Annotated in this window: 727 protein-coding genes, 9 tRNA genes, 1 other RNA gene, 8 pseudogenes and 4 riboswitches (2 of these 749 cut by a window edge); of the genes and pseudogenes, 368 read left to right on the top strand and 377 right to left on the bottom strand. The window is 44.7% G+C overall.

Annotated elements, in window-relative coordinates; genetic code table 11:
• Window positions 1-354, top strand: the 3' portion of a protein-coding gene (locus dnm_RS01135; RefSeq protein ID WP_207680888.1) for a hypothetical protein. 36 nt of this gene lie to the left of the window's left edge; the window shows 354 of its 390 coding nt (coding positions 37-390); the start codon falls outside the window, past its left edge; its stop codon occupies window positions 352-354.
• Window positions 351-1271 carry an EF-P lysine aminoacylase EpmA gene (gene epmA, locus dnm_RS01140; protein ID WP_207680889.1) on the top strand — a complete coding sequence of 307 codons (921 nt, stop codon included), beginning with the start codon at window positions 351-353 and terminating at the stop codon, window positions 1269-1271. The genes dnm_RS01135 and epmA overlap by 4 nt, the downstream gene beginning before the upstream one ends.
• Before the next feature lie 181 nt (window positions 1272-1452).
• On the opposite strand, the gene lsrF is transcribed toward epmA, so the two are convergent.
• Window positions 1453-2241: a 3-hydroxy-5-phosphonooxypentane-2,4-dione thiolase gene (lsrF, locus tag dnm_RS01145; RefSeq protein WP_207680890.1), complete on the bottom strand. Its 789-nt coding sequence runs from the start codon at window positions 2239-2241 to the stop codon at window positions 1453-1455.
• A 621-nt stretch (window positions 2242-2862) separates the two neighbouring features.
• On the opposite strand from lsrF, the gene dnm_RS01150 reads away from it, so the two are divergent.
• The 12 genes from dnm_RS01150 (at window position 2863) to dnm_RS01205 (ending at window position 20908) form a co-directional block, all read left to right on the top strand.
• Entirely contained in the window at window positions 2863-5409 is a 2547-nt protein-coding gene (locus tag dnm_RS01150; protein WP_207680891.1) for a serine/threonine-protein kinase, read from the top strand.
• A 390-nt stretch (window positions 5410-5799) separates the two neighbouring features.
• The gene (locus dnm_RS01155) at window positions 5800-6624 is read left to right on the top strand and encodes a protein phosphatase 2C domain-containing protein (protein WP_207680892.1); all 825 of its coding nucleotides are present in this window, start codon (window positions 5800-5802) and stop codon (window positions 6622-6624) included.
• Window positions 6625-6951: 327 nt separating this feature from the next.
• Complete coding sequence (locus dnm_RS01160) at window positions 6952-7665, top strand: FHA domain-containing protein (RefSeq protein ID WP_207680893.1); 714 nt, start codon at window positions 6952-6954, stop codon at window positions 7663-7665.
• Window positions 7666-7723: 58 nt separating this feature from the next.
• Entirely contained in the window at window positions 7724-8560 is an 837-nt protein-coding gene (locus dnm_RS01165; RefSeq protein WP_207680894.1) for a hypothetical protein, read from the top strand.
• 150 nt (window positions 8561-8710) lie between these two features.
• Window positions 8711-9853 carry an alanine racemase gene (gene alr / locus dnm_RS01170; RefSeq protein ID WP_207680895.1) on the top strand — a complete coding sequence of 381 codons (1143 nt, stop codon included), beginning with the start codon at window positions 8711-8713 and terminating at the stop codon, window positions 9851-9853.
• A gap of 445 nt (window positions 9854-10298) precedes the next feature.
• A complete protein-coding gene (locus dnm_RS01175; RefSeq protein WP_207680896.1) occupies window positions 10299-11021 on the top strand; it encodes a substrate-binding periplasmic protein in 723 nt (240 codons plus the stop codon).
• A 925-nt stretch (window positions 11022-11946) separates the two neighbouring features.
• On the top strand, window positions 11947-13935 hold the full coding sequence (locus tag dnm_RS01180) for an esterase/lipase family protein (protein ID WP_207680897.1): 1989 nt from the start codon (window positions 11947-11949) through the stop codon (window positions 13933-13935).
• A gap of 533 nt (window positions 13936-14468) precedes the next feature.
• Window positions 14469-16694, top strand: a complete 2226-nt coding sequence (locus tag dnm_RS01185) for an ABC transporter substrate-binding protein (protein ID WP_207680898.1) — start codon at window positions 14469-14471, stop codon at window positions 16692-16694.
• Complete coding sequence (locus tag dnm_RS01190; protein WP_207680899.1) at window positions 16691-18994, top strand: ABC transporter substrate-binding protein; 2304 nt, start codon at window positions 16691-16693, stop codon at window positions 18992-18994. The genes dnm_RS01185 and dnm_RS01190 overlap by 4 nt, the downstream gene beginning before the upstream one ends.
• Window positions 18995-19115: 121 nt before the next feature.
• Complete coding sequence (locus dnm_RS01195) at window positions 19116-20066, top strand: substrate-binding domain-containing protein (RefSeq protein ID WP_207680900.1); 951 nt, start codon at window positions 19116-19118, stop codon at window positions 20064-20066.
• Window positions 20067-20175: 109 nt separating this feature from the next.
• A complete protein-coding gene (locus dnm_RS01200; protein ID WP_207680901.1) occupies window positions 20176-20628 on the top strand; it encodes a cereblon family protein in 453 nt (150 codons plus the stop codon).
• A gap of 16 nt (window positions 20629-20644) precedes the next feature.
• Window positions 20645-20908, top strand: a complete 264-nt coding sequence (locus tag dnm_RS01205; RefSeq protein WP_207680902.1) for a PaaI family thioesterase — start codon at window positions 20645-20647, stop codon at window positions 20906-20908.
• 171 nt (window positions 20909-21079) lie between these two features.
• A riboswitch (cyclic di-GMP riboswitch) is annotated at window positions 21080-21151 on the bottom strand.
• Window positions 21152-21184: 33 nt separating this feature from the next.
• Here dnm_RS01205 and dnm_RS01210 read toward each other — a convergent pair.
• The 4 genes from dnm_RS01210 to dnm_RS01225 form a co-directional block, all read right to left on the bottom strand.
• Window positions 21185-21757 (bottom strand): VPLPA-CTERM sorting domain-containing protein, encoded by a 573-nt coding sequence (locus dnm_RS01210; protein ID WP_207680903.1) that lies wholly within the window; start codon window positions 21755-21757, stop codon window positions 21185-21187.
• An 85-nt stretch (window positions 21758-21842) separates the two neighbouring features.
• Window positions 21843-21920, bottom strand: a riboswitch (cyclic di-GMP riboswitch).
• A 27-nt stretch (window positions 21921-21947) separates the two neighbouring features.
• A riboswitch (cyclic di-GMP riboswitch) is annotated at window positions 21948-22022 on the bottom strand.
• A gap of 1254 nt (window positions 22023-23276) precedes the next feature.
• Complete coding sequence (locus dnm_RS01215) at window positions 23277-23666, bottom strand: hypothetical protein (RefSeq protein WP_207680904.1); 390 nt, start codon at window positions 23664-23666, stop codon at window positions 23277-23279.
• Window positions 23667-24408: 742 nt separating this feature from the next.
• The gene (locus dnm_RS01220) at window positions 24409-27642 is read right to left on the bottom strand and encodes an AfsR/SARP family transcriptional regulator (RefSeq protein WP_207680905.1); all 3234 of its coding nucleotides are present in this window, start codon (window positions 27640-27642) and stop codon (window positions 24409-24411) included.
• Between the two features lie 638 nt (window positions 27643-28280).
• A complete protein-coding gene (locus dnm_RS01225) occupies window positions 28281-28739 on the bottom strand; it encodes a hypothetical protein (RefSeq protein ID WP_207680906.1) in 459 nt (152 codons plus the stop codon).
• A 716-nt stretch (window positions 28740-29455) separates the two neighbouring features.
• A riboswitch (cyclic di-GMP riboswitch) is annotated at window positions 29456-29534 on the bottom strand.
• Between the two features lie 482 nt (window positions 29535-30016).
• On the opposite strand from dnm_RS01225, the gene dnm_RS01230 reads away from it, so the two are divergent.
• The 6 genes from dnm_RS01230 to dnm_RS01255 all read left to right on the top strand — a co-directional run bounded on the left by dnm_RS01230 (window position 30017) and on the right by dnm_RS01255 (window position 34800).
• Window positions 30017-30283 (top strand): alpha/beta fold hydrolase, encoded by a 267-nt coding sequence (locus dnm_RS01230; protein WP_207680907.1) that lies wholly within the window; start codon window positions 30017-30019, stop codon window positions 30281-30283.
• Between the two features lie 50 nt (window positions 30284-30333).
• Window positions 30334-30498, top strand: a complete 165-nt coding sequence (locus dnm_RS01235) for a hypothetical protein (RefSeq protein WP_207680908.1) — start codon at window positions 30334-30336, stop codon at window positions 30496-30498.
• A 565-nt stretch (window positions 30499-31063) separates the two neighbouring features.
• Window positions 31064-31789 carry an NUDIX hydrolase gene (locus dnm_RS01240; RefSeq protein WP_207680909.1) on the top strand — a complete coding sequence of 242 codons (726 nt, stop codon included), beginning with the start codon at window positions 31064-31066 and terminating at the stop codon, window positions 31787-31789.
• 1 nt (window position 31790) lies between these two features.
• Window positions 31791-32687 carry a metallophosphoesterase family protein gene (locus tag dnm_RS01245; protein WP_207680910.1) on the top strand — a complete coding sequence of 299 codons (897 nt, stop codon included), beginning with the start codon at window positions 31791-31793 and terminating at the stop codon, window positions 32685-32687.
• Window positions 32688-33325: 638 nt separating this feature from the next.
• Entirely contained in the window at window positions 33326-33568 is a 243-nt protein-coding gene (locus dnm_RS01250; RefSeq protein WP_219739698.1) for a helix-turn-helix transcriptional regulator, read from the top strand.
• Complete coding sequence (locus dnm_RS01255; protein WP_207680911.1) at window positions 33565-34800, top strand: type II toxin-antitoxin system HipA family toxin; 1236 nt, start codon at window positions 33565-33567, stop codon at window positions 34798-34800. Before dnm_RS01250 ends, dnm_RS01255 begins: the two co-directional genes overlap by 4 nt.
• A gap of 44 nt (window positions 34801-34844) precedes the next feature.
• On the opposite strand, the gene dnm_RS01260 is transcribed toward dnm_RS01255, so the two are convergent.
• The 5 genes from dnm_RS01260 to dnm_RS01280 all read right to left on the bottom strand — a co-directional run bounded on the left by dnm_RS01260 (window position 34845) and on the right by dnm_RS01280 (window position 38567).
• Window positions 34845-35081, bottom strand: a complete 237-nt coding sequence (locus tag dnm_RS01260) for a hypothetical protein (protein ID WP_207680912.1) — start codon at window positions 35079-35081, stop codon at window positions 34845-34847.
• Window positions 35082-35233: 152 nt separating this feature from the next.
• The gene (locus tag dnm_RS01265; RefSeq protein WP_207680913.1) at window positions 35234-35839 is read right to left on the bottom strand and encodes a DUF4384 domain-containing protein; all 606 of its coding nucleotides are present in this window, start codon (window positions 35837-35839) and stop codon (window positions 35234-35236) included.
• Window positions 35840-35966: 127 nt separating this feature from the next.
• Window positions 35967-37277: a hypothetical protein gene (locus dnm_RS01270; RefSeq protein WP_207680914.1), complete on the bottom strand. Its 1311-nt coding sequence runs from the start codon at window positions 37275-37277 to the stop codon at window positions 35967-35969.
• A 74-nt stretch (window positions 37278-37351) separates the two neighbouring features.
• Window positions 37352-37927 (bottom strand): hypothetical protein, encoded by a 576-nt coding sequence (locus tag dnm_RS01275; RefSeq protein WP_207680915.1) that lies wholly within the window; start codon window positions 37925-37927, stop codon window positions 37352-37354.
• The gene (locus tag dnm_RS01280; RefSeq protein ID WP_207680916.1) at window positions 37920-38567 is read right to left on the bottom strand and encodes a hypothetical protein; all 648 of its coding nucleotides are present in this window, start codon (window positions 38565-38567) and stop codon (window positions 37920-37922) included. The genes dnm_RS01275 and dnm_RS01280 overlap by 8 nt, the downstream gene beginning before the upstream one ends.
• Before the next feature lie 576 nt (window positions 38568-39143).
• On the opposite strand from dnm_RS01280, the gene dnm_RS01285 reads away from it, so the two are divergent.
• The 4 genes from dnm_RS01285 (at window position 39144) to dnm_RS01300 (ending at window position 43778) form a co-directional block, all read left to right on the top strand.
• Complete coding sequence (locus tag dnm_RS01285; protein ID WP_207680917.1) at window positions 39144-39461, top strand: hypothetical protein; 318 nt, start codon at window positions 39144-39146, stop codon at window positions 39459-39461.
• Between the two features lie 356 nt (window positions 39462-39817).
• Complete coding sequence (locus tag dnm_RS01290) at window positions 39818-40924, top strand: EamA family transporter (RefSeq protein WP_207680918.1); 1107 nt, start codon at window positions 39818-39820, stop codon at window positions 40922-40924.
• 349 nt (window positions 40925-41273) lie between these two features.
• Window positions 41274-42590 (top strand): caspase family protein, encoded by a 1317-nt coding sequence (locus dnm_RS01295; protein ID WP_207680919.1) that lies wholly within the window; start codon window positions 41274-41276, stop codon window positions 42588-42590.
• A 180-nt stretch (window positions 42591-42770) separates the two neighbouring features.
• Window positions 42771-43778, top strand: a complete 1008-nt coding sequence (locus tag dnm_RS01300) for a hypothetical protein (RefSeq protein WP_207680920.1) — start codon at window positions 42771-42773, stop codon at window positions 43776-43778.
• 48 nt (window positions 43779-43826) lie between these two features.
• Here dnm_RS01300 and dnm_RS01305 read toward each other — a convergent pair whose 3' ends face one another.
• Window positions 43827-44063: a hypothetical protein gene (locus dnm_RS01305; protein ID WP_207680921.1), complete on the bottom strand. Its 237-nt coding sequence runs from the start codon at window positions 44061-44063 to the stop codon at window positions 43827-43829.
• Window positions 44063-45295 carry a restriction endonuclease-related protein gene (locus tag dnm_RS01310; protein ID WP_207680922.1) on the bottom strand — a complete coding sequence of 411 codons (1233 nt, stop codon included), beginning with the start codon at window positions 45293-45295 and terminating at the stop codon, window positions 44063-44065. The genes dnm_RS01305 and dnm_RS01310 overlap by 1 nt, the downstream gene beginning before the upstream one ends.
• A 666-nt stretch (window positions 45296-45961) precedes the next feature.
• On the opposite strand from dnm_RS01310, the gene dnm_RS01315 reads away from it, so the two are divergent.
• Window positions 45962-46834 (top strand): phosphoribosyltransferase, encoded by an 873-nt coding sequence (locus tag dnm_RS01315; protein WP_207680923.1) that lies wholly within the window; start codon window positions 45962-45964, stop codon window positions 46832-46834.
• Here dnm_RS01315 and dnm_RS01320 read toward each other — a convergent pair.
• Window positions 46800-47471: a hypothetical protein gene (locus dnm_RS01320; RefSeq protein WP_207680924.1), complete on the bottom strand. Its 672-nt coding sequence runs from the start codon at window positions 47469-47471 to the stop codon at window positions 46800-46802. The genes dnm_RS01315 and dnm_RS01320 overlap by 35 nt on opposite strands.
• 35 nt (window positions 47472-47506) lie before the next feature.
• Between dnm_RS01320 and dnm_RS01325 the strand changes: the two genes are divergently transcribed.
• Window positions 47507-47734 (top strand): hypothetical protein, encoded by a 228-nt coding sequence (locus tag dnm_RS01325; RefSeq protein WP_207680925.1) that lies wholly within the window; start codon window positions 47507-47509, stop codon window positions 47732-47734.
• 247 nt (window positions 47735-47981) lie between these two features.
• Here dnm_RS01325 and dnm_RS01330 read toward each other — a convergent pair whose 3' ends face one another.
• Both dnm_RS01330 and dnm_RS01335 read right to left on the bottom strand, forming a co-directional pair.
• Window positions 47982-50039 carry a hypothetical protein gene (locus tag dnm_RS01330; protein WP_207680926.1) on the bottom strand — a complete coding sequence of 686 codons (2058 nt, stop codon included), beginning with the start codon at window positions 50037-50039 and terminating at the stop codon, window positions 47982-47984.
• The gene (locus dnm_RS01335) at window positions 50026-50358 is read right to left on the bottom strand and encodes a hypothetical protein (RefSeq protein ID WP_207680927.1); all 333 of its coding nucleotides are present in this window, start codon (window positions 50356-50358) and stop codon (window positions 50026-50028) included. Before dnm_RS01335 ends, dnm_RS01330 begins: the two co-directional genes overlap by 14 nt.
• Window positions 50359-50471: 113 nt before the next feature.
• On the opposite strand from dnm_RS01335, the gene dnm_RS01340 reads away from it, so the two are divergent.
• The 4 genes from dnm_RS01340 to dnm_RS01355 all read left to right on the top strand — a co-directional run bounded on the left by dnm_RS01340 (window position 50472) and on the right by dnm_RS01355 (window position 52249).
• The gene (locus dnm_RS01340; protein ID WP_207680928.1) at window positions 50472-51221 is read left to right on the top strand and encodes an IS1 family transposase; all 750 of its coding nucleotides are present in this window, start codon (window positions 50472-50474) and stop codon (window positions 51219-51221) included.
• Window positions 51222-51306: 85 nt separating this feature from the next.
• A complete protein-coding gene (locus tag dnm_RS01345; protein ID WP_207680929.1) occupies window positions 51307-51489 on the top strand; it encodes a hypothetical protein in 183 nt (60 codons plus the stop codon).
• The gene (locus dnm_RS01350) at window positions 51479-51802 is read left to right on the top strand and encodes a type II toxin-antitoxin system PemK/MazF family toxin (RefSeq protein ID WP_207680930.1); all 324 of its coding nucleotides are present in this window, start codon (window positions 51479-51481) and stop codon (window positions 51800-51802) included. Before dnm_RS01345 ends, dnm_RS01350 begins: the two co-directional genes overlap by 11 nt.
• Window positions 51803-52111: 309 nt before the next feature.
• Window positions 52112-52249, top strand: a complete 138-nt coding sequence (locus dnm_RS01355) for a hypothetical protein (RefSeq protein ID WP_207680931.1) — start codon at window positions 52112-52114, stop codon at window positions 52247-52249.
• A gap of 70 nt (window positions 52250-52319) precedes the next feature.
• Here dnm_RS01355 and dnm_RS01360 read toward each other — a convergent pair whose 3' ends face one another.
• The 3 genes from dnm_RS01360 to dnm_RS01370 are packed head-to-tail and all read right to left on the bottom strand — an operon-like array spanning window position 52320 to window position 52977.
• Complete coding sequence (locus tag dnm_RS01360) at window positions 52320-52550, bottom strand: type II toxin-antitoxin system Phd/YefM family antitoxin (protein WP_207680932.1); 231 nt, start codon at window positions 52548-52550, stop codon at window positions 52320-52322.
• A complete protein-coding gene (locus dnm_RS01365) occupies window positions 52547-52699 on the bottom strand; it encodes a type II toxin-antitoxin system VapC family toxin (protein WP_246556159.1) in 153 nt (50 codons plus the stop codon). The genes dnm_RS01360 and dnm_RS01365 overlap by 4 nt, the downstream gene beginning before the upstream one ends.
• Window positions 52696-52977 (bottom strand): type II toxin-antitoxin system VapC family toxin, encoded by a 282-nt coding sequence (locus dnm_RS01370; protein WP_207680933.1) that lies wholly within the window; start codon window positions 52975-52977, stop codon window positions 52696-52698. Before dnm_RS01370 ends, dnm_RS01365 begins: the two co-directional genes overlap by 4 nt.
• 326 nt (window positions 52978-53303) lie before the next feature.
• On the opposite strand from dnm_RS01370, the gene dnm_RS01375 reads away from it, so the two are divergent.
• A complete protein-coding gene (locus dnm_RS01375; RefSeq protein ID WP_207680934.1) occupies window positions 53304-53531 on the top strand; it encodes a BrnT family toxin in 228 nt (75 codons plus the stop codon).
• A gap of 126 nt (window positions 53532-53657) precedes the next feature.
• On the opposite strand, the gene dnm_RS01380 is transcribed toward dnm_RS01375, so the two are convergent.
• The 16 genes from dnm_RS01380 to dnm_RS01455 all read right to left on the bottom strand — a co-directional run bounded on the left by dnm_RS01380 (window position 53658) and on the right by dnm_RS01455 (window position 71493).
• Window positions 53658-54260 carry a metal-dependent hydrolase gene (locus dnm_RS01380; protein ID WP_207680935.1) on the bottom strand — a complete coding sequence of 201 codons (603 nt, stop codon included), beginning with the start codon at window positions 54258-54260 and terminating at the stop codon, window positions 53658-53660.
• Between the two features lie 125 nt (window positions 54261-54385).
• A complete protein-coding gene (locus dnm_RS01385) occupies window positions 54386-56578 on the bottom strand; it encodes a CHASE2 domain-containing protein (RefSeq protein WP_207680936.1) in 2193 nt (730 codons plus the stop codon).
• 15 nt (window positions 56579-56593) lie between these two features.
• Window positions 56594-57544, bottom strand: a complete 951-nt coding sequence (locus tag dnm_RS01390) for a M48 family metallopeptidase (protein WP_207680937.1) — start codon at window positions 57542-57544, stop codon at window positions 56594-56596.
• On the bottom strand, window positions 57541-58041 hold the full coding sequence (locus tag dnm_RS01395; protein WP_207680938.1) for an SH3 domain-containing protein: 501 nt from the start codon (window positions 58039-58041) through the stop codon (window positions 57541-57543). Before dnm_RS01395 ends, dnm_RS01390 begins: the two co-directional genes overlap by 4 nt.
• A 129-nt stretch (window positions 58042-58170) precedes the next feature.
• The gene (locus dnm_RS01400) at window positions 58171-59055 is read right to left on the bottom strand and encodes a glycosyltransferase family 2 protein (protein WP_207680939.1); all 885 of its coding nucleotides are present in this window, start codon (window positions 59053-59055) and stop codon (window positions 58171-58173) included.
• Between the two features lie 15 nt (window positions 59056-59070).
• On the bottom strand, window positions 59071-60231 hold the full coding sequence (locus dnm_RS01405; RefSeq protein WP_207680940.1) for a glycosyltransferase: 1161 nt from the start codon (window positions 60229-60231) through the stop codon (window positions 59071-59073).
• 142 nt (window positions 60232-60373) lie between these two features.
• Window positions 60374-61873 carry a hypothetical protein gene (locus dnm_RS01410; RefSeq protein ID WP_207680941.1) on the bottom strand — a complete coding sequence of 500 codons (1500 nt, stop codon included), beginning with the start codon at window positions 61871-61873 and terminating at the stop codon, window positions 60374-60376.
• Between the two features lie 173 nt (window positions 61874-62046).
• Window positions 62047-63075 carry a glycosyltransferase gene (locus dnm_RS01415; protein ID WP_207680942.1) on the bottom strand — a complete coding sequence of 343 codons (1029 nt, stop codon included), beginning with the start codon at window positions 63073-63075 and terminating at the stop codon, window positions 62047-62049.
• A gap of 17 nt (window positions 63076-63092) precedes the next feature.
• Window positions 63093-64145, bottom strand: coding sequence for a glycosyltransferase family 2 protein (locus tag dnm_RS01420; protein ID WP_207680943.1), 1053 nt, complete (start codon window positions 64143-64145; stop codon window positions 63093-63095).
• Window positions 64138-65676, bottom strand: a complete 1539-nt coding sequence (locus dnm_RS01425; protein WP_207680944.1) for a hypothetical protein — start codon at window positions 65674-65676, stop codon at window positions 64138-64140. Before dnm_RS01425 ends, dnm_RS01420 begins: the two co-directional genes overlap by 8 nt.
• A 364-nt stretch (window positions 65677-66040) precedes the next feature.
• Complete coding sequence (locus dnm_RS01430) at window positions 66041-66274, bottom strand: type II toxin-antitoxin system HicB family antitoxin (RefSeq protein ID WP_207680945.1); 234 nt, start codon at window positions 66272-66274, stop codon at window positions 66041-66043.
• Window positions 66275-66783: 509 nt separating this feature from the next.
• Entirely contained in the window at window positions 66784-68139 is a 1356-nt protein-coding gene (locus tag dnm_RS01435) for an ABC transporter ATP-binding protein (protein WP_207680946.1), read from the bottom strand.
• A 16-nt stretch (window positions 68140-68155) separates the two neighbouring features.
• On the bottom strand, window positions 68156-68959 hold the full coding sequence (locus tag dnm_RS01440; protein WP_207680947.1) for an ABC transporter permease: 804 nt from the start codon (window positions 68957-68959) through the stop codon (window positions 68156-68158).
• Window positions 68960-69207: 248 nt separating this feature from the next.
• Window positions 69208-70389 (bottom strand): hypothetical protein, encoded by a 1182-nt coding sequence (locus tag dnm_RS01445; RefSeq protein WP_207680948.1) that lies wholly within the window; start codon window positions 70387-70389, stop codon window positions 69208-69210.
• A 616-nt stretch (window positions 70390-71005) separates the two neighbouring features.
• Window positions 71006-71260, bottom strand: coding sequence for a Txe/YoeB family addiction module toxin (locus tag dnm_RS01450; RefSeq protein WP_246556162.1), 255 nt, complete (start codon window positions 71258-71260; stop codon window positions 71006-71008).
• Window positions 71254-71493 carry a type II toxin-antitoxin system Phd/YefM family antitoxin gene (locus dnm_RS01455; protein WP_207680949.1) on the bottom strand — a complete coding sequence of 80 codons (240 nt, stop codon included), beginning with the start codon at window positions 71491-71493 and terminating at the stop codon, window positions 71254-71256. Before dnm_RS01455 ends, dnm_RS01450 begins: the two co-directional genes overlap by 7 nt.
• Window positions 71494-71645: 152 nt before the next feature.
• On the opposite strand from dnm_RS01455, the gene dnm_RS01460 reads away from it, so the two are divergent.
• Window positions 71646-72215, top strand: a complete 570-nt coding sequence (locus tag dnm_RS01460; RefSeq protein ID WP_207680950.1) for an antitoxin — start codon at window positions 71646-71648, stop codon at window positions 72213-72215.
• A 145-nt stretch (window positions 72216-72360) separates the two neighbouring features.
• Here dnm_RS01460 and dnm_RS01465 read toward each other — a convergent pair whose 3' ends face one another.
• The 16 genes from dnm_RS01465 to dnm_RS01540 all read right to left on the bottom strand — a co-directional run bounded on the left by dnm_RS01465 (window position 72361) and on the right by dnm_RS01540 (window position 94514).
• Window positions 72361-74226, bottom strand: a complete 1866-nt coding sequence (locus tag dnm_RS01465; protein ID WP_207680951.1) for a hypothetical protein — start codon at window positions 74224-74226, stop codon at window positions 72361-72363.
• 1716 nt (window positions 74227-75942) lie between these two features.
• Window positions 75943-77067: a DegT/DnrJ/EryC1/StrS family aminotransferase gene (locus dnm_RS01470; RefSeq protein WP_276571838.1), complete on the bottom strand. Its 1125-nt coding sequence runs from the start codon at window positions 77065-77067 to the stop codon at window positions 75943-75945.
• A 600-nt stretch (window positions 77068-77667) separates the two neighbouring features.
• On the bottom strand, window positions 77668-78699 hold the full coding sequence (locus dnm_RS01475; protein WP_207680953.1) for a dTDP-glucose 4,6-dehydratase: 1032 nt from the start codon (window positions 78697-78699) through the stop codon (window positions 77668-77670).
• On the bottom strand, window positions 78700-79644 hold the full coding sequence (locus tag dnm_RS01480) for a glycosyltransferase family 2 protein (protein WP_207680954.1): 945 nt from the start codon (window positions 79642-79644) through the stop codon (window positions 78700-78702).
• Window positions 79645-79658: 14 nt separating this feature from the next.
• Window positions 79659-80381: a WbqC family protein gene (locus dnm_RS01485; protein ID WP_207680955.1), complete on the bottom strand. Its 723-nt coding sequence runs from the start codon at window positions 80379-80381 to the stop codon at window positions 79659-79661.
• Between the two features lie 5 nt (window positions 80382-80386).
• The gene (locus tag dnm_RS01490; protein WP_207680956.1) at window positions 80387-81334 is read right to left on the bottom strand and encodes a class I SAM-dependent methyltransferase; all 948 of its coding nucleotides are present in this window, start codon (window positions 81332-81334) and stop codon (window positions 80387-80389) included.
• Between the two features lie 583 nt (window positions 81335-81917).
• Complete coding sequence (locus dnm_RS01495) at window positions 81918-82394, bottom strand: hypothetical protein (RefSeq protein WP_207680957.1); 477 nt, start codon at window positions 82392-82394, stop codon at window positions 81918-81920.
• A complete protein-coding gene (locus tag dnm_RS01500; RefSeq protein ID WP_207680958.1) occupies window positions 82391-83302 on the bottom strand; it encodes a bifunctional UDP-sugar hydrolase/5'-nucleotidase in 912 nt (303 codons plus the stop codon). The genes dnm_RS01495 and dnm_RS01500 overlap by 4 nt, the downstream gene beginning before the upstream one ends.
• Window positions 83303-83936: 634 nt before the next feature.
• Window positions 83937-84380, bottom strand: coding sequence for a protein-export chaperone SecB (locus tag dnm_RS01505; RefSeq protein ID WP_207680959.1), 444 nt, complete (start codon window positions 84378-84380; stop codon window positions 83937-83939).
• Window positions 84381-84446: 66 nt separating this feature from the next.
• Window positions 84447-84734, bottom strand: a complete 288-nt coding sequence (locus dnm_RS01510; protein WP_207680960.1) for a hypothetical protein — start codon at window positions 84732-84734, stop codon at window positions 84447-84449.
• Window positions 84697-85248 carry a poly(ADP-ribose) polymerase family protein gene (locus dnm_RS01515; protein ID WP_207680961.1) on the bottom strand — a complete coding sequence of 184 codons (552 nt, stop codon included), beginning with the start codon at window positions 85246-85248 and terminating at the stop codon, window positions 84697-84699. The genes dnm_RS01510 and dnm_RS01515 overlap by 38 nt, the downstream gene beginning before the upstream one ends.
• A gap of 126 nt (window positions 85249-85374) precedes the next feature.
• The gene (locus tag dnm_RS01520; protein WP_207680962.1) at window positions 85375-87777 is read right to left on the bottom strand and encodes a hypothetical protein; all 2403 of its coding nucleotides are present in this window, start codon (window positions 87775-87777) and stop codon (window positions 85375-85377) included.
• Between the two features lie 77 nt (window positions 87778-87854).
• A complete protein-coding gene (locus tag dnm_RS01525; RefSeq protein WP_207680963.1) occupies window positions 87855-88577 on the bottom strand; it encodes a hypothetical protein in 723 nt (240 codons plus the stop codon).
• Between the two features lie 228 nt (window positions 88578-88805).
• Window positions 88806-90113, bottom strand: coding sequence for a hypothetical protein (locus tag dnm_RS01530; RefSeq protein WP_207680964.1), 1308 nt, complete (start codon window positions 90111-90113; stop codon window positions 88806-88808).
• A gap of 1232 nt (window positions 90114-91345) precedes the next feature.
• Entirely contained in the window at window positions 91346-93640 is a 2295-nt protein-coding gene (gene gspD, locus dnm_RS01535; RefSeq protein WP_207680965.1) for a type II secretion system secretin GspD, read from the bottom strand.
• A gap of 100 nt (window positions 93641-93740) precedes the next feature.
• Window positions 93741-94514 (bottom strand): hypothetical protein, encoded by a 774-nt coding sequence (locus dnm_RS01540; RefSeq protein ID WP_207680966.1) that lies wholly within the window; start codon window positions 94512-94514, stop codon window positions 93741-93743.
• Window positions 94515-94559: 45 nt separating this feature from the next.
• Between dnm_RS01540 and dnm_RS01545 the strand changes: the two genes are divergently transcribed.
• Window positions 94560-95264, top strand: a complete 705-nt coding sequence (locus dnm_RS01545; protein ID WP_207680967.1) for a hypothetical protein — start codon at window positions 94560-94562, stop codon at window positions 95262-95264.
• Here the strand turns inward: dnm_RS01545 and gspM are convergent.
• The 6 genes from gspM to dnm_RS01575 all read right to left on the bottom strand — a co-directional run bounded on the left by gspM (window position 95245) and on the right by dnm_RS01575 (window position 101652).
• Entirely contained in the window at window positions 95245-95808 is a 564-nt protein-coding gene (gene gspM / locus dnm_RS01550; RefSeq protein WP_207680968.1) for a type II secretion system protein GspM, read from the bottom strand. The two genes, dnm_RS01545 and gspM, sit on opposite strands and share 20 nt — an antisense overlap.
• 136 nt (window positions 95809-95944) lie before the next feature.
• Entirely contained in the window at window positions 95945-97159 is a 1215-nt protein-coding gene (locus tag dnm_RS01555; protein ID WP_207680969.1) for a PilN domain-containing protein, read from the bottom strand.
• Window positions 97160-97209: 50 nt separating this feature from the next.
• Complete coding sequence (locus dnm_RS01560) at window positions 97210-98250, bottom strand: type II secretion system minor pseudopilin (protein ID WP_207680970.1); 1041 nt, start codon at window positions 98248-98250, stop codon at window positions 97210-97212.
• Window positions 98247-98885, bottom strand: a complete 639-nt coding sequence (locus tag dnm_RS01565; RefSeq protein WP_276571839.1) for a PulJ/GspJ family protein — start codon at window positions 98883-98885, stop codon at window positions 98247-98249. Before dnm_RS01565 ends, dnm_RS01560 begins: the two co-directional genes overlap by 4 nt.
• A gap of 1015 nt (window positions 98886-99900) precedes the next feature.
• Window positions 99901-100665 carry an imidazole glycerol phosphate synthase subunit HisF gene (hisF, locus tag dnm_RS01570; protein ID WP_207680972.1) on the bottom strand — a complete coding sequence of 255 codons (765 nt, stop codon included), beginning with the start codon at window positions 100663-100665 and terminating at the stop codon, window positions 99901-99903.
• Between the two features lie 45 nt (window positions 100666-100710).
• On the bottom strand, window positions 100711-101652 hold the full coding sequence (locus tag dnm_RS01575; RefSeq protein WP_207680973.1) for a toxin-antitoxin system YwqK family antitoxin: 942 nt from the start codon (window positions 101650-101652) through the stop codon (window positions 100711-100713).
• A gap of 725 nt (window positions 101653-102377) precedes the next feature.
• Here dnm_RS01575 and ansA point away from each other — a divergent pair.
• The 3 genes from ansA to dnm_RS01590 all read left to right on the top strand — a co-directional run bounded on the left by ansA (window position 102378) and on the right by dnm_RS01590 (window position 107463).
• On the top strand, window positions 102378-103394 hold the full coding sequence (ansA, locus tag dnm_RS01580; RefSeq protein ID WP_207680974.1) for an asparaginase: 1017 nt from the start codon (window positions 102378-102380) through the stop codon (window positions 103392-103394).
• 215 nt (window positions 103395-103609) lie between these two features.
• Window positions 103610-105127 (top strand): proline--tRNA ligase, encoded by a 1518-nt coding sequence (proS, locus tag dnm_RS01585; RefSeq protein WP_207680975.1) that lies wholly within the window; start codon window positions 103610-103612, stop codon window positions 105125-105127.
• 98 nt (window positions 105128-105225) lie between these two features.
• Complete coding sequence (locus dnm_RS01590; protein WP_337833597.1) at window positions 105226-107463, top strand: RelA/SpoT family protein; 2238 nt, start codon at window positions 105226-105228, stop codon at window positions 107461-107463.
• Window positions 107464-107592: 129 nt separating this feature from the next.
• Here the strand turns inward: dnm_RS01590 and rpmB are convergent, their stop codons facing one another.
• The 15 genes from rpmB to dnm_RS01665 all read right to left on the bottom strand — a co-directional run bounded on the left by rpmB (window position 107593) and on the right by dnm_RS01665 (window position 132663).
• Entirely contained in the window at window positions 107593-107784 is a 192-nt protein-coding gene (rpmB, locus tag dnm_RS01595) for a 50S ribosomal protein L28 (RefSeq protein WP_207680976.1), read from the bottom strand.
• A gap of 623 nt (window positions 107785-108407) precedes the next feature.
• Entirely contained in the window at window positions 108408-108737 is a 330-nt protein-coding gene (locus dnm_RS01600) for a DMT family transporter (RefSeq protein ID WP_207680977.1), read from the bottom strand.
• A gap of 684 nt (window positions 108738-109421) precedes the next feature.
• Window positions 109422-110459, bottom strand: a complete 1038-nt coding sequence (locus dnm_RS01605) for a virulence RhuM family protein (protein ID WP_207680978.1) — start codon at window positions 110457-110459, stop codon at window positions 109422-109424.
• Between the two features lie 766 nt (window positions 110460-111225).
• On the bottom strand, window positions 111226-111915 hold the full coding sequence (locus dnm_RS01610; RefSeq protein WP_246556164.1) for an outer membrane protein assembly factor BamD: 690 nt from the start codon (window positions 111913-111915) through the stop codon (window positions 111226-111228).
• 55 nt (window positions 111916-111970) lie between these two features.
• On the bottom strand, window positions 111971-112894 hold the full coding sequence (trxB, locus tag dnm_RS01615; protein WP_207680979.1) for a thioredoxin-disulfide reductase: 924 nt from the start codon (window positions 112892-112894) through the stop codon (window positions 111971-111973).
• A 33-nt stretch (window positions 112895-112927) separates the two neighbouring features.
• Window positions 112928-113254: a thioredoxin gene (gene trxA, locus dnm_RS01620; RefSeq protein ID WP_207680980.1), complete on the bottom strand. Its 327-nt coding sequence runs from the start codon at window positions 113252-113254 to the stop codon at window positions 112928-112930.
• Window positions 113255-113947: 693 nt separating this feature from the next.
• Window positions 113948-115474 carry a transposase family protein gene (locus dnm_RS01625; RefSeq protein WP_207678904.1) on the bottom strand — a complete coding sequence of 509 codons (1527 nt, stop codon included), beginning with the start codon at window positions 115472-115474 and terminating at the stop codon, window positions 113948-113950.
• Between the two features lie 362 nt (window positions 115475-115836).
• On the bottom strand, window positions 115837-116904 hold the full coding sequence (locus dnm_RS01630; RefSeq protein WP_207680981.1) for an OmpA family protein: 1068 nt from the start codon (window positions 116902-116904) through the stop codon (window positions 115837-115839).
• A 458-nt stretch (window positions 116905-117362) separates the two neighbouring features.
• Complete coding sequence (locus dnm_RS01635) at window positions 117363-118625, bottom strand: OmpA family protein (protein ID WP_207680982.1); 1263 nt, start codon at window positions 118623-118625, stop codon at window positions 117363-117365.
• 552 nt (window positions 118626-119177) lie between these two features.
• Window positions 119178-120692, bottom strand: a complete 1515-nt coding sequence (locus dnm_RS01640; protein ID WP_207680983.1) for an InlB B-repeat-containing protein — start codon at window positions 120690-120692, stop codon at window positions 119178-119180.
• 207 nt (window positions 120693-120899) lie between these two features.
• Complete coding sequence (locus dnm_RS01645; protein ID WP_207680984.1) at window positions 120900-122231, bottom strand: SPFH domain-containing protein; 1332 nt, start codon at window positions 122229-122231, stop codon at window positions 120900-120902.
• 18 nt (window positions 122232-122249) lie between these two features.
• Entirely contained in the window at window positions 122250-122477 is a 228-nt protein-coding gene (locus dnm_RS01650) for a hypothetical protein (RefSeq protein WP_207680985.1), read from the bottom strand.
• A 282-nt stretch (window positions 122478-122759) separates the two neighbouring features.
• A complete protein-coding gene (locus tag dnm_RS01655; protein ID WP_207680986.1) occupies window positions 122760-123335 on the bottom strand; it encodes a Uma2 family endonuclease in 576 nt (191 codons plus the stop codon).
• 184 nt (window positions 123336-123519) lie between these two features.
• Window positions 123520-124095, bottom strand: coding sequence for a Uma2 family endonuclease (locus tag dnm_RS01660; RefSeq protein ID WP_207680987.1), 576 nt, complete (start codon window positions 124093-124095; stop codon window positions 123520-123522).
• 48 nt (window positions 124096-124143) lie between these two features.
• Window positions 124144-132663: a CHAT domain-containing protein gene (locus dnm_RS01665; RefSeq protein WP_207680988.1), complete on the bottom strand. Its 8520-nt coding sequence runs from the start codon at window positions 132661-132663 to the stop codon at window positions 124144-124146.
• A 756-nt stretch (window positions 132664-133419) separates the two neighbouring features.
• On the opposite strand from dnm_RS01665, the gene dnm_RS01670 reads away from it, so the two are divergent.
• The gene (locus dnm_RS01670) at window positions 133420-133812 is read left to right on the top strand and encodes a hypothetical protein (RefSeq protein WP_207680989.1); all 393 of its coding nucleotides are present in this window, start codon (window positions 133420-133422) and stop codon (window positions 133810-133812) included.
• On the top strand, window positions 133797-134414 hold the full coding sequence (locus tag dnm_RS31095) for a lytic transglycosylase domain-containing protein (protein WP_207680990.1): 618 nt from the start codon (window positions 133797-133799) through the stop codon (window positions 134412-134414). Before dnm_RS01670 ends, dnm_RS31095 begins: the two co-directional genes overlap by 16 nt.
• A 9-nt stretch (window positions 134415-134423) precedes the next feature.
• Here dnm_RS31095 and dnm_RS01680 read toward each other — a convergent pair whose 3' ends face one another.
• The 6 genes from dnm_RS01680 to dnm_RS01720 form a co-directional block, all read right to left on the bottom strand.
• Complete coding sequence (locus dnm_RS01680; protein ID WP_207680991.1) at window positions 134424-135011, bottom strand: hypothetical protein; 588 nt, start codon at window positions 135009-135011, stop codon at window positions 134424-134426.
• A gap of 114 nt (window positions 135012-135125) precedes the next feature.
• Window positions 135126-135524, bottom strand: a complete 399-nt coding sequence (locus dnm_RS01685; RefSeq protein WP_207680992.1) for a hypothetical protein — start codon at window positions 135522-135524, stop codon at window positions 135126-135128.
• Window positions 135525-135639: 115 nt separating this feature from the next.
• Window positions 135640-136338 (bottom strand): anaerobic ribonucleoside-triphosphate reductase activating protein, encoded by a 699-nt coding sequence (locus dnm_RS01690; protein WP_207680993.1) that lies wholly within the window; start codon window positions 136336-136338, stop codon window positions 135640-135642.
• Between the two features lie 126 nt (window positions 136339-136464).
• Window positions 136465-143085 (bottom strand): anaerobic ribonucleoside-triphosphate reductase, encoded by a 6621-nt coding sequence (gene nrdD / locus dnm_RS30770; RefSeq protein WP_246556167.1) that lies wholly within the window; start codon window positions 143083-143085, stop codon window positions 136465-136467.
• Between the two features lie 280 nt (window positions 143086-143365).
• The gene (locus dnm_RS01715; protein WP_207680994.1) at window positions 143366-144211 is read right to left on the bottom strand and encodes a ChaN family lipoprotein; all 846 of its coding nucleotides are present in this window, start codon (window positions 144209-144211) and stop codon (window positions 143366-143368) included.
• 308 nt (window positions 144212-144519) lie between these two features.
• Complete coding sequence (locus dnm_RS01720) at window positions 144520-144960, bottom strand: hypothetical protein (protein ID WP_207680995.1); 441 nt, start codon at window positions 144958-144960, stop codon at window positions 144520-144522.
• Between the two features lie 285 nt (window positions 144961-145245).
• Between dnm_RS01720 and dnm_RS01725 the strand changes: the two genes are divergently transcribed.
• Window positions 145246-146721 (top strand): IS4 family transposase, encoded by a 1476-nt coding sequence (locus dnm_RS01725; RefSeq protein ID WP_207679109.1) that lies wholly within the window; start codon window positions 145246-145248, stop codon window positions 146719-146721.
• Between the two features lie 32 nt (window positions 146722-146753).
• Here dnm_RS01725 and dnm_RS01730 read toward each other — a convergent pair whose 3' ends face one another.
• Window positions 146754-147131, bottom strand: coding sequence for a hypothetical protein (locus tag dnm_RS01730; protein WP_207680996.1), 378 nt, complete (start codon window positions 147129-147131; stop codon window positions 146754-146756).
• A 106-nt stretch (window positions 147132-147237) separates the two neighbouring features.
• On the bottom strand, window positions 147238-147645 hold the full coding sequence (locus dnm_RS01735) for a hypothetical protein (RefSeq protein WP_207680997.1): 408 nt from the start codon (window positions 147643-147645) through the stop codon (window positions 147238-147240).
• Window positions 147646-147736: 91 nt separating this feature from the next.
• On the opposite strand from dnm_RS01735, the gene dnm_RS01740 reads away from it, so the two are divergent.
• Window positions 147737-148006: a hypothetical protein gene (locus dnm_RS01740; protein ID WP_207680998.1), complete on the top strand. Its 270-nt coding sequence runs from the start codon at window positions 147737-147739 to the stop codon at window positions 148004-148006.
• A 42-nt stretch (window positions 148007-148048) separates the two neighbouring features.
• On the opposite strand, the gene dnm_RS01745 is transcribed toward dnm_RS01740, so the two are convergent.
• From dnm_RS01745 to dnm_RS01800, 12 genes are all read right to left on the bottom strand, one after another.
• Window positions 148049-150958: a sister chromatid cohesion protein PDS5 gene (locus dnm_RS01745; protein ID WP_207680999.1), complete on the bottom strand. Its 2910-nt coding sequence runs from the start codon at window positions 150956-150958 to the stop codon at window positions 148049-148051.
• A 14-nt stretch (window positions 150959-150972) separates the two neighbouring features.
• Window positions 150973-151119 (bottom strand): hypothetical protein, encoded by a 147-nt coding sequence (locus tag dnm_RS01750; RefSeq protein WP_207681000.1) that lies wholly within the window; start codon window positions 151117-151119, stop codon window positions 150973-150975.
• A 331-nt stretch (window positions 151120-151450) separates the two neighbouring features.
• Complete coding sequence (locus dnm_RS01755) at window positions 151451-152881, bottom strand: nitronate monooxygenase (protein WP_207681001.1); 1431 nt, start codon at window positions 152879-152881, stop codon at window positions 151451-151453.
• Window positions 152882-153401: 520 nt separating this feature from the next.
• Complete coding sequence (locus dnm_RS01760) at window positions 153402-153998, bottom strand: NUDIX hydrolase (RefSeq protein WP_207681002.1); 597 nt, start codon at window positions 153996-153998, stop codon at window positions 153402-153404.
• 55 nt (window positions 153999-154053) lie between these two features.
• Window positions 154054-154509 carry a thioredoxin family protein gene (locus dnm_RS01765; protein WP_207681003.1) on the bottom strand — a complete coding sequence of 152 codons (456 nt, stop codon included), beginning with the start codon at window positions 154507-154509 and terminating at the stop codon, window positions 154054-154056.
• Window positions 154510-154592: 83 nt separating this feature from the next.
• Window positions 154593-156416 carry a protein-disulfide reductase DsbD family protein gene (locus dnm_RS01770; protein ID WP_207681004.1) on the bottom strand — a complete coding sequence of 608 codons (1824 nt, stop codon included), beginning with the start codon at window positions 156414-156416 and terminating at the stop codon, window positions 154593-154595.
• Window positions 156417-158612: 2196 nt separating this feature from the next.
• Window positions 158613-159422 carry a class I fructose-bisphosphate aldolase gene (locus tag dnm_RS01775; protein ID WP_207681005.1) on the bottom strand — a complete coding sequence of 270 codons (810 nt, stop codon included), beginning with the start codon at window positions 159420-159422 and terminating at the stop codon, window positions 158613-158615.
• 437 nt (window positions 159423-159859) lie between these two features.
• Window positions 159860-160891, bottom strand: coding sequence for a zinc-dependent dehydrogenase (locus dnm_RS01780; protein ID WP_207681006.1), 1032 nt, complete (start codon window positions 160889-160891; stop codon window positions 159860-159862).
• Window positions 160888-161598: a phosphoribosylanthranilate isomerase gene (locus tag dnm_RS01785; protein ID WP_207681007.1), complete on the bottom strand. Its 711-nt coding sequence runs from the start codon at window positions 161596-161598 to the stop codon at window positions 160888-160890. The genes dnm_RS01780 and dnm_RS01785 overlap by 4 nt, the downstream gene beginning before the upstream one ends.
• Before the next feature lie 4 nt (window positions 161599-161602).
• Window positions 161603-162799, bottom strand: a complete 1197-nt coding sequence (locus tag dnm_RS01790) for a sugar kinase (RefSeq protein WP_207681008.1) — start codon at window positions 162797-162799, stop codon at window positions 161603-161605.
• Between the two features lie 174 nt (window positions 162800-162973).
• Entirely contained in the window at window positions 162974-165418 is a 2445-nt protein-coding gene (gene gyrB, locus dnm_RS01795; RefSeq protein WP_207681009.1) for a DNA topoisomerase (ATP-hydrolyzing) subunit B, read from the bottom strand.
• Between the two features lie 1166 nt (window positions 165419-166584).
• A complete protein-coding gene (locus dnm_RS01800) occupies window positions 166585-167517 on the bottom strand; it encodes a replication protein (protein ID WP_207681010.1) in 933 nt (310 codons plus the stop codon).
• 711 nt (window positions 167518-168228) lie between these two features.
• On the opposite strand from dnm_RS01800, the gene dnm_RS01805 reads away from it, so the two are divergent.
• The 3 genes from dnm_RS01805 to dnm_RS01815 all read left to right on the top strand — a co-directional run bounded on the left by dnm_RS01805 (window position 168229) and on the right by dnm_RS01815 (window position 170587).
• Window positions 168229-168453, top strand: coding sequence for a type II restriction endonuclease (locus dnm_RS01805; protein WP_276571840.1), 225 nt, complete (start codon window positions 168229-168231; stop codon window positions 168451-168453).
• A 76-nt stretch (window positions 168454-168529) separates the two neighbouring features.
• On the top strand, window positions 168530-169600 hold the full coding sequence (locus dnm_RS01810; protein ID WP_246556409.1) for a DNA adenine methylase: 1071 nt from the start codon (window positions 168530-168532) through the stop codon (window positions 169598-169600).
• A gap of 236 nt (window positions 169601-169836) precedes the next feature.
• A protein-coding gene (locus dnm_RS01815) for an IS1 family transposase (RefSeq protein ID WP_207679241.1) occupies window positions 169837-170587 on the top strand; the annotation gives its coding sequence in 2 pieces (ribosomal slippage) (window positions 169837-170382 and window positions 170384-170587; 750 coding nt in all).
• A gap of 65 nt (window positions 170588-170652) precedes the next feature.
• Here dnm_RS01815 and dnm_RS01825 read toward each other — a convergent pair.
• From dnm_RS01825 to dnm_RS01860, 8 genes are all read right to left on the bottom strand, one after another.
• Window positions 170653-171024: a helix-turn-helix domain-containing protein gene (locus tag dnm_RS01825; protein WP_207681014.1), complete on the bottom strand. Its 372-nt coding sequence runs from the start codon at window positions 171022-171024 to the stop codon at window positions 170653-170655.
• 14 nt (window positions 171025-171038) lie between these two features.
• Window positions 171039-171332, bottom strand: a complete 294-nt coding sequence (locus dnm_RS01830; protein ID WP_207681015.1) for a type II toxin-antitoxin system HigB family toxin — start codon at window positions 171330-171332, stop codon at window positions 171039-171041.
• Window positions 171329-171649, bottom strand: a complete 321-nt coding sequence (locus dnm_RS01835; protein ID WP_207681016.1) for a hypothetical protein — start codon at window positions 171647-171649, stop codon at window positions 171329-171331. The genes dnm_RS01830 and dnm_RS01835 overlap by 4 nt, the downstream gene beginning before the upstream one ends.
• Before the next feature lie 459 nt (window positions 171650-172108).
• On the bottom strand, window positions 172109-176818 hold the full coding sequence (locus dnm_RS01840; protein ID WP_207681017.1) for a DUF4114 domain-containing protein: 4710 nt from the start codon (window positions 176816-176818) through the stop codon (window positions 172109-172111).
• 350 nt (window positions 176819-177168) lie between these two features.
• Window positions 177169-178404, bottom strand: coding sequence for a sigma 54-interacting transcriptional regulator (locus tag dnm_RS01845; protein WP_207681018.1), 1236 nt, complete (start codon window positions 178402-178404; stop codon window positions 177169-177171).
• Between the two features lie 880 nt (window positions 178405-179284).
• The gene (locus tag dnm_RS01850) at window positions 179285-180625 is read right to left on the bottom strand and encodes a hybrid sensor histidine kinase/response regulator (RefSeq protein WP_207681019.1); all 1341 of its coding nucleotides are present in this window, start codon (window positions 180623-180625) and stop codon (window positions 179285-179287) included.
• 36 nt (window positions 180626-180661) lie between these two features.
• Window positions 180662-183664 (bottom strand): PAS domain-containing hybrid sensor histidine kinase/response regulator, encoded by a 3003-nt coding sequence (locus tag dnm_RS01855; protein WP_207681020.1) that lies wholly within the window; start codon window positions 183662-183664, stop codon window positions 180662-180664.
• A 419-nt stretch (window positions 183665-184083) separates the two neighbouring features.
• Window positions 184084-185253 (bottom strand): hybrid sensor histidine kinase/response regulator, encoded by a 1170-nt coding sequence (locus tag dnm_RS01860; RefSeq protein WP_207681021.1) that lies wholly within the window; start codon window positions 185251-185253, stop codon window positions 184084-184086.
• A 728-nt stretch (window positions 185254-185981) separates the two neighbouring features.
• Here dnm_RS01860 and dnm_RS01865 point away from each other — a divergent pair.
• On the top strand, window positions 185982-186302 hold the full coding sequence (locus dnm_RS01865; RefSeq protein ID WP_207681022.1) for a cupin domain-containing protein: 321 nt from the start codon (window positions 185982-185984) through the stop codon (window positions 186300-186302).
• A gap of 163 nt (window positions 186303-186465) precedes the next feature.
• Here dnm_RS01865 and dnm_RS01870 read toward each other — a convergent pair whose 3' ends face one another.
• From dnm_RS01870 to dnm_RS01880, 3 genes are all read right to left on the bottom strand, one after another.
• Entirely contained in the window at window positions 186466-188961 is a 2496-nt protein-coding gene (locus tag dnm_RS01870; RefSeq protein ID WP_207681023.1) for an efflux RND transporter permease subunit, read from the bottom strand.
• Between the two features lie 75 nt (window positions 188962-189036).
• Window positions 189037-189357: a DUF6122 family protein gene (locus dnm_RS01875; RefSeq protein WP_207681024.1), complete on the bottom strand. Its 321-nt coding sequence runs from the start codon at window positions 189355-189357 to the stop codon at window positions 189037-189039.
• Between the two features lie 105 nt (window positions 189358-189462).
• Window positions 189463-190236: a prepilin peptidase gene (locus dnm_RS01880; RefSeq protein WP_207681025.1), complete on the bottom strand. Its 774-nt coding sequence runs from the start codon at window positions 190234-190236 to the stop codon at window positions 189463-189465.
• Between the two features lie 997 nt (window positions 190237-191233).
• On the opposite strand from dnm_RS01880, the gene lon reads away from it, so the two are divergent.
• The 10 genes from lon (at window position 191234) to folE2 (ending at window position 202756) form a co-directional block, all read left to right on the top strand.
• Window positions 191234-193609, top strand: coding sequence for an endopeptidase La (lon, locus tag dnm_RS01885; protein ID WP_207681026.1), 2376 nt, complete (start codon window positions 191234-191236; stop codon window positions 193607-193609).
• A 60-nt stretch (window positions 193610-193669) separates the two neighbouring features.
• On the top strand, window positions 193670-194401 hold the full coding sequence (tsaB, locus tag dnm_RS01890; protein WP_207681029.1) for a tRNA (adenosine(37)-N6)-threonylcarbamoyltransferase complex dimerization subunit type 1 TsaB: 732 nt from the start codon (window positions 193670-193672) through the stop codon (window positions 194399-194401).
• Window positions 194402-194602: 201 nt separating this feature from the next.
• A complete protein-coding gene (locus tag dnm_RS01895; protein WP_207681031.1) occupies window positions 194603-195274 on the top strand; it encodes a phosphatidylserine decarboxylase family protein in 672 nt (223 codons plus the stop codon).
• Complete coding sequence (gene pssA / locus dnm_RS01900) at window positions 195271-196044, top strand: CDP-diacylglycerol--serine O-phosphatidyltransferase (RefSeq protein ID WP_207681032.1); 774 nt, start codon at window positions 195271-195273, stop codon at window positions 196042-196044. The genes dnm_RS01895 and pssA overlap by 4 nt, the downstream gene beginning before the upstream one ends.
• A gap of 115 nt (window positions 196045-196159) precedes the next feature.
• Window positions 196160-197230, top strand: a complete 1071-nt coding sequence (locus dnm_RS01905; protein ID WP_207681033.1) for a 3-isopropylmalate dehydrogenase — start codon at window positions 196160-196162, stop codon at window positions 197228-197230.
• Window positions 197231-197370: 140 nt separating this feature from the next.
• On the top strand, window positions 197371-199380 hold the full coding sequence (locus dnm_RS01910; RefSeq protein ID WP_207681034.1) for an N-6 DNA methylase: 2010 nt from the start codon (window positions 197371-197373) through the stop codon (window positions 199378-199380).
• A gap of 754 nt (window positions 199381-200134) precedes the next feature.
• Window positions 200135-200602, top strand: coding sequence for a transcription elongation factor GreA (gene greA, locus dnm_RS01915; protein WP_207681035.1), 468 nt, complete (start codon window positions 200135-200137; stop codon window positions 200600-200602).
• Between the two features lie 171 nt (window positions 200603-200773).
• A complete protein-coding gene (gene rpoZ / locus dnm_RS01920) occupies window positions 200774-200977 on the top strand; it encodes a DNA-directed RNA polymerase subunit omega (protein ID WP_207681036.1) in 204 nt (67 codons plus the stop codon).
• A gap of 64 nt (window positions 200978-201041) precedes the next feature.
• Window positions 201042-201797 carry a PP-loop family protein gene (locus dnm_RS01925; protein WP_207681037.1) on the top strand — a complete coding sequence of 252 codons (756 nt, stop codon included), beginning with the start codon at window positions 201042-201044 and terminating at the stop codon, window positions 201795-201797.
• 179 nt (window positions 201798-201976) lie between these two features.
• Complete coding sequence (gene folE2 / locus dnm_RS01930) at window positions 201977-202756, top strand: GTP cyclohydrolase FolE2 (protein ID WP_207681038.1); 780 nt, start codon at window positions 201977-201979, stop codon at window positions 202754-202756.
• Window positions 202757-202826: 70 nt separating this feature from the next.
• On the opposite strand, the gene dnm_RS01935 is transcribed toward folE2, so the two are convergent.
• The 8 genes from dnm_RS01935 to dnm_RS01970 form a co-directional block, all read right to left on the bottom strand.
• Window positions 202827-204026, bottom strand: coding sequence for a D-alanyl-D-alanine carboxypeptidase/D-alanyl-D-alanine-endopeptidase (locus dnm_RS01935; protein ID WP_207681039.1), 1200 nt, complete (start codon window positions 204024-204026; stop codon window positions 202827-202829).
• Between the two features lies 1 nt (window position 204027).
• A complete protein-coding gene (gene dtd, locus dnm_RS01940) occupies window positions 204028-204468 on the bottom strand; it encodes a D-aminoacyl-tRNA deacylase (RefSeq protein WP_207681040.1) in 441 nt (146 codons plus the stop codon).
• A 416-nt stretch (window positions 204469-204884) separates the two neighbouring features.
• A complete protein-coding gene (locus tag dnm_RS01945) occupies window positions 204885-205538 on the bottom strand; it encodes a nitroreductase (RefSeq protein WP_207681041.1) in 654 nt (217 codons plus the stop codon).
• A gap of 215 nt (window positions 205539-205753) precedes the next feature.
• Entirely contained in the window at window positions 205754-206113 is a 360-nt protein-coding gene (locus dnm_RS01950; RefSeq protein WP_207681042.1) for a hypothetical protein, read from the bottom strand.
• Window positions 206114-206319: 206 nt separating this feature from the next.
• On the bottom strand, window positions 206320-207312 hold the full coding sequence (gene arsS / locus dnm_RS01955) for an arsenosugar biosynthesis radical SAM (seleno)protein ArsS (RefSeq protein WP_207681043.1): 993 nt from the start codon (window positions 207310-207312) through the stop codon (window positions 206320-206322).
• 2 nt (window positions 207313-207314) lie between these two features.
• Window positions 207315-207647 carry an arsenosugar biosynthesis-associated peroxidase-like protein gene (locus dnm_RS01960; protein WP_207681044.1) on the bottom strand — a complete coding sequence of 111 codons (333 nt, stop codon included), beginning with the start codon at window positions 207645-207647 and terminating at the stop codon, window positions 207315-207317.
• Complete coding sequence (locus dnm_RS01965; RefSeq protein ID WP_207681045.1) at window positions 207604-207942, bottom strand: hypothetical protein; 339 nt, start codon at window positions 207940-207942, stop codon at window positions 207604-207606. The genes dnm_RS01960 and dnm_RS01965 overlap by 44 nt, the downstream gene beginning before the upstream one ends.
• 6 nt (window positions 207943-207948) lie before the next feature.
• Window positions 207949-208623 carry an MlaD family protein gene (locus tag dnm_RS01970; protein ID WP_207681046.1) on the bottom strand — a complete coding sequence of 225 codons (675 nt, stop codon included), beginning with the start codon at window positions 208621-208623 and terminating at the stop codon, window positions 207949-207951.
• A gap of 1349 nt (window positions 208624-209972) precedes the next feature.
• Between dnm_RS01970 and rdgC the strand changes: the two genes are divergently transcribed.
• From rdgC to dnm_RS01995, 5 genes are all read left to right on the top strand, one after another.
• Entirely contained in the window at window positions 209973-210587 is a 615-nt protein-coding gene (gene rdgC / locus dnm_RS01975) for a recombination-associated protein RdgC (protein WP_207681047.1), read from the top strand.
• A 3-nt stretch (window positions 210588-210590) separates the two neighbouring features.
• Window positions 210591-211118 carry a hypothetical protein gene (locus dnm_RS01980; RefSeq protein ID WP_207681048.1) on the top strand — a complete coding sequence of 176 codons (528 nt, stop codon included), beginning with the start codon at window positions 210591-210593 and terminating at the stop codon, window positions 211116-211118.
• Between the two features lie 110 nt (window positions 211119-211228).
• Window positions 211229-212347: a DNA polymerase III subunit beta gene (gene dnaN, locus dnm_RS01985; protein WP_207681049.1), complete on the top strand. Its 1119-nt coding sequence runs from the start codon at window positions 211229-211231 to the stop codon at window positions 212345-212347.
• A gap of 185 nt (window positions 212348-212532) precedes the next feature.
• Window positions 212533-213405, top strand: coding sequence for an ORF6N domain-containing protein (locus dnm_RS01990; protein ID WP_207681050.1), 873 nt, complete (start codon window positions 212533-212535; stop codon window positions 213403-213405).
• A gap of 18 nt (window positions 213406-213423) precedes the next feature.
• Window positions 213424-214281 carry an ORF6N domain-containing protein gene (locus dnm_RS01995; protein WP_207681051.1) on the top strand — a complete coding sequence of 286 codons (858 nt, stop codon included), beginning with the start codon at window positions 213424-213426 and terminating at the stop codon, window positions 214279-214281.
• 272 nt (window positions 214282-214553) lie between these two features.
• Here the strand turns inward: dnm_RS01995 and dnm_RS02000 are convergent, their stop codons facing one another.
• From dnm_RS02000 to dnm_RS02020, 5 genes are all read right to left on the bottom strand, one after another.
• Window positions 214554-214898, bottom strand: coding sequence for a helix-turn-helix domain-containing protein (locus dnm_RS02000; protein ID WP_207681052.1), 345 nt, complete (start codon window positions 214896-214898; stop codon window positions 214554-214556).
• A complete protein-coding gene (locus tag dnm_RS02005) occupies window positions 214867-215145 on the bottom strand; it encodes a type II toxin-antitoxin system RelE family toxin (protein ID WP_207681053.1) in 279 nt (92 codons plus the stop codon). The genes dnm_RS02000 and dnm_RS02005 overlap by 32 nt, the downstream gene beginning before the upstream one ends.
• A 313-nt stretch (window positions 215146-215458) precedes the next feature.
• Window positions 215459-215746 carry a type II toxin-antitoxin system RelB family anti-toxin transcriptional regulator gene (gene relB, locus dnm_RS02010; RefSeq protein WP_207681054.1) on the bottom strand — a complete coding sequence of 96 codons (288 nt, stop codon included), beginning with the start codon at window positions 215744-215746 and terminating at the stop codon, window positions 215459-215461.
• A 1-nt stretch (window position 215747) separates the two neighbouring features.
• Window positions 215748-216086, bottom strand: coding sequence for a type II toxin-antitoxin system RelE/ParE family toxin (locus dnm_RS02015; RefSeq protein WP_207681055.1), 339 nt, complete (start codon window positions 216084-216086; stop codon window positions 215748-215750).
• Window positions 216087-216896: 810 nt separating this feature from the next.
• A complete protein-coding gene (locus dnm_RS02020) occupies window positions 216897-218468 on the bottom strand; it encodes a putative periplasmic lipoprotein (protein ID WP_207681056.1) in 1572 nt (523 codons plus the stop codon).
• A gap of 665 nt (window positions 218469-219133) precedes the next feature.
• Here dnm_RS02020 and dnm_RS02025 point away from each other — a divergent pair.
• Both dnm_RS02025 and asd read left to right on the top strand, forming a co-directional pair.
• Window positions 219134-219705: pseudogene (locus tag dnm_RS02025) on the top strand (ISKra4-like element ISBeg3 family transposase); the annotation flags it as partial.
• 467 nt (window positions 219706-220172) lie between these two features.
• Window positions 220173-221291: an aspartate-semialdehyde dehydrogenase gene (gene asd / locus dnm_RS02030; RefSeq protein WP_207681057.1), complete on the top strand. Its 1119-nt coding sequence runs from the start codon at window positions 220173-220175 to the stop codon at window positions 221289-221291.
• A gap of 518 nt (window positions 221292-221809) precedes the next feature.
• Here the strand turns inward: asd and dnm_RS02035 are convergent.
• Window positions 221810-221944: pseudogene (locus dnm_RS02035) on the bottom strand (IS1/IS1595 family N-terminal zinc-binding domain-containing protein); the annotation flags it as partial.
• A 1079-nt stretch (window positions 221945-223023) separates the two neighbouring features.
• A pseudogene (locus tag dnm_RS02040) lies at window positions 223024-223778 on the bottom strand (ubiquinone/menaquinone biosynthesis methyltransferase).
• A 123-nt stretch (window positions 223779-223901) separates the two neighbouring features.
• Between dnm_RS02040 and dnaJ the strand changes: the two are divergent.
• Both dnaJ and queD read left to right on the top strand, forming a co-directional pair.
• On the top strand, window positions 223902-225017 hold the full coding sequence (gene dnaJ, locus dnm_RS02045; protein ID WP_207681059.1) for a molecular chaperone DnaJ: 1116 nt from the start codon (window positions 223902-223904) through the stop codon (window positions 225015-225017).
• An 85-nt stretch (window positions 225018-225102) separates the two neighbouring features.
• Window positions 225103-225477 (top strand): 6-carboxytetrahydropterin synthase QueD, encoded by a 375-nt coding sequence (gene queD / locus dnm_RS02050; RefSeq protein ID WP_207681060.1) that lies wholly within the window; start codon window positions 225103-225105, stop codon window positions 225475-225477.
• 8 nt (window positions 225478-225485) lie between these two features.
• Here queD and pyrE read toward each other — a convergent pair whose 3' ends face one another.
• Window positions 225486-226052: an orotate phosphoribosyltransferase gene (pyrE, locus tag dnm_RS02055; RefSeq protein WP_207681061.1), complete on the bottom strand. Its 567-nt coding sequence runs from the start codon at window positions 226050-226052 to the stop codon at window positions 225486-225488.
• Between the two features lie 91 nt (window positions 226053-226143).
• On the opposite strand from pyrE, the gene dnm_RS02060 reads away from it, so the two are divergent.
• Window positions 226144-226320, top strand: coding sequence for a hypothetical protein (locus tag dnm_RS02060; protein WP_207681062.1), 177 nt, complete (start codon window positions 226144-226146; stop codon window positions 226318-226320).
• 161 nt (window positions 226321-226481) lie between these two features.
• Here the strand turns inward: dnm_RS02060 and dnm_RS02065 are convergent, their stop codons facing one another.
• Both dnm_RS02065 and dnm_RS02070 read right to left on the bottom strand, forming a co-directional pair.
• On the bottom strand, window positions 226482-229394 hold the full coding sequence (locus dnm_RS02065; protein WP_207681063.1) for an Eco57I restriction-modification methylase domain-containing protein: 2913 nt from the start codon (window positions 229392-229394) through the stop codon (window positions 226482-226484).
• Between the two features lie 177 nt (window positions 229395-229571).
• On the bottom strand, window positions 229572-230702 hold the full coding sequence (locus tag dnm_RS02070; protein WP_207681064.1) for an AAA family ATPase: 1131 nt from the start codon (window positions 230700-230702) through the stop codon (window positions 229572-229574).
• 530 nt (window positions 230703-231232) lie between these two features.
• On the opposite strand from dnm_RS02070, the gene dnm_RS02075 reads away from it, so the two are divergent.
• The 3 genes from dnm_RS02075 to dnm_RS02085 all read left to right on the top strand — a co-directional run bounded on the left by dnm_RS02075 (window position 231233) and on the right by dnm_RS02085 (window position 235936).
• The gene (locus dnm_RS02075) at window positions 231233-233896 is read left to right on the top strand and encodes a DEAD/DEAH box helicase (protein ID WP_207681065.1); all 2664 of its coding nucleotides are present in this window, start codon (window positions 231233-231235) and stop codon (window positions 233894-233896) included.
• Between the two features lie 100 nt (window positions 233897-233996).
• Window positions 233997-235127, top strand: coding sequence for an SWIM zinc finger family protein (locus tag dnm_RS02080; protein ID WP_207681066.1), 1131 nt, complete (start codon window positions 233997-233999; stop codon window positions 235125-235127).
• Between the two features lie 5 nt (window positions 235128-235132).
• Window positions 235133-235936 carry an SPL family radical SAM protein gene (locus dnm_RS02085; protein ID WP_207681067.1) on the top strand — a complete coding sequence of 268 codons (804 nt, stop codon included), beginning with the start codon at window positions 235133-235135 and terminating at the stop codon, window positions 235934-235936.
• Between the two features lie 108 nt (window positions 235937-236044).
• On the opposite strand, the gene dnm_RS02090 is transcribed toward dnm_RS02085, so the two are convergent.
• On the bottom strand, window positions 236045-236245 hold the full coding sequence (locus tag dnm_RS02090; protein WP_207681068.1) for a cold-shock protein: 201 nt from the start codon (window positions 236243-236245) through the stop codon (window positions 236045-236047).
• 2946 nt (window positions 236246-239191) lie between these two features.
• Here dnm_RS02090 and dnm_RS02095 point away from each other — a divergent pair.
• The 7 genes and pseudogenes from dnm_RS02095 to dnm_RS02125 all read left to right on the top strand — a co-directional run.
• A pseudogene (locus dnm_RS02095) lies at window positions 239192-240397 on the top strand (methyl-accepting chemotaxis protein); the annotation flags it as partial.
• A gap of 649 nt (window positions 240398-241046) precedes the next feature.
• Complete coding sequence (locus tag dnm_RS02100; RefSeq protein ID WP_207681069.1) at window positions 241047-241823, top strand: substrate-binding periplasmic protein; 777 nt, start codon at window positions 241047-241049, stop codon at window positions 241821-241823.
• 315 nt (window positions 241824-242138) lie between these two features.
• Window positions 242139-243905 carry a histidine kinase dimerization/phosphoacceptor domain -containing protein gene (locus dnm_RS02105; protein WP_207681070.1) on the top strand — a complete coding sequence of 589 codons (1767 nt, stop codon included), beginning with the start codon at window positions 242139-242141 and terminating at the stop codon, window positions 243903-243905.
• 2 nt (window positions 243906-243907) lie between these two features.
• Complete coding sequence (locus dnm_RS02110) at window positions 243908-244294, top strand: response regulator (RefSeq protein WP_207681071.1); 387 nt, start codon at window positions 243908-243910, stop codon at window positions 244292-244294.
• Window positions 244295-244575: 281 nt separating this feature from the next.
• Complete coding sequence (locus tag dnm_RS02115) at window positions 244576-245334, top strand: substrate-binding periplasmic protein (protein WP_207681072.1); 759 nt, start codon at window positions 244576-244578, stop codon at window positions 245332-245334.
• Window positions 245324-245461, top strand: coding sequence for a hypothetical protein (locus dnm_RS02120; protein ID WP_207681073.1), 138 nt, complete (start codon window positions 245324-245326; stop codon window positions 245459-245461). The genes dnm_RS02115 and dnm_RS02120 overlap by 11 nt, the downstream gene beginning before the upstream one ends.
• Before the next feature lie 117 nt (window positions 245462-245578).
• Window positions 245579-246379: a DUF2284 domain-containing protein gene (locus dnm_RS02125; protein ID WP_207681074.1), complete on the top strand. Its 801-nt coding sequence runs from the start codon at window positions 245579-245581 to the stop codon at window positions 246377-246379.
• 319 nt (window positions 246380-246698) lie between these two features.
• Here dnm_RS02125 and dnm_RS02130 read toward each other — a convergent pair whose 3' ends face one another.
• The 3 genes from dnm_RS02130 to dnm_RS02140 all read right to left on the bottom strand — a co-directional run bounded on the left by dnm_RS02130 (window position 246699) and on the right by dnm_RS02140 (window position 249710).
• A complete protein-coding gene (locus dnm_RS02130) occupies window positions 246699-247658 on the bottom strand; it encodes an electron transfer flavoprotein subunit alpha/FixB family protein (protein ID WP_207681075.1) in 960 nt (319 codons plus the stop codon).
• Between the two features lies 1 nt (window position 247659).
• Window positions 247660-248451, bottom strand: a complete 792-nt coding sequence (locus dnm_RS02135; protein ID WP_207681076.1) for an electron transfer flavoprotein subunit beta/FixA family protein — start codon at window positions 248449-248451, stop codon at window positions 247660-247662.
• Window positions 248452-248927: 476 nt separating this feature from the next.
• A complete protein-coding gene (locus dnm_RS02140) occupies window positions 248928-249710 on the bottom strand; it encodes a class I SAM-dependent methyltransferase (RefSeq protein WP_207681077.1) in 783 nt (260 codons plus the stop codon).
• A 129-nt stretch (window positions 249711-249839) separates the two neighbouring features.
• Between dnm_RS02140 and dnm_RS02145 the strand changes: the two genes are divergently transcribed.
• The gene (locus dnm_RS02145; protein ID WP_207681078.1) at window positions 249840-250025 is read left to right on the top strand and encodes a hypothetical protein; all 186 of its coding nucleotides are present in this window, start codon (window positions 249840-249842) and stop codon (window positions 250023-250025) included.
• A gap of 342 nt (window positions 250026-250367) precedes the next feature.
• On the opposite strand, the gene dnm_RS02150 is transcribed toward dnm_RS02145, so the two are convergent.
• From dnm_RS02150 to dnm_RS02190, 10 genes are all read right to left on the bottom strand, one after another.
• Complete coding sequence (locus dnm_RS02150; protein WP_207683566.1) at window positions 250368-250889, bottom strand: GspH/FimT family pseudopilin; 522 nt, start codon at window positions 250887-250889, stop codon at window positions 250368-250370.
• A 300-nt stretch (window positions 250890-251189) separates the two neighbouring features.
• Window positions 251190-251627 (bottom strand): type II secretion system major pseudopilin GspG, encoded by a 438-nt coding sequence (gene gspG, locus dnm_RS02155; protein ID WP_207681079.1) that lies wholly within the window; start codon window positions 251625-251627, stop codon window positions 251190-251192.
• Window positions 251628-252460: 833 nt separating this feature from the next.
• Complete coding sequence (locus tag dnm_RS02160; RefSeq protein WP_207681080.1) at window positions 252461-255421, bottom strand: DUF4114 domain-containing protein; 2961 nt, start codon at window positions 255419-255421, stop codon at window positions 252461-252463.
• 744 nt (window positions 255422-256165) lie between these two features.
• The gene (locus dnm_RS02165) at window positions 256166-258736 is read right to left on the bottom strand and encodes an InlB B-repeat-containing protein (protein WP_207681081.1); all 2571 of its coding nucleotides are present in this window, start codon (window positions 258734-258736) and stop codon (window positions 256166-256168) included.
• An 826-nt stretch (window positions 258737-259562) separates the two neighbouring features.
• Complete coding sequence (locus dnm_RS02170) at window positions 259563-259766, bottom strand: antitoxin AF2212-like protein (RefSeq protein WP_207681082.1); 204 nt, start codon at window positions 259764-259766, stop codon at window positions 259563-259565.
• Window positions 259767-260480: 714 nt separating this feature from the next.
• Window positions 260481-262535 (bottom strand): DUF4114 domain-containing protein, encoded by a 2055-nt coding sequence (locus tag dnm_RS02175; protein ID WP_207681083.1) that lies wholly within the window; start codon window positions 262533-262535, stop codon window positions 260481-260483.
• A 115-nt stretch (window positions 262536-262650) separates the two neighbouring features.
• The gene (locus dnm_RS02180; protein ID WP_207681084.1) at window positions 262651-268263 is read right to left on the bottom strand and encodes a PKD domain-containing protein; all 5613 of its coding nucleotides are present in this window, start codon (window positions 268261-268263) and stop codon (window positions 262651-262653) included.
• Between the two features lie 325 nt (window positions 268264-268588).
• Complete coding sequence (locus dnm_RS31100) at window positions 268589-268723, bottom strand: hypothetical protein (protein WP_276571841.1); 135 nt, start codon at window positions 268721-268723, stop codon at window positions 268589-268591.
• Between the two features lie 628 nt (window positions 268724-269351).
• Window positions 269352-269750, bottom strand: a complete 399-nt coding sequence (locus dnm_RS02185) for a retropepsin-like aspartic protease (RefSeq protein WP_207681085.1) — start codon at window positions 269748-269750, stop codon at window positions 269352-269354.
• On the bottom strand, window positions 269728-270009 hold the full coding sequence (locus dnm_RS02190; protein ID WP_207681086.1) for a hypothetical protein: 282 nt from the start codon (window positions 270007-270009) through the stop codon (window positions 269728-269730). The genes dnm_RS02185 and dnm_RS02190 overlap by 23 nt, the downstream gene beginning before the upstream one ends.
• A 1484-nt stretch (window positions 270010-271493) precedes the next feature.
• Between dnm_RS02190 and dnm_RS02195 the strand changes: the two genes are divergently transcribed.
• From dnm_RS02195 to dnm_RS02230, 8 genes are all read left to right on the top strand, one after another.
• The gene (locus tag dnm_RS02195) at window positions 271494-271871 is read left to right on the top strand and encodes a hypothetical protein (RefSeq protein WP_207681087.1); all 378 of its coding nucleotides are present in this window, start codon (window positions 271494-271496) and stop codon (window positions 271869-271871) included.
• Between the two features lie 365 nt (window positions 271872-272236).
• The gene (locus tag dnm_RS02200) at window positions 272237-274006 is read left to right on the top strand and encodes an LAGLIDADG family homing endonuclease (protein WP_207681088.1); all 1770 of its coding nucleotides are present in this window, start codon (window positions 272237-272239) and stop codon (window positions 274004-274006) included.
• An 11-nt stretch (window positions 274007-274017) separates the two neighbouring features.
• Window positions 274018-274698 (top strand): HAD family hydrolase, encoded by a 681-nt coding sequence (locus tag dnm_RS02205; RefSeq protein WP_207681089.1) that lies wholly within the window; start codon window positions 274018-274020, stop codon window positions 274696-274698.
• The gene (locus dnm_RS02210) at window positions 274695-275327 is read left to right on the top strand and encodes a hypothetical protein (protein ID WP_207681090.1); all 633 of its coding nucleotides are present in this window, start codon (window positions 274695-274697) and stop codon (window positions 275325-275327) included. The genes dnm_RS02205 and dnm_RS02210 overlap by 4 nt, the downstream gene beginning before the upstream one ends.
• Window positions 275328-275339: 12 nt before the next feature.
• On the top strand, window positions 275340-275891 hold the full coding sequence (locus dnm_RS02215; RefSeq protein ID WP_207681091.1) for a deoxycytidylate deaminase: 552 nt from the start codon (window positions 275340-275342) through the stop codon (window positions 275889-275891).
• A gap of 34 nt (window positions 275892-275925) precedes the next feature.
• Complete coding sequence (locus dnm_RS02220; RefSeq protein WP_207681092.1) at window positions 275926-277404, top strand: thymidylate synthase; 1479 nt, start codon at window positions 275926-275928, stop codon at window positions 277402-277404.
• A gap of 774 nt (window positions 277405-278178) precedes the next feature.
• On the top strand, window positions 278179-279222 hold the full coding sequence (locus tag dnm_RS02225) for a hypothetical protein (RefSeq protein ID WP_207681093.1): 1044 nt from the start codon (window positions 278179-278181) through the stop codon (window positions 279220-279222).
• Between the two features lie 546 nt (window positions 279223-279768).
• Entirely contained in the window at window positions 279769-282492 is a 2724-nt protein-coding gene (locus tag dnm_RS02230; protein WP_207681094.1) for a CHASE2 domain-containing protein, read from the top strand.
• A gap of 370 nt (window positions 282493-282862) precedes the next feature.
• On the opposite strand, the gene dnm_RS02235 is transcribed toward dnm_RS02230, so the two are convergent.
• Entirely contained in the window at window positions 282863-283240 is a 378-nt protein-coding gene (locus dnm_RS02235; protein WP_207681095.1) for a tetratricopeptide repeat protein, read from the bottom strand.
• A gap of 360 nt (window positions 283241-283600) precedes the next feature.
• Between dnm_RS02235 and dnm_RS02240 the strand changes: the two genes are divergently transcribed.
• The 4 genes from dnm_RS02240 to dnm_RS02255 all read left to right on the top strand — a co-directional run bounded on the left by dnm_RS02240 (window position 283601) and on the right by dnm_RS02255 (window position 287300).
• Window positions 283601-283879 (top strand): DUF997 domain-containing protein, encoded by a 279-nt coding sequence (locus dnm_RS02240; protein ID WP_207681096.1) that lies wholly within the window; start codon window positions 283601-283603, stop codon window positions 283877-283879.
• A complete protein-coding gene (locus tag dnm_RS02245) occupies window positions 283876-285429 on the top strand; it encodes a sodium:solute symporter family protein (RefSeq protein WP_207681097.1) in 1554 nt (517 codons plus the stop codon). The genes dnm_RS02240 and dnm_RS02245 overlap by 4 nt, the downstream gene beginning before the upstream one ends.
• Window positions 285430-285770: 341 nt before the next feature.
• Window positions 285771-287102 carry a phenylacetate--CoA ligase family protein gene (locus dnm_RS02250; RefSeq protein ID WP_207681098.1) on the top strand — a complete coding sequence of 444 codons (1332 nt, stop codon included), beginning with the start codon at window positions 285771-285773 and terminating at the stop codon, window positions 287100-287102.
• Window positions 287103-287120: 18 nt separating this feature from the next.
• Complete coding sequence (locus tag dnm_RS02255; protein WP_207681099.1) at window positions 287121-287300, top strand: hypothetical protein; 180 nt, start codon at window positions 287121-287123, stop codon at window positions 287298-287300.
• A 57-nt stretch (window positions 287301-287357) separates the two neighbouring features.
• Here the strand turns inward: dnm_RS02255 and dnm_RS02260 are convergent, their stop codons facing one another.
• From dnm_RS02260 to dnm_RS02285, 6 genes are all read right to left on the bottom strand, one after another.
• Entirely contained in the window at window positions 287358-288056 is a 699-nt protein-coding gene (locus dnm_RS02260) for a Crp/Fnr family transcriptional regulator (protein ID WP_207681100.1), read from the bottom strand.
• A 116-nt stretch (window positions 288057-288172) separates the two neighbouring features.
• Window positions 288173-288454: a hypothetical protein gene (locus dnm_RS02265; RefSeq protein ID WP_207681101.1), complete on the bottom strand. Its 282-nt coding sequence runs from the start codon at window positions 288452-288454 to the stop codon at window positions 288173-288175.
• A gap of 171 nt (window positions 288455-288625) precedes the next feature.
• A complete protein-coding gene (locus dnm_RS02270; RefSeq protein ID WP_207681102.1) occupies window positions 288626-289630 on the bottom strand; it encodes an Rpn family recombination-promoting nuclease/putative transposase in 1005 nt (334 codons plus the stop codon).
• Between the two features lie 430 nt (window positions 289631-290060).
• The gene (locus tag dnm_RS02275) at window positions 290061-291032 is read right to left on the bottom strand and encodes an Rpn family recombination-promoting nuclease/putative transposase (RefSeq protein ID WP_207681103.1); all 972 of its coding nucleotides are present in this window, start codon (window positions 291030-291032) and stop codon (window positions 290061-290063) included.
• 193 nt (window positions 291033-291225) lie between these two features.
• A complete protein-coding gene (locus tag dnm_RS02280) occupies window positions 291226-292155 on the bottom strand; it encodes an Rpn family recombination-promoting nuclease/putative transposase (RefSeq protein ID WP_207681104.1) in 930 nt (309 codons plus the stop codon).
• A gap of 32 nt (window positions 292156-292187) precedes the next feature.
• On the bottom strand, window positions 292188-292976 hold the full coding sequence (locus dnm_RS02285) for a hypothetical protein (RefSeq protein WP_207681105.1): 789 nt from the start codon (window positions 292974-292976) through the stop codon (window positions 292188-292190).
• Window positions 292977-294028: 1052 nt separating this feature from the next.
• Here dnm_RS02285 and carB (dnm_RS02290) point away from each other — a divergent pair.
• From carB (dnm_RS02290) to dnm_RS02315, 6 genes are all read left to right on the top strand, one after another.
• Window positions 294029-297229: a carbamoyl-phosphate synthase large subunit gene (carB, locus tag dnm_RS02290; RefSeq protein ID WP_207681106.1), complete on the top strand. Its 3201-nt coding sequence runs from the start codon at window positions 294029-294031 to the stop codon at window positions 297227-297229.
• 1171 nt (window positions 297230-298400) lie between these two features.
• Entirely contained in the window at window positions 298401-304832 is a 6432-nt protein-coding gene (locus dnm_RS02295; RefSeq protein ID WP_207681107.1) for a hypothetical protein, read from the top strand.
• A gap of 191 nt (window positions 304833-305023) precedes the next feature.
• Window positions 305024-305692, top strand: coding sequence for a nucleotidyl transferase AbiEii/AbiGii toxin family protein (locus tag dnm_RS02300; protein WP_207681108.1), 669 nt, complete (start codon window positions 305024-305026; stop codon window positions 305690-305692).
• Window positions 305689-306003, top strand: coding sequence for a hypothetical protein (locus dnm_RS02305; RefSeq protein WP_207681109.1), 315 nt, complete (start codon window positions 305689-305691; stop codon window positions 306001-306003). Before dnm_RS02300 ends, dnm_RS02305 begins: the two co-directional genes overlap by 4 nt.
• Window positions 306004-306176: 173 nt before the next feature.
• On the top strand, window positions 306177-306536 hold the full coding sequence (locus dnm_RS02310; protein WP_207681110.1) for a type II toxin-antitoxin system HicB family antitoxin: 360 nt from the start codon (window positions 306177-306179) through the stop codon (window positions 306534-306536).
• 268 nt (window positions 306537-306804) lie between these two features.
• Window positions 306805-310332, top strand: coding sequence for a two-partner secretion domain-containing protein (locus tag dnm_RS02315; RefSeq protein WP_207681111.1), 3528 nt, complete (start codon window positions 306805-306807; stop codon window positions 310330-310332).
• Window positions 310333-310840: 508 nt separating this feature from the next.
• Here dnm_RS02315 and dnm_RS02320 read toward each other — a convergent pair.
• From dnm_RS02320 to dnm_RS02355, 7 genes are all read right to left on the bottom strand, one after another.
• Window positions 310841-311380, bottom strand: a complete 540-nt coding sequence (locus dnm_RS02320; RefSeq protein ID WP_276571921.1) for a peroxiredoxin-like family protein — start codon at window positions 311378-311380, stop codon at window positions 310841-310843.
• 206 nt (window positions 311381-311586) lie between these two features.
• The gene (locus dnm_RS02330; protein ID WP_207681114.1) at window positions 311587-313074 is read right to left on the bottom strand and encodes a DUF58 domain-containing protein; all 1488 of its coding nucleotides are present in this window, start codon (window positions 313072-313074) and stop codon (window positions 311587-311589) included.
• A 157-nt stretch (window positions 313075-313231) separates the two neighbouring features.
• Window positions 313232-313543 (bottom strand): MTH1187 family thiamine-binding protein, encoded by a 312-nt coding sequence (locus dnm_RS02335; protein WP_207681115.1) that lies wholly within the window; start codon window positions 313541-313543, stop codon window positions 313232-313234.
• Window positions 313544-313919: 376 nt separating this feature from the next.
• Complete coding sequence (locus dnm_RS02340) at window positions 313920-316640, bottom strand: CHAT domain-containing protein (RefSeq protein ID WP_207681116.1); 2721 nt, start codon at window positions 316638-316640, stop codon at window positions 313920-313922.
• A complete protein-coding gene (locus dnm_RS02345; RefSeq protein ID WP_207681117.1) occupies window positions 316627-317289 on the bottom strand; it encodes an anti-sigma factor family protein in 663 nt (220 codons plus the stop codon). The genes dnm_RS02340 and dnm_RS02345 overlap by 14 nt, the downstream gene beginning before the upstream one ends.
• A 130-nt stretch (window positions 317290-317419) precedes the next feature.
• Window positions 317420-318031 (bottom strand): RNA polymerase sigma factor, encoded by a 612-nt coding sequence (locus dnm_RS02350; protein WP_207681118.1) that lies wholly within the window; start codon window positions 318029-318031, stop codon window positions 317420-317422.
• The gene (locus dnm_RS02355) at window positions 318028-320079 is read right to left on the bottom strand and encodes a FlgO family outer membrane protein (RefSeq protein WP_207681119.1); all 2052 of its coding nucleotides are present in this window, start codon (window positions 320077-320079) and stop codon (window positions 318028-318030) included. The genes dnm_RS02350 and dnm_RS02355 overlap by 4 nt, the downstream gene beginning before the upstream one ends.
• An 854-nt stretch (window positions 320080-320933) precedes the next feature.
• On the opposite strand from dnm_RS02355, the gene dnm_RS02360 reads away from it, so the two are divergent.
• From dnm_RS02360 to dnm_RS02370, 3 genes are read left to right on the top strand one after another with little or no spacing between them, the layout of a single operon-like run.
• The gene (locus dnm_RS02360; RefSeq protein ID WP_207681120.1) at window positions 320934-322274 is read left to right on the top strand and encodes a M48 family metalloprotease; all 1341 of its coding nucleotides are present in this window, start codon (window positions 320934-320936) and stop codon (window positions 322272-322274) included.
• Between the two features lie 31 nt (window positions 322275-322305).
• Entirely contained in the window at window positions 322306-322572 is a 267-nt protein-coding gene (locus dnm_RS02365; protein ID WP_207681121.1) for an HU family DNA-binding protein, read from the top strand.
• 14 nt (window positions 322573-322586) lie between these two features.
• Window positions 322587-322847 (top strand): DUF1232 domain-containing protein, encoded by a 261-nt coding sequence (locus dnm_RS02370; protein WP_207681122.1) that lies wholly within the window; start codon window positions 322587-322589, stop codon window positions 322845-322847.
• A gap of 12 nt (window positions 322848-322859) precedes the next feature.
• On the opposite strand, the gene dnm_RS02375 is transcribed toward dnm_RS02370, so the two are convergent.
• The 9 genes from dnm_RS02375 to dnm_RS02415 form a co-directional block, all read right to left on the bottom strand.
• Window positions 322860-325793 (bottom strand): Lcl C-terminal domain-containing protein, encoded by a 2934-nt coding sequence (locus dnm_RS02375; RefSeq protein ID WP_207681123.1) that lies wholly within the window; start codon window positions 325791-325793, stop codon window positions 322860-322862.
• A 69-nt stretch (window positions 325794-325862) separates the two neighbouring features.
• A complete protein-coding gene (locus dnm_RS02380) occupies window positions 325863-327533 on the bottom strand; it encodes an Hsp70 family protein (RefSeq protein WP_246556171.1) in 1671 nt (556 codons plus the stop codon).
• A gap of 123 nt (window positions 327534-327656) precedes the next feature.
• Window positions 327657-328766 (bottom strand): nucleotide exchange factor GrpE, encoded by a 1110-nt coding sequence (grpE, locus tag dnm_RS02385; RefSeq protein WP_207681124.1) that lies wholly within the window; start codon window positions 328764-328766, stop codon window positions 327657-327659.
• A 456-nt stretch (window positions 328767-329222) separates the two neighbouring features.
• Complete coding sequence (locus dnm_RS02390) at window positions 329223-330224, bottom strand: GDP-mannose 4,6-dehydratase (protein WP_207681125.1); 1002 nt, start codon at window positions 330222-330224, stop codon at window positions 329223-329225.
• 912 nt (window positions 330225-331136) lie between these two features.
• Entirely contained in the window at window positions 331137-333611 is a 2475-nt protein-coding gene (locus dnm_RS02395) for a two-partner secretion domain-containing protein (protein WP_207681126.1), read from the bottom strand.
• A 215-nt stretch (window positions 333612-333826) separates the two neighbouring features.
• Complete coding sequence (locus tag dnm_RS02400) at window positions 333827-341938, bottom strand: putative Ig domain-containing protein (protein ID WP_207681127.1); 8112 nt, start codon at window positions 341936-341938, stop codon at window positions 333827-333829.
• A gap of 234 nt (window positions 341939-342172) precedes the next feature.
• The gene (locus dnm_RS02405) at window positions 342173-342355 is read right to left on the bottom strand and encodes a hypothetical protein (protein ID WP_207681128.1); all 183 of its coding nucleotides are present in this window, start codon (window positions 342353-342355) and stop codon (window positions 342173-342175) included.
• A gap of 65 nt (window positions 342356-342420) precedes the next feature.
• The gene (locus dnm_RS02410) at window positions 342421-346692 is read right to left on the bottom strand and encodes a tandem-95 repeat protein (RefSeq protein WP_207681129.1); all 4272 of its coding nucleotides are present in this window, start codon (window positions 346690-346692) and stop codon (window positions 342421-342423) included.
• 152 nt (window positions 346693-346844) lie between these two features.
• On the bottom strand, window positions 346845-347366 hold the full coding sequence (locus tag dnm_RS02415) for a right-handed parallel beta-helix repeat-containing protein (RefSeq protein ID WP_207681130.1): 522 nt from the start codon (window positions 347364-347366) through the stop codon (window positions 346845-346847).
• An 806-nt stretch (window positions 347367-348172) separates the two neighbouring features.
• Here dnm_RS02415 and dnm_RS02420 point away from each other — a divergent pair.
• Together dnm_RS02420 and dnm_RS02425 are read left to right on the top strand one after the other, a co-directional pair.
• The gene (locus tag dnm_RS02420) at window positions 348173-348697 is read left to right on the top strand and encodes an efflux RND transporter periplasmic adaptor subunit (RefSeq protein WP_207681131.1); all 525 of its coding nucleotides are present in this window, start codon (window positions 348173-348175) and stop codon (window positions 348695-348697) included.
• A 58-nt stretch (window positions 348698-348755) separates the two neighbouring features.
• Window positions 348756-351488, top strand: a complete 2733-nt coding sequence (locus dnm_RS02425; RefSeq protein WP_207681132.1) for an ATP-binding cassette domain-containing protein — start codon at window positions 348756-348758, stop codon at window positions 351486-351488.
• A gap of 96 nt (window positions 351489-351584) precedes the next feature.
• Here the strand turns inward: dnm_RS02425 and dnm_RS02430 are convergent, their stop codons facing one another.
• From dnm_RS02430 to dnm_RS02440, 3 genes are all read right to left on the bottom strand, one after another.
• Window positions 351585-352709, bottom strand: coding sequence for a DNA-methyltransferase (locus tag dnm_RS02430; protein WP_207681133.1), 1125 nt, complete (start codon window positions 352707-352709; stop codon window positions 351585-351587).
• Window positions 352710-353224: 515 nt separating this feature from the next.
• The gene (locus dnm_RS02435) at window positions 353225-353470 is read right to left on the bottom strand and encodes a hypothetical protein (protein ID WP_207681134.1); all 246 of its coding nucleotides are present in this window, start codon (window positions 353468-353470) and stop codon (window positions 353225-353227) included.
• Window positions 353471-353613: 143 nt separating this feature from the next.
• Window positions 353614-354408: a ParB/RepB/Spo0J family partition protein gene (locus dnm_RS02440; RefSeq protein WP_207681135.1), complete on the bottom strand. Its 795-nt coding sequence runs from the start codon at window positions 354406-354408 to the stop codon at window positions 353614-353616.
• 754 nt (window positions 354409-355162) lie between these two features.
• On the opposite strand from dnm_RS02440, the gene wecB reads away from it, so the two are divergent.
• The 17 genes from wecB to dnm_RS02520 all read left to right on the top strand — a co-directional run bounded on the left by wecB (window position 355163) and on the right by dnm_RS02520 (window position 375340).
• Window positions 355163-356278 (top strand): non-hydrolyzing UDP-N-acetylglucosamine 2-epimerase, encoded by a 1116-nt coding sequence (gene wecB / locus dnm_RS02445; RefSeq protein ID WP_246556172.1) that lies wholly within the window; start codon window positions 355163-355165, stop codon window positions 356276-356278.
• A gap of 56 nt (window positions 356279-356334) precedes the next feature.
• Window positions 356335-357171: an XrtA system polysaccharide deacetylase gene (locus dnm_RS02450; RefSeq protein WP_207681136.1), complete on the top strand. Its 837-nt coding sequence runs from the start codon at window positions 356335-356337 to the stop codon at window positions 357169-357171.
• A 192-nt stretch (window positions 357172-357363) separates the two neighbouring features.
• Window positions 357364-358437, top strand: coding sequence for a FemAB family XrtA/PEP-CTERM system-associated protein (locus tag dnm_RS02455; protein WP_207681137.1), 1074 nt, complete (start codon window positions 357364-357366; stop codon window positions 358435-358437).
• A gap of 1 nt (window position 358438) precedes the next feature.
• Complete coding sequence (locus tag dnm_RS02460) at window positions 358439-359233, top strand: glycosyltransferase family 2 protein (protein WP_207681138.1); 795 nt, start codon at window positions 358439-358441, stop codon at window positions 359231-359233.
• Window positions 359234-359803: 570 nt separating this feature from the next.
• Window positions 359804-360628: a hypothetical protein gene (locus dnm_RS02465; protein ID WP_207681139.1), complete on the top strand. Its 825-nt coding sequence runs from the start codon at window positions 359804-359806 to the stop codon at window positions 360626-360628.
• Window positions 360629-361326: 698 nt separating this feature from the next.
• Window positions 361327-363141 (top strand): translational GTPase TypA, encoded by a 1815-nt coding sequence (typA, locus tag dnm_RS02470; protein ID WP_246556173.1) that lies wholly within the window; start codon window positions 361327-361329, stop codon window positions 363139-363141.
• 291 nt (window positions 363142-363432) lie between these two features.
• Window positions 363433-364404, top strand: a complete 972-nt coding sequence (locus dnm_RS02475) for a glycosyltransferase (protein ID WP_207681140.1) — start codon at window positions 363433-363435, stop codon at window positions 364402-364404.
• 94 nt (window positions 364405-364498) lie between these two features.
• Window positions 364499-364627 carry a hypothetical protein gene (locus dnm_RS31105; protein WP_276571842.1) on the top strand — a complete coding sequence of 43 codons (129 nt, stop codon included), beginning with the start codon at window positions 364499-364501 and terminating at the stop codon, window positions 364625-364627.
• A 64-nt stretch (window positions 364628-364691) separates the two neighbouring features.
• Window positions 364692-365927: an alanine racemase gene (locus dnm_RS02480; RefSeq protein ID WP_207681141.1), complete on the top strand. Its 1236-nt coding sequence runs from the start codon at window positions 364692-364694 to the stop codon at window positions 365925-365927.
• A 227-nt stretch (window positions 365928-366154) separates the two neighbouring features.
• Window positions 366155-366508: a hypothetical protein gene (locus dnm_RS02485; protein WP_207681142.1), complete on the top strand. Its 354-nt coding sequence runs from the start codon at window positions 366155-366157 to the stop codon at window positions 366506-366508.
• A 10-nt stretch (window positions 366509-366518) separates the two neighbouring features.
• Entirely contained in the window at window positions 366519-367964 is a 1446-nt protein-coding gene (locus tag dnm_RS02490) for a lipopolysaccharide biosynthesis protein (RefSeq protein ID WP_207681143.1), read from the top strand.
• 48 nt (window positions 367965-368012) lie between these two features.
• Window positions 368013-368780, top strand: a complete 768-nt coding sequence (locus dnm_RS02495; protein ID WP_207681144.1) for a polyprenol monophosphomannose synthase — start codon at window positions 368013-368015, stop codon at window positions 368778-368780.
• Between the two features lie 283 nt (window positions 368781-369063).
• Complete coding sequence (locus dnm_RS02500; protein WP_207681145.1) at window positions 369064-370578, top strand: glycosyltransferase family 39 protein; 1515 nt, start codon at window positions 369064-369066, stop codon at window positions 370576-370578.
• An 81-nt stretch (window positions 370579-370659) separates the two neighbouring features.
• On the top strand, window positions 370660-371832 hold the full coding sequence (locus dnm_RS02505; protein ID WP_207681146.1) for a glycosyltransferase: 1173 nt from the start codon (window positions 370660-370662) through the stop codon (window positions 371830-371832).
• A gap of 369 nt (window positions 371833-372201) precedes the next feature.
• Complete coding sequence (locus dnm_RS02510) at window positions 372202-372702, top strand: PilZ domain-containing protein (RefSeq protein WP_276571843.1); 501 nt, start codon at window positions 372202-372204, stop codon at window positions 372700-372702.
• 551 nt (window positions 372703-373253) lie between these two features.
• A complete protein-coding gene (locus tag dnm_RS02515) occupies window positions 373254-374276 on the top strand; it encodes a hypothetical protein (protein WP_207681148.1) in 1023 nt (340 codons plus the stop codon).
• A 2-nt stretch (window positions 374277-374278) separates the two neighbouring features.
• Window positions 374279-375340 (top strand): coiled-coil domain-containing protein, encoded by a 1062-nt coding sequence (locus dnm_RS02520; protein ID WP_207681149.1) that lies wholly within the window; start codon window positions 374279-374281, stop codon window positions 375338-375340.
• A 308-nt stretch (window positions 375341-375648) separates the two neighbouring features.
• Here the strand turns inward: dnm_RS02520 and dnm_RS02525 are convergent, their stop codons facing one another.
• From dnm_RS02525 to dnm_RS02555, 7 genes are all read right to left on the bottom strand, one after another.
• Window positions 375649-376389, bottom strand: coding sequence for a M48 family metallopeptidase (locus tag dnm_RS02525; RefSeq protein WP_207681150.1), 741 nt, complete (start codon window positions 376387-376389; stop codon window positions 375649-375651).
• Window positions 376386-379565: a type I restriction endonuclease subunit R gene (locus tag dnm_RS02530; RefSeq protein ID WP_207681151.1), complete on the bottom strand. Its 3180-nt coding sequence runs from the start codon at window positions 379563-379565 to the stop codon at window positions 376386-376388. Before dnm_RS02530 ends, dnm_RS02525 begins: the two co-directional genes overlap by 4 nt.
• Window positions 379566-379576: 11 nt before the next feature.
• A complete protein-coding gene (locus tag dnm_RS02535) occupies window positions 379577-380071 on the bottom strand; it encodes a PIN domain-containing protein (RefSeq protein ID WP_207681152.1) in 495 nt (164 codons plus the stop codon).
• Complete coding sequence (locus dnm_RS02540; RefSeq protein WP_207681153.1) at window positions 380064-380318, bottom strand: UPF0175 family protein; 255 nt, start codon at window positions 380316-380318, stop codon at window positions 380064-380066. The genes dnm_RS02535 and dnm_RS02540 overlap by 8 nt, the downstream gene beginning before the upstream one ends.
• Window positions 380319-380481: 163 nt before the next feature.
• Window positions 380482-381771, bottom strand: a complete 1290-nt coding sequence (locus tag dnm_RS02545) for a restriction endonuclease subunit S (RefSeq protein WP_207681154.1) — start codon at window positions 381769-381771, stop codon at window positions 380482-380484.
• Window positions 381768-383006: a type I restriction-modification system subunit M gene (locus dnm_RS02550; RefSeq protein ID WP_246556174.1), complete on the bottom strand. Its 1239-nt coding sequence runs from the start codon at window positions 383004-383006 to the stop codon at window positions 381768-381770. The genes dnm_RS02545 and dnm_RS02550 overlap by 4 nt, the downstream gene beginning before the upstream one ends.
• Window positions 382990-383709 carry a type I restriction-modification system subunit M gene (locus dnm_RS02555; protein WP_207681156.1) on the bottom strand — a complete coding sequence of 240 codons (720 nt, stop codon included), beginning with the start codon at window positions 383707-383709 and terminating at the stop codon, window positions 382990-382992. Before dnm_RS02555 ends, dnm_RS02550 begins: the two co-directional genes overlap by 17 nt.
• Before the next feature lie 11 nt (window positions 383710-383720).
• On the opposite strand from dnm_RS02555, the gene dnm_RS02560 reads away from it, so the two are divergent.
• A complete protein-coding gene (locus dnm_RS02560; protein ID WP_207681157.1) occupies window positions 383721-383948 on the top strand; it encodes a hypothetical protein in 228 nt (75 codons plus the stop codon).
• A gap of 217 nt (window positions 383949-384165) precedes the next feature.
• Here dnm_RS02560 and dnm_RS02565 read toward each other — a convergent pair whose 3' ends face one another.
• Window positions 384166-384576 (bottom strand): hypothetical protein, encoded by a 411-nt coding sequence (locus dnm_RS02565; protein WP_207681158.1) that lies wholly within the window; start codon window positions 384574-384576, stop codon window positions 384166-384168.
• Between the two features lie 147 nt (window positions 384577-384723).
• Between dnm_RS02565 and dnm_RS02570 the strand changes: the two genes are divergently transcribed.
• The 3 genes from dnm_RS02570 (at window position 384724) to dnm_RS02580 (ending at window position 387643) form a co-directional block, all read left to right on the top strand.
• Window positions 384724-385401, top strand: a complete 678-nt coding sequence (locus dnm_RS02570) for a hypothetical protein (RefSeq protein WP_207681159.1) — start codon at window positions 384724-384726, stop codon at window positions 385399-385401.
• Window positions 385402-385460: 59 nt separating this feature from the next.
• On the top strand, window positions 385461-386714 hold the full coding sequence (locus dnm_RS02575) for an IMP cyclohydrolase (RefSeq protein ID WP_207681160.1): 1254 nt from the start codon (window positions 385461-385463) through the stop codon (window positions 386712-386714).
• A gap of 266 nt (window positions 386715-386980) precedes the next feature.
• Window positions 386981-387643 carry a class I SAM-dependent methyltransferase gene (locus tag dnm_RS02580; RefSeq protein ID WP_207681161.1) on the top strand — a complete coding sequence of 221 codons (663 nt, stop codon included), beginning with the start codon at window positions 386981-386983 and terminating at the stop codon, window positions 387641-387643.
• A 74-nt stretch (window positions 387644-387717) separates the two neighbouring features.
• Here dnm_RS02580 and relB (dnm_RS02585) read toward each other — a convergent pair whose 3' ends face one another.
• The gene (gene relB / locus dnm_RS02585; protein ID WP_207681162.1) at window positions 387718-388164 is read right to left on the bottom strand and encodes a type II toxin-antitoxin system RelB family anti-toxin; all 447 of its coding nucleotides are present in this window, start codon (window positions 388162-388164) and stop codon (window positions 387718-387720) included.
• 136 nt (window positions 388165-388300) lie between these two features.
• Between relB (dnm_RS02585) and dnm_RS02590 the strand changes: the two genes are divergently transcribed.
• From dnm_RS02590 to dsrP, 9 genes are all read left to right on the top strand, one after another.
• Complete coding sequence (locus dnm_RS02590) at window positions 388301-389524, top strand: phage antirepressor N-terminal domain-containing protein (RefSeq protein ID WP_207681163.1); 1224 nt, start codon at window positions 388301-388303, stop codon at window positions 389522-389524.
• A 74-nt stretch (window positions 389525-389598) separates the two neighbouring features.
• Complete coding sequence (locus tag dnm_RS02595) at window positions 389599-390834, top strand: phage antirepressor N-terminal domain-containing protein (RefSeq protein WP_207681164.1); 1236 nt, start codon at window positions 389599-389601, stop codon at window positions 390832-390834.
• A gap of 74 nt (window positions 390835-390908) precedes the next feature.
• A complete protein-coding gene (locus tag dnm_RS02600; protein WP_207681165.1) occupies window positions 390909-391064 on the top strand; it encodes a phage antirepressor N-terminal domain-containing protein in 156 nt (51 codons plus the stop codon).
• 597 nt (window positions 391065-391661) lie between these two features.
• A complete protein-coding gene (locus dnm_RS02605; protein WP_207681166.1) occupies window positions 391662-392180 on the top strand; it encodes an RsbRD N-terminal domain-containing protein in 519 nt (172 codons plus the stop codon).
• 148 nt (window positions 392181-392328) lie between these two features.
• A complete protein-coding gene (gene dsrM / locus dnm_RS02610) occupies window positions 392329-393360 on the top strand; it encodes a sulfate reduction electron transfer complex DsrMKJOP subunit DsrM (protein WP_207681167.1) in 1032 nt (343 codons plus the stop codon).
• Complete coding sequence (gene dsrK / locus dnm_RS02615) at window positions 393360-394985, top strand: sulfate reduction electron transfer complex DsrMKJOP subunit DsrK (protein ID WP_207681168.1); 1626 nt, start codon at window positions 393360-393362, stop codon at window positions 394983-394985. Before dsrM ends, dsrK begins: the two co-directional genes overlap by 1 nt.
• A complete protein-coding gene (gene dsrJ / locus dnm_RS02620; RefSeq protein ID WP_246556175.1) occupies window positions 394985-395398 on the top strand; it encodes a sulfate reduction electron transfer complex DsrMKJOP subunit DsrJ in 414 nt (137 codons plus the stop codon). Before dsrK ends, dsrJ begins: the two co-directional genes overlap by 1 nt.
• Window positions 395398-396228 carry a sulfate reduction electron transfer complex DsrMKJOP subunit DsrO gene (dsrO, locus tag dnm_RS02625; RefSeq protein ID WP_207681169.1) on the top strand — a complete coding sequence of 277 codons (831 nt, stop codon included), beginning with the start codon at window positions 395398-395400 and terminating at the stop codon, window positions 396226-396228. The genes dsrJ and dsrO overlap by 1 nt, the downstream gene beginning before the upstream one ends.
• A 183-nt stretch (window positions 396229-396411) precedes the next feature.
• Window positions 396412-397569 (top strand): sulfate reduction electron transfer complex DsrMKJOP subunit DsrP, encoded by a 1158-nt coding sequence (gene dsrP, locus dnm_RS02630; RefSeq protein WP_207681170.1) that lies wholly within the window; start codon window positions 396412-396414, stop codon window positions 397567-397569.
• Between the two features lie 123 nt (window positions 397570-397692).
• On the opposite strand, the gene dnm_RS02635 is transcribed toward dsrP, so the two are convergent.
• Complete coding sequence (locus tag dnm_RS02635; RefSeq protein ID WP_207681171.1) at window positions 397693-398643, bottom strand: hypothetical protein; 951 nt, start codon at window positions 398641-398643, stop codon at window positions 397693-397695.
• A gap of 219 nt (window positions 398644-398862) precedes the next feature.
• On the opposite strand from dnm_RS02635, the gene dnm_RS02640 reads away from it, so the two are divergent.
• The 10 genes from dnm_RS02640 to dnm_RS02680 all read left to right on the top strand — a co-directional run bounded on the left by dnm_RS02640 (window position 398863) and on the right by dnm_RS02680 (window position 405520).
• Complete coding sequence (locus tag dnm_RS02640) at window positions 398863-399027, top strand: hypothetical protein (protein ID WP_207681172.1); 165 nt, start codon at window positions 398863-398865, stop codon at window positions 399025-399027.
• Window positions 399028-399225: 198 nt separating this feature from the next.
• The gene (locus dnm_RS02645; RefSeq protein WP_207681173.1) at window positions 399226-399378 is read left to right on the top strand and encodes a hypothetical protein; all 153 of its coding nucleotides are present in this window, start codon (window positions 399226-399228) and stop codon (window positions 399376-399378) included.
• On the top strand, window positions 399353-399673 hold the full coding sequence (locus tag dnm_RS02650) for a hypothetical protein (RefSeq protein WP_207681174.1): 321 nt from the start codon (window positions 399353-399355) through the stop codon (window positions 399671-399673). Before dnm_RS02645 ends, dnm_RS02650 begins: the two co-directional genes overlap by 26 nt.
• 34 nt (window positions 399674-399707) lie before the next feature.
• Window positions 399708-400475 carry a leucyl/phenylalanyl-tRNA--protein transferase gene (gene aat, locus dnm_RS02655; protein ID WP_207681175.1) on the top strand — a complete coding sequence of 256 codons (768 nt, stop codon included), beginning with the start codon at window positions 399708-399710 and terminating at the stop codon, window positions 400473-400475.
• Window positions 400476-400788: 313 nt separating this feature from the next.
• A complete protein-coding gene (locus dnm_RS02660; protein ID WP_207681176.1) occupies window positions 400789-401640 on the top strand; it encodes a hypothetical protein in 852 nt (283 codons plus the stop codon).
• Between the two features lie 249 nt (window positions 401641-401889).
• Entirely contained in the window at window positions 401890-402423 is a 534-nt protein-coding gene (locus dnm_RS02665; RefSeq protein WP_207681177.1) for a hypothetical protein, read from the top strand.
• A gap of 425 nt (window positions 402424-402848) precedes the next feature.
• The gene (locus dnm_RS02670; protein WP_207681178.1) at window positions 402849-403382 is read left to right on the top strand and encodes a TerD family protein; all 534 of its coding nucleotides are present in this window, start codon (window positions 402849-402851) and stop codon (window positions 403380-403382) included.
• 12 nt (window positions 403383-403394) lie between these two features.
• Complete coding sequence (locus dnm_RS31110; RefSeq protein WP_276571844.1) at window positions 403395-403526, top strand: hypothetical protein; 132 nt, start codon at window positions 403395-403397, stop codon at window positions 403524-403526.
• Between the two features lie 11 nt (window positions 403527-403537).
• Window positions 403538-404635, top strand: coding sequence for a TerD family protein (locus tag dnm_RS02675; RefSeq protein WP_207681179.1), 1098 nt, complete (start codon window positions 403538-403540; stop codon window positions 404633-404635).
• 36 nt (window positions 404636-404671) lie between these two features.
• Window positions 404672-405520, top strand: coding sequence for a M48 family metallopeptidase (locus tag dnm_RS02680; protein WP_207681180.1), 849 nt, complete (start codon window positions 404672-404674; stop codon window positions 405518-405520).
• Between the two features lie 380 nt (window positions 405521-405900).
• Here the strand turns inward: dnm_RS02680 and dnm_RS02685 are convergent, their stop codons facing one another.
• The 6 genes from dnm_RS02685 to dnm_RS02710 form a co-directional block, all read right to left on the bottom strand.
• A complete protein-coding gene (locus dnm_RS02685) occupies window positions 405901-406326 on the bottom strand; it encodes a restriction endonuclease (RefSeq protein WP_207681181.1) in 426 nt (141 codons plus the stop codon).
• Window positions 406327-406613: 287 nt separating this feature from the next.
• Complete coding sequence (locus dnm_RS02690; protein ID WP_207681182.1) at window positions 406614-407516, bottom strand: hypothetical protein; 903 nt, start codon at window positions 407514-407516, stop codon at window positions 406614-406616.
• A 258-nt stretch (window positions 407517-407774) separates the two neighbouring features.
• The gene (locus tag dnm_RS02695) at window positions 407775-408713 is read right to left on the bottom strand and encodes a DUF4351 domain-containing protein (RefSeq protein ID WP_207681183.1); all 939 of its coding nucleotides are present in this window, start codon (window positions 408711-408713) and stop codon (window positions 407775-407777) included.
• Between the two features lie 765 nt (window positions 408714-409478).
• A complete protein-coding gene (locus tag dnm_RS02700) occupies window positions 409479-410429 on the bottom strand; it encodes a DUF4351 domain-containing protein (protein ID WP_207681184.1) in 951 nt (316 codons plus the stop codon).
• A gap of 402 nt (window positions 410430-410831) precedes the next feature.
• The gene (locus tag dnm_RS02705) at window positions 410832-411809 is read right to left on the bottom strand and encodes a dockerin type I repeat-containing protein (protein WP_207681185.1); all 978 of its coding nucleotides are present in this window, start codon (window positions 411807-411809) and stop codon (window positions 410832-410834) included.
• Between the two features lie 526 nt (window positions 411810-412335).
• Window positions 412336-412515: a hypothetical protein gene (locus dnm_RS02710; RefSeq protein WP_207681186.1), complete on the bottom strand. Its 180-nt coding sequence runs from the start codon at window positions 412513-412515 to the stop codon at window positions 412336-412338.
• A 467-nt stretch (window positions 412516-412982) separates the two neighbouring features.
• Between dnm_RS02710 and dnm_RS02715 the strand changes: the two genes are divergently transcribed.
• Both dnm_RS02715 and dnm_RS02720 read left to right on the top strand, forming a co-directional pair.
• Entirely contained in the window at window positions 412983-415238 is a 2256-nt protein-coding gene (locus tag dnm_RS02715) for a caspase family protein (protein ID WP_207681187.1), read from the top strand.
• Window positions 415239-415493: 255 nt separating this feature from the next.
• Entirely contained in the window at window positions 415494-417314 is a 1821-nt protein-coding gene (locus dnm_RS02720) for a M48 family metalloprotease (RefSeq protein WP_207681188.1), read from the top strand.
• A 310-nt stretch (window positions 417315-417624) separates the two neighbouring features.
• On the opposite strand, the gene dnm_RS02725 is transcribed toward dnm_RS02720, so the two are convergent.
• Together dnm_RS02725 and dnm_RS02730 are read right to left on the bottom strand one after the other, a co-directional pair.
• Window positions 417625-418788 carry a TerD family protein gene (locus dnm_RS02725; RefSeq protein ID WP_207681189.1) on the bottom strand — a complete coding sequence of 388 codons (1164 nt, stop codon included), beginning with the start codon at window positions 418786-418788 and terminating at the stop codon, window positions 417625-417627.
• A gap of 40 nt (window positions 418789-418828) precedes the next feature.
• Complete coding sequence (locus dnm_RS02730) at window positions 418829-420838, bottom strand: PAS domain-containing hybrid sensor histidine kinase/response regulator (protein WP_207681190.1); 2010 nt, start codon at window positions 420836-420838, stop codon at window positions 418829-418831.
• Between the two features lie 1838 nt (window positions 420839-422676).
• Between dnm_RS02730 and dnm_RS02735 the strand changes: the two genes are divergently transcribed.
• The 3 genes from dnm_RS02735 to dnm_RS02745 all read left to right on the top strand — a co-directional run bounded on the left by dnm_RS02735 (window position 422677) and on the right by dnm_RS02745 (window position 425578).
• A complete protein-coding gene (locus dnm_RS02735; RefSeq protein ID WP_207681191.1) occupies window positions 422677-423612 on the top strand; it encodes a LamG domain-containing protein in 936 nt (311 codons plus the stop codon).
• A gap of 173 nt (window positions 423613-423785) precedes the next feature.
• Window positions 423786-424748 carry a S1C family serine protease gene (locus dnm_RS02740; RefSeq protein WP_207681192.1) on the top strand — a complete coding sequence of 321 codons (963 nt, stop codon included), beginning with the start codon at window positions 423786-423788 and terminating at the stop codon, window positions 424746-424748.
• Window positions 424749-425068: 320 nt separating this feature from the next.
• Window positions 425069-425578, top strand: a complete 510-nt coding sequence (locus tag dnm_RS02745) for a hypothetical protein (protein ID WP_207681193.1) — start codon at window positions 425069-425071, stop codon at window positions 425576-425578.
• Window positions 425579-425773: 195 nt separating this feature from the next.
• Here the strand turns inward: dnm_RS02745 and dnm_RS02750 are convergent, their stop codons facing one another.
• From dnm_RS02750 to dnm_RS02760, 3 genes are all read right to left on the bottom strand, one after another.
• On the bottom strand, window positions 425774-426271 hold the full coding sequence (locus tag dnm_RS02750) for a YkvA family protein (RefSeq protein WP_207681194.1): 498 nt from the start codon (window positions 426269-426271) through the stop codon (window positions 425774-425776).
• A 272-nt stretch (window positions 426272-426543) separates the two neighbouring features.
• Window positions 426544-427170, bottom strand: a complete 627-nt coding sequence (locus dnm_RS02755) for a class I SAM-dependent methyltransferase (RefSeq protein ID WP_207681195.1) — start codon at window positions 427168-427170, stop codon at window positions 426544-426546.
• A gap of 634 nt (window positions 427171-427804) precedes the next feature.
• Complete coding sequence (locus dnm_RS02760; RefSeq protein ID WP_207681196.1) at window positions 427805-428335, bottom strand: hypothetical protein; 531 nt, start codon at window positions 428333-428335, stop codon at window positions 427805-427807.
• Between the two features lie 128 nt (window positions 428336-428463).
• On the opposite strand from dnm_RS02760, the gene dnm_RS02765 reads away from it, so the two are divergent.
• The 9 genes from dnm_RS02765 to dnm_RS02805 all read left to right on the top strand — a co-directional run bounded on the left by dnm_RS02765 (window position 428464) and on the right by dnm_RS02805 (window position 434090).
• Window positions 428464-428970, top strand: a complete 507-nt coding sequence (locus tag dnm_RS02765; protein WP_207681197.1) for a hypothetical protein — start codon at window positions 428464-428466, stop codon at window positions 428968-428970.
• Between the two features lie 14 nt (window positions 428971-428984).
• Window positions 428985-429164: a hypothetical protein gene (locus dnm_RS02770; RefSeq protein ID WP_207681198.1), complete on the top strand. Its 180-nt coding sequence runs from the start codon at window positions 428985-428987 to the stop codon at window positions 429162-429164.
• A gap of 384 nt (window positions 429165-429548) precedes the next feature.
• A complete protein-coding gene (locus tag dnm_RS02775) occupies window positions 429549-429986 on the top strand; it encodes a helix-turn-helix domain-containing protein (protein ID WP_207681199.1) in 438 nt (145 codons plus the stop codon).
• Window positions 429935-430561 (top strand): IS630 family transposase, encoded by a 627-nt coding sequence (locus tag dnm_RS02780; protein WP_246556411.1) that lies wholly within the window; start codon window positions 429935-429937, stop codon window positions 430559-430561. Before dnm_RS02775 ends, dnm_RS02780 begins: the two co-directional genes overlap by 52 nt.
• A 155-nt stretch (window positions 430562-430716) precedes the next feature.
• Window positions 430717-431142 (top strand): hypothetical protein, encoded by a 426-nt coding sequence (locus dnm_RS02785; protein ID WP_207681200.1) that lies wholly within the window; start codon window positions 430717-430719, stop codon window positions 431140-431142.
• A gap of 133 nt (window positions 431143-431275) precedes the next feature.
• Window positions 431276-432313 (top strand): FG-GAP repeat protein, encoded by a 1038-nt coding sequence (locus tag dnm_RS02790; RefSeq protein WP_207681201.1) that lies wholly within the window; start codon window positions 431276-431278, stop codon window positions 432311-432313.
• On the top strand, window positions 432291-433196 hold the full coding sequence (locus tag dnm_RS02795; protein ID WP_207681202.1) for an FG-GAP repeat protein: 906 nt from the start codon (window positions 432291-432293) through the stop codon (window positions 433194-433196). The genes dnm_RS02790 and dnm_RS02795 overlap by 23 nt, the downstream gene beginning before the upstream one ends.
• A 439-nt stretch (window positions 433197-433635) precedes the next feature.
• The gene (locus tag dnm_RS02800; RefSeq protein WP_207681203.1) at window positions 433636-433887 is read left to right on the top strand and encodes a hypothetical protein; all 252 of its coding nucleotides are present in this window, start codon (window positions 433636-433638) and stop codon (window positions 433885-433887) included.
• 26 nt (window positions 433888-433913) lie between these two features.
• On the top strand, window positions 433914-434090 hold the full coding sequence (locus dnm_RS02805) for a hypothetical protein (RefSeq protein ID WP_207681204.1): 177 nt from the start codon (window positions 433914-433916) through the stop codon (window positions 434088-434090).
• Window positions 434091-434183: 93 nt separating this feature from the next.
• On the opposite strand, the gene dnm_RS02810 is transcribed toward dnm_RS02805, so the two are convergent.
• Window positions 434184-435080, bottom strand: coding sequence for a transposase (locus dnm_RS02810; protein ID WP_207681205.1), 897 nt, complete (start codon window positions 435078-435080; stop codon window positions 434184-434186).
• Window positions 435081-435377: 297 nt separating this feature from the next.
• Here dnm_RS02810 and dnm_RS02815 point away from each other — a divergent pair, with 297 nt between their 5' ends.
• Window positions 435378-435596, top strand: a complete 219-nt coding sequence (locus tag dnm_RS02815; RefSeq protein ID WP_207681206.1) for a hypothetical protein — start codon at window positions 435378-435380, stop codon at window positions 435594-435596.
• Here dnm_RS02815 and dnm_RS02820 read toward each other — a convergent pair.
• Together dnm_RS02820 and dnm_RS02825 are read right to left on the bottom strand one after the other, a co-directional pair.
• Window positions 435593-436189 (bottom strand): PKD domain-containing protein, encoded by a 597-nt coding sequence (locus dnm_RS02820; protein ID WP_207681207.1) that lies wholly within the window; start codon window positions 436187-436189, stop codon window positions 435593-435595. The genes dnm_RS02815 and dnm_RS02820 overlap by 4 nt on opposite strands.
• A 48-nt stretch (window positions 436190-436237) precedes the next feature.
• Window positions 436238-438199, bottom strand: coding sequence for a DUF4114 domain-containing protein (locus dnm_RS02825; RefSeq protein ID WP_207681208.1), 1962 nt, complete (start codon window positions 438197-438199; stop codon window positions 436238-436240).
• A 784-nt stretch (window positions 438200-438983) separates the two neighbouring features.
• On the opposite strand from dnm_RS02825, the gene dnm_RS02830 reads away from it, so the two are divergent.
• From dnm_RS02830 to dnm_RS02840, 3 genes are all read left to right on the top strand, one after another.
• On the top strand, window positions 438984-441062 hold the full coding sequence (locus dnm_RS02830) for a TonB-dependent receptor plug domain-containing protein (protein WP_207681209.1): 2079 nt from the start codon (window positions 438984-438986) through the stop codon (window positions 441060-441062).
• Between the two features lie 223 nt (window positions 441063-441285).
• Window positions 441286-443691: a 3-hydroxyacyl-CoA dehydrogenase/enoyl-CoA hydratase family protein gene (locus dnm_RS02835; RefSeq protein ID WP_207681210.1), complete on the top strand. Its 2406-nt coding sequence runs from the start codon at window positions 441286-441288 to the stop codon at window positions 443689-443691.
• Between the two features lie 62 nt (window positions 443692-443753).
• Window positions 443754-444938, top strand: coding sequence for a thiolase family protein (locus tag dnm_RS02840; RefSeq protein WP_207681211.1), 1185 nt, complete (start codon window positions 443754-443756; stop codon window positions 444936-444938).
• A gap of 281 nt (window positions 444939-445219) precedes the next feature.
• Here the strand turns inward: dnm_RS02840 and dnm_RS02845 are convergent, their stop codons facing one another.
• The 4 genes from dnm_RS02845 to dnm_RS02860 all read right to left on the bottom strand — a co-directional run bounded on the left by dnm_RS02845 (window position 445220) and on the right by dnm_RS02860 (window position 453230).
• Window positions 445220-446233 carry a GDP-L-fucose synthase family protein gene (locus tag dnm_RS02845; RefSeq protein WP_207681212.1) on the bottom strand — a complete coding sequence of 338 codons (1014 nt, stop codon included), beginning with the start codon at window positions 446231-446233 and terminating at the stop codon, window positions 445220-445222.
• A 673-nt stretch (window positions 446234-446906) separates the two neighbouring features.
• Entirely contained in the window at window positions 446907-447992 is a 1086-nt protein-coding gene (gmd, locus tag dnm_RS02850) for a GDP-mannose 4,6-dehydratase (RefSeq protein WP_207681213.1), read from the bottom strand.
• Between the two features lie 497 nt (window positions 447993-448489).
• Window positions 448490-450091 carry a replication initiation protein gene (locus dnm_RS02855; protein WP_207681214.1) on the bottom strand — a complete coding sequence of 534 codons (1602 nt, stop codon included), beginning with the start codon at window positions 450089-450091 and terminating at the stop codon, window positions 448490-448492.
• Window positions 450092-452864: 2773 nt separating this feature from the next.
• The gene (locus dnm_RS02860) at window positions 452865-453230 is read right to left on the bottom strand and encodes a response regulator (protein ID WP_207681215.1); all 366 of its coding nucleotides are present in this window, start codon (window positions 453228-453230) and stop codon (window positions 452865-452867) included.
• Between the two features lie 294 nt (window positions 453231-453524).
• On the opposite strand from dnm_RS02860, the gene dnm_RS02865 reads away from it, so the two are divergent.
• Window positions 453525-454514, top strand: coding sequence for a TonB-dependent receptor plug domain-containing protein (locus dnm_RS02865; RefSeq protein ID WP_207681216.1), 990 nt, complete (start codon window positions 453525-453527; stop codon window positions 454512-454514).
• Between the two features lie 231 nt (window positions 454515-454745).
• Here dnm_RS02865 and dnm_RS02870 read toward each other — a convergent pair whose 3' ends face one another.
• The 5 genes from dnm_RS02870 to dnm_RS02890 all read right to left on the bottom strand — a co-directional run bounded on the left by dnm_RS02870 (window position 454746) and on the right by dnm_RS02890 (window position 456747).
• A complete protein-coding gene (locus tag dnm_RS02870; RefSeq protein WP_207681217.1) occupies window positions 454746-454970 on the bottom strand; it encodes a DUF2442 domain-containing protein in 225 nt (74 codons plus the stop codon).
• Window positions 454971-454992: 22 nt separating this feature from the next.
• On the bottom strand, window positions 454993-455241 hold the full coding sequence (locus dnm_RS02875) for a hypothetical protein (protein ID WP_207681218.1): 249 nt from the start codon (window positions 455239-455241) through the stop codon (window positions 454993-454995).
• On the bottom strand, window positions 455234-455746 hold the full coding sequence (locus dnm_RS02880) for a DUF4365 domain-containing protein (RefSeq protein WP_207681219.1): 513 nt from the start codon (window positions 455744-455746) through the stop codon (window positions 455234-455236). The genes dnm_RS02875 and dnm_RS02880 overlap by 8 nt, the downstream gene beginning before the upstream one ends.
• 330 nt (window positions 455747-456076) lie before the next feature.
• Window positions 456077-456526 carry a PIN domain-containing protein gene (locus tag dnm_RS02885; RefSeq protein WP_207681220.1) on the bottom strand — a complete coding sequence of 150 codons (450 nt, stop codon included), beginning with the start codon at window positions 456524-456526 and terminating at the stop codon, window positions 456077-456079.
• Entirely contained in the window at window positions 456523-456747 is a 225-nt protein-coding gene (locus tag dnm_RS02890) for a UPF0175 family protein (RefSeq protein WP_207681221.1), read from the bottom strand. Before dnm_RS02890 ends, dnm_RS02885 begins: the two co-directional genes overlap by 4 nt.
• Window positions 456748-457219: 472 nt before the next feature.
• Here dnm_RS02890 and relB (dnm_RS02895) point away from each other — a divergent pair, with 472 nt between their 5' ends.
• Together relB (dnm_RS02895) and dnm_RS02900 are read left to right on the top strand one after the other, a co-directional pair.
• Window positions 457220-457438, top strand: coding sequence for a type II toxin-antitoxin system RelB family anti-toxin (gene relB / locus dnm_RS02895; protein WP_207681222.1), 219 nt, complete (start codon window positions 457220-457222; stop codon window positions 457436-457438).
• 19 nt (window positions 457439-457457) lie between these two features.
• The gene (locus dnm_RS02900; protein ID WP_207681223.1) at window positions 457458-457655 is read left to right on the top strand and encodes a hypothetical protein; all 198 of its coding nucleotides are present in this window, start codon (window positions 457458-457460) and stop codon (window positions 457653-457655) included.
• Between the two features lie 40 nt (window positions 457656-457695).
• Here the strand turns inward: dnm_RS02900 and dnm_RS02905 are convergent, their stop codons facing one another.
• A complete protein-coding gene (locus dnm_RS02905; protein WP_207681224.1) occupies window positions 457696-459759 on the bottom strand; it encodes a DUF262 domain-containing protein in 2064 nt (687 codons plus the stop codon).
• Between the two features lie 515 nt (window positions 459760-460274).
• On the opposite strand from dnm_RS02905, the gene iorA reads away from it, so the two are divergent.
• The 9 genes from iorA (at window position 460275) to dnm_RS02950 (ending at window position 467898) form a co-directional block, all read left to right on the top strand.
• Entirely contained in the window at window positions 460275-462101 is a 1827-nt protein-coding gene (gene iorA, locus dnm_RS02910; protein ID WP_207681225.1) for an indolepyruvate ferredoxin oxidoreductase subunit alpha, read from the top strand.
• A gap of 156 nt (window positions 462102-462257) precedes the next feature.
• Window positions 462258-462584 carry a BrnT family toxin gene (locus dnm_RS02915; protein ID WP_207681226.1) on the top strand — a complete coding sequence of 109 codons (327 nt, stop codon included), beginning with the start codon at window positions 462258-462260 and terminating at the stop codon, window positions 462582-462584.
• On the top strand, window positions 462581-462820 hold the full coding sequence (locus tag dnm_RS02920; protein ID WP_207681227.1) for a hypothetical protein: 240 nt from the start codon (window positions 462581-462583) through the stop codon (window positions 462818-462820). Before dnm_RS02915 ends, dnm_RS02920 begins: the two co-directional genes overlap by 4 nt.
• A 125-nt stretch (window positions 462821-462945) precedes the next feature.
• Window positions 462946-464073 carry a DUF262 domain-containing protein gene (locus dnm_RS02925; RefSeq protein ID WP_207681228.1) on the top strand — a complete coding sequence of 376 codons (1128 nt, stop codon included), beginning with the start codon at window positions 462946-462948 and terminating at the stop codon, window positions 464071-464073.
• On the top strand, window positions 464070-464552 hold the full coding sequence (locus dnm_RS02930; protein WP_207681229.1) for an MAE_28990/MAE_18760 family HEPN-like nuclease: 483 nt from the start codon (window positions 464070-464072) through the stop codon (window positions 464550-464552). The genes dnm_RS02925 and dnm_RS02930 overlap by 4 nt, the downstream gene beginning before the upstream one ends.
• Window positions 464553-464556: 4 nt before the next feature.
• On the top strand, window positions 464557-464715 hold the full coding sequence (locus dnm_RS31515) for an MAE_28990/MAE_18760 family HEPN-like nuclease (RefSeq protein ID WP_207681230.1): 159 nt from the start codon (window positions 464557-464559) through the stop codon (window positions 464713-464715).
• Window positions 464716-465014: 299 nt separating this feature from the next.
• Window positions 465015-465575: an indolepyruvate oxidoreductase subunit beta gene (locus tag dnm_RS02940; RefSeq protein WP_207681231.1), complete on the top strand. Its 561-nt coding sequence runs from the start codon at window positions 465015-465017 to the stop codon at window positions 465573-465575.
• A gap of 17 nt (window positions 465576-465592) precedes the next feature.
• Window positions 465593-466609 (top strand): TRAP transporter substrate-binding protein, encoded by a 1017-nt coding sequence (locus tag dnm_RS02945; RefSeq protein ID WP_207681232.1) that lies wholly within the window; start codon window positions 465593-465595, stop codon window positions 466607-466609.
• A gap of 20 nt (window positions 466610-466629) precedes the next feature.
• Window positions 466630-467898 carry a diaminopimelate decarboxylase gene (locus dnm_RS02950; RefSeq protein WP_207681233.1) on the top strand — a complete coding sequence of 423 codons (1269 nt, stop codon included), beginning with the start codon at window positions 466630-466632 and terminating at the stop codon, window positions 467896-467898.
• Window positions 467899-468117: 219 nt separating this feature from the next.
• Here dnm_RS02950 and dnm_RS02955 read toward each other — a convergent pair whose 3' ends face one another.
• From dnm_RS02955 to dnm_RS02975, 5 genes are all read right to left on the bottom strand, one after another.
• The gene (locus tag dnm_RS02955; RefSeq protein WP_207681234.1) at window positions 468118-469059 is read right to left on the bottom strand and encodes a hypothetical protein; all 942 of its coding nucleotides are present in this window, start codon (window positions 469057-469059) and stop codon (window positions 468118-468120) included.
• 520 nt (window positions 469060-469579) lie between these two features.
• Complete coding sequence (locus tag dnm_RS02960; protein WP_207681235.1) at window positions 469580-470236, bottom strand: ferredoxin-like domain-containing protein; 657 nt, start codon at window positions 470234-470236, stop codon at window positions 469580-469582.
• A gap of 134 nt (window positions 470237-470370) precedes the next feature.
• A complete protein-coding gene (locus dnm_RS02965; protein ID WP_207681236.1) occupies window positions 470371-471324 on the bottom strand; it encodes an Rrf2 family transcriptional regulator in 954 nt (317 codons plus the stop codon).
• A gap of 102 nt (window positions 471325-471426) precedes the next feature.
• Window positions 471427-471771: a hypothetical protein gene (locus dnm_RS02970; protein WP_207681237.1), complete on the bottom strand. Its 345-nt coding sequence runs from the start codon at window positions 471769-471771 to the stop codon at window positions 471427-471429.
• A gap of 584 nt (window positions 471772-472355) precedes the next feature.
• Entirely contained in the window at window positions 472356-474995 is a 2640-nt protein-coding gene (locus dnm_RS02975; RefSeq protein WP_207681238.1) for a cytochrome ubiquinol oxidase subunit I, read from the bottom strand.
• 290 nt (window positions 474996-475285) lie between these two features.
• Between dnm_RS02975 and dnm_RS31115 the strand changes: the two genes are divergently transcribed.
• Complete coding sequence (locus tag dnm_RS31115) at window positions 475286-475411, top strand: hypothetical protein (protein WP_276571845.1); 126 nt, start codon at window positions 475286-475288, stop codon at window positions 475409-475411.
• 149 nt (window positions 475412-475560) lie between these two features.
• Here dnm_RS31115 and dnm_RS02980 read toward each other — a convergent pair whose 3' ends face one another.
• A complete protein-coding gene (locus dnm_RS02980) occupies window positions 475561-475698 on the bottom strand; it encodes a hypothetical protein (protein ID WP_207681239.1) in 138 nt (45 codons plus the stop codon).
• A gap of 46 nt (window positions 475699-475744) precedes the next feature.
• Between dnm_RS02980 and yedF the strand changes: the two genes are divergently transcribed.
• Complete coding sequence (gene yedF / locus dnm_RS02985; protein WP_207681240.1) at window positions 475745-476341, top strand: sulfurtransferase-like selenium metabolism protein YedF; 597 nt, start codon at window positions 475745-475747, stop codon at window positions 476339-476341.
• 58 nt (window positions 476342-476399) lie between these two features.
• Here yedF and dnm_RS02990 read toward each other — a convergent pair whose 3' ends face one another.
• Window positions 476400-477122, bottom strand: a complete 723-nt coding sequence (locus dnm_RS02990) for a LysE family transporter (protein WP_207681241.1) — start codon at window positions 477120-477122, stop codon at window positions 476400-476402.
• Between the two features lie 107 nt (window positions 477123-477229).
• The gene (locus dnm_RS02995; RefSeq protein ID WP_207681242.1) at window positions 477230-479464 is read right to left on the bottom strand and encodes an adenylate/guanylate cyclase domain-containing protein; all 2235 of its coding nucleotides are present in this window, start codon (window positions 479462-479464) and stop codon (window positions 477230-477232) included.
• Window positions 479465-479793: 329 nt separating this feature from the next.
• Between dnm_RS02995 and dnm_RS03000 the strand changes: the two genes are divergently transcribed.
• From dnm_RS03000 to dnm_RS03030, 7 genes and pseudogenes are all read left to right on the top strand, one after another.
• Window positions 479794-480720, top strand: a complete 927-nt coding sequence (locus tag dnm_RS03000; protein WP_207681243.1) for a DHH family phosphoesterase — start codon at window positions 479794-479796, stop codon at window positions 480718-480720.
• Between the two features lie 361 nt (window positions 480721-481081).
• Window positions 481082-482206 carry a lytic transglycosylase domain-containing protein gene (locus dnm_RS03005; protein ID WP_207681244.1) on the top strand — a complete coding sequence of 375 codons (1125 nt, stop codon included), beginning with the start codon at window positions 481082-481084 and terminating at the stop codon, window positions 482204-482206.
• Window positions 482207-482414: 208 nt separating this feature from the next.
• Window positions 482415-483160 (top strand): annotated as a pseudogene (locus tag dnm_RS03010) (N-acyl homoserine lactonase family protein).
• Window positions 483161-483196: 36 nt separating this feature from the next.
• A complete protein-coding gene (locus tag dnm_RS03015; protein ID WP_207681245.1) occupies window positions 483197-483814 on the top strand; it encodes a hypothetical protein in 618 nt (205 codons plus the stop codon).
• Window positions 483815-483877: 63 nt separating this feature from the next.
• Entirely contained in the window at window positions 483878-485125 is a 1248-nt protein-coding gene (locus tag dnm_RS03020; RefSeq protein ID WP_207681246.1) for a competence/damage-inducible protein A, read from the top strand.
• Window positions 485126-485228: 103 nt separating this feature from the next.
• Window positions 485229-486611, top strand: coding sequence for an AAA family ATPase (locus dnm_RS03025; protein WP_207681247.1), 1383 nt, complete (start codon window positions 485229-485231; stop codon window positions 486609-486611).
• Complete coding sequence (locus tag dnm_RS03030; RefSeq protein ID WP_207681248.1) at window positions 486601-486783, top strand: hypothetical protein; 183 nt, start codon at window positions 486601-486603, stop codon at window positions 486781-486783. Before dnm_RS03025 ends, dnm_RS03030 begins: the two co-directional genes overlap by 11 nt.
• A 218-nt stretch (window positions 486784-487001) precedes the next feature.
• On the opposite strand, the gene dnm_RS03035 is transcribed toward dnm_RS03030, so the two are convergent.
• The 4 genes from dnm_RS03035 to dnm_RS03050 form a co-directional block, all read right to left on the bottom strand.
• Entirely contained in the window at window positions 487002-487829 is an 828-nt protein-coding gene (locus dnm_RS03035) for a pentapeptide repeat-containing protein (protein ID WP_207681249.1), read from the bottom strand.
• A 415-nt stretch (window positions 487830-488244) separates the two neighbouring features.
• Window positions 488245-489537 (bottom strand): rod shape-determining protein, encoded by a 1293-nt coding sequence (locus dnm_RS03040; protein WP_207681250.1) that lies wholly within the window; start codon window positions 489535-489537, stop codon window positions 488245-488247.
• 456 nt (window positions 489538-489993) lie between these two features.
• Window positions 489994-491412, bottom strand: a complete 1419-nt coding sequence (gene mreB, locus dnm_RS03045) for a rod shape-determining protein MreB (protein WP_207681251.1) — start codon at window positions 491410-491412, stop codon at window positions 489994-489996.
• 81 nt (window positions 491413-491493) lie between these two features.
• A complete protein-coding gene (locus dnm_RS03050; RefSeq protein ID WP_207681252.1) occupies window positions 491494-491640 on the bottom strand; it encodes a hypothetical protein in 147 nt (48 codons plus the stop codon).
• A gap of 482 nt (window positions 491641-492122) precedes the next feature.
• Between dnm_RS03050 and dnm_RS03055 the strand changes: the two genes are divergently transcribed.
• The gene (locus dnm_RS03055; RefSeq protein ID WP_207681253.1) at window positions 492123-493340 is read left to right on the top strand and encodes an ABC transporter substrate-binding protein; all 1218 of its coding nucleotides are present in this window, start codon (window positions 492123-492125) and stop codon (window positions 493338-493340) included.
• A 238-nt stretch (window positions 493341-493578) separates the two neighbouring features.
• The gene (locus dnm_RS03060) at window positions 493579-494475 is read left to right on the top strand and encodes a branched-chain amino acid ABC transporter permease (protein WP_207681254.1); all 897 of its coding nucleotides are present in this window, start codon (window positions 493579-493581) and stop codon (window positions 494473-494475) included.
• A 182-nt stretch (window positions 494476-494657) separates the two neighbouring features.
• On the opposite strand, the gene dnm_RS03065 is transcribed toward dnm_RS03060, so the two are convergent.
• The 3 genes from dnm_RS03065 to dnm_RS03075 all read right to left on the bottom strand — a co-directional run bounded on the left by dnm_RS03065 (window position 494658) and on the right by dnm_RS03075 (window position 498763).
• On the bottom strand, window positions 494658-495464 hold the full coding sequence (locus dnm_RS03065) for a tetratricopeptide repeat protein (RefSeq protein ID WP_207681255.1): 807 nt from the start codon (window positions 495462-495464) through the stop codon (window positions 494658-494660).
• A gap of 1212 nt (window positions 495465-496676) precedes the next feature.
• Window positions 496677-496916, bottom strand: coding sequence for a hypothetical protein (locus tag dnm_RS03070; protein WP_207681256.1), 240 nt, complete (start codon window positions 496914-496916; stop codon window positions 496677-496679).
• Window positions 496917-497029: 113 nt separating this feature from the next.
• Window positions 497030-498763 carry a YcaO-like family protein gene (locus dnm_RS03075; protein ID WP_207681257.1) on the bottom strand — a complete coding sequence of 578 codons (1734 nt, stop codon included), beginning with the start codon at window positions 498761-498763 and terminating at the stop codon, window positions 497030-497032.
• Between the two features lie 649 nt (window positions 498764-499412).
• Between dnm_RS03075 and dnm_RS03080 the strand changes: the two genes are divergently transcribed.
• From dnm_RS03080 to dnm_RS03100, 5 genes are all read left to right on the top strand, one after another.
• Window positions 499413-499490, top strand: a tRNA-Ala gene (locus dnm_RS03080).
• Window positions 499491-500101: 611 nt separating this feature from the next.
• Window positions 500102-501586: an outer membrane protein assembly factor BamB family protein gene (locus tag dnm_RS03085; RefSeq protein WP_207681258.1), complete on the top strand. Its 1485-nt coding sequence runs from the start codon at window positions 500102-500104 to the stop codon at window positions 501584-501586.
• A 443-nt stretch (window positions 501587-502029) separates the two neighbouring features.
• Window positions 502030-502203: a hypothetical protein gene (locus tag dnm_RS03090; protein WP_207681259.1), complete on the top strand. Its 174-nt coding sequence runs from the start codon at window positions 502030-502032 to the stop codon at window positions 502201-502203.
• A 560-nt stretch (window positions 502204-502763) separates the two neighbouring features.
• Window positions 502764-503318, top strand: coding sequence for a Panacea domain-containing protein (locus tag dnm_RS03095; RefSeq protein ID WP_207681260.1), 555 nt, complete (start codon window positions 502764-502766; stop codon window positions 503316-503318).
• 20 nt (window positions 503319-503338) lie between these two features.
• Window positions 503339-503722 (top strand): hypothetical protein, encoded by a 384-nt coding sequence (locus tag dnm_RS03100; protein ID WP_207681261.1) that lies wholly within the window; start codon window positions 503339-503341, stop codon window positions 503720-503722.
• 739 nt (window positions 503723-504461) lie between these two features.
• Here dnm_RS03100 and dnm_RS03105 read toward each other — a convergent pair.
• Window positions 504462-504707 carry a hypothetical protein gene (locus dnm_RS03105; RefSeq protein ID WP_207681262.1) on the bottom strand — a complete coding sequence of 82 codons (246 nt, stop codon included), beginning with the start codon at window positions 504705-504707 and terminating at the stop codon, window positions 504462-504464.
• A 319-nt stretch (window positions 504708-505026) separates the two neighbouring features.
• Between dnm_RS03105 and dnm_RS03110 the strand changes: the two genes are divergently transcribed.
• From dnm_RS03110 to ispD, 22 genes are all read left to right on the top strand, one after another.
• The gene (locus tag dnm_RS03110) at window positions 505027-505605 is read left to right on the top strand and encodes a YdcF family protein (RefSeq protein ID WP_207681263.1); all 579 of its coding nucleotides are present in this window, start codon (window positions 505027-505029) and stop codon (window positions 505603-505605) included.
• A 123-nt stretch (window positions 505606-505728) separates the two neighbouring features.
• Complete coding sequence (locus dnm_RS03115; RefSeq protein ID WP_207681264.1) at window positions 505729-506007, top strand: hypothetical protein; 279 nt, start codon at window positions 505729-505731, stop codon at window positions 506005-506007.
• A gap of 179 nt (window positions 506008-506186) precedes the next feature.
• Window positions 506187-506606 (top strand): element excision factor XisH family protein, encoded by a 420-nt coding sequence (locus dnm_RS03120; RefSeq protein ID WP_207681265.1) that lies wholly within the window; start codon window positions 506187-506189, stop codon window positions 506604-506606.
• Window positions 506594-506929, top strand: coding sequence for a XisI protein (locus tag dnm_RS03125; protein ID WP_207681266.1), 336 nt, complete (start codon window positions 506594-506596; stop codon window positions 506927-506929). The genes dnm_RS03120 and dnm_RS03125 overlap by 13 nt, the downstream gene beginning before the upstream one ends.
• Window positions 506930-507811: 882 nt before the next feature.
• Window positions 507812-509125: a group II intron reverse transcriptase/maturase gene (ltrA, locus tag dnm_RS03130; RefSeq protein WP_207681267.1), complete on the top strand. Its 1314-nt coding sequence runs from the start codon at window positions 507812-507814 to the stop codon at window positions 509123-509125.
• Between the two features lie 112 nt (window positions 509126-509237).
• Window positions 509238-509495, top strand: a complete 258-nt coding sequence (locus tag dnm_RS03135) for a hypothetical protein (protein ID WP_207681268.1) — start codon at window positions 509238-509240, stop codon at window positions 509493-509495.
• Window positions 509492-510082, top strand: a complete 591-nt coding sequence (locus tag dnm_RS03140; RefSeq protein WP_207681269.1) for a DUF6036 family nucleotidyltransferase — start codon at window positions 509492-509494, stop codon at window positions 510080-510082. Before dnm_RS03135 ends, dnm_RS03140 begins: the two co-directional genes overlap by 4 nt.
• Window positions 510083-510220: 138 nt before the next feature.
• A complete protein-coding gene (locus dnm_RS03145) occupies window positions 510221-510616 on the top strand; it encodes a hypothetical protein (RefSeq protein WP_207681270.1) in 396 nt (131 codons plus the stop codon).
• 277 nt (window positions 510617-510893) lie between these two features.
• Window positions 510894-511334, top strand: coding sequence for a DNA adenine methylase (locus dnm_RS31520; protein WP_207681271.1), 441 nt, complete (start codon window positions 510894-510896; stop codon window positions 511332-511334).
• A 401-nt stretch (window positions 511335-511735) separates the two neighbouring features.
• Window positions 511736-512890 (top strand): HipA domain-containing protein, encoded by a 1155-nt coding sequence (locus dnm_RS03155; RefSeq protein WP_207681272.1) that lies wholly within the window; start codon window positions 511736-511738, stop codon window positions 512888-512890.
• A gap of 273 nt (window positions 512891-513163) precedes the next feature.
• On the top strand, window positions 513164-513751 hold the full coding sequence (gene hisB, locus dnm_RS03160; protein ID WP_207681273.1) for an imidazoleglycerol-phosphate dehydratase HisB: 588 nt from the start codon (window positions 513164-513166) through the stop codon (window positions 513749-513751).
• A complete protein-coding gene (gene hisA / locus dnm_RS03165) occupies window positions 513748-514482 on the top strand; it encodes a 1-(5-phosphoribosyl)-5-[(5-phosphoribosylamino)methylideneamino]imidazole-4-carboxamide isomerase (protein WP_207681274.1) in 735 nt (244 codons plus the stop codon). Before hisB ends, hisA begins: the two co-directional genes overlap by 4 nt.
• 235 nt (window positions 514483-514717) lie before the next feature.
• Window positions 514718-516403, top strand: coding sequence for a DNA primase (gene dnaG, locus dnm_RS03170; protein WP_246556414.1), 1686 nt, complete (start codon window positions 514718-514720; stop codon window positions 516401-516403).
• Window positions 516404-516973: 570 nt separating this feature from the next.
• Complete coding sequence (gene rpoD / locus dnm_RS03175; protein ID WP_207681276.1) at window positions 516974-518740, top strand: RNA polymerase sigma factor RpoD; 1767 nt, start codon at window positions 516974-516976, stop codon at window positions 518738-518740.
• A 71-nt stretch (window positions 518741-518811) separates the two neighbouring features.
• Window positions 518812-518884 (top strand) — tRNA-Ile (locus dnm_RS03180).
• Between the two features lie 348 nt (window positions 518885-519232).
• Entirely contained in the window at window positions 519233-520363 is a 1131-nt protein-coding gene (locus dnm_RS03185) for a Nif3-like dinuclear metal center hexameric protein (protein WP_207681277.1), read from the top strand.
• 56 nt (window positions 520364-520419) lie between these two features.
• Window positions 520420-521142, top strand: a complete 723-nt coding sequence (locus dnm_RS03190) for a zinc ribbon domain-containing protein (protein WP_207681278.1) — start codon at window positions 520420-520422, stop codon at window positions 521140-521142.
• Window positions 521143-521195: 53 nt separating this feature from the next.
• An RNA gene (rnpB, locus tag dnm_RS03195) (RNase P RNA component class A) lies at window positions 521196-521599 on the top strand.
• 665 nt (window positions 521600-522264) lie between these two features.
• Entirely contained in the window at window positions 522265-523017 is a 753-nt protein-coding gene (locus dnm_RS03200; RefSeq protein WP_207681279.1) for an ABC transporter ATP-binding protein, read from the top strand.
• The gene (locus tag dnm_RS03205) at window positions 523005-524183 is read left to right on the top strand and encodes a SufB/SufD family protein (RefSeq protein ID WP_207681280.1); all 1179 of its coding nucleotides are present in this window, start codon (window positions 523005-523007) and stop codon (window positions 524181-524183) included. Before dnm_RS03200 ends, dnm_RS03205 begins: the two co-directional genes overlap by 13 nt.
• Before the next feature lie 196 nt (window positions 524184-524379).
• Window positions 524380-525699, top strand: a complete 1320-nt coding sequence (locus dnm_RS03210) for an HPr family phosphocarrier protein (RefSeq protein WP_207681281.1) — start codon at window positions 524380-524382, stop codon at window positions 525697-525699.
• A gap of 971 nt (window positions 525700-526670) precedes the next feature.
• Window positions 526671-527360, top strand: coding sequence for a 2-C-methyl-D-erythritol 4-phosphate cytidylyltransferase (gene ispD, locus dnm_RS03215; protein WP_207681282.1), 690 nt, complete (start codon window positions 526671-526673; stop codon window positions 527358-527360).
• A 204-nt stretch (window positions 527361-527564) separates the two neighbouring features.
• Here ispD and dnm_RS03220 read toward each other — a convergent pair whose 3' ends face one another.
• From dnm_RS03220 to dnm_RS03235, 4 genes are all read right to left on the bottom strand, one after another.
• Window positions 527565-528059: a TIGR00725 family protein gene (locus dnm_RS03220; RefSeq protein ID WP_207681283.1), complete on the bottom strand. Its 495-nt coding sequence runs from the start codon at window positions 528057-528059 to the stop codon at window positions 527565-527567.
• A 180-nt stretch (window positions 528060-528239) separates the two neighbouring features.
• Complete coding sequence (locus tag dnm_RS03225) at window positions 528240-528434, bottom strand: CooT family nickel-binding protein (RefSeq protein ID WP_207681284.1); 195 nt, start codon at window positions 528432-528434, stop codon at window positions 528240-528242.
• A gap of 26 nt (window positions 528435-528460) precedes the next feature.
• Window positions 528461-528874 carry a DUF3842 family protein gene (locus tag dnm_RS03230; RefSeq protein WP_207681285.1) on the bottom strand — a complete coding sequence of 138 codons (414 nt, stop codon included), beginning with the start codon at window positions 528872-528874 and terminating at the stop codon, window positions 528461-528463.
• Between the two features lie 652 nt (window positions 528875-529526).
• Entirely contained in the window at window positions 529527-530234 is a 708-nt protein-coding gene (locus dnm_RS03235; RefSeq protein ID WP_207681286.1) for a substrate-binding periplasmic protein, read from the bottom strand.
• Window positions 530235-530842: 608 nt separating this feature from the next.
• Here dnm_RS03235 and dnm_RS03240 point away from each other — a divergent pair.
• Complete coding sequence (locus tag dnm_RS03240; protein ID WP_246556176.1) at window positions 530843-532327, top strand: hypothetical protein; 1485 nt, start codon at window positions 530843-530845, stop codon at window positions 532325-532327.
• Window positions 532328-532657: 330 nt separating this feature from the next.
• Here dnm_RS03240 and priA read toward each other — a convergent pair whose 3' ends face one another.
• From priA to dnm_RS03265, 5 genes are all read right to left on the bottom strand, one after another.
• Window positions 532658-535099 carry a replication restart helicase PriA gene (gene priA / locus dnm_RS03245; RefSeq protein ID WP_207681287.1) on the bottom strand — a complete coding sequence of 814 codons (2442 nt, stop codon included), beginning with the start codon at window positions 535097-535099 and terminating at the stop codon, window positions 532658-532660.
• 74 nt (window positions 535100-535173) lie between these two features.
• Window positions 535174-536229, bottom strand: coding sequence for a selenide, water dikinase SelD (selD, locus tag dnm_RS03250; protein ID WP_207681288.1), 1056 nt, complete (start codon window positions 536227-536229; stop codon window positions 535174-535176).
• Window positions 536230-536240: 11 nt separating this feature from the next.
• On the bottom strand, window positions 536241-536708 hold the full coding sequence (gene ybaK, locus dnm_RS03255) for a Cys-tRNA(Pro) deacylase (protein WP_207681289.1): 468 nt from the start codon (window positions 536706-536708) through the stop codon (window positions 536241-536243).
• A gap of 699 nt (window positions 536709-537407) precedes the next feature.
• On the bottom strand, window positions 537408-538157 hold the full coding sequence (locus dnm_RS03260; protein WP_207681290.1) for an acyl-CoA dehydratase activase: 750 nt from the start codon (window positions 538155-538157) through the stop codon (window positions 537408-537410).
• Between the two features lie 14 nt (window positions 538158-538171).
• Window positions 538172-539449, bottom strand: coding sequence for a double-cubane-cluster-containing anaerobic reductase (locus tag dnm_RS03265; protein WP_207681291.1), 1278 nt, complete (start codon window positions 539447-539449; stop codon window positions 538172-538174).
• A gap of 884 nt (window positions 539450-540333) precedes the next feature.
• On the opposite strand from dnm_RS03265, the gene dnm_RS03270 reads away from it, so the two are divergent.
• Window positions 540334-541560 carry an LL-diaminopimelate aminotransferase gene (locus dnm_RS03270; protein WP_207681292.1) on the top strand — a complete coding sequence of 409 codons (1227 nt, stop codon included), beginning with the start codon at window positions 540334-540336 and terminating at the stop codon, window positions 541558-541560.
• Window positions 541561-541577: 17 nt separating this feature from the next.
• On the opposite strand, the gene dnm_RS31125 is transcribed toward dnm_RS03270, so the two are convergent.
• Window positions 541578-541700, bottom strand: a complete 123-nt coding sequence (locus tag dnm_RS31125; RefSeq protein WP_276571847.1) for a hypothetical protein — start codon at window positions 541698-541700, stop codon at window positions 541578-541580.
• 241 nt (window positions 541701-541941) lie between these two features.
• On the opposite strand from dnm_RS31125, the gene dnm_RS03275 reads away from it, so the two are divergent.
• Together dnm_RS03275 and dnm_RS03280 are read left to right on the top strand one after the other, a co-directional pair.
• On the top strand, window positions 541942-542643 hold the full coding sequence (locus tag dnm_RS03275; RefSeq protein WP_337833599.1) for a zinc ribbon domain-containing protein: 702 nt from the start codon (window positions 541942-541944) through the stop codon (window positions 542641-542643).
• Window positions 542644-542754: 111 nt separating this feature from the next.
• Window positions 542755-543777, top strand: a complete 1023-nt coding sequence (locus dnm_RS03280) for a radical SAM protein (protein ID WP_207681293.1) — start codon at window positions 542755-542757, stop codon at window positions 543775-543777.
• 130 nt (window positions 543778-543907) lie between these two features.
• On the opposite strand, the gene dnm_RS03285 is transcribed toward dnm_RS03280, so the two are convergent.
• From dnm_RS03285 to dnm_RS03370, 18 genes and pseudogenes are all read right to left on the bottom strand, one after another.
• The gene (locus dnm_RS03285) at window positions 543908-544264 is read right to left on the bottom strand and encodes a hypothetical protein (RefSeq protein WP_207681294.1); all 357 of its coding nucleotides are present in this window, start codon (window positions 544262-544264) and stop codon (window positions 543908-543910) included.
• Window positions 544265-544391: 127 nt separating this feature from the next.
• The gene (locus dnm_RS03290) at window positions 544392-544787 is read right to left on the bottom strand and encodes a PIN domain-containing protein (protein WP_207681295.1); all 396 of its coding nucleotides are present in this window, start codon (window positions 544785-544787) and stop codon (window positions 544392-544394) included.
• On the bottom strand, window positions 544774-545025 hold the full coding sequence (locus dnm_RS03295; protein WP_207681296.1) for a hypothetical protein: 252 nt from the start codon (window positions 545023-545025) through the stop codon (window positions 544774-544776). Before dnm_RS03295 ends, dnm_RS03290 begins: the two co-directional genes overlap by 14 nt.
• Window positions 545026-545153: 128 nt before the next feature.
• A pseudogene (locus tag dnm_RS03300) lies at window positions 545154-545246 on the bottom strand (type II toxin-antitoxin system YoeB family toxin); the annotation flags it as partial.
• 212 nt (window positions 545247-545458) lie between these two features.
• On the bottom strand, window positions 545459-546379 hold the full coding sequence (locus dnm_RS03305) for a surface lipoprotein assembly modifier (RefSeq protein ID WP_207681297.1): 921 nt from the start codon (window positions 546377-546379) through the stop codon (window positions 545459-545461).
• Between the two features lie 433 nt (window positions 546380-546812).
• Window positions 546813-547118, bottom strand: coding sequence for an STAS domain-containing protein (locus tag dnm_RS03310; RefSeq protein WP_207681298.1), 306 nt, complete (start codon window positions 547116-547118; stop codon window positions 546813-546815).
• A 79-nt stretch (window positions 547119-547197) separates the two neighbouring features.
• Entirely contained in the window at window positions 547198-549660 is a 2463-nt protein-coding gene (locus dnm_RS03315; RefSeq protein ID WP_207681299.1) for a SpoIIE family protein phosphatase, read from the bottom strand.
• Window positions 549657-551525, bottom strand: a complete 1869-nt coding sequence (locus dnm_RS03320) for a methyl-accepting chemotaxis protein (RefSeq protein ID WP_207681300.1) — start codon at window positions 551523-551525, stop codon at window positions 549657-549659. Before dnm_RS03320 ends, dnm_RS03315 begins: the two co-directional genes overlap by 4 nt.
• A 255-nt stretch (window positions 551526-551780) precedes the next feature.
• Window positions 551781-552569 carry a substrate-binding domain-containing protein gene (locus dnm_RS03325; protein WP_207681301.1) on the bottom strand — a complete coding sequence of 263 codons (789 nt, stop codon included), beginning with the start codon at window positions 552567-552569 and terminating at the stop codon, window positions 551781-551783.
• A 102-nt stretch (window positions 552570-552671) separates the two neighbouring features.
• Complete coding sequence (locus dnm_RS03330) at window positions 552672-552836, bottom strand: hypothetical protein (protein ID WP_207681302.1); 165 nt, start codon at window positions 552834-552836, stop codon at window positions 552672-552674.
• A 540-nt stretch (window positions 552837-553376) separates the two neighbouring features.
• The gene (locus dnm_RS03335; RefSeq protein ID WP_207681303.1) at window positions 553377-555236 is read right to left on the bottom strand and encodes a methyl-accepting chemotaxis protein; all 1860 of its coding nucleotides are present in this window, start codon (window positions 555234-555236) and stop codon (window positions 553377-553379) included.
• 12 nt (window positions 555237-555248) lie between these two features.
• Window positions 555249-556031 carry a substrate-binding domain-containing protein gene (locus tag dnm_RS03340; RefSeq protein WP_207681304.1) on the bottom strand — a complete coding sequence of 261 codons (783 nt, stop codon included), beginning with the start codon at window positions 556029-556031 and terminating at the stop codon, window positions 555249-555251.
• A gap of 148 nt (window positions 556032-556179) precedes the next feature.
• Entirely contained in the window at window positions 556180-557385 is a 1206-nt protein-coding gene (locus tag dnm_RS03345; RefSeq protein WP_207681305.1) for an OmpA family protein, read from the bottom strand.
• A gap of 494 nt (window positions 557386-557879) precedes the next feature.
• Window positions 557880-558593, bottom strand: coding sequence for an ABC transporter ATP-binding protein (locus tag dnm_RS03350; protein ID WP_207681306.1), 714 nt, complete (start codon window positions 558591-558593; stop codon window positions 557880-557882).
• The gene (locus dnm_RS03355; protein WP_207681307.1) at window positions 558586-559374 is read right to left on the bottom strand and encodes an ABC transporter ATP-binding protein; all 789 of its coding nucleotides are present in this window, start codon (window positions 559372-559374) and stop codon (window positions 558586-558588) included. The genes dnm_RS03350 and dnm_RS03355 overlap by 8 nt, the downstream gene beginning before the upstream one ends.
• A gap of 6 nt (window positions 559375-559380) precedes the next feature.
• A complete protein-coding gene (locus dnm_RS03360; protein WP_207683575.1) occupies window positions 559381-560556 on the bottom strand; it encodes an ABC transporter permease subunit in 1176 nt (391 codons plus the stop codon).
• Window positions 560557-560732: 176 nt separating this feature from the next.
• On the bottom strand, window positions 560733-561635 hold the full coding sequence (locus dnm_RS03365; RefSeq protein WP_207681308.1) for a branched-chain amino acid ABC transporter permease: 903 nt from the start codon (window positions 561633-561635) through the stop codon (window positions 560733-560735).
• 480 nt (window positions 561636-562115) lie between these two features.
• Window positions 562116-563249, bottom strand: coding sequence for a branched-chain amino acid ABC transporter substrate-binding protein (locus tag dnm_RS03370; RefSeq protein WP_207681309.1), 1134 nt, complete (start codon window positions 563247-563249; stop codon window positions 562116-562118).
• A gap of 328 nt (window positions 563250-563577) precedes the next feature.
• Here dnm_RS03370 and dnm_RS03375 point away from each other — a divergent pair, with 328 nt between their 5' ends.
• Both dnm_RS03375 and dnm_RS03380 read left to right on the top strand, forming a co-directional pair.
• Entirely contained in the window at window positions 563578-564432 is an 855-nt protein-coding gene (locus dnm_RS03375; RefSeq protein WP_207681310.1) for an NAD(+)/NADH kinase, read from the top strand.
• A gap of 1212 nt (window positions 564433-565644) precedes the next feature.
• On the top strand, window positions 565645-567342 hold the full coding sequence (locus dnm_RS03380; protein ID WP_246556180.1) for an FAD-dependent oxidoreductase: 1698 nt from the start codon (window positions 565645-565647) through the stop codon (window positions 567340-567342).
• 747 nt (window positions 567343-568089) lie between these two features.
• Here the strand turns inward: dnm_RS03380 and dnm_RS03385 are convergent.
• From dnm_RS03385 to dnm_RS03420, 8 genes are all read right to left on the bottom strand, one after another.
• Window positions 568090-569133, bottom strand: a complete 1044-nt coding sequence (locus tag dnm_RS03385; protein ID WP_207681311.1) for an MBL fold metallo-hydrolase — start codon at window positions 569131-569133, stop codon at window positions 568090-568092.
• Between the two features lie 772 nt (window positions 569134-569905).
• Window positions 569906-571048, bottom strand: coding sequence for a Coenzyme F420 hydrogenase/dehydrogenase, beta subunit C-terminal domain (locus tag dnm_RS03390; RefSeq protein WP_207681312.1), 1143 nt, complete (start codon window positions 571046-571048; stop codon window positions 569906-569908).
• A gap of 310 nt (window positions 571049-571358) precedes the next feature.
• Window positions 571359-571895: a hydrogenase iron-sulfur subunit gene (locus dnm_RS03395; protein ID WP_492208000.1), complete on the bottom strand. Its 537-nt coding sequence runs from the start codon at window positions 571893-571895 to the stop codon at window positions 571359-571361.
• Window positions 571896-571944: 49 nt separating this feature from the next.
• On the bottom strand, window positions 571945-572310 hold the full coding sequence (locus dnm_RS03400; protein WP_207681313.1) for a CGGC domain-containing protein: 366 nt from the start codon (window positions 572308-572310) through the stop codon (window positions 571945-571947).
• A 124-nt stretch (window positions 572311-572434) separates the two neighbouring features.
• Complete coding sequence (locus dnm_RS03405; RefSeq protein ID WP_207681314.1) at window positions 572435-573364, bottom strand: universal stress protein; 930 nt, start codon at window positions 573362-573364, stop codon at window positions 572435-572437.
• Between the two features lie 84 nt (window positions 573365-573448).
• Complete coding sequence (locus dnm_RS03410) at window positions 573449-576856, bottom strand: NAD(P)-binding protein (RefSeq protein ID WP_207681315.1); 3408 nt, start codon at window positions 576854-576856, stop codon at window positions 573449-573451.
• Between the two features lie 80 nt (window positions 576857-576936).
• On the bottom strand, window positions 576937-577332 hold the full coding sequence (locus dnm_RS03415; protein ID WP_207681316.1) for a response regulator: 396 nt from the start codon (window positions 577330-577332) through the stop codon (window positions 576937-576939).
• Window positions 577333-577997: 665 nt separating this feature from the next.
• Window positions 577998-579212 carry a WD40 repeat domain-containing protein gene (locus tag dnm_RS03420; protein ID WP_207681317.1) on the bottom strand — a complete coding sequence of 405 codons (1215 nt, stop codon included), beginning with the start codon at window positions 579210-579212 and terminating at the stop codon, window positions 577998-578000.
• Between the two features lie 666 nt (window positions 579213-579878).
• On the opposite strand from dnm_RS03420, the gene dnm_RS03425 reads away from it, so the two are divergent.
• From dnm_RS03425 to dnm_RS03435, 3 genes are all read left to right on the top strand, one after another.
• The gene (locus dnm_RS03425; protein ID WP_207681318.1) at window positions 579879-580883 is read left to right on the top strand and encodes a toll/interleukin-1 receptor domain-containing protein; all 1005 of its coding nucleotides are present in this window, start codon (window positions 579879-579881) and stop codon (window positions 580881-580883) included.
• An 80-nt stretch (window positions 580884-580963) separates the two neighbouring features.
• Window positions 580964-581266 carry a hypothetical protein gene (locus dnm_RS03430; protein ID WP_207681319.1) on the top strand — a complete coding sequence of 101 codons (303 nt, stop codon included), beginning with the start codon at window positions 580964-580966 and terminating at the stop codon, window positions 581264-581266.
• A 262-nt stretch (window positions 581267-581528) separates the two neighbouring features.
• Window positions 581529-582656 (top strand): hybrid sensor histidine kinase/response regulator, encoded by a 1128-nt coding sequence (locus dnm_RS03435; RefSeq protein WP_207681320.1) that lies wholly within the window; start codon window positions 581529-581531, stop codon window positions 582654-582656.
• A gap of 41 nt (window positions 582657-582697) precedes the next feature.
• On the opposite strand, the gene lepB is transcribed toward dnm_RS03435, so the two are convergent.
• The gene (lepB, locus tag dnm_RS03440; protein ID WP_207681321.1) at window positions 582698-583396 is read right to left on the bottom strand and encodes a signal peptidase I; all 699 of its coding nucleotides are present in this window, start codon (window positions 583394-583396) and stop codon (window positions 582698-582700) included.
• Window positions 583397-583933: 537 nt separating this feature from the next.
• Here lepB and dnm_RS03445 point away from each other — a divergent pair.
• On the top strand, window positions 583934-584476 hold the full coding sequence (locus dnm_RS03445; RefSeq protein WP_207681322.1) for a DUF2975 domain-containing protein: 543 nt from the start codon (window positions 583934-583936) through the stop codon (window positions 584474-584476).
• A gap of 11 nt (window positions 584477-584487) precedes the next feature.
• Window positions 584488-584697: a helix-turn-helix domain-containing protein gene (locus dnm_RS03450; protein WP_207681323.1), complete on the top strand. Its 210-nt coding sequence runs from the start codon at window positions 584488-584490 to the stop codon at window positions 584695-584697.
• A 216-nt stretch (window positions 584698-584913) separates the two neighbouring features.
• On the opposite strand, the gene dnm_RS03455 is transcribed toward dnm_RS03450, so the two are convergent.
• On the bottom strand, window positions 584914-585267 hold the full coding sequence (locus dnm_RS03455; RefSeq protein ID WP_246556182.1) for a helix-turn-helix domain-containing protein: 354 nt from the start codon (window positions 585265-585267) through the stop codon (window positions 584914-584916).
• On the bottom strand, window positions 585236-585514 hold the full coding sequence (locus dnm_RS03460) for a hypothetical protein (RefSeq protein WP_207681324.1): 279 nt from the start codon (window positions 585512-585514) through the stop codon (window positions 585236-585238). Before dnm_RS03460 ends, dnm_RS03455 begins: the two co-directional genes overlap by 32 nt.
• 220 nt (window positions 585515-585734) lie before the next feature.
• On the opposite strand from dnm_RS03460, the gene dnm_RS03465 reads away from it, so the two are divergent.
• Window positions 585735-586166, top strand: coding sequence for a tyrosine-type recombinase/integrase (locus dnm_RS03465; RefSeq protein WP_435051586.1), 432 nt, complete (start codon window positions 585735-585737; stop codon window positions 586164-586166).
• A gap of 164 nt (window positions 586167-586330) precedes the next feature.
• Here the strand turns inward: dnm_RS03465 and dnm_RS03470 are convergent.
• Window positions 586331-586417 (bottom strand) — tRNA-Leu (locus tag dnm_RS03470).
• 106 nt (window positions 586418-586523) lie between these two features.
• On the opposite strand from dnm_RS03470, the gene dnm_RS03475 reads away from it, so the two are divergent.
• The 6 genes from dnm_RS03475 (at window position 586524) to dnm_RS03500 (ending at window position 592093) form a co-directional block, all read left to right on the top strand.
• Complete coding sequence (locus dnm_RS03475) at window positions 586524-587459, top strand: bifunctional riboflavin kinase/FAD synthetase (RefSeq protein WP_207681326.1); 936 nt, start codon at window positions 586524-586526, stop codon at window positions 587457-587459.
• Between the two features lie 35 nt (window positions 587460-587494).
• Window positions 587495-587968, top strand: coding sequence for a DUF3124 domain-containing protein (locus dnm_RS03480; protein WP_207681327.1), 474 nt, complete (start codon window positions 587495-587497; stop codon window positions 587966-587968).
• A gap of 134 nt (window positions 587969-588102) precedes the next feature.
• Window positions 588103-589167: a lysylphosphatidylglycerol synthase transmembrane domain-containing protein gene (locus tag dnm_RS03485; RefSeq protein WP_207681328.1), complete on the top strand. Its 1065-nt coding sequence runs from the start codon at window positions 588103-588105 to the stop codon at window positions 589165-589167.
• A gap of 64 nt (window positions 589168-589231) precedes the next feature.
• Complete coding sequence (gene def, locus dnm_RS03490) at window positions 589232-589747, top strand: peptide deformylase (protein ID WP_207681329.1); 516 nt, start codon at window positions 589232-589234, stop codon at window positions 589745-589747.
• A 191-nt stretch (window positions 589748-589938) separates the two neighbouring features.
• Complete coding sequence (fmt, locus tag dnm_RS03495) at window positions 589939-590880, top strand: methionyl-tRNA formyltransferase (RefSeq protein ID WP_207681330.1); 942 nt, start codon at window positions 589939-589941, stop codon at window positions 590878-590880.
• Window positions 590881-591694: 814 nt separating this feature from the next.
• Window positions 591695-592093 (top strand): hypothetical protein, encoded by a 399-nt coding sequence (locus tag dnm_RS03500; RefSeq protein WP_207681331.1) that lies wholly within the window; start codon window positions 591695-591697, stop codon window positions 592091-592093.
• Between the two features lie 358 nt (window positions 592094-592451).
• On the opposite strand, the gene dnm_RS03505 is transcribed toward dnm_RS03500, so the two are convergent.
• A complete protein-coding gene (locus dnm_RS03505) occupies window positions 592452-592649 on the bottom strand; it encodes a hypothetical protein (protein WP_207681332.1) in 198 nt (65 codons plus the stop codon).
• Between the two features lie 292 nt (window positions 592650-592941).
• On the opposite strand from dnm_RS03505, the gene dnm_RS03510 reads away from it, so the two are divergent.
• From dnm_RS03510 to dnm_RS03550, 9 genes are all read left to right on the top strand, one after another.
• Window positions 592942-593112: a YceK/YidQ family lipoprotein gene (locus tag dnm_RS03510; RefSeq protein ID WP_207681333.1), complete on the top strand. Its 171-nt coding sequence runs from the start codon at window positions 592942-592944 to the stop codon at window positions 593110-593112.
• Window positions 593113-593433: 321 nt separating this feature from the next.
• Entirely contained in the window at window positions 593434-594225 is a 792-nt protein-coding gene (locus tag dnm_RS03515) for an SH3 domain-containing protein (protein ID WP_207681334.1), read from the top strand.
• 580 nt (window positions 594226-594805) lie between these two features.
• Window positions 594806-595219 (top strand): hypothetical protein, encoded by a 414-nt coding sequence (locus dnm_RS03520; RefSeq protein WP_207681335.1) that lies wholly within the window; start codon window positions 594806-594808, stop codon window positions 595217-595219.
• A 99-nt stretch (window positions 595220-595318) separates the two neighbouring features.
• Window positions 595319-597607, top strand: coding sequence for an SH3 domain-containing protein (locus dnm_RS03525; RefSeq protein WP_207681336.1), 2289 nt, complete (start codon window positions 595319-595321; stop codon window positions 597605-597607).
• Between the two features lie 393 nt (window positions 597608-598000).
• Window positions 598001-598876, top strand: a complete 876-nt coding sequence (locus dnm_RS03530) for a hypothetical protein (RefSeq protein ID WP_207681337.1) — start codon at window positions 598001-598003, stop codon at window positions 598874-598876.
• Complete coding sequence (locus tag dnm_RS03535) at window positions 598873-599064, top strand: hypothetical protein (protein WP_207681338.1); 192 nt, start codon at window positions 598873-598875, stop codon at window positions 599062-599064. The genes dnm_RS03530 and dnm_RS03535 overlap by 4 nt, the downstream gene beginning before the upstream one ends.
• 3 nt (window positions 599065-599067) lie before the next feature.
• Window positions 599068-599217 (top strand): hypothetical protein, encoded by a 150-nt coding sequence (locus tag dnm_RS03540; RefSeq protein WP_207681339.1) that lies wholly within the window; start codon window positions 599068-599070, stop codon window positions 599215-599217.
• 55 nt (window positions 599218-599272) lie between these two features.
• A complete protein-coding gene (locus dnm_RS03545; protein ID WP_207681340.1) occupies window positions 599273-603238 on the top strand; it encodes a carboxypeptidase regulatory-like domain-containing protein in 3966 nt (1321 codons plus the stop codon).
• A 184-nt stretch (window positions 603239-603422) separates the two neighbouring features.
• On the top strand, window positions 603423-604247 hold the full coding sequence (locus dnm_RS03550) for a choice-of-anchor Z repeating domain-containing protein (RefSeq protein WP_207681341.1): 825 nt from the start codon (window positions 603423-603425) through the stop codon (window positions 604245-604247).
• A 406-nt stretch (window positions 604248-604653) separates the two neighbouring features.
• Here dnm_RS03550 and dnm_RS03555 read toward each other — a convergent pair whose 3' ends face one another.
• The 4 genes from dnm_RS03555 to dnm_RS03570 form a co-directional block, all read right to left on the bottom strand.
• The gene (locus dnm_RS03555; RefSeq protein WP_207681342.1) at window positions 604654-607965 is read right to left on the bottom strand and encodes a beta-propeller domain-containing protein; all 3312 of its coding nucleotides are present in this window, start codon (window positions 607963-607965) and stop codon (window positions 604654-604656) included.
• A gap of 1149 nt (window positions 607966-609114) precedes the next feature.
• A complete protein-coding gene (locus dnm_RS03560) occupies window positions 609115-609672 on the bottom strand; it encodes a class I SAM-dependent methyltransferase (RefSeq protein WP_207681343.1) in 558 nt (185 codons plus the stop codon).
• 28 nt (window positions 609673-609700) lie between these two features.
• Window positions 609701-610849: a lysozyme gene (locus dnm_RS03565; RefSeq protein ID WP_207681344.1), complete on the bottom strand. Its 1149-nt coding sequence runs from the start codon at window positions 610847-610849 to the stop codon at window positions 609701-609703.
• A 227-nt stretch (window positions 610850-611076) separates the two neighbouring features.
• Window positions 611077-611496 (bottom strand): HIT family protein, encoded by a 420-nt coding sequence (locus dnm_RS03570; protein ID WP_207681345.1) that lies wholly within the window; start codon window positions 611494-611496, stop codon window positions 611077-611079.
• A 1390-nt stretch (window positions 611497-612886) separates the two neighbouring features.
• On the opposite strand from dnm_RS03570, the gene dnm_RS03575 reads away from it, so the two are divergent.
• From dnm_RS03575 to dnm_RS03600, 6 genes are all read left to right on the top strand, one after another.
• Window positions 612887-613042 carry a hypothetical protein gene (locus dnm_RS03575; protein ID WP_207681346.1) on the top strand — a complete coding sequence of 52 codons (156 nt, stop codon included), beginning with the start codon at window positions 612887-612889 and terminating at the stop codon, window positions 613040-613042.
• Complete coding sequence (locus tag dnm_RS03580; RefSeq protein WP_207681347.1) at window positions 613039-614253, top strand: trimethylamine methyltransferase family protein; 1215 nt, start codon at window positions 613039-613041, stop codon at window positions 614251-614253. The genes dnm_RS03575 and dnm_RS03580 overlap by 4 nt, the downstream gene beginning before the upstream one ends.
• Before the next feature lie 122 nt (window positions 614254-614375).
• On the top strand, window positions 614376-615992 hold the full coding sequence (gene asnB / locus dnm_RS03585; RefSeq protein ID WP_207681348.1) for an asparagine synthase B: 1617 nt from the start codon (window positions 614376-614378) through the stop codon (window positions 615990-615992).
• A 546-nt stretch (window positions 615993-616538) separates the two neighbouring features.
• Window positions 616539-617450, top strand: a complete 912-nt coding sequence (locus dnm_RS03590) for an MBL fold metallo-hydrolase (RefSeq protein WP_207681349.1) — start codon at window positions 616539-616541, stop codon at window positions 617448-617450.
• Window positions 617451-617783: 333 nt separating this feature from the next.
• On the top strand, window positions 617784-618956 hold the full coding sequence (locus dnm_RS03595; protein ID WP_207681350.1) for a trimethylamine methyltransferase family protein: 1173 nt from the start codon (window positions 617784-617786) through the stop codon (window positions 618954-618956).
• A 31-nt stretch (window positions 618957-618987) separates the two neighbouring features.
• Entirely contained in the window at window positions 618988-619935 is a 948-nt protein-coding gene (locus tag dnm_RS03600; protein WP_246556184.1) for a nitrilase-related carbon-nitrogen hydrolase, read from the top strand.
• Window positions 619936-620002: 67 nt separating this feature from the next.
• On the opposite strand, the gene dnm_RS03605 is transcribed toward dnm_RS03600, so the two are convergent.
• The 22 genes from dnm_RS03605 to dnm_RS03710 all read right to left on the bottom strand — a co-directional run bounded on the left by dnm_RS03605 (window position 620003) and on the right by dnm_RS03710 (window position 647604).
• Window positions 620003-620689: an oxidoreductase gene (locus dnm_RS03605; RefSeq protein ID WP_207681351.1), complete on the bottom strand. Its 687-nt coding sequence runs from the start codon at window positions 620687-620689 to the stop codon at window positions 620003-620005.
• Between the two features lie 323 nt (window positions 620690-621012).
• Window positions 621013-621378: an Rpn family recombination-promoting nuclease/putative transposase gene (locus tag dnm_RS03610; protein WP_207681352.1), complete on the bottom strand. Its 366-nt coding sequence runs from the start codon at window positions 621376-621378 to the stop codon at window positions 621013-621015.
• A 9-nt stretch (window positions 621379-621387) separates the two neighbouring features.
• Window positions 621388-622245, bottom strand: a complete 858-nt coding sequence (locus dnm_RS03615) for an Rpn family recombination-promoting nuclease/putative transposase (RefSeq protein WP_207681353.1) — start codon at window positions 622243-622245, stop codon at window positions 621388-621390.
• 100 nt (window positions 622246-622345) lie between these two features.
• A complete protein-coding gene (locus dnm_RS03620) occupies window positions 622346-622822 on the bottom strand; it encodes a Uma2 family endonuclease (RefSeq protein ID WP_207681354.1) in 477 nt (158 codons plus the stop codon).
• Window positions 622823-622927: 105 nt separating this feature from the next.
• Window positions 622928-623224, bottom strand: a complete 297-nt coding sequence (locus tag dnm_RS03625; RefSeq protein WP_207681355.1) for a winged helix-turn-helix domain-containing protein — start codon at window positions 623222-623224, stop codon at window positions 622928-622930.
• A gap of 86 nt (window positions 623225-623310) precedes the next feature.
• Complete coding sequence (locus tag dnm_RS03630; protein ID WP_207681356.1) at window positions 623311-624414, bottom strand: class I SAM-dependent methyltransferase; 1104 nt, start codon at window positions 624412-624414, stop codon at window positions 623311-623313.
• 70 nt (window positions 624415-624484) lie between these two features.
• Complete coding sequence (locus tag dnm_RS03635; protein WP_207681357.1) at window positions 624485-625120, bottom strand: hypothetical protein; 636 nt, start codon at window positions 625118-625120, stop codon at window positions 624485-624487.
• On the bottom strand, window positions 625117-625467 hold the full coding sequence (locus dnm_RS03640) for a hypothetical protein (protein WP_207681358.1): 351 nt from the start codon (window positions 625465-625467) through the stop codon (window positions 625117-625119). Before dnm_RS03640 ends, dnm_RS03635 begins: the two co-directional genes overlap by 4 nt.
• Window positions 625468-625686: 219 nt before the next feature.
• Complete coding sequence (locus dnm_RS03645) at window positions 625687-627843, bottom strand: choice-of-anchor Q domain-containing protein (protein WP_207681359.1); 2157 nt, start codon at window positions 627841-627843, stop codon at window positions 625687-625689.
• A 39-nt stretch (window positions 627844-627882) separates the two neighbouring features.
• Complete coding sequence (locus dnm_RS03650) at window positions 627883-628554, bottom strand: NHLP leader peptide family RiPP precursor (RefSeq protein ID WP_207681360.1); 672 nt, start codon at window positions 628552-628554, stop codon at window positions 627883-627885.
• Between the two features lie 141 nt (window positions 628555-628695).
• Window positions 628696-630084, bottom strand: a complete 1389-nt coding sequence (locus tag dnm_RS03655; protein ID WP_207681361.1) for a serine hydrolase domain-containing protein — start codon at window positions 630082-630084, stop codon at window positions 628696-628698.
• 48 nt (window positions 630085-630132) lie between these two features.
• Window positions 630133-632232, bottom strand: a complete 2100-nt coding sequence (locus dnm_RS03660) for a GNAT family N-acetyltransferase (RefSeq protein WP_207681362.1) — start codon at window positions 632230-632232, stop codon at window positions 630133-630135.
• Window positions 632233-632340: 108 nt separating this feature from the next.
• Window positions 632341-634683: a choice-of-anchor Q domain-containing protein gene (locus tag dnm_RS03665; RefSeq protein ID WP_207681363.1), complete on the bottom strand. Its 2343-nt coding sequence runs from the start codon at window positions 634681-634683 to the stop codon at window positions 632341-632343.
• Window positions 634684-634775: 92 nt separating this feature from the next.
• Window positions 634776-635423, bottom strand: a complete 648-nt coding sequence (locus dnm_RS03670) for an NHLP leader peptide family RiPP precursor (protein ID WP_207681364.1) — start codon at window positions 635421-635423, stop codon at window positions 634776-634778.
• A gap of 93 nt (window positions 635424-635516) precedes the next feature.
• A complete protein-coding gene (locus tag dnm_RS03675; RefSeq protein ID WP_207681365.1) occupies window positions 635517-637277 on the bottom strand; it encodes an ATP-binding protein in 1761 nt (586 codons plus the stop codon).
• Between the two features lie 104 nt (window positions 637278-637381).
• The gene (locus dnm_RS03680) at window positions 637382-639523 is read right to left on the bottom strand and encodes a choice-of-anchor Q domain-containing protein (protein WP_207681366.1); all 2142 of its coding nucleotides are present in this window, start codon (window positions 639521-639523) and stop codon (window positions 637382-637384) included.
• A 157-nt stretch (window positions 639524-639680) separates the two neighbouring features.
• Entirely contained in the window at window positions 639681-640337 is a 657-nt protein-coding gene (locus dnm_RS03685; RefSeq protein ID WP_207681367.1) for an NHLP leader peptide family RiPP precursor, read from the bottom strand.
• 177 nt (window positions 640338-640514) lie between these two features.
• Complete coding sequence (locus dnm_RS03690; RefSeq protein ID WP_207681368.1) at window positions 640515-640718, bottom strand: hypothetical protein; 204 nt, start codon at window positions 640716-640718, stop codon at window positions 640515-640517.
• Window positions 640715-642865 (bottom strand): S41 family peptidase, encoded by a 2151-nt coding sequence (locus tag dnm_RS03695; protein WP_207681369.1) that lies wholly within the window; start codon window positions 642863-642865, stop codon window positions 640715-640717. The genes dnm_RS03690 and dnm_RS03695 overlap by 4 nt, the downstream gene beginning before the upstream one ends.
• 59 nt (window positions 642866-642924) lie before the next feature.
• Window positions 642925-645696 (bottom strand): type 2 lanthipeptide synthetase LanM family protein, encoded by a 2772-nt coding sequence (locus tag dnm_RS03700; RefSeq protein WP_207681370.1) that lies wholly within the window; start codon window positions 645694-645696, stop codon window positions 642925-642927.
• Between the two features lie 101 nt (window positions 645697-645797).
• The gene (locus tag dnm_RS03705; RefSeq protein ID WP_207681371.1) at window positions 645798-646955 is read right to left on the bottom strand and encodes a trans-sulfuration enzyme family protein; all 1158 of its coding nucleotides are present in this window, start codon (window positions 646953-646955) and stop codon (window positions 645798-645800) included.
• 13 nt (window positions 646956-646968) lie between these two features.
• Complete coding sequence (locus dnm_RS03710) at window positions 646969-647604, bottom strand: rhomboid family intramembrane serine protease (protein ID WP_246556188.1); 636 nt, start codon at window positions 647602-647604, stop codon at window positions 646969-646971.
• 373 nt (window positions 647605-647977) lie between these two features.
• Here dnm_RS03710 and dnm_RS03715 point away from each other — a divergent pair, with 373 nt between their 5' ends.
• Window positions 647978-648319: a hypothetical protein gene (locus dnm_RS03715; protein WP_207681372.1), complete on the top strand. Its 342-nt coding sequence runs from the start codon at window positions 647978-647980 to the stop codon at window positions 648317-648319.
• A gap of 131 nt (window positions 648320-648450) precedes the next feature.
• On the opposite strand, the gene dnm_RS03720 is transcribed toward dnm_RS03715, so the two are convergent.
• The 9 genes from dnm_RS03720 to dnm_RS03760 form a co-directional block, all read right to left on the bottom strand.
• Window positions 648451-649122, bottom strand: a complete 672-nt coding sequence (locus dnm_RS03720; RefSeq protein WP_207681373.1) for a DNA translocase FtsK 4TM domain-containing protein — start codon at window positions 649120-649122, stop codon at window positions 648451-648453.
• 45 nt (window positions 649123-649167) lie between these two features.
• Window positions 649168-650832 carry a ribonuclease J gene (locus tag dnm_RS03725; protein ID WP_207681375.1) on the bottom strand — a complete coding sequence of 555 codons (1665 nt, stop codon included), beginning with the start codon at window positions 650830-650832 and terminating at the stop codon, window positions 649168-649170.
• A gap of 107 nt (window positions 650833-650939) precedes the next feature.
• Window positions 650940-651653, bottom strand: a complete 714-nt coding sequence (locus dnm_RS03730; protein ID WP_207681376.1) for a lysophospholipid acyltransferase family protein — start codon at window positions 651651-651653, stop codon at window positions 650940-650942.
• 76 nt (window positions 651654-651729) lie between these two features.
• Window positions 651730-652137 carry a hypothetical protein gene (locus tag dnm_RS03735; RefSeq protein ID WP_207681377.1) on the bottom strand — a complete coding sequence of 136 codons (408 nt, stop codon included), beginning with the start codon at window positions 652135-652137 and terminating at the stop codon, window positions 651730-651732.
• A complete protein-coding gene (locus dnm_RS03740; protein WP_207681378.1) occupies window positions 652137-652574 on the bottom strand; it encodes a hypothetical protein in 438 nt (145 codons plus the stop codon). Before dnm_RS03740 ends, dnm_RS03735 begins: the two co-directional genes overlap by 1 nt.
• A gap of 219 nt (window positions 652575-652793) precedes the next feature.
• Window positions 652794-652943: a hypothetical protein gene (locus dnm_RS03745; protein ID WP_207681379.1), complete on the bottom strand. Its 150-nt coding sequence runs from the start codon at window positions 652941-652943 to the stop codon at window positions 652794-652796.
• Window positions 652944-653066: 123 nt separating this feature from the next.
• A complete protein-coding gene (locus dnm_RS03750; RefSeq protein WP_207681380.1) occupies window positions 653067-653303 on the bottom strand; it encodes a hypothetical protein in 237 nt (78 codons plus the stop codon).
• On the bottom strand, window positions 653300-653728 hold the full coding sequence (locus dnm_RS03755) for a putative toxin-antitoxin system toxin component, PIN family (RefSeq protein ID WP_207681381.1): 429 nt from the start codon (window positions 653726-653728) through the stop codon (window positions 653300-653302). The genes dnm_RS03750 and dnm_RS03755 overlap by 4 nt, the downstream gene beginning before the upstream one ends.
• Window positions 653729-654095: 367 nt before the next feature.
• Window positions 654096-654428 (bottom strand): hypothetical protein, encoded by a 333-nt coding sequence (locus tag dnm_RS03760; protein WP_207681382.1) that lies wholly within the window; start codon window positions 654426-654428, stop codon window positions 654096-654098.
• Between the two features lie 314 nt (window positions 654429-654742).
• Here dnm_RS03760 and dnm_RS03765 point away from each other — a divergent pair, with 314 nt between their 5' ends.
• Window positions 654743-657493 carry a DNA topoisomerase 3 gene (locus tag dnm_RS03765; RefSeq protein WP_207681383.1) on the top strand — a complete coding sequence of 917 codons (2751 nt, stop codon included), beginning with the start codon at window positions 654743-654745 and terminating at the stop codon, window positions 657491-657493.
• Between the two features lie 416 nt (window positions 657494-657909).
• A complete protein-coding gene (locus tag dnm_RS03770) occupies window positions 657910-658500 on the top strand; it encodes a hypothetical protein (RefSeq protein ID WP_207681384.1) in 591 nt (196 codons plus the stop codon).
• On the opposite strand, the gene dnm_RS03775 is transcribed toward dnm_RS03770, so the two are convergent.
• The 3 genes from dnm_RS03775 to dnm_RS03785 form a co-directional block, all read right to left on the bottom strand.
• A complete protein-coding gene (locus dnm_RS03775) occupies window positions 658492-659517 on the bottom strand; it encodes a hypothetical protein (protein WP_207681385.1) in 1026 nt (341 codons plus the stop codon). The genes dnm_RS03770 and dnm_RS03775 overlap by 9 nt on opposite strands.
• A gap of 168 nt (window positions 659518-659685) precedes the next feature.
• Window positions 659686-661323 carry a hypothetical protein gene (locus dnm_RS03780; protein WP_207678195.1) on the bottom strand — a complete coding sequence of 546 codons (1638 nt, stop codon included), beginning with the start codon at window positions 661321-661323 and terminating at the stop codon, window positions 659686-659688.
• Window positions 661324-661455: 132 nt separating this feature from the next.
• Entirely contained in the window at window positions 661456-661698 is a 243-nt protein-coding gene (locus dnm_RS03785) for a hypothetical protein (protein ID WP_207681386.1), read from the bottom strand.
• Window positions 661699-661980: 282 nt separating this feature from the next.
• On the opposite strand from dnm_RS03785, the gene dnm_RS03790 reads away from it, so the two are divergent.
• Window positions 661981-662655, top strand: coding sequence for an IS1096 element passenger TnpR family protein (locus dnm_RS03790; RefSeq protein WP_207681387.1), 675 nt, complete (start codon window positions 661981-661983; stop codon window positions 662653-662655).
• A 114-nt stretch (window positions 662656-662769) separates the two neighbouring features.
• Entirely contained in the window at window positions 662770-664194 is a 1425-nt protein-coding gene (locus tag dnm_RS03795) for a DNA methyltransferase (RefSeq protein WP_207681388.1), read from the top strand.
• Window positions 664195-664213: 19 nt separating this feature from the next.
• Here the strand turns inward: dnm_RS03795 and dnm_RS03800 are convergent, their stop codons facing one another.
• The 17 genes and pseudogenes from dnm_RS03800 to dnm_RS03885 form a co-directional block, all read right to left on the bottom strand.
• Window positions 664214-666310 carry an alpha amylase C-terminal domain-containing protein gene (locus tag dnm_RS03800; RefSeq protein WP_207681389.1) on the bottom strand — a complete coding sequence of 699 codons (2097 nt, stop codon included), beginning with the start codon at window positions 666308-666310 and terminating at the stop codon, window positions 664214-664216.
• 87 nt (window positions 666311-666397) lie between these two features.
• On the bottom strand, window positions 666398-667924 hold the full coding sequence (locus dnm_RS03805) for a glycogen synthase (RefSeq protein ID WP_207683581.1): 1527 nt from the start codon (window positions 667922-667924) through the stop codon (window positions 666398-666400).
• A gap of 297 nt (window positions 667925-668221) precedes the next feature.
• On the bottom strand, window positions 668222-668737 hold the full coding sequence (locus dnm_RS03810) for a chemotaxis protein CheD (RefSeq protein WP_246556190.1): 516 nt from the start codon (window positions 668735-668737) through the stop codon (window positions 668222-668224).
• Between the two features lie 240 nt (window positions 668738-668977).
• Entirely contained in the window at window positions 668978-670036 is a 1059-nt protein-coding gene (locus dnm_RS03815) for a protein-glutamate methylesterase/protein-glutamine glutaminase (protein ID WP_207681390.1), read from the bottom strand.
• Window positions 670037-670046: 10 nt separating this feature from the next.
• A complete protein-coding gene (locus dnm_RS03820; protein WP_207681391.1) occupies window positions 670047-670559 on the bottom strand; it encodes a chemotaxis protein CheX in 513 nt (170 codons plus the stop codon).
• Complete coding sequence (locus dnm_RS03825; RefSeq protein WP_207681392.1) at window positions 670540-670938, bottom strand: response regulator; 399 nt, start codon at window positions 670936-670938, stop codon at window positions 670540-670542. The genes dnm_RS03820 and dnm_RS03825 overlap by 20 nt, the downstream gene beginning before the upstream one ends.
• 61 nt (window positions 670939-670999) lie before the next feature.
• A complete protein-coding gene (locus tag dnm_RS03830) occupies window positions 671000-671452 on the bottom strand; it encodes a chemotaxis protein CheD (protein WP_207681393.1) in 453 nt (150 codons plus the stop codon).
• A 549-nt stretch (window positions 671453-672001) separates the two neighbouring features.
• The gene (locus tag dnm_RS03835; RefSeq protein WP_207681394.1) at window positions 672002-673468 is read right to left on the bottom strand and encodes a methyl-accepting chemotaxis protein; all 1467 of its coding nucleotides are present in this window, start codon (window positions 673466-673468) and stop codon (window positions 672002-672004) included.
• Between the two features lie 85 nt (window positions 673469-673553).
• Window positions 673554-674027 carry a chemotaxis protein CheD gene (locus dnm_RS03840; protein WP_207681395.1) on the bottom strand — a complete coding sequence of 158 codons (474 nt, stop codon included), beginning with the start codon at window positions 674025-674027 and terminating at the stop codon, window positions 673554-673556.
• A gap of 49 nt (window positions 674028-674076) precedes the next feature.
• Window positions 674077-674891: pseudogene (locus dnm_RS03850) on the bottom strand (CheR family methyltransferase).
• Window positions 674892-675492: 601 nt separating this feature from the next.
• Window positions 675493-677727, bottom strand: coding sequence for a chemotaxis protein CheA (locus dnm_RS03855; RefSeq protein WP_207681398.1), 2235 nt, complete (start codon window positions 677725-677727; stop codon window positions 675493-675495).
• Between the two features lie 448 nt (window positions 677728-678175).
• Window positions 678176-678694, bottom strand: coding sequence for a C40 family peptidase (locus dnm_RS03860; RefSeq protein ID WP_207681399.1), 519 nt, complete (start codon window positions 678692-678694; stop codon window positions 678176-678178).
• A 1678-nt stretch (window positions 678695-680372) separates the two neighbouring features.
• The gene (locus dnm_RS03865) at window positions 680373-681545 is read right to left on the bottom strand and encodes an HpcH/HpaI aldolase/citrate lyase family protein (protein ID WP_207681400.1); all 1173 of its coding nucleotides are present in this window, start codon (window positions 681543-681545) and stop codon (window positions 680373-680375) included.
• A gap of 164 nt (window positions 681546-681709) precedes the next feature.
• Window positions 681710-682744: a thiamine-phosphate kinase gene (thiL, locus tag dnm_RS03870; RefSeq protein ID WP_207681401.1), complete on the bottom strand. Its 1035-nt coding sequence runs from the start codon at window positions 682742-682744 to the stop codon at window positions 681710-681712.
• Window positions 682741-683385: a thiamine phosphate synthase gene (gene thiE, locus dnm_RS03875; protein WP_207681402.1), complete on the bottom strand. Its 645-nt coding sequence runs from the start codon at window positions 683383-683385 to the stop codon at window positions 682741-682743. Before thiE ends, thiL begins: the two co-directional genes overlap by 4 nt.
• A gap of 1 nt (window position 683386) precedes the next feature.
• Entirely contained in the window at window positions 683387-684193 is an 807-nt protein-coding gene (thiM, locus tag dnm_RS03880) for a hydroxyethylthiazole kinase (protein WP_207681403.1), read from the bottom strand.
• A gap of 563 nt (window positions 684194-684756) precedes the next feature.
• Window positions 684757-687090, bottom strand: coding sequence for a cadherin domain-containing protein (locus dnm_RS03885; protein ID WP_207681404.1), 2334 nt, complete (start codon window positions 687088-687090; stop codon window positions 684757-684759).
• A 490-nt stretch (window positions 687091-687580) separates the two neighbouring features.
• On the opposite strand from dnm_RS03885, the gene dnm_RS03890 reads away from it, so the two are divergent.
• A complete protein-coding gene (locus dnm_RS03890; protein ID WP_207681405.1) occupies window positions 687581-687958 on the top strand; it encodes a HEPN domain-containing protein in 378 nt (125 codons plus the stop codon).
• Complete coding sequence (locus dnm_RS03895) at window positions 687955-688221, top strand: hypothetical protein (RefSeq protein ID WP_207681406.1); 267 nt, start codon at window positions 687955-687957, stop codon at window positions 688219-688221. Before dnm_RS03890 ends, dnm_RS03895 begins: the two co-directional genes overlap by 4 nt.
• Window positions 688222-688401: 180 nt before the next feature.
• Here dnm_RS03895 and dnm_RS03905 read toward each other — a convergent pair whose 3' ends face one another.
• From dnm_RS03905 to dnm_RS03930, 6 genes are all read right to left on the bottom strand, one after another.
• Window positions 688402-688620, bottom strand: a complete 219-nt coding sequence (locus dnm_RS03905; protein ID WP_207681407.1) for an addiction module antidote protein — start codon at window positions 688618-688620, stop codon at window positions 688402-688404.
• A gap of 127 nt (window positions 688621-688747) precedes the next feature.
• Window positions 688748-690835, bottom strand: coding sequence for a diguanylate cyclase (locus dnm_RS03910; RefSeq protein ID WP_207681408.1), 2088 nt, complete (start codon window positions 690833-690835; stop codon window positions 688748-688750).
• Between the two features lie 359 nt (window positions 690836-691194).
• Window positions 691195-692586, bottom strand: a complete 1392-nt coding sequence (locus tag dnm_RS03915; RefSeq protein ID WP_207681409.1) for an NAD(P)/FAD-dependent oxidoreductase — start codon at window positions 692584-692586, stop codon at window positions 691195-691197.
• Between the two features lie 266 nt (window positions 692587-692852).
• The gene (locus dnm_RS03920; protein WP_207681410.1) at window positions 692853-693044 is read right to left on the bottom strand and encodes a hypothetical protein; all 192 of its coding nucleotides are present in this window, start codon (window positions 693042-693044) and stop codon (window positions 692853-692855) included.
• Window positions 693045-693108: 64 nt separating this feature from the next.
• On the bottom strand, window positions 693109-695040 hold the full coding sequence (locus dnm_RS03925; RefSeq protein WP_207681411.1) for an oxidoreductase: 1932 nt from the start codon (window positions 695038-695040) through the stop codon (window positions 693109-693111).
• Window positions 695041-695691: 651 nt separating this feature from the next.
• The gene (locus tag dnm_RS03930) at window positions 695692-695961 is read right to left on the bottom strand and encodes a Het-E N-terminal domain-containing protein (RefSeq protein ID WP_207681412.1); all 270 of its coding nucleotides are present in this window, start codon (window positions 695959-695961) and stop codon (window positions 695692-695694) included.
• A gap of 607 nt (window positions 695962-696568) precedes the next feature.
• On the opposite strand from dnm_RS03930, the gene dnm_RS03935 reads away from it, so the two are divergent.
• From dnm_RS03935 to dnm_RS03945, 3 genes are all read left to right on the top strand, one after another.
• Entirely contained in the window at window positions 696569-697300 is a 732-nt protein-coding gene (locus dnm_RS03935) for a hypothetical protein (RefSeq protein WP_207681413.1), read from the top strand.
• A gap of 184 nt (window positions 697301-697484) precedes the next feature.
• Window positions 697485-698504 (top strand): ABC transporter permease subunit, encoded by a 1020-nt coding sequence (locus tag dnm_RS03940; RefSeq protein WP_207681414.1) that lies wholly within the window; start codon window positions 697485-697487, stop codon window positions 698502-698504.
• A 129-nt stretch (window positions 698505-698633) separates the two neighbouring features.
• Entirely contained in the window at window positions 698634-698873 is a 240-nt protein-coding gene (locus dnm_RS03945) for a hypothetical protein (RefSeq protein WP_207681415.1), read from the top strand.
• A gap of 155 nt (window positions 698874-699028) precedes the next feature.
• On the opposite strand, the gene dnm_RS03950 is transcribed toward dnm_RS03945, so the two are convergent.
• From dnm_RS03950 to dnm_RS03975, 6 genes are all read right to left on the bottom strand, one after another.
• On the bottom strand, window positions 699029-701233 hold the full coding sequence (locus dnm_RS03950; RefSeq protein ID WP_207681416.1) for a methyl-accepting chemotaxis protein: 2205 nt from the start codon (window positions 701231-701233) through the stop codon (window positions 699029-699031).
• A gap of 691 nt (window positions 701234-701924) precedes the next feature.
• Window positions 701925-702716 carry a substrate-binding domain-containing protein gene (locus dnm_RS03955; protein WP_207681417.1) on the bottom strand — a complete coding sequence of 264 codons (792 nt, stop codon included), beginning with the start codon at window positions 702714-702716 and terminating at the stop codon, window positions 701925-701927.
• 329 nt (window positions 702717-703045) lie between these two features.
• Window positions 703046-703771, bottom strand: coding sequence for a hypothetical protein (locus dnm_RS03960; protein ID WP_207681418.1), 726 nt, complete (start codon window positions 703769-703771; stop codon window positions 703046-703048).
• A 59-nt stretch (window positions 703772-703830) separates the two neighbouring features.
• Complete coding sequence (locus dnm_RS03965) at window positions 703831-704676, bottom strand: DUF4846 domain-containing protein (protein ID WP_207681419.1); 846 nt, start codon at window positions 704674-704676, stop codon at window positions 703831-703833.
• 536 nt (window positions 704677-705212) lie between these two features.
• Window positions 705213-706340 (bottom strand): glutamine-hydrolyzing carbamoyl-phosphate synthase small subunit, encoded by a 1128-nt coding sequence (carA, locus tag dnm_RS03970; protein WP_207681420.1) that lies wholly within the window; start codon window positions 706338-706340, stop codon window positions 705213-705215.
• A gap of 452 nt (window positions 706341-706792) precedes the next feature.
• Window positions 706793-707773: a TAXI family TRAP transporter solute-binding subunit gene (locus tag dnm_RS03975; protein WP_207681421.1), complete on the bottom strand. Its 981-nt coding sequence runs from the start codon at window positions 707771-707773 to the stop codon at window positions 706793-706795.
• A gap of 1487 nt (window positions 707774-709260) precedes the next feature.
• On the opposite strand from dnm_RS03975, the gene dnm_RS03980 reads away from it, so the two are divergent.
• Window positions 709261-711264: an ATP-binding response regulator gene (locus tag dnm_RS03980; RefSeq protein WP_207681422.1), complete on the top strand. Its 2004-nt coding sequence runs from the start codon at window positions 709261-709263 to the stop codon at window positions 711262-711264.
• A 434-nt stretch (window positions 711265-711698) separates the two neighbouring features.
• Here the strand turns inward: dnm_RS03980 and dnm_RS03985 are convergent, their stop codons facing one another.
• Window positions 711699-712139: a hypothetical protein gene (locus tag dnm_RS03985; protein WP_207681423.1), complete on the bottom strand. Its 441-nt coding sequence runs from the start codon at window positions 712137-712139 to the stop codon at window positions 711699-711701.
• 1028 nt (window positions 712140-713167) lie between these two features.
• On the opposite strand from dnm_RS03985, the gene dnm_RS03990 reads away from it, so the two are divergent.
• The 8 genes from dnm_RS03990 (at window position 713168) to dnm_RS04025 (ending at window position 724147) form a co-directional block, all read left to right on the top strand.
• Entirely contained in the window at window positions 713168-714718 is a 1551-nt protein-coding gene (locus dnm_RS03990) for an acetyl-CoA decarbonylase/synthase complex subunit delta (RefSeq protein ID WP_207681424.1), read from the top strand.
• 79 nt (window positions 714719-714797) lie between these two features.
• Window positions 714798-716825, top strand: coding sequence for an anaerobic carbon-monoxide dehydrogenase catalytic subunit (gene cooS, locus dnm_RS03995; RefSeq protein WP_207681425.1), 2028 nt, complete (start codon window positions 714798-714800; stop codon window positions 716823-716825).
• 110 nt (window positions 716826-716935) lie between these two features.
• Window positions 716936-719149: an acetyl-CoA decarbonylase/synthase complex subunit alpha/beta gene (acsB, locus tag dnm_RS04000; protein WP_207681426.1), complete on the top strand. Its 2214-nt coding sequence runs from the start codon at window positions 716936-716938 to the stop codon at window positions 719147-719149.
• Window positions 719150-719432: 283 nt separating this feature from the next.
• On the top strand, window positions 719433-720773 hold the full coding sequence (acsC, locus tag dnm_RS04005; protein WP_207681427.1) for an acetyl-CoA decarbonylase/synthase complex subunit gamma: 1341 nt from the start codon (window positions 719433-719435) through the stop codon (window positions 720771-720773).
• Window positions 720774-720905: 132 nt separating this feature from the next.
• The gene (locus tag dnm_RS04010) at window positions 720906-721802 is read left to right on the top strand and encodes a dihydropteroate synthase (RefSeq protein ID WP_207681428.1); all 897 of its coding nucleotides are present in this window, start codon (window positions 720906-720908) and stop codon (window positions 721800-721802) included.
• A gap of 90 nt (window positions 721803-721892) precedes the next feature.
• Window positions 721893-722510, top strand: a complete 618-nt coding sequence (locus tag dnm_RS04015; RefSeq protein WP_207681429.1) for a DUF3786 domain-containing protein — start codon at window positions 721893-721895, stop codon at window positions 722508-722510.
• 60 nt (window positions 722511-722570) lie between these two features.
• Entirely contained in the window at window positions 722571-723359 is a 789-nt protein-coding gene (locus dnm_RS04020; RefSeq protein ID WP_207681430.1) for a sugar phosphate isomerase/epimerase family protein, read from the top strand.
• Window positions 723360-723610: 251 nt separating this feature from the next.
• Window positions 723611-724147, top strand: coding sequence for a hypothetical protein (locus tag dnm_RS04025; RefSeq protein ID WP_207681431.1), 537 nt, complete (start codon window positions 723611-723613; stop codon window positions 724145-724147).
• A 9-nt stretch (window positions 724148-724156) separates the two neighbouring features.
• Here dnm_RS04025 and dnm_RS04030 read toward each other — a convergent pair whose 3' ends face one another.
• The 3 genes from dnm_RS04030 to dnm_RS04040 all read right to left on the bottom strand — a co-directional run bounded on the left by dnm_RS04030 (window position 724157) and on the right by dnm_RS04040 (window position 726568).
• Window positions 724157-724813, bottom strand: a complete 657-nt coding sequence (locus dnm_RS04030) for an MBL fold metallo-hydrolase (RefSeq protein WP_207681432.1) — start codon at window positions 724811-724813, stop codon at window positions 724157-724159.
• A gap of 354 nt (window positions 724814-725167) precedes the next feature.
• A complete protein-coding gene (locus dnm_RS04035) occupies window positions 725168-726013 on the bottom strand; it encodes a 3'-5' exonuclease (RefSeq protein ID WP_207681433.1) in 846 nt (281 codons plus the stop codon).
• 246 nt (window positions 726014-726259) lie between these two features.
• Window positions 726260-726568, bottom strand: coding sequence for a CHAT domain-containing protein (locus tag dnm_RS04040; protein WP_207681434.1), 309 nt, complete (start codon window positions 726566-726568; stop codon window positions 726260-726262).
• A gap of 267 nt (window positions 726569-726835) precedes the next feature.
• On the opposite strand from dnm_RS04040, the gene dnm_RS04045 reads away from it, so the two are divergent.
• The 4 genes from dnm_RS04045 to dnm_RS31525 all read left to right on the top strand — a co-directional run bounded on the left by dnm_RS04045 (window position 726836) and on the right by dnm_RS31525 (window position 729626).
• Window positions 726836-727339, top strand: coding sequence for a hypothetical protein (locus tag dnm_RS04045; RefSeq protein WP_207681435.1), 504 nt, complete (start codon window positions 726836-726838; stop codon window positions 727337-727339).
• A 523-nt stretch (window positions 727340-727862) separates the two neighbouring features.
• Entirely contained in the window at window positions 727863-728261 is a 399-nt protein-coding gene (locus dnm_RS04050) for a hypothetical protein (RefSeq protein ID WP_207681436.1), read from the top strand.
• A 15-nt stretch (window positions 728262-728276) separates the two neighbouring features.
• On the top strand, window positions 728277-728867 hold the full coding sequence (locus dnm_RS04055; RefSeq protein ID WP_207681437.1) for an immunity protein CdiI family protein: 591 nt from the start codon (window positions 728277-728279) through the stop codon (window positions 728865-728867).
• A gap of 150 nt (window positions 728868-729017) precedes the next feature.
• Complete coding sequence (locus dnm_RS31525) at window positions 729018-729626, top strand: metal-dependent hydrolase (RefSeq protein WP_353740331.1); 609 nt, start codon at window positions 729018-729020, stop codon at window positions 729624-729626.
• Here the strand turns inward: dnm_RS31525 and dnm_RS04065 are convergent.
• Window positions 729585-729785 (bottom strand): hypothetical protein, encoded by a 201-nt coding sequence (locus dnm_RS04065; RefSeq protein ID WP_207683807.1) that lies wholly within the window; start codon window positions 729783-729785, stop codon window positions 729585-729587. The two genes, dnm_RS31525 and dnm_RS04065, sit on opposite strands and share 42 nt — an antisense overlap.
• Here dnm_RS04065 and dnm_RS04070 point away from each other — a divergent pair.
• From dnm_RS04070 to dnm_RS04085, 4 genes are all read left to right on the top strand, one after another.
• Window positions 729784-730440, top strand: coding sequence for a penicillin-insensitive murein endopeptidase (locus tag dnm_RS04070; RefSeq protein ID WP_207681439.1), 657 nt, complete (start codon window positions 729784-729786; stop codon window positions 730438-730440). The genes dnm_RS04065 and dnm_RS04070 overlap by 2 nt on opposite strands.
• A 40-nt stretch (window positions 730441-730480) precedes the next feature.
• Window positions 730481-736783 carry a hypothetical protein gene (locus dnm_RS04075; protein ID WP_207681440.1) on the top strand — a complete coding sequence of 2101 codons (6303 nt, stop codon included), beginning with the start codon at window positions 730481-730483 and terminating at the stop codon, window positions 736781-736783.
• Between the two features lie 428 nt (window positions 736784-737211).
• Window positions 737212-737400: a transporter substrate-binding domain-containing protein gene (locus dnm_RS31440; protein WP_207681441.1), complete on the top strand. Its 189-nt coding sequence runs from the start codon at window positions 737212-737214 to the stop codon at window positions 737398-737400.
• Window positions 737401-737436: 36 nt separating this feature from the next.
• Window positions 737437-737946, top strand: a complete 510-nt coding sequence (locus dnm_RS04085) for a substrate-binding periplasmic protein (RefSeq protein WP_207681442.1) — start codon at window positions 737437-737439, stop codon at window positions 737944-737946.
• A gap of 112 nt (window positions 737947-738058) precedes the next feature.
• Here dnm_RS04085 and dnm_RS04090 read toward each other — a convergent pair.
• Window positions 738059-738131, bottom strand: a tRNA-Arg gene (locus dnm_RS04090).
• 38 nt (window positions 738132-738169) lie between these two features.
• Window positions 738170-739969 carry a LysM peptidoglycan-binding domain-containing protein gene (locus dnm_RS04095; protein ID WP_207681443.1) on the bottom strand — a complete coding sequence of 600 codons (1800 nt, stop codon included), beginning with the start codon at window positions 739967-739969 and terminating at the stop codon, window positions 738170-738172.
• A gap of 1295 nt (window positions 739970-741264) precedes the next feature.
• Between dnm_RS04095 and dnm_RS04100 the strand changes: the two genes are divergently transcribed.
• The 46 genes from dnm_RS04100 (at window position 741265) to rplQ (ending at window position 772650) form a co-directional block, all read left to right on the top strand.
• Window positions 741265-741340, top strand: a tRNA-Thr gene (locus tag dnm_RS04100).
• A gap of 31 nt (window positions 741341-741371) precedes the next feature.
• Window positions 741372-741456: transfer RNA gene (locus tag dnm_RS04105), tRNA-Tyr, on the top strand.
• A gap of 27 nt (window positions 741457-741483) precedes the next feature.
• Window positions 741484-741559: transfer RNA gene (locus dnm_RS04110), tRNA-Gly, on the top strand.
• Window positions 741560-741875: 316 nt separating this feature from the next.
• A tRNA-Thr gene (locus tag dnm_RS04115) sits at window positions 741876-741950 on the top strand.
• A gap of 95 nt (window positions 741951-742045) precedes the next feature.
• The gene (gene tuf / locus dnm_RS04120) at window positions 742046-743239 is read left to right on the top strand and encodes an elongation factor Tu (protein WP_207681444.1); all 1194 of its coding nucleotides are present in this window, start codon (window positions 742046-742048) and stop codon (window positions 743237-743239) included.
• Between the two features lie 82 nt (window positions 743240-743321).
• Window positions 743322-743471 carry a 50S ribosomal protein L33 gene (gene rpmG, locus dnm_RS04125; RefSeq protein WP_207681445.1) on the top strand — a complete coding sequence of 50 codons (150 nt, stop codon included), beginning with the start codon at window positions 743322-743324 and terminating at the stop codon, window positions 743469-743471.
• A gap of 235 nt (window positions 743472-743706) precedes the next feature.
• A tRNA-Trp gene (locus tag dnm_RS04130) sits at window positions 743707-743783 on the top strand.
• A gap of 153 nt (window positions 743784-743936) precedes the next feature.
• Window positions 743937-744341 carry a preprotein translocase subunit SecE gene (secE, locus tag dnm_RS04135; RefSeq protein ID WP_207681446.1) on the top strand — a complete coding sequence of 135 codons (405 nt, stop codon included), beginning with the start codon at window positions 743937-743939 and terminating at the stop codon, window positions 744339-744341.
• Window positions 744342-744361: 20 nt separating this feature from the next.
• Window positions 744362-744901, top strand: coding sequence for a transcription termination/antitermination protein NusG (gene nusG / locus dnm_RS04140; protein WP_207681447.1), 540 nt, complete (start codon window positions 744362-744364; stop codon window positions 744899-744901).
• 68 nt (window positions 744902-744969) lie between these two features.
• Complete coding sequence (rplK, locus tag dnm_RS04145; RefSeq protein ID WP_207681448.1) at window positions 744970-745392, top strand: 50S ribosomal protein L11; 423 nt, start codon at window positions 744970-744972, stop codon at window positions 745390-745392.
• Between the two features lie 90 nt (window positions 745393-745482).
• Window positions 745483-746190 carry a 50S ribosomal protein L1 gene (rplA, locus tag dnm_RS04150; protein WP_207681449.1) on the top strand — a complete coding sequence of 236 codons (708 nt, stop codon included), beginning with the start codon at window positions 745483-745485 and terminating at the stop codon, window positions 746188-746190.
• Between the two features lie 182 nt (window positions 746191-746372).
• Window positions 746373-746915 (top strand): 50S ribosomal protein L10, encoded by a 543-nt coding sequence (gene rplJ, locus dnm_RS04155; RefSeq protein ID WP_207681450.1) that lies wholly within the window; start codon window positions 746373-746375, stop codon window positions 746913-746915.
• 96 nt (window positions 746916-747011) lie between these two features.
• Window positions 747012-747398: a 50S ribosomal protein L7/L12 gene (rplL, locus tag dnm_RS04160; RefSeq protein ID WP_219739700.1), complete on the top strand. Its 387-nt coding sequence runs from the start codon at window positions 747012-747014 to the stop codon at window positions 747396-747398.
• Window positions 747399-747523: 125 nt separating this feature from the next.
• Window positions 747524-751825, top strand: coding sequence for a DNA-directed RNA polymerase subunit beta (gene rpoB, locus dnm_RS04165; RefSeq protein WP_207681451.1), 4302 nt, complete (start codon window positions 747524-747526; stop codon window positions 751823-751825).
• 1 nt (window position 751826) lies between these two features.
• Complete coding sequence (gene rpoC, locus dnm_RS04170; protein WP_207681452.1) at window positions 751827-756269, top strand: DNA-directed RNA polymerase subunit beta'; 4443 nt, start codon at window positions 751827-751829, stop codon at window positions 756267-756269.
• Window positions 756270-756424: 155 nt separating this feature from the next.
• Window positions 756425-756796 (top strand): 30S ribosomal protein S12, encoded by a 372-nt coding sequence (gene rpsL, locus dnm_RS04175; RefSeq protein WP_207683585.1) that lies wholly within the window; start codon window positions 756425-756427, stop codon window positions 756794-756796.
• Between the two features lie 51 nt (window positions 756797-756847).
• The gene (rpsG, locus tag dnm_RS04180) at window positions 756848-757318 is read left to right on the top strand and encodes a 30S ribosomal protein S7 (protein WP_207681453.1); all 471 of its coding nucleotides are present in this window, start codon (window positions 756848-756850) and stop codon (window positions 757316-757318) included.
• Between the two features lie 226 nt (window positions 757319-757544).
• Complete coding sequence (gene rpsJ / locus dnm_RS04185; protein WP_207681454.1) at window positions 757545-757853, top strand: 30S ribosomal protein S10; 309 nt, start codon at window positions 757545-757547, stop codon at window positions 757851-757853.
• 46 nt (window positions 757854-757899) lie between these two features.
• A complete protein-coding gene (gene rplC, locus dnm_RS04190) occupies window positions 757900-758520 on the top strand; it encodes a 50S ribosomal protein L3 (RefSeq protein ID WP_207681455.1) in 621 nt (206 codons plus the stop codon).
• Window positions 758521-758572: 52 nt separating this feature from the next.
• Window positions 758573-759196: a 50S ribosomal protein L4 gene (gene rplD / locus dnm_RS04195; protein WP_207681456.1), complete on the top strand. Its 624-nt coding sequence runs from the start codon at window positions 758573-758575 to the stop codon at window positions 759194-759196.
• Window positions 759193-759483: a 50S ribosomal protein L23 gene (locus tag dnm_RS04200; protein ID WP_207681457.1), complete on the top strand. Its 291-nt coding sequence runs from the start codon at window positions 759193-759195 to the stop codon at window positions 759481-759483. Before rplD ends, dnm_RS04200 begins: the two co-directional genes overlap by 4 nt.
• Before the next feature lie 82 nt (window positions 759484-759565).
• Entirely contained in the window at window positions 759566-760393 is an 828-nt protein-coding gene (gene rplB, locus dnm_RS04205) for a 50S ribosomal protein L2 (RefSeq protein ID WP_207681458.1), read from the top strand.
• Between the two features lie 92 nt (window positions 760394-760485).
• A complete protein-coding gene (rpsS, locus tag dnm_RS04210; RefSeq protein WP_207681459.1) occupies window positions 760486-760770 on the top strand; it encodes a 30S ribosomal protein S19 in 285 nt (94 codons plus the stop codon).
• A 62-nt stretch (window positions 760771-760832) separates the two neighbouring features.
• Window positions 760833-761168: a 50S ribosomal protein L22 gene (gene rplV, locus dnm_RS04215; RefSeq protein WP_207681460.1), complete on the top strand. Its 336-nt coding sequence runs from the start codon at window positions 760833-760835 to the stop codon at window positions 761166-761168.
• A gap of 31 nt (window positions 761169-761199) precedes the next feature.
• Entirely contained in the window at window positions 761200-761850 is a 651-nt protein-coding gene (gene rpsC / locus dnm_RS04220) for a 30S ribosomal protein S3 (protein ID WP_207681461.1), read from the top strand.
• A 64-nt stretch (window positions 761851-761914) separates the two neighbouring features.
• Entirely contained in the window at window positions 761915-762328 is a 414-nt protein-coding gene (rplP, locus tag dnm_RS04225) for a 50S ribosomal protein L16 (RefSeq protein ID WP_207681462.1), read from the top strand.
• Window positions 762325-762525, top strand: a complete 201-nt coding sequence (rpmC, locus tag dnm_RS04230) for a 50S ribosomal protein L29 (protein ID WP_207681463.1) — start codon at window positions 762325-762327, stop codon at window positions 762523-762525. The genes rplP and rpmC overlap by 4 nt, the downstream gene beginning before the upstream one ends.
• 104 nt (window positions 762526-762629) lie before the next feature.
• A complete protein-coding gene (rpsQ, locus tag dnm_RS04235; RefSeq protein ID WP_207681464.1) occupies window positions 762630-762887 on the top strand; it encodes a 30S ribosomal protein S17 in 258 nt (85 codons plus the stop codon).
• 81 nt (window positions 762888-762968) lie between these two features.
• Window positions 762969-763337 carry a 50S ribosomal protein L14 gene (gene rplN / locus dnm_RS04240; protein WP_207681465.1) on the top strand — a complete coding sequence of 123 codons (369 nt, stop codon included), beginning with the start codon at window positions 762969-762971 and terminating at the stop codon, window positions 763335-763337.
• Between the two features lie 89 nt (window positions 763338-763426).
• Window positions 763427-763756, top strand: coding sequence for a 50S ribosomal protein L24 (gene rplX / locus dnm_RS04245; protein WP_353740332.1), 330 nt, complete (start codon window positions 763427-763429; stop codon window positions 763754-763756).
• Between the two features lie 143 nt (window positions 763757-763899).
• A complete protein-coding gene (rplE, locus tag dnm_RS04250) occupies window positions 763900-764439 on the top strand; it encodes a 50S ribosomal protein L5 (RefSeq protein ID WP_207683587.1) in 540 nt (179 codons plus the stop codon).
• 38 nt (window positions 764440-764477) lie between these two features.
• Complete coding sequence (locus tag dnm_RS04255; RefSeq protein WP_207681466.1) at window positions 764478-764663, top strand: type Z 30S ribosomal protein S14; 186 nt, start codon at window positions 764478-764480, stop codon at window positions 764661-764663.
• A gap of 76 nt (window positions 764664-764739) precedes the next feature.
• Entirely contained in the window at window positions 764740-765138 is a 399-nt protein-coding gene (gene rpsH / locus dnm_RS04260) for a 30S ribosomal protein S8 (protein ID WP_207681467.1), read from the top strand.
• A 43-nt stretch (window positions 765139-765181) separates the two neighbouring features.
• The gene (gene rplF, locus dnm_RS04265; protein WP_207681468.1) at window positions 765182-765721 is read left to right on the top strand and encodes a 50S ribosomal protein L6; all 540 of its coding nucleotides are present in this window, start codon (window positions 765182-765184) and stop codon (window positions 765719-765721) included.
• A 99-nt stretch (window positions 765722-765820) separates the two neighbouring features.
• Window positions 765821-766267, top strand: a complete 447-nt coding sequence (gene rplR, locus dnm_RS04270) for a 50S ribosomal protein L18 (RefSeq protein WP_207681469.1) — start codon at window positions 765821-765823, stop codon at window positions 766265-766267.
• A 63-nt stretch (window positions 766268-766330) separates the two neighbouring features.
• A complete protein-coding gene (gene rpsE, locus dnm_RS04275) occupies window positions 766331-766846 on the top strand; it encodes a 30S ribosomal protein S5 (RefSeq protein ID WP_207681470.1) in 516 nt (171 codons plus the stop codon).
• Window positions 766847-766926: 80 nt separating this feature from the next.
• Window positions 766927-767097, top strand: coding sequence for a 50S ribosomal protein L30 (rpmD, locus tag dnm_RS04280; protein ID WP_435051587.1), 171 nt, complete (start codon window positions 766927-766929; stop codon window positions 767095-767097).
• 60 nt (window positions 767098-767157) lie between these two features.
• Window positions 767158-767625: a 50S ribosomal protein L15 gene (gene rplO / locus dnm_RS04285; protein ID WP_207681472.1), complete on the top strand. Its 468-nt coding sequence runs from the start codon at window positions 767158-767160 to the stop codon at window positions 767623-767625.
• Window positions 767626-767675: 50 nt separating this feature from the next.
• Entirely contained in the window at window positions 767676-768977 is a 1302-nt protein-coding gene (gene secY / locus dnm_RS04290; RefSeq protein ID WP_207681473.1) for a preprotein translocase subunit SecY, read from the top strand.
• A 35-nt stretch (window positions 768978-769012) separates the two neighbouring features.
• The gene (gene infA, locus dnm_RS04295; protein ID WP_207681474.1) at window positions 769013-769231 is read left to right on the top strand and encodes a translation initiation factor IF-1; all 219 of its coding nucleotides are present in this window, start codon (window positions 769013-769015) and stop codon (window positions 769229-769231) included.
• Between the two features lie 10 nt (window positions 769232-769241).
• Window positions 769242-769355, top strand: a complete 114-nt coding sequence (rpmJ, locus tag dnm_RS04300; RefSeq protein ID WP_207681475.1) for a 50S ribosomal protein L36 — start codon at window positions 769242-769244, stop codon at window positions 769353-769355.
• A gap of 89 nt (window positions 769356-769444) precedes the next feature.
• A complete protein-coding gene (gene rpsM, locus dnm_RS04305; protein WP_207681476.1) occupies window positions 769445-769828 on the top strand; it encodes a 30S ribosomal protein S13 in 384 nt (127 codons plus the stop codon).
• A 102-nt stretch (window positions 769829-769930) separates the two neighbouring features.
• Window positions 769931-770320 (top strand): 30S ribosomal protein S11, encoded by a 390-nt coding sequence (rpsK, locus tag dnm_RS04310; RefSeq protein WP_207681477.1) that lies wholly within the window; start codon window positions 769931-769933, stop codon window positions 770318-770320.
• A gap of 62 nt (window positions 770321-770382) precedes the next feature.
• Complete coding sequence (gene rpsD, locus dnm_RS04315) at window positions 770383-771012, top strand: 30S ribosomal protein S4 (RefSeq protein WP_207681478.1); 630 nt, start codon at window positions 770383-770385, stop codon at window positions 771010-771012.
• Between the two features lie 87 nt (window positions 771013-771099).
• Entirely contained in the window at window positions 771100-772128 is a 1029-nt protein-coding gene (locus dnm_RS04320) for a DNA-directed RNA polymerase subunit alpha (protein ID WP_207681479.1), read from the top strand.
• Window positions 772129-772134: 6 nt separating this feature from the next.
• Window positions 772135-772650, top strand: coding sequence for a 50S ribosomal protein L17 (gene rplQ / locus dnm_RS04325; protein WP_207681480.1), 516 nt, complete (start codon window positions 772135-772137; stop codon window positions 772648-772650).
• A 33-nt stretch (window positions 772651-772683) separates the two neighbouring features.
• Here the strand turns inward: rplQ and dnm_RS04330 are convergent, their stop codons facing one another.
• Entirely contained in the window at window positions 772684-772905 is a 222-nt protein-coding gene (locus dnm_RS04330) for a hypothetical protein (RefSeq protein ID WP_207681481.1), read from the bottom strand.
• Between the two features lie 743 nt (window positions 772906-773648).
• Between dnm_RS04330 and dnm_RS04335 the strand changes: the two genes are divergently transcribed.
• The 3 genes from dnm_RS04335 (at window position 773649) to dnm_RS04345 (ending at window position 778533) form a co-directional block, all read left to right on the top strand.
• Window positions 773649-774212, top strand: a complete 564-nt coding sequence (locus dnm_RS04335) for a CBS domain-containing protein (protein WP_207681482.1) — start codon at window positions 773649-773651, stop codon at window positions 774210-774212.
• A 447-nt stretch (window positions 774213-774659) separates the two neighbouring features.
• On the top strand, window positions 774660-776135 hold the full coding sequence (locus dnm_RS04340; protein ID WP_207681483.1) for an SLC13 family permease: 1476 nt from the start codon (window positions 774660-774662) through the stop codon (window positions 776133-776135).
• A 361-nt stretch (window positions 776136-776496) separates the two neighbouring features.
• Window positions 776497-778533, top strand: a complete 2037-nt coding sequence (locus dnm_RS04345) for a TRAP transporter permease (RefSeq protein WP_207681484.1) — start codon at window positions 776497-776499, stop codon at window positions 778531-778533.
• A gap of 40 nt (window positions 778534-778573) precedes the next feature.
• On the opposite strand, the gene dnm_RS04350 is transcribed toward dnm_RS04345, so the two are convergent.
• On the bottom strand, window positions 778574-778837 hold the full coding sequence (locus tag dnm_RS04350) for a hypothetical protein (RefSeq protein ID WP_207681485.1): 264 nt from the start codon (window positions 778835-778837) through the stop codon (window positions 778574-778576).
• A 13-nt stretch (window positions 778838-778850) separates the two neighbouring features.
• The gene (locus dnm_RS04355) at window positions 778851-779294 is read right to left on the bottom strand and encodes a HEPN domain-containing protein (RefSeq protein ID WP_207681486.1); all 444 of its coding nucleotides are present in this window, start codon (window positions 779292-779294) and stop codon (window positions 778851-778853) included.
• 326 nt (window positions 779295-779620) lie between these two features.
• Between dnm_RS04355 and dnm_RS04360 the strand changes: the two genes are divergently transcribed.
• The gene (locus dnm_RS04360; RefSeq protein ID WP_207681487.1) at window positions 779621-779896 is read left to right on the top strand and encodes a DNA methyltransferase; all 276 of its coding nucleotides are present in this window, start codon (window positions 779621-779623) and stop codon (window positions 779894-779896) included.
• A gap of 218 nt (window positions 779897-780114) precedes the next feature.
• On the opposite strand, the gene dnm_RS04365 is transcribed toward dnm_RS04360, so the two are convergent.
• On the bottom strand, window positions 780115-780624 hold the full coding sequence (locus dnm_RS04365; protein WP_207681488.1) for a hypothetical protein: 510 nt from the start codon (window positions 780622-780624) through the stop codon (window positions 780115-780117).
• Window positions 780625-780692: 68 nt separating this feature from the next.
• On the bottom strand, window positions 780693-780827 hold the full coding sequence (locus dnm_RS31130; protein WP_276571849.1) for a hypothetical protein: 135 nt from the start codon (window positions 780825-780827) through the stop codon (window positions 780693-780695).
• A gap of 1076 nt (window positions 780828-781903) precedes the next feature.
• Between dnm_RS31130 and dnm_RS04370 the strand changes: the two genes are divergently transcribed.
• From dnm_RS04370 to dnm_RS04400, 7 genes are all read left to right on the top strand, one after another.
• Complete coding sequence (locus tag dnm_RS04370; RefSeq protein WP_207681489.1) at window positions 781904-782512, top strand: fibronectin type III domain-containing protein; 609 nt, start codon at window positions 781904-781906, stop codon at window positions 782510-782512.
• 72 nt (window positions 782513-782584) lie between these two features.
• Entirely contained in the window at window positions 782585-783826 is a 1242-nt protein-coding gene (locus dnm_RS04375) for an ISAzo13 family transposase (protein ID WP_246555998.1), read from the top strand.
• Window positions 783827-784072: 246 nt separating this feature from the next.
• A complete protein-coding gene (locus tag dnm_RS04380; RefSeq protein ID WP_207681490.1) occupies window positions 784073-788701 on the top strand; it encodes a DUF6531 domain-containing protein in 4629 nt (1542 codons plus the stop codon).
• Window positions 788702-788958: 257 nt separating this feature from the next.
• On the top strand, window positions 788959-790026 hold the full coding sequence (locus dnm_RS04385; protein ID WP_207681491.1) for an AAA family ATPase: 1068 nt from the start codon (window positions 788959-788961) through the stop codon (window positions 790024-790026).
• Window positions 790010-790540 (top strand): hypothetical protein, encoded by a 531-nt coding sequence (locus dnm_RS04390; protein ID WP_207681492.1) that lies wholly within the window; start codon window positions 790010-790012, stop codon window positions 790538-790540. Before dnm_RS04385 ends, dnm_RS04390 begins: the two co-directional genes overlap by 17 nt.
• A 24-nt stretch (window positions 790541-790564) precedes the next feature.
• On the top strand, window positions 790565-794164 hold the full coding sequence (locus dnm_RS04395) for an SBBP repeat-containing protein (RefSeq protein WP_207681493.1): 3600 nt from the start codon (window positions 790565-790567) through the stop codon (window positions 794162-794164).
• Between the two features lie 126 nt (window positions 794165-794290).
• The gene (locus dnm_RS04400; RefSeq protein ID WP_207681494.1) at window positions 794291-796285 is read left to right on the top strand and encodes a DUF4114 domain-containing protein; all 1995 of its coding nucleotides are present in this window, start codon (window positions 794291-794293) and stop codon (window positions 796283-796285) included.
• Between the two features lie 251 nt (window positions 796286-796536).
• On the opposite strand, the gene dnm_RS04405 is transcribed toward dnm_RS04400, so the two are convergent.
• Window positions 796537-796713: a hypothetical protein gene (locus dnm_RS04405; RefSeq protein WP_207681495.1), complete on the bottom strand. Its 177-nt coding sequence runs from the start codon at window positions 796711-796713 to the stop codon at window positions 796537-796539.
• Window positions 796714-797660: 947 nt separating this feature from the next.
• On the opposite strand from dnm_RS04405, the gene dnm_RS04410 reads away from it, so the two are divergent.
• Window positions 797661-798431: an HK97 family phage prohead protease gene (locus tag dnm_RS04410; protein WP_207681496.1), complete on the top strand. Its 771-nt coding sequence runs from the start codon at window positions 797661-797663 to the stop codon at window positions 798429-798431.
• Here the strand turns inward: dnm_RS04410 and dnm_RS04415 are convergent, their stop codons facing one another.
• From dnm_RS04415 to dnm_RS04460, 10 genes are all read right to left on the bottom strand, one after another.
• Window positions 798432-799607 (bottom strand): AMP-binding enzyme, encoded by a 1176-nt coding sequence (locus dnm_RS04415; protein WP_207681497.1) that lies wholly within the window; start codon window positions 799605-799607, stop codon window positions 798432-798434.
• 140 nt (window positions 799608-799747) lie between these two features.
• A complete protein-coding gene (locus tag dnm_RS04420) occupies window positions 799748-800275 on the bottom strand; it encodes a hypothetical protein (RefSeq protein ID WP_207681498.1) in 528 nt (175 codons plus the stop codon).
• A 106-nt stretch (window positions 800276-800381) separates the two neighbouring features.
• The gene (locus tag dnm_RS04425) at window positions 800382-800744 is read right to left on the bottom strand and encodes a hypothetical protein (protein WP_207681499.1); all 363 of its coding nucleotides are present in this window, start codon (window positions 800742-800744) and stop codon (window positions 800382-800384) included.
• A 38-nt stretch (window positions 800745-800782) separates the two neighbouring features.
• The gene (locus dnm_RS04430) at window positions 800783-800947 is read right to left on the bottom strand and encodes a hypothetical protein (protein ID WP_207681500.1); all 165 of its coding nucleotides are present in this window, start codon (window positions 800945-800947) and stop codon (window positions 800783-800785) included.
• A 199-nt stretch (window positions 800948-801146) separates the two neighbouring features.
• Complete coding sequence (locus dnm_RS04435) at window positions 801147-801458, bottom strand: STAS-like domain-containing protein (protein WP_207681501.1); 312 nt, start codon at window positions 801456-801458, stop codon at window positions 801147-801149.
• Window positions 801452-802348, bottom strand: coding sequence for an ATP-binding protein (locus dnm_RS04440; protein ID WP_207681502.1), 897 nt, complete (start codon window positions 802346-802348; stop codon window positions 801452-801454). The genes dnm_RS04435 and dnm_RS04440 overlap by 7 nt, the downstream gene beginning before the upstream one ends.
• A 298-nt stretch (window positions 802349-802646) precedes the next feature.
• Window positions 802647-803633: a flotillin-like protein FloA gene (gene floA, locus dnm_RS04445; RefSeq protein WP_207681503.1), complete on the bottom strand. Its 987-nt coding sequence runs from the start codon at window positions 803631-803633 to the stop codon at window positions 802647-802649.
• Window positions 803634-803723: 90 nt separating this feature from the next.
• On the bottom strand, window positions 803724-804206 hold the full coding sequence (locus dnm_RS04450) for an NfeD family protein (protein WP_207681504.1): 483 nt from the start codon (window positions 804204-804206) through the stop codon (window positions 803724-803726).
• A complete protein-coding gene (locus dnm_RS04455) occupies window positions 804196-805674 on the bottom strand; it encodes an NfeD family protein (protein WP_207681505.1) in 1479 nt (492 codons plus the stop codon). Before dnm_RS04455 ends, dnm_RS04450 begins: the two co-directional genes overlap by 11 nt.
• Before the next feature lie 314 nt (window positions 805675-805988).
• Window positions 805989-806687, bottom strand: a complete 699-nt coding sequence (locus tag dnm_RS04460; RefSeq protein ID WP_207681506.1) for an ABC transporter ATP-binding protein — start codon at window positions 806685-806687, stop codon at window positions 805989-805991.
• 882 nt (window positions 806688-807569) lie between these two features.
• Between dnm_RS04460 and dnm_RS04465 the strand changes: the two genes are divergently transcribed.
• The 3 genes from dnm_RS04465 (at window position 807570) to dnm_RS04470 (ending at window position 815358) form a co-directional block, all read left to right on the top strand.
• A complete protein-coding gene (locus dnm_RS04465) occupies window positions 807570-808136 on the top strand; it encodes a flavin reductase family protein (RefSeq protein ID WP_207681507.1) in 567 nt (188 codons plus the stop codon).
• Between the two features lie 218 nt (window positions 808137-808354).
• The gene (locus tag dnm_RS30700) at window positions 808355-808453 is read left to right on the top strand and encodes an NAD(P)H-dependent oxidoreductase (RefSeq protein WP_219739701.1); all 99 of its coding nucleotides are present in this window, start codon (window positions 808355-808357) and stop codon (window positions 808451-808453) included.
• Between the two features lie 131 nt (window positions 808454-808584).
• Window positions 808585-815358 carry a YbhB/YbcL family Raf kinase inhibitor-like protein gene (locus dnm_RS04470; RefSeq protein ID WP_207681508.1) on the top strand — a complete coding sequence of 2258 codons (6774 nt, stop codon included), beginning with the start codon at window positions 808585-808587 and terminating at the stop codon, window positions 815356-815358.
• A 314-nt stretch (window positions 815359-815672) separates the two neighbouring features.
• Here dnm_RS04470 and dnm_RS04475 read toward each other — a convergent pair whose 3' ends face one another.
• The 6 genes from dnm_RS04475 to dnm_RS04500 all read right to left on the bottom strand — a co-directional run bounded on the left by dnm_RS04475 (window position 815673) and on the right by dnm_RS04500 (window position 823029).
• Window positions 815673-816062 carry a carboxymuconolactone decarboxylase family protein gene (locus dnm_RS04475; RefSeq protein WP_207681510.1) on the bottom strand — a complete coding sequence of 130 codons (390 nt, stop codon included), beginning with the start codon at window positions 816060-816062 and terminating at the stop codon, window positions 815673-815675.
• A gap of 77 nt (window positions 816063-816139) precedes the next feature.
• Window positions 816140-816277 (bottom strand): hypothetical protein, encoded by a 138-nt coding sequence (locus tag dnm_RS04480; protein WP_207681511.1) that lies wholly within the window; start codon window positions 816275-816277, stop codon window positions 816140-816142.
• 12 nt (window positions 816278-816289) lie between these two features.
• Entirely contained in the window at window positions 816290-817459 is a 1170-nt protein-coding gene (gene acd, locus dnm_RS04485) for a glutaryl-CoA dehydrogenase Acd (protein WP_207681512.1), read from the bottom strand.
• Between the two features lie 183 nt (window positions 817460-817642).
• On the bottom strand, window positions 817643-818935 hold the full coding sequence (locus tag dnm_RS04490) for a TRAP transporter large permease (RefSeq protein ID WP_207681513.1): 1293 nt from the start codon (window positions 818933-818935) through the stop codon (window positions 817643-817645).
• Window positions 818936-819694: 759 nt separating this feature from the next.
• Window positions 819695-820189: a TRAP transporter small permease gene (locus dnm_RS04495; protein ID WP_207681514.1), complete on the bottom strand. Its 495-nt coding sequence runs from the start codon at window positions 820187-820189 to the stop codon at window positions 819695-819697.
• Between the two features lie 467 nt (window positions 820190-820656).
• Window positions 820657-823029: a protein kinase domain-containing protein gene (locus tag dnm_RS04500; RefSeq protein WP_207681515.1), complete on the bottom strand. Its 2373-nt coding sequence runs from the start codon at window positions 823027-823029 to the stop codon at window positions 820657-820659.
• 384 nt (window positions 823030-823413) lie between these two features.
• On the opposite strand from dnm_RS04500, the gene dnm_RS04505 reads away from it, so the two are divergent.
• A complete protein-coding gene (locus dnm_RS04505; protein ID WP_207681516.1) occupies window positions 823414-824121 on the top strand; it encodes a Crp/Fnr family transcriptional regulator in 708 nt (235 codons plus the stop codon).
• 56 nt (window positions 824122-824177) lie between these two features.
• On the opposite strand, the gene dnm_RS04510 is transcribed toward dnm_RS04505, so the two are convergent.
• Together dnm_RS04510 and dnm_RS04515 are read right to left on the bottom strand one after the other, a co-directional pair.
• Window positions 824178-824468 carry a hypothetical protein gene (locus tag dnm_RS04510; protein WP_207681517.1) on the bottom strand — a complete coding sequence of 97 codons (291 nt, stop codon included), beginning with the start codon at window positions 824466-824468 and terminating at the stop codon, window positions 824178-824180.
• Between the two features lie 64 nt (window positions 824469-824532).
• The gene (locus dnm_RS04515) at window positions 824533-825234 is read right to left on the bottom strand and encodes a helix-turn-helix domain-containing protein (protein ID WP_207681518.1); all 702 of its coding nucleotides are present in this window, start codon (window positions 825232-825234) and stop codon (window positions 824533-824535) included.
• Between the two features lie 470 nt (window positions 825235-825704).
• On the opposite strand from dnm_RS04515, the gene dnm_RS04520 reads away from it, so the two are divergent.
• Complete coding sequence (locus dnm_RS04520; RefSeq protein ID WP_207681519.1) at window positions 825705-825851, top strand: hypothetical protein; 147 nt, start codon at window positions 825705-825707, stop codon at window positions 825849-825851.
• Between the two features lie 47 nt (window positions 825852-825898).
• On the opposite strand, the gene dnm_RS04525 is transcribed toward dnm_RS04520, so the two are convergent.
• From dnm_RS04525 to eno, 7 genes are all read right to left on the bottom strand, one after another.
• On the bottom strand, window positions 825899-826837 hold the full coding sequence (locus tag dnm_RS04525) for a Vps62-related protein (RefSeq protein WP_207681520.1): 939 nt from the start codon (window positions 826835-826837) through the stop codon (window positions 825899-825901).
• Window positions 826838-826964: 127 nt separating this feature from the next.
• A complete protein-coding gene (locus dnm_RS04530; RefSeq protein ID WP_207681521.1) occupies window positions 826965-829769 on the bottom strand; it encodes a leucine-rich repeat domain-containing protein in 2805 nt (934 codons plus the stop codon).
• Window positions 829770-830778: 1009 nt separating this feature from the next.
• Window positions 830779-832035, bottom strand: a complete 1257-nt coding sequence (locus dnm_RS04535; protein ID WP_207677974.1) for an IS110 family RNA-guided transposase — start codon at window positions 832033-832035, stop codon at window positions 830779-830781.
• Window positions 832036-833358: 1323 nt separating this feature from the next.
• Window positions 833359-834591 carry a M48 family metallopeptidase gene (locus dnm_RS04540; RefSeq protein WP_207681522.1) on the bottom strand — a complete coding sequence of 411 codons (1233 nt, stop codon included), beginning with the start codon at window positions 834589-834591 and terminating at the stop codon, window positions 833359-833361.
• Between the two features lie 308 nt (window positions 834592-834899).
• A complete protein-coding gene (locus dnm_RS04545; RefSeq protein ID WP_207681523.1) occupies window positions 834900-836252 on the bottom strand; it encodes a hypothetical protein in 1353 nt (450 codons plus the stop codon).
• Window positions 836253-836861: 609 nt separating this feature from the next.
• Window positions 836862-838520 (bottom strand): CTP synthase, encoded by a 1659-nt coding sequence (gene pyrG, locus dnm_RS04550; RefSeq protein ID WP_276571850.1) that lies wholly within the window; start codon window positions 838518-838520, stop codon window positions 836862-836864.
• A 276-nt stretch (window positions 838521-838796) separates the two neighbouring features.
• On the bottom strand, window positions 838797-840077 hold the full coding sequence (eno, locus tag dnm_RS04555; RefSeq protein ID WP_207681524.1) for a phosphopyruvate hydratase: 1281 nt from the start codon (window positions 840075-840077) through the stop codon (window positions 838797-838799).
• 288 nt (window positions 840078-840365) lie between these two features.
• Here eno and dnm_RS04560 point away from each other — a divergent pair, with 288 nt between their 5' ends.
• The gene (locus dnm_RS04560) at window positions 840366-840773 is read left to right on the top strand and encodes a hypothetical protein (protein ID WP_207681525.1); all 408 of its coding nucleotides are present in this window, start codon (window positions 840366-840368) and stop codon (window positions 840771-840773) included.
• Here the strand turns inward: dnm_RS04560 and tsaA are convergent, their stop codons facing one another.
• From tsaA to dnm_RS04630, 14 genes are all read right to left on the bottom strand, one after another.
• Entirely contained in the window at window positions 840774-841259 is a 486-nt protein-coding gene (tsaA, locus tag dnm_RS04565) for a tRNA (N6-threonylcarbamoyladenosine(37)-N6)-methyltransferase TrmO (protein ID WP_207681526.1), read from the bottom strand. It lies immediately after the preceding gene.
• A gap of 194 nt (window positions 841260-841453) precedes the next feature.
• On the bottom strand, window positions 841454-842239 hold the full coding sequence (locus tag dnm_RS04570; RefSeq protein WP_207681527.1) for an alpha/beta hydrolase: 786 nt from the start codon (window positions 842237-842239) through the stop codon (window positions 841454-841456).
• A 121-nt stretch (window positions 842240-842360) separates the two neighbouring features.
• Window positions 842361-843110, bottom strand: coding sequence for an HpcH/HpaI aldolase family protein (locus dnm_RS04575; protein ID WP_207681528.1), 750 nt, complete (start codon window positions 843108-843110; stop codon window positions 842361-842363).
• Between the two features lie 143 nt (window positions 843111-843253).
• The gene (locus dnm_RS04580; protein WP_207681529.1) at window positions 843254-843988 is read right to left on the bottom strand and encodes a C40 family peptidase; all 735 of its coding nucleotides are present in this window, start codon (window positions 843986-843988) and stop codon (window positions 843254-843256) included.
• A gap of 501 nt (window positions 843989-844489) precedes the next feature.
• Entirely contained in the window at window positions 844490-845371 is an 882-nt protein-coding gene (locus tag dnm_RS04585) for an amino acid ABC transporter permease (protein ID WP_246556192.1), read from the bottom strand.
• Window positions 845372-845869: 498 nt separating this feature from the next.
• Window positions 845870-846703 carry a transporter substrate-binding domain-containing protein gene (locus tag dnm_RS04590; protein WP_246556193.1) on the bottom strand — a complete coding sequence of 278 codons (834 nt, stop codon included), beginning with the start codon at window positions 846701-846703 and terminating at the stop codon, window positions 845870-845872.
• Between the two features lie 226 nt (window positions 846704-846929).
• The gene (locus dnm_RS04595) at window positions 846930-847712 is read right to left on the bottom strand and encodes an amino acid ABC transporter permease (protein ID WP_246556194.1); all 783 of its coding nucleotides are present in this window, start codon (window positions 847710-847712) and stop codon (window positions 846930-846932) included.
• 1296 nt (window positions 847713-849008) lie between these two features.
• Complete coding sequence (locus dnm_RS04600; protein WP_276571893.1) at window positions 849009-850568, bottom strand: 2-isopropylmalate synthase; 1560 nt, start codon at window positions 850566-850568, stop codon at window positions 849009-849011.
• Window positions 850569-851266: 698 nt separating this feature from the next.
• The gene (cimA, locus tag dnm_RS04605; RefSeq protein WP_207681531.1) at window positions 851267-852853 is read right to left on the bottom strand and encodes a citramalate synthase; all 1587 of its coding nucleotides are present in this window, start codon (window positions 852851-852853) and stop codon (window positions 851267-851269) included.
• Window positions 852854-852940: 87 nt separating this feature from the next.
• The gene (ilvC, locus tag dnm_RS04610; RefSeq protein ID WP_207681532.1) at window positions 852941-853987 is read right to left on the bottom strand and encodes a ketol-acid reductoisomerase; all 1047 of its coding nucleotides are present in this window, start codon (window positions 853985-853987) and stop codon (window positions 852941-852943) included.
• Between the two features lie 135 nt (window positions 853988-854122).
• Window positions 854123-854611 (bottom strand): acetolactate synthase small subunit, encoded by a 489-nt coding sequence (gene ilvN / locus dnm_RS04615; RefSeq protein WP_207681533.1) that lies wholly within the window; start codon window positions 854609-854611, stop codon window positions 854123-854125.
• Between the two features lie 20 nt (window positions 854612-854631).
• The gene (ilvB, locus tag dnm_RS04620) at window positions 854632-856323 is read right to left on the bottom strand and encodes a biosynthetic-type acetolactate synthase large subunit (RefSeq protein WP_207681534.1); all 1692 of its coding nucleotides are present in this window, start codon (window positions 856321-856323) and stop codon (window positions 854632-854634) included.
• 109 nt (window positions 856324-856432) lie between these two features.
• Window positions 856433-857488 carry a ParA family protein gene (locus dnm_RS04625; RefSeq protein ID WP_207681535.1) on the bottom strand — a complete coding sequence of 352 codons (1056 nt, stop codon included), beginning with the start codon at window positions 857486-857488 and terminating at the stop codon, window positions 856433-856435.
• A gap of 306 nt (window positions 857489-857794) precedes the next feature.
• Complete coding sequence (locus dnm_RS04630) at window positions 857795-858037, bottom strand: FliH/SctL family protein (protein ID WP_207681536.1); 243 nt, start codon at window positions 858035-858037, stop codon at window positions 857795-857797.
• Window positions 858038-858254: 217 nt separating this feature from the next.
• Here dnm_RS04630 and dnm_RS04635 point away from each other — a divergent pair, with 217 nt between their 5' ends.
• A complete protein-coding gene (locus dnm_RS04635) occupies window positions 858255-859355 on the top strand; it encodes a transposase (RefSeq protein ID WP_207677902.1) in 1101 nt (366 codons plus the stop codon).
• Here dnm_RS04635 and dnm_RS04640 read toward each other — a convergent pair.
• Together dnm_RS04640 and ilvD are read right to left on the bottom strand one after the other, a co-directional pair.
• Window positions 859352-860113 carry an MORN repeat-containing protein gene (locus dnm_RS04640; RefSeq protein ID WP_207681537.1) on the bottom strand — a complete coding sequence of 254 codons (762 nt, stop codon included), beginning with the start codon at window positions 860111-860113 and terminating at the stop codon, window positions 859352-859354. The two genes, dnm_RS04635 and dnm_RS04640, sit on opposite strands and share 4 nt — an antisense overlap.
• Before the next feature lie 255 nt (window positions 860114-860368).
• Window positions 860369-862030 carry a dihydroxy-acid dehydratase gene (gene ilvD / locus dnm_RS04645; protein ID WP_207681538.1) on the bottom strand — a complete coding sequence of 554 codons (1662 nt, stop codon included), beginning with the start codon at window positions 862028-862030 and terminating at the stop codon, window positions 860369-860371.
• Between the two features lie 1076 nt (window positions 862031-863106).
• Here ilvD and dnm_RS04650 point away from each other — a divergent pair.
• From dnm_RS04650 to dnm_RS04670, 5 genes are all read left to right on the top strand, one after another.
• The gene (locus dnm_RS04650; RefSeq protein ID WP_207681539.1) at window positions 863107-864357 is read left to right on the top strand and encodes an outer membrane beta-barrel protein; all 1251 of its coding nucleotides are present in this window, start codon (window positions 863107-863109) and stop codon (window positions 864355-864357) included.
• A gap of 66 nt (window positions 864358-864423) precedes the next feature.
• Window positions 864424-865323 carry an SLBB domain-containing protein gene (locus dnm_RS04655; RefSeq protein ID WP_246556195.1) on the top strand — a complete coding sequence of 300 codons (900 nt, stop codon included), beginning with the start codon at window positions 864424-864426 and terminating at the stop codon, window positions 865321-865323.
• 55 nt (window positions 865324-865378) lie between these two features.
• Window positions 865379-866860 (top strand): GumC family protein, encoded by a 1482-nt coding sequence (locus dnm_RS04660; protein ID WP_207681540.1) that lies wholly within the window; start codon window positions 865379-865381, stop codon window positions 866858-866860.
• A 147-nt stretch (window positions 866861-867007) separates the two neighbouring features.
• Complete coding sequence (locus dnm_RS04665) at window positions 867008-868246, top strand: DUF4388 domain-containing protein (RefSeq protein ID WP_207681541.1); 1239 nt, start codon at window positions 867008-867010, stop codon at window positions 868244-868246.
• Window positions 868247-868371: 125 nt separating this feature from the next.
• On the top strand, window positions 868372-869757 hold the full coding sequence (locus dnm_RS04670) for a tetratricopeptide repeat protein (protein WP_207681542.1): 1386 nt from the start codon (window positions 868372-868374) through the stop codon (window positions 869755-869757).
• Window positions 869758-870002: 245 nt separating this feature from the next.
• On the opposite strand, the gene thiD is transcribed toward dnm_RS04670, so the two are convergent.
• Entirely contained in the window at window positions 870003-870815 is an 813-nt protein-coding gene (gene thiD / locus dnm_RS04675) for a bifunctional hydroxymethylpyrimidine kinase/phosphomethylpyrimidine kinase (RefSeq protein ID WP_207681543.1), read from the bottom strand.
• A gap of 1433 nt (window positions 870816-872248) precedes the next feature.
• On the opposite strand from thiD, the gene carB (dnm_RS04680) reads away from it, so the two are divergent.
• The 14 genes from carB (dnm_RS04680) to xrtA all read left to right on the top strand — a co-directional run bounded on the left by carB (dnm_RS04680) (window position 872249) and on the right by xrtA (window position 893261).
• Window positions 872249-875512, top strand: coding sequence for a carbamoyl-phosphate synthase large subunit (carB, locus tag dnm_RS04680; protein ID WP_207681544.1), 3264 nt, complete (start codon window positions 872249-872251; stop codon window positions 875510-875512).
• A 263-nt stretch (window positions 875513-875775) separates the two neighbouring features.
• Window positions 875776-877194 carry an amidophosphoribosyltransferase gene (gene purF, locus dnm_RS04685; protein WP_207681545.1) on the top strand — a complete coding sequence of 473 codons (1419 nt, stop codon included), beginning with the start codon at window positions 875776-875778 and terminating at the stop codon, window positions 877192-877194.
• Window positions 877195-877334: 140 nt separating this feature from the next.
• The gene (locus dnm_RS04690) at window positions 877335-877838 is read left to right on the top strand and encodes a cyclic nucleotide-binding domain-containing protein (protein WP_207681546.1); all 504 of its coding nucleotides are present in this window, start codon (window positions 877335-877337) and stop codon (window positions 877836-877838) included.
• 732 nt (window positions 877839-878570) lie between these two features.
• Window positions 878571-880244 (top strand): GNVR domain-containing protein, encoded by a 1674-nt coding sequence (locus dnm_RS04695; RefSeq protein WP_207681547.1) that lies wholly within the window; start codon window positions 878571-878573, stop codon window positions 880242-880244.
• A 41-nt stretch (window positions 880245-880285) separates the two neighbouring features.
• Entirely contained in the window at window positions 880286-881146 is an 861-nt protein-coding gene (locus tag dnm_RS04700; protein WP_246556197.1) for a P-loop NTPase, read from the top strand.
• A 63-nt stretch (window positions 881147-881209) separates the two neighbouring features.
• A complete protein-coding gene (locus tag dnm_RS04705; RefSeq protein WP_246556199.1) occupies window positions 881210-882037 on the top strand; it encodes a polysaccharide biosynthesis tyrosine autokinase in 828 nt (275 codons plus the stop codon).
• A 222-nt stretch (window positions 882038-882259) separates the two neighbouring features.
• Window positions 882260-883645: a sugar transferase gene (locus dnm_RS04710; protein ID WP_207681549.1), complete on the top strand. Its 1386-nt coding sequence runs from the start codon at window positions 882260-882262 to the stop codon at window positions 883643-883645.
• Window positions 883646-884778: 1133 nt separating this feature from the next.
• On the top strand, window positions 884779-885375 hold the full coding sequence (locus tag dnm_RS04715; RefSeq protein ID WP_207681550.1) for a Crp/Fnr family transcriptional regulator: 597 nt from the start codon (window positions 884779-884781) through the stop codon (window positions 885373-885375).
• Between the two features lie 12 nt (window positions 885376-885387).
• A complete protein-coding gene (locus dnm_RS04720; protein ID WP_207681551.1) occupies window positions 885388-886335 on the top strand; it encodes a polysaccharide biosynthesis/export family protein in 948 nt (315 codons plus the stop codon).
• Window positions 886336-886486: 151 nt separating this feature from the next.
• Window positions 886487-888112, top strand: a complete 1626-nt coding sequence (locus tag dnm_RS04725) for an outer membrane beta-barrel protein (protein WP_207681552.1) — start codon at window positions 886487-886489, stop codon at window positions 888110-888112.
• 78 nt (window positions 888113-888190) lie between these two features.
• Window positions 888191-888832, top strand: a complete 642-nt coding sequence (locus dnm_RS04730; RefSeq protein ID WP_246556201.1) for an exosortase C-terminal domain/associated protein EpsI — start codon at window positions 888191-888193, stop codon at window positions 888830-888832.
• A 164-nt stretch (window positions 888833-888996) separates the two neighbouring features.
• Window positions 888997-889911 (top strand): hypothetical protein, encoded by a 915-nt coding sequence (locus tag dnm_RS04735; protein ID WP_207681553.1) that lies wholly within the window; start codon window positions 888997-888999, stop codon window positions 889909-889911.
• 200 nt (window positions 889912-890111) lie between these two features.
• Window positions 890112-892373, top strand: coding sequence for a tetratricopeptide repeat protein (locus tag dnm_RS04740; protein WP_207681554.1), 2262 nt, complete (start codon window positions 890112-890114; stop codon window positions 892371-892373).
• A gap of 39 nt (window positions 892374-892412) precedes the next feature.
• Window positions 892413-893261 (top strand): exosortase A, encoded by an 849-nt coding sequence (xrtA, locus tag dnm_RS04745; protein ID WP_207681555.1) that lies wholly within the window; start codon window positions 892413-892415, stop codon window positions 893259-893261.
• A gap of 463 nt (window positions 893262-893724) precedes the next feature.
• On the opposite strand, the gene dnm_RS04750 is transcribed toward xrtA, so the two are convergent.
• Window positions 893725-895722 (bottom strand): CHAT domain-containing protein, encoded by a 1998-nt coding sequence (locus tag dnm_RS04750; protein ID WP_207681556.1) that lies wholly within the window; start codon window positions 895720-895722, stop codon window positions 893725-893727.
• On the bottom strand, window positions 895712-896341 hold the full coding sequence (locus dnm_RS04755; RefSeq protein ID WP_207681557.1) for an anti-sigma factor family protein: 630 nt from the start codon (window positions 896339-896341) through the stop codon (window positions 895712-895714). The genes dnm_RS04750 and dnm_RS04755 overlap by 11 nt, the downstream gene beginning before the upstream one ends.
• A gap of 342 nt (window positions 896342-896683) precedes the next feature.
• Between dnm_RS04755 and dnm_RS04760 the strand changes: the two genes are divergently transcribed.
• Window positions 896684-896833, top strand: coding sequence for a hypothetical protein (locus dnm_RS04760; RefSeq protein ID WP_207681558.1), 150 nt, complete (start codon window positions 896684-896686; stop codon window positions 896831-896833).
• On the opposite strand, the gene dnm_RS04765 is transcribed toward dnm_RS04760, so the two are convergent.
• Both dnm_RS04765 and dnm_RS04770 read right to left on the bottom strand, forming a co-directional pair.
• Window positions 896830-897426, bottom strand: a complete 597-nt coding sequence (locus dnm_RS04765) for an RNA polymerase sigma factor (protein WP_207681559.1) — start codon at window positions 897424-897426, stop codon at window positions 896830-896832. The two genes, dnm_RS04760 and dnm_RS04765, sit on opposite strands and share 4 nt — an antisense overlap.
• Entirely contained in the window at window positions 897423-899468 is a 2046-nt protein-coding gene (locus tag dnm_RS04770; RefSeq protein ID WP_207681560.1) for a tetratricopeptide repeat protein, read from the bottom strand. Before dnm_RS04770 ends, dnm_RS04765 begins: the two co-directional genes overlap by 4 nt.
• 685 nt (window positions 899469-900153) lie before the next feature.
• Here dnm_RS04770 and dnm_RS04775 point away from each other — a divergent pair.
• From dnm_RS04775 to dnm_RS04845, 17 genes and pseudogenes are all read left to right on the top strand, one after another.
• Complete coding sequence (locus dnm_RS04775) at window positions 900154-901521, top strand: OmpP1/FadL family transporter (protein WP_207681561.1); 1368 nt, start codon at window positions 900154-900156, stop codon at window positions 901519-901521.
• 89 nt (window positions 901522-901610) lie between these two features.
• Entirely contained in the window at window positions 901611-901931 is a 321-nt protein-coding gene (locus tag dnm_RS04780; protein ID WP_207681562.1) for a hypothetical protein, read from the top strand.
• A gap of 46 nt (window positions 901932-901977) precedes the next feature.
• On the top strand, window positions 901978-907728 hold the full coding sequence (locus dnm_RS04785; RefSeq protein WP_207681563.1) for a LamG-like jellyroll fold domain-containing protein: 5751 nt from the start codon (window positions 901978-901980) through the stop codon (window positions 907726-907728).
• Between the two features lie 45 nt (window positions 907729-907773).
• Complete coding sequence (locus dnm_RS04790; RefSeq protein ID WP_207681564.1) at window positions 907774-907965, top strand: hypothetical protein; 192 nt, start codon at window positions 907774-907776, stop codon at window positions 907963-907965.
• Window positions 907959-908663 (top strand): hypothetical protein, encoded by a 705-nt coding sequence (locus dnm_RS04795; RefSeq protein WP_207681565.1) that lies wholly within the window; start codon window positions 907959-907961, stop codon window positions 908661-908663. Before dnm_RS04790 ends, dnm_RS04795 begins: the two co-directional genes overlap by 7 nt.
• A gap of 160 nt (window positions 908664-908823) precedes the next feature.
• Window positions 908824-908946 (top strand): annotated as a pseudogene (locus dnm_RS04800) (GMP synthase (glutamine-hydrolyzing)); the annotation flags it as partial.
• Between the two features lie 1099 nt (window positions 908947-910045).
• Window positions 910046-913318, top strand: a complete 3273-nt coding sequence (locus tag dnm_RS04805) for a helicase-related protein (protein WP_207681566.1) — start codon at window positions 910046-910048, stop codon at window positions 913316-913318.
• Entirely contained in the window at window positions 913315-913977 is a 663-nt protein-coding gene (locus tag dnm_RS04810; RefSeq protein WP_207681567.1) for a DUF4391 domain-containing protein, read from the top strand. Before dnm_RS04805 ends, dnm_RS04810 begins: the two co-directional genes overlap by 4 nt.
• 64 nt (window positions 913978-914041) lie before the next feature.
• Window positions 914042-914173 carry a hypothetical protein gene (locus dnm_RS31135; protein WP_276571851.1) on the top strand — a complete coding sequence of 44 codons (132 nt, stop codon included), beginning with the start codon at window positions 914042-914044 and terminating at the stop codon, window positions 914171-914173.
• 64 nt (window positions 914174-914237) lie between these two features.
• A complete protein-coding gene (locus dnm_RS31140; protein ID WP_276571851.1) occupies window positions 914238-914369 on the top strand; it encodes a hypothetical protein in 132 nt (43 codons plus the stop codon).
• A gap of 259 nt (window positions 914370-914628) precedes the next feature.
• A complete protein-coding gene (locus dnm_RS04815; protein ID WP_207681568.1) occupies window positions 914629-916515 on the top strand; it encodes a site-specific DNA-methyltransferase in 1887 nt (628 codons plus the stop codon).
• Between the two features lie 11 nt (window positions 916516-916526).
• Window positions 916527-919559, top strand: coding sequence for a type III restriction-modification system endonuclease (locus dnm_RS04820; RefSeq protein WP_207681569.1), 3033 nt, complete (start codon window positions 916527-916529; stop codon window positions 919557-919559).
• Between the two features lie 170 nt (window positions 919560-919729).
• Entirely contained in the window at window positions 919730-920479 is a 750-nt protein-coding gene (locus dnm_RS04825) for an IS1 family transposase (protein ID WP_207681570.1), read from the top strand.
• 45 nt (window positions 920480-920524) lie between these two features.
• Window positions 920525-920728, top strand: coding sequence for a type II toxin-antitoxin system RelE/ParE family toxin (locus dnm_RS31530; protein WP_207683595.1), 204 nt, complete (start codon window positions 920525-920527; stop codon window positions 920726-920728).
• Between the two features lies 1 nt (window position 920729).
• Complete coding sequence (locus tag dnm_RS04835; RefSeq protein WP_207681571.1) at window positions 920730-921059, top strand: helix-turn-helix domain-containing protein; 330 nt, start codon at window positions 920730-920732, stop codon at window positions 921057-921059.
• Between the two features lie 454 nt (window positions 921060-921513).
• Entirely contained in the window at window positions 921514-922410 is an 897-nt protein-coding gene (locus dnm_RS04840; protein WP_207681572.1) for a CHASE2 domain-containing protein, read from the top strand.
• Window positions 922407-922746 carry the beginning of a hypothetical protein gene (locus dnm_RS04845; RefSeq protein ID WP_207681573.1) on the top strand. It continues 596 nt past the right edge of the window, so the window shows 340 of its 936 coding nt (coding positions 1-340); the start codon lies at window positions 922407-922409; the stop codon falls past the right edge of the window. Before dnm_RS04840 ends, dnm_RS04845 begins: the two co-directional genes overlap by 4 nt.

Below are 922746 nucleotides of genomic sequence, written 5' to 3' on the forward strand. Positions count from 1 at the left end.
TTTTTCATCTTTTGTCTGACATTCTTTGTCATCGGGTGTTCTGCCCCGGCGACCTTTCTTTTGCCTGAAAGCAGTATGAAAATGGAAAGAGGTCAGGCCATTATTGAAGAAGGAGAGGACATTACAGAACAGGCTGAGGACATGATAGAAGACGGAGAAGACATGATCAGCGAGGGGGAGAGGCTGAAGCGAAAAGGAGATGATCTTATTGAAGAGGGCAGAGATCTTCGGAAAGAGGGAAAAGAAAGAGTTGCCGAGGGAAAAAAGATCATAAAATCGGTTGAAACGCTTGAAGAGGAAGAGAAACTTCGCAGACAGCAACCAAAAGTTCAGGGCGGTACAACAGCACCGTGAAAGATTACAGACAGACTTCCGTAAAAAAAAACCTGTGGTTAAGAGCCAGGATTTTTCAGGCGATCCGCAGGTTTTTCATTGATAAAGATTACCTTGAAGTGGAAACCCCCTGCCGGATTCCTGCCCCCGCGCCCGAGGCTCATATTGACGCGGTTCCTTCTGACCGGTGGTTTTTGCAGACCTCTCCGGAATTGTGTATGAAAAGACTTCTTGCAGCGGGATATCCCCGTATTTTTCAGATTTGCAAATGCTTTCGGCAACAGGAAAGAGGACGCAGACATCTTCCTGAATTTACAATGCTTGAATGGTACCACGAGGGCATAAATTATTTTGATATGATGACTCAGTGTGAAGACCTGATATGGTTTGTTGCCCAGAATTCCGGGTTCGGGGACGCGATTGTTTATCAGGGGAAAAGAATTGATCTGAAAACGCCATGGAACAGAATGTCAGTGTGTGAGGCATTTGATAATTTTGCTTCCATATCAATGGAAACAGCAATATCGCGAGACCGGTTTGACGAAGTGATCGCCTGTGAAATTGAGCCTCATCTCGGACAAAACAAACCGCTTTTTCTTTATGATTACCCGATGTCATCCGGCGCGCTTGCGAGGATGAAGCCTGATAACCCTTTGTTCGCAGAACGTTTTGAGCTTTACATATGCGGTCTTGAGCTGTGCAACGCATTTACCGAACTGACCGATCCCACCGAGCAAAGAATGCGGTTTGAAAAGGAACAAACGTACCGTCATCTGTCGGGAAAACAAGTCACTCCGATGCCTGAAAAGTTCCTGAACGCCCTGAAATTTATGCCAGAAGCATCGGGAAATGCCCTGGGCATTGACAGACTTGTGATGCTCCTCGCAGATTCAGGCCAAATTGATGATGTGACGGCTTTTACACCAGAAGAGTTATGATTTTCAAAAACAGAACAACAAGAATTTCTGATAAAAAAAAGGACACTTTCCGGTTGAAAATCCCTTTTTTATAACACCTAACACCCTAACACCTAACACCTAACACCCTAACACCTAACACCCTAACACCTTAATATTTTCAGAGACGTTACACAACGTCTCTGAAAAAAAATATCCGATCTTATTTTTTCTTTTCATCCTCAAAAATGCCTCGGGCATCCTTAACCGAAGCATTTTCATGGATAATGGCCCGCAGGGCCTTCATCATGGCAACCGGATAATCATGCTGCCAGACATTTCTCCCGAGGTTCAGACCGATAGCGCCTTTCTGCATCCCGTCATGAACAAATTCAAAAACTTCAAGCGCTGTTTCGCACTTGGGTCCCCCTGCCATCACAATGGGTACAGGACAGCCATGGGTCACTTTGTCGAAATTTTCGCACCAGTATGTTTTTACCACTTTGGCACCGAATTCCGCGGCAACGCGGCAGCACAGGCTTAGGTATCTGGCGTCCCTTTTTTCAAGCTCTTTGCCCACAGCCGTGACAGCCATGACAGGAATGCCGTTATTTTCGCACTCATCCACGAGTTTCCCCAGGTTGACAAGGGAGTCATACTCATATTCGCTTCCCACAAAAATTGACATTCCCACTGCAGCAGCATTGAGCCGGATGACTTCCTGAACAGATGTGGTAATGGCTTCATGGGAAAGGTCCTTTCCGATGATGCTGGTTCCTCCTGACACTCTCAGAATAATGGGGGGGCTGTTTTGCGGATCCACACACGCCCGAAGTATCCCCCGGGTGACAAAAAGTCCGTCAGCATAAGGAATCAGAGGGGCTATGGTTTCCCCGGGTTTTTCAAGCTTTCTCGTCGGCCCCTGAAAGTATCCATGATCAACAGGCAGAAACATACAGTGGCCATCTGCCTGGATGAGCCGTGACAAACGATTTTTCATTCCCCAATCCATAATAAAATTCTCCTTATTTCAGTTTGGTCTTATTTGTATCAAAACTGAATAAAATAAGGCCAGATATTTAATTTTACCGTGAAGATACATTTTAAAAACCCGGGTTTTTTATCTGAAGATATTTTCATAACCGGGGGCGAAAAACCCGGGTTTTTTATGAACATTTATAATTAAAAAGTAAGACCTGGCCCTGTATGTTCTGCACAACTGACGCCTTACCAGCGCATTCTGACTTTCAAATAGTTACAAATTTTTTTAATAAAATGTCAAGAGCCGTTTTTCATAAACCGAGATTGAAGCAGAACAGGACGGGTATTGTTTGCTGATTTGCCCTCTGAGTGTGAGTATTTTTCGGAAGCCAGAGGACGGAAGTCGGAAACTATAATTCAACAATCTGAATTCATTATAATAATAAGATATTTTATCTGCTCTGAGACAGCATCCTGTTTTTAATTTGACATACAGATGAGTTTTAGGTAAAGTCCATATAATTACCACAGACTATGTGCTTTTACAGTTTGAAAAAACGGATAAGGATGGTTTTTCAGTCTGAAATTTCCAAAATGTGACGGGACTAATCCGAGTTATTGACGGAACGGATTTAATACGCAGGGACTTGATATGGGTACTCTGAAAAAACATCTGGCAATTTACTGGGGGATATGTATCACTGTCCTCTTTTTGCTGTTCGGATACGCGGAGACAGATTTTTTAGACACATTGGAGCGTAAGTTCTATGATATCAGAATGTCGCTGAGGAGCAATCCGGAAAGCGAAAGCAAGATCATTCTGGTTGATATTGACGATGAATCCATAGAAAAAATCGGCAGATGGCCATGGCCTCGGTCACATATTGCCAAATGTCTTGAAATAATAAATCAGGCATCACCAAAAGTCATAGGACTCAACATTATTTACAGCGAACCCGAGGACACCCGTGCCTTAAAAGAAATCGGACACTTGGCAGACTATCTGACGCAGATCGATCCGGAACAAACAGATAAAAAAATATCCAAGGCGCTTCAGGCTATCAATGACGCGTATTCAAGGCTGGATAACGACAAAAAACTTTCACAGGCCCTTGAACAGGCTGAGAATGTTGTGCTTCCGGTTTTTTTCAAAGAATCAGAGATATCAAAAGAATTAAAAGATGATAATATCAGAGCCATCCTGGAACATCAGTCTGTTCGAAAGATTGAAAATTCCGGTAATCTGACATGCCCCCGGGGGAATGAGATTCTCACGCCCATTCCGGATTTTTTTAAAATTTCAAAGGGAATCGGCCATGTCAATCTTGACTACGACATAGACGGAAAGGTAAGATGGGAGCAGCTGTTATATGAATATCAGGGCTTTTATATTCCTTCTTTCACATTGAGACTGGCTGCGATTTCCCTGGATGTTCCCAGTGATGAGATACATATGTCGCCAGATGCCTCCATTGTCCTTAACTTACTTGAAATCCCTACGGATTCAAGCGCCAGGCTTCTGGTCAGTTTTAAAGGACCTCAGAATTCTTTTAAACGTTATCCGTTTTACGATGTTGAAAACAATAAAATTCCCCCGAATGTATTCAGAGACAAAATTGTTTTAATCACCCCTTCTGCCGCAGGTGTATTGAACCCGATCAGCACACCGGCCGCTCAGGTTATGTCTGTGGGAGAGTTCAGCGCCAATGTCATATGGGCAATGCTGAACAGAAAATTTGTCCTGCGCCCCTCATGGGACAACAGCGCCAGATTTCTGATGATCATCATGCTGGGATTGCTGATTACCTTTATTTTACCCAGATTAAAGGCAGTCATAGCGGCCATGTCTTTTGTTTTGTTCCTCGTATTTCTCATCACGACATCAACTTATCTTTTTGTATCCCGGGACCTTTGGATTCAGATAACCTACCCGCTTTTGCAATGGATTGTGGGTTATATCGGCGTTGTCACCATAAAATATTTTGTCACTGAAACCCGTAAGGAAAAAATCGAAACAGAGTCTGCTGAAACCAATCGGATGCTGGGGCTTTCTTTTCAGAACCAGGGACAGCTGGACCTGGCTTTTGACAAGTTCCGCAAAGTTCCGGTGGACAATGAGATGAAAAGAATTCTTTACAACCTGGGACTGGATTATGAAAGAAAACGACAGCTCAACAAAGCAGCCTCGGTTTATGAATATATAGAAGAATATGACAGCGATTACAAAGATGTCAGCACGAGAAAAAGGAAGCTGGTTCAGGCCAGTGAAACCATGGTATTTGGTGACGGATTTCTGACTGGCGGGACAGGCGGAAATGATTTTCTTACCAGCAGCAGCGACACCCGCCCCACGCTGGGCAGATACGAAGTCATCAAACAACTGGGAAAAGGGGCCATGGGCGTTGTTTATCTGGGTCAGGACCCGCGCATTAACCGAACCACGGCGATTAAGACTTTCCGGTTCAGCGATGACTTTGATCCCAAAGAGGCAGAGGCCATGAAGCAGAAATTCTTTCGGGAGGCAGAAAGCGCCGGAACCCTTTCCCATCCGAATATTGTCACCATTTATGACGCGGGGGACGAGCATGATCTGGCTTATATTGCCATGGAATTTTTGGAAGGGGAGGATCTCCAAAAATACACGAAAAAAAAGACGCTGCTGCCCATGCGAAGGGTACTTGATTATGTGGCTGATATTGCAGAAGCTCTGGATTACGCACATGAGAAAGGTATTATTCACCGCGATATCAAACCTGCGAACATCATGCTCTTGAAAAATGGCATTGTGAAAATTACCGATTTCGGCATCGCCAGGATCACAGCCAGCTCTCAGACGCAGACCGGTGTGGTAAAAGGCACACCTCATTATATGTCCCCGGAACAGATCTCCGGTGAAAAGGTTGACGGACGATCAGATATTTTTTCACTGGGCGCGATGCTGTTCCAATTGCTCACCGGTGATGTTCCTTTCCACGGCGACAGCCCGGCAGCCCTTTTGCACCAGATAATGAACGTGCCTCATCCGGATCCGAGAAAACTGAATCCGAAATTATTAAAACCTCATGTGGAAATAATCAATAAAGCTATGGAAAAAAATCGGGAAAAGCGTTATCAGCGGGCCTCCCAGATGGCCGCTCATCTGAGAACACTGGGGAAAAAAATTGATACGCTTATTATGCAAAAGAAAAAAACAGGGTGACATTCTGATTTAACCGGCCCGCTTTTAAGAATGAATTTGGAGATTGGAAGGTTGGGAATGAAAAATAAATAATATTTATGCCCCTCATGGTCAGCTTCTGTGAATATCCGTGACCAGCAAGTCATAATGATCTTTGCGAGCTTTAAATGCTATTCCCGTGAAAGCAGGAATCCATGATAGCCTTTATATAAAACCATGAGCCTGTGTGACATTGAAAAGTTCGGGCTACGACAGGAATATTTTAATTTCCTTGCGATCAAAACATCATACGAGAGGCATGAAATACAGGCTCTCGTCAGAATGGCAGAACTGGTTAAGTGACTCAGATATTAATCCTTAGAAATTATAAACCGATTTCTAATTTCCGATTTCAAGAAAGAAGGGATTTCAATGGTAATTGTTGAATCGGCAGGTATTACCGATGTAGGCAGAAAGCGGAAGGGCAACGAAGATTCCTTGTTTATGGACGACGAACTGGCACTTTATGTGGTAGCCGACGGTATGGGAGGACACCAGGCCGGAGAAGTCGCCAGCAGTCTGGTGGTAGAAACCATGGGAGATTACATGAGGCAGTTCAGGGAAAATCCGGATACGGAAGAACCGGCCAGTGGTGACAATACGTTTTCCAAGGAGGCCAATCGGCTCATTTCCGGTATCTGTCTGTCAAATGAAGTGGTCCACGACCTTTCCAACAGCAAATCTTCCTATCGGGGCATGGGATCTACGGTTTCGGCAGTTTGTTTCACCGTTGATGATACTTTCATCGCAAGTAATGTGGGGGACAGCCCGATTTACCTGATTCGAAACGGCGCGATAAAAACCTTATCTGTACCGCACACTGTTATTGCGGAACATATGGCGCTTCATCCCAACGGACCCAGGCGGTTTGGAAAAGCCTTCAGCCATATGCTCACCCGGGCCATGGGGATTGAAAAAATAGTAAGGCCTGATACATGTGAGGATCAGTGCTTTAAAAATGATATGCTGGTGATCGCTTCTGACGGCTTAAGCGATAAGGTCAAACCCAAAGAGGTTCTCTATGTGGTAAAAGACAGATCTCCGGACAAATGCTGTCAGATGCTTGTAGACATGGCCAACGAACGCGGAGGGGAAGATAATATAACCGTTATTGTGCTAAAGGTGAAAGCAATTAAACATGAAAAAACCGGAATTGCGGGGTTTTTCTCGCGGTTTGTGGACGGAATGAAGGACTGATATCTGAATAACATTCCGATTTTGATAAATAATTTATCCCATATGGAAATATAGGAACGCCCGGAAGGATAACTTGTTTATACCTCAGTCCTGAGTGCTGACCCCCGTAAACACACCGCTGGTTATGCTGAGAAGGCGTGCTGAAATGAAAGTGGCACACTTGTATTCAAATGCCGGATGCCTGGTTATAGCGGTCTGTACGGAGTAATCTTAGTATTGCGTACTACGAGTAAGGAATGATGTGCGCCAGAAGAGGTGCCGCGTGTTGAAGAAACCGTAAACCGCAGCTCGTAACGTGTAACTTGATAAAGAGAGGGATTTTTTGCGATGCCAACTTTGACACTTAAATTTAAAAAGGATTCAACAAAAATCAGGGAATATAAACTTGAAAGGGGACAGTCTGTCAGCATCGGACGGCTGGACAGTAACGATATCGTCATTGAAAACCTTGCAGTTTCGGGACACCATGCAAAAATTGACTGGGCAGGCAATGGCTTTTTGCTGACTGATCTGAAAAGCAAAAATGGTACATTTGTAAATGATCAGCTTGCCATTTCTCATTGGCTCAAGGGTAAGGATGTCATCACCATTGGCAAACATGTCCTTATTTTCGAATATGCTCAGGGAGAAGTTCAGCCGGATATGGGAGATAAGGCAATGAGCGAAACCATGGTGATGGATACTGGCAAATACCGGTCCATGCTGGCCAAAAATGTTTCAAATATAGCGGCCCAGGCTGGTGAGACAGAGAAATTAGGGATTTTGTCTTTCCTGTCCGGAGGTGACGGTGAGGTGGAACTCAGCAAGAAGCTGACCAAGCTGGGAAAAAACGCTTCTTCGGATATTGTGCTGAAAGGCTTTATGGTGGGGCAGACGGCCGCGACCATCAGCAAACGTCCTGACGGCTATTATCTCAGCTATGTGGGAGGAATTTCAAAACCAAAGGTGAACGGCAAAGCCGTAAAAGAGTCCGTCAGCCTGAAACAGTTTGATGTCATTGAGATCGGGTCAGCCAAGATGCAGTTTATTCATAAAAGCTGAAGCCCGAAATATATTCGAAATCTGATGATTCAATTTCAATATTTCCAGGAAGGGAGATATGATGGGAGCTTTGTTCAGGTCAAAAATCTTTTATGTATGCTGTGTTGTCTTTATTACAATTGTCGGTGTCACCACTTTTTTCTATTTTACCGACGAGAGAGTCGCAACAGAGCTGAGACAGATCAGGCAGCCGAATCCGAATCTTTTCTATGTGGGAATTGATGTTTCTGCAACGATTGACTCAGACACACTCGCTGATTTTAAGAATAATGTTGTTGCCCGGCTAAAGAATTTCATCGGAGATGAGGCCGTATCTTACCATGTTTCCAGCTTTGGAAATCCGGGATGCGGAAAAGCATCTTTCATGCGTGTGGTTTCCACAAAGTCACCTGCGGATGAGACAACTTTCAAATATGATGTTGAGGATAGGATTCAGGCGGTGTCTCCTGCATTGAACCCCCGACCGGGAAGGCCCCTGACAACGCCGTTATACTGTCTCCTGAAACAGGTCCTACGAGAAAGGAGCGGAGGAAAGATCATTATTTTTTCAGACTTGCTGAATGAAGAAAGTGACTGTCCCACAATACCATGCCCCTTTCCTGAAAAAGAAATAACAAAATTCGGAGCAGATAAAAAAGGTCAGATTCTTTTTCTTTATCCGACGCCTCACCCGCAAAAAGTGGACGAACAGCAGGATTTTATAACAAAAATGCAGAAACTGAGCAACCAAGGCAAAATCAGAGCATTTTTTTACCATATTCCGGATAATCCTGAGAAAAGATCAAAATTTATGAAATCTCAGTTGCAAAGCGCCATACCCGCGACCACTTTTGAAGTTGTATGGGAAAGAGCCTCCAAAATGATGGACACAATTGTTTCGGCCGTAAGGGGATGAGACTTGAAACTTGAAACTTGAAACTTGAAACTTGAAACTTGAAACTCGAAACTTGAAACTCGAAACTTGAAACTCGAAACTTGAAACTTGAAACTCGAAACTTGAAACTCGAAACTCGAAACTGATAGCTGAAAACTGAAGGCTGGAAACTTGAAACTTGTATGGGCAGAAATTGATTTAAATGCCATTGCACATAATGTGCGTGAACTAAAACGTATCATTCGCCCTGAAGTCCGTTTCATGGCAGTTGTAAAAGCAAATGCTTACGGACATGGCGATGTGGAAGTGACCCGGGAGGTTCTGAAAAACGGCGCGGATTTCCTGGCTGTTGCAAGATTAGATGAAGGTATTCAGCTTAGAAAAGCCGGCTTTGATGCTCCCATCCTGATTTTTGGCTATACCCCTCCGACCCACGCCAAAGACCTCATCGAATTCAACCTGATTCAGACCGTTTATTCTTATGAAACAGCAGAAATCCTTTCCAGGAGTGCGGCTGCACTCGGTAAAAAAATCACGGTTCATCTTAAAATTGATACTGGCATGGGAAGGCTCGGTATGGTGGTCAGTCAGCCTGGAAGAACTTATGCAAATCAACAACTGATAACTGAAATCAGGGCTATCTTATCGCTTCGGGGGCTGAAGACGGAAGGAATCTTTACCCATTTTGTGGCTTCTGACAGTTCGGACAAGTCTTTTTCAGAAAAACAGTTTGAAATATTTAGTTCTTTTTTAAATGAATTACGTCTTGCCGGTATGGATATTCCAATAAAACACGCGGCCAACAGCGGCGCTATTATTGATATGCCTGAAACGCATCTGGACATGGTACGCCCCGGGATATCTCTTTACGGCCTGTATCCGTCTCATGAAGTGGATAAAACCCGTATTGCGCTTAAACCTGCCATGATGCTGAAAGCCAAAGTGGTTCATCTGAAAAAAGTTCCCGCGGGTTTCAATGTCAGTTATGGCATGACTTATGAAACCAAAAGACCCACAACCATTGCCACGGTTCCCATCGGATATGCGGACGGCCTCAGCCGTCTGCTCTCTTCTCAGGGGGATATGCTGGTCCGCGGATGCCGTGCGCCAATTGCGGGCCGGGTATGTATGGATATGACGATGCTTGATGTGGGGCATATTCCGGAGGTCGGGATGGAAGACGAAGTGGTTATTTTCGGAAAACAGGGTCATTCATCCATAATGGCTGATGATATTGCGTCAGTTCTTAACACCATCAATTATGAAATTGTGTCAGCGATATCGGAGCGTGTGCCAAGGATTTATCTGAGATGATAAGTACCTGATCAAAAGTTTTTTATACATCTTGTTTTCCGCGAACCTCGGAGAAACCCGGCTTTTTCCTTCAGGGTCGGCGGATCATTCCGGGAAAAAAGCCGGGTTTCTTCCCCGGGCGAATATCGAAAACTTATGGTCAGGTACTTACAACTGAAGCCTTCTCTATCACATACTGAGATGATTTTTGGAAAAAAATAATCCGGTTCGCAGTTCATTCCTGAATCATCCGAGGTCCTTATTTGCTTAAATGCTGACTGCCATAAATATGCCTCTGGTTTATCCGATTATTCGTTTTTTTATTATACGGGTAAGTCATAAAATACCTGACAGATACGACAGGTTATGACAAGAAAAGGGATTTTCATGTGAAAGAGTTGAAAATCCTTTTTTTTATCATAAATTACGAACCACTGAGATCAGGAGGTTGATATGAAAAAAAAAATTGAATTTTATTTTTATCTGTCTCATAGCTGGGTTGTTTGCCTTATCTGCCCAGGCCCAAAATCAGACTCCGAAGAAAAGTAAAATAATTCTTACGACCCAGAACGTATCGCCGTATGTGATTGTCGATAAAAACGGTACGTTCAAAGGTTATGCAGCAAACTCTGTACAATATGCATTGAAAAAAATGAAGCGCCCCTATGAAATCAAAATATTTCCATGGAACCGGGCCCAGATGATGGTAAAGCGAGATATGGCAGATGGTTTTTTTCCAGCTTCACAAAATAATATTCGGGATGAATATGCGGTCATATCAGAGACAATAGCTGAACAAAAATGGAATTGGTATATGCTGAAATCAAATCCCTCAGACCCTGCGGACCCTCTTTTCAAAGAAAAGGCTACTGTGGGGGGATTTATGGGAACAAACATGTTACAATGGCTAAAAAAAAATAATTACAATATCAAAGGGAATCCTAACAATTCTGAATCATTACTTAAAATGCTTTTAAACAAACGAATTGACGCAATATTGGCCAACAATATGGAAACAGACGAAATCATAAAAAACGAAAAAATAGAGGACAGATTCAAGGTGATCACCTTAAAAGACAAACCAATGGGAATATATTTTTCAAAAATATTTTTGAAAAAAAATCCCTGTTTTTTAAAAAAATTTAACAAATATGTCCATGAATACAGATCAGGTTTGCTCAAGAAATAAGCAACATCAGCACATCAAAAAAATTCGGGGACTGAGAAGGATTTTCCGACACAGATTTCTGCTTTTCCAAGGTCAGTAGATCGAAAAGTTTCCGGACTGTGCGCGGGATAGCAAAGAAACCCGGCTTTTTCCCGGACGGGGGTACCTCCCATATGCATCAGGCTAAGAATGAGGGACGGCTGCCGGACGGGGTTTGCAACCCATATGCATCAGGCTAAGAATGCGGGACGGCTGCCGGACGGGGTTTGCAACCCCGTCCGAAACGTTTGCGGGCGGCGATCCGGAAAATATTCCGGACGGGGTTGCAAACCCCGTCCTGCAAAATCAGAGTTAATAAAAACAGTAGGTTGTAATCTTAGCCTGATGCATATGGGTTTGCAACCCCGTCCGAAACGTTTGCGGGCGGCGATCCGGAAAATATTCCGGACGGGGTTGCAAACCCCGTCCTGCAAAATCAGAGTTAATAAAAACAGTAGGTTGTAATCTTAGCCTGATGCATATGGGTTTGCAACCCCGTCCGAAACGTTTGCGGGCGGCGATCCGGAAAATATTCCGGACGGGGTTGCAAACCCCGTCCTGCAAAAAAAGGGGCACCTCCCCGCCGGAAAAAGCCGGGTTTCTCCCCATATGCATCAGGCTAAGATCGTAACTCATTGTTTTTATTAATCCGTGATCTGCCGGACGGGGTTTGCAACCCCGTCCGAAATATTTTCCGACCCCCGAAAACAAACGTTTCGGACGGGGTTGCAAACCCCGTCCGGCATTCTTAGCCTGATGCATATGGGGTTTCTCCCCCGTCCGTCCTGTGACGGCCCGAAAACTTTTCGATCTACTGAAGGTGTCCCGGAAGTGCCTGAACGCTTTGATTCAAAAAAAGAGAAACTGAGATGTTCGTAAAAAAAGCGATTGCAAAGGAGAAACAGAGATGTTCGTAAAAAAAGAAGCGATTGCCTTGGCCGGCATTGTTTATTTGTCTTTAATTTTTTATAGTTCAGCCTGCTTCGCGGGCGATATTATACCGACAGACCTTAATAAACCTGTTCCTGAAACTTCAAGTATCATTCGCTCAGAAGGCGGCCGTATCTGCACCCGTTCAAACGCGAAAATCATTGCAGGGTCTCAGCATCTGAATCACCCTGCGGAGATAATCATTCAGGATTATTTCAGAACACTGGAAAAAATTTATTTAAATGCGTCAGATACGCGGCCTTCGGTCTTAGCTGCTGTCAGAATTATCTTTTACGAAAAAGAACTTTTTCTTCAGGTGACCGTTCCGCTTATAAAATATGTTCAGCCTGCTGCTGAACTGGATGTCGTAAAACCAAATCTTACAGGCACATCATGGGCAAAAACAGATATGACCGCCATTGTCGGAGCAGATGGTTTTTCTGCGACATTTGAAGTAAGAAAACAAGGCGCGTATGCGGTTTATAATCCTGAACGCAAAGCCTGTCTCAGAGAAAAATTAAGCCAGAAAACTGTCCCGTCAGCTAAAAGCGGAACTTCCCGGGAAGGCGGAGACTGGGGGCTGATTTCTGAAAACGAAAAATCTGAAGATAAGATTCCGCTAATCCTCGTACATGGGGATAACAGTTATAAGGTAAAAAACGACAGATGGGGCGATTTTTTGAACTGGGTCTCTGACAATTCGGACGTTGATAACACTTATGAAATTTGGCGGTTTCATCATGACACGAGGAAGCGGATCGGTTTTGACGGAAACTCAGGCAATGCCAAAGAACTCGGAGACGCCATTACCCGAGAGTTCGGAACAGACAGACACATTCTGCTGTTAGCCCACAGCAGAGGCGGGCTGGTTTCCAGGGCTTATATGTGCAAATACGGAGACGGAAACCACGGAGACCGGGTTCTCGGACTGGTCACGCTAGCCACTCCTCATCATGGTTCCCCGGGGGCAGTCCCGGACTGGGGATTGCATACGATTGAAGGAAAATTCAGAGATACAAGCTTGGCGAATATTTTCTACGGATACGATGATGATGCTGTTGTGAATGTCACGGATTTCGGAACCATGGAACTGGCATGGGACAATTTTGACGGACCCGAGAATGGAATTCCATATGTTGAATTTTCATTGGAATCACATCTGGGAAATGACCACATCCTTTCCGTCATGGACGCCAATGTGGAAAATCCGAGTCTGGGCGAATCTGAGACAGATGAAACCATTTATATTCCTGATCGTTCATTTGGAACATTGGAAGAATTAAACCAGGATCAGCGGTATTTCGGTAAAATTATAGCTTATGCCGGTTATGATACTGAACTGGGTGGCTGGGAGGGATCCGTGAATTGGCTGAGTTTCTCTTTCACAGATCACGTGGGACTTGAGATCGCCACGCATGTGATGGCAGATATGGTGTCAAAAGGAGACATTCAATATTATTTTGTGGCAAATGACGGAATGGTTCCGTTACAAAGTGCCTTGTTCTTGAAAAAGGATGCTGCAAACGAACCCGTATATGAAACAGAAAAAGATAATAACTGGTTTGCACCGGATTCTTATGAAGTCAGACTGAAGGATTTTTCCGCGAGGATGAATTTCAGAAAAGCGGTTCTGTGTCCTGATTACGACCATCTTCATATGATTGAAGGCAAGGGCGGTTTGTTGTATGACAAGACAGATTACTGGGATCATGTCGCATCCAGTTTGGATGAACTGGCTAAACCATCAGAAACATCTTATGACGGGTTTACTCCTGAAGTTGTGACCATTTCCGACTCACTGCCTGCATTTTCATCCATCGTTTCTGGTGACAACTGTTTTATTCAAACGGCAAGCAATACATCTCCCATAAAAACCGGAAGGCGTTTCAGTCTTCTCGCTATGCCTATATTGCTCATTCTTGCCTTGCAGGGGTTAAGAATTAAAAAATTGAGAATTGGGAATTGAGAATTGAGAATTGAGAATTGGGAATTGGGAATTGAGAATTGAGAATTGAGAATTGAGAATTGAGAATTGAGAAAAATCTCATTCCCACGCTTCGCGTGGGAATGCAGTGCGGACGCTTCGCGTCCTGAACTTCGTCCTTGCGGCCGGAACCTTTGATATCAAAGCATTCCCATACGAAGCGTGGAAACGAAAAACAGGATACACAACTTCTCTGACCCGGTTCGACCAAAACAGCCTGTCATTCCGTTCGGCTGAGTTCGCCGAACGAAGCCTGGGAAATCAGAAATTCGTTTTTTGGCGATGCCAGGGTTCCGGGAGCAGTGGATTCCTGTTTTCGCAGGAATGACAGAAAAAAACTTGATCATCGAAATACAGGAACCAAACAACAGAATTATCACATAAAAAAGGTCTTTTATCCTTATCTGACTGTTCTCAGCCGCTCGAAAATGATTAAAAATGCATGCCCTGTCGTAGTTCCGATTTACTGAATCTTGGCATTACAGAATATGGTAGTCCTGCACAAGTAGTGATGAATGAGATTCAGTGTCCTGACAACCGGGGAACTGAACGGGATTCATCACTACCTTTGCAGGACTACCCAGAATATTATAAATTCCCATCTGATGAAAAAAACATTACTGATCATTCTTTCATCCTTTATTATATCTGGTCTGATTATTATTTTTTTCTTATGGTTCTCAGATTCCGCTTTCAGAAAAGAAGAAATTTATATTGCCGCGGCCGTCCCTCTGAGCGGAAATCACCGTTCAGAAGGTCGTGCAATGCTGAACGGGATTAAGCTGTATCTGGACAAAGTAAATCACACAGGGGGAATCAACGGAAGAAAGATAAAATTACTTATTTTTAATGATAAAAATCAGATCAGCGCCGCCATAGACGCTGCTTCAGATATTACAGAGAATGATAAGATACTGCTTGTGCTGGGACATTTTAGCAGTCCCACCTGTCTTGCAGTGGGAAGAATTTATAAAAAAAGCGGCATACCTGCCATAACCGCATCAGCCACAGCCGAAGATGTTACATTGGCAAACGGTTTATATTTCAGAATAATATCAGGCAACCGCTTTCAGGGAAATTTTATTGCCACCTATATCAGCAAATCTTTATATAAAAAATCCGCATGCATTATATTCAGCAAGGACAGATATGGAACTGAACTTGCTGAATATTTTGAAAAAAAAGCCTGTGATTTGGGAATCAGGATAAAAGGGAAATGGGGCTTTGACGCGAAAAACGGTCATCTGAATAAGGGACTGAATAAAATTATTAACAGCTTAAGAGCCATAAAAAATCCGGGAATAATCTTTGTCGCGGCCCAGGGTGACGAAGGAGCCAGGATTGTCACCACATTAAAACATGCAGGAGCGAATTACGCCATTATCGGTTCGGATGCGTTTGCGACAGATGCGTTTACTCAGCGAATCCTTAAATATCCCCAGGAACAGGCGGTCCCCGGACATTTTTCAGATGGCATTTATACGGTATCTCCGTTCTTAGCTGATATTGCCAACAAAGAAGCTCAGGTTTTCAGACAGGAATTTCTGGATAAATACAATGAGGAACCTTCATGGGTGGCAGCCTGCTATTATGATGCCGCACATGTTGCTGTTGAAGCTGTCAGACAATCCAAAAATCGGGAAAATGAGAATATACGAAAGTACCGGAGACAAATCAGAGAACACCTGGAAAATATGTCTGATCCTGAATATAACTCGGTAAAAGGCATAACCGGAAATATATTTTTTGATAAAAACAGAAATGCTAAGAATTCGCTGTCTGTGGGAATCTATAAAAAGAATAAGCTGCTTCCGGCATTTTCACAATATCGGCAACTCTTATCTGATGACAGCTCAGATCATAATATTCCCAAAGGTCCTGGTGATGAGAGCGCAATGATTGTCATTGACGAAAAAGTGATGGTAAAAACCCAGATCGTTTACACGGGAATTGATATTAACGAAATCAGCAAGTTAGATATGAAACGATTTCGTTGTACCATAGATTTCTACCTCTGGTTTCGTTTTCAGAAGGACTTTGATGATTCCAATATCGTTTTTGTGAATGCAGTGAATCCCATTAAACTGGGTAAGCCTGTCATGGAGGAGATAATAAGAAATGTCACGATTCGGACATATCGTGTGAAAGCTGATTTTAAAAGTAATTTTAATTTTTATACTTATCCTTTTGAATGTCAGGTGATACCTGTCAGGTTCCGCCATATTTCCCGGGTCGGAAGCACCCTGTGTTACGTTGCCGATGTTCCGGGATTGCCGTATCTGTACAAAAAAAATGTCAGAAAAAAAGAGATAAATGCGCTGACTGGCTGGAATATCAGCGAAATATGGGTTTATCAGAATATGATTACCCCTTCTGTTGATGACTCAGATGCTTATGATCCTCAGAATCCGATTTCTTATTCTCAGTTCAATGCTGCCATCCGAATAAAAAAACAGGGCATGGATGCTGCTTTAAAAATTTGTTTTCCTTTTTTTATTATCACTGTGATATTATTTTTAGTTTACTTTGTGCCATCCGACAGAATTGAAATTAAGATATCAATGCTCATGGGTGTTCTGACAACAACTGCCATTTATCACTCGGAGATCAGATCAGATATACCAGCAGAACATATATTAGCGATTGAATATGCTTTTTTTACAATATACGGAGCAGCAGCAATATTTACCATAATATCCCTGATGACTTACAAGCAGCAAAAACAGAGAACCGCTTTATGAAAAAAAATCTGCTCATACATCTGCTGTTCATATCTGTCTGTCTGATTGTGTTCTCTCTGTCGTATATCGTCCCCCGTCTGAAAAAAGAAATTATTTATATTGCGCTTGCAGGACCGATGAGCGGCTCTTATAAAAAATGGGGACAGGAAATGTTAAAAGGAAGCCTTCTGTATCTCGATAAAATTCGTAACCAAGGCGGAGGGCCTGAAAACAAAAAAATAGAACTGATTATAACAGACGATCATCGAGATGAGCGTACCGCGATAAGAGAGGCTGTCAAACTTGTATCTGAAAACAAGGCATTACTCGTACTCGGACATTCAAGCAGTCCCATTTCAGTTGCCGCGGGAAACATTTATAAAAAAGGCAAAATACCCGCGATCACCGCATCTGCCACTGCTGAAAGCGTCACCCTTGAAAATGAATGGTATTTCAGAATCATACCCAACAACACCATTCAGGCGAATTTTATCGCACATTATATTAGCAGGGCATTAAACGCGACATCGGTAAGCCTCATCTTTGATCAGGACAGTTACGGTGCTTCTCTTGCAAAAAGTTTTGAAACAGCGGCCAGGGAACTGGGAATCAGTATCAGCATAAAACAGGGATTTGATATAAAAGATCCATATTTGAATAAAGAACTGGCACATATTGCAAAGAAAATAGCCGCCACAAATGATCCGGGAATGATATTTTTGGCAACCCACGGGGCCGAAGGGGTCAAACTTGTCAAATTATTAAAAGATGAAAATCCGGACACAGCATATTCCATTATCGGTCCTGACTCATTTTCTGCCCGGTCGTTTGTCGAAAGATTCAGTAAATATCCCCGGGAACAGTCATCTCCCGGACACTATTCAGATGGTATCTATGCAGCATCTCCCTATCTGATGGATATCGGCACTGAAAAAACCTATAATTTCAAACAAGAGTATATTGATAAATATAATGAAGCGCCTTCATGGATCGCAGCGTGTTATTATGACGCAATGTATGCTGCCGTCGAGGCCATTAAAAAAGCTGACATTCGGAGCAATAAAAATATAGCAAATAATCGGAAAAAAATAAGAGATGCTTTGGCAAATTTCCGCACCAACAAACATGCCATCAGAGGCATTACCGGGAATATTTGCTTTAATGCGAATGGCGATATTGAAAGACCTTATGCAATGGGTTTTTATGATAAGCAACAATTTCGGACTTCGTTTTTTCAATATCAGCAGCCAACCACCTCAAAACCTATTGATAAAATTATCAAAAAAATGCTGACAGGTGAATTGATCTCAATTAACGGAAAAATTATGAACAGGGTCCGTGTGGTATATACAGGTATTCACATTAATGAGGTGAGCAACATACGCGTGAAAAACTCCGGTTATACCATAGATTTTTACCTCTGGTTCCGTTTTCAGGACGATTTTAATGATGCTGATATTGAATTTATAAATCTTGTGATTCCGGATAAAAAGGATTCGGACAGCGAACTTGCGGATCTGCTGGATGATCAGCCGATTGTGGATCAGCCGATTATGGAGGAGGTAAAAAACGATGTTATCACCCGGGTATATCGTATAAAGGCTGATTTTAAAGCAGAATTTGATTTTCATGATTATCCCTTTGACCATCATATGATCGGTATCAGATTCCGTCATACTGACCAGACAAGAGATAAACTTATTTATATTCCGGATGAATGGGGAATGCCTCAGTCCTTGGCTCGTTTCATTCCCCGGTTCCGGAGTGAAGGCAACAAACGAAAAATACCGGTGAGACCTGTCCCCGGATGGAATATAGGGAATGACATATCATTTTACGAGAACAGCATCAGCACAATGTCCACGCTTGGCAACCCGATCTTTTTTGATGTGCAAAATATAATTACGTTTTCTCAGTTCAACGCGGCCATCCGAATTGAAAGAAAAGGGCTGAATCTGATAAAAAACTTTGTCCCAATGATCATCATGGCAGTTGTTTTGTGCCTGACCTGCCTTGTTCCGCCGAACCGGCTCGGAACCCGTGTACTGTCCTTTATGCTTATACTGATATCAAATGCCGTCTGCCATCGGATACTTTTATCAGGATTACCAGTGGAATATTTACTGACTGTGGAATACGGACTTTTTGCCATGTATTTATTCGTGACGTTCTCCGTGGGAATATCAATCTTCCTTTATATTCGACACAAACAAGGGCGGGCAATAACATTCCTCAGTTATGCGGAAAAAGTTTTTCATCCTTTTGTTGTTCTCATTGTTGCCGCATATTTTTATTTTAAATATTTTTCTTTAAAATTATGAAATATTTCTTTTAACATCTTTTTTTTAAGGGAACTTCCAACAAATAAAATACCCTGATTTCCTACATTTTCTACATTTCTGGGTATTTTATTTTTTGGAAAATCCCTAACAGAGGGGAAAAATGGAATTAAAAAATATTTTCATGGTGTTGTTTTTGGCGCTGACATTGAGCCTCATGGGATATCCTGCCATGGCAAGTGAAAGCATTTATATTATTTCTCACGCCGGAGCAGGTGATCCCTTCTGGAAGGTCGAATTTAAAGGAGCCAGAGCAGCAGCTAATGAAACAGGAGCGACGCTGACGATCCTGGCACCGGAAACACCCAATGACATTGCACAGGAGGCAGAACTGCTTAACTCAGCAATCAGGACCAGACCTGCCGGTATTGCCGTAACCATTCCTGATGCAGACAAGTTTTCAGATGCTCTGAAATCAGCCCGTAACAAAGGCATTCCCGTTATTGCATTTAATGTCCGCCCTGATGACAATGACCGTGTAAAAAATCCTTATCTTGCTTATATCGGCATGGAGGAATATCTGGCCGGCAAAGTTGCAGGCCAACATGCGTTTCTTTCAGGTAAGATTAACAAACGAGTTGTGGTTATAAACCATCAGACAGGCCATATGGGACTGGAGGCACGATTTAAAGGAATCTGTGATATCCTTTCATCAAAGGAAATTATTGTGGATAAACTGGATACAAACACTGATCCCCGGAGACTTTTAAAAGATACGCTTGAATATCTTAAAAAACATAGCGAGGTCAGCGCTGTTTTTTGTCTGGGCCCTTCCTCTTTGCATTTTATCGGAAAACTAATCAAAAAGAAAAAGCTTGATCTTTATTTGTGCAGCTTTGATATCTCTTCGGATACTTTGAATTTTATCAAACAAGGCGTGGCGGATTTTACGATTGACCAGCAGCCTTATATGCAGGGCTATTTGTCCGTAAATTTGCTGATACTGGCAGCCCGCTTCAAGATGAGCCCGCCGGATATCAACACCGGGGTCGGAATTATAGACCGCTCCAATGTTGAGGCTGTTGAAAATTTTGCAAAACAAAATATTCGGTAACAAATCCTGCCTGTAAAAACCAAAATCCGATCAGCACGTCAGTCATTATCTTGACAAACAGTGCTGTTCAGCTTATTGCTTTTCTGACAGTTGGAGAAAGGGGGGAATAATGTTTATAATTCACCAGACAGAATCCGATGATATTCAACCCCATACGTTATGGGCCTTTCAGAAGTCAACTGACGGACAAATTGACGAGTTGCAAAAAATTTCAGTCATGGGAGATGAGGAAGAAAAAGAAAAAAAAAATCGGATTCTTTGCAAAAATTGCAAGAACCCGGTGACTTCGGCCGAAAATATCATGGTAATTAACGGCATGCACAGGCACACATTCAGCAATCCTCATGGTATTGTCTTTGAAATCGCATGTTTTTCCTCAGCACATGGGTGTGTTAACGGAGGACTTCCCACCGCGGAATTTACATGGTTTGCAGGTTTCAGTTGGCGTTTTTCTTTCTGTTCAAGATGTCATACGCATTTAGGATGGCAGTATTTGTCAAAAAGCGGAGAACATTTTTACGGTCTGATTGTGGATAATATAATAGAAGGCACGACAAAATGAAAAGGAAACAGATGGAGTGGACCTGGCAGTGAGAGAGGCGATTTATCGGGCAGTGGAAAAGGAACCTTTTGCGCGGGCATTGAATATGGAACTGATTGACTTGGAAGATGGCCGTTCTGTTGTGGAAATGACTTATCATCCTGAAAAAATGGATAACATTTATAGCCGTGCCCATGGCGGAGCCATTTTTGCGTTGATTGACGAAGCTTTTGAGACTGTCGGGCAGACAGAAGGGACAATTGCCGTGGCCTTGAATGTAAATGCCCAGAAATCCGTATAGCAGACGGCACATTGCCGATAAATGCCCGGAAAAGAGTTCCAAAGACCCGGGCACCTTCCTGGTCGCTTTGTACCACATTATATCCGACAATCTCTGCCATGCTGACATTTTTTCCTAATATATTGTCATCTTTATTTCCGACATAACCATAAAAAAACAGGCCGCTTTTTTTCAGGCAGCCCGTTTTTTTTGAGACTCATGGCTTTCCGTCTTCACCTTACGGTGAATCTGACTTTATAAAGACAAAGCCATTATCTGACCCTGCCTCTGAACGGCTTACTTCAAAAACTTTCTCCTGATTCCTGCAAGACTGACCAAGCCGGAACCAAGCAGCCAGACTGCCCCGGGAATGGGAACAGGGGCCACGTTTTTAGCAATGATCACCATATCATTATGATCCGTATCCCAACCCGGCTGAGTCAGGTCTTCTATGTTCAGCCTGAATTTATATTCATTGTTCTCATTTTGGAAAATTTTGAAATGGTCGTATCCGTCGCCGTTCATAGATTGGTCACTGTAGTATGTCATTCCGCCATTTTCGGGTGTTGAAATATAAAAGCCAAAAGCATCATCTGACATAGGCTCCCATTCCACATCTGGCGGATAATCCGGCCCGCTGAACAGCTGAACAGCATCCTGCTCCTGCCCTTTATAGTAATAGCCAAAGCTGTTCTCATCGGCAAAAGCGGCATCTTCCAGTATGAGCTTGAATTGCACTTTGTCCGCACCAGGAGCCATTGTAAAATATCCCGGGTCCTCAATCTCTGTCCACGTTGCTGCCATCACACTCCCGGTCAGCAGAAAAATACCCAAAACAGAAAATACAAATAATGTTATAATTTTTTTCATGATATGTTTCTCCTTTTTTTTACCTAAGACTAAAAATCAAAAACCAAACGCCTTTTCATTCCATTTTCAACTTTTCATTTTCATTTTAGGTAACCCGGCTGTCTCTCATTCAAGACCCGTGGCTTTCCGTCCCCACTTCGCAATGGGTTTGGCTTTGTCTGGTTATTTTTCCCCACCTCCTTTCTTTGTCTTAGGCGGCCCGGCTGTCTCACTGAGACCCGCGGCTTTCCGTCCCCGCCTCACGACGGGTTTGGCTCTTTTCTGACAGCGTAATTTTCATTCTTACTTTTCCGTTTCAGGCAAGCCATGATGTCTTCTTTCCTGGAATCACGACAGGCTTGGTTTTGTCGTGAAACCAAAATGACTTATCATATCAAATCATTTTTTTTACCGTGAAAATACATTTTGAAAACCCGGGTTTTTCTCTGAAAATAAGTACCTATGCAAAAGTTTTTATATATCTTTTTTCTGAGAACTGCGGAGAAACCCGGCTTTTTCCTTCACGGGCGGCGGATCATTCCGGGAAAAAAGCCGGGTTTCTTCCCGGGCAAATATAAAAAACTTTTGCTCTGGTACTTATTTTCATAATCGGAGATGAAAAACCGGAAACTTTTCGAGCTGCCGATACCCGATGATCAGGTTTTTCTGTCCGGGCAATCCTTAACTTAATCACCTGATTAAAAATTATCTGCTTTTATAACAGAAAAAAGTTACAGACAGATTACAGATTTAAAAAATAAAAAAAATTATACGCATTGTTCAATTTTTTTTCAATTAGCCAAACTTTTTTCTGGTTATCCGATAATTATTGGCTGTTTTCCCCAACAACCATTCTTTAAATTATAGAAATAAGCACAATACCTAATCTAATATGCAAGTACGATGCCAATATATCTAAGCTACTGTTATAAAAATAGTTAATTAAACGATAAGATATCCAGACAAAGGATCTGTAAAATTTACCGACACCTTTTTTCGGTTCCAAAAACTCAATATATTCTTTAATAATTTGAAATTAAAAATAATTCTTTTTTTAAGAGTAAATAGAGACTGAAAAAGCAGCCAAACTTGCGTCGGAAAACTTTACAGTTTTTTATCAGGCTATTGCTAAAGAAGCAGAAAAAAACAGCTATAAATTATTTATACACTTTAATTTCAGAATATTATATTCATAACAGCGTTTTTCCCTGCCTCCTGTTATTGAATTCGTAATTTTTTTAATTTTAACAGGTTATATTTTTTATGTAAAATTTACCGACACATTTCCTTTCAATAAAAAGTTATACCCGTATAACTTAATCATATTTAATATCAGATAGTTCATCGGATAAATCTTTTATAATCAGATCATAACACTGCCATATCCAATATGCCTGCGGAAACTTTTATGATAGTTATATATGTTTATGATCCTAATTCAAATTTGCCAATCTGAATTTTCCCCGCTGTTATGCAGCGTCAAAAAAATGGCCTGCTTCTCTTCAAACCAAACCGCCGCATAATTTATGGCGACCAGTGTTCAGACCTCAGAACCTGTGGTGTGGTATGCCAGAAAAAGCCCCAGTTCCTTTGCCTGATCCTCCCCAAGCTCTCCAAAACGAACGCCACATTGCTTTTTGACGATGAGAGACTGGGTGAATATGTATTTTATGATATCATACACCATTATACATGGAATATCAGTCAGGGAAAATTCACCTCCGACAAGAAAGAGGTTTGCCTGGGAGAATTTTTCGTGTGAGTCTTCCCTGTCCGCTTTATCCGTCGGACAATTAACGAGATACTCAAAAGCCAGACCATTCAGACTTATGTCTTTAATTTTCCCAATTTTCGGCATACGGATTCCCATAGCAATAAAGGCATTGTCCGATGTCAGAAAACGAGGCTGGTTTCTTCGTTCAGGTTTCATAATTCACCTTTTTCATCATTTCTGTTGATAAGCAAGCTTTGGTGGTGTTCCAAAACTGGACCTGAGCCGATATTTCCTAAATTGATTCAAATGGTTAAAAATTTTAGCTCCAGTTTTGGAACACTACCTGCATTTTGAAAACCCGGGTTTTTTATGAGCGTTTATTTTTTTTTAAACAGGCGCATTCACAAGCCGGCGGAGCAAATTTTATCCGCGGGAGGAATCTCCAATGCTGTTGACTTAGGCAATTCCGAACGGATCCGGAGTGCAAAAATTTTATTTTTGCGCCTGCGAATCAGGCTCGTCCCCAATCAGATCTACATGGCTAAGATCCGGAGTGCAAAAATTTTATTTTTGCGCTTGCGAAAAAACATTTTTCGCACTCCGGAAAAATTACTCCCCCAAGCAATGAATATGCCCCTTTTAAACTCGATCATCAGGTTGTTGACCGGATTCGGACAAAAAGCCCGTCCGACGGAACTCACGCCGAACAGAATGACAGACTGTCCGGCCGGATCGCATCAGATCAGATCAGAAAACCTGATTATCGAGTAACAGATTTGAAGTTACAGATAGGTTACAGATTTGAAAAAATAACAAAAATCAGAGCGGATATTTTTGAAAACAGGTGTGCATGGAAAAAAATTCGGGCAAAGCAGTCTGTCCTGCAACAGCCAACCGCAGACAATTATACCCGAATTGTTCCGATTTCGGTCCTATGATGCTTATTTGTCAGGATAAATTAAGAATTTTTTTCACAAAGGAGGGATTTACATATGGCTTCGGTATCAGAGGAAGGAGAAATTCCGAGCGTCATGGAAAGCATTTTCTTGCAACGCTCATAAACGGTCAGGGCTTCGGCCCGGAGACCAAGACGGTAATAGCAAATCATAAGGCGTCGGTAGAAATCCTCGGCAATATTGTCCACCTCCAGACCCCGCTGATAACATTCCGCAGCTTTTCCCCATTGCCCGTCCTTTTCCCAGTACTGCCCCAGTTTGCTGACGCCTCGCAGAAATTTGCTCCGAAGAAGCTCCCGAAGGGGAAACGTCCAGTATTCCGAATTTTCTTCAGCCAAAAAAGGGCCCTTGTATATCTCAATGGCTTTCTGAGCCAATCTGATGACTTCCTTGTTGTCAGCTCTGGCTGTCCCTTTTCTCCACGCGGCATCCGCCTGTCCGAAAGTGCGCTGAAACGCCCATACATCCACCCAGCAATATCTCTGATCCAATGTCAGGCGTCCGTCCCTAAGTTTGACAGCCCTGTGGTCGCCAAGTAATTTGCGAAGCCGGTGCAGAGTGGTTGCAAAAGATCGGTGCGCCATATCCCCGTCAGCATCCGGCCACAGAGCATCAGCTATCTGATCCTCTCTCACCTCTCTGCCCCCGAAGGCCAGCAAGGCTTTGAGCATTGACAGCGGCTTTTGCTGGGCTTTTCCGGAAAATCGGACAGCCTTTCCGTCTCTGACCACTGAAAACCGCCCTAATGCAAAAATTTTCAGACGCCAGGGCCAGTTATCCACATGCAAGGGAGTTTTGTCAGGAGCCAGGTTGTGCTTCCGGATCAGCTCCCGCACATAATCCACCTCAATTTCAGCGTCAAGCGCTTTGGCGCAGAGCTTTGCTGTCACGCTCGGCTGGTCCATTAAAATATTTACATATCCGTGCCTTTTACCAATACTCATTGCTTTTCGGAGTGACTTCAGACCCGATGCCTCGTCTCCCTGATCCAGAGAAAACAATGCCTCAGCCCAGGAAATATAAAATTTAAGAATTTTACTTTTCATTCGGGATGCAATATCGGAAGCATGAGCGAGATGGCCTGCCGCGTCCTCATTTTTCCCAAGTTCGTGTATAATGTATGCTTTTGTCAGATGATACAACCCCATCAAAAAAGGAAATCCCACATCATCGCCCGATTTCAGTGCCAGATCCGCGTGAAGAGAAGCCTGGCTGATATCCCGGCGGAGCAACGATTCCTGGGATTTGAGCCAATGGTACTGGGAAAGCTCCCATGGCTTATGAAAATTTGAAGAGGAAGCCATTTTTTCCAACATGTCTTCGGCTGTCTTATAATCATTTGCATTCAGAGCGCTGGATGCGGACATGCTGATCAGTTTGCAGTCCATTGTATGAATACCGGATGCCCGGGATAATTCCAAACAATCAGATACCACCTTCAGACAGTTTTCATGCGTCCCCGTAAAATAACAATACCAAGCTTCGGCATATCCGGCTTTTATCCGGCTTAATGGCGAACATTTTTCTCCTGACCAGGCCAGGTGACGTAATGCGTTAATCATGAGGTTTGCTTTTTCAAAATCACCGCTATACATTCTGTAAAGCGCAAGGTAAAATAACGTATGTATTTTGGCATTCATATCTTCGAGATTTTCCGTAAGAGAAATCGCCAGTTTCGCCCACGTTCTGATCTCGGAATGCTCCGGCTGTCTCAGAACCAATGCTGTGAACATCCGGATGACCACCCGGGATCTGATGTCTTCGGACGGGAATGCCCCATATTTATTTGTAAGTTCTTCGGCCGCATGAATCCACTTATCAAATTTTTCAAATCCCTCAAAATCATATTCTATAGCGTCAACAATACCTGACCATGCCAGAAATGCCCCGGAAAGGTCTTCCTGTTCCTTAAATTTTTCAAATGCTTTTTCAAAATAGTTCCGGGCATGGGAAGGTCTCCGCGGCAAATGGCACGCGCCCGTCCAATACAGAAGCCACGTTGTATTTTCTATAATATCTCTCGGAAGTTTGTTCAAAGACTCTTCCAAAAGATGATGCTTCCCCTGTGCCAGGGCAAGCGGCGCATGCTTTGTGATTAACTGAGTCAGCGTGTTCCAATCCGCCACATCATGCAGAAGTTCGGCAGCAGCCCTTGCCTGGGCAGCTTCATCAAGAAGCATGGCTGTATCGCGGCAAATAACTGCCAGGGTTTCTTTGGGAAAAGTTTCCTTTGCCCGTTGCATCAGAAAACTTCTGAACAAAGGGTGATACTGATACACAGGTTCGCTATAAAAAAATTTTTCTGTGAATTGGTTATTACGATTCAATCCGGACAGGATGCGGGATGTATCGCGACAGCCTGTAAGCTTTTCAACAATTTCTTCATTCATTTTGGGCAAAAAAGCCGTTTTGAGAAGAAAATTCCGTGTGTCCTCATCTGTTTTATCAAAAATTTCACATAAAAAATAGTCAAATATCTCCTCTGGTATATGTCTGTTCCGCAACAGATGTTCGACCCCCTCTGTTTTAGCTTTTAACAACATAACCACCAGTCCGGCCGCCCATCCGTCAGTCATGCTGTGCAGCCGAAGAACTGTTTCCTTTAACAGTGTCTCATGCGTCCGCAGCCGGACAATTTCATCCACTTCCTCCAATGTCAGACGGAGTTCATTGTATCCAAGAATCTCCATCTGCTGATGAATACATGTGCGAATTAAGGCAGGCGGAGGATTGTTCCGACTGATCATAATGACATTTATGCCTTCGGGAATTTTAGATAATCCATTGCGGATCACCTCATGGAATGAGGATTCGCCAGGTATCTCATGATAGTCGTCAAACACAATGACACTTGGAATTTTTAGCCAGTTATAAAGGCTTTCAAAGTACCATAATGTAACCGTTGAAACTTCTTTAAGATATTCTGAACTAAGAACAGATAAGCGCGAGGAATTTCGGGTTTCGGTTTTTTTCGCAGCCAGCCTCATAAAATAAAAAAAAGTTTTCGCGTCCGCGTCATTTTTGTCCATCTGATACCACAGACAAGGGATATCGTTCGCTTCAATGTAGCTGCTGACCAGGGTGGTTTTTCCACATCCGGGAGGGCCTGTCACCCAGATGATCGGACGGCCCCGCACACGATCCAACAACTCAAACAGGCGATTCCTGGGAAAAATTCCCGAAAGCGCGGGCCGGGTGATCTTAGTTAAAAAGGCTGGTTCCTGTTCTTTTCTCATTATCTCCGGTTTAATAACGACGGCACGGGCGCAGAGGAGATGCCCGCCCATTTGCCATTGTCAGCAGATCGAAAAGTTTTCGGGCTGTCGCGGGACAGACACGGCGGATGCCGGAGAAACCCGGGTTTTTCCGGCGGGGGGAGCCTTCTGTCCGGGAAAAAAAGCCGGATTTCTCTGCCATGCCGCACACAGTCCGGAAACTTTTCGATCTACTGAGTCATATCATGGAAATGTATTTTTTTTACTGAGCTTAATGACTATCACACATTATGCGAAATTTTAATCAGGAAATTCCTGATTTTGAGCCTGAAAATTCCTGATTTGCTTCTGAACAGTTTCGGTTCGATGATTTACTCAGAAAAATTTCCGGGCTGTGCGCGGTGCGGCAAAGAAACCCGGCTTTTTTTCCGGGACGGGAGCGATCTCCCCCGCCGGAAACAGCCGGGTTTCTCCCCCGTCCGCCCTGTGACAGCCCGAAAACTTTTCGATCTGCTGAAAATATATTTTTATTGTAAAAATATATTATATCTCAAATGTATTTAAAAATCAAATGTATTTTTTCTTTTGTAAATCAAAAAACATAGAAAAGGCAGAACCATTTCTGATCCTGCCTTTTCTATCTGTTGGTTTTCAATTTCTTATTTGCTTAACTTTTTTCGGATTCCCGCAAGCGCAATCAGGGCAAAGCCGAGAAGCCACACAGATCCGGGTTCTCGGGAGCTGCTTTCATTCTCACAGAATTTAAAAAGGCCAATATCATCAGTCGCAGGGCAATCCGAATCAAATCCCCTCCCCAGACATGAAGTGTAGAAAATGCCTCCTACGCCTGTATTTTGCTCACCAACCCCATTCGAATCATAATATATTGATCGTTGTACTCTGCTCACCATGATTCCCAATTTGTTGTCAGGAGCATACGCAACGTATTTGACAGTAAGATTATAGTCGTAGTCATCGGGCGGGCCGTTCATGTTCATTTCTGTCCACCCTGAGCCTATGTTATCTGCCAAAAGGAGTTCCGCACTGTTTGCCATGGCAATTTCCGTCACCACAAAAAGGCTCAAAAGCACAGCCGCAAATAATGTATTTTTTTTCATGATACTGCCTCCTTACCAGGGTGATGAAAATGCCTTCAGAACTTTTTTCAAAACTGCTTTTGTTTTTGTTCACTATTTTTTTAACCAAATTAAAATTAAATACAATTTTATACTCATCACAAAAACAGAATCAATTTTATCCGCGTCATATAAGGTCATTTTCCTCAGCCTGCCTCTTCTCCGCCCAAGACTGAAAATAAAAAAACAACATGGTTCTCTCAGGCAACCTGTCCGTCTCACTGAGACTCGTTGGCTTTACATATCTGCCTCACGACAGGCGGGCTTTGTCAGGAAAGTATCAGCATAGGAAAACCTCCGGAGGATATAAGTACCTAACCATAAGTCTTCGATATTCGCACGGGAAAGAAACCCGGCTTTTTTCCCGGAATGAGCCGCCGCCCGTAAAGGAAAAAGCCGGGTTTCTCCGCCGTTCACAGAAAAAAATATGTATAAAAAACTTTTGATCAGGTACTTACCTCCTCCGGAGGCATTATATTGGGATTTTCAGATTCGTCCTTTTCATAAAATTCATGATTTATCCTCCCAGCGTCCGGAATAAAAAACATTGCTTTTATCATTCGATGATCAGGTTTTTCTGATCCGATTCAGACAAAAAGCCTGTCATTTCGTTCAACGACCCGTCTGAGCCTGCCGAAAGGAATGACAGAAAAAACTTGAACATCGAGTATAAAATAAAAAAAGCCAGGCTGCATTTTTCAGGCAACCCGGCTGTCTCATTAAAAAAGACCCGCAGTTTTCCGCCCCTGCCTCACGACAGGTTTAGCTTTATCTGATTGTATATTGAAATGATCTGGCTGATTTTTAACATACAGAAAGTTACAAATAGGTTACAGATTGAAAAAAAATAAAAAATATTATAATTCTTTGGGAAATAAGTACCTGGGCAAAAGTTTTTTATATTTCCCCGGGAAGAAACCCGGCTTTTTTCCCGGAATGACCCGCCGCCCGTGAAGGAAAAAGCCGGGTTTCTCCGCAGTTCGCAGAAAAAAAATATATATAAAACTTTTGCACAGGTACTTATTGACCCGATATTTTTAAAAAGGCAGGTATCGGTCAGCCGGACTTGGATATTGCCTTTTCCTGGTTCCTCATATGGATTCCTTTCTCAGAACAACCTTAAATGTTGTTTTTGTTATTTAAATACAAATGATTATCAAATATTTCCCATATTCTTGCATAATTTTTTGTAATCATGTAAAAAAACATTATATTTCAAGCGGGTTGAATTCTGTAATCACATTAAAGGATAAAAAAATATGCCATATTTTATTTACAATAATCATCGTTTGTTTTACCGTGAACAAGGTAACGGACAGTTATTATTGATTTTGCCAGGCAATACAGCATCTTCGGCCTGTCTTCAAAGTGAGCTTGAATATTTTGGCAGACATTATCATGTGGTTTCTTTTGACTTTATGGGAACGGGTCGGTCTGATCGAATGAGTTCCTGGCCCGAGGATTGGTGGAAACAAGGCGCGGACCAGGCAGCAGCCCTGCTTGATCACTTGGGCACGGACAGCTGAATGGCCGCCTGAAAGAGATTCTTTGCCCGGTCTTACTCACCGCAAGTTTGTTGGACAATGATCTCCCAAATGTGACCGGCCAGCTCATCACCATGTCAGAACAGATTGCTGACACCCGGATTTTTATGATGAAAAAAGGTGGTCATCCCCTGATGCGGACCTGCCCGGAAGACTTCCGTGAACTGAGTGATTATTTTTTGAGGCAGATAAGATAAAGCCGGAGATCAGCCAGGGCAGCCAGGGCATCAATCCTCTGGCTGAAAAAGAAAGCAGTCTGAAGACAGCTTCGGAGCCTGCTTTCGCTTTCAATCGGGCATCAGACTTGCGAGGTTTTGGAAACCTCGCAGGTCTTTACCCATCAGAATCAATTTGGTCATGTACTCGTACTGCAATGCATCCAGGATGTTTTGTACTCCGGAAGTCATACGGAGAAAAACATGGACGCGAAGCGTCCCGGCTGCATTCCCACGCTTTGGGTCACTGCCATTAAGTTAAGCTTCCGGAGTGCGAAAATTATTTTTCGCATCCTTGCCGGAAACTCTTTTTGACACCCCGGATGAGTCTTAACTTAATAGCAGTGACCCAAAGCGTGGGAACGATATGGATGAGCTTTTGCAGATTTATGATATGGAAAGAACTGAAAAGGCACAGGCGTCAGGAATGAATGCACCAGCAGAAAACTTTTATTTGTTAAATGATCCAAAAATTCTGACGGAACATATGCTTCATGTTCTGTGGGAGAGAAATCAACTTAAACCCTTTTTTTCAACTGAGGATAATTTGTTCAGCCCGTCCGCTGTTCTGCTTTTGCTGGGTCAGCAGTGCGGTGAAAATAAAACTTCATCAGAACCCTGTCTGATCTTAAACAAACGATCCCGGAAAGTCAGGCAGCCCGGAGACCTTTGCTGTCCCGGCGGAAGCGTATCGCCCCGTTTGGATGCCTGTCTTTCAACGCTTCTGACTTTGCCGGGTTTTCCGCTGATGCGCTGGCCCTGCTGGTCTCAGTGGCGTGATCGCTATCCGGATGAGGCCCGTATGCTGAAACTTCTTTTTGCCACGGGACTCCGGGAGTGCTTTGAGGAAATGCGCCTGAACCCCTTTGGGGTTCAGCTTATGGGACCGCTTCCGCCGCGGCGGCTTCTGATGTTCAGACGGGTTATTTTTCCTATGGCCGCGTGGATTCCCCGGCAAAAACGCTTTGCTGTGAACTGGGAAGTTGAAAAAGTGGTTTATATTCCTCTGCGATATTTGTTGAACCCTGATTCCCATGCATGTTACCGGGTGCAATTCACGCCTTATATTGAAAGGAAGCTTCATCGAAAAACTCAGGATTTTCCGTGTATTGTATATAAAAATCAGAACGAAAATGAACTGCTCTGGGGTGCCACTTATCATATCGTCATTGGTTTTTTAGAGATGATCTTCGGTTTCAAACCGCCTGATATGGCATCCCTTTCTGTGATCCACGGTGTCATGGAGGAAAATTATCTTACAGGGAGCGGATGAAATGAAAATACTTTTCACATCAGATATTCACGCGAGTGACACTCATCTTTTTTCCATGATTTCAATAGCGGAAAAAGCAAAAGTTGACTGTGTTATCATCGGAGGGGATATTATCCCTCATTATTTACCCAATACACATAAAGCAGGCATCTTACAGGCGCAGGAAATATATCTCCGGGATGTTTTTCTCCCTGCTGTTGAACAGTTTAAAGAGAAAAGAGATATTCCCATTTACCTAGACCTCGGGAATGACGATTTCAAAGACAATCGAAAAATGCTTGAAGTCCATGACGGAAACCTCTTCCATTTGCTGCATATGCGGAAACATCCGCTTACGGACACCGTGGATATTCTCGGCTATATGAATGTTCCGCCGACACCCTTCTGGAGAAAAGATTGGGAAAAACCGGATTCATCAGGCCAGCTTTACGCACCGGGAAATATTATCACCTTAAACGGAAGTGTCTCAGTCGGCGGCATGTTAAAGGAGACTGTCCTTGACTTAAATTCAGATGACACCATTGAGAATGAACTGTCTCTCTTGTCAGAAACCATTGAGAAGCCGTTCATCTTTGTTTCGCATAGTCCGCCATATCGGACCCCCCTGGATGTGATATACGACGGAACGCATGTGGGGAGTCTCGCTATAAAAGAATTTATAGAAACCTGGTCTGAAAACGGTCAGCTTGTCGCATCCCTTCACGGACATATCCATGAGTCCCCGAGCCGGTCAGGCTCAGTCCTTACGAAGATAGGAAATTCAGTCTGTATCAATCCGGGACAGGGTAACGGAAAGGGAGCAGCGTTCCGATATGTGATTTTCAGATTGGCATATGAGGAAATGCCTCCGTCTTTTCAGATGCTTTATGAACCGGATTCGTTCATCTGCACGGATTAGTGATAAGCAAGGATTTTCGAGTGTAAGTACCTCAGCAAAAGTTTTGTACCTAATTTATAATCAGTAGATCGAAAAGTTTCCGGACTGTGTGCGGTGCAGCAGAGAAACCCGGCTTTTTTTCCCCGGACAGAAGGCTCCCCCCGCCGGAAAAAGCCGGGTTTCTCCCCCGTTCGCCGTGTCTGTCCCGCGACAGCCCGAAAACTTTTCTGATCTGCCGGACGGGGTTTGCAACCCATATGCATCAGGCTAAGATTACAACCTACTGTTTTTATTAACTCTGATTTTGCCGGACGGGGTTTGCAACCCCGTCCGGAATATTTTCCGGATCGCCGCCCGCAAACGTTTCGGACGGGGTTGCAAACCCCGTCCGGCAGCCGTCCCGCATTCTTAGCCTGATGCATATGGGTTTGCAACCCCGTCCAAAATATTTTCCGACCCCCGAAAACAAACGTTTCGGACGGGGTTGCAAACCCCGTCCGGCAGTCTTAGCCTGATGCATATGGGCTGCAAACCTGCTTGCTACAAATATGCCGCACTTACAGGGTTTGTTTTCCCGCTCGGTAATAAATCCTTGACTTCGAACTGATCTGATATATAATATTCCCGAACGGTAAAAAATGATATGATAGCATTACAGAATGAAAAAAATTTTCCCGAACGGTAATATTATGAATGACATAAAAGAAATCGGGTATATCATCAGAAAAAAACGCAGGGAATACGGACTCACACAGGTTGAAGCCGCTGGTCTGTGTAATGTGGGTGTCCGTTTCATGTCGGAACTTGAGAACGGAAAACCCACGCTTCAGGTGGGCAAGGTGCTGCATGTGCTGGAGGCATACGGATTTTCAGTGACAATTACCCACAGGGAAGATTTATGAAAACACTTCGGGTGTTCCTGAACGACAGGCCGGTCGGCGAATTGCGCTCTGATAAAAAAAGAAGACTTGTTTTTCAGTATCATCGGGAATATCTCGGAGCCTCGGACGCACATCCGCTCTCCCTGTCGCTTCCGCTCGGAGAATTACCTTTTGAGGAAGATATCGCCCGTCCGTTTTTCTCCAATCTGCTTCCGGAGGGCGATATTCGGACGATCATTGCCAGGTTCGTCAGGGTGTCAGGGAAGAACGACATGGCGCTTCTTGAAAAGATCGGCGGAGAGTGTGCCGGTGCTGTTTCCGTTCTGCCGGAGGGATTCGTACCGGAGAAAAAAGGCGGCTACATTCGGCTTTCCCGGGATGAGCTTGATTCAATGATGGCGGCGGACACAGGCAGACCCCTGCTGATTAACCGGGAGGAGCTTCGGCTTTCCCTCGCGGGAGCCCAGGACAAACTGCCGGTCTTCATAAAAGACGGCGAATATTTTCTTCCCACGGGGAACATGCCGAGTTCTCATATCATCAAACCCCGCAACCGCTATTTCGGGGGGACTGTGCAGAATGAGGCGTTTTGCATGAAACTTGCCAAAGCCGCGGGGCTTCCGGTTCCCGGGAGTCATATCTGGAAAGGTGAGAAGAACATTGCCTATGTGGTGGAACGATATGACAGGGCGAGAGATGCGGAGGGAAATATCTCACGGATCCACCAGGAGGATTTCTGCCAGGCCATGGGATATCTGCCGGATCAGAAATACGAAAGCGAGGGAGGCCCGGGTCTGGCGGAATGTTTTTCCCTGTTGGAAAAGTTCAGCGCACAGCCGATCAGGGACAGGAAGAATTTTATCAGTTGGGTAATTTTTAACTTCCTTATCGGAAACGCTGACGCACATGCGAAGAACATATCTCTCCTGTTCAGACACGGGAAAATATATCTTGCCCCGTTCTACGATCTCATGTCAACGCTTGTATATCCCGAACTGTCACAGAAGATGTCCATGAAGATCGGCAAGGAAAACCGCTACAAATGGACACGGAAAAGGCATTGGGAGAGATTTGCAAGGGGGATCGGCATGAAACCCCGGTTTGTATTTTCGATTGCCGAGGATATGGCGGAAAGGCTTAAAACAGAGTCGGCAGACATCGCAGGAGCGTTTGCTTCCTGGTACGCCGAAAAAGAACTGATTGAAAAGATAGGCAATATTATTGAGAAGCATACTTCGTCTTTTGAATGGTGAACACTTTGTTCTTATTGTGTTTATGATTCGGAAATGTCGAAATTTCAGATTGTTCTGCCAGGCTTCTCGGAATTGCGCTTTGTCCGGCACCGGTCGTCTTCGCAGATCAGGATGTTCTTGTTTGTCCGAAGGAGGAGATTGCCGCAGAGAGGGCAGCAATGAAAATGATCGCCTTTGGCATGAACGAGGGGAGCTTTTTTGTACGCGGCATGAAGCTGCTCTTCCAGCAATTCCAATTCGGGTTCGGCAATGTGTTCAATAAACTCTCTTTCGGTCAGCACGAGCTTGGCGATCTTCGGCGGAGTGCAATGTGAGACTTCTGGGCATCGAAATTTTTAGGTCATGTAAGAAATCTGGATATCAAACCTTGTCTGACGAATTGATTCAGACAATTAAGCTCTATATCCAGAATCTCTGCGGGACAATGACATTGTCATTTATGCATAATCTGAAGTTTCTTGACTAAAAGTCCTTTTATATTAAAATCTCGTGTGCCGGCAATGCCTCTGTGCGAACAACTCATAACTTTTCTACAGATTTTTTTGGGACTTCGAAGTTCTTTCTCATAGCCCAGTAACACGAACAGCTTCTTCCCTCTATTTGGGCCGAGGCCAAACAAGTGATTCGAAGAGGGAATGCGATATTCCCTACCGGATATTACCGGATTGCCAATCTCATTGATATTAGGATTCGGGAAGATTTCTATCATTTTGCCTGTTCTGTCTGTTTGAAAAATATAAACATAAGCTGATGTTTCAGCTTTGAAAACAACAAGATATCTGTCATTTTCTGTGAGTACGTCTCCATCCATGACTTCTGCTATCTTATTTTTTCCAACCATTTTAAAAATTTTTAGGTGAACCTGTGGCTTAACAGCTTCTGCGAATTCTTTCTTCGGATACCGAACACCGCTGATAGCTCTTAAAGAAGTGTCCGACTCAAGTTTCTTTTTATCTAATTCGCCTGCACAGGCGGTTATAAACCATGTACAGATCCATCCGATGATCAAAAAACGATTTGCAAAACTTTTTGATATCATATTCTTTTTCCTTACATTTTGAAAAGCCAGGTTTTTATCTGAAAATATTTGCATGACCGGGGGAAAAACCCGGCTTTTTTATGAGCGTTTATTATTGAATATCAGCTAATGGGATTGATGCTGTCTGTCACTCCTCTCCGCCATGCCTGAAATGAAACATTTTATAACATACACTTTTTAACGCAGTCTTATCCCTCAGTTTTAATCTCTCAACAATTTCTGTAAGTTTTGCTTTGCGTATCGCAGGGTCAACCGCTTTCGCAACTTCGCCAAATAAGTTTTCAATATCTCTCGCCCGCCAGGGAGAGGCAATTACATAAACGATTTCCTTCGGCATATTCATAGTTTCGGAAAGAGAAAATTCATCCAGATAAAATCCATCATCACCCGGAGGAATATGATAAGGAAATTCATCAGGTCGGAGCGGATTATTATAGCCAGGATTCCATTGAGGATTTGGAAACATAGCATCCAGATTGCCCTGATAGTCCTCCTGATAAGCATAGAGATACAATGGATACTGTGGAGAATTACACGAAATTATGAGCTTGTAGTTATCGTTGTGATCCAAAACTGTCTCAGCAAGTTGTGGAGAATCAGAAGGCAGAGTGACAGCTTCACCCTGCCTCATAAACTCGAAATTTACTGTAAACTGAATGGGGGTATTCAATTTTTTTTGAAGTTGGGCAAATTCATCACCATCCTCTCCTGCGCCCTTCTGGAGCAGTTTTTCGGCTTTGAAAAAATCCCCGTTTTCAAGGCAGGCAATAATGTCCTGATCCTGATGCCATGCTGTCAGAGCAAACAGAACTACTACCACGATGACCGCAATGATACTGATAAAAAAACTGCGATGAGAGTGTGTTGGCGCAGAAACCGTTTGCGGAACTTTGTCTTCTTGGAGAGAGGCTTCAAAGAGAATGTTTATTAATTGGGGAAGTTCGGTGGGTCTGACCCTGAGAATCGTCTTCTTTTCAAAAGCAAAGGAATCGGATAATTTTTCAACTTGTTCGAGATTCAGTAAATCAGCATCTCTTTCTTTAAGGGCATCTTCAATTGACGGAGTTATATTTTGACTGGGAACGATAAATAGTCCGTCGTTTTCGTTCAAAAAAGCATCCAATTTGAGTTTGAAGCTGTCTTGATTAACAGATAACAAATCAGGCCCTGAAACGCCCCTACCAATAAAACCCGTACACCAGATATCTCCTTTTCTGTTTTTTTGCAAAAGTTTCCTTGAGCAACTTACATTAGCCAAAAGATAAGCCAGATGCAGAGAATCTCCTTGATATGTTTCATCCTTATCTTTTTTTTCATACAATATTTTCTTTGAACCAATGGACTTAGGGGTAAAATGGGAAACTACGGAATGGAGGTATTTTTCGCTGGTTACCGAAACTTTTTCAATGGCATTATAGCCCTCTTGTTTTCGATCCATCGCTTTGTATCTTCCGCATCCGATAAAAGGGGGTTGTTCTAGCGGATTTACATTCGGGTATGCAAAATGACACATCACAGTTTCTCCACAAAAACAGATATGGCCCATTTACGAGCGCATGGGTTGAAGCCAAGCTCCTGTTCATAAAAATTTTTTTTCCCTTCAAGATCGGAACCAAGGCAGTCTTTAAAAAGCGTTTCATGGGTATCAGGATCAACAAACCATGCCCACAAATTGCTAGAAAACAGTATGTTCGCATTCCATTTCAGGTGGATAAAAGCTGATGAAGAGCTGTCCTCCCCCTGCCAGTAGCAGGAAATATTGATATATTGGCCATAGTCCATCTTAAATGTTTCCTCTTGGGGGCCGATATCTGCTGCCGTGACCACCTCTCCTGCCCATTGCGGCTTCCATGGAAGAGATAGCCAAGTTTTTAGTTTAGGCAATAAATTTTCAGCCTTTGAACGAAGTAACATTTCTGTTATTTTTACGTGGAAACCTTCGACATCAGCTCCTGATGCACGAAGTGATTCTCGAATTTCATCAATAGGCATAAGATTAATAATATCCGGATCGCATTCCAGTTCTTGGGAAAATCTTTCCAGCCACGCAATGGCATTTTTCTTAATATCTTTTTGAAGTTCAGACATAATATCTCCCCCTATACTCTTTATTAATTTTTTTCAGTCGAGCTTTTAATCGCTTGTTTGCATTGTAAATTTCCTCAATGCCTACACCTAATGCATCAGCTATTTTTTGTGCTTTTACAGGTCCGCCTGAGTCTATCTGATATTCAATTATTTGTTTTAGCAGAGCATCATCCTCAACTAAAGATAAAATTTGTTCGTGTAATTTTGATTGATAAGCGTCCGATGTTATTTGTTGAACAACAGCATCGCTGGATTTTCCCAAATCATGCTGATTGATTTTCCGCCCGTAGATATTTGCAGGTTGGTTTTCCAAAGCATACCCATTCTGCCTCTCCTTTTTTCTTTTTTTTACATCATTCCATTTACTTTGAATATGACTGACTTTACTCCTCACAATGTTATACAAACAACCAAGTAAGGCTTTTTTAGTTTCTGTCGGACAGCGCCTCCTGTCCTCCAAAAGGTCTTTAACAGCTTCTTGAAAAAGGGCTTCAGTGTCTCGGCTCGGAAATTTTGCCATATCTGGGATAGTTGGAATTTTACGGAGTTGTTCTCCAAATCGTCTCCGGAGTTTTAGTCTCAACCTGTCAATATCTTCCTCTTTCAGATTTTCTAATGCTGACCGGATGTTTACGGACATTTTTCTTCTCCCTCTATAATATATAGACCGATTTTATAGACATTTTTGCCATATTTTTTTTAAAAAAAGTACATGACTATACCCTAAAAAATCAATTTGTTACCATTATCTAAGAAATCAATATATAGTACTTAGATTTAGGTATGTCCCGGCATGATTTTTGCATGGGAAGGTTGTCCCGGAAAAAAAGCCGTTTCCGGGCCTGAAAATTTCATTCGTCCGTTCGGAATCCCGGAGGCCGCCTCTGTATGCAACTTTCGTGCCAGGACATACCTAAATCTAAATACTATATATTTTTTCCGCCAAAAATTTCATTTTTACGGCATACATACACAAAAGGGCAATGAATAGCAATATAAAATTCTAACTGAAACAAAATTTGATTACGATAACATTTCTAAAGGGAGGTGATATCAACACAAATCACAAAGAAAGACATTGAAATTTCGATTATCATTCTGAAAATATTATATTTTAACTTTATTTGAAAAGGAGACAATAAAATGAAAAAATGTTTTGCTCTGATTCTTGGAATTCTTCTGGCAGGTTCCGCAGCCTTTGCAAGCGAATGGGAACATGACCGGCACCGTTACCGTCCGGAACAACATCAGCACGGATCCTGGCAACATGGCCGAAGCCCCTCATGGGGCGAATCCTCTGAGGGATCACAAGGCGGACCGGAACATGGTCAGCAGCGTTACCGGCCGGAGCGACATAATCATAACGGCTCCTGGCAACAACAGGGCCGAAACCCCTCATGGGGCGAATCCTCTGACGGATCACAAGGCGAATGGGAACATGACCAGCACCGTTACCGGCCGGAACAACATCATCATGATAGGCCTTGGCAACAGGGCCGAAGCCCCTCATGAAGCGAATCGAAAATATCCTTGAAAAGCTCCCGAAGGATTGGCAAATCTCCCGGAAATCTACGGGATTCGCCAATCCCGAACGAGTATGAGGATGGATTTCCGACGAGTTTTCGATCTGCTGAAATTCCATGATTGGCAGGAACATGCTCAACGCTTAATATAACCATATAGGAAAGGAGGTGATAAGCAGGCTTAATTAATTAAAGATAAGGGAAAGGAACCGTGGGGGCGGTTCCTCTCTGCCCTCTCACAAATGAAAACCGTCGGTATGCCGGTATTTTCACAGAGGACATCTGTTTTCCGAAGATAAGAAGATTCGGGAAAAAGTCAAGCGTGATCTGATACCGGCAAAACGGCAATCTTTGAAAGGAGAATGTCATGAAGGATTATCAGAAGTCTGAAAACAGCTTTTACACAAACATGGGTCTGTCTCTTATGTTTTTCGCCGCGTTCATCTGGGGGATGTTTCCTGCTTTTTACGGCATGATTCCCAAAGATGTTCTGGACAATGTTCCGGCAGCCGTCATGGCATGGCTGATTCTTTTTCGCACGGCCGGTGCGGTTCCATGCTTTGTGTGCATGATTGCCATCATCTCGTTTTTTCGCACTTCCCGGGAAGAAAGACAGACAATATGGTGTTTGTTTAAGAGGCAGCGGATGCTTCTGTTTGCTGCCGCCTTATGTCTCACCACATGCCGATGGTTTGATTACAAAATCATCCGAAGCGGGGGATCCGAATATGTGACCTTTGCCTGTGTCTTTTCCGTGGCCCTTGTCTATGTAGGCAGCTTTGCCATCAGGCTTGTCAAGATATTCTTTTTCGGAAAAAAATCAGAAAGGATACGCCTCGATGAAATATTTCTGAGCATTCCGATTCTTCTCGGAGCGCTCGTGACCGTCATTGCCATGCAGGGAGACATTCCTCTGAACATCGGAGTTTTCCAGCCTTTTCTTCTTGCCCTGACATCGGCAACCGTCCTCGCCCTTTATTTTGATATCATCTCCGCTGTCAGCAAAACATCCGAACTTACCCTCGGGGGCAAAATTCTGCTCCTCTCTCTTCAGCAGGGGCTTATTCATCTTCTGACAGCCGTTCCCTGGGGAATGTTCCTGCTTCACGGTTACATGAAAAATTCGGAGTCTGTCATTTCCGCCTTCAGCGCGGTCAGACCATCCTTCCTCGTCATATTTGTCGGTGTCGGCGTGTTCGGCACTGCGATTGCCTATTTTACCGAGGCGCTCGGGGCTGCCCTGTATCAGTATGGAAACAGAAGAAACACAGGTGTCGGGGTGAACGGCTGGCTTTCCATCATTGCCTTCGCCGACCCCCTCATATCTCTGTCCCTGAGCTGGCTGGTGTCGGTCTGGCAGGTACGGAGACTCGGGGCTTTGGAGATTGCCCGTCCCAATCTGATCATCATTCCCATAGTCCTGATGATGATCACCATTCTCTCCGCATACAAAAAGGAACGAAAAGAAAAATGATAAATAATTCTTTTTAATCCTGTATATTTCATTCATTTTCCATAGACTTTCAAGAAAATTATCTTGGGAAGGCGGCAGAGAAAAGATAACGCACCAAAATATTTTCTTGAAGTCTATGGAACTGAATCTTATCTGTTATGTCCATTCCTTGTTCTTATTCTGCCCGAAAAATTATATAACCTGAACTTGACACATACTCAGAAATTTTATATTCAACTGATTAAAAAGTGGACTGAAAATCTATAATGGGAATTATTTGGAATGATAAAGTATGAACAAAAAAAACTTTTTAATCATTTTCATTTATATAGGAATGGCACTCTGCATCCCATGCTTATCGGGATGTGTCGTGAGCGAAGCTAATCACAGTTCTGTCGGTTCTGTCCCTTCTTTTGCTGAGGATGCTGACCAAGGATCAGAAGGTTTCATGGAAGTGAATCCCTCAATAGAAAAACGAGTGGCTCTGGTGATTGGAAATGGCGATTATGAAAACGACCCCCTCAAAAATCCTGTCAATGATGCCAGAGCAATGGCAAAAGTATTGAGAGAGACGGGCTTTGAAGTTATAAAATATGAAGATCTGAGCCGGGAAGAAATGATACGCCGTATCAATGAATTTGGGAAAAAAATAAGTAACAGCGGAGTGGGGCTTTTTTACTTTGCAGGGCATGGGATACAGATAGAAGGTCAAAATTACCTGATTCCGGTGAATATGAACATCAAAGGGGAAGAAGACGTTGAGCTGGAATCGGTCAGGATTGACCGTGTGCTTGCCAAGATGGACAGCGCAAAGAACCGGCTCAATATCCTTATTCTGGATGCCTGCCGAAATAATCCGTATGCACGCAGTTTTCGGTCAATGACCAGAGGGCTTGCCCTTATGGATGCGCCCAGCGGAACTTTTATTGCGTATGCCACTGCTCCCGGGTGTGTTGCTGATGATGGTTCGGGGGAAAACGGCCTTTATACCCAGGAACTGCTTAAAAATATTACCATCCCTGGATTGAAAGTGGAGGATGTGTTTAAAAAAGTACGAGTTTCTGTCAAAAAAGAAACTCAGGGGGAACAGGTTCCCTGGGATGCCTCTTCTTTGACAGGAGACTTTTATTTCAAACCTTCTGAAAAACAGAATGAACTTGCTGCTCTTGCAGAGGAAAAACAGCGTATTGAAGAGGAACTCCGACATCAAAAAAAAGAACTTGCCAAAATTAAGCAAGAGAAAGAGAAAGAGAAAGATTTTATTACATCTGCGCCGAAACCAAGTCCCTCTCCTGACAAAACTGGCAATACCAAAGATATCAGACGCTTTTGCATCGAAAATGACGAGGGGGCAAAATATCTTGTTCAGCGACTCAGTGAGCAACTTTATAAAGAAGGTATGAAATATGCCAAAAAATCTGATAGTAGCGACGAACATATGGTTTACATCCATATTGCCAGCAATACAAAGAACTCTCTTTTTTATAACGCGAAAAAATCAACACTGACCGCAACTATTACCGTCAAAGACGCTTCAGGGAGGGTCTTATCTTACAAAAGGTTTAAGGCATCCGGAGACTCGGACATAAGCTATGATGAAGCCTTGGAAAAGGCATCACGGCTTATTTTTTTAAAACAATTAAAAGAAAAAGGTATTTTAAAAACATTAGGATTAAACCTAAATTGAGCGATTCTTTGGCCTGAATATGATTCCCGGCTTGTAGTATAAGGGCTTCGGCGGTTTCCGGGTTTTCACCCATCGGGTGAAAAGTGTAAAATACAAAAAGCCCCGGCTGCCGGACTCTTAGCCAGTTTTTCTGAAAAGAATCGCTCAATTTAGGTTAAAATGACAAGGAGGTAAGATAAAATGGCTAGGGTGAAAAATCTGTTGTTATTCTTCCCGGGGCTGATGATTGTGCTGTCCGGGTGTGTCACCACAAAACTCGTTGACAGTTTTGGCAATTATACAGATGTACATATCGAAAAGGCGGAGTTTTCTCCCACCGCGGAAGAAATTGAGGCAACTCAGCAGAATAAGCTCAGGGTAGTTGTCATTCCGCCCGAAGACAAAAAAATTGTGAAGGATGCGGAGCTTAAAGAAGCTATTGTCAGCAGTGTTGAAAAACATCTGACTGATGCTGGTGTGGAAGTAGTCACCCAAAGTCTGAAAAACAAACTGCAACGTTCTCTGGTAGAATTTCAGAGTGCGAAGATTGATTATAAGGGGCCCACTGATGCCCATTATGCTGTTATTTGTTCTGTGAATTCGGTTGACCTCAACAGCGAATATGTCGCTGCGAGTAAGGACAAGGACGGCAAACAAACATCTGGACCTTCGTGCAAATATACTGCACGGTTTAAGGGGATGATAAAAATTTACAATATAATGGAAAAACGTATCATTGAAAGTGTGGAACTAAATCATCTGAGCTTAGATTACAGGGATACCAGCAGTAGTAGTTGCAAGATAGGTAAGAGTATTTATGAGCTGGCCCGAAGTGCGGCATCCGACGCTGTTGATGAGGTTCGTACTCAGCTTCAAAATTTCTTTTCCCCCAAAGGGTATATCCTTGCCAAAAAAGTCAATGAGGACAAGCGGATTTTCAGGATATCCCTTGGCAGGCACCACAATCTGAAACAGGGACAGCATGTTGACATATATACAAAGCAGTCATTTACCAATGAACTGACCGATGAAATCAGCATTGACGAGGTGAAAATTGCGGAGGGAAAAGTAACAGACTATATTGATAACACATTCGCCTGGATTAGTGTGTCAGATGCAGAAAAAGCGGATAAGGTCAAACTTGGGGACTATGTGAAAATTAGCTATAAGTTATCACTGTTTGAGCAATTCAGTGGTGTCTTGCCTTAGTGGATGGAGAAAATAGTATGGAACAAGCAGGGGCTGTGCTTATTTTTTTCATATCTTTAACGACAGGCATTTTTGGCTTCCGAGATAATCCCAACGGACTTTGGAAGTTAATACATTGAACAATTCCTGTGCATGTCCGCTTAACAGATCCGTTGTCAGAAGACTCTGAAAACCGCTGGTAATAAGGGGCACAGAACGCAATGAACTGAGGTTGATACTTTCCAGGAACACACAAAGATATTGTATCCGTTCCACACCGGGCCAAAGGCTGGGAAGCTTTCGCATCAGATTTCTCCTGAGTGAATTGATCGGATCAGAGCGCCGACAGTTATGAATTCCAGGTCATTGGCCGCATCTTTTTTTTCCGAGCGGAGCGTTGCCATGTAATTTCCGAACCGGTCATCCAGTTCATCGCTGACAGCGATGATTTTGCGGTCGTACTCAATGAGGCGGCCTATGGAGTTGTTCAGACGTTTTATCAGCAGCATGGCTGAGGTATAAGATTTTGCATCTATGCCCACGGCAAAGCCGTCCAGAGATATGTCACAGGCATCTGAACTGGGATATAAGGCAGCATTTCTGCCTGCTGCCTTTGCAGCGTCGTAAATCTTGATTTCATCAAGTCCCGGGCCGACCCAGTAAGTGAGTAACTGATTTTTAAGCAGTTTCATATCCTGGGAATCTGAAAGTTCGTCTGTTTTGTGAAAAATTCCTTTTTTCCTGCAATTGCTGACAACACATATGCCGTCAGGATAAAGCCTTTTGTCAGGATGGGGTTTGAGCAGTCCGCCGCAGTTGGAACATTGATGCACCGTCCCGTCGTGTGTCCATCCCACAGGGATGTCCCGATAAAAGCTGGCAAGTGTCGGTTTTGCTTTTGGGAATCTGAGGCTGTCTTTCCAGTCTTCAATCTCCCGGATGGTTGCAAGGGGATGCCGGACGATGAATTCACGAATTGAGGTATAAAGTTGATCCCGGCGTGTTCGTGCGGATTGTACCAGATCACGCACCTGAGTGTGGTAATGATCCTCAAGAATCTGATCCTCTCCGTATCCGCCTGACTTTGCGGCAAGTTCAAAGGATTCGGGAGTGGGCGCAAGGGTCTGGGGATCAATCAGGATGACATCCTGATAAGGGAAATCCTCTTTGGCAAAATAATCTATGCCCCATTCTTTTAACGGGGTTGTTGCCATTTCCATAAGTTTGTGTACTGATGCGGCCTTGTCCTCCTTGCCTTCGCACATATAAAGTGCTGACAGACGGGGAAGTGCGGCAATCAGGCTGGCATCGAGTTCCGTCTGTTTTTGCCGCACGACTGAACGGTTGTTCCTTAATGTGTCATATTGACGTTCCAAGCCCTGTGCCAGAAGAATGAGAATCGTTTCCGGCGGTAATGCGAGGATGTTGTATGGTGAATCTTTTTGGGGTGTTGTGGGCATTGCAAGTCTTTCTGTTTCGGCTGTCCGCTGGGCTGCCATTGGGTAATCGGGCCGTGTCAAATCAGCAAAAACTGTCATTAATAAATGTCTGAAATCAGGAAAGGAAAATGTATGTTTTTTATCAAAGACAGGCTGGCCGGTCAAGGTTTTTGTTTTCGTTTGGCCGGGATGCCCATCCTTCATCACCGGGATGTTCCGTCAGTGTGCAGGGATTATTTCAGTCTGAGGCCGTTTTATGGTTCATGCATATCTTGGGAAGGCCCGGAATATGACAGCGGATAAGAGGATGAAACGGATATGTCCGTCCGGTGCCGGATCGGAAACATGGCACCGCGGACGGGACGGAAATCCGGTTAATCCCGAAATCCGCTGTCATATCATGCTGACCCGCCTCCCCTGAATCCGTTATAATCAGAAATTTTTTTATTTCATATAATGAAGCATATCTGTCAATAAATCAGTTTGACATAAATAATCTTTTTTTGTAAATTTAAATTTTTTTAAAACTTTAAAGAAGAAGGATAATATATGGTACCGGATACTTGAATGAATCAAAAAAATATGAGTCGGTTATCGGTCAAAAGTTTTAAGCTTTTGAAAAAGCCGGCCTCTATGCATTTCCTGAAAATTTATAATTTTGCAGGGAAAAATAGCGGCCGGCTTTTTTTTTGACTTAATTAATTTATGGATTTGCAAGCCGAAAGAGGCAATGAAAAATATATACTTGACAAAAGGAGAAAAGCCTTGAATAATATTAAAAGTAAAGAGATTCTGAATGATTGTGCAAGTTTTGGTTATGCCTCTGAAACGAAAATGGCAGATGAACAGCAGAAAACAGATGCGATATCTTATGAAGAAACACTGCCGGAAGAAGGCATCAGCGGCGAACTGGAAAAAGTGAGGGGAGTTGTATCAAGTCGGAAAACAAATATAAGAATCACAGAAAATGATCCTGACTGGCTGGCGGGAAAAGAGAAAGGTGACAAAGCGGCCGCAGACCGTTTTGCGGAAAAATTCTGGTCGGAGGAACATACCCGGGAACTCAGAAAGCAGATTGAAAATCCTGAAAACACGCTTTTCATCTCCGTGCCGAGTTCGTCAAAAAAGAATGTCCACCCTGTCAGTCTCGCAGAAAAGCTGTTCCAGGAATTCGGCGGAAAATTTGTGACAGGCGAGACATATTTTGATGTTCTGCATGAGCGGCAGTCCAAAAAGATCGGACCCTTTGAAAGAGTTTTCCATCCGAGAATTTATGAGCCGGTCAATTCCAAAATATTGAAAGCCGCTGTCGGAGACAGGGAGGTGATTGTCACGGATGACATTTTCACAACTGGCGGTTCGGCTGCCTCGCTTATCAGAGCGCCTGACCGGATGGGAATTTCTGTGAAAGCCGTCACCGGATATTTCGGCAACACGAAACTGGCTGTCCCGCCGCAGATAATCAGTTCCATGCACAAGGCTCTGAAAAATGCAGGTATTCCCGTGAAGGCACGGGAACTTGCAAAACATCTGACATTTGAAGAGGCAAAAATTATCATTGAACTGGCAAAAAAGGCAGGTTCGGAAAATGAAAAAACAGAACTTACCCGGAAATTACAGGGGATATCCGACAGATGAATTGCTGGATATATGGGATCAGATAGCCAACAGGGACGGGATTGTTCCCGGAACGCCCAGGGAGAAGATACGGGCCATGAACCAGTTTTTGAGAGAATATGAGATAGCACCTGTATATAAGGTGGCAGCTCAGATAGAAAGAAGCCGTTCCGCAACGGTTATGCCGAAAGGCACATCCCCGCTTTGAAGCGGGAGCAGAGGGCTGTAGGCTCTTAATTGTATCCGGAGCTACTTCTGATCCTCCCCGTGTCCGCCTTGACTTTGCAGCAAGCTCAAAGGACTCGGGAGTGGGCGCAAGGGTCTGAGGATCAATCAGAATAACATCCTGATAGGGAAAATCCGCTTTGGCAAAATAATCTATTCCCCATTCTTTTAACGGGGTTGTTGCCATTTCCATCAGTTTATGGACTGATGCGGCCTTGTCCTCTTTGCCTTCGCACATATAAAGTGCTGACAGACGGGGAAGTGCGGAAATCAGATTGGCATCCAGGTCTGTTTGCTTTTGCCGCACGACTGAGCGGTTGTTCTTTAATGCGTCATATTGGCGTTCCAATCCCTGCGCCAGAAGAATAAGTACGGTTTCCGGAGGTGATGCAAGGATATTGTATGGTGAATGTTTTTGGGGTGTTGTGGGCATTGTACAAGCCTTTCATTATGAATATCAGGAACATTATGAAACAGCTAAACTTCAAAGCTCTCTTTGTATATATGGCGGGACAGTTGGAAGATGAAGGAATCCTCATTCTCTTTACCGTAGTCGCAAAGGTCAAATGTGTACCAGACACCGACGTTTTCTCCGCCCAGCCGGCGGTCTGGCGATCTGTTCACATTGCTCAGTTTCGCCGGGGAAAGTACATGCCAGAACATCCGCCGGAGATAATGGTTTTTATACTTTTCTGAATCTGTCCGCCTGTGATCAGTTCCTCAATTTTGTTGAATTGTCCAAGATTCGCAAGCATAGTTGCATCGTGAACATATTCATCTGCCTCTGATGATTCATTAATAATGTCAGGGGGTTTTTAAAAGCCTGTTGAGCATCAAGCAGTCATGCGAATTAAGGGGGCAGAGATGCTGCTCAAAAGGCTTGAATTAGTGAGAGGATAACAAAATTGGAGATAGCCCCGACGAGCCTTCCAACTTTTTCTTGTCAAACGCCATCTGACGAACTGATTTCCTCTATTATACGCCGATCATATGAATGCCAGTAGTAAATGAGAATTCCCTGATAGAGATTGTGAATCAGACGTGAAATTCTCACACAAATATCTTTTTTTGATATTGAAGGTAGCAGTTTTTCTTGGGAAAAATATTTATAACGGTTGGTGAAGTTAAGAAATTGGTATAGTAAATAAGGATTGCCAATACTTGAAATATTGTTGTTGATCAGCAGGATAAGCTTGGAGATGTTTGATCTGATTATATCGTCTTCTCCCAAAGTTGCTGTTAATTTTTTGGTTGGCAACGAATTTAAAAAGAGAAAAATTTCATGCAATAAGGATGCAAGCCGTGAAGAAGGGATGTGCTTAGGATAATGGAAAATTCTTTCAAATTCTTTGAAACTCTTTGTTACTTTGTCAGAGAATACCTGTTTAAAAAAACTGTGTTTGCCGTCATCTGAATCTAAATTACCGAATCCATAATTCCAAGAGGAAATAAATGCCTCCCAGCCATTGGTATAATTGACCAATAATTTTATGCCTATTGAAAATTGTAATTCCAAATTAAGAGATTTAAACTCGATCATATTATCAACATCAATAAATTTTTCATATCGCAATTCGTCAGAATTTTTCTCGGTTAAGTCAGGATTGATATCTTCAAAATAGCATTTATAGAGTTCGCCAATGAAATGGGAAAGAGGAGGTATGTTTTGGAAATTTATCTCTTCAGAGAATGATATCAATTCATCTAAAGCTGAATGAAGATTTAATTTAAGGGACAAACTTTCTTCAATATTGTATATAAAATGAGCTAAGATAAAATCTTTCAGATGTGAATCGAAAAAAGTGTCACCGAACTCATCCGCATCTGTATAAAATTTCAAGAATGCTTTGTTTTCTTTTATCCTTTGAACTCCTTCCGAGTAAGACCGATTAACCAAAAGAGCGGCAAGCTCACTGTAAAAACCCATTCTGCCATAACCGATTTTGGAAAAGGTACGAGATATATATTTGAGATGGTAAGCAAATAAGTTTTTAGGTGTATAAGATTGACGATACATAATTTCATTGAGCAGATAAGAATTAAAATAATTTGTCAAAAAGTTCTCATTATTCTCGACAAGTGAAGAAGGCGCTTCATCTATAAAATTTTTAGTTATAAAAAAGGTTTGAATGGCATTTTTTAGAAACCATTCACTACATGGAGTAGTGTTTCCGTATTCTTCTACATAATGCTGAAAATAATCGTTGATGAAATACCATAGCTTCGTTTTATCCAAAGCAGATAAGCCTTTGAAAAAGCTATAATTATCTAAAGCTTGGAGATGAAGGGATATAAGGAAATGATTTTTGCCGTTATTTGACAAATCATAAATTCGTTGCATATAAGCAGTTTTCATTTGTTCAGATCGAAACAGCTTATCAGTCAACATTTTATTTTTATTATACATTGTTCTCTTTTGGATATTCTCAAAGATCAGATTTAAGATAGGTGTATCCGAATAAACATTGATCTCTTGTATCACTTCTTTAATTGAGACAAAAAAATGCTTTTGAGAATCAGATTGAAAGAAAAATCGGAGTTGAAAAAAGAATTTTAGCAAGTAGAAATTAACTGCGATATCATTACTAATCTCCTCGTTTTTCTTGAGATAACCCTCTTTCAGTATCTTTACGAACGATTCGGTAATTTCATTTGCATGGTCAGACACATCTTCATTGCTATCCAGAGAATTGACAGCTAAAGCAAGAATACGGATACAGTTATCAATATCTGTCAAAGCAGATGGCATTTCCAAACAACTGCGGATATGGCTGTTTCTATCTGCATAAACTGCATCTAATTTTTCCTTGCAAGCAGAAAACAATTCAGCATCTAAATCAGGTGTTTCAAAAAGTTTCAATTTTCCTGAAAGCAAATCCCGGTTCTGAATTGCTTTCTCAACAGCAAGCATCACTCCGTGCTTTTTGGGCTTTTTAGGAAATCCAAACAAAGATATTCGTTCTACATTCTGTCTTTTTTTCTCATAGTCAAAATTTGTCATAATCACTTTCTCCAAGGAAAGTCACGCTTCCTTGTTTAACATGAACAGAGTAACCGCTTTCGTCTATTTCATCATCAATTAATACAGGATAAGTTGGGGCTGATCCGATCAAAATATTAAGAGATGAGGCTGAACCAATTAAATTAGTTACAGTCTTATTACTTTTTAAAGCATCAATATTATTTAATGTGGTGGGCATAATTTTGACAGGATAGGTTCCTGGTGATGCACTGTCTTTCAAGCTGAACGTCAAAGAAAACAAGACATTTCCAGCATCTTTTGCTTTCTCTGTTATTTTAAAACGTGTAGCAGAAATCATAGCTTTTCCTGAAGCGTAATCGGTGGTGTTCTAAAACTGGACTTTTCTGAAATCTGTGTTATTATAAGTGTAGTCATTCAGGAGTAAAAAACTATTTTCGGAGGAATATTTCGATGGCACTGATTCCTGTCCGCTGTCCGCTTTGCGGAGGTGAGAAAGTGAAAAAAAGAGGAAAAACAGATGACGGAAAGCAGCGTTACCTGTGTCAGAATGAGAATTGCGAGGCAAAATCTTTTCTTCTCGACTATACATATAACGGAAGAAAATCAGATATTAAGCACAAAATTATTGAAATGAGTCTCAGCGGCAGCGGCATCCGGGACATCGCCCGCGTGCTGGAAATCAGCACGGACACCGTGATAAGCGAATTTAAAAAAAAGGAAACTCTTCTCGACTCGGTGAATTCCGAACTCCTTAAAACTTTGGAACATACTGAAAATATTGAGGTTGACATATTGAAAGCTGAGGAGGCTGAGGCGGATGAGATGTGGAGTTTCGTGGGCAAAAAGGAGAATCAGAGGTGGCTCTGGCACGCCGTTGATCACAAAACCGGAAAAGTTCTCGCATATACCTTCGGAACGCATGAGGACAAAGTCTTCCTCGAACTGAAAAGGCTCCTCGAACCTTTCGGAATTGTAAAGTTTTATACTGACAATTGGGGTGCTTATGAACGAAATCTCAATCCTGCGAATCATGAGATAGGTAAAAGAAACACTCAGAAAATAGAAAGGAAACATCTGACTCTGAGGACGAGAATAAAACGTCTTGCGAGAAAAACAATCTGTTTCTCCAAATTGGAGAAGATGCATGATATCGTCATCGGACTGTTCATCAATGTATATGAATTCGGACTAGTAATATGAGTAATAAAAAATGACTAGCTCCAAATTTAGAACACTACCAAAAAAACATGCATAAAAATATTCTGATAAAGGAGGTTTTGTTTCCATGGAAATGACACAGATAGCAAAAAAACTTGATGAGAGGCTGAGAGTGTGGGAACCGGAGAAGGCATCAGTTGTGGAAAATCTGATCCGGGAAATCATCTCTCTGGCAGATCAGGATTACGCAGATATTTTGCGTTCGAGAAGTGTGGAACAGGAGGTGCTGGAGATTATCGATGAAACCTGAACATGGCGAAATATGGCTGGCCGATCTCGGTCTGGCGGCAAAGGCACGCCCAGTCGTCATTCTTTCGGCTGATGATCCTGAAGCTCCTCGTGCGCTTTACATTTATGTTCCGCTCACGCGCCAGAACCGGGGCAGTCCCTATGAGGTTCCTCTGGGACATCTGCCCGGAATTGACAAAAAATCCGTGGCCAACGTGCAGGGTGTCGGTTCGCTGCCGTCTGTCCGTTTTGAGAGAAAAATTGGCATATTGCCGAAAGCTGATCTTCTGAAGATAAAGAAGGCTCTGATTCATGCGTGCAGCCTTCACATCTGACCGAACCCGGCCTGAAGATCAGGGCATTTCCGGCAAACCCCGAATGACGCATCCGGGTGAACACAAATCCTGAAAGTCCCTTACCGTGAACATATCCGTCTTCCAAGACCGGACACTTCTTTTCCAATGCGGATCGTGTTGTTGCCGGAGACCCGGGACATCTCAGGCGCATCTGTCGTTTTCCCGGCTTTCCATGACAACTGCAATGTCCGGCCCGACTTTTCCGGTGCGACATGCGAACATTTCTCAGGCACTTCCGTGCCGGCAGACCTGAGTTGTCATTCAACTCCGTATGGCGGGTGATTTGCAATGAAAACACTTTTTGAACGGGATGAGGACAAAAATCAGGTGATCGGAACGGCCGTTACGGAATTCTGTCTCCTCACGAAGCTGAAAATGCTTTTTCCTCCCATGTCGCTCTTTCCGGCCGCTTTTCTGATTGCATGACGGAAAAGCACGATGTGCCATAAGTAACGGAGGCAAATCCTTTCCCAACCACAGATTGCCGCAGTCGCTCTCAGTCTCCTTGTCCGGTTCCTGCCCGGGATTCCCTCACGGCTTCAATAATATCTTTTGTGGTGGCCATTGTCTTAATTCCGGAAACATCAAACGGCGATTTCGGGAGATGTTTATATTTGACGGCAAATGTCTCCCCGTCCCCGCGTCTGATAATCACCTCCTCGGAACGTGCGACATCAAGGATTTCAGAAAGTTTCTGACAGGCTTCCGAATATGTGTATGCCTTCATTTGTTTATCTCCAATGTTTCGATTTTCATTTTCTGCGCCAGCACTGCCATCTGTCTGTCAAGGGTCAGCAGAGGGAGCTTCAGTGCGGCGGCACATTCCAAAAAATAAGCGTCATAAGCATAAATATTGAACTGAACCGCTATCTTCAATGCCTTTCGTATGTCAAAGCCAGTTCCACCGGAATTGCCCGAACAGCATCCCACGCGCTGAGAACTTCGTCGGAATTAATTTTTCGCCTTTTCAGCATTGCGGATAAGGCGTTACCTATTTCAAAAGGTAATATTGCGGGGGCAATCAGCTTATGACCTCCCGTCAGGCTGATTATTTCCGATTTTTCAGGCTCGTCAAGGGCAACAGCTAAAAATGTGTTTGTGTCTGCTATGATTTTCATAAACACAATTGTACGTTCAACTTGTTTTTGTGTCAAGTCTGATACTGATTTGGTTGCCAACAGAGGGCATATCGCTCTTTCCGTCCCCGGAAAGATGAGTGTCAGCCCGGTTCGCAGTCAGAATAAATATGTTTGACATCCGACCCGGAACAGCCACGATGTTCCCCCGGCGGGCTGCCAGCCGGACAGTCGGGAGACCCTCCGACAAAACCCGTCCGTGCCGCTCTCAGGGACACCTGTTATTTCCCCGGCATTGCAATATCCGCCCCGACTTTTCCGGTGCGACATGCGAACATTTCTCAGACAGTTCCGTGCAGGCAGACCTGAATTGTCATGCAACTCCGTATCGCAGGTGATTTGCAATGAGGACAGTTTCCGAACGGGATGAAGATAAAAATCAGGTAGATGTTGAAAGGCACGGCATTTCGTCCGAGAAGGCCGGACACGCCTTTTCCGATGCGGATCGTGTTGCTGCCGGAGATCCGGTACATTCTTCCGGGGAAGAGCGGTTCCTCCGCATCGGCAAGGTTGGCCGGGGGATGCAGGGATGTTCGAGTGGTAAGCACCTAACCATAAATTTTTCGATATAAAAAAGCCGGGTTTCATCCCGCGTCTCAGCCAGGGCGGAAAAGACGGGCCGCGGAGAAACCCGGCTTTTCTCCGCCCGAGAAGTCGCCCGGTGAAAAAAGCCGGGTTTCTTCCCCGCCTGATCTCCTTTACCGGGACATCGTGTGCGCCCAATACACAAAACATGAGGAACACGCTAACAAAAAGATTATTTTTAATTTTCTTCTGCGTGTCACCGGGTATGTGTGAAAAATGGGGTATGCGCTGCAAAGTAAGGGGACAAAAATTCCCAGTTCAATAAAGATGTTTCGGTAAAAATAATAATCGGATATGTCTAAGCGGGCCGCACTTGGGAGAATTCCGAAGGGAAGCCTGAATGTTTCCTTGACAAAGGGCCACATCAGAGGCAAGGGCGTGACACCCACGAGAAGATCGAGAATCAGATGGGAAAGCCCCGCTAAAATGGCCTGAAAGCCGTATTTCAAAAGCATCTCCCTCCTGAAACCGCGGATAACAAAAATCAGAATCGTGCAGAACGGAAGCACCAGACTTGCAACAACGGAGTGCGTAATTCTGAGGTTTTGGTGTGCTGACGAATTCAGAGCAGGAACAAAATAATCAATGTCAGGCGCGCACGCGATGATAATCAGCCAGAACAGCCAGAGCAGACGGTGACAAAAAGGCTGATGAGATTTTCTTGCCAGAGAGTAAATGCTTATGGCTGCCAGACTATGGCCTACAAAAGAGGACATTCTTGTTTTTTCTCACTGTGATATGAAAAGGTGTTAGGTGTTAGGTGTTAAGTGTTAGGAAAAAATGTAAAGATTTCATTATTTGCTGTGACGAGTCAGGTCATGGCTGTTTATCCAAAATCTGTTTATTTGCTTGTCATGACCCAGACCCCCTGCCAATTCTCCGGGGGAGATTCCATAAGTATCCGGCATTTTTTCTCATAAGCAGATGCAGGAGGATCAAGGTCTCTGATCTCGGAAAAAATTTCCCGGGCATCTGCGAACTGTCCCTTGTAAAACATTTCCAGCCCCCGGGCAAAGGTCTTCAGAATCGCTTTTCTGCTCTCGTAATCCTCCGCAAACATAGGCTCATAAACCGTGACCGGCTCCTTACGTCCCACCACAGCCACCCTTGCCAGCTCCCGCACAGGAAATGCGTCGCCTAAAAGTTCCAGCGTGAATTGGGAGATCATGGTGTAAGTGGCGAACTGTTTGTTTGTCCCTTCAAGTCGTGCGGCCAGATTCACCGCATCTCCGAGCATGGTATAGTCAAACCGTGTGTGTGATCCCAGGTTGCCGACCACAGCCGGGCCGGTATTTATGCCAATTCGCATCAGCATATCCGTGCCAATACGCTCTCTGAATCCGGGCCGCATTTTTGCCAGTTCTTTCTGGCATTGAAGCGATGCCCGAACAGCTCTGACCGCGTGCTCGGACACTTCAAGGGGTGCGTTCCAAAACGCAATAATTGCGTCCCCTTCGTATTTGTCAACGGTTCCGCCTTCTTCGTGTATGATATCCGTCATCTCCGAAAGATACTCATTCAGCAGTGCGGTGAGTTCCTCGGGTTCCAGTCGCTCGGAAATGGAGGTGAATCCCTGAATATCAGAAAAGAAAATGGAAAGAATCCGACGTTCTCCGCCCAGCTTGAGCTGCTCGGGATGCCGGATCAGTTGTTCAATGAAAAGCGGACTGAGATAGTGTCTGAAAGCGTTCTTAATGTATCGCTTCTGACGCCCCTCGGTGGCATAGTTCGCTGCCAGAGAAATGATGAGAGACGCGGCAATTGCGGTTTCCTGAATAACTAACAGCAGCCACAGACCGTAAAAATAAGATACAAGAGAAATGAGTACAGGTGTAGTAAGGAAGATAAAACTGACAATTACGCCGCCAGCGATGCTGCTGAAAAAAGAGGCTGAGATCGCACAACTCAGAGATAAAAAGAAAACAATGATGAGGATCAGCCAGGTCGGCGAGATGCGCATAAAATCGCGGGAAAGAAAGTTGTCCAGCATGGTCGCGTGAATTTCCACACCGGTATATATTCCGCCGACTGGGGCAGGACGCAAGTCGAAAAGTCCCGGCGCTGAAAATCCAAAGAAGACATATTTATCTTTGAAAGCGTTTTCCTCTCGAATCACGGGTTTCTCATTGCTGAGAAGGCGTATTTCTGATTGCAGCACTGCTGCCGCACTGTATGCTTTATGCGTGCCGGACGGTCCCCGGTAACGTAAAACAGCATGGCCGCGGTCATCTATGGGAATACCTTTTCCATCAAGGGTAAATCTTCCGGGGAGAATACTTGCCTTTGCATTGGGATTCCCAGCCAGATATGACCCCAGGCCCGTAGAGAGCAGGGGGCTGCCATCAAAGACATTAAAAGGGCTGATGCGGCGATAAACCCCGTCCTTGTCGGGATTCATGCGGACATTACAAAGTGCGGCAGCGTTGTTTGCAACTTCGGGGATAGGCATGACAGCTCTGGGAAAGAGAATCTCATCAGCATTGGTCAGCGTCAGCCATTCCTCCAGGCCAATGATTTTTAATTCAGGTCTGGAAAACTCACTCGGCCAACTCATCTCGCTTCCGGCAGTTTTTCCCAGAAACACAGACCCTGCTGCAAATCTCCCGAACTCAGAAATTGTGGCTCCGAACCTCTCATCATCCTCCACACCGTAAGCGGAAGGCTCGGTAAAAAGTACATCAAAGGCCAGGGATTTTGCTCCGCTCCTCTGGCAATAGTTTATAATTGCCGCATACACCTCCCTGGGCCAGGGCCAGGTCAGGCCGCTTTCCTCCTTTGCCCAGTCCAGACTGTTCTGATCCAGCAGAATCAGGCGAATGTCATCCGTGGCAATGCCTGGTTTTGCCATGAGGGAGGCGCGCCAGTCCCATGTCCTCGCCTCCCATGAATCAAGCCAGCCCGGAGACCAGAGCGCAATTGCCAGAACCGCCCCGGTCACTCCGATGATAACCCCTTGAATGAGTTTGGCAATTTGTGATTTGTGATTTGTGATTTGCGATTTGGAATTTGTGATTTGTAATTTGGAATTTGCCACAGTGTCTGTCTGTTATCAGATGTTTCTAAAAACTGCCATGAATCTGGGCTGTCTTGGCCCGGCTGTTTTAACTTTGGTGTATCTTCCGATGTGCTTTCGGAGGGCGGCAATTCGAACGGCCGGAGGCGGATGTGTTTTGGCGAAGTCAAGCCTTCCGGGTTTCAGTCTTTTCTTCATCACGTTAAGCATATCCACCAGTCCATTGGGATCATAGCCCACGTTCTTTAAAATTTTCACCGCTGCCATATCTGCTTCAAGCTCAAATGATCGGGAATAGCCATTGTTGACAAGGGTTGAAGTGATGTCGGAAATAGAATCTTCGAATGTCTCGGTAAGTTGGGCCAGTTCTTTTTGGCCAAATGATTTGGTCCCCTCAATGGCAAGCGTCGTGAGCGCGGAAGTGATCCGTGACTTTTTGATAGCCTGAAGTCCGTGTTTCAGCTGAACATGACCGATTTCATGGGCAAGAACTGCCGCGGCAGCGTCCTCGTGTTTGCAACATCTGAGCATTCCCCGGGTCACGAATATCAGCCCTCCGGGTGCGGCAAACGCGTTGATTTCATCTGAGTTGAGGATCAGGAAATGGTAGCTGCCAAAGGTCTCCGGCAATTCCGAAGCCTGAGCCAAAGCTTTTCCAAGTACGTTCAGGAACATATTTGCCTGCGGTTTGTTATACGGCCTGTATTTGGCGGTAATGGTCGCGGCCACGGTGCGGCCGATGTAATATTCCTGTTCAGGGGTGATGTCCTGAAAGCTTCTGGCAACAGCACTGGCGCTTTTATTGATCGAGTCTGCCTGAGATTCGTCAATAACCCCCTGAGACACGGCGATGGACGTACCGATTTTGGTGACAGCCTCCATTGTCTTACAACCCGAAATAAGAGCGGAAAATAGCGGCGCAAGTCCTGCTCCCAAAATATATTTGCCGGAAAGATTTAAAAATTCTCTTCTGTCTGATTTCATCATCTGCCACCTCCTCCCGCGGATAATCCGCCTTTTTTCAAAAACCGTTTTATCTGGTTCGGGGTCACCACGATCTTTTCCATGCGATCTACCCAGGTGAAATCAATTTTAGGGTTTTTTACTTTGAATTCCTGCTCGACCTGTTTATTGAACCCCTTTCCGGCCAGCGCGAGTTCATCAGCGCTGGCTGCAAGACTGACATCCTTTGTTCCGGCCCTGATCACGATTTTCTTGGTCGTAAGGGCAGATGCATGTATCCAGCCCCCGGCTCTGCTGCCAGGCACACTGACCCTGATCCAGGAACCTTTTTCCTCTCGCACCTGAACTCGGTCGCCATAGGAGAGATTAACCACAATTCGGCCCAGGAATGAGGGCGTGGAACGAATTTGCCCCTGCCTGACCTGCACACTCATCATTTTTTCTCCTGTTGCATACGCACAAAATGCGGTCAGAGAAAACAGAACAAACATCATTAACATTGTTTTGAATCTGGTGATCATTTTTTTTACCCTCCCTTTCTTACCGGTGTTTCAATTTACAAATATCCTCCCCCTAAGAGCGTGTTTGAAAATGCTGCAAATATGCCGTCCTTACGGGTCTTTTCAAACCCCTTCTAATTATATTATACATCACTTTGAAAATATTTTGGCAAAAAATCTTCGGATGCGGTTTCCTGATAATAATCTGTCTCTTATTTTGTAACAAATGGAAACAAATTTCAAGTCACGAAAATGGTACATCTGATTTAACGTTTTTTCAAGGTGTTTTATATAAGTATTTGCCTGTAACAAACTGACATCTTTTTCAGAAATAACATAGTCAAGGTTTTCAACATATAGTTCTCTATGTTTGTTACATATGTATCGAATCAGGAAACGACGGTTTTCAGGTGTGCCACATGCGGTGACCATGGAACCGCTTCTCGCCCTGTAGTCAAACATCACTTCTCTGATCAGATGAAACTGCCAGCCCTTTTTCATCACACGAATCCAGAACTCCCAGTCTTCGTAGCCGATTCTCATTTCAGGATCATAACCGCCGCACGCTTCCCAAATTTCTTTCCGATACACAGAACAGGCCACAATAAAATTATGCAAAAGAAGCCTTTTTGGATCAAATTCCGGGAATTCCCATACGCCATCCTTTTCGCCAAAAAACTGGGCATACGGATAAACAACGCCGACGTTTGGATTGTTATCCAATAGTTCTGATGCCTTTTTTAAATAATGCGGTCTGATTTTATCATCTGCATCCAAAGGGAGAATATATTCACCAGTTGCTTGTTTTATACCGGTATTTCTGGCTGAAGCCAGTCCTTTATTATCAGTATGAATGACCCTTGTTTTTGGCTTGTCATAATTCTTTAATATCCTTTTTGTGAATTCGTGGGTGGAACCGTCATTGACAATGATAATTTCAACATCCTGATAAGGCTGGCTCAGGACAGATTCGACAGCTTCGTCAATATATTGTCCTTGATTATAACAGGGGATAATAACGCTGATTTTTGGCATGTTAAACCATTATTGCTAAAAAGTCAAATGAGTTGCAGACGCATCCGCCAACCCAGATAAGTCCGCCATGAGGCGTGCCAGACGGATGATAAAGAGCCTACGATTCATTTTGTTAAAAGGAGATCGGACAGTTACACTTATCCTCGGCCTGTTGTGGCTCTCAGACATATTGGCGAAAAATCCTTGCTGCCAATCAGAAGCATATTCGCCTTCAAAGTCCGGGAAAATGGGTATATCTCTGCCTGATGCGGAGAGAAACAGACCTGTCAGCAAATAGGTTTCAACAATACGGTTTGTGGTTTCCATTTGCCGTTTTGCCTTGCTTACGGACTGTGTCTTTCCATGCCAGCGATATTTATAAAGATAATCAGGAAGAAAAAGCAGGGGTTCAAACAAACTGGCACGCAAAGCAAACTCATAGTCCTGGCACCCTTCATAAATTTTGAAATATCCCCCGATATCCTGAAAAAGGTCTTTGCGTATTGCCTTCAGATGACCGGCCACCATGCCATGAGAAATGAGATGAGAGGAGTTTTCCGAACGGAGTCTGCATCTCAGCAACCCGCCGTTTTCGTCAACATCCAACATTCGGGAACTGATATATCGCACAGAAGGATATTTTTTGATCCGTGAAGTTAAAATTCTCAGACTCTTCTCCACCAGCATATCATCGCAGTCCAGATGCACGAGCCAATGATAATGAGCTGCTTCGACTGCCCGGTTTAATGATTCGCATATGCCAAGATTTTTCTCATTATCAATAATACGAAGCATCTTACGAAGGTTATCCGGGATGAGAGACGCCAACACTTGTTCGGATACATTGGGATCGTCGTTTATAATCAATATTTCAACGGGTATTTCCGGAACATGCCTCACAGACAGAGCAACTGATTCAAGACATATTTTCAGATAGTCAAGGTGGGCATAAAACGGAATGATAATTGAGAACGCAGGTGGCTGAGGAGCAATGGGGAGATGATGCCCGTTTTGTGCGTTAAAAACAGATTGTAAAAATAAAGCCTCAGAGTCTTGCTGTCTGTTGAGAATGACTTTTGCGCATGAATCCTGCCTGTTGTTTTCAGGAAGAAAAGTGTTCGGAATATCAACTTCCGGGAAATCTCGCAGAATACGCTGAGTGTCCGTCTCATTCACATTAAGGATAGCATTTTCCAATCTGAAACACCGCAGTAACCATTGGGACAGTTTTCCTCGGAAATTCGTTTCAGCATTTACTCCGTGCCAAACTTGTTTATTATAAAATTGTTGTATTAAAAAATGAATATTTCTCACTTCTCACTTCTCACTTCTCAGTTACCTACTTCTCAGTTGAAAGGAAAACTTCAACATCAGGGACTTCCATTTGCGGGAACAGACCCATGACTGACACTGCTCTGTTATGATATTCCTTGACTTTCTTATTTGTAAAAGACGGCTCTTTGGGAAGCGGCTTTTCAAACAAAACCGCATCTGCCTTGTCTATACGCTCAAAGCTATATTCCAGTTCCCTGGCGTGCATATCATCGTAAACCAACGTGGCAATCTTCAGTGTATCGCCGTTTTTCCCTAAGAATTCCTTAGATAAAAGCAAACTCTCGGTATTCAGAAAAGTGCTGTCCGTTGCCATCAGAATGTTTTTTACGCCATGATGTTTTAATACGCTGAAAAGCCGGGTCAGTTCATGAACCTTATCCAATTTAGGAACCTGAGTCATCGGAACAGATGCGACAATAATCATGAGTATAAGAACGTTTTTTATACGAGGAATATATCGGGATTCCTCTGACTTACTAAGAGCAGCCGCCATTGTGAATGGCAAAGCAATCATGACAGGCATTAAAAATCGCAGATCACTGTTCTGGCTTGTGGAACAAAGAAACAAATAGCTGAAAATGACGACAGCCGGTAAGAATTGCGTCCACTGCATCTGACGCTTCAGGATCATCCGAAAAATTAAAACCAGAATAATCGCACAAGGGAAAACAGACCAATTCACTGCATGAAAGAATCTCTCCCAAAATGCAAAATATGATGTATCATTTGCCGCGTAAAATATAGCACGCGGCCCCCAACTGGAAGCCCATGCGTGTCCGAGATATAATTTGCCAAATTTCATCCAGATAAGAAATGAAGGAAGACATAAGAGGAATGCTCCAAACAGCGTTATACCAAGATATCTGATGCCATCCTTTCTCCATTTCAAAAAAATTATAATTGGTATGGCCAGGCCCATAAAGTATATAAAAGTTACTTTGCAAAAAAGGCCTGCAGATACAATTGCACCCCACAGACAGCCGCGTGAGAAACTCCCGGCAGAACTTTTGTCTCCTGCTTCAAGTTCCAGACTGATGAGCAATAGAAAAGAAAGAATAATCCACGAAACAAGCTGATCAATCAGAAGTCTCCCGGCATAACCTTTAAGAAACGGGTTCAGAAAGACTGATAAAGAAGCCAGTAATATCACCCAATCCGGAACGCCTGTTTTTTTCATCATATGGAAAGATATAAAAATAAAAATCCATGTAAGCAAAGCCATGGTGAAAACCACAAGACCGACACCTCCGGCAGTTCCGCCGATTGGCCCCCAGGGCAGGGATAGGAAAGCCATGACAGGAGATTTTGCCATGATGGAAAGGGCCTCCTCCATCCCTTTAAAATCAGCAGTCCAAAACGCCTGATTTAAAGATAACGCACGATGGGAAAAGTATAATTCCTCCCAGCCCATCTGATAAGGAGTATAAGTGATTACCGTAGGAAGAATAAGAAGCAGGGCAGCAATCAGAATTGCGGGCTTCACAACCGTTTGGGGTGAAATCAAAATATCTCCTTTACTCGTTTACTCGTTCCCAGGCTCTGCCTGGGAATGCGTGTTTCGAGGCTCTGCCTCGTACACAAAAGCGGTGTAGAATCTGGTCAGCCTCAGTCTGGCAACGCCAGGCGGAACCTGGGAACAAGTATATCTATTCCGCTTTTCACTTTTCACTTCCAAATTCAAACTTCAAACTTCAAACTTTTAATTGTGTGTATGCACCGTGCATGTTCGCCAATGGGACATTCATTCATGGAAAAGTAGAAAAAGCGGTCGGACAAATGGTTATTCACCTCAGCAGGCAGCATAACCTGTCTGTCAGGAAAAATGCATTTCAGAGGACGAATCAGGTCTTTCTCAGCCAGAATGAAATCATAAAAATTCCACACCAAAAAACAAATCCGGCCTGCTTCAAGAAGGGACAAATTTAAAATTCTGGCAATTTTTTCCATTGTCTCTGGAACGCTTTCGTGATTCCCCAGTTCAAGATATCTCGCATGGACAGCCCCGGACGCGATGCGTTGCTGTTCAGCATATATTGCGCTTACAGCATTCTCCGAAACAGTATAATCATAAAGAACCTCCTCGACCATGGCACCTTTAAAAAACCGGAGCCATGTTGTCCATAACGCGAAATCCTCACAATGAGTCACCCTGACATCATGAGAATAACCACCCAAAAGATGAAACACGGACTTCAACGCAAGAATGCTGCCATGGGGAAAAGGGCATCCCACTTCGGCGGTGAAGCGTAAAATGCCGCCCCATGTTCCGGGACGGACAAGGTCTTCATCTTTGGAACTGTCTTTATGAACTAATCTCATTCCTGTTCCCACAATTGAAAGGTTCAGGTCAGCGTCAAACAGGAACAATTGCTTCTGAAGCTTTTCAGGACACCATGCATCATCGCTGTCAATACGGGCAATGAGCTCATATCGGGCAAGATTCAGTCCCACATTTAATGCAAAGACAAGACCGCTGTTGTTCTGCAATGGGACATATCGCACCCGAGTATCCTGAAATATCTCTGAAACCGATTCCAACTGATTAACTGATATGATACTGCCGTCATCAATAACAATAAGTTCCAAAGGCAAGGAGCAAACCTGGTTCAGTACTGATACCATGGCTCGTTTCAACTGAACCGGCCAGTCATCTGTAAGTGATTTGCAAAAACAGGGGAGTATTACTGAAATTCCGTTAAAGTGCATATTAAATATCTGAGTGTTCAGGTGTCTGAGGAACCTCTGAATGCAGTTTTCATATGGACAAGCATCTGACGGATTCTTCTGAACCCGGCTTTAAAGGCTATCCATATCATTTCTGAAAATGTTTTGGGAAGTTGATGATAGCAAACCAACTCCGCTTCAAGCTCTCCCTTCTCTTTTGTCAACTGCCCGATCTGTGCTTCAAGCCTGCTCACCTGATTCTGAAGCGATATGATCTGTGCATCCTGGGCCGGAACTCTCGGATTTATGGACATTACCGAACTGGCGAGAACATATCCGTTCACGGGAAATTTTGTTTTATTGATATAAGAGCGAATTTCCAAGGATGCCTTTTTCCAGATATCAGGATGCTGTTTTACCGGTGCATTTCCGTCTGAGGTCATTCTGAATTCAGACAGGGTTTCATGTAAGGCTTCAAACCGGAGCCCTTTCTCCAATAATCGGAGCAAAAAATGCCAATCTTCTGTGTATTCCAAAGATTCGTCGAACAGAAGGTTATTCTCTTTCAACGATCTGAAACAGACTGAATAACTATTGATGGGAATAAAATTCTCAATGAATAAATAAGAGATATGCTTAGGCCGGTATGCTTCCTCTGGCTGAGAACCTAAGTGGCGCTGATTGCTGGCTGAATAAATCACATCTGCATCTGTTGCATCAAACGCCTGGCGCATTTTCTGAGTAAAGAAGGGATATACAATGTCGTCATCATCAAGGAAAAAGATGGCGTCAAAGGTGAACCCGCAGTTATAGCAGTAATCCAGGCCGACATTCAGCGGATATCCTCGTTTCTTATGTGTGTCAGTCGCGTGTAATAACACATAATCCAGCGTGTTAATTTCTTTGCAAACGGAATCCACTTCTGATAAAATTTGTGTATCTGTGCCATGTGTCACCACAACGGCCAGGCATTTCAAATGCTGAAATGCGACTGACTGTAATGCCTCGGCCAGAGAATCATTTCTTTTCCCTGTTGTGCGGATAATTACCGCGAAGGCATATTCTGCGGCTTTCGTGTTTTTTAATGAGGAGGTCATGCGTCTGTCATTCATTCCTTTTATTTCGCACAAAAAACGGAGCTATCCGATCAATCCAATTTACACAGACAAATGAAGCTTCGAATGCTTTAACACGTGCGGCATGTTCTGATATTATCTTTTTGTGACGTTCCAGTTCTGAGCGTGTCTTTTCTAATGCCCGCTCTAATTTCTGATTATATTCTGCCTGTCCTTGTAAATCAAGGCGTACTTTTTTTAATGATTGCTCCAACTCCCGGTTGTATGCTATTAGGTGTTCCGCATCAGCACGACATTCTTCTAAAGATTGCTTCAGTTCCTGGTTGTAATCTCCTCGCCGTTCCATCTCGGCATGGGATTCTTCCAAAGCTTGTTGCAGTTCCTGATTATAATCTCCCCGGCGTTTCACCTCAGCACGGGTTTTTTCTAATAATTGTTCCAAGTCCTGGCTGTAATCTCCCCGCCGTTGCACCTCATCACGGGATTCTTCTAATAATTGTTCCAACTTCCGGTTGTAATCTCCCCGGCGTTTCACCTCATCACGAGCCTCTTCCAATAATTGCTCCAATGCCCAGTTGTATTCTCCCCGGCGTTGTGCCTCGTCACGAGTCTCTTCTAATAATTGTTCCAATTCCCGGTTATAATCTCCCCGGCGTTTCACCTCGATGTCAGATTCCTCTAACGACTGCTTTAATGTATTATTTTTTTTTACAATTTCTTTAATAACTTTATAATAGTATAATTGGGTATCACAAAACTGTTTTCTTACAGCATCTATGCTCGAAAGAATATCTCCGTCTGACTCCTCTGTATAAACACATTTCTTATTTAGCAGCTTAAAATAATCATATACCAACTCAGAAACAGGATCACTATGATCAGGAACCTGATATTTATGATGTTTCAGTGAACTATCTATAAATTGTCTGATATGAGCTTCGACATCCTGATATGTTTTTGGAAAAGTCAGATTAAGGTTGCTTGAAATATGGCGCACGATTTCTTCGGAGTCAGATATAAGTCTGTCAAAGGGACAAAATATTCTTGGAAAACCCCTGGTATAATATTCAGCATTTATCATATGAGTCATCCATAAAAGCAGCGATTTTTCAGTTGAGAATCCGTCTCTCTTTTTTAATGAATGAGCAACTTCCATCGGATTCCTTAAAGTGATGACAAAGTGGGGCATTATATTTAATTCCGAAATCACACGGATCCAGAAAGGTATCAGTCTGCAAAGTCTCGGGTCTTTTATGCCGCTAATTTCAGATACAAGGAGTTCATTTTCAACGACTTTTTTTATTTCATTCCTGAAAGGCCGCAGAGAGTCATCTGTCCACCAATTTTCATCAAGGGGAAGAAAATCATCCCAGGATGTTCCCAGTCTTCTGAGTATTCCTTCATTAATATCTACGATATGCTTATTCTCAAAATATCCTTTGGGATTTTCTTTTGTCGGTTTCAGAAAACCTGAACCCAAGTGTACCCCCAGCATACTCAGTACGCCTGTAAAAGCTGAGGTGCCGCTTCTGTGCATTCCCAAAACAATGATACATTTTGTTTTCATAATAATGCGAATGTGGCTCTGAGGTATCTATCTGCGGCAGTCAGTTGATATAACCGGCTCGGCGTAGAAATATATCAGCCCTGTTGACAGGAAATGATCTCCTGCCTGCACTCGGAACACGGCAGCATCTATAAAGCGATGAAGAAACACTTCCGCGCCGTCAACTACGCCTAAGACACTGGCGTTAAAAAAAACAGAACCCGGAATGACAGTCCGGGGCGGAGCCTTCCCTGAATCCGTTATACTCGATAATCAAATTTTTTTTGTCATTCCTGCGAAAGCAGGAATGACAGACTTTTTGGCCGGATCAGGTCAAAAAACTTGATTATCGAGTATCAAAATATATCGTATCTGTCATATATTTCTATAGCAAATTACCGCTGTGTTCAAAGACCCACGCGGGATCCGGAATTTCTATAGTTGTTATCTGAGATTCCGGTTCACAACGTATTTCTGTATCAAGCATATCCTGCGCACCGATTGAAAGCGATTCAATAAGTTCCTCACGAGTCCGCTCCTGTGCGTTGACACCTTGCAAATCAACCAGCCATCCTATCCACCATTCTCCTGATTTTTTAATAACAGCTCTGAATTTCATCACTTACCTCACAAAGGGTATATCAATATCCTTACAAATTTTACGAGCTAATTCATCCACAATTTCATTATGTCTGGGGACTTGGGTTTTTAGCAAATCCTTCTGAAAAATACTGTGTTTTTTACCCTCTCTTAATAAAAAAGCTCCGTGTTTCTTCAAATGTTTTAGAAGTTTATTCCTTTTCATCATTAAATATTTGTTACAAGTCAGATAGTTCTTTATGCTTCATACCTTTTCAGACTTTTTTAAGAGGAATGTAAAGCTTGCTTTGCAAGTATCTGAAATTAAATCGTTGAACGGCAATCTCAAAGCAAAATTTGCACTCCTCTCCTAATAAAATGTTTATCGTTACGAGGGCGTATTGTGCGAAAAATCGCTGCGCTCTATTTTCACACTCCGGATAATATTTTTCTTAAAAGCCAAATCATTGTTCCAACTCCCAGTTCTAATGTTCCCGGTGTTGCACCTCAAAGCCAGATTCCTCCGGTGACAGTGAATAAAAACATAACTCACAAAACCGAGACAACCGGGTCAGCATAGAAATCTATCAGCCCTGTTGACAGGAAATGATCTCCTGCCTGCACTCGGAACACGGCGGCATCTATAAGTCGGTGAAGATAGACTTCTGTACCATCAACCACACCTAACGCGCCGGCATTAAAAAAATAGACGCCGGGCTGGAGAAGACATTTAAAACTAAACTTAACCGATACTGTTTCGCCGGCTTCGATACAGGGAATAGCGTCCTTTACTGACGAGGAAGCCGAGCCGCCCAGTTCAACGCCGCTGACAGTCTTTATCATCATACCAAACCGGACATTGTATGCTGTGTTTTCAAATCTGACCTTGTAAGTATAAAAATATTTATGGCGGCGAACAAGAACATTTACGAGGTTCCCATCCGGCGTGGTGATCTGTACGTCAGTGATATGAACCCCCCGGGAGTTATATGAAATTGTGCTTTTCGGAACCAGGTTCGGTTCATAAAACTCCTGTAAATTCGGTTCATCTGCAATCGTCTGAGCAGATTGTTCTGTGATTTTGAGCTTATTATAATTTTCCTGTTCCCTTAGTTCTTTTGCATTCAAGGCTCGTATTGTTTCACGCAAGGAATCAATTTTATCTTCCTCTGAAAATATGAGCTTGTGATATTCGGAGACCACTGATTTCGGTGTCCCCATAAGCAACAGTTCTCCCTGATCAAGAAGTATGGCTCTGTTACAAAGTTCCACAATCTGTGAGGCGCTGTGAGAGACAAATAAGATCGTTGTTTCCTCTTTCTGAAGCTGCTGAATACGGGAGAAGCATTTGCGTTGAAAAATTTCATCTCCCACAGCCAAAGCTTCATCCACGATTAAAATATCAGCATTCACATGAATTGCCACTGAAAACGCCAGACGGACATACATGCCGCTTGAATAGGTCTTAACGGGCTGATCAACAAAATCACCAATATCTGCAAAATCCGCAATATCATCAAAACGCTCTTGTATTTCCTTATTGGTCAGACCGAGTATGGCTCCGTTAATGAAAACATTCTCACGTCCTGTGAATTCAGGATTAAATCCTGCGCCGAGTTCGAGAAGTGCGGATATCCTTCCGTTGACTTCAATAAGGCCGTCTGTCGGATTTAAGATGCCGCATAATATTTGTAACAAAGTTGACTTGCCGCTTCCGTTCCGACCGACAATCCCCAGGGTTTCACCTCTTTTTACATCAAAAGAAACATCATTAAGAGCGCTGAATATCCGGTGAAACTTTTTACGAAAAGGGTGGAAGGCCTCTTTTACTCTGTCCGAAGGCGTGTTGTAAAGTTTATAAGTTTTGGTCAGATTTTTTATTTCTATCACCGTGTTTTCAGCCATTTCCTGTGTGACTCCGTTACAGAACATCCGCAAAGTGTGGTTTTAATTTTTTAAATATTAATGCGCCCATCACGAATATGATAACGGCCACTGTCCAAAAATATAAGGCATCATATGGATTTTTCCAGAAGGGAGAGAAATAAATAAACGAATCCCGGTATCCCTGGACGATATAATACATGGGATTTAATTTCAATATTGTCTGAACCCCGGGGGGCATCATATTGATATCCCAGAAAATCGGCGTTGCCCAGAAGCCTGTCTGTAATACCACGGCGACAATCTGCCCCACATCTCTGATAAACACGTTTAAAGCAGATACGGTCCAGCCAAGTCCGAGGGCCAGCACAGACATGCCTGCGAGATAGTAAAAAAACTGTAAATAATGAATGCTGAAAGGCATCCCCTGAAAAATAACCAGCCCCATAAGCACAAGGAGAAAAACCGCGTGGGTAATCAGGCATGAAACAATTTTAATGAACGGCAGTATTTGCGAATGAAACAGGGTTCTCTTAATCAGGTGAGAATTGGAGACAATCACCCCTGCTGATCCATTGACAATATCGGAAAAAACAAACCAGGGGGCCATACCGGCTGTCAGCCAGACAACAAAGGGAACATTATTTGTAGGCTTCACTTTGAATCCCAGACTGAAAACAACCCAAAAAACAAATATCATAATCATGGGATGAACAAAGGTCCATATAAAACCCAGGAATGATCCGATGTGCTGAGTTGCCACCTCCCGTTTGGCCATGGATAAAATAAGATTTTTTTGCTGGAATATCAGTTTGATAAAATAGAAAAAGCTTCTGATCATTATGAAAATAGGTGTTAGGTGTTAAGTGTTAGGTGTTAGGTGTTAGGTGTTAGGTGTTAAGTATTAGGTATTACTCGGTAATCAAATTTTTTGTCATTCCTGCGAAAGCAGGAATCCACAGCCCCGGGACTGTGACATCAGCCGGAAACGGATTCCTGCTTTCGCAGGAATGACAGGCTGTCCGGCGCAGGATTGGATCAAAAAACTTGATTATCAAGTATTAAGTATTAGGTGTTAGGTATTAGGTGTTAAGTGCCGGTATATTTTCTAATAGTGTTTATTCTAATTTGGTTTTTCCTTCTTAGTAACTGGTAATTATCCGGAAGCCCTTCAACCTGAACAGGCTCGAAATTTTCCATGAAATGCTGCCAGAGAAGGGAGTGTGTGTTTTGAAAACGCAGATCATCCCTGCCGTCAAGAGCTACATCCCCTAAGATTATCCAGTTGACCGCCTTGTCTTTGAGTTCTGAAATCATTTGACGCTGCCTGTCTTGTGTTTCTTTAAATAAAAAATAAGTATCCCATAAGGGAGATTTTCTTTGTAAAATAGGGTAGAATCCTGGCCAGTGAGGAGCTATCAGCAATCCCTCATCAGGGCGTGTCATTTTGGCATTTGTGTTTATTATACTGAGAATTAAATTCGCAGTGTGTTTATATACCAGAATATTGTCCCCATGTATATTTATCTTTTCAAATGATCCCTTTGGAGCGTTAAATTTTTTATAATATGGATTAGCCATTCCAACTGTGAAATATGACATAAAAAAAATAAAAATCACCAGCCCTGTACTCATAATTTTTTTACGAATATCTTTATTTATAAGCATAAAGGACAGAGATAGCAACCCAATTAAAAGCGGATGTATTCCCTGAGCAAGATGACTGATATCTGCCCTGGAAAAAATGTGGTGTACATAGGGAACACCAACAAAGACGGATGCTGTTATGAGCGATTTTTGCTTTAAAACATCAGACTTGGATTTTAGCAAATAAGCACTTGTCAGAATGTAGAAAACTGGCAGCGCTAAAAAAAACACGCCTGTTGAAATACATTTTATAGTTTCCGTGATATTTATAAAATCTGCTGTCCAGGGCCAGGGCACTGGCAAACTAAGGTTTGTGCTGTTACGCAGGATAAATCGTATGTTTTTTATAAAGCTTTTAAAGAAGTTCGGAACGAAGACAAACATGATTAACATGGGGGAATAGCCGATAAATATTCCTGTTCCCCATGCGCTGATTCGTCTGAAGAAATGAGTCCTTTCGATTTTCAGCCATATGAATAAGATTAACGAAAAAAATGACACAAATCCGTAAAAGCCGTGGTTGCGCCCAAAAAAAGCAGCCACGCCAACAAATATTCCTGCGATAAAATGCCTTTGAAATGATGGTTTTTCCATTAACAGAACAGCAACATAAACCGAGGCCATTGCAAAGGTGTGTTCAAAAATTTTATGACGGGGGTGCATCCACAGAAGCAATAAGGCTCCGGCAATAATCAGTACTCCCCATGAGTGAATTACCCGGCGCAGAGCCATCAGACCCAAGGTGAGGCCCAAAGTCTGAAAAATCGCCAGAGATGTTCTTAATGCCATAAGAGATGACCCAAATATCATGGAACATCCGGCAGTCCAATAGTAACGACCAGGATCATAGGAATGAAAATCGCTTAACGGAATATCTCCAAGAAGAGTTCGCCATGTTCCATACCAGAGGAACCCCTCATCTGCCAAATCTATCAGGATATTTCCCTGGAGGTAAAAAGAAAAAATCATTAATACGGAGGCTGATAAAAAAATTTTGATATTCGGGATAATGTTATGATTGATAAGCTTTTGTTTTAAAAATGTTATTAAGAAGTGCATGTAAAAAAATATAGAATTTTATTTCAGATGACTAAGACTTTTTTTGTGCTTTTTTGTGTTTAGGCCGATTTTTGACTTAATGGCAATAAGCCATAATCCAAGAACGATTGACAATATTAAGTTTATGATATCTACATGCGACCTGCTTTTTGGAAATGCTCCCATTGACAGACTCGTTTATTCATAGTGTGTCCATATACGAATTCATTTTCTTATTTTCAATTATTTGATAAACGAGACGGTGCTGAATGTTTATTCTTCGGGAATATGCACCAGCTAAATCACCGACAAGCTTTTCAAACGGGGGAGGTTTTTGATAAGGATCTTTGCCTATAATTTCCAACAATGCTTCTGCTTTTTTGCGAAGACCTGCCCGTGAAAGCTTTTTAGCATCTTTTTGAGCCTGTTTTGTGTAAATAATTTTCCACTTTACCATTCGATATTTTCTCTGCATTCTTCAATAGGAGTATCCAGACCTTCACGAATTGACTCTCGCATACCTGGTACGGACACCAGATATAAGGTTTCCTGTATTGATTCCCAATCATCCTGGGATATAAGTACCGCACTTGATTCTTTGCTTTTTATGATAACAGGTTTATGGGAAGATGAAACTTGATTTATCAAATCATGTAATTTGGGTTGTGCTTCGATAATGTTAATATTCATATGATTGTATCCTCCTATTCTGTCTTTACAGCCGATCTCTCGCTAACTCAGGTTTTTCACTCAATGTCTTGACATCTGTCATCAAATTACTTAATAACACATTTCACTATTTTTTTAAAGGATTAATTTGACAGATAAAAAAAGGAGAGCGTATGAATTTTTATCAGAGGTTGGGAATTTTTGGTTTGGTGATATTGGCGCTGGTTATTTTCGGCCATATCCGACAGTCGGGAACAGAGAAAAAGCTATCTGAAAAGCCGGTTATGAATGTGGAATCATCTGACGCATTGGAAAAAACAGAGAAGGCTTTGGAGAAAGCCGAGAAAAAAGCGTTGGAAAAGACAGAAACAAAATTATCTGAGCAGGTGGCAACAGGCTCAGAAGCAGAATTAAGAGACCGGGTGAACGCTTATTGGCAGCATAAAATAAAGGGAGAGTTTGCAGAAGCCTATCTTTATGAACATCCGAACTTTCGGAAGGGAGTGAATTTAACGAATTATGTTAAAGGATTTGTAGGCGGTATGGCTTGGCAGAAGGTTGATATTGAATCGGTATCCACAGAGAAAGAATCTGCCACTGTTCTGCTGAAAATTAATTATATTTTAGTTGGTATTTATACACCGAATGAGGGGCTTACCCGCAATATCAGAGATTACTGGCAATGGTCTGATGATCATTGGTATCACAGATTCAAGCCTTCTCGTAAAGATTCAAAGCAATGACTATCCTTTTCTGACCTTCTCTGCCAGTAAAATTAAAATCACTAAAATTTAAAAAGGCGAGCCAAAGGCCCGCCTTTATTGTTATTTGTGGTTCAGAAATTATATCTCTAAGACGAGATAAACTTCAATGTAGCCACGCATATTCTTATTTTTTATAATGCCATTCAGTCATGCTTGATCTTGTCACATAAGCACATCCGTCCTCATCCACAAGTCCGGTTCCGTATGTATGTGTGAAAATCGCCACACCTATCGGCGGTAATTCATACACAGAATCATCACCCGAATACCCATAAAAAGTATGAGGATTTGCAGCATTGAAGCCTATCTCCCGATCACCCTTGGTCAGGAAAAATCTGCCAATAGTAAAATGGCCTGAGGTATAATTGGTGTTCAAAAGCCAGTTGGCTTCATGGATACCAGTTCCCTCTTCTTCGCCAACTCTGACAATATTAACTTCGTGCAAAATGGTCTTGTCAGGAGTAGGATCAACCCAGTCAGGTGTCCAAGGAGAAGGGGGAGGATTTTCTACGTCAGTAGTAACAATAGCAGTTCCCGGATAATTCTGCTCCATATCCCATATCGTAACACCTGAAGGTTTTATAGGACCATTACTATAGCGAGAACTATATCTGCTTTTGATGTACTTCCGGTAGTCTATAACAGCTTGCCAGTAGTCCTCGATGCTGTCGTTCCCCGAAGCAATACTCCCACCATCCCAATATGGCCAGTCAGTAAAAAAGAAATGATAATGCTTGGTGGGGAATGTAAGGACAATATCGGTATTTAAAGTGGCACCATCAAAAGGCTCGCCCGTGAAATAGTGGTTCCAAATCGCACTTTTCTCCAATGCGGCTTCAACATCATCCAAACTCCAGATGTCATTAAATGTTGAATTGGCATTATATGGATCAACCGAATTCGCAGTGATGTCTTGGGCATTTGTTGTAAAGCCAACAGCGATATTGTCACCGTCCCGAAGACCTGCGCCGACTGTAGTTGCCCAGCTCTCATTAAGATAGTACGAAGGAACAGGCACTTGCTTAGAATCATAGTATGATGCATCATACCACCACATAGTACCAGCCGGATAAACAATAGCACCGCCGTCATAACCGTCTCTGTGAGCAGTACCGTCAGTTCTGAAATCCATCAATGCAACAGCACTTTCCAATTCATAGCGGCCAGTCTGAACATCACCCATCTCCAAAGCTCCGGCCAGAACATTTCCACAATCAAGTCCTTCACGGGTAGAATTATCGCTGCCTCTTTCAACACCTGTAATGACGATCTGATTTGGCCAATCAATTGCGGCGGTTTCCGGATTATTTACATCTGTTACTGCATAGAACAACGCATCAAGAACATCGTTAACATTGGTCTCTGAGTCACCAGACTTACCATAAACACTTCTGTTCACAACATATGACAGCGTATGGTTATCCTCGCTGTCAGGAGCTTTAGGATTCTCAAGTTGCCACAAGCCGATAGCTTCAATATATCCTGCTTGGAGTTCGCCTTGAAGATCTGTTGTAAAACCCTGATCTGACAGCCCTTTTGTAGCAAGCTTCTCAGTCCATGAGCTTTGTGAGGAAGAAATCAAACCAGAGTTACGTAATGTATGCACATCACTGCTTGTCAGTATGACATCGTTTTCAACGAACCCTTCATTTCGACTAGTTGTTCCCGCCTCAGTCGCTCTTATAACAGAAAAGTGAAAAACATCATACGGCGAAAGCAGAATAACATGGTCATAAACTTCTATGCATGCCCGCCATGTCCGAAAACGTAAATGAAGGGCTGTCCAGTTACCAGATGTATTTTCAATTACCACATAGTTCTGCCATCCATCTGTTCTTTCATCTGATACATCCCTGACATCATAGAGGGGGAACAAGAGTACATCACCGATGCCACCGGTTGCAATTTCGACCGCTGCTCCTGCCTGCCCGCAGATCAAAGGCAGACTCAATGTGATTGCTACCAATACGATCCAAAATTTTTTCATCATCTTTTTTTTCTCCTTTTACATTTTTGCAATTTTTCATTGCACCACTCAAACAAAAGACATCTTCTGTAGGAACATAAAAATAAATTATTCTGTTTTTACGCTCCCAACTTGCAGCCACTTCAAATTTAAATACAACTGTAAAATTTGAAGCGGATACCTTTCAATCTTTTTTCCTGCTTGATTGCACCCCCCCTTTCCTAATATCCTTGTTTGTTAATCTGGTAAGAGCTATCTGCCTTGTTTTTTTTTGCATATCTGACTCCATAAACGATTAAAAACTAAGCCTTTTCTTCAAAAAAACTTAGTTTTATTATTATCATATGCAAAAATAGGCATGATCTTCTCTGTATATCAACTCTGACAAACTTATTTTAATAATTTTTGCTTTTTAGTTTAAGTTTCAATAGAAGTCAAGTTTTTTTCAATAATTCAGAACATAAAAAATATCGTATCTAATAATATTAAGAGGTTAGATTTAAACGCACAAAAAACAAGGTTGAAGGTTATCAGAATGATGGTTTTGAAATATAGACAACATATTTAAATTTAAAAGGATTCTGAACCACGGATTCACACGGATTTCATGGATTGCACAGATTTCTTTTAATCTGCGAAATCTGTCTGATCTGCGTTAATCTGTGGTTCAAAAACCTCTGAACCACGGATTCACACGGATTTCATGGATTGCACCGATTTCTTTCAATCTGCGAAATCTGTCTGATCTGCATTAATCTGCGGTTCAAAAGCCTCTGAACCACTGATTCACACTGATTTCACTGATTGCACAGATTTCTTTTAATCTGCGAAATCTGTCCGATCTGCATTAATCTGCGGTTCAAAAATCTCTGAACCGCTGATTCGCACTGATTAAACAGATTGCACAGATTTCTTTCAATCTGCGAAATCTGTCTGACCTGCGTTAATCTGCGGTTCAAAAACCTCTGAACCACTGATTCACACTGATTTCACGGATTTCACGGATTTCTTTCAATCTGCGAAATCTGTCCGATCTGCATTAATCTGCGGTTCAAAAATCTCTGAACCGCTGATTCGCACTGATTAAACAGATTGCACGGATTTCTTTCAATCTGCGAAATCTGTCTGACCTGCGTTAATCTGCGGTTCAAAAACCTCTGAACCACTGATTCACACTGATTTCACGGATTTCACGGATTTCTTTCAATCTGCGAAATCTGTCTGACCTGCATTAATCTGCGGTTCAAAAGCCTCTGAACCACGGATTTATGATTGCACGGATTTCTTTTAATCTGCGAAATCTGTCTGATCTGCATTAATCTGCGGTTCAAAAACCTCTGAACCACTGATTCACACGGATTGCACTGATTACACTGATTTTTTTCAATCTGTGTAGTCCGTGTCATCTGTGTGAATCTGTTGTTCATATCTGATATTCATTCATTCCCTCTGTTCATCATAAATGAACATTTGGTTTATGTTTATTTTGCCAGACAGGGTTTGCAACCCCGTCCGGCAACAAAATTATCCCCTCCTGCGCCCGCCTTATTGACCGTTAATATTGTTCACGTTCAAAATTAAACTTTTATACATTCTGAATGGAGCGACGTATATCTGACATACGGCGGATGTGCAACTCTATTCTTCATAATAAACATTTTTACGGATTTCACTGATCAGACGGATTTTTTTCAATCAGTGAAATCCGTGTAATCTGCGTCAATCCGTGGTTCTGACAGCTTATCTTACCGACTTTTGCACAGCTTCAATGACCTTTCCAACAGCATCTTCCCCCATATTGGGATACAGAGGCAAAGAAATTGTTCGTTTTCCTATCATTTCAGCCACTGGAAAGCTTTCCTCCTTATAACCGAATGTTTTCCGATAATAAGTCAGAAGATGAACAGGACGGTAATTGACAGCCACACCGATTCCCTCTTCCTGAAGCGCATTTAAAATATCATCCCGTTTATCAGGATTTACCCATATGGTAAAAAGATGGCATGCATGTTTTGTTCCTGAAAGGGTTATGGGAAACTCAACACCGTCCATATCGCTGAACACGCTGACATATTTATTGAAAATTTCCTGCCTTTTCTTTAATTTGTTTTCCAACTCAGGAATCTGGGGCAAAAGCAGCGCCGCCTGAATATCAAACATATTCCCCTTATATCCCATGCAAACCATATCCCAATGACGATATTTTCCATTATAACGGTCGGCTGCTTCTTTGTTCATTCCATGAGAACGCAACAGTATTAATTTTTCCGCCAGTGACTCGTTATTGGTAGCGACGGCCCCTCCTTCGCCGGAAGTCATATTTTTGGTCGCATAGAAACTGAAACACGCGGCATCACTGAAACTTCCCGGGCGGATTCCATCTCGCTCGCCTTCAACACAATGGGCAGTGTCCTCGATAAGAAAAAGACCATGACGTCTGGCAATATCATTAATTTTTTTCATATCGCACAGATGCCCATAGAGATGAACCGCAATGATTGCCTTTGTCTTGGCAGTTATGGCGTTTTCAATGAGTTCGGCGTTGATATTGCCTGTGGTATCTTCCACATCTGCAAAAACAGGGACAGCGCCTGCCTCCAGAATAACATTGGCAGTAGCAATGAAGGTCATTGGCGTTGTGATAACTTCATCACCATGGCCAATCTCAAGGGCTTTCAGGCACAAAAAAAGGGCAGTTGTACAACTATATGTGCCAACGACCCTCTGACAGTTCAGATATTGAGCAAATTTTTCTTCAAATTTTCGGGTCAGAGGCCCGGCTGTCAGAAAGAGTCCCTCAAGGGCATGTGCCACGGATTGGCCCTCCGCAGATCCCAGACTATGACGGTAAAATTCAACTTTCATTTGGCTTTTAAAAGTGTTAGGTGTTAGGTGTTAGGTGTTAAGAAAGAACTGTAATACTTGGCATCCTTCATTTAGTAGTTTACACTTTCAGCTAAAATGAATTTTTTATGTTTTTTTTAATTCATGATAATTTTGATTATTTTTATAATATAAACAACCTATTACAAAAAAAACTACAAATTTTGTAGTTAATTTTAGCTAATCATGTTTGAAGTGTGTAAAAAACTACAAAATTTGTAGATTTTACAATATCTATTTGTAAATATTACTTTTATTTAGCTACAAAATTTGTAGATTGAAAAAAAATGGACTTTTTTTCAAATCACCAAAAGTGTAAAGTACTTTTGGGCAAATATGAAGGATGCCTAATACTTTCATTGTTTGTTGTGACTGGCAGCTCATGGGCGTTCATTATAAATTCAGCAGATCGAAAAGATTTTTAAACTGTTGTTTCAGATTGCAATTCTCCGGAATGCGAAAATGGAACGAAACGGAATAGTCTCAATATTCAAAATGTTCCGTTGCTGCGAAAATTCCGCTACGCTCCATTTCCGCACTCCCTTTGTCCCAAAAATTTTTCGATTTGCTGAAATTGGATTGTTAATACTCAGAAATTCCGTTTTTATTCAAAATGGACACTCGCCGCATAGAGAGCAATTTTTCCCACCATTGGCGGTTATTGGCATACCAATGTATGGTCTGCTCCAACCCTTCCTCAAAAGTTCTCCCTGGTTTTATTCCTAAAATCATTTCAGATTTTTTTGTCGAAGAAATATGATGCCGCACCTGGCCGGGACGTTCCTCCATAAAAGTGATCAGAGATTCCGGTTTTCCTGTCATCTCTAATACCATTTTAGCAATGGATAATATATCCAAATCAAAACCAGAGCCTAAGTTAAAGACATTTCCCTGAATCTTTTCCATATCCGCATGTAAAGCCCGGTCAATACGCTGGCAGGTATCCTCCACATAAAGCCAGTCCCGCCTTGCTTCCCCGGTTCCATGGATCGTGAGCGGTTCATTCAACAGAGCACTGGTAATAAAACGAGGGATCACTTTTTCCAAATGCTGATAAGGTCCGTATTGATTAAACGGACGCAGAATTACAACAGGAAGCTCATAAGTGCCCCAATAGCTGTAAACCAGACGATCAGCCCCGGTCTTAGCCGCTGCATAGGGGGTCATGGGATTAAGAGGATGTTCCTCAGTCATTGGCTCTGCAAGGGCAGTGCCATAGACTTCAGAAGTGGAAATATGAATAAACCGCTCAATTTGTTTTTTATTTTTTAAAACAGCACTAGCCACGGATTGTGTTCCGAGGACATCGGTTTCAAAAAATCTGCGGTCATCATGGATTGATCGTGAAACATGGGTTTCGGCCGCAAAGTGAATCACGATATCTGCCTGCCCCATCAGCTCCAAAACAAGCCCGACATTGCGGACATCTCCATGACAAAATTTAAAATCAGGGTTGTTTTTTACCTGATCAGAAAAATTATTGAGGCTGCCAGCGTAGGTCAGGGCATCCAGAACTATGATGTGATAGTTCCGGTATTTTTCAAACAGATAATTAACAAAATTGGTTCCGATAAAACCGGCACCGCCTGTGATCAGAATTCTTTTTTTTGACATCTACCAGATTTTCTTGATGATATAAAGAGGTTTGGGATCAATTTTTCTGTATATCTTTATGACAAAATCCCCCAGAATGCCCAAAATCAGAAGCTGCACACCAAAAACAAATCCGATTAAGGCAATGGCCTGCAATCTGTCCAAAGGATTCTGAATGATTCCAAAGGGGAACCTTAAAACAAGATACAATATTTCAACTAAAAAACTTATTCCGGAAAGACCGAATCCGATCATAGCCACCCGTTGAAAAAGGTGTTTGGAGAAATTGGTGACAAAGTCAAAAAAAAGATCAACCAGATTCAAAAAGCCATATTTGGACTGGCCTGTCAGGCGGCGGTCATATTTAACCTCTGTTTCTGCTATTCTGTCGGCCAGTTTGATTGCAAGAGGCTTAAAAAATCTTTGCATTTCACCATATTCCCGCATTGTCTCCGCTATTTCAGAACGCATGGCATTTAATGGACATCCGTAATCCTGTAATTTTTTTCCGATGATGCTCCCGATCATGGAATTGAGTACCAGTGAAGGAAATCTTCTGAGCAGGAAAGAATCACCCTTTCCCCGTCGAATACCGCTGACAAAATCATATCCCTGCTTCATTTTATCCATCATATCTGAGATATGCCGAGGGTCAATTTGGAGGTCAGCGTCAATGGTAATCAGCACTTTTCCCTCAGCCACTGAAAAACCCGCATTTAAAGCCGGATGCTGCCCAAAATTACGGTTCAGTTGAACAATCCGGATGTTAATAGCCGAGGTTTCCTTAATTTCTCTGAGTACTTGTAAGCTGTTGTCCTTGCTGCCATCATCCACAAAAATCAGTTCAAAGGAATAGGCAGTTTCAGACATGACCTCTTTCAGCCGGTTGTATAAAGCAGGAATACTTTCTTCTTCATTGTAAACAGGAATGATAATTGACAAATCTATTGAGTTTTCAGTTTTCAATTTTACAAAATTTCTTATCGGGTGGTGCCATTGGTGAGAATCGCCAGACTTTCATTTCCATGATTAAAAAGAAGATCCACGACAGAAAGATAGGGAATAAATCTTCCAAACCGCTGGTGATAAACAGGATGAGGGTAATTATGATATTCAAGGCAGATTCCCGCATCTTTTAAAATATCTTCTCTGACGTAGTTTTTACCCGCGGGGCCTTCCAAAAAATACCAGGCATTAAAGCGATTACAAAGATAACAGATTCTCTCCGTGGCATCTGGCCTGCCCCCGCACCACGAAAGATAATCCTGTTCAATTCCAGATTCAGACGAATATAAAACTTTAGTGCGAATTTTAAGCCAATCCAAGCAAGTGTCAATGATCTCCCGATTTAAGGGGGACAGTTTTGTCCAAGAATTTTTGTATAAATTATAAAAAAAATCAGCGTATTGATTAAAAAAAGGAGACTTGGAATAATTCATTTTAATGGCCTGCCAATGCTGTTCTGCCCATGGCATATCCGGAGCAATATCTATTTCATTGATTTTCTTCTTATGGCTGTTCTTCGACACAACCGGGACGGTCAGCCATTGGGCATTATCAGATGTCTTAATTTTGTTTCTGTTCCGCCAGTCTTTTTTGGTATATTGCAAATCATCGTAAATGATAAAAAGGTCACACTGAAAAATTTGATCAAAAAAACCCAGCCATGGGAGGTATGCAGTTTGAAGCGCCCCGATTTTCATTTGCATCACACCTTTTTTGCATATATCGAAAAAGAGATTGAAATATCTGTTTTGTCTTTACTGATCTGCTTTATGATATCCGCGGCATGAGTAATGGTTCCGTCAATGATCCGGTTAAAGAAATTTCCACGGTTTACCATGCCATCATTATAAATCCTGACTATTGAAAAGCCGGTGTCCTCTAAAAAACTGGCCAGAATTTCAGGGGTAAAGGCATAAAGATGAACAGGCGGATCAAGGACATTGTAAGGAACTCGCGGATCAGCAGTCTCTTTCCGTATTGTTCTTAACAGGCTTCGGAGCGCGTGGCAATCGAATTTTTTTAACCACCATAACCACTTGAAAAGGTTATGATTGGGAACTCTGATGGCAATGATACCGCCTTTTTTCAGTGAAGCATGGGCATTTCTCAGTACCTGTCTGGGGTCAGCAGCATGATGCAATACATACCAGGCGCTGATCACGTCAAAATAATTCGGCGGGTAAATATGTTTCTGAAAAGGACCGTATTTTATTCCGGTCAGTTTCAGATATTCGGTGGCGTATTTTACACCAGCTTCCGACAGATCACACCCATAAACTTCCCATCCCCTCTTTTGCATGAGGCTCAGAAAAAAACCAAATCCGCAACCGATATCCAGAATTCTGCCCTCTGGCTGATAGCGTTCTATCCTTTTAATGTCCGTGTGGAAAAGGCTGACCGTCACTTCTTTCCACCGGGAACTCGTTGCCGGGTGCAAATATTGCTGATAAAATTTTTTTATTTCATCATCCGTGGGACGGGGATTGACATAGACAAGACCGCACTTTTGGCATTCTGTAATTATCAGACCATTTTCTTTTGCTATGATCCTGTCATTTGAATGGCCGCAAAAATTACAGTTGACCGGCAACACATTTTGACATTGCCACTGTCGCTGTTCCAGAGGTTGATTTTGACGGAATTTTTTCATTAATCGCACTTATTTTTTTCAATCTGCGAAATGTGATCTGCGTTAATCTGTGGTTCAAACCTGAAAAGCTCCTGAACCACGGATTCAAACGAATTTCTCTGATTTCTCTGATTTTTTTTCAATCTGTGAAATCCGTGTCATCTGTGGTAATCTGTGGTTCAGACCTGATGAAAGCCTCTGAACCACGGATTCATACGGATTTCAGCGATTGCACGGATTTTTTTCAATCTGTGAAATCCGTTCAATCTGTGAAATCCGTTCAATCTGCGTCAATCTGTGGTTCAGACCTGTTGAAAGCCTCTGAACCACGGATTTATACGGATGACACGGATTTCACGGATTCTTTTCAATCTGTGGTTCAGACCTGATGACAGCCTCTGAACCACAGATTCACACGGATATCTCTGATTGCACGAATTCTTTTCAATCTGCGAAATCCGTGTCATCTGTGGTCATCTGTGGTTCAGACCTGATGACAGCCTCTGAACCACGGATTTATACAGATGACACGGATTTCACGGATTTTTTGAATCTGCGAAATCCGTGTCATCTGTGCTAATCCGTGGTTCAGACCCAATGAAAATTACTTTTTATTCCCAGATGGAAGCATCGGTTTGGCAGATGAAATATTCAGACACCACGCGCCATCTTCCCATACCCATTTTTCTTCTTTGGTAAAGGTAAATTCAATGCCCATCTGATCCGTTGTAAAGTCAACTTTGACAGTGGCTTCCTGACCAGGTTTTCTCATTTCCACTTCCTTAATGGAAAATGCTTTTATATTGATATGGGGTTTCTGAAGAAACTTATCCCGAGTCACTTTTTGTTGAAAATGCTTTACTGTCATATCATAAATGGTCCCCAACTCTTTGCTGACTCTCGCCTCCCATTCTGTCCGGACCCGTTGTCGCAAAGCTTCCTCAGTATTATTCTTTATGGCGGACACCGCAATCTGTGAAGATGTAACCGAATGTCGCAAAGCTTCCTTTTTTGTGCAGGCGGTAAACATCAAAAGAGCAACAAATACAACAAAAATTACACCTGTCGAACGATAATTCATTTTCTACCTCTAGCTTGCTGTTCTTTCATCAGCAGTTGATAATATTCATAGGGGGTTAATTTTAGCAATGCTCTTGCTTCTTCTTCCATTTTTTGTCTCTCTTCTTCTCGGACTTTCTTTTTAACATCATCGCCTGTTATTTTAAGAATTCGGGTATCAAACGGAACCATATCACCCAGCTTTAAGATTTTTGCTTCATTTTTAATAAGTTTACCGTTATCACCCAATGTCAGCCTGACAGATCCGAGATATCTGCCATGATAAACTGCGTCTAAAACAGGAACACCTTTCCTTTTTTCAGGAGATATTCGCTTTCGGGTCTGACCGGTTATCCCCAGATCAATGCCCTCTGTATTGTTCATCATCAGACGGGTCGCCTCAAATCCGCATTGAGAAAGCAGAATGACAATATCAGCTTGTTTTCTGACCTCGGGCACCAGACTTTTGACAGCCTCTTCAGGTGGAAGAATCTCCAACAGTTCTGTAATCCGTGTTTTGTCATTTACATCATCATTTTTTCTGAGCCTTCGCTGTTTTTGGCATGTGTCGGAAGTCATTGGCGGTCCGGATCTGTCAGAAGTCGGTTCCGGAGGCATGATTCCGAGTATGCCGACAGTGACATCTCCCACCTTTCTGATGGCATATTTTTTTCCAAAAGGAAGCCCGCTATCCTTGTAAACCAAATTTGAGGTAATCAGGGGAACACCAGCTTTTGAACTTGCCTCTTTTAAAAAATCAGTGCCAAGCCAGAGTTCATTCCATCCGGCATTCATGGCAGCGTAGCCCATGATGCCCATTGCTTCCAAACCGAGTTCAGCCATCCTTTTCCGACTCTGACCATGAAGTGGAAAAAGTCCTCCGCAATCTAACAGAAGTACTTCACCTTCCTTGTTTCTGGTCCAATTCATAACAGTTGAGCTTCGGGCCAGACCGCCCGAACTTTTTCCTCCTCAGCCGCGCATCGCTGTGATATGGCCCTCTATGTCACCCGTATAAAGTATGGTTATGTTTTTTTTAGCAAAACTGGCTAATGGCAATCCTATTGACAAAGCCATCGCCAAACAAATTGAAATAAAAAATTGTTTCAAGACAATTCTCCTATGTACTCATCAATTGTCAGTTGTCAGTTGCCGGTTGTCAGTTGTCAGACATCCCCATAAGTATCTAAAATCATTGTCTTAGAGTATTTCATATCCATTTTTTTATGCATCAATAATTTCAACATGTTATGAGAATTTACGACTGTCGAGATATGTAAATATTGTAGTCCTAAATGATTTATAAAAGTTTCTTTCTATATATAATTTTCCACAAATCATTTAGGGTTACAATATGTAAGCGTTTAAACGGCGTCATAATTCCTTGCCGGACAGAGATTGAAAGCTCGTCCGAAAAGTTTTACCAAATCATCTTTGATAAATATTTTGTAAGGGAACAAAAACCTGTACAGCAAAAATTTGCAACAGAACCGCCCGAAAAGTTATGATTTCAGGCTGATGTATATAGGGTAAATTCGGTGCCTCAATACTGATTATCAGATATTCATTTTGATTCAACAGAGGCAGGGCAGTCTGTTGTTTCTACGCTTCTTTTATTATTTTGTTTAAACTTGGCAGCAAAATTAATGGCAGGTAAAATTATAGGCGGAATATTTGCCTGTGCGGTGTAGCTGGTAATTATGCTGCGAGCAAAAGGATACATTATTGCAGGGGAATTCTGAGTGGCAAGCTTCTCAAAAAGTTCCTGTGACATATCTTCGGTTCCGAGAAATCCGCCCTTCATTCTGATAAAAAATTTGAAAGATTCAGCTTCGAGAGAAACATCCATAATGACTTCAACGAAGCGCTTTTTATCTTCGTCATAATTTTGCTGAACTTCGACGGATTGTGACAACTTCAGATTTTTAGGGTCAAAGCCGTCTTCAATTTCACAATGTATCTTACTAATACGGTAGCCTACGAATCGGAACGGACTTTCTTCAGTCATATTAAAAATCCTGTCGGAAAAAACCTCTTTACTAACGGAATTTTCCCTTGAATTATTATAATTTTTTTATGCAGCTATTAAAAGAGTCATTTCTGTTTCAATATAAGTATCCGACCTTTCATAATCTGTAATAATGTTTTCATGATCAATGATGTCAGCACCAGTTTCGAATGTTCCGTAAATATTCTTTATATAAGCAGGGTGCTTGTAAGCTACTGAAGACACAAATTCAATATTAATAAAATCAATATTGTCAAGTTTTTGTGATTCTTCAAAAAGTTGTTCATAGTCTTCAAGCGTCATTGCTTTCACTTTATTAAGAATTTCTTTCAGAATCTCTGTTCCCGGATTCATATTTCCCCCCAGTTTTATAAAGTACATTTTTCTTTATACATTCAGGCTGTTTTACACAAATTTGTATCTGAAATTTTTCTATAATCGGCGAATAATATCCGCCGAATTTTCCGGCATTAACCGGCGCTCTGATAAGTTCTGCTTTCTTCTCTTTGGCCATCAAATTGAATACAGCCCTGTCTGAAAAATTTTTCAAATTTTTCCCTGATTTTTTATGAAATCCTAAAAGCATCTCCTTTATTTCTCTGAACAATTTTTTATGCTCATCATTAAACACCAGATCAATATAAAGGTCAGTTTCTATTTCGGCTTGAAATACTGCCCAGTGTTTCAGATGCTTAACCTTGATTGCCCAGTTTCTGGCTTCCGTAAAACCATTTGTCAAAGGTGACATATCTTCAAAAAAATATATCCCCTCACCGAACCATTCTTTTTTCCCAGAAAATTTATAGCCCTGATTAAAAATGCTGTCAATATTGTTCGCGTCTGTTCCGTGATAGCCAATAAATTTCATTGTGATTTGTGGTTTGTGATTTGTCAATGGTGATTTGTGATTTATAACATTGTGATTGGTGATTGGTGATTGGTGATTTATAAAATTGTGATTTTTTGTCATCAATCACTAATCCCCAATCACAAATCACAAATCACCAGTCACTAACATATCTCCCATAAGACGAGAGCCATCATTTGAGCCTATTAGATAAACACCGGTCAAAGGCTGTCCCTCGTAAGATTTGATTTTGACATATCTGGCAGACCGGGAAACCTCATCACCAAATAAATTCCCTATGGTATCGGACAGACGCTGGTTCGGATTCAGATGCTTTCTTATAACATCCAGAAGATGTCCTTTTTTATTAAAAGCAGAAAGAGAAATATTTGTGGATGAATTACCAGTATTCATGATACCAATTCCGTTCCACCAGGCATCAATGCAGGCAATATGAGGCAGATATAATGACGAAGCAGCTCCTCCCGAAGATGGGAGCGGCATACCTGCCATCTGAAAATTATCACGAGTTCCGTAAAGCAGTATTCCGTTCAAGGGGCTGCCATCTCCGACAATCTTCATGGCTGCAATACCATCATTTAAAATTTCAGAAAATATCTCTTTGATATTGCTTATAAAATTCTGTCTGGCCTTCAGCTTTTGCTCGGAAATTCCAATAAGATTCCCCTCTGAATCATAGGCTGAAAATGTTACGGCAGAATCATCTTCGCCAGTGTTCATCACTGTGATATTTGTCCACCAGTGATCGTCAGAAGCAATGTGCGGCACTGTAAATTCATTGCCTCTTTCCCTTGTCAGGGGCATAAACGCTGTTCCTCCGGAACCATTACGAAACTGAACGTAACCTGCCAGACAGTTTCTTCCGCTAGCGGCAGAGGCGACCATGGTTTTGGCATCCGAGTTCAAAATATCGAGGGATTCATCTTCCACTTTCTGACCCGGGGAAAGTTCAATGGTGTCCGACGCCAGAAACTGTCCGTTTTCATCATAAGTCTGGCGGACAATTTCTTCTGCCTGGTCACCCATATTGACCATTCCGAAGAGGGTCTGCCAGCCGCCTATCCAGCCCATAGTTTCAAAGCGGGGGAAAACAATCTTCGAGGAAGCCTCATTCATTGAAATAAAATTTGCTCCTGACATTAAAGAATCCCTGGCCACACCAATCTGAAGCCCCGTAAATGGCAAATCAGCGTCAATCCTTATGTATTCGGATTCGGAAGGGGAGGAAAGTCCGAAAGTATTCGCTATTGTTCCGGACAGATGGCGGAGAGATGAATTGTCATTGTAGCTTTTTTGGGGAAACCCCTGTTTGTCCATGAGAGAAATGATGGCTCTGTGGGCATCTCCCCTGTCGGGAATCAGAAGCGCCAGACCGTTGCACCATTGCCCCGAAGGGTAAACAGGATATATCCCTCTGTATGAAAGACTTTGTAAGACCGTCAGATGATAAACAGGTTCCTCAGCGTTTTTGGACGGAGAAATTTCAAAAACATATGCGCCTTCCTGATCATTGGCTGAAAACACCTGCTCCCCCCTGCCAGTCGTTTCCTGTATTAGCTGACCATCAGGTGTATAAGTCCTCAGATACGTTTTCAGTTCGGTATCATCACCCTGCTCATCCGTGGTCACACGGACAGTGAGCCTGTTCCCTTTTTTCAGTTCAACTTTGAAATAATCACTGTCACCCGCGATCATCGGATAAGAACCGCTTGAGAGGGACACTGCATTTTCAGAAGAATTATTATCTTCAAAAGGATCGTCGGTTGTATTTACAATTTCTTTTACCTGTTCATAGCTCATATCAGGATTAAGCGGCTCTGTGCCAAAAGGCTCACTGGCATTGACCGGGGGGGTTGTTCCTTTTTCCCATCCGCTTTCTGTAATGTTCCCATTTTCATCCAATACAAAATAATAATAAAAGGTGACTGTTCTGATCAGTGTGCCAATAAAATCAGGAGGAACTTCATCCATGGCATGATAGATGGTGGTTGTGTAATGTCTGATATTGCCTTCCTGAGTATAATCCGTATCATACTTGAAGACCGGATAGTTCCAGCTTTCTCCGTTGTCGCCCAGATCCATAATAATGGGGGTTTTCTGACCTGCGATAAAATCTTCCAACAGCCGGTGAAAATCCTCCGGGGTATCTGTGGAATAGCTGTTAAAGAGGGTTCCGTGATAAACAGCAGTCAGAAGACCTTTTTTATCTCCCACATAAAAGACAGTGTCCTTATATATTCCTTTGTGAACAGGCTCTTCCTCTAAAACAGAGGCCGCTGACCAGCAAAAGCACAATCCCTCCCATAACTCTGCATCACTATTATACAAATGTTCCATGCCGTAACGGATAGCCGGGCCGTCATAAGTACCACTGGTGACATAATCATATTTTTCAAGCGGTGCCGGGTGCCCGAGATATCCGACTCCTGTAACCAATGTTCCCCGAATTGCAGACCACCAGTAACCGGACCAGGGAGTGTAGTCTGCTTCAAATGTGGCGCATTCTGTTTTATGGGAAAAGGACAACAAAAGAACAACCGTCAGAATAAAAAAGAAAAAATATTTTTTTTTAAAAAAACTTTGTTTTTTTTCAGACAAATGATTTTTCACTTTTCCACCAGCCAATATTGCATATTTCCATTCCGTCCAAAAAGGGGCCATAAGAAATCTTCACACCAATATTGAACAAAAATGAGAGCGTTATTGTTTGAAATACATTTAACTTCAGTCAATTCTCTTTTTCCTGACCACTCAGGGAGTTCTTTTATTCCGCCTTGAACTTTCCGAACTTCCTGCCTGAGCATTTCTGAGGTTCTGAGCGTCTGGGAGACATGTTTTATTACCGTAAAATCATCAGAGGATGGGAAACGAAGCGGGAAGACTGGCATATCGAAGGGGATCAGGGTTTGTTCGGTTCGAATGGGAATTTTTTTATCATAAGTCAGCGTTTTGGTGATTGGTTTGCCGCGGCGTTTTTTTTTTATTTCCGATTTCACAAGTACAGGGACAGCAAAAGATTTCTCCCCGCGCTCCAGGCGATAAGTAAGCTTTGCAGTTAGATTCAAACTGCCATCGTGATCTTTTACACTAATTATATAGCAATCTTCCGAACCACTCTTTTCACAGCCTGTAACTCTATATTCCCAGTAAACAGGAGCAGACCAACTGTCTTTCTTTAACGGTGATTGGTAAACAGATTTTACCAACCATTTGTCTCCTATTTTCCAGGCAGGACAAATAACGTCTGACGCGGCTGCCTGAGAAACACAGGAGAAGACAATAAAAATACTTGCCCATAATATTATTATGTTACAGATAGTTTTTTTCATAATGCCCTTTTGATTTCGGAGTTCCGCGTTCAGAAAATGTAGGGTGGGTGGAGCGAAGCGCAACCCACCTTGTGCGGTGTGGGTTGCGCTTCGCTCCACCCACCTTACATTTGAATAAGGCTCAAAAAGTAATGGGTGAGATCACACATAATCTCACCCATTCACTTACTATTAAAAACAGAGCCGTCTTATAAAAAACAGTTCTTTATTTCTGTGACACCCTGTGTTTTACGGACAACAAGAATTCTCACAACCTCTTGCCAGTGCGCCGGCACCAAAATAGCTTCCGTTCATATCACCCAGCATGAAGGAGAAACCGTCCATGCGGTAATTTGACTCTATTTTCAAAGACACGACACCAGGTTCAAGAGTTTTATCGAATTTATCCATGATCTGATCCAAAACAAAAGCCCAGACCAGACTGTTTCCCATATCAGTCTTTTTGTAAGTAGCGATGTTTCCCTTCTGATCTTTCAATGTCAGATTACACCATGCCTCATTAGGAAGCTCATCAACCAGAGCACTCACACCAATTCCGGCCTGCCATCCGCCGTAATTCTGGATGACATAGGGGAAAAACATGCAGCCCTTTGTGGTGTCCGCAGTTTCGCAACATACGATACCGACCTGACGAGTACATCCGCAGGAACGGGGAGGATTACATGTGGGGCACAGACCTGATTTTTCACGCTGGAAAAGGAGACGTACTTCAACATTGATTGCATCACCCTTCTTTGCGGTGCTGTCAATACGCATGGCAGGTACGTCAATCCAAATTTTGCATTTTCCGTCGTCATCATCCTGAATTACATAATCTGTGTCTATAACAGATTCCAAAGCTATGACTCTGTTGTTTCCGACAACCATACCTGTGTGAGCGCCGGCCAAAGGTGTTCCCTCGTCCTTCATTTCCCAACTGACAGTACCGTCAGTCATAGCAACGTCGTTTACTGTTCTGTAATATTTTACCTCACCGAAATCCCGCACCTGTCCATCCACTTCAGTCATTTTGGTGAGTGTGGGAAGCTTACTACTGTCAACAGCGCACATACTGGACGGGAACTGTTCCGGAGTACCTGAAAACAGATCAAAGTAAACAGTGTTCATGTCCGGGTCAGCCCAGAAAACACCTGGTGTTGTAATTCTCATCTGAACACCCATTTGCTCGCCAGGCAGCAAATTACATTTCTCAGGGCAGGTACAGATGTCCAAAATCAGCTTACAATTTCTGTAAGGATTTTCAATTTTGTTAAATCCGGCTCCCTCGCAATAACCATACGGTCCGAATCCGCCCTCTGCTGTAGGATTTCCATCATAATCAAAAGGATTCAGTTCTTTTTTTTCAGTTGTTGTTCGCCCCTGTCCCAGATCTATTGTTGTCTCTTCATAACAAGGGACATTTCCAGGCTCACACTTGGGACAGTCAAAGCACAGAGCTTCCGCATTTACTTCTTCATCTGCTCCGATGGCTGTTGTGGCAAACGTAAACAAGCCTATCACTGCGATCAGTATAGCCAATACTTTTTTCTCTTTCATTCCTTCCTCTCCTCACAATAAATTGATTCTCGTGTTTAAACTCAAAGCCTTATAAAAAACTACCCAATCTTATAAGCAAATGTTTTTTACACCACCTCCTTTTCATTTTATAAAAATCTTTTTATGGAATCCGTGTTTATCTGAAACTGCTGGTTGGATAAATTAAAAATCACATTCACCCGCTTTTAGCTAACAAACGGTTAAACGTGATTAAAATGCAGAAAATTGTCTGCAGTGAAAAAGGATTACTTTCACTTTAAAATTTCCCTGAATCCGCGAATCCATATCAGCAGAGTTAAAAATTATCTGGTTTTCCCCCTGTAAATTACTTTACACATTCCCTTTACATAGAAAGAGGGCAATTTATTGTCAAATTTTTTAGGAAGGAATTTATACGTTTATTCGTTTGGTGTCAAGCTTTTTTCAACAATTTTAATTTTAACTCGTTGTCAATCAATATTTTTTGTATTTATAGCGAGATACACAGAAAATTCCTAATTATGACGGATTTGAGGAGGGTTCCGAAGTCTTGTATTAAAATATGTTGTGACATCCTGTCACACAGCCTCGGAAAAAACACGATAACTTCTTTTGAACATTAAATTCAGAATGTTAAATCATCCCCCAAAATCCGCTACAATCAGGAACATTTTTTCCATTTACATAAGTTATTATCAGATTGGGGGTTACCTGTTTTATTATTGATTTCAGATAGTTAAAATTTACACTAATTTCTTTTCAATCCGTGAAATCTGTAAAATCTGTGTCAATCCGTGGTTCAGACCTCCCGGCCTGCAAAACAAAAGCCTCCGAACCACTGATTTGCAAGGATTACACGAATTTCACTGATTCTTTTTCAATCCGTGAAATCCGTGTCATCTGTATCAATCCGTGGTTCAGACCTCCCGGCCTGTAAAACAAAAGCCTCTGAACCACCGATTCACACGGATTACACGAATTTCACTGATTCTTTTCAATCTGTGAAATCTGTAAAATCCGTGTCAATCCGTGGTTCTGACCTCCCAGCCTGCAAAACAAAAGCCTCCGAACCGCAGATTCACACGGATTACACGAATTTCACTGATTTTTTCAATCCGTGAAATCTGTAAAATCTGTGTCAATCTGTGGTTCTGACATGATACAAAAAGTCCCACAAAAAATCGGACTGTTTTATTTCATAAGGAAATGCACAAGTCAATGGGATGAAAGGAGTATTTAGGGGAAGCAAAATGCTACCTGCCGGGGCCACTTATATTTATATGTTCGGAGCCACTATTTTTCGTTCCCTCTATAATGTTCCCGACTTTATGCTTAAATTCTTCAGTCACAGCATCTATATCCTCCAACGTGCTGATCACCCGAGGCGTGATAAGAAGGATTAATTCTGTTTTATCTATGGAATCCGATTTTTTCCCAAACAAATACTGTAGTATTGGTATGGTGTTCAGGCAGGGGACACCGGAAGTCCCCTTGTTATCAGTCTGCTGAATCAGCCCCCCGATAACAATCGTCTGCCCATGCTTTACCGTGAGGCTGGTATTCACGCTCCGTTTAAAAAAAGCCGGCATACTCGTATTTCCCACCTGAATATTATCCTCCAACTGGTTGCTGACCTCCTGACTGATGTCCATGCTCACCAGACCGTATTCATTAATATGGGGGGTGACAGACAAAATAACCCCCGTGTTCCTGTACTGGATGTTGGTTTCAATCACATCCGAATCATCTTTATTATATGTTGCGCTGGCAACAGGCACTTCAGTGGAAATATTGATTTTGGCTTCCTTGTTATCAGACGCAAGAACTGTCGGGGACGAAAGAATATTTATCTTTTTATCCGACGCGAGGGCCGAAAGTGCGGCAAACCATCTGTCTGCCTGACCGATCATATATTGCAGACCTTTGATTCCCATTTTCGCTTCCAGCGTCGAAGTATCCGGCCGCCTGCCTGATCCTCTGATATAACTCCATTCAATCCCCAGTTCGGTCTTTGTGTTCAGTTGAATATCAGCAACCGTCACCTCAATCAGAACCTGTCTGGGCAAAACATCAAGACGTTTCAGTATGTCTTCAATAAGCTCATAATCACTCGGCAGTGCTTCGATCACCAAGGCATTTCTGATTTCATCCGAGGTGATCTTGATCTCTCCTTTTAACGTGCCAGAACTCTGCGTCTCTGATAAGATTCTTTCTGCTTTTGTCCTCTTTGTCTTGGATCGAATGGCACCGAAAGGTGTCCTGACAGGTTCAGGTTCTGATTTATTTTTTTTGGATTCCGAGGACGCGTCTTTCTGAATTACCTTTTCTTTTTCCGAGGACGAATCTCCTGAAAAAACACTGTTCAGAAGCTCGGACAGTTCAGCCGCGGCCCCGTTTTTTACAAAATACACATAAATTCTTGGTTCAATATCATGGACAGGCACATCAATTTGCCGGATAATCTGCTGAATTTTATCAAAAATATGACCGACAGAACTGATAACGATCAGATTGTTGAGCCGTTCAACAGGAATAAATTTCACCGCATCTTTGGTCACAGACCCGTAAGCGTTAATAATGTCCGTAAGGGTCTTTGCCGTATCTTCGGCCCCGACATATTCAAGATGATAAACCCGATGATTCACCTTTTCAAACACATTGACATCAAATACCTTGATCAGTTTTAACGCCTTCAGAATGTTGACAGCCTTATCCACCACCAGAAGCGTATTGGAATCCTCGTGAGTGATAATGCTCCCCTCAGCCGATATGAAAGGGGTCAGCAATTTGGTGATTTCCTGGCCAGATATGAATCTGAGCGGGATGATCTGAATGATGATCCTTTCCTCCGGGGAAACATCATCCGGGTATCCGAACCGCGGTGTGACCGGCATTCGTGATGCGTCTTTGAGGCTGATGATTTTGTAAAGGCTGCCCTCTCTCACCGCTGTCAGACCGTTAGCCTCCAATATCTGAAAAAAAACAGGAAAAAGATCATTTTTTCTCAATTGCCCGGCCGTATGAATCGTCACCGTTCCCCGAACATTCGGATCAACAATATAGCTGATATTCAGAAGTTTCGCCATATTTCTGATAACTTCATAAAGATCAGCATTATCAAAATTCAGGACAACGTCTCCGGGGCCAGAGGCGGGGGGGCGAGGGGTGAGGGGCGAGGGGTGAGGGGCGAGAGGGGGCATTTTTTCAGGAGCAGATATTTTATCATATGTATCTGCTTCGGCATATGAAGGCGCAGGTCTTCCTGTCCTGATTTCGTGTACTTCTATGACTTCTTTCCGGTGTGTCCGCTGTCTGTTGACATCTTCAAAAGGAACAGGGCGTAGTCCTGGTTCTTCTGCATTAACCGCATCACCGATTTCCTTTGACGCATTTTTGCTTTCCAAAGCCTCAGCAGCATCGCCTGTTTCAACTTTTATCACAGGTACATTTTTAACCGGAGGCTGTCCAGCGCACCCTCCGAAAAGAATGAGGGCAAAGATTAGGAAATTGATAATTGATAATTGATAATTGACAATTTTATTATTCAATTTCCAATTTCCTGTCTTAGCTTCCAAATTTCCAGTTTCAAGTTTCAAGTTTCCAGTTTCCAGTTTCCAGTTTCAAGTTTCAAGTTTCAAGTTTCAAGTTTCAATTCTTCCGTCGTTTTATTTTTCCAAAAGGCGTATCAACGATTTCGAATTCAGGTTCGGAGGGCGCTTCTTTTTTTTCCACAGCCGCCTTTGGTTCGGGTTTTCTGACTCTTCGCTTCATTTTTCCAAAAGGCGTGTCAATCATCTCGAATTCAGGGGCAGAAACGCCTGCTTTTTCTGAAGTTCCTTGTTTGGACGAAGCTTTTTGGGATTCTGACACGACAACTGTGGGTTTTGCTGATTTTTTTACCTTTTCACGAGTTCTTGTTTTACTCTTGTCATAAAGAGGCACTTCATATTTTTTATCCCCCTGGGCCAAAAGAATACTCTCTTTACGGATTTCAGCCACCTCTAAGTCATCGTCTATCGTATCCCCTACTTTTACCCATTTATTCTTTCTTTCGTCAGCCTCTCTCTTAGGATTGGTGATGAGGGCTGATTTATAATCATCCATCATGACAACCCCGTGCAGGGTGATTTTTTTTCCCAAAAGACTCAGTTCCTTGACTTCAGGCTCAGGTTCCGGTTCTTCCGGAATGAACTCTGCCCTGTCCGGTGAAAAAAGATTGGCATTTGTCACAGATTTGTAAACAGATTCACGAGGCACGCTTCTGTTCAGAATTCTCTTTCCTGGCTGGGCCACGGATTTCTGAGTCACCGGAATCGCCGGAACTGATTTCTCTTTTGCCACCCATACATCATGCGCTTTTATCCCGAAAAATACAGCGCATCCGGCCAACACAATATTCATCAGCCATATCTTTGAAAACATATTCTTCCCTCCTTACTTTGAAACATGAAACATGAAACTCGGAACTTGAAACTGGAAACCGGAACAGTTACATATGGGCATAAAAAATTCGCCGAGTTTACAGGTTTCAAGCAAATATGCCGTCCCTACGGGACTCGGCAAATACGGCGCATATCATTGCTACAAATATGCCGTCCCCACGGGACTCGGAGACACGGCGCATATCATTGCTACTACAAATATGCCGTCCTTACGGGACTCGGAGATACGGCGCATATCATTGCTACTACAAATATGCCGTCCTTACGGGACTCGGAGATACGGCGCATATCATTGCTACTACAAATATGCCGTCCTTACGGGACTCGGAAACACGGGGCGTATCATTGCTACAAAGATGCCGTCCCTACGGGACTCGGAAACACGGGGCATGTCACTGCCACAAATATGCCGTCCCTACGGGACTTTTCGAACACTCTCTTACGGATTTCAAGCAAATATGCCGTCCCTGTAGGACTTTTCGAACCCTCTCTTACGGATCTCGAGTTTCAAGTTTCAAGTTTCGAGTTTCAAGTTTCGAATTTCAAGTTTCAAGTTTCAAGTTTCGAGTTTCGAGTTTCGAGTTTCGAGTTTCAAGTTTCAAGTTTCAAGTTTCAAGTTTCAAATTTCAAGTTTCAAGTTTCGAGTTTCGAGTTTCGAGTTTCGAGTTTCGAGTTTCCAGTTTCAAGTTTCAAGTTTCAAGTTTCAAGTTTCAAGTTTCAAGTTTCATAAACCCTTCAACGGTAAGCGTAGAATAGATTTGCTCTGTTTGTCTGATATTACGAACCCTGACTCTCATATCGCTTATCCTTAAAAGTTTCGAAGATGTTTCAATGCTATAGAGAACTTCCTTCAACTGCCTGATATTTGCATTAAGCGTAATTTGAACTGGAATGCTCAGGTAACGGCCTTTGGCCGGAGAGTCTTTATCTGGCTTCTTTGGTTTTAAAATCCTCATGGACTGTATCTCCACCTCGCTTCTCCCTCCGATATCATTGAGGATATTTTGAATATCCACGGCAGCGAGAGCAGGTGTCTCACCCGTGAGAAGACCGGATTCCGCACGCTCAATCGCCCGGTTTAAAGAAATAAGCCTTGCATCAAGCTCGTTTCTTTTCTGCGCCATTAAGCGATATTTTACCACCTTTCTCTCCTTCATGGCAATTTCATCTCCCAACAACTGAAAATCGCCAACATCCGGAGAGAAGCGATAAATCGCTCCCAACAGAAGCAGAATCATTCCGCCAATCAGTATATATTTTCTTTCCCTAGTCATATGTTCATTATCAATTATCAATTATCAATTATCAATTATCAATTATCAATCATCAATCATCAATCATCAATCATCAATCATCAATCATCAATCATCAATCATCAATCATCAATTATCAATTATCAATTATCAATTATCAATTCACTTTAAGTCCTATCCTGAATCGTTCCTTCCCGTCTTTTTCTTTTGTGATGGTGGACAGAAAGACCGCGTCTTTAAAAAGCGGAGAGGCTTCCAGAATGGGGATCAGTTCGGATGCGGATTCCGCATATCCTTCCAATTGCATTCCTTTTTCAGAAAATCTGAGTTCCCGTGTCCATGCGGTTTCAGGTATAATTTCGCTGAGTTCTCTTAGAATATCCAAAGCGGATACGTGACTGAGCCGGAGGGTGTTCAGATAACTGAGTCTTTCTTCCAGTTCTTGAAAACTGCTCTGAATGCGATCAATATTTTTAATTTCTGATACAAGACGGGTCATCTCCGTATCTAATGCTTTGAGCCTGAGCCGTTGTTTCAGGATATGACTTCCGCCCCAGGCAAGCCCGGCCAGTATCATCATTACCATGAGAAACATCATCACATAGTAACCTGATTTATTCGGCTTTTTTCGGAATTCCCGCGGCAAGAGATTCATTTGAGCGGGTGCGTTCCACAGCCCCTTGAGGCCAAGTCCGAAGGCCGGGGCCAGTTCATAAGACGGGATACTGGTTCCGGAAACATCGGGAGGTATTTCCGACACGGAATTCTGCTCACCTTTTCTCAGAAGAGCGAGAAATTCATTATCCGATCCGGACCAGCGCGGCCCCGAGTGATAGGCAAAAAAATTGACCAGGGCAGTGGAACACGGTTCTATGCCGGAAATGCCTCTGCCGCGCTTTGTGCCTGATGCAGCATGCGGAAATGACATGGCAAAATCCAGATACGGCGCAATAGCGGTCTTTTTTGCCACCATAAGCAGCACCCTCAGCCGATTGCTCCTCTTATCTTCGGAAAGCATCTGGTAATCAAAATGAACCTCATCCGCGGGCAGCGGAATATGTTTTTCCATTTCATATCTGAGCGTTGAGCCAAGATTCTCTTTGACTGCCAAAGGAAATTCAATATCTTTGAAAATCGTCAGTTCTGTCGGAATTCCGACAAAAATATTTGTCGAGCCGTTCATCCGGTTCTCTCTCATAAACTCCGTAACCATCTCTCTGACGCTTTCCAATTTCTCTCTTAAAGACTTGTCTTTCTCCAGCGCATAGATTTCATGGCCTGCAAGCACGACCTTTTTAAAAGAGGTCCTGAGATATGCAATGGCAATTTTGTCATCCTTTATGTCAATACCGAGACTGTACTGAAAAAACAATATAAACCCTCCAAGTAGTCGGTAGTCGGTTGTCAATTGTCAATTACCAATCACCAATCACCAATATCATCAACCCACTTTATGATACGATATTTGTCTTTTGTTTTTGTGTCTATTTTCACCAGAACCTGAACCCCCCGGGTTGTGGTGCTGCCTTCTGTCGTTCCCACAGATTTGATGGTAAAAAAAGAAGATAATGATTTTCCTGATGAGGAGAGAAATGGCCTGACAGCGGAATATACTTCATCGCCCACAATGGGAAGTAATTCACTCAGTGATTTGAAATCATTCTCCTCCCTGTGTTCCATGATTTTTTCCAGCAGATCATCTGTCATTTCAGGAAGGGAGCTTAACATTTGCAATGAGGCAGCATTGATGTTTATTTTATCAGACGCGGAGCTTTTTTTCCTGCCATCCTTTTTTTGTTCTTCGTCTCCATAGATGGTGACCATATCCCTAAGTCCGCGATGGAACATTTCCGGTGTAATTCCCCTGACCAGCAATAACTCTTCTATGGCGTCAAAATTCCCGTCCTTGCATTCATAAGGTTCCGGCAGAGAAAGATAATAATCATCCTCAGCCCCGTTCAGACGGTGAAGATTGTCTTTGTCACGCCAGTCCAAAATGGAATCTGTAATCACAGCCTTTGCATCGTCATCAAGTTCAAAGCGGTTTAACACCATTTTCAACAAACGCTGCCCTGCCTTGTTGATATTGATCTTTCCACTTTCATTCCCGATTTGAACCTTAAACTGACCCTCAGCAAACGGGATGGCAGGGATGTCAGCGTTGATTCGCCACTCAATTTCGTCTTCTTCCGCTTCAACATCAGCGTCAGGCGGTTTCGGTTTCCGAGGCGTCATCTTATTTTTTATCAGTTCAGCAATTGCCACGTTCACACCTGCTGTGGCGATGTAATACGCCTGGGTTTCCTCTTTGAAATTACGGGTGATATTCACCTCTGTCCGCATGGTGTGGCAAAATTCTCCCACAATGACCGATAGCAGCGTCAGCACCCACAACACAAGAAACAAGGCAATGCCGTTTTCATTTTCCGGAAAAAGAGAAAAATGCCGTTTTTTATATCTCATGCGTCTGTGTCCTGATTCATACGGACAACAACAGAAACAGGGGCCGACAGCGCATCTTTTTTAAAGATAATTTTTACTGCCAGGGGAATGCCCTTGTCATTTTCCGGTTCCCAGGATGGCTGCCATTCAAACCCCTCAGCCTGCTTTTTCAGATATTCAAACTCAATATTGTGTAATTCAGGGATAAGATCATGGAAATCGTCCTCATTCAGATTATCCATATCTGCATCTTTTGCCAGCAAAACAATATTCTTCTCATAAAAAATCAGATGCTCGCCCTCATTTTCCCCCGGATTTACGATATATCTGACATATACTGTGCCGAATGTGTTGGCAGGAATCAGGTGTTTATAAGATAAAAATCCCAGTGATTTATTATCCCCCTTTAAAAAAAAAGACTGTCTGCTCTTATCTGTCATCTTACGCAGACAAATGGAAGTCAGCTGGCGTTTCATCAGATCAAGAACAATGCGGTATCGCTGACGGGTTTCAATATCCTGCTCTCCTTTTTCCCAGGCCCTGACACCGATTCTCAGCGCACCGGAGATGATCACCACAATAACGGAGATAATGGTGAGGGATATAAGAAGCTCCAAAAGGGTGAACCCCCTGGTTTGATCATGCGCTGTTTTCAAATTTTACCGTGAAAATACATTTTGAAACGCCGGGTTTTTTATATGAAAGTGTTAGGTGTTAGGTGTTAGGTGTTAGGTGTTAGGAAAAAATGCAAAACTTTCATACTTCGTTGTGACCGGCAGGTCATGCCCATTTATATGAAAATCCGGAGTGCAAAAATAAAGCGAAGCGGTTTTTTGCAGAGACTTTCATGGTTCGTTGTGACCGGCAGGCCATGCCTGTTTATATGAAAATATTTTCATGACCGGGGGCGAAAAACCCGGGTTTTTCATAAGCGTTTATCCATAAAAAAGACTTCCGAAGTTTCCAAAACTTCGGAAGTCTGGCTCTCAGAGCGTGTTTGAAAAGTAGGCCCGGGAAGCTGAAAAGGAGACAGACACCGTCCCTGACACCGCTTTTAAAAGACATGTCCTCAAAAAATGCGGCCGTGACACGGAGATATGATTATTATCTCTTATGACTGCTCATATTTCTTACTTTTCAGACAGCTTTTCGGCTCTTTTTTTACCACGAAGACACGAAGGCACGAAGTTTCTTTGTGGCTCCTTTTTTGCCATGGAGCCACGAAATTTCTTTGTGTCACTTTGTGGCTTCGTGTCTTTGTGGCTCTTTTTTTTACCACGAAGACACGAAGGCACGAAGTTTCTTTATGGCTCCTTTTTTACCACGAAGACACGAAGGCACGAAGTTTCTTTATGGCTCTCTTTTTACCACGAAGACACGAAGGCACGAAGTTTCTTTGTGGCTCTTTTTTTACCACGAAGACACGAAGTTTCTTTATGGCTCTTTTTTTACCACGAAGACACGAAGGCACGAAGTTTCTTTATGGCTCTCTTTTTACCACGAAGACACGAAGGCACGAAGTTTCTTTGTGTCACTTTGTGTCTTCGTGTCTTTGTGGCTCTTTTTTTGCCGCGAGGACACTGAACTCATATTCCTTATTTTTCAAACAGGCTCTCATAAAAAAAATTTCCAAAGCCTCAGCAGATCGAAAATCTGACCGACTATAGAAAATTACAAATTAACTTTCAAGCCTTTTTTTTGCAGATATTCCTTAACCTCTCTGATGCTGAAAGTACGATAATGAAACACAGAAGCTGCCAGCAGAATATCTGCTCCCCCTTTGACAACGCCTTCATAAAAATGTTCCAATGTCCCTGCTCCGCCGGAGGCAATCACCGGCAGATCCACCACATCTGAAATGGCTTTGGTAAATTCCAAATCATATCCGGCCTTGGTTCCGTCACCATCCATGCTTGTGGGCAAAACAACACCCGCGCCAAGTTCCTGACATTGTTTTGCCCACTCAACAGCGTCTTTGCCTACGGGTTTGGTTCCGCCGGAAACAACCAGTTCAAACCCTGATGGCATATCCTTGTTTCTTTTGGCGTCAATTGCCACGGCTATCTTTTCCGAACCCAGCTTGTTTGCCGCTTCTCTGACCAGTTCAGGCGTTTTCAGGGCTGCACTGTTCATGGAAATCTTATCCGCCCCGGCCTCAATGACCATTTCAATATCTTCCAAAGAGGAAATCCCACCGCCCACGGTCAGCGGGATGCTTATCACGGATGAAACCTTTTTCACCCATTCCAAACGGGTTTTCCGGTTTTCCAATGTTGCGGCGATATCCAGCATGGCCAGCTCATCAGCCCCTTCTTTTTCATAAAATGCCGCATTTTCAACAGGATCACCTGCATCTTTTAAATCAACAAAATTTATCCCTTTGACAACCCTGCCCTCTTTCATGTCAAGACAGGGCATAATTTTGATCACGCTCATCACATTTTACCTTTCTAAAAAAAATTAAATTCATCAGCCTGAAACTTATTGCACTTTATCATCTTTGTAAAGTTTTTCAGCTTTCAGCTTACCGTTTTGATAGTATTCCTGAGAGGTTCCTTCCCGCTTGCCATTCACATAATGACACTCAGACCGCAATTCCCCGGTTTTGTAATATTTCTTGGCTATCCCGTCCAATTTCCCATCTTTGTAAAGTCGTTCCGCTTTCAGTTTGCCGTTTTTATAATATTCTTTACTTATGCCTTCCTGTTTTCCGGCAACATAATCGTGTTCAAACCTTAGTTCCCCGGTCCCATAATATTCCTTATTGATGCCCTCCTGCTTGCCATTTTTGTAAACATGTTCCTCAAGCAGTTTGCCATCTTTGGAGTAAAACTTCATGTTTTCCTGCCAATTATCAGCATAGCTGCACTCCCAATACAGATCTCCGCTGTCATAATACCGTTTGCTCATTCCTTCCAGCTTTCCATCTTTATAAAGCCGTTCAGTTTTCAATTTTCCGCTGTTGTAGTAGTCTTTGAATAGCCCGTCCTGTTTTCCATTGACATAATTGCACTCGGATATTAACTCTCCGTTTTCACCGTAAGCTTTGCTTATCCCTTCCAGCTTTCCATCTTTGTAAAGCCGTTCGGTTTTCAATTTTCCGCTGCTGTAGTAGTTTTTGAATAGCCCGTCCTGTTTTCCATTGGCATAATTACATTCGGATATTAATTCTCCGTTTTCACTGTAAGCTTTGCTTATCCCTTCCAATTTTCCATTGCTATAATTTTTTTCCGCTTTCAACTTTCCGTTTTGGTAATATTCTTTGCATAATCCTTCCAGCTTTCCGTCAACATAATTGGACTCGAATTTCAGTTCTCCATTTTCGTAATATCCCTTGCTCGCGGCTATGACATTAACAGCAAAACTCAATGTTATCAAAACAATAAGAATACATAATGTAAGTTTTTTTTGTCGCTCAGACATTTAATCCTCCATAAAATTATTGATATTATCAACGTAAAGGACAGTTGCCCCTCACAGAACCTGCCGTGCGGTTCTCCCGCTACCGCCTCTTCATTCACACTCACTTCATCAGCTTCCTTTAACACCTGCCCCGGGATTGCTTTGCCTTATATCTCAAATCTCAAATCCCAAATCCCAAATCCCAAATCCCAAATCCCAAATCCCAAATCCCAAATCCCAAATCCCAAATCCCAAATCCCAAATCCCAAATCTCAAATCTCAAACTTTTAAGCTATTGATAGAACATCTGAATTTAAGAATAATGTCAATGTTAAAATGATTACCTTGTTTGCCTTCGGCTTTATTTCTTGATTGACATATAATTTTATTGTATAATAAAAAATAGTTGAAAAATCAAGACCTGTTCGCTTGGAAAATTGATGCTGGAAATTCAGGGGATTAGGTGTCAGGTGTCAGGTGTCAGGTGTTACTCGATGATCAATTTTTTTTCTGTCATTCCTGCGAAAGCAGGAATCCACAGCTTTCGGAAGTGCGGCATCGGCCCCAAAACGGATTCCTGCTTTCGCAGGAATGATAAGCTTTTTGTTCGAGCCAAGTCAAAAAAATTTGATCATCGAGTGTTAAGGAATTTTCATGTACCCGATCTTAAGCTTGGGAAAAAGTGTAAATTACTTTTCCAATTTCCGTGAAGGATTTCAAGTGTCGGAATGTTTTTCCAAAGAGGGATGAAAAAACAAGTTTACATTGCCTACACAGGCGGAACCATAGGAATGAAGAAGACATCGAAGGGCTATGCGCCTGTATATGGCTATCTGGAACAGCAGATGGCACTCATGCCGGAGTTCCGTGATCCTGCCATGCCGGATTACACCATTCATGAATACGTTCCCTTGCTCGACTCCTCAAATATGACACCGGATAACTGGCTGGAGATTGCTCAGGATATCGCCGCCAACTATGATAAATACGACGGCTTTATTGTGCTTCACGGGACTGATACAATGACTTATACCGCGTCTGCTTTGCCATTCATGCTTCATGGGCTGGGCAAACCGGTTATTATCACCGGGTCCCAGATTCCGCTGTGCAATGTACGAAATGACGCCAGGGAAAACCTCATTACTGCGCTGATGATTGCTTCCGGTTTTTTCATTCCCGAGGTGTGTCTTTATTTTGGCACAAAACTGTTGCGGGGATGTCGATCAGTAAAAGTCAGCGCGGATGGCTTTAATGCCTTTGCATCACCGAATTTCCCTCCCCTTGGTACGGCAGGTGTCGGAATCGAAATCAGCAAAGATTTAATCCTTAAACCGGCACCCGGGACAAAAGCTCTGGTTGTACAAAAATTCAGCGAGCCTATGGTCGGAACATTGCGGCTTTTTCCGGGAATTCCGGCAGAAATCGTAAGCAATATGCTTCAGGCGCCGCTAAAAGGACTTGTGCTGGGAACTTATGGCGTGGGCAACGGGCCTCAGGACAAACGTTTCATTGCCGCGTTGAAAGAAGCAAGTGACCGAGGGGTGGTGATCGTAAACTGCACCCAATGTCTGCAAGGAAGGGTCAGCATGGGGGATTATGTCACCGGTTCTGCCCTGGCAAAAGCCGGGGTCATCAGCGGCTTTGATATGACAACCGAAGCTGCCCTGGCCAAGCTGTTTTACTTATTCAGCGCGGGATATTCACCGGAGGGCGTTAAAAGAGAAATGCAAAAGAATTTACGCGGTGAGCTGACACTACCGTAAAGTGTCCGGTATTTTAACTCTGAGGCTTTCATGCTCCGTTGTGATCCCTCGCTTATGACTGTTATTGAAGTTTATCTGTGCATAGGATAAAAAAGATGAGCGATTAGTTTTTCCGGCAGGGAAAACACATCATCCGGGGAAAAAACCCGGGTTTCCTCCCCCATCGCAACTTTTTATCCTGTACAAAGGAAATTTACATTATTAAAAGGAACAATATGGCAAAAAAAGCAAAAACAGCAATCACACCCACAAGAACAGAAGATTATACAGAATGGTATCAGCAGGTGGTCAGAGCCTCGGATCTGGCAGAAAGATCCCCGGTAAGAGGCTGCATGGTGATCCGGCCCTGGGGTTATGCCCTTTGGGAGAACATCGTGCGGGAACTGGATGACATGTTCAAGGCAACCGGCGTTAAAAACGCATATTTTCCGCTTTTTATTCCCCTGAGTTTTCTTGAAAAAGAAGCTGAACATGTGGAAGGCTTTGCAAAAGAATGCGCAGTTGTCACCCACCACAGACTTGAAAAAGGACCCGAAGGCGGACTTGTCCCCGCGGGATCCCTCAACGAACCCCTGGTTGTCCGCCCGACTTCCGAAACCATTATTGGAGATTCTTTTTCCAAATGGGTCAGCAGTTACCGGGACCTTCCGTTACTGATTAACCAGTGGGCAAATGTGGTCCGATGGGAAATGCGGACCCGAATTTTTTTAAGAACCAGTGAATTTCTGTGGCAGGAAGGCCACACAGTTCACGCCACAGACAAAGACGCTATTGAACGTACCCGGCTGATGCTGGATGTGTATGCAAAACTTGCTGAAGAGTATCTGGCAATCCCTGTCATCAAAGGCACAAAAACCCCCTCGGAAAGATTTCCCGGAGCGCTTGACACCCTGTGTATTGAAGCCATGATGCAGGACAGAAAAGCGCTTCAGGCCGGAACATCCCATTTCTTAGGACAGAATTTTGCCAAGGCGTCTGACATCAAATTTCACTCTGCCGAAGGAACAGAAGAATACGCCTGGACAACCTCATGGGGCGCGTCCACCCGTCTGATCGGCGGACTTATTATGACTCACGGTGATGATGACGGCATCATCCTTCCGCCCAGAGTGGCATCTTCGCATGTGGTCATCATGCCCATTGCCAAGAAACCCGAAGACAGATCCAAAGTCATGGAATACACCGAAACACTGGCAAAAGAACTGAGAGAAAAATATTATCATCACCGCAGGATTCAGGTGGAAATTGACGACCGGGACGTGGGGGGACGCGGATGGGACTGGATCAAAAAAGGAATCCCCGTGCGCGTTGAAATCGGGCCCAGGGATATTGCAGATAATTCTGTGTTTATCGGAACGCGGGACAAGGAATATAAAGACAGAAGTTCATTGAAAAGGGATCAGTTTGTTGCAGAGATAACAAACATCCTGGATGAAATACAGGATACACTTTTTCAGAGGGCCTTGACATTCAGAGAAAAAAATACCATCATTATTAATGATAATAAACAATTCTATGAATTTTTCACCCCTCAGAACCAGGACAAACCGGAAATCCACGGCGGATTTTCATTATCTCCCTGGTGTGGTTCGGAAGAATGTGAGTCAAAAATAAAGGAAGACCTCAGTGTGACAATCCGGTGCATTCCCTTTGACAATGAAGCGGAAAAAGGCAATTGCATCTGTTGTGGCAAACCTGACAGCAAACAAGTTATTTTTGCAAAAGCATATTAATTGAAACTGGAAACTGGAAACTGGAAACTGGAAACTGGAAACTGGAAACCGGAAACCGAAAACTGCAAACCAGCAAATTTAGCCTCTGATATGGCGTCTTGAATTTCAAATTTCAAGTTCCAAGTTCCAAATTCCAAATTCCAAGTTTCAAGTTTCAAGTTTCAAGTTTCAAATCTCAAACTATGATTCGTATCAATGACATTATTGACAAAATTGTTGAAAATAATCCGGATGCGGAGCTGGATCTTGTAGATCGGGCGTATATTTATTCTGCCAGAGTTCATGACGGGCAGGTTCGGCTGTCCGGGGAACCGTATCTGTCCCATCCGCTTGAAGTTGCAGGAATTCTTGCGGATATGAATCTTGATGTGGTCAGCGTCGCGGCTGCTCTTTTACATGATGTGATTGAAGATACCCATGCGACTGAAGAAGAAATAAAGGAGATGTTCGGCCCGGAAGTCTGTCATATTGTGGCCGGGGTGACCAAACTCAGCAAACTCCCTTTTTATACATCACAGGCGCGTCAGGCAGAGAGCATCAGAAAAATGCTGCTTGCCATGGCAGACGACATCCGGGTCATTCTGATTAAGCTGGCAGACCGGATTCATAACATGAGGACCCTGAAATATCATAAAAAGGAAGAGAAAAAGAAAAAAATTTCTCAGGAAACCCTTGATATCTATGCTCCGCTTGCCTCACGTCTCGGTATTTACTGGATAAAAAACGAGCTTGAAGATACGTCTTTCATGTATATTGACCCCGAAGAATATTCAAAAATAGAAAGTCTGGTCAGCAAAGATAAAAAGGAACGGGAAGGGTATGTTGACACTGTCAAAAAACTGATCAGAAAAGAAATGGCAAAGGCGAATCTCAAATGTGAAGTTATCGGCAGATACAAGCATTTCTACAGCATTTCCCAGAAGATGAAAAGCCAGAGCCTTGCATTTGAGGATGTATATGACATTATTGCATTCAGAATCATCCTTGACACAAAGCCTCAGTGCTACGAAGCCCTGGGGCTTTTACACGCCTTGTGGAAGCCCATTGACATCAAATTCAAAGATTATATTGGCCGGCCCAAACCCAATATGTACCAGTCCCTCCATACCACTGTTATTGGTCCTTATGGCGAACGTATAGAAATACAGATAAGGACCTGGGAAATGGATAAAGTTGCCAAGTCCGGAATTGCCGCTCACTGGGGCTACAAAGAAGGGAAACCCATTGATGAAAGCACGGGCAAGCAGTTTGCATGGATTCAGGAACTGATTGAAAACCAGGAAAATGTCAAGGACCCGAATGAATTTTTGGAAAATGTCCGCATAGACCTCTTTCCTGATGAGGTTTATGTTTTCACACCTGTCGGGGATATCAAATGTCTGACAAAGGGCGCGACGTCCGTGGATTTTGCTTATGCGATCCATTCGGAAGTGGGGAATCAGTGTACCGGAGCCAAGGTGAACGGGCAGATGGCTCCCCTGAAATATGAGTTGAAAACCGGTGATATTGTTGAAGTTATCACAACAAAAGGACATCATCCGAGCAGGGACTGGCTTAAATTTGTCAAAACAGTAAAAGCCCGTTCCAGAATAAGACAGTGGATCAAGACTCAGGAAAAAGCGAGAAGCATTTCCTTAGGCAGGGAAATGTGCGAAAAAGCTTTTCGCAAATACCGTCTGAATTATAACGAGCTGTTAAAATCAGAAGATATGAAAAAAGCAGCGGAAGCATTTGGCTTTAAGACTGTGGAGGACCTTATTGCAAATGTCGGTTACGGAAAAATCACACCGCTTCAGCTTGTACGAAAATTTATCCCCAAATCTGATGAGTCGGAAAAAAAGAAGTCAGATTCATTCTTTGACAAGCTTATCAACCGGGTACGGAAAAAAAAGGCTGCAACAGGAGTACTCGTAAGAGGAATTGATGATATTCTGATCAGGTTTGGAAAATGCTGCCAGCCAGTTCCCGGGGATTCCATAACAGGCTACATCACCCGTGGTCACGGTGTCACCGTGCATAAAACAAACTGCATTAATGCCCTGAACATGAATTCCGAACGGCAAATCGAAGTGGAATGGAACGAGGAGGTGATTGCCTCATATCCTGTAAAAGTTCTTGTCATTTCCCGTGACAGGGTGGGACTGCTGGCTGAACTGGCAACCATTATCAGTAAAAACGGTGCCAATATACTGAATGTCAATTCCACCACCCGGGAAAGTAAGATGGTCGATAGTTTTTTTACCCTGACAGTTAAAGATACCCAACATTTGAACAAGGTACTATCGGCCATCAGAAAGATAAAAGGGATTCGGGAAGTAAAGCGGATAGACAGCTAAGGGGCTGTAAAAAAATAATCTTTCCAGTTTTGGCATCCTTCATTTACCCTGTTATCAGATGCGAATCTGATAAGTTAAGTTATTTTTTTACAAGCCCTAACTGACAAAAAAACTTTGGCTATCAGGCCGTCAGGGTGCTTTGACAACGTATCCTGACTTGATGCAATTGGTGCAAACCATCATCTTTCTGACTCTTCCCTTATGCACCGCCCGAACCCGCTGAAGGTTCGGATTAAAACGGCGTTTGTTCACATTGTGAGCATGACTCACATTGTTTCCTACCATAGGTTTTTTTCCACATATTTCACACATTTTGGACATAATTTTTTTCTCCTTTATAATTAGTATTTAACTGTCTTTCAAGTATTTTCAATTAAATGCTCATAAAACGCCAGGTTTTTTCCCCGGTCATAAAAATATTTTTAGTAGCATCTCACCGCAGCACGACGTTCCCTTCGACAAGCTCAGGGAACGTCGTGGTGCGGTGAAGGGAAACGTCGTGCTGCGGTGAGATGCTACTAATATGCCGCCCTTACAGGGCTTGGTCTGCCCTCCCCTGAATCCGTTATCATCAGCAAAAGAATATCTCCCGCTGATGGATTTAATTTTTATCGTATAAACTTTGAAATGTCCAGAAAGAAAATAAGACAGAAAACGGATCAAGAACCAAATCATTTTCATTTAACTCGATGATCAAGTTCTTTTCTGTTATTCCGTTCGACTGAGTTCACGCCGAAGCCTGCGAAAACAGGAATGACAAACTGTTTGTCCGAACAGGTCAAAAAACTTGATTATCGAGTTTAAGGGAGCAAGGCGTGTGTTTCCCATAAGAAATTCTCACCTCATCAATATTCATAGCGAATAAAGTCATCGGCAAATGAGGGCTTCCGCTTCCCATTAGTCCGCCGCACTGTCATGTTGGCAGTCTGTAAGTATCCGATGGGCTATGTATTCGAAAGATTCTCACTAAAATTCAGCATGATAACTCCGATAACAATTATCAGAATTGAAATAATTTTCATTATACTGACAGGTTCTTTAAAATAGGTCATGCCTATTACCGAGACCAATAAGATTCCTATGCCGGCCCAGAGGGCATATACGAAACTCAGATCAAAATGTTTAAGGGCAAAAATAAATATGCTGAAAGAAACACCATAAAAAACAAAAGTTAAAACTGACGCATATAAATTTGAGAACCCGTCTGACAGTTTCATACAGGTTGATCCGCAGATCTCTGAAAAGATGGCTATTGACAAAAGCATCCAACGCATAAATATCTCCTTCTTATGTTGCGGTGTCTTTACCATGAAAACAATTTCTGAAAAGCCGGTTTTTTATTTGTTTTCACTGAAAATATTTTCATAAACAGGGGTAAAAAACCCGGCTTTTTTATGAGCGTTTCATATGTCTTTAAATAACTCAATAATTTTGATGAGACTGCTAATATTAAACTGACTTGCACAAAAGGGTGGCCCGAGTTCAGCACCGGATGAGCATCCGTTTTTGTTACTATTTTTTTGAAAAATACGGGCATCCTTCACAAAAGCTGAAAAGCAGTTCACACTTTTTCCGGGTTGTAAAACAATTTGCAAAATTGTTTTACAGTGAAGTGTAAACTGTCAGATGAAAGATGCCAAGTATATCTAATGATGGTCAGCACATTTGGATTTACGACGTGAAATTTCATTTGCCTGGTTCAGCAAAGATTTTTTTCCTTTCAGCATCAGTTTTCTTGCCTCAGCACTCCCGCCGGATTGGCAAAACTGGCGGCTCGGATTTGTCAATCCGAGCCGAGCAAAGGGGGGGACGGACTTAAAAAATGGTGTACTAGGGAGAATCCCGGTCAGAGTTATGGTCTGCTGCTTATTATCTGATAACGATGCTGCTTTCATTGATCTCTTTCTTTTATCCTAACACCTAGCGGCAGGGCTTTTTCCGTCCGCTCAAACGACAGGTTATGTGCTGTTTTTGTTTTTTTCAAGCTGTCTGGCTATTTGCTCAAATTCTTTATCATCTTTCTGTTTATCATATTCAAGTCTTTTGAGATTGAATTTTTCATATTCTGTCACAGCCAGATTTTTTGCGATTTCCATAGAAACTTTTCCTGCATTTTTAAGAATATCTTTTTCGTTAAATTTGAGAAAAGCGTCCAATTTCTCTTTCCATTGTCTCATATAAACAGGCTGTCTCTGTTCTGCCTGCATCTCTGCATAATCAAGATACATGGTCACGATACGGTTTAGCTGACGGATTTCGTTTTCCCTGAGGTAATTCTTGCCGATGGTGACATCGGATTTCCTCAGTTTCGCTCCCTTCCACGATGTGAGCCCCATATTCGGTTTGTCCGCGTCCGCACGTTCTGCAATCAGTTCGGCAGCCGTTTTTCCGGTAATTGCCCAGTGAAGTTTGTTCTGCACAATTTTGAAGAACTCCTGTGTTTCCTCAGCTTTGGAGTCATAATCTATGGCGAGCTTGTAAATATCTCTGATTTTCTGATAGAAACGTTTTTCCGAAGCACGGATATCTCTGATCCGTTCCAGCAGTTCATCAAAATAATCACCTGCAAAACTTTGCCCCTCTTTAAGACGTTCATCATCAAGCACAAACCCTTTTATCATATATTCCCGAAGTCTTTCGGTTGCCCATTGTCTGAATTGTGTCCCTCGGAGTGAGCGTACGCGGTAACCGACAGACATTATCATATCGAGATTATAAAAATTCGTCATATATTTTTTATTATCCGAAGCAGTTATTCGGAATTTCCGAATAACTGAATTTTTATTTAATTCACCTTCTTTGAATATGTTCCCGATGTGTTCACTGATTGTCGGAACGGTTACCTGAAACAATTCAGCCAGCATTTTCTGTGACAACCATACAGTTTCTTCTTCCAATCGGACTTCTATTTTGCTTTTTCCATCTTCAGTCTGATACAATAAAATTTCTGATGAAGTCGCCTGTTTTTCAGAGATAATAATATCTTTATTGTCCATTCAATTCTCCAAATTTAAGCACAAATTTAAGCACATAACACAGAATTCAGCGGTTTGTAACACATAGCGCAGCCGATCCCTTAGCATTTTGAACATTGAATATTCGCTCAATTTCTTCCTGATTGCATACAGGGTGAAAGAACATTTTTTGGATTTCTATTTCGTTCATATTCATCTTTTAAATCCAACCTTGGATTATGCGGAAACATCGGGCATCTACATATAGATGCCTGAGAAGCATCTACTACAGCACTTTGTAAATACGTCACCCCCTCTTCGGAACACAACAGGCTGATTTTATATGAACAGCCAAAGTCAATCAGGGGGGTGACGAACTTTCAAAGTGGTGTACTACATATAGATGCTTTTGGGAATTTCCACACTTCCGTCCGAAAAAGCATCTGCATCTGGATGCAAGCATCTGTATCCGAATACAAGCATCTGTATTTACGTTTGTTCTGGCATGATTTTTGTGAAGGAGATTCTGTCGGAAAAAAAGCCGTTTTCAAGGCTGAAGGCCGTCCGGACATTCCGATTTCGAGCCGGGCCAAACCTGAATCTGACGACTATGGAATGAAAACTTTTGCAGGCAGTGAATTTCGGGTTAACATTTAAAAATATTCATCTCCGTTTTCCCCGGAATGACAGCATCTTAAAATCGTCATTCCGAGGAAAGTCGGAAAACGGATGTTTTCTGATTTTAAACCGAAATCCGCTGGTGGTTACAGAGCGTATTGAAGCGGGCCGGATCTGCTGAAACGAAAACTTATTCTTTTAACTCAGCTTTGCACAAAGTAACATATCGTCGGGCATCCTGCTGAATTCCGACATCAGGATAAACAGAAAGGACAGTTTCAAATCGTTTTAAAGCGGCTTTGTAATTTTTGTTCTTATAATAAAATCGCCCCACATAGAATTCATGTTCGGCAAGATTTTTTTTACATTTTCTGATGGGTTTTTCAGCTTTTTTGGCGTAAACATCTTTGGGAAACTGCCTGAGCAGGCGGCTGAATATGTCCATAGCCTTCTGAGTGGTCGTCTGATCCCTGTCTATCCCCTCCAGTTGTTGAAAATAGCAATGCCCGATCTGATAAATAACATAGGGTATTGCCTCATTACGGGGATGAAGGGCTTCAAACGCTTCATAAGCGAACACAGCCTCCTCATACTCTTTTAAATGGTAGTGCGCATCCGCTATCTTCAGTTCCGCGAGGATTGCAAATTTGCTGAAAGGATACCAGTCCTTCAGCTTTTCAAAGGATTCTATTGCCCCCCTGTATTTTTCTTTGGCAAAATATGCCATGCCTTCGCTTGCAAGTTCTTCCGCGGATTTTTCCTTTTTGACTTCAAACAATGCACAGCCTGAGAATATAAATAATGAAATAATGCTGAACAAAACCAGAATCTTTAAGTAAAATCGGTTTTTCATCATGAGTACAGATACTATTTCGTTCATTTTTCCAGAAAAAAAATCAGTTCGATTCATTTTATTAATAAGCCCCTGAAACGAATCAGAAATTTTCGATATAATGTTCCGCTGAAAAAGCAGCAATCGCAGCATCGCCGACCGCGGTCACAATCTGACGCAGGGGAGTATTTCGCGCATCACCTGCCACAAACACACCGGGTACCGAGGTACTCATGTCTGCATCCGCAATAATAAATCCGAATTCATCCTGTCTGAGGGCATCCCCCAGGAACTCGGTATTGGGAAGAATCCCTATCCATATAAAGCACCCGTCCACAGCAAGATTCTTTTCCTCACCGCTTTTGACATTCTTTACAGTGATCTTCTCAACATTGGTCAGGCCATCCATACGGGTCAGCACGGAGTCCCACAGAAATTCAATCTTATCATTGGCCAATGCCCGTTCCCGCAAGATACCAGTTGCTCTGAGTTCATCTCTCCTGTGGATCAGATACACTTTTTTCACAAATTTGGTAAGGAATATACTTTCCTGAACAGCCGTATCACCGCCGCCCACGGCCGCGACAACACGGTCCCTGAAAAAAGGTCCGTCACAGGTGGCACAGGAGGATACACCTTTGCCAAAAAAGACATCTTCACCAGGAACACCCAGTTTTCTGGGCGAAGCCCCCGTGGCAATAATTATCGCACGAGTTGTGACGGTTTTGTCATTCAGTCTGATTGTTTTTATTTTTTCGGACAACTCCAGGGAGAGAACTTCATTGTTTTCAATTACAAGACCAAACTGTTTTGCCTGTTCGGTCATTTTCTGAACCAATTCAAATCCGCTGATTCCTTCGGGAAACCCGGGATAATTCTCAACCCAGTCCGTTATAAGGACCTGTCCGCCGGTCGAAATTTTCTCTATCAGAATCACATTCAACTTGGCCCTGGCCGCGTAAAGTCCGGCAGTCAGACCGGCCGGCCCTCCCCCGATAACGACAAGATCATAATCTGTTTTTTCCATTATCTGTTCCCCTGACTAAATAAAAAACGGAGTTTAAAGTAGATTGTTTAATGAATCTTCAAGCTTGGATTTTGCCACCATGCCTGTTATTTTCTCCACATCTTTTCCATCTTTGAAGAAAATAAGCGTGGGGATCGCTCTGATTTCATATTTGCCAGGTGAGACAGGATTATCATCAACATTGCATTTTGCAAATTTAATTTTATCGCCAAAATCGGCCGCAAGTTCCTCAACCATAGGGCCTATGGCTTTACACGGACCGCACCACGGGGCCCAGAAATCAACCACTACCGGTATGCCTGCCTCTAGGACTTCCTTATCAAAACTGCTGTCATTAATTTCCACAACACCTTCTGCCATGATGTTATCATCCTTTCTTACCATAAACATAAAACATATTAAAAAAAGGCATCCCTCATTTGTCTGTTCACGCGTGACTGTCAGCAGATCAAAAAAATTCGCGCTTCAGCCCCGAGGCAGTCTGTCATGCCGGACTCTCTGATTCTACAGAGACCGCCTCAGGGCGGAACCGCGAACGGGGTCTGAATTTTTAGTTATTTTCAATCTGCTGACGATAGAACAATTTTGTAAATTGTTTGAAACCATTTGCAAAATTGTCTGCCCGTCGTCATATGAGAAATACCTAAAAAAACTGAAACTTACATTTTAGGGGGATAAAAACTTTCTTTTGGTTTTTTTACAATTTTTGACTAAGGGTCTGTAAAAAAATAACCTTTCCAGTTTTTGCATCCCTCATTTATCCTGTTATCAGATGCGAATCTGATAATTTGTTCAAGTTATTTTTTTACAAGCCCTAATGTATCAAATATAGTGACACTAACATACATTGTCAACTTTTTAACAGTGCTGAAGCATGAGTTTTTATTCAGCAGTTATTTGGGAGCAAAAAACAATAAAATTTGCTCGTGATAATAAATTCATATACTGAATTACTTTCAGAGATTTTTAATGATGACTATACAGCAAAAAAATGTTATATATGCACACACCTCTCCCTCAGATGTCACGTCTTTATATATTTTCGATGCAGGACTAAGCCAGACGAAGCTGAAAGTTTTTGTTCAGTCGCCTGAACACTGTTTCCTCATCCGGCCACGGGCCGGAAACTGTTTCACGAATAAATCTGATAAAACCTTTCAGGCCATGATTTTTAACTGTTTTTATAAGGCATTCGGAATACTGGGCAAGAATGGTGAACAGATGACCGGTTTTCATCAGATAATGATATCCTTTCATGGCACTCCAGTTGTAAGAAAAACAGTGTTCATAATTATACCCGTGACGTTTTTCAACAAGTATGCCGGTTTCAATACCCCATCGGTGACGTGCTCCCATATTACAGCGTTCGTGAACATTGCCGTAGTTAAGCGGTTCGCTGGAAATCCAGGCATGACGGGAGGTCATGATCTCAGTCTCCGCATTTTTATTAACCTTTTCCCATGTCTCCTCACATACGACAACATGGATCACAATTTTGCGCCTGTATTTCTCTCCGTACCGGTATTCCAGTCCGTTCACCCATTCAAAATGCTGTTTACGATTCCCCCATTTCCTGTTTGCCCTGTTGCCTTTCTCAAGTCCTCTGAGCGAGTTGAATTCCTCCCACACACTGCGCAGACAATTGTCTTTCAGGACAATCATGAACTGCCATTTGTTCTCTGCGCACAACTCCGCCACAGGGCCGTTGGCATAAAGACCGTCAAGCAGCAATATTACCGGAAGACGGGGAAATTTCTTTTTCAGACGCCTCATCAGTCTGTGAAAAGCCTTCAGCTCACAGTCCTGTTTGTTGTTATCCGTATCTCCTTCCGGATAACTCAGAAATTCACTCATAAGGGGAATTGTCATTCCGTTATGAAATGCAAGGCAGGCTTCCAGCACATAGACATAATACTGCCTCCGCTCACTTTTCCCGATCTTGCGTTCCAGACATTCCTCACTCCATATCTCACTTCTTACAAACTTCTGTGTCCCGTCAACAGCCACAGGATAACAATTGCCGATCAGATAACGACGGAACTTTTTATTCCTGACAAACCGGCGGACCAGTTCAATATAAGCTTCTTCAATCTCGGCAACTTCAATTGCGGAAAGAAGACGCATCAGTGTGTCATTATGCGGCAGATCAGCAAGTTCAGGAAAATACAGCCGAAGATTTTCCATAAACATCGGACGGGTCATCTCCCGATTTGCCTCACGCCGGGAACTCATCTGGAATACAAAGGTAAGTATTCCGTAAATCAGAATGACCGTCATCTTATGTTTGCACTTTTTCGGATTTCTCGGGTCCTGAATCTTCCTCAGGCGTTTCAGAAGGACCGGAAGATGAGCTTTTATAATTTTCATTTGCTCTGTAAGCGCCTCTTCACGTTCCGCTTTTTCTTCCGCCACTGTCTTACAGGCACATTTGCAGTTCGGAAGGGAGTCCCGGGATGCAGGTTTCAGACCTTCTGTTTTCTGATGCTCGCGCAGTTGCTTTTCAACCTTTTTTTTCTCCGCTCTCTGATTTGTCAGTTCAGCGGTGTCAGGACGGCCGGATGCTGTCTGTTTTTCAGGCATGATTTTTCCTTTCTGATGCAATATAAATATCTGATGCAATATACATGCCAATATAATACAAAAAATAAATTTTGTCTTCCCCAAAAAACAGCGCGACAAAAAAAATTAAGGTTTTAATTAAAGCTTTGTGTATCAACGAATTAAATTTCATGCTTCAGAACTGACTTTTTAAACCGTTGTTCAGGGCTTGTCCGAACAGAGATGCCATCTCACCTGAAACAGAATATGTAAAGGGGCAATCCGTTCCGCGGCTGCCCCTTGTATAATTGGCACTTTGAATTTGTATTGCTTGGTCAGCAAGGCATTGAGACTTCCGAAATTTTCAAAACAGGGGAAGTCTCAAAACCCTCTGATTTTATGTCCTAACGAATCGGATGCAGTTCAACCCGCCGGTTCTGCGCCCGACCTTCTTCCGTGTCGTTCGAAGCCGCAGGTATGGAGAACCAGTAACCTATCGTGGAAAGTCGTCCGGAGTCAATTCCCCTCTGTACGAAATAATTATACACCGCTTTGGCACGTCTTTCGGAAAGCGGTTTATTATATCTCTTGGAACCGATATTACAGGTATGACCCTGGATTTCTATATTCAGATACGGATTTTCCTTGAGAACCTTCACGACGTTATCCAAGTCAGGATAATACTGGGGTCTGATTTCTGACTTGTCGTAGTCAAACAGAAGATTTTCAATTACCCAGCATCCTCTTTCATTCACAAAAGCAGCCTTTGGCGTATCCGGGCAGTCATCATCCTGGTCACATACCCCGTCATTGTCCGCATCAGGACATGGTGTCGGTATGGGTTTAACCTCTTCCACAACCGGCGGTTCTTCTTTAGGTGTTATCACTTCAGGTTCAACTTCAACAGGTTCCGGCGGAACCTCCTCTTCCTCAGGCAGGCAATAGGCAGACAAGAGCATGTTGAATTCTTCGGGGCTGTATGCTGTTGCCTTTGTTCCGAAAATAATCTTTCCACCTTCGACTTTTGCATAACTGGGGGGATCTGTCATGCCTTTTGCAGATTCCAGCGGAAAAGTTATTCCGTAACCTTCTAAAATCGTGTTTAATACGTCCGGACTATATGCCGTGGCCTTTGTCCCGAAAACAGCTTTCCCATTTCTGATTCTGACAAAGCTCTTCGAAGCCTTCTGTACCTGCGGCACAGCTTCGGATAAGAGTGCGAGTCCGTAACCATTCAGAATTCTGTTTAAGGTGTTCGGACTGTACGCTGTGGGACTTTTTCCAAAAACAATTTTCCCGTTTTTAACCCTTGCATAATTTGCGGTGACTTTTCCTGCTTTTACAGCGTCCGCAGTCAGTTCCGGAACAGAGCAGTCTGGTTTGAACATGGCCAGCCCGTTCTGACTGGCAAACCCGACCAGCAGCATGGTGCTGATCATTACATAACCCAATACTTTTAACCATTTTTTCATCTTTCTTACCTCCTTAACTTTGTTAATTAAAAAAACATTTCCTCCTTATTAAAACCTCCTTATATTAAAAAAATCAAAATTTCAACCCCTAAAAAAGTGTCGGGGTGTTAAGTGTTAGGTGTTAGGTGTTAAGTGTTAAGTGTTAAGTGTTAAGTGTCAGAACAACAAGTCATGCACCCTAACACCTTAACACCTAACACCTTAACACCTAACACCTGGGGTGATGAAAATGTCACAAACCGGGCTGACAATTGCGATCCCATTTTTATTCCGCAAATTTTTATGACTTAAAAATCAGGCAGTTAAAAAATGCGGGGAACAAAAACGGGATCAGCTTTTTCAGAGCCTTGGAAACATTTTCATCACCCCACCTAACACCTAACACCTTAACACCTAACACCTAACACCTTAACACCTTAACACCTTAACACTTAACACCTTAACACCTGACACTTTTTTTAACGAATCCGTGTGAATTCGGCCCTCCGGTTTGAAACCCGGCCTTCTTCGGTCTTATTGGAAGCGCTCGGAACAGTGAGACCATGACCTGCCACCGTGAGCTGTGCAGGACGCACGCCTTTGTTGACCAGATATTTCATCACTTCCGTGGCCCTCAGATGAGAGAGTTTCATATTATATTTTTCTGTCCAGATATTACAGGTATGACCATGAATTTCCACTTGTGAGCTTGAACATTTGATCATCAGATCCGCAATTCTGTCCAGTCCGTTATAAAATTCCGGTTTGATATCCCATTTGTTCAGATCAAACTGAACTTTCAGGCGCAGTGCCTGGTTAAGCAGTTCACAGGGTGACGGTGCCCTGGGTTTCACTATTCTCGGTGCCCGAGGCTTAGGTTTGGGCTTCATCCTGTCGCCACGGTGAAAAATATCATAGGCCCAGTCTTCCATGGCTTTTTCAGGAACCAGATCATCCGCGGTGATCGCATATCCGCACTCGCCCGCTTTGGCAACCCGCTCCATCAGGTCTTTGCCAAAAGGAAGGTCTCCTACCAGACAGGTATATATACAGATTCTGTCTCCGTATCGGGCTTTGATTCTTTTTGCAGCTTCTATGGGATCCCCCTGATATATTTTGCCGTCGCTGACAATCACCAGCGACAATAATCCCGTGGTCGGGGCAAAATCATCGCTTGCCGCATCAATGGCAAGGGCCATGGGACTTTTTCCCCCGGCCCATCTGACTGTTTCAATGGACCTCGCGTAATCAGGTCTGGAATAGGGTCCCATATCATAAAGAAGAGCTGTTTTTCTGCTGAAAGCCCCGGCTTCAAAGCCGTACCGCCTGAGTGCGCCGGTCAGGGGCCGGGGAGGCGTTTTCTGATTCAGACGCCTGACAATATCTTTGGCAATCTTCAGTTTAACCTTCCCGCTGTACGGAAGATACTTGGACCCGGACGCGTCAAGGATGACCAGAAAAGTATTCACAAACTTTTCCATATACTCACCCATTTCCAATTTTTCCGGGTCCAAAATAAATGATTCCGGTGACTGAGTCCGGGGTGCTGATATCTGACGGACTTGCTGCGGGGCTGTTCCGTAGCTGTCCGCTCCGCTGGCCTTATAGATGCCTGCACCGCCGGTGTTATATCTGGTCAAGCCACCGGTATCAGCGTTTCTTTGCGGTTCACTTCCGGCACAGGCGATCAGAATCATACTGATCATTATAAAAAATAATACTTTAAAACAGATTTTTGTCATCCAGTTACCTCCTGTCAAGTTATGAATTAGGGGGGTTGCAAGTTGCATGCTGATCATTATTTTTCAATACGCAACATTCACAATAAAAATTTCTATTTCATTTATTTAATTACGTTTTTCGGAGTTATACTCAGAATGCATCCGAAACCTCCGCGATCTTTTTCCCCTGATCCTGTCCGCTTTTAAATAAATGCAAATGAATTTGTTTCTTTCCATAACTGAAAATCAGGTGATCAAGCAAGCGTTTCTTATAAAATTTTAATTCACGGATATAAGACATATCAAAATCAGCTTTATAAACATAAATGGTCATGAAAAATCCGATTTTTTCACCCCCGGACATGAAAATAAAAAATCCGATTTTTTCAGAATGTATTTTTATGGTAAAATAATGCCCCAAGATGAATTTCAATATTAAAAAATTTCAAGCTGTTTTATTTAACCAATTAATGATATTATAGGTATTTTAAAAGTTCAAGTTCTTTTGCACGGATATTACTGTGATATTGAGTGATATGCAAGATCAATTTCTTAATACGGCTGATTAACCCGTCAAATATTCCAAAGGGCTATTTTAAAATTTAATTTGGCAGGAATGATCTCTATATTTTCTTTAATAAATATGAGCAAAGCTTTTGTATTCTCATCTAAATTTCCACTGCTGTCAATGCGGTCCATTAACCATTCAGCTTTTTCATCGCTGATATCTTCCGGGAACTGACGACCTTCTGAAAGATAATGACTTATGGTTTCCACAAAGAACGTCTTCCAGGCCGGAGAGGTGGCTCTTCCAATTATCATCTGGTTCAAATCAAAAATAAAATCAGAAATGGCACGGTCTTCTGTTTCCGATTTTGCTCTGGTCTCTATGATTTTTTTCATCATTTCAATTTTTGGGGTATCAAGGGTAATACCTTTATATATAATTGTCTTAAGTTCCAAAAGAATCTGAGATTGTTTGTTATCCTTTTCCTGCTCCCGGACTGGCATCATATTTGACAGATGGATTTGTATCTGATCCAGACAATGGCTGATTTCATTTAATTTTTGTTCCATCCCCTCCATTCTGTTTTCAAATTTATCCAAAATCGTTGAATCCCGATTTCCTGATGTATAAAACAGAGCCGAATCTTTCATAAAAACAGCTATGATTTTCTTATCCGTGTCCATAGTTACGGAAGCCGGATTTTCCTTTCCTTTTAAATCCCCTTCCCAGTGATCAAACACATAACCTTCCGTTACAACGGCCATTACCCGGACATTTTCAGACCGCATGAACTTGCCGGACCCGTCAACCCGGCCTCCTTCTTTTGGAACAGCTTCGGCTGTCAGTAAATATTTCTCTATGATCTCAGCTTTGGATCCCGGGGGATCAAATTCTTTTTTCAATTCCTGACCGACATCTCTCATCCGCCTGGGGCGATCTTCCGGTTTTTTTGCTGTTGCTTTTGTATGCCATTCAGTGTGTTTTAATTCAGGATGAAAATGCGCCACGGTTTTGGCAAATGCGTAAATATCAGCCCTGGACGTGACATTGTTCTGCTCTGTGACCTCCGGCGCACAGAATTTTCCGACCTTTTTTATCGCCAGGTCATTACCAGCTTCAAGAAGCGGCGCGTATCCGAAATTTATCAAAAATATCTCATCATTGATTAAAACAAAATGATCAGGGCTGACATACCCATGAACCAGATTTCTATTATGCAGATAAAAAAGCTGCTCCGCGGCGTTGAGCCACCATTCCAAGGCTTTTTCCGGCTTTTTAATAATGGCTTTGGAAAGCGGTTCAAAAGGCACCGCCTTATAAACAGCAGCCAGCCGCGTATCCTCATCACTCAGCGTGTATTCTGGGAGAAATAATTTGCTTTTGCTGGCTGATCGGAGGTTATCAAAAAAATCAAACAGCAATTCGATCTGGTGCGGAGGAAGTTCCGCACAGAGTATCTGAAGGACCACGGTGTTACCTCCGGAGCGGTCTCTGGCTTTCACCCATCGGAAAAACGGGTCTTTTCTGATATTAGCCGTAATGTCGTACTTGCCGAGGATAAAATGTTTCTTATCAGCCATGGTAAAAGTGAGAAAAGAGAAGTGAGAAAAGAAGATTTTAATTTCCTGTTTACTCGATGTTCAACTTTTTTTTTGTCATTCCTGCGAAAGCCTGTCATTCCTGCGAAAGCAGGAATCCCCTTTTGCCAACGACTGCCGACAAAAAGGCAGTGGATTCCTGCTTTCGCAGGAATGACAGAGAAAAACTTGATTATCGAGTGACACAGTTTACTTGTTTTGCCAATTACTTGTTTTGCCAATATCCTGAAACTGCATTCCCAGGTCTGCCGCTGCTTTTACACCTAACAGTTGCAACATGGTCAGCGCATTGTCACTTGCCGCTCCCTGTCCCTGTCCCATTCGGACAAACGGCACAAGCTGCGCTTTTGACATATTCTGATATTTGGCGATTTCAACTTCTTTCCACGCGGCCAGCTTCTTTTCAAAAACCAGTTGCGGATCAAGCGCGTTTGCAGCGGCTTTTGCCCGAACATTTGCCAGTACTTCCAACCCCTGAGCTTCTTTTCTCTGGAGTTCCAGTATTTCGTCCTGTTCAAGCTTACGCTGGCGGGCCACCTCAACTTCCCGCTTCGCGTCAATGATGGCAACGGACGACTCTTTTTCCGCCCTGATTTCCGCCTGGATTTTTTCTTTTTCCGACACAGCCCGGGCCTCTGCGATAATTTTATCTCCGAGCGCCTTTGCTGTTTCCGCTTCCTGCTGGGCTTTCTTCAAGTTCTGGCGAGCCAGGGCCTCATCCGCGGCCGCCTGTTTCTGCGCCATTAACCGCTCATTTACTCTTGGTTCATAATCCACTTCTTCAATTGAAGCTGAAATCACTGAAATGCTGTATTCTGCAAGATGATTTTTTGTGCGGACATAGTCACCTTTTTCATCTTTTTTCTTAACCACCAAAACCCGCTGACGTCCCCTGAGCGTTTCCTCCTCATCATCCTCAGTGTCCTGCCTTGATCTCCTCGGCAGAGGTTCGATGACCTGATCAATAACAAAAATACCGTTTCTTAATTGGTCATCAAAATCGAGGCTCATTTGTCCCGCGCCCCCTGAATAATGTTCTTCCACAGACATGGTGCGGGCCGACGCCTTGGCAGCTTCCACAACAACACGCTCCAGCAAATTGGAGATCAATGCTCCCTGACTGCCAAACTCTCTGTGGATGTTAATCAGATGCTCCTGAGTGGTCGGAAGCCGAAACCGTGCAACCCCCTTGGCCTCTCCGAGGGATGTGTCCAGAAAGCGCACCTTGATCATAGGGATTACGGATGTTGCGGTTATTCCTTCGCTTCCCGTGAAATTTACAGCAACCACTTTTTTGTAATGGTGAGATGTGCCAAAAAATCGTAAATAAGGGCCGGGTTTTGTGATGACACTCAGTTTTCCTGTGACAGACTGAAGCACAATGGACGAGTCCGCCTCGTTTGAATCAATGGTTTGAAAAAACAGAAATAATCCTGCGATGATGGCAGCGACCAGGATGCCGAATTTTGTCAATAATGTCCTGTTTCCCGAAAGCACTGTGTCTAATCCCTCTTTTGTCATAACAGACCTCCTTTTTCTTTATGATTTATCCAATTGTTCCTGAATCTCCTGAAGAATCTCATTTACTGCCTCTCTGTGTTCGGCAGGAACTTCCAGAATGGAAATCTCGCGCGTGATAATCGCATCAACCAAATCATCACACGTCATCTCACTGATTTGCTTTGATCTTTGTTCCTGTTTGTACCAGTTTACGGCATAAACGATTGTAGCAATTGCCAGCATTACTAAAACAAATTTAATCATCATTACACAGAACCTCGTATTCTGAAATTTATCATGAAAACAGATCACCTTCGAAACCAATTCATCATACCTTTATTAAATTTTTTGTCAATATTTTTATATTAATTTCAAGTAGTAATCTTTTTTTTAAATAAACGCTCACGAAAAAGCCGGGTTTTTCGCCCCCGGTTATGAAAATTATTTTCAGATAAAAAACCCGGCTTTTCAAAATGTATTTTCACGGTAAAGTCTGTAGCTTTTAAAAGAATGTTTTTTTCATCAGAGAAATCCGATTTGTTTTGCACATCAGATATCTTCAATCTTATCATAAACCTCTGAAAGTTTCAGTTCACATCCGATGCTCTCCAGAATAATCGTCGGATTTTCCTCATCAGATTCCGTGAGCAGCCATTGCCGTTTTTCAGTTCTGGCATATTTTTCAATCTTCCGGCAGTTCTGGGAAATCAGCACATATTCCCTCAGCGAGTCCAGCTTTCTGTAATTCTCAAACTTTTTGCCTCTGTCATAGCTTTCGGTCGAATCGGAAAGCACTTCGATGATCACATCCGGATTCAGCAGCGTTTCCTGTTTCTCATCCCCGAATTTTTCCTCCCCGCAGACCACCATTACATCCGGGTATGTGTACAATCCCGAAGCTTCGATTTTCAGGCGCATGTCACTCGGATACGCTATGCACGGTTTCTTTATTAACTGATAGTTTAATCTGCCTATAATATTCGAAACAATGATATTATGCCTTCTCGAAGCGCCGGCCATGGCAAATACTTCGCCTTGGTAATACTCATTTTTTGTCTCCGAAGCCCTTTCCAGATCAAGATATTCCGCCTCGGAAATCATCGGAACTTTTGCTTCCTGCCGCATTTTTCAATCTCCTTTTCACTCGATGTTCAAGTTTTTTTCTGTCATTCCTGCGAAAGCAGGAATCCACTGCTTCCGGAAGCGTGGCCTCTGCCCAGAATGGATTCCTGCTTTCGCAGGAATGACAGGCTTTTTAGTCGAATCGGGTCAAAAAACTTGAACATCGAGTTTTCATGCTTCTGTTATATCAGATTCCCTCAATCTTATCATAAACCTCCGAAAGTTTCAGCTCACATCCGATGCTTTCCAGAATGATGGTCGGATTTTTCTCATCAGATTCCGTGAGCAGCCATTGCCGTTTTTCAGTTCTGGCATATTTTTCGATCTTTCGGGAGTTCTGGGAAATCAGCACATATTCCCTCAGCGAGTCCAGCTTTCTGTAATTCTCAAACTTTTTGCCTCTGTCATAGCTTTCGGTCGAATCGGAAAGCACTTCGATGATCACATCCGGATTCAGCAGCGTGTCCTGTTTCTCATCTCCGAATTTTTCTTCCCCGCAGACCACCATCACATCCGGATAGGTGTATAACCCTGTCCTTTCAATTTTCATCCGCATGTTAGTAAGATACGCTGCACACGGCTTCTTTTTCAACTGGGAGCCAAGCTCGCCGATGACGTTCACAACAATTATGCAATGTTTTTCCGAAGCGCCGGACATGGCAACCATTTTCCCCTCTCGGTACTCGTTTTTTGTCTCCGAAGCTCTTTCCCGTTCAAGATACTCCGCCTCGGAAATCATCGGAACTTTTGCTTCCTGTTGCATTTTTCAATCTCCCTTTTTATCCTTTATTATCAAACAGCTAAAAGGTCGTCAATAATGGTCTCCCACCAATGTAAACGCGCCCCAGTATCCCGGATGCGGATACCGCTTCTTTACATGGAGAATCGCCCGTGTCAGCGCATCTGCTTTGTTATGCGTCACATATTCCCGATAAAACTGCCGGATCAGAATTGCAGTTGAAATATCACTCACCCGCCACAGACTTGACACAAGGGTATGCGCGCCCGCATAGAAAAACGCACGGTTCAGCCCGATCACATCGTCTCCGCGTGTCACCTTGCCAAGTCCTGTCTGACAGGCACTCAGAACCACCATGTCCGCATTGATCTTTAACCCAAAAACCTCGGCAGCCTCAAGATCGCCGTCAGCGTCCATATCTTTTGACAATTTTATGGCTGAAAAAAGCGGATTAATCGGCTCGAACTCGCCATGCGAAGCCACATGAATGATACCGAATTTTTCAATATTACGCACCACCCAGGATTCCGTGGCTTTCTCTTTTGTCAATATCGTAATATCCGGGAAATTCCATTTTACCGATTCCACCTCATGTTCCGCAAACGGAAGATCAAACGCCGCATCTCCCACATCCGGATTTCCAATGGCAAGCACTTTCAGATTTTTATCATCTCTCCGCTTGCTCAGGGTATATTCCAGCACACTTGCTCCGGGCAGATAGAATAGCGGAAACCGGTCAATAAGAAAATTCCTCTGATCTGACAGCGTGGCATAAGACAGGTAATGAAGCGCACCATGAGGAATGATCCCCAGCATTCTGACACCGTCAAGACCCGATATAACCGGCGTAAGCAGCCATTTGAACAGCTCCTCTGACTGATCTTCAAGCGGTTCCAGATTTTGAATCATTCTGCGATAATCGAGAATCGCCTGTCCCAGAGACTCGCGTCCCACAGGCGTGCGAAAGAGCCGGATGCTGTCACTCCGAACCAGCCAGCAAAATATCTCATCCGGCAGCACATAATAGGCAAGAAGTCCCACATCCGGTTCAAGCAGGCTGAGGAGCTTCTCCGCGTTAATGGGTCTGACAGATACAAGCGAGGCCAGTTGCGGATTTTCAGCCTGTATCTCAAGCATGATATTTTCAAGATCATTGCGAAATCCCTGTAACGCGTGCGTGTATATGCTTCGTTCCGCGTCATCAGAAGACTGTGCAGCGAGGGTCTCATATTCCCGGATTCTCGCTTTGATGACCTGTTGGCGATTGTAAAGGGTCTGGTCGGTATCCCTGCTTAAAGAAAGATGCTGGTTGCCCAAAAGGTCTAAAAAATTTCTGGCACGGGAACGCTCCGCAATCTCAAAAGACTCGACAGGTCTGCCCATATCTGCCAGCAGTCTGACCAAATCTTCATACACAGCGAGTTTGTTCGCAATAAAACTGTCCTTCAACTGGTCAATTTTGATATCCGAGCGAATGCCTTCAATCACGGCAGTGGCTTCAAGCAGCAACTTCTCCGCTTCCCGGCGATATGATAGCTCCGAAGATTTTGAAACCTCGGAAGTCCCAAGGCGTGACAGAGGTATTTTTGCAAGCCCATAAAGCGAACGCCACTCCGTCTCCCGGATGACCATGGATTTGGACAATGCCAGTGCTTTTTCATAAGCTTCTTCGGCGTTGTCATTATTACCAAGTACGAAATACGCCTCTCCTAATCCGAGCAGCGATTTTGCCTCATTAATACGGTTTCCGATGGCGTGCGCTTCTGAGGCTGCTTCTGCAAATAACGGAACCGCTTTGTCAGCCTCTCCCATTTTGAGCAATGTGAGGGCGATGTTACGAAGATCATAAGCAATGGCCCATCTGGATCTGAGTCTCGTATCAATATCAAGGGCATCGTCAAGTGTCTTCAGCGCATCCTCATACCGTCCCATTTCCCGATACACAAGGCCGATATTATTTAACGTGGCCGCGATCTCATCATCACGGGCCTTCAGCGTCTTTGCCACGGACAATGCTTTTCCGAGTTCGTCCAAGGCTTTTTGATTATCGCCCAATGTCCACCATGTCAGCCCGGATGTGTTCAGGGTCATGACCTCTAACAGCGGAAAGCCATTTTCCCTTGAAATACGGTAAGCAGTGCGTTGCAGTTTAAAGGCGTCTTCATACCGCGACTGATACCAGGCATTGTTGGCCTGTTCAATGATGATCTTCGCCCTGAGACGTGAGTTCTCCGGTTCTGATTCAATGCGTTTCAATGCCTCAAGATACTGCTTATCCGCGTCCGGAAAATTTCCCAGGAGGCGATAACATCTGCCAATATGCAGAAGGCATTGTGCCGCGCCCCCGGTCTCTTCCATATCCTGATAAATGGACAGGGCTTTCTCATAGTTTTGCATCCCGAGGACATACTGACTCAGACGGAGATCATAGATTCTGCCGATATTGACATATTGTGCCGCGAGCAATTCATCTTTGCTCAGCGTATCACTTAACGACGCGGCAGATTGAAACCGGACAATGGCCCGGTCATATTCTGTGGCGTTTTCCAACACCACGCCCAGTTCTGCCAACGCGGATGCCTGTTTCATCTCAGATTCCAAATTCGCCAGAATCTCCACAGCTTCTTCTAAAAGAGGAATGGCTTTTTCATGCTGCTCAAGCTTTGCATGAAGAAGACCGGTCTTGAGAAGGGCTTCTGCATGATCCTCGGTGTCAGGTTTTTCCTGAACCATGCGCTCTGTGAGCAGTTGTGAGTAATTAAGGGATTTTTCAATTTCCCCGACTTTATATGCGCTTTCCCTGGCATAAAGGTACAAGAGAGAAAGATAACGATGAAAGGATTCAGTCTCTTTTGCAATAATGATGGCATTTTCAAACAAAGACAGCGCTTCCCCCGGGCTGTTGTTCTCAAAGGCTTTCCGACCATCTCTGACATACTTCTCAAAATGTTCTCTGCCAAACGCGGCAGATTCCTCAGCGCTCATCCCCTGATATCCCAGCAGTATCCACTGAGGCGTGACAAGGGGAAACCGGGACGTGGCGATTCCCATGGACTCAGCCGCGGAGCGGGTCGTGTAAGCCTTGAGAAATTCCCGGCTGAAATCCGGATCAGTTACCGGCTGAACTGGCAATATGACACTGGGACACCCGTAAACAGAGAACAAATGACCCATCAGATATGCCTCGTCAAAATTGGCTCCCAGGAGGACCGCAAGAGAAAGATCAGAGAATGAATTCATGAGCAGGTGTTCAATCCGAAATCTCCGTCCCTTATCAATCTCCACGGCAAAAAAACGCTCAGGATATTCTCCCGCGCGTGTGGGCACTGAAGACGTGAGAGAAACGCTGTTTGATAATAAAAGCGTATGAATGTTTGAAACTTGAATATTTTCAGCATCCGGAAGTGTCTGAATATCATACTGCGGTAAAGGGTTATCCAATGACGGAACTGCCAGAAGCGCATGTTTGAATGGCTTCCGATTCATAAAAGAACGGAACAGATGGGTCGCGCTTAACGCATAAATTTCATGCCCCGGAACTGCCAAAGGATTTTCATAGGCAAGATATGCCGGGCCATCCTGGGGAACGGAGATGTTTTCAAGCGTGTCTGTTATTGAAGCCTTTATCTCATCAGGAAAGAGGGTAAAGATGACAAATCGCTCTCCTGTTCTGAACACCCGGATCAGGGTCCCGTTTTCAGGCAGATGCTCCATAATGTCTATGGCTTCAAAAGACTCCGGGCCAAAAAAGAGAATCATATTGGCAAATTTTTCTTCAGGTTTTCCGAAAATAGCCTCTTCTCTCAACTGCCTGTATTGTTCGGCAAGTCTGCGGAATTCAATGCTCGGCCCTTTTAAATCAGAGCGGTCCGCGGCTTCTTCGGCGTGGACTGCAATTCCTAAAAGCATCATGATCATTTCCTGGGTTTCTCCTTCAGGCAGGAGGCGGACAATATCCGAAAGTTTGGCTCGATCCTCTCCCATCTTTAAGCGGAGCAGTTCAAGTTCACGATCCAGGCTTTCCTCTGAAAAGACTTTTTCCTCCCCTTCAGCACCGGCTATCTTTTTACGCAATTTGTATATTCGTTCCAACCGTTCATAATTATGACGATAAACTGCTTTTTCTTTTCCCGGTATCTTACCGATCAAAGCGGCCATGCGGTTAAACCGCTCCAACTCGGAAAGATGCTCCGCAAGATTAAACGCCTCCTCAGTCTTATTCTCTCTCACCAGATCAAGCACCAGGGGACCGAAAGTCATTGTAATTTCCCGGGGCCCGCAGCCGGCGCTCAGAATTGTCACAGATTCCAGCACGTCAAGACTCTCTGACAAACGCCCCAGCCCCGCAAGCGCCCGCCATTTCAAATCCGGCAGCATCGCTCTTTCAGACAATTCAAGTGCTGTTTCAAAATACTTCCCAGCCTTTTCTCTTTCCCCTAAAATCAGCGCAGCCCGTGCCATGTTAAGATGAAGTGTTGAAACAAGGGAGAGGGTTTCCCGATCACGCGTTTTCTCCTTTTCGAGCAGCTGAATTCCCCGGGTGAAATGCGACACCGCATTTTGCAAGGCCCTGAGTTCAGAAACGGTTTTCTCCAATTCAGAACCATCTGTTTCGTATTCTGAATCCCGCATTCCGCATGCCATCGCATAAACACCCATTTTGTTATGATAAATTGCCGCAACAGGTTTTCCTCCGGCCAACGGGTTTTTCGCCAGCAACTGAGAAGTTTCCCTGTCCAGTTTCCAGTTTCCAGTTTCCAGTTTCAAGTCTCCGGTTTCCAGTTTCGCCATGTTGGTTACATTGATGGCTGTGCTGACAGGATTTCGGAGGCGGAGCGACAGTTCTGCCGAGCGGTGAAAGTATTTATAAGCGTCCGAGAATTTTTTTCTCGTGTATGCCAGATGAGCAGCCCGGTGATACAAAAGAGATACGCCATACGCGTCTTTGTCAGAAACAGGTTTGTCAGGAGGATACTGGGCAAGCTGCTTTTGAATGGCTTCTTCCGCAGGTATAAGTTCACCTCGCTCAATGCTGATCCGGGAGATGAACGCCTCTGCAAGCCGTATCTCCTGATCAGATGAAAAACCTTTGCCCGCGGCAGTGGAACCCGCATCATTCAGAGAAATTCGGACATTGATATCAATGAGTCCTTTTCCGTTGTCCTCCTTTTTTTCAGGCACGCCGTACTTTTTAACAAGCCCGATCACCTGGGAAAAATCTTCAGCAGCCTCATGCAGCAGTCTCTGACGTTCTTCGCCGGAAAGGGTTCCGGCCAGCATGTAGGTGTTATATGCCTCAGAACGCTTATTTTTCGGCAGATTCTGATAAAATCGGAGTTTTTCATTCAGTAAAAAAACCGCGTGAAAGGTTTTCATGGCATTCTCCCAGTCTTCTCCTTCCTGATAAGCAAGACCGAGACGGTCAAGCATTTCTGCTCTGAGTTCAATGAGACGTTCGGGGAATTCAAGCGATTCTCTCACCTTCAACAAGAAATTTGACAGGGTTTCACGGAGATATTCAGGATTGATATCCGCGTCTTTGACATCTTTTTGCAGCGAAATAATCTCACGGTTTAACGCTTCCTGCTCTGACAGCAAACCTTCAATGCCTTTTTTGTAGGATATCCATTCCCGCGCAGGCGGCGGAAAAGGCTTCCAGGTAAGCCTTGCCAATCCGAGGTTTATCTGAGACTGGCGTTTGGCAATGGCTTTTGCTTTTTCGCTGAGATCGTCCTGTGTCAAAGCCGGAGAAACGATCCGATCCATGACATAGCGGTTTATTTTATCAAAAGCCCCGGATGCCTGCTGAGGCTCGATATGGGAATTTATCAGATCAAGGGCCTTTGTGAAAGCAGCAATGGTCTTTTCGGTTGCTTTCTCCTGAAACGCGGAAGCGCCCAGCCGTCTGTAAAACAATATTTCCGTGTTAGTGTTGTCAAACGGTTTTTTCGTGTCCACGCGTAATGAATAATATTGAAACGCCTTATGGTACTGTCCCAGGAGATAATAGATATTACCGAGATTAAGAAGCAAATTTGCGGCATTGTCCGGGTTGTTCTTGTGGTCGTTCAGGAAATACGCTTTTTTATAGGATTCCAACGCCATTTCCAGATTTCCCTTTTCTCCGTAAACTGTCTCAAATACCTCTGAAACATACCCCAAGGTCTGGTGAAAATATTCTGTCTGTCCATTGTAATAAATGGCCTGAGTCAGCAGTTTTTTTGCTTCCTCCAACGAGCTTTTATCTTCCAGATAGGTAAGACACAGGGCAGAGGCGTACAAGGCAACGGGATCATTTGGATGCTGTTGCAGTTTTTTTCTGTAGGAATTCAGCACATCATGAATATCCCGGGACGCTGCTGCACATTTGATATACCCACGGTGCGCTTCAATAATAGCGTCATCATATGCAATGAGCTGCTTAAAATTTTTCCTGGCTGATGGAATCTCCCCCAGACGATAAAGATATTCTCCGGCTGCAATGGATTTACGGATATATCCGGCTCTGGCCAGGTGGTAAATATTATCCTCATAAGCTCTCAGACCGAGTTCAGTTTCATACAGATCAAGGGCCTGACGGAATCTCTCCTCTCTGTAGAGGATTTCTGCCAGAGACAATCTTGCAGCGGCTGTCTGTGTGGTTGGTTTTGAGAATTGCTCAAGGACCTGATAATAGGCAGCTTTGGCTTTGTGCCATTCGTCAGAAGCAAAAAACAAATCTCCCACACGGTTCAGCGCGCCTGCGGACAGAAGCGGATTTGTTTCCTGGTTTTCCTCGGCAATCTTGCGGAGTAATTTTACCTGACTGATGATGTCTGCTTCTCCTGTTTCAGATACGCTGATGTTCAGAATACGATTCACGGCTTCATCTGCCCACACCGTCACATCCGGATAAGTACTGATCACGGACAGGCAGATCGGATAAATTTTCTCCGGGCTGCCGAGCCTGCTGTAAATATCCGCCTTTAAAATCATGGCTTCAGCGACATGTTCCCGCTCTGACTGCAAAAGAGAGAAACCAAGTTTTTCAGATAAACTCAGGCTTCTCGCTGAATAATTCCTGATCACCGCATCAAGTAACCCCAATGCTTTGAGAAGCGCATCTGAATTTTTCCCTTCATCTGCCAACAGCCTGGCACTCTCGATTTCCGCTCGGTTTTGAATCAGCAAATCCTGTTCAGCAGCAATGCGTCTCAGTTTGTCTGAACACTCATTTATAAGCTCAAGCCGCAGGGATTTATTAGCAACATGCCTTAATTCAGCCTGTGTCCGCATGACTCGCTGCTCCATAAGAGAAAAAGCTGCCCAGGGCTGAATATCTCGGTAAGCACATGGGGCTGAGACACCTCCGCAAGTTATGATTTGAAAGGCTGAATCCGCAGCTTTGGGCAAATTCATTTTCTGGTAAATCTTGCCAATTTTATACGCGGCCAGGGCTGCGAAAGATGTTTTATCTGAAAATTTCTCTAAGACCTTGTAATACCCAAGCAAGGTCAGATAAGGATCAAAAGGAATTCTTAGGGAGATTTCCTGCGCCAGCCGGATTTGCTCCTCAGCCTTCTTTAGCAAAGGTATTTGTCCTTCAATCGGCAATGCCCAGCAATTGTTCACACCGCCCCGGTCGGAGAGAAAGAATAACTTGGAACCCGCTGTCTGAGGCTGAAAAGCCGAGTAACTCGCGGAGGTCACGGGAGAGGAAGCGAGGCGTGAGGCGTGAGGCGTGAGAAGTGAGACTTTGTAAACTGAGGCGTTGTCTTTTGTGGTGATCGCTCCGTCTTTGTCTGTGTCAGTGCCAAATCGGGAAAAAAAGACGCGGGTTCCGTCCTTTGACCATGCAGGTAAGAAATCCATGTACGGCCCGCTTGTCAGAGGTCTCACCGTACCGCTTTTCATGTCTGAAAGAAATATGTCTCCCGCGGGATCATGGCGATAACTCACGAAAATGATCTGTGTTCCATCTGGCGAAACTGAAGGGAATGCAGCGTCGCCTTTCATATCTAATGCTCTGGGCGGACGGCTTTTTTCACTGAGGTTCAGCATGACCACTTTCCTCTGCATTTCTCCTGATTTTATCTGATGGAAATACAATGCATTGCCATCAGGAGAGAAACACGGAGAACCATCTTCGGTTTCCCTTCCGGTCAGGCGAACGGATTTTATTTTTTCCTGTCCCGAGTCCGAAGCAGTAAACACAGAACTGATATCCAGCAGATAAATATCGCCTTTCACATCATAAGCGGTTCCGACGTATGCGATAAATTGCCCATCCGGGGAAAAAGCAGGCGAGGATTCTTTTGAAGGATCACGGGTCAGTTGTTTTGGCAATATCACCACAGAGGGATCAACAGAGCGAAGCCAAAGATCGCTGAATCCTTCACGCACGCAAGTGAACACCATCCATTTGCCATCATCGGAGATGGCTGTGTGAAGTACAGGATCAGTTTCAGAGGTGATCTGTTCGGGCAGGTTGACGGAAAGACGTTTGGGGACAGTTTTCTCTGACGCTGCGAGACCGGGAGCGAGCCATAGTATTCCTAAAATAAGGGAAAACACCAACAAACGGATTCGTCTGATAAAGGGCTTCGGACGCATGGGTATCTCCTTCCAACATTCCACTGATTATTTTACCATAATAAATATAACTATCATAAACAGAATACGGATTACAACATTTTCCCAAAAAAATTTCAAAGGGATATTTATCGGTCTGATTGTATCCCAAATCTGGATATCCCCTGATATTTACAAAACGAATTTGGGCTATTACAGAATTTACATCCGGAATCGGAACACCAGTTGTAAAATTAAACATGGTTTAGTCAGATCGTATTGACATATTAGTACTTATATGCTATTTAATTCTGAATTCAGTCACTCGCTAAGTGCATAAAAAAATTCAGGGTGCTGTCCAATGGTCTGAACTGTGATTATAACGGATTGAGGGGAGGGCTGACCAAGCCCTGTAAGGGCGGCATATTTGTAGTAGTAGTAGTAGTAGTAGCGGCAGGTTTGCAGGCCCTCCGCGGGGGCGGCATATTTGCAGCAGCAGGTTTGCAGGCTCCCCCCCTCATAATGAATGCTACAAAGATGTCGCCCCCGCGGGGCTTTACCGCATATGCATCAGGCTAAGATTACAACCTACTGTTTTTATTAACTCTGATTTTGCAGGACGGGGTTTGCAACCCCGTCCGGAATATTTTCCGGATCGCCGCCCGCAAACGTTTCGGACGGGGTTGCAAACCCCGTCCTGCAGCCGTCCCGCATTCTTAGCCTGATGCATATGGGCTTTACCGGCCATCGCCTAAATCCGTTATAGTCAGGAAAAAAGTAAGCAGAGGAGGAGAATTTGTGACAGAAAAACTGGTTAAAACAATAACGCTTGAAAATAATCAGGTATTAAAACTTTATGACGCGTCTCGGAAGATAGCCGGGGACAGATGGCAGCTCACGTTCATTGCAAGAATAGAAATTCCCATATCTGACACATTGTCAGTTGAAAATGACTGGGAAATGATGACTGCGGATGAAATAGAGGAAGTTCTGGGGAAAACTGTGATATTTGAGCAGAAAAGAGAGAAATTTTTTATTGATGAAAAAGAAAAAGATAATGTTTTTAAAAAATTGTATGTTTCTTTTTTAGATAATTCTCTTTCATATTTATCTCATGCTGATTTTGCAAAACGGTTTGTTTTTCAAAAATATAAACAGAAAATGAGCCAACAGTCATGGAATCACACATAAGAAAGATAAGGGTTTTTCGTAATAAAAAAATATCTGTCAGAATTTTATTGGTATTGTTTTTTATATGTTGTTCTGTCTTGCCGGTCAGCGCTGATATATACCAGTATATTGACAAGAACGGCGTCAGACATTTTACCAATGTGCCAACCTCTCAGAAGTACAGACTTTTTATAAAGAAAAAATCTTCTGACCGTTCATATTATTCATATTCCACAGACAAATATGATGATCTTATAAACAAAGCATCACAAATGTATGATATCCCTTTTCCTCTGCTAAAAGCGGTTATCAAAACAGAGTCGAATTTTAACCCGCGGGCAGTTTCAAAAAAAGGCGCACAGGGCCTGATGCAGCTCATGCCCGGAACGGCTGATTTTCTTAATGTTTATGATCCGTTTGATCCGTGGCAGAATATCAGGGGGGGGACGCGCTATTTGAAAATGCTTATGGATCGTTTTAACAAAAACTGGTCATTTGCCCTTGCCGGTTATAATGCAGGTCCTGAGAGAGTTGACCGATACAAGGGCATTCCCCCCTTCACAGAGACACAGAATTATGTGAAAAAAGTAATGAGATATTATCGTACACTGAAAGGGGGATAAATTCGGAGGTTAGCGAGTTTCTCTGACATCAACGGACCAATGCCCGGGGCGGCGTGTAATCCCGCCTTTACGGACATCCTCTCCGACATAGTCCCCGTAGCATTCCAGAATACGCAAAAATATATCTTCCCTGGTATTCAGATAAGACTCAATCCCGGCAAAGACCTCCGTCAGGGTGTCAAAGCACTGGCCGTTTCTCAGATCGGTGAGCCACTTTCCTTTCAAGGTTTTCACATTTTTGCTGATTTCTCTGTTCACTCTCTGCTTAGGCATTAAATAAAGCGTCACCACTGAGAAAAAAAAGTATTTTCTGCGGATATTGTCCCGAATGACAACGCCTGAATTCGGGGCATATGCAAGGACCTTTCTCGCTGCAAGGTCATCTAAAATAAAGAGATGCTCTTCGGGGATTTCCACGCCGGGCCAGTTGCGTGTGACATAACGCTGGCGTTTCTCTTTTACATCAAAGGAAAAATACTTTTTGGTTTTGATGTCGCCAAAAGCAAAGTCAAGTTTTTTGAATGAACCGGAATTATCCTGAAACGGTATCTGATGCGCTTTGAAATATTGTTTCAGTTCCTGCTCAAAGGATAGCATTGCCATAACATATTAAGATAACTATAATATCAAAAATTTTCACAAATCCGGAGTGCAAAAATTTTATTTTTGCAAATGCGAAAATAAAATTTTCGCACTCCGGATCAGACAGAGCTAGAAATTGTATGCAAATGTAAAGCCCACGCCTTTCTTACCCGGACTGAACATGCTGATTTGTATGGCATCATTGAATAATGTGCTGATAACCGCACCTGCAAATGCTCCCATGATATCGGCTGTCAGATCACTTTGGCTGAATTCGTTGCCTTGCTCTGCGCTGTCAGCCAGTTCCTTTGCCAAGCCGGGAATGCTTCCCATTGCCGTGCCAAGAAGCACTCTCTCAGTGGTTCCGAATTCTGTCTTATAATGCAGAAAAGTCTCACTCCCGGCCCCGCATATGGCTGATATGGCAAAATGCTTTTGTGTATCGTCCATTGCGGACATGTCCGTAACAGAGAGAAATAAAAAAACCAAGGCAAAACAGATAACGATCTGATGATTAAATCCGTTCATATAAGCATCCATACCCCTTCACAAATCACCAACCACAAATCACAAATCACAAACCACAAATCACAAACCACAAATCACAAACCACAAACCACAAATCACCATTCCGGAAATCTGTTCACCGCACAACACATTTCTCCACCCAGGGGTCTGCAATTGCTTTAAATCGTATGAGTTCATCCTTATCATAACTGCATTTATTGCCTTGGAAAAATTCAGGGTGCAATACTTCGGTATTACGAAATTCCTGTAAGGCATAAAGCCTTGCGCCATGAATAATATGGGAAATATTTTCAATAATCTGATCATTTACCAGGGGTTTTATGCATGTTGTCTTAAATTCATAAGGCAGACCTGACTCCATGATAATTCGGATACTTGAAAAGATATCACTCGGGTTGCAGTGTTTTTTTATCAGGGGAGAATAACGCAACGGATCGGTTTTGATGTCCATTGCAATATAATCAACAAGTTTCCTGTCTATAAGTCCCTGTATCACTTTGGGGCGGCTTCCGTTGGTATCCACTTTTACGGGATACCCCATGTCTTTGATTTTTTCACAAAGCAAAACCAGATCGTCCTGAAGGGTGGGTTCCCCTCCTGAAATCACCACGCCGTCCAGAAGTCCCCTGCGATTTTTCAGGAAATCATACACCCCGTTTTCTTCCAAAAAATGAGGACATTCCGCACATCCCTTTACAAGATCGGGGTTGTGGCAATAAGGGCAGTTAAAGTTGCATCCTGAAAGAAAAAGGACGCAACTTATCTTCCCCGGATAATCAATAAACGAATTTTTTTGTAAGCCGCCGAAAATCATATCAGTTTTCCAATCATCAGTTATCAGTTGTCTGCCATCAGCTATCAGGTGTCAATCAGTCTCAGCTATCAGGGGTCAGGGGGTCAGTTATCATTCGTCAGTCAGCTAATAACTGACAACTTTTTTTCATGCCACTTTGAACGTCTTTCTTTTGCTAAATTCCACCTGCTTCCCCTTGTTCCATTGCTTTACAGGTCTTAAATAGCCGACAACTCTTGAATAAATTTCAGTTTCAGCACCGCATATAGGACATATTTCCTGCTCTCCGTTCAGATAGCCGTGGGACGGGCATACGCTGAATGTAGGAGTAAGCGTGAAATAGGGAAGTTTGAATTTGTTTGTAATCTTCCTGATCACATTTTTCACCACTTCAATGTCGCTGATCATTTCTCCCAGATAAATATGGAGAACTGTATTGTGTACAAACACAAAGCTGTTGTTCCCCGCCAGATAATTATGATTCTTTTCTGTAGTCAAATCATAAAAATCATTGTCCGCCACTTCTGTTCCCTGCTCGGAGGCAGGGTCAAGTTTCGAAGTGTTCAGAACCCTGACAACGGGCAATTGTCTTTTCAGCCTGTCAGACAGGACTTCTTTTACATAACCCTTACCCCTTTGCAAAGGGATATCCTCTCTTGCCAGGGTTGCCTGGTAACTTGAAATAAATACCCGGTATATATCCGCCTCATTATCTCTTTGGGATGTTTTTTTGTGTTTTGAGACTAATACGCCGGCTATGGAAGACATCTCGACGATGTCATCAGCCAGTTTTTCCGAAACAGTATAATACTCAATAGTGCCTCTTTTTTTGTCAACATGTCCGTCACTGTCAATCAGGCCGGCCAGAAAACCATAAAAATTTTCTTTTGACAAAACACGTTTGACCTCTGACGGAATACTTATTACAGAGGCTTTTTTACCGCCAAAAAAGCGATATTGAAACAGAAAATCTGACACAGCTTTTTTGCTGGTACTTACTTCAAGCAGTTTTTCACTTCGTTTGTCATTTCGGATAGGTCTGACCTGACAGCCAAACAAGCGGTTTAAGATACCTGAAATGTTGTCCAATACCGGTTTGGATTCCGAAAAGAAGTGTGTTTTGTATCTGGTTAAGTTGTTGCCGCCGCGGTTGTCCTTAAATTCGGATATGGAACCGTCACCGATAAAAAAGCCGATAAGATAAGCTGACTCTGAATCAAGCGAACTTTTTTCCGGCAAAAGATTTTGTGAATTTTGCAGAATGTAATCGCCTTTCCTGAGTTCATCAGCCCTTTTTTCCGTAACTTCGTATTTTGACAATTTGACATAATTCTCCCGGCATGTCTGGCTATGCCTCAAATGAGCCGCAAAAGCCTTGACATTTTTAAGGGATTCAGCACACACAGGGCACTGGTTGTCAAAAGAGACTTTTTCCATCACAAAAAAAGGATGCCAGTCACTTGTGGTTATTTCAACCCCTCTTTCGGCCACAACTTTTATCTTATGATGTTTCGCAACATTTATTGTCACGGCATCTGTGATCAGATCCCATTCGCTTTGTCCGGTTTTCGGGTTATAGCTTAATGCTTTTATGGGCGAAAGTGATTTGAAGTGACTGACAATCTCCTCTATTTTTATCGCCCCTTTGTCAGTGATAACCTTGTTGCCCTTCTCAATACAGCCTCCGGTATATTTGGTCTGGAGTTCATCCTGAAGCCTCAGTGTTTCAAAAATGTCATCTGTATAGTTCACAGGCAACTGACTGGAGTTGGTGTAATAAGGATCTTCGCCATTGCAATATCCCTCGTCATTGGCACATGAGATTTCAGGAAACGGCTGCTTGTCGAGCATTGCAAGGCGGTAAGACGTGCCTTCCGCGGGTGTCGCTTCCAGATTGAAAAGGTCTCCGGTTTCTTCCTGAACTTCCGAAATCATGTCGCGAATAAACGCCATGACTCTCAGTGAAAATTCCTGTCCGACCTCGCTGCCAATGTCTTCCCCCAGGAAATTCACACACGCTTCGTTCATACCGATAATGCCAATGGTGGAGAAATGATTTTTCCAGTAAAGCCCGGTGGCCTTTTTAACATCTCTCAGATAAAATTTGGAATAGGGATAAAGATTTTTTTCTGTAAAATTTTCAAGAATTTTTCGTTTGATGCCCAGGCTGTCTTTGGCAATAAAGATCAGCCTTTTCAGGCGTTCAAAGAATTCTTTTTCACTTTTTGACAAATAGCCTATCCGAGGCAGATTGGCCGTCACCACGCCGATAGAATTTCCGCACCAGCTTACCTTACCGTTTCTCCTGACAAAGACGGTATTGTTCTCCACTTCGCAGCAATAGACCTTTCCCGCATAATGGCTTTGAGAGATGTTATGCTTCCGGAGCCGATGATGCTTGGATATCTGCACGCCCACATTATAACAGGTTTTCGTAGAAGCGATTTCACAACCTTTTATAAAAGTGACTTTGTCCTTGCTTATGCCATAGGAACCAAGTTTTCCGATCTTCAGGATAATCTCCTGAACATCACCGGCAAGCATTTTGGATGAAGTCCAGTAGTTTATCTGCCCTGTTGTTTTTCGCACATGTCCGTCCCCTTTCACCATCCATTCAAAGAGGATGTTCAACTGCCTTTTGGCGAGCTTCTTTATCTCTTTTGGGACATACTTCTCATGACATTTTCCGAACTGCCTGAGATAAGTCCACAACTGCTTATTACAGATGACATAATGGTCAGACTCCGTAGCATAGCGGAATGGGAGACGATCCAAAACCCCCTCAATTTCCTCCCGGATATTTTCTTTCTTTTGTGTGATAAAAATCCTGTATCCATGAGAGGGTGCGATGTTTTCGTTGTCAAAGCTTCCTTCTGCCAGCCAAAAGCCGAAGAATCTGAGCCAATCATCCATATTTATTTTAAGAGGCTCCCTGATCACTTCATAAGGCGTATTTCCCTGTGCGCCATATTTCGTGAACTTTATTTCAGGCAGAACAAACCATTCCGCTTCTTCACCTGTCCATGTCCCCTTTTTTGGGATGCGGTGGTTATTGACATCAAAATCTCCGGCTTCCACAAAGTCTCTTTTCTCCTTGCCGTTGTTAATTTTGTCAATCACCATCCTGTGGTTCGGAGTAACACACAAATCCAGAGACCTTGCATTGAAATTATACATCGCCCCTTCGTAATCATACTGAAACAGTCTTTTGGGCTTGTGCAGTTCTATTATATTATCCTCGGACAGGGTGAAAACGAGGTCTCCTTCGGATAAATCCATGAAGTATTTCCACCCTTCTTCCGTCAATATTTCGGTTTCCTCATCATAACATCCGGTTAAAGGATTCGCTCCGAAAAGGCCGCCGCCGCGTTTGATAAGCTCTCTGTTGTCTAAGCGAAGCCGGCAGCACATAGAACGGGCGTCATCCGGCGACATGTCGGAGTTCACAAAGTTAGAAAAATAGGGCGTCCCGAACTTACCGGTCATTTGCCATATTTTGTTCAGATTGGGATTGTTCCAGTCAAAATCTTTGGTGATATTATAAGTCGGAATGGGAAATGTGTTGTGAAAAACAATACTGTTCGCCCCGATAAAAGACTCGTTATCTTCCACAGAAAAATCATAAACATACCCGGAGTAAACAAAATCTTCGATGGAGGTGATTCTTTCCAGAAACAGGTCCCCGTGGATAATCTTCTCCAGCAGGTCATCCTGCAGCTCAGAATTTTCCGAAGCAGCTTTGTCTTTTAATTCCTGATACAAGGATTTGATTTTTTCAAGGCTCAGGTTGTCCCTTTTATATTTCTCAAAATCCTTTACCTGCCAATTGTTTTTCTTTATCAGATTATCTCTGATGTATTTCCATAAAGGAAAGACGTTGTGAACAGACTCATCCTTGCTGAAGTCCAACTGATATACGGTATTCTTGGATTCATATGTGTAATCTCTCACATAGGTTTTATACCCCTTGTACGCGAACAGCACAGGCAGGGTTACTGACATTCTTTTGCTCACAGTCCTTATTTTCAAAGCATCTTTGTTCCCATCTGCTGTAAAATATCCTTCAATGAAGCTTTCAAAATGGACAGAATTCATGACTTCCGCGGGAACATACTTGGTTGTCGCCTGAACATTGCCATCGAAAAAATCATAAAACAGTTTGCTTATGGTATAGGAAATAATGGTAATGCCATGTTCACCTTCATTAAAATGAATCCCGGGAAATACAGTTTCTATGTTTTTTCTGATTTCTTCCAGAACAGTTTCATCTTTGGAAGAGAATTCAACACCTTTGTATGTTGCATCTGTATTGGAATACAGCATGTTCCCATTGCCCGCAAAAAAGCCGAATAACCATAGCAGGACAGGTGAAAGCTCTATGTAACTGCCAAAAGAATCATTATACTTGCTCCCTTTTATTTTCTGTAAAGGCAGGCGGATGTTTTCTTTAAGATGGTCCGTTCGAAATGATTTAGCGCTCAGAATGAAGTCTCCGGGACTCATCTCTTTCACGGGTTTGTGTTTTGCTTCCCCCTCAGATGTGAAAACAAACAAACTATGGCCCTTTGTGACCACCACCTCATTTCCGACATGCGTTCTGACTTTTACACATGTGTTCGTTTCTCTGTGTTTGACAAACCGGGTAATCGGCTTAAATTCAGTTTTGAAAGTGTCTGTGTTAAATGACAGAGCCTCATAATTTAAGGCAGAGACATCTGAAACCCCCTCTTCGGGAAGTTCCTTGTCTATTATGGAACTGATACTGTCCGGAATCAGTTTTTCTTTGTTTTTGTCATATATGATGACCTTTTCTTCAGGATGTAAGCTGAAAACCCTTCCGGTGGCATCCCCTTCCATCATGATCTCAGCAAACGCCTCGTTGAGCATGTTCATTTCATGCTGAAAATCGTTGTAGGTTTCGTTTTTGTACTCGCCGCCGATGATGACCGGATGATCCCTGAACACGGAAGGAACTTCCAAGTCCATGGTAATATTAAAAAAAGGAGTATTGCCAGTAATAAACACCTTTCCGTTTCTTCTCGCGATAACTGTTTCGTTGTCAGTGGTCGGGCACCATATTATCCCGGAATAATCCACCTTTTTTATTTCCATGATGGATGTCCCCTGATGATCTACCAATCGTAATACATAGATCATCTTTGTCCCGATAGTCGGTTCTCTTACAGCAACAGTAAAACCATACTCCGCGTCAACAGCTATCTGCTGAAGACCATTTAATATTTCAAGATTCGTCGTGGTGATTTTACACCCTTCATGTCCATCTGCTTTAAGATATGTTTCAAGAAACAATCTGGCCTGCATCTTATTCATATTCTTCAGGATTTCAGGGATAAATTTAACCGTCTCTCTTGTCTTGAACAAATCATCAAGAATTCTTTGGGAAGATGCAGCGTTCAGCCTTATCATGATAGATGGCCTTCCGAGAGCAGGCGTGGAATTTCTGACGCTGTACTCACAGCCACACTTATCCAGCAAACCAATGATCTCTTCGTAGTTTTCAGGGCTTGCAATCTGAGACTGATATATGGTAATTCTGTGACTGTGGCGGTGTTTTATGTAACTCTCCTTTGATCCCTCAGCAATGATCCATGCGAGCAGTTTTATTTCTTCACCAGAGATATTCTTAGGCGGATTACAGTTTTTTCCGGTTATCGGTATGATTACAGGTGATTTGTACTCCAGAACTTTTTCTATTTCCTCAAGCACAAACCTGTCATCTGTATTGAAAATTTTCCTCACAACCCTGTGACCAGGAGAGATAAGCTGATCCTGAATCCTGTTCTTCAGGTTATACATCTCACCTTCATAATGCTTTGAGAACATTTTTTTCACTGGCAAATCTTCAATTTCCCCGGTTGTCACATTAAAGGTTTTTATTATCTGCCCGACATCAATGTCCTCATATCCTATCCATCCGTCAGGAGTAAGAATTTCGGTATCCTCTGACATACATTGAAAGCCCACCCTTGTAGGAATATTGGCGTTAAAGACAAATTCCTGCATGGCCTGTTTGACTTCCTTGTAATTCAGGCTGTCATAACGCACAAAAGGAGCAAGAAGCGTATCGAAATTGGAAACTGCCTGGGCACCCGCACTTTCCCCCTGGAGTGTATAAATAAAATTCACCAACTGCCCCAGGGCTGTCCTCAGATGCCGGGGCGGAGCGCTTTCCACCTTGCCCGGAACCCCTCTGAAGCCTTGCAGCAGAAGGTCTTTTAAATCCCACCCCACACAATATACGGATAACTGATTCAAATCATGAATATGTAACTCTCCGTTTTTATGAGCATTTCTGATTTCCGGCGGATATATTCGGTTCAGCCAGTACTCCGAGGTGATATCTGATGAAATGTAATTATTAAGTCCCTGAAGAGAATAGCACATATTACTGTTTTCATTTATTTTCCAGTCCAGATTCTGGAGATATTGGTCAACAAGATCAACATTTGCCTTGGTCGCCATATTTCTTATCTGGGTATGCTGTTCTCTGTACAGAATATATGCTTTGGCTGTTTTGGAAAATGAGGAGTCTAAAAGCACCTTTTCCACAATATCCTGAATTTCCTCAACTTCGGGAACAGACTGACACACCTCACGGGCTGAAGTGACCGCCCGAAGCATCAGCTTTTTGGCCTCTCTTTCCCCAAATTCTCCGGTTGCTTTTCCTGCCTTTGAAATTGCTGTTGTAATTTTTGATGAATCAAAGCTGACAATTCTTCCGTCACGCTTTTTTATATTTTCGAACACAAGTAACACCTCGCGATTTTAATTATTTTCCCAAAAAATGACAAAAATTTTTTAGCATTTCACAGGCCAAAAAATCAAAGTCTGTTTTCAACAGACAGTTCTGATTATCGCAATATATTGTTGTATGTCAATCAAAAAAATCAATATGTAGTGTTATGCTTTAGGCGGATTGCAAAGAAAAACAGAAAGGTAAGAGGTAGAAAATTTTTTTTCCGACCATTTTCTGACTTAATTGGCATGTTTTTTGCATATAAAGCCAAAAAAAATTGGCTTTTAATTTTTAATCATCTGGACTTGAATGACGTTTCTTATTTGGGGGGGTTATCCAGAGATAATCAGCAGCAGGATGTTCCGATTCAGTTGTCGAGGATGTCGGGAGAATGATTCTGAAATCGCTACCTGTCCGGTCCAGGACTCTGTCCGGTATTCCGAATTTTTGAACATGCCCGATTCCTGCCAGGACAACCATTTTATTTTCCTTCAGGTTGAGAGCGACAGATTCGGCCATGGCATCATCCCACACACACTGGGCCACATAAAAATTTTCAAAATTATCTCTTCCCCTGATATGCGGGTGATGTGTGAAAACTTCTTGCACATATGCCCTGTGGTCCGTATCTGAAACGTTTATTTTTTCCGGAATATATTTCCTGTCATCATCCATAAGGCTGTCAATGCCGCCAACAGCAATTTTGGGAGGAATATGAAACGGTATGTTCAGACCTACAAGCGGTATGTTTTTTTCTTTTATAAAATTAAGAATATCATGATATAATTCAAAATCAAACTTCCAATTGGCATACCAATGCGTTTTTTTTAAAAATATTTCCTGATCCAGTTTTCCGGAGGACCAGAGGTTCAGCACATGCTGATATGAACGGTCAAACATTTCCATACCAATGGAAAGCTCCGGATATCTTTTAAACAGTTCTTTTATCACCTTGAGTTGGACTCTGTGGTGAGCAGCATATCTGTGTTTTTCACCAACATATATTACCTGAACAGTGTCCAGGTCAGCCCATAAGATATCAGAAGATACAGGCAGCCCCGTCTGAACTGAAATAATCCTTTCTTCACCAGGCAGACCCGATTTATCATTTGTAAAAAAAGATTTTTTCGGTGTCATAGCACATCCCCATAACATGCTCATAAATACAGCGCAAAGAAAAATGAACTTCAACCATTTTTTAATAAACGGCCATGTCCTGCCAGTCACAACAAAGCATGAAAAATTTGTACTTTTTATTAACACTTAGCTCCTAACACCTGATACTCGATAATCAAGTTTTTTTGTCATTCCTGCAAACGCAGGGACAGGCTTTCCGGCCGGATCAGACCTGGACAGTCTAAAAAATATCACTTTTTGCTGTTTTTTTGCCTGATGATGTTTCTCCCCCCCTTCGACAAGCTCAGGGGGCGGGGGGCGGCACAAGCTCAGGGGACGGCGTTCCCTCCCACGAACTCAGGGGACGGCACAAACTCAGGGAGCGGCGTTCCCTCCCACAGGCTCAATGCTGCTGAATTAAGAGTAAGCGGGTCTTCCGGTATTTTCTCCGGAGTGCGAAAAATGCTTTTTCGCAGGCGCAAAAATATAATTTTTGCACTCCGGATTCGTTCGGAATTACCTATGTCAACAGCATTTTCCCACAGGCTCAATGCTGCTGAATTAAGAGTAAGCGGGTCTTCCGGTATTTTCTCCGGAGTGCGAAAAATACTTTTTCGCAGGCGCAAAAATATAATTTTTGCACTCCGGATTCGTTCGGAATTACCTATGTCAACAGCATTTTCCCACAGGCTCAATGCTGCTGAATTAAGAGTAAGCGGGTCTTCCGGTATTTTCTCCGGAGTGCGAAAAATGCTTTTTCGCAGGCGCAAAAATATAATTTTTGCACTCCGGATTCGTTCGGAATTACCTATGTCAACAGCATTTTCCCACAGGCTCAGGGGGCGGCGTTACCCATAGGTGTAAAGTTAAGGAACTGCTGAATTGTAAAAATATCCTTTTATAACATATGGTTGTTGTTTAAATAAAATGCAAGAAATGCCGTGTCGCAAATTACTTTTTCATTGCATCTCTCAGCACATGCTGATATTCCGGACTGTGTGAAAAAAACAAAATATCCGACAATCTCATAAGATCATATTTGGGAGGACTGTGCAATGATAAATAAACAGATTAAAATTGATGTCAGAACAGTTAAAAAGTTTTTCAAAAAAGGAAAGATCAGAAAAATAGCTGAAAAAACCGGTTTCATAAAGAGAAAACGGAAATTGGACGCATTCGAATTTTTCATATCGCTGACTTTCGGTTCGCTGACAACGACCACAATAACTCTGGGTGCCATAGCGGAAAATCTGTCCGAATGTATTTCAAGGGCGGGAATAAATGACCGTTTTAATCAGTATGCCATTGATTTTCTGACAGAAGTTTTTTCATTTTTTTTCAGAACGGCGACTGAAAACGGACATAATATCAATATTGACGTATTAAATCAGTTCGGCAGAGTGAATATTATTGACAGTTCGTCATGGGAGCTGCCCCCGGGCCTGAAATCCGCATTTCCGGGATATAACATTGCGGGTTGCAAAGTTCAGTTAATGTATGATTACAAAACCGGAGTGATTCAGCTGTTTGATATAAAAAAACAAACGTGTAACGATCAGAGTTATTCGAAGACACTGGGCGATCAGATCAGCGCGGATGATCTGCTTATTTTCGATCTGGGATATTCAATTGCGGACATGCTGAAAATAACTGATGACAAAGAAGCCTTTTTCATATCCCGTTTTAATTATTCCGGAATCGGTCTGTATATAAAGAAAGGGGAAGAATATGAGAGAATCGGAATCTCGGAGATATTGAAAAAGCTGAACGGCAATGAGACAATATTTGAATTCGAATGTTATACGGGAAACAAAGAGAAAAAGATAAAGATACGCTTTTTCGCAGTCAGAGTTCCGGAAGAAGTTGCAAACAAAAAACGGAGAAAAATGTGTCAGAATGCCAAAAAGAAAGGAAGAACCCCCAAGAAAGAATCACTGCGACTGTGTGAGTGGAACTTTATGATGACAAATATTCCTGCTGAGAAAACGGAGGATGTGAGAACCATCCTTGCATTTTATCCGATCAGATGGTCTGTGGAATTATTTTTCAAACAGTTTAAATCGGTATTGAACATTCATAAAACAGAAGTAAGAAACAATGAGGACAGGCTCAGGTGCGAAGTATTGGGAAAAGCGATAGTTGTGATGTTCATATCCTACTGTTATTCGAATGCCAGATCAGAGGCATGGCGGATACTCGGCGAAGAGGTAAGTATTGACAAGACAGTGAAATATTTCAGAAGAAACATAGCCGGTCTGACAGTGCTGCTTTCGGATTCTGCTGACAAAGCGGCAAAACATGTCAGGAAAATGATAGCAAAAATAACTGACACATGCCGGAAAGAGAGGCAGAAAAGCAGAAAAAACTCCCTTGATGTACTTATCGACGGAGCAGTTCTTGAAAACTATAAATATGTAAAGGTAAACCTCTCGGAACTCGGGCAGCCGGGTAAAGGCATGCCTCTGTCTTTCCGTCTTTTCAATCTGATAAATGTGAATTTATTTTTTGAAATCATACCGTTAGCAGGTTAGTTAAGTATCCTTAACTTTACACCTATGCGGCGTTACCTCCCACAGGCTGCTGCTGAATTAAGAGTAAGCGGGTCTTCCGGTATTTTCTCCGGAGTGCGAAAAATACTTTTTCGCAGGCGCAAAAATATAATTTTTGCACTCCGGATTCGTTCGGAATTACCTATGTCAACAGCATTTTCCCACAGGCTCAATGCTGCTGAATTAAGAGTAAGCGGGTTTTCCGATATTTTCTCCGGAGTGCGAAAAATACTTTTTCGCAGGCGCAAAAATATAATTTTTGCACTCCGGATTCGTTCGGAATTACCTATGTCAACAGCATTTTCCCACAGGCTCAATGCTGCTGAATTAAGAGTAAGCGGGTCTTCCGGTATTTTCTCCGGAGTGCGAAAAATGCTTTTTCGCAGGCGCAAAAATATAATTTTTGCACTCCGGATTCGTTCGGAATTACCTATGTCAACAGCATTTTCCCACAGGCTCAGGGGGCGGCGTTCCCTCCCACAGGCTCAGGGGGCGGTGTTACCTCCCACAGGCTGCTGCTGAATTAAGAGTAAGCGGGTCTTCCGGTATTTTCTCCGGAGTGCGAAAAATGCTTTTTCGCAGGCGCAAAAATATAATTTTTGCACTCCGGATTCGTTCGGAATTACCTATGTCAACAGCATTTTCCCACAGGCTCAATGCTGCTGAATTAAGAGTAAGCGGGTCTTCCGGTATTTTCTCCGGAGTGCGAAAAATACTTTTTCGCAGGCGCAAAAATATAATTTTTGCACTCCGGATTCGTTCGGAATTACCTATGTCAACAGCATTGGAGAGCGTTCCCTGAGCCTGTCGAAGGGAACGCCGTTCGGTGAAGCATGAGATATTTATGCCTTGATTTTTCCTGACAAGATAAGTAGCATATAGCCTTTTAATTATCCGGTGTGCCAAACTTACAGATTGGCAGAATCACAGTTTCCGGACATTGCAAATATTGCCAAACAATAATTTTGGCACTCCGGAATAACAAATATACTAAACTATGCGCCTTGATCCAACTCCTTTATACAGAAAAGTTATTATTCCCTGGTATGACTCTGGAAAAGCCTGTCTTGCAACGATTGCTTTCATGGTCTTTGTATTTTTATTTGCCATTACAGGAATCTTAGTTGCTTGTAAAACCCCTGAATATATTGAACACAAATGGGTTCCCGGCCTCCTTGCAGTAATGAGCGGAGGGGTAATCCTCTCAACCAGCTTTCGCCTGATAAAAAGATATGCCTACAAATTAAAAGAAGAAAAGGAAAATTGATAATTGATGATTGATAATTGATAATTGATAATGTCTGAATTCTCAATTCCCAATTTTCTTCAACGCTTTTTTAGCCGCACTTTGGACATCTACGCTGCTGTCTGTTGCCATGGCTTTTTTGAAACGGGGGACAACAAGTTTTGCAACCAAGGGGCCGAATTCTCCCAGCGCTTCAATGGCTGAACTGCGAATAGCCCAGTTGCTGTCGGAAAGTGCGTTCATCAGATGGGGGATTGCACGATGTGCGTTTTTGTTCTTACGCCATTTGGGATCAATTTTTTCCAAAACTTCTTTGGCTGTGACACGGATTTTTCTGTCACCGTCTGCCAACTGTTTCACAAGATGCGGAATGGCCTCGGGAGACTCGGGATCAATTTCCCCCAGCACTTTTTCTGCCGCCTTGGGGATATACCTGTCGCCACCGCCTAAATCCTGGTCTCGCAGTTTGCCGTCCGGATCAACTTTTTTCAAGGCTTCTTTTGCCGCACTCTGAACATCTATCACAGTGTCTTTCATAGCTTTTATGAGATATGGCGCTGTCTGAGCAGCGGCCGGCCCGATTTCCCCCAAAGCCTCAACAGCCGAAATTCGGACGATCCCCTGACTGTCTCCGAGCGATTTTACGAAATAAGCAAGGGCCTTACGAGTTCCCTGGCTCTCCCGCCATTTGCCATCAATCTTCTCCAAAGTCCCAATAACTGTGCTTCGCACTCGCTTATCGCTGTCGGTCAGCATTTTCACAAGATACGGAATCGCTTTGGCAGCCGAGGATTCCATTTTCCCCAGAGCTTCCGCGACCGCGTTACGGATGCGCCAGTCATTATTGGCCAGTTCCTTAATTAAGCCCGGTATTGACTTAGCTGTGCTGTCACTTTCACGCCATTTGGGATCAATTTTTTCCAGAGATTCTTTTGCAGTGTCGCGGACATCTTTATCCTTGTCTGTCAATGCTCTTACAAGATAAGGCAGGGCTTTTTCTGCCGGGGGCCCTATTTCTCCCAGAGATTCGGCCCCGGCGATGCGAATGGTGTTTAAGGGATTTGACAATGATTTTACAAACTGGGGAATGGCCTTACGAGCGGTTTCACTCTGACGCCATTTCGGATGAACTTTTTTCAAGGCTTGCCTAGCTGATTCGCGGACTTTCTTATCCGCCTCAGTCAGTGCCTTCATAAACTCAGGAATAGCGTTACGCGCACTTTCAGTTTGCGCCCATTGGGGATCAATATTTTCCAAAGCATCTTTGGCAGCATTACGGACTTGTTCTTCCCCATCTGTCAGTACATTGATCAGATGCGGAACAACTTCTGGCGAACGAATCACTCCCAATGCTTCCACTGCCGCGCCCCGGTCAGAACTGAAGCTGTCCCTCACGATTTCCTGAAGGTGCGGGACTGCTTCACTGACCGTTTCCCCTTCCCGCCATTGCGGATCAATATTTTCCAAAGCATCGGCAGCCCCCTTGCGAATATCTTCTTCTTGGTCTGTCAGAGCGTTTACAAGTTCCGGAACAGACACGGGACCAATTTTTTCCAGTGCTTCGGTGGCTGCATCCCGGACATGACTGTCAGCCAATACCTTTATAAGATGAGGAATCGCCGCGTCTGTCACAGAACCGATTTTCCCCAGGGTCCCGGCCACAGCGTAACGAACATCCTTATCATTATCAGACAGCATTTTCACGAGCTGGGACACGGCTTTTTCCGCTGCCGGACCGATCTCTCCCAGGGCTGTCACCGATGCAATCCGGATGTCTTTATCCTGATGAAACAGAGCACTCGTAAGATTAGGAATTACCTCACGGGCTGCTTCGCTCTGAGACCATTGGGGATCAATTTTTTCCAGAGCCTCGGCCGCCGCGTTACGGGCATTTTTATCCTTGTCAGACAAGGTTTTCACAAGATCAGAGACCACGCTCTGAGCGGCTTCGCTCTGAGACCATTCCGAATCAATTTCCCCCAGGGCTTCGGCCGCGGCATTGCGGATATCACGATTGCTGTCTGTCAGGGTTTTCACCAAATGCGGGATTGCCGAATCTGCAAAAGTGCCAAGTTCTTCCAGACTTTTTATAGCCGAAATGCGGTCTTCGGATGAATGTTCGGACGACAGGCAGATCGCAGCCAGATCATCAACAGACTTGAGTTTTTTTGTAATATGCAAATACACGCGGTTCAGCAGGATGATTGCATAAAAAAGAATAATAAACCGGAAAAAGACCGCTGCCGAGGCTGAAGTCATATCCATTTTCGGGTTCTGAATCTGCCATCCGAAAATTTGAAACGCATCTCCGACATCCAAAGTTCGCAGCATATTATCCAGGAGCCATAAAAACCAGTTGATCAGTCCTCCGTTAGCGTTCCAACCAAACACGGCCATCATCACAATTGCAACAGCCAATCCTCCGGGACCTGCCCATTTTGCTATTGCAGAGGGCAGCTGTGTTTTTGAACCGCGACTGACGGCTCTGAAAATCGCTCCCAGAATGAAAAGGCTTATTACGAGGGACATGCCAAAAAGTCCGAGGCCCGCCAGCGTGTTCTGATGAACAATTTTTTGCAGGCTGAGTCCGTAAGCATCGGTCGCATCCAATAAATCCGCGGCATTCAGTATATACACGCCGATAAATTTTAACCAGTCTGAAAGGAGAGGATGCGAAGGATATGAATACGCTTCTTGTCCCAGGATGGTGTGAATCTGGATGTGCATCAGAAAAAAGACTCCCAACTGAGCCGCATTGAGCAGAATAATACTGAGGGGAATTGTGTTTCTCCGGAATAAATGTATCATTAATATGCTGATATTAAAAGCACTCAATCCGATTGATATCCACAATAATATCTTCTGATCTTTGAAAACCGAAGCGATTTGCTCTTCCAAAAAAAAGGCCGCCGCGACATACGCCAAAGATAAGAATATGAACACCGGCTTTATATATTTGTCCAATTTTTGCACAGTTACCTCTGAGTTTATGGAAGCGTGGGAATGAGATGGGCGCGGGAACGAGGTAAATTATCTGAACATGACAGATGAAGCCGTCCCCCGTCTGTTTCAATGGTCGTTTTTGAATATGTCAGTTTTATTCTGTCGGAGATAATAAAAGCCGCCTTCGCCACAGGTATTTCATATAACAAACCGGATTCATAATAAAAGAATCATATCTCCTTCTTATAATTCTCTTTTTGTACAAAATCCTTGCAAGGGAAAAAAAGGAGATCAGGCTTTGTTCTCATCAATTATTTTTTGGTATTCTTTCGCTAATACTCTGATGCTAACAGAACTTAATAATAACATTTTTTTTAAAATGATCCTTTTTTCTGAAAAAGAATCTCATACTGATGCCTGAACGGTTAAAATAAACAAAGTTATTGGCGAAAGAACACCCTGACAGTAACGAAAAAGCCTGGTAAAATCCGCATCTGACTTCATTACAATATTCAGTGCAACTCAGCTTTTTATGTAAGCAATAACATCTGTTGCACTATAATTTGTAACTGAATTTTTGACAACATGAGGCACAAAAGAAAAATCTTCGCCTGTCGTGATCAGCGGCAATTCAGCACCAAAATCATCTTCACGAGTCTGGCCTAGTCCGATAGTCGCCATCAGTCCGTTGCACAGACATTGCTTATCTTTTGTGTCATCAGGAGAGCCGCCTTTCCTGATATATTTTTCCATGGGTTCGGCAGGACAACGGAAACCAATTTCAGCCTGGCCCTTACAATAAGCCTGTCGCAAGTAACCCATATCACATATACGTTTTCTTTTGCTGTGATTTTCCATGGTTGTTATCTTGTTCTTCAGACTGACCAATTTAAAAGGATATCCTGTGGGCGATGCCTTAAAATCAGTAAAAATCTTTAATTTGCCATTGATATATTGGCGAAGGACTTCCTGTTTTATCTCAGGCAACATGGCTGATTCATTGCAGAATCCAAATGCGGTGCCGACCTGTATCCCGTTCGCTTCCAAATCCAGCGCTTCTTTCAATTTTTCCGGCGATGCATACCCGCCGGCAAGCCAGAAGGGCCTGCCCAGGTCTCTGATTTTCTCAATATCCGGGATGTCTTTTTCGCCGTATTGCGGAGCTGACTGGTGCCGCGTTTTTTTAGTTCTTCTCGGGGGTGCGTTGTGTCCCCCGGCCGTATGATTTTCAACAATAAATCCGTCAATATTCCCGGTCGCTTTTCGTGCCAATGATTTGGCGACAATATCAGAAGAAATAATTGCAAAAAAATTGGGACGGGTCAGTTCCGGCAACTTTCCTGACAAAAATTCTTTGGGATCAAAATGATGCACAAATTTCTGGCGCTGCGTATTATCTTCAATATGAAGATTCAGTTCCACAGGCTCCCAGTGTGAAAGCCCGTCCAGAGCGCCCGGAATTGCCAACGGAATACCTGCTCCCATTAATACAAAATTCACACCTGCCAGCATGGACCCAAGTAATGACGGCAAAGTGGGAAGCTGTATTTTTTCCAAATAATTAATTCCCACCAGACCGTCATGCCCTTCTTTGGCAAGAAATACTTCAACAAAGTTGGCGAGTATCACCAGTTCGATGTAAGATCGTTTCATCCGCAGATTCGGCATAGGTATCAGCTTGAAAGGCTTTTCTGCTGACTTGCCTCCGGGTATAAAATATGCATCTAACACACGTCTGACCATATCTGGCCATGGAAAATTTGACAGTGCCCGCCGTATGCTTCCGTCGTTATCTCCTAACTGAAGCCGTCTGGCAAAAACAGAATCAATCGCAACGCCTGATACCACTCCTATCTGACCCTGTTTTGAAACTGTCTTTGCAAGACGCCAATTGGAAACTCCGATCCCCATTCCGCCTTGAATAATTTCAGGTAATTTTTTAAAAATTTTCATTTGTTATATGTACTTCGGAGAGTTTTTGAAAAATAAGGGCATAAAAATCCTGACTTGTTAAGAATATAAAGATTCCGACTCATCAGAGCCTTGCATTAAAATCCTTATAACAACAGTAGGTTATAAAAAATGTCCAAACCGTCAACATAAAGTTTTTTTATTAAATTGATAGAAAAACTGGAAAAAATATTCGTTATTTTTCCCAATAATTTGAATTTTCAGATGAACCGTCAGAAGGTTCGTCTTTTATTCATCTGAATGCCAACTGTCTGTTACTGCTTCATTTTTACGAGAACAATATCTCCTTTCCTGAATCTGCGGGATTCTTCATTGACTTGATATTTTACTTTGCCTCGGCTTCTTCTTTATTTTTTAATGTCGGCAGGTGAATACTCCTGTCGAATTAGCACATCCGGAAATTTCAAATCGCCAACTGGCATATCTTTCACAGCTTTTTGAATGGCTGCATATCGGCTGTTTTGCTGATCTGCTGATTTGCAGACTGATATGAAAGATACGGTCAACGAAGGTCTCCTGAAGAAGTGTCATCAAGCAAAGGATACAAAAGCTCAATAAAATGATGTAAAATTCTTGCTGTGGCACCCCATATCTCCACATCCTGAAACGGATATTTCAGATCATAAATATCAGGAATTCTGCCGTGAAAATTTTTCATGTCATGGGTTCGGACAAGTTTTTTCAGAGGAATTTCAAGCACCCTTGCAATTTCCGTAGGATCATGCCGGACAGGTCCCTCTCCGTTCCATAATCCGGTAAAGACCTGAATGTCTCTGTTCTTAATGGTTTGAAAATGCCCCATTGAACCCATGAGTTCAACCTGATTCCGGGTGATATTCACCTCTTCTTCAAGTTCGCGAAAGGCCGCGTCAGTAGCAGTTGGATCGCTTTTATCTATATGTCCGCCAGGCAGCGCTACCTGATTTCGCCATGGATATCCTTCTGTATCGGATTTCTGAATGGCCAGCACATGACTTTTTTCATCTTTATTATAAAGAAGGAGAAACACGCATGTCGGCTGATAGGACATATCAGCAGGAGGGCCCGGGGGAGTTGTATTTCTGATGATATGTTTAAGATCGGAAGAATCTACTTTCATAATTTAACAACTTAGTTTTTCAAAAAAAAAAAAACGGTTTCCGTCCGCTGTCACCTTACATTGTCTTTAAAAAATCCTTAAAGGTCATGTCCTTATAGCTGTCCGTCTGGATATATTTAAGGATATTCATTAATGCGCCCGGGGAAACATAACCCGGGAGACTGCTGATCTTTTCGCCGTTTTTTGCAATGAACCAGGATACCGGAAGCCCTGTCACATAATACTCCCTTGCTATTTTTCTTTCCTTTTCGGAATTCACTTTGACGGAAATAAAATTTTCATTAAGGAAGGCAATCACCGCAGGGTCTTTAAATGTTTCTTTGTCCATTTTTTTACAAAAACCGCACCAGTCCGCATAGAAATTGAGAAACACATTTTTTTGCTCGTATTTTCCACGAGTTACCCCGTCCTTATATGAATGCCATTTGATACCATTTGAAAAGGCGCTGGGAATCCAGGCCCAAAGACAAAAAAAGACTACAAAAATAAATATAACAGGTTTTAATTTCATTTTCAAACTCCTTCTTCAATATACGATGATATCAGTTAAAAACTTTTAATAATAAAAGTTCCCCAAAAATGCAAAGCTTTTTTTTATTTGATCTGTTCGACTTGGCGCATCCTCGCCAGAAGCGTGACCGGGTCCACAAATTCGGTAACAGATTTGGCAGGCAGGGGGCGCCCCAGGGAATTCATGAACATAATGGTCGGTAATCCTACGATACGATATTTGTCCTGAATCTGCCTGATGACCGGGTCTGTTGTGTCGGTGCAGTCTATCTTGACACATACAAACTGCTTTGCCTTATCTGCCACAGCAGGGCTGGCAAAGGTCTCACGTTCCAATTTTTTACAGGCAGCGCACCAGTCCGCGTAAAAGTCCATCATTACAGGTTTTTTTTCCTGTCTGGCCTTAACCAGGGCTGCGTTTTCGTCTTTGAGCCAGGTAATCCCCGCTTTGGGGGAACTGACCCGGGGCAGGGAAACCTGATCATCCAGGGCGAACCTTGCAGCATACGCGATACCCACTGCCAGGCACACAATCCCCACAGTTTTCCAAACCCGGTCACGCACTGCTGAATCAGCGGTCAGGGCATCAAGTCCCCCGACAAATACGCCGATACCAATAAGAAATATCCCGACACACAGCATGAAGATGTTTTCCGACAGCAGAGGCTTCACATAATATAATGCCACGGCCAGCATCAGCACACCGAAAAAACGTTTGAGATTTTCCATCCACGGGCCTGCCTTTGGCAATGACGCGGCCGCTCCTGAAAACGTGCCGATGACCAGAAACAACATTCCCATGCCCAGGGCAAAATGCCACATGATCAGAAACCCTTGCAGCTTGCTGCCAATGGCTGCGATATAGACCAGCAAGGCCACCAGCATCGGGCCTACGCAGGGACCGACCACCGCCCCTGCGGCAGCACCTGTGAGAAAAACCCCTATAATACCCGCGCCAGTCTGTCCCCCGAGTTTGGATGAAATTGCAGAAGGCACCTGAATATAAAAAAGATCAAACAGACCCAGTGCCAGAATCACAAACACTCCCGCGACAATGATGCGCACAGCCGGATGATTGGCGTACTCTCCGAACAGACTGCCGGACCATGCCGCTATGGTTCCGAAAATGGCATATGTCAGGGAAAGTCCCAGTACATAGAAAAGAGACAGGACAAAACCGCGGGACACGCTTCCCCTGCTGCCTGCCCCGATGACGCTCACTGTTACCGGGATCATGGGATAGACGCAGGGCGTAAGGCTTGCAAAAAGCCCCCAGATAAAGGCTGCGAAAAGCACTCCCAGCACGCCAAATTTGTCTGCTGCTTCCTGAAACGGATTGCGGTCCGGTGGCGTGTCCTGAATGATGGGTTCAGGGATATCAGCAACAAATGCCTCTGTCGCGGGAATAATCGTAAATGCCACATTCAGATTCTTCTTTTCAGGCAGAAAACACACGGTTTCCGTACAGCCCAGATAACCAGCTTCCAGCATAATTGTCACAGGTCCAGGATCAGCAGACAGAGCCACGGAAACAGGCAGTTCAAACGTGGCTTGTTCTTTGTAAATCAGAATTTTTCCCTGATAGGGATCGTTTTTTTCAAATGTCGCTGAAGTCGTTTTTACCTGGCCAAAGATCAGCCCCGACATCGCTGCCGGTTTTATATATGTTTTATCTGCATAAAGCTGATGCCCCGGTGCAATGTCAAATGTCACCCTGACTGTAAAGTCCTTATTCTGAGCAACTTTGTCAGGAATGGCGATGGCATTCAGTTTAAAGGGAGCGGACTGAATTTGCGCGCCCGTCGGAAACAAAGGCTCAGACGGATTCCCCTTGAGGATAATGTCCAGTTTTGACTCAAACGGATCATTCTGACGGGCATGTACAGAACACACCGAAAAAGAAATCATAATGCAAATCAGACAGAACGACAATTTTAAAAGCATATTTAAAAATCTGTTTTCAGACATAATGATTAGTATTTTTTCATCCTTTTGAATTTTAATGTTTTTTATATGAAAAAGGTGTTAGGTGTTAGGTGTTAGGTATTAGGAAAAATTACAAATTTTTCATGCTTCGTTTTGACCGGCAGGTCATGACTGTTTATATGAAAATGATTTGTTATTTGTTATTCACCCCGGGTTTTATGATTCGTTGTGACTGGCAGATCACATCTGTTTATCTGAAAAATAAGATGTCAGGTATAAAAACCTGAAATGAATATAAGCATCAGTATTTCAAAAGCAATGTGTTTCATCTGATCGGACAGCCTGTTATAAATAAACGCTCATAAAAAAGCCGGATTTTTCGTCCCCGGTTATGAGAACATTTTCAGATAAAAAACCCGGGTTTTCAAAATGTATTTTCACGGTAAAATATCGCATACGGCTTTCAGTCGCAGAAGCATATATAGAAAAGGGGCAATCATAAAGAAATATATATTCATTTTATCAAAATAGCAACTTGATCTTTTCTGATTATAACGGAATTCGGAGCTGGCTCCGAATTCAGCCGGTTCCTCAAAGCATCTTATATCGGGAGTCCGGAAATGGTAACATCGTCAGTAACAACTCAATATCACAAAAAAATTGATAAAAAAAAGGCAGCCGCGAAGGCGCAAAGTTTCACGAAGTCTCTCCGTGGTTCCTTTGTGTCTTTGTGTCTTTGTGTCTTTGTGGCTGATTTTTTCGGATAAAAGGCGGGACACACCCGTTTTTTTGCCACGAAGACACGAAGGCGCAAAGTCTCACTAAGTCTCTTTGTGATTCCTTTGTGTCTTTGTGTCTTTGTGGCTGATTTTTTCGGATAAAAGGCGGGACACACCCGTTTTTTTGCCACGAAGACACGAAGGCGCAAAGTCTCACTAAGTCTCTTTGTGATTCCTTTGTGTCTTTGTGTCTTTGTGTCTTTGTGGCTGATTTTTTCGGATAAAAGGCGGGACACACCCGTTTTTTTGCCACGAAGACACGAAGGCGCAAAGTCTCACTAAGTCTCTTTGTGATTCCTTTGTGTCTTTGTGTCTTTGTGGCTGATTTTTTCGGATAAAAGGCGGGACACACCCGTTTTTTTGCCACGAAGACACGAAGGCGCAAAGTCTCACTAAGTCTCTTTGTGATTCCTTTGTGTCTTTGTGTCTTTGTGGCTGATTTTTTCGGATAAAAGGCGGGACACACCCGTTTTTTTGCCACGAAGACACGAAGGCGCAAAGTCTCACTAAGTCTCTTTGTGATTCCTTTGTGTCTTTGTGTCTTTGTGTCTTTGTGGCTGATTTTTTCGGATAAAAGGCGGGACACACCCGTTTTTTTGCCACGAAGACACGAAGGCGCAAAGTCTCACTAAGTCTCTTTGTGATTCCTTTGTGTCTTTGTGTCTTTGTGGCTGATTTTTTCGGATAAAAGGCGGGACACACCCGTTTTTTTGCCACGAAGACACGAAGGCGCAAAGTCTCACTAAGTCTCTTTGTGATTCCTTTGTGTCTTTGTGTCTTTGTGTCTTTGTGGCTGATTTTTTCGGATAAAAGGCGGGACACACCCGTTTTTTTGCCACGAAGACACGAAGGCGCAAAGTCTCACTAAGTCTCTTTGTGATTCCTTTGTGTCTTTGTGTCTTTGTGGCTGATTTTTTCGGATAAAAGGCGGGACACACCCGTTTTTTTGCCACGAAGACACGAAGGCGCAAAGTCTCACTAAGTCTCTTTGTGATTCCTTTGTGTCTTTGTGTCTTTGTGTCTTTGTGGCTGATTTTTTCGGATAAAAGGCGGGACACACCCGTTTTTTTGCCACGAAGACACGAAGACACAAAGTTTCACGAAGTCTCTTTGCGGTTCCTTTGTATCTTTGTGTCTTTGTGGCTAATTTTTTCGGATGTGTAAAAGATGGGACACGCCCATTCCACCTTGAGGCGGTTTCTCTAAAAACAGACAGCTGTGTTTATATATCAGGCCGCCTGAACGCGGAACTACGAACTTTTCGATCTGGTGAATGTGTACTTTACTGCCGAACGATTTTGCAAATCCTTCGGAACAATTTACAGAATTGTTCCGTAACTCGAAAAACACGTGAACCGCTTTTCAGCTTTTATGAAGGATGCTGATGAGTTCATCATTTTCAGACAGAGGCTGAGATTTCATGCTCAAGAAGTTGTGCAGCTTCCCTGACATCCATATTCCCATGAATCAGTCCGTGGACTGCGGACAGCAGGGCTATAGGATGCGGACTTTGCCACACATTACGGCCCATGACAATGCCTTTTGCACCGCCCTGAAGCGCACCATAAATCATGTTCAGGGTATCCAGATCCGTCTCGCATTTCGGACCTCCGGCGATCATCACCGGAACCGGACACCCGGCCACAACTTTGTCAAAATCTGTTTCAGTGTAATATGTCTTGATGATATCCGCCCCATGCTCCGCACCGACCCGTGCGCCCAGTCCGATAAACTTGGGGTCTTTTTTCTTATCCTCATTGGTTTTTCCCAGACCGATCACGCCCAGCAGCGGCATGTTCCATTTTCGACATTCTGTTGCCATTTCCGCCATACTGATCAAGGTCTCATGCTCATACACCGACCCGACAAATGCCGTGGTTGCCATTGCATCCGCATCCAGCATCAAAGCCTCCTCAGCGGTCGCGGTCCGGGCCTCGCGGGTAAGCTCCGGCCCCGCAATTGTCGCACCGCCGCTGGCGCGGAGAATCACAGCCGGATCTCCGACAGGATCAAAAGCATGAGTATAAACGCCTTTGGTCATCAGCCAGCAATCTACCTTGCCAGTGGCATCCAACTCCCTGACCGTCTTTGCAACATCCATAATCCCGGTCATTGCACCCAAAGCCATTCCGTGATCAACCGCAATCACCAGGCTGCGACCTGTTTCTTTGTTCAATATCCTTCTCAGTCGTCTTTCTTTGCCATCCATATTATTATATCATCCTTTTTAAAAATTGATAATTCTTATCACTCGATAATCAAGTTTTCTTATCCGACCCAGCCGGACCCCAGTCATTCCTGCGAAAGCAGGAATCCGCAGTTCACGGAACCGTGGCATGGGCAAAAAATGAATTCCTGCTTTCGCAGGAATGACAAATAAAACCTGATCAATCAGCCAATAATGGATTCCTGCTTTCGCAGGAATGACAAGAAAAAAAAACTTGATTATCGAGTATCAGATATCCCAAGTGCCGAACTGCCAAACTGTAAGTTTGGCACTCCTTTAATACCTGATTTATGACATAGAATTTTTCTTTCTCAATTTTCAACGAATCGTTTTAAATAACGGTCATGACCTTACAGTCACAACGAAATATGAAACTTTCACAGGTTTTCCTAACACCTAACACCTAACACCTAACACTTTTAAAAAACAACAATCCCCCGGATCATTGTCTGATTTTTTGCTCGTTCAACCGCATCAAGGAAGCTGTCAAGCGTAAACCGGTCAGAGATCAGGTCTTCCACTTCAATCTCTCCTTTGATAATCAGATCAAGACATTCTTTGAAATCCTGGGGAGACGCTGCAAATGTTCCGGTCAGGGTGATTTCACAATAATGAAGCCATCTCGGATCAACAGAAATCATCTGACCCGCGGGAGGTCCGCCAAAAATATTGAAGGTGCCGCCGTTTCTTGTCAGTTTCAGATTATCCTCGATCACCTTGGGAATTCCCAGGGAAGCAATGATCGTTTCCGCGCCCTTACCGTTCGTAATTTTTCTGATCTCCTCAATATGATCTACAGAACCGGAATTCAGACAGTAATCCGCTCCCATGTTCTTGGCGGTTTCCAATCTGTCATCAAGAAGATCCACTGAAATGACCTTGGCCCCGGCCCATTTGCACATTTTCAGATGCATCAGTCCCATAGGCCCCGCGCCCAGAATCACCGCATAAGTTCCCGGGTCAACCCCGCACGCTTTTAATGAGGCATAAACACAGGACAGGGGTTCTGTCATGACCGCCTTTTCAAACGACAGATCATCCGGAAGCTTTACCACGCCGCCGATATTGACAATTTCTTTCGGAAGCCTGACAAACTCTGCAAACCCGCCTTCGATGCCATGGGCAAGGCCAAATTCCTTTTCGCAAAGATTATGCCGCCCTTTCTTACAAAAAAAACAGTCCCCGCAAACCGCTATGGGATATACAGCGACTCTTTCTCCCACCTCATAACCGGAAACACCTGTTCCGATCTCATACACTTCTCCGACAACCTCATGCCCCAGAATCGTGGGAAGGTCTTTTGGCAATCCTTGTCCCAAAAGCGTTTTAATGTCAGTGGCGCAGATTCCCGCCACCTTTGTTCTGACAACAATCTCTCCTTCACCTGCCACGGGCATTTCGTATTCTTCAATACGAATATCGTCCTTTCCATGTACCACTGCTGCTTTCACGTCAGTTTTCTCCTGTTTGCTGATTTTTCTCTGATAATTGAAATCAGGGAACTGATTTTTAAGGGATCTTTTTTCCCGGGTATGGCTTCCACACCTGAACACAGATCAATGCCGTAAGGATCTGTGGCATCAATGGCCGGGCCTACGTTTTCAGGACTGATTCCGCCCGCCAGCCACACCGGAACGGGACTCCGAACCGCATCCATCAGTTTTTTCACAATGTTCCAATCACACATCAGGCCGGTCCCGCCAAATTTCATCTTTCCCTGAAACACCGCGGCCGTGTCAAAAATAAGCGCATTCACACCTGCCTCAATATAATCCTCAACCGCTTTTTTAAAATGTGCAAAATCAACATGTTTTCCGGCCTCTGGCAAATGAACAGACTGCCACAATTCAGTGGAAGGGAAAGCCTTTTTTAAGCGTCTGATGAACAAGGTGTCTGTTTCCCCCAGGAACTGAACCGCAAAAGGATTCAGCTCCTGAATTAACTGCGCTGCCCGCTTTTCCGCCATATTAAAGATCAGCGCGACACCGGGGATTGGCTGTGCACTGAAAAGCGGCTTTGCCTGGTCAAGAGACAGAGACCGGGGAGAAAAATCAGTCTCCACAACCGCGCCGAAAAAATTAGCCCCTTCATCCGCGGCAAGCCTTGCATCTTCAAGATTTGTCGTGCCGCATATCTTCACTTTATAGCCATTTTTCATCAGATCAGCCTTTTAACCAGTTATCATTGATAAAGCTCCGTTCCACGCCGTTCTCCGTGACAGTCCCGCCCATATTGTCAACCTCGGTCTCAATAATTCTCGTTTCCGACACCCCCAGGGATTTCAGATACGCCATGGCTCTGTCATAGACATCCTGCTTCTGGGTCAGAGCAAATATGGTGGGCCCCACGGAACTCATCCCCGCGATTTCGACCCCGATGCCGCGTAATGCGTTAATGTAGCTGTAAATGGGCGTTCCATATGCACCGTGCTGTTCGCATTCGGCTCTTTTTGATCCCAGATAACAGATATCAAAGAGCGCGTCTCCTATTTTTTGGAGGTCTCCTCTGACCATTGCCGGCAGCATATCAAATAGAATGATCCGTGACTTTGCACCGGCCTGCATGGCATCCAGAGTTCTGGCCCTTCTCAGCAGCAACTCGACTTCTGATTCAGCCGAGGTCTCCTTTCCGGTGAACTCATCTTCCAGACTTTTGACTTCGGGAATAAAAACAATGACTTTGGTATCCGGCAGATCCACTCTGTGGATCATGACAAGGTCATCCCCCGCGACAACCCATCCGCCGTTGACACCGACCATGGCACCGATGCCGGTCTCAAACGCGGGCAGAAGATGCCCCTCTGACATGGGACTCTCCTCGCACGAGTGATATCCCATAATTCTGCGGAGTTCCCATCCGTAAAACGGTCTGCCCAGCACTTCGTTCATGCCGATACACACCGCGCACATGGACCCGATGGATGAACCAAGTCCCACATGCCTCCGTTTGTGGTCATAAAGCTCGATTTCAAACCCGCCGGTGTAACCGAGAAGTGTTTTGAAAATATGGCAAAAATGCCGCACGATCAGACTTCGTTCCCCTTTGGTCCGAATCTCCGGTTCTTTTATGGCTTTCACATTCGCGTGAAAATATACGCCGATACTGACACCGATCCCACCGCCCCCGGGACGGTCGAGATTAAAACAGTTCATATCGAGAACCGTGGGATGCAGTCTCGCGGGGACTTTGACTTTGACTTCTCTTTCTTCTGAAACACTGTCCACTTTCCGAGGTTTGATGCCGATTTTCTCATAAGAATGGATAAACCTTTTATTTCCGGGTTCAAATTCTTCCAGAACCGTTGAAACTTTATCAAAACGACCACCGATAATTCCAATCTCGATCTTCTGCTTTTCCAATCCGTCATTTCCTTTCCGTGTTAAAATAAATAAAGTACCTGTTCATCATGTTCCGGCATATCTTTTGATCCGGATGAAATAAGATTTTCGCACTCCGAAAAAAAATACTGAAAACCTTTTGTCCAAGTACTTAACCTTCCGAAATTTCGGAAACTTCGGAAGTCTCAAAACAGCTTAGATATCCAAACTGCTCACCTCAAGCGCGTTATTCTGAATAAACGCTCTTCTCGGCTCAACCACATCTCCCATGAGAAGCGTAAAAATCTCATCTGCCTCCAGCGCGTCTTCCACTTTCACTTTAAGCAGAATGCGCTTTGCCGGATCCATGGTTGTTTCCCATAACTGATCAGGGTTCATTTCTCCGAGACCTTTGTATCTTTGGACAGCAATTCCTTTTTTACCCTCTTCTGTCATAAATCGGAGAAGGCTTTTCTTATCCTCGGTCAGAACCGCGCCATCTTCCTTGTCTTTGGCAAAAATCGAAAAAGGCGGATGATCAAATTCAGCAATCTTTTTTGACAAAATCAGACACTTCTGAAACTTCGGAGAATGAATAAGCCCTCTCCCGATTTTTACAGGCTGAATATCTCTGGCCGTGATATCTTCTATCAACGTTTTTGCTTCCCCCCTGGAAGGTGTCACCATCATTTCATAGACATTTCGATCCTTATTCCAAATCATTTCACCGACATCATATGCTTCCTCGGCCAGTGAATCTTTTAATGCCCACATTTTATCATCATCCTGAAGGAATGCTTTATCTTCCACGCCTTTTTTTATCAGGAATTCCACGAGATATGCGGGAATGCCCCGGCGTTCGAACTGCGATAACAGGGAAACATATTCGGAAAGCTCCGCGATAAAAATATAGAGACTGTGTTCAGGGAGGGTTTCCCCTTTTCCGTTCTTCACACTTTTCTGATTGCATATCCGCTTTAAAATGTAGTCATTGAATTCGCCCTCATCTTTAAGATAAACTTCGCTTTTTCCCTTGCCCATTTTAAACAAAGGCGGCTGTGCGATATACAGAAAACCTTTTTCTATGACTTCGGGCATCTGTCGGTAAAAAAATGTCAGGAGAAGGGTTCGGATATGGGATCCGTCAACATCAGCATCTGTCATTACAATGACCTTATGATACCTTATTTTTTCAATATTATACTCCTCATCCCCGACGCCTGTGCCAAGCGCCGTTATAATGTTCTTGATTTCCTCACTTCGCAGGATCTTGTCAAACCGGGCTTTCTCAACATTTAAAATTTTTCCCCGAAGAGGCAGAATGGCCTGGAATTTCCGGTCTCTGCCCTGTTTTCCCGAACCACCGGCAGAATCACCCTCCACCAGGAAAAGTTCTCTCTGAGCCGGATCTGAAATCTGGCAATCCGCAAGTTTTCCCGGAAGGGTCGAATCAATCAGAGCGCCTTTGTTTCTGGCGAGGTCCCTTGCACGTCTCGCGGCATCCCTTGCTCTTGCCGCGTCCGCGGATTTTGCAATGATCTTTTTCGCGACTGCGGGATTCTCTTCTAAGAACACATTCAGCTTCTCATTGACCAGGGATTCAACAAGCCCTTTGACCTCACTGTTTCCCAATTTTGTCTTGGTCTGTCCTTCAAACTGCGGAGACATGATTCTGACACTGATGATTGCTGTCAGCCCTTCCCTGACATCCTCACCGCTGATCTTTGCCTTGAAATTTTTCGGGAGATTTCCGTTGATGGCGTACTGATTAATGGTGCGTGTCAGGGCCGCCTTAAAACCGATGAGATGGAATCCGCCTTCTATCGTGTTGATATTATTTGCAAAGGAAAATAGCTTCTCGGTAAAGGTGTCATTGTACTGGATAGCGACTTCAATCTGGGTGCCGCCTTTTTCCCCTTCTATAAAAATCGGCTTATGCAGGCCCGTATTATGCCTGTTCAGATATTCGACAAATTCAGATATTCCGCCCTCATAAAAAAATTCCTGTTTTTCATCTGAGCGTTCATCTTCGATTTTTATCCTTACCCCTTTGTTTAAAAAAGCAAGCTCTCTGAGTCTGCGGCTCAGAATTTCAAAAGAGAAATTATCTGAATTTAAAATTTCCGTGTCCGGTTGAAAATGTATTTTTGTGCCTCGTTTGTCCGTTATCCCGGTAATATTTAACTCGCTTGTTTTTTTCCCTTTTTCATATGTCTGATAATAAATGTTTCCACCGGAGTAAATTTCCACTTCCAGAAACGATGAAAGCGCATTGACAACGGAAACCCCCACGCCGTGGAGTCCGCCTGAGACTTTGTAGGATTCATTATCAAATTTTCCACCGGCATGAAGCTTTGTCATGACCACTTCAACCGCGGGCACATTCTCTTTTTTATGAATACCCACAGGAATGCCCCGGCCATTATCTTCAACACTCACGCTGTTATCCGTGTGAATAGCGATGGTGATTAAATCACAGCCCCCGGCCATGGCCTCATCAATGCTGTTATCCACGACCTCATAGACAAGATGATGAAGTCCCTCGACATCCACATTTCCGATATACATGGAAGGGCGTTTGCGAACGGCCTCAAGTCCCTCCAGAATTTTGATGTTATCTGCGCCGTAATTGTTTTTGCTGTTATTGTTTGTGTTATCCATATTTCTGTTTTTCCAATTTTGCTGTTTGAAGAATAAAACCTGCTCTCCCTGCCGAGTTCGGATTGGCAAATCCGAACCTTGCCCGCGGGATTTGACAATCTGGCAAAAGCAGGGAAGGGGAGTTTATAAATTCTGTATAAACGCTCATGAAAAAGCCGAATCTTTCGCCTCCGGTTAATGAAAATATTTTCAAATAAAAAACCCGGCCTTTCAAAATGTGTTTTCACGGTAAAAATAAAACTACAGACATGACCTGATAAAAAGAGAATTTTTTTCAATCTCCCGCTCTTTTCTTATAAGCCATCCTTATAATTTTGACAAGATTTTATAATTTCATATATAGTAAAATAATTGGTTTGATGTCAGCCCTCATCCGGGGGTGACAACCTTTGGTCTGAATACCCCCGTCATCAGGGGATTTCTCCGGAGACTGATGCCTCTGATATTCACTTTATAAATTTGCAGATTGTCAATAACAGCGCACAGATATCCCAGAAATTTGGAATCGTCTTAGGCAGAATGGCCATGTTCGCTGAAATATCTTGCATAATCAATATGGTGTTGCTGACGACCTCGTTTGCGCTCAGGCCAGCTTTGCTGTCTTTAAAACCCGGTGTTCTGGCGGCCTCCGTTGCAGATGTTATATGAGAAGCTAATTCTTTACCGTGAAAATATATTTTGAAAAGCCGGGTTCTTTATCTGCCAATATTTTCGTGACCGGGGGCGAAAAACCCGGCTTTTTCATAAGCGTTTAAGTGGTATGCCCCGCTCCGAGTTAGCCACAAAGACAGAAAGGAACCACAAAGAGACTTCGTGAAACTTTGCGCCTTCGTGCCTTCATGGCAAAAAAACAGGTGTGTCCCGCCTTTTACACATCCGAAAAAATTAGCCATAAAGACACAAAGAAACTTCGTGAAACTTTGTGTCTTCGTGCCTTCGTGGCAAAAAAACGGGTGGGTCCCGCCTTTCACATATAAAACCTGTCCTTGTGTAAAAGGCGGGACATACCCAAAAAAATTATCCTGTTATTGACAAAACGCTGTAAAAAAGATAAGTGAATGTTTCAGTCATTGGCCGCTGCGCTCTGTTCGCAGGGTTAATGATCAGGGGATAGCTGGTGCGCCAACACCGACTGTCCCTGCTTTAAATTAAATAGGGGTGGTATATTAAAACAATGACTTACAGAGCTTTTTAAGCTCCGGATGATTGTTCAGGGCTTCGATCAGTTCTTGTGACCGTTGCCTGTGTGTGCTGATTTCAATGGTTTCGTTGTGCTTCTGGTTGTGAACGGTTGTGATCATCCGAACATAGCCCCAGGGGTTGTCCGGGGGGATTCCGGCCTCATATCGCCGGATCGTTCCCTGTAGCCCTTCGATTACTGCCAGATCAATTTTGCCTTCTTTTAACATCTGAAATGTCAGCGCATAAGCGTTAAAGCGGTTCTTACCGCCGACATATTCGTTAAGTTCCCTGCACAGATCGTTTATCTGATTCAGATTCTCAGATCTGTACTGAATTTTACTGATAGGTCTGAACTCAGGAGTGACAGGTTTTACCAGGTTCTGTTTTATTTCATCATCCCGGATATCTTTGCTGACAGATTGCATGGGGTCAGCTTTTATTTCATCACAAATCTCTTTTGCCTGTTCACGGATATGCTCCTCATCAGGAGTTTTCCGTCTGAGTGACTGAAACTCTCTGAAATTTATCACCTTTGCTCTGGCGTGATATCTTTCGGCTTCGGGAACAGGTATGGAAACAGGAATGGACTTGGGTTTGTTTTTGACGACAATGCCCCATGCTGCAACATCGGTGTTGATCCTTAACATTTTATTTTCACAGATAATTATCTGCTTTTCCGTGAGGATGCGGATGGCCCGGCAGATGTCGGACTTGTGCTTGATCTTCGTAATTTTCTGAATCTCTTTCAGATTTTTCTCACAGGTTTCACGATGCCAGCCGTAGGTGTTTCGAATAATATAGTCAACGATCTGCCTTTGCAAAGGCGGGAGTGGAAATTCAATAAATTTATTGAACATGTCATTCGGAGTTATTGTGAACGGTCTGTCAAAAAGATCAAAATTTCTTGCGGTATTCATAAGTTGTTACCTCCCGTTAAGAGCGGCAACACAAAGACAAAAAACAGCTATACCATCTCATTTTGAAATGATTTAAAAGAATCTTGACAATAAATGAAGTCTGATATAAATTTTTTGCTTAGTCATTTGGCCTTTGTGCTGCTACACAAGGTTAAGTGATTAGGGCTTGGCAGGTGCTGTAACACCTGCCGAGCCTGTTTTTTTATGCTGATGTATCAGCTTATATTTGTTTTGTCAATAAAAATTCCAATGAATTTAAAAAAGGACACGAAGTGTTTTTTTTAATGTTTTCTTTATATAAAGGTATGTTTCCGGTTTATTAGGAGTTCTCCTAATAAATGTTAGGAGAACTCCTAACGATGATAGTTCTGTTCAGATTCAGTTTGACTTGATAATCAAATTTTAAGAACAGAAAAGTCATTTAAGAAAAAAAAGTCACCCCCAAAATATTCCCGTCATCCCATTAATTTTTCCTGATTAAGTACCTGATCAAAAGTTTTTCATACATATTTTTCGGAGAAACCCGGCTTTTTCCTTCACAGGCGGCGGCTCATTCCGGGGAAAAAAGCCGGGTTTCTTTCCCGTACGAATATCGAAAACTTATGGTTAGGTACTTATAATGAATTTAGGGGAGGGGCAACCAAGCCCTGTAAGGGCGGCATATTTGTAGCAGGGGGTTTGCAAACCCCCTGCGGGGCTTGGCAGGTCCGGATGCGAACAGCCCGGCAAATCGGACTTGTGTTTAATCTTTCTCAAATTCTTTTCGCAGCTTTCACGATGTATCAAATAGCCCTTGATCGTCCCGGAACTGGAAATACAAAAAATATCGGTTCGGTGATCAACATTGATAAGCTTATTCATGGAAAAGGTCCGTTTACTGACCTTGGTGAAGATATTGATGTATTATCTCACAAAAGATATGGCAAAGGCTGTTGATCTGAAAAAACCGCCATATAAAAACCTAAAAACATATATGGAATACAAACAATTAAAAAAGCAGAGATAAAGATTGATGACGGTAAATGCAATACAACAACAATTATTTTTAACCGAAAACAACCCGAAATTCCCTTCAACACGATTCCAGGGGAGCAAATTAAAACTCGTTGACTGGATTTGGGATGCCATAAAGAATATCCGGTTTGACACAGTACTTGATGCGTTTGGCGGAACCGGAAGTGTCGCTTATCTGCTTAAAAGCAAAGGTAAGAAAGTGACTTACAATGACATCCTGAAATTCAACTGGCATATTGGCACGGCCCTGGTTGAGAATGACGCTGTCAGACTGGGTCAGGATGATATTGACTTTATTTTTACAAATCATAAGGGAATGAAATATCCGACACTTGTTTATGACACGTTCAAGGATATTTACTTTACGGACGAAGAAAACCAGTGGATTGACAGAGTCTCGACAAACATCGGCCTGCTTGAAGATCGTTACAAAAGGTCAATGGCTTATTTTGCTCTTTTCCAGGCGTGCATCATCAAAAGACCGTTCAATCTTTTTCATCGGAAGAACCTTTACATCCGATTTTCCGATGTGCAAAGGAGCTTTGGAAACAAAGCATCGTGGGACAGATCTTTTGAGTCTCATTTCAGGAAATTTGCCGACGAAGCAAATCAGGCTGTCATATCCAATGGTCATCATAACAAAGCATTAAATACGGATGTTTTTGACATTAAAGATACTTTTGATCTTGTTTACATTGACACCCCGTATATTTCCCAAAAAGGCGTGGGGGTGGATTATCACGGATTCTACCACTTTTTGGAGGGATTGGTGAACTATTCTCAGTGGAATGAAATGATTGACCATAAAACCAAACATAAACGTCTGAAAAAAAACGCGTCCGTATGGGCTGACAAACACCGGATTGAACAGGCTTTTGACAGATTGTTTTCCAAGTTTAAGGACAGCGTTCTGGTGGTTTCATACAGGTCGGACGGTATTCCCTCTGTAAAACAGCTTAAAAACCTGATGAATCAGTATAAAACAGAGATCATTGAAATTCGACGGAAAAAATATAAATATGTGCTGAGTAATCATCGCTCGGAAGAAGTGCTGGTCATTGGAAAATGAAGCCTTACAGCGATTGGTAGTCCTGCATAAGTGGTGATGAATGAGATTCAGTGTCCTGATATTCGAGTACTGAACGGGATTCATTACTACCTTTGCAGAACTATCCAGGAATTTTTAGTGAAAGCGCAGGTTGGGTTGAAAAACGGGTGGTGTTCTAAAACTGGACTTTTCTGAAATCTGTGTTATTATAGTGTAGTCATTCAGGAGTAAAAAACTATTTTCGGAGGAATATTTCGATGGCACTGATTCCTGTCCGCTGTCCGCTTTGCGGAGGTGAGAAAGTGAAAAAAAGAGGAAAAACAGATGACGGAAAGCAGCGTTACCTGTGTCAGAATGAGAATTGCGAGGCAAAATCTTTTCTTCTCGACTATACATATAACGGAAGAAAATCAGATATTAAGCACAAAATTATTGAAATGAGTCTCAGCGGCAGCGGTATCCGGGACATCGCCCGCGTGCTGGAAATCAGCACGGACACCGTGATAAGCGAATTAAAAAAAAAGGAAACTCTTCTCGACTCGGTGAATTCCGAACTCCTTAAAACTTTGGAACATACTGAAAATATTGAGGTTGACATATTGAAAGTTGAGGAGGCTGAGGCGGATGAGATGTGGAGTTTCGTGGGCAAAAAGGAGAATCAGAGGTGGCTCTGGCACGCCGTTGATCACAAAACCGGAAAAGTTCTCGCATATACCTTCGGAACGCATGAGGACAAAGTCTTCCTCGAACTGAAAAGGCTCCTCGAACCTTTCGGAATTGTAAAGTTTTATACTGACAATTGGGGGTGCTTATGAACGAAATCTCAATCCTGCGAATCATGAGATAGGTAAAAGAAACACTCAGAAAATAGAAAGGAAACATCTGACTCTGAGGACGAGAATAAAACGTCTTGCGAGAAAAACAATCTGTTTCTCCAAATTGGAGAAGATGCATGATATCGTCATCGGACTGTTCATCAACGTATATGAATTCGGACTAGTAATATGAGTAATAAAAAATGACTAGCTCCAAATTTAGAACACTACCGGAATTCTTTGCCCAAGTATATGTTATCACATCAGCGACGAGGAAAGCTCATAAGGTCTGATCAGCACATTTGCCGCAATCCCGAGCCCGTCATGCAGATTCCTTATCATTTCCAGAGACAGCGGTTTCCTGCGCTCCAGAATTTCATTCACATGCCCCCCGACATATGGCTCAAGATTGTCACTTGTCAGGCCCCGGCTTTCCATATAATACTTAATCGCCTCAATCGGATCGGGCTCAGGCATGGGATAATGACGGGCCTCGTAAGCCTCGACCAGCGTCGTCAGCACCTCAAGCCGGTCTCCCTCGGGCGTGTCAGGCGAGGCATCAAACAATTTTTCAATTTCCCCCAGGGCCTCCTGGTAATCTTTCTCGTTTTTGACAGGCCTGATATTCATATCTGCACTCCTTTTCAAATGGTTTCCGAATCAATCTTGTCATATTCCTCATGGGTTCCCACAAAACGGATATAAACAATGCTGAACCGGTACTGAATGGCGACAACAAGACGATATTTATTTCCTTTGATATTAAAAACCGCCCGGTTGTTCCCGATAATGCTGACATTGCGATAAATTTCTTTGATCTCGGCAGGAGTCTTCCATGATGCCCGCCTGGCATCATGATACCATGCCTCCAACTGAGAGCGGGAATCAGGATGTTTTTCCCAGAAAGTACGCAGTGTTTTCAAAGCAATAATTCTCATTTAATTCTTCCATGCGGTGATCTGACCTCCTTTTCCCGCTTTCGCCACAAAGTCAGATTCTCCACCGCGAACTCCCAGTCCATCAGATCATCCTCCCATTCAAAATTCTCCTCATTCTCCATTCCCTCTATTTTGGCTCTGAACTCCTTAAATTCGCAGGCATATTTTTTTCTGAAACTGGCATCCTCCGCCTCGTATTTATGAATCTTACCCTGTATCTGAGTCAGCACATAATTCTGAATAAGCCCGACCGGTGTTATCGCCATTTCCTTACAAACATCCGACAGCAATTCCGGAACCTGTATGTTTGTCAGCATGACATTCTCCTCTCTTTTTTATTGTTATCAATGGATTATCCGTTTTTTTCTGATAAATAATTCCAATCTGCCACAGTTGACAAAAAATAATCATAACTTACTATTTTTATACAGAAAAGATAGGCATGTCAAGCTGAAATTTATTTCTGTCCTTTCCGGAGTGCCAAACTTATAGTTTGGCAATGCTAATCGAGGAGTCTTGCCCAAACTCTAAGTTTGGCACGCCGAAACGATAAATGTTTGATTTGTGCAGGAGGCAGAGCCTCGGTTCACGCATTCCCAAGCAGAGCCTCACTGCCATTAAGTTAAGGATTATCCCAAGTGGCAAAAACAGTTTTTGGCGAGGATGCGAAAAATAATTTTCGCACTCCGGAAGCTTAACTTAATGGCAGTGAAGCAGAGCCTGGGAACGAGTTAAAAACTTCCGCCAGCCCCAACTCGGACCGGCGGAACTATCCCCTATTCCTGAACCGGCTGGCTGTTCACCACCTGCATAATATCAAGGATACCAATGTAACCGTCCCCGTCCAGATCATAGAACGCATCGTAATCATCATCCCCTTCTTCCGCATCCCATCGGACAGACACCTTTGCAATATCACTGTCATCTGTGATGCCGTTGCCGTCAAAGTCATAAGCAAGGGGATTGCCTTCCTCATCCGCGGGGACTTTCAGATCACTGACATGGGAAATTACCAGGTCACTGTCCACCGTGACCTCGGACATGAGCGTCTGAGCGCCTGCGATTCTCGCCGACTTTGTTTCCGAGAATACCTGAGCATCTCCTTCATGTTCCTTTATGATCAGCCTGCAATTTCCGCCATTCCCCTGAGCATGAAGCACCATGCGATATTCACCGGACTTCAGGGCAGGCAGAGAGATTATGTCGTTTCCGCTGTCATTGGTTTCAAAAACAGACCCTGCAATATGCGCGCCGTATTTGCTGCATTCTCTCCCCTGGGCGTCATACACCAGCAGATCCGCAGCCCCTTCAACACTCACAGACATCCGCACCGGGGTGGGAACCGCTTCGATATGATCCACCACCGCTTTGCCCAGATCGGTGAATTCTCTCCAGTCATTGTCCGCACGCATGATGCCGTCTTCGATCAGGGAATCCATTGTCGGTGCTTTTCCCTCGCACACGATCACGCCCTGAACCTGGAATATCAGGTCATTATAATCCTTGTCACTACAGATAAAATTTTTGTCTTCGTAGATAAACGCGTTTCCCGCGCCATTAATATCCGCAATCTGCCCCAGATACAGGTCATGCTCCGGATTGGATGAGGCAAGGGAAAACAAGGGCCGCATCTGAACATTATCTGTTCCCGGATCATCGCAAAGCTCCGCCAGCGTGAAATTCGGAACCAGAATCGTTGCAAAAGTGTCACCGGGAGTCATCCTGAATTCCCTCACCCCTCTGTATATCCCGCTGTTCCACTCTTTGTTCTCTCCGAGAGAACCGCTGAACCGTGCGGCTTCTGTGGCATCCGAAATGACCACATACCCCTGTGTTGTGTTTGAAATCGCCCGTGTTGCAGCCTCTTTTATAAATTCCGTGGAGTTTGGCTCAAATCTTTCCATTCCGGTAAGACTGAATATCCCAAGCTCTCCCTCATACCTGCCGCCGTCATACAGCCAGTCCATGGTCACCACACCGTCATCTCCCACAGTGAACACACCGGCAATATAACGAGTGACAATTACCGTGTCAGTGGAAGTTTCACCTTCAACTGTCGTAACCGTGACTTCGACAGAATTCCCATCCATATCCAAATCCGCATAACCGCTGAAAGACACTTCATACTCATCTTCAGGATTGTTTGTGGATTCAAATTCAACAGATTCGCCATTGATGACGATCTCCGCAATCTCATCCTGATGCGTGGTAACACCTGAAACCAGGATTTTGTCGTCACAAGTGGTGTAACCCGATGTCGGGGTGTTTATTACGATATCCGGTCCTCCGGGATTGACTTCATGCTCGCATTCCCTGACCCTCACCGGCAGTTCCCCGAAAATCCTGTCAGGAAGCACACGGGTGCCATAAATCACATCTGCCACGGCTTTGAGGTTGTATTTCCCTCTGAGACCTGCAAAGGGCAGTCTTCCCACCTCAACTGTTGCTGAAGAACCGCGGGCTGACACTGTGCTTACAATTTTTTCATTGCCGTCATCATCAGATATGACAAGTTCGCCTTCAATACGGGGATTTCTGAGTTTCACCCCTTCCGGCACGATAAATTTCACCGTGATGATACCGCTCTCATAAACAATATCCTGGTCCATAACCTCAGCGGCTTCCAGGGAAAATGCCTCTGAGTAGTCCGTAATATCCAGGACGGAATTAATATTATCTCCTTTTTTGGTTGTTCCGTTAATATTCAGATGAATATTCTGAACATGCCAGTCCCCCTGGGACACAACAAGATCATACGCCGCACCTCCGCCAATTTTATCCTTGGCAAAGCCATTTTCAGTGTCTGTGCCGTCAACGCCATAAGCACGAATCTCTCCGCTGCTGATACCTGCATTTGAATTACAAGTGTCCCCATAATCCAGGACAACTTCTCCTCTGATAAAAGCCGCCTGCGTCAGCACATTATTGGTGATTTCCTCACCTGCTTTCAGGCTGATCTTATCTGCGTCATAAGACGCATGCGGATGAATAAAATAGTCGTCCCCGCCGTTCAGATAAGTTTCCGTATGATAGCTGCTTGTGCAGAAATGGTAGGTGTTTGCCGGAAGGACAAAGGAATATTCACCGCCATTGTTGTTAATATTGACGGAACCGGCAGATGAAGTGAAATAATGTCTGTTAATCGTATTGCCGGAATTCTCCAGCCCGTCCAGTGTCACGGTTCCTTTTATGACACCGTTCAATGGTTTTGATGGAAAATTGATTTCCTCCAAATTCGCTTCCATATCCATAGACTGACTGTTTATGATCCAGCTCATCCCATTTTCAAGTGTGAAATTACCAGATATTACAATATCATCGCAGTCGTCCCCTACGGGAAACACATAAGTTCCGTCCGCATTGACCGAAGTACAAACTCTGGTATTGCTGCATTTGATGTCTGCGCAGAGTGTTCCGTTTCTTATGGTGCGGGTTCCGCTGGTGCCGGTGCCGCCGTAAGACAGCCTTCCGGAAACGGTTGTGGGACTGGCGATATGAAAATTCACTTCCTTACCGCCACCCGCGGACAATGAAACAGACTGACTCTTAAAACTCAGTGTTGTTTTGCCGTTATCCACTTTGGCATTTGAACAGGAAACCGTCATTTGACCAGTGCTGTTTTCAGACATATATGTGACAACACTGTAATATCCGTTCGTACCTGTGGTTGAAGTCTTACTGCATGTGCCGGAGACCGTAATGCGAGCAGCAGACACGCCAGTATTTCCCACAGACACCCGGCCATAAATTTCCGCGGGTTGAATAGTCCATGTCAGGGTGCTTGTCTGATTTGCACTGACGCTGACCGTTTTCCCGGCGAGACTTAACTGGCATCCGTCTATGATCACATATCCCCACACAACAATATCGGTATCCGGATAAATGGGGATGGAAAAATTTCCCTCAGCACCCGTAATATCCGCGGATGATATCTGACTGCTTGTCCCAGCTTTTTTCGCATAAAGTTTTCCGCCGGACACCTCCACATCGGCAGAGCCTATCTTACCGGTGACATAACCGGGTTCCACATTAAAATTTATCGTCTGAATCTGACCGTAAGACACGGAAAAATTCACCGGCTCAAAATTCAGTGTTCCGCCGGTGCTGACACGGACATTTTTACATTGGATTTTGCAGCTATGGGAGTCACCTTCTGAAATCATCAGGGTAAATGAATATTCACCATTTTCTCCGGTTTTGGCGTTCAGGGTTGAAAAACCAGAAGGGGACACAGTGATATCAGCATTTCCCACCGCCTTGCCGCTCAATGTCACTTTGCCCTTAATCTGGGCAGAACCGATTGTCCAGCCCACATTTATATTTCCGCCAGATGCCACATTCACAGTCTTCTCTGCCAAATTATAGCTCTTTCCGTTTAATACAACACTGCCATAGACCACGATGCCGGAACCCGCCTGTACAGGAAGCGTGAAACTTCCGTCAGCGCTGATGTTCGTGGTGCGTGAAAGGGCAGTACCATTGGCATCTTTTGCCCGAAGCGTTCCGCCGGATATGGTAATGCCATCAGGCAAAGCTATCTTACCGTTAATCTGACCTGTGTTTATGGTGAAATTTAATGTTGTGTGATCATCATAGCCAACATCAACGGTCTGGCTTTTCAGATACATCTGAACTTTTCCATTGTCCATGGAAACCGTGGGACAGGAAACCGTAAATGGTTTTGTTCCCTGTTCAGAGGTAAGCACAACAAGGCTGTAGTTCCCATTTGCGTCAGTGGATGTGCTTTCACCGCCGCTTGCCGATATCCTTGTGTTACTTATGGAAGAACCGCCAATTGTAAGTTTTCCGCTGATATAACCGGCATAAATAACATATTCCACCGTGGTGGTTCCGTTTTCAGCCACGGTTACGGATTTCTGAGTAATGGAATACGTCTTTCCGCCTGAGACGACGCTTCCGGATATCTTAACTGTTCCGGGCTGGGCAGTAAAAGAAAAATTGCCATCCGCATCAGGTCGGAGATCGCTTACCACAGTGTTATTTTTAGCATCTTTAACATTGAGAGAACCGCTGGAAATGGTTCCCGGGGCAGTGATCTTGCCATTGATACGGCTCGTGGTCAGGCTGAAATCTGCGGTTATTGTTGTGCCGTAGCCCACATGAATCGTTTGTTTTTCAGAAAAAAGCCGGCTCTTTCCGTCTTCGGCAAACGCCTCACACCAGACCTCGTAAGTCCACGTCTCACTGCTTCCCTTGAGAGGGCCGCCGATTATTGTCTTGTAAGTGCCGTCCGCGCCAACAGGCTCGCTGATGATAGGTGTAGAAGTGTCTTTGAAAATTTTTATTGTGGCCTTTGAGCCAGATCCGTTTAAAGTTACCGTTCCCTGCACAAATGCCGGCTCAAATACGCCTTCTATCTCACCATCCTGAGCATTCACATTGCCCTGCATCCCGGGTATCAAAAACAGGGATAGCGCGATTGTCATAAACCATACCGCGGGCCTCAACAATTTTCTTGGTTCCATTTTTTTACCTCTCTGATCATTTTAAAAAAAGTTATTAAAATAAACAGCATACCTGTTATGCTGCCAGACACGGCCAAAGCATCCGAATTTTGGAAGATTCAGCATGTCGTCCGTACAGCTTATATAGCAAAAAACATGCCAAAAGAGCCAAAAATCATATAATCTATTTGTTTTATAACATTTTTTTGATAAATCAGTTATAGGAATAGTAACAGAACAAAGGCTTATAAAAGGACAAATACCCATAATAATAACTATCCGATATAACTATTTATATAGTTAGTTTTCAGGTTATTTTTTGTATATAAAAAAATGATTACAAGTGATTACATTGCTAACAAACAATAATTTCAGATGTTTATCTGAATCAGATTGCATTTTTTCTCAAACACGCCTCTCTTAAAACAATACATCGGAACCGCCTTGCCATCAATTCGGCAGGTTTTGGTTGAGCGTTTCTTATTGCAGCTTAACCATTCCCGGTCCGTCCAAGTGTCAATCACTGCCTTTCTTTCAAAATTCCCCTCCCTCAGCAGTCTTGTGACGATTTTGGGCATAAAGCAAAGCTCTTCCCACAAATCATTTTTGGCGGAGTTTCTGTTCAGCGTGCCAACGGACCTCTGGCCTCTTTTTATATCCCAGCGTCCGGCCCATCCTCCATCAGGAGTTTTGTTCACACGCCGATGACGGTTCCAGAATGCGCTCTGATTGCAAAGAGCCCATTCGTAAATCCATCTCAGTGATTCCGAAGCAATATCGTCTGTTTCGGGTTGCGGGATGAGCTGCACAGCGTCCCTGACATGCTTTTCTGTAATACAGATATCGCAAGGTTCGGACAGCATCACTGACCGTTGCAGAATATTTCTCAGTTCCCGCACATTTCCGTAAAGATTCAGTTTCATCAGAAACTTCAGCGCATCTGTGTCAATCTCTGAAATATTCAGTTTCTCATGCTCCCCGACCTGGCTGTTAAATTCCTCCCGGAAATTTCGGATAAAATGCCCAGCAAGCTCCGGGATGTCCTCCCTCCTTTCTCTTAACGGTTGAATATATAACGGAAAAGCGCTGATCCGATGAAAAAGATCCGTCCGCATCTCGTTCATTAAATCTTCAACCGGCTTATTAGTGGCACAGATGATTCTGGCGCTGACCAGCTCCTCCCTCACGCCCCCGACTCTGGTTATCCTGCCGGTATCCAGCACTCTCAGGAGCGTCAGTTGCAGTTTTAACGAAGCTTCGCCAATTTCATCCAAAAAAATTGTTCCGCCTTCGGCTTCATGGAATTTTCCTGTTTTATGATTTTTGGCATCAGTAAATGCCCCTTTTTCATATCCGAAAAACTCGGATTCCAGAAGCGTGTCAGGCATCCCCGCGCAGTTGACGGGAACAAATGGCATGTCCCCTCTCAGACTCAGCTTATGGATGCTTCTTGCGATGAGTTCCTTACCCACGCCGGATTCCCCCAGGACCATGACCGGCCAGGGAAATCTTGCAATCTTAAGAACTTGGGATTTCAGCCGCTTCATGATTTCAGAATCACCGATCACTTTCTGATGGATTCTGTCTGTTTCAAAAATCCCGTGCATACCTCAGTCACCTCCTTAAAGTGTTAGGTGTTAGGTGTTAAAAAACACGCTGAAATGTTTCTGTTTCCTTGTAAGTTTTAACAAATTTGATTTCTTATCTGTTATAATTATTAATGTCCAAAAACGATTCTTGCGGACATTTTTTCATAAAAAAAATTTTTCCATTCCAAAACCGCTCTTTCAATGCTACAAATATGCCGCCAAACGTAGGGTGGGTGGAGCGAAGCGGAACCCACCTTGTGCGGTGGGTTCCGCTTCGCTCCACCCACCCTACATTTTTGTATCGGGTATATTATTTATTTCGATTTCCCTAAATCCGTTATAATCAGAATAATTATAATATATTCAATGCCAACCTCTGGACAGGAATAGCATAAGTTATAGTAAAAACCCAAAAAAACAAAGTGTTATCTTATATAATCTGAAATATTTTTTTTAATTACACCTTCTAATATTTTTATATGCAGGGAAATTTTTTTTCTTATGCAAAAAAATAAAAGAATATAATCAGGAAGGCATTGGGAAAGGTAAACAATTATGAAGGTGTTAGGTGTTAGGTGTTAGGTGTCAGATTTCAGGTGTTAGGTGTTAGGTGTTAGGTGTTAGGTGTTAGGTGAAAATATAAAATTTTCATCCTTTGTTGTGTCCTCAGGACATGGGAGTTTATATAAAAAAGGTGTTAACTCTCAGGAAAAAATTATAAATTTTTCGTGCTTCATTGTAACCGGCAGATCATGGGAGTTTATAAAAAAAGAGAGAAAAGCAATGGCAGAAAAAGACAATCAAAGCAAGGAAACCGTTCCCTCCGACAGACTCAGGGAACGGCGTGTGGTATGATGAGGGAACGGCGTGTGGTGTGATGAGGGAATGGCGTGTGCGTTCAGGGAATGGCGTGATTCTTAGGGAGCGTAAATCGAAATATTGTCCCGCCTCCGGCTTCGTGTTCCACCCAAATTTTCCCCTTATTCTTTTTCACGAGTTCTTTGCATAAGATCAGACTGATACCCGTGCCTTTCCCGCTAATGCCTGAGTCTTCTTTGTAATTCTCATCTGTCTGAAATACGTTTTGGATAATTTCTTCACTGATACTGATACCCGTATTAAAAACAGAAATTTCCCAAAATTCCTCCTCGGTTCTCTCAGTCCTCTCATCATTCGGAACAGAAGGAAGCGCGGATATTTTAACCTCACCGCCCCTGTCGCAAAACCTTACAGCATTGGAAATAAGATTGCGGAAAATCATATCGGTCATGTTCAGATCAGCATGTATAATTGTATCAGTTTCAATATGATGAGAAAGATTAATTCCTTTTTGTTTCGCATCTTCTGTAAAAAGAAAAATACAATCTGAAACAGCTTTTCGGAGATCAATCGCTCTGGGTTCAAATTCCATGTCTCTGATTTCAAAATCAGACCAGGTTACCAAATTCTCCATCAGTTTATGTGCATCCCTCACGGTATCGCACACAGATGTGACGATATCTTCAATCTTGCTGTTGTTCAGCTCCGCAGCCGAGGCCATGAGCATCTCGGAAGAATCCGTGAGATAAGAAAATATATGCTTCATATCGTGGGCAATCACTGAAAGCATCTTATCTTTTGCAGTATTTGCCTGAGAAAGTCTGATATTTAATTTGGAAAGCCTTGTATTTGATTCGATAACTTTTTTGTTTGATTGAAAAAGCCCTTCATTTAACTGGGAAAGTTCCTTTTGTCGGCGTCGGATGGCTATTTGTATTGTAATGCGGGCCAGAACCTCTTCCTGGCGAAAAGGTTTGGTAATATAATCAACAGCCCCCAGATAAAATCCCTTGACCTTGTCAAATGTCTCTGAAAGTGCGGTCATAAAGATCACCGGAATATCCTTTGTTGCCTCGCTTCTCTTAATCTGGCGACACGTCTCAAAGCCGTTAATACCCGGCATCATTATATCCAGAAGTATGATATCCGGCACAATATGCTTCAGTTGCTGAAGCGCTCTTTCTCCGCCCGGAGCGGCAAAAGTTTTAAAACCGGAGTCTTCCAGATAATCCACAAGAATATCCAGATTGGTGGGATTGTCATCAACAATTAAAACACTCGCTTTTTTATCTTCCTTTATTCTTTCCCATTTATGCGTCGGAACTGTCTCGGGAAAATTAGAACCATCTTCTAAAAAATCAAACAGCGCATTCACTTCGTCTTCAAGAATTACAACATTTTCTTTTTTATCATCACCCATTTTTCCCCCTCGTGTTTGAAACTTGAAACTTGAAACTCAAGTTTCAAGTTTCAAATACGGTTCGATCAGTTCCTGGATTTCATCAAAATTATACTTATCTGTCAGTTGGGATATTTTTGCCGCAAACGGAGCAAAATCAGGATTAAGCGATTCAATTTTTGTGACTTGTTTCCGAAGGCCTCTGATATCACCTGTTATCACAAACTGATAAAGCTCGGCAATTTCTTTTTTTGGCGGCGGAATAACAGGTGCCGGGACAGTTTCAGATGCCTGTTCTTCCTGGCTTTCATATATCCACTCTAATTTCAGATAGATTTTTAACAATTTCATAAGATCATTTAACTGAACAGGCTTGGCGAGAAAATCATCACATCCGGCTGCCAGGCTTTTCCGTTGTGTCTGTCCGAATAAATTTGCAGAAACCGCAATGATAATTATATGTTTCAACAACGGAATATGCCGAATTTGTTTTATCACCTCATAGCTGTCCATGCCCGGCATCATCATATCCATTAAAATCATATCCGGCTGAAACTCTGTGGCTTTGTCCAACGTGTCACTTCCGTCAACCGCTTCAAATATGTCAAAGCCCGGAGGCGAGAGCATATCTCTCAAAATCATACGATTTTTTTTCGAATCATCCGCGATCAGAATCTTACGGGCCGACCCTTTGAAACCGACAATATCTTTCAGGACTTCAATTCTGTCCGGGGGATCTGTTTTCCATTCAGCCTCAGGCAGGTCAGCGATGAACCAGAACTTACTGCCCTGTCCCGGTGTGCTTTTCACATACAATTCGCCTTCCATCATTCGGACCAGTCTCTGACTGATCGCCAGTCCCAGACCCGTTCCCTCGGCCTTGGCCAGCCTGCCCGAGGCCTGACGAAAAGGCAAAAATATCTCTTTCAGCTTTTCATCTGAAATACCAATACCTGTGTCTTCCACCTGGAAACGGATTTTGGTGTCTGTCCCTTGCCCGCTGTCTGTCACTGCTGAAGGCTCACGCATCACACTCAGGACAACAGTGCCTTTTTCCGTGAACTTAATGGCATTGCCGATCAGATTAAGCAGAATTTGGCGTAACCGGTATTTGTCGCCATAAATTTTTTCCGGCAAATCCGGATTGCTTTCATAAATAAGAGCAATACCTTTTTGTTCTGCCCGGATTCGTAACACTTCTGTTGTATTGATCAGAAAATCATGAAGCTGAAATGTTATGGGTTCCAGTTCCATTTTCCGGGCTTCAATTTTGGAAAGGTCTAAGATATCATTGATCATCATCAGCAGATGCTCTCCGCTGCCATGAATAACATTAATGGCTTTTCTTTGTTTTTCTGACAGATGTTTGTCGTTTCTGAGAATCTGGGTATATCCCAGAATGCCGTTGAGCGGGGTGCGAAATTCATGACTCATGCTGGCGAGAAACTCGCTCTTTGCACGGTTTGCAGATTCGGCAGCTTCTTTTGCTTTTTGTAACTCAGCTTCGCTTTTTTGCAATGCTTCCGTGGCTGCTTTTATCACACTGATGTCAAAAAAACTCTCCAGCATATAATTCCGGTTTTTCAGTGTGATGGGCACAACGGTTTTGAGGATATCACATTTTGTTCCGTCCGCCCTGACCAAGACACTTTCCGAATGATCCGTGGTCTGTCCGAGATCAGTAATGGGACATCTGCCTTTTTCCTCGGGACATATATATGTATGGCAAACTTTGCCCACAATCTGCTCTTTGGACATATCGCCCCCGATCATGAGAATTGCAGCAGGGTTGATATCTCTGATTTCATGGGTTTCCGGGTCAATAATAAGAACCCCCGCCTGCACTGAATCAAAAATCGTTTTCAGCCGGGACTCACTTTCCCTAAGCGCGTCCTGGGCCAGCTTACGATCTGTAATATTCCGGGTGACCCCCACAAATCCCGTGAGTTCGCTGTCATCGTCATAGAGATATGTTAATATTGCCTCTGTCCATCTTTTTGTTCCGTTCTTATGGGTCAGTTCCTGATCAAACCGTAAGGTCTCGAACATCCCTGATTCTTCGATATCCTGACTTTCTGCGGTGATATTCACAATGTTTTCAAGTGAAAACGGACTCAGCAATTTTTCCAGTGCCGCATCATCCAACTCTTCCGGTTTGTAGCCCAGCAAATTTTCAAAGGACGGGCTGACATATGTGAACCGCATGTTGTCATCTCTGGTCCATATGACATCAGCGGTGTTTTCAGCAAGGAGCTTATAGACTTTCTGACTTTCTCTGAAAGCCTCCTCAGCCTGCTTCTGAGTGCTTATATCAGTCATAATCCCCAGCACACCGGCCACCAGGCCATCTGCATCTGTAAATGTGCCTTTATGAAACACCACATCATGCAAAGACTTATCCGCATATTGAATCTGAGATTCATATTCCTGTGTTCCGGGATACTTCATCAGTTCCGAATCTGTATGATAATGTTTGTTCGCCAGTTCTTTCGGAATCAGATCATAAGCGGATTTGCCGATAATCTCATCCCCGGATTTTCCCAGAACAGTTTCAAAGCTTTTGTTACACCCGATATAGATGCCATTCTTGTCCTTATAAAAAAGAGGATTGGGAATGGTATCCATTAAAACCTGCATAAACTGATTCTGTTTTTTTAGTTCCTCATTTTCCTTTTTGTAGGCCGTGATATCACAGCCTGTTCCCAATACTGCGGATTTATTTTTAAAAACCACTGCCTCTCCTGAGAAGTCCAGCCATCGTTCTCCCCCTGTCTTGGTGATGATTTTAATCTCGCATCTGGAAAAAATGTCTTTTCCTTCGGCCTGAGCCTTACCAAGCTGATCGAATAACGCTTTAAAATCAGGATGAATCATATCAGATAAGCTGCGTCCGAGAAGTGATTCTCTTTTATAACCGGTTATTCTTTCAGCCTCACGGTTTGCATAAAATATCTGGCCGTCGTTATATATAAATACAGCCACAGGAATAGCTTCATTAAGTTTTCGAAATATGGCTTCATTTTTTCTAAATTCTTCAATAACACAAGCGGATTTGTTCATAATTCACCTATATTGCATGTTACTGTCCCGGAGGGACGGCTGAAAATAGCCTGGCAAGTATTGCCGGGGTGTCCTTATTGTCGGGTCTTATTGCCGGGGCGTCTTATTGCCGGGATGTCTTATTAGCCGGGATGTCTTACTGTCAGGATGTCTTCATATCGGAAATAACTAACCGATTATCACGATTAAAAAATCTTGTAAATCCCTTACCATGAAAACATACATGACCCATCAGGCTATCCATCTGAAAACGCATGATTTTCATTACATGGGCTGATTTTTTTTATGAATGTTTAATCAGGTGAATCATGGCTGAGACAGCAGGAGTCAGAGGAAGGACATAATAAAATTATTTGACAGTTTAGGTGAAAAAAATTTTTGCGATATTTAACAGATCGAACAGTTCCGAAATTCCTCCCTCAGAGAGGATTCACTTTCGGCAGGGTGAAGGAAAACGTGCTTCCCTTCCCGATTTCGCTTTCAATCCATATTATTCCGCGGTTTTTTCTGACGAATTCTTTGCATAAAATCAGACCCAGCCCGGTTCCTTTCTCTCCGTCAGTTCCCAGGGTTCTGTATTTACACTCAATTTTTAATAATTTTATGATATTATAAGCGCTTATACCGATACCATTGTCAGAAACAGAGATTTTGACAAATTCATGATTTTCATTTTTTTCATCAAAAGACTGTGCCGACACAGTAATTTTACCGCTGTTATGCGTGAATTTGATGGCATTTGAAATGAGATTGCGAAGGATGGTGTCTGTCATGTTCAGATCAGCATACACAAATGTGTCGGGTTTGACAGAATGAGACAGCTCAATTTTCTTTCGTTCGGCTTTTTTCTGAAAAAAACTGATCTGATGGCAGGCAAGCTTGTAAAGATCAATGGCCTTTGGTCGGATGTCCATTTTCCCTTGTTGAATTCTGGACCAGTTCAGAAGATTCTCCAACAGATTAAATGTGTTTTTCACAGAACTAAGCATTTCTTTGGCAAAAAGTTCTGTTTTCTCCCTGTTGAAACGGCAGACTGAGCCTGCCAAAAGTTCGGAACCGGAAAGCAGCGTATTTAATGCATTTTTCAAATCATGCGCGATGATTGAGAAAAATTTATCTTTTGTTGCATTTAACTCCGTAAGTTCAGAATTTGCCTGACAAAGTTTGGCATTTAATTCTGAAAGCGCTTTTTTTTGACGATGAATCGTCAGATGGGTTGCAATGCGGGCTAGGACTTCTTCCTGTTCAAAGGGTTTGGTGACATAATCGGTCGCGCCGGATTTAAAGCCTCTGACCTTGTCAGCCGTTTCAGAAGCTGCTGTCATAAAAATGACCGGAATATCTTTTGTAGTCTCGTTTTCTTTCAGGCGGCAGCAAGTTTCAAAACCATCAATGCCAGGCATCATGATATCCAAAAGGATAAGGTCCGGCAAGGCAAATTTCGCATGTCTGAGTCCTTCCTCTCCATCTTCCGCGATAAGAATCTTATAACCTGATTCTTTCAGATACTCAGAAAGAAGCTTCAGATTTCCGAGATTATCATCTATAATCAAAATGACCGTTTTTTCATCTGTTTCATCAAAATCCATTTACTCACTCCTTTGGAAAGGGGTCAGGGATTTGGGGTTAAGAGCATCCCTTGCCGGAGGGCGTTTTTGCCGGCGGAGAGGGGTAAAACAGAAACATTTCAGACGCGGTTGTAAACCCCGGCCGACAAACAGCGTCCGGTAAAGGCAGATTCCAAACTAATTATTTTACATCTGAACAAAAAAATTGTATATCAGGAAAATTCCTATTTTTTCAGAAAAATTTCTTAAAAATGATAAAAGCGTGTTTGAAAAATCCCCGGCAAACCTTTGGCAGCACGGGTTTATGGAGACGACATTTTTTCGAATTATCATATTATTTCAATGCTACAAATATGCCGCCCTTACGGGGCTTGTCGGGATGCCTGCAAACCTGCCGCTACAAATATGCCGCCCTTACGGGGCTTGGTCGGCATATGCATCAGGCTAAGAATGCGGGACGGCTGCCGGACGGGGTTTGCAACCCCGTCCGAAACGTTTGCGGGCGGCGATCCGGAAAATATTCCGGACGGGGTTGCAAACCCCGTCCTGCAAAATCAGAGTTAATAAAAACAGTAGGTTGTAATCTTAGCCTGATGCATATGGGCTTGGTCGGCCCTCCCTTAAATCCGTTATAATCAGGAAAAAGGATTAGAAAGGGATTGAATCCGCTTCTTATACAAAATCTTTGTAGCGAAGGCGGCTTTTACGCTGCCAGATGGGGTAACACCCCGGGGAGACTTTTGACTATTATGGATACAAAGAATATTTTCTCAGAAATTCCCAAACATATTCCAGATGAAGTGTTCGAGGAAATTATCAAAACAGGGCATTGTAAAATTGAACGAATCATCTCAAAAGGCCATTCAAGCCCGGCTGATGATTGGTATGATCAGGAAAATAACGAATGGGTGATTGTACTCAGAGGAAGGGCAGGACTGGTCTTTGAAGGAAAAGACGAAGTGCTTGTCATGAAGCCGGGAAATTATATCAATATTCCTGCCCGCCAAAAGCACAGAGTGGCGTGGACTGATTCAGATGAGGAAACAATTTGGCTGGCCATACATTACTGATTCAGATCGCTGCTGTATAGCACTTAAGGGATTTCCCCAAAAAATAAAATACCCGGAAATATGGAAATGTAGGGTGGGTGGAGCGAAGCGGAACCCACCGCACAAGGTGGGTTCCGCTTCGCTCCACCCACCCTACGTCTTAGCCCGGTATTTTTGAAATTCCTCAGCCCTGTTCAGCACCATCTCCGAAAGGCTTAAACAAAACAAGAAGCTGCGGCAGAAGTGTCAAAGCTGCAATCAGAGCGATGAGCATGGCCAGTCCGGTAAACAGGCCGAAATAAATCGAAGGATAAAAATTGGAAAGCGTCAGAATGGAAAAGCCGATAATAATAGTGACAGAAGTGTAATACATCGCGTGGCCGATGCTTCCGTGACAGCGATGAAGCGTCCTGTAGTAATCCTTCTCCGTTTTAATCTCTTCTCGGAAACGGTAAATGTAGTGAATCGTGTCATCAACGGCAATACCGATACTGATGGCCGCTATGGTGATGGTCATCATATCCAGCGGAATGTTCAGCCAGCCCATGACCCCGAGGACCACGCCCGCGGAGAAAAGATTGGGGAAAAGGGCAATTATCGCCACTTTCAGAGAGCGGAAAAGAATCAGGAACATCAGCATCAGCACCAGGGCAACGACGCCCAGGGTCATAATCTGAGAGCGGAAAAGACTTTGCAGCATATTGTTGTATAAGACCATTGTCCCTGTGAGATGCACCTGTTCTTTTTTCAATTCCAGCTTATTAACGAGATCATTCTGAATCTGTTTCAATAAAGCGTCCCGTTTTAATGTTTTCAAAGAATCTCTGATACGAATGGTAAAGCGAACTTCGTTATGTTCAACTGACACATAAGGGGATAAGATCAGCTTCCGGTATCTTTCTGGCAATTTTGTGTAGAGAATGGACAGATCATAGCTGTCCAGTGATTCGCCCTTATTCAGTTTCCGGGTGATCTTCAGCAAGGTTCCCAGGGACAGCACCTTGCCAGTTTCTTCGAGATTGTCAAGATAGTCATGAACGCTCTCAGTCACCGCCATTCTGTCATCAGTAAACCAGTATTTGCTCTCGTCTTCCTCAGTGTCATCAAATGCGTCAATAAACGCATCATCTTCGTCCGCCTCAGCGGAATCCTCCGGGGCAGCATCCTCAAATTTAACGATGACATCCAGCGGGGTGGTTCCGCCCAGTTTCTGATCAATGACGCTCATACCGCCATAGATTTCAGTTGTATCTTTAAAATAATCAATAAAACTGTTTTCAACTTGCAAACGTGAAATCCCCATGACACTCAGAATAAACACGACACCGGTAATGATCAGTATCAGGGTCCCGTTGGATTCGGTGAATCTCGCAAAAAAACCGGTCATGGAGAACTGAAACCTTTCAGACTTATTCGGAGGATTCTCCTTTTTCAACAGCACGGCCCCGGCCGGAAAGAGAATGAATGTCAGCACGAGTGAAAGAAGAATTCCCGCGCTCATCATCCATCCGAAATTGATCACAGGCAGGATATCGCAGAGGAGCAGGGAACTGAACCCGGCAATGGTGGTCATGGCCGCGTACAGGCAGGGGATGATCTTGGTGCGAACGGTATTTTGCACCAGGGTTCGCTGGTCGCTTTCAGGATTTTTCTCAAGAAACTCTCTGTAACGCACGATTAAATGGACAACAATCGCCAAAGTGATAATCAGTTGCAAGGATACGAAGTTTGACGAAATCACGGTGACTTCCCAGCCGAACATTCCCAGCACCCCCATCATGGCAATCACTGAAAAAAAACAGCAGAGCATTGGCAAAATGATCCAGCGAAACCGTTTGAAAATGATGCCCAGCATGACCACCAGAAGAATAAAAACGCCCAGTCCGAAAGTCTTAAGATCACTTTTAATAAAAGAGATCATATCGTCTGAAATCATACTGATACCGCCCAGAAAAAGTTCTGCCCCGGGGCGGTATTTGTCCATAATCTCCCGGATGGCTGTAATGTTCTCATGCCTGACCTTGTTCACCTCATTCAAATGCTGGCGAATTTCTCTGACGACATTTCTGAGTTCAGCGGCTTCCGCTTCTGACAATTTGTCCTCAGCCTGTTTTTCCAGATATTCATTGCGTCTCACGGACAAATTCTCATATATCTCATCAGGACGCAGGTTTACCATCAGAGCGGTTGTGGTCATATCCTCGCTCACGATCAGGTTCCGATAGAAATAGCTTTCTCTCAGTTCGGTCCTGGCCAGTGTTCTGTCTGTTGCGGAAGATGTCAGTTTTCGAACCTTCCCTTCGGAGAGTTCAGTATAAGATACAGGAGGACTCTCCAACAAAGGAACATCCAAAATGGAAAGCACCGACGACACGCCCTCCAGGTTCTCCAGTTCCTCCCGCAGACGGCTCAGATTTTCCAGTGTGTTATCTGAAAGGAGATCATTATCTTTTGGTGTATAGGAAATCACCAGAAAATCATATACATCATATCTTGTGTTAATCTTGCGCGTGTAACGCAAATCTTCGTCATTCTCCAGCAAAAGCGATTCCGCGGACGCGTCAATTTGGAAGTCCTTTGCTTTGTACCCCATCACTGACATGACAATCAGCAGGCATATGATGACGAATATCGGACGGTCAAAAATGTATTTATAATATAAATCGTACAGTTTTTTCATGGCATCCAAGTCTCAAGTTTCAAGTTCCAAGTTCCAAGTTTCAAGTTTCAAGTTTCAAGTCTCAAGTCTCAAGTTTCAAGTCTCCCAAGCCATCCAAATACAGTCAATTCCGTCCAAAGCCATATGAATCAGCAAGCCCAGCCCTACCAGTCGTGTTTTGGGTGTCACAGTCAGTATCATATACACAAATATTGCCAGATACGAATGGAGCGGATGAAATCCGATACTGCAACGCCCGGGATTATAAACCGGGTCGGCAAGAAAATGGTCAAAATCAACTGCCATTGTCAAAACCATGACAAACCAGGCGTTTTTCCATCGTTCAGCAAATGCGGATCTTGCCACAATGCCCGGTATGATAAAATGAAGTGACAAATGAATGACTGAACGGATCATGAATATTCCTTTCTCAATGCTTATACTCAGTCTGTTCGGTGGGTTCCGCTGCGCTTCACCCACCCTACATTCGGTATTTTGTTTATTGGGAAATTCCTAAAAAGATTAATAAGGCGACAACAGATTAAAATACCAATATATAATCTCCTGCCCAAAAAAAATATACGCGATAGCGCCGATGGACAGAAACGGGCCAAAAGGAACCTTGAGTTTAAAATCCTTACGGCTGATCAGCATGATGAGAACTCCTGTCAACGTTCCCACAAGAGATGAAACAAAAATTGTAAAAAGTACTCCTTTCCATCCTATAAGGGTGCCAATCATGGCCAAAAGCTTGATATCGCCGCCGCCCATGCCTTCTTTGTGAGTAATCAGGCTATATGCCCATGCCACAAAATAAAGGGTTCCGCCCCCGGTCAGCAGGCCAAGAAGTGAATCTGTCCAGGTCATATTCGGAATCAAAAAAGATGCCGCAAAAAAAACAGGAATGCCCGGAAGACTGATGACATCCGGAATGATCTGGTGATCAATGTCAATATAGGTGATGACCAGAAGGGTTGAAATAAAGACATAATAAACCAGGGCCTCGGGCGTAAATCCGAATCTGAGAAAAACACAGAGCGCAAAAAGACCGCTCATCAGCTCAGTCAGCGGATAGCGAAATGATATGGGCACTCCGCACTGACGGCACCGTCCTTTAAGCCATAAATAGCTTAGTACGGGAATATTATCATAAAACTTTATCATATAACCGCATTTCGGACACATGGAACCCGGACGGACGATGGATTTTGACTCCGGGAGTCTGAAGATGCAAACATTCAGAAAACTGCCAATACATAAGCCAAAGATAAAAATAATGATGCAGACCTGATACATATTCCGTCTATCCTTATATTTTGGTAAAAACAAATGATCCGGGCGTTACCCCGGGGTATGTAAATTAGTCCGTCTGAATCACTTACTTTTATCAGTTCGCTTTTTGTGCCACCTCCGACAATACTGTTGACCTAAGGCTGAACAGGTTTTCCGGTGTTCTTTCCGGAGTGCGAAAAATGCTTTTTCGCAATTGCAAAAATACAATTTTTGCACTCCGGATCCGCCCGGAACTTTTTAAGTCAACAGTATCGAGCCTGTCCGAGGGGGAGGAACATCATCAGGCAAAAAAACAGCAAAAAAATGATATTTTCAGACGGCCTATAATACACCGCTTTCAGGCTTTTACAAAATGTTTTCGATCTGCTTATATTGATAATTTGTCGGACTTTGCCGGACGGGGTTGCAAACCCATATGCATCAGGCTAAGATTACAACCTACTGTTTTTATTAACTCTGATTTTGCCGGACGGGGTTTGCAACCCCGTCCGGAATATTTTCCGGATCGCCGCCCGCAAACGTTTCGGACGGGGTTGCAAACCCCGTCCGGCAGCCGTCCCTCATTCTTAGCCTGATGCATATGGGTTGCAAACCCCGTCCGACAAAATACTTGGTAAGCATATTTCAGAAATCAGCATATCAAAAACTTAATTATCGGATTATATCTGCCATTGGATAAAAAAATCAAGGTTGATATTGTCAAAAAAAAAATTATGTTTTATTATATTATGTTTACTTAATGTTCAAGCTCGTTAGAAATCGCTTTGATAATCAGAAGTGCCAAAGTTATACTTTGACAGTTGCTAAAATAAAATTTTAGCACTCCTTAATGATATTTTAAGACAAGACAAAATCATAGAAGCCTGCCAGAATCAGGCGCATAAAAAATTGAACATCAGGCTGCACGTATTCTTCAACCTCTTGTGAATACAGCCCAGCTTCTGCAACCTGTCAGGTGCTGTCAGGGGAACGACGATCATAACCAAAAACAGGAGAAATAATGGCTGAAACCGATAAAGATGATCTTATAAGCATTATCGAAGAAGATGATATCAATGGCACGATTCCCGATGTCCTGCCGCTCATGCCGGTACGGGATGTTGTGATTTTTACAGATATGCTTCTTCCGCTTTTTGTAGGACGCGCCAAATCCGTGCGTGCTGTGGAAAAAGCCGTGGCTCAGGATGGCTATTTGTTCCTGGCCACGCAAAAGGATCCGGGAACTGAGGATCCCAAGCCGGATGAAATCTTCAGCGTCGGCACGGTGGGAAGAGTATTGCGTATGCTGAAACTTCCTGACGGCCGCCTCAAGGCCCTTGTACAAGGGGTTGCCAAGGCAAAAGTTGTAAACTACATCCGAGTGAAATCCTGGTATCGTGTCAAAATTGAGGAAATTTCCGAAGAGGCCGCGGATGAGACCAATCTGGAAACAGAGGCCCTTATGAGAAATGTCCGGGATCATTCCGAAAAAATACTGGCATTACGCGGCGAACTGACCGGTGATGTCACCACCATTCTGGAAAGCATTACTGATCCTGGCAAACTGGCTGACCTTGTGGCCTCAAATCTGAGATTAAAAATTGAAGAATCTCAGCGAATTCTTGAAATCCTTAATCCTGTGGAACGCCTCCGGGAAGTCCATGATATGCTCTCACGGGAAGTGGAGCTTTCAACAATGCAGGCAAAGATCCAGTCCGAAGTCAGGGATGAAATCTCAAAAAATCAGCGGGACTATTTTCTGAGAGAGCAGATGAGAGCCATTCACAAAGAACTCGGGGAAATTGATGAAAAAGCTCAGGAAATAGAGGAATACGCCAAAAAAATAAAACACGCCAAAATGTCCAAAGAAGCAGACAAAGAGGCCAAAAAGCAGCTGAAGCGTCTGGAACAGATGCATCCTGATGCTGCGGAATCTTCAATTGTGCGGACCTATCTGGACTGGCTGGTGGATATGCCCTGGAGCAAATCCACCAAAGATATGCTGAATATCAAAAATTCAAAAAAAGTTCTGGATAAGGATCATTACGGGCTTGACAAGGTCAAAGATCGCATACTGGAATATCTGAGTGTTCGCAAGCTGAATCCGAAAATGAAAGGCCCAATTCTCTGTTTTGTGGGCCCTCCGGGAGTGGGAAAGACGTCCCTGGGCAGGGCCATCGCCAATGCCATGGGACGCAAATTTGTCCGCATCTCCCTCGGAGGGATCCGCGACGAAGCAGAAATCAGAGGGCATCGTCGGACCTATATCGGATCGCTTCCGGGACGCATCCTCCAGGGATTAAAACAGTGTGGCACAAATAATCCGGTCTTTATGATGGATGAAATTGACAAACTGGTCTCGGATTTTCGCGGTGATCCTGCCTCGGCATTGCTGGAAGCCCTGGACCCGGAACAGAATTCCGAATTCAGTGATCATTACCTGAATCTGCCGTTTGATCTTTCCAAGGTCATGTTTATTCTCACAGCCAATTTGACAGACACCATTCCTTCGGCCCTGCTGGACCGGATGGAAGTCATTACGCTTTCCGGATATACAGAAGAAGAAAAAAAGATTATTTCGGAAATGCATCTGCTCCCTCGTCAGATAAAAGAAAACGGTCTGAAAGCCAAAAACATTTCCCTCAGTCCGGGATCATTGCTCCAGATTATCACAGAATACACATCAGAATCCGGTGTGAGAAATCTCGAGCGGGAAATCGGAACCCTGTGCCGCAAGGTGGCACGCAAAATAGCGGAAGGGGAAAAAGGCACATTTACAATCACGAAAAACAATCTGCCAAAATACCTGGGGGTTCCCAAATATCTTCCGGAAATGGATCAGGAAGACAGTCAGGTGGGGTTGTCCACCGGTCTTGCCTGGACCCAGGTGGGCGGCGAAGTGCTATATATTGAAGTCTCTCTCATCGGCGGCAAGGGAGAACTGATCGTCACCGGACAACTTGGAGAGGTGATGCAGGAATCTGCCCGCGCGGCAGTGAGCTACGCCAGAGCAAACCTTGATGTGTTCGGCATTGAAGAAACCATTTTTGAAAATGTGGATATTCATATTCATGTGCCGGCCGGTGCCATTCCCAAGGACGGACCGTCCGCGGGCATTGCCATGGCCACGGCGCTGATTTCCGTTCTGACCGACAAACCCGTTGACAAATATGTTGCCATGACCGGTGAGATCACACTCAGGGGAAGAGTGCTTCCCATAGGCGGCCTGAAAGAAAAAGCACTGGGCGCATTAAGAGGCGGAATTCGTACAGTCATTGTTCCTGAAAAAAATAAAAAAGACCTCACGGAAATTCCCATGAACGTCAAACGGAAGATCAAGTTCATTCCGGTGAAACATATGGATGAAGTGCTGCCCGCGGCCCTGGAAAATTTTTAAAGGGGGTTAATAACCGTCAGGAGGGCGGACAGATACCTGTCCTGACACCCAGTTAAGATTATGAAAATACTCGCTGTTGACACAGCCATAAACAGTTGCAGTGTTGCCCTTGTCGGATTCCCTGAGATGTTATCTTCAGAAAAAAAGACATCCCGGGGAACCCCGTTCGCTGAAACCACAATCGTCACCCGGGAGACCCATTCAAAACACCTGATGGAGATGATTCAGACGGTCATGAAGATGTCCGGCCTTACAGTTTCTGAGGTGGACGGGTTCGCGGTGGCTAAGGGACCCGGAAGCTTTACAGGATTACGCATCGGAATCAGCACAGTAAAGGGACTTGCCTCGGCTTCGGGAAAGCCTTTTGCCGGGATTTCAAATCTTGATGCGCTTGCGTCCCAGTTTTCTTTTTCATCCTATCCCATTTGTGTGCTTTTGGATGCTCACAAAGGAGAGGTCTATACTTCCTGTTACAGATTTGAACACGGTCTTTTGAAAAAAGAAACAACAGATCAGGTACTCTCCCCTGACCAGGCTGTTTCCAATATCAGTGAGCCGTATCTGTTTGTCGGAGCCGGAGCTTATCTTTACAAAAATGTGATTACAAATAAAATGGGGGAATATGCTCATTTTGCTCCCACCTGCTTTAACATACTCCGCGCTTCAACAGTGGCCTGTCTTGCCATGGAACGATTTGGAAACAATGATACAGACGATCTTGCCACATTTGTTCCGCATTATATACGGAAATCTGATGCAGAACTGAATTTTGGGAAAAAAAGCAAATCCTAAAAAATTTCTCATAACGCTCGTTCCCACGTGACCAGACGCGAAGCGTGGGAACGAGGGGGAGATTTTAAATTAAATAATTAACGGATTATGGTTTTCATTGACAATACCATTCAGCCTTGATATATATTCATTTTAACAGTTACAGACTGCATATTTTTCATCTGAATATTCTTTAAATTATCTTAAAAAAAAACCATCATTATGAACAATTTTTCATGGCCAGATTCCCCGGGTAAAACAGCCTTTCCTGTAGCAGCGGCCGGGTATCCGCTGATATTCGCTGCCGCGTTTATAACAATCGTTTTTGCTCTTCTGGATTTTACTTTCCTGACGCTGGTATCCCTTGGAATGACAATTTTTACCTGTTGCTTTTTCAGAGATCCGGATCGGCTTACGCCTAAAGGGGATGGCATTGTGGTCTCCCCCGCGGATGGCAAGGTCGTTTTCGCGGGCATGGCGGACAGCAGCCCGTTTACTGACATCAGGTGTTTAAAAATAAGCATCTTTATGACAATATTTAATGTTCATGTAAATCGTATTCCCCATGAGGGAACCATAAAAGAGACAGTGTATTATCCTGGAAAATTTTTTTCTGCCAATTTGGACAAAGCCTCCAAAGAAAACGAACGCAACGCGGTGCTGATTGAAACTGAAAAAGGGAAAGAAATATGTGTGGTACAGATTGCCGGTCTGATTGCAAGGCGTATTATCCGGCGGATTCAGGAGGGGGACAGGGTGGTCCGGGGACAAAGATTTGGCATGATTTGCTTTGGATCCCGGCTTGATGTTTATCTTCCTGCAGATTCAAAAATTGATGTGGTTCTCGGGGAAAAGGTAATCGCAGGAACTTCAGTTTTGGGGAGGCTGACATGAAAAAGAAAAGATTTAAAAAAGAAAAATTACGCCGAGGCATATACATTTTACCCAATATATTTACGTCGCTTAACATTTTTTGCGGTTTTTATGCGGTTATCGCTTCCATAAACAATAATTTTGTGGCTGCTGCCACAGCGATTATCATTGCAGGCGTGTTTGACATGCTGGATGGCAAAATTGCCAGAGCCACCCACAGCACAAGCAAATTCGGCGTGGAATATGATTCCCTTGCGGACCTGATTTCCTTTGGTCTGGCCCCGGCCGTGGTGATGTATCTGTGGGTGCTGAGACCCATGGGAAGAATCGGCTGGCTGGCCGCGTTTCTGTTCATGGTATGCGGGGCTTTGCGTCTGGCCCGTTTTAATACTCAGTTTGGTTCCGTGAGCAGTGATCATTTTGTAGGGCTTCCCATACCTGCGGGCGCGGGTATGAATGCCGTCACAATTTTGTTCTGCCATCAGTTCGGGATGGGAGAAAGCGTAAATCCCATAGTGATCCTTGTGATGCTCTATGTTCTTTCGTTTTTGATGGTCAGCACCATAAAATACGAAAGCTTCAAACGGCCGGAACTCTTTAAAAAAATGAATTTCAATGTCCTGGTGACCACTATCCTGGTATTGATTTTTATTGCCGCACAGCATGAGCTTGCGTTGTTTCTCATAGGGCTTGCCTATGTCACCTCCGGTCCTTTCACCGCCATATGGCGTTATAAAATGAAAACCCAAAAAAACGAATCTGAGAAAACAGATGAGTTGGAAAATGTGTAGCTGTGTGATTGTTAATCAGATTACGGATTCATTGAAAAAACCAGGTTTTTTTAAAAAACCTGTTTTTTTTTAAAATGCAGATCGCACATTCTGAACACTGCCAGAATTATTAATTATGTCAAAACAATATAATATTGCTGTAATTCCGGGTGATGGTACAGGACCGGAAGTTGTCGCCGAAGGCATCAAGGTCCTTGAAACTGTAGCTGAAAAATGCGGTTTTGGTTTGAATTTTTCATATTTCCCTCTGGGCGGAGATCATTATAATGCGACCGGAGAAATTTTATCGGATAAGACACTTGAATCCTTAGCTGCATCAGACGCGATATATCTCGGGGCCATTGGTCATCCGGATGTGAAACCGGGTCTTCTCGAAAAAGGGATTCTTTTATCCCTCAGATTTCATTTTGACCAGTATGTCAATCTGAGACCGGTCAAATTGTATGAAGGCGTTTACACGCCTTTGAAGGACAAAGGGCCGGAAGATATAGATTTTGTCGTGGTGCGTGAAAACACGGAGGGCCTTTACGCAGGGGCCGGCGGGTCTCTGAAACGCGGCACGCCTGATGAGGTGGCTGTCCAGGAATCCATCAACACGCGCAAAGGCGTGGAACGGTGTATCCGATTTGCTTTTGAATACTGCCGAAAACGTAATAAGGCAAAAAAGCTGACCCTTTGCGGAAAGACAAATGTGCTGACCTTCGCGTTTGATCTGTGGGAGCGCACGTTTAACGAGGTGGCAAAAGAATACCCCGACATTGAGACCGATTATGCCCATGTGGACGCGATATGCATGTGGATGGTAAAAAATCCTGAATGGTTTGACGTGATTGTCACAGACAATATGTTCGGCGATATCATCACTGATCTGGCCGCGATGACTCAGGGCGGAATGGGGATTGCAGCGGGCGCAAATATTAATCCTGAGGGCGTTTCCATGTTCGAGCCTATCGGGGGATCAGCTCCCAAATACACTGGAAAAGGGATTATTAATCCCATTGCCGCGATTTCCTCGGCCCAGCTGATGCTTGAAACCCTCGGGGAAGACAAAGCCGCCTCCTTCATAGAGAAAGCCGTGATAAAAGTGCTGCGTGAGGATATAAAGGATGTTGCGGCAGGTAAAATGGGATTCACAACGCAGGAAGTGGGAGATATTGTTGCAGAATATATTCAAAAAAATTTTTGATTAAAAATTAGGGACTGTTCCGAAATATAATTTCTGTTTTCGAGTTTCAATTTTTACATAAAAACTTCTATTCGGCTTTTGCCGATAGAAGTTTTTTTAATAATAGGAAAGTGATAAAAACTGCGAGCCTGACTACAAAAATGAAACAACAATCCTCCTCAGTTGGCAACACTTCAGATAGTCCGCTAAAATGCTTTGAGGAGATACATAATTTTCTATATGCGAACGAGGGACTTTCCGAACAGCAGGTGCTGGAAGAGATTGTTAAAATCCTGTTTATCAAATATGATGATGAGCAGGCAGAGGAAAACAGTTTTTATGTGACGGAAAACGAATTACATAACAATAAAAATGCGTTTTCTGAAAGGATAAACAAACTATTTCATAAGACCAGACAAAAATATGGGACTTTTTTTGACAGTGAGGACCGCTTGAAATTAAGTGTTCAGTCCCTTTCATTTGTTGTCAGCAAGTTACAGAAAATAAAATTTAAAAATTCAGCCAAAGATGCCAACGGACTTGCTTTTCAAAAATTTTTAGGCCGTCATGCAAAGGGCGGCAGGGGTCAGTTTTTCACGCCTGATCCTGTAATAGATTTTTGCGTGGAAATCATTCGGCCTGAGCCGCATGAAAAAATCATTGATCCGGCATGCGGAACAGGGGGGTTTTTATTTTCCTCTCTGAATTTTATAAAAAGGAATTTCAAAAATACAAACCTGAAAAATTATGTCAGGAACAATATATTCGGCATTGAGATAAACAAGAGAATTTCCCAAATTGCCAAAATAAAATTTTTAACAGAAACCAATGCTGATCCGAATATTTTATGCAATAATGCCCTGACAAATATAAATGATCTTAAATTTTCAGAAGCCCAAATAACAACTCTGGAAAATTATTACGACATTGTGCTTACAAATCCCCCGTTCGGAACACAGGGCAAAATATCGCAAAAAGAATTGCTGTCAATATATGATTTGGGCTATAAGTGGGATAAATATGGCGATGACTATGTCAAATCCGACAAACTTTTAAAAGGGCAGGTTCCGGAAATACTGTTTATCGAACGATGCTTAACTCTGCTGAAACCCGGGGGAAGAGCAGGGATCGTCTTACCTAACGGTCATTTTGAAAACACTTCTTTGGAATATTTAAGAAGGTATATAAAAGATAAGGCTCATATCGTCGGAGTTGTTTTGCTTCCTCATGAGACATTTATCCCTTATGGTACGGGAGTCAGGGCTTCATTATTATTTTTACAAAAGAAAAATGGAAACGTCATCAATAACAATCAGGTGTTTTTCAGCAAAATAACGAAGCTGGGGTATGCGGGAAACAAAAATGGAACGCCTGTTTATAAAAAGGATAAGCACGGAGAGGTTATCATAAAAAATGGGCAAAAACTGGCGGATGAGGATTTTACAGCGTCAGTTAAGGATTACAATCAGTTTTTACAAACATTTTCTATTGCGTCTGAAAAATCCTTTTCCATTGATTCCGGTCAAATGAACAGCAGATTTGACTATAATTACTACTTTCCGGAAAACACAAGACTGATTGCAAATTTAAAGAAATTAAACGCGGTCAGACTCGGAGACATCGCAGATATTGTAAAAACAAAATCACCTTTGTTAAAACAAAATATTACTGTTGAATATATCGAGCTTTCAGATGTTTATACAAAATCATTTGAAATAATCAACTCCGCGACGTTGCTGACCGCTGAATTGCCAAGCAGAGCAAGTTATGAGTTGAAAACCGGCGACATTATTACGGCTGTTGCAGGGAATTCCATAGGGTCCCGCAAACATGCCACAGCATATGTCACCCATGAATTTGACGGGGCAATTTGTACAAACGGTTTCAGAGTGTTAAGAAATTTTAAAATCAATCATTTTTATCTCTTATATTATTTTCAGTGTGATTTGTTTTTAAAACAGGTACTTATACACAGAACGGGGGCAGCAATTCCCGCATTGTCAGATAATGATTTTTCTAATATATTAATTTATTTGCCTTCGCAGCAAGATATTGATGAAATCGGTCTGAGTATTAAAAAAGGTTTCAAATTAAGAGAGGAAGCTAAAAATGAACTATCTAAAATAAATCTTGAAATAAATATCAATCACATAACAAATTGTTGTGACTGACATTTTCCGCTGTCGCTTAAAATGCAGGTGAACTCTCGATAATCTTTTTTCTGTCATTGCTGTGAAAGCAGGAATCCGCAGTTCCCGGAAGCGATGATCTCTTCGCTGGGATTTCCTCTGATTCTGCCTGATAACAAAGAGGTCGAAACCATCTGCATATTTGACGGCAAAAAAAAACAGTCATAAAGAAATATCTGTAGATCGAAAACAACTGAAAATTCATATCATACCTGAGAAACCTTGTTCACTTTGTGATTCAATAATCTCAGGAGATTGTGCCTGCCCCTGAGTCCTTTATCATCAGGTGGTTGGAAAATCACAATCATAAAAAACCCTGAAGAGGCGATTTATTACAGCCTGGGGTAAAGCCCCGACCGCGAAATTTGCCACTTGACCCACATATAGATTTTAAGAAAATATCTGTCGCTCCGGAGTGCCAAACTTGCAGTTTGGCAGAAGTGTCCGGTTTCCGGGCATCGGAAATATTGCCAAACTGCAAGTTTGGCACTCCGGACAACTTTTTTTTAAAGCCTGCAGACCGTATCCGGAATGAAAAATCAGAACGGTAATCCATATGTGGATTGTGGCTGACAATATCAGAAAATGATCCGCAGCTGACGCAGTTCAAGTTGCGGAAATTCTGGCTAAAGAATATTTACAGATTGTTATCAGTGAGCAGTTGTCAGCTAACAGTTATAGCGGACAGTTGCTAAGTTACTGCCTGTCAACTGTTCACTGGCAAAGGAGCAGAGAATTGGAGCGAGTACCAATTACAAAAGAGGGATACGAAGTACTGAAAAAGGAGCTTGTGCATCTGAAATCTGTTGAACGTCCCGAGAATATCAAAGCAATTGAAGAGGCCCGTGCTCACGGCGACCTTTCCGAAAACGCAGAGTTTGAAGCAGCCAAAGACCGACAGGGCTTTATTGAAGCACGTATCAACGAATTGGGATATAAACTGGGGAATGCTGATATTATTGACCCGGATAAACTTCCCAAAGATCGGGCAGTGTTTGGCTGTAGTGTTGTACTTGAAAATGTTGACACTGGTGAGGATGTTGAATACCAGCTGGTGGGACCAGATGAATCCAATATAGAGGAAGGACGTATTTCTGTTTCTTCGCCTCTTGGAAAAGCAATTATAGGAAAACAACCGGGGCAGGAGGTTATTCTGCAAGCTCCGGGAGGAAAACGATGTTATGAATTGGTTGAAATACTATGATCAGCCAATTGCCAGTTCCGTGAACAGTCTCCTGACTGATAACTAAAAACGGACAACTGATAAGTACCTGAACAAAAATTTTTCAGTATTTTTATCCGAAGTGCTGAAATAAGAATTCAGCACTCCGGATCAGAAAAAATCCCGGAAAATTCAGAGATTGGAGGTTTTCCCATGGCACGTATTACCGTAGAAGATTGCCTGAAACGAGTTGAGAACCGATTTATACTGGTTCACGCAGTTGCAAAGCGTGTAAGACAGATACGCGAAGGATCCGAATATCTGGTGAATTCGCCAAAAAATGAAGATATTGTTGTTGCCCTGCGTGAGATTGCCGCAGGCAAGGTGAAGATATCTGTCGGAAACGACAAGAGATAAACGGAGTTAATAGGAATTGTCATTTGCTACGGGTTCAGGGAGCAACAGATGACAAACCATAATAATGTCTGGCGGCCATACATATAAAACTCTGAACAGGGCTGTTGGCAAAGCCCTTCATCACTATAATATGATATCGGACGGGGACCGGATCGCGGTAGGACTTTCCGGTGGAAAAGACAGTCTTACCCTGATGTGGATTTTAAACGAACGTCTCCCCCGTATCCCTATCAGTTATGAGTTGTTTGCCATTCACATTGATTCCGGATTTCCTCTTGTTACCGATGCCGACTCCGGAAACAAGAGGAAATCAGTTTCCCTTGAAAGCTATTCAGAGAAAATGGGATATCATATCCGGACAGAACATACAGATTACGGTGTTCTGGCACACAGTTCCGAAAACCGGGAAAATCCCTGTTTCCTATGTTCCCGCTTACGGAGAAAACGTCTGTTTGAAATTGCAGACGAACTCGGGTGTAACAAGCTGGCGCTGGGTCATCACAAGGACGACATAATTGAGACCCTGTTTCTGAATATGTGCTATGCCGGTGAAATCAGTACCATGGTCCCGTACCAGTCTTTTTTTGAAGACAAATTTACTATCATACGTCCCCTGGCCTTTGCAGATGAAGCTGTGATCAGACGTTTCGCAAGAACCCGGAATTTCCCGAACTTTGTGAATACATGCCCCAGTGCAAACGTTTCCAAACGACAGGAGATCAAAATGCTTTTAAAGCAGTTGTACAGAAGCAACAAAAAAATCAGGGGAAATATATTCAGAGCCATGAGCCATGTGAAACCGGAATATTTGTTAAAATAATCTCCGGTAGCAGATGACCAACTAAATTCTGACGGGCATAAAACAATTTTTCAACATGATTTCGGATTTTCTGAATTTTTCTCACCCCTCGGAACTTATTGGGTCATGTGGCAGTTTGTGCCTGATTCATTATGCGGCGCAAAACACAAAACAAATAAAAAAAATTATAAGCCTCAGTCATGATAGATATTCAAAACCAGCGTGATTATCGCAATATACCGATAGATAAGGTGGGGATAAAAAATCTCAGATATCCCATAACAGTTCTGGACCGGAAAAACGGCTTTCAGCATACTGTAGCCTCAATAAACATGTTTGTTGATCTGCCCGACAAATATAAGGGAACGCATATGAGCCGCTTTGTGGAAATGCTTCATTTGTTCCGTCCGGAAGTTTCTTTAAAAAAATTTTCAGAGATACTTGAGCAGATGAAAACCTATTTAAATGCGGCTTCCGCGCATATGGAAGTGAGTTTTCCCTATTTTATGGAGAAAAAGGCCCCGGTCAGCGCTTCTCCGGGACTGATGGACTATACATGCAGCCTTATCGGATCAAGCGATCCTTATGGCAAAATTGATCTTATGTCAGAAGTTGTTGTTCCGATTACGTCCGTGTGTCCGTGTTCAAAGGAAATCAGTGACCAGGGCGCACATAATCAACGCGGAGAGGTTCGGCTCAGAACGCGGTTCAAAAAATTCATATGGATAGAAGATATGATCGAACTGGTGGAGCGATGCGCGTCATGTGAAGTCTATTCGGTGTTAAAACGTGTTGATGAAAAATGCGTCACGGAAAAAGGGTACGGCAACCCCAAATTTGTGGAAGATATTGTCCGGGATGTTGCCCAGGAACTGAAAGAAGATGATAATATCACCTGGTTTGCCGTAAGCGCTGAAAATTTTGAATCCATTCATAATCACAGCGCATATGGCTTTATTACAGACGGCAAGAAACCTTAGACTTTGTTTGTCCATTTTTGCGAGGAACACGCCAATGACCGTGTGTTTGGCGGCGGTCACGAGTGGTATTTCACGGCAGAGCTTTCTGTAATTTTGACATGATGCCATGGGTTGATTTCCGAGGTGTGTTCAGCATCAAGACAAACCGGTACAATTCTCCGTTTTTGTCTTCAATATAGCCTGCTCTTGTTTTGACGCGGCTGAGGCTCCCGGTTTTATAGTATTCGTTGCCCTCATGGCGCATGAGTGTGTGATAAGGCTCGAATGTCTCAAGAAATTTGTATAAATCTTTTGCAGAAATCTTGTTTTTTCTCGATATTCCGGAGCCTTCGGTAATTCGGATATTTTCTGTCTTCAGAATATTCTTTGCATAAGCTGACGCCGCGTGAACGCCTTTGGCCAAAGTTCCCGGTGGACCATAAACTTTTGCGCCCATAGTGACGAACACTTGGTTTGCGATAAAATTATTAGAATATTCAAGAAGTTTTTTTATGACATCCTCCATGGAAAACCGTGAAGTGTATTTGAAAATAAGCGTGTCGTTTTGTTTGTCAATTCTTCCCAGTCTTATCTTCCCTTCTGATTTTATCCCTTGTTTTTTCAGAAAATATTGAAAAAGATGTCCTGCATAAAGAGTAATTTCATCCTGTTCCTGAGAAAACACCACCCGTTCCTTTTTCAGCCCGTATTTCTTTATTTTTTTTAATGCAAACGGTAAAAGAGGAGTCTGAGGCTCGGCACTCACATACCCCCCGTTTTTTTGCTTGGCATAAACCGTATTGAAATTGACACACAATGCACCGTTCGGCGAATCATATGGATTCAGTGTTGTTGTGACTCCGGGAATAATGATCGGGTCAAAATATGAATTATCCAAAACAAGATCATTAAATTGTTGAATTTTTCCACCAAGGGTTTCGGATAGTTCAGCCAGAATTTCCGAGATCAGAAGGGGATCGCCATATCCCTTTATTTTCAGGTTTGAATCGTTGTCCATATAAAATTCAGTGACAAACCTGAAATCCTGTCCCAGATAATGAAGTCCTGCAAGAGATGTGAATATTTTCAATGTGGAAGCAGGAATCAGATCGTTATCCGCGTTTTTGGAAAGCAGGACATTGCCCCGGGAGTCCGTAACCAGTATGGCATCTTTCTTTCCGATGAATTTTTTTATGTGATTTAATTTTCCGGCCCAAAGGACTTCCGGTTGTCCGAGGAACATAAAACAGAAAAAAGCCATCCATATGATGTAATTTTTTTTCAGCATCATTTTATTTACTCTCCACTATCAGCGTTACGGGCCCGTCATTGATTAATGAGACATCCATCATGGCGCGGAACTGACCTGTCTGAACAGAAATTCCTTTTTGCCGGACCTGTGTTACAAAATATTCATAAAGTTCATTGGCCTTGTCCGGTCCGGCCGCGTTGATAAATGAGGGACGCCGTCCTTTCCGGCAGTCCCCCAATAAGGTGAACTGGGATACCACAAGCATCTCTCCGCCAGTTTCAAGCAGGGATTTGTTCATTTTACCAGCTTCATCTTCAAAAATTCTCAGATTCACGATTTTCTCTGTAAGATAATCCGCTTCTTTGGCAGTGTCTTCCTTTGCCACCCCGAGAAGCACCATCAGTCCCCTGCTAATTTTTCCGACAACCTCGTTATCTACGGATACGGCACTTTCTTTTACTCTTTGGATTACTGCACGCATGATTGAATATCTCTCCCAAATCAGCCGACGCCTTCATTTGGGATTCACCTGATGGCAAATAAGTACCTAACCATAAGTTTTCTATATTTACCCGGGGAAGAAACCCGGCTTTTTTCCGGAATGATCCGCCGCCCGTGAAGGAAAAACCCGGGTTTCTCAGCCGCCTCGGAAAAAAAGATGTATGAAAAACTGTTGCTCAGGTACTTAACTTACCGAGCTGTTCTCGGCCGTTCCCTGCGTGATCTTGTCAGCTATAATTCCATGAGCTGTGGATTCCTGCTTTCGCAGGAATGACAAAAACTTGATGATCGGGTATAAAAACTATTTTTCGCACGCTGGAAAAAAAAATAAAATTTTTTACACTCCTCTGTAACGCGGGCCGAGAACACGGCCTGTCACAGAGAAGATCATCACAACTATTCGTACCAGGTAAAAATTTCAGACAATGGCTCCCGGTCTGTTTTAAAATCATTGGCAGGCGAAGCTTCATCCGCATATCCCAGGGAAATCGCCAGCACAATTTCCTTTTCTTCCGGAATACTGAGTACATCCGCAATATCATCCGCATACGCGGTGATAAGTCCGATGGGACAGGTCCCCAGTCCTTTGGCATGAGCCGCCAGAAGCAAATAAGACACAGACAGCCCCACATCCAGATATCGTATTTGAGGGAACACCCTGTCTATGGTGACAATAATGGCAACAGGTGCGCCGTAAAAAGAACAGCTCCCTTTCTCAACAAATTCATTAAACGGCAGGTTCAGTTTGGAAACCTGCGGTTCCATGGCCTTCAATGCTTTGCTGCCTCTTTTGGAAAACCTTTCGGGCAGCGGTGCGGATGTTCCGGGACCACAGGAGACATCACGTTCAGCGTGAACTTTCTGAAGACGGCGAACCAGCCGGTCCTTTTCTTCGCCATAAGTGACCACAAATTCCCAGGGTTGCAGGTTAATCGCCGAAGGGGCCAGACCTGCGTATTTAAAAATTTCTTCTATGTCAGCACGGGAAACAGGCTTGTCCAGATAAGCCCTGGCGCTTTTTCTTTGTTTCATCGCTGAAAATATATCCATCAGACACTTCCTTTCCAAAACCATCAGACTTCATTGGAAATAAAAATCAGCGTCGCGAAAACGGACATCCGGAGTCAAACTTGCAGTTTGGCAAGGTGTGTCTCCGCCGGAGAAATCCAGGAACTTCGCCAAACTGCGAGTTTGGCACTCCGGATGTCCGGCCGCTTATTTCCGATCATGTCTGTTTATTCACATGAGTTTGATTGTGTGATTTGTTACGCCAACCGGGTCTTGGGTATATGCTCAACCCATACTTCCTCATCAAATACCTCGGCCAGTTTATCTGAGAGGGAGTCCATGTCTGCCATGTCTTTTGTTTCCACCACCAAATGATAATCATCCAGAATTTTCAGCTTACCATACGGCCGGATTGTATCAATGGTCAGATAAACATCAGCCGAAAACCAGCCCTTCATACGACGAAGCAGTTCCTCTCCTCCCGGGGGACGCTCTATCACCAAATCCACCTGCCGGTGCTTTGCTTCCCAGCCAAGCGCGGCAGGTCTCCGAACCACGGGACGGACCGGGTCATGGACCGCGGCGCATTTGAACCATAAGACAGCTCTTTCCACCATTCCTCCTTGTGACTTATACCATCCATTAAAAAAATAACCTGTCATAAGATGTCATTTCTGTGAAAGCAGAAATGATATGGCAGGCGATATTTTATGATCGGTATTGTAATTATAAATAATATTAGTATGTTTTAAATAAAAATAGAAAATTATTTTTTAAACAGCTTAAATTAAGTGACAGATCCTGCGGCGAATCCGGAAAAAAACTAAGTTTTTTGAAAAGCCTCAGTTTTTTTTTTAACCTGTAACTCAGGTCTTAATGGCTCCGCCTCATGTGAATCCGGATCCGGCCGTGCAGGTATAACAATGATCCGCCACAGCAATATGACTGCCCGGCTCCGGAGGTCCCGGCATCTCGGATATATGGATTTTCTGTCCTCCCATACAAAGCCCCCTGGCCAAATTAAAATCACAATCATAAAGATGGAAACAGAAACAAGCGTCCGGCACATGAGCTTGTCAATGGCACAGGGATTAAAAGCAGAGAAGAGTTTGTCCATATATCTGTCAAAATTTCCGGACATCACAAGCCACTCACGAAACCGTCCCAGGGGAACATTGGCGAAACTAAACAGATTATTAAAAACAATGCCCCATTTTTTATCTAAAATCTTGCGGAATCTTTTTTCCGTGTCAGTCTGCGACGGAGGAAGAAATGCGCCGGTAGGATTGGAGACCAGATTGAGTTTCAGACCGGTTCCTTCTTTTCCGTAGCCCATGGCGTTCAGTTTCCTGAGAGCATCAATACTTTTTTCAAAAATGCCTTTTCCTCGCTGTGAATCTGCCTGCGCCTCATTTAAAGAAGGAAAAGACGCGACAATGATCACACGATGGGATTTGAATACATTCCTCAGATAATCTCTTTTGCCGTCATTCAAAGCGGAGAGATTGGAACGAAGCATAATCCGTGAGGCAAGAGGAGAAATTTCTTCAATAAAACGGACAAGATTCGGGTTGAGTTCAGGCGCGCCGCCAGTGATATCTATTACTTCAAAATGACTTCTCCGGGCATAAGAGATCACTTCCCGGACAGTTTCCGAGTCCATGTTCTCCCTGCGACCGGGACCCGCACTGAGATGACAATGTCGGCATGTCTGATTGCAGAGAAAACCGAGATTCACCTGTAATGTGGCGGTTTGTTCCCGGACTAACCGGATACCTTGACTTAACAGGGTCTGGTTGAAAGGTTGTGTGGTCATGATCACATAGATAATTTTTCAGCAATATTTCGCATCTGAATTCCGTGAACAAGGGATGACCCGCCTCGTATGGCCGTCACAACGTGAACCGCTTCTGTCATTTCAGCCAGATTGGAACCTTTTTCCAGACATGCCTGCGTATAGGCGTCAATGCAGTAAGGACACTGTACAGCATGTGCCACGGCCAGAGCTATGAGCGATTTTTCTCTCTCTGTGAGTTCGCCTTCGGCAAATACAGCGTTGTAGTATTCAAAAAACTTCTTGGCCAATTCAGGGGCATCTTTCCCAATTTCATCGAATTTCGGAAGGTCTTCTGGTTTGTAATATGTTTCCATTGCTAATTTTTCCTTTCGAATCAGAGCATACAGGTTGGATGTCATTTCTTTGTTTTCCTCGTTCCCTCGCTTCGCATTCGGGACAGCGCACGGAATCATGAGACCGGGACGCGAAGCGTCCCCTCTGCATTCCCACGCAAAGCGTGGGAACGAGTTCAATCATGAGACCGGGACGGAAGCGTCCCCTCTGCATTCCCACGCAAAGCGTGGGAACGAGTTCAACGAGTTCAACGAGTTCAACGAGTTCAACGAGATCGTCAATCCGACCTTTTTCCCAAAACCATAACCAAGTCATTCTGCTTTAAACTTCTTTTTTGATTTTTTTGATCTTATCTTCAAGCGGGTCCAACTCCTTTTCCCGTCCGAACTTCCGAAGTTCTTCCCGCAGTTTGTCAAGCTCCTCTTTTAGTTTGGGCAACACTTCTTTCCGTATCTTTTCCTGAACAGATTTCCCTGACTGTTTCATATCCTCGGCCAGTTCATCTAATTCTTTTTCAAGTGCTTTGAAATCTTCGCTTTCCGGAACGCCGCTCAGGTCTTCCAAAAACTGATCAAACCCGTTTTTAAGGGTTTCAACTCCCTTGTCAAACTTACCCAATACCTGATCAAAGAACGCCAAAGCTCTGGTGCTTCCGTCAATGACAGCGCCGTCTTGCAGAGGTTCTCCGTCTTTCTGAGACAGATTTATTTCAATGGCCTTTTTTTCATTATCCCGGGGGTCCGTTATAATGTAAAATTTGGAATGCTCTGTGGCAGCGTTTGCAAAGTCTTTTCGGATCGCCACACTGGCCAGGTAATCTCCATCTGCCGTATAAACAACATCCGTTACATTACCGATATGATTGTTTTCAAAAAATACGCGGTCTCCCTGTTTCAGCCCCTGAATTTGGTCGTATCGGATTTTGAGACGAAGGCCATCTTCACACCCCAAAAATAACAGTGACAGCGCCGTTAATATTAAAATTTTTTTAACCATAACAAATCCTCCTATGTTGAGACTGGCAGGCGATTTCCAATAATAAGGGAACTCAAAATAAAATGTAGGGTGGGTGAAGCGAAGCGCAACCCACCGCACTGGCAGGTGATTTCCAATAATAAGGGAACTCGAAATAAAATGTAGGGTGGGTGAAGCGAAGCGCAACCCACCGCACTGGCAGGTGATTTCCAATAATAAGGGAACTCGAAATAAAATGTAGGGTGGGTGAAGCGAAGCGCAACCCACCTTGTGCGGTGGGTTGCGCTTCGCTTCACCCACCCTACCGGGTATTCAGTTCGTGGTTCCGCCTGAACGCGGAACCACAAACTGAAATGTTTATCGGGGCAGGCACCCGTTATTTTTCATAACCTGAATCTGCCATATATTTTTATATTACATCTTATTGCCAATAAGCAAGCTGAAAAAAACGTTTGATCATAAATATTAAACGCTCATGAAAAACCCGGGTTTTTCGCTCCCGGTTATGAAAATATTCTCAGATACCCCCCGGGTTTTCAAAATATATTCTCACGGTAAAAAACTGTCCAAACAAACAATAAACATTCATCTGATAGATGAATATTCAGATATTAAATAAAAATTCATTTATCAAATAATATTCATATTTTTATCTGATATTGAGAATTCTTCCGGATATCGCTTTTTACACCCCTTTTTTCTTCAGATTTATCAGGGCATGACAAAAAATATGCGTTTTTTATTCGTGAAATCAATATGTTTCAAATTGTTCATAACTTTTTTAAAGTCTTGTTGATATTTTATACTATAAAATCAGAATATTAAAAAGACAACCGCATTTTCCCGCCCCGAGTTATGAACATCGCGTTTTCAGATTACAAAAATGATCTGAAAAATTTTTCCGACATCAGAGAAACTTTGTCAAATTGTTCATAACTTTTCAAAGACGTTTTTTTGTTTTTATTATAAAATCAAAAGTTTACAAATTGCACAATAGTAAAAATTCGATTTTTTATCAAAAAAAATCAAAAGGTTAATGGACTTATGAACAATGCATTGTTCATAAAATGTTCATAACTAGGGACTTATGAACATTTTTTTTTTTGATGTTCATAAGTCCATAGTTATGAACAATGCATTGTTCATAACTATCCCCCTAAAAACAGGAGGTTAATTGACTTATGAACAATTTGCCCCCTTAATAATATTATTATATATAAAAGCTTTTTAAAAATAAGAAACAAGTCTGAACATAAAACAGAATAAAAAACAAAAGATGAAATTGGCAGGAAAAATCTCTTGTAATCGTTTTGTAAACAAGCTATATATGCCCTGATTTTAGCTGCTGTTAAAAAATACGGAGTAAATCTATGGGATTATTATCAGCTTCGGTATCTGTGACCCGTTATAAAGTTGAAGGCGAATTTGAAACACCTGTTCTTGAAACAATTACAGACGGTCTCAGTAAAAACGTTATTACAGATATAGACGGCGATATTGCAGAAAGCGTTGTCGGATGGACATCTTTTGAAAACCCGTTTAAGCCCGATTTCAAAGGCTCTTCTTTTGTTATTGGCACTTATCTGGTTTTTTCATTAAGAATTGACAAAAAAACAGTCCCCTCAAAAATTGTCAAAAAACATTATACCCTGGAGATGGCTAAACAACTTGCTGAAAGCGGAAGGGAACATTTGTCAAGAAATGAAAAAAGACTTTTAAAAGAGAATGTTGTAAGCATGCTGAACCAGCGCACGCTGGCCACGCCCAATATTTATGATATCATATGGAATAAGGAAGATGCTTTGCTGTGGTTCTTTTCCACTCAGAAAGCTGCCAATGAGGCCCTGGAAACATTGTTTTCAAAATCATTCAAACTGACCCTGATTCGGCTTTTTCCATATACAATTGCCGACCTCATGACAGACCTTTCCGATACGGAACGTGATACATTGTCCGGCATTTCCCCCACAAAATTTACGGAGTAACCTATGCTTGATGTTTCTGTCTCTTATAATCGTTACAAATTTTTAGGCTATGAGTTTCTGACATGGCTATGGTTTCTTATTGAGAAAGACCGGAACAAATTAAAAGAACTGGAACCGGAAATCTCTTCCCTTGAAATCGGAAATCGGATTGTGCTTGAAAACAATATCAACGATGCCGGAGAAACTGTTACCATAAAAGGGGATGATGCGGGTCTTGAAGAGGGAATGCTGGCATTAAAAAAAGGCGCGGTTGTCACTGAACTGAATCTTTCTTATAAATCAGATGATCAGCAGGAATGGCGGTTTACCATCAAGGGCGAAAGTTTCAACATTGCAAATCTCAAACCACCTGAGACCGGGGCCATTGAGTCAAAAGATGATATTGAGGGAGCTGTGCTTGAAAAAGCATACCTTTATGAAAAAGCGGTCATCTTTGTTGACAATGTTTTTAAATATTTTGTAAAATTAAGGCTTTCCAAAGACTGGAATGAAAATATTGTTCCGCTTGTAAGGCAATGGATATATTCATAAAGGGTCATGGCCTGACAGTCGTAATAAATAGTATCTTTTTAAATTTTTCTTAACACCTGACACCTAACACCTAACACTTTTTTCTACAAAAATCAATTCAAGGAATATCCATGAAATTCTCAATAAACAAAAACGATATTCGTAATGTATTATCAAAGCTTCAGGGACTGACCGGAAGAAAAACCAATCTTGCCATCACTGAAACTGTTTTAATAAAAGCGTCTGATGCCAGTATCACACTTATTGCAACTGATCTTGAAACAGGTCTGGAAGGGTCTTATCCGGCTGCTGTGGAATCAGAAGGCCTTATCGCTATTAATGCAAAAAAGCTTTATGAAATTGTAAAAGATTTTCCCCATGGTGAGATACACTTCAATGAAACTGAAAAACGCTGGATTGAGATCGGCAATCAGAATATTGAATATCATATCGTGGGAATGGATCCGGATGATTTTCCGGACACGCCTCAGATAGAAGATGTTGTGTTTTTTGAAATTGATTCGGCAGCTTTAAAAAGAATGATAGAGAAAACAGTCATTATCAGCGGGGCCGCTGATGACAAACGTGCCCATATTAACGGAATTTATTTCGAGAGAGTTCTTGATGATGATGAAAAAAGTGTTAAGATGGTTTCCACAGACGGCAGCAGGCTTTCGGTGGCTGAATATCGTTATGACAAAGATTCTGAATTGCCTCCGGGGCCTAGTATTATTATTCCCAAAAAAGGGTTGAACGAGGTTGCCAAATTTCTGGGTTCCGAAGGGGCTGTTCAGATCGGCTTTAAAGATAATCATTTTATCATTAAAAGAGATGTTGAAAAGATTATTATCAGGCTCCTTGAGGGGGATTTTCCAAAATACAACGATATTATTGTCAAGGGAGACGGGCATCTTATCAAGATTGACAGGCAGTTGTTTCTGATGATGCTGAAAAGAATGTCCATTCTGTCTTCTGACACTTACAAGGGCGTTATCTTTAACTTCGGGGAAGGGAGACTATTGGTTACTGCCACAAATCCTGATATTGGCGAATCTAAGGAGGAAATGCCCATAGAGTTTGAGGGGGATACGGTTGAGGTGGCGTTTAATCCGAAATATTTTATTGAAACCCTGAATGTGCTTGAAGATGATATCGCTGTCCTGAACATCATTGATGAAAGGCGACCCTGCCTGGTGGAAGGTGAAAATGATAAAAGTTATCTGAGTGTGGTTATGCCGATGCGGATATGAAAAGCATAAAAAAATTCTGATTCTGACGGATTTTGTTGTTCTGTTTCCAAAAGTACAGGGAAAAAAGATAAGAAAGGGAAAATTCACCTTCCCTTTCTTATCTTTTTTCCCTGTACTTTTTGGCAGACAATACCCGCCGTCCATATGAGGGACGGCGGTGATGCTTATTGCCAAAGAGGGGATATATGACACAAGAAAAATTTTTGGTGAATATTGAGGGAAAAGAAGTGGAGCGCATTGAGTATAAAGGGCAGGCTGTGGCTACGCTCAGAATGATTGATGAGCTTCATGAACGTCCGGAGGGTACAGCCAGACGCACTTTCCACGAGCATAAGGAAAAACTCATTGAGAATGAGGATTATATAGAACTGCCTTACGACGAATGGTCAAAAAATCAGGGGGTTTTGAACGGACGAAATTCGTCTGTTCAACAAATGGGTGGAAGACGCGGCTCTATGATTTTTCTTTTTCAGTCCGGCTATCTGATGATAGTCAAGAGTTTTCAGGATGATTTTGCCTGGAAAATTCAGCGTGCGCTTGTTAATAACTATTTCATTGCCAAAGAAAACCTTGCTTCAGAATCAGAGCGGGGCATACCGCTTAAAGAATTAGCTTCTTATATAACATCTGCAATGGAGGCAGCCAGAGCGCTGGGACTTAAAGGCAGCAAGGCCAGCCTGAGTGCAAACGAGATTGTCAGAAACACCATTGGTTATGACTGCCTGGAATTAATGGGGGCCACCCGTTATTTTACAGATGATGACACAGACGATCCCTTTGCGCCGACCCCGACAGAAGCCGTGGCCTGTTTCGTGGAAGATGCGTGTGTTGTGGGGCCTCATTACAAGGCGGGCAAAAAGGACCTGTTTGTTGATTATGCGAGATATTGCAGCGAACACGGATATTCTGTCGAGGAAGATTCCAAATTTTTTGGACATTTGTGCGCTGTTATCGGCAATCTGCAAATTTACAAAGTGAGCGTCAGAGGCATCAGCCTTCGGAGGAAACCGATGACCGTTAAGAGAGAGTTCAGGCCAAAAGTTGTCGGTCCCAAATGATAAGCAGGGAGGGGATATATGAACCAGGAAAAAAGACTGATAAATATTGAAGGAAAGGAAGTGGAGCGCATTGAGTACCGGGGACAGGCTGTTGTCACTTTCAGGATGATTGATGGGCTTCATGAAAAAACTGACGGAGCAGCACGTAATGCTTTTTATCGGCACAAAGATAAATTTATCGAAAAGGAAGATTTTTTTGATGTTCCCTATGAAGAATGGTCTGAAATTATCGCTGTTAATATGGTTAACGGCGATGGTAAACAGCGTAATCCTGTTAAATTTATAACTGAATCCGGCTATCTGATGCTTGTCAAGCCTTTCTCTGATGACCTTGCCTGGAAGATTCAGCGGGCGCTTGTCAAAAATTATTTTGTTGTTAAAGAAAACCTTGCTTCAGAATCAGAGCGGGGCATACCGATCAGAGAATTGGCCGCTCAGACAGCATCGGCAATGGAAATGGCCAGAAATATGGGCTTCAAAGGTAGCAAAGCCACTCTGAGCGCAAATGAAATTGTCAGAAACGCCACGGGTTATGACTGCCTGGAACTGATGGGGGCCACGCATTATTTTACAGATGACGACACAGACGACCCTTTTGCGCCGACCCCGACGGAAGCCGTGGCTTGTTTCGTGGAGGATGTATGTGTTGTGGGGCCTCATTACAAGGCGGGTAAAAGTGAGCTGTTTATTGATTATGCGAGATATTGCAGCGAGCATGGCTATCCGGTTGAAGAAGATTCCAAATTCCTGGGATATCTGTGCGCCGTTGTCGGCAATCTGCAAATTTACAAGGTGAGTGTCAGAGGCATCAGCCTTCGGAGAAAACCGATGACTGTCAAAAGAGAATTCAGGCCAAAGGTGGTCAGTCCCAAATGATAATCAGGGAACTGAATATGAGGAGCGAAACCCGACACCGGCGAACATCGCTTATGTCTGACGGAGTGCGAGGATTTTGGGTTTCGTTCCTCACTCCAACATCCGCTCACTGTATATTGTCAATACGTTATTTTTAACACAGGGAATAAAAGATGCTGACAAACAAGGGTGAGAAATGGTCATCGGAACATTGCTTGAACCGAAAATTGGATGCATTCCCAAAGTGACGAAAAAGCATTGTCCGATTACATAGTTTCAGATGAAAAAATGCACTACAAAAAAATTTTAAAACCGACATTCAGGGCCTTTGCCAGGGCCTTTGCCATATTTTTTTCTATGGGCCTTTTTCCGTTTTCCATCTCAGATATATGATGCCGGGAGATTCCGGTAAGTTCGGAAAGCCGTTTCTGAGTGAGCCCCTCTTTTATACGGGATCCGGCAAGGATCACTCCGGGAAGTTCCACCTTTGTATATTCGGGAAACAGTTCTTCCCATGAAATCGTATCCCGCACTTCTGTAAAACCCAGCCCCTTCAAAGCTTGTATTGCTTTCTCCTTATTTCGGGGAGGGCCTACAAATTTAAGTTCAACAGGGGGTTTTTTCGTGTGTTCCAACATAAATCACCTCCGTTAATCGTATTTCTTTGTCTGTGACTTCCCATACGGCCACATAAGCGGGGCGGCCTTTTTTGAGATGACAATGATGACGGTTGCCGCCTAATGAACTGTAATTCGGCCAGTTGCCCCTTACCGGCCCGTAGCTTCTGATTTCCGCCAGGAGCCTTGCCAGTAATTTTTTCACATTTTCAGGTAGTTTTTCAACTTGTTTCTGAACTTTTCTTTTAGCTCTGACCGTCCATTCCATAAATTAAATATACTCAAAAAGATGCTGGCTGTCAATCATGAGAAGCCTGAAACAGATCAGAAACTTTAGCTCTCTGCTTTTTTTATCTGCCTTTTGGTATTTTGATTATCCGAATCAGATAAAAAGTGGTGTGGTAGTGCAGGCTGAGGAGCGAAACCCGACACCGGCGAACATCGCTTATGTCTGACGGAGTACGAAAATTTGGGGTTTCGTTTTTCAACCTAACCTGCGCTCGCTTTCACCAAAGCATCCTCAATTGTGCTGAGGTTCTTCTTGGGTAATTATTTCATCCTGTTATCATTATCGGTAAGAATTATTGTGATAAAATATCCAAAATGGTATCGGGAGCCTTATCTATAATATTCAGCAAAACCAGAACCGGACCTTTCGGCTTTCTCCGACCTTTTTCCCAATATCTGAGTGTCTGAGGACTGATTCCTATTGTTGATGCGAATTCGTTCTGACTCATTCCTGTCTTGTTTCGTATGGCCCTGACATCGGGGACCGATGGAAAATGAGCTCTTACACCGCTTTTGTTTCCCTGTGCATATTCAACTGCTTCCTCAAGTCCTTTTTTTATGCTGTCAAAAGTGTCGCTCATCTTACCTCCTTTTATATAATTCCACAATTTTCTTAGTTAATGCTGAAAGTTCGTTGCGTTCCGACTTTTTCAGATTGGCTTTTTCATTTTTACCAAAAACAGTCAGCAGAAACAGAGGCATGGTCTCATCATAAAAGTAATATATGACTCTTACTCCGCCGCTTTTTCCTTTTCCCTTACGGGCCCATCTGATTTTTCTTATTCCGCCTGTTCCCTGCATGATCTTACCGCTTTCGGGATGAGCTGCAAGATGATCAATGAGTCTGTTTCTTTCGTTTTCATCCAAAAGACGTTCCGCACGTCTTATATATTCAGGCAATTCCGCAACTGTAATGAGCATAATTATGAATTTTTATTACAAAGTTGTGTGGTTGTGCAGGCTGGGCTGAGGAACGGAACCCGACACCGGCGGACATCGCTTACGTCTGACGGAGTATGAAAATTTTGGGTTTTGTTCCTCAACCCCAACCTACGCTCGCTAGTCAAATCTCAGAGACTGTCGGCAACACGACAGGTTGAACTCCCGTTTCTCATTGATGATGAACAGAATAACTATTTAAATCAGTAGTTTCATATTACACCTGCTTCATTGCAGGGTTATATTTTTTACTAAAGTATAACAGGTTTTTAATTCTACCTGTTGTATTATCAATAATTTACAGATCATATTTTAGGCATATTTGATGCAAGTTGCTGATAATATTTGTTTTTATTTTTTAATATAATTAAATCATAAGGTTGGAATTTTATCGGATCAGCCATGGCATAATTCGGACATCTGAGAGAAAATTTTCGGCTTTCCGACGATTTTTTATGATTACTGCTTATACTTGCTGTCATATCATAAATATATCATTGTAAATAAAAGATATTTTTATAAAAAACCGTGTGTTGTAAGTAAAGTATGAGTAATTCGAAGTCCGCCGGATGAAAAAGGCGGAGGAAAATCTCAGGATTTTCATCCGGGGCTGTTTGAAATTTAACTGTCCGTAAAATAAGCAAATATTAATATATCATTTAAAATAAGTAACTTGCATTAAAATTGCCTGAAATATGGTCCATAACCAACTGAAAATACAACAGGTAGAATTATAAAGCCGATAAACTTTAGTATTTTTTAATACAAATCGTTACCGCATTTTTTTGGGCATCAAAAATTTTCCATGGCTTTTTGGGCATCCTTTTTTTCTTGTAAATGAGCCAACGATTTACTCTTATAGACAACAAGACAACTGATTTTAAAATTGTCTCCGCTTATAGAAACTGAAATTTCCGATAATTCGGTTTCCCATACAGCACCACCTATCAGATGTCCCACACTTAAAGCCATACCATATTTGCTTCTGTCTTTTTTGTAAAGGTCATTAACCCATTTGTATCGATCTATCTGGGGCGGACCGTATTTTTGGGTAATTACTTTTTTAAAATTCTCATAATCCTGAAGATACTTATTTTTATTTGTATGCCTTTCTTTCAACTGATATACTGCTCTGACCAATTTGTTTTGTACAAAATCGTAAGAAAGCATTACATCCTTGCTTATAATTTCTGTTTTATAAAACAAACTGCTCTCATTATCGACAATCGGTTTAAGTGGTTCGGATTCCATAACTTTGCGCTTTGTCATACCCCAACGAACTTTTCTGAAATCAAATTCGCTATTATGGACAGGCAATGATATTTTTTTCTGTTCAATACCATTTTCGAGGTTGGGACTATATTCTATCGAAAACAGAATGACCATATCTCCTGGCTTGCCGGCAGGAGCTTTTGTTATTTTTATCTGACCTGACTTTTTTAGCCACGATTTTGTTTTTTGCCCCAAACTGCCAGCTTCGCTTGAATCAGGTTTGCCATACTTTTCCACATAATAATTAATCAGATTGTCAAAATAGGTATCATCTCTGGCGTTACTTATGCTTGATACCAATTTTACTTTATTCAGCTTTCCAGTTGAGCCACGCTTATCAAACCAAAATCCGATTTTTAATTCATACCCCTTAACCTTTGCCTTATCCTTCATAAAACATCGCGGCGGATCGTCTTCTGCCCATTCCGCCTCATAAATTTCGGCAACTTCAAATTGTTTCATTCCCCATTTTGCTTTTTCCCAACCTAAAATATCTGTCTCTTTTGAGACAATCATTTTTTCATTATCCTTCGTTGCGGACAGAGAAGAGGGCGAATATTTTAGCAGCTTGCCAAATTCAGGATTAATAACCATCGTTTTTATTAAGTCTTGCACAGCAGGCGACAAGGCATCAGCAGTTGCATTGCATGCTGTTATTGCGTCAAATCCACTTTTAAATGTGTATTTATTACTCACCGAAAGGCTCTTTCCATTTGAAGAGTTCAGCCTTAAACCTATATCCCAGTAGCCATTCGTCAGACCATCCATAGATGAAAATTCTATTTTTGTAATATCTCCAGATAATTTAATTCCGTCTGTTGAATATAATCCGGCCATTTTAAACTCATCATTGAGTGCTTTACAAATAAACTGAGGAATTGTCAGTCCATCTGCTGGTTCTATTGGTCCCATTAACCGACAATTGGAACTAAAGTTTGCAGATTGATTAAGAGAAACTACCTCAGTTTTAACACCCTCATAATTTTTAAGCTGTTGGATATTATCTACTGATATTGCGTAACGTGGTGGTTGCATTGTCGAGCATGCAGATAGTATTAGTAGGGCTATTGCCATAAATACGATTTTCTTCATTGTTTTCCTCCTTGATTAAAGTTGTTTTGCAAGCTAACGAATCCGGATCAGTCAAAATGATTCCCAAAAAAGAATAATCCCCTTATAAAAGAACTGATCATTTCCGTCAAGTCAAATATTACAAACAAAAAAGCCCTGTAGCTTAACGCCACAAGGCTTTCTGTTTAATCAGCAAATGGCAACACTGTAGCTTTTCCTTGAAATTACAAATATAATCCGTTATTGTTCTCGGCTAATATTTATGGAATATGGATTTAAGCGACTGATTTGTAATTGAACCCCCTGACAATCTGAAAATATCAGATTAGGAGTTCTCCTAACAAAAAATTAGCAGATATCCTAACAAATCAGAAGCGCATCTTTATATAAAGAAAAAATTTAAAAAAAACACTCCGTGTCCTTTTCAAAGTCGTTTCGGACTTTTTATTGACAACACAAATATAACCTGATACATAGCATAAAAAACAAACAGGCTCGGCAGGTGTTGGAAGCACCCGCCAAGCCCTAATCAATCAACCTTGTGTCGGAAGCACAAAGGCCAAATGACTATAAAAAAACTATATCAGATTTCTTTGATTGTCAAGAATTTTTTAATCATTTCAGAATGATATGATATAGCTATTTTTTGTCTTTGTGTTGCCGCTCTTAACGGGAGGTAACAACGGGTGGTTCTTGCTGACGGAGATCCTCATCAGATAAAAAAAAATTCAAAAAACTGGCCAAAAAATTCGGAGTGGAGCTGACAATAATATGTGACATAATCCATGTCCCGGGCTATCTTTGGAAAGCCGGAAAAGTTCTGAGTGATAAGGAAAAACTGAACCTGCGGGTTTCTGACAAACTGAGCCGGATTCTCAATGGCAGAGGCAGCTTTGTGGCATCAGGCATCGGAAGGTCGGCGACGCGCCGACAATTGGAGAAAGCGACCCGGGAACCGGCAGACTCCTGTGCCACATATCTGCTCACTCATTCAACATATCTGAAGTATGACGAATATCTTAAAAAAGGTTATCCGGTCGCCACGGGAGTCATTGAGGGAGCCTGCCGCCATCTGGTAAAAGACAGAATGGAGATAACCGGTGCGAGACGGAGTCTGAAAGGGGCGGAAGCCATACTGAAACTGAGAGCTGTCAAAATAAGCGGCGATTTTCCGAGTTATTGGAAATTTTATGAACAGCAACAGTATGTAAGGAATCATAGAATATTATACCAAAATCCGACAGTGTTGGAAGGTTAGTCAAATTCCTCGTCCTAAAGAGACTGCACCCGTTCTGTATTGTAAAATACTGAACATATCGAAACAGCAGGATATTTAATTTATCACCAAAGATCGTCGGAGGATCAAAGCCCCGACAGCCAAACCATCCTGAAGGAAGCTGTGATCTTATGACGCATTCCCACGCAAAACGTGGGAACGAGATTTAATAAGATTTACTAACTTAAAGACATCAGCGCATAAAAATTACATCGAGATCATAAACTTTTTACTTGCATTTGATATTTTTTATGATTTAAGATGCGCCTCTGATTTGAAACAGATATCCAAAATTTCTGTGTACAGAATAAAAAAAAATGAACAGCAAAGAAACCCGGCTTTTCTTGGCGAGGGAAGACACCCCGTCTGATGAAAAAAGCCGGGTTTCTTCACGCAGCGCATGTTTTTGTCCTGTACACAGCCAACATTCATAAAGAGGAGATAACAAAATGCTGAAAACAGGATTTGTCGGATGGCGCGGCATGGTCGGTTCTGTGCTGATGGAGCGGATGCGGGCTGAAGGAGATTTCAAGGGATTTGAGCCGTTATTTTTTTCCACATCCCAGGCCGGGCAGGCCGGACCGGATGTGGGTATTGACGTGCCGCCAGTAGCCGACGCTTTTGATTATGACCTGCTGAAATCAATGGATATTATTATATCCTGTCAGGGCGGCGGATATACGGAAAAATGTTATCCCGAGCTTCGGAAAACCGGATGGAACGGATATTGGATTGATGCGGCTTCCACCCTGAGGATGGCGGACCACAGCGTGATCATCCTCGATCCGGTCAACCGCAATGTGATTGACAAGGCGCTGGATAACGGTGTTAAGGATTATGTCGGCGGCAACTGCACAGTATCGCTCATGCTCATGGCACTGGGGGGGCTGTTTGAAAAAAATCTGGTGGAGTGGATGACTTCCATGACTTATCAGGCTGCATCCGGGGCCGGGGCCAACAATATGCGCGAACTGGTGAATCAGATGCGTGTGATCGGCACTGATGCCGAAGCATTGCTGAACAATCCGAGTTCGGCCATTGCGGAACTGGATCGCCAGGTCATCTCCTGTATGAGAGCCGAATCTTTTCCCACTGAATACTTTGGCGTGCCCCTGGCCGCCAGCCTGATCCCCTGGATTGACCGGCCCATGGAAAGCGGCCAGACCCGTGAGGAATGGAAGGGCTTTGTGGAGACCAACAAAATCCTGGGCAGGTCTGATAATCCCGTGCCTATTGACGGGCTGTGTGTCCGCATCGGTTCCATGCGCTGCCACAGTCAGGCGTTTACCATCAGACTCACCAAAGATATTCCGGCAAATGAAATTGAATCGCTGCTTGCCGAACATAATGACTGGGTAAAAGTGATTCCCAATGAAAAAGAAATCTCCATGCAGGAGCTTTCCCCGGCCAAAGTGACAGGTACGCTGGCTGTTCCTGTCGGACGGATTCGCAAGCTGAACATGGGGCAGGGTTATATCACCGCATTTTCCGTGGGTGATCAGCTCCTCTGGGGCGCGGCAGAACCCCTGCGACGAATGCTCGGCATTCTGCTGGAACGGTTGGCGTAATACACATAAATAATTAGTGAGTTGTGGTGAGTGAGTTGTGATTTGCAGTTGGCGATGGGCTTATATGATATTCCTGTAATTCGATAATCAGATTTTTTTTGATCCGATCCGGAAGGACAGCCTCTATTTCCTGCGAAAGCAGGAATTTGTTTTTGGCCGATGTCACGGTTCCGGGGCTATGAATTCCTGATTTCGCAGGCTTCGGCGTGAACTCAGTCGAACGGAATGACAGGCAGGGGGAATAAGGGTTGTGACCTTCTGTTCCATGGTTTCCGGAGCTTGCGGATTCCTGGTTTCGCAGGCTTCGGCGTGAGTTCAGTCGAACGAAATGACAGGCAGGGGGAATAAGGGTTGTGACCTTCTGTTCCATGGTTTCCGGAGCTTGCGGATTCCTGGTTTCGCAGGCTTCGGCGTGAGTTCAGTCGAACGAAATGACAGGCAGTCCGACCGGACCGAATCAAAAAATTTGATTATCGAGTTTCAAAAATGTCAGAAATTCTGATTTTCTTCAGTTATATATAGTCGAGAAGCAAAAAATTTGTCTCGCAATTCTCATTCTGACACAGATAACGCTGCTTTCCGTCACCTGTTTTTCCTCTTTTTTTCACTTTCTCACCTCCGCAGAGCGGACAGCGGACAGGAATCCGTGCCATCGAAATATTCCTCCGAAAACAGTTTTTTACTCCTGAATGACTATACTAAGTACCTGACCATAAGTTTTCTATATCTGCCAGGGGGAAGAAACCCGGCTTTTTTCCCCGGAATGATCCGCCGCCCGTGAAGGAAAACCCCGGGGTTTCTCTGCCGCCCGCTGAAAAAAAGATGTATGAAAAACTTTTGGTCAGGTACTTATAATAAATATTTCAGAAAAGTCCGGTTTCAGAACACTATCTAAATTTGTCCCGGTCAATCTCCGGAAACAGTCCTATGGTGACAGCTTTTTCTACGTCAAGATATACTGCCCGGCCCTTCCTGTAATCAGAGACCTGTCCGCCATTGAAAAATCCGCTCCTGCCTGATTCAGCGCAACACGGTAAAATCCGCATAAACGCCTTCTTTGCTCCGCACAATGTTCTCAATATCAGATTCAGTGAAGATAATATTCTGTTCTATGGCAGTCTTGTCCTCAAATTCGAGGGGGTGTTGTCCGGGTCAGAGCTAATTTTATATGTCTCCATCACTGCTTCGGCTTTTCGTTCTCTTTCTTCTCGCTTTTTTTGCTTGTGCATAAACCAAATGGGACAGGATGAACGGAACTTGCAATAAATTTCAGGATCACGGCACCGGAGACATTCCTGGCACATATACACCTCGTGCTTCATGCATAAAAAATTGGTTTCTCTGTCCTCATGGTTGACACATTTTCCCATTTTATCTGACTCCTTTTTTTAATTGTAACATATGAAGAAAAGCCCGGACATCAATGTCAGGGCTGAAAACTGAGGCGAAAGCCGGCTATAATAGCGAGTTGGCGTACCTGAGCTTTCAGCCCGGAGATTGATCCCCCGGGCTTGCTTTTCCTCGTTAATGCATTCCATTATGACACTTGCCCCGGAAGCTGCGGTTCCTCTATCCGGCAACCCCGAAAGCGCATTGAATATTTTATCAGAGATCGCAAACCGGCGAGGGTGCGAAAAATAATTTTCGCACTCCGGAGGCTTAACTTAATATCAGCGAGGCTCTGTCCGGGAACAAGCGAACAAATCCTCAGTCTCCTTCTTTTATTTATTTTTTATCTTTTAAAATTTCCCCTGCGGCCAACATAGAGGGTTGCAACACCCATTGTCAGTTTCCGCCATTTGACGTTTGAAAACCCCGATGAACGCATTATTCCTGCAAAAATATCAGGTTCCGGAAAATCTATCACCGAAGCTGGAAGATATTTATAGGCTTTCAAATTCTTTGAAAAAAACCATCCGATTAAGGGAAGAATTTTTTTAAAATAAAAAAGATAAAATGATAATAATAATCCTTTCGGGGGGTGGCAAGTTCCAGCACAAAGAGCATTCCCCCGGGCTTCAGACTGTCATGGAAAACTTTCAATGCAGATAATTTATCCCTGATATTCCGAATTCCGAAAGCAATTGTTATGGCATCAAAGGTTTCTTTTTTGAACGGAAGATGAAAAGCATTTCCTGCTATAAGATATATGTTAGGATATTTCCCGAATTCTGAAGGCTTGGAAAATCCGGGACAGCTAATGGCATCCCTGATTTTATTTTTTGCCAGCACGAGCATGCCCGGTGAAAAATCAACACCAAAGACACGGATTCCTAATCCCTTTTGCCGTAATATTTCAAACGCGACATCACCTGTTCCGCAGGCAACATCCAATACTTTTCCATTATCAGGAAGTTCCATAACAGACACCATTAGCCTTCGCCAGTAAACATCCTGCCTTAAACTTAAAAGCCGGTTCAGCAAATCATACCTGGGTGCTATGGCTTCAAACATATCCTTAATAAAAGGAAGTTCCATATTCTTCATTGACAACTCCGGTTCCTGTATTAATTTAATATATTATTTAGGTAAACATATTAGAATATCAATTAAAATATCACAATGAACACGCCATTACAACCACAGAGTTGAAATTATCAGGGAAGCTAAATGTCTGGTAAACAAGATTACTATGAAACTTTGGGTGTAAGCCGTAACGCATCCGAAAGTGAAATAAAGGCAAGTTATCGAAAGCTTGCCATGAAATACCATCCGGACAGAAATCCGGGGGACAAAGCGGCCGAGGAAAAATTCAAAGAAGCTGCCGAAGCTTATGAAGTGCTTAGGGATCCTCAAAAACGCGGCATTTATGACCAATACGGACATCAGGGCCTTGAGGGGTCCGGTTTTTCCGGTTTCGGTGGATTTGAGGATATCTTTTCAAGTTTCGGCGATATTTTTGAAGACTTCTTCGGATTCAATACCGGCAGGCGTTCAAGAAGCAGATCTCAGAAAGGGAACGACCTCCGCTATGATATGCGGTTAAGCTTCATGGAAGCGGCTTTTGGAAAAGAAACCGAAATCAATGTGGAGAAGATGGAAATCTGCCCCGAATGCAACAGCACCGGATGTCAGCCAGGCACGCAGCCTGAAATCTGTCAGGAATGCGGCGGAACAGGCCAGATTTCCCGGACCCAGGGCTTCTTTACAGTGAGAACAACCTGTCCGCACTGCCGGGGCGGAGGGCAGTCCATTGCTCATCCATGCTCCAATTGCAAAGGTGCCGGAAAAGTCAGAACAAGCAAGAGAGTTGCTGTAAAAATTCCGGGCGGTGTTGATTCCGGCTCAAGACTTCGTCTCACAGGTGAAGGAGAACCCGGGGCTTACGGCGGCCCCGCAGGTGATCTTTATGTTTTCATCCATGTGGAACGCCATGAATTTTTCGAGCGTGACGGCACAAATGTTATCTGTCAGATACCGATTTCCTTTATACAGGCCGCGCTGGGTGACAAAATACCCGTACCCACGCTGCAAGGTGAAAAAGACCTTGAAGTCCCGAAAGGTACGCAGCCCGGAGATGTATTCCGATTTCAAGGTGAGGGAATTCCCTCTCTCAGAAATGGCGGCCGAGGCGATCAGCTCATTCAGGTTGACATTAAGACACCGACAAATCTGACGAAGAAACAGGAAGCCCTGCTAAAAGAATTTTCAAAACTTGAAGAAGGCAAGCTGGGCAATAAATTAAAAAATATGTTCAAAGGAAATGCAGCGAGAGCTGCAAGATAACAGTTAAGAACTGTCAGTTGTCAGTAAATACCGGAACTTGTCACTGACAACTGACAACTGACAACTGACACAACTGGTAATTAAAATGTATGAGTTAAAAATCGTCACCCACTTTGCTGCGGCCCATCAGTTGAAGATGGTGGCAGAGAAATGTGAAAATCTGCATGGGCATAATTGGAATATCGAAGTTTGTGTGGCAGGAGAAAAATTAAACAGGGCAGGTGTGCTGATGGATTTCGGAGAACTGAAGCAGTGTCTGAATGAAATCATGGAAAAACTGGATCATAAATTTCTGAACGAACTTGAATATTTTAATGACGACAATCCGCCGTCTTCGGAAAATATTGCCTTTTACATTGCCACAGCCATGCAAGAAAAAATCAGTGATCCTTTAATAAAAGTTTCACGCGTAACCGCATGGGAATCAGAAAATGCCTGTGCAACGTATATTTGTCCGTAACCTGTGCTTTAACTGTCGTTGTCCGAGGACCACTGACGTATCAGCTCATCCCTTGAAATAATGGCGGACACATCTTCCACATGCTTACGGATATTTTCAAGACCGCCTTCCTGACGGTCAACCAAAATAACCGCCTTTACGACATCCAATCCTTCTGAGCGCGCCCGCTCAATTGCCTTGATTGTCGAACCGCCGGTTGTGGCGACATCATCTATGATGACAACCTGCTCACCCGGTGACATATCCCCTTCGATCCATTTCACAATTCCGTGATCTTTCTGGGTTTTGCGTATTGAAAAGGCTTTTATGGGACGCGATTTCAGCTCAGAGGCAAAAGCCGTTGCAGTGGCAATGGGATCAGCCCCGAAAGTCAGCCCGCCCACACCGGTCACATTCAGTTCTTTTATCTCGTCAAATACAAGATGGCCCACTAGGAACATTCCCCTCGGACTCAGTGTTGTGGGTTTGCAGTTCACATAAAACTGGCTCATCTTGCCGGAAACCAGTTTGAATACCGGTTCCTTGCTATACTTAAAAGATTTTTGACAAAGTATTTCAATCAGTTCTTTTTTCATTGTTTTCCAATTTCAAGTTTCAAGTTTCCAATTTCGAATTTCAAGTTTCAAGTTTAAAAAAAAGCCTCCGCTGAAGGGAAGAAGCTTTTTAATGGGATTCAGCGGAGGCTCTGAGCAGGGAAAACCGATGGCGGCACTCCCTGAACTCATCAAGCTTATTATCAGTAAAATTCATACAGGTCAATCCAAAACGCTGTATCGGACATTCTTTTTGAATCAGACACCGAATATCCTGCCATTGCATACGAGTCAGAAGCAGGCCGTCTAAATCACCTATTTTTTTCCGGCTGCCCTAACTGCCTCCCCCCTTCGACAAGCTCAGAACACGCCGTTCCTGCTCCCTGAGGCACGCCGTTCCCGCTCCCTAAGCCTGTCGAAGGGAAGGAATTCGGGCTTAACCTGATACAAGCAATGTCGGGCTATGTGCTTTTAACTTACTGATTCTACAATTTTTATTTCTTCATCAGTTAGCTCATACAGTTTATAAACCAATTGATCTATCTGTTTGTCTGTGGATTCGATTTGGCGCTGAAGCAGATTTTTTTCTTGCGGAAGTTTGGCATTGTTTAATTTTTTATTCAGATTTAGCAGCTGATCAACGAGGTTTGCCATTTGATCGTGAAGTTTTTTTTCAGCAGGATCGGAAAAGTTGATTGTGCGAATGGGTATTGCTTTTAATTGACTGACTTTTATCTGAGGAAAAGCGTCATTTGCTTCATCATAAAAGCCTCGTATAAAAAATGATATAAGCAAACTCCCTAAAATACCTGCAAGATATGAAGCTTTTACTGTGTCAGTTCCGGGTAAAGTTATATATACTTGCTGATCTGCAACAGACTCTGATTTTTCAAGGGTTACTAAAAGACGGTCAGCCAGAATTTTTCTTGAATAAATACGAGTACCTTCAAAAAATTCGGGTTGCCTCGGTTCTGCAAGCCATGAGCCATATTTTATATATTCACCTGGCATTGGCGGCGTAAATCGTTTTAAATCCCGTCCATAGATAAAAGGTCGGTATCCATTTTTTTTGACAGGACTATGATATGGGCGATCCTTAACATCCTTAGCTGTCTGATGACCCGTTCCAAAAGCAGTTTTTCCATAGCCACCGGTTCTGTATGAATGAACTCCGCGAGTAATTTTGGAAAATTCTTGGAGTTTAGGATAATTTTCTGCTATCCTGAAGACCAAATCCGTTTCAATGCTGTTAAGACTTGTGGAAATGGGACATAAACCATCAGAATATTTTTTTCTGGAATGGGTCGCTATTTTAGATAATTCATTGCCTTTCAAAGCTTTTATATCAAAAGTTTTACTTAATTTTTCAGACAGTTGGTAGATATATACAATGGTGTCCACTGTAAGACCCTGAAAAATATCGGCCGGCGGTTTCAAAATACACAATTCATTTGAATGGCTCAGAATAAACTTTCTGGTTTTAGATGAATAAGTATTTGTCAGCCACACATTAGGAACAATTTGACCAATATAACCTTTGTTGCGGCACAACAATGATGCTAATTCCATAAAAATGGAAAACATATCAAGCTGATATGGTGAACTTGAATATTTTTTTCCAAGATATGCTTTGATATTATCATCAATTTTTAAAGCCTTCCAATCTCGCCCAAATACATACGGCGGATTCCCGATCACCGCATCAAACCCTCGTTTTTTCATAATATCTGCAAACTCGGCATCCCAGTCAAAAGCATTCATCCGGTAAATCTCATCCTCATCAGTCTGACTCACCCGGTTCCCGTCATAAAAATCAGAACCAATAAGAGAATTGCCACATCTGATATTTTTTGCCAAATCCGGGAGAACACGCTCCTGAAAAAGAGCCATCTGCTTTCCGATACTCTGCTCATCTTTCCCCTCCAGCACCTTCAGCAGAAGCGAGAGTTTTGTCACTTCCACAGCCTGCGGATCAATATCAACGCCGAAGACATTATTTAAGAGAATACGCTTTCTTTCATCAGTTGTCAGTCGCCATTCCCCCTTGTCAGACGGATAAACACGGGGCGATTTACCTTTTGTCCATTTTTCAGGATTGTCATTCACATACTGATCAAGATGCCAGTCCAACAGAAACTGATACGCACCGATAAGAAACGAACCTGAACCGCAGGCAGGGTCCAGTATTTTTAATCTGCTCACAGCGCCCCTCGGCCCCGGCTTCTTACCTCTGACCAGTTTTCCCACGGTTTGTTTTACTATGTAATCAACAATATAGGTGGGTGTGTAATAGACACCGCCTGATTTTCTTACTTCCGGTTTTTCTTCAATTTTTGCGTGATGTTTCGGTGTCAGACGGATGACTTTGCCAAGAAATTTTTCATAGACCTGCCCCAGTATGTCGGCAGGCAGAACAGAGAATTCATAAGGACTGTCAGGATAATACAGATTTTTAAAAATGTCCTTTAATACGTTGTCATCAATGTTCAGTTTTGGCGTGAGACTGTCGAAATTTTCACGGGTTTTTTCTTTTTTGAAATGAAACAGGCCCGAATTATATTTCTCATCTGCTTTGCGGAATAACCGAAACAGTCTCTTGTAAACATTTTCACCGTTCTGTAAGGCCATCAGTCTGCCGTAGTTTTCGATACCGCGGTCTTCGCAGATTCTCAGAAAAATGATTCTGTCAATGGTTTTCCAGACTGCGAAATTAAGTTCCCTCTGTGAAAGACCCGGATTCCGCAACGCGGTATTTTTTGCCAGAATTTCCCGCCAGCGTTCAATTTCCTGCAAAAATGCCGTGTCAACTTCGGCAGTGCCTCTTTTGTTTTTTTTGGATTCAACATATTTGTCAAAAGACCCCTTTAAAATGGCCTCACGGGAAAATATGCTTTCAATCTCCTCCCAGCGGTCAATATAATCTGTGTATTTCAGATAATGAATTCGGGAATGCGAGGCTTTGTCCGTTCTGGCAGGTTTCACACGGCAGTCATAAACTGCGAACGCCTCAAAATCGGTCAGAATGCTGACAGGCAGCTTTGCGCTCCAGCCGTACCGGCGCAACTGGTACGCGGGATGTATATTTTCTCTGATATTCACAGCCGGTTTTTTGGCTTCAACAAAGAATTTACGGATGCCGCCGATGCGGAAACAATAATCAGGTGCTTTTGTGGCACCGCCGATTTTTATGGCATCCTCATGAATGACATCTTTATATGCTTCCGCATAGCCCCGTCTGTTCGTAATATCCCAGCCCAGGGCTTCAAAAAACGGATCAATAAACTCACGACGCAGCTGAGTTTCATTGTACGAGCTTTTTTTATATGTCTCCAAATTATAATCAAAAGTCTCAGTTAATTTTTTAATTCTGTCAGGTACATTCATATCTGAAAATTCACAGGGTTATAAAACATATCTTTCTAAAATAATTAGTAATTAAGGGCATAAAAGAGTGTAAGGGAACGCCGCTTTTAATTGTTATTTTCAGCCTTCTCAGCAATGCCTCAAAAAAATCAACATCAGCCTGGCCTTCCACCAATAATATCGAAGTGTTGTTGTCCATCATCGAACCTCTAAGTCAGCCTGAGTTGCCAATATAAGTTCATCTTTGTCATATTCGGTTGCTATTATCTTACCCCTGTCACTGCCCTTAATGCTGTGACCAAGATGTATCAGCATTCCTTCCAGCTTATGCTGCTGAATCATTTTTTGAAACGCGTTTACACAATCCCAGCTATGCGTCGTGGCGAAAACCTGAACCTCCAATTTTTTTGCAAGCTGAAAAATTAAATTCCATATTTGGGGCTGCACTGAATAGTGCAGACCATTTTCAAATTCATCTATAAGAAGCAGACCACCACGAGAATTGACCAATGCCAATATTATATGAAACAGATGGGTCATCCCGTCGCCCATACTTTTTAGCGGGATTCGTTCATCAGTATCATCATAAATCAGAATAGGATTTATATAACCTCTCCGGCCAACTAATACAACTTCCTGAATTTTTTCATCAATCAGTTTTAAACCTTCAAATACCTCTTTTCTTAAATTAGGATGAATGTTAATATTATCCCATAGATCAGCAACTTTTTCATCATCAATATGTTTGGTCGGAACAATTTGAATATTAATTTTCATATCACCATCAGGTAATGCTCTGTAACTGGCCGTTCTCTGGTAAAGTCTCGGGTCTCTGTTTAAGCGCACAGGCTTAACTTTATTTCCTTCCTCAATCTCAATAACAAGTTCTGCATCATCTAATCCGTTTTCTTTTAAATTTTCATTGTCTATACGAGTAAAAATACGACTTTCTTCGGTTTCAATAAGTTTATAGGCTCGCATACGAAGTTTCAATCTGTCTTTAATATTTTCAGAGGAACCGATTTCTATTGAATTCGTACCAATTTCAGGAAAGCGATACCCGTAAAAAAGGTAACGCAGAGGATTCTCTGCTTCCTGAACAGACTGATTTTGCTTTTGCTGCATATTACTTTCCCAATCTTGCCCCCTGTCTCTGATCAGGTCAAATAGCACTTTTGGAGAAGCATTTGTCCCATAAACACGTATTGCCTCTAATAAACAACTTTTACCAGAGTTATTTTTACCAACAATCAGATTAACTGTGTCCAACTTGTTAATTGTTAATTCCTTAAACAGACGAAAATTATTAATATAAATTGAATCAATCATTTGGATTTTCCTCATCATAAATTAGACATTATCGGAAATAAGCACTCCCGATTCCGGGTCTGGCATTCCCTGTTTCCAATTTTGGCAGCAGATTCTTATTTCCGATAGTAGGGTGGGTGGAGCGAAGCGCAACCCACCGTTTGTCTATCGGTGGGTTGCGCTTCGCTCCACCCACCCTACATTTTCGGGTATTCAAAAAAATATATCTCAAAAGATTTAAATAGCATAAAAAAATATTTGTCAATAAAGATTTAATTTTTTCAAATTAATTTTAGTTTTTTCTGATGGTTATGTTATGATATGAATAGAAGATATATTTTTTTCATACTGGCCCTATGACCATTATCCTGAAATATATTTTTGCTTTTCTTTTCCCTCCGACTGTGTTATATAAAAAAGGATTTGACTGAATTGTCAGATAATTAAAGGAAAGGAATCTCATGTCGGGATATCTTGCCTTGTCATGCATAAGGTTTTGATATCCAATGGGGAAATACTTCCCCTGACGCATATTTAAGGTCAGACAGATAATGACAAACCGAGAATTAAACGCAGTTGTAATGCCCAACCGCACATTGCAACTGGAATGGAATGACACAGAAGAGCCTGTCAGTAAAAGCACTGCTCTCTTACAGGAAGAAATATACAATCGTTTCAGCTCCGACCCGAATGAGTTTTTGTTATTTCTGGGCTTTTGTGACAAAACAGTCCGGCTCTCTCCGTCTCTTAATTTCTGGCGGAATTTCGCAGGCACATTTGCCCGGAAACTAAGCCGGATACCGGAACTGGAACTGTTTCGCCATGAGGTGAAAGTCCCCACGGACACGGACGAAATCCGCCAGCAGCTTGACGGAACCCCGCTGATGACTGGTTCCGAATACCTGAACACGGAACTGCTGAAAAAAATATGGGCAGGAATCCGCAGAAAATTTTCCCAGACCCTTCGGACTTATGACGGAACAGTTGAAGATTTTATCAAAGCTTACAGCCCAAATGTCCATCTGGTGGGGCGTATCTTTTTTCATTTGGTGGAAAATAAAAGCGAGGACCTGCCTTTTGCGTTTCTGGCAACGTATTCCACCCGGCTGGACAAAAAGGGAAAATCCAGACACCTCCCGCTGAGGCACGCCTTGGAAGAATACGGAGAAGAGAGTGAGAAACTCCTGGAACTTCTCTCCACTGTGCATTTGGCCGCGAAGGAGAGCGATTTTATCACAGAATTGCTTGAAACCGGAGAACTCTTCCACCCGCTTGCGTGGACATCAGGAGAAGCATTCAGGTTTTTAAAAGAAATACCGATTTATGAGAAATACGGTATCTTATGCAGAATCCCAAATTGGTGGAAAGGAACCACATCAAATCTCAGCCTGAAGATTAGTGTGGGAGATGTGCAGCCCACTTTTGTGGGAATGAACGCTGTTCTCAGCTTTAACCCGACATTGTTCTTAGGGGATGAGGAGATTTCAGAAGAAGAAGCAAGGCGGCTGCTCCGGGAAACTGACGGACTCGCATACATTAAAAACAGATGGGTCGCGGCCGACCCGGAGAAACTGAAACGGACGCTTGACGCTTATGAAAAAGCAAAAAAGATGGCAAGGGAAGAGGGGATCAGCCTGAGAGAAGCGCTCCGCATCCAACTGAATCCTGAAAAATTCCTGGGAATTCAGGAGAACGGCACAGGCTCCGGCGTATCCAACGGAGAATGGCTGGAATCCATGATTCAGAAGCTCAAAGATCCGAATCTGACACCATCGGTAAAACCAAACAGAACATTTAAGGCACAGCTCCGGGAGTATCAGCAGAAAGGGCTGAACTGGCTCTGTTTTCTGGATTCCTTACAGTTCGGCGCGTGCCTGGCTGATGACATGGGCCTTGGCAAAACCATCCAACTGCTGGCTTTTTTAAATGTCACAAAATCTCAGAAAATCGGAAAAGCCAGCCTTCTCATTCTCCCCGCGTCCCTGATTTCCAACTGGGTCAGCGAGATTCAGCGCTTTTTTCCGAATCTCAAATATTTTGTCGCACACCCGGAAGCGCATAAGAACAAGCGGCTCAGGGCCAGAAAAGCGGCAACATTGGACAAATTTGATCTGGTGATCACCACATACGCACTGGCTCACCGATATGAATGGCTACAGTCCTATTCATGGAATTATGTGATTCTGGATGAAGCCCAGGCCATCAAAAATCCGGGAACCAAACAGACAAAAGCCGTGAAAAAATTTAAGGCCCGGAATCGGATCGTCATGACAGGAACCCCCATTGAGAACCGCCTTTCAGACCTGTGGTCCTTATTTGATTTTTTAAATCCGGGGCTGCTGGGAAATCTCAGGGAGTTCAGGGGATTCTCAAAGAAATTAAAAGATGATCCCAAGGGGTATTCCAGATTACGGAGGCTCGTGAGTCCCTATATCCTGAGACGTCTGAAGACGGATAAGACTGTTATTTCGGATCTGCCCGAAAAAGTGGAAATGAAATCGTATGCGCCCCTGAGCAAAAAACAGGTTGTCTTGTATGATCAGATGGTTGAACAGATAAGAAACGTAATTGCAAGCACAGATGGAATACAGAGAAAAGGGCTGATCCTGGGTTCTCTGATGAAATTCAAACAGCTTTGCAATCACCCGGATCAGTATCTTGGCACTGGCGGATATGAGGAAAAGGACAGCGGAAAGTTCACCCGGCTTCGTGAGATCTGCGAGACGATTTATGAAAAGAGAGAAAAAGCTCTGGTTTTTACGCAGTTCAAAGAGATGACAGCACCGATCTGTGAATTCCTGGAAGGCATATTCGGACGAAAAGGGCTGATATTACATGGGAGCGTTCCGGTCGGCAAACGGAAAAAGATTGTCGAGCAGTTTCAGAGTCCTGAATATACGCCGTTCATGGTGCTTTCCATAAAAGCCGGGGGCGTGGGACTGAATCTCACAGAAGCAAACCACGTCATTCATTTTGACCGGTGGTGGAATCCTGCTGTGGAAAATCAGGCCACGGACCGCGCCTTCAGAATCGGACAGAAAAAGAATGTGATTGTCCATAAATTCCTGACAAGAGGAACAGTGGAAGAGAAAATTGATATGATGCTGGAAGAGAAATCCAAGCTGTCTGATGAAGTGATCGCCAGCACGGGCGAGGCTTGGATAACAGAGATGGAAAACGATGAATTAATGGATCTTTTCAAATTGACGTTGTAGGCGAGGGGCGAGGGGCGAGGGGCGAGAGGCGGGAGGCGAGAGGCTTCTTATCCCTCTTGCCCCTTGCCTCTCGCCCCTCGCCTCCTTAGGAGGTATTTATATGGGATATTGGGACTATTATCCGCGTTATGTTCCTGTGGCGGAGAAAAAAGCAAAAGCAGCGAAAAAATTAAAACAACTCAGGAAAAAAAATCCTGATATTCAGCCCGTGGTTATCGAAGGAAAAGCTTTGGCCCGGACGTGGTGGGGCAAGGCGTGGAACAAGAATCTTGAACGATACGCGGATTACAGTAACCGCATCGGACGGGGACGGAGTTATGTCCGTCACGGAAGCGTGCTTGATCTTAAAATTCATTCAGGCAAGATCGAGGCCCTGGTTCAGGGCGGTGAATCCAATCCGTATTCAATCACTATCAAAATTAAAGAGATTGATAAAAAAATCTGGAAAGGCATCAGGGCGGAATGTGAAGGCAAATTGGAATCCCTGTCCGAACTGCTCATGGGGAAATTTCCCAAAGATTTGGGAGAAATTTTCACAACTAAGGGAAAAGGTTTGTTTCCGTCACCCAGAGAGATTGAGTTCAGTTGCAGTTGCCCGGACTGGGCTTCCATGTGCAAGCATGTTGCCGCGACGCTTTACGGTGTGGGCGCGAGATTGGACGAAGACCCGAGTCTGCTCTTCAAGCTGAGAAAGGTTGATGTCAATGATCTGATTGCCCAGGCTGTGGAAGAGAAAACCCGGAAACTGCTCAAAAAAGCGGAAAAGAAGAGCGCGAGGGTCATGGATGAGGCGGACTTGTCAGATGTCTTTGGCATTGAGTTGGATGAACCTGTAAAAGTGCCTGTTTCCAAAAAAGAAAAACCCGGGACAAAGGCCGAAAAGGCTTCTGTCAAAACAAAAACTTCGAAAAAAACTTCGAAAAAAAGTTCTCCCAAAGCAAAATTTGAAAAAAATTTGGTTATAAAAATATCTGTGGTGAAAAGAGCTTCTTCCAAAGCGGAGCCTGAGAAAAAGACAATTCTGAGAAAAATTGAGAGAAAACCAGTGGAAGAACTATCCGTAACAGATGCTGTCATGGGGGTAATCAGAAGAACCAGAAAGGCGTTTACAGCAGCCCAGATTGTAAAAAAGACAGGTCTGAGTGATACGCAAGTGCGGAATGTGATTTATAAGGCCAGGAAGCAGGGTAAGATCAAAAATGAGGCAAGAGGGGTTTACGCAAAGATTTAGAACCGATGCAATTTGTGAGAAACATAGGGAAAACCATGTACCAGGCAAGCCTGTTTGACGAACCCGGACCGCTTTATGTTTCCAAACCCGGGGCGCTGATCTATCAGGCGAGCGGCAAGGCCGGGGAATATGCCCTTCTGGGATGCAACATTTACAAGGGATGCACTCACGGATGCCGTTACTGCTACAATGACAACGAACGCTTTGAGAATTATTTCCAGGGAGCAAACCCCAAAAAGGATTATATCAGACGGCTTGAAAAAGAGCTTGGGAAAATGGCCGGCTGGGAGATACCGGAGATATTTCTCTCCTTTGTGGGGGATGTGTATCAGCCGGAGGAGCTTAAACTTGGCCTGACCCGCCGGACTATTGAGCTTTTCATCCGGCATGAGCTTCGGTTCACGGTGCTGACCAAAGGCGGAACCCGGGCTGTCAGAGACTTTGATCTCATGGCAAATTATCCGGGATGTTCTTTTGGCAGCACCATTGTTTTCATGGACCGGAGGCTTGCGGATTACTGGGAACCCGGAGCGGCTCCGATAAAGGACAGGATAGCGGCCATTGAACAGGCAAAAGCACGGGGAATCAGGACATGGGTATCCCTGGAACCGGTGATTGAGCCAAAAGAAGCGTTGGCGGTCATTCGGGAACTGCATCCCATTGTGGGCCATTGGCGGGTGGGGAAAATAAACCATCATCCTGAACTTGAGCGCCGTCATGACTGGAAGGCTTTCCGGCAGGAACTCAGAGAATTGTTTGCCGATCTGAATGCGGATTATTATCTCAAAGGAAGTCTGAGAAAGCTGTAAAGGATGATAAATCGCAAATTACAAATCACAAACCACAAATCACAAACAAAAAAGGCATTTCTCTTTTTCCGAGAAATGCCTTTTATTCAATTTATTTAAATGACGGTTCTATACTCTGCTCACATTTGCAGCAGCCGGTCCCTTGGGACCCTGTTCCACATCAAAAGTCACTCTGTCACCCTCGCTCAGGGTTCTGAAACCAGATGAGTTAATTGCTGAGTGGTGAACGAATACATCGTTTCCGTCTTCATGTTCAATAAAGCCGAAGCCTTTTCTGTCACTGAACCATTTTACAATTCCATTTGCCATTGTGTCAACCTCCTTTCAAATAATTTAAGTTCCCAAACCTCAGGTTGCCACACTGACATAAAATGAAACAATCCTTCAGAACGAAACTGCCCGGTAAAGCTGACCGGGCCTTGATAAAAAAGAATATAAGCCATCTTTAGTATGAAGTCAAGCATAAAAAAATATGGTTTTTTTAATGACCATATCAGATATGGTTTTTTTCAAGAGGAAACCCTGTAGAATCAGATAGTTATTCAGACAACCCAAAATTCGGCAATTTGCTGATTTTTCAAATAAATCTGAACGAATTACCCGGACAAAAGTTTTTTCAATATCCGAAGACCTGCGAGGTTTCCAAAATCTCCCAGGTCTTATACTCAGCAGATCGAAAAGTTTCCGGACTGTGTGCGTCATGGGAAAAAAAACCGGCTTTTTTTCCCCGGACAGAAGACTTCCCCCGCCGGAAAAAGCCGGGTTTCTCCCCATATGCATCAGGCTAAGATCGTAACTCATTGTTTTTATTAACCTGTGATCTGCCGGACGGGGTTTGCAACCCCGTCCGAAATATTTTCCGACCCCCGAAAACAAACGTTTCGGACGGGGTTGCAAACCCCGTCCGGCAGTCTTAGCCTGATGCATATGGGGTTTCTCCCCCATTTGCCGTGTCTGTCCAGCGACAGCCCGAAAACTTTTCGATCTACTGATACTGCAAAAATAACAAAAAGTTTCAAAAACGAATCCCCAGCGGATGAGTATTCAGAATCGGATAAATCAGATATCAGCTCTGAACAAAAAATATTGCCTTCTGTAAAATTTCTTCTTATAAACGGGCATGGCCTGCCAGTCACAACGAAGCATGAAAGCCTGCCCCAATGCTTCTGACTTAAAAAATTCCGCGCAAATCCGGAGTGCAAAAATTTTATTTTTGCAATTGCGAAAAAGCATTTTTCGCACTCCGGAAAGATCACCGGTCGGATCCGGAGTGCAAAAATTTTATTTTTGCAATTGCGAAAAAGTATTTTTCGCACTCCGGAAAGATCACCGGTCGGATCCGGAGTGCAAAAATTTTATTTTTGCAATTGCGAAAAAGCATTTTTCGCACTCCGGAAAGATCACCGGTCGGATCCGGAGTGCAAAAATTTTATTTTAGCAATTGCGAAAAAGCATTTTTCACACTCCGGAAAGATCACCGGTCGGATCCGGAGTGCAAAAATTTTATTTTTGCAAGTGCGAAAAAGCATTTTTCGCACTCCGGAAAGATCACCGGTCGGATCCGGAGTGCAAAAATTTTATTTTAGCAATTGCGAAAAAGCATTTTTCGCACTCCGGATAGACCTCCGGGCAAATCCGGAGTGCAAAAATTTTATTTTAGCAATTGCGAAAAAGCATTTTTCGCACTCCGGAAAGATCACCGGTCGGATCCGGAGTGCAAAAATTTTATTTTAGCAATTGCGAAAAAGCATTTTTCGCACTCCGGAAAGATCACCGGTCGGATCCGGAGTGCAAAAATTTTATTTTAGCAATTGCGAAAAAGCATTTTTCGCACTCCGGAAAGATCACCGGTCGGATCCGGAGTGCAAAAATTTTATTTTTGCAATTGCGAAAAAGCATTTTTCGCACTCCGGAAAGATCACCGGTCGGATCCGGAGTGCAAAAATTTTATTTTAGCAAGTGCGAAAAAGCATTTTTCGCACTCCGGAAAGATCACCGGTCGGATCCGGAGTGCAAAAATTTTATTTTTGCAATTGCGAAAAAGCATTTTTCGCACTCCGGAAAGATCACCGGTCGGATCCGGAGTGCAAAAATTTTATTTTTGCAATTGCGAAAAAGCATTTTTCGCACTCCGGAAAGATCACCGGTCGGATCCGGAGTGCAAAAATTTTATTTTAGCAATTGCGAAAAAGCATTTTTCGCACTCCGGAAAGATCACCGGTCGGATCCGGAGTGCAAAAATTTTATTTTAGCAATTGCGAAAAAGCATTTTTCGCACTCCGGAAAGATCACCGGTCGGATCCGGAGTGCAAAAATTTTATTTTAGCAATTGCGAAAAAGCATTTTTCACACTCCGGAAAGATCACCGGTCGGATCCGGAGTGCAAAAATTTTATTTTAGCAATTGCGAAAAAGCATTTTTCGCACTCCGGAAAGATCACCGGTCGGATCCGGAGTGCAAAAATTTTATTTTAGCAATTGCGAAAAAGCATTTTTCGCACTCCGGAAAGATCACCGGTCGGATCCGGAGTGCAAAAATTTTATTTTAGCAATTGCGAAAAAGCATTTTTCGCACTCCGGAAAGATCACCGGTCGGATCCGGAGTGCAAAAATTTTATTTTAGCAATTGCGAAAAAGCATTTTTCGCACTCCGGAAAGATCACCGGTCGGATCCGGAGTGCAAAAATTTTATTTTAGCAATTGCGAAAAAGCATTTTTCGCACTCCGGATAGACCTCCGGGCAAATCCGGAGTGCAAAAATTTTATTTTAGCAATTGCGAAAAAGCATTTTTCGCACTCCGGAAAGATCACCGGTCGGATCCGGAGTGCAAAAATTTTATTTTAGCAATTGCGAAAAAGCATTTTTCGCACTCCGGAAAGATCACCGGTCGGATCCGGAGTGCAAAAATTTTATTTTTGCAATTGCGAAAAAGTATTTTTCGCACTCCGGATAGACCTCCGGGCAAATCCGGAGTGCAAAAATTTTATTTTAGCAATTGCGAAAAAGTATTTTTCGCACTCCGGAGATGACCCTGAAATTAACCAGTGCAATGACAAAAGAAAACAAAAAACATATTCAATCCTATTCTTTATAATTTATAATAAAATACAGATAGTTAAATCTAAAATTTGGAGACACATTATGATATATATATCGAATCTTCAGAATAAATTGTTGTCGTTCATTATTATTATTCTGGCACTTGCTTTTTGCTGTGCTGTTTTTCTAATCTACCGGACTGCGAAAGAAAACGCTGAGGAAGATTTGCAAGAGCAGGCCGAAAAAGTCAGAAATGTGCTGATGGCGTTTCGCCGGGTTCAGCAAAACGTATTCTTAGATCAGAAAATCCCCCTGACTGAAAAAACAATTCATTTCTTACCGGCTTTTGCTGTGAGAAATTTTTCCAAAGATTATCCTAACTGGGACGCGTCCGGCTTCAGTTTTAACAATGTGTCTGACAACCCGCGTAATCATGACCAGGCCGCAGATGAGGCAGAACTGAAAGCAATTGCATATTTCCGTGAACACCCGGAACAAGAAATACTTTTCAGACCATTTACCGATCCCGAGGGAAAGCAGTTCTATCTTTATGCCCGGCCCATATGGGTCGAAAAATATTGTCTGAAATGTCATGGTAAAAGAGCTGAGGCACCGGCTGCTGTCCGTGATATGTATGACACGGCATGGAATCTCACCGTAGGCGATTTACGCGGCATTCTGAGCATTAAAATACCTGCTGCCGCTGTTAGCGAACGAACCTTTGCTTTTTTCAGAAAAAATCTTGATATTCTCCTTATCGGCTTTCTTGTGGCAGTGTTACTGATACTGATGCTCAGAAAAAAAGTTCTGCTGCCTGTAAGCACTATTGTTGACGATCTGAACAAAAGAACGGATCAGATATTTTTTTACTCCGAACAGGTGGCAGCCGCGAGCCGGTCTCTGGCTGAAGGAAGTTGTGAACAGGCGGCATCCGGACAAGAAACCTCTTCGTCCCTGATAGAAATCTCATCCATGATCAGACAGAACGCGAGTCATGCTGTTCAGACGGACAATCTGATGACGGAAGTGAAAAATGTTATCGGAAATGTCAATAAATCAATGAATAAGCTGACAGACTCCATACAGGAAATCATAAAGGCAAGCAAAGAAACATCCAGGATCATAAAAACAATTGATGAGATAGCGTTTCAGACCAACCTCCTTGCCCTGAACGCCGCTGTTGAGGCAGCCAGAGCTGGTGAGGCAGGCAGCGGATTTGCAGTCGTTGCCGAGGAAGTGAGAAATCTGGCAATGAGATCTGCCGAAGCAGCCAGAAACACATCCGAACTCATTGAGGGAACAGTAAGCAAGATACAGAGCGGGGGAGAAATCGCATCTGAAACATATCAGGCTTTTAATGATGTGACCGAGCATTCCGGAAAAGTGGCAGAACTGATAGCTGAAATTGCCAGTATCTCTGATGAACAGGCCCAGAGAGTCGAACTGGTGAGCAACAATGTCACTGAGACAGACAAAGTGACGCAGCATAATGCGGCCAGCTCGGAGGAGTCCGCTGCCGCGTCTGAAGAACTGAGGAGTCAGGCAAAAAAAATTAAGTTGCTCACAGATGAATTAACAGCTATTGTGGTTGGTATAAAAAAGACAACATAGCGGTAACGCTCCCGGACTGACAGACCCGTTGTCGGATATAAGCAGTATAACCTTTTGAATCAGTTTGATAAATACAGGAGCATATTCGGATTCGGAACGCTGCTTCGGACCGGTCATACACACCCCCTCCCCATTTAGCGCTAATGCTCCTGGACTGACAGACCGGAAGCCCTGAAAAATTCTGCCACCTGGCAGAAAAAATGTCATATTATCCTGTCCCGCGGCCGGAATCAGTCAGGAATGTTATTAATCATTATTTTCAACTGGTTATACCCTTCAAAAATCCGTTATCATCAGAAACAAAGTTTCCACACGAGCGCGTGGAAACGAGATCAACATATGGCAATAAATGATGAAAAAACAAATTCTTTCTCTGTTGGCAAATCAGAATGCTTTTACTCGATGATCAAGTTTTAATGAAAAGCAAACCAAAGATCATGAAAACGAAGGGATGAGAAAGATGAAATCCAAAATTTTCCAAAAACGAATTTTGCCAATTTTTGTTTTACTCTTATGCCTGCCTGTTCAGCCAGTGTTTTGCGAAGAAACAAAAATTCGCGTTGCCCTGGCTCACTGGCCCCCCTGGAAAATTATCAATCAGGGGAAATTTGGCGGAATTGACGTGGAAATTCTGAAAGTAATAGGAACATACCTGAATATCAGTTTTGAATTTTCTGAGTGTCCGTGGCGGCGTTGTTTGGATATGGTGAAAAACGGCGAGGTTGATATGATTACCAGTTTTGGCAAAACACCTGAACGAGAAAAATATGTTTATTACCTGGAACCTCCATATGCCCTTGGCAAAATAGTTTTTTACACAAAAAAAGCCAAGGGGCCGCTTATCCGACAATATGAAGATTTATACAAAGAAAAAATCGGCTCATTAAAAGGTTCTGTATATTTCGAAGCGTTTGACAATGATTCTGAAATAAACAAAACAGAAGTTACCTGGGAACACCAGTTTTTCAGAATGCTTTCTTCCGGGCGGATCAGCGTCATCATCGGATATGAAACTGTTACCGATTATCTGATTATCACAGAAGGGTTTCAGGGACAATTTGAAAAAGCTCCTCTCAGCTATCAAAGCACGGGTTCTCATTTTGCCATGTCCAAAAAATCAAAAGCCACAGAGCTGATACCGCAGTTTAACAGAGTGATTGGTCAAATGGCAAAGACACACGAGTTTGATGATATCATAAATTCTTTTTTAAACAGCATGGAACAACCCGGAGAGTAATCTTATTCGTGTTCATGTATTGTCAGCGGCTCGAATGCTCCCCAAACTGCCCGAAACATTTTCAGCGAATTTGTTGATCCCCCGGGATATGTTTGATGCTAAGTACCCAACCATAAGTTTTCGATATATTCCCGGGGAAGAAACCCGGCTTTTTTACCGGAAGGATCCGCGGCCCGTGACGGAAAAAGCCGGGTTTCTCCGCTGTTCGCAAAAAAAAAGATATATAAAAAACTTTTGATCGGGTACTTATTTTTGATCTGCTGTGATTAGAAAAAAATAAACGCCCTGTTTATTCTGAATTTTAAAAATTAACTTATGGAATTATTTCGATCAAAAGGTATCCAACGACGTTTTATCATGGGTCTTATATCTGTAATTAGTGTAATTTTGATTATTTTTTATATTAGTTACATATCAATTAATGCCAAATCCATTGAAGACGATTTGCAGGAGCAGTTACTCAGAGCTTCTGCTTTGGCCAAAGAGAGCCTGCCAAGTGCGCTTTGGCAGTATCATTATGAATATACGAATGATTTTATAAATTCTCTGTTTTTATTTAAGGATATTGTTTTCGTAAGCATTATGTCCGAAGACACGACTATTACTGCTAAAACGCATCCGGATTTTAAGAAAAAGGATTTTTTATATTTTAAAAATTCTTCGGACTTCATCACCGATGAAACCGTTATTCGATATGAAAATAATAATGTTGGCAAAATCCGAATCGCCATGACCCGCGTCCGTATTAATGATATGATTCTCAGTCAGAGCATAAGTGCATTTTCTCTATTGCTTGTGATCTTTGCCGCAATATTTTCTACCGTTCTGAAACTTTCCGGAAAATATATATTCAGTCCTTTATTAAAATTGGAAAATTCTGCAAAACTGATTTCCGATGGGAATTTTGATATACATATTGATACAAGCAGCAAAGATGAAATCGGACAATTGGCAGAAACATTCAGCAGGATGATTCATAACCTGAAATCTGTCACAGCTTCACGCGATGAACTGAATTATGAAATTATGGAGCGAAAAAAGGCAGAAAAAAAGCTTGTCAGAGAAAAAGAAAAAGCACAGCACTACCTTGATATCGCAGGCGTAATCTTCATTGTGATCAATGCGGACCAGACAGTGTCGCTGATTAACAAAAAAGGTTGTGAAGTTTTCGGATATGAGGAATCAGAAATTCTCGGAAAAAACTGGTTTGATCATTTTATACCTGAAAATGACAGAAAGAAAACTGTGGCGGAATTCTTCAGGCTGATCACAGGAGAAGTTGAACATATTGAATATTTTGAAAATTATGTCATGACAAAAAATAATGATAACAGGCTGATTGCATGGCATAATGTGGTATTAAGAGATGAAAAAGGCAAAGTGACTTCGACCTTAAGTTCAGGTGAAGATATAACAGAACAAAGGAAAATCGCTCAGAATCTGAGAAGCTCTTTAAAAGAAAAAGAAATACTTCTGCGAGAACTGTACCACAGAACCAAAAATAATATGCAGATTATCTGTTCAATGCTTGCAATGCAGGCAATCAGCATCAAAGACGAAAATTTTAAAAAAATTTTATCAGAGACTGAGAACAGAATCAAATCCATGGCACTGGTTCACCAGAAACTTTATCAGGCCAAAGACCTTTCAAAAATTAATTTGAAAGATTATGTTGCCGATCTTGTATTCTTATTATTTAAAAGTTACGGTGTGTCAGAGAAGAAAGTCTCTGTTTTCACTGATATTGAAGATGTTATTGTCTTAATTGACACAGCGATCCCATGCGGGCTGATTCTTAATGAACTGATTACAAATTCAATAAAATACGCATTTCAGGACAGGGAAGGAGAGATAAGACTTCATATTTGTAAAACAGAGACGAATGAGATAAATATGATATTTTCTGACAACGGTGTCGGATTTCCGGATAATTATGATTTGGAAAAAGCAAATACCCTGGGAATTCGGTCAATATATATGATAACTGAGCATCAGCTCGGGGGAAAAGTGGATTTGAAAACAGACAACGGTGTGAGTTATCATATAAAATTTAAAGACATTTTGTATGATCAGAGGGTATGAAAATGAAAAAAAAAATAAAAATTTTAATTGCTGAGGATGAGGCCATCATCGCAATGCGTATGGAAATGGAATTGAAGTCTCTGGGATATGATGTATGCAAGCCAGTTTCCACCGGAAAAAAAGTCATTAAAAGCGCAGAAAACGATAAGCCTGATATCGTTCTGATGGACTTGCATCTGGTCGGCAAAATGCCGGGAATCGAAGCCGCCCGCACCATATGGAATAATTATAAAATTCCCATGATATTCATGACAGGCTACCAGGACGAAGAACTGATGCAGAAGGCAATGGAACTGAACCCGGTTGCGTATTTGATAAAACCAGTAGAAATCTGTGAAATAGAAGCTGCTATTGATTTAGCAAAGGAAAAATTGAGAATTGAGAATTGAACAGAACCTGATCCGGAGTGCGAAAATTATTTTTCGCAACACCGGAGTGCGAAAATTATTTTTCGCAAAGATCTCAAAAAATAATTTTCGGAGTCCGGATGTTATCATCCATCTTGTTTCCACACTCCGAAGAGTGCCATCCGTGATACTCGGTAATCAAGTTTTTTTTCTGTCATTCCTGCTTTCGCAGGAATGACAGGCAGTCGGCCGGACCGGATACTGCGCAAGTCGGAGGAGAATGAACGAGTGTATCCGATTTCTGGCAACACTGAGCAAATCTTATGAATCCGAAATATAATTTTTTTATCATAATGTGTTTCCAGATACTGCTTATCATTGTGGCGGAATTATCCCATGCAGACGTGTTGCATTTTGTCAACGAGCATTGGCCGCCATATATCATCTTTAATGAAAAGCATCAGACAGAAGGTATTGATATCGAGATACTCAGGCTTATGGGGGATCGTCTGAAATTGGACTTAAAAATCACCCAATGTGACTGGGTTTACTGCCTCAGAATGATGAAAAACGGGCGGGCAGATATCATATCCTCAGCCCTTAAACGTCCCGAGCGTGAGGCATACCTGCATTACATTGAACCGCCTTATCTTTTGAAATCAACCAAGCTCCTTTATCTTCCAAAGGGACAAGGGCATCGGATCCGCACATATGAAGATATTCAGAACCTGCATATCGGTGTATTGAAAGACAGCGCTTATTTTTTACCTTTTGACACGGATACCCGGATCCGTAAAACAGCGGTCAGGAAAACAGAGCAGCTTTTGTTGATGCTTAAAAACAGTCGGCTGGACGCATTTATAGGAACCGAGATCGTAGCAGATTATCTGATACGTCATGGAAATTACGATGGCCTGTTTGAAAAATCCGTATTCCGGTATGACACGGAAACAGCGTTTCATTTTGCCATCTCAAAAAAATCTTTATTTGCCAGTTATTTGCCACAATTCAATAATGCAATGGCATCCCTTATAAAAGAGGGGCTTATTGAATCAATTATAAAAAAATATAGTGACAATTGATAAAAGAATGGTCTGTTCGCGTTCAGGTAAATCAGGTCAGACTGCTGAAAAGCTCAGAGGTCTTGAAATCCTCGGAGGTCTCATGTCACTTGCCAGAATTTTATACAAACGGGGTGCGACTGCCTGACCACAATGAATCTGACGCCTGAAAGTCCTCCGAGGTTTTGAAAACATCGGGAGGCTCCGGCGGTCCGACCCGTCATAATCATTGAGGTCAGGTATTACTTGGAAAAGGATTTGAAAAATGAGTTTGAGTGATTATCTGAAATGTCCGGGGCCTGATCAGGCAACGGCTGCTGTCCCGGAAACTTATTTATGCCCTGATTGCGGAAAAGAGGTTGAGATTTGGACAGATGAAAAAAAACAAAGGTGTCCGGATTGCCGCGCAGTCATCCGAAACAAGAATTTTCAACTCAGTGATGAAGAAAAAAACAACTCGCTTCTCCGACAAGACAAAGCAGATCGGAATTTAAAAAAACTGGTTCATTTGGCATATCAGCGGGGGGCAAGCGGTGCCCAAATAATCTCTCCGGATGATATCTCTGCTGAGGAAAATCTCGCGAATTTTTGCAGAGAACCCCGTTGTGAAAATTACGGACTGTCGCCAAGCTGTCCCCCTCATGTTTCCGGCCCTCCCGGGTTCCGGGAGCTTCAGAAAAAAATGAGCCATGCCATAGTCATCAGAATTGATGTGCCTTCGGCAGTTCTGTTTTCTGCTGAACGGGGCGAAGTCATGAAACTGCTTCATGAAATCGTTGCCGGTCTCGAACAGGAAGCTGTCAACATGGGATATTCCGCTTCAAAATCCTTTGCAGGCGGCTCCTGCAAAAAAATTTTCTGCCATGATCATGCGGTTTGCGGTCTGCTGTCGGATCGCGGCCAATGTCGGAATCCTCAGCACGCCCGACCTTCCATGTCCGGCTTCGGAATCAATGTGTCTGAGCTGATGCAGACGGCGGGATGGCCCGGGGATATTAACATCCGTAACACGGATTCGGATACAGCATCAATGACATGGATAGCCGGGCTGGTGATGATCGGCTGATATATAAACTTTCGCTACAAGGATTTTATATAAGAAACATTCATGAAAAGAAGCCGGGTTTTTCACCCCCGGCGGAGATGAAAAAAAACCTGCTTAAAAAACCCGGCTTCTCAGTTATATTTTCATGGTAAAAAGGATTTATAAGAAAAAGGATTAAATCCTTCTTCTTATCATCCTCTTCTTATACAAAATCCCTGTGGCGAAAAAAGGAAGAAAAAAAATAGCCGGCTATCTCTGTTATTCACAGACAGCCGGCTATGGTATCCCTATTGATCATTGAATCATGAAGAGAAGTCTGTCAACACTTCAGTCTTCAATTTTACTTCGCTTCACCGACTTTCTCTGAAAGTTCAGGAACGAATTCAAGGATATCAGCAACAACACCCACATCTGCAACCTGGAAAATCGGGGCTTTGGGATTCTTGTTGACGGCAACCATAAAAGGTGCGCCTTTGATGCCGCCCATATGCTGGAACGATCCGCTAATACCCAGAGCCATATAAACTTTGGGTTTCACAGTCTGACCTGAGGTTCCCACCTGGCGGGATTTTTCCAGCCATTTGGCATCCACAATGGGCCTTGAGCATGACACATCACCGCCCATGGCCTCTGCCAGTTCACTGATGATTTCCAGATTGTCCTCATCCTCAATTCCCCGTCCCACGGAGATAAGGATTTCAGATTTGGTGATATCCACGTCACCGGCTTCAGCTTCGACGATTTCGAGAAAACGGCGGGTTGTTTCGCCAAGATCGCCCGCGTCGCCAGTTTTGTCAGTCACCTGTCCGCCTGCGCTCTTGCTTTCATCGGGCTGGAAAGCCCCGGGACGAACATTGATCACCGCGCCGTTTGAAATATCGCAAAGCACATGGGTGCTGACCATTCCGCTGTACTCCTGGCGAACCACTTTCAGCTTTCCATCTTCAATTCCCTCAAAGTCAACCGCATCTGCAACAAACGCTGAATCAAGTTTTACGGAAAGTCCCGGAGCGAGATCCATTCCAAAGGTGTCATGCGGAACAAGGAGGATGGCATCGGCAGGTAAAATATTGACAAGGGCCTTCCGAATCACCTCGGCATTCGGATAAGCATCCGTGCCGATTTTCCAGACTTCGTTATAAGAAGCGGCAACGTCGTTACACACGGCATCAGGGCCGAAAACAATAGCAGTGACAGACGCGTTCGGATCCAGTTTTTTGGCAGCGGCAACTAATTCAAGGGCTGTGTCATCTGCCGTACCTTCTTTATGAGCAATGTATGCAAAAACCTGCTGGGCCATATTATTTTATACCTCCCTTTTCTTTCAGTCTCTTAATCAGTTCCTCTATAACTTCATCGGTGCTTCCTTCCAGTATTTCCGCGCCTTCGCCCAGTTCGGGCACAAAATAATCCGCACGTTTCACTTTTGCACCGGCTTCTCCCACGGATTCAGGAGCAATCCCCAGGTCGCCTGCGGCATGGACCGGAATTTCCACGGATGCCACTTTTCGGATACCGCGAATTCCCACATAACGCGGCTCATTGATACCGGTCTGAATTGAAAGCACACAGGGAAGCTGAATTTCGTTCATTTCCTGGTTTCCGCCCTCAATTTCACGGCCTACCTTTATTTTTTTATCATCAACAACATCTATTTTGTTTACCAGAGAGGCATAAGGATAATCCAGCATTGCCGCCAGCATACCGCCCACCTGACCTGCCCCGTCATCTGCCTGTGCGCCGGTAAGAATCAGGTCATATTTTCCTTTTTCCACTTCAGCTTTCAGAATAGTTGCAAAGCCTTTTCCGTCAGACCCTTCAAAGGCATCGTCCAAAAGATGAATGCCATTGTCCGCGCCCATGGCCATTTCTCTTCTCAGCACTTCCTCTGATTCGTCATCACCCACGGTCACGACTGTTACGGAGCCGCCGACATTATCACGAATCTGAATGGCTTCTTCCACTGCGTAATTATCCCATTCGTTTACCGAATAGACAAGGTCATCCCGTTCAATGTCGGATCCGCTGTTATTGATCTCAATCTCATTTTCAGAGGTGTCAGGAACCCTCTTCACACATACCAAAATCTCCATATTATTCCTCCAAATAATTGTTTTCTGAAGCCATGTTAAATGGCTGAGGTACTCTCTTTTTATATTTTCAGCTGCCGGCACAAGTTTAAAGAAAAAAACCTTCTGATTTGTCAGTTTGGAAAAGCTTTCACAGACAGAATTTTTCTGATATAAGAATAATGCCCCGCAGTCACAACGAAATAAGAAAGTTTCAGACTTTTCCCTAACACTTAACACCTAACACCTAACACTTTCACAGACAAAGATTTTTCAATATCTGAAACCGTCCGAATTTCGGATGTCCGAATTTTATTATATCGAACAATATATGTCAGCGTACTTATTTGTCAATGTTTTATAACACATCAATAAGACAGGTGATTGTTTTATTTCAAATAAATTTTGTAAGAACGATCTGAATTGTATGAAATCTATAAAATGAAACATATTCATACTTTAAAATCCGTTCCAAACCAACAATAAAGCAGAGGGTGTTTTCAGACGGTCGCTGTCAGGAAGCGGAATTTGTTTTTTAATTCATAACCTCCGGCAGGTGTTTTGAATGAAGCAATGGATTCAGAAACAGATTCCCACACGCTATTTTCGCCTGAGTGCTGAATGGCTTTGATTACCGGGCCTGATGACAGCATTCCTCTCATGGCCGTATCAAAGTCAGGATATGCCCATAAATCATCAGCATCTTCTATTCTGAGAGGGGTCAGATTTGCCTGCGAAACAAATGCCTTCAAAGCAGCTTCTTCGGATAAGGCAAAAGGCCCGGCCGCGCCAGGGGGCGGCGGCGGGAGCAGCGGTCCCAGCGCCATGAGATGATCTGCGGCATCACAGTCCTCAGCCTTGCCCCAGACCATGACCACAACGGATGATTCGTTTTTTGCGACACGTCGTGCTTCATTTAAGGCATTCACGGGGTTTTCCGCGTATTGGAATGAGTTAAGTCCGGTGACCACATCAAAGGAGTTATCCGCGTAGGGCAATGTTTCCATTTCACCCACACGAAAATCCCCCTGGGACAATCGCTGGTTTGCTATGGCGATAAGGGCTTCGGCAGCGTCAATTCCCGTCACATTGGCACCGCGCTCCGCTGCCATAGAACAAAACAGTCCCGAGCCGCAGCCAACATCCAGGATTTTTATTCCCGGTCTGACGTTTATGCTGTCCAGGACAGCTTCATATGCCTGATAAAAAACGCTTTCCTGTATTTCTGCCCAGTCTTCGGCTCTCGCTCCCCACAGTTCACCTTGTATTGTGGCGTTTCCCATTCATTTTCTCCTAATTCTTTATGTGTTAAATCTCAAAGTCAGTAAATCAAAAAGATTCGTAGTTCAACATCCAGACGATTTGTTCTTAGAGCATGTTTGAAAAGTGGGTAATCATAAGTGGCTGTTTTTTTGCCACGAAGACACGAAGACACGAAGGTTCACGAAGTCACTTTGTGTCCCGGTGCCTTTGTGGCTGTTTTTTTTGCCGCGAACACACCGGGAGCCTGTCCGAAAAGCAGTTCCGAACCGCGACCCGGGAAGCCGGAAAGCGGACAGACACCGTTCCTGGCACCTCTTTTAAAAGACATGTCCTGAAAAAATATGACCGTGACACGGAGATATGATCATTGTCTCTTATACTCGATAATCAAGTTTTTTTCTGTCATTCCTGCGAAAGCAGGAATCCACTGTCTCCGGATTCGTAAAATCAGCAGAAAACAGATTCCTGCTTTCGCAGGAATGACAGGCTTTTTGTTCGATCCGGATCAAAAACTTGATTATCGAGTTATAACTGCTCATATTCCTTACTTTTCAAATAGGCTCTTAGGATAACACGCTGATTTCACAGCAACTGCCTGAATACAGAACTACGAACTGCGGTGTGACACCGCGTGAAAACGGAACTACGAATCTGAATGCTCATTTTTGAAAATCGCCTCAGTTTTTCTGTTCCGCATTTAACTGCACAGTTCCTGTGATAAAATCAACCGTGATTTTATACAGTCTTTCCTGTTCATCTGAAATGATCACCCCGCCTCCGCTGCTGCTTCCGACAGGATAAAAATTAATTTGAAAAAGACCTGAAACCACCTCTCCCCCTATCGCAGATTCCAGTTTCACGCCCTCGGGAAGATCATATATTTTTCCAGCTTCCAGTTCCCGGTTCCCAGTTCCCAGTTCCCAGTTCCCAGTTCCCGGGGTTTCCGGTTTCCAGTTTCCAATAACGATTCTGTTTTTATCGAAGTCAAAGACAGCAATATGCGGCATTTTCCGGGATACTGCCTGACTTCTGGCATATCTTAAAGACGCTGCAATTTTCTTGGCAGCAGTCTTTGAATTCATCCGGCTTAAAGCCCCCCCCAATCTAGGAGCGACGAGTGCGGACATCAGGCTGATGATTACCAGCACAACCAGAAGTTCAAGAAATGTGAAGCCTTGTTTTTTAAAGAAATATCTCATATTAAAGTGTTAGGTGTTAAGTGTTAAGTGTTAGGTGTTAGGTGTTAGGTGTTAGGGAAAACGCTGAAACTTTCATATTTCGTTGTAACCGCAGAATCATTATTGCTATATACTATATAGAAGATAAAGTTCTGGTAAGTACCTGACCATAAGTTTTCGATATTCGCACGGGAAAGAAACCCGGCTTTTTTCCCGGAATGAGCCACCGTCCGTGAAGGAAAAAGCCGGGTTTCTCCGCGGTTCGCAGAAAAAAATACGTATAAAAAACTTTTGCTCAGGTACTTATCTACAGAGACTGATTTAATCTTGTCCGATATTCTTCCAACTGACAATGTCCAAGTCATCACCTTCGCCTCCGGGATTTCCGTCAGCCCCCAGAGACAGGATATCATAATCCCCATGCTCACCGGGACATCTGTAAATATAGGCATTTCCCCAAGGGTCGGGCGGCACATCTTTGGGCAAATAAGGACCATCCCATTTTTCCAAGCCATCAGGCTTAACCCTCAGCGCCTGCAATCCCTGCTCTGTTGTAGGATATTTTCCAATTTCAAGTCTGTAAGTGTCAACAGATGCTTCCAAAAGCGATATCTGTGCTTTGGCAGCTTTTTGTCTGGACTTTCCCTCATGCTTAAAAAATTTGGGACCGACCAGCGCCGCCAGAAGTCCCAGAATGACCATGACAATTAAGAGTTCTATCAGTGTGAACCCGCTTTGTTTTCCTGTTTCCTTCTGCATTCAAAGCTCCTTGTGAAAATTAACATTTTTCTATCATTTTAAAATATTTCGATATTTTTTGTAACCTATTGTTTTTAGGTGTCCTCTCCGGCCGGAAAAAGCCAGGTTTCTTGCTGTCCGTCCGCTTTGCCCCGCGCACGGTCCCGAAACTTTCAGATCTGCTGAGATTGAAAAAAATCCGTGCAATCCTCTTAATCCGTGTGAATCCGTGGTTCAGACGCTCTGAGTTTGTTCCTGCGTGGGAAATTATAAAATTTTAATGTCTTTATATTAAAATTTTAACATTGTAAAGGGAGAAGGCTGTTTTTTTGGCAATGTTCCAAATAATCTACATGGATTAGTGATAAGCAAGGATTAATGACAAATATTCCAAACAATCAGCCATGACTGACACTAAAACCTCCGGGCATTCGTCATCCGATGGATTAATGGGCAAAATCCTTGCTTATCACTCATCCATGTAGATGATGACTCGTGCACTATTCTGCTCAGAATTTAAGACAGCGAGTCATGGTTCGGGCTTTATGTGTTCTTACTCAGGGATATTGGACAACAGACCGGGACAGCTACATTTTAAGAAAAAAATGAACTGGCCCGGCCTGTGAGAGATAAGTACCTAACCATAAGTTTTCGATATTTGCCCGGGGAAGAAACCCGGCTTTTTTTCCGGAATGATTCGCTGACCCTGAAGGAAAAAGCCGGGTTTCTCCGCGGTTCGCAGAAAAAAAATGTATAAAAAACTTTTGATCGGGTACTTATAAACCGGGGAAGGATAAAAAGTCAAGATTTTCCCGTGGATCAGCACGGGGCTGATCCGCGGGAATATCAGAATTTTATGGGAGGGACTTCCCGGCTGACACAGCCATAATATCAAGAATAGTGATGCGGCCATCTCCGTCCTGGTCAAAGAAAGGATCATATTCCGGATCGCCCTCACAGGTATCCCAAAGCGAGGCAACCTTAGTGATGTCAGCATCATCAATCTTTCCGTCGCCGTTAAAATCATGGATCAAAAGCGTGCCATCCTGGGCAACAGGAATTTCAGCATCTCCGAATTCTATGTTCAGATCTCCGGCTTGTGAGGACACCGACAGATCAGACTTCAGTACCTCACGGGCATGAATATCAATCTCCTTTACCTCTGAGGGAATTTCACTGTTTCCCTGACCCAGTTTCAGTGTGAGTCTGCCTGTCTCAGCCTCTGAGGAGCGTATAACCACACGGTAATCATCAGAACCCGTTCCCCGTGCTGGCAATGTCACGGTCTGATATCCTTCATCAAATTGAATCAGAGAACCTGGCATGTCTGTTCCGTCTTTGCCAGCCGCTCTGTTCAGAGAATCAAACACTGTCACATCCGCAGACCCCTCAAGGCTTACGGATATCTGCTTATACTCGGAGGAAGGCAGTGTTTCAATGTGTTCGATGATGAGTCTGCCCAGTTCATCCGAAGTTCTCCAGTCTCGCCAACGGTCTCTTTTGCCGCGTTTTTTACTTCCGGCTTTGTACTCGCTTATGAGCGAATCCATTGACGGAACTTCTGAAATGCCGCCGCTGATTTGCAAAATCAGGTCATTATAGTCCAGATCGCTCTCTGTAAATTCCAGGTCCTCAATCACAAAGGCAAGCCCCATATCATTGATATCCGCGACCTGGCCCACATGCATGCCGTAGTCCGCATTGGGTGAGGTGAAGGAGAACAGGGGACGTATGCATCTGTCAGTTGTTTCCGGATTCAGAGAAAGCGTTTTCAGTGAAGCGTTCGGAACCAGAATCAGCGCAAATTTGTCTCCGGGCCTCATGTCAAAGGTTTTCACTCCCATATAAGTTCCGCTGTTCCAGTTTCTCGCTTCTCCGAGTGAGCCGTCAAAGCGTGCGGCCTCCGTAGAGTCGGACAATACAACATAGCCGTCCGTGGTTCCTGACAAAGCCCGTGTTACTGCTTCTGTCACAAAGGCTGTCAGATCAGGCACAGACATATCCATTCCTGAAAGGCTGAAGATGCCGAGTTCGCCGTTGTTATACGAACCGCCATCGTAGAGCCAGTCTATGGTGATTTTACCGGTTTTGCCTACAGTGAATATGCCTTTGTTGGAAACGCCGCAGGCGGTTTTGCCGGTATTTCCGCCGACACACTCGCCGCAATCATCAATAAAAGCAGTTCCGCCCCAGATTTCGTTGCAGTCCTGGGCGCACGCAGTTTCGCCAGTGTTGCCGCCCACACATTCACCGCACTCATCCGTAAAAGCAGTTCCGTTCCAGTCTCCGTTGCAGTCCTGGGCACAGGCTGTTTTGCCAGTGGCTCCGCCGACACATTCGCCGCACTCATCAACAGAAGCGGTTCCGCCCCAGTCTCCGTTGCAATCCTGAACACACGCGGTGTTGCCGGTGTTGCCGCCGACACATTCACCGCACTCATCGAGAGAAGCGGTTCCGTCCCACTCTCCGTTACAGTCCTGAGTGCAGGTGCTGGTTTTGCCGGTGTTGCCGCCCACACATTCGCCGCATTCATCAACAAAAGCAGTTCCTTTCCAGTCTCCGTTGCAGTCCTGAACGCAGGTGCTGGTTTTGCCAGTGTTGCCGCCCACACATTCGCCGCAGTCATCAACAGAAGCGCTTCCGCCCCACTCTCCGTTGCAATCCTGAACACAGGCTGTTTTGCCAGTGTTGCCGCCGACACATTCGCCACATTCATCTAAGACAGCAGTTCCGTTCCAGTCTCCGTTGCAATCCTGATATTTAACTTCAATGGTGTCGTTTGCAACCGCCACAACTCCGCCGTCAACTTTGGCAAGCAGATCAAACCTGTATGTCCCTGTTTCTAAGCCACTATAAGTTATATCAAACTCAAATCTGCGTTCCTGTGAGCGGTCAAAATTGCCTGAATGTCTGGCAGGTGAGATACTGACCCCCAGGCCGGAAAATTCCCGGGACAGTTCCAGTGTAACCTCGCTGTAGTCAGCAAAGGCATCTTTGAGCGCATTATTGATGATGGCGACAATGGAACTTGTGTCAGAACCGTCAAATAACTTGCCTCCGGTTCTCGATGTGATCTCAGTTGCCTGACCCGAAAGCGGTCTGAAATCATCACCATGACGAGAATCATAAAACCCTTGATCCAACCCCACATAATCATGGTCACATATATCAACCGCCTCCACAATGATGTCTTTATTATTAAGCGCAGAAATAACATCGTCAAGACCCACCCTGCTCGGATAACCTGGTTCCAAATCTCCGTCATGGCCGACCGCATCGCCGAACCATATGATAATCCGAGTTGAATTCTCACGCCAGCTTGTTGAAGATGCGACTCTGGCAAGTGCGTACAGATTTGCCTCAGGCCAGTCATTACCATATCCCAGCCCAAGTGAATTTATGGCATTCTGTGCAACAGACGAACTGGTTGTAATATCCCTGACCAACTCATAAGCCACGTCCCAGCTTCCCCCATATGGTGATGTAGGAAAATCTTCATAATATCCCACGCCAAAAGCCACATCTCCCAGTTTTGAAGCATTATTGAGAATATCTGTGGCCTTTGCTTTTGTGGAATCAAGGAGTTCTCCCATGCTTCCTGTGGTATCAAAAAGAAAAAAGATATCCACCTTGGCCGAAGTCACTTTCTCTGTAATGGTCACCGTTCTTTTTACTGATGTGTCATCCCCTTTTTTGATCACATCAGAAAAGGTTTCAGGTGTAATCGAATCAGCCAGCACGGACGCGGGAAACATCAAAGCGACACAGATAACCCCTGTCATTGCCAAAAGCAAATATTTGTTCGTTAGCTTCATTTGTTTCAACTCCTTCCTAAAATGTTAAAGTCTGATGTTAGTCAATTTGTTCACCTTGCCTTAAAAATACACGTCTTTGTCACCTCCTTTCTTTATACCAGAGGTTCATCGCCTCTGTTTTTTATCTTTCTCTACAAGGATTTTATATAAGAAGAGGATGATAAGAATAGGATTTCAATCTTTTTTTATGAATCCTTATCCTTATACAAAATCTGTATGGCAATAAGCAAGCATTTTTCTGATTATAAACGGATTTAAGGGAGGGCCGACCCAGCCCCGGAGGGGCGGCATATTTGTAGCACCCATAGGCGGCACACGACCAGGCCCCGCAAAGGCGGCATATTTTGCAACAGGTTTGCAGACCATGCCGCAGAGATGCCGATGCCGGGCTTCCGCATGATGGATGCCGCAAATATGCCGCCCCTACGGGGCTTTGCCGGGCTGCCGCATGATGAATGCTACAAATATGTCGCCCCTATGGGGCTTTAATCGGATCAAAAAATCTGATTATCGAGTATAAAAATCCTTGTTTATCACTAATCCATGTAGATGAACAATCTGAACCACAGATTTCCACAGATATCTCGGATTTCGCAGATTGAAAAAAATCCGTGTCATCCCTTTCATCTGTGTTAATCCGTGGTTCAGACCCACTCATGATAAGCATGGTACAAAAATCCCTGCTTATCTCTCATCCATGTAGATGATATACGGATATCGCTGCTTAAAAATTTATCAGGAGCGTTACTCCGTGAGCGTCTTCAAGATATAAAGAAGCTCCTCCATGCCTAAGTTTTCATCTCCGTTCACATCCGAACATGCCACAGGAAGCTTTTCCTCGTCAATGTCCGCACCGGAAAGCAGCTTCAGGATCAGGACAGCATCTTTGATATCAATTTTTTTATTTCCGTCAATATCTCCCATGGCAACCGCACATTCAAAAGAGACTGCTTCGATGGTATGATCTTGAGTCACGTTTTTGAATTCATAGGTTCCGATTCCTGATGCCTCATCAATGTCAACGTAATCCATGATTGAATCACCATCTGCTCTGATATCTCCGATTTGATAGAAATCATCGGGTGTTATGGTAAATAGGCGATCCTCTCCATGTTCTGCTTTCACTTCACCGGAGGGTTCAATTGTTCCGTTGGCTTCGGCACTGGCGGTAATGGTGTGAGGACCGAAGATAACATAAATGGCATGGGCTTCGGTCACTTTTTTAAACTCATACGTTCCCGCTCCTGATTCCTCGTCGAGTTCGACATATTCCATAACAGAATGGTCGTCAATGCTGACATCTGCGATGTGATAGGAAAGATCAGGTGTCATGGTAAATACATACGATTTTCCATGATCCACTTTTACGTCGCCCTCGGGTTCGATCTTGCCATTGGCTCCGGCACTGGCAGTGATGATGTGAGAGCCGAAGATAACGTGAATTCTGTGATCAGAAGTCACATTTTCAAAAGTGTGGCTGGTCTTTGCTCCGGGGGCCAGTTTGCCGTCTGTGGTCACTTCAACCACTTCGAATCCCTCTTCGGAGGTGAATTCAATGATCTTATTATCTCCGCATTCCACAGTTATTTCACCTGCGGGGCTGATGCTTCCGCTTCCTTCGGATGTGGCCGTAATGGTATAGACGATCTTTCCAAATTCGACTTCGATGGTATGACCAGTTCTCACATTGAAAAACATATAGGAACTGACCGGGCTGATGGATTCTCCGTCTATTTTGATATTTTTTATTTCATAGCAGTCATCCGGCGTTATTTCGAAGGTCTGATCGTTTCCGCATTCCACGTTTGTCCCATCTGGCGGAGTGACGCTTCCCCCTTCATTTGTGATGACTTTTATGGAATAAGTCATTTTTTCAAAAACAGCTTTTATCTCAGAATGCTTATCCACAGATTCAAAAGTATAAATACCTGACAAATCATCATTTAACTGAACATTCGCCATCACCGAATTCCCATCCGTAGTGACATTCGCAATCTGATAGCAGTCTTCAGGAATTATGGTAAAGGTTTTTTTCGATCCGGCCGTGACTTGCTGAGGCTCGGAGGGATCTATGTTTCCGTGTTCTTCCGCAATGGGAGTTATGGTGTAAACATTGGGCGGATTGACTGCGAAAGTGGCGGTTATGTTATGGTTTTCAGTTATGTTCTCAAATTTGCAAGAAGTCACAGGTCCTTGGGAATCACCGTCTTTAAGTACATCTTCTATGTGATAGCCGGTATCAGGAGTTATGGTAAACGTCTGATCTCCGCAAGGCACGGGGACAGTACCCGAAGGTGAGATGGTTCCGCCCGCTCCTGCACTGGCTGTGATGGTGTAGTCATTCAGCGCAAACGTGGCCGATATGGTATGATTTCCGGTCACATTTTCGAAGGTGTGGGAAGTTATAGCTCCCTTTGAAACCCCGTCAACAATGACATTTTTGATGTGATAACACTGGTCAGGCAATGTGGTGCCAGGTGTTATGCTGAAGGTTTTGCTCGCTCCGCAATTTACTGGCACTGTGCCGGATGGTGAGATGCTTCCGCCTTCGCCCGAAGAGGCTTCGATGCTGAGGGGAGGCTTGGAAGTGAAACTGGCTGTTATGGTGTGGTCTCCGTCAATGCTGTCGAATGTGTAGAAACTCACAGCGCCGACCGTGTCTCCATCCACTTGGACATCTGCTATGTTGTAACAGGCCTCGGGGGTGATATTGAATATCTGGTTTGAGCCAGCTTTTACAATAAGCTCACCCTCGGGACTGATTGTTCCGTGATTTCCGGCGTTGGCTGTGAGCTTAAACGTGGGAGCGATGATTGCTCCTCTCCACTCCGCATCTGAAAAAGCGTTGGCTTCTGTATCCGTAAGATATGACCGGTTGGTGTTAAATTCCAGTACACTTTCAGAGTGGCTCTCCCAGAAGTCAGACTCCATATCTACAGAAAAGTTTACCGTTGCCAGTGTGCCATTTCCGCTCGGCCCCTCTGTATCCGGCTGCCCGTCAGGGGCAGAAGTAAATGTCCCAAAATGAAGTTTGCCCAGACTGTTGTCAGTCTCGGAAGGAAGGAGAGTTGCATTTCTGCCAGTGCTTTCCAAAAAATCTCCCAGCGTGATACTTTCAATCGTAACAACCCCGGCATCATAACCTAAGTCAAATTCAAACGCTCCGAGATCAGAAGCGTCTTCTATGACAACGTCAAAGGTACTTGTCTTGCCCGGATCAATGATATCCGGATCAATTTTTATTGTCAGGGCATATAACTGGCTTGAAATGAACAACATACTGAACAGGATAATGAAAAATGATGTTTTTCTCATGAGTTGCTCCTTTTGTTTTTTTGTGAAGAAAAGCCCCGACATCAATGTCAGGGCTGATAGCAAAAGCAAGCTGAAGCTTGCTAAATTCTGTTCCAGATGGATACCATGGTTTCCAATACGCTACGGCAGTCGGGACGAAGGCTCGCAAACTCTTTAAGTCATTTTTTTGTTATGATGTGCATGGTCAAAGTCTTTTGTACGGATTTTCCAATTTAGTCCCGGAGGGACGATCGAAAATAGCCCGGCAATTCATTGCCGGGGACTTTTGTACGGATTTTCCAATTTAGTCCCGGAGGGACGATCAAAAATAGCCCGGCAATTCATTGCCGGGGACTTTTGTACGGATTTTCCAATTTAGTCCCGGAGGGACGATCAAAAATAGCCCGGCAATTCATTGCCGGGGACGGTTTTCATTAGTTTCCCCAGTCCCGGAGGGACGACCGAGATGCCCGGATTTTTCGGTCGTCCCCATGGGACTCAACAATCTGGGCGGCATTTCACCCCGGCAATGAATTGCCGGGCTATTCTCGGTCGTCCCCATGGGACTCAACAATCTGGGCGGCATTTCACCCCGGCAATGAATTGCCAAGCTATTTTCGCTCGTCCCTACGGGACTTCTCAAATGCACCCTGAAGCGGGATTATTATGCCACGTTTGCCTCCAACTGAGATATTTCATTATCCGGTTCATTCTCAAGCAATTTGTTTCTGGCTTTCCGACAACCGGAGCTGGCACAAGGATGATATCCGCCGCCTTTATCCGGGTGCATACCTGGGAAACGCCCGCTCTGTATGCAATCACTGCGTTTGTGTCAACTGGGATATTATTATTCTCCTTCAATTTCTGTAAACTCCCTGTCTATAGTGTTTTGCATTTTTTCAGCTTCTTCGGGGGTCAGTGTTCCGATCAGTCCGTCCAATCCCTCTTTTTTACGAGGACAGAGAATAATCCATGTTTTTTCGTTTCTGTCCACTCCCTCTATGGGATGCAGCGGTTTAAAAACGCTGTCTTCGTATATGACTTCGATCATTCGGTTCGTGGCAATTTTTCCTTATTCTTATGTTTCATCCGCACGGATTGCGATAAGCAAAGGATTAAAGAGAACCCGCTCAGAAAATCTTTGCTTGTCGCTGATCCGTACAGAGATAATAACCGGATGATAAGCTGATTTCAATCCTTTTCTTATGAGGGATATCCAAAAAATTAATCTACCCAAAATGCAGGGTGGGGTTCTGCCCCTCCAATTCCGGCTCGTCAGCTTTGTGCGCTTATGGCGGGGCAGAACCCCACCCTGCATTTTGCAAGGCGGGTAAATTATTTATTGGACATTCCCTGAATCCCCTCCTCATCTACACGGATTGCGGTTAAGAAAGGATTACGGGAGACAATCCAGTCAGCAATCCTTTCTTAACCGCAATCCGTGTAGATGAGGCAGGCAATCCATGCAGATGCAGATATCTTGGTCATACCAATTCACTATTGAAATCAAGTATTGAAAAAGTATAATTATCTGCAACAGAATAAAATAAAGCTTTTGTATAGTATGATTTCAAAACTCAAACGGTATCATCCCCAAATCCTGTGAATCCTGGTTCAGACAATTATGCTGCTCAGAAAATCCCTGCTTATCACTAATCCATGTAGATAAACATACTCACAATAAAAAATTATAAACCAGAAAAGGATGAAATGTCAAGATGTTCCCGCGGGTCAGTACGGGACTGACCCGCGGGAAAGTTAAGATTTATGGAATGTATTTGCTGTTCGAGACAGGCATGATGTCCAGAATCGAGATGCAGCCGTCTTCGTCCAGGTCAAAGAAAGGATCATAGCCAAGATCGCCTTCGCAGGTGTTCCAGAAAGAAGCGGCCTTGTTTATGTCATCGTCATCAATTCGTCCGTCGCCGTCAAAGTCATACCACAGCGGGGTTCCGTCCGCGGCCCTGGGAACATCGGGCGTTCCGAAGCTGGCAGGTTCGCCTGACGGGGAGAGCGTGAGATCAGTGGTGAGAACCTGATGCGCTTCAGTGCTGATTTCCTCTGAATCTGACGAGATTTCAGCAAAGCCTTCATGTCCCTTTATGGTGAGCAGGCCGGTCTCATATCCCATGCAACGCAGAACAAGACGGTATGCCTGAGAGTCTGTCAGCCTGGGCAGGGACACGGTCTGGCGGCCGTTCTCGGCATCAAACTCAATGAGAGAACCGGGGATTCCTCCGCCGTCCTTTCCGCTGAAATTGTCCTCAGCATCATATACCATGAGATCGGCTGATGCGTCCAGGGTCACGGATGTCCACAGATCATCTGGTCCGGGAATTCCTTCGAGATGTTCCATGATCTTCCTGCCGAGTTCGTCATTTGTTCTCCAGTCGTGCCATCTGCTGTCTCTCCGGCTGCTTCGCTTTTTGCTGGCGGTCGTGGTGAACCTTTCCAGCATCTCATCTATGGTGGGAACTTCCGAAACGGCCCCGTTGATCTGAACCATCAGATCATTGTAATCCCTGTCGCTGTTGGTGAATTCCATGTCCTCGAACACAAAACCGAGTCCTTTGCCGTTGATATCCGCAACCTGGCCCACATGCATTCCGTAATCGGAATTCGGCGAGGTGAAGGAGAACAGCGGGCGTTTGTTCTTGTCCGTGGTTCCCGGATTTGCGGCAAGGGCCTCGAATGTGCCGTTGGGAACAAGAATCAGCGCAAACTTCTCCCCGGGATTCATCTCAAAGGTTCTCACGCCGATGAACTCGCCTTCGTTCCAGTCCTGGGACTCGCCCCCGAGGACACCGGAAAAACGTGCCCGGTCAGTGGGGTCGGAGAGGACAAGGCCGCCGTCGTGATCATCCGGTGAAAGCACCCGTCTGACAGCTTCGGCGATGAAGGCTTCCAAATCCGGAACGGTGAGATCCATTCCCTCCAGGCTGAAGATGCCAAGCTCGCCTTTGTATGCGCCGCCGTCGTAGAGCCAGTCTATGGTGATGAGGCCGAAATCGTCCGCGATGAAAACACCAGCGATAAGTTCGTCGTCCTCACCTGGATTATCGGGGTCTTCCGGCTCTTCAGGATCATTTGGATCTTCCGGGTCATTCGGTTCTTCCGGCTCTTCGGGATTTTCCGGGTCATTTGGCTCCTCCGGATTTTCCGGGTCATTTGGCTCTTCTGGATTTTCCGGGTCATTCGGCTCTTCAGGCTCTTCAGGATCATTCGGTTCTTCATTTCCAGAAGACGGATTATGTATGGCATTCCTGGTATTAGAGACAGTAACCGGATAAACCGTTCCCTCAAAATCTAAAAGAAGAATGTTGGAGAGGGTCATCTGATTATCAGGGCTACTGTCGAGAACTCTGAATTTCAAAAGTGCTATCACACCACTCCCAGTCACCGCTTCATCCGCATTTCTTCCTCTAAGCGCATTGACAATACTGACCGTTCCCGGAGTCCTTTCGAGTGTGTGAAGCCCGACGGTCCTCCCGCCATTCTTTTTTAAAAGATTCGTTATTCCCTGAGACGGATCGTCTTCGGAACCTTCGATGAAATCCATACGGCTCGGATCATAATTAACTGCTACCTGATAAGCGTTCAGGCTAATTGCATCCTGGGCCACAATGGCGATCCGCATCTCCTCATTTGCCTCGGCTGTGATAACGGCTTCAACATCTTTGAGGGGATCTGTCGGATCATAATCGTGAGTTGTATAATCCGTATCCAGCGCAATGCCCGGAAGGGCAAAAGCATGGCCTGATACGACAATCGAAACCAAGGCGATAAGAATGAAAGCCTTTATCAATTTTATAGTTGTCATTTTTGCCTCCTAATGCTATTTAAAAGGATTCTGACTTTGGAAAACTTCTTTAAAAAGAGGGAAACGGAGGAATTGCCGGATGCTGTGGAAATTCCTCCCTGTTTCCGTTAAAAACTTAGTCTAATTCTGCTGTGAATTCAAACATATCCCAAAGATCGATAACCTGCTTTCCAGATGAATTTGGAACAGATTTCAAATTATACTTGGGATCCCACTCAGGATCATCCTCTGTGATATTGAGGTGGTCCCGCAGCAGATCAAGATCAACATCATCCACAGTTCCGTCCCTGTTGAAATCATATCGTGAAAATGGACTGATCGTTCCCGATGTCAAATCTGTAACCGTTTTCAGATTGTTTTCACAATCCATAAAAGCGACATTATTAGGCTCCAGTGTGATGTCAGAATCGCTGCCCAGGACTCTGAATTTGAGAAAACCGATATGACCGGAGCCGTCGGGAGCTTTATCGCAGTTGTCACCCTCCACTCCGTTGACAACATTAGCCGTTCCATCATCTGTTTCCACTGCTGAAAGACCTATGGTTTCCCCTCCTTGGCTTTTCAGGAAATTGTCCGGCCCTTCACCCGGGTTATCCTCAGCACCTTCAACAAAAGCAGTCTCTTCCGGAGGAAATTTCACATCAAGTTGGAAGAGATTAAGATTTGCGACTTGCTGGGCAACTATGCCGACCCATACTTCATCATCTTCGGATGCCTGGACCATCGGATCAATGGTTTCTGTGGAGATATCCATATCCATCACCACGCCGTCGGTCACTCCATAGGCATCCTGTTTTATTTCAAGTTTTCCGGGACTGCCTGTCGCGCCGGGGGCTGTGATTCTGATCTCGCCGGTTCTTGCCTCGCCGAGATTGGATTTATATCTTACAAAGAGCATTCCGTCGTTTTCCCCAGAATCATCTCCCTCAATGGTCAGCCACGATGACGCATCAGGGGCAACTTCCGCTGTCCAGCCCATTGTGCCGTTACCTGTATTTTCAATGACAAAGATAACTTTGTTGCCGGCCGGGGAAACAGGATACATCGTCGGTGTAAGTGACAGCACGGGTTCCAATGCTTCCTGTATTATCTTCACTGTTTTCGGACTGTCTGTTGCGCCGGGGGCTGTGATTCTGATCTCGCCGGTTCTTTCGGGTCCGGTGCTTTCCTCGCAGCTTACGGTGAGTGTTCCCTCAGTCGAATTCTGGCTGACTATGGTTAACCAGGGCGCATTGACAATTTCCGCTGTCCATGTCATCTCACCCGTACCGGTATTTTTGACAGTGAAAACAAGCTCATCACTGCCATCCGGAGAAACAGGCCGTGAACTCGGGGCAATGAACAGCACAGGTTGCAGTCCTGAAGCTTGTGTGACCTGAACGGTCTTTGTGTCACCATTTGCTGTGATGGTTATCGTGCCGTTCTGCTCCGCAGCTGTGTTTGCTTCATAAGCCACAATGATAGTGCCGCCATCTGTCCCGGAGTCGGGGGTGAGGGTCAGTCCCGGAAGATCTGTTTCCGCCGTCCAGTCTATTGAGCCTGCTCCCTCTTTTGTAATCTCCAATGTGATTTCGCCGCTGCTTGCAGGCAAATTCAGAGTTGTTTGGGAAACAGACAAAGTTGCTGTCTTATTCTCCTGTACGCAAGGAGTATAATCTATGGTAGATAAGTAAATTTCACCATCACCATCATACCGACCTACCCATGCAGTTGCCAATAAATTATTAGCATCACCTCTTGCAGAATGACGGGACGCTGTTGCCCAAGTCGGAGATATAACCCGATAGTTTTCTGACCAATTGGAACCGTCATAAAACCTCTCCATCATCTTTGTCTTGCCTTCATCTTCTCCTCTGTAAACAAGATGTACCTTTCCGCTTTTATCACTCCACAAGTGGTAGCCACGAATTTCTGATTCAGGCCAATCATATCCCGTTATGTTCCATCCTTCTGATTCCTCTTTTACGAACATATTAAATCTATGGGGGGTTGTGCTTGTGATATGTATTTTGCCGTTAAGGGAATATATCAGCGGATATTCAATGTAAAAGTCAGCAAGAAGCTCAGATGACCAGACATTGTTTTTAAAATTCAAGTGAGCATAAACTGCTTTACGTCTGTTATCGCCTGCAATATTCAAGCCTTCGTCATCTATCATCACATCAAAATTTGCTCCATAGACTTGAGAAATAAGTTGTGAGTCACCAAAACGCTCTGTTTCTCTCATCTTCACTCTGTAGTGAACCCCTGCATGTGACTCATGCCAGAAGACATAAACATTATCATCCTTATCAATAGCAATCTTAGGCGATGTTGACTGTGTTCCTGATGATCTGGAAATATCTACGGGTTGCTTCCATCCGTTTTCCGTCTTTCGGATATAATAAATATCCGGTCCATCGCCATTGGTACTGACATACTCATAAACAAGATGTGGAAAACCTGAAGAATCAACAGCCAATTGCAAGTTCTTAATATAATCCATGTATAACTTTATACTGAAAGACTCCGCAGGCTCATATTCTGTTGCTTGTTCCTGATTTTCCCAGTTTCCCGAAACTTTCTTTCGATAATAAATCTGCGTTTCACCTTTTCGATGATGTTGTCTCGGATATACCCCGGATTTAGAAGCTAAAAAATCGTCAGAATAGATTGCTGCCACATGGATATTTCCTCTATCGTCAACAACTACCTGAGGATAGTCAAACTCTTGGCCCCAGCCGCCTTCCCATCCAGACAACGGTGGTGTTTTTGCAGGCTTGATGAACGCTCTTTCCGATTCATTCCAAGGACAATCATCTTCACTGCTGTACTTATGTGCTATTTCAAAGCGTTCACTCACTTCATAATTATCCTCGCAGTTCTCGCACCATACTTTTACCTTAATTTGACCATTACTTGTAACCTGATTGCCTTCAGGTATCCATGTATATGGCTCTTTGACCTCATCTCCTCTTAACTCCACAAAAGTGCCCCGGTCATTTCCGTCATTTATAAAATTCAGATCAATTCGCTCGATTCCGTAAAGATCGGGAGAAGAACACATCGCATCCCATTCAATTTTTACCGGGTCTCCCACATAGAATTTGTCAGTATCCGGAGACATGACAGTCACCGTAGGCTTTCTGCCGTCTATAACATCAAACGGATCGCTGATCACCTCAGCTATGCATCCTGTGTTATAGTTCGAAATCACTTTCACGATTACATCATCATGGATAAAAGCTTCTGATTTTGACCAGTCACAAGAGTATCCCTCGACATCATCAGCTATAAGCTCCCATGTCGCACCACTGTCAAGAGAATAATAAACATCGCTTGAGATGATATCTGCATCGGTGTCACCGTCTTCATCCTTCCACTTTATCCTCGTCTCTTGTCCAGACATATGCCCGCAAGACCCCAGAGGAGCATCAAAAGCAGGGTTCGTAATTTTAATTTTGCACTCAGGCTGCTCCTCATAAATCGTAATCGAATGACATGCTGAATAAAAAGGCGTATTCGACCGATCCCTCACACCTGCTTTTACACAGTAACTACCGGCCTGTGTCCAGCTATATGCATATGAGTTGGATTCCCCCCATTCTGATTCGACTCTTTCCCATCCGCCGACAGGCTTGAATATATCAAAAGAATATTCCAGAGAATCTCCATCCGCATCACTCGATGAAGCAATGAAAGTATAAGGCTGATTAATCAGGCCAACTCGTGGACCGGACACTTCAGGTTCGGTAGGGAAATTCAGGTTCGGTTCATACACACTGATTTCAGTTTCGGACCATTCAGACTCATTTCCGTCAGTATCTTTGGCCCTAACCTTGACAATGTAAGTCTTTGCTTCATCCCATATATGGCTTGCGCTCACCTGATTTTCAGAAGCAGGCACATTTGTTGTATCTCCATCTCCCCAGTCGTAAATGTAGCTTACCGCATCTCCATCCGGATCGAGACTCTTGGCTCTTAAAGAGAGAGTCTTACCTACTTCTATCATTCCGTTGTTCCCCGCGAGCTGAGGTTTCGAAGGCGCTCCGTTAGGTCGGGTAATATTAATCGTATGCAATGAAGACCAATTGGATTCGGCACCTTTGCTGTCTTTCGCCTGAACCTTGACAATATAAGGAGCGGCTGTTTTGCATTCAAAACTTACTTTATTCGAGTTTTGCCATTCGCCAGTATTGTTAAAAAAGTGAAAGCGGTATTCTATTGCATCACCATCGGGGTCTGAGGAGCTTGCGGTAAAAGTATATTCCTGATCTGTATGGCCGCTATCAGGGCCGCTGATGGTTGGTTTTAAAGGTGGTCTGTTTCGAGGTTCAACAGGATCATCACCGCCGGAAGTATCCTCGCTTACTTCGACTTTTACATAATCACTCCAGCCACCTTTGGCCCCCCTATATTCCATCCGAGTTCGGTAATAGTACGATCCTGCCGAGCTTTCGGATATGGTTGAACCATAAACACGCGTTGTCGATTCAAAAAGATTCTCAGACGACTCAACCATTATATCCACTTCGCTTCCACTATTCCAACTAATCTTAAAAGATTCATTTTCTTTTACTTCACTCGAATTAACTTTCAAATCTCGCGGAATCGTCATCATGCGAAAAATAAACCAGGCAGATTCCTGTCGTATGATGTCTTCATTCGGCTCAAAATTATCAACGGACCGCCCTCTGGCAACATCATAATACTTCGCCATTTTTATCGCTGCTTTTTCAGCGGAATACAGAGAGTCAATATCTCCAAACGTACCTAAATAGCCTGCTGGCGGTTCCGGCAAATTCCAGAAACTATTATCCTCCATTGCCCGCTGAACCATCAAAATGGCATGTTTCCGAGGCATATTATCCGCTGGTCTGAATTTATGATCCGGCTGATCGTTTATCAGCCCCGCTCTGTATGCCTTGCTGACAGATTCGTAATACCATTTGTCCGGATCGTTCATATCTGTAAAAGGCAGAGACGTTGACATGTTAAGTTCCCCGAACACAGACTCAATGGCTCTTACCATCATATGAACAAATGCTGCTCTGCTATCCGGGCATTTGGCCCCTGGTTTATAAACATCTTCGATAACGCCTTTGCTCCGAAGATATTCCATTTCCACTGTGGGATCACCTTTCGCACAGGTTTCATCACCGCTTCCAAGGTCTAACTCAAAAAAATAAGGGAAAACACCACTCAGCCTGTCGCTTGTTCCAACAAAATCATACCAGTTATCTCTATGAGTTTTGTCATTCCCACGATTGAAATCTGATAAACGGTAACGTGTTTTATCGGATGATACCTCTTCCACAAATCCGACATGACCGTAAGTGCCGAACTTCCAAACAGCCACAAGCCCTTTGCGTCTTTTATCCATCGGCAATGGACTATCGCCTGAATAAGTCCATGATCCTCCTAAAAATATAGTATTCGGCCAATTTCTGGCGTGCCGTCCTGTCTTTCCCCAGAAGGCGTCCTCAAACTGATCTCTTACAGAGCTGTCCAGATATCCGCTATCCGACAATTCTATAACTCGTCCATAAACATACCATGTGCATTCTCCTCTCAGCAACGAATCACTGACATAGAATGCGTTTTCCCCTTTTGCGTAAGAAGAGCTAGAATACTTGCTTTTAATAGCGGTTTCAGGAAAAGAGTCCGCGAAAGCAGAGCCAGCCCAAAAACTGAGAAAGATAAAAATACTCAATATTACATTGAATTTCAGCTTGATAAAAATTTTCATTGTTCCATTCTCCATTAAATAGATAGATATCTGAATTATAACTTATCAAAAAGACGCTAACCACAGGTTCTGTTTAAGTAAAAAATACCAGCCACCTCCTTTCTGCATTTTGAGAATCTGAAAAAGCTGTTATTAGACATCTGATTTCCTTATCACCTCCTTTTTTTATTCATCTGATCACACTAATATTTCCGATCTGTAATTATTAATGTCCAAAAGTGGCTACTGAGGACATTTTCTATACATATTTTTTCTGAAAATTCTAAACCTACTGAAATCAAAATTATATTCCAGACTTCCGAAATCTCCAAAACTTCGGAAGTCTTCACCCCGCTCCCCCCCGATTCTTAATCATCATCACCTGGATAATCGTCACGGCGATGTTCTCAGGGACTTCCAAGCTCTGCTGGAGATCGGTCAGCAAAGCCTTTTCGCTCTCCTCAAGCACACCGTCGGCCAAGACGATATCAACGGCGCAGGCAAAGACAGTCCTAAAACCGGGGCTTCACCCAGGGCCGTAATAAATTGACCTCTCAGAGCCTTTCCCGAAAGTTTTCAGTTTGCTGCACTTGTCAAATAATCCCATTCTGCTCCCTCCTCTTTGTATGATTCTGCGGGGTTTTTGCCACGCTTCACCCAATCTGTGTGATTGCCTTTGTATTTATCAATGTCCGAAAAGAAGCATTGAGGACATTTTTTCACAAATTTTTTTCACTGATCATATTGAATCTTTTGAAATCATTATGTTTACATTTTAAAAAATTTATGGCAGGGTGACTGATTTCCACTCCGCTGACTCTGGGCTGAATTATGAAACCTGGAATTTTCGAACCTCAGATTCCCTCAGATTTCCCGGATGCCGCTGATTTTATCTCTGCACGGATTGTGTAAGTAACGGATTGCTTTTGTCTGGTTCTCAGTCCGTACGGACGGATTGTGCAGGAGGCAGAGCCTCGGTTCACGCATTCATAGGCAAAGTATAGAAACAAATTAAAAATCCCCGCCATAACGCCAATCAGCCCCGTATCATTCTCAATCCCTCCTTTTAGTTTTCAAAGCCTGTTTCAGCCAGTCATTGCTTTGTTCTTTCAAACCGTCACATCACCGTCATAAAATTCGATTGTCATGGTCCTGAGATTGATAACCGCCTCTGCCCGGGATAAAAAATCCATTCCCAAAATGCCGTTTATCTCAAAACCATAATCCATACCGCCAATCTCAGTCTCAAAATCAGACAGCTTTTGTGTTCCCACCTGTAAGTAATCCATCCGGCGGCTGAAGACAAGCTCACTGCCGCCGACACCCCGAATGACATGAAGTGTATCTTCCGGCAGCGGCACAATCCGAATTGCATGAAGTGCATCAGCCGACAAAACCGTAGTGGCAGAACCTGTGTCAACAAGTATATCCGAAATCTCCGTTGCTTTTCCCTGATAAGCGGCAGTAACCGTTGTAAAAGGCAGGTCATCTTTCAGAAATAAGCGCATTGCCCCTCCGAATTCCCAGCCATTGCCGCTCAATGATATCAGGCTCTGTCCGGCTTGTATGGATAAAATAAAACTCCCGAAGCGGATATTGCCGGTGAAGGCTCCGGTAAAGCCGCATTGCCGCAGTTCCGTCCGGACATCTGTCAATAACAGCCAACTGGTCAAGCTGTCTCCGACTGTCAGGGGTTGTATGTGCTTCCAACGCTTCAACGACAATCCATTGGTCAGGATATGTTTTTCGTACCTCAGACCAGCGCATAACTGTTTTCCTTTATATTGGAAGTTTGAAAATTTCGTTGTCAATGAATCCCGTCTTAACCGGAACTTCCTGCTATAAAACGAGATAGTTATTATTTGTTGTCCCTTCATTCAGATTCTGACTACATCTTAAAAGATCACGCAAGAATCATGCCTGAAAAAAATAGTTATAAACTCATTCATTAAGAATAAAGAAAATAATTTTTTGAATCAGAACAGAACAACTGATGAACCTTTATAACCGAAATCGTCTAACAAGCAAATTTTAACAAATAAAAACTAATAAAAACAAAATATTGTCTCTGTTGTAATTAAAATCATAAAAAAATAATTATAATTATCCTGATTTGGACGGTTCCGAGAGTCAGACAACAGCCTCGGACCGTTTCTGTCATATCGGACTTTTCCTGTGTAAAAATCTCCGGAGTGCCAAACTTACAGTTTGGCAAGCCCCCCGATGAATATTGCCAAACTGTAAGTTTGCCACTCCGGAACGATAAAAGTTTGATTTGTGCCGGAGGCAGAGCCTCGGTTCACGCATTCCCAGGCAGAGCCTGGGAACGAGTGTTAAAATTGAGGACATTTTTTTCACAAACTTTTTTTCTGATCGTGTTGAATCTTTTGGAATCATTATGTATCCTCTTTAGAGAATTTCTGATCAGGGGGCTGAGTTCCACTCCGCTGCTCCTGTGCTGAGTTGTGAAACTCCTTCAGGGGCGACTTTCCTGACCTTGTCATGTTATGTTTCAAAAAGTACAGGGAAACCAGATAAGAAAAGGAAAAATCTGCCTTCCTCTTCTTATCTGTCGTCCTTGTACTTTTTTTATGCGGAATTGTGTGTAAAAAAGGCATTAGTTCTGTCTCAGGCACAATCCGTGCAAAACGGTGCAGGAGGCGGAGCCTCCCTTCACGCATTCCCAGGCAGAGCCTGGGAACGAGTTGATATTTTTGAGAGCTATAACCTCATAATGCAAATTATGTGCCAACAAGCTTAAAAATAATATAACTTACTTATTCTATGTTGTTTTCTGATTAAATCAGCCACGAAAACAGTAATAAAACAAAGACTTATAAAAAAATAAATATCCATAACAACAACTATCCGATATAACTGTTTATATATTTCATTTTCAGGCTGTTTTTTGTATATAAAAAAATGATTACAAGTGATTACATTGATAACAAACAATAATTTCAACTGGTTATATGAAAAATCCTGCGATTTTTCTCAAAAAACAGCAATGCGTCTTGCCAAACTGTAAGTTTGGCACTCCGGAAATAATAAATATTTGTCTTGTTATGACTCTGGATATTATCCCTCGGTCAGACAAATAATTTCTTAATAAAATCAGAACTATCTTATAATTATACAAATTTTCATGCGATTGCCCTGCTGAAGGAATCAGGGATATTAATCTCATTAATCTCGTTCCCACGCTTTGCGTGGGAATGCAGAAGGGACGCTTCGCGTCCTATGACATTCAGATGCGTGTTTATCTACAGAATACACAGAAGCAGATTTTTGTAGGAAAGATGATGCTTCGGTATCATACGGACGCGAAGCGTCCGGCCTGCATTCCCACGCAAAGCGTGGGAACGAGATTAAAGCGTGGGAACGAGATTAAAGCGTGGAGATTAAAGCGTGGGAACGAGATTAATGAGATTAGTGAGATTAGTGAGCTTGGCGAGATTGGCGAGGTCGGCGAGGTCGGCGAGGTCAGCGAAATCAGCGAGATCAGGAAGCAGGTTTTTGTAGGAAAGATGATGCTCCGGTATCATACGGACGCGAAGCGTCCGGCCTGCATTCCCACGCAAAGCGTGGGAACGAGATTAACGAGATTAAGCGTGGGAACGAGATTATAGCTGAGGACTGGCTGGCAGAGGCAATGTGTCTTAGTGAGATTGGCGAGATTAACGAGGTCGGCGAGGTCACGGAGTTAAAAATGTATAGGAAATTATAAAATTCGTTGCATAAGTACAAGGGTTTGGTATAAGAAAAAATTAGGGGTTAAGGGTGAAAAAAACTAAAATAAAACTTTTACAATGTTTCCTAATGCCTGACATTTAACACCCGGGCCGTTTAAAAATATCACTTTTTGCTGTTTTTTTGCCTGATGATGTTCCTCCCCCTCCTTTCGGAGGCGGCACAAAAAACAGACAGATAAGTAAGTGATTCGGACGGACTACTTAACACCTGACACTTTGATATAAAAAGGAATTTAAATATTATGTTAAAACCGATATTTATGACAGCCAGAGATATACCTGACTTATGGTTTCAGCTTGTCCGGGCCGCTGTGGAACAGGGCAGAGAATATGTCGTGACCAAAGGCAGCACGCCCACCAAACGATGGGAACTTGATTTTGTCTCTGCTCAGATAACACATCCCGGGACAAGACCGCTGGAACCGGACATACCGCCCGGTATCGGGATTCCCAACCCGGTTGAATCCGGATATGCGGAGAAGTATCTCCCGTACTACATGACAGATGTTTCGCAGCCCGGAGAGCATTATTGTTATGATGATGAGACAGAAATACTTACAGATCAGGGGTGGAAATTATTCAAAGATTTGAACAGAACGGAGAAAGTTGCCACTCTGAATCCGGTAACAGAACAATTGGAGTATCAGACACCTGCGGATTATCATAGTATGGATTATTCCGGAAAGATGTATTCAATAAAATCTTTTCATATTGATCTGAAGGTAACCCCGGGGCATAGTCTGTATATTTCGCAAAATAAAGTTGCAGAAAGATATATTCCTTTCTCTCTTATCAAAATAGAGGATATAAATAATTATAGGATTAAATTTAAGAAGGATTGTATATGGAGTGGAAGAGATCATGATTTTTTTAATCTTCCAGCTACTGAGTATCAGAATCCGAGATATAAAGGTTATGGTTGCGAGCGAAAAATACCGATGGATTTATGGCTAAAATTTTTTGGTATATGGCTTGCTGAAGGGTCGTTAAGGCGATATAAGAACCGAAATGTTTATTTTATTACTATAACTCAGTATCCTGGGAAAGAGAGAGACAAGATTGCGGAAGTATTAAAATCCATATTTTCATCTGTCTCAATTTTCGGGAAAGATCTGATTGTTGCTGATAAACAGATTTATTCATATCTTGAACAATTTGGTAAGGCAGGGGATAAATTTATACCAAAAGAGCTGATGAATCTGAGTCGTCGCCAGCTTAAAATTCTTTTTGATTGGATGTATTTGGGAGATGGTGATAAATGTAATGGTGATTATGTCAGATATACAACTAAATCAGAATTTCTTGCAAATCAGGTTCAGGAGTTATGTCTGAAGATCGGACTTGCCAGTAATATAAGAGCAGACAGCGGTGTTTACAGGGTTTATATAAACAAGAAAAATACACCGCATATTCTGAAGGATAAAAACATTACCGTCGAAAGTTATACGGGAAAGGTTTATTGTGTAAAAGTTTCGAAATATCACACTTTATACGTCAGAAGAAATGGTACGGCATGTTGGTGTGGAAACACCTACGGGCAGGACCTTGCCTGGCAGATTGAATGGATCATAGCGTATTATAAAAAACACGGACCCGGAACAAAACATTGTTACATGACCGTGGGCCGCCCCGAAAGCCTCAGATTTTACGATGATTCGGCTGATTACGCTGAGGAAATAAACATTAGCGACAGAGCCACCGGAAAGACTATCATAAAACGGTCCATAGACAACGTGTTTAACAAAAGTATGCCTGGCACAACCCAGTGTCTGAGAGGCATTGACACATCCGTGAAATACGGAAAACTCCATTTCAGCATCCATTTCAGGAGCTGGAATCTTTGGAACGGTCTTCCTGCCAATTTATGCTGTCTGCAAATGGTGAAGGAATACATGGCGGAACAGATCGGCGTGGAAGACGGAGAGATGTTTATCACCTGCCTGAAACTGGGGCTTGCAGAGTCCTGTTTTGATATCGCAAAGCTGAGGCTTTATATGGACATAAAAAAATAAGGAATAATACGTTGCATATTTTTCTGGATATAGGCTTTACCTTAATGGGCGGCCCTGCATTTTCTCCTCCGAAAATGATTCGTAAAATTCTGAATTTAGGCGAGGATGATTCAGCGGTTTTGTATGATATTATTTTTTGTGAGAATCATCATACGCCGGATTCATTAATGGTTTCTCTGGAAAAGAGGCTCGGATGCCGAATCAGCAGGGATCAGCAAAAAGACATTGCTGCGTTCTGGCAAAGACAGTTTCTTGATGTTTATGAACTGGAGGGGGCTTCGGTCTTTATAAAAAATCTTGCCCGCTCAGGCGCATACTTGCATATCATATCAAATCTCTGGTTTCCTTTTTATAATAAATTCAGAACGGTTTTTCAAAATGATCTGAACAACATCAGAACAAAAACCCTGAGTTTTGAAGAAGGCATCAGAAAGCCGTGTGCGGAGATTTACAGGAGAGCATTGGACCGGGCAAAGGCTCTGCCGGAGGAGTCCGTCATGGTCGGCGATTCTGTGGGAAATGACATCCTCCCCTGCGCGGAACTCGGCATGAAATGTGTGTGGTTCAAATCCCGTCCTGTTGAAAAACACCAGCTTGAATCAAAACGGTTGCTTCTTTCAAAATATGATGATATTTTTGAGGTAAACAGTCTCAGAGCGGCTCAGTCCGTTATAGAAAGGTTTTTAAAATGAGTAGTAATACTAAAAAAAAAGTTGAAATCGTCAAAGTTAAACATTTGTCAGAAGATGAACTGATAAGCAGATTACGAAATGTTACCATGTTACAGGATGAGAGCACCCGGCCTTATGAGAACGCTTTTATCTCATTGGAAAATATCTGCATCGAAGATTTGTTTCCTCCCCAGCGTTATGTACTCAAGCAGGAGCTTCTCAAGGTACGGGAACTCAAATGGCGACTTGAAGAACACGGCATTGATTTGTTTCAGCTCAATGGGTTTGTTCGTATCACACTGGCCGGAGAGAGCGAACCCATAGATTTGCTTCCGCCGGTGATTGAGGAGCGGATAGAGAAAAACGGCCGTGTGGCTCACATCATCAATGACGGTATGCACAGGATTTATACTGCCTATCTTGAATGGGTGATTCCCCAGGTAATTTTTGTGCGGGGTCTGCCAAAACATCTCCCCTATTATGCGTTCCCAATTCCTGAAAAAGATTGGACCAAAATTGAACTCCGAGATGACATCCCGGCTCATTTCATCAAAAAATGGCATCGGACCGAACGCAACAAAGAATTGTACCGAAATTTTAACAGCGCTTTTATGAATGTGGGCGGGCCCAGAGGAAACCCGGAAAAATGAGGAGAAGCATTTATGCGTCCTGATTGGAATGAATACTTTATGATTATCGCCAAAATCGTCAGTTCAAGATCAACCTGTAATTCCCGGCCCATCGGGTGTGTTCTGGTACGTGACAAACAAATACTGTCAACTGGCTACAATGGTGCCGTGCCCGGCGCGCCGCATTGCATTGACCAGAAAGACGAAAACGGAAATCCTTTTTGCTTCAGGAGAAGCATGGGGGTTCCCGATCATAAAAAGCAGGAGTTTTGTATTGGCAGCCATGCGGAGAAAAATGCAGTTGCGCAGGCAGCCAGAGAAGGCATTTCAGTGAAGGGAGCATCGCTCTATGTCACGGTGTCTCCGTGTTTTGACTGTATGAAAATGCTCGCGGTTGCTCAGATTCGGCATGTTTATTTTGAACTGCCCTACGGGTCTGAGAATAAAGTGAGAGACCAGTTCTGGGAGCAGCAGGGCAAACAAATGTTTGAAACTTTTGAACCGCTCGTTGTTTCTCAGAACACATTGAAACTCATATCGCAAATGATGGAATATCCGACTTCAAAAAGAAGACTGAATGAATAGTAAAACGCTGTCAGTTGTCAGCTGTTAATAACCCATGATCAAATTTAAACCTTTATTTTTTAAAAATAAATTATATGTTGTAAATCCCTGTGCGACCCTGGGGATTATAACGTTGTGGTCTGAGACAGATTTTATTGTTCGCAGGCTGAGGAAAGCCGGTGCTGATGTTGATCCTGAAACCTCCAAAATAGCGGTGGTCGGCAATCTTCATGGTCAGGGCTTTCGCTATCTTTTGAGAAATTTGCTTTATAATCCCCAGATTGACACGCTGCTTGTGCTGGGCAGTGACAGGAGCGGCTCTTATGGTTTCCTGTCCAATTTTTTTCTCAAAGGAACCGAGCCTGTTGAGAGCAGTGTCATTTATAAAGGCTCATCAGGAAACAGGGACGATGTAAAGGCTGTCCGGGTCATCGGCACGGACTATGTGATGGATAATCTTGTGTCACGGGATTTGTTTCTCAGTATTCCTGATATCATACGGATTGAAGGGATTGAGAAGCCCGATTCCGGAGCAGCTGAGGAAGCCGCTGCCCTGTTGGAGAACTATACCTCGGGACAGCGTACCGGGAAAAGAATTTTCATCGAGGTCCCGGAGGTTGTGGTTGAAACATATCCGAGCAATCTCCGGGCGCATACCATTGTGGAAAAAACGCCCTCAAAAGCCTGGACCTATCTTGTTCATCGGGTTTTCAGGTTTGGGAAAAGGGTCTTGCTTCGGAAAGGAGAGCGGATCGAGCTGCAAAATGTAAAAGTTGTTATTGAGAAGCCCCGGTTTGAAGAGGATTCTGTCATAAAAGACTGTGGCTTTGATCCTGGCTCTTTCCGCAAATATCAGGAAGAAATTTTGTGCCCGGAACTTCCGAGTGACAGCTCTTATTCTTATGGTCACCGGATCAGAGCATATTTCGGAACAGATGCTCTGGACATCGCGGCCGCTAATCTCAGGCACGGCCCTGATGATCGGAACTGTTACGTTTCTATGTGGGACAATGCTGCTGATATTGAGGGAGATCATCGTCCCTGTCTGGTTTCACTTTTCTTCCGCAAAATTGATAATAATCTGCATCTGACTTCCACGTTTCGGACACATAACACTTCCGACGCGTGGCTGGAAAATGTCTATGGACTTATGGCGATACAGCAATATGTGTGCGGAAAGATCGGAACAAGACCCGGGGCAATCACAGTGATATCCCATTCTGTCAGCCTTGACCCGCAATATCTTGAGAAAGTCAAAGCCATATATGACAGGGCCGCCCGGACCAATGCCATTCGTCATGACCCGAACGGCTATTTCCTCATCTCCGCGGATGGTGATGAAATCGTGGTGCAGCATTATCATGACGCTGATAAAATCGGTGAGTACCGAAGCAAAAAACCTTTGAAAATTCAGCAGATGATATACAGAGATTGCGCTATATCAGATATTAATCATGCAATTTATATCGGACGCCAGCTTGAGAGGGCATATCATTGTATTCAGGAGGGAGTGCCTTATGTCCAGGATCATTAAGGCGAAAATATCCTGAACATAACGGATTCAGGGGAAGTTCCGCCATTCCAGGAAAAATAGTTATATTCTCAGAAAACGGACCATGTGCAACTTTTTAAGAGAATGCCACAAAGACACGAAGACACAAAGACACACGGAGAGTCTTCGTGAGACTTCGTGCCTTTGTGCCTTCGTGGCATTATAAGCCGCGCATCGCGTCAATTTTTCCCGGAATGATTCGCCGTCCGTGACGGAAAAAGCCGGGTTTCTCTGCCGCTCAGAAACATGTATAAAAAACTTTTGCTCAGGAACGGAACGCTCAATGAACTTCACCTGATAATAATATTTATATATCTTTGGTTTAATCTTGACCCGCCATCTTTTTTCCCTTATATTAATTTAGCGTTCAAGAAAAATTTTGGTGGTGTCAATTCCAAAGGAACCGACCCAAATCTAAGATCAAACCCGGAAAACTCAGTTTTTCTATATCCAAAAACATTTCCTGAAAGCCTGTAAAATTAATCTGGCGTTGATATCCTTCATTTTTCGGACTGTTCTGATTTGCTCAAAAGTTTTGTGTTCAGACAGTTTGTGAGTGTCAGCAGGTCGAATATGTGCTGCCGCTTCTCTCCCGAGGGATTCACAAATCCGGTGAATCAGGTTTGGTTTTGCCAATCTGAACCAGACATCGGGGGAGAGGGCTGTGACTGTCAGCAGATATGTTACTGTTCTGCTGTGTCCGGATAACTGAAGGATACGATGAATTTTTTATCAATCTTCAGATGAGGAGAATAAATGATGCGGGATATTTTTGTAAAAATTTTATGGTGTATTTTTTTTATGTTACTGGTGGCAGATATTCAGGCACAGGAGCCGCTGTCAAACGTGGGGATTGTGCAGATACCCGCGGGTATGGCTCCTGATGAGTGCTATCGGCTTTTACGAAATGGAAAATCTGTTGAGCCGCTTGTCCGGGATATGCCTGTGCTTAACGGTGATGTCATTATTCCCCTTGAAGGGAAAAGCATTACACTCATTTACAGGCATCCTGATTGCGGTCAGATAATTGTAAGCAAAAGAATGACAGTAACATGTGACCCAAGAACGCTTACTACTCCCGAAGGCTTTCTCAACCTTCTTCCGGATGCCATGAAAAAAGCCCTCACGCATAAATGGAAAGCTCTTGTCCCGAAACAAACCCGGACCGGAGAGAATATCTCATGTTTTCCCGATGATTTTTTATTTTCTGTCTGGCCATTGGAGGGGGCAACCGTGCTTCATGGTGAGCCAATACTCTTCAGATGGGCGAATATCCTTGCTGGCACCGGCGACTTACCTTGTTCCGAATCAAAGCTGTTTATCATTTCAGAAAAAAATCCGAACGAACCGATTATAAAAGACATGAGAATAGGCGAACTCCTTCGAGTTGATGCTGAATTTCAGGCAGGAACATCTTATGAATGGTATGTTGAAACCATGAAAAAGAAGAAATCGAGAGTTTATCATATTCATATCTTAGGAAAAAAAGAATCTGACAATATCCGATCGCAGATGGCGGAGGTGGCGAAGAAGTATGCGGACGTGTGCCCCGGTATGAGACAGGCCCTATATCTCCAGGTTATCAGCGATTCAACCCCCGAACTCGATCTCCACGCGGACAGCTTTCGACTGATGAGAGAATATAAGGAGTGCCTCAAAAATCATCCTGATGCGAAAAAGCTGCTTAATCGCATACACCTTCAACTGGTGGAGTCCGATGTAACCTCTTTGCCAGTTACAGGCAAACTGCTTTCTGCTAATGCCTATACAAAAGCGGATGTCCGTAAATCATCCCGTTGAATTTCGGTGATCGTCAAAGGGGATATGCCTGAATCCGGAAAAGCATACTGGTAAGCAGGATTGCACATCTGGAAATTGTTTTTACGGAAAAACGCTCACTTAAAATGACCCGCGACTGACGGCCGGACCGCTTTCATATTCAGCAGATACCGGACAGCACGGGAGGCCGCGGAAACGATTCTCCGCGTCCCGTCAATTTGTAGCAGCAGGTTTGCATGCCCAGGCCAAGCCCAATGCTGTTGACTTAGGCAAATCCGAACGGGTCCGGAGTGCAAAAATTTTATTTTTGCGCCTGCGAAAAAGCATTTTTCGCACTCCGGAGAAAACACCGGAAAATTCGCTTACGCTTAAGTCAACAGTATTGAGGCCAAACCCCGCAGGGGCGGCATATTTGTAGCAACCGGGTAATATCCCGCCCCCACATGGCTTGGCCGATCTCCCCTGAATCCGTTATAATCAGAAATTTTCAAAAGATGTTGTTTTGCCAAACTGTAAGTTTGGCACGTCTTATTTTATTGGCGCGCCTTATTTTAGCGGATAAATAATATGACAGAGCATACGAACAATAAAAAAACGCAGGTTTCTGATCAAACTGCGGTACTTTCCGTGGATGATCAGGAGAAAATCCAATCATTCCTCAGCCGGTATCAGACGAATTTTCTGATAATCCTGTTCACGGATTTGGCAGACTCAACCGGAATTAAAGAAGAGATCGGTGATGTGCGGGCCAAACGGCTGGAAGATCTGCACAGAACCATTTTGCTGCATGCGCTGAAAAAATTTGAAAATGCTCAGGCGGTGCGAGCAGAGGGCGATTCCTATATCATTGTTTTTCTCAAACCAGGCGATGCAATTATTTTTGCCCTTCGCGTCCAGGCCATACATCGGGAAGCCCGTACAGGTAACGTGGAGGACTTGTCTGAGGATATGTTCCGCCTGCCGGATATCCCGCCTCTGAGCAATGACTTATCCAGGCTGCCTGAATTCCGCGTTGGAATTCATATGGGGACAATTATCGAGGAAGATGGCCTCGGAGGGCCGGGAATCCCGGGGAAGATCGGCGATATCAAAGGAATACAGGCGGATACAACTGCCCGGATCATGGGGCTGGCCCAGGGCGGACAGATTTTATGTTCTCTTCCGGTCTTTGACGATGCCCGGCACGCGCTCAGGGGATGTAAATTGGAAGGTCTCGGAGACCTTGGCTGGGAGCAGCACGGCCTTTATCGGATCAAGGGACGTGAGCATCCTCTCGGCATCTGCGAAGTGGGCGAGAAACGCGCGGCTCCTTTTAAAAAACCAGCTGGAAATCAAAAGGCCGAACCCGTGTTCTTTGGTGATGATGTGTCCGGATGGCATCCGGCAATGGATAAAGCATTACCAGGAACAAACTGGATAATGAAAGAAAAACTGGGAGAGAGCAGGTTCGGCCAAGTGTGGCTCGCACATCACCGGACTCTCGAATCCTCAAGTGTATTTAAATTCTGCGTCCATAAAAGTAAAATCAGGCATCTGAACGCGGAGGTGAATGCCTTTAAACGTCTGACAGAGAAAACCGGCACAACGCCTCCGCCGGGTATCCTGGGAATTACAGAAACAAGTCATGAAAAACCGCCGTATTATATCCAGTCGGAGTATATGGCGGGCGGAGATATGAAACAATGGCTTGAACGCAAAGGGCAAGATATCTCTCCGGAAATTCAACGAAATATTGGAAAACAGATGGCTGAGGCCCTGGCCCGTCTTCATAAGGCCGGACTGACATATCCGGATATCCGGCTGTCAGATTTTCTGATTCAGCCACCGGAAAGTCCTGACCATGCCCCTGTTCTCAAGCTGAAACGGGTCGGATCTGCGGAGAGCTGCGGCAATACATCCGAGGATATTTCCGCACTCGGTATTATTCTTTATCAGTTGTTCAGCCGCAGGGCAGACAACGTTACAGATATTGATCTGCTTCTCGTAACTGACCCGATTCTTCGGAAAGACATCAGGGCATGTCTGCGCCGGGATACTGAAAAACGTCCGTCAGCCCGAGATGTTGTCCGAGGATTGCAAGGATATGAGAAACGTCGTGACAAAAAATCAAAAATAATCCGCGGTTCAGCTTTTTTTACCATTTTCATTGTATTCTTTCTTTTATGGATACGCATTTTTGATTTTCTTACGCTGGACACAAGACTCGAAAGTGTCACCATGATGCTCGGAGATATGTTCAAAAAAACATCATTTAATGAGCAGATTGCCATTGTTGCCATTGAAGATGAGGGGTTTGATAAAACCTGGCGGAAAAATCACGCGGTGCTGATAAAAAAGCTCTCCCGGGCAGGGGCCAAAGTCATTGCGTTTGATTTGTTTTTTGAAGAAACAACCGTGTTTGATGATGCGCTTACAGAATCAATTCAGCAGGCAAGGAAGCAGGGAACAGAAATCATTGTGGGTATCCGGGATGTTGAGGGAGATGCCCCAAAGATCACCGATGGACTCAGACAGGCTGTGAGCGGGTTCGGAATGCTTTGTATGGGGGAAAAATTAGGGTATGCGGTAAAGGCTCCGCTGGTTCTCATAAGAGAAAATCTTCCTCCCATACCTTCCTTACCGCTCAGTGCGGTACTATCCTATCTGGGAAGTAAAATTCTCCATATAGATGCCGAACGTCTCCGAATGTCAGAGAGCATGAATATGCCTGACTTCAGAGAGATACGATTTTCCGAACAATCAGAAGCGGATCGCTCTCAAAAGGGATGTCTGATTATCCAAAAAGAGGATAAACTTTTGAATCAGTTGATTGACATATCCCCCAGTGACGTGCTGAGAGACCCCGTGCGAAGATTTGTTTACACGGAAATTATCACGCGGACAGGGGAACATGAACTAAAAAAGCAATTTAACGGCAAGATTGTTCTGGTGGGCGTACAGAACAGAAGGGATATTTTTGATGTGTTCAGAAGCTTTCAACGTGAGGACCGCTATGGCATGGAGCTGCAAGCGGATGTGATAAACACCCTCTTAAACAGAGTCTGCATTCACTTTTCCGGGCCATGGGGACAATTGGCTTTCATCGCGTTATTCGGCATCTTAGGCACTTTTATCAGATTTAAATTTTCGCACATCTTATTACGGAAAATCATGATCGTATCGGCCCTGATTTTGTGCTTTGCTGTTGTCATTTATTGTTACCGTGAGTATCAGCTTCTCCTGAATCCGCTTTATTATGTGGCGGCCTTATTTTTCTCTTACCAAGCCGCGGATAAAATATTCAGCATATAAGTTAAAATATGCTGTTCCTACGGGGCTTGACAGATATCGGTCCTTTCCCTGAATCCGTTATAATCAGGAAAAAATTTCTTGCCTATCACAGCGTTTCCGACATATTATCACTTTCATGCTGAGACTTTCCGAGAAAAAAATTATGAAATAAAAATAGCAGGTTTGGAACTCCCCGCCAAAGCCCCGTGGGTGCGGCATGTTTCTAGCAGGTTTGAAATTCCCCGCCAAAGCCCCGTGGGTGCGGCATGTTTCTAGCAGGTTTAAAATTCCCCGTCAAAGCCCCGTGGGGCGGCATGTTTCTAGCAGGTTTGAAATTCCCCGTCAAAGCCCCGTGGGGGCGGCATGTTTGTAGCAGGTTTGAAATTCCCCGTCAAAGCCCCGTGGGGGCGGCATGTTTGTAGCAGGTTTGAAATTCCCCGCCAAAGCCCCGTGGGTGCGGCATGTTTGTAGCAGGTTTGAAAGTCCCCGCCAAAGCCCCGTGGGTGCGGCATGTTTGTAGCATTATAATCAGCGTTTTTCTCCCCGATGCGTTACGATACCACTGTTCCGCTTCCAAATAATCCTCAACACTATACATGGTCTCATAAATTTTGCCAAGTCGGTACATAGCTTCGACATGTCCGTTTTCTGCGGCTTTGTGGTACCATTCTATAGCTTTGACCTCGAAAAAATGACTCCGGAAAAATTTTTTCGCTGCTATGACGACGGTCATAGACAGCTTTTTTTCATTCCGATATATCTGCTTCATAATTATCATCCCGGGAGATATCGAAATTTTTTTAATGAACAGCATTCACTTTCTTAAAGGTACTCATCTGTTCTCCTTATTTCTTTTTAAAAAGGAGACGCTTATCCAGAAGCGTTTGGATAAAACTTTTCCAGCACTTCCCATACAATAATAAGGGTGTCGGAAAATTTATGTTCGGCTAGTTACTGCTTTGTTTCAGAAATAATGTCAGGGTCATGTCCCTCCGCCCTGAAGATTTCTGTATGGCCCTGATATTAATTCTGAAACAGAGTACTTAGCAACAAAACAGGAGGAGGCTTGCCATGAAAATGACGATCCATATTTCATGGTTATAGACATTTAGTTAAAAAGGATAAAATAATGAAAGAGCAATCTGACAAACGAAATGGAATATTTATCGCAGTATTCATTTTTCTAACTGCGATGATATGGTGCCCGGTAATCTACGGACGATATGGTGATTCAGGGCGAATTTTCAGCATACCAGGCTGGGCCTTTATCGTAATAATTCTTGGCATTATTCTTTTTATTGCGGAATGGATATATCTGTTTCATACGGGTCTGTCTCTCAGCGACAGAGACCTTGAGGAGATTATTTCCGAACTGGACCAGGCAAAAAGGAAGGAGATAAAATCATGAGCGCAGTCCTTATTATTACCGGTATTTGTATGATTTCCGTTGTGATTAGTTATGCGGCTTTCCGCCGAGGGTCCGCACGCAGCGCGGATGATTATTTTGTAGCGGGGTCAAGCCTCGGGTATTTCGTGCTTATTTTCAGTCTGCTCTCCTCTTTTCTCAGTGCCTTCTCCATGTTCGGCATGTCGAGTCTCGGCTACCGGACCGGTTTCGGTGCGCTGTTCGTCCTTTGCGTAAACCTTGTACCCCTGGGATTTCTCTGGTATTTCATGCACAGAAAAACATTCATACTCGGCAGATCAAGAAAATGGGTCTCCATGGGTGCGCCCTTTGGAGAACGATATGGCAACGGGATGCGGGTGTTAATCCCCGTGGTCACGATACTGGCTTCGATTCCTTATCTGGTTGCCCAGATTCAGGGAATCGGTCTCATGCTCGAAGCCATGAGCGAGGCAATCATTCCTTATAAAATGGGACTCCTCTTTGTTCCTGCGTTTATTGCAGTTTATCTGATCATGGGCGGCATGAAGGGGGCTGCCTGGGTGAACACGGTTCAGGGAATCTTTTTTTCCGTTATGGTCTTTGTCCTCTTTTTCACTGTGATGATGAAAAACGGCGGCTTTGGTCCCACCATGGACCTTGTTTATGAAAGACACCCGGAACTTTTCCAGCTCGGGGCCAAGGGCGGCAAAGTCTGGAGTTATCCCATGGTGTTCGGATTTGCAGCGGCCATGTGTCTGGGTTCTGTATGTTTTCCCCAGCCTTACATGCACGCGTATTCGAGCCGATCTGCCAAAGGATTCAAAGCCATGGTGGTCTCCTTTGGCGGACTCTGCATGATTCTCGTGATCTGCACCACCCTGGTGGGCATCGCTTCCACAATCATCATTCCCGGTCTGAAAGGCGTTCAGGCGGATAAGGTTTACGGGCTTGTTGCCACCGCCGTGCTGCCGAACTGGCTTGCAGCCCTCGCCGTCGCAGGCGGATTCACCGCGGCCATGTCCACTGTCAATGGCCTTGTATTCGGAAACGCCACCAATGTTTCCAATGATCTTTACAAGCTGCTCAGACCGTCCGCCACGTCCGGCGAACTGGTGACAGTTGCCCGTCTGGCTGTGGGCGGAATCATGATCATATGTGTCATCCTGGCATGGAATCCGAACACGCCCGTGGCGGAACTTTCCGTGATCGCTTTCGGTATGGTCGCGGTGACCATCTTCCCGCTCTGGGGGGCATATTTCTGGAAAAGAGCCACCCGCCATGCCGCCATCGCCTCCACGCTGGCGGGTGTGGGGATGAACCTTACATTTTTCGCGATCGGCGGAAAGAGCATGGTCCTGTTTCCCCAGGCATCTCTGCTCCAACTGAACGGCTTTCTGATGTCCCTTGTGGTCGCAGGGATTGTTTTTGTGGTCGGAAGTCTTATTACCCAGCCGGGTGACATCGAAAATAAAAGTCTGGCAATATTTTTCCACAGTGCGCTGACCCGTCAACGCTCCCATGAGCGAACTGATGCATCAGGAGGGGTCTATGCTACGGCTGAAGAACGATAAATTCCGAGACATCATCATTCTTATATTGCAGGTCAGGTTGAGAAACCTGGCCCGCCTTAAAAAAGCAGATTCTGAGAAATTTTTTGGAAAACGACCCCGGCTTATATGAGACCCAATCTTTTTTCGCATGAATTCATACAGTATGACTGTCCATATGGACAGGGAATATATATCTTGATCCGTTATAATCAGTATGTTCAGTTTTGATAGTCCTGCACAAGTAGTGATGAATAAAATTCAGTGTTCTGATAGCCGGGGGAATGAACGGGATTCATCACTATATTTGCGGGACTACCCAGTTTTTAATCTTAAATTTACACTGCTCTTTAAAGAGGTATTTTATGAATACAGAACAGAAATATTGGAATCCCGTTTTGGAAACACTGCCTCGGGAAAAGCTCCACTCCCTCCAGTTGAAAAAATTCCGGCGGATCTTCACCTGGACTTATGAAAATTCCCGGTTTCACCGGAAGCTTTACGACGAGGCAGGCGTTACTCCTGAGGATATCCGCAGTTTTGAAGACATCCGCCGGGTTCCCAAAGTGGAAAAATCAATGATGCGGGACATTCAGCGCAAGGACCCCTTTCCTTACGGTGATGCCTTGTGCGTTCCCCTTGAAGAGGTCAGCGAATTCCGGCAGACCAGCGGCACAACGGGCCAGCCGGTTTATCAGGCTGATACCTGGCAGGACTGGGAATGGTGGGCTGAGAACTGGTGCTACATCCTCTGGGCCCAGGGCTACCGGCCTTCAGACCGGGTTTTTCTTCCCTTTGGATACAATATTTTCGTGGCCTTCTGGGCCGCCCACTATGCTGCGGAGAAGCTCGGATGCGAAGTCGTTCCCGGAGGCGTTCTTGACACCCAGGCCAGAATTCTTAAAATAGAAGAACTCAGGGCTACCGCCATGATGGCCACGCCGACCTATATTCTGGGAATGGCCGACACAGCCCGGACCAAAATGAACATTGATCCCACCCAGCTCGGGATCCGGAGAATCACCTGTGCAGGCGAACCCGGAGCCAGCATTCCGAGTACCAAGAAACGCATGGAATCTGCCTGGAATGCGAAAGTTTTTGATCACGCCGGAGCCACTGAGATCGGGGCATGGTCTTACGAGTGCGGCCATCAGCCGGGCGGAATGCATGTGAACGAAGCCATGTTTTTAGTTGAAATTGAAGATATGGAGACCGGAGAATCTATTGAGGAGCCGGGCAGAAAGGGCAAAATGGTGATCACAGCCCTTGACCGGATAGGGCAGCCCTGTGTCCGCTTTGATGCCAAGGATGTGATTGAATGGGACCCGGAACCGTGTCCCTGCGGACGAACCTTCCGGCTGATTAAAGGCGGCGTGCAGGGACGGGCTGACGATATCACCAAGGTCAAAGGCGTGCTGCTCTCGCCCGCGGCCATTGAGGAGGTGGTGCGTGATGTCGAGGGATTAGGTGACGAATACGAGGTTCTGGTTGATCGGCTCGGAGATATTGACCGGATCAAGCTGAAAGTGGAACTGATCCCCGGGGCAGAGGATCAGGTCAAGTCCATTGAGGCAATACTTAAGGACCAACTCCGGCTCAAGACCAATCTCGGATACCGGATCGATTTCTACGACTACGGAAAACTGCCCCGTTATGAGGTCAAGGCCAAGCGGTTCAAAGATTTGAGAAAGAAATAATGGGGGAGGAAATTCATTATGAACATAAAAGAAATAGATGACCAGATTCAGGTGATGATCTCGACAGCCGATGAACTGAAACGCCTGGGAGAAGACTTTCCTGCGCTGTACCGTAATGTGGCAAGAATTCAGGCAAGTCTGAAGATGCTCGAACTTAACATCTCAGATATCAGAGAATTGACAGGAGAAAGTAACTAAGGCGATTTCCAAGAATGAATTTGCCTTTAGGCGATGCCAGACCGCCTAAAGGCGAACTCATATCCATAACCTCTCGATTTCAGGATGACTTAATTCCTCTGGTCTGACAATGTGAATTTCACGCCGCCCGGTTTCAATGATGTTTTTTTCTCGCAAGCGGCTTAAAGCCCGCAATGCTGATTCTGTGGTTGTGCCTGCCAGTTCAGCCAGTTCTGTACTGGTAAAACTCAGTCTGGCTCCGAATTTGTTATATAAGGTAAACAGCGCACGCATCAGGCGATATTCGACTTTTTTCTCCATCATGTCAAGGATTCTCGTATTTGCACTGTCAACAGCTTGTCCGAGGATGCGAATGATATTGATAACGACCTGAGGATATGCAAAGGCAAAAGGAATGAATTTTTCCCGTTTTATGCTTAGGATGATCGAATCCTCAGCAGCCTCGGCCTCTGTCAGACGAGGCTCACCAGTGAATGGGCCTACTAAATTCAAGGGTTCTCCATATCTGACCAGTAAATAAGTAAGGCGTTTGCCAGTCAGGGAACAGATAGAAATGCGAACCAGCCCCTCGCCCACGAGATAAAAGGCTCGACAGGGTTCGCCAGCTCTGAAAATAACGGCATTTTTGGCAAATCGCCTTGAATCAGCGAGTTCAGCCAGACTCTTGTACGCGTCAGACGGAAGATCATTAAAACCCATTGATTCGCTGAAAATCGCTGTTTTGACTTCCGAACTCAGGGGGTCGCCAGTCTTCATATGGAATGCTCCGTGATATAAGGTTAAATATGGATTTTAAGCCGGAGGAATCTCGGCCGGAGGGCTATCAATCCCCATATGCAGCTTGCAGACCTGCCGACCTGCTGTTTCATCGTTCAGCCCCCTTTCCGATCCATCACTGACGAAACGTTTTCCGGCGTGCTGAACTGCGGAGGTTCCGGCGATAAAAATTTTCGCCATATCAGCGTCAGTTTTGCCTTGAGATGATGAAAGAGATATCTGTAAGACATTCTGAAACTGATCCTGTTTTTGTTCCGTTTTTTTGGGGAGATATGAAAGTTTTTTTCGCTTCGCCTGAACAAATTTTCCAAAAGTATTTCTGCACCAGTCAGAATTTTTTTTGATTTCTCCTCTGCCACGATATTGTAAGATGGCATAATGAATATTTCTGTACCACTATCGGATGTTATCAGTCTGAATCTGCACTGTCAAATTGTTTTTTTCGGGGGACATTTTTTTCGGGGAACACAATATTTATTTGTCCGATCTCAATTTTCTGCCGGGCTTTTTTATCAAAAAATAAGTATTGTATCCCCTGAGTTATCCCTTTATTTTCGGACAGCTTTCACTCTGTCTTCGGGGATACCCAGCATCTCGGCGATACGTTCATCCGCATACCCCGCTTCTCTCAGAGCCAGAACAGAACATCTTTCCCTTTCTTTTAACTCAGCTTCCGCCTTTTTCTCTCTTTTTTTCAACTCAGCTTCCGCCTTTCTTTTTTCAGCTTCCGCCTTTTTCTCTCTTTTTTTCAACTCAGCTTCCGCCTTTCTTTTTTCAGCTTCCGCCTTTTTTCTCAGCCGCGTCTCAGCTGCCAGTTTTTCCTTGATTTCCCTGCGTTCCCGCTCTATGCTCCGCTGGTCTCTGAGCCATGCCTCATGCAGCCGGTACTGCTCTCTCAGTCTTTCATCTTCTGTAAATTCCTGCAACATTTCATGTACCTCCATTATCCCCTTGTTGTTTCTGAATTTTTCTTCCAGAGGCTCGGACGGTTCATGGGTTCCCGAGAGAAATCCGCACCACTGCTCCAGCGGGTTCCATGACACGCCCTTTTTCCTCATGGCCTCCTGAAATTTCCCGAGTTCCAGATAATAAAGATTCCAATGCCTGCTTAACAGTTTGTGACTTTTCACATTGGTCATTCTGTAGCAGTTGTACCAGTCCGTCTCGTCCTCCAGAAGATCGGACATCAGAATATGGATGCCGTGGCAGGGTCTCAGCGCGGCGTAGTCCTCTCCGGCATTTAGCTGATCCCTGTACAGACCCGCCAGATAAAACATGGAACGCTCCGGATAGAATTTCTGGTGCGCCACCTGCATTTCAACATCGGCCCATGTCCCGGTTCTTTTTTCCTTTACCCGGAGGTCAAGTATGCCCATTTTGTCCTCCTGGTACTTTGATATGTCAAAAGGATTCATAATCCGCACCTTGCCGAACAGGGTGCCGGGGTGATCATATCCCGTGACCGCATTCAGCAGCGAAATCAGGGGCTTTGTCTGTTCCTGCCTTCCGAAAGCCCATTTGAACGCCACATCATTATAAAGGCAAATTTTCATTGGTTCCGTACTTTCTCCGCAGGGATTTTGCATAAGAAGAGGCTTGCAATCCCTTTCTTATGAATCCCTATTCTTACAGAAAATCCTTGTAGCGAATAATTCTAATTTGCTCAACATTCCTTTTCTTATGCGCTTTTCCTGTACTTTTCGGAGACCGTCCGCCCTCCGATCTGTTTCGCCCGTCCCCTGTTCAGCTTCGCTGCGGGGCGGATGCCATTCTCCCTGCCTGACATGCCGATTTGAAAGCAAGATAGGCCGGAATTTGCTGTTCCGCTCCTATTCTTGTCACTGTTCCGGCAACTTCGGAACATGCGGACAGATGCGAAAAAAAGCTTCCCGGCATACCTGTTCGTAAATGTGTTCGGAATGCGGACTGTGACTGATTCTCAGGCATCCCGACATGGGAAACCGGGCAGGCGAGGTTCACTGTTTATTTCCGGACAGCTTTCACTCTGTCTTCGGGGATACCCAGCATATCAGCGATACGTTCATCCGCATACCCCGCTTCTCTCAGAGCCAGAACAGAACATCTTTCCCTTTCTTTTAACTCAGCTTCCGCCTTTTTCTCTCTTTTTTTCAACTCAGCTTCCGCCTTTCTTTTTTCAGCTTCCGCCTTTCTTTTTTCAGCTTCCGCCTTTTTTCTCAGCCGCGTCTCAGCCGCGAGTTTTTTCTTGATTTCCCTGCGTTCCCGCTCTATGCTCCGCTGGTCTCTGAGCCATGCCTCATGCAGCCGGTACTGCTCTCTCAGTCTTTCATCTTCTGTAAATTCCTGCAACATTTCATGTACCTCCATTATCCCCTTGTTGTTTCTGAATTTTTCTTCCAGAGGCTCGGACGGTTCATGGGTTCCCGAGAGAAATCCGCACCACTGCTCCAGCGGGTTCCATGACACGCCCTTTTTCCTCATGGCCTCCTGAAATTTCCCGAGTTCCAGATAATAAAGATTCCAATGCCTGCTTAACAGTTTGTGACTTTTCACATTGGTCATTCTGTAGCAGTTGTACCAGTCCGTCTCGTCCTCCAGAAGATCGGACATCAGAATATGGATGCCGTGGCAGGGTCTCAGCGCGGCGTAGTCCTCTCCGGCATTTAGCTGATCCCTGTACAGACCCGCCAGATAAAACATGGAACGCTCCGGATAAAATTTCTGATGCGCCACCTGCATTTCAACATCGGCCCATATCCCGGTTTTTTTTTCCTTTACCCGGAGATCAAGTATGCCCATCTTATCCTTCTGGTATTTTGATATGTCAAAAGGATTCATAATCCGCACCTCGCCGAACATAGTGGCGGGGTGATCATATCCCGTGACCGCATTCAGCAGCGAAATCAGGGGCTTTGTCTGTTCCTGCCTCCCGAAAGCCCATTTGAACGCCACATCATTATAAAGACAAATTTTCATTGGTTCCGTACTTTCTCCGCAGGGATTTTGCATAAGAAGAGGCTTGCAATCCTTTTCTTATGAATCCCTCTTCTTTGTGAAACCCTTCATGATGACGCTATCCGGCAGCGACGGCCCGGGACTTCACTTCCTGTTCCAGACGGTTTCCCAGATATTCCGATACATGGGAAACCGGACGGGCGAGGTTCACTGTTTATTTCCGGACAGCTTTCACTCTCTTTTCAGGGATACCCAGCATATCGGCGATACGTTCATCTGAATATCCCGCCTCTCTCAGAGCCAGAACAGAACGTCTTTCCCTTTCTTTTGACTCGGCTTCCGCTTTTTTCTCTCTTTTTTTTAACTCAGCTTCCGCCTTTTTTCTCAGCCGCGTCTCAGCCGCGAGTTTTTCTTTGATTTCCCTGCGTTCCCGCTCTATGCTCCGCTGGTCTCTGAGCCATGCCTCATGCAGCCGGTACTGCTCTCTCAGTCTTTCATCTTCTGTAAATTCCTGCAACATTTCATGTACCTCCCTTATCCCTTTGTTATCTCTGAATTTTTCTTCCAGAGGCTCGGACGGTTCATGGGTTCCCGACAGAAATCCGCACCACTGCTCCAGCGGGTTCCATGACACGCCCTTTTTCCTCATGGCCTCCTGAAATTTCCCGAGTTCCAGATAATAAAGATTCCAATGCCTGCTTAACAGTTTGTGACTTTTCACATTGGTCATTCTGTAGCAGTTGTACCAGTCCGTCTCGTCCTCCAGAAGATCGGACATCAGAATATGGATGCCGTGGCAGGGTCTCAGCGCGGCGTAGTCCTCTCCGGCATTCAGCTGATCCCTGTACAGACCCGCCAGATAAAACATGGAACGCTCCGGATAGAATTTCTGGTGCGCCACCTGCATTTCAACATCGGCCCATGTCCCGGTTCTTTTTTCCTTTACCCGGAGGTCAAGTATGCCCATTTTGTCCTCCTGGTACTTTGATATGTCAAAAGGATTCACAATCCGCACCTTGCCGAACAGGGTGCCGGGGTGATCATATCCCGTGACCGCATTCAGCAGCGAAATCAGCGGCGTTGTCTGTTCCTGCCTTCCGAAAGCCCATTTGAACGCCACATCATTATAAAGACAAATTTTCATTAACCCACCGTTTTCCGAAGGCTGTCCGTTTTTTATCTTTCAGCAACCTTTTCAAAATTCAGTAAATCCATTGTGTCGTCTCTCATCGCCATTGCATAAATCCCGCTCCGTGTCAGATGTCTCAGAATATTCTCAGGGATGTGCAGGGATGAAAAAATGGGAACAACTCTCCTTTCCCGGGACTCCGGGAAATAATCCGGCACTTCTTCCAGCAGGCTGACAAAATCCCGGACATCCTCCGGTCTCGGATTCGATTTCACCTCGCAGATGAAAAAATGCCTGTCCGCCACGCCGATCACATCGAACTCCCGCCGCACGTTCCGGTCGGACGACTTTCTTCTCTGAAGGCGTGCCGCAAAAGATTCGAAATTACTGTCTCCGAAATATTCCTCCGCAACTCCCGGTATGTTGGGTGCGGCAATGTCCTCAGCCACTGTTCCCAGCCTGTTGGCAAGTTCGCCCCATTTTTTGTCTGTCTCTTTTTTTAGTGCTCTCATCTCCTTACTGAACGCTTTTCTGTCAGCCCTCATCTCCTTTTTGAATGCTTTCATCTCTGCCTTGAGATTTTTTGTATCCGCTTCCATGCGGGACAGGGTCGCATCTGTTTTTTCTTTGAAAGCCCTGGTGTCAGCTTCCATCCGAGTCAGAGTTCTGTCCGTGTCCTCTCTGAAAACTCTCATTTCTTCTTTGAAAGCTTTGGTGTCAGCTTCCTGGCGAATCATCATTTTATTCATGGAGGCGATGAACTGTCCCAGCACGGATTCCAGCGAATCTGTCCGTTTTTCCAGCCCGTCAACTTGTTTCTGCAAATTTGCGCTCATAACAGTCTCCCCTTGTTTTTTATTTTATGTTATCAGAATATATGGGATATTCTGATGTGTCAACAGGAACATCTCTGCTGGAGCAAGGGAAAAACGTCTTGCTGCAATTCATCATTCAGCCCGGAAAAGCCCCGTGGGGGAGGCATATTTGCGGCATTCGTCATGCGGCGGCCCTCTGGCGGCATATATTTGCGGCATGGTTCGCAAGCCTGCTGCAAAATATGCCGCCCTCACGGGGCTTTGCACAGGCCCGGCATGACTAATGCTACAAACATGCCGCCCCCACGGGGCTTGGTCAGCCCTCCCGTAAATCCGTTATAAGCAGAAATATGTGAAGCACTTACAGGGCTCAACGCTGTCTGGTGGGTTTCGCTTCGCTGCACCCACCCTACATTTTTTTTACCGTGAAAATACATTTTGAAAAGCCGGGTTTTTTATCTGAAAACATTTTCATAACCGGGGGCGAAAAACCCGGCTTTTTCATGAGCGTTTATTTGATGTAAAAAGTTATACAAATCACAAACCACCAATGACAAATCACAAATCACTTTCATATAAACGGCCATGAGCTGCCGGTCACAACGAAAAATGAAAGTTTTACTTTTTTTCCTAACACCTAACACTTAACACTTAACACCTTTTTCATATAAACGGCCATGAGCTGCCGGTCACAACGAAAAATGGGTAGTGTTCTAAAACTGGACTTAAACTTTTTAACCCATTGAATCAATTTGGCAAATATCGGGGCAAGTCCAGTTTTAGAACACCACCGAAAAATGAAAGTTTTACTTTTTTTCCTAACACCTAACACTTAACACTTAACACCTTTTTCATATAAACGGCCATGAGCTGCCGGTCACAACGAAAAATGAAAGTTTTATAGTTTTTCCTAACACTTAACACTTAACACCTAACACCTAACACTTTCATATAAAACCAGCCAGAAATTAAAACTTGAAAAGGGGCCTTATATTTGATAACCCTCCTCAGACCGCTTCCCGTGTGGGGGGCATGAACTAAAAAACATAAGCAGAAAAAGGGAAAGACATAATATGCCCAAACGTGACGACATTAACAAAATAATGATTATTGGCTCAGGCCCCATTATCATCGGCCAGGCGTGTGAATTTGACTATTCCGGAACCCAGGCTTGTAAGGCTTTAAGGTCCCTGGGGTACGAAATTGTACTCGTAAACTCGAACCCCGCGACCATTATGACAGACCCGGGCACAGCAGATGTGACGTACATTGAACCGCTGAATATCAAAGTGCTGACAGAAATTATCGCGGCAGAACGTCCTGACGCATTGCTGCCAAACTTAGGCGGACAGTCCGGCCTGAATCTGTCCTCTGAACTGGCAAAAGCCGGTGTGCTGGAAGAATATGGTGTCAAGGTCATTGGTGTGAATGTTGACGCAATCGAACGCGGAGAAGACCGGACAGCGTTTAAAAACACAATGGATCGCCTCGGCATTGAAATGGCAAGAGGAAAAACAGTCAATACCGTGGAAGATGCTGAAAAAATAGCAGAAGAATTTGGTTATCCTGTTGTGATTCGGCCCGCATACACCATGGGCGGCACAGGCGGCGGAATGGTTTACAATGTTGAGGAACTTCGCACCATTGCCGCACGGGGGCTTTCCGCAAGCCTTGTGGGTCAGGTTCTTGTGGAAGAATCGGTCCTGGGCTGGGAAGAATTGGAACTGGAAGTGGTCCGGGACGCAAAAAACCAGATGATTACGGTCTGCTTTATCGAAAATGTGGACGCAATGGGGGTTCATACCGGTGATTCCTTCTGCACCGCCCCCATGATGAGCATTGCTCCGGAATTGCAGGAACGCCTTCAGAAATATTCTTATGACATTGTGGAAGCCATTGAAGTCATTGGCGGAACCAATATCCAGTTTGCACATGATCCCAAGACAGGCCGGGTCGTTGTCATTGAAATCAATCCGAGAACCTCACGCTCCTCAGCCCTGGCATCCAAAGCCACAGGCTTTCCCATTGCCCTGGTCTCCTCGCTTCTGGCCGGGGGCCTGACAATGGATGAAATTCCCTATTGGCGGGACGGAACCCTTGAGAAATATACGCCTTCGGGAGAGTATGTTGTTGTAAAATTTGCCCGGTGGGCCTTTGAGAAATTCGAAGGCGTCGAGGATAAACTCGGCACACAGATGCGTGCGGTGGGCGAAGCCATGAGCATCGGCAAAACCTATAAGGAATCTTTTCAGAAGGCCATTCGCTCATTGGAGATCGGTCGTTACGGACTGGGGTTTGCAAAAGATTTCAATAGAAAATCCCTGGATGAACTGATGCAGATGATGGGATTCGCGTCAAGTGAACGTCAGTTTCTCATGTATGAGGCATTACGCAAAGGGGCCGGTGTTCAGGAACTTTACGAGAAAACCCACATCAAGCCCTGGTTTATCGAGCAGATGAAGGAAATGGTGGAACTGGAGGAACAAATCCTTAAATACAAAAACCGAATGCTTCCGGATGAGTTGCTCACCCAGGCCAAAAAAGATGGGTTTGCAGACAGATATCTGTCTCAGCTTTTAAATATTCCGGAAAAAGATATTCGTGAGAAACGCATCTCTCTGGGCGTGACAGAAGCCTGGGAACCGGTTCCGGTGAGCGGCGTGGAAAATGCTGCTTATTACTACTCAACTTATAACGCACCCAATAAGGTGGAAGTGAGCGACCGGAAAAAAATCATGGTGCTTGGCGGCGGGCCGAACCGCATCGGACAGGGGATTGAGTTTGATTACTGCTGTGTTCACGCGGCCTTTGCCATTCGTGACGCGGGATATGAATCCATCATGGTCAACTGCAACCCCGAGACAGTTTCCACGGATTACGACACTTCGGATAAATTGTATTTTGAACCGCTCACTGTGGAAGATGTGCTGAGTATTTATGAAAAAGAAAAACCCGAGGGCGTGGTGGTTCAGTTTGGCGGTCAGACCCCGCTCAATATTGCCAGCGAACTGGCCGAGGCCGGTGTCACGATTCTGGGAACATCTCCTGAAACCATTGATCTCGCGGAAGACAGAGATCAGTTCCGCAACGTTATGTTAAAACTGGGCATTCCTCAGCCCAAATCCGGCATGGCCAGCACGCTGGAACAGGCCATTGAAATTGCCAATGAAATCGGGTATCCGCTCATGGTTCGTCCCTCTTATGTTCTGGGCGGACGCGCCATGCAGGTGGTTCTGGATGAGGAAATGCTGAAACAGTACGTGGCTGCTGCTGTGGATGTCTCACCTGAACGACCCATTTTAATAGACAAGTTCCTGGAATACGCAATTGAAGCTGAGGCGGATGCCATTGCTGACGGAAATGATGCGTTTGTGCCTGCGGTGATGGAACATATTGAACTGGCCGGTGTGCATTCCGGTGACTCGGCATGTGTGATTCCTCCTGTGAGCATACCGCTGAAACACGTTGAAACCATCCGTGAATATACCCGTAAAATCGCCATAGAACTGAATGTGGTGGGCCTGATGAATGTTCAGTTCGCCATATTTAATGACACGGTTTATATTCTGGAAGCCAATCCCAGGGCCTCGCGCACTGTGCCCATTGTTTCCAAAGTCTGTAATATTTCAATGGCAAGGCTTGCCACTCAGGTCATGATGGGGAAAAAGATCGCGGACCTTGACCTTTCGCTGAAACCCATCCCGCATTTTGGTGTCAAAGAGGCGGTCTTTCCGTTTAATATGTTCCCGGAAGTGGATCCGATTCTGGGCCCGGAAATGCGATCCACTGGCGAAGTCCTGGGTCTGTCTCATTCTTTCGGACGGGCATTCTTCAAGTCTCAGGAGGCCACGCAGCTGGTTCTGCCGCTTGAGGGAACGGTTCTGATTACTGTGACAGATGCGGATAAATCAAGTATTCTGGAGCCTGCACGGCTTTTCAGAGAAATGAATTTTAAGATTATGGCAACAGAGGGAACGCATAAGTTTCTGTCAGAGAACGGCATTGAGGCCGAGGCGATTAAGAAGCTGGGGCATGGCAGACCTAATATTGTGGATGCCATTAAAAACGGAGAAATCCAGTTGGTCATCAACACGCCCAGCGGAAAGCAGAGCCAGGAAGATGATTCTTATATCCGCAAGGCCGGAATCAGCTATAAAATTCCCAATATTACAACATCTGCCGGCGCGCTCGCTGCTGCCAAAGGCATCGCTGCACGAAGAAAAGGAAAGCCCAAGGTCAGATCGCTGCAAAAATATCACGCAGACATAAGATGATGATTCGGCCTCAGCAACCCGCCCCTTAGTTCGGCCATCTCTCCCCGCCCTTGGCTCGGCCCCACTTCCTCACTTGGCTTGGATTGATAAATCCAAGCCTCCCCCACTTTTGGTTCTGCCTCTTATAGCCTTTAACATAATGTTTGTCAGGCCGGAGTGCAAATTTGTGCTTTGTGCGGAGTTCCGCACAGGCGGCGTCTCCACCCGGATATGCATAAAGCACAGCTTTGTTTTCCGGATAATCTTTTTTTTAAAAGCTGCAATTCCGCCCCGCCTCTTAGCTCGGCTTGGATTGACAAATCCAAGCCTTTTGCTGAATTTCCCTATTCCGCTGGAGCAGGTGTGACTTCTCCTGACAGCAAGCAAAGTAAGTTTCCTGATTTTTTGCTTATTCCCTTTATTGCTTCACAAAGCAACAAGCCAGAGGTTTTTTTACTGGCGCATAGCTTTCCCCAGGCAGAGCAAAAGGCGAGAAGTGGGAGGTGAGAAATAAGAAGACTGAATATCGAAACTTGGAACCAAATCATTAAGCCCCTCGCCCCAAGCCCCTCGCCCCTCGCCCCAAGCCCCAAGCCCCTCGCCTCTCGCCCCCCCCTCGCCCCTCGCCCCAAGCCCCATTTATTTTCTTGATCTCTCAATTGAATAGATGTATAATAAATAAGGTTTGGTTTTTATAAAGTTTTTTGAATAATCAGATTTTCGGTAGTTTTTTTAACTGGACAGTAGAAAACTATCGGGTAATATATGAGTAAAAAAAATTTTTAACTTACTGAAATCATTTGGTGGCAAATTGGAAAATTTTGCCAGTCAGCTTTTGATTGAACACCGGAAAACCCGCTTACGCTTAACTCAGCAGTATCAGAGGGGGCCGCATGGGGGGGTAACTGAAAACACATCCCCCCCCGGCCCCTTCAAAGGGGGAATTTCCATCTGCTGATAGTATAAAACCGCCCGCCCCGGATTCCCGGGCCCATGTAAGACAATTTTTCAAATTGTCTGAGATTGCCCAGGATTCGGACAATTTGAAAAATTGTCCTACATGACGGGGTTCCGCAATTTTTACGGGAAGGGGCGCTCCCGGAAAGGAGGTGTGTGAAAAGAGCGCCCGGACAGACGCATTGTGAAAACAAAAAAATATCAACATTGAAAACAAAAAAAAGGAGACTGAAAAATGAAAAAACTGAAATCGCTGGCGGCATTGTTTTATGCCGCCGTTGTGCTGCTCACATTTCCGGTCCCGGGGCAGGCCGGATGGACTTCCATGGATTCCGGCACTACACAATACCTCGCTGGCGTGTGGGGGAGTTCCGGCTCCGATGTCTTTGCCGTGGGGCAATCCGGCACGATACTGCATTATGACGGCACGTCGTGGTCTTCCATGGATTCCGGCACTTCAGATATCCTCTATGGCGTGTGGGGGAGTTCCGGCTCCGATGTCTTTGCCGTGGGGTATTACGGCGAGATACCGCATTATGACGGCACGTCGTGGTCTTCCATGGATCCCGGCACTTCAATTTACTTCGATGACGTGTGGGGAAGTTCCGGCTCCGATGTCTTTGCTGTGGGGGCCGTGGGGGGTGGCGACGGCGGCACGATAAGGCATTATGACGGCACGTCATGGTCTTCCATGGATCCCGGCATTTCATATGCCCTCTACGGCGTGTGGGGGAGTTCCGGCTCCGATGTCTTTGCCGTGGGGGATTCCGGCACGATACTGCGTTATGACGGCACGTCGTGGTCTTCCATGGATTCCGGCGCTACACAATGCCTCTATGGCGTGTGGGGGAGTTCCGGCTCCGATGTCTTTGCCGTGGGGGATGGCGGCACGATACTGCATTATGACGGCACGTCGTGGTCTTCCATGGATTCCGGCACTTCAAGTCACCTCAGTGGCGTGTGGGGGAGTTCCGGCTCCGATGTCTTTGCCGTGGGGTATGACGGCACGATACAGCATTACGACGGCACGTCGTGGTCTTCCATGGATTCCGGCACTTCAAGTCGCCTCTATGGCGTGTGGGGGAGTTCCGGCTCCGATGTCTTTGCCGTGGGGTATGACGGCACGATACTGCATTATGACGGGATCCCGCCTGCCAGCTCTCCGACCGTCACCACCGCCGCCATAAGCGGTGTCACCTCGTCGTCGGCAACCTGCGGCGGGAACGTGACGTCGGACGGCAATGCGGACATAACCGCCAGGGGGGTCTGCTGGAACACCTCGGGAACCCCGACCACTGCCCACAGCAAGACCTCGGACGGCACGGGAACCGGGATTTTCACAAGCACGCTCACGGGGCTGGCCTCCGGCACCACCTATTATGTGCGGGCATATGCGACCAATTCCGAAGGCACGGCATACGGCGAGGAGGTGACCTTTGTGACAAACAGCGTTCCGGTCGTCACCACCGCCTCCATAGGCGATGTCACCTCGGCAACGGCGATCTGCGGCGGAAACGTGACGTCGGACGGCAATGCGGACATCACCGCCAGGGGGGTCTGCTGGAACACCTCGGGAACCCCGACCACGGCCGGCAGCAAGACCTCGGACGGCACGGGCGCCGGGATTTTCACAAGCACGCTCACGGGGCTGGCCTCCGGCACCACCTATTATGTGCGGGCCTATGCGACCAATTCCGAAGGCACGGCCTACGGCGACGAGGTGACCTTTGCGACAGTGACAAACAGCGTTCCGGTCGTCACCACCGAGGCCATAAGCGACATCACCTCGTCATCGGCAACCTGCGGCGGGAACGTGACATCGGACGGCAATGCGGACATAACCGCCAGGGGGGTCTGCTGGAACACCTCGGGAACCCCGACCACGGCAGACAGCAAGACCTCGGACGGCACGGGAACCGGGATTTTCACAAGCACGCTCACGGAGCTGGCCTCCGGCACCACCTATTATGTGCGGGCCTATGCGACCAATTCCGAAGGCACGGCATACGGCGACGAGGTGACCTTTGTGACAAGCAGCGTTCCGGTCGTCACCACCGCGGCCATAAGCGACATCACCTCGTCATCGGCAACCTGCGGCGGGAACGTGACATCGGACGGCAATGCGGACATAAGCGCCAGGGGGGTCTGCTGGAACACCTCGGGAACCCCGACCACGGACGACAGCAGTACCTCGGACGGCACGGGAACCGGGATTTTCACAAGCACGCTCACGGGGCTGGATCGCGACACGACCTATTATGTGCGGGCCTATGCGACCAATTCCGAAGGCACGGCATACGGCGAGGAGGTGACCTTTGTGACAAGCAGCCTTCCGGTCGTCACCACCGAGGCCATAAGCGACATCACCTCGGGAACGGCAATCTGCGGCGGAAACGTGACCTCGGACGGCAATGCGGACATAACCGCCAGGGGGGTCTGCTGGAACACCTCGGGAACCCCGACCACGGACGACAACAAGACCTCGGACGGCACGGGCGCCGGGATTTTCACAAGCACGCTCACGGGGCTGGATCGTGACACGACCTATTATGTGCGGGCCTATGCGACCAATTCCGAAGGCACGGCCTACGGCGAGGAGGTGACCTTTGCGACAAACAGCCTTCCGGTCGTCGCCACCACGGCCATAAGCGACCTCACCTCGTCGTCGGCGATCTCCGGCGGAAACGTGACCTCGGACGGCAATTCGGAGATCACCGCCAGGGGAGTCTGCTGGAACACCTCGGGAACCCCGACCACGGACGACAGCAGGACCTCGGACGGCACGGGAACCGGGATTTTCACAAGCACGCTCACGGAGCTGGCTCCCGGCGCCACCTATTATGTGCGGGCCTATGCGACCAACTCCGAAGGCACGGCCTACGGCGACGAGGTCACATTTGCGATCAACGGCGTTCCGGCCGTCACGGGTCAGAAGGCCCTGTCCGTGCCGGAGAGAACCCCGCTGACCGTCACGCCGGACGATCTCACCGTGACCGACGCGGACAACACCTACCCGGATGAGTTCACGCTCACGCTTTATGACGGTGACAATTACACCCGGTCCGGCGCCACCGTGACCCCGGTGAACGGCTTCGTCGGCGAGATGACCGTGCCGCTGACCGTGAACGACGGAACCGAGGACAGCGACGTGTTCCAACTGAAAATAACCGTGACCGGAAGCGACAACGCCGCGCCCGTGATCACGGGGCAGACAGGCGCGCTCTCCGTGGCTCGGGGAACCGGACTTGCCATCACCCTGGACACCCTGGTCGTCACCGATCCCGACAGCGACTGGCCGGACGACTTCACGCTCACGGTCTCGGACGGAACCGGGTACACACATTCCGCCAACACCGTGATTCCCCTGTCCGGTGTCACCGGCGTGCTGACCGTTCCCGTGACCGTGAATGACGGAATCGCTGACAGCGATCCTTACAATCTCAGCGTCACCGTCACCGGGGAGACTGCGAACGCGCCGGAGATCACGGGACAGAGTTCCCTGTCCCTGGTGCGGGACACCGAGCTGACGCTCACGCTGGACGATCTCACCGTCACTCCCGGAAGTGCGGATGCGGAAGACGTCATGCTGATTCTCGGAGAGGGTGAGAATTACACACTCCGGGGCAACACCGTGGTTCCCGACCCCGGTTTCAGCGGCACGCTGACCATTCCCGTGACCGTGAGCGACGGAACCGGAAGCACCGTGTCCTTTGTCACAATCACGGTCGAATCCGAGAGAACGGACGCCAAGACCCTCACCGGCACGGTGAAAACGGATGACGGAACCGGCATGTCCGGGCTGATCGTGACGGCGGTGAACGCGGATATCGGGGAGACCCGTTCCGGCGTGACCGGCGCGGGCGGCGCGTTCTCCGTGGCCGTGAGCTGCGGTACATGGAAGGTCGAGGTGACACAGGCGGATGATGCGGACTGGGCCGCCCCGGAAGCCGAGACCGTCTCATTTGCCAACGACAACGGCACTGACACGGAAGACCTGGACATCATTCTTGAGACCCGCATCGCACGGCTCACCGGGAAGGTGCTTCCGCCGGAAGGCGACACCGGTCTCGGGGAGGGCGTGACCATGAACGTCTTCTGTTCCGACACCCAGTTCTCCCGTGATTTTCATCCCGACGCGGACGGCGCCTTCTCCTTTCCCGTTCCCGCGGGAACCTACGAAGTCACGGTCCTGCCCGATCCCCTGGAATATCCCAAATACGGCCGGGCCGAAGTCTCGCTGACCCGTGCCGAGGGAGACACCGATCTCGGAGACGTCCGGCTCGCGGCACGGAGCGCGGTTCTCAGCGGAACCGTCAGGGATGACGGGGGACAGGGCATCCCCGGGATTCCCGTGAACGTGTGGCGGACCCGCGGAGAATCCTTCTCCGTTACCACCGGCACCGACGGCGGATATGAGATCAGCCTGGTTCCCGGCACATGGACGGCAAAGCCCTCCCCGGCCGAGGATGCGAATCTCATTTTCACAGGCTCTCCCGCGGAAGCGGTTCTCACGGCCGGCGACACCGCGGCAGCCGACTTTGTCCTGGACCACGCCTCCCATGTCATCTTCGGAAGGGTCAGGGACACGGCCGGAAAGGTTCTCAGCGACGTGGACGCATGGGCTTATGCACGTCACGAGGACAGCCCCGCCCCGGTGGCAAGGGCGCGGGTCGCGAAAGGCGAGTTCACCCTGAACGTGCCAGCCGGAACCTTTCGCACAGGCATTGATCTCGCCCCGGGAAGCGGATACGCGTTCGCACAGGAAAATCAGAGTTCCCTCGCCAAATCCTCCCTCGCCTCCCGCCCCTCGCCCCTCGCCGCCTATGAACAAGTGACAAGCACGGACGGACGGGGACGGAGTTCGGACGACATCATGATCACCCTGGAGCCGGACAACGCATACATAAAAGGAGTTCTCCGGGATGAGGGCGGCGCTCTTCTGACCGGCGTGCGGGGGCAGGTTCTCGCCGTTCCCGAGGGAAACAGAAGCTCAGTCCGCAAGGCCGAGATAAGGGATGGCGAATTTGAGATTTCCGTGTCCCAAGGAGCGTGGACACTGAACTGCCGGCCGGACACGGACAGATACGCACACGCGGCCCCGGCCCGGGTCGTGGCGGAAAAGGGAAGGGCCGTGACCGCGGACATCACCCTCACTGCCCTGGACGGCGTGATCAGCGGCCAGGTGAGGGATGACGGGGGAAATCCCGCGGCCGACATACTGGTGTGGGTGCGTGTCCCCCGGGAAGGCAGGGGCGACGCGGGCCGCATGTTCGAGGCGCAGGTGCTGACGGATTCGGACGGCGGATTCGAGGTCTTCGTGCCCGGGGGAACCGGGAAAAGAGGCTGGGGGGTGTCCGCGAGCGTGGGAACCGCGCTGAGACGGTGCGAGACCGAGGAGGACTCGTATGAGCCGCCCTTTGTCCTCACCGGGGAATCCCTCTTGCTTCTGGAGGACGCGGAGGTTCCCGGGGAGGTCGTCTCGGTCCTGGGGGGCCTCTCGGATCTGACGTATGAGAGCGAGTACGAGTTCACATTCGCGCTGAGGGAGGCGCTGGACAGTTATTATTTTTATCAGCAATACAAATCCCAGATCATGGAACATGCGGCCGCGGGCGCGACCGAGGGAATGATCGTGGCCTGTCTCAGGGAGTCCGCGGCGCAGGCCGCCCTGCCCGCGAACCGGCCCGGATGGGGAAGGAAGCCGGCAAGACAGGACGGAATGTCGCTGGATCTGCGAAGGGCGGACATCTTCCTGGCGGGGACGGTTCTTGACGAGGACGGGTCCCCGGCTCCGGGCGTGTATGTCTCGGCCTACAGCGGGGACGGTCAGAAGACCCACGGCCGCACCGACGGCAACGGCGACTACCGGCTGTACGTGGCCCGTGCGGATGAGACCGGCAGCAACGACTGGACCCTGACCGCGGTGAGCGAGTCCCCGGACGGGAAATACTGCCGGGGCAGGGTTCTGTGCGACGCGTCCGGAACGGACGAGATTGTCGCGGCCGAGGATATCGTGCTGAAATCCGAAGGGGAGCTTCCGGACGTGCTGACCGGGGAGTTCCGCAGGGAGGACGGGTGGACCGGGACCCTGTCCGACGGGACGCGGATACAGATTCCGGCCAATGCCGTTCCCACGGAGGAGGAGTTCGTGAGGATCATCGCGGAGGCCCGGGCCGAGGAGACCTCCGAAAGCGGCGGGAACCACATCATCACCTATTCCCACTCCGTGACCCTGTATGAGAAGGAGAGCGGCAGGGAGATACTCGGCGGCCTGGACAGGGAGGTGCTGATCACCTTCGGCTACGACACGGACGTTCTGCAAGAACAGGGGATATGGACACGGAACATCCGTCCGGGATACCTTTCGGGGGCCTCCGGCACATGGCGCCCGTCCGAGAACTTCACCTCCGACGGAACCGGGGACAGCGTCACCCTCGGAACGGGCCATCTGTCTGTGTGGTCCCTGACAGCCACGCGGACCGGCGACGGCTCGGAGCCGGGCGACATGGACAATGACGGGGAACTCTCTCTGGCAGATGCCATCGCCGCGCTGAAGGTCTGCGTGGAATCCCCGTCATCCGTGTCCCCCGGGGCTGATGTCAGCGGCGACGGCAAAATTGGACTGGCGGAGGTCATTTACATCCTCATCCATGTTGCCGGGAACTGACCTTTCGTGAAGAGGGGCGGGGGATTTGCCAATCCCCGCGAGCGTCATAATAAAATCGCTCGGTTCGGATTGGCAAATCCGAACCCCTCGTGCAAAGGGGGCGGGGATTTCCCAATCCCCGCAGGCAATGAGGAGGTTCACCTCGTTCGCCATATATCGAAAAATTACAACCCATCTGCGATGATAATGATATGAAAAATTACGTTCAGCGTATGACAAAGGCCCTTGAACTGATTGCAAAGGAATGTCCCCGGCTTGCCAGATTCTGCTACTGGGGCGGGACATCGGCAATCTCCCTTGAGGAACTCGGACATCGGACTTCTTATGATATTGATTTCCACACACGCGAGGCATTGCTCGATGTCAGACCGATTCTTGCCGAAATCAGAAGAAATCTCTCCGAGCGGTTTGAGATTCTACAGATTCCCGACGAATTCGGATCAGGCTTCAGAGGGGTGCTGAAACTTCCTGACGGTGACCGTGTGATAATTGAGGTGCTTTCAAACTTTGAGGATGTGCCTGATAATGATCTGACGGATTCGGCAACAGTCCCGGCCATCAAAAGGATCACCCTTTCAAAATATCTTGAGAACAAAGTCCAGTGCGTGGCCGAACGCGCGGAGGCGAGAGACCTTGCGGACATATGGGCTGTCCTTGACAAATTTCCGGATATGAGGGAAGCCGCGCTCGGTTATCTGTCGGACCAGGATGCCTTGCTGATTGCGGAGAGACTTCTTTCATGGACTGACGAATCTCTCAGAGATGATTTGTCGGCCTACCCGGATGTGAATCCGGAAGATGCTGCCGAAGCCCGTGATCTGCTTCTCAGATGGCTTGAACATCAGAAGGAGGGAACATGAGAAAGTCGTATCGTTTTCCGGAAGTCACGGAGTTTGCGGAATGCGAGCTTTCGGATGGTGACAAAATCCGGGTGCCCGTGGTGACGGGCATATTCAAGCATGCCACCGCGGACATGCTGCGTGAGTTGCTGAAAAAACCGGCCGTGGCAAAGAAATATACCGTCGAATCCCTGCGCGTGGCCCCCTGGCCGGTCATGCGGAAGTTTCCCCGTTCATGGCTGATGCGGCATCTTGAGGAGGCGGATCTTCGTCCCACGCGCAAGGCCGCCATTCTGTTCATGCTGAACACATCCGCGGCCGATGAGGAATAAAACTTCACCGGGATTGGCCAAGGAGGGGGACGGAATTGTCGTTGGTTCGTCACAATTGTCGTATTTTTATTTGACGAAGTCAGGGTGTTCCACAGACCCCATCCCTCCCCAAATACAGATAAGGGAGCAATCGCAAGCATTCGTAAATGGTTGGAACAGAACGGAGTGATCCCATGAACATAATGACTGTGAGCGGACATAAGGCTAAGATAGAGTATGATCCGGAAATGGACATGTTCCGGGGAGAAATCCTCGGACTGAATGGCGGAGCGGACTTTTACGGTAAAAACACAGATGAGCTTCGTGAGGAGTTCAAAAAATCTTTGGATGTGTTTCTTCAGGTCTGCAAAGAAAAAAATATCGAACCATATAAAAAATATTCAGGAGAGTTTAATTTGAGAATTTCTCCGGAATTGCATCAGAAGATTTCCGAATGGGCAATTGCGGAGGAAAAAAGCCTGAATCAGTGGATTTCAGAAACCCTGGAACAAATGGTCATGGCTGAAAAATCCGAAAAAACCCGTTCAGCTTGAAATCCGGACCGCCGTGGGGGCGGGGGCTTTGCCAATCCCCCGCGAGCGATGAGGGGTTTTCCGGTTCGGATTGGCAGGCAAATGGCTGTCCCGGAAAATATGACAACGGATTTCAGGATGAAACGGATATGTCCGTCCATCCTCCTGTCCGATGTCATATTCCCGGTTTGGGACTGATCGGACATATCCGTTTCATCCTCTTATCCGATGTCATATTATCGGTCTCCCCTAAATCCGTTATAATCAGCAAATTTTTAAGGAGGATATCATGAAATACCATCGTTTGTTTATTTTGATTATTCTGCTGGCAGGCATCTCGGCTGGTCAGCTTCATGCGGGCGAGACTTCTCTTGGCGGCATCACGTTGGACGGAACCCTTGGCACGGCCGGAAAACTGGAACTGCCCGGACCGGATTACGAGATCAAGGCAGAATACGGACATCAGGCAGGTGCGAATCTGTTTCACAGCTTTCAGCAGTTTAATGTGGATACCGACGAGACTGCGACCTTCAGCGGTCCTGCTTCAGTTCAGAACATCATCTCCAGGGTCACAGGCGGAGATGCCTCATGGATTAACGGCAGGCTCAGTTCTGAAATTTCCGGGGCGGATTTGTATCTGCTGAATCCGGCTGGCGTGATGTTCGGGCCCAAAGCCACGCTGAACCTGAGCGGATCCTTTCATGTCAGTACCGCGGATTATCTCCGCCTCGGAGAGAATGAGCGATTTTATGCCGAGCCTCTGACTGGCGAACTCTTGTCAACAGCCGCACCGGCCGCGTTCGGGTTCCTGGACAGTGAGGCCGCATCCATCTCTGTTGAGGGGCATGGGGAACTGACCACTGACATATGGGATCAGGATTACGGAGACTGGTGGAACTGGCTGGATTGGAACGAATTTGATTATGCTGGTCTTGAGGTCCCCAAAGGCGAAATGATCTCCGTGATCGGAGGGGACATTAAAATTACCGGCTCATATTTTTGCTATGAAGAGGGAGGGGATCATAAAGTCCAAACTGTGGGAGCCAGTCTCAACGCACCTGACGGACAGATCAATCTTGTTGCTGTGAAATCCGGGGGCGAAGTTGAAATGACCGGGACAGGTTCGGACTTCGAGGTAAACTTCGTCGAACAGGCATCTGGCGGGCAGTTGGGAAATATAAGACTCTCTGACGGGGCAACGCTTACGGTAAAAGCAAGAGATTATCAGGGAGCCGGAAGCATTTTTATCCAGGGAGGCATGTTTGTTTCTGACAATCACAGTGAAATTATCTCCGAACCTCATAACGATGACGGCGGGGTGATTGATATTCAGGCAGACAAAGTAATTTTGAACGAAACAAGGATTTCTGCCAACACAGACGGGACAGGCAAAGGCTCGGACATCCGCATCAATGCCTCGGAAGAGGTCAGTATTGTCCGCGGAGAAATCAAAAACGGCTCTTTTTATTACGATGATGACGGCGCGGGGGATGGCGGAGACCTTTCCATAAAAGCAAAAAGAATAAATATTTCAGAAGATTCATGGATCGGAGGTGAATCCTATGGAACCGGAAAAGGCGGCAATATCACCATTGAGGCTTCCGAATCGGTCAGTGTTTCAGAGTCTGCGCTGATCGCCACATCGGCAAAAGAATGGGCCACAGGCCAGGGCGGAAACATCAGTGTCAATTCTCCCGCTCTGACGATAACCACTGGCGCAGTTGTTGAAAGCCGGTCAGAGGGTTCCGCAAATGGCGGGAATATTGGAATAAATGTGAATACGTTGGAAGTGACTGACGAGGGTAAGGTTTCACTTCAGGCCCTGTCCTCAGGACACGGAGGAAATCTGACCGTATCCGGAGCTGATCCGGAAAAGGATGACGACTTTGCAGATTCAGTAATGCTTTCAGGTTCCTATACCGGGATGCTGGCCGGGACATCCGGCCCGGGCAAGGCCGGAACCATTTCCATCCACACAAAAGCGTTGTCTGTGAAGGATCACTCGGTCATTGCCACCTCCGCATCTGGCACCGGAGATGCCGGCGCTGTCATGCTGAATGTCGGAACGGTCCGTCTCGCGGGCGGGGAGATTTCTTCAGCAAGTGAATATCCCGGGGCAAGAATTCATACGGTCGAGGATATCTCAGAGGCGATAAGTCTCTCCCATACATGTGAGATCGGAGATATGGTCATTGTGCGGGATGTCGGAGGAGGCGAATCTGCCGCGGCCATTCTTGATGCTGCGGGTGACTGGATTCCTCTGACGGGAGAGGTATTTGATGTCGGGGACATGACTGAACTGGCCTATCTGATTGACTACAGTTATCCACAGGACGGGCAGGGCCATACCGTCGTGGTTCTGGACGCGGGAGATGGCGAGCCTGCCAGTTTTGTTTACAATGGCAATTTTTCATGGGTGAGAATGAGCAAGGTTTATACAGTAACCGATCTTGAACAGCGAGCTGAATTTCCTGTCTTTCCGGGTGATGTGATCCGGCTTGAAGCAAATGACGGAATAACAGAACATCTGACCTACACCGGGAAGGAGTGGCTCCCCGCCAAAGCAGTTTATTCCGCGGACAGCCTGTCGGAGCGGGACAACCTTTCCGTGCAGAAAGGGGATGTGGTAAAAGTCGAGGATACAGGGGAGGGGTCATCAAAAAGTTTTATCTTTGACGGAGAAAGCTGGGCCAGTTTCTATATGACCGGCAACGCGGGAAGCATTGCCATTCATGCAAATGAAGCCGTGATACTGGCGGATGACGCGGCGCTGACCACATCAAGCTCGGGCGGTGTCCATGCCGGGGAGATCAGCATCGAGACAGCGCGTCTGGATATTGGAGAGAGCGCATCGGTTTCCTCGGCCAGTTCGTCCATAGGAGACGCGGGAAGGATTGAAATTCGTTCCGAAAACACCGTCACCCTGGACGGCGACGCGAGCATCACCTCTGCCACATTCGGACAGGGCCGGGCCGGTGACATTGAAACAGAAGGCTCGGAGATCACACTCGGGGGGGCATCCCGCATCACATCCGCAAGCGAGAACAGCGGACAGGGCGGGGCCGCTGGCACGGTTTTCATTCGGACAGACGGTTTCATGCGAATGAAAGAAAATGCGTCCGTCACCACCTCGACCGAGGGCACCGGAAAGGCCGGCGACATCACGATCACAGCTTTAAATATCGAACTCGAAGGAAATTCGGCTGTCACCTCGGAGAGCAGGGCCTCGGAAAACGGAGGAGACGCGGGCACCATTACCATAAATTCGGATGATTGTGTGAAACTTGATGACAAAAGCACACTGACCACCGAAGCCTCAGGCGCAGGAGGCGGACAAATATTTCTGAACGCCGGCAATCAGATATATCTCCCCGGCACTGACGTCACCAGCAGTGTGAGACAGGGCTATGGCAATGGCGGAGATGTCACGATACATTCAAAATTCGTCATCCTGAATCACGGAAATATTACTGCCAATGCCGAGGAAGGAGACGGCGGGGCCATTTTTATTGTCACAGACAATTATCTGAAATCATCGGACAGCAGAGTCACCGCCACCTCAAAGCGGGGCAATGACGGAACCGTGAGGATCGAAGCCCCGGATACAGATGTCAGCAGCTATCTGGTCACTCTGCCTGAAGACCTGCTTGATGCGTCACGATGGATGAAAACGCCGTGTGCGGAGCGATCCGGGGAAAAAATTAGCCAGTTTATAATAAAAGGGCGGGATGCCATGTCTGCCACGCCTGGTGACTTGCAGCCAGGTCCGCCCTTCTGGTTTGGGTGTTCAGATTCAGAGAATAATCTGTCAGAGTAGGAATATCCGGATTATAGCTCCTGAGTTATGACTTATTCACTTTCCTTTTTAACAAGGCTGCAAAGCAGAGGCTTTTTAATAACGCATGACTCCTCCCCGCGACATAACCGGCACCTGTCATCACTGCACATCTGGCATGAATGGCAGTCCTTACAATTATGCTTTTTTATATTCCCCGGTTTTTCTTCCGGCACATAAATTTTTCCCACAATACCGGGCATTCTGATAAAAGGCATAGGTCACCTCCATGGGGGCGAGGGGCGAGGGGCGAGGGGCGAGGGGCGTGTGGCGAGGGGCGAGAGGCGAGGGGCTTGGAAGCAAATCACAACAAGCCTCAGCCCTCCACCCCTTGCCACACACCCCTTGCCACACGCCCCTTGCCACACGCCTCTTGCCACACGCCCCTTGCCTCACACCCCTTGCCACACGCCCCTTGCCTCACACCCCTTGCCACACGCCCCTTGCCTCACACCCTTCGCCACACGCCCCTTGCCTCTCGCCCCAACCCTCACGCCCCAGCCACTTTTAGCATTTCTTTTATCGGCGGATGATCTCCGACTTCTTTGTTTTGATAAGAATAGTGCAAAATATCCCCGGGGCCAATAATTATTGCCCCGCCCTGTTGCAGTGCATCTCCCTGGATTTCTGTTTGCAAATAGCCCGAACTTGCGGCGCGGATGCCTTCTTTCAGGGATTTAAGTCCGAACAGCGATCCCACACCTCTTTTTAAATCCAAAATTTTGTAAGTCTCCAGAGAAGGATCCGTGTATAAATTCCCTTTATATCCCGTGTCTTCTCTGAATGCTGTCATAAAATGCGGCGCACCGTTGCCAATCACGACAAGTCGGGCATTCCGCTCCTCAAACGCCTCGGCCTGCTTTGCCAAATCAGCTACCTGCTGACGACAGATCAGTCAGCCAAAATGTCTTACAAAGACCAGAACGGTTTTTTGTTCTTTCCATAAAGAAGACAATGAAACTGAATTTTCATTCTCATCAAGCACTGTCTGCCGCCCCAGGCGCTGCAATAATTTATCATCTGTATTCATGATCTTTCTCCTTTGTGAAACTTGAAACTTGAAACTTGAAACTTGAAACTTGAAACTTGAAACTTGAAACTTGAAACTTGAAACTTGAAACTTGAAACTTGAAACTCGGAACTTGAAACTTGAAACTTGAAACTTGAAACTTGAAACTTGAAACTTGAAACTCGAAACTTGGCGGGCTTCGGAGGTCTGGCTGATATTTTTCATGTCTATAAAATCTGCCTTTGTTTAACAGCAAGATATTGAGAGAGCAGTTGGACAGACATTTTTTCGTTATCCAAAAGGGAAAAACCGACCCCGTGCCGTTTCAGAACGTTTTCGGTTTCACGGAGACTCTCCCAGAGGAAATGTCCGCCCAGATTTCTGTACAGATCATCAGCAGACTTAACTTCCGGCGAGGAAAAAAGGGGGATTGCGTTTTCCGGTTTCATCATATTGACCAGAACCAGATGCCGGCGGCGGGCTAAATCAATATGGCGCAAAAAACTTTCCGCCAGAACAGGATCATCCAAATTTGTTAAAAATATCAGCAACGCTCTTCGCCGGATGTGCATACCGATAAATCTAAAAAGTTCCTCAAAATCAGGAGTGACACGCCGAGGCTGAAGTGTGTAAAGCGTGTCCCTGCATGATCTGTAATGCGCTTTTCCGCTTTTGGCCTTCACAAAGCCCTTTATTCTGTCGCTAAAAGCCAGAACACCGAACATATCGCCCTGACGCTCCGCAGCCATGCCCATAATCAACGCACCGGAGATAAAGCGGTCAAGGATGGTGGTGAGGCTTGAAACTGGAAACTGGAAACTGGAAACTTGGGTTCCGGGTTCCGAGTTCCGAGTTCCGAGTTCCGAGTTTTGAGTTTTGAGTTTCGAGTTTCGAGTTTCAAGTTTCCAGTTTCCAGTTTCCAGTTTCCAGTTTCGAGTTTCCAGTTTCGAGTTTCCAGTTTCCAGTTTCCAGTGTCTTCCACTCAGCCGGGAAGCATCAATAATGACATAAATATCCTGGGTGCGTTCAATCTGATAGACTTTTGTAACAGGATATCCCCGTTTGGCTGTGGCTTTCCAATGGATATCTTCATAACAATCGCCAAAGGAATATTCCCTTAACTGTTCAAAATCCCGTCCCTTGCCGACCTGTCGTTGGACATGAATCCCGAGCTGCTTGTTCAGAAAGAGGGCTGCCATGTTTTTTCTTTCGGAAAACAGGTTGGGATAAACCCGGATTTCCATGTGCGTCGGCATGGCCGTGCGTATTGCCCAGAAGCCCAGAGGTGAGGCGATTTCCAGGTAATATTTGTCTAAGATGTATTGCCCCTGTTTCAAAGGCTTGCAGGGCCATGACAGCGATGAGGACGTCGTTTTTTCTGGCAAATCGGTAATCATGTCCCGGGCGGGTGAATAAATTTCTCTGGGAAATGCCAGTCCGATTCTCACCCGAGTGACTTTCATTTTTTCATTACGAACATGCAGGCTGAGTTCGGCGTCCCGGTCTTTGGATAAGCGAGCCACCTGGGGAAAGTTTACACTGATACCGGTAAGACGTCCAAAGGCAAAAAAAGCGTCTGTGAGTGCGAATATAAACAGCACGGCAATCAGGCTGGCTGATATCACAGAGACTGATGGCATAGCCGTTATCAGCGTTCCAAAGGGCAGAACCACGATGACCACCCAGAAAAGCAGTCTGAATTTAGGAACAATCATAAATTAAAACCAAGACGGATTACGTTGCGCTTTATTCACCCTGCTCAACAATGTTAAGGGATTTTTTTACCGTGAAAATACATTTTGAAAAGCCGGGTTTTTTATCTGAAAACATTTTTATGACCGGGCGCGAAAAACCCGGCTTTTTCATGAGCGTTTATTTTGAATCAGTTTTCAGTTTACGTTCAACGCTTTCAACCTTTTCGGCCATTGTTTGTTTTCGGTCGTTACGAGTTCCCGCCTTAATTGTTGTTGTAATTCGGGGCGCTCCCATTTCGTGTACGACTTCATGGCAGCGTTTTATGGCTGCAAAAACAGCGTCCCATTCTCCCTCAATATTGGTTCCGTAAGCGTGAAGCTGGATCGTCAGACCTGCTTCGGTAAGAACGCGTTCGCACGCGGCAACATATTCAGATACAGAAATACCCACGCCAATAGGTACAACACAAAGATCAACAATGACATCCATTATGAATTACTCCTTTATCCCAGTTTGAGAGGTAATTTCCTCCGGCTTTTTTGTGAGTTCGGCAATTTTATGTTCGACCTGTTCTTCGGATATGAAGCGCAGACGCTGGGTTTCGCTTCGCTTCACCCTCCCTACATTTTCTACATTTTCTCAAGAAGCGCAGACGGTGGGTTTCGCTTCGCTTCACCCTCCCTACATTTTCTCAAAAAGCGCAGACGGTGGGTTTCGCTTCGCTGCACCCACCCTACATTTTCTACATTTTCTCAAGAAGCGCAGACGGTGGGTTTCGCTTCGCTGCACCCACCCTACATTTTTTACATTTTCTCAAGAAGCGCAGACGGTGGGTTTCGCTTCGCTGCACCCACCCTACATTTTCTCAAAAAATTTCAATTCGTTGTCTCTCTGTAAGCACTTTTTTTCCTTTTATCACTTTGGCGACACTGCGGTCCCCTTCCATAGAAACAACCTCCATCATCGCTTCATTATTTATTACCCTGAAACGCTGCCCAATTGCAACCCCTGTTTTTGATCCGATATTGAGTATAATCTCATTCCCTTTTATTTCCGAAATCATGCCCCGAAGGGGATAGCGTTTTTTCAGTTTATCCAAAAGATTTTCAGATAATGTGTCTGCTAAGACAGATGGCGGAACTGATCCTCCGAAGGTCTCGGTAATTGCTGCGGAAATCAGCCCGGTTTCAGTTTCAATCACACGCAGGCATATCTGGGTTTGCGGGCCTGAACAGATGATCTGACCGGACAGCATCAGCCTTGCTGCCAAAAGTTTTCCCAATGACAATGCTGTATTGCGATCCGTCAGTTCGGAGGTTCCCAGTTTTAATTCTTCCAGCAATTTATCCAGCAGCGCACGTTCCACCAACTGAATGCGGCTTTGCTCAATCAGGGCATTGGCAATGCCCGCTGCAATCAGACGGTCCTGCCCTTCCTGTGTGGCATATCCCTGTGTTTTAAAATCCGGCATCCACAGGGTCAGCGGAACAGATGTCCATGTGTCAGACGGAGGTATTTCAGGCGGAGAGGATGCCATGTTTTCCAGCAATTCTTTGACCATCACATTGATGCGCTCCTGTTTTTCATGATCCTGTGACAGTAAAATTTTTTTGCGGATATCCTTTATGACGGAGGTAATCAGCCGATTGTCAGGGGATAATTCCCTGGCTTTGACAAGAAGTTTCAGACGTTCTTTATCATCTCCGGTGTCATTCATCAGCAATGCACGGGACATATATCCGGATTCGCTTTTGGGATTCGCTTCCGTGGCCTGACGGTAATATGTAAGGGCGGTGTTTGTTTCTTTTCGGACCGAGGCCACACGTCCCAACCCGATAAAGGCCCGGGCTTTTTCCTGTTTTGTCCCTTCCGAAGCCTGGATTGCCTGCCGGTATTCTGTCTGAGCCGCGTCCAATTTTCCCTGTCTCAGATAAATATCTCCCCGAATGACATAAGCGAGCCGAACCTGAGAATTGGTCTGTTCAAGGGTTTGACAGAGACTCAGCGCTGTCTCAAAATTCCCCGCGTTATAAGCGGCAAGGACTGCCTGCTCATATTCCAAAGTATTTTTTTTTAATATTCCCGGATATCCCCACAGCGCAAGGATTAAAAAAAGAATAATTCCCGCGCCCAGCAACATTTTTCCGGGACGGTTCCGCTTTTTTCCCCTGTTTTCAGAGAAATCAATAAAATCTTCCTGCGCTCTGATTTTTGTTCCCGGAGAAGCATGCAGATCACTTTCATGTGATATCGCGTTATTTTCCTCATGCAGTGTTGCTGATATTCGATCAATGTAATTAAACGCAGGGTCTCCGTAAAGGAGATAGCTTGCCCAGACAATGGTTTCCTCACCATATTCTTTAATCAGCATCTCTCGGGCATGTCGCACTGCCGCGCCCGCGCTCCTTCCTGAAAGCAGTTCCTGGTAAAATTCCAGGGCGAACCGTCTGCTCGGTTCATCCAATATCTCCCAGAAAGTGCCCACATAATGCTTGACGCCGGATAATACAAACGCGTTTGCCAGTCCGAATATCTCATCATGAAAATGTTCTTTTATATTCCAGCCCTCGGTTCTGGCCGACTGACACGCATTTGAAAAAATCAGAGAAGGCATGACTCCGGTACCGGCCATTTTCATGATTTCCTGTGCGCTCAGTGTTCCGCTGCTCAGTCGCCAGCCGCTTTCTCCCGGATTTTCCTGGTCATAATCAGAGTGTCCCGCGTAGTGGACAAAATCAAAACTTCTTATCTTTTCTCGGACGTAATCCCGCGTAATGCTGTCTGTGCGTAAAGAAGCATTGACAATATACTGGTTCTGGTCAATGTAATCCCGCAACTGCGTTCCCTCAGCATAAGCCCCGTTCAGATCACCCCCGGGGTCCGCCAATATGAGCATTTTAAGAGGATTGCCCAGTTCCCGGGATTTGCCGCTGCCCGGAACATTCTGCCTTGTTCTGACCAGCCGCCCCATACTGAACCGGAGGCAGAGAAACTGTTTCCCGTCGTGGAGTAATTCCCACGGAATATGCACCAGCGTATCATCAAGATTCAGCATCAGGTGTTCGGCCGCGCTCTTTCTGAGTTTCTCTTTCACAGTATATGTAAAAAGATCGTCAAAAAAGACCTGACCGATTTCCCTGAGTTTTGTCAGAATATCGCGGGACACACAGCCCTGGCGATTCGCCTTATTCAGTGTTTCCGCTATTTCACGGCATCGGGTGTTGATGGTATCAATGGGAATCGGTATTTCCTCATAATGTCGGACCGTTCCGGCCTCACCGGTCAGTTGTTCATAAGCAATAATTTTCAGACGATCCGCCACTCGGGTCACATCAAGATGAAGCACATTTTCGGGTTCCGAGTTCCGAGTTTCAAGTTTCGGGTTCCGAGTTCCGAGTTCCGGGTTCCGAGTTCCGGATTCCGAGTTCCGAGTTCCGGATTTCGAGTTTCGAGTTTCGAGTTTCGAGTTTCGAGTTTCGAGTTTCGAGTTTCGAGTTTCAAGTTCCGAGTTCCGAGTTTCAAGTTTCAAGTTTCGAGTTTCGAGTTTCGAGTTTCGAGTTTCAACTTTTTCGTTATCTTCTTCCATGAGCTGTCTCCGTAAGCCCGAAAGAATAGGTTCCGATTTCCATCCCGTTTTTTAAAAAAACGAGGTGGTAATGGTCAAAGAAAATGTTTTCAAAAAGGGCATGGTTTTCATCAAGAAGAAGAGAGGAAATTTCTCTTTCTCCCTTTTTCAGCGTCACTCTGATACGCGGGTTCGCTTTTTCATCCCCCATCAGCCGGACTCGGATATGCGCCTTGTTTTCGCCTGCTTTCTCGATTTCTATTTCCGTATCCGTGTCCTTGAATTTTTTTCTCACCCGAACGCAATCTTCGGACACGGTCTCCTCTCCCCGGACCATGACAAGATCATTTGTCCAGTATGCGGGCGTGAGACAATCTGAAACCTTTGAGTAAATGGCTTTGGCAACAGTACCGGTCTTTTTTTTGAATGAATCATATCGGGTGACATTCAATTCAGCTACAAGTTGAACTGCGCTCCGGGTGATCCGGTTCGGGGCCGGTTCCAGGTTGAAACGCGCTTTGTCTGGGTCAAGCTGTTTTGTCAGCATGAGCATCTCCAGACAGTCGTCACAATCTGAAAGATGGGCCTCCACTTTATCTCTGTCCTCAGGGGAAAGATGACCCTCCATATAATCGGCAAGTCGTTCTTCATCAGGGCATCGCTTTTTCATAATATAACTCCGTTTTCATTGAGTGTCTGAGTGTCTGAGTGTCTCGGTGTTCAGTAAAGAGCAAACACTTAAACACTCCGGATATCTGACAGTAACAGACACTCAGATAAAGATTTTCTTTCATATGGGATTATGATTTTGTGACGGAGGCCACATAAGACTTTAATTTCTGAATCGCACGGTGCTTGATTGTGTAAGCATTTTGAACGGAAATTTCCATGGTTTCGGCTGCTTCCGGTATGGAAAGCCCTTTGTCAAAATGGAGCTTTAAAAATAATCGCTCCCGGGGAGGAAGATTTTGCATTCCGTGTCGGAGCATGCGATGCTGTTCAGATTTTTCTAAAAGTTCCCAGGGACCTGCCTTCTCCTCTCTCAGATCAGACAGTTCTTCAAGAGGAATCAGAACGCTCCGTCCTTCTATGCTGTCAACCCCTTTTTTCCTGAGATAATTCAGCGTTATTCGTACTGTAAGCGTCCGAATCCAGGTTGCAAGCGTGCATCCTTTGTCCCCTCTGTACTGTCTCAGTTTTTTACACTGCTTTTCAAAGAGTTGCAGAAAAACACTGTTGTGAAGGTCGTGAAGATCATCCTCGGTAAATCGGATATGTTTGAGTACAAGAATATTCTGAACAGCCCAGTAAACAAGGGATGAGTATTGTTGAACAAATATTTCGGACGCGTCTCTGTCCCCGGCAAGACATCGGGAGAGCAGTTCCTTATCTTCCGTCTGAGAAGGCTTCATTCGGCAATCACCTTATCCATGGGTTTTATTTGCATACCATCTAATATCTCGGCTTTTGATAACTCGGGCATCACCTGGGTGATACGCGCATGTCCTTTGATCACATTATCGGCCCCGAGTACTTTCCCGGTTACAGGATGCTGTATGGGTTTTTCATCATACACGATGAATCTTCTCTGCATTCTGATCATATCTCCCCCCAGATCAATAAATATATGGTCTCCTTTCTGACGGATCACCATGCCATCCAATAAGGGAAAGTCCCGGTGGATTTTCACGGCCATTCCTTCTGACAGGGTTCTCAGTGCGGCGAGGTCTTTTACTTCGTCATAAACATCCACACTTGAAAGGATTTCACTGGTTTCGGTGTCAACAATCCGGGCCACGATTTCAATGCCGGACCGGGTTTCAATAATATTGCCTGTGATGACGGACCGGGCTGCGATAAGTTTGCCCAGTTTCAGAGCGCTGTCTCTGCTGATGAGTTTGGTGCGGCTGAGTTTCTGTTCTTGTAAAATGACATCCAGTTTATCTCTTTCAATGACTTTGAAACGATTCTGACCCACCAGCGCATTGATAAGGGTGTCCTGAAAGGAAACGGAAAAATCAGAAATATCACCGCTCTGCTCAAACGGAAGCACCGTGAGGCTCATACGCTCCTCAACCTGAAAGGCCTTGGGAACTTTTCTTATCACTGATATTTTTTTCTCGGCCGTATTCCCGGCCTCATCTGTTGCCCGGATCAGAATATCATTTTCACCCTGGCTGAGTTCCGCGAGATGTCCGAAAAAGACATATTGGCCTTCACGACGCAGAACAGGGGTCTGATTGACGGAAAGCGTGACAATTTTGCCCGCGTCGCTGATCTTGCCTTCAAGATATATTTTTTTCAGGAAAACGGTTTGTGTGTCGGTCCAGCCTTTCAGTTTTATATTCGGAGGGGCAGTGTCTCCGGGAGCAAAAAGAGAAGCGAAAAACGAGCTGTCCATGTCTGATGTTACCGAGGCAAATATTACAGGGGCCGGGGTCTGCGAGGCTTGAGGCCGAGCCAGCGGAATTCGTGCCCGGGTCTGGTTTCCCAGCCGATCCTGTACAGTGAACTCCAATTCATTTTTTTCGGTCAGGAGTTTTTTTGTGAAAAAAACCTCTGCTTTCGTCTGAATCATTACGGGCTGGCCATTGATGCTTAGTTCGGATACACCGGCGCTGTCATAAACAGACCCGGTCATCGTCACTTCTGCCTGCGCGCCTTCCTGCTCTGTCTGAAGTTTTTCAATGGTAATTGTCGGCCCCTCCCTGTCTGTGCGGACGATCACCTTTTGTGTTGTCGTCATGCCCGGAAGATTTCTCACCCTAACTTCAATTTCGTGTCTTCCCTGGGACAACAAAAGCGTTTCTCTGAAAGCAATCTGTTTTTGCGAGCCTTCTGAAAATAACGGTTTTCCCCTGATGGTGATCTCTGAAACATAATTCTCGTCTTTGGCAATCCCGGAAATGATCACCGGATCCGCCCGTGTCCATACTTCGTTTGTTTTAAAATCAAGGGTGAGGCTCGGAGGTGACACTGTTTTTCCCTGGCGTTCAATAATGGCTTTTCGGACACGGTCAAGGTAAAAGCGGGCTTTTGCGGACGGGAACTGACTCAGGGACAGGTCCAGTTCTTTTTTCGCTGTCTCCAATTTCCGGGTGTGATAATATATCACGCCTAATTCTCTGTGAGGAAAATAGTCTGTAAAGTGCATTCCGTAAGTGCGGGCCATGCGCTGATCTTTTGCCCGCTGATCAATAGCCAGTTTCATATCTGTCACAGCTTCCGTATAAAAAGCCCCTTCTGCAAAAGAGAGACCTCTTTCGTAGTAATTCCACCACCGGTTCCTGAAAGCCTGATGAGTTTTGCCATATTCTTTGCCGTCCTTTATATAAATGGGAACAGAATCCACGGCGCATCCGAAAAAGAAAAGGACTCCCATAATGAGTATAAAAAAAACAACTCGCCGGACGAACGGGTCTGATTGCCATTGATTTTTTTTGTGTATGTTATTATTCATTGGTTTGCTCCTGAAACTCAGTGATCAAGTTTTATGATCCGATCATCCGGCCCGGACAGCCTGTTGTTCCTGAGAAAGCAGGAATCACTGATATCACGGTTCCGGGGCAGTGGATTCCTGCTTTCGCAGGAATGACAAATTGTCCGATGTCATGGTTCCGGGGCTGCGGATTCCTGCTTTCGCAGGAATGACAAAAAAACTTGATTATCGAGTGAAATGTCTGGCCACATTGGACAGGAAAACCAGGTGCTTAAATAACAGCCCAAAATTTTTTTCGGTATTCGAAGACTTGTGAAGTTTCGGAAACTTGGGAAGTCTGACGTGGTCATTCATAATAATTATATGCTACTATAATTGAATTGAAAATTCAAGCACATATTTTCAGTCCCTGGTATTGTCCTGCGGATCACAAGTCCTGTTCTGATTCATACAGACACGCAACTGGGAATTTTCTTTCAATATCATAACGCTGTCAGAATCAGAATATTTTCATGTTTTATTGTGAGCGAACCAGTCATCATGACCGGGCGCATTGACAATTTGGGGGAATGAACTGCCAACATGTGAATAGCCCCCTTTGTGCTTTTCCGCTCTGGAAGACATTATTTTAAAGAATTGTAATTCAAATAGGCAGGGATCTGCGCCGAACTGTCAATTTATATCTTGTCAAAACTGGCGGATTATGATAAAAAGATATTTTGCCTATGTCTTCAATTAAAGAAAACTCGGGCCGGACTTGAGATTTGGTTGTGCCAAATTCGGATCAGGGACAAAAATGATATATCTGAGCGACTCAGAATCTTTTTTTTAAAGTCTGTGTATCTTAATCTTAAAGATTGTTTAAGGAGGAACTAATGAAAAGTAAGTCTTTAGAAAAAAATGGAATGACTCGTCGGGAGTTTTTGTGGCTCACATCAATGTCGGCCGCAGGTTTTGTTATCGGATGCACAACCGATCCGGTTACCGGAAAGAAGCAGTTTACGCTGGTATCAGAAAATCAGGAAATTCAGTTGGACAAACAAAATTCACCCCATCAGTTTTCTTCAGATTACGGTGTGTTGCAGGATACGTCCCTGAATAACTATATCGGAGGGCTTGGCAAAAGACTTGCATCACACACACATCGCCCTGATATGCCGTATTCGTTTCAGGGGGTAAATGCAACCTATGTGAACGCATATGCTTTTCCGGGCGGCAGTATCGCGGCTACCCGCGGCATTCTTCTTCAACTCAGTAATGAAGCTGAACTGGCAGGGCTTCTGGGTCACGAACTGGGTCATGTCAATGCCCGTCACACAGCAGAACAAATGACAAAAGGCACATTGATTTCAGGTCTCATCGGCCTGGGACAGGCTTATGTGGGGACAAAATATCCCAAATACGCGGATATGACACAGACACTGGGAACTCTGGGCGTGGGCGCATTGCTTGCCTCATACAGCAGGGACAATGAGCGGGAGGCAGACGCGCTGGGAAATGAATATATGGTCAGAGGCGGATATAACCCCATGGGGTTCATCGGACTGATGAATATGCTTAAAAATATGTCCAACCATAAATCCAATGCTGTGGAAATGCTCTTTTCCACACATCCCATGAGTTCCGAACGCTATAACACCGCGGTGGAAAGTGCAAAGACAAAATATAAGTCCGAACAAACGCTTCCCACAAACAGGGAACGCTATATGGATAACACGGCAAAGCTTCGGGCCATAAAAGGAGCAATTGAGGAGATGCAAAAAGGCGAAAGCGCTATGGCGCAGAAGCAGTATCCCACCGCCGAAGCCCATTTTCAAAGGGCATTGAAAGAATCACCAAATGATTATGCCGGTCTTCTGCTGATGTCAAAATGCCAGCTCATGCAGAAAAAGAATACCCAGGCCCAGCATTACGCGGAGAAAGCCAAGCAGGTGTACCCGAGAGAAGCCCAGGCATATCATCTCAGCGGAGTTGCCAAGGTGAATACAAATAAATTCGGTGCTGCTTATGAAGAATTCGGAAAATATGACAGATTGCTGCCAGGGAATCCCAACACGGCATTTTATAAGGGGTTGTCTTTGGAAGGCATGGGGCGTAAGCAGCAGGCCGCAGACGAATATAAGAAATATCTTCAGGTGACTCAGCAGAGTCCCCAGGCAAAACACGCATATCAGCGTCTGCTGAAATGGGGATACATCAAGCAGAGGAAAAATTAGCCGTGTGATTCGGTTTTTCAGGAGAGCAGATATGAGTGATCGGATCAGCAAAAAAGAACTGATACGCCGCCTGGCCCGACGCATGCAAACAGATGAAAAAACAGCCATGATCTGGGCTGATGCTTTTACAGAAGTATTATACGAAGCGTTTAAAGAGGGTCTGAGCGTGACATTGCCGGGATTTGGCGGTTTCTTTGTAAGGTCAGGGCACGGCCGCGCGTGGACATTCAAATTTAATCCCGGACAGAAACTCCGTGCCTTGTTCAAATGGTCGTCAACCTATAAAGGCAACCTTTAGATACAGGTGATATCATGGACAAACAAGAGCGAGACAACTATCAGAATAAAAACAGCTTTCTCACAACGCCGCTGTCCGTCCGAGGCGTGCCGGTGTTTCTCGTCTATCTGTTCTCCGTGGTGGGACTCATCTATATTTTGAATCCCACGTCCGGAATCATAGAGCTTTTACCAGATAATCTGCCGCTCATCGGCAATTTGGATGAAGGCGGGGCCTTTGTTGCAATATGGTATGGCCTGATCGAGTTTTTTGAAGGAAAAAGACATAAAAATTAGGAAGGTTCTCAATTATTTTCTCACGGCACGAACTGATCCGCATTTGGACAGATCTGTCTGTTCTTTGTTCCATGCGGCTTCTCTTTCAGATGTCACAATATGCGCCTTTTTATTCCACCCGTGCCAGATAATGTCAGATGTCCAAAACCATTTTGCACTGTTGCCAGGAAAAAACGGCGGATTTTTATAGATACCTACCAGTTCATTTGCAGTGGGGATACGCCAGTCCGTATAGCCGCCGGTTCTCAGATTTTCCACATATCTGACAGATGTGTCATAATTTGTACATCCGCCAATATCCGTTAAAGAATCAATGGCAGCCCACATCAGACCGGTTCTCCTGTCGGTAACTGTGCCGTTTTTGTTTGCGACAAACCGTCCGCCTGTCTTTCTGACAAGCATTTCTATCCGTTTGATTTCGTTCCGCCGCCTTGCCACAGCCTCCTTTTGTTTCCGGATACGCTCCTCTTCAGATATTTCTTCCTCTTTCAGCTTTGTTAACAATGTGTTGGCATCTCTGATATATCTGACAGAGGAATTTTCTTTGATATATTTTTCCAATGCGTGTATTCTTTCGGCCAGACTCACTTGAAAGTCCTTACTATATCTGGCGATTTTTACCCATTCTGTTTTTTCCCGATATTCTCTTGTATTTTCATCTTCAAGAACTTTCTCCCGTTTCAGTTCTTTTAATATTAACAACGCGTCTTCGGCATATCTTTCAGGAGGAGGCTTTTTTACATACCGTTCAAATTTTTCCACTTTGCTGGCCAGGGTCTCCCGAGTTTTATTGCTATATTCAACGAGATATTCCCATTCTTCATCTTCCTGATGATATTGTTCCGCTTTTCTCTGCCACTCTGCAATTTCTTTTGTGACAACGTCTTTTACATATGAAGGGGCTTCGGGATTGGCATTCAAATATTCAGAATAAATATATTTCGCACCTTCAAAATCTGTCCCGCTGAGTTCGGCCTCACGTTTCATTTCAGCCAGGTCGTTTTTATATTTTATTCTTTTTTGGTAGGTAATCCGTAAGCCTTCTATTTTCTCCGCTTGTTCAGTGCCGCCAAATTTCTCAATAAACTCATCACATAGTCGGATACATTTCTCCCATTCATGCTGTTTCGCGCACAGGGTCAGTTTTTTACCTAATGCATCATAGTATTCTCCGATCATATCTGAGATTAATTTTTTTATCTCGTCTATATGCTTGCCCCGGGGATGTTTTTCAAAGTATTTGTTATATATTTTTATCCGCTCTGCATAACTGCCATCTGCAACCTTTCTGACTTCTTCATAATCTCTGTTGTCAATCCGTCCCGGAATCTCGGAAATTTTCTGACTGATTTCCTTTTTATGAATGTTTTTGGGGTATTTTTTAAGAAATCCGTCATAGACGATTCTTGCTTCTTCAAAATTCTGGTCCGCATACAGTTTTTCAGCTTTCCTCGCAGTGATCTCAAAATCCCGCTCCTCCATTTGCTTACGGATTTCTCTGATCTTTTTTTTGAATCCCGGGGCATATTCGGTGTCTCCGTAACGGCCTATAAAATCCTGCAATATTTTCTCTTTGCTTTCCAGTTTCTGCTGACTTTCCAAGCTCGTCAGCGTGTTCTGATAGGCGTTTTTCAGACGATTCGCCTGGATGATCTGTCCTGAAATCACGATGCTGCTGATGACAATAAAAATCGCGGCAGACACTGCCCCCGTGAGAATCCAAAAACTCTTTTTCCTGGGGTCTAAGTCAAAACTCCATTTTTCCAGCAGGGTGAGTTTCTTTTTCTCTATGATGACCCATTTCTTTTTCTCCTTGATAACCCATTTCTCATTGCGGCAGTATTCTCTGATATACTCATATGCCTCATCCATGTCCATGCCAATTTTGATGGCTGATTTAACAAGTATGTCAAAATTTTCAGCCCGAATTTTTCCCTCTGTTCCTGCCGCGTTAATATCGGCGTTGAGTTCTGAAATAAGGGAGTGACTCCGGCTGATGTCATATGCTTTCCGACTTGCTTTTGAATGAAAGATAACAATACAATGACCGGCCAGGGCACCGCTTGCGGTGATGATTGCGTCTTTTTGTCCGATTTTACGAATTTCCATCTCTTTTTCTTTGGCCCTGTCCTGGAGAATTTGCAGATTCGCATCAGGAGAGAGGTCAAGAAAATCATAGAGAGATGATTTCCCAACGATATTCAAATTGTCGGAAATAAGTTTTTCAAGTGTCTTATCCAAGGGCTGAGGTTTGGGAGGCTTTGAGGCGCTTTCCTTTTTGATAGGGCATTTTGCCCTTAAAAGGATATTTGCCTCATCCATGGCAAACAGGCTTGCCAGATGTGTTGTTTCTTTCTCAGTAATATAGCCCTTTTCTGTACATATTCTGATACAGTTATCAAGTTCCGAATTTGCTTCTTCTTCCTTTTCTTTTATCCATTTCCGAAGTTTGTCTTCTCCGATTGCATATCGTTTTGCCAGCCCGGCAGTCTTTTTTTCATTTATGGCTCCTTTTTTCATAAGGAGTCTGATATCCCTGTCAATTTTGAAAAACTTTTCCTTTTTTTTCAGACGCTCATGGATTTTAGCTTCCTCCGTGCCATGCATCCGGGCTAATTTGGCAATTTCTTTTTTAGTGACCGACCCTTTGGTCATGAGGATACTGAGGTGTCTTTCGATTTTCAGAAATTTCTCTTTTTCTTTTTCAAAAATCAGAATTTTTGCATTCTCAGCCTCTTTTTGCCGAAGCCCGGAATCTGTCATGATTCTCCGAATTTCCGGAATCAGGCCAATATATTGTTTGGACTGAATTGCTTTTGTAGGATGGTTTCGGTTGCGGCTCCAGCGGGTCTGTTTTTCCTTTATGGCATCCTCGATTATTTGAAGATCATTTTCCGGGGGATCAACAGAAAGTTCAAGAAGCAGGTAATAATTTTCTCTCTGCATAATTTACCTTTGGTCAGCAGCAGCGCTCATTGACTGGTAATAACTGACAACTGATAATTAATAACTTGGTTAAGAAACAACAATACTCAGGTTCCGTTTTTTTGCTTTTTCAAATTCATCACCATGAATGACCGAACGGGTCTTCATTGTTGCTCTTACGGTGCGACGGGATTCGGTAGGCTCAATAGCGGTGATTTCAAGACGGCCCTCCTGATTCAGTTTGAACGTAATATCAATGGGGGTATCCGCATCCAGCCCCCGGGGAAGTTCAAGCACCGCGGTGCCGATCACAACGGCCTGTTCAGGCGGAGCAATGGTGTCATTACTTTCGTTTTCCATAATCTGAATGGACACTGCTTCCTGATCTGAAATTGCCGTGCCGAATGTTTTTGAGATAGTGGTCGGGACATCTGTATTTTTAAGGATAAGGTTGAAGACAACTTCCTGGTCATTTGAATCATGAGCAATAATACCGAAGCTCTTGCTTGTGACATTCTTGATCCTGACTTTGGAACGCTGTATGTCGGACAGGCTGTAACCCGTATCTCCGGCGACCAGCTCCTCCACTTCTTCCAATACATTTTCAAGTTCCACATCATCAACTTCGTCAAGCTGTTCCAAAGTTTTGCCTGTTTTTGCGGCTGCCCTTTTTCTCATTCCTTCATTGAGCGCAAGCTTCCAGCCGTAAATTGCAGCTCCCTTGGCCACAGCTTCGTCAGGGTCAAAAACCCTGGGAGTTACGGAAAATTCCTGTTTGATCCGGGCCGAGACCTGGGGCATGCGGGTTGCGCCACCGACCAATATGATTTCATCATAATTCCAGTACCCCTTTTTTTTAGCGTCCTCAAGCATCTCATATGTGAGCGCCACGGTTCTCTCAACCAGGTCCTGGGTGATCTCTTCAAATTTTTTCCGTTTCAGCATGACTTTCACCCGCTCTCCGCCGTGGGTGATGAGTACAGGGGTTTTATCTCTTTGCGTCAGGACTTTTTTTGCTTTTTCAGCAGAAAGGAGCAAATCCTGGCATGTATCCGGATCTTCCAGAATATCTTCATCTGTTTTGGTCTGGGTCTGATATTCCTGCAACAGATATGCCACAATGCGGTCATCCCAGTCTTTGCCGCCCAGATTATGATCCCCGCCCGTACAGATGACCTCAATCGCATTTGACTGAATATCAATCATCGTGATATCAAAGGTCCCGCCCCCGAGATCATAGACCAGCACCACCTTGTCCTCTCCGAGTTCGCTGGAACCATATGTGATCGCTGCTGCCGTAGGTTCGTTAATAATTTGCCGGACATTGTAGCCGGCGATTTCTCCGGATCTTCTCGTGGCTTCACGCTCATTAATACCAAAATATGCGGGGCAGGTAATGACGATGTCTGTAATTTTTTCATCCAGATGTTGCTCTGCATCTTGTACAAGTTTTCGTATGATAAAGCCAGAAATTTCTTCGGCCCGGAATGTTTTTCCATTATGCTCAAAAAGAAAGTCCGGCTCACCCATTGAACGTTTGACAAAACTCACCACATCATTAGGATATATCTTTGAATTTTCTTTGGCAACTTCTCCGACAACAACATTTTCCCCGTCAAAAAAAACCACTGACGGTGTGATGTGCTGATTATCCGAATTCGGCACAATGAGGGGTTTGCCATATTCATCTATGTACGCAATGGATGAATATGTTGTGCCAAGATCTATTCCGAAAACTTTCTTTGATTGCTCGTTCATCATTAACTCCTTATAAAAATGCAGGCCGCCGCCAGATGCCGGGCTGCCGGATATCGGATGCCTGATAAACGAGCCGGCAACCGGCAACCGGCAACTGGCAGGCAGCAACCAGCAACCAGCCTGGTTTTATCCTTCTGTTTCAAAAGATGTCTCTTTTTTATAAATATAGACGGCGACCATTTCCGGACGAATTATTTTACCCTCCCATTCATAGCCTGAACGCAGGCTTTCCGCAACGGTTTTGTCTTTGGATTTGTCCGAGGTTTCAATTGTTTTTAAAATTTTCTGCCGAGTGGCGTCAAATGTAGGTGTATCACAGGTATAAGAATTAACACCCTGACGATAAAAAATATCTTCCATATCCGAAGGAACACTTTCCAAAAGCCTCAGTATTTTCGCAGGATCACTTTCACAAGTTCCCTTTGAATGGTAATGATTTACCAATTTTCTGATATTGTCTATCATCTGAATGATATCCATTACCATGGATTGCAGATATTTTTTGAGAATATCACCTTTGTACTCCTGAAGCTCCTTATGGAGCTTATCTATCATTTTATCTTTATGCGCGTCATACTTGAGTTTGCTCTGAAATTCCTGCTGAAGACTATCCAACTGGTTCTGAATCTGCTCCAGCTTGAACCCCATATCCTCAGCTTCGAAATATGCTCCTGGAAACTCTGAGTAATCCGCTTCTGTTCCGATATGATGTTCATCTGTCAACCCTGGTTCGTCTGCTTCGATCTCTGTTTTTTCCTCTTCCGCCTCCTCCCCCTCCTGGCTCTCAAACCGCTCCAGTGTGACATCGCTGTCCAGAATATCACCGATAATAGATATAAATCCTGTCACTGTTTCCTGGGTGTCCCGCCTGCAATTCCAGTCAACCTTTAACGCTATAGTTCCGCCTCCCTTTCTTACATATTTTCCGACCCAGGGAAACCGCGCATATTCTCCCAATGCAATTTTTGTCAAATAATCCGTGAGTTCATTTCGGTCAGAATCGGAAGCCAACAGGTCCCATATCTGTTTTCCTCTTAATTCTCCTTCTTCATAACCCAATATCTGATACTGGACAGAATTCATAAAGGTTATATTTCCATAAATATCTATTTCCTGAATGCCATAGAGATTTGTTTCTATAAGTGTCTGATAACGCTCTTCAATTTCATGCAGGGCTTCCTTTAGCTCATTATATTTGTCTATAAGCTCGTCCTGGGCTTTATCTTCGTCATTCATTTTGTTATTTCCTAATATCAAAGGAGTGGCCGATATTTGATAAATGATAAGCATTTCTTTTCAATTAAAAGAAATTATAAGGTAAAAAATGTATGAGTGTCAATGGAAAAGGTGTTACAATTCACCGTCACAAATCACCTTGGCTGCTATTATACAAGTATCATCTTAATATCAGATACAATAGAAAACTTTATTTCTTACATCCCGCTGTGCCTGTTCCAAGGGAAATGTACGGAGTTCCCTTTTTTAAAAGAGGAAGCTGATAATGAGTGACACTTAACCCCCTGACGCGTATTTTCACGATAACATTTTTATTGCGAATGGTGTTGTAAATAGGGATCCCGGGTCAGTTTTTTGAATCTTTGCTTTTTTACAAAAAAATAAAAAAGAGTGCAATCGTTTTCATAGCTGTCTGTCCGGTCTTTGTTATTAAAGAACTGATGAATATTTTTTTCGTTATGTCTGTTTTGGATTTGCAATTTTATGATTAATTTTCATATATGCGATCACGCGTCTGAGAATGGCATCGAGATCGGTCTCCGGTTGAAAACCGATAGCTCTTTTTATTTTTTTAATACCCGGAACCCTGCGCTGCATGTCTTCAAAATTCTTCTCAAATGCCTCATCATATGAAACGAGTTCGATATCCGAATCTGATCCTGTTTCTCTGATAATTTTTTTCGCAAGGTCCAGCATTGTGATTTCCTCTGTTCCGCCGACATTAAAAACCTCTCCGACAGCGACATCACTTTCCATAAGCCCCGTCATCGCTCTGACAACATCTTTGACATATGTAAATGTTCTTGTCTGGGTGCCGTCACCATATACTGTCAGCGGTTCGTTTTTTAAAGCCTGAGCCACAAATCTGGGAACCACCATGCCATAAGCGCCTGTCTGCCGAGGGCCTATGGTATTGAACAGACGGGCGATAATCACTCTGAGTCCCTTTGTTCGGAAATAGGCAAGGGCCATAAACTCATCCATAAGTTTTGAAGCCGCGTAGCTCCATCTGGAGTTGCTTGACGGCCCGTATATGATATTGTCTGTTTCAATTAATGGCGCGTGTGTATGTTTTCCATACACCTCCGAAGAGGAGGTGATTAACACCTTTTTCTTAAATTTTGCACACAGTTCAAGAACTTTTTCAGTTCCCCGTATATTGGTTCTGATTGATTCCAGGGGATTGTTCAGAATATAACGCACTCCCACCGCGGCCGCCAGGTGAAAAACAACATCACATATGCCTGTCAGTTCGACCATTACATCGTGGTTAAAAATTGTGTCTGTCTTTATAAAAAATCTGTCCCTGAATCGTTTGTTTTCCCGAAGAGCATTTATATTGCTCAGGGAGCCGGTGGAAAGATCGTCAATAATATAAACCTCGTCTCCTTTTTCCAGATACGCTTCTGCAAGATGGGAACCAATGAACCCCGCCCCTCCTGTGATAAGAATCCTCATAAATAATCCTTTTACGAATATTACTTATAAATTTTGTCAAAGCCGCAAAAAGAATAACCTTATATAATAAAAATGGCTTAGGCAATGATAAATTTTTCAGTTTGGTTTTTTTATTTTTTTGAGAAAAGCATATGGGACTGGCCTAATCAGAATGATTGACAAGCCATGTTTAAAAAAAATATTTTTTTATTTGATCGGAGATAATTGGGAAAAAATTATTTTATAACTATTATATCATAATATTTGTTATTTCACAAGTCATGATTTAATAAAAATGAGTTGATAAAGCAAGTAACAGCCGGACTGTTCTTTATATAAACGGGCATGATCTGCCGGTCATAATGAACACTGAAAGTCAGGGCAAATCACAAATCTCAAATAACTTTCATATAAACGGGCATGACCTTCGGTCACAACGAACCATGAAAGCCGGCCGGCCCCTTGCCCCTTGCCCCTTGCCCCTTTCATAAACGCCCATGACCTGTCGGTCACAATGAAACATGAAAGTGAGACCGGAATTTATCAGACATCAGACATCGAACATCAAATATGTAGGTAGGGCTGAAGAACGAAACCTGACATTTCCGTAATTCGTCAATATGAGCGATGATCATCAGTGTCAGATTTTGTTTCTCAACCCAACCTGCGCAACTGATTTAAAGAGGGATATTCAGTAGATCGAAAAGTTTTCGGGCTGTGTGCGGGACAGCAAAGAAACCCGGCTTTTTTCCCGGACGAAGTGTCTCCCCGGCCGGAAAAAGCCGGGTTTCTCCCCCGTCCGTCGTGTTCGCACTGCGACAGTCCGAAAACTTTTCGATCTGCTGATATTCGGATATCTGAATACGGGAGGGAGGGCCTCCGGGTATTGCGTTACGAAGCAGCGACTTGTAATAATTTAACAATAGGCGATATTCATTCTTTCTCGGAATCCGGATTGTCAAACCATATCGAAGGCCCTGTCTGCAAATCACCGGGAGCGGCTGCAGAGGCATCTCGCCCCCTTATCACAAACCGGCTCACATTTTCCCCGGTCCGGGCTGAACATGGGATTTTCATCCAGCGGGCCGCATCAAGATAATTTGCGGGCAGAACCAGAAGACCACTGCTGATATCCAGATTCGGGGCTTCTATTTTTACGGTTCCGTCATTGCCCCGCTTTGAAGTGGCTGTGACCTTGCTGTCTGAGGATTTGAGGTAATTATCTGTATGGATGAAGATGGCACCGCCATCCCCTGTGTCGGCATTGGCTGTGACAGGGGCATGATTCAGGATAACGAATTGCGGGCCTTCTCCTTCTCCTTCTCCTTCTCCGGATGAGCCGACCATGACATCGCCGCCTTTGCCCTCGCCGACTTGCACGCTGCTGGTAATTTCGCCCCTTAGCAAATAGATTAAATTTCCTGCATTCACCAATATTTTTCCGCCGCCTGCCCCGCTGGCTTCCGTAGTTACGGAGCTGTACCCGGACAATTTCATTGACTCACTGACCTGGAGGGTAATGCTGCCAGCGTTGCCGCCCTGATTTTCTGATATGCTTTCTGAAGAAATAGCTGAATTGCCACTCATTTCAAGCCGGGGAGTCTTCAAAGCGATATCTCCTGCCATGCCTTCTCCCTTAGTGGATGTGGTGACAAAACTCTTGTTATTTAAACGGACTGAATCCTCTGCCGTGATGCTGATCTTGCCGGCATCACCGCCTTTGCCCTCCGAAATGCTTGCCGAAGAGACAGACGCGTGGGTATCAAGTTCCAATCTGGCGGTTTCCAATTTAATAATCCCCGCGTTCCCCTCTCCCTCAGTGCTTGCAGTGACACCTCCGCCATCTTTGAAGGATATGGTACTACCCGCTTCGATAAAGATTTTCCCGGCATCTCCGGCGTATTCCCCTTTTCCCAGTGCGGAAGTATATGCTTTGCTGGGAGTTTTCCCGGAGGATGAACCATGAAAAGATAGGGAATCCGAAGCACGGATCATTATATGGCCGCCCTTTCCGCTTCCTGTTGATTCGCTCGCGATTAAGCCGCCGTTGGTAAATGAAATATTTTCCGCTTTCAGATTTACAGACCCTGCATCTCCGCTATTTGAAAATGTGCCGCCTATTGCCCCGGAATAGACTTTGCTGTCATCAACTTCAATTAACTCGGCAAAACCGTTGTCATGTCCCGAAATCGTCACACTTCCTCCGTTGCCTCCTCCGTTAAATGTGTCACTGGAGACGATGCTGCCCTTGGACAATGATATGTTTTTTGTTTCGATGAAAACGTCTCCGGCATCTCCCGCGTTTATCTCTTTGCCTGTCGCGTCTGCAAAAATTTTGCTGACCTCGGAAAGCTCAACAAAATCCTTGACGCACAGCCTTATGCTTCCGCCTTTTCCGGTTCCGCTTGTGTCGCTGAAAATGTCACTTTTACTTAATGACACCGTATCCGCCCGGATTTCAGTTATCCCGCCGTGTTTCTCTCCTGTGGTGTCGGCTTTCATTGAACTGTTATTGCTGGCAAAAAACTGCCCTGTTCTGATAAAAATATTCCCTGATCCCTCACCACTGACATTGACAAGAGCATGGTCGGAAAGGGTTATTTTCCCCAATGCCCTGAATGACGAGACATCCAATCCTGATTCCGTGACAACCGCTTCACCCGAAGATGCAACGCTTGCAATGTCAATTCCTCCTCCGGGAGCGCTGAGGCTGCCCAGGAGTTCTGAGGTATCTCCGCTCTGATAATATGTGCCTGTGATCTCAGTCTCTCCTCCAATGACGGAGATCGCCTCATTTTCTGTGACGCTGAGACCCGCCGGCTTTCCGTCCCAGTCTGATTCTTCAATCTTTCCTCTGCCTTTAAAAGATATCGGTGCAACATCACTGTCCAGAAAACCGAAAGCGGCCGGCCTTGCAGTGGAGAGTATCTCTTCATCCCGATCCACATAAAAACGTTCATATTCTCCCATTCGCAGATAGTCCGAGGTGCTTATATGAAATGAGCCGCCAATATCCAGAGAGGCATTTGCTCCGAAAATCACCCCGGTCGGATTGAGCAGATATAAATTCGCGCCTGAAATCTCAGATGTCTCCGAAATTTCGGAACGCAATGTGCCGTCAATCAGTGAGACATTGCCGCCGGTCACCCGGGTGATGATATTTTGGATAGCGTGTGAAACCCTGAAGTTTGCAACCTCTCCGGTATCAACATTAAACTGACTGAAGCTGTGGAACAGATTGGCTCCTGCCTGCCTGCCGTATTCTGCCTTGATATCATAAAGCGGTCCGTTTAACATGCCGTCCGTGCCCATGGTTCCGTCCATTATCACCTGGGCTGAAGATCGAAAATTGAAGAAGAGTAAACCCAAAATGACGATAACAATAAATTGTGGAAAAGTTCTTTTCATCTGAATATCTCCTCATAAATAAAAAAAGAGTGCGAAAATTTTATTTTCGCACAAACCTGCTGTGTCTGACTCGGGGGAATTTTCAAATTGCCCCGAAATAACCAATTTGAAAGCCTGCTAAAATTTTATTTCAGCACTCCGACCCTGCTCCTCCTGCTCGCTTCGGATTGGCAAATCCGAAGCCCGGTGCCGAAAAATAATTTTCGCACTCCGGATCAGTTAAAAATCACATGAATTTTATGTCCGGCAGTGACGCTCGGAAAGGTATATGTGTTATCCGGTGTCAGCGTGACAGGCTCTTCGTCAGCCAAAAGCGTGCCCACTTCATATCCGGCCGCAGGGGTTATCGTAAATGTCATATTTTCGCCCTGAGTTACCATGATGAGACCTGACGGAGTTATGGTTCCGTTCGGTCCTGCTGTGGCGATTATTTTATGAGAGTTTGCAAGCTTTGGTTTAAATGTCACGGATATCCAGGGGTTTCTGGTGATATTGATAAAATTAAATGTGCTGTCATCAGCTAATCTCACGCATTTTCCGTCAACCAGAACCGTATCAACTTCATATCCGTCATTCGGGGTTATTTCAAATGCCTGATCATCTCCCTCATACACTGAAATTTTACCGGATGGTGTGATGGCTCCGTGCGGTCCTGCGTTGGCGGTTATCGTGTATCTGATCCGATGTTTTTCTTTAAAGGTCACAGTAACTGAAGCGTTTTCAGAGACATTTTGGAAAGTATATGTGTCAATTCCTGTCAGCGTCACAGGCACTCCGTCAATGAATACCTTATCGGTTTCATATCCGTCATCCGGGACTATTGCGAATATTACGTCATCTCCCTTACAGACCATGATCTCACCGGAGGGCGTGATGGTTCCGTTCTCCCCTGCCTGAGCCGTTATCTTGGAATGATCCGGCATTGAACTGACTTTTTCCGTCACAGCGACCGCATTGGCCGTGTTTCCGGCTCTGTCTCTGAATTGAACATATATTTTTTTAAGTCCCTCCCCTTGGGTCAGTTTCCATTCCCGGGTTTTTATCAGTTTTTCCCAATGGTATCCCTCACCGTAAGTTGTGTTGCTGATATACACCTCCGAGGCTCCTGTCGCGCCCAGGGTCAGAGAAACGTCCCGGGTCAGTGTGAACGGAGGCGCTGTCACAGTGGGACTGGAAGGCGGAACCGTGTCAATATTGAATCCGAGGCTGGCGGTTTTGCCAATACGTCCTCTCTCATCCACAGATGCGACATGAAAAGCATATCCCACATCGTCGCCAGTAAGGCTCTGACTGGTCACCCGTCTGATTTTTACCGGACTGCTACGGGGTGCGTTGCGTTTGGTTATGGCAAAGTCGGCGTCTCTGTTAAACAGATGATAATATTTCTCATCAGGATTCTCCGAAGAGGATTCCCATTTCACGGTTACTTCAGGGCTGTTGGTCACGATGTCCGAGGCCACAGAACTGATTTTCAGAGGATTTTCCGAGGTGTCCGAACATGAATTCCGGCTTCTTCCTTCTCCTTTTCTGCTGCTGGCCGAATTCTCATCAAACCTGAAATTTATGGTTTCACCCGTCTCGTAAACTTTAGCTTCAACCGGATTGACATTGCCATTGGGGTCTGGGTCATCAAAGCCGATATCTTCCTCATCGGCCCATTGTATCAGTTCTCGGCCATCGTTCAGAAATGCTGTGAACCTCAGCTGATATTGTTTATCAAAAGATAATCCTGTGGCATCAAAGCTTCCGTCACTTTTCACGACTACGCTTTTAATGAAATTCCCCTTATTTTCAAAAAGATCCAGCACAACATCATCAGGCTTGTCATCAAGTCCTGTTATCCTGCCTGAAATAGAACCGCCGTGATCAAGAAAAAAATCAACTTTCTCATCGACTGCTTTTCCGCTCTGGTCCGAGGGCGGATAATCTTCTGCATTCACACCGACCACATAGTCATTGACCACTGTGCCGTCTTCATATTTTTTTTGCAGACCTTCTATGGTATAACAGCCTTTTTCATCAGTGACAGCGACTCCGCTGTAATTGGGAATATCTCTCATACTCTCCGAATAAGCTCCCACAAATATTCCCGGCAGAGGATCGCCGGTAATTTTGTCCTTTACCTCACCGCTGATTCCGCTTCCTTCTTCGAGGGTAAAAACAATACCAATATCAATGACTTCCTCTAAGTCTATCGGTTCTTCCTGAGACGTATATTCATCTGAGACCGTGGTTATTACATAATCCGACGCGTCGGGCATATTCGTAATTTCGTAGAAACCGTCTTTGTCGGTAATCACTTCCGCACGGAAATTTGTCTCTCCTGAAACAATGATCACCTTGACGCCTTTCACTTCTTCGGCATCCTTTGTCTGAATCGCTCCTCTGATTTCCAAAGCCGATGTCAGAGTGATATCCATGACTGTATCACTGTGGATGGAAATATTTTTCTCGGTAAAAACAGCATAAGAAGAACTTTCGGGCGGTCGTGCCGTAATCACATAATCATCGGCCGGGGGAAGTCCGCTGATTTCGTAAGGCTTGAGAATATGCAGATCATTTGTTTCAGCCGGAACCGTACTCCATCCGTGAAATTTTTGGGAATCTGAGGAAATTTCAACATTCACATTTGAAATATGCGAACCATTTTCGTCTGTTATCATGCCTTCAATTTTATACGCTTCTCTTAACTTCACTTGAAGCTCTGCCACGTTGCCATCTCCGGGGCCTCCGCTGCTTTCCTCTGACGAGTAGGGGAGAGACCAGTCCGGCTTGGCAGAAATCTTATATTCTTCGTCTGCGGGAATCCCTTTTAATTCATAAGTTCCGTGTTCACTGGTATAGATGCCGCCGTAGCCTGTGTCCCCGGATTCGGATTGTACCTCTATCCATACACCGGCAACAGGGTTGCCGTTCTCATCCTGCACAATTCCGGTGACGATTTCCCCTTCATCCATTGTGATGTCAATATGCTCCGGATTTCCGTTCTCAGTGCTGACGAGAGAGGCAAGTTCAATGCTTCTCACAGCATTCTCTGCTTCATGATAGAAAAAAGGTGCTATATTCGCTTTCTGAGCTTTCACCTTAAAGTCGGGAGCCAGTTTAAGCCCTTCAATAACATAAGTCCCGTCTTCTGACACAATGGTTCCTTTTTCCAAATCAGCGATCTCTGACCATGCCTCCACATAAGTTCCGGCCACATCTTCTCCGAATATCGTACCGGAGATAGCGACGCCTGCCTGAAGAATGAAATGAATCTCTTTGGCATTTGGAGAATCCGTATCCACCTCTTTTGCGTCGCCCTCTATTTCAGTAGCGTCATAATACTGGCTTTTATAATTATCCGGCCATACGGAAACAATGTAATCATCTCCATGAAGCAGGCCAGTAACCTCATACGGGACTTCCCGCGTATCTGGTTCTTCAAGAACTGCTTTTGCTTCTCCTCTTGCGCCTGTTGACGGAGAATACACATCTATGCGTGCGCTCTCGGCCGGAGATGCTCCGTCCGGAAAGATAACTGTTCCGGAAATTACAGCATTGTCAGGAATCAGTGTAAAATCAATGCCCGCAGCGTCATCATTTGACAAATCCACAAAATCCGCATCTTCCCAGTCATCCTTGGCATGATAAACCTGATAAAAATAATGGCTCGAGCTGATCTCCACGCGATAGTCAGACGCTGGTTTCAGATTTTCCACGGTGTATTCAATATCATCCCCTGTTCCTGTCAGATTTAATATCTCGCTGGATTCCAGTGACCGTGATAAGACATTGACCCATATTTCCTGGTCTTTGGCAAGCCCTTTTATTGTACCGCTGATACTTCGCAGCATGTCATCTGCCTCATCTTTCTTTATCACTGTGACACGGAGATCAAACACATTGCTGTCAGAGGTTCCGTCATTTACTTTTACCGGGACAGTAAGCGTGCCTTTGAATTCGGGCAATGGGCTGATTATCTTGTCCTCACGAGTGTAGTTTTCTCCATCCGGAACCACTAATGAGAAACCTTGCGGATAGGTATTCTCCGGGTCTGTCACTTCCAAATCATTTAAAATAATTGTGAGCGAGTCTTCACTTCTCACAGATAATGGTCGCTGACCGGTAATGACCACCGGCTCATTCGTCTCAGTCACGAGGATACTGAGATTGAAAACTTCGCTGTCGGCCTGCCCGTCATTTACTTTTACCGGAACCGTGAGCGTGTTATTAAAACCGGGTTCGGGAGTGATGATGTTCTCCTCACGGGTATAATTTTCTCCGTCCAGAACCGTGAGCGTGAAATCATCAGGGAACGTGTTGTCCGGATCTGTCACAGTCAGATCATCCAGTGTAATGGTCAGACCGTTTTTGGCTTCCGTGCCTAACTCATTCTGGCCTGTGATCACAGGGGCGTCATTGGTGTTGATCACGATAATATCAAAACCAGGCAGACTGACTGTTTCCGTTTCATCCGACACGCTGATGATAATGCTTTCGGTCATACCGACATCATCATTTTCCGGTGTGCCGCTCAGTTCGCCGGTAGTCTCGTCAAAACTCGCCCATTCCGGCAAATTGGCAACTGAGAAACTCAGCGTATCTGTATCCTCGTCACTGGCGATGGGAGTGAAACTGTAAGCGGTGTCTTCATCAACACTCGTCGGGGGTGTTCCTGAGATGGTCGGCGCATCATTGGTGTTGATCACGGCAATATCGAAAGCTTCCAGGCTGACCGTTTCCGTGCCGTCCGACACGCTGATGACGATACCCTCTGTTGTGCCGACATCATCATTTTCCGGTGTGCCGCTCAGTTCGCCGGTAGCCTCGTCAAAGCTCGCCCATTCCGGCAAATTGGCAACTGAGAAACTCAGCGTATCCGTATCCTCGTCACTGGCGATGGGAGTGAAACTGTAAGCGGTGTCTTCATCAACACTCGTCGGGGGTGTTCCTGAGATGGTCGGCGCATCATTGGTGTTGATCACGGCAATATCGAAAGCTTCCAGGCTGACCGTTTCCGTGCCGTCCGACACGCTGATGACGATGCCCTCGGTTGTGCCGACATCATCGTTTCCCGGTGTGCCGCTCAGTTCGCCCGTAGCCTCGTCAAAACTTGCCCATTCCGGCAAATTGGCAACTGAAAAATTCAGCGTCGTCTCAGCATCCTCGTCACTAACGATGGGAGTGAAACTGTAAGCGGTGTCTTCATCAACACTCGTCGGGGGTGTGCCGGAGATGGTCGGCGCATCATTGGTGTTGATCACGGCAATATCGAAAGCTTCCAGGCTGACCGTTTCCGTGCCGTCCGACACGCTGATGACGATGCCTTCGGTTGTGCCGACATCATCATTTCCCGGTATGCCGCTCACTTCTCCGGTAGCCTCGTCAAAACTCGCCCATTCCGGCAGATTGGTGACGGAAAAACTCAGCGTGTCTTCAGCGTCTTCGTCGCTGGCAGCGGGAGTGAAACTATATGCGCTGTCTTCATCAGCATTCGTCGGGGGGGAGCCGGAGATGGCCGGGGGGTCGTTGGTATTGACCACGGTAATATCAAAGGCGGGCATACTGACCGTTTCCGTGCCGTCCGACACGCTGATGACGATGCCCTCGGTTGTGCCGACATCATCATTTCCCGGTGTGCCGATCACTTCTCCGGTCGCCGGATTAAAATCTGCCCACATTGGCGGATTGGCAACGGAGAAAGTCAGAACATCCTCAGCCTCTGTGTCATTTGCAGTGGGAATGAAACTGTAAAAACTGTCTTCATTGACAATGTCACTCGGCGAACCAGAGACCACAGGCGCATCATTAACTGCCTGCACAACAATAATCGCCGTTCCGATTTCTTCGCTAAAAGAACTCGTACCGCCATTGCCAGTGGTGTCCGAGCCAGTATCGCCGTTTTCGCCCTCAGTCTGATCCCAGGCCCGGAAGGATATCTCAGCCTTCCCATTAAAATCAGCATGAGGAACAAAACGGATGAGGGCAGTATCTTTCAGCAATACAGATTTGTTTTCGGCAATGTCTTCAGGGAAATCTGTAAAAATACCGTCACGGTTTTCATCATATTGCCAATCGCCCTTGGTCATATCCGCCGTAATAACGGCAATACCTTCGGTCGCAGCCGCGTCAGCATCGGTTACGGCATCTGTCCCGCTGCTGGCGATGATTTCAGAAATCAATGTGCCTGTGTTGATGTCGTCCGCGACATCTTCATTTATTGCTGTCAGAATCATGTTGCCACCGCTTTCAAGAATCGGGGCATCATTGATGTTTTCCACATGAATTATAAACTCTTGAAATTCCTTTGACTCATCCGTATCTCTGACTTTCAGTCTGATGTCATGATCCCCCACATCGTCATTGAGAGGGGTTCCGGTGAGGCTTGCGGTTCCGTCTCCGTGATCCGCCAACGTCAGCCATGATGGAAGCGTCGGTGCGGTGATGGTCCGGGCGTCGCCCTTATCAGGGTCTTTAGTCGTAATATCGTAAGTGTAAAGAACATCCTCTGTTGCATCGGGAATGCCCTCACTCTTGAAAACTGGCGGATCATTGACATTTGCCACTGTGATAACAAATGACAGCGCATCTGTGGCCCCGGCCATGTCCTTAACTTGCAGAGACACTTCATGCGCTCCGACATTCTTATTCTCAGGTGTTCCGGTGAGGAGGGCATTTCCGTCTCCGTTGTCTGTGAAAATAAGCCATTCAGGAAGGATCGGGGCTGTAATGGTACGAATGTCCTCTGCATCAGGATCGCTTGTGGCAATATTGTAAGTGTAAACCTCATCTTCCGTGGCATTGGTGACTGGCATGTTGCTAAAGAGAGGTGTGTCATTGACATTCGTCACCGTGATGCTGAATATCTGTGTGTCCGTTGCTGCGCCAGCGTCAGTAACCTGTAACACCACATCATGAACACCTGCATCCTCATTGGCAGGTGTTCCCTCAAGGGTCGCAGTTCCGTCTCCGTTATAGGTCAGCGTAAGCCAGTCCGGCAGCGCGGACGCAATAATGGTTCGGGTATCGCCGAGATCAATATCCGTGCTGACAATGCTGTATGTGTAAACTGTGTCTTCCGCAACTTCTATAACAGGCGTACTCTCAAAAACGGGCGCATCGTTGATGTTTTTCACCGTGATTGTAAAGGGCTGTGTGTCTTCCGACCCATCAGCATCTTTGACTTGCAGTTCCAAAGGATGCTCGCCCACATGATCATTTCCCGGGGTCCCGGTGAGCGTCGCAGTTCCATCCCCGTTATCTGTTAATTCAAGCCACTCCGGCAACGTCGGCGCTGTGACAGTTCGGGTGTCACCCAGATCAATGTCCGTGGTGGCTATGCTGTATGTGTAAACCGTATCTTCCTCGATATCAGTAACAGGGAGGCTGTCAAACACCGGAGGATCATTGATATTCGCCACAGTGATCATAAAGGACTGTGTATTTATTCCTCCCTCAGTGTCTTTGACTTGCAGTTCCAAAGGATGTTCGCCCACATGATCATTTCCCGGGGTACCGGTAAACGTTGCGGTTCTGTCGCCGTTATCTGTCAGATCAAGCCAATCAGGCTGAATCAGTGCCGTGATCGTGAGGATATCTGTGATATCAACATCTGAGGCTGTAATCGCATAAGTATAAACCGCATCCTGAGTCGCAGCCGTGACTGAGGTGCTGGTGAAAACCGGCAGATCATTGACGGGATGAATCTCAATAGTGAATGTGGCGATATCTGAATCGGCTGTTCCGTCACTGACCTGATAGGTAAAGGTATCTGTACCATTTTCGTTTTCATAAGGCGTATATGTGAATTCGCCGCTAGTTTCATCCGTAATTTCAACCGTCCCTTTGGCTGTTTCACTGAGAATCGTGTAAGTCAGGGGATCAGCGTCTGTATCACTGGCGGTCAGCATACCGCTTACCAAGTTATCCTCATCTGTTTCCAGCGCACCGTCATCAGCTACAGGCGCATGATTAATTAAGATTTTAAGGGACTGAGAGAGCCTGTCATTGACATTGAATCCGCCATTACAGGCAAGTTCATTGCACTCAAATTTTGAGAACGAGAGGGTTGTCTCTGCTTCTCCAATTACATTAAAGGTTACAAACAGAAGGTCTCCGCTGGCTGTAACTAAATCTCCCCGCGCGAAAATGACGACACTGGCCCTGTCAGACGCCACGTCATCCATAAAGGCATAATCCGTCTGATTTTCCAGAATCCCGCCCGCCAATGTGACACTCGTTGCCTCAAGCACAGCAGCATCATAGCCAGTTATTTCAATATCAACATTCTCGATAGTTGTCTCATTCAGACGAACCGGAATTGATACTGCTACTCCATAAGTCACTTTAAATTCTGTTTCCTGTGCAAATGCCCGGTCTGAACAGACGAACAGGAAAGTCAGACACACAAACAAGCATAAAGATTCCACAGCATATGAGCAGATTTGTCCAAATTTGGAAAATAATTTATGTTCAGCCATTTTTATCTAACCATATAAAAAAATAAGTTTCAAATTCCAAATCCCGTTTCAATTTTTTGCGGGCAAATCGGTCATTGTAAGTACCTGAGCAAAAGTTTTTCATACATCTTTTTTGTCTCCGGTCGGCAGAGAAACCCGGCTTTTTTCTGCCAGGAAAAGGAGCTGATTCCGTGAGAAAAACCCGGGTTTTTTCTTTGAAATCCTGTCGTCCCCGGCAGGGATATCCAGGCACGCTTCCTGCCGGGCTTCCTCATTCCGGGACAGTATCTTTAAAGCTTCCATGTTTCCAGCTCCTTAGCCCCTTTGTCACAGGAGTGAATATGCTGAAATGTGATTTCAGCACTCCTTTAATGAATGACTTCTGTCAGACATTGCAATGCCCGGATTGCCCCTTCCAAATCTCCCCGGCGCAATGCGATAATGGCATCTTCCACCGCGGTTCTGCCGTCTCCGTTCAGGTCATATGTCACGGTTTCGCCTTCCGCGTCGATTCTGATCCTGAGACACTGGGAAAGTGCGCCGTTCAAATAAAAGCCGCCGGACACGGCTCCGGTGTCACGGGATTCGTCGTATCTGTCAGACACGGGGATTTCGTTACATCTGAACTCCACAAACTCAAGAACAGAACTGCCTTTCGGGCCGATGACATCAAAGTTCACTGTGACAACGGTCCCGCTCCCTGTGAATATATCTGATATGGCAAAAATTGCAAGCGATATTTCACCGTCCCTGTCCGTATTGACCGTCAGTTCGTAATCCTCATATTCCAAAATGCCGCCCGCCAGGATCACATCCGCGGGAGCAAGCATGTCGCTGTCATAGCTGATCCGGATGTCAATGCCTTCCATCGCTGTTTCCTGCTCCAGGATAACAGGAACGGACAGTATCTCTCCCGGGGTCACGGTGACGGAGACCTCTGAAACACGGGATGTGCGGAGGGCCCCGGGGGAGGATCCCGGCGAGTAGTTTCCTGACACATCTCCGGTTATCGCCGCCACAAAGTCCAGGTTTTCCATGTCCGAATCCGGGGATAGCTCCGACGAATCTGTGTCGAACTGCCAGGAGGCCGCTTTGCCGTTATCACTCATGGCAGGTATCAGACCGGTTGTGAACCTCACCAGCCTCGAAGCGTCCAGACCCGTGACCGAGCCGTTTCCGGTCACATCTGCCGCTTTTTTCTGCATTTCGCTGAGAACCTGTTTTCCAAGCACGGACAGGGCTATTTTCGAAGCATCTGTCGCACTCAGGCTCTCGGTAACTGCCTCATCATCTCTGAACGCCGTGATGGTATAATCTCCCCGGACAACATCGGAAAATGTGTAAGTTCCGGCTTTGTCGGTGAGGGCTGTGTCCGTTACCGGATCACCGGTATAAAAATTTGTCCCCTCAAGGGTTATCAGCACATCGGAAACCGGAAGGGCGTTGCTGAAATATGTCACATTTCCGGAAATCGCATACGTGCGGGGGAGGACGGTCACGGCAAATTCCTCCGTCACTGTCTTTCCGCCCGATTCGGCTGTCACCGTCACCGTCGCCATTCCGATCTGATCTTCCTGATATGCCAGCGTCAGGGTGTTTCCCTCCAGCGACGGGACAACCAGCGATGGATTGTCGCCGGATACGGTGAGAATGATGGCCGAATCGTCGTTGTCAATGTCCATGAACATGCCGGCCAGGTCGGTGACGGTGGCGGGCTCGCCCTCGGTCACTTCCGCGTCTGAAATTTCAGCGGCGACCACGGGCGGGTCGTCAACAGGGTTCACCGTGACCGTGAATGTGTCTTCCGCAGTTTTGCCGTCCGACTCGCCGGACACGGTTATGACAGCCTCGCCGTGCTGATCCGGCTGGTACGTCAGCGTCAGCGTGTCTCCGGCAATTTCTGCTGATACCAGATCCGAATTGGTATTTGAGATCAGCGTTTTCACAATGGCCGAAACATCACTGTCAATATCCGTGAACACATCGGAAAGGACAATGATGTTGTCCGGCGCATCCTCGTCAGCGGTGACATCCGCTATTTCAGCGGCGAGAGTCGGCGGATCATCCACGGGGCTTACAGCGACGGTGACATTGAAAGCGGGGCTGTCCGAACTTCCGTCGCTCACTGTGACCGGAACGGTGAGTGTGCCATTGAAATCAGCCACCGGAGTGATCGTGGTTCCCGAAACAGTGTAACTGGCTCCGCCGGAAACTGTGAGCGTGAACGCGGAACTGTCCGGGTCGGTGATGGTCAGATGGGCAGGGGTCACGGTCAGCGAACTGTCCTCGGACACGGTCAGGGGAACCTGTCCGGTGATCTGAGGAACGTCGTTCACTGCTGTCACGGTCACGCTGAGATCATAGGTGTTGCTGTCATCGGTGCCGTCATTCGCGGTGACCGGAACGGTGAGGGTTCCGTTAAAATCGGCTGCCGGCGTGATCGTGGTTCCCGAAACAGTGTAACTGGCTCCGCGGGAGATTGTGAGTGTGAACGCGGAACTGTCCGGGTCGGTGATGCTCAGATGGGCAGGGGTCACGGTCAGCGAGCTGTCCTCGGCCACGGACAGGGGAACCTGTCCTGTGATCTGAGGAACATCGTTCACTGCCGTGACGGTCACACTGAGATTATAGGTGCCGCTGTCACTTGTGCCGTCATTCGCCGTGACCGGAACGGTGAGGGTTCCGTTGAAATCCGCGGCCGGGGTGATCGTGGTTCCCGAAACAGTGTAATTGGCTCCGCCGGAGACTGCGAGCGTGAAAACCGAACTGTCCGGGTCGGTGATGGTCAGATGGGCAGGGGTCACGGTCAGCGAGCTGTCCTCGGCCACGGACAGGGGAACCTGTCCTGTGATCTGAGGAACATCGTTCACTGCCGTCACGGTCACACTGAGATTATAGGTGCCGCTGTCACTTGTGCCGTCATTCGCCGTGACCGGAACGGTGAGGGTTCCGTTGAAATCCGCGGCCGGGGTGATCGTGGTTCCCGAAACAGTGTAACTGGCTCCGCCGGAGACTGCGAGCGTGAAAACCGAACTGTCCGGGTCGGTGATGGTCAGATGGGCCGGTATGACAGTCAGGGCGGTTTCTTCGGCCACGGATATCGGATTCTGCCCGGTAATTACCGGCGGATCATCCACAGGAGTGACTGTGACGGTAACGGTGGCAACATTGGAATCATCAGTGCCGTCATTGGCTTTGTAGGTGAAGCTGTCCGAGCCGTGATAGTTGCCATTGGGAGTGTAGGAAAAAGCGCCGTCAGTGTCCAGTGACACCGAGCCGTTTGCCGGATCGCTCACTTTGACGGCTGTCAGAGGATTGGAATCGGGATCGCTGTCATTTGCCAAAATCCCGGGGGCGGAGATATTCAGCTGCGTGTCCTCATTGGTGGTGTGGCTGTCATTGTCTGCCGTGGGCGCAGTGTTAGCGACATACCTTGCAATGTAGTTTGCAGAGACCCCGCCGGCTGTGGTGAAGTCCCCTCCGGCATAGAAATTGCCGCCGCTGTCACACGCCAGCGCACGGACAGCGTTGTTCATGCCGGAGCCGAGTGCGCTCCATGTGCTGCCGTTCCATTTGGCAATGTATTTCGCAGAGACCCCGCCGGCTGTGGTGAACCACCCTCCGGCATAGAGATTGCCGCCGCTGTCACACGCCAGCGCATAGACAGAGCCGCTCATGCCGGAGCCGAGTGCGCTCCATATGCTGCCGTTCCATTTGGCAATTCTCTTCGCAGAGACCCCGCCGGCTGTGGTGAAGTTTCCTCCGGCATAGAGATTGCCGCCGCTGTCACACGCCAGCGCATAGACAAAGTTGTCCATGCCGTCGCCGAGAGCGCTCCATGCGATGCCGTCCCATTTGGCAATGTATTTCGCAGAGACCCTGCCGGCTGTGGTGAAGCCCCCTCCGGCATAGAGATTGCCGCCGCTGCACACCAGCGCACAGACAGGGAAGCTCATGCCTATACTTAAGGACCTCCATGTGATGCCGTCCCATTTGGCAATGTATTTCGCAGAGACCCTGCCGGCTGTGGTGAAGTTCCCCCCGGCATAGAGATTGCCGTCGCTGTCACACGCCAGCGCATCGACAGGGGTGTCCATGCCGTCGCCGAGAGCGCTCCATGCGATGCCGTCCCATTTGGCAATGTATTTCGCAGAGACCCCGCCGGCTGTGGTGAAGTACCCTCCGGCATAGAGATTGCCGCCGCTGTCACACGCCAGCGCACGGACACAGCCGTTCATGCCGGAGCCGAGAGGTGTCCATGCGCTGCCGTCCCATTTGGCAATGTATTTCGCAGAGACACCGCCGGCTGTGCTGAAGTACCCTCCGGCATAGAGATTGCCGCCGCTGTCACACGCCAGCACACGGACACAGCCGTTCATGTCGGAGCCGAGGGGACTCCATCCTGCCCGGGCAGGGGAATGCGCTGATGTAATCAGCAAAATAAATGTGAATATGGAAACAAAGACAGGGAACAATTTTTCTGATCCCCTCTCTTTCCATACCCTCGGCATCCCAAGGAAGGCATCCGTTTTTCCCTGGGCAGGGGACATTTTTTTTGTTATAAGGCCGGCACTGCCAAATATGGCCCGGAGCGCCGCTGCTATTAGCGTAATTACCAAAACTGACAGGAAAAAATTCATGTCTGACCTCCTTTGTTGTTGTTTTTTTTAAGTGTCTGAACCACTGATTAACACGGATTGCACGGATTGCACAGATTTTTTTCCGCCTGTCTCTGATTGTCATCTCCCTCGTTTGTTTCGGATAGTCATCTCCGACAGGTTCGCCCTCCTGCTCAGTTCGGATTGGCGTTCAGGGTGCCGTAAGCGTCAACAGCCCCTCCGTAAGTCGCCTGATTATTGGAAAATGTGCAATTGTCGGCTGTCAGTGTCGCATCATTGCCTATACAGATGCCTCCGCCCTCACCAGCACCGGTGGCTTTGCCATTGCTGATGGTAAGATTGGCGAGAGTCACGGCAGAAGAACCCGATATAAAAAAAATACGGACACTGCCGCCCCCGCTCACAGTGATATTATTGGTTTCGCCGTCAATGGTCAGATTTTTGCCTATATCTATCTGGCTGGCAAAAATGATGGTGCTGTTGGCAATGCCACTGTCAAAGGTAATGGTTTCACCCGCAGCAGCATCTGCAATGACCTGGGGCAGCGAATCTGCTCCAGTGTCGTTGGTGTTCATCACCACACCGGCCGTACACGGAACAGCAAAAAACAACACCCCGGTCAGCACCACAATAATCTGAAACAGGCGTGGGGTGTTGTCAAAACTCATTGTTTTTCGGAGATTTAATGTTTTCATAGCGTTTTCCTTTTAATCAGAGACTGTGATAAAAAAGTGACACGGGCTTCAGACAGGATTTTCTGTAAAAACTGAGAAAATGGCAGAAAATTTAAGTGTAAAATATTTTTGATTACAGATAGTTGATACAAAATCAGGATGCTTTTTATTAATTTTTTTTTAATACATAATTTGTTATTATACCTTAAAAGTCAGAAAAAGTAAAGCAAAAAAATAGCGGGATTTATAATCTTTTTTATTCTTTTTATTATTCACAGATCGAAAATGCTTCCAAAATATTCGCCTGGAATTAACAACTTATTGTTATTTCAAATAGTTTTCTCAATCCTACAAAGGCGATTCGCGATCATTTTATAAAAGTCAGTTGTCGGCAAGTATTATACAATTTTTATATTTTGTTGTGACTCCGGGAAAGGGGCCAATACTGTTGAGTTAAACGTAAGCGGGTTTTCCGGTGTTTTCTCCGGAGTGCGAAAAATGCTTTTTCGCAGGCGCAAAAATATAATTTTTGCACTCCGGACCCGTTCGGAATTGCCTAAAACAGCATTGGGGAAAGGGGTCAGGGGTCAGAGGGCAGGGCGGCTTTCATGGTTCATTGTGTCGGAATTATCAGGGGACATCGCCGATAAAATACCGAAAAACTTTTGGCCGGGTACTTATAACACCCATTTACAATCAGCAGATGAAAATTTTTCCCCATGAGAGGGGATTCCGGCGCGGATATCTGCTGATAACAAACAAAGCTTTGACATGTCCGATTTTTTATGGTTTAATATCGTAAATTATTATAAATAAAGGAGGTTTTTGTGTCAGTCCCGTTTTCCCGTTCCATACATTCTCTCAATGCGAGCCGTTTCCGGGTCCCCCTGGCAACAGCCATTGTGATGATAATATTTTTAACTATTTGGAGTTTCTGGTTTTTCCTGGCTCGGGTCACACTTTGCGAAACCAGTCAGAAGATCCGCATAACAAAAGGCAGCCGTGTGCTGGCTGATTTCCCCCCGGGTGTCCTGAACCGTATCCGATGCGGGCAGCATGCCCGTCTGCGTCTTGACGGTGATATCGGAAACAGAGCCGGAATCATTCCGGCCATTGTTATGAAAGTGAATGATCAGGGCCGCGGAACACGCACAGTCCGGGTTGAACTCTTTCCTCTGCCCGGAGCGGTGATTCCGACCCCTCTTTATGAGGGCCTGACCGGTCAGGTTCAGATCGAAGTTGAACACATTTCACCGGCCGTTCTGGTCATGCGTGCTTCCGGGCTGTTTGCTGACACCTCCAAAATTTCTCTCAGCCCTCAGAAGAAGCGGGGCGAGGGGCGAGGGACGTGAGGAATGAATTGTATGAGACGTGGGAAGTTTTCAAATAGCAGAGGATTAACTCAAACCAATGACATCTGATACTTTTACAACCGAACGGCGATTTTTTGTGCCGGAGGTCGTCCAGACCTCTGCCATGGACTGCGGACCCGCGACCCTCAAATGTCTCTTGGAAGGCTTCGGCATTTCTGCCAGTTATGGGCGTCTCCGGGAGGCATGTCAGACCAGTGTTGACGGAACCTCCATTAACACGCTGGAGGAGGTGGCAATAAAACTGGGACTGATCGCGGAACAGATCATGGTCCCGGCTGACCACCTGCTTTTACCCCAGGCTCAGGCGCTGCCCGCGGTTGTGGTGGTCCGTCTTCCTAACGGACTGGTTCATTTTGTGGTGGCCTGGCGCGTACATGGCCCTTTTGTTCAGATTATGGATCCTTCCACGGGCAGACGATGGCTGACACATTCGCGATTTCTCGGCCAGGTTTATGTGCATACCTACCCCTTGCCCGCGGAGACGTGGCGGGACTGGGCAGGCTCAGAAGGATTCTGCGAGCCTCTGACCCATTGTATCTTTAACCTGGGGATTGAAAGCACACAGGCAGAAACATTGATTGACACGGCATCGCAAGACCCCGGATGGCATTCTTTTGCCGCACTGGACGCGGCAACCCGCATGGTCAGTGCCATGGTGCGAGCCGGAGGTCTGGATCGCGGAGAAGAAGCCGGAGGTGTTCTTCATTCTTTTTTTGAAAAGGCAAGGAAACAGTCCTCAGAAAAAAAAGAAATCATTCCTTCAGCCTACTGGTCTGTACGAGTACAGACTGACACGGACGATGAGGAAGAACATCTCTGCTTTAAAGGGGCTGTGCTTGTGCATGTGGAGGGACGGCGAACCGTCGTCCGTAAGTCTGAGACTGATGAGCCGGAAGAACATGAGGAAGCCGGAGGAGAATCTGAACCGCTTTCTCCCGAACTCATAGCCGCACTTGAGGAAGAACCGACTCGGCCGGAGCTTGAAATCCTTCGGTTTTTGCGAAAAGACGGTCTGCTCACGCCTGCTGTTCTCACAGCCGCCCTGGCAATGGCGGCTTATGGCCTGGCTGTTGAAGTACTCCTGCTTCGGGGACTTCTGGATATTTGCCACACGCTGAACCTCTTTGGTCAGCGCATCGGCGTCACAGGCGCGGTTCTTATCTTTGTCACCGGACTTCTTTTCCTTGAAATTCCTGTCTCCGTTATCATACTGCGGATGTCTCAGCGTCTTGAAATCCGTCTGAGAATTGTTTTTCTGAAAAAAATTCCGCGTCTCAGCGACAGGTATTTCCACAGCCGCCTCACCTCGGATATGGCCCAGCGGGTTCATGAACTTCGCCAGATTCGGACCCTGCCGGGACTGGGAGCAAATTTTCTCCGCTTATGCTTTCAGATCATTCTGACGGCGGCCGGTGTGATCTGTCTTTTTCCCAACAGCGCCCTGCTTGCCATTTTGGCAACTTTTTTTTCCATTGCCATATCCTTTGCAGCCCAGCCCCTTCTGACAGAGCAGGACCTTCGCCTCCGTACTCACATCGGGGCACTGAGCCGCTTCTATCTTGATGCGTTGCTCGGACTGATTCCGATCCGTACACACTGCGCGGAACGTGCTGTCCGGCGTGAACATGGAAGTCTGCTGCTGGAATGGATTCGTTCCGGTATGGATTTTTTAAAGGCTGAGATACTCATTCAGGCGGTCGAGGCTTTGGTGGGAACAGGGTTCGCCATTTGGATTTTATTCAATTACATCAGCCAGGGCGGGGAAGCCAGCGGGGTTTTGTTACTCTTTTACTGGACCCTGAATCTCCCGGCTTTGGGAAATGCGCTGGCCGGATTTGCCAAACAATATCCCATGCACCGGAACAGAATTCTGAGATTGCTTGAACCCCTGGGCGCACCTGATGAAACCGAAATAAACGGACACGAAACATCAGAACACTGTTCGCAGAAGACAGCAGAGGAGAAAGGCGTTGCCATATCTTTGGAAAATGTAAGTGTTCGGACAGGGGGACAAACCATTCTGAATAACATAAATTGCACCATGCAGCCCCGGGAACATATCGCCATTGTAGGGCCGTCAGGCGCGGGCAAGTCAACATTGGCAGGGCTTTTTTTAGGCTGGCATCGTCCATCGCCAGGCCGCATTTTAATTGATGGCGAACTGCTCACCGGACAGCGTCTGCAATCGTTTCGACAGGAAATTGCGTGGGTTGATCCGGCCGTACAGATATGGAACCGTACCTTTTTTGAGAATCTTCACTATGGCGCGACCATTTCCAATAGTTCACCTATTACCTCGGCCATTGAAAAGGCTGATCTCCTGAGCGTGTTGGAAAGACTTCCTCATGGTCTTCAAACAAATCTCGGAGAGGGCGGCGGACTTGTTTCAGGCGGCGAAGGCCAGCGCGTCAGACTGGGACGGGCCATGCTGCGTTCCGGGGTCAGGCTGGTGATTCTTGATGAGCCGTTCCGTGGGCTTGACCGGGAAAAACGTCGGGAATTACTGGTCCGGTCCCGTGAGCATTGGCAGGGAGCAAATCTGATTTTCATCTCCCACGATGTAAGAGAAACCCAGATATTTGAACGGGTGCTGGTGATAGAGCATGGAAAAATCGCGGAGGATGATGCACCGGAGAACCTGGCAGCGTCCCCGGGCTCACGTTATCATGCGATGTTAGCCTCAGAAAAAGCTGTATGGAAAGAATTCTGGTCAGGTACCAAATGGCGGCGGCTTCGCTTGAACAAAGGACGACTGAGTGAAAAAAATTGAGAATTTGAAAATCGGCAGTGTTCTAAAACTGGACTTGTTCCAATATTTAAAGTATTGATTCAGATAGTTATAAAGTTTAGCTCCATTTTTAGAACACTAGTGTTTTCTTTTTGGCGATATCTGGTTAATTATTTGCATGTTGAAACAGTCTTTTTCATCAATACAAAATTTATCTTGCGGGCTGTCCGAATAAGTTATTTCGATAACATCTTTATCCTTTATAGTAACCGAGATTAATTCATTAAAAATGAGTTCCTTCTCCTGTTGTGTAATAACAGGAAAATTATAATTATTATTGATATGCCTGAATCTGCCCTTTGCCTTGAATCTTTGTTTTACAAAGTCCAGATGACTTGTTATTCTCTTGCTGATACGTTTATTTGAATAAGGCACAATCTTGTCTGCTCCTGAAAATATCAAATCTCTGAATCCTGATTCCAATTCGTAGCCCACGGAGTTTCTGCAAGCTGCCATTGCCGCATAAGTTGTTGTGCCTATGCCCAAAAAAGGATCCAGAACAGTGTCGCCTTTTACGGAAAACATGTTTATCAGTCTGTACGGGACTTCAAAGGGAAACGCCGCGCTTCTTTTTCTTATTTTGGTGTCAGACAGATGCTGAGATGTGCCCTTTAAATCCGTCCATATGTCAGAAAACCAGACGTTTCTCTCTTCCCAGAAATATGAACTTTTTCTTCGCTCTGTTTTTTCAGTATTTTTTTTAAATTCTCTTTTTTCACCTTTTCTGAATATCAGGATAAATTCATGCTCCAGGGTGACATACGCTCCGGCTGGTAACATTCCTGATCCCATAAATTTATTCGGCGCGTTGGTCTGTTTCCGCCATAAGATTTCCGGCAATGCGGTAAAGCCTGTTCTGAGCATCTGTGACACAATTCTTGAATGGTTCGGATATAAGGCAAAATTCCCGTTCAGGGTTCTTGTGGCATCTCCTATGTTGATACATACAAAACCGCCTTTTTTCAGTATTCTCCGGACGTCGTTCCAAACCGCATCAAGTTCTTTGTGCATCAGTTCAAATGCCTGTGAGCCGTCCTGATTGTTCAGAGCTTCATGTATTTTCCGATTCTGCCCGGAAAACATTTCATCCCACATTTCAATCATCGGGTAAGGCGGCGATGTGACAACCAGGTCAACACTGTCCGACGGGATACCGACCATGTTGTTTGAATTTTCAAAAATAATATGATGAGTGGTTTCCATAAATTTTTGTTTTGCCTCATCAGTACAGGATAAAATAACTGGTAGTCCTGCAAAGGTCGTGATGAATCCCGTTCAGTTCCCCGGTTGTCAGGACACTGAATCTCATTCATCACTAAGTACCTAACCATAAGTTTTTAATATCTTCCCGAAGAAGAAACCCGGCTTTTTTTTCCGGAATGATGCTTCTCCGACAAAGGAAAAAGCCGGGTTTCTCAGCCGCTCACAGAAAAAAAGGTGTATAAAAAATTTTTGATCAGGTACTTACTTGTGCAGGACTGGCAGATTTTTTTCTACATCACACTTTTTGACCCTGAAAAAAGCGATACAGGCCCAATTTCAAGCCAAAATAAACAGCTAATCCGTCTGTTGTCACGGCCCGACCCCGTAACTTGACGACCCCGTAACCTGGCCCCGTAAACCCTGGTTCGGTTTTCCCCGGAATGACGTCCGGGGAGGACGGCGTCATGTGACATGATAATTTCAGCATGCCTCGCCCTCCCCTGAATCCGTTATAATCAGTATTTTTTTACGCTGAGACAACCGTCAGTAACAAAAGCCTGATGTTCAAACTTGCCACAAACAACAACGACTTCAGACGGATTAGTTAAAGCAATACAACAAAACTTATCACCGTCTTTCTGAATACTTGTCGAAAGAAATCGTTTACGATTCTCATGCTGCCAAGTCTCCATATTTTCATAAAGTTTTCGTACTGATGAACCTTCAAAATATAGAATGTTATGTTTGTTATCATCTGACATAATATTTGTCCTTACCTTTCTTTTATTGTTGCCTATACTGGGCATAACTTAGATTATGCCAAAAAATTTCCGCATATGTCGCATACAGATATATATGCTTTTGCTTTCGCCAAGACATCCTGCACAGCATACGCCGAAACAAGTCAGTTTCTTAAAAGTGTTATCAGACGGTCAAGATCATCATCATTGTAAAATTCTATCTCAAGCTTTCCTTTTTGTCCGCGCCGTTTAATCTGAACCTTTGTGCCAAAATGACGGGAAAGATCATCTGCAATATCTGAAAAATAGGTATCTTCTCCGGAGGCGTTTTTCAGGTTTTTATTTTTCGCATTCAGACGTTTGATCAGATTTTCCGTCTCCCTGACCGAAAGACCTTTTGAAATAACCGCCCGCCATGCTTCTGTCTGCCGGGCTGATGTCTTTGCGCTTAACAATGCCTTGGCATGTCCCATGCTCAACGTACCGTCTGTTATTGTTTCCCTGATTTGCGGAGACAACTGCCGAAGCCTCAGCGCATTGGCAACTGCGGATCTGCTTTTTCCCACATGCTCCGCAACCTGCTCCTGGGTAAAATTAAATTCAGCCATCAGGCGATGATACGCCTGGGCCTCTTCCACAGGATTCAAATTTTTTCGCTGGATATTTTCAACAATGGACATCACCAGCATGTCCGTGTCAGAAATGTCTTTCAATATGACCGGTATCTGCTTTAACCCGGCCAGTTTAGCAGCACGGAGGCGCCTTTCACCGGCGATGAGTTCATAACCGCTGTTTGCGTTTCGTATCAGAAGTGGCTGAAGAATTCCCTGATTTCGGACAGACTGGCACAATTCTTCGATTTCATTTTGGGAAAAAACCAGGCGGGGCTGATAACGGTTTGGGCGAATCAGTTCAATATCACACTGAAAATACTCCCCTGCTTTCTTCATACATTTCATATCGTTGACCTGTGTCTCCCAAACAATTCATAATAATATGATATAATGCTATGTGTAAGTTATAATGCCACAAAGGCACAAAGGCACAAAGTCTCACGAAGATTCTTTGTGTGTCTTGGTGTCTTGGTGTCTTGGTGGCATTCGCTGTCTGTCCGTGTTTTCAATATCGCACTGAACATAATAATGCTATGTGTAAGTTATAATGCCACAAAGGCACAAAGGCACAAAGTCTCACGAAGATTCTTTGTGTGTCTTGGTGTCTTTGTGGCATTCGCTGTCTGTCCGTGTTTTCTTCGGTTAAAAAAAGTTGCACATGGTGTTAATATAAGTATGTTTTTTATTTTATTAAGGTATAAGAGTCAAGCTTTTTCACAATACTTTATTGCTCAGAAATTTGGCATGGAAATGTTACAGAATGAGGCAGAATCCCATTCCGCGTTTGATTTTTTATTATGATCAAAAGGTCATTCCTGTTGTTATTTCTTCATCAGGATCATATCTGCGGAATGAAAATTCTGTAGAAACAATGAATTTCAGCTTGACCAATATGGAAAATATGGTAATCTTGTCTGACAAGAATGCCTGCCACTCTTTTTATCTCTGATTTCACAGAGGCAGGTGCTGCGTGAACTGCTACCCATCCTCTAAATTATTTCAGCGGGTTACGCTGCGTTTCACCTATCCTGCATAAAAAGTCATATTCAAAATATTTAAACCTGACAAACCCATCTCACAGAAAGAAGGTAAAAACACAGTGAACACAGATAAGCCAAACAAAAAGCTCATTCATCTTATTGCCGCGGCAAGGCCCAATTTTATGAAAATTGCTCCGCTCTGGCACGCCTTGAAAAAAGAGGACTGGGCCACACCTTTTATTGTGCATACGGGCCAGCATTATGATCTGAATATGTCGGATGTTTTTTTTCAGGACCTTGGTCTGCCTGAACCTGATCTTCATCTCGGGGTGGGAAGCGGTTCCCACGCGGAACAGACCGGACAGGTAATGATCGCATATGAAAAAGTGCTTATGGACAAACAGCCTGATCTGGTGGTCGTGGTGGGAGACGTGAACTCCACCATAGCGGCCACACTGGCAGCGGCAAAACTGGGAATAAAAACAGCCCACCTTGAAGCAGGACTCCGGTCTTTTGACCGAACCATGCCCGAGGAAATCAACCGTATGGTAACAGACACCCTGGCAGATATCCTCTGGACACCCTCGCCTGACGGCGATGAAAACCTGATCCGGGAGGGAGTCGCTCCGGAAAAAATTCATCGTGTGGGCAATATTATGATTGATTCTTTGGAAATGCTCAGGCATAAAATTGAGAATCAGAAGATTGACAACACCCTCGGTTTAAAGCAGAATGATTATGTTCTGGTCACTCTTCACCGGCCTTCCAATGTTGATGATCCGAAAATTTTAAACGAACTTTGTCAATTACTCAGGCGCATTTCTCAAAAAATTCCAATTGTCTTTCCGGTTCACCCCCGAACCCGGAAAAACCTTGAACAAAACAATTTGATGTCTCTTTTAAATGAAGCCCCGGGGCTGCATCTTCTTGAGCCTCTGAATTATATCCGCTTCATGAATCTGGTCTTTCATTGCCGGTTTGTCATTACGGACTCAGGCGGCATCCAGGAAGAAACAAGTTATCTCGGGATCCCCTGCCTGACAATGCGGCCCAATACTGAACGGCCCATCACCATTACCCAGGGTACCAATCAGTTATGCAAGCTTGAAGAACTTGAAAAAAATGCGGAAGTGATTCTTGCAGGGAAATCAGGCCAGAAAAATAAAATTGAACTATGGGACGGTCAGACCGCGGCCCGAGTGGTCAGCTCTATAAAATCTGTGGTCGGCAGATAGACGGCAAGGGGCAAGTGGCATGCGATAAAACTGATAACGGATAACTGATAACTTAAATGAAAAATTCTATTCTTATCACTATTGATGTTGAAGACTGGTTCCAGGTGGAAAATTTCAAACCATGGATTCCTTTTTCCTCCTGGTCATCCCATGAACTCCGGGTTGAAAAAAACACTTACCACCTCCTTGATCTTCTGGATCACCGCCGTGCGACGTTCTTTATCCTCGGATGGCTTGCGGAACGGCTTCCTCATCTTGTCCGTGAAATCCATGACAGGGGTCATGAAGTCGCGTCTCATGGCTATTATCATCACCTTTGTAACAGGCAATCCTACACGGCGTTAAGAAAAGACCTGACTGACAGCAAAAAACGCCTGGAGGATATGATCGGAGAGCCGGTCATCGGATACCGTGCGCCCAGTTTTTCCATTAATGAGGATATTCTGAAAATCATAGAAGCATCCGGTTATTGCTATGATTCAAGTTTTAATTCTTTTGCAATGCACGGCAGATATGGGCATGTGGATTTATCCGGAAATAGCAAAAAGGGAATAGCCGTGAAAATTTCAGACGATTTCGATGAGATTCCCATCAGCAATTTTAAAATAAGAAAGCGTGTCTTTCCCATCGGAGGCGGGGGATATTTCCGCGTGATTCCTTTTCCGTTTTTCAAACTGGGGGTCAGAAGAGTTCTCCAACAAGATCATGCGTATGTTTTCTATATGCACCCCTGGGAAATTGATACGGAGCAGCCGCGGGTCAATGAAGCTTCATTGCTTTATAAATTCAGACACTATGTTAATCTGAAAAAAACGCCTTTAAAATTATCAGCCCTTTTTGAGACGTTCAAAGAATGCAGTTTTGTTACCTGCCGAAAATACCTTAATAAATAATCACTTAACAATCTCGTTCCCATGCTTTGCGTGGGAATGCAGCGTGGACGCTTCGCGTCCTGTGATTCATCTCTCTGCCACGGGACGCGAAGCGTCCGGAAGGCATTCCCACGCAAAGCGTGGGAACGAGAGAACGAGGAGCGAGGCTGTGTGTGAATTTTCCATCTACTGATAAAAGCTGACAGGTTATGTATGAAAATCAAAATAATTGAAACCACAGATGCCCAGGCATGGGATGCATATGTCCGCACACATCACCGAGGCACATTATACCATTTGTCCGGCTGGAAAAATGTCATAGAAAAAACATATGGTCATAAAACATATTATCTCATGGCTGTCAAAGATGACGGCTTAGTTTACGGCATTTTACCGCTTACTCATCTGAAACATTTTGCTTTTGGTAACAGCCTTATTTCGATCCCTTTTTTTGATACAGGGGGGATTCTTGCGGATGATGAGCAGACCGAAAACACAATTCTGACTGAAGCGGCAAGAATCGGCAGGAACCTGAGAGCAGAGAATATCGAACTCCGCCATGTTGCATATCTCTCCTGTTTAAATTGTAATTTTCCTGACCCATTCGGTATGAAGGAGGCTGTGCAGATCCGTTCTCATAAGGTGCTTATGCACCTTACCCTTCCGGAATCATCAGAAGTGCTGATGAAATCTTTTAAGGCAAAATTGCGGAGCCAGATCAAAAGGCCCTTAAAAGAAGGGCTGTATTCAAAGATCGGGGGGGCGGAACTGCTGGATGATTTTTATGAGATTTTTTTGGTGAATATGAGAGACCTGGGTTCGCCTGTTCATTCAAAAAAACTGATGAAAAATGTTCTTGAAGCATTTCCGGATAAAGCCAGAATTGTCATTGTTTACAAAGAAAATGAGGCGCTGGCGTGCAGCTTTATCATCGGATTTAAAGACATCCTGGAAAATCCCTGGGCCTCGGCGCTCAGACAATACAGCCGGTTAAGCCCGAATATGCTGCTATACTGGGCCATGCTGGAATATGCCTGCGACAATGGCTATGCTTATTTTGATTTTGGCCGGTCCTCCCCGGGTGAGGGAACCTATAAATTCAAGGCGCAGTGGGGAGCGACACCCACGCCGCTGAACTGGCATATCATTTCTCTGAATCGCGAACCTGCCAATGTTGAAACTTCCCAAGCCTCCAAATTTGACAAGGCTATTCAATACTGGAGAAAGCTTCCGGTTTCAGTAACAAAAATCATAGGCCCCATGATCAGAAAGCATATTGGATTATAACATGGATATTTCATTTGTTCTGCTCACTTGGAATTCGGAAAAGTATATCGGGAAATGCCTTGATTCGATCTTTGCTGACCTTGGTAACAGTGTATCTTATGAGATTTTCATTGTGGATAACGGGTCCGCAGACGGAACCCTTTCGGCCATCAGGTCATTTCAAAAGCGATATCCTGCTCATATCATCCCCATTTTTCTGAATAAAAACACAGGAACCACATATCCCCGCAACCTTGCATTAAAGCGGGCAACTGGCAAATATGTCATTATCATGGATTCAGATGTCGAAGTGCATCCGGGAACCATCACAGCGCTGATAAAAATGCTGGATACGGATCAGCGTATGGGACTGGCTGTTCCCAAGTTGTTGTATCCCAATGGCAATCTCCAGAAATCTGTTGATGTTTTTCCCACGGTTTTTACAAAATTTTTCCGCTATTTTTTCTTAAAAGCCATTGAGAAAAAAGAAAACAAGGTATTGCGGGAAACAGCACCTCGTGAAGTTGATTATGCCATTTCCGCGATGTGGGTGATGAAAGGGGAAGTACTGCAAACTGTGGGATTGCTGGATGAGAACATCTTTTATTCCCCAGAAGATGTGGATTATTGCCTCCGTGTGTGGCGGGCAGGCTACAAAATCATTTATAATCCTCGAGTGTCGGTTATTCATGACACCCAGGAAATATCAAGAGGACTCAGGGTCAGTGCGGCCACCTTCAGCCATATGAAAGGGCTGGCTTATTATTTTAAGAAACATGGATACTTTTTGAGAAGACCGGCAATCCGTAAACAGTGAGAAATACCTCACCGCAATAATTCTGACAGGTCAGATAGCCGAAGACCTGCGAGGTTTTCAAAACCTCGCAGGTCTCATGTCGCCTGTCAGAACTATAGTGATGAAGCAGTTTTTATCGCTTAGTAAGCAAGTTTTTTCTGATTATAACGGATTTGGGGGAGGCCGGTCAAGCCCCGTAGGGGCGGCATATTTGTAGCAGCAGGTTTGCAGGCCCCCGCCAAGCCCTTACAGGGCTTGGCCGACCCGGCATGATGGATACTACTACAAACATGTCGCCCCTACGGGGCTTTGCCGGCCCTCCCCTAAATCCGTTATAATCAGAAATTATGCCATCATTCTCCGCAGTCTCCTGATGTTCGATCTGTGGTACAGGGATTTTATGAGATAAAGCAGTACAGGACAAAAAATATGGTGGCAAACAAGCCCGGTTTTTTCCGGCGGGAGAAAGAACCCCGTTCGGAGAAAAAAACCGGGTTTCTTCATGCACCGCAACTTTTTGTCCTGTAAACAGAAGATAAAGTTTCAGCAGAGCGGAAACTTTTCGGGCTGTGCCCAAGACAGAGAATTATTATGAAAAAATTAGGTTATAAAAATACTTATCACCGCGTCGTTACAAAAGCGAATCTTGAGAAAATAAAGCATATTCTGAATGAATATGGATACTACGACGAAATGACCGTTGACCAGATTGAGTATGAGAAAAAAGACGACCTTCCTTATTTTATTCTTAATGTTGATTCGCCGGAATATATAAGAAGGGGCAGTTTTGCCATGTCAGATGGCATTTTTATTGAGATCGGTTCTGTTATCCGAGAATGGGAGGGAATATTTTATCTTCCCATATTGATTATCAGGGAGACGACAAACGAGACACTGAAGCCGTTCATAAATCCGGATATGCTCATGGAACATGAATTACATCATCTCAGGCACATAATAGAGCATATTGATCAGCATCCCGATTACATAGAGAAATCCAGGAAACACAATGTGGGCAGTTGCACTTTTGCCGATATTCAGAAAAGTATTGAGTTTGAGGTGGGTAAAATTTTCTCCAATGAGATGCCTGCGCTTATCTCAGATTATGAAAATGGTGAGCGGGATTATTACTTATACTCTGACGGAGTGGTTTCCGTAATAACATCGCATGATAAAAATGAATTTGTTCGATATAACATAGCTCAGTACATTGCAAAACTGAGAATTGCTTATATTGACAGATTTCCTGAGAAAAAATCGGAACTTTCCGAATATATTGAAAAAGAAGTCAATAAGCAGGGAAAAAGCATATTTGGTGAAAATACGATGTCACTACTTTCAGTTTCACTTTTTAAAGTGATGTTATTAGCAGAAATCAAGGGGAAACATTACGAGATAGAGGAACGCTATTTATAGAATGACAGAGGGCAAGTCAGTAATATCGTAAGACGTGGCATAATATCAGCAGATAGAAATTCCTCTGATCAAAAATTTTTACTATCACTCGATGTTCAAGTTTTTTTCTGTCATTCCTGCTTTTGCAGAAATGACAAGCTTTTTGTTCGGATCGGATCAAAAACCCTGATCATCGAGTGATCAGGTACTTTGCCAGGATTGAAACTATGAGTTGAAAAAATATATTTATTTTAAAATCAAATAGTAAAGAAAAATAAAACTCATAAAATCAATCTTGACAAGGCAGCAGAAATAAACGACATTGGGATTATAATAACAATTATTTTTCTGATTATAGCGAATTTTGGGAATGGCCGATAAAGCCCTGACAGGGCCTGGCGGGCAATACTGTTGATTTAAGTGTAAGCGAGTTTTCCGGTATTTTCTCCGGAGTGCGAAAAATGCTTTTTCGCAGGCGCAAAAATATAATTTTTGCACTCCGGATCCCTTCGGAATTGCCTAATGCTACAAATATGCCGCCCTTACAGGGCTTGGTCGGCTTTTCCGTAAATCCGTTATAATCAGTTATTTTTTTTTACGCACTCGTTAGCAGCCGTTTCATGGAAGAACGAGAACAACTATTAAACTGGCTGGTCAGCGGAACCCTGAACACGTTCCCAACAGCCTTTCTGTTTTGATAAAAAGGAAAATTAATTTTTATGGATATAAGAAATATTGCAATTATTGCACATGTTGATCATGGCAAAACAACTATGGTTGACAGAATTCTGCATCAGGTGAAATTGTTCAGGGATAATCAGGATGTGCAGGATTTGGTTTTGGATTCAAATGATCTGGAACGGGAGAGAGGGATAACTATTTTATCTAAGAATGTGTCGGTAAGATATAAAGGAACCAAAATAAATATTATTGACACACCCGGGCATTCGGATTTCGGAGGAGAAGTGGAGCGTGTCTTAAATATGGCTGACGGGGTGCTGTTACTTGTTGATGCTTTTGAAGGACCCATGCCTCAGACCCGGTTTGTTTTGCAAAAAGCATTGGAGCTGGATTTAAAACCTATTGTTGTAATTAACAAAGTTGACAAACCCAATTGTAATCCGGAAGAAACAAACGAACTTGTTTTTGAACTGATGTTTTCTCTTGATGCCACAGAAGAGCAACTGAATTTTCCGACGGTTTACGGTTCTTCAAAACAAGGGTGGATGGGACCTGACTGGAAAAACCCGACGGATGATGTTTCCTATTTGTTGGATACGATTATTGAATATTTTGATCCGCCAGAAGATAACCCCGGAACTTTGCAATTACAGATCAGTTCATTGGATTACTCGTCATATACCGGCAGAATTGCTGTGGGAAGAGTACACAGGGGAAGCATTAAAATGGGGGATCAGGTTTCTGTGGTTCAGAGGAATAGTCATGTAAACAAATCCCTTGTCAAAGAACTGTATCTTTTTGAAGGACTGGGAAAAGAAAAAACCAAAAAAGAAGTCAGATCCGGGGAAATCGTAGCCATAATGGGACTTGAATCCTTTGACATCGGGGATACTGTTGCTGATTTTGAAGAACCAGAGGCTTTAAAACCAATTTCTGTGGATGAACCTACCATGAGTATGCTTTTCACCATTAATAATTCACCATTTTTTGGCAAAGAGGGCAAATACGTCACATCAAGGCATATCAGAGAAAGATTATTTAAAGAAACAGAGAAAAATCTGGCATTAAAGGTTGAAGAAACAGATTCAGCTCATGAATTAAAGGTTTATGGCAGGGGGACGCTTCATCTGTCTATTTTGGTAGAAACCATGAGGCGGGAAGGGTATGAGATTCAACTGGGCCAGCCCAGGGTGGTTATTAAGGAAATAAAAGGGTTCAGACATGAGCCTGTGGAACTGCTATATGTAAATGTTTCTGAAGAATTTTCCGGAAAAGTCATAGAAATTGTCGGCAAGCGTAAAGGTGATCTCCTGAATATTGAAGCAAAGAATGACAGAATAAATCTTGAATTCAAAATACCAGCCAGAGGTCTGATCGGACTGACCAAACCTGTATTAACAGCAACCGAAGGGGAGGCAGTGATCTCACATCGCTTTAAAGGGTATGAGCCATGGAAAGGTCAGATAAAAAATAAAAGAAATGGCGCGCTGATAGCTATGAAGACAGGAACCGCTGTTGCCTATGCAATTCATAAACTGCAAGACAGAGGCAAATTTTTCATTGATCCGAATGAGAAAATATATGCAGGCCAGGTGATAGGCGAAAGTACCAGATACGAAGACCTGGTCTTAAATGTTCTCAAGAGTAAAAAACTGACGAATATTCGGGCAGCAGGTTCAGATGAAAAATTGTCCATAGCGCCTGCCATAAAGTTCTCATTGGAAGAAGCAATGGAATATATCGCAGAAGATGAATATCTTGAAGTAACCCCCAAATCTATTCGTATCAGAAAGATATTGCTTGATGAGCATGAAAGAAAGCGGAAAAAAAATCGGCAGGCTGATAACATATAAATAAGCCTTTCCCATCCGGATATGGTCTGATAGCTTTTTTGTTATTTTGACACAATCAGCAGATCGAAAAGTTTCCCGGGTGTGCGCGGGATAGCGGAGAAACCCGGGTTTTTTCCCCGGATGAAGTACCCCCCCCGCCGGAAAAACCCGGGTTTCTTCCCCGTCCTGTCTGCCCCGCGAGGGCATGAAAATTTTTTCGATCTGCTGACAATAGCTATGTGGCTTATATCCGGAATCAGAACACGAACCGAATTTCCTAATATTCACTTTTATTCACTTTGAGATATAACAATGCTAAAAAATAAAAAATTATGGATCGCGTGGGAAGATGACGGCAGTATCAGAAGCAAAGTGCTGTCCCGGGAAATGAAGGCTGATTTTCACACATTTACCCTTTTTGAAGGCCATAAGCACCTGTCTGTTTTCAGATATCCTGTGGCTGTCCTGCAAACATTTTTCACGCTGGTAAAAGAAAAGCCCGAAATTCTTGTTGTGCAGAATCCTTCCATTGTTCTTTCTTTTTTTGCAGCGCTGGTAAAACCTGTTTTTCATTACAAACTCGTCACCGATTTACATACATTGTATCTGAATCCCAGAGGTTTTAAGAAGATCATTATGAACTTTTTAAATGATTATTCTTTGAAACGGAGCAACATTACCATCGTAACAAATGAGTCGTACCGGGCGAAGATAAAAGACAAAACAAAGAAGGTGATATTCGTCCTGCCTGACAGAATTCCCGATTTTGATTATGAATTTGAAAAAATATCACTTAAAGGAAAAAACAACGTCTTATTTATATGTACATTTTCGGAAGATGAACCCTGGGAAGAAGTCATTGACGCGGCAAAACTTTTAGAAAAGGATACTTATATCCATATTTCCGGAAGGAATGACTTAAACAAAGACAATATTCCTCCCAATGTGATCTTAACGGGTTTTCTTCCCACCAGGGATTATCAGAATTTGCTGAGGTCCGTTGACATTATAATGGTCCTGACCCATCAGGAAGATTGTCTGGTGTGTGGCGGGTATGAAGCGGTTTCTGCGGAAAAACCGCTGATATTGTCCCGCACAAGGATTCTCAGGGAATATTTTAACAGCGGAACCGTTTTTACCAAAAATATCAGTAAAGACATTGCTGAATCTGTCAGGCTGGCAATAAAAAATAAGCCTGACTTAAAAAAACAAATAAAAGAATTAAAAAGCATAAGAATGAGTGAATGGGAAAAGAGATGGGGAAATTTGTTGCGGCTTTTATAAAATTTGTGTAATGTCAAATTTTGTATATCTCGACAACCAATATTTCAACAACCAAGTTTTTTTTTGTCATTCCTGCGAAAGCAGGAATCCATTTTTGGCAGATACCACACTTCTCGGGGCACACGGCAGACTCGGGGCGTTCCCTGAGCTTGTCGAAGGGAACAACATCGAGCTTGTCGAAGGGAGGGAACAACATCTGGCAAAAAATAATAGTAAAAAGTGAAATTTTTCAAACGGCTTAGATTTAGTAAAAGCAGCGTGTCAGATCATCCTTGGAAAGAAATGGTATGGAAAACCGTGACTATATAAAATCTTTGATATATCAGCAAAATATTTCACAGGATATCAGTTCCTGTTATTTATATTTTGAAGCGTTAATCCGATCCAATCTTCTGAAATTAAAAAGTATATTGCCTGAGCAATTTGAGATATTTTACGCGATAAAGGCAAATCCCCATAAAGAAATCATTTCATTCCTGAATCATTTCGGATGCGGTGCGGATGTCGCGTCATACGGGGAACTGGAAACTGTCATCCGGGAAGGCACGGATCCTGGTAAAATCAGTTTTGCCGGCCCCGGGAAAACTGACGAAGATATAAAAGCTGCTGTCAGAAACAATATCTGTTCACTGAGTGTGGAAAGTCCGGAAGAAATAGAGAAAATTAATGATATTGCCGGACAGCTCCGCAAAAAGCAGAACGTCGCCATCCGTGTCAACCCTCAAAAAAACTTCAGCGGATACGGAATGAAGATGGGGGGCTATCCTTCCCCATTTGGAATTGATGAAGATAAATGCCCTTATGCGCTTAAAAAAATATCAGAATCTGAACACTTGGAGTTTACAGGGTTTCATGCCCATGTAGGCTCACAAATACTGGATGCGGACGCAATCGGAAGCGTGTTCAGATATCTGCTTGAATATGCACTGGCTGTTCAGAATCAATATCATTTTGAAATTCAATATATTAATTTTGGCGGAGGGTTTGGAATTCCGTATTATGAGAAACAAAAGCCTTTGGACCTGAAGCGATTGCAGGATATTCTGAAAGAACTGACCGACACAGATGAATTTTTAAAAAATTTTCCAAAAACCAGATTTATCATAGAACCCGGACGGTTTTTGGTGGCTGATGCCGGGGTTTATCTTTCCAAAATTCTCTATATAAAGGAATCCAGAGGAAAGAAGTTCATTGTCATTGAAGGGGGAATGCACCATAACTTGTCCGCATTCGGTCATCTGGGGCAGGTGATAAGGAGAAATTATCATATAGATGTGCTGCGATTTGACGGACAGGTTAAGGAAACAACATCAGACACATTTGATATCGTCGGCTCCTTATGCACGCCGCTTGACAAGTTGGCGGAACATATTGAACTGACGGATGATGTTCGTATCGGTGATTATATCTGCGTTTATAATTCCGGAGCATATGGTTATACCGCAAGTCCGCTTTTTTTTCTGAATCATCCCCTGCCAAAAGTGAATGTGATTAAATGGAAAAAGGATCAGGATGTTATCTGAAATAAGAACTGGCAGCGAATACCGCAAAACAGGAAATGCCAAACTCAGCAGATCCAAAAGTTTTCAAGCTGTCACAGGGCAGACATGACGGACGGGGGAGAAACCCGGCTTTTTCCGGCCGGGGAGAATCGCCCCGTGGCTGCCGGACGGGGTTTGCTGCCGGACGGGGTTTGCAACCCCGTCCGAAACGTTTGCGGGCGGCGATCCGGAAAATATTCCGGACGGGGTTGCAAACCCCGTCCGGCAAAAGGAAACTTTTCGATCTGCTGAAACTGCAAGTTCGGCACTCCGGATGGATATTGCCAAACTGCAAGTTCGGCACTCCGGATGGATATTGCCAAACTGCAAGTTCGGCACTCCGGATGGATATTGCCAAACTGCAAGTTCGGCACTCCGGATGGATATTGCCAAACTGCAAGTTCGGCACTCCGGATGGATATTGCCAAACTGCAAGTTCGGCACTCCGGATGGATATTGCCAAACTGCAAGTTCGGCACTCCGGATGGATATTGCCAAACTGCAAGTTTGGCACTCCGGATGTCCGGCTGCTTTTTTCTGAATTCCGACATCCCCTGTACTAAATAACAAATTATGAATATAGACGAACTCGCTAAAAAAACAAAAGACGGGTTATATTGGAATACTGTCCTTAAACTTATTTTTCAGGTAATCCAGTTGGCTGTATCTGTTGTTATCGCAAGACTGCTGGATCCCTTTGACTTCGGAGTCATGGCTATCGGTTCCATGGTTGTTTATTATTCCAACAGCCTAAGTGACTTTGGGTTTATCAATGCGATTGTACAGAAGAAAGAAATCAAACCCATTCAGATCAATTCGGTTTTCACACTCAATTTTTGCATTTCAGTGCTGCTGACCTGTTTCATTGTGCTGTTGGCCGTTCCCATAGGAAATTATTTTAAAAGTCCTGAAAGTATCAACGTCGTAATGGTTTTGTCTTCAATTTTTATTTTGAAAACATTTTACGATATTCATTTGGCAACCCTGAGACGCTCTGTCAGTTTCAAATTTATAGCAAAGCTTGGTCTTTTTCAGGGGCTTTTTCAATCTGCAATAGCACTTTTACTGGCTTTTCTCGGAATGAGATATTGGTCCCTCGTATGGGCCACCCTTATTTCAACCTTGGCTGCCACAATTTTAGTGATCTTTAAGTCAGAGTGGCGTCCCAAATTTCAATATAGCCATCAGGAAATGAAAAAAATTTATGGGTTCGGATTTTGGAATTTTATCGGAGTTCAGACGTATTTTGTAAATATCTATGTCGCGGAAGTTATTATCGGGAAGTATATGGGGCTGATCCCTCTGGGCTTATTTGAGAAAGCAATGAGTTTGTCCTCAATTCCTAAAGAGAAGATTGCCGTACAGATTAATGCGGTGATGTTTTCATCATTTAGCAGACTCCAAAAAGATAAAGTGTTGCTGGGAGACTGGTTCCTAAAAATCGTAACCGTTGAATCCGTTACAATTCTGCCAATATTATTAGGTTTTTACGCCGTATCCCAGCACTTTGTGATTGTTCTGCTTGGTGAAAAGTGGCGTCTGTGTATCATCCCTCTTGAAATCCTTTCCTTAGCCAGCATTTTTCAGATATTTAATGGCCTGATCGCGTCCTTAAATGTCGGGGTGGGAGATTATAAGAATCACACCATATGCTCAATTGTGATGACAATTTTGTTCGTTGTCTTATGTGTTTTAGCCAGACACCAGAGCGTTGTCGCGATATGCTGGGTGTATTTTTTTATTTCAGTGACCTGGTCCGTGCCAATATTCAGACTCGCCAGAAAAAATGCCCGGATATCCATAAAACGTCTTTTTAAAACCATACTCCCGTATGTTCTGGCGAATATCGTAATGGTCACTGTTGTCAAACTATTAGCCCATACTATATTTGCAGGGAAAAATTATATAAATTTCATACTTCTGGTGTTGATCGGAGTTGTTTGCTATTCCTTGCTTATTATGATGATAAATGTGCTAAAATCCCGAAGTCTTTTTTATCCTGTATATACAAAAGCGTAACTTGAGCGGATTGCTGATTTTTGTTCATTCAAACGAGGAAAAGTAATCATGAATGATAATTGCATGGGAAACGGAACCATTGTCTGCCTGCCCACATACAATGAGGCTGCCAACCTTCCTCGGATTACAGAGGCCATCCTGGGGACGCTGCCGCAGGCATCTGTTTTTGTGATTGATGACAATTCTCCTGATGGCACCGGCGACATTGCGGACCAGATGGCACAGGAGAATCCGCAGATATCGGTCCTGCACCGTACCTGCAAACAGGGACTGGGCCGGGCATATCTGAACGGGTTCCGCACTGTTCTGAACAATCCCGATATACGGCTGATCGTACAGATGGACGCGGATTTTTCTCATCCTCCGGATCGTTTGCCTGTCATGATTCAGGCGGCCGATGAAGCTGATCTTGTGATCGGATCTCGTTATATTTCAGGAGGCGATACACAGAACTGGGGGGTTTTCAGACGGCTGATCAGCGGCTTGGGATCACTTTACGCCCGACTCTGGTTAGGTATGCCTGTCCGTGATGTGACCGGCGGATTCAAAGTCTGGCGACGGGATCTGCTTGAACATATTCTGAATTATCCTATTGATTCAGGAGGCTTTGTTTTTCAGATAGAGACAACCTTTCTCGCGTTTCAGTCAGACGCGCGGATTACAGAGGTGCCGATCCTGTTCACTGACCGCCATGCCGGAAGAAGCAAAATGAACGCCGGTATCGCATTTGAGGCGTTTGGGAAATTACCGCTCATCCGTTGGCATAACAGACATGAAAAAAATAAGCACCAAAAAGCCAACAACATTCGAACCTGATACTCGATAATCACGTTTTCTGATCCGATTCGGCCGGACAGTCTGTCATTCCTGCGAAAGCAGGAATCTGTTACTGTCAGTAGATCGGAAAAGTTCGTAGTTCCGCCTTTAGGCGGTCTGTCTTATGAGTATAAGTCTCTGATTTCACAGAGACCGCCTAAAGGCGGAACTACGAACGGAGCTTGAATTTTCAGTCATTTTCGATCTACTGACTGTGGATTCCTGCTTTCGCAGGAATGACAAAAAAGACCTGATTATCGTTTGATATTTAAAGGAAAGAATTATGTCCCGAATTCGATACTCACCGTTTTGGCTGAAATTAACCGCCATTGCACTATTGGGTATTTTTCAGGCATTGGCAAGACGCTGGGGGCACAGTCTGACAATTGATGAACCGTTTACAGCAAATTTGGTGCATAAATCATGGCCACAGATGTTTGATGCGTTTTATTATGAAACACCTGCCCCGCTCCACTATCTTTTGCTTAAACCGTTTGTTTTTCTGCTGGGAGAGTCTGAACTTGCCTTGCGGAGTTTTTCTCTGATATGTTTCGGACTTTCTGTTGTTATTGTCGGTATGGCAGCACGGCACTTGAGCAATACGCGTGGCGGACTGATTGCCGCGCTTTTGTTTTCGATTTCAGATATTGGCCTGGCGTTCGGGGCAACTGCCCGGATGTACGCGTTACTGGCCTTAAATGTATCTCTGGCAACCCTGATATTCTTCCGGCTCACAGAAATATCTGCCTCTGATGACCCGCCGCGGTCAGAACGCTCCTTAATGCTGTTTTATGTCTTATTGATCGGCACAAACGTGACCGGTATCATGACTCATCCCATATATTTTTTTTTCATACTTGCCTATCTTACCGCGGCGCTGGTTCATTCTCCTCCGAAGTTTCGAATATTGACCATATGCAGTATTGTTTCAGCGATCATTTATCTGATGATTTATGGCAAAATTTTATATCACACCATATCCTTACCCACAACCTGCTGGATGAAAATACCCGGATTTGACACCTTGGCTGAAGGGTTGCTCGGGTTATGGGGAAAACCGGAAAGCCTCTTGATTTTGGTTTATCTTTCTGCTATTATTATTTTTAATTTTGGTTCGGTAAAACAGTTTTTCATAATAAAAAAAGTTATAATATGTATCATTATCTCAGGAAGTATCATTTTGCTTCCTTTTGTGATCTCTCAGATAAAACCTGTTTTTCATAAAGAACGCACGCTGATTCTGTTTTTACCGATAGCCAGTATTTTAATATCATTATTTGTGAATCAGGTGGGGCAATGGCGATTTACTATTGTTCTGCTGGGGTTACTTACCTTTCTTTCCGTAGGGTATTCAGTTCGTACTCTGAGATGGCCGGAACCTGTTCCTGCCCGTCTGAGTGTGAAGTATGTGGCAGACCATGTAAATTGCGGTGACACACTGATTTTCGGGGGGCTTTCTCTGAATGAAACAACTTATTATTTACGTCGGTTTAACACGTCTGATTGTATTCAAAAGGAGGCTTTTCCAAATGAAATATGGCTCCATCCGGGCTGGTCAGATTTCAACGGGTTGTCCGAGCGCCGGGAAGAACTGATAAAAGAAGCCCGGTCCCTGGTCGCTCGGTTAAAAAAGGCCCCGGGAGCCAATGTCTGGTTTTTCTACGCACATCATCAGAAATTTAAAGAAACAGAAGATATTCTCAGGAATGAATTGGACCGCAATTTGACGCTAATAAAGACACTGAAGCTGAGAGGAAGTTTTTTTGGGTCGGTAATGGTTTACGCTGCACCCCGCTGAAACATTTCTGAATAATGATGACCCTCATTCAGCACCGAATATGATCCTCCTGCTTTTTGTCGTAATTTAAGGAAATGTCACATGTTAGAAGGAAAAAATATTGTTTCTTTTAATATTGATTATTGGGATGCCCCCTGGCAGACCCGCCATCAGATATTATCTCGTTTATCAAAAAAAAATAAGGTCTTATTTGTTTCTTTGCAACCTTTTTATATAAGGGATGTGCTACGCGACATCGGTAAAAATAAACTCCATGCTTCCGGAACGTCAAAAGTCACGGAGAATTTATATGTTCATGTGCCGTCAAAACTCTTTCCATATAACTATCGTTTTACGAGGCTGAATCAGATTGCTTCATATATCAGGAGAAAAACAATTTTTCGATTAATGAAGCGATTAAATATGAAAGACGTCATATTGTTTGTCTGGAATCCTATGTTTGTGGATGAAATCGGAAAGTATGATGAGAAAAAAGTTGTTTATTATATGGATGATGAGTTTTCCGGTTTTGCAAGCTCTCCTGAAGCAAAGAAGAGAGTAATTGAAAAAGAAAACCAGCTGTTCAAAAAAGTTGATATCGTCATTACAAGCAGCAGGCCATTATATGATAAAGCACTGAAAAAACATAATAATGTGCTTTATAACCCCAATGGTGCCGACTTTGTTTTTTTTCGAAAAGAAGCAGATTCCGGGAAGATTCCTGAAGACATCGCAAAAATCCCCAAACCTCGGATTGGTTATGTGGGAATGCTTACGCCTAAGGTTGATTTTGATCTTCTCCTTTATCTGGCGAACAGAAACAAAAATTGGTCGCTTGTTGTGATAGGACCTGAGGGGCCTGCCATTAAAAGAGAATCAAAAGATATTGAGCTGATCCATCAATTAAAAAAATTAAAAAATGTGTTTTTTCTGGGGGGAAAAAAGGTTGGGGAAATGCCCTCTTATATTAATGCGATGGATGTTTGTCTGATGTGCTACAGAATGATAAGATGGACACCTTATATCTATCCTTTAAAACTACATGAATATCTGGCCTGCGGAAAACCATGCGTCGGAAGTGCAATTGAGAGTCTGCTGGATTTTGAGGGGGTCATCAGAATTGCCCGAACATTTGAGGAATGGGAACAAGGGATTCGTGAAAGTCTGAAAGAAGATGACACTGCGCTGTATGCCCGACGCTTAGACGTCGCCCGGCAAAATTCCTGGGACAGGCGAGTTGAAACATTATCCGGGAGAATTGAAAAAAGCCTATAATTAAAAGGGCCATGTCACGGCTTTCTGATAAACGGGCATGATCTGCCGGTCACAACGAACGATGAAATTTTTATAATTTTTCCTAATACTTAACACTTAACACCTGACACTTTCATATAAACGGGCATGACCTGCCGGTCAAAACGAAGCATGAAAAATTTGTAATTTTTCCTAACACCTAACACCTAACACCTAACACCTTTTTCATATAAAAATATATTTTTTTGCAGGTCTTTTTTCTTTACGGGACCGGGTTTTTGTCGGAACGGGTTGCAGACTCCGTGCGGCAAAAGACAAAATTTCCGCAAATTTTTATCTGTTCTGAAACAAAAATTTTTTTATCAGCAAAAGAATCCGGAGGTGAATAAAATGGTCTTAAATCAAAGGAAGGACTTCCGATTTTTAACGCGGGGAAATGTCATGTTTAGTGGGTCCGACGGTCATCTGAATGAATTAAGGGGGGGACTCATAGATATAAGCATGGGCGGATTGGCTTTTGAGTATGTCTCCGGCGAGCGACTGAATCAGGAATCACTGCTGTTGGATATTATTATTCCTGAAAACAAGGTCTGTTTGTCTGAAATCCCGTGTAATATCGTGTATGATATTCCCCGGTATGACATTGGCGTAAGTCAGACAGGTTATGTTCACCGCTGCTTCCGTCGCATAAAATCATTTTTGTCAGATAGGACCGGACAAAGCAATGAGCCTCGTGAGCAGAAAATATCTGATCAGAATTTTATGATCAAACGATGCGGAGTGAATTTCGAGATACTGTCAAAGGACAAAAAATCCCAGTTGGAAATTTTTCTTGAAGAACCTGTACGCAGACTCAGATCACTTAATTTATATTTCCAGAAATACCGGTAGGAGAATATCGGACAGTGTTTCAAATCTGAATACGATCCAATATTTATAAAAATGATTCAGATAGTTGTGTGACTTAAGTACCTGAGCAAAAGTTTTTCATACATTTTTTTTCCGCAGGCGGCAGAGAAACCCGGCTTTTTCCCCTCACGGGCGGCGGATCGTTCCGGAAAAAAAGCCGGGTTTCTTCCCCGGACAAATATAGAAAACTTATGGTTAGGTACTTATATCCGGAACCGGACCATGCTTCGTTCCCTCAATGCAGTCGGGACGCTTCGCGTCCCGAATGAGAGACGAAATCAGGACGCGAAGCGTCTGTTCTGCATTCCCACGCAAAGCGTGGGAACGAGATGAAATCAGGACGCGAAGCGTCTGTTCTGCATTCCCACGCAAAGCGTGGGAACGAGATGAACGAGATGAAGCGTGGGAACGAGATGAACGAGACAGGCTTCTGATTTCCCTTTGCAGGTGCTTCAAAACAAGAAAACAAGAAATTTTGTGCCCTTAATTTCAAAGTGCGCTTTGGTATTAATTTTTTTAATAATGAAGGAGAAATGATGGACACACAGTATTCAGATCCCCAGGCTATCCTCAAAGCCTTTAAAAAATTACAGGCTGACCATGCCCAGCAGGATGCCCGTATCGCCACAAAAGAAGATATCTCCGCCATACAGGAGGAAAAAGATATCGTGGCGCAGGCGGTCGGCTACACAGCAGAGAGTATCTTTCAATCGCTTTCCCAATTGCAGACCACTTTCGGAGAGTCCGCGGAGAGTCTTATCAAGACGATGAAGACCGAAGCAGAGAAACTGGCATGTATCCGAAAGGCGATTCAGATCGAAGATCAGCTTCTGAAAGCTCTGCACGATATTCAGGTGGCCGCGGAATCCCTGAATATTCTGCAACAGGAACACCAAAAAGCCATTGAATCAGTTGAGGAATCATACCAGCAGGAATTTGATGAACTGGAGAATGAGACTGTCCGGCAGAAACAAGCCTGGGCAAATGAAACTCAGGTGTATCAGAGCCTCCAGACCAAGCAGGAAGCCGCCATTCAGAGGGAACGTCAGCAGGAAGAAGAAAAATATGACTATGACTTGCAACGTGAACGGACCGAAGCATCCGATGAATATGAAAAGCGCAAACGTATGCTGGAATATGAACTGGAGGAGGAGAATCGGAACAAAGAAAAAGATTGGACAGAACGGGAGAAATATCTTGGAGAACATCAGGAGCAGTCTGAGGAATACAAAACCCAAGTCGAGGCCATGCCCACAAAAATTGAGGAGGCTGTGAAAAAAGCCCGTGAAGACGCGATTCGTGATACTGCAAAAGAAGAGGAACATAAAGCGCAGTTGCTGGAAAAGGATGCCGAAGCCAGAAAGAATACCTTTGAGCTGAAGATTGAATCTCTCACAAAGACGGTTGAAGTTCAGGCCGCACAGATCGCTGTTCTGTCTGAAAAACTCCAGGCAGCCCTGGAACAGGTTCAGCAGCTTGCACTGACCGCGGTGACCAGCGCGGGCCAGTCCATAACAGGCGGTAACATAATCCAATCTGAAGCAAAGGGGGCGTGATAATGATGAAAAAACCCAGTTCCAAGGATACAAAAGCCCAGATTCTTACAGCGTATAAGGAGTTGGACCAGGCTTATCGTCAGTTGCTCAAAGAGAAACGCACACAGGATCCAGACGCATCTCCTGAGAAACCTGTGCGAACTGCGGCAGAAACGGAGAAAGATGCTGACACAGCGGAGATGAAGGGCGTGATTGAATCGCTGGAACATCTGGCAGAAACATTTAACACCGCTGTGAGCCGATTATCCGGGGACCTGCTTGTGGAGGCATCCCGTCTCAAAGATGCCCGTTCCCAGGTGGAAACCGAAACAGACCGTCTCAGCCGGCTGTACGATCTGGAGATCGGAGAGGATAGTCTGAGAGACCTCCTCAGACAATACACTGAAGCTGAAAAATCCTGTGAAAAAGGACTTGAGGAAAAGCGTGAGTCGCTTGAGAAAGAACTGGCCGAGAAAAAACATGCCTGGGACGAGGAAGAAGCGGAAACCATCAGGCAGATGAAGGAACAGAAAGCTTCGGATAAGAAAGACCGGGAGCGTGAGGTCTCTGAATACCGTTATACGCTGGCCTTAAACCGCGATGCCGATGCTGAGGAATATGACCGCCAGAAAAAAGCGCTGGAACAGGCCCTTGAAGAACTCAGAGAGATTCGCCACGCGGAATGGGAAGAACGGGAAAAACAGATATCTGAGCGGGAAAACCAGTTTGAGGAATATAAGCAAAAGGTTGAAAATTTTCCCAAAGAGCTGGAAAATGCCATCAAAAAGGCCAAAGAAGAAGGAAACGGTATTGCCCGGAAACAGTCAAAGATCAGGGCGGAACTGCGGGCAAAAGAGATTAACGGAGAACACGCGGTTTACGAGTTGAAAATTCAAGGTCTGGAAGCGGATATTGTCGAGCAGGCCGCAAGAATTGAAAGTCTGAGCCAGCAACTGGAAATTGCCACCGGACAGGCCCAGGAACTCGCGGTCAAAGCCATTGAAGGCGCGTCAGGTCAGACATCTTTCAGAGAATTAAAAGAGCTTGCCATGGAGCAGGCAAAGAATCCGGTAAAGGGAAAGTAATTCTTTTAACTCGGTGTTCAAGTTTTTTGACCCGGATCGAACAAAAAGTCTGTCATTCCTGCGAAAGCAGGAATCCATTCTGGGCAGAGGCCACGCTTCCGGAAGCAGCGGATTCCTGCTTTCGCAGGAATGACAGAAAAAAACTTGAACATCGAGTTTAAGGTCTTACGCAGGTGCAATTAAACGCCATGCAGGATCGCCAGGCTCAGGGCGAGGCGTTCCCTGAGCCTGTCGAAGGGGGGGAGAGGGAACAGCATCGGGCAAAAAATAATAGTAAAAAGTGAAACTTTCAGACGGCTCAGACCTGTTCACACTGGTTCCGAAGGCAAAACCTCATGTCCCATTGAATCAAGCCGTTGCTTTCGTTTTTCCCAGTCCGGCATGACCCGTGACAGCAGCTTGTAAAAATTTGTCCCGTGGTCGTGATGCTTCAGATGGCACATCTCGTGCATGATCACATATTCCACACAGTGAGAAGGCAGTTTCACCAGTTCCGGATTTAGCAGAACAATACCGCGGCCGGTGCAGCTTCCCCATCGGGTTTTCATCACCCGCAGCTGAATATCCGGCAGGGGAATTTCGTATTTTCTGAGCAAGTCATGGCAACGGACTGCCTTGCCCATGAAATAATCCGCGGCCCGGTTTCTGTACCACTGATTCACCAGCGCTTTGATTTTCCTTTTGTCAGACCGGTCTTTCACTTCCACTGTCAGAAAAGCCCCTTTTAATCTCACCTTTTCCGCCCCGCTTTCACACACCTTCAGGCGATATTGCCGCCCCAGGTAACGCCAGGTCTCACCGGACACATACTGCCTCGGGGGCACCGCGGGCATGGCGTTCTCAAATTTCCGCTGCTGCTTTAAAATCCAGGGCGCACGCTTTTTAATGATCTTTTTTATGGCCTCAGTCTCCTTACCTTCGGGTGCGGTGACTGTGACCGACATGTCCGGGTTCACTGTAATTCCCAGGGTTTTGCGCCTGCTGAATTTCAGGGTAAATGAAATTGTGCGGTTGCCAAAGGTCACAAAGTCTTGTCTCTTCTGAATCATTCGGCATACCGCTTTCTGGCAATTTCCAGGCAGTTCTCCATGATCATATCCATGTCATCCTCGCTCAGACACAGGCGATGCTCCTCCTGAATTTCATACAGGCAATCTTCGATTTCATTCCGCATGGCATTCTGAATATCCGGGTTATGAACCCAGTCCACCACTTTCAGACGCCGGATGATCTCATCTGTTTTCAGTCCGATATCCGCGGAGATATCCGCAATATTCTCCTGACCGTATCCGGCCAGCACATCCCGTGCAGCCCCGTAAAAAGCCGGGGCCACGGAATAATTTTTAAGTTTTGACGGAAGATCATCCGCCTTCCTGTCCCGGACTGCGTCCATGATTTCCCCGGCTTTTTTCAGATATTCAAGGTCAGAAATCCGTTTCTCCCGGTATGCCTCTATGGTCTCCTCCAGCATTTTTGAGAATTTTTTGTAAAACGCGGGGTCTTCCTCCATTTTTTCGCTGATGCTCTTTTTTGTCCGGTGGGCAATGGTGTCGGCTTTGGCAGCCCTGGTTTCTGCTTTTTCCACTTCACGGGCAAACGCATCTTTGTCAAAGATGTTCACCAGCCGGGTCATTGGCATGACATTTTCGGTTGTCACATGCTTGTCAATGAGTTTTCGGATACGGTCTTCATATTCTCTGAAATCAACGGTTTCCGCGTATCGTTGTCTTACTGACCTTCTCAGTGCTATAAAAAATCTGAGGTCAGATTTGTACCGGCGAATATTCTTGTCCGAGGTGCCCATGACAAATGTTTCCGAGGACAGGGCAATTTCCAGAGTCCGGGCAAAGCATGAGAGCCGGTCGTAGAACCGGACCCGGATTTCATCATCCGAGAGAAGCTGTTCATATGCTTCCTCATCCTTCCGGTTGGATATGGTTTTGAAGATATCCCACAGATCGGAATGACGCTGGGGCAGTTTTCGGATTTCCTCATTGATATGGATCAGGGCCGTTTCCAGGTCTTTTTCATCAAATCCGGCCAGGGCCGAATAGGTGGTCAGGGCTTTGTCCAGTTCCCCCAGGATGCCGTAATAATCCAGGACATACCCGAAATCTTTGCCCTCACACAGCCGGTTCACCCGTGCAATGGCCTGAAGCAGGGTGTGTTCCTTTAAGCTCCGGGTGATGTAAAGCACCGTGTTCCGGGGTTCGTCAAATCCGGTGAGGAGTTTGTCCACCACAATCAGGAGTTCCGGGTGGGCCGCATCTTTGAATGTATTGATAAGCGATTCATTATAATTGTCCTCGCTCCCGTACTGCTTCATCATTTTTTTCCAGAACACCTGGACCTCGTCCGCGGCTTCCTGATCCACTTCATTATGACCTTCACGGGTGTCCGGCCCGGAAATCAGAACCTGGGAGGAGACAAATCCGGCCTGGTCCAGGTAATGCTTGTACTTCAGGGCAGCTTTTTTGGAAGGGGTTGTCAGTTGGGCTTTGTAAGGTGTGCCTTTGAGCAATCCGTTAAAGTGAAGACTGATATCATAAGCCACTTCCATGATTTTCTGATCTGCTTGGTTCAACTGGTCCGCGGTGCTGAATTTTTTTTTGAGGTCTTTTTTCTGCTCGGGGGTGAGCGTTGCGGTTTGCCGCTTAAACCATTTGTCCATATTTTTTTTGTCAACTGCCTGATCCGCGTGGCGACCTTCGTAAAGCAGGGGAACCACAACTTTGTCTTCCAGGGCATTTTCAATGGTGTATGGAAAAATAAACCGGCCGAATTTCAGGGCTGTGTTCTTATCCTTTTTCATGAGGGGTGTGCCGGTAAATCCCAAATAGCAAGCTCTGGGCAGGGTTTTTCGCATGAGCGCATGTTTGTTTTTGTACTGGCTCCGATGGCTTTCATCCACCAGCACAAAGATTTCTGTTGAATCATCCTGAATGTTCTTCTTGTTCAGTCCTGCCATGAATTTGTCAATGATGGTGGTGACAATGCTCTCCCTGTTTTCCGAAATCAGCGACATGAGATGATCGCCATTTTTTGCCTTTACTGCCTCTTTTCCGCAATGGAGAAAGGTTTCATGGAGCTGCCTGTCCAAATCTTTCCGGTCTGTGACCAGCACCACTCTGGGATTTTTCACAGAGGGTTCAAGGGTGATGGCTTTTGCCAGCATGACCATGGTCAGTGACTTGCCGCTCCCCTGGGTGTGCCAGATGACTCCGCCTTTTCTGGCTCCGTTTTCGTCATATTCCCGGATGCGTTCCAGGGTTTCTTTTACGGCAAAATATTGCTGATACCGGGCAATTTTCTTTTCTCCTGCGTCAAACACGGTGAACTGATACGCCAGTTCCAACAGCCGCTCGGGTCGGCACAGGCTGCAAAGCGCACGGTCCTGAGCTGTGATTTCCCGGCTTCCCCGGTGTTCCATGTCATCAAACCAGGCGCGGATATAGGCAAATGCGTGGGTAAAGATTCCGGATTTCTGTTCCGGGGTGAGGGGCTGATTCACGATTGCGGACACGTCCGGGTCTGTGCCTTTTTCCCGCCACACTGACCAGAATTTGGCTGGTGTGCCGGTGGTGCCGTATTTGGCTTCATTTTTACTGATGCCAAGGATAAGCTGGGTGTATGTGAACAAGGTCGGTATTTCATCTTCAGACTGGTTTCGGATGTTCTGGGAAATGGCCTGTTCAATGGGGGCTTCAATGTCCGGCCGTTTGCATTCGATCACGGCAAAGGGGATGCCGTTGACAAACAGCACGATATCGGGCCTGCGGGTTTTGTCGCTGCGGGTACGGGCCACTTCAAATTCCGGGACTGCGTGAAATTCATTGTTGCTGATGTGTTTCCAGTCAATGTATTTCAGGGAAAAGCTCTTTTTATCGCCGTTTATGGTCTGGTCGAGACTTCTGCCCAGGCAGAGCAGGTCATAGATTTTTTCATTATCCCGGACCAGTCCTTCGGGGATGATGTGTTTCAGGGAATTGATCGCATTTCGGATATTGGCTTTTGTAAATTTGTATGTCTTTTTTTTGTAGGTGATGGGGTTGTGTTTTCGGAGCCATTCTTCTAAAATGGTGTCCAGGATGACAGTGCTGTTTTTCCCGTGTCTGGCATTCATGGCCTCGGTCGGTGACAGGCAGGTATAGCCGAGGTTTGCAAGCACCTGAAGGGCCGGTATCTGTGAGATGTGGTCTTCTTGAAAAGATGGGGTGTCAGTCATGGAATTTCCCTTCAATCATTTGTTTGTGTTAAGGCAATTTTTATAACCCGTTCACTCAGCCAGATACCTTTTCTTTGCATTTGTTCAACAGCGTATTTCATAGAAAACGGCAGTCCTTCTTTTTTTGCCCGAATCAGTACGCCGACTGAGCCTGTAACATCAAGACCGTTTAGTCTCGCAATTCGTCTGCCCACGGTTTCATCTATGCAAACCGTCTGAATTTTTTCATTTAGTGCAAGCTGTATGACAGAAGCTTCGCCTCTGTCCAATGTATTAGCAAGAAAAGGGGATATTCTCAGAGGCGCTTTTTCTTTGTGTAAAAAAGTTGCAGAATTGAATTCATTAACGGCAAATCCTTTTTTGCCTCCGATTCCAATTTCTTCTGATACTTCAAAAGGAACCAATATCTGCTTGTAAATAGAAGACAAAAAAGTCAGATCGCCCCATGCGGCAGTCAATGCAATAATCGGCCCTGTGTTTATGACGATTTTTTTAGTGTCAGGCATTTTCAATATCCGATAACAGTTCTTCTTTTTCCAGATCAATCATGGGTACACCGAAATGATGCAGACTGAGAAGAAAAGTAACCCTGTCCGTACCTGCCAACTGTGCAGCCATGCCGGATGATAATCGTTTCATTTCAAATAATTTTACTGCCATTGCCATTTTTGCTTCTGCTTCAAATTCTGCGGGTGTTTTTTGTAACACATCCGGCAAAGTTTTCGGGTAGTCTATTTTTATTTGATTTAGCATGTTAATTCAGTCCTTTCTCTCTTAAAATGCAAATGGAATATTCTCTTCCAGATCATCCCGTGTATTTTCCTTTTCTTATCGGCTTTCCCTGTAATTCGTTGCCTGTTTGCACATAACAAAGTACAGGGAAATCAGATAAGAAAGGGAAAAAAATCCTTGCTCATCACTTTTTCTTCAATTGTTTCACTCGGACCAGGTGATTCACCCGAATCTCCCCGGTGAGAAGTTTCTGCATCAGCCCTTTTTTCTGCTGTTTCAGGGCTTCGAGCTTTTGACTGAGAAGGTCAATTTCTTTGTCGCAGGCGGTGAGGATGGCGGCGATTTTCTTTTGTTCTGCAATTGAGGGTAATGGAATCAAAGATTGAAGTGTTGCCTGTGTTGTCAGACCAAATCGGGTAACACCGTTTGCAAGTGTAAAAAAGTAATAACGATAAATTTGCAGTTGAAATAATTTAGAAAGATATTCTCCTAATAAAACTTTTCTGTCAGGACGGATTAAAGCCAAATGATAACCGCATAAAACATTTTTCAGCTTTTCAGAAACAAATGCGGGTACTGCGATGTCATCAGGGGTTTCCGAATCTTTTGTTATAATGACATCACCCTTTTTAAGACTGTATTTCTCAATTTCTTTTACCTTTGCAGTGGCTTGCATAAAATCCAGGTTTTGAGTAATATAATCATTATAGTAAACATCTGTGTAATTACATAATAATACTTGTTTTTCTTTTTTATCTGCTTTCTTATCCACGTTGCTGAACAGAACTTCAGCACATTTTTCAAGGTGTCGTAATCCCCATTCTTTAGGTATTTTTCCAACCTTCGATTTTTTATATCCCTTCCGCTTCACAAACTCCCCAAACCGCTTCTTCCCCGTCAGAAGCTGCTGCATCAGCCCTTTTTTGCGCCGGGTTTTGGCCTGGATGAGCTTCCCCGTGAGTTCAATGGCGTTGTCCCATGTGCCGAGAATTTCGGCGATTTTCTTTTGTTCGGGAAGAGAGGGAAGGGGAATCTCAATCTTCAAAAAATCCTTTGGGTTCAAACGTATTCGGCCAGTCGTACCTCTACACAAGGTTTTTGCATCATATAAAAAACGTGGGAGATGATAAACATATTTTAAAAAGTGTACATTCAAAACCTTTGGCTTTGCTCTGAATTGGGGATATTCAGTGCTACCGTATGCGCCATGATGATTTTCATTAGCAATCGCAAAGGCGGCTTTTGATGTCCACATTTTGTTGTATATAATGTCATCTTTTTCAACACGGCTTAACGAAGTTGTTTTAATCTCACTCCCTGTTTGGACGTTATGAATATGAACACCTTCAAGATACCATCGGACTCCAACCAGTTTATATTCTTTTTTTGCTAACACAGTTTCTGTACGAATAACTGGATTTATAAGAGCGCCGAGCGGCACTAATTTCCAATCTTTAGGAATGATATAACTCATTTAATTCTCAACTCCTTCAAATATCCCGCCATTTCCCCCTGAACCGCAGCCAATGCCGCCTCAATCCCCTCAATCTTTTTTTGTTCCGCCCCCACGTCAATCTCCTCCTCTTCCTCGAACGTATCCACATACCGGGGAATATTCAAATTAAAATCATTCTCCTCAATCTCCGTGTTTGTGGCCCGATACGCATATTTCTCCACCGTTTCAAAAGCCGCATAAGCGTCAAAAATCTTCTGAATATCCTGTTCCCGGAGATTGTTCTGATTTTTGCCCTGCTCAAATTCCCGTGAAGCATCAATAAACAGCACATCCTCATGGTCTTTAGCCTTATTGAAAATCAGAATGGCGGCCGGAATACCTGTGCCAAAAAACAAATTAGGCGGCAGACCGATCACCGCCTCAAAACAATTTTCCTCCACCAGCGATTTCCGAATCTTGCCCTCGCCAGCCCCCCGGAACAGAACCCCATGAGGCACAATCACGCCCACCTTGCCGGTTCCCTCCACAGCAGCCTCAATCATGTGAGTGATAAACGCATAATCCCCCCTGCTCTTTGGCGGAGTCCCCCGGTGAAACCGCTTGAATTTATCCGCACCCGCTTCATCCGCCCCCCATTTGTCCAGAGAGAACGGCGGATTGGCAATCACAATATCAAACTTCATCAGCGTATCATCTTCAATCAGCCGTGGATTTCTCAGCGTATCCCCCCACTCCAGCCGGGCCTGATCTCTCTCATGCAGAAACATATTCATGCGGGCCAGCGCCCAGGTGGAGCCATTGCTCTCCTGACCATACAACGAATAATCCTGCCCCCCGATCTCAGCAGCCGCACGAATCAGCAAAGACCCGGACCCGCAAGTCGGATCACATATCCGGTTGCCCTTTTTGGGCTGCACCAGCTTTGCCAGCAACATGGCCACACCGTCCGGCGTGTAAAACTCCCCGCCCTTTTTCCCGGCATCACTGGCAAATTTGGAAATCAGATACATATAAGTATTTCCGATAATATCCGCATTCCCAATCTTTGAAGGCCGGAGGTCAAGGGTTTTCGCTGAAAAATCCTCAAGCAGATGTTTCAGCCGGGCATTCCGGTCTTTGGTCTGCCCCAGATTCACCTCGGAATTGAAATTAATATTCCGAAACACCCCTTCCAGCTTGGACTTGTTGGCTTCTTCAATATTTTCCAAAGCCGTGTCTATCCGCTCGCCGATATTGTCAGCATTTCTGTTCATTGCTCTCCTGACCATACAACGAATAATCCTGCCCCCCGATCTCAGCAGCCGCACGAATCAGCAAAGACCCGGACCCGCAAGTCGGATCACATATCCGGTTGCCCTTTTTGGGCTGCACCAGCTTTGCCAGCAACATGGCCACACCGTCCGGCGTGTAAAACTCCCCGCCCTTTTTCCCGGCATCACTGGCAAATTTGGAAATCAGATACATATAAGTATTTCCGATAATATCCGCATTCCCAATCTTTGAAGGCCGGAGGTCAAGGGTTTTCGCTGAAAAATCCTCAAGCAGATGTTTCAGCCGGGCATTCCGGTCTTTGGTCTGCCCCAGATTCACCTCGGAATTGAAATTAATATTCCGAAACACCCCTTCCAGCTTGGACTTGTTGGCTTCTTCAATATTTTCCAAAGCCGTGTCTATCCGCTCGCCGATATTGTCAGCATTTCTGTTTTCATACAAATAATCAAAACTGCTGTTTTCCGGCAGAACAAACCGCTCCCGGGCCATGCGGCGTTTTACCTTGTTCTTATCCCCCTTGAATTTCTTCAGATATTCCTCCTGCTTATCCTTCCATAAATCGCTCAGGTATTTCAGAAATAAAAAAGTGAGAATATAATTTTTATATTCGCTGGGATCAACCACCCCCCGGAAGGTATCACAGACCTTCCACGCCACATCATTAATTTGCTGTTGTTTATCCATTTTTTTCCATAATGTCAGATTTTATCGGAAATAAGAAGCTGCACCCAAAACTGGCCATCCGGAGTGCCAAACTTGCGGTTTCAGCAGATGGAAAATTCCGACAGACACTTGTGACACTCGTTCCCACGCTTTGCGTGGGAATGCCTTCCGGACGCTTCGCGTCCCGTGCCGCAGGAAGCTTCGTGACGCGAAGCGTCTCTCCTGCATTCCCACGCGAAGCGTCACTGCCATTAAGTTAAGACTCATCCGGGGTGGCAAAAAGAGTTTCCGCCAAGGATGCGAAAAATAATTTTCGCACTCCGGAAGCTTAACTTAATGGCAGTGACGCGAAGCGTGGGAACGAGATCGTTCAGGGCTTTTTCCATCTGCTGAGTTTGACAAAGCCCCGGCCGCCAGGCAAAGTCAGACAGACATAAAAATAGCCCGGCAATTCATTACCGGGCCACACACATCTTATTAATAATTTAATTTTATATCAGGAACCCGCCCTCCGGAGCGTATGCCCTTCAGACTGACCTGTTTCACGATGGTATTTCCCCGGTATATGACCAGTTTATAATTGGACGGACGGCCCTGCCCTTTATTGGAAAACGCATAATAGCCAAATTTGTTTGTGGAAGTTTCCATCTGATACCCTGTTTCCGGATTTGTCAGAGGCTCAAGCTTCACCGTTATCACCTGGCTATTTCCCTTAATTCTTCCCAAAAGCCAGCGTTTTTCCCCCACTGCTTTTGAAATCATGATACTTTCCGGACTTCTCCAGCTCTGTGATCCTGAGCGTTTCTTTTTTCCGCTCAGTGCGCTCGTTGCCGGCACAAGAAGCAGGATCATCAGAATAAGAACCAGTTTTACAAAATATTTTTTCATACGCCACCTCCCTTATTTCAGATGATAAATTAACTTGAAAATAATTGAAAAAATGTTAGTTAATGATTCGTTAATTTTATAACATACAAAATTTTAAAAGGTCAAGCAAAGATTACAAACCATGAAACCAAAGAAAGGAAATATTTCATGAGTATTAATGTTGTTGAAAAAATTGATGATTTGGTCAAAGTAAAATCTGTGCTCGTGAGCGTTTCGGACAAAAGCGGTCTTGATAAATTCATACCCCGGCTGGTTGAGATAAATCCTGAAATAAAGATTTTGTCAACCGGGGGAACCTACGGCAAAATAAAAGAGATACTTGGCAAAGCAGCCGACACCTGTCTGACACAAGTTTCAGATTATACAGGCCAGCCGGAAACCCAGGGCGGCCTTGTAAAAACCCTGGATTTCAAAATATATCTGGGACTTCTTACCGAAACCTACAATGATTCCCATCAGTCAGATATTGAGCGAACCCAAGCCGTTCCCATTGACATGGTGGTGGTCAATCTGTACCCGTTTAAGGAAACCATTTCAAAATCAGATGTCACAGTTGAACAGGCACGGGGGAATATTGATATCGGCGGTCCCTGCATGATCAGGGCATCGGCAAAGAATTTCCTGCGAGTGGCACCGGTGGTTGATCCGTCTGACTATGAAATGATCATTTCGGAAATAAAGGCAAACAACGGGATGACATCCCTTGACCTGCGTTTTCGTCTGGCACAGAAAGCATTTGATCACACAGCCGTTTATGACCGTGCCATTGCCGACTTCCTGAAACAGCAGGCTTTTTCAGACGTAAGCGGCTGTTATAAGAAATAAAGCGTCTGACGATTCAGGAATCACCAAACACTTAAACACTGATGACAAGGAGATAAAAAATGGCTGAAGATATTAAAAGCATGTACAAAACCATTGTTCACGACCACTTTCCGCCCAAGATGGAGGTCAGTTTCGTGGATGAGGCAGACAATCGCCAGACCCTGTTTTATGAAAAAGTGACCTGGACCATTGATGATGTTCAAAAAGGGTTAAGATATGGTGAAAATCCGGGACAGGAAGCAGCTTTGTATAAACTGGTCAACGGAAACCTGATTCTGGGAGAAGCCCAGACTATACAGCCAGGGCAATATCTGGCTTCGGATATTGAGTTGTTGCAATCCGGCAAGCATCCCGGAAAGACCAATCTCACGGATACGGATAATTCTCTGAACATCCTGAGATATTTTACAGACAAACCCACGGTGGTCATTGTCAAGCACAACAACCCCTGCGGTGTGGCTCAGGCTGACGCACTCAGTGATGCTTACAACAACGCGTACATGGCGGACAGAGTCGCGGCATTCGGGGGCTGTATTGCCGTGAACAAGGCCATTGATAAAATCACGGCCGAGGCCATTTCCAATCAGTATGCCGAAGTTGTGGTCGCACCTGATTTTGAAGACGGGGCAATGGATATTCTTGCAAAGCGAAAAAATCTCCGGGTCATTCGCATCGGCAATATTCACCGGCTTCATGATTTTGTGGGAAAAAGATTTGTGGAATTTAAAAGCCTCACAGACGGCGGCATCATTGCCCAGTGGTCCTTTGTGCCCGCGGCCCGTTCAAAAGCCGACCTTTTGCTTGCTGAGACTGAGTATAAGGGCAAGACATACAAAATAAATCGGGAACCGACCCAGCAGGAATATGATGACATGCTTTTTGGCTGGCTTGTGGAGTCAGGGATCACGTCAAATTCTGTCATTTATGTGAAAAACCTGACAACCGTGGGCATCGGAACGGGCGAGCAGGACCGTGTGGGGGTGGCGGAAATTGCAAGAGATAAGGCTTACCGGAAGCTTGCGGACCGCTATTGTTTTGAGCGTCATGGTATTCCGTATAATGACCTGAAGGATGAGGACAAAAAAGCGGAAATTGATAAGCGGGCGGCTGATGAAAAAGGCGGGCTGGTTGGCGCGGCCATGGTCAGCGACGCATTTTTTCCATTCAGAGATGGCGTGGATGTGGGCATCAGAGAAGGGATTTCATCTGTGATTCAGCCGGGCGGATCCGGGAATGACTACCAGTCTATTGAAGCGTGCAACGAGGCAAATGTGACCATGGTTTATACGGGTCAGAGAAGTTTCAGGCATTAAAAATTGATCTCGTTTCCGCTCGGGAGCGTGGGAACGAGATCAGAATATTTCCTCTGACAGTTCAGTTTCTCACTCAGAACAAACCCCGCTTTGCCGGACGGGGTTTGCAACCCCGTCCGAAATGTTTTTCGGGTCAGCGGCAACTCCGACAACCCGTATGAAACATTGAGGACCAAATAATGAACTTAAACAGAACTATCGAAAGAATTATAAAATTTGCACTTAACGAGTGTCTCCCGCCTATATTACGAGATAGCCGGTTATTTATGTGGTTACCATTCAGGATCGCATTTGGTAATAAGGCGCGACATTTTCTTGATTTCAAAGACCAGGCTGCGTTTATGTCAGACGACCTGATTTCAGATATCTATGCAAAAACAAGTTCAGTTTCCATCCAACAGAACGGAACTGATCTGAGTGATGTGTTAATCCGCATGATAAATTCCAACATTACAGGCGAAAGCGTCTTGGACGCAGGATGCGGGAAGGGGGTGTTGGCCCGTCATCTGAGCAAACAATATAAAGTCACTGCCTGCGACATATGGATTGACAAAAAGACAGCGGACAGCTTTCCTGAAATTCAGTTCAAACAAGCGAATATTGAAAAGCTTCCATTTGGGGACAGGGAATTCGACACTGTGATCTGCACGCATACGCTTGAGCATGTCCGGGATATTTTTGTTTCCCTCAATGAACTCAGGAGAGTGGCCAGAAAGCGGCTGATCCTAGTTTTACCAATAGAAAGACCATATCAATATACCTTCAATCTGCATCTGCACTTCTTTCCCTACAGATATTTGGTTGTTCAGTTGTTTCGATACAATCATCCAGCATCAGCTTGTGACGTGAGAGAAATTGATGGCTGCTGGTACTGTCAGGAAGATAAGATACCCTCAGAAGGAAGCCTTATGCCATCTCATCGGCAGTAGCAGTAGGTTGGGTTGAGGAACGAAACCCAACATTTTTTCTGTGAGACAGCATAAAGACACACAGCCCGTTTCCCTCAGCTTGTCTCCCTTATCTTTTTTTCCATTTTCCGGAGTCTTTCCTCCATTTTCTTTATTTTGAGTCTTTCCTCAGCTCTGCTTTGAATATTTTTTATATCGTCATCGCCCATTTGCTCCAGCATCAGCACAATTTTCCCGATGCCCGGATGACTTTGCAGTGCCCTGACCAGAGCGGGGGACACATTTTTTGTTTTTTTATGATCCTCACAGAGCATTTTTCCTTTTCCGGTAAGCAGCCAGTCCGGGCTGAGGTCAAAGATATTTTGCATTGCCAGTGCGTGTAATGTAGAAATTTTTACCTTGCCTAATTCCAAATCCCTTATGTTGGCCTGGTTCAGTCCTATTGCCACAGCCATTTTTTCCTGGGTCAGTCCCAGATATTTTCTTAATTCTTTTAAGCGGTCTTTGGGGTGTTTATTCTTTTCTGAAATTTTTCTTGACATATTTTATAGAACTTTCTACATCAGTATTTATATACGATAAATTAAAATTGTTTAATAAAGATAATGACTAAGAATCAGAATGCAAGGTATGGGAATCAGAATTTATAAATAACGGAGCCAGATAAGGGAGGTTCATATGAACGAACATCAGGCAAAAACCACAACCATTGATTTTCACGGACACACACTGATCACGGTTCGGCACAATGGCACTGACTATATTGCTATGAAACCCGTTGTTGAAGGGATGGGATTAGCCTGGCAGGTACAACAACGTAAAATTATATCTTCAGAAAGGTATCACCATATGGTGATACCTTTGCAAACCATCGGAGGGATTCAGGATATGCTCTGTATCCCTTTGAAAAAACTGAATGAATGGCTCTTTTCGATTCATCCGGAAAAAGTGAGACCGGAAATCAGGGCAACCGTTGTGATGTATCAGGAAGAGTGTCTTCTGAGCGTCTCCGGACACCGGAACGGGGACGCCGGGATTCACCCGGAGCATAAGAATATCCATGAAAATCAGATACAAGCCGCAACTGTTGATTTTCACGGACATACGCTGGTCACCGTTCTGCACAACAATGCTGAGTATGTTGCCATGAAACCAGTTTGCGAAGGTATGGGGCTGGATTGGGAGGCACAGCGACAATTAATTGAACGAGATCCGGTACTTAATTCAACTGCCTGTATTATACAGGTAGTTGCCGGAGATGGCAAACAGCGGGACATGCTCTGCCTTCCTCTTATATATCTCAACGGATGGCTTTTCAAAATCAACGCTGCAAGATACAGAGAAGACGACCCTCGCCGGGACATCATTATTCAGTATCAGCGTGAATGCTATTCGGTTCTTTATAATTACTGGCATGTGGGAGCCGCAATTCATCAGCAGCATTGCCATGAACACCGGGAAACACGGTCTGTCATTCATAACATTGCCTCTGATATGGAAATGGCCATGAAGATTGCCATGATGCTCAGGCTCGGAGATGAGCAGACAACGTGTTTTATGAACGAACTTGTCAAAGATATTTATAATATTGACTGTCTTGAACTGGCAAACCGGAAAGGTGACACTTGTAAAAAACACGACATTTATCTGACCACCACACAGCTCGGGAAACGTCTCGGACTCACGCCTCACAAAACCAACAAGCTTCTGGAAAAATGCGGGCTGATCGAGTCTTTCAGGAATGACAAAGACCAGCTTCGCTGGAAACCTACTGCCAGAGGAAAACCCTATGTCATCGGCAAAGGTGCAAAAAGAAATCCTGATAATTATGAAAAGGTGCATCAGCTGCTGTTTCTGGAATCTGTCGTTGAAGTCATTGGCAGTAGCAGCAGGTTGGGCTGAGGAACGAAACACGACATTTTTTACCTGATCATCGAGTATTAAGAATGACCAAGTAAGGCCGGGGAGGGATTAACATGAACGAAACTCAGATACAAACGGCAACCGTTGATTTTCACGGACACACGCTGATCACGGTTCGGCACAATGGCAACGACTATATCGCTATGAAACCCGTTGTCGAAGGGATAGGGCTTGATTGGAAATCTCAGTATGCCAAAATCAGAAACGCTAAAAGGTATGGTGATATCACCATCCCCTTACAAACGCCCGGAGGGTTTCAGGAAATGCTCTGTATCCCTCTGAAAAAGCTGAATGAATGGCTGTTTTCAATTCATCCGGAAAAAGTGAGACCGGAAATCAGGGCAGCCGTTGTGATGTATCAGGAAGAGTGTTTTCTGAGTGTCTCCGGACACCGGAACAGGGATGCCGGGATTCATTCGGATCATAGAAATATCCATGAAAATCAGATAGAAACCGCAACGGTTGATTTCTATGGACATACCCTGATCACTGTCCGGCACAACAATGCTGAGTATGTTGCCATGAAACCTGTTTGCGAAGGTATGGGGCTGGATTGGGAGGCACAGCGACAATTAATTGAACGAGATCAGGTGCTTAGACAGGTCACCTGTAAAATACAGGTGGTCTCTGAAGGAAAAGACAACAAAACATATCACGTTGACACAATTTGCCTTCCCCTGATGTATCTCAACGGATGGCTTTTCAAAATCAATGCTGCGAGATACAGAGAAAACGACCCTCGCCGGCACATCATCATTCAGTATCAGCGTGAATGCTATTCAGTTCTTTATAATTACTGGCATAAAGGCATTGCTGTCAACCCTCGCTTTCAGTCTCATCACCGGCCCCGGGAGGCGACAATTGCCGAAATCCTGTCAGAAGCGGAAGCCGGGATGGACCTTGCCCGGATACTCGGACTCCCGCTTGATCATGCAAGACGCTTTATGAATGAAATGGTAAAAAAAGCTTACGGTACGGACTGCCTTGAGATCGCTGAACAGACACGCCCGGCATCTGAGAGGCCCGGCATCTACCTGACCACCACACAGCTCGGGAAACGTCTCGGACTCACGCCTCACAAAACCAACAAGCTTCTGGAACGATGCGGGCTGATCGAGTCTTTCAGGAATGACAAAGACCAGCTTCGCTGGAAACCCACTGCCAGAGGAAAACCCTATGTCATCGGCAAAGGCGCAAAAAGGAATCCTGATAATTATGAAAAGGTGCATCAGCTGCTGTTTCTGGAATCTGTCGTTGAAGTCATTGGCAGTAGCAGCAGGTTGGGCTGAGGAACGAAACACGACATTTTTTACCTGATCATCGAGTATTAAGAATGCCCAGGTAAGGCCGGGGAGGGATTAACATGAACGAAACTCAGATACAAACGGCAACCGTTGACTTTCACGGACACACGCTGATAACGGTTTGGCACAATGGCAATGACTATATCGCTATGAAACCCGTTGTCGAAGGTATGGGGCTTGATTGGAAATCTCAAACAGAAGCAATCGTTCTCTGAACTGACCGGAATTATTTTTATGCGGAGAAGACACACGATTCTTGAAACAGTAAAGCCTGTCTTCACACCGTCGCAAAGTTCCCAAGAATAAAATTTACCCTGGCAATTTCCGTTGCCACCACCTGATGATGCTGTTGCAGTATGAAAGTGACAAACAGGAAAATAAATAAGACCCGGACCTAATTTTTTGTACATCCGCATATACTCAGGGGTCTGGCAAAAGTTATCTAAGTAACCGGACATAAATTTTCAGGTATAGATTCTGACATAATATCTGCGAGGTTTCGGAAACCTCGCAGGTGTTCGGATACTGAAAAATTTTTGTCCGGGTACTTATCAAAATCGGGGGATAAAAACCGAAAAAAAGCAAAAAACACCTGTCAGCCAGTGACACCGAAAAATAAGCCGAAAAAATCAATTCTTTCCATTTACTTAATCGCTTTTTGTTATTTATCCTTGACATGAATTTGCAAATTGTTTATAGCACATCACTTATAATGATCTTTTGAACTTTTCTTCGTAAAAATCACTTTTTTTGTAAAATCAATTAGTAATCTGCCCAAGTGCTGAATCCGGGGCCGAACTGAAAGGGGAATTTTGAGCGCAAAACTGACAAAACTGCTACAGAAAAAAAAAACCACAATTATAAAACAGTGGTTTGATATGGTGATAGACACTTATCCGCCTGATACTTCCAGATTTATAAAAGGCCAAAAAGACCCCTTTGCCAATCCCGTGGGAAATACCACTTTCGAGGGATTACAAACCCTTTTTGATGCTCTTTTTGATGATATGAATCGTGAAGCTATTGTCTCCTCTCTTGATCCCATTATTCGGATCAGAGCTATTCAGGATTTCACCCCCTCAAAAGCCATCAGTTTTATTTTCTCTCTCAAAAAAATTATCAGGGAAATTGCAAACAAAGAATTTCCTGACGACCAGGTCGCGGATGAATTGTTTCTGATGGATTCAAAAATTGACAACCTTGGCATGATTGGCTTTGATATCTATATGGAATGCCGGGAAAAACTCTATGAAATCAAATCAAATGAATTCAGAAACAGAACATACAGCGCATTTGAAAGAGCAGGGCTGCTAAAGCAAGACTGCTGCTAATACTTTGCAAAGGTTATACCACTAAATATACAGACCGCACGAAAAAAATAAGATACAAAAACTATGGCCATAGGAGTTTTTTCGTGTGTTTTGTGTATTTCGTGGTTTGTATTATAATGAAGGTTAACAGACAGAGAGGTAATGGTAAATGAACAAAAATTACATGTTTTCCCTCATAGCGGTCATTGTGCTTTTTCTGATCGCTTATTTTGGGGTTGAGACGGCCGGGCTTCATGTCCTTTTCGGTATTGTCATACCCTATCTGGCGGCGCTTATCTTCATTGTGGGGTTTGTATATCGGGTGAGGGACTGGGCATACTCGCCGGTTCCGTTCCGTATTCCCTCCACATGCGGCCAGCAGGCATCACTTCCCTGGATCAGACAGGCCACGTATGACAATCCTTCCTCCAACGGCGGTGTTATTGTACGGATGATTCTGGAAGTACTTTTTTTCCGCTCATTATTCAGAAATATGAGATTTGAGCTGAAAGGAGGAAAAAAGCTTTCCTATATATGGGAAAAATGGTTGTGGCTTTTTGCACTGGCATTTCACTGGGCATTCCTTGTTGTGGTGATAAGACATCTTCGCTTTTTTGCGGAGCCTGTTCCGTTCTGGGTTCAGTTTTTGGAATACCTGGACGGTTTTGTCCGGGTGGAGTTTCTGAGTGATGTATTACAAGTCGGTCTGCCCGGTGTCTTCATGTCCGGATTGGTGTTGCTGGTCGCTGTAATTTTTCTTTTTCTCAGAAGAGTCTTTATTTCGCAGGTGAATTATATTTCACTTGCCTCGGACTACTTTCCCCTTTTTCTGATCATGGGAATTGCTATTTCCGGTATTCTCATGCGCTATTTTATCAAAGTGGATATCGTGGGCGTTAAGGAATTCACCATGGGACTGGCGACGTTTTCTCCCAGTATTCCGGAGGGTGTCGGCGTAATTTTTTATGTGCATCTTTTGTTTGTCAGTGTTCTTCTGGTATATTTTCCTTTCAGCAAACTGATGCACCTGGGAGGCGTCTTCCTGAGTCCCACCAGAAACCTGGCGAACAACAGCCGTGCAAAAAGACATATCAATCCCTGGAACTACCCTGTTCATGTTCACACATATGAAGAATACGAAGACGAATTCAGGGAGAAGATGATAGAGGCTGGGCTTCCAGTGGAAAAGGAGAGTAATTAATGGCAGACGATCTTGCAAAACCGGAAGAATTATTAGAAAATTCAGGATATAAACGTCCTGCAACGGGATGGATGGATACGCCGATTGATATTCGGCCGGGCATGTATTGTTATGCCTCAAATCCGAAAAGCGTCGAATATGTCGGCCTTCCCAATCCGAGGCAATGGAATCCCCTTGAGGATGACTGGAAGCTGCCTGAAAACTGGCAGGAAATTGTCCATAAAGGCATCAAAGAACGGCTGGAGAAGTTCAGATCGTTTAAAATTTTTATGGATGTCTGTGTCCGATGCGGTGCATGTGCTGACAAATGTCATTTCTTTATCGGAACCGGGGACCCCAAAAATATGCCCGTGCTTCGGGCTGAACTGCTCAGATCTGTTTACAGAAATGATTTCACCACAGCCGGAAAAATATTTAAAAGTCTTGCCGGAGCCAGACCCCTGACTTTGGATGTACTCAAGGAATGGTGGTATTATTTCTTTCAGTGTACTGAATGCCGGCGGTGTTCGGTGTTCTGTCCTTACGGTATTGACACGGCTGAAATCACCATCATCGGCAGAGAGCTGCTGAACCTGCTGGGACTGAACATTGACTGGATCGCGACCCCTGTTGCAAACTGCTACAGAACCGGAAACCATCTCGGTATCCAGCCCCATGCGTTCAAAGATATGCTGGAGTTCTTTGTGGAAGACATTGAAGATATCACCGGCATCAATGTGGAACCTAGTTATAATAAAAAAGGCGCTGATATTCTGTTCATCACGCCGTCGGGTGATGTTTTTGCTGATCCGGGCACATATACCTGTATGGGTTATATGATACTGTTCAAGTATCTTAAGGATAAATACGGATTTGATATCACATGGAGCACATATGCATCCGAGGGCGGAAACTTCGGTTTTTTCACCTCCCATGAGACCATGAAACGGCTGAACTCAAAAATGTACGCGGAAGCCAAACGACTGGGCGTAAAATGGATTCTCGGGGGAGAATGCGGGCACATGTGGCGGGTGATCAATCAGTACATGGAGACCATGAACGGCCCTGCGGATTTTCTGGAGGAACCGGTCTCTCCCATCACCGGCACCAAATTTGAAAATGCAAAATCCACCAAGATGGTGCATATTGCCGAGTTTGTCGCAGACCTTATCAAACATGACAAACTGGAGCTGGATCCCAGCCGGAACGACAATCAGATCGTGACGTTCCACGACTCCTGCAATCCCGCCAGAGGCATGGGAATGCTGGAAGAACCCCGGTATGTCATCAAAAATGTATGCAACAATTTCTATGAAATGCCCGCAAACACCATCCGGGAAAATACATTTTGCTGTGGCAGCGGGGCCGGCCTGAACGCCGGAGAAAATATGGAACTGAGAATGTGCGGCGGTATGCCCAGAGCCAATGCGGTAAAATATGTTCATGAAAAACATGGGGTGAACATGTTGGCCTGCGTATGCGCGATTGACAGAGCTGTTTTTCCGGCGCTCATGGAATACTGGGTTCCCGAAGTGGATGTTACAGGGATGAGCGAACTGGTCGCCAACGCGCTTATCATGCCCGGTGAAAAAGACAGGGACACTGACCTGCGCGGGGAACCGTTACCGGGAAAGGAGGATGAATAATGCCCAGGCAGATGTATGACAAAGGAAAGATTGTGGCTGGCCTTGTCATTTTTGTGATTATCGCAACATTTCCTTTCTGGTACAATATCGGAAAAGCAGCGCCTGCTCCTGAATTGAAACTGACCGATAAGGCAAAGGCTGAGAAAGAATGTGTGATGTCCGTAACTGACATGAAAGCCGGACATATGCAGTTGCTTGACGAATGGCGGGATGAGGTGGTTCGCTCTGCCAACAGACTGTATGTGAACAGCAAGGGAAAAAGTTTTAACATGAGTCTTTCCAATACATGTTTGGATTGCCACTCAAACAAGGCCGACTTCTGTGACAAATGTCACGATTACGCGTCGGTGCGTCCTTACTGCTGGGACTGCCACATTGATAACCCCAAGGCAACGGAGGAGGCAAAAGAGTAATGGAAAGCAACAGAAGAAAATTCTTGAAAGTCGCTGGGATTTCAGCTCTGGGGATCGCGGGAGCGAAACCTGTTCTGAATGCCTTTGCTTCGGAACAGGAAGAGGAAGCGCAACACGCGGACGTTGAAATTCGTAAAAATGAAAAGGCCCTGACAGCCCGGCAATGGGCCATGGTGATAGACACCCGTAAACTTCAGTCCGAGGAAGACCTGAAGCCGATTATTGAGGCGTGTCATAAAACCCACAATGTTCCCGATGTCATGGATACAGAGAATGCTGAATATGACGAGGATAATCAGCGTCATGTCATCAAATGGATTTGGGAAGAAGAATATAAACATGCGTTTCCCACCAAGTCCACTGAATTTCTTGATGACAGACTGAAAAATCTGCCGTTTCTGGTGCTTTGCAACCATTGTGAGAATCCGCCGTGTGTCAGGGTATGTCCCACAAAAGCGACGTTTAAGCGGGAAGATGGCATTGTTCTCATGGACTTTCATCGCTGTATCGGATGCCGGTTCTGCATGGCTGCATGCCCTTACGGGTCCAGAAGCTTCAACTTCAGGGATCCGCGTGAATTTATCAAGGATGAGGACAGAAATCCTGAATTTCCCACCCGGATGAAAGGTGTCGTGGAAAAATGTAATTTCTGTGCGGAAAGACTGGCTGTGGGAAAGCAACCCGCATGTGTGGAAGCCTCCAACGGAGCCATTGCATTCGGCGACCTGTATGACCCTGAGTCCGAAGTCAGACAATTGCTTAAATCTAACTACACAATTCGTCGTAAACAGGGGCTGGGTACAGGCCCGGCGATCTATTATATTGTGTAATGAATAATGGATAATGGATAATGGATAATGGATAATGGATAATGAATAATGGATAATGAATAATGGATAATGAATAATGGATAATGAATAATTTAATTGTCAATTTTTAATTATCAATTATCAATTATCAATTATCAATTTTTAATTATCAATTATCCATTATCAATTTTTTAAGGGGTTTTTATGCTTGAACTAACAGTAAAAGGAAGCAAAAAATATTTTGGATGGATGGCGCTGGTGCTTGGCGTGATCGGCATCGGCTTCTGCGTCTATGTGTGGCAGCTGATTTCCGGTTTGCAGATCACGGGAATGAGCCGGGATGTTTCCTGGGGATTTTATATTGCCCAGCTGACCTTTCTCGTAGGCGTGGCTGCGTCGGCTGTGATGCTGGTTATTCCCCATTATCTTCATAATTATAAAGCCTTTGGAAGAATTACGATTTTGGGCGAGTTTCTGGCGATTGCGTCTGTTACCATGTGCCTGCTGTTCGTTATTGTTGACTTGGGTCAGCCCATGCGGCTTTTTAATGTGATCTTACATCCCACACCGGGTTCTGTGCTGTTCTGGGACATGGTGGTGCTGAACGGATACCTTTTCTTAAATCTTATTATCGGCTGGAATGTGCTTGAAGCTGAACGCAACCAGGTCCCGCCTCCGGGATGGGTGAAACCGCTGATTTATCTTTCAGTTCCCTGGGCTGTCAGTATTCATACGGTGACAGCGTTTTTGTACTGCGGTCTTCCGGGCAGAGGTTACTGGCTTACGGCTATCCTGGCTCCGAGGTTTCTCTCCTCAGCGTTTGCAGCCGGTCCGTCACTGCTGGTGCTGTTGTGCCTCCTGATCAGAAAGATTTCCAAGTTTGATCCGGGCAAGGAGCAGATTCAGTCTCTTGCCAAGATTATTACTTATGCAATTATTCTGAATGTGTTCTTCTTCTTCTGTGAGCTTTTTGTGGTGTTCTACAGCCAGATTCCGGAACATATGGATCATTTCAAATATCTTTTCACCGGGCTTCATGGTCATGGCGTGCTGGTTCCGTGGATGTGGGCATCTCTCGGACTGATGATATTTTCGATTATCATGCTTGTCATTCCTTCGGTTCGCAAAAATGAGACCACGCTTGCCATTGCATGTATCGCAGTCTTTGCAGGTACTTGGATTGACAAGGGGATGGGGATGATCTCCGGCGGTTTTGTGCCGAACCCGCTGCATCATGTGAACGAATATGTCCCGACAGTGCCTGAGCTTGTCATAACTATCGGCGTTTACGGCATCGGTGTTCTTATCCTGACTGCGCTGTTCAAGATGGCGATTTCTATTAAAGAGGAAGTTGCCGCTTAAAACTGAATTGCGTGATTTGAAAAATTGAAAGGGGTTCATCCTGAACGGGATGAACCCCTTTTTTTGTGTCAGCCCTGAAAGGGCAATTTTGTCATACAGGGTGAAAGCTCCCGCTCAGTTTATTCAGGTCGCCTGCCTCAGCGCAGCCTCAAACTCCTGAAGGCTCTCACATCTGAGGAGATGGCGAAACAGCCCTCTGAGAACATCCGGATGCTGAACGCTTCTGATTTTTTCCAATATTCGTGCCGGAGGTGCGCCGAAGCGTTCGATCAGGGCATCTGTGATCATTTCCTGCCTGTCCTCCAATATCCCCAGCGTTTTGCCCTCCTTCATTCCCTCTTCCCTTGCTATCTCAATAATGTCAAGCATTCTTATCTCCTCCCATAAGCCCCTGAGCCGCTCTTTGTCAATGAGTTTGTTCGAGATGATCAGCGTGGCCGCCAGCAGTCTGGCGGAAATCCTCTCGGCCTTATACAGTTCGGCCTCAAAACGCAGCACCTCCTCGGCGAAGCGGCTGCGAGATGTCCCCTTCTCTTTTCCGTAAAGCGGAAGAAACACCAGTTCGAGCCAGTTGCCAAAATCCTCTTTTCCGACCGCCTCACGGATTTCCATGAGCCGCTTCCGTCCGTCCCGCTGGCTGAAATCAATGATCACTGGCGAATATTTCCCGCTCGGGGTTGTGATTTCCCTGTTTCCGTTTTCCCCTGACCACACCTCTCCCGATGCAAGGATGATATCCGTCACCTTTCCGCCCCATTGTCCTCCTCCGAGGAAATGATACGCGGCAAATCGCCACATGTCCTTCTTTTTCAGGTTCCGCTGTTCCTCAATATGATACAGCGAACCGGTGTCGTCCCGTACCATCACATCCACGCGTCCGGATGTCACCTTGATCTCGGCCGGTTCAAAACCGAAGATTTCCTCGATCTGTCCGCTTTTCACGCCGATCACATCGAGCGTCTCACCCCTCAGCACATCCGCGAGCCACCTCACAACGAGATCGTAGTTCTGGGCATAGTCAGTGCCGTTTTTCTTTTCCAAAGCCCCTCCGTCGCTTGTTAAAAAACCTCTCATTTCCGATTTTGATGTTTCCGTAAGCCCCTCCGGGCCTGTCTGTCCCGGGTTGCACAGCATGACAAAGAACACCTTTTATCCCGGTGACCGGCCAGACCTGATTCCTGATTCTTTATCCGACAGACTGTTTTTTATTTGTACCGGAATCACAAGAATTTTGCAAGGAATTTCCGGCATCCGTCAGTGTTTGCCATTACCCGGACTGACAAGGAGATGTGAATGATCTCCGGCGGTTTTGTGCCGAACCTGTTGCATTATATGAACAAGTATGTCCCGACAGTGCCGGAGCTTGCCATAACCATCGGCGTTTACGGCATCGGTGTTCTTATTCTGACAGCGCTGTTTAAGATGGCGATTTCAATCAAAGAGGAAGTTGCCGCTTAAAACTGAGCTGCGTGATTTGAAAAATTGAAAGAGGTTTCATCCTGAGTGGGATGAACCCTTTTTTTTGTTGTTTGGGAAGGTCTGAGATCAAAGCGTTCCGAAATCCGAATGGTTTTCGGTGAACCCCTTTTTGTGTTTAGGAACTGGACTGTAGAAAGTTTTAATTCGTAAAGTAAGTAATCGTAACCGGACAGAAATATGTTTATACCTATGTATATAGCGTCATGCGGCAAGGTCGGACGAAGTCTCACGGCCTCTTCCCCATATCTGGCGGGCTGCGGATTGGTGGCGTGTCAGGGCCGCGTATTCTTATCTCCGGATGAACATGCATCTGACCGGAGACAGCACTGATACCCGGCAAAAATGGGATATCGAAGGCAGCAGCCCCCGGCATCAGATTTCCCCGCGATTTTCACTGGAGATCATAAAAGTCCTTGAATTTGATCTGTGGATGCGTTATGCAGATGAACTGCCTGCGAAAGCCATAGACAGTTATAGAACTCTGGATTCCTGCCTGGCATGGATGTCCTTTAGGAATCTTGAACTTTCAGTTACGGGACAGCATCTTCTTGACGACCGGCATTCTGAATTTTCCGTTCTTGATGTGGAACGCCGAGTTTATGGCAAGCTGCTATGGTGTTTTTAATCTTTGAAATTTCCGGAAATGGAAACAAAGAAAAATGAGCATATTTAAACAGGTGATGACTGAACTGGCAAATGGTCAGCGATCCCCGGCGTTTTCGGATACATTGGAGCCGGATCAATACGGACTTGTTTATGTGGGCGGTGAGATTTCTGTTTATACGGTGATCGAAGCATACACCAAAGGCTGTTTTCCTTGGACAGGCTCTCATCCTGTACCCTGGTTTTCCCCTGATCCGCGTCTTGTATTGTTTCCTAAAAATTTCAGAGCCTCCCGAAGCCTTCGCAAACTTGCCCGTCAGAAAAAATTTAAGGTCCGCTTTGACGCTGACTTCCGGGCAGTGATGGAAAACTGCGCGGCCATTCCCAGAAAAGGACAAAAAGGAACCTGGATCACGGAAAATATGAAAGAAACTTATTGCGAGCTTCATGATATGCACATTGCTCACAGCGTGGAAGTGTATCAGAATGAACAATTATGCGGCGGGCTTTACGGTCTGACTTTTGGTCATGCTTTTTTTGGGGAGTCCATGTTCTCCCGTGTACCAAGCACTTCAAAACTGGCACTTTATGTCTTATGTGTCGTATTAGCTGCGAAAAAATTTGATTTTATTGATTGTCAGCAAATAACCTCTCATCTCATGAGACTGGGGGCAGTGCCGCTTTCACATCGTGAATATATGAAACGTTTGAACCGTACCCTGGCCGCTGAGTCTCATCATGAAAGTTGGGAGGGATATTTACGAAGTGTCAGCAGAGCCGGAAGTTTTGAAAAGTCCCGTGGGGACGGCATATTTGTAGCATAAGAGGATCTGACTCATCCCAAGTCCCGTGGGGACGGCATATCCGGGTTCCCTGGTAAACGGGACTCGGAAACACGGGGAATATCATTACTACAAATATGCCCTCCCTATGGGACTTCTCAATCTTCCTCTCAGCTCGGAGTGCCAAACTTGCAGCTTGGCCAGTGTTCCCCGGTTTTCGGGCATTGAAAATATTGCCAAACTGTAAGTTCCGCACTCCGGATAATTATTTTTGAATTGCCGGAAACGGCAGATATTATAAACATCACTGAGCGCTGTTCCGAAAACCTCCTCCGGAAGAGCGCGGAGAGGATTTTTGCATAAAAATATGTCTGATCAGAATGAAACAGATAATCAGGTTCCTGGCGGGGTATATCTCTGTCAGGTGAGTGAAACCCTTTCCTGCGGCGCGTGCTGCGGTCTTTACAACGTGGCGGATCCTTCCCGTGAGGCCCTCACGGAAATGCTGATTTCCCGAACCAGGGCTTTTGAAAAAGTTCCCCGTAACACGGACGCCATCCTTGACTTCGGACAGGAGACCGGGACAGGGGAGACACAGGACAGGCCCTTTCCGGACTTTCATCACTGCCCGTATATCGGCCTGGCAGGCAGAAACAACTCACGGGTGGGCTGCCTTCTGCATCCGATGGCCAAGGGAAACAACGGTGTGGATTTCAGAGGACTCAGTTTTTACGGCGGCATGGCATGCAGAATCTACTTCTGTCCGTCTTACCGCTGTCTGCCGGCAGCTTATAAAGATATCCTCCGACACGTTTCAGAGGACTGGTATTTATACGGACTGATGATTACTGAAACAGAAATGGTGAGCGCGTTTTTCAGCGAAGTGGAAACCCGCCTCGGGAGGCTGTTAAAAAAAGAAGATATTGTCGGAAATGAGAAGCGCACAGAGATTATTCGGGAATTCCTGAGACTCAAAACAGACTGGCCTTTTCGTTCCGGTACCAGCAAAAATCTGTGTAACTATTTCTTTGAAGATAAATTATATTCCGTGCCTCCGGTCAATTACGCGGACATTGGCACAACGCCGTCCCGATATGATCCCTTTCTGAAAGCATTGCGGTCTTCTTTTGATTCCGCTGATGCGCTGCAAAGGGCAGAGAGCCTTCTGGATCAGCTTTTTGAACGCCTGGTTCAATCTCTGTTTTAAAAGGTCCCCCGTCATTTATTATTCAGTTATTGAAATTATTGACGAGTCAGCTAAAAAGTGATATTTTTTATGTCAGAAATAAATAGTTAAAGAATAAACAGGGATCAGGACTGATTGCCGTTCCTGGTTCGGACGTATAAAAACACCTGGTGATGCTCCAAAAATTCTGAACACTGCCCCCAGTGTAACTGACAAGACGCTCTGAAAAACTAACCGATTTTGAACATTTTTTTTGAAGGAGGTTATCTCATGGAACTAAAGCAAAAAGGCGCTGAAGCCAATGTTGGCGGCTTCAAGCAACTGATGGTCACCATGAAATGGACAACTGCTGCTGATTTTGATCTGGGAGCGGTCTATGAAGACAAAAGCGACAAAAAAGGAATTGTCTATTTCGGTGAAATGGGAAATCTGAACAATTTTCCTTACATGCAGCTCAGCGGAGATGAAGGGGTGGGCGACACTGGCGGTGATAACGAAGAAGTCATGCGCGTCACCAAATTAGATGATATGAAATATGTCTGGATTTTATGCTGGGACTACGGCAAGGTCCAGGACGGCTCCCCTGCCCGCTTCAAAGAGAGTGATGTCTCTCTTTCTGTTATGGATGACAAGGGCCGTACCCATAATGTCATTCTGGATACCGGAGATATGGGCAATGTGGCCCTTATTGCCACGATTGACAACACCAGTCCCATCGGGGCCAAGCTTATCAACAGCAGCAAGGCAGGGACATTGAAGGGGCTGAAAAATCTTCAGCAACTCATAGATATTATCGAAAACTGATTGGAATGAGTACGAGGTGTCAGGTGCCATATAAAACTCTGAAACGTTCATGTTTCGTTGTGACCGGACGCTCATAACCATTTAAGAAAAAATTATTCGGAATTCCGAACTTGCAGTCCCGGGGGACTTGGCCTGCAAGCATCGGAGATATTGCCAAACTGTAAGTTTGGCACTCCGGAGAGAGATATAAGTACCCGATCAAAAGTTTTTTATACATCTTTTTTTCTGCGAGCAGCTGAGAAACCCGGCTTTTTCCGTCACGGGCCGCGGATTTTTCCGGTAAAAAAAGCCGGGTTTCTTCCCCGGGAAGATATCGAAAACTTATGGTTAGGTACTTATTTATTGAAACTATGGCTGCCGGGTGAGGCAAGGACGTTTCTCCCGCTCCAAGCTTAAAAAACAATATCAACAAGGAGGGAATTTCAATGGAACTTAAACAAAAAGGTGCGGAAGCCAATGTTGGCAGTTTCAAACAACTGATGGTCACCATGAAATGGACAACCGCGGCTGATTTTGATCTGGCCGCGGCTTATGAAGACAAGAATGGAAAACAAGGACTTGTTTATTTTGGTGAATTGGGAGACCTGAACGCGTTTCCTTTCATGCAGCTCAGCGGAGACGAGGGCGTGGGTGATACCGGCGGTGACAACGAAGAAGTCATGCGTATCACCCAGTTAGATGATATGAAATATGTCTGGATACTGTGCTGGGACTACGGCAAAGTTCAGGACGGAGCCGCTGCCCGGTTCAATGAGAGCGATGTCAGCCTTACTGTCTTAGATGACAAGGGAACCTCGCATGATGTGACCCTGGATACCGGCGATATGGGCAATGTGGCCCTCATCGCGACCATTGACAATTCCGGCCCTATCGGAGCCAAACTCGTCAACAGCAGTAAAGCAGGCACACTCAAAGGCTTGAAAAAACTTCAGGACCTGATAGACATCATTAATGGTTAGAAACAATTATCAGTGATCAGTGACCAGTTTCGAGTTTCAAGTTTCAAGTTTCAAGTTTCAAGTTTCAAGTTTCGAGTTTCAAGTTTCGAGTTTCAACTTTCAAGTTTCAAGTTTCTGGTCACTGATCAACTGATGAAGGAATAGGAGAGCGAACCATGGAACTCAAGCAAAAAGGAGCCAATGCAATGATCGGGGCCTTCAGTCAGATGAAGGTCTCTCTGATCTGGACTTCAGCCGTTGATCTTGACCTGATGGCGTTTTATAAGACCAAAGACGGACAGGTCGGCGGAGTCTATTCTGATAATTATGCAGGTGGCTCACTTGGTGATCTCAACCAGTTCCCGTTTATTGAACTTTCAGGGGACGCGGGTGTCGGTGCCGTGGGCGGGGATAATCGGGAAGAACTTCGCATCACCAAACTGGATGACTTTGAAGAACTGTATATTGCCGCCGTTAATTTCACAGACGCGTCCTCTGGTTCTGACAAAGTGTTTGCCGACTATGATGCACGCGTCGAGGTGGTAACAGACAAGGGGGACAGCCACACTGTTGCTCTGGATTCACGACAGTCAGGATCGGTGGCTGTTCTGTGTAAATTTACCAGCAGTTTCATGGGAGCTTCGCTGGTGAACAACAGCGAGGTGGTGAGTTTTGAGAATTTCAAGTCATCTGTGCCGGGCGCTTCGGCCATCAAGCTCGCCTCCAAGATAATTTTGAAACAAAAAGGAGAAAAAGCCAGTCTGATGGGCAATGATTTTCAGGCGACCCTCAGATGGAAAATGGCGGTAGATCTTGATCTCCATTGTTTTTGCACATTTAAGGGCGGACCCGAACCCCCGAAAGGATTGCTGGGCAAACTCTTTGGCGGAGGCAGTGCTTCCGGAGAGGGACATATTTATTTTGCCAAGCGCGGCAGCAAGACAAATTCACCCTGGATATATCTTGACCAGGATGCCGGCATCGGTGACGTGGCCGGTGATAACGAGGAAAACATCTATTTTACAAAACTGGATAAGATAGAACATGCGCTGATTGTTGCGAATATTTATAACAAACCCAATGCCAACTTTGCCAGTTATGACGGTGCTGTCATTGTTCAGGGAGGAGGACGTGAGATCGAAGTTCCCCTGACCGAACGCAAACCCGGAAGTTGGTGTGTCATTGCCCGGATTGACAACAGCAGCGGTTCTCCGCAACTGATCAATGTCAACAAAACCCAGCGCAACAAGCCTTCTGTCAGAGAGTTTGTATGAGGAGCGGACAGGACGCGTCAGGGGACGAAGGCCAGGATGATTAAAGATATCGAATCCCTGAGATTTGGCTATGAAACCGATCTGTTCAGAATCATCACGGCTCAACTTGGGAACACGCCGCTTCTGGCTCACACCAGAGCAAAAAATCTGCTTGATATCAGGCGAACGGACCTTCTTGGCGAAGCGGTCCGCATAACAGCCGATTTGCTGCCTGAAATCCACGAAACCTATCAGTCGTGTCTGGATATTCTTGGCCACGGTTTCAGCGGAGAGCTGTTTGTTCGACAGAGCATGGAGTATAACGCCAGTGTCTTCGCTCATGAGAAAAAGTTTGATGTGCTTGTACACTCCGCGTTACTGAACGATTTTACGCCGGATGAACTGGCATTTGTTTTTGGTCATGAACTGGGGCATGTGCTGTTTGAACATTCCCGGTTTTGCGTTTTTGACATTCTTTCAAATCCCGAAGGTGTGAGCCGTGACACCGCGGATATTTTATTTCGATGGTCCCGTGCCTCGGAGGTATCGGCCGACCGTGTGGGGCTGCTCTGTTGCGGAAAGCTCTCCACAGCGGTAACAGCCCTTTTCAAAACCGCCAGCGGCCTGGCCGGTATTGATATGGATCAGATGCTCCGGTCATTTCGCAGGCAGTACGAAGATTTGGAAAAACAACTCCGAGAGGCGAGTGACGACCTGAGCTGGGTACGCACTCACCCCATGATCCCCATCCGTTTTAAAGCCCTTGAACTGGCGGCCCTGGATATTGTTGCCCTGCGGCAACAATCCGGAGGATTCTCCGGGAAAGGGTTCCGAGCCATTGATCAGCAAATCGCCGGCATTCTTGAAGCTATTGACATCAATGCTGTTTGTACCCGCATTCAGTAAAAAATTCGTAATTCCGCGTTTAGGTGGTTTTTCCATCCGAATGACAAGAACCGCCTAAACGCGGAACTACGAATTTTTTATTGCATGATCACCTTTTTTCCGGCAGTAAGTTCTGTAAGGGCATCCGTATCAAGTATTTCTGCATACGATATCTTTTCCAAAAGTTTCTGAACACGCCCCTTGCCCAATAAAAAAAGCTACTTAAAATGAGATTTTTGCCTTACTTAAAAAAAATAAAATTTTTTTTGATTTTTAAAGCTGTTAGGTGTGGTTGTCGAAAAAGATTTTAAAATGAGAACTTTCAGGTCTGAGTGGGTAAAAAAATATGAAAAAATGGCTGTTGCTTATTTGAAATGAGAATTTTGAACAGGAACGAAAAATCAGGCTGAAAAACCCTCATAGTGCCATTTTGTAAGGGATTCTATGTCTTTAAGAAATATTTTTCTGTTTTTTGAGGCACTGTCTTTGGCACCATCTGTAAAATAACTCGTTGTTACTATGTAACCTCTCCATACCTCATTTTCTTCAAGAACTCCTTTAAATTCCCTGACTACGCCCGGACCTATGGGATTTTCTGTATAACGTTTGCACTGAACAATAATCAGTCCTTCCGGATGCTTGGCAAATCCGTCAATTCCGTGATCATTCGACCTTTTTGTGACCCACGCTGGCAAACCGCATTCCTTAAAGAAATTCATCACATGAAGCTCGAAGTCAAACGGATCCATGTACAGGAGCTTTTCCCGAAGGGCTTTTTCATCTTCCGGCATTTCAAACCGCCTCGGTTCGGCAGGTGATGATCTCATTATTTCCCGCATGTATTTTTTCACTCGTTCCCAGGCTCTGCCTGGGAACGCATACCCGAGGCTCTGCCTCGCATGGGAACTTAGGCGGACAATGACACTCCCTCATATGAGAAAGCAAAAAAGGCAAAGCTGTTTTCTGATTCTGACGGATTTTGCTAAAAATGGCGTATTCTGGTTGCAAAAGTACAGGGAAAGGGGATAAGAAAAGGAAAAAAATTTCTTCCCTTTCTTATCCGCTTTCCTTGTACTTTTCATGCGGATGTCCTCTGGCATTTGGAATCAGATGGTTATTTCTGTTCTGCCACTTTTTTCAGAATATAAAACAGCTCCTCAGACCCCACCCTTCCGTCCTCGTTCACGTCAATACCTGACAAGGTATAATCTGACCACACCAGCAGCCCGGAGTTGTCCATTCCAGCCAGGACTTTCAAGGCGATAATGATATCCCCGAGGTCTGTTTTCCAATCCCCGCTGAGGTCGCCTCTGGGAGCCGGATCTCCGCCAGTCTGTATCACGTTGGTCTGCATGGGCAGTGAATAAACATTTTTTGTGTCCATGGCATAGACGGTGATTTTATAAACCCCCTGCCTGTCAAATGCCGTGTAATTTCCCTCGTAAATGCCGTCGCCGTCGGAATCCCCGAGTTCCGTGACAGGAAGAACAGTGATCGGCGTGTCAGCGGAATCCGAATTGTAACCCGGGGGAGTGATGACACCCCACACCCGGGCGACACCGTCCGTGTCAATCACCGGGCCTGCCCATATTGTCGCCGAGGTTTCTCCGTCCAGGGTCTGTGCGTGGGACACATCCTGTATGTTCGGCATGTCTGATGCGGGGATGTATCCTCTGCCGATCACTGTTCTGTTTATCAGGGTGTTGTCCGCCTTTTCATTGGGGATGCCGTCTCCGTCAGCATCGAGAAGAGCGGTCTGTCTGTCCTTCACCATGCTGCTGGCGAAATAAAACGCCTCGTCCAGCTCGGAGCCTTTGTATATGTATGACCAGAACTGGAAGGAAAACGACAGCCCCCCGTTGTTCATAAAAATGGCAGGTTCCTCTGCGGATGCGCTGGTGATAAGAATACGGTCTTTTCCCGCAGGCGGAAGCATCCGGGAAAGAAAGGAGCCTGATTGGCACGCATCGTAAATAAAGAGGAGCTTTCCGGCCATAAACACTGATTCATTGTCCAAACCCTGATTCACCTGATAAAATTATTTTCAGGATTTTTGTTCAGCCGGATGCGATATACGGGTCTGGCGATCCGGACGGGTTAGTGACAGGCAGGAATTTTTCGGCTATAAGTAAACGAAATCCCTGCTTATCACTAATCCGTGTAGATAGAGGCCCTGATTTACCTGAAGCAGTCGGGCTTCTCAGAACTCGGAACCGGAAATATCTAATCTGAGCCGGGGTCTGGCTATTCTCGGTCGTCCCTACGGGACTGGAAATCAGGCAGTCCGCCGTTCAATCCACTGATAAACCGCTTCCAGGGATTCAAAATCAAGAAGCTCCTCTCCCAGTTCCAGCAGGTCATCCGGGCCCAGTTTTTCCAGTTTTGGCAGTTCCTGCTCGGGCCGAACTCTGAATTTCTTGGCAATCAGTCTCGCCAAAATTGACCTTCCCTGCTGAATTCCCCTTTTATATCCGATTCTTTCGACACTTGTGATATACGGCATTTTTCCCTCCTTTTCAAAAACTGACACTTCCTCCCAAAACAGATCGTCCTCCTTTTCCGGCAGGAACATCACCCAGTCTATGAACCTGAACAGATTTATGATATCCTGTTTTGAGAAGCCTTTACGGTAAAGATGTCTGATCAGGGCGATCTTTTCCAGCATCCGCTTTCTGCTGCTTCTGACAGTCGCCTTTGTCTTCAGATGCGCCAGAACAACGACCGCAAAAGGGTTGTTGCTTTTTTTAAGCGATTCCTCGTCCTTTGCGTAGTCTCCCAGCCTGACCACCGGAAAACGGAATCTGACCTCGCAGTCCCACAGTTTCTTCTCAAATTTTCCGGTATTCTTTTTCCTTCCCGCATAGCCGATCACGGCGAAGCTCGCCGCGTGGCGGCGGTACCGGTCGTACAGCCTGTAATTGTAGATGTACATGCGCTCGGAGAAGTCCCCTTCCCCCTCTATCTGAATGTCCGCATGGATCACGGCCCAGACATCCTTCCCGTCTTTAAGCCACACCTTCACGAGCTTGTCCACATATCTCCGCCCCGTGTCCGCATCCTTTGCGATTTTTTGCAGTTCCTTGTCCAGGAATTCGTACCCCCTTTTCCAGTCAATGTCCTGAAATGCCTTCGGAAAAAAGAAGGCGATGAATTCTGGAAAATATTGCTCGATGATCTCCTTCCAGGGCGTGTCATAGTCATGTTTTTCTGTCATGTTTTCAGCCTTGTTCCGCTCCTTTTGTCAGCGATTAAAATATATTTCGCCCCCGGTTATGAAAACACGGCAATCGGATTTTTTAGAAAAAATCCGATTGCCGCCGGAGCCGAAAACCCCATTTTCCCCAAAACACAGTTTCAGGATAAATGATTTTCAGGATTTTTTCAAGACTTGCAGGACAATTGTCCGAACCCTGATTCACCTGATAAAATGATTTCCAGGATTTTTGTTCAGCCGGATGCGATATACGGGTCTGGCGATCCGGACGGGTTAGTGACAGGCAGGAATTTTTTGGCTGTCCGCAAACGAAATCCCTGCTTATCACTAATCCGTGTAGATAGAGGCCCTGATTTACCTGAAGCAGTCGGGCTTCTCAGAACTCGGAACCGGAAATATCTAATCTGAACCGGGGCAGGGCCATTCTCGGTCGTCCCTACGGGACTGGGGTAGCTTGGAATACCCGCCCCGGCAATGAATTGCAGGGCTATCCTCCGGGCGTCCCTACGGGACTGGGGTAGCTTGGAATACCCGCCTCGGCAATGAATTGCCGGGCTATCCTCCGGTCGTCCCTACGGGACTGGGGTAGCTTGGAATACCCGCCCCGGCAATGAATTGCCGGGCTATCCTCCGGTCGTCCCTACGGGACTGGGGTAGCTTGGAATACCCGCCTCGGCAATGAATTGCCGGGCTATCCTCCGGTCGTCCCTACGGGACTGGGGTAGCTTGGAATACCCGCCCCGGTCGTCCCTACGGGACTGGAAATCAGGCAGTCCGCCGTTCAATCCACCGATAAACCGCTTCAAGTGATTCAAAATCAAGAAGTTCCTCTCCCAGTTCCAGCAGGTCATCCGGGCCCAGTTTTTCCAGTTTTGGCAGTTCTTGCTCCGGCCGAACTCTGAATTTTTTGGCAATCAGCCTCGCCAGCATTGATCTCATCTGCTGAATCCCCTGTTTAATACCTCTTTTATATCCGATTCTTTCGACACTTGTGATATACGGCATTTTTCCCTCCTTTTCAAAAACTGAAACTTCTTCCCAGAAAAGATCGTCCTCCTTTTCCGGCAGGAACATCACCCAGTCTATGAACCTGAACAGATTTATGATATCCTGTTTTGAGAAACCCTTTCTGTACAGATGTCTGATAAGGGCGATCTTCTCCCGCATCCGCTTTCTGCTGCTTCTGACAGTCGCCTTTGTTTTAAGATGTGCCAGAACGACCACCGCAAAAGGATTGTCGCTGTCTCTCAGCGATTTTTCATCCTTTGCGTAGTCTCCCAGCCTGACCACCGGAAAACGGAATCTGACCTCGCAGTCCCACAGTTTCTTCTCAAATTTTCCGGTATTCTTTTTCCTTCCCGCATAGCCGATCACGGCGAAGCTCGCCGCGTGGCGGCGGTACCGGTCGTACAGCCTGTAATTGTAGATGTACATGCGCTCGGAGAAGTCCCCTTCCCCCTCTATCTGAATGTCCGCATGGATCACGGCCCAGACATCCTTCCCGTTTTTCAGCCACACCTTCACGAGCTTGTCCACATATCTCCGCCCCGTGTCCGCATCTTTTGCGATTTTTTGCAGTTCCTTGTCCAGGAATTCGTACCCCCTTTTCCAGTCAATGTCCTGAAACGCCTTCGGAAAAAAGAAGGCAATGAATTCTGGAAAATATTGCTCGATGATCTCCTTCCAGGGCGTGTCATAGTCATGTTTTTCTGTCATGTTTTCAGCCTTGTTCCGCTCCTTTTGTCAGCGATTAAAATATATTTCGCCCCCGGTTATGAAAACACGGCAATCGGATTTTTTAGAAAAAATCCGATTGTCGCCGAAGCCGAAGACCCCATTTTCCTTAAAAATACAATTTCAGGATAAATGACTTTCAGGATTTTTTCAAGACTTGCAGGACAATTGTCCGAACCCTGATTCACCTGATGAAATGATTTTCAGGATTTGTGTTCAGCCGGATGCGTCTGCGGGCTTGGGAGAAATCATGAAAATTCCTTAATCCTTTAATCAGGGGTCGGACAATCTGTAACAATGGAGAATTCTTTTCCTTTTCTTATCCGGTTTCCCTGTAGTTTTTGCAAAACTTTTTTTCCTGTAAACAGCCTTAAAAGATAAAAATCAACGAAAAGTTTTATCTGACAAGATCCGCAGAACATAGAGGAGTTCCTCAAATCCGATTTTGCCATCCCCGTTCACATCAGCACCTGATGCTGCATACTTGGGATGAGTCAGATATTCAGTACTCATTCCCGCCAGCACTTTCAGCGCCAGAAGAGCGTCTCCCAGATTCACATAGCCGTCGCCGCTGACATCGCCTTTATAAACCAGTTTTATATCAATCCGGGTTTTTCCAAATTCTTCAACCGTAACTGTCTCGGAATAGGTTTCGTACAATCCTGATAGGTCAGTAGCGGTCAGTGTGAACGTACCCGGGCCGTGAGGAATATAATAAGTTCCATCGGAGAGAACGATTGCCTCAGCCACATCTGTCATAATTACAATTGATTCTGTCGCGGGAACTATCGTGCCGCAAATCAGTCCGTTAAAAGCAGCATGGGGTTTGGTCAGTTGGAGGGAATATTGTGTTCCATCGCCATACTGAGCCAGACATTCCTGAACGATATCAGGATCGCACTGTCTGATCCTAGCGTAATAAATACCGTCGGCAGTGCAATTCCATTCAAAGAATTCTTCCTCACCCACATTTCCGATATCTTCTTCCTTACCTTTATGATCTGACACCAGAGTTTGTCCGTCACTTTTATAAACGCCGATGATGGGATCGCAGTTTTTACCTGCTTCTCCCGGAGATGGCTCTGCTACAATTTTATATGTCTCTCCGCTGCGGGCATAGAACTTCACCCAATCCTCATCGCCGGCATCATAAAAATTATGTGTCTGAAGCGATTCATAGCCTGATTCCTCATCCTCTGTTTCCTGGGGATTAATCCAGATAACATTTGCATTTTGAAATTCGTTGTCATCTTCATAATCATCATCCGAAGCTCCCACGCCGGATGCGGCGAACAGAGAAAAAAAAATCAGGAGACTGCAAGAAAAAGAAAAAAATTTTAAAGATGATAAAGCGTTCTTCATTACGAACCTCCTTTGTTTTTAAAAGTTTAACGCTATGTACAACTATATTAATGCCACAAAGACACGAAGACACAAAGGGGCACAAAGAAAAACTTCGTGAGACTTCGTGCCTTTGTGGCGTAATCATTACCGGAATAAAAGGCTCTCGGAGTGACGAATCCCTCCGGGACTGAATTTCCCACAGATAATCTTAAAAATAAAAAATCAGCGAAGAATATACGGTATGCTCACGCACATCCTGGGACAAGCCCTCTCCCGGCAGCATGGAACTGCCCACGTTATCCCCGAAACGAAACGGCTTTTCAGAGATCGGCACCGGAAATAAGTACCTGAGCAAAAGTTTTTTATATTTGCCCGGAAAGAAACCCGGCTTTTTTTCCGGAATGATGCGTCTCCGACAAAGGAAAAAGCCGGGTTTCTCCGCCGTTCGCAGAAAAAAGATATATAAAAAATTTTTGCACAGGTACTTATCTAATCTGAGAATACCTGACCCGGCAATGAATTGCCGGGCTATTCTCGGTCGTCCTTACGGGACCGGGGTAACTGTGATATACGGCATTTTTCCCTCCTTTTCAAAAACTGACACCTGATCCCAGAACATATCATCTTCCTTTTCCAGCAGAAACATCACCCAGTCTATGAAGCGGAACCAACTGGCAATTTCCGCCGGAGCCGGAGAGGCGATTCTCTCAAAATCTGATTCCAAACTAAATGATTTTCAGGATATTTTCAAGAACGTCAGAAAAAATCCTTTCATCAAGGCTCTGCCGGACACATTTATAAATCAGGGGGAATAATTCAGTCCCGAAGGGACGGCTGAAAACAGCCCGGCAATTTATTGCCGGGGTCAGATTTTATTTCGGATAATCAGCATATGGAAAATGATCCCGAGTCGCTCCCGGGGGATTGGGAAATCCCTCGGAAATGCCCGGGATTTGTCAATCCCGGGCGAGCGTTTTGGGACATTTTCCATCTAATGATAATTCTTTAAAAACGAATTGTTAAACAAAAAAAGCTTTGGTTTCGGCAACGTCTGATGAAAAATATTTTCAAATGCTTCGGATTCTGCTAAAAAGACAAGATAATCGAATCAGACCCCTGGTCTCAAATCAAATGATCATACCATATTTTTTGTCACTCGTTATGGAACCCGAACGCATGGGAGAAAAACAAATGAAAATATCCTGTTTATTGAATTTCAAAGTAAAGTCCGTTGTTTTTTGGCTCTGCTTTTTGTTTTTGCTGTTTTCGAGGTATGAAGCGGCAAAGGCCCTGGGCGAATCAGAAAATTTGTCACCGGCTCCTAAAAAATATGCCCTGCTGATAGGAATTGACAAATACGGCGGAGAAGAATTCAAGCCGTTGCAGGGTGCGAAGAATGATGTGGAACTGATGAAGGCAATTCTTACCGGGCATTTTCACTGTAAGTCGGAAGATATCACGGTTCTTACAGATGAACAGGCAACACACACCGCCATAAAAGCAGCTTTTCAAAAACTCTCCGACACCGTAAAAAAGGGTGATTTTGTTTACATTCATTATTCTGGTCACGGGTCATACACTTGTGACCTGAACGGAGATGAATCGCCGAATTGGAGAAAAGATTCCACATGGGTGTCATATAAGGATTTTGCCATCGTGCAATCTGATCAAAACCCACATTCGGATCGTAGTCTGCCCCCTGCTTCGCCTGGGAAAGATTGTGCTGAAATTCGAGAATTACAGAAAAAAGAATCGCTTTCACCATCTCCCCCGGTCTCCCCTGAACTTCTGAACAATTATGATATCCTGGATGATGAAATCCACTCATGGCTGTCATCCCTGGGCCAGAAGACAGAGCATGTCATATTTGTGTCAGATTCCTGCCATTCCGGGACAGTGACCAGAGGAGAAGCTGCACTTGCGACACGGGGAGTTCCCATGGATTTCCGGCCTCATCCCCTGGGTATGGTTCCGGTTCAAAACATTTTCCTTCCGGGTTTGCGTATCACTGCTTGCAGAGATAATGAAAAAGCCAGCGAATACAGGAAGGAAGATAAAATTCACGGGCTGTTCACCTGGTTCTGGACACAGAGCCTCGAACAAGCCAGACCGGATGAGACCTGGGGAAACCTCTATAAACGTACCTGTGCGAAAGTCCGGCAATACGCAGGGGGAAGACAACATCCTCAGATTGAAGGAGAACAAAAACGGCTTATTTTCGGTGGCAGCTTTGCTGACCGCACAGCAGCCATTCCGATCAGGTATGTGTCCCATGACGGACTGACAGCCAAAATTGATGCCGGGAGTCTGCTGGGTGTCACACGCGGCTCGGTGTATCGAAAGGCTGATATTCGGACAAAAAATAAGGAATATCCAACAATTGAGATCACCAGAACATATCCCACATGGAGCCAGGGCCGGATAAGGGGGACGTTCAAAGTGGGTGATCTGTTGCTGCTGGAACATTATCAGCATAAGGCCGACCCCATGAAAATTTTTGTCAGGGCGGACCTGAAAGAGGATCAGTTGCTGGCTGATAAAATAAAAAAAGCGGTGAGTACGCTTCCTGCATATGAAATAACAGAAAATCAGGGTAAAAGTGATTTTGTCATTCAGATATTGCGGCCTGAAAAGGACAACCATAATCAGTATGTTTACAGCAAAGAAAACGACAGCCTGCCCCGATCTTGTGCTGATCAGAATCCTGAGTGCTGGATTCTGACCCCGGATGAGGCACTGTATCAGGAGAAGCTGAAAATCAGTATGGCGGATGATGACAAAGGGACGAAAGTCCTGTGCGACAACCTTGCAAAGATTGCGAGAGTGAAAAATCTGGTCAGCCTGTCATCCGCACCAGGTCAGATAAGTCCTGTTCAACTCAGCATTACCATATGGCGCAAGAGCGAACCAGGTAATCCCGTTGAAAAGGTACAGGAAACAAGCAGCATATGGCCGGAAAGAATTGAAGCTGGCGGGATATTGTGGCAACAGGAAAGGACGGTTACGGCAAGAGAACCGGAACAATTTGATTTAAAAGCTGACCGGTTGCTCACCTTTTCCATTCATAACACATCAGACAAAGCCTTTTTCATATATCTGCTTAATATTACATCAGATGGTGAAATTGTGCCTTTTTATCCGACACCGTATCAGAACAAAGAATATGCCAAAGTCGAAGCAAACGGAATTCGCAAAGTGGAAGAGGTCACACTCTGGATTGATCAGCCCGGTTATGAATATATCCGCCTGATTGCCACTCTGGAACCCATTGATATTTATGTTTTGGAGCAAAAAGGATATCGTAAGCGTTCCGAAGAAAGAAAACTGAATCCGCTTGAGGCACTCCTCAGCACAAAAGCCGGGCATTCATTACGCGGCAGGAATCTGGGCCCGATTTCCACAGCAGCATGGACTACGGTTCTGGGTGCTTTCAGGGTCACACCGTAACAGGGACATCCGGAGTGCCAAACTTACAGTTTGGCAATGCTCCCGGAATCCCGGCCGTACGCAGATAAAAAATTCCGTGTAAAGGTGTGAAGTTTCCCAAACTTGCAGTTTGGCAATATCTTCGATCTCTGCAAGTCTGAGCATTTCTGCCAAACTGTAAGTTTGGCACTCCGGATAATCTTCCTTTCAAAATTTATATCAGCAGACCGTGTGAACGCGGAACTTCAAACCTTTTCGAGCTTACCGGGTACAGACATGAAAACAGTATTCATATTTCTGATTACAGGTATTTTCCTTGCTTCATTCCCTGAAACCTCTCCTGTCTTCTCACAAGAGCAATACAGAGATTACTGGGTGAGGAACTACGATATCCTGACTGCCAAAGATCATCCTCGGGTTTCAAGAACCCGGGCGATCTTTAACCGGGTACTGGCCGCAGCAGACAAAAGAAGCAACAGATATCCCAAGTTGCTGATCATCAATGAGACCGGGTATCCCTGGGCAATATCTTTACAAGACGGCACGGTGATTCTGACTCAGAAGGCGATGGAGAACTGTTACATAAATGCGGACAGAGAAACCGGCGATGCCCGGCTGGCCTTTATTTTCGGACATGAGATGGCACATCTGGCCAAAGACGATTTCTGGCATGTTTCCGCGTTTAAGGCGTTGCAGGATTTCGGAACCGGCCGGAAAGCAGACCAGGAAAATCGCAGTCTTCTTCTTAAAACCGAGGATATTGAAAATACTTCCCGTGCCAGGGAAATAGCAAGAAAAAAAGAACTTCAGGCAGATGCTTATGGAATACTCTACACATCCATGGCCGGCTTTGATCCGCTGGCAATAGTTGATGCAAACGGATTGAACTTCTTTCAGGAATGGATAAGCCAACTGACAGAGAAGACTGCCCACACCTATCAGATTCACTCCGCTCCTGAACACCAGGTTCACCCCACCCCTGAGCAGCGGGCTGCTTTTTTACTTGTCAATATGAGGGCTGTCGTCAATGAAATTTATCTGTTTGATCTGGGAGTGCGGTTCTGTCAGATTGGAAGGTATGAGAAAGGGCTGGCTTTGCTTGAGGCATTCAAAGAAAAATATCCCTGCCGGGAGGTCTGTAACAATCTGGGGCTTATTCATTATGAGATAGCCGTCCGAGCCTTGGCGGCCTGCGATCCGAACAAGGCGTATCAGTTCAAACTGGCCACTGTTCTGGATACGGACACGAGAGCGGGCAGGCTCGTTGCCGTGAGAGGCAGAGAATGTCCCCGGATGACACAGTTCAAAGCACATATTCAGTATGCCATACATGATTTCAAAACCGCATGTGAAAAAGAGAGTTCATATTTGGCGGCCCGTGTCAATATCTCTTCCGCTCTTATCATGGATGGCAACTATTCCGGTGCCCTGGCCGCACTGGATGATGCATTAAAGATCAGTGCGGATGATCCGGGAGTTCTCTGTAATCGTGCTGTTGCCATGTATCTGCTTGGTAATTCAGTAAAAACGGACATATTTGAACAGGCTTCTGAAATATTGAAAAGTGTGAGTAACAGCAACAAAGGGTTTTCCGATGCGTTTTACAATCTGGGACGGCTGCTGGCTGAACAGGACAGAAAAACAGAAGCCAAAGAGATATGGGAGAGATTTATTCAGTTTGAACCCGCGGGGATTTATGCAGATATGGTAAGAGAGTTTCCCGGTATGGAAGCACAAGCCCTTGTAACTGGAAAAATCACATCATCTCATTTTGCAGAGTCATCGCCTGTAATACTTGGAGGTTGTGATAAAATAACAGAAAAGCAGTTGGAGGGGTTTGTCAGGCATCCTTTGGGATTCGGGCTTATTTCCGGTGACTGTTACATAAAAAATTCCACCCGGGTCTTTGTTCTGGACTATGTGGTTGAACTGGTGGAAACACCGGTCAGACAGAAGATAAGCGTTTCAAGCTTAAAATCAGCATACGGAAGGCCCCGGCGAATCATCAGCAATCCTTCCGGCGTGAAGACATTTGTATATGAGAATTTTGCAGCAGATGTCGAGAACGGCGTGGTGAATAAGGTCATCCACTTTTGAAACAAGATCGCAAACAAAACTTCTGATACTCGATGTTCAAGTTTTTTGATCCGGTTCGAGTAAAAAGCCTGTCATTCCTGCGAAAGCAGGAATCCATTTTGGGCATATACGGCGCTTCCGGGAGCAGCGGATTCCTGCTTTCGCAGGAATGACAGAAAAAAACTTGAACATCGAGTGATAAGTGATTAAATTAGCCTCGCAAACAGCATCAGGAAGAGGTGCGGCCGTTCGTCTCATATTTTCCGGCTGACAATTCAAGGGAGTGCTGAAATCTCATTTCAGCGCTCTCTTGAAAAGTGTGGGCTAAATTTTAATCCTTTGACCCGGCAACCCATTCCAGGCCCCACCGATATGTTCTGTCACATTCGGAATGCCCCTTATGAAAAGTGACCAGTTTGGTCACTTTTATCTCTGTTCCCTCAAATTCCAACAACGTAATCGCACAAAATCCCCTGGAATCTCTCTGTGATCCCATGGGGACTTCGACAACCGGCTGTCCCGGGACTTTCACCGTGACCACACCGTCGGTGCTGCCCCAGTTCGGCGCGCCTTCGTAAATATAGGTGTAAATCAGCACCCGTTTTAATTCCTGAATGCGGGCCAGATTAATTTTCATGTTTTCGCCCTCAGCCCATGCGCCTGTCCGGTCATCTCCGAGATGGTTTATGTACGGGGGCTGATCAAACGCGCCAAACGCATTGCCAAGGGGCTGAACAGATCCTTTGACACCGTCCCGCATTTCAAACAGACATCCCAGATCAAGATCAATTGCACTGCTGCGGCCGCGGAAAAGCTTTGAAAAGAATCCGCCTGACTGCTGATCGCCTTCGGGCTGCTGATTCCAGTTGAGATTGATAAGAATTTCCCCGGCTGACACCTTTGGTCTGAGCGCGTAGCTGTCGCCTTTGGATTTCAGGGTGATTTTAGAGGCCAGTTTCAGTTCGGAAGCCCCCGGAATACGGGACCTGAATTCTTCCAGACGCATCACCTCGCTGTCATTGATAAGTGAGTTGGAGATAAGCCCGCCGGCAAATTTGCAGATCACGGCAACCGGCCCGGGCTGCTGGGAATCCAGAACCACGGTATGACTTTCGCCCCGGTCAGTCACAACATCAACCCTGGCGTCATAATCGGCAAAAACCTTGTCCGTACCTGATGACGCGTCCGTGAAATTGAGCGCGCAGATATACAGTTCCTCGAAATCATCCAGTTTGACAATACGCATGTCTTCGCTGTTCTCCCCGCCAACAGCCCCCACGCCTTCATCACCCGAAAGCTCGATAAATGGAAATTGATTAAGATCACCAAGGGTTCCGCCCGCGTAGTTATCTGAATAAACTCCGCCCGTTCGGCCGTCGCCTGTTTTATAAAAAGCCATCAGATCAAGATCAACGGCAGAACGCCATGTGAGTGAAACTTTCATTTGTTTAAACGCGCCGATATCTGCTTTTGTTCCCTTCTGCTTCAGTTCCATTTCATTCGCCTCCTTATAGAAATCATAATTTTTTCACATCTCACTTCCCACTCTTTATTATGTCTTCCAAAGTCCGACTGAGTTCCTGTATGCTGTAGGGTTTTTCCACGATACCAACAAAACCGTGTTTTTTAAAATCAGTCATTTCAGGATCATTGGCGTAACCGCTGGAAACTATCCCCTTCACGTCAGGATCAAGTCTGAGAAGTTCCTTTACGGATTCCTTTCCTCCCATGCCGCCCTCCACATATAAATCCAAAATAACCGCGTCAAAAGGTTTCCCGGACTTCATTGCCTTTTTATAGATATCAATTGCCTGTGTCCCGTTTTTTGAGAACTCCACATCATACCCTAACTGACTCAGCATCTGACCAGCGACATCTATGATGATGTCCTCATCATCCATGATAAGGATTTTCCCTTTATGAAGAAAAGGTTTTGCCAACTTTGTTTCTTCTTTGCGAGGGATTTCTTTTTTGGACGCGGGAAGATAAATGTAAAATGTTGCCCCGGCCCCTGGCTTTGAGTCTGCATAAATATAGCCGTAATGCTTTTTGATGATGGAATAGACAATAGTGAGTCCCAGTCCCCGCCCTTTTTTTTTTGTCGAAAAATAAGGATCAAATATTCTCCCGAGATGTTCTTCACGGATCCCGGCTCCCCTGTCCTGAACGGATATCTTTACATAATCCCCCTCTTCCATTGGCAGGCCAGCCTCTTTCCGTGCGACAGCACCGGTAATATTTTCAGCATAAATTTTAATCTGTCCGCCGGACGGCATGGCCTCACCGGCATTAAAAATCAGATTGTTAATGACCTCTTTCATCTGCGCTTTGTCATAAGCAACAGTCCATAAATCTGTCTCTATAAAAAAATCGCTGACAACATTGGGGCCTGTAATCCCCCGGGGAACCGAATCTTTTATAAGTTCTTCAATGGAACCGATTTCCCTGTTGGCGGTTCCGCCTTTGGAAAAAATAATAAACTGCCGGATCAGATGCTTAAGATTCGTACATCCCTCTTTTGCATAAGCCAGCCTTTCAGAAACTCTTCCGTCAGACGCTGAATCCATCTGGGCAAGATCAATATTTCCCATAATTCCGGTTAATGAATTGTTCAGATCATCAACAAGCCCGCTGGCAAGCGTGGCAAAGGATTCGAATTTCTGAGACTTTAAAAGTTCTTTTTCCATTTTCTTCCGCCGGGTAAGGTCACGGGCAAGAATAACAACTTCCGAGGGAGTGCCGCGTTTCATAATTAAGGACGCTGTTACTTCCAGAGACATTTGTTTTAATCGCCGGTTCGCAAACCGGGCTTCGGGAATCAGCACCTTTCTGTTTCTGGCAATGGGCTTTCTGAAAAGCTGCTTCTTCAATATGCCAAGCTGTTCCGGGGAAAGAATATCTGTGATGTTTATGTTCGGCAGTTCTTCTTCAGAATAGCCGATCATTTCTCTCCCCCGTTCATTCATATAAGTAATTCTTCCGCTCATATCAAAAGTCAGAAGCATATCCCTCACAGCTTCGGTAACAAGACGATATTTATCTCCGGGTTCTGCAATTTTTTTTCGCGGACCAGGTTCAGATTTTCCAGTCTCCTTCACCGGCCTGGGTTCAGGGATATCCCGAGGCACTTTAGGAGCGGAGATATCCGGCTTTGGCTCAGGTTCTTCAGCAATACCTTTCTCTGGTTCCTCAACATCACGGGCAATAATACGGATACCCGAGGCTGTGTTATCTTTCGTTATTAATGATGCGCTGACTTCCATGGAGAGCATTTTTAAATTCCTGTCAATGAATTTCGCTTCCTGATGGGCCACGCCCTTGTCTCCGTTATTATATTTGCTCAGAATTTCTTGTTTTATTTTTTCAACTTGGTCAGGAGGAAGAATATCTGTGATATTCATATCCAGGAATTCATCCTCAAAATACCCCATCACCTCGACTCCCCTTTCATTGACATAGGTAATTGTTCCGTCCATATCAAAGATCAGGATCATTTCCATGGTGTCTTCATCAATAAAAAGCCCTTCGCCTAATATATCATCCATTTTTTATCTCCTGTTGAAACCGAAAACAGAGGAGTTTGCGAAAATTTGGGGATGCCTTCATGTTTCGGCTTACGTTTTTTTGAGGTTATTCGACGTCTTGACCATGAATCATAGTCAATTTCTTAAAATATATTTTAAAAATGTCAACAACAGGCTTTGGGAGCCAGAGTCAGAAAAAATGAACTGTGAAAAGTTTTCAGAATCTGTGTGTATGGAAAAAGCCGGCGGAAACACACTTGCAAATTCATGCCATCGGACCGAGGTTTTTCCTCTCCTCCCGGGTTATGGCTTATGAATATCTGGCAGTTACGCCTGATACAGAAAAAAGCCAAACCAAACTATTTGAATTTATTATAGCCTGTTTTTTCCTTTCATGCACCAAAAAAAATGGGAATTTATAATTTTTTTAAATGACATAAAAAAAAGAAATTAAAAAATGATCTGACTGTAATCAAAGTTAAATAACGATCTGTTTCATAAAGCAATATTCCGTTAAAATTTTTGTCCAACAGTTATCTGACCTTGTTCCCAAACTCCGGTTTGAGCCACCCGCCTATGCACAAATATCCGGCTTAAGTACCCGGACATAAATTTTTAATATCTGCCCGGGGAAGAAACCCGGCTTTTTTTCGGAATGACGCGTCTCCGATAAAGGAAAAAGCCGGGTTTCTCCGACGCTCGCAGAAAAAAGTATATAAAAAACTTTTATACCAGGCCGCCTGGGAAGGCGGCACCCGTGACTTTTTTTTCGGTCTGCTGATATTATCAAGACTGAACATATTTGCTGTTTTTTCTTGACAATTATTTTAATGGTATGTTATTTTTGTTATAATTTGTTTTAATTAAACATTTATTTTTTCATGGCGCAGAACTTGCTTATCGGGCAGAACAACGAGTAACCTGATTTACTGAAATTTCCGAGGTGAAACAGTTCGGACAGCGTCTGCTGATTCCATAGTCAAACACTGTGTCTTAAAAATCAAAATCTGATCACCATTGCTCATATTATGATCCAATTCATATAAACGGGCATGACCTGCCGGTCACAACGAGGCATGAAGGTCTCTGCAAAAAACCGCTTCGCTCTGTTTTTGCACTCCGGACTTTCATATAAACGGGCATGACCTGCCGGTCACAACGAGGCATGAAGGTCTCTGCAAAAAACCGCTTCGCTCTATTTTTGCACTCCGGACTTTCATATAAACGGCCATGACCTGCCGGTCACAACGAGGCATGAAGGTCTCTGCAAAAAACCGCTTCGCTCTGTTTTTGCACTCCGGACTTTCATATAAACGGCCATGACCTGCCGGTCACAACGAGGCATGAAGGTCTCTGCAAAAAACCGCTTCGCTCTATTTTTGCACTCCGGACTTTCATATAAACGGCCATGATCTGCCGGCCACAACGAACGATGAAAATTTTGCAGTTTTTCCTAACACCTAACACCTGACACCTAACACTTTCATATAAACGGCCATGTCCTGACGGTCACAACAAAGGATGAAAGTTTTGCAGTTTTTCCTAACACTTAACACTTAACACCTGACACTTTCATATAAACGGCCATGATCTGCCGGTCACAACGAATGATGAAAGTTTTGCAGTTTTTCCTAACACTTAACACTTAACACCTAACACCTGACACTTTCATATAAACGGCCATGACCGGTCCGCTCACAACGAAACATGAAAGAACTTTTAACTTCAGTCACTTTATTAACTTTCTTAACTTCAGACACTTTCATATAAACGGTCATGACTTAGCGATCACAACGAAACATGAAAGCAAGTCCTGAATTTCTCAATTCTCAATTTCATACAAGGAAAATAAAAAAATTATGAAAACAATGAAAAGGTCACTTGTATTATCCGTCTTATTCTTACTGCTTCCTTTAATTGCTGGTGCTGACACGATTTTTTTTAAAGACGGACGGCAGATAGAAACAGCAGAGACATGGGAAGAGGGGGGACAGATCAAATGTTACAGGTTTGGATCGGTTATCGGCTATCCCAAGCAAAGCATAGAACGAATTGAAAAACAAGGGGCAAAGTCTGAAAAAGCATTGTATGTTAAATGGAACAGAGATGCGGGTGTTTCTGTTCATCTCCCTTCTTTATCCGGTTCTGTTTCTTTTGAAGCCTGGGTTTTTGTTATAGAAAAGGAGCATCGTTATCGTGAGTACGATGATTCTTACAGAATTGAACGTGAGAGATCAAGCTTATGTGTGTTTGAGTCATCATTCATTGACATTCGGATATCCCGTGAGGGATTTGTCCGGGGAAGAGCAGGTTATGCTTTATCTTCTTCAAAAAAACTTATGGGAAACAAATGGCATCACTTATCCGTGGTTTTTGACAAAAAGAGCAAAGCTGACAAACCTTATATTAACGGAACTGCCAAACTTTATATTGACGGAATTGAAGTCTGTAGTAAGAATGATACATGCAGAGCTTTAAAATGTGGGACACTTATAATCGGCGAGGAAGGAGACAGATATCGCCGAGATGGTAATGAGGAGGGGTATGGCTATATTGATGAAGTGCGTATCTGGAATCGGGCCATTACGCGGGAAGAAATTAACAACAATATGTACCGCCGACTCACAGGAAATGAAAATGCCCTGATTTTATATTATAATTTCGATGAACTTGTCCTTGATAATAATATCGGAGAACTTGTTGTCAAAGACCTTTCTCCGCAAGGGAACAACGGCAAAATTCGTTATTATTCCCCTGACGAAACTTTATCTTTATTTAATGCGCCTGTTAAATAGAATTGACTCTGAGAGATATTCTGCCGGAGGAGAAATCATCACATGCCCCGCCTCAGGGCAGGGTCTGTTCCCGGATTTTCCAAATGCTCCACCTAATGAAAACAAAGGACAAAAAGGCAGAAAACCATCCGCCATGAGTCATAAAATTTGCGATTCAGATTAAAGGGGAACCAATGTCCAAAATGTTTATAAATTATGCTACATATATAGTCCTTATATTAGTGCTTGCTGCCCCGGGAAATGCTCATGAGATTGTTCTGAAAGACGGCAAAATTATAAAAACAAGGAGCTGCTGGGAAGAAAACGGGGCAATAAAATATGAAAGATACGGGGGCATTTTAACAATAGAGAAGAAACTTGTGGAAGAAGTGATATATTCTGAAGAAGAGCCAGTTGTCAGCCCTGTTAAAAAAAAGTTTGGCACCATACTGGAACAACAGGAGAAATTAAGAAAGGAAAGAACCCGTTCACTGGCTTCGGATGAAATATTTCGCTTATGCAAACCTGCTGTGGTTATCATAAAGTGCGGGGGGGCAGAAGGAACAGGTTTTTTTATAAGCGATGACGGATATATTCTTACCAACTACCATGTTATCCGCTCCCATTCTTCCATTGAAGTACATTTATCTTCTGATGAAGTCTATATTGCGAATATGATTTCAAGCACTGAAAAGCCTGACGCGGCTCTTTTGAAAATTGACAGAAACAATATGCCATATCTTGCGCTTGAGAAAAATACCATTCCTGAAGAGATCATAGGGAAAGAAGTTTTTGCTATTGGAAATCCCGGGGGACTGCAATTTTCTATAACCAGGGGAATTATCAGTCAGATAAGAACTATGGACGATGTCAAATACATACAAACAGACACCCCGCTTAATCCTGGTAACAGCGGGGGGCCGCTGATTAATAAGCTGGGAAATGTGGTGGGGATGAATACCCTTAAAAGAGCTTATAGCACTGGCCTGAATTTCGCTATTTCATCTGATTCTTTGTTTACTTGGGTTGAACAGTATTCAAAATTCGGAATTGTTCATTATGCCAAGCCAAGTCAGAACTCAGATGATGAGCCTCCGAGACCATCTCAGGAAGGTCCGGGGATATTTATCATACCTGTTCCGGGTCCGTCGTGGTAAGATCAGATGAATACTGTCCCGGATACACAACTGAATGAATTTATAAAAATAAAAAAGCATTAATACTAAGCATATCTTCATAACGAAAAATTTGGCATCAGCCTGTCTTTTGGTAGGATATAATAAAATATACAGATGATCAGCCAGGGTAAAATATAAAAAATTTTGGGTTTTGATTCCCTCTTAATTTTAAGGGAGAATTTTTTCAATATCAGGTACTGATTGCATAAATAAGTCCTGTCTTAAATATATCACCAACAGTTTTTCAGCAGTCGGTACTTAATCTTACTTACATTTTAATAAGGAGAAGGAGGGCTGTTATGAAAAAAATGATAGTATTATTTTTTCTGCTGCTTGGGGTCCCTTTGGTTGCCAGTGCTGAAAATCGGTACTTTGACCGCCAGGGAAACGAAATTTCGGAATCCGAATACAAAGCCACTGTTTGGAATTGGCGTAAGAATGTTCATCACAACAGAGAAAAAGAAAGCTATGTCAGATATCGTCAGTTTATGGAAGCACAACAGAAAAGAGAATGGATAAAAGTTGCTTCCGAAGACAATAAAAGCCCTGTTGCAGAGGAAAACAAATCAAAAACAGTGGTCTCTTCGGTTTCACTTCCGAAAAAAGAAGAAAAGGAAGAGGAAATGCCATACGATTCATTGGGCAGGCCTCTGAAAGATTCACAAGGCAGATTTATCACATATCCTGATACGTTAACGAATTCATCTTATGGAAGGTCATCCTCTTCTTTTTCAAGGTCAAGATCACGAGGAACAAATCTTATCATGTTCTTACCGTCCAGAAGCCACTTCTCTCCTTTTGGATGGTAAGATTGCACCACCTGTAAGTTAGGAATTTCCCCAAAAATAATCTGCCCGAAATGTAGGGTGGGTTCCGCTTCGCTGCACCCACCCTACATTCTCCTGAACCGGGTATATTATTTATTTTGAGTTCCCTTATCATGATCATCAGCAATATTCGGAGTAAACTTTCAAACACGATGCTGTCTTTTCAACGCGATATTTTCAGGCTTCATAATTCTCAGATTTTTTAATTGGTTCCTCTGTTTCTTCTGTTTCTCTTTTTTCTGATGAAAATTTTCCTTTCAGTTTTCTCCAAAGACCGCTTCCCACCATTTCATCAGCTCTTTCCAATATCTGACTGATAACCCTGAGAACATCCTCATCGCCTGCCCAATGTCTCTGAACAATTTCCTGACCGGATTTGTTGATAATACTGTTCAGGACATAAGCTGCCAGAACGATATCATCAGCATAGCCGACAGGTCCCAGAATCGCTTCAGGCAGCAGATCTATCGGTGAAATAAAATATGCAATGGCCCCGGCTAATTTTGCCTTATCTTCCAAAGGCGTGTCCTTGTCTGCAATGACCTTGCACAGAACATGGAAAAGATCCGGAGCAAAAAGCAAAAAGTCTGCCCACTTATAATTTTTTCCCTGATCCGTCTGAAGCCAGTCCCTAAGTGTTTTACGCAATTTCTGATAAAAATCGTCGTTATTCATCTCACCTCCTAATTTTCAAAAAATTATGAAGAAAGGTTTCAGGTGTTAAGAACTTAATGATCAAGTTTTTTTGTCGTTCCGTTCGACTGATCTCACATCGAAGCCTGCGAAAGCAGGCATCCAGCGATGCCGGAACCGTGGCATGGTCTAAAAATGGATTCCTGCTTTCGCAGGAATGACAAATTTTTTGTTCGAACCGGGTCAAAAAACTTGATCATCGGGTAAGAAGAAAAAAATTGAAAGTTCCGAGCGAACCTCTCACCCCTCCTCTCTCACCTGCTCTTCGCACTCATAAAAAACATCGGATATTCTCTGAGGTTTCCGTCCGCATCAGGCTTTTTCATGATGTGCATTCGGTATGCTTTTGTTACCTCAAAACCGGTTTCCTCAACAGTGTTTTTTAATTCCGATGTGTCAAAACCATTATGAACACTGGACTCATCTCCGTGAAATGACCCGTCTTCCGGCTCAAGATCACCGATACAAAAATACCCGCCCGGCTTCAGAAGCTTATGAAATCTGTCAAGGAGTTCTTTAATATCAGCCACATGATGAAGGGCCATCAGTGTATAAATCAGATCAAAATGCTGTTTTGGCAGTTCCAGGTTGAAAATATCTTCACAGTGTAGCTCCATATTGTTAATATTGTTATGCTTTATTTTCTGTTTTAAAACATCGAGCATTCCCTGTGATGTGTCTGTCATTATGAGTGACCGGACAGACGAATAAAAATTCATGCTTACCAGGCCCGTGCCGCAGCCGAATTCCAGCAGATTCATATCAGAAGACAAGGAAATATTTTTTCTGATTTCCTCTGTGAATATTCGGCAATTCTCATTTATGACCGGATGCTTGTCCCATTCTTTTGCCTTTTCGTCAAAGATTTCTGAACTATTCATTTAATTATCTCATTGGTTGTGCATAATGTTAGTATTGTCAAAAGAATACCAGAAAAACTGAACATTGTCCATTTGTTTGTTCTGAAAAGAGTTCTGTGTCCGGCTGGGTCGGATCAAAAAAACTTGAACATCGAGTGACAGTTATTTTAAAAAATATGCAAAAATTTACTTGGCATTAAAAAAATATTGATCATATAGGACAAATAATATCCTATTAATCTTCTTTATGGAAAAAAATAATGAAAATTACTCGGGCATCTGAATATGCAGTACGATGTATCTGGACAGTAGAAAGTTCTGCCTAGTAAATTGAGTAATTCATAAAAAGCATGGACAAATTTTTCAGAAAGATATATTATCATACATAACAAAATAAATTCAATTATAAAAGGATTGGACTTTGGACAAACGTATCCTGTTGCCTTCGGCGAAATTCTCCGGGCACAGTCAAATTTTTAGTTTTTTTGAAATAAATCCCGTTTCAGTGTGATCGGGAATGTTTTTTATTAGTTTTTTTTCCTTTTATGACCACCGGAAGGCTGTCACGTTTGCCGGGAGAGTAACCGGATTGTCTGCCGGGTGATTTACCACGGGGTTTGGGCAATTTGGCCGGTGTCCCAAACTCCTCAATAATTCAGGGTATGTCCCTCTGAACCATGGAAGGGGATGGCAATGTGGCTGAATCAGGCTCTTTGAAATCAGGAAGCCAGCGTTCCCAGGGATAGGGGATACGGTTAGCCAGGAATGCTGCTGTATAAAGGTTCACATAGGCAAGTCCTGCAATTTCCCACCAGTTCTCCTCGTGTTCGATTTCAGGTGTCTGGTAGGAAGCCATCAGGAGTCTGTTTTTTCCAAAACGGAAAAAATGTTCCAAATCATAGCGATGCCTGTATGCTTCATATGCATCGGTCAGTGTTATCTCCCCACGGCGCTGTCCGACAACGATCAGCCACAGGGGTCTTGCAAAAACCTTCTTTCCGTTCTTATCCCTTACAGTCACACACAGCAGGGTAAACGGATGATTGTGCATGGGAATGTCACGCTTTCCACGCATGAGCATGTCATACCATGCATCTATTGTTACTTGGCATTCACGCCCGTTTCTGAATGTGAAAGGTACGGTTTCAGATGCTTCAGGTTCAGGCCGGGTCAAAGGATTGTTCAATTTGAAAGGAGAACCGTACCATTTAGGATGCCCCTTTCTTTTGATAGAAAACGAATCTGAAGGCATCTGGTAAAACACCCGGTTGCCGCGTACCCGGACAATTTATCACCCGTGCGAAGAACAATTATGTGGGATACCTTGTTCCCGAAGACAGTTCGGAGAAGACTTTCCGGGAAAAAGACAAGGTGAGCCTCATAAAAGTTTTCGATTTCTCCGAGCGGTTCGGAGAAACAGAAGTGATGATCTCCGGAAACCTCGGAACCGTCAGATATTTTACATGGGATCTTTTGTGGAAACCGGTCGGAGACATCATCCGTTTTGTTTTTGTCATCGACGGAGACGACCGTTACATACTGATGTGTTCCGATCTGACACTCCCGGCCGGACAGATTGTCACGATTTATTGCTATCGTCCCAAGGTGGAAAGCATGTTTCGGACGCTGAAGCATCTCATCGGAGGATTTTGCTACCATTTTCGGACGAAAGCTTTTCCCGATGTCGGCAGGGGTGAGGATGTCCGATACTGTCGTCCTGATGAAAATGAAAGAAAAAATTTGATCTCACTCTCGAAGCCATCGAACGTTTTGTCAATCTTTCCGGAATCGCCCTCGGACTTCTTCAGTATCTTTCCCTGACCCGGGGTTCCGAGGTGCTGGAAAAATATGAGGGGTGGCTGAGAACAGCTTTCTCCGACTGTCCCTCGGAGGGGGTTGTGCGGAGTGTCATTCAGGCGGAGTTCCTGTCTTCTTCCTGCAAAGTTCCGGCTGACCGAACTTTGCGGATGATACGGGGGAGAGGTCGTGAGACTTCGTCCGACCTTGCCACATGACGCCATATATTGTAATCCTAAATGAATTGTAGAATTTTATTGACTTGTCTGGTGAAAACTGTCTGATTATAACGGGTTTAGGGGAGGGCACAACATCCTGAAATTACTATATGTCAGAATGGAAAATCTGTCCGTCACGGGGTTCCGGGAACCGGAAATTCAGGATATTTGTTTCCCCGGAAACCGACGTTTTCCGGGAATGTCCGTCCGGCTTCCTGTGAAAACGGAAGGTCGCGCACAGCCTCCCGAAATCGGAGCCTCCCCTAAATCCGTTATAATCAGAAAACTGTTAACCATATGAGATATAAAAGATATGAACGGCTCGGAGTTTCATAACAGCCGCTTTCTGACAAATAATGCGCCGGATAAGGAGGAAAAAGAGGGATGAACACATTGGATGATATAATCCGTATGGAAAAGGACGCGAGAGAAATTGTAAGGGCAATGGCGGTGAAAATGATTCTGCATGGTTTCGAAGTCGGAGATATCAAAGCACTGCTGAATGTCTCGGATTCCTTTGTGAGCAAGTGGAAAGGTGTGTATGAGGAAAAGGGGGCTCAGGGGCTGACTTTGGGATACAAAGGCAGCGAGGGCTATCTGACCGATGTTCAGCGAAAGGAGGTGATTTCGTTTCTGAGGAGCAAAATGACCTATACTCCTGATGAACTCAGAGATTATCTTGAATCCGGGTACGGCGTGCTTTACAAATCGAAGCAGTCGTATTATGACCTGCTTCATGAAGGAGGAATAAACTGGAAAAAAACGAAAAAATCAATCCGAAACGGGATGATGAGGAGGTCGCCGCCCGGCGGCAGTTCATAATGAGTAGGATCGGAGAGTCCGAGGAGGAAATTCGGGAAGGCGGCGTCGTGGTCCTGATGGAGGACGAATGCCATCTCCTGTGGGGCGACACGTCGGGGTACATATGGGGCAGAAAAAATGAGAAGGTCGGAGTGCCGATGACCAATGAGCGGGAACGTCAGACATATTACGGTGCGGTGAATGTTCTGACCGGCGAGTTCCATGTTTTGCCATATGATATCGGAAACGGGGCGAACACTGTGTCCTTTGTGAGACGTCTGGAAGAAATTTATGAGGGGTCGAGAATCATACTGATATGGGACGGAGCGACTTATCACAAATATGGCGAGATGCGACGGTATCTGGAGGAATCCGACGGGGGACTGAATGAGAAGGATTGGAAAGTCACCTGCATGCTGTTTCCTCCGTATGCTCCGGATCAGAATCCCGTTGAAGAAATTTGGAGAAAAGGAAAGAATTTTCTGAGAAGGCATTTTTATGAGAACAAAACATTCGGAGACGTAAAAGAAAGCTTTTTAAATTTCCTGACGGAGCAAATTTTCAGTTTTCCGAAATTAGAAGCGTACATCTCCTAATTTCACAACTCATTTAGGATTACAATATATAGTTATAAACATATTACTGTCCGGTTGTGAATTACTTAGTTTACTAGCCAGAACTTTCTACTATCCAGTTACTGGACGAATTTGAAAGTAATGACTACTACAAAGTATTTCACCGGGGTTTCATATTGGACGAGAAGTGTTTCGAAGATTATGCCACGAAGCTTCTCCCCCGTGCCGTAGAACATTCGGCGGACCTGCTGGATTATTTCTTCCGGGGCCGCCTGGAAATAACCCTTCCCGACTCGGGAGCCTATTCGGTCATACCATGTCCGGAGTCCCTGGATGAAGCTGTCGGTTTTCATAAAATCACGCTCCGTGCCGAAAATGTCTCGCTTTATGACGAGGAAATGACAGGCGGAAAACTCACGGTTGTTTTAAAATACAGGCTGTCGAAGGGCAATCCGTTTCAGAACTCCCCGCCTCCCACTTCCGAGGAATTTTATTATGTCACCGGGAAAACAGCGGACGGACTTGTTGTTCCGAGGAACTCGCCCGGGACATTTGAAATCCCTCTGAGCGGGTCCGTCCCTCTGTGGGCCACTCCACGTTAATCCATATAATAAAGCCGTATCCCGAAGGCGGATCATCCTGTCCGCTTCCGGCTTATGATCACTGATGACAGGGAGATGAGCATGTACAGAATTCTTTATTACGTTTTTTCTCACCGTTTACGGCACAGGGCCGGTGACAATAACGAAAACTGTCCCGCCTCCGGAGATCGTCACCTTCACGGCGGACCCGGAAACGATAACTGCCGGTGAGAGCAGCGTCCTGACATGGGAGACTGCCAATGCCGACAGTGTGAGCATTGATCAGGGGATCGGCAGTGTAAGTGTGAGCGGCTCACTGACAGCACAGCCCTCTGAGACAACGACCTATACGCTCACAGCTTCCTGCCCCGGAGGCACATCAACCCGAAGCATCATAATAACAGTAAGTTATCCTTTTCCTACTGTTACAACAGGTGCCGATCCTGTGACGATTCAGTCCGGCGAGTCGTCAGTACTGACATGGACTTCGACCGATGCGGAATCCTGTTCAATCACCCCTGATATCGGCAATGTTGATTTAAACGGTTCTGTCACAATATCGCCGACAGAAACAACAACATACACTGTCACTGCCACCGGCCCCGGCGGCACGGCTGCTGCCAATGTCGAAGTGGAGGTGATCTTTCCTCTGTCCGTCACGGTTATTGAACCGGACGGTGCTAGCGATATCACTCACAGAAACTTTAGGATACAATGGACCGATGTCAGTCCGGATAGCGGGACTGTGTCAGTTTCTCTCTTCTATGATACGGATAACAGCGGTGAAGACGGAACATTGATTGTAAGCGGTCTGAGCAAGGCTCCGGCAGCTTCCTGCGGTGAATACGTCTGGAATACGGCAGAGATACCCGAAGGAGCATATTATGTGTATGCTGTGATTAACGACGGAGTGAGTGAGGCGACACACTACAGCGAAGGAATGCTGACAGTTGATCATACGACTTTTTCTAATGAAATCAAGGTCACAGCCAGTGATGCGGCAGAATCTGATTTTTTTGGAGGTTCCGTAGCCATCAGCGGAGACTATGCTGTTGTCGGAAGTCTGAATGACAGTTGCGATACATATATATTCAGGCGTGAAGGCACGGAATGGGTTGATCAGACCAAACTGGGCAAATCCGGAAATTCTGTAGCCATCAGCGGCGATTATGCTATCGTGGGGGGACTCTGATTATTCTTATTCAGGCACTGCATATATATTCAGGCGTGAAGGCACAGAATGGGTTGAAAAGGCCAGACTCGTCGGCAGTGATGCCGAAGAATGTGACTATTTCGGAAGTTCTGTTGCCATCAGTGGTGACTACGCCATTGTAGGCGCACCTGAAGGTCCCGGTATCACGACTGACGGAGCAGCCTACATATTCAGACGTGACGGTGACACATGGACCGAGGAAGCCAAGCTTGACACCTATGAACAGACAGGTGAAAAATATTTCGGACGGTCTGTGGCCATCAGCGGAGACTATGCTGTTGTAAGTTCCCACCTTGATTTTCGTTGGGGTTGCCAGGGCGGTCCTCATGTTTACTCAGGCAAAGTATATATTTACAAGCGTGAGGGGACGGAATGGAGACGGAAGAATAGTCTCAGAACTTACTCGGGTTATAACCATCAAATCACAGATAACTTTGGCTGTTCCCTGGCTATAAGCGGTGACTGCCTTGTCGCAGGGGCAGGGGCAAGGGTTTCCGGCCGTCTCAGATATGAATACGACAATCCAGGTGCGGCACACGTTTACAGGCATGACGGCTCGGACTGGATTAAGGAAGCCGTACTCACCGCCACTGATCCGAAAGGACGCGACCTTTTTGGAAACTCCGTCTCCCTGAACGGTGACCATATTGTTGTGGGATCTCCCGGCGGGGATGGCAATTCAGAGGAAGTCTGGATTTTTAAACACAACGGATCAGAGTGGTCTCCATATGCCAGATGCAAAGCCAGTGACGCTGAAAAATATGATGATTTCGGAATATCTGTGTCCGTCAGCGGCGGCTACTTCATTGTGGGAGCTTCCCGTGATGAGGGCGCATTCCCATTTTCCCGGTCAGCCCTGTAACTATCTGATTTATAACGATTCAGTTTTATAATCGTTTTAAGGGCAGATCAGTTAAATCAGTCGGTTGCATAATATACCGGGAAAATGGGAATGCGCCCCGTGATGATGACTACGGAGGCAGCTCCGGTTCGGCTTATAGAGCTTACGCATAAACTCAAATTTCGTATGAAATTCAAAATAATATAATAAAAAATTCTTCACATTTTTTGTAAAACATGGTATTGTAATTGTCCTCCGAATTAATGCGAGGACATCCCTGAATATAATGAATGAGTAAAAAAATATTCTGCTATTTCAGGAAGTAGAATTTTTAATCATTGACATCTCCGCTTTCCGGTGCTATATACAGATATATCTGTCTCGGAAGTTCTGAGAAACAGATTTTACAAAACTGACCGGCCAGAAGCTTCGCTTCAGAATCATTACCGAGGAGAAAAAAATGATGCTGTTTACGTCCCCGGCTGTCCCGGTTATCGAACAGATTCCGCTTATTCATATGATAAATGAGGACGATCAGATACTTCTGAACTGGGCTGATGAAAATGTCACAAACCGGGCTGCCAATTGTGATCCCGTTTTTATTCCGCACATTTTTTATTACTTAAAAATCAGCCGCTTAAAAAAAACAGGGAACAGAAACGGGATCAGCTTTTTAATAGCATCTGCAACATTTTCATCACCCCACTTCTGAACTCTCCCGAAGGAGAGTGGTTCAGGATGCTGAATTTTTTCCCGTGGGAGTATTACAGGGAACTGGCAGCGCACTGTTACGATGCGCTGTACGATTTCAACCGCTCCGCATCCGGGATCCCGGACAGAACTGACGAATCCGAAGAATCGGAAGAGGAGGCAGAACTGAGACTTCTTTCCGGACGTGCCACTGTTAATAACTAAAGTCTCATCCAATTTTTATTCTACCTTTTTGTTATCAGGGAGTTACAGAACGTATTTCAGGGCTTTTTTATGCAAGTTATTGAAAATAAATCATTATATGTCGTGAAGTTCCCGTGCGATGAGTCTGACCGCCCGTCGGAAACTTGTTTTCCGGGAACACTGACGGCGGAAAAGAGCGACGATGAGACCCGCCATGTCGACACAGGAGAGATGGGAGCGCACCGACGCCGCCTTCCGAAACTTGGATTTTCCAAACATAAGATATTGCTTGTAATATTTGAAACACATTTCAATTTCCCATCGTTCCTTATACGCCTTGTGAATTCTCACCGCATTGTAAAATTTTTTGTTGCATATGAGAACGTCGTGAACAATTTTTCCGTTCCTCAGTATGCGGCGGCGTATTACGAGAACCACTTCTCCGTAAACATGATGCCGTGCGGATATTCTCTGATAGCAGTGGCCTGCTTCCGAATAATTCCATTGGCGGTTCTCCGTTTTTCCGACAATTTCGTTCGGTGTCAGCAGATCGCCTCCGAATTCGAATTTGTGCCTGTTGCCGGGTCTGGTCACGATGCGAAGTCCGGCGGCCTCCGCGGCCGTCATAACTTTCTGAACACAGAAGGCGCTGTCGGCGAGAAATTCCGCCTCTCCGAGGCTCGCTTCCCGTCTGTCGCACTCTTTTTTCAGAAGATTAATCTCATCCCGTGCGATGTCATTTTTCGAACGGTGATCAGGGTGTCCCTTCGGAAACCACATGACAAAGGACAGAGGAATCACCGTGTCGCCGGAAACAGCAAGGAGCAGGACATAGTCATGGCCGATGATGTGCCGATTTTTGCCATTGTCGAACAGTTTCTTTATAAATCCGATACATTTTCCGAACTTCTCAGATTTCGTGTCATCGGCGATAATTCTGACTCTCCGCCGGCTTTTTCCCGTCTCGTCGGAACATTCGAATTCTTCGGGGAATTCGAAAAACACAGGCATGCTAAGCATGTGAAGCAGTTTTTCAAACGCATGCGGATACCGAAAGAGAATTTCATAAAATTTCCGAAGTTCCTTACCATATTTCTCAATGAGGTCGTTAAGAGTGTCCTCTTCCGTGAAAGGGAGAAGGATGATGACCCACAGCCACTGCCAGAGATGATCTCATTCACAACGCCCGTGCCCACCTCTGTGACACGGAGTATGAGTGTGTGATCTCCGGGTTCCGTGTATGTATGAACGGTGTCCGTCTGGTCCGAGGTATGGGTCCCGTCTCCGAGAAAATCCTATTGGCAGGATATGCCTTGGGAAAGGAAGGCTGAGAAGGAAATCTCCTGGTTCTGCACGAGACTTCCGCTGATGAGTGGTGTGACATCCAGGGCCGTGCCTTGGGCAGTTGCCGTGACCACGACGATGGCAACGCCGCTGTCTGTGAAATTGTCATTCACCACAAGCCGCGCACGATATTCGCCGATACGGTCGGCTGTGAAAGAAGGTGTCGCCGAGGTGGCATCCTAAATCGCTGCCGTGCTCCCTTCCGGGACATGGGGCAGAGTCCATTTGTAAGTCAGCGGATCCTTATCAGCGTCATATGACCCGGTTCCGTCCGGCATGACGGTCTCCCCGTAAGTCACGGTCTGTTCGGAACCCGCATCCGTCACAGGAGCGTGATTCTGAAAACCGAAGGCGATCACCGCCGTGTTGTTGTCCTCATTCGACTCGCTGACTTTTCCCCTTCCCTCTTTGTCCTGGTCCGCCACAACATAAACCGCATGAATGCCCCTGGGCGGGTCCTCCCATCGGAAGGAAACAGTCTCGTAACCGCCCGGCTCCAACTGCTCCCCGGACAGAACCGTTCCGAGGCGTGAAGTTCCGTTCTCCCCGGGCTTTCCGTCGTAAAAGGAGACAGGAGTGCCCGGACGGACGTGAAAGACACCGCCGTTGCCCAGCCTTCCTGTGACTGTCACGGCATCAGAGGCAATTTCCGTCCGGAGATGCGACATGGTGAGGTCAACGCATCCCCGATCATTCAGCATGGCGTTCCGGCGGTAGCTGTTGTGAACATCCCAGCTGTTCTCCTCAAACTGCGGAATCGTGCCGTCGTCGTTCACGTTGGTGATGTGGTACGAATGCTGGTTCCATATCTTGCGGGTGTTGACCTATATGTCATTTTTGTCGCCGAAAACAAATATTCCGTGATTCGGCCCGCCCAGATAATCATTGTTGGCTGCCACGACGATCTCTGCATTGTTATCGTTATCCACATCGGCTATGACCGGAAGCTCATGTCCTGTTCCTGACCCGACACATATTTCTTTCACTGTTGTCAGAACTTCCGAATCATCCGCAATCCGATAAATCCGAAGATACAATTCGTCCGCATAAACAATTTCAGCAACTCCATCGCCTTCAAAATCGAAAACTGAGGAACCGGTGGAACCGGATGTCTTGTCTCTGATGTTAGCATAGCGGCTGAAAGTTCCGTCGGCTTCAAACACTGCATATTTTGAAGCACCTGCCACACCGATCTCCGCGTCACCGTCTCCGTCAAAGTCGGCAATCGTGGGCTGAACTCCGTATCTTCCTATACTGCCTCCTTCTGCCGTATCTAATTCAAAAGGTCCCCACTTCGAGAAGGCAAAAATCCGGTTGTCGGCAAAGAGGAGAGGAACACTGATATCATTAAAAGTGACCGTCACGGTCTCCCCGCTTCCGGGACCGTCCGTGACTTCCGCAACTCCGATGATCTGACCCGCGGACGCGTCAAAAGCCTCATCAGCGTCCGTGTCCTCAAAAAGCGTGACGCTGTAAGTCCCCGCCGGAGCCGTTTTTCCGATGTTGGTGATATCCACAGCCACTTTTCCGGTGAGCTTTGGCTCCCTGATATCAGTGTTCGTGCCGGAGAGGTCAGCCTTTGAAACTGTCATATCCGTGTCCTGCGGCGCATTGTCGGCTTCGAACACCACCTCGATGGTATGCCCCGCAGTCACCTCGGAAAAGGTGTGATCAGCGACCTGTCCCGCGGACACGCCGTCGGCAAGCACATCGGCCACATGCCAGCCGGTGCCGGGCGTGAACGTGAAGGTCTGCTCTCCCCCGAGCGCCGCGGCAACTTTGCCGGAGGGGCTGACGGTTCCGTGTTCCCCTGCCGACGCCGTGATGATCACATAGTCCGCTTCCGGCTCCCCGATGACCACCGTGAGACCGTCCGAGAGCGAGACCTCCGATTCCAGGGGCAGGTCCGCCACGATTCCGACTGTCTCCGAATCGGACGATATCTCGCCCTCTGCCACATATGAGACCGCTGTCAGAGCGCAGGTTCCGGAATCATCGGCATCCAGCCTGATACCGGCGATGTCCGTTCCGGGAACAGATATCGTCTGTTCTCCTTGGGAGCCGGTTTCGAGAACCGCTACGGTGATGCCGCATCCTGTGAGCATGCCGCATTCTCTTCCCTCGGCATCATACACTGTGACACGGCACGGGGCCGTCACACTCACGGATATCCACGGACCTCCGTCCGTCACGGACGGGGCGTCGGCATGCTCCGTGATCTCCTTTCCTTTGCCGTCCGGGGATGCCGGCCAGTTTTCCTCTCCCGGAGCCGGCAGCGATCCGAGAGGAGGAACCTCTCCTCCGGACACGGTCACGGAAACGAATCTCGGAATGAGTCCCGATGGCTCCCCGATCTGAAACACGATATCCTGATAATCCCTGTCGCTGTCCGGGAGATCAATATCCTCGAAGACCAGGGCGGCACCCCCGGCATTCACATCCGCGATCTGTCCGACCCGCATTCCGTAACTGTCATTGCCCGGGGCAAGCGAGAACAGAGGACGTATGCCGGGGTCGGCCGAGGACGGACTGTCATAAAAATCCTGCAATGCCGCGTCCGGTGTCAGGATCAGGGCGAACCTGTCCCCGGGTGTCATCTCAAAATGTTTCAGACCCATGTAAGGTCCGCTGTTCCGGTCATCATGCTCCCCGGAGAGCGCGCCCCGGAACCGCACCCCCTCCGTGATGTCGGAGAATACCACATGGCCCTCGGGACTGTCCGAGACGGCCCGCCTGGCGGACTCTTCCGCGAACAGGGCCGGATCAGAAAGGAGACCGCCCGGCACTGAGGGATTTTAATGAAACAAATTTCCTGTGTCCCTGTTTCCGCATGATTATTTTTCCTTTCTTATAATTTTTTAAATAATTATCAAATCAATGGTTCGGACAATTTTTTATAATATATTGTTTTCATTAGGATTTATATATTTTGACTTTAAAATTTTAAATTATTTAAATTCAATAGGTTACAGTTGTAAAACTTCCTAATTCGCAAAAACTGTCCGAATTATTATCAAATAAATATCTGTAATATAAATTATAAAGAAGCATTTTTTATAAGATAATTCTATAAAAATCAAGATCGAAATTTTTCCTATATCGCACTTTTTTGCCCCGAGAAAAGCGATATAGGCCCGATTTCAACCCAAAATAAGCAGGTAATTCGTCTGATATTAAATATTTGTCACGGCCCTGCCCCATCCCCGACCCCGAACGAATCCGGAGTGCAAAAATTATATTTTTGCGCCTGCGAAAAAGTATTTTTCGCACTCCGGAGAACGGAGAAAATACCGGAAAATCCGCTTACTCTTAACTCAACAGCTTTGCCTCCACCCCCCCTCGACTTACTTACAAAAAAAACAATTATGGCTTTGACAAACCGTTTCTTGTCAGCTATTCTTAACAGATCGAAAATATCTCGGAATAAAAGATTATCTAAGATGTTGTTTTAAGAATTCTTTAACAACGGCATATTTGCAGCGTGTAGGGTGTTTAAAAAGTCCCATAGGAGATGGCCATATTTGTAGCAGTTCAAACATCCTCTGATGACAAAAAAGGAGATATCTGACAATGAAATATTTAAAGACAATCGTTCGGATGATTTTAATGGTATGTATTTTTATATTCGGATCCGCATCTGGCGGGTTTTGCCAGGACATATTCTCTGACAAGGAAGCAGAAAGAGCGTTGGATGAGGAACTCAGATGGCTCAGGACGGAAGCCGTGGTGTTCACGGAAATTGCCACCAAAACCAAAGTGGATGCTGACCTTGCCCCCGGAATGGTGACAGTGCTGGACGGAACCTATTTGGAGAACATGGGGACGCGGACTGTCGGAGAAGCACTGACCTTAGTGCCGGGTCTGGACCTGATGACCACAGCAGGCTCTGCTGTCATCAGGGGATTTCCCAAAGTCCTCGGATCCGGCAAAGTAAAGATCATGCTGAACCACATCCCGGTAAACTCGGCCAGTGAGAATGAAGCTCTTCCCATTTATTTTATTCCCGTGGGACAGATCAGCCGCATCGAAGTCATCCGGGGACCCGGTTCCGCGTTATATGGAAAATCTGCTTATTCAGGTGTCATTAACGTCATCACACAAAAGAAGGGAAACCGTATCTACGGACAATACGGCAGTTTTGATACCTGTTATGGAGGCTTTCTGACCTCATACGCCAATCCTGAAAAAAATTTTCATATCAGCCTGAATCTCGCGGGCTGGAAAAAAGGCCGGACAGATGTCGAGGTTGGTTCCGATACCTTCGGAAGTCCCGGGGGTCCCATAAATGACGCTCGTAAATCTCCTACGGGGGTATTTACCGCGGAATACAGAGACTTTTCTTTGCTTGCACAATGGACTTCCACCAGTTGGGGAGACACTTACGGCACAGCGGGTTCATATCCGGAACTGAACGACCGGTTCACAAAAAAAGAAAGGACATGGCAGGCACAGGCAGTCTGGGATTCCGAGCTTTCGGAATCGCTCAACTTAAAGCTGAATCTCGGCGTAAAGGAATATCTTTTTGAAGGTGACCGCATGTGGATATTCCCGGCCGGGGTTATGAATTCATCCGGAACCGAGATGCTGGCAAGTCCTTACTATGATGAACGGACTCTGTACGGCAGCCTTAATGTTCACTGGAAAGGATGGAAAGGCCATCATCTCCTTGCAGGCGTTGAGTATGAAAGAAACAGCCTGACAGATGCGGGGCAGAAGCTGAATTACGACCCGGTGACTTTCGAGGCGGTTCCGTATCAGAATTTTACAGGAGAGAAGAACTGGCTTGAGGAAGATAAAAGCCGCGATATCTTCGGCGCGCTGATTCAGGAACAGTTCGAAGTAACAGACTGGCTCACCATCAACGGAGCCTTGCGATATGATATCTATTATGATGATGACAGCGACACATATGAGAATTATGATGATACCAAAGACAGGTTTACGCCCAGACTCGCAACCGTATTCAAAGCATCTGATCATCATATTTTCAAGCTTCAATATGCGGAAGCCTTCCGCTCTCCGGGTTTTTTTGAAATGTACAGCAAGAATAATCCGGTGGCGAATGGAAATCCGGATGTATCTTTCGAAGTTATCAGAACTTATGAGATGGAATATATCTTCAGAACCGCTCCCTTTGTCAGCAGATTTACCTTGTTCAAATCAGAGCTGGAAGATCTGATTATCACCCGAAACACGCAGTATACTAACAGCGGAGGTGCGGAAATAAAAGGAGCGGAAATAGAATTCAAGTGGCACATTCTTCCTTTTCTTACAGCAGACAGCAATCTTTCTTATATGGATACCAAAGATAATGAAACTGGCGATCCCCTTCCGGTGACTTCGGAGTGGCTTGGCAATATCGGACTTGCCTGCCAGCCTGCAAAGGACTGGTCATTGTTTCTCCGATACCGGCATGTGGGCAAACGGTCCAGAATTAAGAATGATCCCTTTTTTCGAGCAAGTCTCAAGGGCTATGATACTTTTGATGTTACAACCCGTGTTGAAAATATTTTTACACAAGGGCTTGATCTTCTCGCAGGTGTGAAAAACCTGTCTGATGACGATACTCGATATCCCTCCAGAGATTATCCCGAAGATATATCACAGACAGGGCGGGAATGGTGGGTTCAGATATCTTATGAGTTCTGAGCCGTTCAAAATGTAGGGTGGGAGGAGCGAAGCAGAACCCACCATGTGCGGTGGGTTTCGTTTGTGCGGCTTGCTGGGTGGGTTGCGCTTCGCTCCTCCCACCCTGGGTTTCGGGTATTTTATTTTTGGGAAAATCCCTAAAGAAAAAATTCAGCGGATATTGCTTACTTAATATCTTTAAAATTCAAACAGATATAATAGACATGAGAAAGGAGGTATGATCATGGTCAGAAAAATCAGGAAGGCAGGCGTCATCGGCTCCGGTGTCATGGGCGGCGGCATTGCCGCTCTTCTTGCCAGTGCTGGCATAAAGACGTTGCTTTTGGATATTGTTCCTTTTGATTTGAACGCGGATGAAAAAAATGATCCCACAGTTAGAAACAGCATCGCAAAAGCGGGACTGAGTACAATGATAATGTCACAACCGCCTCTTCTCATGGACAAAAGGGACGCGAAGCGGATTACCGTCGGCAACCTGGAAGACGATATTGACAAACTTGCGGAATGTGACTGGATCATCGAAGTTGTGCTGGAACACCTGAAAATAAAACAGGAACTTTTGCAGAAGCTTGAGAAGGTGAGAAAAGAAACAGGGATTGTTTCCACAAATACTTCGGGAATTCCTCTCAAAAAAATGTCCGAGGGACTCAGCAAAGCATTCAGACAGCATTTCCTGGGGACGCATTTTTTTAATCCTGTAAGATACATGAGACTGCTTGAAATTATTCCGGGGGAAGAAACACGCCCTGAAATTCTCCAATTCATGGCGGATTTCGGAGAGAGAAGACTCGGAAAAGGAATTGTATGGGCAAAAGATACGCCCAATTTTGTGGGGAACCGTATCGGTGCGCACGGTATTGTGAAAGCCATGCAGACGATGCTTGAGGACGGGCTCACGATTCCCGAGGCAGATGCCCTTTTCGGTCCTGTCATGGGAAGACCCAGGACAGCCATGTTCAAAACCTGCGATCTTGTGGGACTTGATATCATGGCGCATGTCTCCAAAAACACCTATGATCTGATTCCTGATGATGAACAAAGAGACAGCTTTGTCATCCCCGAATTTGTGAACAGAATGATTGAAAAAGGGTTTCTTGGCAAGAAAGCCGAAAGCGGTTTTTATAAAACTGAAAAGCCTGGAAAAAAGGTTATTCGTAAGGTCATCAATCCTGAAACCTTTGAATATGCGGAATATGCCAAACCTGCTTTTCCATGCCTTGACCGGGCAAAACAAGCAAAACTCCTGCCGGATAAAATGAAAGCCGTGGTGTATGGCGGGGACAAAGGGGCAAAGTTCGCGTGGAAAGTCCTTGGCAGCAGCCTGATTTATTCTGCCAACCGGATCCCTGAAATCTCCGATACCATTGTTGACATTGATAATGCCATGAAATGGGGATATAATTTTGAGGCGGGGCCTTTTGAGACCTGGGACGCTATTGGCGTTGAGGCGTCTGTTGAAAAAATGGAGAAACACGGATTTGAGGTGCCCGAGAAAATCAGAAACATGCTTGCGGCTGGTAACACTTGTTTTTACAAGACCGAAAACGGAAAGGTTTTTTTCTATGACTTTGCCTCTGAATCCTATAAGGAACCTGCCATCAGCGATAATGTGATTTCTCTGAATGTACTCAGGAAAGCGGATAAGGTTGCCAGGAAATGTGACTCTGCTTCTCTCATTGATATTGGTGACGGTGTGTTCTGCTGCGAATTTCATACCCGGATGAATGCCATCAACAAGGAGATTGTGACCTTTATTTCTGAAGTCATTGATTATGTGGATGCCAATGGCATTGGTCTTGTGATCGGAAATCAGGCCGGAGGAACTCCGGGGGCTTTTTCAGCAGGCGGAGACCTTTTTTATATGGGTGCGCTCGCACAGTTGGGAAAATTTTCAGAAATAGACGCTTTTCTGAAAATGGCGCAGCAAGGCATTCAGAAAGCAAAATATTCAGATTTTCCCATTGTTGCCGCACCCTATGGCATGACCCTCGGGGGCGGATGTGAGGTGTGTATCGGAGCCGCGGATAAGATCGTGGCTCATGCGGAACTTTACATGGGTCTTGTGGAAATCGGTGTGGGACTGCTTCCCTCTGGCGGCGGATGTCTTAATTTGTGGAAAAAATTTATTAATGCCGTGCCTGAACCGGTTACGGATTATGATCTTGGCAAATTCTTTATCCCTGTTTTCATGAACATCGCCACCGCCAAAGTTTCAACTTCTGCCGCACACGCCAGAGCAATGGGGTTTCTCGGCCCCAATGACAGAATTGTGTTTAACCGGGACCACCTGATTGGCGAGGCAAAGAAAGACGTGTTAAAAATGGCGGATGAAGGATATGCGCCCCCTGTGAAGAAGAAAATAAAGGTATTTGGTGAAAGCGCCCAGGGAATGGCAAATGCGGAATTGTTCAACATGCTGCAAGGAAAATATGTAACTGAATATGATGTTTTTCTGGCAAAACGCATTGCTTATGTCATCAGCGGCGGAGACGTGCGGGACAACAGCGAAATTGACGAAGAGGTCATCCTGAAGCTTGAAAGAGAAGCATTCACCGATTTTTGGAAACAGAAAAAAACACACGCCAGGGTGGAACATATGCTGAAGACAGGCAAACCGTTGAGGAATTGAGAATTGAGAATTGAGAATTATCAATTATCAATTATCAATTTAAAAAGGGGGGAAGGTGTATAATGAGAGACGCGTATATTGTAACATCTGTGAGAACGCCTGGCTGTCGGAGAGCAAAGGGAGCTTTTAAAGACACAAGGCCCGAAGATTTGCTGACGTTTATTCTTAAAGCGGCAATGAATAAAACCCAAAATCTTGAAATGAAGGATGTGGATGATGTGATGATCGGCTGTGCTTTTCCCGAAGCTGAACAGGGGCTGAATATCGGCAGAATCGTTACCCAGCTTGCCGGTTTTCCTGTTGAGGTCTCCGGAGCCACGGTCAACCGGTTCTGCTCCTCCGGGCTGGAAGCTATCGCGCTGACTGCCCTGCGGGTGATGGCAGGCTGGTCAGATGTCGCCATCGGCGGCGGCATAGAGTCCATGAGCTATGTGCCTATGGTGGGAAACATTATCAGACCTCATCCCGAACACACAAAGAACCATCCGGATGTTTATTCTTCCATGGGAACCACTGCGGAGAATGTTGCAAATCGCTACGGCATCTCCAGACAAGCCCAGGATGAATTTGCTTATCATTCTCAGATGAAGGCTGCCGAGGCCACGGATAAGAAGTTATTCACGGAGATAATCCCCACCCCTGCGACAAAGTTTGTTCAGCAGGAAAATGGCACTTACAAAAAAGAGACCTTTCTGGTTGATTATGATGACGGGATCCGCCCGGACACTTCAATGGAGGGACTGGCGAAATTGAAACCGGTCTTTGCAAAAGGAGGAACTGTTACCGCGGGAAATTCTTCACAGACCACAGACGGTGCGGCTGTCAGCGTTATTATGTGTGAAGAAAAGGTCAGAGAGCTGGGCTTGAAGCCTGTGGCAAAATTTAAATATTACACCACCATAGGCTGCAAATCCGATGAGATGGGCGTGGGTCCGAGATACGCCATTCCCAAACTTTTGAAACGTTCCGGAACAGACATCAGCGATATCGGACTGTTTGAGATAAATGAGGCATTTGCTTCTCAGGCATTATACTGCCTCAGAGAGCTGGGGCTGGACAAACAGATGGACAAAATAAATGTTTATGGCGGTGCCATTGCATTGGGCCACCCCCTGGGATGCACCGGTGCCAAATTATGCGCCCAGCTTGTTACGAGGATGAAAGAACGCGGGGTAAAATACGGCGTGGAAGCCATGTGTATCGGCGGCGGAATGGGGGCAGCCGCATTGTTTGAGTTATGTGATTAAATTGAGAATTGAAAATTGAAAATTGAGAATTGAAAATTGAGAATTGAAAATTGAAAATTGAGAATTGAGAATTGAAAATTGAAAATTGAGAATTGAAAATTGAGAATTGAAAATTGAGAATTGAAAATTGAAAATTGAGAATTGAAAATTGAGAATTGAGAATTGAAAATTGAGAATTGAAAATTGAAAATTGAGAATTGAGAATTGAGAATTGAAAATTGAAAATTGAGAATTGAAAATTGAGAATTGAAAATTGAAAATTCTCAATTCTCAATTCTCAATTAAAAACTGGCATACCATTCATAAGCTTTCTGAATACCCTGATCCACTCTGATTTTTGCCTGCCACCCGATGGCCTCTAATTTTGAAACATCCAACAGTTTTTTCGGCGTACCATCTGGCTTGGATGTGTCAAAAACCATCTCTCCTTTGAACCCGACGATATCTCTGACCTTCTCGGCAAGTTCTCTGATGGTGTGATCTCTTCCGGTGCCAATATTGACAAGTTCGGTTTCCTCATAATTTTTCATCAGATATACGCACGCATCAGCCAGATCATCCGCATATAAAAATTCTCTTCTCGGCTGACCCGTTCCCCAAAGCGTCACTTTGGGTATTTCCTGAGACGATGAAAGAGATGTCCTTATGTCATCCGGGATAGGGCCGAACCGGGCCTCGTCCTGATCAATGGCTTCAAAATTCCCCTGAGATGCCAGCTTCGCAAGGTGAAATTTCCGAATCATCGCCGGAAGCACATGTGAGGAAAACAGATCAAAATTGTCATTGGGTCCGTAAAGGTTTGTGGGCATGACCGGGACAAAATGCGTTCCGTGCTGTCTGTTATAGGACCGGCACGTCTCAATCCCGGCAATTTTGGCGATAGCATACGCGGAATTGGTAGGCTCAAGAGGACCGGTGAGAAGATATTCCTCTTTCATGGGCTGGGGGGCCATGCGGGGATAAATGCACGAGGACCCGAGGAAAAGCAGTTTTTTGACCCCATGATGATATGCCGCGTCAATGACATTTGTCTGAATGAGAAGGTTTTCACGGATAAAATCCGCAGGATAAGTATTGTTTGCCATTATCCCGCCGACTTTTGCGGCAGCGAGAAAAATATACTCAGGTTTCTCCGCATCAAAAAATGCGTTCACTGCTGCCTGATCTGTCAAATCAAGTTCAGCGTGTCTGCAGGTGATAATGTTTGTGTAACTGAGTGCCCGGAGGTGACGGAGAATAGCGGACCCGACAAGACCTCTGTGACCGGCGACGAATATTTTGGATGTTTGTTTCATGATTTACTCACCGATTTTTTCTGATTTCATTATTAATGGACATGCAAAGATTTTTCATAAGTACCTGACCATAAATTTTCGATATTTATCCGGAGAAGAAACCCGGCTTTTTTTTTCCGGAGTGACCCGCCTTCCGTTACGGAAAAAGCCGGGTTTCTTTGCCGCTCACAGAAAAAAAAGTATAGTACTTAGATTTAGGTATGTCCCGGCATGATTTTTGCATGGGAAGGTTGTCTCGGAAAAAAAGCCGTTTCCGGGCCTGAAAATTTCATTCGTCCGTTCGGAATCCCGGAGGCCGCCTCTGTATGCAACTTTCGTGCCAGGACATACCTAAATCTAAATACTATATAAAAAACTTTTGCTCAGGTACTTAAGGCTCCGGAGTGCCAAACTTACAGTTTGGCAACATTTTCTTTAGCAATATCTCCGACACCTGTAAACTGGGCGTTTCTGCCAAACTGTAAGTTTGGCACTCCGGATAATCTTTTTCTTAAAGTCTGTAATTACAAAAAGTAATATTCGGTAAACCCCGTGATCGCTCCTGACACATTGAAAAATCCCTCAGCAAAGGCGGTTCGGATTTGCCAATCCGAGCCGAGCGGGGGATGAACCCGGGGGGGGTTCACCAAATCTTTATATAAAAAATTATATTAACATACAGAATATTATAAATTTATTCAAACTGATTGTATGTCTGAAATCCTTCTTTCCGGCATAAATCATCTTTCTGAGCTTCCTTCATATCCTCCAGAACCATTGTCTTTATGAGCTGATCAAAAGATACTTTGGGTATCCACCCGAGTTTTTCTCTTGCCTTTGACGGATCACCGAGGAGAAATTCCACCTCTGTGGGCCGAAAATACCGAGGTTCAACTTGGACAAATGTTCTGCCTGTGGCCGCATCTTTTCCGACCTCATCCACGCCGGAGCCTTCCCATACAATTTCGACCCCTATCTCAAGAAAAGCTTTTTCGACAAATTCCCGGACAGAATGGGCCTCACCTGTGGCAATGGCAAAATCATCAGGTTCATCCTGCTGGAGCATCATCCACATGGCTCGGACATAATCCCCGGCAAAGCCCCAGTCTCTTTTGGAATCCAGATTCCCGAGATAAATTTTATCCTGAAGACCCAGTTTGATTCTAGCAACCGCTCTCGTGATCTTCCGGGTGACAAATGTCTCACCCCGGATGGGAGATTCATGATTAAAAAGGATACCGTTACAGGCAAAAATATTGTATGCCTCACGGTAATTCACCGTAATCCAGTAGGCATACACTTTGGCTGCTCCGTAAGGACTCCGGGGGTAAAAAGGGGTGGTTTCCTTCTGTGGAATCTCTCTGACTTTGCCGTACATCTCGCTGGTTGATGCCTGATAAAAACGGGTCTTTTTCTCCATGCCCAGAATGCGTATGGCTTCCAGCAGACGCAGTGTGCCGATGGCGTCGGAATTTGCAGTGTATTCAGGCGTTTCAAAAGAAACTTTCACATGACTCTGGGCAGCCAGATTGTATATCTCATCTGGCTGAACAGACTGAATAATCCGGATGAGGTTTGTCGAATCTGTCAGGTCCCCGTAGTGCATGAAAAACCGGACGTTTTCCTCATGGATATCTCTGTAAAGATGATCCACACGCCCCGTATTAAATGATGATGCCCGGCGTTTGATGCCATGCACTTCATAACCTTTTCCAAGAAGAAACTCAGCCAGATAGGCTCCGTCCTGACCTGTAATACCTGTGATTAATGCTTTTTTCATGGTTATATTATCCTCAGTTTAACTTCGTTAAGTGTCAGAATCATCAGTTCTCCCCAGACGCTGAATAAACGCCGCGTCTCCCTGACGGGATTTTTCCCAGGATGATGCTTTCTCCCTCGCAGAAAAAACTCAGATTTATCCGCCCTTTGCAGGAAAAAATATATAAAAATTCTGATTGTAACAGATTTAGGGGAGGGCTGACCAAGCCTTGTAAGGGCGGCATATTTGTAGCAGCTTAACATCGTACCATTCTTTAGCCACTGAGATTCCGAGATTTTCTAACTCCCCTCACCAGCAAACTTTCCCCGTGGGGTGTATCGCTGATTATGTTTTATATCCGATCAGAAGCATTTCCGTCAATGTTTCATTTTATCACAAAAAAAATCTGACTTCCGAGATGCTTTTTGTCAAACCAAACACAAAAAAACAGTCAGTTTTATTAAAAATTTGCATGTAAAATTTTCTGGAATTCGAGGGATAAGGACAATAAAACCTGGTTAAAAATTTTCAGCGCAGTAATCCAAAAATGAAGGATGTTTAATCAGATTATCCAACGGCATGTTCTCAAGTCTTTTCCGCATAAAAGGCTTGAGGTCTTTAAGACAGCCCGCTCTTAGTTCCTTTATCCGTTTTTCAGGCATGGTTTTCAGTTGTTCCCTGATACGCCTGTGTTGTTCAAATCTGTTATTGCTTTCTATTTTCTTCTGTTCTGAGTTTTTATGATATTTCCGGTTTGCTTTGTCTGCCTGATTTTCAGCAAGATTCTTTTCCAGTATGGCCCTGTACTTTCGTTTGTCTGTGATATGCTGGTTAGTGAAGCGTATGTTTTTTATGACATATTCAGCACTGTGTGATTTCTGATACTTTAAAATCAGATTGCGGACAGGCTTTGATATCTTTATCGGAATAAAATCAAAAAGGGATTCAGAATTAACATTTGTTTCCGAACCTTCGGATTTGGTAAGCTGCTTTCTCTGGTCTGCAAATTTTTTGCAATAATGGCATATCTGAGATTTTTTGTCTTTATAGTTGCTCCAAGTAGCTTCACATAATCCCTTGGTTTTCTGCCAGCATTTCTTAGCCTCGGATACAAGTTCCTGATGCTTCTCGTCAATCGGTTCGTAATCCTTTGCATAGTCCTCTCTGATCGCGTCGGTGAGAAAACCGGGAATGTTTCTTACTTCACCTTCGGCAACCTTCTTTTTAGTGAGATCAATGTTGCGCCTGATCTGTTCCGGCGAAAATTTTTCAATGATTGCCTGAGCCTGTTTTTTGGAAAGTTTCAGAGAAATAAATTCAGCTTCCAGATCAGAGAAAATTTCAGGTTCATTTTCTGAAGATAGCTGCAAATCAGCTTCACTTTTCTCTGATTTGGGCAGTATTGGGAGTTTCGGTGGCAGCTCTTTTGTTGTTTTTATATAAAATTTCAATCCAATAACTGTTCGTCCGCTTCGTTTGTATTCAATCTCAATCCACAGATTTGAATGTTTGTTTATTTCTCTGATCGCCTTTTTTATAATATATTTGTTCAAATCCTTAAACAGTTTGTATTCTTCAGCTTCAAGACCTACAAGCCTTCTGAAGTTTGGAATATCAATAACCGGGGTTTCGCCTATGCCTTTATAATCAACAAAAAGTTCATACAAAGCCAGCGAATATTTGGAGCTGAATCTGTTTTGCATAGTCAGGTTTATGCGGGCATATATACAGGGATTGGCAAGTTTTTCTCTTAAAAATATGCTGTAATCATATTCACATATTCCGTTTCTGACTTTGCAGCCCGCCAGCAAACTGACAGAACCCCATTCCTCTTTCTCATATTCCTTGTCCTTCCCCAGAATGTTCCATTCTATGCTCGTGCTGATAAGCCCTTTCAGAATGTTCTCAACCCGTTTGCTCTGAGTTTTATCGGTATGTTTGTAACCCAGATAGGAATAAAGCGTGGCGACAGGGATTTCGAATTTTTTTATCTCATAATTTTCCAGATCGTTGAAAGCATGGGCAAGCATCACGTTCCATGCTTTACGCTGAAACAGTGTTATTTTGTTACTGATTTGAATTGATGAACTGTGCTTTATAACCTCATTCTTTTTTTTCATCAGGCACCTTTCTTTTCATTAAAAAAATAATAATATAGGTGGAAAATTTTGTCAATTTTTTTCCACCTATGTTACAAAACTGAAAACCTTTTGTTTATGAAGTTTTTTTGTGAAAGGTGGAAGGATTGACGGGGAAAATTTGTAAGCTTTTTTTATTTCTGTCCATCCTTTATCCTTTTGAAAATAAAGGGGTTTACAAAAATACAGGGGGATATGCAGAAAAGTTTCTGCCTCTGACAAGTTTTTGTTTATAAATGTTTTTTGTGAAAGGTGGAAGGATTGACGGAGAAAATTTGTAAGTTTTTTTATTTCTGTCCATCCTTTATCCTTTTGAAAATAAAGGGGTTTATAAAAATACAGGGGGATATGCAGAAAAATTTCTGCCTCTGACAAGTTTTTGTTTATAAATGTTTTTTGTGAAAGGTGGAAGGATTGACGGAGAAAATTTGTAAACTTTTTTTATCTCTCTTCCATCTATTCTATTGAAAATAAAAGAATTTCCAGAAAGCTTTCTGCCTCTGACAAATTTTTGTTTATAAATGTTTTTTGTGAAAGGTGGAAAGATTGACGGAAAAAATTTTGTAAGCTTTTTTATATCTCTTTCATCTATCATATTGAAAATAAAAGGATTTCCAGAAAGTTTTCTGCCTCTGACAAGTTTCTGTTTATAAAATTTTTTTGCTAAAGGTGGAAGGATTGACGGGGGAAATTCTGTAAGCTTTTTTTATCTCTCTTCCATATATTCTATTGAAAATAAAAGGATTTACAGAAAAATTTCTGCCTCTGACAAATTTTTGTTTATAAATGTTTTTTGTGAAAGGTGGAAGGATTGACGGAGAAAAGTTGCAAATTTTTTTGTCTCTGATTCATATATCTTATTGAAATAAAAGGATTTTCAAAAAGTCAGGGAAATTTGCAGAAATTTTCTGAAATTGACAAGTTTCTGTTTATAAAGGCTTTTTTTGCTAAAGGTGGAAGGATTGACGGGGAAAATTTGTAAACTTTTTCGTCTCTGTTCAATCTATCTTGTTGAAAATAAAAGGATTTTCAAAAAGTCAGGAAAATTTGCAGAAATTTTCTGAAATTGATAACTTTCTGTTTATAAAGGCTTTTTTTGCTAAAGGTGGAAGGATTGACGGGGAAAATTTGTAAACTTTTTTGTCTCTGTCCAATCTATCTTGTTGAAAATAAAAGGATTTTCAAAAAGTCAGGAAAATTTGCAGAAATTTTATGAAATTGATAACTTTCTGTTTATAAAGGCTTTTTTTGCTAAAGGTGGAAGGATTGACGGGGAAAATTTGTAAACTTTTTTGTCTCTGATCCATCTATCTTGTTGAAAATAAAAGAATTTTCAAAAAGTCAGGAAAATTTGCAGAAATTTTCTGAAATTGATAACTTTCTGTTTATAAAGGCTTTTTTTGCTAAAGGTGGAAGGATTGACGGGGAAAATTTGTAAATTTTTTTGTCTCTGTCCAATCTATCTTGTTGAAAATAAAAGTGTTTTCAAAAAGACAGGAAAATTTGCAGAAATTTTCTGAAAATGACAAGTTTCTGTTTATAAAGGCTTTTTTTGCTAAAGGTGGAAGGATTGACGGGGAAAATTTGTAAACTTTTTTGTCTCTGATCCATCTATCTTGTTGAAAATAAAAGAATTTTCAAAAAGTCAGGAAAATTTGCAGAAATTTGCAGAAATTGGTAACCTTCTGTTTATAAAGGCTTCTTTTTCCAAAGGTGGAAGGATTGACGGGGAGAATTTGTAAACTTTTTATCTCTGATGCCCGTGTAATAAGGAAAAGAGAAAGAATTTGTGAAAAAAGATGAAAACTTTCCTGAAATTTTTTTTATCACTGTAACAGCTTCTATTTATAGGGTGTTTTATGGAAAAGTGGAAATTTGACCCACCAAATTTTCCACTTTAACCCGTCAATCCTTCCACCTTAACCCGTCAATCCTTCCACCTTAACCCGTCAATCCTTCCACCTTAACCCGTCAATCCTTCCACCTTTATATTATCAACTATCTAATTTTAAAAGAAAATTTGTCGTATAAAACTGTTTAAAACATTTAAAACATATAAAACAACAGCAATTGATGCTGTTTTTTTTTTTGGAAAGTTCGGGGGGAGTTCCATCAAGTTTTCATTTCACTCGATAATCAAGTTCTTTTCTGTTATTCCGTTCGACGACCCGACTGAGTTCACCGAAGTCTGAGTTCACGCCGAAGCCTGCGAAAGCAGGCATTCGTTTTTGGCAGAACGGGGGAGAAACCCGGTTTTTTCCGGCGGGGGAGATTCCCATATGCATCAGGCTAAGAATGAGGGACGGCTGCCGGACGGGGTTTGCAAGCTGCCGGACGGGGTTTGCAACCCCGTCCGAAACGTTTGCGGGCGGCGATCCGGAAAATATTCCGGACGGGGTTGCAAACCCCGTCCGGCAAAATCAGAGTTAATAAAAACAGTAGGTTGTAATCTTAGCCTGATGCATATGGGGAGATTCCCCGTCCGGGAAAAAAGCCGGGTTTCTTTTCTGTCCCGCGTTCAGTCCGGAAACTTTTCGATCTGGTGGCAGAGGATTCCTGCTTTCGCAGGCGTCGGCGTGAGTTCAGTCGAACGGAATGACAGGCTGTCCGGCCGGATTGGATAAAAAATTTGATTATCGAGTTTCAACACAAAAAAAAACAGATTCCGAAGACGTTAAACTATCCGAACACAAAAAGGTGGAGGTGAGCGGAATCCTTTTGCGTTGGTTCGTTCATCGCCAGGTTATATGGTCTTTCAAGCTTTGCAAAAATATGAATCTATTACGGACTTTACTCTTTGCATATCCACTGGTTTATTGAAGACAGCAAGGGGGGCGAGTTTTTCAATTTCTTTTATCAGTCCGTCATCTGAATAGCCTGTCATAAAAATAATCGGAATCTTACGGATCAGATGTATTGCCTTTGCAGCTTCAACACCGTCGGTTTTACCTGCAAGCCGGATATCCATGAGAATAATATCCGGTCTTTCGGATTCTGCTTTTTTAACGGCATCTTCCCCGGTTGCGACAGGTTGCAGGATGTCATAACCCATATCTTTGAGATGAAAGCTCATTTCCAATGCAATAAGCACTTCATCTTCGACAATCATAATTTTTTTCATAATTTAGTTCTTCCTTACCGTGAGAATCCATTTTGAAAAGCCGGGTTTTTCATCTGAAAATATTTTCATGACCAAAAGCGAAAAACCCGGCTTTTTTACCGTGAGAATTCATTTTGAAAAGCCGGGTTTTTCATCTGAAAATATTTTTATGAGTTTGAGGCAGATTATGTTCTGGGACTTCCGTCCATACCTGAGATTGGTTATCCTTCAGGTTCGGCAGCGTCAACACATTATGAGGAAAGAGAATTTTATGGAAGCACGGAACTTGTCTGCAAATCTTTTAAAAACAAGACCTTGCTTGTCGGAACAAAATATTCTGACGTTTCAATACAGGATGTTGCAGGAGCGTCCACAGTTCCTGGAACAGGAGAAATGGAAGCGCTTTCCGAAGAATGGCTTTTAACAGATAAGAAAAGAAAAATTTTCAGCGCATATTTTCAGCATATGTATGATATAACTGAAAATTTTGTTCTGATCGGAGGATTGCGCTATGATGACTATAATGATATGGGAAACTATCTGACGCCCCGGATATCCGGGGTCTGGCGGTTTTCAGAACACCATATTTTAAAGGCGCAGTATTCGGAATCTGTTCGTCCCCCGACATTTACAGAACTCTATTCCAGAGGCACTTCTTTTATCAGAGGCAGTGAAGATTTGGATTCAGAGCGTATCAAAAGCTATGAAACCGAATATATCTGGAGAAAACCAGGTATGGGTATCCGCACGACGCTTTTCTATTCTGAGCTTGAAGATAAAATCCTGTATCCTGCTTATGCTGACACGTTCAGCAGCATTAATATTGAATATAAAAATGCTCAGGACACGCTTAAAAGCAGAGGTGCTGAAATTGAATTTGATCTTGAAATGACAAAGGAACTTCAAACAGGGTTTAATATTTCATATACAGACACAAATGACGGGAACGGGGAATCCATCGGAGGTGTGTCTGACTGGCTGGCAAACGCCTGGCTGATCTGCAAGCCTGTTCAGGATTATGAGTTTGTGTTACGATATCATTATACCGGAGAGCGTCATAGGGACGCTGAAGACCCCAGGGAAGACTTGAAAGGTTTCCATGTTTTTGATTTGACTGCTAATGTTTTTAATCTGTTCAAAAGCGGGCTGACATTGCGTGCTGGTGTCAAAAATTTTTTTGATACAGATATCATCTGTCCCGCACCTGTGTACAAAGATGAAAAGGGCATCACAGGGTATTATTATCAGGATGATTTTCCACGTCCCGGTCGTGAATGGTGGATGGACATTTCTTATGAATTTTAGCAATTACAGGGGGTTGCTGGGTCATTACGGGGGGCGGCTACGGGGTTGGTCTGTGACGGCTATTTAAAAAAGGATTACGTGTTTATTTTAACTTGAGATTGGGCATATGTCGCACTTTTCAGGGTCAATAAGTGCGATATGGGAAAAAGTCTCCGCATTCTATAATGCTCTTTCTGATACCGAAAAGTGCGACACAGGCCATGAAAACGCCTGTGATCGGATATGTTTAATTTAATTTTCAAATGGTTGGCGTAGCCCGATCCCACTCGGCATTTCACAGTGCAGACCGGTTCCTCCGCCGCTGATGACATAATTCTCCAACTGTTCCCAATCCGCACTGAGAAGGCGGGGAAAATAAGCCAGCGGAACACCCAGTTGCCGTCCGTCCGTCAGCTCTATCCACATATTATTGTCCGCATCGAAAGAAAGTTTCTTTGCCAGCGGTCTGAAGGTCATTCACAAGCACACATATATTTTCTCAATTCGTTTCTGTCTCCCCGAAATTATGAAACATGTCTTTATTTAATACGCCTTTTCCGACCAGATTCCCTCTGATCATTGAAAGATGGCGGGATTCGACAATTTTGTTTCTCCTATGGCGGGGGAGAGTTATAAGTGAATCAAAGTCGGTATTTTGAAAAATAATATGATGACTTCTTTTTATCTCTTCAAAACCGAGAGATGCCAGAAATTCTCCGAGTTCGCCGTATGTCACTTTTTTAAACATGATGTTCGATCCTGTTCTTATATATTTGTTTTAACACATTTCTTTTGAATTTTACAAATTTTACGATACTGCTCATTCCGACACGGTTCCTGACAGGGATAGTGACACTGTGGTATTTCTTCACTTTTCTTATATCAAAATGTTCAAGGTTTTCAAAATATTCCTGAATATAAAGCCAGTATGCACGGTCTCTGACCGCATCGTAAACAATCAGTATGACAGGCATCGGTTCCGAAAGCCATATATTCAGGTCTTTTTTTTTCAAAGGAAAACTTATTGCCTGACCATTGTGAACAAATCTGATATTGTCTGTCGCTTTGAGTTGAACGTAGATATTTCCATTTTCCAATTCGCTATCAGCCGTGTATGTATAAATAATCAGGTCGTAACCATAATCCGAGGAAAATTTTTCAATGGTATGGCCGCATAAAAGCACAAATCTTTCGACATAATTCGCACTCAGATCGGCAATTATGTGTTCCCTTGTTCGTCTCTTTTTTTGCAATATTCAGGCTTTTTCCTTTATTATCATAAGCGGCTGACGTTTGAAATAATCAGTTTTGGAAAACGCACAGCGTTTCAAAATACGGTTCACTGATTTGTCAGGCTTTTTACCTGTTTTTGTGGCTTAACATCGTATCATGAAGCCTAGTATTAACCTCACCAGCGAACTTTCCCTGTGCGATGTAATTTATATCCGAATCAGAGGCATTTCCGTCAAGTTTTCATTTTACCACAAAAAAAGCCTGACTCCGAAGACCTTTTCCGTCAGGTAAAAAAACTTACAAACGCAAAAAGCCCCATGTCAGTAAGCTACGGAACCTTCTATTTCCTGTTATTCTTTAGCTATTTTTAATGCCTCTCTTTTCAGCGGTTCACCAATATAAAAACTATTCCTTTCCAATTCTTCTATTAACGGTTTCACCGCTTTAATTATGCCGGAATTTTTTGCCTGAAGCAACATCCCGACTGTTCCGATGACATTCAATTTCATACGTCTCGCAACATTTCTTGCCTGTTTGTCATCTAAGATTATTCGCTTTCCTTTCATGCAGGCCAATGCAATTGCTTCAGCTTCGCCGGAATCCAATATCAGCTTAAGAGAATATACGAGTAACGAATTATGTGGCTGCTCGACTTTGATCCAATCTTTTAAGATACCGGATTCTTTTTCAACTTCAGGCGGAATGATCACATTATCATAAAGTTTTTGCAGTATGTGTAAATGATTAATTCTTTCCAGACCGATGAGACATGTACTGTCTGCGATTATTGTTTCTTTCAAAAACCAAGCTCCTCTCTGAGTTCTTCAGGGGAATAGTTTATTACAGGTATCTTATAATTGCCAAGTACATCAATAAAAGCCTGCTTTGAAAATCCTGCCAATTTGGCGGCCTGACCGAGAGTTATTTTTCCGACTTCATAAAGCTTTAGTGAAAGAAGCAATTTTGCCTCGTCTTCAGATAAGCTGAAGGGTAATTCAATTTTTAAGGTGTTCACATTCATAATTATCTCCCTTTAACGAGTTTTTGTCGCACTTTGCTTAATTGCAAAATTATCCCTTGCTTGATAAATACTTTGGGGACTCAGCAAAGTTTTCCGGGTCAGTCCCGAGTTTCGAAAGTTTGCCTTTCTGTTTCAGTTCCGTTAGTCTCAGACCAAAAAATTTTACTATAAATCACACAAAAGCACAACAGAAAAAGCCACTTGGCTTTAAGCAAATATCGCCCTGCATCACAAATGATCTAAACACCTTTTCGGGCATGAAGAATCTCTCTGGTAAAATTCTCACATCAATCGCTTCTTGACAAAAACTCCTGTTTTTGTCGCACGCCTTTCTACAGAAATGACCATTTTAAAACTTATAACAATCTGTTTGTAAAATGAAAAATTGGATAACATATCATTAAATATCCTGTTTTGGGATATTTTAAGCCACGCCTTATATTGCCCAGACAATCTTATAAGCAGAAAATCTATGCGTCATATTTATTCCAAAAGATATCAAAATTTTCTCAGACGACTTCGAAAAGCCAGAAAGGAAGCGGATATGACTCAGGCAGAGGTCGCTGCGGCATTAAAAAAACCACAGTCTTTTGTGTCCAAATGTGAGAGCGGGGAACGACGCGTTGATATTATTGAACTTTATGATTTTGCAATGATTTATGGGAAGCCTTTGGATTTTTTTCTGTCGTGACGGGGATGAGATGTCTGAAATGTCTGATGATTGGCCGCCGGTAAAACAAGATAATGGGAGAAATTGGAGTAAAGCCAAACTCACGATTCTGAAATTATTATGGTCAGGTGAATGGGTGGAAGGTGCAAAAGTTTACGAAGTTACCAAGCATACATGCCGGAGTAAGAAAAAACGTCAGCAACACGAAAAGGCAAGACTACTGCTTTATGAGGATTAATAATCAGCTCAACGAATTCATCTCACACCTGCTCATGCGTTCACTCCTTATATTTAATCGTTAATTCTTCTTCAAAATCAAAAACTGTCAAAGCCTTTTTTATTTTGTCAAATTTTCCTTTACTATCCATATTGGATTCTATGAAATAAGTTTTATTAATGGGAGTCGCCTGTCTGCAACTATTCGGATCTTTTGTAAGGCTTAACTTTTCGCTTAAATCGGAGATAAAGAATGCCTGGGGATTTGATTCGAATAAAGTCTTAATTATTTCCACATACAATTTGCTTACTTCCGTAATTTCCAGCTTCTGGTTAAGAAAAACAGCATATTCCAACTTTTTGCCAGTAGGTTCTTCCGCATAAAAAATATTTATCTCGTTAAAATCGGTTTCTTTTTTGATTTCAACTTCTGGAAATTTCCAAATGTTCAAGAATCTTTCCTCAATAATTTGGAACCTTTTTTCAATTTCTTCTCTTCCCCATCTGTCAATTTCGGCCAAATAGCGATTGAGCCAAAGTCTGCTGTACTTGTAACCTTGCTCCTTACCGTTGGCATTCATATCTCTCTTGGCAACAAATGCTTTATTGCCTAAGTTACCATTATTTCCTGAAAGCGTGAGATTTGCTATCGTGTTGAGATAGTTATCCTTTATGAAATTATACTCTTTTTTTCCCAATTCAATTTCCCACTTTTGTTCAGGTTTTTGTGGAAATATATGCTCTATGGTTATGTCATTGTTTCCCTGAATTTTGACCGGTTCTTTATTTTCATGGTTTTCAAGCCTCTCCAAAAAATAGACCCTGTTTTTCGGCTTTATTCCATACATATCTTTTTTTTTGAGAGCATTTATTACTTCAGTATTCCGTGGAAACCTTTGGTTGCCTTTTTTGTTTAGCAAGGCCAACTGAATTGAGGTTAAATATTTTTCAGAATCAACATCTTCATAAAGCCGCATAAAAATTTTATTCAATGCGCTTGTAGGTAACCCTACAATAAATCTTCTCCATGTGAATGATTGAATCAGCTCCAATACATCTGTAAATGTTTCTTTGGATATTACACCAGCTAAATAGTCTTCATAGACTTTAAGCAAAAAAGGATAAGCAACATTTATTTCCAGCCGGTTGATATATTCCAGTTGAAGCCTGATATTTTTGTCAGACTCATTTTTCGGATTAAGTAACCTGCTGTAATATTTAGCTGACTTTTTAATAGGACTGAGATTCTGTTCTAATACTTCAACGGTTGATGTCTCATACTTTCGCTTGAACTCCTCATATACTTTGTTTTTATTGGGAATCTTTTTGTTTTCAAGAGTGAGATAATCCCTGATGAAATCAGAAACTTTGCTTGAATTTGTTGACTCATCTTTCGCAAAATTTTCAATTCGTTTCCAATAGTTTTCGTATATCCGATTTTGTGATTTTCTGTTAAGCCCCATTAATATATAGTTTCTTATAAGATCCGCCTGTGTTAGTTCCAACCCTGTGGAATTAAGGCTTTCAAATATTCTTTGCGGATTATCTTTCTCCCTGTCAAGAGAGATTTCAACAAACATCAACTTGCCCAGTCCCTTTATAATAGCCTCATGGTTTTTCTCAGATATTATTGAGTCAAAATAATTGAAATTATCTAACAAACGAGAAAAATCTGAATATTCTTCCTGTTTGTCGTTGCGTATGAGATATTTTAAAACTCTGTCATTATTTTCCGTAGGTCTTAATTTAAGCTTTTCTTCATCGTTGGCAAATTTATTTATTAGGTATGTTTCATTTATCTGATTCGCCAAAAAATCGTTTCCAATCTCCATAGCTAATCTATAAATGGCTAAATAAATCAGGGTTACAGTTGTCAATCTTTGCTGTCCGTCAATTATGGTCAGTTCCTTAATTCCCGAAGCGGAGTAAACATCATCATGCACATAGACAATGCTTCCAATAAAATGAGCATTCAGTTTGTCACTCGTGCCAATAAAAAGTATGTCATTTAAAAGTTGTCGGCATTGAGAAAGAGTCCAGTCGTAATTCCTTTGATAAACTGGAATTACAAATTGTATGTTATATTCAGATAAGAATCTGTTTAAATTTACTTCGTTTGCTTTCATATTTTATTATCTCACTTGGTTAATGGGAGAAAAAACAAGCCTCCGGCAGTTGCTGAACTATTTTAACATGTTAACAATAAGCTCATCGGCGAGCCTTTTCCGTCCGATATGGCGACAAGTTGTATTTTATATTCGATCAGAGGCATTTCCGTCAAGCTTTTATTTTAAAGCAAAAAGAGCCTGACTTTCAGTTTTTTTCCTTCAAATGATTCTGCACAAGACTTTTTTTCGGGCATGAAGAATATCTCTTCAAATTTGCACATCAATCGCTTCTTGACAAAAACGTCTGTTTTTGGATATTGTGATTTCCACACGGATTATGGGTAAGAAAGGGATTTCAGATGAGAAGTCAGATAATCCTTTTCTTACCCATAATCCGTGTAGATAATAATCAAAAATCAGAGTTGCGGGCAGCTTTGGCAGTTTGACAAGAAGCAGCTCATATCTCTTGGCTTATAAGGCCGGGGCTTTGTTCCGAAGTTCCGGCTTTTTTTAATGAATAACGGAGGAATGAATTGAACACACGACAACTGATGCTGGGCAATGAAGCCATTGCACGGGGACTGGTGGAAAACGGCTGTGCCATGGCAACGTCATATCCCGGAACCCCGGCTTCTGAGATTCTGTTTTCAGTGGTTTCCCAGCAAAAAGAGAACAACATATCCATGCACACCCAGTGGGCTGTGAACGAAAAGATCGCGTTTGAAATTGCCTATGCAGGAAGCATGACCGGCTTACGCGCTGCCGTGAGCATGAAACAGGTGGGCTTAAATGTCGCATCGGACCCCCTTATGAGCGCGGCATACATGGGCACAAAAGGCGGTTTTATCATAATCAGTGCGGATGACCCCGGGCCTCACTCTTCACAGACCGAACAGGACAGCCGCCTCATGGCAATGATGGCAAAAATCCCGGTGCTGGATCCGGATACCCCGGAACAGGCAAAAGACATGGTGGCGCTGGGTTATGAACTCTCTGAAAAATTTGAGATTCCCGTGATGCTTCGTCCCACCACAAGGGTCTGTCATGCCCGCCAGGATATTCTGACCGGGGAAATTGTTCCACGTGGAACAATGGCAGATTTTGAAAAAGATCCAGGACGATGGGCCGCAACCCCCAAATTTCGCTATCATCTTCATGGTGAACTGGAAAAGAAACTGGCAGCCATTTCCGCCCATGAAAAAACAGCTCCGGTTCGGTTAAATCCCGGGGCAGATTCATCTAAGGCAGTGGTGGTATCCGGTGTCGCGGCCGCACATGCAAAGGAGATCATCAAAGACCTGAATTTGTGGGATGAGATGCCGCTGTATCAGGTGCTTCAGCCCTATCCCCTGCACAGTGAATTTATCTCCCATCTCACAGACACATATGATGACATTCTGGTGATTGAAGAAAGCACCGGTGTCATTGAAATGCAGATTGCGGACCGGCATCGTGTAAAAGGAAAACTGACAAATTTTGTCCCAAAGGTCGGGGAGCTGCTCCCTGAAAACATACAGGATATTATCAGCGAATTTGCCGGTGTGTCGTCAGAAAGCGTGAGTTTGTCCCCTGCCCCGGGAAGACGGCCCACGCTGTGTGCGGGATGTCCCCACAGAGCCAGTTTTTTTGCCATCAAGAAAGCCGCAAAAAAAGGCATTTACACCAGTGATATCGGATGTTACACTCTGGGACTGAACCTGGGTGCGGTGGACACGGTGCTTTGCATGGGAGCGGCCATCAGTCAGGCAGCAGGATTTTATCATGCCTATAAAAATCAGGAAAAGCGGCCCGATATTGTGGCGACCATTGGGGATTCCACGTTTTTTCACGCAGGTGTTCCCGCGCTGATTGATGCTGTTGTTCAGAATGTGCGCTTTGTGCTGGTGATCTTAGATAACCGAACCACGGCCATGACCGGGAACCAGCCCACACCTGCCACGGGCGTTGGCGCATGCGGTGAGCCGCTTGAGAATGTGGATATTGCGCCGATAGTTCAAGGATGCGGCGTGAAATTTTGCAAGCAGGCTGATCCGTATCAGTTGAATGATTTTATTGCGTTGCTGAAAGAGGCTGTGGCATACAGCAAAGAAAACGGCCCGGCTGTGGTCATTGCAAGACATCCCTGCATCCTTGACAGGTTCCGGAAAGATGAGCAGCATCAGCCCGTGCCAGTTGAAATTACCGACACCTGTGACGGGTGCGGATACTGTGTGAAACATTTTGAATGCCCTGCCCTGATTTTAGATGAAGAGGAAGAACGGGTGCATATTGATTCCATTTTGTGCAGCGGGTGCGGGGTGTGTGTGCATGTGTGTCCGAAAGATTCTATACAACCACTTCTTATGCCAGCCCAAAAATAGAAAAAATTCATTTTGAGAATGAAAAACATCAAACGGCATCTTTCACAAAAGCTGAAAAGTAGTTTACACTTTTTCCGATCTGTAAAACAATCTTGCAAATTGTTTCAAACAATTTGCAAAATTGTTTTACAGAAAGTGCAAACTGACAAATGAAGAATGTCAAAAAATGAAACGGACTTTCAGTTGAAATATCACTTTGAATGGGATAAAAACAAAGCTAAAGGAAATAAACGAAAACATAAAATCGGTTTTCAGCGTGCTGTAACTGTTTTCCGTGATCACTATATGATCTCAATATTTGATGATGAACACAGTGAAACCGAAGATCGCTGGATAACACTGGGAACAGATGAGACCGGTGTACTGATTGTTATCTCACATACTTTTCATAAAATATCCTCTTCACAATGCAATATCCGTATTATATCGGCATGTAAAGCAACAAAAACTGAAACAAACCAATACAAGGAATCAATCCTATGAAAGAAGAATACGATTTTTCAAAAGGTGAGCGCGGCAAGTTCTATCATCCTGATGCAGAATTCGATATACCTGTCTATCTGGAGCCGGATATAGCTGAATATATAAAAGCAATAGCGTCAAAAAAAAATACTGATATAAATGAAATTGTTAATGACTGGCTCAGAAAAAATATTGCATTAATACAAAGTGCAAATGAAAAATCTGGCCCGCCGTTGCACTCGGATGATATAACCTGATTTGATGCAATTAGCACCCTGCCTGCTGAAAAGCTGCGTTAAGGAAAAAGGAAGCCCATCCTTAATAACATCAAACAGTGTGAGGGCTGTCAGCACCAAGATGGCTGGGAACCAGAGATGGTGATATGGCTGAACTACTGATAAAAAGAATGTTTGTTATGACAAATAAAATGGAAAAACTAATTGAAGAAGTTGAGGAAAGGGCTCGGGAATATCAAACAGAGTTCTATGTAATGTCCGTTGGTGAATTGATGAATTTGTACCGCGACGATGAGATTATCATCAACCCTGATTTCCAGGGGTATTTCAGATGGACAAATACCCAAAAGACAAGGCTTGTGGAATCCTTTTTGCTGGGAATTCCCATTCCGTCTTTGTTTGTTTTTGAAAGAGAAGATGGAATATGGGAATTGGTTGACGGGTTACAGAGATTTTCAACAATATTACAATTTGCTGGTCTTCTTAAAGGATATCCTCCCTTGATTTTGGAATCAACAAAATATCTGCCAAGTCTTGAAGGGACTGTTTGGGAGGATGAAAAAGACGGAACAAACAGTCTGCCGCCAAAACTCAAATTAAGCTTTAAAAGAACCAGAGTGGATTTTACCATCATCAAAAAAGAATCCGGTGATGATGCAAAATTTGAGGTATTCCGAAGGCTGAACACAGGCGGCTCATTTGCCTCAGATCAGGAAATCAGGAATTGCACCCTGGTGATGATGAACAAAGACATCCATAACTGGTTTCAGGAATTGGCAAATGATCAGAATTTTTCTGATGTGATTTCCATCACCCAGAGGCTTATTGATGAACAATATCATGTTGAATTGGTTTTAAGATATCTGGCTTGTTGTCATTATCCTTACAATCGCCAAAAGGATGTCCGGGATTATCTCACTGATGCAATGGAATATATTTTAAAGTCAGACACTTTTGACTTTCAATCAGAAAAAGAAAAGTTTGAGAAGATATTTACCTTGCTGAATAATGCTTTGGGCGAAGATGCTTTTAAAAAATTTGATGGGAAAAGATTTAAGGGAAAATTTTTAGAATCTGCTTATGAAGCAATAACAGTGGGACTGGGAACTAGCTCAGATGATTATGAGACAGGTCAGGATGAAGAACTGGTCATTCAGAAAATCCAAAACCTCTGGAAAAATAAAGATTTTTTAAACAGCATAGGGTCAGGTACGAATGCCAAAGTCAGATTGCCTCGGATCATTCCATTTGCCAAATCATATTTCAAAAAATGAGTAAAAAAAATCTGTCTGTAAATTCTCTTTACGACAATATTGAGAATGATTTTTCATGGAGACACAAAGAACTGCATATTTTTTCAAAAAGAATTCCAATTGAAAATAATGCTTATCAAAGAGTTCTGCTGAGAGCGGGCATAACATTGTTATATGCACATTGGGAAGGATTTGTACTTTCCTCCGCCTCTGATTATTTACAGCATATTTCAATGCAGGGTCTGAGCCATAAGGATTTACAACCCCAGTTTGTGGCTTTGTGTTTGAAAACCAAAATAGAGAGGCTGAGTGTCAACAAATTGGAGACAATGGCTGAGGTGATAGTGTTTCTTAACGAAGAGATGAACAGAAAAGCGTATGTCCCCTATAAAAAAGTGATTAACACAAAAGCCAATTTAGGCTTTGAGGCGCTGAGGGAAATATTTTTTACAATCGGATTGGATATCGGCTCCATACGCTTCAAAAGAGGACGTAATTGAAGATTTGAAAGAGTTAAGAAACAATATCGCTCACGGCAGAAATCCGCCTGTCAGTCTGAAAGTCTATAATGATATACATGATGAAATAATAAGTTTAATGAGAAATATTAAAAATGAAATAATTAATGCAGCAGTTTTAAAATCCTACAAAAGAACAACATGAAGTTAATTTTCTGTTGCAATCAGTACCGGGGTATCTTTCTTATTCGCTCTCAGTAGATGGAAAAAGTTTTTGCGTTCCCACTCGAAGCATGAAAACGAGTATTGTGAGGATGAGAATAATGTGGCAGGAATAAAAATAGTTATAAAAAAGAAAAGAGCCGGAGGTTAATCCGGGCAAATTGCCACTTACGATTAACGTTGGGCTCTGTATTTTCTATATATGGAAAATATGTAATCCTGACATACCAGGATGTCAAGTATCCTCAAACGATTTTTTTTCAGAAAAACGGAGAAATTCATATGAACAATTCCATAAAACAACAAATCATTATCAGCGGCGTGGGCGGACAGGGTGTCCTTTTTGTCACACGCTTATTGGCAGAGGCGGCAATCCAGAAAGGATATCCGGTTTTCACATCTGAAACCCACGGCATGGCTCAGAGAGGCGGAACTGTGGTGTCTCATCTCAAAGTGGGAGATTTTTCCAGCCCCCTGATCCGTCCTCCCCAGGCAGACGGATTACTTGCCTTAAAGGCGGAAAATGTGTCCCAATATGGGGATTATCTGAAACCCGGAGGCTGGGCTGTGGTCAACAGCCATGAAGATATTCAGGGGGAAATTAAGCAGTCGGCCTTTGCCGCGGATGCGGACACGCTTGCACAGAAGCTCGGGAATCCAAAAGCCATAAACCTGGTTCTGCTGGGGGTTGCCCTTTCCAAAGCCTCAGACCTGGCAGAGAATAAAAAGAATCTGTTTTGTTCTTTTGAGGACATCAGAGCGGTTCTGGAAAATCGCCTGCAAGATAAAAAGGAAATGCTTTCTGCTTCCCTGAAGGCCATGGAGACCGGATATACAAACTAAAAAGGGATAATCAAAAGATGAAACAAAAAACGATAATGTTTCTTATGGGAATTTTTGCGCTGACTTTCACAGTCAGCCAATATCTATCTTTTGCCGTAGCAGAGCCGATAAATCTGAATTATGCCAATTTCATGCCGGCCGACACCTTTCCCTCTGTCCAGATGGAGCGATGGAAAGCAGAAGTCGAAAAACAAACTTCCGGAAAGGTGATTATTAACACTTTTCCGGGGAGCAAGCTGCTCGGTGCCAGAGACATGATGGATGGCGTACTGGCGGGAAAAGCTGACATCGGCTGCTTGTGTATGCCTTATGAGCATGATCGTTTTTTGCTCACAAATGCCACGGCTCTGCCCCTTGGCATTCCCAATTCCCGGACAGGAAGTCTTGTTCTCTGGAATCTTTACGAAAAATACAAACCCGAAGCCTTTGCCAAGGTCAAGGTTCTCACCATGTTCACAACATCACCCGCGAATATCATGTCCAAAAAACCCGTGAAAACCATAGAAGATGTCAGGGGAATGACACTGAGGGCTTCAGGCGAGGCCGGCGAAATTGTCAGGACATGGGGAGCGAACCTGGTGAATATCCCCATGCCCGAAACCCCTGATGCATTGAAAAAAGGGGATGCTGAAGGGGTCTTTTCCTCACTCGATGTGATGAAAAATATGAACCTTGCTCAGTATTGCCGCTTTGTGGCAATGACCGACACCGTAATTTATCCGCTTGCAGTGGTGATGAACCTGGACAGGTGGAATTCTCTGCCCCCGGATGTGCAAAAGATTATGAATGATCTGGGCCCTGAACATGCGAAATGGACAGGCAGCTATGTGGATAATTATGTTCAGGAAGCCGTGGCATGGTCAAAAGAGAAATACAAGGTTGAATTTTTTGAGTTTGAGAAATCTTATAAAGCCAAGTTTAATTATCTGCTCTGGCCCCTGACCAGCAGATGGATCAAAAATGCAGAGGCAAAAGGTTTGCCCGGAAAAGCAATTGTAACAGACATAAGAACCTTTATCAGAACATACCGGTAACAGAAGGAGAAGAACATCAAATGCCCATGTCAGAAACTTTTAAAGACCGTCTTTTTCCTGTATTAAAAGATATTACCAAACATTTTGGCACGCCGTTTCATATTTATGATGAAATAGGCATCCGTGAAACCGGACAGCTGCTTATTGACGGATTTTCAGAAATGAAGGGCTTTCGTGAATATTTTGCGGTCAAAGCCCTCCCAAATCCCAGGATTCTTGAAATTATGAGAGATATGGGGTTCGGATTTGATTGCAGTTCCATTGCCGAACTTCTCCTCAGCCGTCAGACAGGCGCACGGGGAGAAGACCTGATGTTCACCTCCAATAACACCAGCATTGAAGAATTTCAGGTGGCCGGAGCCGAGGGGGGGGGTATCTTAAATTTAGATGACATCACGCTCATCCCCAAGGTTCCTGAAATGCCGGCGCTTATCTGTTTTCGATACAACCCCGGGCCGAGGTGCGACGGAAATGAGATCATCGGAGACCCGGCAGAGTCCAAATACGGCGTAAGCCATGAACAGGTGACTGACGCGTATCGGATGGCACGGGATCTCGGGGCAAAGCGGTTCGGTCTCCATACCATGGTGGTTTCCAATGAACTGAACTACATATACAAAGTACAGGTCACGCGACTGGTTCTGGAAGTGGCGGAGCGGGTCACGAAGGAACTCGGCATTAAGTTTGAATTTATAAATATGGGGGGCGGACTTGGCATCCCCTACAAACCTGAGGACAGTCCCCTTGACCTTCATACGATGGCAGCAGAGATCACCGAACTGTTCAACCAGTTTAAGAAACGAAATGGCTATATGCCCAAACTTTATCTGGAAAGCGGCCGTTACATGACAGGCCCCCACGGAGCTTTGGTGGTGAAGGCCATCAACCAGAAAGACATCTATCGGAAATACATCGGCGTTGACGCTTGCATGTCCGCCCTCATGCGTCCCGCCCTGTACGGCGCTTACCATCATATCAGCGTACTTGGCAAAGATTCACAGCAGGACACCGAGATTGTGGACGTGGTGGGGTCTCTTTGTGAGAATAATGACAAGTTTGCCATTCAGCGGACTCTCCCGAAAACTGAGGAAGGAGACATTCTTATCATTCATGATACCGGCGCTCACGGTCATGCCATGGGATTTAATTATAATGGCAAACTTCGGCCAAAAGAACTCCTCCTTCGCACGGACGGCTCTGTGGAACTGATCCGCCGTGAGGAAACCGTAGATGATTATTTTGCCACGCTCAGTTTTGAACCAAACACCATGATGCCTGGGAAAGCGTGATTTATCTAAGCCGCTTTCAATTGCTCCCGCCGGATTGACAAATCCGGCGGTTGTGACGGGTTCAGCAGATTGACAAAACTCTTTAATTTGTATTAATATCAGGGTGATAATTCCCCATACACCAGTTCCGAATCGTTTTTATAACCAACCGACAGGTGGATATATCCTGACACAAGCAACGCCGGTTTAAGCTTTTTATTTGTTAAAGAGGTTGTTCTCTTAAAATTTGAAGCTGAGTCCTCCTTTGATAATAAAACCACTATAATCAAGAGTCTCTGCCAAAACTCCCGAATTAACAGGTTTACCATTCCAAGTTTCTGGAAAGTTTCCGGTGGGTTCCAAAGAAATATCAGTAAATCTGAGCATGCGATAACCGATTTCCGTGAATAATTCATACCCGAAATCTTTATCGTCCATTACATATTTTATACCCGCCTGACTTAAAAAACCTATGGTATCACCGGATAATTTCAAAGTTCCCGGACGATCACTGACAGTCAGTTTGGCATCAAATACTTCACCTATTTTATAGTACCCCACTCCGATTGGACGTAGATAAACTTGAAAGGATTTCTCTTTGAAAAAAGCAATCTTAGTAGCAATCTTAGTAGCAATCTCAGGAGCAATATAAGCACCTAATACCGGCAATTCCCATTTAGTCGTAACAGAAAAAGATTCTCCTTCCTTTGTGGAAAAGAAATGGATTGTTTCAGAATTTGCGCTCAGATACTCAATTCCGAATATAGGAAGAGTAAGATTTATTTCTTTCAACACAGGAAATTTTTTGGATAATTCTTGGGGACCAAGCTCAACTCCCGCCACAAATCCTCCGTTAATACATTTGTTATTTTCACAAGAGAGCTTTTTGTTGAAATTATCCATTTTAAATCCATTATACCCGGCCCAGAGCTTCACTTTGCTTTTTGTTTTTTTTTCCTCAACAGACCCTTCTTTAGACTCATTCTGTTTCTTCTTCCCTTCCTCTTTTTTCTTGTCTCTTTCCTCTGTTTTATTTTCAGCTATGACAATCGGCTCAGGCTTTTCTTCCGAGATTTCGTATCGGATATCTTTCAAGAGTATCTGAGTAAAACCTTTTCCCGAACAGATATTAAAGAGTAATATAAAACCTACCGACAACAAAGCAATTTTTTTAATTTTCATACTCCTTCCCCCCATTTGTTTAAGATTTTTTCTAAGAGCGTGTTTGAAACGTTCTATAGGGACGGCATTGTAGCATTTTCAAATATGCTCTTAGCATTGGGAGTAATATTCTATAATATAGAGAAATAAATCAATGGGGTGGTGAGAGTATTTTGAGGTAATTTTTACCCCTCTATTCAATATATATTGTTTTCACATTGAAAAGCTTAACCAAAAAACATATGACTTTCATATATCTTCCAAGAGAAACGTAAAAACACGAATACACGAATATAGCCCGACACTGTGCTCCGTTCCTGACCTTATGACATCCCCTCCCGCAGATTGTACGACCTTTCGTATAATCTGCCAGAGTTAGCATTGGATACAAAAACTATGCCGGTTAGACTTATGCCAAACTTCCAGTTTGGCAGACATCGGAAATAAATACCTGATCATAAATTTTCGGACATAAAGACCTCCGAGGTTTTGAAAACCTCGGAGGTCTCTGATAATACCTAAATCCGGGAATCATATCAATTCAGCTCACAGCAGCCTTGAAACCTTCGATCCCCAAACGTTCTATCATTTTGCCGAGACGTTCTCCTTTTTTGGCATTTTCCTGATAATAGATCACCACTTTGTCAATTGCATCCAGTACCGCTTTATCATCCAAACCCTCTGTTAATTTTTCTCCGATACGGGGATTTGTACCGACATTTCCGCCTATGGTCAATGCCCAGCCGTCTTTTTGTCCGATCAGTCCGACATCCCTGACCCAGGATTCCGCGCAACTGAGACGACAACCGGAAACAGCCATTTTAAATTTTCCCGGCAGTTCAAAACCATGATATTTTTTATCCAGTTTCATACCAATGCCAAGGGCATCCTGTTTACCCAATTTGCAAAACGTATTCCCGGGGCATGCCCGGATGCTTCGCACACACAACCCCACTGCCGCTCCCTTATTCAGTCCAAGATCGCCCCAGACGTTGTCAATATCCTCTTCTTTTAATCCCACAATGGCAAGACGGGTGGCACCGGTTATTTTAATGGCCTGAGCATTATATTTTTCGGCCACATCCGCTATCTTTCTCAAAAGTTCGGGCGTTACCACGCCGCATGGAATATGCGGGGCGATGGCATAAGTTTCATTGTCTCTCTGGGGTATGGCACCTTTTTCTCCAAGCTTTAACATTTACTGTCTCCTTATCCTCGTGTTGATATTTTTGCTCGTTACAACGAGCAAACAAATGTTCCAATAACCGGGACAGAATCAGTTCAAAGGCTCCCGAAATGCTCGTCCGGGATCGCAAAACCGCTCGTCCGGATTTATTCAACCCGCAGAAAAGCTTTTGCTTTGACATTACATACAGGACAATTATCAGGGGCTTCATTTTCACAAGTATATCCGCAAACCGAACACACATAATAGCAGTCAACATCCTGAGGCTGGTCCAGATTATCCAGCGCTTTCTGATAAAGTTCAGCATGAATTTGTTCCACTTCATTGGCAAAACGGAAACTCCGTTCCGCCGCCTTATGTTTTTCCTCCTTGGCAGTTTCGATCATTTCCGGATACATATGTCTAAATTCGTGGGTCTCACCGGCAATGGCCTCCTTCAGATTCTCCACAGTGCCATTAACAGCTTTGAGGGCTTTCAGATGCGCATGGGCATGGACTGTCTCAGCTTCGGCAGCCGCTCTGAAAAGTTTTGCGATATGAGGATAATTTTCCTTGTCAGCTTTTTTGGCAAAAGCAAGATATTTTCTGTTGGCCTGGGATTCGCCGGCAAATGCTTCCCAAAGGTTTTCCTGTGTTTTACTCATCATTATCTCCTTTTCTTTAACTGTTTCAGATTCAAAAAAATGATTCATACATGATTTATTGGTCTGAAGATTTTTGAAATTCGCTTCTCTCAGGGTTTCCCTGAGTTTTTTCTGAGCTTTTTGCCAGACAACATGAATGCTGCAATTCGGACTTCTTTTGCATGATTCCGGGTGGCGGATGCAATCATTAAGAAACAGGGTTCCCATCATCACCTCAATAATATCCAGGAGCGTTATTTTTTCCGGGGCCTTTGCCAGCATAAAGCCTCCTTTGGCCCCCTGAACAATGATGATGATGCCGGCGTGTGCCAATTGCTGTGCGACTTTTGCTAAAAATTGTTCCGGAATATCCATTTGCTCGGCAATTTTTTTTTTATTTACAACTACGCCTTCCCCTTTCCATGCCAAATAGTATATACATCGTACTGCATATTCAGCTGCCCGAGTAATTTTCATTATTTTTTTCCATAAAGAAGATTAATAGGATATTATTTGTCCTGTATGATCGATATTTTTTTAAATGTCAAGTAAATTTTTGCATATTTTTTAAAATCACTGTCACTCGATGTTCACGTTTTTTTGATCCGATCCGGCCGGATACAGAACTCTTTTCAGAATAAACAGATGGACAATGTTCAGTTTTTTACTCGTTCCCAGGCTTCTGCCTGGGAACGCATACGGACAGGCTTCTGCCTGGCGTGAGACACGGAGCCGGACAGAACGGGCAAAAGCGGGGCGTTGTCCGCCGATTTTTATTTTTTTCTTTCCGCACTCCGCTGCGGAAACACCTTCCCGCCTGTTCCGTGTCCCGTGTGCTCTGTTCCGCCTCACAGTCCATCCGCATGCGGCAGACTCCGTGATCAGGTGAAAAAAACGGATACGGAGCGGACCTCGTCTTCCCATATGACTTGTCCTGTTCCCGAAGGCGACAGGATATCCGCCGCAGAAGGGCTGATACCCCATATACAGTGTCGAGTATGGGGTCGGGCTGTGGCAAGTATTTAATATCAGACGAATTGCCTGCTTATTTTGGCTTTAAACTGAGCCTGTGTCGCTCTTTTCAGGGCCAAAAAGTGCGACACAGGCCCTGGAAACGCCTGTTTTTAGAAGTGTTTTCTTCATTTTTCAATATGTTGGCGTGGTCCGACCCCAACGGCCCCGACCCCAACGGCCCCACAAAAAACAGTGATGAATCTCATGCATTATCGGTACAAAATTATCAGTAAGCAAGGAAATAAGTACCAGACCATAAGTTTTCGATATTCGAACGGGAAAGAAACCCGGCTTTTTCCCCGGAATGATCCGCCGCCCCTGAAGAAAAAAGCCGGGTTTCTCCGCTATTCGCAGAAAAAAAGATGTATAAAAAACTTTTGATCGGGTACTTACGTTATGAACAAACAAATATCAAGGATTGAGAAAAAGCTCGGGGTTCCGTATTCCAAAAGAATCGCCTGAACTCGGAACTTCGTTTCAATATTTTTCCTCTACTAACGCACATTTCTGAACATATTCAGCGAATTCGGATGATGAACTTCCTCCGCCATATCTATGGTGTGGCACACTTTGCAATTTTTGTTCGCCCCCACAGGATAAGGATTTTTCTGATGCTGGAGCGGCGGTATGTTGTCCCTGTCATTTCCAAAGATATTTGTTGCGGGATACACCGCATGAGGCGACCCGTGACACGCCGCACACATCATCCCCGCATCGTCTGTGCGAAGGCGATAAAGCTGGTCTTCTGCGTTTGTCCACTGGTTGAATTCAGTCTCATCAGTGTCAGGCGCATTAAAATCAGCATGGCAGTTCAGGCAGTCCGGCTCGTTGATCCAGGGCTTTCTCGGCAAAATTTCCTCAACCGTTTCCACTGCCCTGGGCCTGAGATGCTTCATCAGTCTTTTTGTCCCTTTCTTTCGAGCCTGCTTCTCCGCCACAAGAAGACTTAACGCATGATCCTCCAGCTTTCCATGGCAATTGGTGCAATCCAGTTCAAGTTCGTTGTGTATACCTCTGAACCATTTGGTAAAACTTCCTTCTCCTCCCGGATGACACGCCATGCACGCGTCTCCGTATCTGTCCGTAAGATAATTGGCATGAAATCCATGTATCGCGGCTGAAAGATTCAGATTTTTCTTCCCGGAATGACATTCCGCACATTGTTTGGGTTTTCCTTTTTCCGCCATTTCAGCAAGATTGGTTCGGTTTATCCTGTCGTGAACCGCGAGTATATCCTGGGACGCTTCAGAAGAAATCCCCGCGGGGTCATCTGTTTTTCCGCCATGACAGTTTTTACACCCGATCTCTGTTGAAACCGGAGCCACCATTTTTGTTGAAGTAAGCAGATCACCGCTCCTGGCATCCCTTGCCTCAATGGTCATAAGGGGATACGGATTAAAGGTTCCGTCATGTTTATAGGGAAGTAAAGGAATCCCTTTTGCCACATACGCTTCCCGTTCCTCATCATATCCCAGGGTTCCGCTGGTTTTTTTACCATAAATTCCCGTGTCCTGCGGTATTTCTTTGCCCATAAGCGATTTGGAATATTTCCAGAAATCAACGTGATCTGACGGGGTTTCAAATCCTTGTTCAACCCTGTAACTTATTTCCACATCTTCCGTGACCCGTTCAGGGGTCTCCCCCCGCCTCACAAGCTGAACGTAAATCTCATTTCCCGGGGGATTCAGGCTGAAATACTGATCAGTGTCCGAGACAGAAAAAATCCCTTTGCTGCTCCAGGCAAGCAGAACATATTTATCTGTCTCAGGATCAAAACTCGGGATATCAACTGGTAAGGGAACTGGCGAAAAAGATGGTGATTCCTCATCCTTTTTTTTATGCAGTCCGTTTACAATATAAGCAGCAAGTGCTTTCCGCTCTCTGACATTGCCCATGAACGGCGGCATATAGTCGTTGATTTTTCCCATGCCGTTGAGCATGGCATCCATCCCGAACACGGAGAATTTTTCTGTAAGCGGCAGAATATCATTGACCGGCCCGCCCACAGAATGACAAGAAATGCAGAGCAGCCTGAAAATTTCTCCTCCGGCTTCCAACTCGTTGATATCTGTTATCTTTCTGTTTTTTACCCATCGTGCGGATTTCAGTATGCCTGTCTGGCTGATTCTGTCCGCGTCCTTTGCCAGAACCGAATTAGAATAGGTATGCCCGTAAATCAGATAAGGCCGCCTTCCGGCCTCCCGGATCCACTCAAAAGATCCCATGTAAACAAACCCCACAAGCAGCAACACAAACGCGAGTACTTTTTTCACGTTCACCGACATACGGACAGCCATAATAACGCCAATAATAAAGATGAATGGAAAGACCCACACAAAGGTTTTGAGAAAAGGCAGAATTTCAGGAGACCTGCTGAAAATCATGGTCATCTGAGGCTCAGGAAGGCTGGTTGCATACCAGTAAGCCGCCTCAAACAGGAAGAAAAACGGGATTAACAGCCACCACATACAATATCTGATCATGGTTTCCCGGAATGCTTTTTCTTTAAGCCTTATCGATGTAATGAACCCGAAAATTCCCGCGAGCATGAATGCCATGCAGGTTCGGAAGCAAAGGGACGGAAGAAAAGACGGGTTGAAAAATCCGTCCCAGAAATTCTGAGTCGCAAGCCATTTTCCCGGGGTGAGCATAAACGCCACAATGCCGTTGATAAAGAATAATGAAAGCCAGGCAAAGACAAAATACAGCCATCCCACGGTGAGATGCTGTTTTTTTTCCATTTTCCCGAACATATAAAAATATACGAACAGCGTAATGATTTCCCCTGCGAAAAACACCCATTCCGTGGCCCAGGCAAAGACAAATGTGTGGATAAGCTCGGAAGTGACAGACGGATTCAGCAGAGAAATGGTAAACCAGATTCCCACGCCCGTAACTGAGCCGAATACCATGGTCAGGAGCATGAAAAATTTGCTGTGTTTTTTTGTGTAATCAAGAATCGGCTGGGAGTTTTCCCGGTAGCCTTTCATTTCAGTAAGTACAAGAAACAGCCCGCCCCCCACTGCAAAATGGGCCACATAAACATGAAGCGTGGCGATCAGGGCGATCAGAAATCCCCCGCCGAAAAAATCAATATCCCACACAGGATAATGCAATAACCAGTTTGAATTCATACCTCCCCCTTGTTCCTAGGCTCTGCCTCAGCAGCCATTAGATTAAGATAAAATATTAATAACATATTAAAATTTCTTGACCTTAAATTCTAATGGTATAAAATGATTTTTGTTATTGTCCTGTTAGTCATAAGTTCCTGTAACATGCTGAAATCATTTACAGCCAAAAAAAACAGACAGTCTCATTTATTCCCTTTATTTCAAATGGTTACATAAAAAAATTCAAGCGTTCCGAAGTGATTATGACTCACGAATTATTAGCAAAAAATAATATCACACAGGAGGGTGTCATGTCAAAAAAAATTCAGTTCTTCGGAACTGTCAGAGAACCGCTGAATGATCCGTCATTCAGAGATAAGCCTTACAGGCCCGAAATTTTTCACACAGGATCGCAAACTGATGTTCGTCATTCATAGTCGTTCTCCTTATACTGCAAAAAAAGTCTGAAATCCTTACAAGCGGTTATGAATGAATTTTTCGGGGATCCGTCAGGATTGTGCAAGGCGGAAAATTCTCAATTTTTTAAATTTACCTCGGTAAGAGGCTGATTTTAAAAAAACTGTCTTTAACTTATACTTTGATAACGATGACGCTTTACATGGAAATGCAGGGCGGAAGCTTCGCATCCTGATTCCGAGACGCGAAGTGTGGGAATGATATCTCCGAAATTTTTTTCATCTGCTGAATATCTGATGATAACCAATCATAACTGCTTACTGACAACTGACAGCTAAAAAAAGGAGAACAAAATGAAAGAAATAGATGCACGGGGCCTGGCCTGTCCCGCACCTGTTTTGCTTACAAAAACAGCAATAGAGAAAGAACAGGCGAGCCATATCAGAGTGATTGTTGATAACAAAGCATCCAAAGAGAACGTATGCCTGTTTCTCAGCTCCAAAAATTTTGAATCCTCGGTGGAAGAAAAACACGGAGATTTTTATATCACCGCCAAAGGGGAGGGGGGGACTGGCCCGGAGGCAGCTCCGGTTGAAAAAGCAGATCCCGGGGGAAAGAAAATCATGGTCATGGTGGCAACGGATCGCATGGGTTACGGAGATGACGAACTGGGTTTAAAACTCATGATCAGCTTCATAAAGACACTGAAAGAAATGGGATCTGATTTGTGGCGGCTTGTCTTTGTCAACAACGGGGTAAAACTCACTGTAGAAGGCGCTGAAGTATTACCGGACGTGAAAGAACTGGAGGCAGACGGAATACATATCCTGGTCTGCGGAACCTGCCTGAGCCATTTCAACCTTCTGGATCAGAAACAAGTCGGCGAGACCACGAACATGCTGGACATTGTAACAGCCATGCAACTGGCGGATAAAGTCATTAATATCTGAGAGTAATTGGGAATTGGGAATTGAGAATTCTCAATTCCCAATTCCCAATTCTCAATTTTCAATTCTTCATTACCAACGGAGAAATCCCCAGATATACACCAAACAGAATCATAAAAACGCCGCAAAATACCAGTACCCCGTAATAGGCTTTTCTGTCCAGTTTTCGCAGGCCGAAAAAAGCCAGGGTTGAGATAAGCAGATAGCAAATCAGGTCTCCGGCTTCATGGCCCAGAAAAAATGCCAGTAATTTGGGCCATGAGTCAAAAGAGATTTCAAACTGAATCATAAACGCAAGGCCGATGGTTGCCCACCAGACCCACCAGTACGGATTGGACATGGAAACCATGATCCCGCCAATAACCGGATTTTCCAGCCCCTTATTTTCAGGGGAATCTTCTGATGATGTCTGAGTCTGTTTCCCGGGGGAGTTCAGGAAGTCGGTCGGAATGTTGCCAAGATACACATTTCGGACAATGGATAATCCGAAATAAATGAGTATCAGGCCGCCCACAACTCCGATTGCACGCACAACAAAAATATTCTTGAGGATAAAAGAAAACCCCGAAAGCAGTAAAATAATAATTGCCAGTTCAAGTATGGCATGACCCAGTATGATCCATGCTCCCATCAGATACCCCCTGCTGCCAGTGGCTTTGGCAGACTTAATAATGGTGTATGTCAGCAAGGGACCGGGCGACATGGCTCCGGTGAGGGCAACCAGAAAGGAAAAGGAAAAAATTACCCAGAATACAGAAACAAAATTTGTAAATTCGTTTAACATAAAAAATCCTCGATCACGGAAAAAGGAGTGCCAAACTTACAGTTTGGCTCCTCTTGTCTTTTTGCCAAACTGCAAGTTTGGCACTCCTTTTTCTGCTTGTTTATTGATTACTTGGTTTTCATACGGGCAATGCCGTCCCAGTCCTTTCCTGGGGAATTCTTCTTAAATTCCGTACATCTTCGAATATAGAGTTCAGCGGCCTGATCTGATGGAAATTTTTGTTGAATACGTGTAAATATCTTCAATGCCTTATCCCAGTCCTGTTCCAGATAGGCTTGAAAGGCAATATCAAACGCCTCACGCAGTGTCAGGATTTCATCAGGCAGATTTTCTCCCTGCCTTCCGATCAGCTCGTAAATCCTCACCCCTTTTTCTTTTCCTTTGACAGCCACATTATCGAGGGTACGGAACAAAAAGTAATCTGAGACTTTTTCATAAGTGTCCTGAGTGACAATCAGCCGGGTTCCGTAAACCTTATTAATGCCTTCGATACGGCTGGCAAGGTTCACGCTGTCTCCCAGGACAGAATAATTCATCCGCTCATCCGAACCCATGTTTCCCACAATTGTAAGCCCGGTGTGAATACCAAATCGGGTAATAAATGGGGGCTTTCCCTCACTTATCCATTTTTTGTTGAGTTCATCCAATTTCCGATGGCAGTTCAGTGCGGCGCTGCAAGCGAAAATAGCGTGTTCCGGATAATCCACAGGCGCGCCCCAGAACGCCATAATGGCATCTCCGATATATTTGTCAATGGTTCCCCGCTCTCTTAAAATAATATTGGTCAGTTCATTATTGTATTCAAATAACTGAACCATGAGCGATTCGGGAAGCATTTTTTCGGATATATTTGTAAAACCCTGAATATCTGAGAAAAGAATGGTAATTTCCACCTTTTTGCCTCCCAGACGGGCTTCTTCTCCGGTTCGGATGAGCTGACGGACCAGGGTTGAAGGGACATACTTCTCAAAGGCCCTCAGACCTTTCTTCATTGATGCCATTGAATTGTTCATCATCTGAATTTCTTTGATGGTGGAAGTGGTGGTTATCTCTCCGTCAAGTTCAAGTTTTTCAATTTTTTTGGCTTCTTCAGTCAGGGCATTAATCGGTTTGGAAATACTGCTGGAAATGACTTTTGCGATAAAAACAGAAATCAGCAGAACCACAAAGGAAATAAGAACCACCACCCGCCTCATGTGAATAAGGGGGCCGAGAAAATCATCCTCAGGTACGATAACACCAATTTTCCATTCTTTACCAAAGCTTTCGCCTAAATTCGTAAATGATCCTAAATACCGTTTTCCCTCACTTTCAAACTCAACCCGGCCTGCCCCGGTTTTTTTATGTTCCTGAAAAGACGCCGTGACCCAGGCTTTGTTCAATTCGTCAATACGGGCAGGACGCAATTTCCCATCTGCTCCCTTTTGTACAAGACGAGATGCGTCCGGATAAGCAATAATCTCATTTTTTTTATTGATGATGTATGCAATACCTGTCTTCCCAATTTTAAGTCCATTTAAAAAAGTGGATATTTCATTTAATGCAATATCCAAGCTGAAAACACCGGTGACAACATCTCCGGACATAATAGGATAAGCAGTGGCAATGCCGGGGGCATGATCTGAAAAGAAAATATACACATCCGTCCAGTAGGTTCCGCGCTGATTTTTGGCTCCTTTATACCAAGGCCGGCCGGTGGGATCGTATTTCACATCGGTGCTTTCTTCGGTTTTTTCTATCACGCCGTTTTTATTTCTGTATTTCCAGGTGACCGTTGGCGGTGTTACGGCCCGATTGATGATTTTTGTGCCCATTTTACCGTCCGGTAATTTCTTGGGCATCATGAAATTTCCCTTTTCATCAGCAATATTCGCCATTGCCAACTGAGGGAAAGATTTTAATAAATGGATGCCGTAAGATTCCAACAAATCATCGTCTATAACAGAGAGGACACCGGATTCGCTGTCAGATTCAGGGGCAATGGTAATCAGCGGTTTAAGTTTTACTTTATGATCTCCTTCGTCTGATATCTGGTCTGAAAGATTGAAACGAGGTTCAAAAGCCCCGTTTTCAAAAAGTTGTGTACTCAGTTTCGCCATCACAGAGGCCGGGGTCAGATAGTTTATCACTTTTTCCTTTACCATCTCCGTCACCTGGCTCATCTGATCGTCTGATATTTCCGTAAGGGCTTTTGAATACTGATGCCAGATATATCCGACAATGGCAATTACGGTAATCACGAGCAGACAGGCAATGGAGGTAAAAATATAAAGTCCGAAAGTCTGATTTTTAAAAATTGAGGGACGAGCCTTTTCTGAAATATTAAGCGGCTGTTCTGACATAATAATTTTCTCCCATAGTAACTGTTGTGGCATATTTTCCACAATTACAATTAATTACCCGAAAAACGGATATGTCTGTAGCCTATAAATTTATTAATAAGGATAATCTTATTGCATTAAATGAGGTTTTATGCAATGCAAAAATTTATTATGAGATTTATTCTGTTTGATTTTTTTCAGTGAATCACTGACGGCTCGCTCTTTTCTTGACAAACTCCCTTGTTTTCTATTATATTAAAATAAAAAAAATTATAACTTATGGCGTTACAGACTGACCATAACCATATATTAACGACAATCGCCTGAAAAAAATAACAAAGGAGCCAATTATGCGTCTGTTAACAAGATCCGATTTCGATGGCCTTGCATGTGGCGTCTTACTGGTGGAAGCCGGAATTGTTGATGAATATAAATTTGTACATCCCAAGGATATTCAAGACAGTAAGATTGAAGTTACAAAAAATGATGTCCTTGCAAATATTCCTTATATTCCGGGGTGCGGGCTCTGGTTTGATCATCATTCCAGCGAACAGGAGCGGATGAAACTGATGGGGCAATTTCAATACAAGGGAAAAAGTTGCGATGCCCCGAGCTGTGCCAGAGTGATATATGATTACTATGGCGGAGCAGAAAAATTTTCCAAATTTGACAAAAGCGGTCTGATGGCGGCTGTTGACAAAGTGGACAGCGGGCAGTTAAGCATTGAGGAGATTGCATTCCCCACCGAGTGGACAGCACTTGCTTTTATGATGGACCCGCGCACGGGTCTCGGACGTTATAAGGACTACCGGATTTCCAATTATCAGCTCATGGAGGATATGATTAAATATTGCCGGACCATGACCATTCATGAAATTTTGGCGGTCACAGATGTCCGGGAACGGATGACACGGTATTTTAAGCAGGAAAAACTCTATGAGGAGATGGTTCGAAAAAACAGCACTGTTGATGGGAATGTGCTTATTATTGACCTCCATCATCTGGATCAGATCATGACAGGAAACCGGTTTAAGGAATACATTCTTTTCCCCGAACAAAACATTTCTGTCAGAATCATATGGGGGCTTAAAAAGCAAAATATGGTGTTTACCTGCGGCCGCAGTGTCACCAACCGAACGTCAAAGACTGACATCGGATCACTGATGCTCAGGTACGGCGGCGGAGGCCACAGAACCGTAGGCACATGCCAGGTTCCGGTAGATGACTGGGAGAGGGTCAGGGATGAAATCGTGGCGAAAATGAAAGCGGACGGATAGGCTGAGAATTGAGAATTATGATTCTGCTTTCATGTTTCGTTATAATTCGGAATGGCTATTTATGAAAATATGTTTCCTCTGTTCTGACAAACATGATCTTAATTGCTGGCAATCTTTCTTTGACACCATAATTTATTCGGTTTTAAAAAAAATGAGTAGTTAACATGTTGCAATTCATCAGATATTTAGGCATCAGCATATCACCTGCCAAACTGAGTGTTGCGAAAACAGACGTTTCTTCCGAATTTTTTTCACAAACACAGTTTCTCAAAGATTTTTAACAGCGTGTTCATTCTGCCTGATGATATCTGGCTTCTGAGTGATCGCAAGCCCCGAAACTTAAAATTATGCGAGGCATGCTATGCTACGAAACGTATTACTGTTTTTTTGTATTGTATTTATGGCCGGAATAACGGCCGACCGGACCGAGGCTTTTGAACCTTCCCGTTTTCCTTCGCTGATTTCCAGTATTAAAATCAGCCCCCCTGTGGATTTTTGCGGCGAGCCGGTTCCCCTTGATGATCCTTTGGTTTATGAGGGACTGGAAAAGGAACTCCTGCTTTTTTTATGGCGCCGTTCCCAGGTCATTCTCTGGCTGAAACGAACCGGCCGCTATATGCCGTACCTTGAAAAAATGTTGAAAAAGAACGGTCTGCCTGATGATCTTAAATATTCGGCAGTGGTGGAAAGTTCTTTACTCCCGCATATACGCTCATCCAAATATGCAACCGGGTTGTGGCAGTTTATAAAATCCACAGGCATCAGATACGGTCTGAGGATTGATTCAAAAATTGATGAACGCAGAAATATCTATAAAGCCACAGAAGCTGCCACAAAGTACCTGAGGAAACTTTATGGTGATTTCGGATCATGGACCCTGGCTGTTGCTGCTTATAACATGGGAGAAGCAGGACTGAAATCGAGGATTAAATTCCAGAAAACAGATGATTTTTATCATCTTTATCTTCCTTTGGAGACCCAGCAGCATCTTCTCAGGATTGTTGCTGTGAAACTGATTTTGTCTGATCCTGAAAAATACGGGTTTCATTTCAGAAAAGAGGATTTTTATTCTCCCCTCAAGTTTGACACTGTCCGGATAGACTGTTCCGAAGAAGTTCCTCTTCCGATAATTGCAGATGCCTCGAAAACATACTACAAAACCATAAGAGATATGAACCCTGAAATCAGGGATCGGAAGCTGGGCAAAGGAACCTATTCCCTTGCTGTTCCCAAAGGGGCTGCCAAAGGTTTTCAGGCCCGGTTTAAAAGGCTTTTTAATGAATACCTCGCAGAGAAAAAGGAAAATAAGCCAAAGGTCGTCAAACATACAAAGAAGCGGAAAAAAATCTATGTGGTCAGAAGAGGAGACAGCCTTTCCAATATTGCTGCCAAATTCAATGTTCCGATGTCCAAAATTCTCAGGTGGAATCAGTTAAGACATAAAAATCACATTGTCCCGGGACAGCGTCTGATCATCCGTCCTTAATGATGCAGCCGTTCACTCGCGCCGGGGTGCCAAACTGCAAGTTCGGCACTCCGGATATTAAAAAATGGTAGTCCTGAAAAGGTAGTGATGAATCCTGTTCAGTCCTCCGATTATCAGGACACTGAATCTCATTCATCACTACTTGTGCAGAACTACCTAAAAAATAACTGTCTGATGAGAAAGGAAAATTTTAAAAGAAGGAAAAAAAATGAGCCTGTATAAAATTCATCCCATTGTCATGGGAACCAAGATTTTTGACAAAACCATGATGACATATCAGCATGGCTACGGCGAACAGTATGTCATCCCCATTTATTGCTGGTACATAGAAGGCGGAGAGCAGAAAATTCTTGTGGACACAGGGGAAATGAATCCCATACAATCCGCGGAAAGAGAAGACGCTGTCCGCGGAAAGATTTATACGTTCGAGGAGGGCCTGGCGCGCTGGAACCTGACGCCGGAGGATATTGATATTGTCATTCATACGCATCTGCATAATGATCATTGCGAAAACGATTACAAATGTGTGAACGCTGAATTTTATGTGCATGAAAAGGAAATGGAGAGGATTCACAATCCTCATCCTTTGGATTTCCGCTATTTGGAAGACTATATCGAAGATGTGGAGGAAAACGGGCAAATCAGAACCATAAGTGAAGATATGGAAATTCTTCCGGGGATCCGGGTGATTCATACGCCTGTTCATACAGACGGGGGGCTCACAGTATTGATAAACACATCTCAGGGCACAGCAGCCATAACAGGATTCTGCGTGATTGATGAGAACTTTAATCCGCCTAAGGAAATAAAAGCCATGGAAATGGATGTCATCCCCCGGGAACCCATGTCAATGTGTATGAGGCATATGATATCATGCTCAATGTTAAAAAACAGGCAGATATATTGATTCCGTTGCATGAACCTCAGTTTGCGTGTGCAGATACAATTCCTTAATTTATTGTTTTACGGGATCGGAAAGAAAGGGTTACAATGGGACTTTCACTGCATTATCGGGGCAAGTTGGCTGATATTCAGGATGTCAAAGCGGTTTGTAAGACACTGACTGATATCGCTTCCAAAATGAACTGGCGGTGGGTTTCTCTGGATGAAGACTGGACAAAACTGGCAGATGCGAAACTGAAGGTTACAGAGAAGGGCGCAGAGATCATGGGACATCTTCCGTTAAAAGGTGTGAGTCTCACCGTGGATCCGAAATCTGAATCCGTGTCGTTCTTCTTTGATTCTGAGGGCAATCTTTGTGATCCGCTGAATCTGATAATGATCACAGAGGGGCATTTGGAACCGGAAGACGCGTGGATTTCCGTAAAAACACAGTTTTCTTCTCCGGAAACACATATCCGCATTATTGGGCTATTGCAATATCTTAAAAAACATTATATTCCTGACTTGCAGGTTTTTGACGAGGGCGAATATTGGGAAACGGGTGATTTTGAAATCCTTAAAGAAAAAATGGACTTCATTGCTGATAAAATTGAAGCTGTCGCCAACACACTTTCCCTTGTCAGTTCCGGGCATATTTCCAAATATTCACCTGAAGAACTGGCTTTGATGATTGAAAAAATAATAGAAGTGAAAACTGAGGAATGAGAAGTGAGAAGTGAGAAGTGAGAGATTTTTCACTTCTCACTTCTCATTTCTCACTTTGAAACTATGATTGCAGAAATTATTTCCACTGGTGATGAAATCCGTTCCGGCGCATTGGTTGACAGCAACTCTGCTCATATAGCACAAAAGCTTGAGGAGACAGGACTTGAGGTTGTTCGGCATACCTGCGTGGGAGATGACCCTGACATGCTTGAAGCTGTGTTCAGAGAAATTGGCGGCCGGTCAGATATTGCCGTCGTAACAGGCGGTCTGGGCCCCACAACAGACGATCTGACAGCACAGGCAGCCGCAAACGCGGCAGGGGTGAGTCTGGCGGTTGACAATACCGCACTCAGTTCTGTTGAAGCATTTTTTAAGCAACGAAATTTTTCCATGAGTCCCTCAAACAAAAAACAGGCCATGCTGCCGGAGGGCGCGGACTGTCTTTATAATCCGGTCGGCAGCGCGCCGGGCTTTGTTTTGAAAATCGGCAACTGTCAGTTTTTCTTTGTCCCGGGGGTTCCTTTTGAAATGCGGAAAATGATCTCAGACAGTGTTCTGCCCCGCATAGAAAAACTTCAGGGGGGGAACAGAAACTTCTGTATGGTAAAAACCATTTCAACCTTTGGCCTGACTGAATCCGCGACAGGAGAACGTCTGGCAGGTCTGACAGAAGAATTTCCCGGAATAAGACTGGGGCTGCGCGCCAAATTCCCGGAGATTCAGGTAAAGCTTTATGCAAACGGGGAAGATGAAGACACACTCGGAGAACTGATCGAAAATGCTGCCAAACGGGTATTGCAGAAAACAGGGAAAAAGGCATTTTCCTCTGACGGCACTCCCATGGAAGCTGTGGTGGGTGATCTTCTTAACAAAAAAAACGCGACGCTGGCAGTGGCCGAAAGCTGTACCGGCGGCCTTATTTCCCACTGGATGACCAATGTGGCCGGAAGTTCGGATTATTTTCTTTTTTCAGGCGTCACCTATTCGAACGATGCGAAAATAAACGTGCTTGGTGTGTCACCGGATACATTGCGACAATATGGTGCGGTCCATGAGGAAACTGCAAAGGAAATGGCAGAGGGCGCACGGCGTGTGGCCGGGGCTGTTTATGGCCTGTCAACAAGCGGTATTGCAGGACCCGGGGGCGGAACTGATGAGAAGCCTGTAGGCACAGTGTGCATTGGGCTTGCCGCTCCCGAAGGCGTAAAAGGACTGCGATTTAACTTCTCTTTTGGCCGCAGGGCCATGAATAAAACGATTTTTGCCATGACTGCCCTTGATTTTTTGCGGCGGGAGCTTTTGGTGTCTTAATCCTGCTTTCGCAGGAATATTCAAAGACTTGGGAGGTTTCGAAAATCTCCCAAGTCTGATGCCGGATTTATACCCGGTACTTAAGCAAAAAGGAGTTTATAAGATGAGACTCTTAAAAGTTCATGTTCATGCGTATCGGTGTCTCGAAGATGTTGTCATCAACTTTGAGCCGGATATAAAGCCCCAGGTTTTTCCAATTGGCGGGGAGAACGGGAGCGGGAAGAGTACGCTGTTGCAGTTGATATTTGCTCTGTTGCACTGCTCCCGCCACCCTGAACGACGTGATTTTCTGAATCATGCCATAAAACATACGAAAAAACCTTATGAAAAATGGGCACTCACCCGGATTTGCATCGCAAAAATAGAACTGTTGCATCAGAAGCAACGGGTAGAATTCGAGTTTTTTCTTAAACCTCTTAGCACCAGCCCTGAAGTCGAAATCGGAAAAATGATGGAGACAATCACAGCCAAAAGAAGAAGATACAGAGAGATAAAAACTGGTCTGCAAAAGGTCCGACGCTCATCAGCGGTTATTGATCTGGAAGATGTCAGGAATGGGAACAAAAATCCGCTGGAAGTTCTTACGTTCTTATTCCAATCGGAGGCAGACAGGCAATCTTATGAAAAGATTATCCAGGAATCCGAACACTTGAAGTCAGATTTAGAATCCCTTGAAAATGAACTCAGTCAGAGACTCGAAGCATTCAAACCGTTATTCTTAAATGTTGTGAATCTTCCTGCTGAAGACAAAAATTATGACTACGGACTGTTCTGCCAAGGTTCCTGTGACGACTCTCTCGCCAAAAAAGTCCTGGATTATGCAAGCGAGCATGTCTTTCTGGCAGGGCAACCGACTCAGCCCTATCTTTTTCTTGAGGATGATACCATACAGGAACTTTTTAAATCCGAGGGAAATTATGAAAGGTCTTTGGGAGAGGTCAGACATTTTTTGCCCAATTTTTACAATTACAGCCCGTTTTCTGTGTTAAAAATTCTTGAAGCGCTTCAGGATGCCAGAGACAAGGATTTTCAGGAAGTCAATAAAACAGGAACCTATGGAAATGCTTACAATTCCCTGGTTAAGGAACTGAAAACCTTATTGGGAGAAGAAAAGGAAATTTCAGCAACACCGAAAATGGATGCCATTACGGTGCGTTGCAAAACGTCTGGAAACACTTATCTCGAACTGGGGCCGGAAGATCTGAGTCATGGCGAACTCAAGCGGGCAAGTCTTTATTCATGGATCAGGCACAGGGAAATCAACAATGCCATCGTCCTGATTGACGAAATCGAAAACGGCCTCCATCCGGACTGGCAATATGAAATTGTTCGGGAACTGGCCTCCTGGGGCACAAACAACCAGTATCTTCTCGCGACCCATTCTTTTTATCTTTGTGAGGCACTGACCCCTCGTCATGTAAAGGAACTTGAACCCCGACTCGCTGATCCTGTTGCAAAGAAAAAGGAGCATGGAATTGACCCCTGAATATAGGGAAGTTTTCTGTCGGAAGCTTCTGGGTCACAGGAGAATCAAGGGATGTATCGTGATTCTGTGTGAGGGAAACATTGATTATCTGAATATTCATACTCCCCAGCAGATGAGAACACTTGAAAAATTTCTGATTATAACGGATTTAGGGGATGGCGCAACGTCCTGAAATTATTAGATACCAAAATATGAAATCTGTCCGTCCCGGGGTTGTGAGAACCGGAAATCCTGGATATTTGTCCTTTCGGAAACCGCCGTCCGCCGGACATGTCCGCCCGGAACCCTGTGAAAACGGGATGTCGCGGGCGGCCTCCCGAAATCCGGGGCCTCCCCTAAATCCGTTATAATCAGAAAAAGGGGATGTATAAAAAACTTTTGATCGGGTACTTACATTACCGCAGATGAAAGCGGATAAGTGACAGAGAATACAGCCGGTCTTTCCAACAGGTGAGGACAGATACTCTTTATCCGCGCCTTCAGTTTCATGTCAAAATCACAATTATAGAGTGTTCTTACCTCAGACAACTGCCTTACTGTCACCCCTTTGGCTTTCTGAAATTTCACGCCTATGAAATTCGTCGCGATAAGAACAGCGCCGCTGAGGTCCGCTTCATAAAGCAAGGCATTACGCAGGTCTGCTCTCCAGAGATCCGCATCCCGGAGATTGGCCTTCCACAGCAGCGCATTTTGAAGGTTCGCACCTGTAAGATCGGCTCCGTGAAGATCAGCTTCATGAAGATCCGTGTTCATGAAGTTGCTTCTCCAAAGATCCGCTTGTCGGATGACAGCGTTCTGAAGATTCGCCCCCGTAAGCTCTGTTTGTTGAAGATTTGCTCCTGTGAGATCGGCGTTCCGGAGATTTGCTCCCCACAGGCACGCGTTCTGAAGCATCGCTCCCTGTAAGTTTGCTCCCTGTAAATCTGCTTTCATGAGGTTTGCATTCTGAAGATTCGCATTCTGAAGGTTGGCTTCCCGGAGATTGGCATGCCGGAGGTTGGTATTCCGAAGGTCAGCGTCTTTGAAATTCACCTGCATGAGTACGGCGTTTTCAAGGTTTGCTCTCCAGAGGTCAGCACCCCGAAGGTTTGCCTTCCAGAGTACGGCATTTCGGAGGTCGGCTTTCAGCAGGTCCGCCCCCCCGAGTTCCGCCCCCTGAAGCATGGCATTTGACAGTTCGGCTTCCCAGAAATTTGTTTCCCATAGTCTATTCTTCATGAACATCTCCTTTTCAGACCTTGCAAACCTGTAACTTGATAATCCACACAACTTTCTGATTATAACGGATTTAGGGGAGGCTGGCAAAGCCCCGCGCGGGGGCGGCATATTTGTAGCAAATCATGTTGCAAATATGCCGCACTTACAGGGCGAGGCGGGGCAATACTGCTGACTTAACAGCAGGCGAATTTTTCCGGAGTGCGAAAAATGCTTTTTCGCAATTGCAAAAATAAAATTTTTGCACTCCGGATCCGCCCGGAACTTCTTAAGGAACGTAGGGTGGGTGAAGCGAAGCGTAACCCACCGCACTACATTTTTGTATCGGGTATATTATTTATTTCAAGTGCGGTGGGTTACGCTTCGCTTCACCCACCCTACATTTTTGTATCGGGTATATTATTTATTTCAAGCTCCTTTATTTGACCGCAACCAGTTTGAGGATGTTCTTACTGTCAAGAATTTTACCCGAGCCAATCGCCACCGTCAGCAAGGGAGAGGCATCTGTTCTTACAGGGAGCCTGGTTATCTCATTGATATATTTGTCCAGATTTTTTAACAAGGCAACACCGCCTGTCAGCACAATTCCCCTGTCAATAATATCTGCTGCCAGCTCCGGAGGCGTTTTCTCCAAAACACCCCTGACCGCCTCAGCAATAGCATTTATCTGATCTGAAATCGCTTCCCGAACCTCTTCGGAAGTGATGGTAAGAATATTCGGTTTTCCTGAAACAAGGTCTCTGCCTTTGATTTCCATAGTTTCGGGTTTGTCAATATCAGGACAGGCGTTTCCGATGGTTATTTTAAGCCGTTCAGCGGTAGCCATGCCAATGATAAAATTATATTTTTTTTTAATATAGTGAATAATTGCGCTGTCCATTTCATCACCGGCAATCCTGAGGGATCTGCCGGAAACAATACCGGCAAGAGATATCACCGCGACTTCAGTTGTGCCGCCGCCGATATCAATGACCATATTGCACCGGGGTTCGGTAACCAAAAGCTTTGCTCCGACTGCCGCGGCCATAGGCTCCTGAATCAGAAAAACTTCTCTTGCCCCGGCTTGTTCCGCAGCCTCTTTCACCGCACGTTTTTCAACCGAGGTGAGTCCGGAAGGAATTGCAATAACGATTCTCGGTTTGGACAAAGCCAGACCCTCACGCACCTTTTTTATAAAATGCTTCAGCATGAGTCCCGCGACTTCAAAATTGGTAATCACTCCGTCCCGCAGGGGACGAATTGCAGAGATATTCGGAGGAACCTTTCCCAACATTTTTTTTGCATCCATGCCCACCGCCAAAACCTCCTGTTTTTCTCTTCCGTTTTTATGTAAAGCCACCACTGAAGGCTCATTTAAGACAATCCCTTTTTGTTTCATATAAACAACAGTATTCGCGGTACCAAGGTCAATGGCCAGGTCTTTTGAAAATATGTTTAAAAAACAATTTATTATTCCATGTGAGGGGGGCTTGGTAACAGGTTTTGTCACAGGATCCTTTTGAGGACGGATTCCTTTGTTCTCTTTCGCAGAATGCGTCAGGGGGTTTATTAAATTATCCTGTGGCACTTCTGTGGAAACTTTTCGGGTTTTATAATCCTTATAGGATATAATTTCAATAGGTTGAATATGAGGGGGGGCAAGATCATCTGTGACGGAGAGTTCATCATTTTTACAGACCTCATTCCGGGCTTCCTGTTTTTTTGTTAGCATGTAAACCTCCGGGTCCTTTCGTTGGTATTTCAGAAAGGGTAGGGTAAATAAGATTTTCCCTGAGAGGAGCAATTCTCCTCTGGTTATTTATGGTCTTATCTGATCCGTCAGAAAGACAATTTCAGCAGCTGGAAAAAGTCGTCGTTCCGTGTCCGGGCGGTTTGTTATTTATGCGAAATTCTCCGTTTTTGCACAAACCGTCTGAACGCTGAGTTAGGAACTTTGCCTGAATTTTCAGTCATCTTTTCTCTGCTGAGTTCAGAACGGAGTTTTATACTCTTAATACAATGCCTGGGGGAACTTATTTACACCTCACGCCTTAATTTTTTTTAAATCACAGCCATTGCGAAAACCGTATTCTTAAAAAACATTCATACCATTCTTTGCGTCGCAGACATACACGGATTGAACCGACGGATTATTTTTCGCAATTGGCATAATATCCAAAAAATAAATCTAACTAATGATAACCTTGTCAAGAAGTTCAATACTGTCAAGGGCTTTGCCCGAACCAATCGCCACTGTTGATAAAGGATTATCCGCGATTGTTATGGGAAGGCCGGTTTCCTCGCTGAGAAATTTGTCCAGATTCTTTAACAACGCGACACCGCCGGTTAATACAATTCCGCTTTTGACAACATCCGAAGCCAGTTCCTGGGGAGTGCGGTCCAGAACCAGTTTTATTGTTTCAAGAATGGCATTTATCTGATCGAATATTGCCTCCCGGATTTCCTCGGAATCAACAGAGAAAATTCTGGGTTTTCCCAACAAAAGGTCCCAGCCTTTGACTTCCATGACTTCGGAAATTTTAGCCTCAGGATATGCGTTCCCAATTGTCTGCTTAATTTTTTCAGCTGTTTTTTCGCCAATGATAAAATTATATTTTTTTTTAAGATATCGGATAATGGCATCATCCATCTTATCACCGGCCACCCTGAGCGATTTGCTGGAAACAATACCGGCAAGAGAGATCACCGCGACTTCTGTGGTGCCGCCGCCGATATCAACCACCATATTGCATCGGGGTTCGGTAACTGCGAGATTCGCTCCGATTGCCGCGGCCATGGGTTCTTCAATGAGGAAGACTTCCCGGGCACCGGCCTGTTGAGCGGCCTGTCTGACCGCACGCTTTTCAACCGGGGTAATTCCGAAGGGAATTGCAATAATAACCCGCGGTCTGAAAAATGTGGCTCCGTCACGCGCTTTTCTTATAAAATGCTTCAGCATGGCTCCTGCTGCTTCAAAATCAGCAATCACTCCGTCCCGCATGGGACGAATGGCTTTGATATTCGCAGGTGTCTTGCCCAGCATTTTTTTCGCGTCCTTTCCAACCGCCAGAATCCGCCGCTCCATCCTGTTATCTGTGTATAACGCAATCACTGAAGGCTCATCAAGGACAATACCTTTTCGTTTCATGTAAACAAGGGTGTTCGCAGTGCCAAGATCAATGGCCAGGTCTTTTGAAAACAGGCTGAAAAAGGAATTCATCAGCCCGTAAGAGCGGAAACCGGAAACAGACTTTGCACCGGTGTCCTTTTGGGACTTTGTTTTATGATTTTCCCTTGAATTTGCTGATATTTTTTCCTTCCCGACAGAGGTTTTCAGTTTCTGATAGCATTCAGAACAGATAATATAACTGTTATGTACATGCGGAGTCTCAAGTCTGCCTATCTTACGTTCGCAATTTTTACATATTCTCTGACAATCTTTCTGAGTGTCTTCCTGCTTTTCTTGCGGATCAATCTTTGTCTGGGATTTCTTTTTTAAAAAAAAACGACTGTTACACTTAATACATCGCACATAAGCGCCCTTCTCAGGAATCTTCGAGTCTGGGACGTTATAGACAGTTTCACATTTCAGGCATCGGACTTTCATTAATTATCACTCCTATTTTTTTAAAAATAGGTCAGAAGGACATATTTACAAGGTATTTATTTCATAAAGCAAGGGAATAATTCAATGGGGCGGAAAGAGTATTTCCAGGTGGCAATATTCCCCTTCTCCGGCAGAGGGATTCTTTTTTCTGCCATCCATTCGTTGTGAAAGCGGTTGTCCTGATCTAAGCGCTTTAAAGAATTCATTTTTTGCTATTATTTTTTCCATCTGTTGTTCCCTCCCAATACTGTTGACTTAAGCGTAAGCGGATTTTCCGGTGTTTTCTCCGGAGTGCGAAAAATGCTTTTTCGCAGGCGAAAAAATATAATTTTTGCACTCCGGATCCTTTCGGAACTGCCTGAGTCAGCAGCATTGCCCTTCCCTTCCTCCCTTCGACAAGCTCAGGGAACGCCGTGATGTGCCTGCCGAAAATAAGGCAGTGCCCTGAACTTGTCGAAGGCCAATCGGTTTTCAGAAAACATGAATTCAGTTTATAAAATATATATTGTTTATTTAATGGCTTAATACTTGACATAATCTCTTGGTTTCCTTATATACACAAAAATTAATTATTATTTTTTATTTTACCGTGAAAATACATTCTGAAAAGCCGGGTTTTTTATATGAAAATATTTTCATGACCGGGGGCGAAAAACCCGGCTTTTTCATGAGTGTTTATTTCTGATAAAGTATAACAGAAAGGAATTTTTATGAAAAAATTTTATTGGCTGATCATTTGTCTGACAGCGGGGTTTGTTTTGTTTTTCATCGGAACCCCGGTCCATGCGGCTAAGGCGATAAAAGTAGGGATTGTGGATTGTTACAGCGGTCCCCCCAGCACATATACCAATGATGTCCGGGATGCGTTCAAACTGGCAACAGATAAAATCAATGAAAAAGGCGGCGTTCTTGGCAGAAAAATTGAGTTTGTCACACGGGACAGCAAATTTAAAGTGGATATCGGACTGAGTGCGGCAAAAGAGCTGATTATGAGGGAAGAGGTGGATATCCTTATGGGAACCATCAACAGCAGTCTTGCGCTGGGAATTTCCGATCTGGCCAAAAAAGAAAAAATCCCTTTTCTTGTCACGTTTTCAAAAAGCGCAAAGATTACCGGGGAAAAAGGACACCGTTACGTTTTTTCCATGAATGAAAACACGATAATGGCAGGAAAAGCAGGGGCCGCGGGGCTGGCAAAACATCCATATGTCAGATACTGGATTGCCGGTGATGATTATGAATATGGTCATGCCATTGCTGACGGTGTTTGGAAGAATCTGAAACAACTGAAGCCGGATGTCCAAAAGCTGGGTGAATCCTGGTGGAAGGTGGGAGAGCCGGATTTCACCCCCTATATCACAGCCATTCTTTCCGCAAAACCGGACGCGGTGATCGTGGCCACAGGGGGACGGGATTGTGTGCCGTTTCTGAAGGCAGCCCGGGCCACAGGGTTTAACAAACAGGTCCCTTTCTATATGCACACGGCCACGGAGTTATCTACTCTGATGCCACTTGGCTCTGAAGCCCCGGAAGGGGTTATCGGAACCTCAAACTACCATTTTTATTTCCCGGACACGCCCGAAAACAAGGCATTTGCCAAAGATTTCAAAGATGCTTATGGCAGATACCCTAAAGTCGGCGCTCTGTACGGCTATATCACGGCCACGTTTATTGCAAAAGCTTATGAAAAAGCAGGTAAGGCTGATACTGAAAAATTCATTGACGCGCTTGAAGGCATGAGTGTTGACAGTCCCGTGGGTCCCCTGAAGATGCGGGCCTATGATCATCAGGTCATGTTTCCCATGTTCATGGGGCTGACTAAAAAATCACCGGAACATGAGTTCCTCATGGCCACAGATATTGTCACCATCCCCGGTGATGTGGTCATGCCGACCATTGAGGAAATCAAAAAGGCACGGTGCAAATGATGGCGTATGGCTGATTGGTGAAACTGTGTCTGAATAATATTTCCGTGCGTTCAGATCAGACTTCCGAAGTTTCAAAAACTTCGGAAGTCTCAGCAGATCGAAAATTTTCGGAAAACGCCCTGAAAGGGCGATTTATTACAGTCCGGGGCAAAACCCCGGGTGATGAGAATCCGTGTCCGTCCGTCCCTGTTAAAAACTGCACATCACATTAAAAAAACTTTTCAAACTGTATCAACCTATGGAATTTACATCAAACATAACATTTATAGCACTGTGCCAGCAACTGCTGGTCGGTCTGAGCAGAACAACAATTTTGTTTATTGTTGCTTCCGGTCTGAGCCTGGTTCTCGGGGTTCTCAGAATTCCGAATATTTCCCACGGCTCTCTCTATATGATCGGCGCGTTTCTGACTTATTCAATTTCCACATTCTTTGGCGGCGGCCCGACCGGCTTCTGGCTGGCGATGATCTTAGCCCCGTTGAGCGTGGCCCTGATCAGCTTCATCATGGAACGGGGGCTTTTTTGCCATCTCTATGAAAGAGAACATCTGATGTTGCTCTTGTTCACGTTCTCATTTATGCTTGTATTCGGCGATGTGGTAAAAATTGTGTGGGGGTCAGACTATCGCTCCCTGTCCCCGCCGGAGATATTCCAAGGGTCTGTTTCAGTTTTCGGACTCCCTTTCCCCCGGTATAATCTTTTCCTCCTTGTCATTGGTCCCTTAGTGGCACTGGGGTTATGGCTTCTGACCAATAAGACAAAGATCGGCAAAATTTCCCGTGCGGCAGCCGTTGACAGAGAAATGGTCGGGGCAATCGGCATCAACGTGAGCTGGGTGTTTGCCGAAGTGTTCGTTATCGGATGCTTTCTTGCCGGTCTTGGCGGCGCACTGGTTGCTCCGACACAGAATATCACCCAGGGCATGGATCATTCGATTATCATCGAAGCGTTTCTGATTGTCATTATCGGGGGACTGGGAAATATATGGGGCGCATTGCTGGGCGCACTGATTTTTGGCCTGACCGATTCTGTGGGAATTCTTGTGTGGCCCCAGTTTGCCATAGTATTTCCTTATGTGGCAGTGGTTATTGTTTTGACATTTCGTCCGAAAGGACTTCTGAAGTCTGTATGGTGATCAGAAACAGAAGGTCCGGAGTGCCAAACTTACAGTTTGGCAGCATATTTCATACCCGGAAACTTCGCCACCTTTGCCAAACTGTAAGTTCGGCACTCCGGAATGGCCATATGCTGAACAAATTTACAAACGCCTAAGAGCTGCCGCCTCACGTCATTTCAGGAAATCTCCGCGCGTCGGCGCTATCCCCCTATTTTAGCTTCCTCATTTATCGCTGCTTTCCATTCCTGGGTATTGATCATCATTGACCTCAGAAGCTCCTGTGCATTTTTATGACCCAGCTGGGCCGCAGCCGTGAGATCATTCACGGAACGCGGATGATTGCCAAGTTTTTTATGAATGATTCCGCGATAATAATAAGCCAGTTTTGATTTCGGATTTAAGTCAATTGCATTGCTGAAGAGACTTAATGCTTCTTGAAAATTACCAGCACGGTATAAGGTCTGGCCCTTTCTGAGCCAATCTGATTCACTTGTCAGAGGAATGGCAGACAACCCTCCGAGAATGACTCCGCAGTGTTTACAAATTCTGGCATTTGGCAAGACCCATTTTGTACATTCAGGACATCTTTTCATATTTGCTGACATACTCAGCTCTGTTTTTTCCTTTATTTTTTTTTTGACTGTGATCACATAGTTATCCATTATTCGCTGTAAAAACAGGGCAAAAGGGTTTTCATCTATTTTATAGATGGTGATCTGATGCTTGATTTCCTGTTGAACAATTTCCTGATTTTCTTTGATATCCGGAAGAATAAGAGAAAACTCGGCCAGTAAGTCTATGATCTGGCCGTATTTGTCAAGCTGCAAGTTTTCTATCGCAGCAGTCTTTTCCATCTCTTTTTTAATATTTTCAAGCTTGAAATATTCCAAAGCGTTTTTAATGAGGGTCTGTGTGCCGTCCCGGATGGTTTTTTCAAGGGTTGTCGTATCATGTTCCTTTTTTAGCTGATGTATTTTTTTCTTATATGTCCTTTTTAAGCAGTCCATTTTTCCGTTATATTCTCTTTCCGTCTCTTTTCTTGTAATAATGAACGTGATTAATAAAGAAAGTGCGTAAGACAGCACTACGGACATAAAGGATGTATATGATCCGGGCACCTTAAAGAAAATATATGCTGAAATACTGATGCCTGCTAAACCCACAGTAATCAAACTCACACAGAAATTCATAGAATATCTCCCAAAAGGTAAAGTATTTTATTAAAATAAGTTACCAAAATTTTTATTTTCATTTTTATTTTCATTTTCATCGGATATTAAATATAACTTTCTGGTATTGCTTTATAACATTATAAATATTCATTTCTGATCTGTAGAAACACTTTTAACCATAACAGATATCGCACAATGCCCGTGGATAAATCTGTATTCTCACAAATAAGAACTGAGTAATTTATTTATTGGGAAATCCTTAAAAAAAATCTCTGAACCGATTCAGGTGTGTGATATCTGAATAAAGCATCCGCATCTGGCAGAGCAGCTTCTCTTCTGGCTGACATGATGTTTGTTCTGCCGCGCCGGAAAGGAAAGTACAGGACATATGACCCTCTGTTACTCATTACAACCAACCGGATAAATTATTTACACTCTGTTCCCTAGTGTTTTTGATAAATGATAAATATTAATTAGTTAGTTTTTCTCTTAATGCAGGCTTGATTTTATTCGTAGTTGTTTCTGTCGGGGATAAATCTCATCTGAAACAGGAATGTAAGCAACAGCCTTATATTTTTTTGAGAAAATAATAGTATTTTATCGGATGTTTCAATACTTTCATTTCATAAAACAGTGGGATAAGTCAATAGGGTGGAGGGAGTATTCGAGGGTAGAAATATTCTCTGTTCAGACAGATTTTTTTATACAGGGCGCAATCAGTCCCGCAGACTATTTGTGGCTTTGCGGCTGATTTTTTCGGATGTGTGAAAAGCGGAACCTGCCATTTTTTTTGCCACGAAGACACGAAGCTACGAAGTTTCACGAAGTCTCTTTGCGGTTCCTTTGTGTCTTTGTGGCTGATTTTTTCGGATGTGTGAAAAGCGGAACCGGCCATTTTTTTTGCCACGAAGACACGAAGCTACGAAGTTTCACGAAGTCTCTTTGTGGTTCCTTTGTGTCTTTGTGACTTTGCGGGTGATTTTTTCGGATGTGTGAAAAGCGGAACCTGCCATTTTTTTTGCCACGAAGACACGAAGGCACGAAGTTTCACGAAGTCTCTTTGTGGTTCCTTTGTGTCTTTGTGACTTTGCGGGTGATTTTTTCGGATGTGTGAAAAGCGGAACCTGCCATTTTTTTTGCCACGAAGACACGAAGGCACGAAGTTTCACGAAGTCTCTTTGTGGTTCCTTTGTGTCTTTGTGTCTTTGCGGCTGATTTTTTCGGATGTGTGAAAAGCGGAACCTGCCATTTTTTTTGCCACGAAGACACGAAGCTACGAAGTTTCACGAAGTCTCTTTGTGGTTCCTTTGTGTCTTTGTGTCTTTGTGGCTAATTTTTTCGGATGTGTAAAAGGTGGGACACATCCAAAAAATATCTGTAAAAAACTTTTGCTCAGGTACTTACGCTGTCTGCTGTAACTTATGAAGATTTTCTTTGGCAAAGTCTATTGAGGGGTCTATGGTCAGCGCCATCATATAATATTCAATTGCTTTTTCCTTTTCTCCCATATCCCGATAATTTGAGGCAATGTTTGCATAATCAATGGCCGATGTCGGATCAAGCTGAATCACTTTTTGAAAACATTCTATGGCTTTTTCATGTTCTCTGAGTTTGAAATGACAAAATCCCATCAAGTTAGGGATATCTGTTCGTTCCGTATCAAATTTCTCTCCCTCTGTGAGTATGTCAAGGGCGCGTCGGTATTCCCCCATCTCTTTCAGGCAGACCCCCATATAAGAATAAATGCTGGGGATATCCTGCTCATTCGGATCAAGTCCGCGGGCCTGATCAAAATATTTCAGGGCCGTTTCCAGGTCATTCATGGACAGGTAACATGACCCGATATAGAATTTAATATAGTATTTTCCGGGAAGCATCTGTTCTATTTTTTTAAGTTCCGGGATGGCTTGTTCAGGAGTACTGTTTTCGGTGATCAGTTTGGCGGAAAACATTCCCACGCTGGTTCCCAAAGCACGTTCTCTGAAATATGCCCCCGGTATAATGGTATAGAAGGCAGGGATTTCCAGCAAAGGATGCGTGATATTTATCGTAAAGACTTCCATTCCTTTTTTTTCCAGGGCCGCAATGCAGTTCCGAACCTCGGTTTTTATATTATTATCCGAAATATCCGGAAGGTCTGTGATATCAGTTTCATTTCCGGGGTTGGTTACAAATTCGGCCTCCTCAATATTTGTGAACTTGGGAAGCCCGCTTGCCACATAATTGGACCCCGTGTTAAAATCACCGGCCAGTTGCGCTGCTTCGGTAAGTGCCCGGCTTAACGCCTTTTTCGGATCAGGGGTTGTGCCTGCTGTCCAGACGATCTCGCTTTTTTCCGGGAAAGTCGAAGGGTCATAAGCCAGAATCCCCACGGTGGGAATTCCCATATCAAGGGAAAAATCCGAAAGCCAGAATTTTATGCCTATATTTCTGTATTTTTCTATCATTTCCGTAATCAGCGGATCCGTGGCCGAGTTTGCATTGATTAACGGCGTTTTCATCTGGTTCTGGCTGATGACAGAGGAAACATGCCGTTCCACGACCTCACAGATACCCTGACTCAGCGCTTCTTCGGGACAGTTCCCCGCGGACGGGCCATTGAATTCATTAATGGTGAAGAACCAGTCAAACGGAATCAGGACCGCTTCATCCCGGGTGAGATTATAGCCCCATGTCCATCTCAGAGGAAGCTCTTCAAATATTTTTTGGGTAATTTCCAAGTCTTCGGAATCATCATGCACTGATCGGGCAATCATATGAAAAGGAATGGCTTTATCTTTCAAGTTACGATATTTTTCCACAAAAAAGTTTTCCGGGTTTTGGCTGAAGCTGAAAAAACTGAATCGTTCAACCAGTTCCATCACAGCGCTGGCCTCGGCCTGTTCAGGGGTTCCGCCCTTTCCCATCTGCTTTTTGGTTCCGGTGACTGCCATTGCATCCTTGCCGCAGCTGCTGAAATAAACCGGAATACCTAATCTCCCGTTGTCAATTCTTACGGTATATTCCAAAATATCAAGGTCCAGGGCTTTTAATTTTTCCCTGAACCGCTTGACAGTCTCTTGGGGGGGTAATATTTTATCCTGATCAAAGGTGAATTTTTTAAAGGCATCATTTAATATGAGCTTGTGATTCATTGTTTTCCTCCGTACAAATAATATGATTTAATCGGAAAGTCATAAGTTTTGCCAAATTTTTGAAGCACAACTGGGCAACGAATCGGAATGGTCCGTTTTCTGAATGTTATACTGGTGTTGCCGGTATTTATGATTTCAGTATGTTGTGATAACTTATGACCCCATGGGTTTTAAAAGGGTGATACTTTAAAGTCCGTGTTTTGTAAAGAGACGATTCAGATTTGTGGTGTTTATTAAAAATGCTGATACTCAATCTTCAAGTTTTTCCTGTCATTCCTGCGAAAGCAGGAATCCACAGTTCCCGGAATGTTGCATCAGCCAAAAACGGATTCCTGCTTTCACAGGAATGACAAGCTTTTTGTTCGAATTGGGTCAAAAAACTTGATCATCGAGTGATAATGAAAATTTTTCAGTCAGACTCAGATAAACAAATTGACAAGCGTTTTCCCCCAACATAAGAGGCTGAAAAAAATGAAACAGACGGTCGCAGGGGTTTTTGGCGTAATATAAATAAATTCCAGGCATATAGCAATCATATCGGAACGCTCTGGAATGCGGGATGTGCGGATCATTTTTTTAAATTTATTAAAAATGTGATTTTTGGGATTGACTTATTGTTTATAATTCGGTAAGTGAAAAAACACCTTGTGGGGATGTAGCTCAGTTTTGGGAGAGCGCAGCATTCGCATTGCTGAGGTCGGGGGTTCGAGTCCCCTCATCTCCACCAATCCACAAATCATCTCTTCCCACGCCAAGCCGGATAAACCGGAAATAACAAATTATAAATTCCAAATCTCAAATAAATTCCAATTTCCAAATAAATTCCAAATTTCAATTCCGAATCCCGCATTGACTGGCTACCAGTAATTATATTATTTTGCTATTTGGAATACCACAGATAATGCCGTGAAATGAAAGCCGAAAAAAATAGGTGAATAATATAAAAATCAAATTAACGGCAGTATATGAAAAAGTAAAAGACGGCTATATAGGCTATTTTGCAGAATTCAAAATTTCTATATTTAGAAACTTTGTATGGTCGGAGCAGAAAAACAAAAAAGTGTCTATATATAGAAACTCTGAAGGTTTCCACATTTGGAAACAAGTTTCCATATATAGAAACTTGTTTCTAAATATAGACACCTTAAAGTTTCTAAATATAGACACTTTGTATGGTCAGGACAGGAAAGAGGGAAAGTTTCTATATATAGAAATCTTAAAAGTTTCTATATGTAGAAACTTGTTTCCATATATGGAAACCCGGTGTCTATATATGGAAACCCTGTTTTCCTGATAATCCATGGTTATTTTTCTTAAAGGTAAGGAGAAAGTAACGCAATGAGTGGTTTTTTCAAAAAAGGCTGGGGAAAATTGTTGGGGCTTATTCTTGTCATTGGAGCAATGCTGTTTCCTGTGACAGCGACAGCACAGGACGGCACACAAAAGTGGGCTTTTAAAACCGGAGGCGGTTGCACTGCGCCGGCAATCGGATCGGACGGCACGATCTATGTGGGAGGATACAACGGCTATCTTTATGCAGTGAATCCGGACGGCACACAAAAATGGACTTTTCAATATCCAGACAGTTGGGGTGGATCGATGGCGATTGGCTCGGATGGTACGATTTATATGGGATCAGACGATCACAACCTTTATGCTGTGAATCCGGACGGCACGCAAAAATGGACTTTTCAAACCGGAGGCGCGGTGCGGTCTTCGCCGGCGATTGGCTATGATGGCACGATTTATGTGGGATCAAGCGATTACAACCTTTATGCAGTGAACCCGGACGGAACGCAAAAATGGGCTTTTGAAACCGGAAGCTATGCGTGGTATTCGCCAGTGATTGGGGCAGACGGCACGATTTATGTGGTATCACACGATGACAATCTTTATGCAGTGAATCCGGACGGCACACAAAAATGGGCTTCCAATGCTTTCAATGCCCCGGGTACTATAACTTCCATGGCAATTGGCTCTGACGGTACGATTTATATGGGATCAGACAGCGACATTCTTGCAGTGAATCCTGACGGCACAAAAAAATGGGAATTTCGAACCCCGAAATATGTACAAGCTTTTTCTCCGGCGATTGGATCGGACGGCACGATTTATGCTGGATCAAACGATGGCAATCTTTACGCAGTGAGTCCTGACGGCATGCAGAATTGGACTTTTCAAATCGGAGGCTATATAAAGACTACGCCGGCGATCGGGGCGGATGGAACGATTTATATGGGATCAGCAGAAAGTGACAATTTTTATGCTGTGAATCCGGACGGAACGCAGAAATGGGCTTTTCAAGCCGGAGGTATTATTGATTCTTCGCCAGCGATAGGCGAAGACGGCACCGTTTATGTAGTATCAAGTGATCGCAACCTTTATGCCATAAACAGCAGCTCAGGCGGCTTGGCAAATTCTCCGTGGCCCATGTTTCATCATGATCTGAAGCATACCGGCGGTGTTAATCAGATGCCCGCTGCCCGGCTGCCTGTTTCCGAACAGGTGGTTTTCGATGAAGTCACGCTTGATGCGAGTCAGTCATCCGACCCTGACGGTTCCATCATGTCCTATCAGTGGCAGTTGGCGTTTCACGGAGATTCAGCTCTCGACAGGACAGCCGAAGGTGTCACGCCGCTGCTGACGGGTCTGCAAAACGGATTTTATGATGTGACGCTGACCATCACAGACGACAAAGGCGCAACAGACACAGAAACAATGCTCCTGGGAGCCGCCGGAGCGTGTGAGGGAGGTTCTGAGGAAAAAGCGGATTTGGCGAAGGTGATTTATATTCTCAGGGTGCTGGCGGGTTCTGAGAACTGAAACCTTCAGAATTTGAAAAATAACCAGTCGCTGCACCGGACAGCGGGGGCGGGTCTTTTTAGGAAGTTGTTCGCCAAAGCCCCCGCTGCCGGTGAGCTTGGTCGTTAGTGCGCCAAGCAAAGCTTGGTGCTTCTTGCGGGGTGCAAGTCCCCGTCAGGTAAGGTCTGGCCAGCCACCTGTACCGAGTGTTGCGTCCGGTTAGGACAGACATACCGTCGAACGACCCGGGCGAAGCGTACACAGGGAATCATATAGGCCACAGGGGGAACGGCGCTCCCCTGAAGCATGGTACAGCACCGTAATAAGTAAAAATGCAGACGGCGACGTTTTTAACGTGACGGAAGCCAATACAAAGGAATCGTAAGTATCTCTGCGAAGCTTGCTTCAGCGTTGATCGGGCGAGATTCCGGAGGGTCTGCCGGTGTCATCAGGGCGTGGCATGTATGAAGAGAGGCACACAGGAACTTGGGAGACCCTGTCAGTTCCTGATGACAAGGGGTGAGGAACCCCGTCTTGAACTGGAGAATGGGGAAAGGCATCAGGCAGGCGTGTCCGACACGAAAAATGGAGGCTCGCCGACGACTTTCAGGGAGTCATATCTGCTCATAGTACTCTGAGACGGTAACGCCGGTCACATGGGGAAGGGGCGGACAGGGTTACGCAGTCCGCAAAGGAAACTACGCCCGATCATGTCGAATCGGACAAGCGGAGCAAACCTCACTGCGGAGAATAGCAAAAACCGCTTTAGCGGAGCGCCAGAGCGAGTAACTCTGAGGAACCTTGTGCGGTAATTCCGCACGCAGGGGTCTGTGAGGGGGCAGTCGGGTAACTGGCTGTCCTACCTCTATGGTTGTTTATATATCAAATAAAATAAGAAGAATAGACAGTAGAAAACAGGTTTGAAATTTTCCACTATTTGCAAAAAACGATTTCTTTGGTATCCTAAATTCTCAAAAACGACATCTTATTTGAGCAAAGCAGATAGGCGTGTTTGCTCTGATATTTCGGTTTCAAAGATCAGAACTTGTATTTTCAGTAACTTAGCCCTGAATTTCAAGACTGTTTTTTTAAACCTGCTTCAAATATTGTAAAAATAAAAATATGTGCCTCTAAGGATAGTTGGCGCAAGGTGTCGTTTCTGAGTAAATTGTTTTCAAAAATAAAACGGAGGTGTAAAATGGAATTCAATTACGACCCCATAAAAACAGTTCAGACGGCTGCTCTTTTTTTAAAAATGAATGGTGAAAAGCCTATGAAATATATTAAATTGATAAAACTGCTTTACCTTGCAGACAAAGCGGCTTTGAAATTAATGGATGAGACAATAACCGGAGATAAGTATGTTTCAATGAATTATGGCCCGGTTCTGAGCAAAGTTTACGACCTGATCAATCACGGTCCTGAACGTGACCCCGACAATCCATGGTTCAATCATATTTCATCGCCAAGTGATTATTGTGTTACATTGCTTGATGATCCAGGGGATGATGAGCTTTGCGAAGAAGAGGAAAAAATTATTGAGACAATCTATAAAACATTCGGCCATATCAATGTGTGGAAATTATCTGAAATAACCCACCACATGCCTGAATGGCAAGACCCGCACGGAAGCGCAATCCCAATTTCCATTGATGATATTCTCAAAGCATTGAGAAAAACCGAAGATGACATAGAGGCTGTTCATAAAAATATTGAGAAAGAAAACTATTTCAATTTACTGCTTGCAAGCTGAACAGAAGGGGGAATAGATAAATGGCAAATGGTTTAAGCATCGGCGATACGTTTTTATTATCCACACCTCCTAACGATATGCACTTGTTTGTAGTCATCGCCCCCACTCAGAATGGAAACCATCTTTGTGTAAATGTAACAACACAACGTAACAATTCCGACACATCTTGTGTTTTACAAAGCGGAGATCATCCTTTTATCAATCATGATTCTGTAATCAATTACAAACAGGCACGGGAAATTAATCCTGCTACAATTCAAAATCTGATTGATAATGGCAATTGCTATCGACGTGATCCAGCTTCGGCAGACGTACTAAACAGAATTCAACAGGGAGGAATAAATTCGACAAGGTTGAAGAAAAAATTAAAAAAAGCTCTCAGAAAATATCTAAACAATCCGTAAAAGAATATGACATTATAAGCAATTAAAACAACAACCTAACCCGTCGTTTGAGCGGACGGAAAAAGCCCCGCCGCTCAACTCTGCGTTACAGTGCGACATGAAGTCGCATAAGTATTTGTTAATATTGACTTAGTGTCATTAATTAACCCGATATTCTGCTATCGGTATCCTACCGGGACGTGCATCAGGAGCAATTCTTTTGTGCGAAGCTCCCGGGACAACGAAACCTGCGGGACGATCAGTTCCGGAAGAGAAAACCGTGAGGGGAACTCAGCTCTGCCAGCATCAGGGCGGTAAGGAGCCAGGATTGGACAGTATGGTTAACATATGTGGCATCCTTCATATTTGCCCAAAAGTACTTTACACTTTTGGTGATTTGAAAAAAAGTCCATTTTTTTTCAATCTACAAATTTTGTAGCTAAATAAAAGTAATATTTACAAATAGATATTGTAAAATCTACAAATTTTGTAGTTTTTTACACACTTCAAACATGATTAGCTAAAATTAACTACAAAATTTGTAGTTTTTTTGTAATAGGTTGTTTATATTATAAAAATAATCAAAATTATCATGAATTAAAAAAAACATAAAAAATTCATTTTAGCTGAAAGTGTAAACTACTAAATGAAGGATGCCACATATGTGAATCGCCACAGCGTCGTTACGAGGAGAAGCCAAAGATGCTGACAGGCTTTGACCAAAAAGGTATGTGGTCAGGTATGAAGGCTTATAACTCCTTCATCGCAGATGCAGTGCCACCGGCGTAAGGGCGGAACCTAACCTGTCCGTAAGGTATTTGTGCGAAACATGGTAAGCCCGTATCTCTCCCTTCGGGGAAAGCGAACCGCAAGGCAAGCCCACGGGGATGCGGGTAAAGGATGTCGGAGAAAGCGAATGCCGTGCCGTAACGGTGCGGATACGGGTTCGGAATTTGCCCGGCACGAAAGTGAGCAGACTTCCGACCGGTGTTTCTTTGCGAGACAATTTGCATAATCTTCTTCGGAGAGGAAAGCAAATGACGGGGACTGTCTCAGTCCGCCGGTGCGCCTCTCTGCGGGAAACCGCCTGAAGAATGCAAATGAGTATCGCAAAGGTTGACAAAGCGCAACCGGGCATCCCCGTCAGGGATCGCCTTTGAAATGCCTGAGCCGTGTGCGTTGAAAGGCGCAAGCACGGTTCTTAGGGGGCTTGGGGATGGCAACATCCCCCGGCTACCCGACTTTTTCTTCAAGTAAATAAAAAAGTTTACTATGAAACAAAGCGAGAAAGCTATTGGTTGAAGTCAGCCCTGCTCGGATTTTGAATGAGAAATATTGCTAAGAAGTTAAAAATACTGATTGCCAGCATCTTGTCTCTGCCGATAATTGCTATCACCTTTCTGATAACAGACGGGCATTCGGATAATTACAAAGAATCTGATGTGGGGGTCGTTTTGGGAAACAAAGTAAATTCCGATGGCACATTATCTCCGAGGTTGGAAGGCAGACTGACAAAAGCATATGAACTTTATAAAAACCGGGTGATCGAAAAAATAATTGTCAGCGGCGGCATCGGTGTCGAAGGCATGGACGAAGCTCTGACGATGAAAAAATATCTGAACAGATGGGGAGTGCCGGAAAACCGCATCATTGCCGACAGGAACGGGGTCAATACTTACAACACCGCAAAAAATGTAAAGAAATATATGAATGCCAATAATTGGAAGTCAGTCGTAATAATCACCTCATATCATCATATCTCCCGGACAAGATTGGCATTTCACAGGTTCGGCATAAAAAATGTCACATGCGCTCATGCCGATTATTATGAATTACGAGACATAGTTACTATTTTCAGAGAATTGGCAGCCTGTTGTTATTACTTAATCAGAAATTATGAATGATTGCTAATTCAATCAGTCAGGTCTGCATTAAGAAAAATATAATCCGGCGTCTGAGCGGACGGAAAAAGCACCCGCCGTTCAACTTGGTCGTTATTTTTTTCTGTGAAAGAGCAGACGCCCGGAATGACACATAATAAGGCATCCGGGCTGCGGGGCGTCCGGGTTTCCGGCGAAATAAAAACTTTGCGGAACAGCGGACTGCGAGGCAATACGGTTTCCGGCGGAATAAAAACTTTGCGGGACAGCGGGTTGCGGAATAATACGGTTTCCGACGAAAAAAATATCTTTTCGGAACAAAAGGTGGGCGAAAGAATACGGTTTGTGAAAAAAATAACCCGGCATTGCAGCGGACGGGCAGCGGAACCGGCTGCGGGACGGCTCGGAAAACCCGCCCGCCGCTGAACTCTGCGTTAGGTCGCAAACCCAATAATAGCATAGAAAGAAAATTTTTGTGTTGATCATTCAATAATTTTTGACTACAATAAATCATTGCAAATAGTAAAAATATATTTAAATTTTAGTAGGTAATATGAATTTGATAAGAACTATATAAACTGAAAGCATACATAGGAAGTGATTATATGCCTGCAAAAGACTTCTACCATGACATTTTTGTTCAATCACTTATCAAAGAAGGTTGGACAATAACCGATGATCCTCTTACACTTTCTTATGGAAACAGAGATATGTATGTTGATCTCGGAGCAGAACGAACTGTAATTGCAGCTGAACGTGATAAGGAAAAAATAGCTGTCGAAATAAAAAGTTTCATAGGCGCTTCACCTGTTCGTGACTTGGAAATAGCTGTCGGTCAATACAGCATTTATCAAAGTGTTCTTTCAGAAATTGAATCAAATCGCATACTCTATCTTGCAGTTCCTTTGCGAGTTTACGAAAGTATTCTTTCAGAACGTTTTGGACAACTGATTCTTACAAACCTTAATATCAAAGTCATAGTATTTGATCATAAAAACGAAAGGATTGTAAAATGGATACAATAGAAAAATATCGTGAAATCGTTAAGAACCTAATTTACGATTATGCAAAGTACAAACCCTCACATGGTCAAATTGACACAGAAGTAATAACTGACACTCAAAATGATCATTATGAACTATTGCACATTGGGTGGGATGGAGTTCGCAGAGTTCATGGATCGGTTATACATATTGACATTATTGACGATAAAATTTGGATTCAATACGATGGAACATCACGTCCGGTAGCTGAAGAACTGGTAGCAGCAGGTATTCCGAAAGAATCAATTGTACTCGGTTTTTTTCCTGCTGATGAAAGAATATATACCGAATATGCAGCTGCATGAAAAAAAATTTTCGCATAAGCGACCTAACCCGGCGCTGAACTCGGACGCAAAAGGGTTCCGGTCGCTATCGCTCCCTCCACCCTTTTGCGCCGGTTAGTTTAGCGTTAGTGCGCCAAGCAAAGCTTGGTGCTTCTTGCGGGGTGCAAGTCCCATATGCATCAGGCTAAGAATGCGGGACGGCTGCCGGACGGGGTTTGCAACCCCGTCCGAAACGTTTGCGGGCGGCGATCCGGAAAATATTCCGGACGGGGTTGCAAACCCCGTCCGGCAAAGGTTTAGCGTTAGTGCGCCAAGCAAAGCTTGGTGCTTCTTGCGGGGTGCAAGTCCCCGTCAGGTAAGGTCTGGCCAGCCACCTGTACCGAGTGTTGCGTCCGGTCAGGACAGACATACTGTCGAACGCCCCGGGCGAAGCGTACACAGGGAATCATACAGGCCACAGGGGGAACGGCGCTCCCCTGAAGCATGGAACAGCACCGTTAAGAGTAAAAAAGCAGACCGCGACGTTTTTAACGTGACGGAAGCCGAAACAAAGGAATCGTCAGTTTCTCTGCGAAGCTTGCTTCAGCGTTGAACAGGTGAGATTCCGGAGGGTCTGCCGGTGTCATCAGGGCGTGGCATGTATGAAGAGAGGCACACAGGAACTTGGGAGACCCCGGAAGTTCCCGATGAGAAGGGATGAGAAATCCCGTCCTTTTTTTTTTGAAAGGGCATCAGGTAAGCGTGTCCGACGCGGAAAACGGAGGTGCGCTGACGACCTCCGGGGAGTCATATCCGCTCATAGTGCTCTGAGACGGTAACGCCGTTCACACGGGGAAGGGGCGGACAGGATTACGCAGTCCGCAAAGGAAACATTGCCGGACAATGTCGGGACGGAGGAAAACAATGCCAACCTCACTGCGGGGAATGGCAGAAAAATCTGCGCTGCGTAAGGAACACCGGTTTCAGAGCCTGACAAACGAACTCACACCGGAATATCTGACATGGTGCCGGCAGCAATTGAATAAGAAGGCCGCACCCGGAGTGGATAAGATAACCGTCAGAGAATACGGGGGAAATCTGCCGGAAAATATTGCAGATTTGCAGAGTCGTCTGAAAAGGGGGGGATACCGGGCAAAACTGATACTCAGACGTTTCATACCGAAGCCGGGAGGAAAACAACGCCCGCTCGGACTTCCGGCCACGGAGGACAAGGTTTTGCAGACAGGAGTGGCGAAAATGCCCGAAGCAATATATGAAGCGGATTTCCGTGAGTGCAGTTTCGGGTACAGACCGCATGTCGGTCCGAAAGATGCGGTAAAAGGACTTTGCAAAAGTTTGCAGTACGGAAAGTTCAACTACATCGTGGAAGCGGACATCAGAAGCTTTTTCGACAGCACAGACCATGATATCTTATTGGAAATGCTGAGAAAGAGGATTGACGACAGAAAGTTTCCGAACCTGATCCGAAAATGGCTGAAAGCAGGGATATTGGAAAAAGATGGTAAGATAACCGACCCGGTAACCGGCACACCGCAGGGTGGCATAGTGTCGCCCATACTTGCCAACATATACCTGCACTATGCTCCTGATGAGTGGTTTGAAGATGTGGTGAGGTCGCACTGTCGGGGCGAGGTGAAACTCGTTCGCCACGCAGACGACTTCGTTTGTGCATTTCAGCATCAGGACGATGCCGGACGATTTTATAAGGTGCTTGGCAAACGTCTTGGAAAATTCGGTCTTTCGCTGGCGGAGGACAAGACATGTATGTTCTGGTTCAGCCGCTTTAAGACGAAAGACAACAAACGCTTTGATTTTCTTGGTTTTGAATACAGCTGGGGGCATGATCGGCGGCAAAAGCCGCTGGTAAGGCTTCGCACCTCACGCAGGAAATACAGGGCATCCCTGAAAAACTTTTCCGATTGGTGCAGGAGAAACAGACACCTCAAAATGACTGACCTGCTCAGAAAACTCAATGCCAAACTTCGTGGATATTACAATTACTACGGAGTCATTGGGAATTTTGAAAGTCTGTCAGACTTCTTCTGGCACGCCATGAAAATATTGTTCAAATGGCTCAGCCGGAGAAGTCAGCGGAAGAGTTACAATTGGAAGGGATTCAACGAACTGCTGAAATTCTTCGGCATTGAAAGACCACGCATCACAGAGAAAAGGAAACAAATTCAGTTTTCATTGTTCGACGCATGGCAGAGCGCCTGAGCGAGTAGTTCTGAGAAACCTTGTGCGGTAATTCCGCACGCAGGGGTCTGTGGGGGGGGGCAGTCGGGTAACTGGCTGTCCTACCCCGATGCCCTTTAGTGGAAGAAGAAAAATGAGAACACAATCTCCCGATACTCATCCTGAAATAGAAAAAGTATTAATATCGTTAATACAAAATTCGAGTGTGGCAAAAAGAATCTCAAAAGTGCGCTCGCTGTCTGAAAGCACAATAAAGCTGTCACGGCGGGCAATCAGGAGAGCCAATCCCGGTCTGGATAAGACGGAACTGAATTTTAAATTCATATCCTGTCATTACGGAGAGAAGCTGGCAGCGCTTTTCCGTGAACACATGAAAGGCAGATCATTATGAGAAATCCCGACATACTGACAGCGACGGAACCGGTTGCCGAAGCTTTTGAGAAACTAGGCATTCTTTATTTTATCGGAGGATCGGTAGCCAGTTCCGCATACGGAATACCCCGCTCGACAATGGATGTTGACATGGTCTCGGATCTGAAGCCTGCCCATGTCCGATCCCTTGTCAGAATGCTTGAATCATCTTATTATATTGATGAAAATATGATTCTGGATGCAATTGGGAGGCGGTCATCATTTAATATCATCCATCTTGAGACAATGTTGAAAATCGACATATTTGTTGCTAAAAATACGCCCTACGACATGGAAACTTTCAAAAGAAGAAGGAAAGACACTCTTGATGAAGAACAGAAAACTGCCGAATTTTATCTTGTCTCTCCTGAAGACATTATCCTTAACAAACTGACATGGTTTCGTCTGGGCGGAGGCGTGTCCGACCGCCAGTGGAATGATGTTCTGGGCGTGCTTAAAGTGCAAAAGAACTCGCTGGATGACAACTATTTGAAATATTGGGCATCAGAACTGAAAATTGAAGATTTGCTGGAGAAGGCTTTTCAGGATTCAGATATTGACAGTTAAATAAATATATAAATAACAGATAATTATTGACGAAACAGGGCTAACCAGTCGTTTGAGCGGACGGAAAAAGCCCCGCCGCTCAACTCTGATGTTATGCGTGCGAAAAAACAGAAAGTTGCTAAAAAAATGAGAAATCCTGTGCGTAGAAATAAGAACATCGGTAAAACTCAGGGTGGAAGAGTGAAAAACGGTCAGCCGGAAGAAAAGTGGAGCCGGATATTTCCTGATAATGAATGGCGGAAAATATCACGGGAATACAGAACTTGGCATTTTTTTACAGAAAATCCGTCCCGCAACTATTTCCATCCCTGCAAACCTGAAGAATATCTCGAAGTATTGGAGCGACTGCCTGAACGTCATACCAAAGATGTCAGGGGGATTATTTTAAGGCGAACCACAAAATCGGACCTGAAACTCGGCATTGATGCATGGCAGAGATATTCCTGTGTAATTATGAATTCTTTTCCCAGAAATATGAAATATGTTTTTCCCAAAAAACCATCAGATATAATAACCCAACTTGCTACCTATTGAACAATTTAAAATTATTAAAAAAAACAGTAAGATAAGAAAATCGCACACGGAGAGCGTTTGCTCCTTTTTCTTATGTGATATTTTACTTTTATAATGACTTATTATTCCAAAAATCATTTTAAATAAAGAGTCTGAAGTGACAAATACATGAAAAATATTGCAGGATATCTTACTCTCAGAGAGTAAAACGCCGTACTCTTTAAATTTAAATATGTATCATTAAAAACAATGAGTTACCCATTTTTTTGATAGGTGGCTGGCAAGTTGGGTTAATAATATGAAAGTACCACATCCATTTCCATACCAGGGAAGTAAAAGAAACATTGCTTCTGAGATATTACAATATTTTCCAACTTCATTTAACACATTGTATGAATCTTTTGCGGGTTCGGGAGCAATAACAATTGCTGCCGCTTCCAGAAGTTTGGGGAAAAAATATTGTCTTAATGATTTGAACAAACCTTTGATTGATCTATGGGAGATGATAGTTAATGATCCCGAAAGAATTTCAGATCAGTATGAAAAATTATGGTCTGCTCAGTCAGAATATCCCCGGTCTTTTTATAATAAAATCCGGGAAAAATTCAATATGACCGGACGACCGGATTATTTTTTATACCTTCTGGCTGGGATGATGAAAATGTCACAAATCGGGCTGATAATTGCGATCCCATTTTTATTCCGCAATTTTTTTATAACTTTAAAATCAGATAGTTAAAAAATGCGGGGAACAAAAACGGGATCAGCTTTTTCAGAGCTTTGGAAACATTTTCATCACCCCAGGTGTTAGGTGTTAGGTGTTAGGTGTTAGGTGTTAAGTGTTAGGTGTTAAGTGTTAGGAAAAACTATAAAACTTTCATCATTCGTTGTGACCGGCAGGTCATGTCCGTTTATATGAAAGTGACTAAAGTTAATAAAGTGACTAAAGTTAAAAGTTTTTTCATGTTTCGTTGTGAGCGGACCGCTCATGGCCGTTTATTATATGAAAGTCATTTGTGATTTGCGATTTGCAGTTTGTCATTTGCCCCGACTTTCATTGTTCGTTGTGTCCGCAGCACATGGGAGTTTATACGAAAAAAGTATCATTAGCCTTCAGATTTGTGCGGAACGTTAAAATATATGAGCTATATTTTAAAACATTTTGAAAATTCACTTATAAAATTTAATATGGCATCAGGTGGAATAAAAGGAATATCAGTCGAACTTATTGATACTTATAAAAAATATGAATCATTTTTTCCAATCGATTTAGAACTTACAGATAACGGTCTGCTCAAATGGCTCAAGCGGCGGATTATTCCAAAAAACCGTGCATTTGTTCAAAGCTTTCTTGCAAAACTCGGGCTGAATGTTAATGACACAAAAGGTATTATAGATATATGCAAAGGTCTTTCTCTTAATGACTGCTACTGGGTTGTTGATGACAATTTTAATGGTGGTTTTGATGAGTATAATTTATATGATAATCGTTTTGACCACACATTGTCTTTCATCGCTTACACCGGTTATGGTGATACACAAAAAAGTGACTTTGCTTCAACTCCGGAACTGACGACAGACGGGATGCTTCCCAAATGCTGGCGCAGAATGAAAAACAGTAAAATATTTCTTTATAAGACAGGTTCTTCAGGGGCTGCGAATACTGGAAATGAACCGTATTCTGAATATTATGCCTTTCAAATTGCCGAAACAATGGGATTGAAAGCTGTAAAATATAACTTAAATCAATGGAAGAAACGGGTTTGCTCAACGTGTGAATTATTTACAAACAAGGAATTTTCATATATTCCGACTGGAAGAATTGTAACAGAAGGGGGTTGGGAAGCGGTTATAAATTATTATAAATCGCTTGGAGATAAGTATTATAATTCACTTGTGGATATGCTGATATTTGACGCTGTTATCTGTAATGAAGACAGACATTTCGGAAACTTTGGACTGATTGTGAGCAATATGACAAACAATGTTATTGACACAGCACCAATATTTGACAATGGTTTATCTCTGTTTAATTATGCGATGGCAGAAGACTTCAACGATATAGATGCATATGCAAAAACAAGATTAATGGCAACATCTCAAGATTTTTTGACTTTTGCCAAAGAGATAATCACCAAAGAACAAAAGAAAAAACTGCAAAAACTTATAAATTTCAAATTCACAAAACATAAATCATATAATTTGCCTTCATCCCGTTTGAAAGTTATAGAAATATTTATTCAAAAAAGAATACAAGAACTCTTGGCTATCACATCAATCCCAATGAATTTTTAACTGATTGATAATATAACATTTATAGATTGTGTAAATCAAATGAAATGCCGAACCCGGCGCTGAACGGGGAAAAAAACAACTTGCTGTTGCACACCTCTGTTCCAAGTATTGAGAAACTCAATGAGTTGCTAAATGCAGTTTGCCCACAAAGTGATATAGTCATTAATGAAAGTACGATTCCCCTGACAAATGCATAAACACAGACATTTTTCGCTGCTTTGTGGCCGGTGTTATTTGATTATTAAGATTTATTTCTTATATTAAAATTTAATTATGAAACGTTCTCATACAATTGATCGCAAAACAGGTGAGACTGAAATCAGTATCTCCCTGAATTTAGATGGCAAAGGCGAGCATGAAATATCAACAGGCATTCCTTTTTTTGATCATATGCTCACGCTTTTCGCTGTCCATGGTTTTTTTGATCTGTCTGTACAGGCCAAAGGAGACCTTGACGTGGATTTCCACCACACAGTTGAAGATGTGGGGCTTGTGCTGGGAGATGCGCTTGACAAGGCGCTTGGTGACCGAAAAGGCATCATACGATATGGTCATGCAATGACCCCCATGGATGAAACCCTGACCGGTGTGACGATTGATCTGTCAAAACGCCCTTTTCTGGTTTACAATGTTCCCCCTCCCGCGGACAGAGGCGGAAATTTTGATATTTATCTTGCCAAAGAGTTTTTCAGAGCTTTTGCAACCAGAGGCGGGATGAATCTTCACATTAATGTTTTTTATGGTGAAAATGAACACCATATAATTGAGTCAGTTTTCAAAGCCACAGCCAGAGCAATGGACCAGGCTGTTTCTTTTGATGAACGGATAAAAGATGTCCGTTCCAGCAAAGGTATTTTATGATTGTCATTCCTGCGGTAGATATAAAAAATGGTAAATGTGTGCGGCTGCTTCAGGGCCGCATGGATGCTGAAACCGTCTTTTCCGACGACCCTGCTGCCATGGCAAAGCAATGGGAGGACGAGGGAGCGGAAATTATTCATGTGATTGATCTGGACGGCGCGTTTGAAAAAAGCCCTCGGAATCTCATTTCCATCAAAAAAATTCTGGAAGCAATAAAAGTGGATATTCAGGTGGGCGGCGGCATCCGAAATGAAGAAACCGTCAGAATGTTTCTGGACATTGGCGTAAAACGGGTTATTATCGGTACTGAGGCCATTCGAAATCCCCAGCTTGTGAAAGACGCCTGCAAGGCATTTCCCGGACAGGTTGTTGTGGGCATTGACGCGCTTCACGGGCGGGTGGCAATTGAAGGATGGGCCGAAACAACAGAAGTCATGGCCGCGGATCTGGCAAAGCAGTTTGAAGATTGCGGAGTCGCTGCAATTAATTTTACGGATATCCACAGGGACGGCATGCAGACCGGGCCGAATATTGAAGAAACAAAAAAGCTGGCTGAGGCCATATCCATACCGGTCATTGCCTCCGGCGGGGTCTCCACCATAGAGGACATAAAAAACCTGATGCCTCTTGAAGCCGCGGGCGTGTCAGGTGTTATCACCGGCCGGGCATTGTACAGCGGAACCCTGAATCTTAAAGAGGCCATAGCCATTTCAAAACAAGGCTTGGCATAATCTGATAACATTTTAAAAAAATATCAGTTCGTATCATCAGATAATCAGGAGCGGGTTTTGTTTTTCCGGCTCCTGAATCATTACTTGGGATAGTCTGATGTGATATTAAAAAATCAAAAGCTATTGACAAAACTATTTCTAAAATTTATATTGTAGTTTTGCAAAAAATTTGATGACCTTCCATTATTTTCAATTATCCCTAAAATCCATTATGTGAGGGAGGTTCCTCTTTTTGGTGTTTATCCCGGAAGATAAAGTCACGGACATTCGGAATGCTGCCGATATCGTTGAGATCATTTCGGAATCCGTACTCTTAAAAAAAGCAGGAAAAGACTATGTCGGCCTCTGTCCGTTTCATTCCGAAAAAACCCCGTCGTTTACTGTAAGTCCTGAAAAACAAATATTTTATTGCTTCGGATGTGGCACCGGAGGAAATGTCTTCAGTTTCCTGATGAAACAGGAGGGGTTTTCATTTCCCGAAGCAGTAAGAATGCTTGCCCGGCGATATGGCATTGACATCCCTGCCCATGCCATGTCACCGGAACAGAAAAGACGGATGAATGAAAGAGAGCGCCTTTTTGATATAAACAAACAGGCCATGGAATATTTCCGTCAGGCCCTGCGGGGCGATTCAGGAAAAAAAGCAATGGCATATCTGGACGCACGGGGAATGACAACAGCGGTCATTGAGGGATTTAATCTCGGATATGCCCCGGATGGCTGGAATAATCTCATCAATTTTTTTTCAGAAAAAGGCACACCGCTTTCACTTGTTGAAAAAGCAGGGTTGATTATTCCCAAAAACAGTGGAAATGGCTTTTACGACCGTTTCAGAGATCGTATCATATTTCCCATTATTGATGTGCGGATGCAGGTGATCGGTTTTGGCGGAAGGGTAATGGATGATACTGAACAGCCCAAGTATCTTAATTCTCCGGAAACGCCGTTGTATAAAAAAAGCAGGTCCCTGTACGGTCTGCACAGGGCAAAACAAAAATGCAGACAGAGTGACGCTGTTTATCTGGTGGAAGGCTATCTTGATGTTTTGTCCCTTCATAAACATGGAATAGAGAACGCAGTCGCCACCCTCGGAACAGCGCTCACCCCGGAGCATATCCGCCTGCTCAGAGGATATGCCCGCAAAATGACACTTGTATATGATTCAGACGAGGCCGGGGTGAGAGCCGCACGGCGAAGCACTGAAATTTTTCGGAAAGAAGAGACGGACGCGTCTGTTCTCGTGTTACAGCCGGCAGGATATGATCCGGATTCATACCTCGCCGAATTCGGAACTGACGCCTTTATAAACGCTGCGTCACAGTCTTTGAGCCTCATCTCTTTTCTGACAGATTCGGCCATTAAAAAGCATGGTCTTTCCACAGAAGGAAAAATTCGTATTATTTCAGATATGGAAGCTCCGCTGTCAACAATAACGGACAATGTGGCAAGATCATTATATATCCGGGAACTTTCAGAGCGGACAGAAATTGACGAGGCTGAAATTCTGAAAAAAATAAGGCGTGTCTCTTCTTCCCATAAGACAGCGGTTCCGTACAAACTCAGGACAGACACGCTCAGAGAGAGAGGCGACAAACTCGAACAAAAAATTATTGCGATGATGCTTCAGTTTCCGGAAATATTACCTGAAATAGGCCAACGTAACATTCTTGAACATTTCAAGGATGATACCTTAAAATCCATCGGACAGATAATTTTAGACTGTCCGGGTAAAAAATTGTCTGAAATAGACGCATTGTCTGGTGATGAAGAAAAAGGACGGATTGTCTTCCCATTGGCAATTGAGGAAGAACCGTGGAACAGAGAAGGCTGTCTTAATCTGATCGAACAATTTGAGTCCGGCAGGAAAGGATCAATCAGTAACTGGTTAACGGGTAACCGCTTAAAAGGATATAGAAAATAATCATAAGCTCATTTTTTGTAATTTGTAATTTGTGATTGGTCATCTTGCTCCGGCTTTCATGTTTCGTTGTAAGCCCCGGTCATGGAATATTTTGTCAGGCACTGGCAATACTAAAACATGGCGCAACACGAAAAAACTTACGAGGAAAGCATCTGATGTCATCAGTCTGCTCACTCCTTGTATGACGAATGCCGGGACAGTTTTTCCGTTTTCTTTCTGATTTTTGCAAATGGTAATACAGGGCAGCAAAAGAGATTGCTCCTGAAAAAATGGGAATAATTATTCAGATATTGGTTTAACAATACTTCAGACAGCTTTTATACCCTATTGTTTTTATCAGGTTCAAATATCTTATCCCCGGAAATTTGAATCTTGTTATTTCAATAAGTTAAAGTTTTGGATATTTTTAATTTCCAAGAGCTGTCCGAACGATTGGTTTAAAATTATTTTAAAAAAATAATCTTAGACCAGGAAAAGGCACTAAGTTTTGTTCACTGGGAAGTGTGGGCAAAGATTTTGTCTTTTATAAAGATAAAATCTTTATAAGATAAGACAAAAGGAGACTAATCTATGACAGAAAAATCCGCTGCAAAAATAAAAACTGTAAAAAAACTCGACAGAGACGCATTAAAAAAATTGATTTCAAAAGGAAAAGAGCTGGGCTACCTCTCTTATGACGAAATCAACAGCGCGCTTCCTGACGAAATGCTGTCTCCGGATCAGATTGACGAAACCCTCATCATGTTTGATGACCTCAATATCGAAATTGTAGATGAAAAAAAACAAAAAGTAGCGGATAAGACCAAAAAAACCGAAGAGGGAGTGATTGAAGATACTGCGGCCATATCAGATTTCGGCTCTGTGACTGATCCTGTCAAAATGTATCTGCGTGAAATGGGCCTTGTGAGTCTTTTAACCCGGGAGGAAGAGGTTGAGATTGCCAAAAGAATAGAATCCGGTGAACAGGAAGTCTTAAAATCACTGCTTGACACCACCACAGGCGTGGAAAGTATTCTGAATCTCGGAGGCCATATTGAAGGCGGCGCCCTTCGTCCCAAACATGTGCTGAGGGATATTGACGAGGGAGACACATATGTTGACGAAGCTGTTCAGATTGAGAGTTTTTTAAATACGATCCATGCCATTGAAAATTTTTATGAAGAAATCAAAGAATTTCGGGATAAAATTTTTTCCTCAGAAGATCTGGGCCCGGATGAACAGCGCCGGCTCAGAAGATATATTGCTCGCCGGAATAATAAGATATTTGAATTGTTAAAAGACTGGCGATTTGAAGCCGGGGTGATTGACAGAATTGAAAAAATGATACGGTCACAAATAGACTGGTTTGATTTTATGAACAAGAAAACATTAATGTGGGCAGACAGAATGAGTGCGTCCGCTGCGGAAATTTGTTCCTGTCTGGAAACAGAAAAGCAGTTTATTCAATGGCTTGAACCTAGATGTGACCTACAGAAAGAAGAGATGATTTCTCTTTTTATTGCAATTAAGGATATCCAAAAACAGATAAATGAAAAAGAAAAAGAGCTGAAAACAAATTGTCGTTCACTCAAGCGCATCATGTCAGGCGTTGATGAAGGACATCTCAAAGCTAAAATGGCAAAAGGTGATCTGATCAAGGCAAATCTGCGTCTGGTTGTCAGTATTGCCAAAAAATATACCAACAGAGGCCTTCAGTTTCTGGATCTGATACAGGAAGGGAATATCGGTCTGATGAAGGCGGTGGATAAGTTTGAATATCGCCGCGGGTATAAATTCAGCACATATGCCACATGGTGGATACGACAGGCCATCACCCGGGCCATCGCGGACCAGGCAAGAACTATCCGGATTCCGGTTCATATGATTGAAACCATCAACAAGCTTATCCGTACATCCAGATATCTGGTTCAGGAACTTGGCCGGGAACCCACGCCCGAAGAAATTGCTCAGAAAATGGAAATTCCTCTTGACAAAGTGCGCAAGGTGTTAAAAATTGCAAGAGAACCTATTTCTTTGGAAACGCCTATCGGAGAGGAAGAAGACAGCCATTTGGGGGATTTCATAGAAGATAAAAAATTCATGCTCCCTTCGGATGCGGCTGTGAGCCTGAATCTTGCAGAACAGACAAGAAAGGTTCTTGCAACCCTGACCCCCCGTGAAGAAAAAGTATTGCGTATGCGTTTCGGTATCGGGGAAAAAGCAGACCACACTCTTGAAGAAGTGGGACAGGATTTTGCAGTCACCCGTGAACGCATCAGACAGATTGAAGCCAAGGCGCTGAGAAAGCTGAGGCATCCGACCCGAAGCAGAAAATTGAAAAGTTTTCTTGATTATTAGTAGGTAGCTCTTGACAAAATGTTTTTCTGAAGTTAAGAAAGAGAATATACAGATTGCGTTGCTTTAAATCTGGGCCCATAGCTCAGCTGGAAGAGCCACCGGCTCATAACCGGTAGGTCCCTGGTTCGAACCCAGGTGGGCCCATATCCTGATAAAATTACTGAAACGAGGTGTTAGGTGTTAGGTGTCAGATATTAGGTATTGTAAAATAAGGGATTGTAAAGAAACTGGGGTGGACTGTTTTGCCCTTAGTGTCGAAGAAACCGAGTTTTTTGAAAAAACTCGGTTTTTTTATTATACAGGAAATGATAATATCCGGAGTGCGAAAAATAATTTTCTCACTCCGGATGCTGTTTTTTGCGAAAAATAATTTTCGCACTCCGGATGCTGTTTTTTGCGAAAAATAATTTTCGCACTCCGGATGCTGTTTTTTGCGAAAAATAATTTTTGTATTCCGGATTGTGGTTTTGTTCTTTTAAGAAAGGATCAACTATGGCTGAGACACTGGCAGATATTATCAGGATAATGGAACAGGTTGCTCCGTCACACCTTGCAGAAGACTGGGATAATTCAGGATTGCAGGTTGGAAAAAAGGACTGGCCCGTAAAAACCATATGGGTGTCGCTGGACCCCGGTCCCGATGTTGTGGCTCATGCCTGTAAAAATAACGCTGACCTTTTAATCACACACCATCCTCTGATTTTTAAGCCTTTAAAATCTGTTGATTTCAGCACCCCCACAGGTTCTGTTGTCCATATGGCAAGCCAACATCATCTGGCTATCTTTTCGGCCCATACCAACCTTGACAGCGCGACGGGCGGCGTCAATGATGTGCTGGCGTCCGAAATCGGACTGAAGAACACGAAAGTGCTGCAAAAGGCAGAAGAACCGGAAATCTGTAAGCTTGTTATCTATGTTCCGGCCGAATATGAGCAAAAAGTTTCAGATGCCCTTTTTGAAACAAAAGCAGGCAGAATTGGTGAGTATTCATGTTGTTCATTCAGAAACAAAGGCAAAGGCACATTCAGACCAAATGATTTGGCAAAGCCGTTCATTGGAAAGCCGGGTGAAATTTCTCTTACAGATGAAATCAGAATGGAAGTGGTCGTATCAAGAAATGATCTTATAAATGTGATTGAGCATGTAAGGGAAAAACATCCATATGAAACTATGGCATATGATGTTTATCCGCTGAGATCGGACCTTCCGGATTTTCAAAATCTTGCAGGTCTCGGCCGAATCGGGGAGCTTGACAAAGAGATGAGCCTGACCTCTTTTGCGCTGAAAATTAAAAAACAACTGAAACTTAACTCCTTAAAAATATCTGGAAAACCAGATATGCCTGTTCATAAAGCGGCTGTATGCACAGGAAGCGGCTCCGGTCTGATGAAAGCGTTTTTTTTATCCGGGGCCCAGGTTTATATCAGCGGAGATCTGCGGTATCATGACGCAAGGGAAGCAGAAGCAGCTGGTCTGGGTCTTATTGATATCGGGCATTTCGCATCTGAGCATCTCATTGTCGAACCCCTTGCTGAACAGCTTCGTAAAATTTTGTCCGAAACCGGAGCAGATGTAAAAGTTGAGGCATATCTTCTTGAAAATGATCCTTTTTTGATTGTATAAGAAAAAAATCAGTTTTTTTAAAAACAGTTTTTGTGTTATCAGAGCATAGGAAGAAAATGAAGGAAAAAATAGAAACGCTGGTAAGACTCCAAAAAATTGAAACAGAAGCTAATGGCATCAGGATTATGCTCAATAGCGTATCTGATAAGCTTGATACGCTTGAGGCCAAAGTGAATGAATTTGAACAGAGCATAGAGAAAGAAACCTCTGTGCTTAATGAATTAAAGAAGAAATATCGCTCATATGAGTCTGATATAAAAACAAATGACGCTCAAATAAAAAAGAGCCAGGAGAAATTGAATTCTGTTAAAACAAACAAAGAATATCAGGCATTATTAAAGGGAATTCAAGAGCTGAAGGCAAAAAACTCCCAGATCGAAGATGAGATGCTGGAATGTCTGGAGCGCACAAATGAAATGGAAAAGAACATTGCCATAAAAAAAGCTGAATTTTCAAAGTTTGAAAACCAGACAAAGACTGAAAAAGGAATCATTGAGAAGGAATCAAATCGGGGAAAGAAAAAGCTTGCAGATCTTGATACGGACTGGCAAAATGTTTCCAAAACAACTGACCCTGAATTGCTGAAAAAATTTATTGCGGTAAAAAGTCGGGCAGGCGGAATCGCAGTTGCACCTGTTGTGGATTCGGTGTGTCAGGCATGCAATATGAATATTCCGCCCCAGATGTACAATGATCTTTATCGCTGTGAAAGTCTGAAATTCTGTCCCAACTGTCAACGGATTATTTATTGGGAAAAACCGTCATCACTTGAAAATTGAGAATTGAAAATTGTGGGGAAATATTTTCAATTTCTGATGAATGAAAGCCGGTCAGAGCAGTCCGAACAATCGCTGGAATTATGGCTTTTTTTACACAGGACCATAATCCGGAGGAAAGTCCGAACACCACAGGGCAGGGTGCTCCGTAACGCGGAGTCGCGGCAACGTGAAGGAAAGTGCAGCAGAAAATATACCGCCTTTTTTCAGTGAACACTAAGAAAAGGTAAGGGTGAAAAGGTGTCGGTAAGAGCGCACCAGTTCCCCGGGTGACCGGGGAAGCTTTGTAAACCCCACCCGGTGCAAGACCAAATAGAGGAACGTCTGAGGGTTGCCCGCCCGAGTTCCCGGGTAGGTTGCAGGAGATGTCAGGTAACTGGCATCCGCAGATGAATGATTGTTATCCGGTTCGGGGTAACCTGAATCGGGGACAGAATTCGGCTTATGGGCTGCTTTGGCCGGTTTTTTATATCAGCCAGATGGATAATCTCACTTAATTTTCCCTGCGGGGGGAGAATCTTTCGAATTTTTTGATCTGTTGCTTAAATTTATTCGGCATGAAGAGCGTGTTTGAAAAACTCCGCAGACACGGCATATTTACGGCATGAAAATATTCTCCCTCCGCGGCCGGATATGCCGTTCCCTCGGGGTTCAGCTATAAATATGTCGTCCCTGACTCGGAAACATGGAACATATCTCGTTGTCGCAAATATGCTCCGAGTGCTGAGTCTCATAAATGGACCGGTCGGAATAGACAACAATCTTATTCAGAACAAATTTATTTTGGAACAAAACAGCGGAACAAACTTGCAATTTGTTCAGACATAACTTGAAAAATTGTGCCGCAGCCCGGACATTATTTTATTTATAGGATTCAGCACTTAGCCTGATTTGTATAGCCTGCAACCCCCGTTCTGCAAATCATGGACTAATAAAAACAATGAATTACAATCTTAACCTGATATATATGGGTTCGTTACTCCCCTCCTGGCAGTGAAGATATCTCAGCTTATTGATGACAACTTATTTTTATTGAGGTAGCGTCTCATTTACCCCTTCTCTGACTGAGCCTGGTTAAAGGTCAGAATATTTGCCCTTAACCCATATTATGAGAAAGAAATAAATATGTTACAAATTGAAGAACTTAAAGTGGAAATCGGTGGAAAAGAAATACTGCAAAACGTCAATATGGAAATCCCCAAAGGAGAAACACATATCCTTTTTGGTCCCAACGGATCCGGCAAAACCAGCCTGATGATGACCATAATGGGCTTTTCCGGTTACAATGTAACCCACGGAAAAATTACATTCAAAGGGGAAGATATCACATACATGCCTATTCACGAGCGCGCTCAGTTGGGAATCGGTGTATCATTTCAGAGACCTCCCACGATTAACGGGCTAAAAACAAAAAATATCGTTGAAATTTGTGGTATGAATCGCTCCGTTGATGTTAATGAACTGGCAAAACAGCTTGATTTTTCTGATTTTCTTGACAGAGATGTTAATCATAATTTTTCAGGAGGCGAAATAAAGCGTTCGGAACTGCTCCAGCTCATGGCCCAGGAGCCGGACCTCCTTCTTCTGGATGAGCCGGAATCCGGAGTTGATCTTGAAAGTATTGTTCTTATCGGGGATACGATAAATTCTCTTTTACATAAGGGAATTAAATTTCCCAGAAGAGGATTGTCCCATATAGCGGCTCGGACAAAATCCGCGCTTGTGATCACGCATACCGGCCATATTCTTGATTATATAACAGCAGACAAGGGCCAGGTCCTTTATGAAGGCATTGTGCGATGTTCGAGAAATGCAAGGGAAATTCTGAAATGGATAAGAGAATATGGCTATGAGGAGTGTGTATTATGTTCGAATTAGATAACAAACCCGGAGATGTCAATCTTGAAGATTATGAGACAGATGCAGAAAATCATAACTATGCGGAAGAACTGTCGGAAATCGAAGCCGCAGATGCAGAGCAGTTTCTGAATGTCGGAGTGGACATTCAGGAAATCAGACGTTCAGGCACGTTTATTCAAAAAGACAGTTCCGTGGTCCATTGTAAAACCTGTCAGGACGGCATTGAGATGATGGGCATATCTCAGGCTATGGAACAGCACGGATGGCTTGAAAATTATATATGGAAAAATGTGTCTCCTGATGCGGACAAGTTTACTTCCCGGACAAAAGAAAAGCCGCATGAGGGATATTTTATCCGGTCCCTTCCGGGTATGAAGGCATCTCATCCTGTGCAGTCCTGTCTTTATATTGCCAAAAACAAATTCTCCCAGCATGTTCATAATGTTGTGATTGCCGAAGAAGGATCAGAACTTCACATCATTACCGGATGCGCGACCGCCCCCCATCTGGACTCAGGTCTGCATGTGGGGGTCTCTGAATTTTATGTGAAAAAAGGTGCCAAACTGATGTTCACCATGATTCATGACTGGGGGGAAAATGTCAATGTCCGTCCCAGAACCGTGACCCGTGTGGAAGAGGGCGGTGTGATTGTTTCCAACTATATTTCACTAAGACCCGTGGGATCTCTTCAGATGTATCCGACAACCTATCTGGAAGGCGAAGGCGCGGTTGCACGGTTCAACAGTGTCCTTGTCGCCGGCAAAGGGAGTCATTTGGATGTGGGATCAAAGATTGTGCTGGGTGCGCCCGGGACACGTGCTGAAATCATCTCCCGGGGCATTACATCCGGGGGGACCATTATTGCCCGGGGCAACCTCATTGGGAAAGTCGCAGGCATAAAAGCGCATCTTGAATGCAAGGGCCTGATATTGAACGACGGTCTCATGCGTGCCATACCGGAACTTTCCGGATATGTTCCGGGAGTTGAAATGTCACATGAAGCAGCTGTGGGCAAGATTGATCAGCGGGAGATTGAATATCTCATGGCAAGAGGTCTTGACGAAGATGAGGCGGTTTCAACAATTGTCCGAGGATTTTTGAATGTTGATATAGAAGGATTACCTGCCAATCTGAAAGAGAAGCTTGACAAAGCTATTTCCGAAAGTCAGAAAGATATGATGTAAAAATTTGCGGAGACAGGTCTGAAGACATGTCTTTGCTGATGTAAATCACCTGTCTGATTTTGTATCAGTAGGAAAAGGCAGCTATAATAACTATGGGAACAGCTTATAAAAAAGGAACTGACAGAAGAGCAGCTTCCTTTTTTATAAGCTGTTCCCATAGTTATGTTTTTAACCCCCAATAACCAGTCGGATTTTTATGGAAGCGATAGAAGTGCAAAAAACGACCTGTGATATTTCGTTTGCCGAAAAAGTTCGGATATTTTCTCACGATTATTTGAAATGCTGTATTTATATTTCAAATTATTATACACTTGAATATTCTTTTACTAAAAAATTCTATTCAAAATTCATATACTCCTCCCAGTTGCTTGAAGATTTTCTTGATTTTCATGGGGCAAAAAACAGCAATGACTGGTATTTCTACAGGGAACTTTCGGCTGCTGTCAGACATCTGGGCATTGCATGTTATTCTCAAAAGCATATTTTAAACCGCCTTGTTTTTTATAACCTTCCGGATACAAACGGCTTTGAAAAGGAAGGGCGGGAAAACCTTGATTTTCTGACAAAATCCCTTATGAAAATGGCACCTGTGATCATCACCGAAGCCCGGCGTCTGAATATTCCCATACCAGACGAACGCTTTGGTCAGGAGGATTTTCCAGGTATTACGACCAGTGAGATACTGGAGTATGACATTGATGATGAATCCAATGTTTTTCAGCAGGAGAAAAATATTGTTAAAATTGCCAATGAATTTTTAAGCATTGTGGAAATCTTTGATCAATACAGATTCTATGAACCTTATGAACCCAAATCGCTCCTGTCCATGGTACCTGAAAATGTTAATGAAGTTGAAATACGGCGGTTTGAGATGCTTGTGCATAATCTTCAGTCTGCTTTTGACACATACGTCATACACGGCGGATTCAAAGGCGGCAACAGAAAACTCAAAACGTTCCGCAGTTTTTTTTCCGTTGTTTTTCATCTTCTCCAGATGATGGGGAGACTTCTTCATTTTTATGAACGGCATCTTTATGAATCCGGATACAAAAATATTTACAAAAAAGTTCAGGAGAACCTGACGTCTCTGATTGATCCTGAAATGCTTCTTGATCGTACTATTAATTACGGTCTTTATTATGCATGCCATTTTCTTGCAACTGGCAAAGAACTGGCAAGGGATATTCTGAATGAAAACATAGAGCGTTCTCTTATCGAAGTCCCTGTTCCCCTGCTCGGTTTTCATTGCAGACCAAGCCTTCTTATTGCAAAAATCGTACAGCACTATGGCGGAGAAGTGGAGCTATGTGTCGGAGATGACAGATTTGATGCCAGCAGTGTTCTGGATTTGCAATACGCGGGAGGGAAGATTCAAAAGGAAAACATTACCAAAGTAATTTTTAAAGGAGACACCCGTGCGCTGAGGGATATCGAAATTCTTGCCAATGTTAATTACGGCGAAGACGCAATAGGCAAAGGGGTGGCTTTGCCAACTGAGTTGAAATATTTAAGGTGATTAGAGAATTAAGAATTGAAAATTGAAAATTACTCGACAAGCTCAGTCAGGTCGTCGAACGAAATACCAAGGTGTCCGGCCGGACCGGATCAAAAAACCTGATGATCGAGTAATTAATAATTAATGGGTGATGATTGATCGTTGAAATTGATATCTAATTCCATATTCTACCGGATTTAGTGGTAAATTTTTGGGTGTGTCCCACTTTTTACACATCCGAAAAAATTAGCCACAAAGACACAAAGACACAAAGACACAAAGGAACCACGAAGAGACTTCGTCAGACTTCGTGTCTTCGTGGCAAAAAAAACGGGTGCGTCCCACTTTTTATACATCCGAAAAAATCAGCCACAAAGACACAAAGACACAAAGGAAACACAAAGAGACTTCGTCAGCCTTCGTGTCTTCGTGGCAAAAAACGGGTGCGTCCCACTCTTTTTATACATCCGAAAAAATCAGCCACAAAGACACAAAGACACAAAGGAATCGCAAAGAGACTTCGTCAGCCTTCGTGTCTTCGTGGCAAAAACGGGTGCGTCCCACTTTTTATACATCCGAAAAAATCAGCCGCAAAGACACAAAGGAACCGCAAAGAGACTTCGTGAAACTTTGCGCCTTCGCGGCTTCGTGGCAAAAAACCGGATGTGTCCCGCCTTTTACACATAAAACCTGTCCTTGTGTAAAAGGTGGGACACACCCAAATTTTTATGAATGAAAATCGGAAGGTTAGAACCTGCTCATTTTTCATAAAGGGACAGGGAGGTTCCGAGGAACTTTCCGGAATTCACCGTCAGTTATATCCGTCAGTTATAATTTTACCACTAAATCCGGTGGAATGTGCTAATTTTCAATTTTCAATTTTCAATTTTCAATTTTCAATTTTCAATTTTCAATTTTCAATTTTCAATTTTCAATTTTCAATTTTCAATTTTCAATTTTCAATTTTCAATTTTCAATTTTCAATTTAAACTATGACTTCAGCAATTATTGTAGCTGGCGGCAAGGGCCTCAGAATGAAGGAGATGGTACGCAAGCAGTATCTTTTGCTTGCGGGGCGTCCGATTTTAAGCCATACACTGGCAGTGTTTGACCAATGTGACGCGATAGATAAAATTTTTCTTGTGGCTCCGGCCGAGGATTTTGATTTTTGTCGTAAAAATCTCCTTGGTTCCTTTCATTTTGAAAAAAAAATCACTCTTGTTCCGGGAGGGGCCGAGCGTCAGTATTCTGTTTATAACGGGCTGATGGCGGTCAGTGATAAAAAAAGCATTGTTGTTATTCATGACGGTGTGCGCCCTTTTGTGCGTCATGATCAGATAACCGCTTGCATTGAAAGCGCAAAAGAGCATGGTGCATGCATTCTCGGAATGCCTGCTTTTGACACTTTGAAACAGGTAAATTCTTCGGGTGAGATTGAAAAGACGCTTGAAAGAGAGGTGATATGGCTTGCACAGACACCGCAGGCTTTTCAATATGATATCATCGTAAGCGCACACGAAGCCGCGGCTCGTGAAGGATATATCGGCACAGACGACGCATCTCTTGCAGAGCGGATGGGACAAAAAGTGAAAATAATAACCGGCAGCCGAAATAATATAAAGATTACCACTCAGGAAGACCTCAGACTCGCAGGAATAATTATGGAAAAGAGGTTGTTATGAACGGTTTCCATTTGCTGATACTTTTTTTCTGTCATTCCTGCGAAAGCAGGAATCCACTGCTCCGAGACCTGAAAAATTATGGCCAGGCACTTAATTTGATTTCTCAGGCGTTTTGCGAAAACTAATTTTCGCATTTGGGATCGGATGCTGTTGACCGGTTATTCCGAATTCTGTCCCATTGTCAGCAAAAATCCTTAGCATCAGTTATTCTTTTATCTGTCTCAGCTTCTTAATTTTTTCTATCACATCTTCAGGGGTTTTTTCATAATGCAATACGCCCTGTTTCCTATAATTCTCAAAAATTTTCCCTATATCAAAATTCATAAGAATCACAGGTCTGTTGTTTTTAAGCCCGAGTGCGATTTCAGATATCGTGCCTGATCCCCCGGGACACGCCACAACAACATGACTTGAGAGTACGTTAATACTGTTCCTCGCGCTGCCCATGCCTGTAAGAACAGGTATGGTGACATACGCTGACGCCATATCATAATTGTCATCTGGCAGAATTCCCACTGTCAGCCCGCCCTGTTCCTGGGCACCCTTTGCCGAAGCCTCCATAATTCCGGCACTTCTTCCGCCATTCAGCAGAACCCAGCCCTGATTCGCAATCAGTTGTCCCAGACGATATGCAGCATCCGCATCCTCAGGGGAAGCCTTTCCGCCTCCCATGACACCCACGATCAAAGGTCTTTTCACAATTTTTTTCCTTTATGATAAGGACTGAAAATAGGCATCCTTCATTTGTCAGTTTACAGTTTGCTCTCGAACAATTTTGCAAATTGTTCGACAGGTCAGAAAAAGTATAAACCACTTTTCAGCTTCTATGAAGGATGCCTGGAAGTATTAACAAAATAATGGTTTCACATTTTCCCTTTTTTATCCATCTGCTTTCAGAAATATCCTGTGATCTACAAGAGAAAGCGCATGAATATGATGAGCCTTTAGGAATTTCTGTTCTCCGAATATACTCACCAGAGTGATGCCCTCACCCTCAGGATCCACCGTGTCAACAGCTTCCATAATCAGTTTTTTCTCGTCTCCCTCGATTAAATAAGCATTTGCTTCACACATAGCGTCTCTCCTTGCATTGAGAATTTTCAATTCTCAATTCTTAAATGTTCGTGTATCAGAGTTTCAATCAGGTGGGGGAGCGGAATTGCAGAAACCCCCACAATTTCAAAATTTTCCCGGGAAAGGGGAATGAGCAGTTTCCTTGCCGGGCTACAGGCCACAGCTTCCGCAATCTTGGGTGTCACCTCTCCCATCATGGCATGGGCAATAACAACACTCACAGGGCCAATGATCACATCTGCCTGCTTTACGGTCTGCACAATGGCATTTTCTCCTGAAGCCCCGCGATTTGCTCTTGCCTTGAGCATCTGGGCTGTGGCAATGGCATTCGTACCCAGCGCGATAATTTCAACTGTCTCTTCAAATAATTCCTTGAGTTTTTTGATTACAGCGCTGCCAATTCCCCCTCCCTGTCCGTCAACTACACATATTTGCTTCATATTATTCAAACCTCGGAACATTCCAAAAATGAGTTTGAGGCAAATTTGATACAATATTTCTTTCTATCATAATTTTTCTCCTTTTGAAATCTCTTTAAAAAGTTAGTGATTATAGCGGATTTAGGGGAGGCCGGGGAAGCCCATATGCATCAGGCTAAGATTACAACCTACTGTTTTTATTAACTCTGATTTTGCCGGACGGGGTTTGCAACCCCGTCCGGAATATTTTCCGGATCGCCGCCCGCAAACGTTTCGGACGGGGTTGCAAACCCCGTCCGGCAGCCGTCCCGCATTCTTAGCCTGATGCATATGCGGGGAAGCCCCGTGGGGTGGCATATTTGCAGCATTCATCATGCAGGGTCGCCAAGCCCCGCGGGGTGACATATTTGCAGCATTCATCATGCAGGCAAAGCCCGGTCGGGGCGGCATATTCGTAGCATGATTTACTACTGCTACAAATATGACGCCCTTACAGGGATTTACCGGCCTCCCCTAAATCCCTTATAATCAGAAAACTTTTTTGAACATCGAGTTATAGTGATATCTGCATTGTGCTATTATCCGCAGGTTTCAGAATCTGCTCCATTTATATATTTCAGCGACTCGGGTTTGCATATCCCGTCACAAAAAGACTTTCCCAGTGGTGTTGTGATTATCTGCGGCCTGATTCAGCGATGCTCTGATCCCAAATTTCTTTGGGGCGACCTTCTTCTACCATGTTCTTTAACACCTGTGCAATTTGGGGAATGAGGTGTTCATTTTTCTTGTGCAAATAGTGATAAAGGCGGGCTTTGACCAACGGAGGCTCAAGCACTCTGATCCCTTTCATGTTCAGTTTCCTGAGTTCGATTAATCCGTTCGTCCGGGCCATCACCGCCACATCGGTTCTTCCGGCATTGAGTTTTAACAGAACTTGTTTATACGTCGGGACTGCCTCAACCGTCAGTCCCCGCGTACCTTTTTCTATAAACTTCGAACCTATTAATATCCCTATTGTATAAGGCTTCAGGCTTTCCCATCCTGTCACATCAAAAGTGACATCTTTCGTAAACACGACACCTTCCATGGCAATCACGGGAACAGGCACCCTCCGCAAATTCGGATAGAGTTCCTGAACCTCCCTGATCCGGATCACCTCTCCGTCGAACTTGCCTTTGTTTGCCATGTGCAATGCTCTTTCAGCAGGCAGTATCTTCGTCTCAATCTGAATCCCAATCCGTTGATACGCTTCCCTCAAAATATTCACACCGACCACAGCATTCAGGTGGCTATCCAACGTCGTAAGAACAAGTTTTTCCCGGGCATACACGGAACCGCTCATTATCAGGACACTGAACAGTGTCATCAGTATCATTCTCATCAGTCATTCCTTCGGAATTGCAAAAATTGAAGTTATTTTTCGTTACAGCATAAATTTTAGTTCTGATTATAACGGATTCGGGGGAGGCTCCGAATTTCAGCATGTCGCGGCATCCTCCAAATCCGTTATCATCAGTGTTTTTTTAATCAGCATCTTCTTTCTGATCGTGAAAATTACAGGCACAAATCACCAGTTTATTTTTTTCTTATATTCATATATTAACGAGATGTCAACTATACATAATGATTGAAACAAGCAGCCGCGGGTCAGATGGCCCGCAGAGTCGCATCAGTTCCGCTAAAACAGTTTCAGCAGATCAAAAAGTTTTCAGGCTGTCACAGGGCGGACACGGCGGACGGGGGAGAAACCCGGCTTTTTCCGGGGGAGATCGCCCCGTTCTGGAAAAACCCCCGGGTTTCTTTGCTGTCCCGCGCACAGTCCGGAAACTTTCCGATCTGCTGAGTTTAGGTGTTCAAATCTGAAATGATTTCTGCAAGCTTCCGGCTGAGGGTCAGGAACAAACTTGACATATTTATTTTTTTAACCTATTTGATCTGCAACTCATCTGAAATGAAAACAGACCAATCTGAAGGAGATAAATAACCCGCTTGAAAAAAACATTCAGCTTATCAGATATTGAAAACATTCTCCATCACCTGAATTACCGATGGAAATTAGAAGCTCTGGCACTCTGGAAGGGGGACAATGCCCCTTTTGAAACCCATCAGATTTATGAAGGATACGAAGCGTTCATAAATCCTGACACGCTGACATATATTGACAGGCTTGAAAATAATACTGCCAAGAACCGCCTCAGACATGCCCTGATTGATCATTATCTCCAAAGAGTGTTACTTCCCCATGAGACTGAAATGCGGGCATGGATGAGAGGGGCTGTCGCTCTTGTACACGATGAAAGATTGTATTTCCGGGATGTTATTCCCTGGTGTCAGAAGTCAGGCACATACGAAAAGCGGCAGATCCTTCAGAAAGAAACCGGGCCGCTTTGTAAATTTCTGAAGCCGTTTGCCCTCAACTACTGGAATGTCCTGCTGGACCTTCTTCGGAAAGACTTGGGGTTTGAAAATTATCTGACTTACTGTGAGCAAAAAAAAGAAATCCCCTATGCCAGGTACTATGAAACCATCAAAAAATTTCTTTCAGAGACAGATGAGCTTTATTTTCCGGCCATGGAACGCTGGACAAAAAATCGCTTTGGCCGGCCCCTGAGCGACCTTACCCGGTTTGATGCCATTAAGCTGCTGTGTCTCGAACAATTTGACCTGCTTTTTCCAGATAAGACCATGAAGGAATTAACCACTTTTTTCCGGTTCTGGCAGATCATGCCTGAAAATTTGCCAGGGCTTCAAATGGAGCTGGGAAAAGAAAAGGAAAAGGCATCACAGGGCATATCTTTTCTCCTTCAGATACCGGAAGAGGTCTATATTCTCATGCGCCCCCGGGGCGGATGGATTGATATCGAAACCTTATGGCATGAACTGGGACACGGATTTTCAGCCGTGTTCACATCTCCGGAACTCTCCATTACAGACCGGGACATGGCAACCACCTTTGCTTTATCCGAGTCTTATGCTTTTTTTCTTCAGAATCTGGCGTTGTCACGCCCTGTTTTGGAAGACTACCTCGGTCTGAGTCCTGATGACTCAGAAGACTTTTTTTATCACAAGACCCTCAGGGATATTTCTGTATTCAGGCGATACGCAGCTAAATTTATGGCCGAATTCGAGATGTTTTCAAGCGGGGACCTTTCAAACGGAGAACGTTATGCTGAACTGATGGCCCGATATACCGGATTTTACTATCAGCCCGAGGGACATCTGTTTGATCTGGTTCCCGAGTTTTACTGCCTGGAATATCTCCTGGGATGGATGGGGGCAGCGATATTGGAGGATCATCTGCGAGGCCGCATGGGGGAGCGGTGGGCGTTCTGCTCCGAGACAGGAGACATTTTGAAGAAATGGTGGGAGCAGGGGAACCAATATAATATTTTCCGATTTATGGATAAAAACAATCTTGGGCCTATGAGTCCGGCTCCGCTCCTGAAACGATGGAATGCGGTTCTGAATCCGTAATAAGGTTCGTAAACCAGTGTCCGACGAGGGGTGAAATTAGGAAAAACCGGTTGCAAAATTGCTCATTATAACGGATTGATGGGAGATCATAACTTTCTGAAATTATTATATCAGAACATGCTGTTTTCTCCGAATGTCATTCCTGAAAAAAGTGACGCAATGCGCAGCTTATAATGCCACGAAGGCACAAAGGCACGAAGTTTCACGAAGGCTCTCCGTGTCTTTGCGGCATTCTCTTTCCGGTTAAAAAAAAGTCGCATACGGTCCGGCTTTCTGAGAATGTCACGGTTTTCCCCGGAATGGCAGGGCCTTCCCTGAATTCGTATTTTTTCAAAACATCAAAAACGGATCCACATCCACAACGACTTTGACCCCCCGATAATTAAACATAAACGAATTTTTGGACATGAGCTGACGGACAAACCTGTGAAGCTGTTTCACATTGAGTCCTTTCAGAAGAATCTGCCACCGGTATTGGTTTGCGATCTTGGAAACAGACGCCTCAATGGGACCCAATATTTGCACAGATGATGAAAATGCCTCATTGTTTTTCTGCAAGTCATGACAAATCTCACCCATAGCCAAAGCAAATTCACGGGTTTTGCCCTTGTCTTTGCCTGAAATTTTCAACTGAATCAGTCTTGAGACCGGCGGATAGCTCAGGGCTTCTCGGAAAAGAATCTCCTTGTCATAAAAACGCCTGAAATCCTGTTCTCTGGCGCAGACCATGCTGAAATGATTCGGATTATACGTTTGGAGAATGACCCGCCCCGGGACATCTCCCCGCCCGGCTCTTCCCGCGACCTGGGCCAAAAGCTGAAACGTCCGTTCTCCGGCCCGGAAATCCGGAAAACAGAGCGAAAGATCCGCACAAATAATCCCCACCAGCGTAATCCCCGGAAAATCATGCCCTTTTGCCACCATCTGAGTTCCCACAAGAATATCTGTCTTGTGATTTCTGATATCTTTCAATATGTTTAAAATCGTGCCTTTCCGTGTGGTCGTGTCCCTGTCCATTCTCGCGACCCTTGCATCCGGGAAAAGGGATTTCACTGCTGCCTCGGTCTTTTCCGTGCCAAGCCCCAGGAGCTTGATGCTGGAAGAATTACAGGTCGGGCACTTTGCATCAGACGGGAGCGTGAAACCGCAGTAATGGCATTTATACGCCTTTTCCGCCTGATGAAATGTCAGGGTGATATCGCAATTCTCACATCCCACAGGGTCTCCGCACGCGGCACAGACCGGGAAACCGGCAAAGCCCCGGCGGTTCAGAAAGAGAAGAATCTGCTCCCCGCGTCCCAGGGTCTCTTTCATTGCCTGGTAAAGTTCCGGCGTAATAAAACGGCTGATACCGTGGTTATCCCTGCTTTTGCGAAGATCAACAACCGTGATATTCGGAAGCGGGCGTTTCTCCACCCGCTCGGTCAGGGTGACTTCCTCGAATTTTTGGGTTTTCACATTATGATAAGACTGAACCGAAGGTGTGGCGGATCCGAGCACGGCAACGCCGTCTGACAGCTTTGCCCTGACCACCGCAATATCCCGGGCATTATAAGGGAAATCATTCTCCTGTTTGTAGGACGTATCATGCTCCTCATCCACGATAATCAGACCAATATCCCGAAAGGGCGCAAAAATGGCTGATCTTGCTCCGATGGTAATCCGGGCTTCATTGTTAATGATGCGTATCCACTGATCATATCGCTCGCCAGATGAAAGCCCGCTGTGGAGAACTGCCACGCAGTCTCCGAAACGGGCGCGAAACCGCCGCTCCATCTGGGATATGAGGGCGATTTCAGGAACCAGCACCAGCACGGATTTTTCTTGTCTGATGACCTCAGCCGCAATTTGCATATATACTTCGGTTTTTCCGCTTCCGGTAACCCCTGCGAGGAGATATGCTGCAAATCCTTTTTCCAGGGAATCTGTGATTTTGGAAATGACTTTTCCCTGCTCTTCCGTAAGCGTATGAGGGGTATCCGGCTGTATGGGATCACCAAAAGGGTCCCGGTAAACTTTTTTTTCAAATACTGAAATATATCCTGAATCCGACAAAAATTTTATGAATCCCGCGGATTTCGGAAGCTGTTCTTTTAAATTTCTTATGGAAATTCCACCTTGGGCTTCTAACAGATCAATGATTTTTTTTCGGGATGCGTAAAACCTGTCATCAGGAATATCAGAGCGAATTAACGAGACATACCGTTCTGTTCTTGAGCGTGTTTTCCCGCCCCCCAGGGTTCTTTCCCTGACAAGCCATCCGGATGTTTCCATGACATGGAGCAGAGAATTGGGAATATCCCGGTTCAGTTTTTTACAGAGTGTTTTCAACTGGCAGGGGCCTTGTTGCAACTGGCCTAAAATTTCACGTCTTAACGGAGTAATATCATCCTCGGAAAGCGCATTTTTACCCACTTCTGTAATGGACAGGGTGACAAAATCATAAATATTCAGCCCCTTGGGAAGCGCGCTGTGGATGACCTCGCCCAGCGGATGAATATAATAGTCCGCAATCCATTTGAAAAACGGTATCATGGAAGGAGGAAAGAGCGGGGTCTCATCAAGGACATCCAGAATCACTTTGATTTCATATTTGTCTGTGTATTCACCCGGTCCGAGGATGTATCCTGTAAGCCTGCGTCTGCCAAAGGGAACCAGCACCCTTTTTCCGGGAGATGCAAAAGAGAAAAGTGTCTCCGGCACACCGTAAATAAACGTCTTGTCTATGGGAAGCGTGATGGCTACTTCGATATATGCTGAATGTGGTGTCATTTGGTAATGCACCTTATCAGAACTTAATGGCAGTGACGTGAAGCATGAGAATGAGGAAAACTAACAACTAACAACTAGCAACTAACAACTGACAACTGACAACTGAATTCGGACACAACCTCTCCGATAATGGCTGATGAATCCATTCCTTTTTTCTTTAATTCACGGAGCAAATCGTCCGCATTTTCTCTGCTTACGCAAATCAGCAGGCCCCCGGATGTCTGGGGATCAAAAAGAATATACGGAACAGAGGGATTTACAGAACTCGAAATTTCTGTCATTGACTCCCGAAACTCCTTGTTTTTATATGCTCCGGCCGGAATAAGTCCCATCCCGGCATATTCAAAAGTTTCATGAATAATCGGAATGTTATCCGCCATAAGCCTTATTCCCAGACCCGTTCCCTCAACCATCTCTGCCAGATGTCCCAGCAGACCAAAGCCGGTAACATCCGTACACGCATGAACAGGAAAGTTGCTCATAACCTCGGCAGCGTCTTTATTCAGCGTTGCCATAAGGTTTGTAACCGTCTGTATAATTTCTTCGGAAGCCAGGCCCGCCTTAATTCCGGTGTTGATGATGCCCGTTCCCAGCGGCTTGGTCAAAATCAGCTGGTCTCCGGGTTGAAGGTTCTGCTTTGTGAGAACCTGGTCAGGATGAACAAATCCCGTGACAGACAGGCCATATTTCAGTTCATTGTCTTCCACGCTGTGACCACCCACTAAGACAACTCCCGCCTCTTTCATCTTATCCGATCCGCCCTCAAGAATCCTGCGGAGAACAGACATATCCATTTGTTTCAAAGGAAATCCCACAAGGTTCATGGCAGTTTTAGGAATACCGCCCATCGCGTAAATATCGCTCAAAGCATTGGCAGCGGCGATCTGTCCGAACCAGTAAGGATCATCAACAACCGGCGTAAAAAAATCCACAGTCTGAATGATGGCAAGGTCATCCGTAATTTTATAAACACCGGCATCATCCGCACGCTCCAAACCGACAATCACATTCGGATCAGTGGGAAAATCAAGCCCGCATAATGCTCTGTCCAGGTCCCCCGGAGGCAATTTTGAGGCTCATCCCGCGCCGGCGACAGTTTCAGTAAGTCGAAGATTTTTCAGAGTTGTCATAGTTTCAAATTTCAAGTTTCAAGTTTTAAATCAGCTACCTTACAGTTCAGTGCCTTTATAATATCATCAGGTGTCATTTTTAACATGACCCCCCTCTGACCGGCATTGATAACGATTTCATCATAATCTGTGAGGCGTTCTTCCATTACAACAGATAAGCGTTGTTTTGTTCCGAAGGGGCTGATACCGCCCACAAAGTATCCGGTGAGCCGTTCGGCTGTTGCAGTGTCGGCCATGGCTGCTTTTTTAACGGAGCAGGATCGGGCAAGATGTTTTAAAGAGAGATGTTTATCCCCGGGCATAAGAGCCAGTGCATACTTTTTATTTCCCAGATCAGCCACCAGCGTTTTGATAGTTTGTTCAAGAGGAAACCCGATGGCTCGGGCCGCGAATACAGCTCCCTTTTCTTCATGTTCATACTCGATAATTTCAAAAGGAATGCGCTTTTGTTTAAGAAATTTTGCAGCTCGTGTTGGCATGATTTCTCCCTGTCAAATCCCAAATCCCAAATCCCAAATAACAAATAACAATTTTTTGAATTTAAGTACCTGAGCAAAAGTCTTTATATCTTTTTTCCTGCGAACGGCGAAGAAACACGGGTTTTTCCTGCGAAGGAGAGCGCATCATACCAGGAAAAAAGCTGGGTTTCTTTTCCGAGAAAATATCAGAAAACTTATGATCTGCTATTTAACAGGCGGTAAAGGGGCATGTCAACTCATTCGCATGAAAAATATGCTTTTTTCCACAAAACGGGCAAGGGAAAGACAGCCTGACCTTTGCATCCAGGATTTTATTTCCGGCATCATCCAGTATAACACCCTGGTTTTCAATAACATCGAAGTGTTCGGTTTCAAAAATCTCATTTGTCTCTGGGCAAACAAAAATAAAATTCATTCAGTTTCACCATTAAAAAAGGAGTGCAAAAATTTTATTTTTGCATAAAAGAGGAGTGCAAAAATTTTATTTTTGCATAAAAAAGGAGTGCAAAAATTTTATTTTTGCATAAAAGAGGAGTGCAAAAATTTTATTTTTGCATAAAAGAGGAGTGCAAAAATTTTATTTTTGCATAAAAGAGGAGTGCAAAAATTTTATTTTTGCAAAGCGAGCGAAGCGACGCTTGGTTTTCTCGGAATTGCCTGAATATTCTCATTTTTGCGAAAATAAAATTTTCGCACTCCTCAGTTCGCTTCCGCGGCCAACAAAGCCGCCCCCAATGCACCGACCATCTGCGGATCTTCGGGAACCAGGATATTCTGATCAATCGCCTTTTCCAACAAATGACGCATACAGGGATTTTTGGCAACCCCTCCGGCAAATACAACAGACGCATTCAGCGAGACCCTTTTCAGCATTCCCACAGCGCGACGTATCACAGAATTGTGAAGCCCCAGAGCAATCTCCCCCCGGTCCTCTCCTTTTGCCACCAGAGACGTGACTTCGGATTCCGCAAACACTGTACACATACTGCTAATCTGAATATCTTTGTTTGCCCCGAGCGCTTCCGTACCAAATTCATCCAAATCATAACCCAATGACCGGGCCATGATTTCCAAAAATTTTCCCGTGCCTGCCGCGCATCGGTCATTCATTTCAAATTTTTTTATTCTTCCCTCGTCATTCAGCGCGATGGCCTTGCTGTCCTGTCCGCCGATATCCAGTATTGTATGCGCCTGAGGAAACAACGTTCTGACTCCCACCGCATAAGCTCTGATCTCCGTGACCGTGTCCGAGTTAAAAGCAGTTTCAAAAAGATGACGCCCATAACCGGTGGACATAATAGCGTCGTATTCCACACCGTTAAGAAGTGTTTTTGCCTGTGCCATGGGATCGAACCCGCTGTCCGTCTGCCTGCTTTCAATAACTTCCTGACCTTCTGTCACCACCAGCTCAATACTTCGGGAACCAATATCAATGCCTGCGTACCGCATAAAAAATATCCCTTTTATTTCAGCAATTCCACAAAAGCTTCCACTCTGGTTTTTAGCTGTCCCACATCCTCCATGGTGTAATCCGTATCAATACGAAGCGTGGGAATATTCTTTTCTTCAAGCGCCTTTTCCACAGGAATAGCCTCCATAAGATAAGGTTGGCAGAACTGAAGGCCGTAATGAATCACACCGTCCGCGTTACAGGTTTCAGCCATTTCAAGAATGTGATTCAGACGATCCGGATTGGGAGTGAAAATAGCACAGTCTATGTTAAAATAGCGGTCAGCAATGGCCTCAATAAGTTCATCCACGGTATTGGCGGAGTCATTTGTCAGATTCCGTGTCCCCCTCTCTCCCACACAGGATTCCTCTCCCACAATGACAGCACCTGAGGTTTCAATAATCCAGGGCAGTTTCCAATTCGGAACCGCCATGGGGCAGCCTGATACCAGAATTCTCGGCGTGTCTTCCGGGAAAACCCCTTCTTTTTTTTCGATCCGTGCTTCCAACTCATCACAGATTTTATTTACCGAATCTGTAAAGCGGGCCGGATTATCATAGAAAAAAACCTGATTCGCCAATAAGGCGTCCAAACCGGAAATCGGAACCGGAATGGCCTTACGCAGACGCATAAGCCTTTGAACTGCTTTCCGCTTGCTATTTACGATCTCAATGCCTTTTTTCAGGCTGTCTGCGTCAACCGTGACACCGGTAAGTTCCTCAACTGCCTCCTTAAAGCGGATATATTCTGCTTTTAAAAGCGCCCTTCCTTCAGGGGATTTCATCTGGGGAATATCCATGATATACAGATTCGGAACAAGTATTTTCAATGTCTCATAAGATTTCTTTTTGCCGTCGCAGGTGTTCTCTCCCACGATCATATCTGAGCATTCCAGATACGGACAGACCTTGCCCAGCTTGAATCCGAAGGAAGACTTGATGAGAGAGCAGGTATTCCGAGGAAGAAACTTTTCCACCTCTTCTGTGGCAAAGTCAGCCCCTGAACAGAGACCCACAAGGGTTGCATTGGCAGCCAGAACAATCTCTTCCGGTACAAAAACACAGTATGCCCCGATAACTTTGCGACCGGCCGCTTTTTCATCCAGCAATTCTTTAATGCGAAGACTGTGAACTTCGCTCATGACAAAATCAAAATAGCCCATCCCCTCGGGGCGATTTTTTTGTGCAAGATAAATATCCTGGTAGCCTTTTCCCAGAACTTCAAGCAAAGCATCATGTGCCTCAAGGTCCAGCCCCATGTTTGCCCACATCTCTTTATAGTCTTCGCTCATTTTTTTCTCCTGAAACAACTCGCTTGTGATTTGTGACTCGCTCTGAGTTTCATGCCTCATTGTGATCGGCAGTTCATAAACAGAAAAATACCGGAACCGATGAAATTTTTCGTCTGTTTTCGTATTCTTTCGTATTCTTTTTCGTGTGTTTCGCGGTTAAAAAGCCGGTCTGTCCGTCATTTTTCAGACACGCTCTCAGAGCCACAAAGACACAAAGTGACACAAAGAGATTTCGTGAGCCTTCGTGCCTTCGTGTCTTCGTGGCAAAAAACAGCCGCAAAGCCGCGTTCGGAATTACTTTTCAAACACGCTCTAAGCAAATTTCAACGGAACTAATAGAGCGGATAGTTATTTTTGTCAATTCGCTTCTTTCTATAAGACAAAGGGTTCCCATAGAAAATATCAATAGTCAGGGGAGGAGGGGCGAGAGGCGAGGGGTTATGAATTTGTGCTTTTTTATTTCTAACACTTGGTGGTGTTCTAAAACTGGACTTGCTCCGATATTTACCAAATTGATTCAGAGGGTTAAAAAGTTCAGCTCCACTTTTAGAACATTACCCTAACACTTGCTACTTATTACCCCCTCCCTGACCCCTAATCCCTAAACCCCTTGCCCCTTGCCCCTCGCCCTTGGCCCCTTGCCCCCTTGCCCCCCAACAATCTTCATTGACACACAGGCTTTACTTCTTTATAATCTCAGTACATGGAAAATTTACATTCCCTCGTTCCCCTCGTTCCCCTTGTTTCCCTTGTTTCCACGCTTTGCGTGGGAATGCCTTCGGGATGCTTCGTGTCCCGGACAAGCAGAGGAATCAGAACGCGAAGCGTGGGAACGAGATCGCCAAATGTTTATCTTATAATGTTATGAATTTGTGAGGTTTTTTATGATCAAAGTCAATGAAAACTATCAGAAGCTTCAGGCTTCCTATTTATTTTCAGATATTGCCAAACGTATTTCCGCGTTTCAGGAAGCTTATCCGGACAGAGAGATTATCAAGCTTGGTATCGGTGATGTCACCAGGTCACTGCCCCGGGCCTGTATTGACGCATTTCATCGGGCTGTGGATGAAATGGCTCAGGACATTTCTTTCCGGGGATACGGACCTGAACAGGGATATTCATTTTTACGGGAAAAAATTGCTGAACACGATTTCAAAGCCAGAGGGGCGGATATTTCGGCTGATGAAATTTTTATAAGCGACGGAGCCAAGTGTGATACCGGAAATATCCAGGAGATATTTGCTTCGGACATCAGGGTTGCCATTCCCGATCCGGTTTATCCGGTTTATGTGGATACCAACGTCATGGCCGGCCGCACCGGTGATTTTGACAACGGCAGATACAAAAATCTCGTGTATCTGGAAAGCACGAAGGAAAACGGATTTGTTCCGGCCCTGCCCCGGGAGCCTGCGGACCTGATTTACCTGTGTTTTCCCAACAACCCTACCGGTGCGACGATTACCAAAGAAAAACTTCAGGACTGGGTTGACTTTGCCCGTGAAAACAAGTCGCTTATCCTTTTTGATGCGGCTTATGAAGCATTTATGCGGGATGATACCCTGCCCAAGTCCATTTATGAAGTTAAAGGTGCATGTGAAGTGGCAATTGAATTCAGAAGCTTTTCCAAAACCGCGGGATTTACAGGAACACGCTGTGCGTACACAGTCGTTCCAAAAACCTGCATGGCTTATGACACCAAGGGGGAAAAACATCCGTTGCATTCCCTGTGGAACCGGCGTCACACCACAAAATTTAATGGCGTGTCTTATCCGGTTCAGCGTGCGGCCGAGGCCATATACAGTAAAGAAGGCAAAGCCCAGGTCAGAGAACTTTCAGATTATTATCTGAAAAACGCGGCCCTGATTCGCCAGGAAATGACCGCGTTGGGATTTGAATGCGTGGGCGGGGAGAACTCTCCATATATATGGGTGGATGGAAAAACAGACTCCTGGAAATTCTTTGACATGCTTCTTGAAAAAGCCGGAGTGGTCTGCACACCCGGAGCAGGATTTGGGAAATGCGGACAAGGATACATCAGAATCAGTGCGTTCAACAGCTTTGAAAATGTACAAAAAGCCATGTCAAAAATAAAACAAGCCATCTCTTTATGATTCACTAAACTCAAGTTTCAAGCTTCGAGTTTCAAGTTTCGAGTTTCAAGTTTCAAGTTTCGAGTTTCAAGTTTCGAGTTTCGAGTTTCAAGTTTCGAGTTTCGAGTTTCAAGTTTCGAGTTTCGAGTTTCAAGTTTCAAGTTTCAAGCAGTTGACAAATGAAAAATGGGGCTTAGTTTTTTTTATATAAAAGACATTCCGATCCCGAAACGAGCATTTTTTCGTAAGCTCAGAAAAAGGGTTATATCTGAGACTGAATCAGACTTCCGAAGTTTTCAAAACTTCGGGAGTCTCAATGGTGATGTAACCCGGACGCCCCCGGTTTCACAATTGTGAGCGCGGAAAAAGGTCATTTTCAGACGGAAAACAGAGAAAACAAATATGACGGACGGAGGTAAGAAAAAAATGGCCTTTGAAACCAAAGAACAAGTTTTAGAAAGAATTATGGAGCAGGAGAAGCCCAAATGCCCTCACTGCGGCGCGGAAATGCACATTTGGGAAGTTCCTCCCATCACTTTTAGCGACGGGCTGGGCTGGGGCACGCCCTATCTGTTTTTGTGTTTTAATGATGACTGTCCTTTGTATGTTGAAGGATGGGAAAATTTACAGGAAAATTTTGGTCAGACCGCGTCTTATCGGTGCATGTGTTATCCCGGTACAGATCAGTTTGAATGTATGCCTGTATTCAGTCCCGTAGGTGCCCAGGGACAGATTATTGATGACGAGGTTGTTCTCCAGGAGGAAGTTCTCAAAGAAAACATAAAGAAAGGTTTTTCTATTCTGGCGGACTGCTATGTGGGAAAAGACGGGGTGACAATTCTCAACCTGCTTCTGGATCCGGGTCAGCCTGCAAGGGTCAGAGTCAAGGCGGCGGAAATGATTGGTGACATCGGAGAATTGGAAGCCATTGAACCGCTCAGAAACAAAAACTTTGGCAATGAACTTATTCAAAAGCAGGTTGAAGATGCAGTGAAAAAAATACATGAAAGATTTTTCACACGAGAATGCCCCTTCTGCGCTGAAATCATAAAAAAACGGGCGAATATCTGCAAGCATTGTGGAAAAGAAGTTGCCGGACAATAAAAACTCTCGTTACGAGGCTCTGCCTCGTAACGCATACCAGAGGCTCTGCCTCGAACACAAAAACAACGAATCACAACAACCCGATCATATCCGGCGAACCGGAAAAAGCAAATGACAACAAAGAAAACCGTTTCCTTCTCTAAAAACTCGACAAACATATTTTTTCACATTCTCACCCGCTGCAACCTCAGATGTCAGCACTGTTACATAAACCCTGTTCAGCACGGAGAAAACACGCTTCCCTTGTCAACCATAGCGGCATGGTTGGAAGCATTTGCCGAAAAAAGTGACAGAGCCAACGTCATATTCTTAGGCGGGGAACCCACGCTGCATCCTGAACTCTCCCATGCTATAAAAAAAGCAAGACAGCTAAACTATGGTTCTGTAACCGTGGATACAAACGGATATCTGTTTCATGATATTCTCTCAAAAGTAAAGCCGGAAGAAGTGGATTATTTCAGTTTCAGCCTGGACGGTGCCACGCGGGAGATGAATGACAAGATACGGGGAGAAGGGTCTTATGATAAGTGTATTGCAGGCATTCGTGAATCTGTTTCCAAAGGATTCGCCACCAGTCTCATATACACAGTAAGCAAAGTCAACCTCCATGAACTTGAGATGATGGTTCCCTTAGTAAAAGAACTCGGCATCAGCAGGTTTTTCATACAGGTCATCGGCATCAGAGGAAAATCCGCAGATCCCTCCGCACCGCTTCAGGAAGCATGTGACAAACTTCAGGTTTCAAGAGAGGAGTGGCTGGACATCATTCCCAACGTCGCGGAAAAAGTCGCGGAATTCGGAATAATCGTGACTTATCCGAAAGTCTTTTTAGACCCGGAAGAAGCTTTTGAGTGTGCGGGTCTGGTTGCGGATAATTATTTCATATTTCCCAATGGCAGAGTGTATCGCTGTCCCTTGTGCGAGGACTTTCCCCTTCACAGCTTGCGCTTTGAAGACAACCAGCTGGTTCGGACCGGGAAGATCAGTGAAAGCGATCTTTTTGAGCTTGATATCCCCGAAGGATGTGTAATGAATAAGCTCATACAGCCTGAAAATCTGAGCTATAAAAATGACGGGACAGCAGAATACAAAGTTGCCTGCTGCATGTTGAAAGAAGAAATCTTGCAGAATTGATATTTGTGCGTGGTAAATTCCGCTGCGCTCCGTCCACCCTGCATTGCATGTCCCGCACACACCTTGGAAACTTTTCGATCTGCTGAATGTCCCGGCGTGCAAAATTTTTGCGAAAATTCCGCTTAACAGTTTAATTGGAAATATTTCTCAGAATAGCGGTCACTTCGTCGGTTCCGACTTTCCCGTCCGCGTTGGTATCCGCATTAGAACACATAGCACCGACGTCTGTTCCGGTCAGCATCCTTAATATCCGCATAACATCCCGCATGTCGGCAAATCCGTCGGTGTCGGTGTCGCCATCAGCACATCCGTCCACAACAAGCTCCGTCACCGATTCCTTGGCAGCATCCCCGGGTTCGTTGGTTGTGCGGGTGATGTCATTTATGCCGTCGCCATCGGTATCATATGAGACTGTTCCTGTGAGCGGTACGGTCTCCCCTGCGACCGCACCGGATTTCACTCTCAGGTCAAAAGGAGATTTCCGCATTTTCCCCTGTCCCGATGTCGCCGGTCCATTCGATCTGATTCTGTTCGCTGTTGTACGCAGGCGATGACGCTCTCCCGATTGTACGAAACGCCGAGCAGACCGCCAATCCCTAATACTGATGCTCAGGCTATTCTCTCAGCCAATTTTCCAATCTTAAATTTTCTATATGCTGAAAATGTTTTGTGTTATCAGTGACGAATATAGCATTGTCCGCCACCGCAATGGCCGCAATCAGCATGTCAGTCTCACCTGAAGGACGGCCTTTTCGCCGGAGAGAAAGACGTATTCTGCTGTATGAATCCGCACTTGCCTGATTAAAATCAATGATATCAACAAGCTGTGCGAAAGCGTTTAAATTCCGAAGATTTTCCGTACTTCTGGCTGAAGCCCTCGCTCCGTAAAGCAGTTCACCTAATACAAGCGAACTTATTGCAACATCAGGCAAATGAGATTTCAGTTTTTCAGCAACAGCCTGATTGCCGTTCAGATAGGCAATGACAATACAGGTATCAAGATGCCGCATCAAAATTCACCTCACGGGGCCTGCTATCACGCCGATGTTGTTCAATTTCCGTAAAAATCTCGTTCAGACTGCTATCATCTGCCCATGAGCCGCATAATCTGTCAGCCAGTCTTCGCTTTTCTTCCAAAGACAGGGATTCTGACTGTCGTATATCTACGATGACAGGCAGACCCTCAGGCAGATTTATTTCGTGTAATAACTCGATATATCTGCCGCTGATAATGCCTTGTATCTGCATTTTTCTTTCCTTTACATTAATAATGCTGAATAATAATTTTCAATTCTCAATACATTTTGAAAAGCCGGGTTTCCCATTTGAAAACATTTTCACAACCGGGGCGGGAAACCCGGTTTTTTTATGAATGTTTATTTGTCATAGTGATACCGGCATTGTGCTATGATCAGTTGTCCGTTTTTCACTGTATAAACGAGCCGATGCTCATCATTTATCCGCCTGCTCCAGAATCCGCTTTATTCAAATTTTAACTTCAGCACTGAGGAAAATTTTGCCGAATTGAGAATTGAGGATGTAGGGTGGGTGGAGCGCAGCGGAACCCACCATATGCTGATATCCGGCTATGCCTGGTGGGTTCCGCTGCGCTCCATCCACCCTACATTGCTAATAATTTTTGCCGGACGGAGTTTGCAACCCCGTCCGAAATATTTTCAGGCTAATAACTGACCACCACGGACAAACTTGCCACCTTTCTGGCATATTCGTATAGTTCCATACTGGAATTGTTTTTTGTGTAATCGAATTCTGCCAGGGCTTCCAGGTTCTCATCAAGTTCACGGGAAAGCGATATGCCCGCGAAATACTGATGATCTTCCCGTTCCGCGTGATAGTTCCTGTTATAATATTTTCCAACCAGATCGAGATTTATCTCCGCGGGAAGTTTAAAAGATATCCCCAGCTTTGTCGCAACCTGCTCATAGCATTCATTCATACGGGATGCTGTGTTGTCCTCATACCCGATTTCCCCGAACAAATATCCTCTGTTATTTGAAAAGCAGTAATAAACATCCAGGGACATATTGTTGGCGTATCCGTCCCTGGTGTCATCTGAAAGATAATCATTCTGGCGATAGCTGTATGAAAGCCGGGTAAAAATATTTTTACCGACCTTCCACCTTATTTCGGGTTTCAGTTCGTGACGCAGCAGATATCCCTCGGAATCCACCATGAAATAGGACGGCACATAGCTGAATGCCAGAGTAAACGGATCCAGATGATATTTTGTGTAAAGTGTGCCAATGCTTCCGGTGAGATTATATTCATGCACATCACCATACAGCGTCTGATAATGGCTGTATCCTGCGCCCATCTTAAAGGCTTTTGTGTTAATAAAAGTGTAATCACTTGAAAAATATCCCTCAAAAGCAAAGTCCTTTTCATTCTCGGTATCATCCTCATCCAAAAGCGCGCCGTTATTATCATCAAGTCGGACATGGTCGTCATACTGAAAACCCACTTTCACCTGAAGACTGTAAAGCTTAATTCTGCTGTTTGCTTTGGCTTCTTCCGCATTTGCAGATAAAAACAGTATAAAAACAAACAAGACGATTAAAACAAAATTCAATACTCCTTTCATGGTATGCGTCCTAGCATTAATGATTTATTTGCCATTTCTGAATTTTTGCCAAAATTTAAATTATCAGTCATATTGCTTATTCCATGAAGCAGAGCCAGATGTCAATGGGGCGAAAGGAGTATTTTCTGGTAGTAGTTTTCCTTAGTAATTTTAATTATATATATTAAAACAGTACCCGAACAAATAAATTCTCAGGGGTGAAACTCGGAAAATCCGAACATATGGAAATCATGTAGGACGATTTTTCAAATTGTCTGAAAAACAATTTGAAAAATCGTTTTTCATCTCACTCGATAATCAGTTTTTTGATTTGTTCCGGGCCGATGCCGCGGTTCCGAGACTGTGGATTCCTGCTTTCGCAGGAATGACAAAAAAAACTTGATTATCGAGTTTCCGGAACCGTTCAAAAGGTGATCATTCTGATCATGAGCGTTTATTTCGAGATACTAATGAGTTTATTTATGTCCAGGTCCAGAAGCAGATCGTAAATATCCCCGGAGACATTTTCAATGCGTATCTTTCCTCCGGATGCTGCCAGTATTTTATAAAAAAGGATGAGCTGCCCAATGGCTGAACTGCCGATGTAAGCAACATCTTTGAAATCCAAAACCAGCTCGCTGAGAGAACCTTGATTCAGCCCGCGAAAGCCTTTGTCGAGAATATCCGCGCCCTTTTCATCAAGATCGCCGCTGAGGGCAAAGCGGGCACATTCTTTTTCATGAGTAACTTTAAGTTTCATGTCTTATTATTTCTCCCATATAAATCAAAGCAGAGTCAGGCAAAAATCAGAATTTCTCTATTCTCACTTTCATCATTTATCACAGTTTCATCAGGTGTTCTTTTCGCCTGAGATGCACCTTTGCCACCGAATCACGATGCTTTCTGAGTGACAGGATCAGATGCCTGCCTCCTTCTTCCCAATGCACTGTGTCCGAGAAACGTCGAATAATATAGAGTCCTCTTCCGGATGCTTTGGTCAGATTTTCCTCTGATTTCGGATCAGGAAAGCGACTGAAATCAAACCCATCACCTTCATCAATAATTTCAAGGTGAAAATCGTTTCCATATCGCCAGCGAACAGTTAAGGATTTTCTGCTGTCCTGCTGATTGCCATGTGTCCACGCATTAATCATGCTTTCTGTGAGTACTGATCGGACCCCCAGTTCAGAATATACAAAGCCCTGGCGTTTTAACCCATACAGAATTTCTTTATATAACTCATTTATGATTTCGGAAAGCTCATCTGAATCTCCCGGTCTCAGAATTCTTTGATTATACGCGTTCCGATTTTCAATCTCAAGACAAAGTATGGTGATATCATCATCAGACGTGTTTTTTGAAAATGGTATGACTTCAACATCACTCATTTTTGAAACAGCCTTTAAAATACCCCGCATGATATCAGAAACAGACAATGCAAAATCACGGCAGAGCATATCACCGATAAGATATTTCAGTTCTTCAAATGTTATAAACCGCTTCTTATTTGCCCTGGGCATGTCGGTCAGCCCGTCTGTGTAAAAAATCAGTTTGTCACCCGCCTCAAGCTGACATGATGCTGCTGAATATGCTGTCCCGGCATTAAGAGGAACAGGTGTATTTCTTCCGGATTTACCACGTTCAGGCAGCCCTTTTATTTCATTTCCCCGGATGAGAAAAAAGCGCGGGTGTCCGGTTGACAGATACCTCATTTCAAGGGTCTGATGATCAATCTCCGCATTAGCAGAAGTAAAAAAATCTCTTGGCTCAAAAGCATCTGAACGGCAAATCGCATCATTCAGCCCGGATATGACCGCTTCCAGCGGCATCATTTCATGTTTGCTCAGGATTTCATGATGAATCAGATCGGTAATAATGCTTCTCAGAACACAGCCGACTTCATGCCCTGACTGATCTTTCAGACTGACCACTGTTTTTTCATGTCTGCCCTGACCCTTGGCGGCGATGTTCCGAACAAAGTAATGGTCTCCTCCCTCCTTGAAACACGGGACGGAAATGACCTCTGCAAATAATATCAGATCATTTGAAAGGGGGGTATGACGCGGGGGAACACCGTTTGTCATGTATAGGAGATGTTTTGCCAGATCAATGCTGATCTCCTGTTTTTTCATGAGATTTTTAATATCTGTTATATCTAACAGGCTTTGTACCAGATATTCCCGGTCTTTCACCTCAGCCTTTGCAACGGATCTCCGGGTATAAACAAGTTCCTTATCCTCTTTTTGCAAAACATATTCATCGCTGAAAGTGCGCTGGGACGGGTTGGCCTTGAGCCCGTCAGAACACAGATCATAGAAATCACGTCCGATAATATTTTTTTTTGTACGTCCGAGCAACTGAGATGTCCACGGGTTTACGTCAAGAATTTTATAGGATTCAGGGTCTATGATCATCACACTTGTCTGAATGGCCGCCATTATTGCTTTTAGATAGGCTTCCTTTTCTCTCAGTGATTCTTCTATTTCCCGGCGTTTGGTCATATCCGTTGACATGGCCCCTACGCCTGTTATTTGGCCATTTTCGTCAAGTATCGGATATCGGACCGTGAGATAGGTGCGCATAATGTCTCCGACCGGAACCTGCTCTTCAAATTCCAACTGTCTGCCGGATTTGATTACCGCCCGGTTCTGCCTGGCCCGGGCAAAGGCCATTGACGGCGGAAAGATATCCGCGTCCGTCCGTCCCACAACCTGGCTCGGAGACAGACCAAAGACCTCTGTAAAACGCGGATTGATCAGCTGATATCTTCCTTCCAGATCCTGCTGAATCGTGATCATCGGGGAATAATTAAGCACGGTCTGAAGCTGGCGGTGAGTGCGGTCTTTCTCCATATATGCTTCTTTCAGAGCCTGCTGATTATTCCAGTTGATCAGCAGAGACGTCGCGAGCGACAGCAATTCTTCGATTCTGACGCCTCCTGTTCCTTCTTTTTTTATAAAATAGACATCTCTTTTCAGGTTTTTTATCAGCTCATCATGCGTAATATCATACCCCGTGAAAATGATGATAAAAACTTCGGGATCAATTGAACGCACAGCCTCGGCCGTTTCAAGCCCGTTCATGGCAGTCATCCGCATATCCAGAATACAGAGAGGGATTCTCCTGTTGTTCTCAAATTCTGCCCGGAAGAATTCAACAAGGGGTTTGCCGTCTTCAAACATATCAGTCTCAAAGGAGATACTGTTATCTGACATCTCAGAATGTTCGTGCGGCGCAAAAATTTTTTGCAAAATATGAAGATAAAGCTTGTTATCATCAGCGATCAGAATCCGCCAGTTCAATTATCTGCTCCCCCCACCATGGCTGCCAAGGCTTTCACATAATGTTCCAACTGCTCTGCCTGGGCTTTCAGTTCCTGGGAAGCGCAGGCAAATTCTTCGGCATTGGCGGCATTCTGCCAGATCACTTTCCCCATTTCGGCAACCCCCCTGTTAATCATTTCAATATTCCGAGCCAGCGCTTTGGTCGCCTCAGTAATCGCGGTGGTTTTATCCCCCATGACTGTCGCAGATTTGACAATGCCTTCAAAATCGCTGTTCATCACCTTTACTGACACTGCGGATTCAGCTATCCTTTTCAGGGTGGTATCCAACAGGTTCTGGGTGTTTTTTGCAGCGTCCGCCACTTCTGTAGACAAGTTCCTTACTTCATGGGCCACAATGGCAAATCCGGAGCCGGCGTCACCCGCACGGGCTGCTTCCACGGCAGCGTTCAGCGCCAGCAGATTGGTCTGAAATGCGATTCCGTCAATGACTTTGATAATCTGTCCGATCTGACCGCTGTCCTTTTCAATCAGGGCGATTTTCTCAGTCAGATCAACAAGAGACATCACGGTTTTGACGGATTTTTTGATGTTGTCGTGCATTAACTGTCCGGATCCCCGGGTCAGTTTCGTGGTCTCTTTGCTTGCGCCGGCCATTTCATTCAGAGATACGGAGGTCTCCTGGGATGCTGCTGCCTGCTCGGATGTTCCCTCTGCCAATTGTTCGCTTGTGGCTGAAATTTGAGCAGACGCGGATGTCAGTTTCAATACAGCATCGGAAAGGCCGCTGATGACGTTCCGGATGGGGCGTTCAATTCTTGCGGCAATAAACAGTGTCACTATACCAAAAATAATTAATGATACAATGCCGCATCCGATAATCCACTTTTGCAAAGAATGTTTTGTGGCAATGCTTCCGGCGAGGATTGTTTTCCGAACCCGAAGCGCTTCCAGAGGAATGCCGACCCATGCAATTCCGATTTTTTCACCGTCAGATGATTTTATTGCGGAACTGGCGGTGACGTAGCTCTTTCCCGCAATTTCCATAACAGTGTTTATGGTTGGCGATTCGTCTGTCTGATATATCTTTGTCATATAATCCGCGCTTATCTGAATATCCGGGACATTCACACCTTCCTTGTCATTTTGCTTAAATCCGGCATGGGCAAGGGGAATGGTGTCGAGATAAAAAATGCCCGCATTTCCGGTGGCACTATGCAATTGAATGAGCGGCTTGTGGAATCCGTTAAGCAGTTTTCCAGTGACACAGACCCCTAAAGGATCTCCGAAGTCATTCAGGATGGTGCCCAGGGAGGCCAGGATAATCCCCCCTTTTCCGGCCATATCCCGTTCACCGAGTCCGAAGGCTCTGAGAAATTCAGCATTATGTCTTGATACGACATTCAGTATTTCACTTTCTTCTTTTTTTAAAATTGCCAGAATTTTTTTACCCGGATTCCATGAGTTGAAATGGTTTTCCGCTTGTATCACATCCGGGTCTTTTGGAAAGGATGCCTGAAATTTTCCTTCAGTGTCATATATCACTGCAAAATCCATACTTGAATTTTCACATGATTGCTGAAGTAATTTTGTCAGGGAGTTGATCAACTGGCTTTCCAGATTATGAATAACAATGTCGGACTCAGATATATCTTTTGTATGACGACGGACATTTTCCCTGATATCATCTAAAAATGTGAGAAGTATCCTGTTGTGGCCCTGAAGAACTGACTCTGTTTGGAGAATCAGGTCTTCATTCAGCATCTCTGCCTGGTGAGAAATGCTTTTTTCAAGTTCCCAGGATACCAGACCGCCTATCAGCCCCACGATTAAGGTGACTGCCAGAGAAAAACTGATAACTATTTTAGTTTTTATCGTTTTCATATATGAACTGAAATGCTGAATGTTTTCTCTGTATCCAAATTTCAGATTCTGACGGATGTTGCTGATCCGTCATGTTTTCGAAAGTACAGGGAAGGAGGATAAGAAAAGGAAAATGTGCCTTCCCTGTGCTTTCCGCGGGACTGTCTGCGGCACGGTCCGCTGTCATCCCTGCCAGTCAGCAAAATTCGTCAGAATCAGCAAAATTTCAGAGTGAATTTGAAAAGTCATATGGGAACTTTTCCCCCTCTTACGGTCCTAAAACGGTGTTCCGCCAGCGTTTCTGATTACATCGTGCGCTGCCTCGGATGTGGCGAATTCTACAAATTTTTGAATAAACCCGGTTTTATTTTTATCTTTAAATACCAGACCTACCGGATGGGAACAAAGATAATCCGGGTCGGCCGGACTTTTGCCGTCAATATTCAAAATCCTGACATCCGCATGTGTGGCAATGCCATAGGTTCCGAAACCGATAGCCCCCTGTTTTTTCTGAACTACGTCAAGTGCGTCTGAGTCACTGAATACGGTTTTTGATCTGCTCAGGATATCTATCTCTTCAAATCCCGGAAGACAGTCTTCCAAAGTCTCAGTCGCGCTGTCTTCTTCCTCCCGTGTGACAACTCTTAGTTTAAGATTTTTACCACCGAGGTCCTGCCAGTTCCTGATTTTCCCGCTGTAAATATCATTAATCTGCTGAACGGAAAGATTTTTCACTTCCACCCCTGTATTCACAAAAAATACAATCTGGACCTTTGCAAAAGGAATATATGTAAGACCATACTTTTTCTCCCGCTCATTGAAATCCCTTGCAACTCTGGCAATCACTGCCCGGTCCTCTGCCACAGCCCTGATCCCGCCTCCGGAATCAATGCTGTCAGGAATTTTTACAGAAATCTCCGGATGTTGTTTTTCAAAAGCAATACCGATTGCTTTGAAAATCGGCTCGCCGTTTTCTGTGCCGACAAGATTTATCTCCTCTGCCATAACCGTGTTGGAAAGCAGCAAACACATCATCGTTGCCGCAATTAAAGAAAAAAGCTTCATTCTTCATTCCTCCTTTCCTAACATATTATCAATATTAAAAAAATATCCGGAGTGCAAAAATTAAGCGAAGCGATTTTTTGCATTTTACCGGAATTATTCTGATTATAACGGATTTGGGGGAGGCCGGTCAAGCCCCGTGGGGGCGGCATATTTGTAGCAGCAGGTTTGCAAGCCCCCGCCAAGCCCCGTGGGGGCGGCATATTTGTAGCAACCAGGCGAATATGCCGCCCCTACGGGGCTTGAACGGCCCGGCATGATGAATGCCACAAATATGCCGCCCCCACGGGGCTTGAACGGCCCGGCATGATGAATGCTACAAATATGCCGCCCCTACGGGGCTTGACCGGCCCGGGATGATGAATTACCAGAAATATGCCGCCCCTTTGGGGCTTGGCCAGCCTCCCCCAAATCCGTTATAATCAGGAATTATTTAATTAAGCGGTGCAAAAAAATGCTTCGCTCAATTTTTGCACTCCGGATTTATGGAAATTTTCAATCTGCTTAAACTTACAGTCTGGCAAAAAAACTGTTTACGGGACACTTGAGTTAATATGTTAATATCTGATATTTTTTTTAAAATCAAGTATAATATGGCAATGGCTGGGATTCTGTATCTGAATAACTAATGTATTTTTAATCAATTAAAAAACAGCAAATCATATTTATCTCGTTATCAGCGATCTGTGTACAGGACAAAAAGTTGCGGTGCGGGAAGAAACCCGGCTTTTTTTCCCGGACGGGACACCTTCCCCCGTCGGAAAAACCCGGGTTTCTTTGTTGCTCATCTTTTTTTGTCCTGTACACAGATCAGCGATTAAAAACCGCAAGTTCATTACCTGCTCCTCTGATTATGATAAATAGCTCCGTTGCGTAGTATTTCAACTGTTCTGCCTGGGCATTCAGCTCTTCGGAAGCACTGGCAAACTCCTCAGCATTGGCAGCATTCTGCCCGATCACCTTTCCCATTTCAGCAACAGCCTTGTTAATCAGTTCGATATTTCTGCTCAGTTCCTTGGTGGCATTGGTAATTGCGCTGGTCTTGTCCCCCATGATTGTCGCGGATCTGACGATACCTTCAAAATCACTGTTCATAATTTTTATTGAGACCGCACACTCAGCTATTCTCTTCAGAGTGGTATCCAGCAGATTCTGGGTTGTTTTAGCCGCCTCCGCTACTCTCACGGACAGATTTCTCACTTCGTCCGCAACAATAACAAAACCGGAACCCGCGTCACCGGCACGGGCCGCTTCCACGGCTGCATTCAGCGACAACAGGTTGGTCTGAAATGCGATCCCGTCAATGAGTTTGATAATCTGTCCGATCTGACCGCTGTCCTTCTCAATCAGGGCAATTTTCTCGGTCAGATCAACAAGCGTCATCACCGTTTTGACGGATTTTTTGATATTATCGTTCATTAATTGCCCTGACCCCCGGGTCAGTTCTGAGGTATCTTTACTTGTAAGGGCCATTTCGTTCAAAGATACGGACGTCTCCTCGGCTGCTGCCGCCTGTTCGGACGTTCCCTCGGCTAACTGGCCGCTTGTGGCTGAGATTTGAGCAGACGCGGATGCCACTGTGAGTGCCGCGTCAGAAAGACCGCTGATGATATGTCTGAGAGGTCGGATAATGGTGCGGACGATGACAGATACCACAGCACATGAGGCCAACAGCGCAATAAGGCCGATGCCTGCCTGATGCCATAATGTGGTTCGAACATCAGCCATCACCTTATCTTCAGGAAATCGGCTAATCACCCACCACTTATCAGTTGACAAGCCCAGGTTAAAGGGCACAAAAATATTGAAGCATCCTGATTTCAGGATAATTTGCTCATAACCAGACTGCATTATTTGAAAAATTTTTTCATCGCTTTTTAATTCCAGAGGCTTTGTAACCAACGCTTTATCTTCACTGTCAGCAACAATGACACCTTCAGGATTAATGATGGTGAGCCTGCCTGCACCGCCAAGCAGCATTTTATTTCCGGCCTCCGTATCGTTCTGTAAAAATGAAATATTAACGCTTGCTCCCACAAGGCCATGAAACACTCCTCCTGTGGAGACAGGCACGGAAAGAATAATGACAGTCACTTTCTTATCCTGCCGGATATAATGAACAGGACCGAATATTTGTTCTTTATTTGCTGACCGGGCCGCCTCATACCAAATTCCGGCTTGGCCGCCGGCGCTGTACAAAGGGGAAGTTAAAAGGGACAGCAATGTTATTTCATCTTTTTCATCACGGATCAGATACGGAGCAAAACGGCCCGTGTTATCGTGACCCATTGTGTTCGCAAACCCCGTGTCAAGGTTGTCAAAGCTGGACTGTTCCCAGCAAGTGAACACACCCGTTGTTTCCTTAAGTTCTCCGGAAAGGTTGTGCAGAATTTCCGTTACCTGCTCACGATCCAAATCAATTTCAGTATGTTCGTTTTTGATCAGGGAAAGCGTATATGCCACCTTGCGCAGTTCTCCCAACACAATATCTATCTGATGTTCAAGCGAATGCGCCTGCTTTCTGGCCAGAGAAACAATACATTCTTCTGCTCTTTCTCTGGCCAGAATGGATGCTCTCCATGTCGAATATGAAATAATTAGTCCAAGGGTGAGAATAAGACAAAGACAGAGCGACGAGATTAATCTGGTTGTAATGGAAAATTTTTTCAAGACTATCCCTCATTACATCTTGTCAGGCGGGAGATAATTATTGGATTTCAGCACATTCAGCCATTTTTCGCTATTAACAAACGTCTTTACTTTATCAACAACTGGGCGTTTTTCTTTTTCAACATCATAGACCAGCCCCACATTCTGCCCTGATGAAAAATTTTTAATATTAAGGACCACACATCCTTTCTCGGCTCTGAGGAGGGATTCGGAACTGAAACCAATTGAACCGGGCGTTTTAGTGATGGCTCTTATGATCTGATGTTCTTTTTTATAACGACGGACAAACGGAGCATTGCGCATAAAAGGATAGTCTTTGCAAAGTGCGGTGTATGCGGCCTCCGTTTTTTCCCGGCCAAGCAGTATGATGGGCATATCAGGGCCTCCGACCGCTTTCCAGTTTTTGATCTTTCCAGTATATATCCCTTCAAACTGCTCTTTGGTAAGCTCGGTGACTTTGACATCCTTATTCACAGCAAAGCCAATATTTATTTTTGCGACAAAAAGTTCCCGGAGCTGGGGATAAGTCTTTTTCTCCTTATCATTCATGGGACGTCCTGTGCGTCCGAACACCTCCTCACCTGTTGCCCATCTGAGACCTCCCGCATGCTTTATGCTTTTCAGGGGAACGGTCATATGATAATCTTTCCCGTCATCAGTGGCGCAAAATTCTCTGGCCAGGAGCCTGACAACTTCCGTGCTTGGTCCCGCACCGGCAATGACAAGCGTCTCCGACGCATAAGCATTTTCCACGAGAATTGCTAAAGAAATTACAATAAACAATAATCTTTTCATCAGGTCTTCCTCCTTTTTTTAATAAATTTCTGATTGTTAAGTACCTATCCATAACTTTTCGATATTTGTCCGGGGAAGAAACCCGGGTTTTTCTCACGGATGAGGCACCTTTCCATATCGGAAAAACCCGGGTTTCTTTACCACCCAATTATTCGTTACAATCAACGACAATAAGTTCAACCCGGCGGTCAATAGCGTCCCGTTCGTCGTCCGTGCCGATGCCCACGATATTCTCATTAAACCCTTTCCCAAAGGCTTCAGAGCGCCGCATCACTTCCGGAAACGCGGATTTTAAGTGCCTCTGAATCGTTTTGGCACGTTGCAGCGACAGAATGTTATTCCACTGCTCCCCTCCTGTCCTGCTGCAATGCCCCACAATACGGAGACAATAAGGACTCTGATGAAAATAGTTGCCGATCTGGCGCAGCCAGCTGTCATATTTTTCTCTTAAATTTTTATCTCCCCAGAATTCAACGGAATTCACTTTAAACAGAAATTTAATTGTCAGGGTTCTGTGTTCTTCTACGCTGACTGAGATAATTTTGGCAAGATTTTTCTCGGCCTCTTCCCAGCATTCCAGCTTTTGATTCGTCAGATATAACCCTATATAAGTTCTTAGCTTTTGGCCTCCCCTGCTTTTTTCTGCCTGGATGAACAAATTCCGGGCAGTTTCATATTCTCCCTCTTCATAAGCGGTTTCCGCCTCTATCCAGATGGCCCTGATTTCCAAAGCATCAAGACTGGTTTTGTCTGTCTGATCACGGGATGTGTTTTTTTCAAGTGTTATTATCTGCCTTAATCTTTCATCTTTTACATACAAAGAACTGTCCCGATATATTCCCGTAGGTTTGTAATCCAGATTTTGGTCAGAAATCCAGACGTCTGATTTTCCGATGACCTTAATTTTTTTTAAATTTCTCACAGCAGCAGAAACATGATATTTTTTTTCGCTGGCCACAGAATCAAGCCCGATGTTCCCGTCCAGGATATAATCTGCAATCTCCAGGTTTTTGGATGTCAGCCTGGCCATATTGAACCCCTTAAAATTTTCCCTGCTTTCTTTCCTGATAATATCTTCAATTGTCCTGCTGATTTGGGGAATTTCATTACTATATTTGTCCGGAAAGGGGATAATCATAAGATTGGCTTTCCGCTGTTCGTTCAATGAATCCCAGTCTGTTTTTACCTGACTCAGTAGGCTGCGGGCCAGCAAGACAATTGCTGTTTCAAACTCAGCAGGCCCGGAAACCTTTTCTGAGGGCGCTCGCGGCTTTAGGATTTTCGCACAGGACCCCAGCATGACCAGAACTGAGATCAGACTTATTAGCACTATCAATGATTTGATACGGTGCATGGTGATTTGCCCTCCTTCTGTTTATGATGTTCAAGAGATATCGTCATAACATCTGTGTTCACTCCGCAATTAATCTGGCTTTTTTTATTTTTGCATAAAAGAGAAAATCAATCAAGGAAGAAGCGGAAAGCAGGAAAAGAAACAGGGCTCAGGAAACGGCTGACATACGTTCCCTGAGCCTGTCGAAGGGAGGGAACAGAGACGGACAAAAAATAATGGCAAAAAGCGGTATTTTCAGACGGCTTAGAATTATCCTGATGCCGGATTACTGGCAAATAAGCAGGAGGGAATGAAGAAACTCGGGACATGCAAATCACAAATCACAAATCACAAATGACTTTCATAAAACGATTTATAAGTACCTAACCATAAGTTTTTAATATCTTCCCGAAGAAGAAACCCGGCTTTTTTTTCGGAATGATGCTTCTCCGACAAAGGAAAAAGCCGGGTTTCTCCGCCGCTCACAGAGAAAAAGGTGTATAAAAAATTTTTGATCAGGTACTTAATCCGAGATAAGCCTTTTTCACTTCTTCATTTGAGAGAAGATTTTTTGCTGAATCTGTAAGAATGATACGGCCATTTTCCATGACATAGCCCCTGCGCGCCACTTTCAGCGCCAGATTTGCGTTTTGCTCCACCAGAAAAATGGTGGTATTGTGTTCGCTGTTTATCTTGCTGATGATATCAAATATCTGTCTTACGATAATGGGAGCAAGCCCCAGAGACGGTTCGTCAAGCAAAAGAAGGCGGGGTCTTGCCATGATCGCCCTGGAAATGGCAAGCATCTGCTGCTCTCCTCCGCTTAATGTTCCGCCAGCCTGATTCCGCCGGTCCGCAAGAATCGGAAACAGCCCGAAAATATATTCCATATCTTCCCGGATGCCCTCTTTGTCTGTCCGTAAGAACGCGCCCATGTCCAAATTTTCCGTCACAGTAAGAAAAGGAAAAATGCGTCGTCCCTCGGGAACCTGGCTGATTCCGAGCGAGACAATCTCATCCGGACGCATCTGATGAATGGGCTGCCCCATGAAATATATTTCCCCTGTCCGGGGCGGCACAATCCCCGAAACGGACATAAGGGTTGTTGTTTTTCCGGCTCCGTTCGCGCCGATGAGCGTAATAATTTCTCCTTCGGAAATCTCAATGTCAACATCTTTCAATGCCTGAATATTTCCGTAAAACGTTTGTATATTTGTGAGTTTAAGCATCAGTTTCTTCCCCGAGATAGGCTTTTATTACAGCAGGATTGTTTTTTATCTCATCCGGTGTGCCCTGTGCGATTTTCTTTCCATAATCCATGACAAATATCCGGTCAGACAGGCTCATGACCAGCTTCATGTCATGCTCGATCAGCAGTATGGAAACTTTTTCATCGTCACGGAGCCTTACAATCAGATCATCAAGTTCCCGTGTCTCCTGGGGATTCATGCCCGCGGCCGGTTCGTCAAGCAAAAGAACAAACGGTTCGGTCGCCATTGCCCGGGCGATTTCAAGACGCCGCTGCGCGCCGTAAGGAAGATTCATCGCAACCTCGTTCACATATTCAGAAAGGCCGATTTTTTCAAGAATCATATAGCTGTCCTCGACAACTTTCTGCTCTTCTTTTACAGTTGCCCTGTTTCTGAAAACAGCTCCCAGGATACCTGATGAACAGCGGCAATGACGACCGATCATGACATTTTCAAGCACCGTCATGTTTGCAAACAGACGGATGTTCTGAAATGTTCGGGCAAGCCCCTTTTCTGTGACAAGATTCGGCTTTAATCCGTTAATCCTTGTTTTTTTTTTGCCTGGCCGCGAAATTATCATGTCGCCTTCCGTGGGTGCGTAAATTCCGGTAATACAGTTAAAAAACGTGGTTTTTCCTGCCCCGTTGGGTCCGATAAGCGCGACAATTTCCCCTTCATTGATATCCATGTCCACATGATCCAGTGCGCGTAACCCTCCGAAGTCCATGGTCAGGCTTTTAATTTCCAGTATGGTTCTCATGATGTTTTAACTCATCTCTGTTTTGTTTTTCAGACCTTCAAATTTATATGTCCGTCGCACATTGCTGATGATTCCCCCGGGGCGAAACACCATCATCAAAACCAGCACTGCCCCGAAAAGGAGTATCCGATATTCGGAAAATGCCCGGAGGTATTCTGGCAAAAGAATCAGGACAAACGCTCCGATAATAACACCGATAATTGATCCCATGCCTCCTAATACAACAATACAGAGAATATTAATGGATTCCCATATGGTAAAACTTGCCGGGTTGATAAAAGTGGTCTTGGCTGCAAAAACAACCCCTCCCATACCTGCCCATGTCGCACCCAGGGCAAACGCTGTAAGCTTGGTCTTTGTTTTGTCAATTCCCATGGCCTGACATGCCACTTCGTCCTCTCTCAGAGCGACCCAGGCTCTCCCGATTCTGGAATCCTGTAATCTGTTTACGACAAACACAGTAAAAAGGGTAAGGCCGATCATCAGAAAATAGATATATATGGTCGCGCCCCGAAGGGAGAAGTCAATACCAAAAAAACCGGGTCGGGGGATATTTGCAATCCCGCTGGGGCCGAAGGAGAACTCATTCCAGTTTTCCAGGACAAGCCGTATGATCTCACCGAATCCCAGGGTTACGATGGCAAGATAATCCCCCCGGAGACGAAGCACCGGAAACCCGAGAATGATTCCGAAAAGCGCTGCCAATCCCGCGCCGATGGGAAGCACGGTCCAGAATCCGAGTCCGTAGTGATAATTCAGAAGCGCGTAGCTGTAGGCCCCCACAGCATAAAACGCCACATATCCCAAGTCGAGCAGACCCGCAAGCCCGACAACAATATTCAGTCCCAATGCTATGGTGACATAAATCAGCGCGGTGATCATAATATTCGTCTGGTACATGGAAAAAACAAACGGGAAGATCACCGCAAAAACAGCAATGGCAATGGCAGCAGGAATATAAATCTTATGATCCTCGAAAAGCCGCTGGCTGAGAGGAACCCTGTCCGTTTCGACCGGCTTGGCTTTCTGGTTGCCTGTCTCTTTTTTTTTCAGGAGATATCGCCAGACAAAGGAAAGAAAAAAACTACCGGCCCCGATGATAATCATATTGTTCCATCGCCACTCCACCACATTCTCGACAGTGTTCACCCGGATAACCATAATGGGAAACGTCAGAAACATGAACCAGATTGAAGCCAGAAACGATTTTTTTATTTCTTCAAAGTTAATCACTTTTCACCCATAAAAAGTTGTGATTGGTGATTGGTGATTTGTGATTAGGAATTATTCCACATTCAAATCAGAAATTACAAATTACAAATCACAAATCACAAATCACAAATCACAAATCATTAAAACTATACTTTTTCCGTTTCAGAGCGTCCCAGTATTCCCTGGGGTCTGAATATCAGAATAAACACGAGGAACAGAAACGCGAAAACATCTTCATAATCACTTGAAATGTAACCAGTAAAGAAGCTTTCTGTCCATCCGAGGACCAGACTGCCCACAACCGCTCCCGGAATGCTGCCGATGCCTCCGAGCACAGCAGCCACAAACGCTTTTATGCCTGCGATAAAGCCGATATAAAAATTGACCATGCCGATATGGGAGGCAATGAGTACTCCTCCCAGTGCGGCCGTTGCGGAACCAATAATAAATGTGAAGGAGATGACCTTGTTCACATCCACGCCCACCAGCATGGCCATGTCCCTGTCCTGTGCTGTCGCGCGCATGGCTTTTCCGATCTTTGTGAACTTTATCAGAAAGGTCAGCAGAATCATTACGATTGTGGTTGCGATGATGATGACAAGCTCCGGTGAGGTGATAATATGAGAATAAGGTTCCCAGAATTCAAAATCCGGGACCAGACACGGGAAAGGAAGAAAATCAGATGTCTGGGCCAGAAGCACATAATTCTGAAGAAACAATGACATGCCAATGGCGCTGATCAGTGCGGAAAGGCGCGGGGCATGCCGAAGCGGCTTGTAAGCCATCTTCTCTATGGTAAATCCATATGCACATGAATAAATTACAGCAGCAACTGACGCAATGACTAAGATCGCTATCTGATTCCAGCCCAGCAGCGTCAGCACACTGATAACAATCAGACCGGTAAATGCGCCGATCATGTAAATTTCGCCATGGGCAAAGTTGATGAGCTGGATAATACCGTAAACCATGGTGTATCCGAGCGCAATCAGGGCATAGATACTGCCGCGTGTAAGCCCGCCTAAAAAAAGTTCAAGGAAATATTCCATTTTAATTAAGTATCTGATTGTTTGTGGGGTTGGGAGTCGGGTGTCTGAATGTCTGATGTTTGCCAATATCCGAGCCAGTCCGCGGGAATTCTCAATCCCGCGGGGGCGATGAACAGCCTTTTGTTTAACTCAGGTCAGCAAATCCGGGCTGCTCCGCGGGAGTTCTCAGGCCCGCGAAAGCAACGAACGGAAAAGTTAATTACCTAACCATAAATTTTTAATATCTGCCCAGGGAAGAAACCCGGGTTTTTTTTCGAAATGATACGTCTCGGATAAAGGAAAAACCCGGGTTTCTCCGCCACTCGCAGAAAAAAAGTATATAAAAAACTTTTGCTCAGGTACTTATAACTCGGTAATCAATTTTTTTTCTGTCATTCCTGCTTTCGCAGGAATGACAGATTTTTTGTTCAATCCAGGTCAAAAAGCTTGATTATCGAGTATAAACAGTTAGACAACAACGACATTTAAACACTCAATATCCTATTTTAATTCAACATAAACGCCGTTTTGGACCTGGTACATTGAAAAGCCCACACCGATTGCGTCCCCGCGTTCGTCAAAGCTGATTTTTCCAAGGGGGGTTTCAACATATTCGGTTTTCAGGGCTTTTGAGACTGCTTCGTAATCTGTGGAACCGGCCTTTTCTATGGCATTGAGCAGAGCCAGTGTGGCAGCGTAGGCATTAAGAAAGAAGGCCCCGGGATCTGATCCATATGTTTTTTTATGGGCTTCTGTTGCAGCAATGGTGAGAGGGTTTTTTGATGTGTCTCTGGGGCCGGTTGCATATACGCCTTCGGCATATTTTCCGGCAGTCTTGATGAATGTGTCATCTTTAACGCCGTCATCGGAAATGAGGAGGGTCTTCATTTTCTTTTTGCGCATCTGCATGGCGATTTTAGCGGCTTCAGGATGGTAACCGCCAAATATCACGGCTTCGGCTTTGGATCGTTTTATTTTCTGAACAACAGCGGAATAATCAACCGCCCCCGGTGTGATGCCTTCGTACAATACAAGTTCCGCGCCCTCGGCTTTTTCCAAAAAGGTCTTTGCAAATTCAGCCAGTCCTTTGCCATAATCCCCTTTGTCATGAAGCACGGCAATTTTTTTAAGCTTCAGAATATTCAGTGCAAAATCAACTTCAAGCCTTGCCTGGGCATCATCAGAAGCAATTGTCCGGTAAAAATTGGGATAATCACCGCTCTGGGTAAGCGGGGGATTGGTGGCTGAGGGAGATATGGCAATGATTCCCGCATCTTTATAAATACCAAGAGCGGCCTTTGTGGCACCGCTGCATATATGTCCCACAACCACGGGAACTTTCAGGGATACCAGCTTGGTCGCGGTGTTGGTGGCAACTTCGGGCTTACATACATCGTCTTCGACAACAAGCTCAACTTGTTTGCCAAGAACGCCGCCTTTTGCATTGATGTCCCTGACAACAAGTTCAGCGGCCTTTACGGTGGGAAGTCCGTAAGAAGCAAGGTCCCCGCTGTGGGCTCCGGCCACGCCGACCTTGATTGTTTCCTCTGCCAGACCGGTTCCGCAGATGGTGAACGTCATAAACAGTCCGATGATTACTGAGACAAACAGATTTTTAAAACGATTTTTTGCCATTCTTACTCCTTTCTTTCATAAAAAAGTTTGGTGTAGCGATTCAGAAAGTTCCTCATGTCTGAGTCGTTAAAGTTTTACACAGGATAGGTGAGGTGCGGAATCACCTGGCCGGCGTCCTGGAAAATCTGAAACAAAATACTGTGAAAATGAGTTCAGATAAAGCTTATGTTCCCTTTATAACAATAAAAAGAAAGAGTCAAGCCTCAAAAGAAATTCATTGTATTCAAAAAATATCTTGCTGAACCTTTGTCATATTTGTATGTATGAATAATTGTGTGAAAAACTGACTGTAAAACACAGAAACGGAAAGGGAGCAACTGTAACTGTTTTGAAAAAGATAGGATTGGTCGTAAAAATAGATACTGAGGCAGGCCGGAAAGCTGATGAATTTGAAAACTGGCTTCGGTCAAGAGGGATTGATGTTGTAAGGAAAAAGAATCTGCCGTCAGGTCCCAGAATGTCAGGCAGCAAGATATCTTACGCACCTTCGGACCTGGATTGTGTTTTCGTGCTGGGGGGAGACGGGACATTTTTAAGCGCGGTTCGCTGGATAGGGGATCAGAATATACCGATTATCGGCATCAAGTTCGGTGAGGTCGGGTTTCTGGCCGAGATCACAGAAGACAGCTTGTTTTATGTTGCTGAAACCATACTCAGCAAAGAGTTTGTCACCACCTCCCGGATGCGTCTTCTGGTCACAGTCATCCGGGAAAAAGCGGAGATTGCCCGTGAAACCGTGTTAAACGATATTGTCATCAACAAGAGCGCGCTTGCCACACTTGCCAATATAAAAACATATATAAATGACCATTACCTGACAACATATAAGGCTGACGGGCTTATCGTCTCAACCCCCACCGGTTCGACAGCGTATTCCCTTGCAGCGGGCGGTCCTGTTGTCCATCCCGCGGTTCCCGGCATAATTATGACACCGATTTGCCCTTTTACACTGACCAACCGACCCCTGATTGTTCCTGACTCGGTGTTTATAAAATTCAAACTGGCCAAGGGAGCTTCGGACATCATGCTGACTTTTGACGGTCAGCTGGGCTTTGAAATAGATGACAGAGATACCATTATCGTTCAAAAGGGACAGCATCCTGTCAACATGATCAACATGCCGGATCAGCATTATTTTGACGAGCTGAAAGCCAAATTAAGATGGAGCGGAGGGCGTGTGTAAAAAAACATTGCGCCAGCATTACAGAATTAGCGGATGTTTTCAATTGTTACCATATCGTCATCTCTCCTAATAAAAAAATAAGCCATATGCATGAGCCATCCAAAGATAACCGGCAAATAAACCGGCAATAAACCAAAGAAGTCGGGATGATATTTGTTCAAACATCTTACTGCTCCTTTCTTCTGTTTTATAGATTTAAAACAAATGTCTGTCATTCCGGAGTGCCAAACTTGCAGTTTGGCGATATCTCTGATGCCCGGAAACCGGACACTTTTGCCAAACTGCAAGTTTGGCACTCCGGATAATCTTTTTCTGAAAGCCTATAGTCACTTAATAACGATCATCATCTGTCTCCATCAGAGAATGACTGTTATCATTAACATACACAGAACAGATGAAAACCTTTCGTTTGTGTGGCTTCTTTCATTTTCACATTCTTATGTGAAGTATGGGAGCTGTCTGGTGCTGGAAAAGGCGCTGCCCATCTTTGTTATAACTCAATGTTCAAGTTTTTTGACCCGGTTCGACTAAAAACCCTGTCATTCCTGCGAAAGCAGGAATCCATTTTGGGCAGAGGCCGCGCTTCCGGAAGCAGTGGATTCCTGCTTTCGCAGGAATGACAGAGAAAAACTTGAACATCGAGTATAAGCAAAGGGCTGAAAATTTATGGCCAGATGTCTAACAGAAAACATGCAAAAACTTTTGTCCGAGTACTTATGTCTCTTTTAACATTCTCAGTAGATCGAAAAGTTTTCGGGCTGTCGCGGGACAGACACGGCGAGCGGGGGAGAAACCCGGCTTTTTCCGGCGGGGGAGTCTTCTGTCCGGGGAAAAAAACCCGGGTTTCTTTGCCATGCCGCACACAGTCCGGAAACTTTTTGATCTACTGATTCTGAGAAAAAATAAATTGCCGGCAGATCGGGAATTCCTGACTCATCCGAAAAAAGTTCAGTCTGATGACTGTTCTGAAAATCTGCAAAAGCGACACCCGATATTCAAGTTTTTTTGTTGACTGAATTTATTGATAGTTTTTAAACTGGGATTTTATGTTGCATAACGTAAATTCAATAGATTATATTTTCAAACTGTTAAAACAGAATATTTGCATCAGGTTTTTAACTATTTGAAAATACTATTTTTATGTGGTTATATATAAATGGCTTGGGCATCGGGTGATATTTGAGAATTAATTTTAAAAAGGAGAAAAACATTATGCCGATAAAACTGCTAATTATCGGAGGCGTTGCCGGCGGTGCGACTGCGGCTGCCCGGGCGCGGAGATTAGATGAGCACGCGGAGATCATTATTTTTGAAAGAGGAGAGCATATTTCTTTTGCGAATTGCGGCCTTCCGTATTACATCGGAGGGGTTATTGAAAATCGGGATGATCTTTTGGTGACCACCCTTGAAGCGTTCCGGGAGAGATATCATATTGATATAAGAATTTTCTCCGAAGTTACTGCCATTGACGCGAAAAACAAGCAGGTCGAGGTAAAAAAACTTACCACAGGAGAGACTTACAAAGAAAGCTACGACAAGATCATTCTTTCCCCGGGTGCGGAACCTCTCAAACCGCCCCTTGAAGGCATAGAACTCAGGAATATTTTTAACTTGCGGAATATTCCTGATTCAGATCAGATCAAGGCATATGTTGACACCCGGAAACCTGAATCCGCAGTGGTTGTGGGCGGCGGTTTCATCGGCCTTGAAATGGCAGAAAATCTTGTACACCGAGGCGTCAGCACGACCATTGTTGAAATGCTTGATCAGGTGATGCCGCCCCTTGATCATGAAATGGCCGCCATTGTTCAGGCTCATTTGAAGGAAAAAGGCGTGACATGCGACCTGGGTAACAGCGTTGAATCCTTTTCCGAAAAAGGGGAGCGTATCATTGTTTCCACGAAAAAAGGGAATGATATTGAATGCGACATGGTCATATTATCCGTGGGCGTCAGGCCTGAGAACAAGCTTGCCAAGGAACTCGGACTTGAAATCGGTACCCGCGGGGGGATAAAAGTTGACGCAACCATGAGGACGTCAGATCCGAATATTTATGCGGTCGGGGACGCTGTTGAAGTGAAAGATTTTGTCACGGGCCTGCCCACGATGACCGCACTTGCCGGCCCCGCGAACAAACAGGGCAGAATTGCCGCGGACAATGTGCTGGGGAGAAAATCCGTTTTCAGAGGCACGTTGGGAACGGCTGTGGTAAAAGTATTTGATATGACAGTTGCCTCAACCGGTGCCAGTGAAAAACTGCTGAAGAACAATAATATCCCTTATCTGCTCAGTTACACGCATTCCGGGTCTCATGCGTCTTATTATCCCGGGGCAGAAATGATGGCAATCAAGCTGATTTTCTCGCCAGGAAGCGGTGAAATTCTCGGTGCGCAGATTGTCGGCATGGAAGGCGTGGACAAACGGATTGATATTCTCGCCACTGCCATCCGGGGAACAATGACGGTCTATGACCTTGAAGAACTTGAACTGGCTTATGCACCGCCTTATGGTTCTGCCAAAGACCCGGTGAATATCGCTGGATTTGTCGCCTCAAATATGTTAAAGGGCGATGTTGAAAATATGAACTGGGATGAAGTCAGCGACCTTGAACAAACCGGATATGTTCTGATAGACCTGCGAAACAAGGACGAGCTTGATGAATCCGGAAGTATCAGCACAGCGTTGCATATCCCGTTGCACGAATTACGCAAAAAATTGCCTGAACTGGAGAAGGATAAAAATTATATTGCTTTCTGTGCTATCGGTCTCAGGGGTTACGTTGCTTATCGCATTCTGACTCAGAACGGATTCAAATCCAAAAACCTGAGCGGAGGGTATAAAACCTATCTGGGTGCAAGGGAGAAGATAATGAAGGAATCCTCCCAGACGCCTCTCTGGCTTGGGGAATAGATATGACGCGGGGTGGGTTACCATATGCATCAGGCTAAGATCGTAACTCATTGTTTTTATTAACCCGTGATCTGCCGGACGGGGTTTGCAACCCCGTCCGAAATATTTTCCGACCCCCGAAAACAAACGTTTCGGACGGGGTTGCAAACCCCGTCCGGCAGTCTTAGCCTGATGCATATGGGGTGGGTTACTGCTACACTGGGGTGATGAAAATGTCACAAACCGGGCTGACAATTGCGATCCCATTTTTATTCCGTAAATTTTTTATGACTTAAAAATCAGGCAGTTAAAAAATGAGGGGAACAAAAACGGGATCAGCTTTTTCAGAGCCTTGGAAACATTTTCATCACCCCACTGCTACACGATGCCCACCCTCCGCGTAATGCCTACCTGCTCAGGATGCAGCCATAATCACACTGCCCGACTTTAGCTGGTGTGCGCTTCCGGCTCCGGAGATTCCGGCAATTGTCCGCACAATGACACGGCAGCCTCAGATCCTCGCATATATTTCGGAATTATCAGTTATATATTTTGGGTAGTGTTCTGAAACCGGACTTAAGCTTTTTAATCTATTGAATCAATTTGGCAAATATCGGAGCTAGCCCAGTTTTAGAACAGCGCCGGATTTCTTAGGGAACTCGAAATAAATAATATACCCGGTTCGGGAAAATGTAGGGTGGGTGCAGCGAAGCGGAACCCACCCTACATTTCGGGTAGATTATTTTTTGGAAAATTCCTTACTTGTCATTATCCAAAACTAACTTCATCTCCGTTCCCCACATAAAGATCGCTTGCAGAGCCATTTCTGCCCGTGCCTCTGACAACAGGATAGCCCAGTTCGATCATTCTCTGAACAGCCGCAAGGCCGGTGCAGTGATTGCAGGCAATCTTTTTGAAACCGTATTTTCCCATGCCTTTGACAAGGTGTTCACGTTCCGGATTCATTGGCCCGAACGGTGCGATATGGAGTCCTCCGTAAACACCGTACAGATTTTCGCCTCCCACGATATTTTCCCGGGCAAAGTCAGCAAAGGTCAGAATAGTCTGATGGCAGCATCCGGTAACACAGACAATCCCCTTGTCTTTGACATTGAAGTAGAGAGATGCTTCACCGCGGACACGGATAAGAATTGGCAGATCAAAGGCCACGGCAGCACAGCCGTCATAGAGTTTGTTCACTTTTCCAGGCTCAAACCGGACAAGTTCACCCTGGTGAGGAATTCCGTTTCTTGTGCCGGCCGTGATAAATTCGGCCCCTTTCAGAAACTGCATTCCTTCGGGATAAAAGGTGTCGGGAATGAGGATTTTGATTTCCGGGTTGTATTTCAGTACGGATTCCAGCCCCCAGAAATGATCGAGATGCTCATGGCTGATCATCAGAAACTCAATTTCGCCATTTTTCAGCATCTTGTCAATACCTTCCCGTTTGAAACAGTTGTCCATGTACGCGGTGTTCCATCCGGTATCCAGAAGAAATTTGTGATGAGTGCCGTCCAGGCTTTCCATGTCAATCAGCGTACTGCTTCCGGCTGCGTTTTCAGGATCCCACGGAATAATCCATTGGTTGGTTTCTAAGCCACCGGCAGCGTTCATCTGACCGACAAGTTTCTCCTCGTCAAACCAGCCGACTTCGGAAATGCATTTTATCTTTACGCTTTTGCACTGACCAATATCATACTTGCTCTCCGCAAGAGTCTCCGAGGCTTTGTGAACGACGCTTCCCCCGCCACTCGGAACAGCGTCTCCGGCAACCATGGTTCTGACAAAATGCCTTCTGTCTGTCTCTTTCATAAATTCATCTCCTTTAAGCGTGTTAGGTGTTAGGTGTTAAGTGTTAAGGGATTTCCTAAAAAACAAAATACCCGGATGTAGGGTGGGTGAAGCACAGCGGAACCCACCGTTCACAACTTCACCCACCCTGTATTTTTCATATTTTCCTGAATCGGGTATATTATTTATTTTGAGTTTTCTAAGTTTTAGATGTCAGCTAGGAAGGAAGCGCGTTCCCAAACCAAAATTCGGAGGCGTGTTTGCGGGTTCTATCCGGAGTGCTGAAATGAAATTTTAGCGCATTTTTCGGAAGCGTGTTTGCGGATTCTATCCGGAGTGCTGAAATGAAATTTTAGCGCATTTTTCGGAAGCGTGTTTGCGGATTCTATCCGGAGTGCTGAAATGAAATTTTAGCGCATTTTTCAGAGGCGTGTTTGCGGATTCTATCCGGAGTGCTGAAATGAAATTTTAGCGCATTTTTCAGAGGCGTGTTTGCGGGTTATATCCGGAGTGCTGAAATGAAATTTTAGCGCATTTTTCAGAGGCGTGTTTGCGGATTATATCCGGAGTGCTGAAATGAAATTTTAGCGCATTTTTTCAGAGGGCCTCGGGCGTGAGCTTGTGCTAAAATTTCATTTCAGCATTCCTCGGCCGATCACTCCTCCAAATCATAAACGGCCCAATGTTTGGGAACGAGAACAATGGAAAATCAATTGCTTCTGTCCTGATGATTTTCTGATGCGTGTTCACCGGAAATTATATTTCGCTATGTGTCAGCGGAGTAGCTTTCGGGCTAGTTTATCCCCACAACCTCCTCGAATTCAGCCTCACGGAACACGGACAGGGGCGCTTCCTCGTCAAGACTTCTTCCGGGTTCGTAATTAAAGGCTTTCTGGGTCTGATGAGACACGGTGCGGAACAGTTCCATCACCGGAATATCATTGGGACACGCGTTGGAACACTGACCGCATCCCACACACGCTGTACTCATATGTGCCAGACGGGTGATATGATAAAACACGGTGTCTGTCGGCATCTTAATGGCCCCTTTTCTGGCCGCCCATTTCAGATATTGCGACGGCTCATGATTAAACACATCCGTCACAAAGACACATTCCTTACAGTAACAGACCGGACAGGCCACTCTGCAATTGTAGCAGTTGACACAATTGGCAAGATAGGTGGTCAGCTTTTCCACACTGTTCGTGGCTTCCGCAGTTTCTGCGAACATTTTGTCACGATACGCCACTCGCTCCGCAATCAGAGACTGAACTGCCGCTTTACGCGCCGAGGGTTCCTCTGCTTCGGAAAGATTAAGATTGTTGAAAAGTGCCTCCCCTCTCGGGGTCAGAGATTGGACCATGAAGTGCTTTTCCGTGTCAACGCCGACAAGTCCGATAAGCATGTCCGCTGCCACAGGAATCGGAAACTCACACGATTTGCAGGCCGGAGACAGGTCAATATCCTCCATGGCAGCCCCCTTGCCTGAAAGAACATTCCGATAAAACAATGCTGTGGATTCTGTCCCTTTTTTTTCAAGGAACCGAAAATAATCTTTATTATTATATGTTCCCAGACAATCCGTTCCAATAATTATGAGTTCCTCAGTTCTCGCCTGTCTGAGTTTCACCAACTCAACAAAAGCCCGAATCTCACAGGGACGAAGAACTGCCACCACTTTTCCGCCCATAGGTTTTCGCGTCAATCTGGATACAATTTTCGCAGCATTCATGGGAAAAGCCGGTGCCAGGGGGTCTGCGTCATCCAGATACTCAGGATCATTTACCAGCACAGGCATCACAACATTTTTCATGGGAAGGTGCTGCGGAATCAGCATGGCGCTCACATCTTCCATTTCAAGCACGGATTTGAGAAGGCTCCGAAGGGATGCTAAAAGGTCTTGATTTTTTACCTCAATTTTTGCCGTTTTCGCCATTAAATTCCTCCTGATTTTTTGAAACTTGAAACTTGAAACTTGAAACTTGAAACTTGAAATTTGAAATTTGAAATTTGAAATTTGAAATTTGAAATTTGAAATTTGAAATTTGAAATTTGAAATTTGAAATTTGAAATTTGAAATTAAAGCTTCTGAGAAGCTACGTTCAGTTCCAAATTTTCAGCAAACAGAAACTGACAACCAAAATTCAGTTCCCAAAAACCGGAATCCGGAATCCGGAATCCGAAATCAAGTTTCAAGTTTCAAGTTTCAAGTTTCAAGTTTCCAGTTTCAAGTTTCCAGTTTCCAGTCATATCACCATTTTTAGTTTGGCTTCATTTGGTCCGAGGTCTCTGATCTGAGCGACCAGTTCCCGCATCACTTCAGCGAACTCAATGCCGTCGCTGGCACCGATCCAGGTCAGTCTGAGTCGTTCCTGTTCAAAACCGAACTGGGGAAGGATTTCCTTGAGCAGTTTTATCCGTCTGCGGGCTTTGTAATTTCCGTTGATATAATGGCAGTCTCCCGGATGACACCCGCTTACGAGTACGCCGTCCGCACCTTCGAGAAGCGCTTTGATTATATATTGCGGATCAACCATTCCGGTACACATGACCCGGATCAGCCGCACATTTTGGGGATAGGAGAGTCTGGAGGTTCCGGCCAGGTCCGCAGCCGTGTAAGTACACCAGTTACAGACAAAGGCGATAATGGTGGGTTCAAAATCCGTCATATTTTCCTCCGCTTTGTTATTTGCCAGCCGCCTGTTATGACTTTCCGGAGTGCCAGACTTGCAGTTTGGCAAGGCATCTGATGCCCCTAAAGCGGTGATTTTGCCAAACTGCAAGTTTGGCACTCCGGATAAAAACTATAATAAAAAACGGACAATGAACAAATTAAGCAAAGATGTCATTTGGTATGTAAGGATGGGTTCCTTCGATCACCTCTACGCCAGCCTTTGCTTTGATCTTGTTGATGATGGGTTCTTTATAATGACAATGATCCATAATGCACGGTGCGATATGAACTTTGGTGGGCCTTTCTTCCATAGGTTTGTTCCACAAGTTCAGTTGTGCCAACCGCGGCACAATGCCGGCCCCGGGACAGTCCCCGCATCCCAGAATACCGATAAGCTCGGCATCCTGATCTTTGTAACGGGCAAACTCCCCTTCTCTTCGGTTAAAACCCACCATACATCTTGAACAAGCAATACAAACATCATCCATAGTCCGCTTACATCCTACAATCAAAATTTTCTCCATCTATCTTAAACTCCTCCTTTTTAGGTTTTTAGTTTCAAGTTTTGTGTTTATAACGGATTTCAGTGAGAGCATATGATAAAATGATTTAGAAACCGGTTTTATCAGTCTTCAATTCAAACAATTCTCAGGGAACAAGCCATACCGCCCGGTCAGCGCTTTTATCCAGCACATATTTTGAAACGCTTCCCATAAAAAACGCTTTGCTGTTTCCCCGTCTGCCGATGATCAGGGTCCCGTAATCCTCCTTTTCCGCCTCTTCCGCGATTGCCTTGCCCACATTCCTTAATGCTTTGATTTCCCTGATTTCAATCTGATCATCCCTGATTCCCGCTTCTTTGAATTTCTGGTAAGCATGAACCAGAAAGCGATCAACACATTTTTTATCCCCCTGCACAAAGATATCTTCAATATCTCCGTCCCTGTCCTCGATATCAATCTCGCAGACATCTCTGAGGCCGGGCACAACATGAAGCAGTGTGGCTTTGATATTCGGGTTCTGACTTGCAATAAAGCTGAAATGATCCACTGCGCGAAGCGAGCTTTGAGAACCATCTATGGCGATCATGATCTTTTCAGAACTTATTTCTCCGTCAATGATCCATAGCGGAATCAGTTTTGAATGTTCCGCGAGGGTGCTGGTCAGGCTTCCCATAAAGATTTCCTGAGCACGGGAAAGTCCCCGCCGTCCCACGACAATTGCGTCCCAGAGTCCTTCCTGTGCATATTCCAGAATATCTTTGGCAATGCCTGTTTTTTGGGAAAGGGTCTTTGTTTCGATACGTTTTTCATCTATCCCCATTCTGATCATCTGAGATTTGTAATCCGCCAGCAGATGCTCTGCGTTTTCCTTTCTTTTCTTTCTGGTTTTTTCCAGAGCAAATTTTGCTTTGAGGCTGGTCTTGGCTTCATCCGTAAGAAATTGGGATATGGCCGGCTGTACATTAAAAAGGGTGTAAGACAGTTCTGATACAAAAGATGACATTCTGACCGCATACTGAACCGCTTGTTTTGAATGAACAGAATCATCAACCGCCAGCAGAATTTTCTTTTTCACGGGCATTTCCCCTTCTCTTTTCCGGTTTTAAGTTTCAAGTTTCAAGTTTCAAGTTTCAAGTTTCAAGTTTCAAGTTTCAAGTTTTTACATTCCCACCGCATGGATTGCATCCATAATTCCTTCAAGTTCTGCGAAAACTTGCGTCTCCATGAAATGTCTGATCTGGGCCGCGCCGCTGGGACAGAATCCTGAACAGCTTCCGCAGCCTTTGCAGACCGCTTCGTTGACCACTGACACGCCTCGGCGTTCGTCAAATTCAATGGCGGAATAGGGACATAATCCGATACAGGTCTGACATCCCGCGCATATATCCGGATCAATCCAGGAGATGGCGGAGGGAACTTCCACATGCCCCCGGGTCGCGAGGGAAAGGGCTTTGGCCGCTGCCCCCGAGGCCTGGGACACAGTATCCGGGATATCCTTAGGCGACTGACAGGCTCCGGCGATAAATACCCCGTCCGTGGCAGTGTTCAGCGGTCCCAACTTGGGATGTTCCTCTAAAAAAAAGCCGTCCGCTCCCTGGTTCACGCCGAAAATTCTGCCGACATCCACCGTGTCTTTTCGGCTCTCCATCGCGACGCAGAGTACTGCCATATCCACAGGAACCCGGATTTTTTTGCCCAGAAGCGTATCCTCTGCAATGGCGATGAGCTTCCCTTTTTCATCGGGCGTGCGGGCGCGGTCCGTAATTTCAGCAACTTTTCCTCGGATAAAAATCGTGCCTTCTTCCTGGCACCGCCGATAAAACTCCTCATACCCTTCTCCGAAGCAGCGCATGTCAATGTAAAAGCTATAGACTTTGGTATCGTGCCCCACTTTCTCCTTGATGAGGTGGGAAAATTTAAGCGCGTACATACAGCAGACCCGAGAACAGTATTCGTGATAGTTCACATCCCGGCTGCCGATACAATGGAGAAGTGCAACGCTCCTCGGTGTTTTTGTCAATTCGCCATTTTCATCTCTGATGAGTATCTTTCCGCCGGTAGGCCCCGTGGCATTGCTGAGGCGTTCAAACTCAAGACTGGTGAAGACATTGGGATATTTGCCATAACCATAGGGCTTCATCGGCGTAGGATCCATGGCATCATATCCCGTGGCAAGGATGATGCTTCCCACTTTTACCTGGATGTCCTCTCCTTTCATGGTGTGGTCAACCGCTTTTGCCTCGCAGACCCTCACGCATTCCATGCACTCGCAACAGCCGCCGCAGTTGAGACAGCGGGCAGCTTCTCTCACCGCCTGTTCTTCGCTAAATCCCATGGCTGCCTCTTCAAAGGACTGTGCCCTGACTTTCGGGTCCAGATGCGGCAGGTGTTCTCTCGGCTGAGGAACACAGTCCTTAGGGATTTCCCGCCAGTTCTTCTCTGAAAGTTCACGCTCGGGAGCGAGTTCTTCAGTCGCTTCCGGATAAATTCCCTGCAAATAGAGATGAATTTCATGTGCGGCCTTGTGGCCTGCCGCGACCGCTTCGACCACCGTGGCCGGACCGGTTACCGCATCTCCTCCGGCAAAAACATGGGAAATACCCGTCCCCATGGTGCGAGGGTCCACCTGAACAGTGCCGCGGCGGGACCATTTCAAACCTGACAGGCCCTCTGACCAGGATGCGTCGGTCCGTTGGCCAATGGCCGGAATAATGGCATCGCAGGAAATGACAAATTCAGACCCCTCCACAGGCACAGGACGACGGCGTCCGGTCGCGTCGGGAGGTCCCAGTCTGGTTTGCAGACATTCAAGCCCTGATACCTTTCCTGCTTTCTCCTTCACCCGGACCGGTGCGGTGAGGTAGGAGAAAACAATATTTTCCTCAATCGCGCCGTGAATCTCCTCCGGGTACGCGGGCATTTCCTCTGCGGAACGCCGATAGACCACGTGAACTTCCTCAGCCCCCATGCGTTTCGCTACTCTGGCCGCGTCAATGGCTACGTTCCCGCCGCCAATGACAACAACTTGGTTTCCCGGACACTTTCCTTGTCCCAGGTTCACCTCTCTCAGAAAACGAACCGCGTCTGTAACGCCCTCAGTCTCTTCTCCGGGAATCCCCAGGTTCAGAGAACCATGTGAGCCGACTCCCAGAAAAACAGAGGAAAACCCTTGTTTTTCCAAATCATCAAGCGTGATATCCGAACCAAATCGTACCCCGGTGCGGGCTTCCACCCCCATGCGGAGGATGTAGCCGATCTCCCGATCAAGAATATCCGGCGGAAGACGATAATCCGGGATTCCCACCCGGAGCATTCCGCCCAGCCGGGGAAGGCTTTCAAAGAGCGTTACCGAATAGCCCAGAAGCCTCAGATCATACGCGACCGTCAGTCCCGCAGGCCCGGAACCGACGACGGCCACTTTTTGGTCATTCTCCTTGATTTCAGGCAGAGCCAGGTTTTCCATATCCACCTGGTCCGCGGCAAAGCGTTTCAGGTCCCGGATAGCCACAGGCTCATCCACGTCACAGCGACGGCATTCACTTTCGCAGGGATGGGGACAGACTCTTCCCAACACCCCGGGAAAGGGCAGTTTTTCCATAATAAGCCGGAACGCGGCTTCATATTTTCCCTGTCTGACCAGTTGGACATATCCCTGGACATTCACCCCCGCGGGACATGCTCTGACACATGGCGCACGGTCTCTTTTATCAATACAAAACGTAATCGGCACAGCTTGGGGAAAAGCCCGGTAGATGGCTTTTCTGTCTATAAGTCCCTCATTCCATTCGCTTGGCACGGATACCGGACAGACTTTCTCACATTCGCCGCATCCGGTGCAGATGCCCTCTTTCACATATCTCGGCTTTCTACGGATGGTCACGGTGTAGTTGCCAATATATCCTGAGACGTCCGTGACCTCGCTGTACGATAAAAGTTGGATATTTGGTTCCTGAGCCACCTCGACCATTTTCGGGGTTCCGATACACGCTGCGCAGTCAAGGGTGGGAAAAGTTTTGTCGAACTGGAGCATATGTCCGCCAATGGTGGTATCCTTTTCCACCAGATAAACATTATGGCCTCCTTTGCCCACATCCAGTGCGGCCTGCATCCCCGCTATGCCTCCCCCCAGTACCAAAACATCAGGATGGACATCCACCTCACGAGTTTCAAGACGATGATGATAATTGACCCGGCTGATGGCTGCGGCAGCCAGAGATTTTGCCTTCCGGGTGGCCTCATCCTCATTCTCAGTCACCCATGAAACCTGTTCCCGGACAGAGGCCATCTGGAACATATACGGATTAAGCCCGGCTCGCTGGCACGCCCCCTGGAAGGTCTTTTCGTGAAGCCTCGGGGAACAGGATGCCACCACGACGCGGTTCAGTCCATATTCCCTGATGTCCTTCTCAATCATCTCCTGACCCGGATCTGAACACATGAACTTGTAATCCCGGGACACAACGACATTTTTTAATTTCCGAGCAAAGGCTGCCACCTCCTCCACACGAACTCTGTATGCGATGTTAATTCCACAGTGACAGATATAAAATCCTATCTTTACGGACATGATCACCCCCTTTTTTTAATGGATAATGGATAATGGAGAATGGAAAACTTAATTGTCAATTTTTAATTATCAATTATCAATTATCCATGAGTTAAAGTCCGAACCTGCCGAATAAGCTCCTCCGCTTCAGGGGGTTTTTCCAGATAAGCCTCTGGTTCGGGGATTCCCTGACTGAATGACCCGTCTCGAAATTTCCTGTATTGAAAAAAAGTCTTTTGGGGAATGGCCGACAGCATGACCACGGGAATTTTTTTCAGGTGTTCATCACGTCTGAGGCGGATGTACATGTCAATGCCATTTTCATCGGACATCATGGCGTTGAGAATGACGCAGGCCGGTTCTTCTTCAGCCGCCTTTCTCAGCCCCTCTGATTTGTTTTCGGCGATGACGGGTTTAAAACCATGGGTATCCAGCAGCGTGGAAAGAAAAATCACCATGTCTGACTCATCATCCACCACAAGAACTTTTCTTTTCATCCCTGGCCTGATCTCCTTTTTCCCATATATGCAACGGATGCTAAAAAAACCACCAAAAGCGGATTTGCATCAGACAATTATCCGGGGATTCCCCCATATGTTTCTCTTTAATTTGGTCACACTCCTTTGGAATGTATTAAAGGGTATTTGACAAGCATAAATCGTGCCATAGTTGTCAATATGACTTTTTTTATTTTTTATTTAAAATACTTGATTCTGATGAAGAAGCATTTGGAAGGTGTGGAAAAAATGTTGCATATATGCAACATTTATGAAGGGAAAACCTTGCAGAACTTCCCTATATATCTTTAATAAGATAAATGTTGCAACTGTTGCGCAACATTTGCAACATCATAATGGCAGCCAATGACCTGTTCCGTGTGTTCGGCATGACATCAGGCATAGTCCGTCTAAATCATTTACTTTTATCTGGCTGCTTTTTGTGCCGCATCCAACAGGCTCACCGAAGGACATTGCCTGAGCCTGTCGAAGGACATTGCCTGAGCCTGTCGAAGGACGTTGCCTGAGCCTGTCGAAGGGGAACCTCCTGCGGTGAGCCGGAACATCATCAGGCAAAAAAACAGCAAAAGGTGATATCTTTAAAACGGCCTACATCAGGCGCTTTGTCACCAGCTTACGAATCTGTTGTGTTTTTTTAAAACAGATTATTTGCGTTTCCCCCATCGCATTAAGATGACGATGAAAGATAATATTCCTGCCATGCCTCCGATACCTTCCCACATGGGATCCCGGAGAAGAGAAATGAAATCTTGCTTAAATTCTCTGATATTTCCCCATATGGGATGACGGAAAAGGGAAGCAACAGCATCTTTAACCTTGTTCATCGGAATATTCATCCCGGAAGACACTCCGTTCAGTTTCCATATTCTCACGGTATGGTCCCAGCCTCCCGAAGCCAGATATTTCCCGTCAGGGCTGAAACAAATATTTCCGATCTTGTCAGAATGACCTTTGAGGATTTGAAATTCAATAAAGATACCTTGGGACAGCTTCCATATTTTGACAAACCTGTTTCTGCTTCCCAAAGCCAGATATTTTCCGTCAGGGCTGAAAGCCATATTTTCAACAGTTTCAGAATGTCCTTTCAGGGTTTGAAATTCGAAAAATCCGCCGCGGGATAATTTCCATATTTTTATTATGTCCTCGTCAAAGCCCCCTGAAGCCAGATATTTTCCGTCAGGGCTGAAGCATACATTTTCAATATAAGGATGTCCTTTTAATGTTTGAAATTCAGAAAATCTGCCGCGAAAAGACTTCCAGATTTTTATATTTTTATCCAGCCCTCCCGAGGCCAGGTAAACGCCATCCGGGCTGAAAGACAGGCTGTAAACAGGTTTTGAATGACCTCTCAGGGTTTGCCGTTCAAAAAACTTTCCTCCGGATAAATTCCAAATTTTAACTGTCTTGTCACTGCTTCCGGAAATCAGGCATGTCTCATCAGGGCCGAATAACACGCTGTTCAGATGATCGGAATGGCCTTTCAGAATCTGAATGATTTTTCTGTCAGACAGGCGAAAAATACCAATATCATGGGAAGTTTGGTATCGGCCAAATGCAATGTATTTTTCATCTGGTGAAAAATCAAATAACCTTGAAGTGATAACAAGAGGGGCTTCGTTGTTTTCATATTGCCAGATCACATTATAATTCTGATCACAAACATAATATGCGTTATAAACCCTGTAGGCAAAATAATTTCCCTTTGGCGAAAATTTCACATCAAGTGTAATACCGTTCATTTTCAAGGTGTTCCATTCCTTTGCAGAAAATTTTTCTGCAAATATGACTTTTGCAGAAAAAAGAACACAGAAAACCAGCATAATGTAAAAATATTTTTCGGATTTGGTACGAAAATTCATAAAATGCCCTCCTTTTTCACAGAGACCGCCTGAACGCGGAACTCCGATCTTTCCGGATGAGTCAGAGGTTTTCAATCTGATGAGCGTGTGAAACTTTAAACCGTTAGTTGTAAGAGCCTGTTTGAAAAGTAATTCCGAACGCGGCTTTGTGCCTGTTTTTTTGCCACGAAGACACGAAGGCACGAAGGCTCACGAAGTCTCTTTGTGTCTTTGTAGCTCTGAGAGCGTGTCTGAAAAATGACGGACAGACCGGCTTTTAACCGCGAAACACACGAAAAAAAATACGAAACGATACGAAAACAGACTGAAAATTTCCCCGGTTCCGGTATTTTTCCGTGTGTTCCGTGTGTTTCGCGGTTAAAAAAAATCGCCAGGCCCGTTTTCGGAGATATTTGTCATTTTTCAAACACGCTCTAAGTAAAATATTAAACAATTAAACGCTCGGATACTTGTTTGAAAAGATACCTTTAATTTTTCAAAAATGCAATGTCACAATGTCAGATTATATTCACTTTTCCACCCATCTCTTGCATTTTTATGAATTAAGGGTTAAAAATAAGAAATAAAAATGATGCCTGATTTTCATATTATTGATATAACGGATTAATATAACAGATCATCAGCTTTATATTCCATATTGTGAATATTTGATAAAAAGGAAGAACCATGGACAAAGCAATTTTAATTTCTCACAGCAGTCGGGATGATAACTTTGTTGGCAGGCTGTACGAAGTGATGGAGGCTCATGGATTATTCAACTGGGTGGATTCACGGGTGTTACGAGGCGGGAGCGATCTGACACAGAAAATCCATACACAAATTGAAAAAGCCAGAGCCTTTATTGTTGTTATCAGCCCTGATGCGTTTAATTCCGCATGGGTCGCTGAAGAAACCAGATATGCCTCACAAATCAAAGAAAAACGTCAGGATGATTATCCGATCATTGCTTTGTTACGGGAGGGCATCGAGCTGGGCGCTTTGAAATGGATTTTTTCAAAGGAACCTGTGGCGATTCGTGTCAAAGATGACAAGAAAGGTATCAGTGCGGCCATGCCGCATATCATGGCCGCACTGGGAGAAAACTTTCCTGGTGACTCCGGTTCAGAAAAGACAATTTATTCCGAGCCTGTGGAAGAATTATTCCTGGAACTGAAATCTCCCCGCATCAGAGAAAAACACGGAAAACGCCGTGCTGCTGCCGAGGCCGAACTCACTTATATTCCGGCTGCACGCGGACAACCGCGTATAAAGTGCCACCAGCCTTTTCTTTTCACCTCTCCTCTGGGCCCCATTGAAATTGAGGAACTGAGTTGGTACCTGGAAAGATATTATTTATGGTCAGCAGATATCTTCAGAATAAGAGCTGAAAACGTTGAAAAAAAACTTCCGGAATGGGGGCATGCATTGTATCAGCAAGTCATGCCGGAGGATAGCTGTGATAATATCATCTCGGCCTGGCAGGAGATTGGCTCTCACACAGAACGTCGTTTTGTCATTTTTGTAGATTTTCCGCAACCGAAAAAGAACCAGAACGAGGAACAGCGCAATGAAGCTGAGGATGCCTCTAATTTGTTACTGGGGCTTCCCTGGGAACTGATCCATGATGGAAACAGCTACTTGTTTCAGGGTGCAAAATATGTGCGCGTGAGACGTCGGCTGCAAAATACATAGTCTCGGAGTTTTCTTTATATGGTCCCTTGTTTTTATCAAAGCATGTTTTGCTCCTGACGGAGCAGAAAGGATAAGATATAATGAATAAACTGATGATATTAGTTACCCTGTCTGTTTTTTTGATAATACTGGGCGGAAATGTGAAGGGAGAGGTGATACTAAAGACAGAATACCAGGACAGTGCTCCCAAATACTTTGAAAAAAATGGAAAAATAGCTGGTATATGTGTTGATATTATAAATGAGCTGAACAGCAGACTTCGGAAAAAACATATAAAAATTGGTAGTCCTGAAAAGGTAGTGATGAATCCCGTTCAGTCCCCCGGTTATCAGGACACTGAATCTCATCCATCACTACTTGTGCAGGACTACCAAAAAAATTAACCGAATAGTGAGTTATTTGTATTTATAATAATTTTTTCTGTGTACAGGACAAACAAGATAAGTGCCAGAGAAAGCCGGCTTTTTCCGACAGGGAAAATCGTCCCGTCCGGGGGAAAAAGCCGGGTTTCTTCCCTGCGCCTCAACTTTTTGTCCTGTACACAGTAATTTTTTATACGATAAAACCGGCAGGTTAAATTTTATTAAATTTGGGAATGAAAAACTTTCTAATTTTTGGGAATACGTCCATGACAAAGGAAAGGAAATGAATTCTGAAAAATCCGAACAAGCAAAAATATTGATTGTGGATAACGATCCCATCATTCTGAGCCTTCTTTCTGATTTTCTGAAAGAATCCGGCTTTATTCCCCTGATTTCGGAAAACGGTAACGAAGGACTTCTTTATGCTGAATTTGACCGCCCTGACCTTATCCTGCTGGATGTGATGATGCCCGGTATGGACGGCTTTGAGACCTGCCGCCGCCTCAAAGAAAATGAACACACCAAAGATATTCCGGTAATTTTTCTGACCGGGCTTTCCAATAGTACCAATAAAATCAGGGGATTTGAGTCGGGAGCGGCAGACTATATCCCCAAGCCTTTTCAACTGGAAGAAGTTTCAGCCCGCATTACAGCCCATCTGACCATTCAGCATCAGAAAAAAGAACTTTCGCAACTGAATGCCAGACTGTCTGAATTAAATGCCGCAAAAGATAAATTTTTTTCAATTATTGCCCATGATCTGAAAAGTCCGTTTAACGGGCTGATTAATCTGACAAGTTTTGTGGTTGAATCTTTTGAAGATTTGGACAGAAAAACAATAAAAGAGTACATGGAACTTATTCACAATTCTTCAAAAGAGACATTTACCTTGTTGGAAAATTTATTGGAATGGTCAAGATCTCAGACCGGGCGCATTATATGGAATCCCAGAAAAACAGACATAAAGGACGTGGTGAATAAGAATTTGGCCCTATTCAGACAAATGGCTGATGAGAAGAATATTTTTTTAACAAATGAAATAAAGAAAAATATTTTTGTTTATGCGGATGAAAACATGATTGCGACTGTCATCAGAAATTTGGTGACAAATGCCTTAAAATATACGAACAGCTGCGGAAAGGTCAGCGTCAGATATCAGGATGCGGGAGATTTTGTTGAAATTCTGGTTTCAGATACAGGCGTTGGTATTGAAAAAGAACATATTGACAAACTGTTCAGAATTGACATTCACTATTCGACACGGGGAACGGCAAAGGAACACGGCTCAGGACTGGGACTGATTTTGTGTAAGGAATTTGTGGAAAAGAACAGGGGAAAAATCCGGGTTGAAAGCGAACCCGGAAAGGGGACAACATTCGGGTTCACGCTGATGAAACTGCCTTTGGATTAATTATCCCGGACTCCGAAATCTGTCAAAAAGAAACGGAATCGTTATGATAAGCCCTGAAAAAAGCGATGCCAGCGGGGAAGATAGTGTTCGTCACGTTTCAATGAAATAAATATACCGATTGCACGGCCCACAATCAGGTTCCGGTCAACAAATCCGAAAAAACGTGAATCCGCGCTGTTGTCCCTGTTATCTCCCATCATAAAGTACTGTCCTTCCGGAATAAGCAGAGGCCCGAAAGTATTCAGAGAGGGGCGGCCGGGCGTGATCATCAGGGAATGCTTTTTACCAAAAATATTTTCGCTGAAAAAAATATGATCTGATCGCTGGTCAGGCGGCAGATGACTGATGGTTTCCTGATCAGGTGATTCATATGTTACGGCTTTTCCGTTGATGAAAAGCTGATTGGCTGACATGGCAATTGTGTCACCTGGAAGACCGATGACACGTTTGACCAGCCGCTTGCCATCTTCAGGTGAAAAAAACACCACAATATCACCGCGCTCAGGATGTCCCCAGCATGTTATGTGATATGTGGTAAAAGGAACCTTCAGGTCATAAGCCAGCTTATTTACAAAAAGACGATCCCCCTCCAAAATGGTGGGCTTCATGGACCCTGTGGGAACATCATTAAACTCGGCAATGGCTGACCGGAACGACATTGCAATGATCAGCGCCACGACAATGCTGTATCCCCATCCGCGCCAGAATATTAATAATTTATTCTTCAAATTATTATTCATTTTCTTCTTTCTTTTTTGTTTTCCTGATTTTTTTGTATAAATTCCCGTAAAAGCCAACTTCAGATTGATAAAACCTAATCCGTGCCCTCGGATTTGTCAATCCGAACCGCACAAAAATGGAAAAGCTGTCTGGTCATCATTTCTTTATCAGACTTGTTTCTAACGCATAGATCGAAAAGTTTCCGGGCTGTGTGCGGGATAAAAAAGACAGGCAGCGGAGAAACCTGGCTTTTTCCGGCGGCGGAAGGTGCCTTATCCGGAGAAAAAAGCCGGGTTTTTTTCCGGACACAGATTTTTGCATTCCGAAAAATTATCGTTGGAAACAATATGTTGAAAATTTTTCGATCTGCTGATTTTAACTATTTGTTTTTTTTTAAGATATGAATGTGCCGAATCCCCACTGCTTATCTCAGTTATCCGAATAAAAATAACAACATGGTTGAAATTATTGAAACACAATAAGAAATTATTGACATACGACCATTTATTTGGTATATTCAGTTCAAATATAAAATATATTACTAAGGAGATGTTATCATGGATAATTTGTCAAGAGTTAAAAAAATCAGTAAAAATTTTCACCTGCTACTTTCTTTCCTGCTGGTAGCGATACCACTGTATTATGTTTTGTACTGGGCATTCATTAATTATCTGCCGGAGACACTGATTACGGTGAATACTCATTCGGCCCCTCTGATCCCGCACAAGCTGCCTATAAAATTACAGTTTGTCGGATTTATTACAAGTTTGCTCCCTCTTTCAGCGTTAACTTACGGACTATTAAATATACGAAAACTGTTTTCATTTTATAAAGAGGACATCATATTTTCTTTTGAGCATGTCAGTATTTTTAAAAATATTTCCAAAGCTCTTTTATTATGGGTTCTCTTTTCAGTGTGTTATGAATCTGCCAAAAGTGTTTTATTTTCAGCAGGAAATCCTCCGGGGAGCAGAGTTGTCGAGGTCGGGTTTGGCTCCGCGGAAATTACCACGCTTATGGTAGGAGGTATTGTGCGGGTCATCGCATGGGTAATGGATGAAGGACGAATCTTAACTGAAGAAAAAGAACTGACTATTTAACCGGAGTCACCATGTCAATAATTATTAATCTGGATGTAATTCTGGCAATGCGTAAGATGAAATCAGTCGAACTTGCAAAACTGATTGGAATCACCGAACAAAATCTGTCTGTTCTGAAGACAGGAAAAGCCAAAGCTATTCGCATATCCACGTTGGATGCCATATGCAGGCACCTTGAATGCCAGCCAGGGGACATTCTTGAATATAAAAATCAGGAATAAGAAGAAACAAACCGAAAAAATGTAGCCCACCTTCAGTACACTCCCCAGCATTTTTCCTGCTTTAGCAATCGGATTTTGGTTTTTCATGGCATGAAATTTGCTTAAAATTTAATGACAAATCTTCATATAATAAATACTATTTAGTCTTTTTGAACCTTTTTGGCAACATCACGCCACCAAATTGCATTTACATTGACACACATTTCAATATCCGGATCACAGGAAAACTCTGTGATCCACCTTCAGCACCTTGCCCAGTATTTTTCCCGCCTTCTTTCCGATAGTCCTTTTCCCTCTTTCCATTTCGGATATATGTCTTCTGGGTATGCCGGTCAGTTCGGACAGGCGCTTCTGAGTCATATTTTCTCTGTCCCGTGCAGCTGCAAGATACAGCCCGGGCAAATCTTTCTCATCATACTCCGGAAAAGCCTCACGCCATGGGACAGAATCCGAAGTGTCGGCAAAACCGAGTTCGGTCAGTGCCCTCATTGCCTTCTCCATGTTTTCGGCGGGGCCTGTGACCGTGACGGTCACCGTCTCAGTACGGAGCTTTCTCATGGGTTCCTGCATAAATCACCTCCGCTATTTTTATTTCCTTGTCTGTCACCTCCCAGACAGCCACATAAGTGGGTCTGCCTTTTTTCAGATGACAATGATGCCTGCTGTCTGAAAGCTGGCCATAATTGGGCCAGTTCCCTCTCACCGGGCCGGAGATTTCAATCTCCTGTGCCAGAAGTGCGAGCTTTCTTCTTACGGAATCAGGCAGGCGAGCAATCTGCCTGACGACCTTCTTTTTGAAATTTACCGTCCATGACATGACAATATTCTTATTTTATTTTTCAGTGTGTTTCAAGGAGAAAGCGGACGGGCATATATTTTTGCAACTCGCGGACAGACAAATGAAATGAGATTTTCGGACAGATGAAACGAGATTTTTTCATATCCCCCTTTTCTGTCCGAATTTTTTTTGTAAAACTCATAAACTTTTCGACCTGTACGGTTAAACATAACTATTTGAAATTAAAGATAGCTATAGGGTGTGCGGAGCGAAGCGGAACCTGCCGAAATTCAGTAAACGGTGGGATCCGCTTCGCTCCGCCCACCCTACAAAAAATTCTAACTGCACCGGTCGAAACTTTTTGGAAGGTCTTTACGAAACGCGGAAACAGGAAGCCTCGGACATGGGAAAACGAAAGCCGGTCACAGTCGTTTTTCACAAAAACGGGAAACATCTTCACGAAAGCACGCTTGCCCGGCACTTCGGAAAGCTGCTGAAAAAATCAGGACTTCATAAAATTCAGATCAAAGGAACCCGTCACACATGTGCGACACTGCTGTTAACATCGGGGGTAAGTGTGGTGGCGTATGTTAGGGAGCATCTGGGACATGCCAGCATAAAGACGACAGTGGACATTTACGGGCATTGGATACCGGGAAGCGGACAGAAGTTTGCCAACATTTTGGACTGAAAGCGGTCTGAGAGCGCACTAAAAAAGGGTGAACCTATTGAAGTCACACCCTTTTATTTTTTAAGCGGTGCCGAAGTTTTGCCGGCATTTTGGATTGAAAGCGGTCTGAGACCACAATTAAAAAGGGTGTAACTTATTGAAGTTACACCCTTTTATTTTTTGAGTGGTGCCGAAGGGGAGACTCGAACTCCCACCGGGATACCCCGACTAGACCCTGAACCTAGCGCGTCTACCAGTTCCGCCACTTCGGCATAAAAAAACATCCCTTGAAAAAGATTGCTTTCATGTTTAGTTTGGTCTATATATACGCTTTTATTATTCATGTCAAGATAAATTTAAAGATTAAAGAAGGTTAAAATGGAACTTATTGAAGGTATTGAAAAAATTGGACAACCATATAAGGATGCGGTGATTACCATTGGAAATTTTGACGGGGTGCATATCGGACATCAGGCACTTTTTCATGAAGTGATTGAAAGGGCTGACGCACTGGGGGGAACATCCGTAGCCATGACTTTTGAGCCACATCCGATCCGGGTATTAAAGCAAAACGGCTATCCCCCCATGATCACCCTTTATGAACAAAAAGTGGAGCTGATTACAAGATCAGGAATTGACGTGCTTATCTGTGTTCCTTTTACACCGGAATTTGCAGCGGTGACAGCTAGGGAGTTTGTGGAAGATATTCTGATAAAACGCATCGGTGTCAGGGCAATTGTTGTTGGCAGGGATTATTCATTTGGAAAAAACCGCGAAGGCAGCATTGAGCTTTTGAGAACATATTCAAAAGAACTCGGTTTTGACCTGATCGTGGCGGACTGGATACAAAAACCCGGAAACGGGGCTGACAGAATCAGCAGCACCCGGATACGTGAATTTGTCACGGACGGGGATGTTGAACAGGCTCAGAAATTACTGGGCAGATATTACCAGATACGGGGCGTAGTGGAAACCGGACGCAACCGGGGGGGCAAGCTTCTGGGATTCCCCACAGCAAACATAAACCTGCATGATGAACTGGCTCCCAAAACCGGCGTCTATGCTGTCACAGTGGAATTCCAGGGTAAAAAATACAAAGGGGTTGCCAATATCGGATACAGCCCTACCTTTGATGACCATATATATACAGTTGAAGTTCATATCCTTGATTTCAATGATAATATTTACGGTCAGAAAATCCGTGTCAATTTTACAGAACGTCTGAGAGATGAGAAAAAATTTTCAGGCATTTCCGAACTGTCAGAACAGATCAAAAGAGATATTATCAAGGCGCGGGAAATATTGTCCTTATAAGACAGGTTATATTTTTTATCGCGAAGAGGCCTGCTATGAAAGAAAAAATTACAATTTTAGTTATTTTTTTTCTTTTTTTCCCTATGCTATTACATGCGGATGAGAAACTCGGACTCAGTAAAGGCCAGACTGTTTATGTGCCGGCTTACTCGCATATTTATAGCGGAAACAGTGAAAGACCTTTTTTATTGGCAGTGACATTAAGCATTAGAAATATTGATCCGAAACATCAGATCCAAATAACATCTGTTGACTATTATGCAACACAGGGGAAACATTTGAAGCATTTCTTAAATGAACCAAGAATATTAAAACCGCTTGGATCATTACGCTACATTATACCTGAAAAAGACAAAAGCGGAGGATCAGGTGCCAATTTCATAGTCGAATGGAAATCCGGCAAGTCTGTCAATTCGCCCATTGTCGAATGTATAATGATTGGCACACAGACTCAGCAGGGGGTTTCTTTTACATCCCGTGGTCGGGTAATTGTCACATCTGATGATTGAACTTATTGAACCTATTTAAAAATAATCCGTGGTTGCGGCGGACAGGCGGGGGCATCGGTAATGAGGTCAATTGGAAAACCCCGCCTGTCGCTGAAGTCCGCGCTATCTGACAACTAACAACTGGCAACTGACCTATGAAAAAAAACATATTATTTTCCCTGATACTTGGAATAGGGGTATCTGCCGCGGGGCTTTATCTGGCATTCAGAAATGTGCCATTTTCTGAGCTGATTATTTATCTGACCTCCATAGATTATTTTTGGATATTACCCGCCGTACTGGCAGGCCTGATCAGTTTTATGCTGAGGGTGCTTCGGTGGCAGATCATTCTGGAATCATCACAAAAAATAAATTTCTGGGGAGCATTTCATCCCCTGATGATCGGTTTTATGTTAAACTGTATGCTCCCGGGCAGAGCCGGTGAGGTGGCAAGGCCGGTCATTCTGCAAAAAAAGAACAAGGTTCCTTTTTCCACGGGGCTTGCGACCGTTGCCGCTGAAAGGGTTTTTGATATCAGTATCCTGATCATTTTTTTTTCAGTGGCCTTTGCAAGCGTGGAGATAGACCCGAACCTTAATATTCCTTTTGGTGATTACAATTTGAACCGGGAAACGCTGAAAATGATTGGCGGGGGCATGTTAAAGCTGACAGGGGTTCTGATTACCGGAATGATCATGGTCAGTTTCAGCGGGACCCGGAGAATTATAAATGGCGGAATCATGGGAATCCCCTCCCTGTTTTTCTTTGCAGGACCTTCTTTTAAAACAAAAATAAAAGAGAAAATCTGCACCGTTCTGGTGGGATTTATGGAAAATTTCGCTTCAGGCTTTGCGCTTGTCAGATCCCCTAAAAAAATAGGGCTTTGTATTGGCCTTTCTGTTTTTGTCTGGGCGCTTCAGGCGCTTTCATATTATGTTTTCTCCCTGGGATGTCCCGGCATAGCGCTGTCATACACGAAGATCACCACGGTCATGCTCATCATATGTGTTTTCATAGCCCTTCCGTCTGTTCCGGGATTCTGGGGACTTTGGGAGGCCGGGGGGATTTTCGCGCTGTCTCTTTTCGGGGTTCTTTCAAAAGACGCTGCCGGTTATACACTGGCAAATCACGCAATTCAGGTTTTTCCTGTCATCATCGTCGGCTTTGTATCAGCTATGATAACCGGTGTGAATATTTGGCAGGTTTCATATGAAAAATAAGTGTCTGGTGTCTGGTAGAAAGAAATTCACCAAACGCCAGAATAACCAGGAAAGGTAATTAACTATGGAGCTACTTGACATCGTAACATATCCTGATAAGTTCCTCAGACAGCCCTCAAAACCGGTTGAGAATATAAATGAAGGAATTCAGGAGCTTATTAACAATATGGCCTTCACCATGTATCAGGCCCCCGGCGCCGGGCTGGCTGCCATACAGGTCGGGAGCGACAAAAGTATTATTATTTATGATGATCTGCCATGGGAAGAAAAGCAGTCTTTACAGGTGATTATAAATCCGAAAATTATTAAGAGTGAGGGGGCTATTGTTTCAGAAAATGAAGGATGTCTCAGCGTTCCGGATTTTAAGGCAGATGTAAAACGGTCAGCCGCTGTTCTTGTGGAAGGGACTGACAGAGAGGGAAAGCCGCTGAGAATAGAAAGAGAAGATTTTCTGGCCATTGTGTTACAGCATGAGATTGATCATCTGAACGGAACATTATTTATAGATCGTATTAGCGCGCTCAAGAGAGAGATGTATAAAAGGCGCGTGAAAAAACAATTAAAAAAAGATAAAAAATAAGGTAAAAATTCCGTGTCTGAAAACAGGGATTTTTGTTCCGAAAACAATGGTTCGGGCAGTTTTTGAAGATGAAAACGGTATAAAAATATAACCTGCTGAAAATAAAGGATGTATTTTTTTCAGATCGGAAAACCTTAAATTCTTTAAAATCAATTGATTAGAATAAACTGTCCGAACTGTTGCGAAAAAAAATGGATAAAAAATTTAAAATTATATTCATGGGCACCCCGGATTTCGCAGTGCCCGCTTTGGAAGCCCTTCATCAGAATGGTTATGATGTCGCTTTGGTGATCACCCAGCCGGATCGTCCCAAAGGACGGGGACGCAAGCTGCTTCCTCCGCCTGTGAAGGAAACGGCCGTAAAACTGGGATATGACATTATCCAGCCTGAGACCATGAAAGGCGATGAAATTGCAGGCCATATCAGAGAACTCAGACCGGACCTGTTCGTGGTGGTCGCTTTCGGACATATTCTTCCCAGGCGTCTTCTTGATTTACCGCGTATCGGGCCAATTAACATTCACGCATCGCTGCTTCCCAAATACCGCGGTTCTGCACCGATTCAGCGGGCTGTCATCAACGGGGAAAAAGAAAGCGGTGTTACCACCATGTTTATGGATGAGGGCATGGATACAGGTGATATTCTTTTATCTGAAAAAACTGAAATTACCGCGGATGACACATCTGCTTCTCTGCATGATCGTCTTGCTATTCTCGGGGCAAATCTTCTGATAAAAACATTAAAGGGATTTGAAGCAGGAAACATCGTTCCTGTTCCCCAGAATCATGATCAGGCCACCGGTGCCCCTTTGCTGAATAAAAAGGATGGTCATATTGATTGGAAAAAGCCTGCCAAAATGCTTGACCCGTTCATCCGCGGGATGACGCCGTGGCCCGGGGCTTTTACTTTTCACGGGGATAAACGTCTCAAAATTTTCAAAGCTGTGCCTGTTCCGCTTGATACAGATGATCCCCCCGGCACTGTCATCAGAAGCTTTCCTGATGAACTCCGGGTTGCAACCGGAAAAGACGCTTTGTCTGTTCTGGAAATTCAGGGCGCGTCAGGAAAACGGCTTTCAATCAGAGATTTCCTCCGAGGGTATGATATCCCTCCGGGGACAGTTTTATGCTGATCCGCGAGGTTCAGACCTGCGAGGTTTTGAAAACCTCGCAGGTCTTTTTAAAAGCTGTCTGAGTTCTGAAAGCCTTTGAAAGATAAAGACAGCATCTTCTGTTCTGATGTTTCCGTGTCCGTGTGTGTCCGCGACACCCTTGATTTTTCCGGAATATGTCCCGCAGACCACAACTAAAAGGCCAACCGCTTCCCATCCCCGTCAAAATCATCTTTTGGTCTGACATATTCGACAGCAGATTGAAAATGTTCGGAATTTTCCTAAGCGCATGTTTGAAAAGCCCCGTGGGGACGGCATATTGTGTAGCACAAGATAGCCTGTTCCTGAGTCCCGTGGGGACGACATATTTGTAGCACAGGAGAAGCCTGCACCCTTCTGAGTCCCGTGGGGACGGCATATTTGTAGCACAGGGGAAGCCGCCCCCCTGAGTCCCGTGGGGACGGCATATTTGTAGCACAGGGGAAGCCGCACCCCAGAGTCCCGTGGGGACGGCATATTTGTAGCACAGGGGAAGCCGCACCCCAGAGTCCCGTGGGGACGGCATATCGGGGCTATAAATATGCCGTCCCCACGGGACTATAAAAAACACGGGGCATATCATTGCTGCAAATATGCCGTCCCTACGGGACTAAAAAACACGGGACATATCATTACTGCAAATATGCCGTCCCTACGGGACTAAAAAACACGGGACATATCATTGCTACAAATATGCCGTCCCTACGGGACTAAAAAACACCCTCACAGGAAAGGAGACACTAATGATTTTAAACATGAAAACATACTGCCTTACCATTTTTTTTGATGGCACGCTGTGGCTTATGCCACACAGCTTCTCATTGACCACGCCAGAAAAAAGGATGTGCTGATGGTGTTTATCCTCAGCGAATGGCTGATCATTTTCATTGCCTTTGGCTTTTCGCTGCTTGAATATTTCCTGTTTTGGAGAATACCGAACATCTCTGAACATCTCAATATCCAATCGTCATCTCCGTTTCTTGCTCCGGGTGTTGCATTTATCAGTTCTTTTTTTCTCACCGTTATCATGTTTCTCGGAGCGGTTTGCCTTGCATCAATGGCTGGCTATCTGTTTGCGGACTTCAGCCTTGTTTTTTCAGGTATTCTCGTCAGCGGAATTCTTTGCATTGCTTATCTGTTCAGGCAAATTTTTAGCAGCGAAATGAAGGGGGCGGAATCGGGGGAGAGTCTGTGAAGCATTGAGGCTGTGGGCGGCAAAAGTACAAGGAAAGGGGATAAGAAAAGGAAAATGTTCGTTTTTTGAAAATTAAGAAGATATAAAAATATAACCTTCTGAAAATAAAGGCTTTGATTTTTAAAACCGAACATTGCCAAATCCTATAAAATCAATTGGTTATAAAAACTGTCCGAACTATTGACTTATCATAGTAAAAATCTACAAAAGTTCTTGACATTTAATATCCATCCTGTTAATAAACGAAATTTATTAAGAATAATCTTATTACGTCGTTGCTTTTTAATTGTATATTTTTATCATCAGGAGGTTAGGATACTTTTCAGAGTTTTCTATGCAACCTATTGAGAATAAAACATTATGCATCGTAAAGCTTCTGTGCGATGATGAGTCTGACCGCCCCTCGGACGCTTGTTTTCCGGGAACACTGACAGCGGAAAAGAGCGAGGGCCAGACCGTCCATGGCCATACACAACAGGTGAAAGCCTACCGATACCACCTTCCGAAACCCGTATTTTCCAACCGTCATATATTGTTTGTGATAGCTGGAACACATCTCGATTTCCTATCGTTCTTTATACGCCTTGTGAATTCTCACCGTATCGTAAAATTTTTTGTTGCATATAAGACCCTCGTAAACAATTTTTTCCTTTCTCAGCCTGAGCGGCGTATCACAGGAAACACCTTTCCGTCAACTTGATGCTGTTCGCATCTTCTGATAACAAGGGTGTTCATCCTGTAAACTGGAAATAAGTATTAACTATCTGACTTATTATAAAAAAATGAAAAAACAAATAATGATTTGCCTTACCATCGCATGGGTAGTTTGCTCTGGATGCGGAAGACTGTTGTCAAAAACACCTCCGTTTTACACTACCGGCATATACGCCGGAACCAGAGTTGACGTCGGTATTATTAGCAGTGGCGGAGAAGGATTGGTGTTTCTTCTGGATTTGCCTTTTAGCGTAGTGGCAGATACGATTATGTTGCCAAAAGATATTTATGACAAACAGAACTAACCGATAATATCCAAATCTACAGAGAGATATAAGAAAAAAAGTATTGCGGACAGTTTGACAACCGTCGCTGATCCGAACAGGCTTCTGTTACAGGAATGCCGGGACCTCATCTTCTGGCAAAGATTGTCTGATTTTTTTCCAAAACAGTTTGATAGCCGCGATTTTTGACAGCATGTTAAGGAGGGATGCGTTCATGAATTATTCATTCTTCGATCCTTAGAGCGGAATTCGGCATTGTTGATTTCAATTATCAGAATTAATTAGGCTGTAATTCACTGACAATTCAGGTTTTTTTGATAATCTGATAATAAGGAGGAAAGAATGAGGCTGATATCGTTCATTACTTTTTTGGTATTATTGTTTATTTTTCCACTTTTTCCTTTTAACGCGGACGCAGGCAAAAGGAACACCGAATATTTCAGTTCTCCCCGGTCCTATCAGGTGATACGGGGTGTGAATTACCGCACCTCGCCAGATAAAAATTCTCCGAAATACGGAACCTTGAAAAAAGGTCAGACCGTAATGGTCAGCGGCATTGTAAAGGGCTGGTATCAGATAGTACTTCAGGACGGAGGAAATGCTTACGCCTGGAATACATATCTGGAGCCGGTCAGCGGAGGATTCTCCACCCCAGTCCGGCAGTCTTATTCCTCAAAATCAGCTTCAAAATTCGGAAGTGTGTGTCCCAATCCTTCCTATCCCTGTTCCACATCTGATTACACTTTCAGACCATATGAACTCTCCTTTATTCTTCCTAACGAACTCAAATGGCGAAACATTTACAAATCGGTCTCCTTTTACGCTATTCTTCTCAAGAGCATAAAGACTGTTCCTGCCGAGGAGCATGACGATGAATGCTCAGGATATTTTTCAGAAACTGATCGTCTGAGAGTGCAGGCAATGTTTCCAAGTCACAAGGTCTTTGCATCAAGGTTCGGATGCCATGATTTTGTCTATTATACCAACACGAACGAAAAATACAATTTTCTGGCTGTTTATGGCGGAAAAACAAAACCCGAGGCTCAGAATGTTCTTGCCAAAGTTCGGCGTACTGGGCGGTTTTCCGGATCCAATATAAGAAAAATGCAGGTTGTACTCGATTATGGTGATTAAAATCGCTGTTCGGAATAAAAGAATAAAACAACAAGGCGTTCTGACAGGAAAATCGGGATACTCGTATATCCGTAAAATGGAAATTCCCCTTTTGAAGGCAATACTGTTGACTTAATAGCAGGCGAATTTCTCCGGAGTGCGAAAAATGCTTTTTCGCAATTGCAAAAATAAAATTTTTGCACTCCGGATCCGCCCGGAACTTCTTAAGTCAACAGCATTGCCCTTTGAAGGGGGCAGGAGAGATGTAAGTGCCTGAAAAACACATCCCCACTCCTTCAAAGGAGGAGCTTCCGATATTTTTCATCTGCTGATATGAGGGAATCTCCTTCTTATCAAAAGCGTATGTTGTTTTATAACCCATCTTGTTATCTGTCACTTGCTCAGTTGGCAAGCGTATAGCTATCAAGTTTTATATATTTTTGCTGTGTACAGGACAGAAAAGATAAGTGCCGGAGAAACCCGGCTTTTTCCGACAGGGGAAACCCGCCTCATCCGGGGAAAAAAGCCGGGTTTCTTTGCCGCCTGTTTTTTTGTCCTGTACACAGATATTTTTTAATCTTTCATACAAAAAGGAGAAAAGATGAAACAACTCAAAATCATGATTGTTTTAATCGCGTTTTTGGCATTGGCATTAGTTGTTCCATATGTTGCAAATGCTCAGGATTGCACTGCCCAGATTAATACAGGGGTGTGGTATCACTGGACGTCTTACAAAGGTGGAAAATTGTACAATACCGGAGCATTTAAGTTTACTGGCACTTATGAACAGGGCGGGGACGAACTCAGGGTCATTCAGTACGGTGACAAAGACAAGGAAACAAGATATCTCAGGGGAAAACATGGCAGAAACTGGTTTGCGATTTATAACCCCAAATCAGGAGAAAGATGGGAAACAAGCAAAACTTCATGCAAAGGAAAAGTCATGACCGGTGCCATATGGGTTAACGGAAAAGTGAAATATACCTTCACACTCGACACAGGGAGAACCCGTTAATGTCCATTTGTATTGAGACGCAGTATCAGACCTCCGAATTTTTCAGAACTTCGGAGGTCTTATCGCCAGACCCGTTAGAAAACAGAAGGAGGAAAAAAGATGAAAACCAGTAAGATGAGATTCGCAGTATTTATCGTCTGTCTGACCTTTTTGTTCAGCGTGCCAGTTATTTTGCCTGATGCAAACGCAGGCAGGACAGAATATTTCAGTTCTCCGAGAACTTATGTGGTAACAAGCGGTGTGAATTACCGCGTCGCACCGAATAAGAATTCTCAGAAATACGGAACCCTGAAAAAAGGTCAGACCGTAATGGTCAGCGGTATCGTAAAAGACTGGTATGAGATTGTGCTTCAGAACGGGGGCAATGCTTATGCCTGGAATACATACCTTGCACCGGCAAACTTGGTAACAAAGGCATCGCAGTCAGCTTCGACACCAGAAGCGGAAGCGGAACATGCTTGCGGAACTATTCCGAATCTGCATTTGGGTGATTTCCCACATGTTGAAGATCAGGTTTTTGATGTGAAATTAAAACCCTATGGCAGAATTTGTTTTTTTATATCTGAAGATCAGGAATATGATAATGATCCTATAAAGTACAAGCCTTTTATCATACCTGCCTATGGCAAAGGCAAAGATGCTGTTTTCGAGCCTGAGGATATTGGCGGAGGTGAGGCGGAAAAATGTGAAATCAAGGCAATATCCTTTTCTGATATGGATGGTAACGGGCTGAAGGATGTCATTGTTGTGGCTTCCTGTCGGAGATCCGCTTCAGGATGGTATAATAACAATCGGATTTATTATAATAAAGGAAAATCCCGAAGATTTCAAAGCGATATGAGTATGGATAGGCAAGCCAGCAAATTCAGCACCGTTGCCCAGATAAAAAAGAATTTGCGTGGAAAAAAAGTCAGCCCGGCTCCGGCCCCTCTGATTTCTGCCCAGCCGACAATACAGAAAGGTGTTGTTTATAAAGATTATCATGTGGGCTGGACCGGACGCCAAAACCTTCAGAATAAATATTTCTTTAATGTAACAGATGATACGCCTGAATCAGACTGGACTCTGGCGGTAAGCGCCGTGACCAGCGGCTGCGGAACAACGTCGGGTTCTGTTTTTATGGGAAAAGAAGGAATGCGGGGCGAGGTGGTCGGCACATGGAACAATCAGAATACAGCGTGTTACGACGCGACTGACCAGCCCGGAAACCCGAATAAGATTGGTCTGACCCCGCAACTGGTGAATTATGCAAAGCAGAAGCAGACAAAAGAATTTACCGTAGATGTAAGTCGAATTGTGAACGGAAACGGACGGTATGCGGCAGAGTGGAAATATGATTCAGGATGTTGCGCTGCATTTGTTACCGGGATGGAACTCAGAGGGCAAAAACAGGCGAGACTTGCCGCTTCCACAGAAGAAATAAAGCTGGACGATGCTTTGAGAGAGAAGTTAATCAGCTTGTTTTATTATTTGGAGGCTGGCGAGGTAACATCCTTCCGACGAGGGAGCGTCCCCCCGGACAAGGATATGATTTCTTTTGCCATGCTCTGTCTTGATAATTTGGGAGAACTCGGGAAAATAGATGCATCTTATAATTACAGGGTGCCAGTTCAGCGTGTGGATAAGATAACGATGAGGTATTTTGGGAGGAAAGTTGAGCCTCGCTCTGTCGCAGATTCTTTTACCTGCAGAAACGGTTATTATGTTATACCATCGACCGGCGCTTCCGGCCCGGATATTGATATTGTCGGATTCCACCCCTTAGGTAATAACCTTTATGAGGTTTACGCGAAATTAGATGATGAATCTCCCGGGAAGCAGAAAGTCGTTTTGAAGATGGAATCATCCGACAGATTCATGGTCGTCGAATATATGAAGCCGATTACCAAGGCAGAATATACAGACACGCCCTATACAGCTAATTCTTCTTTGAATGTGATATTTAGGACAGATAGTTGGAACAATAATTTTGTGCAGAACGGTGCCCGGGAATATAACGTAGCCAAAGGCAGTTTCATTTCTCGTTTGTGGGACGAAAGCATACGCGATCCAAACGGAGAGCAGCCCCACAATTTCATGGGAGAAGGTTCTCACGTTCAAAATCGGAAATGCTATAAAAAATTTAGCAAAGGTGATGTGGCTATTTTTTATTGGTTAGATTATGACAGGGGGGATGGCGGCTGGGTGAGTCTCGAATGGATTCCGGGAAAGGGCTTTTTTTGGATCAGCAGCCAAGATGAGGACAGAGAATATAAACTTAAATCAGGCAAGTCCGCATATGTCGCATGGAAAGAGAGCGGATCGCTAATTTCAATCACAGTGGAAACTCCTGATAACTATCCGGGAACACCACAAAATTCTGTGGTGTATGAGTTTTCCGCAAACTAACGTCATGGATTGATCAGACTGCCAAAACCTCCGAGGTTTTCAAAACCTCGGAGGTTTTTTATTGTATCCGAAACTTCGCAGGTCTGCTGCCGAATTTATACCTGAAAATTTATGTCCGGGTACGCTTCATAGCCAGATCAGACTCCGAAAGCTAACCTCCAAATATATCCTCCTGTTTTCCTTTTTTCTCCATCACTTTCATCCCCCCCGAAGCCTTGGCAATTCATTATCGGGAGAAAATTTAATCATTAAGTGAAAGAAAATTTATCCCCGGGTGTCTATGATAGTTAAGAATTTCATCTGACATTCACAAAAAAAATTTAATTCTGTGAAAGAAAATTTTTGAAAGTGCGTCAGTAAATATCAAACACCAAAACATGCCCGGAGGTCAATATGAACACTTACATATCAATATCTCATCTCATTAAAATTTCCCTGCTGACAGTATCGGTTTGCCTTCTGCTGTATCCCATTGGCGCTGTTGCCGGAAAAACCTCTCCATCCCGTGTAAATTCCATAAAGATTGAGAAATCCGACAATACGATTTCCGTCAATCTCGTTAATGCGGATATTTCAGATGTCGCAAAAGCCCTCTCAGAACAGACCGGAATAAAAGTGCTTTTAGATGAAAGCATCACCCGGACGGTCACATCGAAATTTCAGAATATGCCCGTTGAGCAGGGCATAAAGCGATTACTCGGCCATTCTCTCAGCAGCGCTTTCGTGTTTGCCAAGGAGACCGGTCCGTCCGGAAAAGAGACCTATCGCCTGGACACAGTAAAAATATTTAATACCGGAAAAATGTTGTCAGCCAGCTACAAAAAATTTGACGGAAACATCCGATATCCTGAAAAAGCAAACACATTTTCAAAACCTGATATTTCTGATGCGAAAATGCGGCACCAGATGCCCGGAAGCCCCGGAGCCATAAGATATGAGATACTTCAGGCAAGACAGAATCTTAATATCATTCACAAGAAAAGCAAACGTGAAAGAGACAGGGCAAAAAGAAAGGTCGCTGAAATCAGGATGAAACTGAGCCGGGCTGTTTCTCCTGATGAAAGAAGCTCGCTGACAAAAAAACTGAGCTTCGCGAATCAGGAACTCTCTCGTATAAACAATTTGAACCGAAACATCATAACAGATGAGGAAAGAAATTTAAGATATCTGGTCGAAGAGGAAGCAAAGATACAACAAAAAGGAAAATTTACTGAGAGACTGCGTGAATCCGAAGCGCAGCAGAAGCTCGGAGAGCGGAGGAAACAATGATGCGGTCTGCATTGATACTGACTGTCGGATGCTGGACACTGGCTGCCGGATGTTATTTTCTGGATATTGATTCCTGGCTGATGGCTGCCGGCGCATGGCTGGCGGGTATGGTTTGCTGGTTGTTTACGCTCCGATATCAACTGAACAGACAGCAGACGATAAATATCCGGCAGCATAAATCAGGTTGAACAATGATGAATACCTTTGACGCCAAACCACAGGAGGACAGGGATTATGAAGAGCTTAAACAAAGAAGCAGGACTGCTGAGATTTTTTGCAGTCTCATTCTTTATCTTCTTCTCAGTGATGTTAAAATAGAAACAGCAGAGGCAGTTAACTGAAACTGTTTGTAATATTTTTTAATTTTTAGCATGAAATTTACGGAGGACAGGCACCATGAAGAAACAAAATATCGCAAAAGGGCTGAGGTTTATTGTGGCCGTATTCTTTCTCACCTTCTCGGTGATGGGCGGGATGGCGGCAGCGCAGAATAATAATGCAGGTTTCACGAATGATAACGGAGAACTGACGGGAATCGGCAAGGATATCTCTGATCTTGGTTATGGAAACATCCCCCTTGGTGATTTTGATTTTGACTTTGAACCGCTTAATGTTGACGGATATGAAGATATCACATCTGCTGATTTTGACTTTGAAGCATTTGAGCTTGACGGATATGAAGATATTCTTCTCGCTGATTTTGACTTTGAAGCATTTGAGCTTGACGGATATGAAGATATCCTCCTCGGTGATTTTGACTTTGAAGCATTTGAGCTTGACGGATATGAAGATATCTCCCTCACTGATTTTGACTTTGGCTTTGAACCACTTGATCTTGACGGATATGAGGATATCGCATTTGCTGACTTTGAACCGGACTTGGTCTTGCCGGATGAGGGAAACTATGTCACTATCAGCGGTGTTGTAAAAGATAGCGACGGTCAGCCCGTTCAGAATGCCTGGATCAATGCCAAACCTGATTTTTTGGAGCCTGATCTCGAACCTGATGTCTTGGATTCCGATCTTGAATCTGCTTTTTTGGATATTGAACTCGAATCTGATATCTCTGCTTCCGACGCAGAACCTGAGGATGGAAATAAGATCATGCCCTTGAATGGCATTGAAGTCAGACCCGATACTTGGAACAAATTTTGTTTTAGCCACGGCGGAGAAACAGATGAGAATGGCGCGTTTTCCATATCTGTAAGTGAAGGTTGCTCCTATGACTTGTTTATTAATGTTCACAAGTTATCAGATACCACGGCCATCAGCGGTTTTTTTCAGGATGCTGACGGCGGAACCGGTTCTGATCCGGGTGCGGATGTCCAATGGTCAGGCAGCGTCACCAATGACTGGGCAGAAAGAACCATGATAGAAGCCGGAGCGGACGGTGTCAGCGGCGTGGAGATCATATTGGGAAAAGGTTCCAGAATATACGGAAAAGCTTTCGATTCTGACGGAAAACCAGTTAAGGAACTCTGGATTGATGCACACGCGGATATCCCGGGCGGCTGGGGCAGCGCATCCACAGATGAAGAAGGAAATTTTTCCATTGTCGTACCTCCCGGAGAAGGATACCGACTCAGCTCCTGGCCCTGGGAAGGCGTTTTTATAGGCGGTTACTGGAAAGTTGGTGAGGATAGCGCTCTGACAACTTCTGGCAAGGACGGTTCTCTTTCACCGAATTGGAACGAAGCCACACTCTTGGACGCAACCACAGACACAGAAATTAACATCATATTTGACGCGGGCAATACCATTTCCGGTCGTGTCGTGGACGAAGCAGGCGATCCGGTTTCAGGAATATGGGTGAACGCCAGTTCCGGTTCTCTTTACAAAGATGGTATTTTTGAAGATGAGGATGTTAATTCTGAGGACAAGTATTTGGACGAATTTATGTGTATGCCTTCGTCGCTTTGGTATGGTGCCGCCACAGACGAAAACGGTTATTATGAGATCGCTGTTTATCCGGCTTCGGATTACAGAGTGAGTGTGCAGGGCAATGGTGTTTATCGGACCATGTATTACAATAATACGTTGAAATGGAAAGATGCCACTCTTATAGATGCAAGCAGCAATGCCGTCACAGGGATAGACTTTGCATTGAATATGGGCGCAAGTATAGCTGGCACACTGTCCGGTCTTGAAGAAGGCGACAACGCTTATATTGAGGTATGGAGTGATTCCGGAAAAGGCTGGGGCAGTGCGGAACTGACAGGAACAGGTTCTGACCTTTCTTTTAAAGTACGCGGCCTTGAGGATGGCGATGATTACAGAATCAATGTCTGGGCAGAGGGTTATCTGAACGGCTACGTGGGAGAAGACGGAAAACTCGTTTTATGGGAAGATGCGGTATTCTTTGCTACCGGAACAACAACCGCAAACATAAAACTGAGTACAGGGAAAAAAATTTCCGGCACATTGTCCGGTTTGTCCGCAGGTGACAGGGTATGGATAGACGCATACAGCGATTCCGTATGGAGCAAGGGCGGAATCGAAGTGACAGCAGAAGGCGACACCGCCGATTTTACCCTGTCCGGTCTTGCAGACGCATCTGATTTCAGAGTTTCAGTAAACGCGAAAGGGTATATGAGCGGTTTTTACGGAGGAGCAGGGTCTGCTCTTGTTTCTTATGATAATGCAACATTGGTCAGCACAGTTGACGGAGATGTTTCCGAAGTGAATATTGCAATGAGTACCGGTAATTCTGTCAGCGGTGTTATTAAAGGGCTGGACCCTGATGACCGGGCATGGATCAATGCCTGGAGTGAAAGCGGCGCTTCTTCCGGCGGAACAGAGGTGATCGGAACAGGTTCTGATGTGGCTTATGAAATTAACTGTCTTGGTGTGGCCTCGGATTTCCGTGTTTCAATTCAGGCGAAAGGTTATATCGGCGGCTGCTACGGCGATGACGGACTTACAGACTGGGAAAACGCCGCTCTGGTGGATTCAGAGGCAAACCCGGGCAACATAAATCTCGAACTTTCCAAGGGCAAGACAATTTCAGGTACAATTACAGGACTTGCCAAAGGCGAATGGGCATGGATTGAAGCCCGGCGGGAAAAGGCCGATCAGTACAGAGAGCCGATGCTCCTGGTAATGACGGATATGGCTTATGATGAGTGCGGAATCAGATGGAATGAGAATTCCTGGGGCGGAACAGAAGTGAAAGGGACAGGTTCTCCTGTTAATTATACGATTACGGGACTTTCCTCGGCAGATGACTTTATCGTCACGTTCCGGCCCGAAGGCCATGCGCCTGAAGTCAGAACCGGTATTGATACCAGTACTGACCCTGAGAACATAGACTTTATTGCTTCGGAAGGCAAGTGTATCTCCGGCTCCGTAGAAGGTGCGGAACCCCGCGAGTGGGTATCTGTCAATGTCTGGAATGAGACAACATGGGATGGCGGATATGCCGAAATCATGGCTGATGCGGACGGAAAGGCCAGTTATGAGATAAAAGGACTCGGAAGCGGTTCGGGCTATGTGGTCAGCGCATGGTCAGGCAGAAAGAATCTCTTTTATGATCAGCAGATGTCATGGGACGATGCAACCCGCGTTGATCTTTCAAACGGAGACGCCGCTGATGTAAACTTTAATTTTGACGCCATTAAAATGTACACGCTTTCGGGTGAGATCGCAGGTCTGGAAGATAACACGCTTGTGTGGACAGACGCATGGAGCGAGACCGGACACGGATGGGGTAATACTGAAAGACGCGGTAACGGAACATTCTCCATGGAGCTTCCTGCGGGAATCTACAAAGTCGGAATTTACGCGGATGGTTATATCAAAGCTTATTATAATGCAGATTCAGGCTGTCTGACCGAGGATTGGGCAGAAGCAAAACCGGTTGCGGTATCTGATAACACGGACCTGGGTCTGCTCACACTCTCTTCCGGATACACTGTCTCCGGCGTGGTTACGAACTCGGAAGGTGATGCGGTCTCCAGAGTGTGGGTAGATGTTTACAGCAATAGCAAAGATTTTGGCGGCGGGGCAATGACAAACCGCAATGGCGAATACAAAATATCTGGTCTTTCAGATGGCAGCTATGTGGTAAATGTATGGAGCATGAACGGAAACTTCGAAGGCGAGCTTGCCATTGAGGGAAGTGATGTGGCTTATGACATCTCTCTTGACGGTGGAAATATCGGAGATTTATACGGCATAGCTGACGACAGTGATATTGTGTTCTTGTTTGATGAAAACGATACATTTGTTAATGCCACAGAGACAGATGATTCCGGTAACTATACCTTCACCGGACTTGCCGAGGGTAGCTACACGGTAAAAGTGAAGTCTGATAAAGCAGATGGTTATGAAGTTTTAAACGCTGCAATGGTCGAAAGCAGATAAACTTGAAACTTGAAACTTGAAACTTGAAACTTGAAACTTGAAACTTGAAACTTGAAACTTGAAACTTGAAACTTGAAACTCGGAACTTGAAACTTGAAACTTGAAACTCGGAACTTGAAATTTGAAACTTGAAATTTGAAACTTGAGATTGGGTTTCGGGTTTCAGCTTTGGACGGTGTGAGATATGCAAGCTTACAATCGTATAACGGGTTTTATTCTGATATTATTTTTACTGGCTCCGAGTTCGGCGATGGCGACTTCGCCTGCGGAGCCGTCTGATATTTTCAGCCCGGATCATACACGCGGGGTATCATCAACTGACAATACCATAACTGTCAATTGGAAGGCTTCAACAGATGCGGACAAAGATTTGAATGGTTATGCCACTTTGTGGGACAATTTCCCTGATACTGTTCTCTGGTCAAAAAACCGAGGTCCGACTGCCACTTCCGATACTTCTGATTCCCTGGGGGATGGCTCGTGGTACTTTCATATCAGAGCAATAGATGATGGCGGAAATTACAGCAAAACCGTGCATTACGGCCCTTTTATCATAGATACTCAGCCTGATATTTTTTCCGTAAATCCGGGGGTCGGTAACCGTGATAGTGCCACCGGTGTTGTGATAACTGGTACAGATTTTATGTCCGGTGCCACAGTAATGATCGGGGACATCGAAATTGAGAATGTGACGTTTGTAAGTTCAACGGAACTGAGAGCAACGATTCCCGAAGGGACGGAACCGGGAACTTATGATATCAAAGTCACCAATCCCAACAGCAGAATGACTATTAAAAACAGCGGATTTCAAGTAGCAGTTTACAGGATTCAGGATATGGATATAAACGAAGATGATGCAGTTGACCTTACAGATATGATCCTTGGGCTGAAAGTGCTTGCGGGTCTTAATCCTGCCGGAATTCAATCCGCGGATGAGGTGAATTCGGATGGCAGAATCGAAGTGACCGAAGTGATTTGTATTCTTCGTGTTCTGTCCGAATTGAAGTAAGTTGCACTTTAGTGCGGATCAGTTTTGCAGTTCAGAAAAAGCGGAATGTATTTTTCCTAATTATAACGGAGTTAGAGGAGAACATAACTTTCTGAAATTATTATATTAAAACATGCTGTTCTCTCCGAATGTCATTCCGGGAAAAACTGACGCGATGCGCGGCTTATAAGTACCTAACCATAAGTTTCCGATATTTGTCCGGGAAAGAAACCCGGCTTTTTTTCCGAAATGACCCGTTGTCCGTGAATGAAAAAGCCGGGTTTCTCTGCCGCTCACAGAAAAAAAAGATATATAAAAAATTTTTGCTCAGGTATTTAATGCCGCGAAGGCACAAAGACGCGAAGTCTCACAAAGGCTCTCCGTGTCTTTGCGGCATTTTTTTTCCGGTGCAGGACTCCCCGCTTTCTCATGGTTCTGTAAAGTTGATAACCGCAATGTCTGTTCCGAGATTTGACACAAGGTTCACTCTGATCTCATCTTCGGTCACGGAGAAAACATAATCATCCATGAAAACCGAGCGTTTCACTTTTGAATTTGAATTTGTCCACCAGTTGGCGCACGGGCTTCTCCAATAATACCCCTCCTCTTCTTGTGTTTGCGGGTCTTCGTGAGACACGCCGCCAAGATATTCAAATCCGGTGTCCGTGGTGACTTTATAGACCATCAGACCGCTGAATGTCATGGTATCGCCGTAGCTGCCTCCGCCGCTTCCGCCTTCGCAGATCACCATGGGAATCGCCAGGAGGTCCCTGGGTTTGAAGAAATTGAATGCCAGATGATTTGTTGCCGCGTCCGAAGTGGATCCCCGTGTTCCGATGACTTCCTTATGTGTGAGCTGGGGATTGGTCATATCTGCCACGTCAAATATTTGCAGCATGATTCCCTGGAACCAGGCAAAACTTCCCGAATCCGACTCCGCGGAATCATAGCCGATGGAAAGCAGATGATTGTCATCCATGGGATGAATATAGGTTGAAAATCCCGGAATCTTCAGTTCGCCTGCAATGGTCAGATTGTTGGGATCGGAGAGGTTGAAAACAAAGAGCGGATCTGTTTTTTTGAAGGTGACAATATATCCTCTGTCTCTGTCAAAACGTGCGGACCGGATATCTTCAGTGGGCGCGATATTGTCAATCTGTCCCACCACCTCAAGTTCGGTGCCTTTGTCTTCAAAAACAGAGATGGTGCTGTGGACATTCGGGTTTGGCTCTCTGCCTGTGGTGGTTGCCATACGGAAAAATCCTTCATATTCGTCCATGGCAAACTGATTCAGCACTCTGCCTTTTACCACGCCGCTGCCTTTGTATGCGGAAGATGGCGGATCATTGATCAGCGTAAATTTATGAACGGTTGAGGCTTCTTTTATTTCTTCTCGTTCGTCAAAGAACCATATGATTCTGGGCGCGTGCTGATGTCCTGAACAAATGTAGAAAGCCGAAGATGAGGCATAAACCGCTCCGGGTTTACCCATGATGGTTGTCGCGTTCAGCTCACCTTCGCCGTTTATATTGGCAGATACCATTGACAGAAAATTCTTTCCATCCTGCTGCATGGATACATAGAAATCATCGCAGTTTCCCAGCAGTCCTTTTTCTTCCTGAGGCTGACCATCAACATAGCGAATATCTTTTACTGAGGGAAGCCAGTCCGTAATGTCAGATCCCAGGATTATTGCTTTGTTTTCCTGCTTCAGCGCCTCAAACATCTCGGTAAGCTCTTCTTCGGTATATTCCGGTACACCATAATAATAATCATCCTCCCAGTAATAGTAATCCCAATAATACCCTCCTCCCCGGCAATATTCCTCAAGTCCTTCGGGCCAGTACTCAATCCCGTCAAATTGGGGATCAGGAAAAATCACAACCGAATGAACCGCATCTCCGATCCGTCTTGAATTTAAATACGAGCCTGAGAAATATAATTCACGGACCAGCTTGGGAGCAGTCGTGTCTGAGATGTCCAAAACCGTTATTTTGAGTTTTCGTCCGTCACCCGTGAACTCGCAGTTATAGCCGTAAGTGCATTCATTATCTCTGCCGCCGTAATAATCCGGATAATAGCCATAATCATTTTGCCTTATATAATTGAGAGATGAGTAAATAAATGCTCTTTTGTTGTGTACAAACATTTTTTTGGGCTGTCCTTCGATATCAAAAGAAGAAATCACAGAAGATGATTCAGGAGGCCATGCAGCAACAATATGAAATTTGCCATCTGCCAGAATATAGATATAAGACCCGTCATTTTTTATAAAATCTGCCTCATCAACACCGGCCACCTGGGTGTTGGTCTCTGAATATTCTGTTGCGCCTTCATCTGAAGGGAATGACTCTTCAGCTAAGAGATCATAAAGAGAAAGAGAAGCGTCGGCATTAACATCACCAGCTACGGCAACGGCATGATCCCCATCCATGTCCCAGTATACAGGCGGTTCATATTTCCTGCATTCCATAGCGTATCGGAGATTTTCATCCAGCTTTTCTTCCATCTCAGCAATGGCCCCCTGTTTTAAGTCATTCAGCAGTGTTGTGCAGCCATCCGCAGTTCTCAGAGCGGCACGGGTCCGACACTGGCTCTCACTGCTTTGACCAAACCAGCTATGATATACATTTTGAACATCTTGCAAATCCAGATTAAATATAGAATCATTCAGCGTAACAGAAAGACTTGGATTCTCAGAAGACAGGCCGCTGAAATTCAGTTCAGTGTTATTGACATTCAGGGAACCCGAGACAGGCAGCCCGGACGCGGGATCTGTTTTGATATGACTGAATCCGCAGGTAAAAGTTTGTGTCCCGAAATCTATTGTTGTGCTGCCGCTCATTCCATCAGTCTGGCTATAAGCAAAATCTGTTGTGACGATTGCGCCTGAGTTGCCGATTGAATAGATATTTTCAGATGCTCCGTTTACGGAAAGTACCTGACCCGCTGTGTCATAAGTCATGGTGACAGTTTCCTCAAACGTCTGATTGCAGATCATTATATTGTCCAAATCAAGTGTTGCTGTAACCGGGTCGTTTTCAGAGGAGAGTGTTGCTGTTGTATGACCGTTGATAACACAATCTCCTTTTATCACATCTCTGCACTCAATAGCATAAGAAACATTGCTCTCGTCAAGAGAAGGTGTCACTTTTACAGTTCCGGTGATACCGCCGCAATTTTCCGAGCCAGCTTCTGTGAAAGTGAAGACAACGGCTTCCGAAGTTTCGCTCTCTTTTTCAACCGTGCCGCATGGGAAAGCAGTGTTCAGGAGATTCAGAGCGATATCCTGATCTGAAGAGCGTTTCTTCTGCCTGGCGCTGTTCAGTCCGATATAAGACATGATGGCAGCCATCTGCTCCAGTGACTCAATATCTTTTTCATCATCAGCCAGGGCCAGGGCAGCAAAATTTGTAAGGTTTTCCAACTTGGATTGTTCAAGCGTTACTGGCAATCCCGCAGTTACCCGCATCGCATAAATGAGCTCTTCAATGCCAATTTTATCATTTCCGTTTAAATCTGCCTCATGACTTACAGAAGATGTCGTTGCGTTTACCAGTGTCTGCAAACCCGTGATCACATCACCCAGGTCAATGGTTTCATTGCCGTCAACATTCCCCGGATAAAACCCTGCCCACGTCGTGTTTGTTGCGATCACCATGCACAACAGCGCAATAAAAAAAAGCCAGACAATATGCCGGGATGGTGACGGACTGAAAATCCGGGTTGATCTTTTCATGATAGCCTCCTTTTGTTTGTTTGGGTTTTTGGGGCGTTTGATCTCAATTTTTATGGAGAGATGAGCAAGGTACCTTAATTATATTTTAAAAGAACATGATGGATGAGTCAAAATGTCTGAATTATTGTTTTGACTTCTGCCTGACAAAAAATCTTATCCATATAACTATACACATTTATATTTCATTTCTTTCAGGTACGATAGCCTTTAAGAAAATAAGTACCTGATCAAAAATTTTTTCTGATTATAACGGATTCAGGGGAGGCCGGCCAATGCTGCAAATATGGGTGTGTCCCGCCTTTCACACATCCGAAAAAATCAGCCACAAAGGCACAAAGACACAAAGGAGGCACAAAGAGACTTCGTGAGACTTCGCGCCTTCGTGCCTTCATGGCAAAAAAACGGATGTGTCCCGCCTTTTATCCAAAAAAATCAGCCACAAAGACACAAAGGAAGCACAAAGAGACTTTGTGAGACTTTGTGAGACTTTGCGCCTTCGTGCCTTCGTGGCAAAAAAACGGATGCGTCCCGCCTTTTACACATAAAACCTGTTCCTGTGTAAAAGCCGGGGCACACCCGCAAATATGCCGCCCTTACAGGGCCTGGTCGGCCCTCCCCTAAATCCGTTATAATCAGAATTTTTTATACACCTTTTTCTCTGTGAGCGGCGGAGAAACCCGGCTTTTTCCTTTGTCGGAGAAGCATCATTCCAGAAAAAAAGCCAGGTTTCTTCTTCGGGAAGATATTAAAAACTTATGGTTAGGTACTTATTTGTCGTTTCAAGGCGTGCTGTGTGCGAAAAACTTTTAAGCATATAAGCAACACTTCCGGTTCCGCCGAAGGCATTAATCACCGTGTCAAATTTGATATTTTTTATGGCATCCCAAATCCAGTCAACGAGTTTTAAGTACCTGATCAAAAGTTTTTTATACATTTTTTTTCTGTGAGTGGCAAAGAAACCCGGCTTTTTCCTTTATCGGAGAAGCATCATTCCGGAAAAAAAGCCGGGTTTCTTCCCCGGGCAGATATTAAAAACTTATGGTTAGGTACTTACTTTGCTCCCCTGAAATCGTGTTGAGGGAAATTTCGGGTTGTTTTCAGCGAAAAATAATTTTTGTTTTATAATGCTCACGCTTTCACAGCTTTCACTCATATTTTCACTGCCACAAGCGACGCCATATGGCAGAAATCTTTTTGATCGTGGATTTTTGTTTCCTGATAGAAAAGAATTTTCATGGACAAAAAAGCATGAAGCAGCTCATTATCCCGTAACAGATAATCCCGGCAGGAGGGACGGCAATAATCTTCTCCGGTCCCTTCCAAATAGCTCTCAAAAATCAGGATTCCCCCGGTGACAAGGCCCTCCCGGATATAGGGGAAGAGCCGCCTGTTCAGAAACCGGGTATTGACAATAAGACTGTACCGTTCTCTGGGAATCTCAAAGGTATCGAGATCAGCACAGATAGCATGAACCCGGGAATGACACCTGGAAAATGTTTTCAATGCCACATCTGAAATATCCACAGCATCCACGGAAAAGCCTTTTTCCGCTAAAAAAAGTGAATTTTTTCCTGTGCCCGCGGCAATATCGAGGGTTCTTCCTTTGGGAGCCAGTCTGTAAAATTGTTCTATAATTTTAGAAGGTTTTACAGAAGTTGTTTCTTTATTTTTGTATTTTTCATTCCATCTTATGCGATCTTTTTGCATTGTTGCTCCTGTAATTTACGTGAACTTTTCACTGCCCTGCCAATTGTTCTTGCGTTAGCAGCGTGTAACTGAATATCGGCCCCCATTCGTATTCGGCTAAGTTACAGATATCCATCAGCCGGGCAAAACAGCGAGGATCCGCGATGACTTGACAACCAGCGCTCCACTTCTCCACTTTTACAGAGCGATGGTCTGTTGAAGCTCTGTGGATATTGATACCAAAAAGCCCTCTTTGTATAGTGTCCGGCATCATATCCAGGACATCATCTTTGTTATTATCCCGATAAACTTTTATTGGCTTACACTGTACCAGCGCTTCATACTTATTTCGGTGCAAACCAATCTGATAACTGGAACGGTATTGGTCTGGAACAAGAATGGCAGTCCCGCTCACGTTGAGCGGCTGATTTAACCAATAGGTTCCGGGGTCGGTTGTGGCATTCCAAATGTGAAACTCCCAGCCGCCTGTATCCCAATTCATCCAGAAAACACCGATCCAGTCGTCGAATGCGCCTGCTCTGATATTCGCAGCGCGGACACCGAATATGTTTAAATCATAATTTCGTTTATGACCTGTACGATCCTTTCCACGGAAGATCTTATAACCCAACCTGCGCATTGTATTCGTTATCTGCTCTATCGTTGGCACCGCTGGGTCGTCATGAGGATCCGCATTTTCAACCCGTTGGGGCATTGCAACACTGCCCTCGGCACTGTCTGCCTTGTCCGGCGTAAGCCAAAGTTCAGCTTCGGCAGCACGCCGACGTACCAACCCGCGCATTGTTTTTTTCTCTTTCGTGACAGGGTCGGTTATTTTTACCCAGCGAGCCAGCTCAGAGGGAACAGCCCCATAATTACCGGCATTCAGCTTTCTTTTTAGCGTGCTGCTCTGCAAATTGCCAGCCCCGACATTGAAAACAAAGCTGACCAAAGCAGAGAATTGGTTGCTTGTCAGCGGGACAGTAATCAAACGCTCCACATGGGTAACTGATTCCGCTAAATCCTGTCTGAGCACTGCCTCAGCTTCTTCTTTCGTCATTGTCTGGCCCGGGCTTACGCCGCCAGTATGACCGTAGCCGATAGTCAGAACACCAGCCGGACAAAGATAAGCTTCCGGTGAAAATCCTTCAAACTTCTTTACAAGATTCAAGCCAGCATTATTGATTGACCGACTCATGCTCACCTCCGTTACTAAGAGGGGGACTTTCCAACCCCATATGCATCAGGCTAAGATCGTAACTCATTGTTTTTATTAATCCGTGATCTGCCGGACGGGGTTTGCAACCCCGTCCGAAATATTTTCCGACCCCCGAAAACAAACGTTTCGGACGGGGTTGCAAACCCCGTCCGGCAGTCGGCAGTCGTTACTAATGAGGGGGGACTTTCCAACCCCCCTCTTATATATCACTTTATAGCTGATGCCAGCTTTTCCGCGGTCTGCCTGATAGCCTCCATATCACCTGGCCTGAGTTCCCACGCTGTCATGGTTAATTCAGGAGACCCGGGAATATGCGGGATCAGATGGAGGTGGTAGTGCATTACCACCTGATTGACTCCCCGGCCGTTCAGCTGAAGAACAGCTACGCCATCTGGTTTTAATGTCTCTTTTATTGCATGAGCAACTTTTTTAGAGGCCATATGAATCGCATGAAGATCCGCTTCAGAAATTTCCCAGAGGTTTTCAGCATGATTTTTAGGAATGATAAGGGTATGCCCCTCAGAGATAGGATTTACATCTTCAAACGCCAGGACTTTGTCATTTTCATAGACCTTGAAACAGGGAATTTCTCCTTTTATTATTTTACAAAAAATACAATCTTCCATCTTGATTTCTCCTTTCATTCATCAATGTTGCTGATCATTTTTTTGAACACAGGGATACCCTCAGAAATTAATATATTATCGAACGAGATAAAAATTAAATCAAGGTATTTTTTGAGAAATTCCTCTTGTTAAAGATACCTGCGGTCCTTTATTAAGTTTTTCCTCCCAAGCCGTTTTTCAGATATTATAATGCAATAAATTCAAATTTTTATTCTTTTTTTTAAGCTTTTTCTGAGAACAAATCTTATTAGCTGCTGTCTTTCGAGATATTTCATATCAGTTCCCAAACCGGGTCAGCGGTGTGCAGGCGGAGCATTCTCTATTTTTTTTAAGCGCATCTGAGTATCAAATTTTTTTCTTGTCAGGGCCACAGATGTTTTTTTAAATTGAAGCAAAAAACGTGCCAAAAAATAAAGGGAAATAACAGGAAATGAATTTAAGCTTGACAAAAAGAAAAAAAATTGATTAATAATAAAATTATTTTTAATACAAAATATTATTCATACGAATTAAAGACTAAAAATAAAAATACAGATTCAAATAGTTGCAAAAATATTGATTGATAATTTGATTTTAATCTTTTGTTTTTATTGCTTATTGCTTATTCAGTCCATAACTATTTGATTTGAATTTGAATGCTGATAAAGCCTACCTCCTTGATATTTTAGCAAATTAAAAATTTATCGAAAAAAATAACAAATAAATCCTTTGTGCAGAATAAAAATACTTTTTTGACACGAAATAAAATTACTTTCTTCACATAATATTATTTAAACCATCTGAAGATATGGTATTCCAATTTTTTGGGGGGTTACGGTTACGGACTTAATCTTTATAACTATCTGAATCAGATTGAAAAATTGGGCAATACCCAATTGTAAAAGTCCTTAAAGAGCGTGTTAAAATTTGTCCCTTCAGTCAGGGTTTCACCGCTGGCTGTAAAATTGCCCTTTCAGGGCTTTCCCCGAAAGTTTATTTGCGGGACGGGGTTAAATCCTGTCCGGCAAAAGTCCGGCAAAAATGATTATTGTCTTGTTTTTCCGCAAATTCATATTCGGAGTATTCGGCATATCTGATGAAAAACATATACGATCTCTTTCAATGGATAATCCGTGTAATGATGCGGAAAATAAGATTGTACAGCACGAAGAATTTAAGCTTTGCTCTTCGGATGGTCTTTTTCTTAAAATCTGTACTTCAGAAAATGAACTTTCTGATAAACGGCCATGAACTGCCGGTCACAACGAACGATGAAAGTTTTACAGTTTTTCCTAACACTTAACACCTGACACCTGACACTTTCATATAAATATTCAGGAGTCAGAATGAAAAGAATGGCAGGAAGTCAGGACACCTTTCGAAAGATTAAAAAAGAGGCAGAACAAACATTATGATTGAATTGGAACTATTTGAAAAAATAGCATTTAATGCTATTTTGGAACAAGCTGTGAATGAAAATGAAGGAATTTATGATGGCTTGAAAGAACAACCCGCTGTGAGCCAATGGGTAAAACAGGCCGTTAAGGTGTTAAGGAGGGGCGAATGAATCCGCAGCAGGTAGAGAAATCAACAGCATCACTGGGTAAAAACACCGTTGAAATGCTTATGCAGGTTCATCAGGATGCCTTATGGATTTTGGAAAATCTCGGAGTCGGCTGCAAACAGCCGGACATGCAGAAAGTCTTCCAGAAATTCGCTGACGAAGGACTTGCGGTTGTCCATGAAAACAGGATATATGTTACTTCAGAATTAGTTGAACGATGCCTGAAGACCACTCCGGGGCTTGATGATTTCTTCGTTCCCATGAGCAGCTTTTTCATCGGCGGAACTGCCCCATATGTTTATGACGACAAAGCCGCGCAGGGCGGTCTGACCCCTACGTCCGGGCATGTCATTCGGATTGCCCAGATCGCTCAGGCCAATAAAATCGTTGGCGGAATGGGACGAGGCGTAAAACTCAAGAGCGAAGTCCAGCAAATGAATATAATGATCGAGAATTGCGACAAGCCGCTTTATTTTGCAGTGACTTCTGACGACGCACTCGAGAGGGCAAAGGAAATATACGAGACAAGAAAGAACATCATGATCGTATTCTGCCTGACCCGTCCCCCGCTGGAAGTGAATGAAAATTTTTCAGATCATTTTGTCAAAGTGGTCAGAGCAGGACTGCCGGTTTTTATTTCAGCCATGCCCATGGCCGGCATCAGCGCACCTTATTGTTACAACGGCGTGCTGGCCATGACTCACGCCGAGGTGCTGTACGGTATCTGCGCCGCACAATTGCTGAATCCGGGCGTCATCTGCGTCCATGCAGGATATCCCACTATCGCGGATCCCCGGATTGAGTACAATCCCAATTATGGGCTGATCAGCCACAATTTTTTAAATCTCCTGATGACGCATCTGAATCTCATGCTGGACCTGCCTTCGTTCCAAAGTGCCGGAGCCACGCATGAGGAGCATCTCACGGATCGCGCTTATGCGGATGCCAAAATGGGACAGGCCCTGTGCGTAAAATACGGATTTCATATGATTCGGCATCCCTTTTCTTTTCTCCGCTACCTCATTGATTTCTCTATCGAAAAGCTGGAAAAAGCCATCCGAATTGCCGAGGAAGTCACTGCGGATGATGCGCCTGAAGTGGAAACGCCCGTATATGACGAAAGAGGAATGGAATCTGTCCGAAATATCGGCCTGGGGATGTATATGGATGATCCGCTTACCACAGCCAATTTTGGTAAGATTTTCGTTGATTGAGGTTTGAAACTTGAAATAGGTGGAAACCCGTTTTTTCAAAAAAAAGGGGTTTCTCAGGACAATCGTTCGGACAGCCTTCGAACCATTGTATTCGTTTTTAACAGATTCAAAAGGAGTAATTCATGTGTGGTTTAGCAGGATGTTTCGGAGTTAAGGATGAGCAAACAATTAATCGTATGCTGGATGATCTCGGACATCGGGGACCCAATGACCGTGGGATATTCTCTAATGAAAATCTCGTATTAGGTCATACCCGCCTGTCTATTGTGGATGTGGCTCAGGGGCATCAGCCTATTCTTTCGGATGACGGACGCAAAGGGATCGTCTGCAATGGTGAAATTTATAATTTTCGTAAACTTCGAAGCGGGCTTTTCCCTCAATACCGCTTTAACACCCAATCCGATACTGAAGTTATTTTGCATCTGTATCAGGAAAAAGGACCTGACTGCGTAAAGGATTTGGACGGCATGTTTGCTTTTGCCCTGTTTGACGGCGAAGATTATATGCTGGCAAGAGATCCCATCGGCATCAAACCCCTTTATTACGGATACCAGGGGGAAAACCTTTATTTCAGCTCCGAACTGGGTGCCATGACCATCGCGGGGGTAGATGAAGTGCATGAATTTCCGGCCGGTCATTACTATACACCCAAAGAAGGGTTTGTGAAATATTACCGAATTCCGGAAATTCAAGATCATTTGCTTACCGATATCGAAGAAACCCGGGAACTGATTCGGGAAACATTTATCCGGTCAGTGAAAAAGCGTCTGCTCGCGGATCCGGAAATTCCGGTGGGATCATTCTGCAGCGGCGGATTGGACAGCAGCCTGGTCGCAGCCATCGCCGCGGATGAAATACCCAATCTTCATACGTTTGTCGTGGGGATGAGAGATAATGACGGAGAGTTAAGCGATGATGTCAAGGCTGCCCGTATAGCGTCCAAACATATCGGCTCCACCCATCACGAACTCCTTTTTACAGAAGCTGAGTATTACGACGCCCTGCCCATTGTCATTAAAAAACTGGAGAGCTATGATCCGTCCCTGGTGCGTTGTGCGATTCCCTGTTATTTCACCTGCAAGCTGGCTGCGGATTACGTTACCGTCGTGCTGACCGGAGAAGGCGCGGATGAGCTTTTCACCGGCTATCATTACATGAAACATTTCCCTTTGGACAAACTCAATCTGGAAGCCAGGCGGTGCATCGGAAACCTTCATAATATCAACCTCCAGCGGGCCGACCGGATGGGGATGTACTTTAACTTGGAGCTTCGGGTCCCCTTTTTGGATGTTGAAATGGTGGATATCTCCATGAAGATTCCCCATGATCTCAAAATCCGCGAGCATAACGGCGCGAAGATCGAAAAATGGATCCTTCGGAAAGCCTTTGAAGACACAAATTATCTCCCTGATGAAATTTTGTGGCGGTACAAGGTTCAATATACCCAGGGAGCCGGCTGCGAGAGTCTGGGAGAGACGCTGGCGGAAAATGCCATGAGTCAGGAAGAATATGAGCGCATCAAGGCTGAGAACCCTCTGGCAACCATCAACAGCAGAGAAGCGGCATATTACTTCAAGATATTCCGTGAGTTTTATCCCCAGAATTCCATTCTCGGCTCCATCGGCATATGGACCGGATTTGATTTCGCAGAAGAAAGAGAGCGGGTTCGGGGAACTGTGGACGGGGATCTGAAGCATAACCACGAAGAGGAAGAAGAAGAAGAGTGTATGGTGGCGTAATCTTTTGAAGCAGGAAATTTGAAATTCGGTTACAAGTTTCCGCAATAAGAGAATTCTCCAACATTCAGCAGATCGAAAAGTTTCCGGGCTGTTCGCTGCACAGCGAAGAAACCCGGCTTTTTCCCCGGACGCAGTGTCCCCTGTCGGAAAAAGCCGTGTTTCTTCCCTGTCCGTCCTGTTTGCTCCGCTAGGGCATGAAAATTTTTTTGATTGACATTAATATGCCTGACTCCCCCGCGGTCCCGGGGGGAATCAGGACCTCCTGCCACGGGAATCCCCTCTGAGGGAGGTGCGGGGGAGCGTCCCTGCATGGGCATCAGATTATGTCCCCCGGGAATTCGCTGCAGGACGGGGTTTGCAACCCCGTCCGAAACGTTTACGGGCGGCGATCCGGAAAATATTCCGGACGGGGTTGCAAACCCCGTCCTGCAAAATGAATCAGGACCTCCTGCCACGGGAATCCCCTCTGAGGGAGGTGCGGGGGAGTGTCCCTGCATGGACAGCAGATGATGTCCCACCGGGAACTCCCTGATCAAATTTCAAATTATGAAAATTACGATCCTCGGCTCCGGTGGTTGCACCGTGATCCCTAAACCCTGTTGCGACTGCCAGGTCTGCAAACAGGCAAGGCAAAAAGGCCATCCATATGAACGGACAGGCCCGGCCCTCTTTATCCATGATATAAACCTTCTGATTGACACGCCCGCGGAAATCGCCTGCCAGCTGAATCGGTCAGAAATCGCAAGTGTTGATTATCTGCTCTTCACGCATCTGGATCCGGACCACGTCGAAGGCTTTCGGGTGGTGGAACAGATAACCCTGGATTTTCGCACTTGGGAAGCCTACCCGGAAAAACAGATAAATCTGATTTTGCCCGAATATCTGCATGATCGTCTGAAGAATATTCAGACTGCCTATGGCCCGGTGATCGAATTTTATGAAAACCAGGGGTTTGTCAGATCTGTTTCTTTTGAAGACCATATCGTGATCGGAGATATTCAGATTACGGCCATCCCCGTGGACCGGGGCAGTCAGACCGTTTTTATATATGTGTTTGAGCAAAAAAATGCCAGAGCTGTTTACGCCCCATGTGACATCCGGCCATTTCCTGAACACAGAGCAGAGGTTCGGAAAGCTGATTTTTTGGTGATTCAGCCGGGGATTTTTGAGGAAGGGTTAAAACATGGGTTTGTCTATCCTGATGATCATATATCCAGGACCACTTTATATACTTTTGAAGAGACATTGGCTCTGGCAAAACGAATTCAGGCTGGCCGGATTTTGTTTGTCCATCTTGAGGAATACTGGAACAGAAGCTATGATGACTATCTCCTCCTGGAAAAAAAATTCCCTAATGTCCGATTTGCGTATGACGGACTGACATTTGAAACTGGAAACTGGAAACTTGAAACTGGAAACTGGAAACTGGAAACTGGAAACTTGAAACTGGAAACTTGAAACTGGAAACTGGAAACTGGAAACTGGAAACTGGAAACTGGAAACTTGAAAGTTGGAATTTGAAATTTGAAATTTGAGACTTGGACCTTTCAGAGGGGGGGCTGTTTCTCGATGATCAAGTTTTTTGACTTGGTTCGAACAAAAAGCTTGTCATTCCTGCGAAAGCAGGAATCCATTTTTGGCAGGTGTGGCGATTCCGGAAGCTGCGGATTCCTGGTTTTGCAGACTTCGGCGTGAGCTCAGTCGAACGGAATGACATAAAAAAAACTTGATTATCGAGTGTTTATAATTTTGATTTCTTAACTCTTGACATTTTATGAAAAGGTGAAGATAATGATTTTTGAAGATGATGATTTTCTGGAAAAAATACACTTGGACGCGTTGCGGGTTCTGGAAGAGGTCGGCGTCAAATGTGAATCTGCCGAACTAAGACAGATTTTTGAGAATACAGGGCTTGCCGCGTATGATGAAACAAATGCTCATATTCATGTGCTTTCTCCGCTGGTTGAGCAGGCCCTTGAGATGACCCCCAAACGGGACAAGTTTTTTATTCCTGAAAACTCATTCGGGGTGGGAGGAACAGCCCCTTTTGTATATGATGATCTGACCGGAGAACTGGTGATGCCGACGTTTGAACATATCGCCAGAATTGCAAAAATTGTCAATGACGCAGATGTGGTTCAGTTTATGGCCAGAGGTGTCCTTGTCCCTAAGCAGGAAGTCAAGGTTATGGACACCATTATCGAACACTGTGACAAACCCATCTATGTGGCCACACTGAGTGAGGAAGGAATTTCCAGAGCCAAAGAAATCCATGAGACCAGAGGGAATATCACGGTTCAGTTCTCCATTATCAACAGTCCGTTAAATATCATTGAGACCATGGTGGACCCTTTTCTTTCATGTGTGAGAAAGGGAATTCCGACTTATGTCTCCACCATGCCCATGGCAGGGCTTTCCGGGCCTTACAGTATGTCAGGGCTTCTGACGCTGACGCATGCCGAGGCATTGTTCGGAATCACATTGGCTCAGTTGGTGAACCCGGGGGTCATGGTGGTGCATGCGGGACTTCCCTCGGTCGCGAGCATAGAGAAAAAATATGCGGTGGATCTGGGTCTGATATCCCATAATGTTGCCAATCTTCTTATGGAAAAGGTGAACAAACGACTTGATATTCCCTCGGTTCAGACGGCCTGCACCACGAGTCAGGAACACCCGAATAAGATATCGGAAGAAGAGGCCATCAGAGGGTACGCCATGATGAAACAATATGGTTTTCACCAGATGCGCCACGCTTTCGGATTTTTAAAAGAACTGGTATCGTTTTCCATTGCAAAATTGGAAAGACATATCCAATTATGTCAGGAAACAGGCCCGGAACCTTGTTCAGAGACAGTTGAATTTGACCCTGAAGGGTTTGAGGTCATCGCTCGAAACAGCAGCAATCCGGATTATATGCGGGATGAACACACATTGAAAAATACGGGAAAAGCGTTTCTGAATTAGAATCATATGAAAAAAGAGTGAGATTTAAGAAGTGATAAAAGTTTCGATTTATCAGACAAGCCCTGTGTTGCTGGATGTCAAAACCAATTTGGAAGAGGTTATTTTAAAAATTAATCGGGGCAGGGAAAAAGGCATCCACCTGAATGTGTTTCCTGAGATGGCTCTGACAGGTTATTTTGTCGGTCCCGAATATCATGAGGCGGCTCTCAGACTTGATTCGCGGGAAATCAGATCCCTGGTGTCCGCGACCCGGGGAACAGCGGCCGTTGTCGGCTTTATCGAGGAGTCTCCGTCAATGAATTTTTATAATTCCGCTCTTGTGGCGGTTGACGGTGAGATTCTGTTTGCTTATCGGAAACTCAATTTGCCCAATTACGGAGTTTTTGAGGAGCGAAAATACTTTGCCAATGGAAAGCATGTCCGTGTATTTAAATTTCACGACATGACAATTTCAGTTTTTATTTGTAATGACATGTGGCATCCGGCTTTGCCATATCTCGGGGTATGCCAGAAGGCAGATGTTTTTATTTCCATTTTTAACTCCTCGGAAACTTCAATGTCACCTGAATTTAGTAATATCGAAAGCTGGGAGATCATTAACAAATTCTATTCCCGTATTTTTGGTATTTATAATATATGTGCGAACCGTGTGGGCGAGGAAATGATTCCGGAAAAAAGAAATGCTTCTGAGTCAGAAACCGAAAAAAAACCTTCATGTGCGAAATCCTGCGACGCGGTTCGGGGAGAGAAGTATAAATTCTGGGGCGGCAGTGAGATCATCAATCCTTTTGGTCAGCGAATTTATAAAGCCGCATATTACCGACCTGATGAAATTATCGGAGACCTGGATAAGGACATACTCCGGCGAAAAAAAATCATGCTTCCTTACCTGAGAAATGATGATCCCTATTTTACAGATCGTGAACTTCATCGTATTTTGTATGGTGCCAATTCAGATTTCCAGACAGAGGATGAATGAATATTTTTGCAAATCTGACTGACTCAGAAAATTAACTTGCAATCATTGGGTCAGTTTTGTGATTTTTTCAGAAAATCACAAAATTGCCCCGATTTTCTTTCGCAATGGCCTGTATCTCATCCGATTCAATGATACGAACACCTGCCTGATCTTTCCGGGCAACCTGCAAGACAGCATCCGCCACTGCACCGCCATGAACCGGTTTATATCTTTCCGATATGGCAAATGAGATGAATCTGTTGAGAAATTTGCCTATTTCCTCTCCGAGACGAAAATTCTCACGCTCCCCCAGCAGCAATGAGGGGCGGAAAATACTGACGCTCCTGTAATTCAGCTTTTGAATGGCGGCTTCCAATTCCCCTTTGACTCGATTGTAAAAGAACGGGGATTTCGGGTTTGCCCCGTTTGCCGATACAACAAGAAAATGACTGGCTCTGTTTTGTTGAGCAATACTTGCGATGCGATGCGGATAAGTAAAGTCAATTTTGTAAAAATTCTCTTTTGTTCCTGCTTTTCTGATGGTCGTGCCCAGCGTGCAAATCACATGATCCGCTTTTATAAGATGCTGATACTTGTCAGCGTGATCAAAATCAATGAGATGTTGCTCTGTTTTCGGATGATTCAAATAATCTGGCAAAGGTCTGCGCGTCAATATGACGATCCGATTATAAAAATCGCTGTTCAGAAGGCGGGTAAGGCATTCTCCGCCTACCAGACCTGTAGCTCCGAGTATCAATACTGTTTTTTTTTCCATGTTTGTGACCTTAAATGCGCTGATATCAGAAGTCTCGGAAGCAATTCCGAGGGTGAAAGCGAAGTCAGGCTGAAGCCAGCTATGATTAGCAGATCGAAAAATTTCCGGCCGGACTGAGCGCGGGACAGCAAAGAAACCCGGCTTTTTTTCCGGACAGGGTGCCTCCCCCGCGGGAAAAAGCCGGGTTTCTCCCCCGTCTGTCGTGTCCGCGCTGTTAGAGCCTGAAAACTTTTCGATCTACTGATGATGAATGAATGTGTTCCTGAGCTTATTTTAGCGGTCATCCGAGAGGTGTCTGAAGTATAAAATCCCGGCAGGTTTATTCATACAGATTCATCAGCCTGATCCGGGTGTTGCAGGCATTCCACCTCGGCCACGGTCAGATCGGTTGCCCGGGCAATCTGTTCAACAGTGAGAACTCCCATTGAGAGCAGATTCAGTGCAATTTTTTTCAGGGCTTTTTTTTCACTTTTTTTTTCGCCTCTTTTTTCCCCTTCTCTGCGAGCTGCGTCCAGGGCGGAGACTTCGTCCTTGAGAGCCTTTTCCCTCATTTCCGCAAGCTGACGCGTCTCCTCATCCGCACTCAGTTTTTTCAGAGCATCATAAGCCCTGTGAATCATGGGATTGGTGCAGTGCGTTTCCATGGTATTTTCCTCCTTTTCATGGTTGAAAAAATAAAGCCATGTCACTCCTGTGAATCATTCAGCCTGCTCTGAGTTCTGAAGGCACTTCACCTCGGCTACGGTCAGATCTGTAGCCCGGGCAATCTGCTCCACTGTGAGAAGTCCTATTGAGAGCAGATTCAGGGCAGTCTTTTTCAGGGCTTTTTTTTCCCCTTCTCTGCGAGCTGCGTCCAGGGCGGAGACTTCGTCCTTGAGAGCCTTTTCCCTCATTTCCGCAAGCTGACGCGTCTCCTCGTCCGCACTCAGTTTTTTCAGAGCATCATAAGCCCTGTGAATCATGGGATTGGTGTAATGCATTTCCATGGTGTCATCCTCCTCATCGGCATGGTTGAAAAAATAAAGCCATTCGAGCAGCTTTTTCTCCTTCCGGCCCGCATAGTCTTTTTTATCGGGCTTCGGAAGCTCGAATATGTGAAGGGAGAGGTCATCTGTCAGCCGGAGTTTCGGATAACGGACATCTCTGAGATCAAAGCGGAAGCGGAAATCATCATGCTTGGGAAAAATTTCGTAATTCAGAAAATGGATACCTATCACCGGTTTCAGCCGGTCGTATTTCTGGCCGGAGTCAAGCTGGTCAGCGTACATTTTGCACAGATAATACAATGCTCTTTCAGGATAGTATGCGTATTTCCGAACCTGCATTTCAATGTCATACTGATTTTCCTGTTCATCACGGGCCAGAATATCCAGGACAATGAATTTTTTGATGATTTCTTCGGGACGGATGACCGGATTCTTTATCTCAACAGACCTGATAAGCTGATGCTCAGGCAGAATCAGAACCGTATTGAGAAGGTCAGTCAGTATTTCCGTGTCCCCGCTGAAAAGCTGCTTAAATACAAGATCAAGTTTCGGACTCAGTAAAAATTTCATAGCGTTTCAAATCTCCCAATACACGGTGCGGTTCCGCGCACTTGCTTCAGCCGAGGGACTGATTCCCCGGGTTTCTTTGTCTTCCAATTCTGTCCGCGTTTCATATTTCAATTTTTTTCGGAAACTCCGGAACCCGCACGGACGCTTCAAGTTCCCCTCCGCTGTTGTGGAAGCTCATATCACCTTCCTGTGTGCAGACCCAGACCTCTTCCGCACCATTTTCAAAATAAAGCTGCTTTTTCTCATTCATTTCCTCATCCGTGTTGCTGTCGGAAAGCACCTCCACACAGATTTCGGGGGCCACGGAGCATTCGGTCTCATACCTGATCTGTTCAAATCGCTCCTGTGATGCCCATACGACATCCGCCACTTTTGTGCCTTTCCGGGTGCTGATGGCACATTCAGGCATGGCCTTCCCTGTTTTTACGAGTGTGCGTAAAAGATATTCAATCTCCCCCTGACACGCGGAATGTACAACTTTGACAGGTGACATGATAATCTGACCTCTTTCATTCAGTTCGATTCTGAAAGGCAAATCTTTCAGATCCGGGTGTTCGCAGACTTGCTGCCAGTTCATGATTATGTCCTTTCATTATCTGTTTCCATGTTGGGCTTCAGTGCGCCTGTGCTGTCACCAGGGGATTGATTCCCTGGATTGATTTACAATGATATTTTTCCAAACTCAGGGATCATTTATCTCCTGCCCCGTGAAACTCGGCAAATGCGGAAATCTTCCTGATTTCCCAATATCCCCCCCTTTGACAGGACCAACTCTTGTCAGCATACCGCATTTTCCGAGCTTTTTTAAGTGGTATTTTACGCCGTCCTCACTGATATTTAACAGTCTGGCAATTTCCTTGCGGGTAATATGCGGGTAGTTTCGGATGATTTCTGCGATTTTCCGGGTAATTTCCGGGTAGCAAGGCGATTTCCAAGAATGAACATACCAGTTTGTAGTTCCGCCTTTAGGCGGTGTCACACCGCCTAAAGGCGGAACTACAAACTGAAAAAATACGCCGGTATGTTCTTTTTCAGGAATCGTCTAACTGATAATGCCCGCTCTGTTTACGATTTGCGACATAAATAATGCAGGTTAAAAGTATCATGTTCCATTTCAATGACCTCCACTTTTTCAAACCCGGCCTCTTTCAGCATTTCCACTGCCTTTTCCTCACCCCACATCATTCCCAGTCCTGTTCCGCGGTTTGCCAGTCCCACAGGCATGCAGTGCATGAGGCTCACGGTGTAGAGAAACGGCCCCATGGGATGGCTTTTGTTTTCTGCCTGATCGGTTTTTGCGGCAATGTCAATCATTGAAAACATGCCTCCGGGAGCAAGCATATGGCGTATTCCCTGCAAAGCAGGCAGCGGCGCTGTCTGGTCATGAATGGAATCAAATGCGGTGATGTAATCAAAATATCCTTCAAATTCAGGGTCATTTTTAAGCATGGCCGCATCCCGGACAATAAACTCAATATTTTTCAGCCCCATATAATCCGCTTCTTTTTTTGCGATCTCAATCACTTCTGATGATATATCCATGCCGACAAATGTGCTTTTGGGAAATGCCTCGGCCATCAGCAGCGAGGCCACGCCTTCGCCGCAGCCCAGATCACAGACACGAATGCCCGTATTCAGGCGGGAAATCAAATTTCCGTCATCCACGGTGGGTAAGAATTTGTCCACAAGCACTTCTCGGTGCTTTGCATCGGCCAGTTCCGTCATAAACGCCTGAAACTTGGGATAACAGGAATAGGGAACTCCGTCTCCGGTTTGAAATCCGTGAATCACCGGTTCCATGGCACTCAGGGTCAGTAAGGGAATCTCCTGGGCATAGACGGCCAAATTGGAATTCCCTGAGCTTCGGGTCAGGATGGCCGCGTGTTCTTTTGGGAGAAAGTATTTGTTTTCTCGGCTTTCCTGCTCCTGGATCACTTCCACGATTTCGCCTGTGATCATAATTCCGAGCCATTCACGGATATAGCGGGCACTCAGACCGGAGTGTTCCGAAATAACGGAGATGGTCTGAGCGGTGTCAAATGTCTCCATAATGTCAAAAAGACCGGTGCGGTAGCCAATTCCCACGGCAAGATTCAATGCGCCGCCATTTAAGATGTCAATCATTTTCTGGGTGAAAGCGTCTTGTTTTTCTGCTGACGTTTCCGACATAACTTTATGTTTCCTTTACAGATTTAGGTGTTAGGTGTTAAGTGTTAGGTGTTAGGATTCACCTGAGCGTTTATCTTGTGAATCTGTCCCTGTTCCCGTCATGAAAAAGGGTTTTTAAAAATTTTTCTCCCATGTTATCCAATATGAGATAGCCAAGTGCATAGCTTTTGTCTGTGTCTTCCATTGGTGATTCAGCGATCTCTGTTGTGCTGTTTATCAGTTCTCTCGCTGTTTCAGGAGAATCAATCTGACTTGAGGCTAATATTGTGGTGACAACATAATCTTTGGTTTTGTAAAAATCTATGTCCGCCATACATTCTTCCACCATTTTTTTTCGTTCCATGGCCCGGTTCCGGTCTATGCTTTTCTCCAGTGTTTCAAGGAATACATTGATGATGAATTCGGGACCGATCGCTGCTTCTTTGCCGTTGATGTTTGCTTTAAGAAATTTTGACCGCATCAGAACCGTGGACCCAAGTCCTGCTGTGAGCGCCGCCTTTAGTTGATCTATTTCTCCGGCTACTCCGAAAATATCCGTTTTGGTGAGAATGTAGAGACAAACACAGGATATAAGAAGATTCACAAAAAGATACAGCAAAGCCGGCCATTTTCTGATGACATCAAACGGCTCATCCTGAAACTTTGTGAAGAGTTCCGCGACCGCCACCAGCAGACTCAGAAAGATGGTGATCAGATAGGCGGTCATACCAGATCCGCTCCTTTCCGTGTCAGTCTGACCCGGTCGTTGCCTGTGTCAAAATCCGGTTCTATCTCTACCAGTTCCTCACTGCTCAGTTGTGCCAGGGCTTCTTGGCAGATATCCAGTTTGAGCCTGGCAGATTTGGCAAGCGCCATAAATGTGAGCGTATAACCTTCTGCCTCTTTTAACGCCCTGAGTACGGATATGGTGGCAGTGGCAGGAGCCCTGATGACCCTTTCCGATTGGATTCGCTGCTCCATTATTTCTGACGACTCGTTCCTGGTGTTTCCATTTTTCTGTCTTTTGAGTTCGTCAAAATAATAGGAAAGGGAAAATTTGACTTGTTTTTCCATAAGTTGCTTCCTTTCTTTTAACTGTTTTGAGTCATTGAGATGTGAAATGACCTTTTCCATCATATCTTGTTGCCAAGGTAAAGCTGACTCTGTTTTTAAAAATCGCGTTTTGTTACTTTTTAAACGGGTTGTGCATAAGAAAAGCATTTTTTATTCGTTGCCCAAATTTTTTTATACACAATCCGTTCGCATAAGCAACTAAAAAAAAGATTACATGGTCTAACGCAGCCCGGAGACTTTCCTCATGATAAAGATGACCTCCGCAAGCCCGATTTTCTGATTTCTGTTCACATCCGCATTCAGGCTGATGGTTCCGGCCTGCATCCCCGCCGCCGCCTTCAGCGCCAGTATTGCATCCTTCAGGTCGATCGTGCCGTTTCCGTCAATGTTTCCGGGTTCCGTGGCGACATATTCGTAAGCGCCGATGTCGGTCTGTTCCCTGCCAAGCCCCCGCTGATCCGAATCCGGGGCTTCGGTGTCCGATCCTGTGTTAATGGCCGGGCTGTCCTCAAGCAGCGCATGGGTGGCGGTGGACCCGCCGTTGTCCTGCAACGGCCCTAGCTTGGGATCGGCCGGCGAGGATGCCGAACCCACGATGTCCCCGCTGACATCGTTCGCAAACCCGGTGCTGTTGGTGCTGTCGCCGATGAGGTTGTTGCCGTCCGAGGTGTACAGGCCTGCCTCATATTCGGACAGATCGTTCCCTGAATCCATGGTGGCAATGTTCTTCGCCACAATGGTGTTTTTCATGGCAACCGGGTCAAATGCGTAAATCCCTCCGCCGTCTTCCGAGGTGTTTCCGGTGACGGTGCAGTTCACAAGCGTGAGATTTGCCGGACTGTCCCCGCCGCCGGAGACGATGCCGCCGCCCGCCATGGAAGCAGTGTTTCCGGATACGGTGCAGTTGGTGAGGATTCCCGTGACAACAGAATCATTCCCGCCGATGCGGACGGCCCCGCCGCCACAGCCTTCCTCATCCGCTTTGTTCCCGGAGAGAGTGCATCCGCTCATCTCAACAGTGGCAGTGGGCTGCCCGCCCTCGTCTATTTCCGCACCGCTGAATATGCCGCCGCCGCCCCAGACACCTGCGGAACTGTTCCTGTCAACGGTGCTGTCCGTCATTTTCAGTGTTGCCGTGCCTCCGTACTGGGAGCCGTTGAACAGGCCGCCGCCGTCGCCTTTGGCAGTGTTGGACAGGAATTTGCTGTTGCTAATCACCGCGTCCGACTTTGCGCCGGCTTTGCCCGCAGTATTCAGAATCGCACCGCCGCCGTAGTAGTGAAAGCAGTCATCGGGATTGGCGGCCTGGCTGCAATTGTACGTGTTGGCGGTGTTCCCGGTGAACGTGCAGCCGGTGACGGTCAGGGTTGAGGAGCCGCTTTCTCCCCATGACTGGTGGCATACAGCGCCGCCGATCTGACCCGACGAATTGCTGGTGAAAACAGCGTCTGCCAGAATTGCCGTAACTGTCCCGCCAGCCTTTGCCATGCTATAAACTGCGCCGCCGCCATAGATTTTACCTTCATTCTCTTCAACATTTTCATAATAGCCCACGGATTTATTCAGCTCAAAGCTGGAACCTGATATGTCAAGGTCTGCAACGGAGCCGGATGTGAATGCCATGTTAAAGATGCCGCCTCCGTTTTTGGCGGTGTTGTCTGACAAATTGCAGTTGGTCAGTTTCACAGATGCAGTTCCATCGGATCCGTTGGATGCGTTGAAGACACCGCCGCCGCTGACTGCCGACGTATTTTGTGAAATCTCGGAACTGATCAAGTCAAGCGAAGCGGTGCTGCCTGCGTCAAAGGCAAGGCTGTAAATGCCAGCGCCGTCCTCCGCGCTGTTTCCGGTGACAGTGCAGTTGCTGGCGGTGAGGCTGCCCTGATAATTCATTATGCCTCCCCCTCCCGTTGCAACCGTGTTCCCCGAAATCGCGCAATTTTCAAGCGTGAGATCGCCCTCGTAATTATATATCCCTCCCCCGGCCTCAGCGTTCCCGCCTGAAATCCTCAGGCCGGAGATGACAACGCCAGCCGCATTGATTCCAAGTACACGGGAAGAGCCATCTCCTTTCAGCGTCAGCAGGCTCTGACCGGGGCCGCTGATGGTCAGGTCTTTATCAATGTAAATATGATTGGTGAGTTCAATGATGCCGGTCACGGAAAAATCAATGACTTCTCCCGTAGCAGCATTGTCCACGGCAAAACGAAGCGAGCCTTGCCCGGAATCGTCCGTGCTTGTCACGGTGGCAGCGAATGCCGCTGATGACAGCAGCAGGAAAACAATGGCATACATCATCGGAACATACAAGCCGGACACAGCAAATCCATGCTTTGCAAGCTTATGATAAATCATGTTTCTTATGGTCATTCTCATAGTAAATTATCCCTTTCCTTATGGGTTCATCAAAAAAAACTAACACCTTTTCGGTTCCCATTTCGGAAAGTCTGGTGTCTTAGTTACTTTATCATGGTAGGATGATGTATCAATAGATACATCACCGCAGTCTTCGCCGCCACTGGATCTGCCTCCGGCAGCCACAACTTCCAGATCATCGTCCGAGAGTTCTCCTGTTTTGTCCGGCTGGTGCGGAAGGACGAGATATTGCTTATCAGAGGTTTCTTCCAGAGTTTTCACTTCCACAACGTCCGGAACGTCAATGTCAAAGGCTCTCTTCAACGCCTTTTTAGGTCCTATTCTGAGTTCCTTTCTGAACTGCTCATCTGCAAAAGCCCTGCGTGTTATCAGATCGGACAGGGAGAACCAGGCCGAAATCCCCGCGGCAAGGACGAGGGTCTTTCCGGCTGCGGCGCAGGCGGTCTTCAGCATGTCCCGGCGGCTCATTTCCTGGTCCGAACCCGGGAAACCGGAATCGTCAGGCCCCTCTCCGGCCCTGGGAATCACCAGATAACGGGTCAGGGCGGTCTCCTCCACCGCCTCGATCCGAACCGATTCCGGAACCGTGTAACCGAACTCCCGTTCAAGTACGCCTTTGGGATTCTCAAGCACAGCGGCTTTGAAGGCATCGTCTGTCCATGCCCTTGTGATCACTTTTTCCATCATTTCCTGAGTCAATGCCGACTTCATCTTAAAACCTCCTTTTGCCAATGGTTGATAAAAAAAAATATTATTTCAACATGTTAAATCCAAACCGGAAAACGCCTCGTTCCCAAACCCTGGTTTGGGAACGCACTTGCACACAAAGCCCCCTGGTTTTGTGCAGGCAGATCAGTCTGATAGCAGATTCAGACTGTCTTTTAATAATGAGTCGAATATGTCCGCATCTTCGCAATTCGTCAGCAACACAAATATGATCTTTTTTTCAGGCAGATAAAGCATATCTCCCTGGAATCCCGAGGAGGTTCCGTTATGCCCCCAGGCGACTCCCAAATCCGTATTCTGGTACGACAGCCCCAGTCCGTAATCAGAGCCGTGTTTGTACGGATCAAAGTTTGTCATCTGATCAAGTGAGACCTGGCTTAACAGGGTTTTTTCCTTGAAAAGCGCACTCAGGAACTCGGCCAGCCCGTGAGCATCGGAAATGATGCCTCCGTCTCCCAGTCCGAGAGCGTCATTTGTTTCGGTCACATCCCTCAGTTCATCTGTGTCCTCATCAATCTGATAACCCCGGACGAGCAGGCCGCCGAATCCTCCATCACGTGGTTCCCGAATTTCCATGAACGTGTTCTCCAGTCCCAGGGGATCGTGAATCATACGTCTCATCTCGGCAGCCAGAGAGGAATCGCTCACTTTGTTCACGATCATTTCCAGCAGAAGATAATTTGTGTTGGAATACATAAACGCCGTACCGGCTTCAAAGATATCCCCCTGGTCCGCAAACTCACCCAGGGTCTCAGGATTATCATACACATCGTAAACATAGTCTTCAAGGATTTCCCGGGGCGTCCAGGGGGTCTGTCGGTTCGGATTTTCCCCCACCTTGTCATTATAGGCATCAATGGCCACATAATCCAATACGCCGGCGGTCATGCTCAGAAGATGTCTGATGGTGATGTCCGGACCACCCTGCCCATAACTGATGCGGCTCACAATATCCTCATAAGACAGATGGTTTTGTATCTTATCATCAAGATTCAGCTTTCCTTCCTCACTCAGTCTGAATACCACTGTGCTGACAAAGACCTTAGTCATGCTGGCAATTCGCAGCATATCCGCTGCCTGCATCGGGGTCTGCTTGCTGACATCTGCCAGCCCCGCGGCTCCGGCCCATTGCAATGACGGTGTCCGGATCAGAAGAACGGCCCCGGGGATTTTTGAATCAGCAACAGAAGCGTCCAGCAATTGCTGAAACTGTCCGAAGACAGGCTGCTCTCTTATCCCTGAGACAACCTGCAAGGCAAAAATAGCTTCGGCCGATCCTATCCTGGCGTCATTGTTCACGTCAGCATCTTTGTTCGGAGAGAACGTCTTTCCCGAACAGATTTGAAGTGATGCGATCACATCCGCCAGGTCAACTCTGTTTTCAGAACCCCATACATTCCCCCTGACTGCCCCCGGACTATCGGAGGAACACAGAATGAGGATTCCAAAAATCATGGCGAAAAAATCAGGTCTCAGAAATGCCTTCATCTTTTTCATCATACCAGACTGCATCATTTTACCGACTCCTTTCCTTTTTTACATACCATCTGTATAAATAAAATATTATTTCAATGCCTTAAACGATTCCTTCGTCTCAATGAGCGATGTCAGGTAAGGCCCCAATCGTTTTCTGATAAACCGCACCATGGGAGCGTTGTCCGCCTGGGTGCGCCAGATCCCGCCCTTGGTCGGGATGTGTCCCTCATGAGCATACTGGCGCCGGATGGATTCCGCCAACAGCGGGATGGCCCTTCCTGTGCGCTGAAATTCCTTTCGAACAAACAGGCGATCATAGCGGACAGTGCCAGGCCCAATCCGCACGGTGATCAGCCATCCCACGATTTCGCCCTTGTAACGCAGGCCCAGGCTGTTGATTGGCTCGAACTCCTCATCCACTTTCAGAAACGGGGTCAGGCCGCTGTGATAATAAGGCGGATCATAGGGCCATGCCCTGATCTCCTCAAGCTCCTCCGGTGTCACCTCTGTCCAGGGAAAGATTTTGAAATTCTTCGGAAGCCGGTAATTGTTCATCCAGTCCGATCTCATCATTTGCTCCACATCTTCCCCTTTGCTTGTGCAGATCAGTTGCCGGGGGGTCGGAGACTCCCACCCGCATTTTTCCAGAACACGTTCCAGAACACGTGCGGATGGCTTGTTTGCTGTGTAAATCCCGAAAACGCCGGTGCGTCCCCGTCGGGTCAGTTTCTTTTCCAGCCGGGTCATCAGGACTGTGCCGATCCCCTGGTTCCGAAATTCCTTTGCCACAAAAACAGACAGCACCTCGGGGGTCTGGCCGTCCATCATATCTGCCAGAATCAGGCCCGAGGGCATTCCGAGAATCGAATGGCTTATGGCAATATACGGACCCTTGGGCGACACCTCCTTCAGAAGATGTCGAAATGCGGGAAAGGTCATCTGTTCGTATAAGACCGCCATCGAAGGATCAGGGCAGAGGTACTGTTGATCATTGGCGTACCCGGGCGGCTCATCACGCTCTGCCAACAGGTCAATGTCAAAATAGTCCGCATAATGGCGGATTTTGGAAATCCGGCCAAGGATATCCGTTTTGTCTGACACACCCAGGCGGTCAAACATGAAATGACATTCCGATTCCAGGGCTTTCAGATCATTTCCCGTATGATCAGGATGTTGTGCCAGATAAAAAAGAATGCGCTTATATTCCTCAAGTATTCTGACATGATCTTCCCGGGTGAGACGGCTGGCTTCCTTTTTGGAAAACTGATCCATCAGCGTCGGAAGTCCCTGTCTCAGATCAGAGGAAATGGCCTTTGCATAAGGATGGCAGTTATGATTTTTATATGAGAGATAAGCAAAAAAATGAAGCAGGTCGCAATTGGTCACTCCGGTTCCGGCATTTTTCTCTTCCAGGATGCCATTTTCATCCAGCTCGCTTATGATTTTCTCAGGATCATATTCAAGAAAGGTCAGGGGAGAGATCACAGCGGGAAACGCATCCGCACGGAATCGGCTGACATCGTAGTCATAAAGGGTTCCTTCATAAGCATTGCCAAATGCTTTGTGAAATATTTCCCGGACATGGGCATATCTTCCTAAAAAATCCTCTCTTGCGGTTTCGCTGTCCATGGAAATCGGATGATAAGTCTGACACAGAGACCTCCCGTCCAGAACGCAGGGAATTTTCATCTGCGCTGCCATGTTCAGGCATACAAGCTCACAGATGCTGTGGCACACAAAGCATCCCGCATTTTCTCCCATGCCGCTCTCTGACAGAGCGACACGGATAAGTTCCCGGGATATCTTCTCGTCTGTATGAAATTGTATCAGATCTGTATTCAGCTTCCGGGCGACCTGCTCCGTATTGTGAGCAGCCACATCATTGTGAATGAAGGGGTGTTGCAAGAAAAGGGCCAGAACACGCAGGCGATATTTCCTTTTCAGCAGATACAGGAGATAGGAGCTGTCCTTGCCTCCGCTGAACATCAGCAACACATGATAGGGAATCTTTTGTGTCCTTATACGGTCAAATTCTTCTTCCATTGTTTTCCGAAACAGATGGAAATCCGGTTCGGGCCGATTTCGGCTTTGAACGCATTCCGAACAGATTCCGTGTTCGTTTATCGTGACATATGGTGTCGTATCTGTGCAAATGCATGTTTTGCATATATTCATTGTGTCTGTCATGATCTGATCCTGTCGGTTCGGATGTTTTTCAGAAAATTCTCGTTTCCACTGCCGAAGACCTCCGAGGTTTTGAAAACCTCGGAGGTCTCATGTCAGAGATTACATGGCCTAACGCAGCCCGGAGACTTTCCCCAGGATGAAGATGACCTCGGCAAGCCCGATTTTCCGGTCCCTGTTCACATCCGCATTCAGGCTGATGGTTCCGGCCGGCATCCCTGCTGTCACCTTCAGTGCCAGTATCGCATCTTTCAGGTCGGTCGTGCCGGTTCCGTCAATGTTTCCGGGTTCCGTGGCGGCGTATTCGTAAGCGCCGATGTCGGTCTGTTCCCTGCCAAGCCCCCGCTGATCCGAATCCGGGGCTTCGGTGTCCGATCCTGTGTTGATGGCCGGGCTGTCCTCAAGCAGCGCATGGGTGGCCGTGGATCCGCCGTTGTCCTGCAAGGGCCCCAGTCCGGGATCGGCCGGCGAGGACGCGGACCCCACAATGTCCCCGCTGACATCGTTCGCAAATTCGGTGCTGCCCGTGCTGTCGCCGATGAGGTTGTTTCCGTCCGAGGCGTACAGGCCCGCCTCATATTCGGACAGATCGTTTCCGGAATCCATGGTGGCAATGTTCTTCGCCACAATGGTGTTTTTCATTTTAACCGGATCGAACGCGTAGATTCCCCCGCCGTCCTCCGAGGTGTTGTCCGTGACCGTGCAGTTTGTCAGCGTGAGACTTGCCGGACTGTCCCCGCCGCCGGAGACAATGCCGCCGCCGGCCATGACCGCCTCGTTACCGGAAACGGTGCAGTTGGTGAGTGTCCCGGTCACATTGGCGAAGTTCCCGCCGATGCGGACGGCTCCGCCGCCGCCGACATGCCCCTCCTCAGCCATCTCCACCTTGTTGCCGGAAAGGGTGCATCCGCTCATCTCAAGCTCGGCCGTGGGCTGTCCGCCCTCGTCAATCTCCGCGCCGCTGAACACGCCGCCGCCGCCCCACACGCCCGTGGAGGTGTTTCCGTCAATGGTGCTGTCCGTCATTTTCAGTGTCGCGGTTCCTCCGTACCGGGACCCGTTGAACAGCCCCCCGCCGTCGCCTTTGGCCGTGTTGGACAGAAATTTGCAGTCGCTGATCACCGCATCTGATTTTGCGCCGGTCTTGCCCGCGGCATTCAGAATCGCACCGCCGCCGTAATAGTGCATGCACTCATCAGGATTGGCGGCCTGGCTGCAATTGTATGTGTTGGCAATGTTCCCGCTGAATGTGCAGCCGGTGACGGTCAGGGCCGAGGAGCCGCTTTCGCCCCATGCCTGATGACAGACCGCTCCCCCGACCTGAGCCGCGGAGTTGCCGCTGAAAACAGTGTCGGTCAGGGTCACCGTGACCGAGCCGCCCGCTTTGGCCATGCTGAAAATTGCGCCGCCGCCTTCGATTTTTCCCAAAATTTCAGACATGCCAGCAGCTTGGTTCCGGTCAAATGTGCAAGCGGACACTTCCATATTTGCACCGGAACCGGTGCCGAAAGTGTTGTTTATGACACCGCCGCCACTTTTTGCGGTGTTTTCCGAAACCTGGCAATTGAAAAGCCTCACGGTGGCTATAGCACCTTCATATGCATCATTTCTGACACCGCCCCCATACCCCAGTCCCTCCTGAATGCCGGCAGCGCTGTTACCGCTGATGGTCGAATCACTGATCTCCAAGACTGCCGAACCGCCGGAATTACTCGTTATATTGAATATTCCAGCGCCATCATCGGCAGTGTTGGATGATATCGTGCAGTTGTCCACTTTCAGCGTTGCCGCTATGCCATCGGAAATGTTCACAATTCCTCCGCCTGACTCGGCGCTGTTTTCGGAAACAAGGGTGTCACTGATTTCCAGGCTTCCGTCATAGTTGTGCAGACCGCCTCCGGAAGCATTTGAATCTGTGTCACCTCCGTCGTTGGCCGTATTGTCTGAGACCGTGCAGTTTTTCAGAACCAGGCTACCCCCGTCATTCAAAATCCCCCCGCCCCAAATTGCCGTGTTCCCCGAAACCGTGCAGTTTTCCAGTGTGAGAACACCTTCAAAATTGTATATGCCGCCGCCCCCGGCATCGGAGTTTCCGTTTGAAAATGTAAGACCGGAAATGCTGACGCATACGGTGTCTATGGACAAAATCCGTTCGCTGCCGCCGCCTCTGATGGTCATCATATCCCTGCCAGGGCCTGTGATGGTCAGATTCTTCCGGATAATGATCCGCTGAGACAACTGAACCGTCCCGGTCACGGAAAATGTGATCACTTCTCCTGCCGGGGCATTTTCAATAACGTGGCGGAGCGACCCCTCCCCGGAATCGTTCAGGTTTGCCACTGTTGCCGCAAATATGGCAGGCGAAGCCGTCAGGCTTGCGAAAACAAGCCCGCAGGCCATGCAGATATTAAGACCGAACTTTATGATGAGATTCCGATATTCTGTGTTTGTCATAAGAACCTGACTCCTTTCCAAAATTTTCCTCATACTTGTCATTGTCTTTCAGCCCGTCGGATTTACTTACAGAAAAATATGATTGCTTGGAATCAGAAACAGATACGTCTTTTTCTGACCTTTTGCACACTCTTCGACTTATGATGCATCTCCATACAACTAGGTTCTCCGCTTGACTTTCCTCCCCCTTTTACAATTTCCAGATCCATGTCCGAGAGTTCTCCCTCGTCAACAACGGAGCGATAAGGCAGAACAAGATGCTGCCGGGCGGCCGTGTCTTCCAATGTTTTCACCTCCACGGCATCCGGAACATCCAGGCCCATCTCCTTTTTCAGGGTCTTTTTCGGGCCAAGGGTGAGTTCCTTTCTGAACCCCTCATCTGCCAAGGCCCTGCGGGTGATCAGATCGGACAGGGAGAACCATGCGGAAATCCCCGCGGCAATGGCAAGGGTCTTTCCGGCCGCTGCGCAGGTGGTTCTCAGCATGTCCCTGCGGCTCATTTCCCGCTCATAAAGCGGAGGCAGGGACTCATCAGGCTCCCCTCCTGCCTCGGGAAGCACCAGATAGCGGGTCAGGGCGGTCTCCTCCACAGCCCTGAGCTGAACTGATTCCGGGACAGAGTAGCCGAACTCCCGCTCAAGCACGGACTTGGGGTTTTCAAGCACCGCCGCTTTGAAGGCATCGTCTGTCCATGCCCTTGTGATCACCTTTTCCATGATTTCCTGGTTTGACAACTTCATTTTGAAACCTCCTTTTGCTGATTGTTATCTGCATGTTGTCATCTACATGGATTGGAAATAAGAAAGGGATTTCCTCATCTCCGGAATCCTTACTCACTTTTCCTGAAAATACCTGATTTCCGTGGCGGTTCCGATGCCATTTTCTTTGCAGAACTTCATGGCCCCCCGTGTGAAACCGCCCACCGACAAAAACGCCGGCAAAACCGTTCTTTTCGGAAAACGCTCCGAGTACGCCTCCCTTTTTTCCTGGAACGTCCTCACCATTCTCAGACCGGTCCTGTCCTTTGTCTTCTTCACTTCCACGAGTATTGTCCTGCCGCAGTCCGAGTCCGCCAGGACATCAATCTCCGTCTCCTTTCCGTCCCTGCGCTGAAATTTCTCCCTCATGCGGACATCCGTGATGTTCAGTTTGGTGTCGTCCTCCGCGCCGTCAAAGTATGCGGACAGGGAGAACCGCTTCCGGGACCGGAACTCCGTGAAAAGCTGGAACTCGGCGAATTTGCCAACCAGGTTGCCAAGCCTTCCCCGGAGCGAGTTCCTGTCCCTTCTCAGCCGGTCCAGCTCCTCATTGAAATCTTTTTTCAGATCCGGGGCGAAGTCCCGTATCTCCTTTTCAAACCGCCTGCGGAGGATCAGATTCAGGGTTCCGTCGCTGAGTCCTCTGAAATCAATGTCGGCAGCTCCCTTTCTGATCACATCGGCCCTCACCATGATTTCCAGCTTCTTCCGAATCTCCCCCTCGTCAATGTCCAGCCCGAGTTCCTTTTTCAGTTCCCGGGGTGTCCAGTCTCTGTCCGGATACCTGCTCAGATGCAGCAGCATCTGCTTGGCGTGGCGGTCGTTCACCTTGTCCAACATCAGTTCGATGTATTCTCCCCAGGTCATGGACATCTCCGATTCTCTGTCTGTTATCTCATGGTGGACTGTGTTCACCACGCCCTCCTCCGTGGTCAGATCCTTGCCCTCGAACTCGCTCTGGATCACGCAGGAGATGAAGAAGGGGTCGGACATGCACAGTTGGTTGATCTGTTCAGCGCTCTCGTTCGTGACCGGGACACCCGATGCCTCCGCGTATTTGTAAACCGCCTGGAGTCCGTGTTCCGATGTCAGATAGGGATCAATGAGGGTCCGCCTCAGCCGGCCCGCCTCCAGGTATTTGTCGATCACGCTGATCAGCCACCCCACATAAGATCCTGTCACCAGCATGGGCGCGATCTTGGACTCCACGACTTCATGAAAGCTTCCGGCAAGGGTCTCGTCAGGCTCGGTGCGGCGTTCCCTGTCGGGATAGATGTACTGCGTGATGTTCTGAAACTCGTCTATGATCACGAGAATCCGCTGATCAAAGATATCTGCGAAACGTCTCGGAGCGGTGTAGGCGATCTCCCACACGGAGTCATACAGCTCCCGTTCCCTGTTCCAGAGAAGCTCACTGACATCCTCGGCCAGAATGTCCAGGGATTCGGACATGCCGTATTCCCGTATTCTTTCAAGGGAGAGCGGGCTTCTCACCAGCCGCTCGTCTTGCTCCAGGAATGAGATGTACTGGGATGCGAAGGCCCGGTAATATCCGATGGCGAAATCCGGATACCATGTCTTCTTCTCTTTGATGTTGAAATAAAATGGGATGATGCCCCTGTTCTCGGTCCACAGGCGGTTGAATATCCGCTGCACAATGGCTGTCTTGCCGCTCTTTCTGCGGCCGAGCAGCACCCTGGATTTGCCCATCCTCCTGGGAATCAGGTCAAGCCACCGGCCGAGAAGGGCGAATTCCTTTTCCCGTCCCACCAGAAGGTCGGGATCCCCGATGCTCTCGGACAGCGGGTAGCGCATTTTCACATTTTTTTCTCTCATGGTCTGCTCCTTTTTTCTCGGATTGTGAGAACTGCATGGATTCACGATAAGAAAAGGATGTCTCAATCCATCTTCTTATCGTGAATCCCTGTAGTTCTGACCTCCTAACGCAGCCCGGAGACTTTCCCCAGGATGAAGATGACCTCGGCAAGCCCGATTTTCCGGTCCCTGTTCACATCCGCATTCAGGCTGATGGTTCCGGCCGGCATCCCTGCTGTCACCTTCAGCGCCAGTATCGCATCTTTCAGGTCGGTCGTACCGGTTCCGTCAATGTTTCCGGGTTCCGTGACCACGTATTCGTAAGCGCCGATATCGGTCTGTTCCCTGCCAAGCCCCCGCTGATCCGAATCCGGGGCCTCGGTGTCCGATCCTGTGTTGATGGCCGGGCTGTCCTCAAGCAGCGCATGGGTGGCCGTGGATCCGCCGTTGTCCTGCAAGGGCCCCAGTCCGGGATCGGCCGGCGAGGACGCGGACCCCACGATGTCCCCGCTGACATCGTTCGCAAATCCGGTGCTGCCCGTGCTGTCGCCGATGAGGTTGTTTCCGTCCGAGGCGTACAGGCCGGCCTCATATTCGGACAAATCGTTCCCGGAATCCAGGGTGGCGGTGTTTTTTGCCACAATGGTGTTTTTCATTTTAACCGGGTCGAACGCGTAGATACCCCCGCCGTCCTCCGAGGTGTTGTCCGTGACCGTGCAGTTTGTCAGCGTGAGACTTGCCGGACTGTCCCCGCCGCCGGACACGATCCCGCCGCCGGCCATGACCGCCTGGTTTCCGGAAACGGTGCAGTTGGTGAGGGTTCCGGTCACATTGGCGAAGTTCCCGCCGATACGGACGGCTCCGCCGCCGCCGACATGCCCCTCCTCAGCCATCTCCACTTGGTTGTTGGAAAGGGTGCATCTGCTCATCTCAAGGGTGGCAATAGGCTGACCGCCCTCGTCGATCTCCGCGCCGCTGAACACACCGCCGCCGCCCCACACACCTGTGGAGGTGTTGCCGTCAACGGTGGTGTCCGTCACCTTCATCGTTGCCGTGCCAGCGTATTTGGACCCGTTGAACAGAGCGCCCCCGTCACCTTTGGCAGTATTGGACAGGAATTTGCAATTGCTGATCACCGCGTCCGACTTTGCACCAGCCTTTTCCGCAGCATTCAGAATCGCTCCGCCGCCGTAGTAGGCATCATTGCAGACATTCTGCGTAAATGTGCAGCCAGAGACCGTCAGGACGGATGCGGCATTTTCCCCATATGCCTGATGACGCACGGCACCGCCGACTTCCGCTGATGAGTTCCCGGTGAATACAGAATTTGAAAGGTTCACAGCAGCCGTTGCGCCGGCATTGGTCATACTGGAAATTCCGCCGCCGCCATTTTTTGCTTCCATGTCTTCGCTGGTTCCGGTGGACTGGTTCTGATCAAAGGTTGATCCGGATATGTCAATTTCTGACCGGGAACCAGATATCTCCGCCAGGCTGAGGATGCCTCCGCCGTTTTGGGCCGTGTTCCCGGATACCCCGCAGTTGAGAAGAGTGACCGAGGAGGTCGCCCCGGACGCTCCGCTTCCGCTGAGGATGCCTCCTCCCACGAGGCTTGCCGTGTTTTGTGAGACTACGGAATCCGTCAGTTCTGCTGATGCTGAGGTGTTATCCTCGGCAACTGTGTTGGAGATGCCACCGCCGATCTCCGCATTGTTTTCGGAGACAGTGGTGTTCCGGAGAGCTAGGGTTCCCTGATAGTTCAGTATCCCTCCTCCGGTTTTGCCGGTATTACCTGAAATTGTGCAGTTTTCCAGAGTCAGATTGCCTTTGTAGTTAAAAATTCCTCCGCCATCGTCGGCATTTCCGTCGCCATTCACGGGTTTTCCGTTTGAGACCGTCAGACCGGAGAGGGTCACGTTTGCCGAGTCAATTCCAAAAACCCGGTCAGCACTGTTTCCGTCTATTGTCAGAATATCCTGTCCGGGGCCTCTGATGGTCAGTTCCTTGTCAATGATGATCTGATCCGTCAGCCGGATTGTTCCGGTCACGGAAAAGTCAAGCGTCTCTCCTTCGGAAGCGTTCTCCACGGCAACGCGGAGCGACCCCTCCCCGGAATCGTTCAAATTAGTCACAGTGCCGGCAAATACGGCCGGCGAAAACAGCAGAACAGTGAAAAACGATGCCCATGCCATGCTGGAATAAAAAGCAATCACGCGATACCGACCCATGCCGATGAGATTATGAATCATCTCTTTTATTCTCACTGTCATTATGAGTTACCTCCATACGTTTATAACCTGACTAAATCGCTGTCAGCAATATTCATTCAGGCTATCATGATATAAACAACTATAATAACTTAAGTAAGTTATCAAGCAAATCCAACTTCTCTGACATCAGAAAAGTTCGTCGGAAACAGTACGATTATCAGCATCTCCTCCGACGACATTTGATGGAAGAAGATGCATTTATAACACGCCCAGGAACCATCTGATTAGCACCACAACTTGATTTTCCCCCGGCCGCCACAGTTTCCAGATCATCATCCGAGAGTTCCCCCTCGTCGGCAGCAGAGCGACAGGGCAGGACAAGATGGCGTTCGGCAGCCGTGTCTTCCAGGGTTCTCACCTTCACGGCATCCGGAACGTCCAGGCCCAGCTCCCTTTTCAGCGTCTTTTTCGGGCCCAGGGTGAGTTCCCTTCTGAACTGATCATCCGCCAAAGCCCTGCGGGTGATCAGATCGGACAGGGAGAACCAGGCCGAAATCCCCGCGGCAAGGGCAAGGGTCTTTCCGGCCGCGGCGCAGGCGGTCTTCAGCATGTCCCGGCGGCTCATTTCCCGGTCCGAACCCGGGAACAGGAACTCGTCGGGCCTGTTTCCGCCCACGGGCAGCACCAGATAGCGGGTCAGGGCGGTCTCCTCCACCGCCTCGATCCGAACCGATTCCGGAACCGTGTAACCGAACTCCCGCTCAAGTACGCCTTTGGGGTTATCAAGCACCGCCGCTTTGAAGGCATCATCTGTCCATGCCCGTGTGATGATTTTTTCCATCATGTCCTGTTGATGGGTTAAACCTGACTTCATTTTAAAACCTCCTTTTTCTGATGGTTATCTACATGGATTGAGGATAAGAAAGGGATTTTCTCATCTCCGCAATCCTCACTCTACAGTTGGTTAAAAATCCGCTGCACAATGGCCGTCTTGCCGCTCTTTCTTCGCCCGAGCAATACTCTGGACTTGCTCATCCGCTTTGGTACCATGTCAAGCCATCGGCTGAGAAGGGCGAATTCCTTCTCCCGCCCCACCGGCAAGTCGGGACCCCCGATGCTTTCGGACAGCGGATACCGCATTTTCCAGCTCTTTTTCCCTCATGGACACCTTCTTCAGAAGATGCCGAAACGCGGGAAAAGTCATCTGTTCACACATGGCAGCGGCAAAGCTGTCAAGGATTTGTATTTCATTCAATTTGTAATCAGTCCTTTCAATGTCCGAATACCTTGTTCCAGTATTTCATCCCGTCCCTGTCTCAGTGCCCGGATCGTGGGGCTGACTCTCACATCGGGAATGATGCCGATGCCCTGAAAGGGAGTGCCGTCGGGCCAGGTCACACGCATCCCGGTAAATGAGAGCCATCCGCCTCCGGGCAGATCAGCAAAGGCCATGTTGCCATGACAGCCCGCGGTAGGCGATCCCACAAAAACGGCACGGTTTGCGTTTCTCAGGTACATGCAGAAATCTTCCGCAGAGCTTTGGGTAGTCTCATCAGTCAGAGCCACCACAGGCTTATCATACACATATCCGTTCCTATCCGGTTTTATCACATATTGAATCACCGACCATTTCAGCACATCGGCATCAGGATAGGCCGCAACAGGGATTTCATATCTCGGAGAGCATACTGTTTCTCTGCATAATCGTCGTATCAGTTCCTGCTGAAAATGTGTTTTGGGATATCCGCGCAGGTCAATGATAAGACCATCTGTATTTTCTAAGAGATGAAAGGCATTGTCAAGAATCTTCACACCCGCCATGGTAAAGGGCGTCATATATCCGAGGTTGTTTTCCAATATGCGGATATGCTTTGCAGCAGGCGGCATGGCAAAAAAAGGAACCGTTGCTTTGCGCTCAGTCTCTCCCTTCTCTTGAGTCGGCTCCATGAACCGCAGGCTGAGTTCTGTGAGCCTGCCTGCATTCCGCACAGTCAGTTTCAGTTCTTTCCCTTTTTCTCCCATGACCATTCGGCCCAGAAAATCCCGGTAAAATGCCTGATCCGAGGACGCTGAAATGCGAAGGCGAAATTGGGTTTCAAGCGAATCAACAGACGTGTCATTGATCCGGATGACCTCATCTCCGAGTGAAATTCCCGGTGCTTCACTTATTTCTCCGATAACAACCTTTTCCTCAGCATACTTCAGCCGGACAGGAATCGCTGCGGATTTCTCAATGGCCGGATGCCGGACATGGGCATGACTGTCATGCAACTGAACCGTAAGTGCTTTAAGAACCCGATAATACGCCTTCAAATCCGGGGCTGCTTCTGCTTTCGGAATCCATTTATACAAAAGGGCATCCCAGTCTCTGACATCGAAAAGCGGAAAAAAATGTCTGAGGATCACCCATGTCTTCAACAGCCCCATGAGCCGCTCTTCCCTGGAAAGCCTGTCAGAGATGGGTTCGGGTTCTGGAAACTGCATCGGAGGCGGAAACAAAGGGGAAGTGTATTTGCTTTTTTCTGCCAAGACCTGCTCTGCAACGGCTGGCAATTCATGAGAGGGGATCGGCGCAGGTCGAACAAGATCAGGCTGGAACCTTGACAACAGGGCATTCAGGTGAACTTCGATATCTTCGTTATAAGTGATGGCTTCTGATCTGGGAATGGAAAACGAGCCGGTTTGTTCCCATATCACACGGATCCGGGGCAAGGACTGCAACGCGCTTAACTGTTGCCAAAAATGGGAAACAGAGCTGTTATTAACGACGAAAACCAATGGGATGCGGCTGAAATGCTCTGGTTCCGAAAACGGATTCACTCTGATTCCGTGGGAGACTTCCCATGTCTGGCGATAGATATAAGGTTCCCCGTCCTCATTCCAGCCGTGATGGACGCGCCTGATTTCGGGAATGCCGCGGCAGGGCGAATCAGCAAAAAAACGGAGAAAGGTATGCGGAAGATTTTTGTCGTATGGAGAACGCCAGCGCAGATCAACGATCAGACGTTTTGCATTCCTAAGGGTTTCTGACACCTGACTCAGCTGGTTCAGGAATGACTTTGAGCGGATGCTGTCCGGCCCGATACCGAGGATTGAAGTGATTTTGTCTGAGATGCTGAACTCGGAAGATTCGGGTTTGCAATCCTCGGCCGAGAGATCAGGAGAAGGCTTCTGACGTGCAAAAGTCAGGGGATCATCAAGCCATCTGAAAAGGCCGTCATTTAAAGCGGAAACAGCCTGTGCCGAATCCGCGGTGTTCTCAATTTTGGGAATCATTTTAAGCAAAACCCGGTTCCAGTCCGCCCCGATATTTCTGCACACGATTGCGGGATGGAACAGATAAACTTTCCCCCATATATCCGCAAGCATATGAAGCCGTCTGAGACGAAGTTGTTTTTTCATAGCGTAAATATCCCGAACAGACCTGCGAGGTTTTCAAAACCTCGCAGGTCTTTCCAAAATTATTCCCACAAAAGCACGCACGGAAACTGATCCGGATACGCCAGCCGCAGCAATACATAGCCGATGCCCGCGCTCCCCCTGAAAAACCCGGGATTATCCACGGGCGCGGGGAAGTCCTCAAACAAATTGAAATTTCCCTCTTTTTTTTTACGAGCCAGAATCCGCGCAGCGTTTTCATGTGCGGCTCTGAGCAGTTCTTTCCGCTTGAGGCGTTTGGCAGCCTCCAGCAGAAATTCAATCCGGCCGAAATTGCCACAACAGACAAAATCCGGGCCGTCCCACGGGTCATCACAGGTGGTCTGAATTGCGATTTCAATATGATTTCGGATTTCGGGCGTGTCGAGTTTCTTCAGCCCGCCCGCACGGGCCAGACCGATGCCCGGTGCACCGTGGCAAAAACTGTTCCAAAAATCAGGGGCCTCCGCATGAGAACCGAATGCCCGCCAGTTGCCATTATCGGGTGAGAAAAAGGTGTTCTCGAACGCAATCGCCTCTTTGGCAGCCTGCCTGAATACCTCCTGGTTTGTCACCGCGTACAGACGGAGCAGTGCGTAAGCAATCCCTGCGGTGCCGTGGGCCATTCCCGAAATCCTCTTTCCCCGGATGGTCTTCCATGACCGGAGCCCGGATTCATCCGCACTCCGCTTTGCCAGCAAGTGCCTGCCACATTGAACAGCCCGTTCCAGGATTTCGGTCTCCGGAGCCGCGTCATATAAGGCCAGCAATCCGAGTATCGCACCGGCAGAACCGTCCAGAAGATCAAATTTTTCATCTGCCTCAGTCAGACCATCTGTCATAAGAGCGCAAATATTACGAGCAGTTTTCAGAAGCGATGGTTTTTCCAAAAACCTGCTGATCCGGGTCAGCGCATAAATGAGGGAGCTGATCCCGCTACCTGCGCCAAGCATTGCATTGCGAGGAATGGCATCATTCTCCGCACGCGTGCAAAGCGGTTCCAGGGCTTTGCTCGCCAGTTTTCCATAGCCTGCCCCCGGATGCACCTGTTCCATTGCCGAGAGAAACAGGGCGATACCACTAATTCCCTGGTACAAAAAATAATCCGGGGCTTGGAATCGCCAGAGCGGTCGTCCGTCAGAGGCGATGATATCTTCCGGAATGGCCCATGACACAGCCCCGGTTCCGGAGAAAATCGCCATTTCCCGGATATGATCTGCGATTTCCCGGGCAGTTTCCATGAGTTTTTCAGCGGTCAGGGGTTCGGCATTTTCCTTTTTCAAAGCCTTTGGTCTTTGAATGGAAATCTCATCAGTAAATGCGCTGCGAAAATAAAAGGAACTGCGGATAAAAGCAATTTCTCTTGCCAGTTCTCTTTCATTTAAGCCTCTGACACGGGAGTTCATTCGGTCATAAGCGGTTTTGGCAAAATAATCTTCAAGGCATCCGGATGAGGAGAAATATAACCCCTTATTGGCTGCGTCTGTCCGGAAATATGGGATATCCATATCTTCCATCATTTCTATTTCCGCGTAACATCGGGGAAGGATACAGGGCAGTGCGTCAGAAGCAACCGGAAGCCGGGTCAGACAGGATTCGAGAAATTTTCTGCGATCTTGTTCATGTCTGAGAAATTTGGGATCAAGCGATCTTTTCAGTATGCGTTCGTAAAGCGATGTGTCACGAAAGATCATCCGGATGTTCTGACGTATAAATCCTTTCAGGGGGCTCCTGTTTCCAATGAATACTGTCCTGTGCTCCGCCAAGTAACGGTACATTTTGCTGAATCCCCGGATGAACCGTTCTGTTTCATGTTCCGAGGGAATGGGAAGTTTTCCCATGGCGCTTACATCACACGGATTTCCTTTCGCGTCCGTTTCCCATGTTGGGAGAAAATGCGTGCCCAGGGCTGTCCCGGAAAATCGTCTCTGAACAGGGGACAGAATATCGCTTTCATATCGTACACGGGGTTGTAAAAGGGTTTCCAAGTCAATCAGCACCGGATATTTTCCGCAGACCATGACATTTTCATGCTGAAAATCCGATCCCCCGAGAACGTAAATCAGGCAAAGGAGCATTCCTGCACGATAATAGTATCCCAGAGACTCATCCCCGGGTTCAAAAAGTTGATATCCGGCATATTCCATCCACCCGTAATTTTTTCGGGAAATAATGCCGAGGGTTTTGAATTCGGGGAAATCAGTGTTCCGGCTGAACCAGCGGAGCAGATCGAACCACGCGGAATCAATATCAGGATTCCTGGGTTTGTAAAGGAGTTTCAGACCGGAATCAAACACGACAAGTATGACTGAGCGGCCCTGGTGATGGGGATCAGACAATCCTCCTCTGGCCTCAGTGATCTGGCTGATTGTCCGGTCGGGCGCATAAGTTTTCTGTAATGTCTGCCAGTCAGCACGGAGCCGTTCGAGAAATTCTCTGCATGATTCGATCCAGAAGTTGATAAGGGTTTTCAGCAGCTTTTCAAAAACGGCGAATTCACAAAAAAGGGAGGAGCATCCATTCTCAAGTATCTCGCTGATAAATGCCTGATGCAAGTTCTCATCGGGTTCGGATTCCCGGGATTGAATGAGAAAAGATGGCTGACGGACAGCCTGAAATGCGGAAAATTTCAGGTTTAACAATGGCCGAGCCGTTTCAGCGAGCCTTCGAAGCAGCCATTGTTCAAGACCCGCATGAGCGGATCGGGTTAGCAAAAGGTAGTTTTCACCTGTCTTTTCCAGTAATCTTTGCCTGGCAGCCCGGGTAATTGGCCGGAAAAGTTCGGAATAGATAATATCGTGCTGATTTTCTTTCATTTCAGATTTCGATATCTCTCGGAGAGGGATTGAACATCCCGCCGCAGGGGGTTGCAACCCCGTTCGGGATATTTTTGTGCGAAATTTACAGATTCCAAATATCAGGGAGTTAACGCCTGATCAAAATCTTCAATCAGGTCCTCGGTTGCTTCCAGCCCCACGGATAAACGGATAAGTCTGTCAGATATCCCCAATGCCTGCCGGTCTTCCTGAGACATGCCGGAATGCGATGTTGTCGCAGGTCGGGTGATGAGGGTTTCCACACCGCCCAGACTTGGTGCGCTGATGGACAGCGTTGTATTTTGAATAAAACGGTCAGCCACTTCGACATCTCCTTTTAATTCAAAACTGAGCATCCCGCTGAAGCCGTCAAATAACTCCCTGGCACGCTCATGGTCAGGATGGCTTTCAAGTCCGAGATAGTTTATTTTTTCAACCGCGGGATGATGTTCCAAAAATTTTGAAATGGCCAGCGCACTTTCATTCTGATACCTTACCCTCACGGCCAGAGTTTTCATCCCCCGGTGAAGCAGAAAGCACGCATGCGGATCAAGGGATGCTCCGAGATGATTCAGCTTGTGTGTGATCTGTTGTATCAGTTCCCCGCGGCCGATCACAGCGCCGGCCACAATATCTGAATGCCCGTTAAGGTATTTTGTGCAGCTATGAAGCGAAAGATCAAAACCCTGTTCCGGCGCTCGGAAATTGACGGGACTGGGAAAGGTGTTATCTGTCATGGAAATGAGGTGATGAGCCGTGGCAAATTCAACAACAGCGATGAGGTCTGCTACCTGTAAGAGAGGATTGGTCATACTTTCAACGTAGATCACTTTGGTTTCGGCCCGCAATTTGGGTTCCCAGGACTCCGGGTCACTTCCGTCAATAAAATCATAAAAAATGCCCAATTTTGTCAGATCCTTGGTAATGAAATCATGCGTGCCCCCATACAGGCAGTTCTGTACCAGAAGATGATCCCCCGGGGAAAGAAGTGACAGAAGCGTTGTGGATATTGCCCCCATGCCGCTGGCCGTGACAAGGGCTGCCTCGGCATTTTCCAACGCGGCCAGTTTTTTGTGAAGGGCAATATGATTCGGGGTGTTGTTCAGACGAATATATTTGAGATCATGGTAGCTGCTCTGTCCCCCGTATTCAAACGTGGAGGACTGAAATACCGGCAGACTGACAGATCCCCGGATACGCTCTTCAGGTTCCCCGGCATGAATGAGTTTGGTTTCGATGTTCTGATATGTTTTCGGCATGAATCGGTTCTCCTTATTTGTCAGTGTCTTTCCATCTGTTCGGACTTTCTAAAAAATCAACGGGTTGTTTTTTTTCAACGGCTTTGTTTTTTTTCAATGGCTTTGCAAGTGCGAATCCGAAGGCCGCTCCCATCGATCCGCCCACAATATGAGCCATCTGTGAAATATTGTCGCCACGGAACGCGTTAAAAACTTCGGTTCCGATGAAGATACCCGCGACGAGTATGAATGTCAGCGGAACGGTACCTTGCTTTATATCCGCAATGGAACCCAGGATAATCAGCATAAATACAATACCGCTCGCGCCAAAGAGTCCGGTGGAAAATACAAGTACATTTATAATCCCTGTAAAAAATGCTGTAAAGAGCATCATCACAAGAATGGTGAGGCTGCCGTATTTTTCTTCAAGCAGGGGGCCAAGAAGCAGAATATAGGTGAGATTGCTGAACAAATGGCGCCAGCTTCCGTGACCAAGCACATGCGACACCAGCCGAAAATAATCCGGCGGATTTAAAAACGACATGCTCGGCCTTACGACAAAATACCGGAGTGTGAACTCATGAATCAGAACAGAATTAACAAGATGAATCATCACAACGATAATGGAGAAGGTGAGAATAACAGGGGAATTATACTGAATTCTGTTCATATTGACATCCTTTTATCTTTTTTTCCTATGTGTTATGACATCATAATTATGGTTATCACTCTAAAAAAATTTTGAAAAGTTAATCTTGGCACACCGGAAACATACTGAATGACTAAGCTGAATCCATAAATCCGAACCCGGCCTGATAACGGAAATATAAATTTACCAACGATTAGCATAATTCATTAACAATTAGCATAATTCATAAGATTTTACCACATAAAAAAACATTTAGGTACCTGTGCAAAAGTTTTTAATATTTTCCAATCCGAGAATAAGCAGACAGCAGGCAATGAGATTTATAAAAAAATATAAAAAACTTTTGGTGAGGTACTTATGATGCAACAGACAATCTTTCCGTACTCTTATAAGAGTGTTCGCTCCCGGATACAACAGCGAACTGAATCAGATCGAGCGGACCGGCGACATCGGGACAGGGGAAAATGCGGAAATCTCCTCTGAACTGAAAGTGAAATCCGGAGCTGCGGCAGGGGAGACCATACCGCTCACCGGAACCCTCTCTTATGATACGGACGGCGACGGCATGAACAATGTGACCCGGGCAACCGATGACCTCGGAGATGCTGCCGCGGATACGGTGGCTGAACTTGTTGTGGACAGATGTATGGACGGTGATACCAATACGGACGGGTTTGCCGACATGCAGGATGTTGTTACGGATATTAAAGCTGCTGACAGGAAGAGACACCGGTGATATGTGTTCTGACGCTGATACCAACGAAGACGGGAAGATCGGAACTGAGGAAGTGATCAGAATTCTGAAGGAAATTTCCAAATAAAATAAAAAAAGGGGCTTAAATGTGATTTAAGCCCCTTTTTTTATTTTCATTCAGAAATCTCATTTTTATCATAAATATCATTTTCCAAGGCATCTCCGGCATTTTCTTTAGCCGCTTGTAAGCGTTTTTTTGCTCTTCTCCGCTGTTCTTTTCGGATGATGAACAGCGTTGCTGCACGTTTCATACCTCGGGTGAACATCTGGCCGCAACAATTAAAAACAGATATCAGCGGCATCATGGAAAGCCCTGTAACAAGAAGAAAAGCGAACATCCACATAAAAATTAACATGATCACGCCGATGGTGACATTGGAAACGCTGATGAGATATGCTTTCAATAACATACCAACCACCCCGCCTGCTGTGACAGTATGTCCGAAAATAAGACAATAATCTTGTCGGAAAGCCAAGAGAGTTCCCGTAGCGATGATCAGGAGTATTGCGCCGGCCACACCTCTGAAAACAGCCGTTCTATGATCATTTCCCATAAAACGGATACACGAGAAAACAAGCAATGCAGGGATACAGAATGCACTAAAGCCGAACAGTTCTGTCAGACTGCCTGATATATACGCTCCGGGCAAACCAAAAAAATTATGAATATCATCCTGTGACCTTGCATGATGACCCGAAGGATCAGAAGGCGTGTATGACAAAAGACTGATCAGCGTAAAAACAGCAAGAAAAAACAAAAAAATTCCAGCAAAATCTTTACGCATATTTCAAGTTTCGAGTTTCAAGTTTCAAGTTTCAAGTTTCAAGCCTCACACTTCCAGAATAAAAGGCAGAATGACCGGACGACGTTTTATAGTAAAATTAAAATATCTTCTCAGATCCGCCTGCATTCTTGCCCGTATTTTTTCTATTCTGTCCGGAACATCAGGCTCCACATCTTCCACGATCTCCAGAACAACACAGATAGCGTCTTCCAGGAGATGCCCGGTCTGAGTTTCAAAAACAAAACCTTTTGAAATAATTTCAGGGCCATAGACCACAATCCCTGTTTCCTCGTCAAAAGCCAGAGTGACAGCCACAAAGCCATCTTCAGACAAGGCCCGTCTTTCTTTGAGGATATCCCGGCCCACATCACCGATCCCTTTGCCGTCAATCAGCACACGGCCGGTTTCGATGCTGTCCTGAATTCTCCCGCCTGCTTCGTCAAATTCAATGATCTGCCCGTCTTCGGCACGAAGAATTCTGGATTTTGGAATGCCGATCTGTTCGGCCAGCCGTGCATGAAGAATCAGATGCCGAAACTCTCCGTGAATGGGAATGAAATACCTGGGCTTTGTCAGATGGATCATCATCTTTAATTCTTCCTGAAACGCGTGACCTGACACATGAATCTCGGATATTTTTTCATAAATCACATCCGCGCCCCTTCGGTAAAGATTATTGATGATCTTTGCAATGGCCTTTTCATGACCTGGAATAAATTTTGAGGAAAGAATCACCGTATCCCCTTCCCGTATTTTGACCTGCTTATGGATACCGCTGGCCATACGGGCAAGGGCGGACATGGGTTCCCCCTGGCTGCCGGTGGTGATGATCACAACCATGTCATCCGGGAAATCACTGACTTGGTCAATCCCGATTTCCATATCTTCGGGAATATGGAGATATCCAAGTTGTTTTGCAATACTGACTGTTACTTCGATACTCCTGCCGTTAATAATGACCTTACTGCCTTTATCCTTTGCAACATCAATAATCTGCTGTATTCGGCCGATGTTGGAAGCAAAAAGCGCCACAATCACACGGCCTGTGGTTTTTGAAATAATACGTCTCAGGGTTTCGCCGATTTCTCTGTCAGAAATGGTATAGCCCTCCTTTTCCACATTTGTGGAATCCGACAGCAGGGCCAAAACGCCTTTTTCTCCGCACTGGGCAAATTTGTTGACGTCGGTCATCATGCCATCAATGTTCGTGTGGGTGATTTTAAAATCACCTGTGTGAACAATAAGACCCAGGGGCGTTCTGATGGCAATGCCGACACCATCCACAACGCTGTGGCTGACATGAATAAACTCAAGCTCAAATTCGCCTATATTAAGCTTATGTCCCGGAGAAATTTCATTTAATGAAGCAGATGAAAGAAGGTCATGCTCTTCAAGCTTATGACGTACAACTCCCAACGTAAAAGGGGTTCCGAACACCGGTGCGTCAACCTCCCGAAGCAGATAGGGCAGTGCGCCGATATGGTCTTCGTGAGCATGGGTTAATATGATTCCCGCGACATCGGACTTTCTCTCTTTTATGTAATCCATTTTCGGAATTACAAAGTCAACGCCCAGCATATAGTCTTCAGGGAACATCAGGCCCGAGTCAATTACAATAAGAGAGCCGTCATATTCAACGACCATCATATTGAGGCCGATCTCTCCCAGGCCGCCAAGAGGAATGATTTTTAATTTTTTGTCATGTGTCATGTGTCATGTGTCATGTATGATTGGGGATTTGTGATTGGGAATTTGTGATTAGAAAAGAGTAATTCGGAGTGCTGACTGATGACCAGTCACCAATCACCAGTCACCAATCACTGATTTTTTTGTTTTTCAAAAGATTCACAAATAATATGTCTGACTTTTTTCATAAGGTCATCTTTGGTTTTTCGGGTATAGGCGGATGTTTCAAGGGGCTTTTTTATTTCCAGAATAACATTTCCGGGTCTGATAAGCATCTGCTTTGTAGGCATGATGTCTCTTGTTCCGTGAATAATAACAGGTATGATCGGAACACCTGAATCAATTGCCAAAACAAAGCCGCCCTTTTTGAAGGAGCTGATATTTCCGTCTTTGCTGCGGGTTCCTTCCGGAAAAATCAGAACAGATACGCCATTCCGTATAATCTTTGCTGCTTTTTTCAGGCTTTGAAACGCAGACTTTCGGTTGGACCGGTCAATGCTGATATAACCCGCACGTCTCATGGCCTGCCCGAAAATAGGGATTTTAAAAAGTTCCACCTTTGCAAGCCATCTGAACTGAAACGGAAGCGCTGCCAGAAGAACCGGAATATCATAAAGGCTCTGATGATTCGGCATGTAAATGTAAGAACTGGCAGGATCCAAATTGGAAATACCCTTTATCGTAACCTTTATGCGGCTTGCAAAAAGGATGCTTTTTGCCCATAATCTTGTAACTCCGTGGGTTAAATCACCTTTATAATTAAAACAGGCAACAATAATGGTCAGGGTGCCAAAAAAAGCTGTCGCAAACACCGTCCATAAAATAATAAATATTGTTTGTATCACGAAAAAACCTTTCTTTTCTGTGAGCTAATTGACAGTTATCAGTCAGCAGCACGCCGCTCACCAGCAGCGGGAATTATCATTCAACATCTTTGACTTTATATTTGCTTTGCACACATTCGGCAAGCAATTCGGAAATCACGAGATCATCATAGTCATGAAAAATTCCACAATGAGGCAGATTCGTCTCTTTATAAGAAATCCGTTTTTTTATTTCTTTCATTATATCTGCTTTAGATTGTTCAATATTAAGAATCGCATACAATCCGTTTTTCTTTAAATTAAAATGTTTTTTTATTTCCTTTCTGACTTCGGCAACATTTTCTTTCTCGCTGTCATTCTTAAAGAATTCAAGCAGATAAGCAGACAAATATCTTTCGTTGCGATTTGGTCGTCTTTGAAATGCTGAACTGGCCGGATATCCGTCCTCATCCAATGAAGAAGGCTTACAATAGCGTGCGACATTTCCCTCTGTGATTTCATTCATTATTTTTTTCTGTGAGGCTTCAGTCTCATCTCAAGAAGATAATCTTTAAAGTCCAGCTCATTCATAACGCCGTTCAGTATGATCCGTTCAGGGGTATGACGGCTGGGTCTGAAAATCACATAATTCAAAGACCAGTTGTCAATAAAACTTGTTGTAAGCAAATTCTTTCTGTCTTTTTTCCAGCTTGTTTGAAAAATGCCCATATCATTTAACGTGATCACAGGCTTTTTTAAGTTCTTTACTGAAAAAAGAAAAAGTAACATGCTTTTTAGTGAACCTAACGAAATTTCTTCATTCTCTTCCGGATCACATCGTTCCTGTAACTCAGCAAGACGTTGAAACAGGCATTGTTTTGTAATTGGGAATCTCTTCTTTCCAAATTCAATGATTTCATTATAAGCTGATCTTTTTTCCAGACAACCTTTAAAATTGCCCATATCCGACTCATACAACAATTCTTTTTTAATAACTTCGGATTTATAGAAAGAATATTTTCCTTTTTTCTTTTCAGGCTTAAATGGTTCTGCATATTTTGATGATATAATAAAAGCAGAATTTTTTACTGAATCAAAAAAAGCAAGATTATTCCGCATCATTTTCGTCACCATTCATAGCTTTTTTCAAAGATTCAATAATAAACCTCGCTCTTTCTTCAGTTATAGAATAGTTTCAGCATCATATCCCTCATTATAAACTGTATCAACGAATTCTGATATTATCATTCCGTCTTCAAGTTTTTGAACGCCGAAACCCATTGGAAAAACTGTTCTGCAAGCCTTTTTTATATTGGAATGCTCTTCACTCATTTTTTAAGTCTCTTCATAAAATATGGTCAAAAAAATCAGATCGCAAGCTAATGCTAAAGAACACACTGGCCTAAGGGACGGGTTACCACACAACTTCATTTAGGAACCCATAACCCACTTTCATCAGATACGATCATGTTCCTCTGGTTCTGCACAGGGGACGGCTTTCAGAACCTTCTCGAAATCCTCGCGCTTCCCTCTCCGGGCTTCCTCTTCCAGATAATTTTCGGTCAGCAGGGCGGACATCTTTTCAGCGGCAGCAAGAACAATAAACTGATTTGCCGATATCCCTTCGGCTTCGGACAGTTCGCTGATTTTCATATGTAAGGATTTCGGTAATTCCACTGTTATCAGACTCATAATTGGTGGTTCCTTATTATGTTTAAAAATTTTCCGGGAGTTAGCGGCGTAATGCCGAAATGTTTTTCAACACCTCTGAAATCTCTGAGGTTGTGAGTGACAATGTACCGACTCCGAGAGGCAAACGCCGCTTCCAGAACCATGTCATCCTTCGGATCTTCGAGCCACGGACGCCAGAGAAAAAAAATCTGCTGTCTGTGGGCAATACCGCAAACGTAACGTAAAAAGCCGAGAATCTCCTCTTTTGTGCTTGTTCCGCTCATATGTTCCGGTCGTGTGAGAACATCCTGATATTCGATATATAAAGGGATCGTCAGAGCAATCTGAAACTGATCAGAAGGAAGTTGTGAGATAATGGCATATGAAGCCCCCATATTTGATTTAAGTGCGGAAACAAAAATATTTGTATCAAGAATAAGTCTCATTTATTTTATATGAAAGTGTTAGGTGTCAGGTGTTAAGTGTTAGGAAAAAAAGCAAAACTTTCATACTTCGTTGTGACCGGCAGGTCATGCCCGTTTATCAGCATATCGTCAGAAAGTCGAAAATATATCATTTCAATTGTTCCACACTTTTTTTTGCTTACTCAATGAGATAATATTGAAATATCCATGTGTTCTGAGATAAATATAATCGTTTCCCCATACAACCTGATGAACAATCTTTTTTTTAATAGCCGCCCATATTTAGCGAATCAATTTCAAACACGAACACGCCCCCGCCGTCCGATCCGATGATTGATCAGGCGCTGAGTTCTTGAGACGGAAACGCTTATTCTCAGGCAGAAGCTGACTAAGTTATTATTTCAAGCTGATCAAATATGTCCTCAACAAGACGGATAAGCCAGTTGCGCTGGCTTTCGGTTGCATAATTTATGCAGTCACAGCGTATCCTGTTCTGAGTGCGTACCAAAAGCTCGCATACCATACGATCCGGCTCAAGTTCCACAGCAAAATAAAATGGCTGGCATTGTTTATGTTCAGCTTGGACATCCGTAAAAATGTTTTCATCAAGGGGAATCCAGTAAATTCCGCCCATTTGGGAAGAACCGAAGTTCATTTCCAGATAAGCCTTAATCTTTTCATAATCTTTTATTCTGAGTTCATCAATTACATATTGTTTCATAATAAAATAAAATTTATCATAATTTATTCTTGCGCGCAAGATATAAGTGAGTATAAATAAAAAAAGCTGGCCGGCGTGCCAAACTTGCAGTTTGGCAAAGTTTTTTAACTTTCAGTGTGGGAGGAACTTTTGCTCTGGAAAATACAGGCTTTGGAAAGAGACTGGCCGGCGTGCCAAACTTGCAGTTTGGCAACTCCCTGATTATCGAGAAATATTGCCAAACTGCAAGTTTGGCACTCCGGATCAGGAGATACTTTTTTTAAAACTATAGTTATCAAAATATTATAAATTCCTGTATAAAAAGGAACAATCTGTTGAAAACACTTATCCTTACGGAAAAGCCCTCGGTCGCTGCCGATTTTGCCAAAGCCCTGAATGTCAATGGCAGAAAAGACGGCTATATCGAGGATAAAAATTATATCATCACCTGGGCCGTGGGTCATCTTGTGGAACTGCTTGAGCCTGATGAATACGATTCCAAATGGAAATCGTGGCGTCTGGACATGCTGCCCATTATCCCGGACAAGTTTCAATACAAGCCTATTTCCAGAACAGAAACACAACTTGACGTCATTAAAAAACTGCTCTCCCGAAAATCAGTTGATCAAATCGTAATTGCCACGGACGCGGGACGTGAGGGAGAAGTCATTGCCCGGACCATTCTTTTGTTTTCCGGATTTGAGGATAAGGATAAAATAAAACGGTTCTGGACCAGCCAGGCCCTGACCCCCGGCGTGGTCAAAGATGGGATGAACGCGTTGAAGCCGGCTTCGGAATATGACCGTTTATGGAAAGCAGGACAGTCCCGACAGATTGCCGACTGGCTCGTAGGGATGAACGATACCCGTGCAGCCACCATTAAGATGCGTGGTCACATAGACGGTGTGTTCAGTGTGGGAAGGGTTCAGACGGCTGTGCTGTCGCTCCTGGTGGACCGCCGCAGGGAACGGGAAAACTTCAAGCCCGAGCCTTACTGGGTGCTTCGGGCCTGTTTCACCAATGATAAGGGGTTTTGGTGGGGAACCTGGTTCAGAAAGCAGGAGACCCGCTTCAGCACGAAAGAAGATGCCTTAAAGGTTCAGGAAAAAATTACAGATCAGACCGGGGCAGTTCAGTCTGTTAAGAAGCAGAAAAAAAAACAGGCTCCGCCCCTGCTTTATTCCCTGACCGATCTCCAGCAGGAAGCCAATAAAAAATTCGGTTTTTCTGCTGAAAACACGCTCAATATTGCCCAGAATCTTTACGAAAAAAGGAAATGCCTTTCTTATCCGCGTACAGATTCCAAAGTGCTGGGTTCCAAAAACGTGGGCATGGCAAAAGCGATTGTCAAAAAACTTTCACAAGCTTATCCTGACATTTTTGCCGGTGTCAAAGCAAAGCTGATAAACCTGTCCAATAAACGGGTTTTTAATGATGCCAAACTCACGGACCACCATGCGCTCATTCCCCTTGCCCCGATTTCAAACGCAGGGGCAGATGAAATGAAAATTTACGCACTGGTCATGAAACGTTTTGCTGCGGCTTTTCATCCGGATTGCGAATTTGAGCAGACAGAAATCCTTACCAAAGTTGAGAAAGAGACCTTTCGTACCAAAGGGAAAAGGATACTCAGCCCCGGGTGGCAGGCGATTTATGAAACAGACAAAGACAAAGCTTCCTCCGGCAGTGAGACAGAAGTGGAAAACCTTCCCCCGCTTGCCAAAGGAGACGATGCAAATGTAAAAGAAACAAAACTTGAAGACAAAAAGACCACTCCCCCGCCGGAATATTCGGAAGCATTGCTTTTAAAAGATATGAGCAACCCCGGAAGATATGTTTCAGAAGATGAACTGAAAAAGATTTACCGGGGGGATGTGGGTCTCGGGACCCAGGCCACACGGGCACAGAGCATTGAAACGCTTCTGAGCCGAGGGTATGCGGAAAGAAAGAAAAAGCGTGTCATTGCCACTGACAAGGGGTGTCATCTTATTGAAACCCTGAGACAATTTAAAATAGCCAAAAATCTGGCATCCCCCGAAGAAACAGCCCGCTGGGAAATGCAACTGAATCAGATTGCCCGGGGGGAAGGCTCAGATGAAGAATTTCTGAACGGAATTAAAACATTTGTTGAGGAGACAGTAATGGAATTTAAAACGACCCCTGATTCTCACTTCTCGGTTCCTGCATCCCAGTTGGGAGTGTGTCCCGAGTGCGGCGGTGAGATTATTGAGGGGAAACGAGGTTACGGCTGTTCCAACTGGAGAAAAGCGGACGGAGCCTGCCGATTTGTGATTTGGAAAAACATTTCCGGAAGACTGATCACCACTCATGTTCTTTCAACACTTCTCACCCAGAGAGAAGCCGGACCGCTGAACGGCTTTGTTTCGGAAGATGAAGAAGAATTTTCCGCGATACTCAGACTGGTGAAAGAAGAGGATACATGGCAGGTACAGATTGAACCCACTGATTTTCAAAAGGAAATGAGTGAAAACGCCCTGGGGGAATGCCCGGTCTGCGGCGGAGAGGTAATTGAGAAAGATAAAGGCTATGGCTGTTCCAATTGGAAAACAGAGGACGGCGGGTGCCGGTTTATCATCTGGAAAACCATTGCCAGAAAAGAGATCACGCCCGAGATCGTTGTACAGCTTCTTCACAAAGGACAGGCCGGACCTTTTGATGACTTTATTTCAAGGAATGACACACCATTTTCCGCTCCTCTCAAACTGGCACGGAAAGACGGGGAATGGAAAGTGCAGTTTGATTTTCCTGAGAGGGTTGTCGTGGGGAAATGCCCTGCCTGCGGAGGGGATGTGGTTGAAAGAGAAAAAGGCTATGGCTGTTCCAATTGGAAAAAAGAAGGCGGTGGCTGTCAGTTTATTATTTGGAAAACCGTGGCACAGAAAGAAATTTCAAAAAAAGCCGCAATACAGCTTCTTAAAAACCGCATTACAGATACGCTTTTCGGGTTCATGTCAAGAAAAGGGAGCGCGTTTTCTGCTAAACTGAAACTTGAGGCTGACAGCTCCGGACTGTATAAAGTCGTGTTTGATTTTTCAGATGATCACACTCAGGATTTTATGGCTTAACATTGCCCCGGTATCAAGGAAATCTCCGCTTTTGCCGGATACACGACAGCGGAGTTTTGTTTTCAGAGACGTTCCCAACCCAGAGCTTGGGAATAAGGGAACGAAGGGAAAAAATGTTTCGGATATACTGCCAAAGTACAACTTTGGCACTCCGGATATTGCGGACAGATATCTTTCTTAAACAGTCATGGCTCCGCGCTCACAGCGAAAAATGAAAGTTTCATGTTTTTTCCTGACACCTGACACCCTGACTCCGGCAAGATTACGATTGCGGCCAATCAATGTTTTTTCCTAACACTTACCACCTAACACCTAACACTTAACACCTAACACTTAACACCTAACACCTAACACTTAACACCTAACACTTAACACCTAACACCTAACACCTTCATACAAGGAGATGATTTACAATTATGGGTAATGTCGTTGATTTTCCGAAAAACACTTCTTTGTCTTTCAAATATCAAAAAATTCTTCAGAAACAGGTTATTAACGAAGACAGTCCTGGCAGCGTTCTTCGTGATTTTGAAACCTTTTTAAAATTCATCGGACCAAAGGGATGCAAACTGACCAATAAGACCAGTTTGCTGGCTCTAAAGTCGCTTGGTGAACTTAATTCCCAACTGACCCGGCCGCTTAAAATTGGTCTCAAACGTCCCATGCAAAAAGCATATCCGCATATTAACGGGCTTTATCTTTTGGTTCGTGCCTCAGGTCTGGCTCGTGTGGAAGGCGTGGGTGCAAAAAAGCGTCTGGTTTTGGATAGTGATATTCACAACTCCTGGAAAAAACTTAATCTTACAGAACGTTATTTTACGCTGGCAGAATCATGGCTGATCCGGGGAAAATCGGAAATACTGGGAGAGTACAAACACTCGGGAATGGATTTTACCATTGCAGTGTTGAAAAATTTTTTTGAAAAAATACCTTCTAAGGGGCTGAAGCTTGCCGGAGATAGCAGGACAGAAGATCATATTCATTTGACCTTTCTGAAATCACGCTAAAGCCTTATCCAACGTGTGATTATTGGGAATAATACTCTGAAAATGCTCTTTGAAAATTTTTCGGACGTCAACGAACTTCGGGCAGAGTCTGACTAACTTGTTAATGGTCACATTTCGGAAGCGTCGGAGCTTCCTCAGATTCTGCTTCATCATATTGACGACGAGGTATGCGATGACTTTGACGCCGACGCAGGCATGAGCCCCCTTCCGATCTCGGAGATGCATTGCTCCCAGTTCGAGAGTGTCTTTGAGGAGCTTCCGGAATTCTTCGATGCGATGATGGAAGGCGAAGGCATGCAGTGCCTCGCTGCTACGCAGAGGTCGTCCTGCTATAATAAGGTAGCTGACCGCCCGTTTCCCCTTCGGAATATAGAAGACGAGAATAACCTCGCCGAAGGTTTCGCTTACTGCTTCGGTTCGATACACCGGCTGTCCGTCTGTTCCCCATCCGGGAGTAAGACGATCTTTGAAATTTTTCCGCCACTGGCCGGCCTTCCGGATTTCTCCGTCAATTTCAAAGACGTAGTTGTCCTTGCCGCGGAAAATTCCGGTAAGAGTCAGTAAGAGTGCGGGATCGGACGATTCGGCATCTTCGTTCGCAAGGCCGGTGTCTGTAGCTGACGCATCCGATTCGGACGAGGCTTCTTCCGAACATTCACCGCGGCAGAATGCCGCGATATCCTGAGAAAAATATGCCGCATCACCTGTAGTTCCGAGGCGGCTGATGTCAATGCCCGCGGCTTCGAATTTTGCTTCGGCGGCTTTCAGCATCTCCTCATATATCTCAGGCTTGGTTTTAAGCCCCCTGCCCTGTTTGGAGACTATCCGCACGTCGAGAGGGAGAATAATGTCGCCGATTACCAGAATCAGAGCGATCACGTTCTGCCCGTTCGCCACGCGTTTAAGCTGGCCGCTCCACCATTTCCATACATAGCCGAGTTCCGTGGCAATACGGGCAATCACGGAGTCATCGACTGCCATAATCAGTCCGTCCCGGCTTTTTGTGGCATCGCTCATGGTGAGCCTCTCCCGCAGGAGAGGAACAGCGATGCTGTAAAGGTGATTCTGCAGGAACTTACGCCAGCAGTAAACACTGACGTTTTTAACACGGTCATAGGTGGGGCGTCTAAATTCACTCCGATTTCTTGACTGCTTTTTGGACCATCCCTCTGACCTAAAAAAACTTTATCCGCATGCCGCCTCTGAAATCTTAATTTCCGGGAGCGATTCAGCTCGATTTTCCAACTCGGTCAGGGGGCCGGTTATTTTTTTACAATTACTTGAAATATTTATATTTATAATTTTTTTTGCTCGTTTTTCGGACTCCGGAATAAACTCAGAATTTTCTGCTGTTTTATCCGAGAGTATTTCAAGACTGCCAGGGTTTGCCAGGATTTTACGACGTTGTTTGGTTAAAGAAAATAAAGACTCTGAAAATTCTTGTTGCTCTCTGAGACTGATATTCATGACTCTTCGGGCATCTTCTCTGGTCAGTTCACCACACATGGCGGGCATGCGCAGAGCTATGCGATTGGCGTCTTTTATCTCTCCGGTTCCATGTTGCTTTGAAACTGCGAACAGAGACTCTATATTATCAGAAGTTATTGGCATTCCTATATTTTCTAATTTAAGCTCCTTGGCAATTATGATATGTTTGTCTAACCAATTAGTAAAACCTGTACGCACAGATGATCGCGGAGGAATGGCTTCAAGCAGCTTTTTACTTTCTTCATAAGTTTCCAGGTTAAGCCCCTTAGTTTTAAGTATTTTCTGGCATTCTGAAAGAGTACCTGAGTCGCGAAGAAAACATTCTATAAAATTTCTGCACCTCGGAATCTGATCAATGCCTGCTCGCAGCTTTGAAAGGACGGATCCCTTTGGGGCACGACCTCTCGGAGAATGTCTGAGCAACTGAGCCGCCCAATTCACCAGGCGGCGGAGGTTCATAAATCTTGATTTTGTTGAAACCTTCGGAGGTGCAAGACAGGCAAGAACAGTCTGTTTGAATTTTTTTGAAACTTTACCGACCGCAGAGATAAAGATATCAAACATCGGATGATTCTGATATTCATGTTTTAAAAGATTAGCGACAGTGTGTGATATATCGTCAATGCTGACACTGGGAAGGCCTTGTTCCGCCAAAAGCCTGGTAGCTTTGGCAAGGTCTGTTCCTCCGTCTTTGAGATATGCTACCGGCATTCCCCCGATACCGATAACTTTTTTCAAAAAATCAGCTATGGCCTCACCAGTCCAGGATACTGCTACTGAAACAGCAACGCAGTTTACATCTTTAAGAGTAGGAGCGGTTTCATTCAAATCATGATGGTTAGCATTCAATGACAGCAAAGTAAGAATTTTACCTTTTCCTAAGGCAATACTGATATCTATTATATAAACAAAGCCGTTGGAAAACGGATTGCTGTTAATTTCAGCCCCGCGCAGCGGGACGGCATTTCGGAGTCTTGCTACGGATAATCGGGTGACCCAGTTAATAATTGTCTGAACACATGGGACTTTTGTTATTCCCAAGTAATCAGCAAGAACTCTGAGAACTCTCGGTACCGCTCGGAAACTTATATGAGCAACTATAAAAAGCTTCAAACAAATATAGATAAGTTCTTCTTTGTTGTGAACAGGCTGAGTATTTTTCTGACGTTCTTTTTCCAGTTGTTTTCTGGCTTCATCGGCATCTTTCTTGTATTTATCACGCTCTTTTTTAATACGGCGCTTTTCTTTTTCATGATAACGTGCATTCTTGCCACGTTCAATCGCTTTTTTCTTCCAGTTATCTCTGCTTTTTATCAATTTGGACTTTGAACTCATAATAATCCTCGTAATTTTATTAATATTGACATAATAGTATGGTAAATATGTTAAAATAACAATCAAACTATATATTATCAAGATGAATCTATAATTGATTACATGAAGAGGTCCAAATTGTAGTTAAAAAAATTAAGCCAAAAAGGCTGTTTTTAGACGCCCCAGGTCATAGGTGGCGGTTTTCGGGAGTCCGAGCACCTGCATAACCTGGTAAACATTGTCCGCTCCGAGAAATACCGCCATGCTGATGAGAAGAAGGGTTTCCATATCCTCATCAGGCATCCGGCGGAAATACGGGCGGAGTATTTTTCCGAACTCCTCGGCGGCACGAAGCATTTCTTCGGTAAAATGTTCCTCAGCGGTTTTCGTTGTCATAATAAGAACCTCCTTATAATATCGGCACCCGGAATCAGGGCGGTCAGAGGCTCGGACATATATTTCCGAACCGTATATTTGTACAGTATATCACGAAGTCCGTCGTATGCCAAGAAAAATTTTAAATCCGAGTGTCTGACTACAGATTCGCATTCTTAAAATATAAGCTGGTTTCAAACGCATTTTCATGAGATTAATTTATGTAAACTCAATATAAACAGCATGTTAATTTCAATACTGGAAAGGTCAATTCATTATAATCCGGGGTTATACGGAGTTGCCTTGTCAGAATTGTTCGGGCTTATATCTGTGCGCCATGGAAAACCCGAAAAAGGAAAAGGATGGCGTATAAAAGACATACAGAGAACAGCGTTCGGGGACGCGCTTTTGAAATTACTTCCTGATTCTTCTGGTAACTTCGAATATTTCTTGAGAATTTATGACAGCGAAGCCAGCGAGACCATCGGAGAGCTGCAACCGCTGATACAGCCATTTTTTCCGGAATGGCGTAAAAATTTGGAGATTCCTGAACACGAGTTTCAGGAAGGCACTTTTGTTTTTAAGGTCTCCCTAGGTACACAGACGTGGAGACGTATTGCCATGCCGGGAAAAATGACCCTGGACAGTTTCAGCACCCAGATTCTGAATGCTTTTGATTTTGACCATGATCATCTTTATGCTTTTACCTTGAGAAATCGTTTTGGTGTTTCCGTGGAAGTCACTCATCCGTACATGGATGAGGGCATTTCCGCGGCTGAATTTTTTATCGGAGATTTGCCGCTTCAGTCCGGTGAAACCATGGTCTATTTGTATGATTTCGGGGATAACTGGGAATTCAGCGTGATGTTGGAAAAAATTGATCTGGAAAATTCCAAAATGAAAAAGCCGGCACTTCTTGAGTCCCACGGCGAAGCCCCTGAACAGTATGATTTTTGGGATGAAGATGACTATGAATAATCAGCTATCCTCCGGAGTGCGGAAACGGAGCGTAGCGGAATTTCCGCACTCCTTTTATCCCGAAAATTTTTCAATCTGCTAACAATAGAAAGAAATTTAATATATAGCAAGCTTATGAAAAAACACTTTAAAGATACTGAAGAATATATAAAACATATCTCTTCTCTGGATGAAAAGCTGTTTACATATTTTCAAAGTATCATAAAAACGGACAGCAATCTGACCCGGCAGATGGTAAGTTTTCAGGCAAATAAGAAGCTGTCTGCCTACAGATGGTATAAATACAAGGAGGCTTTTTCACCCTCTCTGGTTAAGCATTTTCTGTCTGAATACCATATCCCCGAAGGTATCATATTGGACCCGTTTGCAGGTTCGGGAACAACGCTGTTTGCATCTTCGGAAGCCGGATATGATGCTGAGGGAATTGAACTGCTGCCGGTGGGGCAGCAGATCATTAAGAACAGAATAACAGCTTGTAATCTTAATAATAATGATGTTGACAGAATTAAATTCTGGAGGGACAGCCTGCCGTGGAAAAAATTTAAACCTGCTGAAAAAATTAACAGTATCAGAATTACTTCGGGTGCTTATTCCGAACATACTGAAACATCTGTATCCCGGTTTTTAAGTGCAATAAAAAAAGAGAAAAAAAATGTCAGTGCCATTTTATTTTTCTCTTTATTATGTATTTTGGAATCAATAAGTTATACCAGAAAGGACGGGCAGTTTCTTCGCTGGGATTACCGTTCAGGAAGAAGAAAGGGACAGAATACATTTGACAAAGGCAAAATATATACATTTGATGAAGCCTTCACTTCCAAGCTTGATGAAATTATCAATGATCTCAGCGGTAAAAATATTCAATTGGACCTTTTTTCAGATCCCGACCCGCAAAATATCGCATACAGAAATATCAAGCTGTATTCTGATTCCTGTCTGAATATATTACCCAAGCTTCAGCATAAGAAATATCAGGCAGTTATCACATCTCCTCCCTATTGTAACCGATATGATTACACAAGAACATATGCCCTTGAGCATGCATTGTTGAGAATTCAGGAACAAGAACTGTCTGATTTACGTCAGAAAATGTTAAGCTGCACAGTGGAAAATCGTGAAAAAGACCTTCTGAATTTCAACAGGGATTGGACGCCGGCTGTCAGATCATGTGAAAATAATGAACTGCTGCAATCTGTCATAACTTATCTGGAACACAAAAAAGCTGCCGGAGCGATTAATAACAACGGGATACCCAGGATGGTCAGAGGGTATTTCTATGAAATGGCCTGTGTGATACAGGATTGTTTCAGACTGCTGAAAAATGGCGGAGTAATTTTTATGGTGAATGACAATGTGCGTTATGCAGGGTCAAGCATTTCCGCAGATCTGATTCTGTCAAAAATTGCGGAAGATGCAGGCTTTCATATTGAAAACGTATTGGTATTGCCCAACGGCAAGGGAAACAGCAGTCAGCAAATGGGGGATCACGGACGGGAAATATTGAGAAAATGTGTTTACATCTGGAGAAAGCCCTATTGAAAAATTTGAGCTATAAAGATCATCTGAGCTCCACTGAATCGCTGGTAACTTCTGCCGTTTCCACAGGACTTTTCAAACACGCTTCTGACGATATCCGCTCAAGAACCAGCACCGTGCGGGTCGGCAGATAAAGACTCAGCATATGGCGTTTCTTGCCCCGCAATGTGTTAAAAAACGTTGAATGCTCCTGATCTGAGACCAGCCTGCCGCATCCTCCGTATTCCTGGGCATCACTGTTGAAGATCATCCGATATTTTCCCCGGGGCACTTCAAAACAATAATCCGCCCGGGACAAAGAAGGATGGAAATTAAACGCAAACAAAAGAGAATCCCGCTCAAAGATGAGAATCTTATGATCCTCATGTTCATACAAAAGATGAGGAGCCGGGAATTCCAGCAGCCTGAAGCGTTTTGCCAACTTGATCATCTCACGATCAAAGCGGGCAAGAAACTGATATTTCAGAGCAGGATCATCTGCCAGATGCCACTGCCGCCGGGCATAGTGGTAGGACCATCCATTTCCCTCTCTGGGAAAATCAATCCATTCCGGATGTCCGAATTCATTTCCCATGAAGTTGAGATACCCCGCATCCGCGGTGGCTAAGGTGATAAAGCGGATAAGCTTGTGCAGCGCAATCCCCCGGTTCACTCTGAGATTGTCATCCTCTGCCCTCATGTGTTCGTACATATCCGCATCCATCAGCCATGTAATAATTGTTTTATCTCCCACAATGGCCTGATCATGGGATTCTGTGTAACTGATGGTTTTCTCATCTTTTCTCCGGTTGGTCAGTTCCCGCCATATTTCTCCTATATGCCAGTGCTCATCCGGAGTTTTCTCAAGAAGCCGGGGCCAGAGATCAGGGCCCCCCATGGCAAACCTGTAGTCAAAACCGATGCCGCCGCCTGAATTGGGGAAAGCCAGTCCGGGCATACCGCTGATATCCTCGGCAATGGTGACAGTACCGGGACGCAGTTCATGAATCAGTTTGTTGGCAAGGGTCAGGTATGCCAGCGCATCCTCATCCACATTGCCATCAAAATATTGGTCGTAAAACCTGAAATCCGTGCCCAGCCCGTGATGCAGATAAAGCATGCTCGTGATGCCGTCAAAACGAAACCCGTCAAATCCGTATTCGTCAAGCCAGAACCGGCAATTGGAAAGAAGAAAATGGAGAACTTCAACTTTGCCATAGTCAAAACACCGGGAATCCCATGCCCTGTGAAGACCGCGCTCTCCGTCATGAAAATACTGGTACAATGTGCCGTCAAACCGGCTCAGTCCCTCCACCTCATTATTTACCGCGTGGGAATGCACAATATCCATGAGAACCAGGAGACCTGCGTTATGAGCCGTGTCAATCAGTTCCTTCAGTTCATCCGGCGTACCGAACCGGGATGAGGCAGCAAAGAAATTCGCCACATGATAGCCAAAAGAGCCGTAATACGGATGCTCCTGAATTGCCATGAGCTGAATTGCATTATATCCGGCCCTGACAATTCTCGGAATAATATGCTCGGTGAACTCGCGGTATGAGCCCACTCTTCCTTCCTCCTGAGCCATGCCCACATGGGCTTCGTAAATGAGGGGGGTGAAACTTGAAAGTTGAAGCTTGAAAGTTGAAGCTGGATCAGTTTTCCTTTTATAAGGTGAGGGGGGATTCCAAATCTGTGCGCTGAAAATTTTGGTCAGGGGGTCCTGGACAACGCGTCTGGCATATGCAGGAATACGCTCCCCTTCGCCGCCCTGCCATCGGATAAGGAGTTTATAAAGATTGCCGTGTCTCAGCATTCCCGAAGGAAAACGCCTTTCCCATACCCCTTCTTTGCTGATACGTTCCAAGTCAAACGCTTTTTTGGGTTTCCACCTGTTCATATCTCCGATCAGGCAGACTGACGTGGCATTGGGAACCCATTCCCGAAAGATCCACTCATTATTTCGGAAATGCAGTCCGAAATACTCATGGCCCGAGGCAAACTCACCAAGGCTCATTTTTCCCTGAGTGAGTTTTGCTTCTGTCTCACGGCTGCGTTTCAAACGCCGTGTGAGGGCATTTTCATATTGCCGTAACAATGGATCACTGTCCAAAAGAGGCTGCAAAAGGTCGTTTTTCATTTTATTCGCCGTTTGTGATTTGTGACTGGTGATTTGTGATTGGTGATTTGTGACGAGGCTCCGGCCGGTAACATCCCCAATCCCAAATCACTCTTCCCCGTAAGGGTCTATGAGGGGGCGGTCCAGCATTTTTTCATAAAGCTCAATATACTGACGTGCCGTAACAGAATGGTTGAATCTGGCTGCTGCGTCTGTCATAACTCTTTTGATCTGGCGTTCTTTTATTTTATCGGGAAGATTGTAAAATTTCATGGCCTGTGTGACGGCCCAGAACAGCCCCTCAGAATCAAAGTTCTCAAAAAGAAAGCCATTGCCAGTGTTATTCTCAATATTTATGTGTGTAATTGTATCATGAATTCCGCCGGTATCGTAAGCCACGGGAAGCGATCCGTAAATGGGCGCTATCATCTGAGGAAGTCCGCAAGGTTCAAAACGTGACGGCATCAGTATAAAGTCCGAGGCACCATAAGCCAGACGCTCCAGTCGCTGGTCAAAATCACAAACCGCCACACGATCTTTCAGGTTATGAAAATTTACGATATTTATGAAATGTTGCTTGAAATCTCCGTCAGCGACAAAGACAATCTGAAGATTTTTTTCCCAATAGGCAGAGACAACACGGTAAAGGATTTCCGCCAGCAACTGACATCCTTTCTGAACAGGATCAAGCCGGGAAGGCCAGAAAAAAAGCGGGGCCTGATCATCAGGGATAAGTCCCAATGATTTCTGTAAAAACTGTTTATTCTTCTGTTTCTCCGAAACATGATTTTCAGAATTGTAATTATAAGGCAGTGATTTGCAAATCCCCGGGTTAAACGCGGGATCCGGGGCATTCAGAATTCCCACGGCGCATCCTGAATACCATTTGTTTATCAGTTCCGCCTGTATAGGATGTTCCACAAAATTGTGCCAGCCCCCGACAATCTCTTTCAAAAAAGTCGGGCTGACCGTATTGACAAAGTGGGCGGAAAAAATACCGCTTGAGAGAAAATCCACAGCATTGGAGTCACGGGTTTCCTCGTAGTTAAACGGCACGCGTTCGTAAAAAAGATATTTCCAGAATGCGGCCGCGTCAATTCCTCTGTCTTCGATATAAGACAGAGTGCTTTTAACCGTATGAATATTATGGATTGTAAACAGGCAGGGAATATTTAACTGTCTTGCCATGGCCGGAATCAGAGCTGTCATCCAGTCATTGCAATGAATAAGATCCGGCTGGACATGGGGAACAATATTGTTAATGACCTCCCGCTGAAAAGCAAGCGCGAGCTTTGTGTTTTCCAGCCCGTCACCCGAATACACACGGTTTAAATAGAAGAAAGCCCTGTCTTCGGCAAGGTGTATTCTGTCATCAGGCATTTTGCTTCTGACAGTGTTTAATTCTTCTTTTAATAAAGATGCCTGTTTGTGTCTGAATATGGCACGATAGTCGGGTATCGCCACATGGACATCTGCCCCCTGGTCGAACAACGCATTGACCAACGCCGCGGAAACATCGGCAAGTCCTCCCGCTTTTGCCGTAAGATAGTTGGCGAGGTTTCCCATACGATTGGGCAAATAAGTTACCTCCGGCGTCACAATAAGCACACGCGGGTTTTTTCTGGATGGTGTCATCATCTGATACTCCTTCTTAGTCATTTATCCGCAACCCATTACAAATGAGAAGTTTTGCCGCTATCTTATATTTAACTATTTTTCGGCATCCTTCATTTGTCAGTTCACACTTTGTTTCAGAATAATTTTACAAATGGTTCTGTAATTTGAAAAACAGTGATCTTGTTTTCAGGTGCTGTGAAAGATGCCAAAATTTGATTTGTTGTTTTTGTTGGCGGGGAAGGTTGCAAATATTTCTGAAAAAAAGTCCGAATATGTGGTTTTATCAACCAGACGCTTAAAAAAAAAGTATCTTTTTTAGCGATCACTTTCATAAGGGTACCAGTCACCCTTTCTGAGTCTGTCCACTTTTATTACGGCCACTTCATTTGTATTGGTATTAAAAACAATTTTTCTGCCTTTTTCTCCGCCCACATCTTCGGAAACCACAGAAATCCGCTTTTCTGCCAGGATTCTTCTTGCAACCTTGATATTTTCCTGGCCAATATTTTTTTGGGAAATACCGGGATTATACGCGCCTCCTAAAATTTGTGCTTCAAGGTGTTTTATCTTGGAGCCGTCACTGGTCATCATTCGTATCAGCATGACAATGGCGGCATTGCCATATATGGCTGTGGCCAGGCCTTTTTCCCGGGCATAAGGGAGTTGGAAATGGTTCATTCCGCCGATTTTCCGCTTTCGGTCATAGAGGCATACGGAAACACAGGACCCGAGAACCCCGGATATAATAGCAGGTTTTGTAGCTAAAAAGATGTATCCGGGTTCAAGGAAATAATTGACAGTGACCGGCTTGTCTGATTCTGTTGACATCATTGTGATTCACTGACTCTGTGAGACATTATTCGTTCACCGGCTCAGATGCCGAAGGTTAAAATTAACCATCCGATATTTAAAAATTTATTTAGTTCAGAAGGCCATTATTATTTCATCATTTTTTATATGATTGTAAAACGTGAAAACATTTTTTTCTCTTTTTTTAATATATGAAAAATCATAAAATTGGAAACTGAAGACTACAGACACGGCATTCCAACTTCCTGTCACCTTTGTTCATCACTTTCCTGAATTTTTCTGTTCTCGTAACGCATTGATAATCTTACGGGAGATATTCTGTAACGGGACAACCTCATCCGCGGCATTCAGCTTTATGGCTTCTTTGGGCATCCCGAAAACCACGCAGGTTTTTTCATCCTGGACCAGGGTATGAGATCCCTTTTCCCGCATTTCCAGCAGCCCTTTTGCGCCGTCCGCTCCCATGCCGGTGAGCAGTACGCCGACAGCATTGCTCCCCGCATGTTTTGCCACAGACTGAAATAACACGTCCGCGCTGGGCCGCTGATAATGAACCGGAGGGCCGTCTTTTATTCTGACCAAATAATTTCCGCCGCTCCGAGTGAGCAGCATATGACGGTTTCCCGGGGCGATCAGAGCCACACCGGGAGAGACTCGGTCATTATTTTTTGCCTCACGAACTTCCATCTGACAAATTTCATTAAGGCGCTTTGCAAATGCCGTGGTAAAATTTTCCGGCATATGTTGTACAATCACTGTTCCCGGAGAAATGCGGGGCATTCCTGTGAGTACAGTCTCAATCGCTTTGGTTCCGCCAGTTGAAGCCCCGATGGCAATCACTTTGTGCGTAGTTCGGAATTGAAAATTTTTCATCACCTGGGGAGACGGGGGAGGTTCCCGGTGAATACTCAGCCGGGCCGAGGCCGCCGCACGAATGGAATTTGCCAGCTTTCGGGAAATATCCAAAGTGGAGTAGGCTGATCCTGGTTTGCAAAGCACATCCAAAGCGCCCAGTTCCAGGGCTTTTAAAGCGTTTTCACTATTTCTTGGCGTGAGCGAGCTTAACACCACCACAGGCATGGGATAGTATTTCATCAGTTTTGCCAGAAACGACAGTCCGTCCATTCTCGGCATTTCCAGATCAAGGGTGATCACATCCGGTCTGAGTCTTACAATTTTATCCCGGGCCACATAGGGATCAATGGCAGTTCCCACGATTTCGATATCTTTGTATCTGGATAACTCATCGGTCAGAATTTTACGCACAACCGCGGAATCATCTACAACGAGCACTTTAATCATTTTTTTCTCGCTTCTCATAACGCTTTTCCTACTCGGAATGAATCGCGTCTGTGGGAATGTCGCCTTCGACAAATAAAAGAAGATCGCATTGTCCCTCGTCAATATCCAGTCTGGCTGCGGCCAGAGGGTTCGGACCCTCCTCATTTTCTGAAGAAAATGCCTTCATATCGTTTTCCAAATCTTTAATAATCTTAGGCGGATCAACATTAAACAGTGTTTCTTTGCCGGCCACGGCAGGTAACAAATTTCCGCAGATGACATTTATCAGCTCCTTTACAGCGTCATATCGTTGTTCCAAAGTGGGCTCTTCATCATCTTCAAGACCAAGCATGTTTCCGGCCAGTTCCGGAAGCGCCCGGGACGAAACTGCCATGACAAGCGTGCCTGTGAAAGGTCCGGTAAACGAAACCTTTGCAGTCACCGCAGAAGCATAATCAATATTCTCCCGCTCATCTTCAGGAAAGGAGAAAATAAAAGCCAGTTTTTCCAAAACATCTTCTGCCACACGGTAAAGCGTCTTTTTAATCTGCTCCTTCATCATCACCTCCCAGATTCATAATATCTCGGATTGTATCCCGGATCGTCTCCGGAGAAAAAGGTTTGTGGATAAACGCCGCCCCTTTCTGCTGCAATTTTTCCAAGCGAGTCTTACTCCCTTCTGTAGATATGACAACAATCGGGATATCTTTTATTTCAGGACTCTCTCTCATACGATCTATCATTTCTTCCCCGTTCATGACCGGCATGTTAATATCCACAATGACAAGATCCACCCAGTGCTGGTTGAGTACATCAAGTCCTTCCTGTCCGTTAGCGGCCTGGTGGGTCTCTCCGAGTGGAAGGCCGCTCATACGCAGGGATTTTAAGATCATAGCCCGCATCACCCCGCTGTCATCTACAATAAGAACGTTAATTGACATATCTGATAACCTCTTCATTTAGGCTTACTTTTCAATAGAACTGAATTTTATTTTATGAAGTTTAACTGGTGATAGCGACCTCGCCTGTTGAAAGATCAAAATGGACTGTCCGGTTGGCTGTACCGCCGATATCCTCGGATTCCAGGAGGATGCTGTTCTTCCAAAGAATTTTTTTCAATACAGAGTAATTCCGCTCCCCTATTTTGAACATTTCATTTTCACCCAAAGGTCGGGAGCAGCCCGCGGCCCTGACCACCAGCCTTGATTTCTGTCCGCCCATATCACATATTTCTTTGAACAATTTCGGAACACCTGTGTCAACGAATATGCACGGATTCGTCTCAGCTTTCTGCGGATCAGATCTGGACAGAGGTAACATGGCATGCAGCAATCCGCCGACTTGCGATACCGGATCATAGGCCATCAGTCCCAAGCTGGTGCCCAGAGCATAGGTCACAATGACATCTCCTTTTTTTCCAACTTTCATATTTCCAACTAAAACAATATGTCTCATTTATCTCTTTTGCTCCAACCAAAAAAATTTATGAACGGTCATTATCTTGCAACCCCTTATCCATACATACCTTAAAAGCTCCCTAAAAGTCAACTGACGATATTGATCAATGACCTCCCCATGATGCCCTTGTTTTTCACAGTCAGAGTGAGATTCAAATGAATTTTTCAGGTCCGGCCGTATAAACAAGAAACATTATCGGAAATAAGCAGCCGGACATTCGGAGGAACAGACGGTAAGTCCGGCACTCCGGATTCCCCGGCAGAGATACGCCTTGTCAAACTGTAAGTTGGCACTCCTTGTTTCCGAAGTATTTTTCAAGTCACTGATTTGATGGTTTGGAAATTTGCAGGAAATGCTCCGCTTTTTTCCGCAGATGCAGTTTCCTGTGTCATCAGATCAGAAAATTTCGGGCGGTGCGGGGTAAAAATCCGGCTTTTTTCCCCGGATGGGGGACCCTCTCCCCCGCGGGAAAACACCAGGTTTCTTCGCTGTCCGTCCTCTTTGCCCTGCGCATGGCCCGAAAACTTTTTGGTCTGATGATTGTTGTCACTTCGAATTTATCTTATCGCTTTTTGAAAAATGCTTAAAAACAGATTTATTCCATAAAGCAGCTTTGATATTTTTTAAGAATCTGTCGTGGTCGGGTACGGATGATCTTCCGAAATCCGAACCTGATTTTATATCTTTCGGTTTGTCAGGGGTTTTCTGACTTTTTTTGCCGATTAACGCCACTAATTTCATAACAAAGTCTTTCAGGCGTTCCACCTGGATCCGTATTTCCCTAATGGCGGAAGCTGTCTCTTCCGTACTCAGCACATTCTCCTGTGTCACCTTTCCGATTGCTTCCATGGCCGTGCTGACCTGCTCAATTCCCTGGGCCTGTTCCTGCGAAGATGCCGTGACCTCCCCAAGGAGTTCCCCTATTTTTTGCGCACCTGATGCCACATTTGTAAATGCTTCGTTTGCCTGATATATGAGATCAATACCGTTTTTGGTCTCCTCAACAGACGCTTCTATCAGGGCGGCCGTATTTCTGACTGCCTGACTTGAACGCATGGCCAGATTTCTCACTTCGTCCGCGACCACTGCGAAACCTGCCCCGGCCTGACCCGCACGGGCCGCTTCAACTGCGGCATTCAGCGCCAGTAAGTTTGTCTGAAATGCTATTTCTTCAATGGTTCTGATTACTTTTCGAGTTTCCTCACTGGTTTTTGAGATGGTATCTATTGAGGAGGTCAGCTGGGTCATGGAAGAAGCAGCCTCAGCCACCACCTTCGAGGTTTCAATCATCAGATCATTTGCATGCGTGACGTTCTGGGTATTCTGACGGGTCATGGAGGTAATCTGTTCCAGAGAAGAAGAGGTTTCCTCAACAGCTGATGCCTGTTTTGACGCACCTTGTATCAGCTTGTGTCCGGTGGAAGCGACCCGGTCCGAGGCATAATCCACTTCCCCTCTCACCACATCCAGCCCTTTGACCACCTGGGCTATTGGTTTTACAAAGAAAAAATTTACGATGAATAAAAGCACCGCCACAAGACAGCCGCTCATAACAAGCACTTTGACCACCATGAAAATGATCAGATGTCTGAGCGCATCTTCTATGAACCGGGTGGTAAAATAAACCTCGACATGCCCGACCTGCTTATTTCCATAGAAAATTTTCTCGTTTTTAACGACAAAATTACCGGAGATATTCTCCCGGGAAGTGACAAATTGCCAATTGCTGTCTCTTTGAATGGAAAGGAAAATTTTTTCCCCGTCGGATTCTCTGACAACAACACCATAGACTCTTTTATTCACCATTTCCAATTCAATAAGTTTTCGGGCAAGATTTTCATCCAGAAACCAGAGGGGCTTTTCCAAACTGTTTGCCAGACGCTTCGAAATAGGAGCAATACTTTCATTAAAGGATTCTTCCAATTTTTTTCTTTCTGCGACATAGTCATAACTACTGAAACATGCAGCAATAAATATTGAAACAAAAATCATAATCACAGAAATTGTACCCATTTTCCGCCTGATCGTCTCCTGCTCCATTATTCCCCCTTTTGATCGGAACCATGCAAAGTCCTGAGCGTTTCAAAGGCTTTATCTGTCAGAGTTCTCTTTTTAATCCGGCACTGCTGATAATGACCTGACCAGTTGAAATATTGAAATGAACGGTGCGGCTGGCCGTACCACCGACATCTTCGGACTCCAGAAGAACACTGTTCTTCCAGAGAAGTTTTTTCAGTACAGTATAGTTTCTTTCTCCTATTTTAAACATTTCATTATTACCCAGAGGCTGGCCGCAGCCTGCTGCTTTGACTACCAACCGGGCTTTCTGGCCTCCCATGTCATATACTTCTTTGAACAATTTCGGAACCCCCGTATCCACAAACATAAAAGGATTTGCCTCGGCTTTTTGCGGATTAATCTTAGACAGCGGCAACATTGCATGGAGTAGTCCGCCCACCTGTACAGCCGGATCGTAGATCATCAGTCCCAGGCAACTCCCCAGCGCATGGGTAACGAGTAAGTCTCCTTTTTTTCCGACCTTCATATCTCCCACTACAGCAATATATTTCATTTGCTCCCTCATAGCTGTAAGCCTGTAGCCACAGACCACGGTCTTTCAGCTATTTTCTATAGACAGCCGGCCGTACATAATGAAATTTGTGAGAGATGGCCGACAGTCCCTCTGAATGGCCGACAAAAAGGTGGCCTCCTGGTTCCAGAAAATCCCAAAAACGATTTATTAACTTTTGTTGGGTGGGTTTGTCAAAGTAAATCATTACATTGCGGCAAAAAATAACGTTAAAAGGCCCCTTCATGGGCCATGTGTCTATCAGATTCAGCCGGGCCACCCGAACCATGTCCCTGATATTTTTTTTACCTGGTAGGCCCGGGTCGGTTGTTCCTGAATTCTGATAAAATATTTTTGCAAAAGCAGGGGCGAAAGATCCCGGAGTTCTTCTTCTCCGTAAATGGCCTGACGTGCCTTTTCCAGCATTCTTTTTGATATATCTGTGGCCAGAATTTTCACGTCTCTGGAGATGATATCCGGCATCTTTTCCCTTAACATAATTCCCAGGGAAAAAGGCTCTTCTCCGGAAGAACATGCGGCAGTCCAAAATCTCAGTCTTCGGCTTGTCAGATTTGGTAATATGTCGTCACGTAAATAATTGAAATGCTCCGGCTCACGAAAAAAACTTGTCTTATTGGTGGTGATAACATCAATCAGAAACCCCAGTTCCTGAGGGTCCCGGTTGCTTTCAATATGGTTCAGATAAGCCTCAAAACTGCCTAGTTTCAGCGCCCGAAGCCGCTTCATCAGACGCGCTCTGACCAAAGCCTGTTTGCCGTCTTTCAGATTGATTCCGCATAGGTGATATACGAGCCGACTGATTTTTTTAAACTGTTTCTCAGTCAGTTCGGCTGACATTAAATTCATTCGTTTACCTCAAAGGTGCTGACAAGCGTATAAACACACCTCAAATTTAATGAGGCAATATAGTTTTTAGGCAAATTTTTAACATGTTAAATAAATTCTGCTGAAATAAGTCTGAAAACCCCGCTGCTTCGGATAGGCCGTTAATCTTCCTTATCCGCTTTCTGACCTGCCCCGATTTGCCCTTCGACAAGCTCAGGGCACTTGCGGACTCGGGTCACGGCACTCGGGTCACGGCGGCTCAGATTACGTCGGCTCAGATTACGTCGGCTCAGAACACGGCGGCTCAGATTACGTCGGCTCAGAACACGGCGGCTCAGATTACGTCGACTCAGATTACGTCGGCTCAGAACACGGCGGCTCGGTTCACGGCGATCGGTTCACGGCGGCTCAGAATACGGCGGCTCAGAACACGGCGGCTCAGAACACGGTGGGTCGGACCACGGCGGCAGATCAGGACACGGCTGACATGCGTTCCCTGAGCCTGTCGAAGGGAACAGATACGAACAAAAAATAATGGCAAAAGTCTGCTGATATTTTGGCCATCATCAGACAGCGTTCTGATAAATACGATCATCGCCGGATACGGACAGATATCCGAAGCTTAATTCACTGAATTTGCAAGTTTTACCAGCCCGCCAATATCCAAAATCAGCCCCACTCTGCCATTGGGCATAATCGCACTTCCGGAAATACCGGGTATGTTTCGCATGGTTTCCCCCAGGGTTTTGATAACGATCTGCTGGCTGCCGATCAGTTCGTCAACAAGCAGGCCGGTCTGTTTTCCGCTGTCTTCGACCACCATCACAATGGCCCGTGTGGGATCATCTTCTGCCCCTTCCACACCGAAAAGCCGGGCCAGTCGGAACAATGGAATGAGTTTTCCCTGAAGCGTCAGGGTCTCCCCTTTGCTGAGAACGGTGGAAAGGTCTTTGGGATCAGGCCGCACGGACCTGACAATGGAAACAGTCGGCACAACATATTTTTCAGAGCCTACACGGACAACCATTCCGTCAATGATCGCCAGGGTCAGAGGGAGACTCATTTTAAAAAGGCTTCCTTCTCCCGGAGCAGACTGGATTTCGATCTGTCCCCGAAGAGCTTCGATATTTTTTTTCACCACATCCATTCCCACCCCGCGGCCCGATATCTCGGAAACGAATTTGGCCGTTGAAAAGCCTGGCTCAAAAATCAGACTGAACACGTCCTGATCCCCGAGGGTGCTGTCTCTGACAACAGCTTCGCTAATCAGCTCATTTTCCAGGGCTTTGGCAAGAATCGCCTCCCGGTTAAGGCCCCTTCCGTCATCTTTTATCTCCACCACGACATTTCCTGCTGAATGACGGGCTGATAATTTTAGAACGCCTGATGGATGTTTGCCGATTTTTTCTCTGACTTCAGGTGGTTCAATCCCATGATCCACGGCATTCCGAACCATATGCACCAGCGGATCATTGATGATGTCAACCATGTTCCGGTCTATCTCAGTGTCTTCGCCTTCGGTAATCAGGGTGACATTCTTACCGGCCTTGCGGGCAAGATCTCTGACCAGCCGGGTGATCTTCCGGAATGTTCCTCTGAGCGGAATCATTCGCATGGACATGCTCATGTTTTGAAGTTCACGGACAATCTTTGTGGTGTGGGCCACCTTTTTGAAAAGCTCATGATGTTCGCCCTGACCCACAACTTCATCCTGGGCCACCATGGAATGTGCCACAACCAGTTCTCCCACGGTGTCAATAAAACGGTCTAACCGTTCGATAGGCACTCGGACAGATGATTCTATAACCTGTTGTCCCATGCGTTGCTGCGTGCGAAGCCCCTTGGCCACGTCTATCAGAGAGGCGGTTTTGGAACTCACTATTTTTTCACCTATCGGCTTTTTAGCTTCACTGGCAGCAGCTTCTTCCACCTTTTGCCTTTCAGCTTTTCCCTGGGCCACCAGAATATCCCCGATTCGGGGAATCACGGCAGGAGGTTCGGCAGTTTCAGCAGATATACCGGCTTGTTCCGGGTCAGCTAAAAAGCGCATTAACTCATCATAGCCCCGGGGTCTGAAAAAAGGTTTCCCTTTCATAGCCTCCGTGAGAGACTGAATCAGTTCTTTAAGCATGTCAATGGAACGGAGTGCCAGATCGGTATATCCCCCGGCATAATGTATTTCCCGGTCTCGGATACGGCTTAAAAACGACTCCGAACGATGTGCCATTTCTGATATAAGCGAAAGCTCAAGAAAGGCGGATGTTCCTTTGACAGTGTGAAACGCGCGAAAAACAGTGCTGACAGCTTCCATATCGTCAGGATCTGTTTCAAGCGACAGCAATGCTTCTTCGGCGTTGGTTATTAACTCAGCGCTTTCAGTAATAAATGCGCTTAACAGGTCAGGATCCGCATCCGTGGGAATAAGGGCGATTTCAGATTGCTCGGAAGATTCATTAGCTGATTCAGGTTCCGTTTCAGGCAAAGGCTGATCATTCTGTTTTTGAACAGCAGCTACAGAGGCGTGATCTGTCTTTCCATCTTCTTCTACCGAATTCATCGTGTCTTCTATTAAATGACCAATATCTGCCATCATGTCTGATTCCATAGGGATAAAATCGGAAACACTTGCCTCAATTTTTTGTGCAACCCGGATAATTTTTTCCCTGGAAGATTCAGGGCAGGAGCGATCACCAGCTATTGTGTTTAGTATTTCTTGCAAGCGGGCGAGTTCAGAAAAGTCATTGGGTTCGAGTTGAATCAAAAGCGCGGCCGCATCATTAAGCGATACGTTCAAATCAACGCGCTTGTTCCCGGAGCTGCTTTGCCTGGAAATATTGTTTTTGTGTTTATCGGACATACCTGATTCCTTGTTTTGCTTCGGCTGCCAACCTAAGCCCGGATGCTGATGCTTTTTATTAAAAAATTATGAAATCATCAATAGTTCGGACAATTTTTGGAAATAAAGAATATTTAAAATTTTAACCTATTGAAATTATAAGGTTTAAATTTTTTAGGAACAAAATATTCGAACATAAATAGAAACAATGGATTATAAAAAGCTGTCTGAAGCATTGATCATAAAATCGAAAATTAAAGTTACGAATTGAAAATTATAAATTTTTCCACTCATCATTTCTTATCCTTGTTCTTTTATCAGAGCAGATACTGACTGCCCACGCGCTCCGTTATTAAAAATCCCTGTCTTTGGGGCGCTGTCGTAACATCTGCAAACACGGTCACGGTCAGATTATCCGATTTTACGAATGAGTTTCAATGTTTTTTTATGTCTGATCCGATCTGTTTTCTCATTTATATGGGAGAATACGGCGTGAGGTTTCATAAGTATTTCGCCAATAACAATCATCCATATGAGAAATCATCACGCTTTTGCTGCCGGAGGTGTGAGCAAACTCGCCTTTGCCCAGATATATGCCGACATGTCGCATATTTTCAGGCAACAGAAAGAAAACCAGATCTCCGGCCTGAAGCTGACTTTTTGGTATCTGAACGCCAGTTCGTATCTGATGTTTTGTACTGCGAGGCAGTCGGATGTTGAAAAGTGTTTTATAAATTATCATCACAAAACCGGAGCAATCTGTCCCCTTTCGGCTCGTACCGCCCCATTGGTGCGGAGTTCCTTCCCATTCTCGGACCTCGGACCGAATGTATTCCTCAATATTTTTCGGGAGATGAGGATGATCAATGGTTTTCAGCGTGTACGGAGAGGGGGCGCAGCCTGCTGTGATAAACAAAAAAAACACCGCTGCTCCCCCTGACAAAGCCAGAAACAGGAGCCGTTTTCGGACATCAGAAGAGCAAAACATAGTTCAGCATCGTACTTACGCTTTAATTTAAAGATGAACCCCGGCCTGTATTAAAATTTTGCATATTTTTTGAAAAATGATGAATACGCAGACTCAGCACACGCTTTGAACACCCCTCTCATCAAAAACGTTTTTAGCAAACTTAACCCCAATCCCGCAGATTTTTTTGTATCGGAACGATAAAATTCATCATTATTTCCCACGATAAATCTTTCCGGGTTTATCCTTTAACAGTCTGAAATTTAATTTAAAAGAGGGCAATCACAGAAAGATTGCCCCCGCAAATGTTTTGCTATCAGCAAATCAAAAACATTTGAAAAATTCAGTTAGTTCAGGCAGTTCCTGTGAAATCAGAGGATACGAACAAAGGGACAGCCCGCCTGAATGTGAAACTATAAATGCTTTCCCAGCTATGGCTTAATATAATTCCGGAAATCCGATAACTCTTTTCTGAATTTCTTATCATCAGCAGATCGAAAAATCTCTTCCTGAGAAGGACATGGGGGATATCCAGTGATATTCCGAATTGATAAGACACTCTCTTTCCCGCCTTCCGGAGAAGAGTTGGACTCAGACTTCTTAAACTTTCCGAGCAGATGATAATTACAGACCCTTATGCTGCATTGTCGTGAAAATGCATCACTTGGGAAACTAAATTTTTCATCCTCGGGCAGTGAAACTTTTTCATAGCTGTTTATTTATAATTTTGTACAATTTTTATAAAGCATTGTCAACCTCATTGCCAGTCTTCGTCATGGCAATTATATCAAAATTTCTCATATTATTTTAACTATTCGGATTTTATGTCAAAAAGTGTTGGATGTCGGGTGCCGGGTGTCAGGTGTTAAGAAAAACTGTAAAATTTTCATTGCTTGTTGTGAGCGGCAGGTCGTGGCTGTTTATATGAAAAAGGTGTTAGGTGTTAAGTGTTAAGTGTTAGGAAAAAATATAAAACTTTCATGGTTCGTTGTGACCGGCAGTTCATGCCCGTTTATATGAAAGTGTCAGGTGTTAAGTGTTAGGTGTTAGGAAAAAACAGCAAAATTTTCATCATTCGTTGTGACCGGCAGATCATGGGAGTTTATATGAAAAAGGTGTTAGGTGTTAAGTGCCAGGTGTTAGGAAAATTACAAATTTTTCATGCTTCATTTTGAGCGGCAGGTCATGCCTGTTTTATATGAAAGTAGTTTGTGATTTGTCGTTTGCCCCAATTTTTAAGTACCTGACCATAAGTTTTTAATATCTGCCCGGGGAAGAAACCCGGGTTTTTTCCGGAATGATGCCTCAAAACCCCGGGTTTCTCCGCCGCTCGCAGAAAAAAAGCTGTATAAAAAACTTTTGCTCAGGTGCTTAGTTTACACTTTTTTCGGGCTGTAAACTGTCAAATAAAAGATGCTCACGGAGCTTCCTGTATTTTAGACAAAATAAGCTTTGTATCACTCGATGATCAGGTTTTCTGACCCGGTAAAAAGATTGTCATTCCGTTTGACGACTCTGTTGGGCTTGCCGGAGACTGAGCTTGTCGAAGTCTGAGCCCGGTCGGACTGAATGACAGAAAAAAATTTGATTATCGAGTATCAGTGACTCCGGAAAATTGTTTCAGGGACAGCGGATAAGAGTGAAAAATGAGCCATTTGCTTTTTTATCCGGTTTCCTTGTACTTTTGTATCTGAAGCTGCTATCGCAGGAGATTGATAAATTCATAACTGCTGTTAAAAACGCCGTATATCCCTGATCGTATTAAAATCTTTTTGGCCCAGTTTTTATGCGGTTTTATTTCATTCATTTTATTATTAAAAATGCTTTTCATAACGCCTGCCTTACCATCGTTATCCAGGATGCTGCAAGCATCTGTATATTCTTCATGGTTGACCACATACATGGACTGCACAGGGATAATATGACTCGGATGAATCACTGTTTTTCCGACCAGACCATTTGCTTTGTCCAGCAATGTTTCATAGATAAGTCCGTCCAAGTACTGATTCAGTAATTTTGAACGGATTTCCCTGCCAGCTTCGCCATATCGCTCCTGAAACGGCGTAATTCTGAGCATGGGCTTCAGTACCCTGTCTCCGCTCAGAAAATATTCCCACACCGGTCCGGATACGACATATTGCCTGTCTGTGCGACAGAAATTATTAATGATATCTGTCATACAATCCCGAATAACCTGTATATCATAGACAGTGACATCATAGCCTCGCCGTATTCCGAATATACTGGAAAGGTCCGTGGCACCGATTCTTACGTTCAGCACCCACTCATAATATTCATCTAAAATTTCAGTGACGCTGCTGAGAGATGCTTTTCTGGTCTCCCAATGAATAATATCCGGTGTTTCGAGAATGGGCATTCCGTAGAATTGCTTATCTGAAACATAACTGATTTTTTTTAACACCTCAAAATAATCCCGTCCGTTATGATAAGAAAATTTGGGGAATACAAAACCGGCGAGTACCGAGCGCGCATCTCCTGCCAAAGCCGTAACTTTTAAAATTTGTTCAGGATGCCTCACTCTTATAAAAATAAAAGGAAGATCATCATCTTGTATTTTTCCGTGTCTGACTGCTGAATACAATTCCCTGAGATGCACTGCCAACTGATGTTCCGCATTATCTGCCTCGCAGTCGCTTATCGCATCTTCCAGACACAGAACAACAGATATTAACCCTTTATTTTTTTTAAGAATAATATCCTCAGCAATTTTTTCCTTGTTTGCAGGCATGTAAAGCGTCGCGCCCAGCGCGTGAGAAATGAATTCTTTATCATCATTACGCCGAAAATGCGCCGGTTCAATGAAAAACAGAGCTTTTCTTTCTTCTTCCGTCAGATAGTTAAAATATCTCATTTCATCTGCTCTCAGGCGATTTCCAAGAATGAACATACTGGTGCATTTTTCAGTTCGTAGTTCCGCGTTTAGGCGGTGCGGGACTGCCTAAACGCGGAACTGGGAAGGAAGCATCAGGATATATTCTTTTCCGGAAACTGTGTTATTGTTTCTGATTTAGGCGATTAGTGAACAAACAGGAGGCGGGAAGCCGGTATCTTAAAGTGGTTCCACCCTGAAGGCGCTACAGATTTGATCCGGCCATCCGGGAAGACCAGTTCTGTTTCTCCTGAATCGGTTATTTCCCCAATGGGATAAATCGGCTGTCCAAATTTTTTCAGATAATCCCGTGCAACAGAATCAGCCTTATCCGGTGATATGGTGCATAAGAGCATGTAATCCTCACCACCGCCCAGGGCGTATTCAAGAGGATCAGCATCAAAGCGGGTACAAAATTTCTGAAGATTTTTTGAAACAGGGATTTTTTCAGCGTAAAGCCGTGCGCCCGCGTTGCTTTCCCTTATAATGTGGCCGAGATCAGAACTCAGTCCGTCACTCACGTCAATGGCCGCGTGAACCCCGCCCTGATGCGCCAGAAACCGACCTTCCTCAAGATATGGCCAGGGAAGAATATGCGCGTTGAAGAGTGCCTTCAATTCTTCGGAATCAGCGACTGTCTTATTTAATATCAGTTGCAACCCGGCCCGGCTGTCTCCCAGGCAGCCCGTTGAAAAGATAATATCTCCGGGCTGTGCTGTATGACGATATAAAATCTCCTTTTCCGGCACAGCGCCCACCACTGAAATATTGATAATTAAATCCGTCTTGGAACCTGTGGTGTCCCCGCCGAGAATATTGATATCAAACTCGGCCGCCAGGCTTTTTATGCCGCGGTATAAATCTTCAAGATATTCTAAGGGACATGCTTCGGGAATGGCAATACTCACAAAGGCTTCTTTCGCGGTTCCGCCCATGGCGGCAATATCACTCAGATTCACAGCCAAGGATTTATATCCCAGATTAAAACCTGAAGTTGTATTTCTCAGGAAATGAACCCGCTCAACAAGCATATCGGTCGTAATGAGGATAACTTCATCCGCCTTGGTTGTAAACGCGGCCGCGTCATCTCCGATGGCCTTTAAAATGTTCTGAGAACGGATAAAACAGCCCCGGCTGATTTTTTCTATAAACCCGAATTCACCGATATCTTTTAACGTCATGAAGTCTTTGCTCCTGTGATAATCTCTCTTAACTCCCTCGCGGTCTGTTCAGGATCATCCGCTGACACAATGGCGGAAACTACGGCAATACCGTCCGCTCCGTTCTGAATCACGTCTCCGGAATTTTCCTTATTTAAACCGCCTATTGCCACGATGGGAATCTTAACATTTTTTCTTATCTCCCGCAGCCCCTCGGTACCAAGGGGCGAAGACGTGTCGTCTTTTGTGAGGGTCGGATAAATCGTGCCTACGCCGATATAGTCTGCCCCTTTTTTTTCCGCTTCAACAGCATGTTGTACGGATTGTGCGGAAATTCCGATGATCATGGAATCTTTTAAAATAGCCTTTGCCATTTCAAGCGGCATATCGCTTTGTCCGAGATGGACACCGTCAGCCTTCACAGCCTGGGCAACGTCCACCCTGTCATTGATAATCAGGGGAATATGATGTTCTTTCAAAAATTTTTGAATCAGAATTGCCTGCTCAATGAATTCCCGGGGAGAACAGTTTTTTTCCCTGAGCTGAACGCAGGTCACGCCCCCGCGAACAGCAGCCTGAACAATCTCCGGAGTTGTTCTTCCCCGGGACAGCCCTCTGTCCGTGACAAGATATAAAGAATAATCCGCAGCCTTTTTTTTCATATCATTCTTCTCGGATTTTACACCCGGCTTTCAGCGCTTCCGGAGTGATTTCATATAATGCGTTCAACATTTCTATCATAAAACTTCCGGGGCCGGATGCTTTTTGTCCGGCAGCTTCTCCGGCCAGTCCGAAAAATGCAAGCCCGGTCGCCGCCGCGCTCACAGGATCATCATCAACAGCCGAAAATGCGGCGATGATCACCGTTGCTGTGCATCCGGTTCCGGTCACACGGGCCATCAGCGGATGACCGTTTGACACATGGATGACACGTTCACCATTGGTGATGAAATCCGCAGGCCCGGTAATGGCAATGGTTGTATTTAATTCTTCGGCAATTTTTTTTGCCGTCGCGCCCGCCTCATTTACAGAATGGACAGCATCCACTCCTTTTGTCTTTGACTCATTGTGACGAAGTGACAGAATTTCGGACGGGTTCCCGCGAATCACGCTGAGGCTGGTTTCTCGGATAATCCTCGTGACTGAATTCGTCCTGAGGGATGTGGCTCCTGATCCTACGGGATCAAGTATGATAGGGGTTCCGAGTTCAGATGCTTTTTGACCTGCTTTTATCATTGACGCGATCCAGTCCTCGGCCAGCGTGCCAATATTGAGGACAAGGGCACCGGCGATGGAGACCATTTCTTCAACTTCGCTGACAGCATGAGCCATTACTGGCGAAGCCCCCATCGCGAGCAGGGCGTTTGCCGTGTAGTTCATGACAACATAGTTGGTAATATTGTGGATAAGCGGTTTTTTTTCTCTTACTGCTGCCAGATTCTGAGCAGCCTTATCCGATAAGTTCTCCATATTTTCTCCTTTGTTTTATGTCCGTTGGATTGCCGGGACTGTTTTTTGCCCGGCTGTTCAAGCCCGTAAAAAAAAGAAAAGCCGATTCCATCAGGAAGAAGCTTTCTCATTTACCAGCTACCAGCTATACAGTTTCAGAATGGACGGAACAGCCGAACACCCGGCAGATGAAAGTTGTGGAAATAAATATCCGGTAAGAACTGAAAGCTGATCAGCCACATTAAAATATAAGAGCTGGACAAGTAGGTGTCAAGTAAAAGCGGGGTTTTGTGTGCAGAAGCATTTCTCAAAGTGAAGTCTGAAAACAAGTCTCGGCAGATGCACTTGCTAAACTGCAACTTCGGCACTCCGGATAAAAAAAAGGAGTGCCAAACTTGCAGTTTGGCAAGCAGGCATGCTAAACTGTAAGTTCAGCACTCCGGATAAAAAGGAGTGCCAAACTTGCAGTTTGGCAAGCAGGCATGCTAAACTGTAAGTTCAGCACTCCGGATAAAAAGGAGTGCCAAACTTGCAGTTTGGCAAGTGAGTACGCTAAACTGCAAGTTCAGCACTCCGGATGAGGATTACCCGGCGAGATGGTTCAGAATAAAAAACAGCTCGGCCAGCCCGATACGTCCGTCGCGGTTCACGTCCGCGCAGAGGCTGTCTGCCGCATCGGTTTCTATTCCGACCAGTATCTGAAGAACCATGACAGCGTCTTTCAGATCATACTCGCCATCGTTGTTCACATCCCCTTCCACGCACTCGGGCTCCGGGATAACAATTCTGAGGGGCGGATTCTCAGACGCGTCAGGATCGTCCTCCGGTTCCGCTGTGATGTCATTTTTCCCGTCGCCGTCAAAATCGTAGGAAAGGCTCCAGCTTCGGGCGGTGATCACGTCGCCGGTCTCCACGTCGTCGTCAACCGTGATGTCGAACACGATTTCCGCCCGCGCCCCGGCCGGAATGTCGCCGCTCCACTCAAGCTGACCCGACTCGCTGTTGTAAACAGGCTGCGGGCTGTCATCGGAATCCGTCAGAACCTCGCCAGTCTCCGTGTCGGTGATCTTCACACTCACGCTGCCGGAAACATGGGCGGTGTTCGCCGGAGCGGGAAGCGTGAACACGACATCCTCGGCATCGGCGTCCCCTGTGTTGGGAAGGACTGCGGTATAAGTCAGCGTGTCTCCGGGGGAGACGGGCGTGTCCGGATCAGCGACAGATTCCACGGTGATTCCGTCAAAGGCCGGGGCAGGTTCAAGGGTGACGCTGAGGGTGAATTCTGTCTCCGCTGTGATTTCGCCGTCGCTGACGGTAACTGTGACAGCCATACTGCCGGATTTCCCTTTTGCCGGTGTGAGGGTCACGAATCGTTCCGAGCCTGAGCCGCCGAAGGTGATGTTTTCAACGGGCAGCAGTTCCGGGTCGGATGATTCCGCGGAAATCGTCAGATTTCCGAAAGGCGTGTCCTGATCCGAGACCTTGAAATCCGCCGTTCCCGTGAGATCATCGTCAGTTCCGACTCCCCGGAGGCGCATGTCGCGGATGTTGGAAATTGTCGGAGGATCATTCACATTTTTCACCGTGATAACGAAAGACTTCTCATGTGTGCCGCCATGTCCGTCATTTGCCAGAACACGGATGCTGTAACTGTTCTTCTCAGCCTGATTCTCGTAATCAAATGAGACCCGGGGATAAAGGATGCTCCCGCTGATCCTGAAGACACCGTTGTCCGTGTCGCCGTCGCCGGAGACCAGCGAGAAGGTGTGGCTGTCACACGGATTCGGGTCGCTTGCGGAAAATATGCCGATCTGCGTGGCGATTCTGTTGTTCTCATTCACCTCTGTGACGCTCAGATCAATATCCGTGGGCGGCTCGTTCATGTCATTCACTCTGACAGTGAACGATTTCTCGAAACTGAGTCCGCCTTTGTCCGAGGTCCGGATACGGATGTTGTAACTGTGTTTCTCTTCGGTTTCATAATCAAAGGATTTGGCTGTTCTCAGCGTGTTGCCTTCGACGAAGAACAGTCCGCTGTCCTCGCCTCCATCGCCGGAGACCAGACCGTAACTGTGGGTGTCGCCCGCATCCGGGTCCCCGGAGGTCGTAAAAAATCCCACTTCAGTTCCCGCCGGTTTTTCCTCATCCACCCAGCGGTAGCTCAGGGCAAGCCCGGTCGGAGATTCGTTCATGTTGCCGACATTAATCGTAAACGAATTAAAGCAGGATGCCCCGTAACTGTCGTTTGCCCTGATATACACGGTGAGGGCGTTCTTTGTCTCAAAATCGAAACTCGCGGCCGTCTTCAGCACATTGCCGTTAATGACAAAGGAGCCGTTGTCAAGCCATCCGTCACGTCTCACGACCCGGTAAAAGGTGTGGGGACCGCCGTCAGCATCGGTTGCAGAGAGCGTGCCGACAACTGTTCCCGCAGGCTGATTTTCCGCCACTGTGAGACCGCTCAGGGTGATGCCGGTACAGGCCACATTGGGGACATATGACGGATCGTATCTCACAGTGCCATCTCCCCCGCTGCTCGCGGTACTGATATTGCCAGCCGTATCCTGTGCAGCGCCCGCGCCGACACTGACAATCACATCTCCGGCATCGGTCATACCTGTAATCTCCACGGTGTAAGCAGATCCGTTGCCGCTGACAGTTGCCGCAAGTGTACCCGGAGCAGTGCTGCTGCTGAAAACCACGTCCGAGCTGTCAAAGCCGGTGACAGTTTCGCCGAATGTCACGGCAAATCTGACGGGCGAGGAATTGGTGGGATCGGTCTGGCCCGACGCCTGCGTGACGGTCACACTGGGAATGCTTATGGTGAGGCTCTGCCTCACGATTGATGAAAAGGGCGCAAAGAAGCGCTGCGCCTGATTTTTGCACTCCGGGTTTGTGCAAAGAACCGCTGCGCTCAATCTTTGCACTCCGGAATCCCCAATGCAAAGAACCGCTGCGCTCAATCTTTGCACTCCGGAACCGGGCCTGTAATCCTTTCTTAACCATAATCCGTGTAGATGGCGACCCAATGCAAAGAACCGCTGCGCTTAATTTTTTCTTTGCTGATTATAACGGATTTAGGGGAGGGCACAACATCCTGAAATTATTAAATAGCAAAACGGAAAATTTGCCCGTCCCGGGGTTCTGAGAACCGGAAATCCGGGACATCTGTCTCTTCGGAAACCGCCGTTTTCCGGGAATGTCCGCACGAAGCCATATAAAAACAGGAGTTTGCGTACAGCAATCCTGAAATCGGAGCCTCCCCTAAATCCGTTATAATCAGAAAATGATAAACATCACAGGAGAAATCCAGGATTATTTCTTTTTGCTTGACTGAATAAAAAAGCAACGCTAATATATTTTTTTGGATTCAATCTCCGGCTCAGGAGCGGCTGAAACATAGGAAGCATGATGAAAAAAGCATTTTTAGACAAGGCAAAGGAAAATCTGAAAATCGCACAGGCAAGCTTCGAGCTTGAATGCTATAATGCCTGTGCGAACAGAGCCTATTACGCTGCATTTCAGGCAGCCATAGCCGCTCTGGCTCATCAGGGAGCACAGAAAGGAAAAAATGATCACGCATGGGTTCAGTCGGAATTCAACCGCAGGGTGGTCAGAAGACAGAAAATTTATCCTGCCAAATTAAAAACCTGGCTCCTGAAGATGCAACAGGTAAGAAACACGGCTGACTATTCGGACGAAAGTGTCGGCAAAAAAGCTGCCCGTCAGCAACTTTCAAGGGCAACGGAAATGGTTCGGATCATAGAAAAGGAGCTAAACGAATGAGAATAAACTCCAAACAGCAGGAACTTATCAGGGGGCTTGTGGAGCTGTTGGAAGAGAATTTTCCTGAGATTGAATTTATTGACGTTACGGAAAGCCCTGAAAATCCCAATGACTTATGGGTCAACGTGACCAGACCTTATGATGAGGACAGGGAACTCGAACTCTCGGAATTTTTTGGCGACAAATGTACGGACATCCTGATGGATTACGGCTATCACATTCTGGTAATGCCCATAATACGGAAGGCATCGCGGGCAGCCTGAAATCGTGTGGTTTTCCCTGCGCGGATTAACCGATGTGCGTTATCCCGTTCTGTACAGGAAACAATTAACAGGCGTTCCTTACATGATCGCCCGATAATCAGATAACGGTGTTCATTGTCAGAATAGTCAGGATCGTAAAAATCCGCATACAGCGGATCATCTTATCCTGAGTGCGCTGATTTACATCCCTGCATGTCTGACAGTTGCATGAAGGCGGATACCTGATGCTTCTGTAATCCTGAGAATTGTCGAAAATTCCGAGTTGCTTTCAGGCGGCAGGGCTTTAAACAGACGGTCGCTTTCAATGCCTGATTTGCGGACGATTTGCGCTATCCCCTTTGCTCGGGTGATATCACTCAGAGCGGCTGTAATCAGCTCGGGATCGCCGTCTTCTTTCACATCCGGAGTGCAAAAATTTTATTTTTGCAAGTGCGAGTGTGTGCAAAAAAACGCTTCGCTTAATTTTTGCACTCCGGATGTTTCAAAAGAGGGAACAAAGGAGAGAATAACATCCCCCGCAGATATCTCACGGCAGTTCGGCTTTTAGCTGTTGAAGATCATCTTTTGAATTGGAAGAAAGAGAAGAAGGGACGAATTCTACGACCCTGTTTCTGCCCGCTTCTTTGGCTTGGTAAAGGGCATTATCTGCCCGATCAATGAGTTTGCTGAGAGGGCATGCTCCGGATTTATGAAAGTCTGTGAATCCCATACTGATGGTTACCTGAAACTGGAATGAATTAAACTCAAATATATGCGAAGCCACTATTTTCCTGAGCCTCTCCCCCATGATCCCGGCATTTTCAGCATTTGTGTTGGGCAAAATAACAACAAATTCCTCCCCCCCGAAACGGCATACGGTGTCACTTTTCCGAGTCCATTTCCTGAGCTTCTCCCCCATTTCAGCCAGAACCATGTCTCCGGCCGAATGCCCGTAAGTATCGTTGATTTTTTTAAAATGATCAATATCCAACATAAAGAGAACCAGACCGCTTCCATATCTTTTGGCTCTTGAAATTTCCTGTCTGAGAACCCCTTTAAAATACCGGCGATTATAAAGCCCTGTCAGTTCATCTTTTGTGGACATTTCAGCGATTTTTTTATGCGCTTCTTTTATCTCTCTTCTGAGCTGGCCCTTTTCAACCGCATTTATTATGGTTCGGATAAGGGAGGTGTTATTCATTTTTGTCTTTGAAATATATCCGAAAGCCCCGGCCTGTATGACCTGTGACGCAATCATTTCATCCCCCTGCCCTGTGATGACCACCATCGGCACTTCCGTATCTTTTTCATGCATGATTCTTAAAAAATCCATGGCAGTTCCGTCAGGAAAAAAATACTCCGAAAGGATCAGATCAAACTGAACATGCTCCAGAACCTGTATTGCCTCTTTAAGACACCTTGTTCGGAATAAATTGAACTGGCTGCGAACATTTAAAAAAGTATTAATTTTTTCAAAATCATCATCCAGTTTTTCCACACAAAGTATTCTTATTTTTTTGTTCAGATTTATGACAGAAGGCTCGTCTTTGGGAGAGAGCATGTGCGGTTCATCAGGTCGTATGGTCTGAATTTTTTTTATGATTCCGGATATTTTTTCACCCGATTCTTCTATTCTTTTTATATAATTTTTTATTTTTTCCGGAGCATTCTTATCCATTCCGAGCAGTTCAATATTTCCCAAAAGTGTCATCAGGGGCTGATTCATCTCATGAGCAGTGGTTCCGGCCATCTGGAGGAGCAGCTTGAGCCGTTCTTCTTCAATAACCGCCCGTTGTTGCTCAAGTATCTTTTTGTTCGCCTTTTTTAATTCCTGAACCGTCTGATAAAGGCCCATATTCGCAGTTGCCAGGGCATCTTCCATTTGCTTACGGTATGTGACATCACGCAGCGACGCGAGACAGGCTCTTTCTCCTTTCCATTCTATTTCCGCAACACGCATCTCAGCCGTGACTTTTTCCAAACCTTCACGAACAATTTGAATTTCCATTATCTGACCGGGTATAATGGGAAATCCGAAAGGCTGGCCCAGAAATTCCTGAGTTTTTCGGCCAAAGAGCGATTTTGCGGCAGGATTGACAAGTTCCACTTTTCCGTTTTTATTGACAATGACAACCCCGTCGGCATTCTTTGCAAGGAGATTGCGAAACCGTTTTTCAAAAGCTTGCAGGGCTTTCTTATGCTGTTTTCGGGCAAGAATTTCTCCATGCTTTCGTGCCACTTCTGACAGCAACGGTGCCAGGATTTCGAGATAATTTCTATTATCGTCTTTTATGAGATACTCATTCACAAAACCAAGTTTGTGAAACTGGGCCGCGAAGTTTTTGTTTTCCGGCTCAGTTAGGAGTATCAACGGCAGTGAGACATTTTGTTCAACAAAATCAGCGCATAATTCCAAGCCGGATCTTCCGCTCAGTTCATGGTCAATGACAATGATATCAAACAAGGGGGCTTTGTCGGCAACTCGTTTCAGGGCTTCCTCGGCTGTCATCAGAAGGGTTATTTCACTATTGACCGGGCTTTCCTTCATGGCCCGGTCAAAGTGCAGGAAGTCATTCCTATTGCTTTGAACCAGGAGAATACGAAGTGGTAATGATAGGTTATCTATATCCATCATTCTCTTTGAAATAGCCTGTGATAAAATACCGGGTTGTTATTACACAATAATTAAGTTTTTTTGACCTGATTCGAACAAAAGAGGTTGTCATTCCTGCTTTCGCAGGAATGACAGAAATTTGATTATCGAGCGTTAAAAGCTCCTGTTGAGCTGATTTTTCCCGTGATGACTCACAAATAAGTTCTTTTTATATTTTTCCGGATGATTTGGATAAAACAACACGTCACAAATGCTGTTCCGATTGATTATCTGACAAAACAGCAAAATAAGTCAATAGGGTGAACAGAGTATTCTGAGGTGGAATTTTTCTACTTTTTGGAACTGTTTCAAAAAGAATCGGAACCACGATGTGCATCTTTTCATCGGGACTTGGCGATGATGGCTTTGGCAGGTATGAGTCCGGTCGCACTGGCTGAGACGATATTTCCGGCCACCCCGGGTCCGTCTCCGGCCACATACATTCCCCTGATTTTTGTTTGTAAATCGTTTGTCGTTTCAATCTGAGTGGCAAAAAATTTGATTTCCGGAGCGTAAAGCAGGGTTTCGTCATTGGCAACCCCGGGAAGCACAAAATTCAGTTTGTTCAGCCCCTCGATAATGTTCGTGAGAATTCTTTCCGGAAGGGCCATCGCGATATCACCGCATACCACATTCGTCAGTGTGGGTTCGATGTATCCCTTTCTGACTCTGTTCCAGGTGCTTCGCCGTCCGCGTCTCAGGTCCCCGAATCGCTGGAGAATGGGCTTTCCTCCGCCGATCAGAGACGCCAGGTTGCCAATGGACTCACCATAAGCCTGATTGTCCGTGACCGGCTCCGTGAGAACGACTTTGGACAGAAACGCAAAATTGGTGTTTTCGGATTTATTGTGCCGATACGCGTGTCCGTTGACACAGACAAAATTGCTGTAGTTTTCTATGGAGACAAATCCTCCGTTGTTTGTGCAAAAGGTCCGGGTCTGATCATCATATTTCTGAGTCTGAATGAAAAAGGTGGGATCGTAAATAACATCACAGATATCCTGCATAATATCATTGTGAACTTCCACACGAATTCCCACTTCAATGCCCCGATGTCTGAGACGGATTCCGTGGCGATGCGCCAGCTTTCCGACCCAGTCGGCTCCCACACGCCCCGGAGCCAGGATGACGTTATCTGAAAAATACGTTGCCTTGTCGGTCACAACACCTTTCACCCTGTCATTTTCAACAATCACACTCTCGACGTTTTCCAAAATGTGAATGTCAACCCCTTTTGATTGAATATAGTCGCTCATGCCTGCGATATGGTTCGGCAGATAGTCACTGCCCAGGTGTTTCTGCTTAATGATAAGCAAATCAATGCCATACGTCTTGGCTTTTTTTCGGGTGACTTTGGCCGCGTCCATATCCGTGGGATAAACCGGGCTGTCCATACCGAAGTGATCGAATATCTGTTCAGTTTCATCAATAATGGCCTGGGCCTGGGCGCGTTGCATAAACTGGGTCAGGTCTGTTTTCCCAAGTTTGTAAATGTAATTCAGTTTGCCGTCGGAAAACAGCCCCGCGCCGCCAATTCCGCAGAGAATATTGCAGGGTTCGCACTTCAGACATGCCCGTGACGCGTTGCACGGACATTTCCGCTTCAAGGCTGCTTTGCCTCTTTCAATAAGAAGCACCCGGAAATCCGAGTGTTCACACAGGTAATACGCCGCAAAAAGTCCAGCGGGCCCTCCGCCGACGATGATGCAGTCATAGATTTGAGTTTTTTTCATTTTCCCCCTATAACCATATCTTTTTCATATCTACCTTAGCAAACATCATATTTTCTTTGAAATAAATGGATTACATGATATCTCTGAGGTTCTGAAAATCTCAAAGGTCTTTCACAGGTTCCAGTATTCGACGCACATTCATGTTCATAATCTGCTGCTTCTGTATGCAGATGATTTTGGAGGATTATAAAATTGGAATGGCAAGCGAATTTTTCAAAGAAGTTCCGGGGTGAGGCGGATCAGTCATTTTCCCTGAATCCATGAAATCAGGTGAAAGGCACATTCGACACGGCCTTGTTCAGCAATTCCTGGCGCATTGCACAGCCGCAGGATTTCCCCGTAGTTTGCTCATATATTTTTGCTGTCTTGTCAAGTCCCAGGGCGTGCGTTATTTGGGCAATACAATCCCCCAGCCCCATCCCCGCTCTTATATTCGTATTTACTTTTATTCTTTTCATTTGTATAAGTTGAGAATTGAGAATTGAGAGATTCTGATCTCAATTTTCAATTCTCAATTTTCAATTAAATCTGGCGTCCGATTTCTTCTGCCTCACTCAGCGCATACATGATGATCCGAGGGCTTTTGGCATCACCGATCACATGCACGGGAATATCCGTGTCCTTGAAGAGTTCGGCAGCTTTGCGAATCGGTGTCATCTTTTCCGCAATCACAACGCTGTCAAAGTCCTCAAGTCTGATTTCCTCGCCCTGGGAACGAAAAACAGCGCCGTTGGGGAGGAATTCTTTAACAGAGACCTGTTTATACATCTTCACACTGTCCCGCTTGAGCCGCTCCCTGAGATAGAACCGGTCATTGCTCGACATCTCCTCTCCGAAATGTCTTTTACGATTGAGAACCACCACATCCTTCCCCTTCTCGGCCAGAAAATCCGTCAATACCATCCCGGCCTGATTTCCGCCGATGACAAACACTTTGTCCCCTGTGAGCGACTTCTCCTCCAGAACATCCGTGACCGTGCATAAATCCATGTCTGTTTGAAAAAGTCCTTTGATAATGGGCATTTCAGGAAGGCTGCCGGTGGCAAGGACAATTTCTTCAGGCTGAACAGCGTCAATGAATGCTTTTGTCAGATCCGTATTTAAACGGACCTCGACATGCAGACGGTCCAGCTCCTTTTTGAAAAAATTGATGATGTCCATAATTTCAGAACGTCCGGGCGGAATAGCTGCCAGTCTTGCCAGCCCCCCGATATGTCCGCTTTCCTCGCACACGATCACCTCATGCCCTCGTAACGCGGCCGTTCTTGCGGCAGCAAGTCCCGCAGGGCCGGCCCCGGCCACCAGTACTTTTTTGGAATGTTCCGCTTTCTCCTCGCCTTTCAGCAAGTATTCTCTGCCCACATCCGGGTTGACAACACAGCCCCCCGGCTCCAGTGCCAGCACATTATGAATGCACCCCAGACAGCACCCGATACACGGCCTGATCTGGCCGAGGTCTCCGGCTTTTGCCTTATTGGCAAGCTCCGGGTCCGCCAGCAATGCCCGTCCCATGGAGACCGCATCTGCCCTTCCTTCTTTTAATATCCGATCTGCAAGCTCCGGATTTTTGATTCTTCCCACCGTGATAACAGGAAGGGAAACCATTTTTTTCACAGCCTCGGCCAGATGAACAAAACAACCGTGTTTCACATACATGGAAGGAATCGTGAGTTCCGAAGATCCGTAAACCCCCGCGGAAACATGCAGATAGGCCGCCCCCTGCTCCTCCAGAAGCACCGCAAGTTTCAGGGCTTCTTCAAGGGTCCAGCCGTCTTTAATGTAATCATTGCCATTAATGCGGATACCCACAGGAAAATCAGGGCCGGTTTTATCTTTGATATCCCTGAACAGCTCCAGAAGAAAGCGGATACGGTTTTCAAAAGAACCGCCGTATTCATCTTCCCGTTTATTGGAATTTTTTGCCAAAAACTGGTTGATGAGATAGCCATGGGCACCGTGAATTTCAAGGAAATCAAATCCCGCGTCCTTGCACCGTCTCGCAGCATCGCCGAAAGCTTTTGCCATTTCATGAATTTCAGGGATGGTAAGCTCCCGCGGAATTCCTTTGACGACCGCTTCCGCGGGCAAAGGGGAGGGGGCCACTTTGTTATCATGATAGGACTGTCTGCCGCCGTGCATGAGCTGCATGCCGAATTTTGCGCCGTAGGGACGGACCGCTTCTGTCATTTTTTGCAAGCCCGGGATGCACGCGTCATCCCACAACATTGGCAGCTTGGGAAGTTCCAGCCCGGTCGGATGCACGGCACCGCCGCCCACCAGCATCATTCCGGTTCCGCCTTTGGCCCTGGCAACAAAATATTCAGTCAGTTGTTCTGTCGCATTTCCTGCTTCATCAACACCAAAATTGATACTCATTGCTGACATGAGCAGCCGGTTTTTTGCGGTCATGGTACCGATTTGAATCGGTGTAAAGAGGTGTTTCAAATGACTCATTTTTTTATATATCCTTCCCTGTGTTTTGTTCATGGTTCAGAGGGAGAAACTCTCTCCTTCTTCTCCTGACCAGTCTGTCAATTCGGAGTGCCAAACTTACAGTTTGGCAAAATCTCAGCCTCCTGCAAACCAGGAGGGTTCTGCCAAACTGTAAGTTTGGCACTCCGGACAATTTTTTAATGACTACAAATGGATAGAAAATTATTGCAGATAAGACCTCCGAGGTTTTCAAAACCTCGGAGGTCCTTCTTTCTGAAACTTTTATCCATATCATTAACCAATTAATATCTTATAACGGCTACAGATTCAAGAGAAAAAGTAATAAGGCAGGGGGGAACAGGACTGAAAGCCCCCTCATCAATGTCCGCCCAGTTCGGTCTGACAAAGATAATGGTGGCAAAAAAAGCCCCGGCGCACCTGAAGCTCTCAGCCGGGGGACTGATCCCCCGGCTTTGTTTACATTGCGATTAAGCCTTGATTTTTTCAATCAGGGATTCGGCAGCATTTATCTGCCGGACGGGGTTTGCAACCCCGTCCGAAATATTTTCCGACCCCCGAAAACAAACGTTTCGGACGGGGTTGCAAACCCCGTCCGGCAGTCTTAGCCTGATGCATATGGGGACTGATCCCCCGGCTTTGTTTACATTGCGATTAAGCCTTGATTTTTTCAATCAGGGATTCGGCAGCATTTGTAATTTCCCTGTCCTGATGGGCTTTTGCTGCAACAATTTCTTCATTGAGCAGTTCTTTGCGCCCTGCTGAATCCGGCCTGTTTTCCAGGTTTTCAATTGCTTTGGCAAGCTCGCTTTTTTCACCGAATTTTTTTTGAATAAGCGTTGTTAGCGCATCGTAAGCATCTTTTACAGCTGTTTCTTCCAGCTTGGCAAAAGCCTTTGTTATAGCAACAGTGACAGCTTCCATTTGAATTTCCTCCTTATTGATTATTTAAATAAAAATTTTTTGAACAGTCAGTCTCAGCAGATCGAAAAGTTTCCGGGCTGTGCGCGGGACAGCAGAGAAACCCGGCTTTTTTCCCCGGACGAAACATCCCCCGCCGGAAAAAGCCGGGTTTCTTTCCCCTCTGCCCTGTCTGTCCAGTGTGCCTGAAAACTTTTTCGATCTGCTGAATCTGTAATGACTGAAACCATTCAATTTTTCAATTCATTATCATAAAACAGAGGGGATAGTCAATGAAGTGAATTTTTTAAGCAAAATAATCTGATTCAAAACTTGAGATTCATCATCATTTCTGATAAACAGCTTGTCATAGGCAATCATAATGAATGACAGAAAACTATTTTAATATACAAAAAATATGAAAAAATACGTTGATGATGCTGAGGAATATATAAAAATATCTGTTCTTTTGATGAGAAACTGCTTGCATATTTTCAAAGTATCATAAAAACTGACAGCAATCTGACCAGGCATACAGAAAAATCCATATCCCGGTTTTTAAGTGCGATAAAACAGGAAAAGGAAGCGGAATACATTTGACAAAGGCAGGATATATACATTTGATGGAGCTTTGACCTCCAAACTTGGCGAAATTGTCAGTGATCTTAACGGCACAAATATTCAGTTGGACCTTTTTGCTGATAATACCCGGCAGCAAAATGTCACATACAAAAACATAAAGCTGTATCCGGATTCCTGTCTGAATATATTGCCCGGACTTCGGAGCATGACATATCAGGCTGTTATAACATCTCCACCCTATTGCAACCGATACGATTATACACGGACTTATGCGCTTGAACATGCGATGCTGGGGATTCAGGAACATGAACTGAGCGATTTACGCCAGAAAATGTTAAGCTGCACGGTTGAAAACCGTGAAAAAGACCTTCTGAATCTCAACTTGGGCCGGGCTTCGGCTGTAAGGTCATGTGAGAAGAATGAGCTGCTGCAATCTGTCATAACTTATTTGGAATACCAAAAAACTGTCAGAAAGCTTAACAATAACGGGATACCCAGGATGGTCAGAGGGTATTTCCATGAAATGGCCTGTGTGATACAGGAGTGCTTCAGGCTGTTAAAGAACGGCGGAATGATTTTTATGGTTAACGACAATGTGCGTTATGCGGGAGCAGGTGTTTCAGTTGATCTGATTCTGTCGAAAATTGCGGAAGACACGGGGTTTGATATTGAAAACATACTGGTTTTACCGAACGGCAAGGGAAACAGCAGTCAGCAGATGGGTGTCCACGGACAGGAAATATTAAGAAAATGTGTTTATGTCTGGAGAAAACCCGATTGAAAAATCTGACTTATAAAAATCACCTGAACTTTGCTGAGTCGCTGATAACTCCTTATGATCAGATCCATGCGGACTTTGTTGCCCTGGTCATGGAAATATTTTAATATCCTGCGGTCACAAAAAAAATTAAAATTTCATATTCTTCCTAACACTTAACACTTAACACCTGACACTTTCACATAAAATGACAGCATATTTCATCAGACGGCTTTTTTTAGTTATTCCGACGTTCTTCGGCATTACGATTATGGTGTTCACCATCACCCGGTTTGTTCCCGGAGGGCCTATTGAGCGCATCATTGCCCAGGCACAGCAGATGCAGAACAGCATGGGGGGTAATTCCATGGATCAGCAGAGTCAGCCACTTTCCGAAGATCAGATTGAAGAATTGAAAAAGTATTACGGCTTTGACAAACCCGTGCTTGTCAGCTATTTTCTCTGGCTGGGCAAAGTACTGAGGGGTGATCTGGGCGTATCCACCCGATATTATGATCCGGTGTGGAACATGATAAAAGAACGGATACCGATCTCTTTATATTTTGGGATGATATCCATGTTACTGGTCTATGGCGTGTGCATTCCTTTGGGGATTATAAAGGCGATTAAGCATAAGACTGCTTTTGATAACATATCATCGGTGATTGTGTTTATCGGTTATGCCATTCCCGGATGGGTTGTCGGCGTGCTGATGCTGGTGATGCTCGCGTCATACTGGGAACTATTTCCCCTTGGCGGCTTTGTCAGCGATGATTTTGAGGACTTCACACTGCTTCAGAAAGCTGGGGATATTATCTGGCACACTGTTTTGCCTCTGATTGCCTATATGGTCGGCTCGTTCACCGTGATGACGTTCCTGATGAAAAACACGCTCATGGACAACCTGGCATCGGATTATGTGCGCACGGCCATTGCAAAGGGGCTGCCTTTCAGAAAGGCCGTGTTCAGACATGCGCTCAGAAACAGCCTGATTCCCATTGCCACTCATTTTGGAAATAACATTTCTGTCATTCTTACGGGTTCATTTCTGATTGAGAAAGTGTTCAATATTAACGGCATGGGGCTGCTGGGATATGAGTCCGTAGTGGAGCGGGATTATCCGGTAGTTATGGGAATATTGGTCATCTCCTCCCTGTTGCTGCTGATCGGCAATATTCTTTCAGATATTTGTGTGGCGATTGTTGATCCGAGGGTGCAGTTTAGATGATGCAGTTTTCAAATATAGGCAAGACAGGCAAAAACCAGACAAACTCATTCCCAGGCTCCGCCTCTCTGGCATTAAGTTAAGCTTCCGGAGTGCGAAAATTATTTTTCTCACCCTTGCCGGAAACGCTTTTTGCCACTCCGGATGAATCTTAACTTAATGGCAGTGAGGCGGAGCCTGGGAACGCATACTCAGGGGGGCTTCTGCCTCGTGTCTCATCGTCAGACCGATGATTCTGTGAAGGCGGCCGCGGTCGTCGGCATCAGAGGCCTTCAGGAAATTCTTTTTAACGGTGTCCTAAGATTTACAAAAAGAAAAATGAGGCTGTTTAACAGTATTGAAGAGGCAAAGGATTGGCTTGTAAAAAAATAGGAATCTAACTAAATAAAATCGCTGATTATAACGGAGTTAGAGAAGGAGACAACCCCCTTAAATTCCATTTCGTTGTCAGCAAATATCTGATTGGTTGTATGGGACGGATATGCGAAAACAGTTTATGTTTGGCAGTTCGGATTTTTAATCCGGGGCTAAAAGCCGTTAAACTCATCCTCGGCAGCTTTACTCAGACCAGTTTTATGGTCTGTGGAATCACTGGTTGCTTTCCCGACCTCCGAGCCTGTCTCTTTTCCGATCCTGCCTTCTGCCTCGGCTCTTGCCATGATGGCTCTGATTTTTTCAATTTCTTCAGGCAGGAAATCTGTTTCAGAGACTGTCTCTAAACTCGTCCGACTGAAATCATCTTTCATTCTGAAGTACCCGATCTTATCCTGAATCTGTTCCGTCTGAGAGGTCATTTCCTGTGCGTTGGCGGCCAGCGACTCGGCAGTTTCAGCCAGTTCTTCAGATGCCTGAACATTCTGCTGAATTCCCTGATCCAAATATTGGATTGATTCGCTGATCTGCCCGGCTCCCAAACTTTGTTCATTGCATGCCGAACTGATTTCCTGCACCAGTTCCGAGGTTCTCTGAATATCCGGAACAATTTTGGAAAGCATGTCACCGGCTTTTTCCGCTATTTTAACACTGAAGCCCGACAGTTCGCCGATCTCACCCGCGGCTTTCTTGCTCTGTTCTGCCAGCTTGCGAACTTCGGATGCCACCACTGCGAACCCCCTGCCCTGTTCACCGGCCCGGGCCGCCTCAATTGCCGCATTAAGCGCCAGCAAATCCGTCCGTGCGGCAATCTCTTCGATAATTGCGATCTTCTCTGTTATCTCCCGCATTGCTTTCACTGTTTCAAGTACGGCCTTGCCTCCTTCGCGGGCATCCTCGGCAGATTTCAATGCAATCTTTTCGGTCTGCATGGCATTGTTCGCATTTTGCCTGATATTTGAAACCATTTCCTCCGTGGAACTCGACACCTCCTCCGCCGAAGCAGCCTGCTCTGATGTACCCTGTGATATCTGCCGGGTGACTGACGCAAACTTGTCTGCTGATGATTTTACATTGTCCGTCATGGATTTTACATTGTCCACGGTTTTCTTCACATTGGTCAGGGTATCTTTAAGGTTTGATACCATGTTTTTCATAGCCCCTGACAACTGGCCGATCTCATCCTTCCCGTGTACCTCAATATCCTGTGTCAGATTTCCTTCGGCAATGGCGTTGGCGATGCTGACAACTTTTGAAATCGGTCCGGCAATTCTTGTGGCAATAAACAATGAAACAATAACAAAAATAACAAGAGATAGCAGGCCGATACCAAGAATCCGAAGTTGAAGATTTCTTTTTGACTTCATACTGTAAGAAAAAATTCTCTGTCCGATTCCGATGAGTTGCTGTTCGGGCATAGCAACACAGATGATACCGATTTTCTCGCCTTCGGAGCTTGTAATAGCAGAACACACGGTAAAATAATTTTTGTCTGCAAGTGTCAGGGACATGTTTTTGGGTTTGTCAGCCTCATAGACCTGTTTCAGTATTTCCGCGCTTATCCGAAGTTCCCCGGAAACAGCATTTTCTTCCTTTTTGCCGCTGAATCCTACATGAACAATCGGAACTGCCCCCAGACAGATTGCGGAGGCCAGCCCAGCGGTATCATAAAACTTTTTTAAAGGTTCCTTGTAATTATTCAGAATTTTTCCTATAATCAGGATGGCAATCGGATCATTGAAATCATCCCTGATAATTTTTGCAGATGCAAAGCTTATGAAATCATTACCTGTGAAATTCCTGTCTGTCAGTTTGAAAGCTTTTATAAAATCAGCGTCATGCTTTGTAACAGTGTGCAGGTTATGTTCTTTATTTTCCGAGCCGCTTCTGAGACTCTCCCGGACTCTTTTCCCGAGCTGCCAGGACTGATAAAACCCATTCAGCCAGTCCGTATCAACATTATCATTAATATCAGACGGAGAAGAGGCAAGATGGTGTTCCCTGAGATCAAACAGCGCTGCAAAATCCAGTTTATCACTATGGGCTCTGAAATCATCAAGGATACCGGTTAAGGCGTTGACCTGATAGGCTTCTATGTTTGCCACCAGCCCGGGATGACGGGAAATTTCTGTTGCTATAAGCCCGAGGTCTTCCATGATTTGGCTGAGTGTCTGTTTAAATAAACGATGATAGCCGACAAGATTTTTTTTTGCCATGGCTTTCAGGTCATGAGAAAGTATTTCCGACTGCTTCCCGATGGTTGTGCTCAGTTCCGAGGATATCAGCATTCCCAGTGCCATAATGATAATTGCAGCCGTTATGCAGAAACTTGAAAGTATCTTGTATTTTATGCTTTTCATAACGATTACCTATCTGTTCTGATTTGAAAGATTGAACTCGATGATCAAGTTTTTTTCTGTCATTCCTGCTTTATCGGGAATGACAGGCTTTTTGTCCGAGTCAGGTCAGAAAACCTGATCATCGAGTTGAAAGAATCATGGCTCCGGGGGGCCTGCGCCTCATATGCATCAGGCTAAGAATGCGGGACGGCTGCCGGACGGGGTTTGCAACCCCGTCCGAAACGTTTGCGGGCGGCGATCCGGAAAATATTCCGGACGGGGTTGCAAACCCCGTCCGGCAAAATCAGAGTTAATAAAAACAGTAGGTTGTAATCTTAGCCTGATGCATATGGGCCTGCGCCTGTCCCTGAAGCGGCACTGTCATTGGGTTAAGTAAGAAATCTTTTAAATGAAGATTTAACTTCGGATAGTTATGTCTGTTTTTAAGTGTGTCAGCCTCTTTAGGCTATCTCTAAAAATAAATAACTCGGATCAGAGTGTCATCCCGGAAAATTATTTATGCGGGTCGGTTCAGCTCTGTTGTGAATGCCGGACAGATTCCGGCTTATGTCAGTTCAGGTCTGAGACCTGAACCAAGTACCACCAGTACTCAACCCAATTAATTCTGAGAGGTAAGCAGAACATCAGACCTCCGAGATTTTCGAAACCTCGGAGGTCTTTACCTGTCAAAATTTATTGGGTCGTGTATTATCTAAAAAGGGATTCCGCCCGCACTTCTGATTATATCGTGTGCTGACACAGAAGTGACAAACTCCGTGAATTTTCTGATATTGCCGGTATTATTCTTTTCCATGAACACGAGTGCGCTCGTAACAAAATAAGGATAGTCCGGATCACTCGGGCTTTTCCCCTCACTCATCAGGACATCCGCATTTGCATCCTTCACAACATCATAAGCCCCGAAGCCTATTGTACCGCTCTTTGATTCCACAACAGATAAGGTTTCAGGGGTGCTGTAGGTTGTTTTTGATTTGGAGGTTATCGTAATGTCTTTGAAACCTGGAAATGATTTCAGCAACAGCTTACGACTGCTGCTGCTTTTTTGCCGGATGACAACCCTTATCCTGACATCTCTGCCACCGACTTCTTTCCAGTTCGTAATTTTGCCGCTATAGATATCAAGTATATGCTGAATTGAAATATCTCTGATGCCGGCCGCTTTGTTCACAAAAAAAACGACCGGTATTTTTGCAACAGGAACATATGTGAGCTTATAAGTCTTTTCACTCTTTTTGATTTTTCTTGCGACACGTCCCAAGATATTTCTGCCTGAACCGACAGCCTTTATCCCGCCTCCGGAACCGATACTCGGGGGGACAATTACTGTAACGCCCGGGGTAGTCTGGCTGAAAGCCGTGCCGAGCGAGCTGATAACTGTTGTACCGATCCCCGACCCGACTATGGTAATTTCTTCCGCCATAACCGGACAGGAAATCCCCATGACAATAGCCAGAAGTACGATTACAATGGATGTTTTCTTCATTTTTACTCCTTTCTGTTTTTAGTTTAAAGCGGGGGGTCTGAATTTGGCTATAACTTGATTATTGATTGAGAAATTTGGGAAACCTCGCGAATATCTTATCTGAAAATTTATGATCAGGTATTTTCACCAGATCGAAAAGTTTCCGGGCTGTCACAGTGCGGAGACGACGGACAGGGGAGAATCCCGGGTTTTTCCGGCAGAAGAGGCACTTCATCCGGGGAAAAAAGCCGGAGTTCCTCGCTCTCCCGCCCACAAGTCCGGAAACTTTTCGATCTGCTGACTTTAGTTTCCATTCTTCACTGAAATTACAGATGAACTGAACATGAAAGTCAGGCTGGCATTTCTTTTAATTCTTTTTTAGCAATTGCAATCCACTTTTTCTGAACCTTTTTGTAATATTTGGGAGACAGCCTTGCATTCTTTACAATTTCCCTGAAAATATGCTCCGCATCTCCGGGCTTTCCCAGTTTCTTTAACAAAAGCGCATATCGGCACCGGGCTTCTTCTCCGGAAAACCGTTTTACAAGCAGATCGTATTCTTTTAAAGCCCCGTCTGTGTCTCCTGATTCTTCAAGCGTCCTTGCCAACAAAAGATCAAATTCCTGGGACTGGTTCTCCCCTCTCATTTCTTTAAGCTTGTAAAGATACTTTTTCGCTTCTTCGAAATTTCCCTTAAAAAAATAGGCACAGGACAATCCTTCCCAAATATAAGGATCATTTTCGTACAAACCTTCCAAACAGCTTTTATAGAGCGAGATGGCTTCGTCAAAAAATCCTGCGTTGATATAACCTTCTGCAAGCAATTTTCTGTTTTTGATACTGTCTGAAATTTCCAACTGCTCTTTAAGACGGCGTAATTCCCTGCCAGGGTCTGCAATGTTTACAATCTTGGAACCGGCTTTTCTGGCTGCGGGGTTATGCTGAAGTTCGGGGAGAAATTCCACAAAAAAATAAACCAGACATCCAACCCCCGGAAAGATGATAATGATATAAACCCAGAACCGGTCACGGCCTGTTTTAAGCGCGTGAACCACAAAATACACCTGAAATAACAAACTTAAGACTCCTAATAACGGCATATGACACACTCTCCCAGTTTTTCGGAACAGATTTTCTATGGAAACCTTTTTAGCTGGTTCCTTTCAAATGTCCATTCCGGCGTATAAAGTTTTTGTCCGAAATTTATTTTATACCAGGGATTCCGTCCCTGATTTACCGGATTTTTTAAAATGTGTATATCCTGAGCAGGCATATAACTTTGTGCCAGCAGAAACAGCTTCTTTCCTGTTGCCTTATTCACCGCCATATCAACAACAATGACAGCATGTCCGGGAAATCCGCCTTCTATGAAAACATCACCTGGTTTCATGTTATTAACATTTTTAACGGGTTGTAATTCTTTACTCAGTGAATGGGTTCCCGCATACAGAAATACAGTATCAAGATATTTTCTGAATTTGGCATAAGAAGCGTTGTATGCTTGGGAACGATGCCATCTGACTTTGTTGCCTTTTACCACGGGACGATACCCTTCTGTCCATTTTCCGAAGGATGCCTCATCACCGCTTGTAAAATTAAAGTGAATCGCCTTATAATTCCCCATTGAATAAAAATATTCCGCCCTGAGTCGGATAACAGCATCCGCACATTGTTGCAGGTCTTTGTTCCCCACATCTATGTCAATGACAGCAACATGCACTTCCTGGTCGGATTTTTTTTGTCCGTTGAAAAGATAAACAGGATGGTTGCCGTTTTTTACAGGCAAATGACGAAGCCAGGATTCAAAAGATCCCGGGGAGACAGCGGTCCTTTGATATCCTTCCGGAACCGGTATCTGATTGATAATGGCGCTGGCCCGGTCATATTTGTTTAACCATAAATATGTTTCCGAAGCCAACACCGCTGAAACAGGTGTGATAATGGCGAACAGAAATGCCAAGATGTTTGATCTGAAAGTCACAAGTGCTTATCGTCAGGTCTTTGGCCGAGTTGAATTGAATTGCATATCATTAATAGCTGAAACAATGGTTTTGAATGACTTGCTTTACCGTGAAAATACATTTTGAAAAGCCGGGTTTTTTATCTGAGAATATTTTCATAACCAGGGGGGCGAAAAACCCGGCTTTTTCATAAGCGTTTATTCATTGTTTAACTATTCTCATTCTTGACGCATTTATTTATGGCATAAATTGAATAAAGTTGCAAAATGTTTTTTACAGGATGAGGAAAAATCGGGGAAATGCCTGCTGAACGCTGTGAAAGGGAGTCATTGTCTGAAGGATTAAAAGCCTTACAGAACGGGGACGAATCAGGGAAATCCCTGAATCAAATCTGTTTGGCAAGGTCGGATTTCAGGAATTTGATTAGCAGAGCGTAGCCTTGTTGGGAAAACAGATAAATGTATTTTGAGGCGTTCATGGCATCATGTTTGTAAAAATCAATAATAAAATCAAAGGGGTGCTGGCGGTGATCAGTCTCCGCCGCCAGACATACATCTTATTTCATCAAATTTGTAAATTCATCAAACAGATAATTGGCATCATGGGGCCCGGGAGAGGCTTCAGGATGGTATTGCACCGCAAAAACAGGATATTTGCGGTGTCTGAATCCCTCCAGCGTGTTATCATTCAGATTGATATGGGTGATCTCAAAATCCTTTTTGTCAAGGCTGTCCCTGTCCACTGCAAACCCGTGATTCTGAGAGGTAATTTCAATCTTTCCGGTTAAAAGGTTTTTTACCGGCTGATTGGCTCCCCGGTGTCCGAATTTCAATTTAAAGGTTTTCCCTCCCAGGGCAAGCCCCAATATCTGATGTCCGAGGCAAATCCCGAACATGGGACAGTATCCCAAAAGCGACTGAATGGTTTCAACCGCATAAGTGACAGGCTCGGGATCACCAGGGCCGTTTGAAAGAAAAATGCCATCCGGTGACATTGCTTTGATCGTATCTGCTCCGGTCGAGGCAGGAACCACAATAATTTCACATCCTGCGGATTCCAGACATCTTAAAATATTATATTTTATCCCAAAATCAAAAGCCACCACAGCATGTTTTTTCCCTCTGTGTTTCCAGATCATTTTATCTGAAACACTCGCATCACAAGGAACAGGCTTTCCGTCTGTCCAGTAATACGGAACCGATGTTGTAACTTGTCTGGCAAGGTCCTGTCCCACCATGCTCGGAATTTCCCCTGCTCTTTTTACGAGCGATACCGGATCAAGGTCTTCAGTGGAAATAAATGCCCGCATGGCCCCTGCATTTCGGATATGCCGTGTCAGCGCACGGGTGTCAAGTTCTTCTATTCCCATTATTCCCTGTTTTTTCAGATAATCTTCAAGGGTGGCCGATGCTCTGAAATTGCTTGGAAAATGCTGGTATTCCCTGACAATAAAAGCGGAAACCTGTATCCGGTCAGACTCAGTATCTTCAGGATTGACACCGTAATTGCCTATCAGAGGGTAAGTCATGGTCACCATCTGTCCCTTGTAAGAAGGATCAGTGAGAACTTCCTGATATCCGGTCATGCTGGTGTTAAATACAATTTCTCCTGAAGTTTCCCCGGGGCCTGTAAAGGAACGGCAGTCAAATGTACGTCCGTCTTCAAGTGCTAGTAATGTTTTCATGGCAAATATTAAATATATTTAGGTGTTAGGTGTTAGGGTGTTAGGGTGTTAGGTGTTAAGTGTTAAGTGTTAAGTGTCAGAGTGTTACTCGATGATCAAATTTTTGGTAGTCCTGCAAAGGTAGTGATGAATCCCGTTCAGTCCCCCGGTTATCAGGACAGTGAATCTCATTCATCATTGCTTGTGCAGGACTACCCAATCCTTTTCCGGTCTGAAATATATAAGCACGTCCCAAACAGTCAGCAGACAATTTTGTTCAGTAAAGATATTGCCTCATTTTTCAGGCTTCTTCTGTTGTAAATGCATAATCATTTATGAGGCGATATTTACGTATAATATTGAGCAGGACATCTGCGAATTTTTTCCAATTTTCGAAGGCACAGACAAATTGGCAAGTGCCTGATGAAGTTGGGCCAGGGCGCGTGGTCACGAGATGAACGAGCAAAGCCAATTTATTTCAAACCAGCTTCCTTATAATAACGCATAGCGCCCGGATGGATGGGAGCAGCCAGATTTTCAAGCATATCTTTTTGGGTCAGTCCCTCAAAAGCAACATGAAGTGATTTAAAATAATTAAAATTTTCAAAAATTTCTTTGGTAATAGCATAGGCAACGAGATTTGAGACCTTGTCAGAAGTCACGAACGTGGCTCTGACACCGAATGTATCAACATCAGAACGGTTCTGAACACTCCGATAATATTCCACAGGAACCCGTGTTCTGACGTAATACGGATATGTTCTGGTAAGCTTGCTCGCAATAACAGGCATGGGAATGATTTTTACTTTTCTTTTTCCCGAAGTTGCATTGAGAATTGCTCCGGTCGGATGTCCCACTGTGTAAAAGAAAGCGTCAAGTTTGCCTTGCTGAAGCAGTCTGGACGCGTCAGAAGCTTTTACACTTTCCGCTGTCAGATCCTTTTTATAATCAATTCCTGCCTGAGCCAGCGCATCAATGGAATTCTGACGATGACCGGAACCAGGATTGCCAAGATTAACTTTTTTGCCCCTCAGGTCCCTGATATTATTGATACCTGAATCCGCAGCAGCGCACAATGTGCAGGCTTCACTATAGAGACTGAACATGGAACGGAGTTTTTTCAGTCTCCCTGTCGGTTTCCATTCAGCCAGGCCATGAACAGCTTGGTAATGCCGATCTGACTGGGCAAAACCAAAATCCAGTTCACCCGATATGACTGCATTGATATTATACACGGAACCATCAGTGGATTCCACACTGCATCGGATGCCGTACTCTTCCCGCTTTTTGTTCACAATACGGGATATTGCGCCGCCTGCCTGATAGAAAACACCTGTGACGGCACCGGTGCCGATGGTTATAATATTTTCAGCCTGTGCGTCCGGCGGTGTCCCTCCTGTGGAGAGAGTAAAGCAAAACACAAATACTGCAAGCAAAACAAACATATTTTTCATTTCAGTTCCTCTTTTTTATGTGATGGTCATAAATCATAGTTTTTACCATTCAAAAGAACCCCGGGAGGGTTGCAACATAATCTTCGGTCTGCCAACCATACTTAAACCTTGGCAGAAACGCCCTGGGTTGGAGACGCCGGAGATATTGGCAGACTGTAAGTCTGGCACTCCGGAGCGACAGACATTTTTTTAAAAACTATATTTATATACAATGAGGAAGTCAACTTAATTTATAGTAAAAATTGTTGTCAGTCTTACGGAGGCAATGATGAATCCTGTTCAGTCCCCGAAACTCAGGACACTGAATCTCATTCATGACTACTTGTGCAGAAATACGAATTTTTTACTCATTGGCACTGAGAACATCTTTCGGGTTTCAAGGGAGTTCGGGGTCGCCTGCTCAATTTTTTCACTTGGCAACCGGGGATGTTTTTCAAAGCGGGCTTCCATAAGCCGGAGAAGCATCCTGCTCCCTGCATGACAGGAGAATCCGCCCCCCTGAAATACTTCCTTCACCCCGTTGACCGGTTCTTTAAAAGAGCAACGGATGTCGCAAATATATCGCGTGCGGCGACCTGAAGGCATCTAGGAGGTGCCGATAAATATAAAAGTCGGTTAAAATCGGCTCTTGCGGCATGACGAATTTATAAACACCTGTTAAATAAGGCTTTGCAAGTTTAAGTTAAATTTTCGGGAAACCTTTAAGAAAAAACCGCTTCGCTTTATTTTTGCACTCCTTTTGTGCTGAATGCAAAAAACCGCTTCGCTTTATTTTTGCACTCCTTTTGTGCTGAATGCAAAAAACCGCTTCGCTTTATTTTTGCACTCCTTTTGTGCCGGATGCAAAAAATCGGGTGTGTCCCACCTTTTACACACCCGAAAAAAATCAGCCACAAAGACACAAAGGAACCACAGAGAGACTTCGTGAAACTTTGTGTCTTCTTGTGTAAAAGGTGGGACATACCCAAAAAATCGCTTCGCTCTGTTTTTGCAGTTTTTTGTACCGAAAATTTTTTGATCTGCTGAATGTCCGTCTTAGAACACGCTGTTCGGCAGAAGACAGTAACCCGTGAACATACCGATGGGATTCAGTATATATTGACATAAAATTGGCAGAGTGTAAATATATAAATTTCAGTCCGCCTCAGACCTCATTATAACCAAAATTTTTTATTGATGAATTTGAGAAATGTTTTGTGTGAGGGGAGCCGGAAAAAACGCGTCAATCTGCTCGGGGATGAAAGGAAATATCTTCGGGATGATTTGATTTTCCAAGCAATTCAGGAGTTTTTCAGGTCAGAATCAGGCTTTTCCTGATTTACAATATTTTTTTGATCGGATATGGAATAAAATCGGAAAACGGGCAGGCCCTGTTTCTCTGCCGCACAGGAACGAAAGAAAATGCTCAGCGGAACAGCGCATCTTTTCCGAGTTCCGTGAGCAATGTTCTGACCTGCGTTCATGAGAGTGCATTTTCGGAGAAAAAGATGAAAATACTTATCGTTGATGATAAAAAAGAGGGGCTTTACCTTTTGGAAACACTGCTGAAAAAGGGCGGTCACGAAGTCGTATCTGCAGCGAACGGGGCAGAGGCTCTGGAAATATTATCCGCTGAAAACGTGGAAATGATCATCTCTGACATCCTCATGCCTGAAATGGACGGGTATCAGTTTTGTAAAAATATCAGACAGGACGAAAAATTAAAAGACATTCCCTTTATTTTTTATTCAGCTACATATACAGACGAAAAAGATGAGGCTTTTGCCTTAAAACTGGGAGCGGACAGATTCATTCGGAAAACTGTCAGGCCGGATGAGCTTTTGGGAAAAACAATACAGAACGTGATTAAAGATAAAGAACAACATGAATCTGTTCAGAAAAAGTCCACACCTCTGAAAGACGAGAAAGAAATTTATAAGCTTTACAGTGAACGCTTGGTTAATAAGCTGGAAAAAAAAGTGTCAGAACTGAATTCCTCATTGACTAAACAGGAGCAATTAAATGAAAAGCTGAAAATTAAGGAATATGCCATTGCATCGTCCATTAACGGAATAGCATTTGCCGACCTTGATGGGAATTTAACCTATGTCAACCAGTCTTTTCTTGACATGTGGGGATATGACAGCGAGGAAGAGGTGCTTGGGAAATCAGCAACAAAGTTTTGGAACTCTGAATACAATGGTTTGGAAGTAATAAAGAAGCTGTATTATAAAAATAAATGGTCCGGCGAAATGAAAGCCAAAAGAAAGAACGGATCCGTTTTTGATGTCCGAATATCAGCAAATCTGGTCACTCAGAAGGACGGCAGACACCTTTGCATGATGGCATCATTCAGAGATATTTCTGAGCAGCGCAAGTTGGAAGCCCAGCTTCGTCTGTCCCAGAAAATGGAAGCCATTGGGAGACTGGCTGGCGGAATTGCTCATGATTTTAACAATATTCTTTTTATAATCATGGGTTACGCAGAGATGATTATGGGAGATTTTCCTAAAGACAGCGAGCCATATAATAAATTGATGAAAATTCTCACGGCATCCAAACGCGCCAGAGACCTGGTTCGCCAAATTCTCACCTTCAGTCGTCAGGATGATACGGAACGAAAGCCTTTGAATATTCAACCGGTTATAAAAGAATCACTGAAATTGCTGAGGTCATCAATATCCAAAAATATTGAGTTCAAAGTGAACCTGGATACTGATTGCGGAGACATTATGGGAGACCCGACCCAGATTCATCAGATAATGATGAACCTGTGTACCAACGCTTACCATGCGATGGAGGAGACAGGTGGCTGCCTTGAAGTGACGCTGAACGAAGTGGTTATCGGAACTGATGATATGATGAATATAAAACCGGGAAAACATCTTCGCTTATCAGTTCATGACACGGGGAAAGGAATGACTTCTGATGTAATGGAAAAAATTTTTGAGCCGTATTACACAACAAAAGAAAAAAACAAAGGTACCGGTCTTGGTTTGTCCGTGGTACATGGAATTATAAAAAACCATGAGGGTAATATAACCGTTTACAGCGAACCGGACAGGGGAACAACATTCAATCTCTATCTGCCAGTGATTGAAGAAAAATCTGTTGAGGAAACAATATCTGATGATGCTGTTCAAAAAGGGAGCGAACATATTCTTCTGGTAGATGATGAAAAACAGATTGTAAAAATGGAAAGTCAGATGTTGGAAGCTCTCGGATATCAGGTGACAGCATTTATCAGCAGCAGTGAGGCGTTGAACACATTCCGAACAGAGCCGGAAACATTCGATCTTGTGATTACAGATATGGCTATGCCAAACATGACGGGTGAAAAACTGGCACAACAGTTAAAGAATATAAGATCAGATATCCCGATTATTCTTTGCACCGGGTTCAGCGAGCGTATCAGTGAAAACAGGGCAAGGAGAATGGGCATTGACGGATATATTATGAAACCTATGCTTAAAAACGAATTAGCTAAAAAAATAAGGGAAATATTGGACTGAAATTACAGAGTTAATGCATATGGACAATTGAAGGGATATTCTGCCCTGTCATCATCATAAGTACCTGATCACTCGATGTTCAAATTTTTTTTGTCCGAACCGGGTCAGAAAACCTGATCATCGAGTTATACAAAATCCTTGTGTAGCGGGAGCCAGTTTTTATAATTATAAAAAACTTGATTATCGAATATCAGAAACCTCCGAGGTTCTGAAAACGACCTGACCGAGTTCGCCGAAGTCCTCAGCGGGTTTATGTCTGAAAATTTATGATCAGATACATGGCCGGAACTTGACAAATTCATCTGATTTAAATTTATCACCGGAATGTCCGCTTTTTTTCGGGTGTGTCCCGCCTTTTACACAAGGACAGGTTTTATGTGTAAAAGGCGGGACACATCCGTTTTTTTACCACGAAGGCACGAAGGCGCAAAGTCTCACGAAGTCTCTCCGTGGTTCCTTTGTGTCTCTGTGGCTGATTTTTTCGGATAAAAGGCGGGACGCATCCGTTTTTTACCACGAAGACACAAAGTCTCACGAAGTCTCTCTGTGGTTCCTTTGTGTCTTTGTGGCTGATTTTTTCGGATGTGTAAAAGGCGGGACACATCCGTTTTTGCCACGAAGGCACGAAGTCTCACGAAGTCTTTTTGCGGTTCCTTTGTGTCTTTGTGTCTTTGTGGCTTTGTGGCTGATTTTTTCGGATAAAAGGCGGGACACATCCGTTTTTTTGCCACGAAGACACAAAGTCTCACGAAGTCTCTTTGTGGTTCCTTTGTGTCTTTGTGTCTTTGTGGCTGATTTTTTCGGATGTGTAAAAGGTGGGACACACCCTTTTTTTCAGCAGGTTCTGCTTTCCAGATTTTTTTATAAATGGTCATGAGCGGTCCGCTCACAACGAAACATGAAAGAACTTTTAACTTTATTAACTTTATTAACTTCAGACACTTTCATATAAATGATCATGGCCGAGGCTCACAACAACACATGAAAATCAGACAAAATGACAAATCCCCCCCTGAAAAACATATATCTTAAAATTTATAGTGTATCACAAGTTAAAGCCAATAAATTTTAAATGTTATCACAATTTAACGGCAGTGAGGCTCTGATTTGGGAACACACTTACAAACAAAGTTCCCCTTTTGCGTATTTCAGGAAAAATCCCATCCTTTGTTTCCAAATTCCGGTTTGCAAGTTTCAGGAAATTTCCATTATCCGGCGATCATGACAAAAAATGAAAATTTCGGATGTACTGAAATTTTGATGATATAAGTCATTTCCCAAAATTCAATCCCCCCCGATACTCATAAAACTTTGTAAAACTGAAAATTATCTCTTTTTTTTAAAAAAATTATACTCATTTATTGACAAATAAAAAATGTTGATATAAATAATGCGATTTGGCATATATCTCAACACAACGTGAAAAACAAGGGAACAAAAGATTAAAATAAAAAACAAGGGAATGTGACTCCCCAATCAAAAAATTTTCTATATTTTGGCAGTGCATAAAGGGAAGGGACGCAAAAAAAATTATATCTGAAATATACATCTGACTATTTTTTAACAAATAAACAAATAATAAAAAAAATGCAATCAGGAGATTCCTGATTTTAAGATGAGAAATATCTGATTGAATATCAGGATGATCTGCCCATGTCTGCTTATCTTGAAATCAATACGGATAATCAGGGCGTTTGCGCCTCATCTATTCTGCTTTATGACAGCCCCCTGATGGCATTTTAAAGAAAACAAATAATTAATATTATAGTCGGGGAAGAGAGGGGATGCATATTTGCGGAGACTGGGTGTTTAATGTTAAACGCCTTTTGTGTTTATTTTAATTTTAATATATGTCAATTCAAAACTAAGCAACCTCAATCAATAACATAAGGAGGTAAGAAGATTGGCTTTTGATTTTTATAAAGAGTCTTATGCCGGCAGTGTCAAGGAAATTACTTTAGGAAAAGGTGACAAGGCCGTTACCGTGGGTGGCGAAACAAGCTACCCGTTCTATCTGTTTGAAGGGGAGATGCCCAATAAACCCAGAATTGCAATGGAAATCTGGGATATGGCTCCGGAAGATTGGCCCGAGGCCGCATTGGCTCCTTTCAAAGATGTTGTTTCTGACCCGGCTGCCTGGGCCAAAAAATGTGTGGATGAATTCGGGGCTGATATGGTTGTTCTTCAGCTCAAAAGCACCGACCCGAATGGGAATAATGCCAGTGCCGATGATGCGACAGCCACTGTAAAAAAAGTACTTGGTGCAATTGATGTGCCGCTGATTATATGGGGCACTGCCAATATCGAAAAAGACGAGGAAACTCTCAAAAAAATTTCAGAAGAATGCCAGGGAGAGAATCTGATTCTCGGGCCTGTGGAAGACAAAAACCACAAGGGAATCGGTGCTTCCGCAATGGGTTTTGGTCATAGTCTGATTTCATCTTCTCCCATTGATGTGAACCTTGCCAAACAGGTGAACATTCTTCTTGAAAACCTGGGCATGCCCATGGACCGGATTATTGTTGATCCGACCACCGGCGGTCTGGGATATGGTATGGAATACTCTTATTCAGTCATGGAACGCCTCAGAATGGCAGCAATGGCTCAGGGAGATGACAAACTCCAGTTCCCGATGATTAACAACCTGGGGAACGAAGTTTGGAAATGCAAAGAAGCAAAACAGACCGCTGACGAAGCCCCGACCCTGGGCGACCCTGAAAAACGGGGGATTCTCATGGAAGCCACGGGCGCTGTGACTTATCTGATGGCAGGTTCGGATGTTCTGATCATGAGACATCCCGAATCCGTCCGTATGGTCAAGGCATTTATTGATCTGTTGTCAGACGGCGGGTCAGCAGGTGACATCGCAGGCATCGGCAAACAGTTGGATGATGTTGACATTGATTTTGCATCGCTTGCACCGGCACCGGACCTGACCATTGAGGAAGAAAAGAAGGCCGCCCCTGCCAAAAAAGCTGCTCCCAAGCCCGCTCCTGAAGCGTCTAAGGCAGCAGCTCCCAAAGCTGAAGCAAAACCTGCTCCCAAAGCTGAAGCCAAAAAAGAAGAACCAGCCAAACCTGTTGCAGATCCTGAAGCCGAAGCCAAAGCAAAGGCTGAAGCTGAGGCCAAAGCAAAAGCTGATGCTGAAGCAGCAGCCAAAGCCAAGGCTGAAGCAGCAGCCAAGGCCAAAGCAGATGCCGAAGCTAAAGCCAAGGCTGAAGCCGAAGCCAAAGCCAAGGCTGAGGCAGATGCCAAGGCCAAGGCCGAAGCAGATGCAAGGGCAAAAAGAGAGGCTGAAGAAGAGGCTGTCCGACAGCAACGGGAGAAAGAACGGGAAGAAATGGCCGCGAAACGAGCTACAGCGGCGAAAACAGAAGTTACCAAGACAGCTGCAAAAGTTCAGAAGTCCAAGACAAGTAAAATGCTGAATAAGCTGAAACGAGGACGCAGATAATATCCCCCAAGACTGTCTCTGTAAGGATTTTAGAATCATTTAACTAAACTGACATGAAAATATGAGGAGGAACCTCTAAATGGCAGAAGAGAAAAAAGCAAAAGCGGTTAAGGCAGCAAAACTTGCTGATCCGATAAAAGCTTCTATTGACAAAGCAACTCAGGAAATGATCGTACGGGCCCAGGAACTGGGTATTGACACAGTTTTTGACAGAGCCGAAAATATGAAACCCTGTAACATCGGAATGCAGGGAATCTGCTGTAAGAACTGTTCCATGGGTCCCTGTCGTCTCCCGCTTCCCAAGGGCGGCATCGAGGGCGAGGACACAAGAAAGAGTCTGTGTGGTGCAACAGCGAATACCATTGCTGCCCGTAACTTCATAAGAATGGTTGCTGGCGGAGCCGCAGCCCATTCTGACCATGGCCGCTGTGTGGCAGAGGTCTTTCTGTCCGTGGCAAGAAAAGAGTCCAAAGACTATCAGATCAAGGATACGGACAAACTTCTGTCCATCGCTCCTTATTTTGATGTCGCTGTCACCGTTGAGGTTGACGGAGAAGAAGTGGACAGGGACATTGACGAGATCGCCCTGGAAGTGGCTGAAAAAGCAATGAACGAATGGGGCAAGGCCGAGGGAGAGCTTTACTATCTGAAGAGAGCACCCGAGGCGCTGTATGAAAAATGGAAAAAACAGGGCGTGCTTCCCCGGAACATTGACCGGGAGATCGTGGAGATCATGCACCGCACCCATATCGGCGTTGACCAGGATTACAAGAACCTGATCAAACAGGGGACCCGGGCCGCCATCGCTGACGGATGGGGCGGTTCCATGCTGGCCACGGATCTTCAGGACGTGCTTTTCGGCACACCTTACCCGGTACAGTCCGAGGCCAACCTGGGTGTCATGAAAGAGGACCATGTCAACCTCATCCTTCACGGCCATGAGCCGGTACTTTCCGAAATGGTCGTGGCCGCTGCCCAGACTCCGGAAATGGTTGAGTACGCGAAATCCAAAGGCGCGAAGGGTATCCAGCTTTCAGGCATCTGCTGTACAGCCAACGAGATTCTCCAGCGTCACGGCATCCCTACCGCTGCAACCTTCTTGCAGCAGGAAATGGCCATCATCACCGGCGCATGTGACGCCATGGTGGTTGATATCCAGTGCATCATGCAGAATGTCGCCAACGTGGCCAACTGCTTCCATACCAAGCTCATCACCACTCATCCCATTGCCAGGATGGAGCAGGAGAACGTGATTCACATTGAATTTGATGAGCATCACGCCATGGAAGATGCCACGAAGATTGTGAAACTGGCCATTGACAATTTTGAGAACCGGCGTGCCGAAGTGATGATCCCGAGGCACAAGAACACCCAGATCGCCGGGTTCGGTGTCGAGTCTGTCGAATATCACCTCGGTGGTTCCTTCCGCGGCTCTTACTACACGCTGAATGACAACATCATCAACGGCCGGATCCGGGGTATTGCCGGCGTGGTGGGCTGCAACAATGCCAGGACACGCCACAATGAGGGTCACATAGAAGTTGTCAAAGAGCTGATCAAAAATGACGTGATCGTCCTCACCACCGGCTGCAACGGCATTGCCTGCGCCATGGAAGGACTGCTCACCCCCGAAGCCGCATCCGTCTATTGCGGTCCCGGACTTGCAGAGGTCTGCGAGACCGTGGGAATTCCGCCCGTGCTGCATCTGGGGTCCTGCGTGGACAACAGCCGCATCCTTCTGGCCGCGGCCGAAGTGGTCAAGGCAGGCGGTCTCGGCAAAGACATCTCTGATCTCCCCGCTGCAGGAAGCGCGCCTGAGTGGATGAGTGAGAAGGCCATCAGCATCGGCCATTATTTTGTCGTATCAGGTGTTTACACAGTCTTCGGCTACACGCTGCCCACATCCGGTGCTCCGGTGTTCCATGATTATCTGTCCAAGGAACTGGAAAATCTTTATGGCGGCATGTGGGATCTTGAAGTAGATCCGATTAAGCACGCTCAGAAGATGATCGCCCACATTGACAAAAAACGTAAGGCTCTCGGTATTGACAGGGCAAGGGAAAGAGTCCTTATGGACATGGCATCCCGTCAGGCACTTGAAGCGTAATATTGGAAACTGGAAACTGGAAACTGGAAACTGGATAACCCCCAAGTTTCGAGTTTCAAGTTTCAAGTTTCAAAAATCACAAAATACCTCAATGAAGGAGGAACAGATACATGTCTAAGTTAGTAGCATTTGCAGGAATACAGGGCGGCTATAAAGTTGTTTCAACTGCTGAAGGCGAGTTCCAAAAAGCGCTTGAAACCTTTGACGCAAGTTCTAAGATAGAATTCCCGAACACCGGTTATTATCTTCCGGTTATTTATTCTCTTACTGGAATGAAAGTTGAAACCCTTGAGGATATGAAGGAACCTCTGGAATTTGCCCGCGGTCTTCTTCCGCCGCATATCAAAGGAAAACATCATCTGCCATATCTCGGGCCTCTTCTGGATGCCGGCATGGCCGCAATTTTTGCTTATGAAATTATAGAAGCGTTGCGCATTCTCAGGGAACCTGATTTTTATCTGCCCCAGGAAGACCCGGATATTGAAGCCGGAAAAATATGGGTGGGACCCGCAGACGATGTCATTCTCAGAAAAAGAGGTGTTGAATTTGTTGACGGCAGCGCACCCGGTTTTGCAGCAATCGTAGGCTCATGTCCTGATCCTGAAACAGCCAAGATGATTGTTGAAGATTATCAGAAAAAAAATCTCTACATTTTCTGTGCGGCAAATCATAATGGCACATCTGTTATTGAGCAGCTGATTGAAGCCGGTGTTCAGATCGGCTGGAACACCAGAATCGTGCCTTTTGGTCCGGATATTTCCTCTGCTGTTTTTGCACTGGGTTTTGCAAACAGGGCAGCTATGACATTCGGCGGTGTTCAGCCGGGTGACTATAAAAAAATACTCCGTTATAACAAAGACCGCGTATTTGCATTTGTAAACGCTTTCGGTGACATTGGAACCGAATGGGGTGTTGCAGCGGCCGGCTGTGTGAACTGGGGTTTCCCGACTCTGGCTGACACTGATATTCCTGAGATTCTGCCGACCGGTATTTGTACTTATGAGCATGTTGTTGCCAACGTGGCTCATGATGAAATCTGCCAGAGATCTGTTGAGGTCAGGGGACTCAAGGTCACGGTTTCCGAAATCAATATTCCCTGCTCATTTGGTCCTGCATTCGAGGGCGAGCGTGTCAGAGGCGCTGACCTGCTGTGCCAGATGGGTGGCGGTAAAACCCAGGCCACAGAGCTGGTGAAAATGGCAGAAATGAATGAAATCGAAGACGGAAAAGTGGAACTTATCGGTCCCGACGTCACAGATATTGAAGCGGGCGGAACCCTTCCTCTGGGTATCTTCATGCAGGTTGCCGGACGCGAGATGCAGCCGGATTTCGAGCCTATCCTGGAACGTCAGTGCCACCATCTGATTAACTATATCCAGGGTGTCATGCATATCGGACAAAGAGATATCGCATGGGTGCGTGTCAGCAAGGGCGCAATGGAAAAAGGCTTTACGCTCAAGGATCTCGGTGTTGTTCTTCACGCCAAGTTTCATCAGGATTTCGGAGCCATCTTGGACAAAGTACAGGTTACGCTGTACACCAACCAGGAAGATGTTGACAAGCTCACGAAAAAAGCAAGAGCCGAATACAAGTTCAGAGATGAGCGTGTTGAGAAGATGACTGATGAAGATGTGGAAACCTTTTATTCCTGTACGCTTTGTCAGTCTTTTGCTCCGAACCATGTGTGTTCGGTCAGCCCGGAAAGAACAGGGCTTTGCGGCGCATACAACTGGATGGACTGTAAGGCATCTTATGAGATCAACCCCACCGGTCCGAACCAGCCCATTGAAAAGGGTGAGTGCATTGATCCCAAACTGGGTCAGTGGAAGGGCGTCAATGAGTTTGTCCAGAAGGCATCCAGAGGGGCTGTCACCCATTATAATTTCTACTCAATGGTCATAGATCCCATGACCACCTGCGGATGTTGCGAGTGTATTGCTGCCATGCTTCCCTCCTGTAACGGCGTTATGACGGTCAGCAGGGACTATACTGGCGAGACGCCCTGCGGAATGAAGTTCACCACCCTGGCCGGTGTCATGGGCGGCGGAGCTTCCTCTCCGGGTTTTGTGGGTCACTCGAAATTCAATATTACCCAGGGCAAGTTCATCATAGGTGATGGCGGACTTCTCCGCATGGTATGGATGCCTAAGATGCTCAAGGAAGAGATCAAAGAGCGTATTGACAAGCGTGGCAAAGAAATGGGATGCCCTGATCTGTATGACATGATCGCAGATGAGAGTGTGGGAATCACTGAAGAAGAAATTCTGCCCTTCCTCCAGGAAAAAGGCCATCCGGCCCTTACCATGGAACCGTTGGTAGGTTAATTATATTATAAACTTATCTCCCGTTTTCATGTCTTATGGGAGCGGGAGTGGACAGAAACTGATAAAAAAGGGCGGAAGGAGACACCGCCCTTTTTTAAAACTGGAAACTGGAAACTGGAAACTTGAAACTTGAAACTGGAAACTGGAAAGTTGAAACTTGAAACTTGAAACTTGAAACTGAATAACCCCCAAGTTTCAAGTTTCAAGTTTCAAGTTTCAAACCTCAGGTTTCAAGTTTCAAGTTTCAAACCTCAGGTTTCAAGTTTCATATAAGGAGACAAGAATGGCATTAACCGGTATTCAGATTTTTAAGCTCCTGCCGAAAACCAACTGTAAAGAATGTGGTGTGCCCACATGCCTTGCTTTTGCCATGAATTTGGCATCTGGAAAGGCTGAACTTGATAGTTGTCCATATGTATCTGACGAAGCAAGAGAACAACTGGCCGAGGCTTCTGCCCCGCCGATTCGTCCTGTTCCCATTGGAAAAGGTGTCCGTGGGTTCACCGTGGGCGGCGAAACTGTAATGTACAGGCATGAAAAAACATTTTACAATGCCACTGCTTTTGCAGCGGTTGTGGCTTCAGATATTTCAGACGCTGATCTTGAGAAAAAGCTGAAAGTATGGAACGCATTTCAGTTTGAGCGGGTGGGACTGAACCTCAGACCCCAGATGGCTGCTTTAAAAGATGTGAACGGAGATGCTGCCGCGTTTGCAAAAGCAGCGAAAACCATTGCTGAAACTTCGGAGTTTAATCTGGTATTAATGTCAGACAACGCCGATGTCATGAAAGCCGGTGTTGAGGCATGTGCTTCCAAACGCCCTCTGATATATGCAGCTACGGACGCAAATGCAGATGAATATGGTGCAATTGCAAAAGACAACGAACTGCCTCTTGCCGTCAAAGCAGATTCTATTGAAGGATTAGTCGCTTTAACCGAAAAGCTTACCGGAATGGGTCTGAAGGACCTTGTGATTGATTCAGGTTCAAGAGAAGTCAAACAGGCCCTTGAGGATCAGGTCGCAATTCGCCGTGCCGCACTGAAAAACGGAAACAGATCAGTGGGTTTCCCCACCATAGCGTTCCCGTGTGAAATGGCTTCAAACCTGGATATGGAAACCCTGATCGCAGGCATGTTTGTTGCCAAATACGCAGGGATCGTTGTGCTTTCCGATTTTACCGGTGAAAGCATTTTCCCGCTTCTTCTGGAACGCCTGAATATATTCACCGACCCCCAGCGTCCCATGACTGTGACAGAGGGTATCTACGAAATCAACAATCCGGATGAAAATTCACCGGTGCTTGTGACCACCAACTTTGCCCTGACCTATTTTATCGTATCCGGTGAAATTGAAGGCAGCAGAGTCCCGAGCTGGCTGCTTATAAAAGATTCAGAAGGTCTTTCCGTCATGACAGCATGGGCTGCGGGAAAATTCGCAGGAGATGATGTCGGTGTCTTCGTGAAAAAATGTGGCGTAGCGGATAAGATCAAACATCAGGATATCATTATACCAGGCTATGCTGCCGCAATTGCCGGTGACATGGAAGAAGAGCTGCCTGGCTGGAAAATTACTGTGGGACCGAGAGAGGCCGCACATATTCCGGCTTTTCTCAAAGCATTATAATAATTGATAATTGGGAATTGAGAATTGAGAATTGAGAATTGAGAATTCACAAGCTTCTCGTCTCTTTTTTCAATTCTCAATTTAAATTATCAATTTTCAATTTTCAATTTTCAATTAAAAAGGGAGATTTTTATGCTGCTTATTGGTGAGAGTTTAAATGTAATATCAAGAAAAATCGGTCGGGCATTTAAAGAACGTGATCCTAAGCCGATCCAGGAAGAAGCACTTTTTCAAAAAGAAAAAGGCATGGATTTCATTGACATCAACCTCGGGCCTGCCAAAAAAGACGGACATGAACTGATGCCGTGGGTGGTTCAGACGGTTCAGGAGGTTGTTACCGATCTGCCGCTGGCATTGGACACATCGAATATTGACGCTATTGAAGCCACGCTCAAGGTGATAAAGCCGTCTGAAAATGGTGTTTCACACTTGGTCAACTCCATTATGGTTCGTCCCGAACGATATGAGAGAATGGTGCCGATGGTTGCGGAATACGGCGTTGATTTTATTGCCCTGATGTGGGGACCGGAAGGTCTGCCCCGCGATGAAAATGAACGGGCCGCCCTTTGTGTCGAACTCCTTTATTTTGCAAACGAAGCCGGGATTCCGAATGAAAAAATTTGGGTTGACGGCATTGTCACCCCGGTAAATATTCAGCAGCCCCAGCTCATGAGCCTGATGGAATTCCAGAAAATGATTGCGGATATGGCTCCGGGTGCAAAGAGTACATGCGGTCTGTCAAATATTTCAAATGGTCCTCCGGATCACCTGCGCCCCATTCTGAATCAGACATACATGGTCATGCTTGAAAGATGCGGCATGGTTTCCGTTATTTCAGACCCCCTTGATGATCAGCTGACTGCCATTGCAAAAGGACAGCGTCAGGATGTTGTGGACATTATCCATAAAACAATGGACGGCGAGGCCGGGGATGTAAGCGGTCTTTCAAAAGAACTTCAGGATTATGTAAAGACAGTTGACGTCATTCTTGGAAGGACGCTCTATTCTGATTCATGGCTTGAGATATAGATGAAGCAAACAGGCTTGAATTTATGATACCACAAAAAGGCCTCTCCCTTCGGGGCGGGGCTTTTTTTTTTAAGATAAGGAGTGCGCCAAATGGCACGTGTTGATGATTATCTGAATGCTAAAAAAATAGCTGTTGAAACACTTTCAAAAGCATCCTTTCAGGAACTGGTTCAGCATTCGAAATTTGAACAGGTTAATGATAATACTTTCAGAGTTCCCTTTCTTAACAGGGTGTTTCTGGTCAGCTTTACTGATTTTGATTTTCAAGATGAATCTGAAAAAGAAAAAGAAGTTCCCATACAGGAACAGGTTCTGATTCTTCATTACTGCATGGGCAGCGGTAATATATTAAAATTAAAAGACAAGCGAATCGCCTACAGGGAAATACCGGGCGCGTCGTTTTATTTCAGCGCGTTTGTTCAAAGGGCAATTGATCCCCTAAAAAAAGTGTTCGGACAGAATATTCCGGGATTTTTGAAAGCCGCGGAACAACTGAATGGCAAAAAAATTGACATCGGGGACGCAGGATTTGAATTTGATCTGTTTCCTAAAATTTCCTTACAACTGATTTTGTGGGAGGGAGACGACGAATTTCCTCCGGAGGCAAATATTCTGTTTCAGGAAGGCATTGGAGAAATTCTGTCTCCGGAAGATGTGGCATGGCTGTCGGGAATGATTGTTTACAGACTTATGGCAATGGGCAGATAACTGGAAACTTAAAAATCGGGACTTGAAACTTGAAATTTGAGACGGGCGGGTGTTCAGATTATGCAACATATTATTGAAAAAGTTCATGTCAGTATTCGATTTACCAAGCTCCGTAATTCTTATATTGACACATTTGTCAGACACAGGATAAATCCTGAAATTGCTTTTGACGGGCCTGCCCTGGACCGTTATTCTCTTTCTGATTTTGTCGCCATTGCAAAACAGTTGCATGAAAACAGTCTGAGCGTAACTTTTCATGCACCATTTATGGATATTTCTCCGGGTTCGCCTGATCCGGCCATAAGAGAGGTAACTTGGCACCGATTTGAACAGATGCTTCGCCTGGTTCCTGTTTTCAAACCAAAAACGGTTGTCTCTCATGCAGGTTATGACAGAAAGCGATATCATTTTATAAGAGATGAGTGGGTTGAAAACAGTCTGAAGATATGGAAAAAGCTTGCAGAACGTATAAGGGATGAGGGCGGACGGTTAATGCTGGAAAATGTGTATGAACACGGTCCTGAAGATATTCGGATATTTTTTGAGAATCTCGAAGATCAGAAAGCGGGTTTTTGCCTGGATATTGGTCATCAGACTATTTTCAGCAAAACATCGCTTGAGCTATGGCTGGAATCTCTCGGCCCCTATCTCGGACAGCTTCATTTACATGATAACTTTGGCAAAAAGGATGATCATCTTGGATTGGGAAAGGGTTCAATAAATTTTGAACCGCTTTTTAGTTATCTGAAAAACAGGAAAAAGACAATGCCGGTCATTACACTTGAGCCTCATCAGAGTGAGGGGATGTGGGATAGTTTTAAATATCTTGAAAAAGTTTGCCTGTGGTAGAGAATTTACCCTTTTCATCCGGATAAACCGGAAATAACAAATTTCAAATTCCAATTTCCAAATAAATTCCAATCTCCAAATTTCAAATTCAGGCTTGCTGTCCGGCTGCTGTTTTCCGACAAAAAAAACACAAGTTTCAGGATTAGGATACTGGCACTTAACACCTAACACCTGACACTTAACACCTGACACCTAACACCTAACACTTAACACCTAACACTTAACACCTAACACTTACAGAGAGGTCATACATGGGAGAAATCAAAAGCACATTAGACCTTGTCATGGAAAAGACAAAGCATCTTACGCTTACCGAAAAGGAGAAAACAGAACAAAAATATAATGAATTCAGAAAGAGCCTTAAAGGGCTGGTTCAAAAATTTCAAGACAAATTATTAAATATGGAACGTTTTAACAAAGAATTGAGTATCCTGCAAAAAAATTATAATATATCAGAAAAAAACAGTTTGTTAAACGAAATTTTTGACAGACTTGATCTTGATCAGGATAACACAAGGCTTTTTGAACTGCTAAATAAAATTTGCGGATTAGATGTGATGAAGCTTGAATCCGTATTTGACAACTATCAGGACACGATCCGTTTAAAATCTCAGAAAAAAAAGGATGAGATAAAAGAAAATCTGGCAAAAAAATATTTTATTTCAGGCGGCGCTGTTGTCCCGAATGTGGACGCTGACGGCACATGGCTGGCAGAGCTTCAGGATATCAGGAATGAATTCGGTCTCCTGCTGAATCAGGAAAAATCCGGTTTGAAAGTTGAAACATGAAACTGAGAGTTATATGTAATTAAACCAAACTTGTTCTAACTCATTGAAATTTATTTTAGCTTCCGCTGCTCCCGCTATAATTTCCCCATGGCCCGGCAGGACCCATTCCACATCCAATTCCGCAAGTCTTATGATACTTTCTTTGAGCAGCTGGCCATTTCCTCCGGGAAGATCCGTCCGCCCAAGCCCTTCTTTAAAAACTACGTCCCCTGTAAACAATGCCTTTTGCTCGGGCCAGTAAAGAGAGACCGAGCCGGGGGAATGTCCGGGCGTGTGAATGACCTTGAATTCAAGACCATTTACAAAAAAATCCCCTTCTTTAAGAAAAAAATCAGGTGTGAGAGATTCCAAACGCATACCAAAAGCGTCTGCATATCTTTCCTTAGCCAACTGCCATTCTGCCTCATGAAGCGTCATAAGTGCAGGTTCCTTTTTAAATAATTGAACAGCCTCAATGTGGTCAGGATGGGCATGGGTGCATATGACCAATCCGATATCTTCAATACCAATCCCCAATTTTGAAAGATTTTTATGAACATGGTCAAACAGACTGACATGACCCGGATCAATGAGTACACGGGTCGGCCCGTCAATCAGATAGGTATTGCAATTGTTGGTTGTCATAGATTCCCACACAAAAGCATGGAGTTTGTCAAATATTTTCATAAGATATCCTTTTAGCCGTTTTTTTGATAAAGTTTCAACGAATTGGTGTCTGAGCGAAAAAGCAGGCCATCTAAATCGCCTATTTTTATTTACTTCCCTTTTGTGCCACTTTCGATTGCCCTTCGATAAGCTCAGGGCACGGCGACAAGCTCAGGGCAGCGACACACCCACAAGCTCAGGACACGCCTGACTTGCCGTTCCCTGAGCTTGTCGAAGGGAACAAGAACCAGCCAAAATAATGTCAAAAAGTGATATTTTTAGACGGCTTAGGTATAAAGGTTTATTTCCGGTTTTGGAACACTGCCGGCCTAAGTTTGAGAACCAGGGAAAAATATAAGAACATGGGATTCATTTTTATGATCGCTCTGCCCTGAGTCTTTCCCATTCTGCAAGATAATCTCTGAGATGGGCACGTTCCGGTTTTTCTGATTCTGTTTTTAACAACTCCTGTAACAACTCCTGTTCATGGGCATACTGCTCAGATGTAAAAAAACCTCCGAAATAAGCCAGCCGCAGCCACAGCAGATAGGTCGTTAACGAATCAAATTCATTATATGCGATAATCTTGTCGAGTTCCCCGTCAAGCCATAACGGCGCAACCTGCTGGCCGTCTCCGGTTATCTTTCCGGGAATGCCGCATACTGTCACCATTTCATTAAGAGAAGGGTTTGATTTTCCCCAGCCGCCCACAATTTCGATGAGGTCAACATTCCAGTCACTTCCCCTGGCAAAATAATCTATGCCTTCCCAGGGTTTGTTGGGACGCCGACAAAAATCTGCAACCTGGATTCCGTTTGCAAGTCCTCTCTGTATCAGGATTTTGAGATCAGCAGCATGAGAGTTATAGCCGACCACCTGGGGCTTACGCGTTCCGATGGCACTGAGAAAGGTTTCCACAATATGGGCTTCCGCAACCTGGGCCGGGTCTTTTGAATCCCGGGGGAGCGAAAGCAAATGAAGTTTGGTTTCTCCGTTGCTCACGGTTCTTGTCACAACTGAAATGGAAACCACACGGCACAGCACGGTTTTCAGATAAGGCATGGGGTTTTCATCAGTGGCCCCTCCTTTTTTCCACATTTCCTGAATCACGTCTTCATCAGGCGTGTCCTCTGCAAGTCCGTAAAGTGATTTGCCTGTCACGGGATCAGGAACCCATTCCACATCAAATACCCATACTTTATCTTTAACGTCTTTGAACACAGCTTTTTCCTTTTTACAGACTTTAAGAAAAAAAATTGTCCGGAGTGCCAAACTTACAGTTTGGCAGCCGCCCGGTTTGCGGGTGCCGGAGATATTGCCAAACTGTAAGTTTGGCACTCCGGAGCGACAGACATTTTCTTAAAAATTACAGGTAGTATTCCAGAAATGGATATGCTGACATCTGGTGGCCCGAATTAACTGTGACACACAGCCTTTTGTTCATTTCTGAAACAATCTTCTTATCCATTAAAAAATATTGCCATCATCAGCCCGCATGAACAGGACTGGCGTGGCAAATTCCCGGTTGTCGAGTCCCGCATCTGAGGAAACCTGATTTCTTGCCCATTGCACTGCCCAGTCAACAGGCTTTCGCTCGGTAATTGCATTGTAAAATTCTTCGAGAAATATCTCAGCCGTGGAAACAAGAACCTGATACCGCATGGCGACCACGGCCGGAACTCCTTTTTGCACGATTTTGGGGGCAATGCCGAGAAAGCCCTGAGGCGAGTCTGTTTTCGCACTCTCGCAGGTTGCCAGGCAGATGGTCGTCAGCATCTAAAAACATGGCTGAGAAGCGTTCGTCATCAACTTTCCATGTTTTGCTTTGGCTAATGATTGATAACATTTTTGAGGTTCACGAACCGCTGACGAATTTCAGAACACTTCATTTATAACAGGCTGTTAATTCAGTATAATCAAAATTTTCAAGAACTTTAAAAAAAAATAATTATAGTTGATGCCGTAGCGTTCTGTCAAGTTTTATCTTAGATGTCTGAAATGCGTATTTATTGATATTTAAATAAATATCAGTGAATTGAGGGAGTGTCAACAGGGAGGAAGGAGTATTCGGTCTCGTTCCCACGCTTCGCGTGGGAATGCCTTCGGGACGCTTCGCGTCCCGTGGCGGATCGGATATGTGTCCGGCGGCTGGCGGATTCGGGACGCGAAGCGTGGGAACGAGACCAAAAAGCCCCGGAAAATGAAAAGCTTGTCAAAATTTTTCAGAATCATCCGTTTTCGGGAAATCTCCGTGATCTTCAAAGATTGGCATCTCTGATTATGGCCTGGTGGGCAAGACATCAGCCTGAAACAGCCATTTCAAAAGCCCTGACAGAATGGCAACGATGGGAAAATACGGGCATCATATCAGGAGAGAGCCGATTCGGACACGGCTCTCGCAGAGATCGGATACGGTGGTTTCAGGCTGAACTCGACCGATGGGCCAAGAAGAAATATGGGACTTGGGTTGCGGCTGCCAAATCGCTTCAATGCGATGAAAAGACTTTACGAAAGGATGCAATATATGACAATGAATCGAAAGACTGACCGGAAATTTCCGAGGTCCTGTTCCATATTTATGCTGTCAAGTCATTTCGTTTTTTTTCATGGTCTTACTCGTCACTTATTAGGAGCTTTTCTATTTAGGTCGCTATTGGAGTCAGGCCACGCCAACCAAACTGAAAATCAGCAAAACAGATATGATCATAAGCGTTTTCAGAGGACATATCGCATTTTTCAGCCTCGGAATGAGCCTCACAAGATTCTGTGTTCCCGGTAAGTTGAAAAGCCCTCCCGCACCCGTATCGTTCTTATTATCCTTGAAAATAGGCTGTTAAGCTGATATCAGTCCAAAGAAATCGTGTTTGACAATGGCACGTTGACCTTGTATATTATATGTTCGGAGTGATAAGAAACGGTTATTCACGGGACAAATTAAACTTAAAAATTCGGGGGACAAAAATTCGGGAGACACAATACTTATTTCCTTACAAAGAAAAGCCCGGCAGGAAACTGAGACCGAATAAATAAGTATTGTGTCCCCTGATTTTTAATAATCCATTCAGATCAGATGAACGAAAATGACATTAATGGAAACAAAATTATGGAAGAAACAGCCATTCTGCTCCGAGAACTGGCAGAATCAGGTGTCAGGCACACACCAGAGGATATTGTGCGTATCGCCAGGCGTGCAACAGATGGGAAAATCATATTTATCGAAAAAGGAAGCAGAAGAGCGGGGTTACAGCATATTCTTGAAAGACATGCCGAAGATTTTGCCAGACAGGGCTTTTCTTCTGGTGAAATTCCTGATATTGTCATAAAAGCGGTAGCAGAGGGAATAATCGTGGGCTGTCAGGGAACACGCCTGATTTATGAGATTGAAACTGAGGGGAACAGATATCGTATTGCCGTCACAGTGGGATCGAACGGATATATTGTCGGTGCCAATCCGGTATCGTTTCCCTGATTGCAGGAGGTCAGAATGCAGGAAACCATTAAATTAATGGCTGATTACGAATGCTTTCCTTTATGGAAATGCGAAGAGACCGGGGCCGCAAACGTGGATACTGACAGTCTCCCGCTGTCTGCCAAAACAAAAAAACGCCTCAGAAGCTGGGCAGAATGCTATGACAGCACCTTAAACTTGGAATATCCTGCATCGTCAGGCTTTGCAACTAAAGAAGATCAGCAGGCATTTGAAGAGGAAGGCAAGTCTCTGTGTAAAATTCTCGTGGAGGAACTGAAAGACACTTATAAAGTGGTCTATTTCAGCGAATCAGCCTCGGAATTACTTGAATTTCAGAGAGAAAATATGAATACAGAACGGATGGGAGAAGCTTCGGAATTTTCCAAGAATTTTGCCGACACCTCGGACAAAAAAGAGGAAACTGACATGATAAGTTCCGATGTGCAAAAAGTTTATAAGCAAATACTGAAACTGACAACTCCGGAAAAAATGATTCTCATCTCCAAAATGTTGCCGGAGTTGTCCAGAGAATTTGAGAAAAATGTCAATCCTGGCAATTACAGCCTCAAAGATGTGGGAAAAGAAATCTGGAAAAATGCTGGCTAATGATAACAATTAGATAATTAAGGATAAAAAACGAGGATGGGCTGAACTTTGTCACCATGACATACATCAGGCCAGTGTCAGTCGTGCCCCCCGCTCCGAACCATCACGAATTTTTGGGGGGCGTGGAGAAACCCGGCTTTTTTTCTCCGGATGAGGCGTTTCTCCCGCTGGAAAAACCCGGGTTTCTTTCTTTGCCGCTCCACAGGTGTCAAATTGTTTATAGGACATATACCAGCCGGATATATAACCACAAAAGCTGTGTTTCAGATTCTGCCCCGTGGTTACACTGAAAAAATCCATTTAAAATATGCCTTATTTTGGGGAATGCTCGGCAGCATATTTCCTGATTTGGATATGTTCTATTTTTACTTTATTGATAACAGCCGGCATCTCCATCACGGATATTGGACTCATCTCCCCTTTTACTACCTATGTATATTCTTTCTCCTTTTCTCGATTTCATTTGCATTCAGGAAACATTCTCTAAAAATTTATCTAACTGTGTTCTCAATGAATATTTTTATTCATCTGTTTTTGGATACCATAGCGGGCAAAATCAGATGGCTTTATCCCTTTTCCTCACATGATTTTGTCTTTTTCAATGTTCCCGCACGTCATCACTGGTGGGTATGGAACTTTGTTTTTCACTGGACTTTCCTTTTTGAAATCATTTTAACTGCAATTGCTCTTTTTTTAATAATCAGAGATATTCGGAGATCAAACAAAACAGTTATTATGACCCGGGCGGATATTTGCTGAAACGATTGACATATGACTCGATGTGCGGCCTGCAAATGCCACAAAGGCACGAAGGCACGAAGGCTCACGAAGGTTCTCCGTGTCTTTTTTACTGAACACATATTTATTTATGAAGAACTCTGTTATATTTATAATGATGATAGCAAGTTTTCTTTTCATGCCTTCAATGCTCCGCGCTGAAAAAGTCCGGGAAAGCACATGCTACGGCACGACAAAAAAGGGCAGATTGGAGAACGGTGTCAGATTACCTCGAAGCGGAACAAATTTTGTGCCGTATTCATCTTTCGGTGTCATGGCCGGAAGAACGTATGTTCATAGCAAAGTTTTTGAAGTCATCGTAAAAACGTATGCCATTCTGAATAAAACACATCCTGATAAGATTTTTATGTACGGAGAGACAGGTTTCAAAAACGGAGGTAAATTCAAACCGCATAAAACTCACCAAAATGGTCTTTCCGCGGACTTTATGGTTTCAGTTCTGGACAAAGCAGGAAAATCAGTGCCTCTGCCGACAAGTATTTTTAACAAATTCGGCTATTCTCTGGAATTCGATAAAAAGGGCGGATACAAAGATTACACAATTGATTTTGAAGCCATGGCCGCCCATCTGATGATACTTCATAAAGAATGCCAAAAAGCCGGTATCGGAATTTGGCGTGTCATTTTTGATCCCGAACTTCAGCCTTATTTATTTAAAGTGAGACATGGAAGTTATCTGATAAAAAAACTGAGATTCTCTGAAAAACCTTCATGGGTTCGGCATGATGAGCATTATCATGTTGACTTCAAAGTAAAATGTAAAAAGAAATTTTGAAAACCTGAGACGCTTCAACAATTCAAAAGGAGGAAGACGCATGAAACTCATTTTTATCATTGCAGTTTTGGCTATGGCAGTATTTCTTGTCTCCTGGGCAAATGCCCGTGAAATCGGATTTATTGAAGATTTCAGCTTGTCCCGGGACAGGTCCGAAGTTCTGAAACAACTGATTCCGGGAACCAATGACTATTATTACTACCATTGTCTTCACGCCCAGCACACGGGCGACTTTGAGCAGGTTCACAAAATGCTCGGACTTTGGATCAAACGTCAGGACTATACTCCGCAAGTCAAGGAAATCCTGAACCGGCAGGCATTGCTCGAATATCAGCGTAATCCTGAAAAATCCCTGGAACATATCAGAAAAGAGCTGAATCTCCGCTTTGACCATCGCAAAGAGATCGCCGCTCAGAAGACAAACTATCCCTCTGAGCTTGACCAGAAACACATCAGCATCTCCGCACTTACCGAAAAAGCCTTTTCCCGCTATAAAAATCTCCAGGGCATTGAGGACGCGGGGCTTGATATTCTCCGGCATGAAAAGCTCAGTCCGGAGCGGCGCAGAGACATGCTTCAAAGATTGCAACGCCCGGATATTCCCAATCTGCCGAAACTCGTGGTGGATGATCTCAGATACAAGCACAGCAGCGGTTTTGGTTCCTTTCCAATTCACCGCCAACTGCTGAAATCGCAGTTGGATGAATGCCTCCGACTTATGCCGGAGCTGACGGATAATTCCGAATTTATCACCACGTATCTTTCAAAGCTGGGTCCCAGCGATGATGCGGACATCCGCTATGATCCTGCGGAAAAAAAACAATGGCTTGACAGGCTGTGGACCTTTGTAAAAAAGCTGGCTCCCGCGCACAATTCCCTGAAAGCGCACATTCTCTGTCAGATTCTGGAGATGAACCGCAAACAGGGAAATTATGATCACGATCTTTTCATGGAATATATCCGGCTCCCCCGGAATGTTCATTACGTCAACCCCGATTATGTCAGACACCAAAAACACCGTCATGTAAAAGCGGATCTGAATGCGGACTTTTCCAGCATTACCCAAACGCCTCCTGTCGGGACAGATGAGGCACTGATCCGAGACTATCTTTCTCACTATTTTCTAACCGCAAAAAATTACAAGGCTTATATCAAATTCATCAAAGATACCTGGCTCAAAGAAATTTTTGCGGAGACAAAGATCATCAACGGCCTCGGTGACATGGAGCAATGGTATTCTATGATGGATCCGGCTCAGTACCAGGCCCTCAAAGCGCGGGTTGATCTTGATTTTTTGCCTGTCAACAAGCCTTTTTTTGCCACAGATGAGCCGGTCACACTTGATCTTTACGTCAAAAACGTAAAAACGCTGCTTGTCAAAATCTTTGAACTGAACACCTTTAATTATTACCAGACCCATTTGCAGGAAGTGGATACCGCCATTAATCTGGACGGCCTGACGGCCACCCGGGAAGAAGTTATAACCTATGAGGAACCGCCGCTGCGACGTATTCGCAGAAGTTTTGAATTTCCTCAGATGAACACTCCGGGCGTTTTTGTGGTGGAATTTATCGGAAACGGCAAAAGCAGCCGGGCCGTGATTCGCAAAGGGAAATTCTATGTTACCGATAAGATCGGCCCGGCAGGGCATGAGCTTACTGTGCGGGATGAGATGAATCAGAAGCGAAAGCAAGCGTCTGTCTGGCTGGCCGGACGGGATTTCACGCCGGACGAGGAGGGCGTTATCATTATCCCCTTCAGCAATAACCCGGGACTTGAGACCATCATTGTGAAAGACAAAGACTTTTGCTCACTGGCTTCGTTTGATCATATGTCGGAGAATTACAGGATGCAAGCCGGATTTTATGCGGATCGGGAATCACTTCTCAGAGGCTTCGGCTCCAAAGTTGTTGTGCGCCCTGTCCTGACACTGAACGGACATCCGGTCAGTCTTTCTCTTTTGGAAAATGTCCGCCTTGTTATTGACTCTGTTGACCGGGACGGTGTGTCGTCGGTCAAAGAGGTTTCTGATTTTGAGATTTTCGAGGATAAGGAATCTGTGTTTGAATTTCAGGTTCCTGATCATCTGACAAAAATTGGCTTCACACTCAAAGCTCAGGTTCAGAACATGAGCCGGAACAAAAAAGAAGATGTGTCCGATCATGCGGAATTCTCTCTCAACAGCATTGACAGCACCATGGGCTTGGAAGATATTTTTCTGAGTCATGCGGATGATGCCTATATAATCGAACTCCTGGGCAAAAACGGAGAACTCAAACCCAATTGTCCCATCAGAGTGGAACTCAAACATCGTTATTTCCGAGAAACGATTCATGTTCCCATGCAAACGGATGACCAGGGACGTATTCACCTTGGAAAACTTGAGGGAATTGAACGGATTCAGGCCAGGGGGTCGGGAAACATCTCGCATAAATGGCGGCTTGCCAAAGATTTGTATCAATATCCGAACACGATTCACGAACAGGCCGGAGAAACCATTAGGATTCCTTATGTCGCATCTGTCAGGAAGACCCCGCGCCTCAGTTATACGCTGTTCGAGAAACGCGGGCAAACTTATGTTGCGGATTACACTGGCAATGTTCAGATATGTGACGGTTTCCTGGAGATCAGGGGAATTCCTGCGGGAAATTATGATCTTTTCATCAAAGAGAGCAATAGAAAAATTAACCTGCGTCTGACCGAGGGAAAAACTGAGGAGGGATTCGTTATTTCCAAAAACCGTGTCCTGGAAATCAAAAACGAAAACCTGCTTCAGATCAGCAGTGTCAAAACGGATAAAGCATCTGTACGAATTCAACTCTCCAATGCGTCATCGTTTGCCCGTGTGCATGTGTTGGCAACCTGTTTCATGCCGTCGTTTGATATGTTTTCCAATCTTGTTTATACCGGCCTTCCGGAGCCGTATCAGATACGACCGGGCCGGGCTGAGTCCCAGTATGTCGCGGGCCGAAATATCGGAGATGAATATCGTTACATCCTGGAACGGAAATATGCGGAGAAATTCCCCGGAAATATGCTGAACCGGCCTGAATTGCTCCTGAATCCGTGGAACATTCGCAAAACCGAAACTGCCAGGGACGAGGCCGCAGCCGGAGAACCACCTGCCAGTGAATCATTGGATATTGATGAGTGGGGAAAGCCTCGTATGCGCCCCCGATGCGCTCTGCCTCGGCCTATGGAGTGTTTTTCCAATCTCGACTTTCTAAATGAAGCATCTGTGTTGCTGCTCAATCTCAGACCAGATGAAAACGGTCTTGTGACTATTGAGAGAAACCAGCTCGGAGCGCACCGGCAGCTCCACTGTATTGCCATTGATCCACTCAGTACTGTTTATCGGGAGATAACGCTGCCAGACACGGAAATCCAAACAAGAGACCTGCGTCTGGTTCAGAGCCTTGAGGCTGAAAAACATTTCACGGAGCAGAAGCAAATTTCTCTGCTTCATCCCGGAGAAACCTTCCGGCTGACAGATATGACGACTTCTGATTTTGAAGTGTATGACTCGCTGGACAAAGTTTATCAGCTTTTGGTAACGCTCAGTGAAAATGCCACGTTGCAAGAATTCAATTTTATCCTCCGATGGCCTGAAATGGATGAGGCTGAGAAACAGGAGAAATATTCAAAATACGCGTGCCACGAACTCAGTTTCTTCATTTATCACAAAGATCAGAAATTTTTTGAGCAGGTGATTCTGCCTTATCTCCGAAACAAAAAAGACAAAACATTTCTTGATCACTGGCTTCTCGGTGAAGATCTGACGGCTTATCTCGAACCGTGGGCATATTCCCAGCTCAATATCGTGGAAAAGATTCTCCTTGCCAGACGAGGCCCCGGAGGCAAAGATCGGACAGCCCGCTCTGTTAAAGATTTGTATGACATGATTCCGCCGGATATTGACGAGTACAACCGCCTCTTTGACACGGCATTGAAAGGAAGCGCATTTGAAGAAGATTCCTTTGGATTTGCAGGGGCAAAGGAAGAGGCTTTGGAAATGAAACGTCTGTGGGAAGCGCCTGCGCCTGTGGTTGCCGCTCAAGCTGCCACGCCAGAGCTTGAAGATATTTTTGAAATGGAGTCGGATAATGATTCTATATCAGATGAAGTAGAATCCATGTATGCTATGCCCATGAAGAAAAGTATGCGTCGCAGCGTGAGAGATAAGAAAAAAAAGGCAATAATAGTAGCGGGAGCCGCTAATGATCGTTATTTCACTCCCCGTGATAAGGCTCGGAAAAAGGCTCGCCAGTTTTTCCGCCAACTGGACAAAACAGAAGAATGGGTTGAAAATAATTACTACAAACTGCCCATTGAATCGCAGAATGCTGATCTCATTACGGTGAATGCGTTCTGGAACGACTATGCCCAAAGCGATATACAAGAACCTTTCCTCTCAAAAAATATTGCTTATGCATCCCGGAATTTTGCGGAAATGATGCTGGCATTGTCCGTGCTTGATATTCCCTTCAAAGCAGAGAAGCATGAAACAACGACGAAGGGAGTTATGTTCTCACTCAAAGCGAACAGTCATAGCATTGTATTTCACAAAGAAATCCGTGAAGGTCAGCCTTCGGAAGAAAAGATTCCCCTTCTTGTGAGTCAGCATTTTTTCCGGGCAGATGACCGGTATTATTATGAGGATAACGAGCGTTTTGATAAGTTTGTCGAGGAAGAGTTCCTGGTTCACACCGGGTACGGATGTCAGATGGTGTTGAGTAATCCCACATCATCCCGGGGAAAGCTGCGAAGCCTTTTGCAGATTCCCCGGGGAGCCATACCGCTGAATAACGGCTTTTACACCAAAGGCATTCCCATGACCCTTGAGCCTTATACCACGCGGACATTTGAGTATTATTTCTATTTTCCTGAAACTGGCAAAATTAAGCACTATCCCGCGCAGATCGCCAGAAATGAGGAATTTGTCACCAGTGCGCCGGCCTCGGAGTTCAATGTGGTGGCTGAACTCAGCCGGACAGACACAGACTCATGGGAGTATGTTTCTCAGCATGGCACTGAAAAAGAGGTTTTGGCATTTCTCAATGCCCATAATCTCAATCGCCTTGATTTGAATAAGATCGCTTTTCGCATGAAAGAGAAGGCATTCTTTAAAAAGATTACTGATCTGCTCCGAGAAAGGCACACATATCAGCACACGCTGTGGTCCTACAGCATTTACCACAATGAAAACACGCTGATTGCCGAATATCTCAGACATTCCCCTTACGCTGAGAAATGCGGAGACTATATTGAAACGCCGATTCTGTCTGTCAATCCGGTTGAGCGGAAAATTTATCAGCATATGGAGTACAGGCCCCTGGTGAACGCGCGTGCGCATCAGCTTGGCAAGCGGCCGAAGATTCTCAATGATCGGTTCTATGACCAATATCATCGCCTTATGCAATACCTGAGCTATCGCTCCTCACTTAACGATGATGATCTGCTGGCAGTTACCTATTATCTGTTGCTTCAGGATCGGGTGAGTGAGGCCATTCGTTTTTTTGAACGCATCACGCCTGACAAAATTCAGTCTCGTATGCAGTACGACTATGTTCAGGCGTACCTTGATTTTTACACCGGAGATATTGAGCGGGCCGGACGTATCGCATCAGAATATCTGGAATATCCTGTGGCAAGATGGCAGAATATGTTTCAAGACGTTGCAAATCAGCTTGATGAACTGGAAGGCAAAGCCCCTGAAGTCGCGGATAAGGAGAGCCGTGATCAGATACAAACCCGGCTGGCTGCCACGGAGACGAGCTTTGATATCAAAGCAGAATCAAGGTGTGTGACAATTGATTATCAGAACCTGAGTTCGTGCCGGGTGAATTATTATCCCATGGACATTGAACTGCTCTTTTCCCGGAATCCATTTGTTCAGCAGGAGACAGGACATTTTTCCTTTATTCGGCCCAATGATACTGAGGAAATCGAACTTCCCTCAGATCAGACAAGCCTGATGTTTGAACTTCCTGAGAAATTCCACAACAGCAATCTCATGATCGAGATCGTTGCCCAAGGCATGAAAAAATCACAGGTTTATTACGCAAATTCTCTTGACATACAGCTCATTGAAAAATACGGGTATTTGAAAGTCGCACATCAGGAGACGCATAAGCCGCTGGCGAAAACATACGTCAAGGTCTATGCACAAATGAGGGGCGGTGATATCCGATTTTACAAGGACGGTTACACCGATCTTCGAGGCCGGTTTGATTATGTTTCCCTGAATACCAATGAACTCGACAATACGGAGAAATTTGCCATTCTGATTCTGAGTGAGGAATACGGCGCAGTGATTCGGGAGGTGTCTCCGCCAAAACGCTAAAATCAGAATCTGTTGAAATTCCGAAGGCATCTCTCAGTTCGTAGTTCCTCGCTCAGGCGGTCATCGCATATAAGTCTTTTGATTTGAACAATATACCTGATTTATCTCACAGGGAGGGCTTATTTATAATCTGGAGGAATAATTCCAGTCCCGGAGGAACGACCGAAAATAGCCCGACAGTTTATTGCCGGGACGGATATCCCGGGCTTTCCAGGTCCCGCAGGGACAGCCGAAAAGCCCGGCATCCCTTCCGGATAAAAATCATTTCCCGAAGTTGTGAATGCGCCCGTCACAGGGTATTTTATTTTTGGAAAAATCCCTTTCTAATTTTTCATTTCGACAGCTTGTGGGCATCATGTGATTGTCTCATTTTTAGTGGCCGCCTCAGTCTGTGACAAATTGCATTATTAAAAAAAGGAAAAGGAATAATGAAAAAATTAATTCTTATATCAGTTGCAACGTTTATGATCGTTCTGCCAACTGGTGCTTTAGCTGAGAAGCTTGTTATTGCCATTGCCGAATGGCCGCCATATATAATGGCAGGAAAAGAGCAGCCTTCAGGGACAGATGTGGATATTGCCCGCGAGATATGCCGACGCCTCGGAATTGAGCCGTAATTTAAGATGTTGCCTTGTAAGAGAGCCTTGAAATATATGGAAAAAGGAAATGTAGAGTTGTTGCTGACTCCCAGACGCACGCCGGAACGTGAAAAGTTCATGTATTATCCTTCTGAACCTATTCACATTGAAAAAACCGTTCTCATCGTCCCAAAAGGGAGCAGCATAAAAATAACCAAGCTGGATGATCTGAAATACAAGAAAGTCGGAGTTGTCGGGGGATACAGTTATGATCCGGAGTTCGATAACCATCCGGATATAAAAAAAATTGTGTGCGATGACGATAAGGCATTAGTAAAAATATTTGCTTATAAGCGAGTGTCCGTAACCGCAGGGGTGGACGAGGGGGCGATGAGATACCTTTTCAAACAGGCAGGCATTGAAATCGAAGTGGCTTATGTTTTCAGCGGCATACCGAGCTATATCGCGTTTTCAAAAAAAGCTGCCGGAGGAAGGGGAAAAATTTTTGCTGAAAAATTTGGCGAGGCTTTGCGCATTTTAAAAGAGGAGGGGGGTGTTAAAAAAATTGAAAGCAAGTATTTTTAGAATCCCGAGTTCTGGTACAGTTTCCACGATATAGCTTGATAACGATTTGGAATTTATATGATAAGTATTTGTTTTTTCAGAAAAATACTACATTTTGAGTGATTTTTAAGAGTGCCCCCGGCAAGGATCGAACTTGCGGCACATGGATTAGGAATCCATTGCTCTATCCACTGAGCTACGGGGGCAAAATCAATTTATTTAATGTGTAACATAAAGATAAAATTTAATCAACATAAAGTTTTTGTCCTGGATAAATTTTGCTTCTTTGCGTCAGATGATTCACCCGCAGAAAACGATCTAAAGGCATATTGTATCGTCTTGCAATTTCACGGGGAATATCCCCCCGTTTTACCCGGTATGTTCTCAGATCACGAGCTTTTTTGCCGGATGATTTATAACGCCCGGGGATTTTTAAAACCTGTCCGATGTGAAGTTTTGAATTGGGCAGATTGTTCAGACACCGAATTTTTTTTGTTGTCGTATGATAGCGGCTGGCAATATTCCAGAGAGAATCCCCTCTTTTGACCCGATGCTTTGATATTCGTTTGCTTTTTCCTTTGCCGGATTTTTTTGAAGTGTACTTTGTCGGTATTTTAAGCATTTTTCCGGCAACAATATAACCCCTTTTGTTTATTCTGTTCACCCGCCTGATGTCTTTGACACGGATCCGATATCGCTTGGCGATATTTGAGAGGGTTTCACCCTTTCTTACTTTATGATACTTAACCACTCGCTTTTTTTTCTGTTTCGCCGGATGATACCTAACCGCTCGCTTTTTTTTCTGTTTCGCCGGGGATGACACGACCGGTATTTCATCTATTCGTGAAAGCAGAATATCACCTGTCCGCGAAGGGATTCTGAGCGAATACTGAGGGCTTGGTACAATATTATAACGAAGTTCAGGATTCAGTTCTCTCAGGCTTTCTTGCGATGTGCCAATGATTTTTGCCACATCTTTAAGATGAACCTGTTTTGAGATTGTCATGGTCTCATATTCCAAAGGTGAGCATGACGTTACCGAAGAGAGGCCATATTTTTCAGGGTTATTAACAATATGAAGTGTGGCTAAAAACCGGGGAACATATCGGGCTGTTTCCCGAGGAAGCCGCTCATACAAATCCCAAAAATTATCAAGATAATTGAGATTTTGCTCCCGTATGACCCGAAGCACCCTTCCTTCTCCGCAGTTGTAGGCAGCCAGAACCGTTGTCCAATCCCCGAACATCTGGTGCAATTCCTTTAAATACGCTACAGCCGCTTTTGTTGCCTTTTCAGGGTTAAGTCGCTCATCTATATACCTGTCACGTTTAAGACCGAATTTGGCTCCGGTGGACTGTATAAACTGCCAAAGTCCGAGGGCCCTGGCAGGGGATAAGGCATATACGTTGAATCCGCTCTCAATCAGAGGAAGCCATGACAAATCAGTAGGCAGTCCTGCTTTTTTTAACTCTTCAACAATATATGGACGGTACTTCCCTGAACGCCGGTATGCTTTGAGAAAAAAATCATTGCTTTTACATTTGCCATTACTTGTAAAAGAGTCAATCTCTGCCTGAACATATTTGTTCATTATCATGGGAATGGCATTATGTTTCCCATTTACAACAATATGACGGGAAGCATAAATCTCAAGGATACGTTTTGAAATCATAAAACGCAGATCTTCTTTCTGCTGTATCAGCTTGGGATTGTCGTCCGTATCCACTTCTATAATTAAAGAATATGCCTGGTCCAGCGCGTCAAGTGCGTTATCAAGCTCTCCTTTTTCCCATAAATCCTGGGCTGCTTCACAAAAATCAAGTGCTTCGTCCAAGATACCATTGGGGGGGGGATTGTCATAAGCTTCTGCTTCATTTTCTGCTTCAGTTTTTTTGATATCATCACTTTTTTCAAGTGATTCCGGTTCGATAGGTTCCTCACTCTCACAGTCGGAAATAATTTCTGCAGAGTCTGAACTTGTATGTTCCCTGTTATTTATTTTTTTTTCAGAAACGCTCGAAGAAACGGTATGGACGGGTTTCAATAATGCCGTGTTCCTGATTGGTGAAACTGAAGTATTAAATGTTTGCAAACATCCGCACAAAAGCGACAGCAATACCGATAAAAAAATAGTGTGTAAGTTCATCAAATCCGATCCTTCACAAAGCTTATTTTCAAGAACAAAGTCACAGAAAAGCCAGATAACCATCGGATTTTTTATTCTTAATCCTGAATGACATTTTTGCAGCTTTGATAAGACGTTATAATTTTCGCATCCGTCCGAAAGTTTTAGTTTTTTGAACACTTCGGGTTTTCGACCCGCTTAAATTCAACAAAAAATCGCTGTCGGACAGGGTTTTCAGCGTCTGTCTCATATTTCTATGAAACAAAGTGAAAAAAACCTTACTTTCAGTGATACGGTCATTTTTAACATTTTTTTGTAACAACGCCGAAGTTAAAAAATAAAAAATATTTATTTATAATCTCTTTGATTTTTTTGAGATTTCAGTTATCAGCAAACAGACAATTATGAAATTTTGCTGATTATAACGGATTTAGGGGAGGGCACAACGTCCTGAAATTACTATATGTCAGAATGGAAAATCTGTCCGTCACGGGGTTCCGGGAACCGGAAATTCAGGATATTTGCTTCCCCGGAAACCGACGTTTTCCGGGAATGTCCGTCCGGCTTCCTGTGAAAACGGAAGGTCGCGCACAGCCTCCCGAAATCGGAGCCTCCCCTAAATCCGTTATAATCAGAAATTTTGGTAGTCCTGCACAAGCAGTGATGAATGAAATTCAGTATCCTGATAACCGGGGGACTGAACGGGATTCATCACTACCTTTGCAGGACTACCGAAATTTCTTCTTCCTTGGCGGTGAAAGAATTCAGCATGTGAATAATTTTTATTTTTTTATCTCTTTGAAATTATTGAGAATCAGAAGTGAGACCGTTTTGTTCCGATGATAATAAGTTAAATATGCCAAGATGATTTCCAAAGAAACTGTTGCTCGATTACACAAATACAGGGGAGTTTGTCAAGAATTTATATCCTAAAAAATAATTTTACTGTTCAATGGATGGCTGTCCCTACCTTTTATATCTTATATAAAATTACCAGCTTCAGCGATATTCTTTATTTAAAATGGTAAATAATAGCTGATATTCTGAAAAAAAGAGCAATTTTTTATTATATTTACGAATATTCAAGTTTTTTAGCCCATAACCAGGGTTGATATTAACGAAGAATAACAGTAGGTACAGAAGTTCTTTTAAGCAGCGCATATTCTTCTTTGAGGATTTGTGATTTTCCATATAGCAGCATGAATGGTATATGAGCCAGCGTAGCTCAGCTGGTAGAGCTACTGATTTGTAATCAGTGGGTCGGGGGTTCGAGTCCCTCCGCTGGCTCCACAAAAAAGCAAAGAAGATAAAAAAACAAGATGGTGGGGTTCCCGAGCGGCCAAAGGGAACAGACTGTAAATCTGTCGGCGAAGCCTTCGGAGGTTCGAATCCTCCCCCCACCACCATTTTTATCAGAATAACGTAGTTTGCCAGCGGGAGTAGCTCAGTTGGTAGAGCTTCAGCCTTCCAAGCTGGATGTCGCGAGTTCGAATCTCGTCTCCCGCTCCACAATCTGATAAGTTTGTTTATTATTTTGCATGTGCATTTACAATAATACTGGCATACTTTAAAAAAAATAAATAGTTATATTTGATATAAGAGTAACAGCCTTCTTTTTTTAAAAAAATATTATTATACTTTCACTCAGTCAATAATTAATAAAAATCTCTGATATATTATTTAAAAAAATAAGCTTTTTCGGTGTCAGGTATCTCTGCAAGCTCATTGTTTGCAAGAGGCAACGTCCGTTGAAGCTGAAATTTTTTTTAAAAAAGAGTGCTGCTTCATAATTTCGGATTCGGCAACCGAAAGGCGGTATATCAAAGCCGATGTAACTCAGAGGTAGAGTAACGCCTTGGTAAGGCGTAAGTCATGGGTTCAACTCCCATCATCGGCTCCATTATTTTATAATTAAACTTGGCAGAAACCGAACTTAAACGAAATAATTGATAAAAACCTCGGTTTCTTGTGGTCACTAAGGGGAGGACAAGGAAGATGGCGAAGCAGAAGTTTGATCGAACTAAGCCGCATGTGAATGTAGGAACAATTGGTCATATTGATCATGGTAAGACAACATTGACAGCGGCAATAACGAAGCATATGGGGTTGAAAGGGATGGCCGATTTTATTCCGTTTGACCAAATAGACAAGGCCCCTGAAGAGAAAGAACGGGGGATAACGATTGCGACAGCACATGTCGAATATCAAACGGACAATCGTCATTATGCTCATGTTGACTGCCCCGGTCATGCGGACTATATTAAAAATATGATTACCGGTGCTGCCCAGATGGACGGAGCAATATTGGTTGTCGGCGCAGACGACGGTCCCATGCCCCAGACTCGTGAGCATATACTGCTGGCCCGCCAGGTGGGAGTTCCCCGAATTGTCGTGTTTCTGAACAAATGCGACATGGTGGATGACGAGGAACTTATTGAGCTTGTGGAACTGGAGCTGCGTGAACTCCTGGATAAATACGAATTCCCAGGGGATGACACACCCATTATACAAGGAAGCGCCCTGAAAGCCCTTGAAAGCGATGATCTGAACAGCGACGAAGCTAAATGTGTGTTCGAACTCATGGACGCCATTGACTCATTTGTTCCCGAACCCAAACGTGACATAGAGAAACCCTTCCTCATGCCCATTGAAGATGTGTTCAGCATATCCGGACGAGGTACTGTGGTCACTGGCCGGGTGGAACGGGGTATCATTCATGTGAGCGACAACGTGGAAATCGTGGGAATACGCCCCACTCTCAAGACCGTGTGTACCGGCGTTGAAATGTTTCGGAAGCTGCTTGACGAAGGACAGGCCGGAGACAACGTTGGACTCCTGCTGCGAGGCACAAAACGGGAAGAGGTTGAGCGTGGCCAAGTGGTTGCCAAGCCCGGAAGTATCACCCCTCATACAAAATTCGAAGCCGAAGTTTACATCCTCAGCAAAGAAGAAGGCGGCAGACACACCCCTTTCTTCAGCGGATACCGTCCTCAGTTCTATTTCAGAACTACTGATGTGACAGGCATACTCACACTGCCCGAAGGCGTGGAAATGGTCATGCCTGGAGACAACGTGAAAATCAGAGGTGAGCTTATTACCCCCATTGCAATGGAAGAAGGACTCAGATTCGCAATCAGAGAAGGCGGCAGAACAGTCGGTGCCGGCGTGGTAAGCAACATCATCGAATAAATCCGTTGCCAAAGAATTTGTTGTCCGTTGAAAAAACAACGGACAACCGACAACGGACAACAAACAACGGACAACAGAGAATATGAGAATAATTGTTACCCTTGCATGTACCGAGTGCAAACAGAGGAATTATACAACCACAAAAAATAAGCGAACAACACCGGACAAGCTGGAATTCAGGAAGTATTGCAGATTTTGCAGAAAACATACGCCGCATAAAGAAACAAAATAGCTCCGCTATCCCCGAAGTTCTTACAATCAGAAAGAAACGGGTCCCCGACCCGTTTCTTTTTTAAAAGAAATAAGACCGCTGAAATATAAATGACATTTTTTTTATTGTATTCTCAGCTAAGGCGCAGACATTGTCAGGTATTATTATCACATTTCAGGAAATACGAATATATGCCGGTGAAGTGAACACCGGAAACAAAATAGGAATCAGATAGGCGATTAAAAGCAGATTTTACAGGCCAGTAGCTCTAACGGCTAGAGCGCCGGACTCCAAATCCGGATGTTGCAGGTTCGAATCCTGCCTGGCCTGCCAAATTTTTTTCGGGGAAAAGTCGTCAGACCGTTCCCCCGGCATGAGCTTCAGAGAATAAACAGATTTTACCCTCTCCCTCATATTCATCAGAAAAACGGAGAAAAGTGTGCAAAATCGTTTTAACTCTGAAGCTTTCAATATTTTAGGAGCGCAATGGGACGGTTGCTAAGAAAAAAAACCTCGGCAAAAAAAAAAAAAAGACAGGACGATGGCAATTTATTGTCATCTGAAACAAACAACGGTGAGACATCTGTCAAAACAACAGCGTTTGCAAATTCTCCCGGCAGAGGAAACGAAAGTCTGTCCCGGACAGCAGGCAGATCAACATCAGGAACACACAAAAAAAATCTGCCACCGGCCGGCATCAGAAAATATCTGGGAAAAGGGACCCGATTTCTGAGAGAGGTCAGAGCCGAACTGAAAAAAGTGACATGGCCCTCACGCAAACAGACCACGGCATCCACCATTGTCGTAATTGTGCTTGTCATGATTATATCTCTCTTTCTCTGGGTGGCTGACATGGGACTCTCAAGCCTGGTCCGTACGGTACTCCGATAAAAATCATTCCGGTGTGACAAATGACAAGTGACAAATTAAAATGGTATATTGTTCATGTTTATTCAGGATTTGAAAACAAGGTGAAAAAATCGCTCGAAGAGCGAATCGCATCATCCTCCCACCCGGAAAAATTTGATGAGATCATCGTGCCTACCGAACAAATCGTGGAACTGGTAAAAGGAAAAAGAAAAACATCATCCCGCAAATTTTATCCCGGATACATTCTTGTCCGCTTACAACTTGATGATGAGACGTGGCACATTGTGAACAGCACCGACAAAGTCAGCGGTTTTTTAGGCGGAAGAGAAAATCCCGCCCCCATTTCCGACGAAGAAGCTGAAAAAATTCTGAGCCGCATGGAAGCAGGTCAGATAAAACCGAAACCAAAATACTTCTTTGAATCCGGAGATGAAATCCGTGTGACAGACGGACCCTTCACAAATTTTAACGGCACAGTGGAGGAAGTGAACCCGGAAAAGGGCAAAATAAAAGTCATGGTGAGCATCTTCGGACGGTCAACACCCGTAGAACTGGAATTCGTACAAGTTACCAAACTATAATTCAGTTACCAGCCTCCGGCGACTATAACTGAAAACTGATAGCTGATAGCTGAAAACTAAGGAAAAAAATGGCTAAGAAAGTTATTGCGCAGATAAAATTGCAGGTTGCGGCAGGCAAAGCCAATCCGTCTCCTCCGATCGGGCCTGCCCTGGGGCAGCATGGTGTGAACATAATGGATTTTTGCAAGGCTTTTAATGCCAGAACTGCAAATGACGAAGGAATGATCATCCCTGTTGTCATCACGGTCTATCAGGACAGATCCTTTTCATTCATAACCAAAACCCCGCCCGCGGCCGTGCTTCTCAAAAAAGCCGCAGGAATTGCCAAAGGAGCAGGAGACCCCAAGCGAAACAAGGTTGGTAAAGTCACTCTGACGCAGGTGGAGGATATTGCAAAACAGAAAATGGCTGACCTGAACGCCAATGACCTGGCTGCTGCGTGCAACATCGTGAAAGGCACCGCCAGAAGCATGGGAATTGAGGTGGTGTAAACTGAAACAGGTACGGGGCGAGAGGCAAGAGCCAAGGGGAGGGGCCCCGGGTCTTTGTCACCTGCCCCTCGCCTTGAAGGAGAAAAAAATATGCCCAAGCGGGGGAAAAAATATTTGGAATCCGTCAGGTCCGTGAGATCCGCAGAATCCCCGGGGGATTTTGGCGAATTCGTGAAGACGGCAATTGATTCGTCTTACGCCAAATTCGACGAAACCGTTGATATCGCAGTCCGTCTCGGTGTTGATCCGAGACATGCGGATCAGATGGTCAGGGGGACGGTTGTCTTACCTAACGGAATCGGAAAAAAAGTCAGAGTGCTTGTGTTTGCCAAAGGCGAAAAAGAAAAAGAAGCTTCTGACGCAGGTGCGGATTTTGTCGGAAATGACGAAATCATAGAAAAAATAAAAGGAGGCTGGACAGATTTTGACAAGGCCGTGGCCACGCCGGATATGATGGGAACCGTGGGGAAAATCGGTAAAATTCTCGGACCCCGGGGACTTATGCCTAATGCCAAATCCGGTACTGTCACCTTTGATATTGCAAAAGCTGTCACCGAACTCAAGGCAGGCAAAATAGACTTCAGAGTCGAAAAAGCGGGGATTGTCCATGCGCCCATGGGCAAAGTCTCATTCGGGGCGGAAAAAGTAACAGAAAATATCATTGCCTTTTTAGATAAAATTGTACGTCTCAGACCGTCTTCCAGTAAGGGAACCTACCTCAGAAGCGTTGCCATTTCCACGACCATGGGACCTGGGATCAGGGCAGACATGGCATCTGTCAAAGATCTGCTTAAATAAATTCGATTTTTTTTTTCGCTGAAATACGGAGCGTGCCGTGTGCCTGTCCTGTGAGCAGTACCGGTATTCTGCTCCCGGATTTATTTTTCGTTTCATATCAGAGACCGCAGGTTCCGAATTTTTCAGAGTTCGGAGTAATCGGCCGTGCCGGCCTGCCGAGATTAAAGGAGTGTTATAACCAAATGAAGCTGGACAAAAAAAAAGAAATTGCAGAAAGCCTGCATGAAAAGTTTGCAAAGTCCCAAATTGTCATTGTCACGGACTACAAAGGTCTGGATGTGATGACAATGAATGATTTGCGAAAAAAACTCAGGACAGAGTCCCCGCCTTCGGAACCGGGAGGGGGAACAGAGTACCGGGTGGCAAAGAATTCCCTTCTGACCCGGGCATCCGAAAACACGGACGCAGCGCTTATCAGTGATCAGTTCAGAGGGCCTGTTGCCGTGGCGCTGGGATATGACGACCCTGTGGCACCGGCAAAGGTGCTGACGGAATTTGCAAAAGAAAACGAGAAGCTTGAAATAAAAGGCGGTGTCATGAAAGGCAAGGTCTTGGACCCGGATGCCATTCGGAGACTTTCTGCACTGCCTTCCCGTGAGGTTCTTCTGAGCCAGGCACTGTCAGCTATGAACGGTGTTCCCGGGTCATTTGTCAGGGTACTTGCCGGTACTTTGCAGCAATTAATGAATGTGTTTCAGGCTTTGCAGGAACAAAAAAACAACTGAGAGAATTGAGAATTTAAAATTTAAAATTGAGAATTTAAAATTCTCATGGGTCAGTTTTGTCAGTTATTAATAATTTTACGGAGGAAAAAAAACGAAATGGCGGAAATTACAAAAGCAGATGTTATAGAATTCATTGCCAATATGTCAGTGCTTGATTTGTCCGAAATGGTCAAGGAAATGGAAGAAAAATTCGGTGTCTCAGCAGCAGCACCGGCAGCTGTGATGGCTGCGGTTCCCGCGGGCGATGCCGGAGCTGGCCAGGCTGAGGAAAAAACTGAGTTCGATATTGTCCTGACCACTTCCGGTGACAAGAAAATTCAGGTGATCAAAGAAGTCAGAGCCATTACCGGCCTGGGTCTCAAAGATGCTAAAGCCCTGGTGGACAGCGCCCCTGCCCCGGTAAAAGAAGGCGTGCCCAAAGAAGACGCTGAAAAAATCAAAGCCCAGCTCGAAGAAGCCGGTGCGCAGGTCGAACTGAAATAAAAACAGACTGAGAATTGACAATTGACAATTCTCAGTTCTCAGTTCTCAGTTCTCAGTTCTCAGTTTTCAGTTTCCGGTTTTCAGTTCTCAGTTCTCAATTCTCAATTATCAATTATCATTTGCCAATGAAACGCATCAGAAAAAGCTTCGGTAAAATACGAAAAATTGTTGAAATACCCGATCTTATCGGTATGCAGCGGGATTCCTATCACCGTTTTCTGCAATCTGAAACACCTCCTGAAAAACGGGAGGACATCGGCCTGCAGTCCGTATTCAGATCTGTATTTCCCATAAAGGATTTCAGCGGAAGCGCCTCCCTTGAATTCGTGTCCTACAAATTCGGTCCTGTCAAACACGGTGTGGAGGAATGCATTCACCGGGGCATGACTTACGAAGTCCCGGTGAAAATCACTGTCCGTCTCGTGGTTTATGACGTGGACAAAGAAACCGGAACCTCCAATATCCGGGATATCAAAGAACAGGAAATTTATTTTGGCGCCATTCCCCTGATGACCGACAAAGGTACGTTTATCATCAACGGGACAGAACGGGTGGTGGTGAGTCAGCTGCACCGGTCCTCGGGTGTGTTTTTCAACCATGACAAAGGCAAGACGCACTCCAGCGGCAAGGTGATTTATACTTCCAGAATTATTCCTGTCCGGGGATCCTGGATTGATATGGAAGTGGACCCCAAAGACATTGTCCATATCAAAATAGACAAACGCCGGAAATTTCCGGTCACGCTTCTGTTCAAAGCCTGCGGTTATTCGTCCGAGGATATTCTTTCTTATTTTTACAAAACACAGACAGTCCGGGTCTGTGTGCCTGAAAATTATGAAAATAAGCCGGAAGACACGCTTTCATCTGATCAGACTGCTTTGCCCCGGTTTTTTCTGGAGTTCGGCGAAATATTTCAGAAAGGACAGCGGGCCGGCAGGGATGTCACAGACCCGCTCACGCACGAAATTGTGGTGAAAAAAGGACGAATTTTCACCCGCCGGGCATTGCGTCAGCTGAAAGCTTCGGGTGTCAGAATGATTCCCGCGGACACTGAGGATATTCTCGGGAAAATAACAGCCCTGGGAGTGCCCCGTCCCGGGGAAGACAGTTTTCTGGCCGGACCCAATGAGCTGATTGATTCTCCTTTGCTTTCGGAAATGGTCCGTGCGGCCCGTGCGCTTCCTGTCACGGAAACAGACCATGGCAGAGCGCATGTTCTTGAGTTCCGGGTTATTTTCACAGGCCAGGTGTCAGGGGGCGACGCAGTGCATAAGACGCTGCTGCTTGACAAAGCTGAGACCAAGGAAGAAGCCCTTCTGGATATTTACCGCCGTCTCCGGCCCGGAAATCCGGCCACGCCCGAAGTGGCTCAGGATTTTATAGATCAGCTGTTTTTCAAATCTGCCTATTATGACTTGTCCGGAGTGGGCCGTATGAAAATCAATCTCCGTCTGGGAATTGACACGCCTGTGCATGTGCGGACATTGCGAAAGGAAGATATCCTTCTTACGGCAAAAACACTGATCGAGCTTCGGGATTCCCAGGGAATTGTGGATGACATAGACCATCTTGGCAACCGGAGAGTCCGGGCCGTGGGCGAACTCCTGGAAAATCAGTACCGCATCGGACTGGTGCGCATGGAACGGGCCATCAAGGAACGCATGAGCCTCCAGGAAGTGGATGCGCTCATGCCCAACGACCTGGTCAACCCCAAACCTGTGTCAGCCGTGCTCAAAGAGTTTTTCGGAACCAGCCAGCTGTCCCAGTTCATGGACCAGACCAACCCCCTGTCCGAAACCACCCACAAACGCCGGCTGTCCGCCCTGGGACCCGGAGGACTCACCCGGGAACGGGCCGGATTCGAGGTCCGGGATGTGCATCCCTCCCATTACGGACGGATCTGTCCCATAGAAACCCCCGAAGGTCCCAACATTGGTCTGATTGTGTCTCTGTCAACATATGCCAGAGTCAATGATTACGGCTTTATTGAAACACCTTACAGTGTGGTGAAAGATGCCGAAGTAACAGAGCATGTCCGGTTTCTGAGCGCTTTTGAAGAAAAAGATCATCCCATTGCCCAGGCCAATGCGCCTCTGGAAAGTATCGCATCCGGCACAGAAAAAAAAAATCAGGACAGTGCTTCCGGAACACCGGTCCGTTTCAGAAATCTTCTGGTGACATCCCGTGTGATCGGCGAATTTATGATGGTTCCCCGGGAGCGGATCGAACTGATGGATATCTCTCCCAATCAGCTGGTAAGTGTGTCCGCATCCCTGATCCCTTTTTTGGAAAATGACGATGCCAACCGTGCGCTCATGGGCTCCAATATGCAGCGTCAGGCTGTGCCGCTCGTGGCACCTGACGCACCGGTGGTCGGCACAGGCATTGAAGGCGTGGTGGCCCGGGATTCCGGAGTCACCGTGGTGGCGCCCCGGGACGCTGTCGTGGCTGATGTGGAAGCCTCCCGTATTGTGCTGAAAATAAAAGATCCTGAGTTCGGAAATTCGGATGAGAGAGAAGCCAAGGATATTCCCGGACAAAGACAGGGCCCGTCCGCTGTGAAGATCTTCAATCTTTCCAAATTTGTCCGGTCAAATCAGAACACATGCTTTAATCACCGGCCCATTGTTGTGAAAGGTCAGCATGTCAGAGCCGGGGAAGTTATTGCAGACGGCCCGGCCACGGACAGCGGAGAACTTGCTCTGGGCAAAAACGTCACTGTGGCGTTCATGCCCTGGGGAGGATATAATTTTGAGGACTCCATTCTCATCAGCGAAAATCTCGTAAAAGAAGGCGTTTACACATCCGTACATATTGAGGAATTTGAAGTCGTGGCCCGGGATACCAAACTGGGAAAAGAGGAAATCACACGGGATATTCCCAATGTGGGGGACGAGGCCCTCAGAGACCTGGATGAAAGCGGTATTATCCGTCTCGGGGCCGAAGTGGCCGCAGGGTCGGTTCTCGTGGGAAAAGTCACACCCAAAGGAGAAACCCAGCTTTCTCCTGAGGAAAAACTTCTCAGGGCCATTTTCGGGGAAAAGGCCGGAGATGTCAAAGACACATCTCTGAGAATCCCCCCGGGTGTCGAAGGAATTGTAATTGACGCCAAAGTGTTCTCCCGGCGGGGGGTGGACAAGGATGACCGCACCCGTTCCATTGAGGATGATGAAATTGCGCTTTTGGAAAAAAACAGGGATGACGAACTTTCCGTGCTCAGGGAGGTGATCCGGGAACATATTCGCAGACTGTTATCCGGTTCGGAAGATTTGTTTCTGAAGAAACCGTTTTCCTATACTTCGGTGGGTACGGGTGAGAAAAAGCTTCTGAACAAAGGGGTTCTTCTCACTCCGGAGATGAGCGATGACATACCTGTGCGTCAGGCTGACAGACTCTTGCTGACAAATGCGGCTGTCACGGAGAAGATTCAGCGTCTGGCTGTGATTTGTAAAAAAGAAGTGCGCCGGTGCGGGGCTGAGTTTGAGAAAAAGGCCGGCCGTTATGAAAAAGGGGATGACCTTCCCCCGGGTGTGAACAAAATGGTCAAAGTTTATGTGGCCATGAAACGCAAGCTTTCAGTGGGTGACAAAATGGCCGGGCGCCACGGAAACAAAGGCGTGGTCTCCTGCATTCTTCATCAGGAGGACATGCCGTTTTTTGAAGACGGAACACCCGTGGACATGGTTCTGAATCCTCTGGGCGTGCCTTCCCGGATGAACGTGGGACAGATTCTTGAAATTCATCTGGGCCGGGCTGCCAAAGGACTGGGAGATCAGCTGAATCATCTGGCCGAAAAAAACCGGTTTGACGCGTTCAGAAAAAAAATGCGGGAAATCTTCAAAAATCAGCTATCGTCCGAGGAGGACAATGCATTGGAAAATGCTTCGGACAGAGAGCTTCGGAAACTGGCATCCCAGTATAAACGGGGCGTGAACATGGCCACGCCGGTTTTTGACGGAGCCAAGGAAGAGGAAATCAAGGCGATTCTCAAACAAGGAGGGCTTTCCGAATCTGCTCAGACAGTCTTGTATGACGGCCGCACAGGTGAGGCGTTCAGAGAAAAAATCACCGTGGGCACAATGTATATGCTCAAGCTTCATCATCTCGTGGATGACAAAATTCATGCCCGGTCCATCGGACCTTATTCTCTGGTGACTCAGCAGCCTCTGGGGGGCAAGGCCCAGTTCGGAGGTCAGCGTCTCGGGGAAATGGAAGTCTGGGCCATGGAAGCTTACGGGTCAGCATATTCTTTGCAGGAATTTCTGACAGTCAAATCCGATGACATGGCCGGCCGGACACGTATGTATGAAAAAATTGTCAAGGGTCAGAATGTGCTGGAGCCAGGTATCCCGGAATCTTTCAATGTGCTTACAAAAGAGCTCCAGTCTCTGGGGCTGGAAGTGAATTTGCTGGAAAAAGAGGACTGATATGGAAGCGCTTTATGATTTTTTCGCAAGACCCAAAGATCCGAGGCTTTACAGAGGCGTTCAGATTGCCCTGGCCTCGGGTGAGCTTATCCGCCAGTGGTCCCATGGTGAAATTAAAAAACCTGAGACCATTAATTATCGCACCTTCAAACCCGAACGGGACGGACTTTTCTGTGCCAAAATATTCGGGCCGACCCGGGATTATGAATGCAACTGCGGCAAATACAAACGCATGAAACACCGGGGCGTGATCTGTGAAAAATGCGGGGTGGAGGTCATTCAGTCCCGGGTCCGAAGAGAGCGCATGGCCCATATTGACCTGGCCGCAAGCGTGGCGCATATCTGGTATCTTAAAAGCCTGCCCAGCAAAATCGGGAATCTTCTGGACCTCACGCTGAAAAATATGGAACGGGTTCTTTACTTTGACAGCTACATTGTCACTGATCCCGGGGATTCGGACCTTGTGCGGTGCCAGCTGCTTTCTGATGAAAAATACCGGGAAGCCCTGGAAAAATACGGATTTGGCAAATTTGAAGTGGGAATCGGAGCAGAAGCAGTCCGCACCTTGCTGGAAGACGTGAATCTGGAGACGGTTCATAATGAACTCCGGGCCGACACCAAAGCCACATCCTCTTCCACCAAACGTCAGAAGCTTTCCAAGCGTCTGAGGATTGTGGATGCGTTCCGCCGCAGTCATGTGAGTCCGACGTGGATGATTATGAATGTGATCCCCGTGCTGCCTCCGGATTTGCGTCCCCTGGTTCCTTTGGAGGGGGGACGGTTTGCCACGTCGGATCTGAATGATCTGTATCGCCGGGTCATTAACCGCAACAACCGGCTCAAGCGCCTTATTGATCTGAATGCTCCGGATATCATTGTGCGGAATGAAAAACGTATGCTTCAGGAATCCGTGGATGTGCTGTTTGACAACGGCCGTCACGGACGGGTCATTACCGGAACCAACAAACGCCCTCTCAAATCATTGTCTGACACACTCAAAGGCAAACAGGGCCGTTTCCGTCAGAATCTTCTGGGAAAACGGGTGGATTACTCAGGCAGAACCGTGATCACCACAGGTCCGAGCCTGCGCCTTCATGAATGCGGTCTGCCTAAGAAAATGGCTTTGGAACTTTTCAAGCCCTTTGTATATTATCGTCTGGAACATAAGGGACTCGTGTCCACAGTGAAAAGCGCCCGCAAACTTGTGGAGCGGGAAACCCCCGAGGTCTGGGACACGCTTGAGGAGGTGGTAAAGGAATATCCCATCCTGCTGAACCGTGCGCCCACGCTTCATCGTCTGGGATTTCAGGCCTTTGAGCCTATACTGATCGAAGGAAAAGCCATTCAGCTGCATCCGCTGGTATGTACTGCTTTTAATGCGGATTTTGACGGGGATCAGATGGCTGTGCATATTCCCCTGTCTGTGGAGGCTCAGATTGAAAGCCGGATTCTCATGCTTGCGTCCAATAATATTCTGTCTCCGGCAAACGGGTCTCCTATTATTGTGCCCAGTCAGGATATTGTGCTGGGGATTTATTATATGACCCGGGAAATTTCCGGTTCCCGGGGAGAGGGGATGACGTTTGCCGGTCCCGGGGAGGTGCGCTCGGCTTATGATGCGGGAATGATTGATCTGCATGCGGGAATCCGTGTGCGAATGGGCGAAAGCACAGGGCCCGGATCCCGGGAAAGGGTTTCCACCACTGTGGGCCGGATTATTCTTTGGGAAATCATTCCCAAAAATCATATTGTGACGCTGCGTCATGTCCGGGTGTCTTCGGAGGCTGAGGCCGTCAGGATTCAGGAAGATCCGGAATTCGGGGCAGAGGTCTTTGAAAAAGCAGAGATTTTTGAATGCCGGAATGATGAGTTTGCCCGGAATTTCAATGTGTCAGATACAGAAACAGAAACTGTGTTTGCTCTGGGCACGGAAGAGACCGCGTGTCTCACAGCTCCGGATGCGGTTCATGTGTTCCGGGGAGTGAGCAGGCGTCCCGAGATTCCGTTTGATGTGGTGAACAAAGTCATGGATAAAAAGACTTTGCGGGATTTGGTGGATTTTGTTTACAGAAATCTGGGGCCCAAGGCCACGGTGATTTTGTCTGACCGGCTTAAAAACACGGGATATGCATATTCCACAAAAGGGGGGCTGTCCATTTCCATTGATGCCATGATTGTTCCGGAATCCAAAGAAGAAATTCTTAAGCAGGCCGAACATCAGGTTACGGAGATCGGACGTCAGTATTCAGAAGGACTGATCACCCAGGGTGAAAAATATAACAAGGTGGTGGATATCTGGGCCAAGGCCACGGATGAGGTGGCCAATGAGATGATGAGGGCCATGAAGCAGGCTGAGACAAGCAATCCCATTTATATGATGGCGGATTCCGGAGCAAGAGGATCAAAAGATCAGATGCGTCAGCTTGCGGGAATGCGGGGGCTGATGGCCAAGCCTTCGGGCGAGATCATTGAAACGCCCATCACAGCCAATTTCCGGGAGGGCCTGTCCGTGCTTCAGTATTTCATTTCCACGCACGGGGCAAGAAAAGGGCTGGCTGACACAGCCTTGAAAACTGCCAATTCAGGATATCTGACCCGGCGTCTGGCCGATGTGGCTCAGGACTGCGCAGTGATGGAGCCGGACTGCGGGACCATGATGGGGGTGGAGGTCACGTCTCTGATGGAAGGGGGCGAGGTGATTCAGCGCCTGGGAGAACGGATACTGGGACGGATCGCGGCCGAGGAGGATATCCGGGACCCGTTCACAGACGAGGTACTTGTGCGGATGGGCGATGAAATTGACGAGGCCGGTGTGAAACGCATCGAAGACGCAGGCATCACCAGCGTTAAAATTCGGTCGGTGCTGACCTGCCGGACCCGTCACGGCGTATGCGTCAATTGCTACGGCCGGGACCTGGCTCACGGCCGCAAAGTGGAAATCGGTCAGGCCGTGGGAATTCTTGCGGCACAGTCCATCGGAGAACCCGGAACCCAGCTGACCATGCGAACATTTCATATCGGCGGAACTGCCAGCCGACGGGTGGAACAGGCCGACATCCGGGCACGTACCGACGGCACAGTCCGCTTCACAGACCTGAATGTGGCTCAGGTGAGCGCAGGTTCGGTTTCTCCCGGATCTGACAATGAAAAAACAGATGCGAAATTCCCTTCGGAAGACCGCACCGAACTGGTGGTCATGAACCGCCGGGGCGGCGAATTCGCCATTATGGGAGACACCGGCCGTGAACTGGAAAGATTCCCCGTGATTTACGGTGCCCATATCCTGGTCAATGACGGACAAAAAGTCAGTTCAGGAGACCTTCTGGCAATATGGGACCCTTTTACCACACCCATTATTTCGGAAACAGACGGCGTGATCAAATTCGGAGATATCACCCCGGGAAAAACGCTTCAGGAAATGGTGGACCCCGTCACCGGCAAATCCAGCCGCACCATTATTGAATCCAAAATTTCGGATGTGCGGCCCAGAATTTCCGTGAAAGATGAATTCGGCAAAACCAAAAAACTGGAAGGCAAAGAAGAAAAACACGAAGGAAAAGGATCCGGAAAACCCAAAGCGGCCCGCTACACACTGCCGGTCAATGCCGTGCTCATGGTGGAAGAAGGCGCACGGGTCAGAGCCGGGGAAGTGATTGCCAAACTGCCCCGGGCCACAACAAAAACCAAGGATATCACCGGTGGTCTTCCCCGGGTCGCAGAACTCTTTGAAGTCAGAAAACCCAAAGAAACAGCCGTGTTAAGCGAAATCAACGGGTATGTGTCTGTGTCAAAAGGAGTCAAAGGAAAACAAAAAGTCACAGTTACGCCCGTGGAAGTGGGAGAGAAAAAAGAATATCTGATTCCCAGGGGCAAACATATCAATGTGTATGAAGGCGATTATGTCAAAGCCGGAGAACCGCTGATCGGAGGGGCTGCTATTCCCCAGGATATTCTTAATATTCAGGGCGAAGTTTCTTTGGCCCGTTATCTTGTGGATGAGGTGCAGGAAGTTTATCGTCTCCAGGGTGTCCGTATTAATGACAAGCATATCGAAGTTATTGTGCGGCAGATGATGCGGCGGGTGAAGGTGACTGATCCCGGGGATACGGATTTTATTACTGAGGAGCAGGTTGATAAAATTAAATTCGAAGAAATGAACCAGGCCATCAAAGCCAAGGGGGGGAAACCGGCCAGGGCCGAACCGCTTATTCTGGGAATTACCAAGGCTTCTCTGAGTACGGAGAGTTTCATTTCCGCAGCTTCTTTTCAGGAAACTACGAAGGTGCTTACTGAGGCGAGTATTGCCGGTGCAAAAGATTATCTCAGGGGACTTAAGGAAAATGTGATTATGGGGAGGATTGTTCCGGCTGGGACGGGTTTTTCTGCTTACCGTGATATCGCTGTTGAGGCAGAGAATCTGTCAAACAGTGAGATTTTTGTCTGATGCGTGTTTTTAATTATCGGACAGAAGCGGAGGCTGAGATTTTTTTCTAATTCTCATAAAATGCTTGACAATGCAGTAATAAAAAAGTATAATTTTAAATTTTAGCAAATCATCGTAAGATGGTCATAAGACTCAGGCAGAATGAAGAGGAGAATATGCCGACCATTAATCAGTTAGTCAGAAAGGGCAGGAAAAGGTTAAAGAAGAAGACCAATACGCCAGCGTTGAAAGGGGCACCCCAGAAAAGAGGGGTGTGTACACGAGTATATACTTCGACACCTAAGAAACCGAACTCCGCACTGAGGAAAGTCGCGAGGGTCAGGTTGACCACAGGAATAGAAGTGACAGCATACATCCCCGGCATAGGGCATAATCTTCAGGAACATTCAGTGGTTCTGGTCCGAGGGGGACGTGTCAAAGATTTGCCCGGTGTGAGGTATCATATTGTAAGAGGTACCCTTGACGCGCTGGGTGTTGAGGATCGGAAGCAGGGCAGGTCAAAATACGGCGCGAAGAAGCCCAAGTAGAAATAATTGATAATTATCAATTATCAATTATCAATTATCAAGAGGTAGTGTATGCCAAGAAGAAGAGAAGTTCCTGAACGGATAATTATACCCGACCCCAAATACAATAGCAAACTTGTATCGAGATTTATAAAATCGATAATGCGGGATGGCAAGAAAAGTGTGGCAGAGTCGTTAGTTTATGATGCATTTGATGTCATTGAAAAAAAGACAAACGAAGTGCCGCTGAAGGTTTTTGAACAGGCTGTGGATAATGTGAGGCCGCTGATCGAAGTCAAATCTCGGCGTGTCGGGGGATCAACGTATCAGGTGCCGACAGAAATACGGCCATCCAGACGAACGGCGCTGGCCATTCGATGGGTGATCGGTTTTGCGCGTAAACGTCCGGAAAAGGGGATGGCGTTGAAACTCGCGGGGGAATTATTGGATGCCGCCAATAAAAGAGGGTCTTCCATCAAGAAAAAGGAAGATACCCATAAGATGGCTGACGCAAACAAGGCGTTTGCCCATTTCCGCTGGTAATGAGCTGAGGAAAACGCTTCCTGAACTGAAAAAGCATCCGGCCCCCTTTGTTATCAGGGGGAATGATGCCGCCGGCAGGATGGCGAGGGACGAGAGATATCTGTTTATCTTCGGACCTGTGATATAAAAAAGCCATTTTATTTTAAATCAGGGAAAGCGGCAGAACTGTTGACAAGAGTGTCCGGTGTTTGGCAGACATGCGCACTCTAAACATTAAATATATTTGATGATGAATACTAAAATCAGAATCAGGCTGAAGGCATATGACCATAAGCTTCTGGATCAGTCCGCGACAGATATCGTTGACACTGCAAATAAGACAGGTGCAAAGGTCGTCGGACCCATACCGCTTCCGACAAGGATCAACAAATATTGTGTTCTTCGATCTCCCCACATAGACAAAAAATCCAGGGAGCAATTTGAGATGAGAACGCATAAGCGGCTGTTGGATATCCTGGAGCCGACGCAGCAGACGGTGGATGCTTTGATGAAGCTGGATCTTTCTCCGGGAGTGGATGTGGAGATAAAACTGTAGGGAATTGGAAATTCAATGTTCCGGTTTCCAATTTCAAGAGGGAATCATGTGCAGAGGATTGCTAGGAAAAAAGCTGGGAATGACAGGTATGTTTTCTTCAACAGGAGAATATGTGCCGGTGACGATAGTACAGGCGGGGCCGTGTGTGGTGACCCAGGTTAAAAGGGAAATAACAGACGGTTATGCGTCGCTTCAGTTGGGATTTGAGGAGAAGAAGAGTTCTCGCACAAATAAGCCAATAAAAGGACATCTTAAGAAAAGCGGAGAAAAGTGTTTTGCATTCCTGCGGGAATTTCCTGTGGAGAATCCGGATGAATACAGCCTCGGGCAGACGGTCATGCCGGATATATTCAGCATCGGGGAACATATTACTGTCACGGGGAAGATTAAGGGACGGGGGTTTTCAGGTGTAATAAAGCGGCACGGATTTCACGGGGGCCGGCAAACTCACGGAAGTAAAAGCAAGCGAATTCCCGGATCCATAGGATGCAGCGCATGGCCTGCCAAAGTTATCAGGGGCAAAAAAATGCCCGGTCAGTATGGAAATACAAAAAAGACGGTTCAGAATTTGGAGATTATTGATATCCGGCCGGAAGAAAATCTTATCATGGTGAAGGGTGCGCTCCCGGGTCCCATATCAGGACTGGTTGCTCTTTATAAAAAATGAAAAGCAAAGCAGCATTCAGCTTTCAAAGTGAAAAAAAATAGGTAATATAAAAATGGCTGTCGTAGATGTTCTTAATAGTAAAGGAGAAAATGTTTCCCAAAAGGAACTTGCAGATTCAATATTCAATGTTCCGGTCAGACCAAGTATCCTGCATGATGTTGTTGTGATGCAGCTGGCCTGCAGACGTTCGGGAACAGCTTCCGTAAAGCATCGCAGTGATGTTAAGGGCAGCACACGCAAGCTTTTTCGTCAGAAAGGAACCGGCAGGGCACGCCGCGGTGACATCAAATCTCCGTTGCTCAAAGGCGGGGGAAGTATTTTCGGGCCTGACCCCAGATCATATGCTTACAAACTTCCTAAAAAAGTGAGAAGGCTCGCGCTGAAAATGGCGCTGAGCAGCAAATATCTGGAAAATAAGCTTGTTTTGCTGGATCGGTTTGATCTGGATCGGATTAAGTCCAAGGATTTTGTGGCAGTCTTAAATGCGTTAGGTAAGAAAAACGTACTGATTGTGACAGATGAAAAGGATGAGAAGCTTGAGCTTTCATCCCGGAATGTTCCCGGCGTGAAGGTGCTGAGAACAGAGGGTCTGAATGTGTATGATATCCTCAGATATGATGAACTTATTCTGCTTGAATCTTCAGCAGCGGACATCGAAGGGAGGCTGACAAAATGATTCAGTACTATGATATTGTTAAGCGGCCTCTGATGACTGAAAAGACCACGATACAGAAAGAGACGTTTAATCAGTTGTCATTTGAGGTGGATCGTAAGGCGAACAGGGTTGAGATCAAAAGGGCGGTTGAGAAGATATTTGATGTCAGAGTGGCTGCTGTTCGGACCATGCAGATCAAAGGCAAGGTGAAACAAAGAGGCCGGATCATCGGGAAACGTAAGGACTGGAAAAAAGCCATCGTGACATTAATGCCTGGTGAACGTATTGGCTTTTTTGAAGGCGCTTGATTTGAATTGATAATTGATAATTGATAATTGATAATTATCAATTATCAATTCTCAATTCTCAACTCAATTAGCAGGGGAATACATGGCAGTAAAAAAAATAAAACCCACATCTCCGGGACGGAGATTCCAGGGATATTCGACGTTTGAGGAGATTACCCGCACAACGCCTGAGAAGCGTCTGCTGAAAGTGATCAAAAAAAGCGGCGGTCGCAATGCCAAGGGGCGTATCACATGCAGGCACCGAGGGGGAGGCCATAAGCGGCATTACAGGATTATTGATTTCAGACGGGATAAGACGGGTATTCCTGCAAAAGTCGCATCAATAGAGTATGATCCGAACCGTTCGGCCAGGATCGCACTTCTGCATTATGCGGACGGTGACAAACGATATATTCTGGCACCGCTTCATCTTTCAGTGGGCGATGCGGTCATGTCGGGTCCCGGGGCGGATATCAGGCCGGGGAATGCACTTCCGTTGAAGAATATTCCTCTGGGTACTCATATACATAATATTGAGCTGCGTCTGGGAAAAGGGGGACAGATTGTCAGAAGCGCGGGGACTTATGCCCAGCTCATGGCAAAAGAGGACCGTTATGCGCTGGTGAAGCTTCCGTCCGGAGAGGTGCGCATGGTGCTTTTATCCTGTCAGGCCACTATCGGACAGCTGGGGAATGTGATGCATGAGAACATTTCCTTGGGAAAGGCGGGTCGCAGGCGATGGCTTGGCAGACGCCCCAAGGTCAGAGGGGTGGCAATGAATCCGGTGGATCATCCCATGGGCGGCGGAGAAGGAAGGTCATCCGGCGGCAGACATCCCTGCACACCGTGGGGCAAGCCTACCAAGGGATATAAGACGCGTAAGAACAGAAGAAGTGACCAGTATATCGTCAAAAGACGTATAAAGAATTAAAATGGGGTGCGGGGTGTTTAAGTGTTTTTTATGTGTGGCTGACAGAAGACACTCCGAATCCCGGATACTTAAATACTTAAAATGGAGAAATTATGCCGCGCTCGTTGAAAAAAGGCCCGTACATTGAGGCGAAGTTATTTGAGAAGGTGATAGCGGCCCAGGGAACTCGCAGTAACAAGGTTGTCAAAACATGGTCCAGACGCTCAACAATTGTTCCTGAGATGGTCGGTATCACGTTGGCAGTCCACAATGGAAAAAAATTTGTTCCGGTTTTTGTTACAGAGAATATGGTCGGTCATAAGCTAGGTGAATTTTCACCGACGCGGACGTTTTACGGGCATGCCGGGGATAAGAAATCAAAACTGAAGAAAAAGTAAAACAAACCGCGAAATGAAAGCGCTGATAACTCGGTTATCGGTTAAAAAAGGGAGTGGCAGTAATGGAGTTTAAAGCTGTAGCCAGATATGTGCGCATTTCTCCTCAGAAGGTCCGCAAGTTAGTTGATGCGCTTAAGGGAGAACCAGTGGAAGAGGGATTGGCCATGCTGAAGTTTATGCCCCAGAAGGCGGCGGGTATTGTGAGAAAGATTGTCCAGTCGGCTGTGGCAAATGCGGAACAAAATGCGAATATTGATGTGGATTCACTGGTGATTCATAATATCATCGCTGATCAGGGGCCTATGCTGAAGCGATTCAGAGCGAGAGCACGCGGCAGAGGCACACGAATATTAAAGAGAACGTCTCATATTACAGTTATCTTAGCTGAGGAAAGTTAATCGTTAAACGTTTAAAAAAGGAGGAAAGCGCTTGGGCCAGAAAGTAAATCCCATCGGATTAAGGTTAGGTATTGTGAAGACCTGGGAATCCCGTTGGTATGCCGGAAAAAAATACGCAGATTATATACTGGAAGATTACAATATCCGAAAGTTTATAAAAAAGAAGCTGTACCATGCGGGTATTGCCAGAGTGGAGATCGAAAGGTCGTCCAAGCGTGTCAGGCTCCGAATTTATACGGCCAGACCGGGAATTGTCATTGGAAAAAAAGGTTCTGAAATCGAACAGCTCAAGAAGCAGTTGGAAAAAATGCTGTCTCACGAGGTGCTGATTGATATTCAGGAGGTCAGAAAGCCGGAGATTGATGCCCAGCTGGTTGCTGAGAATGTGGCGCTTCAGATTGTGCGCCGGGTGGCGTTTCGGCGTGCCATGAAGCGAGGCGTCTCATCAGCCATGCGGTTCGGAGCCAAGGGTGTCAAGATTATTTGTTCGGGGCGTCTGGGCGGTGCTGAGATGGCAAGAACGGAATGGTACAGAGAAGGCCGGGTTCCGCTGCATACGCTGAGGGCTGATATCGATTATGGGTTTATCGAAGCTCGCACAACTTACGGGATTATCGGCGTGAAGGTTTTTATATTCAAAGGTGAGATTTTGAAAAAGGATCAGCCTGAGACTGTGGCTTAGTCTTTTTGTCACTGATCTTCGGCAGAGAGATCAGACATGAGACAGACGGAGGAGATAAGGAGTTATGCTGAGTCCCAAGAAGGTGAAATTTCGCAAGCAGCAGAAGGGCAAGATGAGAGGCGTTGCCCACCGAGGCTCAGATCTGAATTTTGGTGAATTCGGGTTACAGGTTGTTGAGTGCGGAAAAATAAGTTCAAAGCAGATTGAGGCGGCACGTATCGCCATGACCCGCCATGTGAAAAGAGGCGGTAAAATGTGGATACGGATATTTCCGGATAAACCTTTTACCAAAAAGCCTGCGGAAGTCAGGATGGGAAAAGGAAAGGGAGCTCCCGAAGGCTGGGTCGCTGTTGTGCGTCCGGGGAGAATCATTTATGAAATGGAGGGGATTCCCAGGGAATTGGCCAGAGAGGCGCTGCGGCTGGCTTCACACAAACTTCCGGTGAAAACGAGATTTATTGAAAGGAGCGATGTGTGAAAGCGAATGAAGTCAGAGAGATGAGTACGGACGAGATGCATCGCAAAGTACTTGATCTGAAAGAGGAGCTTTTCAATTTGCGTTTTCAGCATGGTATCAGTCAGTTGGAAAATCCGCAACGGATGAAGCAGATCAGGCGTGATGTCGCAAGGCTGAAGACAATAATGAGAAACGTCGAACTGGAAACAGAAGATTAGAGAGCATCTCCGGTGGCGGCGACGCTGAAAACACAATATGAACGATCTTTGATGCCGAAAGACGCTGAGTAAGAAAAGTCTGGGGGGTGGAGAGCTAAACTACGATGGAACGCAGAGGAATGCGAAGGCAGGTGGTTGGGAGAGTCGTAAGCAATAAGATGGATAAGACGGTGATCGTCCAGGTTGAAAGGCTGGTCAAACATAATTTTTATCATAAATATGTGAGAAGGCGAACCAAATTCGCTGCTCATGATGAGAATAATATCTGCCAGATCGGAGACAAAGTGTCAATCACTGAGTCCAGGCCGATGAGTAAGACCAAAAGATGGCGAGTAAACAAAGTTGTCGTAAAAGCTGTCTGATGTTGTCGGTGGTTCGTATTTTTTTGTTGCAGGCGGCGAACTTCTGACAGGTATGGCAGCTGAGGATAAGGAAAGAAGAAAATGATACAGGCAGAGACCAGATTGACAGTGGCGGACAATTCAGGGGCAAAGGTGGTGTATTGCATCAAAGTTCTGGGAGGCTCGAGAAGACGTTATGCGACAATCGGGGATATTATTGTTGTGAGCGTGAAAGAGGCCATTCCGAACGCCCGGGTCAAAAAAGGAGATGTCCTGAAGGCTGTTGTGGTTCGGACCAAAAAGGAAATCCGAAGGCCGGACGGATCATATATAAGATTTGATGATAATTCAGCGGTGCTGATCAATGCACAGAAAGAACCTGTCGGAACCCGTATATTCGGGCCTGTGGCAAGGGAGCTGCGAGCCAAAAGGTTTATGAAAATTATTTCCCTTGCGCCGGAGGTTTTATAGGTGCGTCAGGCTAGAATAATCTGTCTGAAAATATCGGGAGACACCAAGATATTTTCGGAGAGATTCGTACCTGAAAGGCAGAGAAAAAGATGATGATAAAAAACAAATGTCATATAAAAAAAGATGACAAGGTAAAGATTATTGCCGGCAGGGACAGGGGAAAAATCGGCAAGGTGCTGAGGGTCGTCAGGAAGGATAACCGGGTTCTTGTTGAGAATATCAATATTGTAAAACGTCATACGAAACCGTCTGCTCAGAACAAGCAGGGGGGCATTGTTGAGAAAGAAGTCCCGATTCATTTGTCCAATGTTATGCTGATGTGCAGTAAGTGCATGAAGGCCGGACGTATCCGATTCCGCCGTCTGGAAGATGGTAAGAAAACCCGTATCTGCGGAAAATGTGGCGAAATTGCAGACTGAGATTTGGGATCGGGGATTTGGGGATCGGAAATTTGGGATCAGGGATTTGGGATCAGGGGCAGTTAAATTGCAAATCACGAATCACAAATCGCAAATCACAAATCACAAATCACAAATTCTTCACATAATAACTGAGGGTTATGATGTCAGAGTTAAAAGCATATTACAATAAGGAAGTCGTTCCTATATTGACCAAAACATTTGAGTATAAAAATCCCATGCAGGTTCCCAAGCTTGAGAAAGTGGTGCTGAATATGGGGCTGGGAGAGGCGATTCATAATGTCAAACTGATTGATTCGGCTGCCGAGGAACTGAAGATGATAGCGGGCCAGAGTCCTGTTGTTACCCGAGCGAAAAAGTCTATTGCCGCATTTAAGTTAAGAGCAGGGATGCCTATTGGCTGTATGGTGACGCTTCGCCGCAACCAGATGTATGATTTTTATAACAAACTGGTGAATATTGCGCTTCCGCGTGTCCGTGACTTCAGAGGTATTTCTGGGAAGGCCTTTGACGGTCATGGAAATTATTCCCTGGGGGTGAGGGAGCATATTATTTTTCCTGAGATTGATTATGATAAGATAGACAAAATCAAGGGGCTGAATATCACTGTTGTCACAACTGCGAAAACAGATGAAGAAGGAAAGAAACTTCTTAAACTGTTAGGTATGCCGTTCAGGAACTGAGGTTTGAGATTTGGGATTTGAAATAAGGGAGGGTTGATTTGGCAAAGACATCTATCAGAATGAAGGCAAAAAGAAAACCTAAGTTCGCAGTAAGGGCTTACAACAGATGTCCGATTTGCGGCAGACCCAGAGGTTTTTTGAGAAAATTCGGAATTTGCCGTATTTGTTTTCGGACGCTTGCTTCCCATGGCAAGCTGCCGGGGGTTATAAAATCAAGTTGGTAATATAATAAATGATAATTGACAATTATCATTTGACAATTAACAATTATCAATTATCAATTTATATAAGGAGACCATAATGGCGATAACTGATCCGATTGCGGATATGCTGACTCGTATCAGAAATGCCGGAAAGGCGAAGTTCAACAGTGTTGATATTCCCGGGTCAAAGCTGAAGATCGAATTGGCGAAGGTGCTGAAAAACGAAGGGTTTGTCAGAAATTATAAGTTTATCCGGGATGGGAAACAGGGCATTTTGCGTGTCTATCTTAAATATACCCGGGAACAGCAGCATACGATTTTTCGTATTGAGCGTGTCAGCAAGCCGAGCCGGCGCCTTTATGTGAAAAGCAAGGATATAAAACCTGTTTTTAACGGCATGGGGATTGCGATTCTATCCACTTCCAAGGGGATAATGACTGACAAACAGGCCAGAAATCAGAATGTGGGGGGCGAGATTCTCTGCAATTTATGGTAGTTTTAAAGGGTTTGAGTTTCGAATTTTTTCGAAGGAGTAAGATATGTCCCGAGTAGGCAAAAAACCGATTCCGATACCGGATAATACAAAGATATTATATAAGGACAGGGTGATTACTGTTCAGGGTGAGAAAGGCAGTCTTACGAGATCTGTGCATCCGTCTGTTGATCTGAAGATAGAAGACAGGGTTGTGAATGTGATCATGGAAAGCGATGACCGGCCTACCCGTGCATTACAGGGGCTGACCCGGAGCCTTGTATCCAATATGATTATCGGTGTGAGCAAGGGGTTTGAGCGGGTGTTGGAGATAAATGGTATTGGTTATCGTGCTGAGGTGAGCGGTAATGTTGTGGTGTTTAACCTCGGTTATTCGCATCCCATCAATTTTGACATACCGGAGGGGATTTCGGTATCTGTGGATAAGAACAATGTCCTGAGGCTTACGGGGATTGACAAAGAAAAGCTGGGGCATACAGCTGCGTCAATCAGACAGCTCAGGCCTCCTGAACCTTACAAGGGCAAGGGGATTAAGTATGCAGAGGAACGCATACAGAGGAAGGCCGGAAAGGCCGGGGCGAAATAAGTCAGTTTTCAGTTTTCAGCTTTCAGTTTCCAGCTTTCAGCTTTCAGCCTTCAGCTTTCAGCTGGAAACTGAAAGCTGAAAACTGAACAAGGGGAAAAGATGGGATCATTAAATTTAAAAAAACAGGCGCATTTAAAAAGAAAGAAAAGAATCAGGAAAAAAATGCACGGCACGCCGCAGCGGCCGAGGCTGAGTGTGTTCCGAAGCGCCAGACATATATATGCTCAGGTGATTGATGACACATGCGGACGGACTCTTGTTGCCGCGTCAAGTATGGAGAGTGTTGTCAAGGAACATTTTGCCAAGGTTTCGGAAGATCCGAAGCCTTCGGATACTTCTGATTCCCAGGGGGCCGAGGCTTCCCAGAGTTCGGAAGCTGCTCCGGGAGGAAAGGTCGCAGTGGCAGGATTTGTGGGCCGGCTTATTGGCGAGCGTGCCATTGAAAAAGGTGTGAAGCAGATTGTTTTTGACCGTAACGGATTTTTGTATCACGGACGGGTCAGAGCGGTATCTGATGGCGCACGTAAGGCTGGTTTGGATTTCTGATAATTGACAATTGAGAATTCTCAATTCTCAATTCTCAATTCTCAATTAATAAAGGAGGGGTCTTTGGGTTTTAATCAGAAAAGACAGCAGCAGCAGGATACAGAGGAAAACCAGCTCATAGACAAGGTTGTCCATATCAGCCGGGTGGCAAAAGTGGTCAAGGGCGGTCGCAGATTCAGTTTCAGTGCGATTGTTGTGGTCGGCGATGGCGAGGGCAGCGTAGGGTTCGGACTGGGGAAGGCAGGTGAAGTGCCTGAGGCAATCCGTAAGGGCGTTGAGAAGGCCAAGCGATCCATGGTCAAGGTGCCTCTGGTTGAGGGAACCATACCGTTTGAGGTTATCGGAAGATTTGGTGCGGGACGGGTTTTACTCAAGCCCGCGTCCGAAGGAACCGGTGTTATTGCAGGAGGCGCTGTGCGGGCCGTGCTTGAAGCGGTGGGGGTTCAGAATATTCTGACGAAGTGCCTGGGAACGAATAATCCCCACAATGTTGTCAAGGCAACTGTCATGGGGCTTCAGGAGCTTCAGAGCCGGGAACAGGTGGCCGCAAGACGCGGCAAGCGTGTGGAAGATCTGTAACGAATTGAAGAGCAAAGAATTTTTTAATTCTCAATTTTCAATTCTCAATTTTCAATTCGTATGAGTGGGAAATGGCGCAAATGTTGAAAATAAGGCTTGTTAAGAGTATGATCGGACGGCCGGAAAAGCACCGCAAGGTGTTGCGAGGCATGGGGCTGACAAAGCTCAACCGGATGGTTGAACTGGAAGATACGCCCTGTGTTCGGGGAATGATCAACAAGGTATCGCACCTAGTAAAGATTGAAGATTAGCAGAAAGGGAGACTTTCATCCCGAGTTTCTGATTTTCAGTCGAATGACGGAGTCTGACAAATGAAATTAAATGAATTGTCACCGGCACCGGGCTCGCGCAAATCCCGAAAACGTGTGGGACGGGGTGTCGGATCAGGAAGTGGTAAAACCGCGGGCAGAGGTTCCAAAGGACAGAACAGCCGTTCGGGCGGAGGCGTGAGGCCCGGTTATGAAGGCGGCCAGATGCCGATTCATCGGCGTCTGCCTAAAAGAGGTTTTACAAATATTTTCAGAAAAGAATTTGAGATCGTGAACATACAGGACTTGTCAAGATTTGAAAGCGGCAATGTTGTTGATATGGCGGCGCTTGTTCAGAAGGGGCTTATCAAGGGCAAAAAAAAGGCCGGCGTCAGACTTCTTGGCAAGGGTGATATTAAATATCCGCTTACAGTGAAGTTGGACAAGGGTAAATACGGTTTTATCCATATCAGCAAAGGTGCCAGGGAAAAGATTGAGGGTGCCGGCGGAAATGTAATGATTGAGGGCTGAGAATTATATGGTTTTTTGTTTTTTAAATTCTCGGTTGAAAGGGGCCTGATATGGTTGGTGGCGGGTTTCAGAATATATTCAAGATTCCTGAGCTCAAAAAAAGGATTTTTTATACATTTGCACTTTTGGCTGTATATCGCATTGGTGTTCATGTGCCGACTCCGGGAATAGACAGTCTTGCGCTTGCCAAGATATTTGAGGCGCATAAAGGGGGAATTCTCGGTATTTTTAATATGTTTTCAGGTGGCGCACTGGAGCGGCTGTCTGTTTTTGCGCTGGGAATCATGCCCTATATCAGCGCATCAATCATACTCCAACTTCTGACGGTTGTCATACCGCATTTGGAAAGGCTGTCAAAAGAAGGGCAGCAGGGGCGGAAAAAGATTACCCAATATACTCGTTACGGTACGGTTCTGCTAAGTATCATCCAAGGATTCGGTATCAGCGTCGGCCTTGAGCAGATGGGCACAGTTTTGTATCCGGGATGGAGTTTCAGACTGATGACGGTGATTACTCTGACGGCAGGGACAGCCTTTATTATGTGGCTGGGGGAACAGATCACAGAGCGCGGTATTGGTAACGGGATTTCTCTGATTATTTTTGCTGGTATTGTTGCCCGGCTTCCGGAGGCCATAGTCAATACGATTCGTCTTCTTTCGACCGGAGAGATCGGAATTTTTCTTGTCCTGCTTCTTTTGGCCCTGATGATAGGGGTTATTGCGATTATCGTATTTGCAGAACAAGGGCAGCGTCGTATTCCTGTCCAATATGCCAAGCGGGTTGTCGGGCGAAGGATGTATGGGGGCCAAAGTACCCATCTCCCCCTGAAGATTAATACGTCCGGTGTCATACCGCCTATTTTTGCGTCATCAATCATCATGTTTCCGGCAACACTGGCGAGCTTTATCGAAGTGGAGTGGATGAAAAATGTTGCTGCCGCCATGATGCCGGGAAATATTGGGTATGAATTGTTGTTTGTCGCTTTTATATTCTTTTTCTGTTATTTTTATACAGCGGTTACGTTCAATCCGGTTGATGTCGCGGACAATATGAAAAAACACGGCGGATATATTCCGGGAATACGTCCGGGCAAGAACACAGCCGATTATATTGACAGAGTTTTAACCCGTATTACATTGGGCGGAGCCATATATGTTTCTGCAATATGTGTGTTGCCGTCAATTTTAATAGCAAAGTTTCATGTTCCTTTTTATTTCGGAGGCACTGCCCTTCTTATCGTCGTCGGTGTGGCCATTGACACAGTTGCTCAGATTGAGTCCCATATGCTCACCAGACATTATGAAGGTTTCTTAAAAAAAGGCGGCGGAGCCAGAATAAAAGGCAGGTTTTAGGAATTGATAATTGATAATTATCAGGGGATTAAAATATGGCAAAGGAAGAACCAATAAAAGTACAGGGTACGGTGATTGAAACTTTACCCAATGCAATGTTTAAAGTGGAGCTGGAAAACAAGCATCAGATACTTGCGCATATTTCAGGCAAGATGCGCATGCATTTTATTAAAATCCTGCCTGGCGATACTGTTACGGTTGAGCTTTCGCCATATGATCTGACTCGCGGCAGAATAACATACAGAGCAAAATAAGGAGTTTCAGATGAAAGTCAGGGCTTCTGTAAAGAAGATGTGCAATAAGTGTAAAATAATCCGTAGAAAAAGGGTTGTGAGAGTAATTTGTGAAAATAAAAGGCATAAACAGAGGCAAGGATAATTTGGGATTTGGGATTTGGGATTTGGGATTTGGCAAATGACCCATCACTAATCAGCAATCACCAATCACCAAAAAGGGGGGATTAAAGGTTGGCAAGAATTGCGGGCGTAGATTTACCAAAGGGCAAGCGGATTGAGATAGGGCTGACATATATTTACGGCATTGGGCGTACTACATCAAAACGGATTCTCTCAGAACTGGATATCAGTCCGGATATTAAGACAGATGAGTTGTCGGCAGAAGCAGTCAACAATATCCGTAAGCTGATTGACAGCGAATACAAGGTTGAGGGGGAACTCCGCACTGAAATTTCCATGAATATCAAACGCCTGATGGATCTCGGATGTTATCGCGGACTTCGTCATCGGAAATCCCTTCCTGTGCGGGGGCAGCGGACAAGCACAAATGCCCGGACACGAAAGGGACCCAGACGAGCGGCTGTAAAGAAAAAAGGCGCGGCCAAAAAGAAGTAAGGGAAGGGGGTCAGTGGTTCGTTCGTAGTCCGTGGTCAGTTGTCTGCTCAGTTGACAACTGGCAACTGCGACGGATATAAAAGACATAGGGACATTTACATTATGGCAAAAAGAAAAACCCGTACAAAAAAGAGAGAGAAAAAAAATATATCAAATGGTGTCGTGCATATTCAATCTACATTTAATAATACGATTGTTACGATAACTGACCCGTCTGGTAATATTGTTTCATGGTCAAGCGCGGGCGTACAGGGCTTTAAGGGATCACGGAAAAGCACGCCGTTTGCCGCGCAGCTCGCGGCCGAAGATGCCGCGAAGAAGGCAATGGAACATGGTATGAGAAATGTGGAAGTTTATGTCAAAGGACCCGGAGCTGGCCGGGAATCCGCCCTGCGTTCGTTACAGGCTGCCGGATTTAATGTTATGATGATCAAAGATGTGACACCAATTCCGCATAATGGCTGCAGGCCACCTAAGAGACGCAGAGTTTAATTTAGTGAGAAGTGAGAAGTGAGAAATGATTTCTCTCTTCTCGCTCAGATTAAGGAGGAAATTTGGCACGATATAGAGGTTCTGTTTGCAGGCTATGCCGGCGTGAAAACGTGAAATTGTTCCTGAAGGGGGACCGATGTTATTCTGATAAATGCGCTTTTGACCGGCGCGGTTATCCACCGGGACAGCATGGTCAGCGTCGCCGGGGAAAAATTTCGGATTATGGTATCCAGCTCCGTGAAAAACAAAAAGCAAAACGGATGTACGGTCTTTGCGAAAAGCAGTTCCATATGTTTTTTGAAAGAGCAGATCGCCAGAAAGGTATTACCGGTATTAATCTTCTTATTTTGCTTGAACGTCGGCTGGATAATGTTGTGTATCGTTTAGGTTTTGTAAATTCACGTACCCAGGGGCGTCATTTTGTGAGACACAATCACTTCCTCGTAAATGGGAAGAAAGTGAACATTCCGTCTTACTTGGTCAAAGTAGGTGATGTTATCAGTGTCCGGGAAAAAAGCCGTAATATTCAGGCCATCGGCGATGCGGTGGATGCGATGGTGCGAAGGGGAATTCCCCAGTGGCTTGATTTGGAAAAGGAAAATCTGAAAGGTTCCATAAAAGCGATGCCTGTTCGTGAGGATATTACCATGCCTATTCAGGAACAACTGATCGTGGAGCTTTATTCCAAATAATTTGAAACCGGAAACTGAAAACCGGATTCAAGTTTCAGATTTCAAATTTCAAATTTCAAGCTTCCAAATCCGGAGTTATAATAAAAAATGTCATCAAATGAACAACTCATGTACATGAACTGGCAAGAGATGATTAAGCCAGAAAAGGTTCAGGTAACCCGGAAGCCCACCTATGGTAAGTTTGTTTGTGAACCTCTGGAAAGAGGATTTGGTATAACAATCGGAAACTCTTTAAGACGGATAATCCTTTCTTCTCTTTACGGCGCGGCCATCACCTCAGTAAAATTTGACAATGTGATGCATGAATTCAGCGTTATCCCGGGTGCCCTTGAAGATGTTTCGGAGATTATCCTTAACTTGAAGGAGGTGCGCTTCAAGCTTTCTCCCGAGGCTGATCCTAAGAAAATAATGAGGGCGCACATTGATGTGGAAAGGGAGGGAGATGTCATTGCCGGGGATATCATCAGCGATGACGGAAAGGTTGAAGTTCTCAACCCGGACTTGCACATTGTAACGCTTTCCAACGGAGCGCGTTTGAAAATGGAAATGGTCATCAAAGTTGGGAAGGGATATTCTCTGGCTGAAGCAAACAAAGATGAAGACGCACCCATAGGCACCATACCCATAGATGCAGTATTTTCTCCCATTAAACGCGTAAGCTATGTCGTGGGGAATGCACGTGTGGGCCAGAGAACAGATTATGACAAACTTACCATGGAAATATGGACTGACGGGAGTGTTTTTCCGGAAGACGCAGTTGCTTTCGCTGCCAAGATATTTAAGGAGCAGATGACGATTTTCATCAATTTTGATGAGCAACTGGAACCGGAACCTGATAAAAAATCAGAGGAACAACAGAAGCCTCAGTTTAATGAAAACCTTTACAGAAGTGTTGAGGAGCTTGAACTTTCCGTACGCAGTGCCAATTGTCTTAAAAACGCTGATATAATGAAAATTTATCAACTGGTGAGTAAAACCGAAGCGGAAATGTTAAAAACCAAAAACTTCGGAAGGAAGTCTCTGAACGAGATTAAGGAAGTTTTAGCTGAAATGGGTCTTTCTCTCGGAATGAAACTTGAGGGGTTTGTGCCGCCTGAGGAAGATGAAGGAGAGTAATTATTTATGAGACATCGAAAAGCCGGTGTAAAATTAAACAGAACAAGCAGCCATGCCAAAGCCATGTTCCGAAATATGGTCACATCGCTGTTTAAGCATGAGCGTATCCAAACCACGGATGCGAAAGCAAAGGAACTGAGAATCTGGGCGGATCATATGATTACGCTGGCAAAACGGGGCGATCTTCACGCCAGGCGCCAGGCGCTTTCAATCATAAGAGAAAAGGATGTTGTCCATAAACTGTTTGAAGAGGCTCCCGAGCGTTTTGGTTCTGTATCCGGAGGATATACGCGGATTATCAAACTGGGAAGGCGACAGGGAGACGCGGCTCCTGTTTCTCTGATTGAACTCACTGCAAGCGAAAAGATCAGGAAGAAAAAAGAGAAAAAAAAAGAAAACAAGACAGATAAGAAACAGGCTGCGGAAGAGACAGAAGAAAAAGCAGAAAAAAAAGAGGCTGTGGAAGATCAGACGGACACAGAGACAGAAACACCGTCATCTGCCGAAGATCAGCAGAGCTGAAAGCCAAAGGCTTTCAGCTTTTAGCTATACATCTCAGCGTGTATAGTTTTCAATATTTTTCGCATACCCTTCAAAATCATTTTCCAGAAGAAAGCGAGAAATCATTTCACTCACCTTATCAGCGGTGTCAATGTGATAAAAGCCTTTTTCATCAGGGCGTGCGATTTTTTTTGCATTTTCAACAATTGCCTGGAGAGACGCGGCCGTTATATCCACATTGACGTTAACGGTAAGGGGTTCTTTTGATGTTGCCATTCTTAGTTGCCTCCTGTTTTTTTCAAGTTATATGATCAAATTTCCGCTGTTATAAAATATCCGCCCAATTCGTTCTGACGGGTAATCTGAAAACCTGCGAGGTTTCCGAAACCTCGCAGATATCACACACCCTGACCGTAACTTATTTATTGGGTGTTTCATATTATACCAATCGCGATAAAAATCCCCTGCCACAAATGCTTTTATTTTTGTTCTTATATAGAAAATTATAAAAATTTGCAACCACTACAGGGAAGTCAGATAAGAAAAAGGAAAATTTCCTTCTTATCCGACTTCCCTGTTGTTTTTGGGTATCCTTCATTTGTCGGTTCACACTTCACAGGAGAACAATTATCTGTTCTCGGTCATATGGTTCGTCCTTCCTGTCATCATTGATCTCCGCACATTTGAAAGCTTAAAAAATATCAGATAAAACAAAATGTTAAATATTGACGAGGTATTTTTTTCTTTTAATATTATATAACCCTTGATTTAATAAATAAAGTATATTATCATTTTTACTGAATATACCTAATACCACCGTCATAAACTGAGCTTTTTGGTTTTGCCAAAATTTCGCTTCAGACATGGAATCATCTGGAAAAGCAGGGTCCTGAAAAAGTGAAATTTATGCTGGCCGAGACTATGGAATGAAGCGGGGGGAAAGTTTTTTTCTTACGCTGACCCCGTCTGATTAAATTTTATAACCGATTCGTTTGCTTATCTGATACAGGAGATTCACGATGAAAACAATGAATGTAAAGGCTTTGATGGTTCCTCTGGCTGAATATGCAACTGTCCCCAAAGATGCTACATTGTATGATGCTGTTGTGGCGCTTGAAAAAGCCTTACAAAGCTTTGATCAGAAACGGTATCCGCACAGAGCTATTCTCGTATATGAGGACATGCCAGAAAATATTGTAGGAAAAATCAGTCAGTTGGACATATTGAGGTCATTGGAACCCAAGTATGAACAAATGATGGAGAAGGGGAGTTCCTTAGCCCGTTTTGGTTTCGGCCGGCAGTTTCAAAAGTCCTTGCTCGAGCAATATAAACTTTGGGACAAACCCCTCAACCACGTCTGCAAAAAAGCGGCTGAAATTCATGTTAAGGATTTTATGTACACACCCGGAGAAGGGGAATACGTTGAATCTAAGGCATCTCTGGATGAAGCCATAAACCAGTTGGTCATGGGCCATCATCAGTCTTTGATTGTGACCCAGGACAAAAAAATTGTGGGAATTTTAAGGCTGACGGATGTGTTTATGGCAGTTTTTGACGCAATTGTAAGCCCCGAATCTAAATAATTCATACCCGTTAGTACTTACAAATGAATCATTGTTACAGTATGAATGAGATGTTGGTTTTTTCTGGCGCTATTTTTGCGTATGAGATCGACGCAGGATAGAATCTGTTTACATGAATCAGAAAATTTTTATTTTATTATAATCGTAATTTTAATACCAGAAAAATCCCCGCGGTTTTATCATAAATAAAGCAAGTTATAAATTTTATAGCATAAAAAAAGATTACTAACTTTTGTCTTTTTTCTGTAAAATTGCAGAAAACAGTCAGAAGTGCGACATCTGAAAAATCTGACTCATTTTATGAATAATTGTCAATCATATTAATGCGTCAGCTCTTGTTGCAAGATATCTTTTTATATAATGTTTTAAGGCTAATTTTATTTTTTATAAGGAAGCTGCGGAGATAAACCTGGCTGACTAGGATACTAAAAAAAAGGAGAATTTTACATGACGGATGATGTCAAATCCGCCCCCGGTGAGGTTAGTTTTAATTGGAAGCGTTACCTGTTTATGGCGATAGGTGTGATCCTTTTCGCTGTTGTTTATTATTCCCCCCAATGGGCTGATGCCATAGATCCCGGAGGAAAACATTTTCCTCTGAGCAAAGAGGGAAAAGGTGCCTTGGCTGTATTCCTCCTGGCAGGAACATGGTGGGTTTTTGAGGTGGTTCCCATCGGTGTGACCAGTCTGGCTATCGGCGTACTTCAGGCACTTTTCCTGATTCGCCCGGCAAAAGTGGCTTTTAAGGATTTTATGGATCCTTCGGTAATGTTCATCTTTGCATCCATTGTCATCGGTCTGGTATTCACCAAAACGGGGCTGACAAAGCGGCTGGCCTACAAAATGCTTCTGGTCGTGGGGGAGAGAACCAGCATGATTTACTTAGGCTGCTTTGTGGTTACAGCGGCCCTTACCCATATTATGGCCCACACTGCCGTTGCAGCAACCATTTACCCCCTTTTACTGGCGATCTACAGTCTTTACGGAGAAGGCGATAAGCAGACCCGATTCGGAAAAGGGCTTTTTATGGGAATGGCTTATGTGGCAGGGGCAGGCAGTATTGTGACCCTGCTGGGAGCCGCCCGGGGTGCTGTGGCTCTTGGTTTTTATACTGATATTGTAGGAAAAAACATTTCCTTTTTTGAACTGTCATACTATATGTTTCCCATCGGATGGATTATGACATTCCTCCTCTGGGTATTTTTCATGATTTTTTTTAAACCTGAAAAAAAGGTCATTCCCGGGTTGAGAGAAAAAGCAAGACAGCTTGACATCCAAATGGGAGGGATCACCCGTCAGGAAGTTCTGGCCGCTTTTATCGTGTTCACCTGTATTCTGGTCATGTCCCTGCGTTCCTTTATTCCTGCTCTGCAACCTCTTGATAAGACGGCTATTATTCTGATTTCCACTATTTTGTTTTTTGTCGTCGGAATTCTGAAGCTTGAAGACCTTGAAGAGATTCCATGGAACATTATTCTGCTTTTTGCCGGAGCCATGAGCATTGGTTTCTGTCTGTGGGAAACCGGGGCTGCCAAATGGATGGCTGTGAACTGGCTTGTAATGTTCCAAAAAGCCAACTGGTTTGTTTTTGTTATGAGCATCGCCTTTTTTGTCATGATGATGACAAACTTTATCATGAACGTGGCAGCCATTGCCATTTCACTGCCTGTGGCACTGGTCATCGCGCCTTACCTCGGGGTGGCTCCTGAAGTGATTCTTTTTGCTTCATTGGTTACCGCGGGTATGCCCTTTCTGCTACTGGTGGGAGCGGCTCCTAATGCGATTGCTTATGACTCAAAACAGTTTACAACCGGCGAATTTTTTCTGTATGGTATCCCTGCCAGTATTCTGCTGATGGTTGTGGTAGGCTTTGCCACCCTGGTTCTCTGGCCGCTGATGGGAATGCCTGTTACACTGCCGTAATAAGAAAATTTTTCTTTAATATTTCGGGTTACAGGTCAGGACTTTTTATCTGGCTTGTAACCTGCACAACCTTTCATTAAGAAACCGGGGGGTCTGAATCACCCGGTTTCTGTCCGATTCAAGGGTCGGGACCACCACCGATTCCTCCTCCTGTTGAGACACTTCCCGAGTCCCACTCTGATCTGTAGCTAAATTATCCGGAATGCCAAACTTACCGTTTGGCAGAAGTGCCGAGACTTGTCAGCATCAGAAATATTGGCAAACTTGCCAAACTGCAAGTTTGGCACTCTGGATCGAAACATGAAAGTGAGAGCAAAATTTCTCACTTCTCACCTCTCACTTTCATAACCTCGTGAGGAAAATGATCGTGAATAAAAAGAAAAGATCGGCTGAGGCGATACTTAAGGCTGAATCTGCCAATATTCGAAGGTTACGACCTTATGAAAACTACCTGGTTGCGATGATTGCTATTGCATGGGCATTGTTTCAGTTGTCACTTGCCAGTATTTTGCTACTTGACAGCACAAGAGAAAGGACGATCCATCTTGCTTTTGCGATAGCACTTCTCTTTCTTGTGATGCCCTGTCTTAAAAGCTCTCGGAAATACCTGGGCTTTCTTTCCGTTACAGACCGTATTCCCCTTATGGATTACATTTTTGCTGCGTCAGGCGCTATAGCAGCACTTTATCTGGCTTTGGATTATGAAGGACTGGCAATGCGGTCCGGTATGCCGATCACTCGGGATATTGTATCGGGAACCATCCTTGTAATTCTCCTGCTCGAAGCTACAAGAAGAATCATCGGACCTGCTTTGTCTGTCATCGCCATTCTGTTTACCTGTTACGCGTTTTTAGGCCCGTATATGCCCGATATTTTAGCGTTCAAAGGTGTTTCTCTCAGGAAATACCTGAGCAATATCACCCTTTCAACCGAAGGCATTTACGGTATCCCGCTGGGAGTTTCTTCCTCCATTGTTTATCTCTTTGTGCTGTTAGGCGCGTTGTTGGACAAGGCCGGAGCAGGAAAATTTTTCACAAGCCTGGCGATCTCAGTGCTGGGTCGTTATAAAGGAGGAGCTGCAAAAGCTGCAGTGGTGGCAAGCGGAGCCACCGGTCTTTTTTCCGGCTCCAGCATTGCAAATATCGTTACAACCGGCCCCTTTACCATTCCTCTCATGAAAAAAATCGGTTATCCTCCGAAAAAAGCAGCCGCCACCGAAGTCGCCTCAAGCACGGATGGTCAGCTCATGCCGCCCATCATGGGGGCGGCCGCGTTTATCATCGCCGAATATGTGAACGTGCCTTACCTCGAGGTGGTAAAAGCCGCGGCAATTCCCGCGTTTGTCTCATATTTCGGCCTGTTCTGCATCACCCATCTTGAAGCCTCGAAACTGGGCATAAAGGGCCTTCCGCGGGAAGATACGCCTGATTTTTTTGCCACGCTGAAAAACGGACTGCATTATTTAATTCCGCTGGGCGTGCTGTTATATGAACTCGTGATTCTCAGACACTCGCCGGAACTCGCAGCTTTCAGAGCAATAATGGTTCTGTTCTTAATCATTGTTTATCAGGAAATCAGAGGAGCAGTTCTGGCTAATAAGACCATCAGATCTGCGCTAATAAGCGGGGTTCGGATTATTACAAGCGGTCTGATTCAGGGATCAAAAAACATGATGTCCGTGGCTCTTGCATGTGCCGCGGCAGGCATAATCGTGGGCGTCGTAAACATGGGCATCGGCGGAATGATATCGGGTATTGTTGAAGACCTTGCCCGGGGAAATATTTTTCTCCTGCTTTTCATAACCGCCATGGCAAGTCTCCTGATTGGCATGGGACTTCCCACAACAGCCACGTATATTGTAATGGCATCTCTGACAGCGCCGATTATCGTCAATGTGGGACAGATTTATGGTTTTGCCATTCCCATAATGGCTGCTCACCTTTTCTGCTTTTATTTTGGCATACTGGCAGATGATACCCCGCCTGTGGGGCTTGCCGCTTATGCAGCGTCCGCCATAGCAGATTCCGAGCCGATTCCTACCGGCATACAGGGCTTTTTATATGATATAAGGACTTCTGTCATTGCCTTCCTGTTTGTGTTCAATCCTGATCTCATACTCCACAACATTAGCAGTTGGCCTCATGCGCTCCTGATATTCGGCATGGCCCTGGTGGGGATGTCTTCTTTTGAGTGTTTTGCACAGGGATGGTGTATGACCCGCAACAAGTGGTATGACATTCCTTTTTTTCTCGCAGCAGCCTTTATCCTCTTCCACCCCGGGGCAATCGCCTCGCTTTTCAATCTTGACCCTGCCATGAAATACTACTTGTTTCCTCTTGGATTTCTCTTCTACGGGGCAGTGATTTTGCTTCAGAAAACGAGGAAAAAAGATTTGTGATTTCTCGGACTCGGGTTCTGTTCCTCTGATCTGCAAAATTTCAGGAGACTTTTATTTCTTCCGGACTTGCCCCGACTGACAGGGATACTTTGCTCCATTCATCCCGGACCAGATGCCGCATCAGTTGAGACCAGATCAGATCATTTTTGTCTTTCAGACGTCTGCCGTCGAATTTCCGACTGACAACTACGAGATGAATACTGTCCTCAGGGCCGTCGGACACATCAACAGCGTCATCAGGCCCGTTGAAATATCCTTTTCTGAGAACATCATAGACTTTTTTTTTGATATGTTTGCTTGCCATTACGGTTTACTCCTCAGACGTTATTTTCAATCCAACGCATGATATTGCCAACTGCCTCCAGAAAATCTTCCGCATCCTTGCGATTCGACAAGTTTACTGTGTATCGCCAGGCAGGCACCCAGCTGTTGATGATGTTGAATTCCGGCCAAAGCGTCCGGTTCTGCCGAAGTCGGTCAAAACCCTGTGTCAGTCGGAACAGTAACTCCAGATGATGTGTGAAAACGGTCGTATTATGCGTGAGTACGCCGCGACGTTGCAACTCATCTTCAAGCTCATGAAGGTTTCGACAATTGTATATCCTCATCAGCTTTGTCTTGAGAAGGCATTCGACTGCGTATCCCGCCATATACATAGCACCGCGCCACCGGCCGGCATTGAATAATGCCTGTGCGTCGTCCATGCGATGCCTGCTGGCCTTTGCTTGCTCACTTATGCCTGTGTACAGATCATATGACATTATATGCTCTTAAAGACCATAGAATAACCTGCTGGTGTTAATAAATTTTCTGATAAAAGAGCAGCTGTGAATATCAGTGTTACGGACTGTTAATCCGTCAGAAAGCGTCATGTCTGATGAGCTTCGGCTGTTTTGCTTATCCCCGTAATCCTCTGTCGGAATTATGCTGATGATAATACACCGCATATAAGATTGTCAACAGCGTAAAATCAGCAGATCGAAAATTTTCCACGAAGACTGTTTTGAGTGGCTGAAAAAACAGCCAGCAAAAAGCATTTTTACGCTGTATGTGCTGATTTGTTTAAAACCTCAGTAATACATTCCGGGTGCTGCTTCCTCTGGGAGAAGGCGTTGTTGCGGACACGTTCATGGGGGCAGGATCAACCCTTGCAGCGGCCGAGGCCTTATGTTATTTATCCGTGGGAACTGAGGCGGATGAGGAATATTATAAAATGGCATCCGCTTCTATCCCCTTGCTGGCAAGGCTTTATCCGGAATTCCGGGGAGAGTCCCTTGAAGCTATTCATGAGATTCAAAACAATATTATCAGAAATCAAAATACTGGGAAGCAATTGGAGTTGCCCATGGCAGCAGGACGCTGAAGAGCAGATGTCTCAGAGCGTGTTTGAAGCGTCCCGCAGGGACAGCATATTTGCAGCATAACCCAGCCCCCTTCCGAGAAGTCCCGCAGGGACAGCATGTTCGGTTCGGGGGAATCAGCACAACACCGTTTTTATCCTCTTTCACCCCAGGCAATCGCCTCACCTTTCAATCTTGATCCTGCCATGAAATACTACTTGTTTCCCCTCGAATTTTTCTTTTATGGCGCAGTTAAGTACCTGAGCAAAAATTTTTTAGACACCGGCTCACGATTAATCGCCATCCAGCACATGATTTCCTTTTCCGCATCCGACATGCGCTCAAAATGCCAGTCCAGCAAATCCTTGAGATCATAAAAAATCTGTTCCTTGTTTCTCAGAAATTCGGAAATGTCACCAAAAAAGACTTCGTTAATATGCCTGGCAGCCAGCTTCAGCGCCAGGGGATTGCCGTTATAAAATCTGACAAGCTTCTGCCAGTCCTCATCCGATCCGGAGAAGGAATCGCCGATTTCCGAGAAGATGTTTCGTGCGTCCGACTCATCCAGACCGCCCAGCAGCAACGAGCGGACAGGTTTATTATCACCTTCCATCATGGCGATCTCTTTGGGTTTCTCACGGCTGGTCAGCAGGATGCAGCTCCGATGGGAAACCTTTCCGACCTGGGTGAAAAGCTGTCCGTAATCCTCATACCCCTCCTGATAATTTCCGGCATATTCCCCGGCCCGCATCACCGACTCGGCATTGTCCAGGATAATCAGGCACCGACGCTCTTTCAGATAAAAAAGCAGCCTTGAAATCAGAGTTCCGGGATTATCCGGCAGAAGTCAGCCTCTTCCTTCGCCCAGCGAATTCTCTCAGCGACCCTGTGTTTTAATTCCAGGATATCCGCCGGATTTAAATGGTCTAATCTCTTGTAATCAATATCTTTCATTGTGTTATTACCCTTATTCTGAGGGGATATTTTTTTTAATTTCCCTTCTATTTGGGGGTTGTATTTTGGTGAACCGTATGTGAACTATTTCTATAACCTCGATAATCAAATTTTTTTTTTGTCATTCCTGCGAAAGCAGGAATCCACAGTTCCCGGAACCGCGGCATCGGCCAAATACAGATTCCTGCTTTCGCAGGAATGACAAACTGTCCGGCCGCATCGGATCAAAAACTTGATTATCGAGTATCAGTAGATCGAAAAAAAATTGTAACATACTGTTTTAAAACAACTGCGAGGAGTGCAAAAATGAAGCGAAGGCGGAATTTTTGCACTCCTTTTGTCCCGGAAACTTTTCGATCCACTGAGTATAAAAGCTGATTCAGACATCAGCCGAGCGCATTCCCAAGATCATTGCAGATTTGATAACTCAGCAATTCTAAGTTTAAAGTAACCTTTTCTTATGTCTTATTTCTATTTTGGCAATAATGATCTGAGCAAGCGGACAAAATGAATAAAAAAAGAGAGAGGATGATCACATTTTTATTAAAAATATCAGCAGAGTATAACGATAAAGGCAGGATGATTTTCTTGCATGCCTTAATTTTTTTCAATTTTTTGTAAGAAAGAAATTCTTTCCTGCATATTGGTTGTTTAAGGGGGCAGTCAGGAAAGTGGGTTTGGGCTGCCGAATTAATCTAGGACCGCCGTGTTCCTGTGTGTTCCCAGTACAATCTCTGGAAGTCCGTTGTCCTGAAGGGACATCTGATAATAGCCCGGCAAGTCATTGGCGGGGAAGCGAGAACCCCGTGTTGTCAAATCCCATAGGGATAGCTGGTAATAGGCCGGTAATTCATTACCGGCGAAAGAGATTGTTTTCTGATATGAAATATATTGCAAAAACAAAGGAAATAATATATCAACCTGATTACCCATAAAAATAAGACTATAGGTGTATGCAAGTGAATTGATACTTGCATTTCAATCTGAAAACAAAAATATCAAAGCAGAGGAAAGCAGAATCGGTATCATTCCATCTGCATAGATCTATAAACGCATTAATCTTTAAGGAGGTTGCAATGAAAGCAAAGTGGAAGACTCAGGCAATTGTTTTGGTGCTGGCAATTTTTATTTTAGGCTTGTTCAGTAATTTCACAGCATGGGCGTATATTCCGCCTCCCTCTTCTGTCAATGCAGGAATGGAAAACACCTCAGCCATTTCAATCTCAATTGACTGGAATTATGTGTCCGGCTATTCCACCTATGAAATATGGAGAGCCACAGGTGTCGGAAATAATAACTACAACCTGATTCACACAGCAGAAAATGTGGCATATGGTCAGGCAAAATACATTGATTCTGATGTGGAACCCGGAACCGAATATTGTTACAAAGTCAAAACCTGCGCTTCAAAAAGCGGTCCCTGTTCTGATTTTTCCATTGATTTCGATTGTGCCGACACACCCGATCTTCCCCCGCCGACCACTTACACCATATCGGGCAAAGTGGCTTTGGCAAACGGAACAGGTGAGCAGGATATCACTGTGACTTATGAAGGTCAGCAGGTTTATACTGATGCTTCCGGTAATTACAAGATTGAGAATGCGCTGGCACTGGACGGTTATATCCGGCCGGCAAAGACCGGATATACATTTAGGAATGAGCATGAAATAATATGCCCATTTTGATTTTTATATGTTAAAAAATTGCGTAATCCTGTAAAGTGTATTTCAAAATCACTTTATCAAAAGGAGATTATTATGCAACCCTATTCCTTAGAAGTAGAAGAAATCATGCGGCGATACTATGAGAGTCTGAATGAAAAAGACCGCCGGCGATATGCCGGTATTGAAGCTTTGAAATTGGGACATGGCGGACAAAATTATATTGCCAAAGTCTTGGGTTGCAGCAGGCGGACTGTGCGCAAAGGAGCGATCGAAGTAAGCGGCCTGCCCGGACACATCGTAGCAAAACAAATTGGAAAATCTCCTGCTGAATCTTCTGAAATACGTAAAAAAGGTGGCGGACGCAAACAGTATCTGACTGAGCACCCTGAAATAGACGAGCAGTTTTTGAATGTGGTGCGTGAGCATACAGCAGGAGATCCGATGGATGAAAAGGTACGATGGACAAATCTGAGGGAGTGGGAAATCGCGGAGGCTCTGGAAAAAAAATACGGAGTAAAAGTGAGTCGTAACATTGTCCGTCAATTGCTCAAAAAGCATGACTATCGGTTGCGTAAAGCTCAGAAACGCAAACCTATGAAAAAAAACGTACCAGATCGCGACGCTCAGTTTGACAATATTTTGAAACTCAGATCAGAATACCGGAAGGCCGGTAATCCCGTTATCAGCATGGATACCAAGAAAAAAGAATATCTTGGAAATTTTTACAGGAAAGGCCGACTATATACGCTGGAGGAATTGCAAGTTTTCGATCATGATTTTACAAGTTTTGCCGAAGGTGTCATAATTCCGCATTGTTTTTATGACCTGCGACTCAATATCGGGTATGTTCAGGTGGGAACAAGTCATGATACCAGTGAATTTGCCTGTGACAGTTTCCGTCATTGGTGGTATGGTTACGGTTGCCGAATATATCCAAATGCCACGTCAGTTTTGATATTGTGCGATGGTGGCGGCAGCAACAGTTCCCGACATTACCTTTTCAAACAAGATTTACAAATTCTGGCGGATGAAATCGGGATTGAAATCCGAATCGCTCATTACCCGCCCTATTGTTCCAAATTTAATCCGATCGAACATCGCCTGTTTCCTCATATTACTCGTGCGTGTCAGGGAGTAATCTTTTCAAGTTTGGAGGTGGTGACTGATCTGATAGCCAAAACACATACCAAAAAAGGTTTAAAAGTCTTTGTCCATGTTATTGATAAAGTCTATGAAACCGGTCGAAAAGTTGCTGAAACTTTTAAATCAGAAATGCGAATTGTATTCGACAAAATTTTACCCAAATGGAATTATCGTGCAATTCCAATAAATTAAAATGGGAAAGTTATTTAATACCGATTCCTTAGTCCGTCAAGCATACGGATAACTGATCTTAACAGCGACTTTGCAAATCAGGATTTTGAGGCAATCCCTGACACGCCTGTTGGTGAAACTTACAGAATATCAGGAAAGACAAAGAAATCCGATGGCACGCCAATTCCTTATGCTTCTGTTCATTTTACAGGCTCCGGAGGAACTTTTTATGAAGCAAGCCTTTCTGACGGAACATACTGGTCAGACGTGACTTCCAGATGGACAGGAACCATAACCGCTTCAAAGTCAGGATACACATTTGAAACCGTAAATATCAGTTCGGTTCTTTCAGATAAGCCCAACACGCATATTGTCGGAACATTGGCAACTCAGACCTCTCAAATCAGTATTTCTCCCCCTGCTTTGCCTTTTGGCGATATCAGTATGGGAACAACTTCGGCAACGCAATCCTTTACAATTTCCAATTCCGGGAGTTCCACGGTCAATGTTTCTTCTGTCAGTGCGCCTTCCGGGTTCAATGTTTCCAATTGGACGGGCGGGAATATTGCTTCCGGGGAAACAAAAACGGTGAATGTCACCTTTTCTCCGACAGATGCAACAGCATACAGCGGAACCATTGTTGTAAACTCAGATGCGGGCAGCGAAGGAAATACGGTGAGTGTTACCGGAACCGGTGTGGAAGGCGGGAGTGTTCCTGTTGCTGAAAACACCGGGGGACATCTCCTGGGAAATCCTTCTGCCAACGGAACAGCCATGCCAATTGCCGGTTTCGGAGTGAATGCGGTCACTGGCAATTTTTTCCATCAGGAAACAGATGCGGCCATGCCCGGAAAGGACATCCCCTTTGTCTTTGCCAGGGCATATAACAGTTTGTCGGACAACAAGGACAGCTTTGGTTCAGACCAGCCGCAGCCATTAGGGTCAGGATGGACTCATACCTATAATATTGTCCTGCGTACTGACGGGACTGAAGACAACGCGGAAGTCATATGGGGTGACGGACGGCGGGACGGCTTTGTCAGATCAGGAACTCTCTGGCAGGGAAGCACGCCGGGCAGCTTTGCCACTCTGACCAAACCGGGAACCTCGTCATACACTTGGGAAGTCACCACCAGGGATCAGATTCGATTTCGCTTTGACAGCAGCAAACGTCTCGCTGCTATTGTGGGACGAAGTGACCATGGGCTGAGTTTGTCTTATAATGGCAATGGCGAACTGGCGACCATTACCGACACCGCGGGGAGAATCATCTCGTTTGCTTATTCCGGTAATCGTCTTACACAGGTGAGCCTTCCTCCGTCACGCAGTTTCAGATTTTCCTATACGGCCGACGGATTGTTAAAAAGCGTCACTGATATGCAGGGGAACATCCGGCAATATGTTTATATGGACGGCATGATCAGGCAGTTGCACTGGGCCGCCTCAGCTGCTTATCCCATGTTGCAACTGAGCTATGACAGCCAGGCCCGGGTCAGAGAGCAGGAAACGGGCCATACCCTCAGCAATGGCGAGTCAGGCAGTTACCTGTTTGACTGGACTACGCCGAATCAAATGAAATATAATGATCCCCTGGGGAACTGGATAACGTATGTATGGGATGATCAGAAACGGGTGACTCAGATCACTCCGACCAACGGAAAAACAAATAATGTTGAGTATTTCACTGCCGATGGGCCCGAATCCCTGCTGACCCAAAATGTGGAAGATTATGAGGATAATGCTTACGGAACAATTTTCACAGGCAGCAATCTCACGCAGTTGAAGCTCCCGGATGGCCGCCAGTATTCAATGGATTACAATGCCGCCAATGATCCTGTTTCCGTATCCACTCCCCAAGGGCTGGGTCTCAGCATTGAGCGCATTGCTTCGGGAAAGCCGAAAAACATGACAGCTTCGGGAACCGGAATCACAGGTGCGATCAGCATCAGTGTGAGTTATAAGACAGGGGATCTGGTGGATCAGATTTCCAACCCCGGAAATACCCAGAGCGGGACAAAAATAGAGATTGAATCTTACACAGCAGATGGTCAGCCGAAAGAAGTACGGAACTACACAGACAGCACAAATTACCTTTCCACCTTTTATGAATATGACACAGCGGGCCGCCGCGTCAGTGAAAAGGATCACAGGGGAACCCTGACCTGTTATTATTATGATGACAATGACAATATCACCGATGTTGTCAGCGGACTGACCGGGAGCTGTTCACAGGCTCCGGCTTCGTCAACGGTTCGCCATACGAGATTTGAATATGACGCAGATGAGCGTCTGAAAAGTGTGACCGAGGGCTATGGTGGTTCGTCCCCGCAGACTGTTGAACATTCCTATGAAACCAATACTGGTGCGTTGTTTAAAACCTGTGTGAATGGTCATCGCTGTGTCAGATATGCTTATGACAATGATCTTCAGTTGCGGAAGATCGCTCATCCCACGGGACGTGAGGATTTGCTGTATCGGCTGGCGAGCGGGCGCATTCAGATTGAACGTGCCAATGCCAATGGCAGTCAGGGAACCCTGGATCGCATTGAGCGGCGGGGATACGACGGAAATGGCGAACTGCTGACGGTGAGTTCGTGTACTTTGATGGATGATGCGTCGGAACCGACCAGTGATTGCCAGGGGAGTGTGCGGACACAGTACACCCGGGACAATCTGGGACGTGTGACCCGGGTTCGGGAATTCCTGGAACTCGGCGGGGAAAGCCGTATCACCACATACAGCTATTCTTCGGACGGGCGTATCATAACGGTGGGTCATGACGGGGACAGCAGCACCGGGGTCTATGAAACTGATGCGCTGGGCCGCCTGATCCGTGTGACTCAGAACAAGGGAAGCGAATCTTACACTGCAACTGCTGAATATGACAGCGACGGCAGGCTGACCAAGGTGACGGATCCCCAGGGCTTGGAAACGGTTTACACATATGACGGTCTGGGACGGATGCTTTCCCAGGAGGATATACGGGGCAAGGTGCAATGGACTTACAATGACACGGCCGGAACCATCCGGCGCACCGAGCCGGATGGCAGCACTGTGGATTATAGTTTTGACCGTCTGGGGCAGGTAACGAGGATGGGTGTCAGCGACGGACAGATTTTCACCTTTGTGTATGACAGCCGGGGAAGACTCACAAAAGAGACTTGGACAGGTAACGGAAACACCGGGGAACGGACTTATGCCTACAATGAGTTCGATGAACTCACAGGCGTGACAGGGCCTTTCGGGAAGACGGTGAGCTATACAAGAGATGATGCGGGGCGGATCACGGCACGGAACCTGGGCGGTTCAAATATCAACTATGCTTATGATGCGTTTGACCGGATCAGAACCATGAACACATCCGCAGGGAATTTTTCCTTTGCTTACCAGTTCTTCACCCATGCCCTGGGGCGTGTGGGTTTTCCCAACGGGGTGGAGACGACTTATGAACGAAATGAACTGGGCGAGCTTGTCCATCTGACCACGGGCAAATCCGGGACAGGGAAGATTGCAGATTATCAGATCACGCTGGATGCCCTGGGGCGGCGGTCGTCCATTCAGTCAGAACAGCCGGTTGCGCCTGCGTTTGTGGAAGAAAATCTTTTGTTCGGATTTGAGCCTGGAGGGATGCTGAGTACCTTGAACGGAGCCTCGGTGCTTCATGACGGGCGAGGAAACCTGACTGATTTGCCTGCTCCGACAGAGGGAGATTTTGGTTATGATGTGCTGAACCGTCTGGTATCCGCAGGAACCACACAACATGGTTATGATGCGGCACGGAATCGGATTCAGAGCACACGGGACGGGGAGACCACCCGCTATCTGCTGGATGTCGCAAACGGTTTGCCGGATGTGGCTGCGACCATGGATGAGAACAACAATGTTGAGGAGATGTTTATTCACGGCCCCGGGGGATTGCTGGCATGGGTCAGAGGCGGTGTCAGTCGTTATGTGCATCAGGATTTCAATTACAATGTGGTGGCCCTGACGGATGAGAGCGGCACGGTGAAGGGATCGTTTGCCTATACGCCCTTTGGGAAATCCGCATGCAGGCACGGGGAAACCGATATTCCGTTCCAATTTGCCGGAGGGGTGGGCGCAATGAGCGATCCCGAAGGGTTGATCTATATGCGGGCGCGGTATTACCATCCGGGGATCCGGCAGTTTACTTCGGCGGATTTGGTTCCGGGGATGCTGGGGAGGCCCCAGTCTTTGGGGAGGTATGCTTATGTGGAGGGGATGGCTTTAGGAGGGGTTGATCCGAGTGGTCTTTTCCTTGATTTTTCAGATTGGCTGCTTGAGAGTAATTCTAATTATTTGAAATTACAGGATGAACTTGCTAATCAGAAAATAATCCTTAGAGCGATGGAGAAACAAAATATTGATCCGCGGGGCAGACGTGAACTTGATATGATGTTACGTGGCTCAATGCGAAACGCTGATTTATATTCTACTCTTTTGTTAAATGATGCAGAACTGGCTTCTGAAGGAGCAAAGCTATTTACAGAAAATGTAAAAAGATTTGAATGCATGCTTTCTCTTGTTACAACTGGAGGAGGCAGTAAATGGCTTGATCTTTCTAAAAATATTGAAGAATATGCAGAACTGGTTATGGATATCCAGGATTCAGAAAAAAATACATGGCAGGTTCTTTACAAGTTTGCAGCAAAGAAGGGAGTAGGCAGTGTAGCTAAAAAATTCAAAAAGAATTATGTAAAAGCATATCCCGATGAAAAAGATACAGAATGGGTTGGAAACATTATAGAAAAATATACAAACAAGATGGGGGGAATATTTGTATTCATTCCTGAAGTATTGATGTTTCAAGATTCAGTGCGAAAAGAGATGGCACAGCAGTCGGACAATCCCTTAGGAGGAGCGGTTGATTTTTTGTGAGGGCTTTAAACAGGGCATGGGTACCATGTCCATTATTTTAACATGTTATCAACCGAATGATGGGAATTATTGCCCTTTGTCCCGGAGGGACAACCGAAAATAGCCCGGCAATTCATTGCCGGGGGAAGAAAACGCCAAGTTATCAAATCCCGTAGGGACGACTGACAATAGACTGCTAATTCATTGCGGGGAGATGGACGACTGAAAACAGCCCCGCAATCCATTGCCGCCAAGTTAAGGAAAAAGAGGTTTTAAAAATGCCAAAAGACAGAATCATAATCAGAAATTTCGGCCCGATTCGGCATGTTAACATTGAATTGCCGGACATTGTCGTGTTCATCGGCCGGCAGGCGGCCGGCAAATCCGCAATTGCAAAGCTCATCCACTTCTTCCGGTTTGTCACCGATGATGCGCCATTTTCCCATGACCTGATGGATATCTTCAGAAAATTCTTTTTCGGCGATGTCTGGCTGAGGCAGAGCCAGGATGCGGAAATTGCATATCTCTGCGGCAACGGCGTGAAATTCTCTTTCAAAAACAATGAGCTGACACATACGGACATGAAAAAAAGCCCCCGCCGATCCGTGTTCATTCCGGCAGGCAGGGCCGTGTATTCGCTTGTGTCCGATGCCATGTTCGGCCTGAGCCTCGAATCTGTGAACATTGACCCGGGCATTCTCCTGTTCGGACGGACCATTGAGACCATGAAATCAGATGATCCCTTTGAAAAGGATCCGCATCTCAGGGCACTCAGCAATGATATCCTGAAGGGAAAATTCCGTTTTTCGGGGAATGAGAACCGGATATACTTCTCCGAAAACAGATATGTCACCATGAACAACGCGTCATCGGGCCAGCAGGAGGTGTTTCCGGTGCTGCTCCTTCTTGCCGCGGCGATGGCAAGCCGGAAAAATCACTGCATCACCATCGAGGAGCCTGAGGCCCATCTGTATCCTTATGCCCAGCACAAACTGGTGGAATTCATCACCCGGGTTCACAACAGTCCGCACGCGTCCAACACCTTTGTCATCACCACGCACAGCCCGTATATTCTGACATCCTTCAACAACCTGCTGTTCGCTCATCAGGTCGCTGGCATCAGTGAGAAAGCCGGAAAGGCGGTGGAGGCGGTTGTTCCGGAGCCAAACAGGGTGAATCCCGAAGATTTCTCCGCATATTATGTGGAAGATGGGAAAGTTCGATCCGTATTTGACGAGGGGCTGATCTCGGACAATGAGATTGACGACGCAAGCGAGGATATCGCCGAAGTATTTGACCAGTTAATTGACATTTACAAAGGGTTCGGACATGGACAAGACACTTGAGCGCATTTTTCCCGGGATGACAGACAACGAGTGTCTGAAAATCATATCAGACATCCTGTTTTATGTTTATGACAACCCTGACACAGATCAGGCATTCGCCACGGTAACAGAGCCGGAGGAACACCAGAATTTCAGAATAACAAATCCGGCCTGCAAACCCGTCCGCGTTCTCTCCGTGGATCACTGTCTGTTCTCTGACGACAGTTTCAAGAAATGCGATTTTGTCCTGTACGACGAGGCTGCCTTTTGTTTTGTCGAACTGAAGGCGGTTCACAGGGATGTCCACAAAAAGAGAAAGAATGCGAAAAGATACGCTGAAAAACAACTGCTTGCCACCATAGAGCTGTTTCGCAAAGAACTGGGGAACTTCGGAGGCAGGGACTTGGAAGCTTATCTGTGTGTGGGTTACAGAACCGGCAGACCCTCGATACTGTCACGGAGCCAGAGAGCGAAAAGGGATTTTGTGAGGCTTGGTGTGAAACTGTATGACGGGTGCCGGAAAGAATTTGCCTGAACCATTAAATCATGCGAGGAAAAAATGGAAAAAAAACTAATCACCAACTGCATTAACGGAATTTTTCTGATAATTTTATTTTTTGTGGCTGTCAATACGGCAATTGCAGCCACCTTCACCTACAATCTCACCTATGACGGGGCAGGGCGGGTGACAGACATCACGGTTGATGCTGAGAACGCAGCTTCCTACCAATACCGTAAAAACGGTCAGCTTGAAGGAGTGGAACTGGGCGGCACGGGTCTCACAGACCCTCCGGATGACGGCCCCGTTGTTGGCTTTTCCATGGTAAACGTAAACTTTGGCGGTCTTGAACCCGGTACAAGCAGTGACACAAACACGGTTTTGCTCACGAACACCGGTAACGAATCCCTGACGTTAAATGATATCAGCGTAACAGGTGATTTCACACAGACCAGCACCTGCGGAACCGAACTTGCGGCCGGAGAGAGTTGCAATATTAATGTAATTTTTTCTCCTGCTGCGGAAGGCAGCAGAGCCGGAACGCTCACCATTGCCAGCAATGCGGATGGCAGTCCCCACACTGTCAGCCTTTTCGGAATCGGTGAGACAGGTGATTTTGTATGTGATTTCTCAGCCAGCAGCCAGAATGTCTGTGCAGGGATGGCTGTGACATTCACGGATTTATCTTCCGATACAGCTACAAGCTGGTCATGGTTATTCCCCGGAGGTACGCCGGACAGTTCCAATGAGAAAAACCCGACGGTGGTTTATGATACCCCGGGCACATATGAGGTGACTCTGGCTATTAAAAACGAAACAGATACGAATACCATGACAAAACAAGCATATATTACGGTATTCGAGGGAGAGACCACTGGCGGGGATTCGGATGGTGCGGAATGGCTCTGGGTCAAACAGGCAGGAAGTGATGCCTTTGATGCTGGTTACGCCATCACCACCGATAAAAGCGGCAATATTTATGTGACAGGTGAATATGTCAATGCGGCCGCTTTTGAAAACATCAATATTCCGTCAAGCGGATCAAGCGGAATGTTTGTTGCCAAATATGATAGTGAAGGACATTGCCTGTGGGTTCGATACGGGAGGCTGGGAACAAACGGGAAAGCCTATGGAATCACCACGGATAATTCCGGGAATGTCTATGTCTCAGGCACATTCAGCACCACTGCCCAGATTGGCGGCGAAAGCATTGTATCTCAGGACTGGTCTTTTGATCTGATCATTGCCAAATATGATACCGACGGAAATTTTCAATGGGTTGTCAAAGGTGGAGGAACCAATACAGATTACGGTCGGGGAATTACCTCTGATGGCTCCAACGTATATGTCACCGGAAGATTTTGGAGTTCCGATGCTGCTTTTGGTACTTATCGTCTTGCTTCCAGCGGGGAGAGTGATGTGTTTATCGCCAAATATGACGGTGGCGGAAACTGCCTGTGGGCGAAAAAAGCAGGCGGAAGCAATAATGATTTTGGCATCGGCATCACATCAGATAATGAGGGGGATGTTTATGTCACGGGATATTTTAAAGATACCGCCACCTTTGGAAGTGCCAACTTAACATCAGACGGAAGTGCAGATGTGTTTGTCACCAAATGTGACAGTAATGGAAACTTTCAATGGGCAGAGAAAATCGGTGGAAACAATTACGATACAGGCCATTCAGTTGCCTCCGACAATAGCGGCAATATCTATGTGACAGGCAGGTTTACTGACACTGTGACCTTCGGAACAACAAACATGGCCTCAAACGGCGACGCAGATATTTTCATCGCCCAATATGATGACAATGGAAATTTTCAATGGGTTCGGACAGCAGGAGGAAGTTCTACAGACTACGGAAGAAGCCTCACCTGCGATGGTCAGGGCAATATCTATTTGAAGGGTCTCTATGGTGGAACAGCCATTTTTGAAACTACGAGCATCACTTCAACCGGCGGTGATAATTCATTTATTGCCAAATATGATGATATTGGAAATCTTCAGTGGGTGGAAAAAGAACTGTATGGCTGGACAAGCGATTATAATTGGTCTCAAACCATTGTTTCTGATAACTCCGGTAATGTATATGTAACCGGAGAATTTAACAACACAAAAAATCTTGGAACCATTACTCTCAATTCAACCGGAAGCAATGATATGTTCATAGGCAGTTTGGGAGCTTCTTTTTCCTGTCCGATAATCCATCCGACGATCACACCGGACGGCTCCGCAGAAATTTGCGAAGGTGACAGCGTCACACTTACCGCTTCACCCGGTTATCCCTATTACACCTGGTCAAACGGCGAAACAACCCAAAGCATCATCGTCACGCAGCCAGGAGATTATTCTGTTGAAGTCAGCGACTGTGCGGGTTGCAGCGGCGAGTCTGAAACTATCAGTATAACACAGGCTCCTGGGTTGCAGCCTGTTCTGTCAGTTACTCCGCCCCCTCAGTCTGTGTCTGCGGATGCCGGTGAAATCACCCTTCATGTTGCGAACACAGGCACAGGTACGATGGAATGGAAGGTGACAACAGACGCCTCATGGCTGACCGTGACCCCGAGTTCGGGAACGGATGATGAGACACTTACCGTGAGTTACGAGGCAAACACCAACGATAAAAGAACCGGAAGCATCACCATCACAGCGGACGGCGCGACAGGAAGCCCTGAACACATTGAAATCATTCAGGAAGCCGCACAGCCTGTTTTGTCCGTAACACCGCCGGGTTATCATCTTGTTTCCCCGGCCAGTGGCAAGGTTGTCGTTGTTATTGAAAACACAGGAACAGGCACAATGCGTTGGACAGCGGAAATCGTTGATGATGTTCCCTGGCTGCTTATTGAGGAAGAAGATCATAATGACGGGATGCTCAGAGTCAGCTACGAGTCCAATATGGGCGAGGCAAGGATCGGCATGATCAAAATCACGGCTTCCGGCGCAACAAAAATGGTTGAAGTGAGACAGGACGGTTTTGGAGTGACTGACGGTGTTGCCATAGATATGGACATTTCCACCGACAGCATTGAAGCGACTGTTCAGGCTTCCGAAAGTGATGAAATCTGGATCGGCCTGGTTGCCCAGGAAACCACAGACTTGTACAGTTTCCAAACCAATGTAAATTTTGATTTTGATAAAATTGATTTTCTTGAAGCGAGTGAAGATAATCCCTCAGACGGCCCGGAGAATTTCCTGCAATCACAAGGCGGTATGTCTATAGGAATATGGTCTGAGCCAGCGGAGAGCGGCATCAATATCAGCAATATGCTGACTGATCCGGATTGTGATCTCTCTCCTGATGGTTCCGGCCATATTGGTTTTCTGAAGTTTCATGTACTGAATATGGAGGATTCTGAAATTTACCTGGAGCCTGCTGAGGTGATGTTTACAAATTGCAATGGTGACTCAAAACTCATCACAAGTCTGAGCGGAGGAACCATAACCCTCTTTTCCCGGTATGATCTGAATGAGGACGGGGTGACTGATGGTCTTGATCTCGAACTACTGAGGGGACATTTTATGGAAACGGAAGATGATCCCGAGTGGGATCCGAGATATAATCTGAAAACGGATCCGAGCATCTTTCCGGCTTCCCTTGGAAAACAGATTATTGACACCCGGGATGTGCAAGTTCTGGTGCAAGATGTCACTCCCTGATCTTTAACAGAGCCATGTATTTAATCTTCTTTACTGAAATAAATGGTTCTGAAACGGATGAACGTATGATTTCAGGTCGTTCACTCATTTTCAGAACCATCTCAAAAAATGACGGAGGGCCAATCAATGACAGCTATAAAATTTAAGCTTATGATTCTTATCAGTCTGGTTTTGCTCATGAGTACTGGGTCTGCCTGGGCAATACCGGGCATTGCTCTGGATACTGACTATACAACCCATAATTATGATCCCACAGATTCTTCCAAACACATGGAATCTGTTATTATGGCTGAAGCAAACGAGGACGTATGGCTTGCCGTAGTTGCTCAGAATGTGACTAAGCTGGCTGCTTATCAGGTGACAGTAAGCTTTGATCCTGAACATATGAATTTCATCGAAGGGGCTGAAGGGAATCCGTCTCAGGGAGTAACCAATCTTCTGAAAAAGAACAGCGGAGAAACCATCGGGCTTCAAATCGTCCAAAGGATTCCGGGAACACTTGACATTTTCAACTCGCTCATAGGAAAGAACCCTGATGAAGCAGCAGACGGCTCCGGCATCATAGCGCTTTTAAAATTCAAAGTTCTCGATGACAATTCCGATAATCGCTTAAATCTTTCCAATATACTTTATTTGGATCCGGAAGGAACGAATTATCCGGTCAGCGAATTCAACATTAAAAATGCTATTCAGAATCCGTCATCAGGTCAGGATAAAGATACAGATAAGGACGGAATGCCTGACGAATGGGAAAAGATATACTTTACCGATCTCTCAAGAGACGGAACCGGCGACTATGATAAAGACGGCAAGTCAGATTTAGATGAGTATAAAAACGGAACTGATCCGACAAAACCAGCCGAACTCGCTCTTGAACCAGGCGTATTTATGACAGGGAAAACCGGAACCATTACCATAGACTGGCTCTACGACGGCGGCGCATACAAAGGCGAACTCGGCATGTTCAGTCTCAGAGACATGGACATGACCGTGTCCGACCTGACAGCATTCATCAGAGAGGCGGTCACAAGGGTTCTGTCCCACAGCGAGGAGGGTTACATTGTCCTGTCCGACAAAACGGAGCGGGCAAGGGAGTCCGGCACCCTGAGCGGCGAATCCGCAGACTGGAACGAAGGCGACTATAATCATGCCAAGTCCTTTTCCATGAGACCTGATGACAGGTTCGCACTGGTGCTTGTGCCGAACGGGACATTTGAGGCCCTTTCCCAAAATCCGGGAACCGGGAACACCGCTCTCCGTCCCCTCTTCTCTTTCACCTCGCCCAATGCGGACTATGGGATGCACATGGGTCAGGTTGCGGACGTGAACGGCATGGAACTCGGTTTTGTGTTCGAGGACATGGAGTTCACGAAGAGCGACAGGGACTACAATGACCTCATTATCCAGATCAGCGGTGCGGACTCGGACATTCCGACAATAGATGCCATGATCGGAAAGACAGAAAAAGCTGCCCGGAGAAAACGGGATGGGAAAGACTGGTATGACTGGAGAGTCTCGGACGAACTCGGCAGGAAGATCATGGAACATCTCGAAGCGTTGCCCACAGGGGATGATCAGTGGGTCTCGGTGGTCTTTGACGGCGCTGCTGATTTCAGGGTTTATGATGCTGAGGGCAGTGTCACCGGAACAGAAAACACCGAAATTCCAGGTTCCCTGAGATTTCTTAAAAACGACGAACTGACAGTCTCCCTGCCCGCAATGAGAGAAGAGGAAAAAGATTACCGGATAATGCTGCGTTCCGTGGAAGATGAGACCGAAACCCTCACCGTGATAGAACATCTGGGAATGGCCGAGATTTCCTCGGACACAAAAGTCTTTGACATCGAACCCTTGCAGACGCTCAAATCTGATTTGTCCGTGTCATCAGGCAGTGATATGAACGCTGTTTTCAAGGAACCAGCCGTTCCCACGGATGCTGATGGCAAACCGCTCATCTATGATTTTGACGGCAATGGAAAAATTGATGATGACGACATCAGGGAAATCTCGTCCAGATGGAACAGTTGCGAAGGCGATCCTGACTGGAATCCGCTTGCTGATCTGGATGACGACGGATGCATCACGGTTCTTGATATCATGAAGGTTTCAAGCAGCAAGTAGGGCCGGATTTTCGAATCTCTTAACAATTTGTAAATACTTATCATATAATCAACTTTAATGTTTTCAGACGAAAAAATCGTGTTCCCACGCTTCGGCGTGGGAACGTTTTCTTCATGCCCATATGAAGCTTTGGAATTATCAGCTTACGTCCCCTCTGATAGATTTTAAGAACTGGACAGTAGAAAGTTTTAACTAGTAAACTAAGTAATTCGTAACCGGACAGCAATATGTTCATACCTATATATATGGCGTCATGCGGCAAGCTCGGACGAAGTCTCACGACCTCTTCCCCGTATCATCCGCAGAGTTCGGTCAGCCGGAACTTTGCCGAGGGAGGACAGAAACTCCGCCTGAATGACACTTCGCACAACGCCCTCCGAGGGACATCCGGAAGAGGCTGTTCTCAGCCATCCGTCATATTTTTCCAAAACCTCGGAGCACCGGGTCAGGGAGGGGGTGGCCTCAGTATTATGTAGTTTTTTTAATCCTCTGATTTTTAAATTAATTATAATAAAACAATCCGGAATTCTCATTGAATATAATTCTGATCAGAAAAAATGATTCTAACTGATAAAAATCAGGTAATTTATATTCATACGACTACATAATATTAAGGCCACACCCATAATGCCACAAAGACACGAAGGCGCGAGGGCCTCACAAAGGGTCTTTGTGTCCCTTTGTGCCTTCGTGTCTTTGTGGCATTATAGGCCGCTACATTTATCCGTATTTTTAATTTTCAGCAGCTCGAAAAGATTTTTAGCTTATTGTTTCATACGGCAATTCTCCGGAGTGCAAAAAATTTTTCCATCTGCTGATTTTCAATGATCTTGACTGCTATCACTTATTTTATGTTCGGATTCCTTGCGAACAAACCCCGTCTGAAAAATTCGCTGGCGATGATCCAAAACATCCCGGACAGGGTTTCAAGCCCCGTCTGGCAAACAATTTTCGCTCTGTCTGTTTCACCTGAAATCAACTATTTTTATATAAAAAAATAGTGCGTTATCAAGACCAAAATAATCAGCATATCGGAAATGTTCAGAAGGCAGAGTCTCCCTCAGGCATTAAAAATACCAAAGTCAGAGAGATTGACATACGATGAAAAATGATATAATAAAAATAGAAAGATAGCCTGTCAGCAGAGCAGATAAAAAAGCTGCGGGTTCCGGAATGAGATACATTTTTCTCTCCAAGGTCTCTGACGGGGTTGGAAACCCTGTCCGCTAACACCTCATCCGCTAAAAAAATATGCTGTCCTGACAGGGCTTTGCTACAAATATGCCGTTCCTACGGAGCTACGATGTCCCTGTCGGGATAAAAAATACCCCATTTTTCCAAATGCGCCCTGAAAACAGGGGAACGAAAAAAGACAATGCCCAGCATAACAAATGACAAAAAAGACTTATGTTTTATAAGAGATATTAATACACGGAAGCCTGTAACTTTTAATGACGGAACCCGTTCGGTGCGAGTCATTGCGGTAACTGAAAATCCGGTTCGGGTATGGGACTGGGAACGCAAAGATTTTATTGATGAAATACTGCTTGTCGGAGGAGTTTCTGTCCCTCCCAGTGAGCAAATTCCTTTATTGGATTCTCATGACCGGTCAAGCGTTACCAGTGTGCTGGGAAGCGCCCGGAATTTTGAACCAAAGGATAACACACTTGAATGTGAGGTGTTTTTTGCAGGAACAGATTCAGGCAGGGACGCTGCCCAGAAGGTCAAAGAGGGACATCTGACAGATTTTTCTGTGGGATATCTTCCTACCGAGTCCCAATGGATATCTGCCGGAGAAACGCAGGATATTAACGGACGCACATTCCAGGGGCCTGTCAAGATTACCACAAAATGGAATCTCACAGAACTTTCAGTCACTCCTATTGGCGCGGATCATATGGCAAAGGCAAGATCCCTGAACAGCGGTTCCCCGCCTCCGGTGCCAATGCCAAAGGAAACCGCAACATCTGACAGTAATAAACCGCCTGCGGAGATACCGGCACCAGAGGAAGAAATCAGAACAGCGGCTGAGAAGCCAGCCGGAAAATCTGCTACGGAAAAGCAGGGAATAACCATGGTGGATATGATCTTTTATGGTTTTACCATTATGATGGTTCTTTTTCTGCTCAAAGGAATGCTGGAATAATCATTCTTTTTCATCAGCCGTTCTTACCGGAACATGCGGAAATACGAATGACCAGTTTTTTATTTGTTTCTGCAACCTTGACCGATTTATCCCCCTTGGTGTCCTGGGAACATCATCCCTGTCAATGAACTCGATCCATTTAGGCTCCAGGAAAGGTGAAATTCTGTTATGATTTTTTATTCCCTCCAACACATGATCCAAAAGCTCGGATGCCAAGGCTCTTGAGTCAGAAAACTCTTTCTTCAGCACCACATAAGCGCTGGTTTTACCATCATCTAAAATGACTGCGCTTTCCTCCACTTTTTTATGCTTATTAAGGATATCCTGAATTTTTTTATAATTACCGTCTCTGGCCGGTCTGGGCAGCTTTCTTTTATCTGTAAACTTAATCCAGTAGGGATACATATTTTCCGCAATTCTGTTTCTTCTGATGACCCGGGAAGTATGATTCAAAATTTCCTCTTTCAACCCCTCTGATGGTGAAGAGAGATCATTCAGTACCACAAAAGCATAAGTTTTTATAAATTTATCGTCATCCTGATAACCGACCAATGCAGATTCTTTCACCGCCTCATGACTGTTAATAATCGTTTCAATTCTCTCAATCAGTTTTGTTTCCACAACGCCTCCCATATAAAGCGCATCCATTTCACCGGGAAAGTTCACAGCCGCTATATTGGTTCTTGGGAGAAATGTTTTAAGATAGTCAAGTCTGTCTTCCAATATTTTTCCATTGCTTAATATCAGAAATCCGAGAGGAATATATAAAATATAGAGTATCCATTTTCTGAGGTCCTGTGATTTTTCACCGGCCCATGCCAGTACAACAACCAAAATGATCGCCATGGTAAGAATCATAAAAAAAGAGTGCTTAGGTTCCGGTTGCTCCATTATTTTCCTGAAATCTGTGTAGGAGAGTGTTATTGCTGACAGGATAAGGAGATACAATCCTAATAGTTTAATCAGTTCAAAACTGGTCAGTTGCTTTTTATTCGGATCAGCCAAAAAATATTTGTTTGTCAGTGTATAGAGAAGCCACAGTAAAGCAAGCACAGCCCAGGAAACATAGGTTTCGATATTTATACAAAAATAGAAGAATTCATTCAGTTGACGTATTAAAGCGCCCGCCCATTGTATCATATTAATAAAACTGTCAAACATATCCGATGGTTCCATAACTTTTATCAGCTTCTCCTATTGTTCGCTTTGGTCTGTGGTTTGGGATTCGTGGTTTGTGATTTGCCATTTGTGGTTTGTGATTTAATGAGATAACCAGAAAGAAATTTGTCCCTTTATGAAGTAGGTTAAATTTGGGTTCAGAATGTTTTATCATTTTCCCGCAGCGCAACGGGCGGTCCTAAAACTTCGCTATATACCACTGCCTGCTGCAAATTTTTTTTAGATAGTTTCAAACGGAACGGTGAACGTGATGTCCTTTTTGGTGATTCGAATACGTCAGTTTGAACAGATTCAATATGTTCTGAAATGTCATCGGGCATATCAGGGCCATGTGCGGCACCCGCGATATCTTTTCCTGTCTTTTCGGACTTATCAGGGAGAGATGTCTGCTTCTCAGCATTTTGCATCCTGGCAATATCTTCAAAAAAATTTTCCAAGTCACCTTTCAGGGACCCGAATATCTGCCGGACTGAGGTTGCGCGCGTTTTATCTTTTGGTATTTTTTGAGTGTCTCCGCGTTCTAAAACTTCGGGGACCGATGCCGACGCTGATTTCTCCTTTTTCTTTTCCTGGCGTAATTTTCTCCATAATGTCACCATGAACCAGATGATGAAAACCATCAGCCACACAATTGCTTCTATAATATCAGTCAAATTCTCATTCATATTTTCACCATAAGGGAATGGGGAGTTCTGTTTTATTTCAGCAGGCCGGAGTGCAAAAATTTCATTTTCACACTTCAGCCCTTATAATTCTGTTTTATCAATGATCTTAATCTATTATTTGCCCGCTCTGTTCATCATACACATACCATTGCAAATATCTCGCAATGTATGAGCATACGGCAAAGTATTTGTGTGCTTTCTCTTCACTCATAAAAGCATACGGGATGTGAGAATGTATGCAGTTGACCTTATTCTGCTCAGAACCTTCTCCGCACAGTATGCTGTCGCCTTCCTCATTTACGAAATCCAGGTCAATTTCCATCCAATACTGATCGCTCTCAGCATACACGAATCCTCTGTATCCGTTTATTATCATATTCGGCATCTCCGCTATGAATGCTTTCAATAATTCGAGATCTGTATGCAGAGAGTGTTTTTCGTTACCTTGTATCGTAATGTCATAACTCATTTATTTGTAACTCACTAAAGCTTTTAACATAAAGTTTGTCATGCGAAGAAATCGGATTTTTTAAAAAAATCCGATTTCTTTTGGACAATGTTGAAATATTCGATTGTCTCATTTTCGAGACGGATTCGTACTTCTTTCCTCAGACGTTTTGCATAAGGATTTTTTCTGCCTTTCAGCTTTGACAGATCATATTCTTTTTTCATATCTGACCGCCTTTCTTGCCGAAATTATTCTTATGACCAAATCGTCGTTCACGGTAAGAGTGGGATACAAGGAATGTATTGTCCCCCGGGAGTTTCCCGCACAAAAGTGTTACTAGCGATGCACTCCCGTTCCGATTAATGAAAAACGGAATGAACAATCAGAGCGGCTGTTTCATGTCGCATCCGATTCAATAAGGTGTCATATTGCTTCTCTTAATTCAAGTTTCTGCCTGTCTTCGGTTTCAAATTTAAAACGTTTTCGGATTATCTGATTAATGCTTTTGTTGGTGCTGATAAAATTCAGCCGTGATCTGATATGGCTGAACTCAAAATATTGTAGCAATTCAATAAATGCGGAATTTACAAAAGAGGATGTTATGCTGTCTATACCGTTGAAAGATAACTCCACCTTGTTGCCCTTGTCTATCAGTGGCTTGATAAGATTGAATATTTTTTCACCGTCATTGTTTGTGTGACAGCGGGTGACATGATCAGTTATTTTTATTACCATGAGAAATCCTCCTCATCAGGTTCTTCGTAAATTGTGTCTGTGCGTAATTTGATCAGCACTAATGTTCCCGGATAAAATTGTTCTGAATTATCTGATTTAATAACCTTTTCACTTCCGGCAACATGACACTCCAATTTTCCCTTATTTGAATGAATATATATTCTGCCTCCGTTATATCCGAGAACAAATCCGAGAAGATTTTCAAGACCGGCACCTCTGTTTGTAGGAAGTGATTTCGTTGTATATCCCTCCTTAATTGCGAGTTCCAAAGCCTCGGCATCATTTTTACAGTCAAATTTTTTTCTGATCTGACAGGGTATTCCGACACCAAAATCAGAAATGGCAATTTCAATTTCATTATTTGCAGGATAATGCTGTGCAAAAACGCACCCTATCTTTTCACCTGAATGGTCTTTTATATTATTGAATATTTCTCCTATGCATGTTTTAAGTCCTGAAAATCCTGAAGTGTCAGCGATCTGCAAAGAATGCGCCAGCCATGCAACCAGAGTATTGTCAAGCCATGAATAATATTCCTCAAATGTGACATTTTTCAGTGGAATTGTGGTCGGCCTGACATGCGAATTCTCAAACTGCCTCTTTTTCAAATAATATTCAAAAAAACCGGAATCGTCTAAATATGTTACAGAATTTCTGTTGTCCGCTATCTTCGATAAATCAGGGAGATCAACGTAAACTTTCACATTTTGTCTCAATAACCATTGAATAATATTATGAAGTATGGTTATACCGGACGGCTTGATAAACTCAAGAGAACTGAAATTAAGTATTATTTCTTTATTTTTTGGTCTGTTATCCTCATAAATAATATCAGAGATAAATGAATACATGGAATTTCTGTCAAAATGATCGGGTAAAAAAATTTCCATTTAAGCTCCGTCCTTTTTAAGGCAATATGGCGGCTGGCCGGAAGAACCGGAGTGTCAGTATCTCAGATCCTTCTGATAACGGTGTGGTTGAAAGTTTCCGAGCATACAGGCACGCAACGCATAATCACATGAAGCCAGCCGACCTTAACGGTGTAATAGTCTATATTTTAGTAATTTAAATAAGTTATGTATATCGTCATTCCCGGATCCCGTCCGGCACACGACTATGTTGCCCACGGACACTCTGAGTTTTGTCCGGATGCTTCGAGTCTGATACCAGGCTGTACAGGCTTCTCAGTTATGATTTTTCATCTTCTTCAGATTCCTTGCCGGCCAATGCAATGGAACCCCGCATCTGTGTATCCGCGTCAATGTTTTTAAAGCGGTAATAGTCCATTATGCCCAACTGGCCTTTTTGAAAAGCCATTGCAATTGCAAGCGGAACCTTTGCTTCCGCTTCCACAACTTTTGCACGCATTTCCTGAACCCTGGCTTTCATTTCCTGTTCCGCGGCAATGGCCATGGCACGCCGCTCTTCTGCTTTTGCCTGTGCGATTTTTTTATCTGCCTCCGCACGGTCCGTTTCGAGCTCCGCACCAATATTTTTTCCCACATCCACATCTGCAATATCAATGGAAAGAATTTCAAAGGCCGTGCCTGCGTCAAGTCCTTTTTCCAGCACTCGTTTGGATATGGTATCCGGGTTTTCCAAAACATCCTTATGTTTCTCCGCGGAACCGATGGTTGTAACAATCCCTTCGCCGACCCTGGCCAGAACTGTCTCCTCACCTGCACCGCCCACCAGCCGGTCTATATTTGCCCGGACAGTGACACGGGACACGGCTTTCAGTTGAATACCGTCTTTTGCCATGGCCGCAACCAGCGGCGTATCAATCACCTTGGGGTTGACGCTCATTTGCACGGCTTCGAGAACATTACGGCCCGCGAGATCAATGGCCGCAGCCCGGTTGAATTTAAGCGGAATACTTGCCTTGTCCGCGGCAATCAGGGCCTGAACAACCCGCATCACATTACCGCCAGCCAGATAATGAGACTCAAAATCATCCGTATCAATCGAAATTCCCGCCTTAACTGCCATGATTTTCGATTCCACGATAAGTTTTGGTGGCACTTTCCGAAACCGCATGAACACAATCGTCAGCAGACCGACCTGGGCACCCGATACCAAAGACTGAAACCACAGCGACAAAGAAGAATACACAAAAAAGAAAACAATAATGAGGATAACAACCGCAATGACAATCAGCATCGTATTAAATCCCATAAAACCCCCCTTTCTGTAATTGAGAATGGAAAATGGAAAATGGAGAATAATAATTTAAATTCTCAATTCTCAATTCTCAATTCTCAATTCTCAATTTTCCATTATTCTAACCACGATCCGATTGCCGTTGACAGCAGACACAACAATCGGATCATTTTTTTCGATATAATCTCCTGATGAAACTACGTCAAAACGATTCCCGTCAATGATCGCTTTTCCGGCCGGGCGAAGATCCGTCAGAGCTCTCCCGGATTTTCCCACAAGTATCTGCAAATCCGAATCCTGGGAACTGACGCCGTTTTCGCTGGTCAATGTCTTTCGGAGCGTCACCGGCGAGCTGGCGATCAGCTTTATCCCAACCAGAATGGACAAGGGAATCATAACAACATCTGCCGCGACAAAGTACATTCCCGCTTCGGCGGATACATAACAAAAAACATGAAAAAGTGAATAACCCAATACAGCCATCGCCGTCACCGTCAGGAGACCGGCGGAAGGCAACACAAATTCCGCAATAATAGTGGTGACGCCCAGAAGCTGTAATACAATTGGCAAAGTAAGATCAGAGGTCATTGGCAGAACTCCTTGTCACCACGATGCGGTTTGCCCGGATTTCCGTAATAACAACCGAGGCCCCCTTGTCAATGTATTCTCCCTCGGAAATCATATCAAACACCTCATCGCCGATTTTGACACTTCCGGAGGGACGCAGGGGTTTTATCACCACACCGCTGTCGCCCACGGAAATGTTTACAGAATTGTCCGAGTCAATACGAGAACTGGCAAGGTCTGCTGAAAGATAGGGGCCGTGTATGACTTGTGAAATTTTGGGAAACGCGTAACGAAAAAAGAAAATGATCACAACAAACGCGCTGAAAAGGCTTCCCAGGACGGTCATAATGTTTTTCTCAAACAGTTTCCTTTCCCACGGGACTTTGGGAAGAACAAAATCCTGAAGGGAGAGTATCATGCCCGCGGCCATTAATGCGATACCGGCAATACCAATCACCCCGAAGCCTGGTATGACAAACATCTCGATTCCGAGAAGCATAATTCCGATTGTAATAATGAGAAATTCGGTATGATTCGCAAGTCCCACCATGTACTGACTGAGAAAGACCAGTGCAAGACAGGTGATACCGACAATTCCCGGCACCCCGAAGCCGGGCGTCTGCATTTCAATATACAATCCTGCAAAACCCAGCAGCATGAGAATCGGCGCAATCTTCGTGATAAGGCGAACCAGTTGCTCTGACCAGCTTTCCTCAAATCTTATCATTTGATAATTGGTAATATTTTTTTTTTCAAGCATCTCCTCAACAGATTCCACGCTCATTTTGGAAAAGCCGAATTCCAGTGCTTCCTGATCATCCATGGTCAGGAGTTTGCCTTTTCCCACCACGGTTTTTTTTGAGCGTATTTGTTCCCGCTCTTTTTCACTGAAATCTTCATATTCCACAGAATCAATGTAAAGAATCCTGCCGTCATCCATTTCAATTCTGAAGACGGTCATATCAGAACTGACCATTGACTCTGCCAAGGTTTCAGGATAACCATTCCGTTTTGCAAGGGTACGAAATTTTGCCCGGAGCGGAGATTGAAATTTTTCTCCCAGCATTTTCGGGCCTTCGTTGGAAAAAATGATGGGCGCACAATCGCCAATCGTGGTAGAATGCTTCATGGTAAGCTCATTACACGCCAGAGCGATGAGCGCACCGGCAGATATGGCCTTTTTTTTTACATAAGCGATGGTTTTTCCCCGGGGTTTGTTGAGCAGGGTTTCAACGATTTGAAAGGCTGAGTCCACCCGGCCCCCGAAGGTGTCCATTTCAAGCACATAAAGGGCATTGTCATACTGCTCTGCGCCCTGATCCAGTGTCCGTTCAATAAACGCGGCCATGGCAGGGCCGACCTCACCAGCCACAGGAATGACCACAACGTGCCGAACCGGTGTCTGTCCGGAATCAGACGCGGACACCGCCCCGCACCCTGTACACGCCCATAAAAGCGTCACCCATATAAAGATTGCATTAATTTTCATAGATTAGATATTCATGAAAAAAATCGGTTTTTTCACCCTCGGAGATGAAAAGATATCCGCTTAAAAAACCCGCTTTTCACTTTTATTTTTATGGTAAATGATGTCAACCCCCCGTTTTGCTCTGTTCGGATTGGCAAATCAGAGCCGTCGTCAGGTTCACCCGTCAGACAGGAGCGGAGAGGGGAATTTTATAATTTCATAAAACTTATCTGATCGGACACTGGTTGAACTATATAAAAGCACAGAAGATCAGTGTCAGGCAAAATCACTGAGGCTTCCGAAAAACAACCCGGCAATTTATTACCAGGTCAGAATCAGACCAGCAAATATTTTTTTCTCACCGTGTCATTTTTCTTCAGTTCCTCGATGGTTCCGTGATACCGAATCACACCGTTATCAATAACATAAGCCCTGTTACTCAGGCGCATGGCAACCTCCTGGTTTTGTTCGGCCAGCAGGACAGTCAAACCGGTATCTCTGAGCCTGGCAATTTGTTCTTCAAGCATTTTTACCATTAAGGGGGCAAGCCCTTCGGTGGGTTCGTCCAGCAGCAGCAAATCCGGATTGGTCATCAGCGCACGGCCGATGGTGAGCATCTGCTGTTCTCCGCCGCTTAAAAAACCGGCTTTCCTGCCATCTATTTCTTTTAAAGGCGGGAAAAATTCATATACGCTGTCTTTGTTCCATCCGTCCCCGTTCAGAGGCTTTTTTCCCGAAATTTCAAGATTTTCACCAACCGTGAGATCCGCAAAAACCCTCCGGTCGTCCGGAACATACCCCATTCCCAGCCGGGCATTGAGATAAGGCTTTTTACCCGTGATGTCCTCTCCTTTAAATCGGATAGTTCCTTCACGGGGAGGCGTCAGTCCCATGACACTTCTCATGGTGGTGCTTTTTCCTGCGCCGTTCCTGCCCAGGAGACAGACAATTTCGCCTTTGGAAACTTCAAGTGAAACACCAAATAAAATATGACTCAGATCGTAATAGGTGTGAATATTGTTTACTTCAAGCATAGCTCAGTATCTCCCGACAGCCTTATCAAATCTGCTTATTCTTTCTCATCTCATCCGGCTCCGCCGGATGAGCGGTTTTCTTTATCCTGAAAATTTGTTTTTTCTGTTCTTCTCACCGCGTCTGACTGACGATAATTACAAATCAATATAAAAAAATGCCGCATGTTTGTCAATCATAAAGCCATATGTTCAAGCCTGATTACGGAGTGAACGCTTATCCGTTCCTGAGTTAAAAATTCAGTCATTCATCTCATCAGACAAAAAAATATGCCGGGATTTATAGCAAAATCTGCAAGTAAAAATAGAATTATAAAATAAATTATAGAATTATAATTTCATAATAATTGACAAACTTAACGAGTTATGATTTTACAGTAAAATATTTTCTATAAACGGCTATGATTCGGCGGTCACAACGACATATAAAAAATTTGTATTTTTTTACAGCAATGATTCGGACAATTTTTATAACCAACTGATTTTATAAAATTTTATGATTTTTAATTCAAAAAAATAAACCCTTTGTTTTCAGCAGGTTATATTTTTATACTGTCTTAATTTTCGAAATCTGTCCGAAGCATTATTACAGTTACCATTTAATATCTGAAACTTTTTCATACAAACGGGCATGATCTGCCAGTCACAACAACGCATGAAAAATTGTAATTTTTCATAACACCTGAGGCGATTCATGAATTACAAACTGAAAAAAAACAGTATGTTCTTTTTCGAAAATTGCCTGACACTTACACCTGACCCCTGAGTACTCTGCTATAAATTTTTCGGTATTTTGCTTATGTATGGAAAATCCTGGAAAACTTTTGTCAGAGTGCTTATAACACCTAATACTTTTGTAAAAACCAGATGGCAGAAGGAGGAAATATGAAAAAATCATTAGGTGCCAAAACCCTTGTTTTTCCCACACCAGTATGGCTGGTGGGAACGTATGACAAAAATAGCAAACCCAACATTATGACTGCGGCCTGGGGAGGGATTTGCTGCTCCAAACCGCCATGCGTTTCAGTATCACTGAGAAAAGCAACTTACACTTACGGCAATATTATGGAAAGGAGAGCTTACACCATCAGTGTTCCTTCCGAGGCATATGCTGACAAAGCGGATTATGCGGGAATTGTATCGGGAAAGGACACGGATAAATTTGCAGCCGCGGGGCTGACTCCGGTGGAAAGTGAGTTTGTGGAAGCGCCTTATGTGAAGGAATTCCCGCTGGTGCTGGAATGTAAAGTGATTCATGTCAATGAAATCGGCCTTCACACCCAGTTCATCGGTGAGGTCATGGATGTCAAAGCTGAGGAAGCCGTGCTAAATGAAAAAGGACTTCCCGATATTTCCAAAGTCAGACCGGTTATTTTCGGCCCCGAAATCCGAACCTATCATGGCATTGGGAAATATCTGGGACAGGCATTTGATATCGGGAGAAAAGCGTGATCATCGGGGAGATTGTGGTCTGGTTACACCGAAAAAAAATTTCTCACGCATGACAAGCCTGATATGAAAAAAATAAATCCCCTGGTTCTGACAATGTCGGATAACAGCTATCGTACCGTTGGCGACTATGCGGGAAAAGACCGGGGAAGGGAAGAAACTTAAACAGAGGGCCAGGTGTCAGGAGTTAAAAAAACTAAAAGGTGAACGGAGGGAAAAAGATGAAGATTATTGCGTTCAACGGCAGTGCCCGTAAAGACGGGAATACTGCCATTCTCAATCAGATATGTGATGGGGAAACTCGAAGAGGAGGGATTTGAAGGGGATGTGGAAAAGATGAGGAAGGCATTCAGACCATGAAAGTTCTGGGACAGAATATGGCATGGCTCCTGAAAAAGATACATGGATAAACATATGTCTAACTTTATTAGGACATTAAGGAGAATTTATCATGAGATTGTCGGTTAAATCTTTATTTCATATTTTCTTTGCATTTTCTTTGCTCTTTTTGTTTGTCATTTCCGGCTGTGATAACAGTGACTGGAAGCAGGAATATCTGCTGATGGTGAAAACAGACGGCGGCACAGGTTCGGGAACGGTCTCAAGCGAGCCTGCGGGTATCAGTTGCGGGGATGACTGCTCGGAAAGCTATCATGAAGATAAGGAAATCACTCTCACTGCCATACCGGACGAAGATTTTGAGTTTGCCGGATGGAGCGGGGCATGTAGCGGGACCGGTCCCTGTGTGGTAACAATGGATCGGGTACAGACTGTCACAGCGATTTTTGGTGAGCCTTCTGTAACGCAGCAGCATACGCTGACGGTGGAAAAACACGGCACGGGTTCGGGAACGGTGTCAGGCGAGCCTGCGGGGATCAGTTGCGGGGATGACTGCTCGGAAGACTATGATGAAGATACGGAAATCACCCTCACGGCCACGCCCGACGAAAATGCGGCGTTTTCAGGATGGGGCGGGGCTTGCAGCGGCACAGATGCCTGTGTGGTGACAATGGATCAGGCGCAGACCGTTACCGCAACGTTTACTGTTGTGACTCCGCAATATGTGCTGACAGTGGAAAAGGGCGGAACCGGTTCGGGAACGGTTTCCAGTGATCCCGAAGGCATCGGTTGCGGGGATGACTGCTCCCAAAGCTATGATGAGAATACGCAAATCACCCTCACGGTCGCGGCAGATGAAAATTCTGAGTTTGCCGGATGGAGCGGGGCATGCACCGGCACAGATACTTGCGTGGTGACAATGGATCAGGCACAGACGGTCACCGCGACCTTTGACAAACCGGAGATTGTCTCTGTAAAATCCAGAATTGCCGAACAGGGACTTATCAACGCTTTTGAAGAGGGATTGCAGACATCGGAGGGGGAACCTGTATATTGCGAAACTTCGGCGATTGCTTATGACGGAACAGACATCATATTGGCCAGTGACAAGCCGATACCTGGTGATAATCGCTCGTCTGTCTTCTCTGTCCCTTACGAAGGGTTGTCAGGCGCATCGGTTACTTATCTGACAGCCTCACCGTTTGTCAACGCCATAAAATATGAAGATATGACTGTGACACCTGACGGACAGCATGTGATCGCTGTAACAGGGTTTGATCGGGTCAAAACTGATTCAGCCGAATGGGATAATTACAATACCATCCTGATATGGCCGTCCGGCTCGCCGGACGCCGTGAAAGTGGTGTCGCCTTCCGCAACTGACGGCGTTACCAGTTCTGTATCATTACGGAAAAAACTGTCCGCTGCTCTCACAACAGCCCAGTTTCCCGAAGGCGTGCCTTATTTCAAAATTGAGGGGCTTGCCGCTATTCCGGGAAATAAATTGTTATTCGGAATACGCGAGCTGGGAGAAAACTATAGCATCTTTGACTATGCTGTAAAAATCGTTTCTGTCTCCTATGAGATTACAGATGGCGAGATGATTCTTGCGGATGACTACGCGCTGATTTATGATTATGATCCTTCGGAAAGAACAGAGCTCGGCCATACAGTGGCGCTTTCCGGAATTGAATATGACAAATATAACGACCGGCTGTACATGATCACCAGCTTTGAGGAAGACACGGACGGAGAGGTCACTGATGAGGGACTCGGGGGATTTCTCTGGATATTGCCCCTTGATGACCTGAATGCTGGCAAGAGCCTCTCTCTGGTATATAAGGAAGAGGGTTCGGTTCCGTTGCTATTTGCCCATAAAGCCGAGGGAATCACCGTGATAAGCAAGGAGCGTGTTCTTGTGGTTCACGACGATGATCGTGTCCTGGGGCGTGAGACTGTGGAAAATCCTGAAACCCAGTTCTCCAGAAAGGCGCATCAGGGAGCATATACAATTGTGGAGATGATTGGTGATGACTTAACACCGCAGTATGTGCTGACAGTGGAAAAGAACGGAACCGGTTCCGGAACGGTTTCCAGTGATCCCGAAGGCATCAGTTGCGGGGATGACTGCTCCCAAAGCTATGATGAGAATACGGAAATTACTCTCACTGCCACGGCTGGCGAAGGTTCTGATTTTACCGGCTGGAGCGGGGCTTGCAGCGGAACAGATGCCTGTGTGGTGACAATGGATCAGGCCCGGACCGTTACCGCAACTTTTAATGTTGTAAGTCCGCAATATCTGCTGACAGCGGAAAAGAACGGAACCGGTTTGGGAACGGTTTCCAGTGATCCTGAAGGCATCAGTTGCGGGGATGACTGCTCGGAAAGTTATGATGAAAATACGGCAATCACCCTCACTGCCACGGCTGGCGAAGATTCTGGGTTTGTCGGCTGGAGCGGGGCTTGCAGCGGAACAGATGCCTGTGTGGTGACAATGGATCAGGCCCAGACCGTTACCGCAACCTTTGCGCCGCAGTATATGCTGACAGTGGAAAAGAGCGGCACGGGTTCGGGAACCGTTTCCGATGATTTTTCCGATATTTTTTGCGGGTATGACTGTTCAAAGACCTATGATGAAAATACACAGGTCACGCTGACCGCCACACCAGATGTGAATTCAATCTTTGCCGGATGGAGTGCGCCCGAATGTATCAGCACAAGTCCGTGTACTGTGACCATGAATCAGTCACAATTTGTCACGGCCTACTTTAACAGGTCTGTAGCCACATATATGCTCACGGTGGAAAAAGACGGAAATGGTTCGGGAAATGTTTCCAGTGTTCCTTATGGCATCAATTGCGGCTATGACTGCTCGGAAAGCTATGATGAGAACACTCAGATCACCCTTACAGCCACGGCAGACGAGGGATCGGAATTTGCCGGATGGACAGGCAGCGGATGCAGCGGCACAGCCCCATGCACTGTGACCATGAACGACGCACAGACTGTCACGGCAGCCTTTAAACCAAAAACCCCCGGGTTTGACATATCTGATCTTCAGGGCACATGGTATATGTATATCGCTCAGACCTATCAGAAAACTGGCACCTACTGGGGTTTCGGAACAATAGAGATTGATAATGCCGGCAAAGTTACAAGCGGCGATTTTACTAGGCCGGACGGCTCTGTCCAAATCTATACCGGAGGTCAGTTTTCTCTGAGTGAGGATGGAAAAGTAAAAGGAACACTGGTTCTGCCGGATGACTTAACCATAACAATTCAGGATGGCAAACTGGACCAGAGCAAGACTGTCGGGAGCCTTGTGGCTACGAGCGTCACCGGCGGTGCGGATTTTGGTATATTAGTCAAGGGAGGCGGTTTCTTTTCAACAAGTGATCTTGAAGGGAAGTGGCACGGATACTTCACAGAAACAAACCTGGCATCAGATGAAACCTACTGGTTTCATGGAACATTGGATGTTGATAATTCCGGTAATGTGACCGGCGGCGATTATACTTCTTCGGGCGGCGCAACCGGGACATACACCGGCGGCCAGTTGTCCCTGGATGAAAACGGCATACTTACCGGAACCGTTACAAGCTCGGACGGAACCGATATCATGGTTGAGAACGGCAAAATGCTTCCCACCAAAACCATGGGGAGTTTTGTAAGTATTTCCAGTGATATGACGTTGGATACCGGTATATTGATCAGGGACGGCGGCTCGTTTGCAACAACTGATCTTGAGGGCGTGTGGAACGGATATTTCTGGGAAACCAATACAAAATCAGGTAAGGAATACTGGTTTTACGGAGCATTGGAGGTTGATAATTCCGGTAATGTGACCGGAGGTGATTATACTTCTTCGGGCGGCGCAACCGGGACATACACCGGCGGACAGTTGGCTTTGGATGAAAACGGTATGCTCACCGGAACAATTACCGTTGAAGAGGGAGTTACCATAACCGTTCAAAGCGGTAAAATGGACAGAAGCAAGACCTTCGGGAGCTTTGCAAGTTCTTCTGATGACGGTACGCTGGATATTGGTGTGCTGGTGAAGGGCGGAATGCCTGGTGAAATCGTTGAAATCCCGGATCCGAACCTGGCACAGGCCATCAGACTTAACCTGGGCTTTTCTGACCAGTACAAACTGACAACCACTGATCTGAATTCGCTGACAACGCTTTCTGCTCCCGGACTGGAAATTTCAGATCTGACAGGAATCGAATATTGCAAAAATCTGACCGAACTGAATCTGACCTTCAACGAAGTGAACGATATCAGCGCACTGGCCGGGCTGACGGATCTGAACGTATTGTCCTTATATGGAAATCCGATCAGTGATTTCAGCGTACTGACCCAATTGACACAACTGGCCGATTTGGCTTTTAGTGTCAGCACCAAGGCGGATTTTGGCATATTATCTGACCTGACAAGTCTGACAGAACTGGCTGTAGGCATTAACGGCATCAGTGATATCAGCGCATTCGCCGAACTGACCCATCTGACAGCTTTGGGACTGATGAATGGTGATATTTCAGATATCAGTCCGTTAGCCGGGCTGACAAATTTGACAACTTTGGATCTGTATGGCAATCATATCAGTGATATCAGTCCGTTATCAGGAATGACAAGGTTGACTTATCTGGGTCTGTATGACAATGATATCAGCGATATCAGTCCATTAGCCGGGCTGACGAATCTGACTTACCTGACGATGGATGATAATCAGATTGGCGATATCAGCGTATTATCCAATTTAAAGAACTTGGACACATTGTTCCTGGATAACAACGGCATCAGCGATATCAGTCCGTTATCCGAGCTGACGAATCTGACTTACCTGGCGCTGGATGATAATCAGATTGGCGATATCAGTGTATTATCCAATTTAAAGAACCTGGACACATTGTTCCTTGATAACAACGGCATCAGCGATATCAGCCCCCTGGCCGGGCTGACCAGTCTGACAGAACTGACCTTGAACGAAAACCAGATAAACGACTTCAGTGCGCTGTCCGGACTGACCAGCCTCACCACTTTGTGGGTAGGTGAAAATCAGATCAGTGATGTTAGTATGTTGCCGCTGGCTGACCTGACAAATTTCATAGCATTATCTGTGTATGGCAATGAAATCAGTGATATTAGCGCATTGTCGGATATGACCGATCTGACCTATCTTAATATAGGTGTCAACTCCGTCAGTGATATTAGTGCGTTGGCAGGCATGAGCAATTTGACAACGCTCTATTTGGATGAAAACCAGATCAGTGATATCGGCGTCCTGAGCGATCTGACCAGTCTGGAAGAGTTGCATTTAAGCCCCGAATTTTTGTCCGAGGAAGCAAGAATCGCTGATCTTCCTGCGCTGGAGGACAGAGACGTTATTATTGTTTACGGGGATGATTCGGACGACGATGGCGACGGTTACACGGAAAACGAAGGAGATTGTAATGACACAGATCACAATGCCTATCCCGGAGCAGAGGAGATACCTGATGACGGAATAGATCAGGACTGTGACGGCAGTGATCTTATCCTTGGTGATTTCAGCTTCGGGACCAGTGCTTTTTCTGATACTCAGGCCATTCCTCAGATTTACACTTGCGACGGAACGGATATTTCTCCGCCATTATCCTGGACCAATGCGCCGGAGGGAACTCAGAGCTTTGTATTAATCGTGGATGACCCTGATGCGGTATCTGTGGCGGGATCTGTATGGAATCACTGGATTGTTTATGATATTCCGGCTGAAATATCATCCCTTTCAGAAGATGCAGGTGCTTCAGGTGGTGACAGCCTTCCGAACGGCGCAAAACATGGTGCAAACTCATGGGAAACAGATAATGAGTATTACAAAGGCCCCTGTCCGCCTTCGGGAACACATTACTATGAGTTCAAATTGTATGCGCTCGATGTTCAGCAGTTAAATCCGGCCGGGACTTCCAAAGATGAAATAACCGAGGCTATGGAAGGTCATATATTGGGACAGGCTGAATTCACAGGCGCGTATTCCAGAATGGTAACAGAGAATCTGATTCCGGATCCCAATCTGCGCCAGGTCATCAGAGAACATCTGGAGGTGGCTGAGGAAAACGAAGTGTTCCTTGAGGATTTGGACTCAGTGAACATACTTTACGCTTCTGAGCGGGAAATTTCAGACCTGTCGGGAATCGGATATTGCAAAAATCTCACGGAACTGGACCTGGGATCCAACCAGATCAGCGATCTCAGCCCCCTGGCCGCATTGATGAATCTGACATCTTTAAACCTGGATTACAACGACATCCGAGACATCAGCGCACTGGCTGCGTTGACGAGTCTGACGGATCTGGATATCTCGGAAAATCAGATCAGCGACATCACCGCGTTGGCTGTGCTGACGAATTTGGCATATCTTGACCTGGGTTCCGGTGATATCAGCGACATCACCGCATTGGCTGAACTGACGAATCTCACAGATTTATTTTTGTCTGAAAATCAGATCACTGACATCACCGCGTTGGCAGACCTGACCAACCTGACATATCTGGACCTGGATTACAACGATATCAGCGATATCACCGCATTGGCCGGGCTGACAAATCTCACGGAAGTGTTCCTGTCTGAAAACCAGATCAGTGACCTCAGCCCTCTGGCCGGATTGACGAATCTGACATATCTGGACCTGGATGACAACGATATCAGCGATATCAGCGCACTGGCAGGCTTGACGAATCTCACGGAATTGTTCCTGTCTGAAAATCAGATCAGCGACATCAGCGAACTGGCGAATCTGACAATCTTGGAGAACTTGTACCTAAAATCCAATCCGCTGTCTGATCAGGCGAAAACAGCTGATATTCCTGCTATGGAGAGCAAGGGAACAGAGATCAGTTATCAGTAAGCAGACGAATTAACGCCCGGTAATGAACTGCCGGGCGTTTCTCAAAAATGCGTTAAAGTCAGGCAAAATGGCAACACCCGATGTTCAAGTTTTTTCTGTCATTCCTGCTTTCGCAGGCTTCGGCGTGAACTCAGTCGAACGGTTTTGTTCGAATCGGGTCAAAAAACTTGATCATCGAGTAACAGAGATTTTCGGGGGCATCTTTTGCAAAGCACAAAAAAGCCACATCCCTGACAAAAGAATGTGGCTTTAAACTTCATCATCCTCACAGAAAAAGAATGACACCCGACTTTATGCTGAACCATGAACCGGCATTAACTGAGCGGCCACATCCCTTTTTCCTCCAGAACCGTCCTTAATGTTTTCAACGCAGAATTGACTGTCGGTATTCCTCCGTAAGTAAATGTCTGAAAAATGACTTCCGCAATTTCTTCCGGAGTACATCCCACATTCAGCGCGGCCTGAATATGCAGTTTCAGTTCATCCACCCGGGAAAGTGCCGTCAGCGTTGCAATGGTAACCAGCTGCCTGGTTTTATGGGGTATCTTCTCCCTGGCATACATCTGGCCGGTGATAAACAAAGACAGGTCTTTTCCAAGGTCTTTGTCAAACGCTCTCCAGAGATCAAACGGCTTTTCATCGGTAACATCTTTGAAATAGAGTGCGGCGGTTTTTTGTGTTTTTTCGACAAGTTCTTTACTCAAAAGAAAAACTCCTTATATAAAACCTGAAATTGAAAACTTGAAACCGGAAACCTGATCTCCGGAACAAGTTTCGAGTTTCAAACTGAACGATTGAAACTTGAAACTGGAAACCTGATCTTCGGAACAAGTTTCGAGTTTCGAGTTTCAAACTGAACGATTGAAACTTGAAACTGGAAACCTGATCTTCGGAACAAGTTTCGAGTTTCGAGTTTCAAGTTTCAAATTTTCTACCGGTTCGCTTTACGAATTCCTAACTGATCCAGAGCGATGATCCATTTGCAGATATTGGCGGAACCTTCCACCATGGTATAGGTGGGCGTGTCCCGGTAATAACGGGCAACAGGATACTCGGTGGAGTAACCATAAGCCCCGAGAATCCGCATGGCGAAATTGGAGCATTTGGTAACAGCCTCGCCTGCAAAATATTTTGCCTGGGCCACATCAAGTCCGTTGTTCAGTTTTCCCTGATCTTTTGCACATGCAGCCTTGTAAACCAGAAGCCGGGCAGCTTCAACCTCTGTGGCCATCTGGGCGATCATGTCCTGATTCATCTGGAAATTGCCAATGGGCTTTCCGAACTGTTTCCGTTCATTACAATACTTGGTCGCGACATCCAGACATGCCTGGGCAAGACCGACAGCGCCTGCAGCAGCAGAAAGACGGGTCTGATTCAGAGAACCAAAAACAATCTTGGCACCGTCACCGGGATTTCCCAGAATATTTTCTTTGGGAACCACAGTGTCAGTAAGGAATATTTCGCCTGTGGGTGAGGAATGAGATCCCATCTTTTCCAATGATGTGGTCTTTACGCCGTTAAAATTTTTAAGCTCCACAACAAAAGCAGAAAGTCCTGCTGATCCCTTGGAACGGTCCGTATAGGCATAGTAAATGATAGCATCTGCATAACTGGCATTGGAAATCCAGGTTTTGGAGCCGTTTAAAAGCCAATGATCGCCCTTGTCCTCGGCGGTTGATGCCATGGACATAACATCAGAACCCGCATCGGATTCTGTGATGCCGAAGCCTCCGACATACTCAGCGTTGACCAGTTTGGGGATGTATTTCTTTTTGGTCTCTTCGTTACCATATTTATATATGGTATAGGCGCATCCGAGGGTCTGCATATTGATTTGGACCCGGAGAGAACTTGAAGCCCTTGCAATTTCCTCAGTGATGATCATGGCAGCAAGCCAGCCGTCGTCCATGCCTTCTCCGTCATACTCTTCGGGAATCACTGTTCCGAAAAATCCCAGTTCAGCCATGGGCTTGAGCGCTTCTTTATAAGGGAAATAATGATTATTGTCCCATTCATCTGCATTTGGCGCAATCTTTTTTGCAGCAAATTCACGAGCTGCTTTTCTGATCATTTCAAGTTCTTTTGATAAAGCAAAATCCATTTAAGTAAAACCTCCTAATTAAATTCACATATACAGGGCGGACAAAACAAAACCGGGTCCCCCCTCGTTAAATACCAGAGCATATATTTGTCAGCATGAATCAAATCTCAGCCTTGCGAAGTATTGCAAATCTTATCATCTTTTCATGCCAGGCAAAATATACTGGCGATTAATAAGCTTATTTTATTGTATAAACCCCAAAAGCCTCGGAAACCAGAGAACCACATCGGGAAGATATGTTATCAGAAGCAATACGCCAATCTGTATTGCCATAAACGGCATCACGGCTTTGGATACATAAATGATATTTCGGTTCGCAATGGCTCCCGTAATGTATAAACTCACGCCCATAGGAGGAGAGCAGTATCCGATGGCCAGGTTGACAGTCATAATCAGTCCGAAGTGCATGGGATCAATATTAAATGCCCCCAGCATAGGCAGAAACACCGGTCCGAGTATAAGGGTGGCTGAAATGATGTCCATGAACATCCCCACCATCAGAAGTAACACATTCATAGCCAAAAGGAACACAATGGGAGACTGAATGCTTGAAAGCACGGCCTCGGTGATTTTTCCCGGGATACTTTCCAAGGTGAGATAACGGCCGAAACAGGTGGCTCCGGCCACAATGATTAAGAGTGTGGCAGAGGTCACCGCGGAACTGACCGTAATTTTTTTCACATCACCCAGTTTCATGGATTTGTGTATGAAAATCTCCACGATAAAGGCATAGACACAGGCAACCACTGCGGCCTCATTGGCTGTAAAAACCCCGGAAAAAATTCCTCCGAAGATAATTACAATCAGCATCAGGGACCAGAATCCCTCTTTTAAGGCACCCAGAACTTCCCCGGGCGTCGGGACCGGCATACGCACGATTTCCGCTTTCCGATGAAGAAGATATGAATAAACACAGACGCCTCCCATGATGAGGACGCCGGGCAAAAACCCTGTCAGAAACAGTCCTTCCAGGGACACATTGCTGATCATACTGTAGAGAATCATTCCGATACTGGGAGGAATGATCACCCCGAGATTGGGAGAAGTCGTCATAAGTCCCAGTGTATATTTTTCATCATATCCGTTATCCAAAAGTGCGGGAATCATAAATCCCCCCAGGGCAACGACCGTGGCAACAGTGGAACCGGAAATGGCACCGAAAAGACCGCAGGCTAAGACACCGGCCATCCCAAGCCCTCCGGGGAGCCAGCTGACCAGTATATTCGCAACTTTGATAAGTTTTTCCACAATGGAACCTGCTGTCATGATATTACCACACAGAATAAAGAAGAGAACCACAACAAGGGCAAACTTGTCCAGACTCCGGAAAAGTGTCTGAGCAAGCAGAAGAACAGGCAGATCCGTGAAAAACACAAAACTCAGAAATGCTGTAAAGAAAAGGCACATAAACACAGGAACATATGCAGCCATTGTTCCTAAAAGAATCAGCAGGACAATAAGGTGATTTAATTCCATAAAGCAGGTCTCCTTCTTTCTCTTATACCTATATGAAAGTGTCAGATGTTAAGAATGATTCTGGTAAATGTGTCATATTTATATCCGAACCTGGCAGCCATTATCTTAAACGGTCATAATTGCCCCGTTCACAAGGAAACATGATGTGACCAATGACAAAAAAATTGCAAATCACAAATCACAAATCACTTTTACATAAAAGCTATATTTTAGCTTTAATATAGCTTTTATTAGCTTTGATTTTTTTTCCTGTCAAGCAAAGTTTGTCACCAGATGATTTAAAATTCTGTATGATTATAAGCAGGCGCATATCAGGTTTTCAAAAATTACAATATTGAAGGTCATCTGAACGACAAAATCCGAAACAAATCCAAAAGATATGTATAAACGGCCATGGGCTGTCAGTTAAGACAATATATGAAACTGAGACCGGAATTTCTCAATTCTCAATTTCATATAAACGGCCGTGATCTGCCGGTCACAACGAATGATAAAAATTTTATAGTTTTTCCTAACACTTAACACTTAATACCTAACACTTAACACTTTCATATAAAATTTTTTAAACCATAAAAATTTCAATTGCTGACGGGGCTTTTCAGTCGGGTATTCGGATGCCGGAACAGCGGAAGATATGAAACTGTTTATTCAGACTTCTGAATGCTGAGTTGTAACAATGCGTTTGGTTTTGAATTTTAAAGCGTTGGTTGATTTGGATTTGATTCGGATTTCAGATTGGCCTGATCATTCAGTATGTCACTATTTTTTGGACAACGCATCAATGATATCCTGACAGAACACCTGAATGGTCCGAATAAGCATCATGCCACCCATTAACGGCAATAACGCATAAAGGTAAACCATCGGAATCTGCATGATAATTGTTTTCTGATGGGTCTGCGCCTGAAGCGCGGCCATGAGCCAGCCATAATAAAGCATCATACCCGCGAAGCACAGAGTGACGAGATGGCTGAAATAATTGAGGGGAGATTTCAGCCAGGGAACAAGCTGAACCAGAGCATCAATTTTGATCATGGAACGATTTTTGATGGCCACGCTGCATCCGATAAGGGTGGTGTAAATGATGACAATCCTGACCAGTTCTTCTGACCATGCCAGGGAATAATTAATGCCATATCTCAGAACCACATTGAAAAACAGGGCAACAAGGGCCACGATGACAGTAATAAAAAGCGTCCATTCCTCAAAAAATGTCAGTATCTTGTCCAAAAAATCCAAAATTTTTTCAAACATAAAAAGCTCCTTAATGTCAAAATTTTGCCGGGCAATAAATTGCCGGACCGTTTTTCAGATGTCCCTGTGGGACGGAAAAAATAATTTTTTCCAGGTTCAGAATACCCTGTTAATCCCTGATTCTGAAATTTTTTCAGAACACTATTCCCTTTTTCCAGACTGATTTTTTTAATTTCAGGAATCAGATTATCAGACATTTCATATAATACAAGCCGGATAAAGTCAAAATAAAACTGAACCCGTTTGGATTACAGCGTAGTTCAGCAGCCAGAGAGAATCTTTGGATATCACATTATCACATTGATCTCGTTGATCTCGTTTGATCTCGTTCCCACGCTTTGCGTGGGAATGCAGAAGGGACGCTTCGCGTCCTGACGCTGTCTCCCGTAAACAAATCAAAGGCTGGCATCATCTGAAAAATCAATAAATTCAAAAATATGCTAAATCTTATCATCGGAAATATTATTTTAACAAACATCCGCCTTATCCCCGGGGCTGAGAGAACCAAAATAATTCCGCACCGTATCCATGCCCTGCCTGACAATTTTTTTTGGCGGTATTTCCAACGGATTATCTTTTACACAAATTCCTTTGGCAGTGGATTCCCAATATAAATTCATTTTCAATTCTGTAATTTCCCGGGGCAGACGGGTCAGGTGGTTTTCGCTCAGAATCAGTTCCCTTAAAGATTCCAATTTTGTAATTTTCGACGGTATTTCAGTCAGATGGTTGCTTTTCAGATGTAATTCTCTCAGACATTTCAATTCTGCAATCCCGGGAGGTAATTCAGTCAGTTGGTTTTCACTGCAATGCAACACTTCCAATTTTTTCAGTTCTGCAATTTCCGGGGGCAATTCAGGCAGAAGATTTGCATTCAAATTTAAATATCTGAGATGTCTGAGCTTGGGAATGGTAAACGGAAAAAAATCTATTCCCAGATTCGCCAAATTTATTCCCACGATATGCCCTTTTTCATAAACATAGGTTTGCAGACGCCATATCTTTTCAAATCTGACTTTCCGAAATTTTTTCCCAATTTCCTGCTCAAGTTCCCGCAAAATTTCCATATCTGTCATTCTTGCGGCATGTGTTTTTTCCTGTTTCAGCGGATTGCCGCAGTTGCTACAGAAATTTGCTGTCTCATTGTTCTCCGACCCGCAGTTTTTGCAGACTTTTATTTTTTCAGAAGGCTTGCTGTATTCCCGGAATCGCTGAATCAGTTCCTCAGCAGTCGGACGTTTTTCAGGATATCGGCTCAGGCAGGCTTTGATATGTTCACGAAGAATGGGATCATTTACATCAGGCAGGTCAATACCCGGAGGGCTGTTGATGTCTCCGGCAAATAACTGGTAAAGCGTGACCCCTAAACTGTAAATATCCGCGGCCGTCGTGGCATGTGTTCCCAGCCCCCCATGTGTGCTGGCAGGAGAAAGGATCAGCTCGGGAGCAATGAAAAAATAGGCTCCGGCCGCGCCGGCAAAGGTTTTTGTATGTATGGTATAACCGCCTCCGGGGAGACAGGTTCCCTCATCTCTTGAACTCAGCGCCGCGTCCAGTGCGGCCTGGCCGATCCCGAAGTCACTTAATTTGAGAACAGGCGTACTTTCAGGGTCTTTACAGGGTTCAAGCAGAAAATTTGAAGGTTTGATATCCCGATGCACAATCCCGGCCTCATGAATACGCACCAGAGACTGCGCCATTTGGATCGCCAGATCGAGTCTGACATTCAGGGGAGCAGTTTTTCCTTTATCCGTAATCCATTGTCCCAAGTCTCCCCCGGGCACATATTCCAGTTGAATATAATACGGAGCCTTTTCATCATGTGAGCCCAGAACTTCCACAATTCCCGTAGGCATCCTGCCCTCTGTAATGGAAAGATAATTAAAAACATTCAGTTCCCGCCGCAGACTCCGGGCCTTGTTTTTTATGGTGCAAAACTTGAACACTGTTTTACGCGAACTCTGGGTCCGGTCATGCGACAGCCATACTTCGCCAAAACCACCCTGTCCCAGTTTTTTCTCCATGACCCAGTTTGTATTTGGCAGTGTCGTATCTGCTCCGGGACGCCATCCGGAGATATCATCGCTATAATCAAACGGCTCGGCTTTTTCATTTCCCGGAGGTTTGACAAACGGGGTTTTTCCTTCTTCGCCCACTTCGCAGATGGTCACAGGCTCATCCCGCCCCTTGAGAATATAAGGGCCGTGACTGTGCCACACCAACCTCCCAATGCCTTTGATGTCAACCCCTTTTAATGCCTGGCGCGCGTCATCTGAAACTGCTTGTGAAAAAAGGATCTGCCCGCCCTGAGCCAGACTCATAATCCGGGCTGTGGTGTCGGCCTGGAGTCCCTTAATGTCGCCAATCTCTCCCGGACCCAGCTTTCTCAGACCTTCTTCCACAATAACAGTGCCCAGATGAATTCCGACTCGGAACTCAGGCAGTTCAGGCCAGTCGTGAATACGGGCCTCCCGGTGTAACACTTGGGAACGAAGAGCAAAACATATGGCATCACTGGGCTTGAGAAAGACAAAAATATAAGAATCCCCCTCAACCCTCACTGCCTGAGCATTCCTGATTTCATCAAGGGCCCGGAGTAAAAAATCCTTATGCTTATCTTCCAGAATCTTAGCGCCTCTGTCACCGATTTCTTTTTTAAGCAGGGATGACCCTACCAAATCTGTGAACAGCATCACCAGCATCTGACTCAGATGCTGGCTGCGGAATGATTCAATCAACTGTTCTTCGGCATTGGAAAGAACATTTGTTTTATTGAATCCGTCCGCATCCTTAATATCTGTATCATTGTTTTGAATCACTGTGTTTTTTCTTTGTTCCATTTTCTTGACACTCTGAATCGAATTCGATATGAATAGGCTTTATTGGAAATAAAAAACATCGGTCAAAATCGGACATCCGGAGTGCCAAACTTGCAGTTTGGCAATATTTCGGGATTCCCGGGTGACAGGTGTTTTGCCAAACTGAAAGTTTGGCACTCCGGATTGTCTGGCCGCTTATTTCCGATAATGTCTAATATAATTAATATTAAAAGAATATATAACTCTGAAATCAGGTGGGATGCAACAAATTTTTTATTTAAAGAAATCCGTCAGATACAGATATTCAGAAAACATAATCTCAGGATGTCAAAATAAAATCCGATATATTTTCAAATAGTTTTAAAAACAACTTTTATGAAATTAATTATCTGAAAAACAGTGGTTATGAAAATAAAAATGAAAACAGATGGAAATCAGGTAAAAAATAACAGGCTGAAGCAATATGAAATACTCAAAAATATTCCATTATTTTCCTGTCTGAACGATGAAGAAATCAGGGCATTGGCAGAGATCGCTGTTGAAAGAACATTCTCAAAAAACACGATTCTGATCAATGAAGGGGATACAAGTGATGCGCTTTATGTGGTTTGCAAAGGAAAAGCTAATGCAATAGGCATTGATCCGAATGGAAAACAAATCGTTCTGAACACATTTGGGTCCGGAGATTACTTTGGGGAAATGAGCTTTATAGACGGGGAACCGAGATGCGCAACAGTTGAGACCAAAAGACTGGCCCATCTGCTTATTATTCCCAGGGATAAGTTTAACCATATTATTACCTCAAATCCTGAAATTTCATTTAAATTAATGAAAGGATTATTGGAAAAAATCCGGAAAGCAACCCGGCAAATCGAAGACTTGGTGTTCATGGATGTTTACGGACGGGTTGCCAGGCTCCTTATCCAGTTTTCCGAGCCCCGGGATCAAAAACGGATCACTAAGGAAAAACTGACCCATCAGGAGATTGCGGATATGGTCGGTGCTTCCAGGGAAATGGTCAGCCGAATATTAAAAGAACTGTCTGTGGGGGATTATATTACGATAAAAGATCGGATAATTACCATAAACAGAGAACTTCCTTATTCATGGTGATCATTTTGTCAAAAGGAATTTCAAAGGTCCTTCCGATTCTCCTTTTCATGTTTTTTTCATCTGAATCCTTTTTTTGTGTTATCCGGTTCAACTGCATCTGTTACAGAGCCGCTGCCTTTCCTCTGCTCCCATGTCCCTGGTTGTGCGGTAAATTTGCCCTCATCAGACTCAAAATAAAACAGATCATTTTCTGTCACAACAATTGCCTCTGCCTGAAGCCATTTTAATTCCGCATCAAGTTCAGCGTCAGCATCTTCCATCTCTGATATTCCCCAGGAAAAACTCTGATTTCCATTAATGAGAACAAAGGCACATAACATAAAAAAAATTTTAATTACGTTTTTCATAATGCCTCTTTCTTTCAATTGCCGGAGACTTGCGAGGTCTCGAAAAATTTGCAGGTCGCTTCTGCTAATGCTGGGTTAGGGAGATAAGCTGACTTCTGAGATTGATCTTTTTGTTTTTCAGCCCGAGTTTGTTCCGTATATTGTGACGATGTGTCAGGATCGTATGCACTGAAAGCCTTAAAAAATTTGCAATTTCTTTGTTTGTTCTTCCTTGTCTGACAAGATTGGCAACCTGAATTTCCATAGGAGTGAAATTCAAAGATTTTGAGGATACATTGCGGATAAACGGAGAAACAATATGAATCAGATTTGATTCCAGCACGCTGACAATGGCTTTCTGATTATTATTCAATCGGCTCTTTTTTAGTCTTTCAAGATACGGAGCAACCAGTTCTTTTACATTGGACAGGATGTTATTTTCAATTTCATGTTTGTCTTTTTCCAGTTTTTCCAGCAGGACGTTCAATGTTGTGTTAAGTTCTTTCAGATGATCAGACTGAGATTCCAATTCTTTTTCTTTTTTCCGCAGGGATTTTTCCGCTATTTTCCGTTTATAAACTTCCTGTTGCAGCTCCTCATTGGCTTTCGAAAGCTCGGATGAAAGAAATGCTGTGTGTCGCCTTAGTTCGTCATACTTTTTGCGAAGCGATTTTTCTGTTTGTCTGATGTCAAATAATTCGCTCCTGACGGGTTTGGATGTGGCGGTTTTCTTTTCCAGTCCCCTGAGCCACTGATCGAATTCTTCACACACGGATGCAGTATTCATTTTTTAGCCTCCTGTAATTTATGATTGTAAACTTTATCGTTTGATCTTTAATTTTATTTTATTATTTTTAGAGGAGGCTGTCTGTGATGCAGTTCATGTTTATTTTGTGAAAAATTACCGTTCTGCTGAGATATAAGTACCTAACCATAAGTTTTTAATATCTGCCCGGGGAAGAAACCCGGGTTTTTTCCGGAATGATTCGCTGACTCTGAAGGAAAAACCCGGGTTTCTCGGCCGCTCGCAGAAAAAAATGTATAAAAAATTTGGTAGTCCTGCACAAGTAGTGATGAATGAGATTCAGTGTCCTGACAACCGGGGAACTGAACGGGATTCATCACTGCCTTTGCAGGACTACCAAAAATTTTTGATCAGGTACTTATCTGTCCGGGGAAGAAACCCGGGTTTTTTTCAGGAAAAATGCGTCTCTGACAAAGGAAAAACCCGGGTTTCTCCGCCGTTCGCGGAAAAAAATGTATAAAAAAATTTTTGATCAGGTACTTATTCTTTTAAATGGGAACGAGATCAGGTGCGGGAACGAGGTCAATGAACTCAATGAGACCAAAAGGACGCGAAGCGTCTTCTCTGCATTCCCACGCAAAGCGTGGGAACGAGAGTGAACGAGAGTGAGGAGATTAAGGAGACCAACATGCCCGTCTTAATGCGGCTACTTCTGTCCGGGCGCGACACATCCCATCTTAAGAACAGGTAACGAAGAGGTTCCCGGCTCCCGATACCATTTTCGGCCGTATCCCTGAAACAAATTTAAGACAATTCCTTCTACTGTATCTTTTGGCAAAACAGAATAGACCCTTACGTCATAAATGGCATCTCTTCCTCTGTTATCCCAGATCAGTTCACCAATTTGCCCTTCAGTCACAAGAAAATCCTTAACACAGACAATATCTCTTCGGTCAGGTTTCAAATGGCCGGTCGTGGCAACGTCTCCCAGACACCGATATCCCAGCGGAGGAATCGGTCGCCAAATTGCCCCGTTCAGATTTGAATTGCCGTTTACATCCCGCCATATACGTTCATATTTCGTGGGATAGGCCAAAACCCCCTCGTTATCAAACAAAGAAGCTGCTTTCACAGCCAGCACACGGGCCGAAGGCTCACCATAATGACTCTGAACATAATGTCCCAGGACCTTGTAACCCACAGGCGGCAGAGGCTTATAAAAAGCAACCTGCTGCTTTGTTCCGCTCTCCTTATCGTTCCATATAAACTCAAATTCCGTAACCAATGTATAATGGAGGAAAACCTGATCCACAGGTTCTGTAACAGTTTCATCAAGAGACACTGACGCTGACGTATCCTCCTCTGAGTCCGTTTCTTGCGGTGAATTTTCAGTCTTATCTGTAGCTGTAACCTGAGTTTCTGTAAACAGAGGAGCCACCGGATAAAAATGCATTACCGCACCTGTCAGAACAAGAATTGCGCCAATCGTAACAGCGGTAATATTTGCGATTTTATTTTCAATATCATTAAGCTTGAATAAAACCGCAATCAGCAGGGAGATCAGTCCTCCTGTAATCAGCAGAATACTAAACGGTCTGTTCAGAAATGTTTCAATAATTTCAATGAGTTCAAATATTTCTTTCATTTTTATACGGGGGGTTGGGTGTTAGGTGTTAGGTGTTAAGTGTTAAGTGTTAAGTGTTCGGTATTCACAAGTTACAGATTTATTTTTCTTAACACGCGTAACACCTGACACCTGACACCTTTTTTTTCTATTTTGCAAACCTGAATTTTGAAAATACATTCTGTATAAAAGTTCCGAGTCTGTTCCGCAATTTTTGCTCTCCTGCAAAAATCATGCGGTCAGTTTCCATGCGGTGTCTTTGAAATCTGCCTTCTGTTCCTTCTTGCCTTCTTTCCTGACGGACTTCTGCTTTTTCAATGCTGTCCAGCAATTTTCCTACGTTTATGTAATCTGCCTGTTTTTCACAAATCACGCTTTTTATGCCTTTTTCTTCGCACTTTAACAAAAAATTATAATCAAAACGACAGTCACATCCGGGCGTACAAATACAGGGGACTTTTTCCCTGAAGCGAATTTTTCTGATACTTTTATGAATAGCAGCAAAATGAAACCGAATCAACGCCAGAAAATCCCGTCTTCCGGCTCCGTCAATTTGGATTACTGCGGCCTTGGCATACGGTCGGATTTTAATCAGGGCATGACTTCCTTTGTATTGAAAATAGGCACCTTCACGCCAGCAGAGTTTTTCGCCCTCATGTTCCGCCAGAAATTCATGCATCCTTACAATGAGGCGAGTCATCACGCCGGCAGGCAAAAATTCATAATGATATTCAAATCGGAGAAAGTCCCGGGGATTCCAGTCATATTCGATTTCTTTGGGAGATAGGAATTCGGTGACAATATGACGGTCTCCTTCTCCAAAAGGAAACGCCAGCTCAAAATTCGTCATAAGCTGCAAAATCGTCGCATATTTATCTTTGGGGTATAATTTCCGATCTTTCCATATTTTCTGCAAATCTTTATTATACAAAATTCCGTTGCGTTCCTGAACAATTTTGGCGTCCAACACTTTGTAAACAGCATCTGTCCCCCATTCCGGCTTGAGAATAACTGTTTCTTTTAAAAGCGCGTCATCCTGGAAATGCAGAATAATTCCCAAATCATGGAGATAGCGGCTTAATGTCTTTGCCTCGCTTTCTTCAATGTCAACTTTTTTACATGCTTGCAGATATTTTTTATAAGTAATATAATATCTTGATGTCGCTCTCAGTGCTCTGCGGACAGCCAGCCAGGAAGAGGGCCAGAAGGTTCCCATCAGCGGCAGTTCCCATGCCTCTTTTCTGATGAAGTCCCGCAACGCGTCAATGCCGATTCCTTTTCTGGCGCTGACCTTTTTTGATGCGATGATCTGGGGACAGCGTTGTTTTAGCTGCTTGAGATTTAGGTCTTTGTCCCGCTCATCACATTTGTTCATGACAATTACAACAGGGCTGTCCTCGGCAAAAGTTTCAATACAGTTGAGCCAGTAATCTATCCGCCCATATTCTTCCTCCTGACGGGCATCCCATACCAATATATAAAGAGATCGCTGAGTAAGAAAAAACTGATGTGTGGCGTGGTAAATTTCCTGGCCTCCGAAATCCCACACATTCAGGCTCATCTGAGTTGTCATCTCATCAGGCGATGCAACTTTCCAAAGATGAATGTCAATTCCCTCAGTGGTGGTTTCCCTGTCCGAGTATTCATTCATTGTGAGACGCTTGATTAAGCAGGTTTTGCCCACACCGCCCTGACCTACGACCATGAGTTTGCCTTCATAAAGGGTCTGTCCGCCTTTGCCGGATTTTTTCAAATATTCCCTGATGGCAGAGAGTCCCTGGCTGGCAATTTCCAATGGGGGGAATGTCAGGGGATTTTTATTCAGATCAAGATGGATCAGTTTTTCCAGGTGGACAATTTCTCTCGGAAGCAGGCCCAGTTCATTGGAATCCAAATAAAGTACAGAGAGATGACTGAGTTGGGCAATTTCCGCGGGCAGTCTCTTCAGTTCATTGGAACTTAAATCAAGAATCGTGAGATGTTCAAGTTCTCGAATCTCTCCGGGCAGTTCCCTGAGTTCATTGAAACTTAAATAAAGCCGCTCAAGATTTCTGAGCTGAAAAATTCCTTCAGGAACCTGTTTCAATTTGTTGGAGCTCAGGTTCAGCTCTGTGAGATTTTTAAGCTGAAAAATTTCTTCAGGCATGTGTTCCAGTTCATTGGAACTCAGGTTCAGCTCCGTGAGATTCCTGAGATGGGCAATTTCTCCGGGAATACGTTTCAGCTTATTGGAACTCAGATCAAGCCGGGTGAGATTTTTGAGCTGGGAGATTTCCCCGGGCACTTCACTCAGATTATTGGAACTCAGATTCAGTTCTGTGAGATGTCTGAGATGAGATATTTCCGCGGGCAGTTCTCTCAGTTTATTGGAGCTTAAATAAAGGACGCTGAGATTTCTGAGATGGGAGATTTCCGCGGGCAGTGCTTTCAGATCATTGGAACTCAGATAGAGGATAGTGAGATTTCTGAGATGGGAGATTTCTCTGGGAAGTTCTCTCACTCCGTTGGAATTTAAATACAGACGGGTGAGATTTCTGAGATGAGTAATTTCTATGGGAAATTCTCTCAGTTCATTGGAGCTTAAATCCAATATGTCAAGATTTCTGAGTTGGGCAATTTCCTTAGGGAGTTCGCTCAGTTCATTAGAACTTAAATAAAGCCGGGTGAGATTTCTGAGATGGCCAATCTCTTTGGGAATATTTGTCAGCCCTCTGAGTATTAATCCTTGTAACGAAGTCAGCCTGCCAATTTCAGGCGGAAGTGATGTAATTTCATATTCTGATAAATCAAGTTCTGCAATTTGTTCTATTTCTGCCTGGCGGATAATTTCCAATAATTCTTCCCGGATCATTTTTTTATCCTCCCCTGAGTGCGTGTTTGAAAAGTCCCGTAGGGACAGGATATTTGCAACAACCCCGTTCCGAGTCCCGCGGGGACGGGATATTTGCAGCATTAACACCTGACACCTACCAGATTTCCCCGATAAATAATAGACTTTATCGGAAATAAAAAACATCGGTCAAAACCGGACATCCGGAGTGCCAAACTTGCAGTTTGGCAAAACACCTGTCCCCCGGGAATCCCGGAATATTGCCAAACTGCAAGTTTGGCACTCCGGATTGTCTGGCCGCTTATTTCCGATAATGTCTAATACAAAAATGCAGGGGCAATCCAATGGTGAATGCCCTTGAAAAGATCGGTCACCGGAAGATTATCCCTGCAATATATGTCTTGTAAATCAAAAAAACTTTGCTAATATATTTTATCAGAAGGCGTTTTGCAACAGAATTCCTCAACCATACATAATTCAAGATTCAGATTTTTTACTGAATTCTCTCTTTAAAAGATGAGGGAACACAGAATTTTGTTTTGTGATATTATATGAAAGTGTTAAGTGTTAAGTGTTAAGTGTTAAGTGTTAAGTGTTAGGAAAAACTGCAAAAATTTTATCATTCGTTGTGACCGGCAGATCATGGCCGTTTATATGAAAGTGTTAGGTGTCAGGTGTTAGGTGTTAGGAAAAACTGCAAAATTTTCATCGTTCGTTGTGGCCGGCAGATCATGGCCGTTTATATGAAACTCTAATTAATAAGAAATAAATTTAGTTCGTTATCTGAATAAAATAATTGCCGAATACGGATATTCAGAGTAAAAAAACACTTGTCCCGTAGTCTCCGAACGACTTTTTAAAATATTTCCGCACTTCTTAAAAAATGAGGCCGGTCCTGAAAAAAAAGTTTTATATTCGTAGTCTCTTAAAAGAGCTGACATTTTGTTGTGCAGGTGACCGGCCGGTCATGTTTATATCGGGCTCGCGGCGCCATTTTTTCACCGACCTTAAAATGTGAAGTGCTTCAGTTTTATTTACATCAGGCTGTTATTATCCTTTCCTGTTAAAAAACGGATTCGGTATATTCTTCATATTCTTTACAGTTTTCAATTTATTTTAAGGTTATTCTCTGTTAAGCGGAAGCAACCAGGTCATATCCTAACTGTGCGGCCTGTTTTTTTAGTCTGTTTATCTTTTTTTCCTGATTTTTGCCGGAAAGATATCCTTTACCCAGATCCTCAAAAGATTCTCCGTATTTTATTATATGATAAATTCCCTTTGCTATGCTGTGAGCAACTGCGACAACAGCTTTTTTGGCTCCGCGCCGATATTTTATACGATAATATTTGTCCTTATAATATGAGTCCCTCTTCTTAATGGCAGACCATGCAATTTCAACCATGACTGTTTTAAAGGGATGATTTCGGACCGGGGACCTGCCGCTTTTACGCTTGCCGGCACTTTCATTATTTCCGGGACAAAGTCCTGCCCAGGAACAGAAAGCAGCCTCATTTCCGAATTCTTCCAGTGTGAATCCTATATGACTGAGCACTGACTGACCGGCCACTGTGTTAATCCCGTATACTTCGTCCAGACGATCCAAAACTTCCTGATGAGGCCTCATAAGCCTGGCAAGACGGGCAGTTACGGATTTAATATTCCGCTCCGTTGCCTCAATTGTATCCATAAGCAGTTTTAACTGAAAACGATGGTGATCTTCAAAAAAACCCTGAATACTGCGATGAAGTTCCGCACTTTTGGAACCGAGACTTCCTTTCGCACATTTTTCAATATTTTCAAGGCTTAAATCCGCATCTTCGTCACAAAGGAGACTGATCAGGTTACGTCCTGTCACTCCGAACAGATCGGTCACCACAGAACTGATTTTGATATTGGCGGTCTCGAACAGTTTATGAACACGCCTCTTGTAATCTCCGAGAGTCTGTGTGTAATTTTTCCGAAGCGTTGTCAGGTCACGCCATTGTCTCACTTCCTTTGCCGGAATAAAACTGCCTTTCACAAGCCCGTGGCGAAGGAGATTGGCAAGCCATCTGCTGTCCTCGGTATCCGTCTTTCTGCCGGGAACATTTTTTATATGGCGCGCATTTACCAGGACAACATCCAGATGTCCTTCAAGGATATTGTGAACCGGACGCCAATACACACTTGTACTTTCCATTGCAACTGTCGGACAATTATTGTCGGTCAGCCAGTCCCTTAAAAGGAAAAGGCTGTCTGTAAAAGTCGGGAATTCCCTCACTTCATATTGCGGCGAGCCAAGGGGATTCAGAGTAATAAGACATGCTGAAATAATATTCTTGTGAACGTCCAGTCCGCAACAAACGGGATGCATTACTGAAATAATCGGGGTGTCTGATTTTTTAGTCATAACCGTCCTTCCTGTTATAATTGTTGATAAATATTTATTCTGAGAGTAGTTATGACATTTTGAACCAAAAATCAAAAGTTTCATCCTTTGTTGTGTCCGCAGGACATGGGAGTTTATATGAAAGTGTTAAGTGTCAGGTGTTAGGTGTTAAGAAAAAATTATAAAACTTTCATGCTGCGTTGTGACCGGCAGGTCATGGGAGTTTATATGAAAGTCCGGAGTGCAAAAACAGAGCGAAGCGGTTTTTTGCAGAGACTTTCATCATTCGTTGTGGGCGGCAGATCATGGCCGTTTATCAGAAAGTCCGGAGTGCAAAAACAGAGCGAAGCGGTTTTTTGCAGAGACTTTCATCATTCGTTGTGGCCGGCAGATCATGGCCGTTTATCAGAAAGTCCGGAGTGCAAAAACAGAGCGAAGCGGTTTTTTGCAGAGACTTTCATCATTCGTTGTGGCCGGCATATCATGGCCGTTTATATGAAAGTGTCAGGTGTTAGGTGTTAAGTGTTAAGTGTTAGGAAAAACTGCAAAACTTTCATACTTTGTTGTGACCGTCAGGACATGGCCGTTTATATGAAAGTGTCAGGTGTTAAGTGTTAAGTGTTAGGAAAAACTACAAAACTTTCATTGTTCGTTGTGACCGGCAGATCATGGCCGTTTATATGAAAGTCCGGAGTGCAAAAACAGAGCGAAGCGGTTTTTTGCAGAGACTTTCATCATTCGTTGTGGGCGGCAGATCATGGCCGTTTATCAGAAAGTCCGGAGTGCAAAAACAGAGCGAAGCGGTTTTTTGCAGAGACTTTCATCATTCGTTGTGGGCGGCATATCATGGCCGTTTATCAGAAAGTCCGGAGTGCAAAAACAGAGCGAAGCGGTTTTTTGCAGAGACTTTCATCATTCGTTGTGCCCGGCATATCATGGCCGTTTATCAGAAATAAACAATGGCCAAAATCAGAAATAAACGCTCATAAAAAAGCCGGGTTTTTTGCCCCCTCCGGTTATGAAAATATTCTCAGATAAAAAACCCGGCTTTTCAAAATGTATTTTCACGGTAAAGGAATGCCAAACTGCAAGTTTGGCACTCCGGATGTCCCGGCAATGCTGTTGACTTAAAACTGAACAGCTTTTCCAGCATTCTCTCCGGAGTGCGAAAAATTCTTTTTCGCAAGTGCGAGAAATACTTTTTCGCAAGTGCGAGAAATACTTTTTCGCAATTGCAAAAATACAATTTTTGCACTCCGGATCCGCACGGAACTTATTAAGTCAACAGAATCGAGATGTCCCGGGGCTTATTTCCGATAATGGTCGTCTTTTTAATTTGGATATTCAACTGTTCAGAATCGCCCTTATCCGTTTCAGTACCGGGGGATGAGAATAGTTCAGAAACACATAAAAAGGATGAGGAATGAGATTTGAGAGATTATTGGCAGAGAGTTTTTTTAGAGCATCTGCCAGAGAACTGCCATCCTGTGTGGTTTCCACTGCAAAACGGTCTGCTTCGTATTCATTCTTACGGGAACGCATCTGCATGAAAATCCCCAGAAAAAATTCTATGGGAGAATATAACATGCCAAAAAAGATCATCCCGGCATACACTGATTTCTGCTCCATATAAAACGCGTCAAAAAGTCCCTGGTAAGAAATAAACAGAGATAACAGAAAGAGCATTATTCCCAGTTCCGCAAAAGAAATAATCATGGTCTGAAGGATATGCTTTTTCTTATAATGACCGATCTCATGGGCCAGCACCGCCACCAGTTCCGAAACTGTATGTTGAGCAATCAGTGTGTCAAACAGGGCAATGCGTTTGTTTTTACCAAATCCGGTAAAAAACGCATTGGATTTTTCAGAACGCCGGGAACCGTCAATGACGAAGACATTTTTCAGAGAAAACTTTACAGATTGTGCATAAGACATGATGGCATGTTTCAATTCTCCGTCCTCAAGCGGCTCGAATTTGTTAAAAAGCGGCATGATCCAAGTGGGCGCAATGAACTGAATGATCAGCATAAATATTGTAACCACTATCCAGCAGTACCACCAGGCATTGGAACCGGCATATTCAAAAAAAGCAAGCACTCCCGCCAGAAGCGGCCCTCCCAGGAGAATCGAAAGCATCAGCCCTTTGAGCATATCTGTCGCAAAAATCCGCCATGTGGTTTTGTTGAATCCGAAACGCTCCTCAATAACAAAGGTGGCATAAATGCTGAACGGCAAGGATAAAATCGTTTTGAACGCTATCAGAATGCCGATATATATCAGACCGGTCAGAACTGGTCCCTGGTTCCAGGAACGGGACCATTGATCTAAGAAGAGAAAGCCTTTTCCGAACCAGAAGACAAACAGCACTGAGATGTCAAACAAAGCGGTAATCCACCCGAAGCGGGTATTGACCCGGAGATATTCCTGGGACTGACGATAACGTTCTGTATCATACACACCCTGAAACGGCTCAGGCACTTTATCCCCCAGCATCCTGAGATTCAGTACATCCGCCAGGGTATGCAATACAAAATCAGCAACAATGGTAAGCAGAATAATAACAGCGATAAAATTCATATGTAATGGTTATTTGTAATTTGTAATTTGTGATTTGTAATTTGTGATTTGTAATTTGTGATTTGTAATTTGTGATTTGTAATTTGTGATTTGTAATTTGTGATTTGTAATTTGTGATTTGTGATTTGTAATTTGTAATTTGTGATTTGTAATACTTATGGTCTGGTACTTATGAAATCCTTGTAGCGGGGGGACGGCAGATTTTATAACTTCCTATATAATGAAAATATGCCGTAAAAGCAGGTGGTTGAAGTATGAGACCTGCGAGGTTTAAAGAAACCTCGCCAAGTCTCTGATTGAACCGAGGTTTATTTTGCAGCAAGATTCTTCAAAAGAAGTGCTGCATCTGCTGTATCTATCTTTCCGTTTCCGCTTACATCTGCTTTAGCATTTACTCCGGTTACAGGTAATCCTGCTGCCACTTTCAGACATACAATCACATCTGAGAGACCCGGAGTTCCGCTGCCATCAAAATCACCAGCTACGGGAGTTGTAAATGTCTGATTTGCGCCGTATGATGTGCCAAAAGCATTTGTTGCATAGGCCCTGACATTATAGGTCACACTTTCAGTCAGCCCTGTAAAATTAGCTGAAAAAGCTGCTTCTGTTCCCAGAGGTGTCTCAGGTACATCTGTTACATCGGCACCGCCTATTTCAGGATTTTCCGTTGTAGCCAAGACAACACCTCTTGCTGTGGCGTCTGTAGCTTCTCCGCTCACAGTTGCAGAAGTTGCGTTGTAATTTGTCACCACACTGGTGGTAACTGTCGGGGAAGCTGTGCTGAAGAATACACTATCGCTCCCATATTCTGTGCCTTCGGAATTCTTTGCATACGCATTCACATAATATGTTTCACCAAGAGTCAACTGATCTGAAGGAATGGTAACTTCAAAAGTTGCTGTCGTTAATTCTCCTTCAACCGCAAGACAGTCGGCTCCGGCCTCAGCGGTCGGATTTTCTGATGGCCCCCAACAAACACCTGCTTCGCTGATCTTGGCAGCAGCAAAATCTTCATTTGTAACATTTCCAGTGATGATTGCAGTGATTGTGTCATCCGGATTTTTTGAGACATTTGGCGGTGTCACAGTTTCAACTGTCGGAGGAGGCGGCGGATCACCTTCTGAGGTAACAGTCGCATCCTCACCAGTCATAGGCACGGTTTCTGTTTCAGTCTTAGTATCATCCGTCCATCTGGTCAGTGTTTTCGAAGGAACATCATCATAGTAATAATCATAATAAGTTATATCTGTTCCCGGATTATCCGGATCATCTATATCATAAGATTCATAAACACCGATGTAATACTTCGTACCTTTAGCTAATTCTTCATTTTGTAAGGAAAAAGTGCCTGAACACCCCTGACCTGGTGAACAACTATCCGAAGGGAATATGTTAAGACCATCCATCTCCTCTGGGTTGGTGCCATCACCAGGTTCGGTTTGATTTAAATTCTCCTTCAGAAGATAGATCCCCACTTCTTCGCTTCCTGTTCTCAGCACCATTACCTTAAAAGTCGGAGGGTCCTGAGTAATATTTACTTCCAATCCTGTTTCAGGATCCGGCCAAGAAATCGCAGCATCCGCTTGCTGCGGAGCAATAAAACCCACCCCCAACGCCATCGTCACAAAAAGGGTTAAGGCAACCAACGTTCCTTTTTTCATTTTTTCTTTTCCTCCTTTTTAAAAGTGTCCAACTACGGTTTTTTTTCTTATGATTTAGCATCACAGGTGTTTTTAACCGCTTTTGAACAAAATTTACTGACTGTTCAAACCTCCCTTTACCGTAAAAAAAAACCGACACATTTCTTATCGGCGCACAACATCAACTTTTTTTACGGCAATTCATCCCCCTCTTACCATAAGATATCCTCCTTTTTTCCAATTTTTGCCTTAATTTTAAAGCCATTTTACGGCCTTGTTACCTTAAATAAAAAAAGCACCGGATATGACACTGCTCTGCCCTAATTCGCAGGCTGATTATTTTTTTATTAAAAAATTCAAATTATTATCATAAATTTTTAGCCCATAAAATCATATGTTCCCTTTATATATACATCCGAAACATAGTTTGCAAGTATTTTTTTACGAGTGATTCCGAAAAACACTCCAATCTTCAGCGTATTCAGGAGGTCAGGCATCGCTTGTCAGGGGCAATATCAGAAAAGGGTTAAAAATCAGGAATTTTTATCTTATTTTATTATACACGGCACGACGCTTTTTCTTACACGGCTGTTTTAAAAAATTATCAGAAATTAGGTTGGTATTCAGAGATCACTCCTCTGAACTATCCAAGATTTCAGAAGATTCCAGAGATGCCTTTATGAAGGATTTAAACAGGGGATGCGGATTCATGGGGCGGGATTTGAATTCAGGATGAAACTGACATCCCAGAAACCACGGATGATTTTTAACCTCGATAATTTCGACCAATTCACCATCCGGTGATGTGCCGCTGATGACCAGTCCCTTTTCTTCAAGCCTGCTTTTGTACGCATTGTTGAATTCATACCTGTGGCGGTGACGTTCCGAAATATTCTCAACCGCATATGCTTCAGATGCCAATGTTGATGCTTTCAGATGGCAGGGATAGGCTCCCAGACGCATGGTTCCGCCCTTGTCCGAATGAATATCCCGGGTCTGCATGGTTTCGGTTTTGTCATCATACCACTCTTTCATCAGGTAAATCACGGGGTAAGGCGTATCCTCGTCAATTTCAGAACTGTGGGCTTCCTTCATATCCGCCACATTGCGTGCAAATTCAACAACAGCCACATGCATTCCGAGGCAGATACCGAAGAACGGAATTTTGTTTTCTCTTGCATACTTGACTGCGCAAATTTTTCCCTCAATCCCTCGGGTGCCGAATCCTCCGGGAACCAATATGCCGTTCGCGTCGGAGAGGATATCTTTGCAATTGTCCGGAGTGATTTGCTCCGAATCAACAAACATGAGATTCACACGGCAGTCATTGGGAATCCCGCCATGATACAGGGCCTCGTTCAGACTCTTATATGATTCCGTGAGATCCGTATATTTCCCCACAATAGCGATAGTGACAGAATATTTGGGCGCATTGAACTTTTTGACAAACTCCTCCCATGCTTCAAGCCGGGGCGCCCGGGTCCAGATACGGAGCAGTTCCACAATTTTATTATCCAGCCCTTCTTTATTAAACTGAAGCGGAACCTCGTAGATACATTCCACATCCTTTGCTGTGATCACCGCGTCCACACTCACATTGCAGAAAAGGGCGATTTTCGATTTAATATCCTCGGACAAATACCTGTCTGTGCGGCAAAGGAGAATATCCGGCTGGATTCCGATACTTCGAAGCTCCTTTACACTGTGCTGAGTCGGCTTTGTTTTGAGTTCTCCTGACGTTCCGATATACGGAACAAGTGTCAGATGGATATACAGCACATTTTCTTTTCCCACATCAGCCCTGAACTGACGAATCGCCTCCAAAAATGGGAGACTTTCAATATCACCGATAGTGCCGCCAATTTCCACAATCAGAACATCCACGCCATCTGCCGCAAGCCGGATATTGTCTTTAATCTCATCTGTAATATGCGGAATAACCTGAACCGTGCCTCCGAGATAGTCACCCCGCCGTTCCTTCATAATGACGGAATGATAGATTTTTCCCGTGGTAAAATTGTTTTTCCGGCTCATATTCGCTGTTGTGAACCGCTCATAATGCCCCATATCCAAATCTGTTTCAGCCCCGTCATCCGTGACAAAAACCTCGCCGTGCTGGAAAGGGTTCATGGTTCCGGGGTCAACATTAATATACGGATCAAGCTTCTGAATTGTCACCCTAAGCCCCCGGCTCTCCAAAAGCGCTCCAATGGATGCGGAAGCAAGCCCCTTGCCAAGTGAGGAAAGAACTCCTCCTGTTACAAATATGTATTTTGTGATACTTGCCATCTGTTATATTACCTTAGTATTTGAAACTTGAAACTTGAAACTTGAAACTTGAAACTCGAAACTCGAAACTCGAAACTCGAAACTCGAAACTCGAAACTCGAAATTTTGACACTTTAAAGAATGATAAAATTGTTTCGGTAGTCCTGCACAAGCAGTGATGAATGAGATTCAGTGTCCTGATAACCGGGGGACTGAACGGGATTCATCACTACCTTTGCAGGACTACCATTGTTTCTATCCAAGTTTTAAGTTTCAAGTTTCAAGTTTCAAATTTTATTAAATCCATTCGGAAAGAAGTACTTTGTTTGAAAATACTGCTCCTTCCCCAAGTTCCTCTTCGATTCTGATCAGCTGGTTATATTTGGCAATCCGGTCTGTACGGGACATGGATCCTGTTTTTATCTGGCCCGCGTTCACTGCGACTGCAAGGTCTGCAATAAAAGTATCCTCGGTTTCCCCTGACCTGTGAGATATGACAGTGGTATAAAATTCCTGCTTTGCCATGTTGATGGTGTCAAGGGTTTCGGTAACAGTTCCGATCTGATTCAGTTTGATCAGAATCGAGTTTGCAATGCCGTTTTCAACGCCTTTGTTGAAGATTTCAGGGTTGGTTACAAAAACATCATCTCCCACGATCTGACAGTCATCCAGACGTTCTGTCATCATTGACCAGCCATCCCAGTCCTGCTCTGCAATGCCGTCTTCTATGGAAAGGATGGGGTATGTGCCCACCAGTTCTTCATAATAGCCAATCAGTTCTTCTGACGTAAGTTCCTTGTTTTCCGATTTCAGAACATATTTTGAGTTTTTGTAAAACTCGCTGGCCGCGGCATCCAGGGCAAGACCGATCTGTTTGCCAGGCTCGTATCCGGCCGCCTCAATGGCTTCCATGATCAGTTTTATTGCCTCTTCGTTTGAGTTAAGGTTCGGCGCAAATCCGCCCTCATCCCCCACAGCCGTATTAAAATTCTTTTGCTTGAGTATTTTTTTGAGATTGTGAAAGATTTCAGCGCCCATCCGAACCGCCTGGACAATGCTGTTCGCGCCCACAGGGATGATCATGAATTCCTGTATGTCAAGATTGTTGCCTGCATGCGCCCCGCCGTTGACAATGTTCATCATGGGCAGCGGGATGTATCGGGCATTAACCCCTCCGAGATACCTGTAAAGCGGTAATCCGTGAGCTTCTGCTGCGGCTCTTGCCGCGGCCATGGACACGCTGAGTATGGCATTTGCTCCCAATCTTGATTTATTGGGCGTGCCATCCAGTTCAATCATATGGTTATCAAGAGATGCCTGATCTGCCGCATCCATGCCCTGTACAGAAGGAGCGATTTCGGTCATAACATTTTTTACGGCTGTTGCAACGCTCTTTCCACCAAACCGCTCTGATTCTGTATCGCGGAGTTCCAATGCCTCACGTGTTCCTGTGGAAGCGCCTGAAGGAACAACCGCACGTCCCACCGCACCGCAGGCGACCATGACATCTGCTTCAACAGTGGGGTTTCCTCTTGAGTCCAGAACTTCCCTTGCTTTTACATCAATAATCTGAGTCATAATGCTCTCCTTATAATAAAATAAGTGTTTGGGTATTTTATGTATCTGAGTGTCTGAAACCCGAGTGCCTGATATCCATCAAACATCTTCGATAACCACCTGAACACTCAGACATTCAAAGCCTCAGAACACTTAACCACCTATTAACTTGACAAATGAAAAAGAAATGCTACTCTGCTTATATTGTTATGTCAAGAATTGGGTTGTCAAGTATTCAGATATTTAGTATTATTATTTATTTTCAAATACTTGAAAACTCAGTCACTCAAGTGATCAAAAAAGGTTATCATGCAAAATAAAGATTTTTACACCACCACCCATCTTATTGTTGCGGCAATACGGGTTCATGAACATCAGAACAATGCTGCTCCCTCTGTTGATGATATTTGTCGTTCCCTGTCATTTTCTTTGGAACAGGGACATTTTATATGTAACAAACTTGATGAAATTGAAATCATAGAAATAGTGAGAGGCGCTTACGGTGCCAGGCTTTTCATCAAGGATCATTTAAAAATTGAGGAAATTCCAAGAGCTGAAAAAGGAAGCAGCCTGCGGGAAGAGATTGAAAAATTTCAAAATACCAAAAAGGATTTTGAACAAAAGATAGAATCTTTTCAGGCGGAGAAAGCAGAAAGACAAAAAACGCTTTTTGCTGAAATTGAAAGCAGGCTCAGACAGAAAACAGACGCAAAATAATCATTTTGCAAATCTTCCGTCATCCTGTATTGTTTCAAGTTTATCTGTCTGTGTTTCAACCCATCCCGTTTTTTCGACTTTTCGAATGTCGAATTTCGGAATATAGGGTTTCACGTCCAACACCGGCGTGGCATCCAGCATGTCAATATCCTGTATATGAAGGCAGCCTTTGTCCACCCTTAAAAGACGGACCACAGATATTCCCACGGGATTGGGACGTGCCGGTGCCCTGGTGGCAAACAGACCATGAAATGCATCATCCAGGAACGGCTTTACCTTCAGAGAAAACTTTTTTGACATATGGAAATGATAAATCAGAATAATATGGGAAAACTGCTCAAGATCATCAAGTCCTTCAACATATTCCGGAAATATTTCCACAACCGCTTCAACGCCGGCACCTCCCGCGGGCTGGATAGGAGTTCCCTCAGGAGTTTTGAACGGGGAATGAATGACACCGATGGGCATATATTCTATTTTATTCATAATTTCTCCGACTGACAGATGAATGCTCAGACTTCCGAAGTTTCCAGAACTTCGGAAGTCTTCCATAGCTCTGGAAAGTTCACCTGATCTTTACCGTGAAAATACATTTTGAAAACCCGGGTTTTTTATCTGAAAAAATTTTCATAACCGGGGGCGAAAAACCCGGCTTTTTCATGAGCGTAAACATCTGCTTTTTACTTTATTTTGTCTAATAAAGTTTGCACTGCCGCCATATACTCTGATAAGCCATGAAAAAATATATCATTGTGATTTGCCCTCGGAATTTTGAGCAATGTTTTGTCAGGAGACGGACACGCGTCATATAAAGCCTGACCATCTGAAAAAGGAATGATGTGATCGTGTTCTGCATGAATGACAAGAGCGGGCTTGTCAAATGTTCGTATCTTATCCAAATTGCCGACACCATCCTCTTCCCTGATATCCAGGGCCTCAACATTGATACCCAGCAGCTTTAACAACGGAATCACATAAGCAAATCCGCTTTCAATAATGAGACCATCCATGTGCCTTTTATAACAGGCTGCAAGTTCAAGAGCGGATGCGCTTCCCAGGGACCGTCCCATGACAATAAGAGGGCCTGAGTAGTTGTTTTCTTTGAGCCATTTTTTTACAAAATCGAAAATCACATGGCAGTCCCGCATCATGGCCGTGACAGTCGGTTTTCCAGTTGACCGGCCATACCCCCTGTAATCCACTGGTAAAAAATTGATCCCCATCTGGTTATAATTTTCTCCCATGTCATCATAATCAGCAACAATTTCACCGTTGCCGTGAAAGAAAAGGATGTTCGGGGCGGATTGTTTTACCATATGGAAACGCGCCCCCACCACCACACTGTTTTCCACCGGAACAGATATATCCCGACTTGACATTCTCAGCCCGGACCTGGGGTGAAACAAAAACATGGAAACTTCCAGCCGATCCAGAGCAGAATAATCATTTTTTGAAATATATGCCATAAGTTCTCCCATATAAACGGATATGACCTGCCAGTCACAATAAAAGTATGAAAGCGGGACCGGAACTTCTCAATTCTCAATTCCTATGTCCGTTCGGATGTAATTATTAGTTATCTGTTGATTACTTCAATGAAGCCACAATATTTTTTGCTGCTTTTTCTATAAGCATTGTGTCTATGCAAACGGCAATCAGTGTGTAACCAGATTGTATATAAGGCTTAAGAACCTCAGCGGTCGCGCCAAATATACCGAGCGGAATTTTTGCCTGGTCCGCGTATTTTTTTACATGCGATATTGCTTTTTGAACAGCCGGGTCGGTTGTCAGGCCCATCTTTCCCATACTGGCTGAAAGGTCATATGGCCCGACGAATAAGCAGTCAATTCCGGAAACCCTGACGATGTTTTCAATATCATCCACAGCATCTTTATGTTCGATTTGAATGATGACAACGGTCTCATCATTGGCAGAAGCGACATATTTCTGGAAATTGCCTCCGTAGCCCTGTGCCCTGGCAACACCGACACCTCTTGACCCTTCGGGCGGATATTTACAAAGCCGAACCGCCTGTCTGGCATCCCCGGCGGACCGAATCTGTGGTATGATAATACCGGAAGCACCTATATCAAGCGATTTTTTAATCCAGACTTCGTCGTTTGACGGCACGCGTATCAGACATGGGAACTTCGGTGTCACAGCCTGAAGAATAAGTTGTGCGTCTCTGATGGTCAGGGCGCTATGTTCAATATCCACAAAAAGCCAGTCAAATCCGGACATACAAAAAATTTCAGCAAGTTCAGTGGACGGAAGTGTTATTATTGCTCCGATAAGAAGATCACCCCGAATTATTCTGTTTCTGACGGATCCGTTCATGTATTTTTTTCCATATGCGCTTAAATCTCAGGCAGATAATTTTAACGATTCAATTTTTTTTAGATTGTTATCTGCTCATATGTCCGGTTCGCTGCTGAAAACTGAAAAACAAAAACCATCTCACCTGTCTGTTTTTAATTTCTTTAATACTTTGAGATATTAATGCCTTCCCTGCCTATCACACGCCCGCCTGAAAAAAATCTTTTTTTGTAATATTTTTCAGTGAGGTCATTTATCATCACTCCTTTGCTGCGGGCTGCGTGAACAAATTTGTTGTCTTTCAGATATATCCCCACATGAGAAATTCTTCTGCCCCTGATTTTAAAGCAAAGAATATCCCCTTCCTGTAATTCCTCTTTTTTAACAGGAACCAGGTCATTATAGTACATATTACGTGATGTGCGGTTTAATTCTATACCATAGGCTTCTTTATAAACAGATTTCACAAAACAAGAACAATCTATTCCGTATTTTGAACATCCTCCCCATTTGTAACGAGTGCCAAACCATTTATCTATTGCCTTAATTAAGTCTTTATTTTCAGTTCCATCAAGTTCTAATCCTAATTTTTTCGAACACTCATAATAAAATCGTGAATTAAAGATTTCCATTAAAGGTGTTTCGGACATGTCCTCATCTTCCAAATGTGTTTCGTTTTCAGCAGCATCTTCACACTCGCACTCATCAGCCGTCCGGGGAGCGGTTTCAGAGGTCGCTTTGTTTTTAATCTGAGGAACAGGTTTTTCTGTTTCATAAGCCACTGTTGCTACTTCCTGAACGTTGTTCTTTCTGACTGCCGAACAGGAATAAGTGGTGATTGCCAGCAAAACAACGACAATATATTTGAAAGCGTCACTCGGAGTTAATGTCCGTGACATTTCAGTCCTCCTTTTTTCCGATTAATTTATAAGTTACGACAAAAATTGAATCGCTATGTTAAACAAACAGCATGTTGCTGCTGTTAATTTTGTTAATAATATTTTTTTATAGTCAGAACCTGCCCGGGATGTCCAACAGTGATATTTTTTTAAAAAAAACATATAAATACAAAATCTTAAATAATAAACAAAAAATTTTAAAACTAATGGCATTATTTTTGCATATATTAAATAATAGGGGGTTATAGGTATTTTTTTATAAAAAATCTCAAAGCCTTTCAAAACAGTTTTTAATATATATTTCAAAAGGTTATTTTGTGAAAGGAAAATTTTTTTTTAGAAAACATGAGCAAAACTTGCCGGCCCTGATCTGAGTTACACTCAAGATTATTTTTTTTGAACTTTCATGTAAGAACAAAGAACTTTTTGTGTATCTATCAATTTAAGAAAATGAAAAATAAAGTTGTAATGCTCTGAAAAACCGCCTTCCCATACGCAGTATCAGGAATGGCGTCGTTGCATATGAACCTCCAATCGCCCCACTGCCAGGGAGCAGGTAAGGGTTAATATTAAATATAAAAAAGCCACGGTGATCCAGATTTCAAATGTCAGATAGGTGACTGACATCAGCTCCATTCCCTGAAATGTCAGTTCCTGGATCGAAATGACGGACACAATGGCCGAATCCTTTATGGTGGATATAAATTGTCCTGCCAGAGGCGGAAGAATTCTTCGCAGAGCCTGGGGCAGAATAATATGGCGCATCTTCTGACTCCATTTTAGTCCCAGAGCGGATGATGCTTCCCATTGTCCTTTTTCAACAGACTGAATACCTGCTCTGACTATTTCTGTGATATAGGCTCCCTCAAAGATGGCCAAGGTGATGACCGCAGATAAAAACGCCGAAAAAACCAGGGGCTGGGCAAAGAAAAATGTAAAAAAAATCTGCGTACCCGGGGAGCAGGATCGGATAAAGTCATCCACGCCAAGAACCGGCATGATCTGATCACTCACAAAAAAATAAAAAATAAAGATTAGGACAAGGGGGGGAAGGTTACGGACCAGCTCGACATAGGTTCCTCCGATAAGCCGTTTAAAGAGATTTTTACTGGTGCGGCAAAGCCCCATTATTGTTCCGATAATCATCGCAAAAATGGTTCCCCAGACGCTCAGGCGGATCGTGGTGAAAAAGCCCTGCATCAGCAGATTCGGAATCCACCGTCTGCTTTCCGGGTCATAACGGAAGATATACTGGGGGATGACGCCCCAGTTCCATTTATAATGAAGTCCTGTTTTAATCCTGTAGCTGATATACAATATAACTGTCAGGATAAACAGCCCGACAATAATATCGAGAAATGAAATTTTTATTTTATTCTTCAAAATTGCCTTTTTTCCGCATATTCATCCTGATTCAGGATTTGGAAAAGGGGAATTTATAGTTTAAAAATAGCAGATAGTCAATATCTAATTCTGTAAATATTTGGTAACAGCGCCTTTCACATCAAGATATTGCGATTTGATTTTAGATTAAACACAATAGGTTGTCACAGACTGGTTATGAAATAAGTTTTCCATATTTTGTTTTCCGAGGGACCGGGAAATCAGGCGGTGACGGTTCTGATTTGTTAATTTGAATCAGATGAGACAGTCAGCAGATCGAAAAATCTTCGGGCTGTCGGCGGACGGGGGAGAAACCCGGCTTTTTCCGGCGGGAGAGGGTTCCCCCGTCCTGAAAAAAAAGCCGGGTTTCTTTGCTGTCCCGCACACAGTCCGGGAACTTTTCAATTTACTGACAGTGATTTGAAAGTTTATGACATAAAAAAAACCGAGTTTTTTGGAAAAAAACTCGGCTTTTTAATTTTATATTCAAAAAATGTGCTATTTGATCATGTTTTCCCAATCTTTGGTTTCAAACCAGTAATGTTTCCGTTCTTTTAGCCAACCTTCGGCTTCAACGACCCGTATCCAGTTGTTAAAAAAGTTGAGTGTGTCAGCATCGCCTTTTCTTACAGCAAAACCGATAGGTTCTTTGGTGAATATTTCTTTAAGCGGAAGAAACAGTTGCTCCGGATATTTGATAGCGTAAAACGCAGGGGTCGGGGCTGACCCCACCGCAGCATGGGCTTTTCCGTTGATAAGCTCCTGATATGCCTGGGATTCATCATCAAACATCCGCAGTTTTGCTTTGGGCATGAATTGTTTGGCAGCAGTGACAGCAGTTGACCCCAGTCTGGCAGCCACTGTCACATCAGGTCGGTTAAAATCTTCCAAGGTGCTGAAATTCGCTGCAAGCTGTTTGTGTGCCACAATGGACATGCCAGTGTAATCGTAAGGAATTGTAAAATTGACTTTCAGATTCCGATTTGGTCGGATTCCCATTCCGCCGATAATAACATCAAACTTTCCTGTGAGAAGCGCGGGAATAATACCGGCCCACTTGGTGGGAATGAATTCCGCTCTGACACCCATATCCCGGGCCAGCCGGGTGGCCACATCAATCTCAAATCCGATCAGTTTGCCTGTTTTGTCTTTCATGGCCCAGGGCACAAAGGTTGACATGCCAATTTTGAGTACGCCGCGTCTGAGCGACTGTTCTATGGCGCTTTCAGCGCTCAGTTGCTGCTGAAGTTTGCCTGCAAATGCCGTACCAGTCAGGCTGACGATCAGAGCAAAAATTACGGCAACATACAGCCCTGACGAAGTTCTTTTCAAAATAAACCTCCTTATAAGTAAAAAATCGTTAAAAAATAAATGGAGCGTTTAAGAAAAAAATTATCCGGTACAAAAAATGTAGGGTGGGTGGAGCGAAGCGGAACCCACCGCACTACATTCTTTCGGTTTCCGCTCGTCGGAAATATTTGCCAAACTGTAAGTTTGGCACTCCGGAGCAATAAATGACGCACTGCATTGTTTTTGTCAAGTCTTTAAAAAGCAGGATTTAAAGACGCTTTTCCAGGATATGAACGCCCATGGAAAGACTTATAGTGACGAGCAGGTATATGGCCGCTATGGTAAACCATAACTCAAACGTTAGATAGGTTTCCGCAATAATGGCCTGTCCCTGCATAGTCAGGTCATATATGGCAATGGTGCTGACCAGTGCGGAATCTTTGATCAGAGACACGGCCTGACTGATGAGCGGGGGCAAAATCCGCCGGATTGCCTGGGGAAGAATAATATACTGATACGCCTGAAACGTGTTCAGTCCCAGACTGTAAGATGCCTCCCATTGTCCCGCATGGATGGAAACAATGCCTGCACGGAAGACTTCCGAAGCATACGCGCCTTCAAAAAGACTCAGCGCCAAAACGGCTGACGTAAAACGGCTGATATCAAGCACGGGGGATAAGACAAAATAAATAAAAAACAGTTGCACCAGAAGCGGCGTGTTGCGAATGGCTTCCAGATAGATTCTGGCCAGGAATTTTGCCAGGAATGAATCGGACAGCCGGAAAAATGCAGTGGTCAGTCCGAATGCAAACGCCAGAATCAGGCTGATGCCGGTGATGTGAAATGTCACCATCAGGCCGTCAATAAGGGGGCCGGCAGTGAGTTTCCCCTCTTCAAAAGAAAAAATATATCGGGGAACCCGATACCATTGCCAATTGTAGCCCAGTTCTTCGGTACCCCGGGCGATTAGCCAGATAATGGCGATTATCACCAATAAAAATTTAATAATGTCTTTCAAATAGCGATGTTGAGATAAAATAAAATTTTTCAAGTTGTAAATTTTTCCATAATGGCATTCTTTATAACATCTGACAATGCGATTTAAAATGATCCAAAAAATCTGATTATAACGGATTTGAGGGAGGATGCAACCCTCGGATGCCGGCAGGCTGTCCGGAGGAGTTCAAAAATAAGGTGAAGCGGCTTCTTGTATGCTGTGCAAAAAATAATTTTGGGTGTGTCCCACCTTTTACACATCCGAAAAAAATCAGCCACAAAGACACAAAGACGCAAAGGAACCACAAAGAGACTTCGTGAAACTTCGTGCCTTTTATGAAGCAATATTTCCACGAATTATCAGGATATTACAAATTCAGATGCCGGTTCGGACATTTTATCTGTATAACCTCTTCAAATTTTTTACTTATTTTTATATGAAAGTGTTAGGTGTCAGGTGTTAGGTGTTAGGAAAAACTGCAAAATTTTCATCGTTCGTTGTGGCCGGCAGATCATGGCCGTTTATATGAAAGTGTTAGGTGTCAGGTGTTAGGTGTTAGGAAAAACTGCAAAATTTTCATCGTTCGTTGTGGCCGGCAGATCATGGCCGTTTATATGAAAGTGTTAAGTGTCAGGTGTTAGGTGTTAAGAAAAAATTATAAAACTTTCATGCTGCGTTGTGACCGGCAGGTCATGGGAGTTTATATGAAAGTGTCAGGTGTCAGGTGTCAGGTGTTTAGTGTTAGGTGTTAAGTGTTAGGTGTTAGGAAAAAATATAAAATTTTCATCGTTCGTTGTGACCGGCAGCTCATGGCCGTTTATATGAAAGTGTCAGGTGTTAAGTGTTAAGTGTTAGGAAAAAACAGTAAAACTTTCATTTTTCGTTGTGGCCGTCAGTCATGCCCGTTTATGAGAAAGCCGTGGCCGTTCCCTGAGCCTGCCGAAGGGAGTGAAATTTTCAGACAGCTTAGGTTAAGCGTGCCGGACGGGGTTTGCAACCCATACGCATCAGGCTAAGATCGTAACCTATTGTTTCTATTGATTTATAATTTGCAGTACAGGGGGTGCGAACCCCATATGCATCAAGCTAAGGATTTTTATGATTCCGGAACCCCCGAAAATTAAGGTTTTGCGTTTCGGCTGCCATTCAGTCGGAGCTAACAAAATCAGTAGGTTATCTTCTTAGCTTGATGCGTATGGATGCGAACCCGTCCTAAGTATTTACCGGTCCCTGGCAGCAAACATTCCCGGAAATGTTGCAGACAGGGTCCCGGCTATAGAGAGAGGTGTCTGACATGCGGAAATTTTGGGGACGGGGGTTGCAAAAACCCCGTCCCGCGCCTTTATTTTTTTACATGAATTGTGATGCCTGAACCGGATGGGCTTTCAAATATTCCAGACGATTCAGCCCGTTGACGTAGGCTTTTGCACTGGCTGTGATAATATCAGGATCAGCTCCCTTGCCGAGCGCAATAAGACCGTTTTCCTTCAGTCGGACAGTCACTTCGCCCAGAGCATCTGTGCCGCCGGTAATTGCGCTGACAGAAAATCGCAGCAGTTCCGCTTCTGTCCCGGTCAGTTTTGCAATGGTGTTAAAAGAAGCGTCAATAGGACCGTTTCCGTAACCCGCGCCCTGAACAGACCTTCCGTTTACAGAAAGCTTTATACTGGCCATGGGGAACACCGTGGTCCCGCTTGTGACGTGCTGGTATTCCAGTTGGAAAATATCGGAAGTCCTCAGAATGCCCTCTGTAACGATCACTTCCAGATCTTCATCCACAACATGCTTTTTCTTATCCGCAAGTTCCTTGAATTTTGTGAAAACAACGCTCAGTTCCTCGTCGGAAAGATCATATCCCATGTCTTTTAAGCGGGAACGAAGCGCGTGCCGTCCGGAGTGTTTGCCCAGCACCAGTTTGTTTCTGTTCAGCCCCACGGTCTCAGGCTTCATGATCTCATACGTCATGGGGTTTTTCAGAACACCGTCCTGATGAATTCCGGCTTCATGGGCAAACGCGTTGGCTCCCACAATGGCCTTGTTCGGCTGCACAAGAATACCGGTAATCATGCTGACCAGACGACTTGAAGGATAAATTGCCTCTGTTCTGATGTTGGTCTCCATGGGAAGATAATTGGGGCGTGTATGCAGCGCCATGACCACTTCCTCCAGGGATGTGTTTCCGGCCCTTTCTCCGATACCGTTAATGGTCACCTCGGCCTGTCTTGCACCGGCATTGATGGCGGTCAGGGTATTTGCCGTGGCAAGTCCGAGATCATTGTGGCAGTGGATGCTCAGAATCGCCTTATGAATATTGGGAGTATGATCCATGACATATTTTACAAGCTCCCCGAATTCAGAAGGAATCGCATATCCTACTGTATCAGGAAGATTAACCACAGTTGCCCCGGCTTCAATCGCTGCTTCAAACACCCTGCACAGAAAATCACGGTCGCTTCTGGAGCCGTCTTCCGCGGAAAACTCGACATTCTCCGTAAATGACTTGGCATATTTTACCGCTTCCACGGCATTTTTTACGACCTCATCCCGTGTCATGTTCAGCTTGTATTTCAGATGGATATCAGACGTGGCAATAAATGTGTGTATTCTCGGTTTTACCGCGTGCTGCACAGCGCCCCAGGCACGATCAATATCTTCTTTGGATGCACGGGCCAGTCCCGCGACCTCGGTGATCTTCAGCTTCTGAGCGATTTGGGAAACCGCGTCAAAATCGCCTTCGGACGCGGCCGGAAAACCGGCTTCCAACACATCAACGCCCAATTTTTCCAACTGGCCGGCCAACCGCATTTTTTCGGCTGTATTCATGCTGGCTCCGGGGGATTGTTCACCGTCTCTCAACGTTGTATCGAAAATATATACTCTTTCACTCATGGGTTTGCTCCTTTTTATCATTTTTATGAAATGGTCAGGCGTTTTCACAACTCCTCGGTGGAAATACTTGCTAAAATGCAATTTTAGCACTCCTCGGTGGAAATACTTGCTAAAATGCAATTTTAGCACTCCTCGGTGAAAATACTTGCTAAAATGCAATTTTAGCACTCCTCGGTGAAAATACTTGCTAAAATGCAATTTTAGCACTCCTCGGTGGAAATACTTGCTAAAATGCAATTTTAGCACTCCTCGGTGGAAATACTTGCTAAAATGCAATTTTAGCACTCCTCGGGGAAATACTTGCTAAAATACAATTTTAGCACTCCTCGGTGGAAATACTTGCTAAAATGCAATTTTAGCACTCCTCGGTGGAGATACTTGCTAAAATACTTAGCACTCCGCTTCGTAAATACGCCCGGATTAGATATATTACTGACTTCCTGATATTCTGGCTTAAACAGAGAGCAAAACCCCGGTAAGCATGGGCCGCAGGACACGATAACACACGGGTCCTGCGGCGTGAATTCCATCCTTTTTCTTATTCAAAAAATTTCTCCTGATGTTCATAATTGGCAATTTCTTGTTATTGTTTTTAAGGTAGTCCTGCAAAGATAGTGATGAATCCCGTTCAGTCCCCTGATTATCAGGACACTGAATCTCATTCATCACTACTTGTGCAGGACTACCGTTTTTAAATGAGTGGCAAACATGATTTGTGATCAGTGATGATAGCCGTTTCCATTGGAAGGATCATTTTGAAATGCGAGCTTATATTGAAAACTGTCCGCGAGGGCTTGCCAACTCGCTTCAATAACATCTTCTGAGACACCGATAGTACTCCAGATATGATTCTCATCCCGTGATTCAATTAACACCCGTACCTTTGCAGCGGTTCCGGCCCGTCCGTCAATCACCCGTACCTTGAAATCAACCAGATGCATCACATCAATATTGGGATAAAAATTCCCCAATGCTTTTCGTAACGCCTTATCCAATGCGCTTACAGGGCCGCTTCCTTCGGCCGCGGTGATTTCATCCTGACCGTCAACGGAGATTTTAATGGTGGCATGAGCCGAACAGGGCTGATCTTTGTCCTTTTCAATGGTCACGCGAAAAGATTCCAGTTCAAACAGGGGCTGAAACTGCTTTGTCAGTTTTTCAAGCAAAATTTTGAATGAGCCTTCGGCAGCGTCAAACTGGTATCCGTCCTGTTCCATATCCTTTATCTGGGAAACAATTTTGCTGCTGTCATACCCGTTTCCGCCAAGATTGATCCCCATTTCTTTGGCTTTATATTCCACATTGCTCTTGCCGGAAAGATCAGACACCAGCACACGCCGGCTGTTTCCTACAAGTTCAGGGTTCAGATGTTCATACGCCCTGGGTTCCTTGAGAATCGCGCTCACATGAATTCCGCCTTTATGAGCAAATGCGCTTTTCCCCACAAAAGGTCTGTTACTCAGGGGAATCATATTTGCAGTTTCACTGACAAATCTGGAGAGCTTTCTCAGTTTTTTTAGATTCTCCTCAGAAACACACGGACGGTTCATTTTGGTACAGAGAATGGGAATGATGGATGTCAGATCCGCGTTGCCGCATCTTTCTCCGTATCCGTTGATGGTTCCCTGAACCATGACCGCACCTGCTTTTACCGCGGTTACGGAGTTGGCAACAGCAAGACTGGAGTCATTATGCGTATGAACACCCAGTCTGACCGGAAGATCCAGCTCATTGATAATGGATTCCAGATCAAAGGGAAGTGTGCCGCCGTTTGTGTCACAAAGCACAATAAAATCCGCTCCCCCTTCCACAGCGGCCCTTAAAGTCTGTAAAGCGTAGTCCTGGTTATCCTTATATCCGTCGAAAAAATGTTCCGCGTCATAAACCACTTCACGGTTATTCTGTTTGAGATATTCGACAGATTCCCGTATCATCAGAAGATTTTCCTCCAGGGTATTCTCCATGACTTTTTCCACATGAAGATCCCAAGTCTTTCCGAATATTGTAACCACAGGCGTATCACTCTCAAGAAGTGCTTCCAGATTCTGATCCTCAGATGGTGAGATATTGGGCCTGCGGGTCGAGCCAAAAGCTGTCAGACGGGCATGTTTAAATCCGATATTTTTTGCCAGTTCAAAGAATCGCTTATCCCTGGGATTGGAACCTGGCCAGCCACCCTCAATATAATGGATCCCTATTTCGTCCAGTCTCTGGGCAATTCTGACCTTTTCTTCAGAAGTAAAATTGATGTTCTCTCCCTGAGTCCCGTCTCTTAGGGTGGTGTCATATAATAATATTGGTTCCATTTTGTTTCTCCCAAAGTTTTTTTATGAGTTGTCTGTTGTCCGTTATCCGTTTCAACTGAGCATTGACAACGGACAACTGACGAGTTCTTACCGGTTTTCAGGTCGCAAGGCCCGGACAGCGGCACCTGCTTTCCACATTTCGGAATTTTTGATTATGTCCAGTTCTGCTTGCAGTTTTTCCCGATAATCCGGAGCGCTGTTCACATCAAGCACCCGCTTTGTTTCTTTGCCAGACAAGACACTTTCGTACAGATCATCAAACACCGGCACCACAGCATCCCGGAATTTCGGCGACCAGTCCAGCGCACCTCGCTGCGCAGTGGTGCTGCAATTTCCGAACATCCAGTCCATGCCGTTTTCAGCCACAAGGCGGATAAGACTCTGCGTGAGTTCTTCCACAGTTTCGTTAAACGCTTCGCTGGGGCTATGCCCGTGCTTTCTCAGCACATTGTACTGCGCCTCCATGACACCGGCCAGACATCCCATGAGAACGCCCCGCTCGCCGGTGAGATCGCTGTAAACTTCTTTTTCAAACGTGGTGGAGAAAAGATAACCGGATCCGATGGCGATTCCTGTGGCAAGGGTTCTCTCCTTTGCTCTGCCAGTAAAATCCTGATGCACCGCGAAACTGGAATTAATACCGCTTCCGGCCAGAAAATTCGTGCGAACAGTACGGCCCGAACCTTTGGGGGCAACCAGAATCACATCCACATTTTCAGGCGGTATAATACCGGTCTGATCTTTATAAACCACTCCGAAGCCATGGGAAAAATAAAGCGCATCTCCTTTGTTCAGACATTCTTTTATTTTCGGCCATGTGGCAACCTGCCCCGCGTCTGAAAGCAGAAACTGAATAAGCGTTCCCTTTTTTGCCGCCTCTTCAATGGGGAAAAGTGTCTCCCCCGGAACAAATCCATCTGCCACCGCACGATTCCATGACTCTCCGCCCTCACGCTGGCCCACAATGACATTAATGCCATTATCTTTCATGTTCAGGGCCTGTCCCGGCCCCTGAACGCCGTAACCGAGAACTGCGACGGTCTCATTTTTGAGGACATCCCTGGCTTTGTCCAGAGAAAATTCTTCAGATGTGATCACCTCTTCTGTCACGCCGCCAAAATCAATATTTGCCATCTTAATTAATTCTCCTTGAAATTATTTTTTAAGTGGTAAGGGAGGTGAGAGGCCAGGGGCCAGAGGCGAGGGGTGAGAAAAATAAAGTTGAAAAATCATTGCCCCCTGCCTCTTGCCTCTTGCCTCTTCCCCCTTCTATTTCGGTTCCCTGAACAACGCAATTGCGCCTGTTCTCGCAATTTCCTTAATCCCGATGGGTCTCAGAAGGCTCAGAATTGCAGACAATTTGCCCTCATCACCGGTAACTTCTATGGTATAGTGTTCCAGTCCCACATCAACGACTTTGCATCTGAAAATATCCACCACCCTCAGTATTTCGGCCCGGTTTTCAGGCTTCGCGGACACCTTGATAAGGGCCATCTCCCTTTGAACAAACTTATGTCCGGTCAGCTCATGCACCTTGATGACATTGATGAGCTTGTTCAGCTGTTTCATGATCTGCTCAATAAGGGGCTGATTTCCCTTGGTAACAATGGTAAGCCTTGATATATGAGGTTCAATTGTTTCAGCAACACACAGGCTTTCAATATTATATCCCCTGCCGCTGAAGAGTCCGGCAATCCTGGAAAGGACACCCGGCTCATTATCAACCAGTATCGAAAGAACGTGTTTTTCTTCAGTCATTGAGCTATCCTTTCCTTAATTTAAACCAATAGCATTTCGGTAATCGGGGCTCCTGCGGGAACCATCGGATAAACGCATTCCTCTTTTGCAACCCTGAAATCCATAATAACGGTTTCGGGAGAAAAGAGTCCCTTTTTCAGCACCTCCTTAACTTCCTCCGGTTTTTCAGCTCTGAGCCCCACAGCGCCATAAGCCTCAGCTAATTTTACAAAATCAGGAGCGCAATCCATGCAGGTGGATGCGTATCGCTTTCCGTAAAACAATTCCTGCCACTGTCTCACCATGCCGAGATAGCAGTTATTGAGAATAACGATTTTTACCGGAAGTTGGTGCTGTACAGCTGTTGCCATTTCCTGAATATTCATCTGAATGCTGCCGTCCCCTGCAATGTCCACCACAAGCCGATCCGGACAGGCCATTTGTGCGCCAATGGCCGCGGGAAGTCCGAATCCCATGCAGCCCAGACCGCCGGAGGTGATAAAATGATTGGGACATTCAAAATGATAGTACTGTGCGGCCCACATCTGATTCTGCCCCACTTCGGTGGTAATAATAGCCTCACCTTTGGTCAGTTCGTAGAGTTTTTCGATAACGTACTGCGGTTTGATAGGTCCTTCGCAGGTCTGCTCATAGTCCAGTGGTCTTGTGCTTTTCCATTCCACAATCTGGTCAAGCCATTTTTTTCTTTTTTCCTGTAAATCACCCAAATCAGCCTCATCAACAAGGCTGTTCAGCTGTTTAAGGGCATTTTTGCAGTCTCCCACAACCGGAACAGTCACCGGAATATTTTTGCGTATGGAAGTGGGATCAATATCAATATGAACAATTTTCGCCTGTGATGCAAAGGTGTCGGTCTTTCCGGTCACACGGTCATCAAAACGTACTCCGATGGAAATAAGCAGGTCACATGCTGCTGTGGACAGATTGGCCCGGTAAGTGCCGTGCATACCGACCATGCCAAGCCACAACGGATCCGAACCCGGAAACGCGCCCAGCCCCATCAGTGAGGTGGTCACGGGAATTTGTGCCTTGCGGGCAAATGTCGTGAGTTCATTGGCCGCTTTTGAAAGGATGACACCGCCCCCGGCAAAAATCATCGGTTTTTCAGCTTCCTCAATCAGCCTTACGACTTTTTTCAACTGACGTATATTCGCATTATATGTGGGACTGTATGACCTGAGTTTTACTTCTCCCGGCTCCTCGAAATCTATGGTTTTGATTCCCACATCCTTAGGAATGTCAACCAAAACAGGGCCAGGACGTCCTGATCTGGCGATAAAAAATGCCTCTTTGATAACGCGTGCGAAATCCTCAGTACGCTGCACAAGAAAATTATGCTTGGTGCATGGCCTTGTAATTCCGACAATATCAACTTCCTGGAACGCGTCATTTCCGATCAGATGTGTCGGAACCTGGCCTGTGAATACGACCAGGGGAATGGAATCCATGTATGCGGATGCGATGCCTGTCACTGTGTTGGTTGCCCCTGGCCCGGAGGTTACAAGACACACCCCGACCTTGCCGCTGGCCCGTGCATAGCCGTCCGCAGCATGAACCGCGCCTTGCTCATGGCGGACCAGGACATGCCGGATATCTGTTTTGGCAAGTTCATCGTGAATGTCAATGACTACGCCGCCAGGATATCCGAAAATTGTGTCAACCCCCTCATCCTTCAGCATCTTCATCAGGATTTGTGCGCCGGTTAATTTCATAATCAATCCTTCCTTTTTTTACCGTGAAAACACATTTTAAAAAGCCGGGTTTTTTATCTGAAAATATTTTAATGCCGGCGGGCGAAAAACCCGGCTTTTTTATGACCGTTTATTCTATCATCGAAACAAGGCTCTTAATATTTGGCTGCTGTCTGTCCAACTGGCTCTGATTTACTGTAATATCTTTTTCAAGAATTGTATATTGTCCGGCCGTCAGAGAGACAATGGGAATACCGAGTGTGCTGGAAACAACCGAAGCTGTATTCGCATCTACAATCTCAAATTGAAACATATCCCTGAATAATGATTCTCCGTTTGGAACAGGCTTGCCAGAGGGATGAATGCAAAATACATTTGAGTTTCCCTGCCAGACAGCAAAAATTTCATCGCCGATTTCCTGAACAACCGTTCTGAATGCTTTGGCAGATTTCACATATTGTGTGAGCCTGTTACCGACATAGCAGTATATTTGCGGAACAGGGAGACGGAATCTTTGAGAATTCAGATGAAACAGAGATTGCTGTGCGCCCGGCCGTCTGGTGACTCCGTATAAAAGAGACAAAACCGCACGAACTGCCCGTTTTGACGACCCGTCAGCAGAGAACGGGATAATCAGCCTGTCCGAAGCAGACATGGCAAGTTCCGTGTATATTGAAAAACTTGGATTGCAGTCAATAAACACGGTCAGGTCGTTCTCATTCAACGCATATTTCACATCTTCGATAAGATCGCTGATCCAGGTGTGAACAATACGCCAGGCATCTGTGGGACCGGGATTTGTCGCGTTTAAAACACGAGATGTCTGAATTTCCAACTGCTCATCACCAGCAAGCAGATATAAATTGGCAGGAACACGGTCGTTAAACTGACTCACATTAACAGCGTAAGATGCCCCTGACCGGGGACTGACATAAGGACTTCGAATCCTGTCTTCAATGTAACCGGCAATTGTCCTTGACGGATTTTGGGAACCGAGATCACATAATTGCTTCTCCCCCCTGATCATGCCGCCCAGAAGCATACCGGAAGCATTTGCCTGGGGACACATGTCCGCTACAAGCACTTTCTGTTCTTGATGGATTCTCGCGTATTCACAGGCAATTTGAAAAGTAAGATAGCTTTTTCCAACGCCGCCTTTGTTGTTCCATATTGAGTATATTGCCATTAATGGTTTCCTTATTGGATTAAATTCAGGATTGCTGTCGTTTTTAAAGTATCTGGTATCAAGAAAAACAAAGTTATAAATCTCTGACACTTGACACCTACCGCTCATCAGTGGAGCTTTGATGAACAAGTTCAATCGGAAACCTGCCTGTCATCCGCCCCGATCGGTGCTTATATTTTTTATCATTTTTTTACAATATTCTAATTTTATTTCAAATATTACAACACAATTCACGTTCTGTCTTTTTATTTTTTGTCAACGGCGAGATGTGCTTGAAAATGAAATCTCGCCGCTGATATTTACCAATTATTCAAAATCTCTTTCTTCCTTTACTCTATCATCATATCCATCTTTACAGCCTTTTATGTAGCCCGCATCATGACCCTCTCTAAAGCCCACTTCGAACGCTTGCTCGTAGCCTTCTGATTCACACCATTTTTCATAATTTTTTTCATCCCTTTGCTTGTAGCCTTTTTTATAACCAAGTTTATAACCTTCTTTGTAACCTCTTTCATAACCAACTTTATCTCCGTCTTCACTACCGTACACTTTTTTTAACTATTTTTAATTATTATATAAAGACGACCATAGTTGGTTTGAAATTTAAATAACTGTTTGTTTTTTAAATTTTTTTAAGATTCACCATCGGCTGTTTTTTCTGAGTAAATATTACTCATCTGAGATTATGACACAAAAAAATCTTAACAGAAAAATATAATAATGGTATGACAGCTTTCAGAAAATAACAGATAACAGGGAGGCTGTCATGAGCGACAATGTGAACAGATATCGTGAGATCAGAAAGGCTTTGGACAATATGTATCCGAAACAGCCGAAGGGAAACGAGGCCCGGCGCCTGAACACGCTGGCCGCGATAATCAGCGGCATCACGGGGAGCGGGAGCTGCCAGCTTCCGAAAATTGCAGGCAAAGTTCCGGATGAGAACGCCGCGCCGGCGAGTGTGGAAAAGCGTATAAAACGTTGGATTTCCAATGACAGCATTGAATCTGAAACATTTTTTCTGCCGTTCGCACAGGCGCTGCTGATCAGTCTGGGACTTTCCGAAATTGTGCTGGCAATGGACGGAAGCACGGTCGGCCGGGGATGCGTAACCCTGATGATCAGTGTGATTTATAAAAAACGTGCCCTGCCCCTTGCTTACACGGTGGTCAGAGGTAAGAAAGGTCATTTCCCGGAAGAAAGCCATGTCGGACTGGTCGGGGAGGTTGCCAACGTGATACCGGAATCCGCGCAGAAGGTTATTTTTCTTGGTGACGGAGAGTTCGACGGTGTCGGTTTGCAAAAAAATCTGGCCGAACGGGGATGGCTGTATGTGTGCCGAACGGCATATAATACCAAAATTTTTTGGGACGGAGAGGAGCATCGTCTTAATGTTCTCGGTGTGTTCACGGTTCCGGACAGCTATCGGTACATACGCAATGTTTTGTTCACAAATAAAAAATACGGACCGGTGACGGTTGTCGTCTGGTGGGCGAAAGGAAATAAGGAACCGATATATCTGGTTACGAATATGAGATCGCCCTGGGAAGCCTGCCAATATTATTCCAAACGGTTTCGTATCGAAACATTTTTTTCCGACCAGAAAAGCCGGGGGTTTAATATTCATAAAAGTCATATTTCCGACCCTGACCGGTTGCGCCGCCTTATGATCGGAGCGTGTCTTGCCTACATCTGGATTGTGTTCCTGGGAACACTGGCAACGGAACAGGGCTGGGACAGAATTATTCACCGTGCCGACCGATGTGATCTGAGTCTCTTTCAATTAGGTCTGAGCCTGTTGGAATATTTTTTAAATTACGACATACCTGTTCCGGTTGCCTTTCAAATGTTCAATCCGACTCTCTAGTCATCAATCATAAACGGAACCTGTGTCACATACAATTTATAAAATAAAATCAGATTATTATAAAAAGTGTACGGTAGTGAATCTCCGTCTTTAAAACCTTCACTGTGCGCTTTTGCAAGAGCTTCTTCATAATTCATAATGATAGGCTTTTCGTCTATAAGGCAACAATCTTTATAATCTCCCAAATATATTTGTCCATCAGGTGATATACGCAATGCTTTTCCATTTAATAAACCTTCATTCCATTTACCTCTTAAGATAGTGCCATCCGCGCTTGTCCAAGCTCCATCTCCATGAATTTTACTTATATAAAAATCTCCATGATATTCGCTACCATCAGGAAATTTCCCCATTCCACTCTGACATAACCCCTCTTGAAAACTGCCATAACATCGGCTACCATCAGGATACTTCATCATTCCATCGCCCTCAGGTATTGCTTTTTGAAGGTCACCGCAATATTGTCTTCCATCCCAATAAGTTATTTGTCCATATTTTTTAGCAAGGTCTTCAGCAAAAATTTGTCTTACTCTTTTACCAAGTTCAAAATGGTATAAACTCTCTTCTCCATTTGGCGAGGTATATTTTACACAGCCATTCAGACTGCCCAGTATAGAATTACCTTCATAAATTTCACCATTTAGCATCAGATATTTACCAGTTCCATGAGGACCGGTTTCACAAACTTGACCATAATATTGAATACCATTATCATATATCCATGTTCCATAACTATTTTCTGAATTATAAGAGTTCATTATTATATTCCTCATTTTTAAATATTAATTTATTTTTAGTTAATACAGCAAGTTCAAAAAAGTTAATTCCCGTTTTTAGAGCAGACGATTGATTAATAATAAATCATAATTACCACCCCCCTTCGTTATTAGGGCAATATATTTTTATGAAAAAACGGTGTTCTGAAGTTGAACTCTTTCTAATTTTTACTTTATTAATTCAGATAATTATAAATTTTATATCCAGTTTCAGAACACCGTCTGAAAAATAAAGACTTATACAACGGCCCCCCTGCTGGCAGATGAAACCATTTTTGCATATCTCGCCATATAGCCATGTGTTATTTTGGGTTCCGGCGGAGACCACTCAGACAACCGTTTCTTTATCTCTTCTTCTGAAACTTTGAGGGTTATGGTTTTCCCGGGAATATCAATGGATATGAGATCGCCTTCCTGCACGATGGCAATGGGACCGCCCTGCATGGCTTCAGGAGAGATATGGCCGATGGAGGCCCCCCGTGTTCCGCCTGAAAAGCGTCCGTCCGTGAGAAGGGCAACGTGAGCATCCAGTTTCATGCCTGCAATTGCCGATGTCGGTGTCAGCATTTCCCGCATTCCGGGGCCGCCCATGGGGCCTTCATAGCGGATAACAAGCACATCTCCTTTTTTTATTTTGCCACCCATAATGGCCTGACTGGCATCTTCTTCAGAATTAAAAATTCTGGCAGGTCCCTCATGGCGTAGCATTTCATCTAAGACCGCAGACTGTTTCACCACGCATCCTTCGGGAGCCAGATTGCCGAACAGCACAGCCAGTCCGCCCTCTTCGTGATACGGATTTTCCAAAGAGCGTATGACATCCCCATCCAATATGCGAACATCTTTTATGTTTTCACCAACGGTCTTGCCAGTTGCGGTGATACAGTCATCATTGATGAGGCCGGATCTGGAAAGCTCTTTTACCACCGCCTGAATTCCGCCTGCACGGTTTAAGTCTTCAAGATGATCTTTTCCCCCGGGGCTGAGTGAGCAAAGGTGCGGTGTTTTTTTGCTGATTTCATTGATCAGATTCAGATCAATGCTGACATTTGCCTCTTTTGCAATGGCGGTGAGATGCAGCACGGTGTTTGTGGAACATCCCAGGGCCATGTCCGCGGTGAGCGCATTCTGAAAGGCTTTTTCTGACATGATCTTTCGGGGAGTAATCTGAGCTTCGAGCAGATTCATGATCTGCATTCCGGCTTCCTTTGCCAGACGGATACGGGAGGCCATCACCGCGGGAATTGTGCCGTTTCCGGGCAGTCCCATGCCAATGGCTTCGGTGAGACAATTCATGGAGTTGGCTGTAAACATCCCCGCACATGATCCGCATGTGGGACAGGCCGCATCTTCAATGGCAGCGAGCTGGTCTTCCGTCATCTTTCCTGAAAGCACCGCCCCCACAGATTCAAACACTGTGATCAGATCAACTTTTTCATCACGTTCAGGATGTTTACCCGACAGCATAGGGCCGCCGCTCACAATAATGGCGGGAATATCCAGGCGGGCCGCTGCCATGAGCATTCCGGGAACGATCTTGTCGCAGTTGGGAACCATGACCATGGCGTCAAATGCGTGAGCTGTTGCCATGACCTCAACGGAATCCGCAATCAGCTCCCGACTTGCCAGGGAGTATTTCATGCCCACATGATTCATGGCAATGCCGTCGCATACCCCGATGACACCGAATTCAACAGGTGTTCCCCCTGCCATGTAAACCCCTGCTCTGACTGCTTCTGTAATTTTGTCCAGATGAACGTGTCCCGGGACAATGCTGCTTACAGAATTGGCAATACCGATCAGCGGCCTTTTAATTTCAGCATCCGTATATCCCATGGCCTTGAACAAGGCTCGGTGCGGGGCCCTTTCGATACCTTTTTTTGCGCTGTCGCTTTTCATTTTGGTGTAAACTCCAAAAAAAAATCCGTTATCAGTCTTTGGGACTGATAACGGATTTTTTAATTTTTTAAATTAGTTAAATTATAAAATCATGCAATTATCAATCCCCGCCTTGTAAGCAGGGAAGTATCCCGCTTACAAGGACGATAATAAGAATAAGGTTGATAATGGCTAAAACTTTTTTCATTTTGATTTCCTGTTTTAAATTTTGACAAAAACTAACAGACCCGTTTAAGCATTGTCAAGCTTTTTTTTACAATGCGATATTTGGCAGTGTTTCAAAACTGAAGTTAAGATTTTTAACCATTTGAATCAATTCAAAAAATATCGGACAATGTCCGGTTCTGGAACACCGCCATTTTTTTAAAGTAGTAGAATATTGTACCTCATAAATACTCCCTTTACCCCATTGACGTATTTTGGTTTAGGAAATAATATTATTGTCAACTTTTATTATGAAGTCTGTAAGTTGAGGATGACTAAAATTCTTATAACCAGCATCATTTGTTTTAAAAAAAGTTGCTTATACTCCGGTATCAGCAGATGAAAAATTCATACACATTTTCTTTTCCACGCTTCATGTAAAAACGAGATCGCTGAAAATTTTTTTCCATATGCTGAGTATAATTAAGGGAGATATTACCACCCCCAGAATAGGGTATTTTCCACCTGCTTAATACTCTTTCCGCCCCATTGACTTAAACCTGTTTATCAAATAAAAAAAATATCATCAGTTTGAACATGAGGCTTTAAGGAAAGGAGGGATTTTGGGGATGAAAAAAATTTTAATACTCCTATCTAATCGATAATTGAGTTTTTTTCTGTCATTCCGTTTGAGTGAAATTCCGGCGTGAGGTCAGTCGGACACTCATGCCGAAGCCTGCGAAAGCACGAATTTTTGCATATCTTAAAAAATAGTGGAAACATGCTGTCTCTTTTGTATCAGTACCAAGTATCATCAGAGTCTGATTGATCAAATTTAATTTATTACCGTGGAATACGAGAATAAACTGCTGAAACCATAATATACGATAAAAAACTTCCCACGGACTCAGAAATACCAAATGGAGCGATTCATGAAATACAGAACAAGCCAGAATCTTTTGCCAATTCTTGTTATTTTTATGGTACTTTTTTTTTCTGTAACAGGATATGCTGGCGGAAAAATCACCATAGGAGCCATGATATCCGTGGATTCAGAAGAAGCCGATACGAGAGCGAATAAAATTATAATAAAACCAATGATATCAGCAGAATCAAGGTGGGACAGCAATTTTTACAAAGCTGACACGGATGAGAGAGGGGTTTATACCCAGGTCATCCGGCCGGGGATTGCCCTTGGCTACAAGACAGCCAAGAGCAGTATCCTTTTTGATTACACCTTTAATGCCTATTTTTATAAGAATCAGCATGATGTCCCTCCTGACCTGCAAGGGGCTGATGCGGACGATTATGTGGGACATACCGCCAGATTGTCGGCCCTGACCAGGCCCTTTGACAGACTGACTCTGGGGCTGGAAGATGTGTACTATATGACACGTGATCCGGCCCGTGAAAGCAATTTTTCGAATTCAACCAGCAGAGCAAAGTATTCTGTTAATCGCTTCTCTCCCTCGCTTTTATATGAATTCGGAGATAAGTTTTCAGCAGGGTTAAAATACCGGAACACCTTAACCGATTATGATCATTCAAATATTGAAGGGTCTGTCGAACACAGAGGAATATTTGATCTGATCTACAATTTTACACCGACAACACATCTTGATCTTGAGTATGCTCATTGGAAAAGGGACTATGACAGAAATACCGCAGATTATAACTCGGATGAGGTCAGGCTGACTTTAAGAAAAAATTTCAGTCGGTTTGCACTTGAAGTAGGGGGCGGATATCATAAACGGAATTTTGATGACACCAGCCTGAAGAATATTGATATGTTCTCCTACCGGTTTGCTTTTTCAGGGAAGCCAGGAGAAAAAAGCAGTATCATGTTTGCCGCGGAACAGGATTTCAATGATTCGGGCACTGAAAATGCTTATTTTAAAGGCACCCGGTTTACTCTGGGCGCGGGATATACCTTCTGGAAAAAATTATTGGCAAGAATTGAAGGTAAATATCAAATCAGTGATTATGAATCAGGAGATTATAAAGGGCGTGAAGATGATACTTACGGCATTTCAGGGAGACTCGGTTATATATTTAGCAGATGGCTGACCTTTGGTATCTCAGGAGGCTTTGAAACACGGGACTCCAACTGGGAGAAATATGATTATGATAATAAATATATCATGGGAAATATTGATCTTTGTTATGACCCGGCCGGCAATTAATTTGCATGCAGGTAAGGATGTTAAAGAATGGCGTTAATGCGCTTTTCTTCGTGCAAAGGGGGAGTTATGAACTATCAAAAAATTGTTAAAACCATATTCAGTATGGGTTTTCTGCTACTGACTTTTCTGGTCTTCCATGAAACTGTCATGGCTCAGGACAGTGCCTATTTTATCGGGCCGCGGGATGTTCTCTCTGTCACAGTCTATGCCGGCGGCGAAGAACAGCTGAAGGTCCGTATGACAGTCACTGCCCGGGGAATGATTAATGTCCCTTTTATTGGGTCACTCAAGGCAGAGGGACGAACAACATCTGAATTGGAATCGCTGATCACCAAACCCATGGCCACGGATTATTTTGTAAACCCTGAAGTAAACGTGAATATTTTGGAATATCACAGCCTCCGATATTATATTTCAGGTGCTGTCAGTTCCCCGGGCTTGTATGAGATGAGATCAAAAACAACATTGATGAGGCTGATTGCAAAAGCAGGCGGTGTGTTACCGGATCGGGGAAATTTGGCCTACATACTACGTGATTCCACAGAGCAAATTGCAAAAGGACAAAATGTTGAAAAGCTGCTTTCTCATAAGGAACCTAAGAAAGCAAACTTGAAAAAGCTTTTGGACGAGGGAGATATGAGCCATGACATGCCCCTGCAATCGGGTGATGTCGTTTATATTCCCCTTGAAAAAGCCATGAAAGCTGAATCCAAGATATATGTGGAGGGAGAGGTAAGAAGTCCCGGGATCTATGATTATCGGCCGGGACTGACCGCTCTGAACGCCTGCATCATGGCCGGCGGTTTTGGCAGATTTGCAGCACCTAATCGCACCCGAATTATACGCAAAAGAAACGGCAGACAAAAAATCATCAGAATAGATCTGAATGAAGTAAAGATGGGCAGAATCCCTGATGTTGAACTAAAACCCGGGGATATGATCAATGTGCCTGAAACATGGCTGTAATAATTGGGAATTGAGAATTGAGAATTGTTTCTCTCTTCAAAAAAAGGATAATAATATGAATAATTATGAATTTGAACAAACAATACATCTTACCGACTATTATTATATCCTCGTCAAGCACAAATGGCTGATAATCGCTTCTTTTGTGATTACCCTGAGCCTGACAATATTTTTTACCTTGCGTATGACGCCAATTTACAGTGCCAGCGCAACCATGGTTATTGAAAACCAACAGACAAAGTCCCCCCTTACCGGCGAAGCGCTGGACTATGGGAATTATGTGAGTCAGACCTTATCTTTTAATACCCATCTGAAACTCATCACCTCTCATCCGGTCATGGAAAAAGTGATCAGAGATTACAGAATGGATCAGGCTGATATTGAAAAAGCAGACGACAGTTCACAATTCACTTCTTTTAAAGATATTCTCTCTAAATTTAAGAAAAATTTTCGTCTTTTCCTGGGACAGAAAGAAAAAGTTTTAACCCCCCAGGAAAAATATGAAGCGGTTGTCCAGAGGCTTCGGGAGAAGATTAATATCAGCGAGGTAAGAAATACCCTTCTTCTGAAGGTAGGTGTGGAAGATACGGATCCGGTTATGGCTAAAAATATCGCCAACAGCGTGGCACAGGCTTATATTGAGTTTAATACCGGAAGCAGGCTTGAATCTTCAAAAAATACAATGAGTTGGATGAGTAAACAGTTATATGAGACACAGAAAAAACTGGAAGATGCCGAAGCAGAATTCTTAGCCTACAAACAGAATGAAAAATTATTCTCAATTCAGGGAAAGCAAAATATTATCACACAGAAGATAGAGGAATTCAATGACGCATATATCAGGGCTCGGAATAAACGGCTTGAGTTGGATGCAAAATTAACGAAATTAAGGCGAACCATCAATTCAAACGGAGAAATTCTTCATGCCCGATCTCTCATTGATAACGCTCTTATTGATAGTCTTTATAGCCAGTTACATGAAGATGAGGTGGAGCTTAACCGTCTTGGCAATATCTTTAAGCCCAGGCACCCGAAAATCATCCAACTTAAAGGCAAAATAGAAGAAACCCGGAAAAAGCTTAATGAGGAATTAAAAAAAGAGATGGAAAATCTCAAAGCTGAACGGTCTGTTCTCTATACCAAGGAAAATATCTTACAGAAAACCATAGCGGGTTTTGAGAGTGACGCCTTGGATACTGGAAAAAAGGAACTCCAATATACCATCCTTCAGCGAAGTGTGAATACAAACCAGAAACTGCACGACATTTTGTTATCAAAAATAAAAGAATCTGACATTGTGGAGAGTATGGAAGTTTCCAACATACGGATTGCTGAAAATGCAGTGATTCCCGCGGCCCCGGTGAAACCGAATAAAAAGCGAAACATTATGCTGGGTGCCATTATCGGTCTGATGATCGGCATCGGGTTTTCCTTTTTATGGGAATATCTGGACCGAACACTCCGAACTGAGGAAGATGTCCAAAAATATCTTGAGTTACCGGTTTTGTCCGTCATTCCGGAGGCAGAACTGCCATAAGGGTTTGGTAATTGGAGATTTGTGATTTGTGATTTGTGATTATTCAATTGGCTGACGCTGGTGTGTTTTACAAAAAAGATGGCAATAACAAATCGCAAATCGCAAATCGCAAATCAAAAATCGCAAATCAAAATAACGAGTGAAAAAATGGAACACAACAAAAAAGCCCGACAAAAAGATTCAAGAAAGCTGAATGACCTGTTCTTGAACAACTATCCTGACAAGTCCCGTTTTGCAGAGGCATTTCGCACCTTGCGAACCAATGTCCATTTTTCCTTTATGGAAAAGGAATTTCGCTCTCTTCTGGTAACCAGCGCAGGTGAAAAAGAGGGAAAGACCAGCACTGCGGCAAATTTGGCCTATACCTTGTCCCGGGCCGGAAAATCTGTTTTAATGATAGATGCGGACCTGCGCAAGCCCATGCTGGGGAGACTCGCTTTTTCTCAGGCATCTCCCGGACTCACCGGAGTGCTTTCTGATCTCCTGAACACAGATATAGACAATGGAACCCTGGAAGCGTTCGGGGTAAGCGATTTGTTTAATCTTCTTTCTTTTCAGAAAAAAACCGGGCTGTTACAATTATCCGACGGAAGAGAGGAAGTGGGACTTTATTTTCTTCACGGAAAACTGGTGGATATCAAGTGGTTCACCAAACCTGTTGAGGAAAATCTTGTAAATTTTCTGATTAAGAACAGCTTGCTGAGCAGGGAAGAAGCTGTATCAGCGATTAACCGCCAGAAAGATACGGGTCAGAAACTGAGTTCCATACTTATCAACACCGGCCTTCTGAGAAAAGATGAGTTAAAGGGGCCGTTTGATAATTACATGAAGGAAACGCTTCGTGTTACTGTGCAAATGAAAACAGGAACCTTTTCCTTCAAAGAACTTCATCAGTCTGATCTTGAGCGGTTTTCCTTTGATCTTGCTGATATTCATCAGCTTTATGAAGAAATGGTGGGGGGAGAAGAGAGGTTGCCGTATTTACAAAGCAAAATTGATTCAGCCATTCTGGATGTCAGCACAGACCTTTTTTTGCTTCCGACCGGAAACCGCCCGCCAAATCCCTCTGAAATTCTGGGATCAAAAGGAATGTCTTTTTTGCTGTCTTATCTGACAAAAAAGTTTGATGCCCTGATTATTGACACACCTCCCATTCTGCCGGCGAGCGATGCCCTGCTTCTGGCTCCCCAGATAGACGGCGTGGTGCTGATGGTCAAGGCCGGTCTGATAAACCGGGAACTCATAAGAAAAGCAGTGGAACAACTTCGGCTGGCCCAGGCAAATCTGCTCGGTGTTGTTCTCAACCGGGTGGACATAAGAAGAGAAGGCTATTATAAATATTATAATAAATATTATTCTGGTTACTATGGGAAATACAAATCTTGAAACGCGCCAGGTATCTTTTAATCCTTATATTTTCTGTTGCGGCCTTCTGTCACCTGATTCCTCGTCTTATCTCTCAAATTCACTGTCATCGGGCCGGGAATCTCTGCCGGGAAGGGCATTATGATTTGGCTGCAGATCATCTGAAAAAAGCAGCGAATTACCAGCCGGATGATTACGAAATTCAGAAAGAATTAGGAAAAGTCTTATTCGCATCAGGTGAGTCAGCACCGAATAACATAGAAGCATTTCTTCTGACACAAACGTCAAAAGATTTTTATCTGAATGCGTTACGGCTGAACTCTCTTGATGCGGAAACAGTTTATGCCCTCGGCAGGGGAGAACACCGCCTGGAGCAATTGTATCGTTATCTCCATCCTGAAGAGAAAGAGACTCCCTATCGTCCCCTTCCTTATTTTAAGCAGGCTGTACGACTGAGACCTAATGGCTTACAATACAATTACACCCTGGCCCGCTGTTTTTATAATCAGGGGCAAATGAATGAATTGCTCGCGGTTGTTCGCAGACTCACCCGCATCTGTCCCTCTTCTTATGGTTATTTGAAAAAAGAGAATTTTTGGTCTGACAGTGTCAGGGAAGCCTGTAGAACAGGACTCCGGGAAGCAGTTAAAAACAAAATCTCTGTCAGAAACGCGCATATGATTATTTCTTCCGTGCTGACAGAGGAGAAAGACTGGCCCGGTGCCATATCTCATTATCAGGAGGCCCTGAACCATAGCGCATTTCAAAACAGTTCTGCAAATTATGCTCATCTGGGCAGCCTCCGTCTCAAAAACAGCCAGCATAAGGAGGCAATGACCTGGTTCTTTCATGCCCTGGATATGAGCAGGTCTAAAGAGAAATCGCTTGAACGAATTTATTCCTTTTATAAAAAAGAAGGCTGTCCTGAAAAATTCCTTTTGTTTTATCAGCAAATCAGCGGCTATTTTATTTTTTCTTCCCGGGCGGATATCCTGCTGGCCCGTTTTTTCTTTGACCTGAAACAATATCAGAAAGCTCAGGAAATCTTGACGGTGCTGAATCAGAAGCATCCCACAGCCAGAGCATATTACTGGCTGTCCCGTATTGCTCAGGCGGAGAAAGATTGGGACCGTATGGAGTTAGCCATTCAGAAGGCCACTGTGCTGGATCCGAAAAACAGCCAATATCATTTCATTTTTTCTAATCTTCTTAAACGCCTGAAAAAACTGGACAGAGCTGAAAAAGAGGCACGGCTTGCCATTGAGCATCGGAAATCCCCCACTGCGGGACTTTTTAACCACAGCGCATGGATACGATGGAGCAAATCAGATTATCTGGGAGCCATTGATGACTGGAAATCGGCTGTTCGTCTGAAGCCGGACACTGCCGCGTTTTATTCCTATATTGCAGAAGCCTACAGACGCCTGGAAAACCGGGCCCTGGCTATGGAGTATTATCAGAAAGCAACATCGCTTGATCCGACCAATGATCGCTATTTAAAAAGATATCTTGAGATCAAAGCGGAAATATGAAAGGGGCCAGGGCCAGAGGCCGGCTTTCATGGTTCGTTGTGACTGAAGGCCATGTCTGTTTATAAGTTTAAAAGTGTCTCTCGATAATCAAGTTTTTTGATCTGGTTCGGACAAAAAGCCTGTCATTCCTGCTTTCGCAGGAATGACAGAAAAAAATTTGATTATCGAGTGTCAGGAATTTCCCTGATTATCCGCTATAAATGCCGATTTGCTGTTCTTGAATTCCAAAGCATACTGAATACTGCCTAATTCCAGAATTCAAAAAAATGGTGGACAGGCCCGTGACCATGACCCATTTTATATTTCGCTCCTGTCCGAATGGCTCCGCTGATATACGTCTTTGCTCTTCTCACAGCAGCTTCGATGTCATGCCCTTTTGCAAGAAATGAGGCAATTGCAGAAGACAGAGTACATCCTGTGCCGTGATTATTTCGGGTTTCGATTCGCTCTTCTTTTAAGGTGACAAATCGTTCCTCCTGTGTGAGATAAAGGAGGTCATCGCTGTCGTCATTCTCCGAATGTCCGCCCTTTATGAGTACGCTTTGGCAGTTATGATGGCTGATATGCCTGGCAGCATCCTGTATCTCCTCGTATCCGCTTATTTTTTCTCCTGTCAGCACCTCTGCTTCAGGCAGGTTCGGCGTGACAACAGCGGCCAAAGGGATCATATGCGTCTTCAACGCTTCTATCGCGTCATTCTGTAAAAGTTTATCCCCGCTTTGCGCCACCATCACAGGATCAAGAACGATTTTCCTTATCCCGTGTTTTAATAATCCCCGGGCCACAACCTCAGTCAGTTCTGCTGAATAGAGCATTCCGATTTTTACCGCATCTGCGCCGATATCACCGAGAACCGCTTCCATCTGTTCCGCCGCAAACGACGCGGGTACAGCATGGATACCGGTAACGCCTTTGGTGTTCTGTGCTGTCAGCGCTGTAATCACGGACATTCCGTAACAGCCCAGAGCAGAAAATGTTTTTAAGTCGGCCTGTATGCCGGCACCGCCGCTGCTGTCCGAACCGGCAATGGTAAGTACTTTGTGATATGTTTTGTTCATTATGTGACTCGCTTTTTTTTACCGTGAAAATACATTTTGAAAACCCGGGTTTTTTGTCTGAAAATATTTTTATGACCGGGGGCGAAAAACCCGGCTTTTTTATGAGCGTTTGTTTCTGATTATAACAGATTCGGGGGAATGTCGCGATACCCGCCCGGACAGGCTGAAATTAAAAAGTTTTGCAGCCCGTTCTCATGATACCGGAATTTATCAGGTTCTTCGGCAGGGTTCTGAAATCCGTGGTCTTATTTTTCCTGAGCAATCGGGTTCGGAGGAACGAATTTGTTAATGTCAGCAGATCGAAAATTTTCTCCTTTTGTGTTTTGCTCTGTTTTTGCAGTTTTTTGTACAGAAGATTTTTTGATCTGCTGAATGTCCGTCTTAGAACACGCGGTTCGGCAGAAGACAGCAACCCGTGAACATACCGATGAGATTCAGTATAGATTGACATAAAATTGGCAGAGTGTAAATATATAAATTTCAATCTCCCCAAAATTCGGGTGTGTCCCACCTTTTACACAAAACGCGTCTCCCGCCTTCGGTCGGAATGAGGATGCCGCAGGCGGGATATCAGCTCATTATGCCGAAAATGCTGACAAAAAATGTTTTCCGTCCGGCACCTGCGAAATCCGGTCCCCCCCCCGGCGGACAGATATGTGACATCCGCCTGTGCAAAAGGCGGGACATCAGTTAAAAACTGAAATATATTGCCAATTGTCATTTCCGAGTCACAGCGTGATCCGAAGCGGCAAAATCTGAAATCCGCTCTCTGTGTAAAAGGTGGGAGACACCCGTAATTCCTTCAATTTTTACGAAATTGCCTCCCGGAATCACCAATAATTAAATATCGTGTCCCCGGAATTCCGAATTCCCCCTTGGATTCCCCCTTCCTTAAATCTGGAAAAATTTTCCTAATTTTTTGATCAGGAATTCAAATTCATCTTGTATTTCTTTAACAAATTCGTTTATAATAATATTTATTACCACATACTCTTGTTTCATTCATGGAAGCCTGTGAATCAGGGGTTATGAGTGATATTCATTTTTTACCGCCGTTATTTCGGAAAGTTGCCGGATGCTGATATGCGCCTTTGTTGAAGAAAGCAGGAATATCCCAAAAAGCAGCGATGATTTTCAGGAAAATTGTAAAGAATGCGAGGCTGTCCTCGATTACCACAAAAAAATTCAGAAAAAATGGATTACAATTGCTAAAAAAGAATTAATTTAATAAAGATAAACAAAACATCGCTATCTGATTTTTCCTTTTCTGCTCCGGCCGGAAAATTTTGGATTTGGCAATCCGAACCGAGTGTGACAGGGGAACCGAACAGAACGGGGATGGAGTGAAGAGCAGACTTCCAAAGTCTCTTATAGTTTGCAACTCTTTAATATACCAATTTTTTTTGAAGGACACTTATACAAAAAAGATAATAATGCCAAAACGTACTGACATACAAAAAATCCTTATCATCGGCGCTGGGCCGATTATCATCAGCCAGGCATGTGAGTTTGATTATTCCGGGACTCAGGCATGTAAAGCCCTGAAAGAGGAAGGTTACGAGGTTGTTCTTGTGAACAGCAATCCCGCAACCATCATGACCGATCCTGAGATGGCCCATCGGACTTATATTGAGCCGGTTATTCCCGAAGCTGTGGCAATGATCATTGAAAAAGAAAAGCCGGATGCATTGCTCCCGACCTTGGGAGGCCAGACCGGGCTGAACACTGCCGTGGAAGTGGCAAAAATGGGCGTACTTGACAAATTCGGCGTGGAAATGATCGGGGCATCAGTTGAAGCCATTAAAAAAGCTGAAGACCGGGAGCTTTTCCGCAATGCAATGGATAAAATTGGCCTTCGTATTCCCAAAAGCGGAATTGCGCATAATATGAACGAAGTCCGGGCCATTGCCAATGATATCGGATTTCCCATTATTGTTCGTCCGAGCTTCACTCTGGGGGGAACCGGCGGCGGTGTGGCTTATAATCCTGAAGAATTGGAAATTCTCGCCAAATCCGGGCTGGATGCAAGCTTCATCACCCAGGTCATGCTTGAAGAATCAGTTCTGGGCTGGAAAGAATATGAACTCGAGGTGGTGCGGGATAAAAACGACAATGTCTGCATTATCTGTTCCATTGAAAACATGGATCCCATGGGAATACACACCGGAGACAGCATTACCGTGGCCCCGGCCCAGACCCTCAGTGACAGGGAATATCAGATCATGCGGGACGCGTCCATTGCCATCATGCGGGAAATCGGGGTGGATACGGGCGGCTCAAATGTCCAGTTTGCCATCAACCCCAAAAACGGTGAAATGATTGTGGTGGAAATGAATCCCAGAGTGTCACGCAGTTCGGCCCTTGCTTCCAAAGCCACAGGGTATCCCATTGCCAAGATAGCGGCCAAGCTTGCTGTGGGATATACTTTGGATGAAATTTCCAATGACATCACCGGTGAAACCATGGCCTCTTTTGAGCCGACCCTGGATTACTGCGTGATAAAAATCCCGCGCTGGACCTTTGAAAAATTTCCTGAAACCCAGGATTACCTCACCACGGCCATGAAATCCGTGGGCGAAACCATGGCCATCGGCAGAACATTTAAAGAAGCATTGCAGAAAGGGCTGCGATCCCTTGAAATTGGTCGGCACGGACTGGGGGCTGATGGAAAAGACCCGAATCCCCCTCCTTCGCTGGATGAAATCAAACAGAAACTGGGAACCCCCAATTCCCAAAGGATTTTTTATCTGCGCCATGCGCTCCTGAGAGGAATGTCTGTTGACGTTGTTTATGAATTAACCGGGATTGACCCGTGGTTTCTGTATCAGATTCAACAAATTCTGGAACTTGAACAGGAGATTCAGAACTATGGGAAACCGGACATTGATGATGATATTGGTTTTGAAGAACCTGATTTTTCTCTGCCCGAACCGGTTTTGAAAAAAGCAAAAACCTGGGGGTTTTCAGATATCCAGATTGCCTGGCTGACAGGTTTCACCGAAAACCGGACAGAAACCCGTCGCAAAGCCCTTGGGATACGTCCGGTTTACAAGCTCGTGGATACCTGTGCTGCCGAATTCAAAGCAGCGACCCCTTATTACTATTCCACTTATGAAACAGAAAACGAGGCAAGAGTTTCGGATCGGAAAAAGGTGATGATTCTGGGCGGGGGACCCAACAGAATCGGCCAGGGCATTGAATTTGATTACTGCTGTGTTCATGCTTCGTATGCCCTTGGGGAAGAAGGGATTGAAAGCATCATGGTCAACAGCAATCCCGAAACCGTGAGTACGGATTATGACACCTCTGACAAACTCTATTTTGAGCCGCTGACCAAAGAAGATGTGCTTCACATTGTGGAAACAGAAAAACCTTATGGCGTTATTGTCCAGTTCGGAGGGCAGACCCCGCTGAATCTTTCCGTGGCACTGCATGAGGCAGGGGTTCGTATTCTGGGCACTCAGCCGGAAAGCATTGACCGGGCCGAAGACCGTAAACTCTTTCAATCCATGTTGAAAAAACTGGGTCTTGTTCAGCCGGCAAACGGCACAGCCATAAATATTGAAGAGGCCGTGGCTGTGGTGGAAAACATTGGTTATCCTGTGGTCGTGAGGCCGTCCTATGTGCTGGGCGGAAGAGCCATGAAGATCGTTTATAATCGGGAAGAACTGGAAAATTTTACCCAGATTGCCATTGCCGCCTCCCCGAGGCATCCGGTGCTGATAGACAAATTTGTTGAAGATGCTCTTGAGGTGGATGCGGACGGGATTTCAGACGGGGAAACAACGATCATCGGCGGCATCATGGAGCATATCGAAGAAGCAGGCATTCACTCCGGAGACTCAGCCTGTGTGCTTCCTCCCATCAGTCTGAGTGCTGACATTATTGCCCAGATAACGGCCGCCACAAAAGCCATGGCCGCGGAATTAAATGTGGTGGGGCTGATCAATGTGCAATATGCCATAAAAGGCAGCCAGTTGTATGTCCTGGAAGTCAATCCCAGGGCATCCAGAACCATTCCGTTTGTCAGCAAGGCCACCGGTGTTCCCCTGGCAAAGCTTGCCACAAAGGTGATGCTCGGGCGAACATTAAAAGACCTCGGCCTGACCTGTGAAAAGATTCCGACCGATTATATCTCGGTAAAAGAGGCCGTGATGCCGTTTAACCGGTTTCCTGATGTGGATGTCCTTCTTGGCCCGGAGATGAAATCAACCGGCGAAGTCATGGGAATTGATCCGGAATTCGGAGCAGCATATGCAAAGGCCCAGCTCGGGGCCGGACAAAACCTGCCCACGTCCGGCACGGTTTTTATCAGTGTCGCAGATCGTGACAAAAAAGCAGTTCTTCCTGTGGCAGCAGAATATCAGCGTCTTGGCATACATATCATGGCAACTCAGGGAACATCCTTATTTTTAAACAAGCATGATATTCCCAATAAAATGATAAACAAAGTCTCCCAGGGACGCCCGCATGTGGCAGATGCAATAAAAAACGGAAAAATTCAGTTAATTATCAATACCGCTTTGGGGAATGAAACAAAGCAGGACGGCTATATCATCAGACGGACAGCCCTGAAATATAATATCCCTTATGCCACGACAATTGCAGGAGGGATGGCAATATGCAAAGGAATTGCCGCTCTGATAAAGCAAAAGCTTTCAGTAAAAACGATTCAGGAATATAATAAGATGAGTTAGAGGAGGTGTTAGGTGTTAAGGTACTCAGAAAGAACGCATTGTCCCAGTTTTAATGTCCGACTTTCAGGCAGTCTGTAAATGACAGCTTTGTTGAGATAATGAGTTTTTTCCGAGTACCTAAAAGTGTGAGGTATTCAGTTAGAGGTTTACTTAAAATTTTCTAAAGCCTGACACTTAACGTCTGGCCTCCTAACACCTAACACTTAACACTTAACACCTAACACCTATAACACCTCCTTCCAATTCGGAGACAAACTAAGAAAATGATTTATTCAGAAAAACCACGTGAGGCATGTGGTGTGTTTGGTATTTACGGACACCCCGAGGCTGCAAAAATGAGTTATTTCGGCATGTATGCCCTTCAGCACAGGGGTCAGGAAAGTGCCGGTATCGCAGTTACACAGAATAAAAGCATTGTAACACATAAAGGCATGGGGCTTGTTCCGGATGTCTTTGATATGGCCCAGATGGATGAGTTGGAGGGGAAAAGCGCTATCGGCCATGTACGCTATTCCACCACAGGAAGTTCAATTCTCTCCAATGCCCAGCCTTTTGTTGTCCATCACAAACAAAAATCATATGCAGTTGCCCATAACGGTAATATTGTCAATTCCCATATATTGAAAAAAGAGCTTGAGGAATCAGGCTCCATCTTTCAAACCACAATGGACAGTGAAGTTTTCCTGCATCTGTTGATAAAAAATCTGAAATACGGATTTGAGGAGAGTCTTGTCAGATCCGTTTCCATGCTGAAGGGGGCGTTTTCTTTTGTTCTGCTGACCAGCCAGGGCGAGGTGATCGGAATTAAGGACCCGAACGGATTCAGACCCCTCTGTCTCGGAAAGATGAACGGGTCGGAAAATCAGTATGTGCTGGCATCAGAGACCTGTGCGCTTGATCTTGTCCAGGCTGAATTCATACGGTCTGTCGAGCCCGGGGAGATTGTTATCATCGGCAAGGATGGTATCAGAAGCTTAAAACCAAAAGTTCAGGCCAAGCGATCTTTTTGCGTATTTGAATTCATTTATTTTGCAAGGCCCGACAGCACCATATTCGGACAGAATGTTTATCTGACAAGAAAGGCTCATGGCAGACGACTTGCCCAGGAAGCTCCTGTTGACGCGGATTTGGTCATGCCGTTTCCTGATTCCGGCGTGTATGCTGCCCTGGGATATTCAGAAGCATCCGGCATTCCCTTTGAAATGGGCATGATCCGTAATCACTATGTGGGAAGAACCTTTATTCAGCCCACCCAGAGCATGCGGGACTTCGGAGTCAGGGTAAAACTGAATCCCATAAGAGAGGTCCTGAAGGGTAAGGAGATTATTATCATTGAAGACTCCATTATCAGAGGAACCACTGTTAAAACAAGGGTAAAAGCCCTGCGTGAACTCGGGGTGAAACGGGTTCACCTGCGTGTCAGCGGACCGCCCCATCGTTTTCCATGTCATTATGGTATTGATTTTTCGACAAAAGGCGAGCTGATTGCCGCGAGCAAAACTGTTGAAGAACTCAGGGATTTTCTCGGACTGGACACGCTTTATTACCTCAGTCTTGAAGGGCTTCTGGAATCAACCGGTATCAAAAACCCGGAAAGCCATTTCTGCAAAGCATGTTTTGACGGATGCTATCCTGTGGACTTTGATGAAAACATGTCCAAGGACTGTCTTGAAAGAAGATAAAACTTTGAAACTCGAAACTTGAAATAGGAGCATCGGACAAAAAATAATAGCAAAAAGTGAAATGTTTAGACAGCCTAGTTTAGTTTCCAGTTTCAAGTTTCCAGTTTCAAGTTTCCAGTTTCAAATTTCAGGAGGTGAAAATGATTGAATCAGAATATCTGAAGGATAATGTTCAGAACATCCAAAAAATCATGGCAATTCCTCCCCTGAGAAGGTTTGAAACGAAGATTCTCAAGCAGTTGCTGAAGTTGAGCAAAATAAGAGAATACGGACACGGAGAACTTATTATCAATGAGGGCGACACTGATCCGTGGATATATTTTCTTCTGTCCGGCAAGGTCAGGGTGGAAAAAGAAGGAATAGAGATCGGAATACTTGATAACAAGGGTGAAATATTTGGTGAAATGAGAATCCTGGATGGCCTGACCCGGTCAGCATCAGTGTATGCGGAAGGCAAAACTGACTGCCTGGCGGTGGATACTTCTGCTGCGACAAACAGGCTCACTTCTGATGAAAGAGCAGGTATTTTATTGTTACTTTACAGCATATTTACGGAATACATCGCCATTCGGCTATGTTTGGTAAATGATGAACTGATTCAGGCCAAAGAGGAAGTTCGGAAACTTAAAGAAAAAAACAAATAGTTCCCCTCATCAGTGTTCTTTGCCGGCGGCTGCTATGACAATTTTCATACAGCAGCCTTGCAAACAATAGGATCATTAATCAACTGAAAAAAAGCAATATAATCTGATCCATTTAAAATGATATTTAAATTCCGGAATAATTCTTGTCAATCGTGATCAAAATATGTTATTTTCTATAGGCTGACACAGAAGACAATATGTGATTTTTGTTTCCTCAGAATGTGTTCAATATTGCCTGCTTTTTTATAATTTATTTATATTATTCTAAAAAAATAGTTGTATAAATTAAAAACAGATTAAAATCAGCATATTTTCGTACTGAATGCGAGGGGTTGTCCGCCATTGAAGGGGCGGCGATAAACACTTGTCTGAAATTTAAGGTGTGTCCCACCTTTTACATAAAGCGGCTGTCTGTCCTCAGTCCTGATAAGGCTGTTTTGGAGTCTTATATTCCTGAATATATTGATAAATATTGTTTTTTTAATCCGATATCCGCTAAGTCCGGATGTCTGGCAGACACATGTATGATATCCGTTTCCATGTAAAAAAAAGGGGGGCATATAACTATTTGGATATATTTTTAATTGTCATCTTATGGTTGCAGTGTGAGCCGAAGCGGCAACATTCGGAATCTGCTCTCCATGTAAAAGGCGGGAATACACCCGAAATTTAATTTCTGAAAATTTGTATATAAATTTGTTCAATTTTCATATATAAGGAGTTAAAAGGGTCATGAGCGACGAGGAAGCCCCGAAAACAATAAAAATTGATTACTACCTTGATTTGGTAGTCAGGCGTCGCTGGCTCATTATTATTCCGTTTTGCCTTGCCATGATAGGCGGAATGTTTGTTTCAGTCACAACCCCCAGAATTTATGAGGCAAACACGTTAATCCTGGTAGAACCCAAAAGCATCCCTGACAAATATGTGGAGCCGCTCACAGAAGTCACTGTCAAGGAGAGGGTAAGCACGATCACACAGCAGATGAAAAGCCGCACATATATTGAACGGGTGATAAACGAGGCCGAACTTTTCGCAGGCCCGGAATATAAGAACATGCTTTCGGAAGAAAAAGTCTCGGCCGTGCGCGGAAATATGAAAGTGAAAGTGACAAGAGGCCGGAGGGGAGCGGATTCCTTTACAATCTCATTCAGGGGAAAAGACCCTGAAAAGATTACAAGAGCGGTGAACATCCTGGCAGGCTATTTTATTGATGAGAGTATCAAGCTTATGACAGAGGAGGTCTTTGCCGCAAGCGACTTTCTTCAGGAAGAACTTAAGGACAAGGCAACAAATCTCATTGCTGTTGAAGATAACCTCAAAATTTACCGTACAAAGTACATGGGCGGCCTGCCTGAGCAACTGGTATCCAATTTAGGTATGCTTTCGGGGCTTCGGGAACAGCTGAATGACAAACAGGAAAGTCTCAGAGATGAAAAAGTCAGATTAATTCAACTTGAGGGACAAATGTCGGAGGCCCGGCGGGAGTTGGAAAGTTATGTTCCCGGAACCATGCCTGAGAAAATTGAAATAAAGGAACCTGAGAATGTTATAAGATTAAGGACGCTGAAGCAGGAGTACTCAAGCCTGATAGCCAGGTATACGAAACAGCATCCGGATGTTATCAAAGTGAAAAAAATGGTTGCTGACCTTGAGAATGAAGTCGCCAAAGAAGCCGAAGAAGCCGAAGAAGCTAAAAAATCGTCTGACGAACCCCAGCCCCAAAAACCCAAAACCGAGACAGAACTGCTTGCGGCCCGATATAAAGCGATGAAACAAAGTCAGCTCAACGAAATAAAGTACCAATATGAAGATTCGCTAAGGACGATAAAAATACATGAAACTGACATTATAAAAATACTTGAGGAAATAAGAAAATACGAAAAGCGCGTGGAAGATACGCCGAAAAGGGAGCAGGAACTTCTGTCCTTAACCAGAGATTATGAAAATATTCAGAAATCGTATAACTCTCTGCTGACAAGAAAATTGGATGCTGACATTGCTGTCAGTATGGAAAGAAAGTCAAAAGGCCAACGGTTTCGTATTCTGGACTCGGCAAAAGTTCCCAAAAAACCTGTTTCACCCAACATAAAAACATTGCTTATCATGTCGTTGGCAGCGGGCCTGGGCCTGGGGGGAGGGTTGGTCTTCCTGTTGGATTTTCTTGATACCTCTTTAAGAAGACCCGAGGACATTGAGACATTAATGAGAATTCCCGTGCTTGCGACTGTTCCGAATGTATATCATCGTCCCTCGGATAAAATAAAACAAAAAATTGACCAGGGAATGAGCGTTCTTTTCATTATGATAGGCCTCATGCTGTTAGGTATATTCGGCATACTGGCGATAAAAGGTGTGGAATATGTAACCGCTATTATGGAAAAAGTTATCAGCAAAATATTATAATGATGTTATTTTCTGCCTGCATAAAAAGGAAGAGAAACCCGGTGGGTAAGATATTTGCGTTAAAAAAATCAAGCAGAACAAACAAAGTGTCTGTTCCGCCCCCTGATATCTCCGATACAGAACTGAAGGAAGATTATTATAAGAGGGAGGTGGACAGCAACTTGGTGGCGTTCATGAAACCGCACTCGTTTGAAGCGGAACAGTTCAGAATGTTAAGAACAAATCTTCTGTTTCCTATTTCAGGAAAGTCGCCTCGTTCCATTATGGTTACCAGTGCGCTTCCGGGTGAGGGAAAATCTTTTGTATCTGCAAATCTGGCCATAAGTATTGCTCAGATTATCAGTGAGCATGTTCTTCTTATGGACTGTGACTTGCGTACACCCAGCATCCACAGAATGTTCGGCTTTGATGATGATGTGCCAGGGCTGAGTGAGTATCTTTCTCACGGAAGTCATTTTGAAGCAGTGAACCGTAAAAAATTCGGTACCATACCTGAACTGAATGAGTATCTTTCCGACGGCGTGTTTCTTTCTTCTCTGTTTCTCAACACAAGAATAAACAAACTGACAATCCTGCCCGGAGGTAATCCCCCGCACAATCCTTCCGAACTTTTATCTTCAAAACAGATGACAGAACTGCTTAAAAAAGAAAAAACAAGATATACAAATCGTTATATTATCATAGATTCACCGCCGCCCAAACTTATGACCGAAACAAGCGTGATCGCGAGACAGATTGACGGCGTCCTCCTGGTTGTAAAATACGGAAGCACACCTCGAAAGCTGGTGGGGGATCTTGTGGATATTTTGGGAAAAGAGAAAATCCTCGGGATTGTGCTTAACGGTTTCGAGGGATATGGTAAATATGACAAATTCAGGCGAAAATGGGTTCAGTTGGTATAGATGAATCGGTTGTTTAAGGTTTTTCAAAGCGTGGCAGTCCTGATAAAATACGGAGTGATTCAGTTGGGTACAATATTTGCGTTAAGAAAAACAAATAAAACAGAAATAATACCAGTCTCCGCATATGAAGATTCAGCGAAGAAGTTGCAATATGAACCAAAAGAACAGGAAACGCCTCCTGAAACTTCGGCAGCTTCCTACAAGGAGAGTGAGCTGGACAAGAATATGGTAATGCTTCTGAAGCCGAGGTCCTTTGAAGCCGAACAGTTCAGAGTATTAAGGACCAATCTTTTATTTCCGACTTTGAGAGACCCTCCCAGATCCATTATGGTGACCAGCGCAACCCCGGGTGAGGGGAAGTCTTTTGTATCTGCAAATCTGGCTATCAGTATTGCCCAGAATGTTGATAACAAATATGCACTGCTCATGGACTGTGACATGCATAGACCTTGCCTCCATAACCGTTTCGGATTTGGTGACAAACCCGGACTGAGCGAACATCTTTCCAGTGACGTGCCGCTCTCCTCTCTGTTTCTTAAAACAAAAGTGAAGCGCCTGACCATACTGCCAGGGGGCAAACCCCCCCATAATCCTTCCGAGCTTCTGTCTTCGGAAAAGATGTCAGCGCTTCTGAAAGAGGTGCAGTCAAGATATAATGACCGTTATACTGTCATAGATTCGCCTCCGCCCAAACTTACGGCTGAGACCAATGTCATCGCAAAGCAGGTTGACGGTGTTGTTTTGGTTGTAAAATACGGTGTCACTCCCCGAAAACTTGTTGCCGAGCTGATAGAGATCATAGGAAAAGACAGGATACTGGGTATTATCACCAACTGGGCTGATACAAGTACGACATATCGCATGTACCGTAAACACATCAGAAGAAAATGAGATTCAAAAAGTCACCTTTTGGGCTGTCTGAAATCTCAGAAAAAGGAGAAAATTATTTTTAACATTAAATACATTTTCCGCCCCATTGACTGTTCCCCTGTCTCATGAAATAATTTTATTAAAGATAAGGTCCCGGACATCTGAAACGATAATAATAAATCTGGATTTATCTGAGAATGTGATATTGAGATTTCGGTTCCGCTTCGGATTGGTAAAACAAAGATGCTAAGAGTATTAAAACAGTATTATCCTGTACGAAACATTTTTTTTGTTATTGGTGAGGGGCTGATCATATACGCTTCGGTTATTTTTGCAGGTTGGATACTCCTGGGTGTAAAACCGTTCATTATTGTCAAGTCCCTGCTTATCACGCTTATCTGCCAAATATGCCTTTACTATAATGATCTGTATGACCTGAATGTGACTTACAGTTCAGGCGAGCTTGGCATCCGTCTGCTTCAGGCCCTCGGGGTTGCGACCATTTTTCTCTCAGGTATTTACTTTGTTTTCCCAAAAGCGATTATCAGCGGGAGTTTTTTCTTTGCTTTGACAATTGGTTTTATTATATTATTCAGCATGGTCTGGCGATTAACCTGGAGTCTGGTCTTAAATAAAGACATGCTGAACCAGAAGATCATGGTCGTGGGATCCGGTGAACTGGCCCGAAATATCATGAACGAAATAAAAAACAGAAAAAGCTGCGGATATGTGGTCGCGGCCGCGGCCCTGGAATCTTATGATGATGCTGATTTTGCTGATGAAAAAAACATGGCGGTGTTTTGCAGAGAACATCATGCCGGTCTCTGTAACATCGCAAAAGATATGAAAATAAAAAAGGTGGTTGTCGCGCTCAGAGAAAGAAGAGCGGGTTTTCCGACAAAAGAGCTTTTGGATTGCCGTGTGAGCGGAATAGATATCCTTGAGGGAGACAGTTTTTATGAAAAACTCACAGGCAAACTGAGTGTTGAACATATCAACCCGGAATGGCTTATATTCTCAGAAGGTTTCCGAACATCTCTTTTCAGCCGTTTCCTGAAACGCAGTCTGGATATCGTGTTATCCTTTACCATGCTGGTTCTGCTTTCGCCGGTAATTCTCCTTACCGCTGTTTTAATCAAAATTGATTCAAAAGGGCCTGTTTTTTTTTCCCAGGAAAGAGTGGGGGAAAAGAAGAAAATATACAAAATATATAAATTCCGTTCAATGGTTGCGGATGCTGAAAAGCAAAGCGGACCCGTATGGGCAAAGGCGAATGATGACCGTGTCACTCTTGTGGGAAGATTTATTCGTAAATGGCGTATTGATGAACTCCCCCAGCTCTGGAATGTCCTAAAGGGTGAAATGAGCTTTGTGGGGCCGCGTCCGGAGCGGGAATTTTTTGTAAAAGGACTTGAATTCATTATTCCCTACTATGGTGCCCGGTTCACTGCCAAACCAGGGGTGACAGGATGGGCCCAGGTCAGTTACGGCTACGGTGCTTCTGTGAAAGATGCGACTGAAAAACTTAACTATGATCTGTTTTATATGAAAAATATGTCAATTTCCATGGACCTGGTGATTGTTTTGCGTACTGTAAAGACCGTTATTTCCGGAGAAGGTGCGCGATAATCTTTCTTTTATATGAAAGTGTGTCAGGTGTTAGGTGTTAAGTGTTAAGTGTTAAGTGTTAGGAAAAACTGTAAAAATTTCATCGTTCGTTGTGATCGGCAGGTCATGACCGTTTAAGTGTAAGCCGTCTGAAAATTTCAGTTTTTGCTGTTATTTTTTGGCCGATGCTGTTCTCTCCCTTCGACAGGCTCAGGGAACGGGTGAAGGCCGTTGCCATGGAGGAAGGCCGTTGCCCCGGAGGAAGGCCGTTGCCCCGGAGGAAGGCCGTTGCCATGGAGGAAGGCCGTTGCCCCGGAGGAAGGCCGTGCCCTGAGCTTGTCGAAGGCCAAGCAGCACGGAAAGCGGACAGATAAAAGCAGGTGATTCAGATGGCCTCGTTTAAGTGGATGGATAAAAATATGGGTAGTCCTGCAAAGGTAGTGATGAATCCCGTTCAGTCCCTCGGTTATCAGGACACTGAATCTCATTCATCACTGCTTGTGCAGGACTACCAAAATATGTATGTTTTTCAGGCATCCTTCATATTTGCCCAAAAGTACTTTACACTTTTGGTGATTTGAAAAAAAGTCCATTTTTTTTCAATCTACAAATTTTGTAGCTAAATAAAAGTAATATTTACAAATAGATATTGTAAAATCTACAAATTTTGTAGTTTTTTACACACTTCAAACATGATTAGCTAAAATTAACTACAAAATTTGTAGTTTTTTTTGTAATAGGTTGTTTATATTATAAAAATAATCAAAATTATCATGAATTAAAAAAAACATAAAAAATTCATTTTAGCTGAAAGTGTAAACTACTAAATGAAGGATGCCGTTTTTCAATATCCGGGGGCTTCGGAAGTTTCACAGTCTTCAGAAATCCAAAGTCATCTGTATTTAAAAAATTTATCTCATTGTACTTACTTCTAAAAAAAACACCGCTTAAAGCCACATACGGATTGCCCCGGCAACTGAAATTATTTATCTGAAAAACTAACCTCATGAAAAAACCGAGTTTTTCGCCCCCGGTTATGAAAATATTTCCGGATAAAAAACCCGGGTTTTCAAAATGTATTTTCACGGTAAAAATTCGCAGGGGCAATAACAAACGATTATTTCCAATTGTTTATTTTTCGGGAGAAGGCAGATATGACGGATCACTCTGATTATTTTAAATATAATTATGATATCATAAAAGAAATGACACAAGTGCCGATGCTGAAATCTTTTGAAGAAAAAGACCTTCAGAAACTGTTGCGATTAAGTAAAATAAAGGAATATAAACCCGGTGATCTGATTTTTGAGGAAGGCAGCTATGATGGCTGTATATACTATCTTGTCTATGGCAAAGCAAAAATTGTAAAAAATGAAAAAGTATTGTCTGTTTTGCAACGCACGGGAGAGATTTTTGGTGAAATGGGGGCATTGGACGGTTCAGCAAGGTCAGCTTCTGTATATGCCGCGGATAATACCATGTGTCTGGCAATAAAAATTTCTGATGTTGATGGCTTGTCAGCCAGCGATCAGTTTGAATCCAGATACAAAATGTACAGAGGTTTTGCCGAGATTTTGGCCCATCGCCTGAGAGTGACAACCGAAGAACTGGTCAGAACAAAAGAAGAATTGGACAAACAAAATTTGGTGAATCGTCTGATATTAAAAACCGAGGAGTTAAGTAAGGCAAAGGAAAAAATAGCGCTGTTGCAAAGCCGGTTAAGAGGTCAGAAGCGCATAAATACAGTTTAGGGAAAAATGGTTATGAAAAGAATATTGCTTTCGGGTTTGTTTTTTTTGCTTTTAACGACAGTCTCCTGTGTACCTAATTTTTATTCAGTCACCGCCCCAAAAAACGAACCGGAAACCAAGGCAGTTACCCAAATCATTCAGGATAGTTATAATGCGGAAATAAAGGAAACAGATTCGGAAACAGATAACTCTGCGGAAGATGTCCCCGATACAAAACAAACTGAAGCTGATGCGGAAACAGAAACATCTGCCAAAGATGTTCCGGAAATAAAAAAAGCTGATGCGGAAACAGAAACATCTGCCAAAGATGTTCCGGAAATAAAAAAAGCTGATGCGGAAACAGAAACATCTGCCAAAGATGTTCCGGAAATAAAAAAAGCTGATGCGGAAACAGAAACATCTGCCGAAAATATTTCAAAAACAGAAAAATCCGCCGGAAATGCTCCGGAAATTGAAGACACCGCCGAAGCGGAAAAGGGAGATTACAAAATTGGCAGCGGTGATATTTTGGAAATCATGACATGGAAGGAACCTGATTTTTCAAAGGAACTGCTTGTCAGAATTGATGGTAAAATTACATTTCCGCTGCTTGATGATATTAAAGTGGCAGGGCTTACTCCGATGCAGGTAAAAAAACATATTGAAAAAAGATTAAAAGATTTTGTTTCACATCCCATTGTCAATATTACCGTAAAAAACCCTCAGAGCCAGAAGTTTTATATCCTGGGTGAAATTTCAGGAACAGGTCAGTATGATATTATAAAAAATCTTACCGTGCTTCAGGCGTTTGCCCTTGCTGGCGGATTTACCGAATGGGCTTCAAAAAAAGAAATTATTCTTGTCAGACAGGAAGACGGCAAGGAGAAAATTATAAGGATCAATTATAAAAATATTGCAAGAGGTAAAGATTTCAGTCAGAATATACTGATAAAAGCAGATGATACGATTATTGTCCCCTGATTGTTTCTTTGTCATTTGTCATTGATAATACTCTCATTCAACCTGGTTAACAAAAAAAAGATACAAATGACAAATAAACGCTCATGAAAAAGCCGGGTTTTTCGCCCCCGGTCATGAAAATGTTTTCAGATAAAAAACCCGGCTTTTCAGAATGTATTTTTACGGTAAATTTAAAATTTATTTTCTCATTATTGTATGCAGCCTTGTGCTGACGAATCCGGCCCGAGCCGGATATCAGAAACTCTTTACCCCGAGAATTTCGGTAAACACAGAGTATTCAGACAATCTTTCCTTATCAAAAGACAATAAAACAGAGGATTTTATTACTGTCATCTCTCCGGGGTTCACCGCCCAGATATTAGGAAAAACCAGGGCCCTGACATTTTCATACGATTTAGGATACAGTTCTTACGACAAACTCATCGAGAATAACACATTACGTCATAATGCCCTGTTTTCAGGATGGATCGGATTTACAAAACATACCCGCCTGGATTTTCAGAACTCATTTATACTGACTGAAGAATCTGTCACAGAAATTGAAAGAACCCTCACAGAGACTGAAGCGGCGACCGAAGAAACTGAAATTTATGCCTTGGAATCTGAAAAAGAACATGAGGCCGAAACAGAGACCGTCAGGAGAGGCAGGGAATCTCATTATACAAATACAACAAACATCGGATTCACGCATCAGTTTGGCAAATCTGATATTTTCAACATGAGGTATGTTTACAGCATTCTTGAAAACGAAGATCCGAGTGTTAAAGATAAAACAAATCATAACCCATCAGCCGGGCTGAACTACTGGATTATTCCCGGACAACTGGGCGTTGATGCGAGTGTTTCCTATACAAGAGGCGAATATTCGGCCACTCCCGGGAAAGACAGTTATTGGGAAGAAAGTCTGAGTCCGTCACTGGGCGTGAATTACTGGTTTATCCCCGACAGATTCGGAATTGAAACCAGCTTTTCCTATAGCAAAGGTGAATTTTCAGATCCATCGGACCACCTTAATCATTGGCACAAGAGTTTGAAACCATATATAACGCTGACTTACCGATCCGTGCCGCTTCACCTGGAAACGGAGGTAACCGTCTCCCGTATCGCTGGCAGATTTTCAGAATCCTCCGAAGATTTTAATAACTGGTACGGAAGTCTGAAACTGACCAAGAAGTTTACCAAACATCTTGAGGGGGTTGTCCGATACGCACATACAATTATGGATTTTAAGGGAGAGGGTGAGGACTATAAAATTTATGATCCTTCAGTGGGCATAAATTACACACTGGCAGAAGGGGTTCCGCTTTCGTTTACCATTGGCTATTTCACGCGGGACAGACTGGAAAGTAAAAACGAGTCCGCCTTATCTGTCAACGGTGATATTGGAAAAACCTGGATGTTCAGCAGGCATGGCTCGCTCAGTTTCGCAACATCAAGCGGATATGATGAATCTTATTTTGGCGCGGAAAAACTTGGCTTCGGCATATATTATGACGCAAGATGTACGATAAACTATGCGTTTACCAAATATTTCAGTGGTAATATCTACGGGGCTTACAGAAGAGATAAGTATCTGGATATTAAAGAAAATACACGAAATGACGAAACCAGGGAAATGGGTTCGGGTCTGATTTACCAGAAAAAATGGTTATCTGTGATGCTTAATTATTTCTATCGCACAGTTGAGTCCACCCTGAGCGAAAATGATTATGAAGAAAATCGGATTCATCTGAAGGTCATCTTATCCCCTTTCCGTCCGATTCGTATCTTAGACTAGGAATCATCAATCATCAATTATCAATTATTAATTACCAATTACCAATTATCAATTATCAATTATCAATTAGGAATAGCTATGCTCCTTAAAAATACACTTACGGCTTCAGTTGTGATGCTTGTGACTATGGTTTTTCTTCATTATATCAGCGAAGGTGAGGAAATTCATCCGAACAAATCCTTTGAAACTTTTCCAACACAGCTCGCGGAATGGAAGGGGGAGAGAGAATTTTTTTCTGAAAATATTTATGATGTGCTGGGGGTTGATGACTATTTTATGTGCAGGTACAATGACCCGAAAGCGCTCTGGACCCATCTTTATATCGGATTTTATCAAAGCCAGCAAGAGGGGGATCTGATTCATTCACCCAAAAACTGTATGCCCGGGGCAGGATGGAATATTATCCGGACATCGCTTGAAGAACTGGAATTTCCCGGGGACCATCCTGATAAAATAAAAGCAATAAAACTCATCATACAAAAAGGAGATCAGAAAAAGATTATGCTCTATTGGTTTCAATCCCGGGGGAGAATCATTTCTTCTGAGTATATGCAGAAAATCTGGCTGGTCATTGACTCTGTCACACGCCACCGGACAGATGGCTCTTTTGTGAGGCTTATCTCACCGATTGTCAACAATAATGAGGAGATGACCTTACAGCAGTTAAAAAAGTTTGCCAGACATCTGATGCCCCTGCTGTATGAATATATCCCGTCATAACACATGAAGCTTTAAAAAATAACATTTTGATTTTATATTTAAAAAATAAAAAAACCTCCCAGTCTGAAATCGCATCCGAGCCAGAATCAGAGAATTTTTCCCGGTTTCCGAAAACTATCCGTGTTGCACTTTTTGTGTCGCGGGTGTGTGTGGCTGTGTTCCTGATGACAAGCTCAACATATGCTTTTTACCACTCAGGTGAAGACAAAGCCCAAGACCTCCGAGGTTTTGAAAACCTCGGAGGTCTTTACTCGAAGATATCTGAGAACAAAGAAAAGAACACTTTTGTATTGTATGACAATTTTAATCATGTGTTGCCAAAACAGCGTCAGGAAACAATCATTTTTCCTTATTCCGATAAATTTGTTCCCGCGGATCTGATTGAGTTCAACCTGCCGGTTTATGCTGTGTTTCACCATTCCGAGACATTTGAAAATCCAGTGACAAAACTCCTGTATGCAAACCTGAAATTAAAGAAACTGCTTGAAGAATACAGCGATTTGCAGCGGCGGGTGAATGCGTTGCTTTCGGATCTGGAGTTTTCCTCTGATGACATTCAGCCGGATTTACTTGCCCTGATAAACAATATTCAGATGGGAGACACGCCTAAGCTCAGTGAAATGTTGTCTGTTCACAGGAAATGGATAAGACTGAACAGGGAGATCAGCAAATTAGCCAAAAATCATCCTCGTTTGTTGGCTGAATCTGCTGAAAGGACAGCCTCACGGCTTCTGGCCGGAATCCGATTCCGGGCAAATTCGTATCATTCTGAAAAACCATCTGAAATGACATCCCGAAATTTTTTTGGCCCTTCTCCGAGGACATTCAAAAACAAAACATCTGCTTCGGATGCGCCGCTTTACAGACACAATACGAAAGATGCTCATTCTGTTGCAGTGAAACGCAAAAAGAGAGATTTCTATTATGAAGATGATTTTTTGGAACGCATGTTTAAATTTCCCTCAAAAGTATTACGCTATGTGCTTTTAAATAAAATAAAAGCCATTGTCTATGGTCTGGTTCTGATCTTCATGATCTATTTCACAGTGATTGTCATTCGTTCTGTGATTCATAGGTAACAGGAAAATAAGTACCCGATCAAAAGTTTTTTATACATCTTTTTTTTGTGAACTGCGGAGAAACCCGGCTTTTTCCGTCACGGGCGGCGGCTCATTCCGGGAAAAAAGCCGGGTTTCTTCCCCGGGCAGATATTGAAAACTTATGGTCAGCTACTTATGATAAACTTATTAAAGAGGCTGAGTTGTCAGAGATTTCAAACATGGGACGCATAACACGTTACACGGTATTTCAGGCATTATGCCTGCTATCATTTCTCTGTATCGCCGCGTGTACAGAAGATTCAAAAACGCTTTTTCAGCAATGGGATCAGAAAGGTGATGAGCATTTTAAACAGCGGAAATATGAGGCAGCCCTGGGTGCCTGGAAAGAGGCACTGAAAATTTATCCTCGGAAATCTGAGATTTATATAAAAATTGCAAAGACTTATCTTCGGATGGACTATCCTTCCGAAGCTGCCGAAGCTTTTCATAAAGTGGTCGCTTCGGAGCCGGATGCCTGGGAGGTGTGGCTCGAACTGGCAAAAATACAACTCGCTTTTCTGGATGTGGAAACGGCTGAGGAGAGCTGGCAAAGGGCCTGTCGCGGCGGTGACACATCTGACACCCATATTTTCCACGGCGATCTTATGAGCATAAAAAATCAGCCTGATGCGGCTGAAGCGGACTACCGGCAGGCCCTTTCCATAGAACCGGCATCTGAGACAGCCATGATCAGACTGGCTGTCTGCTGTCTGGTACAAGGGAAGACCGAACCTGCGGAAGCTGTCTATGAAAGGCTGGCCTCCCGGAAGCCTGATGCGACGGAAATCCTTTTGGAAATGAGCAATTACTGGGAACTCCGGGGAACCCTCAAGGAAGCTGAGGCGTATCTTCTCAAAGCCGTGCAGTCTGACCCGGAAAATATCAGACTCCGGAGAATGCTTGCCGAGTTTTATTTTAACAGTGATTCGTATGAGAAAGCCCGTGTGATCATGGATAAACTCATTAAGAAAAATCCGGCAAACAGGTTTATGAAGAAGTTTCTGGTCGAAATTCTGCTGGCGCAAAACCAGATGCCCGCGGCCCAGCTGATACTTGACCAACTTTCCAAGGAGAGAGAAGATGACTTGGAACTGCATCTGCTAAAAGGTAAATATTTTATGCTCACTCGCGCTCCCTCTTATGCTGTATCCCATTTTCTGGCAGCGTTGGAAAAAGACCCCGGCCTCCCTGTGTCTCATTATTTTCTGGGCCTTGCTTATCTGGCCGGCGGACAAATCAGTCTGGCCCGGGAGCGCATGATCAAGGTACTGACGACAGATCCGTATTTTTCCGAAGCTGACCTGGCACTGGCTGATATTCGATATAAAGAAAAAGCATTTGATGCAAGCCTGGAGCATGCCCGAAGGATTTACGAGAGGGAACCGGAAAACGTGCGGTCACACCTGATGATGGGGAATGTGTTTCTTGCCCAGGGGCGCTATGATTCGGCCATTCTCAGATTTGAAGCGGCCCGGCGTCTTTCTCCTGACATGGCAGCGCCTCTTTATTACAAGGCCCTGATCGCTGAATTATCAAATTATGATGAAAAAGCCCTTGAAATCTATGAGGCACTGCTGGAGCAGCATCCTGACTTAGCAGATGCATCCATGAGATATGCTCAGTTGCTCATCCGGACAGGGGACATCGAGATGGCAAAGCTGTGCGTTGAGGAAGCTGTAAAAGAAATGCCGCAGAACGGATTCCTTCATCATATACTGGGCCAGGTATATTTGGTTCTGGATGAGACAGAGAAAGCCAAAACGCATTTTGAACAGGCTGTTTCCGCTGAACCTGAATTGGCTGCCGCTTACCTGCGGCTGGCGGAAATCTATAAAAACAGTCAGGACCAGGAAAATATGATTCGGGTACTGAAAGCCTGCATCACCAATCTTCCCAATTTTCCCAAAGCTTATATTGAACTGGCAGATGCCTACAGACAGAAAATGTGGTTTAAAGAGGCCGCTGACACACTTGAAACCGCGATGACCCGAAATCCGGACTCTCCATACCTTGCCAATAATTTGGCGTGGCTTTTTTTGGAGCGGGACACAAATGCGGACAAGGCGCTCAAACTCGCCCGCTTCGCGTCCGAGCGTCTTCCAAAAGACGGGGGCGTGACAGACACTCTGGGCTGGGCGTATTATAAAAATAACACCGTTACCCAGGCAATCCTCACGCTCACGGAGGCGCGCTCCCTGGAACCGGAACACCCGCTGATTCATTTTCATCTGGGAATGGCCCTTTATGCCAGCGGAAAGATGCCGGATGCCACAGAGCGTCTGAAGCATGCGCTTGAATTAGGCTTGGAAAACCCTGAACGGGAACACGCGAAAAAGCACCTCAGACAGCTGCGAGGTCAGCCGGTCCCCGGTTCGCTATCTGACACTGTCCCGCTTTCGGAAAAACTCTATCAGGGATTGGAGGATGAGGCGTGGGAATAAGTGAATCAGAAATTAAGAGAAAGGAACCATAAAAGAAAAATGCAAAAACAAATACACTCAATTTATATTCAAATGGTTATATTGGCCGTGTCCTTCTCTGCCCTTTTTGGTAACACCTTTATCAAGCTGGTTCGTGACTGGTCCAATGACGATAATTATTCACACGGATTTCTCATTCCTTTCATTACTGGCTACATGATATGGCAAAAGAAAGAAAAATTATCCGAATACGTTTTAAAACCAAGCAATTGGGGGTTGTTTGTCATTGGAACAGGGATGCTGATGCATATCGCCGGAAACATCGGAGCGGAACTTTTCACCATGCGATTTGCTATTGTAATAACTATCCTGGGGCTGTCATTATATATTTTCGGAAAACAGATCAGTTGGGAAATCATCATTCCTATCGGATATCTGATATTTATGATTCCTATTCCTGCGATTATCTGGAATAAACTCGCGTTTCCGCTTCAACTGTTTGCAGCGGATTTGACAACTCAGGTCATAGAATTTATCGGCATTCCCATTCTTCGGGAAGGTAATATATTGCATCTGGCAGATGCTTCCCTGGAGGTGGTGGATGCATGTTCGGGCCTGCGCTCACTGACCTCTTTGTTGGCCCTGGGCGGAGCATTTGCCTATATTATTTCATTGCGAACCGTTAACAAATGGATACTCTTTTTATCAGCCATTCCCATCGCCATATTTGTGAATATCCTTCGTCTGACCTCCACGGCAATGCTGGCTCATCGGATCGGTATCAAAGCAGCCCAGGGTGCTATACATGAAACATCAGGCATACTGGTCTTTGTTATTGCGTTTATTCTTCTCTTTGTTATTTCTCTGACCCTCACAAAAATCGAATCAAAATTCATCTCTCCGTCATAAGGAAATTAAGTACCTGAGCAAAAGTTTTCTATACATCTTTTTTGCCTCGAACCGCGGAGAAACCCGGGTTTTTCCGTCACGGGCGGCAGGTCATTCCGGTAAGAAAAGCCGGGTTTCTTCCCCGGTAAAAATATCGAAAACTTATGGTTAGGTACTTATAACACCTTGATATTCTGGTCTGCTGATATGAGAGATGATGGCCGGTGTTGTTTTTTCTCCTTCCTTCGGTTATCTCGTTCCCACGCGAAGCATCTCTCGTTCTCATGGTTTGCGCGGAAGTGCAGGAGGAATGCTTCGCGTTCCGAACACCATCTCATACTCATGTATCTTGTTCTCACGCAAAACGTGGTAACGAGACGAACAAGCCGGGTCAATTCAGAGACCTGACTGAAAAGTATATTTTGTTTGGAATGATCTGAAAGCCGCGAACGCGGCAGAAAACAACAGAGGAGGTCAGCGGGTGTTACAGATGAGGAATGACCTCGACTTCCCACCTTTTTTTCAAATTATTCTTTCCCTTTGTTACCCGGGCAGAAGATGTGCCGGATTCAACGGAGATGACTTTCAAAAAAGTATCTTTTCCAACAACCCTGAGCCATTGCCCCATTCTGACGCCTGCTTCATATCCGATATTCAGTGTGACCTTATTCTCCGTTATCTCCGAAATAAGGCCCCTGAGCGGATAGCGTTCTGCCAGTTTTCTCAAAAGATTCTCGGAAAGTTCTTTTTTCTGGGCAAGTATGGGCTTGTTTACATCCAGTTCCTCAAACAGGTTATCAATCACGGTTCCTGTTTTTTTATCCACCAGCCGCATTAAAACAAGAGATTGTTCCTCATCCTCATACACTTCGAGAAAGAGAAGCACTTTCGGCATGAGGAGCTTTAACTGTTCAGGCTTTTCCCAAATCAGTTCCCGGAGGATGATATCATAAGATTTCCTCTCCAGTATTTTAAAACGGGAGTGTTCAATAAGCTGGTTCTGAATGGCAAACGCAGCCAGATTTTCTTTTTTTTTATTGGAAACAGAGAGTTGAGAGTCAAATATCATGGCCATCGTCAGAACTTTGGCGTTTTGTTGTTCAGCAGGCAGATTTGTGATTTTTGTCAGTTCTCTGAATAATGCCTCGGTTCGTTTCTGTTTTTTCTCGGCCTGGTTTGTAAGAAGTTCCTGTATCCTGATCTTTTGGTTCAAGCTGAATCCTTGGATGAAGTAATTGCCTGCAATGATCCCGGATACCAGGATAATGACTGTCAGAAACACAGTCAGCCATGTCTGCATTTCTTTTAATTTTGCTGTGTTCAGCGTGTAGTTAAACAATGTTCCTCTTGTCGCAGTGGCCCGGGTGATCGCAGGTTCGGGCGCGGACTGTTTCCGAGGGGCTTCATTTTCAGCAAAATAGCTGATTCTCGGATCCCCATATAAAATATAACTGGCCCAGCACGTATCAGGACCGTATTTGTCTATCAGATTGGTTCTCGCCTCTCTCACTGCTTTGCCCATGGGTGTTCCGTTGCTCAGAAGCCCGTAGAATTCATGGGCAAAATGGCTGCTGGGTTCGTCCATTATCTCCCAGAACGCGCCGAGATAATGTTTCACACCTGAACGCAAAAAAGCGTTTGCCAGCCCGAAAGATCCTTCGTCGGTCTTTTCTCTCCGTTCCCATGCGTCTGTGCGTGCGGACTGACACGCATTGGAAAACACAAGCGCCGGCATTGCCGAACTGCTTGCCATTTTATCAATGTCACTGACCGTGAAATTACCGTCTGCCAATTTCCATCCGCTTTGCCCCGGCCCGCTCTGATCGCTTTTTGAACTGTACTCGGCATGGCCTGCAAAATGGACAACATCATAACTTTTTATTCTTTCTTTTACCTCGTCCGGCGTGATCTCCGCGTCCAGGCAGGGATCAATCATATCTTCTTCCTGATTCAGCCGGGCCATGGTCTGAAAAAGCCTCAGCCCTTCCGAACCGGCAATATCAAGGTCTCCCCGGGGATTCGCCAGTATCCACATATTTAAGGGCTTTGTCAATGGGCGTTCATTGCTTTCCGCGATCTTTTGGCGGGTTTTTACCAGTCTGCCCATACTGAATCGCTGGCAGAGAAATTTATCATCCACGCAGAGCAGTTCCCACGGTATGTGAACCAAGCCGTCATCAAGTTTCAGCACCAGATACTCAGCCTCGGATTTCCTGAGTTTCTCTTTGATATCCAAGGGCAGCAGCTCATCGCATAACATCTGTCCCACAGCTTTGAGCTTTTCGAACTCCTGAAGCCCTCCGCATCCTTTTCTGCTGGCGTTGTTCAACGCCTCGGCCATGGAAACACTCGTCTTTTCGATCTTATCCATGGGAGCGGGCAAGTCCTCATAATGCCAAATGACATCCCGAGAGGTATGAATTCCTATCTTCAGGCGATTTTTCTCTCTCGCGGCTTCAAGATAAATCGTATTATTTTTCATAAAAACCTGCGTCGGTTATCTCAAAAGAGTAGCCCCCTTTTTCCACGGCATCCTGCTCCAGCATCAGACTGTAATTGCCAAAAGGCTGCCTATCAAAGAGTACATACTCACGGTCTCGTTTCAGAATCTGGCCAAACGGAAATTTTCCATCGCGTATCAGAGTGAGACAGACGTTTTTTGCGACATTATTATTTTTTGCGACCTTAACCCATATGCGTGCCGTATCATTTGCTTCCTTTTCAACATACAGCTCTGTTTGCAGTTCGTTGATTTCCTTTTTCACAAGCATAGAGCCCACATCCGACATTGCCCCGGAACGGACAGGCGAGGGTTCGTAATGGGGTATCCATTCAGGAGGTGCCAGTCCTCTGATCCATTCAGAGAATTTCTTCTTCAGCGTGTCCCCGACCTCTTGCAAAAGGCTCCGGACAAGTTCCATGGGACCAGGTTCATATTCAGCCAGTTCGCTGTCGTCCAACAAGGTTCTTGCCAAGACAAATTCTTCCAAACATTCATCGCACGCCGCGAGGTGTTTCTCCGTCTGATTTCTTTCTCTGTCCGAAAGATCGCCGCTGATATAATCGGCAAGAACATCCATATCAATGCACTGTAGTTTCATAATAAAAGCCTCCTTTACTGTAACTAATACACAGGGAATAAAAAATTCTTACATGCAAATCTTATGCTGACAACTTACTGTTAAAAAAGCTGTTTTTTTTTATCATTTTTATCCATAAACGCCGATATCCGAACACTGAGACAAGCGTATTCGGAAATCTGCCCGCTCAAAGATCAGAAGCGTTTTTTACAGCCTTTTTCCCTGCATATTCCATAGAATAATAAAATAGCAGAATAAGTCAATGGGGTAAAAGAAGTATTCAGGGGGGGGACAATTCTCCTTCTTCATACTCCTCTGAAACTTGGAACTTGAAACTCGAAACTTGAAATTCGACAGATTTCTATGTATGCGTATTTAACTGTTCCGAATTTCGAGTTTCAAGTTTCAAGTTTCAAGTTTCAAGTTTCAAGTTTCAAGTTTCAAGTTTCAAGTTTCAAGTTTCAAGTTTCAAGTTTCAAGTTCCGAGTTTCAAGTTTCAAGTTTCAAATCTAATCTTCTACTAATTTTTTCAGTCTTTTTATCGCTCTGGATTTTATAGTATAAATATTCCCGATTTCTCTTTTCATATATGAAGCAACATCCTGCAAAGAGAATTCATAGACATAATGGAGTTTGAACACCAGGCGTTCGACAGAGGGCAGTTTCTCCGAGGCTTCAACGATTTTCAACAGCTTTTCCCGGGCTTCCAGGCGGTTCACTTCCTTCTTCATGTCCAGTTCCTGTTTCATGTCTTCAAACAGCGTCAGATACTGGCGTGCGACAATACTGTGAGGATCTTTCCCCCTGAGATGATTTAACGCGGTTCTGTTTGAAATAAGAATAATCCATCCTGCAAGATTACATCCGCCCCCTTCTCTGTATTGTCTCAGGCGCCTGCAATCATCATCAAACAGTTGCACAAACACGTCTTGCTGAACTTCTTCAAGTTCCTCTCTGACCAACGGGGCGTTTTTAAAAATAAATGTCTTCTGGACGGTTTTATAAATCAGGTTCCAATATTGCCGAGTCAGTTTCTCGCATTTCTTATGATGTATGCACTCATGCAGAATTTCACGCTCTTCTTCAGGTGTAAGTTTCTTTTTCATCGAGTTATCACCCTGTCCCCTTGTTTGATTCTTTCAAATTCCTGACCATTAAGAGGCGCTGCCAGGTAATTGTCTTCCGCTATTCCCTCAACCCTGGCATCCCCGATAATTTTTGTATCAGATCCCAGCGAGTTTCCTGTGATGGGATTGTGTTCTGGTTCTGTTTTGCGATAGATAATAAGGGGCCATTTCATTGTTATTTCCCCCTTTTCAGGTATCCATTTTTCAGATGCCATGGTAAATCTTCCTTTTTCGATCTGAGTGATGCGGGCATCCATGAGAGGAAATGTTCTGTGGAATTTTTCCGCCAATTTTTCCGCCATAGAAGCCAGGGTCGGTCTGTCTTCGGATTCGCTGTAAACATCTTTTATTGCCAGAATCTCACCTGTTTTCACATCAACAAAACGTGCCACAATTTCTATCCCGTTTCTTGTTTTATAAACACTTCCTAAGAGCGCGGCGTCAGGTGTCAGACCTTTCTGTTCAAAGGCAGCATCTTCTGAAAAAACAACATCATTTTTATATTCAGAAAAAAATGTTTTCAATTCTTGCCGCAACAGGATCTGAAAGCGGTTATGATCAACAAGACGCTTGAGAAAAAGATGCTGAAAAAGCGTTTGCTTCCCGGACGGACCGTCCTCCAGGCTGTCAAAAAGATGCATGGCAAGGCAATAGCGATAATTCGGTTTAAACACCTGGGGAACTTCCCGATGGATAAAAATCTCTTTTACCGTGACATTGCCGAATTCATCTTCGGCCCTGATTGTAATCGTGTTCTTTCCGCTTTTCAATCTCTTAAGGCGGTTAAAAAAAATGACTTGTCCCGGGTGGGTAAGAACCGGCATGTTGTTCACAGTCAGCGATTCAATATTGTTTTCACCTTTCACATATCCTTTTATATATATCCGTTCCAGAAAAACAGTTTTCTGGTCAGGCCATCCCTGCACAATAATTTCAGGTTTTATCTGTTTTGAATTGTTAATTGCCGAACCGAAAACATCGGCTCCGGAATCTGTCACCACATCTATCTGCGCCAGCAGGGGCTGTGTTCCTCTGGCATCAGCCAGAATAGCCATATCACCATTGACAACGGCTTCTGTCTGATTTCCCAATTTATCTTTTGCCAGGAGGGTGATATATTTCTGACCTGCTTTCACAGGCACGGAAAAAGGCACTTTTTTTCCTTTCGGAACAGGCACATTTTCCCCGTCCGATGCAAAGCGTATCTCACCGGATTCATCATAAAGCCAGCCCGTTATTTTGCCTCCGGTATCAGGTTTTGTCAGAATGATAACCGGTCCTGATCGGTCAACACAGAAAATGAGCCGTTGTTTTGCCGTGCCGCCCAGAAGGTTTTTTGCCATAATATCAATTTCATGTTTTCCCTCGGCCAGCGTAAGTTCATTTCTGAATGTCACCACCTGTCCGGAACGTTCTATAAAAAAAGGTTTGTGTTTCAGGCTGATCTCTGAAACATATTGCTCATCTTCCGCTCTTCCTGAAATAACCACAGGGTCTGCTTTTGTCCATATTTCATCGAATTCATTCAGGGGAGAGTCCAGTATCACACGGGGAACAGATAAGGGCTGCTTTTCTTTTTCCATGATATGTTTGCGGACTTTGTCCAGATAGAAAAACGCCTTTTCAGAGGGGTATTGTTTTATGGAGAGTTCCAGTTCTGATTTGGCTGCATCATAATTTCCCATGAGATAATGTATCAGTCCTTTTTCCCGATGGGGAAAATAATCAACAAAGTGCATCCCGAAAGTCCGGGCCATTCTCTGATCTTCAAATCTTCCTTTCAATGTGTTATCCAGGTCAGAAAGGGCAGCCTCATAGCATTCGCCCTCCATGCAGGAAAGTCCTCGCTCATAATAATCATACCATTGCCCTGTAAAATTGCCACTTGCCTTGCAATAAGACTTCCGAGCCTTCACACAGACAGGATCAGGCGCAACCGCACAGCTGCACAATAATGGCAGCGTCAGAACCGATAAAACAAAAAAAAAGGTCATTACATTTCTCTTTTTATTTTTTTTCATCCCAATGCCTCCCTAAAATATGATCTGAAATTCATAGAAACCTGACATAACATTCCTGACACCCGTCCGAACTTGCCGGACTTTCCAGTCTGGCAGGAGCATTTTTGGTCAATAAATAATATTTTAACGAAAAATTATTTTCATATCAACAGAATTATGAAAACTCTTCCATTTGTCAACTTGTTGACAGCTTTTATTCAAAAATGCTATTTGTCTTTTTCTTAAAACAAGAATAATAAATGCAGTGTAAATATGAAAAGAAAAAGTGTTAGGTGTTAGGAAAATTTTAAAACTTTCATCGTTCGTTGTGACTGGCAGATCATGGCCATTGATATGAAAGGGGCCAGGGGCCATATGCATCAGGCTAAGAATGCGGGACGGCTGCCGGACGGGGTTTGCAACCCCGTCCGAAACGTTTGCAGGCGGCGATCCGGAAAATATTCCGGACGGGGTTGCAAACCCCGTCCGGCAAAATCAGAGTTAATAAAAACAGTAGGTTGTAATCTTAGCCTGATGCATATGGGCCAGGGGCCGGCTTTCATGGTTCGTTGTGACCGAAGGTCATGGCCGTTTATCAGTAAAGGAGCGCGTATGAACATTGAAAATGATCATACGCACCCATGAAAATCCCGGAAATTCGGGAACGTAAAATCAGTAGGTTACATTGATTTACAGAGGAGATATTATGAAAAAGAAAGTTGTGTTGTGTTTTTTTATTATTTTTTTGCTTTTCGGGTCTGATTTCACCTTTGCACAACAAAGGGATACAGACTTTGCATCTTCACCGAACCCTGTGGGGTCAGGAGCAAGAGCACTCGGTATGGGCGGCGCATTCATCGGAGTTGCTGATGACGCCACAGCAGCTTCATGGAATCCTGCCGGCCTTGTTCAATTAAAATGGCCGGAAATATCGGTTGTGGGAAACTGGTTTCATCGAACTGAGGACAGCACCCTCGGAACTGTCCCCGAGTCTAACGAATCCCAGAGTGTCTCCGAACAAGATATTAACTACCTTAGCATTGCCTATCCGTTCAATCTTTTCAATCGCAATATGATAGTTTCCCTGAACTACCAGCATCTTTACGATTTTACACGGGAATGGGAGTTTTCAAACCAGTTCATGGCTGATACTCCGGCGGGAAAACTGATAGCAGATGATGATACGAATTATGAGCGGGACGGAAGCCTTTCCGCCCTCGGAGTTGCTTATTGCGTTCAGATTGTCCCGCAGTTCTCCTTTGGTTTCACATTAAATTTTTGGGAGGATGATTTGCTCAATAATGAATGGGAAGAAAAAACCCATATTATGAGTACACAAACCCTGCAAGTCCATGGATTGCCTCCTGGGATACCAGTCGGCCCCTCTTCTGTTCATGATTATAAGATAAATGACAGATATTCATTTAGCGGTTTTAACGCCAATCTGGGCGTTTTATGGCACGCTACAGATAAACTGACCATCGGAGGGGTATTTAAATTTCCTTTTACAGCAGACATAAGGTACGAACGAAGGATATCAGAAAAAGTGACAGACAGCCAGGGCGAAACTCTGGATACCTTTTCATATGACTATGATGAAGAATTAGATATGCCCATGTCTTATGGCATGGGTGTTGCCTATCGGTTTTCAGATCAGTTCACGCTGTCAGCAGATGTTTACAGAACCGAATGGCAGGATTTCATCTACAAAGACTCAACTGGAAATGAAAAATCTCCTATCACAAACAAAGGTCCCGGGGAATCAGATATTGACGCCACGCATCAGATACGAATCGGAGCTGAGTATCTGTTTATAGATCAGACATCCGACTATGTGATTCCTCTCCGGGGCGGCATGTTTTATGATCCTGCCCCTGCTGAGGGCGGTCCTGATGATTTTTACGGCGTGAGTCTGGGTTCGGGTATCGCAGTGGGCCGTTATGTTTTCGATATCGCGTGTCAGTATCGGTTCGGCAATGATGTCGCGGAGTCATCCGTTCGATATTATGATTTTTCTTTTTCTCAGGATGTAAATGAATTCATGATGTATTCATCGCTGATCATTCACTTTTAGAAAATGACTTGTAAGAAAACAACTTCCCTTGTGTATTACTTAAATTGTGAGAAAGGTTGAATTCGTAATAAATCAAAGGGGATTTTATTGTGAAGAAAACAATAACAATTTTTGTTGCCTGCGTCCTCTGTATCTTTGTCTTTATGACAGATTCAGGAGACGCGGGCGCGGGATATAATCATTTCTGGGTCAGAGTGCTGGATGTTTATCATAATCCGGTAACAGACGCCCAGGTCATTGCCCGCAACACTGAAAATAATGAATACTATACACTGAGGTTCATGGGATGGGGATATTATAACAGAACACTTGTACCGGGAACATATGATGTCATCGTCAACGGCCGGTTACTTAAAAAAGGTGTTTATGCTAGTGCATACTGGTATGTAATGGTGACGTGTTATCTGTAACGATTGTTATATATCCGGCCGGGGGATTTTGAATTCAGGAGAGAAAATGATGATAAAAAACCAGATAACAGGGAAACAGATTTTCATCGTCTTTTTAGGCATGATGATGGCAGTGTTTTCAGTAGGTACGTCAGGCCTAGCAGATGATGATCTATCCGTTCCTGAATTACAGGTTGCCAAAAATGGTTCCGATACAAGCGGAGACGGCTCCCTGATCAGACCTTTTGCCAGCATCCGGGCGGGCATTGATGCCTGCAAAGAGGGCGGAATCGTCCTTGTCCACCCGGGAACATACTCGGAATCCATTGATTTCAAAGGCAAAAATATTACGGTTCAGTCTGTGGAAGGTGCTGAAAAGACAATTATAGATGGAAGCAAGTCCTCTGTTGCTGCTGCCCAGAAAAATACAGGGACCGTGAGCTTTCAGAACGGAGAGAATTCCAATGCCGTACTGAGCGGGTTTACAATTACAAACGGTTCAGGAAGCGGGATTTACTGTTATGAATCCGGCCCCACATTGGAATATTTAAAAATTACCAATAACAGCGCAACCTCCGGAGCGGGAATTTTCTGCGACGCGTATGCTTATCCTGTCATAAAAAGCACAGTTATTTCAAATAATTCTGTTATTAATCGGGGCGGAGGAGTTTACTGCAAAGCATTTTCCGCACCTGTTTTGAAAAATGTGGAAATTACGAGAAATTCAGCCCTCAACGGCGGCGGCATATATTGTGAAGCGTCCGGTCTTGTCCTGATATATGCGACACTTTCAGATAATTCAGCAGAAGATGGCAGCGGTATTTTCGCCGAAGGCGGCTGTAATGTGCTTTTGAAAAATAGCATTATCCGGGACAATAAGATTCTTTTTGAGAACGAGAGTGACACCCAAAGTATCTTTACTGTGTCTTATTCAAATATCCAGGGCGGACACAAAGGCATTGTGAACAGCGGGAACGTCTATACGCAGTGGCTGACCGGGAATTTGGATACGGATCCGATGTTTGCGGATCAGAAAAATGGCGATTATCATCTTACCCATTGCAGCCCGTGTATCGGAGCCGGGAAAGCAGATAATGAATTTTATACGGATGACGCGGCTGATACTGATATTGAAGAGAATGTATCTGATATCTATGCCGTATCGGACAGGGATATTGAAGGAAATCCTCGTCCTGATCCCGCGGGTTCTGATCCGGATATGGGAGCGTATGAGCACTCGCGAAGCACGCCAATATCGTGTCTGCCGCAGGATATTTATGTGGACACAAGTTTCACTGGCACAGAAACAGGAAAATACCATGCACCTTACAATACCATTACCGAGGCCATTTATGAGGCAAGTTCCGGAAGCACCGTTCATGTTGCAGAAGGCATATACAAAGAAGCATTGACAATTAACAATATTGACGACTTAAAGATAAAAGGGGGGTGGAACCCTGACACGCTGAATCACAATGATCCGCCAGACCCGACGTCCACTGTGATCATGGCCTTTGCCAGTTCTGCCGGGATTTATATAAATAACGCGGCCAATACGCTTATTGAGGGATTTACCATTATGGGAGATGACATTGGTGTCTATGTTCAGAACTCATCCGGTGCCGAGATACGCAGCAATGTCATTCGCATTGACTGCAATGCGGAATCCCAAGGCATACATTATGAGAACAGCAGTGAGGGACATATCGCACGGAATCGTCTTCATCTGGTTAAGGGAAAAACAGATAACAATTCCGCATATGCCATAACTTTGGAAAACCTTAGCGATAGTATCCGGTTGGAGAATAATATTATTTACCTGGAAGGAAATGTTATGACAGGTATCCGGGAGTTAGGCGTAAATGCCACGCCTGCCACGCTGTTAAACAACGAATTCTATGGAGATGAAAGCTCGGTTTTATACAATGACGGAAACAAACGGGGAACTGTCAGAGACTGCGTTCATCTGAATGATGCCACTCTTGATGATATTTCGGAGCGGGGGGGGAATTTTTGCACGTTGCTGCCGCCCTACTCACCTTGCATACCGCCGGAATGTGTTGATGTTGTAGTTATCCCCACGCCTGAGGACACAGATGAGGACGGAATGCCTGATAATTTTGAAATCTATTACTTTGATGACATCTCACAGGATGAAACCGGAGATGCGGATGATGACGGGCTGACAAACTCAGAGGAGTATGATCATAAAACAAACCCGAAACTTTGGGATACGGACGGCGATGGCATGAACGATGGCTGGGAAGTCAGCAATGGCACGCTTGCTTTTATTTATGACGCAAAAGAGGACCCGGATAAGGATGGTTATAACAATTTGCAGGAATATGAGGGCAATACCGGCCCGAATGATTCCCAGGCCCTTCCCCTTGCCAGAGCCGACGTCATCACCACCGATGAAAATACCCCTGTGAATATTTCTGTTCTCGACAATGACGCGGAAGAGAGGCTTACCATAATATCTGCTGAAAAACCCGACAAAGGACAAGTTGTTGTTGAGGACACGGCTGTAACTTACATACCCGCGGCAAATTTCGAAGGCACGGACCAGTTCCGATACACTGTGAAAAATAACAATGGTAATAACGCGACCACGACAGTAACGGTCTATGTCAGACCCGTATCCGTCCAAGAAAAATCCCTGCGTTTTGACGGCGCGGATGATTATGTTATTTACTATCCCATAGATAACTTCCCGTCAACAGAAATGACCCTTGAGTTTTGGATGAAGTTTTCAGGTAAGGGAATGGTAATGTCTTACGCGGTTCCCCGCGTGTTCACGGAAGAAGCCTTTTTCATTACCATTGATGAAAAATCATATCTCACCCTGGACAGGGGCAACGAGAAGGTGACAGGCCCTCTTGCTGTTGATGATGATGAATGGCATCACATCGCGCTGACATGGCAAAGTGAAACTGGTAACATCAAGGTTTTTAAAGACGGAACCGCGGCTTTTTCAGAAAGTTTTGCAAAAGGCCGCTCGATAATGAACGGCGGTTCACTGATGCTGGGCGGAAAAACGCCGTCTCCCGCGGACTACCGGGATATGGATGAGGCTTTTGAGGGTGAGATAGATGATTTCCGCTTATGGAATTATGTCCGCACACAGGAAGAGATTCAGGCGAACATGAACAAACATTTGCTTTCCCCTGACAGCGGGCTGGCCCTTCACTGGCGTTTTGACGAAGGCAGCGGGCAACTTGTTTTTGATTATTCGAACAATGGCAATCATGGTCAGCTGGGTTCGAGCGCGGACGCGGATGAGAATGATCCGCAGTACATTCGAACATCTCCGCTTGCACCGCGAGATATTTATGTGAATGCCATGCCCGGGGACACAACAGGATACAATACCATTACCCAGGCGCTTTCCATAGCCCCCCCTGGCAGCGTCATCCGTGTCGCCAAAGGGATGTATTCTGAACCGCTGACCATCAGAAACACCGACGGGCTGAGATTGGAAGGCGGATGGAACAGAGATACAGATACAGGAGAATGGTACCGGGATGATCCGCCGGACCCTAATTTCACAGCCATCATGGCCACTGAAAGCCCCGCGGCCATTCAGCTGGCGTATGCTCCCAATACAATAATTAACGGAATTACGGTGATGGGCGCTGAAACCGGCATGACCATCAGAGATTCCGAAAATGTGGAGATCAGCAACACCATTATCCACATCCCTGACCAGCATCCGAGTTCCAAAGCCCGAAGAAGCCTGAAATCCGGAACCCGTGACCAGACCCTCAGTTCCGAGGGAATTTCCTATGTGGGAACCAGCAGCGGACGTATCGCGTATAACCGTTTTCATCTGGTCAATACCGGTGGCTCGGCCTGTGCCATAACGCTGGATACCGCTGACAGCGATGTCATTATTGAAAATAACATCATCTATCTCCAGGGAAAAGACCTGGTGGGGATCCTGGAAACAGGGGCGGACGCGGCACCGTCCGCACTGCTGAACAACGAATTTTACGGAGATGAGACCGCAGTGCTTTACCGTTCCGGAAACAGAGGAGAAAATATCACAGACTGCTTACATCTGAACGACGGCACACTCAGTAATATTTCTGAACAGGGCGGGAATTTTTGCAATCTGACCCCTCCGTATTCTCCGTGCAGACCCCCTTGCGGTGATGTTGTCATTATTCCGTCCCCGGAAGATATGGATGAAGACGGAATGCCTGACAACTGGGAAGGGTATTATTTTAACGACTTATCCAAAGACGGAACAGGGGATCAGGATGATGACGGGCGCACAGACCTGGACGAATATAACAGAAGATCAAACCCGGTGGGCTGGGATGTGAAAGTCATCATTCTTCCCCAGGGTGCCACAGACGAAGGGGCCAGATGGAGTGCGGACGGCGGCGAGGTATGGCACGAAAGCGGTGAGACATATAATGTCTCCCAAACGTCGGAGGTTTCAATACAATTTAACACCATTTCCGGATGGGATACCCCTCCGACTCAGGTTGTGACGCCTGATGAGGGCCAGCCTGTCTCTGTTGTCGCCACCTACGCAATGAGCAATTACACACTGAGTCTGTCAAGGGTCGTTAATGATGAATGCAAGGGAAAGGTGAAAGTCAACGAAGATATTCGCAGCCTGCCGTGGAACGGGCAGTTTGTCTCAGATGAGACCGTGACCCTCGAAGCGATCCCCGACACGGGCTGCAAGCTGACCCAGTGGTGGTCCAGCGGTATTATAAGTACAACAAATCCCCTTGATGTGGTGATGAATGCGGACATGTCAATCAAAGTCGAGTTCGAGGAGATCGTGCCTCATTTTTCCCCGCCAAAAACAACCGCCACATATATGGATATAACGGGTAATATTTACGACAGTTCAGATCATATAATTGCTGACGGTGATGAAGTGGCGGCTTATGTTGAGGACGGAAACAGCGGACTGCTGATCGTGGGATATGACAGCGCATACTCGGCCGGTTATTCCATGCGCGTTTATGGTGATGACGCGGCAACGCCTGAAAAAGACGGAGCGGTCCCGGGGGATACGATTATTCTGAAAACATACAGCGCGAGCGAAGAGCGGGAACATGCTCTGATACTCCTCAGCGGTGAGAACATATGGGAAGAGGGTGTTTCAAAAAAATGGGATTGGAAATACCGGGTCAGCCAGAGAATCCCTCTCCATGTGGGTTGGAATCTTTTCAGCTTCAGCGTGAACAAGTGTTATTATGTGGGAACCAAACCTGAATGTGATATGATCGGGGGCATTGAATATGAACAGGTGAACAGCATTGGCAATGTTTTAGCTTCAATAGACGGCCAATATTCTTATGTCCGGGGTTTTGACTGCACCGGTGTCACGGCTTACCATCTGAGTGAGTGGAGCGATATGACGTATATGGCCGCGGGATATGGTTATGAGATCAAGATAAATGAAGACGCTGATGTGGATGAAAACGGGCTGATCTGGCTCGCATTTGATGGCGAACTCCTTGACGGTGACAAAGCAATACCCCTGCAACCAGGGTGGAATCTGGTCGGTTATCTCGGAAACAAGGTGCTTCACACAGGCAATGCTCCCGCGGCGGCTTTTCCGGAAAACAGGGTGATGTACCATATTATTTCCGACAATATTGGTGAGGCGTTCTGTTCCATTAACGATCAATACACATACATCAGGGGGTTTGATAAAACAGGTGTCAGGTCCTATAATCTGACGCCGTGGAGCGATCTGACATATGTCGGTCCGGGATACGCATACTGGATTAAAGTCAATGATGGGGAAAAGCCGAATCTGATATGGGACAGCCCGTGTATTGATAATTGATAATTGATAATTGAGAATTGAGAATTGATAATTGATAATTGATAATTGAAACTGGGAACCGGGAACCGGGAACTGGACGATCTGACAAGCAGGCTTCGAATTTTAAACTTCAAACTCCAAGTTTCAAATTTCAAATTTCAAATTTCAAATTTCGAGTTTCAAGTTTCAAGTTTCAAGTTTCAAGTTTCAAGTTTCAAGTTTCAAGTTTCAAGTTTCCAACAAGGGGAAGAATGGTGACAACGTTCAAATTTATTATCATTATACTGACTGCGCCATTGGTATTTATTTTTTCCGCTGCTTTTTCCTGTGCAGAGGGGCTGACCCATTTTACGGATTTCAAAAGGATTCCTTCGGGAGTATGCACTTATGCCGGAGAAGTAACCATAAACGGAACAAACGCTGCTGACGGAGAGGATGAGGTGGGGGTGTTTGTGGGCGATGGTAATGGCGGAGAACTTCTGGCCGGGGCAGCAGTCATCGGGGAAGCTTTTCCCGGTTATTATTTTGTTCATATTTACCCGGATGATGTCACGACTTCTGAAAAAGACGGTGCAGAAAGTCAGGAGGTGCTGATATTCAGGGTATGGGATAAAAGCGAGGATAAAGAATATAGTGTTCCGCCTTCTGCCCCCTACATGACTTACAAAGCAGATGAATTCCTTGTCCGGCCGTCTTTTCCTCCGCTATGGACAACAGGAACCGTCCTGGGTTTCGGTCTGTTAAACCTGGCTCCGCCCGTGATTCGGGCTGACACTGATGGCAGCGGAAATATTGATCTTAAAGATGCCATTCTGGTGCTTCAGATTATAACCCAAATTGATTCTGACAGTGATGTTTATGCTGATGCTCATGTCAGCGGTGATGGAAAGATTGGCGTGGAAGCGGCAATTTATGTGTTGCGGGTTGTTGCAGATGAATTGCAGCCAGTCGAATAAAAAAATCAGAACTGACGATCAGCAGCAATTCAGCATGTTAGGTACTGATCATAAATTTTTCGATATTTAACCGGGGAAAAAACCCGGTTTTTTTTTCACGAAATCAGCAAATGTAGGGTGGGTGAAGCGAAGCGCAACCCACCACCGGACATTCTGCCGGGCAAGGCTGCCGTATGATCTGTCGGGCAATGTCTCAAACAGGATCATCAATGAGGTGAGAGGCGTAAACCGGGTGGTTTACGATATCAGTTCAAAGCCGCCCAGCACCATTGAGTGGGAATAGTAAGAAAATCCTGACCATCGTGTTCCAGTTTCGCTAACATAAGACCGCCGAAGTTTTCAAAACCTCGGAGGTCTTTACCCGTCGATTTCAGCACGAACATTAAGAAATCCCGTAGGGACGACTATCCCGGCAATTCATTAGCAAACAGACTGTTTGACAGGGAGCGAAAAATGAGACAATCAGTATCTCATACTCGATTCTTCTGTCATTCCTTCGAAAGCAGGAAACCACCGCTCCCGGAAGCGTGATATCGGCCAGAAACGGATTCCTGCTTTCGCAGGAATGACAGGCTTTTTGTCCGGACCGGGTCAGAAAATCTGATTATCGAAAGTTAATTATTACAATCCCTCAATTTTCAGACAAGCAAAAATCATGCCAAATCCTTCATCGGCTGCACTGGCTTTTTACAGAACCCTCTTGATTCTTACAGACAGAAGTGCTATTTACAAAATTTGAAACGGACATAAAAGTATCGTGCAGTGTCCAAAATCCGGAAATAAGCCATCATAACCTTTTGAATCGGATTGTAAATATGGGGGCTATATCCATAGTCAGCAGATGGAAAATTCACACACTATCTCGTTCCACGCGAAGCGTGGGAACGAGATCACTAAAAAATTTTTCCATCTGCTGATATTTGAGACATCATCCCCAATCTGTTTTTTCCCGCTCATTCCAGATATGATAGTGTGAAGATAAGAATAAAAAGTTGTCCGTTTGAACGCACCACGACAATATTGGATAGAAAAAAAACCTGTTTACAGGAAAAGAATTGGGGGGTAGTAAGAAATCCGGCTTTTCCCCTGAACAACACATTTTCCTTTTCTTGGAAAAAGCCAGATTTCTCCGCCGCTCATTTTTTTTGTCCTGTACAGAGAAAAAAACAAAGTTAAGTACCCGATCAAAAGTTTTTTATACATCTTTTTTTCTGTGAACGGCGGAGAAACCCGGCTTTTTCCTTCACCGGAGGCGGATTATTCCGGGAAAAAAGCCGGGTTTCTTTCCCGGGCAGATATCAAAAACTTATGGTTAGGTACTTAATTGTTGTTGTAACGTGAATAACAATTCTTGCAACAGAATTTTTTATTAGTCAGTAACCATGCAAATATTAGACAACATAAATGCACTCTGGGGTGATGATCTGAAGCAGACGCTTAAACCGGGAGCAAAACTTAAAATCGTAGCCTCCTGCTTTTCCATCTATGCCTATGAAGCTCTGAAAAAGGAACTGGAGAAGGTCAGTTCGCTGAAATTCATCTTCACAGCCCCGGCTTTTGTGGCAAATGAAGTCACTGACAACATGTCAAAGGAGCGAAAAGAGTTTCATATTCCCAAGCAGCATCATGAGAGAAGCCTCTGTGGAAGCGATTTTGAAATTCAGTTGAAAAACAAGCTGACCCAAAGGGCCATTGCAAAGGAATGCGCCGACTGGATGCGGCATAAGGCTAAATTTCGCTCGAACAGAACCCAGGCTCCCATGCAGCAGTTTGCCTGTCTGGAGTCCCGGAACATGGCAGCCGCCTATATGCCCCTGCATGGGTTCACGGCTGTTGACCTTGGATATCAGCAAGGCGATGCGGTTTCAAATTTCATCACAAGATTTGATGATGCACCTTCCACACAGACCTGGCTGAACCTGTTCGAGCAGATTTGGAATGATGAGTCCAAGCTTGAGGATGTGACAGAAAATATCTGCGCGCATATTGAATCGGTCTATCAGGAGAATTCGCCTGAAAAAATATATTTCCTGATGCTTTACAACATCTTCAATGAATTTCTTGCGGATTTGAATGAGGATATTCTGCCCAATGACCTGACAGGTTATCAGAACAGCGCGGCATGGAAGAAACTGTTCAACTTCCAACGGGATGCCGCAACCGGAATTATCAACAAGCTTGAAAGTTATAACGGCTGCATATTGGCTGACAGTGTCGGCCTGGGAAAAACATTCACGGCCCTTGCTGTCATCAAATATTATGAACTGAGAAACCGTTCGGTTCTTGTCCTGTGTCCCAAGAAACTGGCGGATAACTGGCTAAATTATAACCGGAACCTGAAGACGAACATCCTGGCCGGGGACCGATTGAATTATGATGTCCTCTGCCATACGGATCTTCAGCGAACAAGCGGGGAATCATTCGGAACACCGCTCAACAGGATAAACTGGGGAAACTATGACCTCGTGGTCATTGACGAATCGCATAATTTCCGCAACAATGATGCCTTCAAAGACAAGGAAACCCGCTACAAAAAACTGATGAACGCTGTCATTCGGGAGGGTGTCAAAACCAAAGTTCTGATGCTTTCGGCAACACCGGTCAACAACCGCTTCAATGATCTGAGAAACCAGCTCGCCCTTGCATACGAAGGCAATTCGGAAAACCTGGGCAAAAAACTGCGTATCGGGAAAAGCATTGAGGAAATATTCAGACATGCCCAGACCCTGTTTAATCAATGGTCCAAGCTGCCGCCTGGGGAACGTACAGCGCGAGCCATTCTTGATGCCCTTGATTTTGATTTCTTCGAACTCCTGGACAGTGTCACCATTGCCCGCTCCCGCAGGCATATTGAAACTTTTTACGATACCACGGAAATCGGAACCTTTCCCACCAGACGTAAACCCCTGTCTTTCAGATGTCTTCTCACAGAGCGTTCCGATGTCATGAATTTCAATGATATCTATGATCACTTGTCTCTTCTGAAGCTTTGTGTGTATGCCCCGGTCAGCTATATTCTGTCAAGCCGCCTGAAGAAATACGAGGATATTTATGACACCAGCATCAGGGGCGGAAAAGGAAGACTTCGCCAGGCCGACCGTGAAAAGAGCCTGCAATCGCTCATGACCACCAACCTGCTCAAACGTCTGGAAAGCTCGGTTGAATCCTTCAGGCTGACGCTCGCCAGTCTTTTGGAAAACCATGAGAAAATGCTTGCTGAAATTGAGCGGTTCAGGAAATCGGAGAAAGACGCATCCATCCATGGTTTCGCAGATACCCTGGGTGATCTGGAAGATGAGGACGATGATCTTTCAGGGCTGGGCGATTTCATGATCGGCGGCAAGGTCAGAATCCGTCTGGCGGATATGGACTTGTCTTCATGGGAGCATGATCTGAAATGTGATCATGAGCTTATTGAAAGGCTTCTTGGCTCAATGCTCAGGATAGGGCCGGAAGATGATGCCAAGCTTCAGCATCTCAGGAGTCATATTGAGCAGAAGATCGCCAAACCAATCAACCCCGGAAACCGGAAAGTCATCATTTTTACTGCGTTTGCAGATACCGCAAACTATCTTTATGACAATCTTTCCCGGAAATTTTTGAAAAACGGCATTCACTCCGCCAGGGTGACAGGCAAGGATGCACCCAAGACAACCTTGAAAAAGGGGTACGACTTTCAGGCGATTCTCACGCTCTTTTCCCCCCGCTCAAAGGAAAAGAATCTGATTCTGCCCAATGAATCCGGGGAGATTGATATCCTGATCGGCACGGACTGCATATCCGAGGGCCAGAACCTTCAGGATTGTGATTACCTGATAAATTATGACATTCATTGGAATCCGGTGCGAATTATCCAGCGTTTCGGGCGTATTGACCGCATTGGCTCTCCGAATGAATCCATTCAACTGGTGAATTACTGGCCGGATATTTCATTGGATGAATATATAAACCTCAAAGAACGGGTTGAGAACCGGATGATCATTGCAGATGTGACCGCGACCGGGGATGACAATGTGTTATCTGCACAGTCCAATGATGTTTCCTATCGCAAAGAGCAACTGCGCCGCTTGCAGGAAGAAGTGATCGAACTGGAAGACCTGAAAACAGGGGTGAACATTATTGACCTGGGGCTTAATGACTTCCGCATGGATCTGCTCAATTATGTGAAGGCAAATGGTGACTTGTCTCGCGTTCCCAATGGTATGCATGCTGTTGTTCCGGCAAAACCGGATCTGGGACTTTTTCCCGGGGTGATCTTTGCCCTGCGTAATCGCAATGCCGGTGTGAATGTCAATCAGCATAACCGCCTGCATCCCTATTATCTGGTTTATATTGACAATCATGGGGAGGTGATTGCCAACCACACAGAGGCAAAACGATTGCTGGATATGGTCAGGGCCGGCTGCAAGGGCTTGGATGAACCTGTTCATGAGGTTTGCCAGGGCTTCAATGCCGAGACAAATGACGGGCGTGAGATGACACGCTATTCTGATTTGCTGGGTCAGGCGATTCGCTCCATGATCGAGGTCAAGGAAGACAAGGATATTGACAGTCTGTTTACTGGGAGCAGAACCACTGCATTGGTGGACACCATTGCGGGACTGGACGATTTTGAACTGATAAGTTTCTTGGTCATACAGGAGTCCGAGGCATGAATTTTTTGTACGATTTCCCTGGAAATGCGGCTTTTGGCAAAGTGCTGCCCAAAAATAAGATTTATGGACATGCCTCACCTACTGCAAAAGTCAGGGATATGTTTGTCAGGGAAGTGAAAAAGATTGTCTGGTCCTACAAACTGTCACCGGAAACCATTAATCTGCCAGCCAGGGACAGCATACAGGAAATTCAGGTATTCACCATAGTGCTGAAAACCGGGACCCTGAAACATGAGGTGCTTTGGACCATTGACAAGGTCATCCCCTCCCCCATATTTTTCGTTCTGGAGTTTGAAAAAAGAACCCGCTATGCGGCCGCGTATAAACGCCAAAGCGAGGCAGATGAGCGTAAATGGGTGGTGAGCCGCTATTTTGAGAGCGATTGGTTCTTTGATGACACGAGGAGGGTTGCCCTGCCAGTGGTTTTGGATCTCGGGACGCTGTATCACGCCATGCTGGGAAGTGTCATTCCGCTTTCCGCACGAAAACACGAAATTTTTGATGAATTTGTCTTCCGGGCGGAGAGATTGAATATGAAGGAACAGGAACTTGTCAAGCTGGAGGCAGGTCTGAAAAGGGAAAAGCAGTTTAACCGTAAGGTTGAGATCAATGCAAAGATCAGATATCTTAAAAAGGAAATTGAGGAGTTTAACCATTAGACAGTTGCCTTGGGAATAAAGCGGAGTGCGGAAATGGAGCCGCTAGGCGGAATTTTCGCGTTTTGTGGCCGCGAAAATTCCGCCTAGCGGCTCCATTTTCGCACTCCCTTCCACTCCTTTGCAGTTTAACCGTAAGGCTGAGATCAATGCAAAGATCAGATATCTTAAAAAGGAAATTGAGGAGTTTAACCATTAGACAGTTGCCTTGGGAATAAAGCGGAGTGCGGAAATGGAGCCGCTAGGCGGAATTTTCGCGTTTTGTGGCCGCGAAAATTCCGCCTAGCGGCTCCATTTTCGCACTCCCTTCCACTCCTTTGCAGTTTAACCGTAAGGCTGAGATCAATGCAAAGATCAGATATCTTAAAAAGGAAATTGAGGAGTTTAACCATTAGACAGTTGCCTTGGGAATAAAGCGGAGTGCGGAAATGGAGCCGCTAGGCGGAATTTTCGCACTTTGTGGCCGCGAAAATTCCGCCTAGCGGCTCCATTTTCGCACTCCCTTCCACTCCTTTAGGGAAGCGATTGGGATAACGCGTTTTTTTTGAGTTCCTAAGCCCGACCAGAAGTTTTTCCGGAGTGCGGAGGTTAAGCGAAGCGGTCTTTCGCATTTATAAAACCCCAAAATTTATGACTGACTACAGGAGCAACACCGTGGAAAAATTGAAAATGCACAGCCCTAATCTGGCAGAAAGCAATATTGCAAAGCTGGCGGAACTGTTTCCGGCCTGCGTCACGGAAACCAGGGAGGAGGATGGCAAACTGAAAAGAGCGGTGGATTTCGATCTTCTCCGGCAGGAGTTGTCCGAAACCATTGTGGAGGGGCCTCAGGAACGCTATGATCTCAATTGGCCGGGCAAGCGTGAAGCCTTGCTTACTGCCAATGCCCCTGTTGCCAAGACGCTGCGGCCATGCAGGGAGGAGAGTGTGGATTTTGATACCACTCAGAATCTTTTTATTGAGGGCGACAATCTGGATGTGTTGAAGCTTTTACAGGAGACTTATCTCGGCAAGGTGAAGATGATCTATATTGATCCGCCTTACAATACCGGGAAGGATTTTATTTATTCGGATCACTTTGCTGAAAGCACCGAAGAATATCTGAGAAAATCCAATCAAAAAGATGAAGACGGCAATCGCCTGGTGGCGAATACAGATGCCAATGGGCGTTTTCATTCTGACTGGCTTTCCATGATGTATCCGAGGCTGAAGCTTGCAAGGAATCTGCTGAAAGATGACGGGGTGATTTTTATCAGCATAGATGATGGTGAAGCGGCTAATTTGAAAAAACTGTGTGATGAAATCTTTGGAGAGGAAAATTTCGTTGCAAACATTCTTTGGCAAAAAAAATATGCTGTATCAAACGATGATCCGGGTATAGCTTCAATGCATGATCACATCTTAGTATATCAAAAAACAACTATGTTTTCACGGATACTTTTGCCTCGAACCGAAAAGCAATTAAAGCGATATAAAAATCTTGACAATGATCCGAGAGGTGAGTGGAGTTCAGATAATTATGTTAGTAATAAATCACGATTTGAGCGTCCAACACTTTGGTATCCTATAAAACACCCTGTAACTAATAATGATGTATGGCCTGCTGAAGACGCAGTATGGCGTTATTCCCGAGAAAAACATGAACAAATGGTAAAAGAAAATAGATTGTATTGGGGGCCTGATTTCTCATATAAAAAGCCTCGATTAAAACGCTTCTTATCCGAAATACAAGGAGGAGTTGTTCCTTCTACATGGTGGCCTTTTACAGAAGTGGGACATAATGATGAAGGGCAAAAAGAGACAGGTAAGCTACTCGGTAAAAAAATATTTAGCACTCCTAAACCAGTTCGTCTTTTGCGACAAATAGCTAAAATATCAACTAGTGAAGAAGATGTTATATTAGACTTTTTCTCAGGCTCATGTGCCACAGCCCATGCAATTCTTGACTTGAATGAAGAAGACGGAGGCAATCGCAAATTCATCATGGTGCAGCTTCCCGAAGTGTGCGATGAAAAATCCGAAGCATACAAGGCAGGATATAAAACCATAGCCGAAATCGGCAAAGAACGCATCCGCCGGGCTGGAAAGAAAATCAGGGAAGAAAACGCCATCACAGCACATAACCTCGATATCGGCTTCCGTGTTCTCAAAACTGACTCCTCCAACATGGCCGATGTTTACTATGCCCCTGATGCTGTGGAACAGAAACAACTCTCCCTGCTGACCGATAATATCAAAGATGACCGCAGTGCGGAGGATCTGCTTTTCCAGGTGCTTCTCGACTGGGGCGTTGACCTGTCCCTGCCCATTGCCAAAGAAATAATTGCCAAAAGAGAGGTTTTCTTTGTAGATGACAATGTCCTTGCGGCCTGCTTTGTCAAAAATGCTGAAATCACAGAAGATTTCGTGAAAGAACTTGCCAAACGTGAACCGCTGCGAGTGGTGTTCCGAGATGCGGGTTTCAAGGATGACAGCGTGAAAATCAACGTGGAGCAGATTTTCAAACTCATGTCATCGCACACGGATATAAAAACCATTTAAGGAGGCCATGAATGAAACTCAAGTTCAAAAAACAGGCATACCAGACCCGTGCCGTGGAAGCAGTGACGGATTGTTTCAAAGGCCAGCCCAATACAGCGGGAATCAGTTACCGTATTGATCCGGGTTCAGACAGGCAGGAAAAATTTGATGATTCCGGCTTCAAAAATGCCGAAATAGACAACACCCTGCCATTGCTGGAAAATATTCAGGCAGTCCAGCGGCTTCAGAACCTTTCCCAATCCACTGCTTTGGTAAAAACGAAAGAGTCTCCGCTCAATTTGGATATTGAGATGGAAACCGGAACCGGAAAGACCTACTGCTATATCAAGACCATATTCGAGATGAATATGCGATACGGCTGGAGCAAGTTTATTGTTGTTGTGCCAAGTATTGCCATTCGTGAAGGCGTTTATAAGTCACTGGAAATCACAGCAGAGCATTTCCTGGAATCATACGGCAAGCGGGCGAAATTTTTTGTCTATAATTCCAAGCACCTCCACAATCTGGAGAGTTTCTCATCAGATGCCGGAATCAACATCATGGTGATCAACGTGCAGGCATTCAATGCGCGGGGCAAGGATAACCGGCGTATTTATGAAGAACTGGATGACTTCCGGAGCCGCCGTCCCATTGATGTCATCAAAGCCAATCGCCCCATCCTGATCCTGGACGAACCCCAAAAGATGGAGGGCAAAAAAACGCTGGATTCCCTCAAAGAGTTTGATCCGCTGATGATACTGCGCTATTCCGCCACTCATAAGACAAAGCATAACAAGATTCATCGCCTGGATGCCCTGGATGCCTACACTCAGAAGCTGGTCAAGAAAATTGCGGTGCGCGGCATATCTGTCAAAGGATTAAGCGGAACCAATGCCTATCTCTACCTGGAATCCATAGAAATTTCCCAAAAAAGCCCGATAGCACGGGTCGAGGTGGAAATAAAGCAGAACAACGGTATCAGACGGATCACACGAAAACTGAAAAAAGGTGACAACCTGTTCGATTTGTCCAATGAACTGGATCAGTACAAAGGTTTTGTCATCGCGGATATTAACGCCATCAGCGATACAGTCAGCTTTACCAATGGTGCTGAACTGTCAGCCGGAGAAGCCACGGGCGATGTCAGTGAAACCACGCTTCGCCGCATTCAGATTCGCGAAGCCGTGAAAGCGCATTTTGAAAAGGAACAGGTTCTGTTTCATCAGGGCATCAAAGTGCTCACCCTCTTTTTCATTGATGAGGTTGCCAAATACAGGGTTTACACAGATGCGGGTGAGGAGGGCGGCGTATATGCCAAAATCTTTGAGGAAGAGTATAAGGACTGCCTGAATGAACTGAAACTTCTCCACAAACCAGAATACAGAAAATATCTAAATGGCATAGATGTTTCAGACACTCATAACGGATACTTTTCCATTGATAAAAAATCAAAGCGATTGGTTGATCCCAAGATGAACAAAACAGAGATGAAAAAAGGTGAGGCCAATGATGCGGATGCTTATGACCTGATTCTCAAAGACAAAGAGCGGCTGCTTTCTTTTGAGGAACCCACCCGCTTTATTTTCTCCCATTCCGCACTCCGCGAAGGTTGGGACAATCCCAATGTCTTTGTAATATGCACGCTCAAACATAGCGACAACACCATATCCCGCAGGCAGGAAGTCGGGCGCGGGCTCCGTATCTCGGTGAATCAGTTGGGAGAAAGGCAGGACAATCCTGCCACCGTACATCAGACCAATGTTCTGACGGTGGTGGCCAGCGAAAGCTATAAAAATTTTGTGGCGGCTCTGCAAAGGGATATCAGCGCATCTCTCTCTGAAAGACCCCGCATTGCCAATGCCGCCTATTTTGCCGGAAAAATCATAGACACAGAAAACGGTAAAATGGAGATAAGCGGAGACATCGCCGAAGGTATTGAATTTTATCTGATTCAGAACGGTTATGTGGACAGAAAGAAAAATATCGTTCATGCCTATCATGATGCCGTAAAGAATGAAACCCTGGCCCCGCTGCCGGATGACCTGAAACCCTTCAGAGAACAGATTTTTCAATTGATTGGAAGTGTTTACAGCGATGCTAATCTGCCGCAAATCGAAAATGAGCGCGGTGCCAAGACCAATCTGCTGAACGCCAACTTTGAGAAAAAAGCGTTTAAGGAACTTTGGAGCCGGATTAACAGCAAGGCTGCCTACAGTGTCCATTTTGACAGCTCCGAACTGGTTGACAAATGCGTGAAGGCTTTGGACAATGATCTGCGAGTGGCACCTCTGAAATATATGATTCAAGCCGGAGAACAGGCCGACAGACTCAGCTATGAAAAGATAAAGCATGGCGATGCATTCAAAGTCACTTCCACAAGCACGAAAGTAAACCGCAGGTCAGTTCATTCCGCGGTCAAATATGACCTTGTCGGCAAAGTCGCGGAAGCTGTTCAACTGACCCGAAAAACAGTTTCTGACATCCTGAGCAACATTCAAAAACCGGTTTTCGCCCAGTTCAGAACCAACCCGGAAAACTTCATTTCCGAATCTGCCCGATTGATAAATGAGCAGAAAGCCACGGTCATCATTGAACATCTGACATATAATACTGTTTCTGAAACCCACGATATCAATATCTTTACGGATGCCCAGAGCAAACAGGATTTTGCCAAAGCCGGAGCGCCGTTAAAACGGCACATTTATGATTATGTGATAACCGATTCAAAAACAGAGCGGGCCTTTGTCAAAAACTTGGACACCAGTGAAGAAGTGTCTGTTTATGCAAAGCTTCCCAAAGGTTTTTTCATCCCGACGCCAGTGGGAAATTACAATCCGGACTGGGCCATCTCCTTCAAACAAGGAATGGTCAGGCATGTCTATTTTGTGGCAGAAACAAAAGGGTCCATGTCTTCGATGGAACTCAGGGAAATCGAAAAAACCAAGATCGAATGTGCCCGGAAATTTTTTGATGAGATTAATCGAAAGATGAATCCTGAAAATGTTAAATATGATGTGATCAACAGTTTTGGAAAGCTGATGGAACTCGTGGGAGTTTGCAATTAACACCTCAGGGAATTCGGGGGACACAATACTTATTTATTCGGTCTCAATTTCCTATCGGGCTTTTTTGTCAAGAAATAAATATGGTGTTCTAAAACTGGACTTTTCTGAAATCTGTGTTATTATAGTGTAGTCATTCAGGAGTAAAAAACTATTTTCAGAGGAATATTTCGATGGCACTGATTCCTGTCCGCTGTCCGCTTTGCGGAGGTGAGAAAGTGAAAAAAAGAGGAAAAACAGATGACGGAAAGCAGCGTTACCTGTGTCAGAATGAGAATTGCGAGGCAAAATCTTTTCTTCTCGACTATACATATAACGGAAGAAAATCAGATATTAAGCACAAAATTATTGAAATGAGTCTCAGCGGCAGCGGTATCCGGGACATCGCCAGCGTGCTGGAAATCAGCACGGACACCGTGATAAGCGAATTAAAAAAAAAGGAAACTCTTCTCGACTCGGTGAATTCCGAACTCCTTAAAACTTTGGAACATACTGAAAATATTGAGGTTGACATATTGAAAGTTGAGGAGGCTGAGGCGGATGAGATGTGGAGTTTCGTGGGCAAAAAGGAGAATCAGAGGTGGCTCTGGCACGCCGTTGATCACAAAACCGGAAAAGTTCTCGCATATACCTTCGGAACGCATGAGGACAAAGTCTTCCTCGAACTGAAAAGGCTCCTCGAACCTTTCGGAATTGTAAAGTTTTATACTGACAATTGGGGTGCTTATGAACGAAATCTCAATCCTGCGAATCATGAGATAGGTAAAAGAAACACTCAGAAAATAGAAAGGAAACATCTGACTCTGAGGACGAGAATAAAACGTCTTGCGAGAAAAACAATCTGTTTCTCCAAATTGGAGAAGATGCATGATATCGTCATCGGACTGTTCATCAACGTATATGAATTCGGACTAGTAATATGAGTAATAAAAAATGACTAGCTCCAAATTTAGAACACTACCGAAGATATTGCAGCCAATCCCGAAGCCGGGGAACTGAAAATCGGTGATTTGCAGGATTTCAGAGTTTACAAATTTAAGATGAACCGCCAAGTGATCCTCATGGCATATAAAATTCAGAATGATTCTCTTATCTTTTATCTGGCAGGTTCTCATCAGAATTTCTATAAGAACCTTAAAAAATATTTAAGGGAAATCGGGGAGCAACATTAATATGCTTACATCAGAAAAAATTATCAGAGAAATATATCTTCTTCCGCTTTCCGAAAGGGAAAAAATCGCACATCATATTGTTCATTTCGGGATAAAAAATATGCCTCCGGATATGCCTGAAATATTGGATTTGGATGAGTGGCAGGAGGAAATTGCCCGGGAACCTTTCAATCTGACACAGGCTTCGGATTACTTGGGAGTATCCGCTGCCACTGTAAAAAAATGGGCTGAGTCAGGCCGTATCCTGTTTCATAAAGTCGGAAGGACATACAGATTCGATGTGAGAGACCTGAAAAAATTCAAAAAAAGCCTTAAAAACGGGAATCCCTGATTCTGAGCCTTCCTTTTATCGGCATCCCCCTCAGATCGCTTTCAGGTTCCCCCATCTGTCTCTCCGGATCAGTGCGTTTTTTTTGAGTCCTTAAAAATGGGATTCCAATCCTTAAAGAAGTGGGAGGGAGTGCGGAAATGGAGCCGCTAGGCGGAATTTTCGCAGCCCCCGCAAAGAGCGAAAATTCCGCCTAGCGGCTCCATTTCCGCACTCCTTTGAGAATTCTTCGAGTGGATACCAATCCTTTTCTTATGAATCCCTATTCTTATATCAAATCCCTGTAGCGAGAAAGAAGAGGAAAAAAACCCGGCACAAAACCTGAAATGAATACATAGATATTGACATCAACACGCCCGTGCCTGTGCTTTGTGACAAGGGCAGTCCCGCGGACGAAAACCAAACCTTTCTTGAATACCTGAAAAAAGCCGCTGTCCTTGCCCGGAAAAATAAAAGCATGATGCTGTTGCCCCGTGCGGAACATATCCGGGAAGAAGAATATGGTCAACATCTTGAACAACTGATCTCAGATTATCAGGACGTGATCAGAACCGGAATATTCACCGCGTTCAGGGATACCTCGGATCATCAGGTGCGGCATCTTCATTTTTATGAAAAAAGAGAGGGACAGGTATATTTCTCCCTTCAGATACTGGCAGCGGTTTATTTTTATTACAAATCCGAAGACGGGGACGAACTCCTCAGAGAAAAAACAGAGGAAATCCTTCACGGAAAAGCGGAAATCCGAATCTCTTTTCCCAAACGCGAAGTGGTTCTCTGTTCCCAGGAGAATCCCGATGCGGAACACATTGAGGCAAGATATCTGTTTCGCCTTGCCTCACGGGAAGTTACCACCGAGGTTTGCGGAAATGTGTCCGACCCCCTGAGAACGTATCCGGATTTGTATCTCTCGCCTCACGGACTGATTGACCGGGCTGACATTTACAAAGGAAAAATCGTTATCATCGGCTCCGAAGACAGGGAAATCGGCGATTTTCATGCCACGCCTCTGGGCGAGATGCCCGGATTATATCTGATGATCAACGGCATCAATCTTATTCTTGAAGGACTGCAAATTCATCAGCCCAAATGGATCATACGGGTTCTCATCGAACTGCTCGTGATAGCAGTTTCCACACTCATCGGCGTATATCTGCCCTCAACTGTTTCCGCGCCGATTCTGGCCGGGGTATTTTTCGTCAGTTTCAGTTCGTTCAGCTTTTGGCTGTTCAGCAGGCACTGCATGTTTATGGATTTTTGGCTTCCGGTGGTGGGCACTGAACTGTGCAGGCTCATCGCTGACATCGCGGAATTTTTAAAATCTTTCTCCCAAAAAAAGGAGTGTGATCAATGACCGCAAAACAGATTTGTATGGGATTTATGGGACTTCTGCTTTTCTCCGTCATAAATGCGCCGCAGGTATATGCGGGGCCTCCTGTTCACGTGGGAATTCTTGAACCAACGCCCGCCGTGGCTCCCGGAACCAGAGCCGGAGCCTGTTTCAGCCTTTTCCGGGAGGGCAAAGAAATCAGAGCTTACTGGGATATGCCGGTTCATATCGGGGATGAAATCCGGCCTCGCAAAAAAGGATGTGTTCTGCTCGTTTATGTCAGAACCGGGTGTAAGAAGCTGGAAATCAGCCGGAACACAACAGTCCGGCTGCCGGAGGAAATTACCATTGCGGCAAGAC

This window comes from Desulfonema magnum, from assembly GCF_017377395.1.
GTDB classification, from domain to species: domain Bacteria; phylum Desulfobacterota; class Desulfobacteria; order Desulfobacterales; family 4be13; genus Desulfonema_C; species Desulfonema_C magnum.

Bases quoted from the DNA above. Each gene is read 5' to 3' on its own strand.
- dnm_RS01775 (WP_207681005.1), bottom strand. From the start codon at position 159,422: ATGGATGGCAAAGAAAGACGACTGAGAAGGATATTGAACAAAGAAACA.
- dnm_RS03445 (WP_207681322.1), top strand. From the start codon at position 583,934: ATGGATAATTTGTCAAGAGTTAAAAAAATCAGTAAAAATTTTCACCTG.
- ilvC (WP_207681532.1), bottom strand. From the start codon at position 853,987: ATGGCAAATATTGATTTTGGCGGCGTGACAGAAGAGGTGATCACATCT.
- dnm_RS03785 (WP_207681386.1), bottom strand. From the start codon at position 661,698: ATGACAACGAAAACCGCTGAGGAACATTTTACCGAAGAAATGCTTCGT.
- dnm_RS03320 (WP_207681300.1), bottom strand. From the start codon at position 551,525: ATGAAAACGATAAAAACTAAAATAGTTATCAGTTTTTCTCTGGCAGTC.
- dnm_RS02005 (WP_207681053.1), bottom strand. From the start codon at position 215,145: ATGGAATGGACGGTCAGAGCTAAAAGAAAAGTTCAGAAACAAGTTGAA.
- dnm_RS01415 (WP_207680942.1), bottom strand. From the start codon at position 63,075: ATGCACTTTAACGGAATTTCAGTAATACTCCCCTGTTTTTGCAAATCA.
- dnm_RS03430 (WP_207681319.1), top strand. From the start codon at position 580,964: ATGAATAAACTGATGATATTAGTTACCCTGTCTGTTTTTTTGATAATA.
- dnm_RS03000 (WP_207681243.1), top strand. From the start codon at position 479,794: ATGCGTCTGTTAACAAGATCCGATTTCGATGGCCTTGCATGTGGCGTC.
- dnm_RS02230 (WP_207681094.1), top strand. From the start codon at position 279,769: ATGACAGAGCATACGAACAATAAAAAAACGCAGGTTTCTGATCAAACT.
- dnm_RS04625 (WP_207681535.1), bottom strand. From the start codon at position 857,488: ATGGCAATATACTCAATATGGAACAACAAAGGCGGCGTTGGAAAAAGC.
- dnm_RS02240 (WP_207681096.1), top strand. From the start codon at position 283,601: ATGAAAGAGCAATCTGACAAACGAAATGGAATATTTATCGCAGTATTC.
- dnm_RS01685 (WP_207680992.1), bottom strand. From the start codon at position 135,524: ATGAACGGATTTAATCATCAGATCGTTATCTGTTTTGCCTTGGTTTTT.
- dnm_RS03450 (WP_207681323.1), top strand. From the start codon at position 584,488: ATGTCAATAATTATTAATCTGGATGTAATTCTGGCAATGCGTAAGATG.
- dnm_RS03655 (WP_207681361.1), bottom strand. From the start codon at position 630,084: ATGATGCAGTCTGGTATGATGAAAAAGATGAAGGCATTTCTGAGACCT.
- dnm_RS01185 (WP_207680898.1), top strand. From the start codon at position 14,469: ATGAGATTCAGTGTCCTGACAACCGGGGAACTGAACGGGATTCATCAC.
- dnm_RS02360 (WP_207681120.1), top strand. From the start codon at position 320,934: ATGAAAAGTAAGTCTTTAGAAAAAAATGGAATGACTCGTCGGGAGTTT.
- dnm_RS02555 (WP_207681156.1), bottom strand. From the start codon at position 383,709: ATGGATAAACAACAGCAAATTAATGATGTGGCGTGGAAGGTCTGTGAT.
- dnm_RS02735 (WP_207681191.1), top strand. From the start codon at position 422,677: ATGAAAACAATGAAAAGGTCACTTGTATTATCCGTCTTATTCTTACTG.
- dnm_RS02955 (WP_207681234.1), bottom strand. From the start codon at position 469,059: ATGAAAATTAAAAAAATTGCTTTGTTGTCGGTAGGTTTTATATTACTC.
- dnm_RS01645 (WP_207680984.1), bottom strand. From the start codon at position 122,231: ATGACAAAAGAGGGATTAGACACAGTGCTTTCGGGAAACAGGACATTA.
- dnm_RS01390 (WP_207680937.1), bottom strand. From the start codon at position 57,544: ATGATGAAATCAGACAGAAGAGAATTTTTAAATCTTTCCGGCAAATAT.
- dnm_RS03370 (WP_207681309.1), bottom strand. From the start codon at position 563,249: ATGGCAAAAAATCGTTTTAAAAATCTGTTTGTCTCAGTAATCATCGGA.
- dnm_RS01440 (WP_207680947.1), bottom strand. From the start codon at position 68,959: ATGATCAGAAGCTTTTTCTATTTTATCAAACTGATATTCCAGCAAAAA.
- dnm_RS04465 (WP_207681507.1), top strand. From the start codon at position 807,570: ATGAAAAAATCATTAGGTGCCAAAACCCTTGTTTTTCCCACACCAGTA.
- dnm_RS04715 (WP_207681550.1), top strand. From the start codon at position 884,779: ATGACGGATCACTCTGATTATTTTAAATATAATTATGATATCATAAAA.
- dnm_RS30700 (WP_219739701.1), top strand. From the start codon at position 808,355: ATGAAGATTATTGCGTTCAACGGCAGTGCCCGTAAAGACGGGAATACT.
- dnm_RS02440 (WP_207681135.1), bottom strand. From the start codon at position 354,408: ATGAAATGTATGAAGAAAGCAGGGGAGTATTTTCAGTGTGATATTGAA.
- dnm_RS02450 (WP_207681136.1), top strand. From the start codon at position 356,335: ATGAAAAATTCTATTCTTATCACTATTGATGTTGAAGACTGGTTCCAG.
- dnm_RS04490 (WP_207681513.1), bottom strand. From the start codon at position 818,935: ATGGAATTAAATCACCTTATTGTCCTGCTGATTCTTTTAGGAACAATG.
- dnm_RS02950 (WP_207681233.1), top strand. From the start codon at position 466,630: ATGCCCATGTCAGAAACTTTTAAAGACCGTCTTTTTCCTGTATTAAAA.
- dnm_RS03485 (WP_207681328.1), top strand. From the start codon at position 588,103: ATGAAAAAAAACATATTATTTTCCCTGATACTTGGAATAGGGGTATCT.
- dnm_RS03815 (WP_207681390.1), bottom strand. From the start codon at position 670,036: ATGAGAAGCGAGAAAAAAATGATTAAAGTGCTCGTTGTAGATGATTCC.
- dnm_RS01860 (WP_207681021.1), bottom strand. From the start codon at position 185,253: ATGGATTTTGATGAAACAGATGAAAAAACGGTCATTTTGATTATAGAT.
- dnm_RS03565 (WP_207681344.1), bottom strand. From the start codon at position 610,849: ATGAGTCGGTCAATCAATAATGCTGGCTTGAATCTTGTAAAGAAGTTT.
- rplR (WP_207681469.1), top strand. From the start codon at position 765,821: ATGGGATCATTAAATTTAAAAAAACAGGCGCATTTAAAAAGAAAGAAA.
- nusG (WP_207681447.1), top strand. From the start codon at position 744,362: ATGACAAGTGACAAATTAAAATGGTATATTGTTCATGTTTATTCAGGA.
- dnm_RS04735 (WP_207681553.1), top strand. From the start codon at position 888,997: ATGACAAGCTCAACATATGCTTTTTACCACTCAGGTGAAGACAAAGCC.
- dnm_RS31130 (WP_276571849.1), bottom strand. From the start codon at position 780,827: ATGAAAGATATTGATTACAAGAGATTAGACCATTTAAATCCGGCGGAT.
- dnm_RS03455 (WP_246556182.1), bottom strand. From the start codon at position 585,267: ATGCAGGAACCCATGAGAAAGCTCCGTACTGAGACGGTGACCGTCACG.
- rplN (WP_207681465.1), top strand. From the start codon at position 762,969: ATGATACAGGCAGAGACCAGATTGACAGTGGCGGACAATTCAGGGGCA.
- dnm_RS01995 (WP_207681051.1), top strand. From the start codon at position 213,424: ATGAACCAGGAAAAAAGACTGATAAATATTGAAGGAAAGGAAGTGGAG.
- dnm_RS02175 (WP_207681083.1), bottom strand. From the start codon at position 262,535: ATGACAACTATAAAATTGATAAAGGCTTTCATTCTTATCGCCTTGGTT.
- dnm_RS31115 (WP_276571845.1), top strand. From the start codon at position 475,286: ATGTCAAAAAAAATTCAGTTCTTCGGAACTGTCAGAGAACCGCTGAAT.
- dnm_RS01650 (WP_207680985.1), bottom strand. From the start codon at position 122,477: ATGATGATTAAATTTGTTTTAGTAATGCTGGCAATTGCTACAATCGTT.
- dnm_RS04370 (WP_207681489.1), top strand. From the start codon at position 781,904: ATGAAAGCAAAGTGGAAGACTCAGGCAATTGTTTTGGTGCTGGCAATT.
- dnm_RS01950 (WP_207681042.1), bottom strand. From the start codon at position 206,113: ATGGTGGAAAGAGCTGTCTTATGGTTCAAATGCGCCGCGGTCCATGAC.
- dnm_RS02645 (WP_207681173.1), top strand. From the start codon at position 399,226: ATGTTTATACCTATGTATATAGCGTCATGCGGCAAGGTCGGACGAAGT.
- dnm_RS04375 (WP_246555998.1), top strand. From the start codon at position 782,585: ATGCAACCCTATTCCTTAGAAGTAGAAGAAATCATGCGGCGATACTAT.
- dnm_RS02395 (WP_207681126.1), bottom strand. From the start codon at position 333,611: ATGAAAAGAACTTTTCCACAATTTATTGTTATCGTCATTTTGGGTTTA.
- rplX (WP_353740332.1), top strand. From the start codon at position 763,427: ATGATGATAAAAAACAAATGTCATATAAAAAAAGATGACAAGGTAAAG.
- dnm_RS03015 (WP_207681245.1), top strand. From the start codon at position 483,197: ATGGGACTTTCACTGCATTATCGGGGCAAGTTGGCTGATATTCAGGAT.
- dnm_RS04200 (WP_207681457.1), top strand. From the start codon at position 759,193: ATGATTCAGTACTATGATATTGTTAAGCGGCCTCTGATGACTGAAAAG.
- dnm_RS02965 (WP_207681236.1), bottom strand. From the start codon at position 471,324: ATGAAAATTACTCGGGCAGCTGAATATGCAGTACGATGTATATACTAT.
- dnm_RS04515 (WP_207681518.1), bottom strand. From the start codon at position 825,234: ATGAATACTGCATCCGTGTGTGAAGAATTCGATCAGTGGCTCAGGGGA.
- dnm_RS03415 (WP_207681316.1), bottom strand. From the start codon at position 577,332: ATGAAAAGAAAAGTTCTTGTGGTGGATGATGAGTCAGACATGGTGATT.
- dnm_RS02270 (WP_207681102.1), bottom strand. From the start codon at position 289,630: ATGAAAATTTGCCTTTATAATGATGTGGCGTTCAAATGGGCTTTCGGA.
- dnm_RS03810 (WP_246556190.1), bottom strand. From the start codon at position 668,737: ATGATGTCAACAGAATCAGACAAGCCGGTCACTGTCAATTATTTCCTT.
- acsB (WP_207681426.1), top strand. From the start codon at position 716,936: ATGTCTAAGTTAGTAGCATTTGCAGGAATACAGGGCGGCTATAAAGTT.
- dnm_RS02855 (WP_207681214.1), bottom strand. From the start codon at position 450,091: ATGAAAAAAAAGAATGAGGTTATAAAGCACAGTTCATCAATTCAAATC.
- rplP (WP_207681462.1), top strand. From the start codon at position 761,915: ATGCTGAGTCCCAAGAAGGTGAAATTTCGCAAGCAGCAGAAGGGCAAG.
- dnm_RS03860 (WP_207681399.1), bottom strand. From the start codon at position 678,694: ATGTTTTGCTCTTCTGATGTCCGAAAACGGCTCCTGTTTCTGGCTTTG.
- dnm_RS03615 (WP_207681353.1), bottom strand. From the start codon at position 622,245: ATGAAATTTTTACTGAGTCCGAAACTTGATCTTGTATTTAAGCAGCTT.
- dnm_RS03780 (WP_207678195.1), bottom strand. From the start codon at position 661,323: ATGAGTTCAAAGTCCAAATTGATAAAAAGCAGAGATAACTGGAAGAAA.
- floA (WP_207681503.1), bottom strand. From the start codon at position 803,633: ATGGGATTTAATACGATGCTGATTGTCATTGCGGTTGTTATCCTCATT.
- dnm_RS01760 (WP_207681002.1), bottom strand. From the start codon at position 153,998: ATGAAAGTAGATTCTTCCGATCTTAAACATATCATCAGAAATACAACT.
- trxA (WP_207680980.1), bottom strand. From the start codon at position 113,254: ATGGCAGAAGGTGTTGTGGAAATTAATGACAGCAGTTTTGATAAGGAA.
- dnm_RS02570 (WP_207681159.1), top strand. From the start codon at position 384,724: ATGAGTATTAATGTTGTTGAAAAAATTGATGATTTGGTCAAAGTAAAA.
- dnm_RS02795 (WP_207681202.1), top strand. From the start codon at position 432,291: ATGCTATCGTGGGGGGACTCTGATTATTCTTATTCAGGCACTGCATAT.
- dnm_RS01215 (WP_207680904.1), bottom strand. From the start codon at position 23,666: ATGAAACCTGAACGAAGAAACCAGCCTCGTTTTCTGACATCGGACAAT.
- dnm_RS01525 (WP_207680963.1), bottom strand. From the start codon at position 88,577: ATGAAAAAAACTATCTGTAACATAATAATATTATGGGCAAGTATTTTT.
- dnm_RS04075 (WP_207681440.1), top strand. From the start codon at position 730,481: ATGAAACTCATTTTTATCATTGCAGTTTTGGCTATGGCAGTATTTCTT.
- dnm_RS02900 (WP_207681223.1), top strand. From the start codon at position 457,458: ATGTCTGATGATTGGCCGCCGGTAAAACAAGATAATGGGAGAAATTGG.
- rplA (WP_207681449.1), top strand. From the start codon at position 745,483: ATGCCCAAGCGGGGGAAAAAATATTTGGAATCCGTCAGGTCCGTGAGA.
- cooS (WP_207681425.1), top strand. From the start codon at position 714,798: ATGGCAGAAGAGAAAAAAGCAAAAGCGGTTAAGGCAGCAAAACTTGCT.
- dnm_RS01445 (WP_207680948.1), bottom strand. From the start codon at position 70,389: ATGGCCTCGGTTTATGTTGCTGTTCTGTTAATGGAAAAACCATCATTT.
- dnm_RS01560 (WP_207680970.1), bottom strand. From the start codon at position 98,250: ATGAGATATAAAAAACGGCATTTTTCTCTTTTTCCGGAAAATGAAAAC.
- rpmD (WP_435051587.1), top strand. From the start codon at position 766,927: ATGTTGAAAATAAGGCTTGTTAAGAGTATGATCGGACGGCCGGAAAAG.
- dnm_RS03085 (WP_207681258.1), top strand. From the start codon at position 500,102: ATGAGTGGTTTTTTCAAAAAAGGCTGGGGAAAATTGTTGGGGCTTATT.
- dnm_RS01835 (WP_207681016.1), bottom strand. From the start codon at position 171,649: ATGCTGACAAACATACAGGTTCCGGAATTGCTGTCGGATGTTTGTAAG.
- dnm_RS01870 (WP_207681023.1), bottom strand. From the start codon at position 188,961: ATGAAAAAACTGTACGATTTATATTATAAATACATTTTTGACCGTCCG.
- dnm_RS02075 (WP_207681065.1), top strand. From the start codon at position 231,233: ATGACAAACCGAGAATTAAACGCAGTTGTAATGCCCAACCGCACATTG.
- eno (WP_207681524.1), bottom strand. From the start codon at position 840,077: ATGACTCAGATTATTGATGTAAAAGCAAGGGAAGTTCTGGACTCAAGA.
- typA (WP_246556173.1), top strand. From the start codon at position 361,327: ATGGATATAAGAAATATTGCAATTATTGCACATGTTGATCATGGCAAA.
- dnm_RS02100 (WP_207681069.1), top strand. From the start codon at position 241,047: ATGAAATCCAAAATTTTCCAAAAACGAATTTTGCCAATTTTTGTTTTA.
- dnm_RS01530 (WP_207680964.1), bottom strand. From the start codon at position 90,113: ATGAAAGAGAAAAAAGTATTGGCTATACTGATCGCAGTGATAGGCTTG.
- dnm_RS02110 (WP_207681071.1), top strand. From the start codon at position 243,908: ATGAAAAAAAAAATAAAAATTTTAATTGCTGAGGATGAGGCCATCATC.
- dnm_RS02070 (WP_207681064.1), bottom strand. From the start codon at position 230,702: ATGATTGATTCAATTTATATTAATAATTTTCGTCTGTTTAAGGAATTA.
- fmt (WP_207681330.1), top strand. From the start codon at position 589,939: ATGGATAAAAAATTTAAAATTATATTCATGGGCACCCCGGATTTCGCA.
- dnm_RS01755 (WP_207681001.1), bottom strand. From the start codon at position 152,881: ATGAAAATTTTTAAAAAATTACCTGAAATTATTCAAGGCGGAATGGGG.
- tsaB (WP_207681029.1), top strand. From the start codon at position 193,670: ATGAAAATACTCGCTGTTGACACAGCCATAAACAGTTGCAGTGTTGCC.
- dnm_RS02225 (WP_207681093.1), top strand. From the start codon at position 278,179: ATGATGCGGGATATTTTTGTAAAAATTTTATGGTGTATTTTTTTTATG.
- ansA (WP_207680974.1), top strand. From the start codon at position 102,378: ATGAAAAAACAAGTTTACATTGCCTACACAGGCGGAACCATAGGAATG.
- rplL (WP_219739700.1), top strand. From the start codon at position 747,012: ATGGCGGAAATTACAAAAGCAGATGTTATAGAATTCATTGCCAATATG.
- priA (WP_207681287.1), bottom strand. From the start codon at position 535,099: ATGACACCACATTCAGCATATATCGAAGTAGCCATCACGCTTCCCATA.
- relB (WP_207681222.1), top strand. From the start codon at position 457,220: ATGCGTCATATTTATTCCAAAAGATATCAAAATTTTCTCAGACGACTT.
- dnm_RS01195 (WP_207680900.1), top strand. From the start codon at position 19,116: ATGGAATTAAAAAATATTTTCATGGTGTTGTTTTTGGCGCTGACATTG.
- dnm_RS04520 (WP_207681519.1), top strand. From the start codon at position 825,705: ATGTATAAAAAAATTTTTGATCAGGTACTTATTCTTTTAAATGGGAAC.
- dnm_RS03580 (WP_207681347.1), top strand. From the start codon at position 613,039: ATGAATCCGCAGCAGGTAGAGAAATCAACAGCATCACTGGGTAAAAAC.
- dnm_RS04430 (WP_207681500.1), bottom strand. From the start codon at position 800,947: ATGAAAAAAGAATATGATCTGTCAAAGCTGAAAGGCAGAAAAAATCCT.
- dnm_RS02510 (WP_276571843.1), top strand. From the start codon at position 372,202: ATGGTCTTAAATCAAAGGAAGGACTTCCGATTTTTAACGCGGGGAAAT.
- dnm_RS01155 (WP_207680892.1), top strand. From the start codon at position 5,800: ATGGTAATTGTTGAATCGGCAGGTATTACCGATGTAGGCAGAAAGCGG.
- dnm_RS03060 (WP_207681254.1), top strand. From the start codon at position 493,579: ATGGAATTTACATCAAACATAACATTTATAGCACTGTGCCAGCAACTG.
- dnm_RS01350 (WP_207680930.1), top strand. From the start codon at position 51,479: ATGAAACCTGAACATGGCGAAATATGGCTGGCCGATCTCGGTCTGGCG.
- rplO (WP_207681472.1), top strand. From the start codon at position 767,158: ATGAAATTAAATGAATTGTCACCGGCACCGGGCTCGCGCAAATCCCGA.
- dnm_RS01150 (WP_207680891.1), top strand. From the start codon at position 2,863: ATGGGTACTCTGAAAAAACATCTGGCAATTTACTGGGGGATATGTATC.
- dnm_RS02285 (WP_207681105.1), bottom strand. From the start codon at position 292,976: ATGAGCGCAAATTTGCAGAAACAAGTTGACGGGCTGGAAAAACGGACA.
- dnm_RS04505 (WP_207681516.1), top strand. From the start codon at position 823,414: ATGAAAATAAAAATGAAAACAGATGGAAATCAGGTAAAAAATAACAGG.
- dnm_RS01925 (WP_207681037.1), top strand. From the start codon at position 201,042: ATGTCTGGCGGCCATACATATAAAACTCTGAACAGGGCTGTTGGCAAA.
- dnm_RS03480 (WP_207681327.1), top strand. From the start codon at position 587,495: ATGAAAGAAAAAATTACAATTTTAGTTATTTTTTTTCTTTTTTTCCCT.
- dnm_RS03670 (WP_207681364.1), bottom strand. From the start codon at position 635,423: ATGAAGTTGTCAAACCAGGAAATCATGGAAAAGGTGATCACAAGGGCA.
- dnm_RS03630 (WP_207681356.1), bottom strand. From the start codon at position 624,414: ATGTCGGAAACGTCAGCAGAAAAACAAGACGCTTTCACCCAGAAAATG.
- dnm_RS04385 (WP_207681491.1), top strand. From the start codon at position 788,959: ATGCCAAAAGACAGAATCATAATCAGAAATTTCGGCCCGATTCGGCAT.
- dnm_RS03365 (WP_207681308.1), bottom strand. From the start codon at position 561,635: ATGGAATATTTCCTTGAACTTTTTTTAGGCGGGCTTACACGCGGCAGT.
- dnm_RS02945 (WP_207681232.1), top strand. From the start codon at position 465,593: ATGAAACAAAAAACGATAATGTTTCTTATGGGAATTTTTGCGCTGACT.
- dnm_RS31525 (WP_353740331.1), top strand. From the start codon at position 729,018: ATGAGGCGTTTCTCCCGCTGGAAAAACCCGGGTTTCTTTCTTTGCCGC.
- dnm_RS04340 (WP_207681483.1), top strand. From the start codon at position 774,660: ATGACGGATGATGTCAAATCCGCCCCCGGTGAGGTTAGTTTTAATTGG.
- dnm_RS03805 (WP_207683581.1), bottom strand. From the start codon at position 667,924: ATGACACCATCCAGAAAAAACCCGCGTGTGCTTATTGTGACGCCGGAG.
- dnm_RS02405 (WP_207681128.1), bottom strand. From the start codon at position 342,355: ATGGAAGCTTTAAAGATACTGTCCCGGAATGAGGAAGCCCGGCAGGAA.
- dnm_RS04840 (WP_207681572.1), top strand. From the start codon at position 921,514: ATGATGCTGTTGCCCCGTGCGGAACATATCCGGGAAGAAGAATATGGT.
- dnm_RS02925 (WP_207681228.1), top strand. From the start codon at position 462,946: ATGGCTGAACTACTGATAAAAAGAATGTTTGTTATGACAAATAAAATG.
- rpsL (WP_207683585.1), top strand. From the start codon at position 756,425: ATGCCGACCATTAATCAGTTAGTCAGAAAGGGCAGGAAAAGGTTAAAG.
- dnm_RS02565 (WP_207681158.1), bottom strand. From the start codon at position 384,576: ATGAAAAAATATTTTGTAAAACTGGTTCTTATTCTGATGATCCTGCTT.
- dnm_RS01785 (WP_207681007.1), bottom strand. From the start codon at position 161,598: ATGAAAAATGGCTATAAAGTGAAGATATGCGGCACGACAAATCTTGAA.
- dnm_RS04040 (WP_207681434.1), bottom strand. From the start codon at position 726,568: ATGCTGACGACCATCTGCCTGGCAACCTGCGAGAGTGCGAAAACAGAC.
- dnm_RS03680 (WP_207681366.1), bottom strand. From the start codon at position 639,523: ATGACAGTGAGAATAAAAGAGATGATTCATAATCTCATCGGCATGGGT.
- dnm_RS02275 (WP_207681103.1), bottom strand. From the start codon at position 291,032: ATGAAAATTTGTCTTTATAATGATGTGGCGTTCAAATGGGCTTTCGGG.
- dnm_RS04720 (WP_207681551.1), top strand. From the start codon at position 885,388: ATGAAAAGAATATTGCTTTCGGGTTTGTTTTTTTTGCTTTTAACGACA.
- dnm_RS04495 (WP_207681514.1), bottom strand. From the start codon at position 820,189: ATGTTTGAAAAAATTTTGGATTTTTTGGACAAGATACTGACATTTTTT.
- dnm_RS01630 (WP_207680981.1), bottom strand. From the start codon at position 116,904: ATGAAAAAATGGTTAAAAGTATTGGGTTATGTAATGATCAGCACCATG.
- dnm_RS02190 (WP_207681086.1), bottom strand. From the start codon at position 270,009: ATGCGCTGGTCTGAGGTACGAAAAACATATCCTGACCAATGGATTGTC.
- dnm_RS03350 (WP_207681306.1), bottom strand. From the start codon at position 558,593: ATGCTTAAACTCACAAATATACAAACGTTTTACGGAAATATTCAGGCA.
- dnm_RS01450 (WP_246556162.1), bottom strand. From the start codon at position 71,260: ATGGTAAAGTGGAAAATTATTTACACAAAACAGGCTCAAAAAGATGCT.
- carA (WP_207681420.1), bottom strand. From the start codon at position 706,340: ATGAAAACATTACTAGCACTTGAAGACGGACGTACATTTGACTGCCGT.
- rpsG (WP_207681453.1), top strand. From the start codon at position 756,848: ATGCCAAGAAGAAGAGAAGTTCCTGAACGGATAATTATACCCGACCCC.
- dnm_RS03675 (WP_207681365.1), bottom strand. From the start codon at position 637,277: ATGAGAGAAAAAAATGTGAAAATGCGCTACCCGCTGTCCGAGAGCATC.
- carB (WP_207681106.1), top strand. From the start codon at position 294,029: ATGCCCAAACGTGACGACATTAACAAAATAATGATTATTGGCTCAGGC.
- lepB (WP_207681321.1), bottom strand. From the start codon at position 583,396: ATGAATAATAATTTGAAGAATAAATTATTAATATTCTGGCGCGGATGG.
- secE (WP_207681446.1), top strand. From the start codon at position 743,937: ATGGGACGGTTGCTAAGAAAAAAAACCTCGGCAAAAAAAAAAAAAAGA.
- dnm_RS03800 (WP_207681389.1), bottom strand. From the start codon at position 666,310: ATGAAAAACGACCTTTTGCAGCCTCTTTTGGACAGTGATCCATTGTTA.
- dnm_RS03820 (WP_207681391.1), bottom strand. From the start codon at position 670,559: ATGATGAAGGAGCAGATTAAAAAGACGCTTTACCGTGTGGCAGAAGAT.
- dnm_RS01400 (WP_207680939.1), bottom strand. From the start codon at position 59,055: ATGCCAAAAATCAGCGTTATTATCCCCTGTTATAATCAAGGACAATAT.
- dnm_RS04765 (WP_207681559.1), bottom strand. From the start codon at position 897,426: ATGAAAAAGAAACTTACACCTGAAGAAGAGCGTGAAATTCTGCATGAG.
- dnm_RS02680 (WP_207681180.1), top strand. From the start codon at position 404,672: ATGATTAAAGATATCGAATCCCTGAGATTTGGCTATGAAACCGATCTG.
- dnm_RS01605 (WP_207680978.1), bottom strand. From the start codon at position 110,459: ATGGACAATAAAGATATTATTATCTCTGAAAAACAGGCGACTTCATCA.
- dnm_RS04695 (WP_207681547.1), top strand. From the start codon at position 878,571: ATGAGCGACGAGGAAGCCCCGAAAACAATAAAAATTGATTACTACCTT.
- dnm_RS03120 (WP_207681265.1), top strand. From the start codon at position 506,187: ATGCCTGCAAAAGACTTCTACCATGACATTTTTGTTCAATCACTTATC.
- dnm_RS03920 (WP_207681410.1), bottom strand. From the start codon at position 693,044: ATGAAAAGAATAAAAGTAAATACGAATATAAGAGCGGGGATGGGGCTG.
- dnm_RS03380 (WP_246556180.1), top strand. From the start codon at position 565,645: ATGCCGATAAAACTGCTAATTATCGGAGGCGTTGCCGGCGGTGCGACT.
- dnm_RS02505 (WP_207681146.1), top strand. From the start codon at position 370,660: ATGTTAGAAGGAAAAAATATTGTTTCTTTTAATATTGATTATTGGGAT.
- dnm_RS03055 (WP_207681253.1), top strand. From the start codon at position 492,123: ATGAAAAAATTTTATTGGCTGATCATTTGTCTGACAGCGGGGTTTGTT.
- dnm_RS04470 (WP_207681508.1), top strand. From the start codon at position 808,585: ATGAGATTGTCGGTTAAATCTTTATTTCATATTTTCTTTGCATTTTCT.
- dnm_RS01770 (WP_207681004.1), bottom strand. From the start codon at position 156,416: ATGATTTCTTTTTCGGTGTGTTCTGTACATGCCCGTCAGAATGATCCG.
- dnm_RS04055 (WP_207681437.1), top strand. From the start codon at position 728,277: ATGCAGGAAACCATTAAATTAATGGCTGATTACGAATGCTTTCCTTTA.
- dnm_RS03210 (WP_207681281.1), top strand. From the start codon at position 524,380: ATGGAAGCGATAGAAGTGCAAAAAACGACCTGTGATATTTCGTTTGCC.
- dnm_RS02345 (WP_207681117.1), bottom strand. From the start codon at position 317,289: ATGAAAAAGCGATGCCCTGATGAAGAACGACTTGCCGATTATATGGAG.
- dnm_RS02730 (WP_207681190.1), bottom strand. From the start codon at position 420,838: ATGGATGATATATTAGGCGAAGGGCTTTTTATTGATGAAGACACCATG.
- dnm_RS01540 (WP_207680966.1), bottom strand. From the start codon at position 94,514: ATGTTTTCAAAGATATGGCTGATGAATATTGTGTTGGCCGGATGCGCT.
- dnm_RS01970 (WP_207681046.1), bottom strand. From the start codon at position 208,623: ATGGTTAAAAAAATTTTAATATTAACGGCGCTGTCACTGTTATTTTTG.
- dnm_RS03345 (WP_207681305.1), bottom strand. From the start codon at position 557,385: ATGCACCGTATCAAATCATTGATAGTGCTAATAAGTCTGATCTCAGTT.
- rplC (WP_207681455.1), top strand. From the start codon at position 757,900: ATGTGCAGAGGATTGCTAGGAAAAAAGCTGGGAATGACAGGTATGTTT.
- dnm_RS02135 (WP_207681076.1), bottom strand. From the start codon at position 248,451: ATGGAGATTTTGGTATGTGTGAAGAGGGTTCCTGACACCTCTGAAAAT.
- dnm_RS03420 (WP_207681317.1), bottom strand. From the start codon at position 579,212: ATGAATTTTCGTACCAAATCCGAAAAATATTTTTACATTATGCTGGTT.
- dnm_RS03270 (WP_207681292.1), top strand. From the start codon at position 540,334: ATGATCAAAGTCAATGAAAACTATCAGAAGCTTCAGGCTTCCTATTTA.
- dnm_RS03550 (WP_207681341.1), top strand. From the start codon at position 603,423: ATGCAAGCTTACAATCGTATAACGGGTTTTATTCTGATATTATTTTTA.
- dnm_RS02525 (WP_207681150.1), bottom strand. From the start codon at position 376,389: ATGATTCAGAAGAGACAAGACTTTGTGACCTTTGGCAACCGCACAATT.
- dnm_RS02180 (WP_207681084.1), bottom strand. From the start codon at position 268,263: ATGAAAATTTTTATCAAGCTGAAATTCAATGTAATATTGAGTATTTTT.
- dnm_RS03425 (WP_207681318.1), top strand. From the start codon at position 579,879: ATGGACAAAGCAATTTTAATTTCTCACAGCAGTCGGGATGATAACTTT.
- gspG (WP_207681079.1), bottom strand. From the start codon at position 251,627: ATGCAGAAGGAAACAGGAAAACAAAGCGGGTTCACACTGATAGAACTC.
- dnm_RS01430 (WP_207680945.1), bottom strand. From the start codon at position 66,274: ATGAAATTCAGAGCTGTTATTAAAAAATCAGGAGAATGGTGGATAGGA.
- dnm_RS03895 (WP_207681406.1), top strand. From the start codon at position 687,955: ATGAGAATAAACTCCAAACAGCAGGAACTTATCAGGGGGCTTGTGGAG.
- dnm_RS01635 (WP_207680982.1), bottom strand. From the start codon at position 118,625: ATGACAAAAATCTGTTTTAAAGTATTATTTTTTATAATGATCAGTATG.
- dnm_RS01980 (WP_207681048.1), top strand. From the start codon at position 210,591: ATGCTTGATGTTTCTGTCTCTTATAATCGTTACAAATTTTTAGGCTAT.
- rpsJ (WP_207681454.1), top strand. From the start codon at position 757,545: ATGATGAATACTAAAATCAGAATCAGGCTGAAGGCATATGACCATAAG.
- dnm_RS03515 (WP_207681334.1), top strand. From the start codon at position 593,434: ATGAGGCTGATATCGTTCATTACTTTTTTGGTATTATTGTTTATTTTT.
- dnm_RS03635 (WP_207681357.1), bottom strand. From the start codon at position 625,120: ATGACCGCCTATCTGATCACCATCTTTCTGAGTCTGCTGGTGGCGGTC.
- pssA (WP_207681032.1), top strand. From the start codon at position 195,271: ATGAAAAAGAAAAGATTTAAAAAAGAAAAATTACGCCGAGGCATATAC.
- dnm_RS01895 (WP_207681031.1), top strand. From the start codon at position 194,603: ATGAACAATTTTTCATGGCCAGATTCCCCGGGTAAAACAGCCTTTCCT.
- dnm_RS04710 (WP_207681549.1), top strand. From the start codon at position 882,260: ATGCTAAGAGTATTAAAACAGTATTATCCTGTACGAAACATTTTTTTT.
- dnm_RS04560 (WP_207681525.1), top strand. From the start codon at position 840,366: ATGCAAAATAAAGATTTTTACACCACCACCCATCTTATTGTTGCGGCA.
- dnm_RS03290 (WP_207681295.1), bottom strand. From the start codon at position 544,787: ATGCGGCATCTTGATACCTGTATTGTCATTGCCTATCTGAACGGCAAT.
- proS (WP_207680975.1), top strand. From the start codon at position 103,610: ATGGCAAAAAAAGCAAAAACAGCAATCACACCCACAAGAACAGAAGAT.
- dnm_RS02295 (WP_207681107.1), top strand. From the start codon at position 298,401: ATGAAAAAACTGAAATCGCTGGCGGCATTGTTTTATGCCGCCGTTGTG.
- hisB (WP_207681273.1), top strand. From the start codon at position 513,164: ATGAAACGTTCTCATACAATTGATCGCAAAACAGGTGAGACTGAAATC.
- dnm_RS01935 (WP_207681039.1), bottom strand. From the start codon at position 204,026: ATGATGCTGAAAAAAAATTACATCATATGGATGGCTTTTTTCTGTTTT.
- dnm_RS01300 (WP_207680920.1), top strand. From the start codon at position 42,771: ATGGCTAGGGTGAAAAATCTGTTGTTATTCTTCCCGGGGCTGATGATT.
- dnm_RS03685 (WP_207681367.1), bottom strand. From the start codon at position 640,337: ATGAAGTCAGGTTTAACCCATCAACAGGACATGATGGAAAAAATCATC.
- rplD (WP_207681456.1), top strand. From the start codon at position 758,573: ATGGCTGTCGTAGATGTTCTTAATAGTAAAGGAGAAAATGTTTCCCAA.
- dnm_RS02500 (WP_207681145.1), top strand. From the start codon at position 369,064: ATGTCCCGAATTCGATACTCACCGTTTTGGCTGAAATTAACCGCCATT.
- dnm_RS02665 (WP_207681177.1), top strand. From the start codon at position 401,890: ATGGAACTAAAGCAAAAAGGCGCTGAAGCCAATGTTGGCGGCTTCAAG.
- dnm_RS02465 (WP_207681139.1), top strand. From the start codon at position 359,804: ATGAAAAAATTAGGTTATAAAAATACTTATCACCGCGTCGTTACAAAA.
- dnm_RS02060 (WP_207681062.1), top strand. From the start codon at position 226,144: ATGGGATTCAGCGGAGGCTCTGAGCAGGGAAAACCGATGGCGGCACTC.
- dnm_RS01165 (WP_207680894.1), top strand. From the start codon at position 7,724: ATGATGGGAGCTTTGTTCAGGTCAAAAATCTTTTATGTATGCTGTGTT.
- dnm_RS01485 (WP_207680955.1), bottom strand. From the start codon at position 80,381: ATGAAAATCGGGGCGCTTCAAACTGCATACCTCCCATGGCTGGGTTTT.
- dnm_RS02430 (WP_207681133.1), bottom strand. From the start codon at position 352,709: ATGGAAACCACTCATCATATTATTTTTGAAAATTCAAACAACATGGTC.
- dnm_RS02245 (WP_207681097.1), top strand. From the start codon at position 283,876: ATGAGCGCAGTCCTTATTATTACCGGTATTTGTATGATTTCCGTTGTG.
- rplF (WP_207681468.1), top strand. From the start codon at position 765,182: ATGTCCCGAGTAGGCAAAAAACCGATTCCGATACCGGATAATACAAAG.
- dnm_RS03305 (WP_207681297.1), bottom strand. From the start codon at position 546,379: ATGAAAGGAGTATTGAATTTTGTTTTAATCGTCTTGTTTGTTTTTATA.
- dnm_RS02495 (WP_207681144.1), top strand. From the start codon at position 368,013: ATGAATGATAATTGCATGGGAAACGGAACCATTGTCTGCCTGCCCACA.
- mreB (WP_207681251.1), bottom strand. From the start codon at position 491,412: ATGAAAGTCCGATGCCTGAAATGTGAAACTGTCTATAACGTCCCAGAC.
- dnm_RS03475 (WP_207681326.1), top strand. From the start codon at position 586,524: ATGGAACTTATTGAAGGTATTGAAAAAATTGGACAACCATATAAGGAT.
- dnm_RS01220 (WP_207680905.1), bottom strand. From the start codon at position 27,642: ATGAGAAAAGAACAGGAACCAGCCTTTTTAACTAAGATCACCCGGCCC.
- dnm_RS02455 (WP_207681137.1), top strand. From the start codon at position 357,364: ATGAAAATCAAAATAATTGAAACCACAGATGCCCAGGCATGGGATGCA.
- dnm_RS02115 (WP_207681072.1), top strand. From the start codon at position 244,576: ATGAATCCGAAATATAATTTTTTTATCATAATGTGTTTCCAGATACTG.
- dnm_RS03275 (WP_337833599.1), top strand. From the start codon at position 541,942: ATGACGGACGGAGGTAAGAAAAAAATGGCCTTTGAAACCAAAGAACAA.
- dnm_RS03560 (WP_207681343.1), bottom strand. From the start codon at position 609,672: ATGCAAAAAGATCGCATAAGATGGAATGAAAAATACAAAAATAAAGAA.
- dnm_RS04805 (WP_207681566.1), top strand. From the start codon at position 910,046: ATGCAAATATTAGACAACATAAATGCACTCTGGGGTGATGATCTGAAG.
- dnm_RS02560 (WP_207681157.1), top strand. From the start codon at position 383,721: ATGTCAGATTTTATCGGAAATAAGAAGCTGCACCCAAAACTGGCCATC.
- dnm_RS01245 (WP_207680910.1), top strand. From the start codon at position 31,791: ATGAAAATACTTTTCACATCAGATATTCACGCGAGTGACACTCATCTT.
- dnm_RS03940 (WP_207681414.1), top strand. From the start codon at position 697,485: ATGACAGCATATTTCATCAGACGGCTTTTTTTAGTTATTCCGACGTTC.
- dnm_RS04350 (WP_207681485.1), bottom strand. From the start codon at position 778,837: ATGGCAAGCAAACATATCAAAAAAAAAGTCTATGATGTTCTCAGAAAA.
- dnm_RS01625 (WP_207678904.1), bottom strand. From the start codon at position 115,474: ATGCCTGAAAAACAGACAGCATCCGGCCGTCCTGACACCGCTGAACTG.
- rpoD (WP_207681276.1), top strand. From the start codon at position 516,974: ATGACAGAAAAATCCGCTGCAAAAATAAAAACTGTAAAAAAACTCGAC.
- dsrK (WP_207681168.1), top strand. From the start codon at position 393,360: ATGGCAGACGATCTTGCAAAACCGGAAGAATTATTAGAAAATTCAGGA.
- dnm_RS02210 (WP_207681090.1), top strand. From the start codon at position 274,695: ATGAGTAGTAATACTAAAAAAAAAGTTGAAATCGTCAAAGTTAAACAT.
- asd (WP_207681057.1), top strand. From the start codon at position 220,173: ATGCTGAAAACAGGATTTGTCGGATGGCGCGGCATGGTCGGTTCTGTG.
- dnm_RS03155 (WP_207681272.1), top strand. From the start codon at position 511,736: ATGAGCTATATTTTAAAACATTTTGAAAATTCACTTATAAAATTTAAT.
- dnm_RS03650 (WP_207681360.1), bottom strand. From the start codon at position 628,554: ATGAAGTCGGCATTGACTCAGGAAATGATGGAAAAAGTGATCACAAGG.
- dnm_RS03360 (WP_207683575.1), bottom strand. From the start codon at position 560,556: ATGTTTCTGACGTTTCCCATTATGGTTATCCGGGTGAACACTGTCGAG.
- grpE (WP_207681124.1), bottom strand. From the start codon at position 328,766: ATGAATGACGAAGATAAAGCCCAGGACGAGCTTATAGACAAATATAAT.
- dnm_RS02700 (WP_207681184.1), bottom strand. From the start codon at position 410,429: ATGACAGAAAAACATGACTATGACACGCCCTGGAAGGAGATCATCGAG.
- dnm_RS03005 (WP_207681244.1), top strand. From the start codon at position 481,082: ATGCTACGAAACGTATTACTGTTTTTTTGTATTGTATTTATGGCCGGA.
- dnm_RS02375 (WP_207681123.1), bottom strand. From the start codon at position 325,793: ATGCAGAGAGAAAATTATTACCTGCTTCTTGAACTTTCTGTTGATCCC.
- dnm_RS03710 (WP_246556188.1), bottom strand. From the start codon at position 647,604: ATGAACAGAATTCAGTATAATTCCCCTGTTATTCTCACCTTCTCCATT.
- dnm_RS04510 (WP_207681517.1), bottom strand. From the start codon at position 824,468: ATGAAAAACGTAATTAAAATTTTTTTTATGTTATGTGCCTTTGTTCTC.
- dnm_RS03640 (WP_207681358.1), bottom strand. From the start codon at position 625,467: ATGGAAAAACAAGTCAAATTTTCCCTTTCCTATTATTTTGACGAACTC.
- asnB (WP_207681348.1), top strand. From the start codon at position 614,376: ATGTGTGGTTTAGCAGGATGTTTCGGAGTTAAGGATGAGCAAACAATT.
- dnm_RS01210 (WP_207680903.1), bottom strand. From the start codon at position 21,757: ATGAAAAAAATTATAACATTATTTGTATTTTCTGTTTTGGGTATTTTT.
- dnm_RS02815 (WP_207681206.1), top strand. From the start codon at position 435,378: ATGCCTTGGGAAAGGAAGGCTGAGAAGGAAATCTCCTGGTTCTGCACG.
- rplK (WP_207681448.1), top strand. From the start codon at position 744,970: ATGGCTAAGAAAGTTATTGCGCAGATAAAATTGCAGGTTGCGGCAGGC.
- dnm_RS01680 (WP_207680991.1), bottom strand. From the start codon at position 135,011: ATGCTATCCTTTGAGCAGGAACTGAAACAATATTTCAAAGCGCATCAG.
- dnm_RS02105 (WP_207681070.1), top strand. From the start codon at position 242,139: ATGGAATTATTTCGATCAAAAGGTATCCAACGACGTTTTATCATGGGT.
- dnm_RS04425 (WP_207681499.1), bottom strand. From the start codon at position 800,744: ATGAGTTATGACATTACGATACAAGGTAACGAAAAACACTCTCTGCAT.
- dnm_RS04540 (WP_207681522.1), bottom strand. From the start codon at position 834,591: ATGAATTTTATCGCTGTTATTATTCTGCTTACCATTGTTGCTGATTTT.
- dnm_RS03110 (WP_207681263.1), top strand. From the start codon at position 505,027: ATGAGAAATATTGCTAAGAAGTTAAAAATACTGATTGCCAGCATCTTG.
- dnm_RS02545 (WP_207681154.1), bottom strand. From the start codon at position 381,771: ATGAGTTATATCATTCCTAAAGATTGGAAATTAGTGCCGCTCGGCGCT.
- dnm_RS03140 (WP_207681269.1), top strand. From the start codon at position 509,492: ATGAGAAATCCCGACATACTGACAGCGACGGAACCGGTTGCCGAAGCT.
- dnm_RS02745 (WP_207681193.1), top strand. From the start codon at position 425,069: ATGAAAAAAATGATAGTATTATTTTTTCTGCTGCTTGGGGTCCCTTTG.
- dnm_RS04750 (WP_207681556.1), bottom strand. From the start codon at position 895,722: ATGAAAAATAATACGATTTATCTTGAAGCCGCGAGAGAGAAAAATCGC.
- dnm_RS02675 (WP_207681179.1), top strand. From the start codon at position 403,538: ATGGAACTCAAGCAAAAAGGAGCCAATGCAATGATCGGGGCCTTCAGT.
- dnm_RS03835 (WP_207681394.1), bottom strand. From the start codon at position 673,468: ATGGGTACAATTTCTGTGATTATGATTTTTGTTTCAATATTTATTGCT.
- dnm_RS01825 (WP_207681014.1), bottom strand. From the start codon at position 171,024: ATGAATATCAGGCCTGTCAAAAACGAGAAAGATTACCAGGAGGCCCTG.
- dnm_RS03235 (WP_207681286.1), bottom strand. From the start codon at position 530,234: ATGAGAATGATACTGATGACACTGTTCAGTGTCCTGATAATGAGCGGT.
- dnm_RS02775 (WP_207681199.1), top strand. From the start codon at position 429,549: ATGAACACATTGGATGATATAATCCGTATGGAAAAGGACGCGAGAGAA.
- dnm_RS03280 (WP_207681293.1), top strand. From the start codon at position 542,755: ATGACAACAAAGAAAACCGTTTCCTTCTCTAAAAACTCGACAAACATA.
- dnm_RS04535 (WP_207677974.1), bottom strand. From the start codon at position 832,035: ATGACTAAAAAATCAGACACCCCGATTATTTCAGTAATGCATCCCGTT.
- dnm_RS02235 (WP_207681095.1), bottom strand. From the start codon at position 283,240: ATGAAGCAGATATATCGGAATGAAAAAAAGCTGTCTATGACCGTCGTC.
- dnm_RS02990 (WP_207681241.1), bottom strand. From the start codon at position 477,122: ATGTTAAACGAATTTACAAATTTTGTTTCTGTATTCTGGGTAATTTTT.
- dnm_RS02065 (WP_207681063.1), bottom strand. From the start codon at position 229,394: ATGAATGTACCTGACAGAATTAAAAAATTAACTGAGACTTTTGATTAT.
- dnm_RS04015 (WP_207681429.1), top strand. From the start codon at position 721,893: ATGGCACGTGTTGATGATTATCTGAATGCTAAAAAAATAGCTGTTGAA.
- dnm_RS02160 (WP_207681080.1), bottom strand. From the start codon at position 255,421: ATGAAGCTAACGAACAAATATTTGCTTTTGGCAATGACAGGGGTTATC.
- ilvN (WP_207681533.1), bottom strand. From the start codon at position 854,611: ATGACTGAAGAAAAACACGTTCTTTCGATACTGGTTGATAATGAGCCG.
- rplQ (WP_207681480.1), top strand. From the start codon at position 772,135: ATGAGACATCGAAAAGCCGGTGTAAAATTAAACAGAACAAGCAGCCAT.
- dnm_RS01840 (WP_207681017.1), bottom strand. From the start codon at position 176,818: ATGGAACCAAGAAAATTGTTGAGGCCCGCGGTATGGTTTATGACAATC.
- dnm_RS01610 (WP_246556164.1), bottom strand. From the start codon at position 111,915: ATGAACGAAATAGTATCTGTACTCATGATGAAAAACCGATTTTACTTA.
- dnm_RS04725 (WP_207681552.1), top strand. From the start codon at position 886,487: ATGTATTTTTACGGTAAATTTAAAATTTATTTTCTCATTATTGTATGC.
- dnm_RS03340 (WP_207681304.1), bottom strand. From the start codon at position 556,031: ATGAAAAGATTATTGTTTATTGTAATTTCTTTAGCAATTCTCGTGGAA.
- thiE (WP_207681402.1), bottom strand. From the start codon at position 683,385: ATGAAAAAAAAGGCTGCGGATTATTCTTTATATCTTGTCACGGACAGA.
- dnm_RS01355 (WP_207680931.1), top strand. From the start codon at position 52,112: ATGAAAACACTTTTTGAACGGGATGAGGACAAAAATCAGGTGATCGGA.
- dnm_RS04415 (WP_207681497.1), bottom strand. From the start codon at position 799,607: ATGGAACCATCGGATATGTTTGACAGTTTTATTAATATGATACAATGG.
- yedF (WP_207681240.1), top strand. From the start codon at position 475,745: ATGAAAGAAATAGATGCACGGGGCCTGGCCTGTCCCGCACCTGTTTTG.
- dnm_RS04410 (WP_207681496.1), top strand. From the start codon at position 797,661: ATGCCCAGCATAACAAATGACAAAAAAGACTTATGTTTTATAAGAGAT.
- dnm_RS02915 (WP_207681226.1), top strand. From the start codon at position 462,258: ATGTCAAAAAATGAAACGGACTTTCAGTTGAAATATCACTTTGAATGG.
- dnm_RS01375 (WP_207680934.1), top strand. From the start codon at position 53,304: ATGAGGACAGTTTCCGAACGGGATGAAGATAAAAATCAGGTAGATGTT.
- dnm_RS03190 (WP_207681278.1), top strand. From the start codon at position 520,420: ATGAAGGAAAAAATAGAAACGCTGGTAAGACTCCAAAAAATTGAAACA.
- dnm_RS01725 (WP_207679109.1), top strand. From the start codon at position 145,246: ATGATAAATAAACAGATTAAAATTGATGTCAGAACAGTTAAAAAGTTT.
- dnm_RS02435 (WP_207681134.1), bottom strand. From the start codon at position 353,470: ATGTCAGATGATAACAAACATAACATTCTATATTTTGAAGGTTCATCA.
- dnm_RS02715 (WP_207681187.1), top strand. From the start codon at position 412,983: ATGAAAATATCCTGTTTATTGAATTTCAAAGTAAAGTCCGTTGTTTTT.
- dnm_RS03700 (WP_207681370.1), bottom strand. From the start codon at position 645,696: ATGAAAGAAAATCAGCACGATATTATCTATTCCGAACTTTTCCGGCCA.
- dnm_RS03230 (WP_207681285.1), bottom strand. From the start codon at position 528,874: ATGAAGCAAATATGTGTAGTTGACGGACAGGGAGGGGGAATTGGCAGC.
- dnm_RS04420 (WP_207681498.1), bottom strand. From the start codon at position 800,275: ATGAATGAGAATTTGACTGATATTATAGAAGCAATTGTGTGGCTGATG.
- dnm_RS01810 (WP_246556409.1), top strand. From the start codon at position 168,530: ATGACGGTAAATGCAATACAACAACAATTATTTTTAACCGAAAACAAC.
- dnm_RS02165 (WP_207681081.1), bottom strand. From the start codon at position 258,736: ATGAGAAAAACATCATTTTTCATTATCCTGTTCAGTATGTTGTTCATT.
- thiD (WP_207681543.1), bottom strand. From the start codon at position 870,815: ATGAACAAAACATATCACAAAGTACTTACCATTGCCGGTTCGGACAGC.
- dnm_RS03310 (WP_207681298.1), bottom strand. From the start codon at position 547,118: ATGAAACTTAAAGTTACTCATGAAAAAGAATGTGCCCGCTTTGCCCTC.
- dnm_RS02265 (WP_207681101.1), bottom strand. From the start codon at position 288,454: ATGCCATCTTACAATATCGTGGCAGAGGAGAAATCAAAAAAAATTCTG.
- dnm_RS01765 (WP_207681003.1), bottom strand. From the start codon at position 154,509: ATGAAATTAAAACCTGTTATATTTATTTTTGTAGTCTTTTTTTGTCTT.
- dnm_RS02000 (WP_207681052.1), bottom strand. From the start codon at position 214,898: ATGTTGGAACACACGAAAAAACCCCCTGTTGAACTTAAATTTGTAGGC.
- dnm_RS01505 (WP_207680959.1), bottom strand. From the start codon at position 84,380: ATGACTGAAGAAAGTCCGTTCCGATTCGTAGGCTACCGTATTAGTAAG.
- dnm_RS01460 (WP_207680950.1), top strand. From the start codon at position 71,646: ATGAATTTTTATCAGAGGTTGGGAATTTTTGGTTTGGTGATATTGGCG.
- dsrJ (WP_246556175.1), top strand. From the start codon at position 394,985: ATGCCCAGGCAGATGTATGACAAAGGAAAGATTGTGGCTGGCCTTGTC.
- dnm_RS02415 (WP_207681130.1), bottom strand. From the start codon at position 347,366: ATGAAAACATTAAATCTCCGAAAAACAATGAGTTTTGACAACACCCCA.
- dnm_RS02260 (WP_207681100.1), bottom strand. From the start codon at position 288,056: ATGAAGACTGGCGACCCCCTGAGTTCGGAAGTCAAAACAGCGATTTTC.
- dnm_RS02695 (WP_207681183.1), bottom strand. From the start codon at position 408,713: ATGACAGAAAAACATGACTATGACACGCCCTGGAAGGAGATCATCGAG.
- tsaA (WP_207681526.1), bottom strand. From the start codon at position 841,259: ATGAATAAAATAGAATATATGCCCATCGGTGTCATTCATTCCCCGTTC.
- acsC (WP_207681427.1), top strand. From the start codon at position 719,433: ATGGCATTAACCGGTATTCAGATTTTTAAGCTCCTGCCGAAAACCAAC.
- rpoZ (WP_207681036.1), top strand. From the start codon at position 200,774: ATGGCACGTATTACCGTAGAAGATTGCCTGAAACGAGTTGAGAACCGA.
- dnm_RS03325 (WP_207681301.1), bottom strand. From the start codon at position 552,569: ATGAAGCTTTTTTCTTTAATTGCGGCAACGATGATGTGTTTGCTGCTT.
- dnm_RS01600 (WP_207680977.1), bottom strand. From the start codon at position 108,737: ATGCGTTGGATGCTTTTGTCAATAGCCATCTTTTCAGAGATCTGCGGA.
- dnm_RS02875 (WP_207681218.1), bottom strand. From the start codon at position 455,241: ATGTTTAAAAAAGTGACATACGGCGAACTCGGAGAATTTCTGGCATCT.
- dnm_RS03225 (WP_207681284.1), bottom strand. From the start codon at position 528,434: ATGTGTGAAGCAAATGCTTATTTAATCGAGGGAGACGAGAAAAAACTG.
- dnaJ (WP_207681059.1), top strand. From the start codon at position 223,902: ATGTCTGGTAAACAAGATTACTATGAAACTTTGGGTGTAAGCCGTAAC.
- dnm_RS02535 (WP_207681152.1), bottom strand. From the start codon at position 380,071: ATGCCTGACACTAAAAAAATCGTCATAAACACAGGGCCGATTATTGCA.
- dnm_RS02890 (WP_207681221.1), bottom strand. From the start codon at position 456,747: ATGAATGTGAACACCTTAAAAATTGAATTACCCTTCAGCTTATCTGAA.
- dnm_RS03020 (WP_207681246.1), top strand. From the start codon at position 483,878: ATGATTGCAGAAATTATTTCCACTGGTGATGAAATCCGTTCCGGCGCA.
- def (WP_207681329.1), top strand. From the start codon at position 589,232: ATGGAGCTACTTGACATCGTAACATATCCTGATAAGTTCCTCAGACAG.
- dnaN (WP_207681049.1), top strand. From the start codon at position 211,229: ATGAAATTCTCAATAAACAAAAACGATATTCGTAATGTATTATCAAAG.
- dnm_RS02310 (WP_207681110.1), top strand. From the start codon at position 306,177: ATGAACATAATGACTGTGAGCGGACATAAGGCTAAGATAGAGTATGAT.
- dnm_RS03570 (WP_207681345.1), bottom strand. From the start codon at position 611,496: ATGGAAGATTGTATTTTTTGTAAAATAATAAAAGGAGAAATTCCCTGT.
- dnm_RS01805 (WP_276571840.1), top strand. From the start codon at position 168,229: ATGCGAACAGCCCGGCAAATCGGACTTGTGTTTAATCTTTCTCAAATT.
- dnm_RS04390 (WP_207681492.1), top strand. From the start codon at position 790,010: ATGGACAAGACACTTGAGCGCATTTTTCCCGGGATGACAGACAACGAG.
- dnm_RS04355 (WP_207681486.1), bottom strand. From the start codon at position 779,294: ATGTCATATGATCTGTACACAGGCATAAGTGAGCAAGCAAAGGCCAGC.
- dnm_RS03695 (WP_207681369.1), bottom strand. From the start codon at position 642,865: ATGAAAAAACAACTTCGTCTCAGACGGCTTCATATGCTTGCGGATATA.
- dnm_RS04760 (WP_207681558.1), top strand. From the start codon at position 896,684: ATGTATGCGTATTTAACTGTTCCGAATTTCGAGTTTCAAGTTTCAAGT.
- dnm_RS02590 (WP_207681163.1), top strand. From the start codon at position 388,301: ATGAACGAACATCAGGCAAAAACCACAACCATTGATTTTCACGGACAC.
- dnm_RS04640 (WP_207681537.1), bottom strand. From the start codon at position 860,113: ATGAACTCTTATAATTCAGAAAATAGTTATGGAACATGGATATATGAT.
- dnm_RS01875 (WP_207681024.1), bottom strand. From the start codon at position 189,357: ATGATCCGTTCAGTCATTCATTTGTCACTTCATTTTATCATACCGGGC.
- dnm_RS01960 (WP_207681044.1), bottom strand. From the start codon at position 207,647: ATGGAAACATATTACAAACCAGAAGACCTTCCGAAATTCGATGAAATT.
- dnm_RS04525 (WP_207681520.1), bottom strand. From the start codon at position 826,837: ATGAAAGAAATATTTGAACTCATTGAAATTATTGAAACATTTCTGAAC.
- dnm_RS04010 (WP_207681428.1), top strand. From the start codon at position 720,906: ATGCTGCTTATTGGTGAGAGTTTAAATGTAATATCAAGAAAAATCGGT.
- dnm_RS02475 (WP_207681140.1), top strand. From the start codon at position 363,433: ATGCTAAAAAATAAAAAATTATGGATCGCGTGGGAAGATGACGGCAGT.
- dnm_RS01255 (WP_207680911.1), top strand. From the start codon at position 33,565: ATGAAAACACTTCGGGTGTTCCTGAACGACAGGCCGGTCGGCGAATTG.
- dnm_RS01455 (WP_207680949.1), bottom strand. From the start codon at position 71,493: ATGAATATTAACATTATCGAAGCACAACCCAAATTACATGATTTGATA.
- dnm_RS03545 (WP_207681340.1), top strand. From the start codon at position 599,273: ATGAAGAAACAAAATATCGCAAAAGGGCTGAGGTTTATTGTGGCCGTA.
- rpsS (WP_207681459.1), top strand. From the start codon at position 760,486: ATGCCGCGCTCGTTGAAAAAAGGCCCGTACATTGAGGCGAAGTTATTT.
- dnm_RS01800 (WP_207681010.1), bottom strand. From the start codon at position 167,517: ATGAATACCGCAAGAAATTTTGATCTTTTTGACAGACCGTTCACAATA.
- dnm_RS03855 (WP_207681398.1), bottom strand. From the start codon at position 677,727: ATGTCCGATAAACACAAAAACAATATTTCCAGGCAAAGCAGCTCCGGG.
- dnm_RS02365 (WP_207681121.1), top strand. From the start codon at position 322,306: ATGAGTGATCGGATCAGCAAAAAAGAACTGATACGCCGCCTGGCCCGA.
- dnm_RS04835 (WP_207681571.1), top strand. From the start codon at position 920,730: ATGCTTACATCAGAAAAAATTATCAGAGAAATATATCTTCTTCCGCTT.
- dnm_RS03720 (WP_207681373.1), bottom strand. From the start codon at position 649,122: ATGCGTAAAGATTTTGCTGGAATTTTTTTGTTTTTTCTTGCTGTTTTT.
- ltrA (WP_207681267.1), top strand. From the start codon at position 507,812: ATGCCAACCTCACTGCGGGGAATGGCAGAAAAATCTGCGCTGCGTAAG.
- dnm_RS01325 (WP_207680925.1), top strand. From the start codon at position 47,507: ATGAAACAGCTAAACTTCAAAGCTCTCTTTGTATATATGGCGGGACAG.
- dnm_RS04570 (WP_207681527.1), bottom strand. From the start codon at position 842,239: ATGGCATATATTTCAAAAAATGATTATTCTGCTCTGGATCGGCTGGAA.
- dnm_RS03915 (WP_207681409.1), bottom strand. From the start codon at position 692,586: ATGAAAAAAACTCAAATCTATGACTGCATCATCGTCGGCGGAGGGCCC.
- dnm_RS02355 (WP_207681119.1), bottom strand. From the start codon at position 320,079: ATGAATAATAACATACACAAAAAAAATCAATGGCAATCAGACCCGTTC.
- dnm_RS02860 (WP_207681215.1), bottom strand. From the start codon at position 453,230: ATGAAAAAAATTATGATTGTCGAAGATGAAGTGCTTATTGCATTGGAA.
- dnm_RS03035 (WP_207681249.1), bottom strand. From the start codon at position 487,829: ATGAAGAATAGACTATGGGAAACAAATTTCTGGGAAGCCGAACTGTCA.
- dnm_RS03200 (WP_207681279.1), top strand. From the start codon at position 522,265: ATGTTACAAATTGAAGAACTTAAAGTGGAAATCGGTGGAAAAGAAATA.
- dnm_RS03745 (WP_207681379.1), bottom strand. From the start codon at position 652,943: ATGAGTGAAGAGCATTCCAATATAAAAAAGGCTTGCAGAACAGTTTTT.
- dnm_RS03260 (WP_207681290.1), bottom strand. From the start codon at position 538,157: ATGCGGTACGCAGGCATTGATATTGGTTCCCGAAGTATTGAGCTGGTG.
- dnm_RS02425 (WP_207681132.1), top strand. From the start codon at position 348,756: ATGACATCTGATACTTTTACAACCGAACGGCGATTTTTTGTGCCGGAG.
- dnm_RS02480 (WP_207681141.1), top strand. From the start codon at position 364,692: ATGGAAAACCGTGACTATATAAAATCTTTGATATATCAGCAAAATATT.
- relB (WP_207681162.1), bottom strand. From the start codon at position 388,164: ATGTCAAGAAAAATTTCAGAAAAGAATAAACACCCCAAAGACCGCTTA.
- gmd (WP_207681213.1), bottom strand. From the start codon at position 447,992: ATGAAAAAAGCATTAATCACAGGTATTACAGGTCAGGACGGAGCCTAT.
- dnm_RS03050 (WP_207681252.1), bottom strand. From the start codon at position 491,640: ATGGAAAAAATAATAGCAAAAAATGAATTCTTTAAAGCGCTTAGATCA.
- dnm_RS02830 (WP_207681209.1), top strand. From the start codon at position 438,984: ATGAAATATTTAAAGACAATCGTTCGGATGATTTTAATGGTATGTATT.
- dnm_RS02520 (WP_207681149.1), top strand. From the start codon at position 374,279: ATGATGAAAAAACCCAGTTCCAAGGATACAAAAGCCCAGATTCTTACA.
- dnm_RS02255 (WP_207681099.1), top strand. From the start codon at position 287,121: ATGAACATAAAAGAAATAGATGACCAGATTCAGGTGATGATCTCGACA.
- dnm_RS01905 (WP_207681033.1), top strand. From the start codon at position 196,160: ATGTCAAAACAATATAATATTGCTGTAATTCCGGGTGATGGTACAGGA.
- rpoB (WP_207681451.1), top strand. From the start codon at position 747,524: ATGAAACGCATCAGAAAAAGCTTCGGTAAAATACGAAAAATTGTTGAA.
- tuf (WP_207681444.1), top strand. From the start codon at position 742,046: ATGGCGAAGCAGAAGTTTGATCGAACTAAGCCGCATGTGAATGTAGGA.
- dnm_RS01910 (WP_207681034.1), top strand. From the start codon at position 197,371: ATGAAACAACAATCCTCCTCAGTTGGCAACACTTCAGATAGTCCGCTA.
- rpsH (WP_207681467.1), top strand. From the start codon at position 764,740: ATGGCGATAACTGATCCGATTGCGGATATGCTGACTCGTATCAGAAAT.
- acd (WP_207681512.1), bottom strand. From the start codon at position 817,459: ATGGATTTTGCTTTATCAAAAGAACTTGAAATGATCAGAAAAGCAGCT.
- dnm_RS03665 (WP_207681363.1), bottom strand. From the start codon at position 634,683: ATGACAAACACAGAATATCGGAATCTCATCATAAAGTTCGGTCTTAAT.
- dnm_RS02685 (WP_207681181.1), bottom strand. From the start codon at position 406,326: ATGAGATCATCACCTGCCGAACCGAGGCGGTTTGAAATGCCGGAAGAT.
- dnm_RS04455 (WP_207681505.1), bottom strand. From the start codon at position 805,674: ATGAAAATTAATGCAATCTTTATATGGGTGACGCTTTTATGGGCGTGT.
- dnm_RS02740 (WP_207681192.1), top strand. From the start codon at position 423,786: ATGTCCAAAATGTTTATAAATTATGCTACATATATAGTCCTTATATTA.
- dnm_RS02090 (WP_207681068.1), bottom strand. From the start codon at position 236,245: ATGGCAAATGGAATTGTAAAATGGTTCAGTGACAGAAAAGGCTTCGGC.
- dnm_RS04820 (WP_207681569.1), top strand. From the start codon at position 916,527: ATGAAACTCAAGTTCAAAAAACAGGCATACCAGACCCGTGCCGTGGAA.
- dnm_RS04320 (WP_207681479.1), top strand. From the start codon at position 771,100: ATGTCATCAAATGAACAACTCATGTACATGAACTGGCAAGAGATGATT.
- dnm_RS01330 (WP_207680926.1), bottom strand. From the start codon at position 50,039: ATGACAAATTTTGACTATGAGAAAAAAAGACAGAATGTAGAACGAATA.
- dnm_RS02185 (WP_207681085.1), bottom strand. From the start codon at position 269,750: ATGCGCTTATTTCTGAAAGATGACCTGCCTTTTACAACGGTTACTGCC.
- dnm_RS03575 (WP_207681346.1), top strand. From the start codon at position 612,887: ATGATTGAATTGGAACTATTTGAAAAAATAGCATTTAATGCTATTTTG.
- dnm_RS03590 (WP_207681349.1), top strand. From the start codon at position 616,539: ATGAAAATTACGATCCTCGGCTCCGGTGGTTGCACCGTGATCCCTAAA.
- dnm_RS02350 (WP_207681118.1), bottom strand. From the start codon at position 318,031: ATGAAGCCTTCTCAGACGGAAGATAAGGAACTGCTCTCCCGATGTCTT.
- dnm_RS01945 (WP_207681041.1), bottom strand. From the start codon at position 205,538: ATGGATATATTTTCAGCGATGAAACAAAGAAAAAGCGCCAGGGCTTAT.
- dnm_RS04785 (WP_207681563.1), top strand. From the start codon at position 901,978: ATGATGATAAAAAACCAGATAACAGGGAAACAGATTTTCATCGTCTTT.
- dnm_RS03065 (WP_207681255.1), bottom strand. From the start codon at position 495,464: ATGGACTGCTTAAAAAGGACATATAAGAAAAAAATACATCAGCTAAAA.
- dnm_RS01990 (WP_207681050.1), top strand. From the start codon at position 212,533: ATGACACAAGAAAAATTTTTGGTGAATATTGAGGGAAAAGAAGTGGAG.
- dnm_RS04730 (WP_246556201.1), top strand. From the start codon at position 888,191: ATGCTCCTTAAAAATACACTTACGGCTTCAGTTGTGATGCTTGTGACT.
- ybaK (WP_207681289.1), bottom strand. From the start codon at position 536,708: ATGCCAACACGAGCTGCAAAATTTCTTAAACAAAAGCGCATTCCTTTT.
- dnm_RS03735 (WP_207681377.1), bottom strand. From the start codon at position 652,137: ATGAATGAAATCACAGAGGGAAATGTCGCACGCTATTGTAAGCCTTCT.
- dnm_RS03705 (WP_207681371.1), bottom strand. From the start codon at position 646,955: ATGCCGAAAACATATCAGAACATCGAAACCAAACTCATTCATGCCGGG.
- rpmJ (WP_207681475.1), top strand. From the start codon at position 769,242: ATGAAAGTCAGGGCTTCTGTAAAGAAGATGTGCAATAAGTGTAAAATA.
- dnm_RS03295 (WP_207681296.1), bottom strand. From the start codon at position 545,025: ATGCAGATACAAGGCATTATCAGCGGCAGATATATCGAGTTATTACAC.
- dnm_RS02380 (WP_246556171.1), bottom strand. From the start codon at position 327,533: ATGATGAACGAGCAATCAAAGAAAGTTTTCGGAATAGATCTTGGCACA.
- dnm_RS04795 (WP_207681565.1), top strand. From the start codon at position 907,959: ATGGTGACAACGTTCAAATTTATTATCATTATACTGACTGCGCCATTG.
- dnm_RS04650 (WP_207681539.1), top strand. From the start codon at position 863,107: ATGAAATACAGAACAAGCCAGAATCTTTTGCCAATTCTTGTTATTTTT.
- dnm_RS03410 (WP_207681315.1), bottom strand. From the start codon at position 576,856: ATGTCCGTAAAGATAGGATTTTATATCTGTCACTGTGGAATTAACATC.
- dnm_RS03925 (WP_207681411.1), bottom strand. From the start codon at position 695,040: ATGAGTCATTTGAAACACCTCTTTACACCGATTCAAATCGGTACCATG.
- rplV (WP_207681460.1), top strand. From the start codon at position 760,833: ATGGAGTTTAAAGCTGTAGCCAGATATGTGCGCATTTCTCCTCAGAAG.
- dnm_RS04435 (WP_207681501.1), bottom strand. From the start codon at position 801,458: ATGGTAATAAAAATAACTGATCATGTCACCCGCTGTCACACAAACAAT.
- dnm_RS04660 (WP_207681540.1), top strand. From the start codon at position 865,379: ATGAATAATTATGAATTTGAACAAACAATACATCTTACCGACTATTAT.
- ilvD (WP_207681538.1), bottom strand. From the start codon at position 862,030: ATGAAAAGCGACAGCGCAAAAAAAGGTATCGAAAGGGCCCCGCACCGA.
- dtd (WP_207681040.1), bottom strand. From the start codon at position 204,468: ATGCGTGCAGTAATCCAAAGAGTAAAAGAAAGTGCCGTATCCGTAGAT.
- dnm_RS04740 (WP_207681554.1), top strand. From the start codon at position 890,112: ATGGGACGCATAACACGTTACACGGTATTTCAGGCATTATGCCTGCTA.
- dnm_RS04345 (WP_207681484.1), top strand. From the start codon at position 776,497: ATGATCGTGAATAAAAAGAAAAGATCGGCTGAGGCGATACTTAAGGCT.
- dnm_RS03090 (WP_207681259.1), top strand. From the start codon at position 502,030: ATGAAGAGAGGCACACAGGAACTTGGGAGACCCTGTCAGTTCCTGATG.
- thiM (WP_207681403.1), bottom strand. From the start codon at position 684,193: ATGGAGAACTTATCGGATAAGGCTGCTCAGAATCTGGCAGCAGTAAGA.
- dnm_RS01855 (WP_207681020.1), bottom strand. From the start codon at position 183,664: ATGAACAAATCCGCTTGTGTTATTGAAGAATTTAGAAAAAATGAAGCC.
- dnm_RS04020 (WP_207681430.1), top strand. From the start codon at position 722,571: ATGCAACATATTATTGAAAAAGTTCATGTCAGTATTCGATTTACCAAG.
- dnm_RS02490 (WP_207681143.1), top strand. From the start codon at position 366,519: ATGAATATAGACGAACTCGCTAAAAAAACAAAAGACGGGTTATATTGG.
- dnm_RS02845 (WP_207681212.1), bottom strand. From the start codon at position 446,233: ATGAAACAAACATCCAAAATATTCGTCGCCGGTCACAGAGGTCTTGTC.
- dnm_RS03555 (WP_207681342.1), bottom strand. From the start codon at position 607,965: ATGAAAAGATCAACCCGGATTTTCAGTCCGTCACCATCCCGGCATATT.
- dnm_RS04825 (WP_207681570.1), top strand. From the start codon at position 919,730: ATGGCACTGATTCCTGTCCGCTGTCCGCTTTGCGGAGGTGAGAAAGTG.
- dnm_RS02720 (WP_207681188.1), top strand. From the start codon at position 415,494: ATGAAAACAGTATTCATATTTCTGATTACAGGTATTTTCCTTGCTTCA.
- dnm_RS02125 (WP_207681074.1), top strand. From the start codon at position 245,579: ATGAGTTTGAGTGATTATCTGAAATGTCCGGGGCCTGATCAGGCAACG.
- dnm_RS03760 (WP_207681382.1), bottom strand. From the start codon at position 654,428: ATGAAACAATATGTAATTGATGAACTCAGAATAAAAGATTATGAAAAG.
- dnm_RS01500 (WP_207680958.1), bottom strand. From the start codon at position 83,302: ATGAATTGGACCAGAAACAAGGAAGGTGAAGTACTTCTGTTAGATTGC.
- dnm_RS03605 (WP_207681351.1), bottom strand. From the start codon at position 620,689: ATGGAAAAAAAAACAGTATTGATACTCGGAGCTACAGGTCTGGTAGGC.
- dnm_RS01830 (WP_207681015.1), bottom strand. From the start codon at position 171,332: ATGAGAATTATTGCTTTGAAAACACTGCGTACTTTCTGGGAAAAACAT.
- dnm_RS01425 (WP_207680944.1), bottom strand. From the start codon at position 65,676: ATGAAAACAAAATGTATCATTGTTTTGGGAATGCACAGAAGCGGCACC.
- dnm_RS02705 (WP_207681185.1), bottom strand. From the start codon at position 411,809: ATGAAGAACGCTTTATCATCTTTAAAATTTTTTTCTTTTTCTTGCAGT.
- dnm_RS04335 (WP_207681482.1), top strand. From the start codon at position 773,649: ATGAAAACAATGAATGTAAAGGCTTTGATGGTTCCTCTGGCTGAATAT.
- dnm_RS03955 (WP_207681417.1), bottom strand. From the start codon at position 702,716: ATGAAGAAAACATCCATTGTAATCGTACTTCTGGCTATTGTCATGGGG.
- dnm_RS02635 (WP_207681171.1), bottom strand. From the start codon at position 398,643: ATGAGAGGTTTTTTAACAAGCGACGGAGGGGCTTTGGAAAAGAAAAAC.
- dnm_RS01225 (WP_207680906.1), bottom strand. From the start codon at position 28,739: ATGAAAAAAAATACATTATTTGCGGCTGTGCTTTTGAGCCTTTTTGTG.
- dnm_RS04545 (WP_207681523.1), bottom strand. From the start codon at position 836,252: ATGAAAAAAGGAACGTTGGTTGCCTTAACCCTTTTTGTGACGATGGCG.
- dnm_RS03460 (WP_207681324.1), bottom strand. From the start codon at position 585,514: ATGTCATGGACGGTAAATTTCAAAAAGAAGGTCGTCAGGCAGATTGCT.
- dnm_RS04065 (WP_207683807.1), bottom strand. From the start codon at position 729,785: ATGAAAAGAAAACTTGCTATCATCATTATAAATATAACAGAGTTCTTC.
- dnm_RS01200 (WP_207680901.1), top strand. From the start codon at position 20,176: ATGTTTATAATTCACCAGACAGAATCCGATGATATTCAACCCCATACG.
- dnm_RS02755 (WP_207681195.1), bottom strand. From the start codon at position 427,170: ATGAATAGTTCAGAAATCTTTGACGAAAAGGCAAAAGAATGGGACAAG.
- dnm_RS01380 (WP_207680935.1), bottom strand. From the start codon at position 54,260: ATGTCCTCTTTTGTAGGCCATAGTCTGGCAGCCATAAGCATTTACTCT.
- dnm_RS01310 (WP_207680922.1), bottom strand. From the start codon at position 45,295: ATGACAGTTTTTGCTGATTTGACACGGCCCGATTACCCAATGGCAGCC.
- dnm_RS02580 (WP_207681161.1), top strand. From the start codon at position 386,981: ATGTGGTTACCATTCAGGATCGCATTTGGTAATAAGGCGCGACATTTT.
- dnm_RS04365 (WP_207681488.1), bottom strand. From the start codon at position 780,624: ATGCGGGCCGGGGAATATGCCGGAAATTATCAGGAGGGGTATGAGGAT.
- dnm_RS02670 (WP_207681178.1), top strand. From the start codon at position 402,849: ATGGAACTTAAACAAAAAGGTGCGGAAGCCAATGTTGGCAGTTTCAAA.
- dnm_RS01420 (WP_207680943.1), bottom strand. From the start codon at position 64,145: ATGAATGACAGACGCATGACCTCCTCATTAAAAAACACGAAAGCCGCA.
- dnm_RS02220 (WP_207681092.1), top strand. From the start codon at position 275,926: ATGATCAAATTTAAACCTTTATTTTTTAAAAATAAATTATATGTTGTA.
- dnm_RS04025 (WP_207681431.1), top strand. From the start codon at position 723,611: ATGGGAGAAATCAAAAGCACATTAGACCTTGTCATGGAAAAGACAAAG.
- dnm_RS03535 (WP_207681338.1), top strand. From the start codon at position 598,873: ATGATGCGGTCTGCATTGATACTGACTGTCGGATGCTGGACACTGGCT.
- dnm_RS01265 (WP_207680913.1), bottom strand. From the start codon at position 35,839: ATGATATCAAAAAGTTTTGCAAATCGTTTTTTGATCATCGGATGGATC.
- dnm_RS01270 (WP_207680914.1), bottom strand. From the start codon at position 37,277: ATGGATCGAAAACAAGAGGGCTATAATGCCATTGAAAAAGTTTCGGTA.
- relB (WP_207681054.1), bottom strand. From the start codon at position 215,746: ATGAGCGACACTTTTGACAGCATAAAAAAAGGACTTGAGGAAGCAGTT.
- dnm_RS04755 (WP_207681557.1), bottom strand. From the start codon at position 896,341: ATGAAACTACAGTGCATTGATATGGATGTTCTTGCCGATTATATCAGC.
- dnm_RS02725 (WP_207681189.1), bottom strand. From the start codon at position 418,788: ATGGAACTGAAGCAGAAGGGAACAAAAGCAGATATCGGCGCGTTTAAA.
- dnm_RS03530 (WP_207681337.1), top strand. From the start codon at position 598,001: ATGAACACTTACATATCAATATCTCATCTCATTAAAATTTCCCTGCTG.
- dnm_RS01575 (WP_207680973.1), bottom strand. From the start codon at position 101,652: ATGTCTGAGCGACAAAAAAAACTTACATTATGTATTCTTATTGTTTTG.
- rplB (WP_207681458.1), top strand. From the start codon at position 759,566: ATGGCAGTAAAAAAAATAAAACCCACATCTCCGGGACGGAGATTCCAG.
- dnm_RS03115 (WP_207681264.1), top strand. From the start codon at position 505,729: ATGACACATAATAAGGCATCCGGGCTGCGGGGCGTCCGGGTTTCCGGC.
- dnm_RS02460 (WP_207681138.1), top strand. From the start codon at position 358,439: ATGGATATTTCATTTGTTCTGCTCACTTGGAATTCGGAAAAGTATATC.
- dnm_RS01335 (WP_207680927.1), bottom strand. From the start codon at position 50,358: ATGATTTCTGCTACACGTTTTAAAATAACAGAGAAAGCAAAAGATGCT.
- dnm_RS03750 (WP_207681380.1), bottom strand. From the start codon at position 653,303: ATGAGTCTGATAACAGTGGAATTACCGAAATCCTTACATATGAAAATC.
- rpoC (WP_207681452.1), top strand. From the start codon at position 751,827: ATGGAAGCGCTTTATGATTTTTTCGCAAGACCCAAAGATCCGAGGCTT.
- dnm_RS02330 (WP_207681114.1), bottom strand. From the start codon at position 313,074: ATGATTGTTCCTAAATTCAGACTGCTTTTCTGGGTGGTCATCGTGGTT.
- lon (WP_207681026.1), top strand. From the start codon at position 191,234: ATGGCTGAAACCGATAAAGATGATCTTATAAGCATTATCGAAGAAGAT.
- pyrE (WP_207681061.1), bottom strand. From the start codon at position 226,052: ATGAAAAAAGAACTGATTGAAATACTTTGTCAAAAATCTTTTAAGTAT.
- dnm_RS01715 (WP_207680994.1), bottom strand. From the start codon at position 144,211: ATGACACCGAAAAAATCTTTTTTTACAAATGATAAATCGGGTCTGCCT.
- pyrG (WP_276571850.1), bottom strand. From the start codon at position 838,520: ATGGCAAGTATCACAAAATACATATTTGTAACAGGAGGAGTTCTTTCC.
- ilvB (WP_207681534.1), bottom strand. From the start codon at position 856,323: ATGAAATTAACCGGCGCACAAATCCTGATGAAGATGCTGAAGGATGAG.
- dnm_RS01510 (WP_207680960.1), bottom strand. From the start codon at position 84,734: ATGAATCCGGGAACAGAGATTCTGAAAGAAATTCTTAATAAAGTGAAA.
- dnm_RS01845 (WP_207681018.1), bottom strand. From the start codon at position 178,404: ATGCACGGGATTTTTGAAACAGACAGAATCCATCAGAAAGTGATCGGT.
- dnm_RS03975 (WP_207681421.1), bottom strand. From the start codon at position 707,773: ATGAAAAATATGTTTGTTTTGCTTGCAGTATTTGTGTTTTGCTTTACT.
- dnm_RS02215 (WP_207681091.1), top strand. From the start codon at position 275,340: ATGCGTCCTGATTGGAATGAATACTTTATGATTATCGCCAAAATCGTC.
- rplE (WP_207683587.1), top strand. From the start codon at position 763,900: ATGTCAGAGTTAAAAGCATATTACAATAAGGAAGTCGTTCCTATATTG.
- dnm_RS02870 (WP_207681217.1), bottom strand. From the start codon at position 454,970: ATGACCTTCAGACCGCTGGCAAAGAAACTTTCTTTCGATGCGGACAAT.
- dnm_RS03135 (WP_207681268.1), top strand. From the start codon at position 509,238: ATGAGAACACAATCTCCCGATACTCATCCTGAAATAGAAAAAGTATTA.
- dnm_RS02995 (WP_207681242.1), bottom strand. From the start codon at position 479,464: ATGTCAGAACAGCCGCTTAATATTTCAGAAAAGGCTCGTCCCTCAATT.
- dnm_RS02960 (WP_207681235.1), bottom strand. From the start codon at position 470,236: ATGTTAAAGCTTGGAGAAAAAGGTGCCATACCCCAGAGAGACAATGAA.
- dnm_RS02390 (WP_207681125.1), bottom strand. From the start codon at position 330,224: ATGAGGATTCTTATCACAGGAGGGGCGGGGTTCATTGGTTCCCATCTT.
- dnm_RS01665 (WP_207680988.1), bottom strand. From the start codon at position 132,663: ATGCGTCCGAAGCCCTTTATCAGACGAATCCGTTTGTTGGTGTTTTCC.
- dnm_RS01190 (WP_207680899.1), top strand. From the start codon at position 16,691: ATGAAAAAAAATCTGCTCATACATCTGCTGTTCATATCTGTCTGTCTG.
- dnm_RS02080 (WP_207681066.1), top strand. From the start codon at position 233,997: ATGGGATATTGGGACTATTATCCGCGTTATGTTCCTGTGGCGGAGAAA.
- arsS (WP_207681043.1), bottom strand. From the start codon at position 207,312: ATGACCACACAACCTTTCAACCAGACCCTGTTAAGTCAAGGTATCCGG.
- dsrO (WP_207681169.1), top strand. From the start codon at position 395,398: ATGGAAAGCAACAGAAGAAAATTCTTGAAAGTCGCTGGGATTTCAGCT.
- dnm_RS03285 (WP_207681294.1), bottom strand. From the start codon at position 544,264: ATGCGGAAATCTCCTTTTGACCTGAGAGTGAAATCCGGTGCGGTCGCA.
- dnm_RS04450 (WP_207681504.1), bottom strand. From the start codon at position 804,206: ATGACCTCTGATCTTACTTTGCCAATTGTATTACAGCTTCTGGGCGTC.
- rpsK (WP_207681477.1), top strand. From the start codon at position 769,931: ATGGCAAAAAGAAAAACCCGTACAAAAAAGAGAGAGAAAAAAAATATA.
- dnm_RS03040 (WP_207681250.1), bottom strand. From the start codon at position 489,537: ATGCTAACAAAAAAACAGGAAGCCCGGAATGAGGTCTGTAAAAATGAT.
- dnm_RS01640 (WP_207680983.1), bottom strand. From the start codon at position 120,692: ATGGCTGATAAGAAACATTTTATCCTCGGCAAGTACGACATTACGGCT.
- dsrP (WP_207681170.1), top strand. From the start codon at position 396,412: ATGCTTGAACTAACAGTAAAAGGAAGCAAAAAATATTTTGGATGGATG.
- dnm_RS02020 (WP_207681056.1), bottom strand. From the start codon at position 218,468: ATGAAGAAAATCGTATTTATGGCAATAGCCCTACTAATACTATCTGCA.
- dnm_RS02195 (WP_207681087.1), top strand. From the start codon at position 271,494: ATGCGTGTTTATCTACAGAATACACAGAAGCAGATTTTTGTAGGAAAG.
- dnm_RS03645 (WP_207681359.1), bottom strand. From the start codon at position 627,843: ATGAGAATGACCATAAGAAACATGATTTATCATAAGCTTGCAAAGCAT.
- dnm_RS01470 (WP_276571838.1), bottom strand. From the start codon at position 77,067: ATGAAAGTTGAATTTTACCGTCATAGTCTGGGATCTGCGGAGGGCCAA.
- dnm_RS02550 (WP_246556174.1), bottom strand. From the start codon at position 383,006: ATGAACAGAAATGCTGACAATATCGGCGAGCGGATAGACACGGCTTTG.
- dnm_RS01475 (WP_207680953.1), bottom strand. From the start codon at position 78,699: ATGTCAAAAAAAAGAATTCTGATCACAGGCGGTGCCGGTTTTATCGGA.
- rpmG (WP_207681445.1), top strand. From the start codon at position 743,322: ATGAGAATAATTGTTACCCTTGCATGTACCGAGTGCAAACAGAGGAAT.
- dnm_RS02150 (WP_207683566.1), bottom strand. From the start codon at position 250,889: ATGAGATATTTCTTTAAAAAACAAGGCTTCACATTTCTTGAACTTCTG.
- dnm_RS02640 (WP_207681172.1), top strand. From the start codon at position 398,863: ATGATCTCCGGCGGTTTTGTGCCGAACCTGTTGCATTATATGAACAAG.
- dnm_RS04500 (WP_207681515.1), bottom strand. From the start codon at position 823,029: ATGGAACAAAGAAAAAACACAGTGATTCAAAACAATGATACAGATATT.
- dnm_RS01690 (WP_207680993.1), bottom strand. From the start codon at position 136,338: ATGATTTTCGGCGGCTTACAAAAAAATTCGTTTATTGATTATCCGGGG.
- dnm_RS03865 (WP_207681400.1), bottom strand. From the start codon at position 681,545: ATGAGATATTTTAACTATCTGACGGAAGAAGAAAGAAAAGCTCTGTTT.
- dnm_RS01250 (WP_219739698.1), top strand. From the start codon at position 33,326: ATGAAAAAAATTTTCCCGAACGGTAATATTATGAATGACATAAAAGAA.
- hisF (WP_207680972.1), bottom strand. From the start codon at position 100,665: ATGAGCGTGATCAAAATTATGCCCTGTCTTGACATGAAAGAGGGCAGG.
- dnm_RS01305 (WP_207680921.1), bottom strand. From the start codon at position 44,063: ATGCGAAAGCTTCCCAGCCTTTGGCCCGGTGTGGAACGGATACAATAT.
- dnm_RS01880 (WP_207681025.1), bottom strand. From the start codon at position 190,236: ATGTATCAGGTCTGCATCATTATTTTTATCTTTGGCTTATGTATTGGC.
- dnm_RS01850 (WP_207681019.1), bottom strand. From the start codon at position 180,625: ATGGGTGATGATAAAAAAGAAAATGTTGTAATTCTTGAAGACGAAGTG.
- rdgC (WP_207681047.1), top strand. From the start codon at position 209,973: ATGGGATTATTATCAGCTTCGGTATCTGTGACCCGTTATAAAGTTGAA.
- dnm_RS04030 (WP_207681432.1), bottom strand. From the start codon at position 724,813: ATGAAAATATTTGACAAACTCCATGCTTTTGTGTGGGAATCTATGACA.
- thiL (WP_207681401.1), bottom strand. From the start codon at position 682,744: ATGACGTTAAAAGATATCGGTGAATTCGGGTTTATAGAAAAAATCAGC.
- dnm_RS04440 (WP_207681502.1), bottom strand. From the start codon at position 802,348: ATGGAAATTTTTTTACCCGATCATTTTGACAGAAATTCCATGTATTCA.
- secY (WP_207681473.1), top strand. From the start codon at position 767,676: ATGGTTGGTGGCGGGTTTCAGAATATATTCAAGATTCCTGAGCTCAAA.
- dsrM (WP_207681167.1), top strand. From the start codon at position 392,329: ATGAACAAAAATTACATGTTTTCCCTCATAGCGGTCATTGTGCTTTTT.
- dnm_RS03890 (WP_207681405.1), top strand. From the start codon at position 687,581: ATGATGAAAAAAGCATTTTTAGACAAGGCAAAGGAAAATCTGAAAATC.
- dnm_RS04810 (WP_207681567.1), top strand. From the start codon at position 913,315: ATGAATTTTTTGTACGATTTCCCTGGAAATGCGGCTTTTGGCAAAGTG.
- gspM (WP_207680968.1), bottom strand. From the start codon at position 95,808: ATGACTAGGGAAAGAAAATATATACTGATTGGCGGAATGATTCTGCTT.
- dnm_RS01180 (WP_207680897.1), top strand. From the start codon at position 11,947: ATGTTCGTAAAAAAAGAAGCGATTGCCTTGGCCGGCATTGTTTATTTG.
- dnm_RS03265 (WP_207681291.1), bottom strand. From the start codon at position 539,449: ATGAGCGAAGACTATAAAGAGATGTGGGCAAACATGGGGCTGGACCTT.
- dnm_RS02280 (WP_207681104.1), bottom strand. From the start codon at position 292,155: ATGAAAATTTGTCTTTATAATGATGTGGCGTTCAAATGGGCTTTCGGA.
- dnm_RS02575 (WP_207681160.1), top strand. From the start codon at position 385,461: ATGGCTGAAGATATTAAAAGCATGTACAAAACCATTGTTCACGACCAC.
- dnm_RS04085 (WP_207681442.1), top strand. From the start codon at position 737,437: ATGGAAAAAGGAAATGTAGAGTTGTTGCTGACTCCCAGACGCACGCCG.
- dnm_RS02940 (WP_207681231.1), top strand. From the start codon at position 465,015: ATGAACAATTCCATAAAACAACAAATCATTATCAGCGGCGTGGGCGGA.
- dnm_RS03400 (WP_207681313.1), bottom strand. From the start codon at position 572,310: ATGGAGAAAATTTTGATTGTAGGATGTAAGCGGACTATGGATGATGTT.
- dnm_RS04770 (WP_207681560.1), bottom strand. From the start codon at position 899,468: ATGAAAAAAAATAAAAAGAGAAATGTAATGACCTTTTTTTTTGTTTTA.
- dnm_RS01655 (WP_207680986.1), bottom strand. From the start codon at position 123,335: ATGCGGCAGGAAGCAAAAGTTCCGATGATTTCCGAGGCGGAATATCTT.
- dnm_RS02540 (WP_207681153.1), bottom strand. From the start codon at position 380,318: ATGCTAAATCAAATAAAAATAGACTACCCGAAAACTTTGCCGGATGTG.
- dnm_RS03910 (WP_207681408.1), bottom strand. From the start codon at position 690,835: ATGATGGATATAGATAACCTATCATTACCACTTCGTATTCTCCTGGTT.
- dnm_RS02530 (WP_207681151.1), bottom strand. From the start codon at position 379,565: ATGACTGACACCCCATCTTTTCAAGAAGACCACATCTCACAGATACCG.
- dnm_RS04775 (WP_207681561.1), top strand. From the start codon at position 900,154: ATGAAAAAGAAAGTTGTGTTGTGTTTTTTTATTATTTTTTTGCTTTTC.
- dnm_RS04530 (WP_207681521.1), bottom strand. From the start codon at position 829,769: ATGCTGCAAATATCCCGTCCCCGCGGGACTCGGAACGGGGTTGTTGCA.
- dnm_RS04460 (WP_207681506.1), bottom strand. From the start codon at position 806,687: ATGCTTGAAGTAAACAATATTCACACCTATTACGATCTGAGTCATATT.
- dnm_RS04070 (WP_207681439.1), top strand. From the start codon at position 729,784: ATGCCTTCAATGCTCCGCGCTGAAAAAGTCCGGGAAAGCACATGCTAC.
- dnm_RS01865 (WP_207681022.1), top strand. From the start codon at position 185,982: ATGGATACAAAGAATATTTTCTCAGAAATTCCCAAACATATTCCAGAT.
- dnm_RS02015 (WP_207681055.1), bottom strand. From the start codon at position 216,086: ATGCTCATTACAGTTGCGGAATTGCCTGAATATATAAGACGTGCGGAA.
- dnm_RS02250 (WP_207681098.1), top strand. From the start codon at position 285,771: ATGAATACAGAACAGAAATATTGGAATCCCGTTTTGGAAACACTGCCT.
- dnm_RS01230 (WP_207680907.1), top strand. From the start codon at position 30,017: ATGCCATATTTTATTTACAATAATCATCGTTTGTTTTACCGTGAACAA.
- dnm_RS02750 (WP_207681194.1), bottom strand. From the start codon at position 426,271: ATGAATAACGACGATTTTTATCAGAAATTGCGTAAAACACTTAGGGAC.
- dnm_RS04330 (WP_207681481.1), bottom strand. From the start codon at position 772,905: ATGGCAACATCAAAAGAACCCCTTACCGTTAACGTCAATGTGGATATA.
- dnm_RS02315 (WP_207681111.1), top strand. From the start codon at position 306,805: ATGAAATACCATCGTTTGTTTATTTTGATTATTCTGCTGGCAGGCATC.
- dnm_RS03830 (WP_207681393.1), bottom strand. From the start codon at position 671,452: ATGAGACATATTGTTTTAGTTGGAAATATGAAAGTTGGAAAAAAAGGA.
- dnm_RS02515 (WP_207681148.1), top strand. From the start codon at position 373,254: ATGATGGACACACAGTATTCAGATCCCCAGGCTATCCTCAAAGCCTTT.
- dnm_RS03525 (WP_207681336.1), top strand. From the start codon at position 595,319: ATGAAAACCAGTAAGATGAGATTCGCAGTATTTATCGTCTGTCTGACC.
- dnm_RS04655 (WP_246556195.1), top strand. From the start codon at position 864,424: ATGAACTATCAAAAAATTGTTAAAACCATATTCAGTATGGGTTTTCTG.
- dnm_RS03095 (WP_207681260.1), top strand. From the start codon at position 502,764: ATGGAATTCAATTACGACCCCATAAAAACAGTTCAGACGGCTGCTCTT.
- dnm_RS03840 (WP_207681395.1), bottom strand. From the start codon at position 674,027: ATGAAATATATTGCTGTAGTGGGAGATATGAAGGTCGGAAAAAAAGGA.
- dnm_RS01290 (WP_207680918.1), top strand. From the start codon at position 39,818: ATGAAGGATTATCAGAAGTCTGAAAACAGCTTTTACACAAACATGGGT.
- dnm_RS03770 (WP_207681384.1), top strand. From the start codon at position 657,910: ATGGGTAATGTCGTTGATTTTCCGAAAAACACTTCTTTGTCTTTCAAA.
- dnm_RS02975 (WP_207681238.1), bottom strand. From the start codon at position 474,995: ATGAATTCAAACTGGTTATTGCATTATCCTGTGTGGGATATTGATTTT.
- gyrB (WP_207681009.1), bottom strand. From the start codon at position 165,418: ATGGATAACACAAACAATAACAGCAAAAACAATTACGGCGCAGATAAC.
- purF (WP_207681545.1), top strand. From the start codon at position 875,776: ATGATTTATTCAGAAAAACCACGTGAGGCATGTGGTGTGTTTGGTATT.
- dnm_RS02335 (WP_207681115.1), bottom strand. From the start codon at position 313,543: ATGGATGTCATTGTTGATCTTTGTGTTGTACCTATTGGCGTGGGTATT.
- dnm_RS02810 (WP_207681205.1), bottom strand. From the start codon at position 435,080: ATGCCTGTGTTTTTCGAATTCCCCGAAGAATTCGAATGTTCCGACGAG.
- dnm_RS02170 (WP_207681082.1), bottom strand. From the start codon at position 259,766: ATGATCGAAGTCATATACGAAGACAGCGTTTTTAAACCGCTGCATCCC.
- dnm_RS03985 (WP_207681423.1), bottom strand. From the start codon at position 712,139: ATGACCATTTATAAAAAAATCTGGAAAGCAGAACCTGCTGAAAAAAAG.
- dnm_RS03390 (WP_207681312.1), bottom strand. From the start codon at position 571,048: ATGGCGAAAACGGCAAAAATTGAGGTAAAAAATCAAGACCTTTTAGCA.
- dnm_RS01740 (WP_207680998.1), top strand. From the start codon at position 147,737: ATGCGCCTTGATCCAACTCCTTTATACAGAAAAGTTATTATTCCCTGG.
- dnm_RS03505 (WP_207681332.1), bottom strand. From the start codon at position 592,649: ATGTGTTCCAGCTATCACAAACAATATATGACGGTTGGAAAATACGGG.
- dnm_RS01345 (WP_207680929.1), top strand. From the start codon at position 51,307: ATGGAAATGACACAGATAGCAAAAAAACTTGATGAGAGGCTGAGAGTG.
- dnm_RS02800 (WP_207681203.1), top strand. From the start codon at position 433,636: ATGATGCTGTTTACGTCCCCGGCTGTCCCGGTTATCGAACAGATTCCG.
- dnm_RS01280 (WP_207680916.1), bottom strand. From the start codon at position 38,567: ATGTCCGTAAACATCCGGTCAGCATTAGAAAATCTGAAAGAGGAAGAT.
- dnm_RS02805 (WP_207681204.1), top strand. From the start codon at position 433,914: ATGCTGAATTTTTTCCCGTGGGAGTATTACAGGGAACTGGCAGCGCAC.
- dnm_RS04395 (WP_207681493.1), top strand. From the start codon at position 790,565: ATGGAAAAAAAACTAATCACCAACTGCATTAACGGAATTTTTCTGATA.
- dnm_RS02085 (WP_207681067.1), top strand. From the start codon at position 235,133: ATGCAATTTGTGAGAAACATAGGGAAAACCATGTACCAGGCAAGCCTG.
- carB (WP_207681544.1), top strand. From the start codon at position 872,249: ATGCCAAAACGTACTGACATACAAAAAATCCTTATCATCGGCGCTGGG.
- dnm_RS04600 (WP_276571893.1), bottom strand. From the start codon at position 850,568: ATGATAAAAAGGAGCAAACCCATGAGTGAAAGAGTATATATTTTCGAT.
- dnm_RS01490 (WP_207680956.1), bottom strand. From the start codon at position 81,334: ATGAAAAAATTCCGTCAAAATCAACCTCTGGAACAGCGACAGTGGCAA.
- dnm_RS03100 (WP_207681261.1), top strand. From the start codon at position 503,339: ATGGCAAATGGTTTAAGCATCGGCGATACGTTTTTATTATCCACACCT.
- dnm_RS03620 (WP_207681354.1), bottom strand. From the start codon at position 622,822: ATGAACTGGCAGCAAGTCTGCGAACACCCGGATCTGAAAGATTTGCCT.
- dnm_RS03755 (WP_207681381.1), bottom strand. From the start codon at position 653,728: ATGAGACTTATTCTTGATACAAATATTTTTGTTTCCGCACTTAAATCA.
- dnm_RS01340 (WP_207680928.1), top strand. From the start codon at position 50,472: ATGGCACTGATTCCTGTCCGCTGTCCGCTTTGCGGAGGTGAGAAAGTG.
- dnm_RS01465 (WP_207680951.1), bottom strand. From the start codon at position 74,226: ATGATGAAAAAATTTTGGATCGTATTGGTAGCAATCACATTGAGTCTG.
- dnm_RS01495 (WP_207680957.1), bottom strand. From the start codon at position 82,394: ATGAATTATCGTTCGACAGGTGTAATTTTTGTTGTATTTGTTGCTCTT.
- dnm_RS03385 (WP_207681311.1), bottom strand. From the start codon at position 569,133: ATGAAAGAGACAGACAGAAGGCATTTTGTCAGAACCATGGTTGCCGGA.
- dnm_RS01395 (WP_207680938.1), bottom strand. From the start codon at position 58,041: ATGATCACCAGATTCAAAACAATGTTAATGATGTTTGTTCTGTTTTCT.
- rplJ (WP_207681450.1), top strand. From the start codon at position 746,373: ATGAAGCTGGACAAAAAAAAAGAAATTGCAGAAAGCCTGCATGAAAAG.
- dnm_RS03595 (WP_207681350.1), top strand. From the start codon at position 617,784: ATGATTTTTGAAGATGATGATTTTCTGGAAAAAATACACTTGGACGCG.
- dnm_RS02650 (WP_207681174.1), top strand. From the start codon at position 399,353: ATGCATCTGACCGGAGACAGCACTGATACCCGGCAAAAATGGGATATC.
- dnm_RS31520 (WP_207681271.1), top strand. From the start codon at position 510,894: ATGAAAGTACCACATCCATTTCCATACCAGGGAAGTAAAAGAAACATT.
- dnm_RS03540 (WP_207681339.1), top strand. From the start codon at position 599,068: ATGATGAATACCTTTGACGCCAAACCACAGGAGGACAGGGATTATGAA.
- dnm_RS02410 (WP_207681129.1), bottom strand. From the start codon at position 346,692: ATGAATTTTTTCCTGTCAGTTTTGGTAATTACGCTAATAGCAGCGGCG.
- dnm_RS04050 (WP_207681436.1), top strand. From the start codon at position 727,863: ATGAACGAAAATGACATTAATGGAAACAAAATTATGGAAGAAACAGCC.
- dnm_RS03660 (WP_207681362.1), bottom strand. From the start codon at position 632,232: ATGACAGACACAATGAATATATGCAAAACATGCATTTGCACAGATACG.
- dnm_RS04575 (WP_207681528.1), bottom strand. From the start codon at position 843,110: ATGAACGGATCCGTCAGAAACAGAATAATTCGGGGTGATCTTCTTATC.
- dnm_RS01275 (WP_207680915.1), bottom strand. From the start codon at position 37,927: ATGTCTGAACTTCAAAAAGATATTAAGAAAAATGCCATTGCGTGGCTG.
- dnm_RS03355 (WP_207681307.1), bottom strand. From the start codon at position 559,374: ATGAGAACCATACTGGAAATTAAAAGCCTGACCATGGACTTCGGAGGG.
- dnm_RS02905 (WP_207681224.1), bottom strand. From the start codon at position 459,759: ATGAAAGCAAACGAAGTAAATTTAAACAGATTCTTATCTGAATATAAC.
- dnm_RS02305 (WP_207681109.1), top strand. From the start codon at position 305,689: ATGAGAAAGTCGTATCGTTTTCCGGAAGTCACGGAGTTTGCGGAATGC.
- dnm_RS04665 (WP_207681541.1), top strand. From the start codon at position 867,008: ATGGAACACAACAAAAAAGCCCGACAAAAAGATTCAAGAAAGCTGAAT.
- dnm_RS01965 (WP_207681045.1), bottom strand. From the start codon at position 207,942: ATGACTTGGTTATGGTTTTGGGAAAAAGGTCGGATTGACGATCTCGTT.
- dnm_RS02595 (WP_207681164.1), top strand. From the start codon at position 389,599: ATGAACGAAACTCAGATACAAACGGCAACCGTTGATTTTCACGGACAC.
- dnm_RS02340 (WP_207681116.1), bottom strand. From the start codon at position 316,640: ATGGAAGAAGATAACGAAAAAGTTGAAACTCGAAACTCGAAACTCGAA.
- lsrF (WP_207680890.1), bottom strand. From the start codon at position 2,241: ATGGATTGGGGAATGAAAAATCGTTTGTCACGGCTCATCCAGGCAGAT.
- dnm_RS03795 (WP_207681388.1), top strand. From the start codon at position 662,770: ATGAAAAAACACTTTAAAGATACTGAAGAATATATAAAACATATCTCT.
- dnm_RS04635 (WP_207677902.1), top strand. From the start codon at position 858,255: ATGAGCGACAATGTGAACAGATATCGTGAGATCAGAAAGGCTTTGGAC.
- dnm_RS01660 (WP_207680987.1), bottom strand. From the start codon at position 124,095: ATGCAACAGGAAGCAAAAGTTCCGATGATTTCCGAGGCGGAGTATCTT.
- dnm_RS02840 (WP_207681211.1), top strand. From the start codon at position 443,754: ATGAGAGACGCGTATATTGTAACATCTGTGAGAACGCCTGGCTGTCGG.
- dnm_RS01285 (WP_207680917.1), top strand. From the start codon at position 39,144: ATGACCGGCACCGTTACCGTCCGGAACAACATCAGCACGGATCCTGGC.
- folE2 (WP_207681038.1), top strand. From the start codon at position 201,977: ATGATAGATATTCAAAACCAGCGTGATTATCGCAATATACCGATAGAT.
- dnm_RS02300 (WP_207681108.1), top strand. From the start codon at position 305,024: ATGAAAAATTACGTTCAGCGTATGACAAAGGCCCTTGAACTGATTGCA.
- queD (WP_207681060.1), top strand. From the start codon at position 225,103: ATGTATGAGTTAAAAATCGTCACCCACTTTGCTGCGGCCCATCAGTTG.
- ispD (WP_207681282.1), top strand. From the start codon at position 526,671: ATGACTTCAGCAATTATTGTAGCTGGCGGCAAGGGCCTCAGAATGAAG.
- dnm_RS03740 (WP_207681378.1), bottom strand. From the start codon at position 652,574: ATGGGCAATTTTAAAGGTTGTCTGGAAAAAAGATCAGCTTATAATGAA.
- dnm_RS02970 (WP_207681237.1), bottom strand. From the start codon at position 471,771: ATGGGAAGACGAGGTCCGCTCCGTATCCGTTTTTTTCACCTGATCACG.
- dnm_RS03980 (WP_207681422.1), top strand. From the start codon at position 709,261: ATGAAAATACTTATCGTTGATGATAAAAAAGAGGGGCTTTACCTTTTG.
- dnm_RS01320 (WP_207680924.1), bottom strand. From the start codon at position 47,471: ATGCCCACAACACCCCAAAAACATTCACCATACAATATCCTTGCATCA.
- hisA (WP_207681274.1), top strand. From the start codon at position 513,748: ATGATTGTCATTCCTGCGGTAGATATAAAAAATGGTAAATGTGTGCGG.
- dnm_RS03435 (WP_207681320.1), top strand. From the start codon at position 581,529: ATGAATTCTGAAAAATCCGAACAAGCAAAAATATTGATTGTGGATAAC.
- dnm_RS03950 (WP_207681416.1), bottom strand. From the start codon at position 701,233: ATGAAAAGCATAAAATACAAGATACTTTCAAGTTTCTGCATAACGGCT.
- xrtA (WP_207681555.1), top strand. From the start codon at position 892,413: ATGCAAAAACAAATACACTCAATTTATATTCAAATGGTTATATTGGCC.
- dnm_RS03185 (WP_207681277.1), top strand. From the start codon at position 519,233: ATGGCTGAGACACTGGCAGATATTATCAGGATAATGGAACAGGTTGCT.
- dnm_RS02370 (WP_207681122.1), top strand. From the start codon at position 322,587: ATGGACAAACAAGAGCGAGACAACTATCAGAATAAAAACAGCTTTCTC.
- infA (WP_207681474.1), top strand. From the start codon at position 769,013: ATGGCAAAGGAAGAACCAATAAAAGTACAGGGTACGGTGATTGAAACT.
- dnm_RS03520 (WP_207681335.1), top strand. From the start codon at position 594,806: ATGAAACAACTCAAAATCATGATTGTTTTAATCGCGTTTTTGGCATTG.
- trxB (WP_207680979.1), bottom strand. From the start codon at position 112,894: ATGGAAAAAACAGATTATGATCTTGTCGTTATCGGGGGAGGGCCGGCC.
- cimA (WP_207681531.1), bottom strand. From the start codon at position 852,853: ATGGAACCAATATTATTATATGACACCACCCTAAGAGACGGGACTCAG.
- rpsQ (WP_207681464.1), top strand. From the start codon at position 762,630: ATGGAACGCAGAGGAATGCGAAGGCAGGTGGTTGGGAGAGTCGTAAGC.
- dnm_RS02130 (WP_207681075.1), bottom strand. From the start codon at position 247,658: ATGGCCCAGCAGGTTTTTGCATACATTGCTCATAAAGAAGGTACGGCA.
- dnm_RS03075 (WP_207681257.1), bottom strand. From the start codon at position 498,763: ATGAATCACAAGCTCATATTAAATGATGCCTTTAAAAAATTCACCTTT.
- dnm_RS03930 (WP_207681412.1), bottom strand. From the start codon at position 695,961: ATGGAAGCTGTCACTGTTGCTATAACAAAGGCTTTTGCCAAGCTGGAA.
- dnm_RS01515 (WP_207680961.1), bottom strand. From the start codon at position 85,248: ATGAAATTTATTGGCTATCACGGAACAGACGCGAACAATATTGACAGC.
- aat (WP_207681175.1), top strand. From the start codon at position 399,708: ATGAGCATATTTAAACAGGTGATGACTGAACTGGCAAATGGTCAGCGA.
- dnm_RS01360 (WP_207680932.1), bottom strand. From the start codon at position 52,550: ATGAAGGCATACACATATTCGGAAGCCTGTCAGAAACTTTCTGAAATC.
- dnm_RS01160 (WP_207680893.1), top strand. From the start codon at position 6,952: ATGCCAACTTTGACACTTAAATTTAAAAAGGATTCAACAAAAATCAGG.
- dnm_RS01435 (WP_207680946.1), bottom strand. From the start codon at position 68,139: ATGGCTGAAAACACGGTGATAGAAATAAAAAATCTGACCAAAACTTAT.
- dnm_RS04400 (WP_207681494.1), top strand. From the start codon at position 794,291: ATGACAGCTATAAAATTTAAGCTTATGATTCTTATCAGTCTGGTTTTG.
- dnm_RS03825 (WP_207681392.1), bottom strand. From the start codon at position 670,938: ATGTCAATTAACGTTCTTATTGTAGATGACAGCGGGGTGATGCGGGCT.
- rpmB (WP_207680976.1), bottom strand. From the start codon at position 107,784: ATGTCCAAAATGTGTGAAATATGTGGAAAAAAACCTATGGTAGGAAAC.
- dnm_RS03125 (WP_207681266.1), top strand. From the start codon at position 506,594: ATGGATACAATAGAAAAATATCGTGAAATCGTTAAGAACCTAATTTAC.
- dnm_RS03725 (WP_207681375.1), bottom strand. From the start codon at position 650,832: ATGACACATGACAAAAAATTAAAAATCATTCCTCTTGGCGGCCTGGGA.
- dnm_RS03025 (WP_207681247.1), top strand. From the start codon at position 485,229: ATGAGACTCTTAAAAGTTCATGTTCATGCGTATCGGTGTCTCGAAGAT.
- dnm_RS03775 (WP_207681385.1), bottom strand. From the start codon at position 659,517: ATGAGCGATGCCACAAAAAGCCGGGACGGACTGATTATGGCAGTCGAT.
- dnm_RS02930 (WP_207681229.1), top strand. From the start codon at position 464,070: ATGAGTAAAAAAAATCTGTCTGTAAATTCTCTTTACGACAATATTGAG.
- dnm_RS04580 (WP_207681529.1), bottom strand. From the start codon at position 843,988: ATGTCACGGACATTAACTCCGAGTGACGCTTTCAAATATATTGTCGTT.
- dnm_RS02200 (WP_207681088.1), top strand. From the start codon at position 272,237: ATGTTAAAACCGATATTTATGACAGCCAGAGATATACCTGACTTATGG.
- dnm_RS31440 (WP_207681441.1), top strand. From the start codon at position 737,212: ATGAAAAAATTAATTCTTATATCAGTTGCAACGTTTATGATCGTTCTG.
- dnm_RS04690 (WP_207681546.1), top strand. From the start codon at position 877,335: ATGATTGAATCAGAATATCTGAAGGATAATGTTCAGAACATCCAAAAA.
- dnm_RS02835 (WP_207681210.1), top strand. From the start codon at position 441,286: ATGGTCAGAAAAATCAGGAAGGCAGGCGTCATCGGCTCCGGTGTCATG.
- dnm_RS02600 (WP_207681165.1), top strand. From the start codon at position 390,909: ATGAACGAAACTCAGATACAAACGGCAACCGTTGACTTTCACGGACAC.
- dnm_RS31095 (WP_207680990.1), top strand. From the start codon at position 133,797: ATGGAATCACACATAAGAAAGATAAGGGTTTTTCGTAATAAAAAAATA.
- dnm_RS02140 (WP_207681077.1), bottom strand. From the start codon at position 249,710: ATGGGAAACGCCACAATACAAGGTGAACTGTGGGGAGCGAGAGCCGAA.
- dnm_RS03205 (WP_207681280.1), top strand. From the start codon at position 523,005: ATGTTCGAATTAGATAACAAACCCGGAGATGTCAATCTTGAAGATTAT.
- dnm_RS02920 (WP_207681227.1), top strand. From the start codon at position 462,581: ATGAAAGAAGAATACGATTTTTCAAAAGGTGAGCGCGGCAAGTTCTAT.